Raw genomic sequence first — 922746 nt, 5'->3', positions numbered from 1 at the left:
ACCTTTGTCGATAATTTTACATTTGGCACATATTTTTATTTCATTATTTGTTATTTGAAAGCCGGGTCCGTTTTGTCCAGTCTGGTTTCCATGTTCTAACGCGAATTAGCGTCCTGCCTCAATGGTGTGGTGGGGAATAATGGATAAACCGGGCTGAGTGACAAATTATGGATAAGCGTAAAGTAGCGATCATCGGGGGTTCCGGCTTTATCGGAACGCGTTTGGTTAAGCGTCTGAGTGCGCGTGACGACCTGGTGTTGACCATCGTGGATAAAAAACGGAGTGAGCATTTTCCCGAACTTTATCAGTTTGGCGATGTAACCCAGCCCCAGACATTGCAGGAGCCGTTGGCCGGGTGTGACGCCGTGATTAACCTTGCCGCTGAGCATCAGGATAATGTCGATCCTATCTCACTGTATTACCAGGTTAACGTTGATGGGGCGCGCAATGTCTGCATGACGGCATCGGCGCTGAATATCCAGCAGATTATCTTTACCTCCTCCGTGGCGGTCTATGGCTTCGTGACACGGGAAACCGGCGAAGAAGGGGTTTTCGAGCCCTTTAACCATTACGGCAAATCCAAATTGGAAGCGGAGTATGTCTACGAAGCCTGGCGTAAAGCCGATGGCAGTAACAAATTAACCATCATTCGCCCGACGGTAGTGTTTGGTGAAAACAATCGCGGCAACGTTTATAACCTGTTCCGCCAAATTGCCAGCGGTCGCTTTGTGATGATCGGCAGCGGCAATAATATGAAGTCCATGGCCTACGTTGAGAATATTGCCGCCAGACTCGAGTATGCACTGGATCAACAGGCCACTTATCAGGTCAGCAATTATGTTGATAAACCCGACTTCACCATGAATCAGCTGGTAGACGTTATTTCTTCTTCATTAGGCAGAAATAATAAGACTATTCGCATTCCTTATCTATTTGGGATCTGCGGGGCAACGGCATTAGATGTGGTGAGTAAAATAAGTCACCGAAAATTTCCTATTAGCCGCGTGCGGGTGCAGAAATTCTGTGCCAGAACACAATTTAAAAGCAATGTTCAATGTGATTTCGTGGCGCCAGTCGAACTTGATTCGGCAATCGAAAAAACAATTAAGCATGAGTTTTCCTAGAGATAACTTTATTACGGGTTAGGGTTATTTATTTTTCATCTCTGACAAGCAGATAAATCTGTATTAAACGGGATTGGCTCATGCTGACTTATATCCTGGGGCTGTCAATTTTATTTTTGTTAATAGCGCATTGGGAGCTGTAACTCAAGGGCGGTAGCGTGCTTATTCGCTGGAGGAACAATGTTATATCAACTGAGCGTGATATTTATTTTGGCGCTGGTGCTGGTGGTTATTGCCCGCCGCGCTGCGTTGGCGGTGGGGTTAGTGGATAAACCCAATGCGCGCAAGCGTCATCAGGGGCATGTTCCGCTGGTCGGCGGGATTGTCATTTACCTCATTATGACGCTGGTGACCTTTTGGCAGCCCGAATGGTTGCCGCACAGTACCACCTTCTTGCTGAGCATTACGGCGCTGGTATTGCTGGGTGTTCTGGATGACCGCTTTGATCTGCCGGTGACGCCACGCGTCATCGTGCAGGGAGGGATTGCGCTGGCGATGATGCTGGCGGCAGGGATGCAACTCACCTCCTTTGGTTACCTGTGGGGTCATCAAGAACTGCAGCTGGGTTACGCGGCCTTGTTGATCACGCCGCTGGCGGTGTGGGGGGCGATCAACGCCTACAACATGGTTGACGGCATCGACGGCCAACTGGGCGCGCTGTCCTGCGTCACGTTTATGGCGCTGGCCATCCTGTTCGGCCTGGCCGGGCATGAAGAGCAGGCGTTGTGGTGTCTGAGCCTGATTGCGGCCCTGGCGGCCTACCTGTTGTTCAACCTCAGCCTGTTCGGTGCGCGCAACAAGATTTTCATGGGGGATGCCGGCAGCATGGTCATTGGGTTTAGCGTGCTGTGGCTGCTGATTGCCGCCACCCAGGGCGAAGACGCCGTGATGCGACCGGTGACCGCACTGTGGCTGATTGCCATTCCGCTGATGGACATGGTAACGGTGATGACGCGTCGTTTGCTGCGTCGACAGAGTCCTTTCAAGGCTGGGCGCGATCATTTGCATCATATTCTGATGCGTCGTGGCCTCAATGCGCGTCAGGCGCTGAGTATGAGCTGCATGTTGGCGGTGACGTTGGCCTGCGTCGGCATCTGCAGCGAGGTGCTGCAACTGCCCGATCACCTGATGCTGCTGGCCTTTGTATTTTGCTTCTTCGGTTATTTTGCCCTGCTGCACGAACCTCGTCAGGGCAGAGTTTTTACCGATAACCCTACCGCCGATCGTTAATCCTCCCACGGGCCGCAACGGCGGCCCGTTTTTCACGGTACCGTTATGAACCTTCATTTGCCTCATTTGATGCCACTGGTGCTGTCCAGCGTGCTGCTCAGTGGTTGCACCGCCTTTCCGGGTTCACACCTGCCGACCCAGGGCAAAGAAAAAGTGACTCAGCAGGACGAAGATTTCGACCTCAACAAACAGGTTCAGGTATATCGCGTCACGCCGATGCTGCTGGAAAAAATGCGTCGCATAGAACCGGTAGCGCGACCCAACCTGGCGTTGGATCAGCGGTTGCAAAGCTATCAGTACCGCATCGGCGTTGGCGACGTGCTCAACGTTACCGTCTGGGATCACCCGGAGCTGACCACCCCGGCAGGGCAATACCGCAGTGCCAGCGACACCGGTAACTGGGTGCATGCCGATGGCGCCATCTTCTATCCGTACATTGGTAAGGTGCAGGTGGTGGGCAAAACCGTTACTGAAGTGCGCAACCAGATTGCCAGCCGCCTGGCGACCTATGTGGAAAGTCCGCAGGTGGACGTCAGCATCGCCGCCTTCCGTTCACAGAAGGTGTATGTCACCGGTGAGGTGAAAACTTCTGGGCAGCAGGCCGTGACCAACGTGCCGCTGACCATTCTGGATGCCATCAACGCCGCCGGCGGGCTGACCGATAACGCCGACTGGCGCAACGTGGTGCTGACGCACCAGGGCAAAGAACAGCCGATTTCGCTGCAGGCATTGATGCAGCGCGGCGACATCAGCCAGAACCATTTGTTGACGCCCGGCGACATCCTCTATGTGCCGCGTAACGATGAACTGAAAGTGTTTGTGATGGGCGAGGTTGGCAAGCAGTCGACGCTGAAAATGGACCGCAGCGGCATGACCCTGACCGAGGCCCTGGGCAGTTCCGAAGGGATCAGCCAGACGGTGGCCGATGCCACCGGGGTGTTCGTGATCCGTCCAAACGGCGGCAAGCAGCCAAAACGGCTGGCGTCGCTGTACCAGTTCGACCTGTCTGATGCCGCCGCACTGGCGATGGGCACCGAATTCCAGTTGGAGCCTTATGACGTGGTGTACGTCACCGCGGCACCGGTCGCACGCTGGAACCGCTTGATTAGCCAGCTGGTACCGACCATTTCCAGCTTCAACGACCTCAGTGAGGCCACGTTGCGGGTACGTAACTGGTAACCCCGTAACGGTGACTAAAGGAAGACCGATGATGAAGAACAATGCATTGCCGATTGTGATGGCCGAGCAGGACGACAAATTGGAGTGGGAGCGCCTGATTGGCCCGCTGTGGGACAACCGCTGGCGCATTCTGCTGGTGACCGGCGTAGCCGGGATCCTGGGCTGTGCCTATGCTCTGATGGCAACGCCAATCTATCAGGCCACGGCTTTGGTGCAGGTGGAAAAACAACTTTCGGGCGACTCGCTGCTGCGCGAAACGCTGGACAGTTCGATCGGCGGAGTCGGTCAGAACTCGGCGACCCAGGACGAGGTCTCGCTGGCGAAATCACGTTACGTAATTGGCAAAACCGTCGACGACCTCGGCCTGACGGTGCGCATCAGCCCGGACTATTTCCCGCTGTTCGGCAAGGGCATCGCTCGCCTGAGCGGCGAAGTGACGCCGGTACTGCGTATTTCTTCCATGAAGGTGCCGGCGGTGATGCAGGGCCAGGAACTGACCCTGACCGTCGATGATCCGCAGCATTACAGCCTGAGTCATGACGGCAAAACCTTGTTCAGCGGCGTTGTGGGGCAAACGCTGCTGCAGGGCGGTTGGTCGGTCAACGTGAGCGAGCTTGAAGCGCAGCCGGGCACCACCTTCACCGTGGTTAACGTGCCGCGCCAAAAAGCGGTGGACGATCTGCGCAATATTCTCGATGTCGCACCTGGCGGCAAGGAAAGTGGCATCATGACCTTCAGCCTGGCGGGGGAGGATCCGCAGCGTGCGGAAGCGGTGCTCAAGAGCATCACCGATAACTACCTGCAGCAGAATGTGGATCGCAAAACGGAAGAAGCTCAGCGCATGCTGGCCTTCCTGCATGAGCAGTTGCCACGGACCCAGACTTCGCTCAATAACGCCGAGAATCAGCTTAATCAATTCCGCCAGCAGAACGACTCGGTAGACCTGTCGCTGGAGGCCAAGTCGGTGCTGGACACCCAGGTGCAACTTGAAGGGCAGCTCAATGAGTTGACCTTCAAAGAGGCGGAAATTTCCAAGCTCTATACCCGGGTACACCCGGCCTACCGTGCTCTGTTGGAAAAGCGCGCCACGCTGGAGGCTGAAAAGGTGCGGCTTGGCAAACAGGTGCAAACCTTGCCGAAAACCCAGCAGGAAATTTTGCGCCTCACCCGCGACGTGCAGGTGGATCAGCAGGTCTACATGCAGTTGATGAACAAGCAGCAGGAGCTGAGCATCAGCAAGGCCGGTACCGTGGGCAACATCCGTATCATCGATGAGGCCGAAACCGGTCTGCGGCCGGTACAGCCACAAAAAGCGATGATCGTGTTCTTCGCTCTGCTGATGGGCGGTGTGCTGTCGGCGTCGGTGGTGGTGTTGCGTGCCGCGCTTCATCGCGGCATCAGCGATACCGATACGCTGGAAAAGCGTGGTATCAGCGTCTATGCCACGGTGCCGCTTTCGCCCTGGCAGCAAAAGCGCAATCGAGTTCAGCAGCAGCTGTTGACCAAACACAGCAGCGGCAAACTGCCGATCCTGGCGCAGGAAGAACCGGAAGATTTATCCGTTGAGGCTATCCGCAGCCTGCGCACCAGCCTGCATTTCGCCATGATGGAGGCCAAGAACAATATTCTGATGGTCTCCGGCGCCAGCCCGGCCAGCGGGAAGAGTTTCACCAGCACCAACCTGGCAGTGGTGATAGCTCAGGCAGGGCAGCGGGTGTTGCTGATTGATGCCGACATGCGCAAAGGCTTCTTGCACCGTTGGTTGAACAACAGCGCCAAGGAAGGCCTTTCAGACATGCTGTCAGGGCTGATTGCGCCAGAGATGGCGGTGAAAAAGACCGATATCGCCAACCTGGATTTCGTGCCGCGTGGCCAGGTACCGCCCAATCCGTCCGAACTGCTGATGCACCAGCGCTTTGCCGATTTCTTGCGCTGGGCGGGCCAGAACTACGATCTGGTGCTGATCGACACGCCACCGGTGTTGGCGGTGACCGACGCGGCGATTGTCGGGCACCACGCCGGTACGGCACTGATGGTGGTGCGTTTCGAGGTCAACACCGTCAGGCAGATTGAGACCAGCATCCGCCGGTTCGAACAAAATGGTGTCACCATTAAAGGGGTGATCCTCAACGGCATGGTGAAGAAAACCGCTACCGACGCCGGTTACTATGCCTTTGCTTACCCGAGCCATCAGGAAAAGGTCCAGTAACCCTATGAAAGCGATGCTGATGAACTCCCTGTGGTTAATGTTGGAGCGAGTATCGCTGAGCCTGTCGGGGATTTTCGTTTCGGTTTACGTCGCGCGCTATCTGGGGCCGGCGCAGTACGGGCTGATTAACTATTTGCTGTCGGTGATTGCCATCGCGGTTCCGCTGGTGCAATTGGGGGCAGACGCGGTGTTGTTCAACCGCGTCGCCCGCCAACGGCAAAGTGGCATTCGGTTGATGCTGGCCTCGATGCGTCTGCGGCGGCAACTCTTTGCGCTGATCGCGGTGCCGCTGATGGCCTGGGCAATGTTAACGCAGGATCGCACCAGCCAGATCATGATGGCACTGATGCTGGCCAGCGCGTATTTCTCGGTGCAGGACGTTTATAAAATCTATTACGACGCCCTGTTGAAATCGAAGCTGAACACGCTGATCAACAATGTGGCGCTGCTGTTGTCGATTGTTGTGCGGCTGGCGCTGGTGCATGCCAAGCTGCCGCTGGAATGGTTTGCGGTGCCCTATGTGCTGAGCAGCCTGATCCCCTACGGGGTACGTTGGCTGCTGTTTCGCCGCGAGAAAGGGGGCATGCGGCCCATCAGCCTGCGTCATCAACGGCGCTATGGCCGCTATCTGCTGAAGGTGGGGCTGCCGCTGGCCGTGTCCGGGTTATCGATTGTCATCTATACGCGTATCGATCAGATTATGATCGGTAACTACCTCGGGGAACACAGCGTTGGGCTGTACAGCGCCGCCATCACCCTGAGCCAGGGGTGGGTCTTTGTGCCCATTGCGCTGATTACCTCGATGATGCCGGGGGTGGCCAACGCCGGTTCCGTAAGCGAGCAGGAAGGGCGGATTCGACTGCTGTATCTGGTGGTTCTGCTGCTTTCTATGCCGGTGATATTACTGCTGTCGCTGTTCCCGGGCCCGATAGTGAAGCTGATGTTTGGCGACAGTTACCGTGAAACCGCCACCATTCTGGCGCTGTGCTCGGTGACATCGCTGTTCTCGGTGATGGGCACTGTCTCTTACCGGGCGATCGTGTTGTTTGGCGGTTATCGGTTTATCGCGATAAAAATGCCTTTGGCCGCTTTGGTCAACGTGCTGATGAATCTGGTGCTGATCCCGCGCTATGGCATTTTGGGCGCGGCGATATCAACGTTGATTACCGAATTTATTTCATTTTTTGTACTTAATGGCTTTTTTAGAAAAGGACAAATTACCCGGCTGCAGGTCACCTGCTACCGCTGTTTGCCGCAACTAATAGGGAAGGTGCGAGAACTTTATGCTAAATAATCTGGTGAAGGGTTTTTACCGTAATATACCCGACGCATTATATCATCAGCTAAAATACGCTTTGTTTTTTCGCAAGCTACCGCATCTGGCTAAACCGATGGGGTATAGCGAGAAACTGATGCGCAGGAAAGTCTATCCTCTGGCGATGTATACTCAGCTGTCCGATAAGTATCTGGTCAGGGAATATATTGAAAAGCTGTGGGGGAAAGAATACCTGATTGAACTTTATGCTCAGGGTGAGAAATTAACTGAGGAAATGTACCAGTCATTGCCTGACGCCTTTGTGATTAAGGCGAATCACGGCAGCGGTTATAACAAGCTGGTGTTTGATAAAAGCCAGACCAGCTTTAATGAATTGAGGGTGCTGACCAACAGCTGGCTGCGACAGAATTTTTATCAGGTCTATCGCGAGCGTCATTATAAGGATATTTCGCCGTGCATCATGGTGGAAAAAATGTTGCTGGAAGACGGCAAAACCCCGAATGACATCAAGATCCACTGTTTTAACCGCAACGGGGAAGTGCGTTTTTTCATCCAGATTGATTACCAGCGCTTTATCGACCACCGCCGTGATTTTTTCGATGCCCAATGGAACCGCACCGAAATCCGCATGGGGGTGCCCAACAGCGAAGTGCCGATGGAGAAACCCTGTCGCCTGGATCAGATGCTGCAGCTGGCACGCCAGGTGGCAGAACAGTTCTCTTACGTAAGGGTGGATTTTTATCAGGTGCAGGAACGGATCTATTTTGGCGAGTTAACATTTACTCCCGGAGCCGGCCTGCAACGATTCACACCGGAAATTATTGAACAAGAGTGGGGAGGTTATTTCCAGGAGTAGTTGAGTAACCGGTAGGCTGCGCGTATTTACCGCGTCAGGACGGGGGGAAGTAACCGGACAAGGATATTCTGGGATAACAAGCTATTCCGTTGGCATTAGCATTGTTTTGCCAAATGATAATATATTGTTGAGGTAATAAATGGACTTATCGATTGTCATTCCCGTTTTTAATAACTCAGCCAGTTTGGCCACCACATTAGTCAGGATGACTAATGCCTGCTCCGGTTTCGACTACGAAATTATCGTGGTTGATAATGCGTCGGACAAACAAGAGTTGGATAATATGCGCAGCCTGTTGGTCGCCAATCGTCGGGCGCGACTGCACGAAAGTAAAGTGCGGCGTAATACGGCGGCCTCGTGCAATACCGGGTTTCGTTTAGCGCGCTCGGACGTGGTTTTTTTTCTGGAGCCGGAGGATTCGTTTAATACCAACTATATTATCCGCCGCCTGAAACGTCATCAGGACCCCCGAATAGACATTATCTTCGGCAACTACGTCACGGTAAGTGATAAGAATATTCGCAGTTATCGTTTCGATTATAAAGAGGGCGTGGCGGGAGCGGATTTTTTATTTCTTGATATGGGTGATATTCGCACCTCAACCATCAGCCTGCGCAAAAAGGAAGACCGGCGTTTTTTATTTCCGGAGTTTCTCTACAAGTATCAAGACTGGGGATTTTTGGTCAACGCCACCAATCTGGGGGCCAGGGTGGCCTTCGACGAGGGGCGCGGCGTGTTTATCCGCTGCGGCGATGCCGATACCGATCGTTGCCGGATGAATATCGATGCCAGCGAGCAGTTTATCGATGCTTACCTTCATGCCAGCGGCCGCTATATCAGCGGTTTTGCCTGCAAACACCTGCTGGCCTCGCTGTACAGCGAAAACCTGCAGGCCTTCACCTATTACTCAGCGCGCACCGAGCGCGATGCCCTGAGCAGCAAATTCAGGGCGATCAAACTGTACGGCGACTGTCTGGCCAGACTGGGGCTGTTTCCACTGGGCGGGCGACTGTTGCGTACCGCCCGCGAGGGATTTCGGAGATGACATGCAGCAACGAAAAGTAGCGATTGTGATTGAGAACATCGCCGAAAAAGGCGGTACCGAGCGGGTGGCCAGCAGCCTGGCCAATGCGCTGACGACGCGTTTGGGGCATCAGGTGGATCTGGTGTCGATCAGCGGCGACCGGGCATTTTACCCGCTGGACGAGTCAGTGACCTTACGCTTTATGCCTGGCAGAACGCTATTGTGGCCCTGGCGATTGGCATGGTTTTTACGGCGCGGCCGCTATGACGTAATTATCACCGTTTCGATGGGCAAACTGTCGTCGATCATGGTGCCGTACCTGCGGTTGCTGTGTCCGCACAGCCGGCTGTTGCTGAGTGAGCACGTCAGTTTTCACCAGTATGCCTGGCCGATGAAGTGGCTAAAGGTGCTGGTCTACCGACTCGGTGACCGCACGGTACTGCTGACGAAGAAAGATTTGGCCACCATCAGCCGTTGGGTGCCCGGCCGCAAATGTCGGGTGATTGAGAACGTTTCACCCTTCCCGGTGCAACCGCCGCAACCGGCTCAGCAACAGCCGGTGGCGCTGGCGGTGGGGCGGTTATGCCGACAGAAAGGGTTTGACCGCCTGATCGCCGCCTGGCAGCAGATAGCGCCGCAAGCGCTGGGTTGGCAACTGCATATCGTCGGCGACGGCCCGGACCGGGGGGCACTGCAACAGCAGATTGACGCAGCCGGTCTGGGTGATCAGGTGAAGCTGTTGCCGGCGACGGCGGATATCGCCAGTCACTACCGTCAGGCCGCGATGCTATTGATGACCTCGCGTTACGAAGGCTTGCCGATGGTGCTGATTGAAGCGATGAGTTTTGGTCTGCCCCTGGTGGCCTTTGACTGCCAGACCGGCCCGGCGGAACTGATTGATGACGGTGAGAACGGTTATCTGGTGGCGGAGGACGATATCGAGGCCTTCAGCCAACGAACGCTGGCGCTGATAGGCGACAGCGAGTTGCGTCAGCGCTTCTCTCTGCACTCGTTGGCGCGGGCGCAGCAGTACATTCCCGAGCGTATTTATCCCGAATGGCAACAGCTTATCGCTGGAGGTTAAGATGGAAAAAGTTTCAGTTATCATGCCGGCTTACAACGCAGCGGGCTTTATCAAAGAGTCGATCCTCGGGGTGCTGAACCAGACTTACCAGGATTATCACCTGTATGTGATCGACGATGCTTCTACGGACCATACCGCCGAGGTGGTGAAACCGTTCATCCACGATCGTCTGACTTACATCCGCAACGACACCAATCAGGGCGTGGCCGAGACCCGCAACATCGCGATTGAAGCCGCGCGCGGCGATTATATTGCGTTTTGCGACAGCGATGACGTCTGGCACCCGAACAAGCTGGCGCGCCAGGTCGGGATCCTCAAGACCAACCGCTACGACGTGGTGTGCTCCCATTATTACACCTTTGAAGATGACCCGACGCGGGTGAAAAACTACCGCGGCGCCGGCGAAATCATCGCCTATAAAGACATGTTGAAAAGCAACTGGATCGGCAATCTGACCGGCATGTACAACCAGCGACAGGTCGGCAAGGTGTACCAGAGCAAAGTGGGCCATGAGGACTACGTGATGTGGCTGTCGGTGCTGGAGAAGGCGCGTAACCACATGGCTTACTGCATCCCCGAACCCCTGGCCTTTTATCGCCTGTCGGCGCAGTCGCTGTCCGGCAATAAATTCCGCGCGGCCGACTGGCAGTGGCAGATATATCGCCGCCATCTGGGGCTTTCCTATCAGAAGTCCTGTTATCTGTTCTTCTCCTACCTGTACAGCGCGGTGATGAAAAGACAATGAATTTCAGCAAACTAACTTCGGCCTGCCTGCTGGCGAGCGCCGGCTGGGCGGGGCTGGCCAATGCGGCCGGCTGCGACAGCAACCTGCTCAAGGATCCCGGTTTCGAGCAGGGGGGGGCCGGGTGGTCGCTGGCCTCGGCGCAGGTGGTCGCGGGTGGCCACGGCGGTCACAGCAGCCTGTTTTATCAAAATCACAACCCGGCCAACTACCACAACATGCTGCAAACCCTGTCGGTCAAACCGGGTCAACAGCTGGCTTTTGGTGCCTGGGTTCGCGGTGAAAATCTCAGGGGCAAGGGCGAAAATCAGGGCGCCGGCGTGTTTGTCGAAAGCTATGACGACCAGGGGCGTTTTTTGGCGGGCAGCTATCCGCAGGGGCTGCTGGGCACCAGCGGCTGGCAGCCGGTGACCGGCGATTTTCGGGTGCCACCACGGGCGGTGAATGTGGTGCTGGGCGTTTATCTGCGTCAGGGCACCACCGGCAATGCCTGGTTTGACGATGTTTACGCCTGCCTGCAACCCGTTGCGCCGGAGCTGTACCAGATGCGCAGCGGTAACGGCGCGGCCTCCAGCCTGATTGAAGTGGTGGATCCGCAGCAGGTGCAGGTGGACAGTACCCTGGTCGATGACAAAAACACCGCGGTGAAACGTGACAGCCGCCGCTATGCCATCAGCGAAAAACAGCAGGTGGAATTTCCGCTGCCGGCCGATTTGGCCGCCGGCGAGTATCGTTTGCAGCAGCAGGTGACGGACGTGGCCACGCAACGCAGTCAGCGCAGCGAAATGCCGATCAGCGTCGGTCGCCCGCAGCCCAAGGTAGCGCTGGATGCTCAGGGTTACGTCTTGAAGCAAGGCAAGCGCTTCTTCCCGCTCGGCATCTACATGTACGGCGAGATGGCGACGGATGAGCATCTGGCGCGCATCCGCGATGCCGGTTTCAATACCCTGCTCAATTACAACTACGGCACCGGCCGCGACCCCTATAACTATTTCCGCAAAACCCAGCAGTATGGTTTGCAGGTGATTTTTTCGCTCAAGGATATGTACGCCGGCACCCGCTTTGCGCCGGAAACCAAAATGAGCTATCCGCAGCTGACGGCCAGCTATGTGGAGAAGTTCAAGCATCAACCAAACCTGCTCGCCTGGTACATCAACGACGAACTGGGCCCGGAATATGTGCCGCAGATTGAGCAAAAGCACCTGCAGGTCAAGCAATTGGATCCGGATCACCTGACGTTCCAGGTGTTGGACAAGACCGGGACGCTCAATGCCTATTTCAACAGTTCGGACGTGTTGGCCAGCGACCCTTATCCGGTCGGCAGAGACGCCGATCTGACGCGGACGCTGGAGTACAGCCGTATTACCAGCCAGGTGGCGCGCCAGGCAAAAGGAGCCTGGTTGGTGATGCAAATTATGGATCATGCCGCTTACGCCCCCGGCCGCAAACCGCGTCAGCCTACCGAGGCGGAGATCCGCAATCAGGCCTGGTTAGGGCTGATCGGCGGGGCCAGAGGCATCCTGTTTTATTCCTATACCGACTTGTTCTACAAGCGCCAGCGTGGCGGCTTCAGCCAGCAGGAGTTTGACGCTATCTGGCGCGGCGTCGCCGGCGTAGCACAGCAGATTGTCAGCTTTGAGCCTTACCTGCTTTCCGGTGAAAGCCGGTTGTTGCAAGGCAACAATACCGCCATCCCGGCCCGGCTGTTTATTCGCGGCGATCGCGGCCTGGTACTGATAGCCAACCCTTATTACCGTCAAATGTCGGCACGTTTTGATCTGCCTGCCGGTTGGCAGGCTCAGGGGCAACGGCAGATTGAGGCGGAATTGCCTTCGATGGGCAGCCGTGCGGTATGGGTGCAACGTCAAACAGAAGATAAAGGATAACCGGTCATGAATATTACCCTGAGCCTGATTATTCCTGTGTACAAGGTTGAGGCTTATATCGGGGCGTGCCTTGATTCGGTGCTGCAACAGCTGCCTGACTGGGCGGAAGTGATCATCGTGGATGACGGCAGCCCGGACGGGGCCATCGGCATTGCCGAAGAGATGCTGTGTCGCTACCCGCAGCACAAGCGGCGGGTCAGCATTTTGCGCCAGGAAAATCAGGGGTTAAGCCAGGCGCGCAACAACGGCATTGACCATGCCGAGGGGAACTACATTGGCTTCCTGGACTCCGACGACGTACTGCTGGAGGGCTACTTCAGCATTTTGGGGCGTTTGTTGGCGGATAATCCGTTGGCCGATATTGTGGCCTTCAACGCCCAGCGCTTTTCGACCTTCAATAACGGCAAGATCCAACCGGACGGAACCATGGCTATCGTGCCCGGTAATGCGGCTCCGCAGCAGCGTGATGAGCATATGGCGCTGCTGGCAGACAGCTTTAACCGCAGCATGTGGTACGCCTGGGCTAGGATTTATCGCAAAACGCTGTTCGATGAGGCTCGCTTCCCGGCGGGGCGCAATTTTGAAGATATTCAGCTGATCCCGCAGCTTTACCTGAAGGCCGATCGCATCGTGGTCTGCGATACGCCGTTGGTGGGATACCGCGCCAACCCGAATGGCATTACGCGCGCGCCCAAGCGACGCGATCTGGACGATCTGGATTACGCACTCGACGGCGCTGACAGCGGGCGACGGCAGGGACTGGGGCATGGACTTTACTCGATTCTCTACGTCACCACCCTGAAAGCGCGCTTGCTGGTGGGGTTGGACTTTTTCGGGCCGCGTGATGCGTTGCGCGAAACCCGCGAGCTGAAGCGCCGTTATTCCGGCCTGCGCGGCGAGGAGCGTAAAATGCTGAGCCGTAAAAACCGGCTGTTTTACCGTAGCCCACTGGCCTACTACCTGATGGCCCGGCTGTACAACCTGCGCGGCTAGCGGCACAGCATTCGCCTCTTTCCCGTTTTCGTCAAAGCAGCAGCATGCTGCACCCATGTCAATTGGGGCGAGCCCTCTCGCCCCCAACAGGCAGAATAAAACTATGAGTATCACCGTCAGCGTCATCATACCCACCTATGGCCGCAGCGAACTGCTGGCACGCGCCATCGATAGCGTATTGGCACAAACCCATCGCCCGTTGGAAATCATCGTGGTGGATGACAACCCGCAGGGCGACGCCCATCGCCTGGCGACCCGCGAGCGCCTGGCCGGCTACATTGAGCGGGGTGAGATTATCTATTACCCGCGCAGGCGCAATGGCGGCGGCGCGCTGGCACGTAACAGCGGGATCCTGCGTTCGAGCGGCCAGTACATCAGCTTTCTGGACGATGACGATTACTACCACCCACAGAAAATCGCCCGTCAATTGGCGTTTATGCAGCAGGGCGGTTACGACGTCAGCCTGTGCGATATGGATATTCTGAAAAACGGGCAGATCAGCGCCGAGCATTACTACCGCGCGCGTTGCGAAGGGCTGGAGGACTTTATGCTGGCCGGCGTAGCCTACACGCCGATGATCATGATGCGCCGTAGCACGGCGATTGCGGTGCGGGGTTTTTTCAACACTCCTCGCTACCAGGATCATATCTTCCTCTACCGGCTGCTGGCGGCCGGAGCGAAGATCGGTACGCTGCACGAACGACTGGCGGTGCACAACGACCATGACGGCGAACGCATCACCTCCAGTCCGAAGGGCATTATTGGATACCGCAACAAAATGCAGTTTGAGCAGCGGCTGATGCCGCAGGTATCACCCCGGGCACGCAAGATCATGCGTCTGCGCCATACCTGCATTACTTCGCGCATCATTACCGACGGCAAGAGTCGCCTGGCAGGCGTTTTCTATGGGTTGAAGGGCATTGTTTACGTTAATAGCGGCTTGATGGCGGGGGTGTATATGAAAAATATCATCCGCAATGTGTTTTTCCGCGGCGTGCCGTTCTGAGATGCGTTTCGCGTACTCCGTTACCCTTAAGAGATTCCCCCTTTCAGAGGATGATTATGCGCTTTGAACGTTCGACGCTGATCGGCAGCGTACTGTTGCTGACGGTACCGCTTTTCGCCTTGTTGCACAGCATAGGTACGCTGAGGGCAGGAAAGAAAAACTCGGCGGCTTATGTGCTGATTGCGCTGTGTTTTTTCTTTTTCTTCATCAAAATTCCGCCGCTGGCAGACCTTTACCGCCACTTTGCCAACTACGATGCCATCAATTCGGCGACCCGCCTGAGTGATGTCATTCAGGGCAAGGTGGACGTGGTGCTGTACGCCAATTTCTATATTTTCAAAACGCTGGGGATCCCCTTTTTCATTATTCCGGGGCTGTACGTCGCGCTGTCGGTTTACTGCTATCTCAGCGCGCTGAATATCGTCATGCTGCATTCCGGCAAGGCGTTCACGGCGCGGCAGTTTGTACTGCTGCATCTGGCGGTGCTGTTTTTGATTAACCCGTTTATCATTGCCATGGGGTTACGCTTTGGCTTCTCGATGGCGGTGATGACCCTGGCGATGGTGCTGTTTTGCCATAAGCTCAACCGCCCACTTGCCGCCGGCCTGATGCTGTTCGCCATGCTGACCCACTTTTCCAGCATGCTGCTGGTGGGCGTGTTCCTGTGCAGCCGGGTGATGCGCCTGAACCGCCTGCTGACGGTGGTGTTCAGCGCCATCGCCTTCCTGACCGCCAAGTTTGCGCTGCCGTTTATCGTTTCCCATATTACGATCTCCGGCATCAACAGTTACTCCGACGTCTATACCTCCGGCATGTACGCCAGCGACTACCTGACATCCGGCAATGCCAACGGCATGATTAACTTCCTGATTGTGTTATTCCCGGCGCTGTTTCTCGGCGTGTTTATGCTCGCTCACCCGATGCGCAATCAGGCGGGGGACATCAAAAACTATGCGGCATGGCTGGTGGTGTTTGTGTTCCTGTGTTCCAGCTCGCTGCAGGCGGCCAGCCGCTACGCCAGCGTGGCCTCGGTGTTCTTGCTGTTTTATTACGTGGCTCATCGGGGATCGTTCATCCGCGGCAGATTTAACTACTTCTTCCTGTGCTTTATGCTGATGGCCACCGGTTATAACCTGATAGAGAACATTTACGTTCCGCGTCGCCCGATCATGCTGGGGCAGATGTGGCAGTCGTTCTATAAAACGCCGCTGCTGAACCTGTTCTATGGCGAACAGGAATATGAGCAGTATCTGCAATTTATCAACCGCGACAGCGGCGAGTGGATAGGGCATGAGATGGATTTAGGCTAATGCGTGAGTTTGATGACAAAGTGGTCTGAGAACCCGAGATACTCGGGCCTAGCGTACCGAGGGGCGCTCCGGCGGGCAAGCCGCTACGACCCCATCGGCACGCTCTCCCTAATAACAAGCTTTGTCAACAGTCTGATATGTTCTTCTCTACTCCACTAATAATCTCTGCACCGAATCGGAAGCGGGCGTCAGTCCGCTTGAGGCCGTAGACAAAGTGTTCTGTTGTTTAATGGTAGGGGCGCTGCATGCTGCGCCCAATAGCATAATCAATGAGTTAAATCGGGTCGAACATGGTCGACCCCTACCGGTTTAGCCTTTTCGAGTGTTTGTCAGCAGTCCGCTTCCTACCCCCAAATACCCCGACTTACCCCGCAGCATATCCCCTCGAACATCTGATTCATCATTTCTATAATATTTTCAATTAATTAAACCCAATGCTTGCCATGATACTTTAGGAGTATCCACGCCGCTGCCGCCGTTATTCTCCCTCCGTTCTCTTGATCGCAATCAATTTGCCACCGCAACCGCATTAGTAGGCTGGCGGCAGATTGAGCAATGTCATTACCCGTCGTATTTCAAGCCGCAGCGTTGTTACCTGCGCTAGCTCACTCCAGTTACTTACTTGAGTAAGCGCCTGGAGATGAGCGAGCTGGCCGCCTAGCTGTGACTTGAAATCCATAGGGTAAAAAAATATTAAAAAGCCCTCAGGAGAATTCCGGATGAGCAAGTTTCTAGACCGATTCCGCTATTTTAAGCAGTTGGCGGAACCCTTTTCTGGCGATCATGGCCAGACGTTGAACACCAACCGCGACTGGGAAGACGGCTACCGCAGCCGTTGGCAGCACGACAAGATTGTGCGCTCCACCCATGGGGTCAACTGCACCGGCTCCTGCAGCTGGAAAATTTATGTGAAAAACGGCCTGGTCACCTGGGAAACCCAGCAGACCGATTACCCACGTACCCGTCCCGATCTGCCAAACCATGAACCGCGCGGCTGCCCACGTGGCGCCAGCTATTCCTGGTATCTGTACAGCGCCAACCGGCTGAAATACCCATTGATGCGCAAACGCCTGATCAAACTGTGGCGCGAAGCCAAGGCGCTGCACAGCGATCCCGTCGAGGCCTGGGGCTCGATCGTCAGCGATCCTGAAAAAGCCAAAAGCTACAAAGTGGCGCGCGGGCGTGGCGGTTTCGTCCGTTCCAGCTGGCAGGAGGTTAACGAGCTGATCGCCGCTTCCAACGTCTACACCGCCAAAACCTTCGGTCCGGATCGCATCATTGGCTTCTCGCCAATCCCGGCGATGTCGATGGTGTCTTACGCCGCCGGCGCCCGTTATCTGTCGCTGATTGGCGGCACCTGCCTGAGCTTCTACGACTGGTATTGCGACTTGCCGCCGGCCTCGCCAATGACCTGGGGCGAACAGACCGACGTGCCGGAATCCGCCGACTGGTATAACTCTTCCTACATTATCGCCTGGGGTTCCAACGTGCCTCAGACGCGCACCCCGGACGCGCACTTCTTTACTGAAGTCCGTTACAAAGGCACCAAAACCGTGGCGGTCACGCCGGACTACGCCGAAGTCGCCAAGCTGTGCGACCAGTGGCTGAATCCGAAGCAGGGCACCGACAGCGCCATGGCGCTGGCGATGGGCCACGTGATGTTGAAAGAGTTCCACCTGGATCGTGAGGTGGGCTATTTCCGCGATTACGTGCGTCGTTATACCGACATGCCGATGCTGGTTATGCTGGAGCCGCGCGAAGAGGGGCATTATGCCGCCGGTCGCCTGCTGCGCGCCGCCGATTTGGTCGACGGCCTGGGGCAAGAAAATAACCCCGAATGGAAAACCGTCGCCATTGATCAACGCAGTGGCGAGCTGGTTGCCCCGCAGGGGTCGATCGGTTTCCGCTGGGGCGAACAGGGCAAATGGAACCTGGAACAACGCGCCGGACAGGACCAGCAGGAAGTGGAGTTGCAACTCAGCCTGCTGGGCGCGCATGACGACGTAGCCGAGGTGGGTTTCCCTTACTTTGGCGGCATCAAAAGCGGCGCTGCCGAGGGCGGGAACTTCAACAGCGTGGCGCTGGACGAGATCCTGCTGCACAAGCTGCCGGTCAAACGTCTGCGCCTGGCGGACGGCAGCGAAGCGCTGGTGACCAGCGTGTACGATTTGACCCTGGCCAACTACGGCCTCGAGCGTGGCCTGAACGACGCCAACTGCGCCACCGACTACGACGACGTCAAAGCCTATACCCCGGCCTGGGCCGAGCAAATCACCGGCGTTTCCCGCCACAACATCATCCGCATTGCGCGTGAATTTGCCGACAACGCCGAGAAAACCCATGGTCGCTCGATGATTATCGTCGGTGCCGGTGTCAACCACTGGTACCACATGGACATGACCTACCGTGGCCTGATCAACATGTTGATCTTCTGCGGCTGCGTCGGCCAGAGCGGTGGCGGCTGGGCGCACTACGTCGGCCAGGAAAAGCTGCGGCCGCAGACCGGCTGGCTGCCGCTGGCGTTTGGCCTCGACTGGCAACGTCCGCCGCGTCATATGAACAGCACCTCGTTCTTCTATAACCACTCCAGTCAGTGGCGCTATGAAACCGTGGGGACCGAAGAGCTGCTGTCGCCGATGGCGGACAAATCACGCTTCGGCGGAAGCCTGATCGATCTCAACGTGCGTGCCGAGCGCATGGGCTGGTTGCCGTCCGCACCACAGCTGGGCACTAACCCGCTGCATATTGCGGCGCAGGCACAAGCCGCAGGACAATCGCCGGTGGAGTACACCGTCGACGCCCTGAAGAAAGGGACGCTGGGCTTTGCCGCCGAGCAGCCGGACAACCCACAGAACTTCCCGCGTAACCTGTTCGTCTGGCGCTCTAACCTGCTGGGTTCCTCCGGCAAGGGCCATGAGTACATGCTCAAATACCTGTTGGGCACCGAAAACGGCATTCAGGGCAAGGATCTGGGCCAGCAGGGCGGTGCCAAGCCGCAGGAAGTGGAATGGCGGGATAACGGCGGCGAAGGCAAGCTGGATCTGGTGGTGACCCTGGATTTCCGCATGTCCAGCACCTGCCTCTATTCCGACATCGTGCTGCCGACCGCCACCTGGTACGAAAAAGACGACATGAATACCTCGGATATGCATCCGTTTATTCACCCGCTGTCGGCGGCGGTCGATCCGGCCTGGGACTCCAAGAGCGACTGGGAAATCTACAAGGGCATCGCCAAAGCCTTCTCCGAAGTCTGTGTCGGGCATCTGGGGCAGGAAACCGACGTGGTGACGCTGCCGATCCAGCATGACTCCGCCGCCGAGCTGGCGCAGCCTTACGGCGTCAAAGACTGGAAAAAGGGCGAATGTGAACTGATCCCCGGCAAAACCGCGCCGCATATCATGGTGGTGGAGCGCGATTACCCAGCCACCTATGAGCGTTTCACTTCACTGGGGCCGCTGCTGGATAAGCTGGGCAACGGCGGGAAAGGCATTGGCTGGAACACCCAGGACGAAGTCGACTTCCTGAAAAAGCTCAACTACGTCAAAACCGCAGGCCCGGCAGCGGGGCGGCCGAAAATTGAAAGCGCCATTGATGCCGCCGAAGTGATCCTGACGTTAGCACCGGAAACCAACGGGCAGGTGGCGGTCAAGGCGTGGGAAGCTCTGGGCAAAATGACCGGCCGCGATCACCGCCACCTGGCGCTGAACAAGGAAGACGAAAAAATCCGCTTCCGCGACATTCAGGCCCAGCCGCGCAAAATCATTTCCAGCCCCACCTGGTCAGGGCTGGAGGATGAACACGTGTCGTATAACGCCTGTTATACCAACGTGCATGAGCTGATCCCATGGCGCACCATCAGCGGCCGCCAGCAGTTGTATCAGGATCACGAGTGGATGCGCGCCTTTGGCGAGAGCCTGCTGGTGTACCGTCCGCCGATCGATACCCGCGCCGCGCAGCCGTTGCTGAACCAGAAGCCGAACGGCAATAAAGAGAAGGCGTTGAACTTCCTGACGCCGCACCAGAAGTGGGGCATTCACTCCACCTACAGCGACAACCTGTTGATGCTGACCCTGTCGCGCGGTGGGCCGATCGTCTGGATGAGCGAAGACGACGCCAAAGATCTGGGCATTGAGGATAACGACTGGATCGAAGCCTTTAACGCCAACGGCGCACTGACCGCTCGGGCGGTGGTCAGCCAGCGTATTCCGGCAGGCATGACCATGATGTATCACGCGCAAGAACGTATCGTGAACATTCCCGGCTCGGAAATCACCAGCCAGCGCGGCGGCATTCACAACTCGGTGACCCGCGTCTGCCCGAAACCGACCCATATGATCGGTGGCTACGCGCAGCTGGCCTACGGTTTCAACTATTACGGCACCGTCGGCTCCAACCGCGACGAGTTTGTGGTGGTACGCAAAATGAACCGCATCGATTGGTTAGACGGTGAAGGCAACGACGACTCGCAGGGCAGCCAGCAGGAGAAAGCAAAATGAAAATTCGTTCGCAAGTCGGCATGGTGCTGAACCTGGACAAATGCATCGGTTGCCATACCTGTTCGGTGACCTGCAAGAACGTCTGGACCAGCCGCGAGGGCATGGAGTACGCCTGGTTCAACAACGTCGAAAGCAAACCCGGCGTCGGCTACCCGCACGCCTGGGAAGATCAGGAAAAGTGGAAGGGCGGTTGGATCCGTAAAATCAACGGCAAGCTGGAACCGCGCATGGGCAGCCGCGTCGGCCTGTTGTCGAAGATTTTCGCCAACCCGGACGTGCCTGCGCTGGACGATTACTACGAGCCTTTCGACTACGACTATCAGAACCTGCATACCGCGCCGCAGGGGAAGCATCAGCCGATCGCCCGTCCGCGCTCCTTGATCACCGGCCAGCGTATGAAGAAGATCGAAAGCGGCCCGAACTGGGAGGAGATCCTCGGCGGCGAATTCGAGAAACGCTCGCAGGACAAAAACTTCGACAATATGCAGAAGGCGATGTACGGCCAGTTCGAAAACACCTTCATGATGTATTTGCCGCGCCTGTGCGAACACTGCCTTAACCCGGCCTGTGTCGCGACTTGCCCAAGCGGCGCCATCTACAAGCGTGGCGAAGACGGTATTGTGCTGATCGATCAGGATAAATGCCGCGGCTGGCGCATGTGCCTGACCGGCTGTCCGTACAAAAAAATCTATTTCAACTGGAAGAGCGGCAAGTCCGAGAAGTGCATCTTCTGCTACCCGCGTATCGAATCCGGCCAGCCGACGGTGTGTTCGGAAACCTGCGTTGGCCGTATCCGCTATCTGGGCGTGCTGCTGTATGACGCCGATCGCATTGAGCAGGCCGCCGCTGCCGAGAACGAGCAGGATCTTTATCAGCGCCAGTTGGATATCTTCCTGGATCCGCACGACCCGGCGGTGATTGCCCAGGCGTTGCAGGACGGCATTCCGCAAGGCGTGATCGAGGCCGCGCAGCAGTCGCCGGTGTATAAAATGGCGATGGACTGGAAGCTGGCGCTGCCGCTGCACCCGGAATACCGCACGTTGCCGATGGTCTGGTACGTCCCGCCGCTGTCACCGATTCAATCCGCCGCCGATGCCGGTGAGCTGGCGCACAGCGGCGTGTTGCCGGACGTGGAAAGCCTGCGTATCCCGGTGCAATATCTGGCCAACTTGCTGACCGCCGGGGATACCGCACCGGTGCTGTTGGCACTCAAACGCATGCTGGCAATGCGCCACTACAAACGGGCGGAAACCGTTGACGGCGTACTGGACACCAGTGCGCTGGAGCAGGTGGGGTTGACCGAAGCGCAGGCGCAGGAAATGTACCGTTATCTGGCGATCGCCAACTATGAAGACCGCTTTGTGATCCCGTCCAGCCACCGCGAGTTGGCACGTGAAGCCTTCCCGGAAAGCAAAGGCTGTGGCTTCAGCTTTGGTGACGGCTGTCACGGCAGCGACGGTAAATTCAATCTGTTCAACAGCCGCCGCATTGACGCCATTGATGTGACGCAAAAAACCGCCCGTCAGGAGGATGCCTCATGATCAGCCTGAAAGTGATTGCCCGGCTGCTGGACTACCCGGAGCAGGCGCTGTTTGACCATCAGCAGGCGTTGGTCGAGGCGCTGGAGCCGGCCAGCGAACTGGATTTACACCACAGCGCGCAGCTGATCCTGTTTATTCGCCGTTTTTGCGCTCGCCCGTTGCTGGACGTGCAGGCTGAATACTGCGAACTGTTTGATCGTGGCCGCGCCACCTCGCTGCTGCTGTTTGAACACGTGCATGGTGAATCGCGCGATCGCGGTCAGGCGATGGTCGACCTGATGGCGCAATACCGTGACGCGGGGCTGGAGATCGACAGCCGCGAGCTGCCGGACTTTTTGCCGCTGTATCTGGAATATCTGGCCAGCCGCAACCAGGCCGAAGCGCGCGGTGGCTTGCAGGACATCGCGGCGATCCTGGCGCTGTTGGGCGCACGTTTGCAGCAGAGAGAGAGCCCGTATGCGGTGTTGTTCGACCTGCTGCTGACGCTGTCCGGTACCGAGGTGAAAAGCGCCAGCCTGGAAAGCCAGGTGGCGGGGGAAGCCAGGGACGACACGCCGCAGGCGCTGGATGCGGTCTGGGAAGAGGAACAAATCAAGTTTCTCGGTGAGGAAGGCTGCGCTTCGGCACAGCAGACGGCGCATCAGCGGCGCTTTGCCGGCGCGGTGGCACCACAGTACCTGGACCTGACGGATGCGCTAACCGGAACCAAAGGACGCTAATCATGCAATTTTTAAATCAATTCTTCTTCGATATTTACCCCTATCTGGCGGGCGCGATTTTCCTGATAGGCAGCTGGTTGCGTTACGATTACGGGCAGTACAGCTGGCGTGCCGGCTCCAGCCAAATGCTGGATAAAAAGGGCATGCGCTTGGCATCCAACCTGTTCCATATCGGTATTTTGGGTATCTTCGCCGGGCACTTCCTCGGCATGCTGACGCCGCACTGGATGTATGAAGCCTTCCTGCCGATCGACGTGAAACAGAAACTGGCGATGATCGCCGGCGGTGCATGCGGCGTGATGACGCTGGTTGGCGGGGCGCTGTTGCTGAAACGCCGCCTGACCAACCCGCGGGTGCGTGCGACCAGCAGTTTTGCCGACATAATGATCCTGACGCTGTTGGTGGTGCAGGTGTGTCTGGGGCTGCTGACCATTCCGTTCTCCGCCCAGCATATGGACGGCAGCGAGATGATGAAGCTGGTGGCCTGGGCGCAGGCGGTGGTGACCTTCCACGCCGGAGCGTCACAGCATCTGGCTGGCGTTGCGTTGATCTTCAAATTGCATATGGTGCTGGGCATGACGCTGTTCGTGCTGTTCCCGTTCTGCCGCCTGGTGCATATCTGGAGCGTGCCGGTGGAATACCTGACCCGTCGCTATCAACTGGTGCGTAACCGCCGTTAAATTACTCTGCTTTTGTATCAATAACCGTCGGTAGGAAATGGTCCACCGACGGTTTTTTTCGTTAACTCCCTGAAGCAACAAAGCCCTCAGCAACAGCCCCATTGATATCAATTGCTGTACCAAAGGGTGAAGGTCGCGCTGGCATTAGCACTGCCTGCGGTTACCTTATCGGCGGTGGCGATATAGCGGGCGGTGAACCTCAGGCTGTTGAGAGAACCCTTGCCGCCCTTGATGGCCATCAGAGCGGAAGCCTGGCCCGGCGGCACTATGGCCCCCGCCGCATCCTGCAGCTGTACCGCCACGCCAGTCGCGACGCCGCTTGCGGCAGTTAACGCCAGCGCGGAGTTGTCGCCGCTGGCGGGCGTGCCGTCGAACTGCACTTTTATCTGGCCGATCTCCGCCGGGCAGTTTTTCAACTGCAGTTGGAAGGCGATGGCCGGGGCAGTCGTCCCTTTGGCGCCTAAGGCGGTGCGGGAAATGGTGCCCAGCGGCACGGTGAGCGGGTTGATTTCCGGTTGGCAGGTGGAAGACAGAATACGCCCGGTGATATTCAGCGTGGCGCTGTCGGCCAGGGCCACGGAGCTAACCAGCAGCAGTAGTGGCAGCAGACTCCGGCGGGTGAGTGAGGTGAATAATGGCATCTGGCTCTCCCGGTTACTGGTAGGTGATGTTGAGGGTGGCGCTGCTGTTGGCCAACCCGGCACCAACAGTGGCCTGGGTCTGGTAGTAGCGCGCGGTGAACGGCAGGGTTTCCTGACCGCCGGGGGAGGTTTTCAGCAGGATATTATTGTTGATTTTCAGCGGCACGCCGCCGTACAGCAGCTGCACCCCGACGCCTGTGGCGGTGCCGGTCTGCCCGGCGTTGGTCAGGGCCAGCACGCTGGTGTCGGTGGTGTCGCTATTTTGAGTACCGGCCAGGGCGACGTTGATTTTGGCGTCTTTGTCGCAGCTCAGGCCGACGTTGAAGCCTTTATCGCCGGTGGTGCTGGCGATGCCGGTGAATCGGGTGGCGGAGATATCCCCCAAGGGGATGTTGATGCTAGTGCTGTTGAGGGAGCAGGCGATTTTGGTGACGGTACCGGTGATATAGATGGGGATTTCAGGCCCATAAGCAGTTGGCAGGGATGGGTTTCCAACAATAAGTGCACCAATTTGCCCTGATAATGCACCACTGCTCAGTTCGCCAGTCTTAAACAGCTGAATTTTTCCTATCAGTGGCAAATTGTAATCTCCTCCTGGTAGACGCCCTGATACAGATACCCAATTACTCCCAAACCAATCTACTGTGCCGGTATAACCCACCCATAATGCGTAGTCTCCTTCCGCGCCAATAGCAAATCCTATGCCAGCAACATTCGTTGCAAAAACATACAGATAGCTACTGATTTGAGCCATGTAGTTACTATAAGACATAACGCCTACACGTATAATGTTATTGCTGCTATTATTTTTACAGTCATAACCGCTGCTGCTACTGGTGATGGCAGAGGATAATACCGTCAGATTGGCGGTGTCCTTTTGTACTATGATATTGCCCACATTTATAGTGAGGGCACCCGTTTTTGGGGTGCAGTCAAGCGCCCAGGCAGGTTGACTGCCTAGCCCCGTAAGCAGCAGCGTGGCGAGTAAATAGCGCGCCTTTATTCGATTGCTTTTGGGTATCTTCATCTGTTGTTTTCCTTTTGTGGCCTGTCGCGGTACGGTTTTTTTCATCGACAAATGCTCGCTATCTGACTTACGCCGCCTTCTGGCGTGCTTTGCGGCAGCTGATAATTAACCCGGCACTGTTCCGCGCCGCCGTTGCCCCATTTCACCTGCAGTTTTCCGCGTGCTGCCAGCCCACTCAGGTACACCTGGCCGCCGTCGCCGACAATGCTGCCCTGCGGCAGGTCCACGTCCTCCGCCAGCGTCCCCGCATCCAGCGCCACTTCGCTGCGCCGGTACGGCGACAGGTAAGGCACCAGCGCATAGCCGCGCCAGTCGGTACGCACCCCGGTCTGGTTGCTAACCCGTGCCCCCGCCGCCCCCGGTGCCGCCACCAGTGCCGCCGTTTCCCCCAGCGGCTGCCCCAGCGTGATGCCATTGGCGTGCGCCACCAGGCTGCCGCTCAGCCCGTAATTCAGCCGGCGACTGTTTTTGTCATAGCCATAGCCGCCGGTCACTTCGCCATAGGTGCCGCGGTAGTCCAGGTTGGTGTTGCCGCCGTAGCCCTGGCCGCGAGTGCCGTAGGTTTGCTGCACCCCCCAGCTCAGGTTGTTGTCCGCCAGCGCCACGCCGCTCAGCCCCTGGCCGTCGGCCCCGGCGGCAAAGGTCAGCATCCGGCTGTCGACCTGCTGGTCGTTCAGCAGAATATCGACCCGGTAGTCGCCCGGTAACTGGCTGCCGTTCTCTTCAAAGGTTGCCAGGCTGGTGACCCCCTGCTGCGGGCCGTCCAGCTCCAGCAGCGCCGGGTTGAAATAGTCCCGCGCCTGCGCCGGGCCGCCGAGGGCCAGCGCAATCAGCAGCGCCAGCCGGCGGGGCACCGCCGTTCTCCGTTTCAGTTGTCTTCTCACGTCACTTCCTTGTTGTGGGGGCCGTAAAGCGCCCTGTGGGTGAGGAACTGCCGGCCGCTTACTCCTGAAGCCGGCCCTGCTGCAGCGTGCCGATGCCGCCAAAGTCATTGATGACCCGCCAACTGATGGCGGTGCCTGCGGCCGTCGGCAGGGTAAAGGTGGCGCTGCCGTGCGGGGCCACATAGGTGGCGTCCTTCACTTCCTGGCCGTTCACCTTCACGCTCTGGAAATTCATGTAAAACGCCGTGGGGTTGCTGACCGCCAGCCGCGCACCCTGACGGCGCCAGGTCAGCTGGCCGGCCACGTCGTCGGGCAGCCCTTTCAGGGCTGCCGGGCGATAAATCAGCTTGATGCGGGTTTTGACGGCAATCTGCAGGGTGTTGTCGCGCCTTTCGGTGGAGGGGATGGTTTTGACATTCAGCCAGTACAGGCTCTCGCGGTCTTCCGGCAGGGCACCGCCGACGCGCACCACGCGCAGCACGTTCTGCCGGCCGGCATCCAGGCGAAACAGCGGCGGGGTAAGAATAAACGGCGCCTTCTCGGTGCTGCCTTCCTGCGGCTCGACCCAGGATTGGATCAGGTAGGGCAGCGCGTCCGGGTTATTGACGCTGAGCGAGGACTCTTTCTTGTCGCCGTCGTACACCAGGCGGGTGGCGCCCACCACCACGCCGGCCTGGGCCAGACTGCTAACCATCATCAGGCCGCTGCACAGGGCGGCAAAGCGGTATTTCATGGTGTCACCTCCGAAAAAAGGACGGCAAACGCCGTCCTGACAGAACTCAGTTGTAAACGATGGTGAAGTTGGTGCTGGCGTTGGCCGTACCGGCCCCGACCTTGACAGCGGTAGCGATGTAGCGGGCGGTGAACTCCAGCGCGTTGGTGACATCGCCGGCGCCGCCGGCCGGGTCGCCTTTTTTCAGGTCATAGCTGCCGGACAGGCCGCGCAGGGGAACCGGGTTACCGGCCTTGTCGGAGATTTGCACGCCGACGCCGGTGGCCACGCCGGCGCCGGTGGTGAGCGCCAGCACGTTGTTATCGCCGCTGACCGAGGTCCCGTCGAAGTTGACGCTGGCGGTGGTGGCCTCCGGGCAGGATTTGACCACCAGGGTGAACTTGGTGGCCGGGGCGGTAGTGCCGGCCCCGGCAAAGGATTTGGCGCTGATTTTGCCCAGCGGTACCGACAGGGTGGCGCTCGGGGTATCGACGATGCAGGCGGTTTCGGTGATGGAGCCGGTGAAGTTGACGGTGCCGTCGGCAGCAAAGGCGGCAGAGGCGGAGAAGAAGGCGGTTGTCGCCAGGAGGGTGGACAGTAGCGTTTTTTTCATGAGCATAATTCCTTAATGCCTGTGACTCAGCACAGCGATTCCATTAACCCGTTGATTGGGTTTCCTTTTTTGTCGTTTGGTCCGGTGGTTTGCCTGCGTTAAAAAGGCAACTTTTTGAACCAAAGTGTTACATTTCGTTTTTTATGCGGTGAACGGCACTATTGACTGACAAAAACAGCGCAAAACACCAAGGACGGTGTTTATTCAGTGCGAATGACTGGGTTTTCGGAATTGTTTCAAAGGGAGGCGGGCAACGGCGGCGGTTTGGGGCATGGCAGAGACATAGAACGGATAAATATAAATGTGGAGGAATTTATGGATAACTAATTGATAGTTTAATAGTTGAAGGGGGGTAGGAAAATGAAACGCAGGCAGTTATTGACATTTTTTCAGGGGATAATTAGCTTATGTGACAGTTTGGTTCAAAAAGTTACATTTTTCCCTTCGTTTTCTTGCTGTTTTTCGTCTGGCTCTTCCTCCTGCCACAAATGTTTAAATCGTCCGGCGTTGGCGGCGGTATACAGCACGGTATGCTGAATATTGCGGTGACCCAAATAATCCTGAATCACCCGGGTGTCGGTGCCGTTATCGGCCAGGGCATAGCCGCAGGCATGGCGCAGCATATGGGGATGGGCGGCGACCGTCAGCCCGGCCTGCTTGCCGTAGGCCTGCAGCATGCGGTAAATGCGCTGGCGTGACAGCCGGTAGCCTTTTTGCGACAGGAACAGCCACTCTTCGTCGCCCAGATTGCGGTACGACTGGCGTTTTTCCAGCCAGCGGGCCAGCAGGGTCTTCTCGGTGGCTTCCAGCGGGTGGATGGTGGAGAGGCCGTTTTTAAGGCGATTCATGTAAAGACTGCCGCTGTCCATGTCGAGGTCGTTGATGCGCAGGCCGTTGAGTTCACTGACGCGGCAGCCGTGGATGAAGCCCATCCAAATCAGGCAGCTGTCTCGTTCGGGGGCACGACCGACGGCGGCCTGTTGCAACAGGCGTGTGACCTCGGTGCGGGTCAGGTGCTTACGGTGAGCGGGGTTTTTTTGCACGGTATTTTCTCCAAAAGACAGGAGCAGACAAGAGGCCGGCCCCTGGCGTCGCCAGTTAATAACAGATGACGCGCAGGGAGTATAGTGCAGGTTGGATGAACCGGGGCGGCCGCGGGTGCGCTGAAACACCTGACCGTAAGCGGTTTTTACGATGCTTCATCCGCTTTTGGGCTTCCCGGTTGTTTTCCGCCTATTCTTAATTTATCTCCCCTGAGTGAGTTCCTGTAGATCTCCGTTCGACCTTGCTCTAGGCTGTGGCCGGATAAACAGACGTGATTTATCGGCTCAGTTAAATGAACGGAATCAATCAGTAAGAATGCCACTTAGGTTTTTCTTTATACTGATGTCAAACAAGGGTATGGCTGAGGATAGCGGGGTTTTGAATCATTAACCGCGCTTGATAGTTGGCCAACAGAATAATGGACAAGCAGGCTGAACAACGATAATGACCCTAAATAGCCTTTCCCAAAGCTTATTGCCTCTTAAAATTATTGCGACCGGCGCGGCGTTGCCGCCGCAGTGCGTCGAATCCTCTGCGCTGGACCGTCGCCTGAACAAGTCAGCCGGTTACGTAGAAAAACGTTCGGGCATTATTCATCGTTTCCATGCCGACAATGATGCCAGCCAGGCCGAATTGGCCGTTGCTGCGCTGGACGATGCTCTTGCCCGCCATGCGATCCCGCGGGACTCCATCGATCAGCTGATCTCTGCCTCGGCCATCGCGGTGCAGGCATTGCCTTTCAGCGCCGCCCATATTCTTAAACTGGCCCGACTGCGGCCGGGTATTGCGGGCTTTGATATCAACACCAGCTGCGTCAGTTTTATCTCCGCGCTGCAGGTGGCGGCAGGGTTGCTCAATACGGGCGTTTATCGGCGCATTGCCATTGTTTCTGCCGATATCGCTTCGCGCGGTATTGACTGGGACGATGAAGAATCTTCATTGATCTTCGGTGATGGCGCGGCCTGCGCTATTGTCGAGCAAGGTGACGGGCGTAGCGGCATTTTGTCCTACCTGATGGAAACCCACCCGGAAGGCAGCGAGCTTTGTGAGATCAGAGCCGGCGGTACGCGCCGTAATCCGCGTGCCGGCATGAATGACAGTGACTTTCTGTTCCATATGAAGGGCAAGCAGCTGTTCCGCCAGGCTTCTGCGCTGATCGAAAGCTTCCTTGGCCGCTTGCTGTCGGCCGCGGGGCTGAACCTGACACAAATTGCCACCGTGGTGCCGCATCAGGCCAGCCATCTCTCTTTGGAACATATGCGCAAGCGGCTGCATGTTTCCCCGCAGGCCCTGGTGGATATCTATCGTTACCGGGGCAATCAGGTGGCGGCTTCCATCCCTTCGACCCTGCACGAAGCGGCAATAACCGGCAGGTTGAACGCCGAAGGTCCGGTGATGCTGATCGGCACCGCCGCCGGTTTGACGTTGGGTGGCATGGTACTGCTGCCATGAAGGTGCTGGTGACCGGAGCGACCAGCGGGCTGGGGCGTAACGCCGCCGAGTGGCTGTTGGCCGCCGGGCATCAGGTGCATGCCACCGGGCGGGATATTGCCGCTGGGCGGCAGTTGGCGGCACTGGGCGCCAGGTTTTCCGCGCTGGATCTGACCCTCGCCGACGACGGGCAGTGTGAGCAGTTAATGGCGGGCCATGACATCGTCTGGCACTGTGCCGCAAAATCTTCACCCTGGGGCAGCCGCGAGGCGTTTGAGCAGGCCAATACCCGCGTGACGGAAAAACTCGCCGGCGCCGCCGGACGTTGCGGGGTTCAGCGGTTTATCCATATTTCGACGCCGGCGGTTTATTTCGATTTCAGTCACCGCCACAACGTCACCGAGGCGGATATTTCCCGACGCTTCGCCAATCATTATGCCGCCAGCAAGTTTGCTGCCGAACAGAGCATTGCGGCGGAGGTGTCCGCCTTTCCGCACACCACCTACCTGATCTTGCGCCCTCGCGGCCTGTTCGGTCCCCATGACCGGGTGATTGTGCCCAGGATACTGGCGCAGCTGCACGGCGATAAAGGCCTGTTGCGTTTGCCGGGCGGCGGTTCGGCTTATCTGGACCTTACCTTTGTGCTCAACGTGGTGCATGCGATGGATCTCGCCAGCCGTCAACCGGGTTTGCCGTCCGGCAGCATTTTCAATATCACCAACCAACAGCCGCAGCGGCTGGCCGATATGTTGCACCAGTTGCTCAACCGGCAGCTCGGCTGGCAATACGCCGTCAAAGCGGTGCCTTATCCCTTATTGTCGGGCGTTGCTGCGGGGATGGAGCTGTTGGCGCACGTCACCCGTAAAGAACCGATGCTGACCCGCTATAGCGTTGCGGCAGCCTATTTCGACATGACGCTGGATAACACTCAGGCGATAGAGGTGCTGGGTTATCGGCCGCGCTACAGTCTGGAGCAGGGGATTGAACTGACGGCGCAGTGGTTAAAGCAGCAGGGGATGAGCGCAGATGGCTAACATCACGACGTTTGAAATCGGTTATTGCACTCATCTGGGCTGCATGGCGCTGCGTGGTTCGGCCATGCGCAGCTGTAAATTTCCTTCCCGGGCCTATCTGCTGGAAGTCGGCGAGCGCCGCTGGCTGTGGGATACCGGTTATGCCAGCCATTTTGAGCATTACACCGCCAGCGGCATTTTTCGGCTTTATCGCCAGGTGACGCCGGTCTATTTCAGCCCGCAGCAGGCCCTGTTGGAACAGTTGCGCAGTCTGGGGCTGAACACTGGCGATATCGAGGCGGTGATCATTTCGCACTTTCATGCGGACCACATTGCCGGTCTGCGAGACTTCAGCAGCCTGAAGATGATTTGCTCCGGCGAAGGGTGGCAGCAAACCCGAGAGCTGCGCGGTTTTGCCGCGTTGAAAAGGGCATTTGTGCCCGGATTGATTCCGGAAGGTTTTGAATCTGCGCTGCAGTTCGTCGAGGGATTTCCGCTGCAAAGCCTGCCTGCCGCATTGGCCCCTTTCCAACAGGGCTATGCGCTGCCGGGCAGCGGCGGAGAAATTGTTATCGTGCCGCTGCCAGGGCACGCCGCCGGGCACCTTGGGGCCTTTGTGCTGACCGATGCCGGCTGGACGCTGCTGGCCAGCGACGCCGCCTGGTCGCCGCTGAACTATCAGCAACTGCGTGGCCCTTCGCGGTTGGCTAACCTGATCATGGACAATCCGCGCAGCTATTACGACACCCTGGGCGCGCTCAACCAGCTCTATCTTGGCGGCGCTGCGGAGATCCGCCTGTGTCATGAGGGGGATTTATGATCCCGCTGATGACGCTATGGCACTACCTGCGTGCGCGGCGACTGCGTTTTACCCAACGGGCGGCGCTGGAGGCCTATCAGGCGCGCCAGCTGAAGCGGTTTGCCCGGCGCGTATTGGCGAGCAGCCCCTATTTTCAGCCCTATAGTGCATTGCCCCTGACCGATTGGCCAACGATGGACAAGGCGGTGATGATGGCCAATTTCGATCGGATGAACACCGCCGGTCTGCGATTGGAGGAGCTTTTGGCCTGTGCCCGGCGCAGCGAAAGCGATCGCGATTTCAGCCCCAAAGTGGGCAACTACAGCGTCGGCTTATCTACCGGCACCTCTGGGCGGCGCGGCGTGTTCGTCGTCAGCCCCCAGGAGCAGCAGATTTGGGCCGGGGGCATGCTGGCAAAAATGTTGCCGCAGGGGGTGTTTGCCGGGGAGAAGGTCGCGCTGTTCCTGCGGGCCGATAACAACCTGTACCACAGCGTCAATAACCGTTGGCTGAGCCTGTCGTTTTACGATTTGTTCGCTCCCTTTGCCGAACATTTGCCGCAGATTGAACGTGAACAGCCGACGATTATCGTGGCCCCGGCCCAGGTATTGTGCGCCCTGGCTGATGCCGTTGAACGCGGCGAACTCAAGCTCAGCGTCAAAAAAGTGATTTCAGTGGCCGAAGTGCTGGAACCGCAGGATCGCCAACGCTTGCAGCGGGTGTTTGCGCAGGTGGGGGAAGTGTATCAGGCCACCGAAGGTTTTTTGGCCGCGACCTGCAGCCACGGCACTTTGCATCTGAACGAAGAGTTTATTCATGTCGAACCTCAGTGGATCGACGAGCGGCGTTTTACCCCGTTGATTACCGATTTTACCCGCCGTACCCAACCGATAGTGCGCTATCGCCTGGACGATATTCTGGTGAAGCGCGAACAACCCTGTCCCTGCGGGCAGGCGACCATGGCATTGGATCGTATCGAAGGGCGCTGCGATGACCAACTGCTGTTGCCGGCCAGGCAGAGCGCAACGCAGCAGGTCTTCGCCGACCTGTGTCGCCGCGTGATAGCCAATGCGTTGCCGGCGGTGGCGGATTACCGGCTGACGCAGCAGGGCGGCAGTGAGCTGTATCTGACGGCCGATTGCAACCCGGCGGCGTTGGCGAGCTGCCAACGGCAATTGATCGCGCTGTTCGAACAGCAAGGTATTGCCACCGAGCAACTGGCGTGGCACCTGCAAACGCAGGCGATCATGCCGCAGTTCGATGCCAAGCGCCGCCGCATTGTTCGCTTGCCGGAGGCCGGATGAAAATCGTTGTTTATCGCCTGTGGCAGATGTTGCTGGGGTGGGGATTTGTCGGGGTTATCTACCACGGCAGCGATCGCTGGCAAGGTGCCGGCCACTTGCTGACGCCCGGCTGGGTTGACCGGGCGATCCCGTTCAGCCCGCATGCCATCTGGCTGTATCTGTCGTTTTTCCTGATTATCCCGCTGTGCTATCTGCTTTGCCCGTTGAACCGGCTAAAATGGCTCAGAAGTACCATGCAGCTCAGCGCCTTGCTGGCGGGCGCCATTTATCTGCTGTGGCCGACGACGATGGACTATCCGCTCGTTCAGCCGGGTTCGGTGAGTGCTGATTTGCTGGCGGTGCTGATCGGCGTTGATTCGTCGCAAAACTGCCTGCCTTCACTGCATATCGCCCTGACGGTATTGGCGGTGTGGGCAGCGGCGGAAAGCCGCAAAAAACTGCGCAGCGTGTTGCTGATCGTCTGGGGGCTGGCGATTGCCTTTTCCATCTTGCAACTGCGTCGCCACCTGTTTGTTGATTTGCTCAGTGGGGCGGCGTTGGCATGGGGCGTGGGCTACGTCTGCCGGCGAGTTCAAGGGATTGGCTGGGGCGTACGGCAGGGGGAAGAGTCATGATCGATCTGGTGATACCTATCGTGTTTATGCTGTTGGTGGTGCTGGGGGAAGCCCTGTGGCTGCAGTGGCGGCACAAGGGCAGCGTCGATTGGCATGACGTGATTTTCAACCTCAACTCCGGGCATATCATGCTGTGGCTGTTTCGCGGTTTGGAAATCGCCTGCTACGGCTATGTGGTCACGCATTTCAATCAGGGCTGGCTGGACGGTTGGCCGCCGGTGCTGATGTGGCTGTTTGCGATTCTGGCCTGGGATTTCGGTTTTTACTGGCTGCACCGGTTACACCACCGTTTCCGCCTGCTGTGGGCGGTGCATGTGGTGCATCACCAGGGCGAGCATTTCAATCTGTCACTGGGCGTGCGCAACTCGTGGTATTCGTCACTGACCTCCATCCCGTTCTTTATGCTGTTGGCATTGGCGGGCGTGCCGCTGTCGGTGTTTATCACCGTTTCTATCCTGCATTACAGCATTCAGCTGTTTAACCATAATTCGGTAACCCCCAAACTCGGCTTTCTGGAGCACATCCTGGTGACGCCGGCGCATCACCGGGTGCACCACGTTAAAGACCTGGCCTATTCCAACCGGAATTTCGGCGGTAGCTTTATCTTCTGGGACAAGCTGTTTGGCACCTTTTGCCCGGCGCTGCCGACGGAGCCTTTTACCTATGGCGTGCGTGGCGACAAATCTTCCGCCAATCCGTTTTGGGCCAGTAACCTGCCGTTTATGCGCTATTTCAAGCTGCCTTTCCAACCTTCGACCCAGAGCGGGCGTTTCCGCTGTTCCGCCGGCTGCCTGGTAAGCGGGGCGATGCTGCTGTTCGCTCTGGTGTTGGGTTATGTTTATCGTTTTGGTTACGGGTATGGCGGGGTGACCAGCGAGCAGGCGGCGTTGTTTGTGCTGTTGGCGGCCGGGGCGATAGCCTTGGGTGGGATGGCTGAAGGTCGCCGCTGGGGCGTAGGTGTTTGGCTGTTGGTGACGTTGGCATTCCCCCTGTGGTTATTGAGCATGCCCGATGGGCAGTCTGCTCTCTGGTGGGGCGTAGTCGGTGCCATGGTGTTGCACGGTTGCGCTGTCGCGGTCGGTTGGGGACGCCAAAAGGAGGCCGCGTATGGCTGATTTGCCGCCGCTGAGTTTTCCCGCTGAGGGGGAACAGGCGTTTCATCGGGAATTGAAACGACGGGCGCATGCTTATCTGAGCGGTCGCGACGATCACCGTTTTGCCGATGCGGCCCGTTGGGCCAAGGCCACGATTTTGCTGTTGCTTTGCGTGGGCTTCTACCTGCTCAGTTTGATGCAGCACCAGGCTCTGGCCTTTATGCTGAGTTACTTCGCTTTTGTCATGATGGGCATGTTGCTCAACGTCAACGTCAATCACGATGCTTCACACAACGCCTTCGCCCGCACGCCGTGGGTCAATCGTCTGGCCGGGCGGCTGGTGACTTTGCCGCTGGGCGTCGATCCGGATTACTGGCGAACCCGGCACGTCAGCTATCACCATGTGTATGCCAACGTCGAACATTACGATCTGGATACGGAAGAGAACGGCTTTTTCCGCCAAACCCCGTTCCAACGTTGGCGGGCTTATATGCGCTATCAACATCTTTACTGGCCGCTGATTGCCGCGCTGTCGCTGCCGTACATTGCGCTGGTGTTCGATTGGTCGGATCGCTTGGGCAAAACACCGTTGGCGACCAAGGGCGTATTGCCGGGGCGTAAGGGCTGGGCGATGTTTATTGCCGGCAAATTGTGTCACCTGTTGCTGGTGCTGGTGATCCCGTTGGTGGTGGCACAACAAAATGGCATCGGCTGGCAAACGGTACTGATTGCCTATTTGATTAGCCAAATGCTGGCTTCGTTACTGGTGGTTTTTTTGCTGTTGGGCACGCACTGGGCGCAAGCCGAATTTTATGCGGTGCCGGCAGGCAGCCAGATGCCGCAGGGCTGGTATCGGCATAACTTCGCCACCGCCTGCGACTGGGAAACTTCGCCGAAGAGCTTGCACCATCTGACCGGCGGGTTGAATTATCATCTTACTCACCATCTGTTCCCCGGCTGGAATCATCGCCATTATCCGGCGCTGGCTGCCATATTGGCTGAGACGGCGGCGCGACACGGCATGGATTATCGCTGTATCGGTTATCGTGAATTGTTGCGACAGCAGCAACGTTTTTTACGTGCTATGGGGCAGCCACCACAATGAAAATGCCGGATACCACACCGCTGCCGCCCTTGGCGTTCCAGCGAGAGGCGAGTGAGATCCATCAGGAGCTGATGCGGGCCAGCCAGGCCTACCTGGCGACGCGCGGCGATCACCGTTTTGCCGACGGCAGAATGTTCGCCAAGCTGTTGGCGCTAATACTGCTGTGCGCCGGTTTTTACGCGCTGAGCCTGCAGCAGCAACATTTCTGGGTCTATTTCGGCTGTTACGTCGGCTTTATTTTTTCCGCCATGATGCTAACGGTGAATGTAGTACACGACGCCTCGCATAATGCCGTTTTCAAACGCGCACGGTTAAATCACTGGCTTAACTTCTTTGTCAGTATGCCCCTGGGTCTGGATGCCGACTGCTGGCGAGTGCGGCATGTCATTTTCCACCACGCCTATAACAATATCGAAGGTTACGATCCGGACATTGAACCCAACGGGGTGTTGCGCCAAACGCCGTTCCAGCGCCGCAAGGCGTTTATGCGCCTTCAGCCTTATTATTGGCCGATCGTCGCGGCGCTGACTTTCCCTTATTACATCTGGTTGTTCGACTGGTTGGATCGCGCCGGTAAAACCCGCATGACGCCAAAGATGATGTTCCAGGGCCGGAAGGGGTGGGGGATTTTCCTGTTGGGCAAGCTGGCGCATTTTACCCTGGCGCTGGCCGTTCCGCTGTGGCTCACGCCGCCGACGATCGGCGTCGGCACGGTGTTACTGACCTATCTGCTCAGCCAGATGCTGTCGTCGCTGGTGTTTGTGATGCTGATTGTCGGCACCCACTGGGCCAAAGCCAACTTTTATCAGGCCCCCGAACAGGGAAGGTTGGCGCACGGTTGGTATCAGCACGTTTTTGCCACCACCTTTGACTGGCAAGCTTCACCGGCGTGGCTGGGGTATTGGCTTGGCGGGGCTAACCTGCACCTGACGCACCACCTGTTTCCCCATTGGAATCACCGCCACTACCCGGCATTGAGTCGCATCATTGAAGAGGTTGCCCCGCGTTTTGGCATTGATTATCGGGTCCTTGAACTGAGGGAGCTGCTGCGGTTACAGCAACGTTTTCTCAGCGCTATGGGGCGTAAGCCCAGCTGATCGTGGCTAAACGCAAGTCTTGCAACATATTGAATTTGCGAGACGTTACGCAGTTCACTAATTGAACAGGCCGTGCGGCTCACGTAAACTCTATCTCACTGACAGTCAGCCACAGGAGGTGGAGTATGCGCAGTTTGCCGATCCGTTTATCCAATAAGATTGATGACGATCTGAATGATATAGCCCGGCGCCATGGGATGGAGAAAACCGAGGTGATCAAGATGGCCTTTGCGTTGATAGCCATAGCCGATAAGCACTGGATGAAACAGAACGGAACGTCCCTTGGCATCGTGCGGGAGAATGGCAAAGAGCTGGAGGCCGTGGGGCGAGTCGTGGGGATCTTCCCATGAGCACCGAAAACGCAAACCTGCACGATGAGGCCGCCAGGGGTACCTGAAGGAGATATTGGTCTTCGATGAAATGGAACGTTTGCGCTTGGCGCGTCAGGTGCTGTGCGGGATCTTCGTGATAAGCGTGGGCGTTTTTACCGCCCACGCTTATTGGGATCAAAGCGAGCCTATCAGGCAAGTGTTCGAGCTGTTGAAAATTGGTGCGCTACCCTTGGTAACGCTGGTTATTTCCTTCTACTTCCCCAATACTTCGGCCAGATAGCGCTCAACTTATTCCGATTTCATGCCCGCGGCGGTCATCAGCAGGCGGAACATCGAGGCGACCAGGAACAGCCCCAGTACGCTGGCGCTCCAGATAATCACCAGCCAGCCAACGCGCTTCCACCAGGGGGCCGGAGCGGATGCGGTTTTATTTTGCATAATGTCTTCCCTCATCAGTGGTAACCCTGTTCATGGCTGACCTTGCCGCGGAACACGTAGTAGCTCCAGAAGGTGTAGACCAAGATAATCGGGATGATAAATAGCGCGCCGACCAGCATAAAGCCCAGGCTTTGCGGTGGGGCTGCGGCGTCCCACAGGGTGATGGACGGTGGGATCAACAGCGGCCAGATGCTGATGCCCAAGCCGCTCAGGCCGAGGAACACCAGCAGCAGGGTCAGCAAGAACGGCGAATAGTGCGCCGCGTTTTTCACGCCGCGCTGGATACCCCAGGCGCTGAGCAACACCAATACCGGCACCGGCAGCAGCCAGAACAGGTTTGGCAGCGTAAACCAGCGGCTGGCGATCTCGGGATGGGCAATCGGCGTCCAGATACTGACCACCGCCAATACCAGCAGCAGAGTGATCAGCAGCGGCGTTGCCAACCGATACATGCGTGCCTGCAGATCCCCGGCGGTCTTCATCACCAGCCAGGTACAGCCCAGCAGTGCATAGGTCACCACCAGCCCCAACCCGCAAAACAGCGCAAACGGCGTCAGCCAGTCTAGAGCACCACCGGCATAGCTACGGCCGTTGACCGGGAAGCCGTTGATGATGGCACCCACCACCACCCCCTGACTGAAGGTGGCGAAGAGAGAGCCCCAGATAAACGCCTTATCCCAGATATGCCGCTTTTCCTCCTTGGCCTTGAAGCGGAATTCAAAGGCCACGCCGCGGAAAATCAACCCGAACAGCATCAGGGTGAGCGGGATGGCCAGCGCATCGAGGATCACCGCGTAGGCCAACGGGAAGGCGCCAAACAGCGCCGCACCGCCCAGTACCAGCCAGGTTTCGTTGCCGTCCCACACCGGTGCGACGGTGTTCATCATCACATCGCGGTCACCGCTGTCCTTGACCCAGGGGAACAGGATGCCGATACCCAAATCAAAGCCGTCCATTACCACGTACATCATGGTGCTGAACACGATGATCACAAACCAAATCAACGGAAGATCAATGCCCATGCTCAGCTCCTGTCATCCAGAGTTTCTTTTACCGCAGACAGCGGGCGAGCCGGTCTGCCGTCCGTGTCGTCTTCATGGCTTTCATGCTGCTGCGGTCCCTTACGGATCAGGCGCATCATGTAGGAGTAGCCCACGCCGAACACCGAACAGTAAACGATGATAAACGCCAGCAGGCTGATGCTCATGTGCAAATCACCGTGCGCAGAGACCGCATCTTTGGTACGCAGCAGGCCATAGACCACCCACGGCTGTCGGCCGATTTCGGTGGTGAACCAACCCGCCAGCAGCGCCAGCAGCCCCGATGGCCCCATCCACAGGATGAAGTACAGGAAGGGGCGCGACTGGTAAAGCCCGCCGCGCCAGCGCAGCCACAGGCTCCACACCCCTGCGAGGATCATCAGCATGCCGAGCGCTACCATGATGCGGAACGACCAGAACACCACGGTGGAGTTGGGGCGATCTTCCGGCGGGAAGGATTTCAGCGCCGGGACCTGTTCGGTCAGGCTGTGAGTCAGGATCAGGCTGCCAAGATAGGGCACTTCCAGCTTGAAGCGAGTCTCTTCACGCTCCATGTCCGGCCAACCGAACAGGATCAGCGGCGTGGCCTCTCCCGGCGGGTTTTCCCAGTGGCCTTCAATGGCGGCAATCTTCGCCGGTTGGTACTTCAGCGTATTCAGGCCGTGCGCATCACCAATCAGGGCTTGTACCGGTGCGACGATCAGCGCCATCCACATCGCCATCGACAGCATTTTGCGCATTGCCGGCGTATCACGCCCGCGCAGCAGGTGCCAGGCGGCGGAAGCGCCCACGAAGAAGGCCGAAGACAGGAAGGCGGCGGTCGACATGTGCAACAGACGGTAGGGGAATGACGGGTTGAATATCACTTTCAGCCAGTCGACCGGTACCACCTGGCCGTTGATGATTTCGTGTCCCTGCGGCGTTTGCATCCAGCTGTTGGAAGCCAGGATCCAAAAGGTGGAAATCAGGGTGCCCAGCGCCACCATGCAGGTCGCGAAGAAGTGCAACCCTGGCCCGACGCGGTTCCAACCGAACAGCATCACCCCAAGGAAGCCGGCTTCGAGGAAGAAGGCGGTCAGCACTTCATAGGTCAGCAACGGGCCGGTAATACTGCCGGCAAACTCAGAGAAGAAGCTCCAGTTGGTACCGAACTGATAGGCCATTACCAGCCCGGAAACCACGCCCATGCCGAAGTTGACGGCGAAAATTTTTGACCAGAAATGGTACAAATCGCGATAGGCTTCATTACGCGTTTTCAGCCATAACCCTTCCAGCACCGCCAGATAACTGGCCAAACCTATGGTGATTGCGGGAAAAATAATATGGAAAGAAACGGTGAAGGCGAACTGTATTCTGGCAAGTTCCAGTGCATCAAGACCCAGCATGGCGCCTCCTTGGGTTGGACATAAAATAACCTCTTCAGTATAGCTGTAATTTTTTTGTGGAAAGCTTGGCGTCAAGTTAAGCACGGAGTACAGTGACTATAATAGTGACAGTTATTTCACTTTTTCATATAACAGTTAAGGCCTATGACCAGATACGAGCAGCTTGCACAACAAATTCGTGAACAGATCCAGAACCGGGTATGGCGGGCGGGGGATAAGCTGCCTTCGCTGCGGGAAAGCGGTAAACGCGCAGGCCTGAGTCTGATGACGGTGGTGCAGTCGTATCAACTGCTGGAGAGCCAGGGCTGGATCGTTGCGCGCCCGCAGTCCGGTTATTACGTGGCGGCGCGTCCGCAGCCGCTGCCACAGCCGGCACGCGGGGAGAAACTGCTGCTGAGCGAGCAGGTAGACATCAACACCTTTGTTTTCGACGTGCTGCAGGCGTGCAAAGACCCAGGCATTGTCCCGTTCGGTTCGGCCTTTCCGGATGCCACGCTGTTTGCTCAGCCGAAGCTGGCGCGGGCGCTGAGCAGCGTAGCGCGCAAATTTACCCCGCACAGTTCGCTGGCTAACCTGCCGCCCGGCAACGACGCGCTGCGCCGCAACATTGCCCAGCGTTATGCTTTAAGCGGCATGCAGGTCGCCCCGGATGAAATCGTGATTACCGCCGGAGCCATGGAGTCGCTGAGCCTTAGCCTGCAAGCGGTGACGCAGCCGGGGGATTACGTGGCGATCGAGTCCCCGGCCTTTTACGGGGCGTTGCAGGCGCTGGAGCGGCTTCGGTTAAAGGCGGTGGCGATCGCGACCCATCCGCAGGACGGCATCGATCTGGATGCGTTGGAACATGCCTTGGAACAGTACCCGATCAAGGCCTGCTGGCTGATGACCTACTTCCAGAATCCATTGGGCGCCTCGATGCCGGCAGAGAATAAACAGCGGCTGGTGGGCATGCTGCGCGAGCGGCAGATATCGCTGATTGAGGACGATGTTTACGGCGAACTGTACTTCAGCGCTGAGCGCCCGCAGCCGGCCAAGGCATTAGACCAGGGCGGACAGATTTTGCACTGCTCGTCGTTTTCCAAATGTCTTGCGCCGGGCTTTCGCGTGGGCTGGGTGGCTGCCGGGCGCTACGCACAGCAGATCCAGCGTTTGCAACTGATGAGCACGGTATCCACCAGCGTGCCCACCCAGTTGGCGATCGCCGATTATCTGTTGCATGGTGGCTACGATACCCATCTGCGGCGCTTGCGTCGGCTGCTGGCTCAGCGTCAGAGCATGATGCGTCAGGCGATTGCTCACCACTTCCCTCCGACCGTAAAGGTCAGCCAGCCAGATGGCGGTTACTTTTTGTGGGTAGAGCTGGATCCGGCGTTGTCGTCGATGGAGCTGTATCAGCGCGCGCTGGCGCTGGGGGTGAGTATCGCGCCGGGCAGGATGTTCACCACCGGCAACCATTTCAACCACTGCTTCCGACTGAACGCCTCTTTCGACTGGAGCGACAAGCATGAAGCGGCGATCCAGACCTTAGCCAAACTTATCCGGCAGCTCGAGCCGGCAGGCTGAACTCCCCCCAGCGGCCGGCTATCGCAATAGAAAAATTCATATTGCGATTTCCGGCAATAGAATGCCGGTTTCGTTGTTAGACAGCCTCCCGGCCGCCGATTACTCTGCGATAAATTTTGTCACATTTATCAACGGGTAAACGAGGGGCAGTGGGTGAGAAAAATAAAAAACAAGGCAATCAAACCTTTACAAAAGCGGCTGGTTACGCTGGCGATCGCCTGTGCCGTGGGGCTGGCATTTAGCGTGCAGGCGGAAACCCTGGCTGAAGGTATTACCCCGGCCAGCGATGCCAGCCTGGTGCCGACGGCGGCCAAGTTGCGTAAAGACACCGTGGTGGCCGGTATTCTTGAACCTCAGGGTAACTTCAATCCCTATCTGTTCAGCAATGGCTGGGATGAGAACGTCACCGACGTGATCTTTACCCGGCTGATTGGTCTGGACAGCCAGGGCAAGCCGGTGGCGCGGCTGGCAGAGTCCTGGCAGGTCAGCCCGGACAACCGGGTCTACACCATTAAACTGCGGCCTAATCTGGTCAACAGCGACGGCTCGCCAATCAAGGCCGAAGATATTGCCTTTACCCTGACGCTGCTGCATGACCCGGCCTATGACGGAGAGACCGACATTACTCCGGCGCACATTCAGGGCGGGGTAGAGTACAAGAACGGAACTGCCCCCAGCATCAGCGGGCTAAAGGTGATCGACGATCGTACGCTTCAAATCACCACCACCCAGCCGGGGGCCACAACGCTGCAGCTGATCGGCGGGCCGGTGCTGTCGAAAGCCTATTACGGCAAGGAGTATCAGCGCGGTAAGCTGGAAAGCGTGCGTGCGCTGAACGGCAAGCCGTTAGGCAATGGCCCTTATATTTACGACAAATACGTGCCGGGTCAGGAGATCCGTTTTCACGCCAACCCGAACTTCTATCTCGGTAAGCCAGCGGTGGCGCGTTTTATTTACCGCGTGACCAACCCCTCTACCAACTTCCAGCTGTTCCAGACCGGTGAAACCGACTACGACGCCTTTACTTCCAAACCGGATGATATTGAACAGTTGAAGCTGCTCGGCTTCGCCAATATCAATTTGTACAGCTCGAGCGACTACAGCCGGGTGGATTTCAACTTTAAACGCCCGGCACTGCAGGATGCGCGTGTGCGTCAGGCGCTGATTTACGGGCTGGATCGGCAAAAGCTGATCACCGTGGTCTACCAGGGTTACGGTTCGGTCGCCAATCAGCCGATCTCACCCGTTTCCTGGGCTTATGATCCCAAGGGGATCAACCCCTATGCTTACGATGTCCACAAAGCCAAGCAACTGCTGGATCAGGCCGGGTGGAAACCGGGAGCGGACGGCATTCGCCAGAAGGACGGCAAAAAGCTGGAGCTGACGCTGTTGGTGACCAAAAAGCTGATTAACGACGCGCTGGTGCCGATTGCCAAAGATAACTATCGGCAGATTGGCGTGCTGTTGAAGCCGCAGGTGCTGGATTTCAATGCGCTGCTGGCGCAACGCAAGGCCGGTAATTACGATCTGGCGTCGCTCAGTACCAGCGGGCTGAATGATCCGCACGACGGGGTACGCGATTTCATCAGTCAGGTCAGTGAAACCGGCTATAGCAATCCGCAGGTGGACAAGCTGATTGGCGAGGCTAACGCCACGCTGGACATCGAGCAGCGTAAGCCGCTGTATCACCATCTGTATCAGGTGCTGGCTGAAGATCCGCCGGTGATCCTGTTGGGGAACCGTAAAGTGCTCAGCGCCAGCAGTGCACGCGTCACCGGCTTTAAACCGGACGTATACAACGGCCTGACCGGCAGCCTGCCGGACGTCAAGATCGCTCAGTAACGGTAAGGCACCGCTGAGCCGGTTTGGGCAGCGGTGACGGAAAACACCATGAGAAATTTTATCCTGCGCCGCTTGCTGCAAACCCTTCCGATGATGCTGCTGGCATCGCTGCTGATTTTCTTTATTTTCGCACTGACCCCCGGCGACTTTATCGACGGCAACATCAACCTGACGCCGCAGCGCGCGGCTGAGCTGCGGGCGCTGTACGGGCTGGATCAGCCGTTATTCAGCCGTTATCTGCACTGGCTAGGTCAACTGCTGCAGGGCGATCTCGGTTTCTCGCTGCAATACCAGATCCCGGTCAGTACCTTGTTGAACCAGTACATCTGGAACTCCTTCCTGCTGGCGTCGGTGGCGCTGGTGCTGTACTGGGGCATTGCGCTGGCGGTAGGTGTCGCCTCGGCGATGAAACCCTATTCGCTGTTCGATCATCTGGTGACCGTGGCGGTGTTCGGTGCCATGTCGTTTCCCACCTTTTTCCTGTGTCTGTTGCTGATCAAATGGTTCGCCGTCGATCTGCACTGGCTGCCTGCGGGTGGCATGCTGCGCACCGGTAGCGAAGCCAGCGGATTGGCGTGGGCACTGGACGTGGCGGCGCACCTGTTGCTGCCAGTGCTGGCGTTGGTGATGCTACAGGCCGGCACCCTGACGCGCTATTTCCGCGCCAGCATGCTGGACGTGATCCGCATGGATTATATCCGTACCGCACGCGCCAAGGGGCTGAAGGAAAAGACGGTGATCCTGCGGCATGCGCTGCGGAATGCGCTGTTGCCGATCATCACCTTGTTGGGTTTTGAGCTACCCGCGCTGTTTTCCGGTGCGCTGATCACCGAAAAAATCTTCAACTGGCCGGGGGCCGGGCACATCCATCTCGATTCGCTGGCGGCGCGCGACTATCCGGTATTGATGGGCTTTACGCTGTTTCTGGCGGTATTGACCATTTTAGGCAATCTGCTGGCGGACATTTTGTACGCCTATGCCGACCCGCGCATTCGTTTGAGGTAACTATGTTGGCATCCTTGTTTTTCGGGCGTCGTCGCCGTTGGCGGCAAGCGCAACTCCCGGCGCTGGCGCAGCTATCGCCACCGCCGACCGCCCAGGCCTGGCAGCGGCTGCGGCGTCACCGCCTGGCGATGATTTCACTGCTGCTGTTGGTGTTGATGGCGGTGCTGTGCCTGTTCGGCCCGATGCTGTCGCCCTGGCAGGACGATGCCGGCGATGCGTTGAATATCAATCAGGCACCCGGCGCGCAACACTGGCTGGGCACCGATTTTCTCGGTCGCGATATTTATACCCGCCTGCTGCTGGCGGGGCGTATTTCACTGACCATTGGCCTGGTGTCGATGCTGTTGTCGGTCACGCTCGGCTACCTGCTGGGGGCGCTGTCCGGCTATCTTGGCGGCGTGGTGGATAAGCTGATTATGCGCTTTGCCGATCTGTTGATGACCATTCCCAGCCTGCCGCTGCTGATCATCATGGGAGCGATGCTGTCGGAGCTGGACGTTTCGCCGGACTACCGTATTTACATGGTGATGATCATGCTCAGCCTGCTGGGTTGGCCGTCGCTGGCGCGGCTGGTGCGCGGGCAAATTTTGTCGTTGCGCGAGCGTGACTTCATGCTGGCCACTGAGGTGCTGGGGTTATCCACCCGGCGGCGTATCTTCGGCCACCTGCTGCCCAATACCATTCCGATCCTGGTGGTGGTGGCCACCATGGGCGTCGCTAATGCCATTCTCAGTGAATCGGCCCTGAGCTATCTGGGGTTGGGCGTAGTGCCGCCAATGCCGTCGTGGGGCAACATGATGGACGCCGCCAACAGCCTGATCGATTTTCAACGCCGCCCCTGGCTGTGGATGCCGCCGGGGTTGGCGATTTTCATCACCGTGGTGGCGATTAATATTCTCGGCGACGGCCTGCGAGACGCGCTTGATCCAAAAATGAACGGGGTAAGACGATGAGCCAACCGCTGGTGGCCTTTAATCAACTGTCGGTAGCCTTCCAGGGCGAACAAGGGCGGGTGCGGGCGGTGCAACAGGTGAGTTTTGACCTTTACGCCGGGCAAACGCTGGGGGTCGTCGGTGAGTCCGGCTGCGGTAAAAGCGTGACCGCGATGGCGCTGATGGGGCTGTTGCCGCAACCGCTGGCGCAAATCGACGGTGGTGAAATCCATTTCGACGGCCAGGACTTGCTGAAACTGCGGCCGCAACAGATGGCCGATTTACGCGGTAACCGTTTGGCGATGATCTTTCAGGAGCCGATGAGCGCGCTGAACCCGGTGCTGACCATCGGTGAGCAGTTGGTTGAGCCGTTAATCCGCCATCGGGGGACTGCGCCAAAAGCGGCCTGGCGGGAGGCCACGGCGCTGATTACCGAGGTCGGACTGGCACGCGCCGAACAGCTGATGACCAGCTATCCGCACCAGCTTTCCGGTGGCATGCTGCAGCGCATCATGATCGCCATGGCCATCAGTTGCCGGCCGGCGTTGCTGATTGCCGACGAACCCACTACCGCGTTGGATGTCACCGTGCAGGCGCAAATTCTGGCGCTGCTGCGCGAGCAGGCGCGTAAGCACAATATGGCGATGATGCTGATTACTCACGATCTCGGGGTGATTGCCCAGATGGCGGATCGGCTGGTGGTGATGTACGCCGGGCGTATTGTCGAGCAGGGGGCCACGCATGAAGTGCTGGCCAACCCGCAGCACCCTTACACTCAGGGATTGATGGCCTCGCGGCCGGTGGCGGGGCAACGGCGGCGGCGGTTGTATTCGATCCCCGGTCAGGTGCCCGATCTGGCCAGTTTGCCGGACTACTGCGCCTTTGCCGAACGCTGTGACAAAGCGAGCGCCCGCTGCCGTGACGGTATCCCGCCATTGTATGGCGATCGGCGGCGGCAATCCGCCTGTTTCCTGAATGCCGGGGGGCGTATTCATGTTGGCTGAACCCTTGGTGGAGGTAAAAGGGCTGAAGAAATATTTCCCGCTGCGTGAAGGGCTATTCGGTCAGACTACCGGGCAACTGCGGGCGGTGGATGATGTCAGCTTCAGCATTCGCCGGGGAACGATTTTTGGCCTGGTGGGGGAGTCCGGCAGCGGTAAAACCACCGTAGGCCGAACCCTGCTGGGGCTGCATGAAAAGACCGCCGGTGAGGTACTGTTCAAAGGACAGGCGTTAGATGCGCTCAGCGCCCGCGAGCGGCGCGCGATGCGCCCGAAGATGCAACTGGTGTTTCAAGACCCGTACAGCTCTCTGAATCCGAGAATGCGGGTAGGCGATGCGATTGGCGAAGCGCTGCTGCAGCACGGTTTGGCGCAAAAGAGCGAGCTGCGAGACCGGGTGATAGACACGCTGGAAATCTGCGGGTTGTCGGCACAGCATTACGGGCGCTTCCCGCACGAGTTTTCCGGCGGCCAGCGCCAGCGCATCGGCGTAGCCCGCGCGCTGATCCTGCAGCCGGAGTTTATCGTCGCCGACGAACCGATTTCGGCGCTGGACGTCTCTATTCAGGCGCAGATCATCAACCTGTTTTCCGATCTTCAGGAACAGCAGGGGGTGACTTTCCTGTTTATTTCGCACGATCTTGGGGTGGTGGAGCATCTGTGTCAGGACGTAGCGGTAATGTACCTCGGGCAGATTGTCGAAAGCGCCGATCGCGATGCGCTGTTTCGTCGGCCGCTGCACCCTTACACTCAGGCACTGTTGGCCGCGGTACCCAGTTTGGATCCGCACCGTCAGCCGCAGGCGATGGCCCGGGGAGAATTACCTGACCCTGCCCAACCGCCGCAGGGCTGTCGCTTTCACACTCGCTGTCCGCAGGCCACTGCGCAATGCCGGGAACAGGCCCCGGCATTGCGGCAGGTAGCGGCAGGACATCGGGTGGCCTGCCATTATGTCGGCTGAGCTTAGGCCAGATAATGTTTTAGCGCGCGCCCGGCCTGATGGATGGCCGAGTGCACCGCCGGGACTTCTGCGATCGCGTTGAGCAAGCCATAGTCGTGGATCAGCCCGTTATAACGGGTGGAGGTGACTTCGACTCCGGCGGCGTTGAGCAGGCGGGCGTAGGCTTCGCCTTCGTCGCGCAGCACGTCCAGCTCGGCGGTTTGCACCAGCGCCGGTGGCAGGCCTTTCAACTGTTCCAGCGTGGCGTTAAGCGGCGAGGCGTAGATCTCTTTGCGCTGGGCTTTATCGGTGGTGTAGTGGTCCCAGAACCATTTCATCATATTGCGGGTGAGGAAATAGCCTTCGCCGAACTGGTGGTAAGACTCGGTATCGAAATTGGCGTGGGTCACTGGCCATAGCAGGATCTGGCTGCGCAGGGCAGGCGTGCCTTTATCTTTCGCCATCAGGCTGACCACCGCCGCAATATTGCCGCCGGCGCTGTTGCCGACGACCGCCAGACGTGAACCGTCAACGTTGATTTTCTCGCCGTACTCGGCCACCCATTCGGTCGCCGCGTAGGCCTGATTGATGGCGACAGGGTAAGGAGCTTCCGGCGATCGGGTGTAGTTAACGAACACCGCCGCCGCGCCGGAGCTGTGGACCAGATCGCGCACCAGCCGTTCGTGGGTCGGGAAGTCCCCCAACACCCAGCCGCCGCCGTGGAAGAACATGAATACCGGCAGCTTCTCCTTTACTTTGGCCGGCCGCACGATGTGCAACAGGATATCCTGGCCATCGACGTGAATGGTTTTTTCGCTGATTTCGACTTCACGCAGAGGGACTTCGGTACCGCTTTGCAGGCCCTCCATCACCTTACGCGCTTCTTTCGGCTTCAACTGCTCCAGGGGTTTGGCGTCACTGGAGTTCAGCGCATCAAGAAAGGTACGGATATCGTGCTGTGCTGCAGGCTGGGTGAGATCAACAGTTTTCTTGGACATCATGATTCCTCTGGCACAGGGGGATGAAATCTTCTGGTGAGATCACAGTGTAGTAGAACAATGTGCCTGTGGGCTTAGTGGTGTGTGCCCTGTCGGAAAAGGCGCGTCACGCCACGCTTTTCACCGCTTCGGTTTGACTTTTCAGGTGGGCAGCGATATTTTTTAATCACCATGGAACACGTGTTCCATTGATGCGAATGACCGGTCATCACCGGTGCCTTTCTTTTAGCGCTGAACGCCGTGCGGGAAACATAACCCTATGATTGTGATTGCAAACTCTGAAGGACATCCGGGTATCGGTCTGTCTGCCGAACGGTTACGACAGGGGCAGAATGGCCTGCGTGCCATCGTTGAGGGTATCAAGTTGGTGGAGCTGGATCCGAGCGTACGTACGGTGGGTTTCGGTGGCTGGCCCAACGTGCTGGGTGAGATGGAGCTGGACGCTTCGGTGATGGACGGCGACAGCTTGCGCACCGGTGCGGTGGGAGCGTTGCAAGGCTATCTGCATCCGGTGGAAGTCGCTTATCGGGTAATGGAAGATCTTAACCATGAAATCCTGGTGGGCGCCGGAGCGGCACGTTTCGCCGCTGAGATCGGCGCGTTGGCGGGTGACAACCTGATTGCCGACTCCAAGCGTGTCTGGTGGGAAAAACTGGAGCAGGCGATGGACGCCGAACAGCTTCGCAACTGGCCGAATATCCCACTGGCAGGGTTGTCGAATAATGCCACCGATCCAGAACGGGTGCGCGACACCACGGTATTTTTAGCCATGGATGGTGGGCGCACGCTCAGCGCGGCGACGTCAACGTCAGGCTGGGCGTGGAAATACCCGGGGCGGCTGGGGGACAGCCCGATCATCGGCAGCGGCTCCTATGCCGACAGCCGCTATGGCGCCTGTGCCTGTACCCACACCGGGGAAATGACCATTCGCTGCGGCACCAGCCGCGCAGTGGTGCTGTATATGAAGATGGGCATGACGCTGGAACAGGCGGTGTACGAGGCCATCGAGGATCTCAATTACCTGAAGGACGGCTACACCGAAGGGGTGACTATTCACGCCATCGATAAGGACGGAAACCATAAGGTCGTCAGCCTTAACTGCCCGGGCCCAATTCAGTATTGGCTGTGGCAGAGCGGTATGGCAGCGCCGCAATTGCGCGATGCGGAGATTATAACCACCCGTTGACCAGCGGCTCTGTGGCTTATGGAAGGGGCGCGGCATGCTGCGCCCAATAGCATCATCAATGCGTTAAATCGGGCCCAACAGGCTTGCCCTTATCGGTTTAGCAGGACGCGCGAACCACCAATTCGGTGGGAATGGTTACCTGCTGCGGCGCAGCCTGGGGGCTGCCGCTGCGCAGTTCGACCAGCCGAACGATGGCGGCGATCATTGCGTCCATATCTCGGCGTACCGACGTGAGTTGGTAACTCGGCCAGGCTGCCATCGGGATATCGTCGAAGCCGTAAACCGCGACGTCCTGAGGGATCTGCAGCGAAGTGTGCAAACGAATATAGTCCATCACCCCCATCGCCATGGAATCAGCGGTGCAGAAAATGGCCTGCGGAGCCGGAAGCGCGTCCAGCAGCTGCGGTGCGAGGTTAAAGCCGCTCAGGTAGCTGTAGTCGCCGCTCAGCTGCGCGACAATCTCTAACTGCTGCTGTGCGGCATGAGCCAGAAAGGTTTGCTGGCGCAGCTGTTCGCCGTGGGCGCTGCTGCGGCCACCGAGCAGCGCCACGCGGCGTTGACCCTTTTGCGCCATCAGTGCCGCCAGCTGTTGCAGGCTGGGTGACTCATCGGCGTTGAGAGCGTCGCACAGGGCGTCGCCCGCCAAACCGTTGAGCATAATGGGCGTAGCGATGCGAAACAGGTCCTTCGCTGCGCGAGCGCTGATGTTGTCGGCGAACACCACGGCAGAATCGACATGGTAAGAGATGGTTTGCTTCAGGTAGTTGGCCGGATCGTCAATGCCTTCCAGGCGGATCATCACCGCCTGCCGGTTGCTCTTCTGCAGTTGTTCAACCAGACGATCGAAAAACTCCAGGTCAGACAAATCGTGAAAGTGGTTCACTACCACAGCGACAAAGCCGGTTTTGCCGCTGTGCAGGCTCTGGGCGATGGCGTCTGGCGCATAGCCTAACTGACTGGCGACGCGCATCACCAGATCGCGGTTTTTTTGCGAGACCCGGCCCTGATTGGAAAAGGCGCGAGACACCACGGTGCGTGAAACGCCGGCCACGCGGGCGACATCGTGAGAGGTGACTTTTTTCATCGGCATACGGCAGCTACTCAACGGAAAACGGGGCGCTGCGGCAGGGGCACGCAGCGGCGATATGGTCTCACAGAATGTCGGCCGGCAACACTGTTTCCCCGCTTTGAGCTACCCGTTGACCGCTATGCGGATCAAAAAAGTGCAGGGCGGTGATATCCAGCGTAATGGCCAGCGGCTGGCCCTGGGCATACTGCAGCTGGGCGTGCTGTTTGACGATGTACTGCGCACCGTTGTCACCCTGTACGAACAGGTTGCTCTCAGCGCCCAGGTTTTCACTGTACACCAGCGTTCCACTCAAGTGGGGTTCTGCCCGTGGCGCGCTGATGCTGCACGCTTCCGGACGACAGCCCAGCGTCAGCCAGTCGCCCCCTCTTGCTGCCAGCGCCGGGAATTCGGCGGTGCTCAAGGGCAGCAGCAAACCAGAGTCGCCCTGCAATAGGATCTGCTCGCCCTGCACCAGAACCTGCACGTCAAACAGGTTCATCTGCGGCGAACCGATAAACTCGGCGACAAAGCGATTAACCGGGCGATGATAAAGATCCAGCGGCGTACCGATCTGCTGCACTTTCCCCTGATTCATGATGACCACTTTGTCCGCCATGGTCATGGCTTCCACCTGATCGTGGGTGACGTAAATGATGGTCGCGCCGATCGCCTTATGCAGTGCAGACAACTCCTGACGCATGCGGTTGCGCAGTTTGGCGTCGAGGTTGGAGAGCGGTTCGTCAAACAGAAACACCTTGGGCCGCCGAACAATCGCCCGGCCCAACGCCACGCGCTGACGCTGACCACCGGAAAGCTGGCCGGGTTTGACCTTCAGGAATTCCGTCAGGTGCAGCATTTCGGCCACGGCGGCAATCTGCGTGGCAATCTCCGCTTTGGCCATTCCTTTGATTTTCAAAGACAGCGCCATGTTTTCATAGACGGTCATATGCGGGTACAGCGCATAGCTCTGGAAAACCATGGCGATATCACGGTATTTGGGCAGCACCTCGTTCATGCGTTCGCCGTCGATCAACAGTTCGCCGGAGGAGAGGGTTTCCAGCCCGGCTATCATCCGCAGTGTGGTGGACTTGCCGCAGCCGGACGGGCCGAGCAGCACCACAAACTCACCTTTCTCTACCTGCAGATTCACGTCGCTGGCGGCCTGGTAACCGTTGTCATAGCGTTTGTTGATATCAACCAGTTCTACGTAAGCCATCATTCGCACTCCGTCTGGGCAAGCAGGGCACTCAATCGCGCCAGCAGCAGCACGCCGAATGAGGACGCGCCGTTGGCGTACAGCTTGCGGTGCGGCATATCGGTAGACATGGCGGCAATATCCAGGTGCGCCCAGCGCTGGCCCGGCTGCACGAACTCGCCGATAAAGGTCGCCGCCACGCACGGGCTGCCGTGCGGATCTTCACCGCCGTGACGGTAATCGGCAAATTCAGACTTCAATACCCCGCGATACCAGCCGCCGTGCGGCATTGGCCACACCGGCTCGGCGCTGGCCTTGCCCGCCTGGGTGACCTGCGCCAGAAAGTCGTCGTCGTTACCCATCATGGCCGCATACTCCTTGCCCAGCGCCACGCCTGCGCCGCCGGTCAGGGTGGCGATGTCGAGTAAAAAGTCGGGCTGGAAGCGCTGCTGGGCATAGCTGATGACGTCCGCCAGCACCATGCGGCCTTCGGCGTCGGTTGAAATGATTTCCACCGACTTGCCGTTGTGCATGGTTACCACGTCGCCGGGGCGCTGTGCGCGGGAGGAGGGCATGTTTTCTACCAGGCCGCACAGGCCAATCACGCGGATCGGCAGTTGCAGCGCGTCGATGATACGCATGGCGCCCACCACCGCAGCCGCACCGCCCATGTCGAACTTCATGGTGCTCATGCGTGCCGCACCTTTGATGCTGATGCCACCGCTGTCGAAGGTGACACCTTTACCGACCAGCGCCAGAGTATGGCGTGCGTTGGCGGGATGGTGATCGAGGATCAGTAATTGCGATGCGCGGGCGCTGCCTTGACCAACGCCCAGCAGGCCACCGAAGCCAAGCTGTGCCATCTGCTCTTCATCCAGCACCTCCTGGCGCACATGAGTAAAGGGCAATTGCGCGACGGCCGCCACGAAGCTTTGCGGATAGAGAATATTGGCCGGCTTATTCATCAGCTCACGTCCGATGATCACGCCCTCGGCATGCAGATTGGCCCAGTCGCACAGCGCCTGCGTTGTCGCATCATGACTGGCTAACGGCTGGGTCGGGTCGGTCAGCGTAGGGCTGGCATGATGCTGATAGCGATAAGCGCCCAGACGCAGGCCGAACAGCAGCCAGCGCCAGGTTTCTGTACTGGCCGATGTGCCTTCATCCAGTGTCAGACGCAGGTGCTGTAACCCGAAGTGTTTTTGCCCGGCGGCGATACCGGCACCGGCATCCTGTAGGGCTGCTGGAGTCAGGGAAGGGCCGATATTGAGCGCAAAACGGCCGTCACCCAGCGGATAAAGCACGCCGACGGCGGCCTGTTGCAGGCCGGTATTTTGCAGCGTTACCGGCAGTGAACCTTCCGCAGCGGTAAACAGGGTGATTTGCTGGCGCGCCGCAGTGTCGTTTTCAATGTAAATATCAATGAATTGCATAAGGTTACCCTTTGACCGCCCCACGGGTGAGGCTTTCCATCATTTGTTTGGACGAGAAGATAAAGGCGATCAGCAGTGGGACGATCGCCAGGAAACTGCCGGTCATCACCAGGTTCCACGGCGTGGCGGTAGCGCCGCTCAGGCTGCGCAGCACCAGTTGGAGAATTTGCTTGTCCGGCGACTGCAATGCCACCAGCGGCAACATAAAGTTGTTCCAGGTATCGACCACCACCACGATCGCTACCGTCAGCAGTGCCGGGCGCATCAGCGGCAGGCCGATACGCAAAAATATCTGCAGTTCATTCAGACCGTCCATGCGTGCACTGTCGAGTATTTCGCTGGGCAGTGAGGAACTGACGTATTGCCGCACCAGGAAAATCCCGAAGATATTCACCCCGGCGGGCAGCCAGACGGCGGCAAACTGGTCGAGCAGGCCAACGCTTTTAATCACGAAGAAGTAGGGCACCAGGTTGACCACGCTGGGCACCATCATGGTCAACATGAGGGTGGTGAATAACACCTTTTTGCCCTTGAACTGATAGACGCTGAAGGCGTAGCCCGCCGCGGCGGAAACCAACACGCTGGTCAGGGTGGCCATGGCGGTGACATACAGGGTGTTGAGCAGCGAGCGGGTGAAAGGCACCTGTTGCTCCAGCCCCCGGTAGTTTTCCAGCAGGTGGCTGCCGAAGCGCAGCGACATGCCCATGATGCTGCGGGTGTCCTGCGTCGCCAGCAACGCCGACCAATAGAACGGGAACAGCGACAGCGAGGCGAACAGCGATACCAACAGGTAAATCACCAGCTTGCCGGTGTCGAAACGGCGGCCCTCAGCGATCATTTTTGAGTCCTCCACGGTTGCCGAAACCCCAAAACACCAGCGCACTCACCAGCGCAATCAGCAGGAACAGGATCCAGGAGATGGCCGAAGCGGTGCCCATATCCAGATAGGACCAGCCGGTCTTGTACACGTACATCGATACCGTCAGGCCGCTGTTGTCGACGCCGCCGGTGCCCTGCGTCAGGATCATGGGTTCATTGAACAGCTGCATGTTGCCGATCAGCGTCATCAGCGTGGCGAAGAAGATAAAGGGCGCCAGCAGCGGCAGTGCGATATAGCGGAATTTTTGCCAGCGGCCAGCACCGTCCAGCTCGATCGCCTCGTACAGGTCCGGCGAAATAGAGGCCAGACCGGTCATGTAAATCACCGTATTGATACCGGTGAACTTCCAGGTCACCTGATTGGCGATGGTGAAGCGGATCCAGTCGCTGTCAAAGAAGTTGATCGGCAACGCGGCGGCCAGCGCGCTCAGGTGCAGCTTGGCGGCCAATCCGCTTAACAGCTCGTTGACCATGCCGACCGGCGAGAACAGGTTGAACACGATCAGGCTGACGGCGACGGAAGAGGTGATGTAGGGCAGGAAGATCGCCGCCTTCAAAAAACGCCTGCCGCGCACGATGATGTGCAGCAGCGAATAAGCCAGGGTGATGGCGAACAGATGTTGGCACAGGCCGGACACCAACGTGATTTTAATGGTGTTGACCAGCGACACCCAGAAGGCGTCATCGGTGAAGGCATAGTAAAAGTTATCCAGTCCGACAAACTTCATCGAACTCAGGCCTTTTACCGGGTTCCAGGATTGGAATGAGAGAAACGCCGAGAAGAAGATCGGGAAGGCGTTGAACACCGCAAACAGCAGCATGAAAGGCAGCAGCAGCAGGTAGGCGGTGCGGTGATCGTGCAGCAGCCCTTTGAAAAATCGCTTACGCATAGACTCCCCGAACCGTCGGAAAACGAAAAAAGGCGGCCGGTAAGCCGCCGCAGTCTGATGATTACAGGGCGCGCATCCGCCGCTCCAGTAGCTTATTGGCATCGCGCAGAGTGCTGTCGATGTCCTGATGCTGCACCAGGATCTTCTTCGCCGCTTCGTTGAGAATTTCGTTGGCGATATTGTCTTCCGGTGAGGAAGCTACGGGCTTCAGGTCAGGCACCAGGCTGGCGTAATAGCGCATCGAGTGTTGACCGCCGAGAATGCTGCTGGGCGTATCGAAGTAAGGCGCGTTATATACGTCGAGGCGCGCAGGCAGGGTGCCGGCGGTTTTCGCGGCGTCGATCACCACGTCACGCTGCATAAAGTATTGAATGAACTGCCAGGCCGCCTGGGCATTCTTGCTTTGCTTGGGGATCACCAGCGTGGTGCCGCCTGCGTTGACCTTGATATTGCCCGGCACGCCCGTCACCCGCCACAGACCGGCTTTCGCACCGTCCGGATCCAGTTCCTGCTCGATGCGGCCTTCGTCCCACGGGCCATCGATATCGGCGAACAGTTTTCCCTGCCGGTACAGTTTGATGTATTCCTGCGAGTTGGTGGAGCCGTCCAGGGAGGCTGCCAGCCCTTTGTCATACAGCGTTTTGATTACCGTCATCAGCTGTTTGATTTGCGGTGAATCCAGGTTGGGCTTGCCGTCTTTGGTGTATACCGGCTTACCCGGCTCACTGTTCATGCCTACCACCAGCGGATTGATCAGGCTGGTGGCCGCCGGCAGCAGATAGGCGCCTTGCTCTTTTTTCAGCTTCTCACCGAAGGCGATAAAGCTGTCCCAGCTTTGGGTGATGTCTTCTATTTTGACGCCGGCCTTCTGCACCATGTCATTACGGTAGATCATGATCACCGGCCCGGTGTCGTAAGGCACGCCATAGATATTGCCGTCATTACCCTTCGCCAGGCTGATCATCGAAGGATCGAACTGCCAGCCCTGGCTATCAATGCTGAACGGCGGGGCGCTCAGGTTATTCAGGCCGCCGGAGTTGGCGAAGCTGCCGAGTTTGATGGTGCTGACGCTGAAGATATCGGCGGCGCCCTGGCCAACGGCCAACGCGGTGGTCAGCTTTTGATGACAGTCGGCGAAGCCGCATTTGATCGACTGCACCTGAATGTCCGGATGCGCCGCCTCAAAGTCCTTAATCACTTTGTTGATGTAATCATTGGGCAAATAGTTGGCGAAGGTAATGCTGGTGTTGGCACTGGCGGAAAGGGGCAGGCCCAGCAGCACGGCCAGTGCGACCCCGGTGATTCTTTTATTATTACGCAAGCAGACTTGAGCCATGATAACCCCGATCCTGTGCAGTCGATATGGTGTGTGTTTTTTCATCATGGAACACGTGTTCCATTGAAATTAACCTATTATCGCGTCAGCGGACTGTCAACATTTTGTTCGGCAAGTTAACAAATATGAGATCTGACGCGGCAGTTGCCCAGCTTCACGCCCGATTTTGGCCCACACAGGGGCACGCAGAGCCTGTAATGACGCGGGTTTGCCCGCATCCGGTGCATTTTCTGCACCTGAATGGGGCAAAAGTGTGATGGGGAGCAAATCAGGCCAAATTATTTTTGCGAGCGCGATCAGAAATATCGAAGTTTTTTGTCATTGAATAGGATTTCGCAGCCAATGATGATTTTTCGCCTTATTTTTCCAATTATTCATTAGCAATGCATATTTATTGAATAAGTATGCATTATAAGCCGTTGTTTTACCGAAAAAAACCGCGTTTTTCGCCAAAAATCCCGTTTTGGCACGATAGCTGCTCTACACTCTTTATCAAACGGCATGTATTTTAACTGCTCGTTAACATTTATTCCCCGTTACAGGACCTGATACCCGGCATAAATAGCGAAAAACGCGAATGTTGTAACAGATTTGTTTCTGAATGGGCGGTGAAAGGCAGAGTTATCACCGGCTAAAAAACGGATCGAACGGCGCGGTTTTTTATGTTTTGTTGTGGACCATCCAGGCTGGAGCGGCCCTTACAGTCAAAATTCAGTCTTTGCTGAAGTTATGAGGTCATTATGGAACAGCCAATCGCAGTTACCCGCCAGTCTTTCGACGACTGGATGGTCCCGGTTTATGCCCCCGCTGATTTTATTCTGGTACGGGGAGAAGGCTCGCAGGTATGGGATCAGCAGGGTAAGTCTTACATCGATTTTGCTGGCGGCATTGCGGTTAACGCGCTGGGCCATGCGCACCCGGTCGTGACCGCAGCGCTGGTGGAGCAGGCGGGCAAACTTTGGCACCTGGGCAACGGCTATACCAACGAGCCGGTGCTGCGGTTGGCCAAACTGCTGATTGACGCCACCTTTGCCGAGAAGGTGTTTTTCTGTAACTCCGGGGCGGAAGCCAACGAAGCGGCGCTGAAACTGGCGCGTAAACGCGCACTGGATAACGGCAACCACAGCAAGAACCAGATTGTGGCATTCAACAACGCCTTCCACGGCCGCACGCTGTTTACCGTGTCTGCCGGTGGCCAGCCTAAGTATTCCAAGGACTTCGCGCCATTGCCGGGCGGCATCACCCACACGCCATTTAACGATCTGGCGGCCGCTGCCGAGGTGATTAACGACAACACCTGCGCGGTGATCGTCGAGCCTATTCAGGGCGAAGGTGGCGTGTTGCCGGCCGATGCTGCTTTCCTGCAAGGCCTGCGTGAGCTGTGCGATCGCCACGATGCGCTGCTGATTTTCGACGAAGTGCAAACCGGCATGGGCCGTACCGGCGACCTGTACGCCTACATGCAGTACGGCGTGGTTCCTGACGTGCTGACCACCGCGAAAGCGCTGGGCTGCGGCTTCCCGATCGGCGCCATGCTGACTACTGACGAACTGGCCAAAACCCTGAGCGTCGGCACCCACGGCACCACCTACGGCGGTAACCCGCTGGCGACGGCGGTGGCGGGCGCGGTGTTCTCAGTCATCAACACGCCGGAAGTGCTGGAAGGGGTTAAGCAACGCCACCAGTTGTTCCTTGACGGCCTGAACAAGATTAACCAGCAGTATCCGATTTTCTCTGAAATCCGCGGCGGCGGCCTGTTGATTGGCTGCCAGCTGACCAAGGACTACGCCGGCAAGGCGAAGCAGATCACGCAGTTGGCCAACGAAGAGGGCGTGATTGCCCTGATCGCCGGTCCGGACGTGGTGCGTTTCACCCCTTCACTGGTTATTCCTGAGCAGGATGTGAAAGAGGGGCTGGCGCGATTCGCGCGAGCCGTGGCGCGGATTTGCAGCTAACACACAGGCTGCGCCCTTACCGGCGCAGCCTGATTCAGACGAGGTTCGCATTATGATGATTATTCGCCCTATAGAGCGTCGCGATTTGGCTGACTTACTGACGCTAGCCGGTAAGTCCGGCATCGGTCTCACTTCCCTGCCACAAGATGAAGATACCTTGTCGGCACGCATTGAGCGGGCGTTAAAAACCTGGCAAGGCGAACTTCCGCGTGGTGACCAGTGTTATCTGTTTGTGCTGGAAGACAGCGAGCGCCAGCAGGCGGTAGGGGTTTGCGCGATTGAAGTGGCCGTCGGGCTGACTGAACCCTGGTACAGCTTCCGCGTCGGCACGCAGGTGCATGCATCCAAACAGTTGAATGTGTATAAATCGGTGCCGACGCTGTTCCTCAGTAACGATCACACCGGCCATTCCGAACTGTGTACGCTGTTCCTCGATCCGGACTATCGTCACGGCGAAAACGGCAAGCTGTTGTCGAAGGTGCGTTTCCTGTTTATCGCCGCTTTCCGTGAGCGTTTCTCCGCCCGGCTGATTGCCGAAATGCGCGGTTTCTCTGATGAAGAGGGCCGTTCGCCGTTCTGGGAGAGCGTCGGGAACCATTTCTTTTCCATCGAGTTCGCCAAGGCGGACTACCTGAGCGGCACCGGCCAGAAAGCGTTTATCGCCGAACTGATGCCGAAACACCCGCTGTATGTCGATTTCCTGGCCGAAGACGCGCAAAAAGTAATAGGCGAAGTGCACCCGCAGACCGTACCTGCACGTCGGGTACTGGAGTCCGAAGGGCTGCGTTATCAGGGTTACGTCGATATTTTTGACGGTGGCCCAACGCTGGAAGCGGAAATCGATCAGATCCGCGCGGTCAAACAAAGCCGTCTGGTGAAAGTGGTACTGGATGAGACCCCGATGCGCGCCGATGCGCCGGCTCTTTTGGTGGCCAACGATCATTATGAGAATTACCGCGCACTGCTGGTCAATGCCGATCTGTATGACGACCGTCTGCATCTCAATGCCGCTACCGCCGAGGCGCTGGGCGTTGAACAAGGCAGCCCGGTGCGGGTCATCCCCCTTATTGCACAGGAGAAAGCGTAATGTCACATCCTGCACTCTTTATTAATGGTGCCTGGCAGCAAGGCCATGGCGCTGCGTTCAGCAAAACCGATCCGGTTGATAACCAACCGCTGTGGCAGGCTAACGCCGCCGACGGCAGCGATGTTGCTGCCGCCTGTGAAGCTGCCCGCGCCGCTTTTCCGGCCTGGGCACGTACTCCGTTCGAACAACGCGAACAGTTGGTGAAGCGTTTTGCCGCTTTGTTGGAAGAGCACAAGTCTTCTTTGGCGGCGGTGATCAGCCGTGAAACCAGTAAACCGCGTTGGGAAACCCTGACCGAAGTGCAGGCGATGATCGGCAAAGTGGCGATTTCATTGCAGGCCTATCAGGCGCGTACCGGCGTAAGCCAGATTGCGATGGCGGACGGCGCTTCGGTGCTGCGCCACCGCCCGCACGGCGTACTGGCGGTGTTCGGCCCTTATAACTTCCCCGGACATTTGCCGAATGGCCACATCGTGCCGGCGCTGCTGGCGGGCAACACCGTGGTGTTCAAGCCGAGTGAACTGACGCCGCAAACTGCCGAAGAAACCCTGAAGCTGTGGCAACAGGCCGGGCTGCCCGATGGGGTCCTCAATCTGGTGCAGGGCGGGCGTGAAACCGGTGAGGCGCTGGCCGCCAGTGCGGATATCGACGGCCTGCTGTTCACTGGCAGCGCGGGTACCGGTTACCACCTGCATCGCCAGTTGGCTGGGCAGCCAGAAAAAATCCTGGCGCTGGAAATGGGCGGCAACAACGCGCTGATTATCGATCAGATCGAGGACCGCGATGCGACGGTTAACCTGGCGATTCAGTCGGCGTTTATTTCCGCCGGCCAGCGCTGTACCTGCTCGCGCCGCATTCTGGTGAAACGCGGCAGTGAGGGCGACGCTTTTATCGAGCGTTTGGTGCAGGTGGCGAGTGCGCTGCGTGTCGGGCGTTGGGACGCTGAACCGCAGCCGTTTATGGGCGGCGTGATCTCTTCGGCGGCGGCGGAAAAAATGCTGGCGGCGCAACATCACCTGTTGGCACTGGGCGGCAACGCTCTGCTGACCATGCAGCGTCTGGAAAGCGGCAGCGCGCTGCTCAGCCCAGGCATCATTGACGTGACCGGGGTGCGTGACGTACCGGACGAAGAGTACTTCGGCCCGCTGACCACCATCATTCGCTATAACGACTTTGATGAGGCGCTGCGTATCGCCAACCAAACGCGTTATGGCCTGTCGGTTGGGCTGGTCTCGCCGCAGCGTGAGCAGTTTGATCATCTGCTGCTGGAAGCGCGTGCCGGTATCGTCAACTGGAACAAACCTTTAACCGGGGCTTCCAGTGCGGCACCTTTCGGCGGTGTCGGGGCGTCCGGCAACCACCGTCCGAGCGCCTATTACGCGGCAGATTATTGCGCCTGGCCAATGGCGTCATTGGAAAGCGAAAGCCTGACGCTGCCGGCCAGTTTGTCGCCGGGGCTGTCGTTTAATTAAATTTTACCCGTCGCCTTTCAAGCCGCAGCGGGGCGAATAAGTTCGCCCCGTTTAACGCGGGCACAGCATGTAGCGCCCCTACAATAACTGGGGATGAGCAAACTGCTCGCCTGGCTGCAACTTGAAATTCATAGGGTATGTTTTGAGTAGGGCCGAGCTTGCTGGGCCCAGGAGAAAAGCATGTCAGGATATGAAGTCAATTTCGATGGTCTGGTGGGCCTGACGCATCACTATGCCGGGTTGTCATTTGGCAATGAGGCCTCGACCCAGCATCAAAACAGCGTGTCGAATCCGAAACTGGCGGCCAAACAGGGTCTGCTGAAGATGAAGGCGCTGGCGGATCTCGGCTTTCAGCAGGGGGTATTGCCGCCGCAGGAACGGCCGCACCTGCCGATGCTGCGCAAGTTGGGTTTCAGCGGCAGCGACGAAACGGTCTTGGCGCAGGCGATGAAGCAGTCTCCGCGCCTGCTGTCTGCGCTCAGCTCGGCTTCTTGCATGTGGACCGCCAATGCGGCCACGGTTTCACCTTCGGCGGACAGCGCGGATGGCAAAGTGCATTTCACCGCGGCCAATCTGAACAACAAATTCCATCGCGCGATTGAGGCCGAGACCACCACTGGCGTGCTGCGGGCGATTTTCAACGATCCACGCCATTTCGCCCACCATGAGGCTTTGCCGCAGGTGGCGCTGTTTGGTGACGAAGGCGCGGCCAACCACAACCGACTGGGCGGCGATTATGGCAAGCGTAGCGTGCAGATGTTCGTCTACGGCCGACAGGAGTTTGGCGGAGAAATCGCCCCAACTCGCTATCCGGCACGCCAGACGCGCGAGGCCGGGGAGGCGATTGCCCGTCTGCACCAGTTGGATGAGCAACATACGGTGTTTGTGCAACAGAATCCGGCGGTGATCGATCAGGGCGTATTCCACAACGACGTTATCGCCGTCAGTAACCAGAATGTATTGTTCCACCATCAGCAGGCGTTTTATCAGCAGCAGCAGGCGCTGGATGAAGTGCGTCGCAAAATGGCGTCGCTGGACAGTGAACTGGTGGCGATTGAGGTGCCGACGGAGCGGGTTTCCGTGGCGGATGCGGTCGCGACCTATCTGTTCAACAGCCAAATTCTGACCAAGCCTAACGGCAAGATGATGATTGTGGTGCCGGAAGAGTCGCGTCAGCATCGCGGCGTGTGGGGCTATCTGAGCGAGATGGTGGCCAGTGGCGGACCAATTGATGAAATCAAGGTGTTCGATCTGCGTGAAAGTATGCGCAATGGCGGTGGGCCTGCCTGCCTGCGATTACGTGTGGCGCTGAACGAGCAGGAATTGCGGGCAGTCAATCCGCGCGTGATGATGAACGATACGCTGTTCGTTACGCTCAATGACTGGGTTGACCGCTATTATCGAGATCGTCTGACGCAGAACGATTTGGCTGACCCGCAATTGCTGCGTGAAGGGCGCGATGCGCTGGATACCCTGACGACCATCCTCGGGCTGGGATCGGTTTATCCTTTCCAACAATAGGCGATGTCATCATGTTTGATTTGTTGGCTCTGACGCTGGAAGGGCAAACGCCCGAAGAGCAACGGGGCGAAAATGCGGATTTACACTGGCGTTGGCTGGGGGAAGGCCTGCTGGAAATCACACCGCGCCGGGGATACCGGCAGGCGGTGGTGCTGTCGGCGGGGATCCACGGCAATGAAACGGCGCCGATTGAGCTGCTCAATCAACTGGTCAAGGATCTGCTTGGCGGCGAGCGAACTTTGGCGGTTCGGCTGCTGGTGATATTGGGCAACCCACCGTCAATGCGCGCCAATAAACGGTACCTGCACAGCGACATGAACCGGATGTTTGGCGGCCGCTATCGCGATTTCAGCCACAGCGACGAAACCGTGCGGGCGCAGCAGCTGGAGCAGGCCGTCGCCGCGTTTTTCGACGGTGAGCAAGCGACACGTTTCCATTATGATCTGCATACGGCTATCCGAGACTCGCGCCTGCCGCGCTTCGGGATTCTTCCTTTCCAGACCCGGCCTTACAGTGCCGAGATGCTGGCATTGCTGGACGCGGCCGATTTGGATGCGTTGGTGATCCACAGTGCGCCGGGCGGTACCTTCAGTAATTTCACCAGTGAGCATGCCGGCGCCGCCAGCTGTACGCTGGAACTGGGCAAGGCGCGGCCGTTTGGTAGCAATGATTTACAGCAATTTGCGGCCATTAACCGTGCACTGCAGGCGGCAGTCAGTGGCGAAGCCTTGCCGCAGCGAATGGGAGAGGCTCTGCGGGTGTTCCGCGTTGAGCGATCGCTGATCAAACGTAGCGAAGCGTTCAAACTGCATCTCAGTGATGATACCGCCAATTTTACCGAGCTGGAGCAGGGGACGTTACTGTGTGAACAACCGGGGGAGGAGTACCGGGTTCAGCATGCCAGAGAATGGATTTTGTTCCCTAATCCCCAGGTCGCACTTGGATTGCGCGCCGGTATGGTGCTGATTGAAGCGCCGCGCAGCACGCTGTATTAACCTGTCAGTTTCGAATACGGTTTTATACTTACAGTATTTAAGGTTGTAGCGATGTCGGCTGCAACCTTAAATAACGGTGGTATATCCTGCTGCTAATTCCTGTTACTTCCCCTTCTTTATAGTCTCTCTATCGAAACTTATATTTTATGTTGAATTTATTTTTGCCGTCATTTTTTGATGGTTTGAATCGATTTAATTATTCGAAGCGGTAAAAGACTTGCTTAAAACGTGGCGAAACACACTAAATCACCGCAATGACTTTACTCAGATAAAAATGTGAAATAAGTAACGTTATTAGTAACCATGCTAAGATTCATGGTATTTATGAATCGAATGGAAAGCATACAAAAGGAAACCAAATTGCACCTTTATGGTGCGTTGCACCAAATTGGTTATAAGATATGTAATAAATATCAATATGAATCAATGAGTTGATTGACTTCTTTGTTGTAATATTTTGTTACACATAAACATGCTTTATCCACGGTGTTTTATGAACTTTTTTATTTTAAGTTTGGATTCATGATGCTAATGTCACATGGCTTCTTAATTAGAGGCGCTCATAAAACACTAAATGATAAAGATCACAGCCCAAACCATAAATTGGGCGTGATGGGCAGAAATTAAAATTATAATATCTAGGAAAATAAATGATGAAACGCAGTGTATTAGCCTTAGCTATTGCCTTAGGGGCAATGACCTCCTTTGCCAACGCGGCAGAAATTTATAATAAAGATGGCAATAAACTCGACCTGTACGGTCGCGTAGCAGCCAAACATGTTTTCAGCGATGACAAATCCGAAGATGGCGACAAGACTTATGTCCGCTTCGGTTTTAAAGGCGAAACGCAAATCAATGACCAACTGACCGGTTACGGCCAGTGGGAATACAACGTCCAGGCCAACCACGATGAAGCGCAGGGCACTGCCGGCACCAAAACCCGTCTGGGCTTTGCTGGCCTGAAGTTCGCCAACTACGGTTCATTCGACTACGGCCGTAACTACGGCGTGGTGTACGACGCAGAAGCCTATACCGACATGCTGCCGGAATACGGCGGCGACTCCTACAGCTACACCGACAACTTTATGACCGCGCGCTCCAACGGCCTGGCTACCTACCGTAACCGCGACTTCTTCGGCTTGGTGGAAGGCCTGAACCTGGCGTTGCAGTACCAGGGCAAAAACGACAGCGACAGCCGCGGTGTGACCAAACAAAACGGCGACGGCTACGGCATGTCCCTGGATTACCAGGACATCGGCGGCTCCGGTATCGGCGTAGCGGCGGCATTCTCGGATTCCAACCGCACCAGCGATCAGAAAAAATCTGTTTACGGTAAAGGCGACAGCGCAACGGCCTGGACCACAGCGATTAAATACGACGCCAACCAGGTTTACCTGGCTGCCATGTACGCCGATACGCGCAACATGACGCCAATCAGCGGCAACGGCGTATCTGGCTTCGCCAACAAAACGCAGAACTTCGAAGTTGTGGCCCAGTACCAGTTCGAAAACGGTCTGCGTCCTTCTCTGGCCTACGTGCAGTCTAAAGGCAAGGATATCGAAGGGATTGGCGATGTTGATCTGGTGAAATACGTGGAAGTGGGTGCGACTTACTACTTCAACAAAAACATGTACACCTACGTTGACTACAAAATCAACCAGTTGAACGACGATAACAAACTGAAGCTGAGCACCGACGACGTCGTGGCAGTGAACCTGACCTATCGTTTCTAAGTTTCAACACCATTACCTTCTTCCTGTGTCGGGATAAAACGGTAATCAGGCAGAGCGAAAGCTCTGCCTTTTTTATTGGGTTGTTAACCTTTGGGGGCTTGCCCCATCACTTCGATGGCGGAACGCAATGTAGCAAAGCGTTGCTGATTGGTTTCATGTTCAATCTCGTTAACCAAATGGGCCAGAATATTATTGCCGGAAACTTTTTTGTTGAGATTGATCAGTTGAATGACCGCGCCGCCGACCACCAGGCTGACGTCGCGTAACAGGGCTTCGTAGTGTTCGTTTGAGAAGGTAGAAACGGGCATCGCGCCATCTCCATATCGTTCGGGTGAGGCAATTTAGCAAAATAGTGGCATAAAGCATCGTCGGCATGCCGGCTTTCCGGTGAATTCAGAAATTCCTCAGAGGAAAGTAGTATAAAAGTCTTTTGGCGATTTACATCGGCGCATATTCGTTGGCGGGTAGCCAAAAGCCATCGATAAAATCTTCAAATGGGAAGCAGCCGGCGTGGCGCAGGTTTTGTTCTTTCATACTGATCAGGCACTGGCGTTCGTCACGCAGCACGTCAACCACGATATCGGCGCAGCCGCCGTCCAGATAACAGACAAACATCACCAAGGCGTACATCGCTTCTTATATCCTTCCTCCTAATCCTTCCATGCTCTTATTGTAGGTAACTTCAGCGATTGTTTCATGTCAGGTGCTGCATAAAAGGACAGATTGGCAATGAAAGTTGGCACTTTCGGATTACTCTAACCGCTTAATACTGTTGGACCAATTGAATATCCCTCTTGCGGTGCTAAGCTTAATAAGTCTTAAGTCAATGCAACATGCTAACCATCGAAAGGAGTGAATATGGGTTTGTTTAACTTCGTCAAAGAAGCGGGCGAGAAACTGTGGGACACAGTGACCGGCAATGCGACAGCCGAAGATCAAAGCGCCAAACTGAAGGACCATCTCAATAAAACCGGCTTGCCGGGTATCGATAAGGTTGATGTGCAGGTGGTTGACGGTAAAGCCGTAGTAACCGGGGATGCGGTCAGTCAGGAGTTGAAAGAGAAGATCCTGGTGGCCATCGGTAACGTGGCAGGTATCAGCGGCGTGGAAGACAAAGTAGCGGTTGAACAAGCCGCCGCGGAAAGCCGTTTCTATACCGTGAAGAAGGGCGACACCCTGAGTGCGGTCTCGAAAGAAGTGTATGGCAACGCAAATCTGTATAACAAGATTTTCGAAGCGAACAAGCCAATGCTGTCCAGCCCGGACAAAATTTATCCGGGGCAGGTGCTGCGTATTCCGCAGTAATACCCACAGCAGCACGACACTGCCTGGCCCGATCTGTTATCGGGCTTTTTTTATGTTTACTTGCATAAGTTAGCCTAATTATTTTATTGTCTTAATAAGACTTTTGAATGCATCGTAATCTTGGTCATCTCAGTTCTGGGGGAGTGTTGACCCTGGTGAGGAAAGTTGATAGCGTCTTGCCACTCTTGAGGTCTGAGTGGCATTGGGCGCGGAATCTGACAAACCCGCAATGGCGGGCTTTTATCAATCACCCTTCACAAAAACGTTAACGCGTGATGAGTTAAGATAGATTCTGTGAAACAACAACGTAATACCTCACAAGATAAAAACTACCGTGAAACTTTGGGAGACGCGCAATTCGCTGTCATTGTGCTGGCGATAGCGTCCTGTTCCCTGATCATTTTTACGCTTTCAGTCACGCTATGGCTGACGTGATGTCGTTCAATACAGGAGATAAAATGGAGCACAATCTCCACGATGAAACCAAGCTGTTGGCCGTTATCGGTTTACTGGTTTCCGTGTTGTTAGTGGTATCGATTCTTTTTGGTGTGACTTACTTTTCCGATCTCAAGCATGCGCGCGATGAGGTCGACATCAAAGGCTGCTATATAAAGGCGTCGTAGCCTTCTGCCTCCCGGGTTGCGTTCTGGTCGCTTGCTCATGATAAGCTGGCGTCCAGCTACTCACTCAACCCGTGTGTCGTTCTGGAGGCGTTAATCATGAGCAATTCCCGCCCAACCTATTCATCCTCTTCCCGTGATTGTCCTGTGGTTGACGGCATCCGTCAGATCCAACGTATTGCCGTACGTAACGCCGAAGTTGGTGGTATCCCGATAAGCCGTGCCTTGCCCACCCGTGAACGGCGTACGCTGGGCGCATGGTGCTTTCTCGACCATGCAGGCCCGTCGGTATTCAGCGGGTCCTCGCAGGGGATGGACGTTGGCCCACATCCGCATATCGGTCTGCAAACCTTTACCTGGATGATTGAAGGGGAAGTTCTGCACCGGGATAGCCTGGGCAGCGAACAGGTGATACGGCCAGGACAGGTCAATCTGATGACCGCAGGACGCGGTATAGCGCATACCGAACAGTCCACCGGTGAGCAACGGCGTCTGCATGCTGCACAATTGTGGATTGCCTTGCCCGCAGAACATGCCGATACTGCGCCGCGCTTCGATCATTATCCCGACTTGCCGTGCTGGCTGCAGGATGAGGTCAAACACACTTTACTGGTGGGGGAGTTCGAACAATATCGCTCTCCGGTGTCGACTTTTTCACCGTTAATCGCCATGGATTTGGAATGGCAGGCTGATGGTTATTTGCAATTACCTCTGCGAAAAGATTTTGAAATAGGTTTATTGCCCCTTATTGGTGCATTTGAGGTTAATGATGAAAAATTTTCACCTGATGAATTCGCCTATTTAGGTATAAATCTTAACCGTATCGAGTTACGTGCCAAGAAAGGAAGTCGTGCATTATTAATCGGTGGCTTGCCATTAACCGAAGAGATTCTCATTTGGTGGAATTTTGTCGGCCACAGCAAACAAGAGATTAGCCGTGCGCAGCGTGATTGGGAGCAGGGGAATTCACGTTTTCCCGATGTCGTCGGCTATTGCGGTCCCCGCATGACCGCGCCACGCCTGCCCTGGAGCGATGATTGATACCTTCGTGCTATAACAACGGGATATTTTTATTCATTTCGCTCTATTAACGTTAAATTAATGTGATCGGAATTCCATGTTTTCGCATCGATATAGTTTATCTGGTAAATAGTGATCTTGCGCAAATAAATGGTCGGAGCAGTGGATTAAGATAACTTTCAAGAAGTGATGTTATCTACCGCTAGTCAGAAGCCTGTGAGGTTAATATGAGCCAAGTACTCTATCGTGCAAGATTATCCCATGTTGTTATTGCAACGGCGGCGTTCTGGATCTCTATCGCAGCCATGCTGGTTGTTGTTCTGAGCTAACTCTGAATGATTATGCAATAAACCCGCTACGGCGGGTTTTTTTATGTCGATATATTCGCAATATTCTCAGTGAGGTTATACTTATAAAACCCAACATCTGATTAACCCTGCTAATAACAATGATAATTCTTTCTAATATAGTGGTGTTGCTTATTGCAGCGATCCATTTGTATATCCTGATCCTGGAAATGTTCCTATGGCAGAAGCCTACCGGCAGGCGAGTGTTCGCCACCACCGCGGAGTTTGCTGCCGCCACGCGGGTGCTGGCGGCCAATCAAGGGTTATACAACGGTTTTCTGGCGGCGGGATTAGCCTGGGGCGTCTGGCGTGAGGAGCCGGCGGTGCAACTGTTCTTTCTTGGGTGTGTGCTGGTGGCGGGCGTGTTTGGTGGGCTGACCGCGAGCCGCAAGATTCTCCGTGTACAGGCGCTGCCCGCGCTGGTCGCTATTTTAGTGATGCTGTGGGCGCATTAGCCCGCCGTTAGCGGCGGCGGGAAAGAGAGTCAGGCGGTTTTTTGATGAATGACGTGCAGCGGCGGGGCGATATGCAGGTCGACGCTTAAATCCTGACGGAAATCATAAGGCGTGATGTTGAAGCGCTTTCTGAACATATAAGTGAAATGCGACTGCGAGCCAAAACCGAAATCCAGAGCGATGTCGAAGATGGAGGCGTCACTGGTGCGCAACTGGTAAACCGCCCCGGCCAACCTGCGTTCGCGAATATACTTACCCAGCGAAATCCCGGTCGCTTCTTTGAACAGCTTCTGCATGTGCCACAGCGAGTAGCCGGAATACTCGGCCAGCTCTTCAAGATGGATCACTCTTCCAAGGTGAGTTTCGACCCATTTACTGAGGGCGCAGACTAATGAGAGGTGGTGTTCTTGTATCATCAGTGCGTCTGTGTGAGATCTACATAGCGCTGAAGTATACACAACTTGCCGCCATGGACAAAAAGACCGCCGTCACCCAGGCGAAATTATTCGGAAAAACCATCGTCAAGCAGCTTGTCAGGCGGAAGGAAAAACGGCTAATCTGAGGTTGCCCGCTACCGCTGATATCGCAGTGGTTCTGGTCGCAAAGAATAACCGCCAAAGCAGAGTCAGCCGTGACAATTCAGCGTTGAAGGGGTGATCGCATGTTAATGACAGTGATTATTACTCTGGTTGTGATTGTGGGCGTTGCCGCTTTTATGGTGACGCCGGTGATGAGAATGAATAATGCGGAAGGTGTGGGAGGTGAAGAGCCGTGATTTCAGGGAACAACACGACCCCAAGTCGGGGTTGACCGAAAACCGAAAAAGCCTGGGCGCAGCAGTGACCCGGGCTTTTTATTGCTGAGTTGCGTGGATTAGACGTTTTTTCGCTCTACGGTTTCTTCGCCCCAGTACAGCTGGTCGGCACTGGTTTTGGCGAAAGCCATTTGCAACGCTTCGTCACTGCCTTCCTCCCAGATTTTTTGTGCCAGAACCTCATCGTTTTTTGCCAGCTCAAAAATTGCCTCAGCGATCTCGACCGAGGTTTCACGTACGGTTGCCCAGGATTTCACATTGTGGTTTGCCATAACTTTCTCCTGTTGGGGTGTGGCTGAAGGATGCGCCGGTAAGCGCGTCGCTTAAACCTTAAGTATAGGCCAATACGGCCGGGCATTTTGGCACCCGATGCGCAATAACGTTGAAATTCAGCGGCAAACAGCCTGGGTGCGGCAAAGCGCCAGGTGACATGCTATTCTGTGCGGCGACTGAATCAAGAAGGAAAGTAATTATGTCCGACATGCTGAGCAACGATCAGGAATTGGCCTCCGACCTGGTTGCCTGCCAACTGGTAATCAAACAGATTCTGGATGTTATCGACGTTATCGCGCCGACCGAGGTGCGTGACAAGATGGCAAGCCAGCTGAAAAGCATCGATTTCTCCACTCATCCTGCCGGTGCCGATCCCGTGACCCGCAGGGCGATCGAAAAAGCGATTGCGCTGATTGAGATGAAGTTTACCCGCAACTGATGGGGGAAACCGTCGCCAGGCGACGGTTTCGGGCGGTGGTGATCAATCCACCACCGTTTCGACTTTTTTGAACAGCGGACAGTCGGCCACGCCAATGACGCCGTTGTCCCCGTGCAGATACTGAGCAATCACCACATTGCGTGCGGTCATATATTTACACTGCAACCCCAGGCCAGCCACGTTCTTGTTGCTGCCGACCAATACGCCGTATCCCGAAAACAAAAATACGCCATACACCACTGCCAGTAGCAGTAACCCCTTAATCAGCTTACTCATTATAACTCCCGTTTATTTATCGTCGTTGCGATATAGCCACGCGCCGACGCAGGCTGCAACGGTAACAATCTGAAAAGTCATCGTCAAAACGGTTTCTAAACGACAGGTTAAACTTCGTTTAAGTTAGCTGTGGTAGCATTGCGAACAGATTATCAAGATAACAATGAGGCTGCTAAATTTGTTGCGAAAAAAAGTCCTCGTGATAGTGGCGTTCCTTGCGGCCTGTCTGTTTTTTTACCTGCTGGCGCTGGATAGCTACTGCGATGAGGGAGGCTCCTTTGCGTTGGGGGTGTGTTCCATTACTCGTTTCATTCCCTGGTGAGATGCGCAGCGGTGCATAACAATTTACTATCAAGATGTTCGTGCCCGCACCCGGAGTGTTAAGATGTGCGCCTGTTTTTAGCAGTAGGTAGGGTTGTCCATGTACGATTTAGGTTTTGGTTCGAATAGCCTGCTTTCGCTGGCCCTCGCGGCGCTGGCGCTGTTGGTGGGATTATGGGTCTGGTTCCTGGTGAATCGTGCCAGTGTGCGTGCCAATGAACAGGTCCGTCTGCTGCAGGAAATTGCCGAGCAGCAGCGTCAGCAGACTGCATTATTGAAAAGCCTGGCGCAAAGCGCGCGTGGCGATAGCGCAATCGACGATGACGATCTCAGCCCGGCGCTGGATTTCAAAGGTTTTATCCCCGAGCGTTAATCAAACTTTCTGCCGGGTGGCCTGCCCCAGTTTACGCCACCCGCGTCGCTTAGAAAAACTCCATTCCCTGATAGGGCGCTGCGCGGCACGCCGCCAACCGACTGGCCAGGTCGCCGCCGTGAATTTCCAATTGGTGTCCGTCCGGGTCAAGAAAGTACAGCGATTCCCCCTCGCTACGGTTAGTTTTCCACTCATAAACCCCAGCCTGGCGCAGCCGCGATGCAACCTTGGCGAAATCTGCCGGCGCCACGCTGAACGCGTAATGGGTGTAATCCTTCGCTGAATTTACGGCTCGTGCGTCGTCCCATGACAAACACAGCCACAGCTCCCCCAGAGACAGGTAGGCGCCAGTTTGCCAGCGAGCATGAGGGACAAAACCCAACAGGTTGCTATAAAAATCGAAGCTGCGGTTGACGTCGCTGACTGCAAGCGTCAGATGGTTGAGGCCAGTTAACATGCCGGTATTCCTGCGCGACAAAACAGGGAAAAAGTGTAATCAGCGCCCAGGAAAAGATAAAGCCGAAAAAACATTAGTGGAGATAATGTGGAAAGCCCTCGCGTTGTCATAAATCTGTCGTATTGGCATCGTAATGTAGCGCCAACTCTACGAAAGATGGATAAAGCCGATGATTAAATGGTATGAAGAAAGCGACGCCGAGGTGAACCGCAGCATTGCGCTGATCACCGGAGAAAATCCGGACAAATGGTATCCCTACGGCGGTGTGAAAGGTAAAGACTATTGCAAGAATCCCTCCGATGCCTGGCCGATTATCTGCGCCAATAAAATCAGCCTGAATGCCGACAGCCAGGGCGACAACCCGCAGTGGCAGGCGCGTATGATCACCCAACGCGGCGAATGGCAGGCGGACAGCAGCAGCCCGCTGCGTGCGGCAATGATCTGCTTCCTGCTGAGCCAGCAAACCAACGAAATGGTCCGTTGAAACACCAGAATTACTGATGATTTTTCCCTTTTTATGACAACAGAACTGTCTCTGGCGGAGCCTGTTTATGAAGCGCATTATTAAAGGTGATAAAAACTTGTCTCATCTGGTGATTGCCCATGCGGCAATCGATCGTCATGCCGAAAGCTTTGGTCAGCGCCGACAGGGCTGGCCGTCAACCTACCTGATAAAATATCAAAACGATCGTGTGGCGGTAGAGGTGGTAACACGCCGCCAGTCCTACGTCGCCACGCTGATGATTGGTGCCCGCAACCTGACCAAACTTTGCGGTCTGTCCAGCTAAAAACCAGCCCTTACTGCCGTTAATCCCAGCATAAAATAGCGCCTTGGCCGACGTCGCCGGGGTGCTACTCCTTGATGCTCACGGGGTTAAGTGTTAAAAAGCCGCCCGCAGATACATTTATTGAATGGCGAAATCTTGTGCAATAGCGCCAGGTTCCCACGCCATATGAGGATAAGATGGGCGGTCAGCAGCAGGATACCCCGCTAAAACGCGGTTTAAAAAACAGACATATACAACTTATCGCCCTGGGCGGCGCTATTGGCACCGGCCTGTTTCTCGGCATTGCGCAGACCATTAAAATGGCCGGCCCATCGGTATTGCTGGGCTATGCCATCGGCGGGTTCATTGCCTTCCTGATCATGCGCCAACTGGGGGAAATGGTGGTCGAGGAGCCGGTTGCCGGGTCGTTCAGCCACTTCGCTTATAAATATTGGGGCGATTTCGCCGGTTTTCTTTCCGGCTGGAACTACTGGGCGATGTTCATTTTGGTCGGCATGGCCGAACTGACCGCCGTCGGTATTTATATTCAGTACTGGTGGCCGGACATCCCAACCTGGGTTTCCGCCGCGGTATTTTTTGTCCTGATTAATTTGATCAACCTGGTCAATGTCCGACTGTATGGCGAGACCGAGTTTTGGTTTGCCATCATCAAGGTGGTGGCGATCGTCGGTATGATCCTGTTTGGTGCCTGGCTGCTGGCCAGCGGCAACGGCGGTCCGCAAGCCAGCCTCAACAACCTGTGGGAGCAGGGGGGCTTTATGCCGCACGGCATCAGCGGGCTGGTGATGGCGATGGCGGTGATCATGTTCTCGTTCGGCGGCCTGGAGATGGTCGGCATCACTGCGGCCGAAGCCGCCGATCCGCGCCGCAGCATCCCCAAGGCCACCAATCAGGTGGTGTACCGTATCCTGATTTTTTATATCGGTTCGCTAACGGTCCTGCTGTCGCTTTATCCGTGGGACAAAGTGGTGGAAGGCGGTAGCCCGTTCGTGATGATTTTCCATGCGTTGGACAGCAGCCTGGTGGCGACCCTGCTTAACGTGGTGGTCCTGACGGCAGCGCTGTCGGTGTACAACAGCGGCGTCTATGCCAACAGCCGCATGCTGTTCGGCCTGGCTACGCAGGGCAATGCGCCCAAGGCGTTGACGCGGGTGAACAAGCGCGGCGTGCCGGTGCTGTCGATTGCGCTGTCGGCGCTGGTGACCTCTGTCGGTGTACTGATCAACTATGTGATGCCCGGCAAGGCGTTTGAATTGCTGATGGCGCTGGTGGTGTCCACGCTGGTGATCAACTGGGTGATGATTTGCCTGGCGCATTTACGCTTCCGCGCGGCGAAAAACCGTCAGGGCGTGATCCCGAGCTTCAAGGCGCTGTGGTACCCGTTTGGCAACTATTTGTGCCTGGTGTTCCTCAGTCTAATCCTGGTCATCATGTATTTCAGCGAGGGGATCCGTATCTCGGTGTTGCTGATGCCGGTGTGGATCTTGCTGTTGTGGGTAGGGTTCAAGCTGACGCGCCGCAAGGGCGCTAACGTTCGGCGTTAAGGTTTAACGGAGGCGCGTTTTGCGCCTCCCATTTTCATTTAGCCGCGTGGCATAAAGGCATTGCCCGGTGCGGAGCGGCCCAACCCCAACAGCTTCCTGCACAGCAGGAATACCGTGGTGATGACATCGATAGCGACCACGCTAAGCATCAATACGGCCAGCATGAAAAAACTCACCATCGCGCCAAACAACAGCACCAGGGGTGCCGGCACGCGTACGCGGCGCAGTTTCATCGCGACATACATTTTCCAATACTGCATCTGTGCCAGCATCGCGCTACGGATACGGCCCATGCGAACACGTGATTTGCGTGATGTAGAACGGCTCATAACTTCTCCTTTTCTGAATGTCCTATAAGTAAAACACAAGGATCTTAAGAGATGCTTAACAGGCTCTAGGCGGCCCTGGCATTCTCACAGGGATTGTGACACCACATTAGGCAAAAAGGTCCCCCCTGAGGTGAGCACAGTTCACAAAGCGCACCAATCGTCTATTTTGTTATGTTATCGAAACTGCCCGTGCAGGGTGTCCGCAGTGGTCGGGAGAGCAACTTGAAGATAACCAATCGTTACTATGATGCCGGCAAAGCGCACCATACGCCGCAAGGGTTTCGTAACCCGGAGCCTACTCTGCGCCGGGAAGGGGATTTGAAGCGCTGGCAGAATGAGCGCAAGCAGCAGGGCCTGCCCAAGCCGCCGCAAATGGGATACCAACAGTTTACCCAACGCTGGTGGCAGCAGGCCGACCTCAGCGGCAGTGACAACGGTATCTGGTGGTTGGGGCATGCCTCAATGCTGCTGCGTCTTGAAGGGCGTTACATTCTGATTGACCCGGTGTTGTCGCAGCGCGCATCGCCGTTGAGTTTTTATGGCCCAAAGCGCAAGACCCCAACGCCGCTGACGGTACAGCAGTTACCGACGGTGGACGTGGTATTGATCTCGCATAACCATTATGACCATCTCGATCGGCGCACCATCAGGCAGTTGGCGCGTCGTTTTCCGCACGCGACCTTTATCGTCCCGTTGGGGCTGAAAAGTTGGTTCCGGCGCTATCGCCTGCAACGGGTCGAGGAGCTGGACTGGTGGGATAGCCTGCAGTTGGGTGACCTGACGTTTCACAGTACGCCGGCGCGCCACTGGAGTATGCGCACCCTGTGGGACCGCAATCGCTCTTTATGGTGCGGTTGGGTGATTCATCATCCGGCACTTCGATTCTATTTTTCGGGCGACAGCGGCTATTCGGAGCGGCTGGCGGACATTGGCGCGCGTTTAGGGCCTTTCGACGTGGCGGCGTTGCCGATAGGCGCTTATGCACCACGTTGGTTCATGCAGGAACAACATATGGATCCGCAACAGTCGGTGACACTGTATCAGCAATTAAATGCGCCGCAGGTCATTCCAATCCATTGGGGTGTTTTTGAATTAGCCGATGAGTCATTGGATGAGCCGCCGCAGCAATTAAAACTGGCGTTGAGTTCGGCCGGGATAGAGCAACATCGGTTCCGGCCAATTAAAATTGGTGAGCGCATTCTGCTTGAACCTAACTCTTAAGCGTTAATTCGTGGCAAACGGGGCTGGCGTCGCCCCCGTAGCCGTCCGCAAGCCAGTCCCACCACAGGTTGTAGCGATGTGGGCAGCTTGCCGGACGGCAATATCCACAACCTGGCCTAACCGGTTGACTTGAATAGGGTAGCGGCGCGACAAAAGATAAAATAAATACGTCAACTCGCAATTGCTCTTGATCGCATAAATACCCGCTCGGTTTTTAAGATTTAATTTCGCTATAGGTTCGCACTGACCTCAAGGTTATTGGCGTTATTTAACGGCGTAACGGAGGATGTATTTCTCTGTGGATGCACGACCACGGTGCGTAAATTCTGATTTTGCATGCTTATGCACCCAAAAGTGGCACGCTATTTGATTTTCATGGTAGGGCGTGGGTTGCATAAATTATGGTCAGTTGGCGAGCGTGGCAATAATTTACCCTGGTATTATTGTGCTGTCGCAGGCGTAGGGATTGCCGAAGAGTGGGCTATGCCAGCGTTAAGCCGTCCGGATGGCAACCCAATGGTCGGATCAGCCGGTCTCCAATACGCCCGTTCACCGATATTCAAATGTCGTATAAGAAATTCCATAAAGATTCAAATTTTTTAACGTTCTAAGCGTCGGGCTGGGGTTATATGTTGCAACATTCATGGGTCAATCGGATGAAAGAATTGTTAAAATTCAGTCAGGATGCGGAGTGTAGCGCGGTGTAAGTGTTAAGCAGAAAATAGCTAAGGCTTCAACATCTTTTAGCCTATTTAAGCTTATATTGCTCTCGACCGTTTCAAATATGTGCGACAGCTCCATCAGTGATTAAAAATGGCTTGCCATCGAATACAGAGTATGTGATAACGCATCTGGGTAAAACGAGGTACAGTTCTGTATATGTGTGGCATTTTCAGTAAAGAAGTTCTGAGTAAAAACGTTAGCGTTGAATACCGCTTCTCTGCCGATCCTTATCTTAGTGCCTCAAGCAGTAACGACTCTAGTTTGTCTATGTAACGCCTACGGGCGGTTTAAACAATCCAAAGGAAATACTCAAGATGGCAAAGATCAAAGGTCAAGTTAAGTGGTTCAACGAATCTAAAGGTTTCGGTTTCATCACTCCAGCTGACGGCAGCAAAGACGTGTTCGTACACTTCTCTGCAATCCAGGGTAACGGCTTCAAAACCCTGGCTGAAGGCCAGAACGTTGAGTTCGAAATCCAAGATGGCCAGAAAGGTCCATCTGCAGTAAACGTTACTGCAATCTAATCAGCGTCAGCTGTACAAAAAACCCGCCTTGGTGCGGGTTTTTTCGTTTCTGTTATTTATTCGCCGGTGATAATAATGGCCGCGTACTGATTGCGTCCGGTGATGCCAGGGTGGGTGGGATCCTGTTCGCGACGGTGACTGTTGCGCCGATAGCTGGTGTATTTAAACCGCTGTGGCTGGAGCGGGTCGGTATTTGGCGTGCAGATAGTGCAAGTGCCAGCACGGTCAACGGCGGCGAACCCCAGCTCGCGAAGTTTGGATTCGGCGATTGCGGCCAGATCCAGGTGACGATAGTGGGGGCTGATTAAGCTGGCGGGCAGCGGCAACTGCTGTTTGAACCGTTCGACCAGCTCTTCGTTCACCTCATAACAGCATGGGCCGGCCGCAGGGCCGATGGACGCGACCCAGTTGGTGGTTGAGTCATCTTGTGCGATACGCGCCGCCAGTTGCTCCAGAACGCCATCCAGCAGCCCACGCCAGCCGGCATGCACGGCTGCAATGGCCGAGCCGTCATGGCGGCTGAAAATCACCGGCAGGCAGTCTGCCGTTAACACGCTGAGCAGAATGCCCGGCTGGCGGGTATAGAACCCATCAGCTTCACCGCACGCCTGTGCTGCCTGCGTTACGTCGACAATGCGCGTGCCGTGTACCTGTTTTTTTTCCGGCAAGGTGGCGCGATAGGGCTGCAGATGCCCAGGCAGCAACGCGCTCTTGTTGCCGAAACCGTGTCGAATAGCGGGAACGCGGTTGAGAAGCGGGGAATAGTCGGTCATAAACGTCTTTACCTGCGTCAGAAAACTTAGCGTCAGTGTAGTCAGTTTTTTTCCTGCTTGGCTAGCCCCCATGGGATGCGCCTTGCATCACACAGAAGCCTTCTTTAGACTAGCCGCGCCGTATCTCTCTGGAACCCAAGCCATGTCTTATCAGTGCCCTCTGTGCCATCAGCCGCTTCATTTTTCCTCACCGCAATGGCGTTGCGACGCTAACCATCAGTTTGACTGCGCCAAAGAGGGCTACGTCAACCTGCTGCCGGTACAGCACAAGCGTTCGAAGCAACCCGGCGACAGTACGGAAATGATGCAGGCGCGGCGCGCGTTCCTGGATGGCGGTTTTTATCGGCCTTTGCAGCAGCGGGTAGCCGAGCTGTTGGATGAGGCGCTGGCACCCGACGCACAGGCGCTGCTGGATATCGGCTGCGGCGAGGGGTACTACACGGCGGAAGTAGCTGCCCGATTGACGCAACAACGCAATATGATCCTGTATGGGCTGGATGTCGCCAAGGTGGCAATCCGCTATGCGGCCAAGCGTTATCCTGCGGTGTCATTCTGCGTAGCGTCGAGCCATCGTCTGCCGTTCGCCGACGCTTCTTTAGACGCCATTCTGCGTATTTATGCGCCCTGCAAGGCGGAAGAACTGGCCCGGGTGGTGAAACCCGGTGGCGTCGTGGTGACGGTATCGCCTGGTCCACGCCATCTGTATCAGTTAAAAGAACAGGTTTATCAGCAGGTGCAACTGCATGCTGAACAGAATGAGCAGTTCGCAGGCTTTGACTGTGAGCGGGTCGAATCGCTGGCCTACCCGATGACGCTGCCGGGCGAGCAGGCGGCCAATCTGCTGCAGATGACGCCTTTTGCCTGGCGGGCCTCTCCGGAGGTCCAGCAGCGCCTGAGCGCCAGTGAGACCTTCCTCTGCGAAACAGATTTCGTTATTGCGCTCTATCGCCGCCGGCATGCTTAATGCCGCCCGACAGAGTGCGGGCCAGCGATGACCTGACCGACTAAGGTGGGCAGAAACAAAAAAACCTGCCGTTGGCAGGTTTTCTTTGGGTGCTGTCGGTTCAGGCGAGGTAGCCCAAATGCTCCAGCAGAATATTGACGCCGATGGCGATCAGCACCACGCCGCCAAGGATCTCGGCACGTTTACCGAGTAATGGCCCAATAAAGCGGCCAATCATCATGCCCAGCGTCGCCATAATCATGGTGGCCATGCCGATAGCCATGGCGGTGTGCACAATGTTTACCTGCAGGAACGCCAGGCCGACGCCGATAGCCATCGCGTCCAGACTGGTGGCGATAGCCGTGGCCACCAGCAGCCAGAATCCGTGACGCTTCACTTTCTCTTCTTCTTCAGGGCGGTTTCTGACGCCTTCGACAATCATGCGCATACCGAGAATAAACAGCAGCGAGAAGGCGACCCAGTGATCCCACTCCATGATGTATTGACTGGCGAACAGGCCGATGCCCCAACCGATAATCGGCGTAATGGCTTCAACCACGCCGAAGATGAGTCCGGTGCGTAGCGCTTCACGAAAACGGGGCTGATGCAGGCTGGCACCTTTGCCGATCGATGCGGCAAACGCATCCATAGACATGCCAAAAGCGAGAATGAGAGTAGCTGACAAGTTCATGTAAAATAGCCTCGGCCGGGCGGCTCCATATACACGTAACCCACCCCCAACCATACGACGGAGTTACGTGTCTATGGTCTCGCCAACCTTACCTGGCTGCCCGCACCACGTTTTAATGATTAAAACGAGTATGTTGATACGGGCGTTTCTGGCGTTTAATTGTCCAGAAACCGGCTACTCCCCAATGACGGCGCAACCATACCATATTATTTCCGTTGGCAACAACCCTTATTCCCCATGGATATTTATTTGGAATTGATAATTATTTTCATTAATGAAATATGCAAGACGGAATATAATGTAGGCGAGTGCAATAATGTTGCATAAATAATAATCAGGTAGCCTTATGCGCTGGTGATTAATTATCCACATTCAGCGCATGGCGAGAACAGAGGTTCTGTTGGGGTTATTTTTAATCACTGATTTTCAACAAAAAAGTGATATATTTTTTCCAGATCGTCTAATTGCGTGACCTGAATCAGCAGTCTGCGCCGCTCCAGATCGATGACCAGAATGCCATCCTCGGATAAATTCATGGCCTTAATGCGGTTATATTCGATAAACGCATTGGCATAAAAGAAACCCTGCGCTTTAAACAACATCTTGGGCCAGCGAATATAGGATATGTAGACGGCGATCAGTGCTAAAGAAATAAGCAGATAGGTGGTTAATGCAGCACCCTGTGTCGTGACATTACGATAAATCAGAATGGCAATCAGACCGACAAAGATCAGACAATCAATCCGGTTACGTCGTTTTAGCTGTACCTTGAGCAGCGTTTTGCCCTTCAGCAGGTTCATCCCGAATTCGTCGTAAATCGCATACACCAGCATCAGCGCGGTGAAAATCAGTAATACGCCATCGGTCAGCGACATCTTCTAGCTCCACAAATAAAAAAAACCGGGGGTTTCCCCCCGGCTGATAATCGTCTTACAGGCCCAGCAGGCCAACCCAGTAACCAAAGATACCGATGGCGAAGAAGCCGATGATAATCCACAGCGCATTCACTTTCCTGCGCAGCAGCCACATACAGCCAAAGGTCAGCAGTAACGGCACCAGGCCTGGCATCAACTGATCGAGGATAGTCTGCACCGTGGTCACCGTGGTATGCCCGGTCTGGTCGGTGATTTTAGACACCACCAACGGGATATTCACGTGCGTCCACTTGTTAACCAATGCCCCCATGACAAACAGGCCGAGAATCGACGCTCCTTCCGTCAGTTTTTGCAGGAAGCCGCCGCCCATGTCGTTAACGATATCCACCCCTTTGCGGTAGCCGTAGGCCACGCCGTAATAGCGGGTCAACAGGCGCACCAGGTTGAACAGGACGAAGAATAAAATCGGACCCAGCAGGCTGCCGCTCATGGCGATACCGGCACCAAGCGCGGCGAATACCGGACGAACGGTCCCCCAGAAAATCGGGTCGCCTACGCCGGCCAGAGGCCCCATCAAGCCGACCTTGATGCCGTTGATTGCTGCATCGTCGATCGGCGCGCCGTTAGCGCGTTGCTCTTCCATTGCCATGGTCACGCCAAGTACCGGCGCCGCCACGTAAGGGTGGGTGTTGAAGAACTCCAGATGGCGTTTAATCGCGTGTTTGCGATCGTCGTTATTTTCCGGGTACAGGCGACGGATCACCGGCACCATGGAGAAGCAAAAACCCAGCGCCTGCATACGTTCGAAGTTCCATGAACCCTGGAACAGGTTCGAACGCATAAACACACCGCGAATATCGGCTGGCGTGAGTTTCTTTTGAGCTGTTGTATCAACCATTTCTCTCACCTATTCCTAGTCCAGTTCGTTATCGAGGTCGTTGGCGTTAGCCGGGCCGGCTTGCACAACTTGTGACTTGTTGTATTTCGGGCTGAGCTGGATATACAGCACGGCCATCACCACGCCGATAACGCCGAGCGCGACCAGGTTAAAGTTGGTGAAGGCGGCGGTAACGAAGCCGAGGTAGAAGAATGGCATCAGATAACCGGCACGCATCATGTTGATCACCATGGCGTAACCGACCACCACGATCATCCCGCCGGCGATGTTCAGGCCGCTGGTGACGACTTCCGGGATCGAGTTAAGCAGCGCGTGAACGCCAGAGGTGCCGACCGAGATAGCGACGATAACCGCTGGGATAGCGATACGCATCGCCTGCAACAGCAGGGCGGAAATATGCAACCAGGTGATGGCGCGTAAACTGCCGCGTTCTGCCGCGCTGTCCGCTGCGTGCTGGAAGGCGACGGTCAGGGTACGCACGATGATGGTCAGAACTTGTCCGGCTGCCGCCAGCGGGATGGCCAGGGCGATACCGGCACCGACGCTTTGTCCGCCGGCAATAACCAAAATGGTGGAAATGATGGACGCCAATGCTGCATCTGGCGCAACTGCCGCACCGATGTTCATCCAGCCCAGGGCGATCATCTCCAGCGTACCGCCGATGATGATACCGGTTTTCATGTCACCGAGGATAAAACCGATCAGGGTACAGGCGACCAGCGGACGGTGAAATTGAAACTCGTCGAGAACGGAACCCATCCCGGCGATACAGGCAACGATAAATATCAGTACAATCTGAAGAGTGGTAATCTCCATTGCACTTCTCCTATGACCAAAGATCTCTGAGTAAAATAATTACTGGCTGTCGCCATTAATTGAGTTTGTTAATCAGGTCCATCATTTTTAACCGGCTGTCGGACGAGACTTTACGCACTTCCAATTCAATACCGCGCTCGTTTAATTTCTTAAACGCTTCGATATCTTTTTCGTCAACCGACACGGCATTGTTCACCTGCGTTTTGCCCTGGCGGAACGCCATGCCACCGATATTCACCGACTTGATATCCACACCGGCTTCCACCAGGTGCCAGACGTCGGTCGGATTGGTAAACAGCAACATGACGCGATCGCCAGCGTATTTCGGGTTGTTCCACACGCGAATGGCTTTCGCTACGTCAACCACGTGTGCGGTGACGCCCGGCGGGGCAACCTGGGTCAGCAAGGTTTTGCGGACGTGGTCGGCGGCAACTTCGTCGCTGACCACGATAATGCGGCTGACGTCGGTTTCCTTGGTCCAGCGGGTCGCTACCTGGCCGTGGATCAGGCGGTCATCGATACGGGCCAGGCCGATTTTCATATGGTCATTGGGCCCCAGCGGCGCTTGTGGGGCAGCGGGTTTGGCGGCGGGAGAACTCTGCGGTGCCGCGGGCTTAACACTCTCTTCTGCCGGTTTTTTCAGCGCTTTCACGCCCTCACGGCCGGTCTCCAACGCCAGGGCGACCAATTCGTCGAAGCTGGGGTTGTCGTCTCGTGCCATGAAGGTTTCCACCAGCATGGGAATGTTAACCCCGGTGACGACCTCATAATTTTCTTTATCGACGGCGATGCGGCTGGCCGCATTGAACGGGCTGCCGCCCCAGGTATCGACCAGGAACAGGACGCCACCGCTGGTGTCGAGTCCGCTGATTTTCCCGTTGTATTTCTCGATTAACGTTTCGGCATTTTCTCCGGGGACGAAATCTATAAAAGCGACGTTGTCCTGTTCGCCCAATAGCATCTCCGTCGTTTTCAGCAATTGTTCCGCTGCGGTCCCGTGTGTGCCGATGATAATAGCTATTGCCACTCGCTACCTCCTCATTGAACTTCGTGCACGGATTGTGTCGGTCTTTAGTTCATTTGCTTCCTGGCAGTCACTTCCGCGGTTCAGATACATTATGGTAGAAATCTGGAAACCCGCTCTTAACATTTCTCGCGCAGTTTCAAATGCCTGTGCGCGTTGTTCCACGTTAGCGCCATTTATTTTAGTGAGTGAAAAAATAAATTTTGTGACGTTGCTCTGTTATTGAGCGCTCGGATAAGTCCTAACGCAGCGTTTGAGGAATTAAACAACAGAGCTGTTACAAGAGAATGCAGAAGGTAAAAAAGCTTCTTTGCCGGCTAAAAATTTCCTGCTAGAGTATTTCCTCTTTCATATTTAGGAGTGAAGGGCCTCAGCCCACCCTATGGACTGTCACCGAAGTTACTGTTTTTCAAGGTTCCACCCGCCACCTGCTGGCGTTGCAAACATCACACGGCCGCTCGGCCATTCCCCGGTACTACAATCCCGTTATCTTGCTGTTGTTGTCAGCGCTAATCCTGCGTCGGCATTCTCACGCCTGAGCACAGCTCGGCAATCCTGTCTTTTTTTCGGAGTCTGATATGGAATTTTTAATGGACCCCTCAATTTGGGCTGGGTTACTGACACTTGTCGTGTTGGAAATTGTACTGGGTATCGACAACCTGGTGTTTATCGCCATTTTGGCCGATAAGCTGCCGCCGAAGCAGCGTGATAAAGCGCGTATCCTCGGATTGTCGCTGGCGCTGTTTATGCGTCTGGGCCTGTTGTCGGTGATTTCCTGGATGGTTACGCTGACCACGCCGCTGTTTAGCGTCGCGGACTTCAGCTTCTCCGGCCGCGATCTGATCCTGCTGTTCGGTGGTGTTTTCCTGTTGTTCAAGGCCACCATGGAATTGCACGAACGGCTGGAAGGGCAGACGCATCAGGATGGTGCCAACCGCGGTTACGCCAAGTTCTGGGCGGTGGTGGTGCAAATTGTGATCCTTGACGCAGTGTTCTCGCTCGACGCGGTGATTACCGCCGTGGGGATGGTGAACGACCTGCCGGTGATGATGACCGCCGTGGTTATCGCTATGGTGGTGATGTTGGTGGCCTCCAAACCGCTGACTAACTTCGTGAATGCGCACCCGACTATTGTGGTGCTGTGTCTGAGCTTCCTGTTGATGATCGGCTTGAGCCTGATCGCCGAAGGCTTTGGCATGCATATTCCGAAAGGCTATCTGTACGCTGCGATTGGCTTCTCGATCCTGATTGAGCTGTTTAACCAAATCGCGCGCCGTAACTTTATCAAGCACCAGGCCCATCGCCCGATGCGTGAACGCACCGCCGAGGCGATTATGCGTCTGATGGGGCAACAGCGTGCGCAGCAGACGGATGAAGCGGCACCGTTGCCGGTGAATGAAACCTTCGCGGAAGAAGAGCGCTATATGATCAGCGGCGTGTTGACGCTGGCCTCGCGTTCACTGCGTAGCGTGATGACGCCGCGTACCGAAATTTCATGGGTGGATTGCGATCGTTCCCGTGAAGAGGTGCGCGAACAGCTGTTGGATACTCCACACAGCCTGTTCCCGGTTTGTCGTGACTCGTTGGATGAAATTATCGGCGTGGTGCGTGCCAAGGATCTGCTGGTGGCGGTAGAACGGGGCGAAGACATCGCCGAGTTTGCCGCGCGCACACCGCCGATCGTGGTGCCGGAAACCATGGACGTGATTAATCTGTTGGCAGTGCTGCGTCGCGCCAAGGGGCGACTGGTGGTGGTCACCAATGAGTTCGGCGTCGTGCAGGGGCTGGTGACGCCTTTGGACGTGCTGGAAGCCATTGCCGGTGAGTTCCCCGATGAGGATGAGACGCCGGATATCGTGGTGGAAGCCGACAGCTGGCTGGTAAAAGGCGGTGCCGATATGCACTCGCTGGAGCAGGCGCTAAACTGCGAAGATCTGGTCAGCCCGACGGCAGATTACGCCACCTTGGCTGGGTTCCTGCTGGCCCATTACGGCCAAATGCCGGTGGTGGGGACGTGGTGGAGCTTAACCGGCTGCGCTTCGAAGTCATTGAGGTGTCAGAGTACCGCATTGAGCTGGTGCGCATCACCAAAGTGGAGCCTCACGACGAGGAACATCAGTAACAGAAGCCGGAGGCATCATGCCTCCGGTTTTTTTTCCAGCCCTGCCTTTTGCTCTTCCCGCTGATTCCCCGTCCGTAACCGCGATTCGTACTGCTGTAGCCACAGCGGGAAAACATGGATTGGCATTGGCTTGGCAAAATAGAAGCCTTGCAGGGCATTCACGTCGTGCGAGCGCAAATATTCAACCTGTTCGGCGGTTTCTACCCCTTCAGCCACCAGTTTTAATTTCAGACGCTGTGCCAACGTAATAATGGTATCGGTGACCGTGGCGTTAATGGCATCGGTACCGATGGCGGCGGTAAAACCGCGATCGATCTTCAACACGTCCGGGCTGAGTTTTTTCAGGTAGCTGAGCGAGCTGTGCCCGGTGCCAAAGTCATCGATCGCCAGCATAATGCCCATCTCCTTCAGCGTTTTGATTTGCTCATACTGAATTTCTGACAGCGCGGTGCGTTCGGTCAGCTCCAGCATCAGCGACGGCATCGGTTCGGCAGGCAGCCACAGACGGCGAATGTCATCGATGATAGTCACCGCGTTGAAATGCTCCGCGGCGACGTTGATGCTGATATAAAACGACGGACGCGGCGGGAATAACTGCAGATTTTCCACTACGGTGCTTATCAGGTAGCGGGTCAGGGGAATGATTAACCCATGCTGTTCCGCCAACGGGATGAACACGTCGGGGGAGATCCAGCCCTGGCGTTTGTTTTTCCAGCGCAGCAGGGTTTCAACCCCAACGCAGCGACCGGTTTCAGCGTTGATGATCGGCTGACAGTAAACGCGGAATTCGCGATGAGAAATGGCATGTCCTATATGGTACGAAAGGCTCATGCGATTCGCGGTGAGCAGGTACACCACGTAGGCTGCCAGCAGGCTGATCAACAACGACAGCGGAACATGGCGCGGCAGTGCCGCAAGCGCCAGCATGCCGGCCTGAGGACCGAACAGCGAGACAGAGAAAGGGTATTGCGTAGATTTCGCGGTATAGCGCAAATCGGTTGTCAGGCTATCGCTGCGCAGGATCTCGCGGCGACCGTATTCCAAACTGTAATCTCCGACGTTCAGCACCACCCGCTGCGCATAGGGTTCCTGAGGCTCGAGCAGAAAGTTTGCCAGCAGTTCAATATTAAAGACGTGCAAGACGCCGTTACGGCGATCATTATCCGCCTCTGGCGTCCACATGATCAGGGTGGGGACGCCTTTGGCGACCGACAGCGAAGGGCGCAGCGCCAGCTTCGCGCCATCGTTTGCTATTGCGGGCAAAATAGCGCTGAAAACATACTTGCGGGAACCAAACAGGCTGGAACAGTAAATAACACCATCCTTGACCAGCAGCATTGCCCGAAGCGCCTGGTTTTGCGCGGCGCGAAAGCGCAGCGTTGGCATGACGGTTTCACAAGTGGAGGTCAGCAGGGGCATGGAGCGTTTGGCCTGTTGCTCAGCCGGCAGCAGCAGATTGTTGATCTTGGCGACGGTGCGATTGGCAAGCACCTGTCGATTGTGTTCGATGGTGCCGATTTCCTGATAATAACGGGTGTAAAGCGACAACAGCAGAATAGCCAACCCGACCGCCCCGGCTAGCAGCCAACGGTAATAGCGGTATTTGGTCACGGTAAGTTGGGTCATCAACATCGCTAAATCCTTGTTCGGTAAGCCAGCCCAGAATCACCGTCAGGCCAAACAGTCCAAAATGATACTCGGCTAATTCTAGCCTGTCGTTATACAAGAGTGATGGTAACCCAGTAAATTATTTAAATTTGGCGAAACAGAGGGGGAAATTGTGGGTTAACCGCAGGATCGATGTGACGTTGCCGACATATTTTACTGTGACATTGTCACTTAATTGGCGTTAGCGATTTGATTATCAACAAATTCTGGCAAGAAAAACCCCGCCATAAAGGCGGGGTTTGGGGTTAATCGCACTGCACTTTTATTGCCAGACCGCCACGCGAGGTTTCTCGGTATTTAGCGTTCATGTCTTTACCGGTTTCATACATGGTCTCGATCACCTTATCCAGTGACACGCGAGGCTCACTGGTACGGCGCAGCGCCATGCGCGCCGAGTTGATCGCCTTCACCGAAGCAATGGCATTACGCTCGATGCAAGGCACCTGAACCTGACCGGCAACCGGGTCACAGGTCAACCCCAGGTTGTGCTCCATGCCGATTTCCGCCGCGATGCAAACCTGTTCCGGGCTGCCGCCCAGCAGTTCGGCCAAACCGGCCGCTGCCATGGAACAGGCCACGCCGACTTCGCCCTGGCAGCCCACTTCGGCGCCAGAGATAGACGCGTTCATTTTGTACAGAGCACCGACCGCGCCCGCTGCCATAAAGTAACGGATGTAAATATCCGGGCTGACGGATTCGATAAAGTGGTCATAGTAAGCCAGCACGGCCGGTACGATGCCGCAGGCGCCGTTGGTTGGAGCGGTGACCACGCGGCCACCGGCGGCGTTCTCTTCGTTGACCGCCAGCGCGAACATATTGACCCAGTCAATGACGTTCATCGGATCGCTGGACAATTTGTCGGAAGAGACCAGCAGGCGACGTAATGCGGAAGCACGACGCGGTACGCGCAGCGGACCAGGCAGCACGCCTTCGGTGTTAAGGCCACGGTCGATACAGGCGCGCATGGTCTGCCAGATATTGCCGAAGTAGGTTTCGATCTCCTGCTTGCTGTGCAGTGCCAGTTCGTTCTGCATCACCATGCCGGACAGCGACAGTCCGGTTTCACGGCAATGCTCCAGCATTTCACGCGCAAAATTGAACGGGTAAGGAACGCTCAATTCATGCGCATCGGTTTTGCCGAAATTCTCTTCATCGACGATAAAACCACCGCCGATAGAATAGTAAGTCTTGCTGTAAACTTGTTTATCCCCGGCGAAGGCGTGGATTTGCATGCCGTTCTCATGCAGCGGCAGGTTATCGCTGCGGAACACCATGCCGCCGTCACGCGGGAAATCTACCTCATGCAGGCCGCTGGCCAGCATCAGTCTTTGACGTTGTTCTACATCGCGAATAAAACCCGGGATGCTATCGATATCAACGGTATCCGGCATGTTGCCTGCCAGGCCGAGGATGATAGCGATATCGGTATGGTGACCTTTACCGGTCAATGAGAGTGAGCCGTAAACGTCTACGGCAACACGCGTGATAGAAGGCATCAGGCCTTTATTTACCAGATCGTCGACAAACTGTTTGCCGGCTTTCATCGGTCCAACCGTATGAGAGCTGGACGGGCCGATGCCGATCTTAAACATGTCGAAAACGCTAATCACGCTAAAACTCCTTAGAGGCATATTGTTATGGCTGCTTCGGTTAAAAACCGTGCAGGGAACAGCGATATTGTAAAAGGGCCGTACGGGTTCGGTTGCCTTTTTCGCATGAAATAAAATAATCCTTGGTGTCAGTCCTGTTTATGATTGCCGCAGGCGCTCGGCCAGTCGTAGAACAGCCGCCACCTAAACTCGGTTAATGGCAATCGCGCCAGCTTCCACTGCTGAACGCGGCCGGCTTAAACCCTGCTGAAATAGTGGTTTATTCCGGACGGCGGTATTTTACAGGTATTTCGTAAGGTTGAAGAGAGGGTTTACAGTTTTTTTAAAACTCTGATAGCCAGAACGGTAGTTGAAAAAGCAAACAAATGAAGTGATGCCGATCGCTTTACCCGTGCCGCTGGTGCAGGTAACCGTTTGGCTTGTGATCGGCGTCACGGAATTGGGGCTAAATGCTGACCTGTTGCGCCAGGCGGCGAATGATAGCCGCGGTCAATCCCCAGACAAATTGACTCTGATACCAGGAGAGATAAATACGGTGTGAATGACCGGCGCGCTGAATATCCAGCGGGTAATAGCGCGACAGCGTCAGCGCTTCATGCAGCGGCATTTCGAAAACGTCGGCCACTTCATCTTCATTAGCGCTAAATTGCACGTCGGGAGAAATCAGCCCGACAACCGGAGTGACCTGGAAACCGGTGCTGCTGTCGAGCGGGGCCAGTTGGCCAAGGATGGTCACCGCCTGGGGCGGGATTGCCACTTCCTCCTGGGCCTCACGCAGGGCGGTAATAATCGCCGAACCGTCTTCGGCATCGGTTTTACCGCCGGGAAATGCCACCTGGCCCGGATGTTTTCGTAGTGAGTCGGCACGGCGGGTGAGCAGCAGCGTGGGCTCGGGCCGGCAGATAATGGGTATCAGCACCGCCGCAGGGCGAACGTTATGCGAAATCTGTGACGCCTGCGGCAATTGCAGCTGGAAGCGGCTGATAAACGCCGCCAGCGAAGTCGGATAAGTCGGTTGGCTCACGAAGCGATAAACTCCCCCAGTTGCGGTAGGATGCGGCCGACTTTATCGAAAGTTTCCTGATATTCCGCCTGTTCCTGGCTGTCGGCTACGATGCCGCCACCGGCCGAACAGTAAATGCGGCCGCTTTCGGTGAACAAAGTGCGGATGGTGATGTTGGTGTCCATGGTGCCACAGGCGCTGATATAGCCGATACTGCCGCAGTAGGCATTACGCCGCTGTGGCTCCAGCTCTTCGATAATTTCCATCGCTCGTACCTTGGGTGCGCCGGTAATAGATCCGCCCGGGAAGCAGGCGCGCAGCAGCTCAGTTGCTGGCGTGCGTTCGGGCAGGAGGGCGGTAATGGTGCTGACCAGATGATGTACCGCCGGGAAAGGCTCCACCACGAACAGTTCGGGAACTTTGACGCTGCCCGGTTCGGCGACGCGGCCGATATCGTTGCGAAGCAGATCGACAATCATCAGGTTTTCCGCGCGATCTTTGGCGGAATCCGCCAACCGTTGCGCCTGCTGCGCATCTTGCTCGGCATCGGCCAGCCGCGGCAGCGTGCCCTTGATAGGGCGGGTTTGGATCTGCTGGTTCTCCAGCCACAAAAAACGCTCGGGCGAAACGCTCAGTACGGCGTTGTCCGGCAGACGTAAAAAGGCAGAGAAGGGGGCTCGATTGCTGGCGCTCAGTTGCTGAAAGGCTTGCCATTCATCGCCCTGATAATCTGCGGAAAAGCGTTGAGCCAGATTGATTTGGTAGCAATCGCCGCTGCGCAAATACTGCTGGATACGTTGGAATTTTTCACCATATTGCTGCCGTGTCATGTTGGCTTGCCAGCGGCTGGTCAAGGTGAAGTCTTGCTGAGGTTCAGATTGCTGGCTGCATAACCACTGCCAACGTTGTTCAGTATCGCCATAGCTGAGCAGCGTTAGCGTCTTCTTATGGTGATCGGCAATCAGCGCCCAGTCGTAAATGCCAACAGCCATGTCCGGCAGCGCGATATCCGCCTGTGCCATTTGCGGCAGTTTTTCCACTCTGCGGCCCAGATCGTAACCGAATAGCCCCAGAGCGCCGCCCTGGAATGGCAAGTCGGTATTTGCTGCCGGATGTTGGTTTTGTTGTTCCAACTGCTGTTGCAGCAACTGGAAAGGATCTTCCTGTGATTGCTGCTCCTCCATCCCGCGGCAGATTTCTGTGATTTGCCCTCGGGTAGTCAGAGTGACCTTGGGGGCCGCGACCAAAATATCGAAACGATTATGCGAATGTTCGGCAAAGCCGGAATGCAGCAACATGGCCCAGGGGTGTTGAGCAAGGGGAGCAAACAGCTCCAGCAGGGTGGTGGGGGTGTAGGGCAAAGATTTTAGATTGGGTGCGGTTGCGCTCATGGGCCTCAATAAACCTGACTGACGGGGCGGCTGTTTATGATGGCTATTCTGCCATATTCGGCCGATAGGCGCATGTCCTGGCATGTGTGGACAAAGCACACTTCACATAAACAATGAATCAACAAATTTGCAAATGAAGCATTTTTTGCGACTTCAACTATAATCCAATATGTTAAAAACTGCGTTATCAATTAATGACTCGGATATATCTTATCCATTGGAATCGGGTTTTATAAATTAAATCCTAGTAATTAGTTTTATTGCGTTATTACTTTTGATTGAGATCACAAAAATATCAGGCGAACTTATGATATTGCCTGATAATACCGGTTCCCGGACGATAAATACCCAAAAAGAGCACGTTTCGTATAAAACTATAAACAGTAACAAGACGCATTTAGACCCGTTTTATCGCCGGGCACTGCGTTCTAATTTAATTGCACCCTGATATTTTTAAAAAATAGAGATATTCATTCGTTACTTTTTGCGAAGAGCTGCCTATGCCCATAATGCTGAGTGTCATCGTCCCGTTACATAACGTGGGTGAACTGTTTGAGCCGTTTTTGGCCTCGCTGTTAGCCCAACAGGAGCGGCGCCTGGAGGTGATCATCGTCAACGACGGATCCACCGATGGCTCTGGTGATATCGCCCACCGCTATGCCCAACGGCATCCTCATATTACCGTTATTGACCAGTTCAATGCGGGCGTATCCTGTGCGCGCAATGCCGGGTTGGCTGTAGCACGCGGAAAATATGTGGCATTTCCCGACGCGGATGATTTACTGGCGCCGGAAATGTATGCAACCCTGATTGAAATGGCTGAAGAAAATCAATTGGATGTCATGCAGTGCAACGGTGAACGTTATTTCACCGACCAAGATGAACTGCAACCGATTATTCCGCAAAACCGCTTGGGCGACACCGGCGTTATTAGCGGAGTGAAATGGTTGGAACGCGCGCTCAAATCGAGAAAATTTATTCATGTGGTCTGGCTGGCGGTATATCGCCTTGATTTTATTAAACAGCATCGGTTGTATTTTGAACCGGGTTTGCACCACCAGGATATTCCCTGGACCACCGAGGTGATGTTTAATGCGCAGCGGGTGAAATATCTCAGTAAAACGTTGTATCGCCAGCGAGTGCACGATAAATCGATCAGCAACCGTCGCCGGACAGGCCAGGCCAACGTTGAATATCAACGCCATTATATGAAAATAGTGGAGATGCTGGTGGCGTTGAACCAGCGCTATGCACGGAAAATCAGTATCCGTCCTGCTTTTCACTGGCAGATCACCCGTGAAGCCTTGGGGATCTGTCACAGCATTCGTCGTGAACCTGAACTGGCTGCCCAGTGCCGGATCACCGATGAGTTCTACCAGCGCGGTATCGATCGCGCAATGTCCACCAACGCGCGCGGCCTTAAGCAGGGCTGGCACGTCATGCTCTGGTTGCATCGCCTGAAACAGTGGCGACACGGTGATCATTGCTCACAACCGGCCGCTGAATAACAGGCGTTGGGATCCGCCGGTTTAAGGGGTATACTCGCCCTCCATTTTACCGGAGAGAAACACATGCTTGCAGGTATGCCGTCGTTAAGCCATCTAGAGCAGCAGGAAGCTGCGGATCGTATCCATCAGTTGATGGAACAAGGCATGAGCAGTGGTGAAGCCATCGCGCGCGTCGCGCAGGAAATCCGCGAAAAACATCAGGGTGACCAGGTTAGCGTGATGTTCGATGACGAAGATGACGATGAAGAGTATCAGGAACGCCCGGAAGACCAGGGTGATGATGACTCGGAAGAAGACGAAAACTATTGATGTTGCAGGGGCCGGCAAGCCGGCCCCAAAGCCTTAACCTTCAATGACCACCGCAGCAGCAGCCTGCTTGGCCGACTCTACCGCCAACTCGATATTTTCAGCTGTCGCCAACGCGACGCCCATCCGACGTTGACCTTCAATTTCCGGCTTGCCGAACAAACGCAGCTGATTGTGGCCGGTCAGTGCACGATCCAGCCCGCTGAAACGCAGGTCGCTACTGGTAAGCTGTGGCAGGATCACCGCCGAGGCAGAAGGGCCGAACTGACGGATTGCGCCAATCGGCAGACCGAGGAAAGCACGCACGTGCAGTGCAAATTCAGACAGGTCTTGTGAAATCAGGGTCACCATGCCGGTATCGTGTGGGCGAGGTGAAACCTCGCTGAAAATCACTTCGTCGCCACAGACAAACAGCTCGACGCCGAACAGGCCAAATCCACCCAGTGCCTTCACCACGTTTTCCGCAATTGCCTGCGCGCGGCTGAGCGCCAGTTCGCTCATCTGCTGCGGCTGCCAGGACTCACGGTAATCCCCGTCTTCCTGACGGTGTCCGATCGGTGCGCAGAAATGTACGCCATCGACGGCGCTGATGGTCAGCAGAGTGATTTCAAAATCGAACTTCACCAGGCCTTCGACAATCACCCGTCCTCCGCCGGCACGGCCACCCTGTTGGGCGTGATCCCAGGCGGTTTTCAACTGTTCTGGGCTGCGGATCAGGCTTTGGCCCTTGCCGGAAGAGCTCATGACAGGTTTGATGATGCATGGGTAGCCGATTTCGTCGACGGCCTGACGGAAGGCTTCTTCACCGTCGGCAAAACGGTAGCTGGAGGTCGGCAGGCCGAGCGTTTCTGCCGCCAGGCGACGGATGCCTTCGCGGTTCATGGTCAGGCGCGTCGCTTCTGCGCACGGCACCACACGGTGCCCTTGCTGCTCCAGTTCAACCAGCATGCCGGTGGCAATAGCTTCGATCTCCGGCACGATGTAATCAGGACGTTCCTGTTCAATCACGGCTTTCAGCGCGTTGCCGTCCAGCATGTTAATAACGTGGCTGCGATGGGCCACGTGCATGGCCGGGGCATTGGCGTAACGATCTACGGCAATCACTTCCAGCCCCAAACGCTGGCATTCGATGGCAACTTCTTTTCCCAGCTCGCCGGAGCCGAGCAGCATAACGCGGGTGGCGGAGGGGCGCAGGGCGGTTCCAATAGTTAACATAGTCTCGTACCTGGATCTGTGGAGAGTAATGCGGTCTGATTATGGGCGAGCAGTATATACGAAAACGTTTGCGTGTGCAGCCGGTGGCACACGCGTTGTCGGTTTCTGGGGTAAAACCCCGGCTGGCGGCTTTTTTTATGCGTGAAATCCGTAATCCTGACTATCTCTGTTATCATCTGCGGTTGATTCGGTGCTGCCGTGGGCGCGCCGCCATTCCATTTGCCATATAAGAGTTATCGCCGTGAGCACAGTTTCTTTTTCTTCCCTGCCGCTGCCAGCCGAACAGTTGGCCAACCTCAACGAACTGGGGTATGCCGAAATGACGCCGGTGCAGGCTGCCGCATTGCCCGCCATCCTGAAAGGGCAGGACGTACGTGCCAAAGCAAAAACCGGCAGCGGTAAAACGGCGGCGTTCGGCATTGGCCTGCTGGACAAAATCAACGTTTCCCAAGTGGCCGCTCAGGCACTGATCCTGTGCCCGACGCGTGAGCTGGCGGACCAGGTGAGCAAAGAATTGCGTCGTCTGGCGCGCTTCACTCAGAACATCAAAATTCTGACCCTGTGCGGGGGCCAACCGATGGGGCCGCAGCTCGATTCGCTGGTGCACGCGCCGCATATCGTGGTGGGCACGCCGGGGCGTATTCAGGAACACCTGCGCAAGAAAACGCTGGTGCTGGATGAACTGAAGGTGCTGGTGCTGGACGAAGCCGACCGCATGCTGGACATGGGCTTTGCCGACGATATCGACGATGTGATCAGCTACACGCCGCCGCAACGTCAGACGCTGCTGTTCTCTGCAACCTATCCGAGCGGGATCGAACGCATCAGCGCTCGCGTGCAGCGCGAGCCGCTGAATGTGGAAGTGGACGACGGTGAAGAGCAAACCACCATCGAACAACGTTTCTACGAAACGACCCGCGATCAACGCCCGGCGGTATTGGTGTCGGCGATTCGTCATTACCAACCTTCTTCTTGCGTGGTGTTCTGCAACACCAAACGCGATTGCCAGAGCGTGTACGAAGCGCTGGAAGCGCGAGGCATTAATGTCCTGGCGCTGCATGGCGATCTGGAACAGCGCGATCGCGATCAGGTGCTGGTGCGTTTTGCCAACCGCAGCTGCCGTGTGCTGGTAGCAACTGACGTTGCTGCGCGCGGCCTGGATATTAAAGAGCTGGAGTTGGTGGTCAACTACGAGCTGGCGTTCGATCCGGAAGTGCACGTGCACCGCATCGGCCGTACCGGCCGTGCCGGCTTGAGCGGCCTGGCGATCAGCCTGTGTACGCCACAGGAAATGACGCGCGCGCATGCGATTGAAGAGTATCTGCAGATCAGAGTTAACTGGGCCCCGGTGTCCGAGTTAAGCGGTGCGGGAAACACCACGCTGGAAGCCGAAATGGTCACCCTGTGCATCGACGGCGGGCGTAAAGCCAAGATCCGTCCTGGCGATATTCTCGGCGCACTGACCGGCGAGGCCGGGTTGACGGCGGCGGAAGTGGGTAAAATCGACATGTTCCCGGTGCATGCCTACGTGGCGATCCGCAAGGCCAGCGCGCGTAAGGCGCTGCAGCAGCTGCAGCAAGGCAAAATCAAGGGTAAGAACTGCAAGGTGCGGTTGTTGAAATAAGTCGCGTCAGGGGTGCGCTTGCATCCCTGCGTATAATCACCTTATACTGGTTATAAATACAGTATTCTAACCTTTGAGGAATGCACACATGGCGGTTGAAGTTAAATATGTGGTGGTGAGAAACGGTGAGGAAAAGATGACTTTCGCGACCAAGAAAGAAGCCGACGCTTACGACAAAATGCTGGATCTGGCCGACAGCCTGGGTGAGTGGCTGCAGCAGGCTCCGCTTGAGCTGGATGACGAACAGCGAGAAGGCCTGAGCTTCTTCCTGGCGGAAAACAAAGATGCGCTGGGGCAGATTTTGCGCGGCGCGACGCCGACTGAAACACCGAAGAAAGCTGCCAAAGTGAAAACGGAAAAACCTGCTGCTACCCCAAAAGAGGGATCTGCGTCAGAAAAGCAGGCAGCATAATGACTTATGTTGCGGTAATGTGATGAAAAAGGATCTAGAATGAGCCGTGAAATAACTTTCTTCACTCGTTTTGAGCAAGACATTTTGGCCGGGCGCAAGACCATTACCATTCGGGACGCCAGTGAGTCTCACTTTCAACCCGGTGAGGTTTTACGCGTTAGCCGCAATGAAGACGGTGTTTTCTTCTGCATGATTGAAGTGCTGTCGGTTACGCCGGTGCGTTTGGATGCGTTAACCGAGCAGCACGCCCAGCAAGAAAACATGTCGCTCAGCGAACTGAAGCAGGTGATCAAGGAAATCTATCCGGGGCTCGATGAGCTGTTCGTCATCACCTTCGCCAAACGCTGATCTTTTGCCAGACCAGTTGTGAGCCAAGGGCTGGCGCCCGCGGGTAGCGTAAATCACAACTGGAGGGAATATGAAAGCAACGGGACTGAGTTTGGCCGTAGCGCTGTTGGCCACGGTAGGTTTTACCACCACGGTGCAGGCGCAGGAACAACGCAGCGCGAAGGTGGCACAATGCGCGGGTCTGCAACCGGCAGACGTCGCCGCTCAGGTGAAACGCGATTACCTGCAGAACCGCATTACGCGCTGGGAGTCGGATAAAAAGCTGCTGGGTACCGCTACCCCGATAGCCTGGATCAGTCCGGAGGCGATTACCGGCAAGGACGCGGTATGGCAGGTGCCGTTAACGGTACGGGGCACCAAAATGGATAAAACCTACAATGTCACCCTCGACTGCAACGCCGGTAAAATCACCTACAGCGAACCGCAATAATCTCACCGTTTTCCGGCGTATTAACGTCTGAAAAATATCAAGCCCGCGTTAACAGCGGGCTTTTTGTTTTTTAGTGTCAGCGTCAGTCGGTAAATGGAATAACCAGTTCACCCGGCTTCACTTCCAACCCTTTAGCCAGTTTCTTGGCCATGGCTTCTGTTTTACTGTTATCCGGGTTCAGCACATAGGCCGGCTTTTGATCGAAATAGGATTTCAGCGATTGATTCAGATAAGGGGTCAGGGCCTTCATCACCGTCTGCATTTTCTCCGGCTGCACGCTGTAGTCGGTTAACTCCATGTCTTTGAGGAACACCGCGCCTTGCTCGCGGTCATACACCGGCTGTGCCTTCAGCGTCAGCTTCAGGTCCGCGGTCTGCGGGCCCAGAATGGAAGTGATATTCACTTTCGCATCGCCGGAAAGGGTAACCTTGCCCGGTTCGCTGCGCCCAATTTGGCTCTTTAGCTGAGTCAGCACGATATTGGCGTCCAACAGCCCTGGCACGCCGATCTGCTTCTGGTAATCGTTGTGCTTTTGCAGGTAATCATTCACTTCCTGCTCGCTGAGCGTGTACTGGGTCAGCTGATTGCAGCCGACCAATGCGCCGGCGAACAGCAGGGCGGCTGCGCCCATCAGGATCTTTTTCATGTGTGCCTCATAGCTACTGCCAACGAAAATGCTGCAGATTATTGATTTGTCATTATAAACGCTCGCTGTCTGCGAAGGAAACCGTTGATGTCAGCGAGCAGGGTGATAGTGCGCGTGAAATGCCTGGCTACCTATCGGATAACGCTGAAACTGTTCAGCGCCGCAGACGCAGTACCAGCAGCAAGACACCACCCAGGCAGGCCAACGCGCCCAGCGCCGGAAACAGTGGAATACCCCACAACCGCAGGGAAGAGTGCATCAGATAGGGCGCCAGGCCCAACGCGAAAGCGGCGGTGACAATAGCAATGGCCAGCGTGATGGCGGCTCGCTCCAGTGCCTTGCTCAATTGATCAATATTCTTGACGTTGATATCGGCGCTGATTTTCCCGCCTTTGAGACGGCGCATCAGCAGCCGCAAGGTTTGCGGCAACTCTTCACTGGCGTCCAATGCCTCCCCGCCCAATGCCAGCATACGCCGACGCACCGCCTCCGGGGTATAACGCTGCAGCATCACCTGTTGCAGCATAGGTTTCAGGGTGGCGATGATATCGAAATGGGGATCCAGCCGATGCAGCACGCCGTCGGCCGTGATTAATGCCTTGAACAGCAACACCAGGTCTGGCGGCAGTGCCAACTGATGCTCACGCACCATCACCAACAAATCGGTCAGCGCCTTGCCCAGCGTGAGAGTGGCAGAGGCCTGTTTATCGAGAAAGTTTTGCGCCGCCAACTCCAGATCCAGCAGATCCAAAGGATCGCTGTCCGACCAGGCGATCAAAGTGTTGACGATGCCAGCGGATTCTCGTTCGGCGATGGCCTGCAGCAATAGCAGCAATTGATTACGTCGCCGTTCGGAAAGCTGCCCGACCATACCGAAATCGATAAAGCCGACGCGATTATCCGCTAACGCCATTACGTTACCCGGATGCGGATCGGCATGATAAAGACGGTGCTCCAGCACCATTTTCATAAAGGCCTGTGCGCCGCGCTGAGCGAGTAATGGGCCATCTAATCCTGCCGTCGCCAGTTGCTGCGGATTTTCCGGTGCGATACCCGGTAGAAATTCCTGCACCAGCAGGCGCTGAGACGACCATTGCCAGTAAATCTTCGGAATCACCACGTTGGGCTGCTGGGCAAACTGTTGGGCGACCCGTTCACAGTTGTTACCCTCGTGAGTCAGGTCCAGTTCATGCGTCAGCGCGGTTGCCAGGGCTCTGACCATCTGCCGCGGACGATAACGGGCCAGCGCCGGGCTCTGTTGCTCCACGGTTTCCGCCAGATAGGTCAGCAGGCGCAAGTCGGCTTGAATGGTTTTTGCCAGGCCGGGACGTAACACCTTAATCACCACCGCTTCGCCGCTGTGCAGGCGGGCGCGGTAAATTTGCGCCATCGAGGCAGCGGCCAGCGGGGTTTCGTCAAATTCGGCGAACAGGCTGTGCGGGTCACCCTTCAAGTCTGCCCGGATCTGTGGTGCCAGTTGCTCCCACGAAAGGGTGCTTGCCTGACTGTGCAGACGGTCAAGTTCGTCGGTCCAGCTTGCGTCCAACAGATCTGAACGGGTAGCCAGGATCTGGCCGAACTTAACAAAGGTCGGCCCCAAGGCTTCCAGCGCCGCACGCAGGCGCTGCGGCAATGTTTGACCGTCTTGCCTTTCACTGCTGCCTTCAGCACCGCTTAACAGATTGCTCAGACCCAGCAGACGAATCACATCCTGCAATCCATAACGGATCAGCACGGTGGAGATTTCTTTCAGCCGTGCCCGATCGCGGGCAGTGACCAGCACCATTTTCAACATTTGCGCGCTATATCCTTATCGCGGGGGTTACTGTTCCATATCGAACAGCAGTGGGACGTCACTGCGTTGCGCCATACGGTTGCGATAAGCTTCTACGTTTTCCGGCAGCGTAAGCCCGGCGACGATCGACAGCGAACGCAGCAGGGGGAACAGGTGGATATCATCTTCCGACAGCGTGCCATTCACCGCGTCTGCGGAGACCACCAGGCCGGAAAGTGTTTGCAAGTCGTCCTCCAGTTGGGCAATCAGATCGGCACTGTCGGCAAGGTGCTCGGAAAAATCCCCGATCGAGGCCTGCTTTTTGTCGCTAAAGTACTGGCGTGCACTGTCAGTGGCGAACTCTTCGAAGTCGGCATTGGCAAAGCGCGGCAGCAGTAGATTGATGCTATAACCACTGACCCGTTGCAGCCAGTCGGCGATCGCCGGGTTGGTTTTACCGGTCAGCAGCGGCTTGCCGTCGAGGTTATCAACGTAATGCACGATATCCATGCTTTCAGGAAGATAGCTGCCGTCATCCTTTTGTAAAATCGGCGCCATTTTTTTGCCAATCATGCCGACAGGCGTCGCTTCATCGTCGTTGAGCAGGGTGACCAAGCGGACGGGCAGGTTTTTCAGGCCGAAAATCATGCGGGCTTTAACGCAGAATGGGCAATGATCGTAGATAAACAGTTTCATGCTTGCTCCGGTTGTCAGGTTTTAACAGCAATAGTTATCACAGCATACTGAGGCTGTCGCGAAAAGTTCTTGCTGGAAGGTGCGTAATTGTTGTTTGGCCCGTACAGACTGCGCGGGCCAAGGCAGAGATTATTTTTTTGTCGGAACGGAATTAATCACTTCTATCAAATGCATGCGTGCTTCTTCCAAATCGATTTTATCACGCTCGTTGCTGGCGTTGACTATCTGCAGCTGTTTGATGATGTCGCTCTTTAAAGTGGCATTGTCAGCGATGACGTGGGCCAGCGCTTTTTCTACCAATGTTGACCGCGCGTAGATCATGCGCAGGTTCAGTACCATGTGTTCCAACAGCTGCGGTAATTTGTCTTCTTCACTCATCGCCAACTTCTCCCGTTTATGTTTTTACTATCAGGATAGCAGCTGTGGGTAATTCGGCTGATTTTCTGGCAACTTAGAGAAAAATCTCAGCCGCCGGGCAGCGCTTCCGATGCGATGCTGCGTGGATTGAACTGCCAGTAAAGGGCCAGCAGGGTAATCATTCCCACGATGCCAAGCAGTATCCAGGGCAGTTCCGGCATGCCAACCGCATGGCCGGTGTCGTACATCCAACCGCCGCCGGTATAACCCACAGCGCCACCCAACGCCAGGCCCAGGCGGCTGAATCCCATATAACTGCCGCGTGCGCGCGGATCCGCTAGCGAAGCGCTGAGGGTTTCACGCGCCGGTTCGGCGATGATCGAACCCAGGTAGAAACAGCAAATCAGGGTAAATACGCCCTGAAGACTGGTAGCCAGCCCGACCGGGATCAGGCTGAGGGTCATCAGCAACAGCCCGGCCATCAGCCGCTGCTCCAGACGGAAACGTTTTTCGCTCCAGCGCGCGATCGGGTAGAGCAGTGACAGCGACAGTGCGGCCTCAATGGCATACATCCATTTCACCGCCGTCGGTGAACCAGCGATTTCATTGACGACGATCGGCAGCATCAACATCACCTGTACCGACAGCATGTAGTAACCGGTCAGGGTCAGTACATAGGTCAGGAAGCGGCGATCGCGCAGGACACGCATCATGCCTTCCTTCATGGGGGCGCGAACGGTAGAAATTCGGTATGCCGGCAGCAACCAGGCATTCCAGCCCGCCGCTAGCACAAAAATGCCCGCACCGACCCAGCAGACAAAGTGAAAATCATACTGCAGCAACCAACTGCCGATCAGGGCGCCGATGACCGCACCGGCGCTGTCTTGCATCATCAGCAGCGAGTAAAAACGGCCGCGTTCATGCGGGCGGGTAAGCTTAATCACCAATGCGGTACGCGGCGGATCAAACAGCGTACCGCCGAGGGCGGACAGGGCACAGGAGAACCACAGTATCCAGGGTTGGTCGGCCATCGCCATGGTGGCGAAGCCTGCTGCGCGCATCAGCATGCCGGTGACAATCATCGGTTTGGCGCCGAATCGGTCGGCTATCGCGCCCCCGAAGATCCCCAGGCCTTGCTGGATCAACTGGCGTAAACCCAGCGCTGCGCCGACCACCACCGCCGCCCAGCCAAGCTGATCGACAAAGCGAATCGAAATAAGCGGGAAGACCACAAAAAAGCCTAAGACCACCAACAGATTATCGAGTAATAGAAAATATTTACCCAAGCTCCGCGCTTGCGATACCAGAGACATGCTTCACCACGAGCAATTAAGAGGGAGAGGAGTGCAACCGCTCTAGTGTGTACCCAATCCCGTATTGCCGATAGGGGCGGGATAGATAATATTTTTTTATCGTCAATACGTTACCTGCGCGGCAAAACGGCACGAAAATAGTCGTAAAATGACTAATCGCTTATTTACTGAGCTGCCGGGATTTTACCTCTGGGGCAGGCTGCGGTTATATTAAATGAGGGTAAGTGCGGTTCTGCGCCGATGGTTGAGAAATAATGGCTCAGAATAGGTTCGTCGCCGGATTATTGTCCAAACGTGCGCCCAATAAATACTTCTTATCGAACCGTTCTGACCGCGGGGGAAATGATGTTTGGCTACCGCTCTGCATCACCAAAAGTACGCCTCACCACCGACCGACTGGTTGTCCGTTTAGTGCATGAACGCGATGCCTACCGGCTGGCGGAATACTATGCCGAAAACCGAAGCTTCCTTAAACCCTGGGAACCGGTTCGGGATGAAAGCCACTGTTATCCTTCCGGCTGGCAAGCGCGGCTGGGGATGATCACTGAAATGCAAAAGCAGGGCAGCGCCTACTATTTTATCCTGCTCGATCCGGAAGAAAATGAAGTGCGCGGCGTGGCCAACTTCAGCAACGTGCTGCGCGGCTCATTCCATGCCTGTTTCCTCGGGTATTCTCTGGCCGAGAAATGGCAGGGCCAGGGGCTGATGTTTGAAGCGTTGCAGTCCTCCATCCGCTATATGCTGCGCCAGCAGCGTATGCACCGCATCATGGCTAACTATATGCCGCACAATCAGCGCAGTGGCGCACTGCTGACCCGACTGGGATTCGAACGTGAGGGTTATGCCAAGGATTATCTGCTGATCGACGGGCAGTGGCAGGATCACGTACTGACAGCTTTAACCAATAAAGAATGGCTACCGCCACGCTGAGGCAAAATAATGAAATATGAATTAAGCGCTAAAGAAGCCAGGGTGATTGGCTGCATGCTGGAAAAGCAGGTGACCACCCCGGACCAGTATCCCCTTTCTCTCAATGCCATCACCCTGGCCTGCAATCAGAAAACCAACCGCGAACCGGTGATGGATCTTGCTGAAAACGAAGTTCAGCAGGTGCTGGATCTGCTGTTAAAGAAACACTTTTTGCGCACCCTGAGCGGTTTCGGCAATCGGGTGGTCAAATATGAACAGCGTTTTTGCAATTCAGAGTTTGGTCAGCTCAAGCTGAGCGCCGCTGAATTGGCGGTGATCGCCACTTTACTGCTGCGTGGCGCACAAACCCCTGGGGAATTGCGTACCCGAACCAACCGCATGCATGAATTTAATGATGTTACCGAAGTGGAGCAGGTGCTGGCGCAACTGAGTGCGCGTGAGGATGGCCCCTTTGTGGTGCGGCTGGCGCGGGAGCCGGGCAAACGTGAAAGCCGGTTTATGCATTTGTTCAGCGGCCAGATTGACGAGGCACCTGCGGAAGCATCAACGGCCAATGACAGCGATTTACACGAGCGAGTGAGTACGCTGGAAAACGAAGTGGCGCAGCTTAAACAGCAAGTGCAGGCGTTATTGGAGCGGGGATCGCATGAGTAAATTACGCGTTGGCGTGGTGGGGTTGGGCGGTATTGCTCAAAAGGCTTATCTGCCGATCCTCAGCCAGGCGGCAGACTGGACGTTAGTCGGCGGTTTCTCCCCGAATCAGCAAAAGGCACAGCCCATTTGCGACAGCTATCGCATGGCCTGTTTTTCGGGGCTCGACAGCCTGGCGCAGCAGTGTGATGCGGTGTTCGTTCACAGCAGCACCGCCAGCCATTTTCAGGTGATTGGCGAGCTGCTGCGATATGGCGTTCACGTTTATGTCGACAAGCCGCTGGCGGAGACCGTGGAACAGGGCGAACAGCTACTGGCCCTGGCTGAAAAACAGGGCAAGGCGCTGATGGTTGGCTTTAACCGTCGCTTTGCACCGCTGTACCGTCAGTTGAAGCAGGATATGAACCAACCGGCGTCGATTCGTATGGATAAACATCGTGCCGACAGCGTCGGACCCAACGATGCGCGCTTTACCCTGCTGGACGATTACCTGCACGTGGTGGACACCGCACTGTGGTTGGGCGGCGACGCTGGGCAACGGCTTAGCGGTAGTCTGCGCATTAACGATGCCAGTGAGTTGGTTTATGCCGAACACCATTTTGAATGCGGAGAAACGCTGGTGACCACCAGTATGCATCGTCGGGCCGGCAGCCAGCGCGAAAGCGTACAGGCGGTAACGGATGGCGCAATCTATCAAGTAAACGATATGCGTCAGTGGCTGCGGGAAGATTCACAAGGCGTGCTGGAACAGCCGGCACCCGGCTGGCAAACCACGCTGGCGCAGCGCGGTTTTGACGGCGCGATCCGTCATTTCCTTGCCTCCGTCAGTAACCAAACGCTGCCGGAAACTGCCGGAGAGCAGGCGATCGCTGCCCAGCGGGTGATTGAACGCCTGTTGCGAGACGCCAATTTGTAACATAACTCCATGTAACATATGAGAGTAGCTATTCTGCGACGTACGGGTAAACTTAGCCGATAGTTTTACTGACGCCTGCTGATGCAGGCGTCGACATTTACAGGGCACATCAAAAAACCACATGAACCTACTAAAATCACTGGCAGCCGTCAGCTCTATGACGATGTTTTCACGGGTGCTGGGCTTTGCCCGTGACGCCATCGTGGCGCGGGTATTTGGTGCCGGTATGGCAACGGACGCCTTCTTCGTGGCGTTCAAACTGCCTAACCTGCTGCGGCGCATCTTCGCCGAGGGGGCCTTTTCGCAAGCCTTTGTCCCGATCCTGGCCGAATACAAAAGCCAGCAGGGAGAAGAAGCAACGCGTACCTTTATCGCTTACGTTTCCGGACTGCTGACGCTGGTGTTGGCTGTGGTGACGGTGTTGGGGATGCTGGCCGCCCCATGGGTGATTTACATTACCGCGCCGGGCTTTGTCGATTCACCGGACAAATTTGCGTTGACCTCGTCGCTGCTGCGGGTGACCTTTCCGTATATTCTGCTGATCTCGCTGGCGTCATTGGTGGGGTCAATCCTTAATACCTGGAACCGTTTTTCGATCCCGGCGTTTGCGCCGACGTTGCTTAACGTCAGCATGATTGGGTTCGCGCTGTTTGCCGCACCTTACTTCAATCCACCGGTGATGGCGCTGGCCTGGGCGGTCGTCGTGGGCGGCGTGCTGCAATTGGGCTACCAGCTCCCGCATCTGAAGAAGATCGGCATGCTGGTGCTGCCGCGCCTCAAGCTTGGCGACGCGGGCGTATGGCGAGTGATGCGTCAGATGGGGCCAGCCATTTTCGGCGTCTCGGTCAGCCAGATCTCACTGATCATCAATACCATTTTCGCCTCCTTCCTGGTCTCCGGTTCGGTATCCTGGATGTACTATGCCGACCGCCTGATGGAATTCCCCTCCGGCGTACTGGGCGTGGCGCTGGGAACCATCCTGTTGCCGTCGCTGGCGAAAAGTTTTTCCAGCGGCAACCACGATGAATATTCGCGTTTGATGGATTGGGGGCTGCGCCTGTGCTTCCTGCTGGCGCTGCCGAGCGCCATAGCTCTGGGCATTCTGGCCAAGCCGCTGACCGTCTCTTTGTTCCAGTACGGCAAGTTCAACGCCTTCGATGCCGCCATGACCCAGCGTGCGCTGGTGGCCTATTCGGTGGGACTGATGGGATTGATCGTCGTGAAGGTGTTGGCGCCAGGGTTCTATTCGCGTCAGGACATTAAAACGCCGGTTAAGATTGCCATTATCACGTTGATCTTAACCCAGGTGATGAACCTGATGTTTATCGGTCCGTTAAAGCATGCGGGGCTTTCGCTGTCGATTGGTCTGGGAGCCTGTATTAACGCTTCGCTGCTGTATTGGCAGTTGCGCAAGCAGAAGATTTTCCACCCGCAACCGGGTTGGGCTCTGTTCCTGACTAAACTGGTGATTGCGGTGATCGTGATGTCGGTAGTATTGGTCGGGGTGATGTGGCTGATGCCTGCCTGGGATCAGGGCAATATGCTGGCACGCCTGCTGCGTCTGGCAGTGGTAGTGGTAGCAGGTATTGTGGCTTACTTCGGCGTACTGGCCGGCTTGGGTTTCCGTCCGCGCGATTTTGCTCGGCGAGTGGCGTAACTGGGCTTTCCCACTTTCAGAATATAAAAAGGGTCGCCTCGGCGACCCTTTCTCGTATTAAGCGTGATGACTTACATACGTTCGACGGTTTCGATACCCAGCGTATCCAGACCGATTTTCAGCGTTTTGGCGGTTAACAGTGCCAGCTTCAGGCGGCTCTGGCGCGCTTCTTCGCTGTCTGCATTCAGGATCTGGCAGTGCTCGTAGAAGCCGGAGAACAGGCCCGCAAGATCGTACAGGTAGCTACACATCACGTGCGGGGTACCTTCGCGCGCCACGGTGGTGATCACTTCTTCAAACTGTAGCAGGCGGGTCGCCAGCGCAATTTCGCGCTCTTCGGTCATCACCAGCGGCAGGGTCAGATTACTTTCGTCGACACCGGCACGTTTGAATACGGAAGCCACACGGGTATAAGCATATTGCATGTAAGGCGCGGTATTGCCTTCAAACGCCAGCATGTTGTCCCAGTCGAAGATATAGTCGGTGGTGCGGCTTTTCGACAGGTCGGCGTATTTAACCGCACCAATGCCTACGGCATTGGCCAGGCTTTGCATCTCTTCCGCTGGCATGTCCGGGTTTTTCTCGGCGATCAGCTTGCCTGCGCGATCGACCGCTTCATCCAGCAGATCGGACAGTTTCACCGTGCCGCCTGAACGGGTTTTGAACGGCTTGCCGTCTTTACCCAGCATCATGCCGAACATGTGGTGCTCCAGCGAGAGGGAGTCTGGGATATAACCGGCTTTACGCACGATGGTCCAGGCCTGCATCAAATGTTGATGCTGGCGTGAGTCGATGTAGTAGAGCACGCGGTCGGCGCCCAGAGTTTCATAGCGGTATTTTGCACAGGCGATGTCGGTGGTGGTGTACAGGTAGCCGCCATCCTTTTTCTGGATGATGACGCCCATAGGCTCGCCGTCTTTATTCTTGTATTCGTCGAGGAATACCACGGTGGCGCCTTCGCTTTCCACCGCCAGCCCCTTGGCCTTGAGATCGGCCACGATGCCCGGCAGCATCGCGTTGTACAGGCTTTCACCCATTACATCGTCTTCGGTCAGGGTGACGTTCAGGCGGTTATAGGTCAGCTGATTCTGCGCCATGGTGATGTCGACCAGCTTACGCCACATCTTCAGGCAGTATTGATCGCCGCCTTGCAGTTTTACCACGTAGGCACGGGCGCGTTCGGCGAAATCGGCGTCTTCATCATAGTGTTTCTTTGCTTCACGATAGAACTGCTCCAGATCGGACAGGCCCATATCGCTGGCGTTTTCGTTCTGCATTTTTTCCAGATAGGCAATCAGCATGCCGAACTGGGTACCCCAGTCACCCACGTGGTTGGCGCGGATCACTTTATGCCCCAGGAATTCCTGAGTGCGTGCCGCAGCGTCACCGATAATGGTGGAGCGCAGGTGGCCGACGTGCATTTCTTTCGCCACGTTGGGTGCAGAGTAGTCAATCACGATGGTCTGCGGTTTGACGGGCGCAATGCCCAGTTTTGGCGCGCCAAGCACCAAATCAGTTTGCTGCGCGACCCAGTCGCTGTTCAGGAAGATATTGATAAAACCTGGACCGGCAATTTCCACTTTGCTGGCGACGTCGCCGAGATCAAGCAGTTGCACCACTTTTTCCGCCAACTGGCGTGGCGGCATGCCGAGTTTCTTGGCAACGGACATCACGCCATTGGCCTGATAGTCGCCAAACTGCGCTTTTGCGGACTGACGGACCTGCGCTTCGCAATCGGCTGGCGCGCCTGCGGCAATCAGCGCCTGGCTGACTTTATCTGAAAGAAGAACCTGAATATTCACCGGGTTACCTTAATGACGAACGAGGGGCCGTATGCCATGCCCCTGCGGGATTCAAAGGTGGTTTTACTGGCCACGCGTCAACACGCCGACCCACCACAAAACAGCCTGCAATTGTAACCGATCTGATGAGTGACGTCAGCAGTTGGCGCGGGGGAAGGCGAAAGACGGCGTGATAAGGCATTGCATCGTGGCTGGCCCACGAAGGGGCGAGGAGAATGGGTCACGGAGCGGATAATTCAGACGGACAAAAAGAATAAGCTCATGGAAAAATCAAATAGCAAACTTAGTGTTTTTTGTTTCTGCGCCCAGCGTCCAGCGTATTATTGCGACGTGATTTGAAGTGACGGTATATCGCATAGGCGGCAATAATCACTAATAACAGGGATATTATTAAAAGGAACATAAAGGATCGTCTCCGGCTCAATTTTCACTAAAGTAGCCTAATTGATATTTTCACGCAATTACCCACGGGGTGTTTAGGAAGATTCTCAGATTGCAAATAAAATAAATTTATATAAAGCATTATATTTATTGATTTTTTTATTTTCACGTATTTTTTATGGCCTTTTTGCTACGCTAGCGTTAACTATTTTTTAAGCATATATGAATACCAGAACAGGTGAATTATCAGGCTTAATAAGTTAGTAATATTCTCAATCCGTCAATCATAAGAAAAAGCTATAAACTTATGCGTTAACTTTCATCTGAAATTGGATCTTGGCTGATGTCAAATGAAGCAGATAATAGCTTCTGCGTTAATACTCCTTTTGTACTTTGGCCGGACTTCACGGGAGGGCATTTTACCCTGCGCATTTTGAGGTTAAAAATTTCAGTTTCCCGGACCGGTCAGGTGGATAGCAACGTCTCAGGCGTGTAAATTACCCCCCTGAAAACCGCTTTTGTTGTTTCGAGGACCCTATGACTAGCTTTCCGGCCATTGCCGAACTTCACGATTTAGCGCTGGATCTGCCGCGTTTTGAGCAGGCGCTGAGCCAGTTTGCTGAAAAACTGCAGCTGGATCTGTCCCAGTTCACTGCAGACCACGTTTCGCTGCGCTGCCATCAAAACACTACCGCTGAACGCTGGCGACTGGGGTTAGAGCAGTGTGGTTCGCTGCTGTCGGAGGCGATGATCAATGGCCGTCCTATTTGCCTGTTTGATCTTCAGCAGCCACTTAAGGTGGGGCCTTGGCAGATCGACTGCGTGGAGCTGCCTTATCCCGGAGACAAGCGCTATCCGCACGAAGGTTGGGAACACGTAGAGCTGGTGCTTAGCGGCGAACCGGCCACGCTTTATGCGCGTGCGTTGGCCCACTTGCCGGATGAAGCGCTGCTGGCTCCGGGCATCAAACTGAAACAAAGCTCACCAAAGGGAGAAGGTGAACGTTTACCGAACCCAACGCTGGCGATCACCGACGGCACCGTGACGATCAAATTCCATCCTTATTCCATCAGGGACATTGTCGCCAGCGAACAGGGTTAATTGGGCTGCAGCGAGCGGGTGGCCAGCAGCATGCGGTCTAGCGCCTGGCTGAGCAGTGCGCGCCGGCAGCCAAAGTTCAAACGAACAAAATGCCGGTTGCCAAAATCCAGGCCCGGGCTTAATCCTACGCCGGCCTGTTCAAAGAAGGCGTGCGGGTTATCGACCGGCAGTTGGCTGCAGTCTATCCAGGCCAGATAGGTGGCTTCGATGGGCTGCAGTGCCAGCCCTGGCATGGCATTAATACGCTCGATCACCCAATCACGGTTTGCGCGTAGATAAACCAACAGTTCGTCCAGCCACTCTTGCCCATGTTGGTAAGCGGCCTGCGCAGCAACCAATGCGAGCACATCCACCTCCGGCACAATACCGCTGCGCGCTCGGACCAGCTTCTTGCGCAGCTCCGGGTTGGGAATAATTGCCATTGAGGCACCAAGACCGGCGATATTGAAGGTTTTCGACGGCGACATCAGCGTGACGCTGCGCTGGGCGGCATCATCATTCAACGTGGCGAAGGGGATGTGTTCACAACCCGGTTCAAGCAACAGATCGCAATGAATTTCATCTGAACAAACAACCAGATTATGGTTTTTGGCAAACTCATGCTGTTGCAACAGCTCCTGTCTGCGGTAGACGGTGCCGCCCGGGTTTTGCGGGTTGCACAGCATCAATAATCTCTCTGCACCGCTGAGCTGTGCTTCGACAGCGCTGAAATCCAATAGCCAGCGCCGGTCCTGCAGCATCAACGGCACCGGTAGCTGTGTGCGGCCAGAAAATTTCGCTGCTTTACGAAACGGCGGGTAGATTAGCGAGGGGGCCAGAGTGCCTTCTCCCTCGGTGGTAAAAGCCCGCACGCATAAATTCAGGCCGCAAACCAGGCCAGGCAGGAAAACCAGCCATTCAGGATTGATATGCCAGCCGTAGCGCTCTAGCATACGGCGGGTAAAAACCTCAATCAGCTCAGGGGAGGGATGACCGTAGCCGAATACGGCATGAGCGACGCGCTGCTGCAAGGCGTCAATAATTGCCGGCGCTGACGGGAAGTCGGTATCGGCAACCCAGAGCGGAATAACGTCGCGGTCGCGATATTTATCCCACTTAACGCTGTCACTGTGACTGCGGTCTACCCATAGATCAAAATTGAATGCCATAGTTACTACCCTGAGCTGGCTTATGCTTACTATGAGCCTAAATGAGAAATTGAAAAATTAACAATGGCCGTCGCAAGTTAGCCGTCATCTGGGGGTGACAATGATTAAACTGGAAGTTTGCTGCTATAGCGTCGATTGCGCGCTGACGGCCGAGCGGGCAGGTGCCGATCGTATAGAGTTATGTGCCAGCCAAAGTGAGGGCGGCTTGACGCCAAGCTATGGCTCTTTACGTCTGGCACGCGACAGGATCGGTGTGCCGGTGCACCCTATTGTTCGTCCACGCGGTGGGGATTTTTGCTACGGCGCGGTGGATTTTGACGTTATCAAGCATGATATTGCCCAGATCCGCGATATGGGCTTTGCCGGTGTGGTGGTGGGCATGCTGGATGAAGAAGGGCATATCGATCTGCCGCGCATGCAAGAAGTGATGCGTTTGAGCGGTAATATGGCGGTGACGTTCCACCGCGCTTTCGACATGTGCCAAAATCCGCTGGTGGCGCTCGATCAACTGACGCAGTTGGGCGTGGCGCGGATACTCACCTCAGGCCAGCAGCAAAATGCGGAATTGGGATTGCCCTTACTGCGCGATCTGGTGCAGGCCAGCCAGGGACCGGTGATTATGGCCGGTGCCGGCGTGCGGCTCAGCAACCTGCACAAGTTTGTCGATATCGGTATTCAGGAGCTGCACAGCTCCTCCGGCCATGCGGTGCCTTCGACCATGCGCTATCGTAAAGCGGGTGTCACCATGTGTTCCGACAGCGAGTTTGACGAGTTCAGCCACTATTGCGTGGATGGCGAGATGGTAGAAGCGATGAAAAACTCGCTGGCTCTGGTAGATCCCCTGGCGCAAAGCGCCTAAAACGCATTGCTAAGCCGCAAGCCCCGGTTTTCCTGCCGGGGCTTTTTTATTTCCATGATCCTCGACGACCTTGCCCTGTCAGCGCTGGCACTGATGGCGTCCAATGACGGCGCCATAACAAGTGCAATAACCTCAGTCGTCAGCCAGCTCGCATGGCTGCATAAAACACAGGGATTTGTACGGTTATGGAGGAGTCATGAAGTGTTATTTGATTTTGTTGTTGATGGCCTGTCTTGCATTGTCCGGCTGCGTCGCAGCTTATTACCGCTAAGGAGAGTGGCATGCGTTATCTGATGATTGTATCGCTGATTTGTTGTTTAAGCGCCTGTGCCTCTTTGTATTACAGGTGAATGGCGATGAGACGACTAACCGCTATCGCATTGCTGATGCTGACAGGTTGCGTGTCGGTGTATGGGCCGACAAAAGCCGGTAATCAACCTGCCGAGGGCACGACAGGTGATGCATCCGTTCCTTCGGCAGCCGATGACGGCAGCCTGATCGGTAACCGAAAACCGGATGAACTGTTCACGCGCACCCTGGCCATTTTCAGCGCGAAAGGGATAACCCCAACGTTGACCGACAGTCGCCTTGGCGTTATCGGGGCTGCCGGGAGCGAGGCCGAACTGGCGGGGCTTTATCTGGATTGCACCGACCAGGCGACCCCGTCAAATCTGACGGAGGAATATCGAATACTGGTGCAGATTTATAGCGCCGGGGAGGGAAGTCATGTCATGGTGCAGGTTAGCGGGGTTGCCGGGCTGATTGCTGCGGATGGCAATGACAAAGAGAAACCCTTTGAATGCAAATCCAGCGGCGTGCTGGAAAAGGACTTGCTGGAGGCCTGGCGAAAATAACGGGCGTAACGTCATCACCCCGATAGGGACGAGGTGATGACGTTTTTCACTTTAGGGCTTCTTGGCTACCAGTACGGCACGCAAGGGCGCGGGATAACCTTCGACGGTTTTGCTCGGGTCTTGTGGATCAAGGAATTCGGCCAGTGACTCACTGGTCATCCAATCGGTACGGCGTTGCTCTTCGGTGCTGGTGACGCACATGTCGGCGATTTTAACGTCGACGAAACCGCACTTCTCCAGCCAGCATTTCAATGCTTCGGCTGACGGAATAAAGTAGACGTTACGCATTTGCGCGTAGCGGTCACCGGGTACCAGAACCTGATGGCGATCGCCTTCCACCACCAGCGTTTCCAATACCAGCTCACCTTCGGAAACCAGCTGGTTTTTCAACTGATACAAATGGTCCAGCGGCGAGCGGCGATGGTACAGCACGCCCATCGAAAACACCGTGTCGAACGCCGCCAGCTCGGGCAGCTGCTCAATACCGAGCGGCAACAGGTGGGCGCGTTGATCGCCGCCCAACAGCTTGCGCACCGCTTCGAATTGGCACAGAAACAGCTGCATCGGATCTATGCCCACCGCCAGATGCGCACCCGCGCCAACCATGCGCCACAGGTGATAACCGCTGCCGCAGCCGACGTCGAGAATGGTACGACCGGCCAGCGGTGAAATGTGCGGTAATACGCGATCCCATTTCCAATCGGAATGCCATTCGGTGTCGATATCGATGCCATACAATGAGAACGGGCCTTTGCGCCACGGCATCATGGTGCGCAGCATCTTTTCAATGCCTTCCAACTGGCCCGGCGACAAAGTGGGTTCCATTTCGGCACGGACGCCGTGCAACAAATCAAGCTGGGTGGGGGTCAGTGCCGGTAAATGTTCAACCGAATTAAACCACTGCTTGAATTTACCGTGTAGTGACTCGCGCTGCCAGGCGCTGAGCTGTGCCGGCAGGGTATCCAGCCAGTGGCTGAGGTTGCTTTTCGCGATGCGTTGATAAAAATCGCCAAACTCAATCATGCTGCGGCTCCCGCTTTCAACGCGATCAGTGAACCGAAGTTAAAGCACTGGAACCAGACTTCCGCATGCTCAAAACCGGCCTGTTTCAGACGGGCTTTGTGGGCGTCCACGGAGTCGGTCAGCATGACGTTTTCCAGCATGCTGCGCTTCTGGCTGATTTCCAGCTCGCTGTAACCGTTGGCACGTTTGAAATCGTGATGCATGTTGAACAGCAATTCTCCGACATCGGCATCTTCAAAGCTGAACTTCTCCGACAGCACCAGTGCGCCGCCAGGGCGCAGACCGCGGTAAACCTGTTCCAGCAGGCGCAGGCGGTCGGCGGGTTCGAGGAATTGCAGGGTAAAGTTCAGGACTACCATCGAGGCGTTTTCGATGTTGATATCAAGGATATCGGCTTCGATAACGTCTACCGGGGTGTCGGCGCGGAAGGCATCAATATGACGGCGGCAGCGCTCGACCATGGCCGGAGAGTTGTCGACGGCGATGATGTTGCAACCCGTCACCTTGATATTCCGCCGCATCGACAGCGTGGCTGCACCCAGCGAACATCCCAGGTCGTAAACCCGACTGTCGGGCTGCACGAAACGCTCGGCCAGCATGCCAATCATGGAAATGATATTGGAATAGCCTGGAACGGAACGCTGGATCATGTCGGGGAACACTTCAGCGACGCGTTCGTCGAAGGTCCAGTCGCCCAATTTGGCGATCGGGGCAGAAAAAAGAGTATCGCGGTTTGGCATAGCGGAAAATCGGTTCAGAATTCGAAGGGGCGTATTCTAACAGATAATGACAAAAAGCGCAGCGGAAGCAGGCGGCGTAGCCGCCTGAGGACGAACAGGGGATTAATGCAGGCTAAAAATAAGATCCCATGGCAGATAGAAAATATTGGCCAGTACCATTAACACCAGCGAAATGTAGGTGGCCGCCATGCCCGATCGACGCCAGCGCACCTCGCGGTTACGCAGACCGTAGTAATGCACCAAACGGCCGGCCATCAGCATCAGACCGCAAATATGGATCATCCATATTTCAGCGCCGTTCATCTCCATGATCACCAACAGCACTGCGGCGATAGGAATGTATTCTACGGCATTGCCGTGAACGCGGATTGCAGTTTGCAGCTCATAAAAACCGCCGTCCCCGTAGGCGACACGGTATTGCATCCTTAACCTAACCACGTCATAAGAGAGTTTGATCAACAACAATGCGCCGAGCACTACATAAAGCGCGCTTACCATTTTTAACTCCATTCCCTAACCAAAACTGGCAGCCAGCATCATAGCCGCCATTGCAATCACTGTCGCGAGGAAAAATCTGATGTAATTGGTCAGATTAATCGGTCAAAACAGCGCATCCTGCTCCGGCCAGTCCGGTGGAGGGGGTAAATTCGGAATAGCCTGATACAGCTGCTGCCAGATTTTCTGTGCCTGCTGGGGTGAATCACCATTATCCGGCGTATGTATAAACAGAAAAGGTTGGTGCTGTTGCTGCCAAACGGGCAATTTCTGCTGCCAGGCGTCGAACCAGCGCAGGTTATCTTGCAGCACATCGCCGCCGATGAAACGTACCAGCGGATTGTTGGCGGTGACCAGAGCATGCACCGGCAGCTTGGGCTTTTTCTGCTGGGCATCGCGCACGGCGGCGCTGTTGGGCAGGGCGTGATGCACCGGCCGGCTGTCGAGGATCACCCGGTTGATACCCCGCTGGTGTAACCCCTGATTCAGCAGCCGCTCTTCCTCGCCTTTGTCGAAAAACGCCGGATGCCGCACTTCCACGCCATAGGTAAACTCTTTCGGCAAAGCGTCGAAGAACTGCCACATCGCCGGTAATTCCGCCGGGCCGAACGCCGCAGGCAATTGCAGCCACAGCTGGCCTATGCGCTGATGCACCGGACCCAGGCAGTGGTAAAATGCCTGCAGATCGGCAGCGCAGTTACGCAGTGCAGCCTGATGGCTGACGGTGGCGGGGAACTTGAAACAGAAGCGAAAATCATCGGTGGTCATATCGCGCCAGCGCTGGACTATTTCCAGTTTGGGTAACGCGTAGAAGGTGGTATTGCCTTCCACGCAGTTAAAATAGCGGCTGTAATCCGCCAGATCGCGCAGCCCGATACGATTCCAGGCCGGGTGTTGCCACTGTGGGAGTCCGATATACATCAAGCTAGCATCTTCCTTAATTTTCCCTGCCAGTCAAAGGTGGGGGCAGCAGGCGGCGCCCCTACAAGTTAGCGTTACTGGTCGAGTGCGGCAACAATTTCGCGGGTGCTGCGAACACGCGCCAACCGCGGGAAGATATTATCGAAAGCAAACTGGTGCATTTCAGCATTTTGCGCACTGCAGAGATCTTCGGCTATCACTAACTCGTAGCCGTGTTCCCAGGCCGCGCGAGCCGTAGATTCCACGCCAATATTGGTGGAGATACCGCCCAGCACCACCGATTTAATGCCACGGCGACGCAGTTGCAAGTCAAGATCGGTGCCGTAAAACGCACCCCATTGGCGCTTGGTCACCAGAATGTCGCGGTCGCTCACCGCCAGGGATGCCGGGAATTCCCACCAGTTGGCAGGCAATCCGCCGGCAGGGGCGGGAGACGGTTTATCCACCGGCTGTTTCAGCGCTTCGGCGAAAGAGTCGGACCAGCCGACGCGTACCAGGATCACCGGTGCCCCCAGCGAACGGAAATGTGCCGCCAACTGCGCGCCATTGGCCACCACGCTTTCGGCGCTGTGTGGGCCACCGGCGAAGGGCAGGATGCCGTTTTGCAAATCAATTAACACCAGTGCGGTGGTGTGAGCATCAAGTTTCAACATGGAAATATCTCGTGACAAGGTGGATGAAATACGCGCAGCTTGGATAGCGCGCTAAACAAGCATCGATTCAGGCTACGTGAAAAAAGCATCACCGGTTAATGAGAAATTTGTTAATCAATGTGTTACTTCGGGCAAAAACACACCATTTAGTGCTGCAACAAAGCTGTGTTCGCACTTATCTGGCGCATGAATTTCCTTTATAATGATCGCCTTTTTTCAGCTCACTTTACTCCAACGACCTATGCCGATTTATGAATATGCATGTGGTGCTTGCAGCCACCGGTTAGAGAAGTTGCAAAAATTTTCCGATGCGCCGCTGACGGATTGTCCGGCGTGTAGGCAGCCCGCGTTAACCAAGCTGATTTCTTCCACCGGTTTCCAGTTAAAGGGTACCGGTTGGTATGCAACCGACTTCAAACCGGGCAAGTAAATATACCCTATAGCTTTCGAGTTGCAGCCAGGCAGCCAGCTATCTCGCCTCTGGTGCCTACTTGAGTAAGTCACTGGGGTGAGAGAGTGCAGATAACAACGCTGCAACTTGAAAGATGACGGGTATTGAGTTCATCAGAAAACAGCCGCGTGGCAGGCGCCAAAAGCCCGCGCGGCATCGGCTTAAGCCAAAAGGATAGCGTATGCGTACTGAATATTGCGGGCAGTTGAATCTGTCTCACGTGGGCCAGGAAGTCACTTTGTGTGGTTGGGTCAACCGTCGTCGCGATCTGGGCGGCCTGATCTTTATTGATATGCGCGACCGCGAAGGCATCGTGCAGGTGTTCTTCGATCCGGACCAGAAGGCCGCGTTCGACAAGGCGTACGACCTGCGCAATGAATTCTGCATCCAGATCGTCGGCACCGTGCGTGCCCGTCCGGACAGCCAGATCAATAAAGATATGGCTACCGGTGAAGTAGAAGTGTTCGCCCATGCACTGGAGATCATCAACCGCTCCGAGCCACTGCCGCTGGATTCCAACCAGGTCAACACCGAAGAAGCGCGCCTGAAATACCGCTACCTGGATCTGCGTCGCCCGGAAATGGCCGATCGCCTGAAAACCCGTGCCAAAATCACCAGCTTTGTGCGCCGCTTTATGGATAGCCACGGTTTCCTCGATATCGAAACCCCGATGCTGACCAAGGCCACGCCGGAAGGCGCCCGTGACTATCTGGTCCCGAGCCGCGTACATAAAGGCAAGTTTTATGCGTTGCCACAGTCGCCGCAGCTGTTTAAACAGTTGTTGATGATGTCCGGTTTCGACCGCTACTACCAAATCGTCAAATGCTTCCGCGACGAAGACCTGCGTGCCGACCGTCAGCCTGAATTTACCCAGATCGACGTGGAAACCTCTTTCATGACCGCCGATCAGGTGCGTGAAGTGATGGAGAAACTGGCGCGTGAACTGTGGCTGGACGTGAAGGGCGTAGATCTGGGTGATTTCCCGGTCATGACCTTCGAAGAAGCCATGCGTCGCTATGGCTCGGACAAGCCGGACCTGCGTAACCCACTGGAGCTGGTGGACGTTGCCGATCTGGTGAAGGACGTGGAATTCAAGGTGTTCTCCGGCCCGGCTAACGATGCCAAAGGCCGCGTTGCCGCGATCTGTGTACCAGGTGGTGCGCAGCTGACCCGTAAGCTGATCGATGAGTACGGCGCTTTCGTTAACATCTATGGTGCCAAAGGCCTGGCCTGGCTGAAGGTCAATGACCGCGCCGCCGGCATGGAAGGCGTACAGAGCCCGATTGCTAAATTCCTCAGCGCAGAAGTGCTGGAAGCGATTCTGGCGCGTACCAACGCGCAGAGCGGCGACATTCTGTTCTTCGGCGCCGACAGCTTCAAGATTGTCACCGATGCGATGGGCGCGCTGCGTCTGAAGCTGGGCCGCGATTTGGAACTGACCAAGCTGGACAGCTGGGCACCGCTGTGGGTCGTGGACTTCCCGATGTTCGAAGAAGACGGCGAAGGTGGTCTGGCAGCGATGCACCACCCGTTCACCGCACCGCGCGACATGAGCCCGGAAGAACTGGCCAACACGCCAATCAATGCCATCGCCAACGCCTACGACATGGTGATTAACGGCTACGAAGTGGGTGGCGGTTCCGTGCGTATTCACCGTAGCGAAATGCAGCAGACGGTATTCAGCATTCTGGGTATTAACGAACACGAGCAACGCGAAAAATTCGGTTTCCTGTTGGACGCGTTGAAGTACGGTACGCCGCCGCACGCCGGTTTGGCCTTCGGTCTGGACCGTCTGGTGATGCTGCTGACCGGCACCGACAACATTCGTGACGTGATCGCCTTCCCGAAAACCACCGCTGCGGCCTGCTTGATGACCGAAGCACCAAGCTTCGCGAACCCGGCGTCGTTGCAGGAGCTGGCAATCAGCGTGGTAAAGAAAGCGACTGACGATTCAAATGTAGAGAACCAGTAATGAACTACAAGCGTCCCGAGTCTATTCTGGTAGTGATTTATGCCAAATCCAGTGGTCGGGTGCTGATGTTACAGCGGCGCGATGATACCGAATTCTGGCAGTCGGTGACCGGCAGCCTGGAGGAAGATGAGTCGCCGCCGCATGCCGCACGGCGTGAGGTCATGGAAGAAGTCGGCATCGATATCGAAGCAGAGAAACTGCCGTTGTTCGATTGCCAGCGCTGTGTGGAGTTTGAACTCTTTGTCCATTTGCGACATCGCTATGCCCCGGGAACCACGCGCAATAAAGAGCACTGGTTCTGTCTGGCTTTGCCTGAAGAGCGCGATCCGGTGATTACCGAGCATCACGCCTACCAGTGGCTTGAGGCGGCGGAAGCCGTGAAGTTGACCAAGTCCTGGAGCAATCAGCAGGCGATTGAAGAGTTTGTGATTAATTCAGTCCAGTAATTTTTTTCGGAGATTTTTTATGGCAGGTCATAGTAAGTGGGCCAACACAAAGCACCGTAAAGCAGCGCAGGATTCCAAGCGCGGTAAAATTTTCACCAAAATTATTCGCGAGCTGGTGACCGCCGCGAAACTGGGCGGTGGCGATCCGGGGGCTAACCCGCGTCTGCGTGCGGCGATCGACAAGGCGCTGTCCAACAACATGACGCGCGACACCCTGAACCGTGCCATCGCGCGTGGGGTAGGCGGTGATGATGATACCAATATGGAAACCATCATTTATGAAGGCTACGGCCCGGGCGGCACTGCCGTCATGATCGAGTGCCTGAGTGACAACCGCAACCGTACCGTGGCGGAAGTGCGTCATGCCTTCACCAAGTGTGGCGGTAACCTCGGCACCGACGGCTCCGTGGCTTACCTGTTCACCAAGAAGGGCGTGATCACTTACGCAGCGGGCCTGGATGAAGACGTGGTGATGGAAGCTGCGCTGGAAGCCGGTGCTGAAGATATCGTCAGCTACGACGATGGCGTTATCGACGTCTTCACCGCCTGGGAAAACCTGGGTGAAGTGAAAGACGCGCTGACCGCTGCCGGTTTCACCGCCGAATCGGCAGAAGTTTCCATGATCCCATCGACCAAAGCCGATATGGATGAAGAAACCGCGCCTAAGCTGCTGCGCCTGATCGACATGCTGGAAGACTGCGACGACGTGCAGGAGGTTTACCACAACGGTGAGATCTCCGACGAGGTTGCTGCGACGCTGTAATGGGGTTGAAGTACGGCGCTGTCTTGTGGCAGCGCCTGGCGAAGTTAATGCTTAACGCAAGGTGGGTGTAGGGATGACGATCATACTCGGTATCGATCCCGGATCGCGCGTCACCGGTTACGGCCTGATTCGTCAGCAGGGCCGCCAGTTGAGCTATATTGCCAGCGGTTGTATTCGTACCGTAGTGGATGACATGCCGACGCGCTTAAAGCTGATTTATGCGGGCGTCAGTGAAATCATTACCCAGTTTAAACCAGACTTTTTCGCTATTGAACAGGTGTTTATGGCGAAAAACCCGGATTCGGCGCTCAAGCTTGGGCAGGCGCGCGGCGTGGCTATTGTTGCTGCCGTGAACCAGAATTTGGAAGTGTTTGAGTATGCGGCACGTCAGGTTAAACAAACGGTGGTCGGTACCGGCGCGGCCGAAAAAGCACAGGTGCAGCATATGGTGCGCTCGCTGCTTAAGCTGTCGGCCAATCCTCAGGCCGATGCCGCCGATGCGCTGGCGATCGCCATTACCCACTGTCACCTCAGCCAAAACGTGCTGCGGATGAGCGAAGGGCGATTGAACCTGGCGCGTGGACGTTTAAAGTAACGCTTAATCAGTTCCGAGGCTGGATATTCATCCAGCCTTAGTTTGATGACAAACACCCGAAAAGCGTGGTTTTCGGATGTTTGGGGTAAACCTGTAGACATCATCCTTTGTTTTTATTAGCACTCAGATCGCTGATGTTAAATGTAGAGGACTTTGTCAGCAGTATGAGGCTGGATATTCATCCAGCCTTTTTTATGTTATAAGCTTTAGCAGCACGGCATGGCAGAAGGTCATGCTCAGGAATTCAGCAGGAGGGTAAATGATAGGTCGTCTCAGAGGTTATATTCTGGAAAAGCAACCGCCACTGGTATTACTGGAGGCAAACGGCGTGGGCTATGAAGTGCATATGCCGATGACCTGCTTTTATGAACTGCCCGAGCTGGGGCAAGAGGCTATCGTGTTTACCCAATTTGTGGTGCGCGAAGATGCCCAACTGCTGTATGGCTTCAACGATAAACAAGAGCGCGCGCTGTTTCGCGAACTGATTAAAGTGAACGGCGTTGGCCCTAAGCTGGCGCTGGCCATTCTGTCCGGCATGTCAGCGCAGCAGTTTGTCAGCGCGGTTGAGCGTGAAGAGATCACGTCGCTGATAAAATTGCCGGGCGTAGGCAAGAAAACCGCAGAGCGCCTGGTGGTCGAAATGAAAGACCGCTTCAAAGGGCTTAATGGCGATCTGTTCAACAGCAGCAGTGAAATCACGCTTCCTGCCACAGCGGCGAAAGCGGCCGAACTGGATGCGGAAGCCGAAGCGGCCTCTGCGCTGGTGGCGCTGGGCTACAAACCGCAGGAGGCCAGTCGCATGGTCAGTAAAATCGCCAAGCCGGGTGCAGATTGCGAAACCCTGATCCGCGACGCGCTGCGTGCCGCGCTGTAAGCGCCGATAAGGGGTAGAGAATGATTGAAGCCGATCGCCTGATTTCTGCCGAGCCGATCAATGAAGAAGAAATTCTTGATCGCGCCATCCGGCCGAAGCTGCTGACGGAGTATGTCGGTCAGCCGCATGTCCGCGAGCAGATGGAAATCTTTATTCAGGCTGCCAAGCAGCGTGGCGACGCTCTGGACCATTTGCTGATCTTCGGCCCGCCCGGGTTGGGGAAAACCACGCTGGCCAACATCGTTGCCAATGAAATGGGCGTTAACCTGCGCACCACCTCCGGGCCGGTGCTGGAAAAGGCGGGCGATCTGGCGGCGATGCTGACCAACCTGGAACCGCACGACGTCCTTTTTATCGATGAAATCCACCGTCTGTCTCCGGTAGTGGAAGAAGTGCTGTATCCGGCGATGGAAGATTACCAACTGGATATCATGATCGGTGAAGGCCCAGCAGCACGCTCGATCAAACTCGATTTGCCGCCGTTCACGCTGGTGGGGGCAACCACCCGCGCCGGTTCCCTGACTTCGCCACTGCGCGATCGCTTCGGCATTGTGCAGCGTCTGGAGTTTTATCAGGTTGCCGATCTGCAGCACATCGTTTCACGCAGCGCTAACTGTCTGGGGCTGGATCTGTCGGACGAGGGCGCACATGAAGTGGCTCGCCGTGCGCGCGGTACACCGCGTATCGCCAACCGTTTGCTGCGTCGGGTACGCGATTTTGCCGAAGTCCGCGCCAATGGCGTGATCAATGGCGAGGTGGCGATGCAGGCGCTGGATATGTTGAACGTTGACGCCGAAGGCTTCGATTACATGGACCGAAAACTGTTGCTGGCGATAATCGATAAGTTCACCGGCGGCCCCGTGGGCCTGGATAACCTGGCGGCAGCGATCGGCGAGGAAAGGGAAACTATCGAGGACGTGATCGAGCCGTTTCTGATCCAGCAAGGTTTCATCCAACGCACGCCGCGCGGGCGCATGGCCACCAATCATGCCTATAAGCACTTTGGCATGGTGCGCGAAGAATAAATATTACGCCGTAATCCGCATTAAAAAGGGCCGCTAATGGTACAAACCGGTCACATAGGTAACACTTTTAACCGGTCACATAGGTAACACTTTTAACCGGTCACATGGGTAACAGTTATAGACTGGCATAGCGGAGGTAATTCACTATGCCCTGGACCGAGACCGTTACCATGAAACGCCTTGAATTTATTCATGCCTGTCAGACCAGCGGGGATTCTTTTTCCGCTGTCTGCAGGCATTTTTGTATCAGCCGTAAAACGGGTTACAAGTGGCTTAAGCGTTTTCAGCCCGATGACGTCTCCTCTCTTGAGGACCATTCCCGTGCACCTCTGACCCATTCACGGCAACATTCATCCGACGTCATTAACTGCCTCATTAGCCTTCGTCGTGCTCATCCTGACTGGGGCCCAAATAAAATTCGTCAGTGGCTTCTCAACCATGAAATCCCTTTTGACGTTCCCGCAGGCAGTACGATTGGCGATATTCTCAAACGCGAAGGCCTTGTCCCAGACAGGATAAAACGCAGAAAAACTCCCGAAAATACGCATGCGCTCACTGATATTCAGGCCGTCAATCAGGTCTGGAGTGCTGACTTTAAAGGTAAATTTAGGCTACTCAGTCAGGAGTACTGTCGCCCTTTTACACTGACCGATAACCATAGCCGTTATCTTCTGGCATGTGAGGCTAGCGCGTCAGAAAACCTGCTGTTCACTCGAGCCTGTTTTGAGAGAGCCTTCCATGAGTATGGTCTGCCAGAGGTTGTGCGAACTGATAATGGGGCGCCCTTTGCCGGAACGGGTATAGCCGGGCTGAGTAGTCTCAGTGTATGGATGATAAAGTTAGGTATTTACCCGGAGCGTATAAAGAAAGGCCACCCGGAACAAAATGGCCGTCATGAACGGATGCACCGTTCGTTAAAGGCTGGCCTAAGCCATAACAACATCCGGCAAACGATGGAAGAACAACAGGCATGGTTCAGTGATTATCGTTATGAATTTAATCATGAAAGGCCGCATGCGGCACTGGGAGGAGCAACGCCTTCTTCGGTGTGGACACCTTCACCCCGGCAGTGGGACGGACGGATACCGGAGGTCAATTATCCGGAAGGAGCCCGGTTGTACAAGGTGGCTGAAAAAGGAGATATACGGCTCGGTAAAAGACTGTTTGTCAGCGAGGCGTTACGGGGAGAATATGTGATGCTTAAAGAAGTGGGTGAAGGGTTGGATGTCGTGTTGTTCGACCGGATGATACTGGCTTATTACGACAGAGCTAAGCACAGTATTATCCGTATCGATTAGACGAAAGTGTTACCTATGTGGCCGGTCAGATCTGTATCCCATGTGGCGGTTGTACCAATTGCGGCCCTTTTGCTATCTGCGAGAGGGAAATCAGGCTTGCTGCTTCCTGGACAAGCTCAGGATGAACAGCACCGCCGCACTCAGTACCACCGATGGGCCGGCCGGGGTATCGTAAAATGCCGAGAAGGCCAATCCACCGGTCACTGCCAGCACACCCACCAGCACCGCGTAGGCGGCCATTTGCTCAGGGGTTCGGGCGAAGCGCCGTGCGGTAGCGGCCGGAATGATCAGCAGTGAGGTGATGATCAGCGCGCCGACGAATTTCATCGCCAGACCAATGGTCAGGGCGGTAACCAGCATCAGTACGGTACGAGCACGGACCAGATTGACCCCGTCAACATGTGCCAGCTCTGGGCTGACGGTCATCGACAGCAGGTTGCGCCACTGCCACCACAGGATCAACAGTACGACGCTGACCCCAATGGCAATCATCCAGATATCGGTGAAGGTAACCGACAGCAGGTCGCCAAACAGGTAGGCCATCAGATCGACCCGCACGTTGGACATCAGCGCCACCACCACCAACCCCAGCGACAGCGCACTGTGCGCCATAATACCGAGCAGGGTGTCAACGGAAAGTTGCGGACGACGCTCCAGCCACACCAGCACCAGCGCCAGCACCAGCGTCACGGCAATCACCGCATAGAAAGGATTCACGTCCAGCAGCAGCCCGAAGGCCACACCCAGCAAAGAGGCGTGTGCCAGGGTATCGCCAAAATAGGACATCCGGCGCCACACCACAAAGGAGCCTAATGGACCGGCAGCGGCGGCCAACAACACCCCGGCCAGCCAGCCGGGTAATAACAGTTCGATCATGCCTCACGGCCCCCGGTTTTCTTCAACACAATTCGTCCTTGCAGGTCGTGACGGTGATTATGGTGGTGACGATAGACCGCCAATTGTTCCGCACCGCGGTTGCCGAACATGGCGATGAATTCAGGATGCATCGAGACCACTTCCGGTGCGCCGGAACAGCAGATGTGTTGGTTGAGGCACAGCACTTCATCGGTTTTCGCCATCACCAGATGCAGGTCATGGGAGACCATCAGAACCGCGCAACCCAGTTCTTTGCGCAGTTGGTCGATAAGATCGTACAGCGCCAGTTGGCCGTTGACGTCAACCCCTTGCGTTGGCTCATCCAGCACCAGCAGTTGCGGTTTGTTCAGCAGCGCCCGCGCGAGCAGTACGCGCTGATTCTCGCCGCCTGAGAGTTTTTGCATCGGCTGATCGAGCAGGTGCGCTGCGTGCACGCGTTTCAGCGCGGGCAGAATATCGGCTTTCTTGACGCCGGGTTTCAGGCGCATAAAGCGGCTTACGGTGAGTGGCAAGGTGGCGTCGAGGTGCAGTTTTTGCGGCACGTAACCGATACGCAGGCCCGGTTCGCGTTCCAGCGTACCTTCCGTTGGCGCAACCAGCCCGAGTACCACGCGCACCAGCGTGGATTTGCCCGCGCCGTTTGGGCCGAGCAGCGTCAGAATACGGCCCGGTTGAAGGCTGAGCGAAATATTCGACAGCACCTTACGGTTACCAAAGGAGACGGAGATATTTTTTAGCGTTGTCAGTGTGGACATCTCATGATTACATTTTGCAGAACTAACCGAATGTTATAATATCACGCCTCGCTGATGAAAACGACGGGATTACTGATAATGGCACATAAAAATAAATGGCTGCAGCGCACGTTGCTGGCTAGCGCACTGATGATGGCCGGACCGCTGAGCAGCGCCTCTGCGGCGGTAGTGACATCCATTCGCCCACTGGGCTTTATCGCCTCCGCCATCGCCGATGGCGTAACGCCGACCGAGGTGCTGCTGCCGGATGGCGCCTCGCCGCACGATTTCGCCTTGCGACCTTCCGATATCCAACGCCTGCGTGCCGCCGATCTGGTGGTGTGGGTAGGCCCGGATATGGAAGCTTTTCTGACAAAATCCCTAACGCCGGTGTCGGCTAATCGTCAATTGGCCATCAGCGAACTGAGCGGAGTAAAACCGCTGTTGATGAAGGGCGAAGACGACGATCATGAGTATGAACACGACCATGATCATGCAACGGATGCGCATAATCATGCCGATCACGATGAGGGCGATGGGCACCATCATGGCGAATATAACATGCACGTTTGGCTGTCTCCGGAAGTGGCAAAAGTGACCGCGATCGCGATTCACGACAGGTTATTGGAACTTATGCCACAGAATAAGGACAAATTAGACGCAAACCTGCGCCAGTTCGAGAATCTACTGACGCAAACTGACAAAAATGTTGGTAACATGCTCAAGCCTGTGCAAGGCAAAGGATATTTTGTTTTTCATGATGCTTACGGCTATTTTGAGAAACATTTCGGTTTGAGCCCGCTGGGCCATTTCACCGTGAATCCCGAAATCCAACCTGGAGCACAGCGCTTACACCAAATTCGAACACAGTTGGTTGAGCAGAAAGCAGTCTGCGTTTTTGCTGAGCCACAATTCAGGCCGGCCGTAATCAATGCCGTTGCCAAAGGGACCAAAGTGCGTTCTGGAACGCTGGACCCGCTGGGCACCGGCATCGCACTGGGGAAAGACAGCTACGGGAACTTCCTGACTCAGCTGTCAAACCAGTACGTGAGCTGCCTGAAGTAAAGATTATGAGGATAAAATCGAGTGCAGCAGATAGTCCGAACTATCGCTCTGGCGTATAACAATCTGCCACGGCCCCACCGCGTCATGCTGGGGTCGCTGACAGTGGTTACATTGGCCGTTGCCGTCTGGCGGCCTTTTGTTTATCACCCAGAACATAACCCCATCGTTAAAAGCATTGAGTTAGAATCCAGCCAGTTACGATCCTTGCTGCCAGAAGCCAGCGAACCGATCGATCTCGACCAAGCCACCCCCGATGATGACATCCCACAGGATGAGCTGGACCAGAAGGTCGCCGGCGAGGATGGCGTGCATGAATATGTTGTTTCTACCGGTGATACGCTGGGCAGCATTCTGACCCAATACGGCATAGATATGTCGGATGTCACGCTGTTGGCATCGCAAAACCGCGATCTGCGTAATCTGAAAATTGGCCAGCAGCTGTCATGGACGGTGAACGATGCCGGCGATCTGCAGCGTTTGACCTGGGAAGTTTCCCGGCGTGAAACCCGCACCTATGACCGCGTAGGTAACAACTTCAAAGAAATCCAGGAGTCGCAGCAGGGCGAATGGCGCAACAATGTGATCAGCGGCCGTCTGAACGGCAGTTTCGTCAGCAGCGCCGGCGATGCCGGTCTGAGCCGTACTGAAATCAATGCGGTGATCAAAGCGCTGCAGTGGCAGTTGGATTTCCGCAAACTGCGCAAAGGGGATCAGTTCTCGGTACTGATGTCCCGCGAACACTTTGACGGCAAGAGCGCACAAAGTCAGCTGCTGGGTGTGCGTATGCGCACCGGCGGTAAAGACTATTACGCCATCCGTGCCGAAGACGGTAAATTCTACGATCGTCAGGGCTCGGGCCTGGCGCGCGGCTTTATGCGTTTCCCAACCATGAAGCAGTTCCGCATCTCTTCAAACTTCAACCCACGCCGGGTGAATCCGGTCACCGGGCGCATTGCGCCGCACAAAGGCGTCGACTTCGCGATGCCGGTCGGTACTCCGGTGCTGGCAGTGGGCGACGGTGAAGTGTTGATCGCCAAACGCAGCGGTGCCGCGGGCAACTACGTGGCCATCCGCCATGGTCGCCAGTACACCACGCGTTATATGCACCTGAAAAAGCTGTTGGTTAAGCCAGGCCAGAAGGTGAAACGGGGTGATCGCATCGCGCTATCCGGCAACACCGGGCGCTCAACCGGCCCGCATCTGCACTTCGAAATGTGGACCAACCAGCAGGCGGTCAACCCGCTGACGGCGAAACTGCCGCGTTCAGAAGGGCTAAGCGGTAAAGATCGCAGCGATTATCTGGCGCAGGTGAAAGAAGTGGTGCCTCAGTTGCAGCTGGATTGATCCCTTTGTCCCGGCGCGTTACCGCGCCAGTGATTCCATCGGCCTGATTACGGGCCGATGTTGTTTTATATTGGTGCTTCGCCGTTGTGAATTGCAAAATCACCCTTTGCAATTATGATTAGCCGAACCGCTATGTTAAGAGCTTGTGCATGCAAAACGAGAAAAAATCGAACCTAGAGTTCATTCCGCAATTTCAGAAAGCCTTTTACCATCCGCGCTACTGGGGCGTTTGGCTGGGAACCGGGTTAATGGCCGGTATTTCACTGGTGCCTGCACGTCTGCGCGATCCGGTGCTCGGCGCCGTAGGTAAACTGGCCGGCAAGGTGGCAAAAGGCGCTCGACGCCGTGCGCGCATCAATCTGTTGTACTGCCTGCCTGAGCTGCCCGAAAATGAGCGTGAACATATCATCGACGAGATGTTCGCCACCGCACCGCAATCGATGATCTTGATGGCGGAGCTGGCCTGTACCCAACCTGAGAAAGTGTTGAAGCGCGTTCGCTGGCATGGTGAAGAAGTGCTGGATAAAATCCGTGAAGAAGGGCGTAACGTGATTTTCCTGGTACCACACGGGTGGGCGGTGGATGTTCCGGCGATGCTGATGGCAGCTCGTGGTCAGCCGATGGCGGCGATGTTCCATAACCAAAGCAACCCACTGGTCGATTATCTGTGGAACACCGTACGTCGCAAGTTCGGCGGTCGCATGCACGCGCGCAATGACGGCATCAAGCCGTTTATCAGTTCTGTGCGTCAGGGGTATTGGGGCTATTATTTGCCGGACCAGGATCACGGAGCAGAACACAGCGAATTCGTGGACTTCTTTGCGACCTATAAAGCTACGCTGCCTGCGGTCGGGCGTCTGATGAAGGTCTGTCGTGCGGCCATTGTGCCGCTGTTCCCGGTGTATGACGGTAAAACCAGCATGCTCGATATCCATATACGTCCGCCGATGGACGACCTGGCGACGGCCGACGATCGCACCATTGCCCGCCGGATGAATGAAGAAGTGGAGAATCTGGTAGGTCCCAACCCGGAACAGTACACCTGGATCCTCAAGCTGCTGAAAACGCGCAAAGAAGGGGAAATCGAACCCTATTCACGCGACGATTTATACCGCTAAGCTCAGTTTTGGCGTCGGGCCAAGGGCCAGTCATCTGTGGGTGACTGGCCCTTGCTGTTTCTGGCGGTTCAAATATGCACCAGGCAACCTTGGGCAATCAGCGGCTCCAGCACGGCAGGCATTTCGGCAAAGTTGTTCCAGCGCAGATCCAACCGCTGTAACTGGGTTAACTCGGCTAGGCTGTCAGGCAGGGCGCTTAGGCGGTTAGCGCGCAGATCCAACGTGGTTAGTGCCTTAAGCTGACCAAAAGACGTCGGTAGCTGTTGCAGACGGTTGGTTCTGAGGTTGAGGTGAGTCAGGTTGGCCAGCCGACCCAAAGTGGTTGGCAGCTGGCTGATAGCGTTATTTTCCACATCCAGCACCCTCAGCGCAGAGAGCTGGGCTATTTGCTCTGGTAGTGCAACCAGACGATTATTCATCAGGTGCAGTTCCCGCAGGGCGGTCAACTGGCCGAACGTCTCAGGCAACAAGGCAATCTGGTTATTGTAAAGCCGCAGTTCCTGCAGCGCGCCGAGTTGCACGATTGCCGTAGGCAATTCGCTCAGTTGGTTATCTGTCGCATTCAAATACCGCAGTTTATGTAACCGCCCCAGTTCGAGGGGCAGATCGCGAAAGGCGTTATCGCTGAGGTATAAATAAGTCAGTTCACGCAGCTCACCGATCCCGGCCGGTATCTGGTTGGCCTGGTTATGGCCGCAATCGAGCATGGCCAGCTGTTTCAACAGGCCTATTTCAGTTGGCAGTTCGCTGAGTTGGTTGCAAGAGATGTTCAATACCTGCAGATCGGCATGCTGCAAAATCTGCCGTGGGAATTGCCGAAGCCGATTGTTATACAGACTGATTTTTAGCAGTGAGCTGCCTTGTAGACAGGTATCGTCCAGATTTTCCAGCCCTTGACCGTCCAGATCCAGACTTTGTGCCGTGCGGTTTTGCTGTGGGTGTTGATGAAGCATCGAAGCCTCTCCGTTTGCCATGGTGGCGACATGCGACGAGTTTAACAGGGGGAAAGGGCGGTGCGGGAAAAAATGCCGACCGCGTTAACGGCCGGCGGCAGGACAGATTACTCGACGCGCAGAATACGGCTGGTGTTGGTGGTGCCAACGGTTTCCATCACGTCACCCTGGGTGACGATCACCAGGTCACCCGAGACCAGGAAGCCTTTATCACGCAGGCGGTTAACCGCGTCATTGGCGGCGATAACACCGTCGTTATGGCTGTCGAAGTACACCGGGGTCACGCCGCGATAGAGTGCGGTCAGGTTCAGCGTGTGTTCATGGCGCGACATGGCGAAGATAGGCAGGCCGGAGCTGATGCGTGACATCATCAGTGCGGTACGGCCGGATTCGGTCATGGCAATCAGCGCGGTAACACCTTTCAGGTGGTTGGCTGCGTACATTGAAGACATGGCGATAGCCTCTTCAATGTTGTCGAACTGTACGTCCAGGCGGTGCTTGGACACATTGATGCTTGGGATCTTCTCCGCGCCCAGGCAAACGCGCGCCATTGCGGCTACGGTTTCGGCCGGGTATTGACCCGCGGCGGTTTCGGCAGACAGCATCACGGCGTCGGTGCCGTCCAGCACGGCGTTCGCCACGTCCATTACCTCGGCGCGGGTCGGCATCGGGTTGGTGATCATCGACTCCATCATCTGGGTCGCGGTGATCACGGCACGGTTCAGGGTGCGAGCACGGCGGATCAGCTTTTTCTGGATGCCGACCAGCTCAGGATCGCCGATTTCGACGCCCAGATCGCCACGGGCAACCATCACTACGTCGGAGGCCAGAATGATGTCATCCATGGCTTCGTCGCTGCAGACGGCTTCGGCACGCTCAACCTTGGAAACGATCTTGGCGTGACAGCCAGCATCGCGCGCCAGACGGCGGGCATAGTTCAGATCTTCGCCGGTGCGCGGGAAGGAAACCGCCAGATAATCGACGCCGATTTTTGCCGCGGTGACGATATCGGCCTTGTCTTTCTCGGTAAGGGCTTCTGCGGACAGGCCGCCACCCAGTTTGTTAATGCCTTTGTTGTTGGACAGCGGGCCGCCAACGGTCACTTCGGTAAAGACTTTCATGCCCTGAACTTCGAGCACTTTCAACTGTACGCGGCCGTCGTCCAGCAGCAGTACGTCGCCCGGCACCACGTCGGCAGGCAGGCCTTTATAGTCGATACCGACCTTTTCTTTATCGCCTTCGCCCTTGGCCATGTTGGCATCGAGCAGGAATTTATCACCGATGTTAAGGAAGATTTTGCCTTCCTTAAAGGTGGATACACGAATTTTCGGCCCTTGCAGGTCACCCAGAATAGCGACGTGACGTCCCAACTTGGCAGCGATTTCGCGCACTTTGTCGGCGCGAGCCTGATGATCTTCTGCCGTGCCGTGGGAAAAGTTTAGCCGAACTACGTTTGCGCCTGCGGCAATGATCTTTTCCAGATTATTGTCGCGGTCAGTAGCCGGACCCAGGGTGGTAACAATTTTGGTTCTTCTGAGCCGTCTGGACATGTATTACTCCGTTGACTGGTGAAGCAAATTATTGGTGTTGCGATAACGTCGGATAACGAAACCTGGAGTGAAATGTAATTTTACTACACTGATGTTTCACCTGGGTTACCCGCATGAGCGTTTTAACAGGGTACTGCCTCTAATGCCGCCGTCCAGATGATCTTGAACGACAGTTTTTTTCACATCGGTTACGAGTCGAAATTGTTGGGGATAACGACACCCTTATCAAAGCGCGATTCTTTCAACGCTTCCTTGACCCGCTTCAAGTTATCTCTGAATTTGGCCCCTCTGCGCAAGGTAAATCCGGTGGCGAGCACGTCTATGAGCGTTAATTGCGCAATTCGTGACACCATCGGCATATAAACGTCGGTATCTTCGGGAACATCAAGCAACAACGCCAGGGTTGCCTCGTGCGCCAGAGGGGTATCGCGTGAGGTGATGGCGATAACCGTGGCGTCGTTTTCACGCGCCAGCTGCGCCATTTCCACCAGGTTTTTGGTACGACCGGTGTGGGAGATTAACACCACTACGTCCCCTTCGCTGGAATTCATGCAGCCCATACGTTGCATGACGATATCGTCGAAGTAGACCACCGGGATATTAAAGCGAAAAAATTTGTTCATCGCGTCGTGAGCGACCGCCGCAGAGGCCCCCAAACCGAAGAAAGAGATTTTTTTTGCCTGGGTAAGTAGATCAACCGCACGATTGATTGCGGCAATATCCAAATTTGCCTTTACTGTATCCAGACTGGCCATCACCGATTCGAATATTTTACCGGTATAGGCATCGACGCTGTCATCTTCCTCCACGTTACGGTTTACGTACGGAGTGCCATTGGCCAGGCTTTGGGCAAGATGCAGTTTGAAATCGGGGAAGCCTTTGGTATCGAGGCGGCGACAAAAACGGTTGACGGTGGGTTCGCTGACGTCTGCCATTCTGGCCAGCGTCGCGATACTGGAGTGGATGGCGGTCTGCGGGGAGGCCAGGATCACCTCAGCGACTTTCCGTTCAGATTTGCTCAGCAGCTCCAGATGACTCTGGATTTTTTCCAGCGTATTCATATAACGAGGGTCACTCATGGTTTATACCCGTCGCATTTCAAGCTACAGCGGGGTGATGGCAGTTGCTATAACTTGAAATCCATAGGGTATGTCGATTTCAATCAAAGGAGAAATCAATGCCGGTTTAATGGAAATATACTACGTGCTGGTAACCGTTGGCAGTGTCGACAGAGGGTATGCAGGCTTTTTTCATCAGAACATGACCTGTGTCTAACTTTCATAATGGTAAAAGAGCATCAAAAAAGACAGAAAATTACAGTTTTTGGCTCGGGCACCTACGTTTAGAGCCGGTAGCGCTTAACACTGCATTTTCTGGGGCTTTTTTTCTACTTTTGATCCGGGTTTACTGGCCGTAGTCAAAGAGAGTACATTAGTAATGTAAGAAAATTACAAATATCCTGCAACGAGGAGATGAACATGGCGGTAACCTCTACAGCCCAGGCGTGTGACCTGGTTATTTTCGGCGCGAAAGGCGATTTGGCGCGTCGTAAGCTGTTGCCTTCCCTGTACCAGTTAGAGAAAGCCGGTCATATCCATCCGGATACCCGCATCATCGGCGTCGGCCGTGCCGAGTGGGATAAAGAAGCCTATATCAAGGTGGTCAAGGAAGCGCTTGGCACCTTTATGAAAGAAAAACTGGATGACGAGCTCTGGGCGACGCTGAGCGCGCGCCTGGATTTCTGCAACCTGGATGTGAACGACAGCAAGAACTTTACCAAATTGGGTAAAATGCTGGACCAGAAACATCGCACCACTATCAACTACTTTGCCATGCCGCCAAGCACCTTTGGCGCGATTTGCAAAGGGTTGGGCGAAGCCAAGTTGAACCACGAGCCGGCGCGCGTGGTAATGGAAAAACCGCTGGGCACCGATCTCGCTTCTTCACGCGTGATCAACGATCAGGTCGCGGAATATTTCAACGAGAGCCAGGTTTATCGTATCGACCATTATCTCGGTAAAGAGACGGTACTGAACCTGCTGGCGCTGCGTTTCGCCAACTCGTTGTTCGCCTCCAACTGGGATAACCGCACCATCGACTCCGTACAGATCACCGTAGCGGAAGAGGTGGGTATTGAAGGGCGCTGGGGCTACTTTGACCAGGCCGGTCAGATGCGCGACATGATCCAGAACCACCTGTTGCAAATCCTGACCATGATTGCCATGTCGCCTCCGGCGGATCTGACGACTGACCGTATTCGCGACGAGAAAGTGAAGGTACTGCGTTCACTGCGCCGCATCGATCAGACCAATGTACGTGAAACCACGGTGCGTGGTCAGTACACTGCTGGCTTCGTGCAGGGCAAAAAGGTGCCGGGTTATCTGGAAGAGGAAGGGGCGAATAAAAGCAGCAATACTGAAACCTTCGTCTCAATCCGCGTTGATATCGACAACTGGCAGTGGGCCGGCGTGCCATTCTACCTGCGTACCGGTAAGCGTCTGCCGACCAAATGTTCTGAAGTGGTCGTCTACTTCAAGAACCCGCCATTGAACCTGTTCAGCGATTCTTACCAGCAGTTGCCGCAGAACAAATTGACCATTCGTCTGCAGCCGGATGAAGGCATCGAAATTCAGGTGTTGAACAAGGTGCCGGGTCTGGATCACAAGCACCGTCTGCAAACCACCAAGCTGGATCTGAGTTTCTCTGAAACCTTCAACCAGGAGCATGTGGCTGACGCCTATGAGCGTCTGTTGCTGGAAACCATGCGTGGCATCCAGGCGCTGTTCGTGCGCCGCGACGAAGTGGAAGAAGCCTGGAAGTGGGTTGACTCCATTATGGACGCGTGGAAAGCGGATAACGAGGCACCTAAGCCGTACCAATCCGGCACCTGGGGCCCGGTCGCTTCAGTGGCGATGATCACCCGTGACGGCCGTTCCTGGAACGAGTTCGAGTAATCACCCTGCCGGCAGCTTATCTGCCGGCATTTTTTTGCCCGCAGTACCGGGGCGCAACATCACTTGGGGTACGGCCGGACGCCTGCGCTTTAATGCGTGGGGCCCTGTGGCAGGGGCGTGCCATTGATAACCCGTAAGTAATGGAGAAGTAACGATGAAAAACTGGAAAACCAGCGCAGAACAGATCCTGACCGCAGGCCCGGTGGTTCCGGTGATAGTGATCAACAAGCTGGAACATGCGGTGCCGCTGGCCAGGGCGCTGGTAGCCGGTGGTGTGCGTGTGCTGGAAGTCACATTGCGCACCGACTGCGCCATGGAGGCAATCCGCGCTGTCGCGGCAGAGGTGCCGGAGGCAATTATCGGTGCCGGTACGGTGATTAACCCGCAGCAGTTGCAGGCAGTGACCGAGGCCGGCGCGCAATTCGCTATCAGCCCCGGCCTGACGGACGCGCTGCTGAAGGCCGCAACCGCAGGCACGATTCCATTGATCCCGGGTATTAGCACTGTTTCAGAGCTGATGCTGGGCATGGATCACGGGCTGCGTGAGTTCAAATTCTTCCCGGCGGAAGCCAACGGTGGCGTGAAGGCGTTGCAGGCGATCGGCGGTCCATTCCCGCAGGTGCGTTTCTGCCCGACCGGGGGCATCACGCCAAACAACTACCGTGATTACCTGGCGCTGAAAAGCGTGTTGTGTATCGGCGGTTCCTGGTTGGTTCCGGCCGATGCGTTGGAAAAGGGCGACTACGCTCGCATCACCGAACTGGCACGTACCGCGGTCAGCGGCGCTGCGGCCTAACCCGCGCCGCGTCTGGGTTTGACGATTATTTGCCCGCACCACGCTAAACGAAGGCTCAACGACGTGTTGAGCCTTTTTTTATTTTTAAATTACTTAACTTTCTTATTTTTAAACTTTTTTTTAATGGTTTTTGTGAAAATGCCGGTTTGCTTTCTTTTTTTTGCTATGGTACAACTATCGCAGTTGAAAATTTTACTTGATGAGGATATTGGGCAAATCGCACTCCGTGTAACAAGATAATGTGCGGCTGAGAATAGAGAATAATTATGATGACAACTAATGGAATTACCCTCAGAACCTCTACTTGCCAGCTTTTCCTGTCTGCCATCCTTGCCAGTGAGCATCACTGGTGCAGCGAGCTATAGCGTCTTTCTCCCTTAACCGGTGCTGGTGACAGGCTCAGTCCTCCGTCATTCCGCGTAGCCGGGCAAACTTCTTTATTACGTTTGGGTCAGTTTATCCCCAGGGATCTCTGCGTCGTCAGCGCCTCGTTGCGCCTGTCTGACGAGATAAATCGGGATAAATATGCCTTAGCGTGCGTTATTCGCCGTTTGGGAGAGAAATTATGATTTATTGGATCTTTTTAGGCTTGGCCATCGTGGCCGAAATTATCGGTACCCTGTCCATGAAATACGCCAGCGTTAGCGGCGGCATGACCGGTCATATTGTGATGTATGTGATGATCACTGCATCATACGTCATGCTGTCATTGGCGATTAAACGCGTTGCCCTTGGCGTTGCTTACGCGCTGTGGGAAGGGATCGGTATCCTGTTTATTACCTTGTTCAGCGTATTGTGGTTCGATGAGCCGATCTCGGCCTTGAAGGTGCTGGGTCTGGTGACGTTGATCGCCGGGATCTTGTTGGTGAAGTCCGGTACCCGCAAACCACGAAAACAGGCCAGCCCGCGAGGTGACAACCATGCAACAGCTTGAGTTGTACCACATTGGGTTCTTGGGACTGGCGATTGTGTTGGAAATTGTCGCCAACATCTTCCTGAAGATGTCAGACGGTTTCCGTAAAATCTGGTTAGGCCTGCTTTCATTGCTGTCGGTGCTGGGGGCGTTCAGTGCTCTGGCACAGGCGGTGAAGGGGATAGACCTGTCGGTGGCTTATGCATTGTGGGGTGGTTTCGGTATTGCCGCGACAATCGCCGCCGGCTGGATCCTGTTCGGTCAGCGCCTGAATGCCAAAGGCTGGATTGGTTTGGTGTTGTTGCTGGCAGGTATGGTGATCATCAAGCTGGCTTAAGCAGCAGATGAAAATAAAACCGCAGGCGTTATCGTCTGCGGTTTTTTCGTTTATACCGCAGCAATAATTTTGATTTCGACCTTGTACTTCGGATTCATCAATTTGGCTTGCACGGTGCAGCGTACCGGCGCGCTACCCGCAACTACCCAGGCATCCCAGGCGGCGTTCATGGCAGCAAAATCGGCATCGTCGGCCAGAAAAATGGTGGCGTCCAGCACCCGGCTCTTGTCGGAACCTACGCGAGCCAGGATCACGTCAATTGCTGCCAGGGCGTTCGCGGTTTGGGCGGTAGCGTCATCATCCAGATTTTCCGGCACGCTGGTGTAATAGACGGTGTCGTTGTGAACGACGGCTTCGGACCAACGTTGGTCAGGGTCAATGCGTTCGATATTCATGCAATTATCTCCATATCATCATCGCGTTAAGGGTAACACAGCCATCGGCAGAAATATGCGACGATAAAGTCGGTGGTAGCCACGCGGCAGGATAGGCATAATTAGCGCTGAATTACATCGGCAGAGAGATAGCGTGGCAGACGATTTCGCAACAGACGGCGCCCTGGCGCAGGCAATCAAGGGTTTCAAACCGCGTGAAGCACAGCGGCAGATGGCGGAAGCGGTCACCGAAGCCATTAATTTCAAGCAGGAACTGGTGGTCGAAGCGGGCACCGGTACCGGCAAAACCTACGCCTATCTGGTGCCGGCACTGCGGGCCGATCGCAAAGTGATTATTTCCACCGGGTCAAAAGCGTTGCAGGATCAGCTTTATGCACGCGATTTGCCCACCGTGGCCAAGGCACTGAAATACAAAGGCAAGATGGCGCTGCTGAAAGGGCGCTCCAATTACCTGTGTCTGGAACGTCTGGAGCAACAGTCGATGGCGGGCGGCGAGTTGGCCGGGCAAACGCTGATCGATCTGGTCCATCTGCGCAAATGGTCGTCCATGACCAAAGAGGGTGACATCAGCAGTTGCAGCGACGTGGCGGAAGACAGCTTCGTTTGGCCGCTGGTGACCAGCACTAACGACAACTGCCTGGGCAGCGATTGCCCTTTGTATAAAGATTGCTTTGTGGTCAAGGCGCGTCGTCGCGCCATGGATGCCGATGTGGTGGTGGTGAACCACCATCTGTTCCTGGCCGATATGGTGGTGAAGGAGGGCGGCTTTGCCGAACTGATCCCTGAGGCCGATGTGATGATCTTCGATGAAGCGCATCAGATCCCCGATATCGCCAGCCAGTATTTCGGTAAGCAACTGACCAGTCGTCAACTGCTGGACCTGGCCAAAGACATTTCCATTGCCTATCGCACCGAAGTGCGCGATGCCGCACAGCTGCAAAAAAGCGCCGACCGCCTCAGCCAAAGCACGCAGGATTTTCGTTTGATGTTGGGAGAACCAGGGTTTCGCGGCAACCTGCGTGAGGTGCTGAGCCAGCCCAATGTACAACGCGCCTTGCTGCTGCTCGATGATGCGCTGGAGCTGTGTTATGACGTGGTCAAACTTTCCCTTGGCCGTTCGGCCTTGTTGGACGCGGCTTTTGAACGCGCTACGTTATATCGTGCCCGTCTCAAACGTTTGAAAGAGGTCAATGAACCGGGGTTCAGCTATTGGTATGAGTGCAACTCGCGTCACTTTGTACTGGCGTTGACGCCGCTGACGGTGGCCGATCGTTTCCGTGAGTTGCTGGATGAAAAACCGGGCAGCTGGATTTTCACCTCGGCAACGCTGTCGGTTAACGAGCAGATGGGCCACTTTACCGAGCGTCTGGGGTTGAATAAGGCCAAAACGCTGCTGCTGGCCAGCCCATTCGATTACGCCAAACAGGCCTTGCTGTGCGTACCGCGCTTTTTACCCTCACCAAACCAGCCTGGCGGCGCGCGGCAATTGGCACGCATGCTACGGCCGCTGATTGAAGCCAATAACGGCCGCTGCTTCTTCCTTTGTACTTCGCACCAGATGATGCGGGAATTGGCGGAAGAGTTCCGTGCCACCATGACGTTGCCGGTGTTGTTGCAGGGGGAAACCAGCAAGGGGCAGTTACTGGCTCAGTTTGTCGAGGCCGGCAATGCCCTGTTGGTGGCGACCAGCAGCTTCTGGGAGGGGGTAGATGTACGCGGCGATGCATTGTCGTGCGTGATTATCGACAAACTGCCGTTTACCTCACCCGATGATCCGTTGTTGAAAGCCCGGATTGAAGACTGCCGATTACGTGGCGGCGACCCATTCAACGATGTGCAACTTCCGGACGCGGTCATTACCCTGAAACAGGGGGTTGGACGCCTGATCCGCGATACCGACGATCGCGGCGTGCTGGTGATTTGCGACAATCGGTTGGTGATGCGCCCCTATGGTGAAGTTTTCCTCAATAGCCTGCCGCCGACGCCGCGTACCCGCGATATCGCCCAGGCGATTGCCTTCCTGCAGGCAGATCGCTAGCGGATAGGCGTGACCCCAGGGCTGTGCTACAATGCGCGCCCTGTATGAAAAACCCTGTTTTTTTCCCGCCTGAGGTTGGCATGTCCACGCGAATTTTAGCGATCGATACAGCGACGGAAGCCTGTTCCGTTGCTATCTGGAATCAAGGCGAAATCCACGCCCTGTTTGAGCTGTGCCCACGTGAGCATACGCAACGTATTTTACCTATGGTGCAGCAGGTGCTGGCGGAATCCGGGGTCACCCTTGGTCAGCTCGATGCGCTGGCTTTTGGCCGCGGGCCGGGCAGCTTTACCGGCGTGCGTATCGGCATTGGTATTGCTCAGGGCTTGGCGCTGGGCGCCGACTTGCCCTTGCTGGGCGTTTCCACGCTGCAAACCATGGCGCAGGGCGCCTGGCGACTCACCGGGGCTGAGCGTGTGCTGTCGGCGATAGATGCGCGTATGGGCGAAGTCTACTGGGGTCAGTTTGAACGTCAGCAAGACGGTAACTGGCTTGAAAGTGAAGGTGAAGCGGTACTTACCCCGGCGCAGGCGCTGGTGCGTGCGCAAGGTCTGCAAGGCCACTGGGCGCATGTCGGCACCGGCTGGCAAACCTATCCGGATTTGGTTGCCGGTTCCACGTTAACCCTGAGCGATGGGCAAATGTTGTTACCGCAGGCGGAAGATATGCTGCCGTTGGCGCTGCATGCCTGGCAACAGGGTTTGGCGGTGGCGGTAGAAAATGCCGAGCCGACCTATTTGCGTAATGAAGTCACCTGGAAAAAATTGCCGGGGCGCGAATAGCCGCAACCTATTGTGCTTTGGCGGCAATAGGGATAGGAATGATCTGCAACTTGCTCCGTGAATTGATGTCAAAGTTACAGCCATTTCAGGAGATTGCGACGATGTTAACCCGCACTGTTTGTAAAAAAATGTCGCTGCTGGCTATTGCCGGCAGCGTGCTGGCGCTGTCAGGTTGCGTAACCGTGCCTGATGCGATTAAAGGCAGCACGGCAACGCCGGTGCAGCAGTTGTCTTCGGTACAGAATGCGCCGAACCTGTTTGTCGGCGCTGAAGCTCGCTTTGGCGGTACCGTTGTGAACGTTGCCAATGAGCAGGGGCGCACGTTACTGGAAATTGCGGCCGTGCCGCTCGATTCCGGCGCCCGGCCGATATTGGGTGAGCCGTCACGGGGTCGTCTGATAGCCTCGGTTAATGGCTTCCTGGAACCGGTTGATTTTAAGGGCCAGTTAGTGACGGTAGTTGGGCCAATCACCGGCGTGAAAGACGGCAAGATCGGCATGACACCGTACAAGTTTGTTACCATGAATGCCACTGGCTACAAACGCTGGCATCTGTCTCAGCAGGTGATGATGCCACCGGCGCCGATGGGCCCCTGGGGCTGGCGTAGCGGTACCTGGGGCCCCGGTTGGGGCGTGGGGTATGGCTGGTACAACCCTGGCCCAGTGCAGGTGCAAACCATCGTTACCGAGTAATGCTTGCTTGTTGTTAAATTTTAATAGGGCGGCTCCGGCCGCCTTATTCTTTTGGCGTAGGGAATGACCGCCAATTAGTGACGTACATCGCAACCTGAATATTGTTTAAAACTCAAACTGGTCTGCTGAGTTAAAATATTGTTATGGTTTGGCTGCATATTTGGGGGCTGCGATGATGATAATGAATAATAATTTCAGGAGTAATACCTTGGATAAGGTCTGGTTAAAACGTTACCCGGCGGATGTTCCGGCAGAGATCGACGCCGATCGTTATTCATCTTTGGTCGAAATGTTTGAAAATGCGGTTCAGCGCTACGCAGATCAACCGGCTTTCATTAACATGGGTGAGGTGATGACCTACCGCAAGCTGGAAGAACGTAGTCGGGCTTTCGCGGCTTACCTGCAAAATGAGCTGGGGCTGCAGAAAGGCGACCGCGTTGCTCTGATGATGCCGAACCTGTTGCAGTATCCCATCGCGCTGTTTGGTATCTTACGTGCGGGTATGGTGGTGGTGAACGTTAACCCGCTGTATACGCCACGTGAATTGGAACATCAACTGAACGACAGTGGCGCAAGTGCCATCGTGATCGTCTCCAACTTTGCTCACACGCTGGAAAAAGTGGTGTTCAACACCCAGGTCAAGCATGTGATCCTGACGCGTATGGGCGATCAGCTCTCCGCCGCCAAAGGCACGCTGGTTAACTTCGTCGTCAAATACATCAAGCGGCTGGTGCCGAAATATCATCTACCGGCGGCGGTTTCTTTTCGCAGTGCGCTCCAGCGCGGGCGTCGCCAACAGTATGTTAAACCCGATATTATCAACACCGATCTGGCGTTCCTGCAGTATACCGGTGGGACTACCGGCGTGGCAAAAGGCGCGATGCTGACGCACCGTAATATGCAGGCTAACCTGGAGCAGGCCAAAGCTGCCTATTTGCCGCTGTTTCGTGAAGGGCAGGAGTTGGTGGTAACGGCGCTGCCGCTGTATCACATTTTCGCGCTGACGGTGAACTGCCTGCTGTTTATCGATTTGGGTGGGCGCAATTTGCTGATCACCAACCCACGCGACATTCCAGGGCTGGTGAAAGAGCTGGGCAAATATCCGTTCACCGCCATGAGTGGGGTGAACACCCTGTTCAATGCGCTATTGAACAACGAGGACTTCCACAAGCTGGATTTCTCCACCCTGCGTTTTTCCGTCGGCGGCGGCATGTCAGTACAGAAATCGGTGGCGGACAAGTGGGAGAAAACCACCGGTAAGCACTTGCTGGAAGGATACGGCCTGACGGAGTGCGCGCCGCTGGTCTCCGGTAACCCTTACGATCTGAAACACTACAGCGGCAGTATCGGTTTGCCTGTACCCTCGACGGATATTCGACTGGTGGACGATAACGGTCAGGACGTGCCGGTTGGTGAGCCGGGTGAACTGTGGGTCAAAGGACCGCAAGTTATGTTAGGCTACTGGCAGCGGCCGGATGCCACCGATGAAGTATTGAAAGATGGCTGGCTCGCGACCGGTGATATCGTTACAGTGGACGATATGGGCTTTGTCCGCGTCGTCGACCGGAAGAAGGACATGATCCTGGTTTCCGGGTTTAACGTATACCCGAACGAGATTGAAGACGTGGTCAGTCAGCATCCGAAAGTATTGGAATGCGCGGCGATTGGCGTGCCGAATGAGGTAACCGGTGAGACGGTTAAAATTTGCGTGGTGAAGAAAGACGCTTCGCTGACCAAAGAAGAACTGTTGACCCATTGTCGTCGGCAGCTTACCGGGTATAAAGTGCCTAAAATTGTTGAGTTCCGTGACGAGTTGCCGAAGTCTAACGTCGGTAAAATTTTGCGGCGAGAACTGCGTGATGAGCAGAAAAAACCTGCAGCGGCCGATGCCGCCTAGGTTATCATCCACGCCTTACAGATCAACAACGCCGGTGAATGCCGGCGTTGTTGTGTTTGAATCATGAAAGCGACCAAGAGAATGACGTTTTGAACTATCAGTTGATCACTACCGATGCCGGATTGCAGCAGGTCTGCGAGCAGGCGAAAAAGCATGCCCAGATAGCGCTGGACACCGAATTTGTCAGAACGCGCACCTATTATCCGCAGTTAGGCCTGATTCAGTTATACGACGGTGAACAACTCTCCCTGATTGACCCCCTGCCAATCAAGCAATGGCAGCCGTTTATCGAGCTGCTGAGTAATACTCAGATTGTGAAGTTCCTGCACGCCGGCAGTGAGGATCTGGAAGTGTTCCTCAACGCGTTCAAAACGCTGCCGACTCCGATGGTGGACACCCAAATTCTGGCGGCCTTCACCGGTCGACCGCTGTCTTGCGGTTTTGCGACCCTGGTGGCGGAGTATATGCAGGTGGAGTTGGATAAAAGCGAAGCCCGCACCGACTGGCTGGCGCGTCCGCTGACGGAAAAACAGTGCGTCTATGCGGCGGCTGACGTGTTCTATCTGCTGCCGATGGCCAAACGCCTGGTTCAGGAGACGGAAGAGGCCGGTTGGACGGCTGCCGCTAATAATGAATGCCTGTTGCTATGCCAACGCCGTAGCGAGACGCTGGCGCCAGAATTGGCCTACCGTGAAATCACCAATGCCTGGCAACTGCGTCCGCGTCAGTTGGGCTGCTTGCAGAAGCTGGCTGAATGGCGCCTGCGTCAGGCGCGTGAGCGCGATCTGGCGGTAAACTTCGTGGTACGTGAGGAAAACCTTTGGCAGGTGGCGCGACATATGCCGACATCGCTGGGGGAATTGGACTCTCTGGGCCTGAGCGGTCCGGAAATTCGTTATCACGGTAAAACGCTGTTGGCGCTGGTGGCAGAGGCTAATGAGCTGGATGAGGCTGCACTGCCAGCACCTCTGTCGAACCTGATCGATCAGCCGGGCTACAAGAAAGTGTTCAAGGATATCAAGGCGGCGATCGTCATTGTCAGTGAGCAAAGCGGGTTGAGCAGTGAATTACTGTCATCGCGCCGACAGATTAACCAACTGCTGAATTGGCATTGGAAATTGAAGGGTGCTGACAGCCTGCCAGAATTAATCAGCGGTTGGCGCGGTGATTTATTGGCGGCGCCACTGCAGGCTATTTTGAAGGATTATTAATCGAGTGGTAAAACTTGGGGCAGGGTAAGGAAACGCTGCTCCGATTATTTATTAGAAATAACCATAACAACACTTACCGACAGCATTTACTTTAAACAACAGTGACGCAAGATTAATTGAGATTAATCCCAAAGGCTAAAAACGATTATTAGGCGTTTTTTATCTCAATAACTGGTTATGCATACAGTTACCCCCTGCAAGAAAATATACAGGGGGTAATTAGTGCGTCACACTCATTTAGTTACTTCTTCCGATTCCGGTAATGTCACGTTGAGTTCGAGTACCGAAATATCATCCCCTTTCTGCTCAAACTGCACATGCAGCATTTCAGGGTCGATTTGAATATATTTGCAAATTACCGCCAGAATGTCGCGTTTCAAATCAGGCAGATACGGGGGCTCACTGTCCCCGCGACGACGCTCTGCGACGATAATCTGCAGCCGTTCCTTGGCTATATTGGCTGTCTGCTTTTTGCGGGACAGAAAGAAGTCTAGTAATGCCATGGTTTATCCCCCAAAAAGGCGTTTCAGGAAACCCTTCTTCTCTTCTTCAATGAAGCGGAAGGGGCGTTCTTCCCCTAACAGGCGGCTAACGGTATCGTCATAGGCTTTGCCGGCATCCGACTCGGCGTCGAGGATCACCGGTTCACCCTGGTTGGATGCACGCAGCACGGATTGGTCTTCCGGGATAACGCCGACCAATGGAATGCGCAGAATTTCGAGCACGTCTTCCATGCTCAGCATGTCGCCACGGCTGACGCGACCTGGGTTGTAGCGGGTCAGCAGCAGGTGTTCCTTGATTGGCGATTCGCCTCTCTCGGCACGGCGAGATTTGGAAGACAAAATGCCCAGAATACGGTCAGAGTCACGTACCGAGGAGACTTCCGGGTTGGTGGTGATGATGGCTTCATCAGCAAAATACAGCGCCATCAGTGCGCCGGTTTCGATGCCCGCCGGAGAGTCACAAACCACAAAATCAAAATCCATTTCGCCCAGGTCGTTGAGGATCTTCTCAACGCCTTCGCGGGTTAACGCGTCTTTGTCACGCGTTTGCGAAGCTGGCAGGATAAACAGATTTTCGGTGCGCTTGTCTTTGATCAACGCCTGATTCAGTGTGGCATCACCCTGAATCACGTTAACGAAATCGTAAACAACCCGGCGTTCGCAGCCCATGATCAGGTCAAGATTACGCAGGCCGATATCGAAATCGATCACTACGGTTTTCTTTCCTTTTTGGGCTAAACCGGTAGCGATGGCCGCGCTTGAAGTGGTCTTGCCAACGCCCCCTTTACCCGATGTAACAACAATAATGCGTGCCATGAAATGGATTCCTTGTCAAAAGGGCTTAATTTAAAGGTTGTATGGTTAAAGCGTTATCCAACAGGCTGAGTCGTACTGCCTGCCCGACATAGTCGGACGGGATTTGGTCGCTCAACCAGTACTGCCCTGCGATAGAGACTAGCTCAGCACCCAGGTGCGTGCAAAAAATCTGGCACTGTGTATCACCTGATGCGCCAGCCAGCGCACGACCGCGCATCATGCCGTAGACGTGAATGTTGCCATCGGCAATTAATTCAGCGCCGGCGCTAACGCTGCTGGTCACTATCAGATCGCTGTTGCGGGCATAAATTTGTTGGCCGGAACGGACAGGGGTACTGATGATGCGCGTCTTGGCGGGGGCGTTGGGATCCACCACCGGGGCTGGCGCAGGCGCCGGTTCCGGTGTGGCCATCTTTTGGCCTTTGCCTTCGTTCAGCAACGGCAGCCCGGCACGGGTTATTGCGCGTTTCTGCCGCTCATCTCTGCAACCGCTGATACCCACAACGCGCAGACCTGCTGCCGTGACAGCCTGTTGAAGTTCTTTCCAGTTTGCGTCGCCGTTCAGCGTTGCAACGTTGATAACAACAGGGGCGTTTTTCAAAAAAGCGGGCGCTTGCTCTACTTTTTCCAGTAACGCCTGACGTATTACCTCGGGTTCCGAATTATGCAAATGAACAACCGATAGGGTAAAACTGCTGCCTTTTAGCTCAATTGGCGATTGTGACATCTATCCTGACTCAGTCTCAGCAACTTTAAATCCCCGGAATACCAATCGGGGTGCGATATTCCGAAGTACTATAAGCATGTTATAGTCAGAGTTATATCCAGGCAAGACGCTGCCCCAATTAAATAGAGTTAAAAACATGCTTTGTGTGATCTATAGAAGTTCTAAACGCGATCAAACATATCTTTATGTCGAAAAAAAAGACGATTTCTCCCGTGTGCCGGAAGATCTGATGAAAAGTTTCGGTACGCCGCAATTGGCAATGGTGCTTTCCCTTGAAGGGCGGGAAAAGTTAGCCTCGGCGGATATTGAGAAAGTGAAAGAAGCCCTGAAAGAAGAAGGGTTTTATCTTCAGGTCCCCCCGCCGTTGGAAAATTTATTAAACCAGCATTTGTCTGGCGACAAAAAATAACCTGCGAAGATGTAGGAGAGGCTGGAAGCGCTCAAAACTGATAAAGGAGCCGCGTGATGAGATTGTCGGCAATAACCCTGCTATCGACTCTGTTGACGTTAGGATGCACAGTCAGTCAGCAGGCGATGGCGCAAGGGGCCACATCGGCGTCGGAAGCTTCGTCGGGCACAGCTACTCCTGCGGCTCAGAGCCGACTCTCTGAAACGGGTCGCGATCCTGCGCAGTTCCCGGCCTACGTTGAACAGTTAAAACGCCAGGCGCTGGCGCAGGGGATCAGCCCGGCGATTGTCGACAGTGCTTTCACCGACTTACATTTTGTCGATCGGGTGATCAAGGCTGACCGTAATCAGCCGGAAAAGAAAATCACGCTGGACGACTACCTCAAACGCGTATTGCCATCCGCCAAGATCGCACAAGGCCGTGCGCTGTATCAGCAGTATCATCCTAAGCTTTCGCGGCTCACCGCGCACTACGGCGTGCCGGGACGTTATGTCGTGGCACTGTGGGGCATGGAAAGCGCCTTCGGCAAAATCCAGGGGCGTGAAGATGTGATATCTGCGCTCGCCACCTTGGCTTTTGAAGGGCGACGCGAGGCGTTCTTCAGTCAACAGCTGATGGCGGCGCTGCAAATCCTCGAGCAGGGTCATGTCAGCCGCGAGCAGTTGAAAGGCTCCTGGGCCGGTGCCATGGGGCAATGCCAATTTATGCCGACGTCGTTCCTTAACTATGCTGCGGACGGCGACGGTGATGGCCGCATTGATATCTGGAACAACGTTGACGATGTCTTTGCCTCTACGGCCCGCTATCTGTCGAGCGAAGGCTGGCAGCGTGGTGTGGGTTGGGGCAGAGAGGTCAGGTTGCCTGCCGGGTTCAGCACCGAGGCTGTGGGGCTAAAGGATAGCCAGGCGCACAGCGTCAATGAATGGCAAAAACGCGGGGTGCGGCGTCCGGATGGTTCAGCGCTGCCGCATTCCAGCCTGCGCAGTTGGCTGATCACACCGGATGACATGCAGGGCCGTGCATTCCTGGTTTATGATAATTTCCGCACGATTATGCACTGGAATCGCTCTTACTATTTTGCGATCGGTGTGGGTATGATGGCTGACGGTATCGGGCAATAGAAAAAGGCTGCGGTGCCTCCACCAGCGCGTGGAATAACGGGCTTAGCATGCTAAGCCCCTACATGATTGTAGGGAGAGGCGGTATGTATCAACATAGAGACTGGCAGGGTTCATTACTTGATTTTCCGGTAAATAAAGTGGTTTGCGTCGGCAGTAATTACGCCGATCACATCAAGGAAATGGGCAGTGCAACCTCGGCAGAGCCGGTAGTGTTTATCAAGCCTGAAACGGCGCTGTGCGATATTCGCCAGCCGGTGGCGATCCCCAAAGAGTTTGGTTCGGTACATCATGAAGTGGAGCTGGCTGTGCTGATCGGTACGCCGCTAAAGCAGGCTAATGAAGATCGCGTGGCGCGTGCCATCGCCGGATACGGTGTTGCGCTTGATCTGACGCTGCGGGAACTGCAGGCGGGCTTCAAGAAGGCGGGACAGCCTTGGGAAAAAGCCAAGGGTTTCGACGGTTCTTGCCCGATATCCGGGTTTATACCGGTAGCGGAGTTTGGCGATCCGCAAAATGCGGAGCTGTCCCTGACGGTCAATGACCAGGTGCGCCAACAAGGCAATACTCGCGACATGATCACGCCGATCCTGCCGTTGATCAGCTATATGAGCCGCTTTTTCACGTTGCGCGCAGGCGACATTATCCTTACCGGCACGCCGCAGGGCGTCGGCCCGATGAGCTCTGGCGACATGCTGAAAGTCACCCTCAACGGTAAATCACTGACCACACGCGTGATTTGATACCTGGGTAAAACGCAATAAAAAAGGCCCCGCAGGGCCTTTTTTTTCGGTGACGATAGGTCAAAACGCTTATTTACGGCCCAGCAAGAAACCGAAAACAATCCCGACGGCGGCGGCGATGGCTACGCCGGCCAGTGGGTTAGATTCAACTTGAGTCCGCACCGTATCGGCAGCATCTCGAGCCGCGTAACTGGCCTGAGAGGCATATTTGCGGGCTGCGCCTTTGACTTGATGATCCGGTGAGTCCGTTGCTTTACCAAAAGCCTCTTCAACGGCGCCGGCAGCTTCATTTACTTTGTCTTCTGCTTTCCCAAACATACTTGGTTCCTTATCTTCATTCAAAAGGCGAACATTAAACATAGCAGGGATATGCGCTTCTTGGCGGCAAAATGTGCTTTATGAGATGAATCTTACCCGTGAATAATGATGAACAGGGATATGGATGAGGGGGAAACGAAAGGATGATAGACCTGAGTTTTGTACGTATAATTAGACGATATGCCTGGTGTGTTTTATCCCTTTAAGTATCAAGGGTAACGGCCTAATAATACTGGCCGAAAATGTTGAATATCGTTGTTTTAAATAGCGTTTTTTTTAAGCGAACATATTGTTATCGCTATGATTATATTGTGTTTTCAGCCTTTCCATTTGGCTGGGATATCTATATAGTGCACCCTCAAAACCTGCTTGCAGGTTATCTATTCATTTACCTATACCGGACGCGAACATGTCACAAACCCCTTTTTGGCAACAAAAAACGCTGGCGGAAATGTCAGAACAAGAGTGGGAATCGCTGTGCGACGGTTGTGGGCAATGCTGTCTGAATAAGCTGATCGACGAAGATACCGACGAGATTTATTTCACCAACGTAGCCTGTAACCAGCTGAATATTAAGTCGTGCCAGTGCCGCAACTATGAGCGCCGCTTTGAGCTGGAAGAGGACTGCATCAAACTGACGCGTGAAAACCTTACCACCTTCGATTGGCTACCACCGACCTGCGCATACCGTTTGATTGGTGAAGGCAAGCCGCTGTTTGCGTGGCACCCGCTGGTCAGCGGTTCTAAAGCTGCGATGCACGGTGAGCGTATTACGGTACGACATATTGCGGTGCGGGAAAGTGAAGTGGTGGACTGGCAGGATCACATCTTGAACAAACCGAGCTGGGCGCGCTGAGACTTTGAAAATAAAGAAGTTTTAGGTTAGTAGGAAATCGCTTGGGGCATATGTGGGGCATTCCCACCGAAATTAGCGTTCAAAATGCTCAGCTGATCATGATTGTTGTCACTCATCCATTTACCGTAAACGCTGTATACCATTTGGGCTGACGTATGGCCCATCTGGTTAGCAATGAAGTTGGGGTTTGCACCGGCACTTAACGCCCAGCATGCATAAGTGTGCCTAGACTCATAGGCTTTCCGATGCTTAACCCCAGCGCGCGCTAGCATACTGTTCCACGTTCCGCTAATTGATCCAGGCGCATACCAATCACCACCGCAACCATTCCTCGCTGTCAATCTCGGCACAAATACAAACGTGCACTGATCTATCCTCTTCCTGCCAAACTCACGCAGGTTAACTTCAACCTGTCGAGGCCTTCCTACCCGGGTGTACTCCATTTGGCTTTTCAGGGCCTGAATAGCAACCTCAGTTAAACTAATGGTCCTGTTTCCGCTTTCAGTTTTAGGTGGCGTGAAATGCCCCTTTAACGCCATATTCCTACTTATGGTGATAGACCAGTTGCGCGTATCGATATCCTCCCATGCCAGGGCACAGATTTCTCCGTGGCGCATGCCGGTATGAACGGCAAGCACCCATAGATTTCTGATCTGCTGCGATGGTGCTGCATCTATCACACGCTGATACTCTTCATAACTTAATGGGTTGGGTTCAGACTTACTCTTTCTTAACGGGTCTACACCTTGGAATGGCGACTTGCTGATGTATCCATTTCGCTCGGCAAACTCAAACAATGCTGACAGGCACGTTATGTAGACATTCACCGTGCGAACGGTTCGACCCTTCTTGGCGGACCTGTTCTTTTGATAATTACCAAGCAACTGAAACCCGGTAAGTAGTTCCTTTCTAACAGTCAAAATGTCCTCATGTGATATCGATGACACCATGCGATCAGGAGACAAGATTTCGCAGCATATCTTGATGTAAGAACGGTAGCGCTTGTGAGCATTAAGAGATATCTCCATTCCTTTGAGCTCTAGCCATTTCTCCGCCAAGTCTCCCACCTTGATACCTTCCTGCACAAACCCAAACTTCTTCAAGTTGGGGGACTGGGGGAAGCTTGCTGAATAATTAAAGGTTCCAGTTTTGATTGAGTAACAGATTGACGTACGAAGTTCTGATGCAGCCTTTCTGTTTTTTAGGGTGTCGGGAACGCCAAGATTTTCCCTTACCCTTTGCTTTTGGTAGATGAACCATATGCGCAATGATCCGCCATGGTTCTCCACCCCGGTTGGGTACTTCGTCATGTAACACCTCTAGGTTGAGTGGGAAGGGTATTTAAGCAGAAATCCGTCGGCGGATCGCCGGTCTTTGTCGCTCAATCCATTGGTCTATAGCTTCTCTGTTATACATTATTGGGCTATTCATCTTTGGGTTGAGGTCTGGTGCTACGTGTCGATACTCACGACCCTCAATCCATGTGGTTCTTCGGGCGTGCTGGATCATGTGCTTGGTCATTCCGCTAATGCTCATTAGCAGCTCTTCGGTCACCCACTTGTTAGGGGTGATTTGCAAAACATTGCTCATTATTGCCTCGCTTCTTTATCTATGAGATGAACGTAATAACTCAGCCACAACTTGGCGCTGAATTTACCTGGAGGAATCGCGGTGATTTTCTTGGCGTGAGTGTTAAGGATTTCAGTGGTGATCGGGTCGTGCAGTTGCTTCGGCTTGCCTTCGGTCTGGGCGATGATTTCAGTCCTACATCGTCTGGCTACAGACCTGATAGCGTTCTCTATCGTTGTATCCATTGCAGCATCCTATCCAAAGAATCCCCACCCCAGAACGAACACACAAATCACCAGCAGTGCCACGATAACCACAGCATCCAGACATGAGCTTTTGATAATCATGCTGCCACCCTCCGTTTGCTTATCTTCTCCAGCTGTTGTAGCCGGTGGTCTTCCCTGCACCCCTCATCACAGAACATGCCTTTAGCTATCTTTTCCCCGCACCACTCACTGGCACAGAACCCGGTAAACGTCACCGGTGGCTTTCTGTTTGCCAGCGCCACATCACGCAAAAATGTTTCCAACTCGCTTGCTGCTTCGAATTCATCACACATGATTAGCCCCCAACTTCAGAATTGTTTCGACATCACCAGCCTCACAACCGGATGACATGATCGCCTGGCCATCATGCAGAGAGACTCGAACCGGTGCAGGCATGACGCCGTACAGGTTCCATAACCCTCTGTGAATAGTCTGCTGCAATGCATCCGTGCTTACGTGCCCATCCTTAAAACAGACACGGGGAATCCTGACGCTGATAATGTCCATGGTTGTACTCCGGATGGGTTACGCCGTTACGGAACTGAATGCGCTTTCAATGCTTCGGGCTAGTTCATTAATCCTGCTATCCATTGCACATAGAGAATCGACATCAGAGTTTTTGATATCGTGAGCTATAAGGTAGGTGACCAGTTGGCTCAATTTGGTGAAGTAGCCAACCACTGAACGACCTTCCTGTCCCGCATTCTTCCCCTCCTTGATGGTACGAACTTCATTCAAAACAAAGTCGTGGTTAGTGGAAGTGATGACGTATTTATCGCTAATTTTGAATTCCATGGTTTTCTCCAGGAAATAAAAAACCCGCACATGGCGGGTGATTCTTTGGTTATCGGGTTGATTAAAATAGTTGGAAATCGTCGTCAAATTTATCTGCGTTTCGCTCGACTGACCTCGAAGCCAGGACGAACTGGATACCTTCAAACAGAGACGTAGGCCGCTCAAGTCCGAATATGAACGCATCGTTGTATGTGCGTCCGAGCCAGTAGCCGCCGCCGTACTCCTTGAGGCGCTGGAAGAACACCCAGCCACCGTCTACGAAGTGAGGTAAGGATTCGCCGCGATAGACGATTTGATAGCCGAGTTCTTTTGAGCCCATAATGCACACCATGAAAATACTGTTTATGCATACAGTATAATTATGGTGGGAGGGAGTCAATTGCCGCCCTCCGGCTGGCGTCTTCCGCAGAACGGGCAATTTTGACGATTCACCGGCACCAACTTGTAACCCTGGCTTACAGGTTGAGCCAGCAAGCGCTCGACTTCTTCGCGAGCATCGCCGCACCGTATGGCGCTAAAGTGTCCACGTGTTCCGTAACAATCAAGCAGGCGATTAACTGCGTCCGCCAAGTCTCCAGGAATATTATTTGGAATATTTTGTGGTTCGTTTTGTGGTTGAGCCAGCATTGCGGCGCGGCAGGCTTCCACAGCTTCGCATAGCTTTTTTCGATGATACTTAGCGGCGGTGCCGCTGTTCCAATCCGTACCCATTGCCATGCCATCGGCGTGTTTCAGCAATTCAAGGAAGCACGCCGGCACCGCTGGCGCTGGCGGGGCGGTGTAGAGTTCGACGATGTCTTTCCAGTCATTCGCCACGCCATGCTCCATGGCACTCATATCATCAGTGAATGCTACGATTTTGCATTTAGTATCCAATGCTCGCTGGCTCGTCCACGCCACCGGCTGCGCCTCCCGGCTAGCCAGGAGTTCGCGTGACGCCTTCCACGCAATCCACGCCAAATCCGTATGGGGATGGAGGTAATTTGTACCTGCGTTGTTTTTCTCTAGAAGATTTGTGCATTCTTCTTCGTCGCTGTGGAATTTAACCCACGCTTCAAACTGCTGGCGATCAGTCGTTAGTGTCTGTGTCATGGCTTCACCTCCACGCATTTAATGTTATTGATTCGCGGAATGTTCTCGCTCCACGTGCTTTTCTCGCTGGCGATGTCGATTGACTTAATCGCAGCTTGGCACTGTTCCATGCTTTGCATCGGCTGCACCTGCATGCTCATGCTTTGGCTGCTGACAACGATAATCAGGAATATGTATGTCATCTACTCATCCCCCACGCACTTGGGCGCCGTTACCTCTGACTTAAAGCCAGCACCACGAATAGCAATTGAGCAGGCCGTGATAGCGTTATTGTGAGCATTGGCGGTGCCGCTATTCTTACCGAACAACTCCCCATCCATCAGGGGAGGCAACCGCACCGGCGTAGCCAGCTTGGCCTTTAACTCCGCATTCTCTCGCTCAACCCGGCGCGTATATTCAAGGCGACCGCATGACTCCGCGTCCAAGGCTCGTTCCTTCCAAATCCGAGTGGCATCGTTCGCAACGTTTAGAGACTGCTCCATGCCATCCAGCTCTGCCAGCAGGGCGGATACGTACTCTTGCGAGTAGATGAAGTGCGGGCCATCTGGTAACGCATGGCCTGCAGAACTCCATGCAACGGCAAACATATTTCCATCTTGGCGACCGCGTTGAACGTCAACAGTCGCCACCGGCTTGCTCAGTTCGCTCAGCTTATTGTCCATCACAGTCTCACCGCCTTAATTTTTCTAATTAACTCGAGGCATAGAGGGCACGTAATTCCGCCTTTTTCTTTTTCGCGCAGCTCTGCAATGACATTGCAGGTTCCCCCATACGTGTAATATTCGCCCGTGCAAAATACCGATGGTTCTCCGCATGAGGACATGGACAGATGCCAGAATTGTTCAGCCCTCGGAATATCCTCTCCATCATCATCACGGAGAATTTTTACCAGCTGGTTCATAATGCTTTCTCCTGGGCCTCAGCTGTAGTTGCGGCAATCGCCATAAACGATGCCGGAAAAGTCATACGCGTTCTTGCGTGCGCGGTTCTGGCGTGCAGATCGCTTGCCTTTGTCGGCGAAATAGACTGTGCGGATTGTCGATGGCCAGCCTGACATCTGCTTTCTGTTGCTCAGCCATACCGGCATGCACAACAACCGACGCGCCGCTCTGTTGCTCTTACGCTTAGCCATGCTGGGCCTCTTCACTGCCGACTTAATTTTCAGCATCACGTACAAAAACACCCGGCACCTTCCCTGCGGCGATAGCATCGAACAGAGCGCAGACCTCATCGAAATCACGCCCACCATTTGGGAAAAATTCTTGCATTACAGAAACAGCCGCATCTTTTTGATTTAACATTTTATTTATCCTTCAGACGTTGTATTTCCGCCTCGGCAACTTTGAGTGCCTCGACAGACTCGGTAAGCATTGAATCAAGGCGCTGTAAGCGCTTTTGAAGTCGCTCTTCGCTTGGTCGTTTATTCCAACTTGCTGCCGCTTCCTCTGCGGTTTTATGCCAGCCAATTCCAATTGGCCCAGCCATATAGTTGGTTTCGCAATCGTCGCATTCAGCTAGGTAAAACTTCTGGTGAAGCATTACCGCCGGGCCACCACAAAACGGGCAGGGCTTCAGTTCATTTGCTGGCATCACGCACCTCGCTTCCGTATGTTTCGGCGGAATTTATTCCGTTCAGCCAGACGCCTTCTCGCTCTTCAATAATCGAGCGAACCAGGTGCGCGGCACTTACGATGCTTTCCTTGATGGTGGCCAGGTCGCGATTGCGGTCGGCTGTCTTCATCTTTTCACCGGCAATAGCGGCGGAAATATGTGCTGACACAAGGCCATCTAACAGCTTGCGGATTTCCAGACTGTCAAAGTCGCCGGGATATTGGACTTGTTGCTTAATCACTGGGCGCTCTTTCATTTGGCCTCCCGCAGCTCGTCGCCTTCGAATCTAGTCCCACAGAGAGGGCAGTAACTCATCATGCAAAGGTGATCTGCTTTGGTCTGGTTGGTAGCGAGTCCGCCGCCCTTGCGCTTGCGGTAGTAGCGGAATTTAAAATTCATCGCCACCGGAGAATGATCGCCACCGTTGAAGTTGTAGAGCGAGTTCTCGAACCCAGCATCTTCAATCTCACCAAGCGCATCGCCGACCTTCTCAGAAATGCGTTGCTTGAACAGCGCGGCTGTTTTTTCAAAGCAATTACAGGCCATGTTATTTACCCTCCCGCAGCTCGTTGGCGAATCGGCAAGACAGGAACACGATGTGCTTAAGTGCCTTTGCTCTAGCAGTGGCTCCTTTCTCGCATTGATATTTCTTGCCGAGGAAGTCAGCGAACTTCTCCACTCCCCGCGCTTCGATAGCGGCAAGGGCGGCGTCAGTGGCCTGGGTTTCATTGGGCGCGTAGCAAACGTCATCTGTGCTGCACGGATCGTCTTCCCCACAGAGTTCACAGAAGTGCGTAGATTGGCTATGCCTAGTGATTGCATCCTTCAGCGCCGCATTCTCCACGGCCAGCGCATCGCGCTCAGCCTTCACAACTTCCAGCTCAGAAAACAACGTTGCATAGTCACCGTGCGCCACGTAGCCGCCCTTCGCAGTTTCAAACATGCCGGGGAGTCCTGACTCATAGCTGAAATCAGGTTCATATCGTTTTGTTTCGTTTGTGTTCATTGCTCACCCTTAATTTTCGTGTTTGATTTTTGGCATGCGTCCGCGTGGCCTTGGCTTCATATCTGGGTACCGTCCACTGGCGATGAGCACAGCAATGCGGCTGACGATTCGCTTGGAATCTCGGTTCATGATTTCGGTTATTTGGCTGATGGGGTAACCGGCCTGATAGAGGGCCGCGAGATGGTTTTCGTCGTCCTGGCTCCACGCTTGATAGTGGAATGCCGAGGAGAAGCCGTGCTCGTTAGCCCATGTGACTATCGACTGATAGGGTCGCTGGCAGACCTTGGCTATTTCTGCAGCAGATACCTTGCCGAGTCGCTCGGTGATGAACTTAATTTCTTCAGCTGAGTAGCCGTCAAAGCTAACCAACCGTTGCTCTATCTGGGTTGGCGTTAGCCGATATCCGCGCTGGATAGCGTTTTTAATGGCTGCGTTAAACGAAAATGGATTGACGATTGATGCCAGTTCTTCGCCCAGGAAGATGGATGCCTTGAAACGCAGCTCAGCCATATCTGGCTTGTCTTTGCCTACGTTAATCAGGAGGTGGTTCAGGTACTGGACTTCACCAGGCATCAGCTTGCTGCAGGGTAGGTCATCCTCTTTGACGACCGTGTGAATCACTCTGTAGCTGTCAGTGAATAGCTGATAGACGTAGGTGTAATTACCATCAGGGGAGTGCAGTCCATCTACGGGCAGGTACTGCGTCCAGCCTAGTTGGGCCAGTGGTGACTCCCGACTGAGATTCTCCAGCTTGAATGCAGAAATAACCTTCCCCGGAGACGTCATCACGTTTCCGCGAGAAAGGGCTTCCCTACGAAAGTTATTCGCATGAAGAGGGTGGGTACTCATGATGACCTCCGGATGGAGTTATTCGTTGACGCTGAATCGCCAGTCCTTGCGCTTCTCCAGCACCATTCCGAGTGATTTGGCTTTCTGGTCCGCAGCCCAAAATTTTGGGATCCTCGTACCGTCAGGAAACTCCCAGCAGGTGCCAACAATCCGAACAACCGTCTTCATTTGCCCGGATGGCTCGCTTGGTTTGATGGCGCATGGGTTATCTCTGCTGAATGGTCTGCGTTCTGGTGGTAAAAGGTGGGCCGGGCAGGGTGGATTGAATGCTGCGAAATGAGCGGCAGTCCTTGCCATCATTCCGTTAATCCGCCAGTGAGTTTGTCCCCGCTCGGCACAATCTACGGCCGCGAGGGCGTCCACCGCGATTGCAGTGTATAGCTCTTGTTTGGTCATTGGTTTTACCTGCGGGGATTGGCGATTAGAATGGGATATCCCAATCATCGGGGGCGCTTTGCTGACTCGAATGCTGCCCTGAACTTTGCTGCTGCGGCTTTCCCTGGTTTTGGCCTGATTGGGCAAACCCTAATTTTGCGTTAAGCAGTTCCAGGGTGATCGACTGTCCATTCTGCCCGTCATAAACATCAACTTTGATGTTGTCGCCAGAAATCTCAATAACCGACCCCTCAGCTAATACGCTGCGATAGTAATCTGCTTGTGGGCCGGGCTTTGCGAACACAGCGGCGCTGTAGTTCGTCCACTCTTTCTGTTTTTTCTGGCGATCGTAATACTGAACGCCAGCGCGGATGTTGAAACCGATATTCTCACCGGCTTGGAATTCACGAGCTGATTTATTGAGTCGTACTGTGATGGTGTGCATTAGGCTGGTAACTCCAGTTCATTTTTGCGGATTTCGTAGATGTCTTTGGCCTTACTTTGCTCTTCGGTCCCTTCCAGCATTTTCCATGCTTTGCCGAATGCCTCTTGAAGTTCATGGACGGAGACTTTTTTGCTTGCTGCATCAGTAAATGCATAAAGAATTTGAGTGGGGCTTGGCTTGTTGCTGCCACTCTTCTTGTCTGGAGCGCTGACTTGCTTGGTGTGCTCATCGGTATCCGCATCTTTTGCATCATCGATACCAAACAAGCCATTTAAGCAGTATTTCCGGGCGTATGAGCTTGTTGCTCCAGTTACCTGCGCATCGTCCATGCCTTTCTTTGTGAGTGACTCGCGGGCCATTGCGGACGTTGAATGAGATGTCTCACCGTCTGTAATTGTGGCCGTAGCCTTCACATAGAAGCGGTCTCCGATCTGCACAATCTCATCGCTGATGGATAAGAACAGGTCGCCTAGTAGCGGCTTAACGCCTTCCAGGATGTCTTCACAGCTACGATAGTTGTAGTTACCGAAGCTGTTGCGCTGGTTCTTTGGCGCATTAAGCTCCTTCTGTATCTGCGCCAACTTCTGAATGAATTCCTTACTCATATCCACTCCTAAAATGGTTGCTCACCGAGAAAGTAACGTTGATTCATCTTCTCCCACGCTGAACGGTTAAGGCTGGCTTGCACGGCCTTGCGAATCCCTTTTCGGCGGTAATACAGCGCATCCAGAATGTGCTCACGCCGATTGGCTTTGCTTTGTTCGATAGTCGTTCCGAGGCTCATTTCGACCTCCATGCTTGTTTTAGCTGCACCATTGCCATTGCCCACAATGCAGGACTGCGAAGCTGTATAGCGGCTCTGGCGGTGAACTGAGCTGTGTTGAATGGCTTGTTCATGGATTGCCTGCCAAATAGTTGAATGTGTATCCACGATGTGATTTTTGTTTTCCTCTCAGGCAGTTAGAAACGCATGCCTGTGAAAACCCTTTGGAAACCATGTCTGTGTTTCCTTCGAGTATTACCTCAGCACCTGTTTCAAGGTTCGTTGCTACAACAAATCCCTTGAACATACTGTGGAATCGTCCTGGGCGAGTATTTTTTGGCGGGAACTTAAGCCCTGTACGATAGGCATGAAGTTCATTTTCCGACGCCGTGCACCATTCAAGATTTGAAGCTCGATTATCTGTCTTAACTCCATTTTTGTGGTTTACGATCTCTCCGCTGCCGCGACAAAAGGCCTTAGCCACCAATCTATGAATGGTTTTTCTATGCTGTTTACCTGAACGATTAATTCCAACAGTTAGATATCCATATCGATCTGGTACCTTTGTAAGATAAACCTGTTCATATTTTCTTCCGTTTTTGGCTATCCTTGGTTTAGTTCTTACATTTCCCAAAGACGATATTTCACAGATTTCTTCGAAACCGAAGGTGTCAGCCCACTCCTCATGCTCTTGCATCTGGATCGCCCCGCTGATTGAGAGTGTCTTTCAACCACCGGCCAATGCAGCGCATACGGCGAGTGATAATTTCGAGAAGTGATTCGGTATGGCAGCCAGCAATAGGCCACCCTGCAACGGCATATTGCATGGCTAGTTCCTTTTGAATTGATTAGTAGGTAATGCGGATGGCTGATACTTCGCCTTTAGCAATAGCTTCGACACACTTCTGAGCGCAATCTGCTGGCAATCCAGCGGCAACAAGTTCGGCTACTGACTGGCGGTTGATGGTGCGGCGATGTTCGACATCTTGCTCGCGTCTTGCCTTCTCATCAGCAATGCGTTTTTCTTCAGCCAGTCGTGCGGTTTCTTTCGCTTCAGCTTCGCGCCTAACCTTGTCAGCGGCTTCCTTAGCTTTCCGCTGTTCTGCTGCAATGGCTTCCTGCTTCTCACGCTCTGCGTTCTGTTGTGCTTCGACACGCTGGCGTTCTGCTAACTCCGCTGCTTCTTTGGCCTCACGCTCTGCTCGCTCTTTTGCTGCCTGCGCTTCAGCTTCACGCCGTGCCGCGGCTTCAAGATCGGCCTTGGCTTTCTGCTCAGCTTCGATGCGAGCCTGTTCTGCTGCTTGGCGCTTTAACTCTTCCTCATGAGCTATGCGCTGACGCTCAGATTCGGCTTTCTTATCTGCTACTTCACGGTCGAATTTCTCATTAAGCAGCAGTGCTATTTCGTGATCGGCTTCAACCTGCTTGGCTAGTTCTTCAGCCTGTCGCTTTGCCTCTTCTTCAGCTTTTAAACGCTCTTGCTCGGCTTCCCATTCGGTTAATGGTCTGCGCGTTTCATCGCGAAGAACATCGCAGGCATCAACAAACCGCTTAATTTCTTGCTCAGCAGGCTTCACGGCTTCTTTAAGTCGCTTCAGGTACTCACGCCCTGGCTTTTAAACTGCGGTCTTGCTGCGGCTTACCTGAGCAGCAAGAGACGCAACCCGATCACGTCCTTTCTTCGTGCTCAGGTCTGGCGCTTCATTAACGCTTGCCTTGATATGTTCCAGGTATGCATCAAGACCATTAGGGATAAACAGTGCCGGTGCTTGCTCCGGCTTAATTTCGATAACAGTTAAATCGGTAGATTCGGTCACGGCATCGCTCCTTTGATTGATAAGTATTCATTGCTGAGCCAACTCATAAATTGGCTTATCGATGGGAATAAAAAAGCCGCTCTAGGCGGCTGTGGTTTCTTCATTAAGGCTTTCGATATAATCTCGCGGATCATCGAATTCGTCGTTGTACCAATCTACCCACTTATCAGAAAGCTCCATGTCCCGCATGTCTTCCTCCGTCAGTGATTCATCCCACATCTGAAGGCCGTTCATGTTGCAGTAATCTGGCTTGATGTTGTTTTCGTATTGGAACAAGTCGTAATTGGCCAGCGTGTCCATCAGGCGAACACCTTCCTCAACGCTTTCCACTTCTACCTTGAATGATTTCATTGGGACTTGAGGGATATGCCAAACGCGAAACTTAGCCATGTGTTTCTCCAGGTAAAAAATGGGCCGCACAAGGCAGCCCGAAGTGATGATAAGAGGTGTTATGTCTTCTTACTGGTACATCATGTTGTCTAAGCGTAATACTCAGAATCCACATTATTCATAATGAAATTCTGCCTCGCTTCATTGGCTAATTCAGGAGTGTCAAAATAGCCTAGGTAATGCCTTTTGCAGTTGATAGAAACAGATGACATCCATTTCCCCAAGCGCTTATAAAATGTCACTCCCTTAAATCCGCTTTCATTATCAACTCTGACTCTGGTATTGATATTGTTTTGTCTACGAGTTACTACGCGAAGGTTAGATATTCTGTTATCTGCCTTGTCATGATTTATATGGTCTAAATACATGCCATCAGGAACAGGACCATTCTTCATCTCCCAAATTATCCTATGAGCCAATTTCCGCCTGCCGTTAATCCCGACTAGTACGTAGCCGTCCTTGCCTATACACCCAGCAACTCTTCCAGCAAACATTGCATTAGTATTGCTTCCTATCTTTTCGGACTTAAAGTGAGTTATGGGCCTCATTTTCCAGACAAGAATTCCTTTCTCATAGTCTGCATAAAAGCACTCATCCAAGTACTAACTCATCACATAACCCTCATCAATCCAATAACCACACCACACCAGAAGAGGGCGCAGCCAACCAGAACCCAAAACCAAACCTTCTCGTTGTAAGTCATGCTGCACCCTCCAGTTAAAAATAAAGGCCGCGTTATGCAGCCTCTTCAGTATCAGTTTCTGGCTCGTTAACCCAATCAGGATGAACACCAGCCCCGAGGTAAAAATCGATAATCTTCAGCAGGCGTGGGTAGAACTTCAGCGCCTTCTTGCCATCCATTTCTGCAATTTCACGCTTGGTAAAATTGCGCCATTCCTCAACAGTGTGATTCTGGCAACCGGCGCGGACATATTCCCCATTCGATATCTGCAGGAAGTACGGCTCTCCCATGATTACGAATGTGTGATCAGGCAGGTTGGCACCGAACAGGTTGGCACCGAACAGGTCGGCATCGCGCAGGTTGGCACCGAATAGGTTGGCACCGCGCAGGTTGGCACCGAATAGGTTGGCACCGCGCAGGTTGGCACCGAATAGGTTGGCACCGCGCAGGTTGGCACCGAATAGGTTGGCACCGCGCAGGTTGGCATCGCGCAGGTTGGCACCGAATAGGTTGGCATCGCGCAGGTCGGCATCGCGCAGGTTGGCACCGAATAGGTTGGCACCGCGCAGGTTGGCATCGCGCAGGTTGGCACCGAATAGGTTGGCACCGCGCAGGTTGGCATCGCGCAGGTCGGCACCGAATAGGTTGGCATCGCGCAGGTCGGCATCGCGCAGGTTGGCACCGAACAGGTTGGCACCGAACAGGTCGGCATCGCGCAGGTCGGCACCGAATAGGTTGGCATCGCGCAGGTCGGCATCGCGCAGGTTGGCACCGAACAGGTTGGCACCGAACAGGTCGGCATCGCGCAGGTTGGCACCGAATAGGTTGGCATCGCGCAGGTCGGCATCGCGCAGGGTGGCTTTGGATCCGCTTTCACGTAACGACGTCACCCACACCTTGTGCTCATCAAGAATCTTGCGTAACTCAGTGGCGTTCATATTGACCTCAATAAAAAAGCCGCCGAGTGGCAGCTTGATGTAAAAGAAAAGCCTCCGAAGAGGCTTTGTGTTTGCGCTTTCCCCAGACATCAACAGTCCGTGTTAATTGTTTACGAACTCGCCAAGTTTCTCGTAAAGCTCGACCAGTTCATCTTCATCAAACCCATCGAGGAATGCTTGCTCAATGAGCTTTAAAATCACTTGGGCTTCTGCTTCATTAATTTCCATCTGCATCTCCTGTTGAGGTTTACGATCAGTAAATCGAGTGAACACTTTTCAATGCTCAGTCGATTAACGCCCCGCAGGGCGCGGTGGGTGTTAGTTCCCAGCGACTTCAGAAAAACCTTTGTAGTAAAAAGGAATGTGTAACTCATTGTGCAAGTGCAGTCGTAAAGCTTGCTCGCTGCGTTTACGGCAGGCCTTTAAAAACTCATCGCTAGCTTTTGTTTCTTTATGCGACATGTGCGGATTAAAAACCGAGTCGACGTCTACTGGCTTAGGACCTGAATTTTTGGAAATGAAAATAACCGCAGATACCGTTTTTAATTTTGTGTCGCAGGTGATCACATATTTTTCACCAAGAGAATTGAAATATTCAAAAATTCTTTTCATCGTGTAACCCTCTGCTGTTAACGAGCGGTAATGTTTTCGGACTTGCGGTACCCTGCAGCGAACTTAGCCACCTCTGGCAGGCACATTGCGCCACCTTCTGATGTTTCGCGAACTGGTCGAGGGCAGGCTTTATAGTCAATCATCGACAACGCCTTAGCCACTCTCTCGCTTCCCACAAGAGCCGTTGCAACGCTCTTGCTCAATCTGATATCTCTTGTTGCCTCTGCACGTTCAGCAGCCCTACGGAGCTTTCTGCGCAGCTTGCAGCGTTCTTTTGCGTTCATGGATAATCTCCAGTGGATTGGCTTAGGTAGTGTGGTGGTTCGCGCCTTATGGGCCTCTGCGAATATCTATCCCATCGCTTCCAGGCTGCGCCGAAGCGCCCACCACACTCCAAAGCCAACTTCACTTTGGGTACACCTCTCGGCATACAAATCTGATTGTTAAAGAAGCAGCCTGACTTCATGTCTGGCGCGGCTGGTAGGTCCGTCTGCCGCATCGATATTTCGTTTCGATGTGCCAATTTAAAACCATGGTTGTATTTATGTCAACAACTTAAGTTGTAAATGATGGCGTGGTTGTTTTAAGTGGTTGTTTTTGGTTGTATTAAAGTTTATTTATTTTGCAATTTGATACAGATTAAAACTGGATTGGCAGGGGTTTTAGGTGGGGGGAACGTAAAAGCTCGGAGTTACCGAGCTTGAGGTGTGGCTCAAAGCAAAACTGAGTACCAGAAAACGCGTCCAATAATTTCTACTTCGTTAATATCTTTCTCCTCTGGCTCATGTTCTGCAGCATTGTAACTCCTGATACTGATTCTGTCGGGGCCGACACGATAAAGAAGCTTGATCCGTTTCCAGCCATCTTGGCTTATAGCGTAGATTTTGCCATCGACGATCTGTTTATCATCTGTATTGACCGCAACCGTAGTACCGTCTGGTATGTTCGGCTCCATACTATTCCCACGAGCAGGGAAGCAGAGCACTCCTTTGCCATCGGTACTTGCACCAACCCGGCGCAATGTGGCTTTGGAGAATCTCAATTTGAATCCGTTATAGTCTTCTTCGTTATAACTTCCGTCCCCAGCGGCGAGAGAAATATCTCGCAAAAAAGGCACCTCTACTTCTTCCCTTAGTAAAGGGGTATTACTATCCCATGAATCAACCTTCTCCCACTCGCTCTCAGGCGGGATTGTAGAGTCCGGGTGATGAAAAGACGAAATACCATCCTCGCCATCCTTCATTGGCCCGCTTTGACTGCTTAGCCATTCAGGACGCACGTCTAATGCCCTGGCTATCTCCACAATCTTAGTGGATGTTTTGGCATTGCCGGAAGCTATCTTCTGTATTGCAGCCTGCGACACACCAACTTTTTCAGCTAGTGCGGACTGCGTCATGTTTTTGGCCGCCATTGCGACTTTTAAGCGTTGAGCAAGAGTCATTTTCATAACCAAGAAAATACAACCTCGGTTTTACTGGGTCAAACAACTACAGTCTTGCTAAAATAAAACTATAGTTGTATATTATACCTTGAATACAACGGAGGTGGTTTTATGGAACCAGTAATTAACCAAGTAATTAAAACCGCCATCGCAATCGTCGGTACGCAAAAGAAGCTGGCGGTAGCATGTGGCGTTAGCCAGTCTGCGGTGCAGAAGTGGTTACACAGTAAAGCAAAAGTAGCACCAGAAAACGTTAAGGCCATCGTTCTGGCAACTGGTGGTGAAGTCCAGGATTACCAAATCCGCCCAGACCTCCCGCACTTGTTTAAACACCCAGAACAAGCTGCATAGTTTTACCGCTCTTTAACAACACTACCGGCTGCCGCAATGTGGCCACCAATAACCAAGTGGCAATCCCCACGGATGCCGCACGTAACTATTTAAACCACAAAGGAAGTATGACGTATGGAAACTGCAAAGACACGCAATGATGCTCGTCGTATCGAAAGCACGTTGTTGAACAAAATCGCCCTGAAAGGCGTGTCATCTATCGCCGCTGCAGTAGGCGTTAACCCATCCCAAGTAACTCGCTGGAAAGAGTCTCTAGTCCCTCGCATGGCAATGCTGCTCGCTGTTCTGGAGTGGGGCGTAGCTGATGACGAGATGGCTGAACTGGCTAAACGTTTGTCGGGATATTTATCAAATGAAAAAGCCCCGAACTGCGCGAACAGCATCGAGGCCTAAGTGCGAATGACTGGATCAATTCACAGGAGTAATTATGGCTCGAAAACGCAGAAATTACAAGCAAGAAGAGGAACGGCAGCATCCGGATTCACCTGACGGACTGGTCTACACAGCAGCATGCAACAAGCCATTTGCCGAAAGGCTGATTGGTGTTTTCAGACTGGCTAAAGCAGGGGTGAAGAAAGATGACCGCCGCTAGACACTTAACACTCGTCAGGACTTCTCCAGAAGTCGTGGAGCAACGTGTGGCTCAACTCGAGGATGGTTACACTCGTTTAGCCAACGAGCTGCTAGACGCTGTTATGGCGGCTGGATTAAGCGAAACGGAGATGTGTGTGGTTCTCGCTGTTTGGAGAAAGACATACGGCTACAGCAAAAAAATGGACTGGGTCAGCAATGAGCAATTAGAGCAGATGATAGGTAAGCATTTAACTCACTGCTCAACAGCTAAGAACTTGCTTATCAACAAAAAGGTTTTCATTCAGGAAGGCCGAAAGGTTGGCATGAACACCAATGTAACTGAGTGGAAAACGAAGAATAACGGATTCTGCAAAACATTAGCTAAACCTGCTAAGAAAACCTTAGCAGAAGTTGCTAACGGACCTTTGCAGAAGTTGCTAACCACAAAAGACAATATACAAAAGATAAAAGAAAATACCCAAACCCACGATGTGGGCTTGTCGTTGGAAGAGAAATTAACCCCACGGCAGAAAGGCACCAACCCTCGAGCCAAAGGGACCAATCCTCGCTCTGCAATGCAATCCTTTGACCGTGAGAGACTGAAGGAAACATGGAACTGTAAAGCCGAGAAGTACGGCCTACCTAAAATCCGTAACGTTTCAACGACTGTCGAGAATGGCTTAAAGCGCCTATGGCAATCCTACCTGAAGCAATGCAAAGAACTTGGCAGCCAGCCAAATGAAATCGATACATTCCTGAACGGATACCTAGCCCATGGATACACGCCGACGAAGTGGGCTTGCGGCGATAATCCAGAAGGTAAGCGGTACGGTATCGAGACTGCTTTGCGGCAAGAGAAGATTGACGAAATTCTTTCCCGGGAGGACTGATGGAAAGTTACGAGTTTGAGGAGCAATTGGTTGGCTCGATGATGATCAAGGGTGACCACGTCGACTGCCGAGAGGTTGCCGGTAAGCTTCCTGCTGAAGCCTTTGAAAATTTCCACCTACGCCAGATGTATCAAGTAATCGTCACGCTGCTTAACCAAGCCGAACCCATCGACCAGTTTACCGTGCAAGACAGCCTTTCAGACGCCAGCAAGGATTTGGTGCTCAGCGTTGCCTCTCGATGCAAGTCAGCGGCAAACATCCGAGCATGGGCAAAGCGTGTTCGCCAGTGCTGGATGATACGCAAGGGAATAAGCGACCTGCAGCAGGCAATTTCCATCCTGAACAGTGTCGGTGCTCATGACATCAACGACAGGACTGCGGAAGTGGCTAGCGTGTTATCGAGGGTGCAGTTTGAGACCAACGACAAACTGCCGCGCCGCATTGGCGATCTGCTGCCTGACTACATGGATGTGCTGGAAAAACGCATGCAAGGTGCAGAGTCTGGCATGTACCTGAAAACTGGCATTGACCCACTGGACGATGAATACGGCGGCTTCGATCGCACAGATTTAATCATCATCGCCGGTCGCCCTGGCATGGGTAAGACAGAACTGGCAATAAACATCGCCAACTCAATTGGACGCCAAAAAGGGAGAGGGTTGTTGGTATCAATGGAAATGTCGGATATGCAGGTGGTAGAGCGCCATGTTGCAGACCGCGCAGGACTATCGATAAGCACACTCCGTAATCCGCTCAACATGATTCAGGAACAATACACGCGGCTCACTGGTGCAACCGGAACGCTGATGGACGAAAACAATTACGTGATTGATGGCGCATTCACCGTTGATGGTGCAATAGCCCACGCAGAGCGTATGAACATGGACGGCGGTCTTAGTTTCTTGGCTATCGATTATCTTGGCCTTATCACTCGCCCTAAAGCAGAGCGTAATGACATCGCGATCGGTGACATGACGCGCAAGCTTAAGCAGTTCTGCCTGCGCAGTAAGGTTCCAGTAATTCTACTGGCACAGCTTAACCGTGGACCAGAAAATCGAGCCGATAAACGACCTAGCATGGCAGACCTGAAAGACTCCAGCTCCATTGAGCAGGACGCTGATGTGATCATCTTCCCTTACCGCGATGAAGTCTATGACGAGCACAGCAGCATGAAGGGAATTGCTGAGATCATCATTGGTAAATACCGGTCTGGCCAGCCAAAAACGTTCTACATGGGCTGGAAGAATGGACACTTCGTCAACATAGAACAGGAAGAGGCTGCGAGGAAATTTGCGCAGAACGAACAGCAAACCAAAGAAGCGTCAGGCTGGCGCTGACCTGCCACGCAAAGGAGATAACCATGGATAAGCAAGATATACAGCAACTTTGGAACGGTGAAGGGCAGCCGCCAGTGGGGACGGTTTGCATTTTGTCAGGGATCACTGAGGTGGATGAAGATAATTTTAATGCCTATAGGCATTGCTCGCTTAACTTGTGGCGAAATGGGCAAAAAGTGGAAGTCGTAGCGCACAAAAACATGGGCAACCAAGGCGTCAAAGGAACTGCCGTTTCGGTTGTATGGAATATCGACCAATCACAGGCGAGCGGAATATTAAACAAACATTTAGCTCCATTCCGCACCCCGGGGCAAATCGAGGCGGAAAGGCGGGAGCGCATCACGCTTAACATGCTGCAATTTATGCCAAGCAGTGATGAAATTGATTATGCGCAATGCGTTAGATTCTACGACGCCATCCGCGCCGGTAAAATTGAAGGGGTGAAGATTGATGGATAAGCTACACGAAGAGAGCCGGAAGCAGTTTGATGCTTGGTGGCATGAAGAATATTGCCACTTAGCAGGTTCTGATGAGGGTGTGTTCGTAAAGTATGCAGCATGGCAGGCGTGGCAGGACAGCCGAGCAAGCATCGTGGTTGAGCTTCCTGAACCACATGCCCACCTAATCTGGATTCAAGCTGGGCATGCCCCGGATGATTATTGGGATGATGTAGAGGTATCCCGTAGTGAGAAAGACAAGTGTTGTGATGGGTCTGACCGTTACCCAGTTTACGCAGAGCATGAGATTGCTGAATCCCTCCGCTCTATCGGCCTATCAATCAAGGGGGAGTAGGTAATGAGTGATTTAGCGATGAAAGTATTGGAGTGGCAGGCTAAGGGGGGCGTCGGCGTCAGTTCTGCAACCATGGCCTCGATTGCTTTAGGGATGGATAAGCCATTTTATGGCTCATATTTCAACCCGCCATGGGACCCTTCTGACCTAACCCGCTGTATGAAACTTGTGGAATTCATCCCAGAGATTCGCGACCATTTTCCAGCGATAGGTAGGCAGTGTAAGCAGTTCGCTCCAATACTTGAACACTGGGATGAGCTAATTGAAATGGTTCAACAGGAATGGGCAGCCGGTGACCGGGCTCCAAAAACCTATGCAAGGATGAAGCAACTTCTAGGAGATTAATCCATGGACGACTTCTGTCTCCATAAATCCACCCTAGGCCAATTCACCAAACAACTCTTCGACCTCATCTCCAGCGGCAAACGCTACCGAGTAAAAATATCCGAATGGCGCGACAAGCGCAGCCTTCCTCAGAACTCACTCCAGCACATGTGGTACGCAGAGCTAAGCGCTTATCTCATTAAGCGTGGCAAGCCCTTTGCGTCTCCAGAATGGGTTAAGGATGCGATGAAGCACACTTACCTCGGATACGAAGAGCGAGAAATGGTGAACGTGGCGACGGGTGCAAAAACCACAACCCAATCGCTGCGGCACACTGCAGACCTCGATACAGGTGACATGCATTTCTACCTGAACCAGGTTGAAGGCTGGGCGCTGAATATTGGCTGCAGGTTAACAATTCCTGCTGATAGCGAGTACAACCAACTCAAACAGAAACAGGTGGCGTAATGACAACAGAATTTTTGTTCAACGTGTTTTGTGCGCTTGGAATCTTCGCATCGGCATTATTTGCTTTTGTGTGGATGTGTGTTGCCACGCGAACGCTATGCCTCTATCTCGAGTGGCAGCTAGTCAGAAGCCTAAGACTGCTGCGGATTACTCGGTGGGTTAACCGGTTGAGGAGGACAAAATGAGTGACTACACGGGAAGTAATACCCCGGTTGAGATACGTGATCTATGGCGAACTCCGCTAGAACTGTATGCGGCGTTGGATGCTGAGTTCAATTTTGTCGGCGATGTGGCTGCAAGCCATCTCAATCATCTTCATCCGGCGTTTCTGACCAAGGAGGATGACGCATTGTCAGCGGACTGGTTTGATTCTTTCGGATCTGGCTACCTGTGGTGTAACCCACCATATAGCGACATCACTCCATGGGTTAACAAGGCCATTGAAGCTGCATTTAATGGTAATGGCGTGGTGATGCTGGTACCGGCTGATCCCTCCGTCGGCTGGTTCAAACTTGCCAGGGAGCACGCAACAGAAATCAGGTTCATTACTGGCGGCCGCATATCGTTTGTACGTGCGGATACCGGAGTATCGGTGAACGGAAATAACAAAGGCTCGATGTTAATCATCTTCAACCACATGCGCCGCGGCGCCGGGCTGACAAGCTTTGTCGATCGGGATGGACTCATGAACTATGGATCGGCATCGATAAAGCTGGGGATGGCATCATGACACGAAGGCGAAAATCAGTCTGGGACAGACTAGAAGAGAAGCTGATATTCAAACCAACAACCCGCACTCCCCGCAAGAAGAAGTTAACCCCAACCGAAATCCCAACTTATAACCATACGGCGGCGCTGATAGACAGCATGTGGCTGCGTCGTCGCGCAAGGAGGAAGCCATGTTAATCACTGCAATCATATTGGCCTGCGCCTACTGCTTTGTGGCTGGTCAGTTCTTCGAATTCCTCAGTAAGAATGAGCCAAGTCTAACGACGGTTAAATCATTACTTCTCAGCCTCTCATGGCCCGGCAATGCCGTTCTGTTTTTGCTGATGAGGTGCGTACGATGATCTGCGCCGATTGCGGAAAGGAACTGCAGGCCGAAGAGGTTTATGTGTGCGAGCCCTGCGACCAGGAACAACGCAAATTCATCGACTCAGTGATGGGGGAAGATGACGATGGCTAATCTTCGCAAAGAGGCAAGAGGGCGTGAATGCCAAGTCAGAATCCCAGGGATATGCAATGGCAATAACGAAACGGTTGTTCTGGCGCACTGCCGATTGCCGGGGTTGTGCGGTACCGGGATTAAGCCTCCCGACCTAATCGCAGCCTGGGCATGTTCTGCATGTCACGATGAAATCGACCGGCGTACCAGAATGATCGACGCAAGCGAGGCGCACATGGCCCATATGGAAGGCGTCATGCGGACTCAGGCGGCGTTATTGAAAGAGGGTAAGGTGAAAGTGTGACCGAGTATAAAATATCGCTCCCATGGCCTCCCAGCTTGAATACGTACTGGAGGCATAGTAGGGGAAGGCACTACATCAGCGAGAAAGGTAAGGCATACAGACAGGCAGTAATTCAAACCATCCTTCAGCAACACCTCGATATCAAAACCTCAGCACGACTCAAAATCTCAATATCAGCTCACGTTCCCGATCGCCGCCGACGCGACTTAGACAATCTTCAAAAGGCTGTCTTTGACTCGCTCGTTCATGCGGAGTTCATGCTGGACGACGAGCAGATAGATGATTTCAGGGTTAGGCGGGAAGCGCTGGTGAAGGGTGGCCTATTGCTTGTGACCATTTCAGAACTGGAGGAAGCGTGACGACCGAAACAGAAACTGAGCTTGGAAACGTAGTGGCGTTCCCGCTGGCAGATGAACCTGACCCCAAGTCAAAGGTGAATTTCCTGCTAGAGAACGAGGGTCATTTCTGCCTGCACCCGGGCTACACCATCAACGAGCATGATCGGCAAGTCAAATGCAAAAAGTGTGGGGCAGTAATCGACCACTTTGAACTGCTGATGCAGATAGCCAAAAAGGAAACCCACCTTGCGAATGATGTATCAGCGTTGCGGATGGAAGAAAAACAGCGTCGAGTCAACATCGAGAAGCTTATTCAGATAGAGCGAAATGCGAAAGCCAGAATACGCAAGTCCGGCTTTAAAGGTGATCTCCCACACTGGCAGTTGCAGGAGGCTAAGTGATGGCAAGGAAAAGAGCATCACTCAGCATAGATGATGTCATTTCAATTCGAACTCTGATTGGAATCGGCGTTAGCACCAAAACTATCGCAGATCAGTTCCACACATCGAAGCAGAACATCCAGAGCATCAAAACCGCAAAGACATGGGGGAAGGCATGAACTTTGAACAAGCGCTAAAATATTTCTTCGCAAAAACATCCACTATTAGCGACTCTCCACGCGCAACGGCATCTGATGCACTGACCGGTACCGATATCATGGCCGCATTTGGGTTGGCAGACTCAAAAGCAGGCTTCGGTTTCGATCTCTTTATGGCAAAGCATGGTATCAGTGGTCCAGAACGCGCAGTGGAGAGCCTCTATCAATTTTCGTTAACTCAGGTTGGTAAGTCACAATCCATCTCTAACCTTGCAGAAGATACTAAACACATCGTTCTGCAAACGCTCGCAACATTCGCTTTCCAGGACTATTCGCGATCGGCAGCAAGCGTCCGCCCTTGTGAGTGCTGCAATGGGAAAGGTTTCATCGACACGGAGGTTTTCACCACCAAGGTACACACACCTTTCCCAGCAAGAGAAATCGTGAAGATGTCTCTGCAGATGGAGGTAAAAGGGTTTAAGCCATCCGAATATGATGTCCATCGCGAGCTGCGAGAAAAGGTGAAAGTGCTATGCCCAACCTGCAAGGGAAAGAAGGTGCTCAGCAACGCCTGCCGGTGCCATGGGAAAGGGAAGGTTTTGGACAAGGATGCGACGGAAAAGCAGGGTGGAATCCCGGCTTACAAGGACTGTGACAAATGCGACGCACGCGGCTACTCAAGATTGAAGTTTTCAGCAGTTATGGCGGCATTTAATCAGCAGGAATCAGGAATAGGCAAGACGTTTGCCTACGATCATCTTCAGCCTTTCATGGAAATGCTAGTGACTCAATGCCACAAAGAGGAGTCTCTCGCAGAGGCAATGCTAAATATGGTGACAAAAGGAGATGGGCTTGCTGCATAAAATGATTTTTGTAGAAAATAGTTGTTGATGTTCGCGGAAAAATGGACTAGATTTGATTCTAAGAATGGGTTAATTCGTTCTTAAGGCATTTAAAGTCTACGGACGGCTACCAAAGCACACTAAGCCCTGGCTATAAACGCCGGGGCTTTTTGATCACAACAGGTAAGAGCATTGAGTAGGCCGAAGGCCGTTCGGACGTGAACCAGATAAAGCCGCAAGCTGAATCTCAAGTACGGGCGTCGAAAGCAGTGCTCTTTCCGTTGTGGTGAAGCAGGATATGGCCTGATTCGGAAGATAGATATTTCGCAGTGGAACTGACCAAACGATAAGCACGGGTAAATCTGAGTCAGTGGCGCGTCCCCGTGAAGCGAGAACCAATACCACACAACATTTTAAGGCTGCCTCTTGGCGGCCTTTTTGCATTTAGCCCCACGCCAAAACAGTCAATCACCTCAAACACCCTCTTATCGCTGAGTGACTACGGCGTGACGGCTATCCTCTAAAAGCAAAAACCCGCACATGGCGGGTCATCGTGAAAATGGGCGACCGGTAACAGCGTCAACTGCTCCCGGCCATTCTGCTCATGCTTCGAATCACGAACAAAACCAAGGCCCATCAAGTCTGCACAGACTGATTGAGTGTAACGGGATTTGTTCAGATATCAACGTAACTAATCTGATAGATCCCCGTAATTGGGGGTGGAATATGAAGATGAAAGATAACCCGGATTTATGGCCAGGCATTTGGGCTGCTTTAAAAGCCATCTGGCCAGCAGTAGGGGGATCACTTATTGCGGGCGCTGTATGTTACGCCAGGCTAATTCACGATGGTGTGCATAGAAAGAATAAATGGATTGAATGCGTTCTCTGTGGGCTCCTGGCGTTTTGCGTATACAAAGGCGCGGCGATACTAAACCTGCCTGAAGGCTCAGACGTGTTTATCGGTGGTGCTATTGGCTTCATCGGTGTCGAGAAGGTTCGCGAGTATGCCCTGCGCTTCATGAACAAGAAAACTGGCATCGATGGTGAAAAGAATGATTAAGCAAAGAGTAATCGGTGCTTGTTCTGCGTCCGCACCTTATGTGATGGCAATTCTCATTGCTGGCTGGCTGATCGCTCAGATTATGCAGCGTGCAGATGACGCGGCTTATGCCTATCCATCATCGGTTGTGTCCTATGGGCTAATCAGCGCCAAAACCGACGACGAAGTATTAACGCTGGTTGAGCGATGGAAGCGTGATGAGTGGGGTGCGCAGATTGGGGCTTTGCGAGTTCTCTGTGCAAAGTCAATAGAGCGCGTCGAGGCGATCGGCGGGTCAGCCCTGGCTACAAAGATGTGCCGCATCGTGAAGTGAATAGGTAAACAAAATGCAAATAAGCAACGCTGGCATTTCCCTGATCAAAGAGTTTGAAGGCTGCAAGCTAAAAGCCTACCAAGACAGTGTCGGCATCTGGACTATTGGCTATGGATGGACTCAACCAGTTGACGGCAGGAAGATTGGACCAGGAATGGTAATTGACCAAGCGACAGCTGAGCGCTTGCTTAAGTGCGGCCTTGTTCAATACGAGCAGGGAGTAAACCAGCTGGTGAAGGTGATCATCTCCCAGGGGCAGTTCGACGCACTGGTGAGCTTTGCCTATAACCTCGGGTTGCGCTCCCTTAGCACGTCCACCTTACTCCGCAAGCTTAATGCTGGCGATAAGCAGGGTGCTGCAGATGAGTTTGGTAAATGGGTGAATGCCGGTGGTGTCAGGTTGAATGGATTGGTTAAGCGCCGGGAAGCAGAGCGCAAGTTGTTCTTGTCATGAATGCCATCCTGTCTATTCGCACCTACTGGAAGCAATTCTTCCTAGCTTTGCTGGTGATCACTTTCCTGAGCGTTTGCTGGATAGCTAGTCATTACCACGCCAAGGCAGTTCAGCTATCCAAGGATGCCAAAGACCTGCTGGCGCAAGTAACCAGTCAACAAGCCATCATCACCAAGCAGATACAGCAATCCCAGCAGTTCAATACCATTGCCGCAGGAGTCGAAAGTGAAAAGCAACAGACCACTGACACCGGCGATAAAGTCCGCGTGGTGTACAAAACCAAGATGGCAAGCTCTCCCTGCGCTGTCGTTCCTGTTAGCAGCGATGTCTCTAACGGCTTGTACGGGCACGCCAGTAAAGTACGTAGCAGTACCGATGACACCAATCCCGGCAAACCTGACCGCTAACTGCATACCTCCGCTTCCAGAACAACCATTAACCTACGGTGGCGCTGTTATCTACTCTGACCAACTTCTGGACGTGATTGATAACTGCAACCGCGATAAGGCGGCCATCCGCAATATTGAAGCTGAGAGGTCAAAATGATTTGCAATCTGGTATGTGAGGTCAGGCTACGCCGCTGGGCGCTACCAATTCTTGTTATCGGCCACTATCTGCGCTGGGATTGGCTGATGAAAAAATGCTTCAGCATGAAAGTGAGCGCTGTCCCGGTAACTAATTCCCCCGACAAGGAATAAGACTGTGTAACCCTGCAGGAGGTGATCACGTCTTGCTGGCGGGTAAGCCGCAAGTGGCCTAGCAACTCTGACAAGCGTGGCAACGCTGCGAACCTGAATCTACATAAGTGTTTACGGGGGTTAAATGGCAATTGGCATCATGACATACAAGGTATCACTCAAGCCGCGAATGAAGTGGTTGCTTGTCATCGCATCGCTACTTCACTGGGACTGGTTGGCGGATAAGTGCTTTACACGCGAGCTGCTTACTGGCGACACGGTTGATTTATAAAATTCCTTGAAAGGCACTAAATAGCGCCTTTTGCAGAGTTTTATGTAAGTTTTGTGGGTGCATGGTATCGCTTTTTACGAAGGTGTATCTCACCAAGGTAGAGGAATGCTCTAAATGGCACTAACACAAGAACAGCAGGCGACGTATTACATGATGAAGGGGGCTATTTCTGAGCTTCCTTTAGCGGAGCGCAAGCTGGTCGACAAGCTGCACAAGCAAGTTAGCAACATCATCAAGGGCAATGAGGAGTTGGGCGTGGTAGCCATCACGCTTGTGGTTCTTGAAGCATCCAAAGGCGATAAGGAATAACAATGGCAAGTCTGACATTAAAGCAAGAGGCTTTCTGTCAGGCATACATCGAAACGGGTAATGCTTCGGAGGCTTATCGGACGGCGTATGCTGCTGACAAGATGAAGCCGGAGGCTGTTCACGTGCAAGCGAGCAAACTGCAAGACAACCCTAAGATCGCCCTAAGGATTTCTGAATTGCGCGGTGAAATTAAGGACAGGCACAATGTCACAGTTGATTCGTTAATCGCAGAACTAGAAGAGGCAAGGAAAGCAGCGTTAGCCGCCGAGACCCCTCAATCATCAGCGGCTGTCGCCGCCACTATGGGCAAGGCCAAGCTTGTAGGGTTGGATAAAGTGGTCGTAGATAACATCTCATCTGACGGCAGCATGGCTGCAAAGCCAACGACAATCAGATTAGTAGGGGTAGAGCCATCAAATGGAAAGCCAAGTTGATCTCCAAATCCCCGCTAAGCTAGTCCCCGTATTTGCCACTGAAGGCGTTCGATACCGCGGCGCATACGGTGGGCGTGGTTCCGCAAAGACGCGCACCTTTGCGCTAATGACCGCCGTTAGGGCATACCAGGCGGCAGAGTCAGGTACAAGCGGAGTTATCCTTTGCGCCCGCGAATACATGAACTCGCTCGAAGAGTCCTCAATGGAGGAAGTGAAGCAGGCAATCCGCTCTGTTCCGTGGCTGGATGATTACTTCGATATTGGCGAGAAGTACATCCGCACTAAAAACAGGTGCGTTAGCTACGTATTCTGCGGCCTGCGCCACAACTTGGACAGCATCAAATCTAAGGCCCGCATTCTGGTCGCCTGGGTAGACGAAGCTGAATCTGTATCTGACATTGCTTGGAAGAAGCTACGCCCAACCGTTCGTGAGAAAGGCTCTGAAATCTGGGTAACTTGGAACCCAGAGAAAGACGGCAGCGCAACCGACAAGCGTTACCGTAAAGTACCGCCGAAAAACTCGATGATTGTCGAGATGAACTACAGCGACAACCCATGGTTCCCCGAGGTACTGGAAGAAGAACGGCTGGAAGATCTATCCACTCAGGACTATGCCGATTACGCGTGGATCTGGGAAGGTGCCTACCTCGAAAACTCCGATAAGCAGGTTCTGGCGAATAAGTATGTCGTCCAAAGCTTTGCTGACGACTTGTGGGAGCAGGCCGAGCGGCTGTTATACGGTGCTGACTTTGGCTTTGCGAAAGACCCGAGCACACTTATCCGCATGTTCATCCTTAACAGCAATCTATACATCGAATATGAAGCTTACGGCCACGGAGTCGAGCTGGATGATATGTGGAAGTTCTACGCAGGAATTGATGGCGCGAAGCCTAATCAGCTTGAAGATTGGAAAGTCACAGACGAAGCGAAGTTCCCGGGCATACCGCAAGCCCGCAAGTGGCCTATTAAGGCCGACAACTCGCGGCCTGAGACTATCAGCCATATCAAAGCGCAAGGTTTCAACATTGCCGCTGCTCAGAAGTGGGCCGGTAGCGTTGAGGATGGCATAACCTGTCTTCGTGGTTTCAAGCAGATCATCATCCATCCACGCTGCAAAGAAACGGCAAAAGAAGCCCGCCTGTATTCGTATAAGACCGACCGGACTACAGGTGAGGTTCTGCCGGTGATTGAAGACAAGAACAACCACTGCTGGGATGGTGTGCGCTATGGATTAGACGGCTATATCAAACACAAGCCGCAGTCTATGGGCATGATGATCCCTAAGCGCCTACAGGGCAGATAGCGAAACCTTAACGGATAAACCATGAATAAAAACCTCCAACTGGCGGTCAACCACGCGTTGAACGACGCCAGGCTTGCACGCGCCCGTATGGCGGCATTTAACCCAGGCATGGGACTTGATGCGAAGCGTAGCACCGCATGGTGCGAATATGGCTTTAAAGAAGAGTTAACCTTTGACGACCTATACAAACTCTATCGTCGCGGTGGCATCGCCTTTGGAGCGGTTAACAAAATAGTCTCCCATTGTTGGAAGACTTACCCAGAAATAATCCAGGGTGATAAATACGACAAATCGAAACCGCAGACGGCTTGGGAGCGATCGATTAAAGCAACTCTCAACAGCCGGTTATGGAAGATATTCGCCGAAGCGGACAGGCGACGATTAGTTGGCCGATGGTCTGGAATTCTTCTTCATATCAGGGATGACAAAGCCTGGAACCTTCCTGTAACAAAAGGGCGGGGGTTGGCGAAGGTGACGCCTGTATGGGCTGGCGCTCTAAAGCCTTACTCACTCGATACAAACATCAGTTCGGTTACATACGGTGAGCCCACAATGTGGGAATACACCGAGGAACTACCAAATGGTGCAAGTCGCAGGGTGCAAATTCATCCTGATCGCGTGTTTATCCTGGGCGATTTCTCAGAAGATGCCATTGGCTTCCTTGAACCATCCTATAACGCATTTGTAAGCCTAGAGAAAGTCGAGGGCGGTTCCGGTGAATCGTTCCTTAAAAACGCGGCTCGACAATTAAACGTCAACTTCGAAAAGGAGATTGACTTTAACAACCTTGCATCCATGTATGGCGTAAAGGTTGATGAATTACAGGATAAATTCAACGAGGCAGCGCTGGAGGTTAACCGCGGTAACGATGTCCTCCTGACTACTCAGGGAGCGACCGTAACCCCATTGGTGACTGCTGTAGCAGACCCAGAGCCAACGTATAGCGTTAACTTACAGACCGCTGCTGCTGGGGTGGATATTCCAGCCAAGGTGCTTGTAGGTATGCAGACCGGTGAGCGGGCCAGTAGCGAAGACCAGAAATACATGAATGCTCGGTGCCAATCACGCCGGGTTGGTGATTTGTCGTATGATATCGAGGATTTCGCCAACAAGCTTATTGAGCTTAGGGTTATTGACGGCACGCCGGAAATGTCAGTCACCTGGGATGATCTCAACGCGCAAACAGCTATCGAAAAGCTTGATAGCGCCTTAAAGATGAGCCAGATAAACACAGCCTCACTCGCAACGGGTGAGGCTGTGTTTGCTGTGAACGAAATCAGGGAAGCAGCTGGTTACGAGACAGACGACGGCGCCCCACTTGGTGAGGGAGAGGAAGATGACGAAGAAGTCGAAACCTCCAATTCTTCCGAGTAATAAGGCCGACCCAACCGGTGCCGATGCTTTAGAGCGAAAGGCCATGAAGGACTTCGCCGGGCGAATAAACCGAGTCGCGAAAGCTTATCAGGACGCTCTAAATAAGTTACCAGCAACGCTAGCAGTAAATGCCAGATACGAATACCAGCTTAGCCCCTCCGTTCTATCCATGATCCTCGCCGATGCCAGTTACCTCGTTGACCAAATAATGCTGGAAGGCGGGGAGTATGACTTGTGGTTCTACATCTACGTAGAGCAGGCAGCGGCAAGAGGAACAGGGCAGACATACGCCAATCTTAGTCAGCAATCCGCAGTCTATGCCGCAGGCCGGGAATCACTGGCTGCAATACTGATAAGTGAGCCATACCAGCGACGAATGGCTTTGGTAAATGCTCGCGAATTCGAAGAGATGAAAGGTATAACGGCGCAGGTGAAGGCCGATATGACTAGGATACTCACGGATGGTATCGGCAGGGGGCTTAACCCAAGAGAGGTTTCCAGAAACCTTACTACTCAAGCCGGTATTGAGAAGGTGCGGGCCAACCGGATCGCCAGGACAGAAATAACCACGGCGCTACGTCGAGCAAGGTGGGATGAGGCAGAAGAGGCCCAAACAACTCTAGGCCTGAAAATAATGCTTCTCCACTTCTCCGCCCTCAGTCCAACCACACGCCAAACTCATGCAATTCGCCACGGTAATCTATACACGATCGCAGCAGTTAGAGAGTGGTATGCAATTGGTGCTAATGCGATTAACTGCAAATGCTCACAGGTTGAAACTCTGGTTAACGACAAGGGCGATCCGCTCAACCCAAACGTCATCGACATGGCCAAGAGGGAATTCACGAAGCAATGGGACCGGATGGCAACCAACAAATCAACATGTCAGTGCTGCAAGAAGGCAGCGTGATGAGGTAATTCAATGCCAATGCAAGTAAACGTGACCGCCAAGGTCAATAGCGCCTCAATCCGGCGAGAGCAGCACAACGGGCGCGACCACATCATCATCCCCAGCTACACCCTGCCAGCCAACGTCGTGATGAACAGGGAGCTTTATCCAGCTTCTGAGATTGACGCTCACTATCAAGGGCTGGAAGGCACCCTGGCACCACTTGGCCACCCAATGGTGAACGGTCAGCACGTTTCCGCCTTCTCACCTGAGGGGTTGAATGTTGGCTATGCCGGGGCGTGGAACCGAAACGTCAAGAAAGCAGGCAATCGTATCTACCTGGAAAAATGGGTGGATGTGGCAACCGCGCAGCAGTCGGAAGGTGGGCGAGAACTTATTGCACGTGTCGAGGCTATCGAGCGTGGCGAAGACGTTCCGCCAATCCACACCAGTGTCGCCGTATTCCGTGAGCAGATTGAAGCAACTCCAGAACAGAAGGCTCAAGGAGCGGATTGGGTGGTTAAAATTCACGGTATGGATCACGATGCAATCCTACTCCACGAAGTAGGCGCGGCAACGCCTGAACAGGGGGTTGGCCTGATGGTTAACGCTGACCTCGCCACGCCATTGCAGGCCAACTCTGGCGCATTGGTCGGGGAATCATACCGTGAACGTGAATCACGCCTAGACCGGGCAGCCAAACAGCGCTTTGCGCCGGGTAATGATGATTATGCATGGATTGCTGACTTCACCGACACGCAGGCCGTCATCGTCCGTAACGGCGGTAAAGCCGAAGTATTTGGATACAAAAGTGAAGGAGGAAAGATCACCTTCGATGAAACAGGCAGTCCTGTAGCCCGACAAGAGTCATGGGTGGCGGTCGCAGTTAACCATATCAAAAAACTATTTAACCCGCAGGTTGAGCCTGCTACCAACTCGGAGGGCGATATGCCTTTAACCACTGAAGAAAGAAATGAGCTGATTACTGAAATTGGTAAAGGTCTCGCCGCTAATTTTGCCGAAGCGCTGAAGCCGATCACCGACAAAGTGGATGCTCTGCAAGTTAACCAAACAAAACTGAGCGAAACGTTAACCGCCAACGCCCGCGCAGAAGAGGACGCCAAGCGAGTGGCCGTTGCAGCCGTACATGGCGAACTGATTGCTAACGCACTGTCAGGCGAGGCTCTGGATGATGCATTTAAGCGCATTGGTGAACCAGCTCCACTGGGTGCCAACTCTGCTCAGAAGCAAAAGCAAGACGGCGTACCTGATCCAGCAACCTACTTCGGGGAGGCAAAATAATGCCACGTTATCGTCGCGTCAATATTGACGGAAAGTCACTGTACAAAACAGAAACCCGCAAGACTGCGGCCGCTCTGTATCCAGGCACCTTTGCCGTAATCAACGGTAGCAACCTGTTTGCTCAGGCAGCTACACCTGTCGGCCGAATGTATGTCGTGGATAGCGCTTATCACGAAGGCTTGGGCATCACCGATCAGGTTCCATCCGGTCACTCAGCGATTGGTAACTACCTGGAAGAGGGGCGCGAGTTTGCAGTCCGTGTTGCCGCTGGGACCTACACCAAAGATCAACCGATCACCGTAGTTGCCGGTCTGGCCGCAGCAGTTCCTACGTCTGCCGGTACTTACAAAGTTATCGGCTATAGCCAAGATGCTGTTACGACTACAGCGGTCGATTTTATCCGTATCCGCGTTCGCGCCGACAGCGTAACCGTTTCTTAAGGGGAATTAGATGTATTTTACTCGTGAATCGTTGGCAACGAATAGCCGCCTGCGCGGGCATTGGGACTCACTCTGGGGCCAGCGCAATATCTGGAACGCCTCACATGGGATGATGGTTAACAACTATCGTTCTGCGATGGATGCAGAAACACTGGCAGCCAATGCCCTGTCTCCTGGTGGCGGCCTTGGTCAGGAATTCTGGGCAGAAATCGACCGTCAGATCATTCAGATGCGTGACCAGGAAGTCGGGATGGAAATCATCAACGACCTGCTGAGTGTTCAAACAATTCTGCCGATCGGCAAGACAGCCAAGCTGTATAACGTAATCGGTGATATTGCTGATGACGTTTCTATCAGCCTTGACGGCCAGCCCCCATACTCATTCGACCACACAGAATACTCCAGCGATGGCGACCCAATCCCGGTATTTACTGCTGGTTACGGCGTAAACTGGCGCTTAGCTGCTGGCTTGAGCACTGTCGGCATTGACTTGGTTCTTGACTCCCAGATGGCGAAAATGCGCAAGTTCCACAAACGCCGCGTCAATTACTATCTGAACGGCGACGCATCAATTCAGGTGCAGAACTACCCGGCGCAGGGCATCAAGAACCACCGCAACACAATCAAAATCAACCTGGGTACTGGCGCTGGCGGGGCGAATATCGACCTTACCACCGCAACCCAAGAAGAGATGGCTGCTTTCTTCACCACTGGACCTTTCGGCCTGGCTGCCCGTACAAACTTCGTAGAAGCTTACGATGTGATGTGGGTGTCACCGCAGATTATGGCGAACCTGATGAAGCCAGCAACCGTATCTATCGGCGGCTCAACCATCCTGAGTGGCGGCACTGTGCTGAGTACCATCACTCAGTTCATCCCGGCACGCGCTATCCGTCAATCATTCGCATTGACTGGTAATGAATTCATTGCCTATCAACGTCGTCAGGACGTGATCTCCCCGCTGGTTGGCATGGCCGTTGGTGTTGTTCCATTGCCTCGTCCAATGCCGCAGAACAACTACAACTTCCAGATCATGTCTGCTGAAGGCTTACAGATTAAGCGTGATGGTCAGGGGTTGTCTGGTGTGCTGTATGGCGCAAATCTGGGTTAAAGAGGTGGTGAATGAGCAAGTATGAGGTTGTTCGCCCATGGGTTGGCGTGGAACTGGGCGATACGGTGGAGTTTGAAACGCTTCATCCATCACTAGTGCCGAATGTCCGCCCACTGCGCGGTGAAAGTGCAGGTGAGCTGTCACCCGCGACGCCAGAAGCAACATCGGGCAAGCGCGGGCGACAAAAAGCCAACGCTGAAGAATAAGCCGCCATATTTGAGCGGCTTTTTTAATGGCTCTGTTATGTGGCAGAGCCTTAAATCTGGAGCCAAACATGGTGAATACCGAGCAGGCAAAAGAGTATTTGGCATCGGTCGGCATTGTTCTGCCTGATTTCATTCTTAATGCGCTTGTCGAGCAGGTAAACAGCATCCAAGAGTGTCTGGATAGCAACTACCCTACGGCCACTGCGGTGTTAATTCAGATGTATTTACTCGGACTGATGGCGCTGGGTCAGGGCGATCGCTATATCAGCTCTCAAACAGCGCCGTCTGGTGCTTCAAGGTCATTCCGTTATCAATCATTTGCTGACAGGTGGAAGGGTTCGTTGTCGCTTCTGCGCGGTTTGGATACGGAAGGTTGCGCAACTGGCTTAATTCCGCCTGACCCAACCAATAAGGCGTTTGCTGGCATTTGGATTGGCAAAGGCGGTTGCATGTGCGGGGATAAGTGATGACCTGGATTCCAATCACTGAACGGTCACCAAAGCCATTCTGCAGGGTCTGGATAAAAACAGATACCGGTCGAGAGGCGACGGGCTACGTGAAAGCGAGTGGTGAGTGGGTTATTAACTGTCCCCAAGTTCGTAACAGTGGCGCGAAAGTACTGCAGTGGAGGGAGTAGCCGATGTCAGCAACAGCAAATTGGAGTTACACGGCGCTGGCTACCGTGTGGAAAAAGGATGGGCCTCCTGACGAATACGGAAAGCAGAAGTGGTTAGCTCCTATTTCCATAATGTGCGACTACGGCGGCGACGCTACTGCGCGGCTGGGTGACATCGGTTTGGAGTTTGTAGTCAAAAACACGTTTTGGACAGAGTACGCCACGGCGAAACGCGGCGACTACATCATGATTGGCGCGTCTATGGCACCCGACCCGACAAAGGTGTCCGGTGCTGATGAGGTCCGTCATATCATCCGTTACGCTGACACGTTCGACCGCATCGCCGACGACTACGCGATTATTACGGGAGTTTGATATGGGCGTTAAAGTCAAAGGCGTAAGAGAAGCGAAAGAGAACCTGACCCGGTTAATCGGCGACACCCAAGGCCGCAAGGCGGTTCGCGCAATCCAGTCAGCGCTACTGCTAATCGGGCAAGAGGCTGCATCTAGAACACCAGTGGCCTCATCCACGCTGATTAACTCTCAGTTCAGAGAGCTATCTGTAATTGGCAGCAGACTTGTCGGCAAGATTGGGTATTCAGCAAACTATGCAGTTTACGTTCATAACGCACCAGGGAGGTATCTTGGCGCCCGTAAACTTCGCTCGGTGAGGAGGGGGGAGAAAAAGGGATCGATGGGTTATATCTGGGATAAAACCGGCGAGCCAAAATTCCTTGATAAAGGCGCTGATGCGGCTAGGGATGCAGTTGATGCCATCATTAAGAAGGAGTTGTCGCTATGAATCCTCCTATGCATCGCCGGGTCCGCGATTACTTTGTCGAGTCCGGCTTAACTGACGGATTCATTGCTCAAATGCTTAAGTGGCGCGATACCGAAGATTTGGCAGACCAGTTTATGGTATTTCGCCCTAATGGCGGCACCGCAATACGCAATGAAATTGGTAGCGAATATTACGTGTTGGTCGATGTAATTGGCGCGGATAAAGGGGATGAAGTGGTAGACAACACCGTTCAGGCAATTATCAGCCATATCCAGGCTAACCCCATGCCAAATGACTGTATCGGTCACATAGAGAACGTTGGCGGCATTCCTTCCCCAGTTTCAACAACTGAAGGGCGATTAGTCTATCGCCTGCAATTCGCTTGCCTGTATGGCGAGTAATCAATAATCAAAGAGGTAAGCAAATATGCAAGGTTGCTCAACTGACAACAGTAAGTTGTTCGGTCGTGGAATTGTGCTTGAGGTGGCTCTTGGCTGCCCTGATACGGTTCCAGCAGAGGGCGAATGGCAGTCGCTGATCGCCGGTACATCCAAGGGATTCGATTTCAGCCCAAATACTGTGACATCCGATGCGGATGATACCAAGGGCTACGTTGAAAACCTGGTCACCAACTCTGATTTTACACTGAGCTTTGAAGGTGAGGTTCGCAAGCGCGACAAACTGGATCAGTTCGGCGTGGCTAAATTCGTCAAGTATTACAATGACGAGATTAAGGCTGGGCGTCAGCCGACTCTCTGGGTGCGTGAGGAGTATGGCCCGATCACCTTCATCGGCTACATGGTTATCACAGCCTTAAGCTCTGACGGCGGCACCAACGATATCGTTACGCTGTCCACCGAGTTTAAAGTAGCGGACTCCGATACCATTCAGGTTATCGACACTCCGGTTGATGTGGCAGTGACCGGCGTAACCGTTACGCCAGCCAGCGGCAGTGTGGCAGTCGGTTCTACAACCACGTTCACAGTGAACATTGCACCAACTGACGCTACAGACAAGACGTACGCTGTCACATCGTCCGCACCAACTAAGGCGACTGCAACACTATCCGGCAGCACGGTAACAGTCACCGGCGTAGCGACCGGTACGGCAAACATCATTGTCACCACTACCGACGGAAGCAAAACAGCAACATTCGCGGCCACCGTCACCGCGTAACTATCACAAAGGGCATGCATGTGCCCTTGATGATAATTATTCGAGGCCAATATGACCGTACTAACTGAAATCGGCGAGATGCTTATCTCTGATGCCCAACACGATTACTTCTTCCGGCCATCATTCGCTAACATGACCCGCATAGGCTCGCCAGCGGCGATTGTAGAGAGGTTTGCTGAATTGCATACCAGTGACGCGCCGAGATTGCTTGAGGCTGCCATAGTGGCGTATGGCGAGGTTCCAGGGTGGTTAATTTCTCACATCAATGCGCCATCATTCAGTAGCGATGCTATCTACGCTGGTATGATCGTCATGCAGGCGTGCTGCAAAGAGGATATTAGTTCGTTGGTGGGGGAGTTAAGGCCAAGCAAGAGAGGGAAGCGAGCGTTTGTGTTCCGCCGCGGCAGCATGCCACCTAGCGACATAATTGTTTTGGCACAATCACTCATCACTCACGGCATCATCGGCAAGGCAAAGGGTCGACGCCTGCAGCGACACGAAACAAACGCGTATGTGGCAGAGTTCAGTGCATTCGAGTACATCAGCGCAGCCCGCAATCACTTCAGCATGCCGCGAGCAGAGGCAGAGCAACTGACCATGACCGAATTCCAGCTTTTGATAAACGCTAAGTATCCAGAGCAGAAAGGGTTCACTGCCGAAGAGTATGACGCTGTGGCTGATGAGTACATGAAGAAGAAGGCTCGCAGGCTGGCAAAATCAGCGTAGCCCGCTCTGGTTGGTGGAATGAAGTAGTTAAGGGATTGCTATCATAAAACCTTCAGCATCCCATTCCTCATCATGAACAACATAGCCAAGTTCTTTTAAGCGACTGAATGTAGGCTTAAATACTGACACAAAGTCGTCTTCGCTAAGCTCGGAAAGTTCCAAGTCAGAAACGTCAACGTAGAAAGTTGTATGGCCCATCCGTATTTTTTTGTTAATTAGAGAGAATGTTCTTTTTAGTACGATGTTTGAGAGCTCTACCTTGGCTTTATTGGCAATATGAATAGCATCTTTGGCAGAAATTAACTCATCGCTTGGAATCTCACCAAGAAAGCTAACATCTAATCTCTGCACTATTTCAGCATTCATTGAACGGCCGTTTGCCTTCGCCGAATCCTCTACTTTCTCTTTTAAATCAATTGGAAGCCTGATCCTCAGCTGTGGGTCTTCTCTGCTCATTGTGATCCAGAAATTGCAATAGAGATGATATTAGAAATTATGCCCCACCGTGGGGTTGACTTCAATGACGCACGGTGTGACAATTATTTTGCCCCACGGTGAGGCATAAAAGGAGATTGGAAGTGCAAAAAGCAAAAGACATGTACCAACGCAAGATTCGTTTCCCAGAGGAAATCTGCCAGGCGATACAAAAAAACGGCGAGAAACAGTGCCGACAGTTCAATACTGAGGTGATTTATCAATTGAAAAAGGCGTATGGGCTAACTGAGGAGGCGTGTAGTGAGGCGCAATAATGGCGAGACCCCACAGTGCGCTAACACTAACGGGGTCTCTATGTCAGTAACCTTGCGAGAAACCAACATGAACATTGTAGCAAAATCAGACTTCAACTTCCAAGGTAATGCTCTTGTCCCAGTGACCAGCACTTCCGGCGTGTGGCTTACCTCCGCCGATATCGCCAAAGCTCTGCAATACAAGAGCGCTAAGTCGATAACCAACCTGTTCAACCAGAACAGCGATGAGTTTACCAGCGGAATGACTCAGGTCATTGAATCAGTGACCTCAGGAAACTACCGGAAAAAGGTTCGAGTTTTCTCGCTGCGCGGAGCACACCTAATAGCTATGTTTGCCCGAACTTCTGTAGCGAAAGAGTTCCGCCGCTGGGTGTTGGACATCCTTGATAGGGAAGTATCAGTATCGCCAGAAGCATCGCCAATGAGCCGATACCTCGCAAGGGTTGTAGTGCGCGACACCATGTTTGGGGCGGATATCGAGTTTATCGGTAAAGCGGACTCCTTGAACAAATTGGCGACCGGTATCTGCAAAACGCTCGGATACAGTCCAACTGGGTTTACGGAGGTTGAGATTGATGCTGCAAGGATTAAGAGGGTTCACTGAATTTTGCCCCGGACATTGGGCAAATAAAAACCGCCAGTGTGGAGCTGGCGGCTTATGTCACTACTGATTGGAGTCTTACATGCAACAATCTTCATCAACTGCTGTAAATGTAGCAAACAACATCTTACTTGTCGATCCTGACATGCTTCCAGTGATTGAGTTGAAAGGCACCCGCGTTGTGACCACCGAAACGCTGGCGAAAGGGTATGGCACTAAGGAAACCAACATTCGCACCAACCTTGATGCGAATCGTGAACGTTTTATTGAGGGTGTACATATCTTTACCGTCACTGGCGATGAACTGGCCGATTTGCGAGTCAGTAATCCTGACGCACAAATTTCGAACAAGGCTCGATCTTTAACTCTCTGGACAGAGAAGGGCGCGGCCCGCATGTCGAAGATTGTCGATACCGATGAGGCATGGGACTTCTTCGAGCGGATGGAGACGGCATATTTCCACCCACGGCAGAATGTCGGTATCCCGCTAACCTATGAGCAGGCGCTTGAGGATTTGCTGGTTAAGGTGAAGGAGAACCGCATCATCACAGAGCAACGTGATCAGGCGATTGTAACCAAGGCATGGATTGGTAAAAAGCGCGAAGCTACAGCGATGGCAACGGCATCCGCCGAAAAACGGAAGGCAAATACCTTGGCTGAAAAGCTTGGTGAGTGTAAAAAACACGCGACCATCAAAGCAGTGCAGCGCGTTACTGGCGAAAAATTCAATCACTGGCCCATGAAGAAGTGGTGTGAGACTAATGGTATGGAGCCAAAGGTTGTCCCGGACGAAACCTACGGAACCGTAAAGTCGTGGCCCGCCGAAGCATGGAAGGCGGTTAATGATATCAACCTAAAGGGGATGTTTTAAATGCCAGCGGCTGCCAGCAAAGCCATTCAGCGAGTGAGCGCTCCTATCTATGTGGTTTCTCACCATGGCAAGGTGTTCCGCTGTTTTAGCCGGAATACAGCCATTAAACGCCTGGCTCACTTTATGACACAAAGGATGTTTCATAGCGCAGGTATTGAGACAAGGCCCGTGACGCGCATTGACCGCGATGATATGACGATTAACTACGTCAACCGGCCAATCAAAAGATACTGGAACGCTCAGGCTAGATGCGAGCGCAGGATTAGAAAGCTGCTGACCAAGAAATAACGGAAGCAGCAAATCTTTACACTGCAACCCAACCCGCTTAGCTGCGGGTTTTTTCGTTGCCAGCGCCGCACCCTCTGCTACCATCTATCCAATACTTACTTGTGGGGATAGGGATGTGAAAAAATTTTTGGTTATCATGCTGGCTTCATTAGCGCTGGCTGGCTGCAATGGAGACGAACAAGATGCCTTTGATTTCGCTAAGAGAGATATCTCAGCATCGGTAAATGGTAATGAAGAAATCCAGTTTAAGGATATGAAGTTGGTTAGGGTTGTGAAATTTTCGGATGGGACTGGCAAGGGAATTATCTGCGGAATGGCTACGAATCCTAGTAACTTCACTGGATACAAAGAATTTGCCGTTTATTACAAAATAGAGGTCGGCGCGGTTACTGGTAATAGAAATTACGTCGCAGAAGATAAAATCCTTCCCGGGCAAGATGACCAGACAGTTATAGCGATTTGCCATTAGATAATAAAACCATTTTCTTTATCAACCTCGCACATGCGGGGTTTTTTTATGCCTGGAGATCAGTAAATGGCAGAGCAAGACGGCGGAAGCTTGGTTTACCAAGTTGACATAGAAACAGCAAAAATGGTTACAGGTAGCCGCAAAGCTTCCGTGGTTCTTGATGAGATGCAGCGTCAGGCAGGGAAGGCTTCGAAGTCAGTCGATGGACTTTCCTCTTCTGCTGATCGTGCCGGAAGTTCCATGGGAGGATTAAAAACCGTCTTAACAGGCGTGGCGAGTGCGATTTCTGTCGCCTTAATTGTGGACTATGCAAAGGCGTTCTTAACAGTGGCTGATAATATTACTCAGCTGCAATCGCGAATAACTCGCCTGTCAACTGACACTGCGGCTGCAAGAGAAACATTCGAGTCACTCAGCGCTATAGCTTCAACTACAGGGGCCAGTCTGCAAGAAACTGCCAAGCTGTGGGAAACGCTTACTTCGTCATTGAAAGAGGCTGGCGCGACAAACTCACAGGTGCTTGCCCTTACTGATACCTTACAAAAAATCGGTCGCGTAGGTGGGTCATCTTCGGAAGAAATGGCTAACGCACTTAGACAATTTGGTCAGTCTATAGCGTCAGGAACCATTAGAGCTGAAGAATTCAACTCAATTTTAGAACAGATGCCAGAACTAGCTCGGCAGATCGCGGCCGGACTTGGCATGTCTATGGGCCAGCTTCGCCAATCAATGCTCGAAGGCAAGCTAACAGCTCAAGATGCACTTAACGCCATAATGAAGCAATCATCTGCTGTTAATGATGAGTTTGCAAAGCTACCTAGGACAATGGATCAAGCAAGTAACTCGCTTACGATTTCTCTTCAGAACCTGATCGGTAAAATGAATGACGCCATGGGTGCCAGCACCACCATGGTTAAGGTGATTGATTCCGTAAGTGCAGCGATAGATCGTTTGAGTGGCAAGGCAGAGACCGCTTCTCAAAAAATTGCTGACCTTACATCTACGGGGCAGATGTATGAAAGAAGAGCAAGAACTTGGGCATGGCTAGGATTAGACGGGTGGGCAGAGCAAAACAAAGCATTGGCCGGGTTAAGCGGTAAAGCTGCAGCATTGGTAGGGGACTTAGATTCTGTCGCAAAAGCTTCAAATAATGCTGCAAGTGGTACATTGCAATTCAATAAACCAGGCGCTGGTAATGCTAAGCAAGACGCATTAGTCAAGCGATCACAAAGGCGCATAGAGCTTTCCAAACTTGAAGGAGAAGCTAGGGCAAGGCTTCAAGCTCAATACGATGCAGAAGATGCTGGAATCCCTAAAAACGACCCGAGAGTTAAACTTCTGCAAGATCAGTATGCAGAAATTGAGAAGAATACGTCAGCCAAGAAGAAAAATAACAGCGAGTCTAAAAAGACTGAAAGCCAATCAGAAAGCACAGCACAAAAGTTGGCCAACTTGAGCCAGCAAGCTGATTTGGCTGCAGAATCTACCAATGAGCTGAGTCGAGCTCAGGCGATCCTCAACGCTCAGCAGTCTCTTGGGAAGGGGGCCACGCAGACTCAAATTGCTCAAGCTGGGGAGTATGCAGCCAAAAAGTGGGACACGGCCAACGCTATTAAGGCACAGGCTGCAGCTGAGAAATTACTTCCTGAAGCGCGAGAGAATGCCAGCTATACGCAGGACGTGAAGGATTTAAACACAGCCCTTGCCGCGAAGAAAATCAGCCAGGAACAGTACAACACCACGGCTGAGCAACTGGAGCAACAGCATCAGGTTAACTTGGCAAAAATCCGGGCTGAGGCTGTGGTAAGTCCTCAGCAGCAAGCCGCCGGAATGGTTGACCCAGTGCAGCAGCTTGCTAACGAGAATGCGCAGAAGCTGGCGTTGATTCAGCAGTTTGAGACGGATAAAGGGCAGATTACTCAGCGCGGAATTGAGCTGATGAATGCGGCTAATCAGCAATATGAGCAGCAGAGAACTGCGGCGCAATGGGAAATACTAAGCCAACAAAGCCTTGGTTACGACATGCTGACGAGTGCCGTCGACGCCTTTGCTGGTAATGCATCCAATGCGATAACAGGGTTAATTACTGGCTCGATGAGTGCAGAAGAAGCGCTGAAATCTCTTGGAAGTACGATGCTAAACAGCGTCGTAAATAGCTTGGTTCAGGTCGGTGTTGAGATGTTGAAAAATTTCATCATCCAGCAAGTCATGGGTGGGGCGGCCACTACGGCCGGAGTTGCACAGGCAGGTATCCTTGCTTCAGCTTGGGCAGCGCCAGCGGCATTAGCATCCCTTGCTTCATTTGGTGGTAACTCTGTCCCTGCAATGGCAGGCATGACTGCTACAGTAGGCCTCGCTAAAGGTTTGGCTGTGGCGGGCGCTCGCAAGAATGGCGGCCCAGTATCTGCTGGAAGCATGTATCAAATAGGGGAGGGTGGTAAACCGGAGATACTTCAGTCCAGTAATGGGAGAAATTACCTTTTACCGGGTGATGGTGGCGGCAACGTCCTAAGTAATAAGCAGATAAATTCTGGCGGGGGTTCGGGGCCAACCATCATCATCGAAAACTACTCATCTGGTGCTGGGGTGATGGATACCCAGGCTAGCAGGGGGGCAGATGGTGGCGATGTAGTGCGCATCGTTTTGGCGGATCTGGAGCAGGGTGGGCAAATCAGCCAGGGAATATCTCGGTATCACCAGGCACCTCGCAAAGCCACTGAATAGCAGAACTCAAACCTCATAACCCGCTTCGGCGGGTTTTTTATTACCGGGAGAAAACCGTGGCAATACCTTATCCCGACTGGCTATCCCTTCCTCAGAAGGCCAACAAGAGCCGCACGATAGACACCGGTTTCCGTACCGATCAACCGGCTGTGGGTGCGCCTATCTTCCAGCGGCTGACTGACGACCTCAAAACTACCTGGTCACTGAACTGGATTTTCACGCTGCAGGAAGACCGAGCATTTGAGCAGTGGTATCGCAGCCCGCGCTATCTCGATAACGGCAACCAGTGGTTCACAATGCTGTGCAATCTGGGGGGCTCAGGTCTGCAGATGCAGGAGCTGCATTTTGTGGCCCCGCCCGTACAGACAAGCATCAACGGCAACACGACGACCTGGACGGGGAACGTTATCACCCGGAAGGTTTACAACCCGGATGATGAATTCTCAGACGTCATTGTTGAGCTGCCGCCAAACCAGTGGGGGATCATTGATGAGGTGGTTAACCGCGATTTACCGGAGTTTTAAATGCCAACGTTACGCGAATTTCAGTCTCAGCGGCCTAACCGCATTCTGTACGACACCATGACGTTTTATCACTCGACCTTCGGCTATATCCGCCTGGTGAATCGTCAGATCTACCCCAAGACATTTGCTGGGCAGCTCTACACGCCGTGCCGGATGGAAGTGTCGGAGAGCCAGCAGAGCAATACGCCGGTAATCAACTCATCGGCGAAATTTGGCCGTTTGGCGCAAGACTTCAAGCAGCAGTTGAAGCAGTGGAAGGGGTATTCGCGGATAACGCCAATATCAGCCACCTATCAACGCTTTGATGCCGCTGATATGAACACGCCGCTTAAGCCATGGACGCTCTACATGAAAGACGTATCGATGGATGATAGCGACGTCACTTGCTCGCTAACGCTGCAGAACCCGCTGAACAACAACATCGCCTTCCTCTACAACACAACCGAATTCCCAGGACTAGCCAATGCATAAAGCTGACTTTGTAGCCGCGATGGAAGGCAAGCCGTGGCGCGATAGGGCGTGCTCCTTTGAGGCAGCCGATTGTTGGGGGCTCGTCGTTTTGTATTACCGCCATGTGCTGGGCATTGAGATACACCAAACTCCGGACTACGAAGCCGGTAGCGACTTCCTGACGTGTTTTGCGGGTGATGTTGTGTTCTGGCAGCGGGTCGCAAAGTCCGCCGATGGTTGCATATTTATCGCGTATTACGGCGATGAGCCAAAGCATGTCGGTCTGGTGGTCGATGGGCAAGCATTCCATAGCCGCGGCGAGTCTGGGCAGGTGCGTTTCGACAAGCTTCGGACGTTAGAAAAAGTGTTCACCAAAGTGGAGTATTATTGCTATGCCGTTGATCGAAGTTCAGCGCGTGCCGGGGATACCGAAAGAGCGACATAACCTCGCAGCCGGCAGCATGTTTTACCCCTGGCTGAAATCGGCCAATCTGCACTGCGATGTTGAGATACTGAGGAACGGAGTAAAGCTTAAACCTGATGATGAACTTAACTTTCCGCTGAACCAAGGCGACGTCATCAGCGTGTTTGACCAGCCAAAGAACGGTGCGCTCGGCACAATCTTGAACCCGCTTGAGCACTTCAACCCGATAAAGTTTACCCAGAAAATCCTTTCGTCACTCATCAAGCAGCCCAGTGCCAACGCAGCCACAAACAACTCCAAAACCTCACCGAACAACAGCCTGAAAGGGCAAACGAACATTGCTCGCAACGGTGAGGCTAAACCAGATAACTACGGTCAGGTGAGGGCGTTTCCAGACCTGATCCAGGAGTCTCTATTCGAGTACACCAATAACATCAAGAAGGTGACTGAATGGATGAACTTTGGCCTGGGCAAGTATGACGTGACATCGGTTCGCTACTCGGAATCAAATCTCGGCGCGTTGGCCGGTGCCACGTACCAAATCTTTCAGCCAGGGCAAAACATACCGCTCATCAATGAGGGGTTTGCGTTCGACGACATCGACGGCCAAGAGCTACCAGGGCCAAACGAGAGCGAAGACTTCCCTGCTGAAACAGCTACTACGACCACGGATATGGTTTCTGGTGAGTTTGTTGCCGGTCAGGCCAAGGTGAAGATTAAGCAAAATAGTGACTTCGACTACTTCTATGATCTGCCGAAACCGCACTCAGTGTCATTCGTGGTTAACGTCACCTACAACACGGTATCTGGCCCAGTAACGCGAGATATCACTGTGTTTGCTGACCTAACCAATGCTACGACTACTGATGATGGTGCTCCGGTAGATCCACAACATTTTTATGAGTTTACTTTTTCAAACCTGGGCGGCAATGACATTGGGCAGATACCAGGTGATGCGGTTATCAACACGACGATATTCACGCTGAATGATAACGAGCCTCTGGTGATCGGCCCGTCATTCTCTCCGGTTGCCGGGGAGCAGCTCTGGATACACCTTCAAGCTCAGTTGGGACATGGCGATTATGCCAGGACAACAGTGACGTGGTGGAAAGTTGATGATGACAATAACCAGATACCCGGCACATCTGAACTACTCAACATTGGTCTCAACAACGATGATGAGAATTCTGACACCAAATACGGGACATTCAAGATAACGCCCGCCGCTGGCTATGGCCGTTATGCACTGCAATTTGTCAGAACGAACAACAGCAACGATCACTCCGTGCTGAAAGTTGAAGCAGTTCATATTGTAAGAACGCGGAACAACGTCACTTATCCAAATGACACATTGGTCACTGTCACGGTCACAGCGACAGAAAGGGCAACGAGTTCACGCGATAGGAAATACAACGCGCTCATCACCCGTCACGTTATCAGTTATGACCTTGCGACCCAGGCAGTCGATTACACCGAAAGACCGTCACGTTCTTTTGCAGATGCAGTGCTGCACACCTGGTTAAAAATGGGGGGGCAGGCTGAATCCAGTATCGACATTTACGAATTGTATTCGATTGCAGCGTCCCTCCCTGATCCGCGGCTAGGCTACTTCGATTACACATTTGACGATGAAGATATATCTCTTGGGGCAAGGGTGCAGACCATTTGTGACGCGGCCACGGTCACTGCGTTCTGGGATGACGGGGTGTTGTCGTTTACGCGTGACGAGCGCAAGCCTAACGCGGTGACGGTGTTCAACCGTGCTAACACCAAGGCGGAAGATTACAGCCTCTCATACGACATGACACTCCCTGGTGGATTTGACGGTGTGCAGGTCACTTATAAGAACCCAACAACAAACAAACAGGCATTCATTCGCTATCGGATCACGGGTTCAGCCATTGAAGAGGGGGAGCCAGTCAAGGCGAAGAAACTCGACATGCTGTATGTCAGGAACTCTTATCAGGCGCGTGATAGGGCGCTGAAAGAGGTTAGGCGGTTGCTTTACTCCCGACAAACGATGTCGATAAGAGCCTTGTCAGATGGGGAATGGGTAAACGTAGGGCAGATGGTCCAGGTACCTGACATCTACGATGCCAATCAGCAGGATGGGTATATCGTTGCCAGGAATGGAAATGATTTTGACACAAGCGAACGCATTGAATGGCAGGGAGACATGTTTGTCATCGTCACCGATGCTAATGGCACGCCAACCGCAAGAATCCAGGCATTTCCTCGTAGCGACACGATATTTGGATTCACAGCAACAGTACCAGAAATAACCCTCAATATCTTCGACGGCTATAACGTCCAGTCCCCATCTCGTTACGTCATTGCTACGCAAGTAGAGATGGATTCGACCAAGTGGACGATTACCGAAAAGAAACCTAATGGCGACGGGACCACCTCGTTAACCATGTCTGAATATAACGACGAAATGTATAATTATGAGGTTGCCGAATAAATGACAACACCAACATCCAAACCAGTACCAAGTAATGATGTTATCGACTTAAAGTTCAACGCGGAAAAAATTGACGAGGTGGTTAACTCAGATGCTGAAAAATACGAAGATAGATTCGGTATAGAAAGATTCACACTGCAAGGACTAAGAAATAATCTTTCGCCACTAGGTAAGGCATACACATTAGAACAAGCAAGTGCTGCAATTAGTTCTGGTGAGATTCAGGATGGCGCACATTTCTTTATTTGGTCAGACAATCCAAATTCAATAGCAGATGAATATATTAACGTTGCTGGAACTCCTACGCCAACTGGACAGTTTTTACCGTCAAATGTTTTTATTGAATCTATAGAAAAAGCCCAAAAATATATAAACAGTGTCATTTCAAAAAACGATTCTAACGCTCTTATCGACCATCAATTTGCATTAACACCGCTCGATAAGTTTGGCGGATTAATGACTATCGATGATGACGCCGGTGTCGGCTTTGCAGGAATGCCTGACGTCATTCAAGATCGCGTCGCTGTTGTCACCGATGCTGAAACGAGAAAACGATTCGCTGCATTTTCTATGGCAGTCACAGAGATTACAGGTCGTGGCGGGTTCTTTGTGTTCGATGACAATGCTGGCTTGCGCCTGGCTGATATGAAAGATGCTGTACAAGACCGGCTGAAGGTTATCTCTGAAACGCAGATTGCAAAGATACTCTCCGGGGCTGGCATCCAGGCTGTTACGCTATCTGATGATAAAACTAAAGCCTTCGATTACTTCGATGATGATGGAAACTGGTTTTTATGTGGCGTTGAAGGCCCAGTACAGGACATCCTGAATGGGTCTTCCGGCGGTGGTGGAAGCTATATTCGAATCTTCAGCAATAAGCCAGCGCTCGTTGCTTCTCAGGATGCGACAGCTCCGCTATGGGCTGATTATCCAGTGGTTAGTGCTGTCAAGTTGCTGGGAGCTGGTGGCTTTGTTTTCACTTATGACAACGGCACTACGCTTAAATCGAGCATGCTTCCTGACACAGAGCCCAAGGGGGCATATAAGGCGCGCGAATTGAGCGCATCAACGACCACCGTGCATATGATTGCCAATACAGGACAAAGCCTCTCAGTTGGACAAGAGGGAGCAACAGTTTCCCCGAAAGACCCTGCATTGACGGGGCGGGCTTTAATGTTCAGCGGGGCGGGCCAGGATCGCGGGGACGTGTCAGGGAACGCTATTTCTGCCGATAGCCTGGGTGCTTTAACTGATGCCTCTCCACCAACACAGTCTATCGCAACGCCAATCATTCAACGCATGCTCAACAACATGACAAGCCGAGGTGTATCTGCAAGTGATCAGCCTGTACTTCTTGTACGCACGCATGGCTTTGGCGGGGCTGGCTATTCTCTTTTAAAAAAGGGCACGCCAACATACGCTAACGGGCAAACTGAAGCTGCAGAGGCAAAGAGACAATTAGCCTCAATCGGCAAAACCCTTGTGATCGATGCTCTGACTATTACTCATGGAGAATTTGACTCTGCATCAGTGACCGCTCCTGGCCAATATGCCGGGTACCTAGAGGAGTGGGCCAACGATCACCAAGCTGACTATGTAGCTCTGACTGGACAGGCGACACCGCCTAAAATAAGCGTGAATCAGATGGGTTCCCGTATCAGAACGGTGAGCCCAACCACCGGTGATGTCATCTATGGCGATTGGGTGGCCAATGACCAGCGTACATTTGCCAACTCGCGCGCAGATGCGTTTATGTCATGCGCAAAATACCCCCTAAATATTTTGTACCCGCTTGATATCCAACATCTTAAGCCGCTTGGCTATGCATTGGCAGGGGAATATGAGGGGCAGGCGATCGACTGGATGCTTTACGATACGGTCAATAACCCAACGCACGCCAAATGGAAGCCGGTGCAGCCAGTATCGTGGACACTTTCAGGGAGCACTCTTGATCTCACGTTCGACTCTCCTCTCGGATACCCATTAACAATAGACACGACGACGCTTGGCGCGGCCCCAAATCATGGCTTCGATATCGAGGGTGGTGCGGTTGCGGTGACGTCAGTAACTCAAACCGGTGATTTTACATTCAGAGTCGTTTTTGCAAGTGCCCCGCCAGTCGGGAGTATTTTGCGGATTGGTTTTAATAATAATGTCCCTGCTGGGTTCCCTGCGCCTTATGAAAACTGGACTTTCCCTCTGGTGAACATTCGAGATACCTCACCACGAATGAGTAAGTACACCGTCCGTAATTTATATAACTGGTGCTTATTGTGCCGCATACAGATCAACTAAGGAGTTAATATCATGGCTGTAGTATTAAACACAAATAAGCCCTACAACGGTCGCCGTCAACTGATTGATTTATCCTCGGCATATCTTGATCCAGAAGCATTATTCAATGCACATAAAGCGCGAGTTGTTGCTGATGGAGGGACGGTGCCGCGTGAGGCTTCACTGTTAACTGAAATACAGCGTTTAGTAAATAATGGCATGTGGAATAGAACTGGCGCATATTGCGCTCCAGACTGGGGCGTTAAACAAGACGGCTCAGGTAATGTCACTAAACTGTACGGGCTGGCAAATAGCCCAGATTTTGTTGCTGTCACTGTTGCCGGTGAATCTCACCCTATGACTTTGGATACATCAGGGACACGGACGGCTGTTAATGTAGTGCTATCAAATGGCGGTCGGTTTTTGCAGTCTGAATCTGTTATTAAACTACAGAACCGGAGTAATGACCTATTCCTATTAAGCACTCTGTTGAGAGACAACGCGCTGAGTGATAACGCGGGTATTGCTGTAGGTTTTGGCACAGCATCGAGCACGCTGGCATTTGGTGAAACCCGTCAAACAGTTGGTGGCACATCTAACCCCTGGAAGTACACGTGCACGAACAAGATACCCGTAGTCGCCGGAAGCTACGTTGCGGCAACGCAGGTACCGTATGCTGATTTTGTACCCTCTGCTGGCTTGTTCGATCCAGCAAATGGGAAAGTGTTTGGCTACCAAAACGGACTTGTTGCACAAACGGGGACGTCATCTACCGGTACCTTAGCAGATATCAGTACCCAGTCAGCGTACATTTTTATCGGGCCGACGTACTTAAATGCGACCACTGGACTGAATGCCGTTAATGGTGCCATTGCCAGAGTGCGTAGTTTGATTACAGCTTATCCGGATGATGCAGAGTTAATTTCGTCCTGGGGGTAATGATTGAGTGTCCGGGATGGACCCCGGTAATCGAATTTGGGAATAGAGGAGCAGCCATGGTGTCACTCCGGGGATGGTAATGGAGTAATGGATGCAGGAGTGGATCAAGGTACGGATGGGGATGCGTTAGATTGGTGGGGCATGCATGGGGCAAAAAATTACCGCAAAACGATCCAACTACGTGCAATGTAGTGGCTCACCTTGCGGTAATGCTTTGTTTCTTCCCTAGTTCGGCCTAGCTTCCTATCGCTTCAATCTCAAAGCCTTGCCTATCTTGAACAAACCGAGCTGGGCGAGATAAGGAAAAAAGCCCCTGCAAAGATGAGGGGCAAGACACACAACAACACCAGGGAAATCGTTAAATATTAACTTGCGGATATTATAGGGATTCTCTGATAAAACTTCATCAAAATATTGATGCAATAATGCATCGCTATGATGAATTTTTTTGTATGAAGTGAGTGGCGAGGAAAATCGTTGCGCCAGTATTTTTGTGAGGTAAGACCGAAAAAGTGAAGCGAGGCTTTCGTAGATAAGACATTTTACTCTTCTAACTTAATGTTATGTAAATTACGCGTCAAATCCTGCCCAGATGCTTCTTTTTAAACCTGATGTTAGGTAGTTTGAGCGCTCTCACGCTAAGTTTCGAGAGTAAAATAATGAAAATGATACGCCTGTTTGCCATAGCTGGAGCACTAATAGTGCTCGTTTATTACCTTACACATACCTAATCTCGCATTACCTCTGAAGGTCATCAGTCACTCGATGAAAAACGGCGCCCTGAGGCGCCGTTTTTCATGCTGTCATGCTCAGCGGCCAAACAGATCGCGGCGGCGTGGGCGGACAAATTGTGCCAGCAGCACAACGATAGCAATCAACAAATAAGCTGCAAAGATGCCAACCAGCCACTGCGGCATTTCCAGCGTCAAAAATTCCCATTGGCGTACCGAACAGTCGCCTGATGCGTGGAACACCGCAGGCAGCCATTTGTCCAGCGGCAGCCAGGACGGGAAGCTGACGAAGAAATCGCAGGTATTAAACGGCGAAGGGTGTAGTTGGATCATGGTGTGTTTCCATGCCAGCTGCAGGCCTTCCCAGGCACTGTAAATCCACAGCAGAATAGCGGCATAACGCAGCGGCGTTTTCGGCGCGATGGCACCCAGCAGCGAGGCACCGAGAATGCCAAACAGCGCGCAACGTTCGTAAATGCACATGACACAGGGTTGCAGCAGCATTACGTGCTGAAAGTAGAGTGCGACTAATTCCAGCGCCAGCGCAGTCAGGGCCATCAACAGCCAAGCACCGCGCCCCTGTGAGCAGCGGTTAAAGAATTGCAACATATATTTATTCTTCCATGCAGTAAGCAATTGAACTGGCAGTGTAAACCAATTCAACCCCGCTGCCAGCCACCTGAGCCGGATTCAGCACAAAAATAGTCGCTGACAGCGGAGTGGGTTTACAGGGTTAGTGTGCAGCGGCTTCGAGCGACGGCAGCGTCAGCCAATGCCACTGGGTCAGCAGGTCGGTCACGGGCGCCAGGGTAAATTGTACGCACAACAGACCAACCAGGGTTAATACCACAGTGTAAGGCAATGCCATCCATACCATTCGCCCATAGGATAAACGTACCAGGGGGGCCAGTGCGGAGGTCAGCAAGAACAGGAAGGCGGCCTGGCCATTCGGCGTGGCGACCGACGGCAAATTGGTCCCGGTATTAATGGCGACCGCTAACATTTCAAACTGCTTCAGGGAAATGGCGCCATTTTCAAATGCGGCGCGCGCTTCATTAATGTAAACCGTACCGACGAACACATTGTCAGATACTGAAGACAGCAAGCCATTGAACAGATAAAACAGCGAAAGTTGGGAAGAGGGTTCCGCCTGCAAAACGAATTGAATCACCGGGGTAAACAGGTGTTGCTCAATGATCACCGCCACCACGGTGAAAAATACCGTCAGCAGGGCGGTGAAGGGCAAGGCCTCCTGGAAGGCTTTGCCGATGGCGTGCTCATCGGTTACGCCACACAGGGAAGTGGCGAGGATAATCACCGACAGGCCAATCAGGCCAACCTCCGCCAGATGGAAGGCCAGGGCGACAATCAGCCAAACGCCGATAAGTGCCTGAACCACTAATTTGACCTGCTCTTGCTTACTGCGCCCGGCAGTCGCCTGGCGGTCAAACTCTGTCAGCACTTCGCGCACGCGCTCCGGGAGTTTTGCTCCGTAGCCGAAGACGCCAAAGCGCTCAAGCAGCAGGCAGACCAGCAGACCACAGATCAATACCGGTAAAGTGACGGGCGCCATGCGCAGGAAGAAGTCGACAAAGCCCCAGTCGGCGCTTTTGGCGATAATCAGGTTCTGCGGTTCGCCCACCATGGTCATCACGCCGCCCAAGGCTGTACCGACACCAGCATGCATCAGCAGACTGCGCAAAAAGGCGCGGAACTGCTCCAGCGTCTGTTTGTTATCGTCGCTTACCAGGTTGCTGTCGTCGTTGACGTCGGCAGCGCCGCCGGAAGGGTTCGACACCACGTTGTGGTAAATCGAATAAAAACCGGTTGCGACGCTGATGACTACCGCAACCACCGTCAGCGCATCGAGGAAGGCGGACAAAAATGCCGCCGCAAAACAGAAGGCTAAAGACAGCAGTATTTTAGAGCGAATATTGAGCAGTAGCTTGGTGAAGACGAACAGCAGTAGCTGCTTCATAAAGTAGATGCCGGCCACCATAAAGATCAGCAACAGCAGGACTTCCAGATTATGGGCAATTTCTTCGCCCACCCGATCGGGGCTGGTCATGCCGATCAACACCGCCTCAATGGCCAGCAGGCCGCCCGGCAGCAGGGGATAGCACTTCAGCGCCATCGCCAGCGTGAAGATAAATTCGATGACCAGTAGCCAACCCGCGATGAAGGGATCGACCAGGAAGAAAACCAGCGGATTGACCAACAAGAAGATGAGGATGGTCAGTTTGTACCAGTCAGGTGATTGCCCGAGGAAGTTTTTCACCAGGGCACTGCGTAAAGTCGTTTCCATTATGCGTTACACGTCCTGAAAATAAGTTGTCACATATTACCCTAACAATGCCGCAGGGGCAGAAGCAATACGGGCTTGCTTTACGACGTGAAATTTCTCTGACGCGGTGTTTTTGCACGTTTTTTGCCACTTTATGCACACTTTCGTTTAATGTTTTTCGCTCACGCTATGTCATGCCAAGGCGATCTGGTATGATCAGCCGACTACTATTACTGATTATCGTTGCTACGGAACGTCAAACACATGGTCATAAAGGCGCAGAGTCCTGCCGGTTTCGCGGAAGAATACATTATCGAGAGTATCTGGAATAATCGCTTCCCTCCTGGCTCTATTTTGCCCGCGGAGCGTGAGCTTTCAGAATTGATTGGTGTTACGCGCACCACGTTACGCGAAGTTTTACAACGCCTGGCCCGTGATGGCTGGCTGACCATTCAGCATGGCAAACCGACCAAAGTAAATAATTTCTGGGAAACATCCGGCCTCAATATTCTTGAGACGGTGGCACGCCTCGATCACAAAAGTGTTCCACAGTTGATCGACAACTTGCTGTCGGTTCGTACCAATATTGCCGCAATCTTTATTCGCGCAGCGGTGCGGAATCATCCTGAGGCTGCTCAGGAAGTCTTGGCGAAAGCGACTCAAGTGGAAGATCAGGCGGACGCTTTCAACCTGTTGGACTACGAAATTTTCCGCGGTCTCGCATTCGCTTCCGGCAACCCGATTTACGGTCTGATCTTCAACGGCCTCAAAGGCCTGTACACCCGTGTCGGTCGTTACTACTTCTCAAATCCGGAGTCCCGCAAGCTGGCGCTGACTTTCTACAGCAAGCTGTCGACGCTGTGCCATGAAAAGTCGTACGATCAGGTGATGGATTGCGTGCGTAACTACGGTAAAGACAGCGGGGCCATCTGGCAGAGCATGCAAGGCACCATGCCGAGCGATCTGACCGAAGCCCGCCGTTAGTTTCACCTCTCGCATTACGCAAAAGGGGCGCCAGTGGCGCCCCTTTGTTTTGACGTTGTCTCACCATCCTCATTTTTTATAAGTATTTCTGCAATCAAGAATGATAGAGCTAAGGGTTGTAAGCATAGCTTTGGTTGTGGGTATGCAATAGAGATTTTAAAAGTGTCACTTATTAGTGAGAGGTTAAGTTCGTTTGAACCTTTAGCGCGCGATGATTTATCTGGTGCTAAAGGCTCAAACATACCAACTAACTGTAAGCTGAATTAGTCAACTATATGATAAACCTAGCACTTATAAACCCTCTAAAGCATACGAACTGCCTAAATGAGTCAAGTGCTGATTATCATAATAAAATGGTCGGTTGTTACTTTTAAATTTACATCCTGCAGGGCTACATAAATTCTGTGCCGGGTTAAATATTTCAATCTTGTGATCATTAGCGATCGATGTTAGCAAAGCATTAACTTTTTCTGGCGGAAAACTATAATTTTTCGTAGATTCGATATCCATTGGGGTAGGCTGTATCAGCGCATTAATAACCCTGCGTAAAGGAATTTGCTGATTATCAATAGCTCTGACAACGTTGAATTGAAGAAATGGCACATCTTGAACTAAAATGACTTTTTTACCGGCATCAGTCATTTTTTGGATAGCGTTCCTTAGCCCTAGCGACAGTGCGCTCAGACCATTTTGATTTGAGTTATTCACTACATACCCGCCATCGCTATCATCAATTCCTGAACTCCAGAATGCGGAAATTACCACCGTCTTAATTTTTTCGTTGTCAGTAATAAGACCCAACACCTTCTTATTATAAGATTCGCATTCTGATGCATGAGAAGGATAGTTGTTCATCATTCTTGTTGAGCCTATTAACATAGGGCATGAAGCTTTCGTTAATTGATAAACAACCATATTAGATTTCTTCGCATATTGTTCGACCCCCCCTTTTAGTGCTGCAGCGTGGCTGTCACCTACTAAAGCAACGCCATCCTGCAGACTGTTTGGGACGCAGGATATGTCTTTTGAGTAAGTGGTCGAGCCGTAACCGACCAAGCAGCGATCGGCAACCTGCTCCAGCTTATCCATCTCAGCTTGCGCAACAACTGGGCTTACTCTTTGAGGAATGCCTTGCAATAAATAGCTAACCCCAATGGGGAGCATCATTAGTAGTGATATGATCGAATAACCAACAATAATTTTTTTATTTGTAAACTTGAAACCTTTCCTAAATGGTGTTTCCACAAATAGGTAAGAAACATAGGCGATGAGTAAAGCGATCGCGGAAATTATCAATCCGTCACTTACGGATAACTGGTTATCAATAGCCAGACGAGAGAAAGAGAGCAAAGGCCAGTGCCATAAGTACCACGAGTAAGAAACCAGGCCAATGAATACCATGAGGCGATTGCCTAATAATACTGAACTGACACGAGCGTTACCAATAATAATCAATGAAGATCCTAATACTGGGAGGATGGCAGCATAACCAGGGAAATTTGTGTGTTTATCGAAATTGACCCCTGAAAATAATATCAAGCCCAATCCTATAATGAAGAAAAATTCCTTTTTTCTCAAGGATAGACTATTGAATCTACCCTCTTTATGCATTATTGATAAAATAACTCCCACACCAAGTTCCCAGGCTCGTGTCGGTAACATAAAAAATGAAAATAGAGGGGCAGTTTTGGTTAAAATAACACAGGATATAAATGATATTAGTGAAATTATTGAGACCGAAGCGACTACTTTCTTGTTGAGTTTTATAATTATTGATAGAACTAAGGGAAGGAAAATGTAAAATTGCTCTTCGACACCCAAAGACCACGTCATGAGTAAAGGGTTTAGCTCTGCATTAGGTGAAAAATAGTTGGTCTTATGCCAAAGCATGATGTTGGGAACTGATAAAATGGTTGAGCCAGCAAAGAGATTGAAATCTTTAAGTTCAAGAGGTGATAAGTAAAAAAATGCAAAAGCTGAACAAAAAACAAGCATAACTAATAATGCTGGTGCGATTCTTTTTATACGGCGTGTATAAAATCGGCTATAGGAAAAAGTTTTATTATTAAGTTCTGTGTAAATAATTCCACCGATCAGAAAACCGGATATGACAAAAAAAACGTCGACTCCGATAAAACCACCACTCAAAAAAGTAACACCAGAATGGTAAAGAACTACTAACAATATAGCTACGGCGCGTAAGCCATCAATATCACGTCTATAGTTTTTAACCGTTTCTTTTACTACGTTTTCCATCGTGTCACCTTGCTAACCACTGGATTTATAAATTATCACAACGCCATGCTGCTTGTAACGAAGCCGGATGGATAGTGCAAGGGCATGTTGAGTTTGTAAAGGAAAAACACTTTCCACCCGTGCTTTCAGATTTTTCCCCATCCTGGAAAGTCAACTTGACTACGCGATGGATAATAAATAGCAATCACTGAGATAGTGTAAGGACAAGAAATTAGGCCATACCGCGTGTGCGAAATGGCCTGGGTCGTGACTCAATCAAAGAGGTGTAGGCCGCGGCGGACAACGTTCCAGCAGCTCGACGCTGCCATCCTCGTTGAGCTGTTCCAGAATAATGTCGAAGCCCCACAGGCGATGCAGGTGTTTCATCACCTCACGCCGGCTTTTGTCCAGCGGCGCCCGGTCTTGTGGAATATAACGCAACGTCAATGAGCGATCGCCGCGCAAATCCACATTCCAGATCTGAATGTTCGGCTCGTGGTCGCTCAGGTTATATTGCGCCGACAGCTCCTGACGGATCGCCCGATAGCCCGCCTCATTATGGATCGCCGCAATCTCCAGGTAGTTATTGCGGTCGTCATCGAGCACGGTGAACAGCCGGAAGTCACGCATGATTTTCGGGGACAGGAACTGGCTGATAAAACTTTCGTCCTTAAAATCACGCATGGCGAAGTGCAGCGTTTCCAGCCAGTCTTTACCGGCAATGTCCGGGAACCAGTAGCGATCTTCTTCGGTCGGCGACTGACAGATGCGCTTGATGTCCTGGAACATGGCAAAGCCCAACGCGTAAGGGTTAATCCCGTTGTAATAAGGACTATTGTAAGGCGGCTGGTACACCACGTTGGTGTGGCTGTGCAAAAACTCCAGCATAAAGCGTTCGGTCACCCGGCCTTCATCGTAAAGATGGTTGAGGATGGTGTAGTGCCAGAATGTCGCCCAGCCTTCGTTCATCACCTGCGTTTGTTTTTGCGGATAAAAATACTGGCTCACTTTGCGCACGATGCGCAGCACCTCACGCTGCCAGGGTTCCAGTAGCGGCGCATTTTTCTCCATAAAGTAGAGGATGTTCTCCTGCGGCTCGCTTGGATAGCGACGCGCTTGTTCAGGCGCCTCTTCGCGTTCTACCCGCGGCAGGGTCTTCCACAGCGTATTGACCTGACTTTGCAGGTACTCTTCGCGGCTCTTCTGGCGGGCTTTTTCTTCGACCAGGGAGATCTTCTGCGGGCGTTTATAGCGGTCCACGCCGTAGTTCATCAGCGCGTGGCAGGAATCGAGCAGCTTCTCCACTTCTTCAACGCCGTAGCGTTCTTCGCACTGACTGATGTAGTGGCGGGCGAACAACAGATAATCGACGATCGAACTGGCGTCGGTCCAACTGCGGAACAGGTAATTATTTTTGAAAAACGAGTTGTGGCCGTAGCAGGCGTGCGCCATGACCAGCGCTTGCATGGTGATGGTATTTTCTTCCATCAGGTAGGCGATGCAAGGGTTGGAGTTGATGACGATTTCATAGGCCAGCCCCTGCTGCCCATGTTTGTAGCGCTGCTCGGTCTCAATGAATTTTTTACCGAATGACCAATGGGTATAGTTAATCGGCATGCCGACGCTCGAATAGGCGTCCATCATCTGTTCTGAGGTAATCACCTCGATCTGATGCGGGTAGGTATCGAGCTTGTAATGTTTGGCTACGCGATCGATGTGCTCCAGATACACCTGCAGCAGCTCGAACGTCCAGTCCGGTCCATCGCTCAGACGTTTATCTTCCTTGACCTTTTCATGTGTTGAAGTAGTCATCAGCGCACCCTCGTTATTACGGACCTTGCTCGAACGGCAGACCCTAGATCAATCGTAGCTCAATCTGGGCAGAGGTAATAATGATATAAAGCTTAAAAATTCAACGATCTGACGTCGCCTTCCCGCTTCAGGAGACGACAGGGGCATTTTACGGCGAGTTTTTTCTGCTGAAGCGGCTGCGGATATGTATGAAATGTTATCTCGATGAAATGGCTTTTTAGTGGTTTTTTATTCTGTTTCTGTGGGCCTGTTTCATTTTTATGTTCTGTTAAAACCTTGTTGCGTGTCGTAGCTTTTCTTGATGCTCTCAATGCTGTCAATGACTGCATAATAGGGGCCGTTTCGCTCATTAATCTGCCTTTGACAACATCTTATCGCTATTTATAGGTAGCTATTGCAAAAGAACCGGCCATGAACGATAAATTAATTGTGAATGTTGTCACGTTTGATGATGAAGATGTTGGACGGATTTTTCCACTGAGTTAATTTCCTGTGAGCAGAAGATTATGCTTTGTGAAGCCTTGAGCTGGAGTCAGCGATGCGAGTGGTAATTTTAGGTAGTGGGGTGGTGGGCGTTGCCAGTGCCTGGTATTTGGCGAAGGCGGGGCATGAGGTGACGGTAATCGATCGTCAGCCTGGTCCGGCCATGGAAACCAGCGCGGCAAACGCCGGGCAAATCTCGCCGGGCTATGCGGCGCCGTGGGCTGCGCCTGGCGTACCGTTGAAGGCGATCAAATGGATGTTCCAGCGCCATGCGCCGCTGGCGGTTCGTTTGGACGGCAGCCGTTTCCAACTGAGCTGGATGTGGCAGATGCTGAAAAACTGCAACACCGAACACTACATGACCAACAAAGGTCGCATGGTGCGATTGGCGGAATACAGCCGCGATTGCATCAAAGCGTTGCGCCAGGAAACCGGCATTCAGTACGAAGGCCGTCAGGGAGGCACGCTGCAGCTGTTTCGCACTCAGCAACAGTTTGAAAGCGCCTCCAAGGACATCGCGGTGCTGGAAGACGCCGGCGTGCCTTACAAACTGTTGGAAGCCAGTCAACTGGCCACCGTCGAACCTGCGCTGGCGCAGGTGGCGCATAAGCTGACCGGCGGTCTGCAACTGCCAAATGATGAAACCGGCGATTGCCAACTCTTCACCCAGCAGTTGGCCAAGCTGGCCCAGCAAGCGGGCGTGACTTTCCTGTATAACCGCAGCGTCGATCGCCTGCTGGTGGAAGGGGATAAAATCAGCGGCGTGCAATGTGGTGGGGAGATCTTCAAGGCCGACAGCTACGTGGTGGCCTTTGGTTCGTATTCCACCGCGCTGCTGCGCGATCTGGTCTCGATCCCTGTGTATCCGTTGAAAGGCTACTCACTGACCATTCCCATTACGGATGAGGCCGCGGCACCATTCTCGACCGTTTTGGATGAAACTTACAAAATCGCCATCACCCGTTTCGACCAGCGTATTCGCGTCGGTGGCATGGCGGAAATTGTCGGTTTTAATACCCAGCTCGAACAAAAACGCCGCGAGACGCTAGAGATGGTGGTACGCGATCTTTACCCTAACGGTGGGCGGGTGGAGGAGGCAACTTTCTGGACCGGTTTACGTCCGATGACGCCGGACGGCACGCCGATTGTCGGCAAGACTTCGCTGAAAAACCTGTTCCTGAATACCGGGCATGGCACGCTGGGTTGGACAATGGCCTGTGGTTCTGGCCAGCTGCTTTCCGATCTGATTTCCGGCATCACGCCGGCTATTCCGTCAGATGACCTGGCGGTAGCGCGCTACAGCGCCGGATTTCGCAGCGCTTACACTGCGCCCTTGAATGATGTGCATCACGCGCGTTAAAAACCTTAATTAGACAATGTTGCGGTCGCGGGCGTAGGTCCGTGACCGCATTCGCAGGTCCGTAGGAGTTCCCATGCCTCGCCCGATTACCGCCACGCTGCACCTTGGCGCCTTTGAAAATAACCTGCAAGTGGTCCGTCGCTGTGCTCCAAGTGCCAAAGTCTGGTCAGTGGTCAAGGCCAATGCTTATGGTCATGGCATTAAACATGTTTGGCGTAGCATGGCGCAAACGGATGGTTTTGCCCTGTTGGATCTCGCCGAAGCGATTATGCTGCGCGAGTCAGGTTGGCAAGGACCGATCTTGCTGTTGGAAGGTTTTTTCAAAGCGCAGGATTTAGCCCTGTTGGATCGCTACCGTTTAACGACCTCGGTGCACAGCGATTGGCAACTGGCGGCGATAGCCGAAGCCAAACTATCGGCACCGCTGGATGTTTACCTGAAAGTGAACAGCGGCATGAACCGTCTGGGATTTGCCCCAGAGCGGTTGCACGCCGTTTGGCTGAAAGCTCAGCAGATAAGCAATATTGCCAGCCTGACGCTAATGAGCCATTTCGCCACCGCCGACGGTCCACAGGGCGTCGAAGCGCAGATGGCGACCATTAAGACAGCGGCGGCGGGCATTACTGCGCCGCGCTGTCTGGCCAACTCTGCCGCCACCTTGTGGCATCCGGAAACCCATTGCAGTTGGGTGCGGCCGGGCATAGTTCTCTATGGCGCTTCGCCGAGCGGCCAATCGCAGGATATTGCCGACAGCGGGCTGCAGCCTACGATGACCTTGAGCAGCGAAATTATTGGTGTTCAAACGCTAAAACAGAACGATCATGTTGGCTATGGCTGGCGTTATCGCGCCGAAGGTGCACAACGCATCGGGGTGGTAGCCTGCGGCTATGCAGACGGCTACCCGCGCCATGCGCAAACGGGCACGCCGGTCTGGGTGGATGGCGTGCTGACGCGAACGCTGGGTACGGTGTCGATGGACATGCTGGCGGTCGATCTGACGCCTTGCCCGCATGCCGATATTGGTGCTGAAGTGGAGTTGTGGGGGCGGCGCCTGCCGGTTGACGATGTCGCTGCCGCGGCAGGCACGCTGGGCTATGAATTGCTGACGGCGTTGGCCGCCAGAGTGCCTATCGTTACCGAGGCCTGAGCCTCAGGCAATTTTCTTCAGTTGCACCTTGATTTGCTTGCTGCGCTGCCGTGCGTGCAGCGCCAGCAGGCAACCTACCAGCATCACCAGCGCCAGCGACAGCTTGGGCTGCAACGGCAGCGCCATCGCCAACAGACCCAGGCCTGCGCCGCCGGCCATCTGCACAAAACCTACCAGCGCAGAAGCGACACCGGCCTCGTTGGAGTAGGGCTCAAGCGCATAACTGGTCGCCGGGCCCATCACGAAGGCTAAGCCCGCGCAGGCGCTGGCGACGGGCAGCATATAGGCCAGCCAGTGAGTTTGCGCCGAGCCGGAAAGCCAGGTAACCCCGAGCAGCAGGCCTACACACCCGATACCCATCAGAATTCCCCCGGTTGCCAGACACACCGGGCGTCCCACCTTGTGAATGATGCGGTTGGCAAAGAAACTCACCAGCATGATCCAAAAACCGTTGGCACCAAACACCAGAGAGAATTGCAATGGCGTCAGGCCGGCGGTGCCCATCAGCACGTTTGGTGCCAGCGAGACGTAGGTCAATGCCATACCCATCGCGCCGGAGTTGACCACGGCGAAGGACAGAAAACGGCGATCTTTGAGGATGCGAGCATATTGGCGTACCGGTAAACCTTTAACACGCACCGTATCTGCCGGGCGGGTTTCCGGCAGGCGCAGAGCGATCAACACCAGCACGGCCAGGGCATAACATACCAGGAACCAGAAAGGCGCGCGCCAGCCTAAGGCTTCCGCCAGTAACCCACCCAGCAGCGGAGCCAGTGCGGGAATAATGTTAAGTGTGCCGTTGAGGAAGCCGAAGGCGCGAGCCGCGTCGTCGCCGTTCATCCGATCGCGCACGCCGCTAAATGCCACAACGGCGGTACAGCAGACCGCTACGCCCTGCAGCAAACGTGAAGCGACGAACACTGTCGGGGTGGTGGCCAGCGCGGCCATGGCGGCACCAATCATGTAGATGATGATACCGGCCAGCGCCACGGGTTTGCGGCCGTAGTTGTCCACCAGTGGCCCGGCAATAATCTGCCCAAGACCCAGCACCAAAATGAACAGTGAAATGGTGGACTGGATCAGCGCTTCACTGCTGTTAAGGCCAAGAGCGATGGCCGGGATAGTTGGCAGATAAAGATCGATACCCAGCGGGCCGAGCAGCACCAGGCTAAGGAGCAGAAACAGAAATTTTTGCATAACAAAAACAGCACATCCGAGTGACAAAGAGGGCTAGAGTAGAGACTCTGGCGATAAATGGAAAGGGGCAAAACGTCGGCCGACCTTCGGCATGCCTAACTTACTGGAATCATAGCGACGCGGCTTTGCGATAGTAAAGTGCGGAGATGGTATCCGCCACGTAGCGGGCCTGATGTTTGGCGTCGTCCAGCGCACGATGCGGTGTGCCTTCGAATGCCCGTTCTTTTTTCGGATTAAAGCCCAGCAATTCGGCCAGAGTGATCACCGTACGCACGTCCTGTGTGTCCCAAAACTTCCACGGGCAGGGCATGTCCAGTTGCTGAAAGGCATGCTCGAGGATAGTGCAGTCGAACTCCTTGCCATTGCCCCAGACTTTAACCTGGTCAGTGCTGTTCATATGGATAAAGCGACTCAGGTTGGTCAGCGTGCGCTTGAGGCTCTCCGTGCCGCCGAACGCCAGCTTGCGCGCTTCGTCCGACTGCTTGGCCCACCAGGCGACGGTATCCAGGCTGATGGTTCGGCCTGGCTGATCTTTTTGGCTGCTGACGGCATTTTCAAATTCGGCACCGAGCTGGCCGGTTTGGGGATCGAAAAACACGGCGGCCACCACCAGGATCACCGCGCTCGGTTTTATGTCCAGCGTTTCTATGTCTAACATCAGATGGTGCATGGGGGACTCCCGGCTGGTAGAGATAAAAATAATGTTACTACAAACCGGATCAGGATGCGCCGTCAGCGTCGGCGATTGCCGGCGGTATTTGCCAGCGTGACAGCCAGCACGGCCAACAGCACCAGAGCTACCGCTGGCGCCAAAACGCCCCACGGCGCCCGTTCGATATAGGGCATGCCCTCGGCCAGTACCAGCCCCCATTCCGCGCTGGGTGGCTGTGGCCCCAGGCCAAGAAAACCCAGTGCCGCCAGCGCCAGCGCAATACCCGGCAGGCGCAGCATGGCGTGGCGCAGCAGGGGAACCCACAGCGCCGGCAAAAGGTAGTGCGTCAGGGTACGCCAGCGGCCGATCCCCAACACTGGCAACATGCGGATATAGGGCTGAGTGCGGGCTTCAGCCAACAGCGAAGCGCAATGAGCGGACAGCGGCGCCCAACTGACCAGCATTACCGCGCAGGCAGCACCGAAGGGGGAAGGCCCGGTGACAGCGGTGACCAACAGCCCTGCGACTATCGGTGGTGTGGCGTTGGCCAACTCAATAACCCCGCACATCAGGCGAGGCATCAACCCGAACGCTATCCCCAGGAACAGCGAAGCGAAGCTGACTGCCAGCGCCAACAGGCTGGTATTCAGTGCACCGTAGGCGACACGTGCCAGAATGTCCCGGCCGGTGGCGTCTGCGCCAAAGGGCAGATCCAGGCTGGGTGGCTGCAGACGGATATGCAGTGACGAAAAGGGATCGCGGATGATCCCGCTCAGCACTAACAGACACAGCAACAGCGCCGCGACGGCGGCAAAAATATAACTCGCCCGGCTGCTGTGCTGTGGCGGCGTTGAATTGGGTAATGCGGCGGCTATTCGGCCCAGCAACAGGTAATGGACTCCCTGCATCAGGAAACCGGTGCCGAAGGCCAGCAGCAACAGGATCAGAATCCCGCATTGCAAGGCGGGCAGATCCTGAGCGATGGCGGCCCCCAATGTTGCCCGGCCAAGTCCCGGTATGGCGAACACTTTCTCGACGGCGATCGCGCCGCCGGTCAGTCCAATCAGCACTAAACCGATCTGCGGCAGCAGTGCAGGCAGCGTGCGGCGCAGAACGGCCAACAGGCAATGCCGCCGGGCGATGCCGGCAAGGTTCCAGGTCAGCAACCAGCGTTCGGAGAAGGTTGCGGCCAGGCCGTCATTGAGCAACAGCGCCAGCAGACCGCCGGCCGGTAAGCCCAGGGCTAGTGCCGGCAGAATGGCATGTTGCAGGCTTTGCCAGCCGTAGGGAGGAAACCACTGCAGCCAGACGGCGCCAACGATCAACAGCAGCGCCGCCAGCAAAAATTCGGGCAGTGAGGTCAGGGATACCGCCAACACGCCTGCGGGACGGTAGTTCTCGCCATGCAGGCCGCGCCACAGGGTTGGCAACGCCAGCAGTATCGCCACCACTACTGCGACTGCCAGCGCGTAGCCCATCAGCGTCAGAGAAACCCCTGTGGCCTGCAACATGCCTTCCAGCACCGGGCGACCGGAAATCCACGAGTTGCCAGCATCACCCTGCAGCACGCCGTGAAACCAGCGGCCAAGCAGCAGCAAGGGCCCGTCGTCCAGGCCATATTGCTGACGAATGGCATTCAGGGCTTCCGGGGTAGCCTCTTGTTCACCCGAACGCGCCCGCAGCAAGCTGAGCGCAGGATCGCGCCCGGACAGCCAAGGCATTAGGCCAATCAATACGATCATCCCCAGCAGCGAGAACAGGCGTGAGGCGAGTGGCAATAGTCGTTGCGCTTTTTCCATCAAGGTTGCTCTGGGGCGATGAAGCTGCGAGGCGTCACCAACAAGCGTTCACGCGGATCGCGCTCTGCGCTCCTCATTACGGCAGCTTCCCCCTGGATCACGCGTTCATGCAGCAAGGGTATCGCCGCATGGGTTGCCAGAATGCGGCTTTCTGCCGCAATGATAGCCTGGCGTCGTTGTGGCCCGGCAGGAATGGCTGCGGCCTGAGTCAATGCTTCGTCCACCTGCGGATCGCACAGTTGAGCAATATTGAAGGAACCCCGGCAGGCGAAGTCACTGTACATGTAGGCCAGAGGATCGCCAGAGTCCAGCACCGTGGCTCGCGACAAGATAAAGGCGTCGAATTTACCCGCCAGCGCGTCGGCTTCAATGTGCGCATATTCCCGCACTTCTTGCTTTACCACAAAACCGGCGGCGGTGAGTTGCTGCGCCAGATACACCGCCACTTCGGGTAGCTCGGCACGATCGCTGAAAGTGGCCAGGGTGATGGTTTTGCCTTCAACCGTGGTTGTCGGCAGAGTCGGTTGCGGCTGGCGCAATGGTGCGGCCCAAGGCAGCGCGGGCCCCAGCAGCCCGGAGGCAATATCGGCGCGGCCTTCGTAAACGTTGTCCACCAACGGGCGACGCTGGATCGCCGCGGCGGCGGCGGCGCGCATGGCCGGATCGCGGAAAGCACCGACCCGGGTGTTCAGATACAGCGTATTGGTGCGCGGCATGGGTACTTCGTGGATCAATTCAGCCGCAATTAACGGTAACTGCGAGACTGGCAGCGCCTCTACCAAATCGGCGCTGCCGGTGCGCAGGGCGGCAGCGCGGGCGGCGCTATCCGGGACAAAGTTGACGTCGATTCCTGGGGCGGCCGCTTTCTCGCCCCAATAGCCGTCGAAGCGGTTTAAACGTGCGCTACTGGTGCCGTTGATCTCTGTTAGCACAAAGGCGCCGGTTCCGGCCTGCAAGGGATTAACCACCCCGTTGGCGTCATAGGCCCGTTCCGCGAGGATCGCCAATTGCGGGCTGGACAACCGCTGCGGGAGGAGCGGATCGGGCACGGCGGTTGTGATCACGACAGCATGATCACCTTCTGGGACGATAGCCAATTCGACGCCGTCAAGAATGCGCGGTTTGGGGGCGGCGTTCATCGCCGCTGAAAGCGAACGCACCACGCTGTCCGGGGTCATCGCGCTACCATCATGGAAATTGACCCCCGATCGTAGTACGAAGCGCCAGCGGTGTTGATCCAGCTGTTGCCATTCGATTGCCAGCGCCGGTTCAGCCTCGCCGTCGGCGTTCAGCACCACCAGCGTTTCGGCGGTGCTCCAGCGCGAAAGTTTAAACGCGTCATCGCTCAATGGGGTGAGCCCGGAGCGTGGGGGCTGAAGCATCGCCAGTCGGATGCGCCGTTCGTCGCCGGTGTTTTCTTTGGGGTCAACAGGGTCAAAGCAGCCGACGAGCAGCAAACTGCCGGCGAGCAGGCAGCCGGTTGGGCCAATAAAGCGCGGGTTGAACATGCAAACTCCTCAAAATTTTAGTGCTGGAAAAAGGACGGCAACAGCGGAATGGCGTCGATCAAACGGCGGGTAGCGGAATGCCTCGGGGCGTGAAGCAGTTCATGGGTGGGGCGGTCTTCCACAATGACGCCAGACGCCATCACCAGCGTGCGCTGACATAAGGCGGCAACCAGTGAAATATCGTGGGAAACAAGCAACATGCCCATATTTTGCTGACGGGCAATCTGGTCGAGCAGGGCGATGATCTGCTGACGCAGCGGCAAATCCAGGCCGCTGACCGGTTCATCGGCCAGTAAAAAACGGGGTTTCAGCGCAATAGCACGCGCCAGGGCTACCCGTTGCGCCTGCCCGCCGGAAAGTTGCCCGGCGCGCACATACAGCAGGCTTTCATCCAATTCGACCTGTCGCAAAGCCCGTTCGGCCGCGATACCCCAATCCTGACGTGGACCAAGTTGGCGCAAGGGAGCGGTAATTAGTTCCGCTACCCTGTGGCGAGGGTTCAGCGAAGCATGGGCGTCCTGAGGTACGTACTGCACTAACCGTCGGTACCAGCGCAATCTATGAACCGGGGCGGGGCGAATTTCCTCGCCCTGACACATGATATGACCGGCGTCCGCCGTTTCGAGCGCCAGCAACAGCTTAAGCAGCGTTGATTTCCCGGCCCCGGAGCAGCCCACTAATCCAACGCGTTGTGCAGAGTACAGGTTCAGATCGGTAGGTTGTAGCCCACCGGCTCCCGATGAAAATTGTCGGCAGACCTGCTGCAGGCTGATAAAGGGCATTTCCCCGCTCATGGGCAGATTGTTCATGCCGTTACCCTGCTAGGCTCAGTGATGAGGGCCGGTTAAATGCCGGGCGTTGAGCACTGGCGACCAGCTGTTGGGTGTATGGATGCTGGGGGTGCTGTAACAATCGGCCGAAGGAGCCCTGTTCGGCCATTTCCCCGTTCACCAGCACGATGGCACGTTGACACAGACCGGCGGCAACGGCCAGATCGTGAGTAATAAACAGTAACGCCGGCGCGCTGGGGCGTTCGGTGTAGCTTTTCAGGATATCAATCAGCTGATGCTGGCTGACCATGTCCAGAGCGGTGGTAGGTTCATCTGCGATCAGCAGGCTTTTCTCACCGAGTAAGGCCAGTGCTGCACATATTCGCTGACATTGGCCCCCGGACAGTTGATTGGGGTAACGCGTCATAACGTTGTCCGGCGACATTCCCAACGCTGTCAGTAATTCCGCGGCGCAGTGCTGGGCCTGGCATTTCGTCAGGGGATTTTGGCTGCGTAGCGCCAGGGTCAATTGCTGGCCCACGGTGGTCAGGGGATTGAGGCTGGTAAAAGGATCCTGAAAAATGGCTGCCAATTCAGTGTTTTTGCGCCGTTGCAAACGCAGACCATTAACTTCTCGCCCTTGCAGTCGAATCGAACCGCTAACCGTTGCTCCGACCGGCAGCGTGCCCAGAATGGCGGCGGCGGTCAGTGATTTGCCGGAACCCGATGCGCCCAGCAGGCATAAACGTTCACCTGCATGCAAAGTGAAGCTCAGATCGTGGACCTTGACCTCCGCGTTCAGTGAGAGCGTCAGGTGTTCTACGGTAAGTAACGGCGGGGTTTGGCTTTCCATTAATGCATCTGTGTTGGCTTATTGTGGTATGTAATAACATAACATTTCGACCTCTGAAATGACCAGCGGATTAATGAAATACTTTGAAATAGTCTAAACAGGGATAAGCAAGGTATGATAGTCAGGGTTTTGTTGTCAGGTTGGTCCTATCGGTGAGAACGCTTATTTTCATTTTATGCATGGCCGGTTATTTGCTGGTGCTGAGCTACCTTGGCGTATTTGTCACTGATAAAATATGTGAAAAATCCAATAACTACACCAAGGTCTGCCGTCTGGTTGATATCTCGGAACCCCATATCCCCCGTTAGATGCCGGCTGTCAGCCTAAATAATCGGTGGTAATTAACGGCGTCAGCACCCCCGACAGAACGGCTAACGTAGCCCATTGTCTCCACCCCAGGTTAGCCAGCCAATCTTGGCGCAGCGGCGGTGTCGCGAGCTGGCCGACAGAGACTGTGCCCGCCAGCAGCAGCGTCAGCAGAATGAACACCAGCCCACGGCTCCAGAGAGTAAACTCGATGTGCAGCAGGTTGGCGTAATACAAGCGCATCAGGATATAGTAAGCCAGCATGACCCAAGCGAAATAGGTGCGTTTTTTCAACACGTGGTAAAGCATAAACGCGATGAACAGGCTGTGGCACGCTGAGATCAGTGGCGCTTCAATCGGGTGCCTGACACAGCCGTTATATACTGCCAGATAAATATTAAAGATCAGCAACGCATAAACGGTATATATATACCAGCCAAAGATGATTTTAAGTTTTTTGCGGTTTGGCGGGATAGGGCGATCGTCCGGTATCATTGGAGCCTCCTGAGCTGACTAGCGTTATAACACCAAAAAACTAAATGAAATTTAAACGCCAGACAGGCTTTATTTTACCTTAAAGTGGGAACTATTCGGGGTCTATCGGGTCTGTTCAAAACGTCATGCTCAAGCTTGCTGTAGCCGAATTATAATGGTAATTCATTGATATGAAAGAGTATAAAAACGAGCGCTTCGCTCTGTGCTTGCTGATAGCTACGCTGGGATTTTATTTTTTTCTGCCGCCGCTGTTGGTCGCTATATTTTGCCAATGGTTTAACCTAAACCCCTTCTTTATTATTCGGATTTGGCACATTAATCCCTTTTCCGCCGCACGGGGAATTCCACTCTACCAGACTTTTATATACATATTAACGCTGTGGGTAATGGCGAATGTTCTGCTTGGTGGTATTTTGCTGGTGGCTGGCCGTTTGCATGCCTGGTTCATTAAACGTTCTCGTTGAACGCCAATCGAGACGTAACGGCAGAAAGTTGTAGATAGAAATTCGTTCGTAAAGGATAATGATAGTCGTTATCATTATTGATTGCCAGTTGAGAGGTGAAGGGTTGTCTCCTTATGCGCTCCGCTCGTCTGGCCTGACAGGGTTCATATGACATCCCGTTTTCTTGCCAGCCTGGAGCTGGCTTTTTTTTGTCTTTTTTTCATATGCATAAACGCTTTCTGGTTTATGTGCTTGCGGGCTGAACAGAACGCTTTGTTTGCTTATTAAAAGTTGCCTGATGCTTGAAATTTACTATCGATAAAGATAATAATTATCATTAATATTTCACTTTGTTTACATTCACCACACCGATTGAACATCTGAGCAAGTTGTCAGCCAGCGCTGCTGACAGGGGGGCTTTTGGGTGTCATTTAATGTTTTTTACTGGGGATTACAGGTATGCCGATGATTTTTCCTGTCAAACGGTCACGGGTTTTGTGTGCGTTTGCGATGTTCCTGCCGCTGGTGTCTTTCGCTGAGGATACTCTGGTTGTCACTGCTAAACCCGCGGATACGGCGGAAGCAGCGACGCACGGCTATCAAGCTACGACCAGCCTGGGGGCGACCAAAACCGATAAACCCTTGATCCTGACTGCACAGTCCGTTTCGGTGGTGACGCGCCAACAAATGACCGACCAGAATACTCAAACGGTTAACGATGCCCTGAAATATACACCTGGTGTTTTCACTAACTTCGCCGGTGGTGCAACGCGCTATGACACCATTGCGTTACGTGGTTTTCACGGTGGCGACGTTAATAACACCTTCCTTGATGGTCTGCGGTTATTGAGTGACGGCGGCACCTATAATGCCTTGCAGGTTGACCCCTGGTTCCTGGAACGCATCGACGTTATCAAAGGGCCTTCATCGGTCATGTACGGGCAAAGCATTCCGGGCGGATTGGTCGCTTTGACCTCCAAGCGACCCCAGTTTGCCACGGAAGGGCACGTTAACCTGATGGCAGGCAATAACAACACCCAGGGTGGCGCTTTCGATGTGACCGGCGCGCTGTCGGAACAGTGGGCTTATCGGTTGACCGGGATGACGCGCAGTAGCGAAACCATGTATGACCATCAACGTGAGGAACGCTATGCCATTTCACCGTCATTACTGTGGCAGCCGGATGAAAATACCTCGCTGCTGCTGAAAGCTTACCTGCAAAAAGATCCCTCAGGCGGTTATCACAGTGCGGTACCTGCAGATGGCAGCCTCTATTCCAGTTCCGGTGACAAGCTGGGGCGTGGCTTCTTTGATGGCGAGAGCAGCCGCAATGTGTTCAAACGTTGGGAACAGATTTACAGCTACGCTTTCTCGCACAGCTTTAACGACGTTTGGTCATTCCGCCAGAATGCCAGTTACACCCACTCCAATGTTGAATTACAGCAGGTGTACCAGATTGGCTGGAATGACGATCACAGCCTATTGAATCGCTATTACAGCGGTTCGGCCACTTCGCTGGATGCCTTCGCCGTTGATAACCAGTTGGAAGCCGATTTTGCGACCGGGCTGCTGGATCATAAGGTGATGCTGGGTTTGGATTACCAGCGCCTGCGTAATAATCTGTGGGATGAGTCTGCGGGAGCTTCGCAGCTTAATCCTTACACCGGCGTGTCCGGCGGTGACGCATTAACCAACCTGACACATACCGATTCCCGACGTCGTTATGAGCAGACCGGCGTTTATCTGCAGGATGAAATCAGCTTACAGAATTGGTATCTGAATCTGTCAGGGCGCTTCGACCGTATCGAATCTAAAAATACGGTGCTCAACACCGGCACCAGCGATGCCCGCACCGACGACAATTTCAGCGGCCGTGGCTCACTGTTGTACCGCTTCGATAACGGTTTCTCGCCTTACGTCAGTTACAGCACCGCAGTGACCCCGGAGGCATTGCCCGATCAAAACGGCCATATGCTGAAACCCAGCACCAGCGAGCAGTATGAGGTGGGCCTGAAGTACCAGCCACCAGGCAGTTCCTCGATATACAGCGTGGCGCTGTATGACCTGACGCAGAAAGACGTGGCTAACCGCGTGGTGCAGCAAAGCTATTACCTGCCGGCTGGCAAGGTGCATTCTCAGGGGGTTGAGCTGGAGGCACGCAGCAAGATCACCGAACGCTTCGATCTGATCGCAGGCTATACCTACAATAAAGTGAAATTCAAAGATGCCATTGATGGCAACGACGGCAACACACCGTATCTCGCACCGGACCAAATGGCTTCACTGTGGGGCAAATATGCCACTGCATACGGTGTGGATCTTGGTGCAGGGGCGCGTTATATCGGCAAGCAATGGGCCGATAACGAAAATACGTTGAGGATCCCTTCCGTTACGCTGTTGGATGCCTCGGTGCGGATGAATTTGGACAGGGTGAATCCGTCGTTGAAAGGTGCCTATGTGCAACTGAATGTGAATAACCTGACCGGCCGGAAATATGTCGCGGCCTGCTATGGGACCGGCTATTGCTACTGGGGCGCAGAACGCTCCGTGGTGGCGACGGTTGGGTACGATTTTTGATGTAAGAGGCGGTGCTATCGCCCCGTCAGCGTTTGACGGGGTGGTTTCTGCAGCGTCAGAACAAGGAGAACATCAACACTACCGGTAGGCTCAGGGGCCAGGTTAAACCAATCGTTAAGGCACTGAGAAAACGAATTTTTATGGTATCCCGGCTGACCAGGTAGGTGAAAATCATAGAAACTACCAAGCCAATCAAATAAAAGTATTGTGTTGCAACCCACAGCGACGACATGAAACCTTACCCAGTTGTATTGTTAAGTTACAAATTTTAAGGGCTTAACCCCACATAATCAATGCTTATTAATTGTTTCTTCAATTTAGGCAGGTATCAACACAATTGCTGTGGCTATACGCATTTTTCATGCCACGTTGAAGGCCGATTTGCTGGGTGAGATTTGAAAATGTTAAGCAGATATAATATGTTGGTGGCTTATGGAACAAAATGAGGCGCTATTATGAGTTTTTGGAGAATCGTATTTACCATCATCCTGCCACCGCTGGGCGTATTGCTGGATAAAGGTATAGGCGGCGCGTTTATCCTCAATATTATCCTCACCTTGTTTGGCTACTTCCCGGGGCTGATCCACGCATTCTGGATCCAGACGAAACAGTAGTCACCGTGGTTGCAAAACCTGGACGGCTATAGTGTGGCTTTGATAACCCTGGCATCAGCGCATGCCGGGGTTTTTTTATTCTGGCACGGCGTTAATGAATATTGAGGCTATAAACGAATAACCACGAAAAAAGCGTCGCCAGCAGGCTTACGATAAAAAGAATGGAGATCATTTCCTTCACGTAAAAATTCCCTATTGATATTGTTGAAAATACTTCTCTTTGTTTTTTCATGGGATTTTAGATCGTTATAGGTATAAATCCTAGTTTTAATCTTGTTGCACTGCCGAACGCTACTCCTATGGCGACTGATATTTGGAGAATGGCGTGAGCTGGTGGGTGAATCAGAAGAGCTTCGATCTCGATTAACTATTCGTAGCTATTGCTGGAAACTCTTGATGTGAACTATATACAAGGGGGTATATAAAGACGTTTGGGCTTGAGCCAGAGGGTGCTGGAAGTGAACAGTGCGGACGCTCAAGTTTGGTGTAGCGTCTCCACGCGAAAGAAGGAATCTTGTAATGAAGGCAAAACCTACCGTAGTCCTGGTCCACGGATTTTGGGGCGGTGCAGCGCACTGGAGTAAAGTCATTACCGAATTATCGCACAAGGGATACCACTCGATTCACGCGGTTGAAATGCCGCTGACATCGCTGGCAGACGATGCTGAACGTACGCGCAAGATGGTGGCGCAGCAGCAGGGGCCGGTGCTGTTGGTCGGCCATTCTTATGGTGGCGCGGTGCTCAGTGAAATGGGCAATCAACCCAACGTGGTGGGATTGGTGTATATCGCCGCCTTCGCACCGGACGCCGGCGAAAGCCCCGGAGGCATTACCCAGCAACATCCGCCAATTGCGGCGCCGAACCTGGCGCCGGACAGCGACGGCTATTTATGGATTAAGACAGACAAGTTCCACGAAAGCTTCTGTCAGGATCTGCCTGCTGATGAGGCATTGGTGATGGCGGTAACGCAAAAGGCGCCGTTGGCCAGCACCTTCGGCAATACGATCGCTGAGCCGGCGTGGAAACACAAACCTTCCTGGTACCAAATCTCCAGCAATGACCGGATGATAGCCCCCGAAAACCAGCAGCGAATGTCTGCGCGTTTGAAGGCCAAAAAGGTGATTACGCTGGATGCCAGCCACGCTTCTCTTGCTTCGCACCCGAAAGAAATAGCCGCTTTGATAGATGAGGCAGCCAACGCCTCTTAAGCCAGCAGATTGCGCCCCGTATGCAACAACGGGGCTTTTTTATTTCAGTTTACTTACGCGCGGCGTTAAATATTTTTCATCTGCTGCATCCAAAAGTATCTCCTCTTACGTATATCCGAATGTGAGGCAAAACTTCACTTCTTTTATCTTTGAGGAAATGATCATGAAAAAGCTCATCTACACCGCATTATGTGCATCAGTCCTGTTCAGCGGCGCATCCGCGGCCGCCATGATGTCCGATCAGGTCATGGTAGGCGGGGCCGCCATGTATCCGAGCAAAAATATCATTGAGAACGCCCTTAATTCCAAAGACCATTCAACGCTGGTGGCGGCGGTCAAGGCCGCTGGGCTGGTGGATACTCTACAAGGGAAAGGTCCCTTCACCGTGTTCGCGCCAACCAACGCCGCTTTCGCAAAATTACCCGCCGGCACCGTCGATAATTTGCTGAAACCTGAAAATAAGGCCGTGTTGACCAGCGTACTGACTTACCACGTAGTCGCTGGCAGATACGACATGAAACAGCTGGAAAAGAAAATCCACGAGGGGAACGGTTCGGCGGAACTGAAAACGGTGAATGGGCAATCTCTGTGGATCATGAATAATGGGCCACATAATATCCAGCTCAAAGATGGAAAGGGCAACGTCGCTAATATCAGTACTTATGATGTGTACCAGAAGAATGGTGTGATTGATGTTATTGATACTGTCCTGATGCCTAAATAAATTGTGGCTATACTTGGTGCGGTTGGTCTGAACAACCGCACCTTCATCAGGATAAGACATGACGACATCGGCATCGGAACAGGAACGAGATAAGGCGTTGATGAAGGCCATAAGTCGTGGCGATCGTCAGGCTTTTGAGCAGCTCTATCGTCAGACGTCGCCGCGCTTATTTGCGGTAGCCTTGTGCATGCTCAGGCGGCAATCCTGGGCGGAAGAAGTCCTGCATGAGAGCTTTATCAGTGCCTGGAGTAAGGCCGCCAGTTACGATCCCTCACTCAGTTCTCCTTTAACCTGGCTCACCCATATTGTGCGTAACCGCGCCATTGACTGGTTGCGCAGCACGGGTGGCAAGCTCGCAGCGCAAGAGGACGAGTTTGTTGAAACGGACAGCACAAGTTTTGCTGAACCTGGTGAAGCGCTGCAACGTACCCAGGAAGGAAAAAAGCTGGCCAGGTGTTTAGATCACTTGCCTGCCGATCAACGGCAAAGCATTGTACTGGCCTATTATCAGGGGATGTCGCACGGCGAGGTGTCTGATTATCTCCAGCAACCGCTTGGCACCATCAAAAGTTGGATTCGCCGAGCGCTCGAACATTTGAAAGAGTGCGTGGGATTATGAAAGACAGGGGGGAGTACGACTCAGCTTTGGCCGCGGAATATGCGCTGGGAACCCTGCGGGGACCGGCGAGATTCAGGCTGGAACAGCGGATCCGCCGAGAGCCTGCGTTGGCGGAACAAGTTGCCCATTGGCAGAGATTATTGGCCCCTTTGGATGATGCTCTGGCACCGGTAGCTCCTCCTGGCAGGGTGTGGAAAAAAATACAGCTTAACCTGCCGCCAAGGGCGCGTCAGCCTCGCTGGCGTTGGGACTCTTTGGTCTGGGCATTGGCGGCCTGCTTATTCGCAGTGGTACTGATCCCTCGTATTATTGAGCAGCCTCAGGGGTTCACCCCTACGGCGGTGCTTAACGGTAGCCCAAACAGCAGTGGACAATGGATAGTGAGCCTGGATAGGGAGGCGCGGAATCTGCAACTGACGCCGGTTAACCTCAAACCTGTGGCGGCGGTAAACAGCCTGCAGTTATGGGCTATCCCCAGCGGAGAAAAACCGCTATCGCTGGGGCTGGTTACAGCACAACACCTCACCAGAGTCTCGTTGGGGAACCTAAAATGGGCAGCGGATATGACTATCGCTATCAGTCTGGAACCTGCAGGCGGCTCACCAACCGGACAGCCTACGGGGCCCGTCCTCTACAGTGGCCAATTGGCATCGCGTTAAAAGCCAATAACTGCGCTATCTAACGGTTTGCTGTGTTCAGCGGCGTGCATGGCCAGGTAGGTTTTAAGGTTGTTATCGCTAACCCCTAACATATCCAGGATCTCCGCCATAAAACTGACCGGTGCGCTACCGGGGGCGGTTACCACGCGCTGGTCGGCTACGGCGTAGGGCACATCCTGATAATATTCAGCTCCACCGTAGTTAAGCTGCGATAAATTCTCAGCCGAATTGGAGGTGTGGCGAAGATGATCAAGTATGCCCGCCTGCGCCAAAACGCGGGTTCCATCGCAAATGCCGGCGACGACGATGTTTTTGCTGTGGGCCTCCGCTACCATCCCAGCGATATCTGGGGCCTGATCGGTTCGCCATACCGTGCCTCCGCATAGGATCAACAGATCTGTCTCGCTCAGTTGGATAGCCTCGAGCGCCATATTGGGGGTCACGTGCATGCCGCCGGAGGAAATGACAGGGGTGCCATTGGGGGAGGCAAAGAGAGTATCGAAACCGTAATAGCCGCGGCAAGTAGAGTTGATCAGGGCAGTTTCCCAATCAGAGAAATTATCGGTAAGAATGGTCACAATGCGCGTCATTGGCGGCGATTTCCTTGTGTGGCTGATAAAGGGCAGGAAGGTTTCGTCCTGCAGGCATGGCGAGTGTAATGGCAGCCACTGTCAGTTTCTGGCAGCAGGACGCAGGGCTTGATACTTTTGGCTTTTCGGACGCATAAAAAAATCCCGCGCAGCGGCGGGATTAAGGGATGATAGCGACAAACTGGATGTTGTTCTGGTTATGTGATGGTGTGTGTCTCCAGATGGCGACAGTAGCGCACCTGAATTTCAGCGACAAGCAGAAAATCTGTAATGATGCAGGTATCAGAATATCCTCAGAAAAAACGCTGGGTATCGGTTCGATGATAAAGCCAGCCGGAGGGGATAGGGTGAGGCTGTGGCTAATAGGCGATTGTTGAACCACTTCCTTGTGTGAGGGCGTCCTAACGTCGTTTCCGCTTGGCGTTGAAAGTACTTATTCGTCTTTGTCGCAAATACATGACAAAGGAAAATACGACAACTGCGATCAAAACGACGATGATTGCGAAGGGAAGTAATTCCATAGCATTCACCTGAGATGGCAATTTGGCTATTCATTAAATAGGAATATTCCTAATTCGCGCAATGGGTAAAAACGTAATTAGGAATTACCTCAGCGGATGATGCTCACTAACCACAAAAATAACGGGGAGCCGAAATTGATTTTTCGCCTGGCAACAGTAACGGATGCTAACCTATTGATTGACATTGATACCTTGGCATCACAGGACTCACGTCGCTATGCTCAGATCGGCGAGTGGTGCGAGGCTGGTGTCTGCCACGTAGCCGAAATTGAGGGCATGGTCGTGGCTTACGGCGTATTGCACTATCACTTTTACGACAGTGGATTTATAGAAATTCTTATGGTTGGTAACCTGATGAGGCGTAAAAAGGTGGGGTTAAAATTTATCGAATATTTTAAATCGATCTGCATGCGTCCAAAACTTTTTACCTCAACCAATAGCTCGAATTTACCGATGATAAAGCTACTGTCGAAGGCCGGATTTATTGAGAGTGGCCGTGTTGATAATCTTGATGAGCAGGATCCTGAAGTGGTTTTCTTTTTACCGGTTAAAAAATCAGCCGGAAAACAGAGTTAACCGGCTGATTTAAAATGAATTTATGTGTAATTATACGGTCTGTTTGTGGAAAAGTTCGCGGAATACCGGGTAAATATCGTCCGGTTCGCGGATATGCTGCATGGCAAAGTTTTCGAATTTTGCCTGCAGGTCCTCGTATTCGCGCCACAGCGTCTGGTGGGCGCGGCGGGTGATTTCAATGTAGCTGTAGTAGCGAACCATCGGCAGCAGCTTTTTCGCCAGCAGTTCGTGGCACAGCGGCGAGTCATCGGCCCAGTTGTCGCCATCCGACGCCTGCGCGGCGTAGATGTTCCATTGCGCCGGATCGTAACGTTCCTCAACCACTTCATTCATCAGTTTTAGCGCGCTGGACACAATGGTGCCGCCAGTCTCCTGCGAGTAGAAGAACTCCTGCTCATCCACTTCCTTCGCTTGGGTATGGTGGCGTATATACACCACCTCGACGTTTTTATAGGTTCGGCTCAGGAACAGATAGAGCAGAATATAGAAACGCTTGGCCATGTCCTTGGTGGCCTGGTCCATGGAGCCGGAAACGTCCATCAGGCAGAACATCACCGCCTGGCTGGAAGGCTCCGGTCGGCGCTCATAGTTCTTATAGCGTAAATCAAAGGTGTCGATAAATGGCACGCTTTCGATTTTCTTTCTCAGTTCGGCAATTTCCTTGCGCAGTCGTTCCTCTTCCAGCAGTTGCACCGGCTCGGTGTTTTCCATCTGGGTGAGTTCGTCTTCCAGCTCATGCAAAGCGCGACGTTTTCCTGCGGTCATGGCAGTACGGCGCGCCAGCGAGTTTTGCAACGAACGCACCACGCTGATATTGGCCGGTACGCCGTTGGCGGTGTAACCGGCCCGATGGGTTTTGTACTCGGTGAGCTGCTTATACTGATTCTTTTTCAGGTTCGGCAGCGCCAGATCTTCAAACAGCAGGTCGAGATATTCGTCCTTGGATATCTGGAAAACAAACTCGTCTTCGCCTTCACCATCCTGGCTGGCATTGCCCTGACCGCCGCCACCGCCGCCGCCACCCTGAGGGCGTTCGACGCGGTCATTTTGCACAAAGTGGTCATTGCCCGGATGAACGCGGTGGCGTGTGCCACCGCGACCCTGATGAAACATAGGTTCGTTGATATCGCCAGCGGGGATCGAGACGGACTCCCCACTGTCTACGTCGGTGACCGAACGCTTGTTGATGGCTTCGGCAATCGACTGTTTGATTTGCGACTTGTAGCGGCGCAAGAAGCGTTGGCGGTTAACCATGCTCTTGTTTTTGCCGTTAAGCCGTCGGTCAATGAAATAGGCCATACTTCCCCCAAACGACGTTGCCAACTTTCTATACTCGTTATACTTGCCGTTGCCTCTGTGTTGGTTGCGTTCACTTACCCGAATCACTTACCAGAGTAAGCTCATCGGGATAAGCGCTCTTGCCGCCTTGATGCAACGCCAATTATTTTGGGTATACGCCATCTCCATGACGCTAATTCTCATTAGACGTTACGAAGACTTTCTGACCCGCAGATACCATTCACACAGCAGACGAACCTGTTTGCGGGTGTAGCCTTTCTCCATCATACGGTCGACGAAGTCGTCGTGTTTTTTCTGCTCATCCGTTGAGGTTTTTGCGTTAAAGGAAATCACCGGCAGTAACTCTTCGGTGTTCGAGAACATTTTCTTCTCGATCACGGTACGCAGCTTCTCATAACTGGTCCAGTTAGGGTTACGGCCACTATTGTTAGCACGGGCGCGCAGTACGAAGTTGACTATTTCGTTGCGGAAATCTTTCGGGTTGCTGATGCCGGCCGGTTTCTCGATTTTCTCCAGTTCAGCGTTCAGGGACTCGCGATCGAACAGCTGGCCGGTGTCCGGATCACGGTACTCTTGATCCTGGATCCAGAAGTCTGCATAGGTCACGTAGCGGTCAAAAATGTTCTGACCGTATTCCGAGTAAGATTCCAGATAAGCCGTCTGGATCTCTTTGCCGATAAATTCGGCGTATTTCGGGATCAGATAGCCTTTCAGGTGCTCCAGGTATTTCTCTGCCAGATCTTGCGGGAATTGCTCACGTTCGATCTGTTGCTCCAACACATAGAACAGGTGAACCGGGTTAGCGGCGACCTCTGCGTGATCAAAGTTGAACACCCGCGACAGAATTTTAAATGCGAAGCGGGTGGACAGGCCGTTCATGCCTTCATCGACCCCGGCGTAGTCGCGGTATTCCTGGTACGACTTGGCTTTCGGATCGGTATCCTTCAGGCTTTCGCCGTCATAGACGCGCATCTTCGAGTAGATGCTGGAGTTTTCCGGTTCTTTCATGCGTGAGAGCACGGTAAAGCGCGCCAAGGTTTCCAGCGTGCCAGGGGCGCAGGGCGCATGGGTCAGTTCGCTGTGATCCAGGAGTTTGTCGTAGATTTTGATCTCTTCCGAGACTCGCAGGCAGTAAGGCACCTTGACGATGTAAACGCGGTCGAGGAAGGCCTCGTTGTTTTTGTTGTTACGGAAGGTCACCCATTCGGATTCGTTGGAGTGCGCCAGAATAATGCCGCTGAACGGCAGGGCAGAGATCCCTTCGGTACCGTTGTAGTTACCTTCCTGGGTGGCGGTCAGCAGAGGATGCAGCACCTTGATCGGCGCTTTGAACATCTCCACGAACTCCATAATCCCCTGGTTGGCACGGCACAGGGCGCCGGAATAACCATAGGCATCCGGATCGTTTTGCGCGTGGTTTTCCAGTTTGCGAATATCGACCTTGCCGACCAGCGCGGAGATATCCTGGTTGTTCTCGTCACCCGGTTCCGTTTTGGCGATGGCGATCTGTTCCAGGATGGACGGACGCACCTTGACCACTTTGAATTTGGTGATGTCGCCGCCAAATTCATGCAGGCGTTTTGCCGCCCAAGGGGACATGATGGTGCCGAGGTAACGATTCGGGATGTTATATTCTTTTTCCAGAATAGTGGCATCTTCCTGCGGATTAAACAGGCACAGCGGGTGGTCGTTTACCGGGCTGCGTTCGCCGTTGGCGCTCAGGGTATAAATGGGCACGCGTTGCATCAGCGCTTTCAGGCGTTCTGCCAGCGATGATTTACCGCCGCCGACGGGGCCCAACAGATAAAGAATTTGTTTCTTCTCTTCGAGGCCCTGAGCGGCATGTTTCAGGTAAGAGACTATCTGTTCGATAGCTTCTTCCATACCGTAGAACTCTTCGAATGCAGGATAGCGTGCGATCACGCGGTTGGAGAACAGGCGAGACATACGCGACTCAAGCGCGGTATCCACCATAACTGGTTCACCGATAGCCATGAGTAGACGTTCTGCCGCATTGGCATATGCACTGCGATCTTGCCGGCAGATGGTAAGAAATTCCTGCAGTGTGAACTCTTCGTCCTTGGCAGCTTCGTAGCGCTGGCGATAGTGGTCAAATATGTTCATGGCGATGCCCGTCCTTTCGTTATTAGCACAGGTTAAAGGGAGCTGATGATTGTGTTTTGGCCCCCGAAAGAAGAAGTTATCCTTGAGTACAGCAACCCGTATGCCAACTTGGTGCGCTTATTATCGCGAGTTGCGCTGTATTGCCACTGGGCTCAGGATTCATTCACCTTCTGATTTAAGCTTAGTTTGCATACCAGAAAATTTCCTGCGTGGTAAAAAGCTTTTTTTAAGTCATATCAATGACTCAGTTATGACAGGGATAGCCAAATGCCTTGTCTGGCGCGGCCTGCGGCAAAAAACGTCACTGTTCCGCCATGATTAATTCATATTTCTATTCTAAGTTATTCGATCTTGGTTGTTTTCTATTGTAAAGATTAGGCGCGTAACGACAATTTCACATAAACTAAGCCAGCTATTAACTCTGTTATTTATGGAAAAAGAACCAGTGAAGATTTTTCAACTCAAAACGCTAGCAATTATCGCTTCCGCAATGGTTTGTGCGCAAAGTGCTCAGGCTGGGACCTGGTCACTCGGTGCTTCCGCGCTGGTTAGCCCGGATCCGTATCGTGGCTATCAGGACCGCGTGTATCCGGTACCCGTCATCAACTATGAAGGGGATGACTTCTACTTCCGTACCCTGACCGCCGGTTATTACCTGTGGAAAGATCAGGAAAACCAACTGAGTCTGATGGGTTACTACTCACCGTTGGGCTACCGTCCGGGTGACAGTGACGACGATCGCATGAAGAAGTTGGACAAGCGTCGCGGCACGTTGATGGCCGGTCTGGCTTATACGCATAATGCTGATTGGGGCATCCTGCGTACCACCTTTACCGGTGATACCCTGGATTACAGCAATGGCATGATTGGTGACTTCGCCTATCTGTACAAGTTTGAGCTGGACGCCTTCACCTTGGTGCCGGGTGTGGGTGTGACGTGGAGCAGCAAAAACCAGAACAAATACTACTACGGCGTTAGCGATAACGAATCTCGCCGCAGCGGTCTGGACAGCTACACGCCAAGCGACAGCTGGGCACCTTACGTTGAGCTGAGCGCCAACTACAAGATCAACAAAGACTGGAATGCCTTCTTTATGGGGCGTTACATCAAACTGTCTGATGAAGTGAAAGACAGCCCGATGGTGGATAAATCTTACACCGGGGTGTTAATGACGGGTGTGAGCTACAGCTTCTAAAAAGCGAATGCACAAAAAAAGTGCAATGTAGGCATCATAAAGGGGCGCTGGCGCCCCTTTTGCACATCTGTAGTGCAATGATGCAGGGCAGGCGTTTTCACCGCCCCGCTGCGATCACGCGTTCTTGCGGGTGCGGAAGGTCACTGCCAGCCGTGCCGGTTGTTCCCCTGCTGCGATCAGCGGTTTGCTGACGCGGCCGGTTTCCACGCAAACCATGGTTTTATACCCGTCGTTAGGCATGTCCGCCATGCTGCAAGCAAGCTCTACGCCAGGGTTCCAGGCAATCACATCGCTCATGTGATGGTGATGAACCTCAATGGTGCGTTGGAGCGCCGCATCTTTGATCAGGCTAAAGGCCTCCGGCTGGGTATAAACCCGATCGGTCTGGCCAACGAAGGTCACGTCACCGGTCTGTTTGGCTTCGGCGCCCCCAGCGACTTTATCGATATAGGGCACGCCGAGCCCGGCTACCTTAACCTGTTCAATGTCCCCGATCTGGAAGTAGCTATGCAGCGCCGCAGTGGCCTGATAATCACCGTGGGACTCCAGCTCTATCTCACACTCTTCGCCTAGCTTGAAGCGGGCAATCAGCGTAAAGGCGTGTGGCCACAGGCTACGGGTTTGCTCATTGTCTTTCAGCGTGAAGGTCAGAATGACGCCGTTATCATCTTCATCATGCGCCGTCAGACTCCAGGGCTGATTGCGGGCGAAACCGTGCGAAGGTTTTGCCACCGGACCAAACCAGGGCCAGCAAATGGGGACGCCGCCGCGGATAGCATTGCCTTTTTTAAATGGCGTGTTGTTACTCAGCCAAATGACCGGCTTTTCACCGCTGGGTTGCCAGGCCAACAGATGCGCGCCTTGCAGCGTGATAGCCGCACGCACTTTCGGGTGGGAAACCACCACCACAGGCAGTTCGTCGAGTTGCCGTTGGCTGATATAAGGAGAAATTTGCTGAGTAACGGGTAGGGTGAAAATTTTTTCGTTCATCGGTTGGCCTTTTGTTCGCCGTAGAAACAAAAAAAGGGCGACAAAAATGTCGCCCTCATCATCAGCTTTGCATCAATCCATTATTTGGAGATGTGAGCAATCAGATCCAGAACTTTGTTGGAGTAACCAGTTTCGTTATCGTACCAAGAAACCAGTTTCACGAAGGTGTCGCTCAGAGCGATACCGGCTTTGGCATCGAATACGGAAGTCAGAGTTTCGCCGTTGAAATCGGTAGAAACCACTTCGTCTTCGGTGTAGCCCAGCACGCCTTTCAGCTCGCCTTCAGATGCAGCTTTGATAGCAGCACAGATTTCTTTGTAAGAAGCTGGTTTTGCCAGACGAGCAGTCAGGTCAACCACAGAAACGTTCGGGGTAGGAACGCGGAACGCCATACCGGTCAGTTTGCCGTTCAGTTCTGGGATAACTTTACCTACTGCTTTAGCAGCACCGGTAGAAGAAGGGATGATGTTTTGAGATGCGCCGCGGCCGCCGCGCCAGTCTTTGTGAGACGGGCCATCAACGGTTTTCTGAGTTGCGGTAGTTGCATGCACGGTGGTCATCAGCGCTTCAACGATGCCGAACTTGTCGTTGATAACTTTAGCCAGTGGTGCCAGGCAGTTGGTGGTACAAGAAGCGTTAGAAACGATTTCCTGACCAGCGTAAGATTTGTGGTTCACACCCATAACGAACATTGGGGTGTCGTCTTTGGATGGGCCAGTCAGAACAACTTTCTTAGCGCCTGCAGCGATGTGTTTACGTGCAGTTTCGTCAGTCAGGAACAGGCCAGTTGCTTCTGCAACGACGTCAACATTGACTTCGTTCCACTTCAGGTTAGCCGGATCTCTTTCTGAGGTACAACGGATGGTTTTGCCGTTAACAACCAGGTGGCCGTCTTTAACTTCTACAGTGCCGTTGAAGCGGCCGTGAGTAGAGTCATATTTCAGCATGTAAGCCATGTACTCTGCGTCTAACAGGTCGTTGATTGCAACGATTTCGATGTCAGAACGTTCTTGAGCAGCACGAAAAACAATGCGACCGATACGGCCAAAACCGTTGATACCTACTTTGATAGTCATATATTCCACCAGCTATTTGTTAGTGAATAAAAGGTTGCCTGTAAAATTACAAAAACCTTACCAAGCGTCAAGCGGAATCGTGTCAATACTTGCTGCAAATCAAACCTCGCAGCCTGGTTTGAGCGCTTATTGCACGTTCCGTTTGCGTTCGGCCTCATCCGTAATATGGGGTCAAACCGCCAAGTATAAAGTCAGTCCATATAAGATATGTGATCGGTATCACATATTGCCGCGACGTGACCTTTATGGGCTACAGTTTAGGCCAAAAAGCGCTGCAGTGTTGTTAATTTTTTGTTATTATTACTCATTGTTTTCGTTGACATTATCCACATTCAGAGAAACGCACAAATGGCTAAAGAGACAACCCCTGACCATCCGGCCACGGAACTGAATGAAATCCAACGTTATGTGACTCAGGAACGTGGTACCGAGGCGCCGTATTCCGGCAAATTGCTGCACAACAAACGCGAGGGCGTGTACCATTGCCTGTGCTGCAACCACCCGCTGTTCTACTCAGACAGCAAGTACGACTCCGGCTGCGGTTGGCCGAGCTTCTATCAGCCGGTATCCGACGATGCTATTCGTTATCTTGATGATAATTCACATAATATGCATCGCGTTGAGATCCGCTGTGGTCACTGTGACGCGCATTTGGGCCACGTATTCCCCGACGGCCCGCAGCCGACCGGCGAGCGTTTTTGCGTTAACTCGGCGTCGCTCAGTTTTACCGACGGTGAGAACGGTGAGAAAACGGCTGGCTAGAGCTAGTGCGTTGTTAGAAAAATCGATTCAGCTAATTATTCTTGCATGAGTAAGGAAAGGCCCTGATGGATGTGAAAGACCTGATTGCCGCCATGACGCCGGAAATCTATCAACGGCTGGTATTAGCCGTTGAGCTGGGCAAGTGGCCGGATGGCGTAGCCCTGACTCCGGAACAGAAAGAAAACAGCCTGCAGGCGGTCATGCTGTGGCAGTCGTTGCACAATGCCGATCCGCAACACATGAGTATCGGCACCGACGGTCAGATTGTGATGAAGAGCAAGCAAGAGCTGAAACAGCAGTTTATCGCTGAACCCTTGGCTAAGCTGAAACCGCAGTAAATCGAATAACGGGGCGATAGTGACATCGCCCCGTGGGTTTAGCCTTTCCCGCCGTTGATCCCCAGCGATTCCGCCAGTTGATGCGCGAGCCGGTTATTGTCGTCTGCGCCATATTCCCAGAACATCGCGCCCCCTAATCCCTTGCTTTTGATGTAATCAGCCTTCAGCTCAACCGAGCGTGGGTTCTCGTACGAAATGGCGAATAAAGGTTTGCCCTCTGCGGATTTCATCGTCAGATAGGGAACCTGGGCATCGCTGTCCCAATGGGCGCTGAAGCGCCGCTGTGGATCGTTTAACAGCTTGCTGACGATATCGTTATATTTGAAGTAGCTGTCTTTGGTCAGGTCCAACCCCAGTGATTTGAAGACGGCGGTTTCACGCGCGGTGAAATAGGGTTGGGTGGCAGGGTTTTTCTCTGCGTCGGCTTTGTCCCAGTCGATGCCGGGCTCAGTGGCGCGTTTGGGTACCCGACCATAAAAACCAATGCCCAGATTTAACTGCGCCGGTTTAAGTCCAGCGGCCAAATAGTTATCCACGACAAAATTGGCGCTGTAGCGATCGGCCGCCGCGACGGTCGGCCACTGTTTGGAATCATACAGATTGGAGTTGAAATACTGAGTGCCGTACGCCATGTCGTAGGTCATCAGGTTGATGTAATCGAGGTAGGGCGCAATACCTTTGACGTCCACCCATTCCTGCGGACTTTTGACGTTGGCACCCACGGCGATGGTCAGCAATTTATTTTTATTCAGGGCGCTATGCAGTTCTTTCAGCAGCACTGTGAAGTTGGCCCGGTCCGCCGGTTGGCTTTCGACCAGCCCCCAGGCGCCGTTAACCGGGTACTCCCAGTCGAGATCGATGCCGTCCAGTTGGTACTGCTTGATGACGTCCAGCACCGAACGGATAAATACGGTCCGGCTCTCTGGCGTTGCCGCCGCACCAGAAAAACCGCGAGCACCCCAACCGCCGACGGACAGCAGCACTTTCAACTCCGGATTCTGTTTACGCAATACCGGCAGCAGCTTCAGATCGGCCATCACTTTAGGTGACAGATAAATCTGGTGCAGGCGAGCCGGGTCTTTTAGCGCCGGATTGGATTCGTCTTTCTCATCGTTGTAGATCAGGCCGAAGGAGTAATTGAGGTGGGTAATTTGCGTGACGTCCAGCTTGTTGATGTCACCGCCTGGACCGGCGGTAACGTCACCCCCGCCGTTGAAATAACCGACGGAAAGGTAAGAGGCGGCATGCGCCATGCCGGCACCAGCCATACCAAACTGCACCGCCACCAGCAAAGGCAGCAGTTTACGGATGAAAACCATGTTATCTCCTTTGGTCGGCAAGGCCGACCCGAAACCGCCTCAGGCGGTAACATAAAGCCGGGCTCAATGGGCCCCGGATGCGTATAACTGATTGATGCCAAGGCATCAGCGGTCATAACAGCAAATGTGCTGCACGCGAACAAGATGTCATCACAGGAGAATGGTCGGAATGTGAGCGATGTCGAGATTTGTCGGTGGGGGAATGGGCGGGTGCCATCAGCACCCGACGCATTATCGTTCGATGAATTGTGACAGGGTAACGAGTTTTGCACCAGCCTGCTGCATGGCCTGAAGGGCTTCCTGACTGTCACCAGCTTGCAAATTAACGCCGCGACAGCCGTCGGTAATTACCGAGGTCTGGTACCCCAGCGCGAGAGCATCCAGGACGCTGAATTTGACGCAGTAGTCGGTTGCCAGCCCCATCACGGCCAAATGACTCACGTCATGAGCTTTCAACCAGCGGTCCAACTCGGTGCGTGAGCGATGCCCGTTGTCGAAGAAGGCGCTGTAGCTGTCGATATCCGTATTTTGACCTTTACGGAATACGGCGACGATATCCCGTTGGTTTAATTGCGGATGAAGCTCGGCACCTGGGCTTTCCTGTACGCAGTGCACCGGCCACCACACCTGCGGCAACCCCTCCAGTTCACCCAGCGTACCCACCTGTGCGTTGGCGTTTACCGCAAAGCTACGGTGATTGGCAGGATGCCAGTCCTGGCTGGCGACCACAGGTTCGCCCCGCGCGTTGCAGGCCTCTATTGCCCGATTGGCTACGGCGATCACAGCATCGCCGTCTGTCACCGCCAGTGCGCCGCCGGGGCAAAAATCGTTTTGCAAATCGATTAGCAGCAGGGCTGTTTTCATCGCGACTCCGTCTTGGGGTTAGGGTTAACCACTGATGCTTAGTTCACCGCGCAAGTCTTGCTGCATCTGGCTGCGGATTTGCTCCGGCGTCAGCGGTTGGCTCAGCAAATAATGCAGCTTGGTCAAGGCGGCTTCCACCGTCATGTCGAAACCGCTGATGACCCCGGCATGGGCCAGCGCGTTACCGGTGGCGTAGCCTTCCATATTCACCCGACCGGATATGCACTGGGTCAGGTTCACGACCACAATGCCGCGTTCGGAAGCGTCGCGCAATTCATCAACCAGCTCCGCTTTTTGCGGTGCGTTGCCCACGCCGTAAGAGCGCAGGATCAATGCTTTCACCGGTTGCAGCAAAAAGTTGCGTACTACCGCGCCGGAGATCCCTGGATAAATCGTCACCACGCCGATCGGCTGCGGGGTAATGTCATGCACTTTCAGCTCACCGTTGCAGACCGGGCTGTCGATACCGTTCTGGCGACGGATATGGATCCCTGCTTCCAGCAGCGGCGGCAGGTTAGGCGAGGCAAAGGCGTCGAAACCGTCAGCGTGCGCCTTGGTGGTACGGTTGCCGCGGAACAGTTTGTTGTTGAAGAACAGACTGACTTCATTCACCGGATGGTTGGCGGCCAGGTACAGCGCGTTCAGCAGGTTGGTTTGACCGTCGGAACGCAGTTCAGCCAGAGGGATTTGCGAACCGGTGACGATCACTGGCTTGGCCAGGTTTTCCAGCATGAACGACAGCGCCGAAGCGGTGAAGGCCATGGTGTCGGTACCGTGCAGGATCACGAAGCCATCATAGAGGTGGTAATTCTTTTTGATGTCGTCGGCGATATGCTGCCAGTCTTCCGGCGTCATATCGGAGGAATCGATCAGCGGCGCATATTCATGAATGGTGAAGTCCGGCATCTCCGGCCGGTGAAACTCAGGCATCAAGGCCAGTTGGCGCTGCAGGTGACCGGACACCGGGATGTAGCCGTGATCGGAGCGTTGCATGCCGATGGTACCGCCGGTATAAGCGACGTAAATCGATTTCTTTTGCATGGTCATTGTTTTAACAGAAATATGATGGGCTGAATTATAGGGGGATAAGCGCAGAAAAAAAGCCCGGCGGCTGCCGGGCTGAGGATTAATTTGTTAGCGGACTTCTCCGCAGGTCAAACAGATGGCATAGCGGTTTTGCGGATCGTTCAGGTTGTTGAACAAACCCGGCTGTTCTTTCACCGCCATGGCTACCGACGCCAGCGGCGCAGGCAGCATTGACTGAATGGCTGCCGGCAGCATGGCGTGAATAGACACGCCAAACTGGCTGAGTACCATGTCGGTCAGGCTTGGCGTATCGACAAACCAGTTAAGCTGCCATTGTTTCAACTGCGCCAGTTCGGCCGCTTTTTTCACCGCGTCGTCAAAATCGCCCAACTGATCGACCAGACCGTTGGTTTTGGCATCGCTGCCCAACCACACGTGCCCCTGAGCAATTTGGTCAACCTGCTGCGGCGTCATTTTGCGGGCCTTGGCGACCAGATCGATAAAGTTTTGATAACCTTTCTCGATGTTCAACTGCATCATCTGCGAGAACTCTGGTGGCAGCGCCTTGGTCACCGCCAGATCCGCCAGCGGCGAGGTGGCCACACCGTCGGTATGCACGCCAATGCTGTCCAGCGTCTGCTCATAGGTGTTGATCACCCCGAAGATGCCGATAGAGCCGGTGAGGGTGCTCGGGCTGGCGATGATGTAGTCCGCCGGCGTAGAGACCCAATAACCGCCCGATGCCGCCATACCGCCCATGGAAACCACCACTGGTTTTCCGGCGGCGCGTACTGCGGCCAGTTCGGAGCGGATCACTTCAGAAGCGCTGACGCTGCCCCCTGGGCTGTTAACCCGGAAGATAACCGCTTTGATCGCCGGATCCAGTCGTGCCTGACGCAGTTCCGCGGCGGTGGTGTCACCCCCAACGGTGCCTGGCGTCTGTGGGCCGTCCATGATCGCGCCGTTGGCGAAGATCACGGCAATTTTGCCTCCCTGATCTGGCGCCGCTTTTGGCTGATAGTCATAGATGCTGGTGGCGTTGAAATCGTTCGCCTGCTTGTCCCAACCGAAAGTCTTGATCAGTTGGTTCTCAATGACGGTGCGGGAAGCCAGCTCATCCACCAGTTTATTGTCCAGCGCGTACTTGGCGGTATCGCCACCGGCGGCCTGCAAGCCGGTCAACACGCCCGCCGCACCGGGGAACAGTTGCTGCGCGGTGATCTGACGGTTGGCGGCTACCGTATCCAGGTAGTTCTGCCACAGCCCGCCAATCCAGCGGCTATCGGCCTCACGGGCGGCCGGTGACATATCGTCACGGATCAGCGGTTCTACCGCAGATTTATAGGTGCCCACGCGGAAGATATTGGTGGTGACCTTGAGTTTCTCCAACAGGGATTTGTAGTAAAGATTGTTGGTGGCGAAACCGTGCAGATCGACGGCGCCCTGTGGCGACAGATAAACCTTGTTGGCGTAGCTGGCCAGATAGTATTGCGTCTGGTTATAGCTGTCGCCAATGGCGAAAATCGGTTTCCCGCTGTCGCGGAATTCCCGCAGCGCCTTGCCGATGTATTGCAGCGAAGGTTGATCGGCGCCGGCAAAATCATTTAACTGCAATACCATACCGGTAATGTTTTTGTCGTCCTTGGCTTTGCGGATGCTGTCAACCACGTCAAACAGGGAGTTTTCCTGCAGACGGTTACTGGACGCACCCAGCAGTTCACGGCCCCATTGGCGCACTTTGTTGTTCATCGAGGGTTGGTCAACGACCACGCCGCTCAAGTCCACCAGTAACGCACCGCGAGTAGGCACGGCAGGGGTGGTTGCGCTCTGGAATGAAAGATAGATGCCAACCCCAACCAGGATCAGCAACACCAGGAACAGATTAAGGATAAGTTCCCTGATAAAGTTCAGCAGACGCCATGTCCACCTGAAAACGCCGGCAATGATTTGCCACAATGTGCGCATGTGCTCTCCAGCAAGAGTCGAGAATGTTCCGCTATCCTAATGAGCGGCCGAGGAAATGTCAGCTTTAAATCGTGTGTCACAGAGGGTATTACCGACGCTGTCACTCGCCGTTTAGCTATGTTAACGTGATCGTAATGAAAATTGTTATCAGGAGTTTACGATGGATGCACTGGATCTTTTACTGAACCGCCGTTCGGCCTCACGCCTCACCGAGCCTGCGCCCACTAATGAGGCTCGTCAAAATATCATCAACGCGGGCCTGCGGGCGCCTGACCACGGCGCATTGCAGCCATGGCGTTTCGTGATGATTGAAAACCAGGGCCTGGAGCGCTTCAGCCAATTGTTACAAGCTGCTGCAAAGCAGGACGAAATGGACGAAGCGGCTATTGAGAAGGCGACAAAAGCGCCGTTCCGTGCACCGCTGATCATCACCGTAGTGGCGCATTGCACCGAAGAAACCAAGGTGCCGCGCTGGGAGCAGGTAGTTTCTGCCGGTTGTGCGGTGCAGGCGATGCAGATGGCCGCGCTGGCGCAAGGCTTCAACGGCATCTGGCGTACCGGGGCCTGGACCGAACATCCTCTGGTTCGCGAAGCCTTTGGCTGCCGTGAGCAGGACGAAATTGTTGGCTTCCTGTATTTGGGGACTCCACAGTTGAAAGCCGCAACCAAAGTTGTCGCACCGGACAGCACGCCGTTCGTCAGCTACTTCTAATAAATTCCGGCGCAGTGTTGCCGCAAAAATGCGTTAAATCCCGCCATTCTGTGTTGTTTCTGAGCAGGCTGTTCGGTTATCGACAGCCCGCTCTTACCATTCCCCTCGGCAAGCGCTACCCTATGATATCTTGAATGCCGTTAACCGAAGGGAGTGGTATATGACATCGCCAGCGATCCGTTTAACCCAGTACAGCCATGGCGCAGGCTGCGGTTGTAAAATCTCACCGAAAGTTCTCGAAACTATTCTGCACAGCGAGCGGGAGAAGTTTGTCGATCCGCGTTTGCTGGTGGGCAATGAAACCCGTGACGATGCTGCGGTGTATGACATCGGCAACGGCGTTGGCATTATCAGCACTACCGATTTCTTTATGCCTATCGTTGATAACCCGTTCGACTTCGGCCGCATCGCGGCAACCAATGCCATCAGCGACGTTTATGCCATGGGCGGTAAACCGATCATGGCGATTGCCATTCTGGGTTGGCCGATAGCCAAGCTGCCGCCGGAAGTCGCGCAACAGGTGATCGACGGCGGGCGCTATGCCTGCCAACAGGCGGGGATCGCGTTGGCCGGCGGCCATTCTATCGATGCGCCTGAGCCGATTTTTGGCCTGGCGGTTACCGGCATCGTCAGCACCGAGCGGGTGAAGAAAAACAGCGCGGCCCAGGCCGGAGCGCGGTTATTCCTGACCAAACCTCTGGGCATTGGCGTGCTGACCACCGCCGAGAAGAAAAGTAAGCTGCGGCCTGAACATGAAGGTCTGGCGACCGAGGTCATGTGCCAACTGAACAAACCGGGCGCGGATTTTGCCGATGTCGAAGGCGTAACGGCGATGACTGACGTGACCGGTTTCGGTCTGCTGGGCCACCTGAGTGAGGTTTGCCAGGGGTCAGGATTACAGGCGACGGTCTGGTTTGAGCAAGTGCCAAAACTGCCGGACATCGAGCGCTATATTGCCGAAGGCTGCGTGCCGGGCGGCACCGGGCGCAACTTTGAAAGTTATGGCCATCTGGTGGGTGAAATGACCAGTCTGCAGCGGCAATTGTTATGCGATCCGCAAACCTCCGGTGGCTTGCTGCTGGCTGTGTTGCCGGAAGCGGAACAGCAGGTTCAGGCGATTGCCGAACGTCACGGCATTCAGCTACAGGCCATCGGTGAACTGCATACGGCCGTTGCGGGCAAGCCGCTGATCGAGGTTGTGTAGTGTCTACTACGCTGGAGCGGGTAGATACCCAGGATTATCGACGTATTTTTTTGCAGGACATCCCGCTGATTGACGTGCGCGCGCCGGTTGAGTTTCAGCAGGGCGCTTTTGCCAATGCGGTAAACCTGCCGTTGATGAACGACGATGAACGGCAGGCTGTTGGCACCTGTTACAAACAGCAGGGGCAGCAGGCGGCGATTGCCCTGGGCCACAGCCTGGTTAACGGCCGATTGCGCGAGCAGCGCACGGCGGCGTGGCTGGCGCAATGCGCGCAATGGCCAGAAGGTTACCTATACTGTTTTCGCGGCGGTTTGCGTTCGCAACTGGTACAGCAATGGCTACGTGAGGCTGGAGTGACCTATCCGCGCATTATTGGCGGCTACAAGGCGCTGCGTCAGTTCTTGCTGACCACGTTGGAACAAAGTGCCGAACTGCCGATGGTGCTGATCGGCGGCAATACCGGCAGCGGCAAAACGGTGTTGGTCAATGAGCTGGCCGAAGGTATCGATCTGGAGGGCGCGGCCCGGCATCGCGGTTCATCTTTTGGCCGAACGCTGGTGGCACAAAGCGGCCAGATTGATTTTGAGAATCGTCTGGCTGTGTTATTGCTGAAAAAACAGCATGGTGGCTGCCGCCGCTGGGTGTTGGAGGATGAAGGGCGCATTATCGGCAGCAACAATCTGCCGTTACCCATCTTCAATCGCATGCAGCAAGCGCCGGTGGCCGTTATCGACGATCCGTTCGAGGTGCGTCTGGCACGGCTGCAGCATGAATATATCGATCGCATGCGCCTGGAGTTTGAACAGGTTCTGGGGGCAGAGCCGGGTTGGCAAAAATACGATGAGTATCTGCACCATGGGCTGTTCGCCATTCGCCGTCGTTTGGGTCTGGAGCGTTTTCAGCAGCTGACGAAGAGCCTGGAATCGGCGTTACAGCGCCAATATGCCAGCGGTAATAGTGACGCGCATCAGGAGTGGCTGGTGCCGTTGTTGCAGCACTACTATGATCCGATGTATCACTATCAATTGGAAAAGAAATCCCAGCGGATCGTATTCCGCGGGAATTATGCTGAAGTAAGAGAATTCCTGATGACGTACAGCCAGAATAACGGTGAATAATGCGACTGTTTATTGCCGAGAAACCGAGTTTGGCGCGCGCCATTGCCGACGTACTTCCCAAACCGCATCGCCGCGGCGACGGATTTATCGCCTGCGGTAACAATGATGTGGTGACCTGGTGTGTGGGCCACTTATTAGAGCAGGCGCAGCCTGATGCCTACGACAGCCGCTATGCGCGCTGGTCGCTGGCGGACTTGCCAATCATCCCAGAGAAGTGGCAGTTGCAGCCGCGCCCGTCGGTGAGCAAGCAGCTTAATGCAATCAAAAAACTGCTGCATGAAGCCGATGAGGTGGTGCACGCAGGTGACCCGGATCGCGAAGGCCAACTGCTGGTGGACGAAGTGCTCGACTATCTGGCGCTGACGCCGGAAAAACGGCACAGCGTACGCCGTTGCCTGATCAACGATCTCAACCCGCAGGCGGTGGAACGTGCCATAGAGCGGCTGCGTGATAACCGCGATTTTATCCCTTTGTGCGTATCTGCCCTGGCGCGTTCCCGCGCTGATTGGTTGTATGGCATCAACATGACCCGTGCCTACACCATTTTGGGGCGCAATGCCGGTTATGACGGCGTGTTGTCCGTTGGACGGGTGCAAACGCCAGTATTGGGGCTGGTGGTACGGCGGGACGAAGATATCGAAAACTTCGTGTCGAAAGACTTTTTCGAAGTGAAAGCGCACATCGTGACGCCGAAAGAGGAGCGATTCGTCGCCCTGTGGCAACCCAGCGACTCCTGCGAACCCTATCAGGATGAGGAAGGGCGTCTGCTGCATCGACCTTTGGCGGAGCACGTGCTTAAGCGCATCGAGGGCCAACCGGCGCTAGTCACCTCCTATAATGATAAACGGGAATCAGATACCGCTCCGCTGCCGTTTTCATTGTCGACCTTGCAAATCGAAGCTTCCAAACGTTTTAACCTGAGTGCCCAGCAGGTGCTGGATGTCTGTCAGCGCCTGTACGAAACCCATAAGTTAATCACTTACCCGCGTTCTGATTGCCGCTACCTTCCGGAAGAGCATTTCGCCGGGCGTCATTCGGTGTTGAACGCCATCAGTGTTCATCAACCGGATCTTTATCCGCAGCCGGTGATCGACAGCGATCGTCGTAACCGTTGCTGGGATGACAATAAGGTGGATGCCCACCACGCTATTATTCCGACAGCCCGTGCCAGCAAGGTCAGCCTGAGTCAGGACGAACTGAACGTTTATGGGCTGGTTGCCCGACAGTACCTGATGCAGTTTTGCCCGGATGCGATGTTCCGCAAATGCGTCATTGAGCTGGATATCGCCGGAGGCAAGTTTATCGCCAAGGCACGCTTTCTGGCTGAAGCAGGGTGGCGCACGCTATTGGGCAGCAAAGAGCGCGATGAAGAAAACGAAGGCGCACCATTACCGGTTGTGGCGAAGGATGACGAACTGCTGTGCGAACGCGGTGAAGTGGTTGAGCGTCAGACGCAGCCGCCGCGTCCGTTCACCGATGCCAGTCTGCTTTCCGCCATGACCGGTATTGCACGTTTTGTTCAGGATAAAGCGCTAAAGAAAATCCTGCGAGCGACCGATGGTTTAGGGACCGAGGCCACGCGCGCAGGCATTATTGAGTTGCTGTTCAAGCGGGCGTTTTTGTATAAGAAAGGGCGTTATATTCATTCCAGCGAAACCGGTCGGGCGTTGATCCATTCGCTGCCGGATATTGCAGCCCGTCCGGATATGACGGCGAACTGGGAGGCTACGCTGACGCAAATCAGTGAGAAATCCTGTCGCTATCAGGACTTTATGCAACCTCTGGTGGGGACTTTGCAGGAGCTGATTTATCAGGCCAAGCAGAGCCGGGCGAGTATGGCGTTTCGCGGGTTGCCGCCGCCACCTTCCTCCGGGGCAAAAAAACGCAAGAAAAGCGCCGGCAAGGCGCGGGAGAAGAGCGAATGAATTACGCCTTACTGATGCTGACCACTGGCGCACTGCTATTTTCGTCGGCAGTCATGGCCAACCGTGGCGATGTGGACGTGGTGGTGCCGGTGTCACCGGAAATTTGGGGTGCGGCGAAAAGCGCGGCGGCTCAACCTGTCGTGCAACCTTGCAGCCGCTGCTGTATTTATCAGGACCAAAACTATTCTGAAGGGGCGGTACTGAAGGTGGAAGGGGAAGTGCTGCAGTGCGTGCGCGATCCCAACGTGGTGGGAACCAATCCGCTGATCTGGATCCGTCTGAAGAAGTGACGCGGTAACGTCAACGGCTCAGGCTTTTGAGGTTAAACTGGCAATATACGCCGTCAGCAGCGGTACGTCGGCCGGAGCCAGCGGATAGTCAAACGCCTGCTCCGGCGTGATCCAAACAAAGTCGGCATGGCAGCGGTTCTGTAATTCGCCACTGAATGCCTCGACACGCCACGCATGTAACCTAATCACCCGCTCAGTTTGCTGCCAAATATTACTGGCGACGTAATTGCCGACGCTGGCCACAATCCCCAACTCTTCGTCCAGTTCACGCGCCAGGGCTTGAGGCTGACTTTCGCCCACTTCAACTTTTCCGCCGGGGAACTCCCACAGGCCGGCTTGATCGCTGTCGGCATCGCGTTGCGCCAGTAAAATTTTGCCATTCTTTTCGATAATGGCGGCGACGACATCGATAATTTTCATCTTTACCACAGAGAGAAACCCCGGCCGGGGCCGGGGTTGGGTTAATTACAGCGAGAACTCCGCCCAAACCGGCGCGTGATCCGAAGGTTTTTCCATCCCGCGGATATCATAATCGATGCCGGTGGCGATACAACGCGCGGCCAGTGGCGTGCTGGCTAACAGCAGATCAATGCGCAGGCCGCGGTTTTCATCAAAGCCGCGCGAACGGTAGTCGAACCAAGAGAACTGATCGTTGCGTTCTGGGTTGGCGTGGCGATAGGTATCCACCAGGCCCCAGTTCAGCAGGCGATCCATCCATTCACGTTCTTCCGGCAGGAAAGAGCATTTACCGGTGCGCAACCAGCGCTTGCGGTTCTCTTCGCCGATACCGATATCATAATCGCTTGGGCTGATATTGACGTCGCCCATCACCAGTACCGGTGAGTCTACCGACATCTGCTGCTCCAGGTAGTTTTGCAGATCCTGATAGAAGCGCGTTTTGGCAGGGAATTTGATCGGGTGGTCACGGCTTTCACCCTGTGGGAAGTAGCCGTTGATCACCGTCAAAGTGCCCTGCGGCGTAGCCAGGTCGGCCATGATGATGCGGCGCTGTGCGTCTTCCTCATCGGTAGGGAAACCGCGACGCACGGCCAGCGGCTTTTCTTTGGTCAGCAGTGCTACGCCGTAATGGCCTTTTTGCCCGTGATAGAACACGTGATAGCCGTACTGGCTGACGTCTTCCAATGGAAACATATCATCGTGAACTTTGGTTTCTTGCAGACCGATCACGTCGGGTTGGTGCTGCTCGATAATTGCGGCCAGTTGGTGCGGACGCGCGCGCAGTCCATTGATATTAAAAGAGACAAACTTCATGAGCGGTGCCGTTTATGCGAGAAAAATGTGTTGAGATAGTAGCAGAGTTTGGCCGGAAATGTAACGCGGGCCAGCGGCAATGGCCGCCGCTGGCAAGCCGGATTATTTCGCCCAGCGGTCGTAATTTTTGGGCTGATAGTCGTCGAATTGTTGCAGCAAGGTTTGTGCGGATTCGCTGATGTGCATGGTGCCGAGGTAGTCATGGCGCATAAAGCCCTGATCGGCCACGTGCTGCAGGAAATTGTTTAGCGGGCGGTAGAAACCGTTCACGTCGAGCAGGCCCACCGGTTTGCTGTGATAGCCAATCTGGCCCCAGGTCCAGATTTCAAACAGCTCTTCCAGCGTTCCTATGCCGCCGGGCAGGGCGATAAAACCGTCTGCCAGCGCCGCCATACGCGCCTTGCGGGTATGCATGTCAGGGACCACTTCCAGCTCGGTCAGGCCACGATGCGCGGTTTCTGCTTCGACCAATCGCTCAGGAATGATGCCAACGGCTTCGCCACCGGCGGCTAACACGGCATCCGCGACAATGCCCATTAGCCCTTTTTTACCGCCACCGTAGATTAAACGTCGACCCTGGGCCGCGAGAGTTTGGCCCAGTTGCCGTGCATTTTCGGCATATGCAGGGTTAACACCTTCGCTTGCTCCGCAAAAAACGCAGATATTGTTACGCATGCACTTTTTTCCTTACTGCATTAAAGAAGCCAGTGGTATAGCGAATTGTTGGCCGGAGTTCAAGTTGAGGATGTGCTGAAGGGTTAAGGGAATTGATAAATGAGATATCGGATTGCCAAGGATTGATTTGATTCAGGGGAGCATACAAGGATGGTTGTGGGGGAAGGATTATTCGTCGCTGGGCGACTCACCCTGCGGGCCGCGCTAAAGCGCGTTGTCTCACTGCGTGAGACTCGAACCTTGTCGAAGCTTCTCATCCTTCCCGTAAAGGAATGATATTGGGATTTACAGGTTTGATTTTATTATGGGGAGTATACAAGGATGGTGGTGGGGGAAGGATTCGAACCTTCGAAGTCTGTGACGGCAGATTTACAGTCTGCTCCCTTTGGCCGCTCGGGAACCCCACCATGGTATTCATGGTTTTACAAATTGTAGTTCCGGTTTTATCCGGAAGAAACCTGGCCGGTTTCCTTGCTGCGTCTTCGCTCTTGGCAGAGAGAAGATGGTGGTGGGGGAAGGATTATTCGTCTCTTCGTTCCTCACCCTGCGGGCCGCGCTAAAGCGCGTTGTCTCACTGCGTGAGACTCGAACCTTGGCGAAGCTTCTCATCCTCTCCCTCAGTGTTTTAAGTGACTTCAGCTTTCGCTGTGCACTCATCAACAGAGAGAAGATGGTGGTGGGGGAAGGATTCGAACCTTCGAAGTCTGTGACGGCAGATTTACAGTCTGCTCCCTTTGGCCGCTCGGGAACCCCACCACTGGCCTTGCTTGCGAAACGTCTGTCTCGGTAAGCGGGGCGCATCATATCAAATGAAGCGCGCGTGTAAAGTATTGAAATGCAGAAAATGAATCGTTTGCCGATTTTTTACCCTTGGCGGTGCATCCCTGAACGAAAGGCACCGCTTTATTGAGCAATTACAGAATAACCGTCCGGTTGCCGTATACAAATACGCGCTGCGCCAACACGTGATAAAGCGCACGGCTAAGCGCGTTTTTCTCAACGTCACGTCCGGCGCGCATCATATCTTCGGCAGAGTAGGTGTGATCGACGTGGATCACGTCCTGCATGATGATCGGGCCTTCATCCAGATTATCGTTAACGTAGTGCGCCGTGGCGCCGATGATTTTAACGCCGCGCTCGTAAGCCTGATGATAAGGCCTTGCGCCGATAAAGGCCGGCAGGAAGGAGTGGTGAATATTGATCACCTGGTTCGGGTAGTGCTGTACGAATGCTGGCGTCAATACGCGCATATATTTGGCCAGTACCACGTAGTCCGGTTGGTATTGGTCGATCTGGGCCATCATTTTCTGATCGTGCTGATCGCGAGTCAGGCCTTCATGGCTGACCAGATGGAATGGGATGTCGAAACGTTCTACCAGCGTTTGCAGCGTATCGTGGTTGCCGATAACTGCCGCGATCTCCACGTCCAGGCCACCGTAGGCGCTTTTCATCAGCAGGTCGCCCAGGCAATGTGCTTCTTTGGTCACCAGCACGACAATGCGGCGGCGGCCGGAGTTATGCAGTTCACGAACCGAGCCTGCCGGCAGCGCGCTGTCGAGATCCGCCAGCAACGTGGTGTCATTGAAAATGCCTTCCAACTCGGTACGCATAAAGAAGCGACCGGTACGGTGATCGACGAACTCGTTGTTCTGAACAATGTTGAGCTCATGCTTATAGCAAATATTGGTGATCTTGGCGATCAGGCCTTTGGCATCCGGGCAAATGGTGCGCAAAACTTTTCTTTGTACATTTTGGTGTGGCATGGGGATGAGGATCCTGTCTGATACGGTGTGTCCTGTCTGCGCAGGCGAGAATTTTATCGCTTTCATTTTCAGGCCATCGCCTGAAATCTCTTTGGCACGGTGACTGCCGGCTAACGCCCGCAGCACTTTTTATATTTTTTTCCTGAGCCGCATGGGCAAATGGCATTTCTGCCAGGCTGAGGTTTGGTTCCGTCAATATAATACCAGCGTTGGCCAAGCTGAAGGAAGCGCGAGCGTTCGTGCATCGCCCTTTGCTCACCGGTGCTGCCGTCGATGAAGCGGGCAATGAACTCGACAAAACCTTCACTGGCCTCATGGCCGGGTTTTTCTTCCACCACCGTCAGGCCGAGCCATTCGGTGTCTTTGAAACTGTCGACGATGCCATTGCGCCATTCTGCCGCGTGGCAGTCGGGGTGCCAGGTAGCAATCAGATAATCCACGTTGTGTTTTACGTAAGCGCTAAAGCGCGAACGCATTAACTGTCCGGGGGTCGATGGCGTTTGGCTACCGTTGATGTAGGGCTCGCAGCATGCGCTATACTCCACTCCGCCGCCGCAGGGGCATAATTCGGACAAGGTGACTCCTAAAATGGCCGGAACCTGAGGAACGGGCCGATGCCGAAAGAAATTTAGCGCATATGTTACCTAACATTATTCGATCGTGACAATCTACGCTGACAGCGTCATTGATACAATTCACCGGGCAAAGGGCGGAAACTATGCGAAAAATAAAGATTGGATTGGCATTGGGCGCGGGTTCGGCGAAAGGATGGGCACATATCGGTGTGATCAACGCGCTAAAGAAGTTGGGCGTTGAAGTCGATATAGTAGCCGGCTGCTCGGTGGGTGCCCTGGTGGGGGCCGCTTTTGCCAGCCATCGTTTGCCCGCTATGGAAACCTGGGTGCGTTCGTTCAGCTATTGGGACGTGATCCGATTGATGGACTTGTCCTGGCAACGGGGCGGGCTGCTACGCGGTGAACGGGTGTTCAATGCGGTAGGGCAATTACTGAAGATCGATGATATCGCCGAGTGCTCACTTAAATTCGGCGCCGTGGCAACCAATCTCAGTACCGGGCGTGAGCTGTGGCTGACGGAAGGCGATATTCATCAGGCGGTGCGTGCGTCGTGCAGCATGCCGGGCCTGTTGGCACCGGTCTGGTTTGATGGCTATTGGCTGGTGGATGGCGCAGTGGTGAATCCTGTGCCTATTTCATTGACCCGGGCATTGGGCGCCGACATCGTCATCGCCGTCGATTTGCAGCATGATGCTCATTTAATGCAGCAAGATTTGTTTTCGGTACGTAATCATGACGTAGAAGCGCCACAAGATCTCCCCGCCCGCAACTGGCGGGGGCGTTTAAGAGAACGAATCAGCAAAATGACGGCCAGAAAGCCTAATTTCACCCCAACGGCGATGGAAATCATGGGGACGTCGATCCAGGTTCTGGAAAATCGCCTGAAACGCAACCGCATGGCCGGCGATCCGCCAGATGTATTGATTCAGCCCTATTGTCCGCAGATTTCCACGCTGGATTTCCATCGAGCGGATGAGGCAATCGCAGCTGGGAAATTGGCGGTAGAAAAACAGATCGATATGCTGTTGCCGTTGATAAAAAACAAATAACTACCGGTTTGCGGGAAAATACTCCACCGTTGGAAAAATTTCCGGCAAGCATAAATGGCCTTTTTGAGCCACTATTACACTATGGAAAGGGAAGAGGCACGGCTGATGGCATTACCATTGACTCACAAGCGCATTTTGGTGGTCGAGGACGAACTGGTTTTTCGTTCGGTGCTTGTTGGCTATTTGAAATCGTTGGGAGCAGAAACCAGTGAGGCGCCCAATGGTTTGCTGGCCTTGAGTCTGGTGGATGACGTTCATCCGGATTTAATCCTGTGCGATCTGGCGATGCCGGAAATGGACGGGATAGAGTTTGTCGAACATCTTCGCCTGCAGGGCGTACAAATTCCGGTGTTGGTGATATCGGCAACCGATAAAATGGCCGATATCGCCAAAATGCTGCGGTTAGGCGTACAGGACGTGTTGTTAAAGCCGGTGACCGATCTTAATCGTCTGCGTGAAGCGGTGCTGGGTTGCCTGTATCCCAATATGTTCACGTCCCCGGCGATTGAAGAAGTGGAGCTGTTACAGGACTGGGACGCGCTGAGTAAAAATCCCTCCGAAGCGGTGAAGCTACTCAAACAGTTACAGCCTCCGGTGCAGCAGACCGTTGCCCACTGCCGGATTAATTATCGGCAATTAACCACCGGTGAAAACCCCGGACTGGTACTGGATATTGCGGCGCTGTCGGATAAGGATCTGGCTTTCTATTGTCTGGATGTGACGCGTGCAGGGGATAATGGCGTATTGGCGGCGCTACTGTTGCGAGCTTTATTTAATGGGTTACTGCAAGATCATTTAGCGAATCAGCGTCAAAGGCTGCCGCAAATGAGCGCATTGTTAAAGCAAGTTAATCAATTATTACGCCAAGGCAAGTTGGAAGGGCAATTCCCACTGCTGGTGGGTTATTACCACGCCGAATATAAAAACCTGATTCTGGTCTCCGCCGGCCTGCATGCCAATGTGAATACCGGCGACAATCAAATTCAATTGAGCAACGGCGTGCCGCTCGGCACGCTGGGTGCCACCTACATGAATCAAATCAGCCAGCACTGTGCTGCCTGGCAGTGTCAGGTTTGGGGTTCTGGCGGGCGACTGCGGTTGATGCTCAGTGCCGAATAATCCCAACGGCTAAAATAGTATTTGAAATCCAGATATTTGAGATGCTTATTTTTACCTCAGTTAACCCCTTGGGTAATTGTCCTAAATTCTTTCTATTTGTGCTGCGGTTAATGCCAGACAGTCATAAGCTGGTATACTCCGAAGGTTTTTATATGGCGAGAAAGCTCATAAAGTGAGCGCTATTAAGAGAGGAAATAATGCCTGCTGTAAATCGTAAAGTCAGAAAGGCTGTGATCCCGGTTGCAGGCTTGGGAACACGGATGTTACCGGCGACAAAAGCCATTCCAAAAGAAATGCTGCCGCTGGTCGACAAACCCCTGATCCAATACGTGGTTAATGAATGTATTGCCGCGGGGATTAACGAGATTGTGCTGGTTACCCATTCCTCCAAGAATTCGATCGAAAACCATTTCGATACCAGCTTTGAGTTGGAAGCGATGCTGGAAAAGCGCGTTAAGCGCCAGTTGCTGGACGAAGTGCAGTCCATCTGTCCGAAGGGCGTGACCGTGATGCAGATACGTCAGGGCGTTGCCAAAGGGCTTGGGCACGCCATTATGTGTGCCTATCCGCTGGTGGGTGACGAGCCGGTGGCCGTGATTTTGCCTGACGTAATCCTTGATGAGTACAGCTCCGATCTTAAAAAAGACAACTTGCACGAAATGCTGCAGCGGTTTGAGCAAACCGGCATCAGCCAGATCATGGTTGAACCCGTACCGCATAAAGATGTCGGTAATTACGGCGTAGCCGACTGCAAAGGCTACGCACTACAGCCGGGTGAAAGTGCTCCGATGGTCAGCGTCGTCGAGAAGCCATCACCGGACGAAGCGCCTTCCAATCTGGCGATTGTAGGACGCTATGTGCTTTCTGCGGATATTTGGCCGCTGCTGTCGAAAACCCCTCCGGGCGCCGGCAATGAAATTCAGCTTACCGACAGCATCGAAATGCTGATGCAGCAAGAAACGGTTGAAGCCTATCACCTGAAAGGGATCAGCCATGACTGCGGCAACAAGCTGGGCTATATGCAGGCGTTTGTCGAATACGGCATGCGCCATCCGACACTCGGCAAGGATTTTTCGCAGTGGTTGAATCAGTTACTCGCCGCTGATAAAGAATAATTTATTTATCTTTCGTCTTAATTTGAAAAACTAGGATTTTCCCATGAAAGTAACAGTTTTTGGTATTGGCTATGTTGGCCTGGTGCAGGCTGCGGTGTTGGCTGAAGTCGGCCATGACGTTATGTGTATTGATATAGACGAACGTAAAGTCGAAAACCTGAAGAAAGGGAATATCCCTATTTTTGAGCCAGGCTTAACGCCATTGGTTCAGCAGAACTATGAAGCTGGCCGCCTGCATTTTACCACCGATGCCAAGGCTGGGGTGGCGCATGGTGCCATTCAATTTATCGCGGTGGGAACACCGCCGGATGAAGACGGTTCTGCCGATTTGAAATACGTGACTGCCGTTGCGCGCACCATCGCGGAGCACATGACCGAACACAAAGTGGTGATCGACAAATCTACCGTGCCGGTCGGCACCGCAGATAAAGTCCGCCAGGTGATGGAAGAAACCCTGCAAAAACGTGGCAGCAAAGTGCCTTTCGATGTGGTTTCCAACCCAGAGTTCCTGAAGGAAGGGGCAGCGGTAGCAGACTGCATGCGTCCTGAGCGCATCGTAATCGGTACCGATAACAAAGATGTGATCGAGCCTATTCGTGAACTGTACGAGCCGTTTAACCGCAATCACGATCGCATGATCATGATGGATATTCGCAGTGCCGAGTTGACTAAATATGCCGCCAACTGCATGCTGGCGACCAAAATCAGCTTTATGAACGAAATGTCCAACCTGGCCGAAATGCTGGGGGCGGATATTGAGAAAGTACGCCAGGGTATCGGTTCAGACTCCCGTATCGGTTATCACTTTATCTATCCAGGCTGCGGCTACGGCGGCTCCTGTTTCCCGAAAGACGTTCAGGCGCTGATCCGCACTGCGGAACATATTGGCTACCAGCCAAAACTGTTGCAGGCCGTAGAGCAGGTTAACTACCAGCAGAAGTATAAGCTGACCAAATTTATCAAGCAGCATTTCGGTGATGACCTGAAAGGCAATACCTTTGCGCTATGGGGCTTGGCATTCAAACCGAATACTGACGATATGCGCGAAGCCTCCAGCCGGGTGCTGATGGAGCAACTGTGGGAAGCGGGCGCTATCGTTCAGGCTTACGATCCTGAAGCGATGAATGAAGTGCAACGTATTTACGGTCAACGTGACGATCTGAAGCTGGTAGGGACCAAAGAAGCGGCGCTGCATGGGGCTGATGCGTTGGTTATCTGTACTGAGTGGCAGAATTTCCGTGCGCCGGACTTCGATGTGATTAAGGGTGCGCTGAAGCAGCCGGTGATCTTTGATGGTCGCAACCTGTTTGATCCAGAGCGTCTGGAAAGCCGAGGCTTCACTTATTATGCGATTGGTCGCGGTGCGTCCATTCAGCCGGTTATTTAAGGGTTAACTATGAAATTCCTGGTTACAGGCGCGGCAGGTTTTATTGGTTATCATACTGCTGAGCGTTTGTTGGCCGCCGGTCATCAGGTTGTCGGTATCGACAACCTGAATGATTATTACGATGTGGGCCTGAAAATGGCCCGTCTTGATCTGCTAGCGGATAAGCCAGCCTTCCAGTTTATTAAGCTGGATTTGGCCGATCGAGAGGGGATGGCGCAGTTATTCGCAGAGCACCAATTCCAGCGAGTGATCCATCTGGGCGCGCAAGCTGGCGTGCGCTATTCGCTAGAGAATCCGTTGGCGTATGCGGACTCGAATCTTATCGGGCATTTAAACGTGCTGGAAGGCTGCCGACACAATAAAGTTGAGCATCTGTTATATGCTTCTTCCAGCTCGGTATATGGTCTAAATCGAAAGCTGCCATTTGCGACTGAAGATTCGGTCGATCACCCGATATCATTGTATGCGGCGACCAAGAAAGCCAATGAGTTGATGTCGCACAGCTATTCTCACCTATATGGTCTCCCAACTACCGGCCTGCGTTTCTTTACCGTCTATGGCCCGTGGGGGCGTCCAGATATGGCGCTGTTCAAATTCACCAAGGCCATATTGGCGGGTGACAGTATCGATGTATATAACCACGGCGAGATGCACCGTGACTTTACCTACATCGACGATATTGCCGAGGCTATTGTCCGCTTACAGGCGGTTATTCCTCAGCCAAATGCTGACTGGACGGTAGAGCAGGGATCGCCGGCGACCAGTTCTGCCCCATACCATGTTTATAATATCGGCAATAGCAGCCCGGTGAAGCTGATGAAATATATCAGTGCACTGGAACAGGCGTTAGGGATTGAAGCGCGTAAAAATATGCTGCCTATGCAACCTGGCGACGTGTTAGATACCAGTGCCGATACCGCCGAGCTCTATCGCGTGATTGGATTTAAACCGGAAACCAGCGTTGAAGAAGGCGTGAAACGCTTTGTTGAATGGTATAAATCATTTTATAAAGCTCAGTAATTGAGCAGTGCGTTAATGCTATAAGGGGCTCAGGCCCCTTTTTTTATGCTTTGGAAAAATGAAGGGCTCTGCCGTTAGCTGGCGGATAAATGGGGCTGTCCATTAGGATAATTACGCAAAGCCCAGTGGGGGGCTCTAAGAAACCTGAAAATAAGCATAACAAAAAGGCTCCCTTGGGAGCCTTTTTAACATGTGACTGGAATGCTATTACAGCAGGAAATCGTCCAGAGATTTACCTTGCTCTTCGATAGCTTTCTTAATCACTGCTGGGGTACGGCCCTGGCCAGTCCAGGTTTTCAGTTCACCGTTTTCGTCTTTATATTGGTATTTAGCTGGACGTGCTGCACGTTTCGCTTTACCAGCGGCTTTAGTTGCAGCCATAGTTTGCAGCAGTTCATTTGGATCAATACCGTCAGCAATCAGCATTTCACGATATTGCTGCAGTTTACGGGTACGTTCTTCAACTTCTGCTTGAGCCTGGCTGTCTTCTTCGCGACGTTCGTTCACAACAACTTCCAGTTTTTCAAGCATCTCTTCCAGCGTTTCCAGGCTGCATTCTCTTGCCTGAGCGCGGAGAGTACGGATGTTGTTCAAAATCTTTAATGCTTCGCTCATTGTCCTAGTCTCAAATTATATTGGTGGGGGCGTCTGGATAATAATAGAGTGCTCTTTTCTTTTCTGCAATAGCCAAATTGAAAGGAACGCTCAAATTTACCTTTTAAAAGACCTAACCAGAACTCTCTGGCTAATATAAGCGGGGGAGATAAGTATTACAACCTCCCTTTTTAAGTCAAATTTTCTACAGCAGCGCTATGTTTGCTGCGCCACAAAGGCATTCATGGCTAAGTTATAATTGTGTTTTATATCAATATAACTCTGAATTCTGTGGGTTAAATCACGAGTTTTAGTCTGCCAACACTGTAAACAATAGGGGTATATCAGTAAAGGTAACGTCAAGAACTGTACCCGGTCTGTTTTATGTCATTAAATACTCAGGCGCGGCGTCTGGAGGGGTTAATAGATTTAATCTTACGCGCTGGCACCTGTTGCAGGGCCGCTTCACGGCATTGGCATAACCATTAATGTTGGGCGCTAATCATTAGTAGTAATTAAATGTGATGACGGACAGAAACCATCCTGTAAATAGATGTAAAAGCGCTATGGTAGCAGAACGGAATGTTTCATTTGAAAGTCGACTATTCGTCTGGCCCGGATATTGATTAATCCCGAGGTGTAAGCCGGTTGTCGCCTTATGGTACACTTGGCTGCTGAATCAACCGCTGAATATTTCTTATACCATTGGAGTAGCGGGCCCATGGCTCAACTTTATTTTTATTACTCTGCTATGAATGCAGGGAAATCTACCGCGTTGCTGCAATCTTCATATAATTATCAAGAACGTGGTATGCGTACGCTGGTGTTTACCGCCGAAATAGATCACCGTTTTGGCGTGGGTAAGGTGAGCTCGCGGATCGGTCTGTCTTCCCAGGCACAGCTGTATAATAATGACTCTATGCTTTTTACGATGATTGCGCAGGAACATCAGCAGCAACCTGTGCACTGCGTTTTGCTTGATGAAAGCCAGTTCCTGACGAAACAGCAGGTCGAGCAATTGTGCGATGTTGTCGATCAGTTGGATATTCCGGTGCTGTGTTACGGTTTGCGTACCGACTTCCTGGGGGAACTGTTTATTGGCAGTCAATATCTGCTGGCCTGGGCAGACAAGTTGGTGGAGCTGAAAACCATTTGCCACTGCGGGCGCAAGGCGAATATGGTGCTGCGACTTGATGAGAGCGGGAAGGCGATGCATGCCGGTGAACAGGTGGTGATTGGCGGTAACGAAAGCTACGTCTCCGTCTGCCGCAAACATTACAAAGAAGCGATACAGGCATTGGAATAGCCTCCAGCGTGCAACAGAGAGCCTTGCAGCTCGTTTTGACGCTATTGCGTAGACACTACCGGATTGATGAATAATATCACCGCATAAAAAAACCGCCTTTCGGCGGTTTTTTGTTGGCTCAACTCAATGAACCGTTATTTTTTGGTCTTCTTTACCGTCTTGGCGACAACCGGTGCGGCCAGAACCTCTTCATCAACCGCTTCGCTGAATTTACGGCCGTAGAAGGTATCCAGCATGATTTGCTTAAGTTCAGCAATCAGCGGATAACGAGGGTTAGCGCCGGTACATTGGTCATCAAAGGCGTCTTCAGACAGCTTGTCTACTTTCGCCAGGAAATCGGCTTCGAGCACGCCGGCTTCGCGGATTGAAGCAGGGATGCCCAGTTCGGCCTTGATTTCGTCCAGCCAGGTCAGCAGCTTCTCGATTTTCTGTGCGGTACGGTCGCCCGGTGCGCTCAGGCCCAGATGGTCAGCGATTTCAGCGTAGCGGCGACGCGCTTGTGGGCGGTCGTACTGGCTGAAAGCCGTTTGCTTGGTTGGGTTGTCGTTCGCGTTATAGCGAATGACGTTGGAAATCAGCATGGCGTTGGCCAAACCGTGTGGGATGTGGAACTCGGAGCCCAGTTTGTGGGCCATTGAGTGGCAAACCCCGAGGAAGGCGTTGGCGAACGCGATACCGGCGATGGTCGCAGCATTGTGCACGCGCTCACGGGCTACCGGGTTCTTGGCACCTTCTTTATAGCTGGTTGGCAGATACTCTTTCAGCAGTTTCAACGCTTGCAGCGCCTGACCGTCGGAGTATTCGTTCGCCAGGACTGAAACATAAGCTTCCAGCGCGTGAGTTACCGCATCCAAGCCACCGAAGGCGCACAGGGATTTCGGCATGTTCATGACCAGGTTGGCGTCAACAATCGCCATGTCTGGTGTCAATGCGTAATCCGCCAGAGGATATTTCTGGCCGGTTACGTCGTCGGTCACTACCGCAAACGGCGTAACTTCTGAACCGGTACCTGAAGTGGTGGTGACGGCAATCATTTTTGCCTTCACGCCCATTTTCGGGAACTTGTAGATGCGTTTACGGATATCCATAAAGCGCAGCGCCAGGTCTTCGAAGTGGGTTTCAGGGTGTTCGTACAGCACCCACATGATCTTCGCAGCATCCATCGGTGAACCGCCGCCCAGCGCGATGATCACGTCTGGCTTGAATGAGTTCATCTGTTCAGCGCCTTTACGCACGATGGACAGCGTTGGATCCGCTTCAACTTCAAAGAATACTTCTGTTTCAATGCCGTGCGATTTCAGAACGGAGGTAATCTGGTCTGCATAGCCGTTGTTGAACAGGTAGCGGTCGGTCACAATGAAGGCGCGTTTTGCCCCGTCGGTCGCTACTTCTTCCAGCGCGATTGGCAGTGAGCCACGGCGGAAGTAGATTGATTTCGGAAGTTTATGCCACAACATGTTTTCTGCTCGCTTCGCTACAGTTTTCTTGTTGATCAGGTGTTTTGGACCGACGTTTTCAGAGATGGAGTTACCGCCCCAGGAACCGCAGCCCAGCGTCAGAGACGGAGCGAGTTTGAAGTTGTACAGGTCACCGATCCCACCCTGTGAAGCAGGGGTGTTGATCAGGATACGCGCGGTTTTCATCTTGTCGCCGAAGAAGGCTACGCGTTCCGGCTGGTTATCCTGGTCGGTGTACAGGCAAGAGGTGTGACCGATACCGCCCATGGCGACCAGTTTTTCCGCTTTGCTGACGGCGTCTTCAAAGTCTTTGGCGCGATACATAGCCAGCGTTGGCGACAGTTTTTCGTGAGCGAAAGGTTCTGACTCATCGACCAGCTTCACTTCACCGATCAGCACTTTAGTGCTTGCCGGGACTTTGATGCCTGCCATTTCAGCGATTTTCGGTGCTGACTGACCGACGATAGCCGCATTGAGGCCACCGTTTTTCAGGATGATGTCCTGTACGGCCTTCAGCTCTTTACCCTGCAGCATGTAGCCGCCATGGGAAGCGAAACGTTCGCGCACTGCGTCATAGATGGAGTCAACCACGATGACGGATTGCTCAGAGGCGCAAATCACACCGCTGTCGAAAGTTTTAGACATCAGAATAGAGGCCACGACGCGTTTGATATCCGCCGTTTCGTCAACCACTACCGGGGTATTACCCGCACCCACGCCGATGGCCGGTTTGCCGGAGCTGTAGGCTGCTTTCACCATGCCTGGGCCGCCGGTGGCCAGGATCAGGTTGATGTCAGGGTGGTGCATCAGCTGGTTGGAGAGTTCAACGGTAGGTTGATCGATCCAGCCGACGATGTCTTTTGGCGCACCGGCGGCAATCGCTGCCTGCAGCACGATATCGGCCGCTTTGTTGGTGGCGTTTTTCGCACGTGGGTGCGGAGAGAAAATGATACCGTTACGGGTTTTCAGGCTGATTAACGCTTTGAAAATGGCCGTGGAAGTTGGGTTGGTGGTGGGTACGATACCGCAAATCAGGCCGATAGGTTCGGCGATGGTGATGGTACCGAAAGTATCGTCTTCAGACAGGATACCGCAGGTTTTTTCATCTTTATAGGCGTTATAGATAAACTCTGATGCGAAGTGGTTCTTGATCACTTTATCTTCAACGATACCCATACCGGATTCTTCAACGGCCATTTTAGCCAGAGGAATACGGGCATCGGCAGCGGCGAGGGCAGCAGCGCGGAAAATTTTATCAACTTGCTCTTGAGTGAAGTTGGCATATTCGCGCTGGGCTTTTTTGACACGTGCAACTAGCTCGTTCAGTTCAGCGACATTTGTTACAGCCATAATGCTCTCCTGATAATGTTAAACTCTTTCAGTAAATCAGCCGTGCGAGCAACTAGTATAGACAGATCGGTGGAAAATGCTGTTTTAAAAACAAAGGTTTCCCATCTTTTTGTGCTGCATGTTGCTGATTTGCTTAAAGAGCTTTACCCGATGCTTCAGCAGGAGAAGACAGCGGGCCGAACAGAGATGCCACTTTTTCCTTAACCTGTTCTACTCCCTGACTACGACTAAGAGCTTAACTACTCTTGGGTAGTGATTATGTGATTTAAATCAAAAAAATCGCATGCTGACACCATTCAGCTATGGTTTTTGAGAATCATTCTTAATAACCGCGATGTCAGGCACTTTTTTCAACATAAAAAATCATAAACCGTACATTACGTTAACAATGGTGATTTGCTTTATCAGTACGCGCATTAATAGATAAAAATCCTGCTGATGACCAATGGATAACCCGTGGCAATTCCATTACATTAGCGCGCGTAGGCAGTGTCACTTTTAAAGCTATTAAAGCGGAGTCATTTGTGGGCCAATCTCTGTTGGATTTTTCCGGCTACATTAAATTTTTTGTCGGCCTGTTTGCGCTGGTGAACCCGGTGGGCATTTTGCCGGTATTTATCAGCATGACCAGCTACCAGGCAGCTGCCGGGCGCAACAAAACCAACCTGACCGCCAATCTGTCGGTCGCCATTATCCTGTGGACCTCGCTATTTTTGGGGGAGGGGATTTTGCGCATGTTCGGCATCTCAATCGATTCCTTCCGCATTGCCGGCGGCATCCTGGTGGTTACCATTGCGATGTCGATGATCAGCGGCAAACTGGGGGAAGACAAACAGAACAAACAGGAAAAATCAGAAAGCGCGATCCGCGAAAGCATTGGCGTCGTGCCGCTGGCATTACCGCTTATGGCCGGGCCGGGTGCGATCAGCTCCACCATCGTTTGGAGTTCCCGCTACCATAGCTGGCAGAACCTGTTGGGCTTTACTCTCGCTATCGCGTTGTTTGCCTTTTGTTGTTGGCTGTTGTTCCGGGCCGCGCCTTTGTTGGTGCGTTTATTGGGGCAAACCGGCATTAACGTCATCACCCGAATCATGGGTTTATTGCTGATGGCTTTGGGTATCGAATTTATCGTTACCGGTATTAAGGCCATATTCCCGGGACTGTTGTAATCCGGCGACGGAGTCGTGAATAGGGCGATTCGCGACTCAAATTAATTTTAAAAATTAAAATCAATTATTGGTTCGCATTAATATAGTGCGCAATATGAATGAATTTTATTCACTTGCACCAGGATGTGGCATAAATCTCAATTTGTTGCTCAATAAAAACGCTAAGCGTTGTTTTTACCCCTTATCCTCCCCAGTTTTTGCCCTTTTTCTGCCTCCTAACATCAAATCCGCTGTTAATTTAATCACATCATTCTGTAGGGCTTGTCTCGCTTTCATCCAGGTGTTATTAGTGATTAACCGCACATAAGCAGGTGTTTGTTCTTTGAACGGCTGGTTTGTTAACTGAATGTTTCTTTGTCTGTTTTGCCAGTTTGCTTCGTGCCGTCAGGATAAGGCTTGCTTTATTTTATCTGATTAAAATCAATTAGTTATGTTGTGCAACTGTCACCCTCGTCCGGGGGGTACAGATCGGGCTTGATGCAATAAAAGAGAATTGCTTAACATTTCTGTAAAAATTATTGGCTATGGAATTTGCCTTCTGCTAATTTCCGAGCAACTTTCTACGCGCAATTAACGCGATTGCGTCGTCAAAGTGGGAATGATTTTTGCTGGTGTCTGTTTATTTAGAATTCTTATAAATACTTCACGAATATCGATAAGCAATGCTTGTTGGTGAAAAGGAGCCTCGACCATGCAGCAAACCCGAAAGCGCACGCCATTGGCTATGTTCATTGCCGGCTTGCTGAGTATCAGCGCCGTATATTCTGCTCAGGCGGCCGACGTTCCGGCCGGAGTGCAATTGGCTCAGCAGCAGAACATTGTAATTAACAACGGCACGGAAGTGGCTTCGTTGGATCCGCATAAGGTCGAGGGGATACCGGAAAGTAATATTATTCTTAACCTGTTGGAAGGGCTGGTCAGCACCGATGCCAATGGGCATGTGGTACCGGCGGCGGCAGCCCAGTGGGAAAATCAGGATTTCAAAACCTGGACTTTCCACCTGCGTCCGGAAGCGGTGTGGAGCGACGGCTCCCCGGTTACCGCACAGGACTTCGTTTATAGCTGGCAGCGCCTGGCCGATCCGAAAACCGGCTCGCCTTACGCCAGCTATCTGCAGTACGCAAAAATTGAAAATATCGACGACATCCTGACCGGCAAGAAAGGGCCGCAAAGCCTGGGCATTAAAGCCATCGATGATGAAACGCTGCAGGTCACGCTGAGCGAACCGGTGCCTTACTTCATTAGCATGCTGAGCCACACCTCGCTGAAGCCGGTAAAACGTTCGGTGATCGAGAAGTTTGGCGAGAAATGGACGCTGCCGGCGAACTATGTCGGCAATGGAGCCTATCGCCTGAAAGAGTGGGTGGTGAATGAGCGCATTGTGCTTGAACGCAGCCCGAGCTATTGGAACAACAAGAAAACGGTGATCGATAAGGCGACGTTCTTGCCGATCGCCTCCGAGGTCAGCGACGTTAACCGCTTCCGCAGTGGTGAAATTGATATCACCAACAGCGCCATCCCGCCGAACCTGTTCGCGAAGATGAAGAAAGAGATCCCTGAGCAACTGCACGTTAACCCTTATCTGTGCACCTTTTATTACGAGATTAACAACCAGCGTGCGCCCTTTACCGATCCGCGAGTGCGCGCTGCCGTGAAACTTACGCTGGACCGCGACATTATCGCCAACAAAATCATGGGCCAGGGGCAGATCCCGGCGTTCAGTTTCACCCCAACCTTTACTGAGGGCGCCAAATTCACCGCGCCGGCGTGGGCGAGTTGGAGCCAGGAACAGCGCAATGCCGAGGCCAGGAAGCTGCTGGAACAAGCCGGTTTCAGCGCCGCCAAACCGCTTAAGTTCACGCTGCTGTACAACACCTCCGACCAAAATAAGCAGCAGGCCATCGCCGCCGCTTCGATGTGGAAGAAAAACCTCGGCGCTGAGGTGACACTGCGCAATCAAGAATGGAAAACCTCGCTTGAAAGCCGCCATCAGGGGCAGTACGACATAGCGCGTGCCACCTGGTGCGGTGACTACAACGAGCCGAGCGCATTCCTCAATCTGGTGCTTTCCAACAGCAGCATCAACACCATTTTTTACAAGAGCCCGGCGTTTGACGCCCTGATGGCCGGCACGCTAAAAGCGCCGGACGAGGCTGCACGCGCCGCCCTTTATCAGCAGGCAGAGGCTCAGTTAGATAAAGATTCGGCGTTGATTCCGGTGTATTACCGCGTCAGCGCCCGCCTGATCAGACCGTCGGTGGGGGGCTTTACCGGTAAAGATCCGCTGGACTACACCGATGTGAAAAATCTGTACATCATCAAGCAGTAACGAGGGGTATTACGCCACGCCATCAGCGGTGGAGTAATACAGGGAAGGCCGCCTGCCGTATTCGTTCAGCGGCAGCCGGTATAACAAGGTCCGCTCACGGGCAACGCAGGCTCCACGATGAGCCTGTGATAATAAAAACTGGAGTATACACATGACCAACATCACGAAAAAAACCATCCTTGCGGCCGGCATCATTGCCGCGCTGGGTATCACAGCAACCGGAAGTGCTTTTGCGGCCGACGTGCCGGCGGGCGTGCAACTGGCGGACAAACAAGAGATCGTTAAGAACAACGGTTCAGAAGTGCAATCGCTTGACCCGCATAAAATCGAAGGCGTACCTGAAAACAACGTAACGCGCGATCTGATGGAAGGCCTGGCCAACAACGGCCTGGATGGTTCCATTGTCCCGGGCGTAGCGGAAAGCTGGGATAACAAAGATTTTAAAGTCTGGACCTTCCATCTGCGTAAAGACGCAAAATGGTCGAACGGCAAGCCGGTCACGGCGCAAGATTTCGTGTATAGCTGGCAGCGCGTGGTGGATCCGAAAACCGCATCACCTTATGCCAGCTACCTGCAATATGCCCACGTAGAAAACGTGGATGACGTCATCGCCGGCAAGAAAGATAAGTCTACCCTGGGCGTGAAAGCCATTGATGACCATACCTTCCAGGTGACTCTGACCGAGCCGGTGCCATACCTGGTTGAAATGACGCCGCACTATGCGATGAAGCCCGTATATAAAGAAGCCGTCGAGAAGTTTGGCGAGAAGTGGACCTTACCGGCCAACTACGTCAGCAACGGCGCTTACAAACTGAAAGATTGGGTGGTTAACGAACGTATTGTGCTGGAACGTAACCCGGAATATTGGGATAACGCGAAAACCATCATCAACAAAGTGACCTTCCTGCCAATTTCTTCGGAAGTGACCGACGTTAACCGTTACCGCACCGGCGAAATCGACATGACCTATAACAACATGCCGATCGAACTGTTCCAGAAGTTGAAAAAAGAGATCCCGAAAGAGGTTCACGTAGATCCTTATCTGTGTACCTACTACTACGAAATCAACAACCAGAAAGCGCCATTTACCGACGCACGCGTGCGTGAAGCGCTGAAATTGGGTCTGGATCGCGACATCATCACCAATAAAGTGAAAAACCAGGGCGATCTGCCGGCTTACAGCTTCACACCACCATACACCGACGGCGCCAAACTGACTCCGCCTGAGTGGTTCAGCTGGACGCAAGAAAAACGCAATGAAGTGGCGAAAAAGCTGCTGGCCGATGCAGGCTATGGCCCAGGCAAACCGCTGACCTTCTCCCTGTTGTACAACACTTCAGATCTGCATAAGAAGCTGGCGATTGCCGCAGCCTCCATCTGGAAGAAAAACCTGGGTGTGGATGTGAAGTTGGTGAACCAGGAGTGGAAAACCTTCCTGGATACCCGCCATCAGGGGACCTACGACGTTGCGCGTGCCGGCTGGTGTGCAGACTACAACGAACCTAGCTCGTTCCTGAACATGATGCTGTCTGACAGCAGCAGTAACACCCCGCACTATAAGAGCGCCGAATTCGATAAGCTGATGGCCAATGTGCTGACGGCGAAAACCAAAGAAGAACGTGCCGAGCTGTATCAGAAAGCCGAAGTTCAGCTGGATAAAGATTCTGCCATCGTTCCGGTTTATTACTACGTGAATGCCCGTCTGGTGAAACCTTATGTTGGGGGTTACACCGGTAAAGACCCGCTTGATAACGTGTACGATAAAAACCTGTACATCATCAAGCATTGATACGGTAAGTGCCGGCGGTGTTAACCGCCGGCCCATGTTGTGAATAATAAGCCGTTATCAGGCTGCAACACAGGGTTAGGGCAATGCTTAAATTTATATTTCGTCGCTTATTGGAAGCGATCCCGACGCTATTTATTCTGATCACCATCTCATTCTTTATGATGCGCCTGGCGCCCGGCAGCCCATTTACCGGCGAACGCGCGTTGCCGCCGGAAGTGATGGCCAACATTGAAGCCAAATATCATTTGAACGATCCTATCTGGAAACAGTACGGCCATTATCTGGCCCAGCTGTCGCAGGGCGATTTTGGTCCTTCATTCAAATATAAAGATTATTCGGTCAACGATCTGGTGGCTGCTTCATTCCCGGTCTCTGCCAAACTGGGCCTGGCCGCATTTTTGCTGGCGGTGATCCTGGGGGTTAGCGCCGGTGTGGTGGCTGCGCTGAATCAAAATACCAAATGGGACTATACGGTGATGGGTTTTGCCATGACCGGGGTGGTGATCCCCAGTTTCGTGGTGGCGCCGTTACTGGTACTGATCTTCGCCATCACGCTGAAATGGCTGCCGGGTGGGGGCTGGAACGGCGGGGCACCGAAATTTATCATCTTGCCAATGGTGGCGCTGTCGTTGGCCTATATCGCCAGTATCGCCCGTATCACGCGTGGCTCGATGATTGAAGTGCTGCATTCAAACTTTATCCGTACCGCGCGCGCCAAGGGTTTGCCTATGCGCCGCATTATATTGCGCCATGCGTTGAAGCCTGCGTTATTGCCCGTGCTTTCCTATATGGGCCCGGCGTTTGTCGGCATCATCACGGGGTCAATGGTTATCGAAACCATTTACGGCCTGCCGGGTATCGGCCAGCTGTTTGTTAACGGCGCGCTTAACCGCGACTACTCTTTGGTATTGAGTCTGACCATTCTGGTTGGCGCTCTGACTATCCTGTTTAACGCGATCGTGGACGTGCTGTACGCCGTTATCGATCCAAAAATTCGTTATTAAGCTGGAGCACGCAAATGATGTTGACGAAAAAGAACAGCGAGGCTCTGGAGAACTTCAGCGAGAAGCTCGAAGTGGAAGGACGCAGCCTGTGGCAGGATGCCCGTCGCCGCTTTGTGCACAACCGGGCGGCGCTCAGCAGCCTGTTCGTATTGGCTTTGATTACTCTGTTTGTGATTGCGGCGCCGTGGCTGTCGCAGTTTGCCTATGACGATACCGATTGGGCGATGATGTCGGCCGCACCAAGTCTCGAATCGGCGCACTACTTCGGTACGGACTCGTCGGGGCGCGATCTGCTGGTGCGCGTGGCAATTGGCGGGCGTATCTCGCTGATGGTTGGCGTGTCGGCTGCGCTGGTGGCGGTGATTGTTGGCACCCTGTATGGCGCAATGTCGGGTTACCTGGGCGGTAAAATCGACTCGGTGATGATGCGTCTGCTGGAGATCCTCAACTCCTTCCCGTTCATGTTCTTCGTGATCCTGCTGGTGACCTTCTTCGGGCAGAATATCCTGCTGATCTTTGTCGCTATCGGCATGGTGTCGTGGCTGGATATGGCGCGTATCGTGCGTGGCCAAACTCTGAGCCTGAAGCGTAAAGAATTTATCGAAGCGGCGTTGGTGTGCGGGGTTTCGAGCCGCAACATCGTGCTGCGCCATATCGTGCCGAACGTGCTGGGTGTGGTGGTGGTTTACGCCTCACTGCTGGTACCGAGCATGATCTTGTTCGAATCTTTCCTCAGCTTCCTGGGGCTGGGTACGCAAGAGCCGTTAAGCAGCTGGGGTGCATTGCTGAGCGATGGCGCCAACTCGATGGAAGTTTCACCGTGGTTGCTGCTGTTCCCGGCGGGTTTCCTGGTTGTCACTCTGTTTTGTTTCAACTTTATCGGCGATGGCCTGCGTGACGCCCTCGACCCGAAAGATCGTTAAGGAGTGCAATCATGAGCACCATTGAAAATCCGCAGTTGCAAACCGCCGGCAGCGTGAAGTCGTCGCTGTTGCTGGATGTAAAAGATCTGCGCGTGACCTTCGGCACCCCGGACGGTGACGTGACGGCAGTGAACGATCTGAATTTTGATCTGCGCGCCGGTGAAACGCTGGGTATCGTGGGCGAATCCGGTTCCGGCAAATCCCAGACCGCCTTCGCGTTGATGGGACTGCTGGCCAGCAATGGCCGCATTGGCGGTTCGGCCAAATTTAACGGTCGTGAAATCCTCAACCTGCCGGAAAAACAGCTCAACAAGCTGCGGGCAGAAGAAATTTCGATGATTTTCCAGGACCCGATGACCTCGCTCAACCCTTATATGCGCGTTGGTGAGCAGCTGATGGAAGTGCTGATGCTGCATAAAAACATGAGCAAAAGCGAAGCTTTCGAAGAGTCGGTTCGCATGTTAGATGCGGTCAAAATGCCGGAAGCGCGCAAGCGCATGCGCATGTACCCGCATGAGTTTTCCGGCGGCATGCGCCAGCGCGTGATGATCGCCATGGCACTGCTGTGCCGGCCCAAGCTGCTGATTGCCGATGAGCCGACCACCGCATTGGATGTGACGGTGCAGGCGCAGATCATGACGCTGCTGAACGAGCTGAAGCGCGAGTTCAATACCGCGATCATCATGATCACCCACGACCTGGGCGTTGTGGCCGGTATCTGTAATAAGGTCTTGGTGATGTATGCCGGACGTACCATGGAATACGGTAGCGCACGGGATGTGTTCTATCACCCGAGCCATCCTTATTCCATTGGTTTGCTGAATGCGGTACCGCGTCTGGACGCCGAAGGCGAAGCGCTGATGACCATTCCCGGCAACCCGCCGAATCTGCTGCGCCTGCCGAAGGGCTGTCCGTTCCAACCGCGTTGTGCGTACGCGATGGCGCAATGTTCGAGCGCTCCGCCATTGGAGCAGTTTGGTGAAGGGCGCCTGCGCGCCTGCTTTAAACCGGTGGAGGCGTTGGTATGACTGCGGTAACCGACAAGAAAGTGCTGCTCGAAGTGGCCGATCTGAAAGTGCACTTCGACATTCATGATGACAAACAGTGGTTCTGGCAGCCGCCAAAAACGCTCAAGGCCGTTGATGGCGTGACGCTGCGCCTGTTCGAAGGGGAAACCCTGGGCGTGGTGGGCGAATCAGGCTGTGGCAAATCGACGTTCGCCCGCGCCATTATCGGCTTGGTGAAGGCTACCAGCGGCCGCGTGGCCTGGTTGGGTAAAGACCTGCTTGGCATGAGCGACGTCGACTGGCGCAAAACCCGCAGTGATATCCAGATGATCTTCCAGGATCCACTGGCTTCGCTGAACCCACGCATGACCATCGGTGAAATTATCGCGGAACCGCTGCGCACCTATTACCCAAAAATGCCGCGTCAGGAAGTGAAAGACAAGGTAAAGGCGATGATGCTGAAGGTTGGTCTGTTGCCTAACCTGATCAACCGCTATCCGCATGAGTTCTCTGGCGGTCAGTGCCAGCGTATCGGCATTGCGCGCGCCTTGATCCTCGAACCTAAGTTGGTGATCTGCGATGAGCCGGTCTCGGCATTAGACGTGTCGATTCAGGCGCAGGTGGTGAACCTGCTGCAGCAACTGCAGCGTGAGATGGGCCTGTCGCTGATCTTTATCGCCCACGATCTGGCGGTGGTCAAACACATCTCCGACCGTGTGTTGGTGATGTATCTGGGCCATGCGGTGGAGCTGGGTACGTATGATGAGGTGTACCACAATCCACAGCATCCTTACACCAAAGCGTTGATGTCGGCGGTGCCGATCCCGGATCCGGACAAGGAGAAGGAAAAGCAGATCCAGTTACTGGAAGGGGAACTGCCTTCGCCGATCAACCCGCCCTCTGGCTGCGTGTTCCGCACCCGCTGCCCGATCGCCGGGCCGGAATGTGCCAAGACGCGTCCGCTGCTGGAAGGCAGCTTCCGCCATGCCGTGTCCTGTCTGAAGGTCGATCCGCTGTAAACGGCCATTTCATTCCATTTTGTTGCCTGAAGGGTTCATGTTTGCATGAACCCTTTTTTTATGGCATTTCCGCCACAAGGAAAAACCAACTAAAACCACAAATAACGCACGCGGCTAAAAATGAAGTTCATCGTATTTATTTAAAATAATAAATAAATTTCAATGGGTAATTCTATTTATCTATGGTTTTTGCTGTTCCCTTTGCGATTTTAAAATGTGGTTTTGATGTTGTAATGGTGTGGTTTATGTGGTTTTATTATCACATGTTTCGTGGTGAGAAAACGCGTATGACACAGCTAAATGAAAATGTTGATGTGGTAGTTATCGGAGGCGGCGTAGTGGGATGTGCCGTTTTCCGACGTTTCACCCTGATGGGCGCGAAAACGTTATTGCTGGAGCGAGGCGGCGATATCTTGTCCGGCGCCAGCAAGGCCAACAGCGCGATCCTCCATACCGGTTTTGATGCGCCGACGGGAAGCCTGGAGCTGCAATGCATGCAGGCGGGTTACGACGAGTATTTGGCGATCAGAGAAAAAATGAACCTTCCGCTGTTGCAGACCACGGCCATCGTGGTGGCCTGGAACGAAGAACAGCTCGCGGCGCTGCCTGGCATAGTGAAACAGGCACATGAAAATGGGGTGACGGACGTGGCGCAGATTTCTGCCGCCGAAGTTTACCAGAGAGAGCCAAAATTAGCGGAAGGCGTGCTGGGTGGGGTATTAGTCCCCGGTGAATATGTCATCGATCCCTGGAGTGCGCCGCTCGCTTACGTTACGCAGGCCGTGATGCACGGTGGGGCTTACCGTTTTAACTGTGAAGTGACCAAGGCGATGCGCGATGAGCAAGGTTGGTTATTGCAGACTAACCAGGGCAGCGTGCGTACTAAGTTAGTGATCAACTGTGCGGGTAACCATGGTGATTTGATCGATGGCCTGTGGCGGAAACCGGATTATGAAATCCGCCCAAGGAAAGGGCAGTTTCTGGTCTATGACAAAGCCGCCGCGGCGGATATCAATGCCATCATCCTGCCGGTTCCGACGCCCACAACCAAAGGCGTGCTGCTGTGTCGAACCATTTTCGGCAATATGATCCTGGGGCCGACGGCTGAAGAGCAAACCGACCGTAACCGGGCCGATGTCGATGAATCGGTGCTCAAAGGGCTGATTGAAAAAGGCAGCCGGATGTTGCCGACTTTGACGCAATACGGCGTGACCGCCACCTACGCCGGGCTACGGCCGGCAACGGAAAAGAAAGAGTACCGAATTTATCACTATCCGCAGGAAAATTGGATCAGCGTGGGCGGGATCCGTTCCACTGGGCTGACGGCTGCGTTGGGGATTGCCGCCCATGTAGAAACACTTTATCGCGACCATTTTAATCCGCTCTTTACCGATCAACCGCCTGCTGAGCTCCAGTGGCCGGTGATGCCGATGCTGTCTGATTATCAGCCGCGTGATTATGCCTGTTCGGGCAATGGCGGCATTGTCTGTCACTGCGAATTGGTCACGCGGCGTGAGCTGGAGGCGGCATTCCACTCGGCGGTGCCGCCTGAATGTATCGGTGGTTTGCGTCGCCGTACCCGCGTCATGATGGGACGCTGCAACGGCTTTTTCTGCAGTAATCAGGTTGCCGAAATCGTGGGCGATCGTCTGGACAACACGCTGGTCGTTGGGAGGGTGGAATGAGTCAGTCATATGACGTGATTATTATTGGCGCCGGGCCGGCCGGTTTGGCCGCCGCCCGCGCTTTATGGGATGAAGGCGTAAACCGCGTTCTGCTGTTGGAAAGAGAAAAACAGGCGGGTGGCGTACCGCGCCATTGCCGTCACCCTACGTTCGGCATGCAGACGTTCTACCGGCCGATGAAAGGGCACCTCTGGGCCAAGCGCATTTTGAATCTGGTGCAAAACAATTGTGAAATCAGAACCGGTACCACGGTGGTAGATATCAAGCCCGGCGGTGAGGTAATCATCTCTGGCGATCGGGGCCTTGAAACCTTGCGTGCAAAACGCGTGATTATTGCCACGGGCGTGCGCGAAACGCCACGCCATGCCAGGCTGGTCAGCGGCGTAAGGCCGCAGGGTGTTCTGACTGCAGGGGCGTTACAGCAGTTTATCTATCTGAAAAAATTCAAGCCGGGCATTAAGCCGGTGATCGTCGGGTCTGAGCTGGTCAGCTTTTCCACTATCTGGACGCTGCGCAATGCGGGCATCAAGGCGCTGGCTCTGATTGATGAAAACCCCCGGCCAACGGCGTTTCGCGTGGCTGCGTTATATGCCCGTATTATGGGCGTTAAGCTCCATCTGGGTGCGCACATCACTCAAATCAATGGCGGCGAGCGGGTGGAAAGTATCGAATTTACCGCCGCGGACGGCAGCTCACAACAATTGGCCTGCGACAGCATTATTTTTACCGGACGCTTTACCGGCGAGTATACGCTGATCCGTAACAGCCATTTGGCCTATGAGCCTGAGACTGGCCGCCCATGGTTCGACCAGCACGGTCGCTGTTCCGATCCGGCCTATTATGTTGCAGGTAATATGACGCACCCCGCCGATATGGGCGATCAGTGTTACCAGGAAGGGTTGCGCGTAGGTCGGCAAGTTGCCCGATCTCTGCAACAGGATGACGCCGTGCGATTTGAGATTCCTATTCAACTGGACGAGGTATTCCGTCTTGCTGCGCCAAATCGGGTTTCCGTGTCAGCACCGGCCGCCGATCGCGTCACGCTCAATGTCCGTGTTAACCGTTACCATAAAGGCGAGATTATTGTGCGCGACGGTGAAAAAGAGCTTTACCGCGGAAAGCACCGCTGCTTGCCTGAACGTCGCATTCTTCTTAAAAATATCGATATTTCCGGTCTCACGCCGAACAGTCACTTGACCGTTATCGCCCGATAGCGGTTTTTCCCACTTAGCACAATGAAAAAGCCTGCATATGCAGGCTTGGTTTATTCTGATGCCCAGAGAGCTATTTGAATTCGTGTTCAACCTCTGACCACAGACTTACGCGTTGATTACGCGATTGATAGAACTCAATCTCTCGTTTAATGCCTGCGCTTTGATCCCAACCGGGAAGATCCAAAATAATCAACTCTTCCATCATGGCTAAAAACAGCGCATCCACCGGCGCCCACATTTTGCCAATCTCTGCTTTATCAGTGTGTTGCAACTGAAAATTAATTGGGTGCGACATGGTGACCTGGCTGAAAACCGCATGACCGGCCTCGATGATGTTGGCTGCCACTTTATTGCAGGCGAGAAATCGCTCCTGCACCACGTTCTCATCGGCATGGCTGTAGGGGCAGGCAAGGAATATCTTACGCATGGTGAACCTCATAGGATTACATAAAGAAAGCAGTGCCTGGTTGCCAGGCACTGCTGGGGAATTAAGCGGGAAATTAAACGGCCAGGGGAACGGTTGGCCGATCGTTTTGCGCTGCCGCCTCTTCGCGTGCGTCGCGCTGCTCCATCCGTTGCGCCTCCGGGACGGAAATAAAGATTGCGATGGTCACGGCAATGGCACCGGCAAGGAATTTACCGACCATAATCGGCAGGACCAGGGTGGGCTGGAAGTTGGCGGTAAAGGCCAAATGGTCGCCTAAGGTCGCCTGAGCACAGATGCCAAAGGCCACGCACAGCACTTTGTCACGGGCACGCATATCTTTGAACAGGTGATAAACGGCGATGATGTTGGCCAGCACCATGACCATGCCAATGGCCCCGGCATCCGTGAGCCGAAGTTGTCGGCCGATAAACTTCATCGGGCGCTGGCAGTACTTCTGGAACAGGTAGCAAATCGGGAAGGTGCCCGCCAGCATGATGCCGATATAGCCCGCAATCTCAATCGCCCGGTAAAGTTCTTTTTCGTCGGCGAAAAGAGGATCGAACACCCAACCGCCAAAGACTTTGCTAAAGACCCCGGTGAAGTGCTGAATAATACAGGCGGCCAGCACCATTTTGATAAAGGCATCCATAATCTTGCCAAAGAACAGAAAGCATTTGACCATCCATAGGGTTCGGTATTTCAGCCCTAACGCCAGCAGGATGCAAAAAACGAACAGGGGGGAAAGCAGTTGCAAGGCATTGAAAAAGTCGATGCTTAAATAGTGGTTGGCGGGGGATGCCGTGGAGATGATATCCCGTACCGGAATATTATTAAGCGTGATGATCATCAATGAAATCAGTACGCCAAACGGGATGCTGATTAAACCCGCCATGGCGCCCAGCGCCAGATATTTGTGGTCTTTTTGTTGCAGCATGACCAGGCCGACCGGAATTAAATAAACGATGCTGGCTCCGGAGGTGTAGCCAATCAGCATGGCTGTGATCCACTGGTCGCGGTTGGCGGCAATGGCGTCCGCCAACTGATAGCCGCCCATATCAACGGCGATAATCGACAGGGCGGCAATGGATGCATCCGATCCCATTGATTGGAACAGAGGGCCGACGGTGTAGGTAATAGCGTAAGAAAGAATCGGGATCGCCGCCATAATACCGGCCTGGGCCAGAAATACCGGGCCAATGGAATGAATACCATTGACGAATTCTTTGCCCAATCCGCTTTCGGGTTTGATCACCGAAGCCATGGCGCCGAGCAGGGTCCCGGCCATAATGATATAGATAATGATGTTGCCAATCTCAGACATAATTGCCTCCGTTTTCTTATTATTTATTCGCCGCGCAGGTTGCGGGAACGGGAAATAATGTCCTTATATTTTGCAAAATAAGGAGACAGATCGCGTTCTGCAGGCTCAGTGGTGACGTGTTGTGTTCTGACGTTCATCGGGTGGGTGTTGCCTAAGCCCTTGCGAGCCAGCAAAGCGACACCCTGCGCGGTAATTTCCCGGTTGGCAGGGGTAACGATGCGTTTTTGGATCAGGCTGGCAAGGAACTGCTTAAAGTAGAGGTTGGCCGATAAGCCACCGTCCACCGAAATGGTGTCGCCAATGGGCCGAACTTTGTCCATGGCGTAGATCACCTCGGCCGAGCGCATGGCGATCCCTTCAAGAATGGACTGCAGCATGTCTTTGCGTTCGGTTTCCAGCGACAGTCCGGCCCATAACCCGGCGGCCGAGCGATCCCAATAGGGGCAACCCAAGCCGGAGAGTGCAGGGATAAAAGCCAAGCCGCGAGCGATGGCCGGTTGATCCGGGAAATCGGAGAACTCCTCGATATCGCTGTACAAGCCGATCTTTTTGGCCCAGTTAATGGCCGATGCCGCGTTATAGACGCCGCCATCCAGGCCGTAGAGCGGAGGCTCGCCCGGTAATTTCCAGCATAATGTCGGGAGCAGCCCTGAGCCTTGCGCGTCGGGAACCTTGGGTCCGGTAATCGATTGCAAAAACGCGCCGGTGCCGAAAGTGATTTTCATCTGACCGGGCTGCAGGCAGCCATGACCATAAGTGCTGGCAAACTGATCGACGATGCAGGCCGTCAGCGGCGTGGTATTGCCGGCATAGGTCACGTCGCCAAAATGGCCGGTATTGTCGCGAATGTTTGGCAATGCTTCGATTGGAACGCCAAATAACCGACACAGTTCTTCGTCCCATTGCAGGGTATGAATATTGAATAACGAGGTTCGGGAAGCCGAGTTGTAATCGGTGATATGTGTCCCGCACAGGTGGAACATGAAAAAACTGTCCATCGTACCGAGTCGCAAATGGCCGCGGCGTGAAAGCTCACGGGCACCGGGCACATTGCGCATGATCCATCCCAGCTTGCTCCCGGAAAAATACGTATCCAGCGGCAGGCCGGTCTTCGCCCTGATGGTCTCTTCAAAACCTTCATTGCGCAGTTGACGGATAACGGATTCGGTACGCTGGTCTTGCCAAATAATGGCGTTATAGAGCGGCAGGCCGCTCTGGGCATCCCAGGCGACGACGCTTTCGCCCTGATGCGCCAGGCCAATGGCATCCACCACCCCACACTGGCTAAGACAGGTGCGAATATTGCGCAGGATCTCCATGGGATCATGTTCAACCCAACCAGGATTGGGCGTTAATTGTTTGTGCGCGATGGCGGCGGGGGGAAAATGTTTTCCGTCCTCGCCGAACACCACGACGCGTGTTCCTGTTGTTCCTTGGTCAATGGCTGCATAGCGTTGGTTCAGCATAAAGCCCTCAGGTCTATTTTGTGGTTTATATGTTGTCATTGTGCCCGTTTATATTATTTAGTATCATCACTACACATTAAATCAACATCAAACTCACAATTTTCGATTTAATTGTGACCAACATCTTGGTTTTGGCTTCTGGAAGTGTGGTTATGCTGTGGTTTTAGCCCTGTGAAAAGTGCAATGGGCAGTTGCTTCACGTGAGGAGTTGGTAAACAATTGTCGACCAAGCAATAAAATGCCCCGCAAACCCACACTTTTTATAATGTTAAAAACAGCATAATGGATCAGAAGATGGATTACTCAAACGCATTAGAACGAAGGAACATCATTCTCGATAAGTTGAAAAATAGTGGGCAGGTGTTCGTCAATGAATTGGCTGATGACTTTAATGTTTCTCAGGAAACCATTCGCAGAGATCTGAATAAGCTTGAAGAGCTGAAACACATCAAGAAAATCCATGGTGGGGCGGTTATCGCTCAGTTTGGGTTTGAGCTGGAATTTAATCAGCGGGCCAAATTGGCTGAAGACGACAAAAAGGCCATTGCCATTAAGGCGGCAGAATTGATCAAGCCCGGGGACTCGCTGTTTATCGACTTCGGGACTACGACGCTGGAGTTTGCCAAGCAGATTGCCGGTATTAATCAGCTTACCGTCATCACCAATTCTCCGGTGATCGCCAATCTGTTCCATGACAATTCAACGATTAACCTGATCCTGATTGGTGGCCAGTTTGGCCTGTCGAAAATGGAGTGCATTGGCCCGGTGGCATTGCAGGGGATCAGCGCTTTCTATGCGGATTACGCGGTCATCGGTGCCGGGGCGGTGAGCCCAAAGGCAGGGGTGATGGATCAGGATTTGAACGAGGCCGCCATTGCCCGTCAGATGATCAAAAACAGCAACAAAACCATTGTCCTTGCCGATGGGCACAAGTTGAATAACCATGCGACAGGGCTGGTGGCAGAGTTAAAAGATATCTCGTGGTTGGTGACCAGCGATCCGGAGAAAAAACTGAAGAATCTGGTTTTCCCGGCGAATCTTCAGGTGATTGTGGCCTGAGGAGGGTAAGCAACCCTGCCGGTCGCGATGACCGACAGGGTTATATGAGTATCAGAAGGTTACTCTTTCCACAGGATGTGGCAAAGCTTGTGGTCTTTCTCGCGGCACAGCAGCACGCGGGCAAAAACGTCGTTGATTGGCTCGCCATCGCTGTCTGCCAGACCAATCACTACCTCGGCAAAGAAATCCGGGTTCAGGTCAAAATCCACATGTTCCGACCAGTCTTCCGCAGGGTCATACAGTTCTGCGCCACCGCGCTCCTCAAACTGCAGATTGAACAGCAGAATATCCGCCGGATCCAGATTGTCGCCGGCCAGTTCCAGAAAGATGTCGTAAGCCTGTTCCAGCGTTTCGTCTTCAGTAAGGCGGTTATTCAAATCCATAATTAAATCCCGATCACAAATGATTTGGCGTTATTAAACCATGCCCGCTACGGCATTTATAGCAGCGGGCTGAAAAAGTAGAACAGGCGCTCGACAATCCGATGCCAGAACGGCCGTTTCTGCCACTCCTGTGCGTTCAGCAACTGCGAACGGGCAATATAATCATCCTGCACACAGGCCAGATCGCTGCCGAAACCGTCATCGTCGATCACCAGCGTGATTTCGAAGTTCAGCCACAGGCTGCGCATGTCCAGGTTCACCGTACCCACCAGGCTGAGCTGACCGTCGACCAACACGCTCTTGGTATGCAGCAGACCGCCTTCGAACTGATAAATCCGCACGCCCGCTTCCAGCAGTTCGGAGAAGAAGGAGCGGCTGGCCCAGCGTACCATCGTCGAGTCGTTGTCGCGTGGGACAATAATGCTGACTTCCACCCCGCGCAGGGCAGCGGTGCAGATAGCATGCAGCAGGTCGTCGCTTGGCACAAAGTAAGGCGTGGTCATGATCAGCTGTTCGCGCGCAGAGTAAACGGCCGTCAGCAGCGCCTGGTGGATCATCTCTTCAGGGAAGCCGGGACCGGAGGCGATAACCTGGATCGTGTGGCCGCTTTCCTGTTCGAACGGCATGATATTGACGTCCGGCGGCGGCGGCAGGATGCGTTTACCGGTTTCAATCTCCCAATCGCAGGCATAAACAATCCCCATGGTGCTGGCGACCGGGCCCTCCATGCGTGCCATTAAATCGATCCATTGGCCGACGCCGGCATCCTGTTTGAAATAGCGCGGGTCCACCATGTTCATGCTGCCGGTGTAGGCAATATAGTTGTCGATCAGTACCACTTTACGGTGTTGGCGCAAATCCATTCGACGAAGGAACACACGGAACAGGTTGACCTTGAGCGCTTCCACGACTTCGATCCCCGCATTACGCATCATGCCGGGATAGGGACTACGGAAAAATTGCAGGCTACCGGCAGAATCCAGCATCAGGCGGCAGTGCACGCCCCGGCGCGCGGCCGCCATCAGCGACTCGGCGACCTGATCCACCAATCCGCCCGGCTGCCAGATATAAAACACCATCTCTATATTATGGCGAGCCAGCTCAATATCGCGGATAAGCGCTTCCAGCGTTGAATCCGTCGTGGTAAGCAGCTGAAGTTGGTTGCCTTTGACGCCATCAATGCCCTGACGGCGATCGCAAAGTTGGAACAGCGGTCTGGCAACCTCGCTGTACTCCGTAGCGAAGATCCGCTGGCTCTCTTTTAATTCGCTCAGCCAGCGTGCGGTAGAGGGCCACATGGCCTTGGCGCGTTCGGCCCGGCGTTTGCCCAGGTGCAATTCGCCAAAAGATAAATAAGCCACAATACCAAACAGCGGCAGAATGTAGATAACCAGCAGCCAGGCCATCGCTGACGGTACGGCACGGCGTTTCATCAGAATACGCAGGGTCACACCGGCGATAAGCAGCCAGTAACCAAACACCATGAGCCAACTGATTACGGTATAAAATGTTGTCATAAAGGCGAAAAATCCCGTTCGCAAACCACCAACGATGAGTGTACGCACAGAATGGTAAAGGGGAAACCTTTTCTCCGCGCTTATGTTGCAAAAATATGATTGTCTTAAGGCACTTGCTGTAAACGAAAAGGACATTTTGGGCTAACTGCCGCGTGGTCGGGGCAGAGTAAAATACGAAAAACTGAGGCTTGGATCGCTCAGCGAAAGGGCTATAATGCCCGCCGTTGGCTTTTGACGAATGAGTAACGAAACGATGAGACGCAGTAGAAACGAAGTGGGCCGCTGGCGGATGTTGCGGCAGAGCCAGCGCCGCAGGCATCGCTGGTTGGAACGCCAGTCATGCAGCAATCGGCATATCATTCGGGTGCGGCGTCGCCTGGACGATCAGCACCGACGTTCGTTGCTGTTTGTGGTGTCATACGAGTGGTAAAACGAAAACAGTCCCTGAGGGGACTGTTTTGTTAGCGAGACTGGGGGGTTATTTACCCAGATAGGCGTTAAGCATCCACACCTGTTTTTCCTGCTCTTTGATGTAGTCGCTCATCAGGGAAGCGGTCCCTTCATCACCGGCATCGGCGGCCAGCGTTAGCAGTTCACGCTGCTGTTGCAGCAGCACCGAATAGCCGTGCAACAAACCGCTTAGCGTGCCTTTATCGTCGGTGACATTGGTGTCTTCCTTGATGTCGGAAGTTTTCAGGTAATCGCTAAAAGCATGGCGCGGTTGTGAACCCAGGGTCAAAATACGTTCTGCCAATTCATCGACTTTGGTCAGCAGGTCGTTATAGGTTTCTTCAAATTTGACGTGCAGCTCGAAGAAGTGCGGGCCTGAAATGTTCCAGTGGTAGCCGCGTACGTTCATATACAGCACCTGATAATTCGCCAGCAGCGCATTCAAGGCTTCCGAGAGCTTCGCCGATTGTTTGCTGTCCAGGCCGATATGGTTTTTTGCTGCTTTCTTCGTCGTTGCCATAATAATCTTCTCCTGATTATTTGATTCGATGATTTACACAATATCCATAACAAACACAGTAACCGGATTTATCGCAGGGTTAAAGACGTTCAAAAGCATCAATGCAATCGTCAAAACCAATATCGATAAATCCGCGAAGCAAATTGCCAAATCAGTTTAAGCAGAATGCGTTAACAACAACAGCAGCTTTCGACCATTACTTGCGCAATGCCATTTTTGCCACGCCGGCGCCCAGTGCCATCAGCGTAGCGGCTGCAATCAGCACGACGATAAATGCGCGGTCGAATGCCAGGCGCGCCAGCTGTTTAAGCTGTTCGGCCTGATCGGCTGCCAGATTGGCGGCCAGCCTCAACGCCTCGTCGATGCTGTCGTAGGCGATATCACTTACCGGCAGGCTGTCAGGCAGAGCCAGGCTGTGGCTATAGATGGCGGTCATCAATCCGCCAAGCAAGGTGATGCCCAGAACCCCGCCCAGTTCATAGGAAACGTCTTCGATCGACGCTGCCATACCTGACTTCTCTTCCGGCGCGTTAAGCATGATGGCGGTTGAGGCTGCGGTGATCACGCCGCCAAGACCAAAACCGGCGATGAACAGGCAAATCAGCTGCAACACCAGGCTGCTTTGGTAAAGCAGAGCCAGGCCTGCGATACCCAAGCCGGTCAGAATAAATCCGCCGAGTATCATGCTGCGCTCACCGAAGCGCGGCAGCAGTAAGCCGGTTAACGGGCCTGCCAGCGCTGACGCCAGCGGGATCGGCAGAATAAACAGCGCGGCCTGCAAAGGGCTAAGTTCAAGCACCAATTGCAGCCGTTGAGTCAATACCAGCTCTACGCCGACTAACGCAATCATCGACACTAACGCTACCCCGACGCCACCGGCAAACAACCGATTCTGGAACAACGAGAAGTCGATCATCGGATAGCGAGCCCGCCGTTGGCGGCGAACGAACAGCCAGAGCGATACAACGCCGATCGCGGCGGCAATCGCCAACGCGGTAAAGGAGGGGGCCGCTTTGCTTAGTTCCTTTAACGCATAGATACAACCAACCAGACCGGCCATGATCTGTACCGAGCCGATGATATCGTAAGGGCTTTTGTTTTCGCCGCCGCAGTGTGGAATCAAACGCCATGCAAACGGCAGTACTGCCAACACCACAGGGACGTTGATCAAAAACACCGAGCCCCACCAGAAATACTCCAGCAGCACGCCGCCAACTACTGGCCCAATAGCCGCGCCGCCAGAGGCCACCGCTGCCCAGATGCCTATGGCCAAGGCGCGTTCACGCTCATCAGTAAAGACATGGCGGACAATGGACAGGGTAGCCGGCATCATCATAGCGGCACCTACCGCAAGGAATACCCGGGCAGCGATCAGCCATTCGGCCGACGGGGAAAAGGCCGCGCAAAGCGAGGCGACGGCAAACACCGGCAACCCGGCTATAAACAATCGCTTATGACCAATACGATCGCTCAACATGCCTGCACCAGGCAGTAAACCCGCTACCACCAGTGGATAGGCATTTACGATCCATAATTTTTGCGAAGCACTGGCATCCAGTGCCAGGGTCAGCCGTGGCAAAGCGGTGTAAAGTACCGTCATGTCGATAATAATCAAAAATAGCGCGCTGGAAATCATTGCCAGGATCAACCAGCGGTTGTTTACGTGCATAATATTATTCCAAAAAAACAAGCTACGCGGGGGCGTAGCTATAAGATCGTCACCACTCAGGATTGCCGAGTGGTATACTGGCGTAATATATATCCATACGTATGTATTGAAAAGGGGGTTTCTCAATGGGACGTCAACGCAGCATCGATCGTGACAAGGTTCTGGACGTGGCGGAAGAGATTGTCGCCACGCAGGGTGCCGCCGGGCTGACCATTGATTCTGTTGCCAGAGCTATGGGGATTTCAAAAGGTGGCGTGCAATATTGCTTTGGCAGCAAAGACGCGATGATCGATGCGATGTTCGATCGCTGGGGTAAAGCCTATGAACGAGTATTCGATGAGATTGCCGGCGAAAACCCCTCGGCCACGACGAGTGTGCAAGCGCATCTGCAGGCAACCCGAAGCTCCGATCAGGCCTCCAGCGCCAAGGCTGCCGGGCTGATGGCGACCCTGATCCAAACCCCGGAGCATCTGGACAGTACGCGTGAATGGTACCGCAGCCGGATTGCCGGACTGGATTTAGCCACTGAGGAAGGCAAGCGTGCGCGGCTGGCGTTTTTGGCCACCGAAGGAGCATTTATGCTGCGCTACTTTGGCTTGATGGAGGTTGATCCGGCGGAGTGGGATGCCATGTTTGCGGATATGCAGACATTGATTTTGCAAAATGTGCAGAGTCGCTGAAGATTTTTAGTGGATCAGGATTAACGCGGCCCGAGTCACCGCCGCGTTAATACGCCATTTGAGTATTCAGGCGTTATTTGTAGGCCACGGCATTGATGGTTTCGAAGGAGGTTTTCCCTTCGCGACCGATAATCACATAGTATTTCCCGCCTTTTTCATCGACCGCTTTAGACAATCTTGCGTGATCGATGCCCACGGTATCATCGCCATCTTGTGAGATGGTCACCGGGCCAATTTCGGTATGTTTTGCGGCTTCTTCCTTGGTGATTTCAATGGCGGCCATGGAAGAGAAGGAGGCGAATGCCAGTACAGCCAACAGATATTTAGTTGCTTTCATCACTATTCCTTTTACGTAGAGAACGAATGGATAAGTTCGAACATGACTACGGCTTAAGTGTAGGTCGCAGTTGTAGGTTTTCCATGCAGTGGTAAAAATAAGCGGTACAGGCGGTGCCTATCGCACCGATAGATGGCGAATTCAGCGGGGAAGGGAGTATGTTTATCGAACAAGATATTCCCTCGAAGAACCCTTTAGCCAGCCACTCCGTGCTGGCTTTTTTTTTCCGCAACGAAAAGCCGCGATCCTCCGCGGCTGTAGTCAATGTTAAATTCTTTATACTTGGCGCATATAAACATCGGTGATGCGCAAGTCGAAGTTACTTTTCATTTTTGACACATCAATCAGTAGAAAAGCATGAGTTGCCCAGTCAGGGGCTCTATCGACCATAGGTGTTTGGGTATCTGAGCCTTGCATTTGCCCTGGAATAATCGCGGTCTTAAGTTGCGATTCGCTACCACTGAAGTTGTAGGTATAAGTGTGTCCAGTCGCCTGCATTAGGATCTTAGGCTCTATATCCTGAGCCGCACCATATTGCAACAGTTTGGCCCAGACGATTTTTACCTGGCAACTTTGCCCGTCGCCTGCATAAGTGGCAGCCTGAAAATTATGTATCACGCTGCCATAGCCTTTCAAGGCGATAGTGCCGAGTACGGCTTGGTAAACACCTTCACCTGCGGCAGCATTACGCCCAATAGAGACCAACCCTGGTTGGCGGATCATGCTGAAATTGGTGCTATTTACCGTTCCCCATCCGTAGCGGGATTTACGCACGGAGTTAATCCCCCCTGGCGGCAATACCCAGGCCTCTTCGGTCCATTTATCATTGCTGCCGCCACTGGTATAGGTTGTGCTGTCGAGCCAGTTATCCTGTACATTGGGGGCCGTACGTACCTTAGTCAGCAAATATGGCCAGTTCATCGGCAATTGCATGTCGCGAAATGAGACCGAACCGGTGCCATCAATCCAGCCACTGACGCCAACATCACCTGCCTGTTGTAGTTTCCCGAGATTAACGGCTTGAAATACTACGCGTGCCTGATCACCAAAGTAGAACGGATTACAAATGGTGGCTTGGTCCGCAAGTGCAGGATTGCCGGCCTTAAAGGTAAATAAGCCACCGATAAAATTGATTTTGCATTTCTTGGCATCAGGGACGTTAACGATATAATTCCGCGGGCCAAAGCCTTCAATGTGGCAATCGCGGAAAATGTGCTGACCACCTTCAATATGAATATATTTTCCCAGGCTTACCTGAGGGTCCTGAGTGCCGTTATCACCGTATATATAATCGAAGGAACAATTGAAGAAATAACTGTAACCTCCCTGCAGGTTAACGCCGCAGTTGCTCTGCGCAAAGACACAGCTATGGAAATTCATCTCCTCCCCGGAGTTCGTCGCGGTGTTGGGGAAGTAATAGCAGGTATGGCAGTGGTTAAACATAAAACTGTACATGCGGAGGAAGTAAAAGTTGTTATTACCGGTAACACCGTAAGCGAAGTTTTCGAGGCCACCATCAATAAATGTTAGAGAGTTACGTGAATACGTGGTCTTAGCATCGGTTGCGGGCTTGGTCTCGGTGGCAGGAATGATATCGTTGCGGAAAGTCATGCCGTCAACAAATCTATCTGCCCCAGGGCCAATCATCCGCAAATTTTTCACGGTCATATTGCCTTGTGGATAGCCATCGGTATTCATCCAATGGATCGCGGTTGCGTGTGCAACTGCTGTGCCGCTGGCAAAGGAGCGGAAGTCCAGTAAGGCTCCAGAGAAATCATAATCGACGGTTTTTGTATCAAACTTTAGTGTTTTTGTGCACTTAAAGCGACCATTCCCAAAAGTCAGGATACCGTTTTTCAATACTTGCTCGATGGTCGTATAAACAACGCCATCAACAATATATTGTTTAGTAGTGTGTTCATGCAGCGAACTCGCGTAGTCATGCGCTTTTTGGATCGCATCCGTATCGTCAGCCAGACCATCGCCTTTAGCACCGTACAGATAAGGTGAAACTGTACCTGCCACCTCCAATATACGCAGCCAAACCCACGACGAGTTAGGGCGAATAAACATGCCACCGTCGTCTGCCGGTGTCGATTGTGCTTTAGCGACAAAGATGCCACCGCCTGCAGGTTGGCCGTTACTGCTGCTCCAGCTTGAATCATAGGCGGTTACTGCGATCAGCTCACCGGCAAGGGTAGGTACGGTGCTTCTCAATGTGGCAATATCAGGGCAGGTGTTCATCATTTGATCCTCATAGGGAAAATTGGAATTACTGTATTTATATACAGTTCCCAGAGTCTATGAGCGCATCGCATCATGCACAATAGCGTGAAAGGTGAAGGTCGTTGTGCCAGTCAAGGCTAAACCAAGAAGGAGATATATACGTAAGGCCAATCGTCGGCGTAGCTGGCCATGCTTTGTGGTCACAACCCACTGAGGGGGAGTTCAGTGGGTTGTCTTCGCGCTAGAACACCTGTTTGAAGGGTTTGACCGTTACGTCACCATAAACGCCGGCGGCGACGTAGGGATCTTGTTCCGCCCAGGCTTGTGCGTCCGCCAGCGAGGCGAACTCCGCAATAACGGTGGAGCCGCTGAAACCGGCGCTGCCCGGATCGTTACTGTCGATGGCGGGATTGGGGCCGGCAACCACCAAACGGCCCGCATCACGCAGTGCCTGCAGGCGCGCCAGGTGCGCGGGGCGTACTGACAGGCGGTTTTCCAAGGAGTTGGGGACGTCTTGCGCGTAGATCAGATAAAGCATGTTTCACCTTTAAAATCATTGCTATAGAACGGTAAATTTAAAGTAGCGCAAAAGACGAAACAAGGGAATGCCCGCCCGCTGGAATTTAGCCATGGCTGGCGCTTATGCCTTGAAGCCGCTAGTGTTTATTCGTATAGTGCGGCCGCGCGATTCATCGGACAAGGTTTGTGAGGTAGAGAAATGACGGAACTGGTTAGAGAGAAACTCAACTTGCCCGAGGGCAAAAGCAAACTGCTGCTGCACTCCTGCTGTGCTCCCTGTTCCGGTGAGGTGATGGAAGCCATTCAGGCCTCCGGCATCGAGTACGCCATTTTCTTCTATAACCCGAACATCCATCCGCAAAAGGAATACCTGCTGCGTAAAGACGAGAACATCCGTTTTGCCGAGCAGCATGGTGTACCCATTATTGACGCCGATTACGATACCGATAACTGGTTTGCTCGCGCCAAAGGGATGGAGCATGAACCCGAGCGCGGCATCCGTTGCACCATGTGCTTCGACATGCGTTTCGAACGTACCGCGCTGTATGCGCACGAAAATGGCTACGATACCATTTCCAGTTCGCTGGGCATCTCCCGCTGGAAGAATATGCAGCAAATCACCGACTGCGGCGTGCGTGCGGCAGAAAAATACCCGGATCTTGAGTACTGGGATTACAACTGGCGTAAAAAAGGCGGTGCGTCGCGGATGATCGACATCAGCAAGCGCGAGCGCTTCTATCAACAGGAGTACTGCGGTTGCGTTTATTCACTTCGTGACACCAACCTGCACCGCAAGGCGCAGGGCCGGCCGCTGATCAAACTGGGCGTGCTGTATTACGGCGATGAAGAATAACGCCACATTGATAACGAATAACCCGCTACGGCGGGTTTTTTGCTTCTTGGCGGCGGTAAATCAGGTTAATGAAGCGTGTAAAAGCCTCGGTGAAAAGGCAAATGAAAGGTTAATATCCCCATGAGTTTGCAGGTTTTAGCGATGAATAACGACGATTAGAGCGATAGTTTGCCATTCGTTATTGAATATGATTGCTATTTGCATTTAAACTTGGCGAACCAGAGGAAACAGAATCATTATGCCGCTAAAAAAGATGTTCCTTAATCGCCGTTTGTCCGTGCCGATTGTCCTGTCCGTTGGCTTACATAGCGCCCTGGTGGCGGGTCTGCTCTATGCTTCTGTCAAAGAAGTGATGGAGTTGCCGAAACCTGAAGATGCGCCAATCAGCGTCATGATGGTCAATACCGCCGCGATGGCGGAGCCGCCACCTCCTGCGCCGGCCGAGCCGGAGCCAGAACCGCAGGTGGAGCCTGAACCCGAACCAGAACCGATCCCGGAGCCGCCGCCGAAGGCAATACTGAAACCTGAGCCGGTAAAACCCAAACCGAAGCCAAAACCTAAGCCGAAGGTCGAAAAAACGGTCAAGCGTGAACCGCAGAAAACTGAGCCGCGTGAGCCTTCGCCGTTTGAAAATAACCAGCCGGCCAAGCCTATCGACAAAGCGCCAGTTAAGCAGGCACCGTCAGCCCCGGTGGCGGGTAATTCGCGTGATGTGGCACCGAGGGCGCTCAGCCGTGTCGATCCGATTTATCCGCCGCGTGCCAGAGCATTGCAGATTGAAGGCAATGTACGGGTACAGTTCGATATCGACAGCGACGGCCGTGTGAGCAACGTGCGTATTCTGTCTGCGGAACCGCGCAATATGTTCGAGCGTGAAGTGAAGCAGGCAATGCGTAAGTGGCGTTATGAAGCCAAAGAAGCGAAAGATCGTACCGTGAATATTCGCTTTAAAATTAACGGCACCACGGAAATGAACTGACCGACAGGTTAGGGTTAATTAAAGACAAGGGTCGCTTCGGCGGCCCTTTTTGCTGCCTGAAATTCGCTATGCGTTGCCTTAATCCTGCAATACGTCTTATTGAAGCCAAATGGTGTAACGATAAACCTTTATGAGTCCTGCTATAGAAAACCTGCCTCACTGCGCCTGACAGTGAAACACGCACCTCAACCTGATTTATTGAACAAAAGCCGATCGCTCTCTCACTTCACGCAACATTAACGCTCATTTAACTTAATTGTGAACCCGATCACTTCAACTTCTCGACACATAAAACAAAATGAAATGGTGTAACGTTAAACCTTTTCGGGGAAAACCATGAGTTCTTACCAAGCCAGCTTACTGTCTGTCTCATTTATGACCTATATGGTGATGGCGGGTCTCCTCACTCAGATAGGCATTGTTATTAAACCGATGTCTGTTTATCTGGGTATGGGCATCACGGACGCCGCGGCGATGTTTTCTTACCTGACCGGTGGCACGCTTTTGGGAACGTTCATCTCGATGGCGGTGTATTCTCGATTTGAGATCCGTCACATCCTGCGCGTCACCTATGCCATTTTCCTGGTTGTTCTGGCCGCATTGGTGTTTCTGGATGTCAGAAATCCGTTCGTTGTTTCGTTCTATCTTTTTGTTTTGGGCACCTGCTGCGGCACCGGTTTGTCGGGCGGCGCAGTGCTTATCTCCAAAGTTTTCAACGAAAACAAACGTGCTTCCGCCTTTATCGCCACTGATTGTGCCTTTAGCGCTTCCGGTTTTATCTTTCCCTCGATGGCGACAATGATCATTGCGGCCAATATGCAATGGACTACCGCCTACGGACTGGCGGGCGTGATTGCCGCGCTGGTGTTTATCAGCACCTTTATATTGAAATATCCGAAAGGGGATTTGGCCGAAGCCGATAAAGCAAACACCCCAGGCGCCAGGTTTAACTGGAAAGAGGTGATGACCCCCAGAGTGGTTTTAATGGGGTTTGCGCTCGGTGTTTACCTGTTTGCTCAGAGTACTTTCCTGACCTGGTCGCCCAGTTACTTGCAGCAGACGTTTGGTTTGTCCGCGGCGGAGTCCGGGGCGGCAGTGGGCAACTATTGGGGGCCATCCGTGTTTGGTTTAATCACCGCAGCCATACTGGTGAATAAAATCCCCGCACGGGTCATGTTAGTGGCGGTCTCTATCATTGCGATCCTGGTGACCTTTTACTTGAGCATAACTCACAACCCAAGGGTATTCCTGACTCTCACCCTGGGCTTCGGTTTTCTGACCTCGTGCGTCTATAAATTAGGCATTTCCGTTGGCTCTCAACAGGTGAAAAATTCTCCGGCCGTGCTGGTTACCTTTTTACTGACGTGCGGAACCGTGGGCAGCACGATTTCTCCGGCTTTGTCTGCCGCCATCGTTGATCGGTTCGGGGTGGCCAGCGCGATGGTCATGACCGTCCTGGGCTTTACCGCCGTCTGTATCGCCATTGTTGCCTGTCTGATACTTGAGAAGATTGAAAACACCAAATCCACAAAGGAAATATATTCATGAAGAGAAAAGTCATTTTTGATACGGATCCCGGTATTGACGACAGCATGGCGATGCTGCTGGCACATGCCAGTTCAGAGATAGAGCTGATGGGGATTACCACCGTTTTTGGCAATGCGACTATCGAGAATGCCACCAGAAATGCGCTGTATCTAAAGCAGCGGTTTGGTCTGAGTGCGGATGTTGCCATGGGTGCAGATACCCCGCTGGTCGTCGCGGCGGGTGAGCCAACCACTTTTGTCCATGGGTTAAATGGATTGGGGGATATAGATATTCCTGCGGGGGAGTATCACGGCATCGATAAGCGAGCGGCTCATGACTACATTATCGATAGCGTAAAAGCCCATCCGGGCGAGATTACCTTAATCGCCGTCGGCAGGTTAACCAATCTGGCTTTGGCGGTTGAAAAGGATCCCAGCATTGCCGGCCTGGTCAAAGAGGTGATTGTGATGGGCGGAGCATTTGGCTATAACGGCCATACGGGCAATGTGACTCCCTTCGCGGAAGCCAATATCATCGGCGACCCGCATGCGGCCGACAGGGTGATGACCACTGACTGGCCGGTGACTGTCGTTGGGCTGGACGTTACTCAGCAAACGGTAATGACCGGCGAATATATTGATCGACTACGTCTGGATTCAGCCCGATACGGTGAGTTCATTTATCGCATAACGCGCTTTTATGCGGACTTTCATCAACGGGAAGTGGGTATGGAAGGGTTTTATGTGCACGACTCTTCGGCCATTGCCTATGCGATTGCCCCTGAGCTGTTCGACGTCAAAGTCGGCGCTATACGGGTGATTACTGAAGGGCCGGCCATCGGGCATACCTTGCTTAAAGAGGGGGGGAAACGTTACCCGATTGATGACTGGAGCAGGAAACCGAAGCAACGTGTTTGCGTTCAGGTTGATCACCAGGGGGTGCTTGATCTCTATATGGCGACCATGGTGGAGAAGGCGACGGTTTAGTTTCTGAACGTCATTTTCCAAAATCGACGGGTTCACTGACCGATCCCCGGACGACCAGGCTAGGTGTTATTGATATTATGGCTTTACTCCCTGGATGAGACATTTTCATGGTCAGGCCTTCCAGGGCTTGGTAAGCAATGTCGTCCAAAGGAATTCTAACCGTGGAGAGTGACGGGAAAGACAATTTGGACATTTCTATATCATCGTAACCGATGACTGAAATCTCCCTGGGGATCTTCAAGCCCAGTTCATTCGCCGCATTCTGCACGCCAATGGCCATTAAATCGTTATGACAGATAATGGCCGTTGGTAACGCTGCGGAGGAAAAAAGTTGATACATGGCGTCAACGCCGCTCTGATAGGTGTAGTTTCCTTCGATATAGTCGACGGCGTCTTCAGGCAGGTTAAATTCCCCCAGTGCTTTTTTCAGACCCGCGATACGGTTTGTTGTGGTCTTTAACGCTTTGGGCCCGGTCACACAGGCAATTTTTTTGTGCCCTTTGGACAGCAAGAACCGTCCTGCTATATAGCCGCCAGTCTCATTATGTAAATTGAACTCTGTACCCCCGCACAAACTCATCACATCACCGATATCGAAAGCGATAGCCACCACCGGCACCGCATGGATCTGTTTGATTACGTTATCAATTTTGTCGCGCTTCAACGATATGAGGATGATGCCGTCCACGCGGCCCGACATTAAATTAATGTAGGTGTGCAAATCCTCTTTATCGGCATGGCGGAAGCAGGAGATCACGGTAAAGTCCTGCTTGAAGCATTCATTTTCCAGCTTGAAGAACAGCTCGGAGAAAAACGGGTTTTGGTCGACGATCGAAATAATGCCAATGCTTTTTAAACTGGCAGAGTTTTTCTTGAGTGAGGCGGCCAAGGCATTGTGTCGGTAGCCGGTAGCCTGAATGGCTTCCAGAATGTTCTGCCGGGTATCATCTTTTAGCTTTTTTTTATTATTAATAAAGTTAGATACGGTTGTTACAGAGACACCGGCATGGCGTGCAACGTCTTTAAGGGTAGCCATTCTCTACTTATAACCTCAGTTTTATGCCACAAGATGAATTGATAGGCGGAGCACTGACCAAGATAGCGATAGGCCGACTCTGGCGTCCCACGTCGTGGGGTACCCGGTTGATTATACACAAGCAAAATCAAGATACAGGCCTTTAACCGCCAAAAGGCGTTATTGAAACGCGTTGATTAACCTGCAGCAATAAAAAAGCCCGATGGGGTGCATCGGGCTGATTGAAAACGAATTTTGTCGCTACGGGTTATTCATCGAAACCCACACGGAAATTCATTTTTCCGTCGGGCAGGGCCCGTGAATTGCCCTCATCGTCCACCGCGACATAGGTAAATACTGCCTCGGTTGCGCGATAACGCTGGCCTATCGGGGCGGAGGACACTTTCTTGACCCACACTTCGATATTGATGGTGATAGAACTGCGCCCGGTACGGATACAGTGCGCATAGCAACATACCACATCACCCACGGCGACAGGTTTCAGGAAGGTCATACCATCGACGCGTACTGTTACTACGCGTCCCTCGGCAATTTCTTTTGCCTGAATAGCGCCGCCGATGTCCATCTGCGACATCAGCCAGCCGCCAAAAATATCACCGTTGGCGTTGGTATCAGCCGGCATCGCCAGCGTGCGCAGCACCATTTCGCCACTGGGTAAAGGTCGTTGTTGAGTCATAGCTGTCTGCTTATCAAAGAAGGGATTTCACTATACTGCCCGTAGCAAAGGCTACGGGCATTAACAATTTTGTAACTATTTTTTCTGTTCTTCCGGCATGTGCCGATAAATATAAATACCGCTTAGCAGGGTAAATACCAGCGTCAGCGCGGTCAGGCCGAACACCTTAAAATTGACCCAAACGCTTTGAGGCAGCCAGAAAGCGACGTAGATGTTCGCCAGGCCGCAGACCAGGAAGAACACCGCCCAGGCCAGATTGAGATTGTTCCAGACTTTATCCGGCAGCGTCAGCTCTTTCCCCAGCATGCGCTGCACCAATGGCTTCTTGAGTACCAGTTGGCTGATCAGCAGCGCCAGCGCGAACAGCGTGTAGATGATGGTCACTTTCCATTTGATAAACAAATCGTTATGGAACACCAACGTCAGTGTGCCGAACACCAGCACCATCAGGAAGGTGATCAGCGTCATCTTCTCGATTTTGCGGTACTTGAACCAGGTGAACACCAGTGCCAGGGCGGTGGCGACAATCAGCGCGCCAGAGGCCACGTAAATATCGTAGAGCTTATAAAAGGCGAAAAAGACAATTAGCGGGAGGAAATCAAGAAACTGCTTCATAAATCAATCCATCATCTGTTCATCGGCCGACTATACCGGATTTGGCGGGTTCTGTGTACCGCTGGGAAGCGCTGATTATCGGCGTTTGGCCAGCGGATTTCCGCCGTGAAAGCAGGAATTTGCATAAACTTACGATTGAAGTCGCGAGTTCGCGGCGTGTGGATTGCCAGCGCGGCATTGGCATCGCATGATACGCCCAATAATAGCCGGATAATTTATAACGGAAAACAGGTTATGCAGTGGAAATCTCTCCAGGCGCTAACGCCCGGTTTGACGCATTTATTAGGGTACCAACGCAGTTGGCTTAAACCGGACATTCGTGCCGGCCTTTCCGTGGCTGCCGTTGCCTTGCCGGTGGCAATTGCCTATGCCGAATTGGCCGGGGTTAGTCCGGTGGTGGGGCTTTATTCCTGTATTTTGCCGATGGTTGCCTATGCCTTCTTCGGTTCCTCACGCCAGCTCATTGTCGGGCCGGATGCTGCAACCTGTGCGGTCATTGCCGCCGTGGTGACGCCGCTGGCGGCGGGCAACATGGAACGCCACTGGCAGCTTACCATCATGATGACGGCGATGATGGGCGCCTGGTGTCTGTTAGCCAGCCGTTTCAAGCTGGGCGCGCTTGCTGACTTGCTCTCCAGACCGATACTCAGCGGGCTGCTCAACGGGGTGGCTATTACCATCATGGTCGATCAGATTGGCAAGGTACTGGGTTTCGGCATGCATCCGGCGCAGTTGATCGAGCGAATCTACGCTTTACCGGGCAATCTGATGCACAGCGATGTATTGACCATGGCGGTTTCGCTGCTGACCCTGGTTACGCTGATCGGGTTCAAAAAATGGCGGCCTAACTGGCCGGCGCCGCTGTTTGCCATCGTTTTGGCGGCCTTTGTTACCTGGGCCGGTGGGCTGCAGCAGCACGGCGTAGTGACGGTAGGCGGTTTTAGCGACGTATTGCCGATCGTGCAGTGGCCGGATTTTCAGCCAGGCTTGCTGCGCGATATGGTGATCCCGGCGCTTAACCTGGCGGTCGTGAGCTTCGTCAGCATGATGCTGACCGCCCGCAGCTTTGCGGCCAAGAACGGCTATGAGGTCAATGCGGACGCGGAGTTTCGCGCACTGGGGCTGGTGAACATCGTCTCGGCGTTATCGCAGGGTTTCGCCATCAGCGGGGCGGATTCGCGCACGGCTGTCAATGACGCCAACGGTGGCAAGAGCCAACTGGTGTCGATCATTGCGGCAGGGGTGATTGCCTTCGTGTTGCTGTTTCTGATGGCTCCGTTGCAGTTTATTCCGGTGGCAGGACTGGGGGTGGTACTGATGTATGCCGCCTGGTCGCTGTTGGATATTCGCGGTATCTGGATCATGCGGCGCCGAAATGCGCAGGCCTTCAGGTTGGCGATGTTTACCTTCCTTTGTGTACTGCTGGTGGGGGTAATCAGCGGTATTGGCCTGGCGGTATTACTGGGGTTGATGCAGTTCTTGCGCACGGTATTCCGCCCGACGGAGCAGCTGTTGGGCGTCAATGACGAAGGCATGATCCACTCGATGGGCAACAATAACGGCATTAAGCCGGTGCCTGGAGTGATGATGTATCGCTTCAACTCGCCGTTGACCTATTTCAACGTGGCGTATTTCAAACGACGGATCCTGAACCTGGTGGATAGCACGCCGTTTCAACCGCGCTGGGTGGTGGTGGACGCCGTGGCCAGCTTTACCCATGCCGATATCAGCGTCCTGGCGGCAATTGATGAGTTGAAACGTGATTTGTTACAGCGTAACGTTAAATTGGTGTTGGCAGGGCGACGCACCGAATTGACGCGCTGGTTCCGCATCAACCGGGTAGGACGCGATCGGGAATTAATACTGGTACCGGATTTGTACCTGGCACTGAAGCTGATTCAAAGCAAGGAGCAGGCGGAACCAGCCGCGGCCCCATAAACAAAAAGGCACGCAGAAGCGTGCCTTTTTTGCATCCTGTCGCAAGATCAGCTGCGCAGCAGCATATACAGGCGGAACAGGTAAATCAGCAACAGGGCGGAAACCAGGTTGCTCAGAGCCGTCAGCACCACGCTGGCGACGTTCGGGGTCAGCACCGACAGGTGGCTCACCATAAACAGCACCAGCAGCTTGGCTGCCAGCCACAGCATCATTGCCGGAACAATCACGCGCGCATTGGCGAAAGCCAGTTTGCAGCTCAGTTTGATCGACGCGAACACGCCTTTCTTGTCGGCGGTGGTGATCACCGGTGCCAGCGAGAAGGCGATCGCCATAATCACACCCGGCACGACAAACAGCGTCAGCCCCAGTTGGATCAGCAGCGTGCAAATAAACAGCAGCAGCAGCAAACGCGGCAGTTCCGGCGCGGAAGCCCCGATAGCGCGCAGGGCGCTCAGGCGTTGCCCCTGAGAAACCAGGCGAACCAGCGTCAACATCCCGCCTACCAGCAGCACGTTACCCACTAACGCAGAGAAAGTGGCGGCGGCCGAGACCTTCAATAACACCATCTGCTGCTCAGGCGTCATTTGTTGAATGATTTCCTGGATCCCCATACCGGCGGACGCAGCAAAGTCACCTTCCGTTGCGCTCAGGATCTTCAACTGCTCGATGTCAGGGCTGAAAACCTGATTGAGCAGCACAGAGATGAACGCGGTCAACAACGCCAGTATCAGAATACTGGCCAGTTGGTTACGGAAAAAATTAAAACTGTCACGGTACAACGTGTTGGCCGTGATAGGCATGCAGACTCCTTGGCATCGAGAAACAGAGATAAATCAAAATCAGTGGGCGATTGTACCCTGTTCCACGTCGCTGTGGCACCCCGCGAATTGCACTACGGCTATTTCTTCGTCGATCTTGGCGATCGGTAAAGAAAGTGGCAACGGAACCGGCAATGGCGGCAGGCCATAACGTTCGCGAGCGCGGTCGCACGCTTCGTTACGCAGGCCATTCTCTCCCGACTGATCGAACTCACGGCAGGGGCTGGGGCGATTAAGATAAATAGAACAGGAAACCGCTTTGCCGATTTCGCCGTCGAGTGCGGTGCAGCGTGGGGACTTGCTGTTGGTCCCCTGCATACAGCGCAGGAAGGGGGTTAACGGTTCTGTTAGGGATAAAGGAACCACGCCGCCGCCATCTTCCGCTTCGGCCCAATAGAATGACACTCGAAAATAGCCGCAGCATGCGCCGCAACTGACACAGGGATTTTGAATTTCGCTCATCTTGATTGCCCGCCGACTCCTTACGACACCAACCAAAACCAACACGGAAGATGAAATTACGCAGCGGCGTTTTTTTTAGCAACTGAAATTTGAACATGTAAATAATTTGCAACAAAAAGCGTTTTTTGATTCAGATCAATTCTCGATTTATTAGTCTCTTAGGTAACCTTGTTTTTAGTAGGAATTAAAATTTTTACACATAAGATGTGATCTCGATGGGATCATAAATACCCGTAAGTAGGTATATTCCCCCTGGATGATAACCACACAAATGGAATGGATAATGAAAAAGACAACTCTGGTGGTATTGGCGGCGATGATGGCCCCTATGTTGGCAAGTGCGCATCAGGCAGGCGATTTTCTTTTCCGTGCAGGTTCTGCGACCGTACGACCAAATGCCGGATCGGATGATGTACTTGGGCAGGGCTCATTCAGCGCCAATAATAACACCCAGCTTGGCCTGACCTTCGGCTATATGGTTACGGACAATATTGGTGTCGAACTGCTGGCTGCAACGCCGTTTCGCCACAAGGTGGGCTTGAATGGTCAAGCCGTGAACGGTGATATCGCTACGGTGCACGACTTGCCGCCGAGCCTGATGGCGCAGTATTACTTTGGCGACAAGCAGGACAAACTGCGTCCGTATCTGGGCGTGGGCGTGAACTACACCACCTTCTTCGATGAAAAATTCAACGACAACGGCAAAGATGCCGGGTTGAGCAACCTGAGTTTGAAAGACTCCTGGGGTGTGGCCGCGCAGGCGGGCCTGGATTACAACCTGGATGAGCACTGGATGCTGAACATGTCAGTCTGGTGGATGAACATCGAAACCAAAACACGCTTTGACGATGCGGCCGGTAATCATCACAGCATAGATACGCGTTTGGATCCGTGGGTATTTATGTTCGGGGCAGGTTATCGTTTCTGATAGCGGTGAAACAGGGAGGCGCATACAGCGCCTCCGTTTTATTTTTACTTGATCTGCATGACGTTCTCGACGGATTTCACACCCGCTACGCCACGAGTTACCTGCACTGCACGGTTGGCATCGGCGCTCGAAGTGACAAAGCCGCTCAATTGCACACGACCTTTAAAGGTCTCGACGCTGATTTCGGTAGATTTGATGGTTTTATCCGCCAGCAGCGCTGACTTCACCTTGGTCGTCACTCCCGTGTCATCAATATAACCGCCAGTCCCTTCAGATTTCGCTGTTGGCGCGCAGGCACTCACTGCGAATGCCACAACGGCAGCCATGCACAAGACCGAAAGGGTTTTAAATAGCTTCATAAATTACTCTCCATGCAATGTTATTGTTGAAACTACATTCGGGTTTTCACCTGAAGACGTAGTGCACCCCTAAAAAATAAAGAAATGCCCGACGCGCAACGCTAAGTGTGAGACAAGAATTGGGTTTGTTCAAACTTTAGATGTAAAAAAAATTGCACAACTTTGAGGGTAAACAAGATGTTATCGGCGGGCGCAATCTGCTGCGCCCACCGTTGAAGCCTTATGCCCGGGCAGCCGCTTTCATTTCACGCGTAAAATTCGCCAGTTTCGACAGCATTTCTGTCGGATTAGCTTGATTCTGCTCGATAATTTTAACGATAGCCGAACCGGATATCGCCCCGGCAGCACCGGCCTGCAGCGCATCGCGAACCTGTGCCGGTTCGGAAATGCCAAACCCTTGCAGCGGCGGTGCCGCATGGTATTCGCGCAATTTATTCACCAGGTGATGAAGTGGCAATTCAGCGCGACTTTCGGTGCCGGTGACGCCCGCACGGGACAACAGGTAGGTGTAGCCGCGGCCGTGTGAGGATATTTCACGCAGTAAATCGTCGTCTGCATTGGGTGGGCAGATAAAGATAGGTGCAATGCCATGGCGCGTTGCCGCAGCACGGAAGGGCGCAGATTCTTCATACGGCACGTCGGCAATCAGCACCGAATCAACGCCGACTTCGGCACAGCGTTGGTAAAACGCATCGATGCCTTTATGGAATACCAGGTTGGCGTACATCAGCAGGCCGATAGGAATGTTCGGGTGTTTCTGGCGGATCGCCGCCAGCATTTCGAAGCACTGGGTTGGCGTCACGCCTGAGGCGAAGGCGCGCAGCGCAGCACTTTGAATCGTAGGGCCATCGGCCAGCGGATCGGAGAACGGAATGCCCAGTTCCAGCGCGTCGGCACCGGCTTCAACCAGGGTATCGACGATCTGCAACGAAAGCGCCGGGTTCGGATCGCCGAGGGTAACGAACGGGACGAACGCGCCTTCTTTCTTATCTGCCAGGCGGTTGAACAGTTGTTGATAACGTTCCATCAGATTTCTCCCCGAGCTTTCAGAATGTCGTGAACGGTAAATATGTCTTTGTCGCCGCGGCCGGACAGGTTAACCACCAGAATCTGTTCTTTTTGCGGCGTTTCACGGATCATTTTCAGCGCGTGCGCCAGAGCATGGGAAGACTCCAGCGCCGGGATAATCCCTTCGCTACGCGACAGCGCTTTGAAAGCGTCCAGCGCTTCGTCATCGGTAATAGACACGTATTCAGCCCGACCGATGCTGTTCAGATAGGCGTGTTGCGGCCCGACTGAAGGGAAGTCCAAGCCGGCGGAAATCGAGTAGGACTCCTCGATCTGGCCTTCGGAAGTCTGCATCATCGGCGCCTTCATGCCGAAATAGATGCCCACGTGGCCGTGTTTGAGCGGTGCGCCGTGCTGGCCGGTTTCAATCCCTAAACCTGCAGGTTCAACGCCGATCAACCCAACGCTGGAATCGTCGATAAAGTCGGCAAACATACCGATGGCGTTCGAGCCACCGCCAACGCAGGCCAGTACGGCATCCGGCAAGCGGCCTTCACGTTCCAGCATTTGTGCTTTGGTTTCTTCGCCGATCATGCGCTGGAATTCACGCACAATCGTCGGATACGGGTGCGGACCTGCAGCGGTACCCAGCATATAGTGGGCGGTTTTGTAGCTGCCAGACCAGTCGCGCAGCGCTTCGTTACAGGCATCTTTCAGCGTGGAGGAACCGCTGTGCACCGGGATCACTTCCGCTCCCATCAGGCGCATGCGGAAGACGTTGGGTGACTGGCGCTCGATATCTTTGGCGCCCATATAAATGCGGCACTTCAGGCCGAGCAGGGCACAGGCCAGTGCGGAGGCAACGCCGTGTTGACCGGCACCGGTCTCGGCGATGATTTCGGTTTTGCCCATGCGCTTGGCCAACAGCGCCTGACCCAATACCTGGTTAGTTTTGTGCGCGCCACCGTGCAGCAGATCTTCACGCTTCAGATACAACTTGGTTTTGGTACCGGCAGTGAGGTTTTTGCACAGTGTCAAAGCCGTCGGGCGACCGGCGTAGTTTTTCAACAGGTCGATAAATTCAGCCTGGAATTCTGGATCGCGCTGGGCGCTGACAAAGGCTTCTTCCAGTTGTTTTAAGGCCGGCATCAGAATCTGCGGCACATATTGGCCACCAAATTCGCCGAAGTAGGGGTTAAGCAGCGTCATTTTAGTTCCCGTTATTATCCGTTAATCATAATTAGTAAGCGCGCAGGGTCTGGAACACCGCCGCCAGGCGGGCAGGATCCTTAATGCCGGGCTGGCTCTCTACGCCGGAGTTAAAGTCCAACCCGGCACAGCCGAGTTTGGCTGCGTCAACGCAGTTGTCTGCGCTCAGGCCACCGGCCAGCATCACGTTTTCCAGGTTTTCGCCGTGCAGTACCGACCAGTCGAAACGCTGCCCGGTGCCACCCGCGCCGTTATCCAGCAGATAACGATCAACGTGCTGCAAATCGCGCTGCGGTAAATGGTCTTTTACGCTCAAGGCTTTCCAAATCTGGCACTCGGCAGGCAGTTCGGCGCGCAGGGCGCTGATATAGGCCTGATCTTCCGAGCCGTGCAGTTGCACCGCTTTCAGCCCCAGGCGTTCGACGGTTTTAACCAGGGTCTCTACCTGCGCGTCGCAGAATACGCCGACATATTTCAGGGGGGCACCCGAGATAACTTCACGGGCGCGGTTGATATCAACATAGCGCGGTGAACGCCCGACGAAAATCAGTCCGCCATACACCGCACCTGCCTGATAGGCCGCGCTGGCATCCTGCGGACGGGTCAGCCCGCAGACTTTGTTGTCGCCCAGGATCACCCGGCGTACGGCGGCACGGAGATCGGTTTCCGACATTAATGCGCTGCCAATCAGGAAACCGTTGGCAAAGTGGCTCAGTTCGCGGATCTGACCGTAATTGTTGATGCCGGACTCGCTGATCACCGTCACCCCGTGTGGGACGCGAGGCGCCAACTGGCGAGTGCGATCCAGATCGATACTCAGGTCGCGCAGATCGCGGTTATTGATACCGACCACGCGCGCTTCCAAAGCAATGGCCCGTTGCAGCTCTTCTTCGCTGATCACTTCGGTCAGCACGCCCATGTTCAGGCTGTGCGCTACCGCAGCCAATTGACGGTACTGATCGTCGTTCAGCACGGACAGCATCAGCAGAATGGCGTCGGCCTGATAGAAGCGCGCCAGATAGATCTGATACGGGTCGATAATAAAGTCTTTGCACAGCACCGGCTGTGTCACCGTCTTGCTGACCAGCGGCAGGAAGTCGAAGCTGCCCTGGAAGTATTTTTCATCGGTCAACACCGAGATCGCCGAGGCGAAATCTTTGTAGACCGAAGCAATTTCCACGGGATCGAAATTCTCGCGGATTAGCCCTTTGGAAGGGGATGCCTTTTTACATTCAAGAATAAACGCCGTTCTGGCACCCTGCAGCGCGTGATAAAAGCCACGCTCGCTGGGGACGATTTCATTTTGAAAACTGGCCAGTGGCTGTTGTTGCTGTCGTGCTGCGACCCATTGCGCTTTATCACGAACAATCTTGTTGAGCACGGTTTCCTGCATCATTTATCCTCTTGCTGCCAGTGCGGTTACGCGCTCGTAAGCTTTCCCGCTGTGAATCATGTCCAGTGCCTGCTGCGCGTTTTGGCGCAGGTCTTCATGCCCGAATAACTTCAGCAGCAGCGCCACGTTAGCGGCCACCGCAGCGGCGTGCGCCGGGTCACCTTTACCTTGTAACAACCTTGCCAGAATGTCACGGTTTTCTTCCGGCGAACCGCCCAGCAGGGCCTCCAGCGGGTAGCGTTGCAGCCCGAAGGATTCTGGCGTCAGCTGATAGCTTTCAATTTCGCCGTTGTTCAGCTCGGCCACGTGGGTCGCGGTGTGGATCGCCACTTCATCCATGCCACCGCCGTGCACAACAGCGGCTCGTTGGTAACCCAGCACGCGCAGGGTTTCGGCAATCGGCAGCACCAATTCCGGGCTATAAACGCCGATCAGCGCCAGTGGCGGACGCGCCGGGTTGATTAGCGGGCCGAGTACGTTGAATACCGTACGGGTTTTCAACTGCTGACGTACCGGCATCGCATGGCGGAAACCGGTGTGATACTGCGGCGCGAACAGGAAGCATACGCCCAGGTCATCCAGCGCTTGGCGCGCCTGTTCCGCCGGCAGATCCAGACGAATGCCGAACGCCGCCAGCAGATCGGATGATCCTGACCGACTGGAAACGCTGCGGTTACCGTGTTTTGCCACTTTGGCGCCGCACGCGGCCGCCACAAAGGCGCTGGCGGTGGAAATATTAATGCTGTTGGTGCCGTCACCGCCGGTGCCGACGATATCGGCAAACGGGTAGTCCGGGCGCGGGAACGGCAGGGCATCGGCCAGCAGCGCTTTAGCCGCGCCGGCGATCTCTTCCGGACGTTCGCCGCGAATTTTCATGCTGATTAGCGCCGCGGCCAACTGGCTTGGCTCCAGCTCACCGCGAACAATGGCGCTGAACAACTGTTGGCTTTCCTGCTGGTTCATCGACTCTGAGCGGTACAGTTTTTCAAGAATAGTTTGCATCGTCGTTTCCTCTCGTTATTTCGCCAGCGCCCAGGCCAGAGTTTGCTCAAGCAAACGCGCGCCGTGAGTGGTCAGGATAGATTCCGGATGGAACTGGAAACCGCATACGCGATGCTTGTCATGACGAACTGCCATCACCATGTCGCCGAAGTGGGCGTTAACGGTGAGTTCGGCCGGGATATTGCTGCCAACCAGGGAATGATAACGGGCCACCGGCAGTGGGTTCACCATACCGGCAAACATCCCTTCGCCATCGTGGCTGATGGCCGACGCCTTGCCATGCAGGATTTCCCCGGCCTGGCCGACGTGTCCGCCATAGGCTTCGACGATTGCCTGATGGCCGAGACAGATGCCGATAATGGGTAACTGGCCGCGCAGGCGCTGCAACAGCTCCGGCATGCAGCCGGCTTCGGCCGGTGTGCCCGGGCCAGGAGACAGCATCAGCACCGGCTGGGTCAGTTGCTGCAGGCGCTCGATAATCACCTCGGCAGAAATTTGGTTGCGATAGATCACCACCTGATGGCCGCTGGCGCGCAGCTGATCGACCAGGTTGTAGGTAAAGGAATCAACGTTATCGAGCAGTAAGATATCGGCCATCAGAACACCTCCTTGGCCTGGTGCGCACTGGCAATGGCGCGCAGCACGGCACGTGCCTTATTACGGGTTTCATCGGCTTCCGCCTGTGGTACAGAATCCAGCACTACGCCGGCACCGGCTTGCACGGTGGCAATGCCGTCTTCAACATACGCGGAACGGATGACAATACAGGTATCCAAATCACCGGTGGCGGTGAAGTAACCCACTGCGCCGCCGTAGCTGCCACGACGGGTGCCTTCGGAAGCGGCGATCAGCTGCATGGCGCGCACTTTAGGTGCACCGCTCAGCGTGCCCATGTTCATACAGGCCTGATAGGCGTGCAGCACGTCAAGGTCGGCGCGCAAGGTGCCGATCACTCGGGAAACCAGGTGCATTACGAAAGAGTAGCGGTCCACTTTGGTCAGATCGGCCACGTAGCGGCTGCCAGCCTGGCAGATGCGCGCCAGATCGTTTCGCGCCAGATCGACCAGCATCAGGTGCTCGGCCAGCTCTTTATGGTCAGTACGCATTTCTAGCTCGATACGGCTGTCCAGATCCAGGTCCAGTGAACCGTCGGCACGACGACCGCGTGGGCGGGTACCGGCAATCGGGTAGATTTCAATCTGGCGGTTGTTGGCGTCGTATTTCAAGGCACTTTCCGGCGACGCGCCGAACAGGGTGAACTCGTCATCCTGCATAAAGAACATATAGGGGCTTGGGTTGTTGTCTTTCAGCGTCTGATACGCGGCCAGCGGGGCCGGGCAGGGTAGCGAGAAACGACGCGACGGCACCACCTGGAAAATTTCACCCTGACGAATGGCCTGTTGCAGCTCGCTGACCACGGCACCGTATTCTTCATCGGTCTGGTTGCAGCTCAGCTGCATGTTTTCCAGCTTCTGGTGAGGAATGGGCTGCGGCGTCTGTTTCAATTGAACCTGCAGCTGTTCCAGGCGCAGTTGCAGGCGTTGCTCCTCGGTCGGGTCGGCCGTGAATACGCTGGCCTGCAGACGGGCGACGCCGCGTTGGTGATCCAGCACCAACAGGGTTTCCGCCAAATAGAAGCAGAAGTCCGGGCAGCTCTGATCCTGACGCAGTGCCGGCAGGTCTTCGAAGCCAGCGACCAAATCGTAAGCAAACAGGCCACCAAGCATGACGGCTTCACGTTCGTCGGCGGGAGAATCCACCAATGTTAGCAGGGTGCGCAGCGCGTCAAATACCGACAGCGACCGCAGGCGAGCGTCTTCATCCTGGATAGCGTCAATCGGCGGGAAAGTCAGTTCCCGGCCGTTAGGGCGCACCTGAATCTGTACTTCAGGCGGCAGCGCCTCATCCAGTAGCGGCAGCATTGCCGCACCGTTGGCGGTCAGCGCCTGCAGGGTGACGATACGACCCAGTGCGGTGATACGCAGGGCACTGTCGATCACCAGCAGGCTTTGCAGGTTTTGTTTGCTGTTGATTTCAGCGGATTCCAACAGCAGGGTCGCCGGACGCGCGCCACACAACTGGTGGAAAATAGTGGTCGGATCGCCCCGGTAACTGGCCTCCGCCTTCAGTAATTTAAGCTGTGGTTTGATGTTCATCTTGGGTCTTCCAGTTAAAATTTGTCCATAAAAAAGCCCGCGTTACCAGCGGGCTTAGGGAATCTGCAGTGTCAGATGACAGGTATGCGTGATTACACCGCCCGCGAAAGGGAGGTACGCCACCAACGAAGAAGAGAAGTTTGCTTATTCATTTCTGTGCTCTCTTGTTTATCATCCAACCAGGGTATCGCCCTGAACTTGTGTACTAGTTAACTGGTTCGCGAGAATAAAGTCAACCCTCTTTTCACACAATGTTTTAGCCGCAAGCGTGAATAATTTTCATCGAGAGGAACAGGCCGTCGGCCAGAATAGATTTCCGTCCTGCGGGCGAACGCGGGTATGATAGAAGGCCAAACCTTTGACGGATATTTCTTTTGACAGACAGCAGCCCCCAGCCTTCCGCCTTTACCCTGTACGATCTCCACAGCCATACCACCGCCTCTGACGGCTATTTGACGCCGGCGCAGTTGGTGCAACGGGCCGTCGAGATGCGGGTAGGCGTATTGGCGATTACCGACCACGACACCACCGAAGGTTTAGCCGCCGCAGCCGCAACCATTGCCGAGCTGTCGTTACCGCTGCAGTTGGTGAACGGGGTGGAAATCTCCACGCTGTGGGAAAATCATGAGATTCATATCGTGGGTCTGGGGATTGAAACTGCACATCCGGCGATGGTGCAATTGTTGGCCGAGCAGACTGAGCGCCGCAACCTGCGCGCACAGGAAATTGGCGTCCGGCTGGCGAAAGCACGTATTGACGGTGCATTTGAAGGCGCGCAAAAGTTGGCGGACGGTGGGGCGGTGACGCGTGGTCACTTCGCCCGTTATCTGGTGCAGATTGGCATCGCAGACAATATGGCTCAGGTGTTCAAGAAATACCTGGCCAAAGGCAAAACCGGCTACGTTCCGCCACAGTGGTGTACAATAAAACAAGCCATTGATGTGATTCATCAATCCGGCGGTCAGGCGGTGATAGCGCATCCGGGCCGTTACGACCTGACGGCCAAATGGCTGAAACGGTTGTTGGCGCACTTTGCCGAACAAGGGGGGGATGCCATGGAGGTTGCCCAGTGTCAGCAGGCACCGCATGAGCGTTCGCAACTGGCAAAGTATGCGCAGGAATATCAATTATTGGCGTCGCAGGGCTCTGACTTTCATCAGCCCTGCTCGTGGATCGAACTGGGCCGCAAACTGTGGTTACCCGGCGGGGTTGAACCCGTATGGCGTGACTGGCCACAACCGCAGCAGGGCAAGGTCAGTTGATTTAACGTGGGCGATGCCGCCCGCGTGCATCATTTTTAGGAGCAAGTCATGAGTCAGCTTTTTTATATCCATCCAGATAACCCACAACCGCGCCTGATCAACCAGGCGGTGGATGTGCTGCGTAAAGGTGGGGTGATCGTCTATCCTACCGATTCCGGCTACGCGTTGGGTTGCAAGCTGGAAGACAAGACGGCCATGGAACGCATCTGCCGTATCCGTCAATTGGACAGCAATCATAATTTTACCTTGATGTGCCGCGATCTGTCCGAGCTGTCTACTTACGCTTATGTCGACAATACCGCGTTTCGACTGATCAAGAACAACACCCCCGGCAACTACACGTTCATTTTGAAAGCGACCAAAGAAGTCCCGCGTCGCCTGATGAACGACAAGCGTAAAACCATCGGTCTGCGCGTGCCGTCTAACCCGATTGCGTTGGCGTTGCTGGAAGTGCTGAATGAGCCGATGATGTCGACCACGTTGATGCTGCCAGGCAATGATTTTGCCGAATCCGATCCGGAAGAGATCAACGATCATCTGGGCAAGCAGGTGGATCTGGTGATCCACGGCGGCTTCCTGGGCCAGCAACCGACCACGGTGATTGATCTGACCGAGTCCGCGCCGGAAGTGGTGCGTGAAGGGGCAGGCGACGCAACGCCTTTCCGTTGATGCATAATTACGCTGCCGCTTTTGCTCATTTTCTGAAAAGTGGCGGTAACGGCGTCATTTGCCGGTAAAGCCGCTATTCTACAATATCAAAAACTGATAATAGGCAGGATGCGTAGCAATGATTAAGCGGATTTCTCTTTTGGTGGCCATATTGTTTTCCTCTGCGGCCAGCGCGGGGTTTTATTCCGGCAGCGCCTTGCTGTCGGAAACCAGCGGCTATGTGAAAAATAAGAACGGAGCGGCTACCGTCGCCGAAGCGCTCGATGGCGGGATGTTTATGGGCTATGTGGCCGGCGTATTCGATACCTTCTCAATGCAGGGCAATCGTAGCATTTGTCCGGATGCCGGGATGAGCGTGGGGATGGCGGCGGACGCGGTGATGCAGTATTTAAATGAACACCCGGAACAGCTTCACTATTCCGCGCCTTCGGTGATTATGCTGGCATTAACCGCCGCTTATCCCTGTGAACGGCATTAATCGCGTTTATTTAGTGCGTATTTTTTCATTAGGTGCGAAGCCCCTTATTTAGCATCTATTCCAATAGATGAAACTGACGAAGGCTGTCATTTTACTGCTAATGCACAAATCCCCTTATCGTGGGGGATATGACGTTTAGGAGACAAAATGACAGCGTTTCGCCATGGCACCCTTTCTCTCGATTATCATGATTCCGGTTCAGGCCCGCTGACGTTGGTCCTGCTGCCCGGTTGGTGTGAACCAAAAACCGTATTTGCCCCCTTTACCGCACTGGCGTCGCAAAAGTATCGGGTGATCAGCCTTGACTGGCGGGGGCACGCTCTGTCTGATCGCGATGCCGGACTCTCCCTTGGCGCACAGGATCTGCTGGCAGATCTCCAGCAATTGCTGCTTGAGTTGCAAGTGGAGCGGTTTGTGACGCTGTCGGTAGCGCACGCCAGTTGGATAGCGGTGGCGTTGGCCGAGAACATGCCGCAGCAGATGCAGGGAATGGTGTTTCTCGATTGGATCATGACCCAGCCTGAGCCTGCATTTTTCGATTCCGTTCAGCAAATGCAGCGGCCTGAACACTGGCTGGCGGCGCGGGATGATTTATTCACATTCTGGCAGGGCGGTATTGAACACCCACAGGTAAAACAGCATTTGACCGTTGAAATGGCGCAGGAGGATTATCGCGTTTGGCAGGCCGCCGGCGTGGCGATTGAGCAAGCCTACTGGCAATACGGTTCGCCACTAAACCGGCTGGGGGAATTAACCTCACCGCCTGCTTGCCGGCATATTTACTCACTGGATCGTGGCGAAGACTATTTGCGGCAACAGCAGAGCTTTGCCGCCAACCATCCATTTTTCTCGGTCGTGCGGCTGGAGAATGCCCGTACTCACCTTGGTATTCTTGAGCAGCCAGCGGCAGTGTATCGGGCGGTAGCCGATTTCCTCGATGATTAATCCCTTTTCCGAGTAGGTTATAAAGCGGGGGCAGACCCGCTTTTCAGCGAGTTCTCACGCAATCGATAGCTTTCGATAATCGACCAGACAACAAAGTGGGTTTCAACCCTATTGAAAGCCTGTATAATGCGCGGTTCGATCCAAGTAAACGTATTGTTACCGTTGTGGCGCCTGGCGCCGCGGTGGTCATCCCCCCGACGCCTGTGAAGGCGACACTAGAGGTTGCTCAATGAGCGAAAAGTTACAGAAAGTTTTAGCGCGCGCCGGTCATGGCTCGCGTCGTGAAATCGAAACCATTATTGAGGCCGGGCGCGTCAGCGTCGACGGTAAAATTGCCAAACTGGGTGATCGCGTTGAAGTAACCCCTTCAATGAAAATCCGTCTGGATGGTCACGTCGTTTCGGTTAAAGAATCTGAAGAAGCGGTTTGCCGCGTGCTGGCTTATTACAAGCCGGAAGGCGAATTGTGTACTCGCAGCGACCCAGAAGGTCGCCCGACGGTCTTCGATCGCTTGCCCAAGCTGCGTGGTTCGCGCTGGGTAGCGGTAGGGCGCCTGGACGTCAACACCTCAGGCCTGCTGTTGTTCACCACCGACGGTGAACTGGCTAACCGCCTGATGCACCCAAGCCGTGAAGTTGAGCGTGAATATGCCGTGCGCGTATTTGGCCAGATTGACGACGAAAAAGTGAAGCAACTGAGCAAAGGCGTTCAACTGGAAGATGGCCCGGCGGCTTTCCGCACCATCACTTTCCAGGGTGGCGAAGGCATAAACCAGTGGTACAACGTAACCCTGACCGAAGGGCGTAACCGCGAGGTTCGTCGTCTGTGGGAAGCCGTTGGCGTCCAGGTTAGCCGCCTGATCCGTGTGCGTTACGGCGATATCGACCTGCCAAAAGGCATTCCTCGTGGCGGTTGGACCGAACTGGAATTGCCGGCGATCAACTACCTGCGCGAACTGGTTGACCTCAAGCCTGAAACCGTCAGCAAGATGCCTGTTGAGCGCGAGCGTCGCCGTGTGAAGGCTAACCAGATCCGTCGTGCCGTTAAGCGTCACACCCAGGTGGCTGGAAGCGGTCGCCGCAGTGCTGCGGGCAGCAAGCCGGGCAAACCAAGCAAACGCAGCTGATTATCACGCCGTAGCCCATTCGGGCTGCGGCGTTTTTCTTTTCGTTACCAGTCAATCCCCTGTTGTGCCTTGATACCCGCGTCAAACGCGTGTTTCACCGGCCGCATCTCGGTCACCGTATCCGCCAGCTCCAACAAATCACGATGGCAGCCACGCCCGGTGATGATCACCGTCTGGTGCGCAGGACGTTGTCGTAGCGCTTCCAGTAGCTCATCCAGTTCAAGGTAGCCGTAGCTGACCATATAGGTCAGTTCGTCCAGCAGCACCAGATCCAGGCTGCTGTCTGCCAGCATACGTTTGCCGTGTTGCCATACGGCCTGACAGGCGGCGGTATCGCTGGCCTTATCCTGTGTTTCCCAGGTAAAGCCGGTCGCCATCACCTGAAACTCGACGCCGTGCTGTTGCAGCAGATTTTTCTCACCGTTCGGCCATTCACCCTTGATGAACTGAATGATGCCAGCTTTCATCCCGTGGCCAACGGCCCGGGTCACGGTGCCAAACGCCGCAGTGGTTTTACCTTTACCGTTGCCGGTGAATACCAGCAGCAGCCCCCGCGCTTCCTGAGCAGCAGCAATGCGCGCATCCACCTGCTCTTTAAGGCGTTGTTGACGTTGTTGGTGGCGATCTTCAGCCATGATAAAGCCCCTTTTATTCGGCCGCGCCGGGTTTACGGTTAGGTTGAGCGTCGAAACTCATACCGGTTTTACGGCGGCTGTCATCCCCCATCAAATAGAGGTAAAGCGGCATGATGTCCGCCGGGGTTTTCAGCTTGCTTTTGTCTTCGTCAGGAAACGCAGATGCGCGCATTTGGGTGCGAGTTCCGCCCGGATTGATGCAATTTACCCGCAGATTGCGATTTTTGTATTCATCGGCCAGCACCTGCATCATGCCTTCGGTGGCGAATTTTGACACGGCGTAGGCGCCCCAGTTGGCACGCCCGGTGCGGCCAACGCTGGAACTGGTAAACACCAGCGATCCGGCGGGGGATTTCAACAGCAGAGGCAGCAGCGCCTGGGTGAGCATAAAGGTCGCATTGACGTTCACTTGCATCACCTCGTTCCACATCGTCATTGATAGCTCGGCCATCGGGGCGATGTCACCCAGCAGGCCGGCATTGTGCAACACGCCGTCGAGACGCGGGACGCGGGTTGCCAGCTCATTCGCCACCTGTTGGCACTGCTCTTGCGTAGTATGCAGCAGGTCCAGCGTGATGGTGTAAGTGGGGGCGTCACTGAGTTTGGCGATTTCGGCCTGTACCGCCTTTAGTTTGCTTTCGGTGCGGCCCAACAGCACTAATTGTGCGCCAAATTTGGCATAGGTGAGTGCGGCTTCGCGGCCGATGCCGTCACCGGCGCCGGTGACCAGAATAATACGTTGTTGCAACAGATCCTGCTTGGGTTGGTAATGCACAATAATTCCTCGCGCCTTGGTGGCTGGTCTCCCGCTTGCATCGGGGAGGGGGTGGATTGAGGGGCCATAACAGGAGCAAAGGCTCGACCGCATGCAGGCCCCGCAGCGAATTTGGATCATCATCTTGATGAATAATCCGTGTTATATGCCTTAAATGGATCGTATTTTCAATGATTAGGCGGCAGAAACGGCATTCTTTTGTAACAAAAATGGCAGGGGGCCGGCTTGGTTAAGCCAAAACCCGCCCACATAGTAAAGAGGCCGCACAAGGAATTTTTATTTAGTCGCGACAGCCACCGCTTCGGTTGGCTAGAATGAATGAGATAGTACTAACAACCTGTTAATAAAGGCGGAATCTGTGGAGTTTATATCTGTTTACGGCCTGTTTCTGGCCAAAGTCGCGACGGTTGTGATTGCCATCGCCGCGCTGGCGTTGCTGGCGGTCAGCCTTGGGCAACGCAAAGCCCGACACAAAGGGGAACTGCAGCTTACCGACCTCGGAGAACAATACCGGGACATGCAGCGCGATATGCGTTTGGCGCGGATGGGCGAAGCGGAACAAAAGGCCTGGAGCAAGCAGTTTAAAAAGCAGACCAAAGCCGACGATAAACTGAAGAAGCAGCGTGCCAAAGCCGGGGCGGTGGAAGCCACCAAACCTTGTCTTTACGTGCTGGATTTCAAAGGCAGTATGGATGCCCATGAAGTGACTTCACTGCGCGAGGAAGTCTCCGCGGTGCTGGCCGTGGCGACGCCGCAAGATGAAGTTCTGCTGCGGTTGGAAAGCCCGGGCGGGGTGGTTCATGGCTACGGGCTGGCTTCATCGCAGTTGGCCCGTTTGCGTGCCGGCGGCATTCGCCTGACGGTCGCGGTAGACAAAGTCGCCGCCAGCGGCGGTTACATGATGGCCTGCGTGGCGGATCGCATTGTGGCCGCGCCCTTTGCCATCATTGGTTCGATCGGCGTCGTGGCGCAAATCCCGAACTTCCACCGCTTGCTGAAAAAGAATGATATTGATGTGGAGTTGCACACCGCCGGCGAGTTCAAACGCACATTGACGCTGTTTGGTGAAAACACCGAGCAGGGGCGTGAGAAGTTCCGTGAAGATCTGAATGAAACCCACGAACTGTTTAAAGAGTTTGTGCATCAGCAGCGCCCATCGCTGGATATCGACAGCGTGGCGACCGGTGAACACTGGTTCGGGACCCAGGCGAAAGAAAAAGGGTTGGTTGATGCAATTGGCACCAGTGACGATCTGCTGATTGCTGAAATGGAAAATCACGAGGTGGTGGGGGTGCGCTATGCACGTCGTAAACGCCTGATGGATCGTTTTACCGGCAGCGCGGCCGAAAGTGTCGATCGTCTGCTGTTACGTTGGTGGCAGCGCGGGGAAAAACCGCTGCTTTAAGCGTAGCGATTAAATAGCAGGGGGCTGAACCCCCCTTTTTTTATGCTTAATCGACCAAATGATATTTCTCAGAAAACACGTGAGCCAGGTGTTTAAACATATTAAATACTGCGGTAGTTTTTGCCGTTGGCAATCCATCAGGATCTAAAAAGAATTCTCCGCGAAAAACTAAAACGCTGCCTTTTTGTTCAACATCGGTAGCAATCATGCCATGCAGATAATCATCGTGCTGGCGAATCAGGTTATTTGCTTCTTGCAGTAAGGTTTCACGAGCAATGGGTAAGGTATTAGCGCGCATTTATTACACTCCAAACATAAATTCTGCTCATATTCTAACGTCAGTTCGCATTTATCCGCAAACAGACTAAGGTTTATTTGCCGTCTGGATGGCTAGCGGTATCTGCCGATTGGCGAAATCTGCCTTTCCGTGCTAATTAGGTTGCGTGACGCTTTTTATCAGGTACAGTGTGGGATTTTGCGGCGTCGGGTGGAAGGTTTTGTTTACGCCATAAATGAGTCTCACACAGCCATACTTCTGGGGCATGGGTGAATAGCAGGCAGGATCAACAACTTGCGTTCAGGTTGAGCAGTTAAGCAGCCAACAGAAAAAAACATGTTGATCTCTTGCCAGACTGCCGCAATATAAAAAAGAGATATGAATCGCTGCGGCACGGCGAGATAAAAGACTTCTTTTTAGAAGAAATAAAATTAGGTAAAGGTAAATATGGGTAAAGCTCTCGTAATAGTTGAGTCCCCGGCAAAAGCCAAAACTATTAATAAATACTTAGGTAATGACTACGTGGTGAAGTCCAGCGTCGGTCATATCCGTGATTTGCCGACCAGTGGCTCAGCCAGCAAAAAGAGCGCTGACTCAACCGAAAACAAAGCCAAGAAGAAAGTTAAAAAAGATGAGAAGACGGCGCTGGTAAATCGGATGGGCGTCGATCCTTACCATGGCTGGGAAGCGCAATATGAAATTCTGCCGGGTAAAGAAAAAGTTGTCGCCGAGTTAAAGTCGTTAGCGGAAAACGCTGACCACATTTATCTCGCAACCGACCTTGACCGCGAAGGGGAAGCCATTGCCTGGCACCTGCGGGAAGTGATCGGGGGTGACGACAAACGCTTTAGCCGCGTGGTGTTTAACGAAATTACCAAGAACGCGATCCAAAATGCGTTCAAACAGCCGGGTGAGCTGAATATCGATCGTGTTAACGCACAGCAGGCGCGTCGTTTTATGGACCGCGTTGTGGGTTACATGGTTTCGCCACTGCTGTGGAAGAAAATTGCCCGTGGCCTGTCGGCTGGGCGTGTGCAATCCGTTGCGGTACGGCTGGTGGTAGAGCGTGAACGCGATATCAAAGCCTTCGTGCCGGAAGAATATTGGGAATTGCACGCCGATTTGTTAGCGAAGGGCGATACCGCGCTGCAAATGGAAGTTACGCATGCCCACGACAAACCTTTCAAGCCGGTTAACCGCGAGCAGACTCACGCCGCGCTTAAACTGCTGGAAAAAGCCCGCTATACGGTACTGGATCGCGAAGACAAACCGACCAGCAGCAAGCCGGGTGCGCCTTACATTACTTCCACGTTGCAGCAGGCAGCCAGTACCCGTCTGAGCTTTGGCGTGAAGAAAACTATGATGATGGCCCAGCGTCTGTATGAAGCCGGTCACATTACCTATATGCGTACCGACTCCACCAACCTGAGCCAGGATGCGCTCAACATGGTGCGTGGTTACATCGGCGAAAACTTCGGTGACAAGTACCTGCCGAAAGCGCCGAACCAGTACAGCAGCAAAGAAAACTCGCAGGAAGCGCATGAAGCTATCCGTCCTTCGGATGTGAACGTGCTGGCCGAACAGTTGAAAGACATGGAAGCGGATGCGCAAAAACTGTATCAGCTGATTTGGCGCCAGTTTGTCGCCTGCCAGATGACCCCGGCGCAGTACGACTCCACCACGCTGTCGGTTAAAGCCGCTGATTACCTGTTGCGCGCCAAAGGCCGTACGCTGCGTTTCGATGGCTGGACCAAAGTGATGCCTGCGCTGCGCAAGGGCGATGAAGACCGCACCTTGCCGTATGTAGAAGTGGGCAGCGAGCTGGAACTGCAAAAGCTGATCCCAAGCCAGCACTTTACCAAACCACCTGCACGTTACAGTGAAGCCTCGTTGGTAAAAGAGCTGGAAAAACGCGGTATCGGCCGCCCATCTACCTACGCTTCGATTATCTCAACCATTCAGGATCGTGGCTATGTGCGGGTTGAAAGCCGCCGTTTCTACGCCGAAAAAATGGGCGAGATCGTTACTGACCGTCTGGAAGAAAACTTCCGCGAGCTGATGAACTATGACTTCACCGCCCGCATGGAAGATGGTCTGGACCAGGTAGCGAACAACCACGCCGAGTGGAAAGCGGTGCTGGATGAATTCTTTGCCGAATTCAGCGAACAGCTGGAAACGGCGGAAAAAGATCCTGAAGAAGGCGGTATGCGCCCGAATCAGATGGTGATGACCAGCATTGACTGCCCGACCTGCGGTCGCAAGATGGGCATTCGTACCGCCAGCACCGGCGTGTTCCTGGGCTGTTCCGGCTATGCGCTGACGCCGAAAGAACGCTGCAAAACCACCATTAACCTGGTGCCGGAAACGGAAGTGCTGAACGTTCTCGAAGGGGATGATGCGGAAACCAACGCATTGCGTGCCCGCCGTCGTTGCCAGAAATGCGGCACGGCGATGGACAGCTACCTGATCGATAACCAGCGCAAGCTGCACGTGTGCGGTAATAACCCGGCGTGTGACGGCTACGAGATCGAAGAGGGCGAATTCCGCCTGAAAGGCTATGACGGCCCGGTAGTGGAGTGCGATAAATGTGGTTCCGAAATGCACCTGAAAATGGGGCGCTTCGGCAAGTACATGGGATGCACCAACGAGAACTGCAAAAACACCCGCAAGATCCTGCGTAACGGTGATGTTGCACCACCGAAGGAAGATCCGGTTCCATTGCCGGAACTGCCGTGCGAAAAGTCGGATGCTTACTTTGTTCTGCGTGACGGCGCAGCCGGGGTGTTCCTGGCGGCCAATACCTTCCCTAAATCGCGCGAAACCCGTGCGCCATTGGTGGAAGAACTGGCTCGCTTCAAGGATCGCCTGCCTGAAAAACTGCGTTATCTGGCAGATGCGCCGGTAACGGATGCGGAAGGCAACAAAACCATGGTGCGTTTCAGCCGTAAAACCAAACAGCAGTATGTCTCTTCGGAGAAAGACGGCAAAGCCACCGGATGGTCCGCTTTCTACATCGATGGCAAGTGGGTTGAAGGCAAAAAGTAAATTTACAGCCTGAATGCAACATGAAAAAACCAGCCCCCGTGGCTGGTTTTTTATTGGCTAAAGCCGGTGAACAGATCTATTCTTTGCTGTTTTTTCCATCCTGGCGCTGGGGTTTCGCGTTGATCGCAATGCAAAATAATCGTTACCATAGTGTGACGCGGATCTATACTTGAAGCTGTAGCGTGATATAGTGGTTATATAAAAAGTTTTTTTATGATTAAAGCTTATTAGCAACGGCGGTTTCTTCAGCCTCTGAGTGAAACACTGTGTTCATGGCTTATTCGTTTTCAGCATACCGGGGCGACACCGATATACCTGGCTGCGGCTCAACGCAGTGTTTAACCTAGGATGGTATAAGATATGAAATTGCAGCAGCTTCGTTACATCGTGGAAGTGGTTAACCACAACCTGAATGTCTCCTCGACGGCAGAAGGGCTTTACACCTCACAGCCCGGCATCAGTAAGCAGGTACGGATGCTGGAAGATGAACTGGGTATCCAGATTTTCGCCCGCAGTGGCAAGCACCTGACTCAGGTAACGCCAGCAGGATTGGAAATCATCCGTATTGCGCGTGAAGTTTTGTCCAAAGTGGATGCGATCAAAGCCGTCGCCGGCGAGCATACCTACCCGGACAAAGGCTCGTTGTACGTGGCGACCACCCACACCCAGGCGCGCTACGCGCTGCCTAACGTCATTAAAGGCTTTATTGAGCGCTATCCGCGAGTCTCTCTGCACATGCATCAGGGATCGCCGACGCAAATTGCGGAAGCCGTCTCTAAAGGCACGGCAGATTTCGCTATTGCCACTGAAGCGCTGCACCTCTACGACGATTTAATCATGCTGCCGTGCTATCACTGGAACCGCGCGGTAGTGGTGAAACCCGATCATCCTTTAGCCGGTAAAAGCCACATTACCATTGAAGAACTGGCGGCTTACCCGATCGTGACCTATACCTTCGGCTTCACCGGCCGCTCTGAGTTGGATACGGCATTCAACCGTGCCGGACTGACACCGCGCATCGTATTTACGGCTACCGATGCCGACGTGATTAAAACATACGTGCGTCTGGGCCTTGGGGTGGGTGTGATCGCCAGTATGGCGGTGGACCCGATACAAGACCCGGATCTGGTGACGGTGGATGCTCGTGATATCTTCACCTACAGCACCACCAAAATCGGCTTCCGTCGCAGCACCTTCCTGCGCAGCTATATGTACGATTTTATCCAGCGTTTTGCGCCACACCTGACGCGTGACGTGGTCGACAACGCGGTTGCACTGCGTTCCAACGAAGAAATCGAAGCGATGTTCAAGGACATCAAGCTGCCGGAAAAATAAGCCGGTAATCTAACGACTAGCAAAAAGATTTATGCAGCAGGAGAGGCACGTTCTCTCCTGCTTTCCCCTCTTACTGACTTCCTCCATTCAGGCTTTAGCGCTCAGTTAACCGCCTTTTGCCAGTTTACGCTGTACTGAAAGCAGGGTGCGCCGTCGGATCCACCCGCTGGCGGGACGGATCATCGCCCAATAGCCGGCAAGCCGCGCTTTAACCTGCGATGTCGGGCACCAGATAAAGGTTTCGGTACGCAGCATAGCGAGCCCGGAAGCCTCCGGGATAACCTTAAAACGCAGCACCAGTTTTGCGGCTTTCGGGTCGTTAAATTGGTGAAAATCCTCTGCAGTTGCCAGTTTATTGACGCCCAACATAGGCCGCCAAAAACGCCCGGCCAGCCCAAGCGAGACTTCATGGCTGTCCTGATGGAGCAGGGTAAAGGTATCGAAGCCAAAGGCCGCTGGCGGCGTGGTGAGCTCGGTTTTGAAGAGCCGTTGGCGCACCGTACCCGGCAGTTGGCGTAGCATCAGCAGCCTGCGGATGACCGGGTCTTCCGCCATATCCAGTGATAACACCGCTTGAATAATGGCTTCGGATGCAGCGTCGATAGGTTCTGACTGGTGTTTTTCATAAAAACTGAACGCGGGAAGATAAGCCGAAGCATCTTGCCAGCCTCGACACTCTTGTTCACTGACGAATCCCAAAAATGCCACTGCGTCTCCTTAAGCTTAAATTATGCCTCCACCACCGTCGAAAAGTGTAGACCTGGACGCGGGAGTATTGCCGTTGGATCTCGGCCGGCAAACAGTTTGCATTTTATGCCATGTCCCGACGAGATTTAAACCTGCTGAATATTAAGCCTTTTCCAGTGTTGGTACGAGCGCCATATTGAGGTGGAAATGCCTGGCATGAGATTTCCCTGATATGGCCGTCGTTCAATGTGATCCATAATCCCCCTCTGTTTGTTTGGATACAGGGATGTTGGTGTGAACGATAAGGACATTAGACGTAAAGCTTGGCAAGCCGTGTTCATGATCAGTGGTTTGTTCTGGCTGTTGGTGGGTTCATTGGTGTGCTGGTTGATCTAAGCCCCTGGCCTAAATAAATCCCATCCCGTAGAAACCTTCATTTTTTGACCTTTCCTGACTCGCCGTGTTTGCCAAGACGGGAGGGTAATCCCTTCCTTTGGCCTTGCCTGTGCCACATATCCGACCAGTTTAGCGTCGTTTCCGTGCTAATCCGCTGCCCGAACAAGTACTTACCTCCGTTGATTGTTCTTGCCTATCGTTATGATCAAAACGTGTTGTTATCAAAACGTTACGTCATCTTTGTGTTATCTTTAAATAAGACCTCAGTGATTACCCTGTTTTAGACATAATAAGAAATGGAGGAGCTATGTCGTCCGATCTTCGTGAAACGAGTATGGATAAGCTGGTGGCGCTCAATACTGAGTATGGCTATTTCAGCCTGCCATTGGCGGCAAAACAGTTGGGCAACATCGACCGACTGCCAAAATCAATGAAAGTACTGTTGGAAAACTTGCTGCGCCATGTGGATGGCGACACCGTGCAGGTTGACGATCTGAAAGCTATTGTTGGCTGGTTGCAAACGGGCCATGCCGATCGTGAGATTGCCTACCGTCCGGCCCGCGTGCTGATGCAGGATTTTACCGGAGTGCCTGCGGTCGTAGATTTGGCTGCGATGCGTGAAGCGGTGCAGCGGTTAGGCGGGAACGTTGACCAGGTCAACCCGCTGTCACCGGTCGATTTGGTGATTGACCACTCGGTCACCGTTGATGAGTTCGGCGATGACGACGCTTTTGAAGAAAACGTGCGCATTGAAATGGAGCGCAACCACGAGCGTTACACCTTCCTGCGTTGGGGGCAAAAAGCCTTTAACCGCTTCCGCGTTGTGCCGCCGGGCACCGGTATCTGCCACCAGGTCAACCTGGAGTATCTCGGCCAAACCGTATGGCACACTGACGAGAGCGGGCAGCGTATCGCTTACCCGGATACCCTGGTCGGTACCGATTCTCACACCACCATGATCAACGGTCTGGGCATTCTGGGCTGGGGTGTGGGCGGTATTGAAGCCGAAGCGGCTATGTTGGGTCAACCGGTGTCTATGCTGATCCCTGACGTGGTGGGCTTTAAACTGACCGGTAAGCTGAGCGAAGGCATTACCGCCACCGATCTGGTGTTGACCGTGACCCAAATGCTGCGCAAACACGGCGTGGTGGGGAAATTTGTCGAGTTTTACGGTGACGGCCTGGCAGACCTGCCGTTGGCCGACCGGGCAACCATTGCCAACATGTCGCCAGAGTTTGGCGCGACCTGCGGCTTCTTCCCGGTGGACGAAGTGACGCTGGGTTACATGAAACTCAGTGGCCGTAGCGACGAGCAAATCGCACTGGTAGAAGCCTATGCCAAAGCGCAAGGTATGTGGCGTAATCCGGGCGATGAACCGGTGTTTACCAGCACGTTGGCGTTGGATATGTCGACGGTGGTCGCCAGCCTGGCAGGGCCGAAGCGCCCTCAGGATCGCGTGGCGCTGCCGGACGTGCCTAAGGCGTTCAATGCCGCGACAGAACTCGAGATCGGCAATCAGCATCGCAAGTCCGAATTCAAAACCTTCACTTTGAACCAACAGCAGCATGAGCTGCATAACGGCGCGGTGGTTATCGCGGCCATTACTTCTTGCACCAACACCTCGAACCCCAGCGTAATGATGGCAGCCGGCCTGTTGGCGAAGAACGCGGTTAACAAAGGTTTGCGAACCAAGCCTTGGGTGAAAACCTCGTTGGCACCGGGGTCCAAAGTGGTGACTGACTATTTTGACAGCGCCAAACTGACCTCCTACCTGGAGGAACTCGGTTTTAATCTGGTCGGTTACGGCTGTACCACCTGTATCGGTAACTCCGGGCCATTGCCTGATCCGATCGAGCAGGCGATTAAAGAGGGTGATTTGACCGTAGGGGCGGTGCTATCCGGCAACCGTAACTTTGAAGGTCGTATCCATCCACTGGTTAAAACCAACTGGTTGGCTTCACCGCCGCTGGTGGTCGCTTATGCGCTGGCCGGCAGCATGAAGATTGATCTGACCAAAGAGCCACTGGGCGAAGGTCACGACGGGCAGCCGGTCTATCTGAAGGATATCTGGCCGAGCAGCAAAGATATTGCCCAGGCGGTGGAAGAAGTTCGCACTGAGATGTTCCATAAGGAATACGGCGCGGTATTTGACGGTGACGCCAACTGGCAGTCGATTCAGGTTGCCGGCTCGGCCACCTACCAATGGCAGGGCGATTCTACCTATATCCGGCATCCGCCATTCTTCAGCACCATGAAGGTGAAGCCGGATCCGGTGCAGGATATCAAGGATGCGCGCATTCTGGCGATCCTGGCCGACTCGGTGACCACCGACCATATCTCTCCAGCGGGGAATATCAAGCGTGACAGCCCGGCGGGACGTTATCTGAGCGATCATGGCGTTGCGGCGCAGGACTTTAACTCCTACGGCTCTCGCCGTGGTAACCATGAAGTGATGATGCGTGGCACCTTTGCCAATATCCGTATCCGTAACGAAATGGTACCCGGTGTCGAGGGGGGCTACACGCGCCATATTCCGTCGCAGAATCAGTTGTCGATCTATGACGCCGCCATGCAGTATCAACAAGAAGGCGTGCCGTTGGCGGTGATTGCCGGTAAAGAATACGGTTCAGGCTCCAGCCGTGACTGGGCGGCGAAGGGGCCGCGGTTGCTGGGTGTTCGGGTGGTGATTGCCGAGTCCTTTGAGCGTATTCACCGTTCTAACCTGATTGGGATGGGCATTCTGCCGCTGGAATTCCCGGCAGGCGTGACGCGCAAAACGCTGGGGTTGAACGGTGACGAGCAGATCAGCGTCAGCGGGCTGCAAACGCTGCAGCCGGGGCAGACGGTGCCGGTACATATCACCTATGCCGACGGGCGCAAGGAAGTGGTGAATACCCGTTGTCGTATCGATACTGGCAATGAGCTCACTTACTATGAAAACGACGGTATCCTGCACTATGTGATCAGGAAAATGCTGTAATAAAAAAGGGCGCCTTATTCGGCGCCCTGATTTTTTCCCGCAGGGAAATTATTTCTGGTCCAGCAAATGGCCCATTTTAGCTGCCTTGGTGGCCAGGTAACGTTCGTTCTTCGGATTGCGGCCAACGATCAGCGGCACGCGCTCGGTGATATTGATGCCGGCTTCCGTCAGGATCTCAACCTTTTTCGGGTTGTTGGTCAGCAAGCGTACCGCATCGACGCCCAATAGCTTGAACATGTCGGCGCACAGGGTGAAGTCGCGCTCATCTGCGGCGAAACCTAGCTGATGGTTGGCCTCTACCGTATCCGCGCCTTTGTCCTGCAAAGCATAAGCGCGGATTTTATTCAGCAAACCGATATTGCGACCTTCCTGACGATGGTAGAGCAGGATACCGCGACCTTCCTCTGCGATATGCTCCAGCGCAGCTTCCAACTGAAAACCGCAGTCGCAGCGCAGGCTGAATAATGCATCGCCGGTCAGACACTCAGAATGTACGCGTGAGAGTACCGGCGTCGCGCCAGAGATATCACCGAACACCAGCGCCAAATGGTCGTGTCCGGTAGCCAGTTCTTCGAATCCTACCATCAGGAAATCGCCCCAAGGTGTTGGCAATTTGGCCTCTGCCACCCGTTTAAGCTGCATGTTGCTCTCCACAAATACATCCGATTCAATCATGGTTGCGCATCCTACTTCCGGTTCGGTGAACTGACCAGTATTAAAATGCGCAACGACGATCGGCATTTCGTTAATTATCGGCTATTTTGCCATAACTTCTTGCCCTGCGGTGCTCAGCAAACCAGCATCCGGCGTTTTCAGCCAACTATTATTGCGATAGGTTTTTTATCTGTTTAATTTTTAGAGTGTTATCGATATTACAAGATTGTTACACTACAAATTGGCTTAAGCAAAGGACGATAGGAATGTTTGAGATAGCAAAACGTACGGCCGCAGGGGCAATAGTTCTGTTGCTGATGCCTTTGGCGGTGTGGCTTTCTGGCTGGCAATGGCAACCGGGGGGCGACGGACGTCTTCTGAAAGGTCTGTACTGGCTGACCGAAACGGTCACTTCCCCCTGGGGCATTATCACCAATATCATTCTTTGCGCCTGGTTCCTGTGGTGCCTGCGTTTTCGCATCAAGCCGGCCATTGGCCTGCTGGTGCTGCTCAGCGCGTCGATAATGATTGGCCAGGGCGTGAAGTCCTTTATCAAGGACCGGGTACAAGAGCCACGGCCTTTCGTGCTGTGGCTGGAATCAGCCCATCAGATTGATGAAAAGTACTTCTACTCACTCAAGCGCAAAGAGCGGGGGGCGTTGGTCAAAGAGCAACTGCAGGACCAGCCGCTGGTGCCCGTATGGTTGCGCGAACATTGGCAGTTTGAGACCGGTTTTGCGTTTCCTTCGGGCCATACCATGTTTGCCGCCAGTTGGGCGCTGCTGGGCGTGGGGTTGCTGTGGCCGCGTAGGCATTACAAGACCGTGGCGATACTGATGGTTTGGGCAGTAGGGGTGATGGGGAGCCGTTTGTTGCTGGGGATGCATTGGCCGCGTGATCTGGCGGTGGCGACCTTGATCAGTTGGCTGTTGGTGACTCTGGCCTGTTGGCTTGTGCAACGCTGGTTCGGGCCTTTGACACCGCCTCCGCGGGAGCAACAGGAAATTGCGGAAAGAACCCTGACCCATAAGCATTAGGTGACCGCGTCACTTTTAACGGCGTCAGCATGGCGCCGTATTAACCGCTTACATAAGACCTTCATTGCAATTCGCACTAATGCCCCCATATCTTGATTAATCTATTATTTTGAGACGCTCTCTCATAAATTTGTCCGGGAGTGCCGTTTACTGTCGAATATGCCAGCATATATATGGTTTTATCGTGCCTCAGGGTTTCCCTGCTACGACGGGAAATGCTAACTTATTAGTTAGGGACGCCACGTATTGGCATAGTTCATCCGATTAACTCGGCATCGCGGGAAAGAATGTGAAATATTTGCTGATTTTTTTGTTAGTTCTGGTGATCTTCGTGATTTCTGTCACGTTGGGCGCGCATAACGATCAGGTGGTGAGTTTTAACTATCTGGTTGCGCAGGGCGACTATCGCGTATCGACTCTGTTGGCGGCGTTGTTTGGCGCCGGTTTTGTTCTCGGTTGGGTCATTTGCGGCCTGTTTTATCTGCGCACCCGTATTGCGCTGGGGCGTGCCGAACGCAAAATCAAAAGGCTGGAACTGCAGCTTGAACAACCTGCTGAGCCGGCAGCTCAGTCCGTTGTCAGCAAGGAATAATCTTCTATGTTAGAGCTGCTGTTTCTGTTGCTGCCCGTGGCTGCCGCGTACGGATGGTACATGGGGCGCAGAAGTGCTCAACAGGATAAACAACAGGAAGCCAACCGTCTGTCGCGCGAGTACGTGGCCGGGGTTAACTTCCTGCTCTCCAACCAGCAGGATAAAGCGGTCGATCTGTTCCTTGATATGTTGAAAGAGGACAGCAACACCGTTGAAGCCCACCTGACGCTGGGTAACCTGTTCCGTTCGCGTGGTGAAGTCGACCGCGCTATCCGCATCCATCAGGCGCTGATGGAAAGCGCTTCCCTGACCTTCGAACAACGTTTGCTGGCCGTGCAACAGCTGGGCCGCGACTACATGGCCGCTGGCATGTACGATCGTGCCGAAGACATGTTTGGCCAACTGGTTGGCGAAGAGGATTTCCGTCTTTCTGCGCTACAGCAGCTCTTGGCGATCCATCAGGCCACCAGCGACTGGCTGAAAGCCATCGACGTGGCGGAAAAACTGGTCAAATTAGGCAAAGACAAACAGCGCGTCGAGATCGCACATTTTTATTGCGAACTGGCCTTGCAGGCGATGGGCAGCGACGATCTCGATAAAGCGATGGGATTATTGAAACGCGCGGCTTCGGCAGACAATCAGTGTGCGCGTGTATCTATCATGGTGGGACGTATTTATATGGCCCAGGGTGAGTACGCCAAGGCGGTTGAGTCGCTACAGCGCGTACTGAATCAAGATAAAGAACTGGTGAGCGAAACCCTGCCGATGCTGCAAGAGTGTTACCAGCATCTGGAACAGCAGCAGGGTTGGGCGGACTTCCTCAAACGCTGCGTGGAAGAGAACACCGGCGCTACTGCGGAACTGATGCTGGCGGAAATAATTGAGCAGCATGAGGGGCGTGACGTGGTGCAGGTGTATATCAACCGCCAGCTACAGCGCCACCCGACCATGCGAGTATTTTACCGCCTGATGGATTACCACCTGGCGGACGCAGAGGACGGCCGTGCGAAGGAGAGCCTGTTATTGCTACGCGATATGGTCGGCGAGCAAATTCGGACCAAGCCGCGATATCGCTGTCATAAATGCGGTTTTACCGCTCACTCTCTGTATTGGCATTGCCCGTCATGCCGGGCCTGGTCATCGGTTAAACCGATCCGCGGGTTGGATGGACAATAGCGACAATAAAAAACGGGGCCTAATCAGGCCCCGTTTTCTTATGATCACTAAACCGACTTATTTTTTCTTGCCGGCCTTCGCGCTACCTTTCAACAGCTGACGCAGCTTCTTCAACTCTTTCTGATTCAGCGGTTGCTCAACTTCTTCTTCAATCCCCTGATTATCGATTTCGCCATGATGCAACTCGGCTGCTTTTTTAGCCGGTTTTTCCGCTTTGGTCGGAAGATCGAAGCTGCTTTCTAGACGCTGGCAAACCTCGGCACTCAGAGAGAGTTGATTATCGGCAGCAATGGCACGAATTTTTTCTTTGAGTTCCAGAGGAATTTTAATGGTTAATGTAGATATCTCGCTCATTTTGAAGCCTTTCTGCGGGAGGATTGCCTTCAAGCTAAGCCACTATGGGGAGAGAGTCTAGTGTGTAATAAAAATTTAATATTTTTGTAACATTACGGTGCGGGAATAGCGAACGATCTGGCGGGGGAAATAAAGTAAAGCCCGGCGTGCCGGGCCCTATACCTAATAGCTTATTTGTAGATAACTGCGGTACCACTCAGCATGTTGTTACCACCGGCAGAAATGATGCGGTAGCTGCTAGCGCCTTGGGCATCGGCTTTAGCGGCCAGTTTGGCTTCCAGGCCACTCAGGGTAGTGGCATGACCGGCGGAAACGACGCCTGAAGCGGTCAGGCTGCTGGCCTGTTGCTGATCCACCGGCTCAGCGGCGAAGGTAGCGAAAGAGGTCATGGCGATAACGGCTGCTGCTGCAAAATATTTGATGATTTTCATGAGAGACTCCAGTCTGTTTGTTTAGGTTGGAAGGCGTCTGCTTCCGATGTGTTGAATAATAAAGCATCCGCAGGGATTTAAAATCTGATAATGCTGAGCATGTTGTTCAAATTATTTGATTCATAATTTACGCATCTTTACGGCGGTTTACGCAGGCTGGGTTAAGGGCGGTGAGGGGTTATTGACGCTTGATGACGTACGAGGGGATAACATTACTTAAGCGCAGAGCGCGCTGCGGCTGGGATTTCTGTCGGCCGGCATGTAGAATGCGGCGGTCAGTTTGGCGGGTTATTACCTATTTATGTCCATTTTACAGAAGGTAGAAGAAATGAAGTCTGAAAATAACATCAATAACAATGACTTAAAATCATCTCCGATCATCGTTGCGCTGGATTACGCAGATATTGGCGCGGCACTGGCATTTGCCGATCGTATTGATCCGCAGGACTGCCGGTTAAAAGTGGGCAAGGAAATGTTCACCCTGTTTGGGCCGCAGCTGGTGCGCGATTTACACTCGCGTGGTTTCGACGTGTTCCTGGATTTGAAATTCCATGACATTCCCAACACCACCGCCCGTGCCGTTGCTGCTGCGGCCGAGTTGGGCGTATGGATGGTGAATGTGCATGCCAGCGGTGGTGCACGCATGATGACCGCAGCGAAAGAAGCATTGCAGCCCTATGGCGCTCAGGCCCCGTTGCTGATCGCCGTCACCGTGCTGACCAGCATGGAAGCAGAAGATCTGCGTGGTATCGGTATCGAGCTTTCTCCGGCCGAGCATGCGGAGCGCTTGGCACGTCTGACCCGAGATTGTGGGTTGGATGGCGTAGTTTGTTCAGCGCACGAAGCCGAGCGTCTCAAAGCTGCCTGTGGCCAACAATTCCAACTGGTGACGCCGGGTATCCGTCCTGAAGGCAGCGACGCCGGCGATCAGCGACGCATCATGACGCCGGTACAGGCGCAAGCGGCTGGCGTTGATTATATGGTGATTGGGCGCCCGATTACCCAATCCGCCGATCCCGCTGCTACGTTAAGTGCGATCCGCGCTTCTCTGGCTTAAGGAGACGACAATGAACAACGATAACAGCCGGCTGGTGTATTCCACCGATAGCGGGCGTATCAAGCAGGAAGACGTCAAACCGCCGCGTGAAAAGGGCGACGGTATCGTGCGTATTCAGCGCCAGACCAGCGGGCGCAAGGGAAAGGGCGTTTGCCTGATCACCGGCGTTGATCTGGATGATGCCGCATTGGACAAGCTGGCGGCAGAGCTCAAGAAAAAATGCGGCTGCGGCGGTTCGGTGAAAGAGGGCGTGATCGAGATCCAGGGCGATAAGCGGGATCTGCTTAAACAGCTGTTGGAAGCCAAAGGGATGAAGGTCAAGCTGGCGGGCGGCTAATCGAATCGCCTGAGCGAATGGCCATGCCGCGGTGCAATACTGCGGCATGGCTGGGATACTGCTGCCGGGCGTTAACCCGTTGATGGCAACCCGCCATCGATGAAAGGTAAAACAGACCTGAAATAATCTTTATTATGCGTAATACGTCAAAGCGATATCGCTTTTGCCAGCCTGTCGGCAGAGGTATCTGAATACTGGCCGAACAGGTTATTTACCTACCTGATGACCAATGATGCCCCCCACCGCAGCCCCGCCGAGCGTACCCAGTGCGCTACCATCGGTCAGCACCGCGCCGCCTACGGCCCCCGCACCGGCACCAATGGCGGTGTTACGGTCACGTTTGGACATGTTTGAACAAGCGCTGAGTGAAAACGCCAGAGTAAGCGCCAGAGCGGCGGTGGCAAAACGTTTATTGATAATCATCATAATGACTTCTCCTTAGCATTGGCTATCTGGGAGTGCCTATTAAGTATAGGCATGAACCCGAATTTCGGCCTGCTAGTGGCTCCCAGTAAGTATCGCTATAAAAAATGGCATTTTTTGTTAAAGGCAGAATAATTGAAACGCCCAGAGCGCTCCCTCCGCCAATATTCACTATAAGCTTCTGCTGAACGATAAACAGGTAAATAGTCTTAAAGTCCATTGCGCGCTATTTAATCCCCAGCGCGCAAATTGCCGTTTCCAGCAGAAGATTACGCGGTCTTTAGCGATTTACGCCATACCGCCCCCAAGCCTGCCTGCCGACAATATTCCCAACAGGGTTAACCGGGAAAGAAACATGCTTAACGATCTCAAGCAGCAGGTATTGGAGGCCAATCTGGCGCTGCCACGTCATCATCTGGTGACCTTCACCTGGGGGAATGTCAGCGCTGTCGATCGGCGTGAGGGATTGATGGTGATCAAACCCTCGGGGGTGGAATACGGGGTGATGACCCGTGACGATATGGTGGTGTTGGAACTGGAAAGCGGCAAGGTGGTGGAGGGGGACAAAAAGCCCTCTTCAGACAGCGATACCCACCGCGCGTTGTACCTGGAATTTGGCGATGCCGGGGGCATAGTGCACACCCATTCGCGGCATGCCACCATTTGGGCGCAGGCCGGGTTGGATATTCCTGCCTGGGGCACAACGCACGCCGACTATTTCTACGGCGACATTCCCTGTACCCGGCGGATGCAGGATGAGGAAATTAATGGCCGCTATGAATGGGAGACCGGCAGAGTGATTGTCGAAACCTTTGGCCAGCGCCGGTTAAATCCGGCGGCGGTGCCGGGCGTGCTGGTGCATTCTCATGGCCCCTTTACCTGGGGGGAAAACGCAGAAACCGCAGTTCATAATGCGGTGGTGTTGGAAGAAATTGCCTATATGGGGATTTTTTCGCGCCAGTTGTCGCCGGGCCTGGCGAATATGCAGCAAACCCTGCTGGACAAACATTACCTGCGCAAGCACGGTAAAAACGCCTACTACGGCCAGTGAGCATCAGGAGGTCCGCCTGTCGGCGGCTCTCCCGTTGTTTCGTCTGAAGGCTAGTCGTTCACCATATCCAACTGTATTCCCTGGCGCTTCAACAGGTGTTGATACTCCAACGACAGCCGCGAATCGGTGATTACCCGCTGAACCTTGCCCTGCTGGGCCAGCGGATTAGGCTGAATTTGACCGAATTTTGACGAGTCGGTCAGGACAATATTTTCTACGCCCTTCGCCAGCACGGCGTTGACCACGTCGGCGCGCATCATATCGCGGCCGGTGAAGCCAGTATCCGCATGATAGCCATCGATGCCAATAAACGCCTTGCTGAAATGCACTTGCTGAATGCATTGGCGGGTTAATGGCCCGACCACGGTCTCGCTCTTTTTCTGGTACATGCCGCCCAGCACGATCACTTCGCAATCCGTCTCTTTTAGCAGATTGGCGATATAGTGGCTGACGGTGATCAGCGTGATGCGTTTACGCTCGGCGATATAACGCGCCAGCAGCGCGTTGGCGCTGCCGCTTTCGATAAAAATGGTTTCATCGTCGTTAACCAGCGAGGCGGCATACTGCGCCAGCTTTTGCTTGAGGGTGAAGTTGGACATCATGCGCGCATCGACATCGTCGCTTTCTAATGCCAGCGCGGAACCGTGCACCCGTTTCAGGTAGCTGCGTTTCTCCAGCAGGTTCAAATCCTGGCGGATCGTCACCTCTGAAACGCCGGTGGCCGCGGCCAAATCGCTGACGCTGATACGCCGGCGATCGTTTACCAATTGAAGTATTGTCTGTTGTCTTGAATTCATATCAACCTGATGTGCGGCCACCAATGTGCGGCCGCTAATATTTATTGTTTAAATAGTATGTTCTGTTCGCGCAATAATATCATCCTGCGCGTCAGGGGATAATGCGGTAAAGAAAGCGGAATATCCAGCAACGCGGACCACTAAATCACGATATTGGTCAGGATGTTGCTTCGCTTTCAGCAGCGTTTCCCGCGACACGATGTTGTATTGCACGTGCCAACCTTGGTAGTCCTCAAAGAAGGTGCGCAGCATCAACATCAGTTTTTCTCGGTCCCGCGGATCCTCCAACGTCGCCGGGTTCAGTTTCTGATTCAGCAACACGCCGCCGAGGATAGAAGCGGTGGGCAGTTTGGACAGCGAATTGAACACGGCGGTCGGTCCCAGATGATCGGTACCGGAGGCCGGGCTGGCACCTTCCGCCAACGGCGTATGCGCTTTACGGCCGTCTGGCGTGGCCAGGGTAGCCGCGCCAAAGGGCACGTTAGCCGAAATAGACGACGTTCCGGCGTAGTAGGTGCCGCCTATCGGGCCACGACCAAAGCGGGTGTTATGGTACTGCTTCAGTTCGTCGATATAAGTCTGATAAGCACGCACCAGCAGTTGATCGACCTCATCCTCGTCGTTACCGTATTTTGGAGCGGCGTTGAGCAGACGCTGGCGTAATTGTTCGCCGCTCAATCCGTCGAAGTCATTTTCCAGCGCTGCCGCCAATTGCCGTTGGCCAATAACCCCTTGTTCGAAGACCAGCTTGCGCACCGCCGCCAGGCTGTTGCCCAGGTTGGCTATGCCGACCTGCAGACCAGAAACCCAATCGTATTTTGCGCCACCTTGCTTGATACTTTTGCCGCGTTCGATGCAGTCATCCACCAGCGCTGAGCAGAGGATGTCGTGAGCGTTCTCTTCTAATACGGTATCGACCACGCACTCAATTTCGATCGACTTGCGCGTGTAATAGCGGATCTGGTTGTCCCAGGCACCCAGCACCTGCTCAAAGTCGGCGAAGTTTTCCTTCGAGAGCGCCCCTGCTTGTGGCAGGAAAACTTTGCCGGAGGTCGCATCGCGCCCTTGTTCCAGTGCCGCCAGCATGACACGAGCGAAGTTGATAAAGCTCATGCCGGTGCAGCGGTAACCCCATTTCCCGCCCACGGCGGTTTCGATACAGCCGATCGCCGCGTAGTCATAGGCATCCTGCGGCTCCACGCCCAGTTTGATAAACTCAGGGATAACGATTTCATCGTTGTTAAAGGCCGGCATGCCAAACCCACAGCGGATCACCTGCACGCAGGCGTCGAGGAAGTCGTTACTCATTCCTGCATGGTAACGCACGCTGAGATTAGGCTGGGTGGAGCGTAAGCGCCCGCAGGACTCCAGAATGGCATAGGACAAGGGGTTAACCGCATCGCAGGGTTTGCCGTTGATCAGTTGCTGTCCGCCAATAGTGACGTTCTGATACAGCGGGCTGCCTGCCGAGGCCTTGGAATGTGAGCCGGAACGGATCTTGTTGATCTCCAACAGCTTCAACCAACAACTGTGCAGCATTTCAATCGCACGCTCGCGTGGCAACGTCTGTTCCAACTCTACGTCACGACGGTACCAGGGGTAGAGATATTGGTCGAGGCGGCCAAAGGACACCGAATGGCCGTTGGATTCAATCTGTAGCGTCAGTTGAATGAAGTAGCACAGTTGCAGGGCTTGCCAGAAGGTCTGCGGTGGCCGATGAGCAATCAGCTCACAGTTTTCCGCGATGGTCTGCAGCTCTTCACGCCGCCACAAACGGTTTTCCGTCTGCGCCATGTCGCGCGCCAACTGGGCAAAGCGCAAGATATGCGCGCTCAGCGCTTCCAGGGTCAGATCGATTGCCTTAAGGAATTGCTCCTGATGCAACTCTTCCCAGTCGGTAAGCCGGATACGACTGCGACGTTCATCGACCTTCTCGCGCAGCCCGTCGAGGCCTTTTTCCAACAGTAGTGGGAAATTCACCGCGAGATGGGCATCCCCTGAGGTCATATTGCCTTCAGCCTTGATGATACCGGTGGCCAGCAGGGCCTTTTGTTCGTCGGTAAACATGCCGTAGCAGCGATCTTGCACCGTCTGGCCGCGCCACCACGGGCATAGCCGATGCAAAATGGCCTTGTTCTCTTCGCTGACTGAGAAACCGGCGCCCGGACGGTCGGCCAGTTGGTCAATCTCGTCTTCGATCCAACTGACGGTATATTCGGGGAAAATCGGCGCAGCGCGTAATTCGCTGGCCTGGTTGCCGATAATCAACTCGTCGTTATCGATTCGCAAAGTTCGCTTAGCCAAATGGTTAGCCAATGCCAGTGCCCGACGAACCGGCAAGGGTTTGTCCTGATGCTGCTGATAGGCTTCGGTGTAGTGCTGGGCGCGTTCGGTGCAAACCGGCGGTTTGACGATATGGATCAGCGCGTTCTTGTGAGCCTGGGTGCGTTCGGACAGGGTGGTCAGATCCAGCTTAGTCATGGTGTTATCCTCGCAAAATGGCAGTCAGCCCTTTGGCCTCGGCGTACTGTTCGGCATAGGCCAGCAGTTCAGGGGCATCTAGTGGGGTGCGGGCCGCGTGATAAGGCTCGCCGAGCAGGTTATATTTGTTGATACCCAACGTGTGGTACGGCAAGAAATGAATCTCTGTAACGCCGGCCTCATCGGCGGCGAAATCGACAATCGCGCGAATTGAGCGGCGATCGGCGTTAAAGTCGGGGATCAGCGGGACGCGCACGGTCATTCGGGTACCGTGGGCTGCCAGGCGGCGGAAGTTTTCCATTACCCGTTTGGCGGAGCCGCCGGTCCACTGCTTGAAACGTTTTTCATCGACGTGTTTCAAATCCGCCAGCATCAGATCGAGCCAGGGCAGCGAAGGCGCTATGTGCGACCAGGGCGTATGCAGGCAAGATTCCACCGCGGTATGAATGCCGGCCTCACGGCCGCGCTTCAGCAGTTCTGCCGCCACGGCAGGCTGCATGAAGGGTTCACCGCCGGAGAGGGTCAGGCCGCCACCGGTGCGCAGATAAAAAGGCCGATCGCGCAGCACCTCGGTCATGATATCGTCGATATTTACTGCGCTGCCGCACAGGCTGAGTGCGTCGGTTGGGCAACGGGCGGCTAATGCGGCATACTCTGCGTGGCTGAGTAACTCGCGCTGGATCAGCAGGTTGTCGTCTATTCGTTGAATCGCCTGAGGATGGCCTTCGGCGCACAGGGTACAGCCGCTGAGGCATAAACGCGGATCGAACAGCAAATCCGCTTTTCGCGAGCGGCTTTCCGGATTCTGGCACCAGAGACAGCCCAACGAGCAGCCCTTCAGGAACACTACGCTGCGGATGCCTGGACCATCATGGGTGGAATAGCGCTGCAGATTGAAGATCACGAGTCACCTGTCATTCGGTTGCTTTTCTTTTGTCATTAAAGTTGTTTCGAATGAAAGTTGATTTGATTTCGATCAAATATAAATGCGTTGCATGTTCCTACTATGATGAGAGTTTGAATTCGTCCACAAAAGATTCAGGAGTCCGTAATGGAGCTTTATCTCGATACCGCCGATGTGAACGCAGTAAAACGATTGGCGCGCATCCTGCCTCTGCACGGTGTGACCACCAATCCGAGCATTGTTGCCAAAGAGGGAAAACCGATTTGGGAAGTGTTACCGGCGCTGCGCGATGCGCTGGGGGGCACCGGCAAACTCTTTGCTCAGGTGATGGCTAACGACGCCGAGCGCATGGTGGCGGAAGCGGCGTTGCTTCATCAGCGAGTGCCTGGGCTGGTGGTTAAGGTACCGGCGACCGCAGAAGGCCTGGCAGCGATTAAAAAACTGAAGTCGATGTCGATTCCTACGCTGGGGACGGCGGTTTATGGTGCGGGTCAGGGACTGCTGGCGGCGCTGGCGGGAGCTGAGTATGTGGCCCCATACGTGAACCGCCTGGACGCGCAGGGCGGTGACGGCATTGAAATGGTTCACGAGCTGCAGCAATTGCTGACGCTGCACGCGCCGGGAGCCCGGGTGCTGGCGGCCAGTTTCAAAACGCCGCGTCAGGCGCTGGAATGCTTGCTGGCGGGTTGTCAGGCCATCACTCTGCCGGTCGACGTGGCTGAGCAGTTCCTCGCGGCACCGGCGGTTCAGGCCGCGGTAGAGAAATTCGAGCAAGATTGGCAGGGGGCGTTCGGCACCAATCTGCTGAACTGAGAACCGCATAAGCAAAGAAAAGGGCGTCCGTTGACAAAGTGCTCTGTTGTTTAATGGTAGGGGCGCTGCATGCTGTGCCCAATAGCATAATCAATGGGTTAAATCGGGTCGAACATGTTCGACCCCTACAGGTTTAGCCTTTACGCAGGTTTGTCAGCAGTCTGAGGGCGCCGCAGCGCCCTGATTATAACCAACTGAATTTATACATTTTCACGCAGGACGATCGGCGACTCCTGCGCCGTGGGCTGGCTGGCATTCAGCGCGCGACGGATCACAAAGAAGGCGGAGACCAGCATGGTTACCGCCACCAGCATAAAGAAAGCGCACAGTGCGGCGTTAATCTGGTTACTGAAAACGATGGTCTCCATATCCTTCAGCGTCTTGGCCGGTGCGATCAGCGTGCCTTGTTCAATACCGGCAGAGAATTTCTTCGCCTGCGCCAGGAAGCCGATGCTCGGTTTCTCGTGGAATATTTTCTGCCAGCCGGCGGTCATTGAGGTAATAAACAACCAGACGGTCGGCAAAATGGTCACCCAGGCATAGCGCTGTTTTTTCATTTTGAACAGCACCACGGTACCGAGGATCAAGGCCATCGAGGCCAGCATCTGGTTGCCGATACCGAACAGCGGCCACAGCGTATTGATGCCGCCGAGCGGATCGACCACCCCCTGATAGACAAAGAAGCCCCAGCCGGCGACGGCCACGGTGGTTCCCGCCAGATTACCGAACCAAGAACGGTTGTTAGCTAACCTTGGGATCGCCACGCCGACCAGATCCTGCACCATAAAGCGACAGGCACGGGTCCCGGCATCGACGGCGGTCAGAATAAACAGCGCCTCGAACAGAATGGCGAAGTGGTACCAGAAGGCCATCATTGCGCGGCTGTTAAACACCTCGGTAATGATATGTGCCATGCCCACGGCGAAGGTCGGGGCGCCGCCGGCGCGCGACAGGATGGAATGTTCCCCGACGTCTTTGGCAATCATCGTCAGGGTTTCCGGGGTGATCATAAAGCCCCAGCTGTTAATCACCTGAGAGGCATTCTCCACCGTGGTGCCGATCAGCGCCGCCGGCGAGTTCATGGCGAAGTAAACGCCTGGGTCGATCACCGACGCGCAAATCAACGCCATGATAGCCACGAAGGACTCCATCAGCATGGCGCCATAACCGATAAAGCGAATATGGCTCTCGCGCTCCACCAGTTTCGGCGTGGTACCGCTGGAAACCAGCGCATGGAAACCGGAAATCGAACCACAGGCGATAGTGATAAACAGGAACGGGAACAGCGAGCCGGCGAACACCGGGCCGCTGCCGTCGATAAAGCGCGATACCGCCGGCATTTTCATTTCCGGCATGGCGAAGACGATACCTACAGCCAACCCGATAATGACGCCAATCTTCATAAAAGTGGACAAATAGTCACGCGGTGCCAACAGCAGCCACACCGGCAACACCGAAGCGACAAAGCCGTAAACCACCAACACCCAGGTCAGCGTGGTGCCGTGCAGCGTGAAGAAGGGCCCCCAGTAGGGGTCTTGCGCCACGTTGCCGCCGTAGATGATCGCCAGCAGCATCAGCGCAAAACCGATCACCGAGATTTCAGCGATTTTACCCGGCCGGATAAAACGCATATACACGCCCATAAACAGGGCGATTGGGATGGTTGCAGCGATGGTGAACAAGCCCCAGGGGCTGTCGGCCAGGGCTTTAACCACCACCAGCGCCAGCGCGGACAGAATGATAATCATCACCCCCAGCGCGCCCAGCATGGTGATCACTCCGGCGAAGGCACCCAGTTCCTGCTTGGCCATTTCACCCAGCGAACGACCGTCACGACGGGTAGAGATGAACAGGATCAGGAAGTCCTGCACGGCGCCGGCCAGCATTACCCCGACCAGGATCCAGATAGTGCCGGGCAGAAAGCCCATTTGCGCTGCCAGAATAGGGCCAACCAGCGGCCCGGCCCCGGCGATGGCGGCAAAGTGGTGACCAAACAACACCCACTTGTTGGTGGGGACATAGTCCAACCCGTCGTTGCGACGTTCGGCCGGGGTCATGCGGCGGTCGTCGAGCTCAAAGACTTTTTTGGCGATAAACAGACTGTAGAAGCGATAAGCGATGCTGTAACAGGCGACCGCAGCCACCACCAGCCAAACCGCATTGACGTGTTCACCGCGGCTTAGCGCCAGCATGGCGAAGGCGAATGCACCGACCAACGCCACCACCAGCCAGATGATCCCGGACTTGACGTTTTTCATGTTCAACAACTCCTTGGTGTGCAGAAAAAAAGAAAGAAGTGTTCTTAGGGAGAATGGCTACAAATTAAAAGTAGGAGTTTTGCAGGCGAAGAGAAGCAGGTCGGATGAGAAATGTGAAGCCGGTTGAGTAATAGCGTAAAAACAAGGTGATGAGGATGTTACTGGAAATAAAAAACACCGGAGGGAGACCCGTCCGGTGTTTGTCTGGCATAACGTTTATGTTGCGGGTTAAGCCGCCGGTCTGGCGATCACGCTGCGGGTTTCCATACGCACTTCGGCGATGGTGACCTGCAGGGTATCCCCCTGACGATAAACGACTTCGCCTTTGATCTGCACCGTGCCGGTATCCTGACTGCATACCATTTCATCACGTACCGCGTGAATGAAGGGCGCCGGGATAAAGGCCACTGCGCCATTGTCCAGCAGACGAACGCGCAGGCCGCCGCGGGTTACGTCGATGATTTCCGCGTTGAAGCGTTCATCGGTGCCTGCTTTATCCTTGAGGTAGCGCGCGTAGAGCCAATCGCCAACGTCACGTTCCGCCATCCGGTTCAGACGACGACGTTCGGCCAGTTGGATTGTCACTTCGTCCAGCGGTTTCTCTGCGGACTGCCCGGTGATAACGGCTTTCAGCAAGCGGTGGTTGACCATATCACCGTATTTACGGATCGGAGAGGTCCAGGTGGCGTAAGCCTCCAGGCCCAGACCGAAATGTGGCCCCGGCGTAGTGCTGATTTCGGCATACGTCTGAGAGCGGCGAATACGGCTGTCGAGGAACTGGGTCGGTTGCGAATCCAGGTGACGACGCAGTTCGCAGAAACCTTCCAGCGTCAGCAGCTTCTCGGCTTCGGCTTCAACGCCGTTGGCTTGCAGTACGGTTACGGCTTGCTCAACCAACAGCGGATCGAAACCGGTGTGCACGTTGTAAATGCCAAAGCCCAGACGGTCGCGCAGCACAATGGCGGCGCAGACGTTGGAAGCAATCATGCACTCTTCGACGATGCGGTTGGCGGTGCGACGTTGTTCGGTGATGATCTCCAGCACTTCGCCTTTTTCACCCAGCACAAAGCGGTAGTCTGGGCGATCTTTGAATACCAGAGCATGCTGGTGGCGCCAGGCGTTACGTGCATCGCACACGCGCTTGAGCAGGGTGATTTGCTGTGCGATTTCATCGCTCGGCGGCTGCCAGCCGGCAATGCCTTCCAGCCAGTCGGAGACTTCGTCATAAACCAGTTTGGCTTTTGATTCGATCTCGGCGCCGAAGAAGCGAATATCGTCACCCAATGCGCCGTCTGCACCGATGGTCACGCGGCAAGCCAGCACCGGACGGCGTTGGTTCGGACGCAGTGAACACAGGTTGTCTGACAGATCGCGCGGCAACATAGGGATGTTGAAACCTGGCAGGTAGTTGGTAAAGGCGCGCTTGCGGGCGATTTCATCCAGCGCGCTGCCTTGCGCGACGTAGGCGGTCGGATCGGCAATGGCGATGGTCAATTGCAGCGAGCCGTCGCCGTTGTCCTGCACAAACAGCGCATCGTCCATATCTTCGGTGCTGGCGCTGTCGATGGTGACAAAATTCAGAGCGGTCAGATCTTCACGCGGCACGGAAGCATCCGGCTCATCGATCGCGATCATCTCCGGCGCTTCTTTTTCCAGGCTGTGACGGGCCAGCGTGACCCACCACGGCGCCAGGTGATCTTCGCCGTCGGTAATAAATTGGGTCAGGTCGGCGTTGAAGCCACGATCGCCTTTCAGCGGGTGGCGGCACATTTCCGCTACCGCCCAGTCACCGGCCTGGAAGTTATGTTTCAGTTCACGCACCGGACGGCAAGGGATCGCGTCTTTCAGCAACGGATGATCGGGTACGATGGACAGACGGTCATCACGCTTTTGCACACGGCCGACAAAGCGCGACAGGAAGGGCTCGATCAGGGTTTCCGGCTCGGCGATTTCACGTTCTTTCTCGGTATGCAGGGTTGCGGTCACTCGGTCCCCGTGCATGACTTTCTTCATGTACGGTGGCGGAATGAAATAGCTTTTTTGACCGTCGACCTCAAGAAAGCCAAAGCCTTTCTCAGTCCCTTTTACTACGCCTTCAACGCGCGGGGTCTGAGAGTGAAGTTGCTGTTTAAGCTGCGCCAGCAGCGGGTTATCTTGAAACATATCGTCCAGTGAATGGGTTGTGAGTGGCAAGATTTGCGGCTGACAGTTTTACGCGAATCACCCGCTGCGGGCAAGCCAAACGTCACGGTTTTCCCGCGTTGGGGCGCGATTTTATGGAATATTGGGCGTTCAAAAGGCGGGAAGAAAACCCCGGCTCGAAACGCCGGGGGGAAACGGGGGGTAAATCAGTTCTGTAGCGGCGTAGGCTGCAGGATTTCAATCCAGTAGTCGTCGGGATCCTTGATAAAGGCCACGTAATTCATGCGACCTTCATGCAGACGTTTCTGGAAGTTCACGCCAAGGCGCTCAAAACGCTCGCAGGCAGCGTGCACGTCAGGCACCGTCACACAGAGGTGGCCAAAGCCACGCGGCTCACTGTTGCCGTTGTGGTAATGAAAATCGGCCTGCTGCTCGGTGCCGTGGTTATGGGTGAGCTCCAAAATACCCGGTTGACTCAGGACCCAGCGTTTACGGGCATCGTCATCCTGTGGGATCTGGTCGCGCGGGCTGCGGGTCAGGTAGCAAATGGTAAACGCGGCTTCATTGAAGGTTTCCAGATACACCGGGGTAAAGCCCAGCACGCGGGTATAAAAGTCCAGCGCTTGGGTTAAGTCCTTCACGCGGATCATGGTGTGATTGAACACGTAGCCGTCGGTGACGGTTTCCGGCTGCGCGGTTACGCCCGGCAGGTTCAGTAAATCATTCAGTGGCATAGGGATCCCTCTTAGGTTGTCGATACGACTCTAGGGCAAATAAATGCTAATCTAAAGTGATTGTTTCTAACCAAAACACTAACTAAAAGTGAATGAAGCATGAAGCTGAGTCAGCTTAGATTTTTCTGCGCCGTGGTGGAGTATAAAACCATTGCCGCCGCCGCGCGGGAATTGCACTGTGTCCCCTCCAACGTCACGTTGCGCATCAAAGAGTTAGAAGACTCACTTGGCGGCGAGTTGTTTTTTCGCGATAAAAACCGGCTCTATGTCACGCCGAAAGGCCGACAGTTCTATCAACAGGCCGTCGACATCCTGACGCTGGCAGACCGCAGCCAACAATTGTTCGCCGGTCGTCAACCGCAGGGCCTGCTGAATCTTGGGGCGCTGGATTTTTCTCTGATCAGTCACCTGCCGTCACGCATCGCTCACTTGCGCCGCAGCCAGCCCCACATGCAGGTCAACGTGCTGAGTCGAGACTCGCTGGTGCTGGAGCGAATGCTGATTGACAGCGAGATCGATCTGGCGTTGACCGACGGGCCGATAGAGCACCCGCTGCTGGCCAGTCGCGCGGCGTTTGATGAGCGCCTGGTGCTGTTGATGCCGGCCTCGGTGCCGCAGCTGGACGCCGCAACCCTGGCACAGTTAGAGTTTTATACCTTCAGCCGCGAGTGCTCTTTCCGCCTGAAAATCGATCGCTGGTTAGCCTCACGCCAGCTAAAGCCGCGGATGACGCTGGAGATGGAGTCGTACACGGCGATGGCAGCCTGCGTAAAAGCGGGTTGTGGCGTCGCCTGTGTTCCGGGGTCTTTGCTGCCGATGATCCTGCCTGAGCAGGCGTTAAAAGTGGTGGAAATGGGGGCGGAAGGGGTCAGCAATTTGTACTTCGTGTGGCGCCGCCATCAGCTCTCTGACGAGTTGCAGACGGCGCTCGATCTGTTAATGCACCCGGCGTGAACCGGGCGCATCCATTCAGGCAATACGCAGCGTCGGTTGCGCCACACAACGGCGGATCTCCACCGGTATCGACTTCGACGTTGGCGTGCCGGTGCCGTCACCAAAGCTGGCCAGCGGAACCAACGGGTTAGTCTCTGGGTAGTAAGCCGCCAGATTACCGCGTGGGATATCGTAGCTTACCAGTTTGAAGCCACTGACCTTACGTGTAATGCCGTCATTCCACAGCGTTTCAATCTCTACCAGCTCACCGTCTTGCATATCCAACGCCGCCAGATCTTCAGGGTGTATAAACAGCACTTCTCGTTGGCCGTAGACGCCGCGGTAACGGTCATCCAGTCCGTAGATAGTGGTGTTGTACTGATCGTGCGAACGCAGTGTTTGCAGCGTGAAGGGCGCCTGTCGGCCATCCAACTGCGGGAACAGGCTGGTTGGCAGAGGTGCAGCGCTAAACTCGGCCTTGCCGCTTGGGGTGTCAAAGCGCAGTTCTGCGGCGGCATTACCCAGGTAGAAACCACCGGGCTGGTCGCAGCGCCGGTTGAAATCTTCGAAACCGGGAATGGTGGCGGCGATGTGGTCGCGGATCAACGAATAATCGTCTGCCAGCTCCAGCCAGTCGAGCTGCTGGTTGCCCAACACCGCATCGGCGATGCCGCACACGATGGCGGTTTCAGAACGCTGGGTCTCCGCCAGTGGTTTACCGACGCCTTCCGACGCATGCACCATGCTGAAAGAGTCCTCAACCGTAATGTACTGTGGGCCGCTGGCCTGCATATCCTGTTCGGTACGGCCCAGGGTCGGCAGGATCAGCGCGTCTTTGCCGGTGACCAGATGACTGCGGTTGAGCTTGGTGCTGATATGCACCGTCAGATCACAACGGCGCAGGGCGCGGGCAGTGCGTTCGGTGTCCGGCGCAGCCGCGGCCAGATTGCCGCCCAAAGCCAGCAAGACCTTAACCTCACCACGCAGCATCGCCTCAATGGCCTCTACGGTGTTATGGCCCGGTTCGCGTCGCGGCGAGAAGTTAAAGTGCTGCTCCAGGCTGTCGAGCAGTGCCTTGGGCGACTTCTCATCAATGCCCATGGTGCGGTTGCCTTGCACGTTGCTGTGGCCGCGTACCGGACACAGGCCGGTGCCCGGTTTACCCAACTGACCGAACAGCAGCTGCAGGTTGGTGATCTCACGTACCGTTGGCACAGAATGCTTATGCTGGGTGACGCCCATCGCCCAGGTGCAGATCACGCGTTCGGCACCCTGATAAATCGCCGCCGCCTGACGCAATTGTTCCTCGCTGAGGCCGGACTGCTGGGTGATTTGTTGCCAGGTCGTAGCATCGACCTGCGCCAGATACGCCTCGACGCCGACGCTGTGTTGACTGATGAATGCCTGATCGAACAGGCCGGGTTCACCGGCCGCCAGGCGCTCACGATGACTTTCCAGCAGCGCTTTCACCATGCCGCGCACGGCCGCCATATCCCCGCCGAGGTTGGGTTGGTAATAGGATGAACTGATCGGCGACGACTTGGGCGTCAGCATTTGAATCGGGCTTTGCGGATCGGCAAAACGCTCGAGGCCACGTTCGCGCAGGGTGTTAAAACTGACGATGCGCGCACCGCGGTTGGCGGCATTTTTCAGGCTATGCAGCATGCGCGGGTGGTTGGTGCCGGGATTCTGGCCAAACACGAAGATGGCATCGGCTTTTTCAAAGTCGTCCATGCGAATGGTGCCTTTCCCTACGCCGATACTTTGTTTCAGGCCCACGCCGCTGGCTTCGTGGCACATATTGGAGCAGTCAGGGAAATTGCTGGTGCCGAGCATACGACCAAACAATTGATACAGATAAGAAGCTTCATTGCTGGCGCGGCCCGAAGTATACAACTCGATCTGGTTCGGGTTATCCATCTGGTTAATGTGCTGGGCGATTAACGCCAGCGCATCCGGCCAACTGATCGGCTGGTAGTGGTCGGTTTCGGCGTTATAGCGCATGGGGTGGGTGAGACGGCCCTGGTATTCCAGGAAATAATCACTTTGCTGCAGCAGGGTGCTGACGCTGTGAGCCGCGAAAAACTCCGGATCGACCGCGTTACGCGTGGCTTCCCAACTGACAGCTTTGGCGCCGTTTTCACAGAAACTGAAGGTGCTGTGGTTGTCGTCGCCCCAGGCACAACCTGGACAGTCGAAGCCGCGAGCCTTGTTCACGCGCATCAGGTTACGCAGGTTTTGCAGCGTCTGTTTACTGTCGAGCACATAGCGGGTAGTGGCTTCGAGTGAACCCCAGCCGCCCGCCGCGCCGGTATACGGCTTTATTGACGGTTTAAATTTCATATTGTTCTTCGCAGGTGATGTAGCTAATAAGTGAACGCTTTTTTAAGCGCTTTCAGTGTTTATGTCACAAGTTTAGGTTGGGGCGGTGTGAGCGTCTAATCGAATGGGACAATGGCGGCATAGAGCAGATTTATCGCGTAGCGGTACCGGGCAAACAAATCGTTGCATTATGACACCTGCTGAAAAAGAGTAACGATTCCGCTTTCCCGATAATTAATGCAGTCTATATCACGGATTATATTGGCATTTTATTTAGCCCTAAGGGCCTGAGGAACAATGATTGAAGCGTTCAGTATGGGTGATGATCGCCGGCATGTTAGTGCCGCTGGCGGTACAGGCAGCAGATGTTCCCTCCAGTATTGCGCAAAACACACCGCCGGCGATAGACGCCGCCTCTTACGTATTGATGGATTACACCACTGGACAGGTGTTGGCGCAGGCAAACGCAGATCAGCGCCGCAACCCAGCCAGCCTGACGAAGCTGATGACCGGATTGGTGATTGATCACGCGCTCGATCAGCACAAAATTGGCCTGGATGACGTGGTGACGGTGGGCAATGACGCCTGGGCGCAGGGCAACCCGGTGTTTAAGGGATCATCATTGATGTTCTTAAAGCCAGGTGACAGGGTCACGGTTCGCGATCTCAGCCGCGGTATCATCATTGATTCGGGCAACGATGCCTGTGTCGCGATGGCGGATTATGTGGCAGGTAGCCAGGCGGCATTCGTTAAGTTGATGAATGAAAAGAGTGCCCAGCTTGGCCTGCAGAATACCCATTTCGAAACCGTGCATGGGCTGGATGCGCCGGGGCAATTCACTACGGCGGGCGATTTGGCGGTGATTTCACGCGCTATCATCATGAGCGAACCGGCGGAGTATCACATGTACAGCGAGAAATCGCTGACCTGGAACGGCATCACCCAGCAAAATCGCAATGGGCTGCTGTGGGATAAAAACCTGCACGTCGACGGGTTGAAAACCGGGCATACCGCCTCGGCCGGCTTTAACATTATTGCCTCGGCCACTGAAGGAGACCGGCGGCTGATTGCGGTGGTGATGGGCGGTAAAAGTTCGAAAGGGCGTGAAGAGCAGGCGCGCAAATTGCTGACCTGGGGCCTGCGTGATTTCACCACCGTGCATCTGTTCAGCGCCGGGCAAAATCTGGGGCAGGAAAAAGTGTGGTATGGCGGCCGTCATGAGGTCGCGGTGGGCAGTGCAAAAGAGGAATATCTCAGCCTGCCGAAAAGTGAAGCCGACAAACTGAAGGCGCAGTATGTGGTCAGCGTTCCGCGCCTGGATGCCCCGTTAACCCAAGGGCAGACGATTGGCGAAATCCGTATCAGCGATAACGGCAAGCTGCTCAAAACCTTGCCGCTGGTGGCATTGCAACCGGTCCAGCAAGGCGGCGCGTTCTCACGATTGATGGACTACGTAAAACTGAAGATTTGACCCCTCCGGGCGTAGCCAGCTGCGCCCGAAACCCTACAGCGATGGTATACTCAGGTCAGTCATGACTTATTGAGCCGTTTTATGGATATTAAGCAACTGATCTACCTGTGTAATCTCGAACGCGAGCGCCACTTCGGCCGTGCGGCAGAGGCCAGCTTTGTCAGTCAGCCGACATTGTCTATGCGGCTGAAAAATTTGGAAAAAGAGCTGGGCGTATCCTTAATCAACCGCGGTAACAACTTCGAAGGTTTTACTGCCGAAGGCGAGCGGGTGCTGTCGTGGGCGCGTGAGATCGTGTCGGTTTATCAGGGGCTGAAGCTAGAGGTCGAGTCGCTTAAACACGGGCTTAACGGCACGTTGCGCATCGGAGTGGTACCGCAATGCAGCATCTCGCTGGCGCAAATGTTAAAGGACGTCAGTGAGCGTTACCCTCAGCTGGATTATCGGGTAGCGGTGCTGAGTGCCGATCAGTTGCTGGAGGCGTTGACGGCACATACCGTAGATGTCGGCATTGGTTTCTTCGAGCTTTCCACGCTGCAAGAGCTGCACTTTCAGTCCCAGCCATTGGCGGACGCCGGGGTCGAGCTGGTTTTCCACCCGCAGCATTTTCCTGAGTTGGTAGGAGATACCCCCCTGACGCTGGAGGATGTAGCCACGCAGCCACTGTGCCTGGCTGAGCCTACGCGTTACTTCCGCCGTTATCTTGATCAAAACTTCCGTGAAGCCGGACTGACGCTGCACGTTCGAATGGAAACCACCTCAATATTCCAACTGTTGCAGGGCATTTTCGTCGGTCTGGGCTGTGGGCTTTTCCCGCATGGCAACCTGTTACCGGCAATGATGCCGGAGTTGCAACACCGACCAATAGCGATTGGGGCGATGTCACGTCATGCTGCGGTCGTGGTCGCCGAGCCGGGACGCGCATCGCCGTTGGCGCAGCATTTTTTTGATGCCGCGCGAGGTTGGTTGCTGCGCTAGCGATTACGCCAGGTTTTCACTGAGAAGTTGGGTGTCGCCGAGCGTCTGACGCAGGCGGTTCTCCCAGGCATACAGCGCGCCGGTGAGGATCACGTCCAGCGCCTGCGCCTGATTTAACCCACTGTTAAACAGCGGCTGCACGCTGCGCGGCGTGAACTTTTCAGGCGTGCGGGTCAGGTCGGTTGCTACGCGGATCACAGCCTGGTTAACCGGGTCATTGGTACTCTCCAGCCCCTGTTCAATGCTATTGAACAGGGCGCCGACCAGTTCTTCCTGTTGAATATCCTGTGCGACGGTCGCTGCGCAGTAGCGGCTGCCGTTAATACGGGAAACTGCCAGCGTCGCCAGCGCTTTCAGCCGCGCCGACAGGCCATAACCGTCGGCATTGATACTGTTGAACACGCCATTGCGTTCACGCAGCGCGGGCGCATCGTGGGCCAGCAACAGATAATAGGATTCGCTGCGAGCGTCGGGATGGCTTTGATCAAGCACGTCGAGCTGTTCGGCACGGGCCTCTTCCGGCACCACCAAGGGAAGACGCGCTTGCCATGTCAGTTCTTCCTCGGTGAACACAATGCCTTCGGCGTCAGCGATGTTCGGGAAACCGGGCACCACTCCCGTTGGTCGCCCGGCCAAGGCAGCCACGCCGGCGACCACGCGTGCCTGGTAGCTAACAAAACCGATAATCTGCGAAAAGGTCACGATATCCGCCGGGCTTAACCCGACGTCGCTCAGCTGCTGCAACGCCTTGCTGCAAATCAACGTCGGTTGACTGGCGAGCTGGCGGGCATACTGGGTGATTTGGGCCAGGCGGATATTACTTTCACGGGAGGCGTCGGGGCTGTACAGGGGGGCGAGGCGGGCGGCGTAGTGGCTACAAAGAGACTGAACGCCGGTCACCTGTGCCACGGTTAATGCGGTGCTGAGGCGATCATAAGGTGACAATGTCACTGTGCGTGACAATTCGACCCGATCGGGAAACAGCACGTGATATCCGGCCAGGGAGGCGTTAAATACCCCGGCGCGTGCAGTCAGCGCGGTGTTCAGCGCTTCGTCGGCAAAAGCGCCCAGCCCCAGCAAAAATCGATCGCGGATGCCGGCCGCCTGCGGCTCCAACGGCTGCTCACCGCGTACGCTGCTTTGGGTTTCGTGATACCACTGGGCATTATGTTGTCGACGTAGTAGTTCCATAGGGGATGATCCTTAATCATGAGCAATAGCCACCGGTGCAGCAGGCAACGGCGGCAAGACAAAATGGCAACATGCCCGCAGAGGGACACGCAATGACAGGATCAGCCTTGGTCATCACAACACAGCGCGTGACCATAAACAGAGAAACCTGCGGCTAAAGCGAGTAGAAACTGCGAGAGTCGGCGATTGCGATGGCTGTTCATCAGTGCGATATCCTGTCGTTTAATAAGCTCAACGTAGGGGATATCCTCACCGATTCGATTGGCGAGATAAAATAATGTTAAGGACTAATCAATAACTGAATGGAATAAAATATAATGATATATAGCAAGATTGTAATTTGTATTTGCGGTTTTTGGCTAAGCGCTCACTGAATCGGGGCGATAAAAAACCCGCTTTAAAGCGGGTTGAGACCGTTGACGAAGTGCTCTGTGGTTTTTCTGTAGGGGCGCTGCAAGCTGCGCCCAATGGCATAATCAATGAGTTAAATCGGATCGAACATGTTCGACCCCTACAGGTATAGCCTTTCACGGATATTTGCAGTCTGAACCCGCTTTAAGGCAGGTTCTCTGTATGATTTGACGATCAGAATCTGCCGCCGTCACGTCGCCAGGCGTCTGCGGTAAGCGCCTCGCCAAAGTGGCTGGCAATCAGGCGTTTGGTCAGCTCATGCAGCGGTGAGGCCAATACCTCGGCCGTACTGCCGCGTTCGACGATTTCCCCTTCATGCATCACCATCACCTGATCGCTGATGTGTTTCATCATGCCCAGGTGTTGAGTCACATAAATGTAGGAAATGCCGTGTTTCTCCTGCAGTTCCAGCATCAGGTTGATGATTTGCGAACGCATCGACATATCCAGCGAGGCCAGCGCCTCATCGGCTACGATCACCTTCGGTTGCAGGATCAAGGCGCGGGCCAAAGCCACCCGCTGTTTCTGGCCGGACGCCAGCATATGCGGGTAATAATTGGCGTGATCCGGCAGCATCCCCACCTGACGCAGGGTTCGGTTGATTTGTTGCTCACGTTCAGGGGCGGCCATTTCGGTATTGAGCCGCAGCGGGGCGTCCAACAGCTGGCCGATACGCTGACGAGGATTGAGCGAGGTGCTCGGATCCTGAAATATCATGCGGATACGCTGGCTGCGGTAACGATAATCGCCATAGTTAAGCCGATGGTCGTCAATCAGCAGTTCTCCGGCTGAGGGCTCGACCATGCCGGACAGCATCTTGGCCAGGGTGGACTTGCCAGAGCCGTTTTCACCGATGATCGCCAGCGTTTGCCGTTCACGCAGGGTAAAGCTGACCGATTTGACCGCTTCCACATGCTGGCGGCGAAACAGCCCGGTGCGGTAACGGTAGGTTTTGCTCAGATTGCGCACTTCCAACAGCGTTTCCATGTTATTGCTCCTCCATGTTCAGCGGGAAGTGACAGGCGAACAGGTGGTTTTTCACCGGACGCAGGCGAGGTGTCTCAATGCATTTCTTCTGCGCATAGGGGCAGCGCGGCCCCAGCCGACAACCTATCGGCAAATGCTCCAGCGACGGAATGGCTCCCGGCAGGGTATTGAGGCGGCTTTTATGCGGCAATGCGCGGCCAAAGTCCGGCATTGCGCGGATCAGCGCCTGAGTATAAGGGTGGTGCGGTGCGGCCAGCAGGTCTTCGCACTGGGCGCTTTCTACCGTCTGCCCGCAGTACAACACGTTGACCCGATCGGCCCATTTGCTCATCATTTGCAGATCGTGGCTGATCAGCAAAATGGTGGTGTTGTTGTTTTGGTTCAAACGCGCCAGCAGACGGAAAATCTGCGCCTGCGTGGTCGGTTCCATGGCGTTGGTCGGTTCATCGGCGATCAGCAGGCGCGGCTGATTGGCCAGGGCGATGGCGATCATCACTTTCTGGCACTCACCGTCGGTCAGCTCATAAGGAAAGCTGCCCATGATGTCTTTGTGATCCTTGATGCCCACCCGGTGCAGCAGCTCTATGGCGCGGCGTTTGCGCCAGTTAAAGCGCTGCCACCAGCGGCCTTTGTAGGTCCAACCCGGAATGGCCTGCACCAACTGACGGCCGATGCTTTCGGAAGGATCCAGACAGGATTGCGGCTCCTGGAAAATCATCGACACGTTATGCCCGACCAGCTTGCGTCGTTCACGCGGTGTTAGCTGCAACAGGTCGATATCATCGAAACGGAAACGGTCGGCGGTGACGCGCCAGTTGTCTTTGGTGACGCCGCAGATCGCTTTGGCGATCAGGCTTTTACCGGAACCGGACTCGCCCACCAGGCCGCGGACTTCCCCCTCACTCAGGGTCATGCTGACGCGATCGACTGCCTTTACCGGGCCTTCGGCGGTCATAAATTCAATCGTCAGGTTGCGGATATCAAGTAATGGCATTATTCCACCCCCGTATTGATTGCGCGGCGCATACCGTCGCCCAACAGGTTAACCAGCAACACGCTGACCAGGATTGCCGCGCCGGGCAGCATCACCGTCCAGGGGGCGACGTACACCAGCTCCAGCGAATCGCCGAGCATAGCGCCCCATTCAGGGGACGGCAGCTGTGCGCCAAGATCGAGGAAGCCGAGGGCGGCAATGTCCAGGATCGCCATCGACAGCGCTCGGGTGAACTCCGTCACCAGCACCGCCACAATGTTGGGCATCACGGCGTACCACAGTATTTGCAAGGTTGACGCGCCATCGAGACGCACCGCCACCACATATTCTTTTTCCAACTCGTCATGCACTGCGCTGTAGATAGTGCGCACCATGCGAGGCAACAGCGCCAGCCAGACGGCCAGCATGGCGTGCTCGAGTTTTGGCCCAAGGAACGCCACAACCACGATCGCCAGCAGCAGCGAAGGGATGGAGAGCAGGGTGTCGAGAATATGATTGAGCACCGCCGAGCGCAGGCCGCGGGTTACCCCGGCAAACACCCCGAGGATCACCCCGACAAAGGCGGCGGCAACGGTAACCAGCAATGCGGAACCGAAGGTGGCGGCGGTGCCGGTCAGCAGGCGGCTGAGAATGTCGCGGCCAAGATCGTCGGTGCCCAGGAAGAAGGAAACGTTGCCGTAACGTGACCAGGAAGGCGGCAACAGTTGATAACCCAGGAACTGTTGATCGAGCGCATAAGGGGCCAGCAGGCTGCCGAACACGGAAAGCAGCAGCAGCGCTATCACGCCGTAGAAGCCGATCATCGCCAGCGCATCGCCGTAAAAAATCCGCCAGGTATACAGCAGCGGGCTCGGCATTTTCTTTTCGCGGTATACGTTATCTAAGGGCATACCATTCCTTATGTTTCAGTGGGTTGGTGGCAGCGCCTAAAATATCGGCCAGGACGTTAATGGTGATCACCAGCGTGCCGACCACCATAACGCCGGCGGAGATCGCCGCATAATCCTGCTGGCGAATGGCATTGATCATCCAACGCCCGAGCCCCGGCCAACTGAACACCACTTCGGTGATCATCGCCAGCGTCAGCATGGTGGAAAACTGCAGCCCCAGCTTGGGCACGATAGGCGGCAACGCATTGTGCAGCACGTGGCGGCGGATAATGGTGAAACGGGATAAGCCACGGGTTGCGGCGGCTTTGATGTAGTTCTGATTGAGCACGTCGTCGGTGCTGATACGCATCAAACGCACCACCTCGGTGGTTGGCGCTACCGCCAGTGCGGTAATCGGCAAAATCATATGGCGCAGCGCGCTGCCGATCATTTCCGTGCGGTAGGGTGAATCGGACAGCCAGGCGTCAATCAGGGCAAAGCCGGTGATGGGCTTGACCTGATACAGCAGATCGAAACGTCCGGAGACCGGCAGCCAGCCAAGGTGCAGTGAGAAAAACAGCATCAGCAGCAGCGCCAGCCAGAAAACCGGCATCGAAAAGCCCAACAGCGCAAAGGTGCTGATGGCGGTGTCCTGCCATTTGCCACGCATCACGCCGGCAATAATGCCCAGAGGAATGCCGATAAACAGCGCCAGAGTGAAGGCGAGCAGGCACAGCTCCATAGTGGCAGGAAACACTTCGCGCAGCTGTTCGCTGATTGCCTGGCCATTAATGCTGGAGACGCCAAAATCCCAGTGCAGCAGGCTGACAAAGTAAAACTGGTAGGCATCCAGCAGGGCAGCGCCGTTCAGCGGCGCCCGCGGTGTGAAATAGCTGAGGCTAAAGCTGACCAATGTCAGGAAGAACAAGGTGATCAGCAGCAGCAAGAAACGGCGTAAGGTAAAGATAATCACTTTTTCGGCCCCTCCGCAGACTCACGGTACACCCCGGCAAAGGACGCATTGCCGAACGGGCTCAGTACCAGTCCTTTGATGTCGTAACGATAGGCCTGCAGGCGCAATGAAGACGCCAGCGGCAACACCGGCAACTGCTGCTCAAGAATTTTCTGCGCCTTCTGATAGTTTTCGATGCGCTGCGCCAGCTGTTGTGACAGCAGGGCATTTTGCAGCACTTCGTCAAACGCCGGGTCACACCAGTGAGCATAGTTGGTTTGCGAACGGATTGCCGCGCAGCTCAGCAGCGGCCGGAAGAAGCTGTCCGGGTCGTTACTGTCGGTGGCCCAGCCGGTGAGGGTCAGATCGTGATTCATCTCCATCAGTCGCGCCTCCTGGAAACGGCCTTCGACCGGCACTATGGTCACGTTAATGCCGACCTGAGCCAAATCGGCCTGGATCAGCTCGGCGGTTTTTAACGGACTGGGGTTGTAGGATTGCGAGGCGGTCGGTACCCACAGGCGCAGGTTCAGCGACTCAATACCCGCTTGCTTGAGCATTTCGCGCGATTTGGCCGGATTGAATTCGGTAACGTGCGCTTCATTGTCGTAGGCCCAGGAGGCGCGCGGCAAGATGGAGGCGGCGGTTTCCGCGGTGCCATAGTAAATCGACTGCATCAGACGCTGGTTGTTGATCGCCAGCGAAATCGCCTGACGGACGTTCAAATCGTTCAGCGGCGGTTTGCGGGTGTTAAACGCCAGATAGGCGATGTTCATGCCTGGGCGCAGCGTCAGCCGCAGGCGCGGGTCATCGCGCAGAATTGAAAGCTGGCTGGCGGCGGGATAGGCCAGCACGTCGCACTCACCGGTCAGCAATTTCGATAGCCGTCCGGTACCGCCAGCGCCCAGATCGATCACCACCTGCGGCATACGTGGTTTACCTTTCCAGTAAACATCGTTGCGCGCCAGGCGGATATATTGCCCTGAGCGATATTCATTGAGCATGAACGGCCCGGTACCGACCGGTTCGCGGTCAATCATCTCCTGACGGCCTTCACGCGTCAGATCGTCTGCGTATTCTGCCGACAACACCGGCGCATAGTGGGTGGCAATGTGCCACAAGAATGAGGCGTCCGGCGCTTGCAGGCGGATTTCCACCGTGTACTCATCCAGCTTCTTCACGCTTTGCACCGAGTCGCCAAATTGCAAACTGTCGAAATACGGGTACTCGCCGCCGTTGACGTCATGGTAGGGGTGCTTCTGGTTAAACACGCGCTCGAAGCTGAAGACCACGTCGTCGGCATTCAGCTTGCGGGTTGGTTTGAACCAGTCGGTAGTCTGGAACGGCACGTCTTTGCGCAGGTGAAACCGGTAAGTGGCCCCGTTATCCAGCACTTCCCAGCTTTGCGCCAATTCGGGGATCAGCCGGTAGGTGTACGGATCGACGTCCAGCAAGCGGTCATAAAGCTGTGCGGCCAGGGTATCGACCGTCAGGCCGCTGCTGGCCATCTGCGGGTTGAAGGTGTTCAGTATGCCGCTGACGCAATAGACAAAGCCGCTTTGGCGGATATCCGGCAATGGCGATGCCGCGGTGGGCGCAGGGGGTGTGGAGGCCAGAGCGCTGCCGGCAAGGCAGCTCAGTGACAATATCCAAAGGGGTAAACCACGCATAGAGGCTTCATGGGTTAATAAGCAATAGCAATAGTGTATCGCACTCTGGCGAACAGCCCAATCCATTGAGCAAAATGGCTGAGTTTTCTGCTACTTGATTGAACAATTCGGCACTCCAGACAAAAAAGTCACAATTGATATGTTATAACATAACAAAATCATGTTACCGTTCCCTGGCAATGTACTGATAACAGCAAGGGGATGTATGAACAAGGTTGCACTTCCACCACACCAGCCGCTGCCGGACGCGCAGGCCTGGCAGGGCGCAATGAGTGATGTCGGGCTCGATTGGGTCGGGATGCAAGGGATAGCGTTGCCGCTGGAGTTGGCTGGAAAGCCGTTGATGGCAAAGGTCAACGCCGGGATCAACTTGCGCGCCGGCAGCCAAGGTGCGCGGGGTATACACATGTCGCGGCTGTATCTGGCGCTGGATGAGTTAACCCAGGGCGAACTGACGCCGCAACGCATTGCCGATCAACTGCACGCTTTTTTGGCATCGCAGCCGGAAAACAGCGACCGCGCCAGCCTGCACATCAGCGGTGAGCTGCTGTTGTCGCGTCCGGCGCTGCTTTCGCCACACCGGGGCTGGAAAGCCTACCCGCTGGAAATTAGTGCCTCGCTGGCAAGCACACTCATCCTGACGCTGACGGTGGGCGTGCCCTATTCGTCCACTTGTCCGAGTTCGGCGGCGCTCAGTCGTCAACTGGCGCAGCAGCAGTTTCAGTTTGATTTCGAACATTCGGCGCAAAAGGTTGACCAGCAGCAGGTCATCGACTGGCTGGGCGATCACGGTATGCCGGGGACGCCTCACAGTCAGCGTAGCTGGGCCTGGGTGACGGTGACGCTCAATGAGCGCGAAACGGCATTGCCGGTGGTCAACCTGATAGATCGCATCGAACACGCGCTGGGCACGCCGTTGCAGACGCTGGTGAAACGCAGTGACGAGCAGGCGTTTGCCCTGGCTAACGGCCAGAACCTGATGTTCTGCGAAGATGCCGCTCGACGCCTGTACCGAATGCTGCGCAGCCAGTGCAGCCACCGCGCCTTTTCACTGCGGGTCGAACATCAGGAAAGCCTGCATGCCCACAATGCCGTGGCGGAGTTGAGCTGGCGGGAGGATCAGGATGCTGCGTAAAAACCCCAGTGGACACCTGCCGCAGGTCTCACCGCAGGCCTATATCGATCCTACCGCGATAATCTGCGGCCGGGTGATTATCGAGGAGTTTGTCTACGTTGGGCCGTACGCGGTGATCCGTGCCGACGAACTCAATGCGGCCGGAGATATGGAACCGATCGTGATCGGCTCTCATTCCAATATTCAGGATGGCGTGGTGATCCACTCGAAAAGCGGCGCGGCGGTTACCATCGGCCGCTTCAGCTCCATCGCCCATCGCGCCATTGTCCATGGGCCGTGCTGCATCGAAGACCGGGTGTTTATCGGTTTCAACAGCGTGTTGTTCAACTGTCACATCGGTTCCGGCTGCGTGGTGCGCTACAACGCGGTGGTGGATGGCGTGACGTTGCCGCAGAACCTGTATATCCCGTCAACCGAGCGCGTCGGCGCCGACAGCGATCTGTCGCTTTACCGGCAGGTCGATCGCGGCACACTGCAATTTTCTGAAGAAGTCGCCGCCACCAACGTTGAACTGGTGCGCGGTTACCAGGCATTACGCAATGAGTTTTGAGTGAGGAACCCCATGAATCCATTACCCGTAACCGTGCTTTCCGGCTTTCTCGGCGCCGGTAAAACGACGGTATTGAACCATATTTTGAACAATCGCCAGGGCATGCGCGTGGCGGTTATCGTCAACGACATGAGCGAAGTCAACATTGACGCTGCGCTGGTCGAGAACGAAGTCCAGCTCGATCGTCAGCAGGAAAAACTGGTGGAAATGAGCAATGGCTGCATCTGCTGCACGCTGCGCGAAGACCTGCTGATTTCGGTACGCGAACTGGCGCAGGCCGGGCGCTTCGATTACCTGCTGATCGAATCCAGCGGCATTTCCGAACCTTTACCGGTGGCGGAAACCTTTACCTTTGAGGACGAACAGGGGGAAAGCCTGTCGCAATTTGCAAGGCTGGATACCTTGGTCACCGTGGTGGACGGGGTTAATTTTATCCAGCAGTACCAGCAGGCGCAGACGCTGCAGGAGGCCGGTCAAAGCCTGGGAGAAGACGATCTGCGCAGCGTTGCGGATCTGTTGATCGAACAGATTGAGTTCTGTGACGTGATACTGGTAAGCAAAACCGACCTGCTGACGCCAGAACAGCAGGGAGAAGTGATGGCGCTGCTGGCCAGTTTGAATCCGGATGCCCGTATTCTGCCCGTATCGCCAGGCAAATTGCCGCTGGAGGCGGTATTGAACACCAACAGTTTCAGCTTCGACAAAGCGCAGCAGGCGCCGGGCTGGTTGAAGGAGCTACGCGGCGAGCACCTGCCCGAAACCGAAAACTACGGGATCAGCAGCTTTGTTTATCAGGCGCGCCGTCCCTTTGCACCGGACAAATTCTACCGGGTGATCAACGGTGACTGGGGCGGTGGCAAGCTACTGCGTTCCAAAGGGTTCTTTTGGCTGGCGACGCGCCCGCGTCAGGCCGGGCAGTGGAGCCAGGCGGGAGGGATTGCTCATTATGGGTTGGCAGGCACCTTCTGGCGCGCCATAGCGCAAGATAGATGGCCGGAAGATGAAGAGACGAGGGCGCAGATTATGGAGAAATGGGTGGAGCCTTTCGGTGACATGCGCCAGGAGTTGGTGTTCATCGGCCAGCATCTGCAGCAGGCCAAAATAACGCGTTTGCTGGACGCTTGCCTGCTAAACGATGAGGAAATGGCCGCCGGGGTGGATTACTGGCACGAGATGGCCGACCCCTTCCCTGAGTGGTAATTGCACAATGACAGTGTGGTAATGAGAAAAATTCTCAACAAAGTGCTTTACAGATGATACTGATAACTATTATCATCGCTTGGCAGTTCACGGAAGGCCACTCCCTGTGGTTCTGCTGTGAAAGGCACGACATTGCTCACATTGCTTCCAGTGTTTTTTAAGCCAGCTCGGGTGCTGGCTTTTTTTTTGCCCGCTATTCGTCGTCCGCCTCGCCATTTTGCAGTAACGCATGTTTTTTTAGCATGCCGCGTAGCTGGTGGTAGGTCAGCCCCAGCAACTCCGCCGCTTTACGTTGGTTAAACCTTCCCTGTTGCAGTGCCGCTTCGATCAAAGACTTCTCCTGCGCCAATTGCCAGGCTTTTAAATCCAGCGGCAGTACCGGCAGGCCATCATGCGCTTCGGCCTCTACAGGCAATGGCACACTTTCCCGCTGGGCGAACGGGTTGATGACGATGTTATCCAGCGCTTCCGCGCTGGTGCCGTGGCGGTAGACCGAACGCTCCACCACGTTTTTCAATTCGCGTACGTTGCCTGGCCAGTGATAGCCGAGCAGGGTATCTCTGGCACGCTCGGTAAAGCCAGGAAACAGCGGCAACGACAGCTCACGACACATCTGGATCGCAAAGTGTTCGGCCAGCAACATGATGTCTTGCTGGCGCCGGCGCAGCGGCGGCAACTGCACCACGTCGAACGCCAGGCGGTCCAGCAGGTCGGCGCGGAATTTTCCTGCCGCCGCCAGCGCGGGCAGGTCGTCGTTGGTGGCACACACCAGCCGGACATCGACCTGCAGCGGTTGGCTACCGCCGACGCGTTCAAGATGGCCGTATTCAATCACCCGCAGCAATTTTTCCTGTACCAGCATCGGCGCGGTCGCCAGTTCATCGAGAAACAAAGTGCCGCCGTCGGCACGTTCAAAGCGACCCAGGTGGCGCTTCTGCGCACCGGTAAAAGCTCCGGCCTCGTGGCCGAACAGTTCCGAATCCAGCAGGTTCTCATTCAGGGCCGCGCAGTTAAGCGAGATAAATGGCCCTTGCCAACGGTTGGAGAGGTAATGTAAACGGTGGGCAATCAACTCCTTACCGGTTCCGCGTTCACCAATAACCAACACCGGCTTGTTCAACTTTGCCAGTTGCGAGACTTGCTCCAATACTTCGACAAAGGCGTTTGCTTCGCCCAGCAGGTTTTCTAACTGTTCGCTCATGATGAAATTCGCCAATGTTTGGTGAAAATAATCACTCTACAGGATGCGTTCAGAGAGTCAAAAATAAATAGTCTTTATTATTCAAAGAAATAAAAGTTGGCACGGGTTTTGATTAAGTCTTTGGGCAATCTGCATGATTTAACGCGGCGCTTCAGACGCCATCAGAACCAAGAGGAAGTGAATTATGGGTATTTTTTCTCGTTTTGCCGACATCGTGAACGCCAACATCAATACGCTGCTGGATAAGGCAGAAGATCCGCAAAAACTGGTGCGGTTGATGATCCAAGAGATGGAAGACACGCTGGTCGAAGTCCGTTCTACCTCAGCGCGTGCGCTGGCGGAGAAAAAGCAGCTGTTACGCCGTATCGAGCAGGGTGAAAACCAACTGAGCGACTGGCAGGACAAAGCCGAACTGGCGCTGCGTAAAGATAAAGAAGATCTGGCCCGTGCGGCGCTGATCGAAAAACAAAAAGTGGCCGACCTGATCTCTACGCTGACTCATGAAGTCTCGACCGTAGAAGAAACTCTGGCCCGCATGAAAAGCGAAATCGGCGAGCTGGAAAACAAGCTGACCGAAACACGCGCACGCCAACAAGCACTGACATTGCGTCATCAGGCGGCGTCGTCTTCCCGCGAAGTGCGTCGTCAGCTCGACAGCGGCAAACTGGATGAGGCAATGGCGCGTTTCGAGCAGTTCGAACGTCGCATTGACCATATGGAAGCCGAAGCGGAAAGCGTCAGCATCGGTAAAAAGAAGTCTCTGGATCAAGAGTTTGCCGAGCTGAAAGCCGACGACGCCATCAGCGAGCAGTTGGCGGCGCTGAAAGCGAAAATGAATCGTTCCGAGTAAGGCAATAAAGGTTTTGAAAATAAATCAGGAAAATAAATTTATTGATTTTCGGCTGATAACACAAAGGGGGAAAAACCACGCTTTTATCCCCCTTTGTCAATAACCTGAGCGGCCACGGTAGGGTGGCCGCCCACCAAAGACGCATTAAGAAGGAAAAGAAATGAGTGCTCTATTACTTGCCATTCCGTTGACAATCTTTGTGTTGTTTGTCGCACCGATTTGGCTTTGGCTGCATTACAGCAATCGGCAACAAAACGGCATTCAACTGAGCCATCAGGAAATGCAGCGTCTGGCACAGCTGGCAGAAGATGCCAAGCGTATGCGTGAACGCATTCAGGCGCTGGAAGAGATCCTCGATGCAGAACACCCGAACTGGAGACAGTCTTGATGAACAACACTCTGGGCAGTAAAAAGCTTTATCGCGTACCTGAAGAAGGGATGGTGAAGGGCGTCTGCGCCGGTCTGGCCCATTATTTCGACGTGCCGGTACGCCTGATCCGGGTGATCGTGGTGTTATCGATGTTCTTCGGGCTGTTTTTCTTCACCCTGATTGCTTATTTCGCGCTGGTGTTCGTGTTGGATGAAGCGCCGGCCAGCCGTTTTGACGGCGAACAGCAAAAAACGCCGCGTCAGTTGCTCGACCAACTTGAATATCAACTGGGCAGCGGCGAACAACAGCTGCGACAGGTTGAGCGTTACGTCACGTCGGACACTTTCGGCGTACAGAGCCGTTTCCGCAAGCTGTAACCCGCCCCGCATGCTATGGCCTGCGCCGTGCGCAGGTCAGGCATTGCACCCGTCATCATCCTTTATTGACACGAACTGTGCCGGAGGGCATTGATAATGAACAAAACCTATGCCGCAAGCGCCGCTAAAACCGGTGGATTTAAACGAGGAGCAGGTGCAATGTTGAAGACAGTGTCTAAAGTCATCATCATAGCGTTACTGAATTACGGCCCGGCAGGGGCGGCCGGCTGGCTGCTGCGGACCGTGGGTCGCAAACCGATTCGCTTTGTACTGGCGCTGGTGCTGGAACCTCTGTTCCGCAAAGGCCTGAACAAGGTGTTTGGGCGTTATACCCGTCATACTTGAAGCTGCCTCTTTGTTGGCTGCGCTTGCCCGCCCTGGTCACATAGTGCGCTATGCTTCCAGGGCTTACAAACTGGCCGCCGCGATGCAACTCCAATTATTTAGGGCCTATGCCAAGGAGAATAATGAAACGACTGCAAAATGAGTTAACGTCGCTGGTCAACCGCGGAATGGATCGCCATCTGCGCCTGGCGGTGACCGGTCTGAGCCGTAGCGGCAAAACCGCCTTTATCACCGCTTTCGTCAACCAATTGCTGCACGTTCACAGCGGTGCGCGCATGCCGCTGTTCTCGCCGGTGCGTGAAGAGCGCCTGCTGGGCGTGAAGCGTATTCCGCAGCGCGATCTCGGCATTCAACGTTTTACCTATGATGAAGGGTTGGCGCAGCTGTATGGCACACCGCCGAGCTGGCCGACCCCGACGCGTGGCGTCAGCGAAATTCGCCTGGCGCTGCGTTACCGCTCCAACGATTCGCTGCTGCGTCATTTCAAGGACACGTCGAGCCTGTACCTGGAAATCGTCGATTATCCCGGCGAGTGGTTGCTGGACCTGCCGATGCTGGAACAGGACTATCTGGCCTGGTCGCGGCAAATGGCCGGCCTGCTGCAGGGCGATCGCGCCGAGTGGGCCAAGCCTTGGCTGGCGCTGTGTAAAAGCTGCGATCCGCTGGCTCCGGCGGATGAAAACAAACTGGCGGCTATCGCCCAGGCTTACACCGACTATCTCCTGCGTTGCAAAAGTGAAGGGCTGCACTTTATTCAGCCGGGGCGCTTTGTCCTGCCGGGGGATCTGGCCGGTGCGCCGGCGTTGCAGTTTTTCCCGTGGCCGAATGTGGACGCTCAGGGGGAATCGAAGCTGGCGCAGGCGGATAAACACAGCAACATCGGCATGCTGCGTGCGCGTTTCAATTATTACTGCCAGTCGATCGTCAAAAACTTTTATAAAGAGCATTTTGTCCGTTTCGACCGCCAAATCGTGTTGGTGGACTGCTTGCAGCCGCTCAATAGCGGCCCGCAGGCGTTTAACGACATGCGCCTGGCGCTGACCCAGTTGATGCAGAGTTTCCACTATGGCAAGCGCACGCTGTTTCGCCGGTTGTTTTCGCCGACCATCGACAAGCTGATGTTCGCCGCCACCAAAGCTGACCATATTACCGCCGATCAGCACGCCAATCTGGTGTCGCTGCTGCAGCAGTTGGTGCAGGAAGCGTGGCAGAACGCCGCGTTTGAAGGCATCAGCATGGATTGCGTTGGGCTGGCCTCGGTACAGGCTACCGAGAGCGGTATCGTTGATCATCAGGGGCAGCGCATCCCGGCGTTAAAAGGCAATCGTCTGAACGACGGAGCGCCGCTGACGGTTTTCCCCGGCGAAGTGCCGGCGCGCCTGCCTGGGCCGGCGTTTTGGCAAAACCAGGGCTTCCATTTCGATGAATTTCGTCCACGCGCCATGAGCGTGGACAGCCCGTTGCCACATATTCGCCTGGACGCGGTGATGGAGTTTCTACTGGGAGATAAATTGCGATGAGCGAGCCGATAAAACCGCGTATCGATTTTGAACAACCGCTGCAACCCCCGCAGGAGCCCGTGCTGCGTGCTAACGTCGCTTTCGACGAACAGCAGGCGGAAAGCTTTTTCCCGGCGGCGCCGGAGCTGCAGCAGGAAGACGAAGAGGGGCGCGCCGAAGGCATCGTCAATGCGGCCCTGAAACCCAAACGCAGCCTGTGGCGCAAAATGGTCACTGCCGGGCTGGCGCTGTTTGGCGTCAGCGTAGTGGCGCAGGGCGTACAGTGGGTACATACCGCCTGGGTGCAGCAGGATTGGATTGCCATGGGCGGTGGCGTAGCGGGTGGCTTGATCGTTTTTGCCGGTGTGGGGTCGGTGGTGACCGAATGGCGCCGGTTATACCGTCTGCGTCAGCGTGCCGAAGAGCGAGATGTGGCTCGAGAACTACTGCACAGCCACGGTTTGGGCAAAGGGCGGGAGTTCTGCGAGAAGTTGGCGCGTCAGGCCGGTCTGGATCAAGGGCATCCGGCGTTGCAGCGCTGGCAGGCCTCGCTGCATGAAACCCAAAACGACCGTGAAGTGGTGGCGCTGTACGCCAAACTGGTGCAGCCGGTGCTGGACAACCAGGCTCGGAGTGAAATCAGCCGTTCGGCCGCGGAATCCACGTTAATGATTGCCGTCAGTCCGCTGGCGCTGGTGGATATGGCGTTTATCGCCTGGCGCAATATTCGCCTTATCAACCGCATCGCGGCGCTGTATGGCATCGAACTGGGCTACTTTAGTCGTCTGCGGCTATTCCGCCTGGTGCTGTTGAACATTGCCTTTGCCGGTGCGTCCGAACTGGTGCGCGAAGTGGGGATGGACTGGATGTCGCAAGATCTGGCGGCTCGTTTGTCTGCCCGTGCAGCACAGGGGATCGGTGCCGGTTTGCTGACCGCGCGGCTAGGCATCAAGGCGATGGAGCTGTGCCGTCCACTGCCTTGGCTGGAAGGTGAGAAACCCAAACTGGGTGATTTCCGCAGCCAATTGGTCGGCCAACTGAAAGAAACCATGAAGAAAGGCGACAGCAAAGCCAAATAATCTCCTCACGGCGTCCATTTGGGCGCCGTGCTTCCTTTCTGCCTCTGTCACGCCGTGCAAAGCCAATACGTAACCTTCACTTGACGAAAGACGATCCCCCTGCAAATACATTATATTTATCTGCAAATTTATTGGCGGTTGTGATAACTCTCTGCCGATCAGCTAAAATGACGCCGATGGTGTTATTCACTTGCGTTTAAAAACATCAACAACAGCGATAAATCAGAGTTCTGTCAACTTTTGCTGACAGATTGCTTCTACCGTTCGGGGTGAGAGAGTATCATCATTGCCAGTCATCCCCGCACCTGCAGAGATAAGGCCAATACTGATGCGTTTGGAAGTTTTTTGCGAAGACCGAATCGGTCTGACTCGAGAGTTACTCGATCTTTTGGTATTGCGCAGCATAGATTTACGTGGCATCGAAATCGATCCCATCGGCCGCATTTACCTCAATTTTTCCCAGCTGGATTTTGACACCTTCCGTGCCTTGATGGCAGAGATCCGCCGCATCGCCGGCGTGACCGACGTACGCACCGTGAATTTCATGCCGTCCGAGCGTGAGCACCGCGCCCTGCGGGCGTTGCTGGAGTCGATGCCGGAACCGGTCTTCTCGATAGATATGAAGGGCAAGGTCGAGCTGGCTAACCCGGCGGCTCAGGCGCTGTTCGGTTTCAGCGAAGACAAAATCCGCAATCAGACCGCCACTGCGTTGATTGGCGGTTATAACTTCAGCCGCTGGCTGGAGAGCGAACAGGCGACTCCGCAATCTGAGCGGGTGGTGATCCGCAGTCAGGATTTCCTGATGGATATCACCCCCATCTATCTGGAAGACGAAAACCAGCAGAAAGATACCGTCGGCGCGGTTGTGATGCTGAAGTCCACGGCGCGCATGGGCCGTCAGCTACAGAACTTGTCGGTGAACGACGATACCGAATTTGATCACATCGTCGCCGCCAGCCCGAAAATGCGCCAGGTGCTGGATCAGGCGCGCAAGCTGGCGATGTTGGATGCGCCACTGTTGATTGTCGGGGATACCGGTACCGGTAAAGATATCCTGGCCCGGGCCTGTCACCTGCGCAGTCCGCGCGGCAAGCAGCCGTTCCTGGCGCTAAACTGTGCCGCTTTGCCGGACGACGTTGCGGAAAGCGAGCTGTTCGGCCATGCGCCGGGCGCTTACCCCAATGCGCTGGAAGGCAAGAAGGGCTTCTTCGAGCAGGCACACGGCGGTTCGGTATTGCTCGATGAAATCGGTGAAATGTCGCCGCGCATGCAGACCAAACTGCTGCGCTTTATTAACGACGGCACTTTCCGCCGGGTTGGCGAAGAACATGAAGTGCATGTCGATGTACGCGTGATCTGCGCGACGCAGAAAAACCTGACCGAACTGGTGCAACGCGGTGAGTTCCGTGAGGACTTGTATTATCGCCTTAACGTACTGACCATTACCCTTCCGCCGTTGCGCGAACGTCCGCAGGACATCATGCCGCTGACCGAACTGTTCGTGGCGCGCTTTGCCGATGAGCAGGGCGTTGCGCGGCCGAAATTGTCCAACGATCTGGGCAGCTTCCTCAGCAAATACGGCTGGCCGGGCAACGTGCGGCAGTTGAAGAACGCCATCTATCGCGCGCTGACGCAAACGGAAGGTTTCGAACTTCGTCCGCAAGATATCGTTCTGCCGGAATTTGAAGTTGAAATGTCATTGGGCGATGAAGTGTTGGACGGCTCGCTTGACGACATCAGCAAGCGTTTTGAACGCTCGGTGTTGACGCGGCTGTACCGCACTTACCCAAGCACGCGAAAGCTGGCGAAACGCCTGGGGGTTTCACATACCGCGATCGCCAACAAGCTGCGCGAGTATGGTCTTAGCAGCCGCAAGCCGGCTGGGGAAAGCGAAGAGTAAAAAGAATGGGCGCCTTAGGCGCCCATTTTAATACTTGGCTATCAGAGCCCGGCATTCGCGGGCCTTATGACATTACTTCAAGGCAGCCAGCGCCGCGTCATAGTCTGGTTCGTTGGTGATTTCATTCACCAGCTCGCTGTACAACACGTTATCCTGGCCATCCAGCACCACGACCGCACGTGCAGTCAGACCGGCCAGTGGGCCCTCGGCGATTTCAACGCCGTAGGCTTGTTTGAATTCTGCACCGCGCAGAGTGGACAGGGTCACCACGTTGCTCAGGCCTTCCGCGCCACAGAAACGTGACTGTGCGAACGGCAGGTCGGATGAAATGCACAACACGACGGTGTTATCCAGGCCGCTGGCCAACTGGTTGAATTTACGCACTGAAGTCGCACAAACGCCGGTATCGATGCTTGGGAAAATGTTCAGAACTTTGCGTTGACCCGCGAAGCTGCTCAGCGCCACATCTGACAGGTCTTTGGCAACCAGAGAGAAGGCTTTGGCTTGTTCGCCGGACTGTGGCAGATGGCCTGCAACGCTAACCGGGTTGCCTTGAAAATGTACTGTCTGAGTCATTAGCTTGATTCCTTTTACAGGTGTTTATACAAAGGGCATGAGCCTAATGAAAAGGGACTTTACGCCGCGCTTAACATTAGGTTCACACCCTGGCATCAGTTTATGTCAACAATTGCGGGTTGGATATATAAAGTTTGCTAAATAGTTGTATATATTAGGTTGTGTCCAGAATTTATCCTTCTGGTTGCCCTTGTTTATGCGCAATTTTCGCCTCAGGAGCCGTTATGAGAAGCATGCGTTTTTACCCAGAAGCCTGGCCGCTGCATACTGCCTTTGTGATAGCTCGCGGTAGCCGTACCGAAGCCAAGGTCGTGGTGGTCGAAATTGAACAGCAGGGCGTGCGTGCCAGCGGCGAATGTACGCCATATGCGCGTTACGGCGAAAGTGAAGCCTCGGTGATGGCGCAGTTGGCTGAAGTGGCAACGGCTGTGGAACAGGGCGTGACGCGGGAGCAACTGCAGCGGCTAATGCCGGCAGGCGCAGCGCGTAATGCGGTGGATTCGGCACTGTGGGAGCTGGAATGTCGCCTGAACGGCCAGAGCCTGTGGCAACGCAGCGCAGTCGTAGAGCCGGAACGCATTGTGATGGCGCAAACCGTCAGCATCGGCTCGCCGGAGGCGATGGCGTTCGCCGCGCGTGAGCTTGAGCAACAGGGGGCCAGCCTGTTGAAAATCAAGCTGGATAACCACCTGATCAGTGAACGACTGGTGGCGATCCGTGCGGCAGTGCCGACGGCCACCTTGATCGTCGACGCCAATGAGTCCTGGCAGGCGGAGGGGTTGGCGGCACGTTGTCAGCTGTTGGCGGATCTGGACGTGGCGATGCTGGAGCAACCGCTGCCGGCGAAGGACGACAGCGCGCTGGAAAACTTTATCCACCCGTTACCGATTTGCGCCGACGAGAGCTGCCACACGCGTAGCGATCTACCGCGGTTGGCCGGACGCTATCAGATGGTCAATATCAAGCTGGACAAGACCGGCGGTCTGACGGAAGGGTTGGCGTTGGCGGCATTGGCGCGAGAGCAAGGGTTCGCCATCATGCTGGGCTGCATGCTCTGCACTTCTCGAGCGATCGGCGCGGCGTTACCCTTGGCTCCGGGGGCGCGATTCGTCGATTTGGACGGGCCAACCTGGCTGGCGAAGGACGTTGAACCGGGTCTGGATTTCGAATGTGGGGCGATCAACCTCGCCCCGTAACCGACTCAATCCGGGTAGGTCAGTAGTTCTACCATGGCGTCGAGGTAGCTTTCGCTGGCGGCATCGGCAGAGATTGGTGGGAACTCTGCGGTAATGCAGGGCAGCGACAGATCGGCGCACCAACTGCCGAACGATCCCGGCGTCTCGTAACCGACGCTGGTGACCAGTGGCAGGGCAAACTTGTGCGAAAGCCAGACGCCAAGCCGGGAGCTGGCAGGGTCTTCGATGCAGGCCAAGGGTTCATGGAAGGAGACTACCCAGCGAGGTTTCAGCCGATGGATCAGGTGGCACAGCGCCTGGGTCTCCGGCTCGGAACCCGGACGGCCACCGGTCGAAAGCTTAACGTCTCGAGCCTCCGCCGCGCTGTTCCAGCGATAAACCGTGTCGCCAGAGCGCCAGTTGGCCGCCGGGAAATTGCGGTTCAGATCGACCCCGTTGGCATTGGCGCGCAGCCCGAGTTGGCAGCCGTCCGGGTTGACGGCCAGCACCACATGGTGACGCAACTGATTGGGGGCGATGCTGCGCAGCGCACAGGACAGCGTGACAATAGCGGCACCTTCGTCACCGTGCGTACCGGCGATGATCAGCCCGGCATCCGGGCTACTGATGGCCGCCGGGAAATAGAGCAGCGGTGCGCCCAGCAGCGAACTGCCGTAATTCTCTCCTGCAACGGCCAATTGGCCACGTTCACTGCGCGGTCGATGCTGGATCATGATGCGTTCCCTGATTTAAAGGTCGAGAGTGATTATCATTTTATTCAGTGTATTACGCTTTAGCTGCACTTTCCCAGAGCTATTGTTCAGCTATCGCGCGTTATGTGAACTGTGCGTTAGCGCAGGTAACAATAAAACCCCGCCGGTCAATTCGCTGTTGTTATACTATCGGCAAAGCTAACCCAATAACCAAACAGGGGATTTAACATGCCAGTAGCCAGAATTATTGCCAGCTATAGCGAAAATGAAAAAGATACCATCACGCTGCTGTGCGGCGTGGACGAGGAAAACCAAATCCGCCAGGGTGAATGGTTCGGCGTGGTGAAAAACGACGACGGGCGCGGCGATGAGTCCAACTATCCGTTTACCCTGCACGTCGACTATCAAAAAAACAGCTTCTATCTGGACTATGGCTATGACGATGCCGAGTCACGTCAGATGCAAAAGACCGATATCCATGCCAAGCCGCTGGTGGAGAAAGGCTTCTTCACTATCTTCGATGAAGAAGAGGGCGAAGAATTCAGCTACCGTATCAACAGCATCCATCTTTACGAATAATCCTCGTCGAGATCAAAATGCCCGTGTCGACTTCGTCGTACGGGCATTTTTTATTGCCTGGCCCCCAGTTTTTACATCTTGTCCGCCTGGAACTCTAGGTGAGACTAATCTTGTGCTATAAGATAAAAAATTCAGATGGTTAACGGGGATGAATCAGAATGACGAGAAAAATAATTCAACAGGGTTTTCGTTTGGCGCTGTGTGCGGTAGCGATCGGCGCAGGATTGAGCAGCGCAATGGCGGCGCAGGTTCCCCCGGGTACCACTCTGGCGGAAAAGCAGGAAATTGTTCGCCATATCAAAGATGAGCCTGCTTCGCTCGATCCCATCAAGGCGGTCGGGCTGCCGGAAGCACAATTGGCGCGTGATCTGTTTGAAGGTTTGGTGAATCAGGATGCCAACGGCAAAGTGATCCCTGGCGTTGCCACCCGTTGGCAAACCACGGATAACCAAACCTATATTTTCACACTGCGTAAGGACGCACGCTGGTCTAACGGTGACCCTGTCACGGCAAAAGACTTTGTCTATAGCTGGCAACGCCTGGTCGAACCAAAAAGTCTGTCTCCCTTTGCCTGGTTTGCCCAGCTGGCAGGTATCCAGAATGCCGATGAGATCATTACCGGTAAATTGCCAGCGGACAAGCTGGGCGTAACGGCGCTGGATGATTACACCTTAAAAGTACAGTTGAATAAGCCGGTACCCTATTTTGTCAGCCTGACGGCCAACTTCAGCCTGTTCCCGGCGAATAAAGCGGTGGTGGAGAAATTTGGCAATGACTGGACCAAAGTCGGCAATCTGGTGGGCAACGGTGCGTATAAGCTACAGGAGCGGGTGGTCAACGAGAAACTGGTGCTGACGCCCAACGAACACTATTGGGATCATGCGCATACCGTTTTGACCAAGGTGACCTTTGTACCAATCAACCAGGAATCTAACGCCACTAAACGCTACCTGGCCGGCGATATCGATATCACCGAATCCTTCCCTAAAAACATGTACCAAAAACTGCTGAAAGACATTCCGGATCAGGTGTATACCCCGGACCAACTCGGCACCTATTATTATGCTTTCAACACCCAACGGGCGCCGACCAACGATGTGCGGGTGCGCAAGGCGCTGTCTTACGCGATCGATCGCAAAATTATCGCCGAAAAAGTGTTAGGCACCGGTGAGAAACCGGCTTATCACTTTACGCCGGATGTGACCGCAGGGTTTAAACCGGAAGTGAGTCTGTTGCAACAGCAGCCGCAGGCCGAACTGGATGCCCAGGCCAAGGCGCTGATGCAGGCGGCCGGCTATGGCCCCAATAACCCTTTGAAGCTGACGCTGTTGTATAACACTTCAGAAAGCCACCAGAAAATAGCCATCGCCGTGGCCTCAATGTGGAAGAAAACCCTTGGGATCGACGTTAAGTTGCAGAATCAGGAATGGAAAACTTATATCGACAGCCGCAACACCGGCAATTTCGACGTGGTGCGCGCTTCCTGGGTGGGCGATTACAATGAAGCCTCGACCTTCCTGTCGTTGTTGAGCTCCACCCACAGCGGCAATATCGCCAAATTCAAGAGTGCGGATTACGACAAGCTGTTGGCGCAGGCCAGCCGTGAAACCAGCGCCGCGGCCCTGACGGCGGATTACAACAAACTGGAGCAGATCATCGCGGAACAGGCGCCGATCGCGCCGATTTACCAATACACCAATGGCCGTCTGATCAAGCCTTGGGTAAAAGGTTACCCGATCACCAATCCGGAAGACGTGGCCTACAGCCAGACGATGTATATTATCAAGCATTAATAACTGCATTTAACCAGGCTCCGTTAATTCGGGGCCTGGTTATCAATATTTGTCGAATAATAAAATAAACCCCAATAGCTTATTTCTGCCAGGGCGATGCTGTCCGTTGAAATAACCGGAGAGCCCTTTATATTCGGCAATGAATAGTGGGTAAAACAGGTCGTTATTTATGCTTTATAAGCTGTCCCGCATGGCATCAACCAGGATGCGGCCGCTCATGTCCGTTTGAGTAATGCGATAGCTGGTTGGGTAAGAACGCCGGGTGCTGAGATGATCGTGCACCGATACCTTGCCAACCTGCGTACCGCTGGCATTCTTAACGATAAACTCGCTGATCTCTTCCTGGCCCTGATTTTGAAAATTAACGCTGCGGATTTTCTCCAGCGTATCGCTGTCGTTTAATTTTAAATGGTCGCGTAACATAACTACCTCCTCGTAGTGAGGGAAGTATATGCCTCTCAAATTTGAGCTGGAACAGCTTTTTGTTAATTTTTTATTGTCATTATGAATTAAGATTGCTGTGAATATGTTAAGTCATAATAATGGCGCGATAGCCAGCGCTTTATTCCACGATATCCGCATTTATCGGTCGGGTTTTATTTCATCTCCGTTATTATTAGTCTGCATTTTTGTTAAATAATACCTGACGCCCAATGGGTGAGGGAAATACGCAGGACACGTCATGTGCACAGTCGGGAACGATCGCTAAATCACGTTTGGCGCGCGGGGCAATAAAACGTCGATCGTAAGCCGCATAGGCGATGCCGCGTTGTAGACGATCGGGGCCTTGCGCCTGTGCCGCACAAGATTTGTCGAGTATTTTGTAGAAGCTTCCTGGCGCGTCGCCGCTGTCCTTTGCGCCAACCATGTAGGTGATATTCGCCGTGGCATAGCGTTGGCGTACTGATTCAGTCTGTTGGTCGAGGTAGCTCGGAATAGCCTCAATGCCGTATTTCCAACGATTGACGCTCGGGCAGGCGTCACTGTTAACCTCAACCCAATCGAAGGTGCAGCCCCCTGTTGAATCACAATCGCGCCAATCGACAGGGCGCTCGTTGTTTACCGGCAGCGGTCGGTGACTGTCAAAATAGAGCCAACTGCCGGGGTCGGATATCACAAAGCGCAGTTTTACGCCGGGCGGCGGATTGGCGAAACCGACATAGTGCTGTACAAACTGTGCGCCGGCGGAAAACCCTGCAACGGTGACCCAGCGTATCTGCGGCCATTTTACTTTCAATTCGGCAACCAGGCGATCAAGCGCGGCAAACGAGCTGGTTCTTCCCTGGTTGTCCAAACCGCCTTCGATCCAGGAACTGCAACTCCACAGCGCGTCCCCGGCCTGCGCTTGTGGAACGCCGGGAGAATGGCAGCGTGTGGACTGAGCATTACTGACCGGGAACAGCGGGGCGACCAACAGCGCCTGGCCGGTTTTGCCTGCAAGTTGAGCCGCTTTTACCGCGGCGGCCAGGGTTTTCCCCGCATCTCTGGGATGTCCGTGCAGCACGATTAACGCGCTATCTGGTGTGATTACCTGGGGGCGTGCGACAAAGTAAGGTAAATTTCCTGCTGTTGGTCCCAGTTTCACCCGGTATGCGTCGGCAAGGGTGTCGAGTGTGCTATCTGCGGCAAACAGTGGATGAAACGGGGTTGCGATAACCGCCGCTACTGAGGCCAATACCAATGTTCGAGTGGGGGTCATTAAGCACCAGCTTTAGGGTTTGCGCATTATTCCTCCATGTTAGCCTATAAGGCCATTTCGAGCGTAGCATTCGCACGGCTTCATCTTTGATCCGCCTGGCATTAACGCTAGACTCTGAGGTAACTGAAAAGCAAAGAGGATGAGGAATGGAAGTCATTGAGGGGCGCGAGTTACAGGTTCCTGACGCAGTCTATGCCTACCAACTCGATGGTAAGGGCGGTGTAACATCGATTGATTACGATGATAAAGTCACCTGCGATGAGCCTTGCTGGCTGCATCTCGATTATGCGCACCCAGCCAGCGCCGAGTGGCTGGCTACCACACCGCTTTTGCCGGATGCGGTAAGAGAGGCCTTATCCGGGGAGAGTTCCCGGCCGCGCGTCAGCAAGGTGGGCGAAGGCACCATGATCACGCTGCGCAGCATCAACTTTAACGCCAACTCGCGGCCGGATCAGCTGGTCACTATCCGCGTTTACATGACCGATAAACTCATCGTTTCTACCCGCCATCGCAAGGTCTATTCCATTGACCAGGTGGTGAACGATCTTCAAAGCGGCAGTGGGCCAACCAACAGCGGTAACTGGCTGGTGGAGATATCGGACGCATTGACCGACCACGCCAGCGAGTTTATCGAAGATCTGCACGATAAAATCATCGATCTGGAAGATTCGTTACTGGAGCAGCAGGTCCCCGAACGGGGGCAATTGGCGCTGATCCGCAAACAGTTGATTGTGCTGCGTCGTTATATGGCACCGCAACGCGACGTGTTCTCGCGTTTAGCCAGCGATCGTTTGCCCTGGATGAATGACGACGATCGTCGCCGCATGCAGGATATTGCCGATCGGCTGGGGCGCGGGCTGGATGACCTGGACGGTAGCATTGCACGTACCGCGATCCTTTCTGACGAAATCACCACGGTAATGGCCGATGCCATGAACCGCCGTACTTACACCATGTCGCTCCTGGCGATGGTGTTTTTGCCTACGACCTTTTTGACCGGGCTGTTCGGCGTCAACCTGGGCGGGATCCCTGGGGGCGGTAATCCATTCGGCTTTGCGGCATTTTGCCTGATGCTGGCCGGATTGGTGTTCGGCGTGGGCTGGTGGCTGAAGCGACGGCGTTGGTTGTAGCCAAAAAGAGGTAAAACCCCGGTTAACATTGAGCGATATCAACTTTTGTCGGGGGGAAATGAGGCATGATCTATCTCGCAGGTGAATGCAACGTCAAGCGATGGGCGTTGCGCTCCATAATTGTCTTACTTTCTTATATTTAGAATTACTGCATAGCACATTGATTCATACGATGCCGGTTTAATCACCGGCATTTTTTTGTCCGCAATTTGCCCTCAGGCCGCACTCTCATCCCAGAAACTGGCTTCAATCTTGTGCCCGTCCAGGTCACGTACAAAGCAGCCGTAATAGGCTTCACCATAGTGCGGCCGTGAACCGGGGGCACCTTCATCCGTCGCTCCGGCCAGCAGCGCCTGCCGGTAAAAATCATCAACCTGCTGCTTGCTGGTGGCGAAAAAACCCACATGAATGCCGTTGCCGGTGGTAGCCGGTTTGCCGTCGATCGGCAGCTGCAACCAAAACTCCGGATAATCGCGGCCATAGCCTATGGCCCCTGGGTGTTCCAAAACCCGGCGGCAACCTAAGGCGGCAAGGGTGCGATCGTAAAAATCAGCTGCGGCGTCAAAATTATTGCTGCCGAGAGAAACGTGAGACAAGCAGGGCGTGATGTTCATCGGTAATCTCCTGGTGACTGTATAAAAACACAGTATAGAATAAAAACCGCACTGTCTGGTGAATTCTGCTGAAAATGCGAGCGGGATCGCCAACTGAAGGGGGGTAAAGAGCCGCCCGCAGTGTGCGGGCGGAACAACGGCTTACTTGATTTCGAGCACGTCTAAACGTGCCGGGGCAGGTTCATCCGTCTCTTCCGGCTGCCAACCCACCGGGTGCATCGGAATGTCTTCGCGATCGAAGGCCAAATCGCCACCGTCAACGACTTCACTGCCGTGGTGAATGCCTTTGAAATCAAACAGGTTAAAGTCGCTCAGGTGCGAAGGCACCACGTTTTGCATTGCGCTGAACATGGTTTCCAGGCGGCCTGGATAGCGTTTATCCCAGTCGCGCAGCATGTCGCCAATTACCTGACGCTGCAGGTTAGGCTGCGAACCGCACAGGTTGCACGGAATAATCGGGAATGCTTTCGCCACCGAGAAACGCTCAATATCTTTTTCACGGCAGTAAGCCAGCGGACGGATCACCACGTGCTTACCGTCGTCGCTCATCAGTTTAGGTGGCATGCCTTTCAGTTTGCCGCCGTAGAACATATTGAGGAACAGGGTCTGCAGAATGTCATCACGGTGGTGGCCTAGGGCAATCTTGGTGGCACCCAGCTCGGTGGCGGTGCGGTAAAGGATACCGCGGCGCAGACGCGAACACAGGGAGCAGGTGGTTTTGCCCTCGGGGATCTTGTCCTTGACGATGCTGTAGGTGTTCTCCTCAACGATCTTGTATTCCACCCCTAAACTTTCCAGATAGGCTGGCAGGATATGCTCAGGGAAGCCAGGCTGTTTCTGATCGAGGTTAACGGCAATCAGTGAGAAATTGACCGGTGCACTCTGCTGCAGGTTGCGCAGAATTTCCAGCATGGTGTAGCTGTCTTTACCGCCGGACAGGCAGACCATGATGCGGTCGCCTTCTTCAATCATGTTGAAGTCGGCAATCGCTTCGCCCACGTTGCGGCGCAGACGCTTGTGCAATTTGTTGAGGTTGTATTGCTCTTTTTGACTAACGGTTTGTTTTTCTGACATTTAAATCGTGCTCGTTCTCAATTGGGGGCACTATGGGCATGACGTTTTAGGCAGCAAGTTTAGCATTCAACAGGCTGATTGGGTCATTATTCATTTCGCTCTCGGGGCCGTGAAGAACCTTGGCGTGCTGTCATGCCTGGTTGTCTGGGGATAAACGCACCCAACATGCATCAATGTGGCGTGTATGGTACGGATTGTGAGAACGAATACCAGCGTGTTTTGCGTGGTGGGGATGGAAAACGGAAAATAATGGGTGCCAAACCCACATGAGGCCGCATGTGGGCCTCATGTCTTACCGACTCAATTTTATTTATAAATTTCAGCTGTGCCACACAGACGGTTATTGCCGGAGGCGCCGATGATGCGATAAACCTCGGCGCCGGCTTCGACCGCCTTGGCTTCCAGTTCCCGCTGTAGGCTAGAAAGATTATTGCTTGCTGCGCAGGCGCTAATGATCCCGGCTTTTTGCCGATCAGTGGGTGCTGAGTCAACCAGGGTAGCGGCGACGGTCGTGAACGACAGGGTGGCCAGCGCGAGGGCAGCGAGGGCCAGATTGACGTTTTTCATGCTGTGATTTCCTTTTCTGTGGCCTGTATCGATTAAGACTGGCGACGACGTTGATTCGCTCAGTGTGAGTTTTTCAGACCAATGTGGGTTGGCTATTGGTCTTCTCGCGCCGGATAGCCTGCTTCACGCAGCACCGCGAGAAAATCACTTTCGTCCTGAGTACTATCGACCTGAACCTGACGCGCGGCCGGGTCGGTTTCAATCTGGGCCTGCGGATCGACACTGTGCAGTGCCTTGGTTACGGATTTCGCGCAACCGCCGCAGGTCATATTGGGAATGTAGAAACTGTGCATATCAATCTCCTGGTTCTTTAGGGTGCCCGGTCACTATGCGGGTTGACAGCGTGGCAAGGTCAAACGCTTTTCAGTGAAAATTTTTGCTTTGAATTCAATGACGATACCGGTGTATAAGCGCCAAAGCGGGGCGCCTCACGAGGGGTTTGCAGGCTGGGCTCCGTGGTTGTGGCAGGCTCAGCCAAATCCGCCAGGATCGGGCAGTCTGGGCGATCGTTGCCATGGCAGTGATCGGCAAGGTATTCGAGCGTTTGCGCCATCTCTTGCAGTTCGGCGATCTTGGCTTTCAACCTGGCAACATGGGAAAGCGCCATCTCTTTAACGTCGGCGCTGGCACGATCGCGGTCGTTCCACAAGACCAGCAGGGCCGAGATCTGCTCGACAGAAAACCCCAGATCGCGTGCACGACGAATAAATCGCAGACTGTGTACGTCCTGTGGGCTGTAATGCCGGTAACCGGCATCAGAACGAAGGGCTTTCGGGATCAGGCCAATTTGTTCGTAATAGCGGATCATCTTTGCTGAAACGCCAGAAGACTTGGCTGCTTGACCGATGTTCATTATTCACTCCTTCTGGGGGATTCATTAAATTTCCCTAAAGCGGGGGATCGGCTACGGGTCGACAGGTAGCGTTATCGCTGGCACTCGCTGGCGCGATTGGACAGATCGAGTACCACAACCAATCCAGGTGATAGGTGCGATAGAACACTTTCGCGTTCACCTGAGTGGTTGGCGCGATACATACACCGCCACGCGCCTTGGCCTGCTCGCTGATCTCGGGGTTGGAGAGATCGCGTTCTTCGAAAGCGATCCCTTCATTTTCGAGCCAGGATTTCAACGTTTGGCAGTCTGAGCACGTCGGCATGGTGTAGATGACGACCTGAGGATGAAATTCACCGGCCATGCTGGCCTCCTCAAACGTGTTGTAGTGTTGCCGCCTAAACCTTTACGTTTTCCGGCCCGACAGGGCGGGATTCGATACCCATCGGTGCCTGGAAACGCTTTAGACGGAGCGCGTTGCCGAGCACGAAGACGCTGGAGAGCGCCATCGCCGCAGCGGCGAAGATCGGCGAAAGCAAGGTGCCGTTTATCGGGTAAAGCATGCCTGCCGCAACCGGGATCAGCACTGCGTTGTAGGCAAAGGCCCAGAACAGGTTCTGCTTGATGTTGCGGATCGTCGCCTGGCTGAGCGCAATGGCATTTGCCACACCACGCAGGTCACCGGACATCAACACCACGTCTGCCGCTTCGATAGCTACATCGGTTCCCGTACCGATGGCCAACCCAACATCTGCTTCGGCCAGCGCCGGGGCGTCGTTGATGCCGTCCCCCACGAAAGCGACGCGTGCACCATGGCTGCGGAACTGCTTCAGCGCCGCGACCTTACCGTCGGGTAAAACCTCAGCCGCGACCTCATCGATACCGAGCTGTCGGGCGATTGCCGAGGCGGTTGCTGCATTATCACCGGTGATCATCGCGACCTTGAGCCCCAATGCGTGCAGCGCCTTGATTGCCTCTGGCGTGGTCTCTTTAATCGGGTCGGCAACGGCGATCACCGCCGCCAAACGACCGTCTATCGCAGCATAAAGCGGGCTCTTGCCTTGCTCTCCGAGACGCTGGGCGGCCGGCAGGAAACTGGCCACGTCCAGGCCGAGCTGCGTCATGAAGCGGTCGGCTCCGACGGAGACGGTTCGGCCGCTGACCTTGGCTGATACACCGAAGCCCGGTGTGGCATCGAAGGCTTCAATAGCGGCGATCTTGAGGTTGCGCTGTTTTGCGGCGGCGACGATGGCTTCGGCGATAGGGTGCTCCGAACGGGTCTCCACGGCGGCAACCAACGCCAGAACCTCGTCGTAATCGAAGCCCTCGGCCGGTACCAGGTCGGTCAACTCAGGGCGACCTTTGGTCAGGGTGCCAGTTTTGTCCAGCGCGATAATGCTAACATCTCGTAGTGCCTGCAAGGCTTCGCCTTTACGGAACAGCACGCCGAGCTCGGCGGCGCGGCCAGTGCCGACCATTATCGAGGTGGGGGTGGCCAGCCCCATGGCGCAAGGGCAGGCGATAATCAGCACGGCCACCGCATTCACCAGCGCGAAGGTCAGTGCCGGCGTCGGTCCGAAGATCAACCAGATCAGGAACGTCAGCGCTGCCGCCGTCATCACCGCCGGGACGAACCACAGGGTCACCTTGTCGACCAACGCCTGGATCGGCAGTTTGGAACCCTGGGCTTCCTCAACCAAGCGGATAATTTGCGCGAGAACCGTATTGGCACCGACTTTGGTGACGCGGAAGCTGAATGCCCCGGTTTTGTTGATGGTGCCGCCGACCACTTCGGCACCGACACTCTTGGACACCGGCACCGGTTCGCCGGTGATCATGCTTTCATCTACATAAGAGACGCCTTCGACGACCTGACCGTCGACCGGGATCTTCTCGCCCGGGCGAACGAACACGACATCACCGGTGGTCACCTGGTCGAGCGGGATTTCCAGGGTTGCACCGTTACGCTCGACGCGCGCCGTTTTGGCCTGCAGCCCAACCAACCGTTTTATCGCCTGAGAGGTTCGCCCCTTGGCGCGAGCCTCCAGCGTGCGCCCAAGCAAAATCAGCGTAACGATCACCGCGGCGGCTTCGAAATAGATGTTGGCGGTACCTTGCGGCAGCACTTGCGGAATGAAAGTGGCCACCACCGAATAGCCATAAGCCGCCGCGGTACCCACCGACACCAGCGAGTTCATGTCAGGGGCACCGCGCAGCAATGCCGGCACGCCCTTGCGGAAGAAGCGCAGGCCGGGCCCAAACAGCACCAGCGTGGTAAGCACGAACTGCAGATACGCATTGCGCTGTTCACCCAGAACCCCTAACACCCAATGATGCATCGCGGGAATCAGGTGCGAGCCCATTTCGAGGACGAATACTGGCAAGGTCAAGAGAGCGGCAATCAGTAAAGATCGGCGTAGTCCACGTGCTTCGTTCTCGCGCCTTTCACTGTCTTGATCGTCCGAACTTGCCGTGGCGGCAGACAAGCGGCGGGCCTTATAACCGGCCTGTTCGACCGCGGCTTCAAGCATGGCCGTGGTGACGATCCCGGCACTATGGCGCACCCGGGCACGCTCGGTCGCCAGGTTGACATTCGCTTCGATCACGCCCGGAATTTGCCTGAGCGCTTTCTCAACCCGACCGACACAGGACGCGCAGGTCATATCTTCGATGCCGAGTTCAGTGGTTTCTTCACGAACGGCGTAACCGGCGCTCTCGATGGCACCAACGGCTGCCTGCGGATCGGCGCGATCGCCGAAAGTGATATCGGCGCGCTCGGTGGCCAGATTGACCGTTGCCGTTTGCACGCCGGGAACGGCTTTTAGCGCACGTTCGACGCGGCCAACGCAGGAAGCACAGGTCATACCTTCGACCGGCAGGCTCAGACGAGTGGTGCGCAGGGCTGAATTAGAACCTTGTTGCACAGAGACGGAAGTCATTGAACTACCCCTTTACTGATTCGGATATCGAAAAGCTTAAAGCTTCCCACTGTGGGAAGGTCAAGACCTGTCAGGGATTTGTTTTGCCAGGGGCAGATTCGGCCTCGTTTTGGCACCGCCGCAGAGCGTCGTCTCACCAGTACACACCTGCCAACCACCTCCCAATGCCTTATAGATGCTGACCACGGCGAGTTGTTGTTCGGTGCGTGCGACCGCCAGCGCTCGCCGGCTGTTAAAGTCGGAACGCTCTGCGTCAAGGACTTCCAGATAGAGGCCTTGCCCCTGGGAAAACTGCAGCCGGGCGAGACGAGCGGCCTCACGATTGGCTGCTGATTCAAGCAGGCGCAGTTCGAGCGTGCTGCCTGTTGCTTTATAGGTTTTGAAGGCGTCGTCGGTTTCCTGCAGCGCGCGCAATAGTGTTTGATCGTAGAGGAGCAGGGCTTCTTGGGCGCGAGCTTCACTGGCGGCAATCCGCGCTCGGACGCGACCGTTATCGAGCAGAGACCAGCGAATGACCGGAAGGATAAAACCGGACAAAGCTCCGGCACCGTTCACTGCATCGAGGTTCCCGGCAACGAATCCGATCGAGCCCTGTACCTGGATCTCGGGGTAGAGACCTGCCGTTTCTACCCCAATCCGCGCTGTTGCTGCCGCCAGAGTGCGTTCGGCCGCCGCAATATCGGCACGTCGTGCCAGGAGCGCCTCGGGGTTGCCGACGGCGAGGGAGGTAACCTTCAGTTCATCACGCCCAGGTATGGCGACTGGAGGGCTAAACCTTTGCGGCGTTTCGCCAAGCAATACCGCCAGCGCATTGACGGAAACCGCGCGACGGCGCTCGAGCTCGGGGGCGACAACCTCGACATTGCGCAATAACGCCTCGGCGCGCAGTCGGTCGAACTCACTGGCTGAACCGGCATTCGCCAGACGTTCAACCTGAGCCAGGCTCTCGCGCTGGCTTCGGGTGATATCTTCAACGACAGCAAGCTCGGCCTCGATACCGCGCAGTTCAAACCAGGTGGCGGCCACCGCTGCTGCAACGCCGGCTTGCACATCGCGCAACAAGGCTTCACGCGAGCCTGCCTGCGCCTGGGCTTCCTCAACCGAACGGCGCACGCGACCGAACAGATCGATTTCCCAGGCGGTGTCTACGGCACCGCGATAGGTTTCCTGCTGACGAGCCTGGTCAGGCGATGTCTCTATCTCGCTCTTGCGACGGTTTTCATAGCTGAAAGCAGGGCCGCCGCTTGGCAGAAAGCTCTGACGATCCTCGCGCAGCAGGGCTTTTGCTTCTTCGAGCCGCATGGCGGCAATGCCGATATCATGATTAACCGAAAGCGCCTGCCGGATCAGTCCGCTCAATATCGGATCGTCGAAGGCACGCCACCATTCAACCTCCACGGCAGCGGAATTAAGGCCTGGCGAAGCTGCACCAAAGCTGGCGGGAAGCCGTGCCGAAGACAGCGAAGGCGGCGAATAGTCTGGCCCTACAGATGAACACCCGGTTAACAGGGTAAGCGCACTCAGGGGGAACCACAGCGATTGATAGAGGCTTTTCATGAGGTGCTCTCCTTAATGCGCTGTTTGCGCAGCTTCGATTCTGCCCGGCGGCGTTCGATACGAACGGACAGGTTACGCATCACCACATAAAACACCGGCGTCAGGAACAGACCGAACAGCGTCACGCCTAGCATGCCGGCGAAGACGGCGATACCCATTGCATGGCGCATCTCCGCCCCGGCACCGCCGGCAAAGACCAGAGGAACCACACCGGCGATAAAGGCCAGGGAGGTCATCAGGATTGGCCGCAGTCGCAGCCGACAAGCCTCGATAACCGCATCCAGCGCGCTTGCGCCCTCGGCCTCGAGAGTGCGGGCGAACTCGACGATAAGAATGGCATTTTTGGCGGCCAAACCGACCAGTACGATCAGCCCGATTTGCACAAAGACGTTGTTGTCACCGCCGGTCATCCAGACGCCAATAATGGCGCTCAGCAGACACATCGGCACGATCAACAGGACGGCCAGCGGCAACAACCAGCTGTTGTACTGAGCGGCAAGGATGAGATAGGCCAGAAGCACACACAGCGGGAAGATGAACAACGCCGAATCCCCGGCCAGCTTTTGCTGGTAGGTAAGGTCGGTCCATTCAAAAGTCATGCCTTCCGGCAGCACTTCTTTCGCCAGACGCTCCATCACGGCTACCGCCTGACCCGAACTGATGCCGGCCATGGCGCCGCCGGAGATGTCGGCCGAAGGATAGCCGTTGTAGTGGATCACTCGGTCTGGGCCTGAGCTCGGTGTGACGGTAACAAATGAAGATAAAGGCAGCATTTTCCCGGCAGCATTGCGTACTTGCAGGCGACCGATGGCTTCTGCCTGCATGCGATGGTCTGCATCGGCCTGGGCGGTCACTTTGTAGGTGCGGCCAAAACGGTTGAAATCGTTGACATAGAGAGAACCGAGATAGACCTGCAGCGATTCGAAGATATCCGCCAGACGGACGCCCTGACTCATGGCTTTGGTACGATCGATGGCAACGTCGAGTTGTGGGGCATTGACGTCAAAGCTGGTCATCAGTCCGGCCACCTGTCCCGACTCGGTGGCTTTGGTCATCAGGATCTGGGTTTGCTGAACCAGAGCATCCAATCCGGCGCCGCTGCGATCCTCAATTTGCATTTTGAAACCGCCGGTGGCGCCCAGACCCGGTACCGGCGGCGGTGTAAATACGCCGAGGAAGCCGTCGGGAATGCCGGCGAATTTTGCTTGCAGGCGGCCGGCAATCGCGGTCGCGCTGAGATCGTCTGTTGTACGAGCTTCAAACGGGTCAAGCATAACGAACATGACGGCGGCATTCGGTACGTTGACGAAGCCGTTGATCGACAGCCCTGGGAAGGCTACGACGCTCTCGACACCGGCTTCCGCCAGCGCGATTTTCGACATCTGTTTGACGACCGCATCGGTGCGTTCCAGCGAGGCCGAATTGGGCAGTTGGGCAATACCAACCAGGTAGTATTTGTCCTGCATCGGTACGAAGCCGGGCGGAACCGCCTTAAAGCCGAAGAAGGTCAGTGCCAGTAAGCCACCGTAGACCAAAAGCGCCAGACCGCTAACCCGGACCACTTTGCGCACCGTATTGCCATAAGCGCTAGGCGCGTGTCGGAAAGGCCGGCCAAACGCACGGAACAACCGATCGGCTCGACCGCCCAGGGTGCGCGGATCTCGGGCGATTGCAGCCTTGCGCGGACGCAGCAAAAGGCCGGCCAGCGCCGGGCTGAGTGTCAGGGAGTTGATGGCCGACAGAATGGTTGAAATGGCGATGGTGAGCGCAAATTGTTGATAAAACTCCCCCTGCAGGCCGCTCAGGAAGGCAGTGGGGATGAATACGGCGGCAAGCACCGAGGTAATGGCGATGATGGGGCCGGTCACTTCATCCATGGCGCGCCTTGCGGCTTGGGGAGGCTCCTCGCCATTTTCGATATGTCGTTCGACATTTTCGACCACGACGATCGCGTCGTCGACCACTATCCCGATCGACAACACCAGGCCAAACAGCGACAAGGTATTGAGCGAAAAACCCATCAGATGCATGACGGCAAAGGTCCCGATCAGCGATACCGGCACCGCCATCAGCGGGATCAACGACGCGCGCCAGTTGTGCAGGAACAGCACTACCACGATCACCACCAACAGGATCGCCTCCAGCAGGGTGGTGGCTACCGACTCCAGCGAAGCACTGACGAAGACCGTTGGGTCATAAGCTATGCGCGAAGTGAGTCCTGCCGGAAAGTGAGTTTCGAGCCGTTGCATGGTGGCCCTCACGGCCTTAGAAACGTCTAGCGCGTTAGCTCCCGGGCTTTGAATAATTTGCAGCGCGACGGCCGGCTCACCGTCGAGCAGGCTGCGCAACGCGTAGGCATCAGCTCCCATTTCGATACGGGCGACATCTCGCAGGCGAGTGATTTGGCCGTCGCTACCGGTGCGAATAATGATATCGCCAAACTGTTCCTCGTCGGTCAGGCGGCCGAGGGTATTGACCGTCACCTGGAATGCGGCGTTGGAGTTGGGCGTCTGGCCAACCGAGCCGGCCGCCACCTGAACGTTCTGTTCGCGTACGGCGGCGATAACGTCACCGGCCGTCAACCCTCGCGCAGCGATCAAATCAGGATCGAGCCAAAGCCGCATACTGTACTCGCCGGCACCCCATACCAAAACGTCACTGACTCCGGGGATGCGTGACAGCTCATCGCGTACCTGGAGGTAAGCGTAGTTTGAAATGTAGAGAGGATCGTAACGCTGATCGGGCGACAGCAGGTGAACTACCATCAGGATATCCGGCGAGGTTTTCTGCGTGACGACGCCCTGGCGTTGAACCTCTTCAGGTAACCGCGGCAGCGCGCGCGAAACCCGGTTTTGCACCTGAACCTGCGCCATATCGGCATTGGTGCCCTGGGCGAAAGTGACGGTCAGGATCATTCGGCCATCGGTTGCCGACTGCGACGACATGTACAACATGCCCTCAACCCCGGTGATTGCCTGTTCGAGCGGAGCCGCTACCGTTTCAGCGATCACTTTGGGGTTGGCTCCGGGGTAAGACGCGGTCACTTGCACCGTTGGCGGAGTGACTGCCGGATACTCGCTAAGCGGCAGTTGGAAGAAGGCCACGCCGCCGGCGAGCACCATCAAAATTGACAGGACGATGGCAAATATCGGGCGTGCGATGAAGAAACGAGGGAAAGTCATTACGCGGCTCCCGTGGTTGTCGGCGCCGTCATGGGAGCACCATCAATGGCGGTTGTTTGCGGCGTGATCTGCATACCGGGGCGTACCAGGCCCTTGACCACGATACGCTCACCCGGCTGCAGACCCTGTTCGATCACCCGCATGCCTTCGACCATCGGGCCCAGCTCGACTGGCCGATATTCGGTTTTGTCACCTTTGCCGACGACCAACACATAGCGGCGGCCCTGATCGGTGCCAATTGATTGATCGGACACCAGTACGCGGGCGCGCGGTGCACCGGTTTCCAGTTTGACCTTGGCAAACAGGCCAGGGGTCAATTGTCCATCGGCATTATCGACAACGGCGCGAATACGCACGGTGCCCGTCCCACGGTCGGCGGAGTTGGCAAGAAAATCGACACGGCCAGTTCGGGTATAGGTTTTGTCGGTGATCAGCGCGACCATCACCTTGGTTGCCGGCGGGGTGGCACGAGTGCGGTCTGCGGCGAGCGAACGCAAATAGGTGCGCTCGTCGACGTCGAAATAAACCTGCAGCGGGTTGGTCGAGACAATCGTCGTGAGCGGCGTTACGCCATTGGTAACGTAGTTGCCCTCGGTGACCAGCACCTGGCCGACGCGCCCGCTGATGGGCGCCGTGACGCGCGTGAACTCCATATCCAACTCTGCCGCAGCCAGGGCGGCTTTCGCGGCATCGACCTGCGCTTTGCCTGCATTCAACGAAGCGGTTGCCGTATCGAGCTGAGCACGCGCAAAAACCTTTTGAGCAAACAGCTGTGTGGCACGGGCATATTCCGTTTGAGCGAGCCGCGCTGCTGCTTCAGCCTCGCGCAAGCGAGCTTTGGCGGCACTCAGCGCGGCTTCGTACACCCGAGAGTCAATGAGAAACAGCCGTTGGCCTTTCTCAACCCAGCGACCTTCCGGCACGCTGACATCTTGCAGATATCCGGCGACTCTTGGACGCAGTTCAACCTGTTTGACAGCGGTTAGCGAACCGGTGAACTCGACAAAAGGCGTGACCGGGCGAACGACCACTTCGGCTACTGGTACGCTCGGAGGCTTGGCGGGAGCAGCTGCGGACACCGTCTCTTTGCAACCGGCGACAGCGAATGCGACGCTTATCGCCGCAGTGATTAGAGTGACACGTTTGGCTTTCATCATTTGACCTTTCGCGACTGAAGTCGACAGTGGAATTTATTGAGCCGAAGCGGCTCTGATTGCACTTATCGGACTTACCACGTTTGGAAGGTCAAGCTGTTTTTGAGGGCTGATTCAGGCTATTCGATACTGTATTGCGCGAGGGCGTCTGGCGTGGAGAGCGTTACGCAGTGGCAAAAAACAAAAGCGGGGCGCGAACCGGTCGCGTCCCGTGGGTTTACTCGGCCGAGGAGGTTTCCCCCTTGCCGGCCAGCAGGCTGAGGAAGTCGTACTTCTCCTTCAGCTCTTTTTCTGCGGCCTGATACAGCGCGCTGGCGACTTCCGGCTGCTGTGAGTTCAGGCGGCGGAAGCGCTGTTCTTTCAGCAACGTATCGGTCAGATTGCTGTTTGGCGGCCGGGAATCCAGCGCCAGCGCCGGTTTGCCCTCATCGGCGCGACGTGGATCGAAGCGATACAGCGGCCAGAATCCGGTCGCGGTCAGCTGTTTCATCTGGTCGTGACTGAGTGCCAGATCGTAACCGTGTTCTTCACAGGGGCTGTAGGCAATGATCAGGGATGGCCCCGGATAAGCTTCGGCTTCCTGAATGGCTTTCACCGTCTGATTAAGCTGCGCACCCAGCGAGATTTGCGCCACGTAAACATGGCCGTACATCATCATGCTGACGCCCAGATCCTTACGTGCCTTGCGCTTGCCGTGTTCGCCGAACTTGGTCACCGCCCCGAGCGGGGTGGCCTTCGATTGCTGGCCGCCAGTGTTGGAGTAACACTGAGTGTCCAACACCAGCACGTTGACGTTTTCGGTCAGGCTGAGGACGTGATCCAACCCGCCGAACCCGATATCGTAAGCCCAGCCGTCGCCGCCAATCAGCCAGATGGATTTATCCACCAGATAATCGGCGTCGGTCGCCAGTTGGCGCGCGTCGTGACCCTCAATCTGCGCCAGCAAGCCGCGCAGTTCCTTAATCTGTTGGCGACGCGGCTCTGGTGCGATATCCGTCATCTGCAGAGCGTTGACCAACTGTGCCGGCAGCTGCGGCGCCAGGGTGTTCAGCAAACGCAGTACGCGGCTGCGGTGCTGATCGACCGTTAAGCGGAAGCCCAGACCGAACTCCGCATTATCCTCGAACAACGAGTTGGCCCAGGCTGGACCGCGGCCTTCGGCATTGGTGGTATAAGGTGTAGTCGGCAGGTTGCCGCCGTAAATGGACGAACAGCCGGTGGCGTTGGCAATCAGCAACCGGTCGCCATAAAGCTGGGTCAGCAGCTTGATGTACGGTGTTTCCCCACAGCCGGAACAGGCACCGGAGTATTCGAACAGCGGCGAAATCAACTGCGAGGTACGGATGTCGATCCGCTCGATCTGCGAGGGATCAATTTCCGGCAACTGCAGGAAGAAGTCGTAATGCGCTTTTTCTTCAGTCAGGTGCTCAAGGCGCGATGCCATGTTGATGGCCTTGATGTCCGGGCTCTGGCGATCTTTTGCCGGGCAGACTTCAACGCACAGATTGCAGCCGGTACAGTCTTCCGGCGCGACCTGCAGTACGTATTTCTGGCCGCGCATGTCGCGCGCTTTCACATCCAGCGATTGCAGCGAGGCAGGGGCGTGCTCCATGGCCTCCGGCTGAACCACTTTGGCGCGGATGGCGGAGTGCGGGCAGGCGGCAACGCAGTGGTTGCACTGGGTGCACAGATCCGGCTGCCAAATGGGGATATCCTCGGCGATATTGCGCTTTTCCCACTGGGTGGTTCCCACCGGCCAGGTACCGTCCGGCGGGAAGGCTGACACCGGCAACGCATCCCCCAGTCCGGCCAGCATCGCGGCGGTCACGGTTTTGACAAAGTCAGGCGCCGCATCCGAGACAATCGGCGGTCGCATTGGGCTGCTTTCGTTAACCGGCTGCAGGGGGATTTCAATCAGCGCGTCAAGCGTGGCGGCCAGCGCCTGCCAGTTGCGCTCAACAATATCCTGGCCTTTGTTGCTGTAGCTGCGTTCGATAGCATCCCGCAATTGCTGGAGTGCCACGTCGCCCGGCAGAATTTGGGTCAGATGGAAAAACGCCATCTGCATTACGGTGTTGATACGTGCACCGAGCCGGCATTCACGTGCCAGTTTCGCCGCGTTGATGATATAGAAGCGTGCCTGACGTTGCTGCAAGACGGCTTGCACTTCCTGCGGCAGCCGCGACCAGGCCTCTTCGGCACCATAGGGAGTATTGAGCAGGAAAATGCCGCCGGGTTTCAGGCGCTCCGCCATCTGGTAAGTATCGATAAACTGCAGTTGGTGGCAGCCGACAAAGTCGGCGCGACTGACCAGATAGGCCGAGTTGATGGGCTGTTCGCTGACGCGCAGGTGGGATACCGTCAGGCCTCCGGCCTTTTTCGAGTCATAAACGAAATAGCCCTGGGCATACATGGACGTACTGTTGCCGATGATTTTGATGTTGTTCTTGGTAGCGGAAACGGAGCCGTCACTGCCAAGACCGTAGAACAGCGCCTCCAGCGACGCGCGCTGCGGCAGGGTTTCTTCACTGAGTGGCAGGGAAAGACCGGTCACATCGTCGAAAATACCGACGGTAAAGCGTGGGCGCGGGCGCTCCAGAGCCAGCTCGTTAAACACGGCTAACGCGCAGTCAGGGCCAAACTCTTTCGAGGAGAGCCCATAACGGCCGCCGATCACCATCGGCATATGGGCGCGGTCACCCCGGCTGAACGCTTCAGCCAGTGCGGTCATCACGTCCAGATACAGGGGCTCCGCCAGCGCGCCGGGCTCCTTGGTACGGTCCAGTACGGCGATTTTCTTCGCGCTTTCCGGCAACACGCTGAGCAGGTGCTGCGCGGAAAACGGCCGAAACAGCCGCACTTTCAGCACGCCGACTTTTTCACCACGGGTCAACAGGGCGTCGATCGCTTCTTCGCAGGTGCCGATGGCGGATCCCATCAGGATCACCACGCGCTCGGCCTGCGGATGGCCGTAATATTCGAAGGGCTGATACGCCCGGCCAGTGATCTCGGCGAATTTGTCCATCGCGTCGATCACATGCTGGCAGGTCGCGTTATACCAGGGGTTGGTGGCTTCGCGCGATTGGAAATAGGTGTCCGGGTTGGCGGAGGTGCCCCGCACCACGGGATGATCAGGCGACAGTGCGCGGCTGCGGTGCGCGTCAATCGCGTTCTGAGGCAGCATCTGGCGCAGGGTATCGTCGCTCAGCGGCACGATTTTGTTGATTTCATGCGAGGTGCGGAAACCATCAAAAAAGTGAATAAACGGCAGGCGGCTGTTGAGACTGGCCGTTTGGGAAATCAGCGCAAAATCCTGTGCTTCCTGGACGTTGCTTGCGCACAGCATGGCGCAGCCGGTTTGGCGTACCGCCATCACGTCGGAATGGTCGCCAAAAATCGACAGCGCATGGGTGGCGATGGTGCGCGCAGCAACATGCAGCACAAACGGCGTCAGTTCACCGGCCAGTTTATACAACGTCGGGATCATCAGCAGCAGGCCCTGCGATGAGGTAAACGAGGTCGACAGCGCGCCGGTTTGCAATGCGCCATGTACCGTGGCGATCGCACCGCCTTCCGACTGCATTTCCACCACTCGCGGCACGTCGCCCCAGATATTTTGACGGCCGTCGCCGGACCAGGCATCCGCCTGTTCCGCCATGGTCGAACTGGGGGTGATTGGGTAGATGGCAATCACTTCGCTGGCGCGGTAGGCGACGGAAGCGACTGCATTATTACCATCTGTAGTAATCATCAACTTTACCTTTCATTGCTCAAAAAGCTGCGAAAGTCACCTCTCGCAGTAATTAACAAAGTCTAGCAGAGGGATATATTGGCCCTTTATCGCGTTTGTGTGGCGGATGATAAATCGACAAAAAATGCGACAAGGAGATATTTCACGACTTTAAATGGCCCTGAAGAAAAATTGTCATCGTTGTTTAACGACAATTTATTTCCGGCGCGTCATACTGGTGAATAGGTAAACTTACAGAAGAAAAAACGATGAGCGGATTTATGTATTTGACCATGGCGATAGTCGCAGAAGTGATCGCCACCACCATGCTGAAAGCCTCTGAGGGATTCACTCGCTTGTGGCCATCGCTGGTGGTCGTGGTCGGCTATGGCGTAGCTTTTTGGGGGCTGTCGATGGTGGTGAAAACCATGCCGCTGGGCATTGTTTATGCCATCTGGTCGGGCATGGGCATTGTTCTGGTGTCAATTGCCGCGGTATTTGTTTATCAACAAAAGCTGGATTGGCCAGCCGTGCTGGGGATGGGATTAATTATTGCTGGCGTGTTAGTGATTAATTTACTGTCGAAAACCGCAGCGCACTGATCCTTATTTAAACCGAAACAATCGCCAGCGCGACATTCAGTGGCGCTGGCAGAAATCCTTATTAATAAATAACGGAAAATAATAGATTACCCCCAAGTTTGGATCTTCCTTTTACCGGCAAAAAATGCGCCATTTTGACACCGCATTTTGGTGCTGTTCGCCTCGCCTCAAAGCGTTAACCTCTCCTAAAATGCCTGTTTAACCCTGCTGTGACTGACCCTTGTTCAGGTCGGGCAGGGATGTTCGATGTTTGCTCCGCGGACAGAGCGGAAAAATCCAGTAACCATAATAATTTCGTCGCTGTTCAAATAAACGGCAAATAATTGCAGGAATATATTTTCATTATTTATATATCAGGCTAGATTAAACAGGTTTGCATCAAAGATAACCTAACGTGTCCGCAATAAAGTGATGCGAGTTATCGGCAATGGCGATTTTACACAGCGCAGTTTCGGGTTCAGGAGTGGATTAATGACAATATTAAAAGGGTTGCTGGCCGGCACCGTACTGCTTTTGGCCGCCTGCAGCAGCAACAACGAAGAACCAGTCCAGCAGGCTAACAGTGCAAGAATCAATAACTTACAGACCAGTGCTAACTGTGCCATCGTTGGCGGCGTCACGACCGTGACCCACAATTTAAACGGCGAAGCGATCAGAATGTGCCAAATGCCGAATGGTAAACAGTGCGAAGAATCGACGCTGGGGCGGGGTGCCTGCGCGAGCGCCGGCTAACGGTTAATAACACCAGGCCGCAGAGCAGCCTGGTGCACAGGGATCACTGCACCCAATCGCGCAGTGTATAAACCAGGGTATGGTCGCCGCCGCTCAGCGTTAATTGCTGAGCGCTGAGGGTGACTTTTGCTCCTTTGCCCAGCACGTCGCCGATCACCCGATCCCACTGATTGAGTTGCGGGTCTGCGCACAGCATGCGTGTTGAAGCCAGACCTTTTACCGTCAGCACGCCATTTTGCAATTGGCCATTGCCAAAGAAACGGTTACACATGGCACCGGAAACGTGCAGGGTTTCACCGAACTCGATGTTGGGCTGCTTGCCCTGGCCCGCTTTCACCGCTACGCCGTCGACGCTTTGCAAAATAAAGTTATGATGCAACAGGTCGCTTTCCTTTACCGTCTTTCCGTTTTGACTCATTCCACACCCGGCTAACAGCAGCGGCATTAACGCCACCAACATAGACTTTTTCATCGGCTCTCCTTAGGACAAATCAGGCATTGAGCTGGTTAGGGCAAGGCTCACCACGATCCAATTGGCTCACGTTCTGCAACGTGGTTTCCGAGATGCTGGTCAGCGCCTCTTCGGTCAGGAAAGCCTGATGACCGGTGAACAACACGTTGTGGCAAGCAGACAGACGACGGAAAATATCGTCCTGGATCACGTCATTGGATTTATCTTCGAAGAACAGGTCGCGTTCATTCTCATACACGTCCATCCCCAGGGCGCCGATTTTCTGTTGTTTCAGGGCATCAATCGCGGCTGATGAGTCAATCAAACCGCCGCGGCTGGTGTTGATGATCATCACGCCATTTTTCATCGCCGCAAAAGCGTCGGTGTTCAACAGATGGTGATTTTCCGGCGTCAGTGGGCAGTGCAGGGTAATGACGTCAGATTGCGCGTACAGCGTTTGCAGATCGACATATTCCGCACCGAGCTCCAATGCCTGTTCGCTTGGGTACGGGTCATAGGCCAGAAGCTTCATGCCGAAGCCTTTCAGGATGCGCATGGTGGCGACGCCAATCTTGCCGGTGCCAATCACCCCGGCGGTACGGTTGTGCATGTTGAAACCGATCAAACCCTCAAGCGAGAAATTGGCATCGCGGGTGCGTTGATAGGCACGGTGAATACGACGATTCAGGCACATCATCATGCCCACGGCATGTTCAGCGACCGCTTCCGGCGAGTAGGCCGGTACGCGCACCACCTTGATGCCCAGTTCTTTGGCGGCGTCCAAATCGACATTATTAAAGCCGGCGCAGCGCAGAGCCAAAATTTCGACCCCCAACGCCGCCAGTTCTTCAAGCACTTCACGGCTGCCGTCGTCGTTGACGAAGATGCAGATGGCTTTGCAGCCGGCGGCGTTTTTGGCGGTTTTTTTACTGAGCAGGAAGTCGAAGAACTCCAGCTCGTAACCAAACTGCTGATTCACCAGTTCGAGATATTTACGGTCATACTGTTTGGTGCTGTATATCGCCAATTTCATCGTGGTTTCTCCCGCGTGATTTTGTGATCAATTTAACAGATTTTAGTAAATTCTACAATTGGTTAGCCTGTTTGATGCGCGTTGAATGGCAGCAGTTATCGTTGCCGCAAAGGGTATTGATTAAGGGTAGCTGGCAACGTCACAACAGGGTGAATATTCGGCACGGAGTGGCTGAAAAGCGAAGCGCGAGAGATGAGAGAGAGGTTGGTTCCAGGCAAAAAAATCCCCACGGGGGTGTGGGGAATGGCTTCTCTAGTATAGTTAGCTAGCAGCTGACTTTTGTTAGAATGCTTGCAAGACTATTAATTATCAAAGGTAACGACAATAACAAAAGTCCGAAACAGTTCGCATTCATGTGATGAATATGTAACTAAAATTTACAGTATCCCTATCAACGGCTGCAAAAGCGCCGAAACGGGGCATCTTCGTCGGCGTTGGCTTCACCCTATGTCAAATTCATGCCATCATTATTGCCAATTCAGGCATAGACTTACTTAAAACGCTCTCTGGCCAGGGTAAGCGGCCTAACTCAGGAATGAAGCAATCATTTAATGACTAAGCGATTGAAAGTATTCATAGGGATTGTGGTCAGTACGGCGATCTTGCTGCTTGCGCTGTGGCAAACTCTGCCGCGCTGGTTGCCGCGTGTGATCTCTCATTGGCTTCCACAGGGCAGCCAATTGGTTTTGCAGGGCAAACCGCATTGGCGTCAGGGGGCATTGCAGCTGGATGGCGCGCGTTTTCTGGCACAAGACTGTTTGCTTGCCGCCGTCGGACCGACCCGATTGGCCTATCAGCAGGGGCGGTGGGAGCTCATCAGCGATAAGCTGAATGTCGATACTGCCTGCTTATCAAAATTACCCGCCGCTGACGCCAGCAGTGCACCACTGGCGCTGGACCAATTGCAAAAACAACTGCCGCTGCTGGACGTTACCATCAAGGATTTCGCGGTGGTGCCGTGGCAGTACTACGCCGGTAAATTACAGATACATTCCTCTGTAGAGGGCCAGCGCCTGCAATATCAGGGGCCGAATATTCAGCTCGATGCGCTGTTGGATCCGCAGCAGCAATTGACGCTCAACGGCCTGACGATCACTGCGCCAGACAGCCCACAACCGCTGCATCTGACCGGCAAAATAGCCATTCCGCTCGATTTGGACAGTATTCCGGCACAAGGGGCGCTGCAGGGCGAAATGCAGACCGGCTATCTGGACAAACCCTTACTGTTGGACATGCGCTGGCAACAGCAGCAGGGCGTGCTGACGCTGACGGAAAAGGGTGAAAACAAACCCCTGGCGACGCTACCTTGGGAGATCAACGCCCAACAGGTCAGCATTAAACAGGGCGAATGGCGCTGGCCATACAGCCAGCAACCGCTAAACGGCGGGGTGAACATTGCGCTGCACGACTGGAGTAAAGGTTTTGATGAGACGCAGATCAGCGCCCGTTTGAATGTCATCACCGACGGCCATAACGGCAAAGGCAACGCGGTATTAACGCTGGGGCCGGGTAAAGTCGGCCTGACCGACAGCGATCTGCGTTTCCAACTGACCGGCCAGGCGAATCTGTCCGACTTTTCAATGACTGCCTCGATCCCCGGTATTGTCAGCGGCACCATTCTCAACCCGACGCTGGTCTTGCAGTCTGGTTCACTGCTGCGACTGTGGGGCAACGCCACGCCGGAAATGAAATTGGAAGAGGCGCGTTTGCCGTTGGCCGGGGTGAAAGTGACTGCTGCCGGCATCACCGGTCGGTTGCAGGCCATTATTAATGCCAGCGACAGCTACTGGGGGCGTTTTAAACTGCATCTGGACGGCAAGGCGCAAGATTTTTGGCCGGACCATGGCAACTGGCAATGGCGCTACTGGGGCAACGGACAATTACCGCCGTTGCAGGCTGCCTGGGACGTTGCCGGCAGCGGCAGTTGGCAGGACAGCACGCTGATCCTCGATCGGCTTTCCACTGGTTTTGATCGTTTGAAGTACAGCATGGTAACGGTGGATGCGCCGCGCCTTAGCCTCAGTCAGCCGCTGCGTTGGCAGCGGGACGAGAAAAACCCGGCGTTTAATGGCGAACTGCAACTGGTTTCGGGCAAGGTCAGCTTTACTAACGGCGGTTACCTGCCTGCACCGGTGTTGGCGCTTCAGATGAAGGGCACAACGCCGGATAATTTCCAGCTGCAGGGCAAACTGCAGGCGGAACAGATTGGCCCTATAGCGCTACGTGGCCGCTGGGACGGTGAGCGTTTACGCGGAGAGGGCTGGTGGCCGAAGCAGTCGCTGAAGGTGTTCCAACCGCTCATCTCGCCGGATCTCAATATCAAACTGCGCGACGGTGAATTCTATGCGCAATCGGCCTTCTCTGCCGCACGGGTGCAGGGTTTTGAGGCCGGTGGCCATTGGGTGGTGAAGCAGGGCGGCATGTGGCTGAAAGACGGTGAGATGAGCGGGCTGGATTTCGTCATGTCCTACCGCCTGAAAAATCACATTTGGCAGCTCGGCGCCAAGCAACCGATGATGCTGCGCATCAAGTCTTTCCGCAACCTGTTCGAAATGCAGAATATTACCGCCGATCTTCAGGGCGCTTATCCTTACAGCGAGCAGGCACCGCTGACGCTGAGCAACGTCGGTATGGACGCGTTGAACGGCCACATCAGCCTGTCTGCGCTGCGCATGCCGCAGCATGACGCCGCCGTATTGAAGCTGGATAAGGTGGATCTCAGTGCCTTGTTTACCGCGTTGAAGCCAAAACAGTTTGCCATGTCAGGACGGGTAGACGGTGAATTGCCGCTGTTCCTGAATCATCCTAAATGGCTGGTGCGCAACGGTTGGATTGCCAACGCTGGCATGTTGACGCTGCGCCTGGACAAGGACATGGCCGATGCCATCGGCAGTAATAATATGGCGACCGGCGCCGCGATAGATTGGCTGCGCTATATGGAGATTAACCGCTCCAAGGCCAGAGTCGATCTCGACAACCTCGGTGAACTGACGCTGAAGGCGCGCATTGACGGGGTTAACCCGCAAAAAAGCGCTAAAAGAGAGGTTATCCTGAACTATAGCCATCAGGAAAACGTGTTTCAGCTTTGGCGCAGCCTGCGCTTTGGCGACAATTTACAGGAGTGGCTGGAACAGGCCCTCACCAAACCTGGGGAACAACCATGAAAATCATCAGCGGGCCATTGCTGGCCGCCGTGCTCGGCACCTCAATGCTGAGCGGCTGCGTGCCACGCATCGAGGTCGCCACGCCTAAAGATCCGATCACCATCAATATGAACGTCAAGATTGAACATGAAATTCACATCAAAGTGGATAAAGACGTCGAGAATCTGCTGAAAGACAAAAGCGGTCTGTTCTAGGAGCCAACATGAAAAAACGTTATTTAGGCTTGATTGGCGCCGCCTGGCTGTTCAGCAGCATGGCAATGGCATTGACGCTGGATGAGGCCAAGCAACAGGGGCGCGTCGGTGAAACGCTCAACGGCTATATTGCGCCGGTGAAGCAGGACGCCGAAACCTTGACCCTGGTGAAAAATATTAATGCCGGACGCACCGAGAAATACCAACAGGTGGCGGACAGCAATCATATCGCCATCGACGATGTGGCGCGCATGGCCGGGCAAAAACTGGTCGCACGTGCCCCCGTGGGGGAATACGTACGCGGCATAAACGGCCAATGGTTGAAGAAATAAAAAAAAGCGCGCCCTGAGGCGCGCAATAGCGATATAACATTGGATTTTTATGAGGGTAGAGCGGGTTTGACAGGATTTGGCTTGTTCTGTTGAAGCTTTGCAGGGGCATCACACCCCTGCAACGGGCATCAGGCGGCAACAACCTGTGCCAGCGTGGCTTTGGCATCGGCCTGTGCTTTGGTGGCAACATCCGGCCCGTAGGCGATACCTTCAGCGAACACAAACTCGACGTCGGTGATACCGATAAAGCCCAGGAACAGACGCAGGTAAGGTTCGACCAGGTCAGTCGGGGTGCCTTTGTGAATGCCACCGCGGCTGGTCAGAATGATGGCACGCTTACCTTTCACCAGGCCTTCCGGACCGTTTTCGGTGTAGCGGAAGGTGACGCCGGCACGAGCAATCAGGTCGAAATAGTTCTTCAACTGGGTCGGAATGTTGAAGTTATACATCGGGGCCGCCATAACGATGGTGTCATTGGCTTGCAGTTCGGCGATCAGCTCGTCGGACAACGCCAGGGCTTCGGTTTGACGCGGGGTCAGCGGCGTGTCGGAAGGACGCAGGGCGCCAACCAGTTCACCGTCCAGTACCGGGATTGGCTGTGCAGCCAGGTCACGCACGGTGATGGTGTCGTTGCCATGAGCCTTTGCCCACTGCTCAACGAAGAAATCTGCCAGTTGGTTAGACTGCGAGTAGCCCGCCAGGATGCTTGATTTAAGAACCAGTACTTTGCTCATCGGTAATTCCTTACGTTATGACAGTGACATCAGGACAACGCGTCCTTTGCATGCAGTACACTCTATTCACATTTTTTCAGCAGTGATAGCGCAATATTTCGAGACCTTTGTTCGATTTTATTGAATAAGCTGCCGGGACATAAGCGGCGGGATTATGGGGAAAAAGGGGCTTATGTTATTCTGCGCACTTAAAGCTGAAAACTCGCTAACCCATTACCAAACCGCTGCTAAAGCTTGATACAGCAGCGATGAAACAAGGAATACCGAACGTGAAATCTCCGCTCGCGGCACTGTCTGCCCAACTGGGCGAGCTGATGCTCCGTGACCAACAACGTCTGCAACGTCGGCTGCAGGGCGCACGAAAAATCAAAAATCCCGATGCTCAGTTGGCCGTCGCCGCCGAGCTGGAAAGTGACATAACGGCAGCGTTGCAAAAAGTGCAATCGCGCGCCGCATCCTGTCCGAAAGTCACCTACCCGGAAAACCTGCCGGTCAGTCAGAAAAAACAGGATATTCTGCAGGCCATCCGCGACCATCAGGTGGTGATTGTTGCCGGTGAAACCGGTTCGGGGAAAACCACCCAGTTGCCGAAGATCTGTCTGGAGCTGGGGCGCGGGGTCAAAGGGCTGATCGGCCATACCCAACCTCGACGCCTGGCGGCGCGTACCGTAGCCAACCGCATTGCCGACGAGCTGGAAACGCCGTTGGGCGGCAGCGTCGGTTATAAGGTGCGCTTTAACGACCAGGTCAGCGAAAACACCCTGGTCAAACTGATGACCGACGGGATCCTGTTGGCGGAAATCCAGCAGGACCGGCTGCTGATGCAGTACGACACGTTGATTATCGATGAAGCGCACGAACGCAGCCTGAACATTGATTTCATCCTGGGTTACCTGCGTGAACTGCTGCCAAAGCGCCCGGATCTCAAAGTCATCATCACTTCGGCGACTATCGATCCGCAGCGTTTTTCGCGCCATTTCAATAACGCGCCGATTATCGAAGTCTCTGGTCGTACTTATCCGGTCGAGGTGCGTTATCGTCCGGTAGTGGACGATGCCGACGATATCGACCGCGATCAACTGCAGGCGATTTTCGATGCGGTAGATGAGCTGGGCCGCGAAGGGCCGGGGGATATTCTGATCTTCATGAGCGGCGAGCGCGAAATTCGCGACACCGCCGACGCCCTGAACCGTCTTAATTTGCCGCATACCGAGGTCCTGCCGCTGTATGCCCGTTTGTCGAACAGCGAACAAAACCGGGTATTCCAGTCGCATCACGGCCGGCGCATCGTGCTGGCGACCAACGTGGCGGAAACCTCACTGACCGTGCCCGGCATCAAGTACGTGATTGATCCCGGTACCGCGCGTATCAGTCGTTACAGTTTCCGCACCAAGGTGCAGCGCCTGCCGATCGAACCGGTTTCGCAGGCTTCCGCCAATCAGCGCAAGGGCCGCTGCGGGCGCGTCTCCGACGGTATTTGCATTCGTCTGTACTCGGAACAGGACTTCCTGTCGCGCCCGGAGTTTACCGATCCGGAGATCCTGCGCACCAACCTGGCGTCGGTTATCTTGCAGATGACGTCGCTTGGGTTAGGGGATATCGCCGCTTTCCCGTTCGTTGAGGCGCCGGACAAGCGCAATATTCTCGATGGTGTGCGCCTGCTCGAAGAGCTGGGCGCGATTAAAACGGCCGACAATGGCCACTACCAGCTCACGCCTCAGGGGCGTCAATTGGCGCAGTTGCCGATCGACCCGCGTTTAGCGCGCATGGTGCTGGAGGCGCAGAAAAGCGGCAGCGTGCGTGAAGTGATGATCATCACCGCTGCGCTGTCGATACAGGATCCGCGCGAACGGCCAATGGACAAGCAGCAGGCCTCGGACGAGAAACACCGGCGCTTTGCCGACAAAGATTCGGATTTCCTGGCTTACGTCAACCTGTGGGACTGGCTGAAAGAGCAGCAGAAAGAGCACTCCTCCAGTCAGTTCCGTCGGCTGTGCCGAAATGATTTCCTTAACTATTTGCGGGTGCGTGAATGGCAGGACATTTATACCCAGCTGCGTCAGGTGGTTAAAGAGCTGGGGCTGCCGGTCAACAGTGAACCTTCCGATTACCGTAGCGTACACACCGCGTTATTGACCGGTTTGCTATCGCATATCGGCCAGAAAGATGCTGATAAGCAAGAGTACACGGGCGCTCGCAACGCAAGATTTTCTATCTTCCCAGGTTCAGGTCTGTTCAAGAAGCCGCCGAAATGGACCATGGTGGCCGAACTGGTTGAGACCAGCCGCCTGTGGGGGCGTATCGCCGCACGTATCGAACCGGAGTGGATTGAGCCGTTAGCCCAGCACCTGGTGAAGCACAGCTACAGCGAACCCCATTGGTCGAAATCCCAGGGTGCGGTGATGGCCACCGAAAAAGTGACGCTGTTCGGGTTACCCATCGTCGCTGCGCGACAGGTTAATTACAGCACCATAGATCCGCTGCTGTGCCGGGAACTGTTTATCCGCCATGCGCTGGTGGAAGGCGACTGGCAGACGCGCCATGCATTCTTCAGTGCCAACCTGAAGCTGCGTGCGGAAGTGGAGGAGCTGGAGCATAAGTCGCGCCGTCGTGACATTTTGGTTGATGATGAAACCCTGTTCAGTTTCTACGATCAGCGCATCCCTGGCGAGGTGATCTCCGGGCGTCATTTTGACAACTGGTGGAAAAACGCCGCAAAACAGAACGCGGATTTGCTCAGCTTTGAAAAAGAGATGCTGATCAAGGACGGTGCCAATAAGGTCAGTGCGCTGGACTATCCGAATACCTGGCATCAGGGCAACCTTAAGCTGCGCCTGACCTATCAGTTTGAGCCAGGTACCGACGCCGACGGCGTGACGGTGCATATTCCTCTGCCGATCCTTAATCAGGTTGAGGATCAGGGTTTTGAGTGGCAAATTCCAGGCATTCGCCGTGAATTGGTGATCGCCCTGATCAAGTCGCTGCCCAAACCGGTTCGTCGCAACTTTGTACCGGCACCGAACTATGCCGAGGCTTTTCTGGGACGGGTCACCGCGCTGGAATTGCCGCTGTTGGATGCGCTGGAGCGCGAGCTGCGTCGTATGACTGGTGTGACAGTGTCACGAGATGACTGGCAGTGGGAACAGGTGCCCGATCACCTTAAAATGACTTTCCGGGTGGTGGGGGAAAAACACAAAACCCTGCTGGAAGGCAAAAACCTGACCGCGCTGAAGCTGCAACTGAAAGACAAGGTGCAGGAAACCCTGTCTGCGGTGGCAGACGATGGGCTGGAGCAAAGCAATCTGCATATCTGGAGCTTCGGCAAACTGCCGGAGTTTTATGAGCAGAAACGCGGTGGCTATTCGATGAAGGCGTATCCGGCGCTGGTGGATGAAAAAGACAGCGTGGCGATCCGTTTGTTCGACAGCGAGCAGGAACAGCAACAGGCGATGTGGCAGGGAACGCGCCGCCTGCTGTTGCTGAACATTCCATCGCCCATCAAGTATCTGCATGAAAAACTGCCTAACAAAGCCAAGCTGGGGCTGTACTTTAACCCTTATGGCAGGGTGCTGGATTTGATTGACGACTGCATCTCGTGCGGCATCGATAAGCTGATTGCCGAGCACGGCGGGCCGGTTTGGCAGGAAGAGGATTTTGCCCGCCTGCAGGAAAAAGTGCGCGCCGAGCTGAATGAAACGGTGGTAGGAGTAGCCAAACAGGTCGAGCAGATCCTGACGGCGGTGTTCAACATCAATAAACGGCTGAAAGGCCGGGTGGACATCTCCCTGGCGCTGGCGCTGTCAGATATTAAAAACCAGCTCGGCGGCCTGGTTTATCGCGGTTTTGTGACCAACAACGGCTGGAAGCGTCTGTCGGATACGTTGCGCTATCTGCAGGCAATTGAGCGCCGTCTGGAGAAGCTGGCGACCGATCCGCATCGCGATCGAGCGCAGATGCTGCGGGTGGAACAGGTGCAACAGGCCTGGCAACAGTGGCTGAACAAACTACCGCCGAAGCGACAGCAGGATGAAGAGGTGAAAGAGGTGCGTTGGATGATCGAAGAACTGCGCGTCAGTCTGTTCGCTCAGCAACTCGGCACGCCTTACCCGATCTCTGACAAGCGTATCTTGCAGACTATCGAACAGCTTTCGGGCTGAGCAACGCGAACAGGCAGCCTGTGCAGACCAGGCACAGGCTGCACACCAGCAGCGTTGCGGGCAGGTTTTGCCCAGGGTCAGCACCGTGGCACAGCATTTGGGCTTTTCCAGCGACAGCGCTTTTATCGCGTTCTTCCGGCAGTTCACCGGCACCACGCCCAAGGGCTTTATGGCGGGAAACGTCTCAAGGGAAACCGGCGCAGAAGCCCACGCCGGCTTATAACGCTTATTTCCCCGCGGCCAGTGCGTCCAGCGCATCGCGGATACCGGTCACCGCCAGTGCGCGGTTATCGGCACGGTAACGATCTTTGGCTGCCGGTGCGGAGCTTTGAATGGCGATGAGCTTCCAGCCAGCGGCGGTTTTCAGCAATAACGGCGAGCCGCTGTCGCCGGGCAGGGTATCGCATTGATGCGACAGTACGCCTTGTTGCGCCCAACCCGTCACTTTACAGTTTTGGTGACTGTAGAGATCGTCGAGGTGATCTCCCGGATACCCGGCCTGGGTAATCAGCCGTTTGGCCTGTTTCAGCGCCTGAGTCAGAGCCTTGCTGTCGCCTTGCCACAGCGGCAACGGCTTAATCGGCAGCGGCTTTTTATCCTTCAGGCGGATCAGGGCAAAGTCATACGCCGCGGCTGCTGGCGGTACGATCCAGCCGTCGCCGTCGGCCTTGAGCTTTTTGCCCAGCTTGCGGTCAACCAGCGTCTCGATATTGTCGGTCTGGTATTGCCAACTCTTGTTGCCGGCCACAAAGCGCAGTGCGATCGCCTTGTCCAATTGGCCCGGCGGTGCCAGCACGCAGTGCCCGGCGGTGAGTGCCAGATGAGGAGAGATCAGCGTGGCGGTGCACAAATTACCGCTGGCGGTTTCTACCTGGCCAATCGCCTGCCACGGCCAGCCGTCGGTTTCGGTGACCTTGATGCGTTCATCTTTGCCAAAAAACAGGCGTGTTTGCTCAGCGATCGATGCATCGGAAGGGCTGTCGGCCCTTGCTGAGAGGGAAAGTGCGAGCGGGAATGAGCACAGCAACAGCAAAACGGTTATGCGCATAGGTTTCTTGCCTGGAAATGACGGGTCATCCATAAACACACTGAATGGTAACTATAGACTGATTTAGTCGCAGTGTGGATGGGCAGTGATTGATTTTTCAATAATTTCTTATCCCGAAGGGCTGAGCGGCTACAGATAAAAAAAGGCGGCAATGAGCCCGCAAAGGATCAGGCTGGCCAAAATGATCTCAAATAGGTAGCGACGCAGCATGATGAGAACCCCCGATGAAAAAACACCCGGCGAACCGGGTGTTGGACAACTCAAGCCTGGACTGGTGAGGGGAGCCTCACTTCAGATTGCGATTATGCCGCTGGCGTGCTGGTGGCTTTTTTGTGGCTGGCTTTTTTGTGGTGTTTCTTGGCGGCCTGGGCTTTCTGAGCGGGCGCTTTCTTGGCAGTAGCTTTGTGGTGCTTTTTAGCCGCCTGCGCTTTTTGTACTGGCGCTTTCTTCGCGTGATGTTTCTTCACGTGAGTGGTTTTAGCCGGAGCTGCGGTGGTGGTAGTCGCTGTCGCAGCTGGGGTTGCCGTGGTGGTGGCAGCGTCAGCAGCGAAGGCAACAGAAGACAGACCCATTGCAGCGGCAACAACCAGAGCTAATACTTTTTTCATTGTAGATTCCTCAAATGACTCATCATGTATCGAGCCCACTGCGGGGCCGGTGTAAAGATAGTAGGCAAACGCCAGAATGCTTTCCGTGAGTGATTGGTTTCGGCGTGTAACCTAATGTACGAACCCACAGAAAAGGGAGATGAAAGCGCCGGCGAGCGATAATCGTGGTTAGAGCGGATGCCCAATAGGCACTGATTTTTTCCATTTTAGTTACAACATACATAAGGAGGATTGCCGACCCACTCTCTGCGGCCAAGGTGTCGTAAGAGGGGGAAGTGCGCTATGGAATCATGCTGGCAAAGCAGGGGAAAATGCCCAGGCACGGGACATTGTGCCTGGGGACAGGATTACAGGTAGCGGTTTTCCAAATGCTTGCGGAAATAGGCCGGGTTAAGCGCTTCGCCGGTCGCGTTAGCGATCAACGTATCGGTAGGGAAACGGCTGCCGTGGCGCCAGATATTCTGTTTCAGCCAGTGGAACAGCGGATTCAGGTTGCCTTCGGCAATGTCGCTGCTCAACGATGGCATTGCTTCACGTGCGCTGTGGAACAGCTGCGCGGCATACATGGCGCCCAGAGTGTAAGTCGGGAAGTAACCGAAGGCACCGTCAGTCCAGTGAATGTCCTGCATGCAGCCATTACGGTAGTTGCCGACGGTATCCAGGCCGAGGTAACCCTTCATTTTCTCATTCCACAGTGCCGGAATGTCCTCCACCTCGATCTCGCCTTCAACCAGGGCTTTCTCGATCTCATAACGCAAGATTACGTGCGCCGGGTAGCTCACCTCGTCAGCATCTACGCGGATCAGGCCGGGTTTTACACGCTGATTCAGACGGATAAAGTTAGCTTCTTCCAGCGCCGGCTGCTCGCCAAATTGCTGGGTCACCAACGGGCGCAGGATCTTCAGGAAGTCGCTGCCGCGCGCCAACTGCATTTCAAACAGCAGGCTTTGCGATTCGTGGATGGCCGTTGAGCGCGCCTGAGCTACAGGTTGGCCCAGCCAGTCACGCGGCAGGTTTTGCTCGTAGCGGGCATGGCCGGTTTCATGCACGATACCGAGCAGTGCCGTCAGGAATTCTTTATCGTTATAGCGAGTGGTGATGCGCACGTCTTCAGGTACGCCACCGCAGAATGGGTGGGCACTGACGTCCACGCGGCCGCCATCAAAGTTAAAACCGAGCAGTTTCATTACGCTCAAACTCAGTTGACGCTGGGTCTCCACATTGAACGGCCCTTGTGGGATCAGGCAAGGTTCCTGAGCCTGTTTGGTCACCACTTTCTGCAGCAGGTCAGGCAACCAGGTTTTCAGATCGCCAAAAATGCGGTCGATATCGCTGCTGCGCATGCCCGGTTCATACAGATTCAGCAGCGCATCGTAGCGGCTGGTGCCTGCTGCTTCGGCCCGGATCTGCGCTTCCTGTCGGCTAAGCTTGACTACTTCACGCAGGTTCTCCGCGAAACCTTCCCAGTCGTTGGCTGGACGCTGAGCGCGCCAGGCATGTTCACAACGCGCGCCGGCCAGCGACTTGGCTTCGACCAGCGACTCCGGCACCAGCACCGCATTGTCATATTGGCGACGCATTTCCAGCAGGTTGGCGCGATCAATGTCATCCAGGGTTTCCTGCTGTGCACGTTCAAACAGGCGGCCGGTTTTTTCTGCGGTCAAAATTTGGTGTTGCAGTACGCACAGTTCAGCCAGCGCTTCCGAACGTGCTTTGCTGCCGCCCGGTGGCATCATGGTTTGCATGTCCCAACCGGCAATAGCGGAAAGGTGGCCGAAGCGCGACAGGCGGGTGAACAGGGCGCGCAGCTCGTCGTATGAGGATGGGGTATGTGCAGATGTCATCGTTTAGCTCCATATTATTTTAATCCGGATCACTCTTTTGCGTAGTCATGCTGCGCGTGAACAGGGTTACACCGGGTCTGCTTTTAAATCGAAAGTGGGCTTTATTGGCCAACAGAAACGGAAGCTGGCACCGCCGAGCGAACTGGCGTCAACATAAACCTGGCCCTGATAGGCCACGGCAATCGAATGCACAATGGCCAGGCCAAGGCCGCAACCGCCGGTGGCACGATCGCGGCTCGGATCGAGGCGGACAAAGGGTTCGAATACCCGTTCACGCTCTTCCGGCGGAATGCCGGGTCCATCGTCTTCTACCTGTAAGCAGGCATTGTCGCCGTCAAACCACAGGCCGATACGCAGGCGCTGTTCGGAGTAACGCAATGCGTTGTTTACCAGGTTATCCAGCACCCGCTCCATCAGACGCAAATCAACGCCGCCAAAATCGCCGACGTGGGGGATATCCAGTTGAATTTCTCGTTCCGGATGGATAAGCCGCAGGTCATCCGCCTTGTCTTCCAACCATTTGGGCAAGTCGAGCGGCTCTATATTGAGCGCCACCTGGGGACGATCCAACCGCGCGTAGGTAAGCAGTTCATCGATAAGTGACTCTAACTGGCCGATATCGCGATTCAATGCCTGTTGCTCGCTATCGGACAGATTATCGCTCATCGCCAGCCGATAACGCAGCCGTACCAGTGGCGTTCGCAGCTCGTGGGCGATGCCGTCGATGAGCTGTTTCTTGCTGGCGATCAGCGTATTGACGTTATCCGCCATCTGGTTAAAGGCCACCCCAAGCCGGTTCAGACTGGAGGTAGGATCGAAATGGGTACGTTCATCCAGGTGCCCGGCCCCCAGGCGCTGTGCCGCGTTTTCCAACTTCAGCAAATCCTGCCAGTGCGGGCGCATCCACAGAAACACCGGCAGCGCCAGCGACATGCCGATAAACACCAGCAGCGCCAAATCCAGCAGCCGCATTTGATGCAGATAGAACAGATAAGGGATCGGACCCACCACCAACACATAGTGGCTGCGGGGAATGCGCTGCATAAAGGTGTATTGATCGTCGAGCGCGATAATTTCGCCAAGGCGCAGGCGTTTCTTCAGGTCTTCACTCAGATCCTGTTTACCCAGCGGTTCAATGTGCAGCTTAAACGACAGGTTCAAATCCAGCGTGGCGATGGTCTTGTTCCAGTCTTTCAGCGGGATTTCCCGCAGTTCGCTGCGCATCAGGTACAGCGAACTTTTCATCAGGTCGTCCATCGACTGGCGGCCGGCGCGTTCAGCGGTGACTTTGTACACCAGGCCAACCAGCATCGCCATCACCAGGAAGCAAACGAAAAGCAGCAGGAAAAACTGCACAAAGAGCTTTCTCATTGCTGCACGAACTCCCAGGCGTTCGGGGCGAACAGGTAACCTTTATTGCGCACGGTTTTGACGCGAAAAGGCTCCAGTGCGTTGTCGTACAACTTGCGGCGCAGGCGGGAAATCGCGACGTCGATACTGCGGTCCAGGCCATCATAGCTCACGCCGCGCAGGTTTTGCAGCAAGGCTTCGCGATCCATGATTTGACCGGCATGAGTGGCCAGTTCCCACAGCAGATCGAAATCCGAGGTGGAAAGGGTGATGATCTCTTCGCCCAGCGTCACCTGGCGGTTGACCGGGTCGATGCACAACAAGCCAAAGTGCAAGGCGTTGTGCTGGGTGATCGGCTGGGTCGATTCTTCCTTTGGCTGATGGCCATGCTGACGCAGATGCAGGCGTAGCCGCGCCAACAACACCGCCGGGGGCGTGGTTTTCAGGATGTAATCGTTGGCACCCATTTCCAGCGAAAGGATATGGTTCATGTCGCTGTCCAGCGAGGTCAGCAGCACGATCGGGCCTGCGAAGGTCGGACGCAGATCGCGGCATAAAGTCATACCGTCCTTGCCGGGCAACATAATGTCGAGCAGCACCAGATCCGGTTGCTCCAGCTCGATGCGAGCCTGTGCACTGTCGCCACGCGGCTCGATCAGAACCTCAATATCGTGCTTGCCCAGATAGGCGGCAATCAGTTTGCCGACTTCCGGATCGTCTTCAACAAAAACAATTTTATGCATATTCAGCGGTTTTATCAGAATAACGAAATTCAGCATAGCGCGGGGCACCGCGATAAGCCATGCAGATCATGCGCTAGCGCAGGGGTCTTCCGCCATCCACGCCATGGGTTCGGCCGGTGACGTAACGACTGTCCAGCAAGTAGTTCACCAGGTTGACCACTTCACTTTCGCCGGGGGCAATTTTCATCAGCGATTTTGCCAACGCCTGCTGACGATAATGTTCGTCGTCGCCCGGGTTAAAGATAATCAGCGCAGGCGCGATGGCGTTGACCTTGACTTCCGGTGCCAGCTTGCGGGCAAACGAGCGGGTCATATTGTCCAGGGCGGCTTTACTGGCGGCATAGGCAATGTGTTTGTCGCTGCCTTTTTCCACCACATAATCTGTCAGGTGAATGATATCAGCCCCGGCTTGACCCTGGCCCAGCAGGCAGGGTTCCAGCAGCTGATTCAGCAGGTAGGGGGTATAAACGTGAATTTGCAGCATCGCCGCCATCACCTGCTCCGGCGGCACCTCTGGGGATTCGGCCTGCCAGGCGCTGGCGTTGTGGATCAGCGCGCGCAGTTTTGGGGCTGTTTGGCGCACCTGTTCGGCAAAACTGTAAATGCCCTCATGGGTGGAAAAATCCCCTTGAATACAGGTAGCGCCCAGTCTTTTCAGCTCGCTCAGCGCCGGATAAGTGCTGCGATAGGCAATGATCACCGGGATATCGCGCTGTAAGAATGACCTGGCCAGGGCCAGCCCAATCCGACGTGCGCCGCCGGTGATCAGGACCGGCGCAGAGTTGTGAAGTTCCATTGATTAAAGCTCCTGGACAGACTGGCAAACAATAGGGGAATTATGCCATTATACGGCGGAAATTCGTTAAAGCTTCGCATCGATTATCCATTTCAGGATGTAATACACTGGCAATGAGAGGAAGGGATGAACAGTAGTCACCTTGCACCCGTCGCCCGCAGTGAGAAAATCTGTTTTGATTACATGGATTTTCTGTCCGCATCGTGCAAGAAGCACTGGCGCTTTGTAGATGCAATCTATGGTGTGATGCCGTTTTTTGGCATGGTATTGAAATCGCAGGCTTCCGCATCACAAACGCGGAAAGAGCAGTTGAAGGCGCTGGCGCTGCAGGTGGTTTCCACCCAGGTCAGCGACGAAACCAACATTGTGCGTCTGATCGATCTGGCGCAGCAGCAGGGGCTGGCAGTGTTCGACATTAAACTACCGTATGCGCTCGATAAGCAGCAGTTGGCAGCCATCCAACAAGAGTGCGTTGAGGGAGTGATTATCTCTCAGGTGGGTGAACGCATGAGCATCAGCCTGGGCCTGTCCCAATCTAACTGACCGGGTGTTTCCACCCGGCCGTTTTTCACTACTGCAACATAAACCAGCCGGCCGGTACCGTGGCCACCAGCAACAGAAAAATACTGCCTTTCTCCAGCTGATTCAGCAATTTGACATCACCATGTCCGCGCCTTGCATAGATAAACACCAACAGCCCGGGCGCATACAGCAGCACCGACATCAGCAGATGCATCAAGCCTGACGCATAGAGCAGCCAAATGCCATACAGGCAAGCGCCCGTCGCGGCAAACATCAGCCGTTTGTCCTGACGACGGATCGCCACCTTAAACAGGAAGGCGCCGACCAGGAAATAGGGCACCAGGATCATTTCCGAAGCGATAGTCAGCAGCGAGTTGTAGTTGCTGCCGGTCAGCCAGATCAGCACCAGAGCGAACTGTACCGCGAGGTTGGTCAGCCACAGCGAAGCCGAAGGCGCGTGGTTCTTGTTCTGCTTGCTGAATATTTTGGGAAACGCGCCGTGTTGCGCCGCCAGCAGCGGCACTTCGGCAGCCATGATCGTCCAGCTCAGGTAAGCGCCGCAGACCGAGACGATCAGTCCGGCGGCGATAATCACATCACCCCATGGCCCAATAAGATCGACCATCAACACTGCCATTGACGGATTGCGCATCTCAGCCAATTCGCTGCGCGGTACCACGCCCAATGAGAGCAGCGTTACCAGTAGATAAACCGCCAGTGCGGAAACCACGGCCAGCATAGTGGCGCGGCCCACATCTTTTTTATGGCGTGCACGGGCTGAAACCACCACTGCGCCTTCCACGCCGATAAACACCCACAGGGTGATCAGCATGGTATTTTTAACCTGTTCCCACACCGGTTTGCCAAGCGCGACGCCGTGGAAATCCAGGGTGAATACGTCCATTTTGAAGGCAACCGCCGCCAAGACGGCAAACATCCCTAGCGGCAACAGTTTGGCCAGGGTGGCGACCAAATTAATGCTGGCCGCGGTTTGCACGCCGCGCAGTACCAGCGCATGCACAATCCACAGCAGCAGCGACTCAGCCAGCAGCGCCTGCCAGGTATTGCCGTCACCTAAAATGACCTCGCCGCTGCGATCGGTGAACAAACTTAGCGCGGCAAACACGATCACCAGGTAAGAAACATTGGCGATAACGGCGCACAGCCAATACCCCCAGGCGGAGCAGAAACCCACCAGTTCGCCGAAGCCTTCTTTCGCATAGGTGAAAATACCGCCGTCCAGATCGGGCCTCAGGCGGGTGAGCAACAGCATGGCAAAAGCCAGAAACAGGATGCCGACGCCGGTAATCGCCCAACCCAATAGCAGGGCGGCCGGACTGGCGACTTGCGCCATGTTTTGCGGCAGGCTGAAAACCCCAGCGCCCAGCATTGAGCTGAGCACCAATGCGGTTAACGCGGTAAGACCTAGTTTCTTTTCCAATGACGGATCCTGAACACAGAATAAACAACTGGGAGGGAACTGCTCGGCAGTAACAACGTAATGGTAATTACTGAACAAATAGACAATAGCCCTAAAAATTCGCGCAAATTCTACGGATGGATCTCTGCGGATGCAATGATTGAATATGCGATTTTTGCAAAAAATTATTCAACTGGCGGGCGACAGGCGGGGAAAAAAACGGGCAGCTCAATGGCTGCCCGATGGTAAACCGCAAAGTGAAACTTATTTGAACAGATCAGCGCTGACGGTCAGGTTGCCGCCGCTCTTGTTCTGCCACTGACGGGTTACGTGATAGTACTTGGCGCCTTTCTCAGCCGCGCGTTTCGCCACTTCGGTAGAAACGTCGGTCATGCTGTTGAAGTGGCCGGTAAAGGTCACTGAGTCAAACGGCACCATCTGCGCGGCGGTCACGTTGTTTACTTCTTGAATCTTGGTGCCGTTAGGCAAGGTGACAGTATAACGCTTACCGGTTGAAGACTGGGTTTCGAAGAAACGGCCTACGTCACGGCTTGGTGAGCCTGAAGAGGCTACGCCAGGGATTTCCACATTGGCAGCAGCAGCGCCACCGGCAGCCAGAGCGGCCTTACCTGCTTCAGAGTCGGCCGGGATGGCATCCGGGTTCTGAACGGTACGTTTAGGTGCATCGGCTTTATAGATGTAGGCGGTAATGAACTGGTTGCCGCCCTGGTTGGCATCAACCTGACGTACGATAAAGAAGGAGGCTGCGCCTTTCTTTTTCGCTTCTTTGGTGATGGCATCGTTGATGTCCGGCTGGCTGCGGTAGAAACCGCTGACGCTTACGGTATCGTAAGGCTCCAGCAGGAAGGCTTGTTCTTTCGGCAGCTCGGTAACGCCGTTAATCACGCGGTATTTCGGTTCTTTGCTCACTTCCGGCGCATCTTTGTGGTAAAGATCGGCGGTAACGCGCCAGTTGCCGCCGTTGTTGCTGTTGTTGCTGTCCTGGATGTAGAAGGCGTCTGCACCCAGCTTGTCTGCACGGCGGGAAATGGCATCAGCAGCTTCATTGATGGCATTAAAGCGGCCGGTAATCGTGATGCGATCAAACGGCTTCAGCGCCGCTGCTTTTTCAGGAGTTAACTCTTGCGCCGCATGAGCGGACAGCGCAGTGAGTGATAACAAGGCTGACGCGATGATCGTGTTCTTCAGCTTCATAAAAAATCCTTTCGCCTAGCGCATTAACGTTTATAACGTGCTGAACTGTTTAGGTGTAATTCAGCCGCCGATTATTACATGTAATCTCGAGCAGTGTCTCAGCATTTTATGTCATCTCATGAGACAAATTCCCGGAAGAATGATGTCCGTCATTCTGCGCAGCATCACCATAAGTTTCAATAATAAAGCCTTTGATGTCATAAGTGTTAATTATTCACAATTTTATAACTTTTATGCGTGCCAGCCGCGTCGTGCCAGATATCCGCGCACCGGGTGCTATCGCAATCTGGCCGCTAAAGCGCCATTCCAACGGGCTTTTTAACTTTAAATTGCGATTTGTCATGTCGTTAGCTGGGTTTTTATGTAAAAACAGACCTGAATGCGTAAGCAATTATGGATCATCGATCATATTTTCAGTAGGTTATAGATGGTGCCTTAATTCGATGCCGACAAGCGTAAGCAAAGGCCTGTCAGCCGGCGCCATCGCTATGGGCAGGACGATAATAAACATCATCAAAGACAGGTGAGAAGGGAACATTATGCGTATTGGTGTACCAAGAGAACGGTTGGCCAATGAAGCCCGGGTCGCAGCAACGCCGAAAACGGTGGAACAACTGCTGAAGCTGGGCTTTACCGTCGCGATTGAAAGCGGGGCGGGTAAACTGGCAAGTTTTGACGATGGCGCGTATCAAGCCGCTGGGGCTGAGATCGCCGACACTGCCGATGTCTGGCAGTCGGATCTGATTTTGAAAGTTAACGCGCCGCTTGAGGACGAGATCGCGTTAATGCGTGAGGGCAGCACCCTGGTCAGCTTTATCTGGCCGGCGCAAAACCCTGAACTGATTGCGAAGCTGGCCGAACGCAACGTCACCGCGATGGCAATGGACTCGGTGCCGCGCATCTCACGCGCACAGTCTATGGACGCACTGAGTTCTATGGCGAATATCGCCGGCTACCGGGCAATTGTTGAAGCCGCGCATGAGTTTGGCCGCTTCTTTACCGGTCAGATCACCGCTGCGGGCAAGGTTCCACCGGCCAAGGTGATGATCATCGGTGCCGGCGTCGCCGGGTTGGCAGCCATCGGTGCTGCCGGCAGCCTGGGAGCCATTGTTCGCGCCTTCGACACTCGCCCTGAAGTCAAAGAGCAGGTGCAGAGCATGGGCGCGGAATTCCTCGAGTTGGATTTCGAGGAAGAAGCGGGCAGCGGCGACGGCTACGCCAAAGTGATGTCCGAAGCCTTTATCAAAGCAGAGATGGCGCTGTTCGCTGCTCAGGCGGCGGAGGTTGACATTATCGTCACCACGGCGCTGATCCCGGGCAAACCGGCGCCGAAGCTGATTACCAAAGAAATGGTGGCTTCGATGAAACCGGGCAGCGTGATCGTCGATCTGGCCGCACAAAACGGGGGTAACTGCGAGCTGACCGTGGCCGACCGCGTGACCGTTACCGATAACGGCGTGAAAATCATTGGCTATACCGATCTGCCAAGCCGTTTGCCGACTCAATCCTCGCAGCTTTACGGTACCAACCTGGTTAACCTGCTGAAGCTGCTGTCGAAAGAGAAAAATGGCGAAATTGACGTCGACTTCGAAGACACCGTGATCCGCGGCGTGACCGTGGTGCGCAGTGGCGAAGTCACCTGGCCGGCACCGCCAATCCAGGTTTCTGCCCAGCCGAAACAGGCGCAGGCGGCGGCCCCGGTCGCCAAGCCGGAGGCAAAACCGGTATCACCTTGGCTGAAATATGGCCTGATGGCGTTGGCGATTATTCTGTTTGGCTGGTTGGCCGACGCCGCGCCGAAAGAGTTCCTGTCTCACTTTACCGTGTTTGCGCTGGCCTGCGTGGTGGGTTACTACGTGGTGTGGAACGTCAGCCATGCATTGCATACCCCGTTGATGTCGGTCACCAATGCGATCTCAGGGATTATCGTGGTCGGTGCGTTATTGCAGATTGGCCACGGCGGTTGGGTGAGTTTCCTCTCCTTCATCGCCGTGCTGATCGCCAGCATCAACATTTTTGGTGGATTCACCGTCACTCAGCGCATGCTGAAGATGTTCCGCAAGAACTAAGGGGTAGCACATGTCTGGAGGATTAGTTACAGCTGCATACATTGTTGCCGCTATTTTGTTTATCTGCAGCCTGGCGGGTTTATCGCGCCATGAAACGTCCAAGCGGGGCAATCTATTTGGTATCGCAGGGATGGCGATTGCGCTGATCGCCACCATTCTCGGGCCGGATTCCGGCAACGTGGGCTGGATCATCATCGCGATGATTATCGGCGGTTCTATTGGGGTCTATCTGGCGAAGAAGGTCGAAATGACCGAAATGCCAGAGCTGGTGGCGGTACTGCACAGCTTTGTCGGCCTGGCGGCGGTACTGGTGGGCTTAAACAGCTATCTGGATCACGGTGCGCCGATGGAGCCGGTGATGGAAAACATCCATCTGACCGAAGTGTTCCTCGGTATCTTTATCGGTGCGGTGACATTCACAGGTTCGATTGTCGCCTTTGGTAAACTGCGCGGTATCATCTCGTCCAAACCTTTGGCGCTACCAAATCGCCACAAAATGAATTTGGCGGCCCTGGTCGTCTCCTTCCTGCTGCTGGTGGTGTTTGTTCGTGCCGACAGCGTGGGCTGGCAGGCAGTGGCATTGGTGCTGATGACCGCTATCGCGTTGGCGTTTGGCTGGCATCTGGTGGCTTCCATCGGCGGGGCAGATATGCCGGTGGTGGTGTCGATGCTCAACTCCTATTCGGGCTGGGCAGCGGCAGCGGCGGGCTTCATGCTGAGCAACGATCTGCTGATCGTGACCGGGGCACTGGTAGGCTCTTCGGGTGCCATCCTGTCTTACATTATGTGTAAGGCGATGAACCGTTCGTTTATCAGCGTAATCGCTGGCGGCTTCGGTACCGACGGTTCTTCGACCGGTAATGCGGAAGAAATGGGTGAGTATCGCGAAACGACCGCGGAAGAAGTTGCCGAGCAGTTGAAGAACTCCACTTCGGTGATCATCACCCCAGGCTATGGCATGGCGGTCGCTCAGGCGCAGTATCCGGTGGCGGAAATCACCGAGAAACTGCGCGCGCGTGGCATCAAAGTACGTTTCGGTATTCACCCGGTTGCCGGGCGTTTGCCTGGCCACATGAACGTACTGCTGGCTGAAGCCAAGGTGCCTTACGACGTGGTGTTGGAAATGGATGAAATCAACGAAGATTTCCCTGATACCGACACCGTGTTGGTGATTGGCGCTAACGATACGGTGAACCCGGCCGCGCTGGAAGATCCGCGTAGCCCGATCGCCGGCATGCCGGTACTGGAAGTGTGGAAGGCGCAGAATGTGATTGCCTTCAAGCGTTCGATGAACACCGGTTACGCCGGCGTCCAGAACCCGCTGTTCTTCAAGGAGAACACCCAGATGCTGTTTGGTGACGCCAAAGAGAGTGTGGAAGCGATTCTGCGTGCGCTACAGGCGTAACGCGCAGGCAAATAAAAACGGGCCCTTGGGCCCGTTTATTTATGCGTCAAACATCAGTCTTCGTCGTCGTGCTCATCATCTTCGTCAACTTCGATCGGACAGTTGAAGTTTTCTGGCTTGATCACCAGCAGGTCACATTTCAGATGGTCGATCACATGTTCGGCGGTATTGCCGATAAACGCCGCCGAGATGCCGGTACGGCCCAAGGTACCCAATACCACGACGCCCGCCTGCAGGTGCTCAGCCAGGTCGGGGATTACCTCTTCCGGCAGGCCTTTTTCAACGTGGGTGAATTCTTCGTTAATGCCGAATTTCTGTCTTAACGCCTTCATGGCAATCAGATGCTGTCCGCGGATGGCATCGTTGTATACGCTGGGGTCAAAATCAGGCAGTTCAATGGCGATATTGATGGGGGTGACCGGGTAAGCGCCGACCAGATGCACTTCCGTTTGGTTGACGTTATGCGCCAACTCAACGGTCTCCTGCACCAGTTTGATGTTCAAGGGATCGTGATAGGGTTCTTCACTGGCCAGGTTAACCGCAACCACCGCTTTACTGCCTTCAGGCCAGGGCTGATCTTTGACCATCCACACCGGGCACGGGCATTTGCGTAACAGATGCCAATCGGTTGGGGTGAAAATGACGGATTCAAGACGATCGTGTTGGTGCGCCATTTTTAGCAGCAGATCGTGCTTACCGGCGATCACTTCCTGAATAATCGCCTCATAAGGGCGGTTATGCCAGACCACTTTGATTTCAATGGGCACGCCTTCGTCGAGATAAAAACGACATTGCTCGGTGATCCAAGCGGCGCGTTGACTGATAACGCCTTGCCGCATTGCCGTTCTTTCGTCCGGCGAGAGCAGGGTCGTCATCTCGTAAGAGAAGTCATAAATAGGCAGGAAGGCCTTAATGCGCCCGCCATTGCGTTTTATCAGGTATACCGCCCGGCGCAGCGCCGGCTGGTCGTCCTGATTGGGGTCAATAGCCACCAGAAGATTCTGATACTTCGCCATAGGGCCTCCTTACAGCTGAAAATCAACAGTCTGTCAATTTACAGAGTAACCCAACATTGAAAAACAGAACAGCGGCAGAGGTGTGCTGGGTCAATAATTCTGTCGAATGATTAACCCAGCATAGGGATCAGGCGTTTACGGTGACGTTAATGCGTGGCGTGCCGGCCAGCACAGACAGGGCATCGACGTTTTCGATGGTGATGTATTTGCCTTTAACGCTGAGAATTTCGCTTTTCTGGAAGCGGCCCAGCAGGCGACTGATGGTTTCAACCGTCAGGCCGAGGTAGTTGCCGATATCGCCGCGGGTCATGGTCAGGCGGAACTCGCGCGGTGAGAAACCCCGCTCCGCAAAGCGGCGCGACAGGTTGTAGACGAATGCAGCCAGACGCTCTTCGGCATTTTTCTTCGACAACAGCAGGATCATGTCCTGGTCACCTTTAATCTCGCCGCTCATCAGACGCATGATCTGTTGGCGCAGATTAGGCATTTTACCGGACAGGTCATCCAACGTTTCGAATGGGATTTCGCATACCATCGAGGTTTCCAACGCCTGAGCGAAGCTTGGGTGTTTCAGACCGCCGATAGCATCAAAACCGACCAGATCGCCCGCCAGATGGAAGCCGGTGATTTGCTCGTCACCCTGTTCGGTAATGGTGTAACTCTTGATGGTCCCGGAGCGGATAGCGTACAGCGATTTCAGTTCATCGCCGGCCTTGAACAGGGTCTGGCCCTTCTGGATAGGCTTTTTCCTTTCGATAATGTTGTCGAGCTGGTCCAACTCGTGCGCATTAAGAGTAAAAGGAATACACAGCTGGCTGATACTGCAATCCTGACAATGGATCGCACAACCACCAGACTGGATACGACGAATCACGCGTTTTTCCGGGATCATAGATTACGCTCATTCAATAATTGATATGCGTCAATTTTAACATCTTTTCCGGCAGGTGATAAGGGTAGCATTAATAAGAACGGGGGCATTCTGTGCGAATATTAAGCAGGCTTGCAGCCGATTGTTCTGTAGCTGGCTGAAATATTTCGATTTATTTGCTAGTTACGCCAAGGGACGGTCGACGCGCTTGGTTCTCCGTATCCGCAAGAAATGCGGGGTAGCGCAGCGTATTTTTCAGTAAGCAGCATTTAACCCTGCCTTTTGAGCGCATTTTTGCGTATCCAGACCAATATTTGTACACATTTGTTGGCGAAAACCGATCGCATTCATCCCAATCTTTGCCGCAGAGAACTCCCAGACGAGCGTTATCTTGTTATTGGGTGAGGTGACCATTGGTTGAGGAGTCAATGATGAAAAAGGTCATGTTGTTAATGCTGGCAACAGGGGCATTGATGGCGGCAAGCACGGCCTCGTTTGCACACGGCTACTATGGCCATGGCTATTACGGCCATGGCTATTATGGGCACGGTTATTATGGGCACGGTTATTATGGGCACGGTTATTATGGGCACGGTTATTATGGCCCGCGGGTAGTAATAGGTATCCCCTGGGGGCCACCGCCGGTCTATTATGCTCCGCCACCGGTGGTCTACGTGGCACCGTCACCGCCACAGAATTACATAGAAAGGGCCCCAGCCTACGCATATTACTGCCGACGTCCGGCAGGTTACTACCCGCAGGTGGCGCGTTGTCCTGACGGCTGGATGAAAGTGGTGCCAGACAGCTCGGCGTCCCGGTAAATCTGAGGCGGATCGGTGATGAAATTACTCCCTGTTTTTACTTTACTGGCTTTGGTATCAGGGCTGTGCGGTTGCGTGACGCCGCCTGCTGGACCGGAAGTGATGAGCTTGCCGGGTACCGGCAAGAGCTATGAACAATTCAACCGTGATGAGGCGTTGTGCCGCGGCTATGCACAGAACAGCGTAGGAAACGGTGCTCAGACGGCGAATGACAGCGCGGCTGGCACCGCCGCCGCCGGCACGGTGGTTGGCGTGGCAGCAGGGGCGTTGATCGGCGCAGTATCCGGAGATGCTGGACCTGGTGCGCTTATTGGTGCCGGCGGCGGATTGCTGGTGGGCAGTTCAATGGCCGGAAGTTCGGCCTCGGGCAGTAGCGCCGATTTGCAGGATCGCTACGACAGGGTTTACAGCCAGTGTATGTATGCCAAAGGCAATAAGGTACCAGTGGGTTACGGTTACACCTCTGAGGATGTACAATACCGCCGGACTACGTTCCCTCTTCGTCGGACAGCGGGGTCCCGCCGGATTATGCTCCTCATTAATAAGCCACTGGAATAGCCCATAGTGAGCTGCGCTATTCCGGTGGGTTGAATTAAAGCAGATCGTTTTGCAGGTAGCCTTCGTGTTTCAACAGCCACTGTTTACGCTGAACGCCACCGGCATAGCCGGTCAATGCGCCCTGTGAGCCAATCACCCGATGGCAGGGCACTACGATGCTGATGGGGTTGGAGCCGTTGGCCATCCCCACCGCACGGGACGCCGTTGGGCGCCCAATACGCTTAGCCAGTTCACCGTAGGTGATGATCTCGCCGCACGGGATCTGGCGCAGTTGCTGCCAGACACTGCGCTGGAACTCAGTGCCGGACGTCATGACCGGCAGATCGTTGATCACATCCAGTTCACCGGAAAAATAGCGCTGCATGGCATCGGTAAGACCACCGGGGTTAGCCTTGTCCACCAGTTGAAAACGTTCGGCTCGGTAATGGGTATTCAGCAGCTTCATCAGGCGGGTTTCGTGTTCCGTCCAGTCGATAGCGCGCAAGCGGTCCTGCTCATCGGCAATCAACACCAGCTCACCCACCGGCGTCGCCATACGATCAATAAAAAAAGTCTGCATTTTGATCACTCCTCTCGTTTGATGGGCAGATTATTGCACGAAACCAGGCGGGACGATGGCGGATTCCGGACATGAAGATGGGCAACCTCAGGTTGCCCATACTGACGACTGAAAAATGAGTGGGGTACAAAGGGGCTTATTTATAAAATAAATTTATAATATATCAATAATGTTTATCACACCAAGCAGGGTTAACAATAAAATGCCCCCATTACTTATAGCTGATGGTGATGTTCTTCAACCGGTCGTTATTATTAATTATCTCGGTGGTCACGTTGGAAACTAATTCTGGTGGCATATTGTTCAATGAGCTAGTGATAGGGCGTTGACCCTGAGCCGATATCAAACCTGAACAGCGAGAAATGGTTTCTTCATTTCTATGTTGGATAGTACAGGCCGGTGAGGTGATCTCGCCGATAAAGCGTATAGTACCGGAAGCCACGTGGTGACTGGTTCGTTGAGCAGCCTGCAGGGTTGCGGGTAGCAGGGCCAATAGCATCAATGCCATGAGTGAATGGTTCATTATTAATTCCTTTTTAAAAATGAAACAGGAAAATAAAACAGTCCAATTAAACAAAAATCAATCAGGCAAGTTGATGATCGCCAAAAATCGAATTAGTCGCGCCCTCCTTGTAGAATGGTTTATATACTATTCTTAATATTTAGTCTTGATGGATTTGATAATAGGGAGGGGGGGCTGGCAAAACCATGATTTAGATCATAGTGAAGTCGGCTTAATGAATGACGAGGGAGTATGGCGGTTTTACTGTGAAGCGCATCACGTTAAAAAATGCTGAGTGGCCGCAGTTGAAACTGAAACTACGGCCAAGCGTGGTGATTTATGCTGAGTTACAGCATGCCGCTGCTGCCGCAGATACGGATTTTCTCTGCCACCACTTCTTTCATCGCCAGCTTGCCGGGCACGATGTATTTACGCGGATCGTTGGCATCGGGATGTTGTGAAAAATAGCTTTTTACCGCGTCGGCAAAAGCGATTTTTAGCTCAGTGGCGACGTTGACCTTGCACACCCCTAGAGAAATGGCGCGTTTCACCATGGCTTCTGGAATACCGGATGCGCCGTGCAGTACCAGTGGAATGTCGACCTGCTCACGGATTAGCGCCAGGCGGTCGAAGTCCAGCTTGGGTTCGCCGTGGTACAGCCCGTGAGCCGATCCGATGGCTACCGCCAGCGAATCGATGCCGGTAGCGGTGACAAACTCGCGCGCGGCGGCCGGATCGGTGAAGAAGCTGTCGGTGGAGTCGACAATCAGGTCATCCTCCTGGCCCCCGAGGCGGCCCAATTCTGCCTCAACGCTGGCGCCGTAGCGATGGCACAATGCGACGGCCTCAGCCACTTTGGCGATGTTCTGTTCGAACGGCAGATGTGAGCCGTCGATCATCACCGAACGAATGCCGCTTTTGACCTTGTATTCGATATCGTCCATCTCTTCGTGATGGTCCAGATGCAGCGCTAACGGCAGATCGTAACGGCGTGCGGCCGCCTGGCAGATACCGATCAAATAGTCGGTGCCGGCATAGCTGAATGTGCCGGGCGTGCCGGCCATGATCACCGGCGAGCGCAATTCGGCGGCGGTCTCCGCCACCACCTGCACGGTTTCCAGATTATGGACGTTGAACGCCGGTACGGCATAACCCTGGCGTTGTGCTTTTTGCAGCATTTCCCGGTTGGATATCAGGTACATAGAGATTCCTTACGCCACAGAAGACGGATAACGGTAAATGGTGACGCCTTTAACCACCCGGTTAACTTCACCGGTCGGGCATGGGTTGTCCGGCGTCATGCCAAGCGCCAGCGAGCTTTCAAAGGCCAGCATTTGGGTGAATAACAGGTAAGGGAACAGCAGCCAGACGTCGTCTTCGGCGTGGTGCAGGTTCAGCATCATGTCCGATACCGGCTGCGCACTGCCGGTCAAGCCGACCATCTGCATCGCCAGACCATCGCGATGCAGTTCGTTCCACAAATCGCGATCGTATTGGCGGGCGTAGTCACCGCTGGAGAACATCAGAAGCACCAGCGTTTGGTCATCGACCATAAATTTGGGCCCATGGCGCAGGCCAAGCGGTGAGTCGTAGCGGGTGACAATCTGCCCGGCGGTCAGTTCCAGCATTTTCAACGAAGCCTCTTCCGCCAGCCCGGTGAAACAACTGCCGCCCAGCGTGATGTAGCGTCGAAAACCGCTGGCCGCGAACGCTTTTACCTGTGGTTGCAGCGTTTCACGCAGTTCGCGGCAGCGCGCCACCATGGTCGCGAGTGGGCGTTGGGCCTCTGAAAGGGAGTGCGGCCCGAGCAACAGCGCGGCGGACAGCATCATGCAGCTGAAACTGGAAGTCATGGCGAAGCTTTGATCGTTGGAGCCTTGCGGCATCACTAACGAACAGACATTCTCGCGCTGATGGGCATAGTGCGCCAATTGGCTGTCCGGGTTACAAACCAGCATCAGGTGATAACTTTCCGGCAGCAGTTGGTCGGCCAGTTCGACTGTCGCGACACTTTCCGGGCTGTTGCCGGAACGGGCAAAAGAAACCAGCAGCGTTGGGCGCGTCAGATCCAGATATTGGTGTGGGTTGGCGACGATATCGGTGGTGCCATAGGCCACCACGTCACGACCGGTTTTTTCACGCAGCCAGGGGGCTAACGCGCGGCCGGCGAAGGCCGAGCTGCCCGCACCGCACAGCACAATCTGCAGGCGAGGATTGGCCAACAGCGGTGCCAGAAAAGGTTGCCACAAGGCTTGTTGCTCCTGCAGCTGTCGGTGCAGGGCGTCCCATAAATCAGGCTGTTGCCAGATCTCACGTGCGGTATGCAGCGCATGCCGTTGTTCCAGCCAGCCCGCATCGTAAGCAAAATAACCGTTCATGTTGAAAACTCCTTGAAAGCCTCGGTTAACGGTCGGCGATAATCACGTCGACACCTAAATGGTTCAGCGCATGCAGGTAGTTTTCCGGGATGCGGCTGTCGGTGACCAAACGCTGGATTTGGCCAATTTCACGGATCATGCAAAAGCTGGTGCGACCGAATTTGCTGGCGTCTGCAACGGCGATCACTTCGCGCGCTACGTCGCACATCGCGCGGTTGAGCTGCGCTTCACCAGGATCTGGCGTGGTGATGCCGCTGAGCAGGTCAAAACCGTCGACGCCGAGAAACAGCTTGTCGAAACGAAATTGCCGCATATGCTGCTCCGCCGCCGGGCCATACAGCGACCAGGATTTGCGCCGTACGCTGCCGCCCACCACCATCAGATCAACCTGTTCGTTGTTGGCCAGTTCGAACGCGATGTTCAGCGCATTGGTCATCACTACCAGGTCTTTCTTGCCGACCAGCTGCTGCGCCATCTGGCTGGTGGTGGAGCCGGAGTCGAGAATGATGGCATCACCGTCGTTGACCAATTCCGCGGCGGCGCAGGCAATGGCGTATTTCACGTCGCGATTGATGCGGCCCTTGTCTTGCAGCGGGCGGTCGAAGGCAAACTGTTTATTGAGCATTGCGCCGCCGTAAGCGCGCACCGCACAGCCGCTTTTTTCCAGCTGGCGCAAATCGCTGCGGATGGTGACGCTGGAAACAGAAAACTGGGCGCTGAGTTGCTCGACGCGCACCGAGCCTTCGCGACAAAGCTGGTCGATAATTAATTCCCGTCGTTTTACGGTATTTATCATTAACGCGTGACTCCCGATTTAGCTGTAGTCATACCCCGCCGCGGCGCAATGCGTCGCAGCTAATCTGACAGGAGTGCTTTCAGTTGTTCGTGGCAAATTACAGCAAACGAAACAATGAAATGCAACCGATAAATTTATAAAAATCTATATGTATCAACTGGTTATATTTGTTTTTGCTTTCGATTGGCGATCAACCGAAAGCGGCCGAAAAATAAAGTGAAAAGCGGTAATTCGTTATTTATCAGGCGGCAACTCACCGCCTGAGGTAATTTGTCGAAAGCAGGATGAAAGCCACGACATTCATTTATTCCCGTTTGGCGTTTCACTGTTTTTTATTGCCAGCTTTGGCGTAATAATGCGGCCCCTCGTACGCCGCTGCTGTCACCGTGCACTGGCGGATAGACTGCCGCCGGTTCGGTACCCGGCAACAGCCAGGCGCTCATGGCCGGCGGTAGCAGGGCGTACAGCTCCCCGACGTTCGACAGTCCGCCGCCGAGCACGAAGGCGTCAACGTCCAGCAGCAATTGCAGCCCTGCCAGGGCGCTGGCCAGAATATCGACGTACATCGCTATCAGCCGCTGTGCCAGCGGATCTCCGTGCCGGTAATGGGCGATCAGCGCCGGTACGCTGTCGGCGCGATGGCCGAAATGACGGCTTAGCGCCAGCAGACCGCTGCCGGAAACGTAGCGTTCAAAACAACCGGTCAGGCCGCAATTGCAGGTAAACAACGGTAAATCGTAACGCTGCGCCAACTGAGCAGAGATCGGCGTATGGCCCCATTCACCGGCCAGCCCGTTACGGCCCTTGTGCAATTGCTTGTTCATCACCAGCCCGCCGCCGGCACCGGTGCCGATAATGGCGCCGAAGACCAGCGCCAGATGCTCGGTTTGCGGCGTGCTGGCCTCGGAAAGGGCGAAGCAGCGACAGTCGTTTTCAATTTCAACCGGCCGCGCCAGTTCATGGGCCAAATCGTCCGCCAGGCAGTGCCCGGTGAGGCAGGGGACGTTAACCGCCAACTGCTTACGGCTGCGGGGATCGGTCACGCCCGGCAAGCCGATGCCGATGCTGCCCTGGGTGTGCAGCTCGCGATCGGCATGATCGACCAATTGCTGGATACAGGACAAAAATGCGCGGTAATCGCCGGTAGGCGTGCTCACCCGTTGACATAGCACCTGCCGCAATTGGCGATCGTAGGCCGCCATTTCAATCTTGGTGCCGCCGATGTCGAAACCGTAACGCATCTGTGATATTTCCACGTTTCAGGCTCCACTCAGGGTAATTACCGCAGATTCGCGGCGTGCGCGTTCCGCAGCGAAGACCATCAGATGGCTTTCCAGCGTTTCCGCCGGTCCGGACAGCACCTGCGACGGATCGTTAGTGCGGATCGCGTCAATGAAATGCTGCATCAGGTAGTAGTCGCCGCCGCCGTGGCCGGACATGGCATGCAGATCGTCGGCTTCTTCGACGTCGTACACTTTTTCACTGTCGTCAACGAACGAAGTGATACGGATATAGCGACCGTCGCCCTCGAGGCAACCGTGGCTGCCGAAAATACGGGTTTTGCGATCTTCCAGTCGGGTAAAGGCGGTCATGGTGAAGGAGGCGGTGCGGCCACCGGCAAACTGCATATTGACCACCTGGTGATCGACCACGTTATTGTCGCAGCGGTAGACGCAGCGGCCATACTGACCGTCGCGCAGCGCCGCCTGCAGGTGTGATTGGCTGACCTCGGGCGTTAATACGCGCAGGAAGCCCGAGGTGGCCTTGTGATCGTCGCCAAGGTAAATACGCTTGGCGGAGTAAGGACAGCTGGCTTCCACGGCGCAGTCAAGGCAGTTGTCAGCCGCACCGGCAGGCTGGTTCTCCTGGCGAAAATGGCGTAAACCGCCGAACGAACTGATCTGTTCGCAGGGCAGTTCCATGATGTAACGGATCCAGTCAATGTCGTGACAGGACTTCTGCAGCAGCATAAAGGCGGCTTCATTGTCGTTGCGCCAGTTGCCGCGAACAAAGGAGTGTGCCTGATGCCAGTAGCCTACCGGTTCCAGATGCTGCAGGCTGACGATGTCGCCAATCACGTTATCGCGCAGCAGTTGCTTGAGTTTTTGGGTGTAGCGCGTGTAGCGCAGTACGTGGCCGACCGAGAAAATCAGCTTCTGACGCACCACCTCTTCAACGATGGTGCGACACTCGCTGGCTACCGGCGAAAGCGGTTTTTCCAACAGCATGGCATAACCCTGCTTGGCAAAGGCCAGCGCCGGTGCCAGGTGCAGGGTGTCCTGGGTGCAGATCAGCACCGCATCGGCCAGTTTTCCGGCGTCGGCGGCCTGTTGCCAGTCGGTGAACACCTTATCCGCCGAAATACCGTGCTGTTCGACGAACTGCTGCCGATAAACATCACGCGGTTCGGCTACCGCGACTACCTGCATTAAATCCGGATGCGCTAACGCGTAGCGCGAGTAAATTTCACCGCGTGCCCCGGCGCCAATCACCAGAACCTGAACCGGGCGACCGGCAAAACCATTTTGTTTAGCTGACGACATTGCTCGTTCTCCGATCTTGTTATTTGAGGTTTTGGCCGCTGATTTCATCAAACAGGTGCGCACGGGTCAGATCGAAAGCCAGATGGATCTGTTCTCCCAGACGTGGTTCCCAGTCTGGTTGCGACGCCATACGCAGCACAAAGCGCAGTTCAGCCAGTTCACAGTGCAGCAACTCTTCGTTGCCCATGCGTTCGATGGTGACAATCTTCGCCGGGAAGCAGTTGCTGCTGCCGGGCGCACACAGCCGCAGAGACTCCGGACGGATGCCCAGACACACACGCGGGTGCGGATAACTTTCCAGCTGTTGTTGCAGCGCCGGCGGCAGTTCGAGCGGATATTCATTGCCGATGCGCAGCCCAATACCCTGTGCGCTACGAGTCACCGCCATGTCGTGCAGGTTCATCGACGGGCTGCCGATAAACTCGGCGACGAAGCGGTTAGCGGGCTGGTGGTACAGGTTAATGGGTTTATCCACCTGCATAATGGTGCCACGGTTCATCACGCAGATGCGGTCGCCCATGGTCATCGCCTCCACCTGATCGTGGGTGACGTACACCATGGTGGCGGCGGCGCCTTCCTGTTTCAGTTGGTTATGAAGTTCGATCAGTTGGACGCGCATTGAGACGCGCAGCTTGGCGTCCAGATTGGAAAGCGGCTCGTCGAACAGAAACACCTTGGGTTTGCGCACGATGGCGCGGCCGACCGCCACGCGCTGGCACTGTCCGCCGGACAGCTGACCCGGTTTGCGCTGCAGCAGGTTGGTGATCTCCAGCTTTTCGGCGGCATCACGCACCCGACGGTCAATTTCGGCTTTGCTTTCCTTGCCGATCAGGCCGAACGCCATGTTCTTGTAGACCGTCATGTGCGGGTAAAGCGCATAGTTCTGGAACACCATGGCGATGCCGCGATCTTTTGGCATGGTGTCGTTGACGCAGCGATCGTGGATCAGGATCTGGCCTTCGCTGACGCTCTCCAACCCGGCGATCATGCGCAGCAGGGTAGATTTGGCGCAGCCGGACGGCCCGACGAAGACCATAAATTCGCCGTCTTTAATGTCCAGATCGACCCCGTGCAGCGCATTGAAACCGTTGGGGTATACCTTCTTCACATTGTTTAACTGAATACCGGCCATGTTATTTACCTTGTGTTCGCGGTTAGCCTTTTACCCCAGCGCTGGCGATGCCCTGGATGAAGTAACGTTGGAAAAGAATGAACAGCATCAGCATGGGGATCACTGCCATCAGCGCCCCGGCCATCAGTAGCGGATACTCCACCCCGGCGCGGCTCGACAGCGACGCCAGCCCGACCGGCAGCGTCAGCTTCTCGGTGGTGGTGTTGACGATCAGCGGCCACATCAGGTTGTTCCAGCTCCACAGGCCGTTGATGATGATGCAGGCGATAATGCCAGGCCGGATCAGCGGCAGCATGATGCGCCAGAAGATGGCAAAGTAGCTGTAACCGTCAATCAGTGCGGCTTCCTCCATCTCCTTCGGTACCGCGAGGAAGAACTGGCGCAGCAGGAAAGTGGCATAAATACTGAAGATGCCAGGCAACACCAGCCCGGTGATGCTGTTCACCAGCCCCAACTTTTGCACCACCAGAAATTGCGGGATCAAAAAGGCTTGCCCGGGCACCATCAGGATGGAAATACACACCAGAAACACCGCATCACGGCCGCGAAAATGCAGGCGCGAGAAACCGTAGGCGGCCATGGTGGCGATCACCATTTGCAGGGTGACGGTGAAAAAAGTGGCCAACAGCGAGTTCAGGTAAAAATCGGCGAAGGGGATTTCGCGCATGATCTTACCGTAGGCCTGCAGGCTGGGGTGGGCCGGCAGCAGCGTCAGCGGGATCTGGATACTCTCGGCCTGAGTTTTCAGCGAGGTGACCAGCATCCAGATAAACGGCACGACCGAAGCCAACGCCGCCAACACCATAAACAGATACACCAGCGTTCTTTTACTTATGCTCATCGTCGCGGCTCCTCAGCTCACTTTCAGGCGTTTGCCAATCATCATTTGAATCAGGGTGATCAGCAGGGTGACGGCGAACAGCACCACGGTGATGGCGGAGGCGTAACCTTTCTCCTGCAGGTAAAAGGCGTATTTGTAGAACAGGTTGGTGACGGTCATCACGTCGCTTTCCACCAGCGCGCGGTCAAACATCAAAAACACCACGTCAAAGATTTGCAGGATCTCGATAAAACTCATTACCGAAACGAAGAACAGCGTCGGGACCATCATCGGCAGGGTAATACAGAAGAAGCGACGCAGGGTGCTGATGCCATCGATGTCGGCGGCCTCATACAGCTGGCGTGGAATGCTCTGCAAACCGGCCAGTAAAATGATGATTTTCAGCGCCAGCGACGACCAGATAATGATGATAGAAACGCTGATGCGCACCACGTCCGGATCGGATAGCCAGGCCACCGGTGAAATACCCAGTTGGCCAATCGCCTGGTTAATCAGGCCGAAGTCCTTGTTGAACAGCCATTGCCACACCATCGCCACCGCGGCGGGCATGGTGACCGCCGGCAGGAACAGCAGGGTGCGCAACAGCGCCTTGCCTCGGATATTTTGGTTGAGGCCAATGGCCAGCAGTAGCGACAGACTCAGGCTGACCGGTACACACACCACCACATAGAACAGGGTGTTGCCGGCGGCGGTGTAGAAATCGTCGTCTTCAAACAGATTGACGTAGTTATCGACGCTGAGGGTGCTCCAGCGCATAAACTGATTGAGGTCGGTAAAGCTGTAAAAGATGTTCTGCAAAAAAGGGATGAAGTAAAACACCGTCAACCCAATCAACAGCGGTAAAATCATCACCCAACCCCAAAAACGCTCGGCGCGCTCCAGGCGGCTGAGCGCAGGACGTGGGATGCTTTTTTGTTGTTTTAGGGCACCGTAGGTATCTGCCAGCGACATGTTGCCATTCCTCACCAGTAACGGCTTTGCGGTGTTCCGTTGCAGACCGCGCCTTCGGGCAGGCGCAGCCGGCACGGGGCGATTACTGCTCCATGATGCGTTCGATCTTCTTGACCGACTTATCCATCTCCGGTTTGGCATCCGCGCCCATAAAGATTTTCTTCAGACTGGCTATCCACATGTTCTGCCATTTTGGCGTGTTGGTCCCGGCGGTCGGGTAGGCCTCGGTCACGTTGAGAGTGTCGATATAAGGCGTAACATCGACCTTCTTGATCTCCGCCGCCCAGGCTTTCGCCGCCACTTTATTGGCCGGGATCACCACTTTCGCCAACTCGGTTTGCGAAGCTTCGGTGCTCATAAACTCGATGTATTTCCAGGCTTCTTGTTTATGGGCGCTGTTGGCGGACATGGCGAACGCCAGGCTGTGCGCCACGCCGGATTGACGTTCGATTTTCGGCATCATTACCACGCCGATATGGTCGTTAATCAGCGGGTTGTTGGCGAACGGGGCTGCTAACCACGAGCCGGCATACACCATGGCTGCGCGGTTGGACTGGAAGATGTTCTCGGTTTTGACTTCGCTCATTTGCTGGGCGCTGGGCATCAGCCCGTCTTTCATCATTGACTGCAGCTGCTGATATACCCAGATGGACTTGTCGTTGGCGATGTCGGTCGGCTGGCCGTCTTTCGGGACGATGTGGTTGCCGTTCTGGAACAGCAGGTTCATGTAGCTGTCCTGGCCGTCGATGCTAAGGTCCATTACCAACGGGAAGGCACTGCCTTTCAAGCCGGTTTTCAAGGCTGCGGCTTTGGTTTTCAGGTCGTCCCAGTTCCAGTCGCTGGTGGGGTAGCTGACACCGGCCTGATCGAACAGCTTTTTGTTGTACCACACCGCAATAGAGTCCACGTCGCGCGGGATGGCCATCTGTTGGCCGTCATACTGATAGGCTTTTACCGAACTGGCGACCACGTCATTTAGCTTGACGCTGCTGCCGCTAATATAAGGTGTTAAAGGTTGCATAATGCCGTTTTTGGCATATTGAACAAAATAAGGCATATTTATCCAGAATATATCTGGCGCTACGCCGCCAGCTGCGGCGGAATCCAATTTAACGAAGTATTGTGCCGACGGCGTTAATTCTATGGCTATTTTAATGTTTGGGTTTTCTTTTTCAAAGCGCTTGGCGATTTCCTGCTCGGCCGGTAATTGATTTCTGTCCCATACGGCATAACGCAAAGTTATTTGATCGGCGGCATATAACATGGTCGGCAATAATAATGCCGTCGCAATGGCAGAATGCGCCAGAAGACGGCCGGTATTTTTTATCGGTGACATTGCTTTCCCCTCGGTGGACGACGAATAAATATTTTCGTAACGTGAATTCTTTCTATCCCTTAACTTTCAATGTGTCAATACACCCCGATCTGCCCAAAAATGGGGCGAGAATGTTTCGATGTTGTTAAGATCGAAAGGGTTGGGGCGTAAACCGAAAGCGTAAGTTGTTCACAATTCGTTAACCTTTTGCGGCGGTTTTGGCCCTGCCGTAGGGCAATGACTGGCTGCTGGGGTCATAGGAATAAGTGATAACCCTTGCACCATAATGGGGATTAAAAACATTTTTATTGTGCATGCCTGGCTATCTTTCATTTTTGTGATGCAAATAAACAAAAAAATTGTATCGGCAGGCTTTGCCTCGACGTAAACGCCGTTTTTTGAATGACCACTATTGTTTGAATCGATAAAAGGGTTTAGCCTGAAAATCACTCATCGGTATTTCCCCATTAGAGCGAGATTATTGCCATGCGCCTTTCATTGACTTTTACTCACAGTCTGGAAAAGATATTCCACAGCCACAATGCACCACAGATTGATCAAATAAATAAGTTGAGTGGCCTGAGCAATGAAATGATTTCCTGGCAGGGGGTTTATTGCCTTCACCGGGCCGATAACGAAACTCGGCGTGAATTAAGCTACCGTCTTGAGGGATCATTGGCAGAGTATATCAGCGTGCGGCAGGTGCAATCGGTACCCAGCCACTTTCCCTGTTATGCTCAGACCGATGAGAACTATCTGCGTACCGAGCCGGGGTTATTTCCCGATCCGCTGATGCCGCTGGCCGAGCGGCGTTTCTTTGTCGCCAACAATTATTACGGCTGCCTTTGGCTGACCTATACACCGCCGTCGACGCCTGTGCCAGGCGGGGATTACCCGCTCAACCTGACCTTGTTTGATGTTATCAGCGGCGAAGCCCTGGCCAGCGCCACCCTGACGCTGCATATTGTCCCGGTCGAACTGCCGCCGCAAACCCTGTTGCACACCGAATGGGTGCATACCGATTGTCTGGCGGATTATTACCGCGTGCCGGTGTTCAGTCCCGAATACTGGCTGGCGGTACGCAACTTTGTTCGCTGTGCGGTCAACAGTGGAGTCAACATGCTGCTGACGCCGATCTTCACGCCACCGCTGGATACCGCCGTCGGCGGCGAGCGCACCACGGTACAGTTGATTGGCGTACAGCGTTCCGCGCAGGGTTATCGGTTTGATTTCCAGCGGCTGGCCCAGTGGGTGGATATGGCGCAGGAAGAGGGGATTGAACATTTTGAGATTGCCCCGTTGTTCACCCAGTGGGGGGCGGCGCATGCGCCAAAAATTCTGGTGGAGATCGACGGCGCACTTTGCCCGCTGTTCGGTTGGCACACTGACGCCCACGCGCAGGAGTATCAACAGTTTTTGCAGGCGCTGTTGCTGGCGTTGACCGCATGGTTCCGCGATCGCCAGTTGCAACAGCAGGTCTGGTTCCATATCTCGGATGAGCCGACGCTGGAGAACATCGCCGTTTATCAGCGTGCCGTTGCCGCCTTGCGCCCGCTGCTGGCCGGGTTCCGCACTTTTGACGCGCTGTCAGACTACGCGTTTTACCGGCAAGGACTGGTGGAAACGCCAGTGGCCGCTACCGACCATATAGACGCTTTCCTTGAGCATCAGGTTCCGGGCCTGTGGGCCTATTACTGCTGCGTGCAAAAGACCGAGGTGGCCAACCGTTTCTTTGCTCAACCTTCGGCGCGTAATCGTATTCTGGGCATCCAGCTTTACCTGTACAACATCAGCGGTTTTCTGCACTGGGGGTTCAACTTCTATAACAGCGGCCATTCGCGAGAAAAACTTAACCCCTACGCGGTGACCGATTGCCGAAATGCGTTTCCTTCCGGCGACGCCTTTGTGGTTTACCCTGGCGAAAACCTGGCGCCGGTGGAGTCGCTGCGGTTACGGGTACTGCATCAGGGGTTGCAGGACATGCGTGCGCTGCAGCTGTTGGAAAGCCTGACGGATCGCCACACGGTAGAGGCATTGATTGAACAGGAACTGGGGATTCGTATCACTTTTAAACGTTATCCGCATCAGGCAGCACCGCTGCTGCGGCTGCGTGAAGCGGTGAATCAGCGGATCGAAGCGTTGATTTAATTGGCATAAAATGCGGCGAGGGGGCGACAAGCAGAGTGTCGCCACCAAGTTTTCAATAATTTGCTATACCTGATAGGTCGAGGGATTTCATTTTTTTGTCATGTTACTGACATGTTAGGGTCATAGCGCTGGCTTAATTTTGCAGCGACTAAGCCAGGAGATAACGCGATGTTTAGCTTGGACTCTCTGTTGCATGATGCATTTCCACACCGCAATACCCCTGCCTGGCAGCGTAGCCTGCTGAGAACTTTACTCTTCGAAAAAGAATTTAAACAGTTTGCCGCCGATTATCCCCATCTGAAAGGCCTGGATCTGATCGAGCAGGTGGTGGACTACTTCAACCTCAGTTGTGAACTGGTGGATGGCGATCTGGAAAATATCCCGAGCCAGGGACCGGTGGTGCTGGTGGCTAATCACCCGATAGGGTCACTTGACGGACTGGTGCTGCTGCGTGCGGTCGCGGCGGTGCGGCCGGATGTCAAAGTGGTGGCCAGCCAACTGCTGACCTACATCGAACCGCTGCGCAGCCTGTTCGTACCGGTGGACAACGTCGCCTATAAGACCAGCCGCAAGCAAATTGAAGGCATGCAGGCGCAATTGGACAAGCAGGGTGCGCTGATCCTGTTCCCCGCTGGCGAAGTGTCGCGCATGAGCCCGAAAGGCATTCGCGACGGGCATTGGCATACTGGTTTCTTGCGTCTGGCGGCCAAGGCGCGCGCACCGATTGTGCCGATCCACATCAGCGCCCGTAACAGCAATTTATTCTACTTCACCTCCCTGGTTTATCGACCTCTGTCCACGCTATTACTGGTGCGCGAAATGTTCCAGCAGCAGGGCGGGCGCATTAAAATCCGCGTGGGTGGCCGTATTCCCTTTGCCAACTGGCACGACGGCCATACCAGCGCGAAAGATCTGGCGGAGCGTTTCCGCCGTCACGTTTATCGCCTGGGACAGGGTAAAGAGGGATTGTTTGCCAGCGAATCTCCGATAGCCTTGCCGGAAGACCGACTGGAACTGAAGAAAGCGTTGGCAAACTGTGAGCGGCTGGGGGTTACCCCGGACGGCAAAATCATCTTCCTGTATCGCCGTCAGGATGAAGCGCGTACGCCTATCCTGCGTGAGCTAGGACGCCTGCGCGAAATCGCTTTCCGTGCGGTGGGGGAAGGCTCCGGTCGCCGCCGCGATCTGGACAGCTACGACGACGACTATTACCACCTGGTGCTGTGGGACGCGGACGAGTTGGAGATTGTCGGCGCTTACCGCTTTATCCCAACCGCCGAGCAGTTAGAACGCAAGGGCCTGGAAGGCATTTACAGCAACAGCCTGTTCCATTATGACCGCGATATGGCACCTATTCTGGCGCAGGGGATTGAGCTGGGCCGCAGTTTCATTCAGCCGGCCTACTGGGGCAAACGCGGGCTGGATTATCTGTGGTTGGGCATAGGCGCCTACCTGGCGAAGTACCCGCAGTACCGCTATCTTTTTGGCCCGGTGTCTATATCCGGAGGCATGCCGGTAACGGCGCGCGATCTGCTGATCGCCTTCTACCGGCTGTATTTCTCGCCGGACAGCGCGCTGGCGCAGTCGCGGCAGCCTTATCCTGCCTCGTTACCTCAGGTGCTGGCGCAGTTTGCCGGCGATAACTACCAGGAAGATCTGGTGCGACTGAAAAGCCTGTTGAGCAATATCGGCTGTTCGATCCCCACGTTGTATAAACAATATACCGAGCTGTGTGAACCGGGCGGGGTGCAGTTCATCGATTTTGGCACCGATCCGGCCTTCAATAACTGTATTGATGGGCTGGTGCTGGTCGATCTCACTCGGCTTAAACCTGCGCGTTTCCAACGTTATATCGCAGTGCATCAGCCGCAGGAGGCGTGCATAGAGTAATTGGCGTGGCGCTCATGCGTTTTTGATCTAATCCGAAGCTTGGCACCGGCGGGGGAAAATAGCCTAAGATAAGGCTTTGTTCCTCCGCCGGAGTTTTTCATGCCACAGCCGTTCGCCCCGTTTTTGTTGTCCGCCGAAGATCCCGCCGCCGTCACGATTGAAACGCCAAAAGGCCTCGCGCCCTTCTTATTGCTTTGCGATCACGCCGGGCAGGCGATACCGCAGCAATTGGGCGATCTTGGGCTGCCGCCCGGCGAAATAGACCGTCATATTGGCTGGGACATCGGCGCACTGAACGTTTCACGTCACCTTAGTCGCCAGCTGGACGCGCCGCTGATTCATCAGCGCTATTCGCGTTTGGTTATTGACTGTAATCGGACACCCGGCATCCCCAGTTCCATACCAGAACTGTCCGAGTTGACGCCGATCCCCGGCAACGTGGGCATTGCGGCCGAACAGGCGCTGGCGCGCGAGCATGAGATTTTTCTGCCTTACCATCAGGCGATAACCGACAGCCTGGATGCGCGCCAGCGTAGCGGCTTGCCGACGGCGATCGTTGCCATGCACAGCTTTACGCCGGTGTTTAAAGGCAACGCGCGCCCGTGGCAGGTCGGACTGTTGTTCAACCGTCAGCCGGAGTTCGCGTTGTTGCTGGCTGAGCTGCTGCGTGAACGAAGGGGATTTGCAGGTGGGCATCAACGAGCCCTATGCCATGACCGACGCGACGGACTACACCCTGCCGGTGCATGCTGAGCGCCGGCAATTGCCCTATGTCGGTATCGAGATCCGCCAGGATCTGCTTGCCGATCAACAAGGTCAACAGGCCTGGGCAGAACGCTTCGCCAGACTGTTACCGCAAGCCTGGCATCGCTGGCAAATTTGACTTTAGGAATATTCCCAGTGATGATAACTGTAAGGAAAGTGTCAACGTCATTGGGAAGTGCCAGGAGCGTCAAGTGGAGCAGAATGATAACGGATTGTTTATCAAGCAGGAGCGCTTTGAAGTACTGGCGATTCTGCGTGAGATTTGTAAACAACGCACGCCGCTACGGGTCGTAAATGAGAAGCAGCAGTTTCAGAGTTTGTTATTGAGCGTCGGGCCGGACAACATCGTGTTTAGCGGCGATGAGGTGGATGCGACGGTTGATGGCGAATACACCATCGTGATTGAAAGCCATGATGCGAAGATCGAGTTCTCCGTAGGTCGGGCCGAATTCATCGAGCAGCAGGGCGTCAATGTCTGTTCAACCCAATTGCCGAAGCAGCTGGTTTACATCCAGCGCCGCCGTCAGTTCCGTGTGACTACCCCTCACTGGCGCCAGTTTTTGTGCAGTGGTGAATACGCCGATGGCAGTGAATATCAGCTGAGGATCCACGATCTGTCCGCCGGTGGTGTAGGGCTGCGCGTTGACGGTCCGTTACCGCCAAACCTACAGCCCGGCTTCCAGTTCAAAAAAGCGTTGTTGGATCTTGGCAGCTACGGCAGTTTCAAGGTCAATATGGAGCTGGTGGTGATCAACGACGATCACGAGCTGGATGACGACGACAACATGGTGCATTTTTCACGCTTGTCGTGCCGCTTTATGAAACTGGGTTTGGCCATGGAAAGAAAAATTCAGAGTGCAGTGTTTGCGTTTGAATTGGACTTCAACAAAAAGAAAAAACGCTAACCAAGACGCGAGGGGCAGCTGGCTGCCCCGTCACTCCAGGCCTATTTCAAGGCGCGCAGACTGCCAATTTCCTCCAGGCCGAAATGCTCCGCTTCCGCCAGAACATCACAAACTTCCCCCCCGGCGGTCACGATCGCCTCATCGAGACTTTTGCCGTGCAGCAGATGGCTGACCAGCAACGCGGCAAACATATCCCCGGTGCCTTTGACCTTTGATTGAATTCTGGGGTGGGTATAGCTTTGCACTTCGTCGTGCTTGACCAGCAGTAACCCCAGTTGATCGTCGTTTTCCGCCACGCCCGGTGCGCTGGTCACCAACACCCACTCGGTGGTGTCATTGAGCAACGCCTGTGCAGCCTGCCGCGTCTGTTCCTGAGTTGTCAGAGGGTGACCGCAAAGCTGCTCCAGTTCGAAGCCGTTAGGGGTCAGGCCATTGGCCAATTGCAGGAAGGGGGAGCGGTAGCAATCGACAATGCGCTTATCGACATAAACCCCTTCGCCGTAATCGCCCATCACCGGATCGATATAAATCTTTATCTGCGGATTGATCGCGCGCACGCGCTGTAACCAGGTATCCAGAATATGGCATTGGTCGACATTGCCCAGATAACCGACAATCACCGCCCGGGTGCGATTCATCACGCCGCGGGCCAGCAAATCCGCCAGAAAACCGCCGAACCATTCGGCGGAGATCACGCCGCCGCTGGGCGCACCGTAATAAGGGGGGCAACCGAACAGCACGCTGGGCACCTGCAGCACTTCCAGCCCCTTTTTCAACAGCGTGCGGTAGGCTATCCCGTTGCCGACGCTGCCATACACCACCTGAGATTGAATACTGATGACATCAATCTGCGGCGGCTGTAATTGAGAAATTTGTTGCATCTATCACTTCCTTGGTTCGATTTTATCCAACCAGCGCGTAAATACCTGGCGGGCGCGTTGCTCCAATTCTGTGCCGTAACGCGCGGCCTGTTGGCGCAAAAGCTGCGGCACGATGCCGGCCAGCTCCAGTTCACAGGCATGTCCCACCAGCCACCGTTCCAGATCGCGGTGATCGGCTTCCAGATGGAACTGTAGCCCAAGGGCGAAATCCTGATACTCAAATGCCTGATTAGGGCAGATATCGGTGCCCGCCAGGCGGGTCGCGCCTTCGGGGATCATAAACATATCGCCGTGCCAGTGAAGCACCGGCGTGGACGCCAGTGGCGCCAGCACCGAGTCTTCGTTATCCGTCAAGGTTAAGGGAGCGTAACCGATCTCTTTCACGCCAAGCGAAACGACCTCGGCGCCCAGTGCCTGGGCAATCACCTGCGCGCCTAGACAGACACCGATCGTAGGCCGTTTTTGCTGGAGACGCTGGGTAACCAGTGCTAACTCATCGTTGAGAAACGCATAGTGTTGCTGACCGGCAAAGTGCTGAGCGGCGCTGATTGGCCCGCCCAGCACCACCAGCAGGTCGGTATCCTCGTTAACGATGGTGCGGATGTCGTCACGGCCCGCGTCGAAATAATCAATCTGATAGCCACGCAATGACAGCAGTGAGCCCAGAATGCCGAGGTTTTCAAAATTCACATGTCGGATCGCGACAACTTTTTTCATTATTGTGGTACCTCTTGGCTATGAGGGTAAGGTTCCAGTTCCAGCGTATCGCCCAGGATGGTGATGCCGCCAATGCCGCTTTGATAAATTATCCGGCGCTCTTTGACCTGGCTGATACTCAACTGGTAGCCCTGATCGGCAGGGAACAGCGCCTGAGCCTGCTGAAGCTGATCGGCAGCCCATGGCGTGAACATCTGCAAGCGACCGAAGGCTTTCCCGCCCTGTTTAATATCCAGTACGTAATGTTTTTCCATCTTTACCCCTTAACTTTTCCGTTCGAAACAGGTAATCTATTTTGAACTAATACAAAAAGGTTTTATGTATGAGCTCATTGTATGCAAAAGGCGGCAGCGCTGTCCAGATTGCTGAACAGATCAGCACGCAGATAAAGCAGGGTGATCTGCAGCCGGGTGACCTGCTGCCGCCGGTACGTCAATTGGCCGGCGAGTTGGGGGTCAACCCCAATACCGTCGCCAGCGCCTATGCCAAGCTGCGTGATGCCGGTTTGGTGGCTACCCGCGGGCGTGCCGGTACTCAGGTACTTGAGCAACCTTTAATGACGGTGCGCAATGTTCGGCAAGTGCCTGAGGGAATGGGGGATTTGGCGAGTGGTAATCTGGATGCCACGCTGCTGCCGGCCCTGTCGCTGGGCGCCGAAGACGTTTTCCCGCAGCAGACCGGTTATGACGTCAGCGGGGATTTACCGGCGTTATGTCGGCTTGCCGGAGACTGGCTGAGTCAGCAGGGCGCAGAGTTGGGGGAACCGGCGGTGTTTTCCGGCGCGCTGGACGCTATCGAAAAGGCGTTGCGTATCCATGCGGCGCCGGGAGCCTCGGTGTGGGTGGAAGATCCCTGCTGGCCACCGCTACTGACGCTGTTGCGGCATCTGCGGCTGAAGCCTTTGCCGTTACCGGTTGATGAACAAGGGTGCCGCTTACCGGAAAAAGAGGCCGCACCTCTGGGAGCCGCGGTGATCCTGACGCCTCGGGCACAGAACCCGACCGGCATGTCATTAAGCGCGGGCCGGGCCGCGAGTTGGCGGGAATTCCTGTCGCAAAACCCGGGCTGTCTGGCGATCGTCGATGACTTCTGGGGACCGCTGTCGCAGCGGCCGCTGCATTTGCCCTTTACCGCAGACAATGGCCTGTATGTGTTATCGCTGAGCAAGTTCCTCAGCCCGGATCTGCGTATTGCGCTGGCCTGCGGCAAGCCGCAGCTGCTGCAGACCATGCGGGCGGATCAATACATTCGCGAGCGCTGGGTCAGCCATATCCTGCAGCAGATTGCCGTTAAACTGTGGACGCAGGCCCAGCAAGAGGGGCTGTTTGCACGGGCGCAGCAAACTTATCAGCAGCGGCGTGACGATTTGTCCGAGCGGCTGCGCGCATTGACCGGCGTGCCGGTGTCGTCGGGAGAGGGAGTGCATATCTGGTTGCCGGTGCGTTCAGAAGCCGCCGCCAGCCAAATGATGGCGCAGCGTGGCTGGCTGGTGCAGAGCGGCGAGCCCTTCCGTCTGAAAAGCGGCCCGGCGATCCGCATAAGCCTGGCTAACCTTGAGCCGGCGCAGCTGGAAACGCTGGCTCTGGATCTGGCCGTCGCCATCGGTGCCGGCACCGTGGTTAACTGAATCAAACAGCATCACCCGCTAGCGCCAGCAATTGCAGAGAGACGAGGCGGGCGGCAGGCTGGCTGATCGGGGTATCAATCACAAACTCCTCTACGCCGAACTGTTGGTGTAACTGATCCAGCTGTTGACGCACCTGCCGGGCGGTCCCCAGCAGTATGTGGCTTTCGCGCGGTTCGATACGGTAATCGGTAGCGCCAGCCTGTTGCACAAAGCTTTCCGCCTGCTCCAGACTGCCGACGGTCACGCTTTGCCCGCCGGTCACGTGGACACGATACTGCTGGATCCCGGCTGCCAGATCCTTGGCCTGGCTTTCGCTGTCGGCGACGATCGCTGCCACCGCCAACAGGGCTTTTCGGCCACCGCTTTGCTCACTGTAATGAGCCAGCGCCCGCCGGATGTCCTCCGGGTTGCCATTGAGATGAGCGGCAAACACGAAGGCCCAGCCGTGTTCGGCGGCCAGTTGTGCGCTTTCGTTGCTGGCGCCCAGCAGAAAGCGTTGCGCCGGCTGAACCGGTTGTGGCGTTGCGCTCAGGCCGGGCTGTGCATCATCGTTCAGATAGGCATTTAGCTGCGCGAGCTGTTTAGGGAAGTCAGGCTTATTCTGCTGATCGTGCGCGGCCTGCAGCGCCTGAGTCGAGAGCGGTAGCCCGCCAGGCGCTTTTCCCACGCCCAAATCAACCCGGCCCGGTGCCAGCGTGGCCAGCAGATTGAAGTTTTCCGCCACCTTATAAGCGCTGTAATGCTGCAGCATGACGCCGCCGGAGCCGATACGGATCCGTGAGGTTTGTCCGAGCAAGTAAGCAATCAGCACTTCAGGGGAAGGGCAAGCCAGCTGCGGGGTATTGTGATGCTCCGCCAGCCAAAAACGGCGGTACCCCCAAACTTCCGCCTGCTGTACCAGATGCAGCGTGCGTTTGAGCGCCTCGGCGGCGCTTTCTCCTTCGGCAATCGGACTTTTTTCCAACACGCTCAGGGCATAAGCCATTTTCCTGTTCCTTTATCATCGATGATTGATGACAAATACCATGCAGAACACCAGCGGCGTAATATTGATTGGAGATAGGATATTCCATTGATAAAAAACGGATTTAGATATGCGCGGAGTGGTAAAGGGGCGCGTGGTTGACGCGCCCGATTCACATCAGGACTCCAGCCAGGCCTTCAGGCGAATAGCGTCGCTGTAGTGGCCGTAGCGCTGCTTTGAGCCGAGGAGGATGATCACCACCGGCTGCCCCTTGATCAGGGTTCGCATCACCAGACAGTGGCCGGCTTCGTTGGTGAAACCGGTCTTTTGCAGCTGGATTTTCCAGGCCGGATTGTTGATCAGCCCATTGGAACTGCGATAAACCAGCTGGCCCCGACCTGGACGGACGATTTGCTGCTTGTCGGTGCTGAAACGGCGAATGGTCTGATAACGGTAGGCATGATTCACCATTTTCAGCAGATCCCTGGCGCTGGCAACGTTGCGCGGCGTCAGGCCGGTCGGATCGTAAAAGCGGGCGTGTTTCATGCCGAGGCTGCGTGCTTTCTGATTCATTTTCGCCACAAAGGCTTTTCGTCCCCCGGGATAGCCGCGGCTCAACGCGGCCGCCGCACGATTTTCCGATGACATCAGGGCGATGTGCAGCATATCGCGCCGGCTGAGAATGGAGCCCAGGGTCAGGCGCGAATGGGTCTTCTTGAGCAGATCGCGGTCGGCAGGAGTGACTTTTATCGGGTTGCCCAGCGGGCGTTTGCTGTCCAATACCACCATGGCGGTCATCAATTTGCTCAGCGAAGCTATCGGCAACACGCGGTTGGCTTGTTTCTGATACAGCGTTTTGCCGGTACGCTGATTGACCACCAATACCGAAGCAGAGTGAAGCGCCAGCGGCGCAGCAGCCTGCGCAGAGGGCTGAAACAACAGCAGCGTGAGAATCAAAATGACGCCGAAGCCTGAGGTGGAAAAGCGAAAAAGGGAATTCAATAAATGCATGGCAACCGTGACTACGTTCCTGACTGATGAAAAAATATCAGCAAGAGTCTGCACAGCAAATGTGGAGAAAATAAGGTGACCCTTCCGGATCTGAAAACTCAGCGGTGGCGTTCTGGCGTGAGGAGAAGGCAGGGAGGCGGCCATGCGCCTCCCTGGCAGGGCATCAATACACTTCTGGCACGACCATATTATCCGGCACCGGGCTGCGACTGTAGTCCGGGCTGCGTTTGCGTGGTGGCAAGGTGATCACGTTGCCTTCGGCTTCTTCGTAGGGCACTTGCTTAAGCAGATGGCTGATACAGTTCAGCCGGGCCTTTTTCTTGTCGACACCCTGAACCACCCACCATGGCGCCTCAGGAATGTTAGTGCGCGCTAACATGACTTCTTTGGCCTCGGTGTAATCCTCCCAGCGGCGGCGGCTCTCCAAATCCATTGGGCTGAGCTTCCACTGCTTGAGCGGATCGTGAATGCGACTGAGGAAACGCAGTTCCTGCTCATCGTCGGTGATCGAGAACCAATACTTGACGATTTGAATGCCGCTGCGCGTCAGCATCTTTTCGAATTCCGGCACGCTGCGGAAAAACTCTTCGTATTCTTCGTCGTTGCAAAAGCCCATCACTTTTTCCACTCCGGCACGGTTGTACCAGCTGCGATCGAACAACACCATTTCGCCGGCGGCCGGCAGGTGCGCGATATAGCGCTGGAAGTACCACTGGGTACGTTCGCGATCGTTGGGGGCGGGCAGCGCGGCCACACGGCAGGTGCGCGGGTTCAAACGTTGGGTGATGCGTTTGATCACACCGCCCTTGCCGGCGGCATCGCGGCCTTCAAAGATGATCACCAGACGGTGACCGGTACGCATCACCCAGTCCTGCAGTTTGACCAATTCACCCTGCAGCCGCAGCAATTCGCGAAAATACTGTTTGCGCCAGGCTTTTTTCTGGTCGCTGTCCACCTCGGCGTCGTCAAAGCGCAGGTCGTCCAGTTCCATTTCCAGCTCTTCGTCATAGCTGTCGTAGAATTCCTGCAGCAGGCGCTGGTTGAAGGTGTCGTCGTGATTAAATTCATGCATAGCCATAGTTGATTCTCCGTGTTAGCCCGGTTTTAAAAATGGGTGAAGATCCAATAGAGCCCGGCGGAAAGCAGCACCGAGGCCGGCAGCGTCAACACCCAGGCCATCAGCAGATTGCGTAGGGTGGACATTTGCAGGCCGGAGCGGTTGGCCGCCATGGTCCCGGCAATGCCGGATGAAAGAACGTGGGTGGTGGAAACCGGCAGGCCGAAGGCGTCCGCCGCCCCGATAGTGGTCATCGCCACCAGCTCGGCGCTGGCGCCCTGCGCATAGGTGAGGTGGCTTTTCCCGATTTTCTCGCCCACGGTGACCACGATGCGCCGCCAGCCGACCATGGTGCCCAGCCCAAGCGCTATCGCCACCACCACCTTGACCCAGAACGGAATAAAGCGGGTGGCGCTGTCCAATTCGCCTTTCAGCGCGTCCAGATTGCGTTGCGAGTCAGCGGGGATCTGAAGTTGTTTTTCCGTCTTCAGGTGCTTAATGACCTCCGACGTCAGGTACATATCATTTCGGGTGTTGGATACCGCCTGCGCAGGGATTTTGTCGACCGACCCGTACTGGCGAATTTGATCGCCGATGGCGCCGGTCAGTTGGGCCAGGGCAGGCACCACCTCCGGCGTCAACTCGCTGGTGCGAACATAGCCGGTGAGGACTTCACGCGCAGGAACCTGACTGACCGCTGGGAACTGTTGCAGCAGTTGGTTTTTTGTCACTTCCGCCAATGCCGCTACGCGGGGGATTTGCTCCGGCGGCATCGAACGGTTCAGCGCATAGGCAATCGGCATGGTACCGACCAGGATCAGCATGATCAGGCCCATGCCTTTTTGCCCGTCATTGGAGCCGTGAGCAAAGGAAACGCCGGTACAGGTGAGGATCAGCAGGCTGCGGATCCACAACGGCGGCGGCGAGTCATTTTTGGGGGCGGTATACAACTGACGGTTTTTAACAAAGACCTTCAGCGCCAGCAGCAGCAAGGCTGCAAATACGAAGCCGATCACCGGTGAAAGCAGCAGGGCATACCCCACTTTAATGGCTTGCCCCCAGTCGACGCCGCTGGTGCCGGTGCGGCCGTGGATCAGGGCGTTAGCCACCCCTACGCCGATGATCGAGCCTATCAAGGTATGCGATGATGACGCAGGCAGCCCCAGCCACCAGGTGCCGAGGTTCCAGATAATCGCTGAGAACAACAGGGCGTAGACCATGGCGAACCCGTTGCCGGTACCGGCCTGCAAGATCAGTTCAACCGGCAGCAGCGAAATGATGCCGAAGGCCACCACGCCGCTGGAGAGCAAAACGCCGAGAAAATTAAAGAACCCCGACCAAACCACGGCCACCATCGGCGACAAGGAATGGGTATAAATCACGGTGGCTACCGCATTGGCGGTATCGTGGAAACCATTAACGAATTCAAAGCCGAGCGCGATCAATAACGCCATTCCCAATAAAAGAAACGGAACGTAACTGGTATAAACCGCGCCGGCATCGCTGACGTCGTTAAATAGATTTACGCCAGCAAAAGCTATCCCCAGCACTAATAATAAAATAAAAAAAAGAACAGTGAGTCGACTGTTCTTTTGGTAGATTTTTGGCAGGCTTGACGCAGATGGCGCATCCGCTTGAACGGCGCTGTTATCGCTCATAAAGGACCTTCCCGATAGGCTTCATTAGATTACTGACGGTGCTGTACGGTGTTGCCATCAAAGTATTGGGAAATAATGTGACTTTTTTATGACGCTAATATTAATCATCGGGAACAGTGAAAATAATTAACGTTGGCATTTAAAGGTTGATATAAAGACTGAGATTGATTAATTCATGCGTGCGGTTATTCGGGACAAAGGTTTATGGCTCAAACGGTTGCGGAAAAATTACACAAACTTGATTTTGACGATGAGGTCACCGGGCTGATTTACGGCCACGTTTTTCGTACGTCAGAGCCACCGCAGCGGGTCTCTTCGCAGCAGGCCTGCCAGGCCTATCAGACGCTGTCGCCGGGGGAGGGATTTATCTGGCTGCATCTCAACCTGAATCATGCCGCGGCGGAAAAATGGCTAAAAAACCACTTCGAGATTTCTGAGTTTTTCTTTGACGAGATCCGCCACGGTTCTCATACCACGCGCATAGAGCGTCAGGGAGAAGATCTGTTCGCGGTGCTCAACGACGTAATCTTCCACCCGAAAGAGAACAACCCGGAGATTGCGACGCTATGGCTGTATTGCCGTAGCGGCCTGGTGGTCACGGTGCGGCACAAACCGCTGCGTTTGATTGAGCGGCTGCTGGGCCGGCTGGGGCCGCTGCAGTTGGCGTCTTCTACCGAATTGCTGGCGCATTTGCTGGAAGAGCAGGAAGAGGTGCTGGAGCAGGTGGTGCGGCAGGCCAACCAGTACGTCGATACCATTGAAGATCGCCTGCTGAGCAACCATGTGAAACGCAACCGTACCGAACTGGGCAGAATGCGCCGTATGCTGCTGCGTTTTCAGCGTCTGCTGGCGCCGGAGCCCGCGGCGCTGTTTCGTTTGCTGAACCGGCCACCGACCTGGCTGAGCCGGGACGTGGTACAGGATCTGCGGCAATTTACCGAAGAGTTCACGGTGGTGCTAAACGATCTCGCCAGCTTGACCGAACGCATTCGCTTGTTACAGGAAGAGATAGGCGCCAAGCAGATGGAACAGAACAACCGCACGCTTTACACCCTGACGGTGATCACCGTGTTGGCACTGCCAATCAATATCGTCGCCGGTTTCTTTGGCATGAACGTGGGGGGGATCCCGCTGGCCAGCAACCACCACGGCTTTGTTTTGCTGGTGTTGCTGGTCGGCGGCTTTACGCTGGTTACCGGCTATCTGGCTTTCAGACGCCGGGATGAAGGCTGATCACAGTCTGGCCCGGTACTCTTCTTCCAGGCGAGTGTGAGTGCTCCAGAACGGCTGCGGCTGACGATTGTGCAGACGATCGACCAGGATATCCAGGTGGGTATGCCAGCCCCCGGCCACGCTGAGCATTTCATCACGGTTGGCTAGGCGACGGTGGGTGACCGTCAGCAGCACGGCTTTGCCCTGTTCGGTCAGTTCGAAGGTCACCTCGGAAGGGCGGCTTTGCCCCTGTTCAGCCCAGGTAAAACTCAGCAGCCGCGGTGGGAAAAGGCAGGTGATATGGCCGACGTTGCTGACGCTGCAGCTTAGGTGCTTATATTTGGCCGGCGTTTGCTCGTGTTCGCCGGTCAGATCGGAATTGCGAAACACCAGCTCTACCTGGGCGCCGTTTTCCAGCTTCATTTCGCCGGCGGCCAGCCAGGTGGCGCGTTTGTCGGATTCCGTCAGATAGGCCCAGACCCGTTCGATAGGGCCGGGCAGCAGCCGCTGAATACGCAGCGTGCCGGTTTCAATAATCATGCCGTAGTCGTTCATGGTTCACTCCTTGGGAGGATTCGGTTCCGGTTGCAGCAGCGCTATTTCCAGCGCGTCCAGCCGCTCAGTCCAGAAATGCTCGTAGGTTTGCAGCCATTGCATGGCCTGCGCCATAGGCTCGGGTTCAAGCCGGCAGATATGGTTTCTTCCCTGCACGGTACGCTGCACCAGCCCAGCAAGCTCCAGTGCTTTGATATGCTTGGAAGCGCCGGCAAACGACATCTGCAACGGCGCGGCCAGTTCGCCAATGCTGTGCTCGCCACCGGCCAACGACCGCAATATTGCGCGGCGTGTCGGATCGGAGAGCGCATGGAAAATGGCGTCCAGCTGTGAGGAAGATAATTTAACCATATGGTTGAATATAGAACAGGTAGGCTAATATTCAACCAGTTTGTTGAATATTTTTTCTGGCTCCGACAAACAGGCCGGAGCCAGGGGATCAGGCGTGAGTTTGCGCCAATATGGCATTGAGCAACACGTTGGCACCGGCGGTCGACCACGCCGGGGAGATGTTTTCCAGTTCGTTGTGGCTGATGCCGTCCACGCAGGGGATGAATATCATCGCCGTAGGGGCTACCCGGTTCAGGTAACAGGCGTCATGACCGGCACCGGAAACCATATCCCGGTGCGAATAGCCCAGGGTCTTGGCGGCCTGCCGCACGCTGTCGATACAAGCTGGATCAAAACGTATCGGCTGATATTGGAATATACGCTCGACATGGGCATTTAGCCCATCGACGCCCACTTCGGCCACCGCAGCCAGCAAACGTTGTTCCATCTGCGCCAATACGGCCTCTTGCGGGTGGCGGAACTCGACGCTGAAAAACACCTTGCCCGGCACCACGTTGCGGGAGTTGGGTGTGATTTGCGCCATACCTACCGTGGCACGGGCATCCGGCATAAAGTCGTTACCGATATCATTGACCGCCTTGACCATGGCGGCGAAGCCGAGCAGGGCGTCGCGCCGTCTATCCATCGGCGTCGTACCCGCATGAGCGCTGAACCCGGTGATCTCCAGTTCATACCAGCGCTGCCCCTGCGCGGCGGTCACCACGCCAATCTCAATGTTTTCCGCTTCGAGGATCGGTCCTTGCTCAATGTGCAGCTCAAAGGCGGCGTGAATCGGCGTGTTGCCCACCGGATGCTCGCCGGCGTAGCCGATTTGCTGCAAGGCTTCGCCGATGCTGGTGCCCTGTGCATCCTGGCGCGACAGGCCGTATTCCAGCTCGAACACGCCGGCAAATACCCCAGAAGAGATCATTGCCGGCGCAAAGCGTGCGCCTTCTTCATTCGTCCAGTTAATGACTTCCACCGCACGTTCGGTTGCGATTTGTCGATCGTTCAGGGTGCGGATCACCTCCAGCCCGGCCAGCACGCCGTAAATGCCGTCGAAACGGCCGCCGTTGGGCTGGGAGTCAACGTGGGAGCCGGTGACCACCGGGGCCAGATCCGGGCGAGTGCCTTCACGGCGCAGGAACATATTGCCCATGCGGTCGATGCGTACGCTGCAACCGGCATCCAGGGCCCACTCGCGCAGCTGGTTGCGCGCCATGCGATCTTCTTCGCTCAGGGCCAGCCGGGTCACGCCGTCTTTCGGGATAGCCCCGAACTGCGCCATGTCGAGCAGGCTTTGCCACAGGCGTTCTCCGTTTACTCGATGCGTCACTTTTTTTCTCCCTGCGCTTTGGCGGCATAGCGAAAATCGCAGCAGGGCGCGCCGGACATGATGGTCTGGGTGCGCTGCAGTTCGACCTCGGGCGCGTAGCCGACGATAAACTGGCTGTCGCGCGCGCAGGACAGCAGATGGCCGATCTCACCCAGCCCCATCTGATGGTACATCTCGGCATAGCGACAGCGGGTGACGTCATAGTCAAAATGCTGCTCGTCCTGGTAGATCACCTTCACCTGCAGCGCATCGTCTTTTTCCCACAGGTATTGCAAGGCGGCGAAACTTTGCAAATCCGCGCCATTCGGCTCCTGCGCGGCGAAGTTTTTGCCGGCTTCAATGGCGGCATTTTCAATTGCCTCGCCAATCACTGCCTGTGCGCGCTCTTTGCCGATTTCGCGCACCAGGATCTGGTAGATCGGTTTGATGATTTCCGCTTCTATGCGGCGCCGTGCCAGAATACCCAACTCGTTTTTTGCATCGCTCATCGCCTTGCTCCTCATTGCTTGCGGATTTTTATTGTTTTTTTGCGCCGCCCAATACGGTCTGCGGCTGCCATTTGCCGTCAACCACCCGGTACAGGGTGAAGCTCGGCTGTTGCAGGTTGCCCTGCGAATCGAATGCAATGGTGCCGGTGACGCCTTGATAATGAATGGCTCGCAGCTTCGGCAGATAATCGGCCGGATCGGCGGATCCCGCCTGCTCGATGGCGGCAATCAGTACCCGGGTGGCGTCGTAGGCGAACGGCGCATGCAGTTCGATATGGGTTTTATAGCGGTCGCGATAGGCCTGCTCAAAGGCTTTGCCGCCGGGCATTTGCTCCAGCGGCAGACCGGGCTCCAGCGCCACTACGCCTTCGCCTTCTTTCTGTGCCAGCGTCAGGAAGGTCTGGCTGACAAAACCGCCGGCCCCCATCAACGGGGTGTTCATGCCCAACTGTTTGATACGGCGCGCCAGCGGCGCTGCCTGCGAGTCGACGCCGCCGAAGAAGATCAAATCGGCGTTTTTGCTGCGCACGGTGGTCAGCACCGCGCTGAAGTCGACGGTCTTGTCGTCGACATATTCACGCGCCACCGGCTGGATACCCTGAGCCGCCAACGACTTGATGAATTCATCCGCCAGTCCTTGCCCGAACGCGGTGCGGTCGTCAATCACCGCAATGCGCTTGGCTTTTAGCTGTGTGACGGCATAAATCCCGGCGTAATTACCGCCATCGTCGTCATGGCCCATGACGCGGAAGCTGGTATCAAACCCTTGTTGAGTATAGCCATGGCCGGTGGCGACCGGCGCAACCTGGGCAATACCGGCGTCGTGGTAAATACGCGCCGCAGGAATGCTGGTGCCGGTGTTCCAATGGCCGACCACACCGACCACGCCTTCGTCGACCAGACGTTGTGCTACCGCGACGGCGGTGCGCGGATCGGATTGATCGTCTTCGGACAACAATTTAAAGGTGACCGCTTTACCGTTCAGCGTGGGTTTCTGGGCGTTGGCATCGGCGATCGCCAACTGAGCGCCGTTTTCCAAATCTTTGCCGATACGGGCGGAAGGGCCGGTTAAAGGACCGGCCAGGCCGATCAGAATGGTTTCATCGGCCAGCGCCGACGAGGCGGCACCCAGGCTGACCAGAATCGCGGCGGCCAACGCCAGCGGCTTGAAGCGAGTTATGTTGTGCATGTAAAACTCCCGGTGTGGTTAAAAGTTAAAACGGTTATTCGCCCAAATAGGCTTGTTTGATTTTTTCATCGTCCAGCAGGTCGGCAGAGCGGCCGCTTTGGTTCAGATTGCCGCTGTCCAGTACGTAAGCGCGATCGGTCGACGCCAGCGCCAGCCTGGCGTTTTGTTCAACCAACAGTAGCGTGACACCGTCACGCGACAGGCGTTTGATAACCTCAAAAATGGCCTCAACCACGATAGGCGCCAAGCCCATAGAAGGCTCATCCAGTATGAGCAGGCGCGGGCGGCTCAGCAGCGCACGACCGATCGCCACCATCTGCTGCTCACCACCGGAAAGTAATCCGGCCTGTTGACGCAGCCGTTCGCGCAAGCGAGGGAAAAGCGCGCAAACCTGCTCCAAATCCTGTCGAACCGCCGGTTTGTCAGAGCGTGAATAAGCGCCAAGCTGCAGATTCTCCAATACCGTCATGCGGGCGAAAATCCCGCGGCCTTCCGGCACCATCACCAGCCCCTGCTGCAGCAAGCGATGCGGGGGTACGCCGCGAATGGAAAGGCCGTCGAACAGGATTTCTCCTTCAAACGGCTGCAGGCCGGTCAGAGCGCGCAGGCTGGAGGTCTTGCCCGCGCCGTTGGCGCCGATTAACGTCACCTGTTCGCCGCTGTTCACCGTAAAATCGATGCCTTTCACCGCATGAATCCCGCCGTAAGACACTTTTAAATTTTTAACGCTGAGTAAGGGCTCAGACATGGGCAGCGCCTCCCAGATAAGCGCGGATCACCGCAGGCTCACGCCTTACCTGTGCCGGTTCGCCTTCGGCGATGACTTTGCCGTAGTCGAGCACCGTCATGCGGTCGCACAGTCCCATCACCAGCTTGACGTCATGCTCGATCAGCAACAGCGTTTTGCCACTGTCTCGAATGCGTAGCAGCAGATCGCGCAGTGCCACTTTTTCGGCCGCGTTCATCCCGGCGGCGGGTTCATCCAACGCCAACAATTTGGGCTCGGTCGCCAATGCCCGGGCGATTTCCAGCCGGCGCTGGTGGCCATAGGAAAGATCGCCGGCGCGATAATGCGCGAACTGACTGATGCCGACGTAGTCGAGCAGCGCGTGGGATTTTTCCCGCGTGGCCTCTTCTTCCTGTCGGGCGCGCCGATGGCGTGAAATCGCTGCCCACAGGCCGTTGCGGGTGCGCAAGTGGCAGCCGACCATCACGTTTTCCAGCACGCTCATCTCATTGAACAGGCGCAGGTTCTGGAAGGTGCGGGCGATACCGGCCTGGGCCACCTTATCGATAGCCTGCGGCTTGTAGCGTTGATCATGCAGGCGGAATTCGCCGCTGTCGGCGCGGTACAGACCGGTGATCAGGTTAAAGCAGGTGGTTTTGCCGGCACCGTTGGGGCCAATCAGGCCGTAAATCTCTCCCTGACGGATGCTGATACTGACATTGTCCACCGCGGTTAATCCGCCAAAGCGTTTACTGACGTGACTGAGCGTGAGAAGCGGCGTCATAAAGTGGCCCCCTGTGGATGACGTGCAGGCCGCAGGCCTGCCGGGCGATACAGCATCACCAGAATCAACGCCAGCCCGTAGAACAGCTGACGGATGATCTCCGGATCGATCCACACCTGGCCGAACAGGGCCTGTTGCAGCGGCCCCATGGTGCTGCGCAGCAGTTCAGGCAAGGCGGCCAGCAACAAGGCGCCGAGGATCACTCCGGGGATATGACCCATGCCGCCCAACACAACCATCGCCAGTACCGCGATGGATTCTTGCAGCGTAAAGGACTCCGGTGAGACAAATCCTTGAAATGCTGCGAATAAAGCGCCGGCGATGCCGCCAAAAGTGGCGCCGATGGCGAATGCCAACAGCTTGAAATTACGGGTATTGATGCCCATCGCCCGTGCCGCGTCTTCATCTTCGCGGATGGCGGTCCAGGCCCGACCCACCCGTGAATGTTGCAGGCGAAAACAGATAAACAGGATCAGCAGCAGCAGGGCGGCGAACAGGTAGTAATAGAGGTACAGTGACGAAAAGCGGAAACCGAACCACTGATGCATGCCCGAAAACTTCAGGCCAAACAGTGAAACCGGATCGATGCCGGAGATCCCTTTGGGGCCGTTGGTGATGTTCAGCGGCCGATCCAGATTGCGCATCAAAATGCGGACGATCTCGCCGAAGCCCAAGGTGACGATCGCCAAATAGTCTCCACGCAGTCGCAGCGTCGGTGCGCCCAGCAGAATGCCGCACAACGCCGCCAATATTGCCGCCAGCGGGATCAGCAGCAGGATCGACAAATGCAGCCCATCGGGGAACCACTGCAACAGGATTGGAAACTGCTCGGTCAGGTGGGGTGACGACAGCAGAGCGGTCAGGTAGGCGCCTACCGCGTAAAAGGCGATAAACCCCATGTCCAGCAAACCGGTTAGGCCAACCACGATGTTCAACCCTAACGCCAGCATCAGGTAGAGCAAGGCAAAATCAATCACCCGCACCCAGTAGTTACCACCGGCGGCACCGGCCACCCAGGGGGCAAGCAGCAGGCCGAGCATAAACAGCGCCACGCCGAGTCTGGCGCGGCCAGGGGAATCGGTTTGCTGTAGGTGAGTCAAAACAGTCATCTTGTATCCTCAGGCGCGGGTGGCGACGCGTTCGCCCAGCAGGCCGGATGGGCGAAATACCAAAACGGCGATCAATATCAGGAAGGCGAAAACGTCCTGATAATTACTGCCGAAGGTGCCCCCGGTCAGTTCGCCGAGATAACCGGTGCCCAGCGACTCGAACAACCCCAGCAACAGGCCGCCGAGCATGGCGCCGCGCAGGTTGCCGATACCGCCCAATACGGCGGCGGTGAAGGCTTTGATGCCCGGCAGGAACCCCATGGAGAATCCGGCATTGCCGTAGTTGCTGGCCATCATGATGCCCGCCACGGCCGCTAAAGCACCGCCGAGGGCGAACGTCAGAACGATGATGCGGTTGGGGTCTATGCCCATCAGGCCGGCAACCTGCGGGTTTTCCGCCGTGGCGCGCATGGCGCGGCCAAAGCGCGAGTGTTCGACCAATAGCAGCAGCCCGGCCATCACCAGCAGCGCGATAGCCAGCGTGGCAATACCGGTACCGGTGATCACTGCCGGCGCGTGGTTGGCGCTGCCAGACGTCAGGGCGATGGGGTCCATGGGCAACAGTTGCGGGAACATTAAGGGATTGCGTGACCAGATCAGCATCGCCAGCGTTTGCAGCAGCAGAGAAACGCCAATTCCGCTGATCAGCGGTGCCAGGCGCGGAGCATTGCGCAGACGACGATAGGCCAGGCGCTCAATACTCATAGATACAAGCGCGCAGACGGCCATGGCGATCAGCGCCGCCAGTAACAGCACGACATAGGGCGACAGCGCAGGAAAATGGTGCTGCAACAGGTTAATGGCGGACAGGGCGCTCAGCGCTCCGACCATCAGCACATCGCCGTGGGCAAAATTGATGATGCGCAGAATGCCGTACACCATGGTGTAACCCAGGGCAATCAAGGCATAAATGCTGCCGAGCATCAGTCCGTTGACGGTCTGCTGTACCAGCGTATCCATAGGGAGGAGTCCCGAAAAATAATGATTCAGGAAGCTCACAGTAGAGAATTAAATAAAATTGTAAAATACGGAAAAATAATTTCTTATACAGAAAATGTGTGTTTTTAATTTATTGATTTATTTGTATATTAATTTTCAACTGCCGCCGATTTTTCAGCAAAATAGTCAACATATGAAAAAAACAGAACAATACAATGTGCCGTTGCCAAACGATCCACCGCTGCGCGCCGTACGGACCTTTGAAGCTATCGCCCGTCTGGGGAGCATCAGCGCCGCCGCGAAAGAGTTGGAAATATCGCCATCGGCGGTGAGCCATCAGCTCAAAACGCTGGAGGCCTTTCTGCAAATGCCGCTGACCGAGCGTCAGGGGCGCCGGTTGATATTGCGCAACGAAGGGCGGGACTATTACCGTTCGATCCGCTCGGCATTTAACGTGCTGCGTCAGGCAACGGAGCAGGTGCGTGAGCAGTCGGCTTCCCGGCAGGTGACCATCAGCCTGATCCCGCTGTTTGGCATGGGGTGGTTCATTCCGCGCTTGCGCGGCTTTCTGCGCGAGAATCCCGAAATCGACATCAACGTGGTGTATGCCAATCACCGCAATTACCTCAGCGACGCCGCAGATATCTCGATTCGCTTTGGTTCGGGGCAATGGAGTGGCTATCGCAGCGAAAAACTGATGTCCGGCAAAATGGTGCCGGTATGCAGCCGCAGCTTTATCAAGCTGCACGGGCTGTTGGACACGCCGGAGCAACTTGCACCTTTGCCGTTGCTGCACGACGAAGAGCGCGCTACCTGGATGCAGTGGTTTCAGTCAGCCGGTGTCAAACGACCGCTGCGCAGTACCGGCCCGATGTTTGAAGACGGTCTGCTAACGTTGGCGGCGGTGCAGGCGGGCCTGGGCTGTGCGCTGATGCGTGAACCCCTGATCGAACCCTATCTCAACAGCGGCGAGCTGGTTAAGTTGTTCGATCTGGCGATTGACGATGGGCGCGATTACTACCTGTGCGTGCGGCAAGACAATGAACTGTCACCAGAAGGGTTGAACTTGCAGCGCTGGCTGCTGAAAGAGGCGGGGAACTGAAGGTTCTCACCCAATATCGGCACGCGCTAACCGCCTGAATTGACTATCCTGAATAAATCGTAATGGCTTATTCAGGAAACTTCGATGAGCACAGGGAATGAACAGGAACAGACGCCGAAAATAAGCATGCCGCTGTTGGCCGGTGGCGCACTGGGGGTAGTGTTTGGTGATATCGGCACCAGCCCGTTATACACCCTGAAAACCGTGCTCTATCTCTCGGGGGATGCGCCGTCGGCGCCGGTGATCCTGGGCCTGCTGTCGCTGATTTTCTGGACGCTGGTGATCGTCACCTCGCTGAAATACGCCATGTTTGCCATGCGCATCGATAACCGCGGTGAAGGCGGCATTATGGCGTTGATGTCGTTACTGGTCAGCAAGAAAAAGGCCCGGCCGATGGTGCTGTTTGCCGGCCTGTTCGGTGCGGCGCTGATCTACGGCGACGGGGCCATTACCCCGGCGATTTCGGTGCTGTCGGCGTTGGAAGGGCTGAACATCGTACTGCCCGAGTCGAAACCCTATATTTTGCCTGCGGCGGTGCTGATTCTGGTGAGCTTGTTTGCCATTCAGCCGTTAGGGACCGCGCGTATCGGTAAAGTCTTTGGGCCTATCATGGCGCTGTGGTTTTTCTCTATCGCGGTGCTGGGTATTTGGGGCATCGTTCAGCATCCGGCGGTGCTGATGGCATTGAATCCGCTGTACGGCATCCACTTTCTGTTTTCCAACGGGCTGACCAGCTTTTTAGTGCTGGGTGGGGTGTTTCTCTGCGTCACCGGCGCAGAGGCGCTGTATGCCGACATGGGGCACTTTGGCAAAAAGCCGATTTGGCTGGCCTGGTTTGGTATCGTCTTCCCCAGCCTGCTGCTGAACTACGCCGGCCAGGCCGCGTTGATCCTCTCCGGCGCCGACGTCACCCAAAACATCTTTTTCCGCCTGTGCCCGCCGATGCTGCAGATCCCTCTGGTGATCCTGGCGACCTTGGCCACCATTATCGCCAGTCAGGCGATCATCAGCGGCGCCTTTTCCATGACCCGTCAGGCAATCCAACTGGGTTGGTTGCCGCGTTTGCGGGTGAAACAAACCACTGAGGAGAGCTACGGGCAAATCTATATCGGTGCCATCAACTGGTTGCTGATGGCGGTGACGGTTTTTCTGACGGTGTTTTTCAAGTCTTCCGACAATCTGGCCGCGGCTTACGGCATTGCGGTTTCTCTCACCATGATCATGACCACCGGGCTTTTGTTTGTGGCCATGCGCGAAGTATGGCGTTGGGGAACGCTCGCCAGCCTGTTGGTTGCCGGCGGCTTTTTTATCGTCGATCTCAGCTTCCTGTTGGCTAACCTCAGCAAAGTCATGCAGGGCGGTTATGTCCCGTTGCTGATGGCCACGCTGGTCTATGGCGTGATGTTAATCTGGCATCGCGGGGTGCTGGCGGCTTCTCGCACGCTGGGGGAAAAGAACCTGCCGCTGGCGGATTTTCTGGCGCATCTTGAAGAGCGTAACATCCCAAGGGTGCCAGGCACGGCCATTTTTCTGACCCGAACGTTAAATGGTACACCGCCGGTGATGAGATGGCAGGTTAAACGCAACGGTTCGCTGCACGCCAATGTGCTGGCGCTGCACATCATGATTGTTAACGAACCGCGGGTGGCAAACGCCGAACGTTTGGTGATGCGGCAACAGTCGCCGGGTTTCTGGTGCGCGGTAGCCAGCTATGGCTTTATGGAACGACCCAATATTCCGCGTTTATTACAGCATGCGGAGGCACAGAAAACCGGGCTGAACTTTGACGATGCTACCTATTACCTGGGTCATGAAAGCGTGGTGCGCCGTGAAGCCCGTGACCGATTACCGGCCTGGCAGCGCAACATTTTTGCGCTGATGGTGCGCAACGGCATGCACGTGACGGATTATTATTATTTGCCCAGCGATCAGGTGGTGGAGATCAGCCGTCGGGTGCCGGTTTGATCCGTCTGGCTATAGGTTAAAAGCAAAGGTTATTTAGCCGTCGGAGCGCGAGGGAGTAAATTGCCGTGGCAGCGAAGGGCGCTGCTTGCTGATGAAGGGCTTATGTCATTATTCGATCTTACCGCGCTGGCCGCCGATTTGCCGCAGGCATGGCGCTCCAGCGTACTTGGGCAGGTAGGCGCGGCCAATATCAAAGTGTTGCGGATGGATCAGCGTGAGATTGCCGAAGAGGTCCACGATTACCATGAAGGATTGCTGGTGATCGCCGGGCAACTGCGGCTTGAAGTGCAGGGTGAGGAAATCACGGTTAACGCCGGGCAACTGTATCAGGCCGCCGCTGGCGTGCCGCATCGGGTGCTGGCGGGCAGCCAGGGCACCCTGGTGATTTTTGATTTGCCGGAGTGATCAATCCAACGTGGCGAGCGCAATTTTGACCGCCGCTTCCAATCTTGCCCGGCTGACGCCATCGCGCGCCTGAATCGACAACCCGTGCAGGAAGGCGGCGAAATAGTCACCAAGAGCATCGGCATCGGTATCGGGCGGCAGTTCACCGCTGGCGACGGCGGCGTGCAGGCGATCAATAATGCCTTGGGTGCGAAGCAGACGATGTTCCGCCAGCCAGGCTTTGATCCCGCTGTTTTCGTCGCTGACGCTGGCGGCAGAGGAAACCACCATACACCCCTGCGGCAGGTCTGCGCGGCTGTAGAGCGCCACTGCATCGTCCAGCATGCGTTTTATCGCCAGGCGCACGCTGCTTTCTTCACTGAATGCGCGATCGGCAAATCCGCCTTCATGACTTTCGTAACTTTCGATGGCTTCACGAAACAGCAACTCTTTCGAGCCGAACGCCTTGTAGATACGGGCGGAAGCGATGCCCAGTTCGGTCACCAAATCCGACATCGAGGTGCCTTCGTACCCCTGACGCCAAAATAAATCTCGTGCTTTCAGTAACGCCTGCTCACGGTCGAATTCGCGCGGTCTGCCTGCCATTAATCAATTCCTGGTTGCCTGTCCCTCAGCGAAACAGGATCGCTTAAATCTATTGTAATACCAACGAGTTTTTAAAATTCGCTTGCTGAGAGATTCATTTAAGCCTATTGTTTGTCAATCGACAAACAATAGGAGTTTACGATGAAAACCCTGAAAGGTCCAAGCCTGCATCTCGCCCAATTCAGTGACGACGCAGCCCCATTCAACAGCTTGCCGGCTATCGCTCAATGGGCGGCAGAAACCGGTTTTAAAGCCCTGCAGATCCCCGCCTGGGACAGCCGACTGTTTGATCTGGCCACCGCGGCGGAAAGCCAGACTTATTGCGACGAACTGATCGGCATGCTGGCGGAGCAGGGATTGGTAGTCAGCGAACTGACCACCCACATTTTCGGTCAGCTGATGGCGGTGCATCCGGCTTATGACGCATTGTGCGACAGCTTTGCGCCACCGGCATTGCATGGCAACCCGCAGGCGCGCAGCGAGTGGGCGCACCAGCAACTGCTGCTGGCGGCCAAAGCCTCAGCGCGACTGGGCCTGACCGAAATGGGCACCTTTTCCGGTTCGCTGGCCTGGCCTTATCTATTCCCGTTCCCGCAGCGCCCGGCAGGGCTTATCGAAACCGCGTTCGATGAGTTGGCCAAACGCTGGCTGCCGGTGCTCAACGCCTGCGATGAACAGGGGGTGAACCTGTGTTATGAAATCCACCCCAGTGAAGACCTGCACGACGGCGTGACCTTTGAAATGTTCCATCAGCGTGTTGGCGGACACCCGCGCTGCCAAATACTGTTCGATCCGAGCCACTTCGTGCTGCAACAGCTGAACTATCTGGATTACATCGATATTTATAAGGATTTCATTCGCATGTTCCACGTCAAGGATGCCGAATTCAATCCGACCGGGCGGCAGGGCATTTACGGCGGTTATCAGTCATGGACCGAGCGCGCCGGGCGTTTCCGCTCATTGGGTGACGGCCAGGTGGATTTCAAGGGCATCTTCTCCCGGCTGACGCAGCACGGTTACGAGGGTTGGGCCACGCTGGAGTGGGAATGCTGCCTGAAGCATCCACAGGATGGGGCTCGCGAAGGTGCCGCCTTTATTCGTGATCACATCATCAACGTGACCGACAAGGTGTTTGATGACTTCGCCGGTGCGCCGGTTGATCAACAGCAAATCAATACCTTGCTCGGCCTGCGCTGAGCCCGCAATTCCACGACGGAGAACATCAATGACACTGCAAAATAACGGGTCCATGACCAATGGACCTGAGCCGGAACACGTCTATGCGCGGGTAAAGGGTAACCGCATCCACTGCGTCACGCTGGGCGAAGGGCAGCCGGTATTGCTTATCCCTGGCTGGCCGCAGACCTGGTTTACCTGGCGTCATGTCATGCAAGCGCTGGCGGCGGCCGGTTTTAAAGCGATAGCGGTAGACCCGCCGGGCATCGGCGATTCGGACAAGCCGATCGGGGGATATGACACCGGCAGCGTTGCCGCGACGCTGCACCAGACCATGCTGCAACTGGGGCATGAACGTTACCAACTGATCGGCCATGACATCGGTATGTGGGTTGGCTATGCAATGGCGAGCGACTTTCCGCAGGCGGTGACGGGGCTGGTGCTGACGGAAGCGGTTATTCCTGGCCTGGCACCGGCACCACCGATTTTTGTCCCGGCAGATCAAAATATTTTCCTGTGGCACTTCATGTTCAACCAACTGGCGGATCTGCCGGAGACGTTGACGCTGGGCCGTGAGAGGGAGTATCTCAGCTATATCTTTAACCGCTGGTCCTATCGCCGGGATCGGGTGGCGGCAGAAACCTATATTGCCGCCTATTCAGCACCGGGAAGCCTGCGGGCCGGTTTTGACTACTACCGCGCCATTCCGGAAACCATCCGCCAAAACCAGCGGCGGGCAGAGACCCGGCTAACCATGCCGGTGATGACCATTGGTGCAGAACATGCTACTGGCGACGCGCCTTTCGTCACGCTGCGTGACAACGCGGTGGATCTGCGAGGAGAAACCGTGGCCGGCTGTGGCCATTTCATCACCGAAGAGTGTCACGAGGAATTTATCGCGTTGGTGATCCCCTTCCTGTCAGGGAGCCAGAACCATGCCGCTTGATCCTCAGATTGCTCGTTTTCTGGCGGAGGCTGCGCAGGCACCAGCGCCTGCATCGCTCAGTGAGATGCGGGAGGTCGCCCAGGCCGGCTTGTTGGCGCTGCAGGGTGAAGCCGAAGCCAGTGGTGGCGTCCGTGATGGTTGGGTGACTGCTGACGACGGGCAGGCTATCGCCATTCGTGCCTATACGCCGGGAGGAGCGACGCCGGGTGAGCCTCTGCCTGCGATGCTGTATGCCCACGGCGGCGGCTGGTGTCTGGGATCGCTGGCGCTGTATGACCGGCCTTGTCAGGCACTGGCCAATGCCACCGGGCGCGTTATCCTGTCGGTTGATTACCGGTTGGCACCTGAGTATCCCTATCCACGGCCGCTTGAGGACGTGTATCAGGCCCTGTGCGGCGTGGTGGAAAGGGCCGATGAGTGGGGCGTTGACGTTGCCCGCATGGCGGTAGGCGGCGACAGCGCAGGCGGCAACCTGGCCGCGGCGGTGGCGTTATTGGCCCGAGACCGCAAGGGGCCGCAGATTGAGCATCAGCTTTTGCTGTATCCGGCATTGAGTCGTGCTATGGATACCGCAAGCTATGAGGAGTACGCGCAAGGGTATTATTTGACGCGGGAAGTGATGGCGTTTTGTTGGAACACCTATCTGGGCGAAACGGACAAGCCGCAGGATCCTTACGCAGAGCCACTGCATGCCCCAAGGTTACAGCGGTTACCCCCGGCGACCATTCTCAGCTGCGAATACGATCCGTTGCGTGATGAAGCCGAGCTTTATGCCAAGCGGTTACAGGAGGCGGGCGTAGCAGTGCGTTGCGAGCGGCTGCCGGGCATGGTGCATGCCTGCATTCACATGCTGGGCTTGACCCCGGCGGCGCGTGTGTTGTTCGACAAGGTTGGCTGATAAAAAATGCCCCGTATGAATGATACGGGGCATGTGTTCCTGCCTGAGTGGCTTAACGGCCGGCGACGGTGACGAAGCGGGTTTCCAGATAGGATTCGATCGCTTCGCTGCCGCCTTCGGTACCGTGGCCGGAGTCTTTCACCCCGCCAAACGGCGTTTCCGGCAGGCCAAAACCGATATGGTTGATGCTGAGCATGCCGCTTTCCACATCGCGTCCCAGCGCCGTCACCGTGGCGATGCTGCGGCTGTAGGCGTAAGCCGCCAGACCGTATGGCAGGCGGTTAGCCTCGGCAATGGCTTCCTCATAAGTGGTGAACGGACGCAGCAGGGCTACCGGACCAAAAGGTTCTTCAGACATCGCGCGCGCACTCAACGGCACGTCACGTAATACCGTCGGTTCGAAGAAATTGCCGACGCCTGCCACCCGGTGACCGCCGGTCGTGGCTTTAGCACCCTGGGCAATCGCATCCTTCACAAAGGCATCAATGGCTTCTACGCTGCGTTGCAGAACCATCGGGCCCATGGTGACGCCTTCCTCCAGACCATTGCCCAGCTTGATATCACGCACCGCAGCGGTGAATTTTTCAACGAAGGCTTCATAAACGCCCTGCTGGATCAGGAAACGGGTCGGGGCGATGCAGACCTGGCCGGCGTTGCGGAATTTGGCCAACGCCAGCTCTTTGGCGGCAGCGTCGAGATCGGCATCGTCAAAAATCAACACCGGCGCGTGGCCACCCAGCTCCATAGTGGCTTTCTTCATGTGCTGACCGGCCAGTGCCGCCAAATGTTTACCCACGCGGGTGGAGCCGGTAAACGAGATTTTACGAATGGTCGGATGCGGGATCAGGTATTCGGAGATCTCCGCCGGAGTCCCGTATACCAGCGCGATAACGCCCGCCGGCACGCCTGCGTCGGCAAAGGCTCTGATCAGCTCCGCCGGTGAGGCCGGAGTCTCTTCCGGGCCTTTGACGATGATCGAACAGCCTGCTGCCAGCGCGGCGGACAGTTTGCGAACAATCTGATTAATCGGGAAGTTCCACGGCGTAAAGGCGGCAACCGGCCCAACCGGCAGCTTGAGGGTCTGCTGCTGCACATCGCGACTGCGGGACGGGATAATCTGGCCGTAGGTGCGGCTGGCTTCGCCGGCAAACCAGTCGATCACGTCCGCCGAATTGAGAATTTCAACCTTGGCCTGCGCCACCGGTTTGCCTTGTTCCTGACTCATGATGGCGGCGATCTTCTCGGCGCGCTCACGCAACAATGTTGCGGCCTTACGCATCAGGTTTGCACGCTGATAGGCGGAGGTGTCGCGCCAGACTTTAAAACCGCGTTCGGTTGCGTCCAGTGCCAGATCAAGATCGGCTGCGGCGGCATGCGCCACGCTGCCAATCACCTCATCGGTCGCGGGGTTGGTGACCGGCGTGGTTTTGCCGGCGACTGCGTTACGCCATTGTCCGTCGATATAGAGTTGAGTATCTGGATACATTGTTGCCTCTTACTTTCAAGGGGTTAAAAACGAGTTTCCCGTTCTGCGGCGGGATAATCAAGACGCCGGTGCCGGCTTGCTGACGCCGGGCGCTGAGTAAAATACCCTACGCTGAATGAGCATCAGCGTCCAGAAAACCGCGTTGCGCACTACTCAAAACCTGCGGCGTTGTCTATCCTATCGGCATCGGCACAATTGAAGCAGGGCGGTACGGTGCAGGGTGTTCCACAACAGTTTCCTTTTGAGAAAGACAGCGCGCAGTTTCGGCATCTACCGCAGATGCCGGGCGTTGAACTTTATCACGCGCATATCGAGCGCTACGTTTTTGAGCCGCACACCCACGATGCTTTCGCCATCGGTACCGTCGATTCGGGGGCTGAGCGCTTCCGCTATCGCGGAGCACAACATTTGGCGGCGCCCGGTTCGCTGATATTGATGAACCCGGACGAGTTGCACACCGGCGAGTCGGAAACCGCCGGCGGCTGGAATTATCGGATGCTTTATCTGGAACCGCACACGCTGGAACAGCTGTCCGGTGAGCAGGGGTTTTGGTTTACCGATGCCATACGCCAGGATCCGTTAGCGGCACGGCAGTTGTCCGCCACGCTGGCCGCGCTGTGGCAGGCTCGTGATCCGCTGACCATCGACGATCTGCTGATGCAGGTCATCAGCATTTTCCGTCCGCATATCCAGGCGGCACGCCCGTTGAAAGCAGAAGCGGCGCACCGTTTTGATATCGTCAAAAGCTATCTGCACGATAATTTTGCTTCCGTCATTACGCTGGAGCAGTTAGCGGCGCTGGTTTCGCTCAGCCCATATCATTTTCTGCGTAAATTCAAAGCCCAATATCACGTATCCCCCCAACAGATGCTGATGGCGATCCGTCTGTCACAGGCCAAACTGATGCTGGGGCGCGGTATGCCCGCGGCCCAGGTGGCGGCAGCGGCGGGGTTGACCGATCAGGCGCATTTGACGCGCGCCTTTGCCAATCGTTACGGTGTCACGCCAGTGCGCTACCAGAAACAGGTCACCAGCCGCTAAAACAGCAACCTGCTACAATATTTTCCCGCCCGAGCTCGTTAGGCTGACCCCCAAGTATTTAATCACGGGTCCGCATTGCCGTTCCCGGTTGTTGATGGAGTCATTATGTTTGTCGGCGTGTTATTTGCCTTGTCTGCCGGGCTGATGTGGGGGCTGATTTTTGTCGGCCCGGTGTTAATCCCTGAATACCCAGCGGCGTTGCAGTCGACCGGGCGTTATCTGGCCTTTGGGCTGATTGCCTTGCCGTTGGCGTGGTTTGATCGTCATCGTCTGAAAAAGTTACATCGTCACGATTGGCTGGAGGCGTTAAAGCTGACGGCGATTGGCAACCTGCTGTATTACCTGTGCCTGGCGAGCGCCATTCAACGTACTGGCGCGCCGGTTTCTACCATGATTATCGGTACGTTGCCGGTGGTCATTTCGGTGACCGCCAACCTGTTTTACAGCCAGCACGATGGCCGACTTTCCTGGCGTAAACTGACGCCGGCGCTGGTGCTGATTGCCTGCGGTCTGGCATTGGTCAACGTTGCCGAACTGCAGGGCAATACGGCCCCGGTTGACGTCTGGCGTTATACCAGCGGCTTGGGCCTGGCGGTGTTGGCCGTGGCGTGCTGGACCTGGTTCCCATTGCGTAATGCCCGCTGGCTGCGGGAGAACCCGGGGCAAAGGTCCGCGACCTGGGCAACGGCTCAGGGGCTGGTGACGCTGCCGCTGGCACTGATCGGTTACGTGGTGGTTTGCGGTCAATTGGCTTTTACCGAGCCGGAGTTTGCGTTGCCTTTCGGACCCAGGCCTGAAGTATTTGTCCCGTTGATGATTGCCATTGGCATGTTGTGTTCGTGGATTGGCGCATTGTGCTGGAATGAGGCGAGTCAGCGCCTGCCGACGGTGTTGGTCGGGCCGCTGATCGTCTTCGAAATTCTGGCGGGGTTGGCTTATACCTTTATGCTGCGTCAGGCCTGGCCACCGCTGCTGACGTTGGGCGGTATTGCCTGCCTGATCGTGGGAGTGGTGTCTGCGATGCGGATTAAGCCACAGCCGGTGGTGGTCAGTATTGGGGCCAAGGAGTAATGCCTGCCGCAGAGCGCGGCAGGCGGTAAGTTTACTTTTTGCTGTGGTGAATGATCTCTTCGGCCACGTTGCGCGGCGCTTCGGCGTAGTGGCTGAACTCCATGGTGTAGGTGGCGCGCCCCTGCGACATCGAGCGCAAGGTGGTGGAATAGCCAAACATCTCCGACAGCGGCACCTTGGCATGAATCTCCTTGCCGCCGCCGCCCGGAATATCTTCCATCCCTTGCACCAGTCCGCGGCGTGACGACAGATCGCCCATCACGCTGCCGGCGTAATCTTCCGGCGTTTCTACCTCTACCGACATAATGGGTTCGAGGATCACCGGATCCGCCTGACGGCAGGCCTCTTTAAAACCGAAGATGGCCGCCATGCGGAACGCCTGCTCCGAGGAGTCGACGTCGTGGTAAGAGCCAAAGGTCAGGTGCACTTTGACATCAACCACCTGATAGCCAGCCAGCACGCCGTTATTCAAGGCTTCCAGCACGCCTTTTCTCACCGCCGGGATAAATTCGCCCGGGATCACGCCGCCTTTGATTTCATCGAAAAATTCAAAGCCCTTGCCCGGCTCATTGGGTTCCACCGTCAATACCACGTGGCCGTACTGGCCTTTACCGCCGGACTGGCGCACAAACTTGCCTTCCACGTCGGTCACGCGCTTGCGGATAGTTTCGCGGTAGGACACCTGCGGTTTGCCGGTGGTGGTCGCCACGCCAAATTCACGCCGCATGCGGTCGACGATAATTTCCAAATGCAGTTCGCCCATGCCGTAAATAATGGTCTGGCCCGACTCTTCGTCGGTACGCACGCGAAATGATGGATCCTCTGAGGAAAGGCGTTGCAGCGCGATGCCCATCCTCTCCTGATCGGCTTTGGTTTTCGGCTCAATCGCCTGAGCGATGACCGGTTCCGGGAACACCATTTTCTCCAGCGTGATAATCGCGTTGGGATCGCACAGGGTGTCGCCGGTGGTAACATCTTTTAGCCCCACGCAGGCGGCGATATCACCGGCGTGCAGCTCTTCGACATCTTTACGATCGTTGGCGTGCATTTGCACGATGCGGCCAATACGTTCTTTCTTCCCCTTCACCGGGTTGTATACGCTGCTGCCTTTGGCCAATACGCCGGAATACACTCGCACAAAGGTCAATTGGCCGACGAAGGGATCGGTCATCAGCTTGAATGCCAGCGCCGAGAACTTTTCATCGTCAGACGCGCGGCGGATCACGATATTGTCGCGCTCGTCGTGGCCTTCCATCGGTGGAACGTCAAGCGGCGAGGGCATCAGCTCAATCACCGCGTCCAGCATGCGTTGCACCCCTTTGTTGCGGAATGCGGAACCGCACAGCATCGGCTGAATTTCGCCGGCCACGGTGCGCAGGCGCAGGCCGCGAACGATCTCTTCTTCGCTTAGCGGTACCTGATTAAGGTACTTGTCCATCAGCTCTTCCGAGCCTTCGGCGGCAGCTTCGACCATTTTATCCCGCCATTCCTGTGCCGATTCACGCAGATCCGCCGGGATCTCTTCAAAGCTGAAACTCATCCCCTGGGTCGCTTCGTCCCACAGGATTGCTTTCATGGTTACCAAGTCCACCACGCCGGTGAAGTGGTCTTCAGCACCAATGGGTATGACGATCGGTACCGGATTGGCCTTAAGGCGCTCGATCATCATTTTGCGCACGCGGAAAAAGTCAGCGCCCACGCGGTCCATTTTGTTGACGAACGCCAGCCGCGGCACCTTGTATTTATTGGCCTGGCGCCAGACGGTTTCCGACTGTGGCTGTACGCCACCCACCGAGTCGTAGACCATGACCGCGCCATCGAGCACGCGCATCGAACGTTCGACCTCAATGGTAAAGTCTACGTGCCCGGGGGTGTCGATAATATTGATGCGGTGCTGCGGATAATTATGCTGCATGCCGTTCCAGAAACAGGTCGTCGCCGCCGAAGTAATGGTAATGCCGCGTTCCTGCTCCTGCGCCATCCAGTCCATGGTGGCGGCGCCGTCGTGCACTTCGCCCAGCTTGTGACTGACCCCGGTGTAAAACAGAATCCGCTCGGTGGTGGTGGTTTTGCCGGCATCGATATGCGCCGAGATGCCGATATTGCGGTAGCGTTCGAGGGGGGTAGTACGTGACATAATTAACCTTTCTTAGCCGCATCAAAGAAGGGCGGCTTTAAGCAGCATGAATAATTATGATAATCCTCTGTGGGTTATCTCCGGACGGGTGAATGCTTGCACCGGTCACAAACTAATCGTAGTTGATGAAAGGGTTTTTACTCAACGATGGCTGCGATAGGTTTTATCGTTAAGCGAGTTGAGTGAGACGCCAGGGTACTGCAACGCGAAGGCCAGGTTCGGGGGATACCGATGCCTGTTCTGCAGGCACCGGTTTGACTGAGATGCAGGTATTACCCGGCAAAAATATGTGCCTGACCGATGATATTCAGATTGACCAGGGTACCGGCGCGAAGGCCTTCGCGGCTGACGGTTTTAAGCTCAATCGTGGCGTCGTTGTTGGCCATACGCAAATTCAGGGTGGAGACAAAACCGGCGAAATCGATGTGGGTCACTACCGCCTGGCTGGAGTGTTGCGACTCGGACTGACTGATTTGGATTTGCTCCGGCCGCAGCATGATGCGGGCAGGCCCACGGCGGCTACAGTCGTCCACGGCAATCCGCCCCAACGCGCACTGGGCCCAACCCTGTTCCAGATCGGCGGAGAGCACCAGCGTCTCACCTAAAAATGTGGCGGTGGGTTCGTCGACCGGCCGTAGATAAAGATCCTGCGGCGGCCCAACCTGTGCCAGACGGCCATTGCGCATCACCGCCACCTGATCGGCAAACGACAACGCTTCAGTCTGATCGTGGGTCACCAAAATAGACGCCACTTTGGCTTCGGCCAGCAGCTCTGCCACCGCTTTGCGGGTCGCGGCACGCAAGCCGGTATCCAGCGCGGAGAAGGGTTCATCCAGCAACATCAATTTCGGCTGCTGGGAGAGTGCCCGGGCCAACGCCACGCGTTGCTGTTGCCCGCCAGAAAGCTCGTGGGGCCACAGTGCACCCAGGCGACGATCCAGCGCCACCATGTCCATCAGCGCATCTATACGCAGCTGCTTGTCGCGCTTGCTGCCCTTCAGGCCAAAACCGATATTGCCGGCCACGGTGAAGTGCGGAAACAGCGCGCCATCTTGCGGGACAAAACCAATGCCCCGCAGGTGCGCTGGCACCCAGCCGCTGCCATTGTCCATCGAATGGCCCTGCAACATCACCCGACCGCTGTCCGGTATTTCGAAGCCGGCGATGATGCGCAGCAGGGTAGTTTTCCCCGAGCCGGAAGGGCCGACAATCGCGGTGCGGCTGCCCGGGGCAACCTGCAAATCAACATGCTCCAGCACCTTGATCGCGTTATAGGACTTACCGATGCCTTGTAGTTCAAGCGTGCTCATAATCCCGCCGTGCGTTTGGATTGAGAATAAAGAAGCCAGGTCAGTGGCAGGGACAACGCCACCATAATCAGCGCGTAGGGGGCCGCCGCTACATAGTCGATCTCGCTGGTCAGTGCCCAAAAAGCGGTGGCCAGCGTACGTGTGCCATTAGGCGCCAGCAGCAGCGTGGCGGTCAGCTCATTGGAGATGGCCAGAAATACCAGTGCCGCACCGGCGGCTGCGCCGGGAGCCGCCAGTCGCAGCGTGGTACTCCAAAGAGCCTGGGCAGGGGAACGGCCGAGGCTGCGCGCGACATTTTCCAACTCTACCGGTGCCTGAGCGATGCCCGCACGCAGGTTGATCAAGGCTCGCGGCATAAACATCAGTAAATAGGCCAGCAGCAGGGTAATTTCGGTTTGATAAATTGGGCGGAAGCTGTGAATGGTGATGGTGACCAACGCCAACGCCACTACGATACCGGGCAGCGAGCTGGTGACATAATTGCAGCCTTCCAAAATCCGATACAGTCGTGCCGGATAGCGTACCGAAAGCCAGGCCATTGGGATGGCGCATAAGGTGATCAACAGCGCTCCGCTGGCCGCCAATGACAGCGTTTGCAGCAGGGCTGGCAGCAGTTCGGTATTGCGCCAGACCTCAAATCCACCCAAGGTCAGCCAGCGGGCCAGCGTGATAAAGGGCACCCCCAGCGCCAGCGCGGTGAGTACCAAGGGCAGTAGCAGGCCGAACAGGGTAGCGGCAGGCCCAAGACGGTAAGCGTTCTGGCTGCGGGCGCTGCCGGAACCGACGCGAGCATAGCGCGCTCGGCCTCGACTGCCGGCTTCCAGCAGCAACAGCACCAGGCAGCAAAGCACCAGTACCCCGGCCAGCATATTGGCCGCCGGGCCGTTAAAAGTGGACTGGAACTGATCGAAAATGGCGGTGGTGAAGGTATCAAAGCGGATCATCGCATACAGGCCGTATTCCGCCAGCAAATGCAAAGCGATCAACAGTGAACCGCCCCAAATCGCCAATTTCAGCTGGGGCAATACCACGCGGAAAAACACCGCCAGCGGGCGGGTGCCCAGCGAAGTGGCGACGTCTTCAATACCGGGATCAAGCCGGCGCAGTACTGCGGCCGCCGGCAAGTAAATAAACGGGAAGTAGGCAATGACCGAAATAAAGACCCCTGCGCCCAAGCCATGCATCGAAGGTACCAGGCTTATCCAGGCGTAGCTTTGCACAAAGGCGGGCACCGCCAGCGGTGCGGTTGCTAACAATGACCAGATACGCCGTCCGGGCAAGGTGGTACGCTCGGTCAACCAGGCCAATGCCACCCCAAGAACGGCACAAATAGGCAGTGTGAAGACCACCAGCAACAGAGTATTAAGCAGCAGGTCGGCCACCCGGGGGCGAAAGACCAGAGCTTTCACCGTCGGCCAACCGGTTTCAAACGCCACGCTAATGACAAACCCCAACGGCAACAGTGCCAGCAGGGAGAGTAAAATGGCGACCGCCACGATAAACAGCCCCGGCCGCTGATGGCGTCGGGCTGAAGCGTAACGTGGCGCTGCACCGGCAGCGTTGAAACCTATATTCGACATAGGGCTAAAAGCTCTCTTTACGGACAAGACTGGCTTACAACAAACCGGCTTCGGTCATCAATTCGACGACTTTTTTGCCGTTCAGCGCGGAGGCGTCGACTTTAGGCGCGTCCAGCTCTTTCAGCGGTACCAGTTTCGGGTTGGAGGCTGCGTTAACGCCCACGGCATATTCGAACGCATTGTTGGTACGCAGGATCTCCTGGCCGTTTTTACCGGTGATCCACTTCACGAACGCCTGAGCCTGCTGCTGGTGTTTGCTTGAGGCCAACACGCCACCACCGGAGATGCTGACAAAAGCACCCGGATCCTGGTGTTTAAAGTAGTAGAGCTTGATATTTTTACTGTTCTCGCCGGTCTTGGCACCGTCGACAAAGGGATAATAGTGATAGATGACACCGCTGTCGATTTGGCCGGCATTCACCGCTTTCATCACGGTACTGTTGCCTTTGTAAGCGGTGAAGTTGGTTTTCATCGCTTTCAGCCATTCCAGGGTGGCTTTCTCGCCTTTTAGCTCCAGCAAGGCGCTGACGATCGCCTGGAAATCTGCACCTGAAGGTGAGGCAGCCCAGCGGCCTTTCCATTCCGGCTTGGCCAGATCCAGCAGTGATTTCGGCAATTGCGCTTCGGTCAACTTAGCCGGGTTGTAGACGAACACCGTTGAGCGGGCAGCAATGCCTATCCAACGGCCATGCTGTGGACGGTACTGCGGTTCAACCTGGGCCAGGGTAGTGGCGTCCAGGGGCGCAAACAGTTTGGCGTTATCCACCAACACCATCGCCGGGGAGTTTTCCGTCAGAAAAACGTCGGCAGGGGATGCACTCCCTTCTTGCACCAGTTGATTACCCAACTCACTGTCGCCGCCATTACGCAGGGTCACTTTAATGCCGGTGTCTTTGGTAAAACCGTCCACCCAGGATTTCACCAGGTTTTCATGCTGGGCGTTATAAATAACGATACCTTCATCCTGAGATGCGGCATTGGCGGAAAACGCCAGCATCATGGACGACGCCAACAGGGCAATGGGGCCGAGAGAAGTGAAACGCAGCTTCATACAGTCATCCTTTTTATTGAGAGAGTGCAGAGAAGAAAAGCGAATGAATAAGGCCTGACGAATGCCGGGCAGCCCTGATTGTATATAAGAACATTAATAATGATAGTGAAAACGATTCGTATTAATTTATTTTTATAAATTGCTCACTAATTATCTTGTCTTAAGGAAAAATTAAGCTTGAGTATTATTGATTCTTTTATTCGCTAATTCATCAGTATTTATAATGCGTTAATCGATTGGCAGTGCAATGAAACCAATAACCTCGCTGTTTGGCCTGTCATCTCCGCGGTCGGTGCAACTGCCCTCAGAACCACGAGTGACGCCGTTTAATGCATTCAACCATCGCCATTAAGTGTTGGCCGGGTAGCCGTTAACATTCCTTCAGCCCTGGTGAAAAACAGACTCATCAGGATGGCGAGTAGGAGTTTGATAATGAAAGAAATTCATGTTGTTCCACTCCAGTTATTTTGGTTATGAGTCATAGCGTTTAATGATTTAATTTATTCAACTGCTTCGATGAATATAGGCGTCGACAAAACACCAATAAGGGATAGCGACGTGACATATTCATTCAAGCTTAAGGGATTGGCTGGTCTAATCATCTTGTCTTTGCAGGCTGGCGTGGCGGTGCAGGCCGCCGAGGTGCCTGCGGGCGTTCAACTGGCCGCCAAACAGGAGCTGGTGCGGGCCAATGGTTACGAGCCGGCTACGCTGGATCCGAACCTGGCGGAAAGCAACGTGGAATTTTATATCTTCAATGACCTGTTTGAAGGGCTGCTGCGGGTGGGAAAAAATGGCGAGGTGATCCCCGCATTGGCCACCAAGTGGGAAACTAAGGGGACTGTCTGGACCTTCCATCTGCGGCCAGAAGCGAAATGGTCAAATGGCGATCCGGTGACCGCCGATGACTTCGTCTTTAGCTGGCGTCGCTTGACCGATCCCAAAACCGCTTCACCCTACGGCAGCTATCTGGCGTCGGCCTATGTATTGAATGCGGCGGAAATTAACGCCGGTAGCAAACCGGCGAGCGAACTGGGCGTGAAAGCGTTGGATGCCCATACTCTGCAGGTGACGCTGGCTGAACCTAACTCCTATTTGCTTAAACAGCTGGTGCATTTTCCGGTGCTGCCGGTAAATCGGAAAGTGGTGGAGCAATACGGCAAAAACTGGACCCAACCGCAAAACTTCGTCGGTAACGGAGCTTTCAAACTGGCGCAGTGGGTGGTGAATGAAAAAGTGGTAGTAGAGCGAAATACCCAGTATTGGGATAACGCCCACACGGTGCTCAATAAGGTGACATTCCTGCCGCTGCAAGGGTTCCCGGAAGTGGCGCGTTTTCGCGCCGGTGAGATCGAACTGGGTTATAGCGCGCCGCCAGAGTTATACCAACAGCTGAAAAAAAACCTGGGCGATGAGCAACTGGCGACTTATCCGCTGCTGTCGACCAGCTACTTTGCCTTTAATAACCGGCAGCCGCCCTTTAACGACGTGCGGGTGCGTCAGGCGCTGAATCTGGCGCTGGATAAACAGGTCATTGCCGGCAAGGTCTTGGGCTATGGTCAACAGCCGGCCTGGACCTTTACCCCAACCGGCGCCGGTGGCTTTACCTTACAGCCTGGCGTGGCGGCGGGGTGGTCGCAAGAGCAACGCATTGCCCAAGCGAAAAAGCTGCTGGCGGAAGCCGGTTTTAACGCGCAGCATCCGTTACGTTTCACTCTGCTGTACAGCAACGACGCCACCATCAAGAAAATTGTGATCGCCGCTAGCGCGATGTGGAAAAAGAACCTGGGAGCAGAGGTCACTTTGCAAAATCAGGAGCGCAAGGTGGTATTGGACAACATCAACAATGGGCAATACAGCGTAGCCTTCAGCCGTTGGTTGGCGGATTACAACGATCCTTCCACTTTCTTGAACGTTTTCCGCTCTACCAGCAGCGAGAACTCGGCCAAATATGCCAATGAGCATTACGATCGGCTACTGCACCAGGCTACCGCGGCGCAAAGCCCGGAACAGGTGCAGCAGGCCTTCCAGCAGGCAGAAGATGTGTTGGCGGTGGATACGCCGGTGGCCCCGGTGTACTACGAGGCTAACGCCACGCTGGTCAAACCCTATGTGAAAGGCATCGACTTTACCCGCCAGGGGCCGTTGTACGACAAAAACGTGTATATCCTCGCGCATTGACGGTAAATAATGTGGGTTAGGATTGTTCCGTCCCACATTTTATTATTTTTACCGAAAATGTTTTTTCTAAATGTTTCATCAACGGCAAGCCAGATTTTTGCCCATCGATTAAAAACCCTGCCTATACTGCCCCCCGTAGTTTATATGCAGTATCTCGTTTGGCGAGGCTCCTATACAAACACAGGTTACTGATCTGACGACATCGAGAGATGCCCAAGGTTAAGACAGGCTTTATCGGATTAAGGTTCAGCCCAAAGTAACTTCTGATTAACACATCAGATACGTTGTATAGTGCTAAAACCTGGACGCGGAGATAGGCTTTCTGCACTCCCTCTGTGGTTAACGCCCCTATGCGATTCGCTGTTGAAGTTTAAACAGAAATAGGGACTAACATAATGAAGTCACATCAAAATTACCTCTCCCCGGCGTTGGCCCATGCTGAAACTCAAGACGAGTCTTTGGTTGCAAGCTATATGAATGCCGATTTTATTACCGTTCCCGGCAATATGACGGTCAGTAAAGCCAAGGAATATTTTCTTTCTCAGTTAAAAACGGATGAAATTCCCGCACAGCTGTTTGTCACTGCTGACGACTATCATCTGCGTGGCACGCTGTCGGTAAAAAAATTATTGCAGTGTGAAGAAGAGGATAAACCCGTTGGCGTGATGATCAATCACAGCTATTTCCAGGTCTCTCCCGATGACGATCGTAATGATGTCGCCCATTTATTGGGCAAGGGCGGGCTGGACGTAGTGCCGGTGGTGGTGAATAAAACGCTGGTGGGCGTGCTGGGCGAAAAAGAAATTGCCCGGCTGATTGAAGATGAAAATACCGAAGATGCGCAGCGCCAGGGCGCCAGCCTGCCGCTGGACAAGCCCTACCTGGAGACCAGCCCCTGGGCTTTATGGCGTAAGCGTTCGGTATGGTTACTGATGCTGTTTGTCGCGGAGGCCTATACCGGCAATGTGTTGAAGGCATTTGAAGATCAGTTGGAAGCGGCGATCGCGCTGGCGTTCTTCATTCCGTTGCTGATCGGTACCGGCGGTAACAGCGGCACCCAAATCACCTCTACACTGGTTCGCGCCATGGCGCTGGGAGAGGTCAGCCTGCGTAACCTCGGCGCGGTGATCCGCAAAGAGGTGTCCACCTCGCTGCTGATAGCCGTGACCATCGGCGTCGCCGCCTGGGTGCGCGCCTGGATCATGGGCGTAGGTATGGACGTGACTCTGGTGGTCAGCCTGTCGTTGGTGGCGATTACCGTCTGGAGCGCCATTGTTTCATCCATTATCCCGATGCTGCTCAAGCGCTTGGGCATTGACCCGGCGGTGGTGTCGGCACCGTTTATCGCCACCTTTATTGACGGTACCGGCCTGATTATTTACTTCAAAATTGCCCAGCACGTGCTGGGAATATAAAAGGCTCTCCGCCCTGTGTCTCTGCCGGGGCGGAAATTAACTCACATTGTACAGGAGGTCCGTAAATATCCATGAGCACTAACCTAATCCGCTTTTTAATTAAAGAGGTTTTTATCGATAACAATTAACCGAGGAAGAAATAATGGGAAATATGACATTTTTTGTAGGATTCCTGTGCATCATCAGTTCATTGGGCCTGTTAGCCGCCTATATGAGCTCTAAATGGGATGATTAATGAACGCTGAAGACTCGCCTGGAGGCATCCTCCCTGAAGTGATTTATTTACTACGGGGAGGATGCGATTAAACTCTGACCGCTAAATGCGGCTTGATGGAGTATAACGATAATGATTATTTCTATTCTTGGCCTTCTCTACGCCATTTTGATGATTGCTGTGGGTGTGAATGAGATTTATTTTTATTCAACCGGAAAATCAGAATTTCTGTCTAGTTTAATGCTGACATTCTCGGGTAGTATGCTGCTGGTTGCTTTTGCCTGGCAATACTCGACTAAAATAAAGAAATGAATGCCCCTTTGAATGTGAGCCGTAATATGCAAAATGAAAAACAATCCGTTGCCAGAAATTCCATGATAGCCAGCGGGCTATTGGCGACCGGGAAATTTATTGCCGGTATTTTTACCGGCAGTATTGGTCTTATTTCTGAAGGGATCCACTCTTTCACCGATTTTATCGCCACCAGCATTACCTGGCTGGCGGTACGCATCAGCGACAAACCCGCTGATGACGACCATCATTTTGGCCACGGCAAGGTCGAAAACCTGGCCGCGCTGTTTGAAGTGCTGTTGTTGCTGGGCGCCGCGGGCTGGATTGTTTACGAGGCCGGCAAAAGCTTGCTCGGGGAGGCGCATGAAATCGTCGCTGCCCCAGTGGTGATTGCGGTGCTGTTGATCTCTATTGGGGTCGATTTTTTCCGCGTCAGGGCGTTGAACCGCGTGGCAAAGGCTACCGACAGCGCGGCGCTGGAGGCCGATGCGCTACATTTCTTTTCCGATATGCTGGCTTCTGCCGTGGTGCTGTTGGGCATGGTGTTCGTCATGCTCGGCTTCAACCGTGCAGACGCCATCGCGGCGTTGATCGTAGCCTGTTTTATTGTGGTCGCGGCGGTGAAACTGGGGAAACGTTCATTCGATTCGCTGATGGATACCGCGCCTGCCGGTGCCAAGGAAGAAATCGATGCCTTGCTCCAGAGCTTCCCCGCAATACTGGCCACCGAGAATATTCGCATCCGCAACGCCGGTGCCATGCTGTTCATTGAGGTCACCGTCGCCGTGTGCCGCACCTTGCCGCTGGAGCGTATCAACGCGCTGAAAAAGTCTATTGCTGAACGTCTGGAACAGCAGTACGCCAATGCCGAGGCTACGGTGATTGCCAACCCGCAAACCCGCAGCGACGAAGACATGGCGACGCGCATTCGGGTGATCGCCGCCAACCACGGGGCGGTGGTGCAAAATTTGGCGCTGCAGCAATTGCCTGAACGCATGTCGATCAGCCTCGATCTGGCGGTGCCGGCCAGTGCCAGCGTGGCGCAAGCGCACGATATCGCCAGTGAGATTGAAACCTTGCTGCGCGAGGCGATTGGCGAGAAGACTGAAATCGAAACCCATCTGGAGCCCCAGACACACCACTGGATTGCCAGCGAAGATGTTGCGCCGGACGAATTGACCCACATTCGCCAGATCTTGCAGGCAGCGGTGGAAAACGGTGAGATGGTGCAGGACGTACACAACATTCGTGCGCGCAAAACCGCGGATGGCATTATCGTCAATTTTCATTGTCGGGTTTCTCCGGCGGCCTCCATTGTGTCGGCTCACGCGGCGGTGGACAGCATCGAACGCCAGCTACGCGCACTGTATCCCACGGTTACGCGGGCAGTCGGGCATGTAGAACCTATCAAGCCCGGCGTCTAAGTTCACAGGGTGGCCCGTCGTGCGGCCACCCGATCCCAACTTCTTTCATGCAATACGGATAAAACCGGATGGATTCGTTCGCTTGTTTCCTTAGTTTATTTACTTTACTGTAAAGTAAATAAATTAAGGCGAGTCGCGAGGATCCCAATGAAAATCGACCCAAAGCCAGCGGGCCATCAGTGCATATCGATGTGCCATATCCCCTTCATTCAGACAGGAGGGTAAGCGATGCTGGCGCATTTCTTTGTATTCCGACCGGTATTCGCCGCCGTGTTGGCTATTTGCATTATGGCGGCGGGTGTTTTGGCATTGCTGACGCTGCCGGTGGAGCAGTATCCGGATATTGCTCCGCCGGGCGTTACCGTTACCGCCAACTATCCTGGGGCCGCGGCCAAAACGGTAGAGGACAGCGTGACTCAGGTGATCGAACAGCAAATCAAGGGGATCGATGGCCTGCTGTACTTCTCCTCGACCAGCAGTTCTGCCGGGCAGGCGCGCATCAGCCTGAGTTTCGACCAGCAGACCGATCCGGATATCGCCCAGGTTCAGGTACAAAATGCGGTTAATCAGGCTAACTCGCGGCTGCCGCAGGAAGTACAACAGCAGGGCATTACCGTCACCAAGTCTCAGGGAGACAGCCTGATGGTGGTGGCGCTGTACGATACCAGTGGGCGTATGGACAACGTTGATATCAACGACTTTCTGGTCAGTTCACTGCAGGATCCGCTGAGCAGGGTCGACGGCGTGGGCGAAACGACGGTATTCGGCGCGCAATATGCGATGCGCATTTGGCTGGATCCTTTACGTTTGACCAGTTACGGCCTGATGCCGTCCGACGTTCAGGCGGCGGTAGAGGCGCAAAATGCCCAGGTGACCAGCGGCGAGCTGGGGTCGCTGCCGACAGAGCCCGGCCAGGCCATGAATGCGACCGTCACCGCGCAGTCGAGACTGCAAACGCCCGAGCAGTTCAGCAACATCATTTTACGCACCAACACCGACGGTTCCGCCGTGTATTTACGGGATGTCGCTCGGGTGGAAATTGGTGCAGAGAATTATCAGAACCAAACCCGGCTGAATGGTTACCCGGCGGCCGGGATTTCCATTCAGTTGGCCTCGGGCGCAAACGCGCTGGCGGTGGCGGAAAGTGTGCGGGCTGAGGTTGAACGCATGAGCCCCCAGTTTCCCGCCGGATTAAAAGTGGCTTATCCACGCGACAGCACGCCCTTTGTCACGGTGTCCATTGAGGGCGTGGTGCAGACGCTGATCGAGGCCATTATCCTGGTGGTGGTGGTGATGTATCTGTTCTTGCAGAACTGGCGAGCCACGCTGATCCCTGCGATCACCGTACCGGTGGTGCTGTTGGGGACCTTCGGCATTTTGGCGCTGCTGGGCTACAGCATCAATACCCTGACGTTATTTGCCATGGTGTTAGCTATCGGTCTGTTGGTGGATGACGCGATAGTGGTGGTCGAAAACGTGGAAAGGGTCATGGAGGAGGAAGGATTGCCCCCTCAGGAGGCAACGCTGCGCTCGATGGGTGAGATCAACAGCGCGCTGATTGGCATCGCTCTGGTGCTGTCCGCGGTGTTTATTCCGATGGCTTTTTTGGGCGGGTCGACCGGCATTATTTATCGTCAGTTTTCCATCACTATCGTTTCATCCATGGTGCTGTCCGTACTGGTGGCATTGACGTTGACGCCGGCATTATGCGCCGGTTTGCTTCGCCCAAGCGGTCACGGCAAACGGGGATGGTTTTTCACCCGCTTTAACCGCACGGTTGATCGCAGTCAGCAGGGTTACAGCCGTTGGCTGACGCATATTCTGGCGCGCAAAGGGTTTTACAGCCTGGTTGCACTGCTGATTACCGGCCTGATGGCATGGCAATATATCCGCATGCCAACGGGTTTTTTACCGGTAGAGGATCAGGGGTCAGTCATGGTGCAGTTCTCCATGCCGCCCGGCACCCCAATGGCGAAAACCCAGGAAGCCGCCGACGCCATTGCCGACTACTTTATGACCGAAGAAAAAGAAAACCTGAGCGTGATCTTTATGGTGGTCGGACGCAACAATGCCGGCAGCGGGCAGAATGTCGGTATGGCATTTGCGGAGTTAAAAAATTGGGATTTGCGCGACGGCAGTGAAAATACGGCGCAGGCGATCATTGCTCGCGCCAATCAGCACTTTAAAGGCAGCCGTGATGTGCAAGTCAACGTACTGTCACCGCCGGCGGTACGTGGCCTGGGGCAGTCCAGCGGTTTTGAGCTCTGGCTGCAGGATCAAAGCAATGCCGGTCATGATGCATTGCAGTTGGCGCAGCAGCAGGTGATTGCCGCGGCGAACGATGACCCATTATTGACGGCGGTGCGGGTAAACGGTCTGGAGGACAAAGCGCAGCTTCAGGTGGATATCGATCAGCAGAAGGCCAGTGCGCAAGGGCTACAGCAGTCGGACATTAATGACACGCTGTCTGCTGCCTGGGGCGGGGCTTACATTAATGATTTTATCGACCGCGGCCGAGTGAAGCGCGTTTACATGCAGGGGGATTCCTCCTCGCGCTCGGCACCTGATGACATCAATCAGTGGTTCGTTCGCGGCAGCAGCGGCAGCATGGCTTCATTTGCGAGCTTCGCTACCACACGCTGGCTTTCCGGGCCGCAAATGCTGCAACGCTTTAACGGACTTTCGGCGACGCAGCTGCAAGGAGCGGCGGTGCTGGGCGAAAGTTCTGGCACGGCGATGACCCAGATGCAAAACATTATCCAGGACGTTGCCGGTTTTGGTCTTGAGTGGAGCGGGTTGTCCTACCAGGAACAGGTGGCCGCAGGGCAAACACTGTGGGTTTATCTGGCCTCCGTGCTGTTTATTTTTCTGTGCCTGGCGGCACTGTATGAAAGCTGGTCAATCCCCCTCGCGGTGATGCTGATTATTCCCTTGGGCATTGTGGGTGCGGTGGTCGCTACGCGGCTGGCCGGTTACGAAAACGACATTTATTTCCAGGTCGGTATGCTGACCACGATCGGCCTCTCCGCCAAAAATGCCATCCTGATTATTGAATTTGCCGAGTCGCAGATGAAGTCTGGGCAAGCCCTGTTGGCGGCGACTTTGGAGGGGGCGCGTCTGCGTTTGCGGCCGATTGTGATGACGTCGCTGGCCTTCGTCGCCGGGGTGATCCCGCTGGCACTTTCGGTGGGGGCCGGAGCCTCCAGCCGGCGTGAGATAGGGATTGCGGTGATCGGCGGCATGATTTCTGGCACACTGTTGGCCTTGTTATTTGTACCGCTGTTTTTTGTGCTGGTGAAACAAGGGCTGGCACGATTGAAAAGCAAAAAATAATCCTTTCGACATGATCTTTGCTTGGCAGGAGTAAATTTACCATGAATAACCGGCAACCGGGGCGTCCGATGAAGGCCAAACCGCGTATTTTGGCCACTGCCAGCGAGCTGTTTCTGACTCAGGGATTGGACATTTCGCTGGATATGATTGCCACCGAGGCCGGAACCACCAGGCAAACGCTGTACAACCATTTCCCGGGAAAAGATGCGCTGGTACTGGAGACCTTCAGCTACATGAAGGAGATGATGCAGCCGCCGCTGAATGCCATTATGGCCGGAGATACGCAGGATCTTTCGCTGGTGCTGGGGCGTTTCGCTGCGGTGGTGCAGGATCATTTTTACCAAAAGAAAAGCATTCATTTCCAGCGGCTGTTGATCCAACTGTTGCAGCAACGGCCGGAATTGTACGCCACGCTGCAGCAGCGCGAGTCCGGGCGGGTGCTGCAGGGACTGGTCGCCTTATTGCAGCGTGCGCAGCAACGGGGCCAACTGACGCTGGGCAATGTCGAATTGCAGGCACAGGCTTTCTTGGGTGCGGTGATGGGGTATGGGCTTCCTGCTGCGCTGTTGTCTGACGAACTGCCGGACAAAGCCGAGTTGCAACAGCTGGCCGACGTCGCGGTGGCTCTTTTTCTGCGTGGTTGGGGCTATCGGAATGAATTGCCAACAGAGAATGACAGCGCCCGGTGAGGCCTCTGATTCAGGCAGATTAAAAGGCCGCCCGCAGGCGGCCCGTAAAGGTTAGTCCAAATTTAACTGTGCGGTAAGGCTCGCGATTTCACTTCGCCATTGCTGCTGCAGCTGTACTTTTTGATGCTTGGGTTTACGCGCCAGATCTTCTTGCAGTTTGCTTTCCAGTTCAAACAGCGCGGCCAACAGTCGCTCCTCGTCCGCATGCTGCAAGTCGCGACTGGCAGGCTGCTCGGGCGAGGTGGTCATTGGCGTGGCCTCCGGCGCTTGTGCCAATCGGTCGTAGACCGGCTCCAGATCCTGCCACTCTTCCAGCCGTTGCTGGTCAATCAACCAGAAGCGGTTACAGCTATTTTCGATCAGCATTCGGTCGTGGGTGACCAGCATCACTGCGCCCTCAAACTGACGCAGGGTCTCGGCCAGCTCCTCTTTGCCTTCCATATCCAGGTGGTTGGTCGGCTCGTCGAGCAATAACAGAGAGTAGTTGGCCAGCGTCAGCCCAACAAACAGCAGGCGCGAACGCTCGCCGCCGCTCAGGGTGCTGATTTGTTGCTGATGGCGCAGATAAGGGAATCCGGCACCGATCAGCGCCATTTTCCGCTGTTCCTCGGTCAGCGGCGCGAAATGCGACAGCGCCTTGCTCAGCGTGTCGTCGTCACGCAGTTGCTGCAGGCTCTGATCGTAATAGCCGATACGGACTCGCGGGTGGAACACGGCTTCTCGATGGCTTGCATCTTGATACTCACGCCACAGATGATGTAGCAGCGAAGATTTGCCACAGCCGTTACGTCCGACGATGGCGATGCGATCCCCGCTTTTGACCCGCAACGATGCCAGCCTGAACAGAACCGGAGCCTCCGCCGCCGGGCGCACGTCCAGCTGCGGCAAGGCCAGCAGGCGATCGGCATCCAGTGCCTCGCCCTTTAACCTGAGCCGCCATTGGCTGCCTGCGCTCAGCGTGGTTTGCTCTTCTTTCAGCCGATCAACGCGTTTTTCCATTTGTTTGGCCTTGCGAGCCAGGTCTTCGTTATCGTAAACCCGGCCCCACACGGCCAGCCGCTGGGCGCTTTTCGCCACCCGGTCGATCTCTTTCTGTTCCGCCTGACGGCGATGTGCATCCGCCTCATCCTGTTCCTCCAGCGCCTTGCGTGCGGCGGTACAGGGCAGGCGGAAAAACTGCAGGGTCTTATCGCGCAGGATCCAGGTGCAGTTGGTGACCTGATCCAACAGGTGACGATCGTGGGATACCAGCACGAAGCTGCCGGACCAGTTTTGCAGAAATCGCTCCAGCCACAGCAGCGTGGGCAAGTCCAGGTGATTGCTCGGCTCATCAAGCAGCAGCAGGTCGGGTTGGCGAATCAACGCGCGCGCCAACAGCAAGCGCGTATGTTGACCGCCGCTCAGTGTGCCTGCGGTCAGCGTCCATGACTCAGGCGCAAAGCCCAGGCTGCTTAGCAGCACCTCGCCTTGCCAGCTTTCACTGACGCGTTGATTTTCGGGTAAGCGCGCCAATACCGCATCCAGCAGGCTACAGTCATGCAGCGCTTCGGGCAGGTGTTGTTCTACCCGCGCCATCAGACACTGGTTGGAAGGGGTTACGCTGCCGGCGCTGGCGGGCAGATCGCCACTGAGGATTTTAAGCAGGGTGCTTTTACCGCAGCCGTTGTGGCCGATTAAACCAATGCGATCGCCTTTCTTCAGGCTGAAGGAAACCTCAACCAGCAGAGGGCCGAAATTGTTGTCGTAGCCGACAGATAATGCAGAAAGTAGTGTGCTCATTGCTTACTCAAGAGTTACAGGCATGCATATGCCTATCGTCAAACATCGCTGACGACAACCCGGTAAGCCGGAGGGAAGGGACTCAAATGTTAGTAAGCTTCGCTCAAGCCTGGGTTATCGCAGCACGATACCGGTAATGCTTGAGCAGCGGCAATTACTATAGAAGTGTGAGTAAAAAAACAATTCACACATCGGCATAGTAATCCTCCTTTATAACGTAGGTTAATGAATGAGCTGAGTATAGGGGGCTTTGGCAGGTTGCGCTAGTGTAAATTCGCAGCGTTATCAGTGCGGTAAGTGGTAAATCTTCATTGTTTTTAGTGACGTTGTCACCATGAGAATCGTGCTGAATGGGAGTAATACTGATATTTAAGCGGGGATTAAGCAGTTATCATAATCTCAGTTTATGATTAGCCAGGCGGGTCGGTGACTACCGGCCCGCCTGTTTCGTTTGTCTATCATGTAAAGGCTGAGCCCCGAATTTATGTTAAAGCCCCGTCAAATTATTCTTTTCCTGTTCCTGCTGTTTGGCTTGCAGTTGGCGCCGCTGACCAGCGTTGCCGCACAGGATGACAGCCCGGTAGCCGAAAGCCAGCCGGACCCTGCGACCGCCCTGAAAAACTACCAGAAGCAGTTGGACAGCATCAAACAGCAGGTTTCCAAAGCCAGTAACGATACCCAGCTCAGTAAGCTGAAATTGACCACTGACGATTTGGCCGCCAAGCTGGAAAAGCTGGCGGCCGACTTGCAACCGGCGCAAGAGAAGCTGCAGGCGCAACTGGACGTGTTGGGGCCGCAACCGGCGGCAGGCGCGTTGGCAGAAAACGCGGCAGTGGTACAACAGCGCAATGCCTTGAATAACAGCAAGAAGCAGCTCGACGAAGCGGTTCAACGCGCACAGGCGATGAGAGCTGGCGTACTCGAACTGGGGCAACAAATCAGTGACTTACGTCGCGTCGCGTTCAAAAGTCAGTTGGCGTTGAATACCGGTAGCGTGTTGGGCACCAAATTTTGGACGCCGGTGATAAAGCCTGCCGATGACGACGTGCAGCGCCTGGATCAGTTCAACGCCGCAATGAAACAGACCTGGGACGCCAGTTGGCAGGAAGATTCACGTTACGGCACCCTGGGTCTGTTGGTATTGGCGGTGGTTATCTGGTCGTGGGGGCGCTATTTTTCCGAGCGTTTCCTGGCGTGGGTGAGCATCCGTTATCTTCCGGACGGGCGTTTGCGCCGCAGTTTTATGGCAATCATGACCGTCACCGTCACGGTTGTTACTACCAGCATTGCGTTGAACCTGCTGTTCCTCACCTTCACACGCGTACAACCCTTACCGGTGATGCTGGAGGATTTCGCCGGGAGTTTTTATCAGTTAGGGATTTTCTGCGCGCTGATTGCCGGACTGGGGCGCGCAACGCTGTCACTTAATCGCCCTTCGTGGCGCCTTGGCACCCTGGATAATGCCGTTGCCTCAGGTCTGCGCTATTTCTCGCCGCTGTTGGCCGGGCTGGCATTGGCATTTGGTACGGTAGAACTTATTAATAATGCCGTCAGCGCCAGTTTGAGCACCACCATTTTCGGTAACGGCCTGGTTGCCGGCTTGATTGGCATGGTGTTGCTGGCGATGCCACTGCGTTCTCAGCGTATCCGCCGTCAGTTGGAACAGCAGGGCGAACACGTAGAGAAGCGCTCCACCATCAGTGGGCTTTTGCATATGAGCACCCTGGTGTGTTCAAGCGTGATCTTGCTTTCGCTGCTGATAGGGTATATCGCTTTTGCCCGTTTCCTGACCTATCAGGTGATTTGGATCGCGCTGGTGTTAATGACGTTCTATTTCCTGGTGCTGTTCGCCACTGACCTGTGCGCGGCAATCTTCTCGCCGCAAACCGCCAGTGGCAAGATGCTGAAGAAGTCGCTTAATTTTAAGGATCGCCACCTGGAGCAGATGGCGATCATCTTCACCGCCATCGCCAAGTGCTCGCTGCTGTTGTTGATGATTGTCTCGTTGTTTAACGGCTCGTTTGGCACCACGACGCCCAACTCGCTGTTGGAAAAGATCATCGCCATTCTTAGCGGCGAAGGGCTGAAACAACTGAACATTGTGCCCGGCAACCTGATCAATGCGGTGATTTGCCTGGCCATTGGCATCTATATTCTGCGAGTTACCCAGCGCTGGTTAAGCCAGGAACTGCTGCCAAAAACCATTGCAGATATCGGTATTCGTGCGTCGCTGGTGACGTTGTTCAGCAACGTGGGCTACGTGCTGTTGATCCTGATTACCCTGGCGGCGCTGGGCATTCAGTGGAACAACCTGGCCTGGATCGTCAGTGCCTTGTCGGTGGGTATCGGTTTTGGTTTGCAGGAAATCGTGAAGAACTTTATTTCCGGTTTGATTCTGTTGACCGAACGCCCGGTGAAAGTCGGCGATATGATTGGTATCGGCGGCGTAGAGGGGGACGTGCGTCGTATCAATGTGCGCGCCACCGAGATCCAGCTTAGCGATCGCTCGACGATGATCGTACCTAACTCTCAACTTATCTCTCAAAACGTGCGTAATGCCACCATGGGCAATGCGCAGGGGGTGGTAACCATTGCGCTGACCTTCCCGACGGATATCGATCCGGAGCAGGTTCGCAACATCCTGCTGAGCGCTTATCAGGAATATGAAGCCATTCTGGATGCCCCGGCGCCCTATGTTCGCTTCAGCCAACTCGGCCCGGACGGCATTATCCTCAGCGTGACCGGTTATGTCGCCAGCCCGCGCATGGTCGGTTCAACCAAGAGCGAACTGTTGTTCAATATTCTCAAATTGCTGCGGGCGCACCGTGTCAACATGTCGAGCCCGCAGGAAGTGGTGTTTATGAAACAGCAGGCGAAAAATCTGGCCAACGAAGAAGAACAATCTTCGTAGCTGGGATTACCACAGCCCGGCGCAAAGGACAGCGCTGAGATAAAGGCCTACGCCGAACACGGCGTGGGCCTTTTGCTCGACGTACGCCCGCATGAAGAGTATGCGCTGGGGCATTTGCCTGGCGCATTGAACATTCCGTTGGAAGAACTTGAACGTCGATTGGCCGAGTTACCCGAAGGCCGTGAAGTGGTCGCCTATTGCCGCGGCCCTTACTGCGTGCTTTCGGTTAACGCCATTGTTGTGCTGCGCGCCAAAGGTCGCGAGGCCCGCAGGCTGGAAGACGGATTTCCTGACTGGAAAGCGGCGGGCCTGCGTATAGAGATCTGATCGCGGCCCGCATGGCTTGCGTTAGTGCATCGCCGGTACCACCGACTGAGAGCAGTCGCTGTTGGCGCTGGCGGAGGAATTATTGCAGGTTTGTGGATCGTTATGCACCGGCGGTGGCGGCACATCCTGTGGGCCGCCCCGGCCAAGGCAGCCGGAAAGCATCAGCATCAAAAACAGGGGAATTATCGCTTTCATCTCAATTACCTCCTATCTGTACACTCCGTTAAGTATATGCCTTGTAACAGATTGAGGGCGCCGAATGATGCGTTATAGACAGGGTCTATATTGCACCGGGTGAAACCAATTTCACTTCGGCCCGCCGACGGCCCTATGCTGTTGTTGCATAGGCAATCTTTTTCTGGAGGCACAATGGAAACACATCAGCTTGCGGCGTCGGTGCTGGCCGCCTTTGGCGGAGCGGAAAACCTGACCAAGATACGCTACTGCGCCAGCCGTATCAGGGTGGAACTGCGCGATGCCGGGCGGCTGGATCGACCAGCTATCGATGGCCTGACCGGGGTCAAAGCGCTGCTGGAGGTCGACACGCCACGCCTGACGACCGAATATCAGCTGGTGGTGGGGCCGGGCAATGCCCGACCGCTGTACCAGGCGCTGGTGGCGCTGACCGGCGAGAGGTAACTACGACAACAGCGGGCGGATCTGTTCCAGGTGTTGCTGCATTAAGGTTTGCATCTGCACCACATGGGGGGCATCCGCCTTTTCGCGCATCAAATAAATACCGACGGTGCAACGTGGTCCTGGCTGGACCAGCTGCAGGGGTTCAATGCCGTAATCCGCAAAATAGCCTGCCATACAGGAGGGATAGCTCAGCAGTACCGCATCGGAATCGTTAATCATGTCCACAGCCGACATCATGGAATTGGTCGAACAAATCACCCTCTCCGCCAGATGCAGGCGGTTTCGCGCCAGCTTTTTCGGTTGCATATCTTCCACCATATGATGGTAACGACTCTCATCCGGGGTCAGCTCAACGCAGGGATAGTCCAGCAGCGCATCCGGCCCCACGCTTTGCCCTAGCAGCGGATGTCCGCGCCGGACGAACATACTGTCGGTGGTGCCAAAAAGCGGCAGAAAGCTGATGCCTGCTTTGGGGTTCAGCCCCTGAATTTCATGGCCGATAAACAAGTCGATATCTCCGCCCAACAGCAGATCCATCAGGCGCAGGTGGTTGCCCAGATCGATATGGATATTCACCATCGGGTGCAGCTTGCGATAGGCATTGAAGCTGTCGCGCACAAACATATACCACCAGGCGTGGCCGGTACCCATGCGCAGGCTCTGCTCCTGTCGGGCTTTGATAAATGCCAGTTTGATCAGCGTGTTGTCGTAAATACGCTGCATCATTTGTGCCTGTTCCAACAGCAGATCGCCGTATTCTGTGGTTTTCACTCCGGTTGAGGTACGCTCCAGCAGCTGTACCCCCAAATTCTCTTCCAGCTTCTTCATGTTGTGGGTCAGCGTCGGCTGGCTCAGGCAAAGTTTGTTTGCTGCATGACTCACATTTTTGAACATTGCCACTTCGATAAACTGCCGCAGAATTTTGTCCACGATCATATTTTCCACTGGTGGTATAGAAAGTTTCTATATCGTAGCGATGAAAAACGATTTCCGCCAATGACCCGCCTTCGATAGCTTGCTCCTATGCCGGTATTCCCAGCCGCCACCAGAGAGGATGCAATGAGAAGATTGATACCGAGTATGGTTGCCGCCGCACTGGCGTTGATGTCCGGGCAAGTATTGGCCGACACGTTGCGTATGCAATGCGCGCCAAGCAAAGAAGGGCGCCAATACTGCAACGAGATCAAACAGCGCTTTGAGGCTCAGACTGGCCATACCCTGGAATTTATCGATCTGCCTCCTGCCTCCGATGAAAAGCTGTCGCTGTTCCAGCAACTGTTTGCCGCCAAAGACGCCAGCGCCATCGATCTGTTTCAGGCCGACACCGTATGGATCGGCGTATTGAACAAACACCTGCTGGATCTGACCGACAGCGTGAGCGACATCAAACAGGATTTCTTCCCCGCCGCCTGGCAAAACAACGTGGTTAATGGCCGGGTCAAAGCGGTGCCGGCCTATCTGGACAGCGGTGCGCTCTACTACCGCAAGGATCTGCTGGAGAAATACGGTGAACAACCGCCGGAGACCTGGGCCGATCTGACCCGCGTCGCAACCCACATTCAGCAAGCTGAGCGTGCCGCCGGCCACAAAAACTTTTGGGGGCTGGTGTTTCAGGGAAAATCTTATGAAGGGCTGACCTGCAACGCCCTGGAGTGGGTAGCGTCGCAAAACGGCGGCAGTTTTATTGATGCTCAGGGCAATATCACCATTAACAACCCGCAAGCGGCGCAAGCGCTGAATATGGCCGCCGATTGGATTGGCAAAATCACGCCGAAAGGCACGCTTGGCTACATGGAAGAAGAGTCGCGGGCGGTATTCCAAAACGGCGATGCGCTGTTTATGCGCAATTGGCCCTACGCCTACGTGCTAGCGCAGGACAGTAGCAGCGCGATCCGCGGCAAAGTGGGGGTGATGCCGTTGCCGAAAGGGGCTGACGGCCATTCGGTCAGCGCGTTGGGCGGTTGGCAGTGGGCGATCAACGGCTATACCAAACACCCCAAGGCGGCCATCGCGCTGCTGAAAATCGTCAGCGATGCCGAATCGCAAAAAAGGGCGCTGGCGTTATTGGGTCAGGCTCCTTCGCGCACCGCGCTGTACGACGATCCGCAAGTATTGGCGCAGGCGCCTTATTTGGCAGACTTCAAGGGCATATTCGCGCAGGCCATGCCGCGCCCGGCCACTCAAACCAAACGGCAATACGCGCAGGTTTCCCGAGCCATCTACAACGCCACCTTTAACGTATTGCGCGGTGACAGTGACGGTGTCACCGCCGTGGCGGATTTACAGCAGCGACTGGAACGGATCAAAGCCAGAGGATGGCGCTGAAAGCGCAAGGCCGAGTTATCTCCCCATTAACCGCCGGAGTCTGATGCATGAAACGCGATACGCACGCTTTATCCCTGACGGCTACCCCTGATGAGTCAGCCCAGGTGCTGCCGGCCAGGCGCAGCAAACTGAATCACCAACAGCGGCGCAGCCGCATCGCCTGGTTACTGGTGGCACCGGCGATGTTGCTGCTGGCGGTGGTAGCCGGCTGGCCGCTGCTGCGCACCCTGTTTTACAGCTTTACCGATGCCATGCTGGACGCGCCGGACGATTATCGGTTTGTCGGCTTCGCCAACTATCTGGATCTGACTGAGGGTGGTCACCACTACGGGGTGTTGGCGGATCCGCTTTGGTGGCTGGCGGTAGGCAACACGCTGCGCTTCAGTTTGCTGTCGGTATCGCTGGAACTGGTGTTCGGCATGCTGCTGGCGCTGCTGATGAATCAAAAATTCCGCGGCCAGGGGCTGGTGCGCACCGCCATTTTGGTGCCCTGGGCCATTCCGACCATCGTGTCCGCCAAAATGTGGGGCTGGATGTTCCACGATCAGTACGGCGTGGTGAACGACCTGCTGCTTAAAACCGGCATTATCGCCACGCCCTTGGCCTGGGTAGCGGAGCCGGGGCTGTCAATGTGGGCGGTGGTGATTGCCGACGTGTGGAAGACCACGCCGTTTATGGCCTTGATGTTGCTGGCGGCGCTGCAACTGATCCCCGGCGATCTGTATGAGGCCGCCCGCGTCGACGGTGCCAATGCCTGGCAACGGTTCCGCCGCATCACCTTGCCGTTGATTATGCCGGCAATGATCGTCGCGCTGATTTTCCGGGTGATGGATGCGCTACGGGTATTTGATCTGATTTACGTGCTGACTTCCAACAGCGAAGCCACGGTATCGGTGTCCGGCTACGCCCGGGATCGCATGGTCAGCTATCAGGAAATGGGCTCCGGCTCTGCCGCATCGGTACTGGTCTTTATGATGGTGGCGGGGATCGCCGCTTGCTTCCTTACGCTGGGCCGCCTGAACGACAAGGAGAAACAAGCATGAAACTGAGCCGCCAACAGCAGAAATACGGCCATAAAACGCTGATCTTCGCCGCGGCCGCCTTGGCCAGTGTGATCTGCCTGTTTCCGTTCTACTACGCGCTGATCACCTCGTTGCGTTCCGGGCAGGATCTGTTCCAGGTTGCTTATCTGCCGGGCAATCTGCACTGGGGCAATTATCTGACCGCATTGATGGAAAATGGCATTGCCCGCAGCCTGCTGAACTCCATTGTCGTGGCGACGCTGACGGTAGGCATTTGCCTGCTGGTGTCGATCACCGCCGCTTTTGCTCTGGCGCGTATCCGTTTTCGCGGCCGTAAGTATCTGCTGTTCACCATTCTTTGTGTCTCGATGTTCCCGCAGGTGGCGGTGTTGTCCGGCATGTTTGAGTTGGTGCGTTTTATGGGGCTGTACGACTCCCTGGGCGCTCTGGTGCTGTCCTATACCACCTTCTCGCTGCCGTTTACCGTCTGGGTGTTGACCACCTTTATGAAGGCGATCCCGGCGGAGCTGGAAGAGGCGGCGATCGTCGACGGTGCCGGTACCTGGACCATCATCACCCGCATCTTCGCGCCCATTATGGGGCCGTCACTGGTGACCACCGGACTGCTGGCCTTTATCGGCGCCTGGAATGAATTCATGTTCGCCCTGACGTTCGTCATTTCCAGCGGCAAGCGCACCGTGCCGGTCGCCATCGGCATGCTGCAGGGCGCCTCTCAGTTTGAACTCCCCTGGGGCACCATCATGGCGGCCTCGGTCATCGTCACACTGCCGATCATCGCACTGGTCCTGATTTTCCAGCGCCGCATCGTCAGCGGATTAACCAACGGCGCAGTAAAAGGCTGATTTTCGATTAACCCTGAAGCAGGAGAAAAGTAATGGCTACAAAAATCGTTTTAGTGGGAGCGGGCAGTGCGCAATTCGGCTACGGCACGCTGGGGGATATCTTCCAGAGCAAAACGCTGTACGGCAGTGAGATTGTGCTGCACGACATCAATCCTTCCGCTCTGGCGGTGACCGAGAAAACCGCCCGAGACTTTCTGGCTGCGGAAGACCTGCCGTTTACCGTCAGCGCCACCACCGATCGCAAAACTGCACTGAAAGGGGCGGAGTTTGTGATTATTTCCATCGAAGTGGGCGACCGTTTTGCGCTGTGGGATCTCGACTGGCAGATCCCTCAGCAGTACGGTATCCAGCAGGTGTACGGTGAAAATGGCGGCCCCGGCGGGTTGTTTCACTCGCTGCGGATTATTCCGCCGATCCTCGACATTTGCGCCGACGTTGCCGACATCTGCCCCAACGCCTGGATATTTAACTATTCCAACCCGATGAGCCGCATTTGCACCACCGTGCACCGTCGCTTCCCGCAGCTGAATTTCGTCGGTATGTGCCACGAAATCGCCTCACTTGAGCGCTATTTGCCGGAAATGCTCGGCACGCCGTTTGAAAACCTTAACCTGCGCGCCGCCGGGCTTAACCACTTCAGCGTGTTGCTGGAGGCCAGCTACAAGGACAGCGGCAAAGATGCCTATGGTGACGTGCGTGCCAAGGCACCGGACTATTTCTCCCGCCTGCCGGGCTACAGCGACATCCTGGCGTACACCCGCACCCACGGTAAATTGGTGCAGACCGAAGGCAGCACTGAGCGTGATGCGTTGGGTGGCAAAGACAGCGCTTATCCCTGGGCTGACCGCACCCTGTTCAAGGAAATTCTGGAGAAATTCCACCACCTGCCAATCACCGGCGACAGCCACTTTGGCGAATACATCCGCTGGGCCAGCGAGGTCAGCGATCATCGCGGCATTCTCGATTTCTACACCTTCTACCGCAATTACCTGGGGCAGGTGCAGCCGAAAATTGAATTGAAGCTGAAAGAGCGCGTGGTGCCGATCATGGAAGGGATCCTGACCGATTCCGGCTATGAAGAGTCGGCGGTCAATATACCGAACCAGGGCTTTATCAAACAGCTGCCAGACTTTATTGCGGTGGAGGTGCCGGCGATCATCGATCGCAAAGGGGTGCACGGTATCAAAGTGGCTATGCCGGCCGGTATCGGCGGGCTGCTCAGCAACCAGATTGCCATTCATGACCTGACCGCTGACGCGGTGATTGAAGGCTCTCGCGATCTGGTGATCCAGGCGCTGTTGGTGGATTCGGTCAACGACAAATGCCGCGCGATCCCCGAGCTGGTAGACGTGATGATCTCACGCCAGAGCCCGTGGCTTGATTACCTGAAATAAGCCGGATAGCGGGGCGCATATCGGCGCCCCGCAGCATGCCAACTGGGGTAAACGGGAGGAATATGGCGCAACTTACGCTTGAAAAACTGCAAAAACGCTACGGCGCAAACGCAGAGGTTATCAAATCGCTGGATCTGCAAATCAACAGCGGGGAATTTGTGGTGATCGTCGGCCCTTCCGGATGCGGAAAATCAACCCTGCTGCGGATGATCGCCGGACTCGAGGAGATCAGCAGCGGCGGCATGTATATCGATGGCAACTACGTTAACGACGACACGCCGGCGGAACGCGGCATCGGCATGGTGTTCCAGTCCTACGCGCTTTATCCGCACATGAGCGTTTATAAAAACATGGCCTTTGCGCTGGAGTTGGCGGGCCATTCTGCGGCTGAAATCGACAGCCGGGTACGCGAGAGCGCACGTATTTTACAGCTCGAGCCGCTACTGGATAGGCGTCCAAAGGATCTTTCGGGCGGGCAGCGGCAACGGGTAGCGATTGGCCGCGCCATCGTACGCGAACCCAAGTTGTTTTTGTTCGACGAACCGCTGTCCAACCTCGATGCGTCGCTGAGGGTGCAAATGCGGATGGAAGTGGCGTCGCTGCATAAGCGGTTGGGATCGACCATTATTTATGTCACCCACGACCAGGTTGAAGCCATGACCTTGGCGGATCGCATCGTGGTACTGAACCAGGGCCACGTCGAGCAGGTCGGCACGCCGCTGGAGCTCTACGATCAACCGGCTAATGAATTTGTCGCGCAGTTTATCGGCTCGCCGAAGATGAACCTGATCCCGGCGATTTTGCGGCGCGCCGGTGAGCAGCAAAGCGTGGTCGAACTGGATAACGGCAAGGCGCTGGTCCTGCCGATCGCCACGCCGACCGAGGCGGAAGGCCAGAGCGTCAATGTCGGTATCCGCCCGGAGCATATTCGGGGGGGCGAACGCGCGGAGTGCGAGTTTCAGGGCGAGGTGATGTTTGTCGAACACATGGGGAATGAAACCTACCTTTATCTGGACAACGGCAACGCCGGTGAACCCTGGGTGCTGCGCAATCCCGAGCGCTCCAGCATCCAGGCCGGCGATACCGTCGGCGTGCGGCTGCCGGTAGAGTGTTGTTATCTGTTTGACCGTCAAGGTCGGGCGTTTCAGCGCATTTTGTCCTCGGCGCAGGCGCATTAATTTATTAAGGAAGCACAGCCATGAGCGGTGGGCAGACAGTACAGTGGTGGAAGCAGGCGGTGGTGTATCAAATCTACCCGCGCAGCTTTATGGACTCCAACGGTGACGGTATAGGTGACCTGAATGGCATTACGGCCAAATTGGATTACTTGCAGTGGCTGGGTATCGACGTGATTTGGATCTGTCCGATGTACCGCTCGCCGAACGACGACAATGGCTACGATATCAGTGATTATCAGGCCATAATGACCGAATTTGGCACCATGGACGACTTTGACCGCCTGCTGGCCGAAGTACACGCCCGGGGAATGCGGCTGATACTCGATCTGGTGGTTAACCACACGTCTGACGAACATCCGTGGTTTATTGAGTCCCGATCATCTCAAGCCAGTGCCAAACGCGATTGGTATATCTGGCGTGACGGTAAAAATGGCGCGGAACCCAACAACTGGGAGAGTATTTTCAACGGCTCGGCCTGGAAATATGACCCCGGCAGCGAGCAATACTTCCTTCATCTGTTCTCGGAGCGTCAACCGGACCTGAACTGGGAAAACCCGCAGGTACGTGCGGCGCTGTACGACATGATGCGCTGGTGGCTGGATAAGGGCATTGACGGTTTCCGCATCGACGCCATCTGCCATATGAAAAAGCAGCCGGGGCTGACCGACATGCCCAATCCGCTTGGGCTGCGTTACGTGCCGTCTTTCGAGCGGCATCTGAACTATGAGGGCCTGCTGGAGTATGTCGATGACCTGTGCGAACAGGTGTTTAATCGCTATGACATCATGACGGTGGGCGAAATGAACGGGGCTTCGGCGGAGCAGGGTGAAGACTGGGTGGGCGAGCAGCACGGCCGTTTGAACATGATCTTCCAGTTCGAGCACGTCAAGCTGTGGGAAAACAACCACCAGCATTCGCCGCATGCCGGAGCAGACGTGCTGGGCCTGAAAGACATCTTTACCCGCTGGCAGACGCTGCTGGAGGGCAAGGGGTGGAATGCTCTGTATGTTGAAAACCACGATATCCCGCGCGTGGTGTCGAAATGGGGCGACGATAAGCAGTATTGGCGCGAAAGCGCCACTGCCATCGCCGCGATGTATTTCCTGATGCAGGGAACACCGTTTATCTACCAGGGGCAGGAGTTGGGGATGACCAATACCCGCTTCGATAGCCTGGCCGATTTTAACGATATTGCCGCCAGAAACCGTTTTGCCAAGCTGCGCGAGCAGGGCATGGACGAGGCGCAGATCCTGGCGTTTCTGGGCCGCAGCGGACGCGATAACTCGCGCACGCCAATGCAGTGGGACGACAGCGCCAACGCCGGTTTCAGCTCAGCCGCGCCCTGGTTTGCGGTCAATGCCAACTATCCGCAGATCAACGTGGCGCGTCAGCGCGAAGAAGCCGATTCGGTACTGAATTTCTATCGGGCGCTAATCCGTCTGCGCAAGCAGGATCCTGTGTGGATCGAAGGTCGCTATCAGTTACAACTGGCGGAACATCCGCATATTTACGCTTATAGCCGCACCGTGGGTACACAGCAGAGGTTGGTGCTTTGTAATTTGAGTGGTGAACCACAGCAGGTCGACCCGCAGGCCATGCCAGCCGGTCCGTGGCAGTGGCTACTGGGCAATTATCAGGACAATGGCGAGTGGTTAACGCTGCGCCCTTATGAAGCCAGGATCTATCAGCAGGCAGAAGCAACGGAAGGTATTTAATCCTGATTGACCTTCCCGGAGCCGGTTGGCGGCATCCGGGGAGATATCCCTCAGAAATGCCCGTCATTGGCCGTAGCGTTGCAAGCCCTCCGCATTTGAATCCACTCTCCTCTCCAGATCACCGCGTGACAGCTTGAAACATAATAATATTTTTAAATTTTCAATTAGCTGATGCCAGTCCGGTGAAAACTGGCAATAATATCTGTCTGACAGCACATTTTGCGTGCGACGTCAGGCATGCTGGCCAGCGGGTTGGACGCCGTCATGCAGACAGGATTTTTCGTATTTTTTGCAAGCTTCTGGAAGCAAGATGCACACCACTGAGTTACCTGGTGCCACAAAATTACAGCACGCATTAATCGTATTCCTGCTGGTGTTCGGCCTGTGCCTGTTTGGCATTGTGAGCCGGCCCACCGGGCTGTTGTCCTCGTTTTGGCCGGCCAATGCGGTGCTGCTGGCGCTGCTGGTGCGTTATCCGGCGCTGGCCAGCCCCTGGGGTTGGCTGATGGCGATTCTGGGGTATATGGCGGCGGATCTGATCACCGGCAGCACGGTCGTGAAAGCCGCATTGCTCAATGGCGCCAACATTACCGGTGTCGCGGTCGGGTTTTTCCTGTTTATGCGTTTGTCGCCGCAGGTCAGAACGCTGGAACGCACCTCGTCCAGCATTTTTCTGTTCGCCATCTGCCTGACGAGCGCGACCGCCACGGGGTTAGTCGGTGCCGGGGCTTCGGTGCTGCTTTTCGACCGCCAATTCCTGCCCGCCATGGCGCTGTGGCTGTCTTCGGAGTTTACCCATTACATTACCCTGATGCCGTTTATCCTGACTTTCCCCACCGACTGGAAAGGCTACCTGCATAGCCTTAACCAGGCGGTGTTCCGCCGCAGCCAGTGGTACAGCATCTGTAGAAAAATGGCGGTGTTAATCCTGCTGCTGGTGGCGTGCATTTGCAGCGTCCTGATCGGCGGCCCCGGTGCGGTGATTTTCCCGATGCCGATCCTGTTGTGGCTGGCAATGACCTTCTCCTTGTTCAGCACCATGATCGCGGTGCTGGCCTATGTATTGTGGTGCCATTTCGCCATCGACATGGGGCTGATTGCGACCAATCTCGACATGAAGCTGTTGCAGAATACGGTGTCGATGCGGCTTGGCGTGGCTTTGTTGGCGTTGGGCCCGATCGCCGTTGCCAGCATGAACTATGCCCGCAATGCATTGTTGCGCAGGCTGGAACATGTGGCGAATCACGATGCATTGACCCACGTATTAACCCGCAGCGCGTTTATGCAGCGCGGTACCAAGCTGGTCAGCCAGAAAGGGGAACACGTCTGCATCATGATGCTGGATATCGACTACTTTAAGTCGATCAACGATCGTTTTGGCCACGCCGGCGGTGACGCGGCGCTGCTGTCCTTCACGCGAGCCATTACCGCTGATCTACGCGATCAGGACCTGTTTGGTCGCATGGGTGGGGAAGAGTTTGCCATTGTTGCGCCGATAGCCCAGCAGCAGGACGCACTGTCACTGGCCGAGCGGCTGCGCCGTCGTGTGGAAATCGAATCCATCACCATGCCCGCCGGAACCTCGTTGCAAATTACCGTCAGTATCGGCATGGTTACCTGCATTGGTGGGTCAGGCCAAAACCTGGACAACCTGCTGAAAATCGCCGATCTGGCGGTTTACAAAGCTAAAAACAGCGGCCGCAATCGGGTCGCCACGCCAGAATTACTCTCCCGCGCTTATACCGACCTCTGAAACCCCTGCGCCCTGTGAATGGTTGACCCCACTAATGGGGTCTAAAATGGTAGAGGGCACCGGCAACTCCGCCGGCGCCACCCCGACTGTCGAATCGACAAGAGGAATCTCCTATGAAATATGTTGATGGCTTTGTAGTGGCGGTGCCGGCCGCCAATAAGGAGGCGTACTTAAAACTGGCGGCTGCGGCGGCACCCTTGTTCAAAGAGTTCGGTGCCACGCGGGTCGTGGAATGTTGGGGCGATGACGTCCCCGACGGCAAACTGACCGATTTTCGCGGCGCAGTAAAGGCCGAAGCCGATGAGGTGGTGGTGTTCAGCTGGATTGAGTACCCCTCCAAGGCGGTGCGTGACGATGCCAACCAGAAGATGATGGCGGATCCGCGTATGAAAGCCTTGGGTGACCAAATGCCATTTGACGGCAAGCGCATGATTTTCGGCGGTTTCGAACCTATCCTGGATCAATAGCGGAGGGGGATATCGTGAAAATCACCCAACATCTTTGGTTTGAGAAAGACATGGATGCCGCACTACGCTGTTACATAGATTTGATCCCCGGCTCCTCCCTGACCTGGCACTCTACCTTGCCCGCCGACACCCCCAGCGGCCCGGCAGGCAGCGTGAAACTGGCGACTTTTATTCTCGGCGATCAGCGCTATGCGGCGATTGAAGCCGGCCCCCTGGATCCGTTCAATCACAGCTTTTCCATCATGGTCGAATGTGCGGATCAGGCGGAAGTGGATCGACTGTGGGAAGCGCTGAGCGACGGTGGCAGCGTCGAACAGTGCGGTTGGTTGCGCGACCGGTGGGGATTGAGCTGGCAAATTGTGCCCAAGCGGCTGACGGAGCTGATGAATGACCCCGATAGCCTGAAGGTGAAAAGGGTCACCGAAGCGATGCTACAGATGGTCAAACTGGACATTGCCGGATTGGAAGCGGCGGCTCGTGAATAATATAGCCTTGGCAAATGCCCCGCAGCAGGTTTGGCTGCGGGGCGTTATAGGTGATTCATTATCATTCAAAACCTACCTAAAGTTTATAAATTGACGTAAATCACCTTATTGCATCAATACTGCTCATGTAAGGCTGATTTTTTATCATTTGTCAGCTCAGGCGAATCGCTGCACTCTAGGGCTAACCTTTTTGCAGCGCAGAGAATAACAATGGAAAAGACACAGATTCAGCAATTAGTGACGCAATTCCCGCTGGTGCAGGAGCTGATCGACCTTAAGCCGGTGACCTGGTTTAACCCGCAAGCGACGACTTTGCAGGTCGGGCTGCCCTACGTCGGTCTTGGTGCCGCGGACGTGACTGACGCCCAGCAGCGTCTGGCGCGTTTTGCGCCTTATCTCAGCGCCGCTTTTCCGGAAACCCGTGCAACACAAGGCGTGATCGAGTCTGAAGTTGTCGCTCTGCCTGCGATGCAAACGGCATTGAATCAACGCTATGGCCTAACGCTTGGCGGGCGGTTGCTGCTTAAAAAAGACAGCCATCTGCCGATCTCCGGTTCGATCAAGGCTCGCGGTGGTATTTACGAGGTGCTGGCGCATGCGGAAAAGCTGGCTCTGGAAGCCGGGCTGCTGCAGTTGACGGATGACTACGCCAAGCTGTTTTCGCCGGAGTTCCGCGAGTTTTTCGGTGGCTATCGCATTGCCGTAGGGTCGACTGGTAACCTAGGCATGTCAATCGGCATTATCAGCGCTCGCCTCGGCTTTAGCGTCAGCGTGCACATGTCGGCGGATGCCCGCGAATGGAAAAAGCAAAAGCTGCGCGATAACGGCGTCAACGTGGTGGAATATGAACAAGATTATGGGGTCGCCGTTGAACAGGGTCGTTTGCAGGCGGCGAGCGATCCACGCTGCTTCTTCATCGATGACGAAAACTCGCAAACGCTGTTTCTGGGCTATGCCGTGGCCGGTGGGCGGCTGAAACGCCAGTTTGCCGAGAGCGGCATTCGGGTCGATGCTCAGCATCCTTTGTTTGTTTATCTGCCCTGTGGCGTCGGCGGCGGTCCTGGCGGAGTGGCATTTGGCTTGAAACTGGCCTTCGGGGACCACGTACGTTGCATCTTTGCCGAGCCGACGCATTCGCCTTGCATGCTGCTTGGTGTACATACCGGGCTGCACGACGGTATCTCGGTCCAGGATCTGGGTATCGACAACCAGACCGCCGCGGATGGATTGGCGGTGGGGCGCGCCTCCGGTTTTGTCGGCCGTGCGATGGAACGTCTGCTTGCGGGGTTCTATACCCTGAGCGATGCTGAGATGTTTGCGCTGTTAGGCCTGTTGGATCGACATGAACATATTCAGCTTGAGCCTTCGGCATTAGCCGGCATGCCAGGGCCATGGCGCGTAGCGGCCGATGCGGAGTGGTTGGCGAGCCAGGGGTTGAATGAGGAGCAGATGAACCATGCTACTCACCTGGTGTGGGCAACCGGCGGCGGCATGGTGCCGGAAGCGGAGATGGCGAAATACCTGGCTGCGGCTCAGCAATCCCTTTAATGGCTCAGTAACGAAAGCTCCTGCGCGCCTTCCAACAGGATCGGCAAGATGCGGTCGGTCAGCTCGCTTAGCGGGACATGACCGGCCTGCACACCCACGTTTAATGCGGCGGTGACCCGCCCATCCAGCGAGGCGATTGGCACGGCAATCGAACGCAGACCAATCTCCAGTTCTTGATCGTTTATCGCATAACCCTGCGCGCGAACCTTATCCAGCTCGTCGCGCAGTTTGTCGATCGAACCGATAGTGTATTGCGTATAGCGCACCAGGCTGATGCGCTGCAGGTAATCATCAAGCTTATCGGGTGGCAAATGGCTTAATAGCACGCGGCCCATTGAGGTGGCGAATGCCGGTAGGCGACTGCCTATGTTCAGATCAATTGTCATAATGCGCTCGGCAGAGGCGCGAGCGATATACAGAATATTGTCGCCGTCCAACGTGGCGATGGAGCAGGACTCATTCAACAACTGGCTGATGTGTTTCAGCACCGGCTGGGTGGCTTTAGCCAGCGGTGTGGCGCCAAGATAGGCGTGGGCCAGCGTCAGAATGCGCGGACGCAGCTCAAAATTCTTGCCGTCCTGCGCGTAGACGAAGCCTAATTTGTTAAGCGTATACAGGCAGCGGCGCACCGCCGCGCGCGGAATACCGGTTTTCTGGCTGATTTGGGAAATGGACATCAGGCGGCGCTGCGGGGTAAAAGCCTGGATCACCTCAAGACCGCGCGCCAGCGACGCCATAAAATTGGGATCGCCCTTGAAAGGATCGCCACTGGCAGGGGACAGTAAAGCATCAGGTGCGGAAATTTCTTCTCCGCCAGCGGTTTTGGTCATCACACAGGCTCCCTGGTTGGCACTTACAGTGTTACATAGCGCAGCGTTGCCATGACGGTCAATCGACGATTACGGATCACCTGATCTTCAGCAGCTTCATGGCTTTCGAACAGCGTATTGAAGGTATACCGGTTGGCCACATAGTGGAAACACAGGCTGCTGATCAAACGGTGCACATCTGTAGCGCTGACGTCCGCAATAAACAGTTGCGCTTGTTTACCTCGCTGCAAAATATCCTCAAGCAAGGTCAGTGCGCTTTGATTCAGCGCCTTGATGCGGAGCGACTGGCGAATGTACTGGCCGCGCATCATGTTCTCCATACAGATAACGCGGATGAAGTCAGGATGCTCAGCATGGTAATTGAAGCTTTCCTCTGCCAGACGGGCCATGGCTTCAACCGGGGGCAATGCGTGCAGATCCAGGCCCGATTCATGCGCGCGGATATGCTGATAGACATGCTCCAACACCTCTATGTAGAGCGACTCCTTATTCTTGAAATGATATACCACCATACGTTTGGTGGTGGCCGCATGCTCGGCGATGTTCTCCATGCGACCGCCTTTAAGGCCGGCTTCAGCAAACTCGCTCAGCGCCGCAGCGAAAATGCGCTGTTTCAGGCCAACGGGGTCATTTTTGCGCTTGGTGGCGGGCATCTCGTCATTCTTCAAAACATCAGTCACTTATCTTTTGGAGGGCACCGGTTAAGATTAACCGGGGTTCGCCGGCAATACAATCTGGCGCGTTAGCGCTTTGCGAAGCTCATCATGTTGAACCACCGTCAGATTACGCAGTAATAATAATGGCGCATCGGGATTATATCTGTATGTGATGATATATCCCCTCTGGTTTTTTAAAGTTTAGGCAACAGAACATGGAATAGGGGAGGTTAGATAACGTACCGAAAAGGAAATGCAAAAGCTTGGTGTTAATTTTTAATTTCCGCCGCGTGGGCGAGTTGATTAATTCTTTAGATATGACATTTTTGCATAAAAATCTTAATTCAGAGGAGAAAAAGTAAGCCACCCGCCGCTGACGGTGATTTGTACTGATGCTCGTTTTCACTGTCTTTTCTAGCCTCCTACGGTTTTGATATTCATTGTTATGAAGATGATTAAGAAGGAAGCGATCTGAACAAAGTGAGGGAGAGGGCAAGAAACTTCAATGCCGGGAGTGTCTTCATTGATATCAAAGCAAGGATATTATCGGCAAGTCGAATTGGGTATCCGCGGTTAATGGCACAATAGCAGGTGAAATATTGAAGCCAGACAGACAAAAAAAGCCGGAGGGTTGCAAAAGCCAGCGTAATGTCCTGGCTCAGGCTGACTTGCTCCATTTGGTATGCTCGGTAAACGGGAACATCAGGCCCAGAGCCGCTTTGACACGGGTTTCACTTGATAAAGCCCACCTGCAACGGTAGCTAAACCAAGGTGAAATTTTAGCATTTTTTACGATTTCACTTTTAATTTTACAATAACAACGTGGGTTTTGGCCTCAATATTATTTTTTTTCACATGCCAGAGTGCAACTTTAGCGCTACTCTCATTTGGCAATGTCTGATCAAGGAAGATGCCATGCGTGGTATGCAGATTAACATAGGGATATGTTATGAATTACTCTGTTAATTCATTAGGTTTTAGGGTCTCAAAAACCTCTCCCCAAACACTCTCTTTTTATAATGCTGTAAAGTGTTTTTTTACTTTTACGGAAGAATGGCTGGCTGAAACATTTAACTTAACGCCCCAAGGTAATAAATTGCCGGGGTGATCCGGTTATTTTTACCGTCTTGGCTAGTGCGCCAAATTCACACGGCGATCGATAATGCAGGGTGTTTTCGATAGGGCCGCTCAATTGAGAGGTTTCTATCATTCCCATGCCGGCGTTAGGTTTCGTTACGGTATTTTATCAGGCCAATATTATATATCTGGTAAATATGTTTACTTATTCAGGAGCACACTCAATGAACCAGCGTTTGGACTTTATCGGTATTGGCATCGGTCCGTCCAACCTCAGTATTGCTGCGCTTGCTAGCGAAATCGAGGGATTCAGTTGCAAATTCCTCGAACGCAAACCGCACTTTTCCTGGCATCCAGGCATGATCCTGGCAGAGAGCAGCATGCAGACGAATTTTTTAAAGGATCTGGTCACTGCCGTTGCCCCTACCAACCCTTACAGCTTTCTCAACTATCTGGTGAAAAAGAAAAAGTTCTACCGTTTCCTGACCACCGAGCAACGCACTGCTTCGCGCGAAGAGTTCGCCGACTACCTGAACTGGGCAGCAACGGGTTTGGACTCACTGGCGTTCAACCAAGAGGTTCAGCATGTGGAGTTTGATGACCAGCAGCGGCACTTTGTCGTCACTACCCAGAATGATGTGCTCTACGCCAAACACCTGTGCGTGGGGATTGGCAAGCAAATCAAACTGCCTGACTGCGTGACGCAGCAAAATGATCAATGCTTCCACGCCAGTGAAATGATGTTGCGCCAACCGAACCTTGCCGGAAAACGCGTGGCCATCGTGGGCGGGGGGCAAAGCGGTGCCGATCTGTTCCTGAACATTTTTAAAGGGGAATGGGGTCAGCCAGAACACCTGAGCTGGCTATCCCGGCGTAACAATTACAACGCTCTGGATGAAGCGGCATTTGCTAACGAGTATTTTACGCCTGAGTATGTCGAGAAGTTCTGCACGCTGGGCCATGAGGCCAAACGGCACATGCTGCACGAACAGAAAATGACGTCTGATGGCATCACCAGCGAGTCTCTGTTGGCGATTTATCGCGCCATGTATCATCGCTTCGATGTGCTCCGTGAGAAGCGGTGGGTACAGCTGCTGCCCAGCCGTTCAGTGACCGCTCTCAGCACCCAAGACCATGCCTATCGGTTGGAGACGCAGCATCACCTTGATCAAGGTCGAGAAACCTTTGACGCCGACGTGGTGATTTTTGCGACCGGCTATCAACAGGCACGACCGGCGTTTCTTGACTCCCTGGCCGGCGTTTTATCAACCACCGCTGACGGACAATACCGCATTGCCTCTGATTTTACCCTTGCGCGACCGGGCGCCGAGGGAAACTGTTTGTTTGCCGTCAACGCCAGCATGCACCACCACGGCATTGCCGATCCCCAACTGAGCCTGATGGCTTGGCGTTCGGCCTGCATTCTCAATCGCGCCTTAGGCCGCAACCAGTTTGATTTAAGCACCACCCCGGCGATGATCCAGTGGCGAAGTGAGCAAGAAAAAGCCACCGCTTCAGCTTCCTTTGGTGTCTAACCGTCACCGTTTTAATTTTTTCGTCATAATGATGAGACAGGGCGTATGAGAAAAAACATTAATAAATTTATCATGAATCAATTGGCGACATTTACGCCGACTTTCAAGACAAAATTTATCTATAAAAAGGCATTTGGAAAAAAATTAAACCTTAATCCGCCGGTGACGTGGAACGAAAAAATCAACTACCTCAAACTGAACGGCTACAGCAAAAATGCGCTGGTCACGCAGTGTGCGGACAAATACGCCGTGCGGGAGTATTTGAAGGCGCAGGGATGCGAAGAAATTCTCAATGAGCTGTACTTCGCCTGCGACACGGTCGATGAGATCCCATGGGATTCGTTGCCCGACAAGTTTGTCATCAAGGGCAACCATGGCTCCGGTTACAACCTGATTTGCCAGGATAAAAACAAGCTGGACATCGGCCGTGCTTCCAAAATCATTGATAACTGGATGCGGGAGGACTATTGGAAGGTCTACGCGGAATTAAACTACAAGAAAATCAATAAAAAGATAATCGGTGAGAAGTATATAGAGTCACCTGGCGGCCATGGTCCCGAAGACTACAAAATATACTGTTTCAATGGCGTTCCCTACTGCACGTTGCTTTGTGTCGGCAGGGACAAGGGCATGCCGAAATATTACTTTTTCGATAAGGACTTCAAGTTTCTGTGCTACAGCCAAGACTGCCTGGCCCTTGGCCCAGAAGAGATTGCGGCTTTTGTTAAGCCGGAAGGTTACGATGACCTTTTTGACTACGCCAGAAAGCTCTCGGCGCCGTTTGAGTTTGTCCGTGTCGATTTCTATATCTCCAATGGCAAAGTCATCTTTGGCGAGTTGACCTTCACACCCTCAGCCGGGATTGATACGGATATCCTCGAACCCACGGATATTCTGCTTGGGGAGATGCTTAAACTGAAATAACCGCGTGTGTGTTCAATAGCTCGCAAGAGAAGTCCCTCGACACCCTGTGGCCCCGCAGGGTGTTTTTATTGGTGCGCAGCCAGTCTTGTTTCTTCAATGTTAATCGGCTCACAGAATCCATGCTCCATCGCCTTACGTGAATGCGACGTATCTTTCTGAAACTAATCTGGTTATGTGAATGTCCCTCTTTTCTCGTTCGGTTATCGCACGCTAATTGATTTAACAATATTGAAACTTATAGCCGCCGATGCTTTGATAATTAGGCGATTAACGAACCAAGTTTCGATAATCGCACAATTAGCGGCTTTGCCAGGGGAACGCCTGGTCGTATCCGCAGGGTTTATTTCGCCAGACCAACCCAGGAAACGCTCTATGTCCCAGCCAAACACGTTAGAAATTCAGTCGTTTATCAATGAAAACCCTTTCTCACGTTACCAGTGGTTGATCCTGGTTCTGTGCTTTTTGACCGTGGCGTTGGACGGTTTCGATACCGCAATCATCGGTTTTATCGCTACCTCACTGGTGCAGGACTGGGGGATTGAGAAAACCTCGCTGGGGCCGGTAATGAGTGCCGCCCTGGTCGGCCTGGCGGTTGGCGCGCTTACCGCCGGACCGCTGGCGGATCGTATCGGCCGCAAGAAGGTGCTGGTACTGTCGCTGATCCTGTTCGGCGGCTTCAGTTTATTGACGGCCTTTGCCACCACGCTGCCGATGCTGACGCTGTTGCGCTTTTTAACCGGCCTGGGATTGGGCGCAGCGATGCCGAACGCAGCCACTTTAATGTCGGAATATGCACCGGAGCGTAAACGGGCACTGTTGGTAAACCTGATGTTCTGCGGTTTTCCGCTGGGATCGTCGATGGGGGGCTTCGTCTCCGCCTGGCTGATCCCGCATTTCGGCTGGCAGAGCGTGATGGTGTTGGGTGGGGTAATGCCGCTGCTGCTGGCGGTGGTGTTGATTGTCGCGCTGCCGGAGTCCGCGCGATTTATGGTGGTGCGCGGCTACCCGGCGCAGCGTATCGCTGCCGTACTTAAGCGTATTGCACCGCTCAATCTCGCCGAACCGCTGCACTTTAGCCTGAGTGAAGACGGGCAGGTAAAGAACAAGTCGGCGCTGGGGGTGATTTTCTCCCCTCGTTATCTGTTGGGGACGCTGATGCTGTGCCTGACTTATTTTATGGGACTGATGATTTTCTACCTGTTGACCAGTTGGTTGCCGCTGCTGATCCGTGAAACCGGGGCTTCTATCCGTCAGGCATCGCTGATTACCGCGCTGTTTCCTTTGGGCGGCGGTATTGGCGTGCTGATAATCGGTTGGCTGATGGATCGCATGAACCCGCACAAGGTGGTGGCGGTGGGCTATCTGCTGACCGGAGTGTTCGTCTGCGCGATTGGTTATGTCTACACCGATCCGTTGCTGATGGCCGTGACAGTCTTTATCGCAGGAACCTGCATGAATGGCGCTCAGTCTTCGATGCCTGCACTGGCCGCCGGTTTCTATCCCACCCAGGGACGAGCGACCGGTGTCGCCTGGATGCTGGGGCTGGGACGCTTCGGCGGCATTCTGGGGGCCATGAGCGGCGGGGTACTGATGCAAATGCAGCTGTCGTTCAGCACCATTTTTACGCTGTTGGCGATCCCTGCACTGGTGGCGGCACTGGCGCTGGTAGCCAAACACTTTTCCAGCAAAGCGGCGGCATTGCCCGGTTCGCTCAACAAAGCCTTATAAGGAGATAATCATGCGGACACAAATAGCGATTATTGGTGCCGGTCCAGCCGGATTGATGTTGTCGCACCTGCTGCATCTGCAGGGCATCGAGTCGGTAGTGCTGGAGTCACGCAGCCAACAGGCGGTGGAATCGACCATTCGCGCCGGGGTACTCGAACAGGGAACGGTGGATTTGCTCAATCAAACCGGGCTGGGCGAACGCATGCGCAGAGAAGGGGCGCAACATCATGGCATCCGGCTGGCATTTGGTGGCCAACAATACCGGATCGACTTGACGGAACTGACCGATCGGGCGATCACCGTTTATGCTCAGCACGAGGTGCTGAAAGATATGATTGCCGCACGGCAGGCCGCGCAGGGGCAACTCCATTTTGAGGTGGAGGAGGTGGCACTGAAGGGGCTGGACGGCGAAAGGCCGCAGGTACATTACCGCCACAACGGCGAACAACGACGGCTTGACTGCGATTTTGTCATTGGTTGCGACGGGTTCCATGGCATCAGCCGGGCCGCGATGCCCGGTGGGCTGCGTCAGGACTATACCCGGGTTTATCCCTTCGGCTGGTTCGGCATTTTGGTGGACGCGCCGCCGTCCAGCGACGAACTGATCTACGCCAGACATTCACGCGGATTTGCGCTGATCAGCACCCGTTCGCCGGGCGTGCAGCGCATGTATTTCCAGTGTGATCCGGCGGAGAATGTTGACCACTGGTCAGACGATCGCATCTGGAACGAACTGGAAAGCCGGCTGGAAAATCACGATGGCTGGTCGCTGAAAAAGGGACGTATCTTCCAGAAAAACGTGGTTGGCATGCGCAGCTTCGTCACTGAGCCTATGCGCTGCAAGCGCCTGCTGCTGGCCGGGGACTCGGCGCATATCGTGCCGCCGACCGGGGCAAAGGGGTTGAACCTGGCAATGGCGGACGTCTGCCTGTTATCGCAGGCGCTTGAGGCATTTTACCGGCATAAGAGCTGGCGGCGACTGGACAGCTACAGCGATGATGCCCTGCAACGGGTTTGGCGCGCCGAGCATTTTTCCTGGTGGATGACCAATATGCTGCACACCCACCAGGACGACAGCGCATTCCAGCAACGCCTGCAGCTTTCGGAACTGCAATACACCGTGAAGTCACGCAGCGCCATGACGGTGCTGGCGGAAAACTACGTCGGTTCGCCCTTTCAGATGATGTGATCCGGTTGGTATCACAAATATCAATAAAATTGACGATTGTTTCGATAATCGCCCAGGGTAGCGTTTATCGTTGTTGACGCTGCCGGCGGCGTCGCGCCATCATCGGGAAAATTGCTTTTGCCCGGAGGATATATGGAGTTACTGACGCCGTTGCTGCGGTCATCAGCGGTGACGGCCTGTTTTAGCGATGCCGCCACGCTGCAGGGAATGCTGGACTTCGAAGCGGCGTTGGCTGCGGCTCAGGCCCGCCTTGGCATTATTCCCCAGGAGGCGGCCCAGCGGATCGCTGAAGCCTGCCACAGTGCCTTATTCGATGAGACCGACTTGGCGCAGGCAGCCGCGCAGGCCGGTAATCTGGCGATCCCTCTGGTTAAACAACTGACGACTCGGGTGGCGCAGCAGGATGCTGATGCCGCTCGCTTCGTGCATTGGGGCGCCACCAGTCAGGATGCTCTCGACACCGGATTGATGCTGCAACTGCGAAACGCACTGGCATTAACGCTTATCGACCTGGATCGACTGATTGCGGCGCTGGTGCAGCAAATCACCCGTCATCAGGATTGCGTGCTGGTTGGACGCACCTGGATGCAGCATGCCTTGCCGACCACGCTGGGCTTAAAGCTGGCGGGGACGCTGGATGCGCTGTTGCGCTTTCGGCAGCGGTTGCAAGAAATGCGACCGCGTGTGTTGACGCTACAGTTGGGCGGTGCCGCCGGCACGCTGGCTTCGTTGGGTGAGCAGGGAGCAGAATTGGTGACTACACTGGCCGCCAGCCTGCAACTGACCGCCGCGCCTACGCCATGGCACAGTCAGCGCGATCGCCTGCTGGAAATTGCCGGCTGGTACGCCGGATTAACCGGTACGCTGGGCAAGTTGGCGCGGGATATCTCTTTGCTGACCCAAACCGAAGTGGCGGAAGTGGCCGAACCGACGGCCGCGGGGCGCGGCGGTTCTTCTACCATGCCGCACAAGCGTAATCCGGTGGCCTGCGCGGTGATCCTTGCGGCGGCCAATCGGGTTCCGGCGCTGGTGGGAGGGCTTTATGCCGCCATGGTACAGGAGCATGAACGTGGTCTGGGTGGCTGGCATGCAGAGTGGGAAAGCCTGCCGCAGCTGGTGATGTTGGCGGCGGGTGCCTTGCACACCGCAGCTGATTTGATTGCCGGGCTGCAGGTATTCCCCCAACAGATGCAACATAACCTGAAGTTAACCGACGGGTTGATCATGGCGGAAGCGGTGACGATGGCACTGGGTGAGACTATGGGCCGCCAGCAAGCGCATCATCACATTGAAAAACAGTGCCATCAGGCGCTGGCGCAGGGGCTCACGTTGCTGGAGGTGTTGTTGGACGATCCGGTCGTCATGGCGAATTTAACGGCGCAACGGCTTCATGAATTGCTGGAGCCGCAGCAATATCTCGGCAGTGCGCGGATCTTTACCCAGCGGGTGCTGCAACAGGCCACGGAATTAACTTCAGGAGTCCATAGTCATGAAGGATGAACAACGTTATCAGCAGGGTATTGAGGTACGCAGGGCGGTCTTGGGGGACGCACATGTGGATCGAACTCTCAGTCAACTCACCCCGTTGAATGAAGAGTTTCAGGATTTTATCAGCCGCTATGCCTGGGGCGAGATCTGGACCCGCCCCGGGCTGGCGCGTCATACCCGCAGCCTGATCACCATTGCCATGCTGATCGCCCTTAATCGCGAGGCTGAACTGCGCATGCACCTGAAAGCGGCGGTGAACAACGGCGTAACTCGCGAGGAAATCAAGGAAGTGCTGATGCAGAGCGCGCTGTACTGCGGTTTGCCGGCGGCGAACTCGGCGTTTCATCTGGCGGCGGAGGTGTTTGCCGAGCAGGATACGCAGACTGACTAAGCCGATCTCACTGCGCCGGCAATATGGCGCACCGTCGCGATGAACGCCAGTACCGCCTCGCTTGGTTGGCCGTCGTTGCGAGTCAGAATGCCCACCGCTTCCTCCATGCCCTGGGTGGGCAGCGGCAAGGGCACCAACTGGCCGGTGGCGATATCGGTTTTCACCGCGCTGGACGGCACAAACCACACATAGTCAAATTGCAGCGTCATTTGACGCGCCAGCGAGGCGGAAAGCGTTTCAATATATTGGGCGGGCAGGCTGAATCCCTGCGTCGACAGCAAATTCTCGGTATTGTGGCGCGGCACCGTGCCTTTTGGCGAGACGATGGCGGAATAACTCAGCGCCCGCTCAAGGGTGACGGTTTCGCTTAGCAGCGGATGGCCAGGTCGGGTCACCATCAGCAACGATTCCAGCAGTAACAGTTCGAAAGCCAGCCCGCTCATCATTTCCGGATCCGCCATTCGGCCTATCGCTACGTCAATCTCACCGGCCTTAAGCTGAGCCAGCAACCCGGTGTTGGTGCCGGTGACCACCTGGATTCGTGAATAAGGATGCGCCTGTTGGTACTGCCCGATGGCCTGTGGCAGCATGCCCAGCGCGGTGGTGGGTAGGGTACCGATGCGTAACATTTTGGCCGGTGCGTCCTCGAGCCGATCGAGCGCATGCCCGGCGGCGGTCAAGGCTTCCAACACCCGTGTGGCATAACCAAGAAATTGCTCGCCCTGTTCGGTCAGCAGCGTGCCCTGTCGATGGCGCACCAGCAACCGGTTACCGGTCAGGGCTTCCAGTTCGGTGAGCGTTTTTGACAGCGCCGGTTGGCTCAGATTCAGTTTTTCGGCGGCCCGGCTTAGCGAACGCTCTTGCGCAACGGCGACAAAACCGTTGATGTGGCGTAAGCGCATGCGCTGAATAAATAAATTGGATTTTTTCATACCTCAGTGTAGGAAGTTTTCCTCAGAGGTAACAAGTGACGGCGGCCGCATATTTGTACTGGCGTGCAAATTCCTGCGGCCGCACTTCTGGAGCATCAGAGATCGAAAAACACCGTTTCGCCTTCGCCCTGGATCACAATGTCAAACCGGTAAACCCACTCTTCGCCCCGACGCTCAGGCTGCGCAATCAGCGTTTTACGCCGCACCTCCAGCTCAATCAGATTCAACACCGGATCCTGCTGGTTGGCCGCAGCCTCATCGGCAAAATACAGCCGGGTATGTAATCCAAGATTAATACCGCGTGCGACGATCCACAGGTTGATGTGCGGTGCCATCATTCGCCCGTCACGGCCACAAACGGCGCCCGGTTTGATGGTTTCAAACCGATAGAGCCCGGTGTCGAAGTCGGAACAGCTGCGCCCCCAGCCACGGAATGCGGCATCGAGCGGTTTGTGCTGTTGCAGATCGCTTGGGTGGTTGTAACGGCCATGGGCGTTGGCCTGCCAAATCTCCAGCAGCACGTCGCGGATCGGCGTCCCGCTGCCGTCGAACACCCGGCCCTCCAGAGTGATGCGTTGTCCCTGGGTCTCCGGCTGGGTCAACACGTGGCCGAAGTTGTTTTCGAAAATCTCGAAGCCGGCCGCCAGCGGCGCAAGGCCGATATGCACATAAGGCCCGGCGGTTTGTGACGGCGTTTCCGGCAGATACGGTAGTGGCATCATGCTTTCCCCTGCAGGCGGTTTTCAAACAAGGTGGCGCGGTGGCCGCGCAACACCAGATCGAAACGGTAGGCCAGGCTGTCCAGTTGCACCGAGGCGGTTTTGTCCAGTCCGGCGATCAGGGTGCGCACCGCATCGTCATTTTTGATGGCGCGGACGATCGGGCAACTGGCAATCAGCGGATCGCCCTCGAAGTACATCTGGGTAATTAAGCGTTGGGCGAAGGCGTCCCCGGACAGCGAGAAGTGAATATGGGCCGGGCGCCAGTCGTTGACCCGGTTGCGCCAGGGATAGGGGCCGGGTTTGATGGTGCGGAAAAAGTAATAGCCGTTATCGTCGGTCAACACCCGTCCGCAGCCACCGAAATTGGGATCGATCGGTGCCAGATACTGGTCTTTTTTATGGCGATAACGCCCACCGGCGTTGGCTTGCCACACTTCGACCAGCGCATTGCGCATCGGCAGGCCGTTTTCATCGCGCACGTAGCCGTGCACGATAATCCGTTCGCCAATCGGCAAGCCTTGCTTGGCGTAATTGAGGATCAGGTCGTTATCCAGTCGGCCGAGTTCATGCTGGCCGAACACCGGACCGGTGATCTCCGACAGTGAATTTTGCAGCGATATCAGTGCGTTTTTCGGGGAACGCAACACGCTGGTTTTGTATTCCGGCACCAGCACCGGCGGGTGCAGATCGTAGTTACGTTGATACAGTTCGTTAATCTGGCTCATGCGGAAATCCTCATGGCGTAGGCAGGGTGCAGAGGGCTGATCTGTTTTATTGTTGTGTCAGCGCGAAGGGGCGTGAAGCTAATTCCCTCGTCTGAGTCTCGCAAGCCAGAGTGTTACGATAAAGTGAAATTTGCAGTGTTTTACTTAACCTGAGGTTATGTGATGATGACGTATCTTTTGTACATCATGCCCTCATTTTAAAATGCTGAGATACCCTTATGGGGAATTAATTAAATATCTTATTAACTGTTTTTGAATGAGGTTTTCTATTTATGTTTTTGAATTATTACCTGCATTAAAAGCAATCGGTATTTCATGGGGATAAATCATGGGAATTAAATTTTGTGGTTGACATTCCTGAGGTGTTGAACGATTTTAAATCTCCAGAGATATTATTTAATTTTAATTCTATTGTGTGGTGGTGATTGTTTGTAATATCATGAAAATTAACGTGAAGTGGGGTGGTTCTTGAAAAATAAAGCAAGAGAGGTGTTACATTACTCCTTCACAATGTTTACGGTTATCTGCACGGTGAAATACATAAATTCACTAAATGGTTTTGAAGGCGCGGCCACTCTATTTTTAATGTGTATTTCTTCATTTTTTATTGGTGTTTTTATTGTTTTAATTAACCACGTGAGACTGTCAAAAACGGATGTTTGATTTTTAATTAAAATGGAGTTCGAAAATGAAGGAAATGAATAAAAATGATTTAGGATTTGTGGGGGGTGCAGGTGGACGGGACCTGGTCCAATGGGGGGCTGGTGGTGCTACTCTTGCACTGACCAAAAATGGTCAGGCATCTCTTGCTGCCGTTTATGTCGCAGGGGAGCTTTATGACGGAATTTCAAATGGTTATCAAACAGCACCTGCTGTTACTCAAGGTATTGGATCCTATAACCCCAACTATAACTCCGGTTTAATCGGTACGTGGCAACCTTCTGGCGGGGCCAGCAGTTTTTCACTGGAGGATATTCTAAGGATCGGTTGGAGTAGATTTCAGAGAGATGTTTGGGGCTTTTAACTCGTGATGGCTCTGACCATGACAAATTAAGAATGAGCCACAGGGACGTGGCTCATCATGTTTTTCTTGAAAAACGCCAGGGTTAAAGCTGTTCGCCATTGCTGGCGATCACGGAGCGGTACCAGTCGAAGCTCTTTTTGCGCGAGCGCTCGAGGGTGCCGGTGCCATCATCGTGTTTGTCGACATAGATAAAGCCGTAACGCTTGCCGTATTCACCGGTGGTGAAGGACACGCAGTCGATGCAGCCCCACGGGGTGTAACCGATCAGGTCCACGCCGTCTTCGATAACCGCCTTTTTCATCTGCTCGATGTGTGCACGCAGATAGTCGATGCGATAGTCATCGTTGATCTGACCGTCAGCCTCAACCGTGTCGAATGCGCCGAAGCCGTTCTCAACGATAAACAGCGGTTTCTGGTAACGTTCGTAAAGCACGTTCAGCGAGTAACGCAGCCCGACCGGGTCAATTTGCCAGCCCCAGTCGGAGGCTTTGACATGCGGGTTCGGCACGTTACCGGGGAAACTGAACATCTCATTGTCGCTGCTCACCGCATCCGCCTGCAGCGCGTTGCTCATGTAGTAGCTGAAACCGATGTAGTCCGCGCAGCCTTCGCGCAGGGTTTGTTCGTCCTGCGGTTGCATCTCAATCTGGAAACCTTTGCGCTCCCAGTCTCGCAGCAGGTACGACGGATAGTAGCCTCGCACTTGTACGTCGGTGTACAGGTAGCGTGAGTGCATGGCTTCGACGCTGTACATGACGTCGTCCGGTTTGCAGGAGTACGGGTAGAAGGGGACGCAGGCCAGCATGCAGCCAATTTTGAATTCCGGGTTAATCTGGTGACCGAGTTTCACTACCAGGGCGCTGGCGACAAACTGATGGTGCAACACCTGATACAGCGTCTGCTCCGGGTTCTCTTCCTGGGTATACACCACGCCGGAGCAGCAGTAGCCAAACAGCGGATACTGGTAGTTACTCTGGTTGTTGATCTCGTTAAAGGTCATCCAGTATTTTACTTTGTGCTGATAACGGCGCAGCACCACTTCGCTGAAGCGCACGAAGAAATCGACGACCTGCCGGTTCTTCCAGCCGCCATATTCCTTCACCAGGTGATAAGGCATTTCAAAGTGGGACAGGGTGATTACCGGCTGGATATTGTATTTCAGCAGCTCATCAAACAAATCGTCGTAAAACTGCAGGCCGGCTTCGTTTGGCTCTTGCTCGTCGCCATTCGGAAAGATACGCGTCCAGGCGATAGAGGTACGGAAGCATTTAAAGCCCATTTCGGCGAATAACGCCACGTCCTGCTTGTAACGGCCGTAAAAGTCCACCGCTTCGTGATTAGGGTAACGATAGCCTTCCTGCACCCCGTCGGTCATAACGCGATCCACACCGTGAGAGCCGCCAGACAACACGTCGGCAATGCTTGGGCCTTTGCCGCCCTGATCCCAACCGCCTTCAACCTGGTGCGCCGCTACGGCACCGCCCCACAGAAAATCTTTCGGTAACTGTTGTTGTTTCATCGTAGGTTTCTCATCGGATTATTATCAGAAAGCACTGAACTGCCGGAATGAGAATATAGTAGCAAGCTGAAATGGAATGTCACGATATAACAAATTACCGTTCAGGTGACGTGTCACATTAAAAAAACAGGCTGTTTTATTTTGCGTAATTAATATGCCCCAGCCGCTTGCCGATGGTCTCGATAATGTAAATGACCGGGATTTGGGTGGTGATATTGTGTTGCCCGGCGATCAGCTGCGGGGGAACGTGGTAAGAGAGGTTGAAGTCCGCCATGCGCGCCAGCGAGGAGGTCTCGTTGTTGGTGATGCTGATGATTTTGCAGTGGTGCAGGCTGAACTGGCTGGCGAGGCGCAAAATTTCTTCGGTCTCTCCAGACACCGAAAGTATTATTGCGACCGCGCTTTTATACATGTCGCTATTGATGGGGTAATAAGGATCGTCGATATGGGTGCTGAATTTTCCGACGTTGGAAAAGAAACGCGCGCCGTATTTCCCCAATGCTCCGGAGGTGCTGACGCCGACGAAAATAATGCGCTCAGCGGCGGCAATATGCTGCACCGCCTGGTCTATCAGTTGATTAAATTCGTCGTTGTTAATGCTTTTAAAGAAGCTGATGATTTCGCTGGTGCCGAAATCCACCGGCGGTGCTTCAGTCTGTTCAAGATACAGTTTAAAACGGATGCGAAATTCTGAGTAGCCGTCGCAGCCCATTTTCTTGCAAAAGCGCAGTACGGTAGTGGTGGATACCCCGGCGGCCTCGGCCAGTTCGCGGATGGTCATGTACATCACCGGGTTCTTGTTTTTGGTGATGTAGTTATAGACCAACAATTCCAGCGCATTGAGTTCGGCGATTGCTTTATGGGTAAACATAGACCTAATCCAGCGAGTAACAACAGACCTTAATCAGCGGGCTAACATAGCAAATTTTGCCTTAACCCGCTCGTGGTTTTCGTTGTTATTCAGGCCCGTTTGGCGTTGTTCAGCAGCTTGTCGTGCGCCGGCTCGCTGCCGGTCAGGTCACATTCCTTCGGCAAGCGCCAGGCAATGATGCCGGCGATGATCAGTGAGACTGCCAGGCCGCATACCGCCACGTTCTGGCCATAGAGGTAGATCATCACCCCTACCAGATAAGGCCCGCAGAAGCCGCCCAGGTTGCCGAGGCCGTTAATCACACCGCGTGCGCCGCCGGCGACCTCTGCCGAGGCGATACGCCCCGGCATCGACCAGAACGGGCTGGTAGCGGCTTTGAGGAAGAAGCCACACACCACCAGGGCAATGTAGGCCGCCACCACGTTATGACGCAGCACCACCGAAGCCAGTAGCGCCGCAGCAAAGCAGAACAATGAAACCATCACCCACAGGCGGCGTTTGCCGGTTTTATCGGTGAGCACTGAAATCAGGTAGATCCCCAACAGCGTCGCGACGAATGGCAAGATTGCCAGGAAGCCGACCGAGGCCATGTTACCGCCGGTCAGGTTTTTTAAAATGGTGGGCAGCCACAGGGTGTAGCCGTAGTCGCCGGTTTGATAGAAAAAGTTCAGCAGCACCAGCTTCATCAAGCCCTTGTTACGGAAGACATCTCTCAGTGGTGCTTTGCTGACCGGTTGCAGTTTGCTGCGTTCTTGCCGTTCGCGCGTTAGTTCGGTTATCAGATAGTCGCGCTCACGGGCCGGCAGCCAGCGCGCTTCCTGTGGGCGATCGCTGATCAGCAGCCACCACACGGCCAATACCACCAGCGACAACAGGCCTTCGATGATAAACAACCAACGCCAGTCGAATGCGTTAATGATGGCGCCAGAGATCGGGGCGGTAAGCATGCCACCCAATGGGGCGAACATCATGACAAAGGCGTTGGCGCGGCCCAGTTCTTTTTCCGGGAACCAGTTGCTGATCATGGTTAACACTACCGGTAACATACCGCCTTCAGAGATGCCCAATACGAAGCGTAATACCAGCAGCTGATAGTGGTTAGTGACAAAGCCGGTCGCAACTGACACCACCGCCCAGGCACACAGGGACCAGGCAATAAAGCGCTTGCCGCTGCCGTTGACCGCGATGCGTCCGCCGGGAACCTGCAAAAACAGGTAGCCGATAAAAAAGATGCCACTGGCCAGCCCGGCCATCTGGCTGGTAATGCCCAGGTCGCTTTCCATACCGCCGGGCAGCGCAAAACTGATATTAACCCTGTCCATAAAGGAAATGATGCAGGCGATCAGGATCGGGGCAATAACCCGCAGCCAGCGGGTGTTGGGTATTTTATTATCCATGGCGATCTCTCTTTACAGGGCGCAGGGAGAACCTCTCAATGAAGAGGTTCTGTGATTTGGCGGTAATAAAATCGAAAAGAAAACGCGTCAGTTACTCGATGGCGTGGGGCAGCGGCGCCCGGTTGAAAAAGGCTTCAACGTTGGCAAACACGATATCGCTCATCTTCTGCCGGGTTTCCTGGGTGGCGCTGGCGATATGCGGTTGCAGCACCACGTTTTCCATGGCGATCAGTTCTGCAGGAACCTGCGGTTCCTGAGCGTAAACGTCCAGCCCGGCACCGGCGATGGCGCCACTTTGCAGGGCGGTAATCAGGTCGGGTTCATTAACGATGCTGCCGCGAGCAATGTTAATCACCAGGGCATGGGAAGGCAGGGCGTCGAATACCGCCTTGTCCACCAGGCCGGCGCTGTCTTTACCGCCGGAAATAGCAATGATAAAGAAGTCGCTTTCCCGCGCTAAAGCCAGCAGATCTGGGAAATAGCGATAGGGCAGCGAACTGTCCTGGGTGCGGCTGGCGTATTGGATACGCATATTGAAACCGGCGGCGCGTTGGGCGATGGCGCGGCCAATGTTACCCATGCCAAAAATGCCCAGCCGTTTGCCGCTGACCTGCACCGACAGGCCCGGCGCTTCTTTCAGCCAGCGCCCTTCACGCACAAAACGATCGTTGTGGCACAGCTGACGAGCGGTAGCCAGCAACAATCCCAGAGCCATATCCGCCACGTCTTCCGTCAAGGCGCCCGAGGTAATGGTGACGGCAATGCCGTGTTTACGGGTGTAATTCAGATCAATCGCATCAGTGCCTACGCCGAACACCGCAATCAGCCCGAGGTTGGGTAATTGTTCAAGCACTGGCGTCTCGACCCCAATATCCCCCGAGTGACGACCGCACGGAAGGCCGCACCTTTTTCGGCCAGAAAAGCGGCCGCATCCTCTTGTTCATATAACCGATGTACCACAAAGGCTGCCTCAAGGCGGGCCAGCAGGTTATCCATTACTGGGGCAATCAACAGCACTTCATTGGATGTAGAGGTCGTCATGGTTTCACCTGTCAATAATTAGCGTTACTTCGTATTGCTATAAAAGCGGTTTTCGGCAGGCGGTTTTGCGACAGATATCACGCTGAAGAGTGTTAAAAAACTGTGTTACCCGTAATGTGATCAACGGGTGAAAATGGGTAACAGCGCGCTGTAACATGACCAGATTAAAGGCAAAGGGATAAGTGAAAAAACAGTTTTTATTAGCGTTAATTTAGCTAAGGCGAACTAGACGCTTTTACTATAAGCCCTAATGAAAAATTATTTATTGTCACTGCGAAAGGGTAATAGATTGAGGTTAATGAAGGAAAACAACCTTACTGAAAAATAGAGAATATACCGGAGGTGAATATGTCCATATCGCCACATTACACAACGGCGCAGACGTTTATAAACAATCCCAACGCGAATGCGAATAACCCCGGCACGCAAAATGCTGATGTCTTTGAGCGTGACTTGACACCGGAGGCCAGTTGGCAACTGTTCAACAGCGGGTCAGCCGTCTTGGTGGATATCCGCAGTCCGGAAGAGCGAAAGACATTTGGCTATGTTGAACAATCCTCTTTGGTTCCCTGGCTGACCGGTTCGAACAAAATCCGCAATCCGCGTTTTTTCCTTGAATTAAGCAAGGTTGTCGACAAGCAGCACCCGCTGCTCCTGCTGTGCCAAACCGGTAAACGTTCTTCGGACGCGGTGTTAGCCGCCCAGAAAGCCGGTTATACACAGGTTTACGTTGTGCTGGGTGGCTTTGAAGCTGCGCGGCATCTGCCTTGGTTTAAAACGTATTAACGGCGCTTGTCCTTGGTGGGTCATGGGGTGTTATCAGATAAACAGAGGGAATTATGACTCGCTTTTTACCGTTAAAAGAAAATACCAACTGGCAACTGGCCGATATCGTCAACGAGCTGCGTTCAGCGAGATTGCACTGGCGTGAACACAGCGGCCAGGCCTCAGTTTCCGGGCAAAAGGAGCTGCCATCGAAGAGCGCAGTCAACGAAATTGCCGAATCGCTGCGGGCGATATTATTTCCCATGCGCCTGGGCCCGGACGATCTGCGCCATGAAAGTGAAGATTACTTCGTCGGCCACGCATTGGATGCCGTGCTGAATGCTCTGTTGATTCAGGTGCGGCTGGCGCTTGGTTTTAGCCGTTCCGAGGGCGAAGACGGCGAACCGGGGGATGCACTGAATACACAGGCGGTGACATTGGTGCGTCAATTCGCCGCCGTGCTGCCCGCCATTCGCCGCCGGTTGGACAGCGATATTTTGGCCGCCTATCACGGAGACCCTTCTGCACGCAGTGTGGATGAGGTTTTACTGTGTTTCCCTGGTGTTAACGCCATTATCCATTACCGTTTAGCTCACTATTTCTATCGGGCAGGCGTTCCCCTGTTGGCACGCATCATCGCCGAAAAGGCTCACGGAGAAACCGGTATCGATATTCATCCCGGAGCACAAATTGATGACGGCTTTTTTATCGATCACGGCACCGGCGTCGTGATTGGAGAAACTGCGATTATCGGTAAACGGGTGCGTATCTATCAGGCTGTCACGTTGGGAGCCAAGCGCTTTGTCACCGAAGAGTCCGGCATTCTGCAGAAAGGGCAGCCGCGTCATCCGATTATTGAAGATGATGTGGTGATCTACGCCGGCGCCACGTTGTTGGGCAGGATCACCATTGGGAAAGGGTCTTCCATTGGCGGTAATGTCTGGCTGACGCGTAGCGTCAAACCCGGCAGTAATATTCGCCAGGCAAATATTCAGAGCGACAGTCATGAATTCGGCTCTGGAATTTAATTTGGCGTGTTTTATTAATCCTGATTATTTCGCAGTGAGGTCTGCGAAACGAAATCAATAATCCCAGCATCTATTTAACGCGCTATTTAACCGGTAATTAATCATTATTTATCACCAGCCTATTTTTTCAGGAGAAACAACCATGTCTCAACAAAATGATGCCCGGCTTGCATTAGGGGATAATGCCGCGCGGCAATTGGCTAATGCCACGAAGACCGTCCCGCAATTATCTATTCTCACGCCACGCTGGCTGGTGCATTTGCTGCAGTGGACACCGGTCGAAGCGGGGATATTTCGCCTTAACAAGGTCAAAAATCCATTAAATGTGCAGGTGGCCTGCTCGCAGCGCGATGAGGGGTTATTGCCGCAAACCTATGTGGATTACGAAGAGGCGCCACGTGAATATTTCCTCAATGCCGTAACCACCATTCTGGATGTGCACACCCGGGTGTCGGATTTGTACAGCAGCCCGCACGATCAGATCCGCGAGCAGCTGCGTTTGACGATTGAAACCATTAAAGAACGCCAGGAAAACGAGCTGATCAATAACCCTGAGTACGGTTTATTGGCCAGCGTTGATGACGCCCAACGTATCTCTACGCTGACCGGGGCGCCGACGCCGGACGATCTGGATGAATTGATCACCAAAGTATGGAAAGAACCCGGCTTCTTCCTGGCTCATCCATTAGCCATCGCGGCCTTTGGGCGTGAGTGCACGCGCCGTGGCGTACCACCGCCAACCGTCAGCCTGTTTGGCTCGCAGTTCCTGACCTGGCGCGGCTTGCCGCTGATCCCTTCGGATAAGCTGCCGATCGACGAAGAAGGTAAAACCAAAATTATTCTGCTGCGTACCGGGGAAAAGCGTCAGGGCGTCATTGGTCTGTATCAGCCGGGTGTCGCCGGTGAGCAGAGCCCGGGGTTGTCGGTGCGGTTTATGGGTATTAACCGCAATGCGATCGCTTCCTACCTGATCTCGCTTTACTGCTCATTGGCGGTTCTGACTGAAGATGCCGTTGCCGTTTTAGACGATGTTGATGTGAGCAAATATCATGACTATCCAGACAGCTACAAATAACGCACTGCCTCACCAAGCCGCGCCGCCGGCCGGTTTGCCTGACGTTAACGCGTTGGCCACGCTGGCTAATCAGATCTTCAGCACGCTGCCTGGAAAGGAACTGGGCGCCGGGCTGCAACAAGCCGCAGGCAGCGAAAGCGCAACAAGGGTATTACCGCAGACCGCTGCGCCAGTTCTGGAGGCTGCGCTTGCTACTGACGCTCTGGAGGCACAGGCGCCGTCCGGCCGTCAGCTGGGGCAACAGCAACAGGCTTTTTTGGCACCGCCCACGCTGCCTCAGCCGCGGGTTCCTGAAGCAACGCCGGGATTCTATTTTCTCAGCGATTTCCCGACTCCTCAGCGGCAGGACTCTGCGGATAGCGGGCTGGCGGGGCTGGCAAGTCAGGCGCTGACCGGCCAGCAACACCTGAGCGATCAACCCTTTGCCGGGGCGATAAAGGGCGAACTGGAAGCGGTTATTGGCGCATTGTTTCCCCCAAACTCAGCGCCGGTCAGCGGCGTTGCGCAAGATGCGGCCAGCGGGCAATATTATTTTCTCGAGCAGGGATACCAATGGCGTGAAGGGGCACCGCAGCACGGGGCTCGCAGCCGCTTTGATGTGCATGCCGTACGCCGGGACTTTCCCATTCTGGCAGAACGGGTCAACGGTAAACCCTTGGTGTGGCTGGACAATGCGGCGACCACCCATAAGCCGCAGGTGGTTATCGATCGGCTGGCGTATTTCTACGCCCATGAAAACTCAAACATTCATCGAGCGGCGCATGAACTCGCCGCCAGAGCAACGGATGCCTATGAAGGGGCCAGAAACAGCGTGGCCCGTTTTCTGGGGGCCAAATCACCGGCGGAAATCGTCTTCACCCGTGGCGCAACCGAGGCCATTAATCTGATTGCCAATACCTTTGGTCGTAAATACATCGGCGAGGGAGATGAAATCGTGGTTTCGCAGTTGGAGCACCACGCCAACATTGTGCCCTGGCAGCAGCTTGCGGCCAGCGTGGGAGCCAAGATTCGAGTGATCCCGGTTGATGACAGCGGGCAAATCCTGCTGGACGATTACCGCAAGCTATTGTCACCGCGCACCCGTTTGGTTTCGGTCACTCAGGTCTCCAATGCCTTGGGCACGGTTACGCCAGTGGAGCAGGTGATTGCACTGGCTCATCAGGCAGGTGCCCGGGTTTTGGTCGACGGTGCGCAGGCGGTCTCTCACCTGAAGGTCAACGTGCAGGCGCTGGACGCGGATTTTTATGTGTTCTCCGGCCATAAGGTGTTTGCTCCTACCGGCATTGGTGCGGTGTACGGCAAGGCTGAGCTGCTGGAAACCTTGCCACCGTGGCAAGGGGGCGGCAACATGATTGCTGACGTCACTTTTGAGAAAACGCTGTACCAACCGGCACCGGCCAGATTCGAAGCCGGCACTGGCAACATTGCCGATGCGGTAGGATTGGGTGCGGCGGTGGACTATGTCGAACGTCTGGGGCTGGATAACATCAACCGCTACGAGCATGAGCTGCTGGAGTATGCCACCGAGCAGTTGATCCGCATTCCCGGCCTGCGACTGATTGGCACTGCAGCCAATAAGGCCAGCGTGCTTTCATTCGTTTTGAGTGGTTATCGCACCGAAGAGGTGGGGAATGCGCTTAACCGTGAGGGCATTGCGGTGCGATCCGGTCATCATTGCGCTCAACCGATCTTGCGACGCTTCGGCGTAGAAACTACGGTGCGGCCGTCATTGGCGTTTTACAACACCCACGAGGAAGTGGATCTGTTGGCCGCCACCTTGCATAAGCTGGCAAAAGGGCGTTAGCCCCGGCGCGATAAGGCACAACCGGCACGGAGCAATCGGTGCCGGTTTTTTTATGCCATCAGCAGGCCAGTACCCCAAAAAATAAAAAGCCGCACAGAGGTGCGGCCAAGCGTTCACGACGAACAAAACAAGGACAAAAATTCCGGTAGACAGGCCCTGAAACAAACCTCAGAGACAGGCAAGAATCATAATCTAAATCTCCCCGGCGGTTAAATGCCGAATATGACTTTGCTAGTCGAATTAATAGATAAATAATCAGTCACTTACTTACTTACTTACTTACTTACTTACTTACTTACTTACTTACTTACTTACTTACTTACTTACTTACTTACTTACTTACTTACTTATCTTCTGACCAGCGTGCGCTGCTGACATCCACCTTGACCGGAAGGAGACCGATGGCGGTAAACTTATCCGCCAGTTGCTGCTGTTGCGCGAACACCTCCGGGGTCATGCGCTGGCTGCCAAACGGCATGCGGGCGAGGGCTTTGGCCCAGATAGCCTGATCCAATCCGGTACTCTGCGACAAGATTTTCGCCGCTTCATCCTGATGCGCGTTGGCCCAGGTGCTCAGTTCTCCCAACTGGTCGAGCACCAGCTTGGCGCTGTCAGGGTAGGTTTCGGCAAAGTGACGGCTGGCAAGGTAGAAGGTGTAATGCGGCACCAGGCCTTCGGCATCTTTAAGCAGGCGAGCGTTGGCATGGCTTTGCACTTCGGCGTAATAAGGATCCCAAATCACCCAGGCGTCGACGCTGCCACGCTGGAAGGCGGCGCGAGCGTCGCTGGGCGGCAGATACACCGGGGTAACGTCCTTATAGCTTAATCCGGCCTGTTCCAGCGCGCTGACCAGCAGGTAGTTGACGTCGGAACCTTTGTTCAGCGCCACCCGTTTGCCTTTGAGGTCGGCGACGGTTTTGATCGGCGAATCCTGGGGCACCACAATGGCTTCGGTTTTCGGGCTGGCCGGCGAATGCCCCAGATAGATCAGATCCGCCTTGGCCGCCTGAGCGAAGGCCGGCGGTGCATCGCCAGTCGCCGCCAGGTCAATGCTGCCCACGTTCAGTCCCTCCAGCATCTGCGGCCCGGCGGGGAATTCAATCCACCGCAGCTTGATGCCCTGAGGTGCCAGGGCTTTCTCCAGCGAGCCACGGTATTTTAACAGGGCAAAGATATTGGCTTTCTGATAGCCAATGGTGATTTGCTGTGGTGTTTCCTGTGTCGCCGCGTTCGACAGAGCACAAGTGCCCAACAGCAGCGACGCGGCGATCAAAGAGGCTTTCAATTTATTCATCATCAATATCCATTTAACAAAAGGGTTATTGCCGGTGGTTTAATCGGCGCGAAAGCCGATCGCCAAAAAATTGCAGCAGGGTGACCAGAGCCACCAGCACCACGATGACGGTGAGCATGACCTGGGTGTCGAAACGCTGGTAACCATAGCGGTAAGCCAAATCACCCAGACCGCCGGCTCCGATAGCCCCGGCCATCGCCGAAGCGTTGATCATGGTGACCAGAGTAATGGTGAAACCGCTGACGATGCCGGGCATGGCTTCCGGCAGCAGCACGTGGCGGATTATGTGCCCACGACGACATCCCATGGCCTGTGCCGCCTCAATCAGGCCGTGATCCACCTCCCTTAGACTGACTTCGGCGATGCGCGCAAAGAACGGCATGGCGGCGACCGTCAGCGGTACTACGGCTGCCCAGACGCCGTAAGAGGTGCCGACCAGCATGCGGGTGAACGGGATCAAGGCGACCATCAGGATCAAGAAGGGGATCGAGCGAAACAGATTCACCAGCCAACCGAGTACCCGTTGAACCCCGACTTGTTCATAGAGCCCACCGCGTTCGCTGACCACCAGCACAACCGCCAGCGGCAGCCCCAGCGCCAGTGCCAGCAGGGAAGAAACGCCCACCATCAGCAGCGTATCGAGAAATCCGGCCCACAGCCGGTCAAGCAGCAGTGACATAGCCCAGTACCTCCACGCTGTCGGCCAGCGTTTGTGGAATATCGGATGCGAACTGTGACGGCGTCACGCTTAACAGCAAGTACCCTATGGCCCGTCCCTGAATATGCTCAATGGCGCTTTCGACCAGTGTCACATTGCCCTGAAAAGCCGCCAGCACCCGATTCAGTTCCAGCGAAGCCCCCAGACCGCGATAACGCAATCGGATTAACAACGGCGAATCCGGCGCCGATGGCGTAGCGGTAATTCGTCCGGCCAGTATCTCGGGCAGGCTGTCGTGCGCCGGGGTCAACAAGATACGCGTAGTTTCCTGCTGCGGATTGCCGTACACCTGCCAGACGGGGCCGTACTCGATAATTTCGCCGCGCTCCAGCACGGCGACCCGGTGGCAAATATCGTGGATCACCTCCATTTCGTGGGTGATCAGCACGATGGTGATGTTGAACTCTCGGTTGATGCGTTGCAGCAAGGCCAAAATGGCGCGGGTGGTTTCCGGATCGAGTGCCGAGGTGGCCTCGTCGCACAGCAACAGTTCAGGGTTGTGCACCAGTGCCCTGGCGATACCGACCCGCTGTTTCTGCCCGCCGGAAAGCTGTGCCGGATAGGCGTCCGGGTGATCACGTAACCCGACCAGCTCCAGCAGCGCGTCCACTCGGCTGCGCCGTTCTGCGGGGGGCATGCCCGCCACACGAAGAGGCAGCTCGATATTCTGCCGAACGGTTTTGGCCGACAACAGGTTGAAATGCTGAAAAATCATACCGGTACGCCGTCGGTAGGCCACTAATTGATCTTCATTCAGACGATCAATATCGACGCCATCAACCTCGACGCTGCCGCCGCTGGGGCGTTCCAACCGGTTGATGGTGCGGATCAACGAGGATTTCCCTGCGCCGCTACGGCCGATGATGCCGAAGATTTCCCCTCGGCGAATGCTGAGGTTAATTTCCTTTAGCGCATCGGTCAGTTGGCCAGGATAACGCTTGCTGAGCCGGGTAAAGCGCAGATGAGTATCATCCAGGTGGCGAACCGGCTCATCGGCAACCAGGACCTCCGGGGGAGTCAGGACCAGGCTGGACATAACTTATTGACTCCAGCCTGGCTGATACAGTTTGCCGTAGAAACTGTCCAGCTTCGCGCGTACCACCGGGGAATGCTGATACACGTTGACAAACTTGCGCAGACGCGGATCGTCCTGATGACCGTCGCGGATCACGAATTGGATCACGTACTCCGGGTTCTCCAGGCCGTCAAACAGCAGGGCGCTGTTGGGATCGACGGTGCCGGAAAGCCGCAGGTAGTGGGGATAGCCCTGCGCCAGATCCACTTCTTCCAGGGTGCGCGCCAATTGCACCGCTTCTACCTCGATAATCTTGATGTGTTTGGGGTTACTGACAATATCGGCCTGGGTCGCCTGGATACCCGCACCGGGTTTGAGCTTAATCAGCCCGGCCTTTTGTAACAGCAACAGACCGCGCCCGCCGTTAATCACGTCATTGGCAATCGCCACGCTGGCGCCGTCCGGCAGTTCGGCAATGCTTTTATGTTTCTTGGAATACAACCCTACGTTATTGATGATCGCCGGGGAGTAGGCCACCAGGTGGAAATTGCCTTCTTTGTTGGCGTTATGCAGGAACGGCAGGTGCTGGAACAGGTTGACGTCGATATCGCCGTTTTCCAGGCTGACGTTAGGAGCGGTCCAGTCGCTGAATTCGATAATGTCCACCTTCAGCCCTTGTTTGCGAGCCTCTTCCGCCGCCACTTCCAACGGCGGCGCGAAGGCGGCGGTGGTGCCGACCTTCAGGGCGCCACTGTAGTCATTGGCCGCCGCCACCGAGCCTGAGAAGGCCAGCAGCGCCGGGAACAGTATTTTTAGTGTCAGATTGGCTATGGTCATGATGTTGTCCCTTTAAAAGAAAAGTAAGTGGTTCAAACCGTTAATGGAGCACCCAGACGCCAGCGGGCAGCCGGGTGACTTGGGGGTAATCGGTCTTGTTGTTGGAACAGTTTTTGCCGCAGGCTGCCGGCACGGTAGGCGGTCTTGTATCGCCCGCGCGATTGCAATTCCGGCACCACCAAATCAATAAAATCGCGGTAGCTGCCTGGGTTAACGATTCGCGTCAGGTTAAAACCGTCGATATCGGCCTGGTCAATCCACTGCAGCAAGGCATCGGCCACCTGCTGAGGATCGCCCACCACCAGTGGGTAGCGGCCGCCCATAGCGTGCTGTTCCAGCAGTTGGCGCCGGGTCCAGCCGCGGTAGGTTTGGGTCACGGATTGAATGGCCTGGGTCGGCCCGGTCTGGATCGGATCGTCGAGCCCGAAACGCGAGAGGTCGATGCCGGTAGAACTGGAGAAATGCGCCAGGCCGGCTTCCGGACTGGCATAGCGCAGATATTCGCGATATTTGTCCTGTGCTTCCGCGGCTGTGGGGGCGACGATAACGCCGACCCCCATAAAGACTTTCAAATGCTGACGCTGACGTCCGGCGGCCACGGCGGCGTAGCGCAACTTGTCCACCTGGGCTTTCATCACCGCCGGCGTGGCGTGATTCACGAAGGTGCATTCCGCATGGCGAGCGGCGAATTGGATGCCACGTGACGAACTGCCCGCCTGGAACAGCAGTGGGGTACGTTGTGGTGAAGGCGACGACAGGTGATAACCCTCCACCTGGTAGAACTCTCCCCGATGGATCACCTTATGGATCTTCTGCGCATCGGCGTAGATTCGCCGTTGTCGGTCAGCCAATACGGCCCCGTCTTCCCAACTGCCTTCCCACAGCTGATAGGCCACGTCGAGAAACTCATCGGCCTGGTCGTAGCGGCGATCGTGATCTATCTGTTCGTTCAGCCCCATGGCGCGGGCGGCGCTGTCGAGATAACCGGTAACGATATTCCAACCGATACGTCCCTGGGTCAGATGATCCAGCGTCGACAGCCGTCGGGCAAAGGGATAGGGGGCTTCATAGCTGAGGTTGGCGGTGATGCCGAACCCCAGATGGCGAGTGACCGCCGCCATGGCCGACACCAGCAGCAGCGGGTCGTTGACCGGCAGCTGTATCGACTCGCGGGCGGTCAGGGCAATATTCTGCTGGTAAACATCATAAACGCCGAGAATATCGGCGATAAACAGTCCGTCGAACAGGCCTCGCTCCAGCAGCTGCGCCAATTCGGTCCAGTAGCCCAGTTGGTTGAATTCGGTGGAACGATCCTGTGGATGAGTCCACATGCCGTGATGAATATGGCCGACGCAGTTCATGTTGAAGGCGTTCAGCAGAACTTCTTTGACAATAGCGCTCATTACAAGGTCCCCCGACGCGGTGGCAACACCCCGTTTAAAACGTAATTGCCGATTGCCGGGTATTTCCAGCGCACCGGATCGTGCAGGGTATGAGTGCGGGCATTGCGCCAGTGGCGGTCAAGGTTGTATTCCTGCACAGTGGCGCGGCTACCGGCCAACTCAAACAGCAGATTGCCGGCGGCCAGCGAGACTTCGGTGGTCCAGGCGCGCGCTCTGGCAACTTCAATCGAGGCTTCCGCCACCGACTGTGCATCGCTGTGGCGTTGTGCGGCGTCGACCGCTTCGCCCGCCACTTCCAGCAAGGCGTCGCCGGCCTGAATTCGAGCGGAGATTTTGCCAATGCGATCCAGCGTTAGCGGGTCTTCGCTGGCCTGTTCGACCCCAGAGTCAATCCACGGACGGGAACGAGTACGGACAAACTGCAACATGTCTTGCCAGGCCGCTTTGGCAATGCCCTGATCGATGGCGGCGTGCATAATCTGCGCCAGCGGGCCCACCGGCGTGGGCCGTTCAAACGCAGTCTGGAAAGGCACGATATCCTCTTCATCGATCGGGCAATGGTTTAACGCCACGCTGCCGCTGCCGGTGGTGCGTTGGCCAAAGCCCGACCAGTCGTCAGTAATGGTCAAACCCGGCGTATTGCGCGGTAAAAACACCAATTGCTCTTTACCGTCCTCACCCAGCGCAGCGGTTGGGATGCGCCCGGCATAGAGTGCGCCGGTGGCGTAAAATTTTTGGCCGGACAGGCGCCATTGCCCCTGATGCCGGGATAGCGCGGTACTCCGCTGGTGAGCGGCTTTGCTGGTGAATTCCGCCAGCGCATTGCCAAAATGCACCCCGGCCAGCGCTTCCTGATACAAACGTTGCTGCTGACGCTTTGAACCGTTGACCCGCAGCACTTCCAGTGCGTAATAGTGATTTTGCGGCACCTGACCGATCGAGGCATCGGCCTGGCTGAGAATGACGATGACCTGCGCCAGAACGCGATTTGACAGAGCTGGGCCGCCAAATTCACGTGGGACGGTGATCCCGCCAAGCCCGGAGGCGAACAATTCGGCCAGTTCGGTAACCGGCAGCCGTCGTTGGCTGTCACGTTCGGCGGCACCGGGACTGAATTCTGTCGCCAGTCGATGGGCGGTCTCCAGCGCCTGTCCGGCATCGGTAATACTCTGCGCGGTACGTTGAGGGACTGTCTGGCTTGTCATGTTCGGTTCCTTTAAATCCACGAATGGCGCGCGGGAAAACGGCCGTTGAGGTAGTAATCGCCGATGGCGTGGTATTTCCAGCGTACCGGGTCGTGCAGGGTGTGAGTGCGGGCATTGCGCCAGTGACGGTCGAGGCCATGTTCTGCCAATGTGGCGCGGCTGCCGCTCCACTCGAGCAGTTTTTCGCTGGCCAACAGCGCGACCTCGGTGGTCAGTACCTTGGCCTCTGCCACCGCAATCGACGCGGCCGCGGCGCTTTCGGCCGTGATCGGTTGGCGATCGACTTCATCCAGCGTGAGTGCCGCCTTTCTCAACAGGGCATTTGCCGCGCACAGCTCGACGCTAACTCGACCGACGTCGGCCAGAATGTAGGGATCGTCGGCGTTACGTTCGACCCCTGCATCGACCCAAGGGCGAGAGCGCTCGCGAATAAACTGCGTGGCCTCATCCAGAGCGCCCTGGGCAATACCGGCATCGATAGCCGCCTGGATCAGTTGAGAAACCGCGCCCTGAATGGTGGGTTTTTCTGCCAGCGGCAGCAGCGGGATAACGTTGATCGGGTCAACCGCCACGTTACGCAACCGCAGGGTGCCGCTTGCCGTGGTGCGTTGGCCCATACCTGACCAATCGTCGACAATCTCCAGGCCGACCGTGGGCCCTGGCAGCAGGGTCAGTACCGGCTGCAGCCGATCGTCGAGGGCTTTGACGGCGACGATTTGTGCGAACAGCGCGCCGGTAGAGTAAAACTTGTCCCCATTGAGACGCAGGCCATCAGGCGTTTGCTGCAGGCGGGTATGCATGTCCAGCGTGTGTTTGCTGTTTTTTTCCGGGCCACCGTTACCGATGCGTCGGCCGGCCAGCACTTCGCTGAAAATACGCCGTTGCTGAGCTTCGCTGGCCGCATCGCGCAGCAGTTGGATCAGACCAAAGTGGTTTTGCGGGATCTGGCCCAGTGCCGGATCGACGGCGGAAATCAGGCGAAAGACCTCTGCCACCGTGGCGAAGGATAACCCTGGCCCGCCGTATTGACGCGGAATCGAAATGCCGCCCAGGCCGGACTGGCTAAACAGCGCCAGCTCTTGCAGCGGGTACTGCCGATGGCGGTCACGCAGCATGGCACGGGGAGCTGCGGCGTTGGCCACCTGACGCGCCGCATCCAGCGCCTGACGGTCGTCAGTGAGGTAACGAGCCGGCTCATCGGCTGGGGGGGCGGTGGGTGCATCCGGTGCAGGCGAAACAGAAACAACCATAACGATGTCCTCAATACGGTAGGCAGCAGTAAAGAGCGCGCCGCTCTGTGCGTAGCGCAATTAAATATAATTAAAATTCAAGTCGGTTCTGCGGCGGGAACGCAATGATAATAATAATTTGCGCGCGAGGGTGTAAAGCGGCGGCTTATTATAAATAGTCCCTTGCTTAGCGATTAATTAGCTAAAGGGAATGCCGCAGCCCAAGCGGCGTGGCAGAGGAGGAAGCCGCGCGCCACGGCGCTGTCGGCCTGGAGGAAATATAATAAACCCGGACCTCATATTAGCCTGTGGAAATAAAAAAGATTACCGAAGAAAATAAAGCTTCAAGATATATCTCCTGCTTAATAACGCTTAATTCACCGAAATAAAATATATCAATGCTTCTGAAGGCGGTTTCACGCAGGAAGAAAGTGTGCTCGTTTTTTGATCAGCGCCAGCGACCTGAGCTGCCGTGATTTTCGCCAGTCATCGGCAATCGATAATAAATACCCACTTTTCGTTAAAGCAATTGCCGCTACATACCCTTAACATTAGCAAGTCTTTCAATGATTATAATTAGCATGCTGTGAGTTATTCATCACAGTGATATTACGGAGAGATCCGTTTGGTTAAGGATATGCATTCACCATGGAAATAAAAATAAACGGCCGGATGGTCGCACTGGGCGCCATTTCACCCGAAACGCCGCTACTCTACGTGTTACGCAACGATCTGGGCCTTAACGGCCCTAAATACGGCTGTGGCCTCGGGGAGTGCGGTGCTTGCACGGTACTGATCGACGGCGTAGCCGCCCGCTCCTGTTCCCTCCCGCTGAGCGGTGCCCTCAACAAATCCATTACCACGCTGGAAGGCCTTGGCGAGGCGGGGCAACTGCATCCGGTTCAACAAGGTTTTATTGATGAGCAGGCCGCGCAGTGCGGTTATTGCACCAACGGCATGATCATGACGCTGGTGGCTCTGTTTGAACGCAACCCTCAGGCAGATGAACAAGAAATCAAAAATGAGCTGGCTTATAACCTGTGCCGCTGCGGTACCCATATTGAAATCTTGCGTGCAGCCGCCAAAGCCCGCCAGCTGTTGGCGGAAAGGGGGCCGGCATGAGCCGCCTGGAAATCACGCGCCGTCGCCTGTTGCAGGCCGGTGGCCTGGTGATGGTCAGCAGCCTGCTGCCCGTTTCACTTAATGCTTTCGCCGCTGAGCCAGCGGCGGTCGGCGATCTGCCGCTCGATCGTGTGGACAGCTTTATCGGCCTGACCGCCGATGGCCGCGTCACGGCATTTAACGGCCATGTGGATCTTGGCACCGGCATTCGCACCGCATTGGCACAGATTGTTGCCGATGAAATCGGCGTGCCTTTTGAGCACGTTACGGTGATTTTGGGTGACACCCAGCGCACCCCGGATCAGGGGCCTACCATCGCCAGCGCCACTATCCAGGTGACTTCGATACCGCTGCGCCAGGCTGCCGCGCAGGTGCGGCAATTGCTGCTGGCGCTGGCCGCAAAGGCCTTTGCGTTACCGGTGGAACGCCTGCAGGCTGAAAATGGCCGGATATTTGAGATACATAAACCCAGCGTCAGCCTGAGCTATGGTGAACTGGCTCGCGGGCAGAATTTACAGGTGGCACTGGATAAAACCATCAGGCTGAAGAGCGTGGCGGAAAGCCGTTACGTGGGCAAGGCGGTGCCGCGCGTGGATATCCCGGCCAAGGTGACCGGCCAACTGACCTATGTGCATGACTTCCGCCTGCCGAGCATGCTGCATGGCAGAGTGGTGCGTCCGCCGTATATCGGCGCCGACAGCAGCGCCCCCTTGGGCAGCGGCCTGCTGTCGGTTGACCATGATTCCATTGCCCATTTGCCTGGCATTGTAAAACTGGTGGTGATTAACGATTTCATCGGTATCGTCGCCGAACGCGAAGAGCAGGCGATTGCCGCCATGCGGCAACTGAAAACCGTCTGGCGTCCCTGGTCCGGTTTACCCGATCTTTCGCTTACAGGATTGCATAAGGCCCTGGTGGAAAACCCCAAAACCGATCGCGTGCTGCGTGATGATGCCGGGGTCGATGCCGCTTTGGCCTCGCTGCATACCGAGGTCAATGCTGATTACGTCTGGCCTTACCATCAACACGCGTCGATCGGCCCGTCCTGTGCGGTGGCCGACGTCGGTCGCGATCGCGCAGAAATCTGGTCAGGCACGCAAAATCCTCACGATTTGCGTAAGGACATCGCTCATTTGCTCGATTGGCGGCCAGAGCAGGTCCATATCAATCGCATGGAAGCCTCCGGCTGCTACGGTCGCAACTGTGCCGATGACGTCTCCGCTGACGCTGCGCTGTTATCGCAGGCCACCGGCAAGCCGGTCAGGGTACAGTTGATGCGTGAACAAGAGGCGGGTTGGGAGCCCAAGGGCACCGGGCAACTGATGCGAGTCCGCGGCGGGTTGGATGAGCACAATCAGGTGGCGGCTTACGAACTGAAAACCAGCTACCCTTCAAACAATGCTGTGACGTTGTCACTGGTATTGGCCGGTAAAGTGCCCAATCGGGCAGACGTGCAGCAGATGGGCGACAGAACCGCCATTCCCCAATATGAATATCCCAATATGCGGGTGGTGTGCCAGGACGCCGCGCCAATTGTGCGGGCTTCGTGGATGCGTGGGGTCTCGGCGTTACCCAACGTGTTCGCCCACGAATCCTGGATTGATGAACTGGCGTGGCGAGCCGGGCAGGATCCGATCGCGTTCCGCCTGCAATATCTGAAAGATCCGCGTGCCGTGGCGCTGATTCAAGCGTTGAAAAAGCAGGCCAATTGGCAGGATGGCCCGGCCTACCGCAGCCCGGTGTCCGGCGATCCTGAATGGGTGACGGGACGCGGCTTTGCCTATGCGCGTTATTTCCACAGTAAATTCCCTGGGTTTGGTGCCGCCTGGGCGGCCTGGGTGTGCGATCTCAGCGTTAATCGCCACAGCGGTCAGATCAAGCTGGATAAAATCTTCGTTGCCCATGACTGCGGCCGCATCATCAACCCGGCCGGGGTTCGTCACCAGGTGCACGGCAATATCATTCAGTCCGCCAGCCGGGTGCTGAAAGAGTTCGTCACCTTTGACTCTGCGTCCGTGACGTCGCTGGATTGGGGCGGTTACTCGATCCTGCGGTTTGACGAGTTACCGCAGGTTGATATCCAACTGCTGGACTATCCGGATGAACCCTCTATGGGGGCAGGAGAATCCGCCTCGGTGCCGAGCGCAGCGGCAATCGCCAATGCGTTGTTCGACGCGCTGGGCGTGCGTCTGCGAGAGGTGCCTTTTACCCCTGAGCGAGTGGTAAAGGCGTTAAAACAGCAGGCTTCCGGCAGCGCAGAAAGGGATAAGTCACTATGAGCAGCATAAAGAAAATCGCCGTCTGGGGCAGTCTGACGGTTGTTGCCGCCGTGGTCATTGGGGCGATAGCCAGCTGGCAATCAGAAATAGCGCCGCTGGAGGAAAAGGATCATCACGTTTTTAGTCAGCAGCAGATCGCCCAAGGGAAAGTGCTGGCCGATCTCGGCGACTGCGCGGTGTGCCATACCCGGCCCGGCGGCGAGCGCAATACCGGCGGATTGGCGATGGAGATTCCGTTCGGTACCATTTACAGCACCAATATCACTCCGGATAACGACACCGGCATTGGGAAATGGTCGTATGCCGCCTTTGAACGAGCGATGCGTCATGGGGTTGATCGCGAAGGGCACTATCTCTATCCGGCTTTTCCCTATACGGCGTTTACCCGTACCAGCGATGAAGATCTGCAGGCCTTGTACGCCTATCTGATGTCGCAACCGGCCGTGAAATATCAGCCGCCGGCCACCGAATTGGGTTTCCCGTTTAACATTCGCCAGGGCATCGTCACCTGGAACTGGTTGTTCCTCAAGCCTGGCGCCATGAAGGCCGATCCGACACAAAGCGCCGAATGGAATCGCGGGGCCTATCTGACTGAAGGCCTTGGCCACTGCAGCGCCTGCCACTCGCCGCGCAACCTGATGTTTGGCGAGAAAGGCGGCGCTGAGCACCTGAGCGGCGGCGTGGCGGAAGACTGGACTGCTCCGTCGCTAACCGGCAGCTCTTTGGCACCGCTGGAGTGGACACAAGATGATTTGCTCAGCTTTATGCGCACCGGGTATTCGGCAAATCACGGCGTGGCAGCCGGGCCGATGGCACCGGTGATCGAAGAAGGGCTTTCGCGGTTGCCGGAGCAAGACTTGCAGGCCATAGCCACCTATCTGCACACTTATCATCCGAGCGAGTCTAAGGTGACGGAAGCCAAACGTTTGAATGAATGGGCCGAGTCGCGGACCGAGCCGTTAACCACGGAAGGCGCACGTATTTTCTCCGGTGCCTGTATGGCATGCCATGCTCAGGAAAAGGGGGCTCAGCTGATCGGCGTTCGACCTTCACTGGCGCTGAACACCAACCTGTATGCCGATAAGCCGGACAATGCCATTCGGGTGGTGCTGGACGGCATTCAACGGCCGGCCAATAGCAACCTGGGCTATATGCCGGCATTTCGCCATAACCTGAACGACAGACAGATCGCTGAATTGCTTAATTATCTGCGGCAAAACTATGCGGGGAAAGCGCCGTGGCCCGAGCTGCAAGCGCAGGTCAGTCACTTACGCGATCAAACGGCGGAAAAATAGAGCCATTAGCTTGAGAACCGGGGCCACCAAGGCCCCGTTATCGTCAATAACGCACAGCTCATTCCAGTAACTGAAACGGATGCTCTGCTTCAGTCGGTCATTCCACACGTAGCGTGCCATCGTTAACTCCTCCCGTGTCTGGTTAAATAAATAACAGCTCTTGCCGGCCAGGGCGAATACGTTAATTCGCTGAGCTTTTGATATTTTTGGGATAGGCGTTTCGCTTATTATTCGGAAACATTCGGGGTTTAGAAGGCGTCTCACGGTGGAAAAAGTCAATTTAGACCAGTTCAACACTTTTGCTCTGGTGGTCAGGCAAGGGAGTTTTTCTGCGGCGGGAGATTTGCTGGGGCTGACCCAGCCTGCCGTTAGCCTGCAAATACGCCAGTTGGAACAGCGTCTGCAGGTGCGGCTGTTAGAGCGGGTTGCCAAACGCGTGCGGCCCACGTCCGCCGGTGAAGTGTTACTTGAACACATCGCTCGTATCAATACGGCAGTGGACAATGCACTGGGTGCGATGGCCGATCATGCACAGGAGATTGCCGGCGTCATCACCGTCGGAACCGGGGCTACCGCCTGCATTCATCTGCTGCCTTCGCTGCTGCGTGAACTTAAACAGAATTACCCACGCTTAAACATCGGCGTACGTACCGGCAACACCGATAACATGGTGAAAGCGGTGGAGGAAAACCGGCTCGATATTGCTTTGGTGACCTTGCCGGCCAGCGGACGCAATGTGCAGTTAACCCCATTGTTGCAAGATGAATTCGTGGCTATTTTCCCTGCGGATGGCACGAACGTGCCCGTCGAATTCACGCCGCTGGGGCTGGGCGCGCTGCCGTGCGTCGCCTTCGAGGCCGGCAGCAGCACCCGCAGGCTGATTGACAACTGGTTCCTGAGTGCCGGGGTGAAACCGATGCCGGTGATGGAGCTGGGCAGCATTGAGGCGATCAAAGAGATGGTTGCCGCCGGGCTGGGGTACAGCATTATTCCCCGCATGGCGCTAACCGACTTACGAGGGAGATCCCTGATGCCGGTGCTTGAGCGTACGTTGGCTATCGCGTTACGTCAGGACAAACCGCTCAACCGGGCTCTGCAAAAGGTGATTGCCGGATTGAACGGGTTGAAACAACTGCCTTGAGTCACACAGGGTGCAGTAAGGCTTACCGGGTCAGTTTTTGACGTCGTAGGCAATAGGCGCAATCAGCTCGACGACGCCGTTACGCAGCAATTCTGCCGGCGGCGGTGGCAGAGGTTGTGCCCGGGCGATCAGCCGCATAGCTTCCCGATCCAGTATTCGCTCACCGGAGCTGGACAGCAGTTCCGCCGCAATGACATTTCCCGCGGACGTGACCTTAAAGCGAACGTGGCTCACGCCTTGCAAACGATAGCGCAAGGCTTCCCGGGGGTAGCGTTTATAGCGCGCAAGGTGTGCCAGAACGTCGCTGTTCCAGTTGACCTGCCCGCTGACAGCGGCGGCCGAAGGGCTGGTGAAAGACGCGGAGTTTTTCTGTGACTGTCCCGGTAAAGGGGCGCTGGTCGTGGGGGCGCTGTTGCGGGCCACCACCGGCAAGGGAAGGTCGTTCAGCTCAGGCGTTGGCTTGGCTTTCTTGACCTGCAATTCGGTACGAATAGCCTGCGTTCCCTGTGGCGCGCGCGTCAAATTGGGCAAGTCTTCGGATTTTTTTTCGGGTTGTTTAACCCTTTCCGGAGCCGCCATGTTTTGCTCCGGCCCGGGGGGAACATCGGCGGCAGGGGTCGCCATCTGCTGATACATCGCCAGATCCATAATCACGGCCGGCGGCAACATGCCTTGTGGCGTGACGTGATGCACCCAGCCGATCAACATCAGGGCCGCCAAAAGGTGTACGGCGATGCCAAGCAGCAGGCTGAACGTCCAACGGGGGGCAGAGATTAGCGGCGATTTGAATTTCACCAAAGAGACGGCCGAGCCGCCGGTGGCCACCTGTCGAAATGATTTCATTACCCACTCCATGCCTTTCCATGTCCCATTCAACATATCGATCAGCGTAGCGAAAGGGGGGATAACGCCACCCTAGATCCGCGAATATATCGAATTTAATGCTGCGGATTATACTCAATGATAATCACTTTGATAGTGGTAGTGATTATTATTTGCATTTGATCTGTGCTTTGCTTATAACCCTCAGCCTTATAAGAGTGAACGCCATTGTATTCACCTTCAGAGTCGCCCCTGTTTTGCAAAATATTGCTGCCTGCAGCGTGAGTAACCGACTCAATGTTTCCGAATTCTGCGGCAGCCTGGCCTGCCAATTCGTTCGGGACAGTGCGATCTTTACGGATATCGTCATGAATAAACCGTCATCAAAAAAGGTAAGTCTGGCCTACCAGAATACCTACGGTCAGTTGGTGAGCTTCTTTCGCAAACGGCTGGATAATGCCCACGATGCGACAGACCTTTCGCAAGATGTCTTTGCCTTATGGCTAAAACGTGCGAAACAGACGCCGGTTGAGCATACCCGCGCCTTTCTGTTCAAAATCGCTCATCGGGTTTTGATTGATTATTGGCGCAGCGCCGGCAAGCGGCGTCTTTTGTTGGCGGAAGATCAGGAAGAAGAGATTTATCGACAGGATGTCGCGCCCTTTGAAACCGATCCTCACCAAAGGCTCGAACATCAGCAGCGCTTGAACCATTTGGAGGCCGCAATCAACAGTCTGCCGCCGCGGCGACGTCAGGCTTTTGTACTGCACCGTTTCGATGGCCTGTCGCAAGTGGAGGTCGCGGAAAGAATGGGCATTTCCGTCAGCATGGTGGAAAAGCATATTGCCGGCGCCTTAGTGCACTGCAAGCGTTATCTTGCCGGGCAGGAGAGTGTGCAACATGATGAATGACAATCATTTGCTGAAAAGCGAGATTGATGAACAGGCCGCGTGGTGGTTTAGTCGCAGCCAGGCGCGCCGTTTAACCTATGACGAGCAGCGCCAACTGGCCGACTGGCGAGCTGCTTCTGTGCTGCATGAGGCGGCCTTTCAGGAAATCCAGCAAATTTGGGGCGATTGCCTGCAAATAGCGCGACCTGCCGATAGGGTTCGTCGCCAAACTACCGGCTGGCTACGGCCGCTGCGCCGTTGCGGCACTGGGCTGTTTTTTGCCCTGGCGCTGCTGCTGCCCACCAGCCAGCTACCGCTGTTGCTGACCAACAACCTTAGCGTGCAGACCGCCGACAGCCCCCGGGATGTGGTGCTGACGGACGGCAGTCGGGTTTACCTGAACCGCCAAACAAAAATACGCGTGCAGTATGGTCAACAGCAGCGACAGCTTTGGCTGGAACAAGGTGAAGTCTATCTCAGCGTCGCAGCTAACAAGGAAAAACCCTTTACGCTGTATGCGGGGGAAAGCCAGGTGCGAGTGGTGGGTACCGAATTTAACGTGCGCTTTGATGGCGCCAGCGTAGCCGTCGCGGTGCGCAAAGGGATTGTTGCCATGATGGGGCGGCTTCACACAACCCCGGTATTGTTGCACGCCGGCGATCTGGCTCGTCAGGAACCGACCGCTGAGGAGCTGCAGCGTGGGCGCAGATCGTTGGAAGAAATAGGCGACTGGCGTCAGGGCCAATTGCTGTTCCGCAACCGTCCACTGGGCGACCTGGCAGCAGAGCTTAACCGCTATCGGGCCGGCCACATCAGTTTGGCCAGCCCGGATCTTGCCGAAATGCCGGTGTCAGGCACCTTGGATTTGGCCGATCCTGATGCTTTCCTGACGGCGCTGCCGCTGTTGTTGAACGTGAGCGTGGTGCGTGATGCAAATGGCAATGCATTGATAATAAAGGCTAAATAAAAAAGTTAAAAAATATTTCATTTTTTAGGTGAGGATAATTCTCATTATCACGTCTTCCCAGGTGCTGTGCCGATGGGTACGGCACTTTCATTTTCTAGGGAAGAACACTCAACATGACGCAAAAAAACAATAAACGCTCTGGGATGCCGGCACTGACCGCGATAGCGCTGGCGACGCTGCTGTCCAGCCCACTGGCTGGTGCCGCAGCACTGCAACTTAATATGGCTGAACAACCTCTGGCTAATGCCATTGCGCAGATCGCGCGACAGGGGCAACTGCAGGTGTTGTTCAATGAGGCAGACTTGCAGCACTTGCGTGCTCCGGCGCTCAACGGCAGCTACAGTCCGCAGACCGCTTTGCAGCAACTCCTGGCCGGCAGCGGCCTGACGTTGGTCGACAGCGGCAATGGCTATGTGATCCGTCCGCCGGCCGCACTGGGCAATACCAGGGGCATGGTGTTGCCAACTACGTCGGTGATGGGAGAGGCCGGCGGGCGCAGCGCGGACAATCTGATGTCGGCGCCGCAGGTCATCACTTCCGAAGAGATCCGTCAACGCTCAACCGGTAACGGCAACGTCACCGAACTTCTGAAATCCAACCCGGCGGTGCAGTTTTCCAATGCCGGGAATACTGGCCTGACGCAGGGTGAAATCAAACCTGAGGCGATATCCATTCATGGTTCGTCGAGCTATCAGAATGCTTATAAGTTAGACGGCGTCAGTTTCAACAACGACGTTGACCCTGCCAGTGACGGTAACGGCGAAACCATCACCCGTATCGACAGCAGCGAGCAGGGCATGTATATCGATAGCCGCCTGATCGACAGCGTAACGGTGTTCGATAATAACATCCCGGTTGAATACGGCGGCTTCACCGGCGGCACTTTGGACGTCACCAGCCGCCGCTGGCGCGGTGAAAACAGTGCGCATGCGTATTTTCGTGAAACGCGTTCCTCCTGGAACAAAGTGTTCACCGATCCTGATATGGATTTTGACAGCGCCAAAAACGACACCAGTCGCCCTGGGCGCTATCAACCCAAATACACCAAACAGAACTTTGGCGGCTGGTTTGAGGCAGGGATTGCCGATAACCTCGGCATCGTGGTTTCCGCCTCGCACCGTATCTCCGATTTACCTACCTACACCACCGGTGGCAGCGGCCTGCAGTTAGGGCCGGACAATGCCCTGGAAATTGTGTCTACCGAGCCGGGTTACCGTAATCAAAAGCGTGTTTCCGACAACTATTTCGCCAAGCTGTCATGGGATGCCAATGAGCGTACCACCGCGCACCTTTCCGCTAATTACTCGGCTTACACCAGCAAGCTGTTTTCCAGTAGCGTGCTCAATTCAGGCTATGACAATGACCACAATGGCCTGAGCACCACGTTGCAACTGGAGCACCGTTTTGACGTTGCGAGTCTGGATCTCACCGCCAATTACCAACAGTTAAAAGATCAGCGAACCAACGATCTGAAGGATTATTACACGCTGGAGGATTACTCTGACTGGCGCAACCCGCAGTACTACAACAATGGCGGTCAGGGGGATTTGACGACGCGGCAAAACAGCGGTGCGGTGAAAGGCGTGCTGAGGTTTACCCCTTTCCAGGCCCTGGGGCTGCGCCATTCGCCGAACATGGGGTTTGAAGTCAACAAAACCAGCGCCCGTTACCTGCGCTATCGGGATTACTACCGTTACAAGTTCAGCGGCACCCCGGAAGATCTGGAGTACATGAACAATGCCAGTTATGTCACTCGCTTCCGGGCAGGCAATTATCAGGCAGGTTATACCAACTATGCATTGTTCCTTGACGACAGCATGCAATACGGGCGTCTTACCGTACGGCCGGGCGTTCGCCTGGACCGAGACGATTTCGTCGAAAAAACCAACCTGGCCCCACGGCTGACCAGCAGTTTCGATGTATTCGGTACCGGATCAACCGTTCTGATTGCCGGCGCCAACCGCTACTACGGTCGTTCAATGCTGACCTACGCGTTGTATGAGGCGCAAAATGCCGGCATGGAACACTGTTACTATTTCTGCTCTTTGGATCCGGCGGAAAACGACTGGGATGGCGTGAAAGATTTTGAAGGCGTCGACAGCCTGTCCACTCCCTATAACGATGAGCTCAGCTTTGCCGTTGAACAGCAGGTGATGCAAAGCCTGTGGCGCTTGCAATACGTGCACCGCGAAGGGCATGACGAAGTTCGCAGCCGCACCAAATATGCCGACAGCGCCAACGCCATGAAATCGCGGATCCGTACTTTCGATAACGGCGGTCGCAGTAGCCACGACACCTTGTCGTTGGCGGTCAGCAACAGCAAACCCTGGGAGCTGGGGGCGGTAACGCATGCGTTGTCGGGATCCATAAGCTGGCAGCAGAGCAAAAGCAACACGCCAAAAGACCAGGGATATGCGTTTTTCGATCCCAACACCAAGCTGGATTCCGACAAGGTGTGGTATGACGGCCGGATGATAAACGCCGCAGACCTGCCTGCCACCGACTTCAATTCGCCGTGGCGCTTTAACCTGGAGCTGACCAGTGACTGGCAGGAATACAACCTGACGTTTTATAACCGCTTACAGTGGCGCAGCGCACGTAATCAGGCCGTTCGCTACGGGAATGAATATTACCTCGATCCCGACAGCGGCAAGCAAATGCTCAAATACGACAAAACCCACTTCGCTAGCAATTTCCGCTGGGATACCAAAGTCACGTGGCAGCCGGCCTTTGCCTATGGCGTCGGCATTTCGGTTGAGGTCAATAACCTGCTCAACAAACGCAACGTTGCCGACACCTTTGTTTATGGCGATCGGGTCTTGCACTCCTACGAGCCGGGGCGTCAGTTCTGGCTTCAGCTGAATTACGATCTCTGATCCCTTTTGATGAACTTGACCCCGGGCAATAAGGCCCGGCGGTCAGGCATGGGAATTTCTCAACCTGGGTTAGCGGTTCACTAATGAAAACTTTGAAGCAATTTTGTTATCTTGCCGCCCCTTTCTGGGGGCGGCGTGCGGCGCTGTGGTCATGGCTGCTGCTTTTGGTGGTGTTGGCAATGAGCCTGTCATCGGTCTGGTTCAACGTGCGTCTCAACCAGTGGAATGGCGAATTCTATAATGCGCTGCAGCAGCTCAATAGCCAGTCGCTGTATCGTTTGCTACAGGACTTCTTGCTGATTATCACCGCGTTGATCCTGGTGGTGGTCTTTGCCGACTACCTCAAACAACGCTTGATCATGCGATGGCGTATCGGTATGACCCAGCATGTTCTGGCGCGCTGGCTGTCGGCGGACGGTCGCCACTACGATCTGAAAATCAATGCGCTGGTGCCAGATAACCCGGACCAACGTATCGCGGAAGACGTGCGGTTGCTGATTGAGTCCAGCCTGCGGTTGCTGATCACCTTTCTGCATTCGATGCTGACCCTGGTTTCATTCGCCACCATTCTCTGGCAACTGTCCGGCAGCCTTAATTTTGAGCTGATGCAACGCAGTTGGCGTCTGCCTGGCTACATGTTCTGGGTCTGTATTGTCTACACCTTGCTGGCTATTGGATTGACGCATTGGATTGGCTATCCACTGCGCCGACTCAATATGGAAAAACAGCGGCGCGAGGCGGACTATCGCAGTGGGCTGATTGCCCGCCGCGAGGCCAGCGACGCGATAGCCGGCCAAAGAGGCGAGCGGCATGAACAAGCGGCGCTGCTTTCCCGTTTCGCCGCCGTGGCGGAAAACTGGTACCAACTGATCCGTTACGAAAAAAACCTTTCATTCTTCACCGTCGGTTATCAGCAATTGAGTGCGCTGGCGCCGATCTTCTTTGCATTGCCCAAGTTTCTCGCCGGCGAATTGCTGCTGGGCGGGCTGATGCAGATCCGCCAATCCTTTGCGCAAGTGGCTGGGGCCTTGGGGTGGTTTATTTTCTCTTATCGGGAAATTGCCGCCTGGCAGGCTACCGTGACCCGTCTTTACAACTTTGTCGTACTGCTGGATGCCCCGGCCACTGACCCGACGGACAATGCGGCGGATCTGGCCACGCCGTTGCAAGCGACGCTGGACGTCAAGACGGCGGAGGGGCGCACGTTGTTGGAGAACGTCGTCATTACCGCCACTGCCGGTAGTTTGTCGTTGATTCAGGGCCGTTCCGGCATAGGAAAGTCTACGTTGTTACGAACGCTGAGCGGACATTGGCCGCATTTTCAAGGGCAGATCCACCGTAGCGACAGGGTGTGCTGGATCCCTCAGCGTCTCTATCTGCCGGTTGAACGGCTGGATGACCTGCTGGCGTACCCGCTGTCCCGCGGCAATTTCAGCGAGGCACGCTATCGCCAGGTATTGACTCAGGTTGGCCTGCCTCAACTGGTTGCGCAACTGGCGCTATCGACCGACTGGCAGCAGCGCTTATCCGGAGGGGAACAGCAACGCGTGATGTTCGCCAGGCTGCTGCTTAACCGTCCTGCATTGGTCTTATTGGACGAAACCACCTCCGCGTTGGACAAATCCAGCGCCCGTCATCTTCTGCTGTTGCTGAAACAACAACTTCCGCAAAGCGCGGTGTTATTGGTCAGCCACCAGGCTTTCCTGGCCGATATCGCCGAGTGCTGCTATGCGCTTGATGAGGCCTCGGTGAATAATCACGGAGTTACACCACCATGTTGAACCGGCTCGTCATGATCCCTCTGTTGGTCCTGCTGCTGGGCTGTGCGCCATCCCAAAAAGGCGCCGGCCCTCAACCCCTGCCGTTGCGGGCTGATTTACACCACTTCAAGCTGGATAACGGCATTCAGGTCTATCTGTTGCCGCGATCGCAACCCGGTGCCGAATTACGGCTGATCGTGAACAGCGGTTCGCTGCAGGAAACCGAACGGCAGCGCGGACTGGCTCATTTTGTCGAGCATATGGCCTTTAAGGGGACTCGCCATTTCCCCGGTGCCAGCAGTTTTAAATCGCTGGAAAAGCAGGGTATTACGCTGGGCAGTCACGTGAACGCGGCCACCAGTCTCAACGCCACCACCTACAAGCTTTCGTTGCCGAAGGCCGACGAACAGCAAGTGCAGCTGGGTCTGCGCATTTTGGCGGACTGGGCGGGGGGGATCAGTTTCGAGCCGGATGCTTTCCAAAAGGAACGCCAGGTGATTGTTGAAGAGTGGCGTTTGCGCCAAGGGGTGGGGTCTCGTATCAACCAGTCGCTGCAAGATTTGCGCTATCAGGGCAGCCGCTATGCGGAGCGTGATCCTATTGGCCTGCTGGACGTCGTAGAGCAAGCGCCCGTTGCCGATGCGATGGGCTATTATCAACAATGGTACCAGCCACAGCGTATGGCGTTGGTGGTGGTCGGCGCATTCGACCCCCGCAGGGTGCGTCAACAGGTGAGCAGCCTGTTTGCGATGCCGAAACCGGCCCATCCCGCGCAAGACAATCCCGATTGGAAAAGGTTTGCGCCACAGTCTGGATTATTGACCACCACAATACTGGACCCTGAGCAGGGAACACGGATTATCCAGTTGAGCATTCAGCGCGATCTGCCGCAGGCATTGAATACCGACAATGGTCAATGGCGCGATTTGCTGGATACCTTATGGCTCAACATACTTAACCGGCGACTCTCGCTGCTGGTCGATAACGAAATGCTACCGATGGCCAGCATCAATCAACAGGGCGCGCTATTGGATAACCAACGCATTCAGCATTTGCTGATCGCCCGTCCTAAAGACGACGACTATGCTGGAGCGCTACGCTTGCTGTTCGTCGAGTTGCAACGCCTGGCCAGCGCAGAGGTCAGCAAGCAAGAACTGGACGCTGCGCGCCAACAGGTCTTGACCAAATTACGCCAACAGGCTGCGGCAGAAGGGCGCTATCAGCATGATTATCTGGCGGATAACCTGACGACCGCCATCGAGTTTGATCTGCCGATGCTTAACAAACAGCAGCAGTTGGCGATGACGCAGGCCTGGCTCGATGCCATCACGGTGAAACATATTCAGGCGCAGGTGGCTGAATTGCTGACGGTGGGATCACCGCGCCTGGCGCTTATCGGCCCCGACAGCGATAAAAACAAGCTGGACACGCGGCAATTGGCGGCGCTCTGGGAAAGCATTCGCCATTCTCAGCCCGGCCCCTTCACGTTAACGGCAAAGCCGGTGACATTGTCACTGAGTTCGCCAGCGGCGGGCAAAATCATCGCCCGGCAGAAGCTGCCGGTGGCCGGAAGTGAGCAATGGACCCTGAGTAACGGATTGCGGGTGATCGTTAAAGCGGATAATAGCCTGAAAGACGACATTCAACTGTCATTGCGTATTCCAGGAGGACGCTCGTTAGAAGCGACCAACGGTGTCGGTGAAGTCAACTGGGCCATGCGTTTGCCAGAAGCCAGTGGCTACGGCCAGTACAGTGCCCGTCAGTTGGCCAGGCTGAACAAGCAGAACGACATTAGCCTCACGCCCTATGATGAAATGCTTTATCACGGGCTGCGGGGTTCGGCACCGCCGGAACAGTTGGAAACGTTGTTACAGCTGTTATATCTGAAAATCACCGCGCCGCAGTTTGACGCCAACAAACTGGAACAGCAAAAACAGGCCTTTGCCCTCAGTCTGGCAAAACAGCCGGTCGAACGGCAGTTTCTGGACCATCTGACCCGGGCAGCCTACCAAAATGGCGATCGGTTATTGATGACGCCAGAGGGCGCGTGGCGCGATTTCAGCGTCGAAAGTTTGTCCCGGCGACATCAGCAACTGTTTGCTGCGACTCAGGACATGACGTTAACCCTCAGCGGGGCGATAGACCTGCGTCGCTTGCAAACATGGGTGGAACGTTGGCCGGGCGCATTGCCGGCGTCAACGCAGCGTTCCCAGTGGCGGGATCTTGGCATTGTGCCAATACACCGTAGCCTCAACGCCGATTATCCGCTGGCCAGCAGCCCTAAAACCATGGTCAGCATGCAATTCTCGGCCGACGCGGCATGGTCGCAATCGAACCAGCTCGGTTTACAACTGCTGGATAAAATTGTCAGCCTGCGCCTGCGCTATGCACTGCGAGAGCAGGCCAGTGGGGTTTATACGTTGGGGTTCTCACAGTTGCTGGCCAAGTTACCGCAGCCTTATTATCTGGCACGTCTCAATTTTACCGTTGCGCCACAACGCGCCAAAGAGCTGAGCGACATAGCCCTGAAAGTTTTGCATCAGACCGCGCGCGAAGGCGTCAGCCAGCAAGAGTTGATTAAGGCGAAGAAGGCCTGGCGGATCGAACAACAGGCCAGCCAAAACAGCGCCAGCTATTGGACAGACACCTTAGCGCAGGTGGCGGCTGATGACGGAAACTTTGCGTCGTTGGCTCAGGAAGACACTTTGCTGGAGGCCGTAACCGTTGAACAACTCAACGAACTGGCGGCGCAGTGGATAGGCAAAAATGCAAAAGTCTTTACGCTAAGTCCGGCAAAAAATGCGCAGTAACGTCAGGCAACGCTAAAATTCGGCGGGAGCCACAGTCGGCATCCCGCCGGTTTTATGCCGCGTTATCGGATGAAGGGCGGTTAGCCCGATTTTCCCGCACCAGTCGCCAGCCAAAATTCATGCCCGCTGCTGCAAGCAAGATGGCGGCGGCGCCCGACAGCTGCATCAGGCTAAGGCGGTGTCCGAATACCGCCCAGTCGACGATAATCGCCACCAGGGGATAGATGAAAGACAACGCGCCTACCAGGGCAGTGGGGATTTTCTGGATGGCACTGTACAGCAGGGAAGACATCAGCCCGGTGTGCACCAGACCCAGGGTCGCCAGCAGCAACCAGCCGTTAGCCGTCGACGGCAGTTGGGCCCAGCCGGCGAACGGTGCCAGCAGCACGACGCCCAGAGTGAGCTGAATCAGCACGATCAGGTGCGGCGGCACCCCTTTCAAACGCTTGACGATCGCCGCCGCTACCGCATACATAAAGGCAGCGCCCAGCGCCAGCAACACGCCAGTGAAGTAATCGGCACTGGAATCGCCACCATCTTGTTTACCGCTAATGATCAGCAACATGCCGACGAAGGCCAGTAGCAGCCAGCCAAACTTGGTCGCCGTCATTTTTTCGCCGAAAAACAGCACCCCGAGCCCAACCAGCATAAAGGGCTGGACGTGATAGGTGACGGTCGCCACCGCAATAGAGGCATGGCTGTAAGCGCCGAACAACATTACCCAGTTCAGCACCAGGGCGACGCCGCCCAGCACCGCAATGGCAGCCTGACGTCGGGTTAACATGTCTTTTTTAAGCAGGCCAAGCAGGGCGCAGGCGATCAGCATCGCTAGCGCGCCAAACGCGCAGCGCCAGAAAACCACCGTAGCGGGCGGTTGCCCCAGCAGCATTACCGGCCAGCCCACGGTTCCGGAAATGACCATGGCGAGGGTCATCTGTAATATGCCGCCGGTTCTTATCTTCATTTGCCTTCTCCCTGCTAGTGCGCTTGCCGCCGTTGGCGGTTATCATTAAAATGAACAACTGAACATTATGATGAACACTCGATGACTGTTCGTCAAGACGAACAAACGAACGATATGGTGAACAATGAGCGACTTTGTCAGTAATAACGCTACGCCCATCGGCCTGCTTTCGGCCGCCATTCGCCGTGAACGCGAGCGATTGGGCCTTTCGGTTACCGAATTGGCTCGCCGAGCCGGGATTGCAAAATCGACGCTTTCGCAGCTGGAAACCGGCAGCGGCAACCCCAGCCTGGAAACCTTGTGGGCGTTGGCGATGGCGTTGGATGTGCCGGTCAGCCGGTTGATTTCTCAGCCACGCCAGCACGTGCAGGTGATCCGCGCCCATGAAGGGGTGACCACGGTTTCCGAACAGGCCAACTACGCCGCCACTCTGTTGGCGACCTGCCCGCCAGGGGCACAGCGCGATATTTACCGTCTACAGGTTCAACCGGGCGAAGCCCGCATTTCGCGGCCGCATATGCCGGGTACCATTGAGCATGTGATTATCAGCAGTGGCAGGGCGTTAGTCGGGCCGACGGACCAGCCGGTAGAATTGAACGCAGGGGATTACATCAGTTATTCCGCCGACCGCGAGCATATTTTTGACGCTTTGGAGAGCGATACTACGGCTGTCATGTTGATAGAGCAGGGTTAGGTCGGGCACACCCGGCCGAATCGGTATTTTATTGAAAACGATTCTCAGTTGTATTAGTGTGCCGCTCTTGCACCAGTGGTCCGCACTTTATCAATGTCACTGTTATCGTTTAAAAAACTTCAAGGAACGAAGATGAAAATTGTCATCCCTTCTCTCGTGTTGGCCGCTGGACTTGCGGCGACGCACCCGGCAACGCTGTTGGCCGTGGAAGCGCCGTCGGTCGCCACCAAGGATGCCGCCGTTAGCAATGATTTCAGCTTTGTGCGTTACCGCGCGGATTATCAAGTCCATGCCAATGCCAGCAACACCAAGACCGAGAGTTATGAGGTGCTGCTCAAAACCAAGGCGGCAGTCGAGAAGTTCAGCCAAATCCGCCTGAGCTACAGCGAAAAAATGGAAACGCTGAAGGTGGTTTCGGCCTATACGCTGACGGCCGATGGACAGCGCCATGATGTCGCGCCCGATCGCATTTATACCCAGGAAAGCTACTCCAGCGCCTCTGCGCCACTGTATGCCGATCGCAAGGTAAAGGTGATCGTCTTCTCCAACCTGGCGCCGGGTTCTCGCGTGGTGTATCAGGTGTTGCGCACGCAAAATACCCCGTACTTCCCGGACTACTTCGGCCTGTGGGAGACCTTCAGCGTCTTCGACCAGTTTGATGACGCCGAGGTCAATTTGCAGGCGCCGGCCAATGTGCCGATGCATGTCTTTACCCGAGGAGTAGAGGGCGCAGATAAGCCGCAGATCCGCGACGGTCAGGCCCACTGGCGCTGGCATTACCGGCGCAGTGAACCGCTGAAAGCGCAAAACTGGTCGGCGAACAGCTGGACATTCAGCCCAACCATCATGGCCAGTACCTACCGCGAATGGCCACAACTGGCCAAAGCCTATCAACAGAAAGCCAGTCAGGCGGCCAAAGTGACCCCGGCGATCCAGGCGTTGGCGGATAAAATTACCGACGGCATCAGCGACCGTCGTGAGCAGACGGCGGCGATTTATCGCTGGGTGGCACAGAATATTCGTTATGTGGCGGTCTATTTGGGCAACGGCGGGCTGGAGCCGAATTCGGCGCAGAGCATCCTGGATAATCACTATGGCGATTGCAAGGATCATGTGGTGATGCTCGAGGCGTTGCTGGCCGCCAAGGGCATCGTCAGTTCACCGGTGCTGATCGGCATGGACCAAGGGCCGATATTGCCGAAGGTGCCGCTGCTGGGGCGTTTTAACCACGCGATTACCTACGTGCCGGAGTTCAATCTGTATCTGGATTCAACCAGCCCCTGGGCGCGATTTGGCCAACTGCCGGGGGCTGACCTTGGGGCTCCGGTCCTGCTGACGCGCGAAGCCAAATTGGCGCGTACCCCTGACAATGACGAACAGCGTAACAATACGTCGCTCAGCGTGGACTTCTACTTCGATAAAGCAGGCAATATGCGTGGCCAAACTGAACGCAAGCTGGGTGAGGTGGATGAGATCGACCTGAGAGGCTATTTCTCGCAAATCAATCAGCAGAACCGGGCGCGAGTCGAAGAGAACATCATGGCGTCCTCTGGCATTGATGGCCGTGGGGTTATCGCGATGCACGGCGATGCGTTCGATCTCAAAAAGCCGTTTGCCTACAGTTATAAATTCAAAGCCGAGGATTATGTCGATTTCAGCGTGGTGGGCGGTATGGCCGTACCGACGCCGCCCGGCGGCAAGTCTTTCCGTACGCTTTACTCGACAACGTCCGCCCCGACTAACGAAACGCCGTTCTTCTGCACCGCGCAGCAGTACGACGAGACCTATCGCCTGCACCTGCCCGCCAACGTGCCGATTATCGCCATCCCCAAGAACCAGCAGTTCAGCAATGCGGCCGGAAAATACCAGGTTGAATGGCAGCTCGAAGGGCAACAGGTGGTGGTCAATCATCGGCTACAGCTGAATGCCGTTCGCGGTAAGGACGCGCTCTGTCAGGCACAGGATTATCCTGCCTTCCGCGCATTGTTCCAGCAGGTTCGGCGCGGCTTCCGTGGCCAGGTAGTGTATGGCGAGCTGGCGAACGCCGGGGTTAATTCTGCTGCAGTCGCCAAATAGAAACAAAAACACCGGGCGCACCTCTAACGGATCCGCCCGGTGTTTTATCGTTATTTTTTCACTACTAGCCCCACACCGCGGCCACGCGGATCGGAGGCGGTTTCCGGCGTGTCACCCTTGACGCGGATCGCCTGTATGTCCCCCATGTACCAGCCCTGATCTTCCAGTGTGTAACCCATCGCTTTCAACTGTTCAGCCACTTTGCCGGTCAGTGGAGCAAAAGCGTCGTAGAAGATAGTGTCTTTCGGCAACAGTTGGTGATGGACGCGCTGCGCGGCCACCGCTTGTTGCAGCGGTAACTGGTAGTCATAGAGATTGTTTATCACCTGGAAAATCGAGGTGAAAATGCGAGAACCGCCAGGGGTACCGATCACCAGGCTAACGTTGCCGTCGCGGGTGATAATGGTCGGGCTCATGGACGAAAGCATGCGTTTGCCCGGTTCAATGGCGTTGGCGTCGCTACCGACCACGCCAAAGGCATTGGCCACGCCCGGTTTGGCGCTGAAGTCGTCCATTTCGTCATTCAACAGGAAGCCTGCGCCTTTCACCACTACGCCGCTGCCGAAGTCCCAGTTCAGCGTATAGGTATTGCTGACCGCGTTGCCCTGAGCGTCAACAATCGAGAAATGCGTGGTTTGATGGGGCTCTAACCCTGGGCGCACCTTTTCGGTCGGTGAAATGGCGGTCGGGTTGATCTCCGCAGCCCGCTTTTGTAAATAATCCGGGGCGACCAACTGGGCAACCGGCACCTTGGCAAAGTCAGGATCGCCAAGGTAATCGGCACGATCGGCAAAGACGCGCTTTTCGATTTCCGAGAGTAAGTGAATATAGCGGGCGGAATTAAGCGCCACGCCTTTGAAATCGGCAGCGCGATCTTCCTTTATGCCCAGTAACTGCGCCAGCGCGATGCCGCCGGAGCTCGGCAGCGGGGCGGTATAAAGGGTATTGCCGCGCCAGGCGATTTTCATCGGTTCGCGCCATTTCACCCGGTAGTCAGTCAGATCTTCCTCGGTGATCAGGCCGCCATCGCGTTGCATCTGGGCGATCAGCAGCTTGGCCGTTTCCCCCTGATAGAAGTCGTCAGCGCCTTTGTTGGCGATGCGTTCCAGCGTTTTGGCCAGCTCCGGCTGTTTAAACACCGCGCCGGGTTTCATGCTGCCAAAGTAATCACCGAAGTTGGTTTTGTCGGCGAACAGCTTATTGGCATCCTCACGGTATTGGTATTGCTGACCGGCCACCTTAAAGCCTTGTTGCGCATAGCCGATAGCCGGGGTCAGCAGTTCTGCCCAGGGCAACTTGCCGAAGCGTTTATGCGCTTCCCACAGCCCGAGTACCGTGCCGGGTACGCCGGCGGCCTTGGTGCCCACCAGGCTGAGGTTCTCGATCACTTCGCCTTTTTCGTTAAGGTACATGGTTTTGGTGGCCGCTTTGGGGGCGACTTCCCGGTAGTCGAGGAAGTAGGGCTTGCCGTCGACGTACAGGGTCATAAAACCGCCGCCGCCGATGTTGCCGGCCTCCGGGTAGGTCACCGCCAGCGTAAAGGCGGTCGCGACCGCGGCATCGACAGCATTACCGCCGGCCTGCAAAATTTGTGCGGCCACTTTGGCACCGTATTGATCCGGTGCCGCCACGGCACCGGCGTTCAGATTAGCGGCGAATACCGAAGGGCTGAGCGTGGCTAACGCCACGCCAAGTGCTAATGTTTTTAATAAACCAGAATGCATAGCCTTTCCTTTTCGAATTGAACGATGACAGGTGAATTCAATCTCAACAATCACTTAGCGCCATTGTTTCAGCTTGTTCGGGCGCTTGATTGAAAGTAGCACCGCTCAATCCGTCGCGCTTTATCCTGCGTTTGGAAGCGTGAGGTAGAACGTTAAATCGCCGCCGGTAATTGGGTTAGTAACCACTCACAGAAATGCTGAGTAAGGGGATTATTCTCGCTGTCGCGATGAATCAGCCACGCCCACTGGGGGCCGCGTACGCTCTGTTCGGTCAGCGGCTGCAGCAGGCCTCTGGCCTGTGCCTGCTGTGCCAGCAGTTGGCTGACCAGAGCGATGCCCAGACCGTCGCAGGCCGCATCCAACAGCAGGCCGGGATCGGAGAAGTTCAGGCCGTGGCTGCTTTGCCCGACGTTGGCGCCGCCCAGAACCGCCCAATGGCTCCAGTCCATCTCACGTTCGCCGTGCAAGGTGGTGCGTTGTGCCTTATCCCGCTTCAGCAACTCAGGATGGCAAGCCGGATAGAGCCGATCCTGATGCAGCATTTTGAGACTACATTCAATTTGCGCGCTGAGATCGTCGCGGATCGCCAGATCGACAGTTTCGGTCGCCATATCCGGTGGATCGAAGGTGGTGAACAGCCACAGGTCGATATCCGGGTGCTGCCGGTGGAAGCTTTTAAGGCGTGGAACCAGCCAGTGGCGGGCGAATGCCGGCGTAGTGTTGACGATCAGTTGGTTGGGTTTGCGGTACTGCTCCAGACGGCGGATGCCAACGGCCAACTGTTGCAGCATCACCTGGGCAGTGCTGTAGAGATCCTGTCCGGCATCGGTCAGGCTGACGCTGCGGCCGCTGCGGAAAAACAGCGGTTGCTCCAGGAAGGCTTCCAGGCTGCGAATTTGTTGGCTGATCGCCGACTGGGTGAGGTGCAACTCATCGGCGGCCTGGTGGAAACTGCCCAGCCGGGCGGCGGCTTCAAAACCGCGCAGGGCGTTCATCGGGGGCCAGTGCTTTAGCATTATTGATAAGCCTATCTAATCAGGTGTCTGCTAAATGTATCCTTTGTTTTACCTGGATTAAAGGGATTAACATAGCTGTTATCGACATCACGCCGTCTTTTGCTGAATAGATTAGCTTATTGTTTTGGCGGCAATACAGGAGCAAACCATGTCAACACGTCGTGAATTTATCAAACAGGCTTCCCTGATTGCCGGCATTAGCCTGACGGCCTCGATGGGGCTGGCATCATTGTCCAGCCACGCGGCTCAGAAAACGGCTGGCGGGAACTGGCGCATGCCCGATGAGGGGGAGCCTCAGCAATGCGCCTTTATCGCTTTTGGCGCACAGCGGGCGATTTGGGGGGCGTTCACGGCGGACGTGCAAGATGCTCTGGGGCGCATTGCCCGTGCTATCGCGGTTTACCAGCCGCTGACGGTATTTTGCCGTGAACGTGAACGAGAGTTAGCGGAGAGAAAATGCGGTAGCCACAATGTGACCTTTGTCATTACCGAGCTCGATGATATTTGGATGCGCGATATCGCTGCCAATTTCGTTACCAACAACGCGGGTGAATTGGCGGCGGTGGACTTCAACTTTAACGGCTGGGGCAATAAGCAACGGCACGGTAAAGATGCTCAGTTGGCCGCTTTCCAGGCCAGACATTTCGGCGTTAACCCACTGCGCCGCAGCGCCTTGACAGGAGAAGGCGGTGGCATCGAGGTGGATGGTCATGGCACCGGCATCATGACCGAGAGCAGTTGGGTCAATCGCAACCGCAACCCTGGCTGGAGCCGTGAGCGGGTAGAGCAAGAGCTCAAAGCGATGCTGGGCCTGCGAAAAATCATCTGGCTGCCGGGGATTAAAGGCAAAGACATTACCGACGCTCACGTCGATTTTTACGCCCGTTTCGTCAGCCCAGGCGTGGTGATCGCCAATCTGGACAGCGATCCTGAGTCCTACGACCATCAGGTCACACTGGATCATTTGGCGATCCTCAAACAGGCCACGGATGCCGATGGCCGCAAGATACAGGTGCATACGGTGTCGCCACCGCTGGATCCACGCCGTAGCCGCTTCAGCAAAGGCAATGCGGATTTTGCCGCCGGTTACATCAATTACTTTGTCATCAACGGCGCGATTATCGCCCCGGAGTTTGGCGATGCCGAGGCGGATGCCGCAGCTTTGGCATTATTGACGGCGCTTTACCCGCAGCGTGAAGTGGTGCAGTTGAATATCGACGCTATCGCCGCCGGTGGTGGGGGCATCCACTGCGTGACCAGTCAGTTGCCGGCCGTTTAAGTCTTGCTACAACAGGGCCAGCCTTGGCCCTGTCGAGAGAACGCGGGTCAATACGTGTGGAAGTAATCCTGAATGACGCGAGGATTATGGGTTTTGGTCAGCGACAGCATCAGCAGAATACGCGCCTTGGCCGGGTTGAGCGAATCGGACACCAGGCCAGGTTGCCCGCTGTCCTCGGGGACAATACCGCTGCCGGTGCGGCTGGCGCGAACCACCAGCACACCGGCTTTCTCCGCTTTTTTGATCCCGGCAGAGCTGCGCACTGAGACCGAGCCGGCACCGGTACCAGCGTAAACAATGCCATCCACTTTATGCTGAATGGCCGCATCGTACATGTATTCAGGGTCGTCCTGATAACCATAAATAATGTCGACTTTTGGCAGCACCTTGACATCACGTACGTCAAATACCGAGCGAGTGGTGTGGATCTTGTCGACTCGGGTTTCAAAGTAGGGCTTGCCACCGACAATTACGCCCAGATAGCCTTCTTCCGGGGCCTTGAAGGTGTCCAGCGTGGTGGCGTTGGTTTTGGTGCTGAAACGGGCCGAGCCAATGCGATCGTTCAGAACGACCATAACGCCACGCCCCACGGACTGCTTGTCGGCGGCAACGGTGACCGCATCCAGCAGGTTCATTGGGCCGTCGGCGCTGATGGCCGTGGCAGGGCGCATCGCGGCGGTAAACACCACCGGTTTGTTGCTCTTGACCGTCAGATTAAGAAAGTACGGCGATTCGTCCAGCGTATCGGTTCCGTGCGTGATCACCACGCCATCCACATCACTGCGTGAAAGCAGCTCATTGACCCGCTTGGACAGCTTGAGCAGGATATCGCTGGTCATGTTTTCGCTGCCGATATTGGCAATCTGTTCGCCGTCTACGCGGGCGACTTTCTGCATTTCCGGCACCGCTGCAATCAGCGTTTCCACTCCCAGTGCCCCAGCCTTATAACCGGTGGTTTGTGTATTACTGGCCGCAGAGCCGGCGATGGTGCCGCCGGTGGCTAAAATCACGATGTGCGGTAAGTCCCCGGCGGCGCTTGCCACGCCGGCAAAGCTGAAGGTGAAGCAGATCAATGCCACTCTAATTGTTTGAAACATAAGCTACCCCTGATTAACAAGCCAAATTAGCAGGAGTAGCCAAAGCAAAAAGGGTGCCAGTTAGACAGTTAGCGGTAGCAGAGGACAAAGATCCATACCGATGCGAAATGACGCTCGTTGGAGGAGCGAGTCGCACCAAAATGGATCTCGTTCTAGCGCTGCGGTCCCAGCCCGTAGCTTAATAATGCAATGGCATGCCGCGCGATGACTTCAGCGCTCTGCGGGCCGTTGCTGCTGTTGTTGTCACGGTGCCATTTCGGCGCGGTGGCCAGCGGCAGCAGAGTCATGCCAAACAGGGTGATAAACAGCAAAGAGGGTTCCAGATCGGCACTCAGCTTGCCTTCTGCCTGCCAGCGCATAATCGACTTCAGGGCCGCTTTGCGCTGCGCATCACCAAAACGCTCATCCATCCGTTGCTTCAGTACGCCGTTATCACTCATCACTTCTCGCAACCACAGCGGGGCGAACCAGGGATGTGCGGTGGAGATATCGATAAACCTTTGGGCCAGTTGGGTGAAGGCGGCAATAGGATCGTCCGCATTGGCGTCGAAAACGCTGCCGGCGGCCAGCCGTACCGGCAGGAAACGCTCTTCGATCAGCACCTCCAGCAGCTGTTCGCGGTTGTGAAAATAGTAGTGGAGCATGGCGGGGGTGACGCCGGCTTCACGGGCAATGGCATTGAGCGAAGTATCGGCAATGCCTTGGCGGGCAAACAAATTAAGCGCCGTGTCCAGCAGGTGCTCGCGTTTTTCTGTGCCCTTGGTGCCGCCGCTTGGCCGACCAGGGCGGCGCGGGGCTTGAACGTTTTGTGCTGTCATCGCGGTGAGATCCATTGACCGGAGAAAAGAATCACTCATATATTAATTACTCGATTAATTAATTACAAGTGAGCTCATCTAAATGGGGATCGGTCATCTGGCAGGCAGCGAAGACAGCGGCAGGGCGTCTGGGCAGGCGCCCTCGATCCGGCTGTTGTTCTCCGCATTGCTGCTGGTCATGTTGCTGGCGGCGCTCGATCAAACCATTGTCTCTACGGCATTACCGACCATTGTTGGCGAGTTCGGTGGCCTGGAAAATCTGTCGTGGGTAGTCACCGCCTATTTGCTGGCATCGACGATAGTGGTGCCGCTGTATGGCAAGTTCGGCGATCTGTTCGGCCGTAAAATTGTGCTGCAGATTGCCATTGTGGTCTTCCTGCTCGGCTCGGTGCTGTGCGGATTGGCGCAAAACATGGCCCAGCTTATCCTGATGCGTGCCCTGCAGGGGCTGGGCGGTGGCGGTTTGCTGGTCGTCACCATGGCGGTGGTGGGCGATGTGATCCCGCCGGCCGAACGCGGACGCTATCAGGGCCTGTTTGGCGGCGTATTCGGCCTGGCGACGGTGGTAGGCCCTTTGATTGGTGGGGTGCTGGTGCAGCATTTCTCATGGCGCTGGATTTTCTATATCAACCTGCCGCTGGGGATTTTCGCGCTGCTGGTGATTGGGGCGGTGTTCCAATCCCGGGTCAATCGGGTCAAGCATGAAATCGATTTCCTGGGGGCCAGCTATCTGGCTGCCGCGCTGACCTGCATTATTTTGTTTACCAGTCAGGGCGGTACGGTCATGGCCTGGTCTGACGGGCAGCTGTGGTGCATTTTGGCCTTTGGTTTGGTGTCATTGGGCGGTTTTATCTACGAAGAGCGCCTGGCGAGCGAGCCTATCATTCCGCTCGACTTATTCCGCAACAGGACCTTTTTGCTGTGCGCCTTGGTCGGCTTTATCGTCGGTATGTCGCTGTTTGGTTCGGTGACTTTCCTGCCGCTGTATTTGCAGGTGGTGAAGAATTCCACGCCGACCCAGGCCGGGATGCAGCTGCTGCCGCTGATGGGCGGGATCATGATCAGCTCCATCGTTAGCGGTCGGTTAATCAGCAAGCGCGGCAAATACCGTATTTTCCCGATTATAGGCACCAGCTGTGCCCTGGTAGGCATGATTCTGCTGGGGACGCTGAAAAACTCGACGCCGGTACATCTGCTGTATCTCTACATCAGCCTGCTGGGGTTGGGATTGGGTATGGTGATGCAGGTGATGATCCTGGCGGCGCAAAACAGCGTCGAGCCAAAACACATGGGCGTTGCCACTTCGAGCGCTACGCTGTTTCGCTCTATCGGCGGATCCATCGGGGTAGCCGTGTTTGGCGCGATTTTTACCAATGTGCTGCACAGTCGGTTGGCCAGCTTGCTGCCTGAAGGGACGGCGTTACCGCGTTCCTTGGGCGCGGCGGCGGTGCACCATCTGCCGTTGACATTGCAGAACGACTATTTGCAAGCCTTTGGCGGGGCCATTCACTCGGTGTATCAGATTGCCGCCGGGGTCATGGCGCTGGCCTTTGCATTGACCTGGTTGCTGAAAGACGTGCCGCTTCGTCATAAGTAAAACCGCCAAAACCGGTGCGTAAAGCAGGCGCGCACCGGTTCTCCTCATGCTCTGCGATGCAATTTTACGCAATCCTTACGCAACCCTGTCAGACTAAAAACGGCGCTTTCTATATATTGAGAATAAACGTTCTCAATAGGATGGATAGTCGATGCAAAGGAAAAAGGTTTTACTTGTCAGCCTGTCGTTATTGCTGGCCGCTTGTGATGGCCAGAGCGGTGGAGCACCCGCCGGCGCCGGTAGCGTGCAAGAAGTGGGTGTCGCGACGCTGCAGGCTCAACCGGTAACGCTGAGCAGCGATTTGACCGGCCGCGTGAACGCCACCATGACCTCGGACGTTCGTCCTCAGGTGGACGGCATTATCAAAAAACGCCTGTTTACCGAAGGTGCCGAGGTCAAGGCCGGGCAGGTGCTGTATCAGATCGACCCCGCAACCTATCAGGCCAGCTACGATCAGGCTGCCGCTCAGTTGAAAAGCGCTGAGGCCACCGTGAAGTCCAGCCGCCTGAAGGCACAGCGTTACGCCGCACTGGTAAAAGAGAATGGCGTTTCCAAACAGGATGCGGATGATGCCATGGCAACCTATCTGGAGGCGGTTGCCGCCGTCGCACAGTATCAGGCCTCTTTGGAGTCGGCCAAAATCAATCTCGCGTACACTCAGGTGCGCGCGCCTATCTCCGGCCGTATCGGCATTTCCTCCGTTACGCCGGGTGCTTTGGTGACCGCCAGTCAGACCGACGCCCTGGCGACCATTCGCGCGCTCGATCCGATTTATGTCGATCTCACTCAGTCCAGCAGTCAATTGCTCAAACTGCGTAGACAGCAGGCATCGCTGAAACGTGACGATGTCACGCCGGTAGCTATCAAACTCGAGGACGGCACGCCATATACCCACCCCGGTAAACTGGAGCTGACGGAAGTGGCGGTAGACGAGTCGACCGGCTCCGTCACCCTGCGTGCGGTGTTCCCTAATCCCGAGCACGAATTGCTGCCCGGCATGTATGTTCACGCCACGGTAGACAACGGCGTCGATCCCAAGGGGATTTTGGCGCCTCAGCAGGGGATCACCCGTAACGCCAAGGGCGAAGCCACGGCGCTGGTTGTTAACGCGCAAAACAAAGTGGAGCAACGCACGGTCATTACCGAGCAGGTTATCGGCAGCAACTGGCTGGTCAGCAAGGGCCTGAATGCCGGTGACCGTCTGATCGTTGAAGGCACCAATAAGGTGGCTGCGGGCGTTGAGGTCAAAGCGGTTGATGTGAAACAACCGACGGCTAACGGCGGGGAGCAGTAACCATGGCGCAGTTCTTTATTCGGCGACCGGTTTTCGCCTGGGTGATTGCGATCATCATCATGCTGTGTGGGCTGATGTCGATCAACTCGCTGCCCATTTCGCAATATCCTGACGTCTCCCCGCCACAGATATCCATCTCCGCCACCTATCCGGGCGCCGATGCCGAGACGCTGGAAAACAGCGTGACACAGGTCATCGAACAACAACTTACCGGGCTGGACGGGCTGCTTTACTTTTCAGCCACCAGCAGCTCCGACGGTTCCGTGAGCATTAACGTGACCTTCGACCAGGGTACCGATCCGGATATCGCGCAGGTGCAGGTGCAAAACAAGGTGCAGCAGGCGGAAAGCCGTTTGCCTACCGAGGTCACCGCGCAAGGGGTTACGGTCAAAAAATCTCAGAGCAGCTTCTTGCTGATCGTCGGTCTGTATGACGAAACCGACAAGGCCAGCATGGCGGACATTTCCGACTATCTGGTGAGCAACATTCAGGATCCGCTGTCGCGCATCGAAGGGGTTGGCGATGTGCAGGTATTCGGATCGGAATACGCCATGCGCATCTGGCTTGACCCGACCAAGCTGGCGTCCTTTTCACTGATGCCTTCCGACGTGTCAACGGCGATAGAAGCGCAAAACACCCAGGTTTCTGCCGGTAAGGTCGGCGACTTGCCGTCCGGTGCCGATCAGCAACTGACCGCCACGGTAAAGGCACAGTCTCGCCTGCAAACGCCGGAGCAGTTCCGCAACATCATTCTCAAGAGTGACAGCAGCGGCGCACTGGTGCGCCTGGGCGACGTGGCGCGGGTGGAATTGGGTAACGAGGATTACTCCTCCAGTGCCCGTTTGAATGGGCATCCAGCCTCAGGCATCGCGGTCAAACTGGCCGCCGGTGCCAATGCGCTCAATACCGCCAAGCTGGTCAAAGCCAAGGTGGCGGAATACCAGACTTCGATGCCCGACGGTTACAAGGTGGCCTACCCGAAAGACAGCACCGATTTTATTAATATCTCGATCGAAGAAGTGGTGAAAACGCTGATCGAAGCGGTGGTGTTGGTGGTGATCGTGATGTTTGTGTTCCTGCAAAACCTGCGTACTACGCTGATCCCGACCATTACCGTGCCGGTGGTACTGTTGGGCACCTTTGGCGTGCTCGCCGCCTTCGGCTATTCGATCAATACCCTGACGCTGTTTGGCATGGTGCTGGCGATCGGTCTATTGGTGGATGATGCCATTGTGGTGGTGGAAAACGTCGAGCGCGTGATGCGGGAAGAGAAGCTGCCGCCGCGTGAGGCGACGGAAAAATCGATGAAGGAGATCACCGGGGCTCTGGTCGGTATCGCCATGGTGCTGTCGGCGGTGTTCCTGCCGATGGCGTTCTTTGGCGGCTCCACCGGGGTTATCTACCGTCAGTTCTCCGTTACCATCGTGGCGTCGATGGTGCTGTCGGTGATCCTGGCGCTGACGCTGGCACCGGCATTGTGTGCCACTTTGCTCAAACCAGCTCATGACGATCTGACCGATAAGGGCCTGCTGGGTAAATTTAACCGTGGCTATAACCGTCTGCAGGAGAAATACGCCGATAAGGTCGCCCGGGTGATACACAGCCCAATGCGCTATCTGCTCCTGTATGGTCTGTTATTGATCGCCGCCGCCGTGATGTATATGCGGCTGCCGACCGGCTTCTTGCCCAATGAAGATCAGGGCGTGGTGATGGTGCAATACACCTTGCCTGCCGGCGCGACCGATGCCAGGACATCGGCGGTCAGCGACGCGGTAAAAGATTACTTCCTCACCGACGAGAAGGCCAACGTCAGCACCATTTTCACCATCAACGGTTTTGGTTTCAGCGGCAGCGGGCAAAACGCCGGTATGGCCTTCGTCAGTCTCAAGGACTGGAGCCAGCGGCCCGGCAGTGCCAACACCGCCGATGCCATTGCCAAACGCGCAATGGCGCACTTTGCCACTATTCGCGATGCCCAGGTGTTCTCGATGAGCCCACCGGCGATCGACGGTTTCGGCCAGTCCGACGGTTTCACCTTCGAACTGCAGGCTAAAGGGGCGACCACTCGTGCGGAGTTGCAAGTGATGCGTGACCAGATCATCGCCGCCGCCGGGAAAAACCCGAGTCTGAGCGCGGTGCGCGCCAACACCCTGCCGGATACGCCACAGCTGCAGGTAGACATCGACAACGACAAACTGCAGGCGCTGGGCCTGAGCGCCGGCGACGTCAGCAGTACGCTCACCAGCGCGTTCGGCAGCACCTACATCAACGACTTTATCGACCGTAACCGGGTGAAAAAGGTCTATATGCAGGGTGACGTCGAGTATCGGTCAAAGCCGGAGGATCTCGATAAGTGGTTTGTTCGCGGCACCTCCAGCAGCACGACCAGCATGACGCCGTTCTCTGCCTTTGCCTCTTCACATTGGATTTACGGGCCGGAAAACCTGTCGCGTTATAACGGACTGTCCTCGTTTGAAATCACCGGCGAGGGCGCGCCCGGTACCAGTTCAGGCACGGCAATGGACGAGATGGAAAAACTGGCATCACAGTTCTCTTCCGCCAGCAGCTTCTCCTGGAGCGGGTTGTCATATCAGGAACGCCTGACCAGCGGGCAGGCGGCATCGTTGTATGCCATTTCGTTGGTAGTGGTGTTCCTGTGCCTGGCGGCGCTGTATGAGAGCTGGTCAATCCCGTTTGCCGTGATGATGGTGGTGCCGATGGGCGTGGTGGGATCCCTGTTGGCCATCACGCTGCGCGGGCTGGAAAACGACATTTATTTCCAGGTGGCGCTATTAACCATCATCGGCCTGTCGGCCAAGAACGCCATTCTGATCGTTGAATTCGCCGAAGAAAATTACCAGCGCGGCGAAGCCTTGATCGCCGCCGCCGTTGAGGCTTCCCGTATGCGCCTGCGTCCTATTCTGATGACCTCTCTGGCATTCAGCGCCGGCGTATTGCCCTTGGCGGTTTCCAGCGGCGCCGGGGCCAACAGCCGGATCGCCATAGGTACCGGGATCATCGGCGGCACCATTACGGCGACATTACTGGCAATCTTCTTCGTTCCTTTGTTCTACGTATTGGTACGCCGGATGTTTTCACGCAAAACAACCTCCGCCAAACCAACAGAAAACACTGCGCCGCAGGCAGGAGAATAACGTGCTGCAACGTTTAATCACTTTGACCTTTCCGCTGGTGCTGGCGGGGTGTATCTCGCTGGATCCGGATTATCAACGCCCGCAGGCACCGGTGCCCTCAACGCTGCCGCAAGGGGCAGCTTATACTGCGCCCTCGGGTAAATTGTCATTAAGCTATCCGGACATCCCATGGCGTGACTATGTGGTCGATAGCCGGTTACGGCAGGTGGTGGAGATGGGGCTGAGCAGCAGTCGCGATTTGCGCGAGGCCATTGCCAACATCGAATCTGCCCGGGCGCTCTACGGTGAGCAACGTGCCGATCTGTTTCCTACCATCAATGCCGGAGTGGACGGCAGTCGTGGCCGGGCATTGACCGGTAATGGCAATGCCACGGCGATCAGCCAAAGTTACGAAGCGACGGCAAGCACCAGTTCTTTCGAGCTGGATCTGTTTGGCAAAAATCGCAGCCTGACTCGCGCTAAATTCGAGAGCTATTTGGCGGAGTCCGAAGCGGCGAAAAGTACCCGTTTGGCACTGATTGCCGACACCGTGACCGACTGGGTAAATGTGGCGGCCGCACGCAGCAATCTGGCCGCCGCCAAAGGCACCATGGAAAGTGCCAAACAGTCGTTGGCGGTAACGCGCAAGAATCAGCAAAACGGTATTTTGTCGATGGTTGACGTGGCGTCGGCCGAGACGGTCTATCAGCAGGCGCGTTCGGACGTGGCCAGCTACACCACCAGCGCGGCGCAGGCGAAAAACGCGCTGGATCTGGTGGTCGGGCAAAGCGTGCCGGAGAGCCTATTGCCTGATGGGATCGAAGCGTTGTCTGGCATCATGAAAGATATACCGGGCAATGTGTCGTCGCAGGTGCTGCTGAACCGTCCGGACGTGCTGGAGGCCGAGCATAACCTGAAGGCTGCCAATGCCAATATCGGTTCCGCCCGAGCGGCGTTCTTCCCGTCTATCAGCCTGACCGCCAGCGGCGGAGTGGGCAGTGGAGAACTGTCATCCCTGTTTAGTCAGGGGGCGGGCGTTTGGTCGTTCGCACCGAGCATCAGCCTGCCGATCTTTACCGGTGGCTATAATACGGCGCAGTTGAATTACACCAAGGCGCAGAAAGACCTCTACGTCGCCACCTATGAAAAAGCGGTGCAGACGGCATTCCAGGAAACGGCCGATGCGTTGGCACGCAAGGGCACAATTCAGGAACAGTTAGCGGCGCAAACCGGCTATGTGGCGGCCTCGCAGGAATATTATCGCCTGGCGGAGCTGCGCTACCGCCATGGCGTGGATACCTATCTGGTGATGTTGGACGCGCAGCGAACGCTATATACCGCCCAGCAGTCGCTGATTGCTGCTCGCCAAACCGAATATCAGAACCTGATTACTCTGTATAAAGTGCTGGGTGGGGGTATCGCGGCAGAAAAGCAGGGCGATGGCGTGGTTGCCAACAATAGATCTTTAACCCAATAAGATTTAGCCCAGGCAATAATTAAATAACGCAGTGTGATGATAGCGCGCTGCGTTTTTTTATATTCATTCTGTGGTGGAAGTGTAAAGAAAGGGAAAATGACCAGACGATGGAGAACTCGCCACAATCAGCAGGGTCTGAATAATATCGCATCATCCCCGCGGCCAAATATATTGAGGTTGAAATGGAAAGTGATATTCAGCAACAGGTCATTTCAGTGATTGATCGCTATAATTCGCCCAGCCTGCTTAAAAAGGGGGTTGCCGTTACTCTCAATACGGAAATAAACAAAGAGCTGCACCTCTCCTTGCCAATGTCGGAAACGCTGATGCGTGGCTATTTCGACGCCTTTCTCATCGACAGCAGCAATTACAATCATGAGCTGTATTTTCGTCAGGAGTCAAAGTCGGCGTTATTGTTCTCCTCATCAAATCGTCGCGCGAATCACTGGGATCTTGAAATGGAAAGGATCCGGCCATTGTATGTTTATATGCTGGTGCGATCCGCACGGGCCAAACGCTGGCTTTACGACATCCACTTTCTGATTGAACAATTAAAATGATATCGCGATATTCCCAATATTGGATGAGTTAACTCATCGCGCCGAATGCAGTTTCAGGCCCGCAAAGAAATTGTGGGCCTTTTAACGGAGTTATTGTGCCAGTAACTCGGCAAATTCCGCCAGCCATTGCGGATGCGCCGGCCAGGCTGGGGCGGTCACCAGATTGCCGTCAACATGGGCCTGATCGATACCGATATCCGCAAAGTGGCCACCGGCCAGCTGCACTTCCGGGGCGCAGGCCGGATAGGCGCTGCAGGTTCTGCCTTTCAACACCCCGGCGGCGGCCAACAGCTGCGGGCCGTGACACACCGCGGCGATGGGTTTGCGTGCGGCGTCAAAAGCCTGCACCAGCTTGATCACCTGCGGGTTCAGACGCAGATACTCGGGCGCTCTGCCGCCGGGGATCAACAGCGCGTCGTAGTCTTCTTCTTTTGCCGCGGCAAAGTCGGCATTCAGGGTGAAACGGTGGCCAGGTTTTTCACTGTAGGTCTGCGCGCCGTCGAAATCATGGATTGCCGTCATGATGTAATCCCCCTTGGCCTTGTCCGGGCAGACGGCATCCACCTGATGGCCAATCATCTGCAATGCCTGAAAGGGCACCATGGTTTCATAATCTTCAGCATAATCACCAACCAGCATCAGGATCTTTTTCTTGCTCATACGGGGATCTCCGGGAGGAATAATCCCTAATATATAGCCTACCGGTGTGTAGGACGCGAACCTGCTTCTGGCGTAGGTGCATCTATACTGATTTTACCGCCGGAGGCGGTTCAGGGAGATCAACCTCAATGAGGTGGCGCAGTATCTCAATTATCGACTCACCGGGCTTCCCGGTTTCTGCTCATGAGACCCCCATATGCTTAATTTGTCCACATTGCTTGAAGAGAGTGCGCGTACTTTTGCCGATCGTCTGGCGCTGGTTCAGGACGAATTCCAGCTTAGCTATGGCGAACTCGATCAGCTCGCCAATCAGGTTGCCCATCTGCTGAGGATTCGGGGCGTAAAACCGGGGGAGCGGGTGGCGTTGGCCTGCCCAAACCGTTGGGAGTTTCCGGCGATTTACTTCGGCATTCTCAAAGCGGGTGCGGTGGTGGTGCCGTTGAATATCTTGTTGAAGGCGGGGGAGTTTGAATACTACCTGCAGGATTCGCAGGCGGTGGCCTTCTTTTGTTTCGAAGGGGGCCATGGATTAACCTTGGGAGAAGAGGCAAAAATCGCGTTCGATGCCATGCAATCGTGCCGCGACTTTATTATTATCGGTGACAGCCTGCCGCTGAGCGGTGACCGCTTCAGCCAGGCCATTCGCCAGCAACCTACCGATTTTGACAGCGCCAGCACCCTAGAGTCCGACACCGCAGTGATCCTCTACACCAGCGGAACCACCGGCCGTGCCAAAGGGGCGGAGTTGACCCATTCCAACCTGGTGCTGAATGCGCTGGGTTCGGTGCAGTTATTCAATAGCTCGGTTGAACGCCCCGATCGCCATTTGGTAACGCTGCCGCTGTTCCATACTTTCGGCTCAACCGTCCAGATGAATGCCGGCTTCGCCTTGGGAGCAACGCTGGTGCTGGTGCCCCGTTTTGATGCAAAGCTGGCTATCTCGCTGATGCAAAAGCACGCCATCACTTTTTTCGCCGGCGTACCTACCATGTATTGGGCACTGCTGAATGCGCTGGACGACAGCGTAGATCTGTCGCTGTTGCGCAAAAATTTACGCATGGCGGTCTCCGGCGGGGCCAGTTTGCCGGTGCAAATCATTGAAGATTTTGCCCGTCGTTTCGGCGTTAACATTCTGGAGGGGTACGGGCTGTCGGAAACCAGCCCGGTCGCTACCTTCAATCACCCAGGACGCGTCAACAAAGTGGGATCTATCGGCCAACCGATCTGGGGCGTTGAAGTCCGGTTGGTTGATGTTACCGGCAAAACGATAACGGAGATCGATCAGGTCGGTGAGTTAGCGGTGCGCGGTCACAACGTGATGAAAGGTTATCTTAATCGCCCGGAGGCCACGGCCGAGGTTCTGGAAAACGGCTGGTTTAGAACCGGCGATCTGGCACGGTGCGACGCCGACGGTTTTTATTTTATTGTCGACAGGTCGAAAGACGTAATTATCCGGGGCGGGTTTAACGTTTATCCGCGTGAAGTGGAGGAACTGATGATTCGCCACCCTGCGGTTTCATTGGTGGCGGTGATCGGGGTGCCGCATCCATCGCTGGGAGAGGAAATTAAAGCGGTGGTGGTGTTGAAAGATCTGGACGAGGCGGTAACGGAAGAAGCCTTGATTACCTGGACCAAAGAGCAACTGGCGGCGTTTAAATACCCGCGTATCGTGGAGTTTGTCGAGCGGTTACCGATGACCAGCACCGGAAAGGTGTTGAAAAGGTTGCTGCGTTAGAAGGGGATATTTTGAAATGATCCCGGCCTGCAGTGCAAGCCGGGATGGATAACGCATTAACCTGGGTAAATGCCACGCTCTTTACGTGCGGTCAGGATACGCTCACAGGCGACGATATAGGCCGCGGTGCGCAGGCTGCATTTCTTCTCTTCGGACTTGTTCCAAACGTGAACCATAGCGTCGGTCATGATCTTGTCCATACGCTCGTTGATTTCGCTTTCGCTCCAGAAGTAGCTGGCCATGTCCTGCACCCACTCGAAGTAACTGACGGTCACGCCGCCGGCGTTACAGATAACGTCAGGCACTACGGTGATGTTGCGTGAACGCAGAACGTCGTCCGCATCTGGGTAGGTTGGGCCGTTTGCCCCTTCCAGTACCAGCTTGGCGCTGAGGATTTCTGCACGTTGACGGGTGATCTGACCTTCCAGGGCGGCTGGGATCAGGATGTCCATGTCGACGGACCAGAAAGCTTCGCTTTCGATTTCTTTAGCGCCAGGGAAGCCAGCGATCTGCTTGTTCTTGGCTTGCCATTCGGTCAATGCGTTCAGGTCGATGCCGTCTGGGTTGGACAGGGTCGCTGAGTGGTCCTGGATCACGACTACGCGTGCGCCGATGCCGACGAACAGACGAGCCGCTTCGCTGCCCACGTTACCAAAGCCCTGTACCGCCACTTTGGCACCTTCAAGCTGTACGCCCAAACGTTTGGCCACTTCACAACCGGTCACGAACACGCCACGGCCGGTCGCTTTTTCACGGCCCAGAGAGCCGCCCAGGTGGATAGGCTTACCGGTGACAACGCCGGTGATGGTAGTGCCGTGGTTCATGGAGTAGGTATCCATCATCCAGGCCATCACTTTAGAGTTGGTGCCGACGTCCGGTGCGGGAATATCTTTCTGTGGCCCGATGATAAAGCCGATTTCGCTGGTGTAGCGGCGGGTCAATCTTTCCAGCTCGCCTTCAGACAGTTTGAAAGGATCGACGCGGATCCCCCCTTGGCGCCACCGTAAGGCAGGTTGACTGCCGCACATTTGATGGTCATCCAGGCTGACAGCGCCATAACCTCATCGAGATCAACATCTGGGTGGTAACGGATGCCGCCTTTACCCGGGCCGCGCGACAGGTTGTGCTGAACGCGGAAACCTTCGAAGTGGCGGATTGAACCGTCGTCCATCTGCAGAGGAATATCAACGATCAGCGCACGCTTAGGGTGACGCAGGGTATCAACCCAACGCGACAGCTCACCGAGATAAGGTGCAACGCGGTCGATTTGTTGCAGATAGGTGGCCCAGGCCGTTGTGCTGCTTTCTGAAGCGTAGGATAGCTTTTCCATAACCAACCTTTTTATATATAGGTATTTATTTTGTTTAACCGTGGATTACTAAGTGCATAACACTTTTGCGACGCTAAATTTACCATTAAAAACGCGGCTTGTTAGCCCCCACTCATCGGGCCACAGGCCGCTTTCAAGCCGGTTTGGCGGCGTAAAAATGAATAGTTAATTACTTTTGTACGGTGGTTGCGGGAGCTACTCATGGTTTATGCATAAAAAATGCATAAAACCCGTTTTTATCTATTTTTCAGAAGCTTGAATGTGATCAAAAAGTTTCATTTTATTTAAGTGTCGTGTTGACAATGCCGTTTCCTGACGCCAGAGTTAAATTCATGTTAAATCGACGTTGTCAGCGTTTTATTCTTGAACAAAAATAATCATAACCGACTGATAATAAATGAATCACCCTCCACGCTCATGCTTCGCATGCTAAATGTGGGCTAGCGCGCAGCTCGAACAGCCGTTTTCTGATGCGTACATTTTTTAACTTCCCTTTAACAAGGGGACGGTATCGTTTTGCCTGAATTTTTTTGCCGGTACAACGCGCAATGCGTTTCACTCCTGCAGCAGCGGCTGTCCGCTGCTTAATCGCCTTAATGACGGACAGGTAACACCATGACAAAAAGTAAGCAACATCGGTTGAAGGCTTCTTCAACCGAGGGGCACGACTGCGCCCAAACATTGCAACGCGGACTCAGCGAGCGCCATATTCAACTGATTTCCATCGGCGGCGCCATTGGGACTGGCTTATTTATGGGATCGGGTAAAACCATCGCGCTTTCCGGCACCTCTATTGTGTTGACCTATGTGATTGTCGGCTTCTTTATGTTTATGGTGATGCGAGCGATGGGGGAGCTGTTGCTGACCAAGCTCGGCTACCGCTCGTTTGCCGATTTCGTTTCCGAATACCTGGGGCCGAAAGCCAGCTTCTTTCTGGGGTGGTCCTATTGGCTGAGCTGGGTGGTGACGTGCATTGCCGACGTGGTGGTCTGCGGCGGCTACATACAGTACTGGTACCCCGAGGTTTCGCCCTGGCTACCGGCTTTACTGACCTTAGGGCTGTTGTGCCTGTTCAATATGCTGTCGGTGAAGATGTTTGGCGAAGCGGAGTTTTGGTTTGCCATCATCAAGGTGATCGCCATTATCGCGCTGATCGTCACCGGGGCCTGGATGGTGTTTATTGGCTGGACTTCGCCGGACGGGGTTAAAGCCTCGGTGAACAACATCACCGATCCTGCTATTTTCATGCCGCACGGCATTCTTGGTTTCTTTGCCGGCTTCCAGATCGCCATCTTTTCCTGCACCGGTATTGAGCTGTTGGGCACCATGTCGGCTGAAACCAAGGATCCACACAAGGTACTGCCGAAGGCGATTAACGTTATCCCGGTGCGGATCATCATCTTTTATGTGTTTTCCATGCTGGCGATCATCGCCGTAACCTCATGGAGCCATATTTCACCGGACAGCAGCCCGTTTGTGATGCTGTTCGATCAGGCGGGATTGCCCGCTGCCGCTGCGGTCATCAACTTTGTGGCGCTGACTTCGGCGATGTCCTCAGCCAACAGTGGCGTCTATTCCAGTACCCGTATGCTGTATGGCTTGTCGATGGAGAAGCATGCCCATGGGCAGTTCAAGATACTTTCGCGCACTACCGCCATTCCGATCCGCAGCCTGATGTTCTCGTGCTTTTGCATGGTAGTGGGGACGATGTTGCTGATCCTGATGCCGAACGTCATGACGCTATTTACTATCGTGTCTACCGTGGCGGCGATACTGGTGGTTTACAGCTGGGGCATGATCCTGGCGGCCTATCTGGTTTACCGCAAACAGCGGCCCGACCTGCATGCACGTTCGCTGTTCAAAATGCCGGGTGGGGTGATAATGACCTGGCTGACATTGGCGTTCTTTGCCTTCACGTTGGTGCTGATGATCTTTGATCGCGATACCCTGATAGCGTTGTGCAGCATGCCGCTGTGGTTTATCACCCTGGCAATCGTTTGGCGCTTTAGAATCAAAGACAGCGTGGCTCAGGAAGGCTATGTGTTTTACCAAAGCCATCGCGAGGCGGAATAAGCCAGTCTCGGGAGGGCGGTTAGCCGTTCTCCCGCTCGGCATTGCGGGGCAACTGAGGTATGCTAAGCGGCTGACCCAATGATGAAAACTGGCCAATATCATCATGCCTTATCGCTATGGAGTAACAGCAGAGTGCTGAAAACCACGTCCCAATTAGAATTATTGCAGTCGGTTGCCGACGGCATTGCAGCGCTGTTTTTTCCCAATGTGGAAGTGGTGATACACGATCTCTCTACCAATAAGGTGGCGTACCTCGCCAATAATCTGTCGAAACGCAAACCGGGTGACGATGCCGGTTTGGAGGATTTTGACATCGACAGCGAAGGTCAGGTGACCGGGCCGTACGAGAAACTCAACTGGGACGGCAAGAAAATGCGTTCGGTGAGCATTGCCGCGAAAGACGAGCAGGGCGTTCCCCGCTACCTGCTGTGCATTAATTTGAGCACCGCGACATTTGAAGACGCCAGAAATGCGCTGGATATGTTCCTGTCGGTCACCCGTTTGCAGCCTCAGCCACAGCAGTTATTCAAAGACGACTGGCAGGAGAAGATCAATACCTTCCTGCACGAGTGGATCCGCCAGCAAAACGCTTCATTGGGTTCTTTGACCCGTGAACAGAAAAAGCAGTTGGTGATTGACCTGTATAACGAAGGGGCGTTTAAAGCCAAAAGCGCCGCCGACTATATCGCCAACGTGTTATCCCTCGGCCGCGCCACGGTTTACAAATACCTGAAAGAGTTAAAAAAGGGCGAGAGCGCCTAAAAAACCTGAGCGTGCCTGATGACGGGCCGCTGTCCTGTAAGACTCATGCCCCTTTGCACTGCTGAATAACTCTGATATGGTTGCACTATACAACTATATCAGAGTGCCGATCATGTCAATCACCCAACCAAGTCCGTATTTACACCCGATCAGGGATGCGTCGCGCCATTTGGTGCGTGAGCTCGGCTTTATGGGCAATACCCTGGCAGGAACCGAACTGCCGCCATCGGCGGTGCATGCGTTGATTGAAATAGGCGATCGCCAGGTTGATACCGCCGCCGAGCTTTGCAACGTACTTAACCTGGAGAAATCCAGCGTCAGCCGCATGTTGAACAAGCTGATCAAAGCCGGGGAGTTGGAAACGCAGGCCAGCCCGCGAGATGCCAGAGAGAAGATCCTGCGGCTGACGGCGCAAGGACGAGACACCCTGGCGGGCATCAATCGTTTTGCCGATCGCCAGGTGCTTACCGCGCTGGAGCAGTTGCCGGCAGACGCCAGCGTCAGCATCGCCAATGGGCTGCAGAGCTATGCCACAGCGTTGCGAGCACATCGCCTGGGAGAAACGCCGGTTGCTGCAGCGCCCATCGAGATTGTCAGCGGCTATTTGCCGGGGTTTACTGCCAGAACGCTGGAAATGCACATGCAATACTATTCCCGCACCGTGGGTTTCGGCGCCTTCTTCGAAGCTACGGTGGGCGCGGCATTGGCCGATCTGGCCGGGCGTTTGTCGAATCCATTAAACCAGACCTGGTCCGCGCTGAAGGGCGATCGCATTGTCGGCTCTGTTTCGATTGATGGCGAAAGCTTGGGGGACAACCGTGCTCACTTGCGCGCATTTATTATCGATGACAGCCTGCGTGGCAGAGGTATTGGCCGCCAGTTGCTGAACCGGGCGGTCAGTTTTTGCGATGAGCATGCCTTTGACGAAACCCATCTGTGGACCTTCAAAGGGCTGGATGCGGCCCGGCATCTTTATGAAAGCGTCGGTTTCGTGCTTGCAGAAGAGCAGCCGGGCACACAGTGGGGGCAATTGATGACCGAACAGCTATTTATTCGCCGCCCAGTTGCCCCAAATTGACATACTGGGTCTCGAGATACTCCTCGAGCCCCACATCCGCGCCCTCACGGCCCAGGCCAGACTCTTTGACACCGCCAAAGGGCGCCACTTCAGTCGAGATAATGCCCTCATTGATGCCCACCATACCGCTTTCCAACTGGCGCGTGACACGGAATGCACGCGCCAGATCGCGAGTGTAGAGGTAGGCGGCCAATCCGAAAGGCGTGTCGTTAGCCCGGCGAATCACTTCCTCTTCGGTATGGAAACGGAAGCAGGCTGCCAGCGGCCCGAAAGTTTCTTCATGCGCCAACCGCATCTGTTCATTAGCGTCGGCCAATACCGTGGGTTGGAAGAAGGTTCCTCCGAGCGGATGGCGCTCGCCCCCGCACATCAGCCGCGCCCCCTGGCTTAACGCATCCTGCAGGTGAGCCTCCACTTTTTCTACCGCTTTCAGATGGATTAACGGCCCTTGCTGGGCTCCGGGCGTCATGCCGGGGGCCACTTTCAACGCCCGGGTGGCCTCGGTCAATAACTGGATAAAACGATCGTAAACGCCGTCCTGAATATAGAAGCGGTTCACGCACACGCAGGTTTGGCCACTGTTGCGGAATTTAGCCGCCATCGCACCCGCCACTGCCGCAGTCAGGTCGGCATCGTCAAACACGATAAAAGGGGCGTTCCCCCCAGTTCCAGCGACAGTTTTTTCACCGTATCCGCCGCCTGACGCATCAGCAGTTTCCCCACTGGGGTCGAGCCGGTAAAGGAGACCTTGCGCACCTGTGAACTGGCCATCAGTGAGGTGCCAATCGCCGGGGTGTCGCCGGAGACGGCGTTAATCACTCCGGGGGGAACGCCGGCCTGTTCCGCCAGCACGATCAGCGCAAAGGCGGAAAGCGGGGTCTCATTGGCCGGTTTGATCACGGCGGTACACCCGGCCGCCAGCGCAGGGCCGAGCTTGCGCGTCAGCATTGCCAATGGGAAATTCCACGGCGTGATGGCGGCAATGACGCCAACCGGCTGTTTGAAGGTCAGGATTTGGTTGCCGGCTTGGGTGGCAGGAATGGTGTGACCGCAGGCGCGCTTGGCCTGCTCGGCAAACCATTCAATAAAGCTGGCGGCATAGACCACTTCGCCCAGGGCTTCGCTCAATACCTTGCCTTGTTCTGCCACCATCAGTTCCGCCAACGGGGCCTGATGCGCCACGATCAGTTGAAACCAGCGCTGCAGGATCTGCGATCGCGCTTTTGCCGGCAAGGCGCGCCAGGCGGGTAGCGCGGCTGAGGCTGCCGCAATTGCCGCTTCGGTTTCTGCGGCACCCGCAAAGGCGACATCGGCCAGCGTTTCGCCGCTGGCGGGGTTGTTTACGGGATAGCGCCTTGGTGCGCTGCGCCATTGGCCGTCGCAATACCAGCCGTTGCGTAACAGGGAGGAATAGGAGGTCATGCAATGTTCCTTGTGTCGGTATTGTCCAGGGTAAACAGGCCGCGGGTTGGGCGGCTCTCACGTGCAATGCGTTTGCCTGCGGTGTAATCGTTAATCACATCGCAGGGGGTGTAGTGGCGTTCCAGCTCATAACGTTCATCTTCGCTAAGCGGGGTTGATAAGGCACTGACAGCGCTGTCTATCTGTTGCACCGTGTCGGCGCCGACCAGCATGCAGTCCACTCCCGGGTGACCCAGCACCCAGGCCTGAGCAATTTGCGCCGGCGGAAGACCGCGCAGCGTCGCCACCTGGCTGACGGAGTGTGCGACATTGCGCGAAGCCGCATCGGCATACATCTCCTGAGTGAAGAAATCCGTTTGGTTTCGCACCGAGTTGAAATCGCAACTGAGCAAACCGCGCGCCAGCGGGCTGAACACCGAAATGCCCAAACCTTGATCGCGGCACAAGGGGATCATCTCGCGCTCTTCTTCGCGGTAGGCGCAGTTGAGCTGCAATTGCATGTTGATGGGTTTGACGAACCCCTGCCGCTCGCACATCCACAGGATTTTCGCCAATTGCCAGGCATACATGGTTGAGACGCCGACATACCGCGCTTTGCCTGAACGGACGATATCGTTCATCGCCGACCAGGTTTCTTCGATGGGGGTGTTCACGTCAAAGTAGTGCAGCATGTAAATATCGACATAATCGGTGCCCAGGCGACGCAGGCTGGCGTCAATACTGGTCATGATGTGCTTGCGGGAATGCCCCTGATTATTGGTGCCGCCGCCAAGCGGGTACCCGACCTTGGTGGTCAACACCAGCTCGTCGCGCTGAGCCACGCGCGCAATGATGCGGCCAACCACTTCCTCGCCTGCGCCGCTGGAGTAAAAATCCGCCAGATCAATGAAGTTGATCCCGCATTCGAGCGCGTGGCGTATCAGCGGCTCGCTTTGCTGTTCGTCAAAAATCCAGGGTTTCCACTGTTTGCTGCCCATGTTCATGGTGCCGAGACACAAGCGGGAAACTTTCAGTCCGCACTGACCAAGATTGATGTAATCCATGGCGTTCTCCTCAGGCACGCGGGGTATAAAAGGGATTCGCCAGCTGCGGCAGAGCCTGGGCGAGCTGGCTGCGGTTGGGCAACTGATTCATCGCCGAATGGATCGCCTGGCTACAGGCGCGATAGTTATTCCGATACACCTCGTCGAGATCATCACAGGCCGGATTCACCCAGTTGGCGGTCACGATGCACCACTGGTCTTCGGCCTCTGGCGGCAAGATCCCCTCCAGCAGGGCTTCAGCTACCGCTTTGGCGATGGCCGCCTGGGAGGCGCCCCAGGTGGCATTGCCATGCAGTTCGCCGCTGATTTCGGCCTTGTTGACGTACAGCGTCATAGGCTTGGTCGGCACATTGGGCTTCACCACCACCATAAAGGGGCAGTGCCCCTGGCTGGGGGAGGCCAGACTGGATGCGAACGCCTGACCTACCGCGCCATGACGCGGGCCGATCAAAATATTGATGTGCGAGGCGTTTACGCCGTTACCCTCAAACCCTTCACCGATATACATTTCCACGTCATTGCTCCTGTTTTCAGTCAGATGGTGTTATTTAATCGATGCGGCCAACGCATTGTCTGCGCGCTGCGCCGGATCCTGGCTGGCGTCCACCAGGGTTAATCCTTTGGTTTCTGGCGCCCAGGCGATGGAGACCAGCGCGCCGATAATCAAGATCACGGCCAGAATGCCGGTGGTGGCGGGCATGCCGTAGTGGACAATCGCCAGTGGCAACAGACCGGTGCCGATGGCAGAACCCAAGCGGCTCATTGACGTGGCGAACCCGACGCCCATTGAGCGGACTTCCGTAGGGAAACTTTCCGCGGGAAAAACGCCGACCAGGTTGCTGACCGCCGACATCACCAGCGTGAAAGCCGCAAACAGTGCGATCAGCCACGCCGACTGGCTGACGGGGATCAGGCTAAGCAACACTAAGCACGCCGCGAGGAACACAAAGGAACCGATCAGGAAGCCACGTCGGGAACAGAACATCGTCAGCAAAATGCCGAGTAGTGCACCGACGATCAGCAGACCGTTGAGCAACAAGTCGGTGGCAAAATTTTGATCCAGGCCCATGACCTGCAGAATGGACGGCAAGAAGGTATAAATCGCGAAATAGGGGATCACCAGACAGACGAAAAACAGGCTGTTGAACGCGGTGCGCCGACGATATACCGGGCCAAACAGCGACAAAAAACGCTGTTTACTGAGGGTGGGGGCCTCATCGACCAGCATGACGTTAGGGCCAAAATAGCGGTGTACGATGGCCATGGCCTGCTCGCGACGCCCTTTTCCCATCAGCCAGCGGGGAGATTCCGGCGTGCCTATCCGCATGAGCAGGATGATGACGGCCGGCACGGCGGAAGAAGAGAGCAGCCAACGCCAGGCATCCGGTCCCATCGCCGTCAGGAAGTGACCGGCAAACCCGGCGGCTACGTAGCCAAAAGTCCAAATCACGCTGAAAGATCCCAGCAGTACGCCACGGTGTTTACGGGGAGAAAATTCGGCCAGCATGGTGTGGCCCACGGAGAAGTCGCCGCCTAATCCGACACCGACCAGCACCCGCAGCAAGAAGAGTTGTTCCGGCGTGGTGGCGAAGAATTGCAGCGCCGAGGCCAGGGTGATCACCACAAAGCTAAAGCAGAATATTTTTTGCCGGCCGATGTAGTCGGCCACCCAGCCGAGCAGCAAACTGCCGATAAACAGGCCGATCAGCGCTGAACTGCCCAACATGCCTTCCCAAAAGGCGGAGATCCCCATTTGCGGTTTGATTTGCGCCAGGGCGAAACCTATGACGCCCAGTACATAGCCGTCGGTGAAGTGGGCGCCGAAAGTCAGCCCGGCGATTTTGAGATGGAATCGGTTTAACGGTACGTCATCCATACGTATTTGTTGTGATGTCAGATGTTGCATTGCCCTGTCCTCCAGTTGGAGTGGTGTGGGGTTATTGTTGGTTTTATGTTTTGAATGCGTAAACAATGTGGCAGCAGACCCGCGCTTCGGCGAGTGCGTTTTAGTCATACCCTCAGGTGGAAAACGCATGTGATCGGCTTCTGGTTTTATGGAAATAAACGGGATGCACACTGGCGAATCACTGCAAATTAGCAACATATAGTTAACATGTTGTTTTATGCACAGAGGCTTCGCGTATCGTGAGAAAACTTCCTTCACTGAGTATGTTGCGCGTATTCGAGGAAACCTGCCGAACGCTGAGTTTCAGCAAAGCGGCAGAGGCGTTATTTATTACTCAAAGCGCCGCCAGCCGACAGATCAAGCAGCTTGAAGCCTTCCTGGGCAAGCTGCTGTTTATCCGTAGCCACAGTGGCCTGGCGTTGACGCAGGACGCGATATCGTTGCTGCCAAGAGTGCGGCAGTCGCTGGATATCCTTGAAGAGGGGATCCAGCATGTACAACTGCACAATCCGTTACAGCACCTGCGCCTGCAGGTAGCACCGACTTTCGCCACCCGTTGGCTGGCTCCCAGATTGGTGGCGTTGCGCAGCCGTAACAGCCAGTTGCAGATCGCCCTGATCAGTGAAACCCGGCAAAAATATTGCGATTTCGACTGCGCCATCCGCTTTGGCGATCCGGATGACTGCGCCGCCCGGGGCGAATGGTTATGCCATGAACGACTGGTGTTGGTAGGCAGCCCTTTACTGATGGTCGATGGCGGCTTCCCGCCGTTGCATACCCAGCCTCAGTTGCACATCCTGAATGGCGATATTCGCCTGGATAACTGGCCCTGTTGGCTGGCGACGGCGGGACAGCCCATTGCCGGCCAGCAAAGTGGGCTGGAGTTCAGTACGCAAGACCAGGTGATTAATGCCTGCATTACCGGAGCAGGTTACGCCGTGTTGGATCGGATGATGATCCGCAATGAATTGCAAAGCGGCCTGCTGGTGCTGCTGTCGCCGGTTGAGTTGAAAAGCCGCAACGGATACTGGCTGGAAATTCCCGCAGGCAAGCGCGATATGCCCCGGGTGGGGTATTTTCACGATTGGCTACAGCAGGAAATCCAGCAGCGGTCAGGGTATCCTGAACCGTTGCCGGGCATGATCGCAGCGGTGTGAGCGGACGTGGAGATACCTGTGTAGGGGTGTGTTACCTTGTTGTTAATGAGCATTGCCCGCCGTTCTTGCTGCGGGCCTACCAGGGGAATAACGTGTCTTCAATTGTTGAGTTGTTAAAACTGCATCCGGTGATTGCCGCCGTAAAAGATAATGAAAGCCTGCAGGCGGCGGTGAAGTCAGACTGTCGGATTATTTCGGTGCTCTACGGCAATATCTGCAACATCGGACGCATCGTGCAGCAGATTAAAGAGGCCGGAAAATACGCCTTTGTACACGTCGATTTGTTGGAGGGAAGTTCCAACAAAGAAATCGTGATTAACTTTCTGAAGATCGTGACCGCCGCCGACGGCATCATCAGCACCAAAACCTCAATGGTCAAAGCCGCGCGTCAGCAGGGGTTCTATGCCATTCACCGGCTGTTTATCCTCGATTCCATCTCTTTTAATAACGTCGACAAGCAGGTGGCGCAGTCCACGCCGGACTGCATCGAAATCCTGCCGGGCTGCATGCCGAAAGTGTTGGGTTGGGTGGCGGATAAAATCGATTTGCCGATCATCGCCGGGGGCCTGGTGTGTGATGAAGACGACGCCCAGACGGCGTTAAAAGCCGGAGCGATTGCCGTCTCCACCACCAACCATGACGTGTGGAAGTTGGCGTTATAGCTAATCCACCAGAGGGCTGAGCGCACGCAATAACGGATCGAGGTGTGCGTTAACCTGTTGGTAAACCCGCTCATTGAGTTGCTGATAAAAAAGGTGATTACGGTTGTCCGGCGTAAAGCGGTCGCCGATTTTCACCAGCCTTTCGGTGGCCTGCTGATAGCTGTCGAATGCACCAATCGCCATGCCGGCATTGATGGCGCATCCCACCGCGGCAGAGCCGCTCATCAGGTTCCGACGCGTCGGGATACCGAACACGTCGGCGAAAATTTGCATAAACAAATCGCTGTTGGCGCCGCCGCCGGAGATGATCAGGCTGTGGAAGGGCGTATTCAGTTCCTGCGCCATTTTATCCATATGGTTTTTCATGGTGAAGGCGATACCCTCCAGAATAGAGCGGTAAATGTGCGCCCGAGTATGACGGCCATCGAAGCCAATCATCGCGCCTTTGCGGTATTCGGCTTCTGATGGCGGTGCCCAGTCATGCACGGTGATCAAACCTTCGCAGCCCGCCGGCACCCGTTCGGCCTCGTGGTTCAACAGTTCCTCGATGCTAACCCCTGCGTCATGGGCCGCAGACAACGCAGCCGCGCCAAACTGGTCGCGAAACCAGCTTATGGTCCACATACCGCGACGCACGCCCATGCATTCATACAAATACCGGCCGGGGATCGATGCCTGGAACGGCCAGAAATGGCGTGCGTTTTTCACGTTGGCATGGCCGTGCACCATGGCGCCGATATAGGTGCCAAGGGAGATAAGCGCGACACCTTCGTCCAGCGAACCGGCCCCCAGAGCCTCTACCGCTTTATCGTGCGCGGTCGCGACCACCGGGAGACCTGCCGGCAAACCGATTTGCTTCGCCGCGCGTTCGCTGAGATAACCGAGGATTTCCCCCGGCTTCACCACGTCCAGTACCCGATTGCGCGTCAGATTGCAGCTTTGCCAGACCGCCGGATCCGTGCTCCAGTCCAAGCGATCATTGTCCATCGGCCACCAACCGATGTAATTGGCGCAGGTGTCTTTGAACTCGCCGGTCAGCCTATGGGTAATATATCCCGAGGTGGTAGTGATATAGCGCACCTCCCGGTAGGCATCTATATACTCATAGGGCTTGTTGAGGCGCTTATCCATCCAGTTGATCACCGGGTAGGCTAGCTCACCGTTTTCTTTTAGCAGCGCACGGCAGCAGCGAACGATGCAAATCCCCATCGACAGGATGTCCTGCTGCTGACCACCGTATTCAGCAAAACGCTGCATGACGCGACGAAACGCCACCTTTAGGGCGTCCCAGAGGTCATCATCCGGATGCTCCGCCAGCAGCGGCGCGGGGATCTCCAGCTTGCGCAGTTGCTGTTTCCCTTCGCAAATGACGTTGCCGTCCAAATCAAAAATCACCACTTTTGCGCTTTGGGTGCCAACGTCCACCCCCATCAAATACTGCTTCTTCATGCGTTCGCTCCTCAAGGAAAATCCATTAACCGACCAGGGGTTTTATGGTTGTTGTTTTTGCATCGGCCGTTTTAATCTTGTTGAACAACAGGTATGTAAACACCACTACCAATCCGGTGGCGGTCAGCCCCATCAGCCACATATTGCGATAAGCCTCGGCTGCTGGCAGGGTGTCTTGCCAATGCCCAACCAAGGGGTAGACAAACACATCCGGCAGAAAACCGATCACCGAGCAGATACCCACCGTAGTGCCCATAATGAATTTGGGCGTACGGACTTCACCAATACAGGCGAAATACAGCCCGCGCGAGGCATAGCAGGCAAAAGCCAGTAACAAGATCAAACCGATACCCACGGCGACCGAGCCCGGTTGTTGATTGGTGACTAACAAGGCGCCCAGCGTGATCAGGCTGACCAGCGCCAGCAGTTGAATCACCCGGGTCGGCGATTTCAACCGACTGTGGCTGGTGATCAATCCCCCGAGCGGACCACAGATGGCGCGGAATATCTTGTTAATCACAATCCCCATGTAGCTGGCGGCAACCAGCGTCATGCCATACATTTCGGTCAGGTAATTGGTCGAGTAACTCAGGATGGCGTAAATGGTGTAGACGCCGAAGATGATCATGCTGCAATACCAGGTGCTGCTGACCTTGAGCACTCTCAGGATGTCACCGAGGCTAAAGGGAGGTGAGGGCTCGGTACTGCTGCTTGCGGCCTGGGAAGAACCCTCGCTGACGAAGAACCAGCAAAGCACGCCGAGCAGAATATATACGCCGCTGTAAATCAGGATCACCGCTTTGAGGCTGTTGGGATCCTCGGTAGCGAATAAAGAGAAGATCCACATGGTGAACACCGCCAGCGCCATTACGCCGACGCCTCTTAACCCCTCCATCCAGCCCATGATTTTGCCCTGTTCCTCATGGTTGCCGAGCAGTGACGCCGCCTTGATGGAAACGGACCAGAGTAGCAGAATGGTGGTAATGGCGAATGCTACCTGTATCAGGATCATCACCCAGAAAGGCGGGTAAAACGCCATCAGCCCACCTAGCAAGCCGGTCGCGATCATGGCGAAAGTCATGACCTTACGGTGGGAAAACTTATCGGCGACAATGCCACTGGGGGCATAAAGAATAATGGCGGCAATACCGAAGGTGCTCATAATCAAACCTATTTCGGTATTGGAAAAACCCATAAACTTCGCCATGGGTATTTGATAGATATAGCGTAAATAGGCCAGATCAAAACTAACGCCGCCACTAATACTTATTATTGCCAGGGTTAACCAACGGCGGAAATTTGATTTCTTCATGCGGCATTCCCATTAAATTGTCAAACAAAAAAAGAGAAAAGCAAACTCCCCGCATTACGGGAAGTTACTTTTCTCTTGGGCTCATTCAGTAACTGCCCTAACAAATAGCACGGCGCCGGGAATAATATCCGTGATTGTTATCACAAAAGCCTAAAATGAGAATTGGCGGGCCGTTATCAAGGGGTAATTACTCAGTGAGACAAGTCATTTTTATTATCACGCTATTTTTAGCATAAAATGATTTTGTGAAGTCAATCACGGAAGCGAACGGAGTGGGCATGTTAGCTTGCTTCTCAGTTACTAGAGCCGATGAGAAAAGTAACTTCTTTGCCCAGTGCAGAGGAGCTTACTTTTCTCATTTTTTTTGCTTTTTTTCCAGGCTAAGGAGTCAGGACATGTCACTAGATGCGTTGAATGCGTTCTCACTGGATTTCTTTTCGCTGAAGGGGAAGACGGCGATTGTCACCGGCGGCAACAGTGGGCTGGGGCAGGCGTTTGCCGTGGCGCTGGCCAAGGCCGGGGCGAATCTGTTTATTCCCAGCTTTGTGATGGATCAGGGGCAAACCCGTGAAATCATTGAACAACAGGGCGTGCGCGTGGCCTTTATGCAGGTGGATATCACCGAGAAAGGCGCGCCGGCCAGGGTCATCGCCGAATGCCTGGCGCACTTCGGGTCCGTGGATATTCTGGTCAACAATGCGGGCATCTGCAAACTGAACAAGGTGCAGGATTTTGGCCGTGCTGACTGGGATCCGATGATTGACATCAATCTGACGGCCGCCTTTGAAATGAGCTACGAAGCCGCCAAAGTGATGATCCCCAACCAGCAGGGTAAGATCATCAATATTTGCTCTCTCTTTTCTTACCTTGGCGGTCAATGGTCCCCGGCTTATTCTGCCACTAAACATGCCCTGGCTGGTTTTACCAAAGCTTATTGTGATGAACTGGGGCAATATAATATTCAGGTCAACGGTATTGCACCGGGTTATTACGCTACCGACATTACCGCAGAAACCCGAAGTAATCCGGAAACCAACAGGCGCGTATTGGAACATATTCCTGCCAACCGCTGGGGTGATACACAAGATTTAATGGGGGCAATGGTATTTTTAGCCAGCAGGGCATCAAATTATGTTAATGGCCATTTGCTGGTGGTCGATGGTGGTTATCTGGTTCGTTAAATAAGCGGAGCACTCTCCGTTTTATCCAAATTACATTTTATATTCTTATTATCAGGAAGGAGTAACCATGTCTCTGACTCGTGAAGCTATTGTCACTCATTTAAAAGAAATCGTGGGCCCAGAGCGGGTCATTACCGACGAGGAAACGTTGAAGAAAAACAGCGTGGACCGTTTCCGCAAATATGCCGATATTCATGGCGTCTTCACTCTACCGTTGCCGGCAGCCGTGGTTAAGCTGGAAAATAGCCAGCAGGTCGCGGATGTGCTGAAATTTATGAACGAAAATCACATCAACTGCGTGCCGCGTACCGGCGCATCCGCCACCGAGGGCGGGCTGGAGACGGTGGTCAAAAACTCGGTGGTGCTGGATGGCTCGGGATTGGACCAGATCGTCAGCATCGATATTCGCAACATGCAGGCAACGGCCCAGTGTGGCGTATCGCTGGAAGTACTGGAAAACCAACTGCGCGCCCAGGGTTACACTACCGGACATTCGCCGCAGTCCAAGCCGCTGGCGCAAATGGGCGGTCTGGTCGCGACGCGCAGCATCGGTCAACTCTCTACGCTATATGGCGCGATTGAAGATATGGTGGTCGGGTTGGAAGCTGTCTTCCCGAACGGCACGATTACGCGCATCAAAAATGTGCCACGCCGTGCCGCCGGGCCTGATATTCGCCACGTGATCATCGGCAATGAAGGGGCACTGTGCTTCATTACCGAAGTGACGGTGAAAATTTTCAAGTACACGCCGGAAAACAACCTGTTCTACGGCTATACCCTCGACAATATGCAGACCGGCTTTGATATCCTGCGGGAAGTTATGGTCGATGGCTATCGCCCGTCAATCGCCCGTCTGTATGACGTCGAGGACGGTACCCAGCACTTTACCCATTTTGCCCAGGGCAAATGCGTGCTGATCTTTATGGCCGAAGGTGCAAAAGGCATTGCGCAGGCGACAGGGGCAGGCATTGAGGCAATTGTGCAAAGTCACGCAGAATGCCACAAAGTGGACAGCAAGCTGATTGAGCAGTGGTTCAATAACCTGAACTGGGGGCCGGAGAAGGTGGCGGCGGAACGCCTGCAGATCATGAAAACCAACAACATGGGGTTCACCACCGAAGTTTCCAGCGACTGGGCCAGCATCCATACCATCTACGAGAATGTGATCCGCAGAATACGCGCGGAATTCCCACATGCCGATGACATCACCATGCTGGGCGGCCACTCTTCACACAGTTACATCAATGGCACCAACATGTACTTCGTTTACGATTACAACGTGGTGGATTGCAAACCGGAAGAGGAGATCGACAAGTACCATAATCCGTTGAACAAGATTATCGTCGAAGAAACCCTAAAACAGGGCGGTTCTATGGTACACCACCACGGCATCGGCAAACATCGTACGCATTGGACCAAAGACGAACACGGCAGCGCCTATTACATCCTGAAGGCATTGAAGGAAGTCTACGATCCCAACGGCATCATGAACGCCGGCACCATTTATCCGTTGGAAAAATAATCTTGCCTCTGGCCCGGCTCACCGGGCCTTCTTAGCCTTATTCTTCGCGCTGCGTTTACCCCGTTGTTTCTCTCCATCGGTGGCGAGCACGCATTAATTATTCAATATGCGCGCTAAAGCCCTTACGTCCGGGAGCAATATCGGGTTTCAGCGTCAATGCCGGGATCTCGTACTCGCCCGCATTCTGCCTACGGAAGGGAATAGGCGAGGTTTGCTCCAATTCATCGAGGCGTTGCCCCAGTGCGTTACAAGCCTCGGCAAAGCGCGCTTCATCGACCCGCCCAGTGCGATAAAGAACAAAGGGCGGCAGCACCTCGAAACCGGGATAATGCAGGATGCCATGTTGGATAGGGAACAGAATGTCATCGATCGGGCCATTGATGCCGCGTTGCGCATAGTGCGACTCCCATCCGCCGGTAGTGACAATCAGCATCGCGCGTTTACCGGCGAGGGTGCCTTCACCATAACGATCCCCCCAACGGACGTCAGAGTGCTCGCCGACGCCATAGGCAAATCCGTAGGCATAGACGCGTTCAACCCAGCCTTTAAGGATCGCCGGCATCGAAAACCACCACAGCGGGAACTGCAAGATCACCGTATCGGCCCACAGCAGCTTTTCCTGTTCCAGTTCAATATCTTTGCTCTGTAAACCCTGAGCAAAAGCCTGCTGGGAATCGAGCGACGGATTGAAACGATCACCGGATTGGGCCGTGCTGTCATTGGCGTCGAGCGTCGCTTTCCATTGCATGACATACAGATCGGAAACTTGCACCGCATGGCCGGCAGCTTCGAGCCGCTGTACTGAAAAATCCTTGAGTGAACCATTTAATGACTGCGGTTCAGGGTGGGCGTAGACGATTAAAACGTTCATTGTGGAACCTCCATTGATTGATGGAGGCAGGTTAGGCTGCTGCAAGGTATATTAGAAATGAATTTCTAATATTACAGGTATTAGCATGAATAATATCAGACGTCTGGATCTTAACCTGCTGGTCACGCTGGACGCCTTGCTTTCAGAGCACAACGTTACCCGGGCGGCACAACGTTTAAACTTCTCACAACCTGCGGTCAGTGTGCATCTCGCCAAACTCAGAGACATCTTTAACGATCCGCTGCTGTTGCCGGGGCCACGAGGCATGCGGCCCACCGCACGCGGCGACGAGTTACGTGAACCGCTGCGGCAGGCACTTGATGCACTGGAACAAGCGGTGTCACCTTCAGCGCCCTTTGATCCCAAAGTGGCTGAAAATACCTGGCGCGTAGCGGCTTTTGACTATGGCGAGTCAACCATTGTTCAGCCGGCGTTGATGGGCCTGCGGGCTGCGGCGCCGAACAGCAGACTGGCAGTGATCGAGACAGTGCCTTCACGCATCGCCAGGCAGGCGGAGCAGGGTGAGATAGATTTGGCCTTTCATACCCGTGAAGGGGCTCCAGCCCATTTGCGACAACGAATTTTGTTTAGCGAACGCTACGTGCTGGTGGGACGAGCCGGACACCCAGGCTTGCAAAAACCACCTTCACTGGCTGAGTTTTGTGAGCTGGAACATGTGATGGTTTCGCCGGACGGCGGGGGCTTTTTCGGCATCACCGACAAAGTGTTGGCGGAAGTCGGTTTGACCCGGCGAGTGGTGCTTTCCGTACCGCATTTTCTGTTTGTGATGTCGGTGCTGGCAACCTCAGAGCTGGTGGCCATGCTGCCGTCACGTCTGGTACGCAATAATAGCGCGTTGCAGGTGGTGGAGCCGCCCGTCGAGATGCCGGGCTTCGAGATGACCATGCTATGGCATGAGCGTGCCCATCGCGATCCGGCGCATCAATGGCTGCGAGAGCATATTGTCTCGTCGCTTGCATAAAGATATCTGCACGGTTTCAGGCATGTTGGCGGCTGTATTTCAGCAAATTGCCCGTGAATAACAAAATCAGCGCGCGGAGCAATAACAAACATGGGGCGGTGGCATGCATACACCGCCCCATAGCACCTGGTTAGAAGGTGACATTCACCTTAGCCCACAGGGTGCGGCCCGGTTCATTGACCGACGTATTCGACGAATAGCCGAAGGTACTGTTCCCTGCCAGATTCAGGTGTTCGCTGTAGGTTTTATTGAGAATGTTATCCAGGCCGGTGCTGAGCTTGACGTGCGAGTTCACCTTGTAAGCAACATTGGCGGACAGCACGCCAAAACCCGGACTGTCGGCAAAGTCTTTACCGACCACGTTGCCCTGATTGATGGCTACGCGGTGCTGACTGCTGACCACCCGCCACAGGCCGGTACTGCTCCAGTCGCCTCGTTCGTAGGTTAAACCAAAGCGAGCCTCCAGCGGTGGGATTTGCGGCAACGGCTGGTTGTCGCTGGTGTTTTTTCCCCAGGCATAAGCCAGGCTGGCATCGGTCTTCCAGTGTTCGGTCAACTGGTAACCCATACCCATTTCACCGCCCATGATGGTGGCATTAACGTTATCGGCCTGGCTGATACGGGCGTGATGCGGATCGTATTTGAACAAGATAAAGTCATTCACATGGCCAACATACGCCGATACCCAGCTGTTAAACCGCTTATCGGTATATTGAGCACCGATATCGATCTGCGTGGTTTTTTCACTCTTCACGCTGTCAAACGCACTCTTGTTGCCGCCAGGCCCAAATGTCGGGGAGAACAGCTCCCAATAGTCGGGGAAACGCTCGGTATAGCCGATCCCTGCGTACAGCATCAACGGCATGCCGGCCAATGTGTGCTCAATACGGCTAAAACCGCTAGGCAGCGTATCGGAACGCTCAGTATCGTTGCCAGTTTTGTAGTTATCCACCAGGGTACGATCGAGGCGAGCACCGCTGATGATCTTGCTCTGTTCGGTCGCGCTCCAGGTCAGTTCACCAAAGGCACCGTAGTTATGGAACTGCGCATCCTCTTGCCAGGCGTTACCCCGTTTGTTGCGATGCGTGTTGGTTTGCGTATCCATACCGCTTTCCAACTTAAAATCTTGCCACAGCCAGGTACCCATCACTCGACCGCCGACGGTGCGACGATCCAACTGCATGGTCATGCCGGCGTGCATAGGCATCCCCATGCCCATGTGTCCCATCGCCATGCCGCCTTGGCCGGGTGAACGCAGGGTGGTGTTATCCATAATATGGTTGGCGTAGTTGTAATACACCTGGGCTTCCAGCTTGTCGAACACCTCGCCAATATTGGATTTTTCTACCCGCATGCCCAGACTTTCGCGCTTGAACTGCGAACCATCCATGCTGCGCCCGGCATAGCGCGCTTCACCATTACCCCGGCCCATGGTCACTTCCAGCAGGGTATCGGTGTCCGGAGTCCAACCCAGTGCCAGATCGCCATTCCATTTGTCCCAGCGAGAGGGTACGCGATCGCCATTGCCGTCCTGATAATCATGAGAGCGTGATTTATTGCCCATCAGGCGCAGATAACCTTGTTCACTGCCCAGGCTGGCATCAATGTTTTCATCCCAACGACCGTTGGAACCGGCCAGCATGCTGGCGTTGCCTTTGACGCCTGGTTTATCAAACTGCGGACGTTCTCGTTCAAAGCGCACCGTACCGGCAGAGGATCCTGCGCCCCAAAGCACCGTTTGCGGCCCTTTGGTAATCGTCAACAGGTCATAACTTTCTGGTGAAATATAGGAAGTCGGCGCGTCCATTCGTGAAGGACAGGCACCCAACATTTCGCCACCGTCGGTCAAAATTTTCAGCCTGGATCCAAACATGCCGCGAAACACCGGGTCGCCATTGGTGCCGCCATTCCGGATCTGTGAGAAACCCGGGATAGTTTTCAGATAATCCGAGCCGTCGCTGGCAGGCACTGGCTGGCGAGGGGTTTTCGGTGAGGTCACTATCGTCATCGGCGAATAGAGCGGTGCGGTGACGGTGATCACGTCGCCATCATTGGCCTTTACCGCTACTTCATGCTGGTGCTGTTGTGCAGCATGAGCATTGAAGCCCGCCAGGACAAACAGCGGCATAGCCGCAGTAATATGCAGGGAGAGAGGGCGCTTCTTATAATTGTTGGTTTTTCCGAACATCATCGTTCCTTAATGTCAATTTTGACGCTAAAAATACTTTTACATCGCAACAGCCGGTTATTTAGGCGTAGTGAAACCCGGAGCATCATGCCGCCGTTAATAAGCTTTGGCCCGGTTTTGGCGTGAGAATAATGCCAACAGGGTTGCGATGTTTATTGAGTGCAGTGGGGAATTCCGACAGGCGTAAATAACCCGCCCGGTTGAATAGTCTCAACAGGAATAATTTGGCTGCAGTCTATTTATTTTTAAATCAGCGGAAGCGATGCTGGTGGAGCGCGAGGTTGGGACTCGGAGTGGATCACATGGGCGAATAGCGGGAAGATATAATGCAGCGGAGGGGCGCGCGACAACAGCGAACCAGACCAGAATAGCGGTGAACTGGCCAGGTCTAACAAGGGGACATGGATCAGCAAAACGCAGTAGCCGCAGGCGCTGTCATCCATCATCATCGCCATATTATGGCTGCCGGTCTGCATGGCCATCGTCATGCTGTGTGCGCTGGTTTTGCCGTCAGGCTCCGGCGAAGGATGATGACTATGTGCAGACATATCCATGCCGCAGTCCGCCATTGTGGCCGTTTCAGATTGCCCTACGCGCGCATGCTCCAGCGATCGGGAGATCACCGGGGCAATGAACAACATCAGGATCGCAAAAATCCCCAGACAGGCCGGGAGATGGCTTCGCGATGTGGCAGTCCGAATTAACGACACATATATCCTAAAACAGGGCAAAATTAACGGGTGGAATTGTACTGTTTTATGCTGCAAATGTTAAAACATTTTATGCCTGGTTGGCTTATTGATAAAGAAAATTGCCGTTTGCTTCACGTTATCAACCATTTTAACTGTTTGGATATATTATGAGCGCGCGGGAGAATAATACTAACAGCAAGAGTGATGATATATCCCGCCAGGCTATTTTTTGCCATAACTGCCGTTGTTTATAAGCGGGATAATAAGGAATTCCAGGCACAGGGAAAATTGGCGTTGGTCATTCTAACGGCAAATCACCCAGCGATTTTAACCAAACGATAAAGGCGTCGATTTTGGGCCACTGACGGTCGGAAAGCGTTGACACATAATAGTGCTGATCGCATTTCAGCTCCATTTTTGGCAATGGTGCAACCAGCTCGCCGCTACTGAGTTGCTTGCGAATAAGCCGTTTACGGCCCATGGCGACACCAACGTGGTTCACCGCCGCCGTGACGGCCAGATCGGAGCGATCGAATCCTATTCCCGGCGAGGTATCCAGATTGACACCGAAATGTTGAGCCCAGCTGTGCCATTCATCCGTACCAGAATCATAGCTCCAGGCCTGACGATCGTGGAGCAGGGTGCAGTGTGAGAGGTTGCCGGGAAAATTGACCAGCTCAAATTGGGCTGCATATTCTGGGCTGCATACGGGAATAATTGCCTCATCCATCAGGTATTGGTAATGAAGCTGTGATGAGGGAGTCGCATCAAAATAAACGGCCAGATCAATGCCTGCCCGCTGGAAATTGACGTTTTCATTGCCAGTCAGAATAGTCAGGTTGATGGCGGGATAACGGCGAGAAAAATCGGCCAGGGCCGGCACGATCCAACACTGGGCGATCGACGGCCGGGAGTAAACCGTCAGGGAACCTGACAGCGCCTGGTTCTTGATATCCAATATTTCCTGGTTCAGGGTACCCAATGATGTTTTTAACGCCCAAAAAACCCGTTCACCTTCAGCGGTGAGTTCAACTTTCCGATGAGAACGAATAAACAACTTTAAGCCGAGATTTGCTTCCAGTTGATTAATGGTATGGCTTACCGCACTGGGGCTCACCGACAGTTCATCCGCCGCCATGGCGAAAGACTCGTGTCGAGCCGCCACTTCAAATGTAAACAGCCGTGATAGCTGCCAGCCATTAAGCGATCGGTGCTGACCCGTTAGCAGATGGTTCCCCGACATATTTCCCCCTGAAAGTAAAAAAACTGTATTTTACGCGTCAGTTTGGTGAGTAAAGTTGATGCATGTCGCTAAATTGCACCATTTCTTGGCGCAAGTCACTCGTTTGATTCTGTTTTACTCATGTGAGGTGAGATTTATATCGTTTGTCACCGATCGTCGTTTTCCTGTCCAATAAAGACAATTCAATGACAGGGGATATGGGCCATGGATTCACACATTTGGGTTGCCAGCACGCTGATCGCCAGTATTGCACTCATCATTTTGACCATCGTAAAGTTCAAGTTTCATCCTTTTTTAGCGTTGTTGTTAGCGAGCTTTTTTGTCGGTGGCATGATGGGGATGGGCCCGATTGATATGGTCAATGCCATAGAAAATGGCATTGGCAGCACGCTAGGATTCCTGGCCGCGGTGATTGGGCTGGGCACCATTCTTGGCAAGATGATGGAGGTTTCCGGTGCGGCAGAACGCATTGGTATCGCGCTGCAGCGCTGCCGCTGGCTTTCCGTCGATGTCATTATGGTATTGGTAGGCTTGGTTTGCGGCATCACACTGTTTGTCGAAGTGGGCGTGGTGTTATTGATTCCATTGGCTTTTTCCATCGCCAGAAAAACCGGCACCTCACTGCTTAAACTGGCCATACCGCTTTGTACTGCGTTGATGGCAGTGCATTGCGTCGTTCCTCCACATCCTGCGGCGCTGTTTGTGACCAATAAACTGGGTGCAGACGTAGGAACGGTGATTGTTTACGGACTTCTCGTCGGTTTAACGGCGTCTCTGGTCGGCGGGCCGTTGTTCTTGAAAATGCTGGGGAAACGCTTGCCGTTTAAGCCGGTACCGCCAGAATTTTCCAATCTGACCGTACGAGAAGAACATGAGCTGCCTTCGCTGCGGGCAACGTTGTTTACGGTGCTATTGCCGATTGTGCTGATGTTGGTGAAGACGGTAGCGGAGTTGAACCTGGCTAAAGAAGGGCGTCTGTTTGGCCTGATGGAGTTTATCGGCAACCCGATTATCGCCATGTTCATTGCCGTGTTTGTGGCCTATTACGTTCTGGGCATCCGCCGTCATATGGGGATGAGTACGCTGTTGCGCCACACGGAAACGGGTTTTGCTTCTATAGCCAATATCTTGTTGATCATCGGCGCGGGCGGGGCCTTCAACAGCATATTGAAGAGCAGCGGCTTAGCGGACACCCTGGCGTTAATGCTTTCCAACCTGCATATGCATCCGATCTTGTTGGCATGGTTAGTCGCGCTTATTCTTCATGCGGCAGTGGGCTCCGCCACCGTTGCCATGATGGGAGCAACGGCCATTGTCGCACCAATGTTAGCGCTCTATCCTGACGTCAGCCCGGAGATCGTGACCATTGCCATAGGCTCTGGCGCTATCGGTTGCACCATAGTGACCGATTCATTGTTCTGGCTGGTGAAACAGTATTGCGGCGCAACGCTCAATGAAACGTTCAAGTACTACACCACGGCAACCTTTATCGCTTCGGTGCTGGCTTTAGGGATGACTTTTTTACTTTCATACATTATCTAAATCTAAGCCAATCCTTTTGCGGCAATCGTGAGCGAGTACTTTCCATGGCTTACGATTGCCATTGCCGCCTCACAGAGAGGGTAACTCTACGCTTCACCCGATAAGCAGGGCGAAGCGATCGAATTTTATGCAGTTTATTTTTGCTGACAGGGCGCACGTAACGAGATGGCTTAGGCCCGCTGCTGGCGCCATTGACGATAACGACGGGTGATGCGCTTGGTACGTAACTGGTTGATGATTAATGTAAACAGGGGGGAATAACGGCTGGCGCGAGTACGCCCTTCACCCAGTGCGCGTAAGCGGCGAGTGACCAAAGCCATTCGTGCCAAGCCTGCCATGGTTTTATTTTCCCATGTTACCGGTTTTGGCAGTGCATAAGGTTCATTACCGGCTTTCCACTGGAGCGGCAGGTCAGGAACCTGTGCCATGGCTGTTGCTATACCCGCCACGGCGACACCGCTATCCAACACCTGCTGCGCCACGGACTTACGGGCGATACCTCCCGTTGTCATCACCGGCATGTGGGCGACGGCGGCAAGATCGCGGGCAAACTCCAAAAAATAGGCTTCGCGCGCCAATGTGCGTCCATCCGCGGCGTTACCCTGCATCGCTGGGCTTTCGTAGCTGCCTCCTGACAGTTCAATCAGGTCGACTGGCAATTCATTCAGCAACAAAATCACTTGTTGCGCATCTTCTTCAGAGAAGCCACCGCGCTGAAAATCAGCCGAGTTTAGCTTGATCGAAACGCAAAAGCTTGGCGAGACACGTTCACGCACTGCTCGCACGACCTCTAACAGCAAGCGAGCACGATTAGAGAGGCTGCCACCCCATTGATCGTGACGTCTATTGGTCAAGGGAGACAAAAATTGCGAGAGCAGATAGCCGTGTGCTGCGTGGATTTGTACGCCAGTAAATCCAGCCTGCTCGGCAGCATAAGCGGTGGTAGCAAAACGGTCGATCACCTCATCGATCTGCGCCTGGCTCATGGCCGTCGGTTGTGCGAATAACTTGCTGTGCTTACCCATTTCCACGGGAACGGCCGACGGCGCCCAGGCTTCGCCCCCCATACTTGCCATAACCTGGCGGCCAGGGTGGTTAATTTGCATCCAAACCTGCGCTCCGTTCTGGCGTGCGGATTTGGCCCAAGCCGTAAAGGGGGCTAGCGGGGTATTGGCCTCAAGAGCCACGCCACCGGGCCCCGTCATTGCACGACTGTCGATCATGACGTTACCGGTAATAATCAGGCCAACACCACCTTGCGCCCAACTCTGGTATAAACGATACAATGCCGGGCCAGGCACTTGGCCGACGTCGGCCATGTTTTCTTCCATCGCGGCTTTTGCCAGGCGGTTGGGAAGGACGCTGCCGTTAGGCAGGGTAAGCGGGGTGAACATCATGGCGGATCCTTAATCAACAAGAGAACCCGTGTATACTAAGATTAAAGTTAACTTTAAGGTCAAGCGAAATGAAAATAGGGGAATTGGCAGAGCGTTCGGGTCTCGCCGCATCGGCAATACGTTACTATGAGCAACAGGGATTACTGCCTAAGGCATCGCGCAGCGCCAACGGATATCGTGTTTATAGCGAGACCTCGCTGGAGCGTTTGCATCTTATCCAGATCGGACAAAATCTGGGTTTTGCGCTGGATACGATCCGCGGCGTGCTGTCGCTGGAAGGAATGGCGTACCAGGACAGCCTTATGCAGAAGCTTGATGCGCGGCTTGAGGAGATTGATCGCATGATGGCGACGCTGAGTAAACAGCGGGAAACGCTGCAGGACACCAAGCGCAAGCTGAATGAATCGGGGTTACAGGGCATATGCCCAGATAAAAGCAGTTTGGTTAAGGTGACAATGTCACGGTGAGTGAGGTGCGAGTTGATGTTTCTATCCCAGAATTGCTGTTTACGCAGTATGAGTTCAAACGCTGATCCTGTTTCATATTAGTGCACCGGCCATGGATGTCATTAGGCCACAATTTGCGATGTACGATCACCAAGATGAGAACTGCCATAATCCTGTGCGTGAAGAAGGTTATCTATTCTGGAAAACATCGGCACAAGGGAAATGCATTAATGCACTGTGACAAAACCGGTGAGAAGAACTCAGTGTGAATTTGGTTTTCATAGCGGAGAGATTCCGGATGAAACATTGAGTGTTTGAATCAGCATGGCATTAAGCGTAAAGCATCTGGAAAACGGGATATGAATAAAAGGCCATGGTAAAGCCCAAAAGCTCAGATTCTACGTAGAGTTACTTTGGTGCGCATAATGTATATTATGTTAAATTGCATATTGAGATAACCGAGCCCTTAACCTGACTACCCGCCCCCAAGGGTTTGCTTTCTGTAGAACCTGTTCTTTCATCATCATTCCCAGTTTTCCTTTTCGTAAGGTTTTAGCCAGTTCTTTTCAGTTACAGGCACTCGTTCACCATTAAAGGTATACGTACAACAACGGCATCGAACCGGGACGTCTTCTGCAGTGAATTCAGGATTAACCTTCTGCAGCAATCCTTGCTCATCGATGCAAAGCCCGCTGTAGTAACTCGATTCGCCATAACGTACGTAGCTGCTCCAATTTTTACGCTGTAATGCAACCAAATAAAAAATCGGCTCTTCCTTATCCAGTCGACTTATTGCTTCACGATGCACATCAACCCACGGTTGCCCAACGTTACGCAGCAGAAATTTGAACAACGGCGTGTAATCAATACCTTGTTGCATTCTGCCGCGCATGCCTTCTCGCATCGGTAAGTTCTCATCAATCGCGTGTTTCTTATGGCGCTGCCAGCGGTACTCACCACCATGGCGGATTGCTCCCCTTGCAGTGGTGTTCTCCCTGCGAAAAAGCATTTTCGGCCTGCCTTTCTTAAACATCATCCTTTTTCCCTGTTTTATTTTGATCGCGCTACGCGAAATCTGAGAAAACCTGGCAGCATTTCCCTTGCAGATTTCGCCAAAATGCACTGTTTAACTGGTATTAAATCGACCAATATATCTGCATATTCACCCTGAGTTGGTCAGCATTAAAGCACAAATCAGTAGCCCTGACGTAAAACAGATCCTCTCCCTCGTTGATGATGAGCGATTATGCCATGAGTAAACCCGCGGATATCCGCGCACCGGTGATCTGTTTACCAGGATAATTTGTCGCTGCGCTGTCTATGCTTTCTTAGACATCGCTAAAAATCTCAGTTCAGTATCCGGTAAATCGTCATTCTAACAAAAAGAAAATAACATCATGTTTTACATTAAGTTATCACTGTCATTTGAACTCAACCCCTCTCAAGCTCTATTTAACATAACGCAATAATTGTGACATTGTCACTGAAATCCAACCTTTTTTCCCCTGCCACTCGTAGGCGCTGCCAAAGGAGTATCGGGCGACAGGCCCCTCCAGAAGGAGCCTGTTTTTTTCACGAGAACCATGTTTCCCGCGTCAGCTATTTACAAAGGCCAGTAGATCGCTGTTGACCCGATCGGCATGGGTCGTAGGTATGCCGTGCGGCGCACCTTTGTAGGTAATAAGCTTGCCGTTTTTGACCAACTTGGCCGAGAGCACGCCTGAATTTTGGTATGGAACCACTTGATCGTCATCGCCGTGGATCACCAAAACCGGGATGGAAATACGTTTGAGATCGTCGGTGAAATCAGTCTGTGAGAACGCGACGACGCCGTCATAATGAGCCTTGGCGCCGCCCATCATGCCTTGCCGCCACCAATTCCAGATGACCGCATCCAACGGCTTGGCGCCGGGCCGGTTGTAGCCGTAGAAAGGTCCCGCGGGAACATCGTAATAGAACTGCGCCCGATTGGCGGCCAGTTGCGCCTGGAAATCATCAAATACCGATTTGGGTGTCCCCTGCGGATTACTGTCGGTTTTCACCATCAACGGCGGCACTGCACTGATCAGTACGGCTTTCGATACCTTATCCTCACCATGACGCGTGATGTAACGCACCACCTCGCCCCCGCCCGTTGAGTGACCCACATGCATGGCACCTTGCACGTTCAAATGTTTCACTACCGCAGCAACGTCGTCCGCATAGTGATCCATATCATGCCCTTCCGATACTTGACTGGAACGACCATGGCCACGCCGATCGTGCGCAACAACGCGGAATCCTTGGTTTACGAAGAACAGCATCTGGGCATCCCAATCATCGCTAGACAGCGGCCAGCCATGATGGAAAAAGATGACTTTTCCATCTTTTGGTCCCCAGTCCTTGTAGAAAATGTCAACGCCATCGCTAGTGGTTACGTAACCCATATCAATTCTCCCATTCAGCAATTAGTCAAAGGGTGGTGCTTTTCTCGGCCCCGCGCAGGAAAGGCCGGTTCCGGACCTTGCACCCGAACGCGGATTTGCCTTCGGTCCTGCGTTGACCGTTTAGAAAGTATAGGTTTAAAGTTAACTTTAAGGTCAATAGGGGTTTTCGAACGGTATGAAGATTGGGGATTTGGCAAAGGCAACGGGGCTCTCACGCCCTCCTACATGGATTCACTCTGCCGTTGGCGTTCCCTGATGGAATCGCATCTGCCAATGGTCATCGTTCTCGCTCGACGATCGCAGCCAGATTGAAGAGCGCAAAGTACTGCGGGTCACGTTGCCGTCGGCGCCGCGCTGAAAACTTCTGTAGGTTAGTAACACCACTCCTTCGGCAATAGTGGACAGCTTGAAATTTTCGGCATAAATAGGTACCTGGCCAGTTTCTTCCTGCAATGCCGCAATGGTATGCCCTTTGTTGTAGCGCTTTCCCGAACGGCCGATCTCTTCAAAATCATCATGCAGCAGTTTTTCCACCGTAACCGAATCGTTTCGCAGCAGTGGCTGATGCAACATCGTTTCCAGAGACTGAATTTGGGTTAACAACGCTGTGGAATGGCTCAAAGCGCCCTCCTTATTGGCACTGCCTGACAGGCCAACAAGGTTGGCCCGTGATAGACAGGTCTGAAAAATAGAGTGGGATTGTCGCCTGCGCTCAGTGTTCGGCAGGCTGGCAGAACAAGAATTAGCGCGCCAACTCCACGCCATCCAGTTCGGAAATCGCGAGACAGTAAACCTCTGTGAGAGCATCCACGGTATAGGCGGTATTGGCCGGGATCATAAACATTTCATGGGACTGCAAGGTTTGGTCGCCGATCTTAAGCTCACCGGACAGGACCATCAGTTTGACCCAGCCCGGATGCAGGCGGGCTGACTGGTGACTGCCAGCATCAAGTTTCAACAGCGCCGTGTGCCCATGTGCCTCGCGTTTCAGAATATGGTAATACACCCCATCGTAAGGCATTTTATCGTAGTGCAATGACGCCAGTGTTCTTTTATGCATGATAGTTCCTCGTAACCTGTGAGTCGTTGTCTGCTCGGTTGCAACATCAAGAGGCAATTGGTTCCTCACTGACCTTTACTCTGCTCCCGAAAGCACATGTTCCGTCAACATCTTTGCAAACTGATTATACTGGCCACTGATGCACAATGCGGGCTGATATTCGCATCTTTATTCAGAGCCTGTTAATAAATATATAGAACCTATGGCTCAGACGCAAAAAACGAAGGGGAGTAAAAGAGGCTTTTTTGTCACAAAATACAATGTGCAGCGGTGCGGGGAAAGCATTCGCCCGCAGGATGCGGGCGAGTCAGGCAGTGGTTTATTTGCGTTAGTCAGTCAATCCACAGCCTCAGCGGCGACGTAGCAGCAGGCCTGCCAACAGGCTCACGCCGGCAAAAATCGCTACCGTAGTGAGAGGTTTCTTCTTGACCAGATCGCTGACGCAGCTAACAGCATCGCCATATTTTTCTTGTAGTGCGCCGGCAACGTAGCGGGTAGATCCCTCAGCCTGCAAACGCTCATCGCCGGTAACATCACCGGCCACTTCCTGCGCCTTGCCTACCACTTTATCCATCACGCCATTGATTTTATCGCTGTTCATTCTGCACTCCTGAGTGAGGTTTGTTTCGACGTTTGCATAGTGCAAATGCCTGCCTTGTCTCACGATAGTAAGCCGTTGATGAACCGCTCATAAGGTTAATTTGCAGGGGATTGACCAGTGCATTTGCACCCTACTTTCCATTTTTAGATGACCGTTCACCGGCAAACAGCCCCCGCTCTCTGGCCCAGACGATGGCTTCGCTGCGGCTATGGACGTCGAGTTTGGAATAGACCGTCGCCACATGATTACGCACCGTATTCGGGGCAAGATTAAGGCGCGCGGCGATCTTTTTGTCCGGCAGCCCCTCGCAAATCAACCCCAATACGTCGCGCTCGCGGGCGGTAAGATCGGTGAAGGAAAACCCCGCCAGGTTAGGCTTATTGATACTTTTCACATTGGCCAGTTTTTCGAGCAATGTCTGGCTAAACCAGGAAGCGTCTTGCATGACTTCCTCGATGGCAGCCACCAGATCAAGTTCAGAGCGTTTGCGTTCGGTAATATCCATCAGTACCAGGAGATAACAGCGGGCATCCTGAATGCTCACGGCATCCGCTGAAGCCACGCAGTCGATGGTTTCATTGCTCTTTTTGCGTATTTTAAGGTCTTGATTCTCGACGTTACCGCTTTTTTCCAACGTGGTAAATAACCGCCGGCATTCCCCTTGCCCATCGATCACATTGATCTCTTCGACCGTCTTGCCGATTAACTCCTCGGCGGCGTATCCGGTGGTTTTTATAAAGGCCTCATTGATGTCCAGCACCCGCTGCTTGTCCGCCGTGCACACCAGCGTGGGCACCGGACTTAAACGAAAGGACTTCGCAAACCGCTCTTCACTCTCGCGCAGCGCCGACTCCGCCTTGCGACGGGGTTCGAGGTCGGTAAAGGTAAACAGCATGCAATCTTCTTCATTGATGTCCAGCGGCTGGCCGGCGACTATCACCAGCTTGGTTCCGCCGGCCGGCAGCTTCAGCTCGGCCTGCATCTGTGGAATGGTCGCCCCTTCGCTCAGCAATTGCACCGCTTGTTCCTTGCGTTCCGCCTGTTCCAGCACGTCCAGCGCATACACCGAAGTGCCCATCACCTGATCGCGTGTATAGCCCGTCATATCGAGGAACCCCTGGTTGACCTTTATGTAGCGCAGGTCGCTCAGGCTGCAGATCACTGCCGGTGCCGGGTTGGCGTTGAACGTCTTTTCAAAACGTTGCTCGGCACTGGCCCACTCGGTGGCATCACTCAGGATCAAAACCAGCAATTCGGCTTGCCCTTTGCTGTCGGTGATCACCAGGCTACGTAAACGGTGAACCCACAGGTACTCCGATTCGCTGGCGGGCCGAACTTCGACCAGTACGTCGCTGAAGGTCTCGCCGTTGGCGGCCCGGTTAATCGGATACTGTTCCGGCGTCAAAGGGTGATTGTTGCGATAACGCAAGGCAAAGCGCTCCGCATATTCACCGCCATTGGCACCCAGCTCACTCAACTTGCTCAACCCATGCATGCTCAGCGCTGCCTCGTTAGCCCACAGAATGGTCTGGTCGACCTCGGCCAGGATCACCCCTTCCGACAACCCTGAGATGATCTGTTGTAGCTGGCTACGGTTAGTTTCGTTGGCAAGGATGGACTGACTCATGTTTTCTCCAAAAGACGAAGTGGCTTGGCCGCCTGACGGCGATCGAAGTGCCTAATAGTGGCGCTGTTCCCAACAGCATAGTGCGTAACAGGTGCATTCGCGGGGTGTGAATGCACTAGCTTTGTCGGTGCAAATGAACCGGGACGGTCAGTGGTGCCAAGCGGCAGACTGATTCTGTCGGCGCGGCCCTGTGCTGTGCGTACAACCACTTGTTTAGTCAATATAAGGAATAACAATGACCACTGTCTATGAATCCAATCGCTTTGCGTTTCACGTTTCATGGGGTTCGGTATTGGCCGGGAGTGCCATGGCGTTGGTGACCTATCTGATACTGAGCGTGCTGGGCACGGCCATCGGCGCTTCGGCCGTGGATCCGTTGCATGAGGGCAACCCTCTGAGTGGCTTTGGCACGGGCACCGGGATCTGGTTGTTTGTCACTACCCTGGTCTCGCTGGCGGCTGGTGCATTTGTCGCCGGCAGAACTGCGCCAAACCGCGGCGGTTTGCACGGTCTGTTGAGCTGGGCAGTGACCACATTACTGACGACCTGGCTGGTGATTTCTGTGGCGAGCGGCGTGGTCGGTCTGGCCGGTAGCGCCGTCGGCAAGGGGCTCTCTTTGGCCGGCAACGGTATTGCCGCCGCAGCGCCGGGCATTGGCGAAAACGTCAAACAGCAGTTAGACAAGAATGGCATCAGCCTGGACTGGAGCAGTTTGGAAAACCAGTTAACCACCACCCTCAAGCAAAGCGGCAAGGCTGAGCTGGACCCGTCCAAGTTGGAACAAAAGAGCGATAGCGTCGCTGCGGATGGTAAGCAAACCGCTACTGATGCAGCCACTGACCCAACCCAGGCGGCTGCAGAACTCAAGCAATGGTTTGAACGCGTCAAGCAATCCGGTGAGCCTACCCTGAATGCGGCAGATAAGGATGCGCTGGTGAATATCGTCGCAGCCCGTACAGGCAAGAGCCGTGAAGAAGCGACCCAGATCGTAGACAACTATGCCCAGGCTTATCAGCAGGCGGTACAAAAGGTCGACCAGCTGAAGGCGCAGGCCGAGCAAAAAGCCCGCGAAGCGGCAGAAGTGGCGGCCAAACAGGTATCACGCGCGGCATGGGGTTCATTGCTGATCCTGCTGTTGGGCGCGGCGCTCAGTTTTGGCATCGGCCGCATCGCCATGTCAACCCGTCGTCCCCTGGCTGTAGGGTGATGAATAATGGATGTTTCAATGAATAGAAGGTTGTCAGGTATCTCATTGAACTATCGAAAAGTGGTGGGTGCTTCGGTCCCCGTACTGGTCATCGATTTCTTCAATGAAAAAAACGAGCGTTACACTCTGCGCTATAACTTGCCACCGGACACGCCGGAACGAACAGAGCGCCGCGTATCATTGCTGCTGCACCTGCTTCGTAAACAAAAGCCGATGGATATCGGTGACGCGAAATCATAAACCGTGCAGCATAAACCAACCCGCGCCGGTAAGCGCGGGTTGGTTTTTATCCTGCTCGAACTCTGTCGCGAGTTCTACAAACACCAGACCGGTCGGGCGCCGACTGTCGCACTGGCATGTTTTGGTCCATGGCTTAGACACAGGGTTCGCATCCCGGCGGCGGTGTTTGAATACCAGGCCCCACCCCGCATCAAAATACGCTCGCCATAGTTACGAAGATAAACCTGGTCGCCATCTTCACTGCGGTGGTGTGGAATGATGCCAAGAATTTTTAGCAGGTTGGGGGCTGCAGCACCGCCTTTTCGTTCAATTTGATCAAACGCCGCGTCCATCAAGCCCGGTGGGTAGCCATTATCCTGCGGATCGCCGTTAAAGTTACGGATCCGGGCGTTAATCACCGGCACTCCGGCATTTCCGTCGCGTTTCGGCGTTGATGCGTCAAACTTCGCCGAATTTTCCGCACCGGGAGGTAGCAGCAAACCGGTGTCCAGATCTATCGCCCGCCAGCGCGCTTCCGTCTCGTCAGTCCACGGCATCGCCGCGTCATTGTCCGGCAAAATTTGGATTTCTCCCGCTATCAGCCTCAGCCCCAGCTGCCATTCCCACAGGTTGCCGCACAGATCGCCAATACCGTTAACGGAGCCGTCATGGTACCAGGCCGCAGGGCCTGACGCGCTAAGGGTAGTCGGCTGCCCCTGCTGCTCCCCTGCGGGCGCGCCATCCAGACGGCGGCCGATTTGATCGTGGTTCTGAACCGATCGGCCATAGTCGGTATTACCTTGCTCCAGCCATTGATGATGACGACACCAGAACATCAAGGCGGCCCATTCCGCATTGGTGCCAAGATGCCAGCCTGCGCCATTGCGAGCGGCCGCCTGCCGGAACGCCGCCAGGTCAAGCCAACTGGCAGGTTCCTCATCAGGCAAACTGAGCAACTCACCGTGGTGTAGGCTGCCGGGATAACACCCGTAAAAAAATTCACTTTTCTCTTTACCATTGACGACAAACGCAGGATGCACCGCCTGCCCCAGGCCTGAAGCCACCTCATCCAACGTGAAGCGTGGCATGACATACATATAATTTGGTTGCCCGCTGGCGGTATATAGCACCGTGCGACGCCCCTGTGATTCAGATTCAATCCGGCTGCGCAAAGCGTCTTTTATAATAATCATTTATCCACTGGATCCATAAAAGTTAAAGACAGGATGGCTTTCACCACCCTGCCAGATTTTACGCCACCATCAGCGCTGACTTTATCGGTTGCAGCAATCGGCCGACATCACAATCCAACAAATGGGCGCGTTGCAGCAGCTCCTCCGTTTTGGCGCCGATAACCGAATGAACGTAGGCATTGACCTGCTCCTGATTCATCTGGTTGTATCGCTCGGTAAAGGCCATTTCAATGCTGTCGCAAATCACCGCCCCGGCGTTACTGACATAATCGGGCAAGTAATGAACGCCCCGTGCCAATAAGCGTTGTTCAGCCTGAAGGTTGCCAAATGGCGAATTGGCGCTGCTGATCACCCAACGTGTATTCAGCAATTCAACGTTTTCTAACGTTAAAATGCCGGAAAGTGAGGCAATGCAAAGCACATCGCTTGGCTGCCATAAAAGTTGATCTTCCGTAACGCGTTGGACACCGTCCGGGAAAACAGCTGCGGGATTGATGTCGTACCCCACCACCTCACAGCCGAACAGCAGGCACTGTTTTGCGACCTCGGATCCCACTTTTCCCATGCCATGGATGGCCACTCGCGCTCGGGAAAGATGATTTAAGCGGAGTATCAACACCTTCTTGATTGAGCTCCAGACGCCATAACCGGTTGCGACCGAAGTATCCACCTGAGGGCTGTCCATCGCATTGAGGATCCAGGGGGTAAACTGGCGCAGATAGTCCATTTCCCGGTTGCCGGTATTAATATCGCAGCCGGTAAACATGGTACCACCATAGCGATTGAGCAATTCACCAATCGCTTCCAGCACGGCAGGCTGTTCTTTAGGTGAGCGTTTACTGTTCACCACAATTTTCCCGCCGCTGAAACCGGTGTTATACAGGCCATGTTTCAGTGACATGCGCTGGGCCAACATGATCGCCTCTTCTTCCTGCAGTTGGCGCGAAGCATAGGCTCGCCAACGAATACCGCCATTGGCCGGCAACAGCTTTATTTGTGATGAATAGGCCAGGGTAAATGAAGTCTCGTCATCAACCTCAACCGTCTCAACCTGATAGTGATTACGCGTATTCAGCAATGCATTGGTTACTGACATAATTTGCCATCCTGTTTAATTGGATTTTTGCTCAACTGCTCCAACCGGTTCTAAATGTTGCCTTATCCCCCATGGTGTGGGGCGTCGTAAGAAGTCAGCCATGCTGATAACCTGAGCAAACTCCTGCTCGATCAAAGCAATCAGACGCAGCGCCATCAGCGATTGCCCGCCGGCGTCAAAAAAATCACAGTGATTTGAGTCGGGTCGCAATCCCGTGACGCTGGCCCAGATACGCCAGACGCTTTCCATGGTGGGATCAGATTTGTCCGTTGCGGCAGTCGCGTTTCTCTCGGCGTCCGGCCCATGCAGGTCATGCTCGCCCAGCCACCACTGGGTGGGATCAAAGGGATACATAGGTAACGCGATACGTGACGGCGGCGATGCCCACAGCCGTTGCCAGTTGATGTTGACGCTGGCGCGCCAAATTTTTTGCAATGCCTGCGACCAAACCGCACTTTCACTTTGTGCTTCATCGCGCCGGGGCAACGTGCGTACTGCCGTGGTAGCCCCTGCCGACTTAAGTTGCGCGGCCAGCGCCGTAAGTGTCGACCCTGGACCAACCTCGATAAACAACGTTTTGCCTCGCTGCGGAATTTGCTGCAACGCAAGGTGATAGGCCACAGGTTCTCGGGCATGACGAGCCCAATAACGCGCATCCATTTCCGACAAGCTAATCTCCGAGCCAAGCAGTGCGGAAATATAACGTGCAGCAGGTGCGCTCTCGTTTGGCTCCGGCGCGATAGCTGCCAAATCGTTTAGCGCCGGATCCATCAGGGCCGAATGGAAGGCATGGGAAACGGCCAAGGCTTTGCAACGAATACCTTCTGCGCGCAGTGCCTGTTCACAGGCACTGACTGCGGTTTGACTGCCCGAGAGCACACAACCGTTTTCGCTGTTTGCCGCCGCCAGTGAAATATCCGCATTGAGCCAGGGTTGGCACTGCTGAGCACTCAACTCCACGGCTAACATCATGCCCGGCGCAAGCGATGCCATCAGCCGCCCACGTTGGGCCGCAAATACCAACGCAGCCTCTGAAGAAAAGGCACCTGCGGCCCATGCGGCGGCAATTTCGCCGAGGCTGTGCCCCAGTACCCAATCGGGTTTAATGTCGTAATGCATCAACAGTTCGGCCAAGGCAATTTCAACCGCTATCAATGCCGGTTGCGTAACGGCAGTGTTATTGATGGTTTCCGGTGCCGCCTCGCCGTTAAACAGGCTGGAGATGTCCAGCCCCGCATGCTGATTGAGGATGCGCAGCTTTTCGGCCATCAGATCACGGAATACCGCATCTTGCGTCATCAATTCTCTGGCCATACCGATAAACTGGCTGCCCTGACCGGGGAACTGGAAAACCACGTTGAGACGCCCTTTACCGATATCTGCAACGTTTTCTTTCACGCTCAATATGCCCTCTTCATCGATTTGCAGCGTGCCGCGGTAGCGCAAAGACTTTCTGCCACTCTGCGCACTCCATGCCAGTTGAACACTGTCAGCCGCAGCCGGAAGCTGCAGGTAACGTTTGACCAAACGGTGCCAGGCCTGTTCGGACTGCGCACTGATCGGCACCACGTTGGCCATCAGTGACGAACTGGCTTCACGCCGCCTGGTCCTTTGTGGTGGTCGAGTCAGTATCACGTGCGCATTGGTTCCGCCAATGCCGAAGGCACTGACGCCAATGGCATGACGCCTGTCGTTTGCTGACCAGGGTTGCGCTGAGCCAAGAAATTCAAATGGGCTAACATTCAGCGGGATCGCCGGATTTGCGCGAGAAAAATTTATTTGTGGCGTGATCCACCCATGGCGGATTTGCAGCGCTGCCTTAATCAGCCCTGCCATCCCCGCACAGGTTTCCAAATGACCGACATTGGCTTTTACTGCACCGATTGCGCAAAAACCTCGTTGGTCAGTCCGTTCACGGAAAACGGTATTAAGTGCTTCAAACTCAATAGGATCGCCGGCCAGCGTTCCTGTGCCATGAGCTTCGATGGCGCGAAAATCCTCCGGTTCCAGACGCGCATCGTCCATCGCCTGCCTTAACAGACGTTGCTGACCGTGCAGACTGGTGGTGGTGAAACTGACTTTACGCGCGCCGTCATTATTCATCGCCACCCCCTGAATCACGGCGATAATTTCATCGCCGTCCGTCAGCGCGTCCTGCAGGCGCTTTAGGACCACCACGGCAACGCCGCTGCCGAATACCGTACCGCTGGCGTCCGCAGCAAAAGGCCGGCAATGGCCATCGGTTGAAAACACCATGCCTTGCTGGGAAAAGTAGCCTTCCCTTTGCGGGATCCGCAGCGTGCAGGCACCGGCCAATGCCAAACGGCAACGCCCACTTCGCAACGCCTGAACGGCCTCGTAAACCGCCACCAGTGAAGTGGCACAGGCAGCTTGCACATTGCACACCGGCCCCCGATGCCCAGATGCCAGGCCACTCGACTGGTGAGGTAATCTTTGTCGCAGGCAATTTGCTGCTCGAATGCAGAAGGGTCCAACTGCTGAAACAGTGCCGATTGCTGCGCCTGACGTAAATAATCGGAGCTGCTGCAGCCGGCAAACAGCCCGGTATCGACAAGATCCCCTGGCGTCACGCCGGCATCTTCGAGTGCGTGCCATGCGCATTCCAGAAACAAGCGATGCTGCGGATCCATCAGTAACGCCTCGCGAGCGCTCAGGCCAAAGAAACCCGCGTCAAAGCGAGTCACATCACCAGACAAGGGGGCCGCGACGGGCACGTATTGCCCGTTATCAGCGGCAATATCCACCTTATCGACCCGAACCAATGACTCAACGCCATTGATCAGGTTATGCCACCAGCTATCGATATCTTCGGCCCCAGGAAAACGACAGGCCATGCCCACCAAGGCAACCTGCTGTTCAGGGTTGTTCACCTGCTGCATAGCATCCTCCCGGTTAGAAACGTAATGCGCTGATATCCCAGCGAGGTTCACGTTCATCCAGCAGATCGGCACAAATCTGTCCCATCAACGGGGTGAACTTGAATGCCCAACCGCCCGCCGAAACCACCAGGTTTTCGCCCCCGTGGCAACGGCCCCGAGCACTGTCGAGATAAAACTGACGTGAGGGATTGCTGGGCAGGACAGCCAAACAACTTGACGCCGAGTGTTGACGATCGGGCTCCAGGAAGGGCATATGACGACGGGCAAACTCCAGCGCCCGTTCCACATGGTGTGGGTTGGCTTGGTAACTCGGTGCGTTTTCCTCGGTTATAGGATCCACTTCAAAATCCGTGCCAAGCCGGTCTAGCCCATTGATCGACCAAGGGTTGGGCGGGAAACCGTAGAACAGATTGGTGTCGCTCTCAACCGGAGCCTGGAAGGCAAACCAAAACGGGTCATTGGTTTCCAATCGTTGGCTACGCAACATGCTGATGCATGCCATTTCGAAGGTAGACAGTGCCAGTTCAATATCCAATTGTTGCAGCAGCTTTTTGCTTCCGGGACCACTGGCGACTAACACCTTGCGAGCGCGGTAGCGCTGTTGAGATGTCAGCACCGTAACGCCGCTGGCATCGGGTTCGATGGTATTAACCCCTTGCTGGAACTGAAACGTCACCCCGGCCTCGCTGGCCAGTGAGTACAGAGTCGTCAGCGTGCTTTTGACATCGATGACACCCCCATCCCGCTGCAAAAAGCCTTCGTAGTTACTGTCCAAACCGGTAAAACCGTACCGACGCTCAATCTCTGCCATGGTCAGCCGCTCATACGGCAGATTCATATCATTCATCGAGGTCATGGTTTGGCGGATCTGCCCTTCATTGGTCCAGACATCTGCATCACCAAACCACAAACTTCCCACGCGATGGATCAACTTTCTGTCGGCTTGATGCTCCAACTGCCGCCATAATTTGTCAGCCTCTAGCGTGAGACGGAATATTTCCAGTTCCGAGTATTGCAAGCGCCAGTGGCGTTCCTCCCCGCTGGTGCCGGCCAATTGCGTCAGCAGTGGATGTTGATCCAGCACCAGGACTTTCTGATCGCGGTGATCACGAGCATAATTCCAGGCCGTGGAAAGGCCTATTGGTCCGGCACCGATAATAATGACATCCCATTGGACAGACGTGTGCATACCTACCCCTTGCAATAGAGATTATTTAAATAGGGTGAATGTTATTTTTTAATTAAGCTTTTTATTTGGTCGATAGGCAAAAGCACTATCAACGTCAGGTATTTTTCTCGCGGGATATCCTGGTATATCTGTCGAACACCGATTTTCCCCATGACATCGCCACTGACACCTGCGGCAAACAGAGATTGCCATTGCCCTGCCCAGATAGCGCTGGAATTCCAGATGCCAGAGGTTTCAATTCTTCCTAACGGCGTTTCCGCAGTTTCGTGATACCAAGATACCACGCTGCCATCCGCCAATGAGGCTATTTTCCAACCGCTTCCGGTCATAGTGCCCAGATCACGCCCTTCCTCATCAAATAATTGGTCGGTGTGCGAATTGGCATCACCAACATTAGGGCCGCTCTTTGTTTTTGCATTGAAGGTTATATTTGCCATTTCTATGGCAGATATTACCGTCACATTGTTATATCCCTCATTTTTTTGCAGCGCGAGTTCAATATCCGCAGGTTTATTGCCGCTGAGTATTTTTTGACGAACTTGATCGCCGATCGTAATTAACTCGGACAATACATTATTATTGCCCTGTATAATTTCCATTATGTAATCCTTGGCTAAAGGTAAGACATCGTTGTTACGCGGTTAACGCCTCGCTTTGTTTAAACCACTCGCGTCCTTTTTCTCTTTCAACGTCGCTGCCTGCATCGGCGAACAACGTGACGACCTGCTGTCCCCGCTCCAGAGTCATCGCCAGTTTCCACGCCGTTTTCCAGTTAGCCGCGGAAGAGGCACCGATCTTGACGCCGGTGAGTTGGAAAAACTCATGCATTGCACATAAGGCTTCGCGGTAGGAAACCTGATTAAATGGCGGCTCTTGTGGCATCAGCTTGCTGATAAAAGGTTGGCGGAATCCGAAACCCAGGCCGCCAGCACCGGCAAATTTTGCTTCGCCATTAGGGGCAGAAAGTGTGCCATACGGCAGTTCTTGCGGGGTGCTTCCCCAGACAACCAGTTGAGGGTTGTCCTGGCGCAGTGCCGCTGCTACCCCTGATAAGGTTCCCCCTGTCCCCACCGCAGAAACCCAGCCGTCGGCATGCGTACCATTGAGTTGACGACGAATTTCTGCTCCGGTCTGGTACTGATGCATGGCGGTATTGACCAGATTAAGATGCTGCGACAAAAGCGTCCAACTGCTATCGTCGTGCGCAATCTGCTGGCTGCGGGCAATGACACCGAGCAGAAATTGATTACGATCCACCAAAGTGACAATGGCATTATCCCCTTCCAGCGTTTCGATCAGCGCTTGCGGCGAAGAGTCGGGAATGACCACCTGCACGGCAATGCCGCACATATCACCCAGTTTTGCCAACGCCTTCGCCATGTTGCCGCCCGAAGAGTCGAGTAATTTCAGTTCACCCCGGCTGAAATCATGCTGGTTGATGGCATCGCAAAATAACCCGAACGCCGTGCGATCCTTAACGGAACCAAAGGGATTTTTAAACTCGAACTTGGCGAGAATTGTCGCTTTGCCTTCGGGCGACGGCACCGGGGTCAGTGGCGTATTTCCCAACCCGGCGTAGAATTTCTTCAGTTGCGGAAACAGGGTAAAGGCTTTCTCTGTGTCCGGTGCACAATCCTGTGGATTAAACAGCTCAAAATTCATCAGATGTTCCTTCAAGACCATAACGTTAACAAAGGGCCAGCACGTTACTGCATTAGCTGACGTAAAAAAGCGGCGCTATCTTGCATAAAATAAAAGTGGTCGCCAGGGAAAAATCTCACTTGGCTGCCGGGGAGATCTTCTTGCCATTGCAACAGTGATAAGGCGTTAACCAGCGGATCCTGATCGCCGCCAAAAATGCGCGGACTGAGACCGGGTAAGGGTTTGGCAGCCAATTTTCCCAGTAATTGTAAATCCTGCAGGATCAGTCCGGTGACCATGGGCCGGGTGATGTCGTCGAGCACCAGAGAACCGCTGCGTTCACTGAAGGTCCCGATGCTTTCCAATACGGCCAGACGTTGCTGCTCATGCTGTAAGCTCTGGAGTTCAGAGGGGACACGCTGCGCCGACAGTACCGTCTCGAAATGAAAGCGCGAGCCAGCTAATGCCCCAGCGACCTGCATAGCCAGCAAAGCCCCCATGCTATGGCCAAAGATCACCATGGGCGCGATACCCAGTGATGAGCGTAAATCGTGACTGCAGGCCTCAATCGCCTGGGTAGCCGTGGTCCAAAACGGTACATTCTGGGCCTCTTCCCGCCCGGGATATTGCACAACAAACAGGTCTGTCTCGTCCGGCAACAGATCGCGCCAATGCTGATAAAAAGAGGTCCCCCGCCGGCATGCGGAAAAACCACCAGCTGTTTCGTTACCGGCGTGGTGAGTGGACGGCTGAGTCTGAGCACGCAGCCGTTGCTTTGGCGTAATAGCGTCATGAGTTCAGTCCCGCGGTTTTCTCCGAACTGGCAAGGTGAGTTTGGCGTAGCATCTCTCGCAGCGTCAGGCGATCGATTTTACCGATGCCTTTCATCGGGATCGATTCGACTATCAGCAACTTTTCAGGCGCTTTGAATGCGGCTAACCCTGCTTGCTCAAAGAAACGTCTTAACGCACCCAATGTCAGCGAGTGGTCGGGATGGGCGACGGTAACAAACAGGCAGGGCACTTCGCCATACAGCGCATCGTCCATGCCTACGCAAGCCGCCCGTATCACCGCCGGATGTTGCTCGGCCAATTCTTCTATCTCATTGGGGCAGAATTTCTCTCCCCCCCGGTTGATAGCATCATTGACCCGACCGTCAATAAAAACGTTACCCGCCTGATCAACGTGTGCCAGGTCACCGGTGCGGTAAAAACCATCGTGGGTAAAAGCGGTGCGATTGGCCTGTGGGTTTTGGTAATACTCGGTTAACGTGTAGGGGCCGCGGGTGATCAGTTCTCCTGACTGTCCCACCGGCAACGTATGGCCATATTCATCAACAATCAGCACCTCATCATGCGGACTGAGTGGCCGTCCCTGTGAAGTGAAACGAAGTTCGTCTTCATCGGAAATCGCGTTAAAGCACAGCAGTCCTTCACTCATGCCGTAACATTGCTGCAAGGTGATGCCGAGGATACTCGATGAAGATGCCGCCAGCTCTTGCGTAACTCGGGCACCGCCGACCTGGACATGCCACAGCGAAGTCATATTGTAAGGAGAGCGTTGTTGCAACTCACTCCATTGCGTCAGCAAGGCCGGCACCAGCGTGGTGTGCGTAACGCCACAGCGTTCAATGACCTCCAGCGCGGTTTCCGCTGACGGCATATCGGCGAGTGCCACCGCGCCGCCCCGCGAGAGCGTGCCCAGGATGCCGGGACAGTTGATAACGAAACCATGGGATACCGGCATAGCCGCGAAATACACTGAGTGGTTGTTCAAAACGAACACATCGCAACCGCACTCAATCATGTAGCTATATCCGCCGTTTTTACGGGCAATTGCCTTGGGTAATCCGGTAGTACCGCTTGAAAGTAACATGATTGCCGTGTCATCTGCAGACAAGGCAACGGCGTGGAGCTCGGGAGCCGGCGTCAAAGGGGCACAGAAATTTTGCAAATTGAGATAACGTGAGTCATGGTCGGTGTGCTCGTAATCCTCAACCAGCACAACATCGATATTCAGACCTTCATCAAACAAATACTGCAAGGTAGCCAGGGGATTGTAGCGACGGTTGCCGCGCTGTAGAGCGAATACTTTGGGTGCGGTTAAATGCAAAATGTGCCGCAGTTCTTTTTCTCGGTAAGAGGGTAATATGGGGACGGGGATGGCACCTCTCATCAGCGTAGCAAGCAAGATGATCACGGCTTCACGGGTGTTACGCAATTGGTAGGCCACCCGATCGCCCTTCTCTACGCCCAACTGCTGCATGCGCATTGCCGCAGAGGCAACGGCATTCTTCAGCCAACCGTAGTGGTAAACATCCCCATTTTCAAACAGGGCAGGACGTTGGGTATTTTGTTGCAGGGAACGCAACAAACGCTGATTGATCGAATCCTCAACACTAACCATAGCGACTCCATAATGAGTTAACTAACTGTTCGATTGGTATCTTCCACAATCGCAATTCGCTAAGTACACAGCCTGTAAGCACCTCGTCAGACGATGCTCCCACTCCTGCACTGACTCACAATGAAAACTAAAATGGACTCACAGCATTTTGTTTTTTTTCTGCCCGCCATCAAACACTACGACCGACCGTCAGTCAATTAGTTTGACGTTAATTATTTATGGAATTTATGTTTCCTACTCTCGACAGGCGTAATAACTCCCATTGAATCAACCCTATGCTGACTACTCAAAAATGAAATTTGCTTATGCCATTTCAGCAATAAGCTCATCTAATGAATAGTCGCGTGCACCCCATAATGAGAGCGTCGCGCTGCAGCGATTTTTGAGCTGCGTTTGCAGAGCAACGGTTTCAGCAGAAGTTAACGCCAGGTCCTGCCGCAATTGCCAACTTCCGTCTGCCTGCTGCAGGACATCTTCAGGGACACCAATCTCCGCCAACAGGGATAGCAAACCTTCAAAAGTGATCATGATGTTATCCAATAGCTAAATAGTATTGATAATTATTCATATTGACCGTCAGTCGGTCAATGAGTATTTTATCGCTACCCTGATTGCCTGCGCCCCACCGTCGCTGTCATCGATCAACGTCATTCACTAAGGTATAGGTCTTGATAAACATAAATGGATTCCGATCACGCCGTGGCTGCGTTTGGACGCTGGCGCTGGGATTGTCACCGTTCGCGGTTTCAGCCGCTGCTGAAGAATCAGTTTTGGTGACGGCCAACGACCAGGCGTCGGATGCCTCCCTGCCGGGGTATGCCGTCAAGCAGGTTGAGGTGGCGACAAAGACGCGCTCGCCGCTGACAGTCGTGCCGCAGTTCGTGTCGGCAGTTAATCGCCAACAGATGGACGTACAGTCCGCCGGGACCGTCAGCCAAGCACTTCGCTACAGTGCCGGTGTCTCAGTAGAGCGCTTCGGCGCCTTTTCCAGCGGCGTCGACTTCGGCAGAATACGCGGCTTTGAAGCAGATTATTATCTCGATGGATTGCGCGTAATTGGCAACACTGGGATTTGGGGTCCACAGATTGAGGCCTGGGGGCTGCAAAGCGTTGAAGTCCTGCATGGTCCATCGTCCACGCTCTACGGCCAGGGCGGCGCGGGTGGCGTAATTAATATGGTTTCCAGACGCCCTTCTGCCCTCGCGTCTAACCAACTGAAGCTCGATATAGGCAACTATCGCACCCGTTCACTTAGCCTGGACTCTACCGGCTCGTTAACCGATAACGAGCAATGGCTATACCGTTTTGATGGGTTGGCCGTGACCCGCGGTTCGCAAATCGAAGACACCAAGCAGGAGCGTCTCTATCTGGCGCCCTCAATCACCTGGCAGCCAAACGATCGCACCAGTTGGACCTTGCTGACGCATTATTTGCGTGAACCTAAATCAGGTTATTACAACACGTTGCCGGCTCAGGTCTTGGGGTTATTACCCAATCCTCGCGGAAAAATTGATACCGACAAGAATTATAGCGATCCGGCTCATGAGCATTCTACACGTACCCAGTACGACGTGACTTCTCTGTTTGAACTTCAATTGAACGATAGCTGGCGGTTAAAACAAAACCTGCGCTACTCCCATGTCGATTCTGCAGTCAGACGCGACTTTACGCGGGCTATCACGGCGGACGAACGCAGTTTGACGGCAGTTTATCAAGACTCCCCCAGTCAGGCGGACAGTCTGGCGCTGGATAATCAAGCCATCGCTCAATTTTCTACCGGGGAGTTAGGCCATCAGCTGTTGACGGGTGTCGATTATCAAACCGGTAAGTTCGATAAAGATCTGTGGGTTTCACAAACCGTCACTTTTGATCCCTGGTCCAGTCATTATCGACCTTCATTTGATCCCGTGCCGTCTTCTGAAACCTCAACCACGCAGCGTTTTAACCGGGTCGGTATCTACAGCCAGGATGAAATGCAGTGGCACGGTTGGCATTTGCTGTTGGGCGGGCGTCATGATTGGTCGCAAATGCGCACTAACAATAATTTGACCAGCACCCGGACACAAACCAATGACACTGCCTGGAGTTACCGCGCCGGGCTAAGTTATCCTTTGGAAAACGGTCTGGCACCTTGGATCAGCACATCGACCGCATTCGACCCGCTCACCGGTACCGACGCCAACGGGGCGCCGTTCAAACCCACCCACTCGACACAATATGAGACCGGGATAAAATTCCAGCCGCCTGGCAGCGCCATGATGACCAGCCTGGCGGTGTATCAATTGACCCAACGCGATGTGAACACCATCGATCCGTTGAATCCCAGCTACTACACCCAAACCGGAGAAGTGCGTTCGCGCGGCGTGGAGCTGGAGTCGCGAGCGGCCTTAACCGACAACCTAAACCTGATGCTTGCTTATGCCTGGGTGAATAATGTCGTGACTTCCGCAACCGATAACACATTGGGCCGTCATCCGGTCGGTGTGCCCGCCCAAACCGGTTCTCTGTGGCTAGATTATCGTTTTAACAAAGGACCGTTGCAGGGGTTGCTGGTCGGCGCAGGGACACGCTATCTGGGTTCCAGCTGGGCCGATGGTGCCAATAGCTTTAAAGTCCCCGCGACCTGGCTTGGCGACCTCTCCGTACGCTATACGCCGGGTGCCTGGGATCCCCGCTTGTACAATCTGGAGCTGGGCCTGACGGTCAACAACCTGACTAATAAATCCTATGTCGCCAGCTGCACCAGCGCGCCTTATTGCAGTATCGGCATAGAACGCACCATTGTTGGCTCCGTCAGTTGGTATTTTTAATGCGCAGGCGTCATTTTATTCAGACGGCGGCCGCGCTGGCGTTACTTTCCCCACTGCAGTCATTGCGTGCGCAGGCAGACAGCCAGGTAGTTACCGACATTGCCGGCCGCCAGGTTATTTTGCGTTATCCGTTGAAACGTATTTTTTTAGCGGAAGGCAATTTATTTTATACCGTGGCGGCGTTGAATCCTGCCTCGCCCGCCGAAAAACTGGTTGGGTGGCGTGATAATTTCCGCACCGCCGATCTGGACAGCTATCACCTTTATTGCCGTCATTTCCCGGAATTGGCTGAACTCCCGGCGTTTTCCGGCGTGCAACAGATGCAATTCAACCTGGAAAGGTTAATTGCTCTGCGTCCGGAAGTGATGATCCTCAACCTGAATACCCGGCGGACGATAGAGGCCAACGGGCTGATGAGCAGGATAACGGCGGCAGGGATCCCGGTGGTGTTTGTCGATATGAGCATCGGCCTGATGAGCAACAGCGCCAAAAGCCTGGCCATTATGGGACAACTGTTCGACAGCCCGCTTCGCGCCGCCAGCCTGATCCGCTTTCGTCAACAACATCTCGATCATATTACCGAGACGCTGGCGCGACATGCGCCCCCACGTCCGCGGATAATGATGGAGCGCGCTGCGGGATTGTATGACGACTGTTGTTTGTCTTGGGGCAAAGGGAATTACGGAGAAATGGTGGATATCGCAGGCGGCTATAATTTGGCCGAAGCGTATATTCATGGCGTCTATGGTTCGCTCAGTCAGGAAACGGTGATCGCTTCCCGTCCCGATAAAATCGTAGTGACCGGCAGCAACTGGAGCCAATATTCGCCGAATGGCGATTGGGTTAACCTGGGGCCTGGTGCAGATCAGACGTTGGCAAGGCGGCAACTGCGAAAATTAATGCAACGACCTGCCTATCGTACTCTGGCGGCGGCACAACATGGCAAAGCCTATGCCATCTGGCATCCGTTTTACGATCATCCGTTCAATTTTGTCGCCATCGAACGATTGGCAAAATGGTTCCACCCCTCGTTGTTTAACGAGGTTGACCCCGAAACGACCTTTGCGAAGCTGTTTGAGCGTTATCTCCCGGTTCCCTATCAACCCGGTTACTGGGTATCGCTGGATCTTTCCGGGAGCGTGGCTAACGACAGCCCAGTAAACGCATAAACTCTTTCGCCAATGCCGCGCCCAAGACGTTACGATCGGCATCGGGGCAGACCATGGCGTTGTCCACCGCACCATGCATGCCGTGATACATTAAAATCGCCGTCAGGTGCGGATTCTCCAATTGCCAGGCTCCGGCTGCGGCACCTTCGTTCAAAATCGTCAGGATTTGTTCCAGCACGGCATCACGATCCTGATTGCCCCGGGTGTGATAATGATGATCGTGATACAACGCGTCATGCAACTCCATGCCTTCCAGGTAAGTTGCCACACCGGCATCACACCAGGCACGTAAACGCGCGAGCCAGTCATCTTGTGGGCATTCGTCAATGGCTTGCTGAATTTGCTCAATAAAATGAGTGGTGAAACGGATACGCAATGCGGACAACATTTCGTTTTTGGACGGAAAGTAATGGTAAAAAGTCCCTTTGGCAACCTGCGCATCACGTACGATGTCGCTGATTGTGGTTGCTTCAAAACCTTTTTCAATAAACAGCTTTTGCGCCGCATCCATCAGCTCATCCAAACGCACTTCCGCAGGTTTGGTTCGCGGCTGCGATTCTTTCATTTTTTCTTTTGTTTTCATCTTCACGTCCACTTATAGCCCAGGGGCCATCCTAACCAATGTTGCCTCCATTGACCAGATGACCCGCGGCAGTGAAATCAATAATAACACTCAATTGACCGACGGTCAGTCATAATATAAGGTGAGAATAGTTTTCACTATCATCATCGATGACTCAAGGAGCCACTCTATGTCCGGTATGCGCAGGATCTCGCTGGTCGCCGCCATTTGTCTGGGAACCTTTATGGCTTCGCTGGATATCAGCATTGTTAACGTCGCTTTGCCCACTATGCAGGAGTCGTTGCAGACTGATATGTCGGGTTTGCAATTGGTGGTTGACGCTTATGCACTCTGTCTTTCCGCGCTGATACTCTCCTCCGGTCCCTTGGGGGATCGTTTTGGGCGTAAACGTATTTGGTTGTATGGGGTAGCCTTGTTTATCCTTGGCTCTATCCTTTGTGCCTTCGCTACCAGCCTAAGCGTCTTGCTGGCCGGTCGGGTGATTCAGGGGATTGCCGGCGCTGCCGTCATCCCCGGCGCACTGTCTCTGCTGACGCATGCGTTCCCTGAAGAACAGCAGCGCACGCGAGCGATCGGTATCTGGTCATCGGTCAATGCCCTTTCCCTGGTGATCGGCCCAGTACTCGGTGGCGTACTGGTTCATACCACAGGTTGGCCGGGCATTTTCTGGATTAATATCCCGGTGGGGATCGTAGCGCTGGTACTGGGCAGTTGGGGGATCAGGGAGAGCGCGCATCCGGAGCATGCCGCTCTCGATCCACTCGGCCAGGGGTTAAGCATTCTTTGGCTTGGCGCCTTGACCTACGGCCTGATCGCCGCCGGAGAGCATGGCTGGCAAAGTATGCTGTCGCGTCTCCCTTTGTATGCCGCGCTAGCGCTATTCGTCCTGTTCATCTGGGTGGAAACTCAGGTTAAACGCCCCCTGCTGCAATTGAGTCTGTTTCGCAAAGCCGACTTCACTGGCTATAACTTTGCTTCTTTCGTCCTCGGCTTTTCATCTTACAGCAGCGTCTTCTTTGTCTCGCTTTTTCTGCAGCAGGCTCAAGGGTGGAGCCCTGCCGCCACCGGTTGGCGCATGGCACCGGAGTTTCTTGCCATGGCGCTGGCGGCCTCCTGTTTTGGCCGGCTTTCTGCCCGACTCAGCGTCAACTCATTGATGATCGCCGGTTACGGCCTAATCGGCATCGCCTTGTTGCTGCTCACGCAGTTACAGGCGAATTCTCATTACGCCATCGTCGCGTTTTATTTGGCTTTGCTTGGTCTGGGTATGGGGTTGGCGATGCCAGCCACAAGCGCGTTGGTTATGCGCACCGTCGAGCCACAGCGTTCAGGTATGGCCTCGGCCACCATGAATGCGCTGCGCCAAACGGGGATGACTCTGGGTATTGCCCTATTGGGCACATTGATGAGCATGAAAGCGGTGAGCTCTTTGACCCTCGTCTTGCAATCGCAAGGCGTTGAGCATCCCTCAGCGATCGCCCGGGCGGCCATTATTGAACAGCAGCAAACTGCGAACACGCCGTTGAGCGCGGACCGCCTGTTGGATTTAACCCATAACGCCTTTGCCGGTGGTTTTGGCGTGGCGATGCTATGGGCCGGTTTACTCAGCATTGCCATGACCGTCTGGCTACTGATCATGCTTCATCCGCGTTTTCGTGTGCATGCCCCATCTCAGCCGGCCGCACTGAGCAAACCCCAAGAATAATTTGAGCGAGGATAAATGATGCGAACACAACCCGATCCGATCGAAGAACTGATCGCTTTTGCCTCACAGGTAGATGCCTGCATGGTGCCCCCATCGGTGTTGGCGTTTCAGTGCAAACGCCTGATGGATAACCTGGGGTGTCTTGCCGCCGGCTTCGAACAGAGCGGCGTTGATGCCGCTTTGACCCTGGCAAGGCGTTGGAGTGGCTGCCATGAAGCACGGCTGATTGGCTGCGAAGAACGGCTTGCGGCGCCGCAGGCGGCGTTCGTCAATGCGGTGCGCGCCAGAGCACTCGACTACTGTGACGTGCTGTCGCCCGGTTGGCACCCCAGTTCTTCTGACGTGCCGGTGGCACTGGCGGCAGCGGAGCTTTCTGGCGCATCTGGATTGGAGACTTTGGCCGCACTGGCCGTAGGGCAGGATTTTGCGCAACGCATCAATCTTGCGGCTCAGGCTAACGGCTTTTTCTATCGTGGCTTCGATTCCAATATCCTGGGCTTGTTTTCCGGCGTCGTGATCGCTTCTCGTCTGCTGCGCCTCGATCGTCAGGCCTTTACCGACGCCGTTGGGTTGGCATTTGACTTTGGTATCGGGACTTTCCAGCATTATCAGGATAAAACGCTGGCGGTACGCATCGGCCAAGGATTGGTGGCGCGACATGCTCTGGAAGCGGCTATGTTGGCACAAGCCGGCATCAGTGGCCCCAAGCGGGTGCTGAGCGGAGAAAACGGTTTTTTTAATCTGTATGCGCCAGGAGAACCCGATCTGCACCCTTTGACTCATCAGTTGGGCGTGTCATTTCTAGGCGAAGAGGCAACCTGTTTTAAACTCTACCCCCATTGCAGCATTTTGCTGGCGCTGACAGAGACGCTGTTGAATGCCGGCCCGCACCGGCAATTAGCCGATCCCGGCCAGGCAAAAATCATTTTGCACGCCTCGCCTACCATGCGTATGGTCTGCGGTGCGGAGTATGAACCGCAAAAAACGGCGGAAATCGACGCGCAATTCAGCGCGCGTTACGTGATAGCCAATGCATTATTGCGTGGGTGCGCCAGTGCGCGTGAATTCAGCGCCGAATACGCTACCGAACCCGCCGTCGTCGCGCTGGCACAACGCATCGAAGTGCATGAGCGCCCCACGTTCGACCGTTTCGACCGCTTTGAACTTCATATCACCCCCGACCGAGGCGAGACATTGAAGCTGGCGGCGGAGTTTGGCCGCGGCTGGCCGGAAAATCCCGCAGACATGCAGGATATTCGCGCTAAGTTCCTTCGTTGCTGTTCACAGTCTCCTTGCCGTGGATTACGTGACAATGCCCGGCATCTCATGACATGTATCGAGAACCTGGCCGAAGCCCCGTCATTGGACGAGTTATTGGCTACAAGCTGTAATTCTGTTGACGCAGAATAGCATTAGCATCACAGCCAAGTTTCCTGCGCAGCCGGCAGGGGGTCTATCAGGGCGGTTAACCGCCCCGTTTACAACTCAGTCCGCAATCTGCAGAACAATTTTCTCTATATGATCGCCGCGTTCCATCATGGCGTGCGCCAGCGGGGCATCCTCAAGCCGGAAAACCTGATGAATGACCGGACGACACTGACCCGCAGCCAACAGCGGCCAAACGTACTGGCGAAGTTCAGCAGCAATGTGCGCCTTTTCCTGCGGTGTTCTTGCCCGCATGGTCGAGCCGGTAACGGTCGCGCGCTTAAGCGCCATCGCCTGCAGATCGACGCCGTCCGCGATGGCTCCGCCAAGAAAACCTATCACCACCAGGCGGCCATCGCGTGCTAACGCTGTCAGATTCGGTTTGATGTAAGACGCGCCCATGATGTCGAGAATAATATCGACACCGCGCCCTTGCGTCTGGTTGAGGATGGCGGACGCAAAATCATGGGTGCGATAATTAATCGGCTTTCCCCAAGGGAGGTTATGGCAGCACATTTCGACTCGGAGCCTGCGGTGGCGAAACACTCTATTGCGAACGCTTCGCACAACATCAGCGCGGTGGTTCCGATACCACTGGTGCCGCCGTGGACGAGTACGCTGTCCCCCCGTTTGGCGTTAGCCATTTGGAACAGATTAGCCCATACGGTAAAGAACGTTTCGGGTATCGCGGCAGCCTCGATAACGCTTATTCCTGCCGGAATCGGCAAGCATTGCGTCGAGGGCAACAAAGCGTATTCCGCGTACCCCCCGCCATTGGTCAGTCCGCATACCTTGTCGCCGATTGAAAACCCAGTGACGTTGTCACCAAAAGCCACAATGCTGCCGGCAACTTCCAGGCCAGGCACCGGAGTGACGCCGTCGGGCATAGGGTAATTCCCCTGCCGCTGTATAACATCCGGACGGTTTACGCCTGCGGCGGCAACTTTCACCAGGATCTCATCAGGGCCAGGCTGCGGCAGCGACGCCTTGCGTAGCCTGAGTACTTCAGGTCCGCCAGGCGTGGTTATTTCAATCTCATTCATATATTCAGGCAATGACATCGTTTTCTCGTCGTCAGATTTCTATTTCACCCTTGCGGATCGCTATTCTTATCGCCTGGGCGGTCGTGGCCGCCCCCAGACGCAGGCGTATCCGGCGCAGATGGTTCTCCACGGTGCGCTCGGAAAGCCCAAGCGTGGCGGCGATATCAGCCTGCCGACGCCCGGCAGCCGTCCAGGCCAGGACTTCGCGCTCACGTTCGGACAACTTGCCAATCATCCCATCTGCAGGCGCTTCTAACCGCCGGCGCGCGGAGAAAAACGCCGCCGTACCCACCAGTGACATCGCCAGCCTAACTTGCGCGGAAGCCTCTATGTGCTCGCCGCCCAGGCTGATGGCCCCCTCCAGCCCCAGCGGGCCAAATACCGGGATCTGCAAACCATGGATCCCCGGCCCGCGTGGGATGCGGACGACCTGATACAGTTCCCCTTTCTCCGCGCTGATTTTGCTCCAGAAAAAGGGATCGCCGCCCAGCAGCATATGTCGCGTCACCGGGCAGTGGCGCACGTAAGTTACTGCGTCCACGCTTTCACCGTTGCCGAACCAGTCGCCTTCGACCCAGTAAATATGTTCGACCAGCTCTTCTGTCGTTGCGGAGGCCGAGAACAGGACGAAACGGTCAAAACCGTAGGGTTTGGCGAAGGTTCGAACCCGATCCTGGATTACCGATAGTGAACCGCTCTCCTCTATGGCGAGAGCGGTTGAAAAGGCATCCTGGGCAATGGGGTTGCTCATCGCGCCGCAACGTCGGCAAGCAATGTCTCTGCGGCCAACTTGCCGAGATTGTTGGAGGCCAACGGGCTGTCGCCGGTCAACAAACGACGGTCTTTATGGACTTTCCCCGTGATGTCGCTATTGAGGATCTTGACGCCCAGCTCGCGAAGGCGTTCGCCGACCAGCCAGGGTATTGGGCCCGGAATATAACCGATATCGATATTGGCGCCGGTATCCAGCGAGTCCGGGAAAACACAGATTTCGTAACCGCGGTACAAGAAGTCTTCCTTGTCCTCACCCAAGCCCGCCGCCAACAATCCGGCAGGCCCGTGGCACAGTGAAATCACGTAACGATCGTTGTCATGGGCCCAGAACAGCGCTTTTTTCACGTCTTCGCTGAAGGGAATGTCGTTAAGGACGCCGTGGCCGCCCGGGATAAAGACGCCGATATAATTACCCGCATCCAAATCTTTCACCACCTCAGTCAGCTTTTTCGGTTGCTTGAGCTGATGGCGATATTTCTCATAGGTGGCCTTGACCGCCGCATCCTCACCAGGGAATGCCCACATCTCAAGCTTTACCGGGTCGCCTGATGGTGTTGCAACGTCGATTTCGAACCCGGCAAGATCCATGTGGTGCATGGGCAATAACATCTCCACAGGATGGTTCCCGGTAGAGAAAAACTTTCCGTTTTGCATCATCAGATAGCGTTCCTGAGACGCAATCATCAACACCTTCCACTTGCCGCCTTTATAAGGTGCAGGATAGTGGGCGCCGTCAAAATCCGTCTTTGCCGACGTGTATTTACTCAAAGAGTAAGGTGACGGAAAGAACGCATTTTCTTCAGCGGCGTCAGGGGCGGGATTACGATCTTCGGATGGTAAGTTAGTCATGATGATCTCCTTGTGTGCGATTTGCATTGCAGCTTTAGCTTAGGTAACTCAGCCTAAAGCCGCAATGAGGGATATCCCTCATTGGCTGCCCCTAACCCCTGCGGCGCTTCACTTAACCAAAATCCCCCATTTCTTCATGCGTGAAAGCAGCGTGGTGCGTTTCAGCCCCAGGCGCTGAGCGGCACCGCGCGGGCCGGCTACCACGCCGTTGGTTTCCTTCAGCACCCTGATAATCTGCTGGCGCTCATCCTCCCCGGGCTGGCTGAGCTCCGCTTTGGCAACCGGGAGCGCCATCGAAGGCACCGGGTATTGCAGCTCCGGCAGTTGCAGGTTCAGCACCGTACCACGCGTCAGCAGTACCGCACGTTCGATGACATTCTCGAGCTCGCGCACGTTTCCCGGCCAGGGCATTTGGCTCAGCAGGCGCAAGGTTTCCGCCGGGATGCTGTCGATGGTACGCTTCATTCGGCGCGCAATTTTGTAGGTCAAAAACTTCACTAACTGCGGGATGTCTTCCGGGCGTTCACGTAAAGGTGGAATGACGATCGGGAAGACGTTAAGCCGGTAAAACAGGTCGCTGCGAAACTCGCGGTCGGCCACCATCTGTTGCAAATCCCGGTTGGTCGCGGCAATCAGGCGCACGTCTACCGAAATCACCTTGTTACCGCCAACGCGTTCGAACTCCCTTTCCTGCAAAACCCGCAGTAATTTCGGTTGCAGCTCGACGGGGATTTCGCCCACTTCATCCAGGAACAGCGTTCCCTTGTCCGCCAGTTCAAAACGCCCCATTCGCTGATTGGTCGCCCCGGTAAATGCCCCTTTTTCATGGCCAAACAGATCGCTTTCCAGCAATCCGGCCGGCATTACCGCGCAGTTCATTTTCACCATGCGCTGATCGCGTCGTTCGCTGAGGTTGTGAATGGCGCGGGCTATCAGCTCTTTACCGGTGCCGGTTTCGCCGAGGATCAGTACCGAACAGTCGCTTTTCGCTACCATTTCTACCTGTTTGAGCACCGCGGACATTACCACGCTGCGGCCGACAATCTCGCCGAAGTCCGGGTTATTGCCGTTAATCTGCTCGGTCAGATACAGGTTCTCATGCACCAGGCTCTCTTTGAGCCGGTTAATTTCCTGATAGGCCAGCGCGTTATCCACGGCGATCGCGATACGCTCGGCGATTTGCTGCAGCACCCGCAGGTTGGCTGCGTTGAAGTTGTCCGGCTGACATTGCGCCAGCTTGAGTACGCCCAGGGTTTTGTTGCCGAAAACCAACGGCAGTACGCACAGCGTTTGAATTTGCTCATGCCAAAGATCGAACAGTTGGCGCTCATAGGCCGCCAGCCGGTCGGAGTGCTTCAGATTCAACAGCAGCATTTCACCGCTTTGCATCACCTGTTCTGACAAGGTGCCCGCCAGCGCCACGCTGTACTGTTGACGCTCAACCACGTCATCCTGCAAATAGTGGGTGGAATAAATGGTGACCTGCTCGGTTTTATCAACGCAAAGCACAATGCTGATCGCATCGATTTTGAAGAAACGGTGAATTTCCTTTGAGATCTCACCGATCAAATCATCCAAGTCGAGCTTCGACAGCACCGCGTTGGTCACGTCGACCAAAATACGATAGTCATCTCGCTCATGACGCAATTGCCGTTGACGGAGTTCCGCCTCCTCCCGCAGCTGGAGCTGCTCTGCCGCCAATGCCACCAACTCCATCAGTGTCTGCAACTGCACCAGGCTGGCGTCGGCGAATGGCGACGAGTGACAACGTAACACTTCACAACCGCCTATCAGGGTACCACCTGCATGCAGCGGCATCAGGCAATACTGATTAAAGGGTAAATACAGCGCCAGAGCCCCGATTTGCGGATAGCGCGCGTGCAGATCATCGCTCTGCCAGCGCTGTGGCAGCGGGCTTTGCCGCAGCCGACTTACCGGGCCATTTGCCAGCAGGGTCTCATCCTGATAGCTCACCGGCTGTCGATGCGCATCCAGGCCATAAAAGCTGACCCGTTCGCTGTCAGTGTCAAACAGCACCAGCGTGACCTGATCCGCCAATCGCAGGCGTTGCAGTATCTGACGCAGTTGCAGCAACAGATCGGTGAAACTGCGCTGGCTCAGCAGCGTGCGGGTAATTTCCAGTAGTTCTTGTTTTTCTAATTGTGCATTCGACATTGTTTATCACTTGCCTGAGTCGCGATGAAGATTTGTGAGTCACATCGCAAAGTGTAACGCTGGGCCGCGACGTTCTCCCCCGACGGGATCAACAAATCCGCGGCAAAGGCTCGGCATGCGGCAAATCCAACAGGCGGCTGATGCCATAAGCACCCTGCAGCCTTACCTGTCGCCCCTCCGTCACTGTACCAATCACCGCCGCATCCGCGCCCAATGGGTGAGCACGCAAGGCACAGAGCACGTCCTGTGCGGCTTGCGGTGCGGCCACGACCACCAGTTTTCCCTCGTTGGCAAAATTAATGGCGTCCAACCCCAGCAATTCACAAATGCCACGCACTGCCGGGGCGATCGGCAACAGGCTTTCTTGCACCTCGATGCCCACGCCGGCCGCACGTGAGAACTCATGCAAAATGGCATTCACCCCGCCACGGGTCGCATCACGCATCGCCCGCACACCGTCAATGGCACGTAATGGCTCAATTAACGGCGTTAACACCGCACAGTCACTGATCACGTCCAGAGACATACCCAACTTTTCGCGCAGGTTGAGAATAGTTGCCCCGTGATCCCCGAGGGTGCCGCTGACAATCACGGCATCGCCGACGCGGATATTTTGCGCCGCCCAGTTCAGACCGGACGGGATCACCCCGATACCGGCGGTATTGATAAATACTTTGTCGGCTGCGCCACGCTGCACTACCTTGGTATCCCCGGTGGCAATGCGAATACCGGCCTGCTGCGCGGTGGCGGCCATCGAGGCGACCACGCGTTGTAACTCGGGCAGCGGCAAGCCTTCTTCGAGAATAAAGCCGCAGGAAAGATAGCGCGGCAACGCGCCGCTCACCGCCAGATCGTTGGCCGTACCGCAGATGGCCAGCTTGCCTATGTCACCGCCCGGAAAGAAAATCGGGTCAATCACGTAACTGTCGGTGGTAAACGCCAGCCGATCGCCCTGCTGCGTTAACTCGGCCAAATCCAACCGGGCCTGATCTTCACGCTGATCCAACTGCGGGTTGGCAAAGGCCGGCAGGAAAAGATCGTCCAGCAATTGCTGCATGGCAGCACCACCGCTGCCATGAGCCATAGTAATCACGTTATTCATGCCGGCGTCTCCTCTGTTTCACGGCGATATTGGTACCAGGCGGCGCAGGCTCCTTCGGATGAGACCATCAGCGCGCCAAACGCGTTTTGCGGCGTACAACCGCGACCAAACAGCGGACAGTCGCGCGGTTTGCATCGCCCGGTGAGCACGTCTCCGCAGCGGGATCGCGGATCGTCAGCCACTTGCCGCCGCTGCGGACGGAAACGACGTTCGGCATCAAAAGCCTGGTAGCCTGGCGTGAGGGCAATACCTGAGTTGGCAATGGTGCCCAGCCCGCGCCATTCGCTGCCGCCTCCCAGGACAAAAACTTCGCTCATCGCCTGCTGTGCCAGCCGGTTGCCCTGTTCCGGTACCACCCGCCGGTATTGGTTTTCGGTTTGGCTTTGTCGGCCAAGAAACTGCTCGACCAGCATCAGCACCCCTTGCAAAATATCCAGTGGCTCAAAGCCGGTTACCACCAGGGGTTTGTGGTATTGCCTGCTGATAAAATGATAGGGCTCGGTGCCTATCACCATGCTGACGTGGCCGGGTGCCAGAAAACCATCAATGCGTACATCCGGCTGTTGCAGCAGGCTGCGTAAGGTGGGGATCAGGCTGATGTGCTGACAAAATACGCTGAAGTTGCCCAAGCCTTCCTGCCGCGCCTGTTGCAGGGTAATCGCCGTGACCGGCATGGTGGTTTCAAAACCCAGCGCGAAGAACACCACCTGCCGTTGCGGATTTTGCCGCGCCAGCATCAGGGCATCCAGCGGTGAGTAGACCACGCGCACGTCGGCCCCGCGCTCGCGCGCCTGCAGTAAAGACCCCTGCTGTCCTGGCACCCGCAGCGCATCGCCGAAGGTGCAAAAAATCACTTCGGGGTGCCCGGCGATTTCGCAGCAGGCGTCGATGCGCCCCATAGGTAAAACGCAAACCGGGCAGCCGGGGCCATGAATGAATTCGATTTGCGCCGGCAGCAGCTTGTCCAGGCCAAAGCGGAATATCGCATGGGTATGGCCACCACACACCTCCATGATTTGCAGCGGTCGTTCGGCGGTAAACGGCAACTGTGCGGCGCGGTGCCAGATATGTTGCAGCAGTTTCTTTACCCTCTGCGGATCGCGAAATTCATCTACGTAATCCATGGTTATCCTCCCCCGCCAAAAACAGCGCCACGTCCTGTTCCACTTCCCCCATCGCCTGCAGTGCTGCCAGCATATCCTCGGCCTCTTGTTGATCGAGGCGGCTCATCGCAAAGCCCACGTGAATCAATACCCAACACCCCAGCATCGCTTCTTTGGGTTCACCCTCCCGGCAAACCAATGCGATATTCACTTCGCGCTGCACGCCGCAGACGTCGGCCCAGGCGTGCTGAGGCTGGTGTTGATCCAACGCCACGATCTGCCCGGGGATCCCTATGCACATAGCTGCCGCTCCAGCCAGGCCAACCACTGATCCATCCCTTCCCCCTGAGTCGCAGAAAGGGTAATTATCTCGATGTCGGGATTAACCTGACGGGCATTGGCGATACAGGCGGCCAGATCAAACTTCAAGTACGGCAGCAGATCGACCTTGTTCAGCAGCATCAGACGTGCGGCGGCGAACATATGCGGGTACTTGAGGGGCTTGTCTTCCCCTTCGGTGACCGACAGCACCGCCACCTTGTGCCGCTCCCCCAGATCGAAGCTGGCTGGGCAAACCAGGTTGCCGACATTTTCGATAAACAGCAGGCTGCTGGGCTTGAGCTCCAGACGCTGGGCGGCTTCGTGAACCATTTGCGCATCCAGGTGACAGCCTTTGCCGGTATTGACCTGGATCGCCGGCACGCCGGTGGCGCGGATACGTTCGGCATCGTTGGTGGTTTGCTGGTCTCCTTCCACCACCGCGCACTCACGCATCCCGCGCAGCCGCAGCAGGGTTTCGGTCAGCAAGGTGGTTTTGCCAGAACCGGGGCTGGAAACCAGATTCAACGCCAGGATCTGTTGCTCGGCAAAATACTGGCGATTGCGTTCGGCCAGACGATCGTTTTTATCCAACACCCGGGTTTCTATTTCCAGCATTCGCCGCTGGCTGATGCCAGGCGCATGAGTGCCCGCCAATCCCAGTCCATAATGCAGGTCCCCCTGCAGAGGCCGCTGCGGGCGAAACGGTACCTTTGCTTGCCCTTCAATCGTCATTTCCCCATGGGCACAACCGCAAGTGCTGCACATATTCTTTCTCCTTTCAGTTATTCAATTTCCAGACGTTTTATTTGCAATCCATCATCGGCCTGCACCCGCAGGTTTCTTCCGGCGCAGTGCGGGCAGACCAAAATCTGCGGGATCAACAGCTCGACGTCCGCCTGGCAGTCATAACACCAGGACAAGGCGCGTTGTTCAGTCAGATGCAGCTCACAGCCTTCGGCCAGGGTGTCGCGACATACCATGTCAAAACAGAACCGCAGCGATTCCGCCTCAACGCATGAAAATGCGCCAATTTCGAACCACACCGCGGTAATACGTTTCGCACGATGTTGACGAGCCTGTTGCTGCATTATTTCCATCGCATGTTGGCACAAGGTTATTTCGTGCATCCGGCCTCCACTCAGGGTGATAAAACGTTTCGTCACCTTGCGTTGCAAATATGGTGCCAAAACCCATTCGGCATATTTGTCGAGTGTCATGACGTCGACAGTAATTAGCTGGCAGCCCCCAGTCATATTTAAAGATTAATTCCATTCCTGATGATTGAATTGAAAGGAAATAATGAAAATCACCAGAGACTGGCACGCTTTATGCTTTAAGTCGTTCACCCGAAGCGATTCGACAATGACCATCAATTTTGAGTGACGACAATGAGTACTATCAGTGAAGTAACCAGCCAGGCCGATTATATCGCCAACAAAAGCAACCGCCTGATGGCGCAGTGGCAAACCTACCACAGCACCTTAATCAAAGCGGTTACCACCACTAAAAAGAAGATTAATCATCAGTTTACTTACGGTCAGGACGACGATCTGCGTTTTGTACTGTTCAACCACTTCACGGTGAGCATTCAATTAAGTGAGGGGTTTTACAGCCGTGATATCTGCTATCGCATTAATTTGGCATCGCCGCATGAAGCGGAGAATTTCGCCCCCTTCGCCCATGCCTCGCTGGATGAAGACGGTAATATTGACGGTGTAATAAACAATCGCGATATGCCGGCGGTATTTGAACATTATCTGGATAAGATCGCCGTTATTTACCAATGTCTGTTTGATTCGCTGCATGACGGCCACGCCATTCATGACGCACTGAAAAAAATAACCCTGTCCGTCTGACTGTCGGCGTTACTCACTGACAGAAAACTGTCGAAACGTCATTTTTTACTGACGATTTCGTCATAAATGACGAAGCAAGGAGTGTGCATGAACCGCTTTATTATTGCGGACCCCAAATTGTGTATTGGCTGCAATACCTGCATGGCCAGTTGTTCTGCGGAACATCGGCAACGGGGTTTGCAGGCATTACCCCGCTTGCAGGTGATTCGTAACGCCCGCGATTCGGCACCGGTGATGTGCCATCAATGTGAGGATGCGCCCTGCGCGCAGGTCTGTCCGGTAAACGCCATTCGCCATCAGGATGATGCCATCGTCCTGAACGAGAGCCTGTGCGTCAGTTGCAAACTCTGCGGTATTGCTTGCCCGTTCGGCGCCATAGGCTTCGGCGGCAGCACCCCGTTAGCGATCCCCCCAGACTGCAACACACCGCTGGCCCTGCCTGCCGCCAAAGCGCCGCGGCCGATCGGCGCCTTCCTGGATTGCGTGCCCGGTGTCCGCGCCGTGGCGGTGAAGTGCGACCTTTGCGCTTTCACCCCCTTAGGCCCGGCCTGTATCCGTACCTGTCCTACCCAGGCCATTCGCTTGGTCAGCGACCACGACGTGCGTAACGCCAGCGAACAGAAAAGGCGCAACGCCATGCAGGCGCTCAGCGCCGAGCTGCCGTTCGCTACCGCCCCAGAATCCCGCAAGGAGCCGAATTGATGTTTTACCCCATTGCGCCCGACCCATTGTCGTTGCTGACTCTGGCATTCGTCGGGTATCTCCTGTTCGCGTTGCTGAGCTGGCTGCTGGCCCCCTGGCTGCGTGTCAATGCCTTGCTGGGTGGCGGCACCTTATTGTGTGCCATCGCCACCTTGTTGGCCGCGGGACAACTGCTGTTCGCACCGCTGCACAGCACCCGTTTGCCCTGGTTGCGTTATGCGGTGGAAATCAGCGGCATTAATGCGTTGTTATTGCTGGTGATGGCTTTGTGTGGGATCTGTGCCGCGCTGTATCACATCGGAAGCGTCGCGAAGCTGAACGCCAGTGCAGGTGGCCGGTTGGGCGGGCTGATCAATCTGATGCTGGCAGCGCTCAGCGCCGCCGCGATCGCCGATAATGCACTGGCCTTGCTGTTGCTGTTAGAACTGGCGGCGCTGTGCGGCTATTTCTTGATTGTCCTCGCCCCGAACGCGAAAAGTCTGCGGGCCGGGCACAGCCAGTTTTTGCTGATGCGCCTGGGCACCCTGCTGTTGGTTATCGCTTTCGCACTGATTTATACCCACAGCCACAGCCTGCAATTCAGCGTGATCCGCGCTACGCCATTACCGGATGCACTGCGTAACGGCGTATTCCTGCTGGCGTTGGCCGGGTTTGGCATTTTTGCCGGGGTGATGCCGCTGCATGCCTGGGTGCCTCAGTCCCACAGCAGCGCGCCGGCCTCTGCCGCCACGTTGTTTTCCGGCGCGCTGATGAAGGTCGGCCTGCTGGGGATCCTGAAGATAGGACTGGATCTGCTGGGTACGCCCCCGCTGTGGTGGGGATTGCTGGTCCTGCTGCTGGCCGCCGGCACCGCATTTTTTGGCGGGTTGTATGCGCTGATGGAGCACGATCTGCGGCGCTTGCTGGCTTACCACACGCTGGAGAATATCGGCATCATCCTGCTGGGCATTGGCGGTGCCATGGTTGGTATGGCGCTGCAACAACCATTACTGACGGCGTTCGCCCTGATCGGCGGCCTGTTCCATTTGTTGAATCACAGCCTGTTCAAAAGCGCATTGCTGTTGGCGGCGGGTACCATCGAACAACAAACCGAGCTGAAGGACATGGAGAAAATGGGCGGGCTGGCACGGCTGATGCCCTGGACCGCCATTTCTCTGCTGATCGGCCTGGTGGCCATGGCCGCACTGCCGCCATTGAACGGTTTCGCCAGTGAATGGCTGATCTATCAGGGACTGTTCCATTTCAGTGCGGCCCCTGGCTTTATTGGCCATCTGTTCGGGCCGTTGCTGGCGGTGGCGCTGGCCCTGACCGGTGCGCTGGCAGTGATGTGCGTCAGCAAGGTGTTTGGCGTCGCCTGTTTGGGAGCCCCGCGCTGCGCTGCTGCGGCCCAGGCCGTGCAGGCTAACCTGTGCCTGACGCTGAGCCATGCGCTGCCCGCGTTGCTGTGTCTGGTTTGCGGCCTGGGAGCGCCCTGGATCATCCCGCTGTTTGCCCGGCTGATCGGCATGACGGCCGAACAATCCCTCTCCGTGTCCGACACTTTGGTTTCTACCCCGTTGATCGCCATTTTGTTGCTGGCAATGCCGGTGCTGCCGCTATTGATTGCTGCACGTTATCAGACCCGTCGTCAACCTCGCCGGGTACAGGGTAGCGCCTGGACCTGCGGATATGGTCATGAGGAGGCGATGGTGATCACCGCCACCGGTTTTGCCCAACCGCTTCGGGTGATGTTCGCCCCGCTCTATCAAGTGCGCCGCTGGCTGCCGGGATCCTTGATCAACCCGTTACATTGTAACGCCTTCGTTGCCTTCTGCCGCGGCCTGGCCGCCGTGGAGCTTGCGGTGCTGTTGGTGGTGGCTTTTGCCTGAGGAGATGACAATGACCTATCCCAATGTGTTACTCGGTCTGGCGCAGGCCTTGCTGTTACTGGCCGTCGCCCCATTGTTTGCCGGTATCAGCCGTGTGCTGCGCGCGCGGATGCATAACCGTCGCGGCCCCGGAGTGCTGCAGGAATATCGCGATATCGCCAAATTGTTGAAGCGTCAGAACGTGGCACCGGCGGCTTCCGGTCTGGCCTTTCATGCTATGCCGTACTTGCTGACAGGCACCCTGCTGGCCATCGCCTGTGCGTTGCCCATGTTGACTGTCGCCTCGCCGCTGCCTGCCATCGGTGATGTGATTACCCTGATCTATCTGTTCGCCGTGGTGCGCTTTGTTTTCGCCATTGCCGGTCTGGACACCGGCAGTCCCTTTACCGCCATCGGCGCCAGCCGCGAAGCGGTGTTGGGCATTCTGGTCGAACCCATCCTGCTGTTGGGGCTGTGGGTGACCGCCCTGGTGGCCGGATCCACTCAGTTGAGCGCCATGGTGCAGAGCCTGCTGACGTTGCCACACCCCGCTTGGTTGCCGCTGCTGTTGGCCGCCCTGGCCTGTGCGTTCGCCACCTATATCGAGATGGGCAAACTGCCTTTTGACCTGGCGGAGGCCGAGCAAGAGCTGCAGGAAGGGCCACTGACGGAATATTCCGGTGCCGAGCTCGGCATTTTGAAATGGGGCATCAGCCTCAAACAATTGGTGGTGCTGCAGCTGTTCCTCGGCGTGTTTCTGCCCTGGGGGCAAGCGGCACAATTCACCGTCCTTCACCTGTCGGCGGCGCTGGTCCTGGCGCTGCTCAAGCTGCTGTGCGCGCTGACGCTGATCGCGATTATCGAAAATAGCGTGGCACGTTTGCGCTTCCTGAAAACGGCCCGTACCACCTGGGCCGGTTTTGGACTGGCTTTTCTGGCGCTGGTTTCCTGGCTGGTCGTCGGCTGAATAATGACAAAGGCAATCAATAATGACTAACGAACATCAAGGCCAGCACTATCTGGCGGCGTTGCAGCAACAATTCCCTGCGGCCATGCTGGCAGCCGAATGGCAAACCGCCGATCAGTTGACGGTCACCGTTAAGCTCAACGCGCTGCCTGACGTGGTGGAATGGCTGTATTACCAGCAAGGCGGTTGGTTGTCGGTGCTGTTTGGCAACGACGAGCGCACGCTGTGCGGCCATTACGCGCTGTATTACGTTCTGTCGATGGAGCAAGGCACCAAATGCTGGATCACGGTGCGCGCCGAAGTGGATGCCCAAACGCTGGAGTTCCCTTCCGTCACGCCGCGCGTGCCCGCCGCCGTTTGGGGCGAACGCGAAGTGCGTGACATGTACGGTCTGCGCCCGGTGGGATTGCCGGATGAGCGGCGGCTGGTGCTACCTGACGACTGGCCGGACGATCTTTACCCGCTACGCAAAGACGCGATGGACTATCGCCAACGCCCCGCGCCCACCACCGATGTGGAAACCTATCCGTTCGAGAGCCTGGCCGGAGCCAAAGCCAATGTGGTGCCGATTGGCCCGTTGCACATCACCTCGGACGAACCCGGGCACTTTCGCCTGTTTGTCGATGGAGAAGACATCATCGACGCCGACTACCGCTTGTTCTACGTGCACCGCGGGATGGAAAAACTGGCCGAAACCCGTATGGGCTATAACGAAGTCACCTTTCTGTCGGACCGGGTGTGCGGCATTTGCGGCTTTACCCACAGCGTGGCCTACACCAGCTCGGTCGAAAATGCGATGGGCATTCAGGTGCCGGAACGCGCCCAGATGATCCGCTCGATCCTGCTGGAGGTGGAACGCCTGCACAGCCACCTGTTGAATCTTGGTCTGGCCTGCCATTTCGTCGGCTTCGATTCCGGTTTTATGCAGTTCTTCCGCGTACGCGAGCAGTCGATGAAGATGGCAGAAATACTGACCGGCGCGCGCAAAACCTATGGTTTGAACCTGATTGGCGGTATCCGCCGAGATATTTTGAAAGAGGACATGCTGCAAACCCTGAAGCTGGCCGCGCAAATGCGCAGCGAACTGGTGGATTTGGTCGATATCTTGCTCAGTACGCCCAACACAGAACAACGCAGCGTCGGGGTTGGGCGTCTCGATCCCCAGGTGGCCCGCGATTACAGCAACGTGGGGCCGATGATCCGCGGCAGCGGCCACCGTCGCGATACCCGCATCGACCATCCGTTCGCCGGCTACGCCAAACTGCCGGTGGAGTTATGCGTGGAAAGCGGCTGCGATGTCTATTCCCGCCTCAAGGTGCGCATTCACGAAGTGTTCAACTCGCTCGGCATCATCGAGTTCGGTTTGCAAAGCTTGCCGGGCGGACCGCTGGCGGTGGACGGCTTCACCTATATACCGCACCGCTTCGCCCTGGGCTTTGCCGAAGCGCCGCGCGGCGATGATATCCACTGGAGCATGACCGGCGACAACCAGAAACTGTTCCGTTGGCGCTGCCGTGCCGCCACCTATGCCAATTGGCCCACCCTGCGTTACATGTTGCGCGGCAATACGGTATCCGACGCCCCGCTGATTATCGGCAGTCTCGATCCCTGCTACTCCTGCACCGATCGCATGACCATCGTCGACGTACGCAAGCGCCAGTCCATCATCGTGCCGTACAAAGAGATCGAACGTTACGGCATCGAGCGGAAAAACAAGCCGTTCTAACCGGAGCCCATCATGCTGAAACTGATTAAAAAAGTGCTGAAGACCGGCCCGGCCACTGTCGCCTATCCGGCCCAGCCGTTGGCCATTGATCCGAACTTTCGCGGCAAGCCCGAATACAGCCCACAGCAGTGCATAGCCTGTGGTGCCTGTGCCAACGCCTGTCCGTCCAACGCGTTGAGCATGACCCCCGATCTCAACAGCGGCACCTTGCGCTGGCAGCTGTTTCTTGGGCGCTGCATCTTTTGCGCCCGCTGCGAGGAAGTGTGCCCAACCGCCGCCATTCGGCTTTCGCAGCAGTTCGAACTGGCAGTGTGGCGTAAAGAGGATCTGTACGAACAAGCCGACTTCGCCATTTGCCATTGCCGACAGTGCGGCAAACCCTATGCGGCGCAAAAGGAAATTGATTATGCGATGGCGTTGCTCGGGTTGAGCAGCTCGGAGGCGGCAACCCGCCGTGCGCAGTTTGAAACCTGCCCGGCCTGCAAACAGCAGCAGAACCTGACCCAGGCCGATCGTATTGATATCGGCCGCCATTTGACCCGGGAGGTCATCTCATGAATTCGCCATTGATTGGACCACGTGATGAAAATGGCCTGCCGGTGCCAATCACCCTCGATGACAGCATCGCCAAGCTGAAAACCACCCTGCTGCAGGATATCCGCCGCTCGGCCTATGTCTATCGGGTGGACTGCGGTGGCTGTAATGGCTGCGAAATTGAGATTTTCGCTGCCATTTCACCCCTGTTCGACGCGGAACGTTTCGGCATCAAAGTGGTTCCTTCCCCCAGACATGCCGATATTTTGTTGTTCACCGGTGCAGTGACCCGCGCCATGCGCATTCCGGCGATCCGCGCCTGGCAGGCCTCACCCGATCCTAAAATCAGCATCTCCTACGGTGCCTGTGGCAACAGCGGCGGTATCTTCCACGATCTTTACTGCGTATGGGGCGGCACCGATCGCATCGTTCCGGTCGATGTCTATATTCCCGGCTGCCCGCCGACGCCGGCGGCGACCATTTACGGTTTCGCCATGGCGCTGGGCCTGCTGGATCAGAAAATCAAAGGCCACCAGCATGATGAAACCCACGGTGAAGCTACGCGCCTGTTGCACCCGCAACTGCCCCAGCCGCTGCGAGTGCTGCTGGATCGCGAAGCCCGGCGTATGGCCGGTTACCGCTACGGTCGCCAAATCGCCGACCAGTTCATGCAACTGGTGGCAGCAGAGACACCAGAACCGGTCGAACAGCGCATCGCCGCTTATCTGCACCAGCAAGATGACCTGCGCCTGAATGAAATTGTCGGCAACCTGCAGGGCATTTATCAACGGGTGCTGCGTGGGGAGCTGCGGCTATGACCGATTCCCAAGGACAGGTGGTGTTTTACTCCCTTAGCCGCAAGTTTGTGCAGGAGAAAAAGGCCCCGCCGAAGGCCCAGGAGGTGATCTATTACAGCCTGGCGATCGGCCATCATCTGGGGGTGATCGACTGCCTGGAAGCCAAACTCAGCTGCCCGCTGGCGGGGTTTCGCGCCTGGATAGCGCAGTTGCCTGCGAGCAGCACCGCACGGCGCAAACTGGAAGGGGTCGATCGGTTTGGCGAAATCTGTATCGACAACAGCCATACCCACCTGTTGGCCACGGCGTTGAGCCACGCGGCGCCGCGTATGAACACTGAACAGCAAAGCTGGAGCCAACAGCTGATCGCCCTGCTTCAATCGATAGAAAACGAACCCGCCATTTACCTGATGGTCCGGAGGCATGATGACTGACGTTTTATTGTGTGTGGGCAACTGCATGATGGGAGATGACGGTGCCGGGCCGCTGCTGGCTGAACTCTGTGCCGGTCATCCCCCCGCGGGTTGGCAGGTGATTGACGGCGGCGCGGCACCGGAAAATGACATCGGACATATCCGCGAGCTGCGCCCAGACCGCCTGGTGATCGTCGACGCCACCGACATGGGGCTCGCGCCGGGTGAAACGCGGGTGATCGACGAAAAAGACATTGCCGCCATGTTCATCATGACGACGCATAACCTGCCGCTTAACTTTCTGATCGACCAACTGCGCGAAGACATAGCGGAAATTACCTTTATCGGCATTCAACCCGAAGTGGTGGCGTTTTATTACCCGATCAGCGCGGCGGTGAAACAGGCGGTGACGGTGCTCCATCAACGCTTGTTTCACTGGGCAGACAATGGCGGTTATCCGCAGCTGGAGGTGACGAATGTCTGACGCGGCATCGTCATTTATGTCGACCTGCTGTCGACCCCGGCGCCATAAAAATCTAACCCTCTGCTTTTTAAGCATTTTCAAGGTTGGCATGTTTTATGCCTAACCAGAGCCACGACCTCTCTTTTGCCATACCCGGATGAAGGGTAACCCAGGAGTTATTGATGAACCGGTTTATCATCGCCGATCCCAAAAAATGCATCGGCTGCCGTACCTGTGAAATTGCCTGCGTGATGGCGCACAGCGAAAGCCAGGATATTTCGGCGTTGAACGCCACCAGCTTTGCCCCCCGCCTGCACGTGATTAAAGGCGTCAACGTCAGCACCGCCGTGCTTTGCCGCCAATGCGAGGACGCCCCCTGCTCCAACGTCTGTCCGAACGGCGCCATCAGCCGCACCAACGGCATGGTACTGGTGATGCAGGAACGCTGCATCGGCTGCAAAACCTGCGTCGTGGCCTGTCCCTACGGCGCCATGGAAGTGATCACCCGTCCGGTGGTCCGCCAGAACGGCGCCATGATGAGCGCCACCACCGAGAAAGCCGAAGCCCATAAATGTGACCTGTGCATCGGTCGCGATAGCAGCCCGGCCTGCATGGAAACCTGCCCAACCAATGCGTTGCACTGCGTCGATCGCAACATGCTGCAGGAAATGAACGCCGAGAAGCGCCGCCGCGCCGCGCTCGACACAATGTCGTCACTGTTTTAGGAACTGAACCGATGAAAAAAATCACAACCGTCTGCCCTTACTGCGGTGCAGGCTGCAAAATGAAACTGGTGGTCGATAACGGCAAAATCATTCGCGCCGAGGCGGCTGACGGCGTGACCAATCAGGGTGAACTGTGTCTGAAAGGCTATTACGGCTGGGATTTCCTGAACGACACCAAACTGTTGACCCCGCGCCTGAGCCAGCCGCTGATCCGGCGGCAGAAAGGCGGCAAGTTTGAGGCCGTCAGTTGGGATGAAGCGATCAGCTACACCGCACAGCGGCTGCAGCAGATTAAAGAGCAGCACGGTGCCAGCGCCATCATGCACACCGGTTCCTCTCGCGGGACCGGCAATGAAACCAACTATGTGATGCAGAAGTTCGCCCGCGCGGTGATCGGCACCAATAACGTCGACTGCTGTGCCCGCGTCTGCCACGGGCCTTCGGTTGCGGGTTTGCAGGCCACGCTCGGTAACGGTGCCATGAGTAACTCGATTGGCGATATCGAAAACTCCAAGTGTCTGCTGATCATCGGTTACAACTGTGCCGACTCGCACCCCATCGTGGCGCGCCGGGTGCTGAAGGCTAAAGAGAAAGGCGCGCAGATCGTCGTGTGCGACCCGCGCCGGATAGAAACTGCACGTATTGCCGACCAGCATTTGCAGATCAAGAACGGCTGCAACATGGCGCTGGTGAATGCGTTCGCCTACGTGCTGATTGAAGAGAATCTTTATGACCGCGATTACGTGGCCAAATACACCGAGGGATTCGAGGCCTACCGGCAGCAACTGGCGGATTATGCGCCAGAAGCGGTGGAACACCTGACCGGCGTTACCGCACAGCAGATCCGTCAGGCCATGCGCACCTATGCCAGCGCCCCATCTGCCACCATCATGTGGGGCATGGGCGTGACCCAATTCGGCCAGGCGGTTGACGTGGTCAAAGGCCTCGCCAGTTTGGCGCTGCTTACCGGCAATTTGGGCCGTGCCAATGTGGGTGTCGGCCCGGTGCGCGGACAGAACAACGTACAGGGTGCCTGCGATATGGGCGTGCTGCCCAATGAATTCCCTGGCTATCAAGCGGTTACCGATGCGGCCGTGCGCGCCAAGTTCGCCGCAGCCTGGGGAATCGACGCCACAAAAATGGATCCCAACGTCGGCTATCGCATCACCGAAATCCCGCACCTGGTGCATGAAGGCAAAGTGAAAGCCTACTACATCATGGGGGAAGATCCCTTGCAGACCGAGGCCGATCTGAGCCTGGTGCGCAGCGCGTTCGAAGCGCTGGAATTTGTGGTGGTGCAAGACATCTTTATGACCAAAACCGCCGAACAGGCGGATGTGATCTTGCCTGCCACCTCCTGGGGCGAACATGGCGGTGTCTTCTCCTGCGCCGATCGCGGGTTCCAGCGTTTCGAAAAAGCCATTGAGCCGCAGTACAACGTCAAGCGCGACTGGGAAATCATCAGCCTGTTGGCCAGCGAAATGGGGTATCCGATGCACTACGAGGATAACCAGCAGATCTGGGACGAAATGCGCGAACTTTGCCCGCTGTTTTACGGCGCTACTTACGAAAAAATGGGTGAGCTCGGTCACGTGCAATGGCCTTGCACTTCGCTGGAAAGCCAGGGGACGCCGTACCTGTATCAGGGTAACCAGTTCACCACGCCGTCCGGCAAAGGCCAATTGTTCGCGACCACCTGGCGTGCGCCGGCCGAGATCCCGGATGCCGCTTACCCACTGGTGCTCTGTACCGTGCGTGAGGTTGGGCATTACTCCTGCCGTTCGATGACCGGCAACTGTGCCGCCTTGCAAACGCTGGCGGATGAGCCCGGCTTCGTGCAGATCAATCCTCAGGATGCCGCCGCGCTGGGCATTGCCGACCAGCAACTGGTGTGGGTTGCCTCACGCCGCGGCAAGGTGATCAGCCGTGCCAACTATAACGAGCGTATCAACCTGGGTGCGGTGTATATGACCTACCAGTGGTGGATTGGTGCCTGTAACGAACTGACGCAGGAAAACCTGGATCCGATCTCCAAAACGCCGGAAACCAAATACTGTGCGGTAAAACTGGCGGCGATTACCGACCAGCACTGGGCGGAGAACTATGCGCAGCAAAGCTACAGCGATATGAAAGCTCGCCTGCGCCGCGTCGCAGAAGACGTGATGTAATCCCGTCATACTTGAAGCTGCATCTGTGTTGGCTGCAAGCGCTCACCCCAGTCACTTACTTAAGTAAGCTCCTGGGGATCCCCGCTCTTGCCGCCTTGATGCAACTCCAATTATTTAGGGAATACCAGGGAATAAATTGACAGGAGGCTACGCAGGGTTGTGCCTCCTGATAATTTATAAAAACCCAAAGAGGATAATAAACCATGTCCTATCCGGGGCTGCTGCTGCGTATCAGCGGCAAAGTACAGGGCGTCGGCTTTCGGCCTTTTGTCTGGCAACTGGCCAACCAGCTCAATCTACGTGGCGAAGTCTGGAACGACAGCGCCGGGGTGGAGATTCGGCTGGTGAATCCCGTCGACCTTGAGCTGTTGCTGCATCTGTTGTGCCAGCAGGCCCCACCGTTGGCGCAGATCGACAACATTCAGCAACGGCCCTTTACCTGGCTGAAAAAGCCCGATGATTTTCGCATCCGCGCCAGCCAACGCGGTGCTATGACGACCCAGATTGTTCCCGATGCCGCGACCTGCCCAAAATGCCTGCAGGAAATGAACGATCCGCAGGATCGGCGTTACCGCTACCCTTTTATTAACTGCACGCACTGCGGCCCACGCTTCACCATTATTCGTGCCATGCCTTACGATCGCCCGGCAACCAGCATGGCACCGTTCCCGCTCTGTTCGCCCTGCGCCCAAGAGTACCGTTCGGCGCACGATCGGCGCTTTCATGCCCAACCGGTCGCCTGTAGCGACTGCGGCCCTCGGTTGTTCAGTTTCACCGTTGAGGGACAACCGCAGCATCAGGGGGAAGAAGCTCTGCAGCAGGCGGTAGCCGCATTAGCTGCCGGGCAGATTGTTGCCATCAAAGGGCTGGGCGGTTTTCACCTGGCTTGCGATGCTACCCAGACGGAGGCCGTAGAACGCCTGCGGCTTCGCAAACGGCGTCCCGGCAAACCTCTGGCGGTGATGCTGCCGAATATCGACTGGCTGACTCGCTGCACCCGTGGCATTGATCTGTCGCACACACAGGCTTTGCTGGCGTCCGCTGCCGCGCCTATCGTGCTGGTGCCCCACTCGCCCCATTCGCCGCTGTCTGAGGCTATCGCCCCGCAGTTGAACGAAGTGGGCCTGATGTTACCCGCCAATCCCCTTCACCATTTACTGATGCAGGAGATACAACGGCCCCTGGTGATGACCTCCGGCAATGCCACCGGCCGAGCTCCGGCATTAACCAATAGCCAGGCTTTGGCTGATTTGGCCGGCATTGCCGACCTGTGGTTGCTGCACGATCGCGAAATCTTGCAGCGCGCCGATGATTCGCTGGTGCGTCTGCTGCCTGAAGGCCATGAAATGCTACGTCGGGCGCGCGGATTTGTTCCGGATGCCCTGCCATTGCCTCCGGGCTTCCCTTCACAGCCTCCGCTATTGGCCGTGGGCGGGGATCGCAAAAATACCTTTTGCCTGCTGCAAGGAAATAAAGCCGTACTCAGTTCACATTTTGGCGACCTGCAACAGGAGGATATTCAGCAACAGTGGCAGCAGGCCATGGCGCATTTTATGGCGTTGTACCATTGCCAGCCACAGCGCTTAGCCAGCGACGCTCATCCGGGTTACGTCAGCCACCAATGGGCCGCCCGACAGAGGCTGCCGGTGACCCCGGTGCTGCACCATCATGCGCATTTGGCCGCCTGCCTGGCCGAACACCATTGGCCACTGGAAGGCGGAGCGGTTATCGGCCTGGCGCTGGATGGGCTGGGGTACGGACAGGACGGCGCGCTGTGGGGCGGCGAATGCCTGTGGGTCGATTACCGCCGCTGTCGTCATCTGGGGGGATTGCCTGCGGTGGCACTGCCCGGCGGCGATCTGGCCGCGCAACAACCCTGGCGCAATCAGTTGGCGCATTTTGCACGCTTCGTGCCTGACTGGCAAAACAGCCCACAGGCCGAACGGCTATTGACGCGCGCCTGGCGCCCCCTGCTCCAAGCCATTAACGCCGGCATCAACGCGCCGCTGGCCTCCTCCTGTGGCCGTCTGTTTGACGCGGCCGCCGCCGCGCTGGGATGTGCGCCCGAACGGCAAAGTTGGGAAGGCGAAGCCGCCAGTATTTTTGAGGCGCTGGCCCACCAAAGTGGCCCTTGCTCTCACCCGGTGACGTTGCCACGTTGCGCAGCACAGCTCGATTTGGGCGTGTTCTGGCGGCAGTGGCTGGCCTGGCAAGCGCCGGCCGCTCAACGGGCCTGGGCGTTTCATGATGCCCTGGCGCAAGGATTTGCCGGCCTGGCCAAACATTTTGCCGCAGAGCATAACCTCCGGCACGTGGCGTTAAGCGGTGGCGTACTGCACAACCGCCTGTTACGCCAACGGCTGCAGCATCATCTGGCCCCGCTGCAGGTGCTATTGCCACAACGGCTGCCGGCGGGCGATGGAGGGTTGGCATTCGGTCAGGCATTGGTCGCCTGCGCGCAGCGTATCCCCATGGCGCGTCTCCCGTTCAAAACACAACAGGATGTAACATGTTAAACCGCGAGTTTTTCCATACCCATACCCGCGCCTTTTGGCTGTTGTTGACGTTAGTGGCGCTAAACCTGCTGGCGTGGGGGGCGGCCTTTGCTGCCTTTCAGCATCACCCGGCACTGATTGCCGCCGCGCTGCTGGCTTACGGTTACGGACTGCGCCATGCGGTGGATGCCGACCACATCGCCGCCATCGATAACGTCACCCGCAAATTGATGCAACAAGGCCAACGCCCGGTTTCCGTCGGGGCCTTCTTCTCCCTGGGGCATTCCAGTATTGTGGTACTGGCCTGCATCGCGATTGCCGCCACCTCATTGGCATTTGGCGATCGTATCGGCTGGTTGCATCAGTATGGCGCCACTTTGGGCACGCTGATCTCCTCGCTGTTCTTACTGGTGATGGCGTTGTTGAACTGGCTGATCTTCCGCGACGTTTACCGCATTTTCCGTCGGGTGAAGCGCGGTGAAACCCTGGTCGAACAGGACGTAGCCCTGCTGGTGAGCGGCAGCGGCGGCGTAATGACGCGGCTGTACCGCTTTGCTTTTAATCTGGTGAATAAAAGCTGGCATATGTATTTAGTCGGCTTTTTATTTGGCTTGGGCTTTGATACGGCTACCGAAGTGGGCCTGCTCGGGATCTCCGCGACCGGTGCTACATCCGGCATGTCGGTCTGGTCAATCATGGTGTTCCCGCTGCTGTTTGCCAGCGGCATGGCGTTGATTGATTCACTGGATAATTTTGTGATGGTCGGCGCTTACGGTTGGGCGTTCAATAAACCGATCCGCAAGCTGTATTACAACATGACCATCACCGCCACCAGCGTGGTTATCGCTGTGGTGATCGGCGGGCTGGAAGGCCTGGGGCTGCTGGCCGATAAGCTGGGGCTACAGGGCGGGCTGTGGCGGGGTGTTGAGGTGCTCAATGACAACCTGGGCAGCGTCGGTTACGCCGCTATCGTGCTGTTTGTGGTGCTGTGGATCTTGTCCGCGCTCAATTACCGCCGTAAAAATTATGACTCGTTAAGCGTCTAGTCCGCTTACGGCAGCCCGGTCATCCCTGGCTGCCGCCGCATTAAGAGCAGGTGGCTCCCCCCTGGGGCATCGAGGCAGCGTGGAGCGTGCGTCGACCGAGAAGCACGATAATCGTCATCACAACGCCTGCAGCAATGGCGATGCCGAAGCCGGCGCGTGCGCCATAAGCGTCGATGACCAGCCCCGCCAGCGCGGCACCCAGCGCCACGCCAATGCTGATGCCGGTGGTCATCCATGTCAGCCCTTCGGTGAGCCTGGACGGCGGTACCAAGATAGTGCCAAGGTTCATCACGACAACCATGGTGGGTGCAAAGGACATACCGGCCACGAAAATGGTCGCCATCAGAATGTAAACGTCCGCAGACAGGAGCGGCAACACCGACGTTGCCGCCGTTAACAGCACCCCAATAAAGAACTGACGCTCTATCGGCAAGCTAACCCTGATCGCGCCAAAAGCCAGACCGGCAACCATGGAACCGAGCGCGTAGGCAGCAAGAATCAAACTGGCGGCCGTCGGCCACCCTTGTACGTTGGCGAAAGCGACTACCGCCACATCGATAGATCCGCCAATCACCCCCATGGCTAAAAGTGCCAGCACGATGGTGCCGAGGCCCGGGATACGCAGGGTCGAGCCGCGGTGTTCAGTCGTGTTTTTGATGACTTTGGGCGCCGTCTGTCGTTGCAGAAGAAAAGCCGTGACGCCAATCACCAGCAACACTATCGCGGCGAGGGGCCCGGCTTCGGCGGCAATACCGGTGCTCAAGCCAATAGATAAAGGGGGGCCAATCACGAAGGTCAGCTCTGTCAGCACCGTATCCAGCGAGAAGGCGGTGTGGAGTTGCGGCTTGCCCCGGAAAAGCTGTGTCCATCTCGCTCTTATCATTGCCGGCATGCTTGGCATAGTGCCGGCCAGCATGGCGAGAATACACAGCAACGGGACTGGGGCACGCATATGCGCAGCGGTTATCAACGCCAGCAGCATGGTAATGCTAAACGCGGTGACCCATGGAAGCACCCTGTTCTGGCCTAGCCGATCAACCAGCTTCGATACCTGCGGACCCATGAGCGCGTTCGCCAGCGTAAATATACCGGCTACCGCACCAGCCAACCAATAGTGACCGCTCTGCTGTACCAACATGGTAATGATACCGATGCCGATCATCGCCTGCGGCAAACGGGCAACCGAGCTCGCAATCACTAACCCCCGACGCCGGGCGTGGTCAGAAGTTCGCGATAGGGATTAGCCATAACCTCTCCAGTTCGTCATTCGGCATCGTGGCGGGATATCCGTATCGATGCCTTGTGCCACAACCACGACGTTGTGGATAAACGGAGCCATGGCGGCTCCGACTGTCATTTCAGCCGGACCATATTGGTTGAAAAAAAACGGAAGTAAAGGCCGATGTTATTGCCCGGAGAGTTTCCGGGCACAAGGTTATCCAAGGGTTGCCCTGGCATGGTTCGGGCATCAAGCCCTATTGGCGGGATAAGTACTCTTCCAGCACCAGCGGATAGCCCTCGGTGGTCGGTTCTACCGGCGTGTTGGCAAAGGCACTGGCTTCGGTAACCCATTTGCGCTGCGGCGGCAGCCCCCAGGGCAGTAACTGCTGGCGCTGATCGGGTGCAAGAATATTGGTTTCCAGCTCAATGTCGATTATCTGATAAGGGGTGTTGTGCAGCTCGATACGATGCCCGTCCGGATCCCGCAGATAAACATAGAGGACATGGCCCATGCCGTGCCTGCCCGGCCCGCGTTCAATGCTGCTGCCAAAGCCCAGATTGCCGGCAGTGTCGCAGGCGCGCAGGATCTCTTGCGAATCGGGGATGGTATAACCGAAGTGATGCAGACGCGGGCCGGGGCCATGCAAGTACACCAGATCCTGCGTATTGCCTTTGCGTTGTAAGAATGCGGCCCCCATTCCACCCTCATTGAAATAGATGTCTGTCGCACGGAATCCCAGCTTCGTCATGTAAAATTCGGCTGCCCGCTGTACGTGGGGAGTGTGCAACTGGAAGTGATCCAACCGTTGGGCGCTGCCGCCACGGTACAGATGTACCTGATGGTGCAAACGCGGCACCACGGGCATTGAGGCGCACAGTTCGATCAGCGTACCAGTCGGATCGGTGAAATGCAGAGTACGCCCCTGAAACGGCACTTCGGCCCAACAATTCTCCAACCCTTGCCGGTCCAAAAACAGCTTGGCCAACTCCAGATCTTTTTCACGAAAAACACGCAGGCCAACGCGTTCGCAGTGGGGCTCCGCCTTGCTGAGCTTGATTACCAGACTGTGGTGGCAAGCCTCTTCCAGCCCGCGCAAATAGAGCCGGTCCTCTTCCCGATGGGTCAGCACCATGCCGATCACCTTGGTGTAAAACAGCTCACTGGCGGCCAGATCACGCGAGGTCAGCACCAGATGGCTGGCGCGGGTAATGGAAAATGGCGGATCGTATTCGGTGAGGGGCAATGTGGTCATTGTGATTCCTTACCGGGGCCGTGGCCCCGTTTCCGTGGGATTCAGTAGCACATGATGACGGATTTAAGTTCGGTATAGGACTCGATAAACGCGCTGCCGAACTCGCGGCCAATACCGGAGGCTTTCATCCCGCCGAACGGCACCGCCGGATCCATAATGGTGTGCGAATTTACCCATACCATCCCGGCCTCAATCCGCCGCATCAAATCCATCGCCTTGCTGAAGTCATTGGTCCAGATACTGGCGGACAGGCCATAGGACGAATCATTCATCAAATGCAAGAGTTGCTCTTCATCCTCAAACGGCATAAAGCTCAGCACGCCGGCGAAGGCTTCTTCACGCATCAGCGGATCGTCCTGACCGGTGGCGCGGATCACCGTCGGGGTCACATAGAACCCCTCTCCGTCCAGCACCGTACCGCCACTCAGTACCTGGTCATGGCTGTGCGCCTGATCAAACATCGCCTTGATGCGGTTAAAATGCGCCTGGTTAGCCAACGGACCGTACTGCGTGGCTTCGTCCATCGGCGAACCTATTTGCAGCGCCTCGACCCGGGCGATAACCTGCTCGACAATCTCGTCGAAGCGCGACGCATGAATATAAAACCGCTCGGCAGAGGAACAGACCTGCCCCTGATGCACCAGCCCGGCGAGCATAATGCCGTCCACCGCCCGCTGGGTATCGACGTCGGCAAGAAACGCCGCCGGGTTTTTTCCGCCCAACTCCAGGGTGATGCGGGTCAAATCGGCTTTTATCGCCGCCTGGCCGATCGCGATACCGGCCGGAACCGAACCGGTGAAACTGACTTTATTGACCCGTGGATGCTCGATCAGCCACTGCCCCACCTGGCGTTCGCCATTGACCACGTTGAACACGCCCGCAGGCACCCCGGCCTGATGGGCCAACTGCGCCAGACGCAGCAGGGTCAAAGGTGCAAACTCACTGGGTTTGACCACGATGCAACACCCGGTGCACAAGGCGGCTGCAATTTTCCAAATGGCGATCATCACCGGGAAATTCCAGGGAATAATGGCCGCCACCACGCCCACCGGCTCGCGGTAAGTCATCGCGGTATATCGCTCGCCGTTAAACGAAGGGATTGACGGCGCAAGGGTTTCACCATGCAGTTTGGTGGCCCAACCGGCGTAATACCGGATGAAAACGCAGGTATGGTCAACCTCGAACAGCCTGGAGGAACCGATCAGCTTACCGTTGGTCAGGGTTTCCAACTGGGCAATCTCCTCTCTGTGGGCCTCCAGCAGATCGGCAAAGCGTAACAGTATCTGCTGACGCTGGGCCGGCAGGCTTTTTCCCCATTCGCCCTTCAGCGCCCGGTCAGCCGATTGCATCGCCTGCTCCACTTCGTCGGCGGTGGCACCAGCCACGTTGGCGATCGTCTGGCCATTGGCCGGATTGACTACCGGCAAGCGTTGTCCGCCCGCCGCCGGGATCAGTTGTCCATCGATAAACTGCCCATGTTCCTGCGCCAGAAAGGCGGAAACCTGTGGAAGCACTTTGATATCAGCCATCGTAATCCACCTCGTTTGTCGGAAAAGAGTCCTTTAACGCCCTCAGGCGTCGTCAATCACTGGGTTACTCAGGGTACCGATACCGGCAATCTCAACCTCCACCCGATCCCCCGCTTTCATCCAGACCGGTGGCTGTCGGAATGCGCCAACGCCACCGGGCGTACCGGTCACCAGCACATCGCCGGGCAGCAGATCGGTAAATGCCGAGCAATACTCGATCAGCGCCGGGATCGAGAAAATCAGGTCATCGACACAGGCCTGTTGCATCACCTGTCCGTTCAGACGGGTTTCCAGCGTTAGCGCACGCGGGTCGGGAATGTCGTCGGCACTGACCAGCCAGGGACCAAAGGCCGCGGTCTGGCGGAAGTTTTTACCGGGAGTGAATTGCGAGCTGTGCCGCTGCCAGTCGCGCACGCTGCCGTCGTTGTAGCAGGCGTAACCGGCGATATGCTGCATGGCATCGCGCTGGGCAATGCGGCGCCCCCCTTTACCTATCACCACGGCCAGCTCGCCTTCATAGTCAAATTGAGACGACTCCGGCGGTGCCAGCAGCGGCTGCTGATGCCCGACCTGTGAAGAAGGCAGCCGCAAAAACAGCGTTGGCCGATCGGGTTCCTCCCGGCCGGTTTCCAGCAGGTGCGGGCGGTAATTCAGCCCCACGCAAATAATTTTGTCCGGGTTGGGCACCGGCGGCAACCAACTGACCTCGCTGGCTTTCAGGGTGGCTGGCGCATTCACAAACGGCAGGAACACATTAAAACTGCCGGCGGCTAAGGCGCTACGCACGTCCGGATAGGGCAATGACTGGCTGCAGTCGACAATCTCGTCGACTCCGCGCAGCAGGCCATAACCTGCACGCCCCTGGCTGATAAAACTGACGATCTTCATTTGGCCTCCGGGGACGCAGCCGCGCCGTTGAATATGGTGCTGTCGGCCTGGTTGATAATCCGCTGCACGGTGCTTTGATAATGCTGGCTAAGCAGCTCGACGGCGCGGTCGGCATCGCGCGCCAGCACCGCATCCATGATGGCCTGATGCTCACCGTCGACATCGCGTGGTGAATCCATCCCTTCCAGCTCATAACCGAACCGCAGGCGGCGATAGCGCTCCGACTGATCGAACAGCAAGTCGGAAAAGCGCAGCATCCACGGTGAATTGCAGGCCATCAACAGGCTGCGATGAAAGCTGTAATGGAGCTGGCTCCAGTTTGCCGAGTGATCGTCGTCATCCATGCGCGGGCAGCGCGTCAGTCGGTGAAAGGCGGCGATAATCCCCGCTTCCCATTCGGCATCACCGTTGGCAATCGCTAACCGTAAAGCATGGGTTTCGATCAGTTGTCGATTGGCGGTAATGTCTTTCAGTTCGCTGAGTGATACCTCACTGGCACGAAAACCGCGTTGCTCGTGGGCGGTCACCAGCCCTTCCGTCACCAACCGCGACAGCGCCTCACGCACCAGCCCTGGGCTGATGTCCAATTCACCGGCGATATTGCCGATCACCAGTTTGCTGCCCGGCGAGTATTCACCGTTGATAATCCGACGGCGGATCAGCGCCACGGCGGCGCCGCTCAGGCTTTTGAAAGTTCCGTTCTGCAATTGCAGGTTTTCTGTTTGTTTGCTGTTCATTCGCTGTTTTATCTCGCTGTACGGTTATAACAACGCTGGATAGGCGCCGCCGTCCAGGTGCATGTTTTGCCCGGTAATAAATCCGCTCAGGTCGCTGCAAAGGTAAATACAGGCCGCGCCGAATTCGGCAGGCTGGCCCATGCGACCGGCGGGGATCGAGTCAATCTGTCGTTGGCGCGCCTGTTCGAAGGTAATGCCGCTCTGTTTCATCGCCACCTGCGCCATCTGCTGCTGGCGAGGCGTATCAAAACGTTCCGGCAGCAAATTGTTAATGGTGACGTTATCGACAATGCATTCGCGGGACAACCCTTTACAGGCGGCCGTCAGACCGGCTCGAGACGCAGCGGAAAGCGTCATGTGCGCACGAGGCGTACTGACCATCGCCGAGGTGATATTGATGATGCGGCCAAATTTCCGCTCGCGCATCCCCGGTATCAAGGCGCGGATCAACATCAGCGGTGCCAGCAAATTCCCTTGCAGCGCCGACAGCCAGGTCTGCTCGTCAAAATCAAAGAAATTCCCCGGCGGTGGCCCGGCGTTATTATTGACCAGAATATCGGCATTCGGGCAGGCAGCCAGTAAGGCTTCGCGCCCTTGTAGAGTGGTTATGTCACCGGCGACAGTAAAAACGCGCCCGCCGGTCTCAGCCTTAAGCCGCTGCTGCGCGGCCAGCAGGCGCTCTTCGTCGCGGCCATTAATCCAGACGCTGACCCCTTCTCTAAGCAGGGCTGCAGCACAGGCATAACCCAAACCACTGCTGGAAGCGCATACCAGGGCGCGTTTATCAGCCAGTCTCACATCCATAACCGTTCTCTCCTTCTAGCGAGGCAGCTCATGACTGAGCCGTGCGATGTTGCATAAATGTCATGCTATCGACTAAAAATAGTGACATCAACAAAAAAATATTCTTTATATTAAAAAATATATTTTTTCTTCCATCGCAAATTTTCCACCCTCATCTGCACGGAGAGAGCATGAAAGAGAATGAAAGGTACGACTACATTGTGGTCGGCGGTGGTTCTGCCGGCTGCGTGGTTGCCGGTTTGTTGGCGGAAAGAACCTCGGCGCGCATTTTGCTGCTGGAGGCCGGGCCAGAAGACAAAGGGATCTTCATCCGCATGCCGGCCGGATTTCCGGAAATTGTCGGCAAGCTGGTCTGGCCCTATCAAAGCGATGCCGAACCCCACATGGCCAATCGATCGATGAGCGTACCGCAGGGACGTGTGCTGGGCGGTGGCAGCTCGGTGAATGGACAGCTCTACGTGCGTGGCAATGCCAGGGATTATGACGATTGGGAAACCCAGGACGGCTGTACCGGCTGGGGCTATCGCGATGTGCTGCCCTATTTTATCCGGTCGGAATGCAACCAAAGCCTGCACGACGACTATCACGGCGATAGCGGCCACCTGAAAGTCAGCGACTCCGGTTATCGCCATCCGCTCAGCTACGCCATCGTCAAAGCCGGTCAGGAGCTGGGTTATCCCTATCTCAATGACTTTAACGGCGCCAGCCAGCAAGGCATAGGCTTCTATCAAACTACCACCTATCAGGGGCACCGTTGCAGCACCTCGGTGGCCTATCTGGCACCGGTGCGCCAACACGCGAATCTCCAGGTGATGACCGGCGTGCTGGTTGAGCGCCTGTTGCTGGAGCAGGATCGTGCTACCGGCGTGGTATTTACCGACGCCGAGGGGAAACGCCAACAGGCTCTGGCCAGCCGGGAAGTGGTGTTATGCGCCGGCGCCATCGGAACCCCAAAACTGTTGATGCTGTCCGGTATCGGTCCAGCAGAGCATCTGCGCGAAGTCGGCGTCAAACTCCTGGTCGACAGCCCTCTGGTCGGCCAACGCCTGCAGGATCATCTGCATTTTTCGCTGATTGCCAGCCTGCGAAAGCCGATTAGCCTGCTCGGGCAAGACAAAGGCCTGAAGGCGTTGGCGAACGGTCTGGAATGGCTGCTGTTCAAACGCGGTATCTGCGCCTCCAACCTGCTGGAGTGCGGCGGTTTTTTCGCCACCGGCGACGACGATCGGCCAGATGTGCAGCTGATGGGGCTGGCGGCGTCGGATAACGTCGATGACAAGGGAAAACAGGCGCAAAACCAGCATGCCCTATCCCTCAAGCTGGCGCACCTGCGGCCACAGGCCAGGGGTGAAGTCCGGTTGCGCGACGGCAATCCACGTTCATTACCGCGCATCAGCCTCAACTATATGGGGACGCCGGAAGATGTCGCGGCGCAGGTCAGAGCGGTACGTCTTGGCTTGCAGCTGTTCCAGGCCCCGGCGTTGGCGTCACTGATTGATCAGGTTCTGTTGCCCGCGCCGAATTTGAACAGCGATGAACGATGCAGGCTAAATTGACCGAACAGCAGCTCGATGAGCTGTACAGCCAGTTCTATCTGGCCGCCGAGCCGTTTACCGGCGAACCTCTGGCGCTATTTTTGACTCGCCTTAACCTGCTGTTGCTGGACGCGTTGGCGAATGAAACGCTGGCGCGGGAGCTGATAGTCGAAGCCGCGCGCTTTAAGTTCGACGCAGAGTAGCCCTGCGTTCAGGCCGCCGGCGGGGTGTCCGTGAGTTTCTGCCCCGGCGGTAATCTGGATTGCCGATAATACTCCGCGACAAAATCGACAAAACTGCGAATGTTAACCGGCAGATAACGCCGGTTAACATAGACCACGTACAGCGATCGATGGCTCCAGGTGTAATCCCTCATTAACCTGATCAACGCGCCGCTGGCCAATGCCTCTCTCACCACGAACTCCGGCTCAAGAATAATGCCTCTGCCCTCCAGCGCGCTGGCCAACAAGGCATCGCCACTGTTGGCTCGCAGCGATCCGCATACCGGCACCTCGATCAGACGCCCCTCCTCATCCAGGTATTCCCATTGTTCCGCACGGGGCAACAGTGAGTAGACCAGACAATTGTGCTCACGCAACGCCTGTGGGTTGTCCGGGGTCCCGTGGTGCTTTAAATAATCGGGAGACGCACAAAGTATTCGGGGTATTTCACACAGCTTGCGCGCCACCAGAGACGAATCCGACAGATTGGCCACGCGGATCGCCACATCAATCCCCTGGTCGATCAGGTTGATCAACTGGTCGCTGAGGCAGAACTCTACCGACACCCGCGGATAACGACGCTGATAACCGGCCACTATGGTTGCCAGTTCAGCCCGACAATAGGGGTGTGGCGCACTGATACGCAAGGTGCCTGCGGGCTGCCCCTGGTTGCCCATATAGGCTTCCAACGCCTGGCATTCGCCGGCAATGCGCTGACTGTATTCGTAACATTCCCGCCCGGCCTCCGTCAGCGTCATCGACCGCGTGGTGCGGTGCAGCAAACGCACGCCAAAATGCTGTTCCAACTCGGCAATACTCTTGCTAACGCGCGGTCGAGAAAGGTCAAGCGCCTCTGAAGCCGCCGTAAAATTGCCGCCTTTTACCACCGCATTGAATATGCGTAATGCATTCATCATGTCCACATTCACGTCCCTTCAGCACGCTCGTCATTAGCACAATATACGTCATCCATTGGTGCCTGTTCGGCACCAGTGTGATACGGCAAGCCCTCTGGTTGTTCAGCCTGACCACAGCTAGTTTAGCTTTATCCCTCGAAAGAGGATCCCCACAGACTGAAACAAGGACTCCCTATGAGTAGCCAGACGAAAACCTTTAAACAATGGCAGCAGCAGGCAAACGCACTGCAGATCGAAGGGCGTGCCTATATCGACGGTCAGTATCAGGACTCTGCCGACGGTGCCACTTTTGCCGATATCAGCCCGATCGACGGTCGGCTGCTAGCGGCGGTTGCCGACTGCGACGCCGCCACCGTAGATCGAGCCGTTGCGGCGGCGGCCCGAACATTTGCATCCGGAATTTGGCGCGACCAATCGCCGGTACAGCGCAAAAACGCCCTGCTGCGCCTGGCCGATTTGGTCGGTCAGCATCAAGAGGAACTGGCGCTGCTGGAAAGCCTGGACACCGGCAAAACCATCCATGAGTCGTTGGATATGGATATGCAGGACGTGCAGATCGCTCTGCGTTATTACGCCGAAGCGATCGACAAGATTGCCGGTGAAATCGCCCCTACCAGCGACAGCTTCCACGGCATGATCACCTACCAGGCCTTGGGTGTGGTTGCGGTGATGACGCCGTGGAACAACCCGCTGATGATTGCCTGCTGGAAGATTGCGCCGGCGCTGGCGATGGGTAACTCGGTGGTGTTCAAACCTTCTGAAAAAGCACCGTTAACCGGTATCCGGCTGGCGCAGCTGGCGCAACAGGCCGGTATCCCCGATGGCGTATTCAACGTGGTGACCGGCGGCGCTCAGGTCGGACAGGCACTGGCGCTGCACCCCACCGTGCGGGTGATGGCCTTTACCGGTTCCACCCAGGTGGCCAAACAGCTGCTGATTTATGCCGGCCAGTCCAACATGAAACGCACCTACCTCGAAGGCGGCGGTAAGAACGCGCATATCATTTTTGCCGACACGCCAGATCTGGCACGCGCAGCGCGTTTTGCCGCCTTGGGCTTTTGCGCCAACCAGGGTGCGGTCTGTGCCTCTGGGACTCGCCTGCTGGTGCAGTCATCCATCAAGGAGCAGTTTGTCGCGCTGCTGATTGAAGAAGTGAACCGCTGGCAGCCGGGGCATCCACTCGATCCCGCAACCATGATGGGGCCAATGATTGATGCCAGGCATCAGGCCAATGTCCTGCGTTATGTCGACTCCGCGCGTGATGAAGGCGCCAGCATCGTCTGTGGTGGACATGCGGACGACAGTGTGGTGCCGGGCGGGCATTTCTTCTGGCCAACGGTTATCGACAACGCCACCCCGACCATGACCGCCTCGCAAAACGAAATCTTCGGCCCGGTCGCTTCGGTCATCGCGTTTGAAGACGAAGCAGACGCCATCCGGTTGGCAAATGACAGCGAATACGGCTTAACCGCCGGCTTCTGGACGCCGGATATCGCCAAAGTTCACCGCGTTGCCCGCCAACTGGAGGCAGGAACCGTCTGGGTCAATCACTTCCTGACCCGCGATATTCTCTCGCCTTTCGGCGGTTTCAAACAGTCAGGCATCGGCCGCGACCTGTCGTTACATGCGATGCGGCAATACGGCGAAATGAAAGCCACCTGGATTGCTCTGAAAGACGTCGACGCTCACTAAGCCCGCGCGTCCAAACCAATAAAAAGGGATCGTCATGAAACAAGATAAACTACAGACCGACGCCGGCCGCCGTCGATTCATTGCCGCCAGTCTGGCGATGAGCGCTGCAGCCGCACTGCCTTTCTCCGGCTATGCCCGCCAGCCGGCCCCTCGCAGCACCGGGGCCGGAAGCGACGACAAAAAATACGACTACATTATTATCGGCGCCGGTTCGGCCGGCTCGGTGGTGACCCGCCGGCTGGTTGATGCAGGATTAAAGGTCCTGCTGCTGGAAGCCGGGCCACGCGACGATATGCCGGCCATTCATAACCCGCCGGAGGCCATGGCGCTGTGGCATTCCGCCGTTGACTGGGGTTTTTCGACTCAACCGCAGATTTACGCCGGCAAACAGGATATTTACTGGCCGCGCGGCAAGACCCTGGGCGGTTCCAGCGCTATTAACGGCATGATGTACGTTCGTGGCCTGCCCTCCGATTACGACAACTGGGCGGCGATGGGGGCTACCGGCTGGAGCTGGAAGGACGTGCTGCCTTATTTCCGCAAAGCGGAAAACTGCAATATCGATGGCTTGTCTAACCTGCATGCTACCGGAGGGCTGCTGCAGGTATCTCGTCCCGCCATGACGCCATTGGCCCACGCCTTTGTCGAGGCCGGACAACAGGCCGGATTGCGGCTGGTGCAGGATTACAACAACGGCCAGGATTCCACCGGCGTCAGTTTCCCGCAGTACACCATGACGCCAGACGGCAAACGGGCCAGCGCCTGGGTCTGTTACGGCGATGCCATCCGCGGAGCGGATAACCTGTCGGTGATCACCGAAGCTCGGGTATTGAAGCTGCTTAACCAGGGCGATCACATTACCGGCGTGCACTTTGTGCATCGTGGCACCGATTATCGCATCGAGGCGCGCCATGAGGTGCTGCTGTGCGCCGGTTCACTGATGAGCCCTTCCATTCTGCTGCACTCCGGTATCGGCCCGGCCGAGCAGCTGGAGAAAATGGGCATTAAGACCCTGGTCAACCTGCCAGGCGTGGGTGAAAACCTGCACGATCATCTGGTGTGTCCTATGGTTTGGTCTTCGCCGCAGCCGGTGGCTGTCGGTCTGGCCTCCGGCATCGAAGCGCAGATTTTCCATAAGTCAGCCCCGGAGCTTTCCGCGCCGGACACCCAGTCTCTGCTGTTCACCATGCCGTTCATGCCGGGCGTCACCCAGGGTTACACTGTCACTCCCGGTCTGGTCGCACCGAAAAGTCGTGGCCGTCTCTGGCTCAACTCACGTGACCCGCTGCAAGCCCCACTGATGGATCCGCGAGTCTATTCTGAAAACGAAGATCTTGAGGTCATGACCGACAAGGCCCTGCTGTTGCGCGAAGTGATGAAGCAAACCGCATTAGCACCGTGGCGCGGCAAAGAGATGGGCATGGAGGGTGTGAATAACCGCGATAAAATGCGCGATTACATTCGCCGAATGACGGCTTCCTACCACCATCAGGTCGGTACGGCGCGCATGGGGACCGACAACATGGCAGTGGTTGATCCGCAATTGCGTGTGCACGGTCTGTCTGGTCTGCGCGTGATCGACGCCTCGGTGATGCCGGTTATTCCTACCGGCAACACCAATGCTCCCAGCATTATGATCGGTGAAAAAGCCGCAGACATGATTTTGTCGAGCAAGGCATAACCATGACAACCACCGTATTGATTACGGGTGCCAACAGGGGCCTGGGTCATGAAACCGCCCGGCGTCTTGCCGGGTGCGGGTGGCACGTAGTCCTCGGCGCGCGGGATCCCCTGCGCGGCGAACAGGCCATTCAAGAGCTGGCGCAGCAGGGCCTGCATGCAGAATTGCTGATCATCGATGTGATTTCCGAGGAGTCAGTGCGTCAGGCGGCGGCGGATTTCAGCAAGGTGCACGATCGCCTTGATGTTCTGATCAATAACGCCGGCGTTTCTGGCCCCTGGGGACACCCAAGGGAAACCTGCGCCGTAGCCCTGACGGAAATCTACCAAACCCAGGTTTTTGGCGTAGTTCGCATGATGCAGGCCTTTCTCCCCCTGCTGCAAGCCGCCGCCAACCCCAGAGTGGTGATGGTGTCCAGCTCGCTGGGCTCGTTTCATACCATGACCGGCAAAAGCGGCACCTTCGAGTCCAGAATATTGCAACTGGCCTATCCCTCTTCAAAAGCGGCGCTCAACATGCTGGTAACGCAATACGCCAAGGCGTTGCCGAAAATCAAGATTAACGCCGTTAACCCGGGCTTTACCCAAACCGATCTCAACCCTCTGGGTTGCCAGACGATAACCGAGGGTACTGATGCGATCGTGGCCCTGGCCTCCATCGCAAACGATGGCCCAACCGGAGGATTTTTTGATCGTCATGGCGAAATTCCCTGGTAATGCGCCAATGGCACCCTTTTCCGCTAAAGTCCGTTAATGTCTAAGCAATGCCTTATTTATATTAAGACATTGTTTCAAAATTCCTTCCGCATGTTCCTGACCTTTGTTTGAAAATTGCCTTCAAAATAAACGTATTGGGCCGGTACCCTTACTTTTCTTGAGGAGGTTTTTTGTGCCGTGTCAAGCCCGCAATCGCCATTAAATCGTGCCATTATTGGCCACAAAACAAGCAATTTATTGATTTTTATTAAAAAAACCATAAATCTCCCCCGGCCAAATAACTATTGAGCCGGGGGGTAAAAAGCCATATATTGGGCCCGTTTTTCTCACGGTAGTTAATTGTTCAATTCAATAATTCAACTAGGGCGTCATTGTTACCCCCAGTTGTAGGAGAGATATGATGACGGATAAAGTCCGTATTGATAATTTCGGTGTGAATTTAGAAAATGTAAATAACGAAACATATTTGGCGCGACAAGCTGAATTTGAATCGAATGTCAGGAGTTACCCCCGTAAATTGCCGTTGGCAATTGCGAAAGCCCAAGGCGTTTGGATCACTGATGTTGAGAATAATCAATATCTTGATTGCCTGGCTGGTGCGGGTACGCTGGCTCTGGGTCATAACCATCCTGACGTCCTCCAAAGCATCCAAAATGTCATTACCAGCGGCTTGCCGTTACATACCCTCGATCTTACAACACCGTTGAAAGATGAGTTTTCTGCCTATTTACTCTCTTTATTACCAGGTCAAGGCCAGGAATACTGCCTGCAGTTCTGTGGCCCTTCGGGCGCAGATGCGGTAGAAGCCGCACTGAAACTGGCGAAAAAGCATACCGGCCGTACCGGCGTGATCAGCTTCTCCGGCGGTTACCACGGCATGACCCATGGCGCACTGGCGGTCACGGGCAACCTGTCGCCGAAAGAAGCCATTAACGGCATGATGCCGGAAGTCCAGTTTATGCCTTACCCGCACGAATACCGCTGCCCGCTCGGCATCGGTGGCGAAGCCGGGGTCAAGGCGCTGACTTACTATTTCGAAAACCTGATCAATGACGTCGAAAGCGGCGTGCGCAAACCTGCGGCGGTCATTCTGGAAGCCGTTCAGGGCGAAGGCGGCGTTAACCCGGCCCCGGTCGAGTGGCTGCAGCGTATTCGCAAAGTCACGCAGGAACACGGCATTTTGCTGATCATCGACGAAGTTCAGGCTGGTTTTGCCCGTACCGGCAAACTGTTCGCCTTTGAACACGCCGGTATTGAGCCGGATATCATCGTGATGTCCAAAGCGGTTGGCGGCGGTTTGCCTCTGGCAGTATTGGGTATCAAGAAACAGTTCGACGCCTGGGAACCTGGCCACCATACCGGTACTTTCCGCGGCAACCAACTGGCGATGGCTACCGGCCTGACCACCCTGCAACACCTCAAAGATAACCAGGTGGCCGAAAAGGTTGCCGCGCAAGGCGAATGGCTGAAAGCCAAGCTGGCCGAGCTGCAAAAACGTTATCCGGTGATTGGTCACGTGCGTGGTCTGGGTCTGATGATCGGTTTGGAAATTGTGAAACCGAACGAAGCGCAGGATCACATGGGCTGCTACCCGGCTGACGGCCAGCTCTCTGCCCTGCTGCAGAAGAAATGCTTCGAAGCCGGTCTGATCCTGGAGCGCGGCGGCCGTAACGGCTGCGTGCTGCGTCTGCTGCCTTCCCTGCTGATCACTAACGACGAACTGGCTATCTTCCTGGATAAATTTGAACAGGCCCTGTTAGCCGCCGGCATCAAGCCGGTGGATGTGGAGTGAAGTCGATGTCCCGGTTAAACCCGATTCTGGCCGCTTCTGCGCAAAGCACAGAGGCGTACCAGCAAGCGATCGAACAGAGCAGTCAGGCCGTGGTGCAGTGGCTGCAACAACCCGAGATGTATCAGGGGAAAACCGTTGCCGAGCTGCGTGAACGCATCAAGCTTGATTTTACCCCTCAGGGCCTGGGCAACCAGGTCGCTATCGAACGCGCCATTGAGTATTTTTTAAAAGACAGCCTGTCGGTGCATCATCCGCAGTGCGTCGCGCATTTGCATTGCCCTAGCCTGGTGATCAGCCAGGCTGCCGAAGTGTTGATCAACGCCACTAACCAGAGCATGGACTCTTGGGATCAAAGCCCGTCAGCGACCCTCATCGAGATGAAGCTGATTGAATGGTTGCGTACCCAGGTAGGTTACCAGCCTGGCGACGCCGGGGTGTTCACCAGTGGCGGTACCCAGAGCAACCTGATGGGGCTGATGTTGGCGCGCGACGCCTTCTTCGCCAAACAGGGCCACTCTGTGCAGCAGGATGGCCTGGTTGGTAATCTGAGAAAGATTAAAGTGTTATGTTCTGAAAATGCCCACTTCTCGGTGCAAAAGAACATGGCTTTACTCGGCCTGGGTTACCAATCCGTGACGCTGGTGAAAACCGATCAATTCGCACGTATGGATCTGAACGATTTGGCCGAAAAACTGGCGCAGGCCAAGGCCAATGGCGAGCAGATCCTGGCGATCGTCGCCACCGCAGGTACCACGGATGCCGGGGCTATCGACCCGCTGCGCGGCATTGCGCAGTTGGCGGCGGAACATCAGATCTGGGTGCATGTCGATGCGGCCTGGGGCGGCGCCTTGCTGCTTTCCGAGAAGTACCGCGACTATCTGGATGGCATTGAATTGGTAGACTCCGTCACGCTGGACTTCCACAAACAATTCTTCCAGACCATCAGCTGCGGTGCTTTCTTGCTGAAAGAAGCCCGTCACTATGAACTGATGCGTTATCAGGCGGCCTACCTGAACTCCGAGTTCGATGAAGCTCAGGGCGTGCCTAATCTGGTGTCCAAATCCTTGCAGACCACCCGCCGTTTTGATGCGTTGAAACTGTGGATGGGCCTGGAAGCGTTGGGGCAGGAGCAATATGCGGCGATCATCGATCATGGCGTAACGCTGACGCAACAGGTGGCTCACTACATCGGCGATCGGCCGGCGCTGGAACTGGTCATGCAGCCGCAGCTGGCCAGCGTGCTGTTCCGCTACCGTCCGCAGCAGTTAGCCGCCGCCGGCGATGCCGCCGTGGCACTGCTGAACCAACGGATCGGCGATGCGTTGCTGGAATCTGGCCGCGCCAACGTCGGGGTCACCGAGTTTAACGGCGTGACCTGCCTGAAAATGACGTTGTTGAACCCTACGGTCAGCCTGGACGATATCAAAGTCCTGCTGGCGCTGGTGGAAGAAACCGCGCAGCAGTTGCCTGCCGCCTAATCCGCCCGCTCTGCCCTAACCGGCAGCTAAAAGCCGATAACATTAGCTTGTTATCGGCTTTTTTGTTGGCAGGCTTCAAAACCCATTAATATCACCACCAATGAATGACGACTTCAGTTCACTTATCCGTCCCCCTCGACAAAACAGCGTGATGAGCAAGATTGATGAATCTTATTCATAGTCCCTATCCGCTTTGAAGGGATTATCCCTGCGGGCCTTATCGATAACATAGCCTTGCTGACTCCTGTTCGGAACGCTTAGTGAGCCTACCTAAAACTGGCCTTACGGGTTTTGTTGCCCGGCAGGTTAGATATTTTTATCGAAGAAGGCATCGAGTTTATTTATGGCCTGAACGACATAGTTTGGAACCCAATAGGTTTCAATATGCGTTGCGCCCTCAATAAGAAACAGCTCTTTGCTCTTCGCATTGATAGCTTTGGGAAAAGCAGATTCGGTCATGTAAAGCGAATCTGCCCGGGTGCCGGCGATCATCAGAAGGGGTTGATTAATCAAGTCCATATTGCTTTGGGCGTCGAAACTCATCAAGTCAAGCAGGCTGCTCAAAGTATAACGAAATGTGGAATTCGGGTGCGCATGGGTTTTGCCGTAGTACTCAAAACCCTGGCGATAAAGGTCGAATGGGAGCCTGGCAATTTGCTCATCCGTCAGTTTGGCATCGCCCGTATACGTGATTTCACCTGTCGTTGCTTCTTTCGCCCGGGCTAACGAAGCCTGCGTTAAACGTTGCTGAATACTGGAGATTTGCGAATTTTGATAACCGTTGCGACGCACCAGCCCAGAATCAAACATGCTTATCGTTGCCAAGGCTTTAAAACGCTTATCCGTTTGAGCCGCTTTCAGCGAGTAACCGCCACCACCGCAAATACCCAGCAAACCAATACGTTCGGCGTCGACACCGGGATACTGACTAAGGAAGTCGGCCATGCCATGGATATCTTCAATGCGGTTTGCGGGTTTGTCGACACTGCGTGGCAGACCACCACTGGCCCCTTGATAGGCAGCATCCGCAGCGATGGTAATGAAGCCATGCTCTGCCAAGCGCTGTGCGTAGAGTCCGGCAACTTGCTCTTTGACTCCCCCATTAGGGTGGGCAACGACGATAGCCTGATATTTTTTTGCTGGATCGTAATTGGCAGGAATATAGATATTTGCCGCGATCTGAATGCCATGAAGATCGTATTTCACCGGACGAATATTGATCTTGTCCTGAACATTCTCGGTGATAGCTCCTTCATACGCCAGGGTATAAGGGTTTTGTTTGTAGTCTGCCGCGTTAACAGTGACGGAAAATCCTGCCACCGCGACCAGAATCAAGGAATTTAATCTCGTGAACTTCATGATCTCTCCTGAAGATAAATTTTTAAGTGCACCAAAATGCACCGAGTAAATATTTCCACCCCAGCATAGTGAGATGAAACTGACCGTACCATGACCACTTAATAACAATTTTGTCAGTTAGCAGTCATGTTATTACTGAGAAGCCAGGTAATCGCTAACAGTAATGAGCAATAAATCTTCATAAATAAGGAAATGTGAGCAATGCGTTTATTATTGGTCGAGGATGAAGAAAAGACGGCTTCTTATATCAGGCATGCTTTGGCGGAATCAGGCTTTATCGTGGATGTCTCCGCAGAGGGGCCTGAGGGTGTGCACTATGCGCTCGAATATGACTACGACGCCATCATTTTGGATGTCATGCTGCCGGGCATGGATGGTTATCGAGTGCTGGAAAGTATTCGTGCCCGGAAACAAACTCCAATACTGATGCTCTCCGCTCGAGGTTCAGTCGATGAACGTGTGAAAGGTCTTCGTCTGGGGGCGGATGATTATCTGCCAAAGCCCTTCTCACTGATTGAGCTGGTCGCCCGTATTCAGGCTTTAGTACGTCGCTGGGGGAATGACGGATTAGATATTACGCAATTGCAGCTCCACGATCTGCATATTGATATTCTGGCTCGCCGGGTGTTTCGGGGGATATTCGGCTGGAACTGAGTACCAAAGAGTTTTCTTTGCTCAGTTTACTGGCTCGTCATCAAGGTGAAATAATGTCGAAGATGATGATTGCCGAGCAGGTCTGGGATATGAATTTCGACAGTGATGCCAACGTGGTTGAAGTGGCAATAAAACGGTTGCGGGCAAAAATTGATGCGCCCTTTGAGGTTAAACTATTACACACTGTTCGTGGTATGGGTTATATCCTTGAAGTCAGAGGCTAATCCGGCACAGAGAAAAATACTTTACGTCGTAGCTGACAATATTGTCAGGAAATGGTCAGCCTGAAGACATGTGTCGCTGATTAAAATCATTGAAAACCGCGTTGGTTTTATTTTAACTGAGGGATACATTCATATGTTAAATGCACCCCGCGTTATCGGGCTGATATTTGGTCTTATTACCTTTAATTCTGTCGCACAGGAACCGAGCCCCACCGCGACTGTCGCAGCGGCTGGAAGCCAAAAAGCCTTTTTTGGGCCGCAAGAAAACTTTACCGGGCGTGTCCGCGTTGATCCACTTTTCACCGCGGATAAACAAATTAACGTCTCCGCTGCCTACGTCACCTTCGAGCCGGGTGCACGTTCGGCCTGGCACACTCATCCCGCAGGTCAGCGGCTGATTGTCACCTCTGGAGTGGGTTTGACCCAGCAGGAAGGCCAACCGATACAGATTATCCGCCCCGGCGATGTGGTGTCGTGCCCTGCCGGCGTTAAACACTGGCATGGCGCAACCCCGGACAGTGCGATGACGCATCTGGCAGTGACCGGTAACGTGGCGGGCAGTAATGTTGAATGGATGGAGAAAGTTACTGATGAACAATACCACGCGCGTTAAAACGTTGACCGCCGCTGCGTTATTGCTTTTTGGCTTTAACCTGACGGCATTTGGCACATCTGCAAAACAAGGAACATCAGAGATGCATCAGCCGCAGGCTGTTTCAAAAACCCTCTCCGCTCGCCAGCAAAGCATTCCATTAATCGCGGCATTTATGGCGACCAGTAATATGGAAAAACTGAATACCTTGCTTAACCAGGGGCTGGATTCAGGGCTATCGGTAAACGAAACCAAAGAAATCCTCGTTCAACTGTACGCCTATACCGGATTCCCCCGCAGCCTCAACGCTTTGAATGAGTTAATGAAATTAGTAGAAGCACGTAAACAACGTGGCATAAACGACATTCAAGGAAAAGAACCTGCCAACAAAATTCCCGTGGGCGATGCGCTTCGTCAGGCCGGTATCGCTAACCAGACCCAAATTTCCGGTGGGCCGGTACACGGGCCACTTTTCGAATTTGCACCCGTCATCAATCAGTTCCTGCAGACGCATTTATTTGGCGATATTTTTGCTCGGGACAATTTGGACTGGCAGAGTCGCGAATTGGCAACCGTAGGCGCATTGGCTGCCACGCCTGGTGTAGAAACCCAGTTGCTCTCTCATATGCGCGCCAGTCTGAGAGTAGGATTGAGCAAAGAGCAACTTCGACAACTGGTGCAGATACTGCACGAAAACGGTGAGCCCGGCATGGCGGCCCGTGCCGAACAGGCATTGAAACTGGCACTGGACCACGTCGGATAAACGCCGTTTAAAACTAGCGCGGCGGTAATATGAAACAAAGGAGTTATTTTGAAGACAATATTAAAAACATGGGCCTTATGCGCCATGGTCGGCAGTTTCATTTCCCCATACGTTAATGCGGAACCTCTGGTTATTCGTGAGCAAGGCAGCTTCGCGGCCGGAGGGTCTGTGGCCACAGCTCCAGGGCACTTCGATGCCCAGAAGCCCTTGGTTCCCGCGGGGCAAACTTATCATGGCGATCATGCTGCTGTTTTCTATCAAATTCCTGAGCATCCCCATAAATATCCGATAATCATGCTTCACGGTGCGGGGCAATCCTCACGCACCTGGCAAAGCACGCCGGATGGGCGAGAAGGATTTCAGACTATTTTCTTACGTCGCGGTTTTTCGACCTATTTAGTCGATCAGCCACGCCGTGGTAATGCAGGACGCAGCATGGTCGAAGCCGCTTTGGCACCGAAAGCCGATGAGCAGCTGTGGTTCAATCAGTTTCGAGTCGGCATCTGGCCGGACTATTTCAAAGGAGTTCAGTTCCCGCAAGATAAGGCCGCATTAAACCAATATTTCCGCCAGATGACGCCCAACACCGGACCGTTTGACAGTAACGTCATTTCTGACGCCATGTCGGCAGTGGTCGATAAAATCGGCCCTGCAATCCTGTTCACTCACTCCCAGGGGGGCGGTCCAGGATGGTACACCGCAATGAAAAATCCCAAGGTGAAAGCGATTGTTGCCTTTGAGCCGGGTAGCGGCTTCGTTTTCCCTGAGAGTGAATTACCTGCACCGATGCCCAGTGCTTTCGATACACTAAAAGGCGAGCCGGTAAACAGGACGCAATTTGCCGCCCTGACTAAAATCCCAATCCTGATTTTTTATGGGGATAACATTCCTGACAAACCGGTCGCAATGCCGGCGCAGGACAGTTGGAGAGTCAGGTTGGCGATGGCTCGCCGGTGGCAAGAGGTAGTAAACAAACACGGTGGCGATGTCACCGTCATCCACCTGCCCGAAATCGGTATTAAAGGAAATACGCACTTCCCCTTTTCGGATCTGAACAATGTTCAAATCGCCGATCAGGTCAGTAAATTCCTGCAGGAAAAGCATCTTCAGTAATCTGTCACCGTCGCAGCAAGGTTCGATTAATGAACCTTGCTGATTAACCCTATCCATTTACCCCCTCTAATCAAATAAATCACGCTGCGCTATGCTTTCCTCACACAAAAGCAGAAGGACAACGACATGCAAACAGTGAAGCTGAACAACGGGGTCGAAATGCCCAAACTGGGTTTTGGTGTCTTCCAGATGACGGACGCCAAGGAATGTGAACGCGCCGTTATCGATGCCATTGAGTCCGGCTATCGTCTGATTGATACCGCCGCCTCCTATCAAAATGAAACCCAGGTGGGTAATGCCCTTAAGCAAAGCGGTGTGGAGCGTGAAGCGCTGTTTGTAACCACCAAGTTGTGGTTGCAGGACACCCACTATGCAGGGGCGAAGGCGCAGTTTGAACGCTCGTTAAACCGCCTGCAGCTTGACTATGTGGATCTCTATTTGATCCACCAGCCCTATGGCGATGTTCATGGCGCATGACGGGCGATGGAAGAGTTTCACCAGGCAGGGAAAATCCGTGCTATTGGCGTCAGCAACTTTCATCCGGATCGGCTCGCGGATCTGATCGCATTCAACAACGTCGTTCCGGCGGTTAACCAGATTGAAGTGAATCCCTTTAATCAGCAACTGCATGCGGTGCCGTGGATGAAAAGTCGGGGAATTCAGCCCGAAGCGTGGGCACCGTTCGCTGAAGGGAAAAATGGCCTGTTTCAGCACCCGTTATTAACCGCTATGGGCGAAAAACGGGGTAAGAGTGTGGGCCAGGTGGTTCTGCGCTGGATTTATCAACGCGATATCATCTCGTTGGCAAAATCTGTCCGCAGGGAACGAATGGAAGAGAACATCAATATTCTGGACTTCGAGCTCAGCGAAGAGGAAATGGAGAAAATTACCGCTTTGGATACGGCAACCAGCGCCTTCTTCTCTCATCGCGATCCCGCCATGGTGGAGTGGCTGACGGGCCGTAAACTTGATGTTTAGGTGAGCCACGGCCGGCGCAGCACTAAGGGTGTCCGGCCAAACCCCATTAATGGCGCAGCGCATCGATCAACAAGGCAAACGCCGGGGGATGTTGCCTCCGGCTGGGATAATAGAGGTAGTAACCGGGAAATGTCGGACACCATTCATCCAGGATCTGGATAAGCTCCCCTGATTTGACTTCGTTTTGGATCATATCTTCGGGTACGCAGGCGATACCAAACCCTGACGACGCCGCGTCGATCCTCTCTGCCAACAGATTAAATGTCAGTTGCCCTTCCACTTTCACACGCAGCGGCTTACCGTCTTTCTCAAACTCCCAGTGGTATAAACCGCCGGCGGTAGGAAGCCGCATGTTGATGCAACGATGTTGCTGCAACTCGTGGGGCGTCTGCGGGATCCCGTGCTCGGCAAAGTAACTCGGCGCCCCCACAACCACCATTCGCATGTCCGGTCCGATTTTTACGGCAATCATGTCCTTATCTACGCTTTCCCCAAGGCGAATACCTGCATCGAAACGCCCTTCCACGATGTCAACGAACCCATTATCCACCACCAGTTCGATATTGATTTCAGGGTATTCCCGGAGAAAAGGTTTTAGCTTCGGCCACAGCAGGCACCGCGCGGCATGCTCCCCGGCGGAAAGTCTGATATTGCCCGAAGCGGTGCCATTTGGTTGGAGCAGGATTTCAAGTTCATGCTCAAGATCGGCAAACCGTGGCTCGAGACAGGTGATTAACTTCTCCCCAACCTCCGTTGGGGCGACGCTGCGGGTGGTTCGGGTCAGAAGACGCGTATTTAAACGTTGTTCTAATGCCTTCACCGCATGGCTCAATGCCGACTGAGAAACCCCCAGCTTAGCCGCCGCTTTGGTAAAGCTTTTCTCTCTGGCAACCACCAGGAAAATTTGCAGCTCATTGAAGTTTTCTTTCAGCATGAGGTATTTCCTTAACGCATTGAGTAATGGCAGATAAAACTAATGACAACGCGCGATCTACGCAATCATTTTAGCCCGAAATGTCCAGCCAATTAGCGGCAAGATGTGTGAGTCATCGCAACACCCAATCCCCGGTATGCGCCAATGAGCAGCATGGTCTGTTGCTGTTTTGGCGGTGTTTGCATGCATGAAAGTATTCCTCTGTGTTTCCGTTGTCATGTGCGGTAAAAAAATATAACTATGCTAAATAGATTACGGAAGACGCAGCATTTGTACTAATCACCTGCATCGGACGCCTCTCCTATCAATAAACCAGGATCCCCGACATGTCAGAACCCGATCTCAATTTACTGATTGCGCTCGATGCGTTGCTTACGCTCGGCAGCGTGGCCGAAGCTGCACGCCGCCTAAACCTCAGCGCTTCGGCCATGAGCCGCACGCTTGGCCGCTTGCGGGCAGTCACCGGAGATCCGTTACTGGTAAGGGCCGGCCGCAATATGGTGCTCACTCCCTATGCCGAAGAGATTCGTGAACGTACGCAAAACACCGTATTTGAGGCGCGTTCGATACTGCGCCCCTCGGTTTCAGAACTGAGTTTATCAACGTTGGAACGCACATTTACCCTGCGCGCCAACGAGGGGTTTGTCGAAGCATTCGGCGCCGCACTGATCTCCGCCGTGGCAACGGCAGCCCCGTTGGTGAGACTCTGTTTTGCGCCCAAACCGGAAAAAAACTCCCGCCATTTGCGTGAGGGACGGGTTGATTTGGAAATCGGCGTTTTGGGGGATATGGGGCCGGAAATTCGCTTGCAGGCGCTGTTCCGCGACCGATTTGTCGCGGTGGTCAGAAAGGGCCATCCGTTGGAGCAGAAAGCCGACATCACCGCGCGGGCCTATGCTGACTGTGGCCATGTGGTCGCATCACGCCGTGGGCTGGTCACCGGCCCGGTAGATCAGGGATTGGCTGAATTGGGGTTGGAACGAAAAATAGCCGCCGTGGTGCCGAGTTTTCCCGCCGCGCTGGCGGTGGCTCAGGCGTCCGATCTGGTGGCATTGGTCCCTGCTTCTTTCCTGATCAATCAACCGCTGGGCACTGCGCTTTATATGTTTGAACTGCCGGTAAAAACCCAAAGCATCACCGTTTCGCAGATGTGGCACCCGCGTTTGGAGGCCGACCCAGCCCATCGCTGGCTGCGGCAGTGGGTGCTGAAGGTGGTTCAACAACGCTTTGCCACGTTAACGACCTGAAGAGCACTGCGCCAGCGGCCATTCAAGTGTTAATTTTCATCGCGTCGGAAGTTTGAGTCAGGTGTCACGATAACCGCCCCCTTTCTTCTGTATTCTCTGCCAAGAATTCTATTTTACGGGGAGATTAGGTGACATGAAAAAAACAGTTATATTCACCATGATGGCGCTGGGCAGCCTTATCGCCAGCGTACAAGCAAGCGACAAACTTGCAGGTAATGAAATACTTGCCGTTCAAAAAGGTGGCGTGCCAGACAAGGTTTTCTCGCAGGATAAACCGCATTTGAAGATAGCCACCTATAACATCGGTAAAAATGAAGCTTCTTCTGCCGTCTCCGATTTCACCGCACTTAATTCGGCCATTAAAAGAATAGATGCGGATATTATCGCGATCCAGGAAGTGGATAATAAGACACTGCGCAGTCAAAAAATCGATCAGCTTAAAAAAATCGCTGATGCCAATAAAATGCATTATGCCTTTGGCAAAGCGCTTGATTTCGATGGCGGCGAGTATGGAGTAGGACTGCTTTCCAAATACAAAATTCTGCATTCACAGGTGGTTAAATTGCCATCGGGTGATGCCGAGCAACGCGTCACATTACTGGCGCAGGTTGAGGTTCCCGGGTTTGATTCAGCGCCAATCATTATGGTCACCCATCTCGACTGGCAAAAAGATCCGGCTATACGCACTGAACAAGCACGCTACCTGTTGGATTTGAGCATTGGCGATGCCGCTTCTGATTTCAAAGATATTGCCTCCTCGATTAAGATCCTCGCCGGCGACTTCAACTCGACGCAAGATGAACAGCCATTGAAAGAAATACGTTATTTTTTCAATGAAGTTGTGAAAGAAGGAACCGATACTCGCAGTTGGCCAGCGGTTAACCCCGCGATTGATATAGACCATATCTTCACATTTAAAGGTCAAAAGTGGAACGTGAAGAATGTGGATATTCCACATAATACGCCTGAATTTACCTGGTCAACGGCAAGCGATCACCTGCCGGTTATTGCCGAGCTTGAGCTTTCAGAACAGTAAGGCCAATGAGGAAGCCAGTCACAGGCTTCCTCACTGTTTTTACCCATCATGGTCCTTGCTGGCCTCAGACGCGAACCACCAGTTTGCCCTGAGCACGGTCATTCTCGATCATGCGGTGAGCGTTGGCGACATCGTCAAAGTCGAAGGTTTTCACCCGCAGCGACGGCATGGCCTGGTCCGCTACCTGTTGAGCAATCCACTTCAGCGGCGAATCGGCCAAAGGCAGCGCTGGGGTGCCAAGCAACCCGCTGCCAAAGAAGGTCAAGCGTGTCGCATTGGGAAGATCGTTCATCAGATGCAGATTTTCCAACACCGGCGCCCCGCCCAGCAGGCCTATTACCACTGCGGTACCAAAAGGTTTGAGCGCATTGAGGCTATCGCGCACCGTGGCGGCGCCAACCACCTCAAGGGCTACATCTACGCCTTCCGGCGCTACACCCCGTATTTGTTCTGCAATTTCACCGGTATCAATCACCACCGCATCAGCGCCAATGGCGGTCAGCCGGGCTGCGTTACTGGCCGAGCGGGTGGTGGCGATAACCCGCTGTCCACGCGCCTTGGCATAGGCCACGGCAGCCTGACCCACCGAAGAGGTCGCGCCGCGCACCAGCACCGTCTGCCCCGGTACGTTGTCAATTAAGCGGCCCAGAGCCCCCCATACGGTAAGATAGCTCTCCGGCAGCGCGGCAAGTTCTTCCCATGAAAGGCTGATGCCGTCCACATCGATGACGTTGCTGCGTAACACCGTGACCTCCTCGGCGTAGCTGCCGTTGCGGGTGAACTGCAATCCCCCCATGGCAGTGGCCACATGCTGCCCGGTGCGAAACAGGCCTGAAGCATCCTCAATCACTTCGCCTACGGCTTCAATCCCAGGCACAACCTGTCCGGCGATCGGGCCCATTTTACCGGCACGGCGGTAAATTTCGGCGCGGTTAAGACCAAACGCCCGTACCCGAATGCGAACTTCGTCCGCCTTTGGCGCGACAGAAGGAATATCGCGCAGTTGCAAAACGTCCGGGCCGCCAACTTGTTCAATCACATAAGCTTTCATAACCGTTCTCCAGTTCAACAGTGAGTTAATCAACGAGCTATCTCGCCGATAGGTTGAACTGTATAGATTCCAATATTGATGTGGAATACACGAAAATGGTAACGTCAATCTCATAAATGAGAGGGGTGTCGTATGGACTTTAACGCAACCAAAATGTTTGTCTCAGTCGTACAAGCAGGCAGTCTTTCGGCCGCCGCCGACAAGACCCATGTGCCGCTCCCTACCCTGAGCCGGCGCATACGTGAGCTGGAGCGCGAACTTGACGTGCAGTTGCTGGAGCGTTCGCCGCGCGGTATCAAGCTGACTGAAGCCGGCAGCCGTTTATATGAACATGCCAGCCGCGGGGTGGAAGCCCTGAATGAAGCTCAGCAGGCCGTGATGAACGATGAAAGCCGGCTTAAAGGCCGCCTGCGTCTGTCGATGCCCCCCAACTTTGATCCCTGGTGGGACTTGCTGGGGGCTTTCCAGCAACGGTTTCCCGAAATCAGCGTTAGCGTATTTTCAACGGAACGGCGGATTGATCTGGTACAGGATGGCATTGACGTTTCGCTCCGCGTCGGCACCATCGTGCATGAGTCTATGGTGGCTCGGCAAATGCTGAAATATCGGCATCTGCTGGTTGCTGCGCCGTCATTACTGGCGCAGTTTGGCCAACCTGCCAGCGTGGAGGATTTGCATCGCTACCCTTGCGCGAGCTGGGCGGCGGACTCCAGCGCCCGTGGCCTCTGGCGGCTGGGCCATCAGGTGTTTGAGCCGAAGGCGGTACTGGTGGCGAACGATTATGCACTTTTACGCAGCAGAGCCGTCGCGGGTCAGGCGGTCACTGAGTTGCCGCCCTTTATGGCGAACAAGGAGATCGCCGCCGGCCGTTTGTGCGCAGTCTTACCTTCTCACCCGTTGCCAGAACAAACGCTTAGCTTGCTCTATCCATCACAACGGCATCCATCGCGACTGGTACGGGCATATCTCGATTTTTGTCAGGAACAGCTGACGACCTACCTGAGCGAAAATGTTGAATAAGCCAGCTAATGTCGGCGACGAGGGACGATAAAATTCACAGGTTATTGATAGCAGGAGATTTATTAGAGGACGGCGGTTTTATGGGTTTTCCGCTTTAAGATTAATAATGCTTTAATAGTGCCCACTATGCAGTACAGTAAAACGATGACGCCCAATCAATCGAAGCACTGCATAGTGGAATACTAATGTTAACGTAATGAGTTAATTTCTATAACCTTATGTAACTAAAGAAACTGAAAAGTAACCTAATCATCCTTCGCCGTTACCTGGGCAAAAATATAAAGCGACTGGGTATATTCTCTTCGTATAAAAACTAGCACCTTTTACTTCCTGTAAACGCCTTGGGGTCTATAAAGTAATCAATAACCGCATCATCCACGCACAGATTTAATCCAGAAAGCGCGAGCGTATGCCCATCCCCTTCAACAGTGATGAGGGGGCTATTAAAAGCTTTCGCCATCGCTTCGGCTCCCGCGTAAGGCGTCGCCGGATCGTATTTTTGTGCAATAAATAATAATGGCGGCAGTTCAGCAGAAACGGCTGGAGTATGCGGCTGAATCTTTCCTTTAAATGGCCAGGTATCGCAGATGTTGCGCGGACGAATCTTGCTGGCTGGGTAATTGCTGAATGCCGAAGCCTCTGCCAAAGCTAACTCTTTTAATCGACTCTTTTTGATGTCAACGCCGGGGGTGGCTGAATCCGCGCAGGCAATCACCGCTAAATTGTCAGCCTCTTGTTCAGCGTTGTTTTTCTCGGCCAGTCCCCTCGCGGCCAGCGGTCGGTTATGGCCTCTTGGGGGCGCGTTTTGCGGCGCAATAACCTCGCTATCCTGAATATTTTCCAATATCGCCAACGTTTTAACGTCTGGCTTACCGCTATCAATCGAACGCAATAGCCTGGCTAACTTCGGCCAATCCTCTGATGCATACAAGGTGTTGGTGGTGGCGCGAATAATATTGTCTCCACTGATCGCCTCACCATAGCCATCGCTCAGCGATAGGCCGTCCACTTTTTCGAGCAACTGATGATATTGTGCCGTAGCATTGATTTTAGTTAATGGGCACTTGCTTTTTTGTTCGCAATAAGCGGCAAATCTTTCGAATGAGCGCTGAAAGGACTGAGCCTGTTTGTAATCGCTGGTGAAAGCATCATCGGTTAAATCGACCACCCCGTCCAAAACCATTGCCGAAACCTGTTCAGGAAAGCGCTCGGCATAGATTTGTGCCACCTGGGTTCCATAGGAAAAGGCAATGATGCTCAATTTGTCTCCACCCATAGCGATTCTAAACGCTTCAACATCATTGACTGCCTCATCTGTGCCTATATGTTTCAGCACATTAAGTCGGGTGTTAATAATGCACCCTTTGACCCATTGCGCATTTTGTTTTTCCAGACTTGCCGTATTCGCATCGGCGTCATTATTCAGCGTTGCCGGGCAGGAAATTTTTGGGCGGGACTGGCCTACACCGCGGGGGTCGTAACCAATAATATCGTAGCTCTCATTCAGTGCTGCCGTCTCAAAAGGCACCCTTATTCCCGCCAGCCCAGGTCCACCAGAAATAGAGAGCACGCTCCCCCGCTTATTACCGATGGCCGGCAAACGAGTAGCCGCTATTTTGACTGTTTCATGCGTTTCGTTTTCGTCATCGCCATAGGACAACGGCACCTCAAGATAACCACATTGCATATGTTCGGGGATCTCTTCCTGCCCGAACCATTGATTGAATTTTCCCTCCTCACACGACTGCCAAACAATCGGCTGGATCTGAGCTACTCTCTCTCCGGCAAACACGCTAAAGGGGGAAAACAGACCCATGGCAAAAACTATTCTTAACAACCTCACGTTACCTCCCGGGCTAGATCATCTCGCATTAAGTTTTTAGCTTGCTTATGGCTCAGTTAAATACAAATCCTCTAGTCCATAAATTTACGAAAGTAAATAAACTCATCACGTTCGCCAGCTTTATACCGGTGACGATCGAACCTGACCCCACCGCAACCCCATAGTAAAAAACCTCAAACATTTGCTGGGGTCCTGGATTAAGCACAACGCATTGATTTTCAGAAGAATGGAGCACACTCCCCCGCAGTTGTTGCAATTCGGGCTAAGAATTTAGTTAGCAGGCAACATATCCTTAACTTTATAATGAATCAAATGGTACAATATCGGCATCCCATCGTTTGATTTACGCTCTGCTTTCACTCCACCAGGGAACGGCACGGACGCGATCACTCGAGGTAAACATGAAGAAAAACATTATCTTGGAGTCTTTCAGACATGCCTGAATCAAATGCCCGTCCGGGTATAAAACTTAAACTATGGTGTTGTTTATTAGGGATAATCCTTACCGTTGTCGGCCTATTCTTTGCCATTGCCGGCGGTAAGCTGGTTTCGCTGGGGGGCAGCAGCTACTTTCTGATTGCCGGTATTGTTACCCTGCTGTCCGCCGTGCAATTCTTCCGTCGCAAATCTTCGGCCGTGCCGCTGTTCCTGCTGGTGTTTGTCGGCACGTTGGTTTGGTCGGTGGTTGATGCCGGCTTCGATTTCTGGCCATTGGTTTCGCGGCTGATGGTCCCTGCCGGTTTGATGCTGTTGGCCTTCCTGAGCTGGCCGGCACTGCGTAAGCCAGAAGGCAAAACGCCTTTGGCAAAATTGTCTTACCTGCTAAGTGCGGTACTGGCCGTTGGTATGGTCGGCACCTTTGTGCAGATGTTCCAGCCACACCCTACCGTGGCTTTCAGCGGCGAGCCGTTGCCGCTGATCCCGGTGGACAAAAGCAAACAACAAAAAGATTGGGACAACTACGGCAATACCCCTGGCGGCAGCCGCTTTGTGGCGCTGGACCAAATCACTCGCGACAACGTGAAAGACCTGAAGGTCGCCTGGACCTTCCACACCGGCGATACTCCGTTGAGTCCGGATGGCAACGGCGCTGAAGATCAGCAAACGCCGTTGCAAATCGGCAACCGTATCTACCTGTGTACGCCGCATAACAACGTGATTGCCGTCGATGCCGACAGCGGTAAAGAGATTTGGAAACGTGAAATCAACGCGAAATCCCAGGTCTGGAACCGTTGCCGCGGCCTGGCCTACTTTGATGTTGCCAAGCCCCTGCAACAGCCGACCGTACCCGGCTCTACGCCCGCTACGCCGGTCACCCTGGCTGCGGGCGACAGTTGCCAGCGCCGTATTCTGATGAACACCATCGATGCGCGCCTGGTGGCAATCAACGCCGATAACGGTGAATTCTGTCAGAACTTCGGCAATCAGGGCGTGGTTGATCTGAAAGTCGGTCTGGGCGATGCCGCCGATCCGAAATATCAGCTGACTTCCGCCCCTACGCTGGCGGGCACTACCGTTGTGGTCGGTGGCCGCGTAGCCGATAACGTACAAACTGATATGCCAGGCGGCGTGCTGCGCGGTTTCGACGTGATCACCGGCGCGATGCGCTGGGCGTTCGACCCGGGTAATCAGGATCCAAACTCGGCCTTAAAACCCGGCCAGACCTTTGTACGCAGCACCCCAAATTCCTGGGCACCGATGTCCTATGACCCGGCGATGAACACCGTTTTCCTGCCAATGGGCAGCTCCTCGGTGGATCTGTGGGGCGCTAACCGTAACGCGTTGGATCACAAATACGGCGCTTCCATCCTGGCGTTGGACGCCACCACCGGTAAAGAGAAATGGGTTTATCAGACCGTTCATAACGACCTGTGGGATTTCGACCTGCCGATGCAGCCTAGCCTGATCGATTTCCCAATGAAGGACGGTACCACCAAACCGGCCCTGGTCATTGGTGCCAAAACCGGTCAGATCTTCGTGTTGGATCGCCATACCGGGAAGCCTTTGACCGAAGTGAAAGAACTGCCGGTGAAAACCCGCACCATCCCCGGTGAGCAATACTCCGCCACTCAACCTTTCTCTGTCGGCATGCCACAAATTGGCGCTGAAAAACTGACTGAGTCCGACATGTGGGGCGCTACGCCGTTTGATCAGCTGATGTGTCGCATCAGCTTTAAATCCATGCGCTATGACGGCCTGTTTACCGCACCGGACACCGATATTTCACTCAGCTTCCCAGGCTCTCTGGGCGGCATGAACTGGGGTGGCCTGTCGACCGATCCGAACAACCATTACATCTTCGCCAACGACATGCGTTTGGGCCTGTGGGTACAGATGATCCCGCAAAAAACCGATGCCAATACCCCGGCCAGCAATGGCGGTGAATCGGTCAATGCCGGTATGGGTGCGGTGCCGTTAAAAGGCACGCCTTACGGCGTTAACAAAAATCGCTTCATGTCACCTCTGGGCATTCCTTGCCAGAAACCACCGTTTGGTACCCTGTCGGCGATCGACCTGAAAACGCAGAAAGTGGTGTGGCAAGTGCCGGCCGGTACGGTTCAGGATACCGGGCCTTTCGGTATCAAAATGCGTGCACCAATGCCGGTGGGCATGCCGACGCTCGGCGGCACGCTGGCGACTCAGGGCGGCCTGGTATTCATTGCCGGTACTCAGGATTACTACCTGCGGGCCTTTGACTCCTCCACCGGTAAAGAAGTGTGGAAAGCGCGCTTGCCTGTCGGCAGCGGCGGCACGCCAATGAGTTATGTTTCACCGACAACCGGCAAACAGTACATCGTGATTTCCGCCGGTGGCGCTCGTCAGTCGCCGGACCGTGGCGATTACGTCATTGCCTATGCACTTGATAAATAAATCTAACCACAGGTTATGATCGCAGCCCCCGCCTCACCGCGGGGGCTTTTTTATATTCCCAGGCAACGGTCTAATAGCCGAGACTTCATTAAGCTGGCCCATTAAAAGGCGGAAATACGAGAGTATTCCTAATGTGTTAACCGACTTTATATCTCATTCTCTCTGGCGGCTTTTTATTGCGCAGAAACGGCTATTGAATATTTCCACCCGCAGGCTTTTTATTGGCTAGCATAAAAGACAGGTGGTTTTCAGAGGAAATGACGAATGAGTGTTCTACCCGAGCGCAGTGATGAAAAACCGCCTGTGGATATGGCTAATGAAATTTTTAATGGTTTACCTAATCTCATTGGCATGGGTAATAGTCTCGGGGGACATTTCAATAAGCTTTGGTGTCAATATACCGGCCTCTCCTCATTTGATAACCCAGGCGCTTGCTGGTTGAAAGCCCTGCACCCTGCCGAATATCCTCTTATCGAACCGCTATGGCAGCAGGCGATTGCCACGGCGACCTCTTTCGTTAATGAAGTTCGCCTGCGACAGTACAACGGCGAATACCGCTGGTTTTTACTGTCTTTCGGCGCGAAGAAAAAGCCTGATAGCGAAGAAACAGATTGGTATCTGAGCGGCACCGATATCCATGATTCCGTATTGGAAAAACAGCGAATTACCACCACGCTGGCCGCGCAGAAAAACATGCTTGATGCCAGCGTCGACTGCATCAAGGTCATCAATAATGACGGGTCGCTGCTGCACATTAACAGAGCCGGCAGCGTCGCGCTGGGCATCGATGAGCACCAACCGCAATTTGGCATGCCCTGGCTGAATCTGCTGCAACCCGAAGTGCGCTCGCGCGGCAAAAAAGCGCTGCGTAAAGTGCTAACCGGTAAAAACGCCCGCTTCGCCGGCCTTAGCGCCACGCCTGACGGCAAGCTGCAGCACTGGGACAATATTCTCAGTCCGGTCTTCGATAACGAGGATCGAATAGAAAATATATTGTGCGTCTCGCGCGACGTTAGCTCTCAGCGGGTAGCCGAAAAACGTTTGCTGATCGCCAGTCAGTATGACGAACTGACCGGCTTGCCCAACCGGCGGTTATTCAAGAAAAGATTAAAGCAGGAAATGAAGCGAGCCCTGAGCACCCATAAATCGCTCGGGTTGATTTTGCTGGACCTGGACCATTTTAAGCTGGTTAACGACACCCTTGGGCACGCCGCCGGCGATCATCTGCTGCGCGTGCTGTCCCGCCGGCTGACGGCTTATTTAAATCCGAACTCGTTCGTTTCCCGCCTGGGCGGCGACGAGTTTGCGATTGTGATCGGCGACGTCGAAAACGAGCAGGATATTTACAAAATCGCCAATACCTTTCTGTTGCAGCTTGAGTCACCCATTACCCATGGCGGCAAGGCGTTGCATTGCGGCATGAGTATCGGCTGCGCCCTCTATCCTCAGGATGCCCGCGACGCCTCGGAATTGATGAAATGCGCCGATACCGCGTTGTACGAACTCAAGGACGGCGGCCGGGGCGGCGTGTACATGTTTAATCCACAGATGATGGATAAGGCCAAAGAGCGTGCGGCGCAGCTTAATCACGCACGGCAGATAGTTCGCGATAATCAAATCCGCCCCAGCTACCAACCCAAGGTCAGCCTGGCAACCGGTGCCATTGTGGGCTTTGAGGCGCTGCTGCGCTGGTATTGTCCGCATCATGGCATGAAGATGCCAGATACCGTCGTCGAAGCATTCAACGATTACGAACTGGCAACCAAGATCAGCGAAACCATGCAGATGAAGGTTTTTGCCGATATCGCCGGCTGGATCGCGTCTGGCGTGGAGGTGTTGCCGGTGTCTTTGAATGCCGCACCTATCGAATTTTTACGTGATAACTACGCCGAAACTTTCCTGCGGCGTCTGCAAATGTTTCGCATCCCCCACCATCTTATTGAACTGGAGGTCACTGAACATGCATTCAACAAGCACGGATCGAAGTATGTGCTGCGCGCTTTGCAAATGCTTAAGGAAATGGGGATCAGGATCGCGCTTGATGACTTTGGCACCGGGCATTCCTCCTTTACACACCTGATGGACTACCCTCTGGACTGCATCAAGTTGGATCGGGATTTCATCCGTCGCATGAATAACGAACCGGCGATTTTGGGCATCGTGGAAAGCATGGGCATTTTGGGGCAGAAATTATCCATTGATATTATTGCGGAAGGCATTGAAACCGAGCTACAGCGGCAAACGCTGCGTGATTCCGGCTATCACCTGGGGCAAGGATTTCTGTTCAGCCAGGCCGTCGAAGCTGCCAAAGTAATCAATATGCTACGAGAAAATATCCTTTCAAACTCCTGAGCAGGTACAATACTTTCCGGTACTTTTTAGGGAAATAATGATGATTCGACAGTTCATAACGGGCGACGAAATTGCGCTGTTTCGCGTCTTTTTCTCTGCGGTGCATGAGGTCGCATCGCGCGACTACACCGCTGAACAGGTCAATGCCTGGGCTCCCGCCGATATTGATCCCCAGCTTTGGGCGAATCACATGAGAGATTTACGCCCCTTTGTCGTTGAGATTGATAAACAGATTGTCGGCTATGCCGATCTCCAGCCTGACGGCTATATCGATCATTTCTATGTATCCGGCGCCTATGCCAGACAAGGCATTGGGACTTTATTGATGAAGCGGATTCACGAAGAGGCCAGACGGCTGGGGCTAAAGCAGCTGACCTCGAACGTCAGTAAAACCGCAGAGCCCTTCTTTATCCGCCAGGGATTTGAGGTTGTTGAACGGAAAAGTCCGGTCTTGCGTGGCATCGTGCTGCAAAATGCTTTCATGTGCAAAAATCTCGACGTTTAAGCCCTTCACGCTCACCGAGTACTCCCCCTCCTTTGTAACCTGACCGTTTCTAAAATTAGTTAGCCAATTTTGTTCGTTCACAGATTTAGCGGCTTGAAGGATAGTGAGTTGACCGCCTCAACAACATAATAATGCAGGTAATAATAATGATACATAGCGCAAAACTCACCGCAGCGGCGGCACTCCTGAGCATTTCCGCGCTGGCCCATGCTGCACCGGGGCTGGACCTGATCGCCAACGAAACCCCTATTCATACCCAGAAGGATCCGGAGGCTGCGGCCAAGATCCCCGCCGGGTTCAAATTCGTTGAACCGGGAACCCTGACCGTAGCCGTCGCGATCCTGGGCAGCGGCCCACCGTTCGGTCTGTACGCCCGCGACAATAAAACGGTGATTGGCAGCGAGTCAGATATTGCCAGGCTGGTTGCCGACGGGTTGGGGTTGAAACTGAAACTGGTGCCGACCTCATGGGAAGACTGGCCGTTAGGTGTCACCTCAGGTAAATACGACGCCGCGGTTTACAACATTACCGTCACTCAGGAACGTAAAACCAAATTCGACTTTGCCACCTATCGCCAGGATACGTTGGGCTTCTACGTGAAATCCGACAGTAAGATCACCTCGATCAAATCGGCTCCGGACATTGCCGGCAAAAAGATTATCGTAGACTCCGGCACCAATCAGGAAGCCGTGCTGCTGGCCTGGGATAAAGAGAATCAGGCCAAGGGGTTACCGGCCCTTCAGCCGATTTATGTCACTGACAAGGCGGCGTCGACGCTGGCCATCCAGTCCGGCCGTGCGGATGCGACCTTCGGGCCGAACGTGTCCGGCGCTTATCAGGCAAAATTGACCGGAAAAACCCGGTTGGTCGGCATCGTGCCGGGCGGCTGGCCGCGCAGCGCCAACATTGCCGTTACGCTGAAGAAAGGCAATGGTTTGGTGGAAGCGGTGCAGGCGTCGCTCAATAGCGCTATTGCCAACGGCAGTTATCTGAAAGTGTTGGATCGCTGGGCGGAAAGCGACGAGAAAATCGAACGATCCGAAATCAACCCACAGGGATTGGGCGATAAATAATAACCACGCGGGGCCCTGAATGGGCCCCCGCTTTGTCAGTTCTCGGCGCGATGTTTCTCCATCTTGCGGTAAAGCGTGCTGCGCGAGATCCCTAATCGTTTTGCCGCCAGGCTGATATTGCCCTTGGCGTTTCGAATAGCCGTCAACATGTCTACCGATACGCTCTGCGGCGCTACGGGGCGAGCAAGCAGATGAAACTGCTCCGGCAGATCCTCAAGCCTGATCAGGTTACCGTCATCGGCCAACGCCAACAGCACTTTCAAGGTGCTCAACAACTGCCGCACATTACCGGGCCAGGAATACCCCGCCAAGGCGGTGATAGCGTCCGGTGCCAGTCTGATGCCCCGCGCATCCCCCCCCAATTCGCGCCAGAGATTGAGGATAAAACGATCAACGTGCGCGCGCTGCCGCAGCGGCAAGATGCGCAGGCTGAATTCCTGAATGCGATACAGCAAATCTTCGCGAAATGCCCCTGCCGCGACCCGCTGTTCCAGATCCTGATGGGTGGCACAGATAAGCGAGAAATCGACCGCATAGCTGACGCGGCTGCCGAGCGGCGTGACCGTCTTTTCCTGCAGCACCCGCAATAAACGGGTCTGCAAACTCAATGGCATATCGCCAATCTCATCAAGGAACAGCACCCCGCCGTCGGCCTCCCTGATCTTGCCGACGTACCCTTTGGTGCTGGCGCCGGTAAACGCCCCTGGCGCATAGCCAAAAAGTTCGGACTCGATCAGACTTTCCGGCAGGGCTGCACAGTTGATAGCCACAAAATTGCCCTGTCGCCGGTGGCTTTCCTCGAACAAACGCTGGCTGAAATACTCTTTACCGCAGCCGGTTTCCCCGCTAATGCATAGCGCCAGCCCGGCATTAAGAATACGTAGGGCCTTCTGTCGGTCGGCTCCGTCACGATCATAAGGCTGCAGCTGCTGCCTGACGCACTGCGATGGGCGTTCCGGCATCTGCAACAGTGAATAATAGTGACGATTATTCACCGCCAGAGTCTGTCGCGGCGCATTCATTGTCTGGAGGGACATTTCCGGAAACAGCGTGGCAAAGTCCATCGACCCAAAGGCCGCCGCGTTGAGATTGAATTCTTGCATCGCTAATCGGTTGGCCGCGGTGAGGATCTCATCGCGAAACACCAATATCATCTCATGGGCGCTGCCGAGAACCCGCGCATCGCTGTGCAGGCGTAGTGTCCAATGTCGGTCGGTGACACAGCTTTTCACCCATTGATGTTCAATGTGCCGGACAGCCTGCAGAATCAACGAACCTGCTTCGCTGTAAGGATGTTGGGCCGGCGTCGAGATATCCAATACGCCGGCGATCAGGCCGTCGGGGCGATAAATCGGCGCTGCGGAGCAGTAAAGCCCGGCATTCTGATTGAGAAAGTGCTCGTCGCCATTGACTTCGCACAGCGCCCCCATTGCCAAAGCGGTACCGATGGCATTGGTGCCACGCTCCTGCTCGCCCCACAGATTGCCCGGAGCCAGAGAAACCCGCGATGCCTTACGCAAAAAGTGCGTGTTGCCACAGGTTTCCAGCACCAGTCCACCGGCGTCGGACACCACTACAATGGAAGGTTGGCGGTTGATCTCACCACCCAAGCGCTCGATCAGCGGCCGCGCGAGCTGCGCAACCCAACCGTTTTGCCCCCGCACTTCTTTCAACAGGGTCGGCCGGATAAAAGGAACATGGTCGTCGCTTCGATTGAGGCCATAGTGCCGGCTGCGTAACCAGGATTCGGAAAGTGGGCCGGAGAGTGACAGGCGATCGTCGTCAGAGATACACCCGGTCTGGGTGGTCTGGTCTTTATGCAGCATACCCAACTCCCGCCAATTAAAGTGTTGCATTTTTGTATCATGAATGTGTCCCATGCGTTGCGACATGGAACACAAAAAACAATAGAAATGAATAGTAAGCCAGGGGCTTTATTGGCATTGATAGCTATTATTCTGTTTTAATTATTTGATATTTTTATATTATTTATTTATGTGGCACAGCTTTCCATCAATGTGGCATGGGCAATGCTTAAGTGTCTGTAGAGTGCCGGCAATCAGGCACCACCCTTACAGTCTCCGTTCCCATGAGAGGTGTTACATGAAATACGTTCATCCCGGTTTGCCTGGTTCGTTGGTCTCTTTCAAACAGCGCTACGGCAACTACATTGGCGGCAAATTTGTCGAACCCGTTTCAGGCAACTACTTCACCGACACCTCCCCGATGACAGGTCAGACTGTCGCCGAATTCCCGCGCTCCGACGCGAAAGATATCGAACAAGCGCTGGATGCGGCGCATGCGGCAGCCGAAACCTGGGGGAAAGCCAGCGTTCAGGAAAGGTCTAATGTGCTGTTGGCGATCGCCGATCGTATGGAGTCAAAGCTCGAATTGCTGGCACTGACCGAAAGCTGGGACAACGGCAAACCGATCCGCGAAACGCTGAACGCGGACATTCCGCTGGCGATCGACCACTTCCGCTATTTCGCCGGCTGTTTGCGTGCGCAGGAAGGCACCGCCGCTGAGATCGATCAAAACACCGTGGCCTACCATATCTATGAGCCACTGGGCGTGGTTGGGCAGATTATTCCCTGGAACTTCCCGCTGTTGATGGCCGCATGGAAACTAGCCCCGGCGCTGGCCGCCGGCAACTGCGTGGTGCTTAAACCGGCGGAGCAAACCCCGCTCAGCATCTGCGTGCTGCTGGAAATGATTGGTGACTTGCTGCCGCCGGGCGTGCTCAATGTGGTTCACGGTTTCGGTAAAGAAGCCGGTGAGGCATTGGCAACCAGCAAGCGTATCGACAAAATCGCCTTTACCGGTTCAACCCCGGTAGGCCGCCATATTCTGGCCTGTGCGGCGGAAAATATCATTCCCAGCACCGTGGAGCTGGGCGGTAAATCGCCTAACATCTTCTTTGAAGACATCATGCAGGCGGAACCCGAATTCATCGACAAGGCGGTTGAGGGGCTGATTCTTGGCTTCTTCAACCAGGGTGAAGTCTGTACCTGCCCTTCGCGCGCCCTGATTCAGGAATCGATTTACCCGCAATTTATGGAAAAAGTGCTGGCGCGCATCACCACCATTCGCCAGGGTGACCCCTTTGACACCGACACCATGATCGGTGCTCAGGCGTCTCAGCAGCAGTTCGACAAGATCCTGTCTTACATCGAGATCGCTAAAAACGAAGGCGGCAAAATCATTGCCGGCGGCGAGCGCGCCAGCCATGAGCAAACTCTGCAAAGCGGTTTTTATCTGCAGCCCACCTTAATCACCGGCAATAACAGCATGCGTTTCTTCCGTGAAGAGATCTTCGGACCGGTGATCGGCGTGACCACCTTCAAAGACGAAGCCGAAGCACTGGCATTGGCCAACGACAGTGAGTTTGGGCTGGGTGCCGGTTTGTGGACTCGCGACGTAAATCGCGCCTATCGCATGGGGCGCGCCATCAAGGCCGGACGCGTGTGGACCAACTGTTATCACCTGTATCCGGCGCATGCTGCCTTCGGCGGCTACAAAAACTCCGGCGTCGGCCGCGAGACCCACAAGGTAGCGCTGTCGCATTACCAGCAGGTCAAAAACCTGTTGGTCAGTTACGACAGTAAACCGCTCGGGCTGTTTTGATTTTTAGCGTTACTGCAAACTAAGGCCACCTCGGTGGCCTTAGTTATTTGGGCGGGATTATGATGCGGAGAGATCGATAACCATGCGGCCACGGATAGTGCCCGACTTCATCTCTTCGAAGATCGCGTTGATGTCGCCCAACGGACGCTTGGTCACTTTCGGCGTCACTTTGCCCTCGGCGGCAAACTGGAAAGCTTCTTTAAGGTCTTCACGGGTTCCCACCAACGAGCCCACAACCTGAATACCGTCCAATACCAAGCGTGGAATGCTCAGATCCATACTCTCTGGCGGTAGCCCCACAGCGACCACTTTGCCCCCTGCGCGAACCGCATTGACCGCAGAATTAAAGGCTGAACGCGCCACCGCGGTGACTACGGCAGCATGCGCGCCACCGACTTTTTGCTGAATGATTTCTTCGGCGTTTTCAGTTTTGGAGTTGATGACCAGATCGGCGCCGATTTCTTTGGCGAAATCCAACTGCCCCTGGTTGACGTCAATGGCGATCACTTTGGCGTTGAACACGTTCTTGGCATACTGCAATGCCAGGTTGCCCAAGCCGCCCAGGCCGTAAATCGCGATCCACTGCCCCGGTTTGATGTCGGAAATTTTCACCGCCTTATAGGTAGTGACACCGGCACAGGTAATGCTGCTGGCTGCAAAGGAGTCCAGGCCATCCGGCACCTTAACCGCATAGTCCGCCACTACGATGCACTCTTCCGCCATACCGCCGTCGACACTGTAACCGGCATTTTTCACCGAGCGGCACAGCGTTTCGTTACCATTAACGCAATATTCGCAATGGCCACATCCCTGATAGAACCAGGCGACGCTGGTGCGATCCCCGACTTTCAACGAGGTGACACCTTCACCTACGGCGGTGACTACCCCAATCCCTTCGTGCCCCAGGGTGATGCCGGGCACTTCGCCAAAATCGCCATTCTTGACGTGAAGATCGGTATGGCAAACGCCACAACACTCCATTTTCAGCGCGGCCTCACCGTGTTTCAGTGGACGAAGCTGTTTATCCTGAATATCGACACTGTGGTCGTTAGTCACTACGGCTGCTTTCATAGGATATCTCTCCTCAGGTGAGTTGAAGTACAGTTGTTAATGTAGTTACTCATAACCCTGAGGGCAAGAAATGTGGGGTTTTGTTTAAAAACAAATATTTAATATCAATCAGGACGATTGCGGTCGTGAAACGAAAATAATGATTAACGCTTGGTTTTAGTGATTTTTGTCGCTTTGGCAGGGTTACCGGCAACGAACTCCAGCGTTGGCGAATAGTAAAAAGGCAACCAGGCATGGTAACTGTTTTCCCACTCCCATTTTACCGGGCAGGGCCACAGAATATCTTCATGCAGAATGTAGTAGACCCATCGGCCATGCGGGCGGCGTGGTTTGGTGGTGCGCATAGCGTCTGACTTCTTCGGGGCGGATCGGTTATCGCTGATATTCAATGGCCCGCAGTCGCAGAGCCACGTTGCAGGCCTTGGGGGCAACATCCTTCGTGATGGGATAAAAATGGCCGATCTTCATGTTAAATTCTCTTTGTCATCAGGGATACAGAGTTACCTGGCACAAATTTAACATGGACCGCGGTCCGCAAGCCATCTTTCCCGCCAGCATGCTCACTGCCTGAGACCGGCGGCTACGGACTTGCTCGTGCTCTGCCTCAGCTGGCTTGCTTTAACGCCTCTTGCCGCAGAATCGATTGAATATAGGCATTATTGTTTTTTAACGTCACAAAGTCGCCGCTGGCGACGATACCAATTCACGAATAAATCGACTCAGGACGCCAACTCACCACCACCCGCATAGGCAGTTTTACCGGCAATCTTCATCACTTCGGCTCCCAGGGTGACAAAAGGCGCTTGCCGACAGGCATAAATCAGCCCGCCGGCCTTGGCGCGCACCGCTTTTACCGTATCGGTGATCGGGTCGATAATTTCGGCCACCGCCTCGTCGGCTTCCACCCATTCCCCCGGCTGGCGCAACAACAGCAGAATACCGCTGGCGGATGCGGTAACGATCTCCCCGGCGGCGAACGGCAGCATCGCCACTTCACATTGCGGTATCGCCGGAGAGGGTCCGGCAACGGCGCCTCGGTGCTGTAAATAACGGTACAAGCGTTCTGCGTCACCGCTGGCCAATTCATGGCTGACATCCCGCTGTCCGCGTAACTCCAGCGTAACCGCCATGCAGCCCGGTTTGAGCTGGCTTAGGTCAGGATGCTGTTGCGCCAGCCGAAGCCAGGGCAAACCGCAGGCTTCATCAAATGAGCCGCCACCGCTGTCTTGCGAAAGCAGTACCGCCGCTATGTTCATAAAGCGCGCCAGAATTTCGGCCTGCCGTTCCCAGGCCGGATCGGCGTACATATGCAAGATCGCCCGATCGTCACAGTGCAGATCCAGCACTACATCGGCATCACAGGCCAGTAGCAGCAATTGCCGCCGCAGTGCCGTGACTTCACTGCCCTCGGTCATGGCTTGCAAAACGGTACGCATGGCGGCCCGGACTTGCGGCTGAAGGGGTTCCGAGGCGGTAAAATCGTGGTTTTGCAGCAGACGCGCCAGATCGGGAAAATCGCGGTTGAAGTTGCGACCGCTAACCAGGTCGAAGCGCCCTACGCCGCCGTTGAGCAGTACCTGCGCCAGCCCTGGAGGATTGGCCAGCGGCACCAGAATTATTTCGCTTTGCAGCTCACCACGCCGTTCCGCCTGGCTGAGTAATCTTTTAAGATAATGCAGCACCAGCATGCCGGGCAGTTCGTCGGCATGCAGACCGGCCTGCAGGTAAATTTTTTCGCCTTTGCCCGGCTGGCCGAAATGAAAACTGGTGAATTGGCGCTGCCCCCCCAGGGCATGTTCAGGTAACTTATGATGTTTACTTTTCATTGGACGCCCTATCTGTGGAAAAGAAAGCCCGGCTTGATCGCATCGACAAAAAAATCCTTGAAATACTGTGCCGGGATGGCCGCATTTCCTATCAAAAGCTGTCCGAGCAGGTCAATCTGACCGCACGCCCCTGTCTGGAGCGGGTGCGTGGGCTGGAGCGCGACGGCATCATCCGCGGCTACAGTGCCATCATCGAGCTGCCGGAGCCGGAGCATGCGTTCGTGATCCAGGCTCAGATTGCGCTGGCCGACCACGGTCATTCTCAACCGGCGTTTGAGCAGGAGATGCGTAATACCCCGGAGGTGCTGGATTGCTGGCTGGTCAGCGGCAACTTCGATTTTCTGGTGCGCATTGGCTGTCGCAGCATGGAAAACTACCGGTTGCTGGCCGACAGCTGGCTGACCAGCAAGAAATTCCGGGTGGATAAAATCGTCACCCTGACCGAACTGCAATCCATCAAACGTTCCTGAACGGTCTCAATCACGACGTATAAAGCCCAACCAGCGTCGCTCTGCCCGCGAAAACAGGAATATCAGCAGGAAGGTGCACAGCAGGTAGAGCGCCGCAGCCATCAAAAACGGGATAAATGGCGAATAGGTGGCGGCATAAAGTGCCCGTGCCACGCCGGTGATATCCAATAGCGTTACCGTGCTGGCCAGCGAAGTGGCATGCAGCAAAAACACCATTTCGTTGTTGAGTGCTGGAATGCCGCGTCGTAGCGTGGCCGGCAGCACCAGCCGGCGAATGATCTGCCGCTGGCTCATGCCATAGGCTTCACCGGCAATCCACTCCTGGCGCGGGAAGGTCTCCATCATGCCGGCCAGCAGCTGCGCGACGTAGGCACTGGTATTGAGTACCAGCGCCAGCGTGGCGCAGAAGGTCGCGTCGCGAAACAGCAGCCAGAAAGGTTGGTCGTTCTGCCAACCCAACTGCACCACGTCAAACTGCGACAGGCCGTAATAAATCAGCATCAATTGCAGGTACAGCGGCGTACTGCGGAAAAAGTAGGTCACGCTGCGGATCAGATAAGACAGCGGACGCGGGCCGTAAACCTGACCTATCGCCATTAACATCGCCAGCAATAAGCCGGGGACGACCGACAACAAAAACAGTTTGGCGGTCATCGCTAACCCAGTGACGTCGGAGCCGTCACTCCACAGAAAACTCGGTACGGCTTCCAGCATATTTTGCAGGTTCATCAGCGGGCTCCTGCATTTGAGGAAACCAAGGCGTATCGCCGCGACAGCCGGCTAAAGCCCCAACTGGAAATCGCCGTGATCGCCATATAAATCAGCGCCACCAGGAAATAAAACAGGAAAGGCTTTTGCGTTGCACGCCCGGCCTGCTCGGCCAGCCAGACCATATCCTCCAGCCCGAGGATCGACACCAGCGCCGAGGCCTTCATCAGCCCAAGCCAGTTGTTGTTGATGCCGGGGATGGCAAAGCTCAGCATTTGGGGTAACAAAACACGGCGAAATACCTGGCCTGGGCTCATCCCATAGGCCATCGCGGCCTCAAGTTGGCCACGCTCCACGGTAAGAAACGCGCCACGGAAGGTTTCGGTATAGTAAGCGCCAAACACGAAGCCAATCGCCAACACCCCAGAGATAAAGGTGTTGAACCGCAGCGGCCCCAGCCCCAGCAGCCCCAAGGCTCCGTTAACCAGCATCTCACCGCCAAAGAACAACAGCAGCATAATCACCAGTTCGGGGATACCGCGCACCAGCGTGGTGTAGCCGGTTGAAACCCAGCGCAGCCAGCGCGGACCAAAGAGTTTGATCAGCGCATTGACCAGTCCAAGCGCCAGCGCCACCGCCAGTGACACCAGCATGACGCACAGCGACAGCGCCGCCCCCTGCGCCAGCAACGGTAAATACTCTGTGACCATACCCGGCCTCCCATACTTGACAGATTGCCGGGCCAGCCGGCATTAGCGCGCCGGTTTAGTTACCGTAAATATCGAAGCTGAAATATTTTTTCTGGATGGCTTCGTAAGTACCATCGGCACGAATGGCCTTGATCGCACCGTTTAACGCATCGCGCAGCGCCGGGTTGTCTTTGCCTACCGCGATGCCGACGTCGGAGGAAATGCTGCTGTCTTCAATCACCGGGCCGGCAAAGGCAAATTTCTGCCCGCGCGGGGTATCGATAAAGCTGCTGGCGGCCTGAGTATTGTCCTGCAACGACGCATTAATGCGGCCGGACATCAGATCCAGATAGACATTATCCTGGTTGGCGTAAGAAACAATTTTCACCCCTTTTCCGCCCCAATGTTGTTTCGCGTAGGCTTCATGTATCGAGCCGGTCTGCACGCCGACGGTTTTGCCTTTCAGGCTGGCAACGTCGGGCAGTAAAGCGCTGCCTTTACGCGCCACCAACTGGGCGGAACTGCGGTAATAGCGATCGGTGAAATCCACTTCCTTTTTGCGCTCATCGGTGATGGTCAGCGAAGCGATAATGGCATCGAACTTATGGGCATTGAGCGCGGCAATCATGCTTTCGAAGGGTTGTTTGACGAACACGCATTTGGCATGCAGCTGCGTACACAACGCATTGGCGATATCGATATCAAAACCGGTGATCTCACCGTTGGGCGCGAGCACGTCAAACGGCGGGTAGCCACCGTCAACGCCAAAACTGATGGTGTCGAAGGCCTGAGCCGCCGCAGGGCCGCCCAACGCCAGGCTGGTCAGTAAAACCGCTAATGTTTTTTTCATGGCTGAGATCCCCGGTAAAAGAAAAGATTAGAAACGAAGTGACAGGCAGGTCAGGCCGCCGTCCATTTTTTTAAATTCACTGGTATCAAGCTGGACAATCGGCATAGCCAGTTTTTCAATTTGCGCGAGCGTGTGCGGATAACCGCGCGGCGTAATCAGCGTATCGTTGATCCACAGCGTATTGCCGGCGTAGGACTCTTCCTCCGGGATCACGATCGAACTGAATCCGCTAAAAGCAGGATGCTGTTGGTAGTCTTCGGTCAGCAACAAGGTATTGCGGCCAACGTAATTAACGATGGACTTCAGGTGCAGACCGGCGCTGACTTCAATCGCCGTCACCCGATAGCCGTAGGGCTCCACTGCCGCAGCGAATTCGCCGATGCCGGCTTCATCGGTACGGGCCGTCAGACCGACGAAAAACTGGCGATCGACCAGCAGCACATCCCCTCCGTCCAGATGACCGCGCTGGCTCATGCGCACCACTGGCCGCACGCCTTCAAACAATGGTGCAATGGTCGCTACCTCGCCCTGACGGCTAGGCGCGCCCGGATGGGTGATCACCGCCAATTCAGGCATCACCACCGCCGTGTCTTCAACAAAGTGTGCATCCGGGAATGCGGGGGCTGCCGGTAGCACTGTCACTTTTAGCCCCAGGCGGAGCAAGGTGTCCACATAGGCCAAAAACTGACGGCCGGTGGCCGCGATATCCGGCGCGCCCAATTGGGCGGTAGTTTGTCCGCTGCCGCAGCTGTCGGCAGGGAGTCTGGCAATGGCTTGAGTAAAGTGCATGGCGATTCTCTCGATTGAAAGGGACGGTCACTGTTGCTTCGATTATCAAACAGATACCGCCGCCAATCAGGTTGAATCCGCGCGCCGACACTCTAGATTTGCGCTGTATATCGTTCCGCTAACGACAAATTCCGCTGTACGCGTTTTTAGGTCGTTGGCGCATTTGCGCCGGTGATACGCGGCATCACCTCTTTCATCAGCTCGAGGAATTTACGCAGCCGGGCGGGATAATAGCTGGCGTACGGATAAAGCAGATAAATCGGCAAGGGCGCGGCACGCCAGGTTGGCATTAAAGAAATCAGAGCGCCCTGCTCCAAATCCTGTTTGACCACCCAGGAGGACAACATCGCCACCCCCACGCCGTTCAACGCGGCTTTACGCACCGCATAAAGACTGTCGGTGCTTAATCTGGGAGCAATGTCAAAACGATAGGCTTCACCGCTATCCCTGTGAGTCAGGGTGACTTCGTTACGGTAAAAGCTATTCAACGCCAGCCAGGGCAACTGCGCTAAATCACCGATCTGCTTCAGAGGATCATGAGCTGCTAATAAGCTCGGTGCTGCCACCACAATGCGCGGCACTTCCGCCAGCAATACCGCCACCACCGTAGGATCGGTTACGGCCCCCACGTGGATCGCGCAGTCCACGCCTTCGGGGATAAAATCCGGAGAGTGGTCGTTAAGCGTCCATTCCACGCTGGTCTGGCGATAGCGTTGCAAATAGTCACCCAGCGGCCCGATTAGCTGATCCTGACCGAAGGCATGCGGCGCTCGTACCCGTAATACACCGACCGGCTCATCGCGCACGCCGCGCAGCTCATCCTCCATGATTTGCCACTGCTCTATCAGCTTGCGCGCATGCTGATAACAACGCTCTCCGTCATCCGTCAGCTTCATACTGTGGGTGGTGCGCTGGATTAATTTAACGCCCAGCAGTTGTTCCAGCACCTGCAGGCGCCGGCTAACGGTGGGTTGTGAGGTCTGCATTTGCGCCGCAGCGGCAGAAAGACTGCCGCTGTCTACGATGCGCACCAGCGTTTGCATCATGGCTATGCGATCACCATTGGGAAATGAGTTTTTATTCATACACATTACGTATAACAGTTCTACCCGTTCGGGGGCTACAGTTTGCGGCAAATACTGGCAAAAATAAGCGCACTTTACCTCTACGGGATAATCACCATGACCCTGATTTCACCAGCTAATCATACCGGCACCACACCGGCCCATGCGCTTTCCGCCAAGGTTGTCTTTCTGCTGGCGACCGGTGCCGGTCTTAGCGTGGCGTCCATTTACTATAGCCAGCCGATGCTGGGGATTATGGCGGATGCGTTCCATGCCGGAGTAAGTGACGCCGGCTGGGTCCCTACGCTCACCCAGGCAGGCTACGCGCTAGGGATCCTGCTGTTGGCCCCGCTGGGCGATCGTCACGATCGTCGCCAGATCATCCGTATAAAAGGCTTGCTGCTGGCTGTTACCCTGCTGTTCTGTGGTTTTTCATCCTCATTCCCGCTGTTGCTGCTCAGCAGCCTGGCGATCGGCCTGGCCGCTACGGTGGCGCAGGACATTATCCCGGCGGCTGCAACGCTGGCAACCGACGCCAATCGGGGCAAAACGGTGGGAACCGTGATGACCGGGCTACTGGCTGGGATTTTGCTTTCACGGGTGTTCAGCGGCGTGGTGGCAGAATATTTCGGCTGGCGCAGCGTTTACCTGCTGGCGGCCGCGGCGGTGTTGGCGATTAGTTTCGCCATCGGGGCCGTATTGCCCCGTTTAAAACCCAATACTTCTCTCAGCTACCCGGCGTTGTTGCGTTCATTGGGCCAATTGTGGGCCGCTTACCCGGAGCTGCGGCGTGCAGCGCTGGCGCAAGGCTTGCTGTCGATCGCGTTCAGCGCTTTCTGGTCTACGCTGGCAGTGATGTTGGCGGAACGGTATCAGTTGGGTAGCGCCGTCGCCGGGGCTTTTGGTTTGGCCGGTGCGGCAGGCGCATTGGCTGCCCCCTTGGCAGGCATGCTGGCCGATCGTCACGGGCCGGACTATGTCACTAAGATTGGCGCTGCCATGGTGGTGGTTTCTTTTGCCCTGATGTTCCTGCTGCCGTTGCTGTCGCTCCCCGCGCAACTGGCGTTGATTGCCCTGAGCGCGGTAGGTTTTGATCTCGGCATTCAGGCCACGCTGGTCGCCCATCAAACCATTATTTACGCTATCAATCCGGCCGCCCGCAGCCGCCTCAACGCCATCATGTTTACACTGGTGTTTATCGGCATGGCAAGCGGTGCCGCGCTGGGCAGCAAGCTCCTGGAAGCTGCCGGCTGGCCTGGCGTAGTAACGTTGGCCACGCTGACGGCAGCCGGCGGGCTGGCAATGAGGTTGTTCGCCAAAACCGCCCCACGCGTGACGGCCTGATAATGACTTTCGGCAGGCTCTGGCCGCAGCAACTGCGACCAGAGCCTTTTAAGCTTCTACGCTGTTTTCAGCACAGAACTCACGGTACCAGCTGTCTTGCGCCAGCAACTGCGCATGGCTGCCGCTGCGACGTAACCGCCCCGCCGCCACAATGGCGATGCAATCTGCCTGCGCCGCCAACCGAGGATTATGCGTGACGTAAATGCAGCTGGTCCGCCCGCGTTGACGGGCCAACAATGCCATGACACGGCTGACGCTGAGCGAATCCAGGCTGGCTGTCGGCTCATCCAACAGCAAGATTGGCGTTCTGACGCACAGGCTACGCGCCAGGCAGAGACGCTGTCTTTGCCCCCCGGACAGTGCCGCGCCCCCCACGCCAACCTGACTATCCAGCCCTTGCGGCAAGCGGGCGATCTCCTGTAGCAAGCCCACTGCGGACAGCGCCTCCTGCATTTCATGTTCTTTTAACGCCGGATTGGCCAATTGCAGGTTCCAGCGGATACTGCCCTGAAACAGGGGCGTATCTTGCATCAGCAGGTTGCGCCAGTTCGCCAGCGTCTGCTCGCCCAACTGGCGGATGTCTGCCCCGCCAATGAGGATCTGGCCCTCGGTGGCGTCGGCATTACGCGCCAGCAGCCCCAACAAGGTACTTTTACCCGCGCCGGAGGGGCCAACGATCGCCAGCAATCGGCCCGGCGGAATATCCAGGTCGATTTCGCTGAGCAGGCTTGTACCGTCAGGCAGGCGATAGCCAACCTTTCGCACCAGCACATGGCTGTCCGCAGGGGTTTCACCCGGTTGCGTAAACTGCAGCGCCGGCGTTTCCAGGACTCGCAGCACCTGCGTTAGCGCCTGCCAAGCATTGCGCAGCGACTGGCCGAGATGCGTCATGGTCGACAGAGGCTCGATAAAGCGCACCAACAGCACCATTTCGGCGATCCACAGCGGTGTCGTCAGTTCGCCACTGCCCACACGCCAGGCTCCCAGTAGCAGCACCAACAGAAACACTCCCTGAACCGCGCCGGCAAAAGCCAATGCGACAGGCAGTGAGCGCCGCTGAAGCTGCATGACGTTACGGTATTGAGCGACCAGCGCCTGCACCAGTCGTTGCCCGCTCTGCTGATTCAACCCCGCAGTGCGCAACAAGGCCTGCTGCTGACCAAACTCCGCCAACTGAGCGGCACTTTTGCGTTCCGACTGATGGTGCTGCTCTTCCAGCACCAGAGTGCGCCGCCCTCCCCAGCGCAGCCACAACCCCAACAGCACCGCTGCGCCCGACAGACACCCGGCCAGCGGCAGATCGATAAACGCCAAACCGACAATCACCGTTGCCGGGGTCACCACCGCGGCAATCAGCGGCGCCAGTAAATGCGCCGGGATCGCCATGGCGGTCAGCACCGGTCCCCGCACCAGGCCGGGCAGTTGCACCCGATCAAGCAAGTTGGCGGGAATGCGGGGAATATGGTGAACCAGTGCTCCGATCAGCACCCGTACCAGAGTGCTGCCCGCCAGATACCCTCTTAGCGTAGCCACGAACATCACTACGCCATAAAGCGCCGTAGTCGCCAACAGCGGCCATAACGCCGACCAGACCTGTTCAGCGTTGCCACTAAACCAGGCGACAATCAGCGGCAGCAGCATCAGGCCGGCGATACCGTCTAGCACCGCGCACGCCGTCATCCACAGCAGCGTTTTCGTCAACCTCGCGCGATCCTGCGGCGTAAGAAATCTCAGGCGTGCCAGCTTAATAGCCATAGGTGTCTCCCTGACTGTCCCACAGGCGGCGGTAAAGCCCGCCGGCGGCAAGCAACTGCCGATGGTTACCGCGGGCGACCAGTTGCCCGCGCTCCAGCACCAGAATGCAATCGGCATCGATGACATCAGCCAGTCGGTGGCTGACGATCACGGTGGTCCCAGCGCGCTGGCGTAACCGCCCCAGCAAGGCAACGGCGGTTTGCGGATCGAGCGCCGAGGTAGGTTCATCCAGCAGCAGAATGGGCGCCGGAGACAACAAGGCGCGGGCAATGGACAGACGTTGCAGTTCCCCGCCAGATAGCTGAATGTCTTTACCGGGTATGCTCTGGTAACCCAACGGGCGCGCCATGATTTCTTGGTGCAAACAGGCGGCCCTGGCCGCGGCGTGAATGGCGGCCGGTTCGGCATCCGGGCGGTAGAGCGCGATGTTTTGATCCAGCGGCTGCGATAGCGCACAGCCTTGCTGCAACACCGGCGTGATCAGCCGGAACCGCCCGGCATCGGACAAGCTGTCCAAAGGTTGACCACCGACGAGGATCTGCCCGCGATCCGGATCCATAAAGCGCGCCAACAGCAGCAATAAGCTACTTTTCCCCGCCCCTGATGGCCCAACAATCGCGGTGACGCTGCCGGCGGGCAGCACAAAGTTGATGTTCCGCAGGACGGGCTGACCGGCGTAAGAAAAGTCGAGTTCACGCACGTCGATACTGGCCGGTGCGGCCAGATCAGGTTGCTGCGTGCCTTCCGTCATCTCTGGCATCGCCAACAATGCATTCAGCCGCGCCGCTGCCAGCCTGGCGCTGCGCAGGGCATCGCCGCCGTGTCCCATCGCCTGCAACGGTGCGGCAATGGCTTTGACCATCAACAAAAACACGCACAATTGCGCGGCAGGCAGCAAACTGTGACCTAACCCCAGCGCGGCGGCGATCGCCCAGACAGCCAGTAGCGGTGCCCCCAGCAGCAGTTGCGTACCGGCGCTGAAACCGCCGATGCGTTGCACCCAATGGCTGAATGCGGCAGCAAACAGTTCGGTTGCCGCCTGAGCCTGAGCCTGCACTCCGGCCTGTGGATACTGCCGTACCGCTACCGGGTGACTGGCCAGCGAGCCATAGCTTTCCAGCATATGCTCCATCGTACGATCGCGCTGTTCGACAGCGCTACGAAAACGAGAAGCACGCATAGCCATAAACAACCCCACGGCGGCACCAAGGGGCAACAGGACAAACAGCGCCAGCGACAAGTTCAGCGTCAACAAATAACCCAACGCCACCAGCGGGACGACCAGCAAATTCACCAGATCCGTCGGCGCATGGGCGACCAGCTGATGCAGCGCCCGCACGTCCTGTTCAACGTAACGGGCTACGCCGTCCTCGCCCTGATGAACAAACCAGTTCAGCGGCAGACGCTGCAATTTGGTTGCCAACTTCAAACGCAGTTGATGGCAAAGCCCGGCGTCGACCCGATGCGTGAGATACAAAGCCAGTGTCTGGCCCAGCAGCCAAAGTAAACCGCTGATGGCGATGGGCCACAACACCCTCATGTCGCCCAGGGTTTGATCTCTGGCGGCGATATACCCCAGCAGGATCCAGGGCACCAGTGAACAGATGCCCGCCAGCGCCTGCAAAACCACAGCCGCTCCCAGCGGGCGATAATAAGGCCGCAACAAGAGGTGTAATGCCCCTTCCATCGTTATCACTCCACAAAATTCCGTGCCTTACGATAACGGAATTGCGGGGAGGCTCAGGTAAGGATGCTTTCGCCAGCGCGACTTTTTGTTTAGGTCACCGGTCAGCGCGCCACCAGAGTGCTGGGGGAGACGCCGAAGCGTCTGCGAAAGGCGATGGAGAAATGCGCCGGACTGTAGCCCACGCGGTAGGCAATGGTCGAAACATTAGCCTCTTCGGCACTGAGCATGCGGTGCGCCTGCTGCAAACGATACTCCTGTAGCCAGGCGTACACGCTGGCGCCAAAAACCTGGCGGAAACCCTGGGTCAATTTGCGGGTATTAATGCCCGCCTGCGCCGCCAGACTGTCCAGCCCGGGGGGATTTGGCAGGTCGGCAATCAGCAGATCGCGCGCGGCGTGGAGACGTTCAATATCGGCATGCGAGAGCCGCAGTTCGGTGGTGCCCAGCACGGGAGCATCCGACAAGTGGTGCAGGCTCATGGCGATCAGTTCCATCGCCTTACCGGCCAGATACAGATCGCGCGTGGCGCCATGCAATGGGCAGGTTGCTATCTGCGCGGACAATGCCAGCAGTCGTTTTGGCGCAAGGCCTATCAGCATTTTCGGCGGCTGTCCCGCCCGATATTTCAGCGCGGCGGGAAATATTTCGGCATGCTGATCCTGTCCGTCGCTCTCCAGTTGCAAAATGGTGTAGCGCAACGGGATATCGCGCTGGAAACGGTGTATTACCCCGTTGTCCCCCAGGTTGCCAAATGCGCAAAGCGAAGGCTCGGCAATATGCCGCATGGCCTGTCCAGCAACCCGGCATTGCATTTGGCCGCTGTGGACCAACGCCAGCTTGATGCCGTCGATCAACGGATCCTCTTCCCATTGTGATTGATGTTCCAGCCAGGTGCCGCTGTGCAGCATGATGTGCGGCGCGAATTTCAGACGTTCAGGTCCCGGTTGCGGGTGTTGCTCTAGGGGTATCGGCATGGTTGTCATGATGTGTACGAGGAGCAGGGTTTTCACTATGGCACAACGACCGGAAATTGAAAATAATTCCCATTCAACTTTCCGGCCGCCGTCCCCGGCCTACTTCTGATTAACCGCCTGGAATTCTGCCAAATTCTGCTGTGTGATGGTTTTGTAAGGTATCCAGTTATAAGGCTCGACCTTTTGTTTTTCCAACAGCGCCTTGGTTACCTGCACCGCCCCGATGGCCTGCCCTTTGGCATCCTGGAAAATGGTCAACGTCATGCCGCCGTTTTTAATGAACTGCTGACCGTCCGGCGTGCCGTCGATACCCGCCACCAGAATGGTTTTGTTTTTGGCCTGATTCAGCGCCATGATGGCACCAATCGCCATTTCATCGTTGTTAGCGGCAATCGCGTCAATCGGCCGGCCGTTCAGCAGCCAACCGGACACCACGTCCACCGCCTCGTTGCGCTGCCATTTGGCGGTCTGCTTCTCCAGCACCTTCATGTCTTTGTATTTGGCGATCACCGCTTCCACCGCGCGGGTGCGCTCGCGTGCTTCTTCATTGGACAACGCCCCCATCAGGATCGCCACGTTCCCACGGTAGTTCATCTTTTTCGCCAAGGCTTCCATCTGCATTTCACCGCCTACCGCAGAGTCAGAGCCTACGTAGGCCATGTCCTTGCCCAGTTTCACCTCCGGTTTGCGGTTGACGAAAATCAACGGAATATTGGCCCGTTCGGCAGCGTCCATCATCGGTTTCACCCCCTGAGTGTCAACCGGGTTGAGGATAATGGCGTCCACCCCGAGGTTGATAAAATCGTCCACCTGCTGCACCTGCAACGCCACGTCTCCTTTGGCATCGACAAACTGGCCGTCCATGCCCAACTGCTTAAGTTCGCTCACCATCTGTGAACGCAAAATAGAGACAAAGTTAAGGTCGAAATTGGCCAGCGCCACGCCGACCTTGTAGGTTTTCGCCTGGGCGCTGAAGCTCATGACGATGCTCAGCAGTATCAGTAGCAAGCTTTTGGTTTTCATGATGACATCCTGTAGGTTGAGGTTTATTTATTATTAAAATCAACGCATCATTTTGAATGCCGGGCAGCGGCCCTGCCCGGATGTGTTCAGGCTATCGGGTAAAATGGTCGCGGAACTGTAACAGCGCCTCGGTGCTGTCACCGGATGCCCACCCTTCCATCGCCACCACGCCCTGATAACCGATGTCTTCTAACGTGCGTGCGATGGCGCGGTAATTGATTTCACCGGTACCAGGCTGTTGCCGCCCCGGCACGTCCGCCACCTGGATTTCCCCTATTGCCGGGCCACAGTGACGGATAAGTTCGATAAGATCCCCTTCGCCAATCTGCGCATGGTAAAGATCGAGATTCATCTTCAGGCCCGGACGGTTTACCGCCTCCACCAGAGCCAGGGTGTCGCAGGCTTTGGCGAAGGGTGTGCCAGGGTGGTCGCGTGGCAAATTGAGGTTTTCCAGCGTGAAGACTTTCCCGGCCCGCTCCGCCATGTGCGCCAGCCGGTTTAGCGTATCGGCCGCCTTGAGCCACATCACACCGGTTACCACCGCCACCGGTTTCACCGGTAATCCCTGAGGATCCAACCCGGTACCGTGAAGATTCAGGCTCGGGCAGTTCAAGCGTTGGGCAACGGCCAATGACTGCTCCGCGCTGTGCAACAGTTGGGCAATGTCTTCGTCGTCGGTCAGGTTGCCGGTCAGATAGCCGGTCATTGATGTAAAGCGCGCCCCGCTGGCGGCCAAAGCATCAAGGTCTTTATTGGCCCAGTTCCACATTTCAACGCCAAAACCCAGCGCATCGATACGCGCCACGCGTTCGATAAACGGCAGATCGAGAAATACCATTTCTGCGCATACAGAGAGCTGATAACTGGCCATTATTGCCACCCTAATTTGACCGGTTTGCCCTGCTGCACCGACTCGATACAGGCCAAGGCTATCGCCAGCGCATTGCGCGCATCTTGTCCGGTAGCACGCGGGCTGCAACCCTGCCGGATGCTCTGGGCGAATTCGGTCAACTCCGCCACGTAAGCGTCACGCAGCAGATCGGTGTCCTGCCGCGAGGTTTCTATGGCGATGCCTCCGGCGTGATAACGCACGCAGTTGTTCAGGTTGATATTGCCCGCCTGCAACATGCCTTTGCTGCCAAACACCTCGCCGCGTACGTCGTAACCGTATACCGCCTGGAAATTGGCTTCGGCGGTGGCGATAGCCCCGTTGTCAAAGCGAATGGTGACCACTGCTGTGTCCAACAGCCCTTTGTCTTTGAAGTCCGGCCGCACCAGGGCGTCCGCCAACGCATAAACCTCTACCGGCCTGGCGCCAGGGTTGAAATGCAGCAAGGTGTCGAAATCATGAATCAAGGTTTCAAGAAAGATGGTCCACGCCGGGATAGGCGCCGGATCCCGTAGCAAGGGATCGCGCGTCACCGAACGGGATAACTGCGTAGTGCCATTCTCCCCCGCCTTTACGGCGGCGATAGCGGCGGCAAATCCGCTGACAAAACGGCGATTAAATCCGACCTGCAGAACCACGCCCGCTCGTTTTGCGGCGGCAATGGCGCTGTCTGCCTCATCCAGCGTGATGGCCATCGGCTTTTCGCAGAACACATGCTTACCGCCCTGTGCCGCTGCAATCACCCACTCCGCATGGGTGCGGGCCGGAGATGCTATTACCACCGCATCAATAGCCGGGTTGTCCAGCATCGCCTGCAAATCGCTGTAGGCTTCAACGCCCAAACGTTCCGCCAGCCGTTGCGCCGCACCCGGCAGAGGATCGGCCACCGCCGCCAGCACCGCACCCGGCACGCGCCGTGCCAACGACTCCGCATGGAAAGTGCCCATTCTGCCAGCACCGATCAGACCAACACGCAGGGGTTGGGATGAATGACTCATAGTGATTCCTTATGTGAGGTAACGCCCTATTGGGCAACGGAGTTCACCCTGGGTATTGCAAAGGGGATGCCAGCTCAAAACACGCGGAATTTGTGAGACGTTGCACAGATAGGCATAACAAAGTGACAACTAAATTGACATGTCAATTTCACATGTCAATAAAATGAACATTACATTCCAAACAGCGGAGCGCACCATGCAGACAGCCGCCGGCCTGATGCCGATCAAAGACGAGAGCGATCCGATCTTCAGCCTGCCTGAAGGGGCGGAATCCGGTGAATGGGACAGCCTGTTTTGGCAAGGGTGGCAGGCGTTTAATGAAGGCGGCCAGCCCGGTTGGATACGCAAGTCGATCCTGCAATCCTGGCGACGCTCGCGTGAATACGGCATCGATCCCGATGAGTTTGTTTATCGCGCGCCACCGCCTGACCAACTGCTGGCGATTCTGGCACACAATGCCGAGCTGATTGCCGTGGCGCGCAGCATCATGGAAAATTTGCTGGCCTATAATCCCGACGGTCACATCAACCTGACCGATGCCCATGGCGTCACCCTTCACTACTGTGGCGCGGACATGACGCCGATCGGCAGCATCTTGCGTGAAGAGGTTCAGGGCACTAACTGCACCGCACGCTGCCTGCTTGAACAGCGGCTGGTATATGTGCTCAGCGGTGAAAACTGGAAGATGGGCCTGCGGCAACGGCATCGCCAATGCGCCGCCGCGCCGGTGCGCAACGCCGAAGGTGTCATGATTGGCGTGCTGACGCTCACCGCCACGCCGGACAATTTCAATGCCCACACTCTGGGTACCGTGCAGGCGGCTGCGGAGGCCATCGGTCAACAGCTCAAGCTGCACCGGCTGTTGGCCGAGCAGCAGTCGATTTTGGAAACCCTGAATGAAGGCGTGATGGTCTGCGATAGGCACGGCCGGCTGAAAACGGTCAACCGCTATGCTCGCCAAATTTTTGGCGGGCTGGAACCCGGTGATACGCCGATCGATGAGCTGTTGTGCCCCCAATCCGGATCGTTGTTAACCATGCCGTTTTGCAACGATCGTGAAATGGTGTTTATGCCCGCCGGCAAGCCGGCCCTCTCCTGCGTGATTTCGCTGATGCCTGCACCGGATAATGGCCGGGTGCTCTCCCTGCGCGAAAATCAGCGCATCCGTGCCATCACCCGACGAGTCATGGGCGTGAGCGCCAGCTACACCTTCGAGATGATTTTCGGTCATTCCAGCCGTATGCGGGAGGCGATCATGCAGGCGCGCACCTGCAGCCGCAGTGGCAGTACGGTCTTGCTGACGGGGGAAAGCGGCACCGGCAAGGAGCTGTTCGCTCAGGCAATCCACAACGGCGGTGAGCGCTGCAACGAACCCTTTGTCGCGGTCAACTGCGGCGCCCTGCCGCGCGATCTGGTGCAAAGCGAGCTGTTTGGCTACGTCGATGGCGCCTTTACCGGATCGCGTCGCGGCGGTTCGGCAGGCAAATTCGAACTGGCGGACGGCGGTACGCTGTTGCTCGACGAAATCGGTGAAATGCCGTTGGATGCACAAACCAGCCTGCTGCGCGTATTGCAGGAAGGCGAAGTGTTGCGGATTGGCGCGGCGCATCCGGTCAAAGTGAATGTGCGAATTATTGCGGCTACCCATTGCGATTTGCTGCAGGCCGTGGAGAACGGCGCGTTTCGTCGTGACCTTTATTACCGCCTGAACGTCCTTTCCCTCCCCGTTCCGCCCCTGCGTGAACGTCGGGAAGATATCGCCGGACTGGTCAACGGCTTTATTCACAAGCTGAGTACGCGGATGAAGAAGATCCCGCCGCAGGTCTCACCGCAGGCCATGGTTTGCCTTAACGCCTGGCACTGGCCCGGCAACGTGCGCGAATTGGAAAACCTGGTGGAGCGGATGGTGAACCTGTGCGAAGGGTTGCTGATCGACGTGGATGATTTGCCCAGGGAGATCGCCCAGGCTTTTCCTGAACAGGAAGCCGTCCCCTCAAGCCGTCTGGAGGACAATGAACGCGCCCATATCATTCAGATCATTGAATCCAGTAACGGTAATCTGCGACAGGCGGCTCGTCTGCTCGGGCTTTCGCGCACCACCTTGTACAATAAAATCAACAGGTGGCAGATTGATTTGACCTTGCTGCGTCCCTGAGGAAGTTGGCTTGACAGCACTACGGCGGCGTTCGATGATGCAGGCTCTCTCTCGCCGCTATGGTTCTGCCCATGAAAACATCCCCTGCCGTCACCATTCACTATTGTTCGCAATGCAACTGGCTGCTGCGTGCGGCGTGGATGGCGCAAGAGTTGCTCCACACCTTCAGCACCGATTTAGCCGCCGTCACCCTGGTACCCGGTACCGGCGGCATTTATGAAATCACCGTCGACGGCGTGGTACTTTGGGATCGTAAAATCGAGGGCGGCTTTCCGGATGCGGCGGCATTGAAACAGCGCTTGCGCGATCGTTGTTTCCCCGAGCGCTCATTAGGGCACGTAGACAATAAAGGCACGAAAGCTTAAGGGGTTACGGCTTGAGCCGCCTGACGCAGTTGGCCAATGGCCGCCGGCATGGCCAGGCCAAAACTCAGCAGTGCATTATCATCAATCACCAACAGACGCCGTTGTTGACCCGCCGGGGTAAAAGCCAATCCCGGCAGCGCCCAAATATTCGCCTCACCGCCCATCCGTCGCAAACTGCCTTTGCCTATCACCAGCAGTTGGGGCGCAGCGGCCACCAGACCCTCCTGGGTTAACGATTGATAACGTGCTACGCCGCCCATGGCATTTTGCAGCCCGGCGCTGCGAATGGCACCATCGGCGGCGGTGTCGCTGCCGGCCCCCATGGCCGTGATCCCAGTGTGCGCCATGATAAACAGCACCCTGACCGGCAGAGGGTTCGTCGGCACCGCGGCGAGCTGGCGATCCAACGCTGCCTGCAGGGCTTTCCCCTCTTTTTCGCGGCCCAGGATAGCGGCGATCGCGGTTATTTTTTCGTCGATCGCGTTCAGTTCGGGTTTGCCTGTCACGGTGACGACTTTTACTCCGGCCTGTTCGACCTGCTGCAACGCCAACGAGGGTTGTGACAGCATGCTGGCGATCACCAGCGTGGGTTTCATCGCCAGCATCCCTTCGGCATTGAGCTGTCGCATATAACCGACATTGGGCAGCTCCGTGGCTTGCGGCGGTTGCAGGCTGGTGCTGTCGCGTGCGACCAACGCTTGCTGGGCGCCAAGCGCATAAACAATCTCCGTGACGTCTCCGCCAATCGAGATCACGCGTTCGGTGGCGAAGAGCGAAAACGGCAGTGCCAGCAAGCCGATAATCCAAAGTTTCATGGGGTGTCTCCTTCAACGGGAGATGGATGACCAAGCCGCCTTTCACTGGCGAAGGGCGGCATAAGGAACGTTAAGGTTTCATCCGTCGGATGAGCTTAGAAATCCACGTTTACGCCTAACTGGAAAGTTCTTCCCGGCATAACGGCCAACGCATTATCGTAAGCATCCTGTTGAGTCGAGTCCGTGAGTTCGCGGCTGCTCAGGTAGTCACGGTATTTTCTGTCGGTGATGTTATACACACCGCCACTCAGCTTCACATTGCGAGCCACCTGCCAGTACGCGGACATATCCACCAGGCCGTAACCCGGCACGCGCAAATATTCCGTGGTTGCGTCGGTGAGCGTACTGCCGCTGGCGTTGTTGTAGCTTTCACGGTTGGTGGCCGTTGCCTGCTTGCCTTTAACGAAGGTCGCCGTCACCGCAGCGCCGTAGCGTTTCGCCGGATCGTCCCACGCCACGCCGACAATGGCCTTCATTGGCGCAACGCTGTCGATATCGACATATTTATCGCCGGAGTAACTGGACTTGGACTTGCCCTGGTTATACCCCAGGGCAAAGTTGGCGCTCAGGCCGTTAACCTGCTCAAACCAGGTGCCAAAATTCAGCCGGGTGCTGATTTCACCCCCGTAGATGTAGGCCTTGTCGCGGTTTTCTGCCTGATAAATGGTGTAGATATTGGACGGCACGTTAGCAAACTTGTCCGGACTGCTGGCGCGCTGATAGCGGGTATAGGCAATGAAGTTTTTATAGGTGTTGTAGAACAGCGAGGTGCGCAGGGTCACGCCTTCGACAACCTCTCCCTTCACGCCCCATTCCAGGTTGTTGCTGGTCTCGGTATTCAGATCGGCGTTGCCGATCAACGCATACTGCGCGGTGCCTGCGTAGCTGGAGCCGAGGTTCCATGAGCCATAAAGTTGGCTGGCGTTCGGGAACTGCGCACCGCGTTTGTACTGGAGATAACTCATCAACGTCGGCGTCAGATTGTACTGGAAGCTGAGTGACGGCAGGACCTGGGTATCGGTGTTGCTTTTGCCGTACAGCGTTTCCAACTCGGACTCCGTCAGCACCGTGCTGCCGGTAGCCAGGCTGCTCAGGTTCTGCGGCTTGGTGCTTTGGTGAGCCACGCGCACGCCCGGCACCACCGCAAAGCCGTGCCCGTCGAGATCAAACTGGATCCTGTCCTGCACATAACCGCCCAGCACATAGCTGCGACTGTCGGACTCCGGCTGCATGATGGCGGTAAATGCACTGGGTGCAGGCTCTTCACGGAACGGTCGCTCGGTATCGGTCAACCTTGCATTGAGTCCCCCGCTCAGCGTGTGCCGTCCCCATGTTTTGGCTATCTGGGTTTCAAAACCATAGGTGTTGACGTTGTAGTCGGAGTAAACCCGTTCCATGCTGCCAGTGCTGGTGGGCATATAGGTGTTGTCATGCGCCTGAGTCTGTTGGTAATAGACTTTTGAGGTCAGGGTATCGACAAAATCGTTGTACGGCGTCCATTCATCTTTCAGGCTCACTCCCCAACGGCGCGTATTGCTTTGCTGTTGGGCGGTCCCCAGAATGGCGCTGCCGGCCGAGTTCCAACTGTCGTAATGGGTGTGGTTGGTTTTGTCATAGTAATCCACCGTGCCCGTGAGTTTGTGTTCGTCGTTCGGTTGCCAGATACCGGAGGCCATCAGCGCATTGGTGTGCCAGTTGGCCGGATAGGCCTGGTGGGTGCCGCTGTTATTGCGCGTTTCCTGGCCGTCACGGCGACTGTAAACAAACACCCCGCGCAGTTGTTCATCGCCCGCAGCGGCGGTAATGCCATTGTGCCAGCTGCGATTGGACGAATCGTAATCGCTCTGGTAACCAAAGTAGGTCTGTTTGGTGGGGGAAAGGTACTGATCGGCTGATTTCGGTAAAAACGAAACGGCGCCGCCAATAGAAGTATTACTGCGTTCAATCGAGGTTGCGCCCGATTCGATCTCCACCTGGCCGTACATGTAAGGGTCGATATAGTCCCTGCCGATGCCAAAGGTATTGAGCCCGGCGCGGCTGACGTAGCTGCGTCCGGTGGCATCAGGCTGTGGAATGCCGTCGACGTCCAATCCGACGCGATTGCTCTCCAGGCCACGGATGTTATAACCGGTATACCCGCTGCGATCGAAACCGCTTTTCCCCGATGATGAGCCCCCGCTAACACCGGTGGCACTGATCAAGGGTTCGTAGCGCATAATCGAGCCGAAATCATTGCCCCCTTTTTTCTGCATGTCTTGCGCGGTAATAGTGGTGATTGTCCCCGATTTGTTTTCAATAACCGGCGCCACTACCGTTATTTCTTCTTCACTTTGCGTGGTCTTTTCTAATGATGTTTTCTTAACTTCCGCATTGGCGTTAAAGGCACTGGCGATTAACGCACCCCATAAGGCGGAATGCCCGATAATTCCCCGGCAATTAAAAGTTCTGCACATGTGTTAGCCCTGCATTAATTATTAGTATTCGCTCGCAGTTGCTTCGCCACTCGGGTTTAACCGAGTTAAAGAGATTAAAGGAAATTAATAATGTTAAAATAAAGGTCTTTCTTCGCAGACTCAGTAAATTGATAATAATGACAATGCTTACCATAAGCAACGTCGTTATAACCTTATTAAATACATTGATGAGATACTTCCAAACCGCTTACGAAATCCTTACAAAGCGGCGACGGCAGCCGACGTGGCGAAGAGACGTTGTGGGGCGCAGGGGAATAAAACCGTAATAAAACGGTGGGCATAACCCACCGTGACAGAATTAAACAATAAAATCAGTGGCGGTATTTGCCTGGCCTACGATATTCACCAGGAAGTCCGGTGTCGCATGACCACTTATATTCAATGCCAATTCACTAAAATCACTTTGTGAATTATACGTCAACGTGGCCTCACCTGCCTGACCGCTGAAGCTGTCAACGAAATGAATAAAGTCGGTACCGTTATCGCCCTGATTAAAGAAAGACAGGTCAATCTTGTCGATACCGGTTTCAAAGTCGAGGATCTTATCCGGCGATTTGAACGGTGAATCGCTCACGGCGGAGAAAACAAAAATATCACTGCCGCTGCCACCGGATAACTGATCCTGCCCACCGCCACCGTAAATAACGTCGTTCCCCGCGCCGCCCTGAAGAATATTGGCGGCGTCGTTGCCGACAATGACATCATTCCCCGAACCGCCAATGGCGTTTTCGATGACAGCGCCTACGGCGATGGAAATATTGCCCTTCAATCCGCCAACGTCAGAGAACGAGCCTTCGGTCAGATTAATACGCTGGTCTTGCGAGTACCCTGAGAAATCAAGGGTGTCGTTACCGCCCGCGTCCCAGACGGAGAAAATCAGTTTCTGGCTGCTGTCCGTCGCGGTGTAGAAATCTCTGCCGGAATTAGAGTTGAATCCATATACCGTGTCACCGGTGCGCGTGGTGGTATTGGCACCATATAAATACTGAATGGCAGCAATATCATCGACCAGCGGAGCCGCGGAATAATAACCGCCGTGATCGCCGCCGGTGACAGATTCATCCCAATAGCTCATCACGCTGAACTGGCGAGTATCTTCGGCGTAGGTAGCCTTGGCATAACTCGGGCTTTGTCCGGCATTGTAAACCCCTGGGTGATCCAACCCCAAAGTGTGCCCCAATTCATGGGTGATGCTCAGGCGGCCATAGTTGCCCAATTCAGGATGTAAATTGGCATAAACACCATCACGGGGATCTGCATAGTCGTAATTAATATTGAACCAGCTTTGACCGTCGGTATTATGCCCGCGATAATCCGTACCTGCGCCGGTAAAAGGTTTAATCGCATAAGCCTGACCGTCGCCCTCATAATTACCAAAGGTAATGTTGGACTTTTGCCCTGGGGCTACCTCGACGAAATTAAGGTTCGCCACATCGGCCCAAGACTGCAGGGAAAGCTTGGCCTGCGCTTTTTGATCGGCGGTAAAGGCGCTTAGGCCGGTGTCTTGGCTGGCAAAGCGACCATTTAAATTGCTCTGATTATAATCCCAATCCGGGAAGGAGTAAGTGACGGTGGCGCCTTGGCCGAGGACGTGAGTTCCATTCCAGGTTTGTTCACTGCGCGCTATTTGCTTGCCTGCCGCTGCTATATCAAAAGAAGGCTTATTATTAATGGTTAAACCATTGCCTCTATTATGGTAATTCAGCAAATCATTAACACTATCCCAACCGTTGGTTTTTCCATTTAGGGAATTATCCATATCCATCTCCATTAGGTTAATTCATTTCCGTTATATATAATTCGCTCGCGATATAAAAAACCACTGCAATGTCATCATGCAGCATTTAAATGCTAGTCTGATTTTCGGATAGCTCAATATATATTGATAAAATATTTTTTTGCGGAGTAAATAGCTTAAAAACACGCAGTGATTAAAGGGGCTTATTTCTTTCGTATGGCATTCCCTCATCCCGGCGAAATCCCCTTTCAATCCTCGCGGGCTCTCTTGCCTTTTGACGGGCCTCTTGCGTTATACTGTATCCCACTTTTTGTAACGAACTCAGATGACTATGGAACGCTTTCTAGAAAATGCCATGTATGCCTCCCGTTGGCTACTTGCCCCGGTTTACTTCGGCCTGTCCCTGGCCTTGCTGGCGCTGTCGATTAAATTTTTCCAGGAGATATTCCATGTTCTGCCGAACATTTTCTCCATAGCCGAAGCGGATCTGGTTCTGACGCTGCTCTCGCTGGTCGATATGGCGCTGGTTGGCGGCCTGCTGGTGATGGTGATGTTCTCGGGCTATGAAAATTTTGTTTCGCAGCTGGATATCAGCGAAAACAAAGAGAAACTGAGCTGGCTGGGCAAGATGGATGCCACCTCTCTAAAGAACAAGGTGGCCGCTTCAATTGTCGCCATTTCCTCCATTCACCTGCTGCGGGTGTTTATGGACGCCAAAAACGTGCCGGACAACAAGCTGATGTGGTATGTGATCATCCACCTGACCTTTGTCCTTTCGGCTTTTGTGATGGGCTACCTCGATAAGCTGACGCGCTACAAAAACTGATCCCCCTTAGCCGCCGCTCTCCTGCTGGCGGCTAACTTCCTCCCCCTCGAAACACGCAATATCTTCAACAAGTTGTAATTACTGGCGTTTGAATCGGCTGACGTTATTCGCTGTTTTTCAACCCAGAAGGCTTTCATTTGGTGCATCTGATGATAATAACATTATAATGTCATTACACTTCGACCGGCACAGAGGCCCACGCAAGCTGAGCTTTGCCCGCTGACAGGATCCGAAACACACATGCCGCTAAATGGTAATCCACTGCAGTACCAGGATGTTCAATCTATCCTGCCACACCGTTTTCCCTGTCTGCTGGTTGACCGCATCCTGCCTGCTGGCACTTGCATTGCCGAAGGCCGCCTTAGCGCCATCAAAAATATCACCGCCAACGAACCGACATTCTGGACCGGCCATCATCAGATGACGGTATTTCCCGGCGTATTGATGGTGGAAGCGTTGGCGCAAACCACCGGTCTGTTGGCACATTATTTTCTCAGCCCGTTGCTGCCAGGCGAGCATTACTATTTTGCGGCCATCCATCGCGCCCGTTTCTATCGTTCGGCACGGCCCGGTGACCAACTCTGTATGGAAGTGACATTTGTCCGACAGCGCTCCGGCATTGCCCGATTCTCTGGCCGTGCGTCGGTCAATGGCCGCAGGATCTGTACCGCAGAATTTATGTGCGCCCGTAAGTAAGGCTGCCTTTTTAGGATGGAGGCTCGACGAAACTACTATGTCATTGGTTGATAAGCTGCTAAATAGCCTGGATTTCTCCCCTCGTGGTCAGGTGATTGCACGGGAGTTGGATCACTGCGGCGAAATTATCGTCTCCGATCACAAGGGTTACCGCACCCTGCGTTTTGACGGTATCTGCGAACAGAGCAAAATGTGCATCAGCGCGCCGCAGGTGCCGGTTCATAACTACATCAAAACCATGCTGATGGCGGTCGCCTGGCAGCCCCCCGCCTCGGCACTGATCCTGGGACTGGGCGGCGGTGGCCTGGTGCGGGCGCTGCACGCCTATGATGCCAATATGCTGTTGGAAGTGGTGGAATTACGCCAGGCGGTGGTGTCCGTCGCCCGCCGATACTTCACTTTGCCTGCCGTTCATAACATCACCATGCACATCGCCGATGCCGCGGATTTCTTGCGAGCCCCCGCCCAGCGGCGCTATGACCTGATTTTTTCCGACCTCTACAGCGCCTTTACCATGGATCCGCAACAGGGCACACAGGCCTTTTTGGCGCAGTGCGCCGAGCGGCTTTCGGATCCGGGCTGGTTAGTACTGAACTACCATGAAGTGCCGGATGAGGGCTCACTGCTGTATCACAGCTTACACCGGGTGTTTAACACGGTTCTGTACTGCGTGGCACCCAGCGGCAACGTGATTATCTACGCTGCGCTTGCCAATACCGAAACGCCACTCAGCCTGCTGCGCCGCCTTTCCGCTGAGGTCGGGCCAAGCTTTAGCTGCGATCTTCGCTACCTGTCACGCAAAATTGAACGGCTGCACTTTAGCTGAGGCGGTATTGCCGCCCTGCTATTATCATTTGATTATCATCCTCTGGAGCAATCACCATGGAAAAGAAAACGGCGCGTCTGACCGTCCTCATCGACCCAGACAAGAAAAAAGCCCTGGAAGAACTCTGTCTGCAACAGGACGTGACCCCCTCTCAGGTGATCCGTCAGTTGATACGTGACTATCTGCACAAGCACCAGGTGGAGTATCCCAGCCAGCCGACCCACTCCAATCCTCGGGTGGACAACGCCTGACGTCAGATGACGCACAACGATGTCATCCACGGGATCCAGGTTGACGTTGATCCTTCGCCGTCCTTTTCCTCCGGTTTTTGACGCTTTCCGCCCTAATGCGGCGGAAGCTTTAGCATTAACGTCACACGGATATGATTAGTAATACCTGGATTTCCTAACTACTTTCACAAGGGTTTGTTTAATCATTCACAACCATTATGATTAAAGAAAATCCTAATAGTAAATTAATTTCATGCCTAACGGTTCGCCATTATTTAAATACCAAGAAAATCATATTTACGCAATGAAATTACAATACATTGATTTAATAAGGTTAAATAATTAACCAACACAAAAATTAACAACAACCTCCTCTTTATTTGATTGTTTAAACGTTTTTTTTCCAGCCCCGGTTAACGCAGTGATTTATTTGACTATCTGTCAAAACACTTTAAAACACTTCATTTATTTTTATGTGTTGGTTGATTTTTTAGTCGCCATTGCTATTGTTGATGATGAGTAATTCATCGCTCCGAACCGACCCGAAAACCTTATTTTTATACTGAAAAATGTATAAGGACCTGACTATGCCCATTAAAAAATACGTCATTCTCGACAGTAATCCTGCGGCCGTTGGGAATAATGATTTCATTCTTTTAGGGTTAAAAAACACCGGCTTCGCCAGAGGCTGCCCAATGTTATTTGGGGGTACCGCAGATGCAAAAGACGGCCCGGTTGACGGTAAGTATTTCGCGTTAAACGTCATTAAAAGAGAAACCTGGGAAGAGACTTTGCATAATATTGAAGTCCAACAGGTTGTTCGTTATCAGGTTTACCCTAACGACATCAGCTTTTATACCAGTAAAGATTTCACCTTCACCGGCAAAGTTGCCCTGGGTGGCGAATTTGCCTGGATACGAAAAGTCAGCAAAGGAAAGTTAAAAGCTTACTTTAAAAGTAAGCCTTCAGCGACCAAAGCGATGTTTGCACAGGAGCTGTATGGTATGACTCTGGATCCTGATATCGACCCTACCGACGGTGAATTTGAACAATATCTTGGCTCCGACAGTCTGAGCGCTATTTATTCTTACTGCAAAGAAACCTGTAAATAAACGCAAAGCTAAAATTCTTTTTTAATCTCATAGGTTATTCCCTGCGTTTACCTCTAAATACTATTGGGTGCTGATATTATGATCACACAAGGTTATACGTCAGATGAAAAGAGTATTGTCAAAAATGTCATCGGCAAATATAGCAACACCGGTGTGTTTATTATTGAGCCCGGCGACCCCTTGCTGGTCAGTTTTTATGACATTCAACTCAAACTTGCCGGCCTCACCTCAGGCTACTCCCCGCAGTTCACCCAATGCTGGCAAGAAACAAAACGGCTAAAACGCAGCGGCGGCCTGTTGAGCGAGGCCAGTAGCGGGTCGGCTCAACCGGTCTACAGCATTGTTCGGCTGGATTCTACCGACGGCAGCAATTACCGTGCTGACGCCATTGGCTCCCTGCCGGTATCCGCCGCCAACGTAACGCAAACCCTGGGACTGTTTGACGGCGAAGCGGTTAATGTCGGCACGGTGAACTACAACCAGGCTTATGTCTATGCCGCAGACTGTACCCTGAGCGCCAAAGGGGTTTATCCTGGCAGCCAGATCGCTACCGATTATCCGGTCACGGTGATTTATACCTTTGCCCAGACAATTGACAGAGAGACGATATACGGCGCAGAAATTATCACCACGCAGAGTTACCCCAAGGATATTTACAATGAGTCGCCTCGAAGTATTATCAACCCGAATGAAATAAAGATTTGTTTAACCCGTGATGAACCCGACTGCGACTACCGTAATACCTATGACGGCTCGGTCAGAGTGCCCATCAAAGGAAATATCACCTATCTGGGCCAAATTGAACTTAGCGGTGGTCAGCCGGTTAAAGCCAGTAATACTATTTATCTTATTCGTACGAGGGCGGGTGGCGATCCCGTCACGCCTTTGGGCAATTATAATATTTTTAACTCCCCTAACACCAGAATCAATGGCAACAATATTTCCTGGAATCTGGACTGGCTGAGGTTTAATCAGGTCAATTTTGATTCAGGCGAATGGATCTATTATGTTTTCAAGGTCATTCTTAACGTTGAGGGGAAAAGCATAGCTGCTTTTATTACCAACGCTCCGAAAGAAATCGAACCGGACCAAGGTTTTTTAAATACCGTACAATTAAAGCCGATGCGGATCGTGTACGGATGCCTGGCAGGTGACAGCAAAATCCTAATGCAGGATGGCAGTGAAAAACCGATTTCCGCCATAGATATCGGTGAGACTGTATTATCGAGAAATAATAAACCGCTGCGCGTCGAGGCGGTCACCAGCGGCCTGGAGCAACATTACCTGGTGATTAGCATGCGCAATAGCACGGGTCAGACAAGAAATATCACCGCCAGTTTGGGGCACCCTTTCATCACGCCGTCAGGCGTGATCATAGCCCGGGAATTAACCCCGTCCAGCCAATTAATCACCCTGGATGGCGAAAGCAAAATCATTAGCATTGTTCAACAGCAGGGCGATCTGAAAGTCTACAACCTGCAACTCGCCTCCCACGATGAGCATTACACCGATAACTGCCTGTATGCCAACGGCATACTGGTGGGTGATATTCAGATGCAAAGGATCTATGAGGATGAATATCATCAGCGCCCCGTGAACGTGCTGAGCAAATTGCCGAAGGAATGGCATCAGGATTATCAAAATCATCTCGATAAAGCGGGGAAATAATCTCATGTATGAGGGATACCCGGACTTTCAGCAGATAATCGTCACCGACAGGCACAGATTTATTGCCACTTATCGACAAAACGACGCCTATTTTTTATACCCCGAATCCGTCAGCATTCTGGAGGCAGATCCACTGGCGTTCTCTTTGGATATTGTCCGCAGTCCCAGTACCGACAGCGTCTACGGCTGGTTGAATTTCACTACCGAACTGCAGTATGCCGGCGAGCAAAGCCTGGTGGAATTCAAACAACAGCACCCGGACAACGCCATCAAGGTGCTGCCCGTGTTGCCCGGCAGCCTGGGGTTTGACGTCCCTATTGAGTATCACAGCGCCCTCAGCGGGCAAAGCTATGACGCCACCTGGTATTCGGCGCAGTGCACTCAATTTATTATTTTGCTCAATTCGGCCAGCACCCAGCTGATTGAGAAAACCCTGCAGGATGAAACCCTCGGTTTTAATGCCCGCCTGGACGGTTTTGTTGAAGGCGTCTCGCCTCGCCTGGCTTATTCCGTCGAATTTGATCCCAGGGCGCTGATGCATGTCTTGGCCGCCGGGGTCAAAGGTTCACAAACTCTCGACGACCATCGGGTAGCCTTTGATTACGGCCTGTTGACGCAATATATCTATCAGAATATTGCTTTGTTACCGCTGCAAATCACCCCGCCTTTGCCGACAAAGGATCCTGAACAAAACCTGCTTTTCAGCCAGGCGTTGCTTGATCGGCTTTACAATTTGCTGGGCTCCCCCTACGCCGGGCCGGCCTCCAGCAACACGGCAATGATCGCCCTGACGGTGCCTGCTCAAGGCGGCCGGGTGATTTTCAAACTCGATTCGCTGGTGCTGAGTCGACGCCCTCTGTGCTTCATACTGGATCCCTTTGCCGCTGCGCAGCAAATCGTCAAAGCCACTCCCGATGCCATTATTCACCGTTCTACGGCCCCACCATTGCCCTCGGGTGAGCGGGAGATCGACGTCTTTTACGCCTATCCGCTTGGGTTGAAAAGCAGCGTATCTGTCGATATTCAGCTAACCCTTCCGCGTGGCGATATTTATCCGGTGGAGCAGACGCAAACGAAGATACTGACGCCAGATCAAAGCCGATTGATTTTCCGCTTCAAAACCAGTGCGCTGGAAGTGGTGCCTTTCTTCTACCAAATTCGGGTCAACTATTCACAGGATGGCAGTTGGCACAAGCTGAGTAGCGAACTGCGCTCCTGCGCCAAGCCTGCGCTGGTACTGGATTACGCCGCGCTACCCTGCCAATTTCTGACCATCAGCCTTGATCCGGGGTTTGCCCGGCAAAGCCGAATTGGCGGGCTTTATCATTCCGCCGGCTGGCTGCAGGATTTGGCGTTAACTGCGGCTGCCCCCTATTTCAGTTGCCCTATTCTTGGCGACGAAACCTATGCCGAAGCGACGGCCTACCAGCTAGGCGACACCGGCGTTGTCGCTTTGCCCATGCCGATAACTCAAGCCACCACTATCGGCGCTTACAGCTTCCCGCAGTTTGGTGCGCAGCAGGCGCGTATCACCGTCCATTTTCCGGACAACCTGCCCACCTTCAAGGTGACGTTCCAGCAGCAAAACGAAAGCCGCATGACGGATCACATCTTTACCCACCAGCAGGACAGCTTCAAATACCAATGGAACGTGACCTCTATTTTTGCAGCCGGATTTCGCTACAAACCCGACGGCGGCCCATGGTCCGAGATTGTGACCAACGATCAAACGATTGTTATTAAAGGTGAAAAATGAACACTGACCCGTTGAACCCGCAACAAGCATTGCAGAATTTTTTCCTGCTTGGCAGGGCCTTTGCTTTCCACGACCAAAGCCTGCCCGCCGAGTGCTACACCTACGGCAGTTTCATACCGCAGGTGATAATGGACACTCCGGGTGGCAAGGTCAGCGCACTGCATTTGCTGACCAGCCCCGGCGGTGGCCTGGCGACCTTTATCGCTCCGAATATGCCGGTCGATACCGCGGCGATTGAGGCTTACATCCGCCAGCATTTCATTCCTGCGCCGAAACCGATCCGTCTGGAACAAGGCGATATTCGCCAGACGCTGTTTCTGCGTTTTGCTCACCAGTCTGAATCTGACAGTTATAACGTCGAGTTTGAACAGTCAAAAATGCCCCTGACCCATGCCGAGTCAGCGTTGTTGGACAATGCCGTTCGCGGGGCCAAAAACCAGGTTTACCTGGTGACGCACAGCAAGTTCACCGTCAGCAGTCGCGTCACCGCAGGCCTGGAAACGGACTGGGTGGCCTTTGTCACCCTGGCCTTCAACCAACAGGCTCGCCAGCCAGAAGCTATTGCCATTCTGCTTAACCAACAGATAGACGCCGGCGTGGTCATGCTGCTGGAGCAGTTCGACAATGCCCCGTCGGAGCAGACCCGCGAACTGGTCAGAAATGCGCTGGTGAAAACCGCATCGCAATTGGTCAGCAACACGCTGCGAAATATCCACTCCATAGATGAGATCCCCACCCAGCTCAGCTATGACGTGAAATACAGCAATAGCGTACCGCTAAGCTATTTGCTCGCGCAGCAGCAGGATATCGCCGCCCTGCTCGGCCAACTGCCCGCCGACAGCATCATCACCTTTACGCCAACGCCGTTGCCGGAGCCCAGCAGGCCGGATAAACCGATCAAACACCGGAAGTGCGTGGTCAGCCTGGGATTCAACCCTAATGGTTTCAACATTATGTCGATCGAACTGCGCTATGCGGGTGAAGTCACGCCTATGCAGTGGCCCAGCTTCCCGCCGGTGACGTTAAAAACGCCAACCCCGGTCAGCGAAATCACCCTCAAAGTGACCTTTTCCGACTACTCCAGCTATGAAAAATCGCTCGGTTGGCAAGACGCTATCGCTCTCACCCCGCAAGACCTGGGTTTTTACAGCGTGCTGTTTGAAGCCGAACACCTGAAGGCTGATTTCAAAACCCTTTCCGGCAGCGCCAGTTACACCCCTGCCGGCCAGGGTAAAAAGCAGAACTTCAGCTTTGCGTTTCCTGCCCAGCCCTGGTTGGCCAACTGGTGGATCAATGCTCATTCAGCCGGACTGAATGGCCGAATCGAGTACCGCTGGCAAGGAAAAACCTCGTCGATTTTCCCGAAAACCTACGACTCTGGCCCGCAACAGGCCAGCGCCAGCCCCATCAAACTGCAATACAAGTAGTCACATAAACAAGAGGAACACCCTATGTTAACCACCGCTTTGCAGCAATCGGTCAAAATCCCCACGGATAAATACCTGGGCATTAAAGAGTGCGCCTATACCTGTTACGGAGACAGCCTCGACAAGGACATTTTTTACGTGGTGCCTGAAACGCCGGTGTTTGTCGCCAGGGATACCGACAGCCCGAGCTTTATGTTCTACAAGTATCGCAGCGAAGACACCCAGGGCGGCTATGCGCAGTTTACCGTGATGCTGCCGTTCCCAACGGTAGATCTGCAGGCCAAAATCCGCGCCCAGCTGTTTGGCAATATCCAAAGCCAGCTGGAGGCGAAATCTGCCCTGATCGTCAAGTATGTCAAAGCGGAACAGGACTACGCGGCAGACCCCGAGAACGCAACCAAAAAAGCGACTATGGACACCGCGTTGCGCAACTGCGGCCTGAACGATGAACAGGCCAGCAAGTTTGTCGCCCTGTACGATCCCAACAAGAGCCCTGACCAGTTTCTTGCTCAGCTACTGCCGGAAAATGCCGAAAAAATCAAGCTGATGCAACCGCGATACACCTCGGCACAGGCGGCTTTGATTCTCGACAGCAACGACAAATTCTACCGCCAGATCCCGACCACGCTGTCACCCTCCGGCCTGGGCGATAACAATACCGTTTTCAGCCTGTCGCTGACCGGCGAAGGCGCTACTTTGTTCGAACAGGTGCTGCAAGGAACCGATAAAAACTCCAGCGTGGGCATTCGCTTCGACTTCAACCTGGATGCCTCTTTGCCGGCGGCTAAGGTCACCGTCAGCTACGACAGCGAGATCACCAAGTCGGTGACACAAAGCATCAGTTACCATACCTGGTCGGCCGATGAGAAAAAGATCGAGCGGGAATATATCGAGAAAGGCGCCATCAAAATCGACGTTCAGGTTGGGCTGACCGCCAAGGAAATGGGAATGGATGATGCCCAGTACATCAAGTGGAAAGAGGGGCTGACCGCCTGGGGACAGAAACAGGTAGAACAGATTTTAAGCAGCCAAACCGGGCTGGATATGAGCCTCGAATTGCTCAATGACGCCGACGGCTTTGATAAATTCCAATCCAGCCTCAAAGAAACCAAAAGTTTTACCCGCGTCTATGATGAAAACTCCGTGGTTTCCTTCGCCATCGCCCCGCAGACCCAGTTGCCGTCTATCCGATCCATCGTCGGCGAACCCAATCTGAAAGAATACTTTAAAGAATACGACCTCAACGATCCTTTCTACCAGTACATACAGCCTGAATTCTTCGTTACTGACGATTTGGCGCAATATAACGTCGCCAACATCGTGGTGACCGCCATCTACGACAAAGATAACCAGAGCACCCTGCAGTTTTCGCCGAACGACAGCGCGCCGAAAAAAACCGGCAAGTGGTTTATCAAACCCGAGCTGGGCCGTGCATTCAAGTATTCCTACACCGTCAACTTTACCGGCCTGCAGGCCAAACCCTACCATTCCGGCGAAATTCAGAGCGATCAGGATCTGATTATCTCCATTAACGTGGCCGAATGCGGCATCGTCTATGCCGATATCTCTACCTTGCTCGACCCTATGGGCTGGAAAGTCTTCAGCCAGGTCGTGATCAAAACGCAATACTCCGATCCGGACAAGGGGGTCAAACTGAAGACGGATAATCAGGTGGTTAATGAATCTACGCCGCCCAGACCCTTTATTTATCCGATTGGCGTCGACGTGGATAAACCGATTTATTTCTCCACCGACTACTATGCCCTGGATGGCGACAGTCTGACTTACATTCCCAGCGGGGTTGAAACCAGCCCGCAACTGCCGGGTTATGGACTGATCCGCGGTCATCAGATCCTGGTCGCCAACGCCCTGCCGAAGGCGCAGAAGTACACCATTATCTTTAAGCCTAGCCAGAAAGACATCACCCTGATCACTTATGAAATGGTGGTGTTCTATCCGAAATGGAACTTCACTCAGTCCCAATCCCTGGCCCTGACCGAGTTCGATACTAAATCCCTCACCCAGTATCTGACCTTTGATCTGATGCAGGTCGAAGCTGACAACTTACCGCAGATCAAATACATCGCCACGGTGTATTACGGCGAGGACAACCAGGAGAAAACCATTGAAAAACCCGTGACGGGCACCAGCACCATCGTAGTGGTGACGTTCTAATTGGTCCAAACGCAGGGCGAAACAACTTTGCCCTGCCTTCACCTTTATCCAATGGGATTGTCGCTATGAACAGCCAAATCGTAGTGCAAAACATCTGTTTTATCCGAGCCGATCCGGACAGACCCATTTATTACTATTGCGCGGCTGCACCGAGCATTAGCGTTATCGATGGAAACCAGCCCGCCGTCCAGCTGCAGATTTTCCGCAACAGCAGCCAGCCAGCGACGGTTTACTATGCCATGCTGTCGCTGCAAACCCAGTTGACCAGCAGCTACGAGGCCGCGCAGGCAGCAGCAGCGGCCAGCTCGGAGATGCCTCGCGATGCGATATTAATGCCATTACAGGCCATAGCCTGCAGCGCTACCCTGGACATCCCCGGCTTTGTCGCCGGCCAAACCAGCAAAACCTCATTGAGCGACCAACAAAACTGCTATCTGCTGGCCAAACTCCCCCCGGAGGCGGACATTGCCCTGCTGGCGAGCCTGATGGCAACCCCCGCTACCGCGCCCATCGCCATCAGCTATAAAATTGACTACCTGCAACAGCTGCCACCGGCCACTTTCGAACTGGAAGCCCGCTGGGACCAGGTTTATCAGTTCCTGCAGGAGTCTTTCGGTTTCAACCTGTTGATATTTTCCGTCGATATAGAAGAAACCTCGTCGCGGTTAATCAGCGAAAAAGTCGTGACCATTAAAGTCAGAGATACCGATCCCGACGGCCACTTTGCGCAGGCGGCGGCTGAACTGACGCAGATCTTGATCAGCGAGTTTTTTACCCCGGTGTTTGCCGATGTGCCGCAACAAGCCGAGCCAAAGCCCGGTTTTTATCTGCAGCGGCTGTCGGTTGAGGATATTGATCAACGACGTTTAAGCGGCAAGCTGAGCGAAACCACCGTAGTGAAACGCTCGCTCTATCCGCAGGCACTGTTTGCCGAGTTGGTCGCCGGTACCGACTATCAGGCCGATCGGGTGATCGGTCAGAGCGATCTGCAGGATGACTTCTTCGCCCACCGCGAAGTTAGTGTCCATCTGCTGTCGGATGAGTGGGATGCGAACGTCCAGCTGGTCACGGTGCGTTTGCGTTACGGCAAGGACAACAAGCAGTTCACCTTCCGTAAGGACGATACCGGCCCTAAAACCTTCAGGTCACCCAGCATTACCGATCCGAAAACCGGAAAAATGCTGTGGCCGGTCGAATACGACTTCACCGTCTATCTCAACCAGGCGGTGGGCGGCGTGAGATCGGTCAATTCCGGCCCTCTGCAAACCGAATTGAATGACGTTTATCTGGACATTGAGTCGCTGTATGGCCGCTATGATTTCGTCATCAAGGCAGCCAGCCAATTTGACTGGCGCTGGTACCAGTCGGTGTTGGTCACCCTGCGCTGCCGACATATGAAGCTGCCGGCATCCAGCCTGTCGAAAAGTTTTCAGATTAGCGAGACATCCCAGCAGCATAACTATCCGGTCATGCTGCCCAACCCCGACCTCTATCTGTTTGAAGTCACCAAAGAGTACAGCTGCGCCGCCAATTCGCCCCATATCCCTGCGGTACTGAGCGAACCCACCAGCCAGGATGTGTATCTGTTCTCCAGCCTGTACCACCAACGGGTATTGACGCTGTCCGCCGACATGGATTGGCAACAGGTCGAAATGGTGCTGGTTTCAGCCAGCTATGCCTACCTGCCCGGGGATGACGACATCTTGCAGCAGGTCTTTCAGTTTACCGAATCCGATGCCGCCCCCCAGCGGTTCAGCGCCGACCAAATCGATCCGCAACGCCTTAGCGTCGAGCTGGAGATCTGGTTCACCTACCAACCGGGCCGGCAAGGGGATAAACCCGAGTACGTCCAAACCTCAACCGTTCAAGACGATATCGATATCGCCAACCTCAATTAAGGAACCGCCATGTTATTACTCAGAGCAAAAACCGCCACCATCAAAAATATCACCTTCTTTGCCGATGACTCCGATGACAATCAGTTCTGGTATTTACCCGGTGATATCCATATCGCAGAGAAAGACGGTAAACCGATTTTTTCATTGATTAAGTACACCGGCGACGGCACCGGTCAGCAAGGGGGTTACCTTAACTTCGAGGTGAATACCGCCATCGATCCCACCGAACTGGACAGTGCCTTCAACGAATACCTGCGGAAACTGAAAGTTGATCCGAAAACCGCCCGCAAGGCGCAGGTCCCCTATGACAAAGGCACGGTAAACTTTTTTGTGCTCGACGTGGGCAGTGCCAACGGCGAGTTGATCAGCGCGCAGTGCCCCAGCCTGTTTGGCAATAACAGCGCCATTTTCAGCGCCAAACTGACGCCGCAACAGGCGGTGATCCTCGAAACCGCGTTTAATAAGGCACAGGCCCCGGCCGCCGTGGCCTATAACCTCGGTTTTACCGGTATCACCCCGGCGTTAAAAGTCGAAGTCGAGGCCAAGTTTGAAAGCCTCTACAAGGAGTTTGACCTTAAATTCGGCGCCAACATCCCAATCCCGGTAGAAACCCCCGCCAGTTTCTGGCTGGGCTTTGACAGCGTGATCAAGAAGTTGCAGCAGGATCAGAAGTTGATCATCAAAGTGACCGAAAGCATGCCGAGTGAAGAGGCAGCCAAAGAAAAAGAATGGGCGCTGCAATTCGTCAAGGAAGAGATCCTGAAAAGCTTCTTTACCGCCTCGCTCAAGCCTAACGATGACAGCAATACCCAGGCCAAATCGGCCAGCGACTCCATTTTGGACTCGCTGATCTCGAGCAATAAAGAGGGAGAAGAAGGCGGTAAGGGCGGGCTGTTCCCCAGTGCCTCTCTGGAAATAAAGCTGGTCCGGATCGAAGAAACCAAGAGCCTCAACTTCAACTACATCTCCTCGAAAGCCCTCAGCCAATCTGCCGTGCCGCAAAACTTTATCGGCAGCGATATCCTGCGCGCCAAAAAGGAGCCGCCTTACTTTATTGAAGTTAACGTCAACGACCCTTTCTACCAAAAAATCGACTTCACCGTGCTGGGGCCAGACGGCTTTGCCGAGTACGGCATTAAAGCCGCCACCTTCAAGATCAGTTACAACCAGCAAGTTTATACTTCCGAGCCTTTTACTGCCGATGACGGTAAATGGAGCAAGGTCATGTCCCGCAGTAGAGACCCGAATGAACGCTTTGTGATCGACAGCGAATATGCCTTCAAGTCTGCCGCTACCACCGGTTGGGAAGGCAGCAGCAGCTATCAGCCACGGTCGATTTCGGCCTCGACCCTGCTGAACCTGGATCCCGGTTCGGTGTTGACCTTCAACGAGATCTCGATTTTCCTCGACCGAAAATTCTCCTGGGAAAATTGCAATCAGGTGATTGTCGAACTGACCTATCTGGACGACAAGCAGAGCCGTAAAACCAAGAAATACCTGTTTAATTCGGATAAGACCGAAGAGCAAACCTTCAAGTATCGCTGCCTGACCGAGAAACCCTGGACGGTGAATTACAAAATCACCTATCTGCTGGTCGGTGGTGACAGCGTCACGCGGGACGGCAGCGAAAATCCACCGGCCATCGTTATCCCGGCCGTGGCATAGGTGACTGACGATGGTCGAACGCAATGCAGTATTACCAGCGGCATGGAACGCCCTGGTAAGCGCCCTGTGCCAAAAAGCACCCTATTTACGGACCACGCTGGCGCCCGAGATCGCCCGTTTCAGCCAGGCTCGCCTGGCTTCCGGTTGCCTGTCCGCCGCCTTTAACACCAGCCTGCTGGGTTATAATGGTTGCCCGCTCGAGTTCACCGTTTCGTCATCAAAGCCGCTGGCGCTTGCCTGCACGTTGGATCCTTTTTTACCTCGCTACGCGGAAAACCGCGGCATCGAGGCCTTTTATCGACACAGCCAAAAGATCACCGCCTCGCCAGCACAATCTGACGCCGAAACCTGTTTTGCCGCGGTCGATCACATACAGCGCCAAAGCGCTCACCCTCTGAGATTTGGCTCCTGGCTAGGTCGAAAATATACCCCGGAGGCGGTTAAAACCAAGGTGTACTCGGAGGTGCCTGAAGATTGCGCCTGGCCTGGCGGCGCGGCAGATCTCCCGACGGCAGACTGCCGGCAAGCCGGTTTATCTTTATTGATGGCCGGCTATTATCCCGAGCTGCCGTCCTCGCCACGCGAATACTACTTCCAGTGGCACAGCGCGCTCATCACCCACGCCGATATCGCGACGGTAATGGCCTTTTTTGGCTGCGAGGCGCTGTTCTCTGCGCTGGAACCCTTGTTGGGCCAAGCCCTGCTGCACACCTTGAGTCGCGAGGGTTTTCCACCCACCACCTACGGTTTTAGCCTGGTCTACGCTCCAGACGGCAAGCTGGAAAGTTTTACCCTGTTCACCATGGCGGCCAGTTTCTTTGGTGATAACCAGCGCGTATTCCCGGCGCTGCAAGCCTTGTTGACGCAAAGCGGTCAGGCATTGCCCTTGTTGCAACAGGTGGTGGATAAGCAGATCGACCTGCAGTTCAACGTGGTCGGTTTTTCGGTTGATCTGCAAGGGCATCACGCCACCAGTTGCACCTTCAGTCCGCAAAATACCCGGTTTGAGGCGTTGCCGCTGGAAACTGCCTCTGTGACGATCAAGGCAGGAAGACCGGGGCTGGGGACACTGCTGGCGCAACAGTGTGCCAGCGGCGCCTTTGCCGCTCATGTCAGAACGCCGGACGGGCGCTGGCATCAGGATGAAAACGCTTTTGTGACTGCGCAGGTGTTGCGCACCCTGGATTACACCCCGCAGACCGCCCCGTTTATTGAGAAAGCGCTCGATTTTTTGCTTGCTTGCGAGGCCCATCCGTTCCACTTCAGGTTTTGGCCAAGCGCCACCCACCCGCGATGGATGGAAAACCAGAGCATCTGTGCTGATATTGACGACACCGCCATCATCACCGAGCTGCTGTACAAGTTTGGCCGCATTTCATTGTCACGGGTCAGCCAGACGATTTCGCATATGAACGGCTACCAGCTACGCCGGGTCGATCCCCGGCTGGCCGCCGAACAGCACCAATGGGCGGAATGCCAAAGTTTTCATACCTGGATGAAGGACGACAACGATATCCGCCAACTGGATTGCTGTGTAAATACCAACGCGCTGATCCTGCTCCATACGCTGACGAGCGGAAACGGTGCCGTATTGCCGGCCTACCGACGCATTATTCAGATGCTGAATCAGGCGGTGCAATGGAGCGACGGCCGTTACGATCGACTCAGTATGCTAACCCCCTATTACGCCCACCCCGGCGAATGGCGCACCACCCTGGAGTACGCCAAACAGGCGGGGATCCCGCAACTCTCGCCCGTGATTGACGCATTAGCCCGCTGGCAATGGCCCGCTGAACCCTTGGAAAGCCCGCTATACCGTCGGCACGACGGGCGCTTCCTCTGGACCTCCTCCTGCCTGAACCAATTCAGAACGCTGGCCCAAACCAAATCTACTGAGGATAACCATGAATACCTTTCTCAATGACCTGGTAGCACTGAACCAAATTATTCTGCAGAATGCGCGCGAACAGTTTCCTGACGTCACTACCCAACAACTGCGTTATCGACGAGCTGCGCCCATGGCGGCGGATGACCTGACCGCCGAGGTCTGTACCGAAGTTGTTTCAGGCGAAACGCGCTACCAGATTGCCACCAGCACCGACGGCACCAGTTGGAGCATGAAGCTGGACTTCTCGCTCAGCCGCCAGGTGCCGCAAATTCCCTATGTGGTGCTGAGTTTTACTACCTTCGGCGGCGCCGAAGAGATGATCTTCGATCAGGTGCTGCTGACGCCACAGGAAAACCGCTACCAGGCGCAGCTTGACCTGCAGCGGCTGGAGCAGCGTGACGCCCTGCTGCGGGCCTTGTCCGACTACGATGCGCAAACCACACTGGTGGTCGCGATTAAAACCGAGCACGGCATTACCAACACCGTCACCGATCCCAAGATTTTCTACTTTGCCGAAAACTACTACCCGTATATCTATCAGGGCATCTTGCCGCCACCGCCGCGCCTGCAACTGATCCTGACGCCGCTGGAATATCAGCACCTGTGGTACAACTACTATCAGGATTATGTGCGCAAGAATTACCTTTACTACCTGCCCGATACCTTCCTGCTGGCCACCGATAGCGACGACAAACCCATGCTGTCGATTTCCTTCTCTGCCCCTGAACACGCCACCTCACTGGGGGAGGTTCAGGTGACCTTCGACTACTTCCTGTTACCCAAGGTAAATCAGGGGCGGATTGCCAACGCCACAGAACAGTTTTCGCAAATGCAGGCGGACGCCAGGCTGGTGCCGTTCGCCAATGCCGACACGCTGACGTTGCAGCTGGCGTTACCCGAGGGGAAAACGGAGGAGAAAAATGCGCTGATCAATCTGCAAAGCGGCATTGTCGATTCCTTCACGCTACCCGCCCAGCAATTTGCGCTGATCTGGGACGCGTTATTCGATCGCTCACCGCAAAACCTGCTGCTTAAAGGGTATCTGGCGGTGCAATTCATCGGTTTCAACCCGGATCATCTGCCGGTGTTGTTGGCGCTGGAGGCCAAATATCAGGACAAGGTGCGCGACTTTATCAAACAGTCCGCCCCGGTGGACATCGACAAAACCCTTGAATTCAGAAGCGACAGTTCGGCTTATGACCCATCGGGACCGCGTCCGATAAAACGCATTTTGGTGAATATCGACAACCAGACCCTGGAGCTGAACAAGGAACACCCCAATCATGACGTCACGATCAAGGTCTCGGCCTTGGATTTGATCCTTAATCCAGATAAAAAACTGGTTTATCATTATGATCTGCAGGTTTTCTACGTCGATGGCGGCATGACGCCCTACTACGATAAAACCTCCAGCTTCGAGATCATCTACGTGCCGTAAACGACTACGCTGCCGAGGGTGGCTACAGCAGACGGCGCATAGCAGGTCAGGTCGGGGGAAAATTTCCCTTCCCCCAGGCCTGTCGGTTACGCGCTCAGAGACTCCACAAAGCTAAGCGCAGTGCGCAAGCTGGAATCGTCGATCGTGATCGGCAGCAGGTGAATCGACTCCCCCTGCTGCAGGGTGCGTTCGGTCAGCCGTTTAATTTGCGCTTCATCGCGGATATCCACCTGCAGCGCTGCCAGACTGACCGGCAAATCCAGTCGCCGGTAAAGCGCAATCAGTTGCGCCACGGTTTCCGGTTGCCCCAACAGTGCACTCTGCACCAGAATGCCGTACGCCACCTTGGTGCCATGCAAGAAGGCATCGGTTTGCGGTAGCGCGGTCAACCCGTTATGCACCGAATGCGCAGCGGCGATGCGGGTATAGCGATCGCCCAGTCCCCCCACCAAACCACCACCGGCGATAATCGCCTCCAGCACATTAAGGAAGTCCTGACTCAATTGTCCTTGCGCCTGTGCCTGCAACGCCGCCTCGCTTTGGTTGAGCAATACGTCGCGCAGCGTCAGTGCGGTATTGAGGCCCAGTTGCACGGTTAACGGCAAACGTTCCGGCTGCGGACTCAGCACCACCGCTTCATACCATTTCGCCAGGGTGTCGCCGATCCCAGCCAGCAAGTATTCCTTCGGAGCACGCAGGATAATTTCCGGCTCGACCAACACCAGATGGTTGGCATCATGGAAAATCTCATAGCGCAATGCTTGCCCCTGGTCGTTGTACCACACCGAGAGCGGCGTCCAGGCGGCACAGGTGGCGGCAATGGTCGGGATCGCCACCAGCGGCAGCCCTAAGCGACGGGCCACCACTTTGGCCGTGTCCAACACCGCACCGCCGCCAACGCCGATCACCAGTTGCCGTTCCGCGCCGGCCTGGCGCACGATATCCTGCACGGTGCTCTCGCTGCAGTGGCTGTTAAACAGCACCCGACGAGCATCGGCATCGTCGAATACCGCCGGTAACCAGGGTTTTGCCGCCGCCAATGCGCGCTCACCATACACCCAGAGCGCCTTGCTCAGCTGTTGCGGGGAATAAAACTGCGCCAGTTGGTCAATGGATCCGGGGAATGCAAAATAGTTGGCGGGGCCGACGACCACGCGGATGGAGTTATCACTCATGCTCAAGTCCTTATTTTATCAGCTATTGCCATCATAGGGGCGAGGACGCCAATCACTAATACTCTTTTGCATTAGCTTATGTTTTTTCGTTCATTGTCATCCGCCGGTCGGCCATGGAAACTGGCTGCCTCAATTCATCCTTTCAATAAAAAGCCATCCCAATGGTGACGATGAATTGTCCTCTCGCTTTTTAATGATGCTTAACCATGCAGGGTAAAACTCAATGAAATTGTTCAACACCTCACTTCTGGCGCTCAGCCTGTTCGCCGTGTTTCCGGCATTATCCGCCCCCACTGCCGCCCCGATCCCGGCAGCGATAGCGAATCATCAGGGGCCGATCCGCATTGCGGTGATCCGCAATTTGGGTTCTGACGACAATACCACGCAGTTCGTATCCGGGGCGGTGCAGGAAGGCCGCAAGCTCGGCTTTCAGGTCAATACCTTCCTGACCAACGGCGACGACGCCAAATTCCAGGACTTCGTCAATCAGGCCATTAGCCAGAAGTACGACGGCATTATTCTGTCTCAGGGGCGCGATCCTTACTCAACCGCCCTGCTCAAACGCATCGCCGACAGCGGCATCGCGGTGGCCGCCTTTGATACCGCCGTGCAGGGCGAAATCCCGGGCGTGACCATTACCCAGCAGGACGACGCTTCGTTGACCGATCTTTCGTTTGGCCAACTGGTAAAAGATTTCAACGGTCAGGCGAATATCATCAAGCTATGGGTCGCGGGGTTCCCGCCCATGGAGCGACGTCAGGCGCAGTACCAGAAACTGCTTAAACAACAGCCCGGCATCAAAGAGCTGGAATCCATCGGTGCGGTGTCCTCCGACGTTCAGGGCGATACGGCCAACAAAATTGGCGCGATCCTGGCCAAATACCCGAAAGGCAAAATCGATGCCATCTGGGGTACCTGGGATGCGTTTAGCCAGGGGGCCTACAAGGCCCTGCAGGAGAATGGCCGTACCGAAATCAAACTCTACAGTATCGATATCTCCAACCAGGATCTGGCGCTGATGCGCGCTAAAGACAGCGCCTGGAAGCTCAGCGTGGCGGTGGATCCCAAGCTGATCGGCGCCGTTAACCTGCGCCTGGTGGCCAATAAAATTGGCGGCGAGAAAACCCCTGCAACCTATGAATTTAAAGCTGCGGCAATCCCGCAGGCCCTGCTGCTCAGCCATCCGGCGGCCACCAACGTCGCCTCGCTGGCGAAAGTGATCCCGAACTGGGGTAAATCAGACGATTTCATCGCTCCTTGGTTCGCCACGCTTGAAGCGCAACAGGCTAAGAAATAAGGAGCGGTGATGGCAACGCAACCCCTTGTGCAGCCCGAATACAGCCGCAATATGCGGCTGATCGGTCACAGCGATCAGGGCGGCAGGCCGGACGGCGTACAGGTGATGGTTCATCGGGGCTATGCCTATATCGGCCACATGGTTTCGCAGGGCTTTTCCATCGTCGACGTACGCGATGCGAAGGATCCGAAACCCGCCGGCTTTGTCCCTGCGCCACCCGGCACCTGGAATGTGCATTTACAGGCGCATGACGATTTGCTGCTGGTGATTAACGCCCGGGATTTATTTGCCGACGTCCGCTTTGCCGATGAAAAAGTCTATTACACCCGCGCCATCAGCCAGACGGTATCGAGCAGCGATCTCCGCGGCTGGAGCGCCGGGATGCGTATTTTCGATATTTCCACCCCGGACCGGCCACGGGAGATTGGTTTTCTGGCGCTGGAAGGCATCGGCGTACACCGCATCTGGTACGTGGGCGGGCGCTGGGCTTACGTTTCGGCGCTGATCGACGGCTACAGCGACTACATTTTTTTGACCGTCGATCTGGCCGACCCTCGTCATCCGCAAATCGCCGGGCGTTGGTGGCTACCGGGTATGCACAGCGCCGGGGGTGAAACGCCCAACTGGCCGGAGGGCAAGCGCTACGCTTTGCACCATGCGATCATCAGCGGCGATACCGCCTATGCCAGCTGGCGCGACGGGGGGCTAACCCTGTTGGATATCAAGGACCGCAGTCAACCGCAGTTAATTGCCCATCGCAACTGGAGTCCGCCGTTTGGCGGCGGCACCCACACCGCACTGCCGCTACCGGATCGGGACCTGCTGGTAGTATTGGATGAGGCGGTGCTCGACAACCAGCAGGACGGCGAAAAGTTGATCTGGCTGTTTGATATTCGCCAACCGACCAACCCGGTGAGCATCGCGACCTTCCCACAGCCGGATGAATGCGATTACGTCAGCAAAGGCGCACACTTCGGCCCCCATAATCTGCATGAGAACCGTCCTGGCAGCTTTATCAGTTCGACGCTGATTTTCGCCACTTACCAAAATGCCGGCGTTCGCGCTTACGACATCAGCAACCCTTATCAACCGAAGGAAACCGGCGCTTTGGTTCCCGCTGCGCCGCAGAGGATGATGGACACACGCCCTGATCGTCCGCAGGTTATTCAGTCGTGCGACGTATTTGTCGACGCTCAGGGGATCATTTACAGCACGGATTACAACGGCGGTTTGTCGATCATTGAATATCTGGGCTGAAAATCCAGCGCCGAGTTGTTTATTTTTTGGGCTATCAGGCCTAAAGTGAGGCAACGTGTAAGCAGGGACAAATAAGGGAAACTATGTTTAGTCATATCACCGTAGGCGTCAGCGATCTGGACAAAGCCGCTGCATTTTACGATGCGATTTTGCTGCCACTGGGACTCAAGCAACGCCCGGTCACGCCCGATGGCGGCCCCGGGGCTCGTTGCTGGGTATTGCCTGACCGGACATTGCCGCGTTTTTACGCCTTCCAACCTTATAACCGACAGCCGGCCAGTGCCGGCAACGGCAGTATGGTGGCGTTCACCGCCCAGAATGAACAACAGGTTCGGCAAGCCTATGCCGCCGGGCTGGCGGCGGGCGGCACATCGGAAGGTGAAGCCGGCGAGCGGACCCATTACGGCAAGGGATATTTTGGCGCTTATCTACGCGATCCGGACGGCAACAAAATTCATATCGCCTACCGGGGCGACCTGCTGTAATCGTCCTCGTGCGGGCGGACGCCACCGTTTCTGGCAGCCATCACCAGCGCAAACGCCGCCAGCGCACCGGCGACCTGGTAGGTTATCTGCATGCCATTTGCAACGGCGTGCGACGAAGCCAACTTGATATCGCCGGTGTGGGTTGCCAACATAAATAACGCCCCCATGGCCGATGCGCCGGTGATCAACCCAAGGTTGCGCGAGAGGTTGATCATGCCCGAGATCACCCCACGCTGCTCGGGGGCGGCATGCTTCATCAAGGCCGTATTGTTGGCGACCTGAAAGAGCGCATAACCCAGCGTCATCAGGCACAGCGGTGCCACGTAGCCGAACACGCCCTGATTCAGCGACATCATCGACATGATGCCTGCCCCAACAGCCATGGTCGTCAGCCCCATCAAAGTGATCCTTTGCGCCCCGAAGCGATCCACCCACCGACCGGCCGGTACCCCGAGCAACGCGGCCACTATCGGCCCCGCCGACATCGCCAGTCCCGCTTGCCCAACCGCCAAACCCAGCCCATGCGTCAGATAAAATGGCCCTACCACCAGCGTCGTCATCATAATGGTCATTACCAGCGCACTCATCGCCAACCCGACGCTCAGACCCGGTTGGCGGAACAGCGCCAACTGGATCAGGGGAAGCGCCGTGCGCTTTTGCAACCGGACAAATAACCCCATCCCCAGCGCCGCGCCCAGCAACAACGTCAGGTTGACGACGCCAAAGTCACCGCGTCCCAACGTCATCGACAGCGCATAACAGGCCAGCGTCCCCCCAAGCAGTAAGGTCCCTGGCCAGTCAAACCGACCGCGTTCTTTTTGCCGTTGCCGTTGTTCCTGCGGCAGGGAGCAATAAACCAGCAGAAAAGCCACTACGCCCACCGGTATGTTGACCAGAAACATCGCCCGCCAGCCGAAACCCAATATCAGTGCGCCCCCCAGCGAAGGGCCAAGCGCCGTGCCAATGGCCGACATGCTGCCCAGCAACCCCATGGCACGGCCGGTATTTTCTTTACCCACCGCCTCACCAACCAGCGCCATGGTCATTGCCATCATGACGGCCGCTCCCAAACCTTGCGCAACGCGCGCCGCCAACAATAGCCAGATGCCCGGCGCAATAGCACACAATCCGGACGCCAGGGTGAACAGAGCAATCCCCGTCAGCAACAGGCGGCGGCGCCCCATCCTGTCCCCCAAGCGGCCCATGGCAATAATCGACGTGGTAACGGCCAGCAGGTAGACGATAACGACCCATTGTACCGCCTGAAAAGAGCTGTTGAACGCCTGCGCCAGCGTCGGCAAGCCCACGTTGGCAATGCTGGCGCCCAGCGAAGAAACCAGCATCGATAAACAAAGGCTGGCAAGGATCCCACGCAAATTGACTGGCGGGCTGGCGTGTTGGGTTATTGACTTCATGTTGCTGACTCCTGAAAGAACCTGTCAGTAGCCTATGCCGTCCAGAGAGCAGGCGGAAGGCGCAGCAAATGCAGTTTATTAGTGCACCAGGCGCCATGTCACGGCGGACCTGTACCCGCATTAAGAAGCAAACGTCTAAACGGCTTCAGGTAGATGATGAGGGCACCCCCTCAAGGAGAGATAGATAATGAAAATCGACCTGCTGTTTGACGATCTGTCGATGCGCGCCGTGCAGTACAACGCCCGTGCCTCGGTAGAGGATTTTGACGCCTGCATGGCGCAATATGAACAACTGGCCGCGCAGGCCAAAGCGCAGACGCCGGGGATTTACGATATCCACTACGGGATGGGCGTCGCCGAGCGCCTGGACTTGTTCCCTGCCGCCAGACAACCGTCACCGCTGTTGGTGTTTATTCACGGCGGTTATTGGCACTCCCAGCGTAAGGAAGAAGCCTGTTCGATGGCGGCAACTTTCACCCAGCATGGCGTAGCGGTCGCCACGTTGGAATACACCTTGCAACCTGAAGCCACGCTGGCAGAAATCGTCCGCGAGGTTCGTAGCGCAATAGCCTGGCTTTACCACCACGCCGGCCAGTACGGCATCGACCCAGAACGCATCTTCGTCAGCGGCAGCTCGGCCGGCGGCCACCTGTGTGGCATGCTGATTGCCGATGACTGGCAGCACCTGTATCAGGTGCCCGTCAACGTGATCAAAGGAGCGCTGGCGCTGAGCGGCCTGTACGACATACGACCGCTGTGCGATATCTACATCAATGACTGGATGCGCCTGTCGCCTGAGCAGGCGGCAACCCTCAGCCCGCTGTTTATGCTGCCGGAAAAGGCAGATGCGCCGCAGATCCTGCTCAACGTCGGCGCCAAAGAAACCCAGGGGTTCAGAAACCAGACGCTGGCTTACTTCGCCGCCTGCCGAGAAAAAGGGCTAAATGTGGCGCTGCTGGAAGATCGGCACAACAACCATTTCACGCTGGTTAACGAGTTGGCCAACCCCAACAGCATCCTGTTCCAACGCGTTATGGCAATGATTAAGTGACGCCATCGGCCAAGGTTACTTCCACCTGTTAGTGGCAGAGCAACGCTCCCAGCAGGTGCTTGCGGAATTCGGCAACGTTAAATTCTCTGGCCCTCCAGCAAGCACCTGACGCCCCGACTGCGGGTGTTTATCGATCTGCTGTGTGAACAACTGTTCCCGCTTTAGCGCCCTTTTTTCTTACGCCAAATGGCGACTTTGCTTTGCCTTAAAATGACTAAGCCAGATGCCATGCGGTATTGGCCCAGCTTTATTGCTGAGAACGGCATCCACCATATTCTATTTTGAAATATGAAATTTCCGTTCGTTCTTTCGGGGCTAATGAAATCGCCACACAATGAAATCTGAATCGCAGGCCGGCGCATAACCGCATAAAAAATCAGGTTTTATATCTTGTCATCGCTCATAACCGCTCAATTTGCCCATTTGGTGCTGGATAGCCGGCCCGAAGCATCAGCCCTGTCGGCCGCCCGCCTGGGGCTGATAGATTATTTTGCCTGCGCGTTGCCGATCGCCCAGGGCGTACTCACCGACAGCGGCCTGGCAGCGGTAAAAAAAGTGTTCCCGCCTGCCAGTGCCGAGAACCGTGCGCTCTATTTCGGCTATATCAGCCATTCGCTGGATTTTGACGATTATCACCCCGCGCTGCGCGGGCACCCCAGCACGGTGGTGCTCTCTGCGCTGCTGGCATTGACCGACGATAACCCCGACGTTGACGCGCTACTGACCGCCTATGTCATTGGCGTAGAGGCTGCCGGGCGACTGGGGCTGGCTGCCGGTACTCAGCACTATCAGTTGGGATTTCACAGCACTGCCACCCTTGGCGCCGTTGCCGCCACTGCGGCGGCAGCACGCTATTTACACCTCACGCTGCACCAAACGCAGATCGCCCTTGGGCTGGCGGCCACCCAGGCAGCTGGGCTGCGCAGTCAGTTCGGGTCAGCCGCCAAGCCGTTGCACGCAGGGATCGCCGCTCGGGCGGCAGTCAATGCCGTGCTGCTGGCGCAGCTGGGTTTTGCCGGGCAGCCGGAAGGCGTGATAGACAGCCTGTTGAGCTCGCATGGCGACGGACGGCAGCGGCCCGAATTGTTGACGGCCGATTGGGGGGCGCCGTGGCGTATCCTGCAACCGGGGCTGGAATTTAAACGCTATCCCACCTGCGGCGGTACCCACAGCGCTGCGGAGGCCGCATTTATCCTGCGCGAACGCCTGCTCGAACAAGGCATTGCCGTCGAGGATATTTCCGCTGCCATCGCCAAGATCCAGGTCAGTTTTCCACCCGGTGCCGATACCGCTCCCTATATTCGCCGCCCGTCAAACGGCGTTGAGGCGCGTTTTAGCCTGGAATACGTCATCGCCGATGCGTTGTACAGCGGCAGCGTGCCGCTAATGCACTACGGTGAGGCCCCCGTTGACCCAAATATTTCAGCCCTGGCGGCACGGGTTGAACGCCATGCCGACCTGACGGCACCGCCAGACGAGCTGGATGCGGAGTTACGCTTCCACCGCGTCACGCTAACGCTGCACGACGGCCGTCAATTAAGTGACATCGTCACAAGAAAGCAAACCGCCGCCCGACAGACCGACGTCGGTGCGAAACTGCGCAGCATCCTGCTATTGCTGCCGCATTTGAACGGTGACCGCGTGATCGAGGACTGCGCGCTAACGCAGCCCGCCGCGCTAAGCCGTTTAATCGAATTATTAAACCAATAATAAATATAGGAATAATTATGAGTACTTCACCTTCAACACCATCGCGTCAATTACGTCTCGGCCTGTTTGTTCAGGCTCTGGGCCATCACGTCGGCGGCTGGCGTGCCGAAGGGGCCAGCGGCTCGCCTACGGACATTGACTGGTTCACCTGGATCGCCCAAAAGGCCGAAGAAGGCACCTTTGATATGTTCTTCGTCGGCGATGCGCTGGCGACCAGCGTGCACCGTCTGCCTTCCACCCTGTCCCGCCTGGAGCCGCTGACGCTGCTGGCGGCGCTGGCGGTCAGAACTCGACACATCGGCCTGGCGGCCACCGCCTCCACCACTTTCGACCAGCCTTTCCACCTGGCGCGCGCCATGGCCTCTATCGATCACATCAGCCACGGCCGCGCCGCCTGGAACGTGGTGACGTCATTCTCCAGTGACGCGGCACGTAACTTCAGCCGTGACGATCTGCCTTCGCACGCCGAGCGTTATGAAGTGGCACGAGAGTTTCTCGAAGCCAGCTACAAGCTGTGGGACGGCTGGGAGGAAGGGGCTATCGTACGTGACAAGCAAAGTGGCGTGTATGCCATTGACGAGAAAATCCACGCGGCCAACCACCAAGGCAAGCACTTCTCGGTGCAAGGCCCGCTGAACATTGCCCGTTCGCCACAGGGGCGCCCGGTGATCATCGAAGCCGGTTCTTCGCCGGCCGGACAACAGCTGGCCGCAGAAACCGCCGAGGTGGTGTTTACCGCCGCCGCCACGCTGGAAGAAGGCCAGGCCTTCTATCGCAGCCAGAAGAAATTTGTCGCCGATGCCGGCCGCAACCCGGATCACCTGCTGATCCTGCCGGGCGTGATGCCGATCGTGGGACGCACCAAAGCCGAGGCGCAGGAAACCTGGTATCAGCTCAATCAACTGGTGGATATCGATAACGGCATCGAACAGCTTTCCGCCCGCTTCGGCTTCGATCTTAGCGGCTTCCCGCTCGATGGCCCGGTACCGGACGTCGGCGCGACCGAAGGCGGCCAAAGCCGGGTGAAGCTGCTGACCGATCTGGCGGCACGCGAAAACCTGACGCTGCGTGAACTGGCGGCGGTTGCTGCCGGTTCGCGCGGGCATCGCGTGGTGGTGGGAACCGCCGAAGAGATCGCCGATGACTTCCAGCAGTGGCTGGAACAGCAAGGTGCCGACGGCTTTAACATCATGCCTGCGGTATTGCCGAATCAGTTGGAACTGTTCGTCGAACTGGTGATCCCGGAGCTACGCCGTCGCGGCCTGTTCCGCGAGGAATATCAGTATTCAACCCTGCGTGAAAACCTGGGCCTGCCGCAACCGGCAATCAACTTCGCTAACGTAAAATCGGCTTAATTCGCAGGGGAACATGATGAAAACCAACCTCAAACGCACCGTACTCTCCCTGCTGCTGGCTGGCGCTACCTTGGCTCCGCTGGCCGTCGGTTATGCCGCTGAAGGCGATGTGCCCTTCCGCGCCGCGGTAAAAGCCAACGCCGATCCCGCACTGCACGACAGCCTGCCGGAAGCAATAAAAAAAGCCGGTTACATCGTGGCGGGCACCAACCCCAATACGCCCCCGACCACCTTCTATGAAGCCGACAACAAAACGCTGGCCGGGCGTGAAATCGACGTGATGAGCGCCATCGCCGATCGCCTCGGCGTGGCAATCCACTGGAAGGATACCGGCGGCTTCGACAATATCATCCCCGGCCTTAAATCCGGCCGTTATGACGTTGCCCTGGCCAATATCGACGCCAACAAGAAGCGCTTCCAACAGGTCGATTTTGTCGGCTATTACAACGCATCCAAGCTGGCGCTGATCGCCCGTAAAGATGCCGCCCTCGGCCCTTACACCGAGCTGGCGCAGCTTTGTGGACAAACCGTCGGCGCCGGGGCGGGCACTTCACAAATCACCCGCTTGCAGCAGGCCAGCGACAGCTGCGTCAGCGGCGGAAAACCGGCGATCACCATTCCGATTTTCCCCGATCGTCCAGCCGGTGTTCAGGCCGTAATCAGCGGACGCGTGCCGATGTTCTTTGGTCCGTATGAAGGCCTGCGTTATCAGGCTACCCACGTTAAACCGCTGGCGCTGGCAGGCGACATCAACATTGAAGGCACCACGGTCGCCATCGCCTTGCCGAAAGGTTCCGACCTGGTGAAACCGGTGCAGGCGGCGCTTAACTCGCTGATTGCCGACGGCAGCTACCAGAAAATCCTCGACGGTTGGGATATCGGCTTCGGCGCGGTGAAAACCGCCGGCATCAATGAAGAGATTGCAAAATGAATGGGCCACAAGCGACCGGTGATGCCGAACTGCGCATCGTCGGTCATCGGCATTATGGGCGCTGGTTCAGCGCCCTGTTGGTGCTGATGATCGTCGGCATTATCGCCAATTCGATGCTGCATAACCCGCGCTTCGAATGGGCGGTGGTGGCGGAAAACTTTACCGAAGCGTCGATTATCAATGGCGTGATCATGACGCTGAAGCTCACCGTGATTTCGGTGATCTTCGGCTTTGCCGGGGGCGTGCTGCTGGCGTTGATGCGTCTGTCGGCCAACCCGGTGCTGGTGGCGGTGAGCTGGTTTTATACCTGGTTCTTCCGCGCGGTGCCGATGCTGGTGCAGCTTTTCCTGTGGTACAACATCGCCGCGCTTTACCCGCGCATCAGTCTGTGGATCCCCTTCCTGGGTGAAGTGGCCAGCGCTCCGACCAACACCATCATCAGTACCTTCAGCGCAGCGGTGATCGCCCTGGTGATGCATCAGTCGGCTTATGCGGCGGAGATTGTACGCGCCGGTATCCAAAGCGTCGGCAGTGGCCAGCTGGAGGCCGCCAAGGCCTTGGGGTATCGCCGTGGACAAATCCTGTGGCGCGTAGTTTTGCCGCAGGCCATGCGGACCATTTTGCCCCCTGCCGGCAATGAGGTGATCGGGCAGCTTAAAACCACCGCGGTGGTGTCGGTGATCGCCCTGCAGGACGTGCTCTATTCGGCGCAGATCATCTATCAGCGCACCTACGAGGTGATCCCGCTGCTGTTGGTCGCCACGTTGTGGTATCTGGTGATGACCTCGATTTTGTCGATCGGCCAGTACTATGTTGAGCGCTATTTTGGTCGAGGTAGCCAGGCGGTGCGCAGCAACTGGCTGTTCCGTCCCCGCAAAGCCGCATCCAGTCCGTCACAGGAGGCACAATCATGAGCGCCGCCATTCAGATCAACCAGGTGCGCAAGTCATTTTCCGGCACCGAAGTGTTGAAAAATATCAGCCTGCAGATCCCGGCAGGCTCGGTAACGGTGATCCTCGGCCCTTCCGGTTCGGGGAAGTCGACCTTGCTGCGCTGCATCAATCATCTGGAAAAACTCGACGGCGGAACCATTCGGGTGGGCGAGCAACTCATCGGGTACCGCCAAAAAGGCAACCAGCTGTATGAACTGAAGGAACGCGAAGTGGCCGAACAGCGTAAAAGCATCGGTATGGTGTTCCAACAGTTCAATTTATTCCCGCACCGCACAGTGCTGGAGAACGTCACTGAAGCCCCGCTGCTGGTCAAAAAGGAAAAGAAAAGTCTGGTGGTGGAACGGGCAAAAGCGCTGCTGGCCCGCGTCGGGCTGGAACATCGCATTCACGCCTGGCCACGCGAGCTTTCTGGTGGACAGCAACAGCGAGTGGCGATCGCCCGCGCCCTGGCGATGACGCCAGAGGTGCTACTGTTCGATGAGCCCACTTCTGCGCTCGATCCCGAATTGGTTGGCGAAGTGCTGCAGGTGATGAAAGGCCTGGCGCACTCTGGCATGACCATGGTGGTGGTGACGCATGAAATCGGTTTTGCCCGCGAAGTGGCGGACCAAATCATCTTTATGGATCAAGGGAAAGTGGTAGAAACGGGGACGGCAAAACAGGTGCTGGATGAACCGGTACATCAAAGAACGCGGGATTTCCTGGCAACGGTACTTTAAGCCTGCATCGGGGGGCATTGCGCCCCTCGAACATTATTCCAGCGTCAGCTCTTTTTCCCGCCAACGGCAGAAAACAGATTAAACAGCTCACCCAAGCCATAAATCGAGCCAAGCAACAGGGCTATCATTACCGGCACCATGATCACCACGGTGGCCAAACTCTCTAGTATTTCTAACATCGTTGTCTCCTGGTTTTTAAGCAGCAAAAAGCCTGCCCAGAAAGGAAAATTTCCCTGGAATTTCTTAAGGTTATTTTTGCTTGATTTCAATCTGTGATGCAGATCACAACTCAATGTCGCTAATGTAACTTACACAGTTGCATTACCGCAATGCAAAAAAATGCTCTCTGTCAGGGACAACCAGCACCAGAAGCAGTGGCGTCAACATCCAGCGGTATCCGTACGCCAATGCAGGCCGGAACGTGTCATAGCCCATAACCCTGGGCCTTAGGATTTTTAACGCGCTTTAAGGATTATCCAACCTGCCCTAAGAGATAACAGGCTGGCGATTTAATCATCACCCCAAAGTAAAATGGCGATTAAATAAAATCCGATGGCACAAAATTAAGAATATTTACCTGTTCTATTTTCTTTCGGCAGAATACATTCATCTCAACTTCTACCGGCCGATTAATCAGTGCTTTCTTTGTCTGTTAATTAGGCAATTTATCAGGAAACTCTTATGAACCTTAAACGTGCCGCAGGCGTGATGGTTATCATCATGGCAACACTTTCTGTCACCGCATGTGGGAATATGTCTCACCGCGATCGCAACACCGCTATCGGTGCCGGCGTTGGCGCCCTGGGTGGCGCAGTATTGACCGACGGCAGTACGCTGGGTACCTTGGGCGGCGCAGCGCTGGGCGGTATCATCGGCCACCAAACCAGCCGTTAATATTTTTAGGCCGGGTTGTTTTCAATTGAAAATACCCGGCCGAATTTATTTTATTCGCCACGCATTGGTGCGTCAGATTCTTTTTATTTTATAGAATTAATCAGATTGTCTTATCTATAAATATTCCCGCCCATACAAAGTATCGACGCTTAAAAAATATTCCCCTTTTTAATAAAACCGCCAGATTTATCTTAACTTCACTCGTGATGTCGAATGGGCAAAGGCCCACCTTGCGACGTTGAAAAAGTGACTGGTTCCCCCTCCGCAGAGGGGGAACATCAGGTTAGCCTTTAACCTGCGAAACGACGTTCAACGGCTGGGCATCAGGCAAGATATTCATATGTTCCAATACCTGCGCCATGATCTTGCCGAACACCGGGCCAGCCACCGAACCACCGAAGTGCTTGCCGGCTTTCGGGTTGTTGACCATCACCACCAGCGCCACCTGCGGATCGCTGGCGGGCGCCACGCCGGCGGTGTAGTTAATGTAACCACCGTCGTATTTGCCGTTGGTGCCCATTTTCTCTGCGGTACCGGTTTTAATCGCCAAACGGTAACCTGGTACCGCAGCGCTGACCCCGCTGCCCCCCGGTAAGGCATCGCTTTCCATCATATGCACCACGGTTTTTACCGTATCTTCCGGCAGAATGCGCTGCCCCATCACCGGTGGCGTCACTCGGGTGATCGACAATGGCCGATAAACGCCATAGGAACCGATAGCCGCGTATTCACGCGCCATCTGCAACGGGGTCACACGCAAACCATAACCAAAGGAGAAGGTTGCGCGTTCGATATCAGCCCAGCGTTCGCGGTGCTGCGGCAAATAACCGCTGCTTTCGTTGCCGATGCCCAGGTCAGTCGGTCTGCCCAAGCCAAAGCTCTTGTAAACCGCAGGCAGTACGGTGGCGGGCAGCGCCAGCGCAATATGTGAAACGGCAATGTCGCTGGATTTTTGCAGCACGCCGGTAATGGTCAATTTCGACCAGTGGCCTACGTCCTTGATCAAATGACCATTGACCCGGTAAGGCGTGGTGTCCAGTACGGTATCCGGTTTAATCAACCGGTGTTCCAGCCCGACCATCACCACCACCGGCTTCACGGTAGAACCCGGTTCGAAACTGTCGCTGCTGCACACGTTGCGGATATCTTTGGCCGGGGTATTGGCGTAGTTGTTCGGGTTGAATGACGGGTAGCTGGCCATCCCCAGCACTTCACCGGTATTCACTTTTACCAGCACCGCACAGCCGGAATCGGCCTGGTTTGCCACCACGCCGTCGCGAATTTGCGCGTACAGCACGTACTGGATGAATTTATCAATACTCAGCGTGACATTCGGCGGCGGCACGGGATCGACGTTCTTGATCACGCCAATCACCGCCCCGCTGCCGTCCTTCTGGTAAACCCGCAGGCCGTTCTTGCCTTGCAGCAGATGGTTAAAGCCCAGCTCGATACCTTCAAGACCCTGATTGTCCTGCCCGACAATGCCGATGAGCCCGGCGGCATCCTGGCTCATCGGGTAGAAACGGCTGAAGTCCTGCAGGGTACTGACGCCGGTCAAACGCAGCTTGCTGATGTAATCGGCATTATCATCTTCGACTTTGCGCGCCAGATAGACAAAACGCTTGTGAGCATTAGCCTGGATCAGCTTTTGCACCTCGGGTAGCGGCATTTTCAGCACGTTGGCCAGGCTCTGCCAGCGTTCATTGCCGATATCGGTATGGGTGTCGAGAATATGCTTGGGATCCAACACAATATCTTTCGATGACACGCTGACGGCCAAGGCCTCGCCGTTACGGTCGGTGATCATCCCCCGGTTGGTGGGCAGCACCTGGGTGCGAATCGAACGCTGATCCGCCTGATCCGCCAACTGCTGATGCTCCAGCAACTGCAAATAGCCGACGCGAAAGGCCAGCAGGAAAAAGCAAACCAGGATCCCGCCGCAAATCCAGCCAAAGCGAAGGGTCGAATAATTTTTACCGCTTTTTTTTGTTAATGGCGCCACTGTTAACCCTGCGTTTTTATTAAAGTTATGTGATTATTTCAGTCTACCCTGACAGAAATAGTTAGAAGATTGCAGTTTGTAAGAAAGTAAAAACAAACGCGTTTACTGTTGCACATCCGCGCTGTCGTTTAACTCCGGTTTAACTTTCTGGTTATCCTCAGGCTGCGGGGCGTTGGCCGGGTCAAAAATATGGTCGAGGATCGCCCGGGCCGTCGGCCCCGCGACCACACCGTCACCGCCGCCGTTTTCCAGAATTAATGCCATCGCCACCCGCGGATTTTTATAAGGCGCGAACAACGTATAGAAAATATGGTCACGCAGCCGTACCGGGATCATTTTGGCGTTATAAGTCTGATTCTCTTTCAGACCAAACACCTGTGAAGTCCCGGACTTGGCGGCAATCTGATACGGCGCAGTATGGAACAGCTTATAACCGGTGCCGTTTGGCAGATTGGCCATGCCGTACATGCCATTGCGAACGATGCCCCAGTACGGCGATTTGGCATCACCAATCTGTGCACTCTCTACCGGTGGCTGGTAGCGGCTCACCAGGTTGCCCTGCCGCATGGAGTACAACAAATGGGGCGTTTTCACCTTGCCGTTGTTGATCAGCGTCGTTAACGCCTTCACCATCTGGATCGGCGTAGCCACCCAATATCCCTGGCCGATGCCTACCGAGATGGTGTCCCCCTGATACCAGGCTTTTTTATGCACCCGCTGTTTCCATTCGCGGCTTGGCAGCACGCCGCGATACTCCTCGTTAAGGTCAATCCCGGTCGCCTGACCGTAACCAAACTGGCTTAGCCAGCTGTGAATACGGTCAATGCCCATTTCAAACGCCACCTGATAAAAGAAGGTATCGGCCGATTCTTCTATCGCCTTGGTCACGTTCAGCATGCCATGCCCGGTTTTAAGCCAGTCACGATAACGGCGCTGGGTACCCGGTAAGGTCCAGGTCGGCGCGCCAAAGAAGGTGGTGTTGGGGGTGATCACTCCTGCAAACAGTGCCGAGGTGGCCATGTAAGGCTTCACCGTGGATGCCGGTGGGTAGAGCCCTTGCGTGACGCGGTTAATCAGCGGCAAATCGGGGTTGCTCAGCAGAGCTTTATACGCGGGATAACTGATGCCCTTCACAAAAGGGTTGGGATCGTAACTGGGGCTGGAGACCATGGCCAAAATGCCGCCGTCGCGCGGGTCTTCCACCACCACTGCCGCCCGCTGCCCTTTAAGCACCGATTCGATATATTGCTGCAGCGGCAGATCGAGCGTCAGGTAAATGTTTTTGCCCGCCTGTGGCGGTTGTTCTTTCAGCAGGCGTATCACGCGACCGTGGTTATCCACTTCGACTTCCTGATAACCGGTGGTGCCATGCAACTCTGACTCATAATAAGCCTCGATGCCCTGCTTGCCGATATTGTGGTCGGCGGCATAGTTCTCGCTGAGGCCCGCCTTGTCCAGCCGCTTCAAATCGCCATCGTTGATTTTCGACACGTAACCCACCACGTGGGCCAGTTCGGCACCGTAGGGATATTCCCGCTGCTGATAGGTGTCAATCGTCACCCCGTCAAAACGGTATTGATTGACCGCGAAGCGCGCCACCTCGGTTTCCGTCAGTCCGCTTTTCAAGGTGACCGGCTTATAGCGGCCATTGTGGTGCATGTCATCGCGAAAAGCGGCGATGTCTTCGGGGGTCAGATCGACAATCGGCGTCAGCGCCTGCAGCAGCGCGGTCATATTGTCGATTTTGCTGGGGATAATCTGGATCTGATACAGCGTAATGTTACGCACCAGCGGAATGCCGTTGCGGTCGAAAATCAGCCCGCGACTGGGGGCAATCGGCACCATCTTGATGTCGTTTTGATTGGATCGCGTCTGGTAGAACGCATGCTGTTTTACCTGCAGGCGGTACAGGTTGAGGATCAACACGCCAAAACAGGCGACAACCAACACCATTGCCACGCCGGCGCGGCGTATAAACAACATTTCTTCGGCGGAATGGTCGCGAATTTTATCTTTTAATAGGGCCATACGTGGCGAGTTACCTGTCAGACGTCACATTTTCCCAAGATAAATCAGGGCAGTGAAAAGTCGGCAAGCATAGCGTTATTGGTTTGCGCTCCCCATTAAAAGGTTGCTAATGAAATGGCATAAATGTTTCAGCATGTTGGAATGTTACCAAATGCCGATTTTTCTCCCGCTCAGGGATTGAGCAGCGATTTCCCCCAGTGCTACAATGTGACGCAGATCACACTATTTCACCCATTGCCCTGACCTTCCGGCCGCTCGCCGGGAGCAGCTTTATCACCAAGGATCCCGTTCGATGAGTGCCATTGCCACAGGTTTTATTATGATGCGCTGGGAGTTACTTAGCGCCGTTATGATGTTTATGGCCAGCCAGCTAAACGTCGTTTGCCGTAAGACCAGCCGCAACGGCATGGCATTTATGTTCAGCAGCCTCGGGTTGTTCACCACCTGCTGGTTCGTGATGGGCCTGATGGGGATTAGCTTCAGTCAGGAAGGCTTTACGCAATTCTGGTCCCACGCCTGGGACATGTATGTCGAGGTCGTCAGTAACACCCCTACAGATTGGCCACTGCCCTGAGTTATGGCATTCGCTGGCGACGGAATTGACCGTTGTCAGCCTGACCATTTTCAGCCCTGCAGAGCAAAGGGTTGAAATCGCCGGTGGTAACATCCCGTTATTACCCAAAGGTTCACAAAATAAATAAAATATAAGGTAGCGGTCTGAGGCAAATACCGGCTTATGCTGGCCGCAGACAAACCTTGTCACACCGACCGGAAGGCAAACTTCCTGCCCACGCGTTCCTGTTTCCCCCAATTAATCCAGAATCCGGCTTAATAATTAACCGATGACTGGCCTGGCTGATGGATAGCCACGCGCCGCCATCAGGAAACGTGATGATTTCTCCCTCTGCCCTTATTGCAGACAACAGCCTGATCGCGCCCGGCGCGATGATCGGTGCGCACGTGCGTATCGGGCCTTTTTGCGTCATCTCCGCCGGGGTTGAGATAGGAAAAGGCACCACTGTTGCCTCGCACTCGGTAATTAACGGCCTGACCCGTATCGGCCGCGACAACGTTTTCGGCTCGTTTTCTTCGATCGGCGAAGCCGGCCAGGATTTGAAGTATGCCGATGAACCGACCTCGTTAATCATTGGCGATCGTAACCGTATAGGCCATTACGCCACCCTACATCGCGGCACGGTACAGGGGCGCCAGCGCACCGTCATCGGTAACGACAATCACCTGCGGGATAATGTGCATGTTGCCCACGACTGCGTCATCGGGAACGGTGCTTACGTCGGCGAGCATAGCGGCCTGGCCGGGCATGTTGAGATGGGCGATGCTGCATGGGTCGGCGCCCGGTGCGCGGTACACCAATTTTGCATTATCGGTGCCCATGCAAAAGTTGCCGACGGTGCCCTGCTGGTGCAGGATCTGCCGCCCTTTGTTCAGGCCGGCGGCCATCGCGCCAAACCTGACGGCCTGCATCTGGCAGCGCCGGCTTTTCTGGCCGCCGATCCGCAACAACAGCGAGTTATTCACGCTCTCTACGACATGCTGTATCACCGGTCGATGGCGTTGGAGGATGTACGGCAAGAGGTTATCCACCTGAGCGTGGAATACCCATTGCTACGCCTGTTCCTCGACTTCTTCACACGCTCGACGCGCGGCATTATCCGCTGAGCGTATCGCCGTCATCCTACCTTATGGCAACGCACCGCCGTGCCGCCCAAGTTGACTCTCAAACTTTGCGGTCGCTGGCACCCCTCGCCGGCGTAAGGGCAACGTTCGCGAAAAAAGCAGCCCTGCGGCAATTGACGGTTGCCCGGTAATTCCCCTTTGCGGTCTTCAATTGCGCTGTCGCTCAGTGAACGGCCGGTACGGGGCACCGAATCCAGCAGCAACCGGGTGTAAGGGTGCTGAGGCTGGCGCAACACCTGTGCGGTCGGCCCCAATTCGACAATCTGCCCCAGATACATCACCGCTACCCGATCGCTCATGTGCTGGATCACCGAGACGTTATGCGAGATCAGCACATAAGTCAGGTTGCGCTGGCGTTGCAGTTCCACCAGTAAATTGAGGATCTGCGCCTGCACCGAAATATCCAGCGCCGAAGTAGGTTCGTCCAGCACGATGATGTCCGGCTGCGACGACAGTGCGCGGGCGATGGAGATACGCTGTCGCTGTCCGCCGGAGAACTCGTGCGGCAACCGGTCAATCGCCTCCGGCCGCAGTCCCACCTGCTGAGCCAACTCCGCCGCCTGCGCCCGTCGTTCCGCCACGCTGTTGTGTTGCTGCACGTACACCGGCTCGGTGATAATTCGCCATACCGGCAGGCGCGGATCGAGCGATGACTGCGGATCCTGAAACACCATTTGCATACCGCTGCCAAACCAGGAGCCGGCATTGCGCGCCCGCAGCAGCTCGCCGCTGCTGGGCTTCAACAACCCCATCAGCAACTGCGCCAGGGTGCTTTTGCCGCAGCCGGACTCGCCAACGATGCCCAAGGTTTCGCCGCGCATAATGTTCAGATCCAGTCCATTGAGCGCATGAACATACTCTCGCGGCTTGCCGCGCCAGTTATAGCTGGCGGGGAAACGCAATCGCACGTCGCGCAGTTCCAGCAGTGCCTCAACGTTCATTCTGCACCTCCAAATCGACAGACTGCGGATGCCAACAGGCTACTCTTTGGCTCGGCTCTGCCACCAATGGCGTAAGCCTCGGCGTATGCCGACACTGAGCGTCAGCATGGCGGCAACGGTTGCTAAAAGCGCAGCCTGGCGGTAACGCACTCAGGTTGGGCACCGTACCAGGGATAGCCTGCAGCAGGCTGCGCGGTTCGGCGCGCTCCGGCGCCGCCAGCAATAACCCAATGGAATACGGATGACTGGGATGCTCAATCACATTGGCGGTTGCGCCACTCTCAATCACGTGTCCTGCGTACATCACATACACCCGGTCGCACAGTTGCGACACCACGGCCATATCGTGAGTGATAAATAGCACCGCCGTGCCGCTGGCTCGCGCCTTCTGCTGTAACAAACGCAACACCTGACGCTGGACCGTGACGTCCAGCGCAGTGGTGGGTTCGTCAGCGATGATCAGTTCCGGTTCGCAGGAAAACGCCATGGCAATCAGCACCCGTTGGCGCATACCGCCGGACAACTCAAACGGATATCGCTCCATCACCCGCTGTGCATCGGCAATCTGCATTTCCTGTAACAGCTGAATCGCCTTGTCGCGAGCCGCCGAGGCGGAAAGTCGCTGGTGCAGGCGGATCACCTCGCACATCTGGCGGCCGATCTTGCGCGTTGGATTAAGCGCACTCATGGGTTCCTGAAAAATCATCGACACCCGCGCACCGCGCAACTGGCGCATTTGCCGCTCGCTGGCGTTAAGCACGTCGGTGCCCAGCATCTCCAGCGAACCGCCGGTCACGCGGTAACCCTCTTCCGCCAGCAGCCGTAATGTCATCATCGCAGTGACCGACTTGCCGGAGCCGGACTCGCCCACCACGCCGACGATTTCACCCGCCTTGACCTGCAACGAAACGCGATTGAGCGCCTTGACGCTGCCGCCGTAAATCGGAAACTCCAGCTGCAATTCATCGATTGATAAAACGGTGGTTTCACTCATCAGCGCCCCCGGGTTTTAGGATCCAGCAGGTCGCGCAGACCGTCGCCGAACAGGTTGAAACCGGTAGCGGTGATCAGGATCGCCGTGCCGGGGAAAGCCGAATACCACCATTGGTCGAGCACATAGTTGCGGCCATTCGCCACCATAGCGCCCCATTCAGCGGTCGGTTGCTGGGCACCCAGGCCGATGAAGCCCAGCGTAGCCGCCATCAGGATTGCGGTACCGATATCCAGCGACGCTTGCACCACCAACGGCGGCATCACATTGCGCAGCACGTGCCAGCCAATCAGATGCCAGCGCGAAGCGCCAAAGGTGCGCGCCGCTTGCATATACGCCTGATGACGCAGCGTTAACGTTTGGCCGCGCGCCAGCCGCACGTAGAAAGGAATGCGCACCACGGCAATCGCCAACATGGCGTTGAACAAACTGGGGCCCAACGCCGCCGCCAGCGCCATGGTCAACACCAGCGACGGCACCGACAGCATGATATCCATGCAGCGCATAATTAACGCATCAACCGTACCGCCCATCACGCCGGAGAAACAGCCGAGCAGCGAGCCAATGCTCCCCGCCAAGACCACCACCGCCAGCCCGGCGGCCACCGATTGACGGCTGCCAACCAGGACTCGGCTGAACAGGTCCCTGCCCACTTCGTCGGTACCGAACCAGTGCTCGGGCGAAGGCGGCAGTAAGCGCGCGGTTAGGTCAATGGCGTCCGGGTTATGCGGCACCAGCCACGGCGAGAACAGCATCAGGAACAGCACGGCTATCATGATGGCAGCACCCAGCAGCGTCAGCGGACTCCGCCGGACCCGGTACCAGGCGCGGCGCAGGCTGAGATAGCGCAATACGGGTTCCGCGATCGGCGGTTGTTCGATTTGAGTCATTGTCATTATCCCTCGCGCCCCATTCTTGGGTCGATCCACAGGTAGAGCAGATCGACGATCAAATTAACCATCACGTAGGCAAAAGAGACCACCACGGCAAACCCCATCACCGCCGGAAAGTCCAGCGCCTGAATGGAATCCACCACGTAAGCGCCCATGCCCGGCCAGGCGAAGACCGTTTCGGTCAGCACCGCGCCATAGAGTAAGTCCCCCAAAGCCAGCCCCAACACCGTCACCGAGGGGATCAACGCGTTGGGCAACGCATGCCCAAGCACCACTCGCCAGTGCGAAAGGCCGTTGGCACGGGCCGTGCGGATATAGTCTTCCCCCAATTGTTCCAGCATCGCCGAGCGGATTTGGCGCGCCACTACCCCAAGATGAACAAAGGCTAACGTCAGCGCCGGCAGGATCAGATGTTGCAGGCTGTTCCAGAATGCCTCGCCGTTGCCGGTCAGCAAGGAGTCCAGCAGGTAAAACCCGGTGATGTGGGTGGGAGGATCCAGCCAGTCGTCCAGTCTGCCGCCGCCGGGCAATAGATTCAGTTGCCCGTAGAACAGGATAATCACCCCCAACCCCAGCCAGAACGCCGGGGTGGAGATGCCGGTCACCGACAACAGCCGCACCAGATGATCGGGCCATTTATTACGATACACTGCCGACACAACCCCAAGCGGGACGCCAAACGCGATCGCCAACAGTAAAGCGCAAAAAGCCAGCTCCAGCGTGGCGGGAAAGAAGGCGCGCAGATCGTCCAGCACCGGCCGTCCGGTGCGAATGGAAGTCCCCAAATCGCCATGCAGCAAATCCAGCACGTAGCGGCCAAATTGCACATACAGCGGCTGGTCCAGCCCCAGCTGTTGGCGAATATGCTGGACGATTTCCTCGCTGGCGCGGTCACCGGCCAGCAAGCGCGCCGGATCGCCGGGGATCAGATGCGAGATGGTAAAGGTGATCACGCACACCCCGAACATCACCAGCACCAACCCCCAGCAGCGCTGACGGATAAGGCTCCAAACGTTCATAGCGGTTTCCCATGGTGCAGGGGCAGCCAAACGGCTGCCCGAAAAAAATTACTTGCTCATCTGCCCAACGTTGAACACCTGCTCCAGCATCGGGTTATACACAAAGCCCTTCACCTCTTTGTTCATCGCCACCTGATAATTTTTCTGGAACAGATAGACGTAGGCCGCCTGGTCGATGACGATTTTCTGCGCCGCCTGATAATCCGCGGTGCGAACCTGCTGATCGGACACCGATACCGCTTTCTTCAACAGGGCATCCACCTGCGGATCGCTGTAGAACGACCGGTTGCCCGGCAGCCCTTTCTTGTCGGATTCAAACCAGTAGTTCATGAACATATAGGGGTCGGCGAAATCCGGGCTCCAGTTGCCGATGGCGATATCGTAATTGCCCTGACCGATGCGATCCCGCATGGTGGCGTTGGCCAGCTTCTCCAGTTTGACGTTGAGGCCGACCGTCGCCAGGCTGGCCTGCACCGACAGCGCAATCGCCTCCCAGTTAGGGTCACTGATCGAATACAGGAAGTTCAGCGAAGCGGGTTTGTCTTTCACCGCCGCCAGTGCTGCCTTGGCCTTGTCCGCATCCTGACTGTACTGCTGGGCATTGGCGTCATAGCCCCACATGCCCTCCGGGATCGGGCCGCGCATCTGTTTGCCGTTCCCCCGAGAATGCCCTTCACCATGCCCTGATAATCCACGGCGTAAGAGATGGCGCGACGCAGATCCACCTGGTTAAGCGGCGCTTTGCCGTTGTTAAGGTACAAATAGGTCACCCGTAGCGACGGGTACTCGTTGACCGCAACCTTGTTTTCACTTTTCAGCGCCGTGAGCTGGTCAATCGGCAGCGATTCGGCAATATCCAGGTCGCCTCGGGTCAGTTGCAGACGGCGGGTGGCGCTTTCGCCGATGATTTTCACCGTGACGCGTTTAAACGCCGGTTTGGCACCGCTGTAATGCGGGTTAGGCACCAACACCAACTGCTGGCCCTTCTGCCAGCGATCCAGTTTGTACGCCCCAGATCCGGCGCTATGGTTCGCCAGCCAGGCCTTGCCCTCGTCCGCCGGATTCGCCTTGGCAATCGCCGGGTTAACGATGCCGGCACCGTCATTGGCCAGGGTGTACAGGAACGGCGCAAACGGCGTTTTCAGAGTGAAACGCACCGTCAGCGGATCCACCACCGTGACCTGCAGGTCTTTCGGGAAGGCCTCTGACGGCCCCTGACCAATCTTCATCAGACGCTCGAACGACCATTTGACCGCCTCGGCGTTCACGTCCGAACCGTCATCAAACTTGTTGCCGGGTTTTAGCTTAAAGGTCCAGACCAGTTGGTCGTCTGAACTGGTCCAGCTGTCGGCCAGCTCCCCCTCCACCTGGGTCGAACCTTTTCCGCCTTCGGTCTTGTACTGCACCAGCCGCTGATAAGCCGGGTAGGTCACCGTCCAGTCGTTATTATCGATAGTCACCGCCGGATCCAGCGTTTGCGGATCGGCCGCTTTGCCAATCACCAACATGTCCTTTGGTACCGCCGCCTGTACCGGCCCGGCTACCGTCATGCCCAACGTCACTGCAGCCGCCAGAGCGGCGTATTTGATCTGATTCATAAACAAAGCTCCTGATGCGTTGAATGTGTGTTGTTTTAGTCGTAAGAAAAACAGCCGAAGCGATCGGCCAGCAGCGGATAATCCCCGGCGTTGGGCAGCTCGAAGTGCCACCATTCGCTGGCGATCCCGCGAAAACCTCCGGCGGCCATCACCGCATTCAGCAGCAGCCGGTTGCGCTGCACCTCCGGAGGGAAATCAGGATAAAACGGGTGTGATTTTTCGCTCATTTCATCAAAGCCGGTGCCCATATCCAGAGCGATACCCTCGGCGTCCAACAGCGTCACGTCGATCGCGACACCCCGGCTATGATGCGATCCGGTCAAGGTGCTGGTGACATACTGCGGATCCGGACAGGCTTGCCACAGCAACGCCTGCGCCTGCTGCGGTCGATAAGCGTCAAATACCAGCAGGGAAAAACCGGCCAGCCGTGCCGCCAGCAGGCAACGCGTCAGCCCCTGCACCGCATCAGGATGCAGCAGGCAGCGGCTCTCGCGATAAATCGCCCGGCCCGTCAGGTTGTCGGCGCCGGCATATTTCAACTCAATCGGCAGACCAGGAAAGGCCTCGGCCAGATCGGTTAATGTTACATTGTCACTCATTGCGTTTTCCCATACGGTTAAGATTCAAATTGCCCCAGCTCTTTTTGCAGCATTCGGTTGCTTGCCAGCCGTTGCTCGACCGCTGTACCGCCCTGTTCCAGCACCGAAGACAGCAGCAGGTTGAACAGGCAACTGAGCGGGGCCAGCGAATCCCAAAACTGACCGGTGTCGGTTTTTACCTGCAGCAGGTCGATCGGGTAATCCCGAGCCCAGGGGCAGTAAATATCGGTAATCAGCGCCAGCCGCAGCCCACGCGCACAGGCCGCCTGGCAGTATTTTTGTGCGATGGTCGAATACGCGCGCGTGTCCGTCAGCACCAGATATGGCGCACTGAATTCCGAATTTAGCGACTCCACATAGGTGCCGGATAACCCGTCCGCGTAATAGACCTTGGGCCGCAGATATTCCAGATGGCTGTAAAAGGCATTGGCAATGCCGCGCGTAGACTGAATGCCCACGACAAACACCGCTTCCGCCTGCGCCAACTGACGGCTGACCTGCGCAAAGGCTTCGCCGCCGGCCAATTGGTAAACGTGTTCGATCGCTTCCAGCTCCAGCGTTAATGACTGACGTAATTTTTGGGGTTGCGGCTGTTCGCGCCGACGGCGATAAGCCCCCAGGCGATCGGTCACGCCCCAGGGTTGATGCAAAGCCGTACCCTGCTCGCGCAAGGTGCGCTTTAAGTCCTCAAGGTTGCGGTAACCCAGGCTGCGCAGGTAGCGCCCGACCGAAATACCGCTGGTGGCGGTGCTACGAGCAATGCTGTCGGCGGTCTCAAACGGCACCTGCGGCAAATTGGCCAGCAGATATCCGGCAATGCGTTTCCCGGTGGGGGTTTGCACCGCAAATGACGCTTCTATTTGTGCCATCACATCTGGATGCTCTGCCATAGTTCGCCCGCTGTTGTTGAGTTGTCACCAAACCCCACTTTGTTACTCAGATAACAAAGCGAGATGATGACAATGCATGGCCTGTGCCAATTGCGGATTGCAGGGGAAATTTCACGCGCGACGGCGTACGGCGGCGCAGGAACGACAAAAACCTGCGGTTACAACATAGTCATCAGTTGATAACTATTGCACAACACTTGGGCAATGCATCGGGCGATGCACCACCCTGAACCCTTAATTTCAATTTTATGACCAGGCTTGCGAAACCAGTGAAAATGTCAGTGCAACGTCGCAATCCGGTCTATGGGGCACGCCACGCACCATAATGGTCGGCGTATCGACGCAGGGTAAACCGCGCTCGGCCAGCCAAGGGCTGAGGCCGCTGGCCAGGGGAGTATCCACCCGCACAAACTCGCCCTGACAAGGCAGGCATAAGGCGTCAACCATGGCAATGGCCCCCGTTAGCTCAGGCGCAACCACCGGGCCAATCATGTTGCCGTGACCAAAACGACGGCGGAAGGCAAATCCGACGGCAATCCCCTGCTGCTCCAGCACCAAAGCCTGTTCGGCGCTTGCCAACATTGCGGCCAACAGGGGTTGGCGGCTGAGGCCGCTGGCGGCCAAATCCAGCTCAACCAGGGTGGCAAGATCCTGCGGCAAGGCCGGCCGTAGCCTTGCCCCCTTGGGCAAAGGTGCGGTATGGCCTGCCGGCATCTCCCGGCATTGGTGCTGCGCCAGTAATCCCTGATCGATAAACCCCAATTTTTGGTACAGCGGTTTGCCTTGAGCGGTCGCTACCAGATGAAGCTGATAGTCGGGCAAAGGCGCTATCATCTGCTGCAACATGGCTCTGGCGATACCTTGCCCACGACATTGCTCGGCGACAATCACCAACCCCAAGGTGGCGCGCTGCTCGCCCCATAGCCAGCGCAGGGCGCAGCCAACCACGTCTCCCTCGACTTCAGCGATCACCCCGCCACCCAATGACCACGCTTGCTGCCAATCTTCCAGCCGATGCGGCCACTGTATTTTTTGCGACAGCCCATGCGCGGGCGCTACATCGGCCGCCCCCATCTCTCGCAGCGTAAACGTCATTTTCCGCGTCTCCTGAACAATGCTGATTCCTTGCTATAGCACCATGACGGCATCGCCGATAGCAACCGGCAATATTGCGTTACCGGTGATCATTTTACAGTAGCATTACGGCGCCATAGCGCGGGATACCGCCGTTACAGAGCCATCCGCCAACCGGCAGGTTTTACTTTTGTTCACTTATTTCATCCGGCATGCCCTGGTAACCGGTGTTATTATTATCTTGCTCAATAATTCCCTCCTAATTCAAAGTGGTACGACAAGCTGATGGAAGCGTGGAAACTCAATCTGATTTCGGTCTGGCTCGGCTGTTTCTTCACCGGGCTGGCAATGAGCCAAATCCTCCCTTTTCTGCCGCTGTACGTCGAACAGCTCGGCGTCAGCGGTCATCAGTCGCTCAGCATTTGGTCGGGCCTGGTGTTCAGCGGCACTTTTTTGGTGTCTGCACTGGTGTCGCCGCTGTGGGGCAGCCTGGCGGACCGCAAAGGCCGCAAGCTGATGCTGTTGCGCGCCTCGCTGGGCATGGCTATTGTCATTGCACTGCAGGGCATGGTCACTAACGTTTATCAGCTGTTTGCGCTGCGTGCGTTGATGGGCCTGACCTCCGGCTATATCCCCAATGCAATGGCGCTGGTTGCCTCGCAGGTGCCGCGTGATAAAAGCGGTTGGGCGCTGGGCACCTTGTCCACCGGTCAAATTTCCGGAGTGATAGCCGGCCCGCTGCTCGGCGGACTGATGGCGGACCACTTGGGGTTGCGCGTGGTGTTTTTCGTTACCGCTGGGCTGATGTTCGTCAGCTTTTTGATTACCTTGTTCCTGATAAAAGAGCGGCGTATCGAGGTAAAAAAAGCCGACCGATTGAGCGGCAAGGCCGTTTTCCAGTCGCTGCCCTATCCTGCGCTGATTGTAACGCTGTTTATCAGCACCCTGATGATCCAACTTGCCAACTCCTCCATCAGCCCGATACTGACGCTGTTTATAAAAGAGTTGTCAGGTGATAGCGGTAATATCGCCTTTATTAGCGGCATGATTGCCGCCGTGCCTGGGGTGGCGGCGTTGATTTCCGCACCACGCCTCGGCCGGCTGGGCGATCGTATTGGCACCGCACGCATTCTGCTGGCGGCGCTGGGGCTAACCACCCTGCTGTTCGCCATCATGGCCTGGGTGGAAACACCGCTCCAGTTGGGTATCCTGCGTTTTCTGCTGGGCTTTGCCGACGGTGCCCTGATGCCTGCGGTACAGACGCTGTTGTTGAAGTACTCTTCCGATCAGGTCACCGGCCGTATCTTCGGCTATAACCAGTCGTTTATGTATCTTGGCAACGTGGTCGGTCCGTTGATTGGTTCTGGGGTTTCGGCGCTGCTGGGGTTCCGCTGGGTGTTTGCCGTCACGGCGGTGTTGGTGCTGCTCAATTGCTTACAGGTACGCAGGCAGTTCAAACAGGTCGAGAATGGGCGCAGATGAGTAACAGGGCCGCCGGAGCGGCCCTGTTGCGTTAGAACATGGTGTTGTCGTTGGCCGATTTCTCCGGCACTTCCTGATTGACGTCCCAGTGTTCGGTGATTTTGCCCTGATTGTTCACCCGATAAATATCCACGCTGGCGGTACCGCGGTCTTGTGGATTGTTTTTATACAATACGTGGACATACACCAGGTCGCCGCTCACTGCACTGCGGTATATTTTCGCGCTGAACTGTGGATTATCTTTAAAATTCTGGCTGAAGAAATCCAGGAACGGTTTAATGCCATCGCCCACAAACGGATTATGTTGCTTGTAGTTTTCCACAATCAGCCGCTGCGCCACGCTGATATCATGCTTATTAAAGAAACCGGCGTACAGATCTTCCACTACCTTTAACTTCTTTTGGTCCTGAATGTTTTTATTTCCAGCGACTTTATGAGGCTCGCTGTTTTTAACCGCCAATGCAGGGTAATTGGCCAGCATACTGCCGACGATAACCAAAGGGATAAATACCTTTTTCATTGTAGCTCCTTTATTTTCCTGAATGACCTATGATTTTCAATTGCCCTTTCAGATGGGTGAAAGTCCCATCCTTGCTGGCGATATTGGTGTAGACCTCACCCCGCTGAAAATCCTCGACATGAGTGACATTATCGCCGGACTTGGGTTCGCTCCAGTAAACCATGTAGACCTTGGGACGTATCTCAACCGCCGTATACTGAACGGTGTCGGTTACGCCCTGAGAGGCCGCGCCAACCCCCGTAAAGGTCATGGTTTTGTCGTCGGTGAAATCCAGTTTGAAGGCAAAATCGCCGAAAGTAACCTGCACAACTTTTCCGGCCGCGATAAACGACGGCTGCGTTTGCTGGGCCGTAACATCCTTATTTGGCGTATTGATATTCTCCGCCATTGCCGTAGGTAATATCATCGTCATTCCCAGGGATATTAATGTTGTCATCCCTACCCTTGCTAATTTGCCCATAGTTCCCTCTTCCTTTCCTTGGTTGAAAACGAGAATCATTATTATTTTAGCGATGGGTGTGGAATATAAGAATTATCTCTATTTAATTTTCCTTAGCGTGTAATTATGAGCACCCTAATTTTATTTTGGCTTCTAAAGAAAGGAAATAACGATCTATGGATGATGTTTTTATCTAACTGACAGGAATAACTATCACCAATCAAATGAAGAGCTCGAGAACAATAGGTTTATCGGTTGGGGTTTTGAATAAGCTAATAATCGATTTTTCTAAAAAACGATATATCCCCCACCAGCGGCGAGGGAATTAGACCAGTGAAAATCAATCACGCAACCAAGGGGTAAAGGTAACGCCAATCAATAGCCCTTCAGGGCTGAGCAACCGTGTGACACTCTGGCCCCAAGGCTCTTCGCGATTGGTAACCAGCAGACGGTAGCCACGGTCAACCAACCCCTGAGTTGCCAGCGCCATATCAGCGACGTCAAATTCCATCCAGGCTTGCGGCACCGGCAGGTCCGTCGGCCATTGAACGCTGCCAAAACACGACTGCGCGGCCTGCGCCAGCGGCCAGAGAGCAAAGTGCTTCACGCCTTCCAGTGCGCCGTGCTCGCTCAACAGATAATCGGCATTGCCTTCCATCGGCTTCAACGGCAGCCCCAGGGCATCGACGTAAAATGCCTTGCTGTGTTCTGTTTGTTGGGTAATGGGCCCAAATCCGGCGACAAACAACACGCCCAGTCCTGCGAACTGCTGTTCCATGTTCTCTCCTGTTGAGGTTAACGCCCCTGACGCCGCTGCGTTGGGGAACATCCATAGGCCACTTTGAAGCGATTGCTGAAATGACTGGCGGAGCTGAAACCGCACTCCAGCGCTATCTGCGTCAACGGCAACTGACTGTGGCAAAGCAACTGCTCTGCCTGTTGTAGCCGTGCGCGCATGACAAACTGATGCGGCGCCAGACCGGTGTCATGTTTGAACATACGGGCGAAGTGGAACTCGCTCAGCCCCGCCTGCGCGGCCAAATCGGCCAATACCAGCGGCAGATCGAGATGCTGCTCAATATACTCTTTCACCCGTTTGGCAACGGCCGGGGCCAGACCGCCACGGACCTGCGGCAGCGTCCATTGCAGTTCACTGTAGCGCTGAACCAGACAGGTCATCAGCAGCGTTGTGGCACTGCTGAGGGACAGCTGATTGGCCCGTTCCTGCCAGTTGCAACTGAGTAGAAACTGGCGATACAGCAAGGTGATTTGCGGGTCTTCGGCAAACGCGTTGGGCACCAGATTTATCGACGCCGGGCTGCGATCCCAGATTTGTTCCGCCACCTGACGCAGGTGCTTATCGGTACAGTAAAGGTGGACGAAAGACAGATCGCTGCGCACGTCCCAGGTGGACTCATACTGGCGCGGCATAATGCAGAAACGGTCAGGTCCGCCGCCGTTTCTCCACCCTCCAGGCACTTTTTGATAGCACTCGTAACCGTCGGCGACGTACAGGCTCAGAGTATGGTGCTCCGCGCTTTCCTGGGTAATACGGTCGTCACAGTTGGACCAGGCGGCCAGCTCCACGCCGCAGCTTAATCGCACACTGTCGTGCAACTGCGCTTTATGTTCACGCAGCGTTTCAAACGCCTTGTATCTGGACATTACCGACCCCGCTTTGCTCAATCTTTCCAGTTTAGAGAGTGGCGCGATGCCATACCAGCCATCAGCACGCGCTTTTGCCAAAAAAAGCGCAAGAATATGCAATTGCTCGCAAAGCGCTGAAAGCGCGGCGCCGTGCAGCGGCGGATACTGAGCCTATCCATTTTGCCGGAGTTAATTATGAACGTGCTGTTGTACCTTGCCGTGGTGCTGATTTGGGGCACCACCTGGATTGCCATTACCCTGCAGCAGGAAGGCCCGGTGGCCATTCCCGTTTCCATCAGTTACCGTTTTGTGGTTTCCGCAGTAGTGATGCTCGTCATTCTTTTATTGGCACGACGTCTGCGCCGTATCGCCCTGCGCGACCATCTGTTTTGCGTCCTGCAAGGCTGCTGCGTTTTCGGTTTTAACTTCTACTGTTTTTACCATGCCGCAGCCTACATCAGCAGCGGGCTGGAATCGGTGATTTTCTCGATGGCAGTGCTGTTCAATGCCGTTAACGGCATTATTTTCTTTCGCCAGCGCCCTAGCCCCAATCTGTTACCGGCTGCGGTGCTGGGCCTGACCGGGATCGTCGCCCTGTTCTGGCAAGATCTGGTGGCAACGCAAATGGCGCCGGACCTGTTGAAAGGCATCGGGGTGAGCGCTCTTGGCACCTACGGCTTCTCTTTGGGGAATATGATCAGCTCCCGCCACCAGCGGCATGGGTTGGACATTCTTTCCACCAATACCTATGCCATGAGTTACGGCGCAATCCTGATGGCGCTGATTGCGTTGGCCCAGGGTGCCTCATTCCAGATTGAGTTCAGCACCCGTTACATCGGCTCGTTGCTGTATCTGGCGATTTTCGGCTCGGTGATTGCCTTTGCGGCCTATTTCAGCCTGCTGGGGCGGATCGGCGCCGGGGCGGCTGCCTACAGCACCCTGCTGTTTCCTCTGGTGGCACTGACCATTTCAACCCTGTATGAAGGCTATCAGTGGCACACCAATGCGGTGATAGGCCTGTGCCTGATCCTGCTTGGCAATCTGGTGATGTTTGCCAAACCGGGCCGGTTTGCTGGGTTATGGCGGCGCCCGGTGGCATAAACATACGTCAAAAGCGCCTGAACCCAAGGCGCTTTATCCCAAAACTCCCCAATCTGACTCCGCCATTTACATCCCACTAAAAATTAACAATTAATGCTGAACGACAGACATAACCGTTGACATTATCGGTCGCAGATCAATACATTGAATACTAAACCGTTACAGTATTTTTTGTATCTTAACGCTATATATCACCATTTTGGTTTGGAAAACAAAGATGAGTAATAAAAAAACTCATTGGAGTATAAAGAGGCTGATCCGTTTCCTGGTCGTCGTGATGCCTTTATATTCTTCATTGAGTTACGCGCAACCTGCTGCCGCAGAGAGTGATTTTGCACAGCACAAAGGCCGTTATTTAGCCATTGCTTCAGACTGTGTGGCCTGCCATACCGCGTCGGGTGGCAAGCCTTTTAGCGGGGGGTTGGCTATGCCATTGCCCATGGGCAATATTTACTCCACCAACATCACGCCAGATAAAACCTACGGTATTGGCGAATATACATTGGAAGATTTTAAGAAGGTATTCCGGGAAGGGATTAGACGTGATGGTTCAAATCTTTATCCGGCAATGCCATTCCCCTCTTACACCAAGTTAACGGACGAAGACATTGCCAACCTGTATGCCTATTTTATGCATGGCGTTGAGCCTGTTAACCAACCGAATAAAAAGCCTGACTTCTCTTGGCCCCTTACCCTGCGCTGGCCGCTGATGGCCTGGAATACTCTATTTCTGGAGAAAGGGGCTTATCAATACAAATCAGACCGCAGCCCAGAGTGGAACCGTGGCGCTTATTTGGTGCAAGGCGCCGCACACTGCGGCTCTTGCCACACCCCCCGCGGATTGGGCATGCAAGAAAAAGCCTATGACGAAAGCCAGAAAGGTTTCCTGGCCGGCGCCAGGATTGGCGGCTGGGAGGCGTTTAACATCACCAGCGACAAAGCATCTGGTATCGGTAGCTGGACACAGCAAGAGATCGTTCAATATCTGAAAACAGGCAATGTCCCCTTTAAAGCTCAGGCAGCCGGTTCCATGGCTGAAGCCATTACCCACAGCTTCAGCAAAATGAATGATGCGGACCTGAACGCCATTGCAGGGTATTTGAAAGACATACAGGCCGTAGGTGATGAACAGACCCGACCGCGCTCATCTCAGGTGCAGCCGAGGCCGAACGGCGGAATGCCGGGCGCCAACATTTATCTGAACAATTGTGCAAGCTGCCATGGCGGAGAAGGTGCCGGCACAACGGACGGTTATTACCCTTCAATGCTCGGCAACAGCGTGATCGGTGCGAACGACGCCAACAACCTGATTCAGGTCATTCTACACGGCGCCAACGTGAACAACGGTAAGGACCACTACTTTATGCCCGCGTTCTCAGATCAGTTGAGCAATCAACAAATCGCTCAACTGGCTGAATATCTGGTGGAAAGCTTCGGCGGACATGCACTCAACGTCACCCCCGATCAGGTTGAAAAACTGCGTGGTTCCAGCAATGAGGACGTCGTGCAATGAAAAAAGAGAGCAAAAGTAAAGCGAGCTACGGCTTTTCTCGTCGCCATCTGCTGAAAAGCACCCTCATCGCGGGGGCTGCCTTTCTGTCGGTCAATGCCGTTTCAACCCCGCTAAAACGGCTCGATGACAAACACACAGAGGTGCTTTTTAATCAGTTGGCTCAGTGGCTGACCCTCCGGCAGAACCTCGATCCGGCATTTACCGCAGACATGTATTCAACCATGGCGTCCCATACCGAGAAGTTTGGCGACAGGCTCGCCATGTTGGAAAAAAGGATAAGCGATAGTGGTGCCCCCGATGTGCAATCCTTTATTTCTGCCCTGCCCGCAGAGGATGAAAATCGGAAATTAGCACTGCTAATTATAGAGAGCTTTTATACCGGTAATGTAGGGCGTGGCCGCCAGGCCGTGGTAGTGAATTACGAGAAAGCCTTGATGTTCCAGGCAACGAGTGATGTGACCGCGATCCCTACCTATATTCGCGCGCGACCCAATTACTGGATAGCCACGCCAAATTTAGAAAATTGAAGATCATTAGTGAGCAAATATGGCCATTGAATATGATTGCGACATTATCGTCGTGGGTGCCGGTATTTTAGGCGGTGCTATTGCGAACAGCCTTGCCAGGCAAGGAAGATCCGTCATCATTTTAGAAGCGGGCCCCCGCGTTAAGCGTGCGGAAATCCTTGAAGCATTTCGCCAATATGGGAATAAATCAGATTATAACGGCCCTTACCCAGACCTGCCCTGGGCGCCCAAGTCGGCGACCGGCAAGTATTCTGACGACTATATTGAGAGCGTGGGCAATATTACCCAAAAGCCTTCCTTCTTGCGTCTGGTTGGGGGAACCACCTGGCACTGGGGCGGGGCAACCTGGCGTAATCTGCCTGCCGACTTCAAATTAAAAACGCTCTATGGGCACGGTCGTGACTGGCCTATTGACTACGACACGCTGGAACCCTGGTACCAATTGGCCGAAGAAGAAATTGGCGTGAGCGGCTCCGATACCGATGACCAGCGTGGCCATGGTGAACAACCCTATCCCCCACGCTCCAAACCTTATCCCATGGCGATGCAACCCTGGACCTATCTGACCCAGCAGGTAGCGGAAAAAGTCTCCAGTGCCCATCACCACTTCGTCGATGAACCCAATGCACGTGCGACCCGCCCCTATCAAGGGCGACCAATATGCGCGGGTAACAACAACTGTGCCCCTATCTGCCCGATCGGTGCGCAGTTCTCTGGCGATAAGCCGGTCGTTTGGGCAGAGCATCGGGGGGCAAAGCTGCGGGTGAATGCGGTGGTTTACCGTATCGAAAAAGGCCCGGACAACAAAATCGTCGCCGTGCACTATAAGAATCCGCAGGGGGAAAGTACGCGCCTCACGGCTCGCTATTTCGTGCTGGCTGCCCATGGGGTAGAAACACCGAAATTGATGCTGATGTCGGACATAGGCAACTCGTCGGATCAGGTCGGACGTAACATGATGGGGCATACTGGGCGGGCTATCGCCATGCTGGCGAAAGATCCCGTTTGGGCAGGTCGTGGTCCGACGCAGCAGGGAAGCATCAACACCTGGCGCGACACGCCGCTGCGACACCAGCATGCGGCAATCCGCCACTTTCTCGATAATACCGTCCCTAACGAGTTGATCACCAAGCGTTTGCTGGACCAGGGTATCGTCGGCCCTGAGCTGGATCGTCTTATTCGTCACAATAGCGCACGCTACCTGAAAATTGCGACCTACGTCGAGGTATTACCCGATCCCGCGAACCGCGTCACTTTGAGCAATAAGCGCGATGCGCTTAATTTGCCGACGCCGCGTATCAATTACGACATCGCGCATGAATACACCCTGAACGCCATGGGCCAACTTTATAAAGACTATGAGCAGTTCAAGGCATTATTTGGCGCCACTGAAGTGCTAAATGACATCCAGGCATGGGTACCCAGTTCCCATATCATGGGCACCACTATTATGGGCAGTGATCCACGGGACTCGGTGGTCAACCACGAGTGCCGCTCCTTCGATCATGCCAATCTCTTTATCACCAGCACCAGCGTCCACCCCAGCTCTACCGTGGTGAATCCAACCTTAACCGGCTATGCCATTGCCCTGCGCGTTGCCGATATCATCAATAAAGAGATTTAATAACCTATTGCTGTTAAAAAGAGCCCGTCACCAGGCTGATTTCCCCCCTTCGCCACCGGTTCGCCGGTGGCAAAAACCTTCGGCGTTAAACACCGGCAGAGGGTTCGTCGACCATTGAAAGATTAAACGGCGTCACCACGCTAACCCTTGAAAAGGCATGCGTGATGATATTGCCGGGAACAAAGCCGTGGTGTTGCAAAATGGCCTGGAAGGCATTGCGCGCGTCCCGTTGTAAATCGTGGTCGATCACCGCATCAATCCGCTCTTGTGCCAGCAGTTGGCGATTCTCCTGATCCAAATCGTGGCCGATAAACGCCGCCAGCGGCCGCTGTTGCCGGCTGAACGCCTCAACAATCGCGGAGTTCCCGCCACCGACGCTGTAAACCGCGTGAATATCCGGATGACAGCGCAACGTTTCTGTCACTCGTGCCAGAGTCGGTGCATACACCCCCAGGCCGCCGCTAATGTCCACCACGCTCAGGTGCGGTGCCCTTTCCCGCAGCCATTGACGGAATCCACTCTCTCTTTCTTCTTCGCCGCGAAAACCCTGGCTGCTGATCACCACTGCCACCCGCTGCGGCTGGGGCGGTAACCAGCGTGCCATCAGATAAGCCGCTGTACGACCGGCGGCTCGGTTATCCATGCCGATATAGCTGATGCGCCGACTTTGTGGCAGATCGGTCACTATGGTCACCACCGGTATGCCCTGCTGCTGCAACAAACCGACGCTGTCATTGAGCAATTGCTCATCGCTCACCTTCAGGATCACCCCGTAGGAGCCCTGGCTACGGCAGCGCTCGATCACCTGCTGCAATTCAGCGGTACCGATCTGTTCGAAAATATGAAAGCGCAGCGTAATGCGAAACGGCACAAAAGCACTCAACTGGCTACACAGTGCATCCGTAACCAACTGACTGAAACGCTGCGGCGTGTGCATCACCACGTCAATCGGCAGCGTACGGCCGCTGGCCAGGCCGCTGCGCTGCTGATTTTCCAAATCCTGCAGAGCCTGCTCAATACGCCGCAAGGTTTGTTGATGCACCTTGCCCCGCTGATGCAGCGCGCGATCGACCGTTGCCTTGCTGACGCCCGCCTGCGCGGCAATTTGCTTGATAGAGAATTTCATGACGCCACCAAATTGAGGTCTTTTTGAGGTTTCAGTGAGGTTTTGTTAACAAAATGTAGATGCTAGGGTTAGCAATAGCAAGATGAAGATAAAAACAACCGATTGATTTTCAATATCAAAAATTATCTGAGGCTGACGCAATGCACGAGAATGTAAACACTATGTTTTCCGGAAACTATTACGTGGTGACGGGAGCAACCCAGGGGCTAGGCGCTGCGGTGGCACAACTGCTGGCCGAGCGCGGAGCCGCCGGGCTGATGCTTTGCGGCCGCAATCAGAAAGCGGGGGCCGCCCAGGCAGAGAAGTTACGCGCTACCGGCTGCGATGCCCGATTCGTCACCGCTGACATTGCCGATCCGGCAGCCTGCCGCAACGTCATTGCCGAAGCGGAAAACGCTTTCGGTACCCTGCATGGGTTGGTTAACTGCGCCGGCATGTCCGACCGCGGTACCATAATCGACACCACGCCAGAGCTGTTTGACGCCATTTTCGCCGTCAATATTCGCGCGCCCTTCTTCCTGATGCAGGAAGCCATCAAAGTGATGATCAAGCATCAGGTCGCGGGTTCCATCGTTAACATCATTACCATTACTGCGCACGGGGGTCAGTCGTTTCTCGCGCCTTATGCCGCGTCAAAAGGCGCACTGATCACCCTGACCAAAAACGTCGCCTTCAGCGCCATGCGCAACCGCATCCGGGTAAACGGCCTGAATATCGGTTGGATGGACACGCCACATGAGCATGAAATTCAGCGCCAGTATCACGACGCCGATGAGAATTGGTTAGCGCAGGCGGAACGACAACAGCCGTTTGGGCGCTTGTTGAAACCACGGGAAGTGGCGCGTGCGGTGGCGTTCTTGCTGTCTGAGGAGTCCGGAATGATGACCGGCGCGGTTGTCGACTTCGATCAGGGGGTGATTGGCTGCGGCGATGGCGGCTCACCTAAACCGGACCACCCGCTGAGCCTGAACTCGGGAGCACATCATGACTGAAACTCTTTTTTTACAGCCTGACCGGCTTTCGGTTGATGACTTTGGCCAGACATGTGAGCAGTCGCTCACATTGAGTGACTATCCACTGGCGGCCGACGCGCAAAAAAACGTGCTGATTTATCACGCCGCCACGCTGATTGAGTGTGCGCAAACCGATAAAACCTCGGTATTGAGTGAGCTGCACCGGGCACTTTCCACCGGCCCCGGCGTGCTGGTGATTAAAAATACCTATCCCGACAAGAGCATCATAGAGCGCCATAACCGGGTTTTCGAAGCCATTTTCCAGGAGGAGGCCGCCAGAGGGAACGCAGGCGATCACTTCTCTGCCGCCGGCAATAACGGCCGCATCTGGAATTCGCTGCAAAAGGCCGCCCAGCACGATCCCGATGCTTTTATTGATTACTACGCCAACCCTGTGCTGGCGTTGGTCAGCGAAGCCTGGCTCGGGCCCTGGTATCAAATGACGGCGCAGGTCAACGTAGTGCGCCCTGGGGGCAAAGCACAGCAACCGCACCGTGACTACCATCTGGGCTTTCAGGAAAATCAGGACGTACAACGTTTTCCGTTGCCGTTGCAACTGCTGTCCCAGTATCTGACGCTGCAAGGTGCGGTGGCGCATTCCGCGATGCCGCTGGAGTCCGGCCCAACTCAATTACTGCCGTTCTCACACCATTATCCCGGCGGCTACCTGGCCTGGCGACGTCCGGAGTTTATCGACTATTTCCAGCAACATGCCGTACAGCTGCCGCTGGAGCTGGGAGACACGCTGTTCTTTAACCCGGCGCTGTTCCATGCTGCGGGCAACAATGTCACCCACGACCATGTGCGCATCGCCAATCTGTTGCAGGTCTCATCGGCATTCGGCAAGCCGATGGAAACCGTGAACCGCTTGCGCCTGCTGCAGCAGATCTATCCGGCGTTGCTGCGGCGCTATCAAGCTGGAGAACTGCTGGGTGCGGAGTTGGCGGCGACCGTCGCGGCGGCGGCAGACGGCTACTCTTTCCCCACCAATCTGGACAGCGATCCGCCGCTGGCCGGCCTGGCTCCGCAGACCCAGCAGCAGTTGCTGATGCAGGCGCTGCAGGCGGATTGGGCCCCCGCGCATTTCAACCAGCAGCTTGAGCGCCAACAACAGTTGCGCAGCGCCTAGCGTTTCATGCCTCCTTTTCATCAGGGAGGCATGGTCTTTACGGCTATACTCAGACTCTTGCCGATTTTCATAAGGACATCAGGATGCTGAGATTGACCCGTCGAGTCGCGCTAGCCGCTGCTCTGGCCGCCTTTTCTGCCAGCGTGGCTGCCGAAACACCCAAATACGGTCAGGAGCTACAGGGCTTTCACTACCCTTACCCGCTGCAACAATTCAGCTTCAGCTCTCAGGGGCAGCAGTTAAGCATGGGCTATATGGACGTGCCGCCAGAGGGCGATGCCAACGGCCATACTGTGGTGCTGATGCACGGCAAAAATTTCTGTGCAGCCACCTGGCAAGACACCATCAAAGCACTAAGCAAGGCCGGTTATCGGGTGATCGCGCCCGATCAAATCGGCTTTTGCAGCTCCACCAAACCGCAGCACTACCAATACAGCTTTCAGCAGTTGGCGAACAATACCCACGCGCTATTGAATAACCTGAAAATCGCTAAAGCGGTGATCGTCGGCCATTCTACCGGCGGCATGCTGGCAACCCGCTATAGCCTGATGTACCCGCAGGCGGTGGAACGGCTGGTGATGGTCAATCCGATTGGGCTGGAAGACTGGAAAGCCAAAGGCGTGCCGTGGCGCAGCGTCGATCGGTGGTTCGAGCGTGAATTGAAAACCTCCGCTGCCGGTATTCGACAGTACGAACTGCAGACCTATTATGTTGGCCGCTGGAAGCCGGAATATGACCGCTGGGTCGATATGCTGGCCGGGCTGAACAATGGGCCTGGCCATCGCCTGGTGGCCTGGAACTCGGCGCTGATTTACGACATGATTTTCACCCAGCCGGTGTTCTACGAGTTCAAGGATCTACGAACGCCGACCACCTTGATGATTGGCACCGCCGACACCACCGCCATCGGCAGCGATATCGCTCCCCCCGCCGTCAAGGCTCAGCTCGGGCACTATAATCTGCTGGGGAAACAGGTGGCGAAAATGATCCCGCACGCCAACCTGATCGAATTCCCTGGCCTGGGGCATGCGCCGCAAATGGAAGAGCCCGAACGGTTCAATCAGGCGCTGATCAAGGCTCTGAACCCTTAAAGGCCGGGGATGGCGCTTTAGTAAAAGGGCCGTAAGGCCCTTATCAAGCGTGGCACTCAGGCAAACAGAATATCGCTTTGCTCCACCTGGCCTACGACCTGGATTTTGAAATCCGCCGCATAGCTGTCGTTATGGGTATTCAGCAATAAATCGGTCGTGCCGTTAAAGGTATCGAAGTTAAGTTTGAACTCGCCTTTCTGTCCGCTGAAGCTGTCGGCACTGTCGATCAACCGCAGTTCACTCAGGCTGTTGTTGAAACGCAGCCCGGAAAGGTCGATTTTGTCGACGCCGTGCTCGAAATCCTCGATCACATCGAATGCCGTCGTGGTGGACTCATTAGCATTGAGGTAAACGAAATAATCGGCGAAGTTGTTGGCGTCTTTGCCGCCCCACAGATGATCCGCCCCCAACCCGCCATACAACATGTCCGAACCGGCATTGCCGGCCAGTAAATTGTCCTGTTCGTTGCCGATGAGCACATCACGACCACTGCCACCAATGGCATTCTCGATCACCGCATTATTGGCGATCGATACGTTCTGCGTGCCGCCGCCGACGCTGGAAAAGGCGCCGTCATTGAGATTAATCAGTTGCTGCTGGCTGTAGCCGGAAAAATCCAGCGTGTCGTTGCCGCCCGCGTCCCACACCGCAAAGTTCACCGGCTTGCCGTTATCCGCCGTTGCGGTCAGGAAGTCACGCCCGGTATTGGAATTAAACCCGTACACCGAATCCCCGGTGCGCGTTTCCATATTGGCACCGTACAGTTTCTGCATCGCGGCGATGTCGTCAATCATCGGGCCATAACCGTTGACCCCTTTGGTATCGGAGCCGGTGTTATTGCCGCTGAAGTAGCTCATTATCGAATATTGAACCGAATCCTGATAATACACGGCGTCATCGATATAAGTGGGGTCCTTGTCGTCGGAAGCATCATAATCGCCAGGGTGCATCAAGCCCAATGCATGGCCAATTTCATGGGTGAAGGTCTGGCTGCTGAAATCCCCCGGTACCGGCGCTTGATGAGTAAGAAAACCTTTATTAAACCAGACCGTACCGGCGTAGCTGTTATCATCCGCAGGATCAGAGGTGGCGGGATAGTAACCAAAGGCATTGTCATCCGCAGCGCTGCCATCGGCTTTCTGGGTGTAATAAGCGAAGGTGATGTCTGCCCGGTGGTTCAGATCCGTGGACTGCGCTTCGGTAAAGGTGACATTTGCCACGTCTGCCCAGGCCTGCATCGATTTTAACGCCTGACTTTTAGCCGCTTCGGTCAACGGCTCCAGCCCTTTATTGGCGTTGTTACCCGTTCCGGTTCTGCCGATAACATCCAACGCTTCCTGGGTCAGGAAGGAAAAGGTCAGATCTGCCGGCTGATGGAAAACGTTGTCGCCGTTGTGCGTATACCCACTGCGAGTCAGCTGATCGGCTGCGCGCTCGGAGCTGTAGTTTTCACGGGTCTTGCCCCAGGTGGTAAGCGGGCCGGTGCCTCGCTGGTTGCTGTAGAGATTGGCATTATCCAACGTCAGATAAGCGCCATAGCCCAGTCCATTGTAGATGCTGCCGGTTTGGTGATAGTAGAATTGATAGTTGGGATCATCAGGGGATGTGGCCGCCAGGCCGGTAAACGCTTCGTCATCTTGCAAAATTTCATTGTGATTGCGGTTCATCGCATTCTCCTTTACACAATAGGAATTCAGTCAATTGGTGAGGCATTCAATCAAAATAACTAATGGGAACATTCCAGTTCCGCAACCCAGCATAGGGAATTAGTCTGACGGCGCAACCATACAACAGTACAATAATAAGCAGGCATTCCAAATCCAACAAAATCAGTAAAGCAATTAAAAACAATTGATTGAAAAATATAGACCACAATAACAAGAAGACTACTGGCTTTAATTGCTCGTCATTTATACTGCGGGTTATTCATTGATTCAGAATAAACGAGTATTAAAATCACTTATCCTTGGATCACCCAGCAACAAGGATCGTGCTATGGTATTAACGGATTTCAGTAAGGAGTGGCCGATGTCGAGATTTCTCTCTTTGCGCGCACTCAGGCGCGTTGCCCTGACAGGAGTTGTTATGAGCCTTATGTTAAGCAGCACTACCTTTGCCAGTTCACTGCCCCTGCTGGCCCCCTCTGCGCTGAAGGGGCACTGGCAGTTGAACGATGCCGAAGGCAAAGCCCCAGCCTGCAACGTTGAATTAAGCGATGAACTGATCGAAGGGACTAACGCCTACCGTTTCACCGCTTCAGAGCAGTGTCTGCAACCCTTGTCGCTCACCGAACTGCCGGTGGCCTGGCGTCCGACGCCGGACGGCATGACGCTGACCAATGCCGACGGCAGCATGGTAGCGTTTCTGGCGCTGACGGCCCCCAAACGCTATGAAGTGATGAACCATAACGGCAAGCCACGCTTTTCGCTGACGCCGCGCCAGTAAATCACTCTGGCGGCAGCAGCCCCTGCCGCCAATATCGATTACGCCACCAACAGCCCCAGTATTGCCCCGCCCGCCAACACCCATAATGGGTGGATACGTTTGCTCATGCTCAGCACCGTTGCCAGCAGGATAATCATCGCCAACGGCCAGCTCGGTGCGGAAGCTTCGGCAATCAGCACGCCACTGGCCGCCACCAAACCAACGGTCACCGGCACCAATCCACTTTGCACCCGACGCCGCCAGGGCTTGTCCTTGAAGCGTCGCCAGACGCCCATCACCAGCAGGGTAACAATCGACGACGGGCCGAACTTGGCGATGGAGGACACCAACAGCCCGGCCCACCCGGCCACGTGCCACCCCACCAGCGGCACAATCATCATATTCGGCCCCGGCGCGGCCTGCGCCATGGCGAACAGCGCACTGAACTCCTGCGCGCTCATCCATTGGTGAACCTCCACCACCTGACGCTGCATTTCCGGCAGAATGGTCATGCCGCCGCCAAATGCCAGCAGTGACAGCTCGGTGAATATGATCGCCAGTGAGATCAATACCGCCATCATGAGCGATCCCTCCACCACATCAGCAGGATGCTCAACGGCGCCAATGTCAGCATGGTCGGCAGTAAGGGCAAGCGTAGCCAGGCGATGGCGATCAGACACAGCGCCACAATGCCCAGTGCCAGCCATTTACCGCGCAGCGGCAGCAGCATCTTCACCCCGGTAGACAGCAACAAACCGGCCGCCGCGGCAGCCAGACCGGCAAATACGTGTTGTACATGCGCGTCATTTTGGAAGCGGGCATAAACCATACCCAGACCGACTACGATGGCCGTCGGTGCGCTGATCAGCCCCAGCAGGGCGCAAAAAGCCCCGCGCAGGCCGCGAAACTCCATGCCAACCGCTACCGAAAGGTTAATCACGTTGCCACCCGGCAAAAACTGGCACAGCCCCAGCAGCTCGGTAAACTGCTGACCACTGAGCCAGCGGCGGTCTTCCACCAGCATATTGCGCGCCAACGGCAGTACGCCGCCAAAGCCAATCAGCCCGAGCATCAGAAAGCCCAAAAACAACTCGCCGTTGCCCGGCGGTGCTGCCTGCGGGTCATTTTTTACCGCATCAGATTCCGACATTGTCCGTTCCACATCGCTTATTTTGATGGCTGGTATGATGCGCGTCGCCATGCCATGATGTCTAATGCATTTCACAAGCAACAAGGATACCTTCAAGGTATGTCAATGATCGAACTTCGCCGCCTGCGGGCTTTCGTTACCGTGGTGGAAGAAGGCAATATCACCCGCGCCGCCGAACGACTGTTTATACAACAACCGCCGTTGACCCGCCTGTTACAGGGGCTGGAAGAGGAATTGGGGGTAAAACTGCTGCAACGCCTGCCCCGTGGCGTACGCGTTACCGAAGCCGGCAGCGTGTTGTTCAATGAAGCGCGGGCGCTACTGACGCGGGCAGAGCATCTGACCGAAGCGGTGCACCGCGCAGCACGGGGTGAACAAGGGCATATCGCTATTGGATTCACCAGCTCCGCCGCATTACATCCCTTCGTGCCCAATCTGCTGCGCCGCTACCGTGAGATCCTGCCTGGCATTACCACTCAGTTGGAAGAGGCAGGCAGCGGCGAACTGTTGGATGCCTTGGTGGATGAGCGGCTCGACGTGGCCTTTGTCCGCTCGCCGGTGGGCGGTATTCCCGGTTTGACAATTGAGCCGGTGCTGCGCGAACCGATGCTGATCGCCCTGCCCATCGGTCACCCGCTGGCCACCCATGACGACCAACCGCTACCGCTGACTGCGTTAACCCAGGAGGCCTTTATTCTTTACCGTCGCCCGGCGGGCCAGGGCTTGTATGATGCCATTCTGGCGGCCTGCCACGGTGCCGGGTTCAGCCCGCGCGTTATTCAGGAGGCCCCACGCCTGCCCGCAACCCTTAGCCTGGTAGGTGCCGGGCTGGGGTTGTCGATCGTACCGGCCTCCATGCGGCGGTTGGGCGGGGACGGCATCGTTTACCGAACCATTGCCGAACAGGCCCAGCTCAGCGCGCCGCTTTATCTGGCGCTGCGCAGCAACCGGACGTCGGCCATCATCCAACGCTTTCGCGATCTGGTGGCCGAAGCCGTCAGCGAGCAGTCGCCCGGCTAATCAGACCGGTCGGCGATACGCGTCAGATGGATCACCAGATACAGCAGTTCATCGTTCGACATCTCTATCTGCAGCAGATTCTTCACGTAGTCGCGGATCAGCAGTGCGCCGCGATAGGCATGCGGATACTCCCTGGTCACCTGCGCGAAGATAAAGTCGTCTTTCGACGCCATTTGCTGCCCTTCGACCATTCGCTGTATGAAAAACTGCATATGCACCAAAAAACGCGAGTAGTTGAGCGAGTCAGTGTCGATCGTGATGCGAAAATGGTATTTGATGATATTGAAAATGTCTTTCAGCATCTTCACCGACAGCAGCGTGTGCTCCATGTTCTGCACGTCGGTTTGACCATTAACCAGATGAAAAGCGATATTGCCCGCCTCTTCTTCCGGCAGCGCAATGTTCAACCGCCGGTTGATGTGCGCCAGTGCCTGGCTCGCCACTGCGAACTCCTGCGGGTAAAAGCGCTTCACCTCGAACAACAGGCGATTTTGGATTGCGATACCCTTGTGATAGCGCTCAATGGCGAAACTGATGTGGTCCGCCAGGGTGAAGAAAATCTGCTCGTTAATCCGCCCGTTAAGCTGCCGGTTAGCCTCCGCCAGGATCATCTGCACAATCTCGATGTGCTCTTCCGGCGTGGTTTCAATCAGCCGCAGGTAATCGCGGCCCTTTTGACTGTTCTGCACCACATACACTTTCTCTATCGCGGCCGGGTCGAGAACGTCACCCACTTTGCTGTTAAAGCCAATACCCTTGCCCATCACGATAGCTTCATTGTTATCGTCATCCGCCGATAGCACCAGGCTATTATTGAGTACCTTAATGACTTTCATCGTCGCGGCCACACCCTCTGTTTTTATTATCGTTGCCGGCCATTGGAGACAATCAGCCGTTGGTACCAATCAAAACTGCGCTTTTTGATCCGCCGCAGATCCTTCAGATCCTGCTCACCCCGGTTTACATAGATAAACCCGTAGCGCTTGGCATAGCCCTGATGGGTGCTGACCACGTCTATTGCCGCCCAGGGGCAATAGCCGATCAGTTCGACGCCGTCGTTGATGGCCAACTGCATCTGTTCGACGTGTTGTCGCATAAACTCGATGCGGTAATCGTCGTTGATTGTATCATCGGCCTGTAGCTGGTCCGGGGCGCCAATGCCGTTTTCAGTAATTAATATCGGTAAATGGTAACGTTCCGCGGTTTTACGTAGCGTCAGCCGCAATCCGACAGGATCGATCACCCAGCCGTAACGGGTTTTACCGACGAACGGGTTCTCCGCCGCGCGATACACGCCCGGTTCCCCCAGCATGATTTGCTGATCGCCGGCTCGCGCGCTGATGTCCGACGCATCGCCTCGGCTGGCGGCAATGGTGGCGGTCGAGTAATAATTTATCGCCACGAAGTCCGGTTTGCCCTGCAGCAACAGCGCCGCATCACCGGGTTCCATCCGTGGCGCCAATTGACGATCCAGCAGGTAACGCCAGGCCAGCGGGTTATAACGACCCTGCACGGCCACGTCGAGGAAGCTCCAGCAACGCAGCGTTTCCCAGTTATGGGCGGCGATGGCATCCAGCGGATTGCAGGTTTCCTGATACATCGAGGTGGTATTAATCGCCGGGCCGATCTTCCCGGCCGGGCAGCGCTGATGATACAACGCCATCACCCTGGCCTGAGCCACCAACATATGGTGGCTTTGCTGATACAGCACTCGCCTGGATGGCAGCTCACCGCCCTTCGGCGTGCCAATGGCGCCCGGATGCAGGATCATGGTGTTCTGCTCGTTGATGGTCAGCCAATACTTTACCCGGTCACCGAATGCGTCAAACAACACTTCGGCATAATCGACAAAGGCATCGATGGTGGCGCGATTCGACCAACCGCCCTGTTGCTCAAGTACATAAGGCAGATCGAAGTGATAGAGCGTTACCACAGGCTCTATGCCATGGCTCAGTAGTTCATCAATCAACTGGCGATAAAAATCCAGCCCTGCGGCGTTGACCTCACCGGTCCCCTGCGGCAGCACTCGCGTCCAGGCAATCGAGAAACGGTAGGCCTTTAATCCCAGCTCGGCAAACAGCTGCACATCCTCACGGAAGCGGTGATAGTGATCGCTGGCGACCTTAAAATCAGCGGTTTCTGCCGGGTGATCAAGCATATCCACAATCGATGGACTTTTGCCGTCTTCGTTCCAGGCCCCCTCCACCTGATAGGCAGAGGTGGAAGCCCCCCACAGAAAATCTGCGGGGAAATCGTTCAGTCGTTGGTAAATCATGCCTGCTCCTGCTGCGCATTATTAAGGGTTATGATGGGCTGCCCAAAATCCACGGCTCCCGGTTGGCGGCAATTCAGCTGAGGAAAAGCTTCGCTGTTAACCACCAGTACCGGCGTGGTGATGTCGTAACCCAGCCCGACGATCGCCGCCAGATCAAAGCGCACCAGTTCATCTCCCACCTGGACGCGGTCGCCCACTTTAAGCTCGGAAGTGAAATGCTGTCCCGCCAGATTGACCGTATCAATGCCGATATGCACCAGCAGTTCGACACCGTTGTCACCCTTGATACCGACCGCATGCATGGATGGCAGGAACGTCACTACTTCCCCCGTCAGCGGCGCGCGCAACACGCCTTCCTGCGGCCGTATTGCGACACCCTGACCCAATAGCCCCTGCGAGAACACGTCATCGTTAACCTGCGCCAATGCCACCAGTTGACCGTTGAGCGGACTGACAATTTGCTGTTCGTCGCCACTGACGGCCTCCGAGACCCCAGATCCCGTTTCTTCAACCGGATCGTCGAACCCCAGCATCCAGGTCAGTGCAAAAGTCACCACAATGGCAATGGCGCAGGTGATCAGCGCATGGACAATGTTCATTGGGTTTTCGCCGATAAACGCCGGCAGCGCCGCTAATCCAGGAGAAACAAAGGCATAGCGCACCAGCCCACTCAGCCCGGCGTAAATACCGGCACAGCCGCCGCCGATCATTGCTGCAATCAGCGGTTTGCGCAGTTTGAGCGTCACGCCGTACAACGAAGGCTCGGTGATACCCAGCAGCGCGGTGAAACCCGCAGAGGACGCCAGCTGGCGCAGATTTTTGTTTTTGGTGCGAAAGGCCACGCACAGCGTCGCAGCCCCCTGTGCAATGTTGGAAGCCAACATGCCTGGGCCGTTAATCATTTCGAAACCATTTTTACTCAGTTGACCGGTAGCAATCGGCGTCATTGCCCAGGCCGTACCGGTGATCACCAGAAACGGCTGGAGGCCGCCCATCAGCATCGGGATCAGCCAACTGGCTTTACCGTCGACGATAGCGGCACCGGCGGCCACCAGATCGTTGAGGAAAATACCGAACGGCCCTACCACCACCAACGCCAACGGGGCGGTCACCAACAGAATAATCATAGGCTTGGTGAAGAACTTGATCATCGTCGGCGATACTTTCTCGGCAAACCGTTCGATATAGGACATTAACCAGACGGTGAAAATGATCGGCAACACCGAGCCGGCGTAATCCGCCAGGCGCACCGGTATGCCGACGAAATCAATCACCGTGCCCGCCGCCAGCATCTGCGCCAAATTGGGGTGCAGCAAGGCGCCGGCAATGGTCATTGCCAGGATCGGGTTACATTCGAATTTGATTGCCGCGCCGTAAGCCAGCAGCACCGGCAGGAAGAAAAAGGCCGCATCGGCGATGGTGTCCAGCAGATGGTAGGTCGGGCTGGCGGCATCTATCACTCCGGTCAGTTTGAGGATCGCCAGCAGCGCCTTAATCATCCCCGCACCGGTGATAGCCGGGATCACCGGTGTGAAAGTGGTTGAAATAACGCTGATAATCTGTGAAATCACCCCGCCCCGCGCCTGGGAATTTTTCTCACTCTGACGGCCACTGAGATCGCCGATTTCTTTTTGCATCGCGCGGAAGGTTTGCTGCACGTTGTTGCCGACCACGATCTGAAACTGGCCACCACGTTCCACCACGCTGATCACCCCAGGCAAGGACTCGATCGCTTTCGCTTGTACCTTGCTGTCATCGTTAAACTCCATCCGCAGACGGGTGGCACAGTGCGTCAGTTTGCTGACGTTGTCCTTGCCCCCGACCTGCAGCAAAATTTCCAGGCCCAACTGTTTGTAATCCATCGAATATCCCCGGTAAAAAAGCAAAAAAAAAAGACCAAAATCAAAATGCGCCTCATCACAAGGAGAGGTGCATTCCTATTTTGGTCTTGCCTGCCTGAGCAGTAACACGCCGTAATAAAAATGTCTGGCGATCGCTAAGATCGCGGCGAAAGTATCGTCATAGTTGCCATTTTTCGGCAATAGTCTTAGTTACGCTTTGTGATTCACATCACTCTTTACCGAAAACGCACTTCAACTTAGCCCGCCGTACCCTGCCATGCCTTTTTTACTGATGCCCATTTACTCAACCGTATAAAATAGCACCTGATACACATTAGCCACTTTAATTAAACTCACTTTGTTTAACTTTTATTTAATAATAGAATACATTTATTTGATACCGGAAGATAACTATTTTAAAGCGGATTTAAAAATCACAGCCACACTCAATTAGTAACATAAATTAATATATTATTCGCGGCATCCTGTTTTTAACCCACTATGCTTTAACCGTTGCCGAATGCTTCCATTTCAGCAATAACCCCCCTGCACACAATAAAACCAAAGAATAAACCCTGTCAGCCGTATGCGCTGTAGGCCACTTTTATTTGGAGAAAGCCCTATGTTATCGCGTCGAGATATATTGAAAGTTTCCGCAGTCAGCGCCGCAGCCGCCGGTGTTATGGGCGGCATGATTAAATCCGCCAGCGCCGATGAACATCGAAATATAGTTCCCCCCAGCAATTTCCAACCCGCTGCCGATGCGAAAAATCTGTATAAATACGTCTTTAGCCACAGTAAAAAACGCAGTTTACCCAACGGCTGGGCCAGGGAGGCTACCGTCGAACAATTCCCGATTTCCGAGGGGGTTGCCGGGGTGGATATGACGCTGGAGCCGGGTGGCGTACGTGAACTGCACTGGCACGCCATCGCTGCCGAATGGGCATTTATGCTGGAGGGGCATGCCCGCATTACCATCATTGATCCTGAAGGAAAATGTGAGGTGGCAGATTTCGGCCCCGGCGACGTCTGGTATTTCCCCAAGGGTTACGGCCACTCGATTCAGGCGTTGGCAGACGGCGCACATTTTGTTCTGACCTTTGATAATGGTCACTTTTCCGAGTTCGGCACCTTCAGCATTACCGACTGGGTAGCCCACATGCCCAAAGAAGTGTTGGAAAAAAGCGTGAATATGCCGGCGGCGGTATTTTCCAAGGCAAAACAAGGTGAGGCTTATATTGTCGGCGGTGCCATTCCGCCCGCACTGCCCTTACCGGCCCACGATGGCGGTTTAAATAATGCACCTTTGGCTCATCGCTATGAATTAATGAAGCAAAAGCCTTTCTTCGAAAATGATGCCGGCAGCGTGCACTTGGTCTCTTCAAAAGAATTCCCTATTTCCACTACCATGACCGGCATTATAGAAATCGTTAAGCCTGGGGCGGTGCGGGAATTACACTGGCATCCCAATGCCAATGAGTGGCAATACTATATTTCCGGCAAGGGGCGCATGACGGTGTTCAGTTCGCACGGCCATGTGCAGACTGAAGAATATTCTCCTACCGACGTTGGCTATGTTCCACAGGGTTTTGGTCACTATATCGAAAATATGGGGGATGACGATCTTAAGGTATTAATCGTGTTGGATAATGGCATCTATCAGGACATTTCGCTGTCTGACTGGTTGGCGAAAACTCCAGCCTACCTGTTAGCGGATAACTTCAATAACGAGGTTGCCGATTGGCTGGATCGCCCCAAAGACAAACTGGTAATGTCCCGGCGCAGAAAATGACAGGTAGCGAGGGGGCAGCCCCCCCTCGCCGCCTCTTACTGTTTGCGTTGTTCAGCGACTTGTTTGGCCGTTACCTTGCCCTGTTTTTCGCCAAATTGGCCGACAACATAATTGGCAACCGCCGCCACTTCCTCGTCCGAGTATTGAGCACCGAAGTCCGGCATGAATTCATGCTGTTCGCCGATGCTGATGCGCGTCCCCTTCAGGATCGCCTGCACCACGCTGCGGCCCTGCGGATCGTTAACCGCCGTGCTGCCGACCAAGGAAGCATATTTGCTCTGGCGTCCCGTTCCGTTCCACTGGTGGCAACCGCTGCAGTCTCCGGCGAACAGTCGGCGTCCCAACGAGTCTTCCTGCCCACCCGGCAATATCGCGCTGGACGACGTTGCCCCCTTAGGCTGCAGATTGACCGCGCTGGCACTGTCCGTGGCGATAGGCTCGATATTGCGCAGGTATTTCACCAGCGCCTGATTATCCTCCGGCGTCAGGTACTGCAGGCTGTTTTCCACCGCCTCTGCCATCGGACCGGCTGCGCTGCTGCGCCCTTCCGCGTGGCCGGTCGCCAGATACTGCGACAGCTGTTGTTCGCTCCAGGCACCGATACCGGTCTGCGGATCGGGAGTAATGTTGGCCGCAAACCACCCCTGGATCACCTCACCGCTGAGGTTTTTACTCTGATTAATGCCAAAGCCCAAATTGCGCGGCGTGTGGCATTCGCTGCAGTGTCCCAGTGCGGTGGCCAGATATGCGCCTCGGTTCCATTGCTCATCCTGATTCAGGTTCGGCTCGAAGCGTTTTTCGTTGAAGAACGCCAGGTTCCAAAACTTCATGCCCCAGCGCTGGTTAAACGGGAACGACAGCCCATTTTCCGGATTGGCCTGCTTCACCGGCGGCAGGCTGAACAGATACTCTTTGATCGCCAACACGTCGTCACGGCTCATGGCCGTGTATGAGGTGTACGGCATTGCCGGGTAAAGATTACCTTGCGGCCCAACGCCTTCACGCACCGCACGCACAAACTGATCGTCACTCCAATTACCGATACCGGTGTCGGGATCGGCGGTTATATTGGTGCCGTAAATGGTGCCGAAGGGCAGTTTAAAGGCAAAACCGCCGGCGAAAGGTTTACCGCCGGGCGCAGTGTGGCAGGCCACGCAGTCCGCAGCCCGCGCCAGATATTCGCCACGCGCCAATTTATCGCTGATCCCGGCAGGGGCACCGGCGATCGGCGCAGCAGGTTCCGGGCCGACCGGCCGCAGCAGCGTATAGATCGCATAACCGCCGGCCAGCACCACGATTGCCACGATCAACCAAAATAGCCATCTCAGGGCGTTGCTCATGAGTTTCTCCCTTAATCCAACGCCTTGGCGGCCTGGTGGATGGCAGCGCGAATGCGCACATAGGTGGCGCAGCGACAGACGTTGCCGCTCATTGCCGCATCGATATCCGCATCGCTCGGATTTTTACTCTGGGCCAGCAGTGCACTGGCACTCATGATCTGACCGGACTGGCAGTAGCCGCATTGCACTACGTCCAGATTGACCCAGGCCGCCTGCACCGCTTTGCCCGCCGGCGTTTCGCCGATCGCTTCAATGGTGGTGATTTTCTTGCCTTCGGCAGCAGAGACCGGCGTCATGCAAGAGCGCACCGGCACCCCATCCAGGTGGACAGTACAGGCCCCACACATCGCGATGCCGCAGCCGAATTTGGTGCCGGTCAATCCGGCCTCATCACGCAAGAACCACAGCAGCGGCATATGGGGATCGCCATCAAACGTCAGCGATTGGTCGTTTACAGTTAAAGTTATCATGCTGTTCTCCTTGCTCAGACGCTGGCGTCACGGTTGGGACGGTGTAAAGGCAGGCTAAGTGAACTGCGAGGTCTCCCGAGCAGTGCCAGTGCATTGCCGACTGCCGGAGCGAGAGTTGGCACCCCCAACTCGCCAACGCCGGTAGGCGCTTCGCTTGAAGGTACGATAATCACCTCTATCTCCGGCATTTCGTCGATGCGCAGCGGACGGAAATTATTGAAGTTGGACTGCTCAACCACCCCGTCTTTCAGCGTAATGTTGCCGTACAGCGCAATACTCAGGCCATAACCTATGCCACCCTCAATCTGCGCGCGGATCACATCCGGATTGACCGCCACGCCGCAATCCACCGCGCACCACACCTTGTGCACGCGCGGAATGCCACCTTCGCCGATTGACACCTCGGCTATCTGCGCCACCCGAGTATTAAACGCCTTGGCGACGCCTACGCCGCGTGCTCGTCCATCCACCACCTTCGCGCCCTGCCAGTTGGCGGCTTTGGCCACCGCCCGCAGCACGCCGGCCTCACGCGGCGCATCACCCATCAATGCCAGACGCCCCTCGACCGGATCCTGCCCGGTCTCTTGCAACAGCTGGTCAATAAAACTTTCGACGGCGTGACCGGTATGAGTACTAGCGACCGATCTTAATGAGGTGGTCGGTACTTTACCCGCGACGATATGCGCGTCGCAGAGGAAGTTTTCGAAGGTGTACGGCACTTCGCTGGCACCTTCGACCATCATCTGGTCGAGGCCGTTAACCACCAGCGCCGTCATCGCGCTGTTAAGCGTCCAGGAATGACCAACGACGGTATCGCTCCAGCCCACGACTTTACCGTCGCGGATCGCCCCCCTCATCCGGTGGAGGATCATCGGACGATACCAGCCGTTGCGAATATCATCCTCTCGCGTCCACACCACTTTGACCCCGTGACCGGGCCCAATGGCTTTGGCCGCCGCGGCCATGTCCGCCGCCAGGTCGGGCCCGAGCTTCGGGTTGCCCAGATCGATGCGGCGGCCAAAGCTGCCGCCGGCCAAAATGGTGTCGATTTGCACTTTTTCCGGCGGTAGCTGGAACAGATCGCACAGCTGTTTATGGTCGAGGGTTTGGATTTGGCAGCCATAGCGTGCCTTAACGCTCTCGCCATCCCAAAACAGATAGCCATCCAACGGCTCCATCGGCGCATGGGCAACATAGGGGAAGGTATATTCCGCTTCGATCACCTTATCCGCCTGATCGAAAATCTCGCCCGGCTTGCCCTGGCTTTTCGCCACTACGCCGGGCTTTTGCGCCACCTGACGGAATTCGGCAAATATCTGCTCGGTGTCGCGCCGCTCTGCCTGCGAGTCGTCCCACTCCACCTGTAATTTTTCACGGCCCTGGATCGCCGCCCAGGTATTTTTGGCATATACCGCCACGCCGGTATCGGTCTGTTTCACATCCACCACGCCCGGCACCTTCAGCGCCCGGCTGGCGTCGAACGAGGCTACCTTGCCGCCAAAACGCGGCGGTTTTTTAATGGTAACGGTCAGCATATCCGGCTCATGAATATCCTGAGTGAACTGCGCCGAACCGTTGGTCTTCGCCAACGAGTCTACGCGGTGCAAGCCACTGACCTTACCGATCAGGGTAAAATGGCTCGGATCCTTCAGGGTCAGGCTGGCGGGATCGGGCGGCGGCAACTGGCTGGCCAGCGCCGCAAACTCACCGAACCCTGCTTCGCGGCCGCTTGCGGCATGGCGGATCTTGCCCGCCTGCACGGTGATTTCTTCCGCTGAGGTTTTCCAACTTTGGGCAGCGGCCTGAACCAGCATGGCGCGCGCCATCGCGCCCATGCGACGCATCTGCTCGTAGGCGTTGGCCACCGAGCTGGAGCCGCCGGTGCCCTGAAAACCGAACGCCAGATTCTTATAGACGTTGGTATCCACCGGTGCGGCAACCACCCGCACCTGCGACCAGTCGGCATCCAGCTCTTCAGCGACCAGCGTTGCCATGCCGGTATAAACGCCCTGGCCCACTTCGGTGTGTTTACTGAGGACGGTGACAATGCCATTTTCGTCGATCTGCACGAAAGCATTGGCTTCATAAGCGGTGTTTTCTGGCGCCGTGGTCGTCGTTGTACGCGCCAGTGCGCCGGTTGACGGCAGATAGGCGCCGATCACCAATGCACTGGCGCCAACGATAAACCGCCGCCGGGTAAGCGGGACTTGAGGTAGTTTCATTGCTCATCGCTCCAAAATGCCGATCAACCTTAATCAATGCGGCGACATCGTTCTTTTTATCTGCGCCGTCTGCCTGCACTGACGCGACGGGCTAATAGTTAGCGTAGTCTATTATTTTGTCTGTTTAACATTCAGTCGCCGTTTTCCGTTGCTGATTCGTGCTCTGCGAGATCTCAATGCTCCTCGAAACCCTGCTCCGTTATCGCTCATGGATTGCACCAAATTGCATCAGAAACGCCCCTGATGGTGCTACGGCCACGTTGACGGCAGCGGTATTGGTTGACTGGTACGGAAATTGCTTCTCCCCATCGTGGCTATGGAGGAGAAAAACATGAAAGCAATTATCATTGGCGGTGGTATTGGTGGGCTGTGTAGCGCCATCGCATTGCAGCGTTGCGGTATCGAGACCGAGGTTTTTGAAGCGGTCAAGGCGATCAAACCGGTTGGCGCGGCAATCTCGATCTGGCCTAACGGCGTCAAATGCCTCAACTATCTGGGGATGAAAGAACAACTGCGGGCGCTCGGGGGGCCGATGCATTTCATGGCCTATCAGGAATACCTGCACGGACAAACGCTGACGCGTTTTAGTCTGGATCCGTTAATCACCAGCGTCGGCGAACGCCCTTACCCGGTAGCGCGTGCCGAGCTGCAGGCCATGTTGCTGGACACCTACGGCCGCGACCAGGTGCGCTTCGGCAAACGGGTTAGCGGTATTGAAGAAACCCCGCAGGGCGTTACCGCCTGGTTTGAAGACGGCAGCCAGGCCAGCGGGGATTTTCTGATCGCCGCCGACGGCACCCATTCCGCTATTCGCCCTTATGTGCTGGGCCATGGCGTGGATCGGCGCTATGCCGGATACGTCAACTGGAACGGGCTGGTCACCATTGATGAGTCGATCGCGCCGGCCGACCAGTGGACCACCTTTGTCGGCGAAGGTAAGCGCGTGTCGCTGATGCCGGTCTCCGGCAACCGCTTCTACTTTTTCTTCGACGTTCCCTTGCCGACCGGGCTGGCGGAAGACCGCAGCACCGCGCGAGCCGACCTGCAACGTTACTTTGCCGGCTGGGCCGAACCGGTACAGAAACTAATTGCCGCAATCGATGCGGAAAGCGTCAACCGCATTGAGATCCACGATATCGAACCTTTCGAACAATTGGTGCGGGGCCGCGTAGCCTTACTGGGCGATGCCGGGCACAGTACCACTCCGGACATCGGTCAGGGCGGCTGCGCGGCAATGGAGGACGCGGTGGTGCTGGCGATTGCCTTGCAGACCAATTCACTGGGTATTGAAGATGCGCTGCTGCGCTATCAGGAAAAACGCAGCTATCGGGTGAAAGATTTGGTGCTGAAGGCACGTAAGCGCTGTGATGTCACACACGGCAAAGAGATGGACGTCACCCGCAGTTGGTACGAGGAGCTGAAAACCGAAACCGGTGAACGCATTCTTTCTGGCATGAAAGAAACGATTCTGGGTGGGCCGCTGGCCTGATCCGCCCCCTCTTCGAGTCGAAGAGGGTTGATTCACCCTTTGCGCCGGTGAAGACGCCCGGCCGCCAGTTCGACGACCCGATCCGCCGAGGCGATGGTTTCCGGGCGATGGGCAATCAGTAAAATCGGCAGGCCAAGCTGGCGCAGGGTATGGCTAATCAACATTTCATTATTCACGTCCAAATGGCTGGTCGCCTCATCCAGGATCAACAGCCGTGGTTTTTTGTAAAGCGCCCGCGCCAACAACAAGCGCTGTTTTTGCCCGGCAGACAGGGTGCCTCCCATTTCACCGATTAACGTCTGGTAACCCATCGGCAGGTTATCGATATCCTGATCCAACTGTGCCAGCCGCGCGCATTCAACGAGCTTCTCCTGATCAACCCGTGGCGTGAAAAATGACAGATTCTCGGCGATAGAACCGCGAAACAGCTGATCCTCCTGCAAGACTACGCCGATATGCTGACGTACCTGCGAATAATCCCCCTGTCGATGCTCAATGCCCAGCGTACGTATCATGCCGGCCGTGGGCGAATACAGCCCCAATACCAGTTTAGCCAACGTGGTTTTGCCGCTGCCGGACGCCCCCACCAGCGCCACTACCTCACCGGGCATAATGTCCAGCGAGACCTGCGACAGGATTTCAGATTCGGTGCCGGCATAGTGAAAACTTACCTGCTTCAAACTCAGCGCCGGCCGATCTTGGGGCCAGGCGCTGGCGGACAATAACAGCGTTGAATTGCCCGCCGCCTGCGCCGCTGCGTCTTCACGCGCCGTCAGCACGATATCCGCCAGCCGTTGGTTGTAAACATCCAGCATTTTGTAGGCAACGGCCTTGTCGATCAGGCCGCTGATACTGGCGGAAAACCGGCCCTGAAAAGACATGTAGGCTACCAGCATGCCGACTGAAAACTGCCCGGCTAACACCGCCCCGGCCCCCAGCCACAGCACCGCCGCCCCAACCAGGCTGCCAATGACGGTTTGCATAATGCCGTAAACCATCATCAGCTTGCTTTCGCGCAGTTCAGCATTGCGCCGTGCGACATTGAGGTTACGCCAAACCGTTTCCCGCGGCGTAAGCGCCCCGTTGACCCGCAGGCTCAGCACGCCGCGCAGGCTTTCAAGAAAATGACTGGATTCCTGGGTGCCGGCAACCCAGGAGTCATCCGCCGCTTTACGCAACGTACTGAACCAGAACAGGCGCAGCAGCCCATACACCATCGCGGCGGCCAAAGCGACCAGGGTTAACTTCACGCTGTAGAAAAACATCATGGTCAAGGTACCAAGGACCAAAAGCACATCCAAAAAGGCTTCAAGCAGCGTAGTGGTGAGGGTGTCCTGAACGGTGTCGACGGCATCAAATTTCGCGCTGATATCGCCCATGTTGCGCGATTCAAACCAGTTGATAGGCAGCCGCAACAGGTGGTGAAAAACATTCGCCGTCCACTGCATATTGAAGTTGACCGCCATGGTGAGCGTCGCCCACTGGCGGGCCAGCTCCAGCAGCGTCTGGGTGGCGGCCATCAGCAGCATGGCAATGACGATCAACGTCAATAAGCTGGCGTCCAACGCCACCAGCACCTCATCAATCACCAGTTGGTTGATTAATGGGCCGATCAACGCAAACACTTCCAGCGCCAGCGCGAAACAGAAGATCCGGGCCAATGCCGCCTTCAGCCCCTGGGTTTTACCGATCAGCTCCCGCAGGCGGATCTTTTTTCGCCGATCTTTGACGACAAACTGATGGGTTGGCGTCAATTCCATCGCCACGCCGGTAAAGTGACGATTTGCCTCCTGCAGACTCATTTTAACCAGGCCCCGCGCAGGATCATGCAGCTCCAGAGTTTGCCCTCGCACCCGCTTGAGCACGGTAAAATGATTCATGTCCCAGTACAAAATGCAGGGCAGCGACAACAGGTGCAGCTCTTCAAGCTCCAGCTGCACCGCTCGGCCGCTCAGGTGCAGCCGTTCGGCGCAGGCAATCAGCTGCGAGAAGGTCATGCCGAGCTGCGAAACTTTAAACTGCGCACGCAGCGTAGGCAGATCTACGCGATGGCCATACCAACCGGCAATCATCGCCAGGCACGCCACGCCGCATTCTGCGGACTCCGTTTGGCGTATCAACGGCAGGCACTTTCGCCAGCCCCAGTTGAGCCCTTCTGTAACGTCCATGTTTATATCCTTCCTTGCAGACTCCATAACGGCTCCAGCAGCCACTCGTACAGGCGGCGGCGATCCAACTCCACGTCTGCGGAAACGGTCATCCCAACGCGCAATGGTTCCTGGCGCCCATAGGCGGTAATGGTGGTTTTCTCCAGCGCAACGATGACGCGGTAATGCCCTTCGTTTTCCTTCCAGGTCATCGGATTTTGCTGCATGACGTCATTGGCGCTCAGGCTGGCATCGGTGATGGCGCGGGTGGCGCCATACTGCACGCCAAACTTTTCATAGGGAAAGGAGGCAAAGCGCAACCCGACCCGTTGGTGCGGTTTGATAAAGCCCACCGCTTTGCTGGGCGCAAAGAGTTCAACCTGCAGCTCGGCACCGTCAGCGACCATCATCAGCAAAGGATCGTTTTGCTTGACCGTCTGCCCCGCCCGGGCCAACACCACCGCGATGTGGCCGTTCACCGGCGCAGTGAGCGTGTGGTCACGCTGGGCAACCAGTTCTATTTCCTGTTGCCTGATGCCCTGCAACTGGCGTTCAAGTTCGGCGTCACGCCCTTGTTGCTGTTGCGCCAGCGTCCGCAGTTCCGAGGCCGCCGCGGCAAGCTCACGCTTTAACCGCAACTGCGCCTGACGCTGCATTTCTACTTTTTCCCGCGCCGTCGACAACGTCATTTTCTGCTGCTGAAACTCAAGTTCGGAAACGTAACCTTTGCCGATCAGCTTGCGGTAGCGCACCATCAGCGAATGCGATAATTCCGCCTGTTGCTTTACCTCCACCATTGCCGCCTCTGCGCTGGTCAGTTCATCCTGAAGTTGCGTCATGCGCTGGCGCACACCGGTTTGCTGTAAAATTCGAGTGGCCAGTTCTTGAGCGCGTTGGCGCTCCAGCATGTGATATTGCCGTTTTAACGAGTCGGAAACCGACGCCAGCGTCGCGATACCCTGACCATTGAAATATTCGCCGCTGAGCCGATAAAGTGCCTGGCCGGCTTTGACGGTCGCCCCCTCCGTCACTAAACGTTCTGTAACCTGTCCGGCGCCGCGGGCAACTACCTTGATCAAGCCGCTGGATGGCATCACCACACCGTCCAAACGCGCTTTACGGGTATATTCACCCAGGATCAGAAATAGCCCGATAGCCAGCACCAGCAAGATGCTGGCCCAGGCATAGGCGGTCAGACTGAGGCTGGCAGGAATAATTACCTCACCCTCCGCTTTATTGACCTGCGCAGCGAAATAACCCTCACGATAAATCTGGGGAGAACGTTCTGACATGGGGGTTACACCTTTATCGGGATCTTGGGTCGATAATTATCTTACTGACCGCGACGCTTCCATTTGCGGACAAATTTTCGTGCCGAGGTATATATTAACCTCATAAAAGTCATTGTCCCTAGCAGCACAAGGAAATAAATCATCCATTTAGCCATTTCACAAGGGATGTTAAATCTAAATATACCGCTATATTGGCTAAGCCCCACAATAAAAAGCAAATTACGAGATAGCCCGACAGAAAGAGCGACCATAATAAAAGCCGACAAAAACGTCTTCATAAAAGATACCAGTTCAACATTAGCATGCGACCATGCCAATATCTGGCACAGTCGCATCACACTGGGTAATATATATTACTACCAGTTTCAGGTGCCGCCATTATAAGAGCCAGAGTTGCTTCTTGAAGCATTTTGTGAGCCATTCCCACTACCAAAACAAGCACTCAACGAACCAATCGATGAACCGACCACACTGCCAAAAACAGCTCTAGCCCTCGAGCAATGAGGCCACCCGCCAATCATCATAATTTCAGCTTTCGTTAGGGTCTTCATAATATTTCCTTATTTTTATAATATTCACATTTAAAATCCATTCTTGATCTGCACCCATAGATATAAACATGCGCCGCCGCCATGTCAATATATAAAACCATTTCCACCGATATAACCAAGCGAACTAAATAGAATGAATTATACGGAATATTTAATTTAACCGCTAATACAAACCAATTACTTCGCAACTGGGTGAAACATTATTTACTCGCATTTAATTAATGCCATTCCACACTATTTCAATTCCCAAAACTAACAGACCGATAAAAAAACAGCGACGAAATACCGCAGGGCGACAATGCCGGCGCAGCACACTCCCCAACCACATCCCCACCAGCGCAGGAAGCAATGCCAATAATGAGGTGCCTAGCAACGCACCCGGCAATGCATGTTGCCACGCCAGGCCAGCGGCTAATGCCAACGTCGAAACGGTGAATGACAGCCCCAACGCCTGCACCAGATCGTCACGCGCCAATCCCAATGCATTTAAATAAGGAACCGCCGGGATCACGAATACCCCGGTAGCACCGGTAATCAGCCCGGTAAGTACACCGCATAGAGGGCCCAACCTGCGTTCAGCCCTGGGTGAAAGCCGCCACTGAAAACGGCTAAAACCCAACAGCGCGTAAACGACCAAACAGACCCCCAACGCTATCGGTGCCAACCGGTTTTGACCGGTGGTCAAGGTGCCCGTGGTCAGCATTGTGCCCATGGCGACACAGGCCATCATCGGCCACAACCTGCGGCAAAGTGCACGGACGTCCGGCCCGGTGAACAACTGCCAGAAGTTGGTCACCAGCGACGGCACCAGCAACAGCGCCGCAGCCTGTGCCGGAGACATCAGCAGGCTGAGTAACCCCATAGACACCGTCGGCAGCCCCAGGCCAATCACTCCCTTTACCGTGCCCGCCAGCATAAAGATGCCCAGCAGGGCTAAAATTTCAGGTAGCGTCAACGTCATAGGTCTATCCTTCCTCATTATCCCTTGGTGCATGGATTGTCCGCAGCCCTTGCCTGCCGCACAATGCGGCAATCACTGAGCCAGCCTGAGGCAAATACGTAGGAGAAGCCGATGCATTTCGATTTTACCGACCTGCGGCTGTTTATCGCCGTGGCAGAGGCGGGCAGCATCACCGCCGGGGCCGATCGTGCCTGCCTGTCGCTGGCATCGGCCAGTGCCCGCATTCGCGGATTGGAGCAACAGGCTGGTATTCAGCTTTTGGCCCGCGGCGCGCGGGGAGTACAAACCACTCAGGCCGGTGAACGCCTGTTGGGCCATGCTCGTCTGTTGTTACAGCAAAGCGAACGGCTACGGGGGGATATGGCAGAGTTTTCCCCGGGCAACGCCTGCCATTTGCGTATTCTGGCCAATACCGTCGCCGCCAGCGCTTTTCTCCCGGAGCTGCTGGCCGACTATCTGCTGCTTAACCCACAGACGGACATTGCGTTGGAAGAGTTGCCCAGCACGGCGATCAGCCAGTCGATCCTCGATCAAACTGCGGATATCGGCATTGTCGCCAACCACGCCGACCTGCGCGGGCTGGAAAGCTACCCGTTCCGCCAGGATCGCCTGGTGCTGGCGCTACCGGTCGATCATCCGTTAGCCGGCCGCGCCAGCGTCAGTTTTAGCGAAACGCTGGCATATGACTTTATTGGCTTAAGCTACGACAGCGCGCTGCAGCAACATTTGGCGCAACACGCCCTACGCAACGGCGGTCCAATGCGTTTACGCGCCCGTGCAGGAAGCTTTGAAGTGGTGTGTCGGATGGTGACGCGTGGTGCCGGTATCGCCGTGGTACCGGAGGAGATCGCCCGGCAATGGCCGGGCATGCAAGTCAGAATTCTTGCGCTGGACGATACCTGGGCCACACGCCAGCTGTCTATCGTAGTGCGTCAGTTGGCCCAGTTACCGCTACCGGCGCAGCGGCTTATCGCTTTCCTGCAACCGCAATAGCGCCGTTTTTTAACGACAGTTAATGGCTGCCCGGATTGGCACGTAGCCTGGCAACCTGCGTTTCGACATCGCGCCATGCCGGTTTGTCCCCGGCATAATGCTGCCGTAGATAATTCACCAGATCAGCCACTTGACGATCGGAAAAACTGTCTTTGAATCCAGGCATAAAGCCCAAATCAGCGGTAGCCGGTTTGGAAATCCCCTGCAAAATCACGTTAATCAGGTTATCCGGCCGCTCGCTGAATATATTGGTGTTGTTCGCTAAATCCGGGCTGACGCCAAACAGCTGCGGCCCGCCGCTGGCGGCGCTGTGACAGGCTTGGCAAGCGCCCTGAAACAGACGTTCTCCGCCCAATTGCCCTACGGCGGTCGAAAGAGTGGCAGCCGGTTTGGCCTGCGGTTCCAGGTTCAATCCGGTCGGGTTGCTCAATGAAATCAGGTAATTGGCCATCGCTCGAACGTCGGTTTCCGGCAGTGTGGCCAGTTCGCCGACCACCGGCCCCATCGGGCCGGCCGCGACACCATGCTCGGCAGAATGACCGCTACGCAAATACTGGAATAGCTGCTCTTCGGTCCAGGATTTGTCCGCATTGGCCAATTGGTTTAATGCCGGCGCTTCCCAGCCATCCACCATCGCCCCCGCCAAAAAGTTGCTGCCGCCCTTTTCAGCGCCCATTAGATTGCGCGGGGAATGGCAGGCGGCACAATGGCCCAACCCGTTAACCAGGTAAGCGCCACGGTTCCACTGCGCGCTTTGCGTCGGATTTGACTGAAACTCGCCCTGGCGGAGAAACAGCGCATTCCAGCCGGCCATTAACGGGCGCACATTGAACGGGAAACGCATCTGATTAGCCGGGGTACTTTGCACCACCGCCGGTTGCGACATCATATAGGCATACAGCGCTTGCATGTCACCCTCGGTCATCTTACTGAACGCCGTATAGGGAAATGCCGGATACAAATGCCTGCCATCGCGGCTGATGCCCTGACGCATCGCCCGGTCGAACGCGGTAAACGACCAGTTGCCAATACCGGTTTCCACATCTGGGGTGATATTGGTGCTGTACAGGGTTCCAAACGGAGTTTCCATCGCCCGCCCCCCGGCATTGGTTAGCCCTTCTGAGGCGGTATGGCATACCGCGCAATCCCCGGCAGCGGCCAACTGACGCCCCCTTTCCAGGGTCGCGGCAGACCAGGTACCTGAGCCAGGGGTAGCCACCGGCGCAATTTCGGCACGCCATGGCAGTGCCGTCGTCGCAACACCCAGCGCGGCGCCTAAAATCCCGGCCACGCCACCAAACCACCATTTACTGCGTTTGGTTTTGACTGGCTGCGTTGACGGCTGCCGCTGACTATCCGGACCGTTCAACGCCTCGCGCAGTCGATCAGAGGTGATCGGCAACTCGCGAAACCGAATACCGGTGGCATCAAACACCGCATTGGCGATGGCTGCCGCACTGGGCACCGAGGCAGACTCACCGGCCCCCAATGGCGGATCGTAAGGGCGTGGCATCATCACGACATCCACCTCCGGCACCTCCGGGAAAGTCAGGATCGGGTAAGCCCCCCACTCTTTGCTGGAGATCGTGGATTCTTCGAAGGTCACTCGCTCTTTTAGTACCCGACTGGTCGACTGGATAACGTTGCCGTGGATCTGGTGACGTACGCCGTCCGGATTGACCATCATGCCGGCGTCGTGCCCGACCACAATCCGCGTGACCGCCACTTCGCCGCTGACTTTGTCGATAGCAACGTCGGCGACCCAGGCTGCCCACGCGGCACCGAAACCGGGAAACTTACTGTGAATATAACGCGCATAGGCAAAGCCTCGTCCACGCAGTACGCCGTCCTCCGCCGGGGTTTGCATAGGTTCGGTATGCGGCGTCCAGCCGGCACGTTCGGCGGTACTGCGCATCAGTTCGGTGGCACGTTGATCCTTGATATAACGCAGTCGATATTCAAGCGGATCGACGCCGGCGGCGATAGCCAGTTCATCAATATAGGACTCGTGCGCGAAGGTATTCGGCAATGCCGATACGCCCCGCATCCAGGAAGCGCGGACAATCGGTGCCATATCCTCAATGCTGACGCGCAACGCCGGATATTCATAGGGCGGTACCGAAGTGCGATCCCCCATCTCATAAGCCACCGGCACCGGCTCCACCCGTCCGGTCAGCAACAGCGCCAGAGTGGGTGCACCGTTGGAAGGATAATAGGTGCGAAAATCATAGGCGACCGGATCACCGGCGGCGTCCAACCCACCGTCAACCTCCATCAGTTGCGCAGTGCCCTTCGGTTCCCACAGATGTTCCTGCTCACGGGTTAGCTGCACCCGTACCGGACGGCCTACCGCTCGCGACAGCAGCGCCGCATCCGCACAGACATCATCGGCGCAGTTACGACCATAACAGCCGGCGGCCTCCATGCGGATGATTTCAATTTGATTTTCCGGGTACTCCAGCAGCCAGGCGAGATCGGCGCGCAACAAGTGCGGATTCTGGCTGCCCGACCACACCCGCAGTTGCTGTGGTTGGTAATCGGCCAATGCGCAGGACGGGCCAATCGACGCATGCAGTTGATATGGCCAAAGATAACTGCGGGTAAAGCGTCGGTCGGCGGCAGCCAACGCTGTATCCACGTTGCCGGTATCATGCACCACCCGCGTCGAATGGGGATTATCGCGCAGCGCCTGAGCCACATCGGTCATCTGCGGCAGGTTACGCCGCCAGTCTTTCCAGCTCACCTGCAGCGCCTGTGCCGCCTTGATCGCCTGCTCCTCGCGCTCGGCAACAATGCCGATAAAGTCTTCTATCACCACCAGCTTGACGATGCCGGGAATATGGGCAATCGATTGTTCGTCCACCGCCAGCAGGCTGGTGCCGACAAACTCACCGCTGTCGTAGCCCGCATACGGCGGTCGCACCACCCGCCCGTGTAACATGTTCGGCAGCCGCATATCGTGCACATAGGTGGATTCGCCTGTGGCCTTGGCCGGGATATCGACACGTGCGGTGCTGGTCCCCACCAAACGGTACTCGGCCTGCGGCTTAAGCGGTGCATCACCGCTTATCGTTAACGCAATATGTACACCAGCCACCAGTTCGCCATAGCTCAGCCTTTGCCCGTCAGGGCTAACAACGATGCCGTCGTCCAGCGTCAGTTGCTCTACTCTGAAGTCAAAACGTTGTGCCGCCTGCTGCAGCAACCAGCGGCGCGCTTCGGCGGCGGCATTACGCAGGGGTACCGCCGAAATCTGCAGGGTGGCACTGGCGATAGTCGCCCCCTGATTCGGCGTGCTTTCAGTGTCGCCCAGCACCATGCGCACCTGATCCATGCGCAGGTAAAGCTCTTCGGCGACAATCTGACCTAATGCGGTGCGCACGCCAGTGCCCAGATCGACATGGCCGTTGAAGGCATAAACCTCACCGCTGTCGCAAATGGCAATGAACAACCCTCGTTCTTTGGGTTTCAGGCTCGGCGTCTGACCTTTCGGTACCAGCCCTGGCGGCGGTTGGATCTGATCGACAATCAGCAATGTGCCCTGGCGCTGCAATAGCTCCGCCTGACTCGGCAATGAGGAATGGGTATCAGTCATGGGACGAGGTTTCCTCGTTGCGATACAGAGTGATAGCGCGCTGAACCGCACGCAGGATTTCGATATGGGTGCCGCAACGACACAGATTGCCGGACAGTGCCTGACGGATTTCTCTGTCACTGGGCGAGGGATTTCGATCCAACAGGGCTTTGGTGGTCATGATCATGCCGTTCAGGCAATAACCGCACTGCGCCGCCTGTTCCTCAATAAAAGCGCGCTGCACCGGATGCAGATGTTGGCGATCGCCCAGCCCTTCCAGCGTGGTGACCTCACGGCCGGTCACACCCAGAGCCGGGATCACGCAGGAGCGTGCGGCAATGCCGTCAACCAATACGGTGCATGCGCCGCACTCTCCGAGGCCGCAGCCGTACTTTGGGCCATTGAGCGCCAAATCGTTGCGTAACACCAATAACAGAGGCGTATCCGTCATCACCCAGGTATGAATATTTTCGCCATTTACCGACAGCATCAATGGGTGCTCCGTCAGCGTTTTTACCGCGCCTTCCCTGGGCGATTGCACTTCAGATATCGCCATTCTCGCGTCTCCGCCTGCGCTCTGGTGATACCCGTCATCTTTCACGCCGCTGCGTCGTTGCCGCACCTGCCCATCCCAGTTACTGACTTGAGAGTGGGCAAGCTGCCAGCCTGGCTGCAACTTGAAAGCTATAGGGTATGAATTGTGGGCCGTGACCTCGCCGCCACCGCACTCACCAGACAACAGCAGTTGCGCGGGGCGTATCAGCCGGGTGGCTGGTCTTCCAGCATTTTATTGAGCAGGAACATCAGTGCTATACGTTCGGCCGGATTGAGCGTGCCGAAGGTTAATTCTGTGATCTTCGCCGCATGCGGCACCGTCTCCCTCAACAGATCGGCACCGGTATCAGTCAGCCCGACCACCACTTTGCGCCGGTCGACAGGATCCGGCATAACGGTGATCAATTCACGCGCTTTGAGGCGCTCGACAATGCCGCGAATGGTGGCTTGATCGACTGCCGTCACCTGCACCAGCTCAGTTAGCGAACTCGGGCCCATGTCACGCACCGCGCACAGGGTAATAAACTGCACCGCGGTCAGCTGCGAATCGCCAACGTTCTGCTGAAAGATGGCCACATGGCGCTGGTAAACCTTACGAAGCAGGTGCCCGACTTGTTCAGTAAAATGATAATTTTCGGTCTTGCCGTTTTCTGCAGCCGGGTATTCGGGGGGCGTCATTGCGTTACTCTCACCATCTATGGAAACCACCGAGAATAGTACAAACCCCCGCGTTTAGCAGCAAGGTTAGCCCTGGCTTACTCGGGACGCCGCAGGAGCCACCACTTCGCCATCCGCCACTACCGTCGTGCCGTCCAGGCTAATGTCGCAATGGCGCAGCGCGATATCCATGTGGCACGGCGTTTTACGCGTACCACCGACTTCGGTATTCGGCCCGGTGGAAAAAAGGAAGTTGCCATAGAAGGCACGTGCATCCATACACATCCCGTCGTTTTTGTCGTGCAGCCCCATCGCCGTCCACTGTGCACGTGGCTGTAAGCCCCAGCCGATGTGCGAGATGCCGTACACTTCCGGGTCGTTGAAATATTTCATGTACTCCCGAAGATATTCCGCCTCAAACCCCCCGTGAATACGCGTCACAAAGCCCTTGTCTATCTCCAGCGTGATCCGTTCCCGCGCATAGCTCTTGAACGGCAGCAGGATATCGCCCACATCCAGCACCAGTACCCCTTCGGCCTGTTCCTCATTCGGCCAGGTGAACAGGAAGCCGCTTGGCCAGTGATCCCAACGTCCCGGTTCGTCGGCGTAACCGTATTCGGTTACCGTGGGGTATTGCCCCAGCGGGGCGCGAAAATCGCTGCCGGCGACAGATTTCACCTGCATTAGTTTTGCCTGTTCCAGCACGGCAGCCGCCGCCAACACTCGCGCTTTGTCTTCCGCATTAGGCAACATCCGTGCCAATACCTCCGGCGGCTCGACCGCCAGCAAAATACGCGTGCCGGTCTTAAGGATTTGCTCCTGCTCCGGCGAGTGCAGCAACATCATGGTATCGACCACCAGATCGGCGGCCTCCAACGCTCGCTGCGCCGCATGGTTGCCGGTCAATGCCGTATCACCGCAATAAGCAGTCATGTCGTTGCCCATGGCGCGCGGATGGTTAAACGAGGGCAACTCCACCGCATAAACCTTAGCGCCCAATCGCAGTGCAGCATCGGTAGCTGCGCGTACCGTGCGTACATCGGAATAGTGACTTTTCAGGATCGCCACGCTTTGCGAAGCATCAACCTTTGACAGCGTAAGCACCTGCTCGAACAGCTGAACCAACTGACTATCATTGACCGCCATGCGGTATCTCCTGTTTTGCCTAAAGGGGTCGACGCGCCCGGCGCCAACGAGGTTATTTTGTACAAATTACAGTGAATACACTCTTTTAATTATCTAAGACTAAAAACCCACCGGAAGCAAGAACCCCGAGACACCTATAAGTAAATCCTATTTTAAGCCCTTACCATCCTGCGATTAACATAAGGTTAACAGAAACTGGCAACCAATTAGCGTGAGCCAAGTCAAAATTAACACTTGTGCAACTTTGCGTTATTTAGCGTATACACTATAAATCGATTATCCGTTATCGCAGCGGATAGCAGGTAAAAAAACCAACAGTCAGGGGAAAAATGATGAGCAAACAACAACGCATTGCCGTAGTCGGCGCCGGTTTGGGTGGCGCCGCCGCCGCCGGTCTGCTGCAAAAAGCGGGCTTTACCGTCGACCTGTACGAACAGAGTCCGGTATTTTCACGATTGGGTGCCGGTATCCATATGGGGCCAAACGTATTGAAGATTTTCCGCCGTCTCGGCATTGAACAACCCTTGGAGCAAATGGCGTCTCACCCGGACTTCTGGTTCAGCCGCGACGCCGAAACGGGTGATTATCTATCTCGCATCGAACTGGGGGCATTTGCCCGCAAAGAGTACGGTGCCGCTTACGTGACGGTACACCGCGGCGATCTGCAGGCCTTGCAGATGGCGGCACTGCAACCGGGCAGCGTGCATTTTGGCAAGCACCTGAGCAAGATTGAAGAGCGCGAAAACCATGTGGTGCTGAATTTTGCCGACGGTACTCAGGCCAGTGCAGACATCGTGATTGGCGCCGACGGCATCAATTCCCGCATTCGCGAACACCTGCTGGGCACTGAAGCCCCTACCTACAGTGGTTGGGTGGCGCACCGGGCGTTGATCCGCGGCGATAAACTGGCCAAATACAACCTGAGTTTTGAAGACTGCGTTAAATGGTGGTCGGCGGATCGTCACTTGATGGTCTATTACACCACCCAAAAGCGTGACGAATACTACTACGTCAGCGGCGTGCCGCACCCGGCATGGGATTTCCAGGGCAGCTTTATCGACAGCAGCCGCGAGGAAATGTACGAAACCTTCGCCGGTTATCACCCGATTGTGCAGGCATTGATCGAGTCCAGCGAACAGGTCACCAAATGGCCGTTGCTGAACCGTAAACCGCTGCCGTTGTGGAGCGAAGGCCGCATGGTACTGCTTGGCGATGCCTGCCACCCGATGAAGCCGCACATGGCTCAGGGCGCAGCCATGGCGATCGAAGACGCCGCCATGCTGGCGCGTTGTCTGCAGGAAACCGGCCTGACCGACTATCGCACCGCTTTCCAACTGTATGAAGCCAACCGCAAAGAGCGGGCTTCTCGCGTGCAGGCGGTATCCAATGCCAATACCTTCCTGCGCACGCAAGAAGATCCCGCCTGGGTTTACGGCTATGACCTGTACGCGCAAGCGCTGAAATCGGAGAACGCCGCATGAGCCACTTTCTGTATGGCGCCAACGTGCAGGCCAACGGCATTCGCCAGCACTATCTGCGCTACGGCGGGCAAGGCCCGGTGGTGATCCTGATCCCCGGCATCACCAGCCCGGCGATCACCTGGGGCTTCGTGGCCGAACGACTGGCTGAAAAGTACGACACCTATGTGCTGGACGTACGTGGGCGCGGACTATCCGCCAGCGGACCGGAGCTGGCTTATGACGCCGAAACCTGTGCCCAGGACATAACCTCTTTCGCTTGCGCTTTGCAATTGGAAAACTACGCCCTGCTCGGTCATTCAATGGGGGCGCGCTTTGCCTTACGCGCTGCCGCGCTCCATCCGGCAGGGGTACGACGGCTGGTGCTGATCGACCCGCCAGTTTCCGGCCCCGGTCGGCGCGAATATCCGGGCAAGTGGCCCTGGTATGTCGATTCGATCCGTCAGTCACTGTTGGGTATGAACGCCGAACAGATGCGCACTTACTGCCCCAGCTGGAGCGAATCGCAGCGCCAACTGCGTGCCGAATGGCTGCACACCTGCTATGAACCGGCCATCCAACGCGCCTATGAAGATTTCCATCAGGTCGATAGTCATCGCGATTATCCCGCGTTGAGCATGCCGACATTACTGATGGTCGCGGGCCTTGGCGGCGTGATCCAGCAGGAAGACGAGGCGGAGATCCGCGCATTGCAGCCAGAGATAACTCTCGCGCACGTTGAAAATGCCGGACATATGATCCCGTGGGACGACTTTGACGGTTTCTTCCGTGCTCTGGGCAATTTTCTGGATTAATTAAGGAGTGGTGTCATGACTAAAAATTACCGTATCGGCCAAATCGTCCCCAGCTCCAACACCACGATGGAAACCGAAATTCCGGCGATGCTGAACGCTCGTCAGCTAATCCGCCCGGAGCGTTTCACCTTTCACTCCAGCCGCATGCGCATGAAACACGTCAGCAAGGCGGAGTTGGCGGCGATGGACGCCGAATCCGACCGTTGTGCTCTGGAACTTTCCGACGCACAAGTCGACGTGCTCGGTTATGCCTGCCTGGTAGCAATCATGTCGATGGGGCTGGGCTATCACCGTGAGTCACAGGCCCGACTGGCACAGGTGACGCAAGATAATAACGCCGGCGCTCCGGTCATCAGCAGCGCCGGAGCGCTGGTCAACGGTCTGAAAGTGCTGGGGGCCAAACGCATTGCGTTAGTCGCCCCCTACATGAAACCCCTGACCCAAATGGTGGTGGACTATATCGAGCACGAGGGTATTGAGGTCAAGGTATGGCGGGCACTGGAGATTGCCGACAATCTGGCCGTGGGACGCCATGACCCGGCCAAACTGCCGGGCATTGTCGCCGAGATGGATCTGACCGACGTTGACGCCATCGTGCTGTCCGCCTGCGTGCAAATGCCGTCCTTACCGGCGGTGGCTACCGTTGAAGCACAAACCGGCAAACCGGTATTGACCGCCGCCATCGCAACCACTTACGCCATGCTGACCGCACTGGAGCTGGAGCCGATCGTTCCCGGCGCAGGTGCCCTGCTGTCCGGCGCCTATTAAGGAGCAACTATGGCATCCGCAGCCGATAACTCACTCACCGATAATTACAGCGGCGTCTGGGGCAACCGCATCGGCTTCGGCCGACATCCGGCCCTGCTGATGATCGATTTTATGCAGGGCTACACAACCGAGGGTGCACCGCTGTTCGCTCCCGGCGTGGTCAGCGCGGTCGACGAGAGCGTGGCGCTGTTGGCCACCGCTCGCCAAACGGGAATTCCGGTGATTCACACCAATATCCGCTATCATGCGGGGCATTTTGCCGATGGCGGCATTTGGGTGAAAAAAGCTCCGGTTATGAAGGACATGGTGGAAGGCAACCCGCTGGCGGCTTTTTGCACGCAGGTAACTCCTCTGGCCGCAGAAGTGGTATTAACCAAACAGTATGCCAGCGCTTTTTTCGGCACCTCTTTGGCCCCGATGTTGGTGGCGCTGGGCGTCGATACCCTGCTGTTGGCCGGTTGCTCCACTAGCGGCTGTATTCGTGCCAGCGCAGTGGACGCGGTACAGCACGGCTTCCGCACCATCGTCGTGCGGGAATGCGTAGGCGATCGTCACCCCGGGCCGCATGAGGCCAATCTGTTCGACATCGACAGTAAATACGGTGATGTCGTGACTAAAAAGGAGGCCCTCGACTATCTGAACCGGCTGTAACCCAGAGCTTCACCTGCACGGAGAGCTGAACAATAAAGAAGGCGCGGAAAGCGCCTCAAAAGCAAACACACAACGCTCCTCCTCCGGAGGCCACCATGCACCACCTGGAGACATCATCATGGCCATTGTTGAAACCCCGTTAACCGGGAAAGCGGGAGCAGAATCGCTTCTGTACCGCAAAATCACCTGGAAGCTGATCCCGTTCCTCTGTTTGTGCTATCTGGCCGCCTATCTCGACCGCATCAACGTCGGTTTGGCCAAGTTGCAGATGGCCGACCAATTGCAACTGAGCGAGGCCGCCTTCGGGCTGGGCGCCGGGCTGTTCTTTGTCGGCTATATCCTGTTTGAAGTGCCGAGTAACCTGATCCTGCAGCGCGTCGGCGCCAAGGTGTGGATTGCCCGCATCATGATCACCTGGGGCCTGCTTTCCGCCTGTACGATGTTTGTCACTACCCCCAACCAGTTTTACATCATCCGCTTTTTACTTGGCGTAGCGGAAGCCGGCTTCCTGCCAGGAGTACTGTATTATCTGACACTGTGGTTCCCGACTTACCGTCGCGGCCGCATCATTGCGCTGTTCATGATCGGCCTGCCCCTGTCTAGCGTGCTTGGCGGCCCGCTGTCTGGCTGGATCATGGGACATTTTGATATGCGACACGGGCTGCACGGGTGGCAATGGCTGTTTCTGCTGGAAGGCATTCCCAGCGTATTGTTGGGCGTACTCACGTTCTGGGTGCTGCCGAACAACTATCGACAGGCCAAATGGCTGTCCGAGGACGAAAAACAACGCATTGCAGAAGATCTGGCCCAGGACGACGCCGAAGCCAGCCACAGCAAGCACAGTTTTCGCGACGGTTTCTTTAACCTCAAAGTGTGGATGTTGGGTGGCATTGACTTCTCGATCCTGCTTAGCGCCTATGCCATGGGCTTTTGGATGCCAACCTTTATCAAGACTGCCGGCGTGACCAACATCACTACCATCGGCCTGCTGACTGCGTTACCGAGCGTTGCTGCCCTGCTGGGGATGTTGCTGATCGGTACCAGTTCCGACCGCATGCGTGAGCGTCGCTGGCACATCATTGTGCCCTTTATTGTCGGCGCGATGGCGATGGCCGGCAGCACGTTCTTCACCCATAACGTGATCGCCACGGTGTTGCTGTTCTCTGTTGCGCAGGCCGCAATCATCGGTGCGGTACCGGTGTTTTTCAGCCTGCCGGCCACCTTTCTGCGCGGCACAGCAGCGGCAACCGGCTTCGCGCTGGCCTGTTCGCTGGCAAACATTGCCGGGTTGGTGAGTAACTCGCTGATGGGGCTGGCATTGGACCTGACCGGTAAAAGCGGCGGCGCTCTGTGGGCATTCGCCGGGTGTCTGCTGATCAGTTCATTGCTGGTAGTTGCATTACCTGCCAAGGTGGTTAACCGCTGAGGACGTTGGGCCCCGCTCGCGGGGCCTGACTTATTGGCAACCACAGGATCGGTCTGCCATTTTTGTGCTTGATTGCTCACGGGCCAAAAATATCCGGCGCATGACAAATCCTCGTTTCGGCTATGTCCCGACGAAAAAAAAGGACGCAAGAAACTTGCGCCCTTCAGGGAGTTTTGGGTTATGCCGCGAACTGTTATTCGTCTTTAAGACCGCGGTTGATCAACATCGGCTCGATGCTCGGTTCTTTACCGCGCCACTCGACGTACAACTTCTCCAGATCCTGGCTGTTGCCGCGTGACAGCACCATATCGCGGAAACGCTGGCCGTTCTCCGCCGTCAGCCCACCGTGCTCGCTGAACCACTGGAAGGCGTCATCCGCCAGCATTTCAGTCCACAGATAGGCGTAATAACCCGCGGCATAGCCGTTACCCCAGATGTGTTTGAAGTAGCTTGAGCGATAGCGTGGCGGCACGTAGCTGAGATCGATCTTGTCTTTCATCAGCGATTCGGCTTCGAATTTATCCACGTCCTGCTGCGGCTGATCGGCGCTCAGCATATGCCAGTGCATATCCAACAGTGCCGCAGACAGCAGCTCGGTCATGTCGTAGCCCTTGTTGAACTTGTCGGCTTTTTTGATTTTATCGACCAGTTCCTGCGGCATGGCTTCACCGGTTTTGTAGTGTTTGGCGTAATGCGCAAAGACTTTAGGATCGCTGGCCCAGTGCTCGTTGAACTGCGAGGGGAATTCGACAAAATCACGTGCGGTATTGGTACCTGAAAGGCTTGGGTACTCCTGATCGGCGAACATACCGTGCAACGCATGACCAAACTCGTGGAACATGGTGATCACGTCGTCGTAAGACAGCAATGCAGGCTGACCCGGTGCCGGTTTGGTAAAGTTGGCGACGTTGTAAATCACCGGTTTGGTGCCTTTCAACTTCGACTGTTCGACGAAGTTGCTCATCCAGGCGCCGCCGCCTTTGTTGTCGCGTTTAAAGAAGTCGGTATAGAACAGCGCCATCGATTTGCCGTCTTTATCGAACACCTCATACACGCGCACGTCCGGCTGGTAAACCGGGATATCCTTACGTTCTTTGAAGCTGATGCCGTACAGCAGGTTGGCGGCATAGAACACGCCGTTGTTCAGCACGTTATCCAATTCGAAGTAAGGTTTGATCTGCGATTCATCCAGATCGTACTTCGCCTTGCGCACCTGTTCGGCATAGAACTGCCAATCCCAGGCGGCAACCTTGAAATCGCCTTTCTGCTGGTCGGAAGCCGCCTGAATGTCTTTGGCTTCACGTTCGGCACGCGCAGTGGCTGCCGGGACGATATTACGCATAAAGCTCAGCGCCGCATCCGGCGTTTTGGCCATCTGGTTTTGCAGCTTCCAGGCCGCATAGTTCGGGAAGCCCAAGAGTTTGGCCTGTTCGGCACGGACTTTGGCCAGCCGGGCAATCGTCTGGCGAGTGTCGTTGCCGTCACCCTTTTCTGCCCGATTCCACGAAGCGTCAAACAGCGCCTTGCGGGTGTCTCGATTTTTCAGGCTTTGCAAATCCGGCTGCTGGGTGGTGTTTTGCAATACCAGTAACCACTGCTTGTCCAGCTTACGCTCACCGGCGGCCTGAGCGGCAGCGGCCAGTTCGCTCTCAGACAATCCGTCCAACTTACCCTTGTCGGCGATAGCCAGCGCACCATCTTTGGTCGCCGCCAGCAGCTTGTTGGAGAACTGGGTACTCAGCGTCGCCGCTTCCTGGTTCAGCGCCTTCAGCTTGGTTTTATCGGCGTCGGAGAGATTGGCCCCCGCCAGCTCGAAATTTTTGTAAGTCACTTCCACCAGGCGGCGAGATTCGGCATCCAGCTTCAGCGCATCACGCTGCTGATAAATCGTCTTGATACGCGCGAACAGTTTGCTGTTGAGCATGATGGCGTCGTCCAGCGCCGCCAGCTTCGGTGAGCTTTCTTCATCCAACTTTTGCAGCGCGTCACTGGTGTTGGCCGAGGTCATGGCACCAAACACGTTCATCACCCGTGACAGCAACGCCCCAGACTGTTCCAGCGCCACGAAGGTATTTTTAAAATCAGGCTTGGCCGGGTTGTTGGCAATCTTCTCCACTTCCTCCAGCTTTTGCTTGATACCGGCATCAATTGCCGGGGCGTAGTCGCTCTCTTTAATCAAATTGAACGGCGGCGCCTGGAACGGCAGGCGACTTTGGTAGAAGAACGGGTTCTGGTTCTTTTTATTGTTGTGCTGGTTGGCTTCACCGGTCACGTTAGCCTCCTTCGCCTGACCACTCGGCAACGCGGTGTGGTCAGCGTGCGGGTTAGTTTCTGCTGCCTGTGCCTGCGAGCTCAGCGCCATGCCGATCGCCAACACCAATGTAGATAAACGCATCAAATCGAAACTCCTCCATGTTCACAGAATAAATTGCGCGGGAACCCCAGTTCCCAGGCCACATCCTAGCTTAGGCGCAGTTGGCAGTTTGAGCAAAAACAAGTGATTAGAATGTTGAGTTGGCCTAAGCATCAGGCTTTTTGGCCTTCGGTTTAATGAAAACCTTTTCAGCGTAAACCTTGCCCGTAGCAGGCAATAACCTCCCCGGCCACCGCCACCGCGATCTCCGCCGGCAGTTTGCCCTTCACGTCCGGCAGGCCCAGGGGGCAGCGCATGGCGGCGATCGCCGTTTCGCTGATGCCGCGTTGGCCGAGCTTGTATTCGAAGCGTTTGCGTTTGGTCAGCGATCCGATCAGGCCGAAGTACCCTGCGTCGCCGCGACGTAAAATTCGCTCCGCCAGTGCCAGGTCCAGCGCGTGATCGTGGGTCATCACGATAAAATAACTGCCCGGCGGCATGGCGTCGACGATCTCCAGCGGCTCATCGCTGATTTCTTGCTGCACCCCGGCGGGAATAACCCGCGGGAACTCCGCAGCGCGGCCGTCCACCCAGCGCACCCGGCACGGCAGCGTGGCGAGGATATTCACCAGCGCGCGCCCGACGTGGCCGGCACCAAACAGAGCGATCTGCGGGCGCGGCGATATCATCGGCTCAAACAGCACGCTGGTGGTGCCGCCGCAGCACTGGCCCAGTCGCGCCGCCAGCGGGAAACGCTCCAGCCGTAACTGGGGCGCAGCCTGTTGCAGCATTTCGCGCGCAATCGCCAACGCCTGGAACTCCAGATGGCCGCCGCCGATGGTATTCACCGCACGTTCGGCGGTTACCAGCATTTTGGTACCGCGATTGCGTGGCGTAGAGCCTCGTTCATCGACCAGCGTCACCAATACGCAGGGCTCGCCGCGCCTGCGTGCCTCTGCCAGCGCCTCAATCCATTCGTCCATCGCCGTTCCCCCGCACGCCATCGGTGACAACGTCACTATGTAACATCTGCTGCACGCCCCACAGCACCCGTTCCGGCGTGGCCGGTGCGTCGATGTTGGGTTGCAGGCGGTAATCCGCCAGGCTGGCGACCGCGTCTTTGATTGCGCACCATACCGAAATGCCCAGCATAAACGGCGGCTCACCCACCGCTTTGGAATGAAACACCGTATCTTCCGGGTTTTTGCGGTTTTCCAGCAGCCTGACACGCAAATCGGCAGGCACATCGCCGATAGCCGGGATTTTGTAGCTGGCTGGCCCGTTCGTCAGCAACTTCCCTTGTTCGTCCCACACCAGCTCTTCGCTGGTCAGCCAGCCCATGCCCTGCACAAAGCCCCCCTCGACCTGACCGACGTCGATTGCCGGGTTCAGCGAGTCGCCCACGTCGTGCAGAATATCGGCGCGCAGCAGTTTGTACTCGCCAGTCAGGGTGTCGATCACCACCTCCGCGCAGGCCGCGCCGTAGGCGAAGTAATAGAACGGGTGACCGCGGGCCTGGTCGCGATCGTAGAAAATTTTCGGCGTGCGGTAATAGCCGGTGCTGGCGAGCGAAACCTGATTGAAATAGGCCTGTTCGACCACCTGCTCGAAGCTGAAATAACGCTCGGCCACTTTGACCTGGCCGTTATTGAAAATAATCTGCTCCGCACTGACCTGATGCTGTTTGCTCAGCATCTCGATCAGCCGCTGTTTAATGATTAGCGCGGCATTCTCCGCCGCCTTGCCGTTGAGATCCGTGCCGGATGACGCCGCCGTCGGCGAGGTATTCGGCACCTTGCCGGTATCGGTAGCGGTGATTTGAATACGTTCGATGTCCACCTGGAACACTTCGGCGACAATCTGCGCCACTTTGGTGTTTAGCCCCTGGCCCATTTCGGTGCCGCCGTGGTTAAGTTGAATGCTGCCGTCGGTGTACACCAGCACCAACGCACCGGCCTGGTTAAGGAAGCCGGCGGTGAAGGAAATACCAAACTTCACCGGCGTCAGCGCCAGCCCTTTTTTCAGGATTGGATTTTGCATGTTGAACTGCCGGATCGCCTGACGGCGGGCCTGATAATCGGCACTTTGCTCCAGCTCTGCGGTGATTTCCTGCAACAGGTTCTGCTCCACCGGCTGGTGATAATGCGTAACGTTGCGTTGATCCTTGCCGTAATAGTTGGTTTTTCGCACCGCCAACGGATCGAGCGCCAGATAGCGTGCAATATGATCCATGACCTGCTCAATCGCCATCATGCCCTGCGGCCCGCCAAAGCCCCGGTAAGCAGTATTGGAAGCGGTATGCGTCTTACAGCGGTGGCCGGTAATCAGCACATCTTCCAGAAAATAGGCATTATCAGCGTGGAACATGGCGCGATCGACGATAGAACCCGAAAGGTCGAGCGAATAACCACAGTTGCCTGCCAGGCTGATTTTCACCCCGTGCAGCAGCCCGCTGTCGTCGAAACCTACGTCATATTGAATATAAAACGGGTGGCGCTTGCCGGTGATCAACATGTCATCGCGGCGGTTAAGGCGCATTTTGACCGGTCGCCCGGTGAGATGCGCCATCACGGCGCACAAACACGCAGGACCGGCAGCCTGCGTTTCCTTACCGCCAAAACCACCGCCCATGCGCCGCGTATCGATTGTCACTCTGTGCATTGGCAGGTTGAGCACCGAGGCCACCAGCTTTTGGATCTCGGTCGGGTTCTGAGTCGAGGAATACACCAGCATGCCGCCGTCCTCGGCCGGCATCACCGACGCAATCTGGGTTTCCAGATAAAAGTGTTCCTGACCGCCGACATGCAGCTCCCCCTGAATGCGGTGTTTCGCCTGCGCCAACGCGCGGTCGGCGTCACCCCGTTGATGACGATGCGCCTCCTGCACCAGGAAACCTTCCCGTAAAGATTGAGTGACGTCCAACCGTGCCGGTAAATCCCGATAGGTCACTTTAATCGCCTGAGCGGCACGCCAGGCAATTTCCGGATCTTCCGCCGCCACAACCGCAATGACCTGTCCGACGTATTCCACCTTATCTTTCGCCAGCAGCGGATCGCCGTGCGTTAAAGGGGCGATATCCAGTTCGCCCGGTACGTCCTGCCAGGTGATCACCCTTACCACGCCGGAAAAGTCGTAACATGCCGACAGGTCCAGCTTTTCGATCTGCGCATGTGCCCGTTCGCTCAGCCTGGCCGCCAGATGCAATTGGTTCGGAAACTCAAGCCTGTCGTCGATGTATTGCGCTTCACCGCTGACGTGCTTGTCGGCACTCTCGTGCTTGCGGCTGCGGCCTACGCCGCTGGTTAACGACTGGCGGAAACGTTCTGCCAGCTGTTCCTGGGTGTGTTCGGTCCCTTTGCGATTACTCATGAGCGGTCACCTCTATTGCCAGCTGCGGCGCTGTCAGCGCAATGAAGTAGCGACGCAGCAGGTTTTGCGCCACCAGCAAACGGTAAGCGCTGCTGGCGCGGAAATCGCTCAGCGGCGTAAAGTCCTGCGCCAACGCCTGTGCCGCTTGCTCAAGGGTTTCTCGCCGCCAGGGCTGCCCCACCAGTTGCTGCTCGCAGAGTTCGGCGCGTTTCGGGGTCGCCGCCATGCCGCCGAACGCCACGCGGGCGCTGCGGATAACGCCTTGATCAAAGGTCAAATTAAAAGCGCCGCACACGGCCGAAATGTCGTCTTCCAGGCGTTTGGAGACTTTCCAGGCACGAAAGTCCGCCGGTGCGCTGGCAGGCAGTACGATACTTTCAATAAATTCTCCCGGCTGCAGTGCGGTTTGGCGGTAGCCAAGGAAGAAGTCGTTCAACGGCAGTTCACGCTGGGTAGCACCACAGCGCAGGATCAGCAGCGCGTCCAGCGCCAGCAATAAGGGCGCACCGTCGCCAATCGGTGAAGCATTGGCAATATTGCCCCCCATCGTGCCCTGATTGCGGATCTGCTGGGAAGCAAAACGCGCCAGCAGTTCACCAAAGGCCGGATGATAGTTGGCCAACATCGGATACAAATCACTCAACGCGGCGCCGGCGCCAATCACCAGACGATCGCCCTGCCAGCTTACCTGCCTGAGCGCCTCGATTTGGCCAATAGCGATGATCAGCGGGATATCCTGATGCCGCTGGGTGATTTCCAGCGCCAGATCGGTCCCGCCGGCCAGCAGCTTGGCCTGCGGGTGCTGTTGATAGAGCCGCGCCAGCTCATCGAGGCTCTGCGGCAGCAAACAGCGCTTGCCGTCAGCCTCCAGCGGCGTTGCGGCACGGATGGCCTGCAGCCGTTGCAGCGTTTGTGGCTGGTGGTGGTCGAAGCTGTCTGGCTTAGGGTTATCGCACGCCTGCTGCGCCGCCGCCAAAATCGGGCGATAGCCGGTACAGCGGCACAGGTTGCCGGCCAGTGCCTGCTGCGCCTGTTCGCGTTGATAGCACGCTGTGTTTTTTTGCAGGCAGAACATCGACATCACGAAACCCGGTGTACAAAAACCGCACTGTGAACCGTGACAGTCGACCATAGCCTGCTGCACGCCGTGCAATTCCCCCTGCTGTTTCAGATCCTCTACGGTGATCAACTGTTTGCCGTGCAACGCGCTGACGAAGGTCAGACAGGCATTAACGCTGCGATAACGCAGCCGATCGCCTTCCGGCTCGGCCAACACCACGGTACAAGCGCCGCAATCGCCGGAGGCACAGCCCTCTTTGGTGCCGCAGCGGCCAAGGTCACGCCGCAGGTAGTTCAGCACCGTGGTGTTGGGATCGAGTGCGGTTTCTGTTTTCAGGGTTTGATTAAGCAGAAACTGGATCATGCCGCCTCCTGGCACTTGGCCGCTCGGTACACCACTTTGCCGTCGACGTAAGTACGATAAACATTGCGATCGTCACCCAGGGTCATTAACACAAACAGTTGCTCCGCCAGTTCGCGGCTGTTTTCATGTCGCAACTTTTGCAGCGGTGACACGGCCGGATCCAGCACCACAAAATCCGCCTCTTTGCCCACGTCGAAGTTGCCGATTTTGTCGTCGAGCGACAGGGCTCGAGCTCCGCCCAGCGTCGCGTGGTAGAAGGCTTCACAGGCGGAAAGCTGATAGCGCTGCAGCTGAGCGATCTTGTAAGCCTCACCCAGCGTTTCCAGCATGTTAAAGGTGGTCCCGGCCCCGACGTCGGTGCCGATACCCAGCCTGACCTGCTTCTGCCAGGCCTTTTGCAGGTTGAACAAACCGCTGCCCAGAAACAGATTCGAGGTTGGGCAAAAGGCGATCGCCGAACGGGTTTGGCACAGGCAATCCCACTCTTGTTCTTCCAGATGCAAACAGTGGGCGAACACGCTTTTCTCTCCGGTCAGCCCGTACTGGTGGTACACGTCCAGGTAGCTGCGGCTGTCGGGGAACAACTCTTTTACCCAGGCCACTTCATCAAGATTTTCGCTCAGATGGGTATGCAGGTAGGCATCCGGAAATTCCTGGCGCAGGCGCTGCACCTGCTCAAGCAGCGCCGGGGTGCTGGTGGGCGCAAAGCGTGGCGTAATGGCGTAACTCAGCCGCTGTTTGCCGTGCCAGCGCTCAATCAGCGCTCGCGTTTGGCGGTAGCTCTGTTCCGGGCTTTCCAGCAAGGCTTCCGGCGCATGGCGATCCATCATCACCTTACCGGCAATCAAGCGCATGTTCAGCGCCGCCGCCTGGCGGAACAGCGCTTCAACCGACTGAGGATGCACGGTGCCAAATACCAGCGCCGTAGTGGTGCCGTTGCTTAACAGCTGCTGCAGAAAGAATGCCGACATTTTATCTGAGTGCCGTTCGCAGCAAAATTGGCTTTCTGTCGGGAAGGTATAGTTTTTCAGCCAGGTCAGCAGTTGCTCGCCATAGGCGCCGATCATTTCGGTTTGCGGGTAGTGAATATGGGTGTCGATAAAACCCGGCACGATCAGTTTGTCCGGATAATGAGCGACCTCAAACCCCGGCGGCAACAGCGATTCGCCCTGCTGCCAGCTGCCGAACCAGGCAATCGCGCCTTCATGGAGCAGCATTAACCCGTCAGGAATATGTCGCAGTTGCTGACCTAATTGCTGCGGGTGATCCACGCAGGCCGCGATGTCGAAAAAATTGCCACGGATCGCCGTGGTGAATGGCATGTTCATTTTGCTTTCCTTCTCTACCGACCAGCGCACAGCACCCGGCTGAGTCAATTCAGCCTGGAGAGCGATGGCGGTCTTTTTATCGATCGCAGATGTTGATTTAAGAATAGCAAGCCGCGTGCCAGTCGGTTTTTTATTGACTATTTATGTTTAAAAACAGAAGGATAAAATTCACCGAACAATATTCCGAGCCAACGAAAAATAAGCAGAATATAAGCAAACGGTTGCCCTTAAATAGCAACCGTTTGCTTATATTGGATTAATGATTAGCCTGCACCATTATTGGGCAAGAATATAAATCGGAGGATGGGTTTTATGACTTCAATAACACTTCATAACGGGGATTGAATTCATCGAACAGCGGCAGTGCCGCCGCCCCCAATGCGGCGGTATCCGCACCGGTGGTGCCCAGCCGCACCCGCAGGCCGTCGAGGTATTTGCTGCGCACCGAGCGATGCAGCGGCACCAACCGTTTGATCAGTTGCGCCACGAGGCTTTCCGGCATCAGGCCACCGATAATCACGGCTTCAGCGTCAAACATGCATTCGACGATGTTGATCGCCTGACGTAACGCAGGCACCGCCGAATCCAGCCAGGTGTCAATCTGCGACTGCGGCAATGCCAGCAAGTCTTGTGGTCTGGCGCTCATCGGATCCAGCCCGCAGCTCTCGTAGGCCGCCTGCAGCGAGACATAACGTTCCAGGCAGCCCTGGTTACCGCAGTAGCAGGCGCGCCCGCCCGGTTGCACAATCATGTGGCCGACTTCACCAGCATTGTGCGCATGGCCGGTATAAATTCGGCCATCGGTGAAAATCCCCGCGCCAAGCCCGGTACCGAGATACAAATAAATAAACGAATTCAGCTGTCTGGCTACGCCGTGCAAACGCTCGCCGATGGCGGCGACGGTGGCATCGTTCTCCAGCGTCACCGGCAGGCCGCTTTGCGCGTTAAGTTCAGCCACCACATCGATATTTTCCCAACCGTTGAGCGTGGTCGGCCCCACCGATGAAATCCCTTCCACGCCAAACGGCCCCGGCATTACCACGCCGATCCCCAGCATTTTCCCCCAGGCCAGATCCGGCTGCTGGCGCATTTCTTGCAGTACATCACAAATCAGTTTCAAGGTGGCAGCAGGTTGCGGCTTTTGCACCATAATCAGCCGGTGGAAACGTACGCTGCCTGACAGATCAACCACGATCATCAGCAGGGACTGGTGATCCAGATGGATGCCGATGGAATACGCACTGTCTGGGTTAAGAGTCAACGGCGTGGCCGGCTGACCCCGCCCGCCGGCACGACGCGGCAGGTGCGAAGAGAGAATGCCGGCCTGTTCCAGCTCGGTTGCGATGTTTGAAACGGTTTGCGGCGTCAGTGAGGTCAGCCGGGCAATTTCGGCACGGGTCAGTTCTCCGTGCAGACGGATAGCCTCTATCACTACGCGCCGGTTGTGTGCGCGAGCATGTTCAAGGTTAGTGCCGGAAGTCGTCATAACTGCCTATGCAGAAAGGGAAATCGTCTTTGCAGTATGGTGCCCTCCAATAAAGCAATCAAATTGATTTAAAAATCTTTTTAACACCGGAGAACGCACAATGAAAAGCCATACCCTTGCCGCTACGGCAGTCTGTACTTTGTCTGCCCTGGCGCTCAGTCTCTCATCCGCCTATGCCGCCCCCACGCAAATTAGCGCGTTGTTTATGACCCAGGCGGCCTACAGTGAAAACGATATCCGCGCCATGACCGCGGACTTCAGCAAACAACACCCGGATATCACCGTTAATCTGGAGTTTGTCCCTTACGAGGCGCTGCACGATAAAATCGTCGCGGCGCGCGGTGCCGGCAGCAATGGTTACGACGTGGTGCTGTTCGACGCCATCTGGCCGGCGGAATTCACCAAGTTCGGCCTGCTGCAAGACGTCACCGCGCGCATCAGCGCCGACGACAGCGCCAAAATCTTTGCCGGCGCCATGACCACCGTCACCTACAAAGACAAGCGCTGGGGCATGCCGTGGATCCTCGACACCAAATACCTGTATTACAACAAGGCCATGCTGGCCAAGGCCGGGATTGCCGCCCCGCCGAAAACCTGGCAGGAGCTGGAACAGCAGGCGGAAATTCTGAAGCAGAAAAACGTGGTCAAGTACCCGCTGGTGTGGAGCTGGTCACAGGCCGAAGCGCTGGTTTGCGACTACACCACGCTGGTGTCGGCCTTCAAGGGCCAGTTCATCCAGCAGGGCAAAATCACCTTCTCCAGCCCGGGTTCGCTGCAGGCCGCCAGCTACATGAAAGCGTCACTGGATAAAGGACTCACCAACCCGAATTCTCGCGAGTATCTTGAGGAGGACGTGCGCAAGGCCTTCTCCAACGGGGATGCAGCCTTCGCACTGAACTGGACCTATATGTACAACATGGCCAACGATCCGAAGCAAAGCAAGGTGGCCGGCGGCGTCGGTATCGTGCCGGCACCGGGCTCCGAGGCCGGTCAGGTTTCTGCAGTGAATGGCTCCATGGGTCTCGGCATTGCCAAGGCCAGCGCCCACCCCGATCAGGCCTGGCAGTACATCAGCTACATGACCTCGCAGCCGGTGCAGGACAAGTACGCCAAGCTTAGTCTGCCGATCTGGAAATCCTCCTATGAGGATCCCGCGGTGCAGAAAGGTCAGGAACCGCTGATCGCTGCCGCCAAACAGTCGTTGAACGTGATGCTTTCGCGCCCCGAAACCGCGGATTACTCACGGCTGTCCAACGGATTGCAGCAGGACCTGCAGCAAATCCTGCAGGGCAAAGTCACGCCGCAGGCCGGGCTGGATGCCGCGACCCAAAGCGCAGCACGGTTGCGTTAAGCGATGACGATGCTCACTCTGCCCCAACGTGAGCGTCGTCAGGCATGGGTGCTGCTGGCACCCATGCTGCTGATGATGCTGCTGCTTACCGCCTGGCCGCTGGGTCGTACCCTGTGGCTGAGTTTTACCGATGCGGCGCTGGTCGGCGACGGCGTAGCGCCGGCCTGGGTCGGTGCGGATAACTTTCTTTATGCCCTGACCGACCCGGACTTTCAGGCTGCTCTGGGGCGGACGCTGTATTTCACCCTGGTTTCGGTGGCGTTTGAAGGGGTGATTGGCGTGCTGGTGGCGCTGTTGCTCAATCAAAAATTCCACGGTCGCAATCTGCTGCGGGTGTTGGTGATTTTACCCTGGGCGCTACCGACCATCGTTAATGCCACGATGTGGCGACTGAATTTCAACCCGGATTACGGCAGCATCAACGCGCTGCTGACTCAGCTCGGCGTGATCGACCACTATCGCAGTTGGCTGGGAGAACCGGCTTCGGCACTCAACGCGGTAATGTTGGCGGACATTTGGAAGAACTATCCGCTGATCACCCTGCTGACGCTGGCGGCATTGCAAACCATCCCGGACGATTTGTACGAGGCGGCTCGGCTGGACGGCGCCTCTGCCTGGCGACGATTCCGCGCCATTACCCTGCCCGCCATTCTGGCGCCGCTGGCCGTGGCGTTGGTGCTGCGTACCATCGACGCGTTCAAAGTGTTCGACATCATTTACGTGATGACGCGCGGCGGGCCAATGGACAGCACCAAAACCCTGAGTTTCTTTGTCTATCAGGAATCGTTCAGCTATCTGCGCGCCGGCAGCGGTGCCGCCTACGCCGTGCTGATGACCTTGCTGTGCGGCGTGCTGATTGCGCTGTACATGCTGATGCTGTTCCGCCAGCGCAGAAGGAGCCTCGCCGATGAAGCCTAAACTCCGCCTGCTCTTGCGCTACGGCGCTGCGCTGCTGCTGGCAGTGTCGATCCTCGCACCGATGCTATGGCTGTTTCTGATGAGCGTCAGCTCTTCGGCCGATCTGACCCGCGTGCCGCTGGAATGGCTGCCGCGTCACTGGGATTTTTCGCGTTACGTCAGCCTGCTGTCGTTGCAACCCGGCCAACCCGGTGCGTTGTTTCTGCATGCGTTGTTCAACAGCCTGCTGGTTGCCTGCGGCGCGACGCTGATTTCGTTATTGCTGGCCATTCCTGCGGCGTTCAGCTTTTCCCGCTACCCCGGCCGCGACGGCTGGCTATTTGCCAGCCTGGCGATCTACATGGTGCCGCCGGTGGCTTTCGTGCTGCCGCTGTACTTTATCCTGCAACAGTTGGCGCTGTTGAACACCCATATCGGTCTGGTGCTGGTCTACTGCTCGCTGATCCTGCCGTTTCTCACCTGGATGCTGAAAAACCAGTTTGATGCCCTGCCGATCGACATCGAGCAGGCCGCCCGGCTGGACGGGTTACGCCAGTGGCAAGTGCTGTTGCGCATTACCCTGCCGCTGGCCAAACCGGCATTGGGTGCCTCGGCGCTGTTCGGCTGGTTGCTGGCCTGGGACGAATTTTTCTACGCGCTGCTGTTTACCAGCAATATTCAGGCGCAGACCTTGCCGGTGACCATAGCCGGTTTCACCGCCGGGCGGGCCACCGATGACGGGCTGATCGCCGCCGTCGGCATTCTGGCTGCCATTCCACCGCTGTTCATTGCCCTCTGGCTGCAAAAAACCCTGGTTAGCGGCTTAACCAGCGGCGGCAGCAAGGGCTAATTTATTCAGGGAAAATAGACATGATGAAGACCAACACCAAACCCACGCTGTACGTGGTGGGCAATATCAACGTCGATGTGATCATGAGCACCTTGCAGCAATGGCCGCAGAAAGGAACTGAAGCGATGCTCGATCACAGTGAACTGCGCCCCGGCGGTTCAGCAGGCAACTGCGCACTGGCGCTGGCGGCGCTGGAAACCCCTTACCGGCTGGTGGCCAATCAGGGCAATGACTATTTCAGCCCCTGGCTGGCGCAGCTGTTTCCGGACAGTTCGCCGTATTGGCCGATCTACAGCTGCGAAACTTCGCTGACTTTCGGCGTCACCCACCCCGACAATGAACGCACGTTTTTTAGCAATCAGGGGCATATTACCCGCCTCAGCCAGGACGATGTGCTGCATCAGATCCCGGTATTGGCCGGCAGCGGCGACACCGTTTTGTTGTGCGGCACCTTCCTGTGCACCACCTTGTTGGCGGACTACCCGGCGTTGCTGAAGACCCTGCGCCAGCGCGGCTATCGCATTGCGGTTGATACCGGTTGGCCCCCACAGGGCTGGAGCGAATCGTTACGCACGCAAATCGCCGACTGGCTGCCGTTCTGCGATGTTTTGCTGCTCAATGAAGTGGAAACCTGTGGCATGGCGGGCAGTGAGGATCTGTACACCGCCGCTCGCACCCTGAATCGTCAACAGCCTGCCGACGCCGCCTGCGTGGTGAAATGTGGCCCGGACGGTGCGCGCATGTGGTGCGGCGAACGGTTATTGCAGGCGGCGGCACATCCGATCAAGGTGGTCGACACCATTGGTGCCGGCGACAGTTTCAATGCCGGTTTCCTGACCGCCTGCCTGCATGGCCACTCGTCAGCAGTGGCGCTGCGCTGGGGTATTCGTGCTGCCAGCCACGCTATCAGCAGCTCGCCGCGCCAGTATCTGGACTGGAATACCCTGAAAACCTGCGCCGGAGAAATGGTCTGATGGCAAGTGTAGAACTGGTAAAAGTGGCCAAATACTATGGCAAACAGCGGGTATTGAACCCCCTGGATCTGGTGATCCCCGACGGCAGTTTTACCGTGCTGGTCGGCCCGTCAGGCTGCGGCAAGTCCACGCTGCTGCGCCTGTTGGCCGGGCTGGACAGCCTGACGGAAGGCACGATCCTGCTGGATAAAAAGAAGATCAACGATCTGGATCCTGCCGACCGCGACATCGCCATGGTGTTCCAGAGCTATGCGCTCTATCCGCACCTGACGGTGGCGGAAAACATGGCTTTTCACATGCAGGTGATGAAGGTAGCCAAGGCCGAGCAGCAGGCCAAGGTTCAGCAAGCAGCGCGCATTTTGGCGATCGATCATCTTTTGCAGCGCTATCCAAAAGAACTCTCCGGCGGCCAACGGCAGCGGGTAGCGATGGGCCGCGCCATGGTGCGTAATCCCAAGGTATTTTTATTCGACGAACCGCTGTCCAATCTCGATGCCCAACTGCGTATGGAGCTGCGTGCCGAGATCAAGGCCCTGCATCAGCAGTTCAAAACCACCACGGTGTATGTCACCCACGATCAGATTGAAGCCATGACGCTGGCGGACCAAATCGTGGTGATGAAAGACGGCAATATCGTGCAGCAAGGCAAACCGTTGGAGATCTACGACGCTCCCGCCGATACCTTTGTGGCGCGCTTTATCGGCTCACCGCCAATGAACCTGTTGGACGGCGTCGTCACGCCGCGCGACGACCGGTCTGGCGTCGCCTGTGGCGAACTCTGGCTGCCATTGCCCGCGAAATGGCGGCATGTTGCGGCAGGCAGCAAGGTGATCCTCGGGCTGCGTCCCCATGACTTCCACCGGGTCGACACCAGCGAGCAACCTGCCGCCCAACTGCGACTGATGGAGATCACCGGCGATGTCAGCCTGCTGCATATCAACTGGGGCGGTTATCGCCTGCACGTACAGTTCAACGGACGAATTAACGCACAAAGCGACCAACCGCTGTGGTTAGCGCCCAACCGTGACGCGATCCACCTGTTCGATGCCGCGACGGGACTGCGCTTGAGTGAAAGTTGAAAGTTCGCGTGGCCAGGGATGGCGTCAAACTTGAAACGATAACCATTCTCAATTATCATCCGCGCATCTTTTTTGACCGGCAGCGCGGAACCCATGTCAGCCACAGCCCCTACTTCCTCAGATGCGCTTACACGCCTCTACGCAACCCATCACGGTTGGCTGCGGGGCTGGCTGCAACGTCGACTCGGTTGCGCTTTTGACGCCGACGACCTGGCACAGGACACCTTCATGCGGATCCTGAAAAACGACTCCGCCGCCGCTATTCGCGAACCCAAAGATTTTTTGGTCACCCTCGCCAAGCGGGTGATGGTCGATTTCTTCCGCCGCAAAACGCTGGAGCGCGCTTATCTGGATATGCTGGCGCTGATGCCGGAGGCGCTGGCGCCCTCACCCGAACAGCGTCACAGCCTGCTTGAAAGTCTGCAAAACATCGACAGCATGCTCGACGGGCTGGGGCCGAAGATCAAACAGGCCTTTTTGCTGTCGCAGCTCGAAGGACTGGGCTATGCCGAGATTGCACAACGCCTCGGCGTTTCGGTCAGTTCAGTAAAAAAATACATGGCCAAAGCCGCCGAGCACTGCCTGCTGTTCAGCCTGGAAACAGAATACCCGTAATGAGCCACACCCTCACCCCCGAGCAGCGCCAGGCGCTGAAAATGGCCGCCCAATGGTTTGCCCTGTTATGCGACGAAAACGTCACCGAGCACCAACGGCAACAGTGGCAGGCCTGGCACCAACAAAACGAAGATCACCGCTGGGCCTGGCAACGCGTTGAAGCACTGCAAAGTCAGTTGCAGGGCATACCTGGAAAATTCAGCTATCGCACGCTCGATCAGGCCGGCCGTCAGTCCAGGCTGGATCGCCGCACCCTGCTGAAAAGTCTGTTGCTGTTGCTGGGCGTCGGTGGCAGTTGGTTGGGCTTTCAGTCCCCGTTGGGCCGCGAGCTGCGCGCCGACTACCGCACCGCTACCGGTGAAATTAAACCCATCGTCCTCAGCGACGGCAGCCAGTTAGTACTCAATACCGCCAGCGCTGTTGATGTTCGCTACAGCGCTGAAAAACGGCTGATCCTGTTGCACAGTGGAGAAATCAGTTTGATTACCGGCCGCGACGACCGGCCATTTTGGGTCGAAAGCCGGCAAGGTGCCATGCGCGCGCTCGGCACCCATTTCCTGGTGCGAGAAAACGACGATCAAACGCAACTGACGGTGCTTGAACACGCCGTGGAAGCCCACCTGGCACAGTTCCCACAGGAAAAACGACGGGTCAACGCCGGGGAACAAATCAGCTTCAGCGCTGTGGCATTCGGCCAACAACAGGCAGCCGGCAACGGCGACAGCTGGACCCGCGGCGTGCTGAGCATCAGTCAATGGCGGCTGGATCAGGTGCTTGCCGAACTGGCGCGTTACCGTCACGGCCGTTTGGATTGCGATCCGGCCATTGCCGGCCTACGCGTGAGCGGCAGTTTCCCACTGAAGGAGCCCGATCGCGCACTCCTGCTGCTCAGCCAAACGCTGCCGATCCGGCTGCAAAGCTTTACCCGTTATTGGTTAAAAGTGGTCCCCGCCTGATTTATTTAAATGAAAATGATAAAAAATCGCATTCTTGATTGTCCCTTTTTCGTTTTCATCCGACTCCAGTTAAAACACTGCAGCAAAAAATAGAATAATCAGGAGAAGGTATGAACAATTTTTGGGGAAAACCGCTTCAACCACTGGCGGTCGCCGTGGGTCTGGCATTCGCTTCACCCTTGCTGGCAGCGCAGACAGCACCGGTTGCCGCCACCGCTTATCAGATCCCCGCAGGCGATCTGGATGGCGCGTTAAATGCCTTTGCCGCCCATGCCGGCATTGCGCTGTCCGTTGACGGAAGTTTGACCGCCGGCAAGCGTTCACCAGGGCTGAAAGGCAACTACGACGTTAATCAGGGGCTGAACGCACTGCTGGCGGGCAGCGGCTTACAGGCCAAGGCGTTGGGAGCTAATGGCTTTACGCTGGTCCAACAGCCGACGGTGCAGCAAGAACAAGACATCACCGTGGTCGGTGACTGGCTGGCTGAAGGCCGTCAGATTGACGTATTCGAACACGCCGGCGCGCGTGACGTAGTGCGCCGAGAAGAGTTTGCCAAAACCGGCGCCACCACCTTGCGAGAAGCGCTGAATCGCGTGCCGGGCGTGGTTGCTCCGGAAAATAACGGCACCGGCAGCCACGATATGGCACTCAATTTCGGCATTCGTGGTTTAAACCCACGCCTGGCCAGCCGTTCGACGGTGCTGATGGACGGCATTCCGGTGCCCTTTGCCCCTTATGGCCAGCCGCAGCTGTCGCTGGCGCCGGTATCCCTCGGCAATATGGATGCGGTAGACGTGGTCCGCGGCGGCGGTGCCGTACGTTACGGGCCGCAAAGCGTCGGTGGCGTAGTGAACTTTGTCACCAAGGCCATCCCGAAAACCTTCGGCATGGAAGCCGGCATGCAGGGCCAACTTAGCCCGACCTCCCGTCAGGATCACCCCAAAGGCACCGGCAACCTGATGATCGGTGGTACCGCCGACAACGGCTTTGGCAGCGCGTTGCTTTATTCCGGCACCCGCGGCAGCGACTGGCGCGAACACAGTTCGACCAAAATCGACGACGTGATGTTGAAAAGCCGCTATGCGCCAAACGAGGTGCACACCTTTAATAGCTTATTGCAATATTACGAAGGCCAGGCCGATATGCCGGGGGGATTAAGCCGGGCGGATTACAACGCCAATCCATTCCAGTCTACGCGTCCTTATGACAAATTCTGGGGCCGTCGCCAGTTGGCCAACTTCGGCTATCAATATCAGCCGGATCAGCAACACAAATTCGACGTGCAGAGTTTCTATACCTATACCCTGCGCAGCGGCTATCTCGATCAGGGCAAGAACCTGACGCTTTCGCCACGCGAATATTGGGTACGCGGCGTGGAGCCACGCTACAGCCAAAGCTTCCGCTGGGGCCAGTCGGCGCATGAAGTCGGCGTAGGTTATCGCTACGTCAGCGAATCGACCCATGAGCTACGCTACTACAGCAAGGCCAGCAGCGGCGTATTACCTTCAACCAGCAGCCCTTACGATCGCGATACGCAGTCCGGCACTGACGCCCACGCCTTTTACATTGATGACCGCATAGATATCGGCGATTGGACCATCACGCCGGGCATGCGCTATGAGCATATCTCTTCCTATCAGAATAATTACATCAAGAATAATCGCCTCGACGTCAGCTACAACGCCCCGCTGCCTGCGCTGAATGTCATGTATCATCTGAACGAATATTGGAACCTGTACGCCAATACCGAAGGCTCGTTCGGCACGGTGCAATACAGCCAGATGGGTAAAGCGGTCGACAGCGGCAATATCGAACCGGAAAAAGCGCGAACCTGGGAACTGGGCACCCGCTATGAAGGCGATGCGCTGCAAGGTGAGATTGGCCTGTTCCTGATCAACTTCAATAATCAGTACGATTCGAACCAGGTCACCGACAGCGTCACCGCACGTGGCAAAACTCGACACGCCGGGCTGGAGGGCAACCTGCGTTACGATTTGTCGCAGTTGACTCCCAAACTGGACGACGTGACGGTTTACGCCAGCTATGCCTATGTCAACGCCACCATCCGTGAGGAAGGCCCCTACAAAGGCAACCAGGTGCCGTTCTCACCGAAGCATAAAGGTACGCTGGGGCTGGATTACACGCCGGGCAGTTGGACGTTCAACCTCAACAGTGAATTCCAGTCCAGCCAGTTCGCCGACAATGCCAACACCGTGGCGGAAAGTGCCGACGGCAGTACCGGCCGCATTCCTGGCTATATGCTGTGGGGCCTGCGCGCCGCCTATGATTTTGGACCGGAAATGGCCGGACTGAATCTGGGCCTCGGGGTTAAAAACCTGTTTGACCATGAATATTTCACCCGCGCTTACGACGATAACAACAAGGGGCTATACATCGGTCAGCCACGAACCCTGTATTTGCAAGGTTCGGTGAAGTTTTGATTTCCCTGTGCGGGCGCAAGTGCTGCGCCCGCTAATTATCACCCGCTCAACCTCTTTTTAACCTCGGCGCAATGCGCTATCCTCAAAAACTCTTCCGGCGTTAACATTTTTGAAACGGGGTTTCTGCCATGTCCGCATCCTGTCTGCGCTTCGCCCGGCGTGCTTTGCCATGAGTTTCTTTTCACGCGCCAGTGCGCTGCCACTGCTGGTGGCGGGTGCCTTTTTTATGGAAAACCTCGACGGGACAGTGATCGTCACCGCCATGCCGCAGATGGCGGCGGCTTTCGGCGTGCGACCGGTGGACATGAACATCGGTATTTCGGCCTATATTCTGACGCTGACGGTATTTATTCCTGCCAGCGGCTGGATTGCCAACCGCTTTGGCGCGCGCAATATCTTCGCGGCGGCAGTGCTGATTTTTACCCTGGCATCGGTGCTCTGTGCCGCCAGCGTTAACCTGCCGACGTTTACTGCTGCCCGAATTCTGCAGGGTTTCGGCGGAGCGTTGATGGTGCCGGTCGGGCGCCTGGTGGTGCTGCGCAATACCGCCAAACCCGATTTGATCAAAGCCATCGCCACCATTACCTGGCCGGGTCTGGTGGCCCCGATCCTCGGCCCGCCGGTCGGGGGATTTATTACCACTTACGCCTCGTGGCACTGGATTTTTATTCTGAACGTGCCGCTGGGCATCGCCGCACTGTGGCTGGCCTGGCGACTGATCCCTCAGGAAGCGCCGCAGAAAGGCGTTCCCTTTGACGCCCTCGGCTTCGTGCTGACCGGCATTGCCTGCTTCGGCCTGATGTTCGGTTTGGATCTGATCAACCATCCGCAATTGTCCTGGCTGGTACCCGCGTTGTGCATTTTTGGCAGCCTGGCACTGGGTGCGCTGGCGGTTCGCCATGCCAAGCGTACGGCACATCCTTTAATCAACCTGTGGGCGATGCGGATAAAAAGTTACGCCGTCACGATTTGGGGCGGTACGCTGTTCCGTATCGCCATCGGCGCCGTGCCCTTCTTGCTGCCGCTATTGTTCCAGATTGGGTTTGGCCTTAACGCCTTCGATGCCGGGCTGTTGGTGCTGGCGGTGTTCGCTGGCAATCTGGTGATGAAGCCCTTTACCTCGGCGGTGCTGTACCGTTTTCGCTTCCGTACTACGCTGGTGGTGAACGGTTTGCTCAATGCCGCTACCATTTTCGCCTGCGCGTTGTTGACGCCGCAGACGCCGACCTGGCTGATTTTGGGGCTGCTGTTCGTCAGTGGACTGACGCGCTCCATGCAGTTCACTGCGCTCAACACGTTAGCGTTTTCCGAAGTGCCGCAGCCGCAAATGAACGGCGCCAATACGTTGTTTAATGTATCGCAGCAAATGGGCAGCGGGCTGGGTATTGCCATCGGCGCGTTGGCACTGCGCCTGGCGGAAATGCTGATGCCGCAGTCCACAGCGCGCATTCCATTGGTCGATTTCCAACTGGCGTTTGTGGTCATCGGCGTTATCGCGCTGCTGGCGGTGATTGACAGCTTTACCCTGGATCCGAACGCCGGCAGTGAGGTACGCCAGCGAAAACCGGCGGCCGAACCTTTGCCGCTCTCGCCTCAGCGATTGCAGAAATAAGTCGCATCTGTCGCCAATCAACGTAATATCGATGATCCGCCCCGTTTCACCGGTGCGGATTTTTTGCCGTTTTGGCCTGAAAAGCGAGGTAATAATAATGATCCACAGTGACCTTTCTCAGTGCCGTGTGAACACCGACCGGTTGTTGATTGCCCCTTTTACCGCAGCAGATGCCGACGATGTTTACCAGGCGATTACCCCTACACTGACGCGCTTTATGAATTTTGAGCCTGAAGAGTCGCCGGAGGCCTTCGCCAACGTTTGGCAAACCTGGCTGCCGCTGATCCGCGAAGGTGAGGAGCTGATTTTCGTCGCTCGCCTGCGCGACAGCAAAGAGTTTGTCGGCATGGGCGGCCTGCATGACTTGCACAACACCACCCCGGAGCTGGGTATCTGGGTAAAAGAGAGCCTGCACGGTAACGGCTACGGCCGCGAAATCGTTCATGCCATGGCGGTGTGGGCCAGCGAGCGCTACCGGCCGCGTCACTTTATCTATCCGGTGGCAGAACAAAACACCCCCAGCCGACGCATCGCCGAATCTCTGGGCGGCGTAGTGGCAGGCCGACGCGAAAATACCAAATATGACTGCGTGGTGTACCACGTACCGCCTCAGCTGTAGCAACATTGCAGAACGGGCACTTTCAGCCCGGCTTGCATAACCCTCTGACCAAAAAACCGCCCGTCTGGCAGCAGCGATGGCGGTTTTTTTATGTCGACGCCGATAACCACTGCCACTTAAACCGGGATTATGCTAATGCTATTAGCATGTTGTTAAAACAGTTGAGGAACAGTAGCATGATCATTTTTGTCACGGGCGCCACCTCAGGGTTTGGTGAGTCCATCACACGACGTTTTATCCGCGAAGGCCATCAGGTGATCGCCTCCGGCCGCCGTATTGAACGTCTGGAAGAGTTGAAAGACGAATTGGGCGAGGCGCTGCATATCGTCCGTCTGGACGTACGTAATCGCGCGGCAATTCAGCAGGTGATTGATGAACTGCCTGCGGCACTGCGCCAGATTGACGTGCTGGTGAACAACGCCGGTCTGGCGTTAGGTTTGGAGCCTGCGCACAAGGCCAACGCCGATGATTGGGAAACCATGATCGACACCAATGCCAAAGGCCTGGTGAACATGACCCGCGCCCTGCTGCCGGCAATGGTTGAACGCAACGTCGGCCATGTGATCAATATCGGCTCCGTTGCTGCCAACTGGCCCTATGCCGGCGGTAACGTCTACGGCGCGACCAAGGCCTTCGTCAAGCAATTCAGCCTCGGCCTGCGCGCCGACCTGCACGGCACCCGCATCCGCGTAACCGACATTGAGCCAGGCCTGGTGGGCGGCACGGAATTCTCTAACGTGCGCTTCAAAGGCGATGACGGCAAGGTGGATAAGGTCTACGACGGCGCCAATGCGTTGACGCCGGAAGATATTGCCGAGTCGGTGTTCTGGGTGGCGACTCTGCCGCCCCACGTTAACATCAACTCGCTGGAGATCATGCCGGTCAGCCAATCCTTTGCCGGATTGAATATCCACCGCGAAGCGTGATTTTATGCGGCAGGGCCAGCCCCTGCCGCCGCTTGTCAGGCCGCTCGCCAGCCCGAAACAATAATCAGCATCCCCGCCAACGCCACCCCGGCGCCCAGCCAGTCCAACGCCGACAGTTTCACCCCATCAACCACCCGCAGCCACAACAGTGCCGTCGCAACGTAGACTCCACCATACGCCGCATATACGCGCCCGCTGGCTGCAGGATGCAGCGTCAATAACCAAACAAACAGCATCAGGCTGGCCGCCGCCGGCAGCAGCAGCCAGGCGCTGGCGCCCTTTTTCAACCACAGATAAGGTAAGAAACAGCCGACGATCTCAGCCAGCGCAGTGGCGAAAAATAACAGGGTGGTCTTTAACATGGGGAAAGCTTTCTCTCTGTAAAGTAAACGATGCGGCGCTTAATTGGTGCACTCCAAGAGCAGGATGGTATATTTATCAGCACGCCCGAGGGCGCGTTAAAGCCAGTGCTGCCGCTATCAGGCAACACTAACTCATAAGGATGAAACGATGAAAACACTTTCTACTCAACGACTGCTGCGCGGGATGCTGCCGGTCGCCATGCTGATGCTGATGGGCGCCTGGCAGGCACCGGCACTGGCCGCCAGTTGCACCCAGGGCAGCACCTGCGTGACCGTCGACGGCAGTAACAGCGGCGCCATGAGTACCGAAGCGGCTCGTCAGAGCAAAGAACAGTTCAACGACACCAAATCTCTGCGCCATAAGGTCAACACCCGCGTGGAGAAAGAGTTCGACAAGGTAGACAAGGCGATTGATAACGAAGACCGCTGCAACGACAGCCTGAACGTTAATGCATATTGGGAACCCAATACTCGCAAGTGTCTGGATCGTCAGACCGGTCGTCAGATTAATCCTTAATCTTGCGGTAGCACGCGGCGGCCGTTACTCTCCGCCGCCGTTGCTGCTATTCTGACTAAGGAAGCCCATTCTCAAAAAGGACGAATTGATGAAAAAAGCGCTTATCTTGGGTGCAGTGCTGATGGCCGCAGCCCCCCTGGCCGCCCTGGCCTCGTGCGAGAGCGTGAAGGCGGACATTTCGCAGAAAATTATCAACAACGGCGTGCCGGAATCCGGCTTCAAGCTGGATATCGTGCCTAACGATCAGGCCCAACAGGCCGGCGGGCTGGTGGTTGGCCACTGCGAGAACGACACCCAAAAGATTGTATATACTCGCCTGAGCAACGGCGACGACAGCGGTGATGCGGCCCAGACCGGCACCAGTCAAGATACCAAAACCGCACAGTAATTCTGATCCAGGGCGCTATCGGCGCCCTTTCCTTTAGGCTTGTTCCGCCTCTTCTCCCTCACCCTGCGGCCGATGCCGGGCGGGGATCAACATCGCAGCCGCCAATGCCAACAGTGAAATGATGGCGGAGACCAAAAATACCCAATGCAGTGAGGCGGCAACCTGCTGCGTCATCTCTGCCAGCATTTCCGACCCCATTGCGCCACGCGTAGCCGGCTCCATCAACTGTTGGACCGGATCGGTCGTTTGCGGCAGACGCACCTGAAGGTTAATGTTCAGCGTGGCCCCCAAGATCGCGGTACCGATCGCCGAGCCCATCATACGGGTAAACACCGTGCAAGCAGTGGCGATGCCACGGATGCTGTGGTGCGCGGCGTTCTGCACCGAAACCAAAAACGTGGTGTTGCACAGCCCCATACCGGCGCCGATCATAAAGGCGGCCACTCTGCCCCACAGCAAACCGCCGCTCGGTTGCATCAGCAATAAGATCAGCCCGCCGGCCACCAGCAACAGCGCGCCCAGCAGCGCCGTCGTACGGTAGGACGTCATCAGCATCAGCCGTCCGCTGAAGGTGCTGGCCAGCGGCCAGCCAATCGACATCAGCGCCAGCGTAGTACCGGCTTCCAGCGGTGTCCCGCCCATCACGCCCTGAATAAAGGTCGGCAGGAAAGCGCTGATCCCCATCATCGCCGCACCAATCACCAGACCGCCAATATTGCCGGCCACAATCACCCGGCTTTGCCACAGTGCCAGTGGGAACAATGGCTCCGGCGCACGGCGCTCCTGTCGAACCAACAACATCAGCGCAACGGCCGCCACCCCTAACAGCGGCAGCACCCACCACCCGAGGTTTTCGGCCTGCAGCAGCGATAACAACAGCGCCGAAACAAACAGCGTCAGCCAAGCCGTGCCCGCCAGATCCAACGCATGCTTACGTAGCTGTTGGTGAGAAGGCAAATAGCGGCCAAGGAAAAACATCGCCAACAGGCCAATGGGTAAATTAACCCAGAACACCAACGCCCAAGGCAGATGCTGGACGATAAACGCGCCCAGCAGCGGGCCAACGATCGCCGAAACACCCCAGACGCTGGACAGATAACCCATTACCTTCGGCCGTTCGGTGGCGCTGTAAACATCCCCGATGATGGTGGTGGCTATCGGCATAATCGCCCCGGCCCCCAGGCCCTGCAGCAGCCGAAAACCGATCAGCCAGTACATATTGGGTGAGAAACCGCACAGTACCGAGCCCAGCAAAAACAGCGTGGCGCCAAAGAAAAATACCCGCTTGCGCCCGAGGAAATCCGCCAGCCGGCCATAAATCGGAATGGTAATGGCCTGCGCCAATAAATACACTGCAAACACCCAGCCCAGCAGAGAAAACCCGCCCAGATCGCCGATAATTGTGGGCATCGCCGTGGCGACAATCGTCGCCTCAATGGCTGACATAAACATCGCCAACATGCAGGCAATCAGGATCAACGGACGATGAGGGAGTGGCGCTGGGGCTTCGTTATTTGTCATAGCGTGAATACAAACCTTGGATTCTCATTTTCATCCCATTATATCAGCCCGACGAGTCGCTGCCGTTACCGCTGTCTGGTTAGCTGTTTTCGCTGGCGAAAAACGCACCATTTGAACTTCAAGTGACATCGTCACAAAAATCAGGGTGAATCCCTGCCACCCCGCTAAACCATGAGCCCTCCGCCAATTCTGCAAAGATTCACTGGCCTTCGGCTGACACGGCAAGCACAATACTCCGCTGTACCTTTCATTTTTCTCCTGATTTTACTGACGCATGAAACGATGGGTCCACCTGCACCACTATCGCGCCCTGCTGCGCCGCCTGTTTATTGCCATCTTTCTTGGTATCGCCGCCGCGTTGGTGGTTTGGCTGTTTCACCGTGCGATGCTGGGCCTGGAATGGCTGTTGCTCGACCATGAGAGCGGCAGCCTTGTCGCTGCCGCCTCCGCGTTACCGGCCTGGCGAAGAGCGCTGACCCCGGCGTTAGGCGGCCTGGCGGCGGGCACGCTGCTGTGGGTTTACCAGCGCTATCAACATCAACGACAGATAGCGCCAACCGATTATATGGAAGCGATCGAAACCGGCGACGGGCGGCTGGACGTCAGTGCCAGTCTGGTGAAATGCCTGGCTTCGCTGCTGGTGGTCTCCAGCGGCAGCGCCATCGGTCGCGAAGGTGCGATGATCCTGCTGGCCGCGCTGGTGGGTTCCGTGTTTGCTCAACGCTTCACCCACGAGAAAGAATGGAAACTGTGGGTCGCCTGCGCCGCGGCTGCCGGGATGGCCAGCGCTTACCACGCCCCGTTGGCAGGCAGCCTGTTTATTGCGGAAATCCTGTTTGGCACGCTGATGCTGGCCTCGCTGGGCCCGGTGGTGATTGCCGCCGTTTGCGCACTGCTGATGACCAACTTGCTTAACGGTGGCCAGGCGCCGCTGTACCTGGTTGAGCCTCTGCCCGCCCCCTGGCCGGTGCAATATCTGCTGATGGCGCTACTGGGCGTATTGGCCGGCATTTGCGGCCCGCTATTTTTATGGGCGATGCAGGCCACCGGCCATGCTTTCCGTTCGCTGCGCCTGAAGCCCCCTTTGCAATTGGCGCTCGGCGGGTTGATCGTGGGGTTGCTTTCGCTGCTGTTTCCTGAGGTGTGGGGCAATGGCTACAGCGTGGTGCAGTCACTGCTCAGTGCGCCGCCCGGCGTATTGCTGGTTGGCGCCATTCTGATTTGTAAACTGTTGGCGGTGCTCGCCAGTAGCGGTTCCGGAGCGCCCGGCGGCGTATTCACGCCAACGCTGTTTGTCGGGGCCGCCCTGGGTTCGGTGGTTGGGCAACTGTGCGCCACCTGGCCGGAACTGGGCAGCGCGGTGCCGCTGCTGATGGCGCTGACCGGTATGGCCACGCTGCTGGCCGCAACCACCCACGCGCCGATCATGGCTGCGTTGATGGTGTTCGAAATGACCGGTGAATACACCCTGCTGCCGGGCATTTTGCTGGCCTGCGTGATCGCCACTACCGTTTCACGGGGTTTGCGCTCGGTGTCGGTCTATCACAACGCCTAGCGGTTCAGCAGCGGTGAGATATCCAGGTAATGCGCCAATTCACGCTGCTCAGCCCGCGGCAGATAAGGAATTTCACCCAGCAACGGCGCAGGAATGCGCTGCTGCAACGCGTCGATGGTTTCGGCATAGTGCGCCAGCCCCGGGTTAATGCGGTTAGCCACCCAGCCCAGCAAAGGTAAGCCGTCATTAATGATCGACTGAGCCGTTAACAACGCATGGCTGACACAGCCCAATTTAATCCCCACCACTAAAACTACCGGCAGTTGCTCCTGCACCACCCATTCGGCATAAGGCCGCATGTCGTTCATCAGTACGCGCCAGCCACCACTGCCCTCGACCACCACGGTATCGGCCTTGGCGGATAGATGCTGCAGTCCGCTGCTCATCACACCATAGTTGATATCGTCGGTAGGTTGCGCGTGAAACACTTCTTCCAGACAGGTGATGGGATTAATTTCCTGATATGACAGCGGCAGAGTTGAAGAGGCCTGCAGAACCAAAGCGTCTTTATTGCGAAGGCCTTCACTGGTTTCCTGACAGCGTGCGGCAACCGGCTTGTAGCCGGCCACTGAGCGGCCCTGTGCGGCAAAGGCCTGCAACAAAGCGCGAGAAACCACGGTTTTACCGACATCGGTATCCGTTCCTGTTACAAATAAACGCGTTAACATGACTTAATTGCCCCGAGATACACCGTTAACCAAAATATCGCCGGGTTTACGGCGAAAGAGTAGAACGGGGAAAAGTCTAGAGGATGCCGACAGGCACGAGCTTGAGGTAGCGCAACATTTTGGCGTTAAACGATAAGTATTACTGATTGGTGTTAGCCTTGCAGCAACTGAACCAATAGTGAACCGTTGTATAACGCTTCTTTCACCAAAGCCGCACCAGGCATGGTGCCTTTGTTGAAGAACTGGGTGGACTCCACCTTAATATGCTCGCTGTAAGCCGGCAGAGATTGCTGACGAATGCAGGAGGCAATGGCCGGGTGCAGAATTTCCGCCGCGCGGTTTAGCGGGGAGCCGACCAGGATTTTTTCCGGATTGAACAGGTTGACCATGATAGCCAGGATACGGCCTACGCTGTGGCCCACGCCAAGGATGATATCTTTGGCCAGTTGGTCGCCTGCCAGCGCTGCATCACACAGCGATTCGACCGTCAGCGGCATGCCGTGCAGGCTGGAACTCATCGAGGTCCCGAGCCGCGTGCGGGCGATTTCCAACATATTCTCGATACTGGCTACGGTTTCCAGGCAGCCGTGGTTGCCGCAGTAACAGCGTTTGCCGTAAGGGTCGACCTGGGTATGACCAATCTCTACCACACTGCGGCTACCGGCATGCAGCACCCGACCACCGGTGATGACGCCGGCGCCGACGTTATGATCGATCACCACCTGAATGACGTTTTGACTGCCGCGTGAAGCGCCGTATAAGGCTTCGGCCATGGTCCAGGCGCTGATGTCGTGCTGCAGATACACCGGCAGACCGGTGCGCGTTTCCAACGCCGGCCCCAAGGGCATATCTTCCACGTCGTAAAACGGCATGCGATGCACCACGCCGGAAATCGCATCCACCATCCCCGGTAAGGTAATGGCAATGGCCGTCAACCGCTCCAGTTTGCTTTGATTGCGGATAAAGAACTGATCGACTTCGGTCAGAATGCGTTTCAGCAGCGGATCGGGGTGTTCGGCGGCCAGGGGGAGGATTTCCTCAACTACCAGCTTGCTGCTGATATCACGCAGCGCCAGCGTGATGGTGCCACGGCTGATGCGGGCGGAAAGGTAATGCCAGGCTTCGGTGTCCAACACCAGACCCACCGCCGGGCGGCCGCGGCTGCCCACTTCCTGATATTCGGTTTCTTTAACCAGATGGGCTTCCAACAGCTCCCGCACGATTTTGGTGATGCTGGCGGGCGCCAGCTGTGCTCGCTTTGACAGTTCGATGCGCGAAATTGGGCCCAGTTGATCGATTAACCGATAAACTGCCCCTGCATTTGTTTGCTTGATTTGATCAATATGCCCAGGCTGCCCAACAGCAATCACAAACCTGCTCCTACTATTTTTCGCGCTTCTAAATAAAGACTATCGGCTATGGTGGGGCTTTTGGAATACAGCGTCAACTATTTGATTCGTTATGTGATTTGCTGCACAAATTCACCCTGCTTTCGCTACGGATTGTGTTTTATTTACCCAGTTGGTCCGTCAGGCCAACAGTAACGCCATCAAGGATTTTGCTGCCGCCGTCAACGGCCGTTGACGATGGTGCACCAGCCACACTTCAGTCATCGCCTCCGGCTCCGCCAGCGGCAAATATTGTACTCCATCGATTTTAACCCGGGCGAAAGACGCCGGAAGTATAGAGATACCCAGGCCAGAAGACACCAGGCCAATGATGGTCATCGCCTCGCCAACTTCCTGAGTGATATAGGGCGTGATCCCCGCCTTGGCCAGCAGCGACAAAATTTCGTCATGCAACGCGGTTCCCACCTCACGCGAGAAAAACACAAAGGGTTCTTCCGCCAGATGCTGGAAACGCAAGGTACCGGAAGCCACCTGGGTTAGCGGATGCCCTTCAGGCACCACTGCCACCAGGGGCTCGCACAGTAAAAGTTGATGTTTCAACACGTCCGGTAAGCGAGTGTTACGCATCACGCCCAGATCGAGCTCGCCATTGAGCAAGGGTTCGATCTGCTGCTTGGTGTTCACTTCTCGCATCTTGATGTGCACCTGCGGGTGTTGCTGACGGAAAGCCCGCAGACTGCGCGACACTACGCTGATAAAGGGTGCCGAAGAGGTGAAACCAATGGTCAGTTCGCCAAGTTCGCCGCGTTCCAATCGCGCTGCCTTTTCCGCCGCACGACTGACCTGATCGAGCACCTGATAGGCTTCTTTCAGGAACATCTCCCCCGCCTGAGTCAGGCTGACATTGCGGTTATTCCGCGCCAAAAGGCGAGCGCCAACCATTTCCTCCAGAGCCTGGATTTGTTGGCTGAGCGGCGGTTGTGAAATACGCAGCCGTTCCGCTGCACGGCCAAAATGCAACTCTTCCGCCACGGCGATAAAATAACGCAGATGCCTCAACTCAATATTCATACTTTAAACGTCTTAATTTTAATTATTAATATATTAGACAAAAAACTGCCCTCTCCCTATCATTTTGTTAACTCATCAAGTGCTGTGTAAGGAAAGACTGTGACAACCCCTGTGCGTTCTGCGGCCGGTATGCCGTCGACGCTGGCCGCTAACGACGACGCGGCTGCTGCGCCAAAAACCCAACGTTCCACTCTTAACAAACTTCCCTACATCGAGCGCGGTACGCCGCAGTTTATGCGCGTGACCCTGGCGCTGTTTTCCGCCGGACTGGCTACCTTCGCCTTGCTGTATTGCGTGCAACCGATTCTGCCGGTTTTGTCGCAAGACTTTGGCATATCCCCGGCGGAAAGCAGCCTGTCGCTGTCGGTGTCTACCGGATTGCTGGCCCTGGGCCTGATGTTTACCGGCCCGCTGTCTGACGCCATCGGCCGTAAACCGGTGATGGTTGTGGCGCTGCTGCTGGCGGCAATTTGTACCCTGATTTGCGCCTTTATGACCAGTTGGCAAGGCATTCTGCTAATGCGTGCGCTGATCGGGCTTTCCCTGAGCGGAGTCGCCGCCGTTGGCATGACCTATTTGAGCGAAGAGATCCACCCCAGTTTTGTCGCTTTTTCCATGGGGCTGTATATCAGCGGGAATTCCATCGGCGGCATGAGCGGCCGATTGGTGACCGGGGTGCTGACCGACTTCTTCTCCTGGCGCGTGTCACTGGCGGTGATCGGGCTATTCGCTCTGGCCGCCGCCTGCATGTTCTGGCGTATTTTGCCCGCTTCAAAACATTTTCGCGCCAGTTCGTTGCGCCCACGTACCCTGCTGATCAACTTCCGTCTGCACTGGCACGATAAAGGCCTGCCGCTGCTGTTTGCCGAAGGCTTTCTGCTGATGGGCAGCTTTGTCACCATGTTCAACTATATTGGCTACCGCCTGCTGGCTGATCCTTACCACCTGAGCCAGGCGATTGTCGGCCTGTTGTCGGTGGTCTATCTGACCGGTTCATACAGTTCGCCGAAGGCCGGTGCCATGACGTCCCGCTTCGGCCGCGGGCCAGTGTTATTGGCTTCGACCCTGATTATGCTGATCGGGATACTGATTACTGCCCTGGCCCCGGTCGCGGTGATTTTTATCGGCATGATGCTGTTCACCGCCGGTTTCTTTGCCGCCCATTCGGTTGCCAGCAGTTGGATCGGACGTCGCGCCCGCCGCGCCAAAGGACAAGCATCCTCGCTATATTTATTCTGCTATTACGTTGGTTCCAGCGTCGCCGGGACCCTCGGCGGTGTTTTCTGGCACAGCTTCGGTTGGAATGGCGTCGTAGCATTTATCAGCGTCATGTTGCTACTCGCCCTGCTGGTCGTGCATTACCTGAAAAAACTGCCGGAAGCGGCACGAGTTTAACCCTCCCCCCTGTACCCACGGGTGCAGGGGGCCTTACCCCCTCTGGTTAGCCTGGACCACTCGGTGTCTCATTCCTCACTTTAGCCGATGCTGCCCTTCCGTTTGTCGTCCCCATAATGTATGTTGTAACTAAAATGAGAGGTACCAGATGGATAAATACGATTTAATTGGCAGGATGAATGGTTGTTTTAACCAACTGGAACAGGCGCTGACAGCCCTCCACCAGCAGGTATTACCGTTACGTTTGTTAGCCGGCAGGGTGTTCAGCCTACCGGAAATCGAGAAAGGCAAAGAGCATGCGACGGTAGAACAGATTGCCGTCGAGCAGCATGTCGGCCAGGCCGCTCGCGACCTGGCGCTGGAGCATTATCAGCGGTTATTTATCCATCACAATAAACACAACGTCAGCAGCAAGGCGGCGGTACGCCTGCCCGGCGTTATTTGCCTGGCGGTAGAGCAGCCGGAATACCTGCAGATCCAGACGCAAATTGGCCTGATAAACCGGCTGAAAGCCGAGCTGGAACAGATTATTACCGTCGATTCCGGCCTGGCGCCGGAGCAACGCTTTGACTTCGTTCATACTCATCTGCACGGCCTGATTACTCTTAGCGCCTACCGTAGTTTGACCGTTGTGACGGATCCGGACTCGGTTCGTTTCGGTTGGGCCAACAAGCATATTATCAAGAACGTAAAGCGCGACGATATTCTGGCGCAACTGGAAAAGAGCCTGAAAGCCGGCCGAGCGGTACCGCCACATAACCGTGAACAGTGGGCAGAACTGGTCAGCCGTGAAATCGATGATGTCAGTCGCCTGCCCCAGCAGGCGGCGCTAAAAATCAAGCGGCCAGTGAAAGTACAACCCATTGCCCGGGTATGGTATCAGCCGCAGCAAAAACAGGTGCAGCACCCCTGCCCGCTGCCGCTGATTGCGCTATGCCAGGTGGAACATGGCGCCCAGGTGCCGAAGATTGGCGAGTTGCTCAATTACGACGCGGCGACGGTCAAACATAAATATAAGCCGGACGCCAAGCCGTTGAGGTTGCTGATCAAACGGCTCCACCTGTATACCGACGCTCCTACTCGCTGAGGCTGTAAACCCGCAGACGGTGGCCGTCAGGATCGGTGGCGACGAAGCTATGACCGAAGTCCAGCGTCACCGGCGGCTGAATGATATTCAGCCCCCGATCGCGCCACTGCTGATAAAGCGCATCCACCTGCTGCGGCAATTCGCACAGAAAACCGAGTTCTCCGCCGCCACCGGTCACCGTCGCGCCAGGTTGCACGGTATGCTTCGACCACATCGCCAATTTGAGGCCGTTACTCAACACAAACAGCGCAAAAGTGGGCGAAAGCTCCACCGGCTCCTGCCCCAGTAAATGACGGTAGAAGATGGCGCTTTTTTCTGGGTTATCGACATAGAGAAGGGTCATATTTGGGGTTGTCATCGCATTAACCTTTGGGTGAGGGAACCGGCTGGCTCCCGAGACCTTAAGACTAAGCGCCCCTACTGACAGTTTTTGGCAGCAGTGTGGGATTACTGCGTAGGGATGCCCTGCGATTGATGCCACTCTTTCATCAGCAGGCGGCGTCCTCGTGGATAGCGTTGCGCCAGCGGCGTAGCCAGCCGGATACGATCGAGACGAAAATGGCGGAATGACTGACGCAGTTCGCACCAGGCCACCAGCATCCTCGCCTGCTCAAAGTAACCGAGGGCAAAAGGCCAGAGGATACGCTCGCTTTCATTGCCGTTGTTATCGCAGTAATGCACCTCGAGCTTGCGTTCCTGGCGAATGACTTCGCGGATCAACACCAGGGTTTCGTCCGCCACCTTGATCAAATCCAAGGGGCCAATCAACAACGTGCTGGCCTCTAGCTCGTCGCGTAATGCTGCAGGCAGCACGTCGGCAATTTTTACCAGGGCATTATTGGCCGCTTCGGCTAACTGACTGTCACCCCGGCGGCCTACCCAGCGCATGCCCAACACCAGCGCTTCAATTTCCTGCTGTGAGAACATCATTGGCGGCAGCATAAACCCCGGCCGCAGTACATATCCCACGCCCGCCTCCCCAACAATCTCGGCTCCCTGCTGCTGCAAGGTGGCAATATCGCGATACAGCGTGCGCATGCTGATATTCATTTCCTGCGCCAATACGTGGCCGGCAACCGGGTAGCGATGCCGTCGCAGTATTTGCATCAGCTCGAGTAGACGCTCGGTGCGTGACATGCATTTTCTCCATAAAAAAGGCTTACCTCAGTAAGCCTTTTACAAGCCGAGCAATCAATTACTTCTTCATACTGCCAACCATGTCTTCCGGACGTACCCACAGGTCGAACTGCTCTTCGGTCAGGTAGCCCAGCTTCAGCGCGGAAGCTTTCAGCGTCAGGCCTTCCTTATGCGCTTTCTTGGCAATTTCGGCCGCCTTGTCATAGCCGATATGCGTGTTCAGCGCGGTAACCAGCATCAGCGACTCATTCAGCAACTGGCTGATGCGATCGCGATTAGGTTCAATGCCCACAGCACAATGCTCATTAAAGCCCTGCATGCCGTCAGCCAGCAGGCGGATCGACTGCAGATAGTTGTGGATCACCATAGGCCGGAACACGTTTAGCTCAAAGTTACCGGAGGCACCACCAATATTGACCGCCACATCATTACCCAGCACCTGAGCACACAGCATGGTCATCGCTTCACACTGGGTCGGGTTGACCTTGCCCGGCATAATGGAACTGCCCGGCTCGTTTTCGGGGATCGCGATCTCGCCAATGCCGCAACGTGGGCCAGAAGATAGCCAGCGCACGTCATTGGCAATTTTCATCAGCGAAGCCGCCAGCCCTTTCAACGCGCCGTGGCCGTGCACCAGTGCATCGCAGGTAGCCAGCGCTTCAAATTTGTTAGGGGCGGTGACAAACGGCTGCCGGGTCAGATCAGCCAGGGCCTTGGCTACGCGAACCGCGTATTCCGGATGAGTATTCAAGCCGGTGCCCACAGCGGTGCCGCCCAGCGCCAGTTCGCAAATATGTGGAATGCTGGCTTCAATATGCTGCAGGTTGTGCGCCAACATCGCCGCCCAGCCGGAAATCTCCTGCCCCAGGGTCAGCGGCGTGGCATCCTGTAAATGGGTGCGGCCAATTTTGACGATATCGCGATAGGCTTCCGCTTTGTCGCTCAGCGTTTTATGCAGCACTTTCAGTTCGGGAATCAGGTGTTCACGCACGGCGATCACCGCCGCCACGTGCATCGCCGTCGGAAACACGTCGTTGGAGCTTTGGCTCTTGTTAACGTCGTCGTTCGGATGGACTCGGCGCTCTTCCCCACGCACGCCACCCAACAGCTCGCTGGCGCGATTGGCCAGCACTTCATTCATATTCATGTTGGTCTGGGTGCCGGAGCCGGTTTGCCAGATAGACAGCGGGAACTCGTTCGTATGCTTGTCCGCCAGCACTTCATCGGCGGCGCTGATAATGGCGTTGGCCCGCTCCGCAGGCAGCAGCCCCAGGTCCATGTTGACGCTGGCAGCGGCGCGTTTGGTCAATGCCAGCGCATGAATCAACGCGGTCGGCATCTTTTCGGAAGAAATGCGGAAGTGCTCCAGGGAACGCTGCGTTTGTGCGCCCCATAGCCGGTCGGCCGGCACTTCGATGGGTCCCATAGAGTCTTTTTCAATACGAACGGCTGCCATCACTATCTCCTTAGTACAATTCCTAAAAATGTACGATTACGCCAGCGCGCGCGAGGCCGCCGGCACACCCATCCAGTATAGTGACATAATAACTATTCGCATTAAGAGAGTTGCCTCACAGCATTTTTCCTCCATTGTCATGGTTATTGTGCGGGTTTTATTTTCTGGCAACACGTCCTTGCCGTTTTCATCGGCCAATTGAATATCGACAATAGAAAAAGCGCCGTCTGGCGCTCTCTTTATTAATTTCTGACGAAGGAATTAATGGTGATGTTGATTATAAGCATTAATTCTTTGGTCCTGCAGATGGTTGATTTCATCGTAGGCATCCTGGCGTTCATTATGGCGGTAAACGCCCACCCCCACAGCACCGGCCGCGGCGGCAACCGGGTGGGCGACCGGTGCTGTAGTTACTACGGGCGCCGTTGTCACCACCACCGGAGCCGGCGCAACAACCACCGGGCGCGGTACGACTACCACCGGGCGAGGTGCGACGACAACCGGGCGGACACCGTAGCCGTAAGCATGGGTCACCACCACGGCCGCATTGGCACCGGAAGTACACATCAGCAGAACCAGCAAAATTTTTTTCATTAGCGCCTCGGCGTTAGGAATAATCGGAGAATCATTTTATTGGCCTGCACTGTATAGCGGTGCTACAGGTTAATTTAAGCCATTTGTGTGGTTGGCAATTTAAACGGAGTCATTATGGTGATAGAGATATTCAGCAGGTAATAATTTGCGTCAAAAAACACAGCTTGAAATATAACGAACAAATAAAGCCAAAAATAACATTTATTTTTGCGCTCACGCCGTCTGAAATTTTGTTATTGCCACCGTCAACTTGCCCACAAACGAAAATGGCGTTTTTTAAGCCGTTCAGGCCAATGTTCAGTGATATCTGGAGGGTGACAGAGGTCGTTATCTCGTTATACTTTACCCACCCTGAGCTGCGGCCCGGCGCGAATACCTTATACCGCCGACCACTGCGCCACTTGTTTGATCGCGCACCATTTTGTCACCCTCTTTCGGGTGTAGGATAAGACGCACAAAATTTGTTTGTTTTACAGTCAGCCAATTACCGTCACCTGGCGGCGAATGCAAAGGACGTTTATCAAAATGCAAAAAATGACCAACGCAGTGCAAAACTATGCATGGGGCAGCCACGACGCGTTAACCCAGCTGTATGGCATTGCCAACCCACAAGGACTGCCGATGGCGGAACTGTGGATGGGGGCTCACCCGAAGAGCAGCTCTCGCGTAGCCGGTACCGACGGTAATTTGCGCTCGCTGCGCGATGTTATTGATGAAGATCAGCCTAAGCAGCTGGGTGCCGAAGTCGCACGTCGTTTCGGCGAGCTGCCGTTCTTGTTCAAAGTGCTGTGCGCCGATCAGCCGTTGTCGATTCAGGTGCATCCAAGCAAATCCGCCGCCGTAGCGGGCTTCGCCAAAGAGAACGCGGCCGGCATTCCGTTGGATGCTGCTGAGCGTAATTACAAGGATCCCAATCATAAGCCGGAACTTGTATTTGCCCTGACGCCTTTCCTGGCGATGAATGGCTTCCGCGAACTGTCCGACATTGTTTCCCTGCTGCAGCCGATCGCCGGTGCACACCACGATATCGCCGCCTTCCTGCAGCAACCGGATGTCAGCCATCTGTCCGCTCTGTTTGCCAGCCTGCTGGCGATGAGCGGCGAGCAGAAATCGCTGGCGCTGGGGGTGTTGAAAGCCGCGCTGAATAACCAACAGGGGGAAACCTGGGACACGGTGCGCTTCATTGCCGGTTTCTATCCGGATGACAGCGGTCTGTTCTCGCCGCTGCTGCTGAACGTGGTGCAGTTGCAACCTGGCGAAGCGATGTTCCTGTATGCCGAAACGCCACACGCTTACCTGAAAGGGGTGGCGCTGGAAGTGATGGCCAACTCGGACAACGTGCTGCGCGCCGGTCTGACGCCAAAATTCATCGATATCCCAGAACTGCTGGCCAACCTGCAGTTCCGCCCGCAACCAGCCTCAGGGCTGCTGACCCAGCCGCAAAAGCGCGGTGACGAACTGTTCTTCCCGATCCCGGTAGAGGACTTCGCCTTCTCGCTGCACGATCTTTCCGCCGCTCCACAAGCATTGGCGCAAGATAGCGCGGCAATTGTTTTCTGCGTTGAGGGTGAAGCAGTACTGAGTAAACATGATCAGCAACTGGTGCTTAAGCCCGGTGAATCCTGCTTTATCGGCGCTTTCGAATCGCCGGTCAGCGTTAGCGGTACCGGTCGAATCGCGCGTGTTTATAATCTGTTGGCGTAAACACTCGGTAAATTTCCGCAAATTAGTTGCTGAAAGAGGAGCTTACCTTCACAATTAAACGCCTGCGGGCGTTTTTTTGTTGGCCCAAATTTGCCCATCCATCTGCGAGAGACAGATGGCTCAATAAGGATGAACAGAACTATGAAAAAATCGTTAGTCGCTGTTAGCGTCATTGTGGTTCTTGGCGCGGCATGGACCGGGGCTTCCTGGTACACCGGCAAACTGATCGAACAACGGATGGGTGAAGTGGTTGAGAACGCCAACAGCCAGCTGAAAGCCTACCTGCCGAAAGCCGGCGTTAAACTGGGTTATGAGAATTACCAACGCGGTATTTTCAGCAGTAAAATTCGCTATGTGCTGCGTGCCGACGGCAGCGTCACTACCGACGACGCTCCGCTGAAGCCGGGTGACGAAGTGGCGTTCCAGGAAACCATCGACCATGGTCCGTTCCCGTTTGCCCAGTTGAAGAAATTCAACCTGCTGCCAAGCATGGCATCGGTGCACACCGAGCTCGAAAACACCGCAGCGACCAAAGGCCTGTTTGATATCACCAAGGGCAAGTCTCTGTTTACCGCGGAATCGCGTATTTCCTACAGTGGCGACACCTCCTCCGCCATTGACGTGATCCCGCTGGATTACCAAAAGGACAAGTCGGCGCTGAAGTTTAGCGGTGCGACCATCAACGCCGATGTGTCACGCGACATGAAAGCCATCACCCTGGACGCCAACAGCGACAGCGCGGTGATCAGCGGCCCGAACCAGTTTGGTCAGACCGAGCAGGTTCAGTTGCTGGGTGTATCACTGAAGAGCCAGACCCATGCCGGGCAGTTCGATCTCAGCCTGGGTAATCAGAACCTGGTGTTGAAACAGATTAAGGTTGCCGTTGACGGTAAAGACACCCTGTTGTTGGACGGCTTTAAGCTGGCGAGCCAATTTGGCGAAAAAGACAGCAACCTGAACGGTCAAATTGATTACACCATCGATTCGCTGAAGGTGCAGAACAGCGACTTCGGCTCCGGCAAGCTGTTGCTGAAAATCGACAAACTGGATGCCAAATCACTGAAAGAGTTCGCCGACCGGTACAACCAGCAGGCGATGGCCATGCTGCAACAGGCGCAAACTATGGATCCGGTGGCTTACCAACAGCAGACCACCGACATCCTGCTGCAGAACCTGCCGCTGTTGTTGAAGGGCAATCCGTCCATCAGCATCGCGCCACTGAGCTGGAAAAACAGCAAGGGTGAAAGCACCTTTACGCTGAATCTGGATCTGACCGATCCAGCGCAGGCCGGCTCCCCGGCAGAATCTCCGGACCAGTTGATTGCTCGCTCGGTGAAAAAGATCGACGCCAACCTGAGTATTCCGGTGGCGATGGCGACGGAAACCACTTCGCAAACGGCCTTACTGCAAGGCTACAGTGCCGAAGAGTCGCAAAAACTGGCGGAACAACAGGTGCAAGGGTTAGCAGCCATGGGCCAGATGTTCAAACTGACCACCCTGAAAGAGGGTGTGATCGGCAGTAGCTTCCACTACGCTGATAACCAGGTTGATCTGAACGGCAACAAAATGTCGCTGCAGGAATTCATCGGCATGTTTGGCCTGTTGGGCGCCCCGGCCGAAGACAGCGCACCGGCACAGGACGCGGTACCCGCCCCTGCACAGTAAAAGCTAATTCACGCTCAAGAGGCCCGACGTTCGGGCCTCTTTTTTATCCCCCGCCCGCTCTTTCCTGCTTTGCCTTTTTTCCTGCCAGGCGTTAATCGTCATCATGGTCAGGCCATATCGTTTTATACACGCTCAGCGCTGGTCGATCGCGCCAAAGCCGCAACCTTCCTTCATAGGCTTAAGCAGGTGATGCTTAGCGAGTGGGTGCGTTTGTCCCGTAGACGGCATCGCGGATTTGTTGCGGGTAAAGTCCGCTCATGCCTTCAAAGGCCGTATTGGTCAAGGCTACCACGCTGATCGCCGCTTGCGGATCGTAAAACCAACTGTGGCCATAGACACCGCCCCACTGCAAAGTGCCGTTATGCTGAGGCGTTGCCGCCAACTGCGCGTCCTCCAGTACTGCACCGCCGAAACCAAACCCCCAGCCGGGCCCCTGAGTCTCGGCGTGCGACCCGACATGCGCTTGACGCATCAGCGCCGCAGTGGTCGGCTGTAAAATGCCTTCCTTGCCAGTGCGCAAGGTTTCCACCAACTGCAACACATCGTCTGCATCGCCGACCATGCCAGCGCCGCCAGAAGGATAGGCCTGAGCGTCCAGCGCACGCGAGGGTGCCATTTCAATCTCGAAGCCGAACCCTTCCGGCAGGGTCAGCAACATGCCATCTCGTATAGGTTGCGGCTGCGCGGCAGTGTCGTGATACGCCGTTGCCAGATTATCGGCATCGGCGGTGTAAAAACCGGTATTACGCAACCCCAAAGGTTGGGCAACCCAGTGGTTGAACACCTGCGGCAAGGGCTCGCCCGCCACCTGTTCCAGCACCGCCCCCAGCACATCGATTGCCAGTGAATAGCGAAACTCGCTGCCCGGCTCGGCCAACAGATCGGCCTGCGCCAACAGGCGCAGATTCTGCTCCAGCGTTAACGACGACAGTTCCATACCGTCTTTAATGCCGAGTCGATGATACGGTCCTTCCGCAGGCTGACTCAGACCATAATCCAGCCCGGCAGTATGGCTCAGCAAATGACGGATTTTAATTGGCGGGCGAACCCCATCGGCCAGCGCCGGAGTAAACCACGGCAACCAACGGCTGACGGTATCATCCAGCCCCAGCTTTTGCTGTTCGACCATGCGCATGGCCGCCAGCGTAATGTAAGGCTTGGACACCGACGACAGCCGAAATTGGGTCTCACGCCTCATAGGCTTCTTCTGTTCACGATCGGCATAGCCGCTGGCATTGGCGTAAACCACGCGACCGTGCCGAGCGACCAGCACCACGCTGCCAACGATACGCCCTTCCTCAATCGCCCGTTGGCTAACGCCCTGCACTCTTTTTGCTAATGACTGATCCGCTATCGACATGTTTTGTTGCTCTCTGAGGATGATGAAATCAGTCTAAAGCGATTATTATAAAATTAAATGCCGCATTTCTTAACGGATCATTAAGCAGGAATTACTGATAGATGAGCTCACTGTTGCAGCTGCTGCCGTTTTTCGAAGCCGTCGCCCGATTGGGCAGTTTTACTCAGGCAGCCAATCAATTGGGCGTCACGCCTCCGGCTGTCTCGCAAAACATTCAGGCGTTGGAAACCCGCCTGGGCGTACGGTTGTTCAACCGCACCAGCCGCTCCGTGCGGCTAGGCGACGAAGGCCGCTTGTTTTATCAACGGGTAGCTCCGGCTATGGGTCAGATTGACGTGGCGGCCGAAGATCTGCGAACTTTGCGCGGCCGCCCTTCCGGGCTGTTACGCATCACTCTGCCACAGCTGGCGGCTTCGCTGCTGGTTATCCCGCATTTGGCCGAGTTTCAGGCACGTTACCCCGAGATCCAGCTTGAGCTGTTTACCGACGACCATTTCTCCGATCTGGTGCTGGACAGTTTTGATGCCGGTATCCGCATGCACGCCATGCTGCAAAAAGACATGATTGCGGTCCCCATCGACAACGGTCAGAAACGGGTGGTGATCGCCGCCCCCGGCTATTTGGCGCAGCACGGCACGCCGCAAACACCGCAAGCGCTGAACGATCACGACTGTCTGCGCTACCGTTTTCCCGGCAGCGGTAAATTCGAACCCTGGTACTTCAAGCAGGATGGCGCGCAGCTGACGCTGGAGGTCGGCGGCAGCCTGATATTTAATGAAGACAGACTGATTAAAGATGCCGCGCTGGCGGGATTGGGCATCACCCAGCGGTTTAGCGGCACGGTACACCGTGAACTGAGCAGTGGGCAACTGGTGGAAGTTCTGGCCGATTACGGCAGCGATGCTCCCGGGTTTTTCCTCTATTTTCCCGCCAGTCGACATATGCCGCTCAAGCTGCGCGTGTTTATTGATTTTATGCGCGAAAAACGAGCGCAACAGTCTCCTTTCGAAAACAGCCTTAGCGCGCCCTGAGTCTTTTTTGGCTGCACCGTGACCGGAAATATCGTAATTAACTGATAAATATAAATATATTTCATTAGGCCATTCGATAAATAACCGAGGGGAAATTATTTGACTGATCGTTCCACAATCAATACTATACGGCCTCAACTCATTTAAAGCCCCCCAATCCGCCATGAGTGCTGAAAAACCTATCTATCCAGGTCGTCCGAGACAGTTCGAAGATGAGGATGTCATTGATGCCGCCGTGGCCGTTTTTAGCGTCAATGGCTATGCAGGCACCTCTGCGCAAGATTTATGCAACGGTACCGGGTTGGGGAGAGGAAGCCTATATAATGCCTTTGGTAGCAAGCAAGCTCTGTACGAGCAAGCGTTATTGCGCAGCCATGAACACACCATGTCGGCGCAATTAGCCATTCTCACCCAGCCTGGCCTGGTGAAGGAGCGACTACGTACCCTGCTGCTGTGGGGAATTGCCGAAGATCTCTCGCAACCCGAGCAACATGACGCCATGGTCTTGTTCTCGGCACTGGAGCGAGGCAGCAAAGACCAGGCGGTCGCCAGTCTGAATCAGGAATATCGGCAACGTTTAGAACAAACCCTGGTCGCGGTGTTTACCGAAGGCCAACAAACGGGAGAACTCGGTAGCAAAGCATCCGCGATGGAAATGGCCAGAGGCTTTTTAGCCGGTTATTACGGTTTGCGCGTGCTGAATAAAAACATTTCAGATAGAAACACCCTCGAAGACGTCGTCGCAGGTCTGTTAATCAACTTATAAAACAAAGAAAAAATCTCACGCAGAGTATTAAATATTTTTGTAACGATCATTCAAAATCCAGGAGAGCAGTAAAGCTATGCCGTTAGCAGTGTATATATTGGGGTTGGCCATTTTTTCAATTGGCACAGCAGAATTAATGGTGGCGGGCATGATGTCTACTTTGTCCGAAGCCTTTAGCATCACCGTCGGGGAAGTTGGCCATTTAATTTCTTATTATGCCTTTGGCGTAATGTTGGGTGGCCCGGTATTAACCTATTTTTTCTTAAAATTTAAAGCCCCCTACCGAACCACCTTATTGTGGCTATTAGCTCTGTATGTGGTGGTACAAGGTTTGAGTGCCTTTATTTCCGACTATTCTATTCTGGTTGCTATCCGAATTGTGACGGGCATTTTATGCGCTGGGTGTTTGAGCCTCTCGCTGGCAACCAGCATGGCGCTGGTTCCGATACAACACCGCCCGCGCGCCGCTTCAATAGTCATCGGCGGTTTCATGGTCTCTAACGTATTCGGCGTCCCTCTTGCGACTATCATCGATCAACACTGGGGCTGGCGCATCACCTTCGGTCTGGTCGCCGTGTTGGTCTTTATCTGTTTGCTTGCGCTGGTGCGCCTGTTACCCGCTATCGCCGCAGGCAGGACGCTCAAAATGGCAGAGGAAATCAAGGCGTTTAAAAACAAGGCCTATTGGAAAGCCTGCACCACCAGCTGCTTAATTCTGGGTGCCAGCTTCGCAGCCTTCAGCTATTTCGTTCCCGTTTTGGTCGACGTCAGCGGCTTTAGCATGCAGGCCGTGCCGTTTATTTTGATGCTTTACGGCCTGGCCAATATTGTCGGTAACATGATCACCGGGCGCTTGGCCTATCGCCACAGTCTGGCGATTATGGTAGTGGGGCTGTCTATTCTGAGCCTGTCGTTGTTCGGCATGGCGTTATTTGCCGAATACCCGTTAATCGCCATTTGCGCGGTAATACTGATTGGCCTATCCGGTGTGCCAATGAACCCTGCCATGATGGCGAGAATTGTTAGCGTGGCGCATCCAGGGCCTATGGTTAATGCGGTTCATACCTCAGTGATTAATATTGGTTTAGGTGGCGGTTCTTATTTGGGGGGAATGGCGATCGCCTCCGGTTATGGCTTGCGTTCGGCGTTGTGGATCGGGATGGCATTGGCAGTATTGGCGCTGTTGTCAATTTTACCCTATTTGCGTCGCGGTCAGCAGGGCTGGCGTTAATTTATAACGAGTGAAGTCAGGGGCGCCGCAGCGCCCCTATTGGTATCAGCGTTTGTCCAGCGCCTGAACAATACGGTAAGTGGCTGCAACCCGGTCATCGTTCGGGAACCATTTATTGGCCAGCATCACCACCGCAATTTTTTGCGAAGGGATAAATACCGCATAAGTGGAGAAGCCGCCGGTCGAACCGGTTTTGTTGTACCAGGCCGCGCCCTGATCCTGTTTCGGCGGCGTTATCGCCGTGGCCGGCGCCCCGTTCATGATCATTCCGGCATTGTTGCCTTCCGTCAGCGTCGCCAACTTCTCTGGATACGCATAGCTTTCCCACATCAGATCCTGAGTAAACACCCCGGTGCGGTAATAACCGGTATGGGTGGCCGCCAGCGCCTTGCGCCACGGATCCCCGACCTTGACCACCTGCATGTTGGCGTCGAGGTAGCGGATCAGATCCTGGGCGTTGGATTTGATGCCGTAGGCTTCGGCATCCAATGGCCCCGGCGTGACGCGCACCGGTTGGTCTTTTTTATTGTAACCCTGGGCGTAATTCGCCATTTCTTCGGCCGGCACCTTAATATAAGTGTGATTCATCCCCAGAGCCGGCAGCAGCTGTTTTTCCATCGCCTGGGTAAAGGGCTGGTTCAGGCTCTTGGCGGTAATTATCCCCAGCATACCGATGCCCAGGTTGGAATAAACGCGGTAGCTGCCCACCGCATGCGGCGGCTGCCATTGTTGGTAATAGGCCATCAACTGCGCGTCGTTGGTCACGTCGTCCGGGACAAACAGCGGCAGACCGGAGGTGTGGGTCGCCAAATTCAACAAGGTGACATGGTCAAAGGCGCTGCCGCGCAACGCCGGCAAATATCGACTGGCCGGATCGGCAAACGACATTTTGCCTTCACTGACCGCGTAGGTCGCCAAGGTCGCAGTGAAGGTTTTGCTCAATGAACCAATTTCAAACAGCGTCTGGTTGGTGATTGGTTTGCCGGTCTGCCTGGACGCCACGCCATAGTGATAAAACTGCTGTTTCCCCTCTACCGATACCGCAATTGCCATGCCTGGAACGGCATATTTCTGCATCAGCGGCTGAATAATGGCGTCAATGTCGGCTTTGTCGGCGGCATGGCCTGCCGGCAGGATCAGTGCGGCGAACAACGCGGCCGCCAAGCGATTTATTTTCGTCATAATGAAGCTCTTGAGTTTTAGGGTATCGGCCGAGGCTAAAAGATTTTGTTGTCATTCGACACAAAGACATCCCTGGTTGATGAAGGTATTCCTTTTCTGACTGCGTGATATCCGCACCAGCTGCGCAAAATATCGGGGTTTAGACATAGATTGACAAGCGATAATAATTTCAGCCAGCATAAAGAAAAACTTATGGCTTAGCTTATGCGCAATCGACTTCCTCTGAATGCTCTGCGGGCGTTTGAATCCTCCGCCCGCCACCTGAATTTTACCCGCGCCGGATTGGAACTGAGCGTTACCCAGGCCGCCGTCAGCCAACAGGTGCGAACGCTAGAACAACAGTTGGGTATTCAACTGTTCCGGCGGCTGCCACGTGGTCTGGATCTTACCGAAGAAGGACAGGCGTTGCTGCCAATATTGACCGACGCCTTCGACCGCATTGAATCGGTGCTACAGCAGTTCGAAGGCGGGCATTTCCATGAGGTGCTGACGGTGGCGGTGGTTGGTACCTTTGCCGTTGGGTGGCTAATGCCGCGTCTGGCGGCCTTCAGAGCATCGCATCCGTTTATCGATCTGCGTGTCTTGACCAACAATAACCTGGTTAACCTGTCCGCCGACGGAATGGATTTTGCTATCCGCTTCGGCGAAGGACGCTGGCCCGCTACCCACAACCTTAAATTGTTTGACGCCCCGCTGACGGTGCTGTGCCCGCCGGAAATCGCCCAACGCCTGCGCACGCCGCAGGATCTACAACACGAACTTCTGATGCGCAGCTATCGCAAAGACGAATGGGAGCGTTGGTTCACCGCGGCACAGGTCACGCCATGGCGGATAAACGGCCCGGTATTCGACTCTTCGCGGCTGATGGTGGAAGGTGCCATTCACAGCGGCGGCGTCGCCCTGGCACCGGCCCGCATGTTTGCTCGCGAATTACGCGAGGGGGTATTGCAGCGCCCCTTTGCCGCCGAAGCCAATCTTGGTGCTTACTGGCTCACCCACCTGAAATCACGCGATATGACACCCGCGATGAAGGTGTTTGTCGGGTGGATACAGCAACAGGCCAATGAAGAGTCGGCGTAAATTCAGGCAGAACCGCGTTTAATCAACATTGGTGGCAGGATAACGTTTTGCGGCGGCAACCCGGTATCAGCAATCCGCTGTAGCAAGCGTGAGGCCGCGCTGCGGCCCACTTCACGCGCAGAACTGGAAACCAGCGTCAAGGGCGGCTCGGTCAGTTCGGCTTCCGGAACGTCGCCAAAACCGATCAGGGCCACCTGCTGACCGTAATAGGTATCCACGCCTTCCGAGCCAATACTGCGCCCACTACGTACGATGCCAAAATAAGCCCCCAGCGCCACCGACGCCTTGTGGCACACCAGTGCGCTGATGTTCGGATACTGGCGCAGCAGATTTTCTGCCGCTTCCGCCGCCGCCCGTTGCTGACAGTCGCACTCGACAATCCATTCGGTGCGAAAAGGCAGGCCGTACTGTACCAACGTGGCGCAAAAGCCCCCCAGGCGCTCGGCGCGGGTCAACGAGCTGCTTTGCCCGCCGAGATAGGCGATTTGGCTGTGACCGCGTTTGATCAGAAATTCAGTGGCCAGTTTGGCGGCCTGCATATTGTCCGGCCGCACCACGTCTACCCCGTCCAAACCGTTGGAACGTGCCGCACAGACTAACGGAACCCCCTGCTCTGCGGCTTTTTCCTTCAGCCCCTCGGCCATACGCACGCCGCCCGCCAGCACCATGCCGTCAACGCCGTGCTCCAGCAGGGTATCAAAACAACGCATCAGCCCTTTGCCATCGCGACCGCTTTGGGTCAGGAACAGCACTTTGCCGTGTTCCTCCAGCACTTCGCTCAGCCCCGCAGTCATTTCCGCATAAAACGGCTCGCAAATATCACGCAGGATCAGCCCAATCACGCCCGACTCTCCGCCACGCAGCGTCGCCGCCTGACGGTTACGCACGTAGCCCAGGCTTTCAATCGCCTGATTCACCCGCGTTACGGTGGTCGATGAAATGCGCCCTTTGCCACTCAGCACCAGCGAAACCGTGGTGACGGAGACGCCGGCCTGCTGCGCAACATCAGTGATGGTGATCTTTTTGATGGTTATGACCTCGGCGAGCCCGATCCTGGGCATTCTGTCCCCTGGCCAGTCAAGGGTAGCAAGCCAGGGGGATGTCTCTTGGAGTAAATGGTATACCGAATCTGTTTGATCAGTAAAACGTTTTACTGGCTCATCCATTCTCACCGCAAAGCAGGCTTTGAAATTGTGATTAGCGGCGCATTTTTGCTAGGTAAAACGTTTTATCTTATTTTTACCTAACAGGGGTACACACCATTTTTGCACGTTTTTTCGCCAGGAGCCGCCGGTTATGCCAGCACCTAAAAAACAAAAAATTACGCTCTGGGAGTTTTTCCAGAGCCTGGGCAAAACATTCATGCTGCCCGTCGCCCTGCTGTCGTTCTGCGGCATCATGCTGGGGATCGGCAGTTCGCTAAGCAGCCGCGACGTCATCACCCTGATGCCGTTTATCGGCCACCCTGCCTTCCAGTTGTTGTTCACCTGGATGAGCAAGATTGGCTCATTCGCCTTCAGCTTCCTGCCGGTGATGTTTGCCATCGCCATTCCGCTGGGCATGGCGCGTGAAAACAAGGGTGTCGCCGCGTTCTCGGGCTTTGTCGGTTTTGCGGTGCTGAACCTGGCCACCAACTTCTATCTGACCACCGCCGGCATTTTGCCCACCACCGATCCGCTGGTGTTGAAAGCCAATAACATCCAGAACATCCTCGGCATTCAGTCGATCGATACCGGCATTCTGGGGGCGGTGATCGTCGGCATTATCGTTTACCTGCTGCATGAGCGTTTTAATACCATTCGACTGCCGGATGCGCTGGCGTTCTTTGGCGGCACCCGCTTCGTGCCGATCGTCACTACCCTGGTACTGGGCCTGTGTGGGCTGGTGATTCCTCTGATCTGGCCGTGGTTTGCCGCCGGCATCAACGGGCTGGGCTGGGTGATTAATGGTGCCGGTGCCTTTGGGCCGATGATTTTCGGTACCGGCGAACGCCTGCTGTTGCCGTTCGGCCTGCACCATATTCTGGTGGCGCTAATTCGCTTTACAGAGGCGGGCGGCACGCTGGACGTATGCGGCCATAGCGTCAGCGGCGCACTGACCATCTTCCAGGCGCAACTCTCCTGCCCGACCACCACCGGCTTTGCCGAAAGCGCCACCCGCTTCCTGTCACAGGGTAAAATGCCGGCATTCCTCGGCGGTCTGCCGGGAGCGGCGTTGGCAATGTATCACTGCGCCAAACCGGAAAACCGCCATAAGATTAAGGGCCTGCTGATCTCCGGCGTAGTGGCCTGCGTGGTCGGCGGGACTACCGAACCGATCGAGTTCCTGTTCCTGTTCGTCGCGCCTTTCCTGTACTTCATTCATGCCATCCTGACCGGGCTGGGCTTCACCGTGATGGCGCTGCTGGGTGTAACCATCGGCAACACCGACGGCAACATCATCGACTTCGTGGTGTTCGGCATCCTGCACGGCACCGCCACCAAGTGGTATCTGGTGCCGATCGTTGCCGCCATCTGGTTCGCGGCCTACTACGCTATTTTCCGTTTCTCCATTCAGCGCTTTAATATCAAAACGCCGGGCCGTGAAAGCGAGACTGCCGGCAGCCAAAGCGCCCCTGTCGGTGCGGTAGGCAAATCCGGTTATAACGTGCCGGCAATCCTGGCGGCGCTGGGCGGTAGCGAGAACATCGTCTCTTTGGATAACTGCATCACCCGTTTACGCTTGTCCGTTGATGATATGAGCAAAGTGGACGATGCCGCGCTGAAAGCCAACCGCGCGATTGGCGTGGTGCACCTTAACGAGCATAACCTGCAGGTGGTGATCGGCCCGCAGGTGCAATCGGTGAAAGATGAATTAGACTCACTGATAGCCGCCGCGCAACCTGCTGCGGCCCTGCAGGGAGCGTCTCATGTTTGATTTTTCTACCCCGGTCGATCGGCACGGTACCTGGTGCACGCAGTGGGATTACATTGCCGATCGCTTTGGCCATGACGATTTATTGCCTTTTACCATCTCCGATATGGATTTCGCCACCGCCCCCTGCATCCTCGAGGCGCTGCAACAGCGCCTGCAGCATGGCGTACTGGGTTACAGCCGCTGGCAGCATGAAGATTTTCTCGGTGCGGTACGCCACTGGTATCAACAGCGCTTTGCGACCGCCGTCGACACCAACATGGCCGTGTATGGCCCGTCGGTAATTTATATGGTGGCGCAACTGATTCGCCAGTGGTCGGCACCGGGTGAATACGTGGTCACCCATACCCCGGCCTATGACGCCTTTTATAAGGTGATCCTCGGTAATCAGCGCCAACTGTTGGCCTGCCCGCTGCATAAGCAGGGTAACGACTGGTTGTGCGATATGGCGCACCTGGAAGCCTTGCTGGCACGGCCACAGACCAAAATTCTGCTGCTTTGCAGCCCGCAGAACCCGACCGGCAAGGTATGGCGCGCAGAAGAATTACAGCAGATGGCTGAGCTGTGCGAACGCCACGACGTACGGGTGATCAGCGATGAGATCCACATGGATATGGTCTGGGGGGAAAACCGCCACACGCCGTGGAGTCAGGTCGCCACCACGCCCTGGGCACTGCTGACTTCAGGTTCGAAAACCTTCAATATCCCGGCGTTGACCGGCGCCTACGGTTTTATCAGTGACGATGCCAGTCGCGAGGCTTATTTCCAGCAGTTGAAAGCGCGCGACGGCTTATCTTCCCCGGCGGTGCTGGCGGTGGCGGCGCATATTGCCGCTTATCGCCACGGCGAACCCTGGTTGGATGCGCTGCGTGATTACCTGCAGGACAACCTGACGTACGTCGCCGAGCGGCTGAATCAGGCCTTTCCCGCCCTGGCCTGGCAGCCGCCGCAGTCTACCTATCTGGCCTGGATCGATCTGCGCCCACTGGGCATAGACGATCGCCAGCTACAGCAGGTTCTGATTGAGCGCGAGAAGGTAGCGATTATGCCCGGTTTCACCTACGGCGAAGAAGGCCGTGGCTTCCTGCGGCTGAACGTAGGTTGCCCGCGCAGCAAGCTCGAGGCGGGCATGGACAAGCTGATAAATGGGTTGAAGTTTGTGTTGGACGAGGTTTGAACTGAGGGGCTGGAAGGCAGGCGAAAGCCTGCCTGAAACCGTTGACGAAGTGCTCTGTTGTTTTACTGTAGGGGCGCTGCATGCTGCGCCCATTAGCATAATCAATGAGTTAAATCGGGTCGAACATGTTCGACCCCTACCGGCTTAGCCTTTCGCGGGTATGTCCGCAGTCTGAGGCAGGCGAAAGCCTGCCTTTTTTCATTCTTACGGTGTCAACTGCGGGATATCATCCAGACGATAATACACCGGTATTCCCCACTCATTAGCCAGGCGCACGTCGTTATCCGCGCCGGCCGACGCCCCTTCGATGCGATAAATAGCCTGGCACTGGGCTATCAGTCGGTGGGCCACCGGATAGAGAAACGCTTCACTCACCGCATCCCCCAACTGGGTCGAACCGGCCGCCGCTGCCAGGGGCAGCGCCAACCATTCGCCGATCACCGGCACATGCCCACGCTGATAGACCGCCAGCGCGGCCTGCTCCAACCGGTGCAAGTTGTCGGCAATGCGCTGTGTATCGCCATCGGTGCCGCTACGGTACGGGCCGGCAATCAGGATCAGTTGGGCGCTCATATACGTTTCTCCAGAGTGTGGTTTAGGGCAACAAACTGCAGCAGCATGATGGTTTTGGCATCGACAATGGTGCCCTGGCTGACAGCGCGCAGTGCGTCTGCCAACGGCAGTTCCAGCACTTCGAGATCTTCACCTTCCGCTTCCACCCCACCGCCATTGCTGACCCGCTCATCGGCCCGGTATTCGCCGACAAAAAAGTGCAGTTTCTCCGTCACCGAACCGGGGCTCATGTAAGCTTCAAACACCTTTTGCACGTTTTGCACGATATAGCCGGTTTCTTCTTCCGCTTCGGCCCGGATGCGTTCTTCCGGCGACGCATTGTCCAGCAACCCGGCGGCAGCCTCTATCAGCATGCCGTCGTGCCCATTGACGAACGCCGGGAAGCGGAACTGACGCGTCAGCACTACCTTTTGCCTTTGTCGGTTAAACAGCAAAATGGTGGCTCCATCGCCGCGGTCGTAGGTTTCGCGGCTTTGTCGCTGCCATACGCCATCGCGACGCAAAAAATCAAAGGTGGTTTTTTTCAGCAAATACCAGTCATCAGACAGTACCCGGGTTTCGACAATGCGAACCCGATCTTGGGTAGCGATCATGGTGCTCAACTCCACAAGCAGGAAAGGAAATTGATACTATCGTGCATTTTCGTGTATGATCAAGATATTTCGTGCAGTGCAAATTTAACGGGAAAACGCCATGCTCACCAGCCAACGTAAAAAAATCATTCTGGAAAAACTGGCTCAGGACGGACAGGTTCTGGCCAAACAGCTCAGCGAGATGTTCGGGTTGTCCGAAGATACCCTGCGGCGCGATCTGCGCGAATTGGACAGTGAAGGCCTATTGCAACGAGTGCACGGCGGTGCGCTGCCGGTTTCCCCGGCCATTGCCACCTTTGCCGAAAGAAACGGGCAGGAATCAGCCGCCAAACGTGCGATTGCCAAAGCCGCGGCGGCAATGATTACCCCTGGGCAAGTGGTAATTCTGGATGGCGGCACGACTTCTGCCGAATTGGTCAGGCAGCTCCCGCCCACGCTGGAAGCCACCGTCGTCACCCACAGCCCCAGCGTGGCCGTCGGTCTGGTAGACCACCCGAAGGTCGAAGTGATCCTGATCGGCGGGCGTTTATATAAACATTCGATCGTCAGCGTTGGCGCAGCCGCAGTGGAAGCCATGTCTCATATTCGCGCCGATATTTATTTTATGGGCGTGACTGGCGTGCACCCTACCGCCGGCCTGAGCACCGGCGATCTCGAAGAGGCTTACATCAAGCGGGCACTGGCCGCACGGGCGGCAGAAACCGTGGTATTGGCCTCGGCCGCCAAGCTCAATGCCGCCTCGCAATATGCCATTGGCGATATTTCCATGGCGCAGAGTATTATCGTCGAGCGCTCCACCGATGCTGCACTGACGGGCCCGCTGGAACAGGCCGGTTTGACCGTGGTTAGAGCCTGAATAACCTCAATCATTAAATAACTTAATAAATACGTGGTTATTTCTTTTATCCGCGTATTTATTAACGTCACACTCAGCGTATCGAATAAAAATGCGAGAGTTATCACACTTCATTAAACTTATTTCTTTGCTCCTCGTCATTGATGGCGGTAAAACCGGCCTTAACGCGACGTGAACGCAACTCGTTGATTATTAATAATCATCATCTAAAAACCTCGAAGCCGCCAAAAATAAAATGAGATCTCCTTCGCAAAATTAACCCTACCGGTAAGCCTGTCAAGGCCATCTATAAAAATATTTGTGATTGTTTTGTGATGTTGCTTGCAAATTTTACCGATGCCAAAAATGACAATGAGCTCCACGGAATTGGCTGGAGACAGGTATATGAAGATTGGCGTAGTAATAAGCGGCGGCGATGTCACCGGGATCAATAACTTTATTTTCCAGGTCGCCAGGTTGGCGCAGGCAGATATCATTCTGTTTAACGGTGGCATCCCCGGATTATTGGCTAATCAGCACCATCCTATTGCCCAACGCGATTTGGTTGATTTCTCCATTTCATCAATGCCGATAATCTCTTCCGGCCGCACGGCCAAGAAATTGACGGCTGGAGAATATGAAACCATCAGCAAACAGCTTAAGGCCTTGCACATAGACGTGCTTATTATGGCCGGTGGTGACGGGTCGCTGCAGTTTTTAAATACGCTCAGTGAATTCGGTATTAACTGTTTTGGCGTGGGGATGACTATCGACAATGACGTTTTCGGCAGTCATTACAGCATTGGCTTTTCCACCGCCTGCGAACAGGTGATAAAAGAAGTCTCAAAACTGAGAAACACCGGGCGCGCCCTGCCCGGACGCGTGTTCATGATTGAGCTGCTGGGCGGCTACTGCGGGGAGTTGACGCTGCAATCGGCCATCAAATCCAATGCGGATTTTGCCCTGATCCCGGAATGCCAATATGCCTTGAATCAGCTGGCAGAAAAAATAACTCAACGACTTGAGCAGCAAAATAGCGTGATTATTTTGTGCTCAGAGGGTTATACCAAAGAATACTCGCCCGGTTTTCAAGGCGCTATCGACACCATGATAAAACAATTGGAGCCAAAAATTGGCGTGCGTATTCGTAAAACGATTATGGGCTACGGTCTGCGCAATGGTGAACCGACCGGCGAAGAGATTTATCAGGGGACCATTATGGCCAGCGAAGTGGTTCGCTGTATTCATTCAGGAATGAAGAATAAGGCAATCATTATTAATGCCGGCAACCAACCTATTCCCATCGATTTAATCAGCATGCAGAAACGTTTGGTTGATACCGAAGGACACCATTACAAACTCGCCAGGCAATTAAATATAATCTGAGGAGATACCCATGCTTAAAATACTGTGCGTATGTGGCTGTGGCCTCGGCTCCAGCTTTGCCATCGAAATGAGCGCAAGAGCGGTGCTGAAGAAATTAGAGATTGAGGCAGATATTGATCACACTACTATCTCTGAGGCCAGCGCCTTTAAATCAGATATTATTCTTACCCAGAAAACCTTCGCCGATATTTTAAATGCCGACGCCAGCGAAGAGGAAAAGAAGCGGGTCATTATTCTGCATCGGCTTACCGATAAAGTGGAAATTGAGCAAAAGATCGTGGCCTTCCTGAAAGAACGTGACATGAAGGAAACCCGCCATGAATAGCCTGATTGACTTTATCGTCAAAGATCTGTTGGGCCAGGCTTCCATTCTGGTCGCTTTTATCGCCATGCTGGGGCTATTGCTACAGAAGAAATCGATCGGCAAAGTGGCCGAAGGCACCTTCAAAACCCTGCTGGGTTTCCTGATCATGATGGCGGGCATCAACATTATTGTCGGTGCCTTGACCTATCTGAACAGTATATTCACCCAAGGGTTCGGCATGACCGGTTATATCACCGACGTCGCCGCCATCGCCGGCTTGGCCAACCGCGAGTTGGGTTCAGAAGTGGCGCTGACCCTGATGGTAATTTTCGCGGTGAATATCATCATTGCGCGCATTACTCCGTTCAAATACATCTTCCTGACCGGCCAGGCATTGCTGTGGATGGCCACCATAGGGGCGGTGATCGGCTATAAGGCCGGGCTGACCGGCATGCCGCTGATTCTGACCGGCGGCATATTCGGCGGCGTGATGGCGGTCTTGATGCCTGCGCTGGCCCAGCCGGTGGTGCGCAAAATTACCGGTTCGGACGATGTGGCCCTGGGGCACTTCTGCACCATCGGCTATCTGGTACAGGCTGCCGTCGCCAAGGTGGTCGGTAAGGGCTCCCGCTCTACCGAAGACCTGGAGCTGCCCGATAACTTCAAGTTCCTGCAGGACACCTACCTGTCGATGGCGGTGGTGATGATCCCGATGTATCTGATCCCGGCTCTGGCTGCCGGTCCGCAGTATATCGCCCAGTATGCCGGCGGCATGAACTACCTGATGTATTCCTTTATGCAGGCCATCCAGTTTGTCGCCGGCGTATTTATCCTCTACAGCGGCGTACGCCTGCTACTCAATGAGCTGGTACCCGCCTTCCGCGGTATCGCCCTGCGCGTCGTGCCGGATGCCAAACCGGCGCTGGATTGTCCGGTGCTATTCCCTTACGCCCCCAACGCGGTGATCGTCGGCTTCCTCGCCACCACCCTTGGCTCAATCATCGGCATGATCGTTTTCCCAATGTTCGGTCTGGCGATGATCCTGCCCGGTCTGCTGACCAACTTCTTCGCCGGCGGCACCGCTGGCATCTTCGGTAATGCGCTCGGTGGCCGTCGCGGCGCCATGATTGGCGGGGTTGTTCACGGCCTGTTTATCACCTTCCTGCCGGCCATTCTGGTACCGATGCTGGAAAGTTACGGCTTTGTCGGGGTGACCTTCAGCGACTCCGACGTCATCAGCAGTGGGCTGGTGATGGGACATGCTTTCCAGGGCAACTGGCTGTTCATCGCCCTGTTCATCGCCTTCGTCACGCTGATTGCGTGGTTTGTTAACGGTAAATCAACCAAGCACCATGAGGAAAAAGTCCATGAAACTCTATAATTTCAACGAGCTGTTGTCAGTGGCTAAAGCCCGAGATTTCAAGGCGATAGGTTCATTCAATCTCCACTGTCTGGAAATGTTACCGGCCTTTTTCAAAGCGGCCAAAAGTATGCACAGCCCGTTGATGATCCAGATTTCGACCGGTACTGCCGAATATTTGGGTTACAGGCTGCTGGTTGATTCGGTACGTTCTCTGGCCCAAAGCGAGGATGTTCCCACCTGCCTGCATTTGGATCACTGCTCTGACATTGCCTCCATCGAGACGGCGATTGACGCAGGCTTCAGTTCGGTAATGTATGACGGTTCGCACCTGGAAATGGATGAGAACATCGCCAATACCCGTCGAGTGATCGACATTGCTCGCCAACATAACGTGTCGGTAGAAGCCGAATTGGGTGCCATCGGCGGCTCCGAAGACGGTAAGGCGGTGGCAGAAGAGGATATCTGCTTTACCACGGTGGAAGATGCCAAACGCTTTGTCGATGAAACCGGGGTCGATATGCTGGCGGTCTCGGTAGGCACCGTCCACGGGCTCTATACCGGCAAGGCGCATATCCAGCACCAGCGTCTGGCGGAAATCACCGCCGCCACAGGTACCCCGCTGGTGCTGCATGGCGGTACCGGCGTCAGCGATGAGGATATGCGGCTCGCGGTAGCCGGTGGCATCGAGAAAGTTAACGTGGGCACCGAGATGAACGTGCAATGGGTAGACCGATGCAAACAAACCTTTGAAAAGGGCAAGGTCAATGACAGCGTGCGCAAATTCCTGATCCCCGCCAACAATGCCGTTACCCAGGTATTAACGGAAAAGATCGGCCTGTTTAAATAATCACTGCCCTATTTTCTTTTTTATAAAACCCACAACCCTGGTGCCCCGGCGCCCGTCGGGGCTGGAAAGTTCACGCTTAATTTGTGGAGAAGGTCATGTTTAATTTTATGAAAAGCCCGCGAAACAAAGAACTTGATCACGGCCAGCAGAATACCCAAGCCAATGAAATATCGGCCGAAATTAATGTATTAGAACAGCAGTTGGCCACAACGCCGGCGGATGGCGAAATTCATAAGGCTTTAATGCTGGCTTATAATCGCGCATTAAAGATTTATGCCAAAAATAAAAGCTATCGCCAGCAGATCGATGGGATTTTTATTAAAATGGATGAGCTGCGCAATATTATCAGGAAGTCTCTTTGAGGGAATATGATGACGATTAAACAACTGCTGATAGAAGCCGGTGCGATACAGGTCGGCGTGCAGGAAACCGACTGGAAGAAGGTAATTGAGCTGGCAGCCCGGCCCCTGGTCGAAAACGGTTATATTCACGCATCCTATTATCAGGCGGTGATCAGCAATACGCTGGCCCATGGGGCTTATTACGTGTTCGACGAAGGCATTGCCATTCCCCATGCGCGCCCGGAATGCGGCGTGATCAAAAACTGTTTCAGCATGGTGCTGCTGGAGCAGCCGATCGCCTTCGAAGACAGTGAAGAGGCCGACATCGTGATCCTGTTCGGGGCGACCGACAGTAACAGCCACATTGAGGAAGGCATCCGCGCGATTGTGGATTTGCTGGATAACAAGCCGCGGCTCGAGCGGTTACGCGCCGCAAAACTCTGGCAAGAGGTGGTGGAAATATTATGACTTCGACAGATAGCGACGGTAAAACCGTTATTTTGGTCAATGGCGTTCCGGCTTCCGGTAAAAGCACCGTTGCCCGCGCGCTGGCGCACCATTTTGATCTGCCTTATCTCTCCCTCGACGGTATCAAAGAACCTTTTATGGCACGCCTGGATAACATAGACCGCGAACTGAACCGTCAGTTGGGTTATGCCGCGTACCAGGCTATCTGGTCAATGGTGGCGCAGGCGCCCCTGCGCTGCATCTATGTCATCGACGCCTGGTTTGGCTTTCAGTCCAGAGAACAGCTACGCCAGTACCTGCGCGAGGCGGGCGTGACGCAAGTTTTGGAGGTGTGGAACCAAATATCCGGTGAACTGGCCGCAGAACGCTACGCCGCCCGTACCGGCCAGCGTCCCAAAGGCCACCCCGGTGCGGAGTACTTACCCGAACTGCGGGCGCTGGCCGATCGCGCCATGCCGATGGCCCTGGGCCCGGTGCTGCGTATCGAGCAGGCACAACCGCTGGACATCGACAGGGTTAACCACTGGCTGGTGCAGCACGGCGTCGGCGATATCCAGGAAAAAAACATCGCAAAACTGAGGGTCGGATAAGCTCTGTTACCGACATCAATGCGGGAGTGGCGCGCTCCCGCTTTGGCGCATAAATGCAGCAACCAGCAACATTAATGTGATTGTCGTCACTTTTTTATGCAACACAATGGCAATTTTCATCATTTTGTTTTTATACTGATCTGCACTTTACCTACAACAAAATAACGAGTGCACATCATGATTGACCCACGCCTCCCCTTGACCGACATCCACCGCCATCTTGACGGCAATATCCGTGCGCAAACCATTCTTGACCTGGGCCGTCAGTTTAACCTTGCCCTGCCCGCCAACGAACTGGAGGCGCTGCGTCCGCACGTGCAAATCACTCACGCCGAACCGGATCTGGTCAGCTTTCTGCAGAAGCTGGACTGGGGCGTAGCGGTGCTGGGCGATCTGGACGCCTGCCGCCGGGTCGCCTACGAAAACGTCGAGGATGCGGCCAATGCCGGTCTGCACTATGCCGAACTGCGCTTCTCGCCGTATTACATGGCGATGAAACATCAGTTGCCGGTGGCTGGGGTGGTGGAAGCCGTGATTGACGGCGTTCGTTCCGGTTCGCGCGATTTGGGTATCGATGTACGCCTGATCGGTATCATGAGCCGTACCTTCGGCGAAGCGGCCTGTTTACAAGAGTTGGAAGGCCTGCTGGCGCACCGCGACGGTATTACCGCACTGGATCTGGCCGGCGACGAACTCGGCTTCCCTGGCAGCCTGTTCCTCAGCCACTTCAACCGCGCCCGCGACGCCGGCCTGCGCATCACCGTACACGCAGGTGAAGCCGCGGGTCCGGAAAGCATCTGGCAGGCGATCCGCGAACTGGGTGCCGAACGTATTGGCCATGGCGTGAAAGCGATTGAGGATCCGGCACTGATGGACTTCCTGGCCGAACATGGCATCGGTATCGAATCTTGTCTGACGTCCAACATTCAGACCAGCACCGTGCCTTCTCTGGCGCAGCATCCGCTGGCGAAGTTCCTGCGCCATGGCGTTATGGCGTCGATCAATACCGATGACCCGGCCGTACAGGGCATTGAAATTGAACACGAATACCGCGTGGCGGCACCGCAAGCCGGCCTGACGCCAGCTGAAATCCGCACCGCCCAGGAAAACGGCCTGAAAATGGCGTTCCTCAACGAACAGGAAAAACAGGCGCTGCGCGATAAAGTGCAGGGCTAAGTGAAAATGGGCGCGCCAAGCGCCCTTTTTATTTATTTCATTTCGCGGTCAACGCGCCTGCTTCTGCGCGCTGCTTGGCCGTTTTACGCGCGTAACGCTGCGCCAGTACGGCACACACCATTAACTGCACCTGATGGAAAATCATCAACGGCAGCACCATGGCACCCACCGCCGCCGCCGGGAACAGCACGTTGGCCATCGGGATGCCGTTCGCCAGGCTCTTTTTCGAACCACAGAACACGATGGTGATTTCGTCGGCAGTATTGAACCCCAGCCAGCGCGCGGCATAGGTGTTGATAATCAGCACCACCGTCAGCAACACCAGCGACATCACTAAAATGGTCAACAGCGACCAGCCGTCAATCTTGTGCCAAATCCCTTCCACCACCGCAGCGCTAAAAGCGGTATACACCACCAGCAGAATCGATGAACGGTCAGTGAGATTGATCAGCTTGCGATGACGATCGACCCATTTGCCGATTAACGGCCGAGCCAAATGCCCAACCACAAAGGGCACCATCAGTTTCAAAATGATCGAACCTATGGCGTGCAACACATCGGTATTACCGCCCTGAGTATGCATCAGCGCCCCGACCAGCAGCGGCGAGAGGAAAACACCGAGAATGCTGGATGCCGAAGCACTGCACACCGCGGCCGCCACGTTACCGCCCGCCGCCGAAGTAAAGGCAATCGCCGACTGAACGGTGGCCGGCAGTGCGCACAGATACAGGAAGCCCAGATAAACCGTCGGTGTCATCAAACCCGGCACCATCAGGTTCATCGCCAGCCCCAGCAGCGGGAACAGCGCAAAGGTGCTGAGAAACACCACCAAATGCAGCTTCCAGTGCCCCATGCCGGCGATAATCGCCTCACGAGACAGCTTGGCACCGTGCATAAAGAACAACAGCGCGATAGCCGCGGTGGTCAGATGCTCAAAAAAGGTTGCCCATCTGCCTTCGCAGGGGAAAACCGAAGCGACAATCACCACCAGAATCAATACCAGCAAAAATTTATCAATGCGCAGACGCTGCAACCAGGACATGGGTCAGGATCCCTCGAGGAGTAAGACGGGTTCGGCACGCCGAACCCTGAGAATAAAACGCCGCGGTCAGACTACCGGCAACGCCTTTTGTTGTTTCGCAGATTCAATCCCCAGCTCGATCATTTCCATCACCTTGATGGCGTCAGCAGCCGTGACCGGATTTTCACCCTCACCGTTAATCGCATCGCGGACAGCTGCGTAATAGGCTGGGTAATTGCCTGGAATGCTGAGCAAAGGTTTTTCAGCCAGCACCCCATCACGTGACAATGTCACTACACCATCACGCATGTCGTAACCCCAGTCGGCCTGCGGCAGACGCTCGCCCGCTTTGAGGCGGTCTTCCTGCGGATCCAGCCCAAACTTGATAAAGCTACCCTGAGTCCCGTGCACGATATAACGTGCGGTTTCCGCCGCGGCCAGCACGGTACCATGCAGAACGACCCGGCGTTTGCCGTAGTTCAATATCGCGTGGAAATAGTCCACCGATTGTGCACCCGGACGCAGTTCACCCAGATCGACAAACAGCGTTTCCGGTTTGCCGAACAGTTGCAGTGCCTGATCGATCAGATGCGGCCCCAAATCGTACCAGATGCCGCTACCGGCACCGCCCAGCTCGCGCCAGCGCTGACGCACTTCCGGGCGGAAACGATCGAAATGAGACTCGAAATAAACCACCTCACCAAGCGCGCCTTCTTTCAACAATGCCTTGAGCGTCAGAAAATCGCTGTCCCAGCGGCGATTGTGGAACACCGACAGCAGCTTGCCGCTCTGCTGCGCTTGCTGCTCCAGCTGCTGCGCCTGTGACAACGTCACGGTGAAAGGCTTGTCCACCACCACGTGCTTGCCGGCCGCCATTGCCTGCTGCGCCAGAGGGAAATGGGTATCGTTGGGTGTAGGAATGACGATCAGATCGATAGAGGGGTCGTTAAACAGCGCCTGCGGATCGCTGACTACCGTCATCGATGGCCAGTCTGCGTGCACTTTGCCGGCATCGCTGCTGGAAACCGCAGCCAGCTCTACGCCTGGGGTGCCGACAATCAGCGGCGCATGAAAGGTTTTGCTGGCATAGCCGTAACCGACCAGCCCAACCCGAATTTTTTCTGCCATGGTGTTTCCTCTTACTGGCTCGCAATAGACCAGTCAGATTTGACACCATGACGCTGGCGGGAACAAGAAGTAAATGTAATGTTAATTTGTAGCCACAGTATAAGGCGTCTCACGCTGATTCCTGGCCGGATAGTTTATCTCCAGGCTACGGCGGCGAAAATCGCTCGGGCTGACCCCGACCCGTTTGCGGAATACGCGGGAAAAATAGAGCTGATCGTCATAACCCACCACCCGGCCGATGGTGGCAATCGACTCCTGAGTGGTCTGCAGCAGCAGCTTGGCGCGGATCACCCGCTGATCTTCGCGCCAGCGCAGAATATTGATACCCACCTGCTCACGGAACAGATGCGCCAGCCGCGAAGGCGACAGGCAGACGTGGCGCGCCACTTCGTCGATTCGCAACTCACCGGCCAGATTACCGGTAATAAACTGGCAGGCCTCTATCACCCGGGGATCCATGATTTTCTGTGGGCTGAGCGGATCCTCTTCCATCGCGCGCAGCAGCAAACGCTCCAGCAGGTTCATCCCCAACTCTTCGGCGAAACGCCGGCCGGAACGCTGCGTTTGCTCGATATTGGCGAACAGCCGATCGAACTCCAACAGTAAATTATTGTTCGGTAAAGTTAAACGCCCGACCTCATGGGTTTTGCTGTGCCATTCCAGCCAGTCGGCCCAGTAGGCTCGCGGTCGGAAATACACCCAGCGGTGATACCAGCAGTCGCTGTCCGGCGAACGCCCATAGTAGTGCGCCGCCTTAGGGGGAAACAGCAGCAGATCGCCAGGATTGCAGTAGAGGGTGTCTTCGCCGTCGAACACCTTGCCCTGGCCCTTGATGGTCAGGTTGAGAATATAGCCCTTCATGCCGCCGGGGCGGTCGATAAAGAAATCCAGCGGGCCGTCCGCCATGATGGGCGTTAATCCCGCCACCAGATAGGCGTTAAAGGTGTAACCCGGCAACAGCGGGTTCGGCTGCGGTTCCTGTGCCATACGATGGTACATCTGTCCTCCCGGAACGGCTGATAGAACTATCCTGAACAAGTGTATCGGCCCGGCAGAGAACTGCCTGAGCCGATAACAGAACTGTGAACGCGGTTGCCGATTTTCTAAATCCGACGTTTGGCCTGCTGCTTGTAACGGTCAAAAATCACCGCCGCCAGCAAGATCACGCCGCGCACCACATACTGCGAGAACGGTGAGATGTTCAGCAGGTTCATGGCGTTTTCCACCGTGCCGAGGATCAAGATGCCGGCGATGACATAGGAGATTTTACCGATACCGCCTTTCAACGAAACCCCACCCAGTACACAGGCGGAGATCACGATCAGCTCATAGCCGATCGAGGTCATTGGCTGGCCGCTGGTCATACGCGAAGCCAGAATGATGCCGGCAGCGGCGGAAACCAGCCCGGACAGCATAAAGATCACAATCTTGGTGCGTACCACCGGCACCCCGGCCAGTCTGGCCGCCTCCTCGTTACCGCCAATCGCCAGCGTATTGCGGCCAAAGGTGGTTTTATTGAGCAGGAAGCCGAACAAGATCAGACAGGCTACGGTGATCCAAATGGGCGCAGGCAACCCCAGCCAGTTGGCATAACCCAACGTAAAGAAGCGCTCGTCTTCAATGCCTACCGCTTTCCCGTCGGAAATGATGTATGCCAACCCGCGGAATATCTGCATGGTGGCCAGGGTGGTGATCAGCGCGTTGATTTTCAGCCGGGCGATAACAAAACCGTTGATCAACCCGGAGACCATTCCCAGCAGCAAACCGGCGCCCACGCCGATCCACAGGCTTTCGGTCATATTGATCACCACCGCGGTAGTGACCCCGGCGCAGGCGATCACCGACGCGACTGACAGATCAAAGTCGCCGGAGGCCAGACAAAACAGCATGCCGCAGGCCACCATGCCGGACATGGATATCGCCAACCCCAGCCCTTTCATATTGATAAATGAGCCAAAATTAGGCACAAACAGCACGCAGGCGATAAACAGTACCGCGAACACCACCAGCATGCCGTAGCTGTCCCAAATCCGCGCCAGCCCCTGGCCGCTGCGGTTTTTCACAGAATCGGTCGTTATGGTCGACATCTCTTTCTCCTTCACTTTCAGGCCACCGCCGCAGCGGTATCGGGGGCAATCTCGGGGGTGCGCAGCATCGCCAGGCTGAGGGCTTTTTCCTCGCTGGCGTCATCATGGAGTAACTCACCGGACAGGGCCCCTTCCCGCATCACCAGGATACGGTCCGCCAGCCCCAGGACTTCGGGCAGATCGCTGGAAGCGAACAGCACCGCGATGCCGCGCTGCGCCAGTTGGTAAATGACGTTATAAATCTCGTGTTTAGCGCCAACGTCGATGCCGCGTGTCGGTTCATCCAGCAGGATCACCTTCATGTCTTCCGACAGCCAACGCCCCAGAATCGCCTTCTGCTGGTTGCCGCCGGACAGATTCATAATTAGCTGCTCGGCGCTTGGGGTTTTGATATTCAACGCACGTATATGATGCTCGGCGTTGCTGGCCTCCCAACCGTTGTCGATCAGACAACCCACGCGGACACTGTTCCGCCGCGCGCTGATGTTGATATTGTCGCGTACCGAATGCACCGGGATAATACCGTCCGCCTTGCGGTCTTCCGGACACAGCATGATGCCGGCACGAATAGCGTCTATTGGCGAGCGAATGGCGAGCACCTGCCCATCCAGCATCAGTTGCCCGGCACTGACCCGCGTGGCGCCAAAGATCCCCTTCATCAGCTCGCTGCGGCCGGCGCCGACCAGGCCGAACAACCCGACGATCTCCCCGGCACGCACGCTCAGATCGATCGGCGTTTTCACGCCGGGCGCTTGCAACCCCTGGAGCGCCAAACGCACCGGCCCCAGTTCACGCGGTTGATAGCCGTAGACGTCACCGAGATCGCGCCCCACCATCGCCTGCACCAACTGGGCATTATCAACCTGACGCATATCGTCAAAGGTGCGCACATAGCGGCCATCTTTGAACACCGTGATGGCGTCGCTGAGGGCAAAAATCTCCTCCATGCGGTGTGAGACATACAGGATCACACGCCCTTCAGCGCGCAATTCGCGGATCACCCGGAACAGCTGTTCGATCTCCCGGGCGGACAGCGAACTGGTGGGCTCGTCAAACGCGATTACCTTGGCGTTGCGCGCCAGCGCTTTGGCGATTTCCACCATTTGCCACTGGCCGATCGACAGGTATTTCAATGGCGTATCCGGATCGATATCCAGCCCGAGATGCTCCAGTTGAAGCCGGGACTCGTAACGCAGCAGTTTGCGATCCACCAGCCCGCGCCTGGTCGGCAGTTGACCGAGATAAATGTTCTCCGCCACGGTCATTTCCGGCACCAGATGCAGCTCCTGGTAGATGATTGCCACCCCGGCATCCAGCGCGTCGGTAGTGTTGGCGAAGGTGACCGAACGCCCCTGCAGCTGAATTTCTCCCTGAGTAGGCGAATAGTTGCCGCTGAGGATTTTCAGCAGCGTGGATTTCCCGGCGCCGTTTTCCCCCATCAGCGCGTGGATCTGCCCGGCCTGACAGCTGAAACTGATGTCATCCAGCGCCTTCACCCCTGGGAAAGTTTTACCTATGCCTTTAAACGCCAGATACGGCAGCGCGGTAGTCATAGTGTTTTCCTCCTGCAGTTAAAAATGCCGCCCGGCAGCATGCTGTGGGCGGCGCGGTAATTACATCAGGCCTTTCTTCTGCAGTTCGGTTTTAAAGTTGTCGCGCGTGATCAGCACCACGTCGGTCACTTCGGTGAATTTTTGCGGTTCTACCCCTTTTTCGACCCAGTCATGCAACATCTGGATGCTCTTGTAACCGTGAATGTCCGGGCTCGGCAGCAGCGAACCGTAGAAGCCGGTGGCCTGCGCCTTGGACAGCTCACTGACCGCATCCACCCCGTTGATCCCGATGCCAATCACGTTCGGCGCCTTAAACCCCTGGCCTTCGGTAGCGCGCACGCCGCCGAGCACGGTGTTGTCGTTCATGCCGACAATCAGCCAGTTTTTCACTTCAGGATGCTGCACCAGCATTGAGTTGGCGGCGTCGAACGCTCCTGGGATATCGTTGGATTTGGTCGGTACCCGGTAAATCTGCTTTTCCGGGAAACCGGCGGCTTTCAACGCGGCAATAGAACCGCCGGTGCGGCGACGGGCCGTGTCCAGTTCATCGGCGGTAATGGCCATCACCGCGGTATCCGGCAGCTTCCAGCCGCGCTTGTTCAGCTCTTTCCACAGCTCTTCCCCCTGGCGTTCGCCGATTTTGGTGGCGGCCATCATCACCAGCGGCACGCTGTCCATAGGCTTGCCTTTGGCGGTAACGAACTGGTCGTCCACCGCGATCACTTTCAGATTGTAACTGCGCGCCTTGGCGACGATCGCCGAGCCCAATTTCGGATCCGGCGTGCAGATGACAAACCCTTTGGCTCCGCTGGCCGCCAGGCTGTCGATGGCGTTCAGGGTCTTCTCGCCGTCCGGCACCGCGATTTTAATCACCTCAAAACCGAGATCCTTACCGGCCTTATCGGCAAATTTCCATTCGGTCTGGAACCAGGGTTCTTCCGGCTGCTTGACCAAAAAACCCAGCTTCATGGTCTCGGCGATAGCCGAATGTGACATAACGGCCGCCAGCCCCAGTGTCGCCAGCGCCTTAGTGAATTTATGCATGATGCTCTCCGCTATTTTGTTCTCTGTGGCGACGAAACCCGCTCGCGGTGAAAACGTTATCATTAGAGTAATGGCTGTAGGTGTAGCGCTTATCTCGCGGCATTGCCTTACAGCCGGGGTAAGACGGCTTAAGTTTTAGCGGGTATTTGTTGCTGAAATGTAGAGCGCTATCACATCCGTGGAATACAGCAGATATGTGCATATATTTAGCGAATTTCGCCAAGCGTTAACTTATGACAGCCGTCACAAAACCACTGTGGGAAGCAGAAAAGTGCATACTTCCAGCCAATGGCTCCTCACCTGCCCAGCGCTTCGGCTCCTATGGTTGTCACAGCGTATTAACACATCAGGAGTCAACATCATGACGGCAGGTGCTATTGCCCTGGGATTGGATTTCGGCAGCGACTCGGTGCGGGCGTTGGCGGTCGACTGCCAAAACGGTGCGGAGCTGGACACCGAAGTGGTTTATTACCCTCGCTGGCAGCGCGGTGAGTTTTGCAATGCGTCGGAGAATCGCTTTCGTCATCATCCGCTCGACTATATTGAAGCCATGGAACAGGCGATGGTCAGTCTGGTGCAGCGCATGACCCCGACGCAACGGCTGCAGGTCGTGGGTATCGGCGTCGACTCAACCGGCTCCACCCCTGCGCCGATCGACCAGCAGGGCCAGGTGTTGGCGCTGCGGCCAGAATTTGCCGACAACCCGAACGCCATGTTTGTGCTGTGGAAAGATCACACGGCTCTTGAAGAAGCGGATGCCATCAATCGGCTCTGCCGCAGCGGCGAATTCCCCGATTATTCCCGCTACATCGGCGGCGTTTACTCCTCCGAATGGTTCTGGGCCAAAATTCTGCACGTCACGCGACGGGATGCCGAGGTACGTCAGGCGGCGGCTTCCTGGATAGAGCTGTGCGATTGGGTGCCGGCGTTACTGTCCGGGACCACCGCCCCACAGCAGTTGAAACGCGGGCGTTGTAGCGTAGGCCACAAAACCTTGTGGCACCCCGACTGGGGCGGCCTGCCGCCAAAACCCTTTTTTGCCGCACTCGATCCCTTACTGGTTGAGCATTTGCCCTACCCGCTGTTTGACGACTGCCACACCGCCGAGCTGCCGGTCGGCACACTGAGTGCCGAATGGGCCGCACGCCTCGGATTGCCAACCACGGTGGTGCTGTCAGGTGGCGCCTTCGACTGCCATATGGGCGCAGTGGGGGCCGGAGCCCAGCCTTATACCCTGGTGAAGGTGATTGGCACTTCTACCTGCGACATCCTGATCGCCGATCGCCAGCGGGTGGACGGGCGCGCCATCGAGGGCATTTGCGGCCAGGTTGACGGCAGCGTGGTGCCGGGGTTAATCGGTATGGAAGCAGGACAGTCCGCCTTTGGCGATATGTACGCCTGGTTCGGTCGCCTGCTGAGCTGGCCGCTGCGCGAAGCGGCAAAAAGCCAACCGCAGCTGCAGCCGCAATTGCAACAGATAGAAGCCGGCATGCTGGCCGCGCTGACCGAGGCCTGGGCCGATAAACCGTCACTGGATCATCTGCCGGTGGTGCTGGACTGGTTTAACGGCCGCCGCACGCCCTATGCCAATCAACGTCTGAAAGGCGTGATCGCCGATCTGAACCTCGGCACCGATGCGCCGACGCTGTTCGGTGGCTTTATCGCCGCTACCGCCTTCGGTGCCCGCGCCATCATGGAGTGTTTTGAGCAGCAGTCTATTCCGGTGGACAACGTACTGGCGCTGGGGGGGATTGCGCGTAAATCATCGGCGATCATGCAGGTCTGCGCCGACGTGATGAACCGACCGCTGCAGATCGTGGCTTCAGACCAATGTTGCGCGCTGGGCGCGGCTATCTTCGCCGCCGTTGCGGCCGGTCATTTCCGCAGCGTGCCGGAAGCGCAACGCCACATGGCCTGCGGCATCGAACGCACTCTCCAGCCGGATCCGCAGCGCGTCGCCCGCTACCAACAGCTTTATCAACGCTATCAGCAATGGTGCCAGGCCGCCGAGCCGCACTATGCCCCTAACGCCGGTTCAGCCTGCTGAACCCCCATTTCGACATGACAATTCAGGAGTCTCCATGGACGCATTCAAGCAGCGCGAAGTCTGGTTCGCCATCGGCAGCCAGCACCTGTACGGCCCGCACACCTTGCAACAGGTCAAGGCACACGCCGAGCAGGTGGTGGAAAACCTCAACCGTGAGGCCGGGTTGCCGGTAAAACTGGTGCTGAAACCGCTGGTGACCACGCCGGATGAAATCACCGCCCTGTGCCGCGACGCCAACTATCAGCCACAGTGCATCGGCATCATGGCCTGGCTGCACACCTTTTCGCCGGCCAAAATGTGGATCGCCGGACTGTCGATCCTCCATAAGCCGCTGTTGCAATTCCATACCCAGTTCAACGCTCAGATCCCGTGGGACAGCATGGACATGGACTTTATGAACCTCAATCAGACCGCACACGGTGGCCGCGAATTTGGCTTTATTGGCGCCCGTATGCGCCAGCAGCACAGCGTGATAGCCGGTCATTGGCAAGACCCCGAAGCGCACCGGCGCATTGCGCAGTGGATGCGTGCAGCCAACGCCAAACAGGCCAGCCAGCAGTTGAAGGTGGCCAGCTTCGGCGACAACATGCGTGAGGTCGCCGTGACCGAAGGTGACAAAGTCGGGGCGCAGATCCAATTCGGCTATTCGGTGAATGCCTATGGCATCGGTGATTTGGTCAGCGTGATCAATGAGGTCAGCCGTGGCGATGTGGATACGCTGATTGAAGAATACGAAACCCGCTACGTCTTGAGCAATGCGGCGCAAATCAACGGGGAAAAGCGTGAAAACCTGCTCGACGCGGCGCGAATCGAATTAGGCATGAAGCGCTTCCTCGAACAGGGTAACTTCCAGGCCTTCACCACCAATTTTGAAGACTTGCACGGCATGAAGCAGTTACCGGGGCTGGCGGTACAACGCCTGATGCAGCAGGGTTACGGCTTCGGCGGCGAAGGCGACTGGAAAACCGCCGCGCTGTTGCGCATCCTGAAAGTGATGGCACAGGGACTGGAAGGCGGTACCTCATTCATGGAGGATTACACCTACCATTTCCAATCCGGCAACGATTTGGTGGTCGGTTCGCACATGCTGGAGGTTTGCCCATCGATCGCCAAAGAACAGAAGCCACTGTTGGATATACAACCGCTGGGTATCGGCGGCAAGGCAGATCCGGCACGGCTGATTTTCTCCACGCCGGCCGGTGCGGCGATCAATGCCAGCCTGATCGACCTGGGCGACCGATTCCGCCTGCTGGTCAATCAGGTGGACACCGTGGAACAACCGCATCCGTTGCCCAAACTGCCGGTGGCGCGCGCCATCTGGCGGGCTCAGCCAACGCTTGCCACCGCTGCCGAAGCCTGGATCCTGGCGGGTGGTGCACACCATACCGTGTTCTCACAGGCGTTGGATGCCGACCTGCTGCGACTTTACGCCGAGATGCATAACATCGAGTTTGTGACGATCGACCACAATACCAGCCTACCGGCGTTCAAAAATGAGCTGCGCTGGAACGAAGCCTACTATCAGCTTAATCGCCGTTAATCGGCCTGCTACCGGCGGCTTATCATGCCGTCGGTAGCCAAACGTGCTGCACCGGCCTCCTGGCGCCGACCATCCGCTTGATATTGATGACGAAGCCCGCATTACCCGCTAAGCTATGCGGCTGTCACATTGAATCATGTCTTACCCAGGAAGCCGTTTATGTCTCAAGCTGATTACAACCGTATTGGCGGTTGGTTGCTGGCCCCGATGTCCTATCTGATCGTCACCCTGCTTAGCGCCAGCCTGATGCTGCTTCTGTATGCCATGGCGATTTTCATGCCGGAATCGCGCGAATACCTGCTGACCAACGCTCAGGCGTTTAGCCTACAGTGGTATTTTTCAGTGCTGACCACGATGGCAATGTGGTGCTTTACGCTGTGGCTGCTGTGGCTGTTCTGCCATCGTTCGCAACGCTTCCCCAAGTTTTTCCTGCTGTGGTTGCTGATTACCGTGCTGCTGGCGGTGAAAGCCTTTGCCTTTGCGCCGGTGCCGGATGAGCTGGCCGTACGCAGCCTGGGTTGGCCCCTGCTGATGGCCGCATTGTTGGTGCCTTATATGAAGCGTTCCAAGCGGGTCAAAGGGACCTTTACCGAGCGCTAGGCGCGTTGTGGCACGTTTTGTGCGTATGATTGTGTAAATTTTCGCCAAAAAAGGGCGAAAATAGCAATAACCTTGCTATCACTGTGTTGTGGTCAGGCCGCCAATTCCCGATAATAGGCGGCTTTTATTTTTTTAGGCATCGCAATGACCGAATACCTGCTCCTGTTTGTCGGCACCGTACTGGTGAACAACTTCGTCCTGGTGAAGTTCCTTGGCCTGTGCCCGTTCCTCGGCGTTTCCAAGAAACTGGAAAGTGCCATCGGCATGGGGATGGCTACTACCTTTGTCATGACGCTGGCCTCCGTCAGCGCCTGGGTGATCAACACCTTTATCCTGGTTCCGTTGGATCTGGTGTATCTGCGCACCCTGTCATTTATTTTGGTGATCGCCGTCGTGGTGCAATTTACCGAGATGGTGGTACGCAAAACCAGCCCGGCACTGTATCGCTTGCTGGGCATCTTCCTGCCGCTGATCACCACCAACTGCGCGGTGCTTGGCGTTGCGTTGCTTAACGTTAACCTCGGCTACAACTTCCTGCAGTCTGCGGTTTATGGCTTCAGCGCCGCCGCCGGCTTCTCGCTGGTGATGGTGCTGTTCGCCGCGATCCGTGAGCGTCTGGCGGTTGCCGACGTGCCTGCGCCATTTCGTGGTTCTTCCATCGCGTTGATCACTGCCGGGTTGATGTCTCTGGCCTTTATGGGCTTTACCGGGCTGGTGAAATTCTAATGACCGCGTTATGGATTGCGATTGCTGCGCTCAGCGCCCTCGGCCTGTTGTTCGGGCTGGTGCTGGGTTTCGCCGCCCGCCGCTTTGAAGTGGAAGAAGATCCGGTGGCCGAGCAGGTCGACGAGATCCTGCCGCAGAGCCAATGCGGCCAGTGCGGTTACCCCGGTTGCCGCCCTTACGCCGAGGCGGTGGCCAACGGTGAGATGATCAACAAATGCGCCCCCGGCGGCGAGCAAGTGATGCTGAAATTGGCCGAACTGCTCAACGTCGAGCCGCAGCCGCTGGGCAGCGAAGCCGCCGCCGAGCCGGTGCGTCAGGTCGCTTATATCGATGAAGCCAACTGCATCGGCTGCACCAAGTGCATTCAGGCCTGTCCGGTGGACGCAATAGTGGGTGCCACGCGCGCCATGCACACCGTGATTACCGATCTTTGTACCGGCTGCGACCTGTGCGTCGCGCCGTGCCCTACCGATTGTATTGAAATGAAACCGGTCGCCACCACTACCGCCAACTGGAAGTGGGATATGAAGACGATCCCGGTGCAAGTGATCCACGTGGAGCAACATGCTTAATTTGTTCGCCGCCTTCAAAAAAGACCGGATTTGGGATTTCGACGGCGGGATCCATCCCCCGGAAATGAAAACCCAGTCCAGCGGCGTACCGCTGCGTACCGCGCCGCTGCCCGACACCTTTGTCATCCCCTTGCAACAGCATTTGGGACCGGAAGGCGAATTGTGCGTCAACGTCGGCGAGCACGTGCTGAAAGGCCAGCCGCTGACCGTCGGCCGTGGCCGTACCGTGCCGGTGCATGCGCCGACCTCCGGCACCATCAGCGCCATCAAACCGCATATCACCGCTCACCCTTCAGGGCTGGCAGAGCTGTGCGTAATTATTCAGCCGGATGGCGAAGACCGTTGGTGCGAACGCGCACCGGTGGCGGATTACCGTCAACTGCCTACCGGCGAACTGATCCAGCGGATTCATCAGGCCGGCATCGCCGGGTTGGGTGGCGCAGGTTTCCCTACCGCCAGCAAGCTGCAGGGTGGCATGAACGGGGTAGAAACCCTGATCCTCAATGCCGCGGAATGCGAGCCTTATATCACCGCCGATGACCGTTTGATGCAGGAGCATGCCGACCAAGTGATCGAAGGCACGCAGATCCTGCGCCACCTGCTGCAGCCGAAAGTGACGCTGATCGGCATCGAGGACAATAAACCCGAAGCGATCGAAGCGTTAAAACTGGCGTTGCGCGATCAACCGGGCATCTCGCTGCGGGTGATCCCAACCAAATATCCTTCCGGCGGCGCCAAACAGCTCACCAAGATCCTGATCGGCAAGGAAGTGCCGCACGGCAAACACTCCTCCGCTATCGGCGTGCTGATGCAAAACGTCGGGACTGCCTTTGCCATTAAGCGCGCCATTGTCGACGGCGAACCCTTGATCGAACGCGTGGTCACCCTTACCGGTGAAGCCCTCAGCCAACCGGGTAATCTGTGGGCGCGCATCGGCACCCCGGTGCAGCACCTGCTGAACTTTGCCGGTTTTCAGCCGCAGGCCCAACAAATGGTGGTCATGGGCGGCCCGCTGATGGGCTTCACCCTGCCCGCGCTGAACGTGCCGATCGTTAAGATCAGCAACTGCATTCTGGCCCCTTCCGTCAGTGAAATGGCGCCGCAAGAACCTGAACAGTCCTGTATTCGCTGCGGTTTATGCGTTGATGCCTGCCCGGCGGGCCTGTTGCCACAGCAGCTTTACTGGTTCAGCCGTGGCGAAGAACACGAAAAAGCCCGCAAGCATAACCTGTTCGACTGCATTGAGTGCGGTGCCTGCGCCTTTGTATGCCCCAGCAATATTCCGCTGGTGCAGTACTACCGCCAGGAAAAGGCCGAAATCAAAGCCATCGATCAGGAAGCCGCGCGCACCGCCGAAGCCAAGGCCCGTTACGAAGCCAAATTGGCCCGTCTGGAACGTGAAAAACTGGCGCGCGAAGAACGTCACAAGAAAGCGGCCGTCAAAATGACCGACGGCGATCAGGATGCGGTACAAGCCGCCCTGGCCCGCGTGCGCAGTAAAAATGCCGCGCCGGCAGCCGGAACCATCAGCGGCGAGGCACCGGACAATAGCGAGATGATCGCCGCCCGCGAAGCCCGCAAAGCGCAGGCGCGTGAACGTCGTGCTCAGCAAGATGCGGCTGCCACCCCAGCGACGTCTCCGGCTGTCGAGGGCGAAGATCCGCGTAAGGCTGCAGTTGCTGCTGCGTTAGCCCGGGTTAAAGCCAAGAAAGAAGCTCAGCAAGCCGACGCAGTTGGAACGCCTGCTGAGCCGGTAGCTGTGGTGCAGGAAGAAGATCCGCGCAAGGCAGCCGTGGCCGCTGCATTGGCACGGGTCAAAGCCAAGAAAGCTGCGCAGCAGGCCGATAGCGTTGAGTCGCCGACGGAGCCAGCTACTGCCGTGCAGGAAGAAGATCCACGCAAGGCGGCGGTTGCTGCGGCCATCGCTCGCGCTAAAGCCAAGAAAGCCGCGCAGCAGGCCGAAACCATTGAATCGCCGACGGAACCAGCAGCTGCCGCGCAGGAAGAAGATCCACGCAAGGCGGCGGTTGCTGCGGCCATCGCTCGCGCTAAAGCCAAGAAAGCCGCGCAGCAGGCCGAAACCGTTGAATCGCCGACGGAACCAGCAGCTGCCGTACCGGAAGAAGATCCTCGCAAGGCAGCGGTTGCTGCGGCCATCGCACGTGCTAAAGCCAAGAAAGCCGCGCAGCAGGCCGAAACCGTTGAATCGCCGGCAGAGCCGGTAGCTGCCGCGCAGGAAGAAGATCCGCGTAAGGCGGCGGTTGCGGCGGCCATCGCACGCGTCAAAGCTAAAAAGGCCGAGCAAAACCTGGCGACGGCGGAAAACGATAAAGAGTAGCGGAAGCGGCGCCTTGCAAAACTCAAGGCGGCCCTGGCTGTTTCACTCAATAATGCGTGAGCGCCGCTGGCGACCACTTGAGCACGCAGCAAGGCGTGAGATGTGAAGGTTGGTGGACCAAACAGGCGGTTCGTAATACAGGGCGCGTTCCAATAGTCTCAGCCCTTGGAGTCACGCCCTAATCAATAGAGATCAGATAGGTATAATCAACGTCAATCTGGCGCATCTTCGAATCCTGATTCCGCTCCTTGGTTTGAATTATTTCCATCTCCACGCTCCCTTTCACTTCATTACGCAGCCCCGGCATCACGTGGGTGATCAGATAGGCAAAGAACTGCGAACACTCTTTCGCCGAGCCCAGATGGTTAATAGAAATATATTCACGCCCGGCGATCGGGATAGTGTCGATCTGGTAGCCCGACAAAATATCCTGTTTGTTCTCAGGATCCACTGCCATGATGTGGGTAGCCGAATACGCGTCATCATCTCGATTTCGCACGGAATGAATGCTGTAAACCCGATGACAATCCACACTCAGCCCACGGAAGAAATCGGTGAAGATTTCGTCCTTCATCGCCATACAAGACGAATGTTCGATCTCCGCTTCCGAGGCAAAATCCAACTGGCGCGAAAAACCCACCAGCTGCATATCCGGCAACGTCAGGCGTTTCACTTCTGGGTAATAATCGGCTGCGAAATTGGCATCGAAACTAAAGCGCGGCATCAGGTTTTTCACATCCCAGGTGTCCATCGAACGATAACGATTGGGCGTGGTGTCGAAACGCTGTTTGAACATGCGGGTGAAGGTTTGTTGGGAATCAAAGCCCAGTTCGTCTGAAATATCGATGATAGAACGGTGGGTGATACGTAACGCCACCGCTGCACGCGTCAGAATACGTGAACGGATATAGGTGGCGAGCTGAATGCCGGTGATGCGTTTAAACTTGCGTTGCAGATGCCACTTGGAATAGCCGGAAATACGCGCGACTTCGTCCAGATTAGGCCGTTTCTCCAGATGTATCTCAACCCACTCAATCAGTTCTTCAATAAAAAATACATCTTCATTTGTCATTAATGTACATTCACTAACTTAATAATACACGGGATAATAACCCACATAGATTATGCAAAAGTTGTTATTTTGTGCGAAAAAAAGGCCCTGAAATACCCTGCAAATCCAGTGGTTATCGCCTGTTGTCGGCCAGTGATGCCGACGATTTTTGTTTTGACTGACCAAACTACCCCGCTTTTCTCGGCAAAAAAAATCTAATCGCGCCATTAGAAATTTCCCCCTCGCGTACACCCCGTGCTAAAAGCCGAATACCCGCACAATTAAGACGTATTACCCTCGCAGTGATTCAGGTAGAATGCAGCGCTATAATTTTTCCTGCGGCTCCTCTGAGAGGCGCGTTGAACCTGCCGATGCACGGCAAAGATAGGTGTAGTTATTCTATGAAGTTCAGGCCGGTACAACAAACAGCCGCCAAAGGCTTGCACATCGCCAGTTCTCCTTTCACCCATAACCAGCAAAGCACCAGCCGTATTATGCTGTGGGTCATGCTGGCTTGTATTCCCGGTGTCGCGGCGCAGGTGTGGTTCTTTGGCTACGGTACTCTGATTCAAACCGCCCTGGCGATGTTGGTCGCCCTGCTGGCGGAAGGCGCTATCCTCGCCTTGCGCAAGCTGCCGGTTCGCACGCGTCTGGCAGATAATTCTGCCCTGCTGACCGCCTTGCTGTTGGGCATCAGCCTGCCGCCACTGGCCCCCTGGTGGATGATTGTCATCGGCACTTTCTTTGCCATCGTCATCGCCAAGCAGCTGTACGGCGGCCTCGGGCAAAACCCGTTCAACCCGGCGATGGTCGGCTATGTGGTGCTGCTGATCGCCTTCCCGGTACAAATGACCAGTTGGCTGCCGCCGGATGAACTGCGAGCCACCGCGCTTTCATTCCAGGATACCCTGTTGGCGATCTTCAGCGGCCATACCGCGCAGGGCGCCACCATTCACGAATTGCAGATGGGGATTGACGGTATCAGCCAGGCCACCCCGCTGGACGGTTTCAAAACCGGGTTGCGCAGTGGCCATAGCGTCGAACAAGTGTTGCAACAGCCGCTGTTTGGTGGCGCTCTGGCCGGTATCGGTTGGCAATGGGTCAACCTCGGTTTCCTGGCCGGCGGGCTGTTTATGCTGGCTCGCCGCCTGATCCACTGGCAGATCCCGTTCAGCATGCTGGCAGCTATCGCCGTGTGCTCCGGGCTGGCCTGGTGGCTTGACCCGCTGCAGCAGGCATCGCCGCTGATCCACCTGTTCTCCGGGGCCAGCATGTTGGGGGCGTTCTTTATTGCTACCGACCCGGTCAGCGCTTCCACCACGCCAAAAGGCCGCCTGATTTATGGCGCATTGATTGGCGTGCTGGTGTGGCTTATCCGTGTTTATGGCGGTTACCCCGACGGCGTTGCCTTCGCCGTTCTGCTGGCCAACATTACCGTACCGCTCATCGACCACTACACGCAGCCACGCGTGTACGGCCATCGCTAAGGAGCCATGATGCTGAATTCAATGAGAAAGCATGGCACCACGCTGGCGGTGTTTGCCGCAGTGACTACCGGTCTGACCGCGGTGGTGCATAGCCTGACGCAAAAAACCATCGCCCACCAGGCGGCATTGCAGCAAAAAGCCCTGCTTGACCAAGTGGTGCCCCCGGAACACTACGACAACGACATGCAGACCGAGTGCTTCCTGGTAAGCGATCCGGCGCTGGGCAACGGTGCCCCTCACCGCCTGTATCTGGCGCGTAAAAACGGTCAACCTACGGCAGCCGCGGTAGAAACCACCGCGCCGGACGGCTATTCCGGCGCTATTCAGCTGCTGGTCGGCGCTGATTTCAGCGGCACCGTGCTGGGTACCCGCGTGGTCGAACACCATGAAACGCCTGGATTGGGCGATAAAATTGAGCTGCGTATCTCGAACTGGATTTCGTTCTTCAGCGGCAAGAAAATTGAAGGCCCGGACGATAAACGCTGGGCGGTGAAGAAAGACGGCGGTATGTTCGATCAATTCACCGGCGCCACCATCACACCGCGCGCGGTGGTCAACGCCGTTCGGCGCACGGCATTGTATATGGAAACGCTGCCGCCTAAACTTGATAGCTTACCTGTGTGCGGAGCCAGCGAATGAGTGAAGCCAAAGATCTGATTGTCCAGGGGTTGTGGAAGAACAACTCCGCACTGGTACAGCTGCTGGGGATGTGCCCGCTGCTGGCAGTGACGTCCACCGTGACCAACGCCCTCGGACTTGGGCTGGCGACCACCCTGGTATTGACGCTGACCAACGGCTCCATTTCCGCGGTGCGCCGCTGGGTGCCGAATGAAGTGCGTATTCCCATTTACGTCATGATCATTGCAGCGGCGGTCAGCATCGTGCAGATGTTGATCAATGCCTATGCCTTTGGCCTGTATCAATCGCTGGGGATCTTTATTCCCCTGATCGTCACCAACTGTATCGTGGTTGGCCGCGCCGAAGCGGTAGCCTCTAAAAAGCCCATCGGTTTGTCGGCGCTGGACGGCATGGCAATCGGCCTGGGGGCAACCGGCGTGATGGTGACGCTAGGCGCGATGCGTGAGTTGCTGGGCAACGGCACCCTGTTCGACGGTGCCGATATGCTGTTGGGCAGTTGGGCCAAGGTATTGCGCATTGAAGTGGTTCACTTTGACAGCCCGTTCCTGTTGGCCATGCTGCCACCGGGGGCCTTTATCGGCCTGGGCCTGCTGTTGGCGTTGAAATACCTGATTGATGAACGGATGAAAGCGCGTACGGCCAAAGCCTTGCTGGCTGAACCGACGCTGGGACAAGGACAGACAGAGAAAGCCTGATGAACAAGCAAAAACGGCTGGAAATTCTTACCCGGCTGCGCGACAACAACCCGCAGCCGACCACGGAGCTGGTGTACAGCACGCCGTTTGAACTGCTGATTTCCGTGCTGCTCTCCGCACAGGCGACCGACGTCAGCGTCAACAAGGCCACCGCCAAGCTTTATCCGGTGGCCAATACGCCGGCCGCCCTGCTGGCGCTGGGCGTCGACGGCGTCAAAGACTACATCAAGACTATCGGTCTGTTTAACAGCAAAGCCGAGAACGTGATCAAAACCTGCCGCATGCTGTTAGAGCTGCACGGCGGCGAGGTGCCGGAAGATCGTGCCGCGCTGGAGGCCCTGCCTGGCGTCGGTCGCAAGACCGCCAACGTGGTGCTTAATACCGCCTTTGGCTGGCCGACCATTGCCGTAGATACCCATATCTTCCGCGTTTGCAATCGCACCCGTTTCGCTCCGGGCAAGAACGTCGATCTGGTTGAAGAGAAACTACTCAAGGTGGTGCCGGCCGAGTTCAAGGTCGATTGTCACCACTGGTTTATCCTGCACGGCCGCTATACTTGCATCGCGCGTAAACCTCGCTGTGGCTCCTGCATCATTGAAGATCTTTGTGAGTTTAACGAGAAGGTTTATCCCGACGCCTGATCGCTCCCCCGGGCGCAACGAGCGCCCGTCTCTTCCTCACGCCCCATTGACCTATTTTTTATCGGAAATGTGATATCAAGCAGCAGTAACCTTGGTGTTCTCGCGGATTTCAGTAGAAAACCCAATTCCCGCTTATTTTCAAGCGAAAAATTAGTCAAAAATTGCGGTAAACCTCACGTTTTAAAGATCACATTACCGTCACAAGCGCCAGCCCCATTTTCTTAAATTTCTATAATTTTACAAAATGCGTCATATGCACAACAATCCAATGGATTAATCACCCCACCTATTGATATGGACTAATAAAACTCCATTCAGCAGAATATATCACTGTTTAAATTCCGTATAGCTTTTAATCAAAACAAAAACTCGGCAAAGCAAATAAAGACGAACGTTAATGCTGCATAACATTTGCAACATGGTTGTTTCACTCCGCGAGCGTTATATGTAACAGGATATGACAAACGCCTTGCCTCGTTGACAAAGATAGTGAACATTAACCGCCGTCATCCCATCCTATAACAACGCAGAAGGATGCAGTCCTGCATCACCTTTTGCAATTTCTCGTCTCTCTGGGACGGGGCAGTGAAAAATCAGAGGTACCAGTGTCAACAGCAAACAACAACAGCGAACAACCTGAAAGCGTGAGTCTTAACGCCTTCAAACAACCCAAGGCGTTTTACCTGATCTTCTCTATCGAGCTGTGGGAACGTTTTGGCTATTACGGCCTGCAAGGCATCATGGCGGTTTATCTGGTCAAAATGCTTGGCCTGAGCGAAGCCGACTCGATTACCCTGTTCTCTTCCTTCAGCGCACTGGTGTACGGCTTTGTCGCCATCGGTGGCTGGCTCGGAGATAAAGTGCTGGGCTCCAAGCGCGTGATCGTGCTGGGCGCGCTGGTGCTGGCCGTCGGCTACGCCATGGTGGCCTACTCCGGCCATGAAATCTTCTGGGTGTACCTGGGTATGGCGACCATCGCCGTGGGTAGCGGCCTGTTCAAGGCTAACCCATCCTCCCTGCTGTCAACCTGCTATGAGAAAGACGATCCGCGTTTGGACGGTGCATTCACCATGTACTATATGTCCGTCAATATCGGTTCTTTCCTTTCCATGTTGGCCACACCGTGGCTGGCGGCGAAATACGGTTGGAGCGTCGCGTTCTCACTGAGCGTGGTGGGCATGCTGATCACCCTGGTCAACTTTATGGTGTGCCACAAGTGGGTTAAACAGCACGGTTCCAAGCCTGACTTCAAACCTCTGCAGGTGAAAAAGCTGCTGATGGTCCTGGTGGGCGTAGTCGCTCTGGTAGCCATTTCCAGCTGGTTGCTGCACAACCAGGTGATTGCCCGCTGGGCACTGGCGATTATCTCCATCGGTATCGTGATTGTGTTCGCCAAAGAAACCTTTGCGCTGCACGGTGCCGCGCGCCGCAAGATGATCGTCGCCTTCCTGTTGATGCTGGAAGCGGTCGTCTTCTTTGTGCTCTACAGCCAGATGCCAACCTCGCTGAACTTCTTCGCTATCCACAACGTGGAACACAGCATCCTCGGTATTGGTTTCGAACCCGAGCAATATCAGGCGCTGAACCCGTTCTGGATCATGCTGGCCAGCCCTATTCTGGCGGCGCTGTATAACAAGATGGGTGACCGTCTGCCGATGCCGCACAAGTTCGCTTTCGGTATGATCCTGTGTTCCGGTGCCTTCCTGGTGCTGCCGTGGGGTGCCAGCTTTGCCAACGAACAGGGTATCGTTTCGGTTAACTGGCTGATCCTGAGCTACGCGCTGCAGAGTATCGGCGAGCTGATGATCTCCGGTCTGGGCCTGGCTATGGTGGCGCAACTGGTACCACAACGCCTGATGGGCTTTATCATGGGTTCCTGGTTCCTGACCACCGCCGCTGCCGCGCTGATTGCCGGTAAGGTCGCCGGTCTGACCGCCGTGCCTAGCAACGTTAACGACGCGCACGCTTCGCTGGCTATCTACAGCCACGTGTTTATGCAAATCGGTATCGCTACTGCCGTGATCGCCATCCTGATGATGCTGACCGCGCCGAAGCTGTACCGCATGACGCTGGACACCGCTGAAGATACCAACAAGAAAGCACAGGCGGCCGCTGCGGCCAACTGATCGCCGGCGAGTTTTTCATCGCAATAAAAAGCCGGGGCAATCATTTGCCCCGGCTTTTTTATCTCTCGTCCTGCGAGATTCAGACCTTCGGTTTAGCGCTCAGGTTAGTCCACATGAACTCGCTGACCAACGCACCGTGGAACGCGGCCTGTTGTTTGTCTGCCGCCGCACTGTGCCCACCCTCGGTATTCTCATAGAAATAGGCCTGCTGGTAGCCCATCTGCTGCATCCGCGCCGCCATTTTACGCGCGTGCGACGGGTTGACCCGGTCATCACTGGTGGCGGTATAAAACAGCACCGGCGGATAAGGTACATCGGCTTTGATGTTGTGATACGGCGAGAACGTCTTGATGTATGCCCACTCTTCCGCTTTGCTCGGGTCGCCGTATTCGGCAATCCATGAAGCCCCGGCGGAAAGCTGGGTATAACGTTGCATATCCAGCAACGGCACTTCACAGACGATGCAACCGAACAGCTGCGGGTACAGCGTCAGCATGTTGCCTACCAGTAAGCCGCCGTTGCTGCCGCCACGGGCTCCCAGATGTTGTGACGATGTCACTTTTCGTGCAATCAGATCCTCCGCCACTGCGGCAAAGTCCTCATAGGCACGATGACGGTTTTGCTTAAGCGCCGCCTGGTGCCAGGCTGGACCATACTCACCACCGCCGCGAATATTGGCCACGACGTACACCCCGCCACGCTCCAGCCAGGCCGGCGCCTTGGCTCCCATGTAACCCGGCGTGAGCGACACCTCAAACCCGCCATAACCGTACAGCAGCGTAGGGTTGCTGCCGTCCAGCTTGATGTCCTTGGCCGATATTTGGAAATACGGCACCCGCGTACCGTCTTTTGAGGTAGCGAAATGCTGGCTGACCTGATAACCACTGGCGTCAAAATCCTGCGGTCCTTGCTTAAGCAGTTCCGGCTCCCCGCCGTCCAGATTGCCCATGTACAAAGAGGTCGGCTGCAGGAAGCCGCTGAGAGTCAGGAAGTAATCGTTGGTCTCTTCATCAATGCCGCCGGCGGACAGAGTGCTGATTGCCCCCGGTTTGCCCAGCGGCTTGCGCTGCCAGCCATTCTCTTGCGGCGTCAGCACTTCCAACCGGTTTACCACGTTGTCCATGATGCTGAGGATCAGGTGATCGCGCGTGGCGCTGTAGCCACTTAACGCCACCTGCGCGGTCGGGGTGAATAACACCGTAAATTCACGCTTGCCGGCCAGATAATCGTCAAAATGGGTCGCCAATAATGCACCGGAAGGATAGCGCGTCTCCCCCACCTGCCAGTCGCTGCTCGGCTTAACCAACAGCCACTCGCGGTGGGTGCTGAACTCGGCGTCGGCGGGAATATCAATTTTGATTTTCTGATCTTGTGCGGTCAGCAGATAGGTTTCGCGGCGATAGAAATCCAGGCTGCGGCCCACGTAGTTTCGCTCAAAGCCTGGCGTATGGTCATGATAGGCATACACCACCATATCCTGCGGTTGCGCTTCATACAGCGTTTGAGCCGCGCTCAACGGCGTGCCGCGCCGCCAGCGTTTGGCAATGCGCGCATAACCTGATTGAGTCATGGATCCCGCGCCAAAATCCGTGGCGACAAACAGCGTATCCTTATCAATCCACGAGGCCTGACTTTTCGCCACCGGCAGCACAAAGCCGTCTTTAACAAACTGCTTGGTCACCAGATCGAATTCACGGATTTCGGTGGCGTCACCGCCGTCCGGCGACAGCTCCAGCAGGCAATAACGGTATTCGGGAGCCAGCGACTGCGAGCCATGGAACACCCAATCTTTGCCTTCGGCCTTGCCCAACGCGTCTATATCCAGCACCGTTTCCCAGTTCGGTTGATCCTTGCGATATTCCTGCAAGGTGGTCCGTCGCCACAGGCCGCGTGGATTGGTTTGATCCTGCCAAAAGTTGTAATAGTACTCACCCCGCTTGGTGACCCACGGAATTTGGCTCTCTTTATTCAGAATGGCCAGCACCTGCTTTTCCACCTGACGAAAACCTTCGCCCTGGGCAAAACGCGCGGTGGTGCGTTGGTTTTCCTGCTTGATCCATGCCTGTGCGGCTTTGCCCTGCAGCTCTTCCAGCCACAAGAATTGGTCGGCGGCGCTGGTGCCCCCTTCTGCCGCCATCGCCAGGCGGATACTGTTGGGTAATGAAGTCATCGCGAATACGGCTCCTGCGGTTTGTGCGCTGAGTTTAATAAACTGGCGTCGGTTGGTGACTGGCAAGTTCAATCTCCCTTTGAAAGTTAATAAGACTCATTTTCAACAAGGTAGGCGTTTGGCGGCGCAGAGTCAAAGCCTGCGCCCACGCCGTTGAATCAAAATTTAGGGTAATGGATCAGATCGTGAATGCGTACCGTCTGTTGGCTGGCATTGCGGTAAGCATGTGGCCGATCGGCCTGAAAGCGCATCGCCTCGCCGCTGCTCAAGTGATACCACTGCCCGTCGACGGCCAGCTCCAGCTCGCCGCTGATGACAATCACATGCTCGATCACCCCCGGCTCATGTGCAGAAGACTCGCTGAGCGCCCCTGGAGCCAGATCGATGACAAACATGTCGAACCCCAGTTGGCGATCGAATGGAAACAACGGGACGACGCGCATATCGGCGTTGTATTGATTAAACACTGGCGCATCGCCATAGCGGTGCAGCGTGGCCTGCTGTTGCAGCGGTGAGATCTCGAGAAACGCAGAGAACGCCACGTTAAACCCGGTCGCAATTTTCCACAGTGTTGCCACCGTTGGGCTGGATTCTCCGCGTTCGATCTGCCCCAGCATGGCCTTGCTGACGCCGGTATTTTCCGCCGCCTGATTCAGGCTCCAACCGCGCTGCACGCGCAAAGAACGAAGCGTTTGTGCCAGATGACCGGACAATTCCTGCATGTTTTTCTCCCTTGCTTTTCGGCTGATTATAGCCACTTGTGCGCTATAACGCACGGTGCTATGCTGCCGCTTCACTGTGCGTTATAACGCACGACCGTTGCCGGAGTCAGCCATGCGCCCAGCCCTCTCTTTGCGTCATCTGTCCCTGCCCGCCGTGATGGCCGGGTTCGTTGCGGTATTGGTCGGTTACACCAGTTCTGCCGCCATTATCTTTCAGGCGGCCGCGGCCGCCGGTGCGACACCAATGCAGATTGGCGGCTGGCTGACCATGTTGGGGCTGGGGATGGGCATCACCTCCCTCGGACTGTCCCTGTATTACCGCACGCCGATCCTGACCGCATGGTCGACGCCCGGCGCCGCGCTGCTGGTCACCAGTCTGCCAGGAACCCCACTCAACGAAGCGATTGGCGTTTTCATCTTTGCCTCCGGGCTGATCCTGCTGTGCGGCGTGACCGGGCTGTTTGCCCGGTTGATGGATTACATCCCTCAGGCAATTTCGGCGGCGATGCTGGCGGGGATCCTGCTGCGCTTTGGCCTGGATGCCTTCGCTTCGCTACAGGTGAATTTCGTACTCAGTGCCGGGATGGGGCTGGTGTACTTGATAACTCGCCGTTATCTGGCCCGCTACGCGATCGTCCTGACCTTGTTGACCGGCCTGGCGATTGCGGCGCTGCAAGGTAACATCCATCTTGCGCAGCAACCGTTGGCGTTCGCCATGCCGGAGTTTATTGCGCCACACTTTAGTGCGTCTACGCTGTTAGGGATTGGTGTGCCTTTCTTCGTGGTCACTATGGCGTCACAAAATGCCCCTGGCATCGCCACCCTCAAGGCCGCCGGCTACAGCGTTCCCACCTCGCCGTTGATTAGTTGGACGGCGCTGACTGCACTGTTGCTGGCGCCGTTCGGCGGGTTTTCGGTTTGTATCGCCGCTATAACCGCCGCGATCTGCATGGGGCCTGACGTGCATCCGAATCCGCAGCGCCGCTATATGGCCGCCGCTGCCGCCGGGGTATTTTACCTGCTGGCCGGTGCCTTCGGCGGCGTTATCGGCATGTTGTTCAGCGCATTGCCCGCCGCCTTGATCCACACCATTGCCGGGCTGGCGCTGCTGGGCACCATTGCCGGGAGTCTGCAACGCGCATTGCAAGATGAAAAGCAACGTGATGCCGCGCTGATCGCTTTCCTGATCACCGCGTCCGGCGTGACGCTGCTCGGCGTCGGCTCGGCATTTTGGGGGATTATTGGGGGGGCCATCGCTCATATCATCCTTTCACTGCCACACCGCGCGAACCGCAGCGAGAATTAAGTCCGCAGGTTGAAAGGTGCTTTAGTCCCTCCGTCAATGTTCCCCCTTTAGCGATCTTCTGCTTAACTGATGGGGAACCATCGACGGTTTTCTACTGCCATCGTCAATCACTAAGTGACATTGTCACGAGGATGTTTATGAATGAGCATGCCACGCTGTTAGCCCAGCGTCTGATCCGTAATTTCGACCAGGTCGAGAAATCACACGACAGCCGTCCACCGCTGTATGACAGCATCGGCGCCCGTTTGGGCACCGGTACCGCAGCCAAAAAACTGGGGGCTTCTATCGACGTGGTAGCCCCGGGCATGCGTTCATGCCCTTATCACTTCCACTATGCGCAGGAGGAGATGTTCATCGTGCTGGAGGGGACCGGCACCTTACGGGTTGCCGGGGAGCGGCTGCCGATCAAAAGCGGGGACGTTATTTTCATTCCGCCGGGCCCGGAATACCCGCATCAGATCATCAACACGTCGGATGCGCCGCTGAAATATCTGTCTGTCAGCACCCGCGAGCAGCCCGAACTGGTGGAATATCCTGACTCAGGCAAATTTCAGGCGATGGCCGTGGACCAAAATGGTGAAACGGTACGCTATTTACAGCGCCCTTCAGCGTCGCTCGATTATTGGCAGGATGAACCCTGAATCCCCTTCCGGTAACGACAGGCCCAGTGCGAGCGCCGCCTGCTCGGCGACACGGAAATCGATATCCGCCGCTTCGCCGTCCTCCATGAACCAGGCGGCGGACAGCCCTGCCCAGGCAAGGATCCACTGCAGCAGACGCTGGCGCTCCAGCCCGGCCAGTTGACAGATCTGCACGACTCGCCGCTGAAAAATGTCTGGGTCAGTAGCAATGCCGTAGTTGGGGTTGCAGAAGATGTTGGCGTAGTCGAATGCGCGTTCGCCATAAAGGCGTTTAGGGTCGATCACCAGCCAGCCACGCTCACCGAAATCCAGCACGTTGTCATGATGTATATCTCCGTGCAACACGGTCTGTTCACGCGGGCTGGTCAGCAATTCTGCGGCCACCCTGGCGCTGAGGCGCAGCATGCCACCGTGTGCCTGCGCCGCCGGCCACAGTGAGTTAAACCATTGGTGCAAAGGAATGAGTTCCGGTAAGGGTTCGGCACGTGGTGCATGCAGGCGGGCAACAACCTGGCAAAGAATTTCCGTCGCCTGACGATCGTCGCCATCGCGCACCATTTGCGGCAACGAGCGGCTGCCTTGCGCACGCTCCAGTAAGATCCCATCCTCATGCCAGGCCAGCACCCGCGCAGCACCTTCGCCCTGCCACCAGCACATCAATAAACCGCCGAATTTTTCTTCCTGTTCGCGGGCTATTTTCAACATGGCGGCGGCCCCCTGATAGCGAACGGGCATCAGCAGGCTGCTGTGAGTTTCAAACGCCTGGCCGTCGGGCTGTAACTGCCAGCGTTGCATGTAAGGAATTAAGGCCGAATTCATTACCCTGAAACGTCCTTCACAGTTATAAATGAATGGTAGTGATATTATTAAAAATCAATATATCGCAGCGTACTTCCGATGTTCATCGCACTATCCTAACCAAGTTTGTTTACTTTTTTAATTTATCTCTCGGGGTTTTTACCATGACATCATTAAAGCGTATTAATTATCCGCATCTGCCTACGCCGGGGGGGCCCTATGTCCATGCCGTACGCCACGGGGATACGCTGTATGTTTCCGGCCTGACGGCATTTGCCACCGAGGCTCAGGGGCAAACGACCCAGCAACAGACGCAGGCGATTCTGGAGCAACTGGCAACCATCGCCGCCACAGAGGGCACGAACCTCAAAGCGCTGATTAAAATAACCGTGTTTCTAACCGATATCGGCGATTTGCCGGCCATCCGGCCGATACTGTTTGACTATTGCGACGGCGCGCTTCCGGCCTGCTCACTGGTCGCGGTCAGCGCCTTGTTCTCGCCACAGGTCAGCGTTGAGATCGAAGCCGTTCTGGCGCTGTGAACGTAAGGTGCCCGTAGGCATCGCGTGCGTTACCCTTTGCCGCCATTGGGACTATTCTGCTAATTTACAGCTAGGAACTTTATTACCGCCGAGACGTTAATGCAGCAAAAGCCGGTTATGCACGAAGCCAGACAATTAAAGCGCCTCAACGCCGCCACGCGTCGGCAATCCCACATGTATAAGTGGATTGCCTTTATCGCGGCGCTGGACGCTATACTGGTATTTTTTTATGACCGGGATATGCGCAACATTACCTTTTCAGGCGCCGTTGCGCTGGTGTGCGGATATTTGTGGATCCGCGATCGCAACAAAGCGCGCGGTTATCGGCGGGAGTACGATCGCAAATTTGGCAAGCACAGCGGCCTTTAGTCCTGCATTGCTTCTAGCACTTTTGCGCTGTCGACGATTTGCACGAACTTAACGATTTTTCCCGCGCGCAGCTGGTAAATATGCGCAAAGGATGCGGTGAAGGACTTTCCGGTGGCCGCGTAGGTGCCATGGTAGAACCCCTGCGCAATCACGGTTTCGCCGGCATCATAGAAGTGGTCGACATCGGCGCGATAGCCCTGCCATTCCGTCCCCAAACGCTGGTGAACATTTTTGAATATCGCCTGCGGGCCGATATAGGTGCCGGCATAAGGAAACCCCGCCGCTTCGGTCCACTCGGCATCTGGCGCCAGCGCTGCCAGCAGGTTGCGGCCATTCTCTTCGGCACTGCCGCCCTCATAGGTGGCGCGTACAATTTCAAGATTCGTAGGCATGATCTTTCTCCGGTGGCGTCTGCAGGATATTCCGGCCATACCCCGCAGACACAGGTTTACACCAAGCGGAGATGACCGGAATGGCGTCATTGTAAGTTGCTTATTCCGGTATAAAAACCGCGATTGCGGCAATAGTCTGTTGCATTGTAGTAAACAATTAGAACATTGCGTTGTCATCACCGCCGCATCAAAGGGGGTTATGATTGAGGTTTTCCGCCCACAAGGAACAAAACACGTGCATTCTTCACCACTGACGCAAGCCTTACTACAGCCTTTCGCCCCCCATCAGGAACTGGCTCAGGCGTTGTTGCCGCTGACGCTCGATTCCGATGATGGCTCTCATGACGTGGCACATCTGCATCGCGTGTGGAAAAACACCCGCAAAATCAGCCAACAAGAAGGCGGCAACCGTCGCATCCTGTGTGCGGCTGTGCTGTTGCATGACTGTGTGGCAGTGGAAAAAAACTCGCCACAGCGCCATCTGGCTTCGCGCATGGCGGCCGAGAAAGGCGCCCTGATGCTCAAACAGCTGGGCTGGGAGCCGCAGGACATTGCCGAAACCGCCCATGCCATCGAGGCCCATAGCTTCTCCGCAGCCATTACCCCGGAGAGCCTGGAGGCAAAAATCATTCAGGACGCAGACCGTCTGGACGCTATCGGCATGATTGGCGTAGCGCGGTGTTTCTATATTGGTGGACGCATGCGCAGCGCGCTGTACGATGCCGCCGATCCGCTGGCGGAACAGCGCCAATATGACGACAAGCGTTTTTCCCTGGATCACTTCGAAACCAAGTTATTCAAACTGCAGGAAGGTTTCCAAACCGCCACCGGCAAGAAAATGGCGCTGGAACGTACCGAACGCATGCGGCGTTTCCTCAGCGAACTTCTGGAAGAGATGTAACGCGCCAGCGCCCTGCAAACTGGCATTTCCGTTACGGCAGCAGCATCTTCACACCGCTAATTGCTGTACACTGGATGCCAACTTCACTGACCAGGCTGCAAAAATGAAAAAACTGACGCTGAAAGACATGACGGAAAGCGAGCAACGTGAAGTAAAAACCGAGTTGGACAAGGCACGTAAAAGCCTCGGGCGCGCCTTGACCAATGGCGAGAATAACAAGATCAAGGATGAGGTGGTGGCTCGCATCACTGCCGCCCGCGAGAAAATTGAAAAAGCCACCCGGGCCGAACGCAAAGCCAATCGCGTTCAACCCACCGGGGAAACATTCAGTTGGTCGGCTTCGATCAACGGCGCACGCCGTCCCCGCTAATCAATTTCGCCCCGCCAAGGCGGGGTTTTCCTTTTCCCGGCTTATTAGCCAAACTCATCAGCGCGGTTTAATCATGAATAACCGTGTTATCAACCTGTTGCAAATTGACAGCATCATGCAGAATATTCATTATCATCGCATTACCCCTTTTCAAGAGACCGCCATGACTCACCTCAACCACAATGACGCTGCGCAAATATCGGCATTGCCGCTTGAAGGTTTGGTGGCAGTTTACTCGAAGAAACAGACGCTCATTTGATCGGGGCGCGCTGTCCCGTCAGATGAGCTGACTGGGCGGTGTACGACTCGTTTCCCCTCTTGTTATCTCATCTGGCTTCTTATTGTTCGCATTGAAGGAAATTACTATGGCCTCATTTTCCGGTATCTGGGTTGCGCTGGTGACCCCATTTAATCACAACGCCGTTGACCTGCCCGCCACCCAACGGCTGGCCCAACACCTGATCGCCTCTGGCGTCGATGGGTTGGTGGTTTGCGGTACTACCGGTGAGGCTGCCGCGTTAAGCAAGGAAGAACAGCTGGCGGTGCTCGATGCCGTGCTGGCCGTGACGCCAGCCCATCAGGTGGTGATGGGGCTGGCCGGCAATAACCTGATCGACACATTGCAAATGCAACAGGCGATCCAGCTGCGTGACGTCGCCGGCGTGCTGATCCCCGCGCCCTACTACATTCGCCCGTCGCAATGCGGTCTGGTGGACTATTTCACCCAGTTGGCCGACGCCTCAAGCGTGCCGGTGATCCTGTACAACATTCCGCAACGCACCGGCGTGGTGATGGAGCTGGCAACCCTGCGCCAGATTGCACGCCATCCGCAGGTGAAAGCCATCAAGGACTGCGGTGGTAATCCGGACACCACCATGGCGCTGATTAACGACGGTGAAATCGACGTACTGACCGGGGAAGATAACCTGATCCTGACGACGCTGTGCCTGGGCGGCACCGGGGCGATTTCTGCTTCCGCGCATATTCAGCCGCAGCGTTTTGTGCAATTGGTGCAGCAGGTCGCCGACGGCGATTTGGTTGCCGCCCGCGCTAACTTCTATGGCCTGCTGCCAATGATCCAGCAGATGTTCAGCTTCCCGAACCCGGCCCCGGTCAAAGCCGCCTTGGCGCAGCAGGGTCTGATCCGTAACGAGCTGCGTTCGCCCATGCAAATCGCGCCGCAGGCTTTGCAACAGCAAATTGCCGTCACCCTGGCGCAGTTGCAGCCCGAAGCCGCGTTGATAAGTTAAATTTGTCGTTTAACCCGCTGTAATTTTGGCGTTATAGAGCTAGGATCAGAAGTTGAGCATGCCTGTCACTCATCATTATCAAGGAGCTTTCGATGAAACTGTTCTATAAAGCCGGTGCCTGTTCTCTGTCTCCACACATTGTACTGCGTGAGGCGGGCCTGGATTTCACGGCGGAAAAGGTCGATCTGGCGCTGAAGAAAACGGAAAGCGGTGCCGACTATCTGACCATCAACCCGAAAGGACAAGTGCCTGCGCTGCTGTTGGATGACGGCAGTCTGCTGACCGAAGGCGTCGCGATTGTGCAATACCTGGCCGATCGCGTGCCGGATCGCGCTCTGATGCCCGCAGCGGGCACTCTGTCGCGCTACCATGCGATTGAGTGGCTTAACTATATTGCCACCGAACTGCACAAGGGTTTCAGCCCGCTGTTTAACCCGAAAACGCCTGAAGAATACAAAGCCTTCACGCGGGAAAAACTGGAGAAGCAGTTCAGCTATCTGGATTCAGTGCTGGCGAAGCAGCATTTCTTGCTGGGGAACCGGTTTAGTGTGGCAGATGCCTATTTGTTTACCGTTCTGCGCTGGGCTATCGCCATGCAGTTTGATCTCAAAAAGCACACCAACTTATCGGCCTATTTTGATCGCGTGGCCGCACGGCCGGCAGTAGATGCCACCTTGAACGCGGAAGGATTGAAATAATTTCCTGGCCCCGACGCGATAATCCGCCGGGGCACAGCGTCAGCTTAATTACAGCTTTACCGCTTTAAAATCACAATCTGGCTGCACGATACGATCCTGAGCCGCCACCACCTGTAGTTCGTACTGTCCCATTGCCTGAGTTGTCAGCATCACTTCATAAACCGCTGCCGTCACGTGCTCCAGCGCCTTATCAAGCGCCTCGCCCTTAAGCAGATTAACCAGCAACAAGCCGCTGGTCAGATCGCCCACGCCTACCGGTTGGCGGCTGCCAAAATCCACCAGCGGACGACTGATGTGCCAGGCTTCATCTGCCGTAACCAACAGCATTTCGAAACAGTCCGGATGGTAACCGGCGCGGCTCAGGTGCTTGACCAGCACCACTTTCGGCCCCTTGGTAATTAGCTCACGCGCAGCGCTTACCGCTTGATCAACATTCGCGACGGTGCGCTGACTCAACAACTCCAGCTCCAGCAGGTTTGGCGCAATCATGTCGCTGCACGGCAATGCCTGCTGACAATGAAACTCCGCCACGCCCGGTGCCACGATGCAGCCTTTTTCAGGGTGACCCATGACCGGATCGCAAAAATACCAGGCGTGCGGATTGGCCTGTTTGACCTGACGCACGATCTCCAGAATATGGCTACCCTGCTCCGGCGAACCGATATAACCGCTCAGCACAGCATCGCAATGCTTGAGTTGATCGATATCCGCAATACCCTGAGCAATTTCCGTCAGGTGGCTGGCCGGCATCACGCAACCGGTCCACTTGCCGTACTGGGTGTGATTGGAGAACTGGACGGTGTTCAACGACCAGACGTTAACGCCCATGCGGCGCATCGGAAATTCTGCCGCACTGTTGCCCGCGTGGCCAAACACCACATGGGACTGAATAGAAAGAATGTTTTTCATCAAAAATTTGCTCTGATGCCTTAAAAATAAAGGGGCCGCTGAGGGCCCCTTTGCTGCAATTTCGTTTACTGCCAATCTACCAGGCAGTAATGTTTTTTGCCGCGACGCAGCAGCGTGTAACGACCGAACAGGCGATCGGCGTCGCTGAAGGTATATTCGGCGTTAGACTGCTTCTCACCGTTGATGGTCACTGCATTGGAGCCAATCATGGTGCGAGCCTGGCCGCGTGAAGGTACCAGCTCGGCATTCACCAGCGCCTGTTGCAGATCGGCGTCGCCATCGAGCTTGATGGTCGGCATACCGTCCTGCGCCAACTGGGCGAAGTCAGCTTCAGTCATGTCGTGCAGTGCACCGGAGAACAGGCTCTGGGTAATACGTTTGGCCGCAGCCAAGCCTTCCGCACCATGCACCATGCCGGTCACTTCTTCTGCCAACACATACTGGGCACGCGGTGCCTTGCCGCTGTTCTTGTCTTCTTCTTCCAGCGCGTTGATTTCGGCCAGATCCATAAAGGTGAAGAACTTCAGGAAGCGGTACACGTCGGCGTCGGCGGTGTTGATCCAGAATTGGTAGAACTTGTACGGGCTGGTTTTTTCAGGTGCCAACCAGACTGCGCCACCTTCAGTCTTGCCGAATTTGGTGCCGTCGGCTTTGGTGATCAAAGGCACGGTCAGGCCGAACACCTGCTGCTGATGCATGCGGCGGGTCAGATCGATACCTGAGGTGATGTTGCCCCACTGGTCGGAGCCGCCGATCTGCAGCTCAACCTGATGACGGTTGTAGAGCTCGGCGAAGTCGAAGCCCTGCAGCAGATTGTAGGAGAACTCGGTGAACGAGATACCGGAATCGTCACGGTTCAAACGCTGCTTCACAGCTTCCTTGTTGATCATCTGGTTGACGGAGAAGTGTTTGCCGATATCACGCAGGAAGGTCAGCACGTTCATGCCGCCGAACCAGTCGTAGTTGTTGGCGGCTACCGCGCTATTGTTGCCACAGTCGAAATCCAGGAACGGAGAAACCTGTTTGCGGATTTTTTCTACCCACTCGTTCACAGTATCGGTGGTGTTCAGCTTACGTTCAGCCGCTTTGAAGCTCGGATCGCCGATAAGCCCCGTGGCGCCCCCCACCAGCGCGACCGGTTTGTGGCCGGCAAGCTGGAAACGCTTCAGGCACAACAGAGGAACCAGATGGCCCAAATGCAAGCTGTCAGCGGTCGGATCGAAACCGCAATACAGTGCAATTGGCCCTTGCGCCAGTCGCTCTGCTAACGCTTCCTCATCCGTAACCTGGGCAACGAGGCCCCGCTCTTGCAGTTGTTTAATCAAGTTGCTGCTTGCCATCAATGACTCCATGTATAAACGAATGCACCTTTGTCGGTACACGACCTTTCGCCCACTAGCGAAATATAAAATTCAGAATACCGCATAGAATAAAGCGCCGGCGACATCAGTGCCAGCGCTTAAGGGGGATTTTCGGTCTTCAGGGCGCCAGTCGGTCAATTTTCCAGTCATTCCCGTCCCGTTGGTACAGGAAACGGTCGTGCAAGCGGTTGGCACCGCCCTGCCAAAACTCGACGGAGTCGAAATTGACCCGGAATCCGCCCCAGAAACTCGGCAGCGGGACTTCGCCCTGTTGGAATTTTTGCTTCAGCTCGAGGAATTTGCTTTCCAGCACCCCGCGCGCGGAAATGCGCGATGACTGCTGCGACACCCAAGCGCCGATCTGGCTGTCTTTCGGGCGACTGGCGAAGTACTTCATTACTTCTAAAGTGGAAAGCCGTTCCGCCTTACCGAGGAAAATCACCTGGCGGTCAAGCATGTGCCACGGGAACAGCAGGCTGATATGCGGGTTATTCGCCAATTGCTGTGCTTTGCGGCTGCCCAGGTTGGTGTAGAACACCAACCCTTTTTCATCCACATGTTTAAGCAAAACAATACGCTGATAGGGTTGACCATTTTCATCCACGGTGGCCACACACATGGCAGTCGGATCGGCCAAACGAGCGTCGCAGGCCTGTTTAAGCCACTTTTCGAACAGCTCCAGCGGATTGGCGGTCAGATCGTTGCGACGCAGGCCACCCCGGGTGTATTCACGGCGCAGGTCCGCAACATCAAATTCATTATTTTCAATCATTGGGTTATCAACCAACTGAAAAATCGTGATTCTATTCTGCGCCAGCGGCGTCAGGATCTCAATCGATCTGACGCCGCAACCGCCGGATCAATTCGCCAGCGTGCAGTCGCTCATGATCACTTTGCCATTACGCTCAAGGTAGGCGTTTTGGCCCTTGGACCAGAAGGTGTATTTACCGTCACTGTATTTTGCGCCGGTCATGGCCAGCACCTGCTTGAGTTTCAACTGCTCGCCGTCCATCAGCAGGCTGACGGTGCTCTCCTTGCCGTCCAGCGCCACCGTCAGCGGCGTGGTGCCACACTGATAGTGCAGGGTCTGGCTGCTTTGCGGCAGAACATAGCTGCAACCGGCCAACGCCAGCGCACCGGCGGCAATAATGATTTTTTTCATGCTGTTGCTCCTTAGGAAAATCTGTCGATTTCTATCCTAACAGAGCTAACGGCCCCCTAAAGGCAAAACCGGATAAATCCCACCCAGCAGGGTTTCACGGCTGGCGCCGGTGACCGAAGGCAGATTACCGGGCTGGCCAGACAAGGTACGAAACGCCAGCCAGGCGAAGGCCAGCGCTTCCATATCGTCGCCGCTGATGCCAAAATCGTCTGTCAGGCACACCTCGGTGCCGGGCAGTAGCGCCGACATTCGCGCCATCAGCAACGGGTTGCGCGCCCCGCCGCCACAAACCAGCAAACGCTCACAGCCGCCCGCCAACTGAACCTGCTCGCAAATGGTCACCGCCGTCAATTCTGCCAGCGTGGTTTGTACGTCAACCGGTTTGACCGCCGGCAGCCCCGAAAGCTGGTTCTCCAGCCAGGCGGCGTTGAAATATTCACGGCCGGTGCTTTTCGGCGCCGGCAGCGCAAAGTAAGGATCGGCCAGCATCTGCTGCAACAGAGGCAGACAGACACGGCCTTCCATCGCCCAGGCGCCGTCTTTATCGTAAGGTTGCGAGTGATGGCGCCAGATCCAGGCATCCATCAGCATATTGCCCGGCCCGGTATCGAAACCGCGCACCGGCGCCCCCGGCAACAGCATCGAAAGATTGGCGATACCGCCAATGTTCAGCACCATGCGACGTTCCACCGGATGCGCCAACAACGCCTGATGGAAGGCCGGCACCAGTGGCGCGCCCTGGCCCCCATAGGCCATATCACGCCGCCGAAAATCCCCCACGGTGGTGATATTGGTCAGCGCGGCAATGCGATTGTTATCGCCCAATTGCATAGAGAAGCGCGCGTCACCTTCGGGCTCGTGCCATACCGTCTGGCCATGGCAACCGATAGCGGTGATGTCCTGGGCCGCAACGCCGGTTTGTTTCAGCAGGCCAAGCACCGCCTCGCCGAACAATGTGCCGAGCTGCGCATCGAGTCGCCCCACTGCAGCAAGCGTGGTTTGCTGCCCCTGGCACATACCGAGAATATCCTGCTTGAGCTGAATCGGCATCGGATGGCTGTAGCTGGCCTGCTGCGCCACCATTCGTCCGTCTATCGCGGCAAGCACCACGTCGACGCCATCCAGACTGGTGCCGGACATAACACCTATATAGCGGCCTGACTTCATAGCAACATCCTTTACCCTGCGCGGGGAAGCAAATTTTTGACCCAACAAATAAACCAGAATTAAAAAATTAACGCCATGAATTCTGATGTTTTTTTTCACCTCTGTGAACGATGCGCCTGTTTTATTGCCTGCTTTCTTGCTGAGGTGTCACCGCTAAACAATCGCTCAACGTGTAACGGAATTTCTCACGGCACTGTTATAAAGCTAAACCACCGTTTATTATTGGTTGAACAGCGCAACGTTAAGCTGCGTGCAGTAGCGGGTCATGGTGATGTACGTGCGTTTGAGCCATACTTTGTCTATCATTTTCATTGAATCTGGCCTGGAAAGGTTCCCCAGGTTATGGACTACTATCAACAGGAGTTTTATATGATCAAGCGTCTTCTCGTCGTTGCCATCGCCGCAGTTACGCTGGCAGGGTGCGCCAATGATTCCATGTCCGGCGACGTCTATTCCGCTTCACAGGCCAAGCAGGTTCAAACCGTGACTTACGGCACGCTGGTTTCTGTTCGCCCGGTCAAAATTCAGGGCAGTGAAACGTCGAATACCATTGGTGCCATTGGCGGGGCGGTACTGGGTGGCTTCCTCGGTAACACCGTTGGCGGCGGTACCGGTCGCAGTCTGGCAACCGCAGCCGGCGCAGTAGCCGGTGGCGTGGCGGGTAACAGCATCGGCGAAGCCGCCGGCCGTACCTCAGGCTACGAGTTGGAAATCAAGACCGACCAGAAAGAGAATATCGTGGTGGTTCAGAAGGCAGGCGCAACCAAGTTCAGCCCAGGTCAGCGCGTTCGTATGGCTCGCACCGGCGACACCATTACCGTATCGCCACTGTAAGCGCTACGCGTAGGGTAAAACCGGAGGCTTTAGGCCTCCGGTTTCATTTCCGATGCTGTGAAATCTAATCGAATAAAAAGAAATTCTTATTGTTTATTTTGTAGTTCAGTGATGTTTTGCTCAAGCTTGCCAATCAAACCAACCAACAGTTGTACTTCATCAGTAGTAATGCCGCTCAGAATCTCGCCCCGCGTAGAGCTGATGACGCTGTCCACTTCCCGGATGATGGGATCGGCCGCTTCAGTCAGTTTGATACGCTTTGCACGCCGATCGTTGGCGCAGGTGTGGCGAGTAATCAACCCCTTCTCTTCCAGTTGGTCCAAAGTACGAACCAATGACGGTTGCTCAATGCCGATCGCTTTAGCCAACTGGATCTGTGACTGCTCCGGCGGCAAACGATTGATACTGTGCAAAGTAACCCAATGCGTTTGCGTGAGCGCCAGCGGCTTGAGCCGATGATCGATGAGCGCGCGCCATACACGAACTAATCGTGCTAAATCTGAACCTAATGTTGACTCCACTTACCCCTCCTTATAATTAGCATGCTAACATACCCTCCCAGAGCTTAGACTATTTTGAGTAACTCACATTAAAAACACAAATGTATATAATGTATATTGTGGAAATAGCCACCATTTTGATCAGTTATTGTTTATTCTCTATGCAACCGCTCAACATATTCACTCACTGGGATTGTTAATGTGAATACTTCATGGCTTCATGCCTCGTCCCCGCTACCCGATTTGGTGCTGGGCGCCTCGCTTTATTTTCCGCCCCTATTTAAGGCTGTTTTGCTCGGCCTGATTTTATGGCTACTGGTACACCACCTGTTGCGAGACTGGATTTATTCCGGCGAAATTTGGCACCCTATGCTGATGGATTTGTCTATTTTCGTCATCGCCGTCAGCGGCTCCCTGTGGATTTTAGCGAGTTGGTAACTCATGACGTATAAAACATTAAAATATTTTTCTACGGTAATCGTCTGTGCCATTGCCATCTGTGCCGGTTGGTGGTTATGGAATTACTATATGCAATCCCCCTGGACGCGCGATGGAAAGGTGCGCGCCGAACTCGTCAATATCACACCAGAAGTTTCTGGAAGATTAGAGAAAATAACCGTTCATGACAATCAGTTCATACCTGCGGGAAGTCTGATTTTTACGATCGACCCCGTGCCATACCAGATTGCACTCGACAATGCTGAGGCCGCGTTGGCAAAAGCGCAGTCTGACCTGGCCAAGGCCGATCATGAGGCGGCTCGACGCCGCGGTCTGCCGCGAAATGTTATTTCTGCAGAAGATATGGACGAATCGAATTTAGCGGCACAGGCAATGAAAGCCGCGTATAAAGCCGCGCAAGCTAATCTGGAACAGGCAAAATGGAATTTAAGTAAAACTAAAATTTATGCCCCTACCGATGGCTATATCACCAATTTGCAAACCCGCGTGGGTAACTATGCCAGCGTCGGCTCACCGCTGGTTGCGCTGGTTGATGTGCACTCGTTTTATGTGCTCGGTTATTTTGAAGAAACCAAGCTAAAACATATAAAAGAAGGCAATAAAGCGGACATCGTTTTATATAACGGCAACACTCCGCTTCAGGGTGAAGTTGAGAGTATCGGCCGCGCCATTTACGATCAAAGCGTCGAAAGCAGCAGCGATTTATTAATGGACGTGAAACCCAACGTGCCCTGGGTTCGTTTGGCGCAACGCGTACCGGTACGGATAAAATTGCTAAATGTTCCGGCAGATTTGCCGCTGGTCGCGGGCACCACCTGCACCATCTCGATTCATCAGTAAGGCTAACGTGTGAACCTGCCTTTTTTGGAATGGAAACGCACCCCTTGGGGAAAAGCCACCGGCGGACAATGGCGTTATGCACTGCGCAATTCGCTGGCCATGTGCCTGTCACTGTGGGTCGCGTTCGTTCTCAATCTTGACGAACCTTACTGGGCGCTCACATCGGCAGCGGTAGTCAGCTTCCCCACCGTTGGCGGTGTGATCAGTAAAAGCATCGGCCGTGTTTTCGGCAGCCTGGTCGGCGCTGCGGCATCGGTGGCCATCGCCGGGCACTGCCTGAACGATCCCTGGCTGTTCACGCTGTTTATCGCCGCCTGGATCGGCCTGTGCACTTATATTTCAAACCACTATCAGAACAACGTTTCCTACGCCTTCGCGCTAGCGGGCTACACCGCCGCCATCATCGCCTTCAGCACCGTCAACGTGACGGACACTCAGCAGATCTTTGATATTGCCCAAGCGCGCGTTTGTGAGGTTATCACCGGTATTCTGTGCGGCGGTCTGATGATGATGATCCTGCCCAGCACCTCTGACGGCGAAACCTTGTTAACCTCGTTGCGGCGCATGCATCTGCGATTATTGGAACATGCCGCGATGCTGTGGCAGCCGGAAATCACCGTGCAGATGCGTACCTCGCACGAAGGGGTTATCGGCCAAATACTGACCATGAACTTGCTGCGTATTCAGGCTTTCTGGAGCCACTACCGGCTACGCCGACAGAATAATCTGCTCAACTATATGCTGCACCAGCAGCTACGCATAACCAGTGTGATCTCCAGCCTGCGCCGCATGCTGCTGAACTGGCCGGATCGCCCGGCCAATCTGGCCAGCGTGCTGGAGCAACTGCTGACCGAGCTGCGTAACCCCGAGACTGACAAGTACCGTTTGGCGCGCATACTGCAACAGATTGCGCCGCAAGATCCCGCCGACTATCGTCATCGCGCCTTCTGGCTACGTCTGCGCCATTTCTGCTGGCTGTATCTGAGCGCCAGCCGCTGGTTGCAGCGTCTGGAGAGCGCCACGCCGGTCAGCGATATTCAGCCACCGCGCGTCACCTCTTTGGCCCGTCACACCGACAGCTACGAAGCGGCATATAACGGCCTGCGCACCTTTTTGTGCATTGTCATTGGTTGCGCTTACTGGATTAACACCCAATGGGACGCGGGCAGCTCGGCCCTGACGCTGATTGCCATCAGCTGCGTGCTCTACTCTTCCACGCCGTCCCCCATCAACAGCATCACTACCCTGCTAAAGGCGGTGCTGCTGCTGTCGATTGTCTGCTTTGTGGTGAAATTTGGCCTGATGATTCAGATTGATGATTTTTGGCTGTTCTGTGCCTTTCTATTCCCGGTGCTGGTAACGATGCAGATGATCAAGCTGCAGCACCCCTCCTACGCCGCACTCTGGGGGCAACTGATCGTATTCATGGGCTCTTTTCTTTCCGTCACCAATCCACCAAGCTACGACTATCAGTCGTTTATCAATGACAGCATCGGGAAGATTGTCGGGGTATTGCTGGCCGGTTTAGCCTTCCAAATATTGCGACCCAGCTCGGACAAACGCAAAAGTCGGCGCATTATCCGCGCCCTGCGGCGGGACTTTATCGATCAGTTAAGCAAAAAACCGCAGCAAAGCGAGAGCCAGTTTGAATCGCGAATCTATCATCGCATCAGCCAACTGAATCAAAGTCAGGATCAAGACGCGCGCAGCTGGTTATTGCGCTGGGGCGTGGTGCTGCTCAACTGCAGCCATATCGTCTGGCAACTGCGTGACTGGCAAACCCGTTCCGATCCGCTCTCGGCGGTTCGCGACGTCTGTATTCATTGCCTGCGGGGCATCATGACGGAGAAAGGCGTGCAGCACAGTTCGCTGGACGCCAGCTTGCAAGAACTGCAGCACATGAGTACTGCGCTGGCGCACCACCCGGAACAGGCGGCGCGCGATCTGGCAGGCTTGATTTGGCGGCTTTACTGTTCGTTGCAGCAGCTACAGCAGGCGATTGTCCCTGTTGATAGCGCAGCGACGACATCCACCGCCCGCTAACCGTTGTTATGACTTAATCACGCCGCAGGCGAAGCGTTCGCCTCCGCCACCCAGCGGTTTGGGATGATCGGAGTGATTATCACCACCGGCGTGCACCATCAGTGCCTTGCCGCTGATTTCGCTGATTTTTTTCAGCCGAGGCGCCAGCACCGGGTAGCTGGCCATGCCGTCGTCGGTCACGTAAATGGCCGGCAAATCCCCCAAATGGCCGTCGGCGTATGGCCCAAGGTGCTTACCGGTTTTTTGTGGATCAAGATGTCCGCCGGCCGCCAACGCCGCGACGGCCTTGCCGTCCTTCATTCCCGGTTCGCAACTGCCCTTCTCATGAACGTGAAAACCGTGCACGCCGGCCGGCAAGGCTTTGAGCTGTGGCGTAAACAACAAACCATAAGGCGTTTCGCTGATCGTCACCTTGCCAATATCCTGACCAATTCCCTGTCCGGTCACCAGATTCATGTCAACATCCACCGTCGCCGCCTGAGCAACGCCGCAGGCCATCAAACCAAAGGCCGCATACCAATAGTGTTTCATCAATCAATCTCCTTGAAGTCTCTGTGAGTGTTCAGTATAGGGGAAGCTGCCGCGTCACCGCACAAAACACGCACAATTTTGGCGATCAAATTCGCATTCTTAATAATTACTACTAATAATAATTCTACCGATGTCGGTCCTCTGACCAGACGCCGTGCGGCATACTCATTTCATTGCGACTCGCTGCAATAGCTATTCAAAGATTAACCCGGCAACGCAGCTAATTCATAAGGAACTGATATGGGAATCTTTAATTATCAAGGCCTCGATGAGGCGAAGTCCAAAGCGTTATTTACCGATGCCATGGCAATTTCCACCTACGCCTATCACAATATCGATAATGGTTTTGATGAAGGCTATCATAATACCGGCTTCGGGCTGGGCCTGCCCTTTACCCTGGTCACCGCATTGATAGGCAGTACTCAATCACAGGGGGGATTACCCGGTATTCCCTGGAACCCTGACTCGGAAAAGGCGGCGCTGGCGGCGGTAAATAACGCCGGCTGGTCATTGATTAGCGCAGATCAATTAGGCTATCAGGGCAAAACGGACGCGCGTGGCACCTATTACGGTGAAACTCTGGGCTATACCACTGCACAGGCCGAAGTACTGGGAAAATACGACAGCGAGGGTAATCTCACCGGCATCGGCATTGCTTTTCGCGGCACCAGCGGCCCGCGTGAATCGTTAATCACCGATACCATCGGCGATCTGGTCAATGACCTGCTGGCCGGTTTCGGTCCCAATGGTTATGCCGATAATTACAGCCTGAAAGCCTTCGGCACCCTGCTGGGGGATGTGGCCAAGTTCGCCCAATCTCACGGACTGAGCGGGGATGACATTACCATCAGTGGTCACAGCCTCGGCGGCCTGGCGGTAAACAGCATGGCGGCGCTCAGCGACGGCAATTGGGGTGGCTTCTATGCGCAGTCAAACTATGTCGCCTTCGCTTCTCCTACCCAATACGAAACCGGCGATAAAGTCATTAATATCGGCTACGAAAACGATCCGGTATTCCGCGCGTTGGATGGCACGACGCGCACTTCAGCGACGCTGGGCGTGCATGACGCACCACAAGAGTCCGCTACCAATAACATCGTTAATTTCAACGACCACTATGCCTCCACCGCCTGGAATATTCTGCCCTTCTCTATCCTCAATGTGCCAACCTGGTTATCTCACCTGCCGTTCTTTTATCAGGACGGATTGATGCGGGTATTGAATTCAGAGTTCTACTCGCTGACCAGCAAAGATTCGACGGTGATTGTCTCCAATCTTTCTGACGTTACCCGCAGCAATACCTGGGTGGAAGACCTCAACCGTAACGCCGAGCAACACAGCGGCCCAACCTTTATTGTCGGCAGTGACGGCAATGACCTTATCAAGGGCGGCGCGGGAAATGATTATCTCGAGGGCCGCGCCGGCAATGACACCTTCCGTGACGATGGCGGTTTTAATATTATTTCCGGCGGTGAAGGCCATAACACCCTGGATTTGCAACATGCATTGAAAAATACCGAGGTCGCGTACGACGGCAATACGCTCTATTTGCGCGATGCTGACGGTGGCATCACTCTCGCTAACTCGATTGGTACGCTGAAAAGCAAAGAGTCGTCACTGCTGATTTTCACCAAAGAGGTTGATCATCAGGTGACCGACAACGGATTACTTTCCACCAAGGGGTTGACCGCCTACGCCAGTTCGGCGAACGGCACCGCGGCCGATGACGTTCTGACCGCCAAGGATTCCGGCTCCTGGCTATTCGGTCTGGAGGGAAATGACCAGCTGTTTGGCGGCAAAGGCAATGACGTGTTCGTCGGAGGCGCGGGTAACGACGTAATGCACAGCCAGGGCGGCAACAATACCTTCCTGTTCAGCGGCGACTTCGGTCAGGATCTGATTTACGGCTATCAGGCCCGAGACAAGCTGGTATTTATCGGTACCGACGGCAGCAGTACGGGCGGTAATTTCCGTGATTTTGCCTCCGAGGTGAACGACAATCTGGTGTTTAATTTTGGCGGCAATACGGTCACTTTAGTCGGGGTCGGGTTCGATAGCCTGTCGGACGGCCAGGTGGTACTGGCCTGAACACCGGGGTAATAACGTTAAAACGGGCGGCCGAGGCTGCCCGTTTTATCGTGCCGGTTAAGGTACGTCGTAACCCAGCGCCGCTTTGCGGATGCGGAACCACTGTTGACGATCCAGCGTCAATTGCTGCGCCTTCAATGCCGAACGCACGCGTTCAATCTTGCCTGAGCCGATAATCGGCAACGGTGCCGACGGCAGACGCATCACCCAGGCGTACACCACCTGCTCGATAGTCTCGGCCCCTATTTCCTGCGCCACCGCCTGCAACTCATCACGCAGCGGCTGGAACTCGGCGTCGCTGAACAGGCGGCCGCCCCCCAGACAAGACCAGGCCATCGGCTTGATGCGTAATTGCTGGCACTGATCCAGCGATCCATCCAGGATACTCGGCTGATGAATCGGTGAAATCTCCAGTTGATTGGTCACCAGCGAGAATGGCAGCCGCGATTGCAGCAACGTAAATTGCGCCGGTGTGAAGTTGGAAACGCCGAAGTGACGCACTTTGCCACTTTGGTGCAGAGACACAAAGGCCTCGGCGACCTCATCGGCATCCATCAGCGGATCCGGACGGTGGATCAGCAACAGGTCAAGATAGTCGGTATGCAGATGCGCCAACGAACGTTCCGCGCTGTAAACAATATGCTCGCGGTCGGTGATGTAATGGCCGATGGCGTTGCCCGGTTTGGCCGTAGTGGCGATACCGCATTTGGACACCAACTCCATCGACTGGCGCAATGACGGCTTCAGCCGCATCGCTTCGCCAAAAGCCTGTTCGCAGGCATAGCCACCGTAAATATCCGCGTGATCGGCAGTGGTCACGCCCAGCTCGATATGCTGCTCAATGAACGCCAACAGCTGTTGCGGCGACATGCCCCACTCCATCAAACGCCAGTATCCGCAAATCATGCGGGAAAATTCAGGCCCCTGCGGCGCGAGTTGAATACGGTTTTCCATTATTGAAACCTCATGACAGTGTTTGATGCCAGCATACACAAGCGGGTAACGACGTGGAAAGGGGAAAGCCGCGCTAACGCGCGGCGGATCGAGTACCGGTCAAAATAGCGACGGCTGTTCGGGTAGCGGCTCATCGGGCTGTTTATTGGCTCGCTGCAGGCGCAGGAAGCGTTGGTGACACAGGCGCAGCACATCCCTTTTTTGCGCATCGCTCATTTGCATCCAGCCAAAGCGTTCTTCGCGGCTGCGCAGGCAGCCACGGCAAAAGCCTCGGTCATCGGCCTGGCAGATACCTCGGCACGGGCTGGGGATGTCAAAAAACTCAAGCTGCTGCGGCACGCGTCCTCCTGTTATCTCTTGCTAATTGAAGACGCCATCGGCGCCGCTGGCAAGTGACTTTTCGGTGTGGCGGCGAAAATAGTCGCGCAAGTAACGCAGCGCCTGGCGATTTTTCTCCGGCATCGCCCGCTCGAGCGTCATCGCATGCAGCCGTAACGGTGTCGGCCGCCATTCAGGCATCAGTTGGATTAACTCACCGCGTTGCAGCTCATCTTCTATTTCATACAGGGGTTGAATCGAGATCCCCAAACCATTGCGGGTGAAGGCGCGCATGACGGTCATGCTGTCGCTGACAATCTGCCCTTCCGCCAGACGCAATTTAAGCTGCTGGCCGCTCTGGTGATGCAAATCGAGATGCGCACCGCTGAAAGCCCCGGTGATCCATCGGTGTTGCACCAGGTCTTGTGGCGTCTCCGGCACGCCATGCTGGCTGAGATAGCGAGGAGCGGCACACAGCACCATCGGCCATTCGGCCAGCGGGTGGGCAATCATATTGGCGTCCGCCAGTTGACGATTAACCCGCAGCGCAATATCGATACGTTGATCAATCATATCGACAATCCGGTCGTCAGCCAGCACCTTCAGCGTCAGCTTGGGATGCGCCTGCAACAACGGCGCCATCGCCTCCGCTAACGGGCGACCACCGATACCGATGGTCGTCGCGATGCGCAATTCTCCCACCAGGGTATCGCGCAGTTCCGCCAGACGCTGTTCCGCCTGCTGTGCCTGAAACAACATCGCCTCACAACCGGGATAGAACGCCGCCCCCGCTTCGGTGAGCGCCAGGCGGCGTGTAGAACGGTGCAACAAGGGCACGCCAAGCGTTTTTTCCAGTGAGCGCAGGTGCTGGCTGACCGCTGACGGCGTCATTCCCAGTCGCCGGGCGGCTCCGGCTAGCGATCCTTCGGCCACCACGGTGGCGAATACCGCCATTCGATTCAGTTTATCCATGATTATGAAGTTTTACTTAATCAAGAAAGCATGAATATGGCACTAATCAACATCATTGTTAAGTACTACATTATCTATACCCGCTCGGGTCAATCTGAGCAGAAAGTTAATACTGACCCCTTTACTGACAGGAGCATAAAGATGAAAGTAGCCATTATTGGAGCAACAGGTTTTGTAGGCCGCCGCGTGCTGGATGAAGCTCTGGCACGTGGACTGCAAGTCACGGCGATTGCCCGTCAGCAAAAAGACCTGCCGGAAAACGCCAACCTGAGCATAGCGCTGGGCGACGTCGCCGACACCGAATGGCTGGCGAAACAGCTGGCCGGTCAGGATGCGGTGATCAGCGCCTATAACCCAGGCTGGGCGGAAGACAACCTTTACGAAAAAACCAGCCGCGGCGCACAGCAGATCCTGGACGCTGTTAAAAAAGCCGGCGTTAAACGCCTGCTGGTGGTGGGCGGTGCCGGCAGTCTGGAAGTCGCGCCGGGCGTTGAATTGGTGGACACGCCGGAATTCCCGGAAAATATCCGTCCAGGCGCACAAGCGGTACGCGATTTACGCAACAAACTGCGTAACGAGACTTCGTTCGACTGGACTTATTTGTCGCCAGCTGCCCTGTTGGAACCTGGCAAGCGCACCGGCCAGTTCCGCCTTGGCACCACCAAACTGTTGATGAATGGCCAGGCGCCAGCCGGTATCTCGGTGGAAGATCTGTCGGTCGCCATCATCGACGAAATTGAAAAACCGCAGTTTATCAAAGCGCAATTTACCGCCGCTTACTGATATCGCATCGCCAGACCATTCCCCGGTCTGGCGACCTTTTTTCTAAACCAAAACTAAACGACTTCGCCACCATTCTGAATCTCTAAGGTTTTCTTAAGTTTCATCCTGTAAATTTCAGCGCATTACTTAATAGCAGGACTTAGATTTGGCAATGTGGTTACGTCAACGCTTACAGTGCAACAGCCTGGGTTTTATCCTCGCCAGCGCCTTGTTCTTCACTCTGTTCCAGAATGCGTTATTCCTTCATAAGGCCTGGTCGTATATCAGCTTCGATAACGTCCACAGCGTTATTTTCGCCGCCACCATGCCGGTAGTGATTTTTTGCGCGTTGAATATCATTTTCAGCGTGCTGACCGTGCCCTTCCTGCGTAAACCGCTGATGATTTTCTTCCTGCTCGGCAGCGCGGCCGCCAACTACTTTATGTTCAGCTATGGCGTGGTCATCGACGGCAATATGATGCAGAACGCCTTCGAGACCAATCCGCAGGAGGCCACGGCCCTGCTGACACCCCGCATGGGGCTGTGGCTGGTGTTGCTCGGTATTCTTCCGGCGGTGGCGGTCTGCTTTACCGATATCCGAAAAACTCGCCCCTGGTGGTACATGGCCGGGCTGCGTGCCGCCAACGTGATGCTTTCCGTGGTGGTGATCCTGATTATTGCCGCGCTGTTTTATAAGGACTACGCTTCGCTGATCCGCAATAACAAAAGCGTAGTGAAAATGCTGACGCCTTCCAACTTCGTCGCCGGCACCATCAAGTTTACCCAGCAACGCTACTTCACCCGTAACCTGCCGCTGGTGAAAATTGGTGAAGATGCGCGCAAAGGGCCGCTGATAGCCTCACAGCAAAAGAAAACCCTGGTGATCCTGGTGGTGGGCGAAACGGCGCGCGCCGAGAATTTCTCGCTCGGGGGCTACGACCGCGAAACCAACCCGCGCCTGAAACAAGACAATGTGACCTATTTTAAAAACGCCAGCTCGTGTGGCACTGAAACCGCCATATCCGTCCCCTGCATGTTCTCCAACATGCCGCGCAAGGATTACGATGCGACTCTGGCTACGCATCAGGAAGGTGTACTAGACGTACTGGCTCATGCCGGTGTTAACGTGCTGTGGCGTGAAAATGACGGCGGCTGCAAAGGCGCCTGCGATCGCGTACCGCACGTAGACATGACCAAGCTGAAATTGCCGCAGGATTGCGACGGCGATGTGTGCATGGATAATGTATTGCTGTACAAGCTGAACGACTACATCAACAGCCTGAAAGACGACGGTGTGATCGTACTGCATCAGATGGGCAGCCACGGGCCCGCCTATTACCGCCGCAGTACGCCAGAGTTCCAGAAGTTCTCGCCGACCTGCGACAGCAATCAGATCCAGGATTGCACCCACGAGCAGTTGGTCAATACCTATGACAATTCGCTGCTTTATACCGACGCCATGCTGGACGACACCATCAAACTGCTGCAGCAGTACAGCGGGAAATTCAATACGGCGCTGGTGTACCTTTCCGACCACGGTGAATCATTGGGTGAAAACGGTATGTACCTGCACGGTACGCCCTATGTCTTCGCCCCAAGCCAGCAGACCCACGTTCCCTTCCTGATGTGGATGTCTGCAGACTATGAGCGCAACTTCAAGATCGATCGCCAGTGTCTGAACAATATGGCGGAAAAGGACGAAGTCTCGCAAGACAACCTGTTCCATACCCTGATCGGCATGATGAACGTGCAAACTCGCGAGTATCAATCGCAGTTGGATATTCTGCAACGCTGCCGCAGCGGTTCATAACCGCTTAACATCTTCATCCCGCTCGGGCAAAATACCGCTCATCGCAACCGGCGTTCTTACGCCGGTTTTTTTATTGCTATTGACCTAGACCGATTGGTCTATTATGCTGACAGCCATTATGACTAAACATGCGCATTGCCCGACAGACACCCGTGAACATTTGCTCGCTACCGGCGAGACGCTAAGCCTGCGCCTTGGTTTTACCGGCATGGGGCTGAGTGAACTGCTGAATACGGCCGGGGTGCCGAAAGGCTCGTTCTACCACTACTTCCGTTCGAAAGAAGCCTTTGGTGAAGCGATGCTGCAACGTTATTTCGAGCATTATGATGGGCAAATGAAACAGCTGTTTGCCGACGATAAAAGCGATGCGCGCCACCAGTTGCTGAGCTATTACGCCCAGGCAATCAGCTATCACTGCCGCAGCGAATGCCACAATGCCTGTCTGGCGGTGAAGCTTTCCGCCGAGGTGAGTGATCTGTCAGAACCGATGCGTCATGCATTGGAAACGGGAACCGCCCGGGTGATTGCTCACCTGCAGGACGCGATTGAACGCGGTATCCGCGAAGGCGCCTTGTCGATTGCCATGAGCCCGGCAGCAACGGCAGAAACGCTGTATTCACTGTGGCTTGGCGCTTCGCTGCGTGCCAAAATCCGCCGCTCGGTCGCGCCGTTGACCAGCGCGCTGGAAAGTATTGAATTGCTGTTGCGTCCGCCGCAACCTTAAACGAAACACCCTGGTTTTATCGAAACTTGCCCTGTGGGGCAGTTTTATTACATTACTAGTCGACCGGTCTATTAATATAGGATGCACTATGAAGATTGAAAAGTTGTTCTCCCCGTTGAAGGTTGGCGCTGTCACCCTGCCAAACCGCGTGTTTATGGCCCCACTGACGCGGCTGCGCAGCATTGAGCCCGGCGATATCCCTACTCCGTTAATGGGCGAATATTATGCTCAACGCGCCAGTGCCGGCCTGATCGTCACTGAAGCCACTCAGATTTCTTTCCAGGCGAAAGGCTATGCCGGCGCTCCGGGGCTGCACACTCCAGAGCAGATCGCCGCGTGGAAAAAAATCACCCAGGCTGTACACGATAAGAATGGCCATATCGCCGTTCAACTGTGGCACGTGGGCCGTATTTCCCACAACAGCCTGCAACCGGGCCAGCAGGCACCGGTGGCCCCTTCTGCGATCAATGCCGACACCCGCACCACCGTGCGTGACGAAACCGGCGCCTGGGTACGAGTGCCGACCTCTACCCCACGAGCGCTGGAAACCGACGAGATCCCAGGGATAATCAACGATTTCCGTCAGGCCACCGCCAACGCGCGTGAAGCCGGCTTTGATTTTATCGAGCTGCATGCAGCGCACGGCTATCTGCTGCACCAGTTTATGTCGCCAGCGTCTAACCAACGTACCGACCAATACGGCGGCAGCATCGAAAACCGCACTCGCCTGACGTTGGAAGTGGTTGACGCGAGCATCGCCGAATGGGGTTCAGAACACATTGGCATCCGTATTTCACCGCTGGGTCCGTTCAACGGCCTGGATAACGGGGAAGATCAGGAAGAAGCGGCGCTGTATCTGGTGGAAGAGCTGAACAAGCGCAATATCGCTTATCTGCACATTTCCGAACCCGACTGGGCCGGCGGCAAGCCTTATTCCGACGCCTTCCGTGACTCGGTACGCGCCCACTTTAAAGGCGTCATCGTCGGTGCCGGTGCTTATACCGCCGAGAAAGCAGAAGAGCTGATCAATAAAGGCTTTATCGATGCGGTGGCCTTCGGCCGCAGCTATATCGCCAACCCGGATCTGGTAGAGCGCTTCAAGCAGAATGCTGCGTTGAACGAGCCGCAGCCTGCCACCTTCTATGGCGGCGGTGCAGAGGGTTATACTGACTACCCGACGCTGTAATAACGCGGAATACCAGATAAGAAAGCCCGCCGGTATGCGAATGCCGGCGGGCTTTTGTCGTTTTTCGGTTCAGGGGCAATTTAATGGGGAACCAACTTTCCCCAACGTTCGATCTCAGCGGCGTCGATATTGTTCATTATGGTGCGAAACCAAACGGTAAATTTACCAGGATCGTTTTTTATCTCCTGGGCTAATTGCCGAATATCGACCCACAACCAGCTGTGGGCCTCTTCGGGATCCTCTTGCGGTTCACCGTCAAACAAGCCCACGTAAATATGATCGAATTCGTGCTCAATTAAATCGCCTGGCACTTCCGCGCGGTAGGTAAAACTCGATACCTGCAGTAGCTCAGTGCAAAAGCCCATCTCTTCCTGCAACCGCCGCTGTGCGGCTGCCTGCGTTGCCTCTCCCCAGCGCGGGTGACCACAGCACGTGTTGGTCCACAACCCGGCAGAATGGTATTTACCGTAAGCCCGCTGTTGCAGCAGCAGTCTGCCCTGGCTATTAAATATAAAAATTGAAAACGCCCGGTGCAGTAATCCCTGCTGGTGCACCAGCGTTTTGGTTTGCGACCCCACGGAATTATCTTCGGCGTCCACCAGAATCAGCATTTCGTCCATTAATGATCTCCTTCGGCAGTAGCCATCATTCCACACGGGTAAAAACAAAAAAGCATATTAACCAGATCCAAATGTATAAATTGAGGCCATTCACCCTGAGTCTGGATCGCTATCCGACCCTGCTGTTCCTTGCGAGGGGTATAGTACCTATTTCCATCAACCATAGGGCACATACTGTGCGATTGCTATTGATAAGGTGACAATGTCACCGAAACTCTGCCACTCCCGCCCCGGCATACATTGAAATCCCTTATGCGGCAACGCTATACTGAATTTCGCTTCAATCCATCCGCCATTGGCAACGGCACATCCAATCAGAGGAATTATGCGCTTACTCCATACCATGATCCGCGTCGGTGACCTGCAACGTTCCATCGACTTTTATACCAAGGTATTAGGCATGCGCTTGCTGCGTACCAGCGAGAACCCGGAATACAAATACTCGCTGGCGTTTGTAGGCTATACCGATGAAAGCGAAGGTGCGGTGATTGAACTGACCTATAACTGGGGCACCGACAGCTACGAAATGGGCAGCGCGTTTGGCCATTTGGCGCTGGGCGTCGACGATGTCGCTGCAACCTGTGACAGCATCCGTAACGCCGGCGGCAAGGTTACTCGCGAAGCCGGCCCGGTTAAAGGTGGCACCACGGTGATTGCCTTCGTTGAAGACCCGGACGGTTACAAGATCGAACTGATCGAGAACAAACATGCTGGGCATGGTCTGGGCCACTGAGGTCGATTAAGGGCGCTTCCTGCGCCCTTATTTTTATCTGCGTGATAACCGCCTGCAACCGGGCGCAAAATTTGCCATAATGCGCGCTGCATTCGATGAAGATAAGAAACTGATGGCCGAAAAAAGTGATCTTAACGCCCTGAGTGGCCGTTTTCGTGGGTTTTACCCCGTAGTCATAGACATAGAAACTGCCGGATTTAATGCCAAAACCGACGCGCTGCTGGAAATTGCCGCCGTTACGTTAAAAATGGATGAAAACGGCTGGTTGCAGCAGGACGAGACCCTGCACTTCCACGTGGAGCCTTTTGAAGGTGCCAACCTGCAGCCGGAAGCGCTGGCCTTTAACGGCATAGACCCAAGTAACCCATTGCGCGGTGCGGTCAGTGAGCACGATGCGTTGCACGCTATTTTTAAAGCCGTGCGCAAGGGCATTAAGGATCGTGGCTGCAACCGGGCAATCATTGTGGCGCACAATGCCAATTTTGATCACAGCTTCCTGATGGCCGCCGCAGAGCGCGCCAGCCTGAAACGTAACCCCTTCCATCCATTCGCCACCTTTGATACTGCGGCGCTGAGTGGGCTGGTACTGGGGCAGACGGTGTTGGCCAAAGCCTGCATCGCCGCCAATATCCCGTTCGACAGTTCCCAGGCACATTCTGCCCTGTATGACACCGAACAAACCGCGTTGCTGTTCTGTGAACTGGTTAACCGTTGGAAACGCTTGGGTGGCTGGCCACTGGCAGTCGAAAACACCGACTAAGACAAAAAAATCGGGCGGCCCAGTCTTCACTGGTGCCGCCCGATGGATCCCAACAATAAAACCGAGCCGATTATGGCTGCTGGTCTTCCTGCTGTTTGTACTTCTCTGCCGTTTCTTTGATCAGCTGCTGCAGTTCGCCGCGCTGATACATTTCGATGATGATATCGCAGCCGCCTACCAGCTCACCGTCGACCCACAGCTGTGGGAAAGTCGGCCAGTTGGCATATTTCGGCAACTCGGCACGGATGTCCGGGTTCTGCAGAATATCAACGTAGGCAAAGCGTTCGCCACAGGCAGACAGCGCCTGCACGGCTTGCGCAGAGAAACCGCAGTTTGGCAATTTCGGTGAACCTTTCATGTACAGCAGAATCGGGTTCTCAGCGATCTGGTGCTGAATTTTTTCAATCGTCGTCGTCATTGTATTGCTTCCTCAAGCCAAGTCTTATGGCTACAACATGCATCACACCGGCCATTGTAGCGGCTGGAACAGTCGCAAGAAAACGCCATCTTTTGCAAGGGCATTTCCCCGTAGTCAGTCGCGTCTTACCGGCAAAGCCTTTCCGGTCAAAACATATGCGCAGAATAACATTTTTAATCTGGCCATTTCACTAATATATTTTGCCATCAAAATGCGCCGTTAAATAATCCCTCCGACGGTGATTGTCGCTTTTTTATACATCAACGGATTGATTTTTCAGCAAAAAAAATGCCATTAACGTTTTCTCACAATATGGATTATCATTTATGAGTTCTTCGCTGTTTTATATGGCGAAATTCGGGAATACTGTCCTTCTTTCGATATCTGTTCCGGGGCCAAGGTTGGTAACGTCGACATGCGTTTAATTCTTACGCTTTTTGTGCTGTTGTTTACACAGCTATTCTTCAATCTGGCGCATGCTGCGCCACAGGCGCGTATTGCCGCCGAGCAACGCAAAAGCCATGTCAACGAAGCCCGGCCAGATGACCGCAAGAAAAAGAAAGCGGTAAAAGCCAGCAAAAAAGCAAAAACCACCACCCCGCAGAAAACCGCCAAGGTTTCCAAAGCCAAAACGGAAAAAACCGCTAAAAAGATCGTCAGCGCCAAATCGAAAGGCAAAACTCAGAAAATAGCCAAAATCAAAGTTACCCCGCCGAAAAAGGGTTACAAAAAAGGTTATGGTCGCCACCGCGAAGCCGGGATGGCCACCGCGAAACTGGTGCGTGATGATAAACCGTTGAAGCTGACTCCAGCGCACAAAAAACGCTATCAGCACGCCAAGCAAACCGCGATGGCCAAGCTGATGGACCAAATGGGCAAGCCTTACCGCTGGGGCGGTACTTCACCAAGAACCGGTTTCGACTGCAGCGGCCTGATTTACTATGCGTATAAAGACGTGGTGAAAATCAAAATGCCGCGCACCGCCAACGAAATGTATCACCTGCGAGACGCTGCGCCGATCAAGAGAAGCGAACTGGAAAGCGGTGACCTGGTGTTCTTCCGCATTAATAACCGCGGCGTGGCAGACCATGTTGGCGTTTATCTGGGCAACGGCAAATTTATTCAGTCACCGCGTACCGGTGAAGAAATTCGGATCAGCCAACTCGACAATGACTACTGGCAAAACCATTACATCGGCGCCCGCCGTGTAGTAACACCGAAAACCATTCGATAATTTCTTTGGCGGCTGGCTTGCCCAGCCGCTCTCCCCTGACTGATTTTCCTGCTGTTCCTAAAGTACCCAATCCTTTAGCCCGCCCCCACTGTATTTCATCGCGAAAATTGCTAAGCTAAATATCCACAATAAAAACAGGTCAATTTAAGGTCCGTTGCTTTAGCGGCGAGTTGACACTGTACAAGGAGGAAGCAATGTCGTTTGAACTGCCCGCACTACCTTATGAAAAAAATGCCCTCGAACCGCACATTTCGGCAGAAACCCTGGAATACCACTACGGCAAGCATCACAACGCCTATGTGGTCAACCTGAACAATTTGCTGAAAGGCAGCGAGTTTGAAGGATTATCCCTTGAAGCAATCATCAAGGCTTCCAGCGGCGGCATCTTCAACAATGCAGCTCAGGTATGGAATCACACCTTCTATTGGCACTGCCTGTCACCTCAGGGCGGTGGGGAACCTCAGGGCAAATTGGCTGCCGCGATCAACCAGGCTTTTGGTTCTTTTACCGCCTTCCGGGAACAATTCAGCGACGCCGCGGTGAAAAACTTTGGCGCAGGCTGGACCTGGTTAGTGAAAAAGCCGGATGGCTCGCTGGCGATTGTTAATACGTCGAATGCGGCCACGCCGTTGACTGGTGAAGACAAACCGTTGCTGACCGTCGACGTTTGGGAACACGCCTACTACATCGATTATCGCAACGCACGACCGGCCTACCTGGAAAACTTCTGGGCGCTGGTTAACTGGGCATTTGTGGAGGAAAATCTGGCGTAACGCGGGGAAAATACAACCAGGCGTAGCGAACTGCGCCTGGTTGACTGAAGAGTATCAGTTCAATGCTGCGGTGAAGCTAAAAGCGATAATCACAGCCAGCGCACCCAGGGTGGTGAACAGTGACATTTTCAAATCGGTATCCATTACAACTCCTTTTCAGATTGGGTTTCCCAAGGGTAAAAGGCACACAATTAATGTGTTAAACCATTTTCCCACAGTTGGCCGATAAAATCTTGTTATCATTTCCCAGTTTATAATACCGATTACCTCTTCCCCTTTTGCTCAATATGGGACAAAATTCGCAGTTCACAACTGTGTACCGGCAAAATGCCCCTCCTGACCAAGCGCTGACGACTTCAACACACTAAAAACTCAGTTTTCGCTTCTTTGGAGAAGGATCTACGCAGGCAAACGATTAACATCACACTTACATACTGCAACATGTGAGTTCAGGAGTCATTCTTTACATGGCAACGATTAAAGATGTGGCCAAACGCGCTGGCGTTTCCACCACCACCGTTTCGCACGTCATCAATAAGACTCGTTTCGTCGCCGAAGAAACAAAAGCGGCCGTTGGCGCCGCGATCAAAGAGCTGCACTATTCACCCAGCGCCGTGGCGCGCAGCCTTAAGGTCAATCACACCAAATCTATTGGTCTGCTGGCCACATCGAGCGAAGCACCCTACTTTGCCGAAGTGATCGAGGCGGTGGAAAACAGCTGCTACAGCAAAGGCTATACGCTGATCCTGTGCAACTCACATAACAATCTGGACAAACAACGCGCCTATCTGGCGATGTTGGCGCAAAAGCGCGTCGATGGCCTGTTAGTCATGTGTTCGGAATACCCGGACCAACTGCTCGGCATGCTGGAAGATTATCGCAATATCCCGATGGTCGTCATGGATTGGGGCGCCGCACGCGGTGACTTTACCGACACCATTATCGATAACGCCTTTGAAGGCGGCTATCTGGCCGGGCGCTACCTGATTGAACGCGGCCACCGCGATATCGGGGCCATTCCGGGCCAACTGGCGCGTAATACCGGCGGCGGCCGCCATCAGGGCTTTTTAAAAGCCATGGAAGAAGCCAATATCGACGTGCGTGAAGAGTGGATTGTTCAGGGCGACTTTGAGCCGGAATCCGGTTACAAGGCCATGCATCAGATACTGTCGCAGAAGCAACGTCCTACCGCAGTCTTCTGCGGTGGCGATATCATGGCCATGGGGGCGATCTGCGCCGCCGATGAACTTGGCCTGCGCGTACCACAAGACATATCGGTGATTGGCTACGATAACGTGCGAAACGCCCGCTACTTCACCCCGGCACTGACCACCATTCATCAGCCCAAAGAGCGTTTGGGCGAGATGGCCTTCACCATGCTGCTGGATCGCATCATCAGCAAGCGTGAAGAGTCGCAGGTGATTGAGGTTCATCCCAAGCTGGTTGAGCGCCGTTCGGTCGCTGACGGTCCGTTCATCGATTATCGCCGCTAATTATCTACGCCGGAAACTCTCACGGTTTCCGGCGTTATTCTTCATTCTTCGCTTAGCCACTCCTGATTCAAGGTTTCACTGTCTCCCAGATAATCCAGCAACCAGGCCATAGCCGGTGACGGCGTATTTTGCTGCCAGGTCAGGCAACAAGGACTGGCGGGAAATGGCTGTTGCAACTGTAGCGCCACCAGTTCCCCGCGCTGCACCAAAGGCAATACCTGATGCGCAGGCATCATACCAACGCACAACCCGGCACACAGGCAGTCCACCGCAGAAGCCCAGTCCGGCACCACCAGGCGGCGCTGGTTGTCCAACGTCCAGGTCACGCGTTTGGGCAGGTTGCGCGAGGTATCTTCCAGGCACAGCGACGGAAAGGGCCGTAGTTGATCGTCGTTCAACAGCCCCTCTATCGCGGCCAGCGGGTGATGCGGACTGGCCACGCACAACCAACGCATATCTCCCATATCGCGAAAGGCGAAACCGCCGCCCACCGGCACCGCCCTTGTGGCGCCGATCGCCATATCGGCACGACCGTCCACCAGCGCATCCCATACGCCATTAAACACCTCCGGCTGAACCAGCAATTCGACGTCGGGGAAATGGCGGTAAAAATCCAGCACCAATTGGCGACTGCGTTGGGGTTTAACGATGATATCCACCGCTATTTTCAATTGGCCCCGCCAGCCGTTAGCGACCTGTTGGCACTGTCGGCGCGTGTCGAGCATTTTTTTGATGACACCACGCGCTTCCTGAATAAACAGCACGCCCGCCGGTGTCAGTTCCACGTCGCGATGACGGCGCTCAAACAGCGGTACCGCCAGCCATTGCTCCAACTGCCGCACCGTATAACTTACCGCCGACGGTACCCGATGCAGCTCCTGCGCCGCGGCGCTGAAACTGCCGGTGCGGGCCACCGCATCGACGACATCCAGGGAATATTCAGACCACATAGCTTTGCCTTCAATTTTTTTAACAGCACCTCGCAAATATTACCGTTTCACAAGCAGAGATCCAGCCGGATACACTTGCCGGCGCTAAAAACCTGCGACAATAAAATATTAACGAGAAATACCATGCGAAATTCCTTTGGTTTTATGTTCTACCTTGCCGGCCTGAGCATGCTGGGATACCTGGCCACCGATATGTACCTGCCCGCCTTCGGCATGATGCAGCAAGATCTGCAGATTTCCGCCGGGGCAATCAGCGCCAGCCTGAGCATCTTCCTGGCCGGGTTTGCCTTTGCACAACTGCTGTGGGGCCCGCTTTCCGATCGCCTCGGCCGTAAACCGGTGTTGCTGATCGGTCTGGCGCTGTTTGCCCTCGGCTGCCTTGGCATGCTGTGGGTGCAAAATGCCGTGCAACTTTGGTCGCTGCGCTTTATCCAGGCGATTGGGGTTTGCTCGGCTGCCGTTACCTGGCAGGCCTTGGTAATTGACCGCTATCGCGAAGGCAAGGCTAACCGCGTGTTCGCCACCATTATGCCGCTGGTAGCCCTTTCACCGGCGCTGGCGCCATTGGTGGGTGCCTGGTTGCTGAATCACATGGGCTGGCGCGCCATTTTCGCCGTGTTGCTGGGCATTACCGTGCTTTTGCTATTGCCGACGCTGCTGCTGAAAGAAAGCGCCAAAACCGTGCCTTCCGACGACAATAAGAAAAGCGCGCTCAGTTTCTTCCATCTATTAAAGTCACGCATCTTCAGTGGCAACGTTATGATCTTTGCCGCCTGTTCTGCCGGCTTCTTCGCCTGGCTGACCGGTTCACCGTTTATTCTTGGTGATATGGGTTATAGCCCGAACGACATCGGTCTGAGCTATGTGCCGCAGACGCTGGCGTTCTTATTAGGGGGCTATGGCTGTCGTACCGCGTTAAACCGCATGAATGGCAACACCTTGTTGCCTTGGCTGTTGGTAGTTTATGGCGTCAGTATGGTTGCATTATATCTGGTTGCCACCCTGACTCAGCCCACGCTCACTACGTTGTTAATTCCGTTCTGCGTGATGGCGTTGGTCAACGGAGCCATTTACCCTATCGTGGTAGCCAATGCGTTGACCCCCTTCCCGGAGGGCACCGGTAAAGCTGCCGCCTTGCAAAACACCCTGCAATTAGGCCTGTGTTTTGTCGCCAGCATGCTGGTTTCGGCCTTTATCGCCCAGCCTCTGTTGGCAACGGTCACGGTAATGGTGTCGACGGTGGTATTGGCCGCGTTGGGCTATCTGATGCAGCGGAGAAAGGTAATGGACGATCGACAGGCGACGCGTCAGGAACATGCTAACTCCGCGTCATAATTGCCAGTATTAATAATCACTTAAAGAATATTTTTGCCGAGTGCGATTTACAGTTGAGTAAGCGCCTCGGCAAGCCTATACTCAAAAACGACCTTTAAAAATAACACTTTTATAATTTCTTTATCACTAGCAACTGTTGTGTACGCGTATGGCGTCACAGTTTTTTAAGGATTGTCTTTCCCGCGTTTCTTGCGCTGGAACCTTCTTAAAATTTTCCTCTGTTCATAGTCGGATATCAGACGCCACGGGATTCTTACCGTAGGTAAACGTATGCACCCGCAGAATTTGTCTAAGCTATTTTTTGACGGGTCATAAGTCAGAAGAAGGTGATGGAGAAGCTATGAGTTCATCGTGTATAGAAGATGTGAGCATCCAGGACAACCAATGGTACCGTATCGCTCATGAAATGCTCAGCATGGCCGGTATTGAAATAAACGGCTCGCGCCCTTTCGATATTCAGGTTAAAAATCCTAATTTTTTTAAACGCGTGCTGCAGGAGGGTTCTCTCGGCCTGGGCGAAAGCTATATGGACGGCTGGTGGGAATGCGAACGGTTGGATATATTCTTTCATCACGTGGTCCGCGCCGGTCTGGAAAAGAAATTGCCCCGCCACCTCAAAGATACCCTGCGAATTGCCGCCGCGCGATTAACCAATCTGCAATCGAAGAAACGCGCCTGGATAGTCGGCAAAGAACATTACGATCTGGGGAACGATCTCTTTACCCTGATGCTGGATCCTTATATGCAATATTCCTGCGCCTACTGGAAAGAGGCGACCACGCTGGAAGAAGCGCAGGAAGCCAAATTACGGATGATTTGCGAAAAGCTGCAGCTGCAGCCGGGTATGAATTTGCTGGATATTGGCTGTGGCTGGGGCGGGCTTTCTGCCTATGCGGCGAAAAACTATGGCGTTTCGGTGGTGGGCGTAACCATTTCTGCCGAGCAGCAAAAGCTGGCACAGGAGCGCTGTGCCGGGCTGGACGTCGAGATCCTGCTGCAGGATTACCGTGATTTGCATCTGCAATTTGACCGTATTGTTTCCGTCGGTATGTTTGAACACGTCGGTCCGAAAAATTACCGCACCTACTTCAACGTGGTGGAACGTAATTTAAAACCGGACGGCCTATTCCTGCTGCATACCATTGGTTCGAATCGGACAGATATGAATGTTGACCCGTGGATCAACAAATATATCTTCCCGAATGGCTGCCTGCCGTCGGTTACCCATATTGCCCAGGCCAGCGAAGGGCATTTTGTGATGGAAGATTGGCACAATATTGGCGCTGACTACGATCGTACCTTGATGGCGTGGTACGAAAGATTCAAACAGGCATGGCCACAGTTGGCCCAACGTTATTCGGATCGTTTCGAACGCATGTTCAGTTATTACCTGAACGCCTGCGCTGGAGCATTTCGCGCCCGTGACATTCAACTCTGGCAGGTGGTATTCAGCCCGAAAGGCGTAGAAGGCGGTATCCGCGTGACGCGCTAAAGACGCCCAATAAAAAACCCCGGCCAATTAACCGGGGTTATTCTTATACATGACCTGCAAAAGCATCAGCCGCAATACACGCGAATGATCTTATCCTCGCTGTCGCCCAGGAAATTCAGGCGGCGCAGGTTGAAGTCCATCGTGACCGCAGAGTTATACGGAATCGCACGTACCTGCGACTCAATTCGTACGCCTTCCAGCGAAGACATCGGTTTACCGACATAATTCTGGTATTGCGCCGCACCACAGGTGTCGCTATCGGCATCCACTGTCGGGTTGGCCGCGCCCTGGTCCGGCGAACTGCTACAAGCACTCAGCGCCAGCAGCGCCGTTAACATCAACGTTTTCCCATAAAACTTCACGCGATTGCTCCTCTCTGGTGGGTCGTTTGTCAGATCTTCTGCGCCAGCGCGCTCGCCGCCGCCATTGCCGCTTCGCGGCTTGCCAACACCCGTTCAACGGTGTCTACCACCGCCTGCGTTTGCGGGTCGATCTCAATATTCACCTTATCACCCAGGCGTTTTTTGCCCAGCGTGGTACGTTCCAGCGTTTCCGGGATCAGATGCACGCAAAAACGGTTATTCACCACTTCACCGATGGTCAGGCTAATTCCGTCAATACCAATAAAACCTTTGTGCAGAACATATTTCATCAGTTCCGCATTCGGCATACGTAACCATACCTGACGATTATTCTCGGAGGTATAAATCTTGGCAACTTCCGCCGTGCAGATAATATGGCCGGACATCAAGTGACCGCCAATCTCATCATTAAACTTGGCCGCCCTTTCGATGTTAACCACATCGCCCAACGCCAGTTCACCAAGGTTGGTCAGGCGCAGCGTTTCTTTGATCAAATCAAAACTGACGCGGTTACCTTCTACCGCCGTGACGGTCAGGCAGCAGCCGTTATGCGCCACAGACGCACCGAGCTCCAATCCAGGCAGCAGCTCGGTAGGCATTTCTATGACGTGGGTACGGAAGTTGGATTTTTCATCAATGGCGACCAGCGGCGCGGTGCCTTGTACGATACCGGTGAACATGTGAGCCTCTTCTTTCTGAAAATGTTTAAAGCGCTTGGGGCAGTTTGCCCCAGTTGGCGAGGAAAACCAAACCCGCGGCGACAAAAAGTCTGTGCCTGCGCATTTAATAACTATTTCATCACAGCATTTGCTTAACCTCGCCGAGCGGGTACAATCTTTTTGATAAAATTCCGCTATTTTTAATTGTTGTCCTTTCGCGACGACCCTCCCCTCCATCATAAATAAATAGAAAAGGTGTATGCGTGCAGAAGTACTTCATTGAAGCGCGTAGTTTATTGGCCCTCGCAATCCCGGTAATCATCGCGCAAATATCACAAACCGCAATGGGTGTGGTAGACACCATTATGGCTGGTGCGTACAGCGCCACAGATATGGCGGCGGTTGCCGTCGGTACCTCTATTTGGCTGCCGGCCATTTTGTTCGGGCACGGCCTGTTGTTGGCGTTGACACCGGTCATCGCCCAGCTCAACGGCGCGGGCCGACGAGATCGCATTGCTCATCAGGTGCGTCAGGGCTTCTGGCTGGCGGGGGCGGTCTCGTTGCTGGTGATTATCGTGCTGTATAACAGCAAGTTCGTCATCGACTTGATGCATAATATCGACCCGCAATTGGCGGATAAAGCCGTGGGCTATCTGCACGCCATCATGTGGGGCGCGCCGGGCTATCTGTTCTTCCAGGTACTGCGCGGCCAGTGCGAAGGGCTGTCGAAAACCAAGCCGGGCATGGTGATTGGCTTTCTCGGCCTGCTGGTGAATATCCCGATCAACTACATCTTTATCTACGGTAAATTCGGCATGCCGGAATTGGGTGGCGTAGGTTGCGGCGTGGCAACCGGCAGCGTTTACTGGTTTATGTTCCTGGCGATGCGTTGGTACGTGAAGCGCGCCCCTTCGCAGCGCGATATTTTGCCGCACGAAGGCAGCAGCCCGCGGCCCGACTGGCCGGCAATAAAACGCCTGTTCGGCATCGGTCTGCCGGTCGCGCTGGCGCTGTTCTTCGAAGTCACGCTGTTCGCCGTCGTCGCTCTGCTGGTCTCTCCATTGGGCATCGTTTCGGTGGCCGGGCATCAGATTGCCCTGAACTTCAGCGCGCTGATGTTCGTGTTGCCTATGTCGTTGGGCGTCAGCGCGACTATTCGCGTTGGCTATCGATTGGGTGAAGGATCGGTCGAGGGAGCGCGGATTGCCGCTTATTCGGCTATCGGCGTCGGTATCCTGATGGCCTGCTGCACCGCGCTGTTTACCGCCACCTTCCGCGAGCAAATCGCCCTGCTGTACAACGACAGCCCGGCGGTAGTGGCCATGGCGTCACAGCTGATGCTGTTGGCAGCCATTTACCAGATCTCCGATTCTATTCAGGTAATTGGCAGCGGCGTTCTGCGTGGCTATAAAGATACCCGCTCGATCTTCTTCATCACCTTTATCGCCTATTGGGTGCTGGGTCTGCCGAGCGGGTATCTGTTGGCGTTGACCGACATTGTCGTCCCGGCGATGGGGCCTAGCGGCTTCTGGATTGGGTTTATTATCGGGCTGACCTTCGCCGCCATCATGATGGCCTTGCGTATGCGTTGGCTGCAAAAACAGCCTGCGACACTGATCCTGCAGCGCTCTACCCGCTAACTATCACCACCGGTCGGTTACGCCGACCGGTGGCTTCAGCAGCATGGATTGCAGAAAAAACCGCCGCACTGCACACAAGCGCAGCAATCGCGTGAAATACCGGATAAAATTACGTTTTTCTCCTTGCCAGCGCGCGGGTAGCTCGTTAATATTCGTCCCCGCTGTCAGCCATGACAGACAGGAAAAGATGCGTCCGTAGCTCAGTTGGTTAGAGCACCACCTTGACATGGTGGGGGTCGGTGGTTCGAGTCCACTCGGACGCACCAAATTCCTAAAGCAGTACAGTGCGTCCGTAGCTCAGTTGGTTAGAGCACCACCTTGACATGGTGGGGGTCGGTGGTTCGAGTCCACTCGGACGCACCAAAATTCTAAAGCAGTGCAGTGCGTCCGTAGCTCAGTTGGTTAGAGCACCACCTTGACATGGTGGGGGTCGGTGGTTCGAGTCCACTCGGACGCACCAAATCATAATATCCGCAGCTCCACCCTTTCGGCCCGACAGTTCCTCAAGCTTTAAAACTTTGCTCCTGCTACCGCAAACCACATCAGGTATCATCAAGGCCAATACCCTATCAGGACAGATCCCATGCTGAAATTTACCGCAGAGACTGCGTTTGAAAAACTGGACACCGGTCTTACCCGCAGGCAAGGGGTAATGAGCGACGGCACCAGCGCCACGGAAGTAAAGTTCGACGCAGGAACCTTCGGTCAACTGCAAAAGCGGGCTTACGCTCTGCAGACGCGGGTGGTTTCCGGTGAGTTTGAATTCACCGTCGGCAATGATACCCAGGTGATCGTGGCCGGTGAAACTATCGCCATCCCCGCTAACATTGCCAGCGGCTGCTTCTGCCTGTCGGCCGGTACGCTGCTGGAAATTATCGTATCCGGCTAAAATCGGCCAATGACATGTTTACACTAAGGTTATTTGCGCAACACACCGCAGCTGTCAGTTTGCATTTGCGCCACATTTGCTGCTGATTTGCCGGATCCGAGCGTTAGCACCGGTTTTTTATTTTGTTTCCCGCCGCTTAGCCTTTATAATGCGCAACGTCTTTCAGTTGAATGGTTTCAGCCCTTGATCTGCGAAAACGCAATAACAACACATTTTCATCTCATCACGTTGCGCAGCATCCCCGCATCCCGGCGCGGGCTGAATTTTTCCGCCCCATTTCGACTCCGGTCACCTATCCTTAACTATGTTTTGCACCACCAGGCACGACTCAAATCCCTTATCAGTGGCCTGACCGCTGGTTTTATTCGTTTTATTATCCATCACAACTTGTAGAAAACTCCGTCATGAAAAAGACCAAAATTGTTTGTACCATCGGTCCAAAAACCGAATCGGAAGAAATGCTGACCAACCTGCTGAACGCCGGCATGAACGTAATGCGCCTTAACTTCTCCCACGGCGATTACGAAGAGCACGGCAACCGCATCAAGAACATGCGCGCCGTGATGGCGAAAACCGGTCAGAACGCCGGTATCCTGTTGGATACCAAAGGCCCGGAAATCCGCACCATGAAACTGGAAGGCGGTAAAGATGCCTCTCTGGTTGCCGGCCAGACCTTTACTTTCACCACCGATCAGAGCGTTATCGGCAACAACGAACGCGTTGCAGTAACCTACGCCGGCTTTAGCGCAGATCTGAAAATCGGCAACACCGTACTGGTGGACGACGGCCTGATCGGCATGGAAGTCACCAACGTGACCGAAAACGAAGTGGTTTGTAAGGTGCTTAACAGTGGCGACCTGGGCGAAAACAAAGGCGTTAACCTGCCGGGCGTTTCCATCCAGTTGCCGGCATTGGCTGAAAAAGACAAGCGCGACCTGATCTTCGGCTGCGAACAGGGTGTGGACTTTGTTGCCGCTTCCTTTATCCGTAAGCGTTCCGACGTGCTGGAAATTCGTGAGCACCTGAAAGCCCACGGCGGCGAGCAGATCCAGATCATCTCCAAAATCGAAAACCAGGAAGGCCTGAACAACTTCGACGAAATCCTCGAAGCTTCTGACGGCATCATGGTCGCTCGTGGCGATCTGGGCGTAGAAATCCCGGTAGAAGAAGTGATCTTCGCGCAGAAGATGATGATCGAAAAATGTAACCGCGCACGTAAAGTGGTGATCACCGCCACCCAAATGCTCGATTCCATGATCAAGAACCCACGCCCTACCCGCGCAGAAGCCGGCGACGTTGCCAACGCCATTCTGGACGGTACAGACGCAGTGATGCTGTCAGGCGAAAGCGCCAAGGGTAAGTACCCGCTTGAAGCCGTTACCATCATGGCGACCATCTGTGAGCGCACTGACCGCGTGATGCCAAGCCGTATCGACAGCCTGAATGACAACCGCAAGCTGCGTATCACAGAAGCCGTATGCCGTGGCGCCGTTGAAACCGCAGAGAAACTGGATGCGCCACTGATCGTGGTTGCCACCAGCGGCGGCAAATCAGCCAAATCCGTGCGTAAATATTTCCCTAACGCCGTGATCCTGGCGCTGACCACCAATGAAGTCACCGCGCATCAGCTGATTCTGAGCAAAGGCGTGATCCCACAGATGGTCAAGGAAATCGCCTCTACCGACGACTTCTATCGCATCGGTAAAGAAGCGGCGCTGGCCAGCGGTCTGGCACAAAAAGGCGACGTTGTGGTGATGGTTTCCGGAGCTCTGGTTCCGAGCGGCACAACCAATACTGCCTCGGTTCACGTGCTTTAATATAAAACGTGACATAATTATTTTGATGAAAACGCCGCTTAGCGGCGTTTTTTTTAGCACTGGTAAACTGTTTTCTCAAAAACGCAACCGTGGATTGCTCATTATTTAGCTAATTATAAATCGGAGTTGTCCCATGGAATCCAGCTGTTTTCCCTACATTTTTTAACTATTTTTCAAAAGAAGCTGTAAGTTTGAGCGAACGATCAAAATAAAGCACTCCAATACAAAAAAATTATTCTCTTTCGAAAAAAGTTTGTGTAATACTTGTAACGCTACATGGAGATTAACTCAATCTAGAGGGTGTTATAATGAATCGTACTAAACTGGTACTGGGCGCGGTAATCCTGGCTTCCACTATGCTGGCTGGCTGTTCAAGCAATGCTAAAATCGATCAACTGTCTTCTGACGTTCAGACTCTGAACGCTAAAGTTGACCAGCTGAGCAACGACGTGAACGCAATCCGTTCTGACGTTCAAGCAGCTAAAGACGACGCAGCACGTGCTAACCAGCGCCTGGACAACCAAGCACACGCTTACAAAAAGTAAGTTAGCTTCGGTTATTGAAAACGGCGCACAATGTGCGCCGTTTTTTTTGTCTGCAAATTCCCCAAGGTTCCTTCCTGCCGCAAGGCAAAAAAAGGGCTCAGCACGCTGAACCCCCTCAGAATCATCCATTACGACCCGTTTTAATTCACCGAACTGATAGGTGCACCCTTGAATGGGCCCTTATTCGCTTCCTGTGAGGCTACAGGCGTTAAACTGACGTCAGAGGGGTTCTGCCCCACGTTAACCAGTACCGGCATGCCAGAGCGGCGCACAACCGCGCTATCGAACACGGCCTTATCGGTCTGTGCATCGCCGACAAAAGCCTTCTCGGCTTTGGACAACGTAATCGGCATGGTCTGCGGATCGTCGCTTTCCACTCTCGACAGCGGTTGATGCACTTCTACGTAACGTTTACCGTCTGGCTCAACCGAGATTTTCACCGGGTCGTTTATGACCTGAACACGGGTACCGCGCGGTACCATGTTGAACAACGCCTCGATATCCGTTGGACGCAGGCGGATACAGCCGGAGCTGACGCGCATGCCGATACCGAAGTTGGCGTTGGTGCCGTGGATCAGATACTCACCGTGCCCCATAGCCAGACGCATGGCGAACAGGCCCATAGGGTTATCCGGACCTGCCGGCACCACCCCTGGCAGCTTCACGCCTTTCTCCAGATAGCGCTTGCGGATATTGGCCGTCGGCGTCCAGGTCGGGTTCGGGATTTTTTGGCTTACGGAGGTCACCTGCAGCGGAGTGTGCATCCCGGTCTGGCCGATGCCGATAGGATAAACGATGACCTTGTTCTCACCTTTCGGATAGTAGTACAGACGCAGTTCGGCCAGGTTGACGACAATCCCCTCGCGCTTGGTGTCCGGCAACAGCATTTGGGTCGGAATGGTCAACACCGAACCCGGCTTGGGCAGGAAGGGATCGGTACCCGGGTTGGCCTCAAGCATGCCCAGCAGACCAATTTTATAGTCGGCAGCAATCGCCTCCAGCGGACGCCCATCGTTCGGTACGGTATAGGTGGTGTTCTCGCCAATCAGACGGCTGTCCGGCGGCGGCAGCGGGTATTCGCTCGCGCTGGCGGCTTGCGTGCCGGTCAGTACGGTGGCAAATAGCATGCCCATTAAACTCAACGCACGTTTCATTATCATCCCTATATGCTTATTACGGTTCGGCCACAAGGCTATCTGGCACTTGGTGACCGGTAAATCAGACAAGACCTGATTAATACTAGCAATGCTGACGTCAAAGGCAATAAGTCCTCTAAAAATCAACATGTTATAACGTAATCGCTTTCTCCATTTGTCAGTATAACGTCAAGGGATAAGCTGCTGATATGTCACTGATTTGCGGGGTGAATGGCAGGGTTGGGCGGGTTTTGTAAAGACTCATTGACATAGCAGATATAAGCGCCTTATCAATGAGCCTTAGGAATATCAGAGTTTGGCGGCCTGACTGCGGATTGCGCGGATCATGGCTTCCAGCCCCTGAGAACGGGAAGGCGTCAGGTGCTGACTCAACGCCAGTTCGGCGAAAAACGGCCGCACGTCCAGCTCGACAATCTGCTGCGGCGTCATTTGGTGATAAAGAATAAACACCACCGCCAGCAGCCCTTTGACGATAGCCGCGTCGCTATCCCCGTGAAACTCGACCTGCCCTTGTTCATCGAGCCGCATCACAATCCACACCTGGCTCTGACAACCGGAAATCAGATTGCCCGCCTGACGTTCGCTATCGTCAAGCGCCGGCAGCTTCGCGCCCAGTTCGATGACATACAGGTACTTGTCTTCCCAGTTCAGGCAACGGGAAAAATTACGCACCAACTTTTCTTTATCCGGCAAGTTCGCCATGAGGTTCCTTTCAATAATTCAGGGGCCGGCATGCCGACCCCATGTCACTGGCCACCGGCGCTCAGCCAATAGCGCCAAGCCCGACAGTCTACCCTATCCCAGCAGTTTTTGAATTCGCTGCAACCCGGCCACCAGCCGGTCAACTTCTTCGCGGGTGTTGTACAACGCCAACGAGGCGCGGCACATGCTCGGCACATTATAGAACGCCATCAGCGGCATCGCGCAATGATGTCCGGTGCGAATAGCGATGCCGTACTGATCCAGGAAGCTGCCGACGTCATAGGCATGGTGTTCGCCCAGATTAAAGGCGATCACCCCTGCGCGATCCGCCGGACCATAGATCTTCAGCGTCGGTACCTGCTGCAGCGCTTCGAGCGCATAATGCATCAGCGAATGCTCATAATCAGCAATCGCCTCCAGCCCCAGCGCGTTCACGTAGTCAATCGCCGCCCCCAGTCCCATCATGCCTGCAGTATTGGGGGAACCGGCTTCAAAACGCCACGGTGGCTCGGCATAGGTGGTGCCGAGAGTAAGGCTCACCTGCTGAATCATTGAGCCGCCGCCTTCCCACGGTGGCATTTGCTGCAACAGCGCCTGACGACCGTAGAGAACGCCGATACCGGAAGGCCCATACAGCTTGTGACCGGAAAATACGTAGAAATCACAATCCAGCGCTTGCACATCAACCCGTTGGTGCATGACCGCCTGCGCACCGTCAATCAGCACCTTCAGACCGGCAGCTTTGGCCTGCGCCGTAATTTCCTGCACCGGATTGACCGTGCCCAACACGTTGGAAACCTGAGTCAACGCCAGCAGTTTGGTGGTGGCATCGATCAATCCAGGCAACTGCGCCACATCCAGCGTACCATCTTGCTGTAGCGGCCAGACGCGCAGGTTCAGCCCACGCTCTTGCGCCAGCATCTGCCAGGGCACGATGTTGGCATGGTGCTCCATCTCGGTGATGATGATGCTGTCACCGGGCTGCAGGAAGTGGCGACCAAAGCTGTTGGCCACCAGATTGATGCCTTCGGTGGTGCCTTTAACGAATACGATCTCTTCCGCCGAGCCGGCATTGATAAACGCCGCCACCTTTTCACGCACCGCTTCCATTTCCTGAGTCGCCTCGGCGCTCATGGTGTGGATGCCGCGATGCACCGCCGCATAACCGTGACGATAAAAATCCAGCTCGCGATCGATTACCGCCTGCGGCTTTTGCGCACTGGCCGCGCTGTCGAGGTAAGCCAGAGGCTGGCCGTTGACCTCACGCGACAGGATCGGGAAATCGCCGCGCACCCGTTCGATGGGAAAACTCATGCGGCCTCCCCCGGCTCCGGCAAGCGCCGTGCAATGCGCGCCAGCACCGATTCACGAATGGTTTCGTTACCGATCCCCTCAGTCAGCTCAGCGGCAAAGGCAAAAATAATCATCTGCTGCGCAGCGTGCTTGTCGATGCCCCGTGATTGCAGATAGAACAACTGCTCTTCATCGATACGCCCGACGGTGGCGCCATGGCTACACTTCACGTCATCGGCATAGATTTCCAGCTGCGGTTTGGTATCGACCTCAGCCACTTTGCCCAACAGCAGATTGTGGTTGGTCATCTGCCCATCGGTTTTTATCGCGTGCTTGGCCACTTTGATCATGCCATTGAACACGGCCTTGGCGCGGTCGCTAACCACCACTTTGTGCAATTGGCGGCTTTCGCAGTAACCCTTGTTGTGTTCCAGATAAGTTCGGGTATCGCACACCTCTTTGCCGACCGGCAGCACCAGGCTGTTGATCACCAAATTAGATCCTTCACCGTTAAGCTGCGCGCTGGTGTTGTGGCGCGTCAGGCCCGCACCGAGCAGGAAGCTGTCACTCTTCACCTGCGCGTCGCGGCCAATCACCAAATCGTTATGGGCAAAGTGGTAACTTGGCTGGCTTTCAAACGCCAGTTTGCAGTGATGCAGTTGGGCATTGTCAGCCACATTGGCGGTCAGGCGTGCGCCGGTGAAATGCGCGGCATCGTTCAAACTGACGTAATGCTCAATCACTTCGGCCTGGGCGCTGCGCCCAATCTCAAGATGATGGCGGTGATGTACCGTATTCACTTCGCCTGCAGCACCGCGTCCGCTGCTGATATGCAACAGGTACAAAGGGCGTGACGCGCTTTTACCGGCCGCCACGCGGATAATGCTGGTTTCCTGCGCCAGGCTTTCGGTCAGGTGCAGAAAAATTTCAGGCTGAATGGGCTCAGGCAGCGCCTGTGGCGTGCCGTAGGGGGCAACGTCAAACTGATAGTCGCCCAGTTCGCCATCGCTCAGCGCCGCACTGAAACGGCCGTCGATAAACACTAACCGATATGCATCGATAGCCAACGCCAGTGCATCCACCTGAGCCGTGGTCACCTGCTCTACAGGCGGCTCCAGGAACTGCTGCTCCAGCAGGCCTTCCAGCGGCGTGTATTTCCAGTTCTCATGCTTGCGGGTCGGCCAGCCCAGGCGTAAAGCCTGCTGCCAGTGCGCCAGCGCATGCGCGGAATGCTCGCCGCCGCGCTCTTCGAACAGGCTATAAAGCTGCTGCAGCGCGCGTGAGTTATTGTTCGTCGGTAAGCCAGCCATAGCCCTGCTCCTCCAACTGTTTCACCAGGGAGAAGTCGCCGGATTTAACGATGCGCCCCTGGGAAAGAACATGAACGTAATCCGGTTTGATGTAATCCAGAATACGCTGGTAGTGCGTGACAATAATGAACGAGCGCTTGCCGTCGCGCAGCGAGTTAACGCCGTTGGCGACGATCTTCAGCGCATCGATATCCAAACCGGAGTCGGTTTCATCCAGAATGCACAGATCCGGCTCCAACGCCGCCATCTGCAGAATATCATTACGCTTTTTCTCCCCACCGGAGAAACCGACGTTGACCGAACGGGTCAGCAGATCGGGCGGCATGTTCAGCAGTTCAATCTTCTCTTCGATAAAATCAGCGAAATCGAAGCGATCGAGCGCCTCCTGCTGGCGGTATTTTCGCACCGCATTCACGGACGTCTGCAGGAAGAAATGGTTGCTGACGCCGGGAATTTCCACCGGATACTGGAACGCCAGAAACACGCCTTCGCCGGCACGGTCTTCCGGATCCAACTCGAGCAGGTCCTTACCTTTAAAGGTCACCTCGCCCTCAGTGACTTCATACTCTTCGCGCCCTGCGAGGGTCGCCGAAAGCGTGCTTTTGCCCGAGCCGTTCGGCCCCATGATGGCATGCACTTCACCGGGTTTGATCTCCAGGTCCAGACCCTTGAGGATCTCGTTGCCTTCCGCGCTGACTTTTAAATTCTTGATACTTAACATGCAGTGTCCTTAGGTCGCGCTTTCGCGCTGTAAATCCGGCGATTAGCCCACGCTGTGTTCCAGGCTGATGGCCAATAACTTCTGCGCCTCGACGGCGAACTCCAGCGGCAGCTCAGAGAACACGTCCTTACAGAATCCGTTGACGATCATCGAAATGGCATTGTCTTCACTGATGCCACGTTGCAGGCAGTAGAACAGTTGGTCATCGCCAATTTTTGAGGTGGTGGCTTCATGCTCCAGCTGCGCGCTGTTGTTACGCGCCTCAACATAAGGGAACGTATGGGCGCCACTGTCCGGCCCGATCAGCATCGAGTCGCACTGGGTAAAGTTACGGGCGTTTTCCGCCCCCGGCAGGATCTTCACCAGGCCGCGATAGGTGTTCTCGCTGTGCCCGGCAGAGATGCCTTTAGCAATGATGGTCGAACGGGTGTTCTTGCCGATGTGGATCATTTTGGTGCCGGTGTCCGCCTGCTGATGGCCGCTGGTCAGCGCCACAGAGAAGAACTCACCGATAGAGTTGTCGCCCTGCAGTATCACGCTCGGGTACTTCCAGGTGATGGCCGAGCCGGTTTCCGACTGGGCCCAGGACATTTTCGACCCGGCGCCTTCGCACAGTGCGCGCTTGGTGACAAAGTTCAGGATCCCGCCCTTGCTGTCACCGCCGGAGAACCAGTTCTGTACGGTCGAGTATTTCACTTCGGCGTCTTTGTGCAGGATCACTTCCACCACCGCCGCATGCAGCTGATAGCTGTCGCGTACCGGAGCCGAGCAGCCTTCGATGTAGCTGACATAGCTGCCTTCGTCGGCGATCAGGATGGTGCGTTCGAACTGCCCGGTTTTGGCGGCGTTAATACGGAAATAGGTCGACAGTTCCATGGGGCAGCGTACGCCCTTCGGCACATAGACGAAGGTACCGTCAGAGGCCACCGCGGCGTTCAGGGCGGCGAAGAAGTTGTCGTTTGAGGGTACGACGCGGCCGAGGTATTTGCGTACCAGATCCGGGTATTCGTGGATCGCCTCGCCGAACGAACAGAAAATCACCCCGCTCTCGGCCAACTTCTCGCGATAGGTGGTGGAGACCGAGACGGAGTCAAAGATCGCGTCCACCGCCACTTCACTGCCTTCTCGCACCGGCACGCCGAGCTGGTTAAACGCCAGTTCAACCTCGCTGGTCAGGTAATTGTTGTCCGTGACCGCGCCGGGCTGCTGTTCTGCGCCGGGCTGCGAGCCGCAGGCGTCATCACAACTGCCGCAGGACGGCGCCGAGTAATAGCTGTAGTCCTGGTAATTCAGCCGGTCATAGTTGGCTTTCAGCCAGTGCGGCTCTTCCATTTGCAGCCAGGCACGGTAAGCCTCCAGGCGGAACTCCAGCATCCACTCAGGTTCGTTACGCTTGGCCGAGATGGCGCGCACCACGTCTTCGTTGATGCCTTTCGCTAACTCGTCGGTAGCCAGTTGGGTAAAAAAGCCTTCTTTATAGCGACCTTCGCTGACCCAAGCCTGCACTTCATTAGGCATTTCTACATTGCTTCGTGTCATGTTGATTGCATCGCTCAAACGCCAAAACTCTCGCCGCACCCGCAGGCATGCTGAGCTTTAGGGTTGTTAAATTTGAATATCTGATTCAGCCCTTCACGGACAAAATCCACCGTGGTGCCATCGATAAACGGCATGGCTTTTAACGGCACATACAGTTTGGCGCCATCGCGCTCAAACAGCAGGTCGTCGTCAGCGGGTTCACGGGTGAGATCCAGCACATAGGCAAACCCGGCGCAGCCTGACTGCTTCACTCCGAGCTGCAGCCCCTTCACCTGCGGATCCTGCTGCATTAATTTAGTAATTTGTTGTACGGCATTATCACTGAGCAAAATGCCTTGCCAGACATTTTCGTCCAGAGAAAAGGTGCCGACATTTTCCGTTTGCATATGGCCTACCTCACACTCGTGTTTTTCCACAGCCAATCTGGGTTGCTACTATGTTAGTGATAACAATTATCACTTCAACCGTTTGTTTTGCGGGGGTATCCGCCAAAAACCCGGATTTTCGTTTCGGCATGCGGCAAGCGCGCGGGACAGTCAGCGACACAATCGCTGCAGGTCGGCAAGGGGATCAATTTATCCCTATGAATTTACAGCACATCCTGTACTACCTTCGCGCTTGCCTATTGGCTCGAACGCTTTACAGATCCGGATTTTTATTTTGCTTTAAACATTCATAGAAAATACCTATTTCTGAATTTTGTCTGTCTTAAAAATGCGTTTATCGACAATAAGGGACTTTTCCCACTCTTTCGCGCTTCACTGCAGGCAGACAATTCGCACGCTCTATGACTAAAGTTTAGTCGTTACTGACCATATTGGGTCGCCACGCGCTCAATGCATCCCCCTGCCGCGATAAAAATTTCAACAGAATGATTGATCGTAAACGCGCCAGTAAATATGATAATGATTATCATTCAATTACAAATTGAGCGCGGGCAAATGAATATCTCGATGAATGCGTGGCTGCTGGGCAAAATTGATGACTATAAGTTCAGCGTGCGTGACGCCACGGTAGATTTCTACATGGCGGAAGCGTCGCTCAGGCGGCCGGAGTGCAATATCAACCACCTGAAACGCTACAACAACGTCAGCCTCAACATGGCCAATCTGTGCCTGGAAAACGGCGATGATGAAAGCTATCTGCACGCGTTGAGCAAGCTGCATAATCGGCTGATCGTGGAAATCAACAATCCGCAGCGCTGCCAGCTGTTTCGGGTTCAGAGCTACCATTTTGCCCGCCATACCCTGACCCTGATCTGCCAGAAATACGCGATGGAAGGCACCTGGGAGAAAGCCAACGCCTTCCAGAAGGACTTCGTCAAGCGGGTGCCGTTTCAGCTGTAACCCCGCCGACTGACAAGAAACCCGCAGGCCGGAATGCCTGCGGGGGAAGGAAACTTAATCGATCACTGCGGTAGTTAAACGCGAAGTGCAGCAAAGGCGGTCGCGCGAATCGAAGATTTCAATCTGCCACACCTGATGCCGACGACCAACATGCAGTGCGCGACAAACCCCGCGTACCTGGCCTTCAAACACCGCTCGCAGGTGGTTGGCATTGATCTCCAACCCTACTACTTTCTGATCGCTCTCGCTGCACAGGTAACCAGCCATCGATCCCATTGACTCCGCCAGCACCACCGAGGCCCCACCGTGCAACAAACCAAACGGCTGCCGCGTACGGTGGTCCACAGGCATGGTAGCCTCAAGGTAATCCTCTTCCATTCGGGTAAACTGGATCCCCACATGGCTGACCATACAGCCTTCACCAGCCTGGTTTAATTGTTCCAGCGTCGTTTCTCGTTTCCACAGTTTCACTCAATCATCTCCAGAAGTGCCTGTAATGGGTGCCGTACACCGTTACCCTCAATGCGTTTGACCTGGCTGCGACAGGAGTAACCGGTCGCCAGACAACGTTGCCGCGGCAAACGTTGCAATGCCTGGTGCCATGATAGCTCATAAATGCCGAGCGAATTCTGCAGGTTCTTCACTTCATGCCCGTAAGTACCCGCCATGCCGCAGCAGCCTACGCTGACATTTTCCAGCCTGGCGCCGAAGCGAGCAAAGATCGACGTCCAGTGCTGACCGCTGGCTGGTAAGGCCGTGGTTTCAGTACAGTGACCGAACAGATACCAGGCCTCACCGGTCGCAGGCTGTTCAGCCCGCTCGGCCAGCAGTTGCTGCAACCATTCGTGCACCAGTTGCACCTGGAAGTCCCCACGGGTTTCCCCCAGGATCTCGTTATATTCATCGCGATAACACAGCACCAGCGCCGGATCGACCCCCACCAGCGGCATACCGAGTTTTGCCACCCGATTGAGGAAATCGGCGGTTTTGCGCGCAGTACGAGCAAAGCGCGTCAGGAATCCTTTGATATGTTGCGCCTTGCCATTCGGAGAAAACGGCAGCAGCACCGGCCGGTAGCCGAGCTTTTCCACCAGCCGTACAAAGTCCGCCACCACTTTGGCATCGTAATAGCTGGTGAAGGGATCCTGCACGATCAAAACGTGCTGCTCGCGTTGTTCAGCATTCAGCGCTTCAAGCTGTTCCAGCGTCATGGTCGTAGCACCATGGCCGGAAAGCTGTTGACGCAGCGTCGGGCTGGAGAGCATCGGCAAATCAACCATGCCGACAGTATTGCGGCTTAGCTCACGCACCCAGGGCTGACGGAAGAAGAAGTTGAACACCTTGGGCGCTTTCGCCATCAGCGGCGTATAGCTCTCTACCCCGGCAACCATATAGTCACGCGCCGGCCGCAGATAACGCGTGTGGTAAAGCTGCAGGAAACGCGAACGGAAGCCCGGCACGTCAATCTTGATCGGGCATTGGGTAGAACAGGCTTTGCAGGCCAGACAGCCGGACATCGCCTCTTTCACCTCATGCGAGAAATCATATTCGCCTTTGCCGGCGTACCAGCTGTTACGGGTTTTCTCGATCAGCGTTCGGAAACTGAGCCGCTGCTGTGGCAGCTGTTTTTCCAACGCCACGGGATCGACGCCCTGCTCGGACAGCAGACGCAGCCATTCACGCACCAGCGCGGCCCGGCCTTTTGGCGAATGGATGCGATTGCCGGTGATTTTCATCGACGGGCACATCGGGCTACGCACGTCAAAGTTGAAGCACAGACCGTTGCCGTTACATTCCATCGCCCCCCGGAATGAAGTACGTACCTCGACAGGAATGCGGCGATCGAGGGTACCGCGCTTGACGGCGTCCACTTTCATCATTGGCGCATCGACGCCCAGCGGCGAGCAAATTTTGCCGGGGTTGAGGCGGTTGTTCGGATCGAATGCGGCTTTGATGCGACGCAGTTCCAGATACAGCTGCTCGCCGAAAAACTCCGGGCTGTATTCGGCACGGAAACCTTTACCGTGTTCACCCCACAGCAAGCCGCCGTATTTGGCGGTCAGTGCCACCACCCGATCGGAGAGCTGTTTCATCAGCACTTCCTGCTGGGGATCGCACATGTCCAGCGCGGGACGCACATGCAGCACGCCGGCATCGACGTGACCGAACATGCCGTAGCTGAGGTTGTGGCTGTCCAGCAACTGACGGAATTCGACGATGTAATCGGCCAGATGCTGAGGCGGCACGCAGGTGTCTTCGGCAAAGGGAATCGGTTTGGCCCGCCCTTTGGCGTTACCCAATAACCCGACCGCCTTTTTGCGCATGTTATAAATGCGCTCGATGCCCACCAAATCACCACAGATCTGATAGCCAATCACGCCGCCCTGCCTCTCGGAGATCAGCTCGTCCAATCGCAGGCACAGGCTTTCCATCTGCTGGTCGATCAGGACCTGGTCGTCACCGGCAAATTCGACGATGTTCAGGCCCAGCATCTCTTTATCCGGCACGTTGGTGATCAGTTCGCTCACCGAATGCCAGACGATATCCTCACGCGCCAGGTTCAACACCTTGGAATCGATGGTTTCTACCGACAACGCCTTGGCTTCAACCATAAAGGGCGCATTACGCAGCGCGGAATCAAAGGAGTCGTATTTAACGTTCACCAGACGACGAACCTTCGGCAGCGGCGTAATGTCCAACCGCGCTTCGGTAATAAAGGCCAACGTCCCCTCGGCACCGGTCAGAATACGCGTCAAATCGAAGGTTTGCAGATCGTCGCTAAATACGTGTCGCAGATCGTAGCCGGTCAGGAAGCGGTTTAGCTTGGGGAATTTCTCCAGGATCAGCGCGCGTTGGTCACGGCAACTCTTGAGTACCGTTCGGTAAATCTGCCCCTCAAGGGTTTCCTCACAGGCAATCGTTTCCGCCAGTGGCGTCGGCATGGCGCGAGTGTCGATCATGTCGCCGCCCAGCAAAACCGCCCGCAGGCCCAGTACGTGATCGGAGGTTTTACCGTACACCAGCGACCCCTGGCCGGAAGCGTCGGTATTGATCATGCCGCCCAGCGTGGCGCGGTTACTGGTGGAAAGCTCCGGCGAGAAAAAATAACCCAAGGGCCGCAGGTACTGGTTAAGCTGGTCTTTGATCACCCCAGCCTCCACCTTGACCCACCCCTGCTCGACGTTGATGTCCAGAATACGGTTCATGTGGCGCGACATGTCCACCACGATGCCGCTGTTAAGCGACTGTCCGTTGGTGCCGGTTCCGCCGCCGCGAGGGCTAAAGGTCAGCGCGCTGAAACGCTCTTCAGCCGCCAGGCGTGCAATCAGCGCCACGTCTGCGGTGGAGCGGGGAAACACTACCGCGTCGGGCAGCAACTGATAGATACTGTTGTCGGTCGCCATCGTCAGCCGGTCGGCGTAGCTGGTGGCGATATCGCCATTGAATCCGTTTTGCTTTAAGGCTTCCAAAAAGTCGAGCACCCGTTGAACGAGGCCGGGTGCCTGAGAAATCTGTGGGATCATTCGCTTTTTGACCCTGTCTGTCTATTTTTTATGCGCTTATGCACGCTGAATCAGGCCTTTATTCAGACCCACCCTACTTTTGATTAGGCATAAAAACTAACATACTCGTTTAGTGAAGGCATGCACATTATTAGGTCGTCAGACGACGCGCGATAAAAGGTGCGGCGCATGATGAAAAGTGAAGAAAATGCACCATGCTTAATCTAAACAAAGGAATTAACTTACCAGGATGAGAACCCATTCATGACAATCCCCCAGTCCCGATACGATTTGCCACGGATTATTTTTGGCGTGCTGTTTATCGCCATTATGATCGTCGCCTGTTTTTGGGTCATTCAACCGTTCATTCTCGGCTTCGCCTGGGCCGGCATGGTGGTTATCGCCACCTGGCCGCTGCTGATCAAGCTACAAAAAATACTTTGGGGCCGCCGCTCGCTGGCCGTGTTGGTCATGACGTTGCTGTTGATCCTGCTGTTCATCCTGCCGATTTCTCTGCTGGTCAGCAGCGTAGTAGACAACAGCGCGCCCGTGGTTGCCTGGGCCAGTACCCCCGGCAAGCTGCATATTCCCGATCTGGCGTGGCTGCAATCGATCCCGATGATCGGCGATAAGATATATAACAGCTACCATACGCTGGTGAGTGCCGGCGGCACCGCCCTGGTGGCGAAAGTGCAACCCTACTTCGGCCAAACCGCCACCTGGTTTGTGGCGCAGGCGGCGCATATTGGTCGCCTGTTGTTACATTGCACGCTGATGCTTTTGTTTAGCGTATTGCTCTATGCCCGTGGTGAGCAGGTTGCCCTGGGCATTCGCCACTTCGCAACGCGTCTTGGCGCCGAACGAGGCGATGCTGCCGTCGTGCTGGGTGGTCAGGCAATCCGTGCGGTGGCTTTGGGCGTGGTGGTGACGGCGCTGGTACAATCGGTATTGGGCGGTATTGGCCTGGCGGTGACTGGCATTCCAGCCGCCACCCTGCTGACGGTGCTGATCTTTATCTGCTGTGTCGCGCAACTGGGGCCGCTGTTGGTGCTGGTGCCAGCCATTATCTGGCTGTACTGGAGCGGTGACACCACCTGGGGCACCGTGCTGCTGGTCTGGAGCTGCGTGGTGGCTACGCTGGATAACGTATTGAGGCCGGTGCTGATCCGCATGGGTGCCGATCTGCCGATGCTGCTGATCTTGTCCGGTGTTATCGGCGGCCTATTGGCTTTCGGCATGATTGGCCTGTTTATCGGCCCTGTGGTGCTGGCGGTGTCTTATCGCTTGCTCACCGCCTGGATGAACGAAGCACCGGAACCGACAACCGATCTGGAAGAAGTCGCCAAAGACCTGGAACAGATGTAATCCGGATCTCTGCCCGGCTCCCCGGGCAGTATCCTTTCTTTATCCACACCCATTCTCATTTACTTCAATCCGTCGCAGCGATAATTAATAAAGTCCCCCTCAATGCCGGGCTAGCGTGCATTAATTAAACATACCGCATGAATACATCTTTTTAGCCTGAAGATAAAATTGAGCAAGGTTTAAAATAAATGGGAACCTGGATCTTGATTAGGATGATTCTTAATGACTAATTTCGTTTAAATATCTAGTATTATTGCCATCTATTGCTTCAAACATCTGATTTAAAGCAAGATTTCCTAACAATGTAATGCCATACATGTGAATTGCTGTGTGTAGTCTTTGCCCGTCTCCTATGATGGGCTTTTTTTTATTCTTTTTTTGGCCAAGATTAATGCCGAAATCCATTCTATTTACATTCAGAAATAATAAAGCCGTAACCTGAGCTACGGCTTTAGAGTTAATGCGGAATCTTATGTCGCAGAATTACTTTTTCTTCGACAGATTGACCCAGGTTTGCACCACGGTATCCGGGTTGAGCGACAGGCTGTCAATGCCCTGCTCCATCAACCACTCGGCGAAGTCCTCATGATCGGAAGGGCCCTGCCCGCAAATACCGACGTATTTGCCATGGCGTTTAGCCGCTTGAATCGCCATCGACAGCAGCGCTTTAACCGCCTCGTTACGCTCGTCAAACAGTTCAGACACCACGCCCGAATCGCGATCCAGCCCCAGCGTCAGCTGGGTCATGTCGTTGGAGCCGATAGAGAAGCCATCGAAGTGTTCCAGGAACTGATCGGCCAACAGGGCATTGGACGGAATTTCGCACATCATAATCACTTTCAGGCCGTTTTCGCCACGCTTCAGACCCTGACGCGCCAATTCGGCGACCACCGCTTCCGCCTGCGCTACGGTACGCACGAAAGGCACCATGATTTCGACGTTGGTCAGGCCCATTTCATTACGCACGCGTTTTACCGCGTCGCATTCCATCGCGAAGCAATCGCGGAAGCTGTCGGCGACGTAACGGCCGGCGCCACGGAAGCCCAACATCGGGTTCTCTTCATGCGGCTCGTATTTCTCACCGCCCACGAGGTTGGCATATTCATTGGATTTGAAGTCAGACAGGCGCACAATCACCCGCTTCGGCCAGAATGCCGCCCCCAGCGTGGCAATCCCTTCAGTCAGGCGGCCCACATAGAACTCGACCGGGTGGTCGTAGCCTTGCATCAGCGCCTTGATTTCCTGCTGCAGTTCTGGAGTCTGTTGATCAAACTCCAGCAACGCCCTCGGGTGTACGCCAATCATGCGGTTGATGATAAATTCCAGCCGGGCCAGGCCCACGCCTTCGTTCGGCAAGCGCGCAAAGTCAAAGGCGCGGTCGGGGTTACCGACGTTCATCATGATTTTCAGCGGCAGTGACGGCAGCTCGGTCACTTCGGAACTCTGCACGCTGAAGTCGAGCATATCGCTGTACACAAAGCCGGTATCGCCTTCCGCACAAGAGACGGTGACCTTCTGGCCGGCATTCAGCAGATCGGTAGCGTTACCGCAACCGACCACGGCAGGAATGCCGAGCTCGCGCGCGATGATCGCCGCGTGGCAGGTACGGCCGCCACGGTTGGTGACGATTGCCGCGGTCTTTTTCATGATCGGTTCCCAGTCCGGGTCGGTCATGTCCGTCACCAGCACGTCGCCTGGCTCGATCAGGTCCATTTCGCTGATATTATGGATGACTTTTACCGGGCCTGCGCCAATGCGGTGGCCGATGGCGCGCCCTTCCACCAGCACCGGGCTGCTGCCGTTAAGCTGGTAACGCTCCATCGTCTGTTCGTTGGAACGCACGGTTTCCGGACGGGCCTGAACAATCAGCAGCTTGCCGGTATGGCCGTCTTTGGCCCACTCGATATCCATCGGACGACCGTAGTGTTTTTCGATCAGCAGTGCCTGATGCGCCAGGCCCTGTACTTCTTCGTCGGTCAGAGAGAAACGATTGCGTTGCTGCTCTGGCACGTCTTCAATTTGTACCTGCTTGCCGTGATCCTGCGAAGGTGCGTACACCATGCGGATTTTCTTCGACCCGAGGTTACGACGCACGATAGCCGGCTTGCCTTTCAGCAGCGTCGGTTTATGCACGTAGAATTCGTCAGGGTTTACCGCGCCCTGCACTACCATTTCACCCAGGCCGAAGGCGGAAGTGATAAACACCACCTGGTCAAAACCGGATTCGGTATCGATGGTGAACATCACGCCGGAAGACGCCAGGTCAGAACGTACCATGCGCTGCACGCCGGCCGATAAGGCCACGCCGCGGTGATCGTAACCCTGATGCACGCGGTAAGAGATGGCACGGTCGTTAAACAATGAGGCATATACGTGCTTGATCGCCACCATTACGGCGTCGATGCCCTGCACGTTGAGGAAGGTTTCCTGCTGCCCGGCAAAGGAAGCGTCCGGCATGTCTTCTGCGGTGGCGGAAGAACGCACGGCAAAAGAGGCTTCCGGCTCGCCGTCGGCCAGTTGCTGGTAAGCCAGGTTTATTTCGCGCTCGAACTCTGCATGGAACGGCGTGTCGATGATCCATTGACGGATTTGCGCGCCGGCCTTGGTCAGTTGGGCAATGTCGTCAACGTCAGTTTGATCCAGTAACTGATAGATGCGCTGGTTAACACCGCTTTGCTCGAGGAAATCGTTAAACGCCTGCGCGGTGGTGGCAAAACCGTTTGGCACGGCTACGCCCAAATCGGAAAGATTGGTGATCATTTCACCGAGGGAGGCATTTTTGCCGCCGACACGGTCAACGTCGTGCATGCCGAGCTGGTTGTACCAAAGCACATTACGCAAGTCTGGGCCATTGTTGGACATCGAGACAATCCTTATTGCTATCAGTAGGGTATAGACGGATTTAATTCGCTTGCTTTCTCAGCGCCGCTAAAACGGTGCCGAATCAGACTAGCACAATGATCCATAGGAAATGGAAAGGTGAATCGATCAACCCGGCGAAGAAAATGGATTTTAGGAAAACTTCCTGAAATGAAAAATGAGGATGGAATCGTTCCCTGTCGCACTAATAGCTTAAATCTCAACAAATTAAGTAATTTTTAAACTTGATTTTTAAAAACCATATTATCACTAATGACTTTGGTGAAAATAACATCGTTCTGTGGAACCATTCCTCAAGAAAAAGAAATCCCTGCTTTTCATAAAATTTAAAATAGCGTTTCAATCAATAACGCTCCGACGAAAGCTTATTCCTTGATCGGCGAAATTAATCGACGACTCTGCCCTCACTATCACATTTTTTTTGCCCGCCCCTTTACCGCTCGATCATCTCAAGCCCATGATAAGAGCAAGCAGATGCGATAACTGCATCACCGTTCAGGTAAGGAGCCTCGGGTGGAAAGAAGCGTTTTTTATATTTCGGATGGTACGGCGATCACCGCCGAGGTTTTGGGCCACGCCGTGCTGTCTCAATTTCCGGTGAAGGCCACAACCTTTACGCTGCCCTTTGTCGAAACCGAGGCGCGCGCCCGTGGAGTCTGTCAGCAGATTAATGATATCTATCGAGATACCGGCGTGCGGCCCTTGGTGTTTTACTCGATCATTTCGCCGGAAGTGCGCAAAGTCATCACCCAGAGCGAAGGGTTTTGTCAGGATATTGTGCAAGCACTGGTCGGCCCGCTGCAGGGCGAGTTAGAGGTGGAGCCCACCCCGGTCCCTAATCGTACCCACGGCCTGACGGCCAGCAACCTCGGTAAATATGATGCCCGTATCGCGGCTATTGACTACACGTTAGCCCATGATGACGGCATTTCGCTGCGCAATCTCGACCAGGCCCAGGTGATTTTGCTCGGGGTTTCACGCTGTGGCAAAACCCCCACCAGCCTGTACCTGGCGATGCAGTTCGGTATCCGCGCCGCCAACTACCCGTTTACCGCCGATGATATGGACAATTTACACCTTCCCGCCGCGCTGAAGCCGTTTCAGCACAAGCTTTTCGGCCTGACTATCGATCCGGAGCGTTTAGCCGCTATCCGTGAAGAACGGCGCGAAAACAGCCGTTATGCCTCTATTCGCCAGTGTCGAATGGAGCTTGCCGAGGTGGAAGCGCTGTTCCGTAAAAACCAGATCCGTTATCTCAATACCACCAATTATTCGGTAGAGGAGATCTCGACCAAAATTCTGGACATTCTGGGCATGAGCCGCCGCATGTTCTAGTTTTCACGCGGTGGGCCGGTCCCCTACCGCGTGCTGCTTATTTCTTCATTGGCGACGTTTTTTGTGCTTTTTTTAGCGATTCTGATCAACAGAACACAGTTTCTCCGGTTGAATTCATCGGTTTTTACGTTATTGTGATCGCCATCACTTCCCGGCACTCCTGCCGCAGCGAAGAAAAGTCTTTAGAGAAAATCATGCACAAAACAGATGAACTGCGGACCGCGCGCATCGACAGCCTTGTCACGCCGCAAGAACTGGCGGAGAAGTTGCCGATCTCGGCGGAAATCGCGGATAACGTGACGGCCTCCCGGCAACGCATTGAAAAAATCCTGACCGGTGAAGATCGCCGCCTGCTGGTGGTTATCGGCCCATGCTCGATACACGATCTCGACGCCGCCGTAGACTATGCCGGCCGCCTGAACCAACTGCGCATACGTTACCAGGATCGCCTGGAAATCGTGATGCGCACCTATTTTGAAAAACCGCGTACCGTGGTGGGCTGGAAAGGCCTGATCTCCGATCCGGCGCTGGATGGCAGCTTCCAGGTGAATCGTGGGATCGAAATGGCGCGTCGGCTGCTGCTGGAAGTGAACCAGCTCGGCCTGCCTACCGCTACCGAATTCCTCGATATGGTGGTCGGTCAATATATCGCCGACCTGATCAGTTGGGGCGCGATTGGCGCACGGACCACCGAAAGCCAGATCCACCGTGAGATGGCCTCGGCGCTCTCCTGCCCGGTGGGCTTCAAAAACGGTACCGACGGCAATACCCGCATCGCCATTGACGCCATTCGTGCGGCGCGCGCCGGGCACATGTTCCTGTCCCCGGACAAACACGGCCAGATGACTATCTATCAGACCAGCGGCAATCCTTACGGTCATATCATCATGCGCGGTGGCAAAACCCCGAACTACCATGCTACCGATATCGTTGCCGCTTGCGACAGCCTGCGTGAATTCGACCTGCCGGAACACCTGGTGATCGACTTCAGCCACGGCAACTGCCAGAAACTGCATCGCCGCCAGTTGGAAGTAGCAGAAAATGTTTGCCAGCAAATCCGTGCCGGTTCTGCTGCCGTGACCGGCGTGATGGCGGAAAGCTTCCTGGTGGAAGGCACCCAGAAAATCGTGGCCGGTCAACCGCTCACCTACGGTCAGTCAATTACCGATCCTTGCCTGAGCTGGGCCGACAGCGAACAGCTGCTGGCCATGCTGGCCGATGCGGTAGATACCCGCTTCTGATGCCAAAGCCGGGGCGCCCGTCCCGGCTTTTTCCCCTGTCATCCGCTCATCTATACTGTTAGCAACTCTCGCAGTCTCCCTGGAAAGGATTTGGAACCTCGACATGATCCACTCACTGTTATCCATCCCCTGCGTCACCCTGCAAGGGGAACACAAAACGCTGGGGGATTTCCCCGCCCGAGCCTATCTGGTGGTTAACACCGCCAGTAAATGCGGTTTTACGCCGCAATACCGTGGGCTGGAAAACCTGTGGCAGTATTACCGCGAACGGGGGC

General features: G+C 55.2%; 858 protein-coding genes, 5 tRNA genes, 3 other RNA genes, 13 pseudogenes, 2 riboswitches and 1 other annotated feature (1 of these 882 running past the window's edge). Of the genes and pseudogenes, 469 read left to right on the top strand and 410 right to left on the bottom strand.

Going from position 1 to position 922746, the window contains the following annotated elements; genetic code table 11:
- Positions 1–167 precede the first annotated feature (167 nt).
- From EBA31_RS15695 to narI, 17 genes are all read left to right on the top strand, one after another.
- Positions 168–1124, top strand: coding sequence for an NAD(P)-dependent oxidoreductase (locus tag EBA31_RS15695; protein ID WP_122079677.1), 957 nt, complete (start codon positions 168–170; stop codon positions 1122–1124).
- Positions 1125–1304: 180 nt separating this feature from the next.
- On the top strand, positions 1305–2354 hold the full coding sequence (gene wecA, locus EBA31_RS15690) for a UDP-N-acetylglucosamine--undecaprenyl-phosphate N-acetylglucosaminephosphotransferase (RefSeq protein WP_122079676.1): 1050 nt from the start codon (positions 1305–1307) through the stop codon (positions 2352–2354).
- Positions 2355–2399: 45 nt separating this feature from the next.
- Complete coding sequence (locus EBA31_RS15685) at positions 2400–3533, top strand: polysaccharide export protein (protein ID WP_122079675.1); 1134 nt, start codon at positions 2400–2402, stop codon at positions 3531–3533.
- Between the two features lie 28 nt (positions 3534–3561).
- Positions 3562–5742: a polysaccharide biosynthesis tyrosine autokinase gene (locus tag EBA31_RS15680; protein ID WP_122079674.1), complete on the top strand. Its 2181-nt coding sequence runs from the start codon at positions 3562–3564 to the stop codon at positions 5740–5742.
- 4 nt (positions 5743–5746) lie between these two features.
- On the top strand, positions 5747–7036 hold the full coding sequence (locus tag EBA31_RS15675) for a flippase (RefSeq protein ID WP_122079673.1): 1290 nt from the start codon (positions 5747–5749) through the stop codon (positions 7034–7036).
- Entirely contained in the window at positions 7026–7874 is an 849-nt protein-coding gene (locus EBA31_RS15670; protein ID WP_122079672.1) for an ATP-grasp fold amidoligase family protein, read from the top strand. Before EBA31_RS15675 ends, EBA31_RS15670 begins: the two co-directional genes overlap by 11 nt.
- A gap of 139 nt (positions 7875–8013) precedes the next feature.
- Complete coding sequence (locus EBA31_RS15665) at positions 8014–8919, top strand: glycosyltransferase (RefSeq protein WP_122079671.1); 906 nt, start codon at positions 8014–8016, stop codon at positions 8917–8919.
- 1 nt (position 8920) lies between these two features.
- Positions 8921–9982, top strand: coding sequence for a glycosyltransferase family 4 protein (locus EBA31_RS15660; RefSeq protein ID WP_122079670.1), 1062 nt, complete (start codon positions 8921–8923; stop codon positions 9980–9982).
- A gap of 1 nt (position 9983) precedes the next feature.
- Positions 9984–10727: a glycosyltransferase family 2 protein gene (locus EBA31_RS15655; RefSeq protein ID WP_044551994.1), complete on the top strand. Its 744-nt coding sequence runs from the start codon at positions 9984–9986 to the stop codon at positions 10725–10727.
- Positions 10724–12610 (top strand): carbohydrate-binding protein CenC, encoded by a 1887-nt coding sequence (locus tag EBA31_RS15650; protein WP_122079669.1) that lies wholly within the window; start codon positions 10724–10726, stop codon positions 12608–12610. Before EBA31_RS15655 ends, EBA31_RS15650 begins: the two co-directional genes overlap by 4 nt.
- A gap of 6 nt (positions 12611–12616) precedes the next feature.
- Positions 12617–13603, top strand: coding sequence for a glycosyltransferase family A protein (locus EBA31_RS15645; protein WP_122079668.1), 987 nt, complete (start codon positions 12617–12619; stop codon positions 13601–13603).
- Positions 13604–13706: 103 nt separating this feature from the next.
- Positions 13707–14609, top strand: coding sequence for a glycosyltransferase family 2 protein (locus EBA31_RS15640; protein ID WP_122079667.1), 903 nt, complete (start codon positions 13707–13709; stop codon positions 14607–14609).
- 56 nt (positions 14610–14665) lie between these two features.
- Positions 14666–15919: a hypothetical protein gene (locus EBA31_RS15635; RefSeq protein WP_048760199.1), complete on the top strand. Its 1254-nt coding sequence runs from the start codon at positions 14666–14668 to the stop codon at positions 15917–15919.
- 719 nt (positions 15920–16638) lie between these two features.
- Positions 16639–20415: a nitrate reductase subunit alpha gene (locus tag EBA31_RS15630; RefSeq protein WP_122079666.1), complete on the top strand. Its 3777-nt coding sequence runs from the start codon at positions 16639–16641 to the stop codon at positions 20413–20415.
- Positions 20412–21956, top strand: coding sequence for a nitrate reductase subunit beta (narH, locus tag EBA31_RS15625; protein WP_122079665.1), 1545 nt, complete (start codon positions 20412–20414; stop codon positions 21954–21956). The genes EBA31_RS15630 and narH overlap by 4 nt, the downstream gene beginning before the upstream one ends.
- Positions 21953–22675, top strand: a complete 723-nt coding sequence (narJ, locus tag EBA31_RS15620) for a nitrate reductase molybdenum cofactor assembly chaperone (RefSeq protein ID WP_122079664.1) — start codon at positions 21953–21955, stop codon at positions 22673–22675. Before narH ends, narJ begins: the two co-directional genes overlap by 4 nt.
- A 2-nt stretch (positions 22676–22677) precedes the next feature.
- Positions 22678–23355, top strand: coding sequence for a respiratory nitrate reductase subunit gamma (narI, locus tag EBA31_RS15615; protein WP_044551986.1), 678 nt, complete (start codon positions 22678–22680; stop codon positions 23353–23355).
- A 107-nt stretch (positions 23356–23462) separates the two neighbouring features.
- Here the strand turns inward: narI and EBA31_RS15610 are convergent, their stop codons facing one another.
- From EBA31_RS15610 to EBA31_RS15585, 6 genes are all read right to left on the bottom strand, one after another.
- Entirely contained in the window at positions 23463–23996 is a 534-nt protein-coding gene (locus EBA31_RS15610; protein ID WP_122079663.1) for a fimbrial protein, read from the bottom strand.
- 13 nt (positions 23997–24009) lie between these two features.
- Entirely contained in the window at positions 24010–25068 is a 1059-nt protein-coding gene (locus tag EBA31_RS15605; RefSeq protein ID WP_238387469.1) for a fimbrial protein, read from the bottom strand.
- Complete coding sequence (locus EBA31_RS27185) at positions 25065–25907, bottom strand: fimbria/pilus outer membrane usher protein (protein WP_202914234.1); 843 nt, start codon at positions 25905–25907, stop codon at positions 25065–25067. The genes EBA31_RS15605 and EBA31_RS27185 overlap by 4 nt, the downstream gene beginning before the upstream one ends.
- A gap of 58 nt (positions 25908–25965) precedes the next feature.
- Positions 25966–26640 (bottom strand): molecular chaperone, encoded by a 675-nt coding sequence (locus EBA31_RS15595; RefSeq protein WP_122079661.1) that lies wholly within the window; start codon positions 26638–26640, stop codon positions 25966–25968.
- Positions 26641–26686: 46 nt separating this feature from the next.
- Positions 26687–27232, bottom strand: coding sequence for a fimbrial protein (locus EBA31_RS15590; protein ID WP_122079660.1), 546 nt, complete (start codon positions 27230–27232; stop codon positions 26687–26689).
- A gap of 422 nt (positions 27233–27654) precedes the next feature.
- Complete coding sequence (locus tag EBA31_RS15585; RefSeq protein WP_122079659.1) at positions 27655–28275, bottom strand: tyrosine-type DNA invertase; 621 nt, start codon at positions 28273–28275, stop codon at positions 27655–27657.
- Between the two features lie 445 nt (positions 28276–28720).
- Between EBA31_RS15585 and EBA31_RS15580 the strand changes: the two genes are divergently transcribed.
- The 10 genes and pseudogenes from EBA31_RS15580 (at position 28721) to EBA31_RS15535 (ending at position 37345) form a co-directional block, all read left to right on the top strand.
- Positions 28721–29728, top strand: coding sequence for a 3-oxoacyl-[acyl-carrier-protein] synthase III C-terminal domain-containing protein (locus EBA31_RS15580; RefSeq protein ID WP_122079658.1), 1008 nt, complete (start codon positions 28721–28723; stop codon positions 29726–29728).
- Positions 29725–30741 (top strand): NAD(P)-dependent oxidoreductase, encoded by a 1017-nt coding sequence (locus tag EBA31_RS15575; RefSeq protein WP_122079657.1) that lies wholly within the window; start codon positions 29725–29727, stop codon positions 30739–30741. The genes EBA31_RS15580 and EBA31_RS15575 overlap by 4 nt, the downstream gene beginning before the upstream one ends.
- Positions 30734–31540, top strand: a complete 807-nt coding sequence (locus tag EBA31_RS15570; RefSeq protein WP_122079656.1) for an MBL fold metallo-hydrolase — start codon at positions 30734–30736, stop codon at positions 31538–31540. The genes EBA31_RS15575 and EBA31_RS15570 overlap by 8 nt, the downstream gene beginning before the upstream one ends.
- Positions 31537–32823, top strand: a complete 1287-nt coding sequence (locus tag EBA31_RS15565) for a F390 synthetase-related protein (protein ID WP_122079655.1) — start codon at positions 31537–31539, stop codon at positions 32821–32823. The genes EBA31_RS15570 and EBA31_RS15565 overlap by 4 nt, the downstream gene beginning before the upstream one ends.
- Positions 32820–33437 (top strand): phosphatase PAP2 family protein, encoded by a 618-nt coding sequence (locus EBA31_RS15560; protein WP_122079654.1) that lies wholly within the window; start codon positions 32820–32822, stop codon positions 33435–33437. Before EBA31_RS15565 ends, EBA31_RS15560 begins: the two co-directional genes overlap by 4 nt.
- Complete coding sequence (locus EBA31_RS15555) at positions 33434–34552, top strand: sterol desaturase family protein (protein ID WP_122079653.1); 1119 nt, start codon at positions 33434–33436, stop codon at positions 34550–34552. The genes EBA31_RS15560 and EBA31_RS15555 overlap by 4 nt, the downstream gene beginning before the upstream one ends.
- Positions 34545–35636 (top strand): acyl-CoA desaturase, encoded by a 1092-nt coding sequence (locus EBA31_RS15550; RefSeq protein ID WP_122079652.1) that lies wholly within the window; start codon positions 34545–34547, stop codon positions 35634–35636. The genes EBA31_RS15555 and EBA31_RS15550 overlap by 8 nt, the downstream gene beginning before the upstream one ends.
- A 2-nt stretch (positions 35637–35638) precedes the next feature.
- Positions 35639–36733, top strand: a complete 1095-nt coding sequence (locus EBA31_RS15545; protein WP_122080642.1) for an acyl-CoA desaturase — start codon at positions 35639–35641, stop codon at positions 36731–36733.
- Positions 36734–36858: 125 nt separating this feature from the next.
- Positions 36859–37083 (top strand): hypothetical protein, encoded by a 225-nt coding sequence (locus EBA31_RS15540; RefSeq protein ID WP_020827426.1) that lies wholly within the window; start codon positions 36859–36861, stop codon positions 37081–37083.
- Positions 37080–37345: pseudogene (locus EBA31_RS15535) on the top strand (hypothetical protein). Before EBA31_RS15540 ends, EBA31_RS15535 begins: the two are co-directional and overlap by 4 nt.
- A gap of 8 nt (positions 37346–37353) precedes the next feature.
- On the opposite strand, the gene EBA31_RS15530 reads toward EBA31_RS15535, so the two are convergent.
- Genes EBA31_RS15530 through EBA31_RS15520 form a run of 3 tightly spaced genes read right to left on the bottom strand, consistent with a single transcriptional unit; the run spans position 37354 to position 39928 of the window.
- Complete coding sequence (locus EBA31_RS15530) at positions 37354–37503, bottom strand: DUF2474 domain-containing protein (protein WP_071844604.1); 150 nt, start codon at positions 37501–37503, stop codon at positions 37354–37356.
- A 14-nt stretch (positions 37504–37517) separates the two neighbouring features.
- Positions 37518–38525 carry a cytochrome d ubiquinol oxidase subunit II gene (gene cydB, locus EBA31_RS15525; protein ID WP_020827423.1) on the bottom strand — a complete coding sequence of 336 codons (1008 nt, stop codon included), beginning with the start codon at positions 38523–38525 and terminating at the stop codon, positions 37518–37520.
- Between the two features lie 2 nt (positions 38526–38527).
- Positions 38528–39928, bottom strand: a complete 1401-nt coding sequence (locus EBA31_RS15520; RefSeq protein ID WP_020827422.1) for a cytochrome ubiquinol oxidase subunit I — start codon at positions 39926–39928, stop codon at positions 38528–38530.
- A gap of 144 nt (positions 39929–40072) precedes the next feature.
- Between EBA31_RS15520 and EBA31_RS15515 the strand changes: the two genes are divergently transcribed.
- The 6 genes from EBA31_RS15515 to EBA31_RS15490 all read left to right on the top strand — a co-directional run bounded on the left by EBA31_RS15515 (position 40073) and on the right by EBA31_RS15490 (position 47232).
- On the top strand, positions 40073–41491 hold the full coding sequence (locus EBA31_RS15515; protein WP_046373304.1) for a PLP-dependent aminotransferase family protein: 1419 nt from the start codon (positions 40073–40075) through the stop codon (positions 41489–41491).
- A 153-nt stretch (positions 41492–41644) separates the two neighbouring features.
- The gene (locus EBA31_RS15510; protein WP_122079650.1) at positions 41645–43333 is read left to right on the top strand and encodes an ABC transporter substrate-binding protein; all 1689 of its coding nucleotides are present in this window, start codon (positions 41645–41647) and stop codon (positions 43331–43333) included.
- Positions 43334–43381: 48 nt separating this feature from the next.
- Positions 43382–44338, top strand: coding sequence for an ABC transporter permease (locus EBA31_RS15505; RefSeq protein ID WP_020827419.1), 957 nt, complete (start codon positions 43382–43384; stop codon positions 44336–44338).
- 2 nt (positions 44339–44340) lie between these two features.
- The gene (gene opp4C / locus EBA31_RS15500; RefSeq protein WP_122079649.1) at positions 44341–45291 is read left to right on the top strand and encodes an oligopeptide ABC transporter permease; all 951 of its coding nucleotides are present in this window, start codon (positions 44341–44343) and stop codon (positions 45289–45291) included.
- The gene (locus EBA31_RS15495) at positions 45288–46274 is read left to right on the top strand and encodes an ABC transporter ATP-binding protein (protein WP_020827417.1); all 987 of its coding nucleotides are present in this window, start codon (positions 45288–45290) and stop codon (positions 46272–46274) included. The genes opp4C and EBA31_RS15495 overlap by 4 nt, the downstream gene beginning before the upstream one ends.
- Positions 46264–47232, top strand: coding sequence for an ABC transporter ATP-binding protein (locus tag EBA31_RS15490; protein ID WP_122079648.1), 969 nt, complete (start codon positions 46264–46266; stop codon positions 47230–47232). Before EBA31_RS15495 ends, EBA31_RS15490 begins: the two co-directional genes overlap by 11 nt.
- A gap of 2 nt (positions 47233–47234) precedes the next feature.
- Here the strand turns inward: EBA31_RS15490 and EBA31_RS15485 are convergent, their stop codons facing one another.
- On the bottom strand, positions 47235–48209 hold the full coding sequence (locus EBA31_RS15485) for an alpha/beta hydrolase (RefSeq protein WP_048760173.1): 975 nt from the start codon (positions 48207–48209) through the stop codon (positions 47235–47237).
- 259 nt (positions 48210–48468) lie between these two features.
- Here EBA31_RS15485 and EBA31_RS15480 point away from each other — a divergent pair, with 259 nt between their 5' ends.
- Positions 48469–49395: a N(4)-(beta-N-acetylglucosaminyl)-L-asparaginase gene (locus tag EBA31_RS15480; RefSeq protein WP_122079647.1), complete on the top strand. Its 927-nt coding sequence runs from the start codon at positions 48469–48471 to the stop codon at positions 49393–49395.
- A 97-nt stretch (positions 49396–49492) separates the two neighbouring features.
- Here EBA31_RS15480 and EBA31_RS15475 read toward each other — a convergent pair whose 3' ends face one another.
- The 6 genes from EBA31_RS15475 to EBA31_RS15450 all read right to left on the bottom strand — a co-directional run bounded on the left by EBA31_RS15475 (position 49493) and on the right by EBA31_RS15450 (position 56197).
- Positions 49493–50485: a LacI family DNA-binding transcriptional regulator gene (locus tag EBA31_RS15475; protein ID WP_122079646.1), complete on the bottom strand. Its 993-nt coding sequence runs from the start codon at positions 50483–50485 to the stop codon at positions 49493–49495.
- Positions 50486–50546: 61 nt separating this feature from the next.
- The gene (locus tag EBA31_RS15470; protein ID WP_122080641.1) at positions 50547–51680 is read right to left on the bottom strand and encodes an ABC transporter ATP-binding protein; all 1134 of its coding nucleotides are present in this window, start codon (positions 51678–51680) and stop codon (positions 50547–50549) included.
- Positions 51680–53092: a M17 family metallopeptidase gene (locus EBA31_RS15465; protein ID WP_122079645.1), complete on the bottom strand. Its 1413-nt coding sequence runs from the start codon at positions 53090–53092 to the stop codon at positions 51680–51682. The genes EBA31_RS15470 and EBA31_RS15465 overlap by 1 nt, the downstream gene beginning before the upstream one ends.
- Before the next feature lie 4 nt (positions 53093–53096).
- Positions 53097–53930, bottom strand: a complete 834-nt coding sequence (locus tag EBA31_RS15460; protein WP_020827410.1) for a carbohydrate ABC transporter permease — start codon at positions 53928–53930, stop codon at positions 53097–53099.
- Positions 53920–54861 (bottom strand): carbohydrate ABC transporter permease, encoded by a 942-nt coding sequence (locus EBA31_RS15455; protein WP_046373311.1) that lies wholly within the window; start codon positions 54859–54861, stop codon positions 53920–53922. The genes EBA31_RS15460 and EBA31_RS15455 overlap by 11 nt, the downstream gene beginning before the upstream one ends.
- Positions 54862–54922: 61 nt before the next feature.
- Positions 54923–56197, bottom strand: a complete 1275-nt coding sequence (locus EBA31_RS15450) for an ABC transporter substrate-binding protein (protein WP_020827408.1) — start codon at positions 56195–56197, stop codon at positions 54923–54925.
- Between the two features lie 740 nt (positions 56198–56937).
- On the opposite strand from EBA31_RS15450, the gene EBA31_RS15445 reads away from it, so the two are divergent.
- From EBA31_RS15445 to ompC, 6 genes are all read left to right on the top strand, one after another.
- A complete protein-coding gene (locus EBA31_RS15445; protein ID WP_122079643.1) occupies positions 56938–58152 on the top strand; it encodes an aspartate aminotransferase family protein in 1215 nt (404 codons plus the stop codon).
- 52 nt (positions 58153–58204) lie between these two features.
- Positions 58205–59239 (top strand): arginine N-succinyltransferase, encoded by a 1035-nt coding sequence (gene astA / locus EBA31_RS15440; protein WP_020827406.1) that lies wholly within the window; start codon positions 58205–58207, stop codon positions 59237–59239.
- Positions 59239–60711, top strand: a complete 1473-nt coding sequence (gene astD, locus EBA31_RS15435) for a succinylglutamate-semialdehyde dehydrogenase (RefSeq protein WP_122079642.1) — start codon at positions 59239–59241, stop codon at positions 60709–60711. The genes astA and astD overlap by 1 nt, the downstream gene beginning before the upstream one ends.
- 180 nt (positions 60712–60891) lie before the next feature.
- On the top strand, positions 60892–62232 hold the full coding sequence (astB, locus tag EBA31_RS15430; protein WP_020827404.1) for an N-succinylarginine dihydrolase: 1341 nt from the start codon (positions 60892–60894) through the stop codon (positions 62230–62232).
- Positions 62233–62243: 11 nt separating this feature from the next.
- Positions 62244–63227, top strand: coding sequence for a succinylglutamate desuccinylase (astE, locus tag EBA31_RS15425; protein ID WP_115058634.1), 984 nt, complete (start codon positions 62244–62246; stop codon positions 63225–63227).
- 650 nt (positions 63228–63877) lie between these two features.
- Positions 63878–64960 (top strand): porin OmpC, encoded by a 1083-nt coding sequence (gene ompC / locus EBA31_RS15420; RefSeq protein WP_046373317.1) that lies wholly within the window; start codon positions 63878–63880, stop codon positions 64958–64960.
- An 83-nt stretch (positions 64961–65043) separates the two neighbouring features.
- On the opposite strand, the gene EBA31_RS15415 is transcribed toward ompC, so the two are convergent.
- Together EBA31_RS15415 and EBA31_RS15410 are read right to left on the bottom strand one after the other, a co-directional pair.
- Positions 65044–65268, bottom strand: a complete 225-nt coding sequence (locus tag EBA31_RS15415; RefSeq protein ID WP_020827319.1) for a biofilm development regulator YmgB/AriR family protein — start codon at positions 65266–65268, stop codon at positions 65044–65046.
- A gap of 130 nt (positions 65269–65398) precedes the next feature.
- On the bottom strand, positions 65399–65590 hold the full coding sequence (locus EBA31_RS15410) for a YebW family protein (RefSeq protein WP_012145560.1): 192 nt from the start codon (positions 65588–65590) through the stop codon (positions 65399–65401).
- Between the two features lie 228 nt (positions 65591–65818).
- Between EBA31_RS15410 and lysM the strand changes: the two genes are divergently transcribed.
- From lysM to EBA31_RS15395, 4 genes are all read left to right on the top strand, one after another.
- A complete protein-coding gene (gene lysM, locus EBA31_RS15405; protein WP_020827318.1) occupies positions 65819–66265 on the top strand; it encodes a peptidoglycan-binding protein LysM in 447 nt (148 codons plus the stop codon).
- A 458-nt stretch (positions 66266–66723) separates the two neighbouring features.
- Positions 66724–66888, top strand: a complete 165-nt coding sequence (locus tag EBA31_RS26955; RefSeq protein WP_020827317.1) for a hypothetical protein — start codon at positions 66724–66726, stop codon at positions 66886–66888.
- Positions 66889–66984: 96 nt separating this feature from the next.
- A complete protein-coding gene (locus EBA31_RS15400; RefSeq protein WP_122079641.1) occupies positions 66985–67926 on the top strand; it encodes a pirin family protein in 942 nt (313 codons plus the stop codon).
- A gap of 427 nt (positions 67927–68353) precedes the next feature.
- Positions 68354–68707, top strand: coding sequence for a DUF1304 domain-containing protein (locus EBA31_RS15395; protein ID WP_122079640.1), 354 nt, complete (start codon positions 68354–68356; stop codon positions 68705–68707).
- A gap of 29 nt (positions 68708–68736) precedes the next feature.
- Here EBA31_RS15395 and EBA31_RS15390 read toward each other — a convergent pair whose 3' ends face one another.
- Entirely contained in the window at positions 68737–69123 is a 387-nt protein-coding gene (locus EBA31_RS15390; RefSeq protein ID WP_041414657.1) for a helix-turn-helix domain-containing protein, read from the bottom strand.
- A gap of 457 nt (positions 69124–69580) precedes the next feature.
- Positions 69581–69793, bottom strand: a complete 213-nt coding sequence (locus EBA31_RS15385; RefSeq protein ID WP_012145555.1) for a YccJ family protein — start codon at positions 69791–69793, stop codon at positions 69581–69583.
- A 200-nt stretch (positions 69794–69993) separates the two neighbouring features.
- On the opposite strand from EBA31_RS15385, the gene EBA31_RS15380 reads away from it, so the two are divergent.
- Positions 69994–70233 carry a DUF2766 family protein gene (locus EBA31_RS15380; RefSeq protein WP_004945684.1) on the top strand — a complete coding sequence of 80 codons (240 nt, stop codon included), beginning with the start codon at positions 69994–69996 and terminating at the stop codon, positions 70231–70233.
- A gap of 42 nt (positions 70234–70275) precedes the next feature.
- Here the strand turns inward: EBA31_RS15380 and EBA31_RS15375 are convergent, their stop codons facing one another.
- Complete coding sequence (locus EBA31_RS15375) at positions 70276–70509, bottom strand: YobH family protein (RefSeq protein WP_020827312.1); 234 nt, start codon at positions 70507–70509, stop codon at positions 70276–70278.
- Positions 70510–70672: 163 nt separating this feature from the next.
- On the opposite strand from EBA31_RS15375, the gene EBA31_RS15370 reads away from it, so the two are divergent.
- The gene (locus tag EBA31_RS15370; protein WP_122079639.1) at positions 70673–70831 is read left to right on the top strand and encodes a PhoP/PhoQ regulator MgrB; all 159 of its coding nucleotides are present in this window, start codon (positions 70673–70675) and stop codon (positions 70829–70831) included.
- A gap of 99 nt (positions 70832–70930) precedes the next feature.
- The gene (locus EBA31_RS15365; RefSeq protein ID WP_122079638.1) at positions 70931–71203 is read left to right on the top strand and encodes a YebO family protein; all 273 of its coding nucleotides are present in this window, start codon (positions 70931–70933) and stop codon (positions 71201–71203) included.
- Positions 71204–71252: 49 nt separating this feature from the next.
- On the opposite strand, the gene fos is transcribed toward EBA31_RS15365, so the two are convergent.
- On the bottom strand, positions 71253–71660 hold the full coding sequence (gene fos, locus EBA31_RS15360; RefSeq protein WP_122079637.1) for a fosfomycin resistance glutathione transferase: 408 nt from the start codon (positions 71658–71660) through the stop codon (positions 71253–71255).
- A 169-nt stretch (positions 71661–71829) separates the two neighbouring features.
- Here fos and EBA31_RS15355 point away from each other — a divergent pair, with 169 nt between their 5' ends.
- The 3 genes from EBA31_RS15355 (at position 71830) to EBA31_RS15345 (ending at position 73992) form a co-directional block, all read left to right on the top strand.
- On the top strand, positions 71830–72144 hold the full coding sequence (locus tag EBA31_RS15355; RefSeq protein WP_020827309.1) for a phage protein NinX family protein: 315 nt from the start codon (positions 71830–71832) through the stop codon (positions 72142–72144).
- A 67-nt stretch (positions 72145–72211) separates the two neighbouring features.
- Positions 72212–72448 carry a DUF4060 family protein gene (locus EBA31_RS15350; protein WP_020827308.1) on the top strand — a complete coding sequence of 79 codons (237 nt, stop codon included), beginning with the start codon at positions 72212–72214 and terminating at the stop codon, positions 72446–72448.
- Between the two features lie 176 nt (positions 72449–72624).
- Positions 72625–73992, top strand: coding sequence for an amino acid permease (locus EBA31_RS15345; RefSeq protein WP_048760154.1), 1368 nt, complete (start codon positions 72625–72627; stop codon positions 73990–73992).
- A 38-nt stretch (positions 73993–74030) separates the two neighbouring features.
- On the opposite strand, the gene EBA31_RS15340 is transcribed toward EBA31_RS15345, so the two are convergent.
- The gene (locus EBA31_RS15340) at positions 74031–74321 is read right to left on the bottom strand and encodes a hypothetical protein (RefSeq protein ID WP_020827306.1); all 291 of its coding nucleotides are present in this window, start codon (positions 74319–74321) and stop codon (positions 74031–74033) included.
- 222 nt (positions 74322–74543) lie between these two features.
- Between EBA31_RS15340 and EBA31_RS15335 the strand changes: the two genes are divergently transcribed.
- The 3 genes from EBA31_RS15335 to cspE all read left to right on the top strand — a co-directional run bounded on the left by EBA31_RS15335 (position 74544) and on the right by cspE (position 76789).
- Positions 74544–75542 (top strand): MBL fold metallo-hydrolase, encoded by a 999-nt coding sequence (locus tag EBA31_RS15335; RefSeq protein ID WP_122079636.1) that lies wholly within the window; start codon positions 74544–74546, stop codon positions 75540–75542.
- An 879-nt stretch (positions 75543–76421) separates the two neighbouring features.
- Positions 76422–76538 carry a DUF2627 domain-containing protein gene (locus EBA31_RS15330; protein WP_071593021.1) on the top strand — a complete coding sequence of 39 codons (117 nt, stop codon included), beginning with the start codon at positions 76422–76424 and terminating at the stop codon, positions 76536–76538.
- 41 nt (positions 76539–76579) lie between these two features.
- Positions 76580–76789 carry a transcription antiterminator/RNA stability regulator CspE gene (gene cspE, locus EBA31_RS15325; RefSeq protein WP_002221949.1) on the top strand — a complete coding sequence of 70 codons (210 nt, stop codon included), beginning with the start codon at positions 76580–76582 and terminating at the stop codon, positions 76787–76789.
- Positions 76790–76845: 56 nt separating this feature from the next.
- Here the strand turns inward: cspE and pgeF are convergent, their stop codons facing one another.
- Positions 76846–77562 (bottom strand): peptidoglycan editing factor PgeF, encoded by a 717-nt coding sequence (pgeF, locus tag EBA31_RS15320; protein WP_122080640.1) that lies wholly within the window; start codon positions 77560–77562, stop codon positions 76846–76848.
- Positions 77563–77704: 142 nt separating this feature from the next.
- On the opposite strand from pgeF, the gene rlmA reads away from it, so the two are divergent.
- A complete protein-coding gene (gene rlmA / locus EBA31_RS15315; protein WP_122079635.1) occupies positions 77705–78526 on the top strand; it encodes a 23S rRNA (guanine(745)-N(1))-methyltransferase in 822 nt (273 codons plus the stop codon).
- Positions 78527–78626: 100 nt separating this feature from the next.
- Here rlmA and mntP read toward each other — a convergent pair whose 3' ends face one another.
- From mntP to manX, 5 genes are all read right to left on the bottom strand, one after another.
- Positions 78627–79196: a manganese efflux pump MntP gene (mntP, locus tag EBA31_RS15310; RefSeq protein WP_041414651.1), complete on the bottom strand. Its 570-nt coding sequence runs from the start codon at positions 79194–79196 to the stop codon at positions 78627–78629.
- 7 nt (positions 79197–79203) lie between these two features.
- Positions 79204–79391: riboswitch (yybP-ykoY riboswitch) on the bottom strand.
- A 221-nt stretch (positions 79392–79612) separates the two neighbouring features.
- Positions 79613–80071: a DUF986 family protein gene (locus EBA31_RS15305; RefSeq protein ID WP_020827301.1), complete on the bottom strand. Its 459-nt coding sequence runs from the start codon at positions 80069–80071 to the stop codon at positions 79613–79615.
- Between the two features lie 55 nt (positions 80072–80126).
- Positions 80127–80969, bottom strand: coding sequence for a PTS mannose transporter subunit IID (locus tag EBA31_RS15300; RefSeq protein WP_122079634.1), 843 nt, complete (start codon positions 80967–80969; stop codon positions 80127–80129).
- Positions 80970–80984: 15 nt separating this feature from the next.
- Entirely contained in the window at positions 80985–81785 is an 801-nt protein-coding gene (locus tag EBA31_RS15295; RefSeq protein ID WP_017893113.1) for a PTS mannose/fructose/sorbose transporter subunit IIC, read from the bottom strand.
- A gap of 55 nt (positions 81786–81840) precedes the next feature.
- Positions 81841–82812 (bottom strand): PTS mannose transporter subunit IIAB, encoded by a 972-nt coding sequence (gene manX / locus EBA31_RS15290; RefSeq protein WP_122079633.1) that lies wholly within the window; start codon positions 82810–82812, stop codon positions 81841–81843.
- A 575-nt stretch (positions 82813–83387) separates the two neighbouring features.
- On the opposite strand from manX, the pseudogene EBA31_RS15285 reads away from it, so the two are divergent.
- Positions 83388–84931 (top strand): annotated as a pseudogene (locus EBA31_RS15285) (TerC family protein).
- A gap of 15 nt (positions 84932–84946) precedes the next feature.
- Here EBA31_RS15285 and EBA31_RS15280 read toward each other — a convergent pair.
- The 4 genes from EBA31_RS15280 to pabB form a co-directional block, all read right to left on the bottom strand.
- On the bottom strand, positions 84947–86563 hold the full coding sequence (locus EBA31_RS15280) for an EAL domain-containing protein (protein WP_020827298.1): 1617 nt from the start codon (positions 86561–86563) through the stop codon (positions 84947–84949).
- Between the two features lie 281 nt (positions 86564–86844).
- Positions 86845–88209, bottom strand: a complete 1365-nt coding sequence (sdaA, locus tag EBA31_RS15275) for an L-serine ammonia-lyase (RefSeq protein WP_041414647.1) — start codon at positions 88207–88209, stop codon at positions 86845–86847.
- Between the two features lie 445 nt (positions 88210–88654).
- The gene (locus tag EBA31_RS15270; RefSeq protein WP_046373330.1) at positions 88655–89233 is read right to left on the bottom strand and encodes a CoA pyrophosphatase; all 579 of its coding nucleotides are present in this window, start codon (positions 89231–89233) and stop codon (positions 88655–88657) included.
- Positions 89230–90603, bottom strand: a complete 1374-nt coding sequence (pabB, locus tag EBA31_RS15265) for an aminodeoxychorismate synthase component 1 (RefSeq protein WP_122079632.1) — start codon at positions 90601–90603, stop codon at positions 89230–89232. The genes EBA31_RS15270 and pabB overlap by 4 nt, the downstream gene beginning before the upstream one ends.
- Positions 90604–91103: 500 nt before the next feature.
- On the opposite strand from pabB, the gene EBA31_RS15260 reads away from it, so the two are divergent.
- Together EBA31_RS15260 and EBA31_RS15255 are read left to right on the top strand one after the other, a co-directional pair.
- The gene (locus tag EBA31_RS15260; protein ID WP_122079631.1) at positions 91104–92111 is read left to right on the top strand and encodes a glycosyltransferase; all 1008 of its coding nucleotides are present in this window, start codon (positions 91104–91106) and stop codon (positions 92109–92111) included.
- A 63-nt stretch (positions 92112–92174) separates the two neighbouring features.
- Positions 92175–92420: a YoaH family protein gene (locus EBA31_RS15255; protein ID WP_044551884.1), complete on the top strand. Its 246-nt coding sequence runs from the start codon at positions 92175–92177 to the stop codon at positions 92418–92420.
- Between the two features lie 33 nt (positions 92421–92453).
- Here the strand turns inward: EBA31_RS15255 and purT are convergent, their stop codons facing one another.
- A complete protein-coding gene (gene purT / locus EBA31_RS15250; RefSeq protein WP_122079630.1) occupies positions 92454–93632 on the bottom strand; it encodes a formate-dependent phosphoribosylglycinamide formyltransferase in 1179 nt (392 codons plus the stop codon).
- 241 nt (positions 93633–93873) lie between these two features.
- Between purT and dbpA the strand changes: the two genes are divergently transcribed.
- The 4 genes from dbpA (at position 93874) to yebF (ending at position 96446) form a co-directional block, all read left to right on the top strand.
- Entirely contained in the window at positions 93874–95256 is a 1383-nt protein-coding gene (gene dbpA / locus EBA31_RS15240) for an ATP-dependent RNA helicase DbpA (RefSeq protein ID WP_048760146.1), read from the top strand.
- Between the two features lie 88 nt (positions 95257–95344).
- On the top strand, positions 95345–95668 hold the full coding sequence (locus EBA31_RS15235) for a YebG family protein (protein ID WP_115058644.1): 324 nt from the start codon (positions 95345–95347) through the stop codon (positions 95666–95668).
- A 39-nt stretch (positions 95669–95707) separates the two neighbouring features.
- Positions 95708–96016 carry a N(4)-acetylcytidine aminohydrolase gene (gene yqfB, locus EBA31_RS15230; RefSeq protein ID WP_020827289.1) on the top strand — a complete coding sequence of 103 codons (309 nt, stop codon included), beginning with the start codon at positions 95708–95710 and terminating at the stop codon, positions 96014–96016.
- A gap of 70 nt (positions 96017–96086) precedes the next feature.
- Positions 96087–96446: a protein YebF gene (gene yebF / locus EBA31_RS15225; protein WP_044551875.1), complete on the top strand. Its 360-nt coding sequence runs from the start codon at positions 96087–96089 to the stop codon at positions 96444–96446.
- Between the two features lie 82 nt (positions 96447–96528).
- Here the strand turns inward: yebF and EBA31_RS15220 are convergent, their stop codons facing one another.
- From EBA31_RS15220 to mdtH, 5 genes are all read right to left on the bottom strand, one after another.
- The gene (locus tag EBA31_RS15220) at positions 96529–97092 is read right to left on the bottom strand and encodes a lipoprotein (protein WP_020827287.1); all 564 of its coding nucleotides are present in this window, start codon (positions 97090–97092) and stop codon (positions 96529–96531) included.
- A 154-nt stretch (positions 97093–97246) separates the two neighbouring features.
- Positions 97247–98887 carry an AarF/ABC1/UbiB kinase family protein gene (locus EBA31_RS15215; protein WP_122079628.1) on the bottom strand — a complete coding sequence of 547 codons (1641 nt, stop codon included), beginning with the start codon at positions 98885–98887 and terminating at the stop codon, positions 97247–97249.
- A 27-nt stretch (positions 98888–98914) separates the two neighbouring features.
- Complete coding sequence (gene grxB / locus EBA31_RS15210) at positions 98915–99562, bottom strand: glutaredoxin 2 (RefSeq protein WP_122079627.1); 648 nt, start codon at positions 99560–99562, stop codon at positions 98915–98917.
- A gap of 129 nt (positions 99563–99691) precedes the next feature.
- Positions 99692–99940, bottom strand: a complete 249-nt coding sequence (locus EBA31_RS15205) for a hypothetical protein (protein WP_020827284.1) — start codon at positions 99938–99940, stop codon at positions 99692–99694.
- Positions 99941–100026: 86 nt separating this feature from the next.
- Positions 100027–101232: a multidrug efflux MFS transporter MdtH gene (gene mdtH / locus EBA31_RS15200; RefSeq protein WP_122079626.1), complete on the bottom strand. Its 1206-nt coding sequence runs from the start codon at positions 101230–101232 to the stop codon at positions 100027–100029.
- 345 nt (positions 101233–101577) lie between these two features.
- Here mdtH and rimJ point away from each other — a divergent pair, with 345 nt between their 5' ends.
- The 4 genes from rimJ (at position 101578) to murJ (ending at position 105386) form a co-directional block, all read left to right on the top strand.
- The gene (gene rimJ, locus EBA31_RS15195) at positions 101578–102162 is read left to right on the top strand and encodes a ribosomal protein S5-alanine N-acetyltransferase (RefSeq protein WP_020827282.1); all 585 of its coding nucleotides are present in this window, start codon (positions 101578–101580) and stop codon (positions 102160–102162) included.
- Positions 102163–102171: 9 nt separating this feature from the next.
- A complete protein-coding gene (locus EBA31_RS15190; protein ID WP_048760134.1) occupies positions 102172–102816 on the top strand; it encodes a YceH family protein in 645 nt (214 codons plus the stop codon).
- Complete coding sequence (locus tag EBA31_RS15185; RefSeq protein WP_238387468.1) at positions 102809–103729, top strand: Gfo/Idh/MocA family protein; 921 nt, start codon at positions 102809–102811, stop codon at positions 103727–103729. The genes EBA31_RS15190 and EBA31_RS15185 overlap by 8 nt, the downstream gene beginning before the upstream one ends.
- Before the next feature lie 121 nt (positions 103730–103850).
- Positions 103851–105386, top strand: coding sequence for a murein biosynthesis integral membrane protein MurJ (gene murJ, locus EBA31_RS15180; RefSeq protein ID WP_041414637.1), 1536 nt, complete (start codon positions 103851–103853; stop codon positions 105384–105386).
- A 71-nt stretch (positions 105387–105457) separates the two neighbouring features.
- Here the strand turns inward: murJ and argS are convergent, their stop codons facing one another.
- A complete protein-coding gene (argS, locus tag EBA31_RS15175) occupies positions 105458–107188 on the bottom strand; it encodes an arginine--tRNA ligase (protein WP_122079625.1) in 1731 nt (576 codons plus the stop codon).
- Positions 107189–108106: 918 nt separating this feature from the next.
- Between argS and EBA31_RS15170 the strand changes: the two genes are divergently transcribed.
- Positions 108107–108670, top strand: coding sequence for a VOC family protein (locus EBA31_RS15170; RefSeq protein ID WP_122079624.1), 564 nt, complete (start codon positions 108107–108109; stop codon positions 108668–108670).
- Here the strand turns inward: EBA31_RS15170 and EBA31_RS15165 are convergent.
- Complete coding sequence (locus EBA31_RS15165; RefSeq protein WP_122079623.1) at positions 108667–109818, bottom strand: MalY/PatB family protein; 1152 nt, start codon at positions 109816–109818, stop codon at positions 108667–108669. The two genes, EBA31_RS15170 and EBA31_RS15165, sit on opposite strands and share 4 nt — an antisense overlap.
- Before the next feature lie 100 nt (positions 109819–109918).
- Between EBA31_RS15165 and cutC the strand changes: the two genes are divergently transcribed.
- Complete coding sequence (cutC, locus tag EBA31_RS15160; protein WP_122079622.1) at positions 109919–110677, top strand: copper homeostasis protein CutC; 759 nt, start codon at positions 109919–109921, stop codon at positions 110675–110677.
- Positions 110678–111033: 356 nt separating this feature from the next.
- Positions 111034–111531: a hypothetical protein gene (locus tag EBA31_RS15155; protein WP_122079621.1), complete on the top strand. Its 498-nt coding sequence runs from the start codon at positions 111034–111036 to the stop codon at positions 111529–111531.
- Between the two features lie 51 nt (positions 111532–111582).
- On the opposite strand, the gene cmoB is transcribed toward EBA31_RS15155, so the two are convergent.
- From cmoB to EBA31_RS15130, 5 genes are all read right to left on the bottom strand, one after another.
- A complete protein-coding gene (gene cmoB, locus EBA31_RS15150) occupies positions 111583–112554 on the bottom strand; it encodes a tRNA 5-methoxyuridine(34)/uridine 5-oxyacetic acid(34) synthase CmoB (protein ID WP_122079620.1) in 972 nt (323 codons plus the stop codon).
- Positions 112551–113294 (bottom strand): carboxy-S-adenosyl-L-methionine synthase CmoA, encoded by a 744-nt coding sequence (gene cmoA, locus EBA31_RS15145; RefSeq protein ID WP_122079619.1) that lies wholly within the window; start codon positions 113292–113294, stop codon positions 112551–112553. The genes cmoB and cmoA overlap by 4 nt, the downstream gene beginning before the upstream one ends.
- A 102-nt stretch (positions 113295–113396) precedes the next feature.
- The gene (locus tag EBA31_RS15140; RefSeq protein WP_020827270.1) at positions 113397–113792 is read right to left on the bottom strand and encodes an MAPEG family protein; all 396 of its coding nucleotides are present in this window, start codon (positions 113790–113792) and stop codon (positions 113397–113399) included.
- A gap of 102 nt (positions 113793–113894) precedes the next feature.
- On the bottom strand, positions 113895–114710 hold the full coding sequence (locus EBA31_RS15135) for a DUF72 domain-containing protein (protein WP_046373344.1): 816 nt from the start codon (positions 114708–114710) through the stop codon (positions 113895–113897).
- Between the two features lie 74 nt (positions 114711–114784).
- The gene (locus tag EBA31_RS15130) at positions 114785–115363 is read right to left on the bottom strand and encodes a hydrolase (protein WP_116690313.1); all 579 of its coding nucleotides are present in this window, start codon (positions 115361–115363) and stop codon (positions 114785–114787) included.
- A 202-nt stretch (positions 115364–115565) separates the two neighbouring features.
- Between EBA31_RS15130 and EBA31_RS15125 the strand changes: the two genes are divergently transcribed.
- The 8 genes from EBA31_RS15125 (at position 115566) to EBA31_RS15090 (ending at position 122787) form a co-directional block, all read left to right on the top strand.
- Positions 115566–115793, top strand: a complete 228-nt coding sequence (locus tag EBA31_RS15125) for an FmdB family zinc ribbon protein (RefSeq protein ID WP_020827267.1) — start codon at positions 115566–115568, stop codon at positions 115791–115793.
- 202 nt (positions 115794–115995) lie between these two features.
- Positions 115996–117786: an aspartate--tRNA ligase gene (gene aspS / locus EBA31_RS15120; protein WP_020827266.1), complete on the top strand. Its 1791-nt coding sequence runs from the start codon at positions 115996–115998 to the stop codon at positions 117784–117786.
- Positions 117786–118232, top strand: coding sequence for a dihydroneopterin triphosphate diphosphatase (gene nudB / locus EBA31_RS15115; protein WP_020827265.1), 447 nt, complete (start codon positions 117786–117788; stop codon positions 118230–118232). Before aspS ends, nudB begins: the two co-directional genes overlap by 1 nt.
- Positions 118233–118251: 19 nt before the next feature.
- Positions 118252–118995 (top strand): YebC/PmpR family DNA-binding transcriptional regulator, encoded by a 744-nt coding sequence (locus EBA31_RS15110; protein ID WP_020827264.1) that lies wholly within the window; start codon positions 118252–118254, stop codon positions 118993–118995.
- Between the two features lie 73 nt (positions 118996–119068).
- Positions 119069–119590 (top strand): crossover junction endodeoxyribonuclease RuvC, encoded by a 522-nt coding sequence (ruvC, locus tag EBA31_RS15105; RefSeq protein ID WP_020827263.1) that lies wholly within the window; start codon positions 119069–119071, stop codon positions 119588–119590.
- A gap of 259 nt (positions 119591–119849) precedes the next feature.
- A complete protein-coding gene (gene ruvA, locus EBA31_RS15100) occupies positions 119850–120464 on the top strand; it encodes a Holliday junction branch migration protein RuvA (RefSeq protein WP_020827262.1) in 615 nt (204 codons plus the stop codon).
- Positions 120465–120484: 20 nt separating this feature from the next.
- Entirely contained in the window at positions 120485–121489 is a 1005-nt protein-coding gene (ruvB, locus tag EBA31_RS15095; protein WP_020827261.1) for a Holliday junction branch migration DNA helicase RuvB, read from the top strand.
- 170 nt (positions 121490–121659) lie between these two features.
- The gene (locus EBA31_RS15090; protein WP_232807925.1) at positions 121660–122787 is read left to right on the top strand and encodes an integrase core domain-containing protein; all 1128 of its coding nucleotides are present in this window, start codon (positions 121660–121662) and stop codon (positions 122785–122787) included.
- A 90-nt stretch (positions 122788–122877) separates the two neighbouring features.
- Here the strand turns inward: EBA31_RS15090 and znuB are convergent, their stop codons facing one another.
- A complete protein-coding gene (znuB, locus tag EBA31_RS15085) occupies positions 122878–123663 on the bottom strand; it encodes a zinc ABC transporter permease subunit ZnuB (protein WP_122079617.1) in 786 nt (261 codons plus the stop codon).
- Entirely contained in the window at positions 123660–124418 is a 759-nt protein-coding gene (gene znuC, locus EBA31_RS15080; protein WP_020827259.1) for a zinc ABC transporter ATP-binding protein ZnuC, read from the bottom strand. Before znuC ends, znuB begins: the two co-directional genes overlap by 4 nt.
- Positions 124419–124496: 78 nt before the next feature.
- On the opposite strand from znuC, the gene znuA reads away from it, so the two are divergent.
- The 3 genes from znuA (at position 124497) to lpxM (ending at position 127924) form a co-directional block, all read left to right on the top strand.
- Positions 124497–125462: a zinc ABC transporter substrate-binding protein ZnuA gene (gene znuA, locus EBA31_RS15075; protein ID WP_122079616.1), complete on the top strand. Its 966-nt coding sequence runs from the start codon at positions 124497–124499 to the stop codon at positions 125460–125462.
- Positions 125463–125483: 21 nt separating this feature from the next.
- Entirely contained in the window at positions 125484–126806 is a 1323-nt protein-coding gene (gene mepM / locus EBA31_RS15070) for a murein DD-endopeptidase MepM (RefSeq protein ID WP_122079615.1), read from the top strand.
- 149 nt (positions 126807–126955) lie between these two features.
- Positions 126956–127924 carry a lauroyl-Kdo(2)-lipid IV(A) myristoyltransferase gene (lpxM, locus tag EBA31_RS15065; RefSeq protein ID WP_020827256.1) on the top strand — a complete coding sequence of 323 codons (969 nt, stop codon included), beginning with the start codon at positions 126956–126958 and terminating at the stop codon, positions 127922–127924.
- 68 nt (positions 127925–127992) lie between these two features.
- Here the strand turns inward: lpxM and EBA31_RS15060 are convergent, their stop codons facing one another.
- The 3 genes from EBA31_RS15060 to EBA31_RS15050 all read right to left on the bottom strand — a co-directional run bounded on the left by EBA31_RS15060 (position 127993) and on the right by EBA31_RS15050 (position 131488).
- Positions 127993–128877, bottom strand: coding sequence for a leucine-rich repeat domain-containing protein (locus EBA31_RS15060; RefSeq protein WP_122079614.1), 885 nt, complete (start codon positions 128875–128877; stop codon positions 127993–127995).
- A gap of 107 nt (positions 128878–128984) precedes the next feature.
- Positions 128985–130427 (bottom strand): pyruvate kinase, encoded by a 1443-nt coding sequence (gene pyk, locus EBA31_RS15055; protein ID WP_020827254.1) that lies wholly within the window; start codon positions 130425–130427, stop codon positions 128985–128987.
- Between the two features lie 188 nt (positions 130428–130615).
- Complete coding sequence (locus EBA31_RS15050) at positions 130616–131488, bottom strand: MurR/RpiR family transcriptional regulator (protein ID WP_020827253.1); 873 nt, start codon at positions 131486–131488, stop codon at positions 130616–130618.
- Between the two features lie 417 nt (positions 131489–131905).
- On the opposite strand from EBA31_RS15050, the gene zwf reads away from it, so the two are divergent.
- The 4 genes from zwf to mdtI all read left to right on the top strand — a co-directional run bounded on the left by zwf (position 131906) and on the right by mdtI (position 135427).
- Positions 131906–133381 (top strand): glucose-6-phosphate dehydrogenase, encoded by a 1476-nt coding sequence (gene zwf / locus EBA31_RS15045; protein WP_020827252.1) that lies wholly within the window; start codon positions 131906–131908, stop codon positions 133379–133381.
- Positions 133382–133535: 154 nt separating this feature from the next.
- Positions 133536–134177 (top strand): bifunctional 4-hydroxy-2-oxoglutarate aldolase/2-dehydro-3-deoxy-phosphogluconate aldolase, encoded by a 642-nt coding sequence (locus tag EBA31_RS15040; RefSeq protein ID WP_122079613.1) that lies wholly within the window; start codon positions 133536–133538, stop codon positions 134175–134177.
- Between the two features lie 565 nt (positions 134178–134742).
- Positions 134743–135111, top strand: a complete 369-nt coding sequence (gene mdtJ / locus EBA31_RS15035; RefSeq protein ID WP_046373350.1) for a multidrug/spermidine efflux SMR transporter subunit MdtJ — start codon at positions 134743–134745, stop codon at positions 135109–135111.
- A complete protein-coding gene (gene mdtI / locus EBA31_RS15030) occupies positions 135098–135427 on the top strand; it encodes a multidrug/spermidine efflux SMR transporter subunit MdtI (protein ID WP_020827249.1) in 330 nt (109 codons plus the stop codon). The genes mdtJ and mdtI overlap by 14 nt, the downstream gene beginning before the upstream one ends.
- Before the next feature lie 50 nt (positions 135428–135477).
- Here the strand turns inward: mdtI and EBA31_RS15025 are convergent, their stop codons facing one another.
- Entirely contained in the window at positions 135478–135822 is a 345-nt protein-coding gene (locus EBA31_RS15025; protein WP_122079612.1) for a RidA family protein, read from the bottom strand.
- Positions 135823–135955: 133 nt separating this feature from the next.
- On the opposite strand from EBA31_RS15025, the gene EBA31_RS15020 reads away from it, so the two are divergent.
- From EBA31_RS15020 to rnd, 5 genes are all read left to right on the top strand, one after another.
- Positions 135956–137860, top strand: a complete 1905-nt coding sequence (locus tag EBA31_RS15020; RefSeq protein ID WP_046373351.1) for an ATP-dependent DNA helicase — start codon at positions 135956–135958, stop codon at positions 137858–137860.
- 80 nt (positions 137861–137940) lie between these two features.
- Complete coding sequence (tsaB, locus tag EBA31_RS15015) at positions 137941–138642, top strand: tRNA (adenosine(37)-N6)-threonylcarbamoyltransferase complex dimerization subunit type 1 TsaB (protein WP_122080638.1); 702 nt, start codon at positions 137941–137943, stop codon at positions 138640–138642.
- A 101-nt stretch (positions 138643–138743) separates the two neighbouring features.
- The gene (locus tag EBA31_RS15010) at positions 138744–139334 is read left to right on the top strand and encodes a Slp family lipoprotein (RefSeq protein ID WP_041415437.1); all 591 of its coding nucleotides are present in this window, start codon (positions 138744–138746) and stop codon (positions 139332–139334) included.
- A 208-nt stretch (positions 139335–139542) separates the two neighbouring features.
- Positions 139543–141231 (top strand): long-chain-fatty-acid--CoA ligase FadD, encoded by a 1689-nt coding sequence (gene fadD, locus EBA31_RS15005; protein ID WP_046373352.1) that lies wholly within the window; start codon positions 139543–139545, stop codon positions 141229–141231.
- 89 nt (positions 141232–141320) lie between these two features.
- A complete protein-coding gene (gene rnd / locus EBA31_RS15000; RefSeq protein ID WP_122080637.1) occupies positions 141321–142442 on the top strand; it encodes a ribonuclease D in 1122 nt (373 codons plus the stop codon).
- Positions 142443–142675: 233 nt separating this feature from the next.
- Here rnd and minE read toward each other — a convergent pair whose 3' ends face one another.
- The 3 genes from minE to minC are packed head-to-tail and all read right to left on the bottom strand — an operon-like array spanning position 142676 to position 144488.
- Entirely contained in the window at positions 142676–142945 is a 270-nt protein-coding gene (minE, locus tag EBA31_RS14995; RefSeq protein ID WP_012145482.1) for a cell division topological specificity factor MinE, read from the bottom strand.
- A 3-nt stretch (positions 142946–142948) separates the two neighbouring features.
- Positions 142949–143761 carry a septum site-determining protein MinD gene (minD, locus tag EBA31_RS14990; protein ID WP_020827242.1) on the bottom strand — a complete coding sequence of 271 codons (813 nt, stop codon included), beginning with the start codon at positions 143759–143761 and terminating at the stop codon, positions 142949–142951.
- Positions 143762–143786: 25 nt separating this feature from the next.
- Positions 143787–144488 carry a septum site-determining protein MinC gene (gene minC / locus EBA31_RS14985; RefSeq protein ID WP_020827241.1) on the bottom strand — a complete coding sequence of 234 codons (702 nt, stop codon included), beginning with the start codon at positions 144486–144488 and terminating at the stop codon, positions 143787–143789.
- Between the two features lie 136 nt (positions 144489–144624).
- Here minC and EBA31_RS14980 point away from each other — a divergent pair, with 136 nt between their 5' ends.
- From EBA31_RS14980 to EBA31_RS14970, 3 genes are all read left to right on the top strand, one after another.
- Positions 144625–144897 carry a YcgL domain-containing protein gene (locus tag EBA31_RS14980; RefSeq protein ID WP_020827240.1) on the top strand — a complete coding sequence of 91 codons (273 nt, stop codon included), beginning with the start codon at positions 144625–144627 and terminating at the stop codon, positions 144895–144897.
- A gap of 56 nt (positions 144898–144953) precedes the next feature.
- Positions 144954–146018: a lytic transglycosylase domain-containing protein gene (locus EBA31_RS14975; protein WP_122079611.1), complete on the top strand. Its 1065-nt coding sequence runs from the start codon at positions 144954–144956 to the stop codon at positions 146016–146018.
- Positions 146019–146101: 83 nt separating this feature from the next.
- On the top strand, positions 146102–146758 hold the full coding sequence (locus EBA31_RS14970; RefSeq protein ID WP_044551811.1) for a fumarylacetoacetate hydrolase family protein: 657 nt from the start codon (positions 146102–146104) through the stop codon (positions 146756–146758).
- A gap of 69 nt (positions 146759–146827) precedes the next feature.
- On the opposite strand, the gene EBA31_RS14965 is transcribed toward EBA31_RS14970, so the two are convergent.
- Complete coding sequence (locus EBA31_RS14965; RefSeq protein WP_012145476.1) at positions 146828–147076, bottom strand: CsbD family protein; 249 nt, start codon at positions 147074–147076, stop codon at positions 146828–146830.
- Between the two features lie 409 nt (positions 147077–147485).
- Here EBA31_RS14965 and EBA31_RS14960 point away from each other — a divergent pair, with 409 nt between their 5' ends.
- Positions 147486–147932, top strand: coding sequence for a YcgN family cysteine cluster protein (locus EBA31_RS14960; protein ID WP_020827237.1), 447 nt, complete (start codon positions 147486–147488; stop codon positions 147930–147932).
- 26 nt (positions 147933–147958) lie between these two features.
- Here EBA31_RS14960 and EBA31_RS14955 read toward each other — a convergent pair whose 3' ends face one another.
- The 31 genes and pseudogenes from EBA31_RS14955 to EBA31_RS14815 all read right to left on the bottom strand — a co-directional run bounded on the left by EBA31_RS14955 (position 147959) and on the right by EBA31_RS14815 (position 162589).
- Positions 147959–149242, bottom strand: coding sequence for a site-specific integrase (locus tag EBA31_RS14955; protein ID WP_122079610.1), 1284 nt, complete (start codon positions 149240–149242; stop codon positions 147959–147961).
- A 31-nt stretch (positions 149243–149273) separates the two neighbouring features.
- Positions 149274–149522: an excisionase family protein gene (locus tag EBA31_RS14950; protein ID WP_122079609.1), complete on the bottom strand. Its 249-nt coding sequence runs from the start codon at positions 149520–149522 to the stop codon at positions 149274–149276.
- The gene (locus EBA31_RS14945) at positions 149522–149746 is read right to left on the bottom strand and encodes a hypothetical protein (protein WP_122079608.1); all 225 of its coding nucleotides are present in this window, start codon (positions 149744–149746) and stop codon (positions 149522–149524) included. Before EBA31_RS14945 ends, EBA31_RS14950 begins: the two co-directional genes overlap by 1 nt.
- 306 nt (positions 149747–150052) lie before the next feature.
- Positions 150053–150274 (bottom strand): hypothetical protein, encoded by a 222-nt coding sequence (locus EBA31_RS14935; RefSeq protein WP_122079606.1) that lies wholly within the window; start codon positions 150272–150274, stop codon positions 150053–150055.
- A gap of 18 nt (positions 150275–150292) precedes the next feature.
- Complete coding sequence (locus tag EBA31_RS14930; protein ID WP_122079605.1) at positions 150293–150562, bottom strand: DUF5405 family protein; 270 nt, start codon at positions 150560–150562, stop codon at positions 150293–150295.
- A 61-nt stretch (positions 150563–150623) separates the two neighbouring features.
- Positions 150624–150881 (bottom strand): hypothetical protein, encoded by a 258-nt coding sequence (locus EBA31_RS14925; RefSeq protein WP_122079604.1) that lies wholly within the window; start codon positions 150879–150881, stop codon positions 150624–150626.
- A gap of 56 nt (positions 150882–150937) precedes the next feature.
- Complete coding sequence (locus EBA31_RS14920) at positions 150938–151654, bottom strand: hypothetical protein (RefSeq protein WP_122079603.1); 717 nt, start codon at positions 151652–151654, stop codon at positions 150938–150940.
- Positions 151651–151836 carry a hypothetical protein gene (locus tag EBA31_RS14915; protein ID WP_122079602.1) on the bottom strand — a complete coding sequence of 62 codons (186 nt, stop codon included), beginning with the start codon at positions 151834–151836 and terminating at the stop codon, positions 151651–151653. The genes EBA31_RS14920 and EBA31_RS14915 overlap by 4 nt, the downstream gene beginning before the upstream one ends.
- Complete coding sequence (locus EBA31_RS14910) at positions 151837–152316, bottom strand: hypothetical protein (protein WP_122079601.1); 480 nt, start codon at positions 152314–152316, stop codon at positions 151837–151839. It abuts the gene before it with no gap.
- Positions 152316–152555 carry a hypothetical protein gene (locus tag EBA31_RS14905; RefSeq protein WP_122079600.1) on the bottom strand — a complete coding sequence of 80 codons (240 nt, stop codon included), beginning with the start codon at positions 152553–152555 and terminating at the stop codon, positions 152316–152318. The genes EBA31_RS14910 and EBA31_RS14905 overlap by 1 nt, the downstream gene beginning before the upstream one ends.
- A gap of 18 nt (positions 152556–152573) precedes the next feature.
- Positions 152574–152786: a hypothetical protein gene (locus EBA31_RS26825; protein ID WP_133160108.1), complete on the bottom strand. Its 213-nt coding sequence runs from the start codon at positions 152784–152786 to the stop codon at positions 152574–152576.
- Between the two features lie 22 nt (positions 152787–152808).
- Positions 152809–152955, bottom strand: a complete 147-nt coding sequence (locus tag EBA31_RS26820) for a hypothetical protein (RefSeq protein WP_162302898.1) — start codon at positions 152953–152955, stop codon at positions 152809–152811.
- 1 nt (position 152956) lies between these two features.
- A complete protein-coding gene (locus EBA31_RS14895; protein ID WP_122079598.1) occupies positions 152957–153244 on the bottom strand; it encodes a Lar family restriction alleviation protein in 288 nt (95 codons plus the stop codon).
- Positions 153231–153521 carry a hypothetical protein gene (locus tag EBA31_RS14890; RefSeq protein WP_122079597.1) on the bottom strand — a complete coding sequence of 97 codons (291 nt, stop codon included), beginning with the start codon at positions 153519–153521 and terminating at the stop codon, positions 153231–153233. Before EBA31_RS14890 ends, EBA31_RS14895 begins: the two co-directional genes overlap by 14 nt.
- The gene (locus tag EBA31_RS14885; RefSeq protein ID WP_122079596.1) at positions 153518–153811 is read right to left on the bottom strand and encodes a hypothetical protein; all 294 of its coding nucleotides are present in this window, start codon (positions 153809–153811) and stop codon (positions 153518–153520) included. The genes EBA31_RS14890 and EBA31_RS14885 overlap by 4 nt, the downstream gene beginning before the upstream one ends.
- A gap of 1 nt (position 153812) precedes the next feature.
- Positions 153813–154271 carry a hypothetical protein gene (locus EBA31_RS26950; RefSeq protein WP_202914205.1) on the bottom strand — a complete coding sequence of 153 codons (459 nt, stop codon included), beginning with the start codon at positions 154269–154271 and terminating at the stop codon, positions 153813–153815.
- A gap of 9 nt (positions 154272–154280) precedes the next feature.
- Positions 154281–155120 (bottom strand): hypothetical protein, encoded by an 840-nt coding sequence (locus tag EBA31_RS14875; RefSeq protein WP_122079595.1) that lies wholly within the window; start codon positions 155118–155120, stop codon positions 154281–154283.
- An 18-nt stretch (positions 155121–155138) separates the two neighbouring features.
- The gene (locus EBA31_RS14870; RefSeq protein ID WP_122079594.1) at positions 155139–155516 is read right to left on the bottom strand and encodes a hypothetical protein; all 378 of its coding nucleotides are present in this window, start codon (positions 155514–155516) and stop codon (positions 155139–155141) included.
- 25 nt (positions 155517–155541) lie between these two features.
- Positions 155542–155940, bottom strand: a complete 399-nt coding sequence (locus EBA31_RS14865) for a hypothetical protein (protein WP_122079593.1) — start codon at positions 155938–155940, stop codon at positions 155542–155544.
- Positions 155940–156545 carry an ERF family protein gene (locus tag EBA31_RS14860; protein WP_122079592.1) on the bottom strand — a complete coding sequence of 202 codons (606 nt, stop codon included), beginning with the start codon at positions 156543–156545 and terminating at the stop codon, positions 155940–155942. Before EBA31_RS14860 ends, EBA31_RS14865 begins: the two co-directional genes overlap by 1 nt.
- An 8-nt stretch (positions 156546–156553) precedes the next feature.
- Positions 156554–156724, bottom strand: coding sequence for a hypothetical protein (locus tag EBA31_RS26945; protein ID WP_202914204.1), 171 nt, complete (start codon positions 156722–156724; stop codon positions 156554–156556).
- Between the two features lie 109 nt (positions 156725–156833).
- On the bottom strand, positions 156834–157400 hold the full coding sequence (locus EBA31_RS14855) for an NUMOD4 motif-containing HNH endonuclease (RefSeq protein WP_122079591.1): 567 nt from the start codon (positions 157398–157400) through the stop codon (positions 156834–156836).
- Complete coding sequence (locus EBA31_RS14850; protein WP_122079590.1) at positions 157387–157530, bottom strand: protease FtsH-inhibitory lysogeny factor CIII; 144 nt, start codon at positions 157528–157530, stop codon at positions 157387–157389. The genes EBA31_RS14855 and EBA31_RS14850 overlap by 14 nt, the downstream gene beginning before the upstream one ends.
- A gap of 21 nt (positions 157531–157551) precedes the next feature.
- Positions 157552–158520, bottom strand: a pseudogene (locus EBA31_RS14845) (hypothetical protein).
- Between the two features lie 81 nt (positions 158521–158601).
- A complete protein-coding gene (locus EBA31_RS14840; protein ID WP_122079589.1) occupies positions 158602–158910 on the bottom strand; it encodes a superinfection exclusion protein in 309 nt (102 codons plus the stop codon).
- Positions 158911–158999: 89 nt separating this feature from the next.
- Positions 159000–159509, bottom strand: a complete 510-nt coding sequence (locus tag EBA31_RS14835) for an HNH endonuclease (protein WP_162302897.1) — start codon at positions 159507–159509, stop codon at positions 159000–159002.
- 136 nt (positions 159510–159645) lie between these two features.
- Entirely contained in the window at positions 159646–160530 is an 885-nt protein-coding gene (locus EBA31_RS14830) for a pentapeptide repeat-containing protein (protein WP_122079587.1), read from the bottom strand.
- A gap of 102 nt (positions 160531–160632) precedes the next feature.
- Positions 160633–160758, bottom strand: coding sequence for a hypothetical protein (locus EBA31_RS27180; RefSeq protein WP_255417468.1), 126 nt, complete (start codon positions 160756–160758; stop codon positions 160633–160635).
- Between the two features lie 90 nt (positions 160759–160848).
- Positions 160849–161142, bottom strand: coding sequence for a hypothetical protein (locus tag EBA31_RS14825; RefSeq protein WP_122079586.1), 294 nt, complete (start codon positions 161140–161142; stop codon positions 160849–160851).
- 17 nt (positions 161143–161159) lie between these two features.
- Positions 161160–161426 (bottom strand): transcriptional regulator, encoded by a 267-nt coding sequence (locus tag EBA31_RS14820; protein ID WP_122079585.1) that lies wholly within the window; start codon positions 161424–161426, stop codon positions 161160–161162.
- Between the two features lie 428 nt (positions 161427–161854).
- On the bottom strand, positions 161855–162589 hold the full coding sequence (locus EBA31_RS14815) for a helix-turn-helix transcriptional regulator (RefSeq protein WP_122079584.1): 735 nt from the start codon (positions 162587–162589) through the stop codon (positions 161855–161857).
- Positions 162590–162706: 117 nt separating this feature from the next.
- On the opposite strand from EBA31_RS14815, the gene EBA31_RS14810 reads away from it, so the two are divergent.
- From EBA31_RS14810 to EBA31_RS14640, 35 genes are all read left to right on the top strand, one after another.
- The gene (locus EBA31_RS14810) at positions 162707–162934 is read left to right on the top strand and encodes a YdaS family helix-turn-helix protein (RefSeq protein WP_041415468.1); all 228 of its coding nucleotides are present in this window, start codon (positions 162707–162709) and stop codon (positions 162932–162934) included.
- A 114-nt stretch (positions 162935–163048) separates the two neighbouring features.
- Positions 163049–163327 (top strand): CII family transcriptional regulator, encoded by a 279-nt coding sequence (locus EBA31_RS14805; protein ID WP_122079583.1) that lies wholly within the window; start codon positions 163049–163051, stop codon positions 163325–163327.
- A 34-nt stretch (positions 163328–163361) separates the two neighbouring features.
- Positions 163362–163526: a hypothetical protein gene (locus tag EBA31_RS26940; RefSeq protein WP_200898896.1), complete on the top strand. Its 165-nt coding sequence runs from the start codon at positions 163362–163364 to the stop codon at positions 163524–163526.
- Positions 163513–164397: a replication protein gene (locus EBA31_RS14800; protein WP_122079582.1), complete on the top strand. Its 885-nt coding sequence runs from the start codon at positions 163513–163515 to the stop codon at positions 164395–164397. The genes EBA31_RS26940 and EBA31_RS14800 overlap by 14 nt, the downstream gene beginning before the upstream one ends.
- Positions 164397–165734, top strand: a complete 1338-nt coding sequence (locus EBA31_RS14795; protein WP_122079581.1) for a replicative DNA helicase — start codon at positions 164397–164399, stop codon at positions 165732–165734. The genes EBA31_RS14800 and EBA31_RS14795 overlap by 1 nt, the downstream gene beginning before the upstream one ends.
- A gap of 23 nt (positions 165735–165757) precedes the next feature.
- Positions 165758–166192, top strand: coding sequence for a hypothetical protein (locus tag EBA31_RS14790; RefSeq protein ID WP_122079580.1), 435 nt, complete (start codon positions 165758–165760; stop codon positions 166190–166192).
- A complete protein-coding gene (locus tag EBA31_RS26935; RefSeq protein ID WP_202914203.1) occupies positions 166185–166526 on the top strand; it encodes a hypothetical protein in 342 nt (113 codons plus the stop codon). The genes EBA31_RS14790 and EBA31_RS26935 overlap by 8 nt, the downstream gene beginning before the upstream one ends.
- Positions 166527–166529: 3 nt before the next feature.
- Positions 166530–166871 (top strand): hypothetical protein, encoded by a 342-nt coding sequence (locus EBA31_RS14780; protein WP_122079579.1) that lies wholly within the window; start codon positions 166530–166532, stop codon positions 166869–166871.
- Between the two features lie 3 nt (positions 166872–166874).
- Positions 166875–167318, top strand: coding sequence for a YbcN family protein (locus tag EBA31_RS14775; RefSeq protein WP_122079578.1), 444 nt, complete (start codon positions 166875–166877; stop codon positions 167316–167318).
- 181 nt (positions 167319–167499) lie between these two features.
- The gene (locus tag EBA31_RS14770) at positions 167500–168048 is read left to right on the top strand and encodes a phage N-6-adenine-methyltransferase (RefSeq protein WP_122079577.1); all 549 of its coding nucleotides are present in this window, start codon (positions 167500–167502) and stop codon (positions 168046–168048) included.
- Positions 168045–168224, top strand: a complete 180-nt coding sequence (locus EBA31_RS14765) for a NinE family protein (RefSeq protein WP_122079576.1) — start codon at positions 168045–168047, stop codon at positions 168222–168224. Before EBA31_RS14770 ends, EBA31_RS14765 begins: the two co-directional genes overlap by 4 nt.
- A 160-nt stretch (positions 168225–168384) precedes the next feature.
- Positions 168385–168504, top strand: coding sequence for a protein NinF (locus EBA31_RS14760; protein WP_162302896.1), 120 nt, complete (start codon positions 168385–168387; stop codon positions 168502–168504).
- Positions 168497–168787 (top strand): DUF1364 domain-containing protein, encoded by a 291-nt coding sequence (locus tag EBA31_RS14755; RefSeq protein WP_122080636.1) that lies wholly within the window; start codon positions 168497–168499, stop codon positions 168785–168787. The genes EBA31_RS14760 and EBA31_RS14755 overlap by 8 nt, the downstream gene beginning before the upstream one ends.
- Positions 168784–169146 (top strand): RusA family crossover junction endodeoxyribonuclease, encoded by a 363-nt coding sequence (locus tag EBA31_RS14750; protein ID WP_122079574.1) that lies wholly within the window; start codon positions 168784–168786, stop codon positions 169144–169146. The genes EBA31_RS14755 and EBA31_RS14750 overlap by 4 nt, the downstream gene beginning before the upstream one ends.
- Entirely contained in the window at positions 169143–169526 is a 384-nt protein-coding gene (locus EBA31_RS14745; protein ID WP_122079573.1) for a hypothetical protein, read from the top strand. The genes EBA31_RS14750 and EBA31_RS14745 overlap by 4 nt, the downstream gene beginning before the upstream one ends.
- 154 nt (positions 169527–169680) lie before the next feature.
- Positions 169681–170526, top strand: a complete 846-nt coding sequence (locus EBA31_RS14740; RefSeq protein WP_122079572.1) for an antitermination protein — start codon at positions 169681–169683, stop codon at positions 170524–170526.
- Positions 170527–171237: 711 nt separating this feature from the next.
- Positions 171238–171567, top strand: coding sequence for a phage holin, lambda family (locus EBA31_RS14735; RefSeq protein WP_041415456.1), 330 nt, complete (start codon positions 171238–171240; stop codon positions 171565–171567).
- A complete protein-coding gene (locus tag EBA31_RS14730) occupies positions 171560–171880 on the top strand; it encodes a hypothetical protein (RefSeq protein ID WP_122079571.1) in 321 nt (106 codons plus the stop codon). The genes EBA31_RS14735 and EBA31_RS14730 overlap by 8 nt, the downstream gene beginning before the upstream one ends.
- Positions 171881–171893: 13 nt before the next feature.
- Positions 171894–172334, top strand: a complete 441-nt coding sequence (locus EBA31_RS14725; RefSeq protein WP_122079570.1) for a lysozyme — start codon at positions 171894–171896, stop codon at positions 172332–172334.
- Positions 172331–172741 carry a hypothetical protein gene (locus EBA31_RS26815; protein WP_162302895.1) on the top strand — a complete coding sequence of 137 codons (411 nt, stop codon included), beginning with the start codon at positions 172331–172333 and terminating at the stop codon, positions 172739–172741. Before EBA31_RS14725 ends, EBA31_RS26815 begins: the two co-directional genes overlap by 4 nt.
- Before the next feature lie 676 nt (positions 172742–173417).
- On the top strand, positions 173418–173612 hold the full coding sequence (locus EBA31_RS14715) for a hypothetical protein (RefSeq protein WP_122079569.1): 195 nt from the start codon (positions 173418–173420) through the stop codon (positions 173610–173612).
- Positions 173613–173614: 2 nt separating this feature from the next.
- Entirely contained in the window at positions 173615–174046 is a 432-nt protein-coding gene (locus EBA31_RS14710) for a terminase small subunit (RefSeq protein WP_122079568.1), read from the top strand.
- The gene (locus EBA31_RS14705) at positions 174030–175349 is read left to right on the top strand and encodes a PBSX family phage terminase large subunit (protein ID WP_122079567.1); all 1320 of its coding nucleotides are present in this window, start codon (positions 174030–174032) and stop codon (positions 175347–175349) included. The genes EBA31_RS14710 and EBA31_RS14705 overlap by 17 nt, the downstream gene beginning before the upstream one ends.
- Before the next feature lie 21 nt (positions 175350–175370).
- A complete protein-coding gene (locus tag EBA31_RS14700) occupies positions 175371–176723 on the top strand; it encodes an anti-CBASS protein Acb1 family protein (protein ID WP_122079566.1) in 1353 nt (450 codons plus the stop codon).
- Positions 176686–177633: a phage minor head protein gene (locus EBA31_RS14695; RefSeq protein ID WP_122079565.1), complete on the top strand. Its 948-nt coding sequence runs from the start codon at positions 176686–176688 to the stop codon at positions 177631–177633. The genes EBA31_RS14700 and EBA31_RS14695 overlap by 38 nt, the downstream gene beginning before the upstream one ends.
- 12 nt (positions 177634–177645) lie before the next feature.
- On the top strand, positions 177646–178914 hold the full coding sequence (locus EBA31_RS14690; RefSeq protein ID WP_122079564.1) for a hypothetical protein: 1269 nt from the start codon (positions 177646–177648) through the stop codon (positions 178912–178914).
- Positions 178914–179354 carry a hypothetical protein gene (locus EBA31_RS14685; RefSeq protein ID WP_122079563.1) on the top strand — a complete coding sequence of 147 codons (441 nt, stop codon included), beginning with the start codon at positions 178914–178916 and terminating at the stop codon, positions 179352–179354. The genes EBA31_RS14690 and EBA31_RS14685 overlap by 1 nt, the downstream gene beginning before the upstream one ends.
- 10 nt (positions 179355–179364) lie before the next feature.
- Positions 179365–180465: a major capsid protein gene (locus EBA31_RS14680; protein ID WP_122079562.1), complete on the top strand. Its 1101-nt coding sequence runs from the start codon at positions 179365–179367 to the stop codon at positions 180463–180465.
- Between the two features lie 11 nt (positions 180466–180476).
- Positions 180477–180671 (top strand): glycoprotein, encoded by a 195-nt coding sequence (locus tag EBA31_RS14675; protein WP_122079561.1) that lies wholly within the window; start codon positions 180477–180479, stop codon positions 180669–180671.
- A gap of 68 nt (positions 180672–180739) precedes the next feature.
- The gene (locus EBA31_RS14670; protein ID WP_122079560.1) at positions 180740–181138 is read left to right on the top strand and encodes a hypothetical protein; all 399 of its coding nucleotides are present in this window, start codon (positions 180740–180742) and stop codon (positions 181136–181138) included.
- Between the two features lie 173 nt (positions 181139–181311).
- A complete protein-coding gene (locus tag EBA31_RS14660) occupies positions 181312–181662 on the top strand; it encodes a hypothetical protein (RefSeq protein WP_122079558.1) in 351 nt (116 codons plus the stop codon).
- Position 181663: 1 nt separating this feature from the next.
- Entirely contained in the window at positions 181664–182089 is a 426-nt protein-coding gene (locus EBA31_RS14655) for an HK97 gp10 family phage protein (RefSeq protein WP_122079557.1), read from the top strand.
- Positions 182086–182469: a hypothetical protein gene (locus EBA31_RS14650; RefSeq protein ID WP_122079556.1), complete on the top strand. Its 384-nt coding sequence runs from the start codon at positions 182086–182088 to the stop codon at positions 182467–182469. The genes EBA31_RS14655 and EBA31_RS14650 overlap by 4 nt, the downstream gene beginning before the upstream one ends.
- A 25-nt stretch (positions 182470–182494) precedes the next feature.
- Complete coding sequence (locus EBA31_RS14645) at positions 182495–183244, top strand: Ig-like domain-containing protein (RefSeq protein ID WP_122079555.1); 750 nt, start codon at positions 182495–182497, stop codon at positions 183242–183244.
- Between the two features lie 51 nt (positions 183245–183295).
- A complete protein-coding gene (locus EBA31_RS14640) occupies positions 183296–183970 on the top strand; it encodes a DUF6246 family protein (protein ID WP_122079554.1) in 675 nt (224 codons plus the stop codon).
- A 27-nt stretch (positions 183971–183997) separates the two neighbouring features.
- On the opposite strand, the gene EBA31_RS14635 is transcribed toward EBA31_RS14640, so the two are convergent.
- Positions 183998–184426, bottom strand: coding sequence for an Arc family DNA-binding protein (locus EBA31_RS14635; protein ID WP_122079553.1), 429 nt, complete (start codon positions 184424–184426; stop codon positions 183998–184000).
- 122 nt (positions 184427–184548) lie between these two features.
- Here EBA31_RS14635 and EBA31_RS14630 point away from each other — a divergent pair, with 122 nt between their 5' ends.
- The 3 genes from EBA31_RS14630 to EBA31_RS14620 all read left to right on the top strand — a co-directional run bounded on the left by EBA31_RS14630 (position 184549) and on the right by EBA31_RS14620 (position 186191).
- Positions 184549–184719, top strand: a complete 171-nt coding sequence (locus EBA31_RS14630; RefSeq protein WP_122079552.1) for an Arc family DNA binding domain-containing protein — start codon at positions 184549–184551, stop codon at positions 184717–184719.
- A 40-nt stretch (positions 184720–184759) separates the two neighbouring features.
- Positions 184760–185323: a Bro-N domain-containing protein gene (locus EBA31_RS14625; RefSeq protein ID WP_369982338.1), complete on the top strand. Its 564-nt coding sequence runs from the start codon at positions 184760–184762 to the stop codon at positions 185321–185323.
- A 79-nt stretch (positions 185324–185402) separates the two neighbouring features.
- Entirely contained in the window at positions 185403–186191 is a 789-nt protein-coding gene (locus tag EBA31_RS14620; protein WP_122079551.1) for an ORF6N domain-containing protein, read from the top strand.
- Here the strand turns inward: EBA31_RS14620 and EBA31_RS26810 are convergent.
- On the bottom strand, positions 186174–186563 hold the full coding sequence (locus EBA31_RS26810) for a hypothetical protein (RefSeq protein WP_162302894.1): 390 nt from the start codon (positions 186561–186563) through the stop codon (positions 186174–186176). The genes EBA31_RS14620 and EBA31_RS26810 overlap by 18 nt on opposite strands.
- 31 nt (positions 186564–186594) lie before the next feature.
- On the opposite strand from EBA31_RS26810, the gene EBA31_RS14610 reads away from it, so the two are divergent.
- The 8 genes from EBA31_RS14610 to EBA31_RS14575 all read left to right on the top strand — a co-directional run bounded on the left by EBA31_RS14610 (position 186595) and on the right by EBA31_RS14575 (position 196747).
- Positions 186595–186948, top strand: coding sequence for a hypothetical protein (locus EBA31_RS14610; protein ID WP_122079549.1), 354 nt, complete (start codon positions 186595–186597; stop codon positions 186946–186948).
- Positions 186949–187014: 66 nt separating this feature from the next.
- Positions 187015–189672, top strand: coding sequence for a tape measure protein (locus EBA31_RS14605; RefSeq protein ID WP_238387467.1), 2658 nt, complete (start codon positions 187015–187017; stop codon positions 189670–189672).
- 56 nt (positions 189673–189728) lie between these two features.
- On the top strand, positions 189729–190196 hold the full coding sequence (locus EBA31_RS14600) for a hypothetical protein (protein WP_122079548.1): 468 nt from the start codon (positions 189729–189731) through the stop codon (positions 190194–190196).
- Complete coding sequence (locus EBA31_RS14595) at positions 190197–190667, top strand: DUF1833 family protein (RefSeq protein WP_122079547.1); 471 nt, start codon at positions 190197–190199, stop codon at positions 190665–190667.
- Complete coding sequence (locus tag EBA31_RS14590) at positions 190660–191091, top strand: NlpC/P60 family protein (RefSeq protein WP_238387466.1); 432 nt, start codon at positions 190660–190662, stop codon at positions 191089–191091. The genes EBA31_RS14595 and EBA31_RS14590 overlap by 8 nt, the downstream gene beginning before the upstream one ends.
- Positions 191039–193534 (top strand): host specificity factor TipJ family phage tail protein, encoded by a 2496-nt coding sequence (locus tag EBA31_RS14585; RefSeq protein WP_122079546.1) that lies wholly within the window; start codon positions 191039–191041, stop codon positions 193532–193534. Before EBA31_RS14590 ends, EBA31_RS14585 begins: the two co-directional genes overlap by 53 nt.
- Positions 193535–195829: a hypothetical protein gene (locus tag EBA31_RS14580; RefSeq protein ID WP_122079545.1), complete on the top strand. Its 2295-nt coding sequence runs from the start codon at positions 193535–193537 to the stop codon at positions 195827–195829.
- 12 nt (positions 195830–195841) lie between these two features.
- Positions 195842–196747: a hypothetical protein gene (locus EBA31_RS14575; RefSeq protein WP_122079544.1), complete on the top strand. Its 906-nt coding sequence runs from the start codon at positions 195842–195844 to the stop codon at positions 196745–196747.
- Positions 196748–197556: 809 nt separating this feature from the next.
- Here EBA31_RS14575 and dsbB read toward each other — a convergent pair.
- Both dsbB and nhaB read right to left on the bottom strand, forming a co-directional pair.
- Entirely contained in the window at positions 197557–198087 is a 531-nt protein-coding gene (gene dsbB, locus EBA31_RS14570) for a disulfide bond formation protein DsbB (RefSeq protein ID WP_020827236.1), read from the bottom strand.
- A 124-nt stretch (positions 198088–198211) separates the two neighbouring features.
- The gene (gene nhaB, locus EBA31_RS14565; RefSeq protein WP_122079543.1) at positions 198212–199783 is read right to left on the bottom strand and encodes a sodium/proton antiporter NhaB; all 1572 of its coding nucleotides are present in this window, start codon (positions 199781–199783) and stop codon (positions 198212–198214) included.
- Positions 199784–200026: 243 nt separating this feature from the next.
- On the opposite strand from nhaB, the gene fadR reads away from it, so the two are divergent.
- Positions 200027–200746: a fatty acid metabolism transcriptional regulator FadR gene (gene fadR / locus EBA31_RS14560; RefSeq protein WP_020827234.1), complete on the top strand. Its 720-nt coding sequence runs from the start codon at positions 200027–200029 to the stop codon at positions 200744–200746.
- 291 nt (positions 200747–201037) lie between these two features.
- On the opposite strand, the gene EBA31_RS14555 is transcribed toward fadR, so the two are convergent.
- The 3 genes from EBA31_RS14555 to EBA31_RS26805 form a co-directional block, all read right to left on the bottom strand.
- Positions 201038–203002 carry an acyltransferase family protein gene (locus tag EBA31_RS14555; protein WP_122079542.1) on the bottom strand — a complete coding sequence of 655 codons (1965 nt, stop codon included), beginning with the start codon at positions 203000–203002 and terminating at the stop codon, positions 201038–201040.
- Positions 203003–203257: 255 nt separating this feature from the next.
- Complete coding sequence (locus EBA31_RS14550; RefSeq protein WP_020827233.1) at positions 203258–204793, bottom strand: SpoVR family protein; 1536 nt, start codon at positions 204791–204793, stop codon at positions 203258–203260.
- Between the two features lie 92 nt (positions 204794–204885).
- The gene (locus EBA31_RS26805; RefSeq protein ID WP_162302893.1) at positions 204886–205143 is read right to left on the bottom strand and encodes a hypothetical protein; all 258 of its coding nucleotides are present in this window, start codon (positions 205141–205143) and stop codon (positions 204886–204888) included.
- Positions 205144–205331: 188 nt separating this feature from the next.
- On the opposite strand from EBA31_RS26805, the gene EBA31_RS14545 reads away from it, so the two are divergent.
- Positions 205332–206636 (top strand): D-amino acid dehydrogenase, encoded by a 1305-nt coding sequence (locus EBA31_RS14545; protein ID WP_046373355.1) that lies wholly within the window; start codon positions 205332–205334, stop codon positions 206634–206636.
- A 73-nt stretch (positions 206637–206709) separates the two neighbouring features.
- Positions 206710–207783: a catabolic alanine racemase DadX gene (gene dadX / locus EBA31_RS14540; RefSeq protein ID WP_122079541.1), complete on the top strand. Its 1074-nt coding sequence runs from the start codon at positions 206710–206712 to the stop codon at positions 207781–207783.
- A 3-nt stretch (positions 207784–207786) separates the two neighbouring features.
- On the opposite strand, the gene EBA31_RS14535 is transcribed toward dadX, so the two are convergent.
- From EBA31_RS14535 to EBA31_RS14505, 7 genes are all read right to left on the bottom strand, one after another.
- Positions 207787–208980 (bottom strand): multidrug effflux MFS transporter, encoded by a 1194-nt coding sequence (locus tag EBA31_RS14535; RefSeq protein WP_122079540.1) that lies wholly within the window; start codon positions 208978–208980, stop codon positions 207787–207789.
- Between the two features lie 109 nt (positions 208981–209089).
- Positions 209090–209650: a 3'-5' exonuclease gene (locus EBA31_RS14530; protein WP_046373357.1), complete on the bottom strand. Its 561-nt coding sequence runs from the start codon at positions 209648–209650 to the stop codon at positions 209090–209092.
- 62 nt (positions 209651–209712) lie between these two features.
- A complete protein-coding gene (locus tag EBA31_RS14525; protein ID WP_122079539.1) occupies positions 209713–211431 on the bottom strand; it encodes an ABC transporter permease subunit in 1719 nt (572 codons plus the stop codon).
- Positions 211431–212939: an ABC transporter substrate-binding protein gene (locus EBA31_RS14520; protein WP_122079538.1), complete on the bottom strand. Its 1509-nt coding sequence runs from the start codon at positions 212937–212939 to the stop codon at positions 211431–211433. Before EBA31_RS14520 ends, EBA31_RS14525 begins: the two co-directional genes overlap by 1 nt.
- A gap of 17 nt (positions 212940–212956) precedes the next feature.
- A complete protein-coding gene (locus tag EBA31_RS14515; protein ID WP_122079537.1) occupies positions 212957–213748 on the bottom strand; it encodes an ABC transporter ATP-binding protein in 792 nt (263 codons plus the stop codon).
- 4 nt (positions 213749–213752) lie between these two features.
- Positions 213753–214562, bottom strand: a complete 810-nt coding sequence (locus EBA31_RS14510) for an ABC transporter ATP-binding protein (protein WP_122079536.1) — start codon at positions 214560–214562, stop codon at positions 213753–213755.
- Positions 214563–214880: 318 nt separating this feature from the next.
- Positions 214881–215363: a hypothetical protein gene (locus EBA31_RS14505; RefSeq protein ID WP_122079535.1), complete on the bottom strand. Its 483-nt coding sequence runs from the start codon at positions 215361–215363 to the stop codon at positions 214881–214883.
- Between the two features lie 170 nt (positions 215364–215533).
- Here EBA31_RS14505 and EBA31_RS14500 point away from each other — a divergent pair, with 170 nt between their 5' ends.
- Both EBA31_RS14500 and EBA31_RS14495 read left to right on the top strand, forming a co-directional pair.
- Positions 215534–215827, top strand: coding sequence for a hypothetical protein (locus EBA31_RS14500; protein ID WP_122079534.1), 294 nt, complete (start codon positions 215534–215536; stop codon positions 215825–215827).
- Positions 215828–216265: 438 nt separating this feature from the next.
- Positions 216266–218383 carry a TonB-dependent siderophore receptor gene (locus EBA31_RS14495; protein WP_122079533.1) on the top strand — a complete coding sequence of 706 codons (2118 nt, stop codon included), beginning with the start codon at positions 216266–216268 and terminating at the stop codon, positions 218381–218383.
- Between the two features lie 55 nt (positions 218384–218438).
- Here the strand turns inward: EBA31_RS14495 and EBA31_RS14490 are convergent, their stop codons facing one another.
- The gene (locus EBA31_RS14490) at positions 218439–218615 is read right to left on the bottom strand and encodes a GhoT/OrtT family toxin (protein ID WP_020827221.1); all 177 of its coding nucleotides are present in this window, start codon (positions 218613–218615) and stop codon (positions 218439–218441) included.
- Between the two features lie 223 nt (positions 218616–218838).
- Here EBA31_RS14490 and EBA31_RS14485 point away from each other — a divergent pair, with 223 nt between their 5' ends.
- From EBA31_RS14485 to EBA31_RS14465, 5 genes are all read left to right on the top strand, one after another.
- Positions 218839–218997, top strand: a complete 159-nt coding sequence (locus EBA31_RS14485) for a YqaE/Pmp3 family membrane protein (RefSeq protein ID WP_020827220.1) — start codon at positions 218839–218841, stop codon at positions 218995–218997.
- 519 nt (positions 218998–219516) lie between these two features.
- Positions 219517–220206 carry an alpha/beta hydrolase gene (locus EBA31_RS14480; RefSeq protein ID WP_122079532.1) on the top strand — a complete coding sequence of 230 codons (690 nt, stop codon included), beginning with the start codon at positions 219517–219519 and terminating at the stop codon, positions 220204–220206.
- A gap of 163 nt (positions 220207–220369) precedes the next feature.
- A complete protein-coding gene (locus EBA31_RS14475) occupies positions 220370–220930 on the top strand; it encodes a fasciclin domain-containing protein (protein ID WP_044551784.1) in 561 nt (186 codons plus the stop codon).
- Between the two features lie 58 nt (positions 220931–220988).
- Entirely contained in the window at positions 220989–221549 is a 561-nt protein-coding gene (locus EBA31_RS14470) for an RNA polymerase sigma factor (protein ID WP_044551782.1), read from the top strand.
- Entirely contained in the window at positions 221546–222208 is a 663-nt protein-coding gene (locus tag EBA31_RS14465) for an anti-sigma factor domain-containing protein (RefSeq protein WP_122079531.1), read from the top strand. Before EBA31_RS14470 ends, EBA31_RS14465 begins: the two co-directional genes overlap by 4 nt.
- Here the strand turns inward: EBA31_RS14465 and EBA31_RS14460 are convergent.
- Positions 222205–222798 (bottom strand): type 1 glutamine amidotransferase family protein, encoded by a 594-nt coding sequence (locus EBA31_RS14460; protein WP_122079530.1) that lies wholly within the window; start codon positions 222796–222798, stop codon positions 222205–222207. The genes EBA31_RS14465 and EBA31_RS14460 overlap by 4 nt on opposite strands.
- 617 nt (positions 222799–223415) lie before the next feature.
- On the opposite strand from EBA31_RS14460, the gene EBA31_RS14450 reads away from it, so the two are divergent.
- Entirely contained in the window at positions 223416–223895 is a 480-nt protein-coding gene (locus EBA31_RS14450) for a GNAT family N-acetyltransferase (protein WP_238387465.1), read from the top strand.
- Between the two features lie 30 nt (positions 223896–223925).
- On the opposite strand, the gene EBA31_RS14445 is transcribed toward EBA31_RS14450, so the two are convergent.
- Together EBA31_RS14445 and yeaG are read right to left on the bottom strand one after the other, a co-directional pair.
- Positions 223926–225194, bottom strand: coding sequence for a YeaH/YhbH family protein (locus tag EBA31_RS14445; RefSeq protein WP_020827215.1), 1269 nt, complete (start codon positions 225192–225194; stop codon positions 223926–223928).
- 189 nt (positions 225195–225383) lie between these two features.
- Positions 225384–227318, bottom strand: coding sequence for a protein kinase YeaG (gene yeaG / locus EBA31_RS14440; protein WP_020827214.1), 1935 nt, complete (start codon positions 227316–227318; stop codon positions 225384–225386).
- Positions 227319–227400: 82 nt separating this feature from the next.
- Between yeaG and EBA31_RS27095 the strand changes: the two genes are divergently transcribed.
- Together EBA31_RS27095 and EBA31_RS14435 are read left to right on the top strand one after the other, a co-directional pair.
- Positions 227401–227640 (top strand): hypothetical protein, encoded by a 240-nt coding sequence (locus EBA31_RS27095; protein WP_128864695.1) that lies wholly within the window; start codon positions 227401–227403, stop codon positions 227638–227640.
- A gap of 108 nt (positions 227641–227748) precedes the next feature.
- Positions 227749–228513 carry a MipA/OmpV family protein gene (locus EBA31_RS14435; RefSeq protein ID WP_020827213.1) on the top strand — a complete coding sequence of 255 codons (765 nt, stop codon included), beginning with the start codon at positions 227749–227751 and terminating at the stop codon, positions 228511–228513.
- Between the two features lie 114 nt (positions 228514–228627).
- On the opposite strand, the gene EBA31_RS14430 is transcribed toward EBA31_RS14435, so the two are convergent.
- Together EBA31_RS14430 and gapA are read right to left on the bottom strand one after the other, a co-directional pair.
- The gene (locus EBA31_RS14430; RefSeq protein ID WP_122079529.1) at positions 228628–229503 is read right to left on the bottom strand and encodes a D-hexose-6-phosphate mutarotase; all 876 of its coding nucleotides are present in this window, start codon (positions 229501–229503) and stop codon (positions 228628–228630) included.
- A gap of 80 nt (positions 229504–229583) precedes the next feature.
- On the bottom strand, positions 229584–230579 hold the full coding sequence (gene gapA, locus EBA31_RS14425) for a glyceraldehyde-3-phosphate dehydrogenase (RefSeq protein ID WP_012145453.1): 996 nt from the start codon (positions 230577–230579) through the stop codon (positions 229584–229586).
- A 348-nt stretch (positions 230580–230927) separates the two neighbouring features.
- Here gapA and msrB point away from each other — a divergent pair, with 348 nt between their 5' ends.
- Together msrB and EBA31_RS14415 are read left to right on the top strand one after the other, a co-directional pair.
- Positions 230928–231341, top strand: coding sequence for a peptide-methionine (R)-S-oxide reductase MsrB (gene msrB, locus EBA31_RS14420; protein ID WP_020827211.1), 414 nt, complete (start codon positions 230928–230930; stop codon positions 231339–231341).
- A gap of 65 nt (positions 231342–231406) precedes the next feature.
- Positions 231407–231679, top strand: coding sequence for a YeaC family protein (locus EBA31_RS14415; protein ID WP_020827210.1), 273 nt, complete (start codon positions 231407–231409; stop codon positions 231677–231679).
- A 38-nt stretch (positions 231680–231717) separates the two neighbouring features.
- On the opposite strand, the gene EBA31_RS14410 is transcribed toward EBA31_RS14415, so the two are convergent.
- From EBA31_RS14410 to sppA, 4 genes are all read right to left on the bottom strand, one after another.
- Entirely contained in the window at positions 231718–232998 is a 1281-nt protein-coding gene (locus EBA31_RS14410) for a glycoside hydrolase family 18 protein (RefSeq protein WP_122079528.1), read from the bottom strand.
- A 231-nt stretch (positions 232999–233229) separates the two neighbouring features.
- Positions 233230–233862 (bottom strand): bifunctional nicotinamidase/pyrazinamidase, encoded by a 633-nt coding sequence (pncA, locus tag EBA31_RS14405; protein WP_122079527.1) that lies wholly within the window; start codon positions 233860–233862, stop codon positions 233230–233232.
- A 24-nt stretch (positions 233863–233886) separates the two neighbouring features.
- Entirely contained in the window at positions 233887–234903 is a 1017-nt protein-coding gene (gene ansA, locus EBA31_RS14400; protein WP_041415430.1) for an asparaginase, read from the bottom strand.
- A 93-nt stretch (positions 234904–234996) separates the two neighbouring features.
- Positions 234997–236853 carry a signal peptide peptidase SppA gene (gene sppA, locus EBA31_RS14395; RefSeq protein WP_020827206.1) on the bottom strand — a complete coding sequence of 619 codons (1857 nt, stop codon included), beginning with the start codon at positions 236851–236853 and terminating at the stop codon, positions 234997–234999.
- Between the two features lie 160 nt (positions 236854–237013).
- Here sppA and EBA31_RS14390 point away from each other — a divergent pair, with 160 nt between their 5' ends.
- From EBA31_RS14390 to EBA31_RS14370, 5 genes are all read left to right on the top strand, one after another.
- Positions 237014–237565, top strand: coding sequence for an NAD(P)H nitroreductase (locus EBA31_RS14390; protein ID WP_122079526.1), 552 nt, complete (start codon positions 237014–237016; stop codon positions 237563–237565).
- Between the two features lie 160 nt (positions 237566–237725).
- Entirely contained in the window at positions 237726–238769 is a 1044-nt protein-coding gene (selD, locus tag EBA31_RS14385) for a selenide, water dikinase SelD (protein WP_122079525.1), read from the top strand.
- The gene (gene mnmH, locus EBA31_RS14380) at positions 238769–239887 is read left to right on the top strand and encodes a tRNA 2-selenouridine(34) synthase MnmH (protein WP_122079524.1); all 1119 of its coding nucleotides are present in this window, start codon (positions 238769–238771) and stop codon (positions 239885–239887) included. The genes selD and mnmH overlap by 1 nt, the downstream gene beginning before the upstream one ends.
- Positions 239887–241812 carry a DNA topoisomerase III gene (locus EBA31_RS14375; protein ID WP_162302892.1) on the top strand — a complete coding sequence of 642 codons (1926 nt, stop codon included), beginning with the start codon at positions 239887–239889 and terminating at the stop codon, positions 241810–241812. Before mnmH ends, EBA31_RS14375 begins: the two co-directional genes overlap by 1 nt.
- On the top strand, positions 241809–242102 hold the full coding sequence (locus EBA31_RS14370; RefSeq protein ID WP_020827201.1) for a DUF1496 domain-containing protein: 294 nt from the start codon (positions 241809–241811) through the stop codon (positions 242100–242102). The genes EBA31_RS14375 and EBA31_RS14370 overlap by 4 nt, the downstream gene beginning before the upstream one ends.
- A gap of 18 nt (positions 242103–242120) precedes the next feature.
- Here EBA31_RS14370 and EBA31_RS14365 read toward each other — a convergent pair whose 3' ends face one another.
- From EBA31_RS14365 to EBA31_RS14325, 9 genes are all read right to left on the bottom strand, one after another.
- A complete protein-coding gene (locus EBA31_RS14365; protein ID WP_122079522.1) occupies positions 242121–242522 on the bottom strand; it encodes a pyrimidine (deoxy)nucleoside triphosphate diphosphatase in 402 nt (133 codons plus the stop codon).
- 45 nt (positions 242523–242567) lie between these two features.
- Complete coding sequence (gene xthA, locus EBA31_RS14360) at positions 242568–243374, bottom strand: exodeoxyribonuclease III (RefSeq protein WP_020827199.1); 807 nt, start codon at positions 243372–243374, stop codon at positions 242568–242570.
- 102 nt (positions 243375–243476) lie between these two features.
- The gene (locus EBA31_RS14355; protein ID WP_020827198.1) at positions 243477–244049 is read right to left on the bottom strand and encodes a TIGR00730 family Rossman fold protein; all 573 of its coding nucleotides are present in this window, start codon (positions 244047–244049) and stop codon (positions 243477–243479) included.
- A 151-nt stretch (positions 244050–244200) separates the two neighbouring features.
- Positions 244201–244327, bottom strand: a non-coding RNA gene (locus EBA31_RS14350) — RtT sRNA.
- Between the two features lie 44 nt (positions 244328–244371).
- Positions 244372–244456: transfer RNA gene (locus EBA31_RS14345), tRNA-Tyr, on the bottom strand.
- Between the two features lie 96 nt (positions 244457–244552).
- Positions 244553–244679: non-coding RNA, RtT sRNA (locus EBA31_RS14340), on the bottom strand.
- A 41-nt stretch (positions 244680–244720) separates the two neighbouring features.
- A tRNA-Tyr gene (locus EBA31_RS14335) sits at positions 244721–244805 on the bottom strand.
- A 158-nt stretch (positions 244806–244963) separates the two neighbouring features.
- Positions 244964–245812 (bottom strand): formyltetrahydrofolate deformylase, encoded by an 849-nt coding sequence (purU, locus tag EBA31_RS14330; protein ID WP_020827197.1) that lies wholly within the window; start codon positions 245810–245812, stop codon positions 244964–244966.
- A 110-nt stretch (positions 245813–245922) separates the two neighbouring features.
- On the bottom strand, positions 245923–246387 hold the full coding sequence (locus EBA31_RS14325) for a YchJ family protein (RefSeq protein ID WP_046373374.1): 465 nt from the start codon (positions 246385–246387) through the stop codon (positions 245923–245925).
- A 143-nt stretch (positions 246388–246530) separates the two neighbouring features.
- On the opposite strand from EBA31_RS14325, the gene rssA reads away from it, so the two are divergent.
- The 5 genes from rssA to EBA31_RS14300 all read left to right on the top strand — a co-directional run bounded on the left by rssA (position 246531) and on the right by EBA31_RS14300 (position 252077).
- Positions 246531–247436 (top strand): patatin-like phospholipase RssA, encoded by a 906-nt coding sequence (gene rssA / locus EBA31_RS14320; RefSeq protein WP_122079521.1) that lies wholly within the window; start codon positions 246531–246533, stop codon positions 247434–247436.
- 105 nt (positions 247437–247541) lie between these two features.
- A complete protein-coding gene (rssB, locus tag EBA31_RS14315; RefSeq protein ID WP_041415428.1) occupies positions 247542–248555 on the top strand; it encodes a two-component system response regulator RssB in 1014 nt (337 codons plus the stop codon).
- A gap of 197 nt (positions 248556–248752) precedes the next feature.
- Positions 248753–249670 (top strand): UTP--glucose-1-phosphate uridylyltransferase GalU, encoded by a 918-nt coding sequence (galU, locus tag EBA31_RS14310; RefSeq protein WP_122079520.1) that lies wholly within the window; start codon positions 248753–248755, stop codon positions 249668–249670.
- Between the two features lie 43 nt (positions 249671–249713).
- A complete protein-coding gene (locus tag EBA31_RS14305; RefSeq protein ID WP_122079519.1) occupies positions 249714–251057 on the top strand; it encodes a UDP-glucose/GDP-mannose dehydrogenase family protein in 1344 nt (447 codons plus the stop codon).
- Positions 251058–251066: 9 nt separating this feature from the next.
- Positions 251067–252077: an NAD-dependent epimerase gene (locus EBA31_RS14300; RefSeq protein ID WP_122079518.1), complete on the top strand. Its 1011-nt coding sequence runs from the start codon at positions 251067–251069 to the stop codon at positions 252075–252077.
- A gap of 207 nt (positions 252078–252284) precedes the next feature.
- Here the strand turns inward: EBA31_RS14300 and hns are convergent, their stop codons facing one another.
- A complete protein-coding gene (gene hns / locus EBA31_RS14295) occupies positions 252285–252692 on the bottom strand; it encodes a histone-like nucleoid-structuring protein H-NS (protein ID WP_006321188.1) in 408 nt (135 codons plus the stop codon).
- 700 nt (positions 252693–253392) lie between these two features.
- Here hns and EBA31_RS14290 point away from each other — a divergent pair.
- Positions 253393–253977 carry a thymidine kinase gene (locus EBA31_RS14290; RefSeq protein WP_122079517.1) on the top strand — a complete coding sequence of 195 codons (585 nt, stop codon included), beginning with the start codon at positions 253393–253395 and terminating at the stop codon, positions 253975–253977.
- Positions 253978–254111: 134 nt separating this feature from the next.
- Here the strand turns inward: EBA31_RS14290 and adhE are convergent, their stop codons facing one another.
- Positions 254112–256784, bottom strand: coding sequence for a bifunctional acetaldehyde-CoA/alcohol dehydrogenase (gene adhE / locus EBA31_RS14285; RefSeq protein ID WP_020827189.1), 2673 nt, complete (start codon positions 256782–256784; stop codon positions 254112–254114).
- 524 nt (positions 256785–257308) lie between these two features.
- Here adhE and EBA31_RS14280 point away from each other — a divergent pair.
- The 9 genes from EBA31_RS14280 (at position 257309) to EBA31_RS14240 (ending at position 268923) form a co-directional block, all read left to right on the top strand.
- Entirely contained in the window at positions 257309–257953 is a 645-nt protein-coding gene (locus tag EBA31_RS14280; protein WP_020827188.1) for a YchE family NAAT transporter, read from the top strand.
- Positions 257954–258644: 691 nt separating this feature from the next.
- Positions 258645–260282: an ABC transporter substrate-binding protein gene (locus EBA31_RS14275; RefSeq protein ID WP_122079516.1), complete on the top strand. Its 1638-nt coding sequence runs from the start codon at positions 258645–258647 to the stop codon at positions 260280–260282.
- Positions 260283–260433: 151 nt separating this feature from the next.
- A complete protein-coding gene (gene oppA, locus EBA31_RS14270; RefSeq protein ID WP_020827186.1) occupies positions 260434–262071 on the top strand; it encodes an oligopeptide ABC transporter substrate-binding protein OppA in 1638 nt (545 codons plus the stop codon).
- Between the two features lie 83 nt (positions 262072–262154).
- On the top strand, positions 262155–263075 hold the full coding sequence (gene oppB / locus EBA31_RS14265) for an oligopeptide ABC transporter permease OppB (protein ID WP_020827185.1): 921 nt from the start codon (positions 262155–262157) through the stop codon (positions 263073–263075).
- A 14-nt stretch (positions 263076–263089) separates the two neighbouring features.
- The gene (oppC, locus tag EBA31_RS14260) at positions 263090–263998 is read left to right on the top strand and encodes an oligopeptide ABC transporter permease OppC (RefSeq protein ID WP_020827184.1); all 909 of its coding nucleotides are present in this window, start codon (positions 263090–263092) and stop codon (positions 263996–263998) included.
- Positions 263999–264009: 11 nt separating this feature from the next.
- Positions 264010–265026 carry an ABC transporter ATP-binding protein gene (locus EBA31_RS14255; protein WP_020827183.1) on the top strand — a complete coding sequence of 339 codons (1017 nt, stop codon included), beginning with the start codon at positions 264010–264012 and terminating at the stop codon, positions 265024–265026.
- Positions 265023–266024 (top strand): murein tripeptide/oligopeptide ABC transporter ATP binding protein OppF, encoded by a 1002-nt coding sequence (oppF, locus tag EBA31_RS14250; RefSeq protein WP_020827182.1) that lies wholly within the window; start codon positions 265023–265025, stop codon positions 266022–266024. The genes EBA31_RS14255 and oppF overlap by 4 nt, the downstream gene beginning before the upstream one ends.
- A gap of 287 nt (positions 266025–266311) precedes the next feature.
- Positions 266312–267709 carry an NAD(P)/FAD-dependent oxidoreductase gene (locus EBA31_RS14245; protein ID WP_122080630.1) on the top strand — a complete coding sequence of 466 codons (1398 nt, stop codon included), beginning with the start codon at positions 266312–266314 and terminating at the stop codon, positions 267707–267709.
- Positions 267706–268923 carry an FAD-dependent oxidoreductase gene (locus tag EBA31_RS14240; protein WP_122079515.1) on the top strand — a complete coding sequence of 406 codons (1218 nt, stop codon included), beginning with the start codon at positions 267706–267708 and terminating at the stop codon, positions 268921–268923. Before EBA31_RS14245 ends, EBA31_RS14240 begins: the two co-directional genes overlap by 4 nt.
- 70 nt (positions 268924–268993) lie before the next feature.
- On the opposite strand, the gene EBA31_RS14235 is transcribed toward EBA31_RS14240, so the two are convergent.
- The 3 genes from EBA31_RS14235 to EBA31_RS14225 form a co-directional block, all read right to left on the bottom strand.
- Positions 268994–269350, bottom strand: coding sequence for a DUF1937 family protein (locus EBA31_RS14235; RefSeq protein ID WP_046373380.1), 357 nt, complete (start codon positions 269348–269350; stop codon positions 268994–268996).
- A gap of 73 nt (positions 269351–269423) precedes the next feature.
- A complete protein-coding gene (eutH, locus tag EBA31_RS14230; protein WP_122079514.1) occupies positions 269424–270671 on the bottom strand; it encodes an ethanolamine utilization protein EutH in 1248 nt (415 codons plus the stop codon).
- Positions 270672–270694: 23 nt separating this feature from the next.
- Positions 270695–272137 (bottom strand): glycerol kinase, encoded by a 1443-nt coding sequence (locus EBA31_RS14225; protein ID WP_122079513.1) that lies wholly within the window; start codon positions 272135–272137, stop codon positions 270695–270697.
- Positions 272138–272431: 294 nt separating this feature from the next.
- Here EBA31_RS14225 and EBA31_RS14220 point away from each other — a divergent pair, with 294 nt between their 5' ends.
- Positions 272432–273196, top strand: coding sequence for a DeoR/GlpR family DNA-binding transcription regulator (locus EBA31_RS14220; protein ID WP_020827176.1), 765 nt, complete (start codon positions 272432–272434; stop codon positions 273194–273196).
- 59 nt (positions 273197–273255) lie between these two features.
- On the opposite strand, the gene EBA31_RS14215 is transcribed toward EBA31_RS14220, so the two are convergent.
- Together EBA31_RS14215 and cls are read right to left on the bottom strand one after the other, a co-directional pair.
- Positions 273256–273579 (bottom strand): HI1450 family dsDNA-mimic protein, encoded by a 324-nt coding sequence (locus EBA31_RS14215; protein ID WP_004945300.1) that lies wholly within the window; start codon positions 273577–273579, stop codon positions 273256–273258.
- Between the two features lie 56 nt (positions 273580–273635).
- Positions 273636–275096, bottom strand: coding sequence for a cardiolipin synthase (gene cls, locus EBA31_RS14210; RefSeq protein ID WP_041414608.1), 1461 nt, complete (start codon positions 275094–275096; stop codon positions 273636–273638).
- A gap of 253 nt (positions 275097–275349) precedes the next feature.
- Between cls and EBA31_RS14205 the strand changes: the two genes are divergently transcribed.
- Positions 275350–275526 (top strand): YciY family protein, encoded by a 177-nt coding sequence (locus tag EBA31_RS14205; protein ID WP_071827036.1) that lies wholly within the window; start codon positions 275350–275352, stop codon positions 275524–275526.
- Between the two features lie 48 nt (positions 275527–275574).
- Here EBA31_RS14205 and EBA31_RS14200 read toward each other — a convergent pair whose 3' ends face one another.
- Together EBA31_RS14200 and EBA31_RS14195 are read right to left on the bottom strand one after the other, a co-directional pair.
- Entirely contained in the window at positions 275575–276066 is a 492-nt protein-coding gene (locus tag EBA31_RS14200; protein WP_020827174.1) for a Dps family protein, read from the bottom strand.
- Positions 276067–276262: 196 nt separating this feature from the next.
- On the bottom strand, positions 276263–277735 hold the full coding sequence (locus EBA31_RS14195) for an MFS transporter (protein WP_122079512.1): 1473 nt from the start codon (positions 277733–277735) through the stop codon (positions 276263–276265).
- 125 nt (positions 277736–277860) lie between these two features.
- On the opposite strand from EBA31_RS14195, the gene EBA31_RS14190 reads away from it, so the two are divergent.
- Positions 277861–278415 (top strand): TetR/AcrR family transcriptional regulator, encoded by a 555-nt coding sequence (locus EBA31_RS14190; protein WP_122079511.1) that lies wholly within the window; start codon positions 277861–277863, stop codon positions 278413–278415.
- Positions 278416–278488: 73 nt separating this feature from the next.
- Here EBA31_RS14190 and EBA31_RS14185 read toward each other — a convergent pair whose 3' ends face one another.
- The 3 genes from EBA31_RS14185 to EBA31_RS14175 all read right to left on the bottom strand — a co-directional run bounded on the left by EBA31_RS14185 (position 278489) and on the right by EBA31_RS14175 (position 281516).
- Positions 278489–278752, bottom strand: coding sequence for a DUF1471 domain-containing protein (locus EBA31_RS14185; RefSeq protein WP_048758642.1), 264 nt, complete (start codon positions 278750–278752; stop codon positions 278489–278491).
- A gap of 276 nt (positions 278753–279028) precedes the next feature.
- Complete coding sequence (locus EBA31_RS14180) at positions 279029–280999, bottom strand: hypothetical protein (RefSeq protein ID WP_238387464.1); 1971 nt, start codon at positions 280997–280999, stop codon at positions 279029–279031.
- A gap of 220 nt (positions 281000–281219) precedes the next feature.
- Positions 281220–281516 carry a YciI family protein gene (locus tag EBA31_RS14175; RefSeq protein ID WP_020827169.1) on the bottom strand — a complete coding sequence of 99 codons (297 nt, stop codon included), beginning with the start codon at positions 281514–281516 and terminating at the stop codon, positions 281220–281222.
- Positions 281517–281696: 180 nt separating this feature from the next.
- Here EBA31_RS14175 and EBA31_RS14170 point away from each other — a divergent pair, with 180 nt between their 5' ends.
- From EBA31_RS14170 to EBA31_RS14155, 4 genes are all read left to right on the top strand, one after another.
- Positions 281697–282350, top strand: a complete 654-nt coding sequence (locus tag EBA31_RS14170) for an epoxyqueuosine reductase QueH (protein WP_020827168.1) — start codon at positions 281697–281699, stop codon at positions 282348–282350.
- A gap of 238 nt (positions 282351–282588) precedes the next feature.
- Positions 282589–283329 carry a TonB system transport protein TonB gene (gene tonB / locus EBA31_RS14165; protein WP_122079509.1) on the top strand — a complete coding sequence of 247 codons (741 nt, stop codon included), beginning with the start codon at positions 282589–282591 and terminating at the stop codon, positions 283327–283329.
- A 336-nt stretch (positions 283330–283665) separates the two neighbouring features.
- A complete protein-coding gene (gene tsgA / locus EBA31_RS14160) occupies positions 283666–284877 on the top strand; it encodes an MFS transporter TsgA (protein ID WP_122079508.1) in 1212 nt (403 codons plus the stop codon).
- Positions 284874–285842, top strand: coding sequence for a nucleoside hydrolase (locus EBA31_RS14155; protein WP_122079507.1), 969 nt, complete (start codon positions 284874–284876; stop codon positions 285840–285842). Before tsgA ends, EBA31_RS14155 begins: the two co-directional genes overlap by 4 nt.
- A 10-nt stretch (positions 285843–285852) precedes the next feature.
- On the opposite strand, the gene EBA31_RS14150 is transcribed toward EBA31_RS14155, so the two are convergent.
- The 3 genes from EBA31_RS14150 to EBA31_RS14140 form a co-directional block, all read right to left on the bottom strand.
- Positions 285853–286878: a LacI family DNA-binding transcriptional regulator gene (locus EBA31_RS14150; protein ID WP_122079506.1), complete on the bottom strand. Its 1026-nt coding sequence runs from the start codon at positions 286876–286878 to the stop codon at positions 285853–285855.
- A gap of 247 nt (positions 286879–287125) precedes the next feature.
- Positions 287126–287554, bottom strand: a complete 429-nt coding sequence (yciA, locus tag EBA31_RS14145; RefSeq protein ID WP_020827163.1) for an acyl-CoA thioester hydrolase YciA — start codon at positions 287552–287554, stop codon at positions 287126–287128.
- 75 nt (positions 287555–287629) lie between these two features.
- Positions 287630–288169 carry a septation protein A gene (locus EBA31_RS14140; protein ID WP_020827162.1) on the bottom strand — a complete coding sequence of 180 codons (540 nt, stop codon included), beginning with the start codon at positions 288167–288169 and terminating at the stop codon, positions 287630–287632.
- Between the two features lie 234 nt (positions 288170–288403).
- On the opposite strand from EBA31_RS14140, the gene EBA31_RS14135 reads away from it, so the two are divergent.
- Positions 288404–290107, top strand: coding sequence for a SulP family inorganic anion transporter (locus EBA31_RS14135; RefSeq protein WP_122079505.1), 1704 nt, complete (start codon positions 288404–288406; stop codon positions 290105–290107).
- Between the two features lie 47 nt (positions 290108–290154).
- On the opposite strand, the gene EBA31_RS14130 is transcribed toward EBA31_RS14135, so the two are convergent.
- Both EBA31_RS14130 and EBA31_RS14125 read right to left on the bottom strand, forming a co-directional pair.
- Positions 290155–290907, bottom strand: a complete 753-nt coding sequence (locus EBA31_RS14130) for a YciC family protein (protein WP_044551674.1) — start codon at positions 290905–290907, stop codon at positions 290155–290157.
- 39 nt (positions 290908–290946) lie between these two features.
- On the bottom strand, positions 290947–291387 hold the full coding sequence (locus EBA31_RS14125) for a YkgJ family cysteine cluster protein (RefSeq protein WP_020827159.1): 441 nt from the start codon (positions 291385–291387) through the stop codon (positions 290947–290949).
- A gap of 283 nt (positions 291388–291670) precedes the next feature.
- Between EBA31_RS14125 and ompW the strand changes: the two genes are divergently transcribed.
- Positions 291671–292315: an outer membrane protein OmpW gene (gene ompW / locus EBA31_RS14120; protein WP_116690351.1), complete on the top strand. Its 645-nt coding sequence runs from the start codon at positions 291671–291673 to the stop codon at positions 292313–292315.
- A gap of 44 nt (positions 292316–292359) precedes the next feature.
- On the opposite strand, the gene EBA31_RS14115 is transcribed toward ompW, so the two are convergent.
- The 6 genes and pseudogenes from EBA31_RS14115 to EBA31_RS14085 form a co-directional block, all read right to left on the bottom strand.
- On the bottom strand, positions 292360–292674 hold the full coding sequence (locus EBA31_RS14115; protein ID WP_122079504.1) for a BON domain-containing protein: 315 nt from the start codon (positions 292672–292674) through the stop codon (positions 292360–292362).
- Between the two features lie 220 nt (positions 292675–292894).
- Positions 292895–293701 carry a tryptophan synthase subunit alpha gene (gene trpA / locus EBA31_RS14110; protein ID WP_122079503.1) on the bottom strand — a complete coding sequence of 269 codons (807 nt, stop codon included), beginning with the start codon at positions 293699–293701 and terminating at the stop codon, positions 292895–292897.
- Positions 293701–294891, bottom strand: coding sequence for a tryptophan synthase subunit beta (gene trpB / locus EBA31_RS14105; protein WP_122079502.1), 1191 nt, complete (start codon positions 294889–294891; stop codon positions 293701–293703). Before trpB ends, trpA begins: the two co-directional genes overlap by 1 nt.
- A gap of 31 nt (positions 294892–294922) precedes the next feature.
- The gene (trpCF, locus tag EBA31_RS14100; RefSeq protein ID WP_172958990.1) at positions 294923–296284 is read right to left on the bottom strand and encodes a bifunctional indole-3-glycerol-phosphate synthase TrpC/phosphoribosylanthranilate isomerase TrpF; all 1362 of its coding nucleotides are present in this window, start codon (positions 296282–296284) and stop codon (positions 294923–294925) included.
- Between the two features lie 3 nt (positions 296285–296287).
- Positions 296288–297883, bottom strand: a pseudogene (gene trpD / locus EBA31_RS27090) (bifunctional anthranilate synthase glutamate amidotransferase component TrpG/anthranilate phosphoribosyltransferase TrpD).
- Positions 297883–299442: an anthranilate synthase component 1 gene (locus tag EBA31_RS14085; protein WP_122079501.1), complete on the bottom strand. Its 1560-nt coding sequence runs from the start codon at positions 299440–299442 to the stop codon at positions 297883–297885. Before EBA31_RS14085 ends, trpD begins: the two are co-directional and overlap by 1 nt.
- Before the next feature lie 27 nt (positions 299443–299469).
- Positions 299470–299573 (bottom strand) — a sequence feature (Trp leader region).
- 243 nt (positions 299574–299816) lie between these two features.
- On the opposite strand from EBA31_RS14085, the gene EBA31_RS14080 reads away from it, so the two are divergent.
- The 5 genes from EBA31_RS14080 (at position 299817) to rluB (ending at position 303922) form a co-directional block, all read left to right on the top strand.
- Entirely contained in the window at positions 299817–300704 is an 888-nt protein-coding gene (locus EBA31_RS14080; RefSeq protein ID WP_046373391.1) for a PHP domain-containing protein, read from the top strand.
- Between the two features lie 48 nt (positions 300705–300752).
- Positions 300753–301373 carry an L-threonylcarbamoyladenylate synthase gene (locus EBA31_RS14075; RefSeq protein WP_020827149.1) on the top strand — a complete coding sequence of 207 codons (621 nt, stop codon included), beginning with the start codon at positions 300753–300755 and terminating at the stop codon, positions 301371–301373.
- Positions 301374–301491: 118 nt separating this feature from the next.
- Positions 301492–301851: a Rap1a/Tai family immunity protein gene (locus EBA31_RS14070; RefSeq protein ID WP_020827148.1), complete on the top strand. Its 360-nt coding sequence runs from the start codon at positions 301492–301494 to the stop codon at positions 301849–301851.
- 147 nt (positions 301852–301998) lie between these two features.
- Positions 301999–302796 (top strand): alpha/beta fold hydrolase, encoded by a 798-nt coding sequence (locus tag EBA31_RS14065; protein WP_122079500.1) that lies wholly within the window; start codon positions 301999–302001, stop codon positions 302794–302796.
- A 229-nt stretch (positions 302797–303025) separates the two neighbouring features.
- Positions 303026–303922, top strand: coding sequence for a 23S rRNA pseudouridine(2605) synthase RluB (gene rluB, locus EBA31_RS14060; RefSeq protein WP_020827138.1), 897 nt, complete (start codon positions 303026–303028; stop codon positions 303920–303922).
- A 44-nt stretch (positions 303923–303966) separates the two neighbouring features.
- Here rluB and cobO read toward each other — a convergent pair whose 3' ends face one another.
- Positions 303967–304557: a cob(I)yrinic acid a,c-diamide adenosyltransferase gene (cobO, locus tag EBA31_RS14055; protein WP_122079499.1), complete on the bottom strand. Its 591-nt coding sequence runs from the start codon at positions 304555–304557 to the stop codon at positions 303967–303969.
- A 13-nt stretch (positions 304558–304570) separates the two neighbouring features.
- Complete coding sequence (locus EBA31_RS14050; RefSeq protein ID WP_020827136.1) at positions 304571–305332, bottom strand: YciK family oxidoreductase; 762 nt, start codon at positions 305330–305332, stop codon at positions 304571–304573.
- 358 nt (positions 305333–305690) lie between these two features.
- On the opposite strand from EBA31_RS14050, the gene sohB reads away from it, so the two are divergent.
- Positions 305691–306737: a protease SohB gene (gene sohB / locus EBA31_RS14045; RefSeq protein WP_020827135.1), complete on the top strand. Its 1047-nt coding sequence runs from the start codon at positions 305691–305693 to the stop codon at positions 306735–306737.
- A gap of 46 nt (positions 306738–306783) precedes the next feature.
- Here the strand turns inward: sohB and EBA31_RS14040 are convergent, their stop codons facing one another.
- A complete protein-coding gene (locus tag EBA31_RS14040) occupies positions 306784–307035 on the bottom strand; it encodes a YciN family protein (RefSeq protein ID WP_122079498.1) in 252 nt (83 codons plus the stop codon).
- 426 nt (positions 307036–307461) lie between these two features.
- On the opposite strand from EBA31_RS14040, the gene topA reads away from it, so the two are divergent.
- Positions 307462–310059 carry a type I DNA topoisomerase gene (gene topA, locus EBA31_RS14035; RefSeq protein ID WP_020827133.1) on the top strand — a complete coding sequence of 866 codons (2598 nt, stop codon included), beginning with the start codon at positions 307462–307464 and terminating at the stop codon, positions 310057–310059.
- Between the two features lie 360 nt (positions 310060–310419).
- A complete protein-coding gene (gene cysB / locus EBA31_RS14030) occupies positions 310420–311394 on the top strand; it encodes an HTH-type transcriptional regulator CysB (protein WP_020827132.1) in 975 nt (324 codons plus the stop codon).
- Between the two features lie 105 nt (positions 311395–311499).
- On the opposite strand, the gene EBA31_RS14025 is transcribed toward cysB, so the two are convergent.
- Positions 311500–312102 (bottom strand): hypothetical protein, encoded by a 603-nt coding sequence (locus EBA31_RS14025; protein ID WP_122079497.1) that lies wholly within the window; start codon positions 312100–312102, stop codon positions 311500–311502.
- Between the two features lie 273 nt (positions 312103–312375).
- Between EBA31_RS14025 and EBA31_RS14020 the strand changes: the two genes are divergently transcribed.
- Complete coding sequence (locus EBA31_RS14020; protein WP_236591409.1) at positions 312376–312477, top strand: YmiA family putative membrane protein; 102 nt, start codon at positions 312376–312378, stop codon at positions 312475–312477.
- A gap of 307 nt (positions 312478–312784) precedes the next feature.
- Entirely contained in the window at positions 312785–315457 is a 2673-nt protein-coding gene (acnA, locus tag EBA31_RS14015; protein ID WP_122079495.1) for an aconitate hydratase AcnA, read from the top strand.
- A 48-nt stretch (positions 315458–315505) separates the two neighbouring features.
- Here acnA and ribA read toward each other — a convergent pair whose 3' ends face one another.
- A complete protein-coding gene (gene ribA, locus EBA31_RS14010; RefSeq protein ID WP_041415420.1) occupies positions 315506–316099 on the bottom strand; it encodes a GTP cyclohydrolase II in 594 nt (197 codons plus the stop codon).
- A 278-nt stretch (positions 316100–316377) separates the two neighbouring features.
- On the opposite strand from ribA, the gene pgpB reads away from it, so the two are divergent.
- The 3 genes from pgpB to lapB all read left to right on the top strand — a co-directional run bounded on the left by pgpB (position 316378) and on the right by lapB (position 318916).
- Positions 316378–317148: a phosphatidylglycerophosphatase B gene (pgpB, locus tag EBA31_RS14005; RefSeq protein ID WP_122079494.1), complete on the top strand. Its 771-nt coding sequence runs from the start codon at positions 316378–316380 to the stop codon at positions 317146–317148.
- A 289-nt stretch (positions 317149–317437) separates the two neighbouring features.
- Positions 317438–317740 (top strand): LapA family protein, encoded by a 303-nt coding sequence (locus EBA31_RS14000; RefSeq protein WP_020827127.1) that lies wholly within the window; start codon positions 317438–317440, stop codon positions 317738–317740.
- A gap of 6 nt (positions 317741–317746) precedes the next feature.
- Positions 317747–318916, top strand: coding sequence for a lipopolysaccharide assembly protein LapB (gene lapB, locus EBA31_RS13995; protein WP_020827126.1), 1170 nt, complete (start codon positions 317747–317749; stop codon positions 318914–318916).
- 57 nt (positions 318917–318973) lie between these two features.
- Here lapB and EBA31_RS13990 read toward each other — a convergent pair whose 3' ends face one another.
- Both EBA31_RS13990 and EBA31_RS13985 read right to left on the bottom strand, forming a co-directional pair.
- Positions 318974–319270 (bottom strand): Arc family DNA-binding protein, encoded by a 297-nt coding sequence (locus EBA31_RS13990; RefSeq protein ID WP_122079493.1) that lies wholly within the window; start codon positions 319268–319270, stop codon positions 318974–318976.
- 170 nt (positions 319271–319440) lie between these two features.
- Positions 319441–319701 carry a YdgH/BhsA/McbA-like domain containing protein gene (locus tag EBA31_RS13985; protein ID WP_046373395.1) on the bottom strand — a complete coding sequence of 87 codons (261 nt, stop codon included), beginning with the start codon at positions 319699–319701 and terminating at the stop codon, positions 319441–319443.
- Positions 319702–320029: 328 nt separating this feature from the next.
- Here EBA31_RS13985 and pyrF point away from each other — a divergent pair, with 328 nt between their 5' ends.
- Positions 320030–320758 (top strand): orotidine-5'-phosphate decarboxylase, encoded by a 729-nt coding sequence (gene pyrF / locus EBA31_RS13980; protein ID WP_187961439.1) that lies wholly within the window; start codon positions 320030–320032, stop codon positions 320756–320758.
- 10 nt (positions 320759–320768) lie between these two features.
- A complete protein-coding gene (gene yciH / locus EBA31_RS13975) occupies positions 320769–321095 on the top strand; it encodes a stress response translation initiation inhibitor YciH (protein ID WP_020827122.1) in 327 nt (108 codons plus the stop codon).
- A gap of 207 nt (positions 321096–321302) precedes the next feature.
- On the opposite strand, the gene osmB (EBA31_RS13970) is transcribed toward yciH, so the two are convergent.
- On the bottom strand, positions 321303–321521 hold the full coding sequence (gene osmB / locus EBA31_RS13970; protein WP_004945176.1) for an osmotically-inducible lipoprotein OsmB: 219 nt from the start codon (positions 321519–321521) through the stop codon (positions 321303–321305).
- A 352-nt stretch (positions 321522–321873) separates the two neighbouring features.
- On the opposite strand from osmB (EBA31_RS13970), the gene araD reads away from it, so the two are divergent.
- Positions 321874–322569, top strand: a complete 696-nt coding sequence (gene araD / locus EBA31_RS13965) for an L-ribulose-5-phosphate 4-epimerase (RefSeq protein ID WP_122079491.1) — start codon at positions 321874–321876, stop codon at positions 322567–322569.
- Positions 322570–322619: 50 nt separating this feature from the next.
- On the opposite strand, the gene EBA31_RS13960 is transcribed toward araD, so the two are convergent.
- From EBA31_RS13960 to EBA31_RS13950, 3 genes are read right to left on the bottom strand one after another with little or no spacing between them, the layout of a single operon-like run.
- Positions 322620–323366 carry a DNA-binding transcriptional regulator YciT gene (locus EBA31_RS13960; protein ID WP_048758675.1) on the bottom strand — a complete coding sequence of 249 codons (747 nt, stop codon included), beginning with the start codon at positions 323364–323366 and terminating at the stop codon, positions 322620–322622.
- 48 nt (positions 323367–323414) lie between these two features.
- Positions 323415–325847: a formate C-acetyltransferase/glycerol dehydratase family glycyl radical enzyme gene (locus tag EBA31_RS13955; protein WP_122079490.1), complete on the bottom strand. Its 2433-nt coding sequence runs from the start codon at positions 325845–325847 to the stop codon at positions 323415–323417.
- A 4-nt stretch (positions 325848–325851) separates the two neighbouring features.
- Positions 325852–326751 (bottom strand): glycyl-radical enzyme activating protein, encoded by a 900-nt coding sequence (locus EBA31_RS13950; RefSeq protein WP_122079489.1) that lies wholly within the window; start codon positions 326749–326751, stop codon positions 325852–325854.
- 147 nt (positions 326752–326898) lie between these two features.
- On the opposite strand from EBA31_RS13950, the gene fsa reads away from it, so the two are divergent.
- Positions 326899–327564 carry a fructose-6-phosphate aldolase gene (gene fsa / locus EBA31_RS13945; protein WP_020827117.1) on the top strand — a complete coding sequence of 222 codons (666 nt, stop codon included), beginning with the start codon at positions 326899–326901 and terminating at the stop codon, positions 327562–327564.
- Positions 327565–327764: 200 nt separating this feature from the next.
- Here fsa and EBA31_RS13940 read toward each other — a convergent pair whose 3' ends face one another.
- The 3 genes from EBA31_RS13940 to gloA (EBA31_RS13930) all read right to left on the bottom strand — a co-directional run bounded on the left by EBA31_RS13940 (position 327765) and on the right by gloA (EBA31_RS13930) (position 332698).
- Complete coding sequence (locus EBA31_RS13940; RefSeq protein ID WP_116690360.1) at positions 327765–329822, bottom strand: carbon starvation CstA family protein; 2058 nt, start codon at positions 329820–329822, stop codon at positions 327765–327767.
- Positions 329823–330050: 228 nt separating this feature from the next.
- Positions 330051–331985 (bottom strand): exoribonuclease II, encoded by a 1935-nt coding sequence (locus tag EBA31_RS13935; protein WP_046373401.1) that lies wholly within the window; start codon positions 331983–331985, stop codon positions 330051–330053.
- A gap of 185 nt (positions 331986–332170) precedes the next feature.
- Entirely contained in the window at positions 332171–332698 is a 528-nt protein-coding gene (gene gloA, locus EBA31_RS13930; protein WP_020827114.1) for a lactoylglutathione lyase, read from the bottom strand.
- Positions 332699–332797: 99 nt separating this feature from the next.
- Here gloA (EBA31_RS13930) and EBA31_RS13925 point away from each other — a divergent pair, with 99 nt between their 5' ends.
- Positions 332798–333652: a LysR family transcriptional regulator gene (locus tag EBA31_RS13925; protein ID WP_122079488.1), complete on the top strand. Its 855-nt coding sequence runs from the start codon at positions 332798–332800 to the stop codon at positions 333650–333652.
- A 15-nt stretch (positions 333653–333667) separates the two neighbouring features.
- On the opposite strand, the gene EBA31_RS13920 is transcribed toward EBA31_RS13925, so the two are convergent.
- Positions 333668–335974, bottom strand: coding sequence for an FdhF/YdeP family oxidoreductase (locus EBA31_RS13920; protein WP_122079487.1), 2307 nt, complete (start codon positions 335972–335974; stop codon positions 333668–333670).
- 280 nt (positions 335975–336254) lie between these two features.
- On the opposite strand from EBA31_RS13920, the gene dacD reads away from it, so the two are divergent.
- Positions 336255–337424 (top strand): serine-type D-Ala-D-Ala carboxypeptidase DacD, encoded by a 1170-nt coding sequence (gene dacD / locus EBA31_RS13915; protein WP_122079486.1) that lies wholly within the window; start codon positions 336255–336257, stop codon positions 337422–337424.
- Positions 337425–337505: 81 nt separating this feature from the next.
- Positions 337506–338402 (top strand): LysR family transcriptional regulator, encoded by an 897-nt coding sequence (locus tag EBA31_RS13910; RefSeq protein ID WP_122079485.1) that lies wholly within the window; start codon positions 337506–337508, stop codon positions 338400–338402.
- 3 nt (positions 338403–338405) lie between these two features.
- On the opposite strand, the gene EBA31_RS13905 is transcribed toward EBA31_RS13910, so the two are convergent.
- The 6 genes from EBA31_RS13905 to sapA all read right to left on the bottom strand — a co-directional run bounded on the left by EBA31_RS13905 (position 338406) and on the right by sapA (position 345476).
- Complete coding sequence (locus tag EBA31_RS13905) at positions 338406–339593, bottom strand: peroxidase-related enzyme (RefSeq protein ID WP_122079484.1); 1188 nt, start codon at positions 339591–339593, stop codon at positions 338406–338408.
- Between the two features lie 585 nt (positions 339594–340178).
- The gene (sapF, locus tag EBA31_RS13895) at positions 340179–340991 is read right to left on the bottom strand and encodes a putrescine export ABC transporter ATP-binding protein SapF (RefSeq protein ID WP_020827108.1); all 813 of its coding nucleotides are present in this window, start codon (positions 340989–340991) and stop codon (positions 340179–340181) included.
- 1 nt (position 340992) lies between these two features.
- Positions 340993–341985: a putrescine export ABC transporter ATP-binding protein SapD gene (sapD, locus tag EBA31_RS13890; RefSeq protein ID WP_020827107.1), complete on the bottom strand. Its 993-nt coding sequence runs from the start codon at positions 341983–341985 to the stop codon at positions 340993–340995.
- Positions 341985–342875, bottom strand: a complete 891-nt coding sequence (sapC, locus tag EBA31_RS13885; protein WP_020827106.1) for a putrescine export ABC transporter permease SapC — start codon at positions 342873–342875, stop codon at positions 341985–341987. The genes sapD and sapC overlap by 1 nt, the downstream gene beginning before the upstream one ends.
- The gene (gene sapB, locus EBA31_RS13880; protein ID WP_046373407.1) at positions 342862–343827 is read right to left on the bottom strand and encodes a putrescine export ABC transporter permease SapB; all 966 of its coding nucleotides are present in this window, start codon (positions 343825–343827) and stop codon (positions 342862–342864) included. Before sapB ends, sapC begins: the two co-directional genes overlap by 14 nt.
- A complete protein-coding gene (sapA, locus tag EBA31_RS13875) occupies positions 343824–345476 on the bottom strand; it encodes an ABC transporter substrate-binding protein SapA (protein WP_020827104.1) in 1653 nt (550 codons plus the stop codon). The genes sapB and sapA overlap by 4 nt, the downstream gene beginning before the upstream one ends.
- Before the next feature lie 205 nt (positions 345477–345681).
- On the opposite strand from sapA, the gene folE2 reads away from it, so the two are divergent.
- The 3 genes from folE2 to zigA are packed head-to-tail and all read left to right on the top strand — an operon-like array spanning position 345682 to position 348361.
- A complete protein-coding gene (gene folE2, locus EBA31_RS13870) occupies positions 345682–346611 on the top strand; it encodes a GTP cyclohydrolase FolE2 (protein WP_122079483.1) in 930 nt (309 codons plus the stop codon).
- Complete coding sequence (locus EBA31_RS13865; RefSeq protein WP_122079482.1) at positions 346601–347161, top strand: carbonate dehydratase; 561 nt, start codon at positions 346601–346603, stop codon at positions 347159–347161. The genes folE2 and EBA31_RS13865 overlap by 11 nt, the downstream gene beginning before the upstream one ends.
- Before the next feature lie 12 nt (positions 347162–347173).
- Positions 347174–348361 carry a zinc metallochaperone GTPase ZigA gene (gene zigA, locus EBA31_RS13860; RefSeq protein ID WP_122079481.1) on the top strand — a complete coding sequence of 396 codons (1188 nt, stop codon included), beginning with the start codon at positions 347174–347176 and terminating at the stop codon, positions 348359–348361.
- Between the two features lie 193 nt (positions 348362–348554).
- Here the strand turns inward: zigA and pspF are convergent, their stop codons facing one another.
- Positions 348555–349562 carry a phage shock protein operon transcriptional activator gene (gene pspF / locus EBA31_RS13855; RefSeq protein WP_020827100.1) on the bottom strand — a complete coding sequence of 336 codons (1008 nt, stop codon included), beginning with the start codon at positions 349560–349562 and terminating at the stop codon, positions 348555–348557.
- Between the two features lie 184 nt (positions 349563–349746).
- On the opposite strand from pspF, the gene pspA reads away from it, so the two are divergent.
- The 7 genes from pspA to tyrR all read left to right on the top strand — a co-directional run bounded on the left by pspA (position 349747) and on the right by tyrR (position 355982).
- Positions 349747–350412, top strand: a complete 666-nt coding sequence (gene pspA / locus EBA31_RS13850) for a phage shock protein PspA (RefSeq protein ID WP_020827099.1) — start codon at positions 349747–349749, stop codon at positions 350410–350412.
- A 160-nt stretch (positions 350413–350572) separates the two neighbouring features.
- Complete coding sequence (pspB, locus tag EBA31_RS13845) at positions 350573–350800, top strand: envelope stress response membrane protein PspB (RefSeq protein ID WP_012145351.1); 228 nt, start codon at positions 350573–350575, stop codon at positions 350798–350800.
- Positions 350800–351159, top strand: a complete 360-nt coding sequence (gene pspC / locus EBA31_RS13840) for an envelope stress response membrane protein PspC (protein WP_020827098.1) — start codon at positions 350800–350802, stop codon at positions 351157–351159. The genes pspB and pspC overlap by 1 nt, the downstream gene beginning before the upstream one ends.
- A 96-nt stretch (positions 351160–351255) precedes the next feature.
- A complete protein-coding gene (pspD, locus tag EBA31_RS13835) occupies positions 351256–351504 on the top strand; it encodes a phage shock protein PspD (RefSeq protein WP_048758703.1) in 249 nt (82 codons plus the stop codon).
- Positions 351505–351626: 122 nt separating this feature from the next.
- Complete coding sequence (locus EBA31_RS13830; protein ID WP_122079480.1) at positions 351627–353024, top strand: YcjX family protein; 1398 nt, start codon at positions 351627–351629, stop codon at positions 353022–353024.
- Positions 353021–354082, top strand: a complete 1062-nt coding sequence (locus EBA31_RS13825; RefSeq protein ID WP_122079479.1) for a YcjF family protein — start codon at positions 353021–353023, stop codon at positions 354080–354082. Before EBA31_RS13830 ends, EBA31_RS13825 begins: the two co-directional genes overlap by 4 nt.
- 328 nt (positions 354083–354410) lie before the next feature.
- Complete coding sequence (gene tyrR, locus EBA31_RS13820) at positions 354411–355982, top strand: transcriptional regulator TyrR (RefSeq protein ID WP_020827094.1); 1572 nt, start codon at positions 354411–354413, stop codon at positions 355980–355982.
- Between the two features lie 72 nt (positions 355983–356054).
- Here the strand turns inward: tyrR and tpx are convergent, their stop codons facing one another.
- Positions 356055–356558: a thiol peroxidase gene (tpx, locus tag EBA31_RS13815; protein WP_020827093.1), complete on the bottom strand. Its 504-nt coding sequence runs from the start codon at positions 356556–356558 to the stop codon at positions 356055–356057.
- A 224-nt stretch (positions 356559–356782) separates the two neighbouring features.
- Here tpx and ycjG point away from each other — a divergent pair, with 224 nt between their 5' ends.
- The gene (gene ycjG / locus EBA31_RS13810) at positions 356783–357754 is read left to right on the top strand and encodes an L-Ala-D/L-Glu epimerase (protein WP_122079478.1); all 972 of its coding nucleotides are present in this window, start codon (positions 356783–356785) and stop codon (positions 357752–357754) included.
- A 5-nt stretch (positions 357755–357759) separates the two neighbouring features.
- On the opposite strand, the gene mpaA is transcribed toward ycjG, so the two are convergent.
- Entirely contained in the window at positions 357760–358467 is a 708-nt protein-coding gene (gene mpaA, locus EBA31_RS13805; RefSeq protein WP_122079477.1) for a murein tripeptide amidase MpaA, read from the bottom strand.
- Between the two features lie 207 nt (positions 358468–358674).
- Between mpaA and EBA31_RS13800 the strand changes: the two genes are divergently transcribed.
- Both EBA31_RS13800 and EBA31_RS13795 read left to right on the top strand, forming a co-directional pair.
- Positions 358675–359025: a hypothetical protein gene (locus tag EBA31_RS13800; RefSeq protein ID WP_020827090.1), complete on the top strand. Its 351-nt coding sequence runs from the start codon at positions 358675–358677 to the stop codon at positions 359023–359025.
- 158 nt (positions 359026–359183) lie between these two features.
- The gene (locus EBA31_RS13795) at positions 359184–360818 is read left to right on the top strand and encodes an ABC transporter substrate-binding protein (RefSeq protein ID WP_041414588.1); all 1635 of its coding nucleotides are present in this window, start codon (positions 359184–359186) and stop codon (positions 360816–360818) included.
- 174 nt (positions 360819–360992) lie between these two features.
- On the opposite strand, the gene EBA31_RS13790 is transcribed toward EBA31_RS13795, so the two are convergent.
- Positions 360993–361241 carry a hypothetical protein gene (locus EBA31_RS13790; RefSeq protein WP_048758711.1) on the bottom strand — a complete coding sequence of 83 codons (249 nt, stop codon included), beginning with the start codon at positions 361239–361241 and terminating at the stop codon, positions 360993–360995.
- A gap of 193 nt (positions 361242–361434) precedes the next feature.
- Positions 361435–362517, bottom strand: a complete 1083-nt coding sequence (locus EBA31_RS13785; RefSeq protein WP_122079476.1) for a hypothetical protein — start codon at positions 362515–362517, stop codon at positions 361435–361437.
- Positions 362518–362663: 146 nt separating this feature from the next.
- On the opposite strand from EBA31_RS13785, the gene zntB reads away from it, so the two are divergent.
- On the top strand, positions 362664–363647 hold the full coding sequence (zntB, locus tag EBA31_RS13780) for a zinc transporter ZntB (RefSeq protein WP_020827086.1): 984 nt from the start codon (positions 362664–362666) through the stop codon (positions 363645–363647).
- A 215-nt stretch (positions 363648–363862) separates the two neighbouring features.
- Here the strand turns inward: zntB and EBA31_RS13775 are convergent, their stop codons facing one another.
- The 11 genes from EBA31_RS13775 to nifJ all read right to left on the bottom strand — a co-directional run bounded on the left by EBA31_RS13775 (position 363863) and on the right by nifJ (position 379317).
- A complete protein-coding gene (locus EBA31_RS13775) occupies positions 363863–364261 on the bottom strand; it encodes a VOC family protein (RefSeq protein WP_020827085.1) in 399 nt (132 codons plus the stop codon).
- A gap of 141 nt (positions 364262–364402) precedes the next feature.
- Positions 364403–365335, bottom strand: coding sequence for a tRNA 2-thiocytidine(32) synthetase TtcA (ttcA, locus tag EBA31_RS13770; protein ID WP_122079475.1), 933 nt, complete (start codon positions 365333–365335; stop codon positions 364403–364405).
- 306 nt (positions 365336–365641) lie between these two features.
- Positions 365642–365902, bottom strand: coding sequence for a DUF1471 domain-containing protein (locus EBA31_RS13765; RefSeq protein ID WP_122079474.1), 261 nt, complete (start codon positions 365900–365902; stop codon positions 365642–365644).
- Positions 365903–365994: 92 nt separating this feature from the next.
- Positions 365995–366195, bottom strand: coding sequence for a heavy-metal-associated domain-containing protein (locus tag EBA31_RS13760; RefSeq protein ID WP_115058725.1), 201 nt, complete (start codon positions 366193–366195; stop codon positions 365995–365997).
- Positions 366196–366254: 59 nt separating this feature from the next.
- A complete protein-coding gene (gene cueR, locus EBA31_RS13755) occupies positions 366255–366755 on the bottom strand; it encodes a Cu(I)-responsive transcriptional regulator (protein WP_122079473.1) in 501 nt (166 codons plus the stop codon).
- Positions 366756–366789: 34 nt separating this feature from the next.
- Complete coding sequence (locus EBA31_RS13750) at positions 366790–367098, bottom strand: glutaredoxin family protein (protein ID WP_122079472.1); 309 nt, start codon at positions 367096–367098, stop codon at positions 366790–366792.
- Positions 367099–367132: 34 nt separating this feature from the next.
- Positions 367133–369673, bottom strand: coding sequence for a heavy metal translocating P-type ATPase (locus EBA31_RS13745; RefSeq protein ID WP_122079471.1), 2541 nt, complete (start codon positions 369671–369673; stop codon positions 367133–367135).
- A gap of 60 nt (positions 369674–369733) precedes the next feature.
- On the bottom strand, positions 369734–371230 hold the full coding sequence (locus EBA31_RS13740) for an efflux transporter outer membrane subunit (protein WP_122079470.1): 1497 nt from the start codon (positions 371228–371230) through the stop codon (positions 369734–369736).
- Positions 371227–374412, bottom strand: a complete 3186-nt coding sequence (locus EBA31_RS13735; protein ID WP_122079469.1) for an efflux RND transporter permease subunit — start codon at positions 374410–374412, stop codon at positions 371227–371229. The genes EBA31_RS13740 and EBA31_RS13735 overlap by 4 nt, the downstream gene beginning before the upstream one ends.
- Complete coding sequence (locus tag EBA31_RS13730; RefSeq protein ID WP_305000450.1) at positions 374412–375569, bottom strand: efflux RND transporter periplasmic adaptor subunit; 1158 nt, start codon at positions 375567–375569, stop codon at positions 374412–374414. The genes EBA31_RS13735 and EBA31_RS13730 overlap by 1 nt, the downstream gene beginning before the upstream one ends.
- Positions 375570–375783: 214 nt before the next feature.
- Positions 375784–379317: a pyruvate:ferredoxin (flavodoxin) oxidoreductase gene (nifJ, locus tag EBA31_RS13725; RefSeq protein ID WP_122079467.1), complete on the bottom strand. Its 3534-nt coding sequence runs from the start codon at positions 379315–379317 to the stop codon at positions 375784–375786.
- 248 nt (positions 379318–379565) lie between these two features.
- Between nifJ and EBA31_RS13720 the strand changes: the two genes are divergently transcribed.
- Both EBA31_RS13720 and EBA31_RS13715 read left to right on the top strand, forming a co-directional pair.
- Positions 379566–379898: an SMR family transporter gene (locus EBA31_RS13720; RefSeq protein ID WP_044551516.1), complete on the top strand. Its 333-nt coding sequence runs from the start codon at positions 379566–379568 to the stop codon at positions 379896–379898.
- Between the two features lie 471 nt (positions 379899–380369).
- Entirely contained in the window at positions 380370–380630 is a 261-nt protein-coding gene (locus tag EBA31_RS13715; protein ID WP_046373425.1) for a DUF333 domain-containing protein, read from the top strand.
- A 43-nt stretch (positions 380631–380673) separates the two neighbouring features.
- On the opposite strand, the gene hslJ is transcribed toward EBA31_RS13715, so the two are convergent.
- Complete coding sequence (gene hslJ, locus EBA31_RS13710; protein WP_122079466.1) at positions 380674–381102, bottom strand: heat shock protein HslJ; 429 nt, start codon at positions 381100–381102, stop codon at positions 380674–380676.
- A gap of 19 nt (positions 381103–381121) precedes the next feature.
- Complete coding sequence (locus tag EBA31_RS13705) at positions 381122–382114, bottom strand: 2-hydroxyacid dehydrogenase (RefSeq protein ID WP_020827072.1); 993 nt, start codon at positions 382112–382114, stop codon at positions 381122–381124.
- 551 nt (positions 382115–382665) lie between these two features.
- Here EBA31_RS13705 and EBA31_RS13700 point away from each other — a divergent pair.
- The 3 genes from EBA31_RS13700 to EBA31_RS13690 are packed head-to-tail and all read left to right on the top strand — an operon-like array spanning position 382666 to position 385804.
- Positions 382666–385278 carry a YdbH family protein gene (locus tag EBA31_RS13700; RefSeq protein WP_122079465.1) on the top strand — a complete coding sequence of 871 codons (2613 nt, stop codon included), beginning with the start codon at positions 382666–382668 and terminating at the stop codon, positions 385276–385278.
- Positions 385275–385472: a YnbE family lipoprotein gene (locus EBA31_RS13695; RefSeq protein WP_020827070.1), complete on the top strand. Its 198-nt coding sequence runs from the start codon at positions 385275–385277 to the stop codon at positions 385470–385472. The genes EBA31_RS13700 and EBA31_RS13695 overlap by 4 nt, the downstream gene beginning before the upstream one ends.
- An 8-nt stretch (positions 385473–385480) precedes the next feature.
- Entirely contained in the window at positions 385481–385804 is a 324-nt protein-coding gene (locus EBA31_RS13690; protein ID WP_122079464.1) for a YdbL family protein, read from the top strand.
- Positions 385805–385932: 128 nt separating this feature from the next.
- On the opposite strand, the gene azoR is transcribed toward EBA31_RS13690, so the two are convergent.
- Positions 385933–386538 (bottom strand): FMN-dependent NADH-azoreductase, encoded by a 606-nt coding sequence (gene azoR / locus EBA31_RS13685; RefSeq protein ID WP_020827068.1) that lies wholly within the window; start codon positions 386536–386538, stop codon positions 385933–385935.
- Positions 386539–386807: 269 nt separating this feature from the next.
- Here azoR and hrpA point away from each other — a divergent pair, with 269 nt between their 5' ends.
- Complete coding sequence (gene hrpA, locus EBA31_RS13680; protein WP_122079463.1) at positions 386808–390695, top strand: ATP-dependent RNA helicase HrpA; 3888 nt, start codon at positions 386808–386810, stop codon at positions 390693–390695.
- 85 nt (positions 390696–390780) lie between these two features.
- On the top strand, positions 390781–390918 hold the full coding sequence (locus tag EBA31_RS13675) for a hypothetical protein (protein ID WP_221932189.1): 138 nt from the start codon (positions 390781–390783) through the stop codon (positions 390916–390918).
- Positions 390919–390921: 3 nt separating this feature from the next.
- On the opposite strand, the gene EBA31_RS13670 is transcribed toward EBA31_RS13675, so the two are convergent.
- The 6 genes from EBA31_RS13670 to folM all read right to left on the bottom strand — a co-directional run bounded on the left by EBA31_RS13670 (position 390922) and on the right by folM (position 397084).
- On the bottom strand, positions 390922–391743 hold the full coding sequence (locus tag EBA31_RS13670; RefSeq protein WP_046373433.1) for a serine protease: 822 nt from the start codon (positions 391741–391743) through the stop codon (positions 390922–390924).
- Positions 391744–392045: 302 nt separating this feature from the next.
- Positions 392046–392351, bottom strand: coding sequence for an acid resistance repetitive basic protein Asr (asr, locus tag EBA31_RS13665; RefSeq protein WP_020827063.1), 306 nt, complete (start codon positions 392349–392351; stop codon positions 392046–392048).
- A gap of 347 nt (positions 392352–392698) precedes the next feature.
- Positions 392699–394195, bottom strand: coding sequence for a carboxypeptidase M32 (locus EBA31_RS13660; protein ID WP_122079462.1), 1497 nt, complete (start codon positions 394193–394195; stop codon positions 392699–392701).
- Positions 394196–394261: 66 nt separating this feature from the next.
- The gene (gene rstB, locus EBA31_RS13655) at positions 394262–395566 is read right to left on the bottom strand and encodes a two-component system sensor histidine kinase RstB (RefSeq protein ID WP_020827061.1); all 1305 of its coding nucleotides are present in this window, start codon (positions 395564–395566) and stop codon (positions 394262–394264) included.
- The gene (gene rstA, locus EBA31_RS13650) at positions 395563–396288 is read right to left on the bottom strand and encodes a two-component system response regulator RstA (protein ID WP_041415408.1); all 726 of its coding nucleotides are present in this window, start codon (positions 396286–396288) and stop codon (positions 395563–395565) included. Before rstA ends, rstB begins: the two co-directional genes overlap by 4 nt.
- A 73-nt stretch (positions 396289–396361) precedes the next feature.
- Positions 396362–397084, bottom strand: coding sequence for a dihydromonapterin reductase (folM, locus tag EBA31_RS13645; RefSeq protein WP_122079461.1), 723 nt, complete (start codon positions 397082–397084; stop codon positions 396362–396364).
- 126 nt (positions 397085–397210) lie between these two features.
- Here folM and EBA31_RS13640 point away from each other — a divergent pair, with 126 nt between their 5' ends.
- Complete coding sequence (locus EBA31_RS13640; protein ID WP_020827058.1) at positions 397211–397627, top strand: hypothetical protein; 417 nt, start codon at positions 397211–397213, stop codon at positions 397625–397627.
- Positions 397628–397655: 28 nt separating this feature from the next.
- On the opposite strand, the gene EBA31_RS13635 is transcribed toward EBA31_RS13640, so the two are convergent.
- Together EBA31_RS13635 and ydgH are read right to left on the bottom strand one after the other, a co-directional pair.
- Positions 397656–399047, bottom strand: a complete 1392-nt coding sequence (locus EBA31_RS13635; RefSeq protein ID WP_122079460.1) for an amino acid permease — start codon at positions 399045–399047, stop codon at positions 397656–397658.
- Positions 399048–399290: 243 nt separating this feature from the next.
- The gene (gene ydgH / locus EBA31_RS13630) at positions 399291–400241 is read right to left on the bottom strand and encodes a DUF1471 family protein YdgH (RefSeq protein ID WP_048758739.1); all 951 of its coding nucleotides are present in this window, start codon (positions 400239–400241) and stop codon (positions 399291–399293) included.
- Positions 400242–400780: 539 nt separating this feature from the next.
- On the opposite strand from ydgH, the gene pntA reads away from it, so the two are divergent.
- The gene (gene pntA, locus EBA31_RS13620; protein ID WP_044551475.1) at positions 400781–402310 is read left to right on the top strand and encodes a Re/Si-specific NAD(P)(+) transhydrogenase subunit alpha; all 1530 of its coding nucleotides are present in this window, start codon (positions 400781–400783) and stop codon (positions 402308–402310) included.
- A gap of 10 nt (positions 402311–402320) precedes the next feature.
- A complete protein-coding gene (gene pntB, locus EBA31_RS13615) occupies positions 402321–403715 on the top strand; it encodes a Re/Si-specific NAD(P)(+) transhydrogenase subunit beta (protein WP_041414583.1) in 1395 nt (464 codons plus the stop codon).
- Between the two features lie 53 nt (positions 403716–403768).
- On the opposite strand, the gene uspE is transcribed toward pntB, so the two are convergent.
- On the bottom strand, positions 403769–404731 hold the full coding sequence (gene uspE, locus EBA31_RS13610) for a universal stress protein UspE (RefSeq protein WP_020827051.1): 963 nt from the start codon (positions 404729–404731) through the stop codon (positions 403769–403771).
- Between the two features lie 127 nt (positions 404732–404858).
- Positions 404859–405623: an FNR family transcription factor gene (locus EBA31_RS13605; protein WP_012145310.1), complete on the bottom strand. Its 765-nt coding sequence runs from the start codon at positions 405621–405623 to the stop codon at positions 404859–404861.
- Between the two features lie 407 nt (positions 405624–406030).
- Here EBA31_RS13605 and EBA31_RS13600 point away from each other — a divergent pair, with 407 nt between their 5' ends.
- Together EBA31_RS13600 and EBA31_RS13595 are read left to right on the top strand one after the other, a co-directional pair.
- A complete protein-coding gene (locus tag EBA31_RS13600; protein WP_238387463.1) occupies positions 406031–406423 on the top strand; it encodes a hypothetical protein in 393 nt (130 codons plus the stop codon).
- 102 nt (positions 406424–406525) lie between these two features.
- A complete protein-coding gene (locus EBA31_RS13595; protein ID WP_369982359.1) occupies positions 406526–406981 on the top strand; it encodes a glycine zipper family protein in 456 nt (151 codons plus the stop codon).
- 34 nt (positions 406982–407015) lie between these two features.
- Here EBA31_RS13595 and ogt read toward each other — a convergent pair whose 3' ends face one another.
- The 11 genes from ogt to EBA31_RS13540 form a co-directional block, all read right to left on the bottom strand.
- A complete protein-coding gene (gene ogt, locus EBA31_RS13590) occupies positions 407016–407540 on the bottom strand; it encodes a methylated-DNA--[protein]-cysteine S-methyltransferase (protein WP_122079458.1) in 525 nt (174 codons plus the stop codon).
- A gap of 211 nt (positions 407541–407751) precedes the next feature.
- Positions 407752–408063, bottom strand: coding sequence for a hypothetical protein (locus EBA31_RS13585; RefSeq protein WP_122079457.1), 312 nt, complete (start codon positions 408061–408063; stop codon positions 407752–407754).
- A gap of 326 nt (positions 408064–408389) precedes the next feature.
- Positions 408390–409244 (bottom strand): tagatose bisphosphate family class II aldolase, encoded by an 855-nt coding sequence (locus EBA31_RS13580; RefSeq protein ID WP_020827048.1) that lies wholly within the window; start codon positions 409242–409244, stop codon positions 408390–408392.
- 9 nt (positions 409245–409253) lie between these two features.
- The gene (locus tag EBA31_RS13575) at positions 409254–410420 is read right to left on the bottom strand and encodes an SIS domain-containing protein (protein ID WP_020827047.1); all 1167 of its coding nucleotides are present in this window, start codon (positions 410418–410420) and stop codon (positions 409254–409256) included.
- A 25-nt stretch (positions 410421–410445) separates the two neighbouring features.
- On the bottom strand, positions 410446–411216 hold the full coding sequence (gene agaR, locus EBA31_RS13570) for a transcriptional repressor AgaR (RefSeq protein WP_046373443.1): 771 nt from the start codon (positions 411214–411216) through the stop codon (positions 410446–410448).
- Between the two features lie 332 nt (positions 411217–411548).
- Positions 411549–412457 (bottom strand): ROK family protein, encoded by a 909-nt coding sequence (locus EBA31_RS13565; protein WP_044551454.1) that lies wholly within the window; start codon positions 412455–412457, stop codon positions 411549–411551.
- 18 nt (positions 412458–412475) lie between these two features.
- Positions 412476–413759 (bottom strand): Gfo/Idh/MocA family protein, encoded by a 1284-nt coding sequence (locus tag EBA31_RS13560; RefSeq protein WP_122079456.1) that lies wholly within the window; start codon positions 413757–413759, stop codon positions 412476–412478.
- A 19-nt stretch (positions 413760–413778) separates the two neighbouring features.
- On the bottom strand, positions 413779–414891 hold the full coding sequence (locus EBA31_RS13555; RefSeq protein ID WP_020827043.1) for an ABC transporter ATP-binding protein: 1113 nt from the start codon (positions 414889–414891) through the stop codon (positions 413779–413781).
- Between the two features lie 22 nt (positions 414892–414913).
- A complete protein-coding gene (locus EBA31_RS13550) occupies positions 414914–415732 on the bottom strand; it encodes a carbohydrate ABC transporter permease (protein WP_044551448.1) in 819 nt (272 codons plus the stop codon).
- Positions 415733–415744: 12 nt separating this feature from the next.
- Positions 415745–416683: a carbohydrate ABC transporter permease gene (locus EBA31_RS13545; RefSeq protein ID WP_020827041.1), complete on the bottom strand. Its 939-nt coding sequence runs from the start codon at positions 416681–416683 to the stop codon at positions 415745–415747.
- 82 nt (positions 416684–416765) lie between these two features.
- Positions 416766–418019, bottom strand: coding sequence for a sugar ABC transporter substrate-binding protein (locus tag EBA31_RS13540; protein WP_046373445.1), 1254 nt, complete (start codon positions 418017–418019; stop codon positions 416766–416768).
- A 465-nt stretch (positions 418020–418484) separates the two neighbouring features.
- Between EBA31_RS13540 and EBA31_RS13535 the strand changes: the two genes are divergently transcribed.
- From EBA31_RS13535 to EBA31_RS13520, 4 genes and pseudogenes are all read left to right on the top strand, one after another.
- On the top strand, positions 418485–420146 hold the full coding sequence (locus EBA31_RS13535) for a DUF4091 domain-containing protein (RefSeq protein ID WP_122079455.1): 1662 nt from the start codon (positions 418485–418487) through the stop codon (positions 420144–420146).
- 168 nt (positions 420147–420314) lie between these two features.
- Positions 420315–422036: an ornithine lipid synthase OlsF gene (olsF, locus tag EBA31_RS13530; RefSeq protein WP_020827038.1), complete on the top strand. Its 1722-nt coding sequence runs from the start codon at positions 420315–420317 to the stop codon at positions 422034–422036.
- Positions 422037–422135: 99 nt separating this feature from the next.
- Positions 422136–422919 (top strand): annotated as a pseudogene (locus EBA31_RS13525) (N-formylglutamate amidohydrolase).
- Positions 422920–422992: 73 nt separating this feature from the next.
- A complete protein-coding gene (locus EBA31_RS13520; RefSeq protein ID WP_020827036.1) occupies positions 422993–423706 on the top strand; it encodes a flagellar brake protein in 714 nt (237 codons plus the stop codon).
- 41 nt (positions 423707–423747) lie between these two features.
- On the opposite strand, the gene pdxY (EBA31_RS13515) is transcribed toward EBA31_RS13520, so the two are convergent.
- From pdxY (EBA31_RS13515) to EBA31_RS13505, 3 genes are read right to left on the bottom strand one after another with little or no spacing between them, the layout of a single operon-like run.
- Entirely contained in the window at positions 423748–424587 is an 840-nt protein-coding gene (gene pdxY, locus EBA31_RS13515; RefSeq protein ID WP_046373447.1) for a pyridoxal kinase, read from the bottom strand.
- Between the two features lie 3 nt (positions 424588–424590).
- Positions 424591–425304 (bottom strand): glutamine amidotransferase, encoded by a 714-nt coding sequence (locus EBA31_RS13510; RefSeq protein ID WP_046373448.1) that lies wholly within the window; start codon positions 425302–425304, stop codon positions 424591–424593.
- On the bottom strand, positions 425304–425558 hold the full coding sequence (locus EBA31_RS13505; protein ID WP_116690394.1) for a hypothetical protein: 255 nt from the start codon (positions 425556–425558) through the stop codon (positions 425304–425306). Before EBA31_RS13505 ends, EBA31_RS13510 begins: the two co-directional genes overlap by 1 nt.
- A 68-nt stretch (positions 425559–425626) precedes the next feature.
- On the opposite strand from EBA31_RS13505, the gene EBA31_RS13500 reads away from it, so the two are divergent.
- Complete coding sequence (locus EBA31_RS13500; RefSeq protein WP_122079454.1) at positions 425627–426931, top strand: aminotransferase class I/II-fold pyridoxal phosphate-dependent enzyme; 1305 nt, start codon at positions 425627–425629, stop codon at positions 426929–426931.
- A gap of 1 nt (position 426932) precedes the next feature.
- Here the strand turns inward: EBA31_RS13500 and EBA31_RS13495 are convergent, their stop codons facing one another.
- The 4 genes from EBA31_RS13495 to EBA31_RS13480 all read right to left on the bottom strand — a co-directional run bounded on the left by EBA31_RS13495 (position 426933) and on the right by EBA31_RS13480 (position 431621).
- Positions 426933–427916, bottom strand: a complete 984-nt coding sequence (locus tag EBA31_RS13495; protein ID WP_122079453.1) for an LLM class flavin-dependent oxidoreductase — start codon at positions 427914–427916, stop codon at positions 426933–426935.
- Between the two features lie 156 nt (positions 427917–428072).
- Positions 428073–428906, bottom strand: a complete 834-nt coding sequence (pbpG, locus tag EBA31_RS13490) for a D-alanyl-D-alanine endopeptidase (protein WP_122079452.1) — start codon at positions 428904–428906, stop codon at positions 428073–428075.
- Between the two features lie 163 nt (positions 428907–429069).
- The gene (gene ppk2 / locus EBA31_RS13485; protein ID WP_048758773.1) at positions 429070–429984 is read right to left on the bottom strand and encodes a polyphosphate kinase 2; all 915 of its coding nucleotides are present in this window, start codon (positions 429982–429984) and stop codon (positions 429070–429072) included.
- 26 nt (positions 429985–430010) lie between these two features.
- Positions 430011–431621, bottom strand: a complete 1611-nt coding sequence (locus tag EBA31_RS13480) for an inorganic phosphate transporter (RefSeq protein ID WP_122079451.1) — start codon at positions 431619–431621, stop codon at positions 430011–430013.
- 204 nt (positions 431622–431825) lie between these two features.
- Here EBA31_RS13480 and EBA31_RS13475 point away from each other — a divergent pair, with 204 nt between their 5' ends.
- Positions 431826–432854: a transporter gene (locus EBA31_RS13475; protein ID WP_020827027.1), complete on the top strand. Its 1029-nt coding sequence runs from the start codon at positions 431826–431828 to the stop codon at positions 432852–432854.
- Here EBA31_RS13475 and EBA31_RS13470 read toward each other — a convergent pair whose 3' ends face one another.
- The 9 genes from EBA31_RS13470 to EBA31_RS13430 all read right to left on the bottom strand — a co-directional run bounded on the left by EBA31_RS13470 (position 432855) and on the right by EBA31_RS13430 (position 440311).
- A complete protein-coding gene (locus tag EBA31_RS13470) occupies positions 432855–433388 on the bottom strand; it encodes an SRPBCC family protein (protein ID WP_046373455.1) in 534 nt (177 codons plus the stop codon).
- Positions 433389–433391: 3 nt separating this feature from the next.
- On the bottom strand, positions 433392–433739 hold the full coding sequence (locus tag EBA31_RS13465) for a helix-turn-helix transcriptional regulator (protein ID WP_020827025.1): 348 nt from the start codon (positions 433737–433739) through the stop codon (positions 433392–433394).
- A gap of 88 nt (positions 433740–433827) precedes the next feature.
- Positions 433828–435054, bottom strand: coding sequence for a Zn-dependent hydrolase (locus tag EBA31_RS13460; RefSeq protein WP_122079450.1), 1227 nt, complete (start codon positions 435052–435054; stop codon positions 433828–433830).
- Positions 435051–435542, bottom strand: a complete 492-nt coding sequence (locus EBA31_RS13455; protein ID WP_020827023.1) for an L-2-amino-thiazoline-4-carboxylic acid hydrolase — start codon at positions 435540–435542, stop codon at positions 435051–435053. The genes EBA31_RS13460 and EBA31_RS13455 overlap by 4 nt, the downstream gene beginning before the upstream one ends.
- A gap of 28 nt (positions 435543–435570) precedes the next feature.
- Complete coding sequence (locus tag EBA31_RS13450) at positions 435571–436731, bottom strand: branched-chain amino acid ABC transporter substrate-binding protein (protein WP_020827022.1); 1161 nt, start codon at positions 436729–436731, stop codon at positions 435571–435573.
- 34 nt (positions 436732–436765) lie between these two features.
- On the bottom strand, positions 436766–437479 hold the full coding sequence (locus EBA31_RS13445) for an ABC transporter ATP-binding protein (RefSeq protein WP_122079449.1): 714 nt from the start codon (positions 437477–437479) through the stop codon (positions 436766–436768).
- Positions 437472–438242 carry an ABC transporter ATP-binding protein gene (locus EBA31_RS13440; RefSeq protein WP_122079448.1) on the bottom strand — a complete coding sequence of 257 codons (771 nt, stop codon included), beginning with the start codon at positions 438240–438242 and terminating at the stop codon, positions 437472–437474. Before EBA31_RS13440 ends, EBA31_RS13445 begins: the two co-directional genes overlap by 8 nt.
- Positions 438239–439351 carry an ABC transporter ATP-binding protein gene (locus EBA31_RS13435; protein ID WP_122079447.1) on the bottom strand — a complete coding sequence of 371 codons (1113 nt, stop codon included), beginning with the start codon at positions 439349–439351 and terminating at the stop codon, positions 438239–438241. The genes EBA31_RS13440 and EBA31_RS13435 overlap by 4 nt, the downstream gene beginning before the upstream one ends.
- A gap of 9 nt (positions 439352–439360) precedes the next feature.
- Positions 439361–440311 carry a branched-chain amino acid ABC transporter permease gene (locus EBA31_RS13430; protein ID WP_122079446.1) on the bottom strand — a complete coding sequence of 317 codons (951 nt, stop codon included), beginning with the start codon at positions 440309–440311 and terminating at the stop codon, positions 439361–439363.
- Positions 440312–440483: 172 nt separating this feature from the next.
- On the opposite strand from EBA31_RS13430, the gene EBA31_RS13425 reads away from it, so the two are divergent.
- From EBA31_RS13425 to EBA31_RS13415, 3 genes are all read left to right on the top strand, one after another.
- Positions 440484–441392, top strand: a complete 909-nt coding sequence (locus tag EBA31_RS13425) for a LysR substrate-binding domain-containing protein (RefSeq protein WP_369982334.1) — start codon at positions 440484–440486, stop codon at positions 441390–441392.
- 84 nt (positions 441393–441476) lie between these two features.
- Positions 441477–443357, top strand: a complete 1881-nt coding sequence (locus tag EBA31_RS13420) for a potassium transporter Kup (protein WP_115058755.1) — start codon at positions 441477–441479, stop codon at positions 443355–443357.
- 102 nt (positions 443358–443459) lie between these two features.
- Positions 443460–443762, top strand: coding sequence for a cupin domain-containing protein (locus tag EBA31_RS13415; protein ID WP_048758784.1), 303 nt, complete (start codon positions 443460–443462; stop codon positions 443760–443762).
- Here the strand turns inward: EBA31_RS13415 and EBA31_RS13410 are convergent, their stop codons facing one another.
- On the bottom strand, positions 443763–444347 hold the full coding sequence (locus EBA31_RS13410) for a TetR/AcrR family transcriptional regulator (protein ID WP_122079444.1): 585 nt from the start codon (positions 444345–444347) through the stop codon (positions 443763–443765). It abuts the gene before it with no gap.
- Between the two features lie 141 nt (positions 444348–444488).
- Here EBA31_RS13410 and EBA31_RS13405 point away from each other — a divergent pair, with 141 nt between their 5' ends.
- From EBA31_RS13405 to EBA31_RS13395, 3 genes are read left to right on the top strand one after another with little or no spacing between them, the layout of a single operon-like run.
- Positions 444489–445544 carry a sugar phosphate isomerase/epimerase gene (locus EBA31_RS13405; protein ID WP_122079443.1) on the top strand — a complete coding sequence of 352 codons (1056 nt, stop codon included), beginning with the start codon at positions 444489–444491 and terminating at the stop codon, positions 445542–445544.
- Between the two features lie 28 nt (positions 445545–445572).
- A complete protein-coding gene (locus tag EBA31_RS13400; RefSeq protein WP_116690405.1) occupies positions 445573–446469 on the top strand; it encodes an alpha/beta fold hydrolase in 897 nt (298 codons plus the stop codon).
- Positions 446459–447367, top strand: coding sequence for an alpha/beta hydrolase (locus tag EBA31_RS13395; RefSeq protein ID WP_122079442.1), 909 nt, complete (start codon positions 446459–446461; stop codon positions 447365–447367). Before EBA31_RS13400 ends, EBA31_RS13395 begins: the two co-directional genes overlap by 11 nt.
- Positions 447368–447419: 52 nt before the next feature.
- Here the strand turns inward: EBA31_RS13395 and EBA31_RS13390 are convergent, their stop codons facing one another.
- Positions 447420–448853 carry an NAD-dependent succinate-semialdehyde dehydrogenase gene (locus EBA31_RS13390; RefSeq protein ID WP_122079441.1) on the bottom strand — a complete coding sequence of 478 codons (1434 nt, stop codon included), beginning with the start codon at positions 448851–448853 and terminating at the stop codon, positions 447420–447422.
- Positions 448854–449066: 213 nt separating this feature from the next.
- Between EBA31_RS13390 and EBA31_RS13385 the strand changes: the two genes are divergently transcribed.
- Together EBA31_RS13385 and EBA31_RS13380 are read left to right on the top strand one after the other, a co-directional pair.
- Positions 449067–449894: an AraC family transcriptional regulator gene (locus EBA31_RS13385; protein WP_122080629.1), complete on the top strand. Its 828-nt coding sequence runs from the start codon at positions 449067–449069 to the stop codon at positions 449892–449894.
- A 105-nt stretch (positions 449895–449999) separates the two neighbouring features.
- Positions 450000–450965 (top strand): DMT family transporter, encoded by a 966-nt coding sequence (locus EBA31_RS13380; protein ID WP_122079440.1) that lies wholly within the window; start codon positions 450000–450002, stop codon positions 450963–450965.
- Between the two features lie 31 nt (positions 450966–450996).
- Here the strand turns inward: EBA31_RS13380 and fusA are convergent, their stop codons facing one another.
- The 4 genes from fusA to EBA31_RS13360 all read right to left on the bottom strand — a co-directional run bounded on the left by fusA (position 450997) and on the right by EBA31_RS13360 (position 457043).
- Positions 450997–453102 carry an elongation factor G gene (gene fusA / locus EBA31_RS13375; protein WP_122079439.1) on the bottom strand — a complete coding sequence of 702 codons (2106 nt, stop codon included), beginning with the start codon at positions 453100–453102 and terminating at the stop codon, positions 450997–450999.
- A 272-nt stretch (positions 453103–453374) separates the two neighbouring features.
- On the bottom strand, positions 453375–454412 hold the full coding sequence (locus EBA31_RS13370) for an ABC transporter ATP-binding protein (RefSeq protein ID WP_046373473.1): 1038 nt from the start codon (positions 454410–454412) through the stop codon (positions 453375–453377).
- Positions 454409–455992, bottom strand: a complete 1584-nt coding sequence (locus EBA31_RS13365) for an iron ABC transporter permease (protein WP_122079438.1) — start codon at positions 455990–455992, stop codon at positions 454409–454411. The genes EBA31_RS13370 and EBA31_RS13365 overlap by 4 nt, the downstream gene beginning before the upstream one ends.
- 34 nt (positions 455993–456026) lie before the next feature.
- A complete protein-coding gene (locus tag EBA31_RS13360; protein ID WP_020827004.1) occupies positions 456027–457043 on the bottom strand; it encodes an iron ABC transporter substrate-binding protein in 1017 nt (338 codons plus the stop codon).
- Positions 457044–457559: 516 nt separating this feature from the next.
- On the opposite strand from EBA31_RS13360, the gene EBA31_RS13355 reads away from it, so the two are divergent.
- From EBA31_RS13355 to EBA31_RS13330, 7 genes are all read left to right on the top strand, one after another.
- Positions 457560–459224 (top strand): ABC transporter substrate-binding protein, encoded by a 1665-nt coding sequence (locus tag EBA31_RS13355; RefSeq protein ID WP_122079437.1) that lies wholly within the window; start codon positions 457560–457562, stop codon positions 459222–459224.
- A gap of 146 nt (positions 459225–459370) precedes the next feature.
- Positions 459371–459544: riboswitch (M-box (ykoK) riboswitch) on the top strand.
- A gap of 72 nt (positions 459545–459616) precedes the next feature.
- Positions 459617–460639: a magnesium transporter gene (locus EBA31_RS13350; RefSeq protein ID WP_081835853.1), complete on the top strand. Its 1023-nt coding sequence runs from the start codon at positions 459617–459619 to the stop codon at positions 460637–460639.
- Positions 460640–460781: 142 nt separating this feature from the next.
- Positions 460782–460874 (top strand): protein MgtS, encoded by a 93-nt coding sequence (mgtS, locus tag EBA31_RS26795; RefSeq protein ID WP_156033825.1) that lies wholly within the window; start codon positions 460782–460784, stop codon positions 460872–460874.
- 111 nt (positions 460875–460985) lie between these two features.
- Entirely contained in the window at positions 460986–461165 is a 180-nt protein-coding gene (locus EBA31_RS13345) for a hypothetical protein (protein ID WP_020827000.1), read from the top strand.
- 26 nt (positions 461166–461191) lie between these two features.
- A complete protein-coding gene (locus EBA31_RS13340) occupies positions 461192–462568 on the top strand; it encodes a cation diffusion facilitator family transporter (RefSeq protein ID WP_122080628.1) in 1377 nt (458 codons plus the stop codon).
- Positions 462569–462796: 228 nt separating this feature from the next.
- Positions 462797–465901 carry an efflux RND transporter permease subunit gene (locus EBA31_RS13335; protein WP_122079436.1) on the top strand — a complete coding sequence of 1035 codons (3105 nt, stop codon included), beginning with the start codon at positions 462797–462799 and terminating at the stop codon, positions 465899–465901.
- 41 nt (positions 465902–465942) lie between these two features.
- A complete protein-coding gene (locus EBA31_RS13330; protein WP_122079435.1) occupies positions 465943–466590 on the top strand; it encodes a TetR/AcrR family transcriptional regulator in 648 nt (215 codons plus the stop codon).
- Between the two features lie 51 nt (positions 466591–466641).
- Here EBA31_RS13330 and EBA31_RS13325 read toward each other — a convergent pair whose 3' ends face one another.
- Positions 466642–468369 carry an ABC-F family ATP-binding cassette domain-containing protein gene (locus EBA31_RS13325; RefSeq protein WP_122079434.1) on the bottom strand — a complete coding sequence of 576 codons (1728 nt, stop codon included), beginning with the start codon at positions 468367–468369 and terminating at the stop codon, positions 466642–466644.
- A 484-nt stretch (positions 468370–468853) separates the two neighbouring features.
- Here EBA31_RS13325 and EBA31_RS13320 point away from each other — a divergent pair, with 484 nt between their 5' ends.
- Entirely contained in the window at positions 468854–471280 is a 2427-nt protein-coding gene (locus EBA31_RS13320; protein ID WP_122079433.1) for a DUF3772 domain-containing protein, read from the top strand.
- The gene (locus EBA31_RS13315; protein WP_122079432.1) at positions 471281–471607 is read left to right on the top strand and encodes a rhodanese-like domain-containing protein; all 327 of its coding nucleotides are present in this window, start codon (positions 471281–471283) and stop codon (positions 471605–471607) included.
- Positions 471608–471628: 21 nt separating this feature from the next.
- On the opposite strand, the gene EBA31_RS26925 is transcribed toward EBA31_RS13315, so the two are convergent.
- Entirely contained in the window at positions 471629–471802 is a 174-nt protein-coding gene (locus tag EBA31_RS26925; RefSeq protein WP_020826993.1) for a hypothetical protein, read from the bottom strand.
- Between the two features lie 174 nt (positions 471803–471976).
- Here EBA31_RS26925 and EBA31_RS13310 point away from each other — a divergent pair, with 174 nt between their 5' ends.
- Positions 471977–472246, top strand: coding sequence for a PTS transporter subunit EIIB (locus EBA31_RS13310; protein ID WP_122079431.1), 270 nt, complete (start codon positions 471977–471979; stop codon positions 472244–472246).
- Here the strand turns inward: EBA31_RS13310 and EBA31_RS13305 are convergent, their stop codons facing one another.
- Positions 472247–473182 carry a LysR family transcriptional regulator gene (locus EBA31_RS13305; RefSeq protein ID WP_044551345.1) on the bottom strand — a complete coding sequence of 312 codons (936 nt, stop codon included), beginning with the start codon at positions 473180–473182 and terminating at the stop codon, positions 472247–472249. It abuts the gene before it with no gap.
- A gap of 123 nt (positions 473183–473305) precedes the next feature.
- On the opposite strand from EBA31_RS13305, the gene EBA31_RS13300 reads away from it, so the two are divergent.
- The 10 genes from EBA31_RS13300 to EBA31_RS13255 all read left to right on the top strand — a co-directional run bounded on the left by EBA31_RS13300 (position 473306) and on the right by EBA31_RS13255 (position 484996).
- On the top strand, positions 473306–474571 hold the full coding sequence (locus EBA31_RS13300; protein ID WP_122079430.1) for an ABC transporter substrate-binding protein: 1266 nt from the start codon (positions 473306–473308) through the stop codon (positions 474569–474571).
- 47 nt (positions 474572–474618) lie between these two features.
- The gene (locus EBA31_RS13295; RefSeq protein ID WP_020826989.1) at positions 474619–475614 is read left to right on the top strand and encodes a carbohydrate ABC transporter permease; all 996 of its coding nucleotides are present in this window, start codon (positions 474619–474621) and stop codon (positions 475612–475614) included.
- Positions 475611–476456 carry a carbohydrate ABC transporter permease gene (locus tag EBA31_RS13290; protein ID WP_020826988.1) on the top strand — a complete coding sequence of 282 codons (846 nt, stop codon included), beginning with the start codon at positions 475611–475613 and terminating at the stop codon, positions 476454–476456. The genes EBA31_RS13295 and EBA31_RS13290 overlap by 4 nt, the downstream gene beginning before the upstream one ends.
- 32 nt (positions 476457–476488) lie before the next feature.
- Positions 476489–477850, top strand: a complete 1362-nt coding sequence (locus EBA31_RS13285; RefSeq protein ID WP_122079429.1) for an alpha-glucosidase — start codon at positions 476489–476491, stop codon at positions 477848–477850.
- A gap of 62 nt (positions 477851–477912) precedes the next feature.
- Positions 477913–479028: an ABC transporter ATP-binding protein gene (locus EBA31_RS13280; RefSeq protein WP_122079428.1), complete on the top strand. Its 1116-nt coding sequence runs from the start codon at positions 477913–477915 to the stop codon at positions 479026–479028.
- Positions 479029–479048: 20 nt separating this feature from the next.
- Positions 479049–480743, top strand: a complete 1695-nt coding sequence (locus EBA31_RS13275) for an alpha-glucosidase (RefSeq protein ID WP_122079427.1) — start codon at positions 479049–479051, stop codon at positions 480741–480743.
- A 310-nt stretch (positions 480744–481053) separates the two neighbouring features.
- Positions 481054–482496, top strand: a complete 1443-nt coding sequence (locus tag EBA31_RS13270) for a GGDEF domain-containing protein (RefSeq protein ID WP_048758821.1) — start codon at positions 481054–481056, stop codon at positions 482494–482496.
- A 113-nt stretch (positions 482497–482609) separates the two neighbouring features.
- Entirely contained in the window at positions 482610–482963 is a 354-nt protein-coding gene (locus EBA31_RS13265; RefSeq protein ID WP_122079426.1) for a DUF1428 domain-containing protein, read from the top strand.
- Between the two features lie 14 nt (positions 482964–482977).
- Positions 482978–483448 carry a VOC family protein gene (locus tag EBA31_RS13260; RefSeq protein WP_122079425.1) on the top strand — a complete coding sequence of 157 codons (471 nt, stop codon included), beginning with the start codon at positions 482978–482980 and terminating at the stop codon, positions 483446–483448.
- 210 nt (positions 483449–483658) lie between these two features.
- Entirely contained in the window at positions 483659–484996 is a 1338-nt protein-coding gene (locus EBA31_RS13255; RefSeq protein ID WP_122079424.1) for a D-serine ammonia-lyase, read from the top strand.
- Here EBA31_RS13255 and EBA31_RS13250 read toward each other — a convergent pair.
- Together EBA31_RS13250 and EBA31_RS13245 are read right to left on the bottom strand one after the other, a co-directional pair.
- Positions 484993–485826 carry an IclR family transcriptional regulator C-terminal domain-containing protein gene (locus EBA31_RS13250; RefSeq protein WP_122079423.1) on the bottom strand — a complete coding sequence of 278 codons (834 nt, stop codon included), beginning with the start codon at positions 485824–485826 and terminating at the stop codon, positions 484993–484995. The genes EBA31_RS13255 and EBA31_RS13250 overlap by 4 nt on opposite strands.
- Positions 485827–485849: 23 nt before the next feature.
- Positions 485850–486479, bottom strand: coding sequence for a TetR/AcrR family transcriptional regulator (locus tag EBA31_RS13245; protein WP_122079422.1), 630 nt, complete (start codon positions 486477–486479; stop codon positions 485850–485852).
- Between the two features lie 1304 nt (positions 486480–487783).
- Between EBA31_RS13245 and EBA31_RS13240 the strand changes: the two genes are divergently transcribed.
- From EBA31_RS13240 to pcaC, 6 genes are all read left to right on the top strand, one after another.
- Positions 487784–489094: a lysine N(6)-hydroxylase/L-ornithine N(5)-oxygenase family protein gene (locus EBA31_RS13240; RefSeq protein ID WP_122079421.1), complete on the top strand. Its 1311-nt coding sequence runs from the start codon at positions 487784–487786 to the stop codon at positions 489092–489094.
- Between the two features lie 45 nt (positions 489095–489139).
- Positions 489140–490018, top strand: a complete 879-nt coding sequence (locus tag EBA31_RS13235) for an ATP-grasp fold amidoligase family protein (RefSeq protein ID WP_122079420.1) — start codon at positions 489140–489142, stop codon at positions 490016–490018.
- Positions 490019–490390: 372 nt separating this feature from the next.
- Positions 490391–491746 carry an MFS transporter gene (locus EBA31_RS13230; RefSeq protein WP_122079419.1) on the top strand — a complete coding sequence of 452 codons (1356 nt, stop codon included), beginning with the start codon at positions 490391–490393 and terminating at the stop codon, positions 491744–491746.
- Between the two features lie 10 nt (positions 491747–491756).
- Entirely contained in the window at positions 491757–492935 is a 1179-nt protein-coding gene (locus EBA31_RS13225; RefSeq protein ID WP_122079418.1) for a 4-hydroxybenzoate 3-monooxygenase, read from the top strand.
- 132 nt (positions 492936–493067) lie between these two features.
- Positions 493068–494435: a 3-carboxy-cis,cis-muconate cycloisomerase gene (locus tag EBA31_RS13220; protein WP_122079417.1), complete on the top strand. Its 1368-nt coding sequence runs from the start codon at positions 493068–493070 to the stop codon at positions 494433–494435.
- On the top strand, positions 494425–494814 hold the full coding sequence (gene pcaC, locus EBA31_RS13215) for a 4-carboxymuconolactone decarboxylase (protein WP_122079416.1): 390 nt from the start codon (positions 494425–494427) through the stop codon (positions 494812–494814). The genes EBA31_RS13220 and pcaC overlap by 11 nt, the downstream gene beginning before the upstream one ends.
- Here the strand turns inward: pcaC and EBA31_RS13210 are convergent.
- From EBA31_RS13210 to pcaH, 3 genes are all read right to left on the bottom strand, one after another.
- Positions 494811–495746, bottom strand: coding sequence for a LysR substrate-binding domain-containing protein (locus EBA31_RS13210; RefSeq protein ID WP_122079415.1), 936 nt, complete (start codon positions 495744–495746; stop codon positions 494811–494813). The two genes, pcaC and EBA31_RS13210, sit on opposite strands and share 4 nt — an antisense overlap.
- 95 nt (positions 495747–495841) lie before the next feature.
- A complete protein-coding gene (pcaG, locus tag EBA31_RS13205; protein WP_122080627.1) occupies positions 495842–496465 on the bottom strand; it encodes a protocatechuate 3,4-dioxygenase subunit alpha in 624 nt (207 codons plus the stop codon).
- Complete coding sequence (gene pcaH, locus EBA31_RS13200) at positions 496465–497193, bottom strand: protocatechuate 3,4-dioxygenase subunit beta (protein WP_044551303.1); 729 nt, start codon at positions 497191–497193, stop codon at positions 496465–496467. The genes pcaG and pcaH overlap by 1 nt, the downstream gene beginning before the upstream one ends.
- 688 nt (positions 497194–497881) lie before the next feature.
- On the opposite strand from pcaH, the gene EBA31_RS13190 reads away from it, so the two are divergent.
- Positions 497882–498217 (top strand): hypothetical protein, encoded by a 336-nt coding sequence (locus tag EBA31_RS13190; RefSeq protein ID WP_122079413.1) that lies wholly within the window; start codon positions 497882–497884, stop codon positions 498215–498217.
- An 82-nt stretch (positions 498218–498299) separates the two neighbouring features.
- Here EBA31_RS13190 and EBA31_RS13185 read toward each other — a convergent pair whose 3' ends face one another.
- From EBA31_RS13185 to EBA31_RS13170, 4 genes and pseudogenes are all read right to left on the bottom strand, one after another.
- A complete protein-coding gene (locus EBA31_RS13185) occupies positions 498300–499736 on the bottom strand; it encodes a 6-phospho-beta-glucosidase (protein ID WP_122079412.1) in 1437 nt (478 codons plus the stop codon).
- A gap of 136 nt (positions 499737–499872) precedes the next feature.
- The gene (locus EBA31_RS13180; protein WP_044551299.1) at positions 499873–500607 is read right to left on the bottom strand and encodes a MurR/RpiR family transcriptional regulator; all 735 of its coding nucleotides are present in this window, start codon (positions 500605–500607) and stop codon (positions 499873–499875) included.
- Between the two features lie 89 nt (positions 500608–500696).
- Positions 500697–502004 (bottom strand): MFS transporter, encoded by a 1308-nt coding sequence (locus tag EBA31_RS13175; RefSeq protein WP_122079411.1) that lies wholly within the window; start codon positions 502002–502004, stop codon positions 500697–500699.
- A gap of 91 nt (positions 502005–502095) precedes the next feature.
- Positions 502096–503045, bottom strand: a pseudogene (locus tag EBA31_RS13170) (2-hydroxyacid dehydrogenase).
- A 348-nt stretch (positions 503046–503393) separates the two neighbouring features.
- Here EBA31_RS13170 and EBA31_RS13165 point away from each other — a divergent pair.
- The 4 genes from EBA31_RS13165 (at position 503394) to EBA31_RS13150 (ending at position 507717) form a co-directional block, all read left to right on the top strand.
- Positions 503394–503831 (top strand): rhodanese-like domain-containing protein, encoded by a 438-nt coding sequence (locus EBA31_RS13165; RefSeq protein ID WP_122079410.1) that lies wholly within the window; start codon positions 503394–503396, stop codon positions 503829–503831.
- Positions 503832–503884: 53 nt separating this feature from the next.
- Positions 503885–504838, top strand: a complete 954-nt coding sequence (gene epsC / locus EBA31_RS13160) for a serine O-acetyltransferase EpsC (protein ID WP_122079409.1) — start codon at positions 503885–503887, stop codon at positions 504836–504838.
- A gap of 142 nt (positions 504839–504980) precedes the next feature.
- A complete protein-coding gene (locus tag EBA31_RS13155; protein ID WP_044551286.1) occupies positions 504981–505913 on the top strand; it encodes a family 2A encapsulin nanocompartment shell protein in 933 nt (310 codons plus the stop codon).
- On the top strand, positions 505888–507717 hold the full coding sequence (locus tag EBA31_RS13150) for a family 2A encapsulin nanocompartment cargo protein cysteine desulfurase (RefSeq protein ID WP_122079408.1): 1830 nt from the start codon (positions 505888–505890) through the stop codon (positions 507715–507717). Before EBA31_RS13155 ends, EBA31_RS13150 begins: the two co-directional genes overlap by 26 nt.
- A 343-nt stretch (positions 507718–508060) precedes the next feature.
- On the opposite strand, the gene EBA31_RS13145 is transcribed toward EBA31_RS13150, so the two are convergent.
- The 7 genes from EBA31_RS13145 to EBA31_RS13115 are packed head-to-tail and all read right to left on the bottom strand — an operon-like array spanning position 508061 to position 515439.
- A complete protein-coding gene (locus EBA31_RS13145; RefSeq protein ID WP_122079407.1) occupies positions 508061–509011 on the bottom strand; it encodes a sulfonate ABC transporter substrate-binding protein in 951 nt (316 codons plus the stop codon).
- A gap of 25 nt (positions 509012–509036) precedes the next feature.
- Positions 509037–509690, bottom strand: coding sequence for a methionine ABC transporter permease (locus EBA31_RS13140; RefSeq protein WP_044551278.1), 654 nt, complete (start codon positions 509688–509690; stop codon positions 509037–509039).
- Positions 509674–510765, bottom strand: coding sequence for a methionine ABC transporter ATP-binding protein (locus EBA31_RS13135; RefSeq protein WP_122079406.1), 1092 nt, complete (start codon positions 510763–510765; stop codon positions 509674–509676). Before EBA31_RS13135 ends, EBA31_RS13140 begins: the two co-directional genes overlap by 17 nt.
- 3 nt (positions 510766–510768) lie before the next feature.
- The gene (locus EBA31_RS13130) at positions 510769–511581 is read right to left on the bottom strand and encodes a MetQ/NlpA family ABC transporter substrate-binding protein (protein WP_122079405.1); all 813 of its coding nucleotides are present in this window, start codon (positions 511579–511581) and stop codon (positions 510769–510771) included.
- 32 nt (positions 511582–511613) lie between these two features.
- On the bottom strand, positions 511614–512984 hold the full coding sequence (locus EBA31_RS13125) for an LLM class flavin-dependent oxidoreductase (protein WP_122079404.1): 1371 nt from the start codon (positions 512982–512984) through the stop codon (positions 511614–511616).
- Positions 512984–514189 carry an SfnB family sulfur acquisition oxidoreductase gene (locus EBA31_RS13120; protein ID WP_122079403.1) on the bottom strand — a complete coding sequence of 402 codons (1206 nt, stop codon included), beginning with the start codon at positions 514187–514189 and terminating at the stop codon, positions 512984–512986. Before EBA31_RS13120 ends, EBA31_RS13125 begins: the two co-directional genes overlap by 1 nt.
- A gap of 11 nt (positions 514190–514200) precedes the next feature.
- Entirely contained in the window at positions 514201–515439 is a 1239-nt protein-coding gene (locus EBA31_RS13115) for an SfnB family sulfur acquisition oxidoreductase (protein WP_044552946.1), read from the bottom strand.
- Between the two features lie 627 nt (positions 515440–516066).
- Here EBA31_RS13115 and EBA31_RS13110 point away from each other — a divergent pair.
- The 4 genes from EBA31_RS13110 (at position 516067) to EBA31_RS13095 (ending at position 521255) form a co-directional block, all read left to right on the top strand.
- Positions 516067–516540, top strand: coding sequence for a (2Fe-2S)-binding protein (locus tag EBA31_RS13110; RefSeq protein WP_044551268.1), 474 nt, complete (start codon positions 516067–516069; stop codon positions 516538–516540).
- Entirely contained in the window at positions 516537–518819 is a 2283-nt protein-coding gene (locus tag EBA31_RS13105) for a molybdopterin cofactor-binding domain-containing protein (protein ID WP_122079402.1), read from the top strand. Before EBA31_RS13110 ends, EBA31_RS13105 begins: the two co-directional genes overlap by 4 nt.
- On the top strand, positions 518816–520114 hold the full coding sequence (locus tag EBA31_RS13100; RefSeq protein WP_122079401.1) for a cytochrome c: 1299 nt from the start codon (positions 518816–518818) through the stop codon (positions 520112–520114). Before EBA31_RS13105 ends, EBA31_RS13100 begins: the two co-directional genes overlap by 4 nt.
- A gap of 265 nt (positions 520115–520379) precedes the next feature.
- Positions 520380–521255 carry a LysR family transcriptional regulator gene (locus EBA31_RS13095; RefSeq protein WP_122079400.1) on the top strand — a complete coding sequence of 292 codons (876 nt, stop codon included), beginning with the start codon at positions 520380–520382 and terminating at the stop codon, positions 521253–521255.
- 30 nt (positions 521256–521285) lie between these two features.
- On the opposite strand, the gene EBA31_RS13090 is transcribed toward EBA31_RS13095, so the two are convergent.
- Positions 521286–522098: an energy transducer TonB gene (locus EBA31_RS13090; RefSeq protein ID WP_122079399.1), complete on the bottom strand. Its 813-nt coding sequence runs from the start codon at positions 522096–522098 to the stop codon at positions 521286–521288.
- A 347-nt stretch (positions 522099–522445) separates the two neighbouring features.
- On the opposite strand from EBA31_RS13090, the gene EBA31_RS13080 reads away from it, so the two are divergent.
- The 5 genes from EBA31_RS13080 (at position 522446) to EBA31_RS13060 (ending at position 531380) form a co-directional block, all read left to right on the top strand.
- Positions 522446–522988, top strand: a complete 543-nt coding sequence (locus EBA31_RS13080) for an RNA polymerase sigma factor (RefSeq protein ID WP_044551258.1) — start codon at positions 522446–522448, stop codon at positions 522986–522988.
- Entirely contained in the window at positions 522978–523934 is a 957-nt protein-coding gene (locus EBA31_RS13075) for a FecR domain-containing protein (RefSeq protein WP_162302891.1), read from the top strand. Before EBA31_RS13080 ends, EBA31_RS13075 begins: the two co-directional genes overlap by 11 nt.
- A 113-nt stretch (positions 523935–524047) precedes the next feature.
- Complete coding sequence (locus EBA31_RS13070) at positions 524048–526810, top strand: TonB-dependent receptor (RefSeq protein WP_122079398.1); 2763 nt, start codon at positions 524048–524050, stop codon at positions 526808–526810.
- A gap of 83 nt (positions 526811–526893) precedes the next feature.
- A complete protein-coding gene (locus EBA31_RS13065) occupies positions 526894–528591 on the top strand; it encodes an ABC transporter ATP-binding protein/permease (RefSeq protein ID WP_122079397.1) in 1698 nt (565 codons plus the stop codon).
- Positions 528585–531380, top strand: a complete 2796-nt coding sequence (locus EBA31_RS13060) for a pitrilysin family protein (protein WP_238387461.1) — start codon at positions 528585–528587, stop codon at positions 531378–531380. Before EBA31_RS13065 ends, EBA31_RS13060 begins: the two co-directional genes overlap by 7 nt.
- 52 nt (positions 531381–531432) lie before the next feature.
- Here EBA31_RS13060 and EBA31_RS13055 read toward each other — a convergent pair whose 3' ends face one another.
- Positions 531433–532344: a DMT family transporter gene (locus tag EBA31_RS13055; RefSeq protein WP_122079396.1), complete on the bottom strand. Its 912-nt coding sequence runs from the start codon at positions 532342–532344 to the stop codon at positions 531433–531435.
- Between the two features lie 124 nt (positions 532345–532468).
- Between EBA31_RS13055 and EBA31_RS13050 the strand changes: the two genes are divergently transcribed.
- Both EBA31_RS13050 and EBA31_RS13045 read left to right on the top strand, forming a co-directional pair.
- Positions 532469–533038 carry a helix-turn-helix domain-containing protein gene (locus EBA31_RS13050; protein ID WP_122079395.1) on the top strand — a complete coding sequence of 190 codons (570 nt, stop codon included), beginning with the start codon at positions 532469–532471 and terminating at the stop codon, positions 533036–533038.
- Between the two features lie 132 nt (positions 533039–533170).
- The gene (locus EBA31_RS13045; protein WP_122079394.1) at positions 533171–535114 is read left to right on the top strand and encodes a DUF3857 domain-containing protein; all 1944 of its coding nucleotides are present in this window, start codon (positions 533171–533173) and stop codon (positions 535112–535114) included.
- Positions 535115–535164: 50 nt separating this feature from the next.
- On the opposite strand, the gene ggt is transcribed toward EBA31_RS13045, so the two are convergent.
- Positions 535165–536838: a gamma-glutamyltransferase gene (gene ggt / locus EBA31_RS13040; RefSeq protein ID WP_122079393.1), complete on the bottom strand. Its 1674-nt coding sequence runs from the start codon at positions 536836–536838 to the stop codon at positions 535165–535167.
- A gap of 152 nt (positions 536839–536990) precedes the next feature.
- Positions 536991–537854: a LysR family transcriptional regulator gene (locus EBA31_RS13035; RefSeq protein ID WP_122079392.1), complete on the bottom strand. Its 864-nt coding sequence runs from the start codon at positions 537852–537854 to the stop codon at positions 536991–536993.
- Positions 537855–538002: 148 nt separating this feature from the next.
- On the opposite strand from EBA31_RS13035, the gene EBA31_RS13030 reads away from it, so the two are divergent.
- Positions 538003–539133, top strand: coding sequence for an agmatine/peptidylarginine deiminase (locus EBA31_RS13030; RefSeq protein WP_122079391.1), 1131 nt, complete (start codon positions 538003–538005; stop codon positions 539131–539133).
- 47 nt (positions 539134–539180) lie between these two features.
- On the opposite strand, the gene EBA31_RS13025 is transcribed toward EBA31_RS13030, so the two are convergent.
- Together EBA31_RS13025 and EBA31_RS13020 are read right to left on the bottom strand one after the other, a co-directional pair.
- The gene (locus EBA31_RS13025) at positions 539181–540230 is read right to left on the bottom strand and encodes a type II asparaginase (RefSeq protein ID WP_020826952.1); all 1050 of its coding nucleotides are present in this window, start codon (positions 540228–540230) and stop codon (positions 539181–539183) included.
- 152 nt (positions 540231–540382) lie between these two features.
- Positions 540383–541048, bottom strand: coding sequence for a TetR/AcrR family transcriptional regulator (locus EBA31_RS13020; protein ID WP_238387460.1), 666 nt, complete (start codon positions 541046–541048; stop codon positions 540383–540385).
- Between the two features lie 82 nt (positions 541049–541130).
- Here EBA31_RS13020 and EBA31_RS13015 point away from each other — a divergent pair, with 82 nt between their 5' ends.
- The 5 genes from EBA31_RS13015 (at position 541131) to EBA31_RS12995 (ending at position 549110) form a co-directional block, all read left to right on the top strand.
- Positions 541131–542645 carry an MDR family MFS transporter gene (locus tag EBA31_RS13015; protein WP_122079389.1) on the top strand — a complete coding sequence of 505 codons (1515 nt, stop codon included), beginning with the start codon at positions 541131–541133 and terminating at the stop codon, positions 542643–542645.
- Between the two features lie 151 nt (positions 542646–542796).
- Positions 542797–543939, top strand: coding sequence for an efflux RND transporter periplasmic adaptor subunit (locus tag EBA31_RS13010; RefSeq protein WP_122079388.1), 1143 nt, complete (start codon positions 542797–542799; stop codon positions 543937–543939).
- Between the two features lie 2 nt (positions 543940–543941).
- A complete protein-coding gene (locus EBA31_RS13005; protein WP_122079387.1) occupies positions 543942–547094 on the top strand; it encodes an efflux RND transporter permease subunit in 3153 nt (1050 codons plus the stop codon).
- Position 547095: 1 nt separating this feature from the next.
- On the top strand, positions 547096–548550 hold the full coding sequence (locus EBA31_RS13000; RefSeq protein WP_122079386.1) for an efflux transporter outer membrane subunit: 1455 nt from the start codon (positions 547096–547098) through the stop codon (positions 548548–548550).
- A gap of 182 nt (positions 548551–548732) precedes the next feature.
- Positions 548733–549110, top strand: a complete 378-nt coding sequence (locus tag EBA31_RS12995) for a DUF1493 family protein (protein ID WP_020826946.1) — start codon at positions 548733–548735, stop codon at positions 549108–549110.
- A 90-nt stretch (positions 549111–549200) separates the two neighbouring features.
- Here EBA31_RS12995 and EBA31_RS12990 read toward each other — a convergent pair whose 3' ends face one another.
- Positions 549201–549770, bottom strand: a complete 570-nt coding sequence (locus EBA31_RS12990) for a DJ-1/PfpI family protein (RefSeq protein ID WP_122079385.1) — start codon at positions 549768–549770, stop codon at positions 549201–549203.
- 196 nt (positions 549771–549966) lie between these two features.
- On the opposite strand from EBA31_RS12990, the gene EBA31_RS12985 reads away from it, so the two are divergent.
- Entirely contained in the window at positions 549967–551505 is a 1539-nt protein-coding gene (locus EBA31_RS12985; RefSeq protein WP_122079384.1) for a long-chain fatty acid--CoA ligase, read from the top strand.
- A gap of 56 nt (positions 551506–551561) precedes the next feature.
- Here the strand turns inward: EBA31_RS12985 and EBA31_RS12980 are convergent.
- Positions 551562–552835, bottom strand: a pseudogene (locus tag EBA31_RS12980) (Glu/Leu/Phe/Val dehydrogenase).
- Between the two features lie 615 nt (positions 552836–553450).
- Between EBA31_RS12980 and EBA31_RS12975 the strand changes: the two are divergent.
- The 3 genes from EBA31_RS12975 (at position 553451) to EBA31_RS12965 (ending at position 556748) form a co-directional block, all read left to right on the top strand.
- A complete protein-coding gene (locus EBA31_RS12975) occupies positions 553451–554908 on the top strand; it encodes an amino acid permease (RefSeq protein ID WP_122079383.1) in 1458 nt (485 codons plus the stop codon).
- Between the two features lie 132 nt (positions 554909–555040).
- A complete protein-coding gene (locus EBA31_RS12970; protein WP_122079382.1) occupies positions 555041–555670 on the top strand; it encodes a transcriptional regulator in 630 nt (209 codons plus the stop codon).
- A gap of 112 nt (positions 555671–555782) precedes the next feature.
- Positions 555783–556748: a helix-turn-helix domain-containing GNAT family N-acetyltransferase gene (locus EBA31_RS12965; RefSeq protein WP_122080624.1), complete on the top strand. Its 966-nt coding sequence runs from the start codon at positions 555783–555785 to the stop codon at positions 556746–556748.
- On the opposite strand, the pseudogene EBA31_RS12960 reads toward EBA31_RS12965, so the two are convergent.
- The 4 genes and pseudogenes from EBA31_RS12960 to EBA31_RS12945 form a co-directional block, all read right to left on the bottom strand.
- Positions 556720–558170, bottom strand: a pseudogene (locus tag EBA31_RS12960) (NAD-dependent succinate-semialdehyde dehydrogenase). The gene EBA31_RS12965 and the pseudogene EBA31_RS12960 sit on opposite strands and share 29 nt — an antisense overlap.
- Positions 558167–559213: an aldo/keto reductase gene (locus tag EBA31_RS12955; protein WP_122079381.1), complete on the bottom strand. Its 1047-nt coding sequence runs from the start codon at positions 559211–559213 to the stop codon at positions 558167–558169. The pseudogene EBA31_RS12960 and the gene EBA31_RS12955 overlap by 4 nt, the downstream one beginning before the upstream one ends.
- 10 nt (positions 559214–559223) lie before the next feature.
- Complete coding sequence (gene fae / locus EBA31_RS12950) at positions 559224–559727, bottom strand: formaldehyde-activating enzyme (RefSeq protein ID WP_122079380.1); 504 nt, start codon at positions 559725–559727, stop codon at positions 559224–559226.
- Positions 559728–559757: 30 nt separating this feature from the next.
- Positions 559758–561119, bottom strand: coding sequence for an MFS transporter (locus EBA31_RS12945; RefSeq protein WP_046373520.1), 1362 nt, complete (start codon positions 561117–561119; stop codon positions 559758–559760).
- 239 nt (positions 561120–561358) lie between these two features.
- On the opposite strand from EBA31_RS12945, the gene EBA31_RS12940 reads away from it, so the two are divergent.
- Together EBA31_RS12940 and EBA31_RS12935 are read left to right on the top strand one after the other, a co-directional pair.
- Positions 561359–562276, top strand: coding sequence for a LysR substrate-binding domain-containing protein (locus EBA31_RS12940; protein WP_122079379.1), 918 nt, complete (start codon positions 561359–561361; stop codon positions 562274–562276).
- Positions 562277–562368: 92 nt separating this feature from the next.
- On the top strand, positions 562369–562938 hold the full coding sequence (locus tag EBA31_RS12935; RefSeq protein ID WP_122079378.1) for a glycerol-3-phosphate responsive antiterminator: 570 nt from the start codon (positions 562369–562371) through the stop codon (positions 562936–562938).
- Here the strand turns inward: EBA31_RS12935 and EBA31_RS12930 are convergent, their stop codons facing one another.
- Together EBA31_RS12930 and EBA31_RS12925 are read right to left on the bottom strand one after the other, a co-directional pair.
- The gene (locus EBA31_RS12930; protein ID WP_122079377.1) at positions 562939–564387 is read right to left on the bottom strand and encodes an FGGY-family carbohydrate kinase; all 1449 of its coding nucleotides are present in this window, start codon (positions 564385–564387) and stop codon (positions 562939–562941) included.
- Between the two features lie 25 nt (positions 564388–564412).
- Complete coding sequence (locus EBA31_RS12925; RefSeq protein ID WP_122079376.1) at positions 564413–565699, bottom strand: nitrate/nitrite transporter; 1287 nt, start codon at positions 565697–565699, stop codon at positions 564413–564415.
- A 395-nt stretch (positions 565700–566094) separates the two neighbouring features.
- On the opposite strand from EBA31_RS12925, the gene EBA31_RS12920 reads away from it, so the two are divergent.
- Together EBA31_RS12920 and EBA31_RS12915 are read left to right on the top strand one after the other, a co-directional pair.
- Complete coding sequence (locus tag EBA31_RS12920) at positions 566095–566880, top strand: SDR family oxidoreductase (RefSeq protein WP_122079375.1); 786 nt, start codon at positions 566095–566097, stop codon at positions 566878–566880.
- Between the two features lie 67 nt (positions 566881–566947).
- A complete protein-coding gene (locus EBA31_RS12915; protein WP_122079374.1) occupies positions 566948–568402 on the top strand; it encodes an FAD-binding oxidoreductase in 1455 nt (484 codons plus the stop codon).
- 97 nt (positions 568403–568499) lie between these two features.
- Here EBA31_RS12915 and EBA31_RS12910 read toward each other — a convergent pair whose 3' ends face one another.
- Positions 568500–569273 carry an NAD(P)H-dependent oxidoreductase gene (locus EBA31_RS12910; protein WP_122079373.1) on the bottom strand — a complete coding sequence of 258 codons (774 nt, stop codon included), beginning with the start codon at positions 569271–569273 and terminating at the stop codon, positions 568500–568502.
- An 85-nt stretch (positions 569274–569358) separates the two neighbouring features.
- Here EBA31_RS12910 and EBA31_RS12905 point away from each other — a divergent pair, with 85 nt between their 5' ends.
- Positions 569359–570255: a LysR family transcriptional regulator gene (locus tag EBA31_RS12905; protein WP_122079372.1), complete on the top strand. Its 897-nt coding sequence runs from the start codon at positions 569359–569361 to the stop codon at positions 570253–570255.
- Positions 570256–570385: 130 nt separating this feature from the next.
- On the opposite strand, the gene EBA31_RS12900 is transcribed toward EBA31_RS12905, so the two are convergent.
- The 3 genes from EBA31_RS12900 to dsdC all read right to left on the bottom strand — a co-directional run bounded on the left by EBA31_RS12900 (position 570386) and on the right by dsdC (position 574378).
- A complete protein-coding gene (locus EBA31_RS12900; RefSeq protein ID WP_198639634.1) occupies positions 570386–572446 on the bottom strand; it encodes a TonB-dependent copper receptor in 2061 nt (686 codons plus the stop codon).
- A gap of 242 nt (positions 572447–572688) precedes the next feature.
- Positions 572689–573153, bottom strand: coding sequence for a DUF2946 domain-containing protein (locus tag EBA31_RS12895; RefSeq protein ID WP_122079370.1), 465 nt, complete (start codon positions 573151–573153; stop codon positions 572689–572691).
- Positions 573154–573433: 280 nt separating this feature from the next.
- Complete coding sequence (gene dsdC, locus EBA31_RS12890; RefSeq protein ID WP_122079369.1) at positions 573434–574378, bottom strand: DNA-binding transcriptional regulator DsdC; 945 nt, start codon at positions 574376–574378, stop codon at positions 573434–573436.
- A gap of 204 nt (positions 574379–574582) precedes the next feature.
- Between dsdC and dsdX the strand changes: the two genes are divergently transcribed.
- Complete coding sequence (gene dsdX, locus EBA31_RS12885; protein ID WP_122079368.1) at positions 574583–575920, top strand: D-serine transporter DsdX; 1338 nt, start codon at positions 574583–574585, stop codon at positions 575918–575920.
- A gap of 170 nt (positions 575921–576090) precedes the next feature.
- Here dsdX and EBA31_RS12880 read toward each other — a convergent pair whose 3' ends face one another.
- The gene (locus EBA31_RS12880) at positions 576091–577317 is read right to left on the bottom strand and encodes an NADH:flavin oxidoreductase/NADH oxidase family protein (RefSeq protein WP_238387458.1); all 1227 of its coding nucleotides are present in this window, start codon (positions 577315–577317) and stop codon (positions 576091–576093) included.
- 68 nt (positions 577318–577385) lie between these two features.
- Between EBA31_RS12880 and EBA31_RS12875 the strand changes: the two genes are divergently transcribed.
- Positions 577386–577784: a MerR family transcriptional regulator gene (locus EBA31_RS12875; RefSeq protein WP_122079367.1), complete on the top strand. Its 399-nt coding sequence runs from the start codon at positions 577386–577388 to the stop codon at positions 577782–577784.
- Positions 577785–578286: 502 nt separating this feature from the next.
- Here EBA31_RS12875 and EBA31_RS12870 read toward each other — a convergent pair.
- The 6 genes from EBA31_RS12870 to EBA31_RS12845 form a co-directional block, all read right to left on the bottom strand.
- A complete protein-coding gene (locus tag EBA31_RS12870; protein ID WP_122079366.1) occupies positions 578287–578799 on the bottom strand; it encodes a hypothetical protein in 513 nt (170 codons plus the stop codon).
- A gap of 559 nt (positions 578800–579358) precedes the next feature.
- The gene (locus EBA31_RS12865; RefSeq protein WP_122079365.1) at positions 579359–580189 is read right to left on the bottom strand and encodes an alpha/beta fold hydrolase; all 831 of its coding nucleotides are present in this window, start codon (positions 580187–580189) and stop codon (positions 579359–579361) included.
- 231 nt (positions 580190–580420) lie between these two features.
- Positions 580421–580810 carry a DUF4440 domain-containing protein gene (locus EBA31_RS27085; RefSeq protein WP_255417466.1) on the bottom strand — a complete coding sequence of 130 codons (390 nt, stop codon included), beginning with the start codon at positions 580808–580810 and terminating at the stop codon, positions 580421–580423.
- 121 nt (positions 580811–580931) lie between these two features.
- The gene (locus EBA31_RS12855; protein ID WP_020826922.1) at positions 580932–581249 is read right to left on the bottom strand and encodes a hypothetical protein; all 318 of its coding nucleotides are present in this window, start codon (positions 581247–581249) and stop codon (positions 580932–580934) included.
- Positions 581250–581598: 349 nt separating this feature from the next.
- Complete coding sequence (locus EBA31_RS12850) at positions 581599–581850, bottom strand: CsbD family protein (protein ID WP_020826921.1); 252 nt, start codon at positions 581848–581850, stop codon at positions 581599–581601.
- Between the two features lie 130 nt (positions 581851–581980).
- Positions 581981–583477, bottom strand: coding sequence for a helix-turn-helix transcriptional regulator (locus tag EBA31_RS12845; protein ID WP_122079363.1), 1497 nt, complete (start codon positions 583475–583477; stop codon positions 581981–581983).
- Between the two features lie 235 nt (positions 583478–583712).
- Here EBA31_RS12845 and EBA31_RS12840 point away from each other — a divergent pair, with 235 nt between their 5' ends.
- On the top strand, positions 583713–584684 hold the full coding sequence (locus EBA31_RS12840; RefSeq protein WP_122079362.1) for a hypothetical protein: 972 nt from the start codon (positions 583713–583715) through the stop codon (positions 584682–584684).
- 6 nt (positions 584685–584690) lie between these two features.
- Complete coding sequence (locus EBA31_RS12835) at positions 584691–584924, top strand: hypothetical protein (protein WP_238387457.1); 234 nt, start codon at positions 584691–584693, stop codon at positions 584922–584924.
- A 74-nt stretch (positions 584925–584998) separates the two neighbouring features.
- Here the strand turns inward: EBA31_RS12835 and EBA31_RS12830 are convergent, their stop codons facing one another.
- The 10 genes and pseudogenes from EBA31_RS12830 to EBA31_RS12790 form a co-directional block, all read right to left on the bottom strand.
- A complete protein-coding gene (locus tag EBA31_RS12830) occupies positions 584999–586096 on the bottom strand; it encodes a hypothetical protein (protein WP_122079360.1) in 1098 nt (365 codons plus the stop codon).
- A gap of 58 nt (positions 586097–586154) precedes the next feature.
- Positions 586155–587192 carry a Glu/Leu/Phe/Val dehydrogenase dimerization domain-containing protein gene (locus EBA31_RS12825; RefSeq protein WP_122079359.1) on the bottom strand — a complete coding sequence of 346 codons (1038 nt, stop codon included), beginning with the start codon at positions 587190–587192 and terminating at the stop codon, positions 586155–586157.
- A gap of 15 nt (positions 587193–587207) precedes the next feature.
- Positions 587208–587441, bottom strand: coding sequence for an acyl carrier protein (locus tag EBA31_RS27080; RefSeq protein WP_238387508.1), 234 nt, complete (start codon positions 587439–587441; stop codon positions 587208–587210).
- Positions 587442–587732: 291 nt separating this feature from the next.
- Positions 587733–590047 (bottom strand): annotated as a pseudogene (locus EBA31_RS12820) (type I polyketide synthase); the annotation flags it as partial.
- Between the two features lie 58 nt (positions 590048–590105).
- On the bottom strand, positions 590106–591281 hold the full coding sequence (locus EBA31_RS12815; protein WP_122079358.1) for an FAD-binding oxidoreductase: 1176 nt from the start codon (positions 591279–591281) through the stop codon (positions 590106–590108).
- Between the two features lie 41 nt (positions 591282–591322).
- Complete coding sequence (locus tag EBA31_RS12810; RefSeq protein WP_122079357.1) at positions 591323–591880, bottom strand: hypothetical protein; 558 nt, start codon at positions 591878–591880, stop codon at positions 591323–591325.
- A 34-nt stretch (positions 591881–591914) separates the two neighbouring features.
- Positions 591915–592943 (bottom strand): pyridoxal-phosphate dependent enzyme, encoded by a 1029-nt coding sequence (locus tag EBA31_RS12805; RefSeq protein ID WP_122079356.1) that lies wholly within the window; start codon positions 592941–592943, stop codon positions 591915–591917.
- A gap of 44 nt (positions 592944–592987) precedes the next feature.
- Positions 592988–593581 carry a thioesterase II family protein gene (locus EBA31_RS12800; protein ID WP_238387456.1) on the bottom strand — a complete coding sequence of 198 codons (594 nt, stop codon included), beginning with the start codon at positions 593579–593581 and terminating at the stop codon, positions 592988–592990.
- A gap of 130 nt (positions 593582–593711) precedes the next feature.
- Positions 593712–595328 carry an AMP-binding protein gene (locus EBA31_RS12795; protein WP_122079355.1) on the bottom strand — a complete coding sequence of 539 codons (1617 nt, stop codon included), beginning with the start codon at positions 595326–595328 and terminating at the stop codon, positions 593712–593714.
- A gap of 303 nt (positions 595329–595631) precedes the next feature.
- Entirely contained in the window at positions 595632–595856 is a 225-nt protein-coding gene (locus EBA31_RS12790) for a hypothetical protein (protein ID WP_220496941.1), read from the bottom strand.
- 245 nt (positions 595857–596101) lie between these two features.
- On the opposite strand from EBA31_RS12790, the gene EBA31_RS12785 reads away from it, so the two are divergent.
- The gene (locus EBA31_RS12785) at positions 596102–598138 is read left to right on the top strand and encodes a TonB-dependent siderophore receptor (protein WP_162302890.1); all 2037 of its coding nucleotides are present in this window, start codon (positions 596102–596104) and stop codon (positions 598136–598138) included.
- Positions 598138–599307, top strand: coding sequence for an ABC transporter substrate-binding protein (locus EBA31_RS12780; protein WP_122079353.1), 1170 nt, complete (start codon positions 598138–598140; stop codon positions 599305–599307). The genes EBA31_RS12785 and EBA31_RS12780 overlap by 1 nt, the downstream gene beginning before the upstream one ends.
- On the opposite strand, the gene EBA31_RS12775 is transcribed toward EBA31_RS12780, so the two are convergent.
- Positions 599282–599890 (bottom strand): TetR/AcrR family transcriptional regulator, encoded by a 609-nt coding sequence (locus tag EBA31_RS12775; protein WP_122080621.1) that lies wholly within the window; start codon positions 599888–599890, stop codon positions 599282–599284. The genes EBA31_RS12780 and EBA31_RS12775 overlap by 26 nt on opposite strands.
- Before the next feature lie 169 nt (positions 599891–600059).
- On the opposite strand from EBA31_RS12775, the gene EBA31_RS12770 reads away from it, so the two are divergent.
- Both EBA31_RS12770 and EBA31_RS12765 read left to right on the top strand, forming a co-directional pair.
- Entirely contained in the window at positions 600060–601595 is a 1536-nt protein-coding gene (locus tag EBA31_RS12770) for an MFS transporter (protein WP_122079352.1), read from the top strand.
- Between the two features lie 15 nt (positions 601596–601610).
- A complete protein-coding gene (locus EBA31_RS12765) occupies positions 601611–603005 on the top strand; it encodes an MmgE/PrpD family protein (protein WP_122079351.1) in 1395 nt (464 codons plus the stop codon).
- A 75-nt stretch (positions 603006–603080) separates the two neighbouring features.
- Here EBA31_RS12765 and EBA31_RS12760 read toward each other — a convergent pair.
- The 9 genes and pseudogenes from EBA31_RS12760 to hypA form a co-directional block, all read right to left on the bottom strand.
- A pseudogene (locus tag EBA31_RS12760) lies at positions 603081–604063 on the bottom strand (NAD(P)H-quinone oxidoreductase).
- Positions 604064–604094: 31 nt separating this feature from the next.
- Positions 604095–604814, bottom strand: a complete 720-nt coding sequence (locus EBA31_RS12755; protein WP_122079350.1) for a PA1136 family autoinducer-binding transcriptional regulator — start codon at positions 604812–604814, stop codon at positions 604095–604097.
- Positions 604811–605686, bottom strand: a complete 876-nt coding sequence (gene hchA, locus EBA31_RS12750) for a glyoxalase III HchA (RefSeq protein ID WP_122079349.1) — start codon at positions 605684–605686, stop codon at positions 604811–604813. Before hchA ends, EBA31_RS12755 begins: the two co-directional genes overlap by 4 nt.
- 108 nt (positions 605687–605794) lie before the next feature.
- On the bottom strand, positions 605795–607861 hold the full coding sequence (gene flhA / locus EBA31_RS12745; RefSeq protein ID WP_122079348.1) for a formate hydrogenlyase transcriptional activator FlhA: 2067 nt from the start codon (positions 607859–607861) through the stop codon (positions 605795–605797).
- Between the two features lie 88 nt (positions 607862–607949).
- Positions 607950–608963, bottom strand: a complete 1014-nt coding sequence (gene hypE, locus EBA31_RS12740) for a hydrogenase expression/formation protein HypE (protein WP_122079347.1) — start codon at positions 608961–608963, stop codon at positions 607950–607952.
- Positions 608960–610087 (bottom strand): hydrogenase formation protein HypD, encoded by a 1128-nt coding sequence (gene hypD / locus EBA31_RS12735; protein WP_122079346.1) that lies wholly within the window; start codon positions 610085–610087, stop codon positions 608960–608962. The genes hypE and hypD overlap by 4 nt, the downstream gene beginning before the upstream one ends.
- On the bottom strand, positions 610071–610367 hold the full coding sequence (hypC, locus tag EBA31_RS12730) for a HypC/HybG/HupF family hydrogenase formation chaperone (protein ID WP_020826913.1): 297 nt from the start codon (positions 610365–610367) through the stop codon (positions 610071–610073). Before hypC ends, hypD begins: the two co-directional genes overlap by 17 nt.
- Positions 610358–611152 carry a hydrogenase nickel incorporation protein HypB gene (gene hypB / locus EBA31_RS12725; protein ID WP_122079345.1) on the bottom strand — a complete coding sequence of 265 codons (795 nt, stop codon included), beginning with the start codon at positions 611150–611152 and terminating at the stop codon, positions 610358–610360. Before hypB ends, hypC begins: the two co-directional genes overlap by 10 nt.
- Before the next feature lie 17 nt (positions 611153–611169).
- Positions 611170–611514 carry a hydrogenase maturation nickel metallochaperone HypA gene (gene hypA / locus EBA31_RS12720; RefSeq protein ID WP_122080620.1) on the bottom strand — a complete coding sequence of 115 codons (345 nt, stop codon included), beginning with the start codon at positions 611512–611514 and terminating at the stop codon, positions 611170–611172.
- A gap of 261 nt (positions 611515–611775) precedes the next feature.
- On the opposite strand from hypA, the gene hycA reads away from it, so the two are divergent.
- From hycA to EBA31_RS12655, 13 genes are all read left to right on the top strand, one after another.
- On the top strand, positions 611776–612243 hold the full coding sequence (gene hycA, locus EBA31_RS12715; protein WP_020826910.1) for a formate hydrogenlyase regulator HycA: 468 nt from the start codon (positions 611776–611778) through the stop codon (positions 612241–612243).
- Positions 612244–612330: 87 nt separating this feature from the next.
- Positions 612331–612945, top strand: coding sequence for a 4Fe-4S dicluster domain-containing protein (locus tag EBA31_RS12710; RefSeq protein ID WP_122079344.1), 615 nt, complete (start codon positions 612331–612333; stop codon positions 612943–612945).
- Positions 612945–614813: a proton-conducting transporter membrane subunit gene (locus EBA31_RS12705; RefSeq protein WP_122079343.1), complete on the top strand. Its 1869-nt coding sequence runs from the start codon at positions 612945–612947 to the stop codon at positions 614811–614813. The genes EBA31_RS12710 and EBA31_RS12705 overlap by 1 nt, the downstream gene beginning before the upstream one ends.
- Before the next feature lie 10 nt (positions 614814–614823).
- The gene (locus EBA31_RS12700) at positions 614824–615759 is read left to right on the top strand and encodes a respiratory chain complex I subunit 1 family protein (RefSeq protein ID WP_020826907.1); all 936 of its coding nucleotides are present in this window, start codon (positions 614824–614826) and stop codon (positions 615757–615759) included.
- A gap of 22 nt (positions 615760–615781) precedes the next feature.
- Entirely contained in the window at positions 615782–617485 is a 1704-nt protein-coding gene (locus tag EBA31_RS12695) for an NADH-quinone oxidoreductase subunit C (protein WP_020826906.1), read from the top strand.
- A 12-nt stretch (positions 617486–617497) separates the two neighbouring features.
- Positions 617498–618043, top strand: coding sequence for a formate hydrogenlyase complex iron-sulfur subunit (locus EBA31_RS12690; RefSeq protein ID WP_020826905.1), 546 nt, complete (start codon positions 617498–617500; stop codon positions 618041–618043).
- Positions 618040–618837 (top strand): NADH-quinone oxidoreductase subunit B family protein, encoded by a 798-nt coding sequence (locus EBA31_RS12685; protein WP_122079342.1) that lies wholly within the window; start codon positions 618040–618042, stop codon positions 618835–618837. Before EBA31_RS12690 ends, EBA31_RS12685 begins: the two co-directional genes overlap by 4 nt.
- A complete protein-coding gene (locus tag EBA31_RS12680; RefSeq protein WP_122079341.1) occupies positions 618834–619250 on the top strand; it encodes a formate hydrogenlyase maturation HycH family protein in 417 nt (138 codons plus the stop codon). The genes EBA31_RS12685 and EBA31_RS12680 overlap by 4 nt, the downstream gene beginning before the upstream one ends.
- On the top strand, positions 619243–619713 hold the full coding sequence (gene hycI / locus EBA31_RS12675) for a hydrogenase maturation peptidase HycI (protein WP_122079340.1): 471 nt from the start codon (positions 619243–619245) through the stop codon (positions 619711–619713). Before EBA31_RS12680 ends, hycI begins: the two co-directional genes overlap by 8 nt.
- A gap of 161 nt (positions 619714–619874) precedes the next feature.
- The gene (gene hydN / locus EBA31_RS12670; protein ID WP_122079339.1) at positions 619875–620417 is read left to right on the top strand and encodes an electron transport protein HydN; all 543 of its coding nucleotides are present in this window, start codon (positions 619875–619877) and stop codon (positions 620415–620417) included.
- An 11-nt stretch (positions 620418–620428) separates the two neighbouring features.
- Positions 620429–622585, top strand: a complete 2157-nt coding sequence (gene fdhF / locus EBA31_RS12665) for a formate dehydrogenase subunit alpha (protein WP_122079338.1) — start codon at positions 620429–620431, stop codon at positions 622583–622585.
- A 203-nt stretch (positions 622586–622788) separates the two neighbouring features.
- Positions 622789–625101 carry a carbamoyltransferase HypF gene (gene hypF / locus EBA31_RS12660; protein WP_122079337.1) on the top strand — a complete coding sequence of 771 codons (2313 nt, stop codon included), beginning with the start codon at positions 622789–622791 and terminating at the stop codon, positions 625099–625101.
- Positions 625095–626126 (top strand): HoxN/HupN/NixA family nickel/cobalt transporter, encoded by a 1032-nt coding sequence (locus EBA31_RS12655; RefSeq protein ID WP_122079336.1) that lies wholly within the window; start codon positions 625095–625097, stop codon positions 626124–626126. Before hypF ends, EBA31_RS12655 begins: the two co-directional genes overlap by 7 nt.
- Positions 626127–626166: 40 nt before the next feature.
- Here EBA31_RS12655 and EBA31_RS12650 read toward each other — a convergent pair whose 3' ends face one another.
- The 6 genes from EBA31_RS12650 to EBA31_RS12625 all read right to left on the bottom strand — a co-directional run bounded on the left by EBA31_RS12650 (position 626167) and on the right by EBA31_RS12625 (position 632558).
- On the bottom strand, positions 626167–627324 hold the full coding sequence (locus tag EBA31_RS12650; RefSeq protein ID WP_369982332.1) for an MFS transporter: 1158 nt from the start codon (positions 627322–627324) through the stop codon (positions 626167–626169).
- Between the two features lie 277 nt (positions 627325–627601).
- Positions 627602–628600, bottom strand: a complete 999-nt coding sequence (locus EBA31_RS12645) for a VOC family protein (protein WP_122079335.1) — start codon at positions 628598–628600, stop codon at positions 627602–627604.
- A gap of 41 nt (positions 628601–628641) precedes the next feature.
- Positions 628642–630129, bottom strand: a complete 1488-nt coding sequence (locus EBA31_RS12640) for an aldehyde dehydrogenase family protein (RefSeq protein WP_122079334.1) — start codon at positions 630127–630129, stop codon at positions 628642–628644.
- A 42-nt stretch (positions 630130–630171) separates the two neighbouring features.
- The gene (locus EBA31_RS12635; RefSeq protein ID WP_122079333.1) at positions 630172–631017 is read right to left on the bottom strand and encodes a fumarylacetoacetate hydrolase family protein; all 846 of its coding nucleotides are present in this window, start codon (positions 631015–631017) and stop codon (positions 630172–630174) included.
- A complete protein-coding gene (locus EBA31_RS12630; protein WP_122079332.1) occupies positions 631014–631754 on the bottom strand; it encodes a GntR family transcriptional regulator in 741 nt (246 codons plus the stop codon). The genes EBA31_RS12635 and EBA31_RS12630 overlap by 4 nt, the downstream gene beginning before the upstream one ends.
- Positions 631755–631778: 24 nt before the next feature.
- The gene (locus EBA31_RS12625) at positions 631779–632558 is read right to left on the bottom strand and encodes an SDR family oxidoreductase (RefSeq protein WP_122079331.1); all 780 of its coding nucleotides are present in this window, start codon (positions 632556–632558) and stop codon (positions 631779–631781) included.
- A gap of 170 nt (positions 632559–632728) precedes the next feature.
- Here EBA31_RS12625 and EBA31_RS12620 point away from each other — a divergent pair, with 170 nt between their 5' ends.
- Both EBA31_RS12620 and EBA31_RS12615 read left to right on the top strand, forming a co-directional pair.
- Complete coding sequence (locus EBA31_RS12620; RefSeq protein ID WP_162302889.1) at positions 632729–634114, top strand: GMC family oxidoreductase; 1386 nt, start codon at positions 632729–632731, stop codon at positions 634112–634114.
- Positions 634099–634296: a hypothetical protein gene (locus tag EBA31_RS12615; RefSeq protein ID WP_122079329.1), complete on the top strand. Its 198-nt coding sequence runs from the start codon at positions 634099–634101 to the stop codon at positions 634294–634296. The genes EBA31_RS12620 and EBA31_RS12615 overlap by 16 nt, the downstream gene beginning before the upstream one ends.
- A gap of 8 nt (positions 634297–634304) precedes the next feature.
- Here EBA31_RS12615 and EBA31_RS12610 read toward each other — a convergent pair whose 3' ends face one another.
- Complete coding sequence (locus tag EBA31_RS12610; protein ID WP_020826887.1) at positions 634305–635231, bottom strand: LysR family transcriptional regulator; 927 nt, start codon at positions 635229–635231, stop codon at positions 634305–634307.
- Positions 635232–635405: 174 nt separating this feature from the next.
- Between EBA31_RS12610 and EBA31_RS12605 the strand changes: the two genes are divergently transcribed.
- The 5 genes from EBA31_RS12605 to EBA31_RS12585 all read left to right on the top strand — a co-directional run bounded on the left by EBA31_RS12605 (position 635406) and on the right by EBA31_RS12585 (position 642590).
- Positions 635406–636923 (top strand): aldehyde dehydrogenase family protein, encoded by a 1518-nt coding sequence (locus EBA31_RS12605; RefSeq protein WP_122079328.1) that lies wholly within the window; start codon positions 635406–635408, stop codon positions 636921–636923.
- A 34-nt stretch (positions 636924–636957) separates the two neighbouring features.
- The gene (locus EBA31_RS12600) at positions 636958–638604 is read left to right on the top strand and encodes a GMC family oxidoreductase (RefSeq protein WP_122079327.1); all 1647 of its coding nucleotides are present in this window, start codon (positions 636958–636960) and stop codon (positions 638602–638604) included.
- Between the two features lie 2 nt (positions 638605–638606).
- The gene (locus EBA31_RS12595) at positions 638607–639320 is read left to right on the top strand and encodes an SDR family NAD(P)-dependent oxidoreductase (RefSeq protein ID WP_020826884.1); all 714 of its coding nucleotides are present in this window, start codon (positions 638607–638609) and stop codon (positions 639318–639320) included.
- 400 nt (positions 639321–639720) lie between these two features.
- Positions 639721–641112 (top strand): diaminobutyrate--2-oxoglutarate transaminase, encoded by a 1392-nt coding sequence (locus EBA31_RS12590; protein ID WP_020826882.1) that lies wholly within the window; start codon positions 639721–639723, stop codon positions 641110–641112.
- 5 nt (positions 641113–641117) lie between these two features.
- Positions 641118–642590 (top strand): aspartate aminotransferase family protein, encoded by a 1473-nt coding sequence (locus EBA31_RS12585; protein WP_122079326.1) that lies wholly within the window; start codon positions 641118–641120, stop codon positions 642588–642590.
- Positions 642591–642896: 306 nt separating this feature from the next.
- Here EBA31_RS12585 and EBA31_RS12580 read toward each other — a convergent pair whose 3' ends face one another.
- Positions 642897–643949: an alpha/beta hydrolase gene (locus tag EBA31_RS12580; protein WP_162302888.1), complete on the bottom strand. Its 1053-nt coding sequence runs from the start codon at positions 643947–643949 to the stop codon at positions 642897–642899.
- Positions 643950–644150: 201 nt separating this feature from the next.
- Between EBA31_RS12580 and EBA31_RS12575 the strand changes: the two are divergent.
- The 5 genes and pseudogenes from EBA31_RS12575 to EBA31_RS12555 all read left to right on the top strand — a co-directional run bounded on the left by EBA31_RS12575 (position 644151) and on the right by EBA31_RS12555 (position 648273).
- Positions 644151–644827: pseudogene (locus tag EBA31_RS12575) on the top strand (heavy metal response regulator transcription factor).
- A gap of 133 nt (positions 644828–644960) precedes the next feature.
- Entirely contained in the window at positions 644961–645440 is a 480-nt protein-coding gene (locus EBA31_RS12570; protein WP_122080618.1) for a cupin domain-containing protein, read from the top strand.
- On the top strand, positions 645418–646182 hold the full coding sequence (locus EBA31_RS12565) for a carboxymuconolactone decarboxylase family protein (protein ID WP_122079325.1): 765 nt from the start codon (positions 645418–645420) through the stop codon (positions 646180–646182). Before EBA31_RS12570 ends, EBA31_RS12565 begins: the two co-directional genes overlap by 23 nt.
- A gap of 48 nt (positions 646183–646230) precedes the next feature.
- The gene (locus tag EBA31_RS12560; RefSeq protein WP_122079324.1) at positions 646231–647295 is read left to right on the top strand and encodes an alpha/beta fold hydrolase; all 1065 of its coding nucleotides are present in this window, start codon (positions 646231–646233) and stop codon (positions 647293–647295) included.
- A 126-nt stretch (positions 647296–647421) separates the two neighbouring features.
- Positions 647422–648273 (top strand): annotated as a pseudogene (locus tag EBA31_RS12555) (aldo/keto reductase).
- Between the two features lie 46 nt (positions 648274–648319).
- Here EBA31_RS12555 and EBA31_RS12550 read toward each other — a convergent pair.
- Positions 648320–649207 carry a LysR family transcriptional regulator gene (locus EBA31_RS12550; RefSeq protein WP_122079323.1) on the bottom strand — a complete coding sequence of 296 codons (888 nt, stop codon included), beginning with the start codon at positions 649205–649207 and terminating at the stop codon, positions 648320–648322.
- Between the two features lie 326 nt (positions 649208–649533).
- Here EBA31_RS12550 and EBA31_RS12545 point away from each other — a divergent pair, with 326 nt between their 5' ends.
- Positions 649534–650454, top strand: a complete 921-nt coding sequence (locus EBA31_RS12545) for a LysR family transcriptional regulator (protein ID WP_122079322.1) — start codon at positions 649534–649536, stop codon at positions 650452–650454.
- Between the two features lie 133 nt (positions 650455–650587).
- Positions 650588–651490 (top strand): endonuclease/exonuclease/phosphatase family protein, encoded by a 903-nt coding sequence (locus tag EBA31_RS12540; RefSeq protein ID WP_122079321.1) that lies wholly within the window; start codon positions 650588–650590, stop codon positions 651488–651490.
- A 64-nt stretch (positions 651491–651554) separates the two neighbouring features.
- Here EBA31_RS12540 and EBA31_RS12535 read toward each other — a convergent pair whose 3' ends face one another.
- On the bottom strand, positions 651555–652541 hold the full coding sequence (locus EBA31_RS12535; RefSeq protein ID WP_122079320.1) for a zinc-binding dehydrogenase: 987 nt from the start codon (positions 652539–652541) through the stop codon (positions 651555–651557).
- Between the two features lie 132 nt (positions 652542–652673).
- Between EBA31_RS12535 and EBA31_RS12530 the strand changes: the two genes are divergently transcribed.
- On the top strand, positions 652674–653561 hold the full coding sequence (locus EBA31_RS12530) for a LysR family transcriptional regulator (protein ID WP_122079319.1): 888 nt from the start codon (positions 652674–652676) through the stop codon (positions 653559–653561).
- Between the two features lie 313 nt (positions 653562–653874).
- Here the strand turns inward: EBA31_RS12530 and EBA31_RS12525 are convergent, their stop codons facing one another.
- Positions 653875–655377, bottom strand: a complete 1503-nt coding sequence (locus tag EBA31_RS12525; protein ID WP_122079318.1) for an alpha/beta hydrolase — start codon at positions 655375–655377, stop codon at positions 653875–653877.
- Positions 655378–655839: 462 nt separating this feature from the next.
- On the opposite strand from EBA31_RS12525, the gene EBA31_RS12520 reads away from it, so the two are divergent.
- The 4 genes from EBA31_RS12520 (at position 655840) to EBA31_RS12505 (ending at position 662205) form a co-directional block, all read left to right on the top strand.
- Positions 655840–658275, top strand: a complete 2436-nt coding sequence (locus tag EBA31_RS12520; RefSeq protein ID WP_122079317.1) for a glucose/quinate/shikimate family membrane-bound PQQ-dependent dehydrogenase — start codon at positions 655840–655842, stop codon at positions 658273–658275.
- Between the two features lie 264 nt (positions 658276–658539).
- Entirely contained in the window at positions 658540–660627 is a 2088-nt protein-coding gene (locus EBA31_RS12515; protein ID WP_122079316.1) for an EAL domain-containing protein, read from the top strand.
- Positions 660628–660664: 37 nt separating this feature from the next.
- The gene (locus EBA31_RS12510) at positions 660665–661132 is read left to right on the top strand and encodes a GNAT family N-acetyltransferase (RefSeq protein ID WP_122079315.1); all 468 of its coding nucleotides are present in this window, start codon (positions 660665–660667) and stop codon (positions 661130–661132) included.
- A 146-nt stretch (positions 661133–661278) separates the two neighbouring features.
- The gene (locus tag EBA31_RS12505; RefSeq protein WP_202914202.1) at positions 661279–662205 is read left to right on the top strand and encodes an ABC transporter substrate-binding protein; all 927 of its coding nucleotides are present in this window, start codon (positions 661279–661281) and stop codon (positions 662203–662205) included.
- A gap of 35 nt (positions 662206–662240) precedes the next feature.
- Here EBA31_RS12505 and EBA31_RS12500 read toward each other — a convergent pair whose 3' ends face one another.
- Positions 662241–664031: a sigma-54-dependent Fis family transcriptional regulator gene (locus EBA31_RS12500; protein ID WP_122079314.1), complete on the bottom strand. Its 1791-nt coding sequence runs from the start codon at positions 664029–664031 to the stop codon at positions 662241–662243.
- A 277-nt stretch (positions 664032–664308) separates the two neighbouring features.
- On the opposite strand from EBA31_RS12500, the gene EBA31_RS12495 reads away from it, so the two are divergent.
- Complete coding sequence (locus EBA31_RS12495; RefSeq protein ID WP_020826870.1) at positions 664309–665829, top strand: aldehyde dehydrogenase family protein; 1521 nt, start codon at positions 664309–664311, stop codon at positions 665827–665829.
- A 57-nt stretch (positions 665830–665886) separates the two neighbouring features.
- Here the strand turns inward: EBA31_RS12495 and adhP are convergent, their stop codons facing one another.
- The 3 genes from adhP to EBA31_RS12480 form a co-directional block, all read right to left on the bottom strand.
- Positions 665887–666900, bottom strand: coding sequence for an alcohol dehydrogenase AdhP (gene adhP, locus EBA31_RS12490; protein WP_122079313.1), 1014 nt, complete (start codon positions 666898–666900; stop codon positions 665887–665889).
- Between the two features lie 143 nt (positions 666901–667043).
- Positions 667044–667244 (bottom strand): hypothetical protein, encoded by a 201-nt coding sequence (locus EBA31_RS12485; RefSeq protein ID WP_122079312.1) that lies wholly within the window; start codon positions 667242–667244, stop codon positions 667044–667046.
- 375 nt (positions 667245–667619) lie between these two features.
- On the bottom strand, positions 667620–668726 hold the full coding sequence (locus tag EBA31_RS12480; RefSeq protein ID WP_122079311.1) for a succinylglutamate desuccinylase/aspartoacylase family protein: 1107 nt from the start codon (positions 668724–668726) through the stop codon (positions 667620–667622).
- A 14-nt stretch (positions 668727–668740) separates the two neighbouring features.
- On the opposite strand from EBA31_RS12480, the gene EBA31_RS12475 reads away from it, so the two are divergent.
- Complete coding sequence (locus EBA31_RS12475; protein WP_020826863.1) at positions 668741–669196, top strand: Lrp/AsnC family transcriptional regulator; 456 nt, start codon at positions 668741–668743, stop codon at positions 669194–669196.
- Between the two features lie 6 nt (positions 669197–669202).
- Here the strand turns inward: EBA31_RS12475 and EBA31_RS12470 are convergent, their stop codons facing one another.
- The 5 genes from EBA31_RS12470 to EBA31_RS12450 all read right to left on the bottom strand — a co-directional run bounded on the left by EBA31_RS12470 (position 669203) and on the right by EBA31_RS12450 (position 673317).
- Positions 669203–669925 (bottom strand): ABC transporter permease, encoded by a 723-nt coding sequence (locus EBA31_RS12470; protein WP_122079310.1) that lies wholly within the window; start codon positions 669923–669925, stop codon positions 669203–669205.
- Complete coding sequence (locus EBA31_RS12465) at positions 669925–670614, bottom strand: ABC transporter permease (RefSeq protein WP_122079309.1); 690 nt, start codon at positions 670612–670614, stop codon at positions 669925–669927. The genes EBA31_RS12470 and EBA31_RS12465 overlap by 1 nt, the downstream gene beginning before the upstream one ends.
- A gap of 55 nt (positions 670615–670669) precedes the next feature.
- Positions 670670–671443 (bottom strand): ABC transporter substrate-binding protein, encoded by a 774-nt coding sequence (locus EBA31_RS12460; protein ID WP_020826860.1) that lies wholly within the window; start codon positions 671441–671443, stop codon positions 670670–670672.
- Positions 671444–671470: 27 nt separating this feature from the next.
- On the bottom strand, positions 671471–672232 hold the full coding sequence (locus EBA31_RS12455; protein ID WP_044551060.1) for a dimethylarginine dimethylaminohydrolase family protein: 762 nt from the start codon (positions 672230–672232) through the stop codon (positions 671471–671473).
- A 146-nt stretch (positions 672233–672378) separates the two neighbouring features.
- A complete protein-coding gene (locus tag EBA31_RS12450) occupies positions 672379–673317 on the bottom strand; it encodes a LysR family transcriptional regulator (protein ID WP_122079308.1) in 939 nt (312 codons plus the stop codon).
- 96 nt (positions 673318–673413) lie between these two features.
- Between EBA31_RS12450 and EBA31_RS12445 the strand changes: the two genes are divergently transcribed.
- Positions 673414–674640 (top strand): MFS transporter, encoded by a 1227-nt coding sequence (locus EBA31_RS12445; RefSeq protein WP_122079307.1) that lies wholly within the window; start codon positions 673414–673416, stop codon positions 674638–674640.
- 48 nt (positions 674641–674688) lie between these two features.
- Here EBA31_RS12445 and EBA31_RS12440 read toward each other — a convergent pair whose 3' ends face one another.
- The 6 genes from EBA31_RS12440 to EBA31_RS12415 form a co-directional block, all read right to left on the bottom strand.
- Positions 674689–676395 carry an ABC transporter ATP-binding protein gene (locus EBA31_RS12440; RefSeq protein WP_162302887.1) on the bottom strand — a complete coding sequence of 569 codons (1707 nt, stop codon included), beginning with the start codon at positions 676393–676395 and terminating at the stop codon, positions 674689–674691.
- A complete protein-coding gene (locus EBA31_RS12435; RefSeq protein WP_122079305.1) occupies positions 676385–678082 on the bottom strand; it encodes an ABC transporter ATP-binding protein in 1698 nt (565 codons plus the stop codon). The genes EBA31_RS12440 and EBA31_RS12435 overlap by 11 nt, the downstream gene beginning before the upstream one ends.
- A 101-nt stretch (positions 678083–678183) precedes the next feature.
- Positions 678184–679056, bottom strand: coding sequence for an AraC family transcriptional regulator (locus tag EBA31_RS12430; protein WP_162302886.1), 873 nt, complete (start codon positions 679054–679056; stop codon positions 678184–678186).
- 99 nt (positions 679057–679155) lie between these two features.
- Positions 679156–680079, bottom strand: coding sequence for a substrate-binding domain-containing protein (locus EBA31_RS12425; protein WP_116690491.1), 924 nt, complete (start codon positions 680077–680079; stop codon positions 679156–679158).
- Between the two features lie 91 nt (positions 680080–680170).
- Positions 680171–680950 (bottom strand): TIM barrel protein, encoded by a 780-nt coding sequence (locus EBA31_RS12420; protein WP_122079303.1) that lies wholly within the window; start codon positions 680948–680950, stop codon positions 680171–680173.
- Positions 680950–681966: a Gfo/Idh/MocA family oxidoreductase gene (locus EBA31_RS12415; protein WP_122079302.1), complete on the bottom strand. Its 1017-nt coding sequence runs from the start codon at positions 681964–681966 to the stop codon at positions 680950–680952. Before EBA31_RS12415 ends, EBA31_RS12420 begins: the two co-directional genes overlap by 1 nt.
- Before the next feature lie 196 nt (positions 681967–682162).
- On the opposite strand from EBA31_RS12415, the gene EBA31_RS12410 reads away from it, so the two are divergent.
- Positions 682163–684121 carry a sigma-54-dependent Fis family transcriptional regulator gene (locus EBA31_RS12410; RefSeq protein WP_122079301.1) on the top strand — a complete coding sequence of 653 codons (1959 nt, stop codon included), beginning with the start codon at positions 682163–682165 and terminating at the stop codon, positions 684119–684121.
- A 71-nt stretch (positions 684122–684192) separates the two neighbouring features.
- Positions 684193–684486 carry a SelT/SelW/SelH family protein gene (locus EBA31_RS12405; RefSeq protein ID WP_048758976.1) on the top strand — a complete coding sequence of 98 codons (294 nt, stop codon included), beginning with the start codon at positions 684193–684195 and terminating at the stop codon, positions 684484–684486.
- Here the strand turns inward: EBA31_RS12405 and EBA31_RS12400 are convergent.
- From EBA31_RS12400 to EBA31_RS12390, 3 genes are all read right to left on the bottom strand, one after another.
- Positions 684483–685301, bottom strand: coding sequence for a hemin ABC transporter substrate-binding protein (locus EBA31_RS12400; protein ID WP_048758978.1), 819 nt, complete (start codon positions 685299–685301; stop codon positions 684483–684485). The two genes, EBA31_RS12405 and EBA31_RS12400, sit on opposite strands and share 4 nt — an antisense overlap.
- Before the next feature lie 95 nt (positions 685302–685396).
- Positions 685397–687754 carry a TonB-dependent receptor domain-containing protein gene (locus EBA31_RS12395; RefSeq protein WP_122079300.1) on the bottom strand — a complete coding sequence of 786 codons (2358 nt, stop codon included), beginning with the start codon at positions 687752–687754 and terminating at the stop codon, positions 685397–685399.
- A gap of 319 nt (positions 687755–688073) precedes the next feature.
- Positions 688074–689534, bottom strand: coding sequence for a serralysin family metalloprotease (locus EBA31_RS12390; RefSeq protein WP_122080616.1), 1461 nt, complete (start codon positions 689532–689534; stop codon positions 688074–688076).
- A gap of 310 nt (positions 689535–689844) precedes the next feature.
- Here EBA31_RS12390 and EBA31_RS12385 point away from each other — a divergent pair, with 310 nt between their 5' ends.
- The 13 genes from EBA31_RS12385 (at position 689845) to EBA31_RS12325 (ending at position 707118) form a co-directional block, all read left to right on the top strand.
- Positions 689845–690339 carry a TIGR00645 family protein gene (locus EBA31_RS12385; protein ID WP_041414553.1) on the top strand — a complete coding sequence of 165 codons (495 nt, stop codon included), beginning with the start codon at positions 689845–689847 and terminating at the stop codon, positions 690337–690339.
- Between the two features lie 240 nt (positions 690340–690579).
- A complete protein-coding gene (gene fabZ / locus EBA31_RS12380; protein WP_020826847.1) occupies positions 690580–691035 on the top strand; it encodes a 3-hydroxyacyl-ACP dehydratase FabZ in 456 nt (151 codons plus the stop codon).
- A gap of 37 nt (positions 691036–691072) precedes the next feature.
- Positions 691073–691861: a spermidine synthase gene (locus EBA31_RS12375; RefSeq protein WP_116690495.1), complete on the top strand. Its 789-nt coding sequence runs from the start codon at positions 691073–691075 to the stop codon at positions 691859–691861.
- A 56-nt stretch (positions 691862–691917) separates the two neighbouring features.
- Positions 691918–692112: a ribbon-helix-helix protein, CopG family gene (locus EBA31_RS12370; RefSeq protein WP_012145111.1), complete on the top strand. Its 195-nt coding sequence runs from the start codon at positions 691918–691920 to the stop codon at positions 692110–692112.
- A gap of 566 nt (positions 692113–692678) precedes the next feature.
- Positions 692679–693203: a hypothetical protein gene (locus tag EBA31_RS12365; RefSeq protein WP_122079299.1), complete on the top strand. Its 525-nt coding sequence runs from the start codon at positions 692679–692681 to the stop codon at positions 693201–693203.
- A 78-nt stretch (positions 693204–693281) separates the two neighbouring features.
- Positions 693282–694871, top strand: a complete 1590-nt coding sequence (locus EBA31_RS12360; protein WP_122079298.1) for a Hint domain-containing protein — start codon at positions 693282–693284, stop codon at positions 694869–694871.
- 4 nt (positions 694872–694875) lie between these two features.
- Positions 694876–696627, top strand: a complete 1752-nt coding sequence (locus tag EBA31_RS12355) for a hypothetical protein (protein WP_122079297.1) — start codon at positions 694876–694878, stop codon at positions 696625–696627.
- On the top strand, positions 696624–698054 hold the full coding sequence (locus EBA31_RS12350) for a hypothetical protein (RefSeq protein ID WP_122079296.1): 1431 nt from the start codon (positions 696624–696626) through the stop codon (positions 698052–698054). Before EBA31_RS12355 ends, EBA31_RS12350 begins: the two co-directional genes overlap by 4 nt.
- 24 nt (positions 698055–698078) lie before the next feature.
- Positions 698079–700229, top strand: coding sequence for a hypothetical protein (locus EBA31_RS12345; protein WP_122079295.1), 2151 nt, complete (start codon positions 698079–698081; stop codon positions 700227–700229).
- Between the two features lie 65 nt (positions 700230–700294).
- Positions 700295–702127 (top strand): hypothetical protein, encoded by a 1833-nt coding sequence (locus tag EBA31_RS12340; RefSeq protein WP_122079294.1) that lies wholly within the window; start codon positions 700295–700297, stop codon positions 702125–702127.
- A gap of 9 nt (positions 702128–702136) precedes the next feature.
- On the top strand, positions 702137–703792 hold the full coding sequence (locus EBA31_RS12335) for a hypothetical protein (protein ID WP_122079293.1): 1656 nt from the start codon (positions 702137–702139) through the stop codon (positions 703790–703792).
- Between the two features lie 10 nt (positions 703793–703802).
- Complete coding sequence (locus EBA31_RS12330; RefSeq protein ID WP_122079292.1) at positions 703803–705716, top strand: hypothetical protein; 1914 nt, start codon at positions 703803–703805, stop codon at positions 705714–705716.
- The gene (locus EBA31_RS12325; protein ID WP_122079291.1) at positions 705697–707118 is read left to right on the top strand and encodes a hypothetical protein; all 1422 of its coding nucleotides are present in this window, start codon (positions 705697–705699) and stop codon (positions 707116–707118) included. The genes EBA31_RS12330 and EBA31_RS12325 overlap by 20 nt, the downstream gene beginning before the upstream one ends.
- A gap of 86 nt (positions 707119–707204) precedes the next feature.
- On the opposite strand, the gene EBA31_RS12320 is transcribed toward EBA31_RS12325, so the two are convergent.
- The gene (locus EBA31_RS12320; protein ID WP_122079290.1) at positions 707205–708293 is read right to left on the bottom strand and encodes an oxidoreductase; all 1089 of its coding nucleotides are present in this window, start codon (positions 708291–708293) and stop codon (positions 707205–707207) included.
- Between the two features lie 223 nt (positions 708294–708516).
- Here EBA31_RS12320 and EBA31_RS12315 point away from each other — a divergent pair, with 223 nt between their 5' ends.
- From EBA31_RS12315 to EBA31_RS12305, 3 genes are all read left to right on the top strand, one after another.
- Positions 708517–709590: a sugar ABC transporter substrate-binding protein gene (locus EBA31_RS12315; protein ID WP_020826844.1), complete on the top strand. Its 1074-nt coding sequence runs from the start codon at positions 708517–708519 to the stop codon at positions 709588–709590.
- Positions 709591–709599: 9 nt separating this feature from the next.
- Complete coding sequence (locus tag EBA31_RS12310) at positions 709600–710847, top strand: LVIVD repeat-containing protein (protein ID WP_122079289.1); 1248 nt, start codon at positions 709600–709602, stop codon at positions 710845–710847.
- An 83-nt stretch (positions 710848–710930) separates the two neighbouring features.
- On the top strand, positions 710931–711332 hold the full coding sequence (locus tag EBA31_RS12305) for a VOC family protein (RefSeq protein WP_122079288.1): 402 nt from the start codon (positions 710931–710933) through the stop codon (positions 711330–711332).
- On the opposite strand, the gene EBA31_RS12300 is transcribed toward EBA31_RS12305, so the two are convergent.
- Positions 711311–712747 carry an MFS transporter gene (locus tag EBA31_RS12300; RefSeq protein ID WP_122079287.1) on the bottom strand — a complete coding sequence of 479 codons (1437 nt, stop codon included), beginning with the start codon at positions 712745–712747 and terminating at the stop codon, positions 711311–711313. The two genes, EBA31_RS12305 and EBA31_RS12300, sit on opposite strands and share 22 nt — an antisense overlap.
- A gap of 187 nt (positions 712748–712934) precedes the next feature.
- Between EBA31_RS12300 and EBA31_RS12295 the strand changes: the two genes are divergently transcribed.
- The 6 genes from EBA31_RS12295 (at position 712935) to EBA31_RS12270 (ending at position 719466) form a co-directional block, all read left to right on the top strand.
- Entirely contained in the window at positions 712935–713798 is an 864-nt protein-coding gene (locus EBA31_RS12295; protein WP_122079286.1) for an alpha/beta hydrolase, read from the top strand.
- Positions 713799–714188: 390 nt separating this feature from the next.
- Entirely contained in the window at positions 714189–715508 is a 1320-nt protein-coding gene (locus tag EBA31_RS12290) for an MmgE/PrpD family protein (protein WP_122079285.1), read from the top strand.
- Positions 715509–715525: 17 nt separating this feature from the next.
- Positions 715526–716863 (top strand): LLM class flavin-dependent oxidoreductase, encoded by a 1338-nt coding sequence (locus EBA31_RS12285; RefSeq protein ID WP_020826838.1) that lies wholly within the window; start codon positions 715526–715528, stop codon positions 716861–716863.
- A 16-nt stretch (positions 716864–716879) separates the two neighbouring features.
- Positions 716880–717794, top strand: coding sequence for an ABC transporter substrate-binding protein (locus EBA31_RS12280; protein WP_020826837.1), 915 nt, complete (start codon positions 716880–716882; stop codon positions 717792–717794).
- Positions 717791–718708, top strand: coding sequence for an amino acid ABC transporter permease (locus EBA31_RS12275; RefSeq protein WP_122079284.1), 918 nt, complete (start codon positions 717791–717793; stop codon positions 718706–718708). The genes EBA31_RS12280 and EBA31_RS12275 overlap by 4 nt, the downstream gene beginning before the upstream one ends.
- Entirely contained in the window at positions 718705–719466 is a 762-nt protein-coding gene (locus tag EBA31_RS12270; protein ID WP_020826835.1) for an amino acid ABC transporter ATP-binding protein, read from the top strand. Before EBA31_RS12275 ends, EBA31_RS12270 begins: the two co-directional genes overlap by 4 nt.
- Positions 719467–719510: 44 nt before the next feature.
- Here the strand turns inward: EBA31_RS12270 and EBA31_RS12265 are convergent, their stop codons facing one another.
- A complete protein-coding gene (locus tag EBA31_RS12265) occupies positions 719511–719645 on the bottom strand; it encodes an AcrZ family multidrug efflux pump-associated protein (protein ID WP_020826834.1) in 135 nt (44 codons plus the stop codon).
- A gap of 502 nt (positions 719646–720147) precedes the next feature.
- Here EBA31_RS12265 and osmB (EBA31_RS12260) point away from each other — a divergent pair.
- A complete protein-coding gene (gene osmB, locus EBA31_RS12260) occupies positions 720148–720360 on the top strand; it encodes an osmotically-inducible lipoprotein OsmB (protein WP_020826833.1) in 213 nt (70 codons plus the stop codon).
- 283 nt (positions 720361–720643) lie between these two features.
- On the opposite strand, the gene EBA31_RS12255 is transcribed toward osmB (EBA31_RS12260), so the two are convergent.
- Both EBA31_RS12255 and mrdA read right to left on the bottom strand, forming a co-directional pair.
- Entirely contained in the window at positions 720644–722362 is a 1719-nt protein-coding gene (locus tag EBA31_RS12255) for a penicillin-binding transpeptidase domain-containing protein (RefSeq protein WP_115058856.1), read from the bottom strand.
- A 102-nt stretch (positions 722363–722464) separates the two neighbouring features.
- The gene (mrdA, locus tag EBA31_RS12250) at positions 722465–724390 is read right to left on the bottom strand and encodes a penicillin-binding protein 2 (protein WP_046373589.1); all 1926 of its coding nucleotides are present in this window, start codon (positions 724388–724390) and stop codon (positions 722465–722467) included.
- Between the two features lie 292 nt (positions 724391–724682).
- Here mrdA and EBA31_RS12245 point away from each other — a divergent pair, with 292 nt between their 5' ends.
- Positions 724683–724964 (top strand): YjcB family protein, encoded by a 282-nt coding sequence (locus EBA31_RS12245; protein WP_020826830.1) that lies wholly within the window; start codon positions 724683–724685, stop codon positions 724962–724964.
- 317 nt (positions 724965–725281) lie between these two features.
- Positions 725282–726070: an acyl-ACP--UDP-N-acetylglucosamine O-acyltransferase gene (lpxA, locus tag EBA31_RS12240; protein WP_122079283.1), complete on the top strand. Its 789-nt coding sequence runs from the start codon at positions 725282–725284 to the stop codon at positions 726068–726070.
- A gap of 11 nt (positions 726071–726081) precedes the next feature.
- On the opposite strand, the gene EBA31_RS12235 is transcribed toward lpxA, so the two are convergent.
- From EBA31_RS12235 to EBA31_RS12200, 8 genes and pseudogenes are all read right to left on the bottom strand, one after another.
- Positions 726082–727029: an ABC transporter ATP-binding protein gene (locus tag EBA31_RS12235; RefSeq protein ID WP_020826828.1), complete on the bottom strand. Its 948-nt coding sequence runs from the start codon at positions 727027–727029 to the stop codon at positions 726082–726084.
- A complete protein-coding gene (locus EBA31_RS12230; protein ID WP_046373592.1) occupies positions 727019–728023 on the bottom strand; it encodes an ABC transporter ATP-binding protein in 1005 nt (334 codons plus the stop codon). Before EBA31_RS12230 ends, EBA31_RS12235 begins: the two co-directional genes overlap by 11 nt.
- The gene (ddpC, locus tag EBA31_RS12225; RefSeq protein ID WP_020826826.1) at positions 728023–728910 is read right to left on the bottom strand and encodes a D,D-dipeptide ABC transporter permease; all 888 of its coding nucleotides are present in this window, start codon (positions 728908–728910) and stop codon (positions 728023–728025) included. The genes EBA31_RS12230 and ddpC overlap by 1 nt, the downstream gene beginning before the upstream one ends.
- A gap of 5 nt (positions 728911–728915) precedes the next feature.
- Complete coding sequence (locus EBA31_RS12220) at positions 728916–729932, bottom strand: ABC transporter permease (RefSeq protein WP_020826825.1); 1017 nt, start codon at positions 729930–729932, stop codon at positions 728916–728918.
- Between the two features lie 48 nt (positions 729933–729980).
- Positions 729981–731482, bottom strand: a pseudogene (locus tag EBA31_RS12215) (ABC transporter substrate-binding protein).
- A gap of 83 nt (positions 731483–731565) precedes the next feature.
- The gene (gene ddpX, locus EBA31_RS12210; protein ID WP_046373595.1) at positions 731566–732129 is read right to left on the bottom strand and encodes a D-alanyl-D-alanine dipeptidase; all 564 of its coding nucleotides are present in this window, start codon (positions 732127–732129) and stop codon (positions 731566–731568) included.
- Between the two features lie 17 nt (positions 732130–732146).
- Complete coding sequence (locus EBA31_RS12205) at positions 732147–733019, bottom strand: MurR/RpiR family transcriptional regulator (protein WP_020826822.1); 873 nt, start codon at positions 733017–733019, stop codon at positions 732147–732149.
- A 246-nt stretch (positions 733020–733265) separates the two neighbouring features.
- The gene (locus tag EBA31_RS12200; RefSeq protein ID WP_122079282.1) at positions 733266–734114 is read right to left on the bottom strand and encodes a GNAT family N-acetyltransferase; all 849 of its coding nucleotides are present in this window, start codon (positions 734112–734114) and stop codon (positions 733266–733268) included.
- Positions 734115–734378: 264 nt separating this feature from the next.
- Here EBA31_RS12200 and EBA31_RS12195 point away from each other — a divergent pair, with 264 nt between their 5' ends.
- Positions 734379–735575, top strand: coding sequence for a multidrug efflux MFS transporter (locus tag EBA31_RS12195; protein WP_122079281.1), 1197 nt, complete (start codon positions 734379–734381; stop codon positions 735573–735575).
- A gap of 31 nt (positions 735576–735606) precedes the next feature.
- Here EBA31_RS12195 and EBA31_RS12190 read toward each other — a convergent pair whose 3' ends face one another.
- From EBA31_RS12190 to EBA31_RS12175, 4 genes are all read right to left on the bottom strand, one after another.
- Entirely contained in the window at positions 735607–736095 is a 489-nt protein-coding gene (locus EBA31_RS12190; RefSeq protein ID WP_020826819.1) for an ester cyclase, read from the bottom strand.
- Between the two features lie 10 nt (positions 736096–736105).
- A complete protein-coding gene (locus EBA31_RS12185) occupies positions 736106–736555 on the bottom strand; it encodes a MoaF N-terminal domain-containing protein (RefSeq protein WP_238387455.1) in 450 nt (149 codons plus the stop codon).
- 319 nt (positions 736556–736874) lie between these two features.
- A complete protein-coding gene (locus EBA31_RS12180; protein ID WP_122079280.1) occupies positions 736875–737312 on the bottom strand; it encodes a glyoxalase in 438 nt (145 codons plus the stop codon).
- A gap of 17 nt (positions 737313–737329) precedes the next feature.
- Positions 737330–738199: a helix-turn-helix domain-containing protein gene (locus tag EBA31_RS12175; protein ID WP_020826816.1), complete on the bottom strand. Its 870-nt coding sequence runs from the start codon at positions 738197–738199 to the stop codon at positions 737330–737332.
- A 177-nt stretch (positions 738200–738376) separates the two neighbouring features.
- On the opposite strand from EBA31_RS12175, the gene EBA31_RS12170 reads away from it, so the two are divergent.
- The 4 genes from EBA31_RS12170 (at position 738377) to EBA31_RS12155 (ending at position 742946) form a co-directional block, all read left to right on the top strand.
- Complete coding sequence (locus EBA31_RS12170; protein WP_122079279.1) at positions 738377–739282, top strand: DMT family transporter; 906 nt, start codon at positions 738377–738379, stop codon at positions 739280–739282.
- A 217-nt stretch (positions 739283–739499) separates the two neighbouring features.
- The gene (locus tag EBA31_RS12165) at positions 739500–740795 is read left to right on the top strand and encodes a cytochrome c (protein ID WP_122079278.1); all 1296 of its coding nucleotides are present in this window, start codon (positions 739500–739502) and stop codon (positions 740793–740795) included.
- On the top strand, positions 740792–741322 hold the full coding sequence (locus EBA31_RS12160) for a sugar dehydrogenase complex small subunit (protein WP_122079277.1): 531 nt from the start codon (positions 740792–740794) through the stop codon (positions 741320–741322). Before EBA31_RS12165 ends, EBA31_RS12160 begins: the two co-directional genes overlap by 4 nt.
- A 19-nt stretch (positions 741323–741341) precedes the next feature.
- Positions 741342–742946 carry a GMC family oxidoreductase gene (locus tag EBA31_RS12155; RefSeq protein ID WP_122079276.1) on the top strand — a complete coding sequence of 535 codons (1605 nt, stop codon included), beginning with the start codon at positions 741342–741344 and terminating at the stop codon, positions 742944–742946.
- A gap of 85 nt (positions 742947–743031) precedes the next feature.
- Here EBA31_RS12155 and EBA31_RS12150 read toward each other — a convergent pair whose 3' ends face one another.
- Positions 743032–744072 carry a LacI family DNA-binding transcriptional regulator gene (locus EBA31_RS12150; protein WP_122079275.1) on the bottom strand — a complete coding sequence of 347 codons (1041 nt, stop codon included), beginning with the start codon at positions 744070–744072 and terminating at the stop codon, positions 743032–743034.
- Positions 744073–744212: 140 nt separating this feature from the next.
- Between EBA31_RS12150 and EBA31_RS12145 the strand changes: the two genes are divergently transcribed.
- The 3 genes from EBA31_RS12145 (at position 744213) to EBA31_RS12135 (ending at position 747305) form a co-directional block, all read left to right on the top strand.
- A complete protein-coding gene (locus tag EBA31_RS12145) occupies positions 744213–745064 on the top strand; it encodes an SDR family oxidoreductase (RefSeq protein ID WP_046373605.1) in 852 nt (283 codons plus the stop codon).
- Positions 745057–746214: a phytanoyl-CoA dioxygenase family protein gene (locus EBA31_RS12140; RefSeq protein WP_122079274.1), complete on the top strand. Its 1158-nt coding sequence runs from the start codon at positions 745057–745059 to the stop codon at positions 746212–746214. Before EBA31_RS12145 ends, EBA31_RS12140 begins: the two co-directional genes overlap by 8 nt.
- Before the next feature lie 83 nt (positions 746215–746297).
- The gene (locus EBA31_RS12135) at positions 746298–747305 is read left to right on the top strand and encodes an alpha/beta fold hydrolase (RefSeq protein ID WP_122079273.1); all 1008 of its coding nucleotides are present in this window, start codon (positions 746298–746300) and stop codon (positions 747303–747305) included.
- Between the two features lie 56 nt (positions 747306–747361).
- Here EBA31_RS12135 and EBA31_RS12130 read toward each other — a convergent pair whose 3' ends face one another.
- A complete protein-coding gene (locus EBA31_RS12130) occupies positions 747362–748972 on the bottom strand; it encodes a serralysin family metalloprotease (RefSeq protein ID WP_122079272.1) in 1611 nt (536 codons plus the stop codon).
- A 418-nt stretch (positions 748973–749390) separates the two neighbouring features.
- On the opposite strand from EBA31_RS12130, the gene EBA31_RS12125 reads away from it, so the two are divergent.
- A complete protein-coding gene (locus EBA31_RS12125) occupies positions 749391–749750 on the top strand; it encodes an AprI/Inh family metalloprotease inhibitor (RefSeq protein WP_048759042.1) in 360 nt (119 codons plus the stop codon).
- Positions 749751–749788: 38 nt separating this feature from the next.
- Here the strand turns inward: EBA31_RS12125 and EBA31_RS12120 are convergent, their stop codons facing one another.
- Both EBA31_RS12120 and EBA31_RS12115 read right to left on the bottom strand, forming a co-directional pair.
- Positions 749789–750310: a chromate transporter gene (locus tag EBA31_RS12120; protein ID WP_122079271.1), complete on the bottom strand. Its 522-nt coding sequence runs from the start codon at positions 750308–750310 to the stop codon at positions 749789–749791.
- Positions 750307–750879, bottom strand: a complete 573-nt coding sequence (locus tag EBA31_RS12115) for a chromate transporter (RefSeq protein WP_020826804.1) — start codon at positions 750877–750879, stop codon at positions 750307–750309. The genes EBA31_RS12120 and EBA31_RS12115 overlap by 4 nt, the downstream gene beginning before the upstream one ends.
- A gap of 99 nt (positions 750880–750978) precedes the next feature.
- Between EBA31_RS12115 and EBA31_RS12110 the strand changes: the two genes are divergently transcribed.
- Positions 750979–751899 carry a LysR family transcriptional regulator gene (locus EBA31_RS12110; protein WP_046373611.1) on the top strand — a complete coding sequence of 307 codons (921 nt, stop codon included), beginning with the start codon at positions 750979–750981 and terminating at the stop codon, positions 751897–751899.
- Here the strand turns inward: EBA31_RS12110 and licT are convergent.
- From licT to EBA31_RS12095, 3 genes are read right to left on the bottom strand one after another with little or no spacing between them, the layout of a single operon-like run.
- Positions 751896–752735 carry a BglG family transcription antiterminator LicT gene (gene licT, locus EBA31_RS12105; protein ID WP_122079270.1) on the bottom strand — a complete coding sequence of 280 codons (840 nt, stop codon included), beginning with the start codon at positions 752733–752735 and terminating at the stop codon, positions 751896–751898. The two genes, EBA31_RS12110 and licT, sit on opposite strands and share 4 nt — an antisense overlap.
- Before the next feature lie 26 nt (positions 752736–752761).
- Complete coding sequence (locus tag EBA31_RS12100) at positions 752762–754174, bottom strand: glycoside hydrolase family 1 protein (protein ID WP_122079269.1); 1413 nt, start codon at positions 754172–754174, stop codon at positions 752762–752764.
- Positions 754171–756036: a beta-glucoside-specific PTS transporter subunit IIABC gene (locus EBA31_RS12095; RefSeq protein WP_122079268.1), complete on the bottom strand. Its 1866-nt coding sequence runs from the start codon at positions 756034–756036 to the stop codon at positions 754171–754173. The genes EBA31_RS12100 and EBA31_RS12095 overlap by 4 nt, the downstream gene beginning before the upstream one ends.
- Before the next feature lie 601 nt (positions 756037–756637).
- On the opposite strand from EBA31_RS12095, the gene EBA31_RS12090 reads away from it, so the two are divergent.
- On the top strand, positions 756638–757807 hold the full coding sequence (locus tag EBA31_RS12090) for a cupin domain-containing protein (RefSeq protein ID WP_048759053.1): 1170 nt from the start codon (positions 756638–756640) through the stop codon (positions 757805–757807).
- A gap of 35 nt (positions 757808–757842) precedes the next feature.
- Here the strand turns inward: EBA31_RS12090 and EBA31_RS12085 are convergent, their stop codons facing one another.
- Genes EBA31_RS12085 through EBA31_RS12075 form a run of 3 tightly spaced genes read right to left on the bottom strand, consistent with a single transcriptional unit; the run spans position 757843 to position 761839 of the window.
- The gene (locus EBA31_RS12085; protein ID WP_048759055.1) at positions 757843–759147 is read right to left on the bottom strand and encodes a cytochrome c; all 1305 of its coding nucleotides are present in this window, start codon (positions 759145–759147) and stop codon (positions 757843–757845) included.
- A gap of 11 nt (positions 759148–759158) precedes the next feature.
- A complete protein-coding gene (locus EBA31_RS12080; RefSeq protein ID WP_122079267.1) occupies positions 759159–759617 on the bottom strand; it encodes a (2Fe-2S)-binding protein in 459 nt (152 codons plus the stop codon).
- Positions 759618–759631: 14 nt separating this feature from the next.
- Positions 759632–761839 carry a xanthine dehydrogenase family protein molybdopterin-binding subunit gene (locus EBA31_RS12075; RefSeq protein WP_122079266.1) on the bottom strand — a complete coding sequence of 736 codons (2208 nt, stop codon included), beginning with the start codon at positions 761837–761839 and terminating at the stop codon, positions 759632–759634.
- 331 nt (positions 761840–762170) lie between these two features.
- Here EBA31_RS12075 and hpxO point away from each other — a divergent pair, with 331 nt between their 5' ends.
- Positions 762171–763328, top strand: a complete 1158-nt coding sequence (gene hpxO / locus EBA31_RS12070) for an FAD-dependent urate hydroxylase HpxO (protein WP_122079265.1) — start codon at positions 762171–762173, stop codon at positions 763326–763328.
- 32 nt (positions 763329–763360) lie between these two features.
- Here the strand turns inward: hpxO and EBA31_RS12065 are convergent, their stop codons facing one another.
- The 3 genes from EBA31_RS12065 to EBA31_RS12050 all read right to left on the bottom strand — a co-directional run bounded on the left by EBA31_RS12065 (position 763361) and on the right by EBA31_RS12050 (position 768279).
- Complete coding sequence (locus EBA31_RS12065) at positions 763361–765496, bottom strand: peptidase domain-containing ABC transporter (RefSeq protein ID WP_122079264.1); 2136 nt, start codon at positions 765494–765496, stop codon at positions 763361–763363.
- A 2-nt stretch (positions 765497–765498) separates the two neighbouring features.
- A complete protein-coding gene (locus EBA31_RS12060; RefSeq protein ID WP_122079263.1) occupies positions 765499–766767 on the bottom strand; it encodes an HlyD family secretion protein in 1269 nt (422 codons plus the stop codon).
- A gap of 765 nt (positions 766768–767532) precedes the next feature.
- Positions 767533–768279: a sulfite exporter TauE/SafE family protein gene (locus EBA31_RS12050; protein WP_122079261.1), complete on the bottom strand. Its 747-nt coding sequence runs from the start codon at positions 768277–768279 to the stop codon at positions 767533–767535.
- A gap of 111 nt (positions 768280–768390) precedes the next feature.
- Here EBA31_RS12050 and EBA31_RS12045 point away from each other — a divergent pair, with 111 nt between their 5' ends.
- The gene (locus tag EBA31_RS12045) at positions 768391–769272 is read left to right on the top strand and encodes a LysR substrate-binding domain-containing protein (protein WP_122079260.1); all 882 of its coding nucleotides are present in this window, start codon (positions 768391–768393) and stop codon (positions 769270–769272) included.
- A 19-nt stretch (positions 769273–769291) separates the two neighbouring features.
- Here EBA31_RS12045 and EBA31_RS12040 read toward each other — a convergent pair whose 3' ends face one another.
- The 4 genes from EBA31_RS12040 to EBA31_RS12025 form a co-directional block, all read right to left on the bottom strand.
- A complete protein-coding gene (locus EBA31_RS12040) occupies positions 769292–772867 on the bottom strand; it encodes a molybdopterin cofactor-binding domain-containing protein (RefSeq protein WP_122079258.1) in 3576 nt (1191 codons plus the stop codon).
- Positions 772860–773402: a (2Fe-2S)-binding protein gene (locus tag EBA31_RS12035; protein ID WP_122079255.1), complete on the bottom strand. Its 543-nt coding sequence runs from the start codon at positions 773400–773402 to the stop codon at positions 772860–772862. The genes EBA31_RS12040 and EBA31_RS12035 overlap by 8 nt, the downstream gene beginning before the upstream one ends.
- Before the next feature lie 203 nt (positions 773403–773605).
- Complete coding sequence (locus EBA31_RS12030; protein ID WP_046373624.1) at positions 773606–774079, bottom strand: MarR family winged helix-turn-helix transcriptional regulator; 474 nt, start codon at positions 774077–774079, stop codon at positions 773606–773608.
- 66 nt (positions 774080–774145) lie between these two features.
- The gene (locus tag EBA31_RS12025; RefSeq protein ID WP_122079253.1) at positions 774146–775204 is read right to left on the bottom strand and encodes a 2,5-dihydroxypyridine 5,6-dioxygenase; all 1059 of its coding nucleotides are present in this window, start codon (positions 775202–775204) and stop codon (positions 774146–774148) included.
- 329 nt (positions 775205–775533) lie between these two features.
- On the opposite strand from EBA31_RS12025, the gene EBA31_RS12020 reads away from it, so the two are divergent.
- The 5 genes from EBA31_RS12020 (at position 775534) to EBA31_RS12000 (ending at position 780321) form a co-directional block, all read left to right on the top strand.
- Positions 775534–776685 carry an FAD-dependent monooxygenase gene (locus EBA31_RS12020; protein WP_041414542.1) on the top strand — a complete coding sequence of 384 codons (1152 nt, stop codon included), beginning with the start codon at positions 775534–775536 and terminating at the stop codon, positions 776683–776685.
- Positions 776682–777476 (top strand): alpha/beta fold hydrolase, encoded by a 795-nt coding sequence (locus EBA31_RS12015; protein ID WP_122079251.1) that lies wholly within the window; start codon positions 776682–776684, stop codon positions 777474–777476. Before EBA31_RS12020 ends, EBA31_RS12015 begins: the two co-directional genes overlap by 4 nt.
- Positions 777477–777542: 66 nt before the next feature.
- Positions 777543–778244, top strand: a complete 702-nt coding sequence (locus tag EBA31_RS12010; protein WP_202914226.1) for an Asp/Glu racemase — start codon at positions 777543–777545, stop codon at positions 778242–778244.
- Between the two features lie 9 nt (positions 778245–778253).
- Positions 778254–778895 (top strand): N-carbamoylsarcosine amidohydrolase, encoded by a 642-nt coding sequence (locus tag EBA31_RS12005; RefSeq protein ID WP_046373627.1) that lies wholly within the window; start codon positions 778254–778256, stop codon positions 778893–778895.
- Between the two features lie 118 nt (positions 778896–779013).
- Positions 779014–780321 (top strand): MFS transporter, encoded by a 1308-nt coding sequence (locus EBA31_RS12000; protein ID WP_048759082.1) that lies wholly within the window; start codon positions 779014–779016, stop codon positions 780319–780321.
- A 193-nt stretch (positions 780322–780514) separates the two neighbouring features.
- Here EBA31_RS12000 and dcp read toward each other — a convergent pair whose 3' ends face one another.
- The 6 genes from dcp to EBA31_RS11970 all read right to left on the bottom strand — a co-directional run bounded on the left by dcp (position 780515) and on the right by EBA31_RS11970 (position 790280).
- Entirely contained in the window at positions 780515–782716 is a 2202-nt protein-coding gene (gene dcp, locus EBA31_RS11995; protein WP_122079246.1) for a peptidyl-dipeptidase Dcp, read from the bottom strand.
- A gap of 167 nt (positions 782717–782883) precedes the next feature.
- Positions 782884–783657: a xanthine dehydrogenase accessory protein XdhC gene (gene xdhC / locus EBA31_RS11990; protein ID WP_122079244.1), complete on the bottom strand. Its 774-nt coding sequence runs from the start codon at positions 783655–783657 to the stop codon at positions 782884–782886.
- On the bottom strand, positions 783641–786043 hold the full coding sequence (gene xdhB / locus EBA31_RS11985; protein ID WP_122079241.1) for a xanthine dehydrogenase molybdopterin binding subunit: 2403 nt from the start codon (positions 786041–786043) through the stop codon (positions 783641–783643). The genes xdhC and xdhB overlap by 17 nt, the downstream gene beginning before the upstream one ends.
- Positions 786036–787466, bottom strand: coding sequence for a xanthine dehydrogenase small subunit (gene xdhA, locus EBA31_RS11980; RefSeq protein WP_122079238.1), 1431 nt, complete (start codon positions 787464–787466; stop codon positions 786036–786038). The genes xdhB and xdhA overlap by 8 nt, the downstream gene beginning before the upstream one ends.
- A complete protein-coding gene (guaD, locus tag EBA31_RS11975; RefSeq protein ID WP_122079236.1) occupies positions 787463–788794 on the bottom strand; it encodes a guanine deaminase in 1332 nt (443 codons plus the stop codon). The genes xdhA and guaD overlap by 4 nt, the downstream gene beginning before the upstream one ends.
- A gap of 310 nt (positions 788795–789104) precedes the next feature.
- Entirely contained in the window at positions 789105–790280 is a 1176-nt protein-coding gene (locus EBA31_RS11970) for an ROK family transcriptional regulator (protein WP_020826775.1), read from the bottom strand.
- A 100-nt stretch (positions 790281–790380) separates the two neighbouring features.
- Between EBA31_RS11970 and EBA31_RS11965 the strand changes: the two genes are divergently transcribed.
- The 11 genes from EBA31_RS11965 to ydfG all read left to right on the top strand — a co-directional run bounded on the left by EBA31_RS11965 (position 790381) and on the right by ydfG (position 802600).
- A complete protein-coding gene (locus tag EBA31_RS11965) occupies positions 790381–791631 on the top strand; it encodes an extracellular solute-binding protein (RefSeq protein ID WP_122079234.1) in 1251 nt (416 codons plus the stop codon).
- Positions 791632–791640: 9 nt separating this feature from the next.
- Positions 791641–792549 (top strand): carbohydrate ABC transporter permease, encoded by a 909-nt coding sequence (locus EBA31_RS11960; RefSeq protein ID WP_122080613.1) that lies wholly within the window; start codon positions 791641–791643, stop codon positions 792547–792549.
- Positions 792539–793378 carry a carbohydrate ABC transporter permease gene (locus tag EBA31_RS11955; protein WP_046373635.1) on the top strand — a complete coding sequence of 280 codons (840 nt, stop codon included), beginning with the start codon at positions 792539–792541 and terminating at the stop codon, positions 793376–793378. The genes EBA31_RS11960 and EBA31_RS11955 overlap by 11 nt, the downstream gene beginning before the upstream one ends.
- Before the next feature lie 20 nt (positions 793379–793398).
- Entirely contained in the window at positions 793399–794352 is a 954-nt protein-coding gene (locus EBA31_RS11950) for a carbohydrate kinase family protein (RefSeq protein WP_082144825.1), read from the top strand.
- The gene (locus EBA31_RS11945) at positions 794352–795431 is read left to right on the top strand and encodes an ABC transporter ATP-binding protein (RefSeq protein ID WP_122079232.1); all 1080 of its coding nucleotides are present in this window, start codon (positions 794352–794354) and stop codon (positions 795429–795431) included. Before EBA31_RS11950 ends, EBA31_RS11945 begins: the two co-directional genes overlap by 1 nt.
- 93 nt (positions 795432–795524) lie before the next feature.
- Positions 795525–796046, top strand: a complete 522-nt coding sequence (fecI, locus tag EBA31_RS11940; RefSeq protein WP_122079229.1) for a ferric citrate uptake sigma factor FecI — start codon at positions 795525–795527, stop codon at positions 796044–796046.
- Positions 796046–797002: a ferric citrate uptake sigma factor regulator FecR gene (gene fecR / locus EBA31_RS11935; RefSeq protein WP_122079227.1), complete on the top strand. Its 957-nt coding sequence runs from the start codon at positions 796046–796048 to the stop codon at positions 797000–797002. The genes fecI and fecR overlap by 1 nt, the downstream gene beginning before the upstream one ends.
- Positions 797003–797112: 110 nt before the next feature.
- Entirely contained in the window at positions 797113–799443 is a 2331-nt protein-coding gene (gene fecA, locus EBA31_RS11930; RefSeq protein ID WP_122079224.1) for a TonB-dependent Fe(3+) dicitrate receptor FecA, read from the top strand.
- 169 nt (positions 799444–799612) lie between these two features.
- On the top strand, positions 799613–801055 hold the full coding sequence (locus EBA31_RS11925) for an MFS transporter (protein ID WP_122079221.1): 1443 nt from the start codon (positions 799613–799615) through the stop codon (positions 801053–801055).
- 97 nt (positions 801056–801152) lie between these two features.
- Positions 801153–801674, top strand: a complete 522-nt coding sequence (locus EBA31_RS11920; RefSeq protein ID WP_041414537.1) for a GNAT family N-acetyltransferase — start codon at positions 801153–801155, stop codon at positions 801672–801674.
- Positions 801675–801850: 176 nt separating this feature from the next.
- Positions 801851–802600, top strand: coding sequence for a bifunctional NADP-dependent 3-hydroxy acid dehydrogenase/3-hydroxypropionate dehydrogenase YdfG (gene ydfG / locus EBA31_RS11915; RefSeq protein ID WP_115058896.1), 750 nt, complete (start codon positions 801851–801853; stop codon positions 802598–802600).
- A gap of 35 nt (positions 802601–802635) precedes the next feature.
- Here the strand turns inward: ydfG and EBA31_RS11910 are convergent, their stop codons facing one another.
- A complete protein-coding gene (locus tag EBA31_RS11910) occupies positions 802636–802962 on the bottom strand; it encodes a YnfA family protein (RefSeq protein WP_020826763.1) in 327 nt (108 codons plus the stop codon).
- Between the two features lie 148 nt (positions 802963–803110).
- Here EBA31_RS11910 and EBA31_RS11905 point away from each other — a divergent pair, with 148 nt between their 5' ends.
- Together EBA31_RS11905 and EBA31_RS11900 are read left to right on the top strand one after the other, a co-directional pair.
- Positions 803111–803479, top strand: a complete 369-nt coding sequence (locus EBA31_RS11905; protein ID WP_020826762.1) for a DUF1283 family protein — start codon at positions 803111–803113, stop codon at positions 803477–803479.
- An 88-nt stretch (positions 803480–803567) separates the two neighbouring features.
- Complete coding sequence (locus tag EBA31_RS11900; protein ID WP_020826761.1) at positions 803568–803867, top strand: DUF1161 domain-containing protein; 300 nt, start codon at positions 803568–803570, stop codon at positions 803865–803867.
- 33 nt (positions 803868–803900) lie between these two features.
- Here the strand turns inward: EBA31_RS11900 and EBA31_RS11895 are convergent, their stop codons facing one another.
- Positions 803901–805388: an MDR family MFS transporter gene (locus EBA31_RS11895; RefSeq protein WP_122079218.1), complete on the bottom strand. Its 1488-nt coding sequence runs from the start codon at positions 805386–805388 to the stop codon at positions 803901–803903.
- A gap of 274 nt (positions 805389–805662) precedes the next feature.
- Between EBA31_RS11895 and clcB the strand changes: the two genes are divergently transcribed.
- On the top strand, positions 805663–806943 hold the full coding sequence (gene clcB, locus EBA31_RS11890) for a voltage-gated ClC-type chloride channel ClcB (protein ID WP_046373643.1): 1281 nt from the start codon (positions 805663–805665) through the stop codon (positions 806941–806943).
- On the opposite strand, the gene bioD is transcribed toward clcB, so the two are convergent.
- The 3 genes from bioD to EBA31_RS11875 form a co-directional block, all read right to left on the bottom strand.
- Entirely contained in the window at positions 806940–807611 is a 672-nt protein-coding gene (gene bioD / locus EBA31_RS11885; RefSeq protein ID WP_020826758.1) for a dethiobiotin synthase, read from the bottom strand. The two genes, clcB and bioD, sit on opposite strands and share 4 nt — an antisense overlap.
- Positions 807612–807763: 152 nt before the next feature.
- Positions 807764–808981: an ROK family transcriptional regulator gene (locus EBA31_RS11880; protein WP_122079216.1), complete on the bottom strand. Its 1218-nt coding sequence runs from the start codon at positions 808979–808981 to the stop codon at positions 807764–807766.
- Between the two features lie 159 nt (positions 808982–809140).
- Positions 809141–810031 carry a LysR family transcriptional regulator gene (locus tag EBA31_RS11875; protein ID WP_122079214.1) on the bottom strand — a complete coding sequence of 297 codons (891 nt, stop codon included), beginning with the start codon at positions 810029–810031 and terminating at the stop codon, positions 809141–809143.
- 129 nt (positions 810032–810160) lie between these two features.
- Between EBA31_RS11875 and EBA31_RS11870 the strand changes: the two genes are divergently transcribed.
- Both EBA31_RS11870 and tus read left to right on the top strand, forming a co-directional pair.
- Positions 810161–811426 (top strand): MFS transporter, encoded by a 1266-nt coding sequence (locus EBA31_RS11870; protein ID WP_170868547.1) that lies wholly within the window; start codon positions 810161–810163, stop codon positions 811424–811426.
- Between the two features lie 148 nt (positions 811427–811574).
- Positions 811575–812513, top strand: a complete 939-nt coding sequence (gene tus, locus EBA31_RS11865; RefSeq protein WP_122079212.1) for a DNA replication terminus site-binding protein — start codon at positions 811575–811577, stop codon at positions 812511–812513.
- On the opposite strand, the gene EBA31_RS11860 is transcribed toward tus, so the two are convergent.
- From EBA31_RS11860 to EBA31_RS11845, 4 genes are all read right to left on the bottom strand, one after another.
- Positions 812503–812871: a VOC family protein gene (locus EBA31_RS11860; protein WP_048759109.1), complete on the bottom strand. Its 369-nt coding sequence runs from the start codon at positions 812869–812871 to the stop codon at positions 812503–812505. The genes tus and EBA31_RS11860 overlap by 11 nt on opposite strands.
- Positions 812872–812960: 89 nt before the next feature.
- Positions 812961–813650 (bottom strand): YafY family protein, encoded by a 690-nt coding sequence (locus EBA31_RS11855; RefSeq protein WP_122079210.1) that lies wholly within the window; start codon positions 813648–813650, stop codon positions 812961–812963.
- A gap of 58 nt (positions 813651–813708) precedes the next feature.
- On the bottom strand, positions 813709–815106 hold the full coding sequence (gene fumC, locus EBA31_RS11850; protein ID WP_122079208.1) for a class II fumarate hydratase: 1398 nt from the start codon (positions 815104–815106) through the stop codon (positions 813709–813711).
- 261 nt (positions 815107–815367) lie between these two features.
- A complete protein-coding gene (locus tag EBA31_RS11845) occupies positions 815368–815700 on the bottom strand; it encodes a hypothetical protein (protein ID WP_122079206.1) in 333 nt (110 codons plus the stop codon).
- A gap of 525 nt (positions 815701–816225) precedes the next feature.
- Here EBA31_RS11845 and manA point away from each other — a divergent pair.
- Both manA and EBA31_RS11835 read left to right on the top strand, forming a co-directional pair.
- Positions 816226–817404 carry a mannose-6-phosphate isomerase gene (gene manA / locus EBA31_RS11840; protein WP_122079203.1) on the top strand — a complete coding sequence of 393 codons (1179 nt, stop codon included), beginning with the start codon at positions 816226–816228 and terminating at the stop codon, positions 817402–817404.
- A 141-nt stretch (positions 817405–817545) separates the two neighbouring features.
- Positions 817546–819069, top strand: coding sequence for a YdgA family protein (locus EBA31_RS11835; RefSeq protein ID WP_122079201.1), 1524 nt, complete (start codon positions 817546–817548; stop codon positions 819067–819069).
- A 193-nt stretch (positions 819070–819262) separates the two neighbouring features.
- On the opposite strand, the gene EBA31_RS11830 is transcribed toward EBA31_RS11835, so the two are convergent.
- Entirely contained in the window at positions 819263–820429 is a 1167-nt protein-coding gene (locus EBA31_RS11830; protein WP_122079198.1) for a serine hydrolase, read from the bottom strand.
- A 101-nt stretch (positions 820430–820530) separates the two neighbouring features.
- Between EBA31_RS11830 and EBA31_RS11825 the strand changes: the two genes are divergently transcribed.
- The 3 genes from EBA31_RS11825 (at position 820531) to EBA31_RS11815 (ending at position 823457) form a co-directional block, all read left to right on the top strand.
- Positions 820531–821460: a LysR family transcriptional regulator gene (locus EBA31_RS11825; protein WP_122079195.1), complete on the top strand. Its 930-nt coding sequence runs from the start codon at positions 820531–820533 to the stop codon at positions 821458–821460.
- A gap of 163 nt (positions 821461–821623) precedes the next feature.
- On the top strand, positions 821624–822226 hold the full coding sequence (locus EBA31_RS11820; RefSeq protein ID WP_122079193.1) for a TetR/AcrR family transcriptional regulator: 603 nt from the start codon (positions 821624–821626) through the stop codon (positions 822224–822226).
- A gap of 76 nt (positions 822227–822302) precedes the next feature.
- The gene (locus EBA31_RS11815) at positions 822303–823457 is read left to right on the top strand and encodes an MFS transporter (protein ID WP_122079189.1); all 1155 of its coding nucleotides are present in this window, start codon (positions 822303–822305) and stop codon (positions 823455–823457) included.
- 45 nt (positions 823458–823502) lie between these two features.
- Here the strand turns inward: EBA31_RS11815 and ampC are convergent, their stop codons facing one another.
- Positions 823503–824639: a cephalosporin-hydrolyzing class C beta-lactamase gene (gene ampC, locus EBA31_RS11810; RefSeq protein WP_048760931.1), complete on the bottom strand. Its 1137-nt coding sequence runs from the start codon at positions 824637–824639 to the stop codon at positions 823503–823505.
- A gap of 204 nt (positions 824640–824843) precedes the next feature.
- Between ampC and EBA31_RS11805 the strand changes: the two genes are divergently transcribed.
- Positions 824844–825719, top strand: a complete 876-nt coding sequence (locus tag EBA31_RS11805) for a LysR family transcriptional regulator (protein WP_020826740.1) — start codon at positions 824844–824846, stop codon at positions 825717–825719.
- 2 nt (positions 825720–825721) lie between these two features.
- On the opposite strand, the gene EBA31_RS11800 is transcribed toward EBA31_RS11805, so the two are convergent.
- A complete protein-coding gene (locus EBA31_RS11800; RefSeq protein ID WP_046373658.1) occupies positions 825722–826753 on the bottom strand; it encodes a Mal regulon transcriptional regulator MalI in 1032 nt (343 codons plus the stop codon).
- A gap of 262 nt (positions 826754–827015) precedes the next feature.
- On the opposite strand from EBA31_RS11800, the gene malX reads away from it, so the two are divergent.
- Positions 827016–828635: a maltose/glucose-specific PTS transporter subunit IIBC gene (gene malX, locus EBA31_RS11795; RefSeq protein WP_048760927.1), complete on the top strand. Its 1620-nt coding sequence runs from the start codon at positions 827016–827018 to the stop codon at positions 828633–828635.
- Positions 828628–829809: a MalY/PatB family protein gene (locus EBA31_RS11790; RefSeq protein ID WP_116690557.1), complete on the top strand. Its 1182-nt coding sequence runs from the start codon at positions 828628–828630 to the stop codon at positions 829807–829809. Before malX ends, EBA31_RS11790 begins: the two co-directional genes overlap by 8 nt.
- Before the next feature lie 204 nt (positions 829810–830013).
- On the opposite strand, the gene EBA31_RS11785 is transcribed toward EBA31_RS11790, so the two are convergent.
- Positions 830014–830382, bottom strand: coding sequence for an NUDIX hydrolase (locus EBA31_RS11785; RefSeq protein WP_122079186.1), 369 nt, complete (start codon positions 830380–830382; stop codon positions 830014–830016).
- The gene (locus EBA31_RS11780; RefSeq protein WP_122079183.1) at positions 830379–830975 is read right to left on the bottom strand and encodes an NUDIX domain-containing protein; all 597 of its coding nucleotides are present in this window, start codon (positions 830973–830975) and stop codon (positions 830379–830381) included. The genes EBA31_RS11785 and EBA31_RS11780 overlap by 4 nt, the downstream gene beginning before the upstream one ends.
- Positions 830976–831075: 100 nt before the next feature.
- Here EBA31_RS11780 and EBA31_RS11775 point away from each other — a divergent pair, with 100 nt between their 5' ends.
- From EBA31_RS11775 to add, 9 genes are all read left to right on the top strand, one after another.
- Positions 831076–831831, top strand: coding sequence for a DeoR/GlpR family DNA-binding transcription regulator (locus EBA31_RS11775; protein WP_044550769.1), 756 nt, complete (start codon positions 831076–831078; stop codon positions 831829–831831).
- Positions 831832–832215: 384 nt separating this feature from the next.
- Entirely contained in the window at positions 832216–833196 is a 981-nt protein-coding gene (locus tag EBA31_RS11770; RefSeq protein ID WP_116690560.1) for a 6-phosphofructokinase, read from the top strand.
- 10 nt (positions 833197–833206) lie between these two features.
- Positions 833207–833521, top strand: a complete 315-nt coding sequence (locus tag EBA31_RS11765; protein WP_020826731.1) for a PTS sugar transporter subunit IIB — start codon at positions 833207–833209, stop codon at positions 833519–833521.
- A complete protein-coding gene (locus EBA31_RS11760; RefSeq protein WP_020826730.1) occupies positions 833514–834881 on the top strand; it encodes a PTS sugar transporter subunit IIC in 1368 nt (455 codons plus the stop codon). The genes EBA31_RS11765 and EBA31_RS11760 overlap by 8 nt, the downstream gene beginning before the upstream one ends.
- Positions 834868–835710 (top strand): class II fructose-bisphosphate aldolase, encoded by an 843-nt coding sequence (locus EBA31_RS11755; protein ID WP_048760913.1) that lies wholly within the window; start codon positions 834868–834870, stop codon positions 835708–835710. The genes EBA31_RS11760 and EBA31_RS11755 overlap by 14 nt, the downstream gene beginning before the upstream one ends.
- A 95-nt stretch (positions 835711–835805) precedes the next feature.
- Complete coding sequence (locus EBA31_RS11750) at positions 835806–836072, top strand: hypothetical protein (RefSeq protein ID WP_122079180.1); 267 nt, start codon at positions 835806–835808, stop codon at positions 836070–836072.
- Positions 836073–836081: 9 nt separating this feature from the next.
- Entirely contained in the window at positions 836082–836519 is a 438-nt protein-coding gene (locus tag EBA31_RS11745) for a PTS sugar transporter subunit IIA (RefSeq protein WP_041415363.1), read from the top strand.
- The gene (locus tag EBA31_RS11740) at positions 836516–837109 is read left to right on the top strand and encodes an AAA family ATPase (protein ID WP_122079178.1); all 594 of its coding nucleotides are present in this window, start codon (positions 836516–836518) and stop codon (positions 837107–837109) included. Before EBA31_RS11745 ends, EBA31_RS11740 begins: the two co-directional genes overlap by 4 nt.
- A gap of 177 nt (positions 837110–837286) precedes the next feature.
- Positions 837287–838285 (top strand): adenosine deaminase, encoded by a 999-nt coding sequence (add, locus tag EBA31_RS11735; protein WP_046373667.1) that lies wholly within the window; start codon positions 837287–837289, stop codon positions 838283–838285.
- Between the two features lie 37 nt (positions 838286–838322).
- Here the strand turns inward: add and EBA31_RS11730 are convergent, their stop codons facing one another.
- From EBA31_RS11730 to EBA31_RS11705, 6 genes are all read right to left on the bottom strand, one after another.
- A complete protein-coding gene (locus tag EBA31_RS11730; protein WP_115058920.1) occupies positions 838323–839327 on the bottom strand; it encodes a bile acid:sodium symporter family protein in 1005 nt (334 codons plus the stop codon).
- 66 nt (positions 839328–839393) lie between these two features.
- Positions 839394–840434 (bottom strand): oxidoreductase, encoded by a 1041-nt coding sequence (locus tag EBA31_RS11725; protein ID WP_048760903.1) that lies wholly within the window; start codon positions 840432–840434, stop codon positions 839394–839396.
- Between the two features lie 81 nt (positions 840435–840515).
- Positions 840516–841433 (bottom strand): arabinose operon transcriptional regulator AraC, encoded by a 918-nt coding sequence (araC, locus tag EBA31_RS11720; RefSeq protein ID WP_122079176.1) that lies wholly within the window; start codon positions 841431–841433, stop codon positions 840516–840518.
- A gap of 104 nt (positions 841434–841537) precedes the next feature.
- A complete protein-coding gene (gene araH / locus EBA31_RS11715; RefSeq protein ID WP_020826721.1) occupies positions 841538–842521 on the bottom strand; it encodes an L-arabinose ABC transporter permease AraH in 984 nt (327 codons plus the stop codon).
- A gap of 17 nt (positions 842522–842538) precedes the next feature.
- Positions 842539–844074, bottom strand: a complete 1536-nt coding sequence (araG, locus tag EBA31_RS11710) for an L-arabinose ABC transporter ATP-binding protein AraG (protein ID WP_122079173.1) — start codon at positions 844072–844074, stop codon at positions 842539–842541.
- A 60-nt stretch (positions 844075–844134) separates the two neighbouring features.
- Positions 844135–845118 carry an arabinose ABC transporter substrate-binding protein gene (locus EBA31_RS11705; RefSeq protein WP_020826719.1) on the bottom strand — a complete coding sequence of 328 codons (984 nt, stop codon included), beginning with the start codon at positions 845116–845118 and terminating at the stop codon, positions 844135–844137.
- A gap of 361 nt (positions 845119–845479) precedes the next feature.
- Between EBA31_RS11705 and EBA31_RS11700 the strand changes: the two genes are divergently transcribed.
- The 6 genes from EBA31_RS11700 to rsxC all read left to right on the top strand — a co-directional run bounded on the left by EBA31_RS11700 (position 845480) and on the right by rsxC (position 852941).
- Complete coding sequence (locus EBA31_RS11700) at positions 845480–847165, top strand: ribulokinase (protein ID WP_122079170.1); 1686 nt, start codon at positions 845480–845482, stop codon at positions 847163–847165.
- Between the two features lie 34 nt (positions 847166–847199).
- Positions 847200–848705 carry an L-arabinose isomerase gene (araA, locus tag EBA31_RS11695; protein WP_122079167.1) on the top strand — a complete coding sequence of 502 codons (1506 nt, stop codon included), beginning with the start codon at positions 847200–847202 and terminating at the stop codon, positions 848703–848705.
- A gap of 159 nt (positions 848706–848864) precedes the next feature.
- Positions 848865–849305, top strand: a complete 441-nt coding sequence (locus tag EBA31_RS11690; RefSeq protein WP_020826716.1) for a DUF2569 domain-containing protein — start codon at positions 848865–848867, stop codon at positions 849303–849305.
- 144 nt (positions 849306–849449) lie between these two features.
- Positions 849450–850031, top strand: a complete 582-nt coding sequence (rsxA, locus tag EBA31_RS11685; protein WP_004938443.1) for an electron transport complex subunit RsxA — start codon at positions 849450–849452, stop codon at positions 850029–850031.
- Positions 850031–850603, top strand: coding sequence for an electron transport complex subunit RsxB (rsxB, locus tag EBA31_RS11680; RefSeq protein ID WP_004943888.1), 573 nt, complete (start codon positions 850031–850033; stop codon positions 850601–850603). The genes rsxA and rsxB overlap by 1 nt, the downstream gene beginning before the upstream one ends.
- A complete protein-coding gene (gene rsxC, locus EBA31_RS11675; RefSeq protein ID WP_122079165.1) occupies positions 850596–852941 on the top strand; it encodes an electron transport complex subunit RsxC in 2346 nt (781 codons plus the stop codon). Before rsxB ends, rsxC begins: the two co-directional genes overlap by 8 nt.
- Positions 852942–853119: 178 nt before the next feature.
- Here the strand turns inward: rsxC and EBA31_RS11670 are convergent, their stop codons facing one another.
- Entirely contained in the window at positions 853120–854013 is an 894-nt protein-coding gene (locus tag EBA31_RS11670) for a helix-turn-helix domain-containing protein (RefSeq protein ID WP_020826714.1), read from the bottom strand.
- 380 nt (positions 854014–854393) lie between these two features.
- Here EBA31_RS11670 and rsxD point away from each other — a divergent pair, with 380 nt between their 5' ends.
- The 5 genes from rsxD to dtpA all read left to right on the top strand — a co-directional run bounded on the left by rsxD (position 854394) and on the right by dtpA (position 859580).
- Complete coding sequence (gene rsxD, locus EBA31_RS11665; RefSeq protein ID WP_020826713.1) at positions 854394–855479, top strand: electron transport complex subunit RsxD; 1086 nt, start codon at positions 854394–854396, stop codon at positions 855477–855479.
- A gap of 9 nt (positions 855480–855488) precedes the next feature.
- Positions 855489–856118 carry an electron transport complex subunit RsxG gene (rsxG, locus tag EBA31_RS11660; RefSeq protein WP_020826712.1) on the top strand — a complete coding sequence of 210 codons (630 nt, stop codon included), beginning with the start codon at positions 855489–855491 and terminating at the stop codon, positions 856116–856118.
- Positions 856115–856813: an electron transport complex subunit E gene (locus EBA31_RS11655; protein WP_122079162.1), complete on the top strand. Its 699-nt coding sequence runs from the start codon at positions 856115–856117 to the stop codon at positions 856811–856813. Before rsxG ends, EBA31_RS11655 begins: the two co-directional genes overlap by 4 nt.
- Positions 856813–857454: an endonuclease III gene (nth, locus tag EBA31_RS11650; RefSeq protein ID WP_020826710.1), complete on the top strand. Its 642-nt coding sequence runs from the start codon at positions 856813–856815 to the stop codon at positions 857452–857454. Before EBA31_RS11655 ends, nth begins: the two co-directional genes overlap by 1 nt.
- 605 nt (positions 857455–858059) lie before the next feature.
- Positions 858060–859580, top strand: a complete 1521-nt coding sequence (dtpA, locus tag EBA31_RS11645) for a dipeptide/tripeptide permease DtpA (RefSeq protein WP_046373676.1) — start codon at positions 858060–858062, stop codon at positions 859578–859580.
- 79 nt (positions 859581–859659) lie between these two features.
- Here dtpA and EBA31_RS11640 read toward each other — a convergent pair whose 3' ends face one another.
- Together EBA31_RS11640 and EBA31_RS11635 are read right to left on the bottom strand one after the other, a co-directional pair.
- A complete protein-coding gene (locus EBA31_RS11640; RefSeq protein WP_122079159.1) occupies positions 859660–861750 on the bottom strand; it encodes a prolyl oligopeptidase family protein in 2091 nt (696 codons plus the stop codon).
- Between the two features lie 158 nt (positions 861751–861908).
- On the bottom strand, positions 861909–862472 hold the full coding sequence (locus EBA31_RS11635; RefSeq protein WP_020826707.1) for a helix-turn-helix domain-containing protein: 564 nt from the start codon (positions 862470–862472) through the stop codon (positions 861909–861911).
- Between the two features lie 112 nt (positions 862473–862584).
- On the opposite strand from EBA31_RS11635, the gene EBA31_RS11630 reads away from it, so the two are divergent.
- The gene (locus tag EBA31_RS11630; RefSeq protein WP_122079156.1) at positions 862585–863778 is read left to right on the top strand and encodes a benzoate/H(+) symporter BenE family transporter; all 1194 of its coding nucleotides are present in this window, start codon (positions 862585–862587) and stop codon (positions 863776–863778) included.
- Positions 863779–863915: 137 nt separating this feature from the next.
- A complete protein-coding gene (locus EBA31_RS11625) occupies positions 863916–864419 on the top strand; it encodes a cupin domain-containing protein (protein WP_122079153.1) in 504 nt (167 codons plus the stop codon).
- On the opposite strand, the gene EBA31_RS11620 is transcribed toward EBA31_RS11625, so the two are convergent.
- Positions 864384–865238: an aminoglycoside phosphotransferase family protein gene (locus tag EBA31_RS11620; protein WP_020826704.1), complete on the bottom strand. Its 855-nt coding sequence runs from the start codon at positions 865236–865238 to the stop codon at positions 864384–864386. The two genes, EBA31_RS11625 and EBA31_RS11620, sit on opposite strands and share 36 nt — an antisense overlap.
- A 143-nt stretch (positions 865239–865381) precedes the next feature.
- On the opposite strand from EBA31_RS11620, the gene EBA31_RS11615 reads away from it, so the two are divergent.
- Positions 865382–865759, top strand: coding sequence for a RidA family protein (locus EBA31_RS11615; protein ID WP_122079151.1), 378 nt, complete (start codon positions 865382–865384; stop codon positions 865757–865759).
- Between the two features lie 99 nt (positions 865760–865858).
- On the top strand, positions 865859–866128 hold the full coding sequence (locus EBA31_RS11610) for a hypothetical protein (protein ID WP_044550680.1): 270 nt from the start codon (positions 865859–865861) through the stop codon (positions 866126–866128).
- Here EBA31_RS11610 and EBA31_RS11605 read toward each other — a convergent pair.
- Entirely contained in the window at positions 866125–866520 is a 396-nt protein-coding gene (locus EBA31_RS11605; protein WP_046373681.1) for a nuclear transport factor 2 family protein, read from the bottom strand. The two genes, EBA31_RS11610 and EBA31_RS11605, sit on opposite strands and share 4 nt — an antisense overlap.
- A gap of 235 nt (positions 866521–866755) precedes the next feature.
- Between EBA31_RS11605 and EBA31_RS11600 the strand changes: the two genes are divergently transcribed.
- From EBA31_RS11600 to gstA, 5 genes are all read left to right on the top strand, one after another.
- Complete coding sequence (locus EBA31_RS11600) at positions 866756–867421, top strand: HD domain-containing protein (RefSeq protein ID WP_048762696.1); 666 nt, start codon at positions 866756–866758, stop codon at positions 867419–867421.
- Between the two features lie 103 nt (positions 867422–867524).
- Positions 867525–867791 (top strand): DUF3811 domain-containing protein, encoded by a 267-nt coding sequence (locus EBA31_RS11595; protein ID WP_020826699.1) that lies wholly within the window; start codon positions 867525–867527, stop codon positions 867789–867791.
- 73 nt (positions 867792–867864) lie between these two features.
- The gene (locus EBA31_RS11590; protein ID WP_020826698.1) at positions 867865–868050 is read left to right on the top strand and encodes a hypothetical protein; all 186 of its coding nucleotides are present in this window, start codon (positions 867865–867867) and stop codon (positions 868048–868050) included.
- Positions 868051–868156: 106 nt separating this feature from the next.
- On the top strand, positions 868157–869041 hold the full coding sequence (gene dapA, locus EBA31_RS11585) for a 4-hydroxy-tetrahydrodipicolinate synthase (protein ID WP_122079149.1): 885 nt from the start codon (positions 868157–868159) through the stop codon (positions 869039–869041).
- A gap of 92 nt (positions 869042–869133) precedes the next feature.
- Entirely contained in the window at positions 869134–869739 is a 606-nt protein-coding gene (gene gstA, locus EBA31_RS11580; protein ID WP_122079146.1) for a glutathione transferase GstA, read from the top strand.
- 48 nt (positions 869740–869787) lie between these two features.
- Here the strand turns inward: gstA and pdxY (EBA31_RS11575) are convergent, their stop codons facing one another.
- From pdxY (EBA31_RS11575) to anmK, 5 genes are all read right to left on the bottom strand, one after another.
- Positions 869788–870648 (bottom strand): pyridoxal kinase PdxY, encoded by an 861-nt coding sequence (gene pdxY / locus EBA31_RS11575; protein ID WP_122079143.1) that lies wholly within the window; start codon positions 870646–870648, stop codon positions 869788–869790.
- A gap of 65 nt (positions 870649–870713) precedes the next feature.
- Entirely contained in the window at positions 870714–871988 is a 1275-nt protein-coding gene (tyrS, locus tag EBA31_RS11570; protein ID WP_020826694.1) for a tyrosine--tRNA ligase, read from the bottom strand.
- 139 nt (positions 871989–872127) lie between these two features.
- Positions 872128–872781, bottom strand: a complete 654-nt coding sequence (gene pdxH, locus EBA31_RS11565; protein ID WP_046373687.1) for a pyridoxamine 5'-phosphate oxidase — start codon at positions 872779–872781, stop codon at positions 872128–872130.
- An 87-nt stretch (positions 872782–872868) separates the two neighbouring features.
- Positions 872869–873171, bottom strand: coding sequence for an MliC family protein (locus tag EBA31_RS11560; RefSeq protein ID WP_122079141.1), 303 nt, complete (start codon positions 873169–873171; stop codon positions 872869–872871).
- Between the two features lie 45 nt (positions 873172–873216).
- Positions 873217–874338 (bottom strand): anhydro-N-acetylmuramic acid kinase, encoded by a 1122-nt coding sequence (gene anmK / locus EBA31_RS11555; protein ID WP_122079139.1) that lies wholly within the window; start codon positions 874336–874338, stop codon positions 873217–873219.
- 369 nt (positions 874339–874707) lie between these two features.
- On the opposite strand from anmK, the gene EBA31_RS11550 reads away from it, so the two are divergent.
- Entirely contained in the window at positions 874708–875172 is a 465-nt protein-coding gene (locus tag EBA31_RS11550) for a glycine zipper 2TM domain-containing protein (RefSeq protein ID WP_044552917.1), read from the top strand.
- 86 nt (positions 875173–875258) lie between these two features.
- Here EBA31_RS11550 and slyA read toward each other — a convergent pair whose 3' ends face one another.
- Positions 875259–875693 (bottom strand): transcriptional regulator SlyA, encoded by a 435-nt coding sequence (gene slyA / locus EBA31_RS11545; protein ID WP_012144945.1) that lies wholly within the window; start codon positions 875691–875693, stop codon positions 875259–875261.
- A 180-nt stretch (positions 875694–875873) separates the two neighbouring features.
- Here slyA and EBA31_RS11540 point away from each other — a divergent pair, with 180 nt between their 5' ends.
- From EBA31_RS11540 to EBA31_RS11530, 3 genes are read left to right on the top strand one after another with little or no spacing between them, the layout of a single operon-like run.
- A complete protein-coding gene (locus tag EBA31_RS11540; RefSeq protein ID WP_122079137.1) occupies positions 875874–876110 on the top strand; it encodes a DUF1656 domain-containing protein in 237 nt (78 codons plus the stop codon).
- 3 nt (positions 876111–876113) lie between these two features.
- Positions 876114–876971: an HlyD family secretion protein gene (locus tag EBA31_RS11535; protein WP_122079134.1), complete on the top strand. Its 858-nt coding sequence runs from the start codon at positions 876114–876116 to the stop codon at positions 876969–876971.
- Positions 876972–876980: 9 nt separating this feature from the next.
- Positions 876981–879014 carry an FUSC family protein gene (locus EBA31_RS11530; protein ID WP_122079131.1) on the top strand — a complete coding sequence of 678 codons (2034 nt, stop codon included), beginning with the start codon at positions 876981–876983 and terminating at the stop codon, positions 879012–879014.
- A 6-nt stretch (positions 879015–879020) separates the two neighbouring features.
- Here EBA31_RS11530 and sodC read toward each other — a convergent pair whose 3' ends face one another.
- Positions 879021–879545, bottom strand: a complete 525-nt coding sequence (sodC, locus tag EBA31_RS11525; RefSeq protein WP_020826685.1) for a superoxide dismutase family protein — start codon at positions 879543–879545, stop codon at positions 879021–879023.
- 240 nt (positions 879546–879785) lie between these two features.
- Here sodC and EBA31_RS11520 point away from each other — a divergent pair, with 240 nt between their 5' ends.
- Positions 879786–881633, top strand: a complete 1848-nt coding sequence (locus EBA31_RS11520) for a polyurethanase (protein ID WP_122079128.1) — start codon at positions 879786–879788, stop codon at positions 881631–881633.
- A gap of 57 nt (positions 881634–881690) precedes the next feature.
- Here EBA31_RS11520 and EBA31_RS11515 read toward each other — a convergent pair whose 3' ends face one another.
- The 3 genes from EBA31_RS11515 to EBA31_RS11505 form a co-directional block, all read right to left on the bottom strand.
- Positions 881691–882587 (bottom strand): aldo/keto reductase family oxidoreductase, encoded by an 897-nt coding sequence (locus tag EBA31_RS11515; RefSeq protein ID WP_020826683.1) that lies wholly within the window; start codon positions 882585–882587, stop codon positions 881691–881693.
- A 99-nt stretch (positions 882588–882686) separates the two neighbouring features.
- Positions 882687–882926 (bottom strand): DUF1289 domain-containing protein, encoded by a 240-nt coding sequence (locus EBA31_RS11510; RefSeq protein WP_115058942.1) that lies wholly within the window; start codon positions 882924–882926, stop codon positions 882687–882689.
- 21 nt (positions 882927–882947) lie between these two features.
- Complete coding sequence (locus EBA31_RS11505; protein WP_041414527.1) at positions 882948–883877, bottom strand: LysR substrate-binding domain-containing protein; 930 nt, start codon at positions 883875–883877, stop codon at positions 882948–882950.
- Between the two features lie 141 nt (positions 883878–884018).
- Between EBA31_RS11505 and EBA31_RS11500 the strand changes: the two genes are divergently transcribed.
- From EBA31_RS11500 to EBA31_RS11485, 4 genes are all read left to right on the top strand, one after another.
- Complete coding sequence (locus tag EBA31_RS11500; RefSeq protein ID WP_122079126.1) at positions 884019–884660, top strand: NAD(P)-dependent oxidoreductase; 642 nt, start codon at positions 884019–884021, stop codon at positions 884658–884660.
- A 151-nt stretch (positions 884661–884811) separates the two neighbouring features.
- Entirely contained in the window at positions 884812–886449 is a 1638-nt protein-coding gene (gene eptA, locus EBA31_RS11495; RefSeq protein ID WP_122079123.1) for a phosphoethanolamine transferase EptA, read from the top strand.
- Positions 886450–886552: 103 nt separating this feature from the next.
- A complete protein-coding gene (locus tag EBA31_RS11490; RefSeq protein WP_020826678.1) occupies positions 886553–887173 on the top strand; it encodes a TetR/AcrR family transcriptional regulator in 621 nt (206 codons plus the stop codon).
- Between the two features lie 88 nt (positions 887174–887261).
- Positions 887262–888359 (top strand): alkene reductase, encoded by a 1098-nt coding sequence (locus EBA31_RS11485; RefSeq protein WP_122079121.1) that lies wholly within the window; start codon positions 887262–887264, stop codon positions 888357–888359.
- Positions 888360–888439: 80 nt separating this feature from the next.
- Here the strand turns inward: EBA31_RS11485 and idi are convergent, their stop codons facing one another.
- Positions 888440–888979 carry an isopentenyl-diphosphate Delta-isomerase gene (idi, locus tag EBA31_RS11480; RefSeq protein ID WP_122079119.1) on the bottom strand — a complete coding sequence of 180 codons (540 nt, stop codon included), beginning with the start codon at positions 888977–888979 and terminating at the stop codon, positions 888440–888442.
- A 325-nt stretch (positions 888980–889304) separates the two neighbouring features.
- On the opposite strand from idi, the gene gloA (EBA31_RS11475) reads away from it, so the two are divergent.
- Together gloA (EBA31_RS11475) and rnt are read left to right on the top strand one after the other, a co-directional pair.
- Positions 889305–889712, top strand: coding sequence for a lactoylglutathione lyase (gene gloA, locus EBA31_RS11475; protein WP_041414525.1), 408 nt, complete (start codon positions 889305–889307; stop codon positions 889710–889712).
- A gap of 79 nt (positions 889713–889791) precedes the next feature.
- On the top strand, positions 889792–890472 hold the full coding sequence (gene rnt / locus EBA31_RS11470) for a ribonuclease T (protein ID WP_020826674.1): 681 nt from the start codon (positions 889792–889794) through the stop codon (positions 890470–890472).
- Between the two features lie 70 nt (positions 890473–890542).
- On the opposite strand, the gene EBA31_RS11465 is transcribed toward rnt, so the two are convergent.
- On the bottom strand, positions 890543–890890 hold the full coding sequence (locus EBA31_RS11465) for a Grx4 family monothiol glutaredoxin (protein ID WP_020826673.1): 348 nt from the start codon (positions 890888–890890) through the stop codon (positions 890543–890545).
- A 415-nt stretch (positions 890891–891305) separates the two neighbouring features.
- Here EBA31_RS11465 and EBA31_RS11460 point away from each other — a divergent pair, with 415 nt between their 5' ends.
- Together EBA31_RS11460 and sodB are read left to right on the top strand one after the other, a co-directional pair.
- A complete protein-coding gene (locus EBA31_RS11460; RefSeq protein WP_020826672.1) occupies positions 891306–892124 on the top strand; it encodes a C40 family peptidase in 819 nt (272 codons plus the stop codon).
- Positions 892125–892318: 194 nt separating this feature from the next.
- Positions 892319–892897 carry a superoxide dismutase [Fe] gene (gene sodB / locus EBA31_RS11455; RefSeq protein WP_020826671.1) on the top strand — a complete coding sequence of 193 codons (579 nt, stop codon included), beginning with the start codon at positions 892319–892321 and terminating at the stop codon, positions 892895–892897.
- 54 nt (positions 892898–892951) lie between these two features.
- On the opposite strand, the gene EBA31_RS11450 is transcribed toward sodB, so the two are convergent.
- The gene (locus EBA31_RS11450; RefSeq protein WP_020826670.1) at positions 892952–893041 is read right to left on the bottom strand and encodes a YnhF family membrane protein; all 90 of its coding nucleotides are present in this window, start codon (positions 893039–893041) and stop codon (positions 892952–892954) included.
- A 323-nt stretch (positions 893042–893364) separates the two neighbouring features.
- Between EBA31_RS11450 and purR the strand changes: the two genes are divergently transcribed.
- Positions 893365–894390: an HTH-type transcriptional repressor PurR gene (gene purR / locus EBA31_RS11445; RefSeq protein WP_020826669.1), complete on the top strand. Its 1026-nt coding sequence runs from the start codon at positions 893365–893367 to the stop codon at positions 894388–894390.
- A gap of 41 nt (positions 894391–894431) precedes the next feature.
- Here the strand turns inward: purR and punR are convergent, their stop codons facing one another.
- Entirely contained in the window at positions 894432–895340 is a 909-nt protein-coding gene (punR, locus tag EBA31_RS11440; RefSeq protein ID WP_122079117.1) for a DNA-binding transcriptional activator PunR, read from the bottom strand.
- A gap of 123 nt (positions 895341–895463) precedes the next feature.
- Here punR and punC point away from each other — a divergent pair, with 123 nt between their 5' ends.
- Both punC and cfa read left to right on the top strand, forming a co-directional pair.
- The gene (gene punC, locus EBA31_RS11435) at positions 895464–896675 is read left to right on the top strand and encodes a purine nucleoside transporter PunC (RefSeq protein ID WP_122079115.1); all 1212 of its coding nucleotides are present in this window, start codon (positions 895464–895466) and stop codon (positions 896673–896675) included.
- 340 nt (positions 896676–897015) lie between these two features.
- Positions 897016–898167, top strand: a complete 1152-nt coding sequence (gene cfa / locus EBA31_RS11430; RefSeq protein WP_046373697.1) for a cyclopropane fatty acyl phospholipid synthase — start codon at positions 897016–897018, stop codon at positions 898165–898167.
- A gap of 65 nt (positions 898168–898232) precedes the next feature.
- Here cfa and EBA31_RS11425 read toward each other — a convergent pair whose 3' ends face one another.
- The gene (locus EBA31_RS11425) at positions 898233–898529 is read right to left on the bottom strand and encodes an I78 family peptidase inhibitor (RefSeq protein ID WP_020826665.1); all 297 of its coding nucleotides are present in this window, start codon (positions 898527–898529) and stop codon (positions 898233–898235) included.
- Positions 898530–898558: 29 nt separating this feature from the next.
- Positions 898559–899209: a riboflavin synthase gene (locus EBA31_RS11420; protein WP_020826664.1), complete on the bottom strand. Its 651-nt coding sequence runs from the start codon at positions 899207–899209 to the stop codon at positions 898559–898561.
- Between the two features lie 242 nt (positions 899210–899451).
- Here EBA31_RS11420 and EBA31_RS11415 point away from each other — a divergent pair, with 242 nt between their 5' ends.
- The 7 genes from EBA31_RS11415 (at position 899452) to EBA31_RS11385 (ending at position 904079) form a co-directional block, all read left to right on the top strand.
- Positions 899452–900828, top strand: coding sequence for an MATE family efflux transporter (locus EBA31_RS11415; RefSeq protein WP_122079113.1), 1377 nt, complete (start codon positions 899452–899454; stop codon positions 900826–900828).
- A 189-nt stretch (positions 900829–901017) separates the two neighbouring features.
- Positions 901018–901094, top strand: a tRNA-Val gene (locus tag EBA31_RS11410).
- A gap of 20 nt (positions 901095–901114) precedes the next feature.
- A tRNA-Val gene (locus EBA31_RS11405) sits at positions 901115–901191 on the top strand.
- 20 nt (positions 901192–901211) lie between these two features.
- Positions 901212–901288: transfer RNA gene (locus EBA31_RS11400), tRNA-Val, on the top strand.
- A 123-nt stretch (positions 901289–901411) separates the two neighbouring features.
- On the top strand, positions 901412–901717 hold the full coding sequence (locus tag EBA31_RS11395; protein WP_020826662.1) for a cupin: 306 nt from the start codon (positions 901412–901414) through the stop codon (positions 901715–901717).
- A 404-nt stretch (positions 901718–902121) separates the two neighbouring features.
- Positions 902122–903534, top strand: a complete 1413-nt coding sequence (gene pykF / locus EBA31_RS11390) for a pyruvate kinase PykF (protein WP_020826661.1) — start codon at positions 902122–902124, stop codon at positions 903532–903534.
- 308 nt (positions 903535–903842) lie between these two features.
- Positions 903843–904079, top strand: coding sequence for a major outer membrane lipoprotein (locus EBA31_RS11385; protein ID WP_005165631.1), 237 nt, complete (start codon positions 903843–903845; stop codon positions 904077–904079).
- A gap of 140 nt (positions 904080–904219) precedes the next feature.
- Here EBA31_RS11385 and EBA31_RS11380 read toward each other — a convergent pair whose 3' ends face one another.
- The 7 genes from EBA31_RS11380 to sufA all read right to left on the bottom strand — a co-directional run bounded on the left by EBA31_RS11380 (position 904220) and on the right by sufA (position 911187).
- Positions 904220–905233: a L,D-transpeptidase family protein gene (locus tag EBA31_RS11380; protein ID WP_122079111.1), complete on the bottom strand. Its 1014-nt coding sequence runs from the start codon at positions 905231–905233 to the stop codon at positions 904220–904222.
- 291 nt (positions 905234–905524) lie between these two features.
- Positions 905525–905938 (bottom strand): cysteine desulfuration protein SufE, encoded by a 414-nt coding sequence (gene sufE, locus EBA31_RS11375; protein WP_020826659.1) that lies wholly within the window; start codon positions 905936–905938, stop codon positions 905525–905527.
- A 93-nt stretch (positions 905939–906031) separates the two neighbouring features.
- On the bottom strand, positions 906032–907252 hold the full coding sequence (sufS, locus tag EBA31_RS11370; protein ID WP_020826658.1) for a cysteine desulfurase SufS: 1221 nt from the start codon (positions 907250–907252) through the stop codon (positions 906032–906034).
- A complete protein-coding gene (sufD, locus tag EBA31_RS11365) occupies positions 907249–908541 on the bottom strand; it encodes a Fe-S cluster assembly protein SufD (protein ID WP_122079108.1) in 1293 nt (430 codons plus the stop codon). The genes sufS and sufD overlap by 4 nt, the downstream gene beginning before the upstream one ends.
- Positions 908516–909262: a Fe-S cluster assembly ATPase SufC gene (gene sufC / locus EBA31_RS11360; protein ID WP_020826656.1), complete on the bottom strand. Its 747-nt coding sequence runs from the start codon at positions 909260–909262 to the stop codon at positions 908516–908518. Before sufC ends, sufD begins: the two co-directional genes overlap by 26 nt.
- 42 nt (positions 909263–909304) lie before the next feature.
- Complete coding sequence (sufB, locus tag EBA31_RS11355) at positions 909305–910801, bottom strand: Fe-S cluster assembly protein SufB (protein ID WP_122079106.1); 1497 nt, start codon at positions 910799–910801, stop codon at positions 909305–909307.
- 14 nt (positions 910802–910815) lie between these two features.
- Entirely contained in the window at positions 910816–911187 is a 372-nt protein-coding gene (sufA, locus tag EBA31_RS11350) for a Fe-S cluster assembly scaffold SufA (protein ID WP_020826654.1), read from the bottom strand.
- Between the two features lie 555 nt (positions 911188–911742).
- Between sufA and EBA31_RS11345 the strand changes: the two genes are divergently transcribed.
- On the top strand, positions 911743–912147 hold the full coding sequence (locus tag EBA31_RS11345) for a hypothetical protein (RefSeq protein WP_004943694.1): 405 nt from the start codon (positions 911743–911745) through the stop codon (positions 912145–912147).
- Positions 912148–912201: 54 nt separating this feature from the next.
- Here EBA31_RS11345 and menI read toward each other — a convergent pair whose 3' ends face one another.
- Both menI and EBA31_RS11335 read right to left on the bottom strand, forming a co-directional pair.
- The gene (menI, locus tag EBA31_RS11340) at positions 912202–912618 is read right to left on the bottom strand and encodes a 1,4-dihydroxy-2-naphthoyl-CoA hydrolase (RefSeq protein ID WP_122079104.1); all 417 of its coding nucleotides are present in this window, start codon (positions 912616–912618) and stop codon (positions 912202–912204) included.
- Complete coding sequence (locus tag EBA31_RS11335) at positions 912615–915671, bottom strand: FAD-binding and (Fe-S)-binding domain-containing protein (protein WP_122079101.1); 3057 nt, start codon at positions 915669–915671, stop codon at positions 912615–912617. Before EBA31_RS11335 ends, menI begins: the two co-directional genes overlap by 4 nt.
- Before the next feature lie 243 nt (positions 915672–915914).
- On the opposite strand from EBA31_RS11335, the gene ydiK reads away from it, so the two are divergent.
- Positions 915915–917015: an AI-2E family transporter YdiK gene (gene ydiK / locus EBA31_RS11330; RefSeq protein WP_020826650.1), complete on the top strand. Its 1101-nt coding sequence runs from the start codon at positions 915915–915917 to the stop codon at positions 917013–917015.
- A gap of 260 nt (positions 917016–917275) precedes the next feature.
- Positions 917276–917386: antisense sRNA RprA (gene rprA, locus EBA31_RS11325), an RNA gene on the top strand.
- Between the two features lie 112 nt (positions 917387–917498).
- On the opposite strand, the gene ppsA is transcribed toward rprA, so the two are convergent.
- The gene (gene ppsA, locus EBA31_RS11320; protein ID WP_122079099.1) at positions 917499–919877 is read right to left on the bottom strand and encodes a phosphoenolpyruvate synthase; all 2379 of its coding nucleotides are present in this window, start codon (positions 919875–919877) and stop codon (positions 917499–917501) included.
- A 531-nt stretch (positions 919878–920408) separates the two neighbouring features.
- On the opposite strand from ppsA, the gene EBA31_RS11310 reads away from it, so the two are divergent.
- From EBA31_RS11310 to EBA31_RS11300, 3 genes are all read left to right on the top strand, one after another.
- Positions 920409–921230, top strand: a complete 822-nt coding sequence (locus tag EBA31_RS11310; RefSeq protein WP_017892646.1) for a pyruvate, water dikinase regulatory protein — start codon at positions 920409–920411, stop codon at positions 921228–921230.
- 194 nt (positions 921231–921424) lie between these two features.
- Positions 921425–922471: a 3-deoxy-7-phosphoheptulonate synthase gene (locus EBA31_RS11305; protein WP_046373703.1), complete on the top strand. Its 1047-nt coding sequence runs from the start codon at positions 921425–921427 to the stop codon at positions 922469–922471.
- Positions 922472–922574: 103 nt separating this feature from the next.
- Positions 922575–922746 carry the beginning of a glutathione peroxidase gene (locus EBA31_RS11300; protein ID WP_122079096.1) on the top strand. It continues 314 nt past the right edge of the window, so only the first 172 of its 486 coding nucleotides appear in the window; the start codon lies at positions 922575–922577; the stop codon falls past the right edge of the window.

The sequence above is a fragment of the Serratia sp. P2ACOL2 genome (assembly GCF_003691565.1).
GTDB classification, from domain to species: Bacteria; Pseudomonadota; Gammaproteobacteria; order Enterobacterales; family Enterobacteriaceae; genus Serratia; species Serratia liquefaciens.
The sequence above is the reverse complement of the archived record's forward strand: the minus strand, read 5'-3'. Positions and strand labels throughout refer to the sequence as shown.

Bases quoted from the DNA above. Each gene is read 5' to 3' on its own strand.
- EBA31_RS15695 (WP_122079677.1), top strand. From the start codon at position 168: ATGGATAAGCGTAAAGTAGCGATCATCGGGGGTTCCGGCTTTATCGGA.
- wecA (WP_122079676.1), top strand. From the start codon at position 1,305: ATGTTATATCAACTGAGCGTGATATTTATTTTGGCGCTGGTGCTGGTG.
- EBA31_RS15685 (WP_122079675.1), top strand. From the start codon at position 2,400: ATGAACCTTCATTTGCCTCATTTGATGCCACTGGTGCTGTCCAGCGTG.
- EBA31_RS15680 (WP_122079674.1), top strand. From the start codon at position 3,562: ATGATGAAGAACAATGCATTGCCGATTGTGATGGCCGAGCAGGACGAC.
- EBA31_RS15675 (WP_122079673.1), top strand. From the start codon at position 5,747: ATGAAAGCGATGCTGATGAACTCCCTGTGGTTAATGTTGGAGCGAGTA.
- EBA31_RS15670 (WP_122079672.1), top strand. From the start codon at position 7,026: ATGCTAAATAATCTGGTGAAGGGTTTTTACCGTAATATACCCGACGCA.
- EBA31_RS15665 (WP_122079671.1), top strand. From the start codon at position 8,014: ATGGACTTATCGATTGTCATTCCCGTTTTTAATAACTCAGCCAGTTTG.
- EBA31_RS15660 (WP_122079670.1), top strand. From the start codon at position 8,921: ATGCAGCAACGAAAAGTAGCGATTGTGATTGAGAACATCGCCGAAAAA.
- EBA31_RS15655 (WP_044551994.1), top strand. From the start codon at position 9,984: ATGGAAAAAGTTTCAGTTATCATGCCGGCTTACAACGCAGCGGGCTTT.
- EBA31_RS15650 (WP_122079669.1), top strand. From the start codon at position 10,724: ATGAATTTCAGCAAACTAACTTCGGCCTGCCTGCTGGCGAGCGCCGGC.
- EBA31_RS15645 (WP_122079668.1), top strand. From the start codon at position 12,617: ATGAATATTACCCTGAGCCTGATTATTCCTGTGTACAAGGTTGAGGCT.
- EBA31_RS15640 (WP_122079667.1), top strand. From the start codon at position 13,707: ATGAGTATCACCGTCAGCGTCATCATACCCACCTATGGCCGCAGCGAA.
- EBA31_RS15635 (WP_048760199.1), top strand. From the start codon at position 14,666: ATGCGCTTTGAACGTTCGACGCTGATCGGCAGCGTACTGTTGCTGACG.
- EBA31_RS15630 (WP_122079666.1), top strand. From the start codon at position 16,639: ATGAGCAAGTTTCTAGACCGATTCCGCTATTTTAAGCAGTTGGCGGAA.
- narH (WP_122079665.1), top strand. From the start codon at position 20,412: ATGAAAATTCGTTCGCAAGTCGGCATGGTGCTGAACCTGGACAAATGC.
- narJ (WP_122079664.1), top strand. From the start codon at position 21,953: ATGATCAGCCTGAAAGTGATTGCCCGGCTGCTGGACTACCCGGAGCAG.
- narI (WP_044551986.1), top strand. From the start codon at position 22,678: ATGCAATTTTTAAATCAATTCTTCTTCGATATTTACCCCTATCTGGCG.
- EBA31_RS15610 (WP_122079663.1), bottom strand. From the start codon at position 23,996: ATGCCATTATTCACCTCACTCACCCGCCGGAGTCTGCTGCCACTACTG.
- EBA31_RS15605 (WP_238387469.1), bottom strand. From the start codon at position 25,068: ATGAAAAAAACCGTACCGCGACAGGCCACAAAAGGAAAACAACAGATG.
- EBA31_RS15595 (WP_122079661.1), bottom strand. From the start codon at position 26,640: ATGAAATACCGCTTTGCCGCCCTGTGCAGCGGCCTGATGATGGTTAGC.
- EBA31_RS15590 (WP_122079660.1), bottom strand. From the start codon at position 27,232: ATGAAAAAAACGCTACTGTCCACCCTCCTGGCGACAACCGCCTTCTTC.
- EBA31_RS15580 (WP_122079658.1), top strand. From the start codon at position 28,721: ATGACCCTAAATAGCCTTTCCCAAAGCTTATTGCCTCTTAAAATTATT.
- EBA31_RS15575 (WP_122079657.1), top strand. From the start codon at position 29,725: ATGAAGGTGCTGGTGACCGGAGCGACCAGCGGGCTGGGGCGTAACGCC.
- EBA31_RS15570 (WP_122079656.1), top strand. From the start codon at position 30,734: ATGGCTAACATCACGACGTTTGAAATCGGTTATTGCACTCATCTGGGC.
- EBA31_RS15565 (WP_122079655.1), top strand. From the start codon at position 31,537: ATGATCCCGCTGATGACGCTATGGCACTACCTGCGTGCGCGGCGACTG.
- EBA31_RS15560 (WP_122079654.1), top strand. From the start codon at position 32,820: ATGAAAATCGTTGTTTATCGCCTGTGGCAGATGTTGCTGGGGTGGGGA.
- EBA31_RS15555 (WP_122079653.1), top strand. From the start codon at position 33,434: ATGATCGATCTGGTGATACCTATCGTGTTTATGCTGTTGGTGGTGCTG.
- EBA31_RS15550 (WP_122079652.1), top strand. From the start codon at position 34,545: ATGGCTGATTTGCCGCCGCTGAGTTTTCCCGCTGAGGGGGAACAGGCG.
- EBA31_RS15545 (WP_122080642.1), top strand. From the start codon at position 35,639: ATGCCGGATACCACACCGCTGCCGCCCTTGGCGTTCCAGCGAGAGGCG.
- EBA31_RS15540 (WP_020827426.1), top strand. From the start codon at position 36,859: ATGCGCAGTTTGCCGATCCGTTTATCCAATAAGATTGATGACGATCTG.
- EBA31_RS15530 (WP_071844604.1), bottom strand. From the start codon at position 37,503: ATGCAAAATAAAACCGCATCCGCTCCGGCCCCCTGGTGGAAGCGCGTT.
- cydB (WP_020827423.1), bottom strand. From the start codon at position 38,525: ATGGGCATTGATCTTCCGTTGATTTGGTTTGTGATCATCGTGTTCAGC.
- EBA31_RS15520 (WP_020827422.1), bottom strand. From the start codon at position 39,928: ATGCTGGGTCTTGATGCACTGGAACTTGCCAGAATACAGTTCGCCTTC.
- EBA31_RS15515 (WP_046373304.1), top strand. From the start codon at position 40,073: ATGACCAGATACGAGCAGCTTGCACAACAAATTCGTGAACAGATCCAG.
- EBA31_RS15505 (WP_020827419.1), top strand. From the start codon at position 43,382: ATGAGAAATTTTATCCTGCGCCGCTTGCTGCAAACCCTTCCGATGATG.
- opp4C (WP_122079649.1), top strand. From the start codon at position 44,341: ATGTTGGCATCCTTGTTTTTCGGGCGTCGTCGCCGTTGGCGGCAAGCG.
- EBA31_RS15495 (WP_020827417.1), top strand. From the start codon at position 45,288: ATGAGCCAACCGCTGGTGGCCTTTAATCAACTGTCGGTAGCCTTCCAG.
- EBA31_RS15490 (WP_122079648.1), top strand. From the start codon at position 46,264: ATGTTGGCTGAACCCTTGGTGGAGGTAAAAGGGCTGAAGAAATATTTC.
- EBA31_RS15485 (WP_048760173.1), bottom strand. From the start codon at position 48,209: ATGTCCAAGAAAACTGTTGATCTCACCCAGCCTGCAGCACAGCACGAT.
- EBA31_RS15480 (WP_122079647.1), top strand. From the start codon at position 48,469: ATGATTGTGATTGCAAACTCTGAAGGACATCCGGGTATCGGTCTGTCT.
- EBA31_RS15475 (WP_122079646.1), bottom strand. From the start codon at position 50,485: ATGCCGATGAAAAAAGTCACCTCTCACGATGTCGCCCGCGTGGCCGGC.
- EBA31_RS15470 (WP_122080641.1), bottom strand. From the start codon at position 51,680: ATGGCTTACGTAGAACTGGTTGATATCAACAAACGCTATGACAACGGT.
- EBA31_RS15465 (WP_122079645.1), bottom strand. From the start codon at position 53,092: ATGCAATTCATTGATATTTACATTGAAAACGACACTGCGGCGCGCCAG.
- EBA31_RS15460 (WP_020827410.1), bottom strand. From the start codon at position 53,930: ATGATCGCTGAGGGCCGCCGTTTCGACACCGGCAAGCTGGTGATTTAC.
- EBA31_RS15455 (WP_046373311.1), bottom strand. From the start codon at position 54,861: ATGCGTAAGCGATTTTTCAAAGGGCTGCTGCACGATCACCGCACCGCC.
- EBA31_RS15450 (WP_020827408.1), bottom strand. From the start codon at position 56,197: ATGGCTCAAGTCTGCTTGCGTAATAATAAAAGAATCACCGGGGTCGCA.
- EBA31_RS15445 (WP_122079643.1), top strand. From the start codon at position 56,938: ATGGAACAGCCAATCGCAGTTACCCGCCAGTCTTTCGACGACTGGATG.
- astA (WP_020827406.1), top strand. From the start codon at position 58,205: ATGATGATTATTCGCCCTATAGAGCGTCGCGATTTGGCTGACTTACTG.
- astD (WP_122079642.1), top strand. From the start codon at position 59,239: ATGTCACATCCTGCACTCTTTATTAATGGTGCCTGGCAGCAAGGCCAT.
- astB (WP_020827404.1), top strand. From the start codon at position 60,892: ATGTCAGGATATGAAGTCAATTTCGATGGTCTGGTGGGCCTGACGCAT.
- astE (WP_115058634.1), top strand. From the start codon at position 62,244: ATGTTTGATTTGTTGGCTCTGACGCTGGAAGGGCAAACGCCCGAAGAG.
- ompC (WP_046373317.1), top strand. From the start codon at position 63,878: ATGATGAAACGCAGTGTATTAGCCTTAGCTATTGCCTTAGGGGCAATG.
- EBA31_RS15415 (WP_020827319.1), bottom strand. From the start codon at position 65,268: ATGCCCGTTTCTACCTTCTCAAACGAACACTACGAAGCCCTGTTACGC.
- EBA31_RS15410 (WP_012145560.1), bottom strand. From the start codon at position 65,590: ATGTACGCCTTGGTGATGTTTGTCTGTTATCTGGACGGCGGCTGCGCC.
- lysM (WP_020827318.1), top strand. From the start codon at position 65,819: ATGGGTTTGTTTAACTTCGTCAAAGAAGCGGGCGAGAAACTGTGGGAC.
- EBA31_RS26955 (WP_020827317.1), top strand. From the start codon at position 66,724: ATGGAGCACAATCTCCACGATGAAACCAAGCTGTTGGCCGTTATCGGT.
- EBA31_RS15400 (WP_122079641.1), top strand. From the start codon at position 66,985: ATGAGCAATTCCCGCCCAACCTATTCATCCTCTTCCCGTGATTGTCCT.
- EBA31_RS15395 (WP_122079640.1), top strand. From the start codon at position 68,354: ATGATAATTCTTTCTAATATAGTGGTGTTGCTTATTGCAGCGATCCAT.
- EBA31_RS15390 (WP_041414657.1), bottom strand. From the start codon at position 69,123: ATGATACAAGAACACCACCTCTCATTAGTCTGCGCCCTCAGTAAATGG.
- EBA31_RS15385 (WP_012145555.1), bottom strand. From the start codon at position 69,793: ATGGCAAACCACAATGTGAAATCCTGGGCAACCGTACGTGAAACCTCG.
- EBA31_RS15380 (WP_004945684.1), top strand. From the start codon at position 69,994: ATGTCCGACATGCTGAGCAACGATCAGGAATTGGCCTCCGACCTGGTT.
- EBA31_RS15375 (WP_020827312.1), bottom strand. From the start codon at position 70,509: ATGAGTAAGCTGATTAAGGGGTTACTGCTACTGGCAGTGGTGTATGGC.
- EBA31_RS15370 (WP_122079639.1), top strand. From the start codon at position 70,673: ATGAGGCTGCTAAATTTGTTGCGAAAAAAAGTCCTCGTGATAGTGGCG.
- EBA31_RS15365 (WP_122079638.1), top strand. From the start codon at position 70,931: ATGTACGATTTAGGTTTTGGTTCGAATAGCCTGCTTTCGCTGGCCCTC.
- fos (WP_122079637.1), bottom strand. From the start codon at position 71,660: ATGTTAACTGGCCTCAACCATCTGACGCTTGCAGTCAGCGACGTCAAC.
- EBA31_RS15355 (WP_020827309.1), top strand. From the start codon at position 71,830: ATGATTAAATGGTATGAAGAAAGCGACGCCGAGGTGAACCGCAGCATT.
- EBA31_RS15350 (WP_020827308.1), top strand. From the start codon at position 72,212: ATGAAGCGCATTATTAAAGGTGATAAAAACTTGTCTCATCTGGTGATT.
- EBA31_RS15345 (WP_048760154.1), top strand. From the start codon at position 72,625: ATGGGCGGTCAGCAGCAGGATACCCCGCTAAAACGCGGTTTAAAAAAC.
- EBA31_RS15340 (WP_020827306.1), bottom strand. From the start codon at position 74,321: ATGAGCCGTTCTACATCACGCAAATCACGTGTTCGCATGGGCCGTATC.
- EBA31_RS15330 (WP_071593021.1), top strand. From the start codon at position 76,422: ATGTGTGGCATTTTCAGTAAAGAAGTTCTGAGTAAAAACGTTAGCGTT.
- cspE (WP_002221949.1), top strand. From the start codon at position 76,580: ATGGCAAAGATCAAAGGTCAAGTTAAGTGGTTCAACGAATCTAAAGGT.
- pgeF (WP_122080640.1), bottom strand. From the start codon at position 77,562: ATGACCGACTATTCCCCGCTTCTCAACCGCGTTCCCGCTATTCGACAC.
- rlmA (WP_122079635.1), top strand. From the start codon at position 77,705: ATGTCTTATCAGTGCCCTCTGTGCCATCAGCCGCTTCATTTTTCCTCA.
- mntP (WP_041414651.1), bottom strand. From the start codon at position 79,196: ATGAACTTGTCAGCTACTCTCATTCTCGCTTTTGGCATGTCTATGGAT.
- EBA31_RS15305 (WP_020827301.1), bottom strand. From the start codon at position 80,071: ATGTCGCTGACCGATGGCGTATTACTGATTTTCACCGCGCTGATGCTG.
- EBA31_RS15300 (WP_122079634.1), bottom strand. From the start codon at position 80,969: ATGGTTGATACAACAGCTCAAAAGAAACTCACGCCAGCCGATATTCGC.
- EBA31_RS15295 (WP_017893113.1), bottom strand. From the start codon at position 81,785: ATGGAGATTACCACTCTTCAGATTGTACTGATATTTATCGTTGCCTGT.
- EBA31_RS15280 (WP_020827298.1), bottom strand. From the start codon at position 86,563: ATGTTGATGACCCAACTTACCGTGACCAAATACCGCTATTACCGTTGG.
- pabB (WP_122079632.1), bottom strand. From the start codon at position 90,603: ATGAGCGCAACCGCACCCAATCTAAAATCTTTGCCCTACACCCCCACC.
- EBA31_RS15260 (WP_122079631.1), top strand. From the start codon at position 91,104: ATGCCCATAATGCTGAGTGTCATCGTCCCGTTACATAACGTGGGTGAA.
- EBA31_RS15255 (WP_044551884.1), top strand. From the start codon at position 92,175: ATGCTTGCAGGTATGCCGTCGTTAAGCCATCTAGAGCAGCAGGAAGCT.
- purT (WP_122079630.1), bottom strand. From the start codon at position 93,632: ATGTTAACTATTGGAACCGCCCTGCGCCCCTCCGCCACCCGCGTTATG.
- EBA31_RS15235 (WP_115058644.1), top strand. From the start codon at position 95,345: ATGGCGGTTGAAGTTAAATATGTGGTGGTGAGAAACGGTGAGGAAAAG.
- yqfB (WP_020827289.1), top strand. From the start codon at position 95,708: ATGAGCCGTGAAATAACTTTCTTCACTCGTTTTGAGCAAGACATTTTG.
- yebF (WP_044551875.1), top strand. From the start codon at position 96,087: ATGAAAGCAACGGGACTGAGTTTGGCCGTAGCGCTGTTGGCCACGGTA.
- EBA31_RS15220 (WP_020827287.1), bottom strand. From the start codon at position 97,092: ATGAAAAAGATCCTGATGGGCGCAGCCGCCCTGCTGTTCGCCGGCGCA.
- EBA31_RS15215 (WP_122079628.1), bottom strand. From the start codon at position 98,887: ATGTTGAAAATGGTGCTGGTCACTGCCCGCGATCGGGCACGGCTGAAA.
- grxB (WP_122079627.1), bottom strand. From the start codon at position 99,562: ATGAAACTGTTTATCTACGATCATTGCCCATTCTGCGTTAAAGCCCGC.
- EBA31_RS15205 (WP_020827284.1), bottom strand. From the start codon at position 99,940: ATGAGTGAAGAAGACAAATTACCGCAGCTGTTGGAACACATGGTACTG.
- mdtH (WP_122079626.1), bottom strand. From the start codon at position 101,232: ATGTCTCTGGTATCGCAAGCGCGGAGCTTGGGTAAATATTTTCTATTA.
- rimJ (WP_020827282.1), top strand. From the start codon at position 101,578: ATGTTTGGCTACCGCTCTGCATCACCAAAAGTACGCCTCACCACCGAC.
- EBA31_RS15190 (WP_048760134.1), top strand. From the start codon at position 102,172: ATGAAATATGAATTAAGCGCTAAAGAAGCCAGGGTGATTGGCTGCATG.
- EBA31_RS15185 (WP_238387468.1), top strand. From the start codon at position 102,809: ATGAGTAAATTACGCGTTGGCGTGGTGGGGTTGGGCGGTATTGCTCAA.
- murJ (WP_041414637.1), top strand. From the start codon at position 103,851: ATGAACCTACTAAAATCACTGGCAGCCGTCAGCTCTATGACGATGTTT.
- EBA31_RS15170 (WP_122079624.1), top strand. From the start codon at position 108,107: ATGACTAGCTTTCCGGCCATTGCCGAACTTCACGATTTAGCGCTGGAT.
- EBA31_RS15165 (WP_122079623.1), bottom strand. From the start codon at position 109,818: ATGGCATTCAATTTTGATCTATGGGTAGACCGCAGTCACAGTGACAGC.
- cutC (WP_122079622.1), top strand. From the start codon at position 109,919: ATGATTAAACTGGAAGTTTGCTGCTATAGCGTCGATTGCGCGCTGACG.
- EBA31_RS15155 (WP_122079621.1), top strand. From the start codon at position 111,034: ATGAGACGACTAACCGCTATCGCATTGCTGATGCTGACAGGTTGCGTG.
- cmoB (WP_122079620.1), bottom strand. From the start codon at position 112,554: ATGATTGAGTTTGGCGATTTTTATCAACGCATCGCGAAAAGCAACCTC.
- cmoA (WP_122079619.1), bottom strand. From the start codon at position 113,294: ATGCCAAACCGCGATACTCTTTTTTCTGCCCCGATCGCCAAATTGGGC.
- EBA31_RS15140 (WP_020827270.1), bottom strand. From the start codon at position 113,792: ATGGTAAGCGCGCTTTATGTAGTGCTCGGCGCATTGTTGTTGATCAAA.
- EBA31_RS15135 (WP_046373344.1), bottom strand. From the start codon at position 114,710: ATGTATATCGGACTCCCACAGTGGCAACACCCGGCCTGGAATCGTATC.
- EBA31_RS15130 (WP_116690313.1), bottom strand. From the start codon at position 115,363: ATGTTGAAACTTGATGCTCACACCACCGCACTGGTGTTAATTGATTTG.
- EBA31_RS15125 (WP_020827267.1), top strand. From the start codon at position 115,566: ATGATCGCCTTTTTTCAGCTCACTTTACTCCAACGACCTATGCCGATT.
- aspS (WP_020827266.1), top strand. From the start codon at position 115,996: ATGCGTACTGAATATTGCGGGCAGTTGAATCTGTCTCACGTGGGCCAG.
- nudB (WP_020827265.1), top strand. From the start codon at position 117,786: ATGAACTACAAGCGTCCCGAGTCTATTCTGGTAGTGATTTATGCCAAA.
- EBA31_RS15110 (WP_020827264.1), top strand. From the start codon at position 118,252: ATGGCAGGTCATAGTAAGTGGGCCAACACAAAGCACCGTAAAGCAGCG.
- ruvC (WP_020827263.1), top strand. From the start codon at position 119,069: ATGACGATCATACTCGGTATCGATCCCGGATCGCGCGTCACCGGTTAC.
- ruvA (WP_020827262.1), top strand. From the start codon at position 119,850: ATGATAGGTCGTCTCAGAGGTTATATTCTGGAAAAGCAACCGCCACTG.
- ruvB (WP_020827261.1), top strand. From the start codon at position 120,485: ATGATTGAAGCCGATCGCCTGATTTCTGCCGAGCCGATCAATGAAGAA.
- EBA31_RS15090 (WP_232807925.1), top strand. From the start codon at position 121,660: ATGAAACGCCTTGAATTTATTCATGCCTGTCAGACCAGCGGGGATTCT.
- znuB (WP_122079617.1), bottom strand. From the start codon at position 123,663: ATGATCGAACTGTTATTACCCGGCTGGCTGGCCGGGGTGTTGTTGGCC.
- znuC (WP_020827259.1), bottom strand. From the start codon at position 124,418: ATGTCCACACTGACAACGCTAAAAAATATCTCCGTCTCCTTTGGTAAC.
- znuA (WP_122079616.1), top strand. From the start codon at position 124,497: ATGGCACATAAAAATAAATGGCTGCAGCGCACGTTGCTGGCTAGCGCA.
- lpxM (WP_020827256.1), top strand. From the start codon at position 126,956: ATGCAAAACGAGAAAAAATCGAACCTAGAGTTCATTCCGCAATTTCAG.
- EBA31_RS15060 (WP_122079614.1), bottom strand. From the start codon at position 128,877: ATGCTTCATCAACACCCACAGCAAAACCGCACGGCACAAAGTCTGGAT.
- pyk (WP_020827254.1), bottom strand. From the start codon at position 130,427: ATGTCCAGACGGCTCAGAAGAACCAAAATTGTTACCACCCTGGGTCCG.
- EBA31_RS15050 (WP_020827253.1), bottom strand. From the start codon at position 131,488: ATGAATACGCTGGAAAAAATCCAGAGTCATCTGGAGCTGCTGAGCAAA.
- zwf (WP_020827252.1), top strand. From the start codon at position 131,906: ATGGCGGTAACCTCTACAGCCCAGGCGTGTGACCTGGTTATTTTCGGC.
- EBA31_RS15040 (WP_122079613.1), top strand. From the start codon at position 133,536: ATGAAAAACTGGAAAACCAGCGCAGAACAGATCCTGACCGCAGGCCCG.
- mdtJ (WP_046373350.1), top strand. From the start codon at position 134,743: ATGATTTATTGGATCTTTTTAGGCTTGGCCATCGTGGCCGAAATTATC.
- mdtI (WP_020827249.1), top strand. From the start codon at position 135,098: ATGCAACAGCTTGAGTTGTACCACATTGGGTTCTTGGGACTGGCGATT.
- EBA31_RS15025 (WP_122079612.1), bottom strand. From the start codon at position 135,822: ATGAATATCGAACGCATTGACCCTGACCAACGTTGGTCCGAAGCCGTC.
- tsaB (WP_122080638.1), top strand. From the start codon at position 137,941: ATGTCCACGCGAATTTTAGCGATCGATACAGCGACGGAAGCCTGTTCC.
- EBA31_RS15010 (WP_041415437.1), top strand. From the start codon at position 138,744: ATGTTAACCCGCACTGTTTGTAAAAAAATGTCGCTGCTGGCTATTGCC.
- minE (WP_012145482.1), bottom strand. From the start codon at position 142,945: ATGGCATTACTAGACTTCTTTCTGTCCCGCAAAAAGCAGACAGCCAAT.
- minD (WP_020827242.1), bottom strand. From the start codon at position 143,761: ATGGCACGCATTATTGTTGTTACATCGGGTAAAGGGGGCGTTGGCAAG.
- minC (WP_020827241.1), bottom strand. From the start codon at position 144,488: ATGTCACAATCGCCAATTGAGCTAAAAGGCAGCAGTTTTACCCTATCG.
- EBA31_RS14980 (WP_020827240.1), top strand. From the start codon at position 144,625: ATGCTTTGTGTGATCTATAGAAGTTCTAAACGCGATCAAACATATCTT.
- EBA31_RS14975 (WP_122079611.1), top strand. From the start codon at position 144,954: ATGAGATTGTCGGCAATAACCCTGCTATCGACTCTGTTGACGTTAGGA.
- EBA31_RS14970 (WP_044551811.1), top strand. From the start codon at position 146,102: ATGTATCAACATAGAGACTGGCAGGGTTCATTACTTGATTTTCCGGTA.
- EBA31_RS14965 (WP_012145476.1), bottom strand. From the start codon at position 147,076: ATGTTTGGGAAAGCAGAAGACAAAGTAAATGAAGCTGCCGGCGCCGTT.
- EBA31_RS14960 (WP_020827237.1), top strand. From the start codon at position 147,486: ATGTCACAAACCCCTTTTTGGCAACAAAAAACGCTGGCGGAAATGTCA.
- EBA31_RS14955 (WP_122079610.1), bottom strand. From the start codon at position 149,242: ATGACGAAGTACCCAACCGGGGTGGAGAACCATGGCGGATCATTGCGC.
- EBA31_RS14950 (WP_122079609.1), bottom strand. From the start codon at position 149,522: ATGAGCAATGTTTTGCAAATCACCCCTAACAAGTGGGTGACCGAAGAG.
- EBA31_RS14945 (WP_122079608.1), bottom strand. From the start codon at position 149,746: ATGGATACAACGATAGAGAACGCTATCAGGTCTGTAGCCAGACGATGT.
- EBA31_RS14935 (WP_122079606.1), bottom strand. From the start codon at position 150,274: ATGGACATTATCAGCGTCAGGATTCCCCGTGTCTGTTTTAAGGATGGG.
- EBA31_RS14930 (WP_122079605.1), bottom strand. From the start codon at position 150,562: ATGGAATTCAAAATTAGCGATAAATACGTCATCACTTCCACTAACCAC.
- EBA31_RS14925 (WP_122079604.1), bottom strand. From the start codon at position 150,881: ATGGGCTCAAAAGAACTCGGCTATCAAATCGTCTATCGCGGCGAATCC.
- EBA31_RS14920 (WP_122079603.1), bottom strand. From the start codon at position 151,654: ATGACACAGACACTAACGACTGATCGCCAGCAGTTTGAAGCGTGGGTT.
- EBA31_RS14915 (WP_122079602.1), bottom strand. From the start codon at position 151,836: ATGACATACATATTCCTGATTATCGTTGTCAGCAGCCAAAGCATGAGC.
- EBA31_RS14910 (WP_122079601.1), bottom strand. From the start codon at position 152,316: ATGGACAATAAGCTGAGCGAACTGAGCAAGCCGGTGGCGACTGTTGAC.
- EBA31_RS14905 (WP_122079600.1), bottom strand. From the start codon at position 152,555: ATGAACCAGCTGGTAAAAATTCTCCGTGATGATGATGGAGAGGATATT.
- EBA31_RS26825 (WP_133160108.1), bottom strand. From the start codon at position 152,786: ATGGCTAAGCGTAAGAGCAACAGAGCGGCGCGTCGGTTGTTGTGCATG.
- EBA31_RS26820 (WP_162302898.1), bottom strand. From the start codon at position 152,955: ATGTTAAATCAAAAAGATGCGGCTGTTTCTGTAATGCAAGAATTTTTC.
- EBA31_RS14895 (WP_122079598.1), bottom strand. From the start codon at position 153,244: ATGCCAGCAAATGAACTGAAGCCCTGCCCGTTTTGTGGTGGCCCGGCG.
- EBA31_RS14890 (WP_122079597.1), bottom strand. From the start codon at position 153,521: ATGAAAGAGCGCCCAGTGATTAAGCAACAAGTCCAATATCCCGGCGAC.
- EBA31_RS14885 (WP_122079596.1), bottom strand. From the start codon at position 153,811: ATGGCCTGTAATTGCTTTGAAAAAACAGCCGCGCTGTTCAAGCAACGC.
- EBA31_RS26950 (WP_202914205.1), bottom strand. From the start codon at position 154,271: ATGAACACAAACGAAACAAAACGATATGAACCTGATTTCAGCTATGAG.
- EBA31_RS14875 (WP_122079595.1), bottom strand. From the start codon at position 155,120: ATGAGTACCCACCCTCTTCATGCGAATAACTTTCGTAGGGAAGCCCTT.
- EBA31_RS14870 (WP_122079594.1), bottom strand. From the start codon at position 155,516: ATGACCAAACAAGAGCTATACACTGCAATCGCGGTGGACGCCCTCGCG.
- EBA31_RS14865 (WP_122079593.1), bottom strand. From the start codon at position 155,940: ATGCACACCATCACAGTACGACTCAATAAATCAGCTCGTGAATTCCAA.
- EBA31_RS14860 (WP_122079592.1), bottom strand. From the start codon at position 156,545: ATGAGTAAGGAATTCATTCAGAAGTTGGCGCAGATACAGAAGGAGCTT.
- EBA31_RS26945 (WP_202914204.1), bottom strand. From the start codon at position 156,724: ATGAGCCTCGGAACGACTATCGAACAAAGCAAAGCCAATCGGCGTGAG.
- EBA31_RS14855 (WP_122079591.1), bottom strand. From the start codon at position 157,400: ATGCAAGAGCATGAGGAGTGGGCTGACACCTTCGGTTTCGAAGAAATC.
- EBA31_RS14850 (WP_122079590.1), bottom strand. From the start codon at position 157,530: ATGCAATATGCCGTTGCAGGGTGGCCTATTGCTGGCTGCCATACCGAA.
- EBA31_RS14840 (WP_122079589.1), bottom strand. From the start codon at position 158,910: ATGGCTAAGTTTCGCGTTTGGCATATCCCTCAAGTCCCAATGAAATCA.
- EBA31_RS14830 (WP_122079587.1), bottom strand. From the start codon at position 160,530: ATGAACGCCACTGAGTTACGCAAGATTCTTGATGAGCACAAGGTGTGG.
- EBA31_RS27180 (WP_255417468.1), bottom strand. From the start codon at position 160,758: ATGGAAATTAATGAAGCAGAAGCCCAAGTGATTTTAAAGCTCATTGAG.
- EBA31_RS14825 (WP_122079586.1), bottom strand. From the start codon at position 161,142: ATGAAAAGAATTTTTGAATATTTCAATTCTCTTGGTGAAAAATATGTG.
- EBA31_RS14820 (WP_122079585.1), bottom strand. From the start codon at position 161,426: ATGAACGCAAAAGAACGCTGCAAGCTGCGCAGAAAGCTCCGTAGGGCT.
- EBA31_RS14815 (WP_122079584.1), bottom strand. From the start codon at position 162,589: ATGAAAATGACTCTTGCTCAACGCTTAAAAGTCGCAATGGCGGCCAAA.
- EBA31_RS14805 (WP_122079583.1), top strand. From the start codon at position 163,049: ATGGAAACTGCAAAGACACGCAATGATGCTCGTCGTATCGAAAGCACG.
- EBA31_RS26940 (WP_200898896.1), top strand. From the start codon at position 163,362: ATGGCTCGAAAACGCAGAAATTACAAGCAAGAAGAGGAACGGCAGCAT.
- EBA31_RS14800 (WP_122079582.1), top strand. From the start codon at position 163,513: ATGACCGCCGCTAGACACTTAACACTCGTCAGGACTTCTCCAGAAGTC.
- EBA31_RS14795 (WP_122079581.1), top strand. From the start codon at position 164,397: ATGGAAAGTTACGAGTTTGAGGAGCAATTGGTTGGCTCGATGATGATC.
- EBA31_RS14790 (WP_122079580.1), top strand. From the start codon at position 165,758: ATGGATAAGCAAGATATACAGCAACTTTGGAACGGTGAAGGGCAGCCG.
- EBA31_RS26935 (WP_202914203.1), top strand. From the start codon at position 166,185: ATGGATAAGCTACACGAAGAGAGCCGGAAGCAGTTTGATGCTTGGTGG.
- EBA31_RS14780 (WP_122079579.1), top strand. From the start codon at position 166,530: ATGAGTGATTTAGCGATGAAAGTATTGGAGTGGCAGGCTAAGGGGGGC.
- EBA31_RS14775 (WP_122079578.1), top strand. From the start codon at position 166,875: ATGGACGACTTCTGTCTCCATAAATCCACCCTAGGCCAATTCACCAAA.
- EBA31_RS14770 (WP_122079577.1), top strand. From the start codon at position 167,500: ATGAGTGACTACACGGGAAGTAATACCCCGGTTGAGATACGTGATCTA.
- EBA31_RS14765 (WP_122079576.1), top strand. From the start codon at position 168,045: ATGACACGAAGGCGAAAATCAGTCTGGGACAGACTAGAAGAGAAGCTG.
- EBA31_RS14760 (WP_162302896.1), top strand. From the start codon at position 168,385: ATGATCTGCGCCGATTGCGGAAAGGAACTGCAGGCCGAAGAGGTTTAT.
- EBA31_RS14755 (WP_122080636.1), top strand. From the start codon at position 168,497: ATGGCTAATCTTCGCAAAGAGGCAAGAGGGCGTGAATGCCAAGTCAGA.
- EBA31_RS14740 (WP_122079572.1), top strand. From the start codon at position 169,681: ATGAACTTTGAACAAGCGCTAAAATATTTCTTCGCAAAAACATCCACT.
- EBA31_RS14735 (WP_041415456.1), top strand. From the start codon at position 171,238: ATGAAAGATAACCCGGATTTATGGCCAGGCATTTGGGCTGCTTTAAAA.
- EBA31_RS14730 (WP_122079571.1), top strand. From the start codon at position 171,560: ATGATTAAGCAAAGAGTAATCGGTGCTTGTTCTGCGTCCGCACCTTAT.
- EBA31_RS14725 (WP_122079570.1), top strand. From the start codon at position 171,894: ATGCAAATAAGCAACGCTGGCATTTCCCTGATCAAAGAGTTTGAAGGC.
- EBA31_RS26815 (WP_162302895.1), top strand. From the start codon at position 172,331: ATGAATGCCATCCTGTCTATTCGCACCTACTGGAAGCAATTCTTCCTA.
- EBA31_RS14715 (WP_122079569.1), top strand. From the start codon at position 173,418: ATGGCACTAACACAAGAACAGCAGGCGACGTATTACATGATGAAGGGG.
- EBA31_RS14710 (WP_122079568.1), top strand. From the start codon at position 173,615: ATGGCAAGTCTGACATTAAAGCAAGAGGCTTTCTGTCAGGCATACATC.
- EBA31_RS14705 (WP_122079567.1), top strand. From the start codon at position 174,030: ATGGAAAGCCAAGTTGATCTCCAAATCCCCGCTAAGCTAGTCCCCGTA.
- EBA31_RS14700 (WP_122079566.1), top strand. From the start codon at position 175,371: ATGAATAAAAACCTCCAACTGGCGGTCAACCACGCGTTGAACGACGCC.
- EBA31_RS14695 (WP_122079565.1), top strand. From the start codon at position 176,686: ATGACGAAGAAGTCGAAACCTCCAATTCTTCCGAGTAATAAGGCCGAC.
- EBA31_RS14690 (WP_122079564.1), top strand. From the start codon at position 177,646: ATGCCAATGCAAGTAAACGTGACCGCCAAGGTCAATAGCGCCTCAATC.
- EBA31_RS14685 (WP_122079563.1), top strand. From the start codon at position 178,914: ATGCCACGTTATCGTCGCGTCAATATTGACGGAAAGTCACTGTACAAA.
- EBA31_RS14680 (WP_122079562.1), top strand. From the start codon at position 179,365: ATGTATTTTACTCGTGAATCGTTGGCAACGAATAGCCGCCTGCGCGGG.
- EBA31_RS14675 (WP_122079561.1), top strand. From the start codon at position 180,477: ATGAGCAAGTATGAGGTTGTTCGCCCATGGGTTGGCGTGGAACTGGGC.
- EBA31_RS14670 (WP_122079560.1), top strand. From the start codon at position 180,740: ATGGTGAATACCGAGCAGGCAAAAGAGTATTTGGCATCGGTCGGCATT.
- EBA31_RS14660 (WP_122079558.1), top strand. From the start codon at position 181,312: ATGTCAGCAACAGCAAATTGGAGTTACACGGCGCTGGCTACCGTGTGG.
- EBA31_RS14655 (WP_122079557.1), top strand. From the start codon at position 181,664: ATGGGCGTTAAAGTCAAAGGCGTAAGAGAAGCGAAAGAGAACCTGACC.
- EBA31_RS14650 (WP_122079556.1), top strand. From the start codon at position 182,086: ATGAATCCTCCTATGCATCGCCGGGTCCGCGATTACTTTGTCGAGTCC.
- EBA31_RS14645 (WP_122079555.1), top strand. From the start codon at position 182,495: ATGCAAGGTTGCTCAACTGACAACAGTAAGTTGTTCGGTCGTGGAATT.
- EBA31_RS14640 (WP_122079554.1), top strand. From the start codon at position 183,296: ATGACCGTACTAACTGAAATCGGCGAGATGCTTATCTCTGATGCCCAA.
- EBA31_RS14635 (WP_122079553.1), bottom strand. From the start codon at position 184,426: ATGAGCAGAGAAGACCCACAGCTGAGGATCAGGCTTCCAATTGATTTA.
- EBA31_RS14625 (WP_369982338.1), top strand. From the start codon at position 184,760: ATGTCAGTAACCTTGCGAGAAACCAACATGAACATTGTAGCAAAATCA.
- EBA31_RS14620 (WP_122079551.1), top strand. From the start codon at position 185,403: ATGCAACAATCTTCATCAACTGCTGTAAATGTAGCAAACAACATCTTA.
- EBA31_RS26810 (WP_162302894.1), bottom strand. From the start codon at position 186,563: ATGGTAGCAGAGGGTGCGGCGCTGGCAACGAAAAAACCCGCAGCTAAG.
- EBA31_RS14605 (WP_238387467.1), top strand. From the start codon at position 187,015: ATGGCAGAGCAAGACGGCGGAAGCTTGGTTTACCAAGTTGACATAGAA.
- EBA31_RS14595 (WP_122079547.1), top strand. From the start codon at position 190,197: ATGCCAACGTTACGCGAATTTCAGTCTCAGCGGCCTAACCGCATTCTG.
- EBA31_RS14590 (WP_238387466.1), top strand. From the start codon at position 190,660: ATGCATAAAGCTGACTTTGTAGCCGCGATGGAAGGCAAGCCGTGGCGC.
- EBA31_RS14585 (WP_122079546.1), top strand. From the start codon at position 191,039: ATGCCGTTGATCGAAGTTCAGCGCGTGCCGGGGATACCGAAAGAGCGA.
- EBA31_RS14580 (WP_122079545.1), top strand. From the start codon at position 193,535: ATGACAACACCAACATCCAAACCAGTACCAAGTAATGATGTTATCGAC.
- EBA31_RS14575 (WP_122079544.1), top strand. From the start codon at position 195,842: ATGGCTGTAGTATTAAACACAAATAAGCCCTACAACGGTCGCCGTCAA.
- dsbB (WP_020827236.1), bottom strand. From the start codon at position 198,087: ATGTTGCAATTCTTTAACCGCTGCTCACAGGGGCGCGGTGCTTGGCTG.
- nhaB (WP_122079543.1), bottom strand. From the start codon at position 199,783: ATGGAAACGACTTTACGCAGTGCCCTGGTGAAAAACTTCCTCGGGCAA.
- fadR (WP_020827234.1), top strand. From the start codon at position 200,027: ATGGTCATAAAGGCGCAGAGTCCTGCCGGTTTCGCGGAAGAATACATT.
- EBA31_RS14555 (WP_122079542.1), bottom strand. From the start codon at position 203,002: ATGGAAAACGTAGTAAAAGAAACGGTTAAAAACTATAGACGTGATATT.
- EBA31_RS14550 (WP_020827233.1), bottom strand. From the start codon at position 204,793: ATGACTACTTCAACACATGAAAAGGTCAAGGAAGATAAACGTCTGAGC.
- EBA31_RS26805 (WP_162302893.1), bottom strand. From the start codon at position 205,143: ATGAGCGAAACGGCCCCTATTATGCAGTCATTGACAGCATTGAGAGCA.
- EBA31_RS14545 (WP_046373355.1), top strand. From the start codon at position 205,332: ATGCGAGTGGTAATTTTAGGTAGTGGGGTGGTGGGCGTTGCCAGTGCC.
- dadX (WP_122079541.1), top strand. From the start codon at position 206,710: ATGCCTCGCCCGATTACCGCCACGCTGCACCTTGGCGCCTTTGAAAAT.
- EBA31_RS14535 (WP_122079540.1), bottom strand. From the start codon at position 208,980: ATGCAAAAATTTCTGTTTCTGCTCCTTAGCCTGGTGCTGCTCGGCCCG.
- EBA31_RS14530 (WP_046373357.1), bottom strand. From the start codon at position 209,650: ATGCACCATCTGATGTTAGACATAGAAACGCTGGACATAAAACCGAGC.
- EBA31_RS14525 (WP_122079539.1), bottom strand. From the start codon at position 211,431: ATGGAAAAAGCGCAACGACTATTGCCACTCGCCTCACGCCTGTTCTCG.
- EBA31_RS14520 (WP_122079538.1), bottom strand. From the start codon at position 212,939: ATGTTCAACCCGCGCTTTATTGGCCCAACCGGCTGCCTGCTCGCCGGC.
- EBA31_RS14515 (WP_122079537.1), bottom strand. From the start codon at position 213,748: ATGAACAATCTGCCCATGAGCGGGGAAATGCCCTTTATCAGCCTGCAG.
- EBA31_RS14510 (WP_122079536.1), bottom strand. From the start codon at position 214,562: ATGGAAAGCCAAACCCCGCCGTTACTTACCGTAGAACACCTGACGCTC.
- EBA31_RS14505 (WP_122079535.1), bottom strand. From the start codon at position 215,363: ATGATACCGGACGATCGCCCTATCCCGCCAAACCGCAAAAAACTTAAA.
- EBA31_RS14500 (WP_122079534.1), top strand. From the start codon at position 215,534: ATGAAAGAGTATAAAAACGAGCGCTTCGCTCTGTGCTTGCTGATAGCT.
- EBA31_RS14495 (WP_122079533.1), top strand. From the start codon at position 216,266: ATGCCGATGATTTTTCCTGTCAAACGGTCACGGGTTTTGTGTGCGTTT.
- EBA31_RS14490 (WP_020827221.1), bottom strand. From the start codon at position 218,615: ATGTCGTCGCTGTGGGTTGCAACACAATACTTTTATTTGATTGGCTTG.
- EBA31_RS14485 (WP_020827220.1), top strand. From the start codon at position 218,839: ATGAGTTTTTGGAGAATCGTATTTACCATCATCCTGCCACCGCTGGGC.
- EBA31_RS14480 (WP_122079532.1), top strand. From the start codon at position 219,517: ATGAAGGCAAAACCTACCGTAGTCCTGGTCCACGGATTTTGGGGCGGT.
- EBA31_RS14475 (WP_044551784.1), top strand. From the start codon at position 220,370: ATGAAAAAGCTCATCTACACCGCATTATGTGCATCAGTCCTGTTCAGC.
- EBA31_RS14470 (WP_044551782.1), top strand. From the start codon at position 220,989: ATGACGACATCGGCATCGGAACAGGAACGAGATAAGGCGTTGATGAAG.
- EBA31_RS14465 (WP_122079531.1), top strand. From the start codon at position 221,546: ATGAAAGACAGGGGGGAGTACGACTCAGCTTTGGCCGCGGAATATGCG.
- EBA31_RS14460 (WP_122079530.1), bottom strand. From the start codon at position 222,798: ATGACGCGCATTGTGACCATTCTTACCGATAATTTCTCTGATTGGGAA.
- EBA31_RS14450 (WP_238387465.1), top strand. From the start codon at position 223,416: ATGATGCTCACTAACCACAAAAATAACGGGGAGCCGAAATTGATTTTT.
- EBA31_RS14445 (WP_020827215.1), bottom strand. From the start codon at position 225,194: ATGGCCTATTTCATTGACCGACGGCTTAACGGCAAAAACAAGAGCATG.
- yeaG (WP_020827214.1), bottom strand. From the start codon at position 227,318: ATGAACATATTTGACCACTATCGCCAGCGCTACGAAGCTGCCAAGGAC.
- EBA31_RS14435 (WP_020827213.1), top strand. From the start codon at position 227,749: ATGGAAAAAGAACCAGTGAAGATTTTTCAACTCAAAACGCTAGCAATT.
- EBA31_RS14430 (WP_122079529.1), bottom strand. From the start codon at position 229,503: ATGAACGAAAAAATTTTCACCCTACCCGTTACTCAGCAAATTTCTCCT.
- gapA (WP_012145453.1), bottom strand. From the start codon at position 230,579: ATGACTATCAAAGTAGGTATCAACGGTTTTGGCCGTATCGGTCGCATT.
- msrB (WP_020827211.1), top strand. From the start codon at position 230,928: ATGGCTAAAGAGACAACCCCTGACCATCCGGCCACGGAACTGAATGAA.
- EBA31_RS14415 (WP_020827210.1), top strand. From the start codon at position 231,407: ATGGATGTGAAAGACCTGATTGCCGCCATGACGCCGGAAATCTATCAA.
- EBA31_RS14410 (WP_122079528.1), bottom strand. From the start codon at position 232,998: ATGGTTTTCATCCGTAAACTGCTGCCTTTGCTGGTGGCGGTGCAGTTT.
- pncA (WP_122079527.1), bottom strand. From the start codon at position 233,862: ATGAAAACAGCCCTGCTGCTAATCGATTTGCAAAACGATTTTTGCCCC.
- ansA (WP_041415430.1), bottom strand. From the start codon at position 234,903: ATGCAAAAGAAATCGATTTACGTCGCTTATACCGGCGGTACCATCGGC.
- sppA (WP_020827206.1), bottom strand. From the start codon at position 236,853: ATGCGCACATTGTGGCAAATCATTGCCGGCGTTTTCAGGTGGACATGG.
- EBA31_RS14390 (WP_122079526.1), top strand. From the start codon at position 237,014: ATGGATGCACTGGATCTTTTACTGAACCGCCGTTCGGCCTCACGCCTC.
- selD (WP_122079525.1), top strand. From the start codon at position 237,726: ATGACATCGCCAGCGATCCGTTTAACCCAGTACAGCCATGGCGCAGGC.
- EBA31_RS14375 (WP_162302892.1), top strand. From the start codon at position 239,887: ATGCGACTGTTTATTGCCGAGAAACCGAGTTTGGCGCGCGCCATTGCC.
- EBA31_RS14370 (WP_020827201.1), top strand. From the start codon at position 241,809: ATGAATTACGCCTTACTGATGCTGACCACTGGCGCACTGCTATTTTCG.
- EBA31_RS14365 (WP_122079522.1), bottom strand. From the start codon at position 242,522: ATGAAAATTATCGATGTCGTCGCCGCCATTATCGAAAAGAATGGCAAA.
- xthA (WP_020827199.1), bottom strand. From the start codon at position 243,374: ATGAAGTTTGTCTCTTTTAATATCAATGGACTGCGCGCGCGTCCGCAC.
- EBA31_RS14355 (WP_020827198.1), bottom strand. From the start codon at position 244,049: ATGCGTAACAATATCTGCGTTTTTTGCGGAGCAAGCGAAGGTGTTAAC.
- purU (WP_020827197.1), bottom strand. From the start codon at position 245,812: ATGCCACACCAAAATGTACAAAGAAAAGTTTTGCGCACCATTTGCCCG.
- rssA (WP_122079521.1), top strand. From the start codon at position 246,531: ATGCGAAAAATAAAGATTGGATTGGCATTGGGCGCGGGTTCGGCGAAA.
- rssB (WP_041415428.1), top strand. From the start codon at position 247,542: ATGGCATTACCATTGACTCACAAGCGCATTTTGGTGGTCGAGGACGAA.
- galU (WP_122079520.1), top strand. From the start codon at position 248,753: ATGCCTGCTGTAAATCGTAAAGTCAGAAAGGCTGTGATCCCGGTTGCA.
- EBA31_RS14305 (WP_122079519.1), top strand. From the start codon at position 249,714: ATGAAAGTAACAGTTTTTGGTATTGGCTATGTTGGCCTGGTGCAGGCT.
- EBA31_RS14300 (WP_122079518.1), top strand. From the start codon at position 251,067: ATGAAATTCCTGGTTACAGGCGCGGCAGGTTTTATTGGTTATCATACT.
- hns (WP_006321188.1), bottom strand. From the start codon at position 252,692: ATGAGCGAAGCATTAAAGATTTTGAACAACATCCGTACTCTCCGCGCT.
- EBA31_RS14290 (WP_122079517.1), top strand. From the start codon at position 253,393: ATGGCTCAACTTTATTTTTATTACTCTGCTATGAATGCAGGGAAATCT.
- adhE (WP_020827189.1), bottom strand. From the start codon at position 256,784: ATGGCTGTAACAAATGTCGCTGAACTGAACGAGCTAGTTGCACGTGTC.
- EBA31_RS14275 (WP_122079516.1), top strand. From the start codon at position 258,645: ATGCAGCAAACCCGAAAGCGCACGCCATTGGCTATGTTCATTGCCGGC.
- oppA (WP_020827186.1), top strand. From the start codon at position 260,434: ATGACCAACATCACGAAAAAAACCATCCTTGCGGCCGGCATCATTGCC.
- oppB (WP_020827185.1), top strand. From the start codon at position 262,155: ATGCTTAAATTTATATTTCGTCGCTTATTGGAAGCGATCCCGACGCTA.
- oppC (WP_020827184.1), top strand. From the start codon at position 263,090: ATGATGTTGACGAAAAAGAACAGCGAGGCTCTGGAGAACTTCAGCGAG.
- EBA31_RS14255 (WP_020827183.1), top strand. From the start codon at position 264,010: ATGAGCACCATTGAAAATCCGCAGTTGCAAACCGCCGGCAGCGTGAAG.
- oppF (WP_020827182.1), top strand. From the start codon at position 265,023: ATGACTGCGGTAACCGACAAGAAAGTGCTGCTCGAAGTGGCCGATCTG.
- EBA31_RS14245 (WP_122080630.1), top strand. From the start codon at position 266,312: ATGACACAGCTAAATGAAAATGTTGATGTGGTAGTTATCGGAGGCGGC.
- EBA31_RS14240 (WP_122079515.1), top strand. From the start codon at position 267,706: ATGAGTCAGTCATATGACGTGATTATTATTGGCGCCGGGCCGGCCGGT.
- EBA31_RS14235 (WP_046373380.1), bottom strand. From the start codon at position 269,350: ATGCGTAAGATATTCCTTGCCTGCCCCTACAGCCATGCCGATGAGAAC.
- eutH (WP_122079514.1), bottom strand. From the start codon at position 270,671: ATGTCTGAGATTGGCAACATCATTATCTATATCATTATGGCCGGGACC.
- EBA31_RS14225 (WP_122079513.1), bottom strand. From the start codon at position 272,137: ATGCTGAACCAACGCTATGCAGCCATTGACCAAGGAACAACAGGAACA.
- EBA31_RS14220 (WP_020827176.1), top strand. From the start codon at position 272,432: ATGGATTACTCAAACGCATTAGAACGAAGGAACATCATTCTCGATAAG.
- EBA31_RS14215 (WP_004945300.1), bottom strand. From the start codon at position 273,579: ATGGATTTGAATAACCGCCTTACTGAAGACGAAACGCTGGAACAGGCT.
- cls (WP_041414608.1), bottom strand. From the start codon at position 275,096: ATGACAACATTTTATACCGTAATCAGTTGGCTCATGGTGTTTGGTTAC.
- EBA31_RS14205 (WP_071827036.1), top strand. From the start codon at position 275,350: ATGAGACGCAGTAGAAACGAAGTGGGCCGCTGGCGGATGTTGCGGCAG.
- EBA31_RS14200 (WP_020827174.1), bottom strand. From the start codon at position 276,066: ATGGCAACGACGAAGAAAGCAGCAAAAAACCATATCGGCCTGGACAGC.
- EBA31_RS14195 (WP_122079512.1), bottom strand. From the start codon at position 277,735: ATGCACGTAAACAACCGCTGGTTGATCCTGGCAATGATTTCCAGCGCG.
- EBA31_RS14190 (WP_122079511.1), top strand. From the start codon at position 277,861: ATGGGACGTCAACGCAGCATCGATCGTGACAAGGTTCTGGACGTGGCG.
- EBA31_RS14185 (WP_048758642.1), bottom strand. From the start codon at position 278,752: ATGAAAGCAACTAAATATCTGTTGGCTGTACTGGCATTCGCCTCCTTC.
- EBA31_RS14180 (WP_238387464.1), bottom strand. From the start codon at position 280,999: ATGATGAACACCTGCCCTGATATTGCCACATTGAGAAGCACCGTACCT.
- EBA31_RS14175 (WP_020827169.1), bottom strand. From the start codon at position 281,516: ATGCTTTATCTGATCTACGCGCAAGACGTCCCCAACTCCTTGGAAAAC.
- EBA31_RS14170 (WP_020827168.1), top strand. From the start codon at position 281,697: ATGACGGAACTGGTTAGAGAGAAACTCAACTTGCCCGAGGGCAAAAGC.
- tonB (WP_122079509.1), top strand. From the start codon at position 282,589: ATGCCGCTAAAAAAGATGTTCCTTAATCGCCGTTTGTCCGTGCCGATT.
- tsgA (WP_122079508.1), top strand. From the start codon at position 283,666: ATGAGTTCTTACCAAGCCAGCTTACTGTCTGTCTCATTTATGACCTAT.
- EBA31_RS14155 (WP_122079507.1), top strand. From the start codon at position 284,874: ATGAAGAGAAAAGTCATTTTTGATACGGATCCCGGTATTGACGACAGC.
- EBA31_RS14150 (WP_122079506.1), bottom strand. From the start codon at position 286,878: ATGGCTACCCTTAAAGACGTTGCACGCCATGCCGGTGTCTCTGTAACA.
- yciA (WP_020827163.1), bottom strand. From the start codon at position 287,554: ATGACTCAACAACGACCTTTACCCAGTGGCGAAATGGTGCTGCGCACG.
- EBA31_RS14140 (WP_020827162.1), bottom strand. From the start codon at position 288,169: ATGAAGCAGTTTCTTGATTTCCTCCCGCTAATTGTCTTTTTCGCCTTT.
- EBA31_RS14135 (WP_122079505.1), top strand. From the start codon at position 288,404: ATGCAGTGGAAATCTCTCCAGGCGCTAACGCCCGGTTTGACGCATTTA.
- EBA31_RS14130 (WP_044551674.1), bottom strand. From the start codon at position 290,907: ATGCCTATCACGGCCAACACGTTGTACCGTGACAGTTTTAATTTTTTC.
- EBA31_RS14125 (WP_020827159.1), bottom strand. From the start codon at position 291,387: ATGAGCGAAATTCAAAATCCCTGTGTCAGTTGCGGCGCATGCTGCGGC.
- ompW (WP_116690351.1), top strand. From the start codon at position 291,671: ATGAAAAAGACAACTCTGGTGGTATTGGCGGCGATGATGGCCCCTATG.
- EBA31_RS14115 (WP_122079504.1), bottom strand. From the start codon at position 292,674: ATGAAGCTATTTAAAACCCTTTCGGTCTTGTGCATGGCTGCCGTTGTG.
- trpA (WP_122079503.1), bottom strand. From the start codon at position 293,701: ATGGAACGTTATCAACAACTGTTCAACCGCCTGGCAGATAAGAAAGAA.
- trpB (WP_122079502.1), bottom strand. From the start codon at position 294,891: ATGACGCTGCTTAACCCCTACTTCGGCGAATTTGGTGGCCAATATGTG.
- trpCF (WP_172958990.1), bottom strand. From the start codon at position 296,284: ATGCAGGAAACCGTGCTCAACAAGATTGTTCGTGATAAAGCGCAATGG.
- EBA31_RS14085 (WP_122079501.1), bottom strand. From the start codon at position 299,442: ATGAACATCAAACCACAGCTTAAATTACTGAAGGCGGAGGCCAGTTAC.
- EBA31_RS14075 (WP_020827149.1), top strand. From the start codon at position 300,753: ATGAGTCAGCTTTTTTATATCCATCCAGATAACCCACAACCGCGCCTG.
- EBA31_RS14070 (WP_020827148.1), top strand. From the start codon at position 301,492: ATGATTAAGCGGATTTCTCTTTTGGTGGCCATATTGTTTTCCTCTGCG.
- EBA31_RS14065 (WP_122079500.1), top strand. From the start codon at position 301,999: ATGACAGCGTTTCGCCATGGCACCCTTTCTCTCGATTATCATGATTCC.
- rluB (WP_020827138.1), top strand. From the start codon at position 303,026: ATGAGCGAAAAGTTACAGAAAGTTTTAGCGCGCGCCGGTCATGGCTCG.
- cobO (WP_122079499.1), bottom strand. From the start codon at position 304,557: ATGGCTGAAGATCGCCACCAACAACGTCAACAACGCCTTAAAGAGCAG.
- EBA31_RS14040 (WP_122079498.1), bottom strand. From the start codon at position 307,035: ATGCGCGCTAATACCTTACCCATTGCTCGTGAAACCTTACTGCAAGAA.
- topA (WP_020827133.1), top strand. From the start codon at position 307,462: ATGGGTAAAGCTCTCGTAATAGTTGAGTCCCCGGCAAAAGCCAAAACT.
- cysB (WP_020827132.1), top strand. From the start codon at position 310,420: ATGAAATTGCAGCAGCTTCGTTACATCGTGGAAGTGGTTAACCACAAC.
- acnA (WP_122079495.1), top strand. From the start codon at position 312,785: ATGTCGTCCGATCTTCGTGAAACGAGTATGGATAAGCTGGTGGCGCTC.
- ribA (WP_041415420.1), bottom strand. From the start codon at position 316,099: ATGCAGCTTAAACGGGTGGCAGAGGCCAAATTGCCAACACCTTGGGGC.
- pgpB (WP_122079494.1), top strand. From the start codon at position 316,378: ATGTTTGAGATAGCAAAACGTACGGCCGCAGGGGCAATAGTTCTGTTG.
- lapB (WP_020827126.1), top strand. From the start codon at position 317,747: ATGTTAGAGCTGCTGTTTCTGTTGCTGCCCGTGGCTGCCGCGTACGGA.
- EBA31_RS13990 (WP_122079493.1), bottom strand. From the start codon at position 319,270: ATGAGCGAGATATCTACATTAACCATTAAAATTCCTCTGGAACTCAAA.
- EBA31_RS13985 (WP_046373395.1), bottom strand. From the start codon at position 319,701: ATGAAAATCATCAAATATTTTGCAGCAGCAGCCGTTATCGCCATGACC.
- pyrF (WP_187961439.1), top strand. From the start codon at position 320,030: ATGAAGTCTGAAAATAACATCAATAACAATGACTTAAAATCATCTCCG.
- yciH (WP_020827122.1), top strand. From the start codon at position 320,769: ATGAACAACGATAACAGCCGGCTGGTGTATTCCACCGATAGCGGGCGT.
- osmB (WP_004945176.1), bottom strand. From the start codon at position 321,521: ATGATGATTATCAATAAACGTTTTGCCACCGCCGCTCTGGCGCTTACT.
- araD (WP_122079491.1), top strand. From the start codon at position 321,874: ATGCTTAACGATCTCAAGCAGCAGGTATTGGAGGCCAATCTGGCGCTG.
- EBA31_RS13960 (WP_048758675.1), bottom strand. From the start codon at position 323,366: ATGAATTCAAGACAACAGACAATACTTCAATTGGTAAACGATCGCCGG.
- EBA31_RS13955 (WP_122079490.1), bottom strand. From the start codon at position 325,847: ATGACTAAGCTGGATCTGACCACCCTGTCCGAACGCACCCAGGCTCAC.
- fsa (WP_020827117.1), top strand. From the start codon at position 326,899: ATGGAGCTTTATCTCGATACCGCCGATGTGAACGCAGTAAAACGATTG.
- EBA31_RS13940 (WP_116690360.1), bottom strand. From the start codon at position 329,822: ATGAAAAACGTCAAGTCCGGGATCATCTGGCTGGTGGTGGCGTTGGTC.
- EBA31_RS13935 (WP_046373401.1), bottom strand. From the start codon at position 331,985: ATGTTTCAAGATAACCCGCTGCTGGCGCAGCTTAAACAGCAACTTCAC.
- gloA (WP_020827114.1), bottom strand. From the start codon at position 332,698: ATGCCACTGAATGATTTACTGAACCTGCCGGGCGTAACCGCGCAGCCG.
- EBA31_RS13925 (WP_122079488.1), top strand. From the start codon at position 332,798: ATGAAGCTGAGTCAGCTTAGATTTTTCTGCGCCGTGGTGGAGTATAAA.
- EBA31_RS13920 (WP_122079487.1), bottom strand. From the start codon at position 335,974: ATGAAATTTAAACCGTCAATAAAGCCGTATACCGGCGCGGCGGGCGGC.
- EBA31_RS13910 (WP_122079485.1), top strand. From the start codon at position 337,506: ATGGATATTAAGCAACTGATCTACCTGTGTAATCTCGAACGCGAGCGC.
- EBA31_RS13905 (WP_122079484.1), bottom strand. From the start codon at position 339,593: ATGGAACTACTACGTCGACAACATAATGCCCAGTGGTATCACGAAACC.
- sapF (WP_020827108.1), bottom strand. From the start codon at position 340,991: ATGGAAACGCTGTTGGAAGTGCGCAATCTGAGCAAAACCTACCGTTAC.
- sapD (WP_020827107.1), bottom strand. From the start codon at position 341,985: ATGCCATTACTTGATATCCGCAACCTGACGATTGAATTTATGACCGCC.
- sapC (WP_020827106.1), bottom strand. From the start codon at position 342,875: ATGCCCTTAGATAACGTATACCGCGAAAAGAAAATGCCGAGCCCGCTG.
- sapA (WP_020827104.1), bottom strand. From the start codon at position 345,476: ATGCGTGGTTTACCCCTTTGGATATTGTCACTGAGCTGCCTTGCCGGC.
- folE2 (WP_122079483.1), top strand. From the start codon at position 345,682: ATGAACAAGGTTGCACTTCCACCACACCAGCCGCTGCCGGACGCGCAG.
- EBA31_RS13865 (WP_122079482.1), top strand. From the start codon at position 346,601: ATGCTGCGTAAAAACCCCAGTGGACACCTGCCGCAGGTCTCACCGCAG.
- zigA (WP_122079481.1), top strand. From the start codon at position 347,174: ATGAATCCATTACCCGTAACCGTGCTTTCCGGCTTTCTCGGCGCCGGT.
- pspF (WP_020827100.1), bottom strand. From the start codon at position 349,562: ATGAGCGAACAGTTAGAAAACCTGCTGGGCGAAGCAAACGCCTTTGTC.
- pspA (WP_020827099.1), top strand. From the start codon at position 349,747: ATGGGTATTTTTTCTCGTTTTGCCGACATCGTGAACGCCAACATCAAT.
- pspB (WP_012145351.1), top strand. From the start codon at position 350,573: ATGAGTGCTCTATTACTTGCCATTCCGTTGACAATCTTTGTGTTGTTT.
- pspC (WP_020827098.1), top strand. From the start codon at position 350,800: ATGAACAACACTCTGGGCAGTAAAAAGCTTTATCGCGTACCTGAAGAA.
- pspD (WP_048758703.1), top strand. From the start codon at position 351,256: ATGAACAAAACCTATGCCGCAAGCGCCGCTAAAACCGGTGGATTTAAA.
- EBA31_RS13830 (WP_122079480.1), top strand. From the start codon at position 351,627: ATGAAACGACTGCAAAATGAGTTAACGTCGCTGGTCAACCGCGGAATG.
- EBA31_RS13825 (WP_122079479.1), top strand. From the start codon at position 353,021: ATGAGCGAGCCGATAAAACCGCGTATCGATTTTGAACAACCGCTGCAA.
- tyrR (WP_020827094.1), top strand. From the start codon at position 354,411: ATGCGTTTGGAAGTTTTTTGCGAAGACCGAATCGGTCTGACTCGAGAG.
- tpx (WP_020827093.1), bottom strand. From the start codon at position 356,558: ATGACTCAGACAGTACATTTTCAAGGCAACCCGGTTAGCGTTGCAGGC.
- ycjG (WP_122079478.1), top strand. From the start codon at position 356,783: ATGAGAAGCATGCGTTTTTACCCAGAAGCCTGGCCGCTGCATACTGCC.
- mpaA (WP_122079477.1), bottom strand. From the start codon at position 358,467: ATGATCCAGCATCGACCGCGCAGTGAACGTGGCCAATTGGCCGTTGCA.
- EBA31_RS13800 (WP_020827090.1), top strand. From the start codon at position 358,675: ATGCCAGTAGCCAGAATTATTGCCAGCTATAGCGAAAATGAAAAAGAT.
- EBA31_RS13795 (WP_041414588.1), top strand. From the start codon at position 359,184: ATGACGAGAAAAATAATTCAACAGGGTTTTCGTTTGGCGCTGTGTGCG.
- EBA31_RS13790 (WP_048758711.1), bottom strand. From the start codon at position 361,241: ATGTTACGCGACCATTTAAAATTAAACGACAGCGATACGCTGGAGAAA.
- EBA31_RS13785 (WP_122079476.1), bottom strand. From the start codon at position 362,517: ATGACCCCCACTCGAACATTGGTATTGGCCTCAGTAGCGGCGGTTATC.
- zntB (WP_020827086.1), top strand. From the start codon at position 362,664: ATGGAAGTCATTGAGGGGCGCGAGTTACAGGTTCCTGACGCAGTCTAT.
- EBA31_RS13775 (WP_020827085.1), bottom strand. From the start codon at position 364,261: ATGAACATCACGCCCTGCTTGTCTCACGTTTCTCTCGGCAGCAATAAT.
- ttcA (WP_122079475.1), bottom strand. From the start codon at position 365,335: ATGTCAGAAAAACAAACCGTTAGTCAAAAAGAGCAATACAACCTCAAC.
- EBA31_RS13765 (WP_122079474.1), bottom strand. From the start codon at position 365,902: ATGAAAAACGTCAATCTGGCCCTCGCTGCCCTCGCGCTGGCCACCCTG.
- EBA31_RS13760 (WP_115058725.1), bottom strand. From the start codon at position 366,195: ATGCACAGTTTCTACATTCCCAATATGACCTGCGGCGGTTGCGCGAAA.
- cueR (WP_122079473.1), bottom strand. From the start codon at position 366,755: ATGAACATCGGTCAAGCAGCCAAGTCTTCTGGCGTTTCAGCAAAGATG.
- EBA31_RS13750 (WP_122079472.1), bottom strand. From the start codon at position 367,098: ATGGCCGGTGAATTTCATCCTCAGGTCGTCATCTACACCATGCCGACG.
- EBA31_RS13745 (WP_122079471.1), bottom strand. From the start codon at position 369,673: ATGACTTCCGTCTCTGTGCAACAAGGTTCTAATTCAGCCCTGCGCACC.
- EBA31_RS13740 (WP_122079470.1), bottom strand. From the start codon at position 371,230: ATGAAAAGCCTCTATCAATCGCTGTGGTTCCCCCTGAGTGCGCTTACC.
- EBA31_RS13735 (WP_122079469.1), bottom strand. From the start codon at position 374,412: ATGACTTTCCCTCGTTTCTTCATCGCACGCCCGATATTTGCCATCGTC.
- EBA31_RS13730 (WP_305000450.1), bottom strand. From the start codon at position 375,569: ATGATGAAAGCCAAACGTGTCACTCTAATCACTGCGGCGATAAGCGTC.
- nifJ (WP_122079467.1), bottom strand. From the start codon at position 379,317: ATGATTACTACAGATGGTAATAATGCAGTCGCTTCCGTCGCCTACCGC.
- EBA31_RS13720 (WP_044551516.1), top strand. From the start codon at position 379,566: ATGAGCGGATTTATGTATTTGACCATGGCGATAGTCGCAGAAGTGATC.
- EBA31_RS13715 (WP_046373425.1), top strand. From the start codon at position 380,370: ATGACAATATTAAAAGGGTTGCTGGCCGGCACCGTACTGCTTTTGGCC.
- hslJ (WP_122079466.1), bottom strand. From the start codon at position 381,102: ATGAAAAAGTCTATGTTGGTGGCGTTAATGCCGCTGCTGTTAGCCGGG.
- EBA31_RS13705 (WP_020827072.1), bottom strand. From the start codon at position 382,114: ATGAAATTGGCGATATACAGCACCAAACAGTATGACCGTAAATATCTC.
- EBA31_RS13700 (WP_122079465.1), top strand. From the start codon at position 382,666: ATGACTAAGCGATTGAAAGTATTCATAGGGATTGTGGTCAGTACGGCG.
- EBA31_RS13695 (WP_020827070.1), top strand. From the start codon at position 385,275: ATGAAAATCATCAGCGGGCCATTGCTGGCCGCCGTGCTCGGCACCTCA.
- EBA31_RS13690 (WP_122079464.1), top strand. From the start codon at position 385,481: ATGAAAAAACGTTATTTAGGCTTGATTGGCGCCGCCTGGCTGTTCAGC.
- azoR (WP_020827068.1), bottom strand. From the start codon at position 386,538: ATGAGCAAAGTACTGGTTCTTAAATCAAGCATCCTGGCGGGCTACTCG.
- EBA31_RS13670 (WP_046373433.1), bottom strand. From the start codon at position 391,743: ATGCGCATAACCGTTTTGCTGTTGCTGTGCTCATTCCCGCTCGCACTT.
- asr (WP_020827063.1), bottom strand. From the start codon at position 392,351: ATGAAAAAAGTATTAGCTCTGGTTGTTGCCGCTGCAATGGGTCTGTCT.
- EBA31_RS13660 (WP_122079462.1), bottom strand. From the start codon at position 394,195: ATGACATCTGCACATACCCCATCCTCATACGACGAGCTGCGCGCCCTG.
- rstB (WP_020827061.1), bottom strand. From the start codon at position 395,566: ATGAGAAAGCTCTTTGTGCAGTTTTTCCTGCTGCTTTTCGTTTGCTTC.
- rstA (WP_041415408.1), bottom strand. From the start codon at position 396,288: ATGCATAAAATTGTTTTTGTTGAAGACGATCCGGAAGTCGGCAAACTG.
- folM (WP_122079461.1), bottom strand. From the start codon at position 397,084: ATGGAACTTCACAACTCTGCGCCGGTCCTGATCACCGGCGGCGCACGT.
- EBA31_RS13640 (WP_020827058.1), top strand. From the start codon at position 397,211: ATGAACAGTAGTCACCTTGCACCCGTCGCCCGCAGTGAGAAAATCTGT.
- ydgH (WP_048758739.1), bottom strand. From the start codon at position 400,241: ATGAAGCTGAAGAACACGATCATCGCGTCAGCCTTGTTATCACTCACT.
- pntA (WP_044551475.1), top strand. From the start codon at position 400,781: ATGCGTATTGGTGTACCAAGAGAACGGTTGGCCAATGAAGCCCGGGTC.
- pntB (WP_041414583.1), top strand. From the start codon at position 402,321: ATGTCTGGAGGATTAGTTACAGCTGCATACATTGTTGCCGCTATTTTG.
- uspE (WP_020827051.1), bottom strand. From the start codon at position 404,731: ATGGCGAAGTATCAGAATCTTCTGGTGGCTATTGACCCCAATCAGGAC.
- EBA31_RS13605 (WP_012145310.1), bottom strand. From the start codon at position 405,623: ATGATCCCGGAAAAACGCGTGATTCGTCGTATCCAGTCTGGTGGTTGT.
- EBA31_RS13600 (WP_238387463.1), top strand. From the start codon at position 406,031: ATGATGAAAAAGGTCATGTTGTTAATGCTGGCAACAGGGGCATTGATG.
- EBA31_RS13595 (WP_369982359.1), top strand. From the start codon at position 406,526: ATGAGCTTGCCGGGTACCGGCAAGAGCTATGAACAATTCAACCGTGAT.
- ogt (WP_122079458.1), bottom strand. From the start codon at position 407,540: ATGCAGACTTTTTTTATTGATCGTATGGCGACGCCGGTGGGTGAGCTG.
- EBA31_RS13585 (WP_122079457.1), bottom strand. From the start codon at position 408,063: ATGAACCATTCACTCATGGCATTGATGCTATTGGCCCTGCTACCCGCA.
- EBA31_RS13580 (WP_020827048.1), bottom strand. From the start codon at position 409,244: ATGTACCTGATATCCAACCGGGAAATGCTGCAAAAAGCACAACGCCAG.
- EBA31_RS13575 (WP_020827047.1), bottom strand. From the start codon at position 410,420: ATGAACGGTTATTTTGCTTACGATGCGGGCTGGCTGGAACAACGGCAT.
- agaR (WP_046373443.1), bottom strand. From the start codon at position 411,216: ATGATAAATACCGTAAAACGACGGGAATTAATTATCGACCAGCTTTGT.
- EBA31_RS13565 (WP_044551454.1), bottom strand. From the start codon at position 412,457: ATGCGTTACGGTTTCGACATCGGCGGCACCAAGATTGAAATGGCGGCC.
- EBA31_RS13560 (WP_122079456.1), bottom strand. From the start codon at position 413,759: ATGTCGTCAGCTAAACAAAATGGTTTTGCCGGTCGCCCGGTTCAGGTT.
- EBA31_RS13555 (WP_020827043.1), bottom strand. From the start codon at position 414,891: ATGGCCGGTATTCAGTTAAACAATGTGAAGAAGGTATACCCCAACGGT.
- EBA31_RS13550 (WP_044551448.1), bottom strand. From the start codon at position 415,732: ATGAGCATAAGTAAAAGAACGCTGGTGTATCTGTTTATGGTGTTGGCG.
- EBA31_RS13545 (WP_020827041.1), bottom strand. From the start codon at position 416,683: ATGTCGCTGGCAGATACCTACGGTGCCCTAAAACAACAAAAAAGCATC.
- EBA31_RS13540 (WP_046373445.1), bottom strand. From the start codon at position 418,019: ATGTCACCGATAAAAAATACCGGCCGTCTTCTGGCGCATTCTGCCATT.
- EBA31_RS13535 (WP_122079455.1), top strand. From the start codon at position 418,485: ATGCGCCTTTCATTGACTTTTACTCACAGTCTGGAAAAGATATTCCAC.
- olsF (WP_020827038.1), top strand. From the start codon at position 420,315: ATGTTTAGCTTGGACTCTCTGTTGCATGATGCATTTCCACACCGCAAT.
- pdxY (WP_046373447.1), bottom strand. From the start codon at position 424,587: ATGCAACAAATTTCTCAATTACAGCCGCCGCAGATTGATGTCATCAGT.
- EBA31_RS13510 (WP_046373448.1), bottom strand. From the start codon at position 425,304: ATGAAAAAAGTTGTCGCGATCCGACATGTGAATTTTGAAAACCTCGGC.
- EBA31_RS13505 (WP_116690394.1), bottom strand. From the start codon at position 425,558: ATGGAAAAACATTACGTACTGGATATTAAACAGGGCGGGAAAGCCTTC.
- EBA31_RS13500 (WP_122079454.1), top strand. From the start codon at position 425,627: ATGAGCTCATTGTATGCAAAAGGCGGCAGCGCTGTCCAGATTGCTGAA.
- EBA31_RS13495 (WP_122079453.1), bottom strand. From the start codon at position 427,916: ATGGCTTATGCCCTGAGCGTGTTGGAAAAAAGTCCGATTGCCGAAGGA.
- pbpG (WP_122079452.1), bottom strand. From the start codon at position 428,906: ATGCATTTATTGAATTCCCTTTTTCGCTTTTCCACCTCAGGCTTCGGC.
- ppk2 (WP_048758773.1), bottom strand. From the start codon at position 429,984: ATGGCTATGCATGAATTTAATCACGACGACACCTTCAACCAGCGCCTG.
- EBA31_RS13480 (WP_122079451.1), bottom strand. From the start codon at position 431,621: ATGAGCGATAACAGCGCCGTTCAAGCGGATGCGCCATCTGCGTCAAGC.
- EBA31_RS13475 (WP_020827027.1), top strand. From the start codon at position 431,826: ATGGCTCAAACGGTTGCGGAAAAATTACACAAACTTGATTTTGACGAT.
- EBA31_RS13470 (WP_046373455.1), bottom strand. From the start codon at position 433,388: ATGAACGACTACGGCATGATTATTGAAACCGGCACGCTGCGTATTCAG.
- EBA31_RS13465 (WP_020827025.1), bottom strand. From the start codon at position 433,739: ATGGTTAAATTATCTTCCTCACAGCTGGACGCCATTTTCCATGCGCTC.
- EBA31_RS13455 (WP_020827023.1), bottom strand. From the start codon at position 435,542: ATGAGCGATGCAAAAAACGAGTTGGGTATTCTGGCACGGCGCCGCATA.
- EBA31_RS13450 (WP_020827022.1), bottom strand. From the start codon at position 436,731: ATGCACAACATAACTCGCTTCAAGCCGCTGGCGTTGGCCGCCGCGATT.
- EBA31_RS13445 (WP_122079449.1), bottom strand. From the start codon at position 437,479: ATGTCTGAGCCCTTACTCAGCGTTAAAAATTTAAAAGTGTCTTACGGC.
- EBA31_RS13440 (WP_122079448.1), bottom strand. From the start codon at position 438,242: ATGACGCCGCTTCTCACGCTCAGTCACGTCAGTAAACGCTTTGGCGGA.
- EBA31_RS13435 (WP_122079447.1), bottom strand. From the start codon at position 439,351: ATGACTGTTTTGACTCACCTACAGCAAACCGATTCCCCTGGCCGCGCC.
- EBA31_RS13430 (WP_122079446.1), bottom strand. From the start codon at position 440,311: ATGGATACGCTGGTACAGCAGACCGTCAACGGACTGATGCTCGGCAGC.
- EBA31_RS13425 (WP_369982334.1), top strand. From the start codon at position 440,484: ATGAAAAAAACAGAACAATACAATGTGCCGTTGCCAAACGATCCACCG.
- EBA31_RS13420 (WP_115058755.1), top strand. From the start codon at position 441,477: ATGAGCACAGGGAATGAACAGGAACAGACGCCGAAAATAAGCATGCCG.
- EBA31_RS13415 (WP_048758784.1), top strand. From the start codon at position 443,460: ATGTCATTATTCGATCTTACCGCGCTGGCCGCCGATTTGCCGCAGGCA.
- EBA31_RS13410 (WP_122079444.1), bottom strand. From the start codon at position 444,347: ATGGCAGGCAGACCGCGCGAATTCGACCGTGAGCAGGCGTTACTGAAA.
- EBA31_RS13405 (WP_122079443.1), top strand. From the start codon at position 444,489: ATGAAAACCCTGAAAGGTCCAAGCCTGCATCTCGCCCAATTCAGTGAC.
- EBA31_RS13400 (WP_116690405.1), top strand. From the start codon at position 445,573: ATGACACTGCAAAATAACGGGTCCATGACCAATGGACCTGAGCCGGAA.
- EBA31_RS13395 (WP_122079442.1), top strand. From the start codon at position 446,459: ATGCCGCTTGATCCTCAGATTGCTCGTTTTCTGGCGGAGGCTGCGCAG.
- EBA31_RS13390 (WP_122079441.1), bottom strand. From the start codon at position 448,853: ATGTATCCAGATACTCAACTCTATATCGACGGACAATGGCGTAACGCA.
- EBA31_RS13380 (WP_122079440.1), top strand. From the start codon at position 450,000: ATGTTTGTCGGCGTGTTATTTGCCTTGTCTGCCGGGCTGATGTGGGGG.
- fusA (WP_122079439.1), bottom strand. From the start codon at position 453,102: ATGTCACGTACTACCCCCCTCGAACGCTACCGCAATATCGGCATCTCG.
- EBA31_RS13370 (WP_046373473.1), bottom strand. From the start codon at position 454,412: ATGAGCACGCTTGAACTACAAGGCATCGGTAAGTCCTATAACGCGATC.
- EBA31_RS13365 (WP_122079438.1), bottom strand. From the start codon at position 455,992: ATGTCGAATATAGGTTTCAACGCTGCCGGTGCAGCGCCACGTTACGCT.
- EBA31_RS13360 (WP_020827004.1), bottom strand. From the start codon at position 457,043: ATGAAGCTGCGTTTCACTTCTCTCGGCCCCATTGCCCTGTTGGCGTCG.
- EBA31_RS13355 (WP_122079437.1), top strand. From the start codon at position 457,560: ATGAATATAGGCGTCGACAAAACACCAATAAGGGATAGCGACGTGACA.
- mgtS (WP_156033825.1), top strand. From the start codon at position 460,782: ATGGGAAATATGACATTTTTTGTAGGATTCCTGTGCATCATCAGTTCA.
- EBA31_RS13345 (WP_020827000.1), top strand. From the start codon at position 460,986: ATGATTATTTCTATTCTTGGCCTTCTCTACGCCATTTTGATGATTGCT.
- EBA31_RS13340 (WP_122080628.1), top strand. From the start codon at position 461,192: ATGCAAAATGAAAAACAATCCGTTGCCAGAAATTCCATGATAGCCAGC.
- EBA31_RS13335 (WP_122079436.1), top strand. From the start codon at position 462,797: ATGCTGGCGCATTTCTTTGTATTCCGACCGGTATTCGCCGCCGTGTTG.
- EBA31_RS13330 (WP_122079435.1), top strand. From the start codon at position 465,943: ATGAATAACCGGCAACCGGGGCGTCCGATGAAGGCCAAACCGCGTATT.
- EBA31_RS13325 (WP_122079434.1), bottom strand. From the start codon at position 468,369: ATGAGCACACTACTTTCTGCATTATCTGTCGGCTACGACAACAATTTC.
- EBA31_RS13320 (WP_122079433.1), top strand. From the start codon at position 468,854: ATGTTAAAGCCCCGTCAAATTATTCTTTTCCTGTTCCTGCTGTTTGGC.
- EBA31_RS26925 (WP_020826993.1), bottom strand. From the start codon at position 471,802: ATGAAAGCGATAATTCCCCTGTTTTTGATGCTGATGCTTTCCGGCTGC.
- EBA31_RS13310 (WP_122079431.1), top strand. From the start codon at position 471,977: ATGGAAACACATCAGCTTGCGGCGTCGGTGCTGGCCGCCTTTGGCGGA.
- EBA31_RS13305 (WP_044551345.1), bottom strand. From the start codon at position 473,182: ATGATCGTGGACAAAATTCTGCGGCAGTTTATCGAAGTGGCAATGTTC.
- EBA31_RS13300 (WP_122079430.1), top strand. From the start codon at position 473,306: ATGAGAAGATTGATACCGAGTATGGTTGCCGCCGCACTGGCGTTGATG.
- EBA31_RS13295 (WP_020826989.1), top strand. From the start codon at position 474,619: ATGAAACGCGATACGCACGCTTTATCCCTGACGGCTACCCCTGATGAG.
- EBA31_RS13290 (WP_020826988.1), top strand. From the start codon at position 475,611: ATGAAACTGAGCCGCCAACAGCAGAAATACGGCCATAAAACGCTGATC.
- EBA31_RS13285 (WP_122079429.1), top strand. From the start codon at position 476,489: ATGGCTACAAAAATCGTTTTAGTGGGAGCGGGCAGTGCGCAATTCGGC.
- EBA31_RS13280 (WP_122079428.1), top strand. From the start codon at position 477,913: ATGGCGCAACTTACGCTTGAAAAACTGCAAAAACGCTACGGCGCAAAC.
- EBA31_RS13275 (WP_122079427.1), top strand. From the start codon at position 479,049: ATGAGCGGTGGGCAGACAGTACAGTGGTGGAAGCAGGCGGTGGTGTAT.
- EBA31_RS13270 (WP_048758821.1), top strand. From the start codon at position 481,054: ATGCACACCACTGAGTTACCTGGTGCCACAAAATTACAGCACGCATTA.
- EBA31_RS13265 (WP_122079426.1), top strand. From the start codon at position 482,610: ATGAAATATGTTGATGGCTTTGTAGTGGCGGTGCCGGCCGCCAATAAG.
- EBA31_RS13255 (WP_122079424.1), top strand. From the start codon at position 483,659: ATGGAAAAGACACAGATTCAGCAATTAGTGACGCAATTCCCGCTGGTG.
- EBA31_RS13250 (WP_122079423.1), bottom strand. From the start codon at position 485,826: ATGACCAAAACCGCTGGCGGAGAAGAAATTTCCGCACCTGATGCTTTA.
- EBA31_RS13245 (WP_122079422.1), bottom strand. From the start codon at position 486,479: ATGCCCGCCACCAAGCGCAAAAATGACCCCGTTGGCCTGAAACAGCGC.
- EBA31_RS13240 (WP_122079421.1), top strand. From the start codon at position 487,784: ATGAACCAGCGTTTGGACTTTATCGGTATTGGCATCGGTCCGTCCAAC.
- EBA31_RS13235 (WP_122079420.1), top strand. From the start codon at position 489,140: ATGAGAAAAAACATTAATAAATTTATCATGAATCAATTGGCGACATTT.
- EBA31_RS13230 (WP_122079419.1), top strand. From the start codon at position 490,391: ATGTCCCAGCCAAACACGTTAGAAATTCAGTCGTTTATCAATGAAAAC.
- EBA31_RS13225 (WP_122079418.1), top strand. From the start codon at position 491,757: ATGCGGACACAAATAGCGATTATTGGTGCCGGTCCAGCCGGATTGATG.
- EBA31_RS13220 (WP_122079417.1), top strand. From the start codon at position 493,068: ATGGAGTTACTGACGCCGTTGCTGCGGTCATCAGCGGTGACGGCCTGT.
- pcaC (WP_122079416.1), top strand. From the start codon at position 494,425: ATGAAGGATGAACAACGTTATCAGCAGGGTATTGAGGTACGCAGGGCG.
- EBA31_RS13210 (WP_122079415.1), bottom strand. From the start codon at position 495,746: ATGAAAAAATCCAATTTATTTATTCAGCGCATGCGCTTACGCCACATC.
- pcaG (WP_122080627.1), bottom strand. From the start codon at position 496,465: ATGCCACTACCGTATCTGCCGGAAACGCCGTCACAAACCGCCGGGCCT.
- pcaH (WP_044551303.1), bottom strand. From the start codon at position 497,193: ATGAGCCAGATTAACGAACTGTATCAACGTAACTACGATCTGCACCCG.
- EBA31_RS13190 (WP_122079413.1), top strand. From the start codon at position 497,882: ATGAAGGAAATGAATAAAAATGATTTAGGATTTGTGGGGGGTGCAGGT.
- EBA31_RS13185 (WP_122079412.1), bottom strand. From the start codon at position 499,736: ATGAAACAACAACAGTTACCGAAAGATTTTCTGTGGGGCGGTGCCGTA.
- EBA31_RS13180 (WP_044551299.1), bottom strand. From the start codon at position 500,607: ATGTTTACCCATAAAGCAATCGCCGAACTCAATGCGCTGGAATTGTTG.
- EBA31_RS13175 (WP_122079411.1), bottom strand. From the start codon at position 502,004: ATGGATAATAAAATACCCAACACCCGCTGGCTGCGGGTTATTGCCCCG.
- EBA31_RS13165 (WP_122079410.1), top strand. From the start codon at position 503,394: ATGTCCATATCGCCACATTACACAACGGCGCAGACGTTTATAAACAAT.
- epsC (WP_122079409.1), top strand. From the start codon at position 503,885: ATGACTCGCTTTTTACCGTTAAAAGAAAATACCAACTGGCAACTGGCC.
- EBA31_RS13155 (WP_044551286.1), top strand. From the start codon at position 504,981: ATGTCTCAACAAAATGATGCCCGGCTTGCATTAGGGGATAATGCCGCG.
- EBA31_RS13150 (WP_122079408.1), top strand. From the start codon at position 505,888: ATGACTATCCAGACAGCTACAAATAACGCACTGCCTCACCAAGCCGCG.
- EBA31_RS13145 (WP_122079407.1), bottom strand. From the start codon at position 509,011: ATGAATAAATTGAAAGCCTCTTTGATCGCCGCGTCGCTGCTGTTGGGC.
- EBA31_RS13140 (WP_044551278.1), bottom strand. From the start codon at position 509,690: ATGTCACTGCTGCTTGACCGGCTGTGGGCCGGATTTCTCGATACGCTG.
- EBA31_RS13135 (WP_122079406.1), bottom strand. From the start codon at position 510,765: ATGTCCAGCCTGGTCCTGACTCCCCCGGAGGTCCTGGTTGCCGATGAG.
- EBA31_RS13130 (WP_122079405.1), bottom strand. From the start codon at position 511,581: ATGACCATAGCCAATCTGACACTAAAAATACTGTTCCCGGCGCTGCTG.
- EBA31_RS13125 (WP_122079404.1), bottom strand. From the start codon at position 512,984: ATGAGCGCTATTGTCAAAGAAGTTCTGCTGAACGCCTTCAACATGAAC.
- EBA31_RS13120 (WP_122079403.1), bottom strand. From the start codon at position 514,189: ATGACAAGCCAGACAGTCCCTCAACGTACCGCGCAGAGTATTACCGAT.
- EBA31_RS13115 (WP_044552946.1), bottom strand. From the start codon at position 515,439: ATGGTTGTTTCTGTTTCGCCTGCACCGGATGCACCCACCGCCCCCCCA.
- EBA31_RS13110 (WP_044551268.1), top strand. From the start codon at position 516,067: ATGGAAATAAAAATAAACGGCCGGATGGTCGCACTGGGCGCCATTTCA.
- EBA31_RS13105 (WP_122079402.1), top strand. From the start codon at position 516,537: ATGAGCCGCCTGGAAATCACGCGCCGTCGCCTGTTGCAGGCCGGTGGC.
- EBA31_RS13100 (WP_122079401.1), top strand. From the start codon at position 518,816: ATGAGCAGCATAAAGAAAATCGCCGTCTGGGGCAGTCTGACGGTTGTT.
- EBA31_RS13090 (WP_122079399.1), bottom strand. From the start codon at position 522,098: ATGAAATCATTTCGACAGGTGGCCACCGGCGGCTCGGCCGTCTCTTTG.
- EBA31_RS13080 (WP_044551258.1), top strand. From the start codon at position 522,446: ATGAATAAACCGTCATCAAAAAAGGTAAGTCTGGCCTACCAGAATACC.
- EBA31_RS13075 (WP_162302891.1), top strand. From the start codon at position 522,978: ATGATGAATGACAATCATTTGCTGAAAAGCGAGATTGATGAACAGGCC.
- EBA31_RS13070 (WP_122079398.1), top strand. From the start codon at position 524,048: ATGACGCAAAAAAACAATAAACGCTCTGGGATGCCGGCACTGACCGCG.
- EBA31_RS13065 (WP_122079397.1), top strand. From the start codon at position 526,894: ATGAAAACTTTGAAGCAATTTTGTTATCTTGCCGCCCCTTTCTGGGGG.
- EBA31_RS13060 (WP_238387461.1), top strand. From the start codon at position 528,585: ATGTTGAACCGGCTCGTCATGATCCCTCTGTTGGTCCTGCTGCTGGGC.
- EBA31_RS13055 (WP_122079396.1), bottom strand. From the start codon at position 532,344: ATGAAGATAAGAACCGGCGGCATATTACAGATGACCCTCGCCATGGTC.
- EBA31_RS13050 (WP_122079395.1), top strand. From the start codon at position 532,469: ATGAGCGACTTTGTCAGTAATAACGCTACGCCCATCGGCCTGCTTTCG.
- EBA31_RS13045 (WP_122079394.1), top strand. From the start codon at position 533,171: ATGAAAATTGTCATCCCTTCTCTCGTGTTGGCCGCTGGACTTGCGGCG.
- ggt (WP_122079393.1), bottom strand. From the start codon at position 536,838: ATGCATTCTGGTTTATTAAAAACATTAGCACTTGGCGTGGCGTTAGCC.
- EBA31_RS13035 (WP_122079392.1), bottom strand. From the start codon at position 537,854: ATGCTAAAGCACTGGCCCCCGATGAACGCCCTGCGCGGTTTTGAAGCC.
- EBA31_RS13030 (WP_122079391.1), top strand. From the start codon at position 538,003: ATGTCAACACGTCGTGAATTTATCAAACAGGCTTCCCTGATTGCCGGC.
- EBA31_RS13025 (WP_020826952.1), bottom strand. From the start codon at position 540,230: ATGTTTCAAACAATTAGAGTGGCATTGATCTGCTTCACCTTCAGCTTT.
- EBA31_RS13020 (WP_238387460.1), bottom strand. From the start codon at position 541,048: ATGACAGCACAAAACGTTCAAGCCCCGCGCCGCCCTGGTCGGCCAAGC.
- EBA31_RS13015 (WP_122079389.1), top strand. From the start codon at position 541,131: ATGGGGATCGGTCATCTGGCAGGCAGCGAAGACAGCGGCAGGGCGTCT.
- EBA31_RS13010 (WP_122079388.1), top strand. From the start codon at position 542,797: ATGCAAAGGAAAAAGGTTTTACTTGTCAGCCTGTCGTTATTGCTGGCC.
- EBA31_RS13005 (WP_122079387.1), top strand. From the start codon at position 543,942: ATGGCGCAGTTCTTTATTCGGCGACCGGTTTTCGCCTGGGTGATTGCG.
- EBA31_RS12995 (WP_020826946.1), top strand. From the start codon at position 548,733: ATGGAAAGTGATATTCAGCAACAGGTCATTTCAGTGATTGATCGCTAT.
- EBA31_RS12990 (WP_122079385.1), bottom strand. From the start codon at position 549,770: ATGAGCAAGAAAAAGATCCTGATGCTGGTTGGTGATTATGCTGAAGAT.
- EBA31_RS12985 (WP_122079384.1), top strand. From the start codon at position 549,967: ATGCTTAATTTGTCCACATTGCTTGAAGAGAGTGCGCGTACTTTTGCC.
- EBA31_RS12975 (WP_122079383.1), top strand. From the start codon at position 553,451: ATGACAAAAAGTAAGCAACATCGGTTGAAGGCTTCTTCAACCGAGGGG.
- EBA31_RS12965 (WP_122080624.1), top strand. From the start codon at position 555,783: ATGTCAATCACCCAACCAAGTCCGTATTTACACCCGATCAGGGATGCG.
- EBA31_RS12955 (WP_122079381.1), bottom strand. From the start codon at position 559,213: ATGGATTACATCAATCTTGGTCAGTGCGGACTGAAAGTTTCCCGCTTG.
- EBA31_RS12945 (WP_046373520.1), bottom strand. From the start codon at position 561,119: ATGCAACATCTGACATCACAACAAATACGTATGGATGACGTACCGTTA.
- EBA31_RS12930 (WP_122079377.1), bottom strand. From the start codon at position 564,387: ATGAAGAAGCAGTATTTGATGGGGGTGGACGTTGGCACCCAAAGCGCA.
- EBA31_RS12925 (WP_122079376.1), bottom strand. From the start codon at position 565,699: ATGAAGAAATCAAATTTCCGCCGTTGGTTAACCCTGGCAATAATAAGT.
- EBA31_RS12920 (WP_122079375.1), top strand. From the start codon at position 566,095: ATGTCACTAGATGCGTTGAATGCGTTCTCACTGGATTTCTTTTCGCTG.
- EBA31_RS12915 (WP_122079374.1), top strand. From the start codon at position 566,948: ATGTCTCTGACTCGTGAAGCTATTGTCACTCATTTAAAAGAAATCGTG.
- EBA31_RS12910 (WP_122079373.1), bottom strand. From the start codon at position 569,273: ATGAACGTTTTAATCGTCTACGCCCACCCTGAACCGCAGTCATTAAAT.
- EBA31_RS12905 (WP_122079372.1), top strand. From the start codon at position 569,359: ATGAATAATATCAGACGTCTGGATCTTAACCTGCTGGTCACGCTGGAC.
- EBA31_RS12900 (WP_198639634.1), bottom strand. From the start codon at position 572,446: ATGATGTTCGGAAAAACCAACAATTATAAGAAGCGCCCTCTCTCCCTG.
- dsdC (WP_122079369.1), bottom strand. From the start codon at position 574,378: ATGTCGGGGAACCATCTGCTAACGGGTCAGCACCGATCGCTTAATGGC.
- dsdX (WP_122079368.1), top strand. From the start codon at position 574,583: ATGGATTCACACATTTGGGTTGCCAGCACGCTGATCGCCAGTATTGCA.
- EBA31_RS12880 (WP_238387458.1), bottom strand. From the start codon at position 577,317: ATGATGTTCACCCCGCTTACCCTGCCTAACGGCAGCGTCCTTCCCAAC.
- EBA31_RS12875 (WP_122079367.1), top strand. From the start codon at position 577,386: ATGAAAATAGGGGAATTGGCAGAGCGTTCGGGTCTCGCCGCATCGGCA.
- EBA31_RS12870 (WP_122079366.1), bottom strand. From the start codon at position 578,799: ATGATGTTTAAGAAAGGCAGGCCGAAAATGCTTTTTCGCAGGGAGAAC.
- EBA31_RS12865 (WP_122079365.1), bottom strand. From the start codon at position 580,189: ATGGGTTACGTAACCACTAGCGATGGCGTTGACATTTTCTACAAGGAC.
- EBA31_RS12855 (WP_020826922.1), bottom strand. From the start codon at position 581,249: ATGCATAAAAGAACACTGGCGTCATTGCACTACGATAAAATGCCTTAC.
- EBA31_RS12850 (WP_020826921.1), bottom strand. From the start codon at position 581,850: ATGAACAGCGATAAAATCAATGGCGTGATGGATAAAGTGGTAGGCAAG.
- EBA31_RS12845 (WP_122079363.1), bottom strand. From the start codon at position 583,477: ATGAGTCAGTCCATCCTTGCCAACGAAACTAACCGTAGCCAGCTACAA.
- EBA31_RS12840 (WP_122079362.1), top strand. From the start codon at position 583,713: ATGACCACTGTCTATGAATCCAATCGCTTTGCGTTTCACGTTTCATGG.
- EBA31_RS12835 (WP_238387457.1), top strand. From the start codon at position 584,691: ATGGATGTTTCAATGAATAGAAGGTTGTCAGGTATCTCATTGAACTAT.
- EBA31_RS12830 (WP_122079360.1), bottom strand. From the start codon at position 586,096: ATGATTATTATAAAAGACGCTTTGCGCAGCCGGATTGAATCTGAATCA.
- EBA31_RS12825 (WP_122079359.1), bottom strand. From the start codon at position 587,192: ATGTCAGTAACCAATGCATTGCTGAATACGCGTAATCACTATCAGGTT.
- EBA31_RS27080 (WP_238387508.1), bottom strand. From the start codon at position 587,441: ATGGAAAGCGTCTGGCGTATCTGGGCCAGCGTCACGGGATTGCGACCC.
- EBA31_RS12815 (WP_122079358.1), bottom strand. From the start codon at position 591,281: ATGCACACGTCTGTCCAATGGGATGTCATTATTATCGGTGCCGGACCA.
- EBA31_RS12810 (WP_122079357.1), bottom strand. From the start codon at position 591,880: ATGGAAATTATACAGGGCAATAATAATGTATTGTCCGAGTTAATTACG.
- EBA31_RS12805 (WP_122079356.1), bottom strand. From the start codon at position 592,943: ATGAATTTTGAGCTGTTTAATCCACAGGATTGTGCACCGGACACAGAG.
- EBA31_RS12795 (WP_122079355.1), bottom strand. From the start codon at position 595,328: ATGGTTAGTGTTGAGGATTCGATCAATCAGCGTTTGTTGCGTTCCCTG.
- EBA31_RS12790 (WP_220496941.1), bottom strand. From the start codon at position 595,856: ATGATCACTTTTGAAGGTTTGCTATCCCTGTTGGCGGAGATTGGTGTC.
- EBA31_RS12780 (WP_122079353.1), top strand. From the start codon at position 598,138: ATGCGCAGGCGTCATTTTATTCAGACGGCGGCCGCGCTGGCGTTACTT.
- EBA31_RS12775 (WP_122080621.1), bottom strand. From the start codon at position 599,890: ATGAAAACAAAAGAAAAAATGAAAGAATCGCAGCCGCGAACCAAACCT.
- EBA31_RS12770 (WP_122079352.1), top strand. From the start codon at position 600,060: ATGTCCGGTATGCGCAGGATCTCGCTGGTCGCCGCCATTTGTCTGGGA.
- EBA31_RS12765 (WP_122079351.1), top strand. From the start codon at position 601,611: ATGATGCGAACACAACCCGATCCGATCGAAGAACTGATCGCTTTTGCC.
- EBA31_RS12755 (WP_122079350.1), bottom strand. From the start codon at position 604,814: ATGAGCAACCCCATTGCCCAGGATGCCTTTTCAACCGCTCTCGCCATA.
- hchA (WP_122079349.1), bottom strand. From the start codon at position 605,686: ATGACTAACTTACCATCCGAAGATCGTAATCCCGCCCCTGACGCCGCT.
- flhA (WP_122079348.1), bottom strand. From the start codon at position 607,861: ATGTCGAATGCACAATTAGAAAAACAAGAACTACTGGAAATTACCCGC.
- hypE (WP_122079347.1), bottom strand. From the start codon at position 608,963: ATGAATAACGTGATTACTATGGCTCATGGCAGCGGTGGTGCTGCCATG.
- hypD (WP_122079346.1), bottom strand. From the start codon at position 610,087: ATGGATTACGTAGATGAATTTCGCGATCCGCAGAGGGTAAAGAAACTG.
- hypC (WP_020826913.1), bottom strand. From the start codon at position 610,367: ATGTGCATAGGGATCCCCGGGCAGATCGTGGCGTTGGATCAACACCAG.
- hypB (WP_122079345.1), bottom strand. From the start codon at position 611,152: ATGTGCAGCACTTGCGGTTGTGCCCATGGGGAAATGACGATTGAAGGG.
- hypA (WP_122080620.1), bottom strand. From the start codon at position 611,514: ATGCACGAAATAACCTTGTGCCAACATGCGATGGAAATAATGCAGCAA.
- hycA (WP_020826910.1), top strand. From the start codon at position 611,776: ATGAGTACTATCAGTGAAGTAACCAGCCAGGCCGATTATATCGCCAAC.
- EBA31_RS12710 (WP_122079344.1), top strand. From the start codon at position 612,331: ATGAACCGCTTTATTATTGCGGACCCCAAATTGTGTATTGGCTGCAAT.
- EBA31_RS12705 (WP_122079343.1), top strand. From the start codon at position 612,945: ATGTTTTACCCCATTGCGCCCGACCCATTGTCGTTGCTGACTCTGGCA.
- EBA31_RS12700 (WP_020826907.1), top strand. From the start codon at position 614,824: ATGACCTATCCCAATGTGTTACTCGGTCTGGCGCAGGCCTTGCTGTTA.
- EBA31_RS12695 (WP_020826906.1), top strand. From the start codon at position 615,782: ATGACTAACGAACATCAAGGCCAGCACTATCTGGCGGCGTTGCAGCAA.
- EBA31_RS12690 (WP_020826905.1), top strand. From the start codon at position 617,498: ATGCTGAAACTGATTAAAAAAGTGCTGAAGACCGGCCCGGCCACTGTC.
- EBA31_RS12685 (WP_122079342.1), top strand. From the start codon at position 618,040: ATGAATTCGCCATTGATTGGACCACGTGATGAAAATGGCCTGCCGGTG.
- EBA31_RS12680 (WP_122079341.1), top strand. From the start codon at position 618,834: ATGACCGATTCCCAAGGACAGGTGGTGTTTTACTCCCTTAGCCGCAAG.
- hycI (WP_122079340.1), top strand. From the start codon at position 619,243: ATGACTGACGTTTTATTGTGTGTGGGCAACTGCATGATGGGAGATGAC.
- hydN (WP_122079339.1), top strand. From the start codon at position 619,875: ATGAACCGGTTTATCATCGCCGATCCCAAAAAATGCATCGGCTGCCGT.
- fdhF (WP_122079338.1), top strand. From the start codon at position 620,429: ATGAAAAAAATCACAACCGTCTGCCCTTACTGCGGTGCAGGCTGCAAA.
- hypF (WP_122079337.1), top strand. From the start codon at position 622,789: ATGTCCTATCCGGGGCTGCTGCTGCGTATCAGCGGCAAAGTACAGGGC.
- EBA31_RS12655 (WP_122079336.1), top strand. From the start codon at position 625,095: ATGTTAAACCGCGAGTTTTTCCATACCCATACCCGCGCCTTTTGGCTG.
- EBA31_RS12645 (WP_122079335.1), bottom strand. From the start codon at position 628,600: ATGACCACATTGCCCCTCACCGAATACGATCCGCCATTTTCCATTACC.
- EBA31_RS12640 (WP_122079334.1), bottom strand. From the start codon at position 630,129: ATGGCTGATATCAAAGTGCTTCCACAGGTTTCCGCCTTTCTGGCGCAG.
- EBA31_RS12635 (WP_122079333.1), bottom strand. From the start codon at position 631,017: ATGAAGATCGTCAGTTTTATCAGCCAGGGGCGTGCAGGTTATGGCCTG.
- EBA31_RS12630 (WP_122079332.1), bottom strand. From the start codon at position 631,754: ATGAACAGCAAACAAACAGAAAACCTGCAATTGCAGAACGGAACTTTC.
- EBA31_RS12625 (WP_122079331.1), bottom strand. From the start codon at position 632,558: ATGGATGTGAGACTGGCTGATAAACGCGCCCTGGTATGCGCTTCCAGC.
- EBA31_RS12620 (WP_162302889.1), top strand. From the start codon at position 632,729: ATGAAAGAGAATGAAAGGTACGACTACATTGTGGTCGGCGGTGGTTCT.
- EBA31_RS12615 (WP_122079329.1), top strand. From the start codon at position 634,099: ATGCAGGCTAAATTGACCGAACAGCAGCTCGATGAGCTGTACAGCCAG.
- EBA31_RS12610 (WP_020826887.1), bottom strand. From the start codon at position 635,231: ATGATGAATGCATTACGCATATTCAATGCGGTGGTAAAAGGCGGCAAT.
- EBA31_RS12605 (WP_122079328.1), top strand. From the start codon at position 635,406: ATGAGTAGCCAGACGAAAACCTTTAAACAATGGCAGCAGCAGGCAAAC.
- EBA31_RS12600 (WP_122079327.1), top strand. From the start codon at position 636,958: ATGAAACAAGATAAACTACAGACCGACGCCGGCCGCCGTCGATTCATT.
- EBA31_RS12595 (WP_020826884.1), top strand. From the start codon at position 638,607: ATGACAACCACCGTATTGATTACGGGTGCCAACAGGGGCCTGGGTCAT.
- EBA31_RS12590 (WP_020826882.1), top strand. From the start codon at position 639,721: ATGACGGATAAAGTCCGTATTGATAATTTCGGTGTGAATTTAGAAAAT.
- EBA31_RS12585 (WP_122079326.1), top strand. From the start codon at position 641,118: ATGTCCCGGTTAAACCCGATTCTGGCCGCTTCTGCGCAAAGCACAGAG.
- EBA31_RS12580 (WP_162302888.1), bottom strand. From the start codon at position 643,949: ATGAAGTTCACGAGATTAAATTCCTTGATTCTGGTCGCGGTGGCAGGA.
- EBA31_RS12570 (WP_122080618.1), top strand. From the start codon at position 644,961: ATGTTAAATGCACCCCGCGTTATCGGGCTGATATTTGGTCTTATTACC.
- EBA31_RS12565 (WP_122079325.1), top strand. From the start codon at position 645,418: ATGAACAATACCACGCGCGTTAAAACGTTGACCGCCGCTGCGTTATTG.
- EBA31_RS12550 (WP_122079323.1), bottom strand. From the start codon at position 649,207: ATGCTGAAAGAAAACTTCAATGAGCTGCAAATTTTCCTGGTGGTTGCC.
- EBA31_RS12545 (WP_122079322.1), top strand. From the start codon at position 649,534: ATGTCAGAACCCGATCTCAATTTACTGATTGCGCTCGATGCGTTGCTT.
- EBA31_RS12540 (WP_122079321.1), top strand. From the start codon at position 650,588: ATGAAAAAAACAGTTATATTCACCATGATGGCGCTGGGCAGCCTTATC.
- EBA31_RS12535 (WP_122079320.1), bottom strand. From the start codon at position 652,541: ATGAAAGCTTATGTGATTGAACAAGTTGGCGGCCCGGACGTTTTGCAA.
- EBA31_RS12530 (WP_122079319.1), top strand. From the start codon at position 652,674: ATGGACTTTAACGCAACCAAAATGTTTGTCTCAGTCGTACAAGCAGGC.
- EBA31_RS12525 (WP_122079318.1), bottom strand. From the start codon at position 655,377: ATGGGTCTGTTTTCCCCCTTTAGCGTGTTTGCCGGAGAGAGAGTAGCT.
- EBA31_RS12520 (WP_122079317.1), top strand. From the start codon at position 655,840: ATGCCTGAATCAAATGCCCGTCCGGGTATAAAACTTAAACTATGGTGT.
- EBA31_RS12515 (WP_122079316.1), top strand. From the start codon at position 658,540: ATGAGTGTTCTACCCGAGCGCAGTGATGAAAAACCGCCTGTGGATATG.
- EBA31_RS12510 (WP_122079315.1), top strand. From the start codon at position 660,665: ATGATGATTCGACAGTTCATAACGGGCGACGAAATTGCGCTGTTTCGC.
- EBA31_RS12505 (WP_202914202.1), top strand. From the start codon at position 661,279: ATGATACATAGCGCAAAACTCACCGCAGCGGCGGCACTCCTGAGCATT.
- EBA31_RS12500 (WP_122079314.1), bottom strand. From the start codon at position 664,031: ATGCTGCATAAAGACCAGACCACCCAGACCGGGTGTATCTCTGACGAC.
- EBA31_RS12495 (WP_020826870.1), top strand. From the start codon at position 664,309: ATGAAATACGTTCATCCCGGTTTGCCTGGTTCGTTGGTCTCTTTCAAA.
- adhP (WP_122079313.1), bottom strand. From the start codon at position 666,900: ATGAAAGCAGCCGTAGTGACTAACGACCACAGTGTCGATATTCAGGAT.
- EBA31_RS12485 (WP_122079312.1), bottom strand. From the start codon at position 667,244: ATGCGCACCACCAAACCACGCCGCCCGCATGGCCGATGGGTCTACTAC.
- EBA31_RS12480 (WP_122079311.1), bottom strand. From the start codon at position 668,726: ATGAAAAGTAAACATCATAAGTTACCTGAACATGCCCTGGGGGGGCAG.
- EBA31_RS12470 (WP_122079310.1), bottom strand. From the start codon at position 669,925: ATGAACCTGCAAAATATGCTGGAAGCCGTACCGAGTTTTCTGTGGAGT.
- EBA31_RS12465 (WP_122079309.1), bottom strand. From the start codon at position 670,614: ATGGTCACAGAGTATTTACCGTTGCTGGCGCAGGGGGCGGCGCTGTCG.
- EBA31_RS12460 (WP_020826860.1), bottom strand. From the start codon at position 671,443: ATGAAAAAAACATTAGCGGTTTTACTGACCAGCCTGGCGTTGGGCGGC.
- EBA31_RS12455 (WP_044551060.1), bottom strand. From the start codon at position 672,232: ATGCACTTTACTCAAGCCATTGCCAGACTCCCTGCCGACAGCTGCGGC.
- EBA31_RS12450 (WP_122079308.1), bottom strand. From the start codon at position 673,317: ATGAATAAAAACTCATTTCCCAATGGTGATCGCATAGCCATGATGCAA.
- EBA31_RS12445 (WP_122079307.1), top strand. From the start codon at position 673,414: ATGACCCTGATTTCACCAGCTAATCATACCGGCACCACACCGGCCCAT.
- EBA31_RS12440 (WP_162302887.1), bottom strand. From the start codon at position 676,395: ATGGCTATTAAGCTGGCACGCCTGAGATTTCTTACGCCGCAGGATCGC.
- EBA31_RS12435 (WP_122079305.1), bottom strand. From the start codon at position 678,082: ATGGAAGGGGCATTACACCTCTTGTTGCGGCCTTATTATCGCCCGCTG.
- EBA31_RS12430 (WP_162302886.1), bottom strand. From the start codon at position 679,056: ATGCCGATACCCCTAGAGCAACACCCGCAACCGGGACCTGAACGTCTG.
- EBA31_RS12425 (WP_116690491.1), bottom strand. From the start codon at position 680,079: ATGAAAACCAAAAGCTTGCTACTGATACTGCTGAGCATCGTCATGAGC.
- EBA31_RS12420 (WP_122079303.1), bottom strand. From the start codon at position 680,950: ATGGCCAGTTATCAGCTCTCTGTATGCGCAGAAATGGTATTTCTCGAT.
- EBA31_RS12415 (WP_122079302.1), bottom strand. From the start codon at position 681,966: ATGAGTCATTCATCCCAACCCCTGCGTGTTGGTCTGATCGGTGCTGGC.
- EBA31_RS12410 (WP_122079301.1), top strand. From the start codon at position 682,163: ATGCAGACAGCCGCCGGCCTGATGCCGATCAAAGACGAGAGCGATCCG.
- EBA31_RS12405 (WP_048758976.1), top strand. From the start codon at position 684,193: ATGAAAACATCCCCTGCCGTCACCATTCACTATTGTTCGCAATGCAAC.
- EBA31_RS12400 (WP_048758978.1), bottom strand. From the start codon at position 685,301: ATGAAACTTTGGATTATCGGCTTGCTGGCACTGCCGTTTTCGCTCTTC.
- EBA31_RS12395 (WP_122079300.1), bottom strand. From the start codon at position 687,754: ATGTGCAGAACTTTTAATTGCCGGGGAATTATCGGGCATTCCGCCTTA.
- EBA31_RS12390 (WP_122080616.1), bottom strand. From the start codon at position 689,534: ATGGATAATTCCCTAAATGGAAAAACCAACGGTTGGGATAGTGTTAAT.
- EBA31_RS12385 (WP_041414553.1), top strand. From the start codon at position 689,845: ATGGAACGCTTTCTAGAAAATGCCATGTATGCCTCCCGTTGGCTACTT.
- fabZ (WP_020826847.1), top strand. From the start codon at position 690,580: ATGCCGCTAAATGGTAATCCACTGCAGTACCAGGATGTTCAATCTATC.
- EBA31_RS12375 (WP_116690495.1), top strand. From the start codon at position 691,073: ATGTCATTGGTTGATAAGCTGCTAAATAGCCTGGATTTCTCCCCTCGT.
- EBA31_RS12370 (WP_012145111.1), top strand. From the start codon at position 691,918: ATGGAAAAGAAAACGGCGCGTCTGACCGTCCTCATCGACCCAGACAAG.
- EBA31_RS12365 (WP_122079299.1), top strand. From the start codon at position 692,679: ATGCCCATTAAAAAATACGTCATTCTCGACAGTAATCCTGCGGCCGTT.
- EBA31_RS12360 (WP_122079298.1), top strand. From the start codon at position 693,282: ATGATCACACAAGGTTATACGTCAGATGAAAAGAGTATTGTCAAAAAT.
- EBA31_RS12355 (WP_122079297.1), top strand. From the start codon at position 694,876: ATGTATGAGGGATACCCGGACTTTCAGCAGATAATCGTCACCGACAGG.
- EBA31_RS12350 (WP_122079296.1), top strand. From the start codon at position 696,624: ATGAACACTGACCCGTTGAACCCGCAACAAGCATTGCAGAATTTTTTC.
- EBA31_RS12345 (WP_122079295.1), top strand. From the start codon at position 698,079: ATGTTAACCACCGCTTTGCAGCAATCGGTCAAAATCCCCACGGATAAA.
- EBA31_RS12340 (WP_122079294.1), top strand. From the start codon at position 700,295: ATGAACAGCCAAATCGTAGTGCAAAACATCTGTTTTATCCGAGCCGAT.
- EBA31_RS12335 (WP_122079293.1), top strand. From the start codon at position 702,137: ATGTTATTACTCAGAGCAAAAACCGCCACCATCAAAAATATCACCTTC.
- EBA31_RS12330 (WP_122079292.1), top strand. From the start codon at position 703,803: ATGGTCGAACGCAATGCAGTATTACCAGCGGCATGGAACGCCCTGGTA.
- EBA31_RS12325 (WP_122079291.1), top strand. From the start codon at position 705,697: ATGAATACCTTTCTCAATGACCTGGTAGCACTGAACCAAATTATTCTG.
- EBA31_RS12320 (WP_122079290.1), bottom strand. From the start codon at position 708,293: ATGAGTGATAACTCCATCCGCGTGGTCGTCGGCCCCGCCAACTATTTT.
- EBA31_RS12315 (WP_020826844.1), top strand. From the start codon at position 708,517: ATGAAATTGTTCAACACCTCACTTCTGGCGCTCAGCCTGTTCGCCGTG.
- EBA31_RS12310 (WP_122079289.1), top strand. From the start codon at position 709,600: ATGGCAACGCAACCCCTTGTGCAGCCCGAATACAGCCGCAATATGCGG.
- EBA31_RS12305 (WP_122079288.1), top strand. From the start codon at position 710,931: ATGTTTAGTCATATCACCGTAGGCGTCAGCGATCTGGACAAAGCCGCT.
- EBA31_RS12300 (WP_122079287.1), bottom strand. From the start codon at position 712,747: ATGAAGTCAATAACCCAACACGCCAGCCCGCCAGTCAATTTGCGTGGG.
- EBA31_RS12295 (WP_122079286.1), top strand. From the start codon at position 712,935: ATGAAAATCGACCTGCTGTTTGACGATCTGTCGATGCGCGCCGTGCAG.
- EBA31_RS12285 (WP_020826838.1), top strand. From the start codon at position 715,526: ATGAGTACTTCACCTTCAACACCATCGCGTCAATTACGTCTCGGCCTG.
- EBA31_RS12280 (WP_020826837.1), top strand. From the start codon at position 716,880: ATGAAAACCAACCTCAAACGCACCGTACTCTCCCTGCTGCTGGCTGGC.
- EBA31_RS12275 (WP_122079284.1), top strand. From the start codon at position 717,791: ATGAATGGGCCACAAGCGACCGGTGATGCCGAACTGCGCATCGTCGGT.
- EBA31_RS12270 (WP_020826835.1), top strand. From the start codon at position 718,705: ATGAGCGCCGCCATTCAGATCAACCAGGTGCGCAAGTCATTTTCCGGC.
- EBA31_RS12265 (WP_020826834.1), bottom strand. From the start codon at position 719,645: ATGTTAGAAATACTAGAGAGTTTGGCCACCGTGGTGATCATGGTGCCG.
- osmB (WP_020826833.1), top strand. From the start codon at position 720,148: ATGAACCTTAAACGTGCCGCAGGCGTGATGGTTATCATCATGGCAACA.
- mrdA (WP_046373589.1), bottom strand. From the start codon at position 724,390: ATGGCCCTATTAAAAGATAAAATTCGCGACCATTCCGCCGAAGAAATG.
- EBA31_RS12245 (WP_020826830.1), top strand. From the start codon at position 724,683: ATGAGTGCCATTGCCACAGGTTTTATTATGATGCGCTGGGAGTTACTT.
- lpxA (WP_122079283.1), top strand. From the start codon at position 725,282: ATGATTTCTCCCTCTGCCCTTATTGCAGACAACAGCCTGATCGCGCCC.
- EBA31_RS12235 (WP_020826828.1), bottom strand. From the start codon at position 727,029: ATGAACGTTGAGGCACTGCTGGAACTGCGCGACGTGCGATTGCGTTTC.
- EBA31_RS12230 (WP_046373592.1), bottom strand. From the start codon at position 728,023: ATGAGTGAAACCACCGTTTTATCAATCGATGAATTGCAGCTGGAGTTT.
- ddpC (WP_020826826.1), bottom strand. From the start codon at position 728,910: ATGACTCAAATCGAACAACCGCCGATCGCGGAACCCGTATTGCGCTAT.
- EBA31_RS12220 (WP_020826825.1), bottom strand. From the start codon at position 729,932: ATGAACGTTTGGAGCCTTATCCGTCAGCGCTGCTGGGGGTTGGTGCTG.
- ddpX (WP_046373595.1), bottom strand. From the start codon at position 732,129: ATGAGTGACAATGTAACATTAACCGATCTGGCCGAGGCCTTTCCTGGT.
- EBA31_RS12205 (WP_020826822.1), bottom strand. From the start codon at position 733,019: ATGGCAGAGCATCCAGATGTGATGGCACAAATAGAAGCGTCATTTGCG.
- EBA31_RS12200 (WP_122079282.1), bottom strand. From the start codon at position 734,114: ATGACGTTTACGCTGCGAGAGATGGGGGCGGCCGATGTAGCGCCCGCG.
- EBA31_RS12195 (WP_122079281.1), top strand. From the start codon at position 734,379: ATGGAAGCGTGGAAACTCAATCTGATTTCGGTCTGGCTCGGCTGTTTC.
- EBA31_RS12190 (WP_020826819.1), bottom strand. From the start codon at position 736,095: ATGAAAAAGGTATTTATCCCTTTGGTTATCGTCGGCAGTATGCTGGCC.
- EBA31_RS12185 (WP_238387455.1), bottom strand. From the start codon at position 736,555: ATGGGCAAATTAGCAAGGGTAGGGATGACAACATTAATATCCCTGGGA.
- EBA31_RS12180 (WP_122079280.1), bottom strand. From the start codon at position 737,312: ATGGAACAGCAGTTCGCAGGACTGGGCGTGTTGTTTGTCGCCGGATTT.
- EBA31_RS12175 (WP_020826816.1), bottom strand. From the start codon at position 738,199: ATGTCCAGATACAAGGCGTTTGAAACGCTGCGTGAACATAAAGCGCAG.
- EBA31_RS12170 (WP_122079279.1), top strand. From the start codon at position 738,377: ATGAACGTGCTGTTGTACCTTGCCGTGGTGCTGATTTGGGGCACCACC.
- EBA31_RS12165 (WP_122079278.1), top strand. From the start codon at position 739,500: ATGAGTAATAAAAAAACTCATTGGAGTATAAAGAGGCTGATCCGTTTC.
- EBA31_RS12160 (WP_122079277.1), top strand. From the start codon at position 740,792: ATGAAAAAAGAGAGCAAAAGTAAAGCGAGCTACGGCTTTTCTCGTCGC.
- EBA31_RS12155 (WP_122079276.1), top strand. From the start codon at position 741,342: ATGGCCATTGAATATGATTGCGACATTATCGTCGTGGGTGCCGGTATT.
- EBA31_RS12150 (WP_122079275.1), bottom strand. From the start codon at position 744,072: ATGAAATTCTCTATCAAGCAAATTGCCGCGCAGGCGGGCGTCAGCAAG.
- EBA31_RS12145 (WP_046373605.1), top strand. From the start codon at position 744,213: ATGCACGAGAATGTAAACACTATGTTTTCCGGAAACTATTACGTGGTG.
- EBA31_RS12140 (WP_122079274.1), top strand. From the start codon at position 745,057: ATGACTGAAACTCTTTTTTTACAGCCTGACCGGCTTTCGGTTGATGAC.
- EBA31_RS12135 (WP_122079273.1), top strand. From the start codon at position 746,298: ATGCTGAGATTGACCCGTCGAGTCGCGCTAGCCGCTGCTCTGGCCGCC.
- EBA31_RS12130 (WP_122079272.1), bottom strand. From the start codon at position 748,972: ATGAACCGCAATCACAATGAAATTTTGCAAGATGACGAAGCGTTTACC.
- EBA31_RS12125 (WP_048759042.1), top strand. From the start codon at position 749,391: ATGAGCCTTATGTTAAGCAGCACTACCTTTGCCAGTTCACTGCCCCTG.
- EBA31_RS12120 (WP_122079271.1), bottom strand. From the start codon at position 750,310: ATGATGGCGGTATTGATCTCACTGGCGATCATATTCACCGAGCTGTCA.
- EBA31_RS12115 (WP_020826804.1), bottom strand. From the start codon at position 750,879: ATGTCGGAATCTGATGCGGTAAAAAATGACCCGCAGGCAGCACCGCCG.
- EBA31_RS12110 (WP_046373611.1), top strand. From the start codon at position 750,979: ATGTCAATGATCGAACTTCGCCGCCTGCGGGCTTTCGTTACCGTGGTG.
- licT (WP_122079270.1), bottom strand. From the start codon at position 752,735: ATGAAAGTCATTAAGGTACTCAATAATAGCCTGGTGCTATCGGCGGAT.
- EBA31_RS12100 (WP_122079269.1), bottom strand. From the start codon at position 754,174: ATGATTTACCAACGACTGAACGATTTCCCCGCAGATTTTCTGTGGGGG.
- EBA31_RS12095 (WP_122079268.1), bottom strand. From the start codon at position 756,036: ATGGATTACAAACAGTTGGGCCTGGAAATTTTGCTGCAGGTCGGGGGC.
- EBA31_RS12090 (WP_048759053.1), top strand. From the start codon at position 756,638: ATGTTATCGCGTCGAGATATATTGAAAGTTTCCGCAGTCAGCGCCGCA.
- EBA31_RS12085 (WP_048759055.1), bottom strand. From the start codon at position 759,147: ATGAGCAACGCCCTGAGATGGCTATTTTGGTTGATCGTGGCAATCGTG.
- EBA31_RS12080 (WP_122079267.1), bottom strand. From the start codon at position 759,617: ATGATAACTTTAACTGTAAACGACCAATCGCTGACGTTTGATGGCGAT.
- EBA31_RS12075 (WP_122079266.1), bottom strand. From the start codon at position 761,839: ATGAAACTACCTCAAGTCCCGCTTACCCGGCGGCGGTTTATCGTTGGC.
- hpxO (WP_122079265.1), top strand. From the start codon at position 762,171: ATGAAAGCAATTATCATTGGCGGTGGTATTGGTGGGCTGTGTAGCGCC.
- EBA31_RS12065 (WP_122079264.1), bottom strand. From the start codon at position 765,496: ATGGACGTTACAGAAGGGCTCAACTGGGGCTGGCGAAAGTGCCTGCCG.
- EBA31_RS12060 (WP_122079263.1), bottom strand. From the start codon at position 766,767: ATGTCAGAACGTTCTCCCCAGATTTATCGTGAGGGTTATTTCGCTGCG.
- EBA31_RS12050 (WP_122079261.1), bottom strand. From the start codon at position 768,279: ATGACGTTGACGCTACCTGAAATTTTAGCCCTGCTGGGCATCTTTATG.
- EBA31_RS12045 (WP_122079260.1), top strand. From the start codon at position 768,391: ATGCATTTCGATTTTACCGACCTGCGGCTGTTTATCGCCGTGGCAGAG.
- EBA31_RS12040 (WP_122079258.1), bottom strand. From the start codon at position 772,867: ATGACTGATACCCATTCCTCATTGCCGAGTCAGGCGGAGCTATTGCAG.
- EBA31_RS12035 (WP_122079255.1), bottom strand. From the start codon at position 773,402: ATGGCGATATCTGAAGTGCAATCGCCCAGGGAAGGCGCGGTAAAAACG.
- EBA31_RS12030 (WP_046373624.1), bottom strand. From the start codon at position 774,079: ATGACGCCCCCCGAATACCCGGCTGCAGAAAACGGCAAGACCGAAAAT.
- EBA31_RS12025 (WP_122079253.1), bottom strand. From the start codon at position 775,204: ATGGCGGTCAATGATAGTCAGTTGGTTCAGCTGTTCGAGCAGGTGCTT.
- EBA31_RS12020 (WP_041414542.1), top strand. From the start codon at position 775,534: ATGATGAGCAAACAACAACGCATTGCCGTAGTCGGCGCCGGTTTGGGT.
- EBA31_RS12015 (WP_122079251.1), top strand. From the start codon at position 776,682: ATGAGCCACTTTCTGTATGGCGCCAACGTGCAGGCCAACGGCATTCGC.
- EBA31_RS12010 (WP_202914226.1), top strand. From the start codon at position 777,543: ATGGAAACCGAAATTCCGGCGATGCTGAACGCTCGTCAGCTAATCCGC.
- EBA31_RS12005 (WP_046373627.1), top strand. From the start codon at position 778,254: ATGGCATCCGCAGCCGATAACTCACTCACCGATAATTACAGCGGCGTC.
- EBA31_RS12000 (WP_048759082.1), top strand. From the start codon at position 779,014: ATGGCCATTGTTGAAACCCCGTTAACCGGGAAAGCGGGAGCAGAATCG.
- dcp (WP_122079246.1), bottom strand. From the start codon at position 782,716: ATGCGTTTATCTACATTGGTGTTGGCGATCGGCATGGCGCTGAGCTCG.
- xdhC (WP_122079244.1), bottom strand. From the start codon at position 783,657: ATGGACGAATGGATTGAGGCGCTGGCAGAGGCACGCAGGCGCGGCGAG.
- xdhB (WP_122079241.1), bottom strand. From the start codon at position 786,043: ATGAGTAATCGCAAAGGGACCGAACACACCCAGGAACAGCTGGCAGAA.
- xdhA (WP_122079238.1), bottom strand. From the start codon at position 787,466: ATGATCCAGTTTCTGCTTAATCAAACCCTGAAAACAGAAACCGCACTC.
- guaD (WP_122079236.1), bottom strand. From the start codon at position 788,794: ATGAACATGCCATTCACCACGGCGATCCGTGGCAATTTTTTCGACATC.
- EBA31_RS11970 (WP_020826775.1), bottom strand. From the start codon at position 790,280: ATGACGACTTCCGGCACTAACCTTGAACATGCTCGCGCACACAACCGG.
- EBA31_RS11965 (WP_122079234.1), top strand. From the start codon at position 790,381: ATGAAAAGCCATACCCTTGCCGCTACGGCAGTCTGTACTTTGTCTGCC.
- EBA31_RS11960 (WP_122080613.1), top strand. From the start codon at position 791,641: ATGCTCACTCTGCCCCAACGTGAGCGTCGTCAGGCATGGGTGCTGCTG.
- EBA31_RS11955 (WP_046373635.1), top strand. From the start codon at position 792,539: ATGAAGCCTAAACTCCGCCTGCTCTTGCGCTACGGCGCTGCGCTGCTG.
- EBA31_RS11950 (WP_082144825.1), top strand. From the start codon at position 793,399: ATGATGAAGACCAACACCAAACCCACGCTGTACGTGGTGGGCAATATC.
- EBA31_RS11945 (WP_122079232.1), top strand. From the start codon at position 794,352: ATGGCAAGTGTAGAACTGGTAAAAGTGGCCAAATACTATGGCAAACAG.
- fecI (WP_122079229.1), top strand. From the start codon at position 795,525: ATGTCAGCCACAGCCCCTACTTCCTCAGATGCGCTTACACGCCTCTAC.
- fecR (WP_122079227.1), top strand. From the start codon at position 796,046: ATGAGCCACACCCTCACCCCCGAGCAGCGCCAGGCGCTGAAAATGGCC.
- fecA (WP_122079224.1), top strand. From the start codon at position 797,113: ATGAACAATTTTTGGGGAAAACCGCTTCAACCACTGGCGGTCGCCGTG.
- EBA31_RS11925 (WP_122079221.1), top strand. From the start codon at position 799,613: ATGAGTTTCTTTTCACGCGCCAGTGCGCTGCCACTGCTGGTGGCGGGT.
- EBA31_RS11920 (WP_041414537.1), top strand. From the start codon at position 801,153: ATGATCCACAGTGACCTTTCTCAGTGCCGTGTGAACACCGACCGGTTG.
- ydfG (WP_115058896.1), top strand. From the start codon at position 801,851: ATGATCATTTTTGTCACGGGCGCCACCTCAGGGTTTGGTGAGTCCATC.
- EBA31_RS11910 (WP_020826763.1), bottom strand. From the start codon at position 802,962: ATGTTAAAGACCACCCTGTTATTTTTCGCCACTGCGCTGGCTGAGATC.
- EBA31_RS11905 (WP_020826762.1), top strand. From the start codon at position 803,111: ATGAAAACACTTTCTACTCAACGACTGCTGCGCGGGATGCTGCCGGTC.
- EBA31_RS11900 (WP_020826761.1), top strand. From the start codon at position 803,568: ATGAAAAAAGCGCTTATCTTGGGTGCAGTGCTGATGGCCGCAGCCCCC.
- EBA31_RS11895 (WP_122079218.1), bottom strand. From the start codon at position 805,388: ATGACAAATAACGAAGCCCCAGCGCCACTCCCTCATCGTCCGTTGATC.
- clcB (WP_046373643.1), top strand. From the start codon at position 805,663: ATGAAACGATGGGTCCACCTGCACCACTATCGCGCCCTGCTGCGCCGC.
- bioD (WP_020826758.1), bottom strand. From the start codon at position 807,611: ATGTTAACGCGTTTATTTGTAACAGGAACGGATACCGATGTCGGTAAA.
- EBA31_RS11875 (WP_122079214.1), bottom strand. From the start codon at position 810,031: ATGAATATTGAGTTGAGGCATCTGCGTTATTTTATCGCCGTGGCGGAA.
- EBA31_RS11870 (WP_170868547.1), top strand. From the start codon at position 810,161: ATGCCGTCGACGCTGGCCGCTAACGACGACGCGGCTGCTGCGCCAAAA.
- tus (WP_122079212.1), top strand. From the start codon at position 811,575: ATGGATAAATACGATTTAATTGGCAGGATGAATGGTTGTTTTAACCAA.
- EBA31_RS11860 (WP_048759109.1), bottom strand. From the start codon at position 812,871: ATGACAACCCCAAATATGACCCTTCTCTATGTCGATAACCCAGAAAAA.
- EBA31_RS11855 (WP_122079210.1), bottom strand. From the start codon at position 813,650: ATGTCACGCACCGAGCGTCTACTCGAGCTGATGCAAATACTGCGACGG.
- fumC (WP_122079208.1), bottom strand. From the start codon at position 815,106: ATGGCAGCCGTTCGTATTGAAAAAGACTCTATGGGACCCATCGAAGTG.
- EBA31_RS11845 (WP_122079206.1), bottom strand. From the start codon at position 815,700: ATGAAAAAAATTTTGCTGGTTCTGCTGATGTGTACTTCCGGTGCCAAT.
- manA (WP_122079203.1), top strand. From the start codon at position 816,226: ATGCAAAAAATGACCAACGCAGTGCAAAACTATGCATGGGGCAGCCAC.
- EBA31_RS11835 (WP_122079201.1), top strand. From the start codon at position 817,546: ATGAAAAAATCGTTAGTCGCTGTTAGCGTCATTGTGGTTCTTGGCGCG.
- EBA31_RS11830 (WP_122079198.1), bottom strand. From the start codon at position 820,429: ATGTCGATAGCGGATCAGTCATTAGCAAAAAGAGTGCAGGGCGTTAGC.
- EBA31_RS11825 (WP_122079195.1), top strand. From the start codon at position 820,531: ATGAGCTCACTGTTGCAGCTGCTGCCGTTTTTCGAAGCCGTCGCCCGA.
- EBA31_RS11820 (WP_122079193.1), top strand. From the start codon at position 821,624: ATGAGTGCTGAAAAACCTATCTATCCAGGTCGTCCGAGACAGTTCGAA.
- EBA31_RS11815 (WP_122079189.1), top strand. From the start codon at position 822,303: ATGCCGTTAGCAGTGTATATATTGGGGTTGGCCATTTTTTCAATTGGC.
- ampC (WP_048760931.1), bottom strand. From the start codon at position 824,639: ATGACGAAAATAAATCGCTTGGCGGCCGCGTTGTTCGCCGCACTGATC.
- EBA31_RS11805 (WP_020826740.1), top strand. From the start codon at position 824,844: ATGCGCAATCGACTTCCTCTGAATGCTCTGCGGGCGTTTGAATCCTCC.
- malX (WP_048760927.1), top strand. From the start codon at position 827,016: ATGCCAGCACCTAAAAAACAAAAAATTACGCTCTGGGAGTTTTTCCAG.
- EBA31_RS11790 (WP_116690557.1), top strand. From the start codon at position 828,628: ATGTTTGATTTTTCTACCCCGGTCGATCGGCACGGTACCTGGTGCACG.
- EBA31_RS11785 (WP_122079186.1), bottom strand. From the start codon at position 830,382: ATGAGCGCCCAACTGATCCTGATTGCCGGCCCGTACCGTAGCGGCACC.
- EBA31_RS11780 (WP_122079183.1), bottom strand. From the start codon at position 830,975: ATGATCGCTACCCAAGATCGGGTTCGCATTGTCGAAACCCGGGTACTG.
- EBA31_RS11775 (WP_044550769.1), top strand. From the start codon at position 831,076: ATGCTCACCAGCCAACGTAAAAAAATCATTCTGGAAAAACTGGCTCAG.
- EBA31_RS11770 (WP_116690560.1), top strand. From the start codon at position 832,216: ATGAAGATTGGCGTAGTAATAAGCGGCGGCGATGTCACCGGGATCAAT.
- EBA31_RS11765 (WP_020826731.1), top strand. From the start codon at position 833,207: ATGCTTAAAATACTGTGCGTATGTGGCTGTGGCCTCGGCTCCAGCTTT.
- EBA31_RS11760 (WP_020826730.1), top strand. From the start codon at position 833,514: ATGAATAGCCTGATTGACTTTATCGTCAAAGATCTGTTGGGCCAGGCT.
- EBA31_RS11755 (WP_048760913.1), top strand. From the start codon at position 834,868: ATGAAACTCTATAATTTCAACGAGCTGTTGTCAGTGGCTAAAGCCCGA.
- EBA31_RS11750 (WP_122079180.1), top strand. From the start codon at position 835,806: ATGTTTAATTTTATGAAAAGCCCGCGAAACAAAGAACTTGATCACGGC.
- EBA31_RS11745 (WP_041415363.1), top strand. From the start codon at position 836,082: ATGACGATTAAACAACTGCTGATAGAAGCCGGTGCGATACAGGTCGGC.
- EBA31_RS11740 (WP_122079178.1), top strand. From the start codon at position 836,516: ATGACTTCGACAGATAGCGACGGTAAAACCGTTATTTTGGTCAATGGC.
- add (WP_046373667.1), top strand. From the start codon at position 837,287: ATGATTGACCCACGCCTCCCCTTGACCGACATCCACCGCCATCTTGAC.
- EBA31_RS11730 (WP_115058920.1), bottom strand. From the start codon at position 839,327: ATGTCCTGGTTGCAGCGTCTGCGCATTGATAAATTTTTGCTGGTATTG.
- EBA31_RS11725 (WP_048760903.1), bottom strand. From the start codon at position 840,434: ATGGCAGAAAAAATTCGGGTTGGGCTGGTCGGTTACGGCTATGCCAGC.
- araC (WP_122079176.1), bottom strand. From the start codon at position 841,433: ATGTACCATCGTATGGCACAGGAACCGCAGCCGAACCCGCTGTTGCCG.
- araH (WP_020826721.1), bottom strand. From the start codon at position 842,521: ATGTCGACCATAACGACCGATTCTGTGAAAAACCGCAGCGGCCAGGGG.
- araG (WP_122079173.1), bottom strand. From the start codon at position 844,074: ATGACTACCGCGCTGCCGTATCTGGCGTTTAAAGGCATAGGTAAAACT.
- EBA31_RS11705 (WP_020826719.1), bottom strand. From the start codon at position 845,118: ATGCATAAATTCACTAAGGCGCTGGCGACACTGGGGCTGGCGGCCGTT.
- EBA31_RS11700 (WP_122079170.1), top strand. From the start codon at position 845,480: ATGACGGCAGGTGCTATTGCCCTGGGATTGGATTTCGGCAGCGACTCG.
- araA (WP_122079167.1), top strand. From the start codon at position 847,200: ATGGACGCATTCAAGCAGCGCGAAGTCTGGTTCGCCATCGGCAGCCAG.
- EBA31_RS11690 (WP_020826716.1), top strand. From the start codon at position 848,865: ATGTCTCAAGCTGATTACAACCGTATTGGCGGTTGGTTGCTGGCCCCG.
- rsxA (WP_004938443.1), top strand. From the start codon at position 849,450: ATGACCGAATACCTGCTCCTGTTTGTCGGCACCGTACTGGTGAACAAC.
- rsxB (WP_004943888.1), top strand. From the start codon at position 850,031: ATGACCGCGTTATGGATTGCGATTGCTGCGCTCAGCGCCCTCGGCCTG.
- rsxC (WP_122079165.1), top strand. From the start codon at position 850,596: ATGCTTAATTTGTTCGCCGCCTTCAAAAAAGACCGGATTTGGGATTTC.
- EBA31_RS11670 (WP_020826714.1), bottom strand. From the start codon at position 854,013: ATGACAAATGAAGATGTATTTTTTATTGAAGAACTGATTGAGTGGGTT.
- rsxD (WP_020826713.1), top strand. From the start codon at position 854,394: ATGAAGTTCAGGCCGGTACAACAAACAGCCGCCAAAGGCTTGCACATC.
- rsxG (WP_020826712.1), top strand. From the start codon at position 855,489: ATGCTGAATTCAATGAGAAAGCATGGCACCACGCTGGCGGTGTTTGCC.
- EBA31_RS11655 (WP_122079162.1), top strand. From the start codon at position 856,115: ATGAGTGAAGCCAAAGATCTGATTGTCCAGGGGTTGTGGAAGAACAAC.
- nth (WP_020826710.1), top strand. From the start codon at position 856,813: ATGAACAAGCAAAAACGGCTGGAAATTCTTACCCGGCTGCGCGACAAC.
- EBA31_RS11640 (WP_122079159.1), bottom strand. From the start codon at position 861,750: ATGACTTCATTACCCAACAGTATCCGCCTGGCGATGGCGGCAGAAGGG.
- EBA31_RS11635 (WP_020826707.1), bottom strand. From the start codon at position 862,472: ATGCAGGAATTGTCCGGTCATCTGGCACAAACGCTTCGTTCTTTGCGC.
- EBA31_RS11630 (WP_122079156.1), top strand. From the start codon at position 862,585: ATGCGCCCAGCCCTCTCTTTGCGTCATCTGTCCCTGCCCGCCGTGATG.
- EBA31_RS11625 (WP_122079153.1), top strand. From the start codon at position 863,916: ATGAATGAGCATGCCACGCTGTTAGCCCAGCGTCTGATCCGTAATTTC.
- EBA31_RS11620 (WP_020826704.1), bottom strand. From the start codon at position 865,238: ATGAATTCGGCCTTAATTCCTTACATGCAACGCTGGCAGTTACAGCCC.
- EBA31_RS11615 (WP_122079151.1), top strand. From the start codon at position 865,382: ATGACATCATTAAAGCGTATTAATTATCCGCATCTGCCTACGCCGGGG.
- EBA31_RS11610 (WP_044550680.1), top strand. From the start codon at position 865,859: ATGCAGCAAAAGCCGGTTATGCACGAAGCCAGACAATTAAAGCGCCTC.
- EBA31_RS11605 (WP_046373681.1), bottom strand. From the start codon at position 866,520: ATGCCTACGAATCTTGAAATTGTACGCGCCACCTATGAGGGCGGCAGT.
- EBA31_RS11595 (WP_020826699.1), top strand. From the start codon at position 867,525: ATGAAAAAACTGACGCTGAAAGACATGACGGAAAGCGAGCAACGTGAA.
- EBA31_RS11590 (WP_020826698.1), top strand. From the start codon at position 867,865: ATGAATAACCGTGTTATCAACCTGTTGCAAATTGACAGCATCATGCAG.
- dapA (WP_122079149.1), top strand. From the start codon at position 868,157: ATGGCCTCATTTTCCGGTATCTGGGTTGCGCTGGTGACCCCATTTAAT.
- gstA (WP_122079146.1), top strand. From the start codon at position 869,134: ATGAAACTGTTCTATAAAGCCGGTGCCTGTTCTCTGTCTCCACACATT.
- pdxY (WP_122079143.1), bottom strand. From the start codon at position 870,648: ATGAAAAACATTCTTTCTATTCAGTCCCATGTGGTGTTTGGCCACGCG.
- tyrS (WP_020826694.1), bottom strand. From the start codon at position 871,988: ATGGCAAGCAGCAACTTGATTAAACAACTGCAAGAGCGGGGCCTCGTT.
- pdxH (WP_046373687.1), bottom strand. From the start codon at position 872,781: ATGATTGAAAATAATGAATTTGATGTTGCGGACCTGCGCCGTGAATAC.
- EBA31_RS11560 (WP_122079141.1), bottom strand. From the start codon at position 873,171: ATGAAAAAAATCATTATTGCCGCCGGTGCGCTGGCGTTGGCCGGTTGC.
- anmK (WP_122079139.1), bottom strand. From the start codon at position 874,338: ATGAAGTCAGGCCGCTATATAGGTGTTATGTCCGGCACCAGTCTGGAT.
- EBA31_RS11550 (WP_044552917.1), top strand. From the start codon at position 874,708: ATGATCAAGCGTCTTCTCGTCGTTGCCATCGCCGCAGTTACGCTGGCA.
- EBA31_RS11535 (WP_122079134.1), top strand. From the start codon at position 876,114: ATGACGTATAAAACATTAAAATATTTTTCTACGGTAATCGTCTGTGCC.
- sodC (WP_020826685.1), bottom strand. From the start codon at position 879,545: ATGAAACACTATTGGTATGCGGCCTTTGGTTTGATGGCCTGCGGCGTT.
- EBA31_RS11520 (WP_122079128.1), top strand. From the start codon at position 879,786: ATGGGAATCTTTAATTATCAAGGCCTCGATGAGGCGAAGTCCAAAGCG.
- EBA31_RS11515 (WP_020826683.1), bottom strand. From the start codon at position 882,587: ATGGAAAACCGTATTCAACTCGCGCCGCAGGGGCCTGAATTTTCCCGC.
- EBA31_RS11505 (WP_041414527.1), bottom strand. From the start codon at position 883,877: ATGGATAAACTGAATCGAATGGCGGTATTCGCCACCGTGGTGGCCGAA.
- EBA31_RS11500 (WP_122079126.1), top strand. From the start codon at position 884,019: ATGAAAGTAGCCATTATTGGAGCAACAGGTTTTGTAGGCCGCCGCGTG.
- eptA (WP_122079123.1), top strand. From the start codon at position 884,812: ATGTGGTTACGTCAACGCTTACAGTGCAACAGCCTGGGTTTTATCCTC.
- EBA31_RS11490 (WP_020826678.1), top strand. From the start codon at position 886,553: ATGCTGACAGCCATTATGACTAAACATGCGCATTGCCCGACAGACACC.
- EBA31_RS11485 (WP_122079121.1), top strand. From the start codon at position 887,262: ATGAAGATTGAAAAGTTGTTCTCCCCGTTGAAGGTTGGCGCTGTCACC.
- idi (WP_122079119.1), bottom strand. From the start codon at position 888,979: ATGGACGAAATGCTGATTCTGGTGGACGCCGAAGATAATTCCGTGGGG.
- gloA (WP_041414525.1), top strand. From the start codon at position 889,305: ATGCGCTTACTCCATACCATGATCCGCGTCGGTGACCTGCAACGTTCC.
- rnt (WP_020826674.1), top strand. From the start codon at position 889,792: ATGCGCGCTGCATTCGATGAAGATAAGAAACTGATGGCCGAAAAAAGT.
- EBA31_RS11465 (WP_020826673.1), bottom strand. From the start codon at position 890,890: ATGACGACGACGATTGAAAAAATTCAGCACCAGATCGCTGAGAACCCG.
- EBA31_RS11460 (WP_020826672.1), top strand. From the start codon at position 891,306: ATGCGTTTAATTCTTACGCTTTTTGTGCTGTTGTTTACACAGCTATTC.
- sodB (WP_020826671.1), top strand. From the start codon at position 892,319: ATGTCGTTTGAACTGCCCGCACTACCTTATGAAAAAAATGCCCTCGAA.
- EBA31_RS11450 (WP_020826670.1), bottom strand. From the start codon at position 893,041: ATGGATACCGATTTGAAAATGTCACTGTTCACCACCCTGGGTGCGCTG.
- purR (WP_020826669.1), top strand. From the start codon at position 893,365: ATGGCAACGATTAAAGATGTGGCCAAACGCGCTGGCGTTTCCACCACC.
- punR (WP_122079117.1), bottom strand. From the start codon at position 895,340: ATGTGGTCTGAATATTCCCTGGATGTCGTCGATGCGGTGGCCCGCACC.
- punC (WP_122079115.1), top strand. From the start codon at position 895,464: ATGCGAAATTCCTTTGGTTTTATGTTCTACCTTGCCGGCCTGAGCATG.
- cfa (WP_046373697.1), top strand. From the start codon at position 897,016: ATGAGTTCATCGTGTATAGAAGATGTGAGCATCCAGGACAACCAATGG.
- EBA31_RS11420 (WP_020826664.1), bottom strand. From the start codon at position 899,209: ATGTTCACCGGTATCGTACAAGGCACCGCGCCGCTGGTCGCCATTGAT.
- EBA31_RS11395 (WP_020826662.1), top strand. From the start codon at position 901,412: ATGCTGAAATTTACCGCAGAGACTGCGTTTGAAAAACTGGACACCGGT.
- pykF (WP_020826661.1), top strand. From the start codon at position 902,122: ATGAAAAAGACCAAAATTGTTTGTACCATCGGTCCAAAAACCGAATCG.
- EBA31_RS11385 (WP_005165631.1), top strand. From the start codon at position 903,843: ATGAATCGTACTAAACTGGTACTGGGCGCGGTAATCCTGGCTTCCACT.
- EBA31_RS11380 (WP_122079111.1), bottom strand. From the start codon at position 905,233: ATGAAACGTGCGTTGAGTTTAATGGGCATGCTATTTGCCACCGTACTG.
- sufE (WP_020826659.1), bottom strand. From the start codon at position 905,938: ATGGCGAACTTGCCGGATAAAGAAAAGTTGGTGCGTAATTTTTCCCGT.
- sufS (WP_020826658.1), bottom strand. From the start codon at position 907,252: ATGAGTTTTCCCATCGAACGGGTGCGCGGCGATTTCCCGATCCTGTCG.
- sufD (WP_122079108.1), bottom strand. From the start codon at position 908,541: ATGGCTGGCTTACCGACGAACAATAACTCACGCGCGCTGCAGCAGCTT.
- sufC (WP_020826656.1), bottom strand. From the start codon at position 909,262: ATGTTAAGTATCAAGAATTTAAAAGTCAGCGCGGAAGGCAACGAGATC.
- sufB (WP_122079106.1), bottom strand. From the start codon at position 910,801: ATGACACGAAGCAATGTAGAAATGCCTAATGAAGTGCAGGCTTGGGTC.
- sufA (WP_020826654.1), bottom strand. From the start codon at position 911,187: ATGCAAACGGAAAATGTCGGCACCTTTTCTCTGGACGAAAATGTCTGG.
- EBA31_RS11345 (WP_004943694.1), top strand. From the start codon at position 911,743: ATGAATATCTCGATGAATGCGTGGCTGCTGGGCAAAATTGATGACTAT.
- EBA31_RS11335 (WP_122079101.1), bottom strand. From the start codon at position 915,671: ATGATCCCACAGATTTCTCAGGCACCCGGCCTCGTTCAACGGGTGCTC.
- ydiK (WP_020826650.1), top strand. From the start codon at position 915,915: ATGACAATCCCCCAGTCCCGATACGATTTGCCACGGATTATTTTTGGC.
- ppsA (WP_122079099.1), bottom strand. From the start codon at position 919,877: ATGTCCAACAATGGCCCAGACTTGCGTAATGTGCTTTGGTACAACCAG.
- EBA31_RS11305 (WP_046373703.1), top strand. From the start codon at position 921,425: ATGCACAAAACAGATGAACTGCGGACCGCGCGCATCGACAGCCTTGTC.